The sequence below is a fragment of the Pseudomonas sp. PSE1(2024) genome, assembly GCF_050990555.1.
Taxonomy (GTDB): domain Bacteria; phylum Pseudomonadota; class Gammaproteobacteria; order Pseudomonadales; family Pseudomonadaceae; genus Aquipseudomonas; species Aquipseudomonas aphyarum.
The window spans coordinates 4,470,001-5,382,919 of sequence record NZ_CP158967.1 but is presented as its reverse complement, the minus strand read 5'-3'; the positions used below and the strand labels follow the sequence as shown (position 1 = coordinate 5,382,919).

General features: G+C 60.4%; 819 protein-coding genes, 13 tRNA genes, 1 other RNA gene, 11 pseudogenes and 2 riboswitches (1 of these 846 cut by a window edge). Of the genes and pseudogenes, 491 read left to right on the top strand and 353 right to left on the bottom strand.

The window, feature by feature from the left end; translation table 11 throughout:
- The 9 genes from ABTV87_RS24445 to ABTV87_RS24405 form a co-directional block, all read right to left on the bottom strand.
- Positions 1–262 carry the 5' end (the start) of a DUF1365 domain-containing protein gene (locus ABTV87_RS24445; protein WP_221534779.1) on the bottom strand. Its footprint begins 554 nt before the window's first position, so the window shows 262 of its 816 coding nt (coding positions 1–262); the start codon lies at positions 260–262; its stop codon lies off the left edge, out of view.
- Positions 259–1,506: an NAD(P)/FAD-dependent oxidoreductase gene (locus tag ABTV87_RS24440; RefSeq protein ID WP_221534777.1), complete on the bottom strand. Its 1,248-nt coding sequence runs from the start codon at positions 1,504–1,506 to the stop codon at positions 259–261. The genes ABTV87_RS24445 and ABTV87_RS24440 overlap by 4 nt, the downstream gene beginning before the upstream one ends.
- The gene (locus tag ABTV87_RS24435) at positions 1,503–2,285 is read right to left on the bottom strand and encodes an SDR family NAD(P)-dependent oxidoreductase (protein WP_085606979.1); all 783 of its coding nucleotides are present in this window, start codon (positions 2,283–2,285) and stop codon (positions 1,503–1,505) included. Before ABTV87_RS24435 ends, ABTV87_RS24440 begins: the two co-directional genes overlap by 4 nt.
- Positions 2,282–2,704 (bottom strand): nuclear transport factor 2 family protein, encoded by a 423-nt coding sequence (locus ABTV87_RS24430; RefSeq protein WP_102687536.1) that lies wholly within the window; start codon positions 2,702–2,704, stop codon positions 2,282–2,284. The genes ABTV87_RS24435 and ABTV87_RS24430 overlap by 4 nt, the downstream gene beginning before the upstream one ends.
- A complete protein-coding gene (gene phrB, locus ABTV87_RS24425) occupies positions 2,697–4,142 on the bottom strand; it encodes a deoxyribodipyrimidine photo-lyase (RefSeq protein ID WP_433899876.1) in 1,446 nt (481 codons plus the stop codon). The genes ABTV87_RS24430 and phrB overlap by 8 nt, the downstream gene beginning before the upstream one ends.
- Positions 4,143–4,162: 20 nt before the next feature.
- On the bottom strand, positions 4,163–5,104 hold the full coding sequence (locus ABTV87_RS24420) for a MerR family transcriptional regulator (protein WP_127799877.1): 942 nt from the start codon (positions 5,102–5,104) through the stop codon (positions 4,163–4,165).
- Positions 5,104–6,066, bottom strand: a complete 963-nt coding sequence (locus ABTV87_RS24415) for a YbgA family protein (protein ID WP_433898493.1) — start codon at positions 6,064–6,066, stop codon at positions 5,104–5,106. Before ABTV87_RS24415 ends, ABTV87_RS24420 begins: the two co-directional genes overlap by 1 nt.
- Before the next feature lie 112 nt (positions 6,067–6,178).
- Positions 6,179–6,394: a TIGR02450 family Trp-rich protein gene (locus ABTV87_RS24410; RefSeq protein ID WP_433898492.1), complete on the bottom strand. Its 216-nt coding sequence runs from the start codon at positions 6,392–6,394 to the stop codon at positions 6,179–6,181.
- Positions 6,391–7,377, bottom strand: coding sequence for an NAD(P)/FAD-dependent oxidoreductase (locus ABTV87_RS24405; protein WP_007951687.1), 987 nt, complete (start codon positions 7,375–7,377; stop codon positions 6,391–6,393). The genes ABTV87_RS24410 and ABTV87_RS24405 overlap by 4 nt, the downstream gene beginning before the upstream one ends.
- A 197-nt stretch (positions 7,378–7,574) precedes the next feature.
- On the opposite strand from ABTV87_RS24405, the gene ABTV87_RS24400 reads away from it, so the two are divergent.
- Both ABTV87_RS24400 and hemH read left to right on the top strand, forming a co-directional pair.
- On the top strand, positions 7,575–8,477 hold the full coding sequence (locus tag ABTV87_RS24400; protein ID WP_085606967.1) for a TIGR01777 family oxidoreductase: 903 nt from the start codon (positions 7,575–7,577) through the stop codon (positions 8,475–8,477).
- Between the two features lie 13 nt (positions 8,478–8,490).
- The gene (gene hemH / locus ABTV87_RS24395; protein WP_085606965.1) at positions 8,491–9,516 is read left to right on the top strand and encodes a ferrochelatase; all 1,026 of its coding nucleotides are present in this window, start codon (positions 8,491–8,493) and stop codon (positions 9,514–9,516) included.
- 159 nt (positions 9,517–9,675) lie between these two features.
- On the opposite strand, the gene ABTV87_RS24390 is transcribed toward hemH, so the two are convergent.
- Both ABTV87_RS24390 and upp read right to left on the bottom strand, forming a co-directional pair.
- Positions 9,676–10,950 carry a uracil-xanthine permease family protein gene (locus ABTV87_RS24390; RefSeq protein ID WP_007951684.1) on the bottom strand — a complete coding sequence of 425 codons (1,275 nt, stop codon included), beginning with the start codon at positions 10,948–10,950 and terminating at the stop codon, positions 9,676–9,678.
- Between the two features lie 2 nt (positions 10,951–10,952).
- The gene (gene upp / locus ABTV87_RS24385) at positions 10,953–11,591 is read right to left on the bottom strand and encodes a uracil phosphoribosyltransferase (RefSeq protein ID WP_007951682.1); all 639 of its coding nucleotides are present in this window, start codon (positions 11,589–11,591) and stop codon (positions 10,953–10,955) included.
- 165 nt (positions 11,592–11,756) lie between these two features.
- On the opposite strand from upp, the gene ABTV87_RS24380 reads away from it, so the two are divergent.
- The 3 genes from ABTV87_RS24380 to ABTV87_RS24370 all read left to right on the top strand — a co-directional run bounded on the left by ABTV87_RS24380 (position 11,757) and on the right by ABTV87_RS24370 (position 13,232).
- On the top strand, positions 11,757–12,314 hold the full coding sequence (locus ABTV87_RS24380; protein WP_007951681.1) for a hypoxanthine-guanine phosphoribosyltransferase: 558 nt from the start codon (positions 11,757–11,759) through the stop codon (positions 12,312–12,314).
- Between the two features lie 87 nt (positions 12,315–12,401).
- The gene (locus ABTV87_RS24375) at positions 12,402–12,881 is read left to right on the top strand and encodes a hypothetical protein (protein WP_433898491.1); all 480 of its coding nucleotides are present in this window, start codon (positions 12,402–12,404) and stop codon (positions 12,879–12,881) included.
- 63 nt (positions 12,882–12,944) lie between these two features.
- On the top strand, positions 12,945–13,232 hold the full coding sequence (locus ABTV87_RS24370; protein ID WP_007951679.1) for a PA4642 family protein: 288 nt from the start codon (positions 12,945–12,947) through the stop codon (positions 13,230–13,232).
- A 75-nt stretch (positions 13,233–13,307) separates the two neighbouring features.
- Here the strand turns inward: ABTV87_RS24370 and mqo are convergent, their stop codons facing one another.
- Both mqo and ABTV87_RS24360 read right to left on the bottom strand, forming a co-directional pair.
- Positions 13,308–14,816 (bottom strand): malate dehydrogenase (quinone), encoded by a 1,509-nt coding sequence (gene mqo, locus ABTV87_RS24365; RefSeq protein WP_011335902.1) that lies wholly within the window; start codon positions 14,814–14,816, stop codon positions 13,308–13,310.
- A gap of 700 nt (positions 14,817–15,516) precedes the next feature.
- Positions 15,517–15,750: a hypothetical protein gene (locus ABTV87_RS24360; RefSeq protein WP_007951677.1), complete on the bottom strand. Its 234-nt coding sequence runs from the start codon at positions 15,748–15,750 to the stop codon at positions 15,517–15,519.
- 190 nt (positions 15,751–15,940) lie between these two features.
- On the opposite strand from ABTV87_RS24360, the gene ABTV87_RS24355 reads away from it, so the two are divergent.
- Positions 15,941–16,525 (top strand): YajG family lipoprotein, encoded by a 585-nt coding sequence (locus tag ABTV87_RS24355; RefSeq protein ID WP_007951676.1) that lies wholly within the window; start codon positions 15,941–15,943, stop codon positions 16,523–16,525.
- Between the two features lie 56 nt (positions 16,526–16,581).
- On the opposite strand, the gene ABTV87_RS24350 is transcribed toward ABTV87_RS24355, so the two are convergent.
- The gene (locus ABTV87_RS24350) at positions 16,582–16,788 is read right to left on the bottom strand and encodes a hypothetical protein (RefSeq protein WP_039766399.1); all 207 of its coding nucleotides are present in this window, start codon (positions 16,786–16,788) and stop codon (positions 16,582–16,584) included.
- Between the two features lie 194 nt (positions 16,789–16,982).
- On the opposite strand from ABTV87_RS24350, the gene ABTV87_RS24345 reads away from it, so the two are divergent.
- The gene (locus ABTV87_RS24345; RefSeq protein WP_007951673.1) at positions 16,983–17,261 is read left to right on the top strand and encodes a hypothetical protein; all 279 of its coding nucleotides are present in this window, start codon (positions 16,983–16,985) and stop codon (positions 17,259–17,261) included.
- A 49-nt stretch (positions 17,262–17,310) separates the two neighbouring features.
- Here ABTV87_RS24345 and ABTV87_RS24340 read toward each other — a convergent pair whose 3' ends face one another.
- On the bottom strand, positions 17,311–18,474 hold the full coding sequence (locus ABTV87_RS24340) for a 1-acyl-sn-glycerol-3-phosphate acyltransferase (RefSeq protein WP_170929378.1): 1,164 nt from the start codon (positions 18,472–18,474) through the stop codon (positions 17,311–17,313).
- A 142-nt stretch (positions 18,475–18,616) separates the two neighbouring features.
- Here ABTV87_RS24340 and ABTV87_RS24335 point away from each other — a divergent pair, with 142 nt between their 5' ends.
- Genes ABTV87_RS24335 through ABTV87_RS24325 form a run of 3 tightly spaced genes read left to right on the top strand, consistent with a single transcriptional unit; the run spans position 18,617 to position 19,729 of the window.
- A complete protein-coding gene (locus ABTV87_RS24335; protein ID WP_011335896.1) occupies positions 18,617–18,799 on the top strand; it encodes a CPXCG motif-containing cysteine-rich protein in 183 nt (60 codons plus the stop codon).
- 9 nt (positions 18,800–18,808) lie between these two features.
- Positions 18,809–19,069: a putative signal transducing protein gene (locus tag ABTV87_RS24330; protein ID WP_011335895.1), complete on the top strand. Its 261-nt coding sequence runs from the start codon at positions 18,809–18,811 to the stop codon at positions 19,067–19,069.
- Positions 19,070–19,105: 36 nt separating this feature from the next.
- The gene (locus tag ABTV87_RS24325) at positions 19,106–19,729 is read left to right on the top strand and encodes an SOS response-associated peptidase (RefSeq protein WP_433898490.1); all 624 of its coding nucleotides are present in this window, start codon (positions 19,106–19,108) and stop codon (positions 19,727–19,729) included.
- Between the two features lie 4 nt (positions 19,730–19,733).
- Here ABTV87_RS24325 and ABTV87_RS24320 read toward each other — a convergent pair whose 3' ends face one another.
- On the bottom strand, positions 19,734–21,875 hold the full coding sequence (locus tag ABTV87_RS24320) for a methyl-accepting chemotaxis protein (RefSeq protein WP_085606956.1): 2,142 nt from the start codon (positions 21,873–21,875) through the stop codon (positions 19,734–19,736).
- Positions 21,876–22,138: 263 nt separating this feature from the next.
- On the opposite strand from ABTV87_RS24320, the gene ABTV87_RS24315 reads away from it, so the two are divergent.
- Positions 22,139–22,957 (top strand): M48 family metallopeptidase, encoded by an 819-nt coding sequence (locus ABTV87_RS24315; protein ID WP_007956847.1) that lies wholly within the window; start codon positions 22,139–22,141, stop codon positions 22,955–22,957.
- A gap of 44 nt (positions 22,958–23,001) precedes the next feature.
- Here the strand turns inward: ABTV87_RS24315 and ABTV87_RS24310 are convergent, their stop codons facing one another.
- From ABTV87_RS24310 to ABTV87_RS24300, 3 genes are all read right to left on the bottom strand, one after another.
- On the bottom strand, positions 23,002–23,586 hold the full coding sequence (locus ABTV87_RS24310; protein WP_007956837.1) for a TMEM165/GDT1 family protein: 585 nt from the start codon (positions 23,584–23,586) through the stop codon (positions 23,002–23,004).
- Positions 23,587–23,673: 87 nt separating this feature from the next.
- Positions 23,674–23,798, bottom strand: a riboswitch (yybP-ykoY riboswitch).
- Between the two features lie 39 nt (positions 23,799–23,837).
- Complete coding sequence (locus tag ABTV87_RS24305) at positions 23,838–24,836, bottom strand: class I SAM-dependent methyltransferase (protein ID WP_127799861.1); 999 nt, start codon at positions 24,834–24,836, stop codon at positions 23,838–23,840.
- A gap of 33 nt (positions 24,837–24,869) precedes the next feature.
- Positions 24,870–25,835, bottom strand: coding sequence for a 2-hydroxyacid dehydrogenase (locus tag ABTV87_RS24300; protein WP_433898489.1), 966 nt, complete (start codon positions 25,833–25,835; stop codon positions 24,870–24,872).
- 91 nt (positions 25,836–25,926) lie between these two features.
- Here ABTV87_RS24300 and ABTV87_RS24295 point away from each other — a divergent pair, with 91 nt between their 5' ends.
- On the top strand, positions 25,927–26,556 hold the full coding sequence (locus ABTV87_RS24295; protein WP_007956831.1) for a LysE family translocator: 630 nt from the start codon (positions 25,927–25,929) through the stop codon (positions 26,554–26,556).
- Here the strand turns inward: ABTV87_RS24295 and ABTV87_RS24290 are convergent.
- A complete protein-coding gene (locus tag ABTV87_RS24290; protein WP_433898488.1) occupies positions 26,540–27,313 on the bottom strand; it encodes an AraC family transcriptional regulator in 774 nt (257 codons plus the stop codon). The genes ABTV87_RS24295 and ABTV87_RS24290 overlap by 17 nt on opposite strands.
- Positions 27,314–27,397: 84 nt before the next feature.
- Here ABTV87_RS24290 and ABTV87_RS24285 point away from each other — a divergent pair, with 84 nt between their 5' ends.
- The 5 genes from ABTV87_RS24285 to ABTV87_RS24265 all read left to right on the top strand — a co-directional run bounded on the left by ABTV87_RS24285 (position 27,398) and on the right by ABTV87_RS24265 (position 36,954).
- Positions 27,398–28,582 (top strand): MFS transporter, encoded by a 1,185-nt coding sequence (locus tag ABTV87_RS24285; RefSeq protein ID WP_433898487.1) that lies wholly within the window; start codon positions 27,398–27,400, stop codon positions 28,580–28,582.
- A 147-nt stretch (positions 28,583–28,729) separates the two neighbouring features.
- Positions 28,730–30,412: a fatty acid--CoA ligase gene (locus ABTV87_RS24280; protein WP_433898486.1), complete on the top strand. Its 1,683-nt coding sequence runs from the start codon at positions 28,730–28,732 to the stop codon at positions 30,410–30,412.
- Between the two features lie 336 nt (positions 30,413–30,748).
- On the top strand, positions 30,749–32,638 hold the full coding sequence (locus tag ABTV87_RS24275; RefSeq protein WP_221534755.1) for a DUF1302 domain-containing protein: 1,890 nt from the start codon (positions 30,749–30,751) through the stop codon (positions 32,636–32,638).
- A 28-nt stretch (positions 32,639–32,666) separates the two neighbouring features.
- The gene (locus ABTV87_RS24270) at positions 32,667–34,031 is read left to right on the top strand and encodes a DUF1329 domain-containing protein (protein ID WP_433898485.1); all 1,365 of its coding nucleotides are present in this window, start codon (positions 32,667–32,669) and stop codon (positions 34,029–34,031) included.
- Between the two features lie 187 nt (positions 34,032–34,218).
- A complete protein-coding gene (locus ABTV87_RS24265; protein ID WP_433898484.1) occupies positions 34,219–36,954 on the top strand; it encodes a LuxR C-terminal-related transcriptional regulator in 2,736 nt (911 codons plus the stop codon).
- Positions 36,955–37,061: 107 nt separating this feature from the next.
- Here ABTV87_RS24265 and ABTV87_RS24260 read toward each other — a convergent pair whose 3' ends face one another.
- Positions 37,062–41,765, bottom strand: coding sequence for a M10 family metallopeptidase C-terminal domain-containing protein (locus ABTV87_RS24260; RefSeq protein ID WP_256578439.1), 4,704 nt, complete (start codon positions 41,763–41,765; stop codon positions 37,062–37,064).
- 314 nt (positions 41,766–42,079) lie between these two features.
- Here ABTV87_RS24260 and ABTV87_RS24255 point away from each other — a divergent pair, with 314 nt between their 5' ends.
- Positions 42,080–42,721 (top strand): MBL fold metallo-hydrolase, encoded by a 642-nt coding sequence (locus tag ABTV87_RS24255; RefSeq protein WP_221534747.1) that lies wholly within the window; start codon positions 42,080–42,082, stop codon positions 42,719–42,721.
- A 114-nt stretch (positions 42,722–42,835) separates the two neighbouring features.
- Entirely contained in the window at positions 42,836–43,567 is a 732-nt protein-coding gene (locus ABTV87_RS24250) for an OmpA family lipoprotein (protein ID WP_007956806.1), read from the top strand.
- A 67-nt stretch (positions 43,568–43,634) separates the two neighbouring features.
- Here the strand turns inward: ABTV87_RS24250 and ABTV87_RS24245 are convergent, their stop codons facing one another.
- On the bottom strand, positions 43,635–44,069 hold the full coding sequence (locus ABTV87_RS24245) for a YhcB family protein (RefSeq protein WP_007956803.1): 435 nt from the start codon (positions 44,067–44,069) through the stop codon (positions 43,635–43,637).
- Positions 44,070–44,213: 144 nt separating this feature from the next.
- On the opposite strand from ABTV87_RS24245, the gene ABTV87_RS24240 reads away from it, so the two are divergent.
- The 3 genes from ABTV87_RS24240 to zapE all read left to right on the top strand — a co-directional run bounded on the left by ABTV87_RS24240 (position 44,214) and on the right by zapE (position 47,408).
- Positions 44,214–44,843, top strand: a complete 630-nt coding sequence (locus tag ABTV87_RS24240) for an alpha/beta hydrolase (RefSeq protein ID WP_085607037.1) — start codon at positions 44,214–44,216, stop codon at positions 44,841–44,843.
- Positions 44,844–44,867: 24 nt separating this feature from the next.
- Positions 44,868–46,223, top strand: coding sequence for a tryptophan--tRNA ligase (locus ABTV87_RS24235; protein ID WP_102621239.1), 1,356 nt, complete (start codon positions 44,868–44,870; stop codon positions 46,221–46,223).
- A 90-nt stretch (positions 46,224–46,313) separates the two neighbouring features.
- Positions 46,314–47,408, top strand: coding sequence for a cell division protein ZapE (gene zapE / locus ABTV87_RS24230; protein WP_085606932.1), 1,095 nt, complete (start codon positions 46,314–46,316; stop codon positions 47,406–47,408).
- 62 nt (positions 47,409–47,470) lie between these two features.
- On the opposite strand, the gene ABTV87_RS24225 is transcribed toward zapE, so the two are convergent.
- Positions 47,471–48,367 carry a GlxA family transcriptional regulator gene (locus ABTV87_RS24225; RefSeq protein WP_170929381.1) on the bottom strand — a complete coding sequence of 299 codons (897 nt, stop codon included), beginning with the start codon at positions 48,365–48,367 and terminating at the stop codon, positions 47,471–47,473.
- A 246-nt stretch (positions 48,368–48,613) separates the two neighbouring features.
- On the opposite strand from ABTV87_RS24225, the gene ABTV87_RS24220 reads away from it, so the two are divergent.
- Positions 48,614–49,750, top strand: a complete 1,137-nt coding sequence (locus tag ABTV87_RS24220) for an acyl-CoA dehydrogenase family protein (protein ID WP_433898483.1) — start codon at positions 48,614–48,616, stop codon at positions 49,748–49,750.
- A 132-nt stretch (positions 49,751–49,882) separates the two neighbouring features.
- Here the strand turns inward: ABTV87_RS24220 and ABTV87_RS24215 are convergent, their stop codons facing one another.
- Entirely contained in the window at positions 49,883–50,923 is a 1,041-nt protein-coding gene (locus tag ABTV87_RS24215; protein WP_085606928.1) for an NADP(H)-dependent aldo-keto reductase, read from the bottom strand.
- 244 nt (positions 50,924–51,167) lie between these two features.
- Here ABTV87_RS24215 and rplM point away from each other — a divergent pair, with 244 nt between their 5' ends.
- From rplM to ABTV87_RS24180, 7 genes are all read left to right on the top strand, one after another.
- A complete protein-coding gene (gene rplM / locus ABTV87_RS24210; protein WP_003228062.1) occupies positions 51,168–51,596 on the top strand; it encodes a 50S ribosomal protein L13 in 429 nt (142 codons plus the stop codon).
- 14 nt (positions 51,597–51,610) lie between these two features.
- Positions 51,611–52,003, top strand: a complete 393-nt coding sequence (rpsI, locus tag ABTV87_RS24205) for a 30S ribosomal protein S9 (protein WP_007956794.1) — start codon at positions 51,611–51,613, stop codon at positions 52,001–52,003.
- A gap of 268 nt (positions 52,004–52,271) precedes the next feature.
- Positions 52,272–52,865, top strand: a complete 594-nt coding sequence (petA, locus tag ABTV87_RS24200) for a ubiquinol-cytochrome c reductase iron-sulfur subunit (protein WP_007917031.1) — start codon at positions 52,272–52,274, stop codon at positions 52,863–52,865.
- Positions 52,865–54,076 carry a cytochrome b gene (locus ABTV87_RS24195; protein ID WP_007956792.1) on the top strand — a complete coding sequence of 404 codons (1,212 nt, stop codon included), beginning with the start codon at positions 52,865–52,867 and terminating at the stop codon, positions 54,074–54,076. Before petA ends, ABTV87_RS24195 begins: the two co-directional genes overlap by 1 nt.
- Positions 54,076–54,858 carry a cytochrome c1 gene (locus ABTV87_RS24190; RefSeq protein ID WP_007956790.1) on the top strand — a complete coding sequence of 261 codons (783 nt, stop codon included), beginning with the start codon at positions 54,076–54,078 and terminating at the stop codon, positions 54,856–54,858. Before ABTV87_RS24195 ends, ABTV87_RS24190 begins: the two co-directional genes overlap by 1 nt.
- Positions 54,859–55,006: 148 nt before the next feature.
- A complete protein-coding gene (locus tag ABTV87_RS24185) occupies positions 55,007–55,624 on the top strand; it encodes a glutathione S-transferase N-terminal domain-containing protein (protein ID WP_011335872.1) in 618 nt (205 codons plus the stop codon).
- Positions 55,625–55,640: 16 nt separating this feature from the next.
- The gene (locus ABTV87_RS24180) at positions 55,641–56,054 is read left to right on the top strand and encodes a ClpXP protease specificity-enhancing factor (protein ID WP_007956787.1); all 414 of its coding nucleotides are present in this window, start codon (positions 55,641–55,643) and stop codon (positions 56,052–56,054) included.
- 51 nt (positions 56,055–56,105) lie between these two features.
- Here the strand turns inward: ABTV87_RS24180 and ABTV87_RS24175 are convergent, their stop codons facing one another.
- The 4 genes from ABTV87_RS24175 to ABTV87_RS24160 all read right to left on the bottom strand — a co-directional run bounded on the left by ABTV87_RS24175 (position 56,106) and on the right by ABTV87_RS24160 (position 59,550).
- Entirely contained in the window at positions 56,106–56,684 is a 579-nt protein-coding gene (locus ABTV87_RS24175; protein WP_085606924.1) for a BON domain-containing protein, read from the bottom strand.
- Complete coding sequence (locus tag ABTV87_RS24170; protein ID WP_007928463.1) at positions 56,681–57,274, bottom strand: phosphoheptose isomerase; 594 nt, start codon at positions 57,272–57,274, stop codon at positions 56,681–56,683. The genes ABTV87_RS24175 and ABTV87_RS24170 overlap by 4 nt, the downstream gene beginning before the upstream one ends.
- A 102-nt stretch (positions 57,275–57,376) precedes the next feature.
- Complete coding sequence (locus ABTV87_RS24165) at positions 57,377–57,739, bottom strand: YraN family protein (RefSeq protein WP_007956783.1); 363 nt, start codon at positions 57,737–57,739, stop codon at positions 57,377–57,379.
- Positions 57,739–59,550, bottom strand: a complete 1,812-nt coding sequence (locus ABTV87_RS24160) for a penicillin-binding protein activator (RefSeq protein ID WP_433898482.1) — start codon at positions 59,548–59,550, stop codon at positions 57,739–57,741. The genes ABTV87_RS24165 and ABTV87_RS24160 overlap by 1 nt, the downstream gene beginning before the upstream one ends.
- Positions 59,551–59,727: 177 nt before the next feature.
- Between ABTV87_RS24160 and rsmI the strand changes: the two genes are divergently transcribed.
- From rsmI to lpxC, 18 genes are all read left to right on the top strand, one after another.
- Complete coding sequence (rsmI, locus tag ABTV87_RS24155) at positions 59,728–60,633, top strand: 16S rRNA (cytidine(1402)-2'-O)-methyltransferase (protein WP_433898481.1); 906 nt, start codon at positions 59,728–59,730, stop codon at positions 60,631–60,633.
- A 73-nt stretch (positions 60,634–60,706) separates the two neighbouring features.
- Positions 60,707–61,060: RNase P RNA component class A (gene rnpB / locus ABTV87_RS24150), an RNA gene on the top strand.
- Positions 61,061–61,463: 403 nt separating this feature from the next.
- Positions 61,464–61,919 carry a division/cell wall cluster transcriptional repressor MraZ gene (mraZ, locus tag ABTV87_RS24145; RefSeq protein WP_007917012.1) on the top strand — a complete coding sequence of 152 codons (456 nt, stop codon included), beginning with the start codon at positions 61,464–61,466 and terminating at the stop codon, positions 61,917–61,919.
- Entirely contained in the window at positions 61,916–62,863 is a 948-nt protein-coding gene (rsmH, locus tag ABTV87_RS24140) for a 16S rRNA (cytosine(1402)-N(4))-methyltransferase RsmH (RefSeq protein WP_039766256.1), read from the top strand. The genes mraZ and rsmH overlap by 4 nt, the downstream gene beginning before the upstream one ends.
- Complete coding sequence (ftsL, locus tag ABTV87_RS24135; RefSeq protein WP_007956777.1) at positions 62,860–63,153, top strand: cell division protein FtsL; 294 nt, start codon at positions 62,860–62,862, stop codon at positions 63,151–63,153. Before rsmH ends, ftsL begins: the two co-directional genes overlap by 4 nt.
- Positions 63,153–64,892, top strand: a complete 1,740-nt coding sequence (locus ABTV87_RS24130) for a peptidoglycan D,D-transpeptidase FtsI family protein (protein WP_170929382.1) — start codon at positions 63,153–63,155, stop codon at positions 64,890–64,892. The genes ftsL and ABTV87_RS24130 overlap by 1 nt, the downstream gene beginning before the upstream one ends.
- The gene (locus ABTV87_RS24125) at positions 64,892–66,355 is read left to right on the top strand and encodes a UDP-N-acetylmuramoyl-L-alanyl-D-glutamate--2,6-diaminopimelate ligase (protein ID WP_433898480.1); all 1,464 of its coding nucleotides are present in this window, start codon (positions 64,892–64,894) and stop codon (positions 66,353–66,355) included. Before ABTV87_RS24130 ends, ABTV87_RS24125 begins: the two co-directional genes overlap by 1 nt.
- Positions 66,348–67,715 carry a UDP-N-acetylmuramoyl-tripeptide--D-alanyl-D-alanine ligase gene (locus ABTV87_RS24120; RefSeq protein WP_433898479.1) on the top strand — a complete coding sequence of 456 codons (1,368 nt, stop codon included), beginning with the start codon at positions 66,348–66,350 and terminating at the stop codon, positions 67,713–67,715. The genes ABTV87_RS24125 and ABTV87_RS24120 overlap by 8 nt, the downstream gene beginning before the upstream one ends.
- Positions 67,715–68,797: a phospho-N-acetylmuramoyl-pentapeptide-transferase gene (mraY, locus tag ABTV87_RS24115; RefSeq protein ID WP_007956769.1), complete on the top strand. Its 1,083-nt coding sequence runs from the start codon at positions 67,715–67,717 to the stop codon at positions 68,795–68,797. The genes ABTV87_RS24120 and mraY overlap by 1 nt, the downstream gene beginning before the upstream one ends.
- 5 nt (positions 68,798–68,802) lie before the next feature.
- Positions 68,803–70,149 carry a UDP-N-acetylmuramoyl-L-alanine--D-glutamate ligase gene (gene murD / locus ABTV87_RS24110; RefSeq protein WP_127799832.1) on the top strand — a complete coding sequence of 449 codons (1,347 nt, stop codon included), beginning with the start codon at positions 68,803–68,805 and terminating at the stop codon, positions 70,147–70,149.
- On the top strand, positions 70,146–71,363 hold the full coding sequence (gene ftsW, locus ABTV87_RS24105) for a putative lipid II flippase FtsW (RefSeq protein WP_007956765.1): 1,218 nt from the start codon (positions 70,146–70,148) through the stop codon (positions 71,361–71,363). Before murD ends, ftsW begins: the two co-directional genes overlap by 4 nt.
- Entirely contained in the window at positions 71,353–72,423 is a 1,071-nt protein-coding gene (gene murG / locus ABTV87_RS24100; protein ID WP_011335863.1) for an undecaprenyldiphospho-muramoylpentapeptide beta-N-acetylglucosaminyltransferase, read from the top strand. The genes ftsW and murG overlap by 11 nt, the downstream gene beginning before the upstream one ends.
- Entirely contained in the window at positions 72,416–73,876 is a 1,461-nt protein-coding gene (murC, locus tag ABTV87_RS24095) for a UDP-N-acetylmuramate--L-alanine ligase (RefSeq protein WP_433898478.1), read from the top strand. Before murG ends, murC begins: the two co-directional genes overlap by 8 nt.
- The gene (locus ABTV87_RS24090; protein WP_039766243.1) at positions 73,873–74,847 is read left to right on the top strand and encodes a D-alanine--D-alanine ligase; all 975 of its coding nucleotides are present in this window, start codon (positions 73,873–73,875) and stop codon (positions 74,845–74,847) included. The genes murC and ABTV87_RS24090 overlap by 4 nt, the downstream gene beginning before the upstream one ends.
- Before the next feature lie 4 nt (positions 74,848–74,851).
- Positions 74,852–75,718, top strand: a complete 867-nt coding sequence (locus ABTV87_RS24085; RefSeq protein ID WP_007956757.1) for a cell division protein FtsQ/DivIB — start codon at positions 74,852–74,854, stop codon at positions 75,716–75,718.
- A gap of 15 nt (positions 75,719–75,733) precedes the next feature.
- Entirely contained in the window at positions 75,734–76,993 is a 1,260-nt protein-coding gene (gene ftsA / locus ABTV87_RS24080; protein ID WP_007956755.1) for a cell division protein FtsA, read from the top strand.
- A gap of 67 nt (positions 76,994–77,060) precedes the next feature.
- A complete protein-coding gene (gene ftsZ / locus ABTV87_RS24075) occupies positions 77,061–78,257 on the top strand; it encodes a cell division protein FtsZ (RefSeq protein ID WP_085606919.1) in 1,197 nt (398 codons plus the stop codon).
- A gap of 112 nt (positions 78,258–78,369) precedes the next feature.
- Complete coding sequence (gene lpxC / locus ABTV87_RS24070) at positions 78,370–79,281, top strand: UDP-3-O-acyl-N-acetylglucosamine deacetylase (protein WP_007956752.1); 912 nt, start codon at positions 78,370–78,372, stop codon at positions 79,279–79,281.
- A gap of 61 nt (positions 79,282–79,342) precedes the next feature.
- On the opposite strand, the gene ABTV87_RS24065 is transcribed toward lpxC, so the two are convergent.
- From ABTV87_RS24065 to ABTV87_RS24030, 8 genes are all read right to left on the bottom strand, one after another.
- On the bottom strand, positions 79,343–80,848 hold the full coding sequence (locus tag ABTV87_RS24065) for a sensor domain-containing diguanylate cyclase (protein ID WP_221534736.1): 1,506 nt from the start codon (positions 80,846–80,848) through the stop codon (positions 79,343–79,345).
- A 108-nt stretch (positions 80,849–80,956) separates the two neighbouring features.
- Positions 80,957–82,273 (bottom strand): OprD family porin, encoded by a 1,317-nt coding sequence (locus tag ABTV87_RS24060; protein WP_221535360.1) that lies wholly within the window; start codon positions 82,271–82,273, stop codon positions 80,957–80,959.
- A 197-nt stretch (positions 82,274–82,470) separates the two neighbouring features.
- Entirely contained in the window at positions 82,471–82,692 is a 222-nt protein-coding gene (locus tag ABTV87_RS24055) for a hypothetical protein (RefSeq protein WP_433898477.1), read from the bottom strand.
- 185 nt (positions 82,693–82,877) lie between these two features.
- Positions 82,878–83,348, bottom strand: coding sequence for a hypothetical protein (locus ABTV87_RS24050; protein WP_221535359.1), 471 nt, complete (start codon positions 83,346–83,348; stop codon positions 82,878–82,880).
- A gap of 158 nt (positions 83,349–83,506) precedes the next feature.
- Entirely contained in the window at positions 83,507–84,871 is a 1,365-nt protein-coding gene (locus tag ABTV87_RS24045; RefSeq protein WP_007956745.1) for a heavy metal sensor histidine kinase, read from the bottom strand.
- Entirely contained in the window at positions 84,861–85,538 is a 678-nt protein-coding gene (locus tag ABTV87_RS24040; protein ID WP_003228008.1) for a heavy metal response regulator transcription factor, read from the bottom strand. The genes ABTV87_RS24045 and ABTV87_RS24040 overlap by 11 nt, the downstream gene beginning before the upstream one ends.
- An 8-nt stretch (positions 85,539–85,546) precedes the next feature.
- A complete protein-coding gene (locus ABTV87_RS24035; RefSeq protein ID WP_433898476.1) occupies positions 85,547–88,648 on the bottom strand; it encodes a multidrug efflux RND transporter permease subunit in 3,102 nt (1,033 codons plus the stop codon).
- A complete protein-coding gene (locus tag ABTV87_RS24030) occupies positions 88,645–89,805 on the bottom strand; it encodes an efflux RND transporter periplasmic adaptor subunit (protein WP_085606909.1) in 1,161 nt (386 codons plus the stop codon). The genes ABTV87_RS24035 and ABTV87_RS24030 overlap by 4 nt, the downstream gene beginning before the upstream one ends.
- A gap of 781 nt (positions 89,806–90,586) precedes the next feature.
- On the opposite strand from ABTV87_RS24030, the gene ABTV87_RS24025 reads away from it, so the two are divergent.
- The 3 genes and pseudogenes from ABTV87_RS24025 (at position 90,587) to ABTV87_RS24015 (ending at position 92,551) form a co-directional block, all read left to right on the top strand.
- The gene (locus tag ABTV87_RS24025; protein WP_039765632.1) at positions 90,587–90,814 is read left to right on the top strand and encodes a hypothetical protein; all 228 of its coding nucleotides are present in this window, start codon (positions 90,587–90,589) and stop codon (positions 90,812–90,814) included.
- Between the two features lie 147 nt (positions 90,815–90,961).
- Positions 90,962–91,382, top strand: a pseudogene (locus tag ABTV87_RS24020) (PAS domain-containing protein); the annotation flags it as partial.
- 449 nt (positions 91,383–91,831) lie between these two features.
- Positions 91,832–92,551: a methyl-accepting chemotaxis protein gene (locus ABTV87_RS24015; protein WP_433898475.1), complete on the top strand. Its 720-nt coding sequence runs from the start codon at positions 91,832–91,834 to the stop codon at positions 92,549–92,551.
- Here the strand turns inward: ABTV87_RS24015 and ABTV87_RS24010 are convergent.
- The 5 genes from ABTV87_RS24010 to norR all read right to left on the bottom strand — a co-directional run bounded on the left by ABTV87_RS24010 (position 92,548) and on the right by norR (position 96,832).
- Entirely contained in the window at positions 92,548–93,297 is a 750-nt protein-coding gene (locus ABTV87_RS24010) for a YkgJ family cysteine cluster protein (RefSeq protein WP_433898474.1), read from the bottom strand. The genes ABTV87_RS24015 and ABTV87_RS24010 overlap by 4 nt on opposite strands.
- Before the next feature lie 87 nt (positions 93,298–93,384).
- Positions 93,385–93,702 (bottom strand): hypothetical protein, encoded by a 318-nt coding sequence (locus ABTV87_RS24005; RefSeq protein ID WP_039765638.1) that lies wholly within the window; start codon positions 93,700–93,702, stop codon positions 93,385–93,387.
- Positions 93,703–93,764: 62 nt separating this feature from the next.
- On the bottom strand, positions 93,765–94,223 hold the full coding sequence (locus ABTV87_RS24000; protein WP_085606903.1) for a GNAT family N-acetyltransferase: 459 nt from the start codon (positions 94,221–94,223) through the stop codon (positions 93,765–93,767).
- A 27-nt stretch (positions 94,224–94,250) separates the two neighbouring features.
- Entirely contained in the window at positions 94,251–95,153 is a 903-nt protein-coding gene (locus tag ABTV87_RS23995) for a chemotaxis protein CheV (protein ID WP_007956731.1), read from the bottom strand.
- Positions 95,154–95,278: 125 nt separating this feature from the next.
- Positions 95,279–96,832 (bottom strand): nitric oxide reductase transcriptional regulator NorR, encoded by a 1,554-nt coding sequence (norR, locus tag ABTV87_RS23990; protein WP_221535355.1) that lies wholly within the window; start codon positions 96,830–96,832, stop codon positions 95,279–95,281.
- 163 nt (positions 96,833–96,995) lie between these two features.
- On the opposite strand from norR, the gene hmpA reads away from it, so the two are divergent.
- From hmpA to ABTV87_RS23945, 9 genes are all read left to right on the top strand, one after another.
- Complete coding sequence (gene hmpA, locus ABTV87_RS23985; protein ID WP_221535354.1) at positions 96,996–98,177, top strand: NO-inducible flavohemoprotein; 1,182 nt, start codon at positions 96,996–96,998, stop codon at positions 98,175–98,177.
- A 209-nt stretch (positions 98,178–98,386) separates the two neighbouring features.
- Positions 98,387–98,947, top strand: coding sequence for an ester cyclase (locus ABTV87_RS23980; protein WP_011335845.1), 561 nt, complete (start codon positions 98,387–98,389; stop codon positions 98,945–98,947).
- 25 nt (positions 98,948–98,972) lie between these two features.
- Positions 98,973–99,482, top strand: a complete 510-nt coding sequence (locus tag ABTV87_RS23975; RefSeq protein ID WP_007956723.1) for a disulfide bond formation protein B — start codon at positions 98,973–98,975, stop codon at positions 99,480–99,482.
- A gap of 824 nt (positions 99,483–100,306) precedes the next feature.
- On the top strand, positions 100,307–101,248 hold the full coding sequence (gene cyoA, locus ABTV87_RS23970; RefSeq protein WP_085606895.1) for a ubiquinol oxidase subunit II: 942 nt from the start codon (positions 100,307–100,309) through the stop codon (positions 101,246–101,248).
- Between the two features lie 3 nt (positions 101,249–101,251).
- On the top strand, positions 101,252–103,282 hold the full coding sequence (gene cyoB / locus ABTV87_RS23965; RefSeq protein WP_007956721.1) for a cytochrome o ubiquinol oxidase subunit I: 2,031 nt from the start codon (positions 101,252–101,254) through the stop codon (positions 103,280–103,282).
- A gap of 3 nt (positions 103,283–103,285) precedes the next feature.
- On the top strand, positions 103,286–103,912 hold the full coding sequence (locus tag ABTV87_RS23960; protein ID WP_007956720.1) for a cytochrome o ubiquinol oxidase subunit III: 627 nt from the start codon (positions 103,286–103,288) through the stop codon (positions 103,910–103,912).
- Positions 103,912–104,247 (top strand): cytochrome o ubiquinol oxidase subunit IV, encoded by a 336-nt coding sequence (gene cyoD, locus ABTV87_RS23955; RefSeq protein ID WP_007956718.1) that lies wholly within the window; start codon positions 103,912–103,914, stop codon positions 104,245–104,247. The genes ABTV87_RS23960 and cyoD overlap by 1 nt, the downstream gene beginning before the upstream one ends.
- A 10-nt stretch (positions 104,248–104,257) precedes the next feature.
- The gene (gene cyoE, locus ABTV87_RS23950; RefSeq protein WP_007956716.1) at positions 104,258–105,145 is read left to right on the top strand and encodes a heme o synthase; all 888 of its coding nucleotides are present in this window, start codon (positions 104,258–104,260) and stop codon (positions 105,143–105,145) included.
- Positions 105,146–105,375: 230 nt separating this feature from the next.
- A complete protein-coding gene (locus ABTV87_RS23945) occupies positions 105,376–105,867 on the top strand; it encodes a RidA family protein (protein ID WP_007956714.1) in 492 nt (163 codons plus the stop codon).
- Between the two features lie 69 nt (positions 105,868–105,936).
- Here ABTV87_RS23945 and ABTV87_RS23940 read toward each other — a convergent pair whose 3' ends face one another.
- From ABTV87_RS23940 to ABTV87_RS23925, 4 genes are all read right to left on the bottom strand, one after another.
- Positions 105,937–106,641 carry a hypothetical protein gene (locus ABTV87_RS23940; RefSeq protein WP_127799796.1) on the bottom strand — a complete coding sequence of 235 codons (705 nt, stop codon included), beginning with the start codon at positions 106,639–106,641 and terminating at the stop codon, positions 105,937–105,939.
- A gap of 172 nt (positions 106,642–106,813) precedes the next feature.
- Positions 106,814–107,338: a DUF6622 family protein gene (locus tag ABTV87_RS23935; protein ID WP_085606891.1), complete on the bottom strand. Its 525-nt coding sequence runs from the start codon at positions 107,336–107,338 to the stop codon at positions 106,814–106,816.
- Positions 107,339–107,402: 64 nt separating this feature from the next.
- Positions 107,403–107,807 (bottom strand): GNAT family N-acetyltransferase, encoded by a 405-nt coding sequence (locus tag ABTV87_RS23930; RefSeq protein ID WP_375747849.1) that lies wholly within the window; start codon positions 107,805–107,807, stop codon positions 107,403–107,405.
- Positions 107,808–107,852: 45 nt separating this feature from the next.
- Positions 107,853–108,758 carry a LysR family transcriptional regulator gene (locus ABTV87_RS23925; protein ID WP_433898473.1) on the bottom strand — a complete coding sequence of 302 codons (906 nt, stop codon included), beginning with the start codon at positions 108,756–108,758 and terminating at the stop codon, positions 107,853–107,855.
- A 102-nt stretch (positions 108,759–108,860) separates the two neighbouring features.
- On the opposite strand from ABTV87_RS23925, the gene ABTV87_RS23920 reads away from it, so the two are divergent.
- Entirely contained in the window at positions 108,861–110,048 is a 1,188-nt protein-coding gene (locus ABTV87_RS23920; RefSeq protein ID WP_433898472.1) for an aspartate aminotransferase family protein, read from the top strand.
- On the opposite strand, the gene ABTV87_RS23915 is transcribed toward ABTV87_RS23920, so the two are convergent.
- From ABTV87_RS23915 to ABTV87_RS23895, 5 genes are all read right to left on the bottom strand, one after another.
- Positions 110,042–110,296, bottom strand: coding sequence for a Txe/YoeB family addiction module toxin (locus ABTV87_RS23915; RefSeq protein WP_011335833.1), 255 nt, complete (start codon positions 110,294–110,296; stop codon positions 110,042–110,044). The two genes, ABTV87_RS23920 and ABTV87_RS23915, sit on opposite strands and share 7 nt — an antisense overlap.
- A complete protein-coding gene (locus ABTV87_RS23910; protein ID WP_039765667.1) occupies positions 110,293–110,547 on the bottom strand; it encodes a type II toxin-antitoxin system Phd/YefM family antitoxin in 255 nt (84 codons plus the stop codon). Before ABTV87_RS23910 ends, ABTV87_RS23915 begins: the two co-directional genes overlap by 4 nt.
- 199 nt (positions 110,548–110,746) lie before the next feature.
- Complete coding sequence (locus ABTV87_RS23905; RefSeq protein WP_433898471.1) at positions 110,747–112,666, bottom strand: alkaline phosphatase D family protein; 1,920 nt, start codon at positions 112,664–112,666, stop codon at positions 110,747–110,749.
- A gap of 71 nt (positions 112,667–112,737) precedes the next feature.
- The gene (locus ABTV87_RS23900; protein WP_258712282.1) at positions 112,738–113,484 is read right to left on the bottom strand and encodes a hypothetical protein; all 747 of its coding nucleotides are present in this window, start codon (positions 113,482–113,484) and stop codon (positions 112,738–112,740) included.
- A gap of 120 nt (positions 113,485–113,604) precedes the next feature.
- Positions 113,605–113,958, bottom strand: a complete 354-nt coding sequence (locus tag ABTV87_RS23895) for a hypothetical protein (protein ID WP_221535347.1) — start codon at positions 113,956–113,958, stop codon at positions 113,605–113,607.
- Between the two features lie 119 nt (positions 113,959–114,077).
- Here ABTV87_RS23895 and ABTV87_RS23890 point away from each other — a divergent pair, with 119 nt between their 5' ends.
- The gene (locus tag ABTV87_RS23890; RefSeq protein ID WP_433898470.1) at positions 114,078–114,824 is read left to right on the top strand and encodes a hypothetical protein; all 747 of its coding nucleotides are present in this window, start codon (positions 114,078–114,080) and stop codon (positions 114,822–114,824) included.
- Positions 114,825–114,848: 24 nt separating this feature from the next.
- Here the strand turns inward: ABTV87_RS23890 and ABTV87_RS23885 are convergent, their stop codons facing one another.
- The 3 genes from ABTV87_RS23885 to ABTV87_RS23875 form a co-directional block, all read right to left on the bottom strand.
- A complete protein-coding gene (locus ABTV87_RS23885) occupies positions 114,849–115,214 on the bottom strand; it encodes a hypothetical protein (protein ID WP_085606877.1) in 366 nt (121 codons plus the stop codon).
- Positions 115,215–115,323: 109 nt separating this feature from the next.
- Entirely contained in the window at positions 115,324–115,653 is a 330-nt protein-coding gene (locus tag ABTV87_RS23880; RefSeq protein WP_007956700.1) for a hypothetical protein, read from the bottom strand.
- A gap of 93 nt (positions 115,654–115,746) precedes the next feature.
- Positions 115,747–115,831, bottom strand: a tRNA-Leu gene (locus tag ABTV87_RS23875).
- A 108-nt stretch (positions 115,832–115,939) separates the two neighbouring features.
- Between ABTV87_RS23875 and queA the strand changes: the two genes are divergently transcribed.
- From queA to ABTV87_RS23845, 6 genes are all read left to right on the top strand, one after another.
- Positions 115,940–116,989, top strand: a complete 1,050-nt coding sequence (gene queA / locus ABTV87_RS23870) for a tRNA preQ1(34) S-adenosylmethionine ribosyltransferase-isomerase QueA (protein ID WP_007956699.1) — start codon at positions 115,940–115,942, stop codon at positions 116,987–116,989.
- A gap of 14 nt (positions 116,990–117,003) precedes the next feature.
- Positions 117,004–118,119, top strand: coding sequence for a tRNA guanosine(34) transglycosylase Tgt (gene tgt / locus ABTV87_RS23865; RefSeq protein WP_161794909.1), 1,116 nt, complete (start codon positions 117,004–117,006; stop codon positions 118,117–118,119).
- Between the two features lie 43 nt (positions 118,120–118,162).
- Positions 118,163–118,498 carry a preprotein translocase subunit YajC gene (gene yajC / locus ABTV87_RS23860; RefSeq protein ID WP_007956696.1) on the top strand — a complete coding sequence of 112 codons (336 nt, stop codon included), beginning with the start codon at positions 118,163–118,165 and terminating at the stop codon, positions 118,496–118,498.
- Between the two features lie 64 nt (positions 118,499–118,562).
- On the top strand, positions 118,563–120,431 hold the full coding sequence (gene secD, locus ABTV87_RS23855) for a protein translocase subunit SecD (protein ID WP_039765691.1): 1,869 nt from the start codon (positions 118,563–118,565) through the stop codon (positions 120,429–120,431).
- Between the two features lie 9 nt (positions 120,432–120,440).
- Positions 120,441–121,355, top strand: coding sequence for a protein translocase subunit SecF (gene secF / locus ABTV87_RS23850; protein ID WP_007956694.1), 915 nt, complete (start codon positions 120,441–120,443; stop codon positions 121,353–121,355).
- 120 nt (positions 121,356–121,475) lie between these two features.
- Positions 121,476–122,024: a glycine zipper 2TM domain-containing protein gene (locus ABTV87_RS23845; RefSeq protein ID WP_007956693.1), complete on the top strand. Its 549-nt coding sequence runs from the start codon at positions 121,476–121,478 to the stop codon at positions 122,022–122,024.
- Positions 122,025–122,120: 96 nt separating this feature from the next.
- Here the strand turns inward: ABTV87_RS23845 and suhB are convergent, their stop codons facing one another.
- Positions 122,121–122,939 carry a type III secretion system regulator SuhB gene (gene suhB / locus ABTV87_RS23840; protein ID WP_007941397.1) on the bottom strand — a complete coding sequence of 273 codons (819 nt, stop codon included), beginning with the start codon at positions 122,937–122,939 and terminating at the stop codon, positions 122,121–122,123.
- A gap of 145 nt (positions 122,940–123,084) precedes the next feature.
- Between suhB and trmJ the strand changes: the two genes are divergently transcribed.
- The 21 genes from trmJ to ABTV87_RS23735 all read left to right on the top strand — a co-directional run bounded on the left by trmJ (position 123,085) and on the right by ABTV87_RS23735 (position 141,830).
- Entirely contained in the window at positions 123,085–123,855 is a 771-nt protein-coding gene (gene trmJ / locus ABTV87_RS23835; RefSeq protein ID WP_007956692.1) for a tRNA (cytosine(32)/uridine(32)-2'-O)-methyltransferase TrmJ, read from the top strand.
- A 2-nt stretch (positions 123,856–123,857) separates the two neighbouring features.
- The gene (gene cysE / locus ABTV87_RS23830) at positions 123,858–124,634 is read left to right on the top strand and encodes a serine O-acetyltransferase (protein ID WP_007956691.1); all 777 of its coding nucleotides are present in this window, start codon (positions 123,858–123,860) and stop codon (positions 124,632–124,634) included.
- Positions 124,635–124,802: 168 nt separating this feature from the next.
- Positions 124,803–125,294 carry a Fe-S cluster assembly transcriptional regulator IscR gene (gene iscR, locus ABTV87_RS23825; protein ID WP_007956690.1) on the top strand — a complete coding sequence of 164 codons (492 nt, stop codon included), beginning with the start codon at positions 124,803–124,805 and terminating at the stop codon, positions 125,292–125,294.
- Positions 125,295–125,344: 50 nt separating this feature from the next.
- Complete coding sequence (locus ABTV87_RS23820) at positions 125,345–126,559, top strand: IscS subfamily cysteine desulfurase (RefSeq protein ID WP_007956689.1); 1,215 nt, start codon at positions 125,345–125,347, stop codon at positions 126,557–126,559.
- Between the two features lie 101 nt (positions 126,560–126,660).
- A complete protein-coding gene (gene iscU / locus ABTV87_RS23815; RefSeq protein ID WP_003227907.1) occupies positions 126,661–127,047 on the top strand; it encodes a Fe-S cluster assembly scaffold IscU in 387 nt (128 codons plus the stop codon).
- Positions 127,048–127,075: 28 nt separating this feature from the next.
- Positions 127,076–127,399 carry an iron-sulfur cluster assembly protein IscA gene (gene iscA, locus ABTV87_RS23810; RefSeq protein ID WP_003227904.1) on the top strand — a complete coding sequence of 108 codons (324 nt, stop codon included), beginning with the start codon at positions 127,076–127,078 and terminating at the stop codon, positions 127,397–127,399.
- Between the two features lie 8 nt (positions 127,400–127,407).
- Positions 127,408–127,929: a co-chaperone HscB gene (gene hscB, locus ABTV87_RS23805; RefSeq protein WP_007956687.1), complete on the top strand. Its 522-nt coding sequence runs from the start codon at positions 127,408–127,410 to the stop codon at positions 127,927–127,929.
- A 51-nt stretch (positions 127,930–127,980) separates the two neighbouring features.
- Positions 127,981–129,846, top strand: coding sequence for a Fe-S protein assembly chaperone HscA (gene hscA, locus ABTV87_RS23800; protein WP_433898469.1), 1,866 nt, complete (start codon positions 127,981–127,983; stop codon positions 129,844–129,846).
- Positions 129,846–130,187 carry an ISC system 2Fe-2S type ferredoxin gene (gene fdx / locus ABTV87_RS23795; RefSeq protein WP_007956685.1) on the top strand — a complete coding sequence of 114 codons (342 nt, stop codon included), beginning with the start codon at positions 129,846–129,848 and terminating at the stop codon, positions 130,185–130,187. The genes hscA and fdx overlap by 1 nt, the downstream gene beginning before the upstream one ends.
- A gap of 14 nt (positions 130,188–130,201) precedes the next feature.
- The gene (gene iscX / locus ABTV87_RS23790; RefSeq protein ID WP_027619659.1) at positions 130,202–130,402 is read left to right on the top strand and encodes a Fe-S cluster assembly protein IscX; all 201 of its coding nucleotides are present in this window, start codon (positions 130,202–130,204) and stop codon (positions 130,400–130,402) included.
- A gap of 88 nt (positions 130,403–130,490) precedes the next feature.
- The gene (gene ndk, locus ABTV87_RS23785) at positions 130,491–130,916 is read left to right on the top strand and encodes a nucleoside-diphosphate kinase (RefSeq protein WP_007916882.1); all 426 of its coding nucleotides are present in this window, start codon (positions 130,491–130,493) and stop codon (positions 130,914–130,916) included.
- 28 nt (positions 130,917–130,944) lie between these two features.
- Positions 130,945–132,093: a 23S rRNA (adenine(2503)-C(2))-methyltransferase RlmN gene (gene rlmN, locus ABTV87_RS23780; RefSeq protein ID WP_007956683.1), complete on the top strand. Its 1,149-nt coding sequence runs from the start codon at positions 130,945–130,947 to the stop codon at positions 132,091–132,093.
- Positions 132,094–132,105: 12 nt separating this feature from the next.
- Positions 132,106–132,864 carry a type IV pilus biogenesis/stability protein PilW gene (pilW, locus tag ABTV87_RS23775; RefSeq protein WP_007956682.1) on the top strand — a complete coding sequence of 253 codons (759 nt, stop codon included), beginning with the start codon at positions 132,106–132,108 and terminating at the stop codon, positions 132,862–132,864.
- Positions 132,864–133,922, top strand: a complete 1,059-nt coding sequence (locus ABTV87_RS23770; RefSeq protein ID WP_433898468.1) for a RodZ domain-containing protein — start codon at positions 132,864–132,866, stop codon at positions 133,920–133,922. Before pilW ends, ABTV87_RS23770 begins: the two co-directional genes overlap by 1 nt.
- A gap of 3 nt (positions 133,923–133,925) precedes the next feature.
- Complete coding sequence (gene ispG / locus ABTV87_RS23765) at positions 133,926–135,035, top strand: flavodoxin-dependent (E)-4-hydroxy-3-methylbut-2-enyl-diphosphate synthase (protein ID WP_007956680.1); 1,110 nt, start codon at positions 133,926–133,928, stop codon at positions 135,033–135,035.
- Between the two features lie 22 nt (positions 135,036–135,057).
- Positions 135,058–136,347: a histidine--tRNA ligase gene (hisS, locus tag ABTV87_RS23760; RefSeq protein ID WP_085606838.1), complete on the top strand. Its 1,290-nt coding sequence runs from the start codon at positions 135,058–135,060 to the stop codon at positions 136,345–136,347.
- 41 nt (positions 136,348–136,388) lie between these two features.
- Positions 136,389–137,030, top strand: a complete 642-nt coding sequence (locus ABTV87_RS23755) for a tetratricopeptide repeat protein (RefSeq protein ID WP_007956678.1) — start codon at positions 136,389–136,391, stop codon at positions 137,028–137,030.
- The gene (bamB, locus tag ABTV87_RS23750) at positions 137,023–138,174 is read left to right on the top strand and encodes an outer membrane protein assembly factor BamB (protein WP_433898467.1); all 1,152 of its coding nucleotides are present in this window, start codon (positions 137,023–137,025) and stop codon (positions 138,172–138,174) included. Before ABTV87_RS23755 ends, bamB begins: the two co-directional genes overlap by 8 nt.
- Positions 138,175–138,310: 136 nt before the next feature.
- On the top strand, positions 138,311–139,783 hold the full coding sequence (der, locus tag ABTV87_RS23745) for a ribosome biogenesis GTPase Der (RefSeq protein WP_007956675.1): 1,473 nt from the start codon (positions 138,311–138,313) through the stop codon (positions 139,781–139,783).
- 119 nt (positions 139,784–139,902) lie between these two features.
- A complete protein-coding gene (locus ABTV87_RS23740) occupies positions 139,903–141,051 on the top strand; it encodes a pyridoxal phosphate-dependent aminotransferase (RefSeq protein ID WP_433898466.1) in 1,149 nt (382 codons plus the stop codon).
- Positions 141,039–141,830 (top strand): amidohydrolase, encoded by a 792-nt coding sequence (locus tag ABTV87_RS23735; protein ID WP_007956673.1) that lies wholly within the window; start codon positions 141,039–141,041, stop codon positions 141,828–141,830. Before ABTV87_RS23740 ends, ABTV87_RS23735 begins: the two co-directional genes overlap by 13 nt.
- Before the next feature lie 181 nt (positions 141,831–142,011).
- Here the strand turns inward: ABTV87_RS23735 and leuA are convergent, their stop codons facing one another.
- The 4 genes from leuA to ABTV87_RS23715 form a co-directional block, all read right to left on the bottom strand.
- Positions 142,012–143,691 (bottom strand): 2-isopropylmalate synthase, encoded by a 1,680-nt coding sequence (gene leuA / locus ABTV87_RS23730; RefSeq protein ID WP_179693826.1) that lies wholly within the window; start codon positions 143,689–143,691, stop codon positions 142,012–142,014.
- A 367-nt stretch (positions 143,692–144,058) separates the two neighbouring features.
- Positions 144,059–144,880 (bottom strand): peptidoglycan DD-metalloendopeptidase family protein, encoded by an 822-nt coding sequence (locus ABTV87_RS23725; RefSeq protein ID WP_039765736.1) that lies wholly within the window; start codon positions 144,878–144,880, stop codon positions 144,059–144,061.
- Between the two features lie 3 nt (positions 144,881–144,883).
- Positions 144,884–146,263, bottom strand: coding sequence for an exodeoxyribonuclease VII large subunit (gene xseA, locus ABTV87_RS23720; RefSeq protein WP_007956669.1), 1,380 nt, complete (start codon positions 146,261–146,263; stop codon positions 144,884–144,886).
- Positions 146,264–146,273: 10 nt separating this feature from the next.
- Positions 146,274–147,161, bottom strand: coding sequence for a LysR family transcriptional regulator (locus tag ABTV87_RS23715; RefSeq protein ID WP_433898465.1), 888 nt, complete (start codon positions 147,159–147,161; stop codon positions 146,274–146,276).
- A 100-nt stretch (positions 147,162–147,261) separates the two neighbouring features.
- On the opposite strand from ABTV87_RS23715, the gene ABTV87_RS23710 reads away from it, so the two are divergent.
- From ABTV87_RS23710 to guaA, 4 genes are all read left to right on the top strand, one after another.
- On the top strand, positions 147,262–148,029 hold the full coding sequence (locus ABTV87_RS23710) for a sulfite exporter TauE/SafE family protein (RefSeq protein WP_433898464.1): 768 nt from the start codon (positions 147,262–147,264) through the stop codon (positions 148,027–148,029).
- A gap of 135 nt (positions 148,030–148,164) precedes the next feature.
- Entirely contained in the window at positions 148,165–148,713 is a 549-nt protein-coding gene (locus ABTV87_RS23705; protein WP_011335799.1) for a hypothetical protein, read from the top strand.
- 115 nt (positions 148,714–148,828) lie between these two features.
- Positions 148,829–150,298, top strand: coding sequence for an IMP dehydrogenase (gene guaB, locus ABTV87_RS23700; RefSeq protein WP_011335798.1), 1,470 nt, complete (start codon positions 148,829–148,831; stop codon positions 150,296–150,298).
- Between the two features lie 100 nt (positions 150,299–150,398).
- Entirely contained in the window at positions 150,399–151,976 is a 1,578-nt protein-coding gene (gene guaA, locus ABTV87_RS23695; RefSeq protein WP_108590389.1) for a glutamine-hydrolyzing GMP synthase, read from the top strand.
- 130 nt (positions 151,977–152,106) lie between these two features.
- Here the strand turns inward: guaA and ABTV87_RS23690 are convergent, their stop codons facing one another.
- Positions 152,107–154,179: a TerD family protein gene (locus ABTV87_RS23690; protein WP_433898463.1), complete on the bottom strand. Its 2,073-nt coding sequence runs from the start codon at positions 154,177–154,179 to the stop codon at positions 152,107–152,109.
- A 525-nt stretch (positions 154,180–154,704) separates the two neighbouring features.
- Here ABTV87_RS23690 and ABTV87_RS23685 point away from each other — a divergent pair.
- From ABTV87_RS23685 to tadA, 3 genes are all read left to right on the top strand, one after another.
- Complete coding sequence (locus tag ABTV87_RS23685; RefSeq protein ID WP_433898462.1) at positions 154,705–157,428, top strand: AAA domain-containing protein; 2,724 nt, start codon at positions 154,705–154,707, stop codon at positions 157,426–157,428.
- 148 nt (positions 157,429–157,576) lie between these two features.
- Positions 157,577–158,953 carry a multicopper oxidase family protein gene (locus ABTV87_RS23680; protein WP_433898461.1) on the top strand — a complete coding sequence of 459 codons (1,377 nt, stop codon included), beginning with the start codon at positions 157,577–157,579 and terminating at the stop codon, positions 158,951–158,953.
- Positions 158,953–159,450 (top strand): tRNA adenosine(34) deaminase TadA, encoded by a 498-nt coding sequence (tadA, locus tag ABTV87_RS23675; RefSeq protein WP_039765748.1) that lies wholly within the window; start codon positions 158,953–158,955, stop codon positions 159,448–159,450. The genes ABTV87_RS23680 and tadA overlap by 1 nt, the downstream gene beginning before the upstream one ends.
- 123 nt (positions 159,451–159,573) lie before the next feature.
- On the opposite strand, the gene cmoB is transcribed toward tadA, so the two are convergent.
- From cmoB to ABTV87_RS23630, 9 genes are all read right to left on the bottom strand, one after another.
- On the bottom strand, positions 159,574–160,530 hold the full coding sequence (cmoB, locus tag ABTV87_RS23670; RefSeq protein ID WP_221535808.1) for a tRNA 5-methoxyuridine(34)/uridine 5-oxyacetic acid(34) synthase CmoB: 957 nt from the start codon (positions 160,528–160,530) through the stop codon (positions 159,574–159,576).
- Positions 160,527–161,234: a carboxy-S-adenosyl-L-methionine synthase CmoA gene (cmoA, locus tag ABTV87_RS23665; RefSeq protein ID WP_219737186.1), complete on the bottom strand. Its 708-nt coding sequence runs from the start codon at positions 161,232–161,234 to the stop codon at positions 160,527–160,529. Before cmoA ends, cmoB begins: the two co-directional genes overlap by 4 nt.
- A 195-nt stretch (positions 161,235–161,429) precedes the next feature.
- Positions 161,430–161,843, bottom strand: coding sequence for a hypothetical protein (locus tag ABTV87_RS23660; protein WP_221535809.1), 414 nt, complete (start codon positions 161,841–161,843; stop codon positions 161,430–161,432).
- A gap of 127 nt (positions 161,844–161,970) precedes the next feature.
- Positions 161,971–162,624: a lysoplasmalogenase gene (locus ABTV87_RS23655; RefSeq protein ID WP_433898460.1), complete on the bottom strand. Its 654-nt coding sequence runs from the start codon at positions 162,622–162,624 to the stop codon at positions 161,971–161,973.
- A 2-nt stretch (positions 162,625–162,626) separates the two neighbouring features.
- Complete coding sequence (locus ABTV87_RS23650; RefSeq protein WP_102688178.1) at positions 162,627–163,019, bottom strand: protease inhibitor I42 family protein; 393 nt, start codon at positions 163,017–163,019, stop codon at positions 162,627–162,629.
- A gap of 203 nt (positions 163,020–163,222) precedes the next feature.
- Entirely contained in the window at positions 163,223–165,646 is a 2,424-nt protein-coding gene (gene lon, locus ABTV87_RS23645) for an endopeptidase La (protein WP_433898459.1), read from the bottom strand.
- Between the two features lie 639 nt (positions 165,647–166,285).
- Positions 166,286–166,660 (bottom strand): DUF6124 family protein, encoded by a 375-nt coding sequence (locus ABTV87_RS23640; protein ID WP_127799740.1) that lies wholly within the window; start codon positions 166,658–166,660, stop codon positions 166,286–166,288.
- Positions 166,661–167,063: 403 nt separating this feature from the next.
- Complete coding sequence (locus ABTV87_RS23635) at positions 167,064–169,475, bottom strand: glucose/quinate/shikimate family membrane-bound PQQ-dependent dehydrogenase (RefSeq protein ID WP_433898458.1); 2,412 nt, start codon at positions 169,473–169,475, stop codon at positions 167,064–167,066.
- 136 nt (positions 169,476–169,611) lie between these two features.
- The gene (locus ABTV87_RS23630) at positions 169,612–170,973 is read right to left on the bottom strand and encodes a carbohydrate porin (RefSeq protein ID WP_433898457.1); all 1,362 of its coding nucleotides are present in this window, start codon (positions 170,971–170,973) and stop codon (positions 169,612–169,614) included.
- Between the two features lie 300 nt (positions 170,974–171,273).
- On the opposite strand from ABTV87_RS23630, the gene ABTV87_RS23625 reads away from it, so the two are divergent.
- Both ABTV87_RS23625 and ABTV87_RS23620 read left to right on the top strand, forming a co-directional pair.
- Positions 171,274–171,504, top strand: coding sequence for a VF530 family DNA-binding protein (locus tag ABTV87_RS23625; protein ID WP_007956650.1), 231 nt, complete (start codon positions 171,274–171,276; stop codon positions 171,502–171,504).
- 1 nt (position 171,505) lies between these two features.
- Positions 171,506–172,144: a Pr6Pr family membrane protein gene (locus ABTV87_RS23620; protein WP_433898456.1), complete on the top strand. Its 639-nt coding sequence runs from the start codon at positions 171,506–171,508 to the stop codon at positions 172,142–172,144.
- A gap of 15 nt (positions 172,145–172,159) precedes the next feature.
- Here the strand turns inward: ABTV87_RS23620 and ABTV87_RS23615 are convergent, their stop codons facing one another.
- Positions 172,160–172,945 (bottom strand): siderophore-interacting protein, encoded by a 786-nt coding sequence (locus ABTV87_RS23615; protein ID WP_007956648.1) that lies wholly within the window; start codon positions 172,943–172,945, stop codon positions 172,160–172,162.
- On the bottom strand, positions 172,942–173,517 hold the full coding sequence (locus ABTV87_RS23610; RefSeq protein ID WP_433898455.1) for a PadR family transcriptional regulator: 576 nt from the start codon (positions 173,515–173,517) through the stop codon (positions 172,942–172,944). Before ABTV87_RS23610 ends, ABTV87_RS23615 begins: the two co-directional genes overlap by 4 nt.
- Before the next feature lie 492 nt (positions 173,518–174,009).
- On the opposite strand from ABTV87_RS23610, the gene ABTV87_RS23605 reads away from it, so the two are divergent.
- The 7 genes from ABTV87_RS23605 (at position 174,010) to ABTV87_RS23575 (ending at position 181,515) form a co-directional block, all read left to right on the top strand.
- Positions 174,010–174,504 (top strand): CS1 type fimbrial major subunit, encoded by a 495-nt coding sequence (locus ABTV87_RS23605; RefSeq protein WP_127799732.1) that lies wholly within the window; start codon positions 174,010–174,012, stop codon positions 174,502–174,504.
- A gap of 109 nt (positions 174,505–174,613) precedes the next feature.
- Positions 174,614–177,136 (top strand): CS1-pili formation C-terminal domain-containing protein, encoded by a 2,523-nt coding sequence (locus ABTV87_RS23600; RefSeq protein WP_433898454.1) that lies wholly within the window; start codon positions 174,614–174,616, stop codon positions 177,134–177,136.
- A 2-nt stretch (positions 177,137–177,138) separates the two neighbouring features.
- Positions 177,139–178,356, top strand: coding sequence for a hypothetical protein (locus ABTV87_RS23595; protein ID WP_433898453.1), 1,218 nt, complete (start codon positions 177,139–177,141; stop codon positions 178,354–178,356).
- A 44-nt stretch (positions 178,357–178,400) separates the two neighbouring features.
- The gene (locus ABTV87_RS23590; protein WP_085606802.1) at positions 178,401–179,144 is read left to right on the top strand and encodes a pilus assembly protein; all 744 of its coding nucleotides are present in this window, start codon (positions 178,401–178,403) and stop codon (positions 179,142–179,144) included.
- Positions 179,145–179,176: 32 nt separating this feature from the next.
- On the top strand, positions 179,177–179,677 hold the full coding sequence (locus ABTV87_RS23585; RefSeq protein ID WP_085606800.1) for a CS1 type fimbrial major subunit: 501 nt from the start codon (positions 179,177–179,179) through the stop codon (positions 179,675–179,677).
- Positions 179,678–179,709: 32 nt separating this feature from the next.
- The gene (locus tag ABTV87_RS23580) at positions 179,710–180,213 is read left to right on the top strand and encodes a CS1 type fimbrial major subunit (RefSeq protein WP_085606798.1); all 504 of its coding nucleotides are present in this window, start codon (positions 179,710–179,712) and stop codon (positions 180,211–180,213) included.
- Between the two features lie 51 nt (positions 180,214–180,264).
- Positions 180,265–181,515 carry a hypothetical protein gene (locus tag ABTV87_RS23575; RefSeq protein WP_433898452.1) on the top strand — a complete coding sequence of 417 codons (1,251 nt, stop codon included), beginning with the start codon at positions 180,265–180,267 and terminating at the stop codon, positions 181,513–181,515.
- A gap of 59 nt (positions 181,516–181,574) precedes the next feature.
- Here ABTV87_RS23575 and ABTV87_RS23570 read toward each other — a convergent pair whose 3' ends face one another.
- Positions 181,575–186,551: an NEL-type E3 ubiquitin ligase domain-containing protein gene (locus tag ABTV87_RS23570; RefSeq protein ID WP_433898451.1), complete on the bottom strand. Its 4,977-nt coding sequence runs from the start codon at positions 186,549–186,551 to the stop codon at positions 181,575–181,577.
- A 226-nt stretch (positions 186,552–186,777) separates the two neighbouring features.
- On the bottom strand, positions 186,778–189,903 hold the full coding sequence (locus tag ABTV87_RS23565) for a transglycosylase domain-containing protein (RefSeq protein WP_273901859.1): 3,126 nt from the start codon (positions 189,901–189,903) through the stop codon (positions 186,778–186,780).
- Between the two features lie 498 nt (positions 189,904–190,401).
- Here ABTV87_RS23565 and ABTV87_RS23560 point away from each other — a divergent pair, with 498 nt between their 5' ends.
- A complete protein-coding gene (locus ABTV87_RS23560) occupies positions 190,402–191,823 on the top strand; it encodes an amino acid permease (RefSeq protein ID WP_085606790.1) in 1,422 nt (473 codons plus the stop codon).
- Positions 191,824–191,993: 170 nt separating this feature from the next.
- Positions 191,994–193,499 (top strand): glucosyltransferase domain-containing protein, encoded by a 1,506-nt coding sequence (locus ABTV87_RS23555; protein ID WP_433898450.1) that lies wholly within the window; start codon positions 191,994–191,996, stop codon positions 193,497–193,499.
- 11 nt (positions 193,500–193,510) lie between these two features.
- On the opposite strand, the gene ABTV87_RS23550 is transcribed toward ABTV87_RS23555, so the two are convergent.
- Together ABTV87_RS23550 and ABTV87_RS23545 are read right to left on the bottom strand one after the other, a co-directional pair.
- Positions 193,511–195,130, bottom strand: coding sequence for an FMN-binding glutamate synthase family protein (locus ABTV87_RS23550; RefSeq protein WP_433898449.1), 1,620 nt, complete (start codon positions 195,128–195,130; stop codon positions 193,511–193,513).
- Between the two features lie 36 nt (positions 195,131–195,166).
- Positions 195,167–195,967, bottom strand: coding sequence for a response regulator transcription factor (locus ABTV87_RS23545; protein WP_433898448.1), 801 nt, complete (start codon positions 195,965–195,967; stop codon positions 195,167–195,169).
- Between the two features lie 125 nt (positions 195,968–196,092).
- Between ABTV87_RS23545 and ABTV87_RS23540 the strand changes: the two genes are divergently transcribed.
- The 5 genes from ABTV87_RS23540 (at position 196,093) to ABTV87_RS23520 (ending at position 200,134) form a co-directional block, all read left to right on the top strand.
- Complete coding sequence (locus ABTV87_RS23540) at positions 196,093–196,908, top strand: carbon-nitrogen hydrolase family protein (protein ID WP_433898447.1); 816 nt, start codon at positions 196,093–196,095, stop codon at positions 196,906–196,908.
- A 204-nt stretch (positions 196,909–197,112) separates the two neighbouring features.
- On the top strand, positions 197,113–198,438 hold the full coding sequence (locus ABTV87_RS23535) for an APC family permease (protein WP_433898446.1): 1,326 nt from the start codon (positions 197,113–197,115) through the stop codon (positions 198,436–198,438).
- Between the two features lie 76 nt (positions 198,439–198,514).
- Entirely contained in the window at positions 198,515–198,940 is a 426-nt protein-coding gene (locus ABTV87_RS23530) for an NUDIX hydrolase (protein WP_375747821.1), read from the top strand.
- A 23-nt stretch (positions 198,941–198,963) separates the two neighbouring features.
- Positions 198,964–199,602 (top strand): LysE family translocator, encoded by a 639-nt coding sequence (locus ABTV87_RS23525; RefSeq protein WP_007953155.1) that lies wholly within the window; start codon positions 198,964–198,966, stop codon positions 199,600–199,602.
- 1 nt (position 199,603) lies between these two features.
- Positions 199,604–200,134 carry a GNAT family N-acetyltransferase gene (locus ABTV87_RS23520; protein ID WP_221533544.1) on the top strand — a complete coding sequence of 177 codons (531 nt, stop codon included), beginning with the start codon at positions 199,604–199,606 and terminating at the stop codon, positions 200,132–200,134.
- Here ABTV87_RS23520 and metR read toward each other — a convergent pair.
- A complete protein-coding gene (gene metR, locus ABTV87_RS23515; protein ID WP_007953158.1) occupies positions 200,118–201,035 on the bottom strand; it encodes a transcriptional regulator MetR in 918 nt (305 codons plus the stop codon). The two genes, ABTV87_RS23520 and metR, sit on opposite strands and share 17 nt — an antisense overlap.
- A gap of 111 nt (positions 201,036–201,146) precedes the next feature.
- Here metR and metE point away from each other — a divergent pair, with 111 nt between their 5' ends.
- On the top strand, positions 201,147–203,459 hold the full coding sequence (gene metE / locus ABTV87_RS23510) for a 5-methyltetrahydropteroyltriglutamate--homocysteine S-methyltransferase (protein ID WP_433898445.1): 2,313 nt from the start codon (positions 201,147–201,149) through the stop codon (positions 203,457–203,459).
- A 64-nt stretch (positions 203,460–203,523) separates the two neighbouring features.
- Here the strand turns inward: metE and ABTV87_RS23505 are convergent, their stop codons facing one another.
- Positions 203,524–204,024, bottom strand: coding sequence for a hypothetical protein (locus tag ABTV87_RS23505; protein WP_085606774.1), 501 nt, complete (start codon positions 204,022–204,024; stop codon positions 203,524–203,526).
- Between the two features lie 246 nt (positions 204,025–204,270).
- Here ABTV87_RS23505 and ABTV87_RS23500 point away from each other — a divergent pair, with 246 nt between their 5' ends.
- Positions 204,271–205,305, top strand: coding sequence for an alpha/beta fold hydrolase (locus ABTV87_RS23500; protein ID WP_085606772.1), 1,035 nt, complete (start codon positions 204,271–204,273; stop codon positions 205,303–205,305).
- Between the two features lies 1 nt (position 205,306).
- Here ABTV87_RS23500 and ABTV87_RS23495 read toward each other — a convergent pair whose 3' ends face one another.
- From ABTV87_RS23495 to ABTV87_RS23445, 11 genes are all read right to left on the bottom strand, one after another.
- Positions 205,307–205,636, bottom strand: coding sequence for a GlpM family protein (locus ABTV87_RS23495; RefSeq protein WP_162831789.1), 330 nt, complete (start codon positions 205,634–205,636; stop codon positions 205,307–205,309).
- A gap of 20 nt (positions 205,637–205,656) precedes the next feature.
- Entirely contained in the window at positions 205,657–206,937 is a 1,281-nt protein-coding gene (locus ABTV87_RS23490) for a sigma-54-dependent transcriptional regulator (RefSeq protein WP_230737752.1), read from the bottom strand.
- 44 nt (positions 206,938–206,981) lie between these two features.
- Positions 206,982–208,895: a sensor histidine kinase gene (locus ABTV87_RS23485; RefSeq protein ID WP_258712261.1), complete on the bottom strand. Its 1,914-nt coding sequence runs from the start codon at positions 208,893–208,895 to the stop codon at positions 206,982–206,984.
- Between the two features lie 64 nt (positions 208,896–208,959).
- Positions 208,960–209,694, bottom strand: coding sequence for an amino acid ABC transporter ATP-binding protein (locus tag ABTV87_RS23480; protein ID WP_007953170.1), 735 nt, complete (start codon positions 209,692–209,694; stop codon positions 208,960–208,962).
- Entirely contained in the window at positions 209,691–210,362 is a 672-nt protein-coding gene (locus ABTV87_RS23475; protein WP_007953172.1) for an amino acid ABC transporter permease, read from the bottom strand. Before ABTV87_RS23475 ends, ABTV87_RS23480 begins: the two co-directional genes overlap by 4 nt.
- Entirely contained in the window at positions 210,362–211,108 is a 747-nt protein-coding gene (locus tag ABTV87_RS23470; RefSeq protein ID WP_007953174.1) for an amino acid ABC transporter permease, read from the bottom strand. The genes ABTV87_RS23475 and ABTV87_RS23470 overlap by 1 nt, the downstream gene beginning before the upstream one ends.
- A 194-nt stretch (positions 211,109–211,302) precedes the next feature.
- A complete protein-coding gene (locus ABTV87_RS23465; RefSeq protein WP_433898444.1) occupies positions 211,303–212,217 on the bottom strand; it encodes a glutamate/aspartate ABC transporter substrate-binding protein in 915 nt (304 codons plus the stop codon).
- A gap of 339 nt (positions 212,218–212,556) precedes the next feature.
- The gene (gene glpD / locus ABTV87_RS23460) at positions 212,557–214,095 is read right to left on the bottom strand and encodes a glycerol-3-phosphate dehydrogenase (protein ID WP_433898443.1); all 1,539 of its coding nucleotides are present in this window, start codon (positions 214,093–214,095) and stop codon (positions 212,557–212,559) included.
- A 198-nt stretch (positions 214,096–214,293) separates the two neighbouring features.
- Entirely contained in the window at positions 214,294–215,049 is a 756-nt protein-coding gene (locus tag ABTV87_RS23455) for a DeoR/GlpR family transcriptional regulator (protein WP_007953179.1), read from the bottom strand.
- 240 nt (positions 215,050–215,289) lie between these two features.
- The gene (gene glpK / locus ABTV87_RS23450; RefSeq protein WP_039765827.1) at positions 215,290–216,792 is read right to left on the bottom strand and encodes a glycerol kinase GlpK; all 1,503 of its coding nucleotides are present in this window, start codon (positions 216,790–216,792) and stop codon (positions 215,290–215,292) included.
- 78 nt (positions 216,793–216,870) lie between these two features.
- Positions 216,871–217,722: an MIP/aquaporin family protein gene (locus ABTV87_RS23445; protein ID WP_433898442.1), complete on the bottom strand. Its 852-nt coding sequence runs from the start codon at positions 217,720–217,722 to the stop codon at positions 216,871–216,873.
- A gap of 360 nt (positions 217,723–218,082) precedes the next feature.
- On the opposite strand from ABTV87_RS23445, the gene ybaK reads away from it, so the two are divergent.
- A complete protein-coding gene (gene ybaK / locus ABTV87_RS23440) occupies positions 218,083–218,553 on the top strand; it encodes a Cys-tRNA(Pro) deacylase (RefSeq protein ID WP_007953184.1) in 471 nt (156 codons plus the stop codon).
- Between the two features lie 89 nt (positions 218,554–218,642).
- Positions 218,643–219,425: a PhzF family phenazine biosynthesis protein gene (locus ABTV87_RS23435; protein WP_433898441.1), complete on the top strand. Its 783-nt coding sequence runs from the start codon at positions 218,643–218,645 to the stop codon at positions 219,423–219,425.
- Positions 219,426–219,474: 49 nt separating this feature from the next.
- Here the strand turns inward: ABTV87_RS23435 and ABTV87_RS23430 are convergent, their stop codons facing one another.
- Complete coding sequence (locus ABTV87_RS23430; RefSeq protein ID WP_179693896.1) at positions 219,475–220,584, bottom strand: ABC transporter ATP-binding protein; 1,110 nt, start codon at positions 220,582–220,584, stop codon at positions 219,475–219,477.
- Positions 220,581–221,501, bottom strand: coding sequence for an ornithine carbamoyltransferase (argF, locus tag ABTV87_RS23425; RefSeq protein WP_045121707.1), 921 nt, complete (start codon positions 221,499–221,501; stop codon positions 220,581–220,583). The genes ABTV87_RS23430 and argF overlap by 4 nt, the downstream gene beginning before the upstream one ends.
- 406 nt (positions 221,502–221,907) lie before the next feature.
- Here argF and ABTV87_RS23420 point away from each other — a divergent pair, with 406 nt between their 5' ends.
- The 3 genes from ABTV87_RS23420 (at position 221,908) to grxD (ending at position 224,872) form a co-directional block, all read left to right on the top strand.
- Positions 221,908–222,198: a hypothetical protein gene (locus ABTV87_RS23420; RefSeq protein WP_007953190.1), complete on the top strand. Its 291-nt coding sequence runs from the start codon at positions 221,908–221,910 to the stop codon at positions 222,196–222,198.
- A 129-nt stretch (positions 222,199–222,327) separates the two neighbouring features.
- Positions 222,328–224,433: a molybdopterin oxidoreductase family protein gene (locus ABTV87_RS23415; protein ID WP_085606756.1), complete on the top strand. Its 2,106-nt coding sequence runs from the start codon at positions 222,328–222,330 to the stop codon at positions 224,431–224,433.
- 97 nt (positions 224,434–224,530) lie between these two features.
- Positions 224,531–224,872, top strand: a complete 342-nt coding sequence (gene grxD, locus ABTV87_RS23410; RefSeq protein ID WP_003227729.1) for a Grx4 family monothiol glutaredoxin — start codon at positions 224,531–224,533, stop codon at positions 224,870–224,872.
- A gap of 106 nt (positions 224,873–224,978) precedes the next feature.
- On the opposite strand, the gene bfr is transcribed toward grxD, so the two are convergent.
- The gene (gene bfr / locus ABTV87_RS23405) at positions 224,979–225,455 is read right to left on the bottom strand and encodes a bacterioferritin (protein WP_085606754.1); all 477 of its coding nucleotides are present in this window, start codon (positions 225,453–225,455) and stop codon (positions 224,979–224,981) included.
- A gap of 199 nt (positions 225,456–225,654) precedes the next feature.
- Positions 225,655–225,873, bottom strand: a complete 219-nt coding sequence (locus ABTV87_RS23400; protein ID WP_007953193.1) for a bacterioferritin-associated ferredoxin — start codon at positions 225,871–225,873, stop codon at positions 225,655–225,657.
- Positions 225,874–226,164: 291 nt separating this feature from the next.
- Between ABTV87_RS23400 and ABTV87_RS23395 the strand changes: the two genes are divergently transcribed.
- Entirely contained in the window at positions 226,165–226,767 is a 603-nt protein-coding gene (locus ABTV87_RS23395) for a peroxiredoxin (RefSeq protein ID WP_007953195.1), read from the top strand.
- Positions 226,768–226,841: 74 nt separating this feature from the next.
- Here ABTV87_RS23395 and rnt read toward each other — a convergent pair whose 3' ends face one another.
- The gene (gene rnt / locus ABTV87_RS23390; protein ID WP_007953196.1) at positions 226,842–227,516 is read right to left on the bottom strand and encodes a ribonuclease T; all 675 of its coding nucleotides are present in this window, start codon (positions 227,514–227,516) and stop codon (positions 226,842–226,844) included.
- Positions 227,513–228,559: a dihydroorotase gene (gene pyrC / locus ABTV87_RS23385; RefSeq protein ID WP_039765844.1), complete on the bottom strand. Its 1,047-nt coding sequence runs from the start codon at positions 228,557–228,559 to the stop codon at positions 227,513–227,515. The genes rnt and pyrC overlap by 4 nt, the downstream gene beginning before the upstream one ends.
- A 160-nt stretch (positions 228,560–228,719) precedes the next feature.
- Between pyrC and ABTV87_RS23380 the strand changes: the two genes are divergently transcribed.
- Entirely contained in the window at positions 228,720–229,628 is a 909-nt protein-coding gene (locus tag ABTV87_RS23380) for a flagellar protein MotY (RefSeq protein ID WP_007953200.1), read from the top strand.
- 129 nt (positions 229,629–229,757) lie between these two features.
- On the top strand, positions 229,758–230,975 hold the full coding sequence (locus tag ABTV87_RS23375) for an argininosuccinate synthase (protein ID WP_007953201.1): 1,218 nt from the start codon (positions 229,758–229,760) through the stop codon (positions 230,973–230,975).
- A gap of 161 nt (positions 230,976–231,136) precedes the next feature.
- Here ABTV87_RS23375 and ABTV87_RS23370 read toward each other — a convergent pair whose 3' ends face one another.
- Positions 231,137–231,721, bottom strand: a complete 585-nt coding sequence (locus tag ABTV87_RS23370; RefSeq protein ID WP_085606750.1) for a hypothetical protein — start codon at positions 231,719–231,721, stop codon at positions 231,137–231,139.
- 404 nt (positions 231,722–232,125) lie between these two features.
- On the opposite strand from ABTV87_RS23370, the gene ABTV87_RS23365 reads away from it, so the two are divergent.
- Entirely contained in the window at positions 232,126–232,752 is a 627-nt protein-coding gene (locus ABTV87_RS23365; RefSeq protein WP_007953203.1) for a response regulator transcription factor, read from the top strand.
- Between the two features lie 88 nt (positions 232,753–232,840).
- Here ABTV87_RS23365 and ABTV87_RS23360 read toward each other — a convergent pair whose 3' ends face one another.
- From ABTV87_RS23360 to metG, 8 genes are all read right to left on the bottom strand, one after another.
- Positions 232,841–233,020, bottom strand: a complete 180-nt coding sequence (locus ABTV87_RS23360; RefSeq protein ID WP_007953204.1) for a PA3496 family putative envelope integrity protein — start codon at positions 233,018–233,020, stop codon at positions 232,841–232,843.
- A gap of 107 nt (positions 233,021–233,127) precedes the next feature.
- Positions 233,128–233,766: an endonuclease III gene (gene nth, locus ABTV87_RS23355; RefSeq protein ID WP_007953205.1), complete on the bottom strand. Its 639-nt coding sequence runs from the start codon at positions 233,764–233,766 to the stop codon at positions 233,128–233,130.
- Positions 233,763–234,344 carry an Rnf-Nqr domain containing protein gene (locus ABTV87_RS23350; protein ID WP_433898440.1) on the bottom strand — a complete coding sequence of 194 codons (582 nt, stop codon included), beginning with the start codon at positions 234,342–234,344 and terminating at the stop codon, positions 233,763–233,765. Before ABTV87_RS23350 ends, nth begins: the two co-directional genes overlap by 4 nt.
- Positions 234,341–234,946 carry an RnfABCDGE type electron transport complex subunit G gene (locus ABTV87_RS23345; protein WP_433898439.1) on the bottom strand — a complete coding sequence of 202 codons (606 nt, stop codon included), beginning with the start codon at positions 234,944–234,946 and terminating at the stop codon, positions 234,341–234,343. Before ABTV87_RS23345 ends, ABTV87_RS23350 begins: the two co-directional genes overlap by 4 nt.
- A complete protein-coding gene (locus ABTV87_RS23340) occupies positions 234,943–235,926 on the bottom strand; it encodes an RnfABCDGE type electron transport complex subunit D (protein ID WP_433898438.1) in 984 nt (327 codons plus the stop codon). Before ABTV87_RS23340 ends, ABTV87_RS23345 begins: the two co-directional genes overlap by 4 nt.
- The gene (gene rsxB, locus ABTV87_RS23335) at positions 235,913–237,127 is read right to left on the bottom strand and encodes an electron transport complex subunit RsxB (protein WP_433898437.1); all 1,215 of its coding nucleotides are present in this window, start codon (positions 237,125–237,127) and stop codon (positions 235,913–235,915) included. Before rsxB ends, ABTV87_RS23340 begins: the two co-directional genes overlap by 14 nt.
- Entirely contained in the window at positions 237,124–237,693 is a 570-nt protein-coding gene (locus ABTV87_RS23330) for an electron transport complex protein RnfA (protein ID WP_375747812.1), read from the bottom strand. The genes rsxB and ABTV87_RS23330 overlap by 4 nt, the downstream gene beginning before the upstream one ends.
- 131 nt (positions 237,694–237,824) lie before the next feature.
- Complete coding sequence (metG, locus tag ABTV87_RS23325; protein WP_433898436.1) at positions 237,825–239,876, bottom strand: methionine--tRNA ligase; 2,052 nt, start codon at positions 239,874–239,876, stop codon at positions 237,825–237,827.
- Positions 239,877–240,031: 155 nt separating this feature from the next.
- Here metG and apbC point away from each other — a divergent pair, with 155 nt between their 5' ends.
- A complete protein-coding gene (gene apbC, locus ABTV87_RS23320; RefSeq protein WP_433898435.1) occupies positions 240,032–241,126 on the top strand; it encodes an iron-sulfur cluster carrier protein ApbC in 1,095 nt (364 codons plus the stop codon).
- A gap of 68 nt (positions 241,127–241,194) precedes the next feature.
- Here the strand turns inward: apbC and ABTV87_RS23315 are convergent, their stop codons facing one another.
- Complete coding sequence (locus tag ABTV87_RS23315; RefSeq protein ID WP_011335726.1) at positions 241,195–241,953, bottom strand: SDR family oxidoreductase; 759 nt, start codon at positions 241,951–241,953, stop codon at positions 241,195–241,197.
- A 160-nt stretch (positions 241,954–242,113) separates the two neighbouring features.
- Between ABTV87_RS23315 and ABTV87_RS23310 the strand changes: the two genes are divergently transcribed.
- The 4 genes from ABTV87_RS23310 (at position 242,114) to groL (ending at position 245,637) form a co-directional block, all read left to right on the top strand.
- Entirely contained in the window at positions 242,114–242,845 is a 732-nt protein-coding gene (locus tag ABTV87_RS23310) for a HugZ family protein (protein ID WP_221533552.1), read from the top strand.
- Between the two features lie 65 nt (positions 242,846–242,910).
- Entirely contained in the window at positions 242,911–243,387 is a 477-nt protein-coding gene (locus ABTV87_RS23305) for an FxsA family protein (RefSeq protein ID WP_007953217.1), read from the top strand.
- Between the two features lie 260 nt (positions 243,388–243,647).
- Positions 243,648–243,941, top strand: a complete 294-nt coding sequence (locus tag ABTV87_RS23300) for a co-chaperone GroES (RefSeq protein ID WP_085606734.1) — start codon at positions 243,648–243,650, stop codon at positions 243,939–243,941.
- 49 nt (positions 243,942–243,990) lie between these two features.
- A complete protein-coding gene (gene groL, locus ABTV87_RS23295; protein WP_007953220.1) occupies positions 243,991–245,637 on the top strand; it encodes a chaperonin GroEL in 1,647 nt (548 codons plus the stop codon).
- Positions 245,638–245,713: 76 nt separating this feature from the next.
- Here groL and ABTV87_RS23290 read toward each other — a convergent pair whose 3' ends face one another.
- Complete coding sequence (locus ABTV87_RS23290; protein ID WP_221533553.1) at positions 245,714–246,457, bottom strand: phosphatase PAP2 family protein; 744 nt, start codon at positions 246,455–246,457, stop codon at positions 245,714–245,716.
- A gap of 218 nt (positions 246,458–246,675) precedes the next feature.
- On the opposite strand from ABTV87_RS23290, the gene colR reads away from it, so the two are divergent.
- From colR to ABTV87_RS23265, 5 genes are all read left to right on the top strand, one after another.
- Entirely contained in the window at positions 246,676–247,359 is a 684-nt protein-coding gene (colR, locus tag ABTV87_RS23285; protein WP_007953224.1) for a two-component system response regulator ColR, read from the top strand.
- On the top strand, positions 247,349–248,623 hold the full coding sequence (locus ABTV87_RS23280) for a sensor histidine kinase (RefSeq protein WP_433898434.1): 1,275 nt from the start codon (positions 247,349–247,351) through the stop codon (positions 248,621–248,623). Before colR ends, ABTV87_RS23280 begins: the two co-directional genes overlap by 11 nt.
- A gap of 162 nt (positions 248,624–248,785) precedes the next feature.
- A complete protein-coding gene (locus tag ABTV87_RS23275; RefSeq protein ID WP_007953228.1) occupies positions 248,786–249,454 on the top strand; it encodes a class I SAM-dependent methyltransferase in 669 nt (222 codons plus the stop codon).
- 4 nt (positions 249,455–249,458) lie between these two features.
- Complete coding sequence (locus ABTV87_RS23270; RefSeq protein ID WP_085606726.1) at positions 249,459–250,172, top strand: lipopolysaccharide kinase InaA family protein; 714 nt, start codon at positions 249,459–249,461, stop codon at positions 250,170–250,172.
- A 2-nt stretch (positions 250,173–250,174) separates the two neighbouring features.
- The gene (locus ABTV87_RS23265) at positions 250,175–250,402 is read left to right on the top strand and encodes a hypothetical protein (protein WP_011335717.1); all 228 of its coding nucleotides are present in this window, start codon (positions 250,175–250,177) and stop codon (positions 250,400–250,402) included.
- Positions 250,403–250,486: 84 nt separating this feature from the next.
- Here the strand turns inward: ABTV87_RS23265 and ABTV87_RS23260 are convergent, their stop codons facing one another.
- The 10 genes from ABTV87_RS23260 to ABTV87_RS23215 all read right to left on the bottom strand — a co-directional run bounded on the left by ABTV87_RS23260 (position 250,487) and on the right by ABTV87_RS23215 (position 264,347).
- Entirely contained in the window at positions 250,487–253,516 is a 3,030-nt protein-coding gene (locus tag ABTV87_RS23260; RefSeq protein ID WP_433898433.1) for a multidrug efflux RND transporter permease subunit, read from the bottom strand.
- Between the two features lie 13 nt (positions 253,517–253,529).
- Positions 253,530–254,678 (bottom strand): efflux RND transporter periplasmic adaptor subunit, encoded by a 1,149-nt coding sequence (locus ABTV87_RS23255; RefSeq protein WP_127799667.1) that lies wholly within the window; start codon positions 254,676–254,678, stop codon positions 253,530–253,532.
- A gap of 147 nt (positions 254,679–254,825) precedes the next feature.
- Complete coding sequence (locus ABTV87_RS23250; RefSeq protein ID WP_433898432.1) at positions 254,826–255,926, bottom strand: DUF1513 domain-containing protein; 1,101 nt, start codon at positions 255,924–255,926, stop codon at positions 254,826–254,828.
- 14 nt (positions 255,927–255,940) lie between these two features.
- Positions 255,941–257,005 carry an imelysin family protein gene (locus ABTV87_RS23245; RefSeq protein WP_007953243.1) on the bottom strand — a complete coding sequence of 355 codons (1,065 nt, stop codon included), beginning with the start codon at positions 257,003–257,005 and terminating at the stop codon, positions 255,941–255,943.
- 26 nt (positions 257,006–257,031) lie between these two features.
- A complete protein-coding gene (locus tag ABTV87_RS23240; protein WP_127799663.1) occupies positions 257,032–258,459 on the bottom strand; it encodes a di-heme oxidoredictase family protein in 1,428 nt (475 codons plus the stop codon).
- Positions 258,460–258,614: 155 nt separating this feature from the next.
- Positions 258,615–259,961, bottom strand: coding sequence for an imelysin family protein (locus ABTV87_RS23235; protein ID WP_007953245.1), 1,347 nt, complete (start codon positions 259,959–259,961; stop codon positions 258,615–258,617).
- Between the two features lie 196 nt (positions 259,962–260,157).
- On the bottom strand, positions 260,158–262,209 hold the full coding sequence (locus tag ABTV87_RS23230; protein WP_433898431.1) for a putative bifunctional diguanylate cyclase/phosphodiesterase: 2,052 nt from the start codon (positions 262,207–262,209) through the stop codon (positions 260,158–260,160).
- A 356-nt stretch (positions 262,210–262,565) separates the two neighbouring features.
- Positions 262,566–263,162 carry a superoxide dismutase gene (locus tag ABTV87_RS23225; protein ID WP_003227660.1) on the bottom strand — a complete coding sequence of 199 codons (597 nt, stop codon included), beginning with the start codon at positions 263,160–263,162 and terminating at the stop codon, positions 262,566–262,568.
- Between the two features lie 175 nt (positions 263,163–263,337).
- Positions 263,338–263,940 (bottom strand): LysE/ArgO family amino acid transporter, encoded by a 603-nt coding sequence (locus ABTV87_RS23220; RefSeq protein WP_221533557.1) that lies wholly within the window; start codon positions 263,938–263,940, stop codon positions 263,338–263,340.
- Between the two features lie 5 nt (positions 263,941–263,945).
- Complete coding sequence (locus tag ABTV87_RS23215) at positions 263,946–264,347, bottom strand: ACT domain-containing protein (RefSeq protein ID WP_007953258.1); 402 nt, start codon at positions 264,345–264,347, stop codon at positions 263,946–263,948.
- Positions 264,348–264,443: 96 nt separating this feature from the next.
- Between ABTV87_RS23215 and ABTV87_RS23210 the strand changes: the two genes are divergently transcribed.
- From ABTV87_RS23210 to ABTV87_RS23195, 4 genes are all read left to right on the top strand, one after another.
- A complete protein-coding gene (locus ABTV87_RS23210; RefSeq protein WP_221533558.1) occupies positions 264,444–265,337 on the top strand; it encodes a LysR family transcriptional regulator ArgP in 894 nt (297 codons plus the stop codon).
- Positions 265,338–265,391: 54 nt separating this feature from the next.
- Positions 265,392–266,384, top strand: a complete 993-nt coding sequence (locus ABTV87_RS23205) for an NAD-dependent epimerase/dehydratase family protein (protein ID WP_085684455.1) — start codon at positions 265,392–265,394, stop codon at positions 266,382–266,384.
- Positions 266,385–266,500: 116 nt separating this feature from the next.
- Complete coding sequence (locus tag ABTV87_RS23200; protein ID WP_433898430.1) at positions 266,501–267,376, top strand: ATPase; 876 nt, start codon at positions 266,501–266,503, stop codon at positions 267,374–267,376.
- A gap of 124 nt (positions 267,377–267,500) precedes the next feature.
- Positions 267,501–268,349: a cache domain-containing protein gene (locus tag ABTV87_RS23195; protein ID WP_085606706.1), complete on the top strand. Its 849-nt coding sequence runs from the start codon at positions 267,501–267,503 to the stop codon at positions 268,347–268,349.
- Between the two features lie 44 nt (positions 268,350–268,393).
- Here ABTV87_RS23195 and ABTV87_RS23190 read toward each other — a convergent pair whose 3' ends face one another.
- Together ABTV87_RS23190 and pobA are read right to left on the bottom strand one after the other, a co-directional pair.
- A complete protein-coding gene (locus ABTV87_RS23190; protein WP_273899232.1) occupies positions 268,394–269,911 on the bottom strand; it encodes an MDR family MFS transporter in 1,518 nt (505 codons plus the stop codon).
- A gap of 79 nt (positions 269,912–269,990) precedes the next feature.
- A complete protein-coding gene (pobA, locus tag ABTV87_RS23185) occupies positions 269,991–271,184 on the bottom strand; it encodes a 4-hydroxybenzoate 3-monooxygenase (protein WP_262195385.1) in 1,194 nt (397 codons plus the stop codon).
- Between the two features lie 178 nt (positions 271,185–271,362).
- On the opposite strand from pobA, the gene ABTV87_RS23180 reads away from it, so the two are divergent.
- Positions 271,363–272,259, top strand: a complete 897-nt coding sequence (locus tag ABTV87_RS23180) for a helix-turn-helix domain-containing protein (RefSeq protein WP_433898429.1) — start codon at positions 271,363–271,365, stop codon at positions 272,257–272,259.
- Between the two features lie 100 nt (positions 272,260–272,359).
- On the opposite strand, the gene ABTV87_RS23175 is transcribed toward ABTV87_RS23180, so the two are convergent.
- Positions 272,360–272,536: a hypothetical protein gene (locus ABTV87_RS23175; protein WP_007953274.1), complete on the bottom strand. Its 177-nt coding sequence runs from the start codon at positions 272,534–272,536 to the stop codon at positions 272,360–272,362.
- 86 nt (positions 272,537–272,622) lie between these two features.
- Positions 272,623–273,528 carry a LysR family transcriptional regulator gene (locus tag ABTV87_RS23170; protein WP_433898428.1) on the bottom strand — a complete coding sequence of 302 codons (906 nt, stop codon included), beginning with the start codon at positions 273,526–273,528 and terminating at the stop codon, positions 272,623–272,625.
- A 115-nt stretch (positions 273,529–273,643) separates the two neighbouring features.
- On the opposite strand from ABTV87_RS23170, the gene ABTV87_RS23165 reads away from it, so the two are divergent.
- Entirely contained in the window at positions 273,644–274,522 is an 879-nt protein-coding gene (locus tag ABTV87_RS23165; RefSeq protein WP_433898427.1) for an MBL fold metallo-hydrolase, read from the top strand.
- Between the two features lie 46 nt (positions 274,523–274,568).
- Complete coding sequence (locus ABTV87_RS23160) at positions 274,569–275,183, top strand: NAD(P)-dependent oxidoreductase (protein WP_433898426.1); 615 nt, start codon at positions 274,569–274,571, stop codon at positions 275,181–275,183.
- Between the two features lie 150 nt (positions 275,184–275,333).
- Here the strand turns inward: ABTV87_RS23160 and ABTV87_RS23155 are convergent, their stop codons facing one another.
- The gene (locus ABTV87_RS23155) at positions 275,334–276,212 is read right to left on the bottom strand and encodes a LysR substrate-binding domain-containing protein (protein ID WP_074688417.1); all 879 of its coding nucleotides are present in this window, start codon (positions 276,210–276,212) and stop codon (positions 275,334–275,336) included.
- 138 nt (positions 276,213–276,350) lie between these two features.
- Here ABTV87_RS23155 and ABTV87_RS23150 point away from each other — a divergent pair, with 138 nt between their 5' ends.
- The 6 genes from ABTV87_RS23150 (at position 276,351) to ABTV87_RS23125 (ending at position 283,770) form a co-directional block, all read left to right on the top strand.
- The gene (locus tag ABTV87_RS23150) at positions 276,351–277,988 is read left to right on the top strand and encodes a 5-guanidino-2-oxopentanoate decarboxylase (protein WP_433898425.1); all 1,638 of its coding nucleotides are present in this window, start codon (positions 276,351–276,353) and stop codon (positions 277,986–277,988) included.
- The gene (locus ABTV87_RS23145) at positions 277,985–279,436 is read left to right on the top strand and encodes an aldehyde dehydrogenase family protein (RefSeq protein WP_433898424.1); all 1,452 of its coding nucleotides are present in this window, start codon (positions 277,985–277,987) and stop codon (positions 279,434–279,436) included. Before ABTV87_RS23150 ends, ABTV87_RS23145 begins: the two co-directional genes overlap by 4 nt.
- Positions 279,437–279,653: 217 nt before the next feature.
- Positions 279,654–280,757: an extracellular solute-binding protein gene (locus ABTV87_RS23140; RefSeq protein ID WP_064599076.1), complete on the top strand. Its 1,104-nt coding sequence runs from the start codon at positions 279,654–279,656 to the stop codon at positions 280,755–280,757.
- Between the two features lie 187 nt (positions 280,758–280,944).
- On the top strand, positions 280,945–281,853 hold the full coding sequence (locus ABTV87_RS23135; RefSeq protein WP_085606686.1) for an ABC transporter permease: 909 nt from the start codon (positions 280,945–280,947) through the stop codon (positions 281,851–281,853).
- A complete protein-coding gene (locus ABTV87_RS23130) occupies positions 281,850–282,698 on the top strand; it encodes an ABC transporter permease (protein ID WP_433898423.1) in 849 nt (282 codons plus the stop codon). The genes ABTV87_RS23135 and ABTV87_RS23130 overlap by 4 nt, the downstream gene beginning before the upstream one ends.
- Before the next feature lie 16 nt (positions 282,699–282,714).
- Positions 282,715–283,770 carry an ABC transporter ATP-binding protein gene (locus ABTV87_RS23125; protein ID WP_221533566.1) on the top strand — a complete coding sequence of 352 codons (1,056 nt, stop codon included), beginning with the start codon at positions 282,715–282,717 and terminating at the stop codon, positions 283,768–283,770.
- Here ABTV87_RS23125 and ABTV87_RS23120 read toward each other — a convergent pair whose 3' ends face one another.
- On the bottom strand, positions 283,771–284,700 hold the full coding sequence (locus ABTV87_RS23120; RefSeq protein ID WP_085606682.1) for an AraC family transcriptional regulator: 930 nt from the start codon (positions 284,698–284,700) through the stop codon (positions 283,771–283,773). It lies immediately after the preceding gene.
- A 335-nt stretch (positions 284,701–285,035) separates the two neighbouring features.
- On the opposite strand from ABTV87_RS23120, the gene ABTV87_RS23115 reads away from it, so the two are divergent.
- Together ABTV87_RS23115 and ABTV87_RS23110 are read left to right on the top strand one after the other, a co-directional pair.
- Positions 285,036–285,389, top strand: a complete 354-nt coding sequence (locus ABTV87_RS23115; RefSeq protein WP_007960171.1) for a putative quinol monooxygenase — start codon at positions 285,036–285,038, stop codon at positions 285,387–285,389.
- A gap of 43 nt (positions 285,390–285,432) precedes the next feature.
- Positions 285,433–285,675: a hypothetical protein gene (locus tag ABTV87_RS23110; protein WP_007960172.1), complete on the top strand. Its 243-nt coding sequence runs from the start codon at positions 285,433–285,435 to the stop codon at positions 285,673–285,675.
- Between the two features lie 4 nt (positions 285,676–285,679).
- Here ABTV87_RS23110 and ABTV87_RS23105 read toward each other — a convergent pair whose 3' ends face one another.
- Together ABTV87_RS23105 and ABTV87_RS23100 are read right to left on the bottom strand one after the other, a co-directional pair.
- Positions 285,680–286,309 (bottom strand): flavin reductase family protein, encoded by a 630-nt coding sequence (locus tag ABTV87_RS23105; protein WP_221533567.1) that lies wholly within the window; start codon positions 286,307–286,309, stop codon positions 285,680–285,682.
- A 159-nt stretch (positions 286,310–286,468) separates the two neighbouring features.
- Positions 286,469–286,786: a hypothetical protein gene (locus tag ABTV87_RS23100; protein ID WP_221533568.1), complete on the bottom strand. Its 318-nt coding sequence runs from the start codon at positions 286,784–286,786 to the stop codon at positions 286,469–286,471.
- Positions 286,787–287,134: 348 nt separating this feature from the next.
- Between ABTV87_RS23100 and ABTV87_RS23095 the strand changes: the two genes are divergently transcribed.
- Entirely contained in the window at positions 287,135–287,893 is a 759-nt protein-coding gene (locus tag ABTV87_RS23095; protein ID WP_127799631.1) for a COG4705 family protein, read from the top strand.
- Positions 287,894–288,022: 129 nt separating this feature from the next.
- Here the strand turns inward: ABTV87_RS23095 and ABTV87_RS23090 are convergent, their stop codons facing one another.
- The 5 genes from ABTV87_RS23090 to ABTV87_RS23070 all read right to left on the bottom strand — a co-directional run bounded on the left by ABTV87_RS23090 (position 288,023) and on the right by ABTV87_RS23070 (position 299,089).
- On the bottom strand, positions 288,023–289,342 hold the full coding sequence (locus ABTV87_RS23090; protein WP_007960177.1) for an MFS transporter: 1,320 nt from the start codon (positions 289,340–289,342) through the stop codon (positions 288,023–288,025).
- Between the two features lie 302 nt (positions 289,343–289,644).
- Positions 289,645–290,973, bottom strand: a complete 1,329-nt coding sequence (locus ABTV87_RS23085; protein ID WP_221533569.1) for a sigma-54-dependent transcriptional regulator — start codon at positions 290,971–290,973, stop codon at positions 289,645–289,647.
- Positions 290,973–292,733, bottom strand: a complete 1,761-nt coding sequence (locus ABTV87_RS23080) for a sensor histidine kinase (protein ID WP_085606673.1) — start codon at positions 292,731–292,733, stop codon at positions 290,973–290,975. The genes ABTV87_RS23085 and ABTV87_RS23080 overlap by 1 nt, the downstream gene beginning before the upstream one ends.
- A gap of 211 nt (positions 292,734–292,944) precedes the next feature.
- A complete protein-coding gene (locus ABTV87_RS23075) occupies positions 292,945–297,402 on the bottom strand; it encodes a SpvB/TcaC N-terminal domain-containing protein (RefSeq protein WP_433898422.1) in 4,458 nt (1,485 codons plus the stop codon).
- Positions 297,403–297,565: 163 nt separating this feature from the next.
- Positions 297,566–299,089: a fumarate hydratase gene (locus tag ABTV87_RS23070; RefSeq protein WP_007960181.1), complete on the bottom strand. Its 1,524-nt coding sequence runs from the start codon at positions 299,087–299,089 to the stop codon at positions 297,566–297,568.
- 311 nt (positions 299,090–299,400) lie between these two features.
- Between ABTV87_RS23070 and ABTV87_RS23065 the strand changes: the two genes are divergently transcribed.
- From ABTV87_RS23065 to ABTV87_RS23055, 3 genes are read left to right on the top strand one after another with little or no spacing between them, the layout of a single operon-like run.
- Complete coding sequence (locus tag ABTV87_RS23065) at positions 299,401–300,507, top strand: GGDEF domain-containing protein (RefSeq protein WP_085606669.1); 1,107 nt, start codon at positions 299,401–299,403, stop codon at positions 300,505–300,507.
- On the top strand, positions 300,500–301,435 hold the full coding sequence (locus tag ABTV87_RS23060; RefSeq protein ID WP_085606667.1) for an iron-sulfur-binding ferredoxin reductase: 936 nt from the start codon (positions 300,500–300,502) through the stop codon (positions 301,433–301,435). Before ABTV87_RS23065 ends, ABTV87_RS23060 begins: the two co-directional genes overlap by 8 nt.
- Positions 301,436–301,464: 29 nt before the next feature.
- Positions 301,465–302,214, top strand: a complete 750-nt coding sequence (locus ABTV87_RS23055) for an enoyl-CoA hydratase-related protein (protein WP_007960185.1) — start codon at positions 301,465–301,467, stop codon at positions 302,212–302,214.
- Between the two features lie 273 nt (positions 302,215–302,487).
- Here the strand turns inward: ABTV87_RS23055 and pyk are convergent, their stop codons facing one another.
- Positions 302,488–303,939, bottom strand: coding sequence for a pyruvate kinase (gene pyk / locus ABTV87_RS23050; RefSeq protein WP_007951250.1), 1,452 nt, complete (start codon positions 303,937–303,939; stop codon positions 302,488–302,490).
- A gap of 172 nt (positions 303,940–304,111) precedes the next feature.
- On the opposite strand from pyk, the gene ABTV87_RS23045 reads away from it, so the two are divergent.
- Both ABTV87_RS23045 and ABTV87_RS23040 read left to right on the top strand, forming a co-directional pair.
- Complete coding sequence (locus ABTV87_RS23045) at positions 304,112–304,498, top strand: tetratricopeptide repeat protein (protein ID WP_433898421.1); 387 nt, start codon at positions 304,112–304,114, stop codon at positions 304,496–304,498.
- Positions 304,499–304,716: 218 nt separating this feature from the next.
- On the top strand, positions 304,717–305,076 hold the full coding sequence (locus tag ABTV87_RS23040; RefSeq protein WP_127799615.1) for a PilZ domain-containing protein: 360 nt from the start codon (positions 304,717–304,719) through the stop codon (positions 305,074–305,076).
- A 114-nt stretch (positions 305,077–305,190) separates the two neighbouring features.
- Here the strand turns inward: ABTV87_RS23040 and ABTV87_RS23035 are convergent, their stop codons facing one another.
- Positions 305,191–305,592: a DUF6124 family protein gene (locus ABTV87_RS23035; protein WP_433898420.1), complete on the bottom strand. Its 402-nt coding sequence runs from the start codon at positions 305,590–305,592 to the stop codon at positions 305,191–305,193.
- Positions 305,593–306,062: 470 nt separating this feature from the next.
- Here ABTV87_RS23035 and ABTV87_RS23030 point away from each other — a divergent pair, with 470 nt between their 5' ends.
- From ABTV87_RS23030 to ABTV87_RS23005, 6 genes are all read left to right on the top strand, one after another.
- Positions 306,063–306,518, top strand: coding sequence for a hypothetical protein (locus ABTV87_RS23030; protein WP_433898419.1), 456 nt, complete (start codon positions 306,063–306,065; stop codon positions 306,516–306,518).
- Complete coding sequence (locus tag ABTV87_RS23025) at positions 306,515–310,114, top strand: hypothetical protein (RefSeq protein WP_433898418.1); 3,600 nt, start codon at positions 306,515–306,517, stop codon at positions 310,112–310,114. The genes ABTV87_RS23030 and ABTV87_RS23025 overlap by 4 nt, the downstream gene beginning before the upstream one ends.
- A gap of 211 nt (positions 310,115–310,325) precedes the next feature.
- Complete coding sequence (locus tag ABTV87_RS23020; protein WP_433898417.1) at positions 310,326–314,999, top strand: Ig-like domain-containing protein; 4,674 nt, start codon at positions 310,326–310,328, stop codon at positions 314,997–314,999.
- 62 nt (positions 315,000–315,061) lie between these two features.
- The gene (locus ABTV87_RS23015; RefSeq protein WP_433898416.1) at positions 315,062–319,549 is read left to right on the top strand and encodes a neuraminidase-like domain-containing protein; all 4,488 of its coding nucleotides are present in this window, start codon (positions 315,062–315,064) and stop codon (positions 319,547–319,549) included.
- Positions 319,546–322,332, top strand: a complete 2,787-nt coding sequence (locus tag ABTV87_RS23010) for a hypothetical protein (protein ID WP_433898415.1) — start codon at positions 319,546–319,548, stop codon at positions 322,330–322,332. The genes ABTV87_RS23015 and ABTV87_RS23010 overlap by 4 nt, the downstream gene beginning before the upstream one ends.
- Before the next feature lie 3 nt (positions 322,333–322,335).
- Positions 322,336–323,046, top strand: a complete 711-nt coding sequence (locus ABTV87_RS23005) for a hypothetical protein (RefSeq protein ID WP_221533576.1) — start codon at positions 322,336–322,338, stop codon at positions 323,044–323,046.
- On the opposite strand, the gene ABTV87_RS23000 is transcribed toward ABTV87_RS23005, so the two are convergent.
- From ABTV87_RS23000 to ABTV87_RS22975, 6 genes are read right to left on the bottom strand one after another with little or no spacing between them, the layout of a single operon-like run.
- Positions 323,043–324,374, bottom strand: a complete 1,332-nt coding sequence (locus tag ABTV87_RS23000) for a DUF58 domain-containing protein (RefSeq protein WP_221533577.1) — start codon at positions 324,372–324,374, stop codon at positions 323,043–323,045. The genes ABTV87_RS23005 and ABTV87_RS23000 overlap by 4 nt on opposite strands.
- Positions 324,371–325,372: an AAA family ATPase gene (locus ABTV87_RS22995; RefSeq protein WP_007951240.1), complete on the bottom strand. Its 1,002-nt coding sequence runs from the start codon at positions 325,370–325,372 to the stop codon at positions 324,371–324,373. The genes ABTV87_RS23000 and ABTV87_RS22995 overlap by 4 nt, the downstream gene beginning before the upstream one ends.
- Positions 325,369–326,535, bottom strand: a complete 1,167-nt coding sequence (locus ABTV87_RS22990) for a DUF4350 domain-containing protein (RefSeq protein ID WP_433898414.1) — start codon at positions 326,533–326,535, stop codon at positions 325,369–325,371. The genes ABTV87_RS22995 and ABTV87_RS22990 overlap by 4 nt, the downstream gene beginning before the upstream one ends.
- The gene (locus ABTV87_RS22985; RefSeq protein WP_433898413.1) at positions 326,532–328,076 is read right to left on the bottom strand and encodes a DUF4129 domain-containing protein; all 1,545 of its coding nucleotides are present in this window, start codon (positions 328,074–328,076) and stop codon (positions 326,532–326,534) included. Before ABTV87_RS22985 ends, ABTV87_RS22990 begins: the two co-directional genes overlap by 4 nt.
- Entirely contained in the window at positions 328,063–329,040 is a 978-nt protein-coding gene (locus ABTV87_RS22980; RefSeq protein WP_085607023.1) for a stage II sporulation protein M, read from the bottom strand. The genes ABTV87_RS22985 and ABTV87_RS22980 overlap by 14 nt, the downstream gene beginning before the upstream one ends.
- Positions 329,037–329,762, bottom strand: a complete 726-nt coding sequence (locus ABTV87_RS22975; protein ID WP_433898412.1) for an RDD family protein — start codon at positions 329,760–329,762, stop codon at positions 329,037–329,039. The genes ABTV87_RS22980 and ABTV87_RS22975 overlap by 4 nt, the downstream gene beginning before the upstream one ends.
- 180 nt (positions 329,763–329,942) lie before the next feature.
- Here ABTV87_RS22975 and sbcB point away from each other — a divergent pair, with 180 nt between their 5' ends.
- A complete protein-coding gene (sbcB, locus tag ABTV87_RS22970; protein ID WP_074688370.1) occupies positions 329,943–331,373 on the top strand; it encodes an exodeoxyribonuclease I in 1,431 nt (476 codons plus the stop codon).
- 101 nt (positions 331,374–331,474) lie between these two features.
- On the opposite strand, the gene mvaT is transcribed toward sbcB, so the two are convergent.
- Entirely contained in the window at positions 331,475–331,852 is a 378-nt protein-coding gene (gene mvaT, locus ABTV87_RS22965; RefSeq protein ID WP_007951234.1) for a histone-like nucleoid-structuring protein MvaT, read from the bottom strand.
- Between the two features lie 339 nt (positions 331,853–332,191).
- Between mvaT and purU the strand changes: the two genes are divergently transcribed.
- Together purU and ABTV87_RS22955 are read left to right on the top strand one after the other, a co-directional pair.
- Complete coding sequence (gene purU / locus ABTV87_RS22960) at positions 332,192–333,040, top strand: formyltetrahydrofolate deformylase (RefSeq protein ID WP_007951233.1); 849 nt, start codon at positions 332,192–332,194, stop codon at positions 333,038–333,040.
- A gap of 133 nt (positions 333,041–333,173) precedes the next feature.
- Complete coding sequence (locus ABTV87_RS22955; protein ID WP_007951232.1) at positions 333,174–333,350, top strand: hypothetical protein; 177 nt, start codon at positions 333,174–333,176, stop codon at positions 333,348–333,350.
- Here ABTV87_RS22955 and ABTV87_RS22950 read toward each other — a convergent pair.
- The 5 genes and pseudogenes from ABTV87_RS22950 to ABTV87_RS22930 form a co-directional block, all read right to left on the bottom strand.
- The gene (locus tag ABTV87_RS22950; protein WP_433898411.1) at positions 333,334–334,332 is read right to left on the bottom strand and encodes a lysylphosphatidylglycerol synthase transmembrane domain-containing protein; all 999 of its coding nucleotides are present in this window, start codon (positions 334,330–334,332) and stop codon (positions 333,334–333,336) included. The genes ABTV87_RS22955 and ABTV87_RS22950 overlap by 17 nt on opposite strands.
- Complete coding sequence (locus ABTV87_RS22945) at positions 334,329–335,105, bottom strand: DUF2334 domain-containing protein (RefSeq protein ID WP_433898410.1); 777 nt, start codon at positions 335,103–335,105, stop codon at positions 334,329–334,331. The genes ABTV87_RS22950 and ABTV87_RS22945 overlap by 4 nt, the downstream gene beginning before the upstream one ends.
- Positions 335,098–336,210: a glycosyltransferase family 4 protein gene (locus tag ABTV87_RS22940; protein ID WP_433898409.1), complete on the bottom strand. Its 1,113-nt coding sequence runs from the start codon at positions 336,208–336,210 to the stop codon at positions 335,098–335,100. Before ABTV87_RS22940 ends, ABTV87_RS22945 begins: the two co-directional genes overlap by 8 nt.
- Positions 336,211–336,368: 158 nt before the next feature.
- Positions 336,369–337,133 (bottom strand): methyl-accepting chemotaxis protein, encoded by a 765-nt coding sequence (locus ABTV87_RS22935; RefSeq protein ID WP_371807424.1) that lies wholly within the window; start codon positions 337,131–337,133, stop codon positions 336,369–336,371.
- Between the two features lie 141 nt (positions 337,134–337,274).
- Positions 337,275–338,114, bottom strand: a pseudogene (locus tag ABTV87_RS22930) (HAMP domain-containing protein); the annotation flags it as partial.
- 332 nt (positions 338,115–338,446) lie between these two features.
- On the opposite strand from ABTV87_RS22930, the gene ABTV87_RS22925 reads away from it, so the two are divergent.
- Positions 338,447–339,934 carry a helicase HerA-like domain-containing protein gene (locus tag ABTV87_RS22925; RefSeq protein WP_433898408.1) on the top strand — a complete coding sequence of 496 codons (1,488 nt, stop codon included), beginning with the start codon at positions 338,447–338,449 and terminating at the stop codon, positions 339,932–339,934.
- A gap of 10 nt (positions 339,935–339,944) precedes the next feature.
- Here the strand turns inward: ABTV87_RS22925 and ABTV87_RS22920 are convergent, their stop codons facing one another.
- Entirely contained in the window at positions 339,945–340,400 is a 456-nt protein-coding gene (locus ABTV87_RS22920; RefSeq protein WP_007951226.1) for a DUF721 domain-containing protein, read from the bottom strand.
- 307 nt (positions 340,401–340,707) lie between these two features.
- Between ABTV87_RS22920 and secA the strand changes: the two genes are divergently transcribed.
- From secA to ABTV87_RS22900, 4 genes are all read left to right on the top strand, one after another.
- Positions 340,708–343,446 (top strand): preprotein translocase subunit SecA, encoded by a 2,739-nt coding sequence (gene secA, locus ABTV87_RS22915; RefSeq protein ID WP_127799575.1) that lies wholly within the window; start codon positions 340,708–340,710, stop codon positions 343,444–343,446.
- A 122-nt stretch (positions 343,447–343,568) separates the two neighbouring features.
- Positions 343,569–344,786, top strand: coding sequence for a bifunctional glutamate N-acetyltransferase/amino-acid acetyltransferase ArgJ (gene argJ, locus ABTV87_RS22910; RefSeq protein ID WP_262194997.1), 1,218 nt, complete (start codon positions 343,569–343,571; stop codon positions 344,784–344,786).
- Positions 344,787–344,848: 62 nt separating this feature from the next.
- A complete protein-coding gene (locus tag ABTV87_RS22905; protein ID WP_433898407.1) occupies positions 344,849–345,481 on the top strand; it encodes a glutathione S-transferase family protein in 633 nt (210 codons plus the stop codon).
- The gene (locus tag ABTV87_RS22900) at positions 345,478–346,422 is read left to right on the top strand and encodes a Nudix family hydrolase (protein ID WP_433898406.1); all 945 of its coding nucleotides are present in this window, start codon (positions 345,478–345,480) and stop codon (positions 346,420–346,422) included. The genes ABTV87_RS22905 and ABTV87_RS22900 overlap by 4 nt, the downstream gene beginning before the upstream one ends.
- A 137-nt stretch (positions 346,423–346,559) precedes the next feature.
- Here ABTV87_RS22900 and ABTV87_RS22895 read toward each other — a convergent pair whose 3' ends face one another.
- The 3 genes from ABTV87_RS22895 to ABTV87_RS22885 are packed head-to-tail and all read right to left on the bottom strand — an operon-like array spanning position 346,560 to position 350,147.
- Positions 346,560–347,144, bottom strand: a complete 585-nt coding sequence (locus tag ABTV87_RS22895) for a cob(I)yrinic acid a,c-diamide adenosyltransferase (protein WP_433898405.1) — start codon at positions 347,142–347,144, stop codon at positions 346,560–346,562.
- A gap of 3 nt (positions 347,145–347,147) precedes the next feature.
- Positions 347,148–349,184 carry a sensor histidine kinase gene (locus ABTV87_RS22890; RefSeq protein WP_085745209.1) on the bottom strand — a complete coding sequence of 679 codons (2,037 nt, stop codon included), beginning with the start codon at positions 349,182–349,184 and terminating at the stop codon, positions 347,148–347,150.
- 45 nt (positions 349,185–349,229) lie between these two features.
- Positions 349,230–350,147 (bottom strand): putative 2-dehydropantoate 2-reductase, encoded by a 918-nt coding sequence (locus ABTV87_RS22885; RefSeq protein ID WP_433898404.1) that lies wholly within the window; start codon positions 350,145–350,147, stop codon positions 349,230–349,232.
- A 140-nt stretch (positions 350,148–350,287) separates the two neighbouring features.
- On the opposite strand from ABTV87_RS22885, the gene ABTV87_RS22880 reads away from it, so the two are divergent.
- Both ABTV87_RS22880 and ABTV87_RS22875 read left to right on the top strand, forming a co-directional pair.
- Positions 350,288–350,773 (top strand): YajQ family cyclic di-GMP-binding protein, encoded by a 486-nt coding sequence (locus ABTV87_RS22880; RefSeq protein ID WP_007951218.1) that lies wholly within the window; start codon positions 350,288–350,290, stop codon positions 350,771–350,773.
- A gap of 138 nt (positions 350,774–350,911) precedes the next feature.
- Positions 350,912–351,751 (top strand): mechanosensitive ion channel family protein, encoded by an 840-nt coding sequence (locus ABTV87_RS22875; RefSeq protein ID WP_064599011.1) that lies wholly within the window; start codon positions 350,912–350,914, stop codon positions 351,749–351,751.
- Positions 351,752–351,875: 124 nt separating this feature from the next.
- Here the strand turns inward: ABTV87_RS22875 and ABTV87_RS22870 are convergent, their stop codons facing one another.
- Positions 351,876–353,222, bottom strand: coding sequence for an OprD family porin (locus tag ABTV87_RS22870; protein ID WP_085606620.1), 1,347 nt, complete (start codon positions 353,220–353,222; stop codon positions 351,876–351,878).
- Between the two features lie 75 nt (positions 353,223–353,297).
- Here ABTV87_RS22870 and ABTV87_RS22865 point away from each other — a divergent pair, with 75 nt between their 5' ends.
- From ABTV87_RS22865 to ABTV87_RS22855, 3 genes are all read left to right on the top strand, one after another.
- Positions 353,298–353,651, top strand: a complete 354-nt coding sequence (locus ABTV87_RS22865) for a hypothetical protein (protein WP_139834488.1) — start codon at positions 353,298–353,300, stop codon at positions 353,649–353,651.
- A gap of 470 nt (positions 353,652–354,121) precedes the next feature.
- Positions 354,122–354,547 (top strand): HIT family protein, encoded by a 426-nt coding sequence (locus ABTV87_RS22860; protein WP_433898403.1) that lies wholly within the window; start codon positions 354,122–354,124, stop codon positions 354,545–354,547.
- A gap of 2 nt (positions 354,548–354,549) precedes the next feature.
- The gene (locus ABTV87_RS22855) at positions 354,550–354,756 is read left to right on the top strand and encodes a SlyX family protein (RefSeq protein WP_007951214.1); all 207 of its coding nucleotides are present in this window, start codon (positions 354,550–354,552) and stop codon (positions 354,754–354,756) included.
- A 94-nt stretch (positions 354,757–354,850) separates the two neighbouring features.
- Here the strand turns inward: ABTV87_RS22855 and ABTV87_RS22850 are convergent, their stop codons facing one another.
- Positions 354,851–355,453, bottom strand: a complete 603-nt coding sequence (locus tag ABTV87_RS22850) for a cold-shock protein (RefSeq protein ID WP_007951213.1) — start codon at positions 355,451–355,453, stop codon at positions 354,851–354,853.
- 309 nt (positions 355,454–355,762) lie between these two features.
- Between ABTV87_RS22850 and ABTV87_RS22845 the strand changes: the two genes are divergently transcribed.
- From ABTV87_RS22845 to nadA, 19 genes are all read left to right on the top strand, one after another.
- A complete protein-coding gene (locus ABTV87_RS22845) occupies positions 355,763–356,233 on the top strand; it encodes a Dps family protein (RefSeq protein WP_007951212.1) in 471 nt (156 codons plus the stop codon).
- A gap of 243 nt (positions 356,234–356,476) precedes the next feature.
- The gene (locus ABTV87_RS22840) at positions 356,477–356,824 is read left to right on the top strand and encodes a ribbon-helix-helix domain-containing protein (RefSeq protein ID WP_007951211.1); all 348 of its coding nucleotides are present in this window, start codon (positions 356,477–356,479) and stop codon (positions 356,822–356,824) included.
- Positions 356,825–356,937: 113 nt separating this feature from the next.
- Positions 356,938–357,159 (top strand): FmdB family zinc ribbon protein, encoded by a 222-nt coding sequence (locus ABTV87_RS22835; RefSeq protein ID WP_007951210.1) that lies wholly within the window; start codon positions 356,938–356,940, stop codon positions 357,157–357,159.
- Positions 357,160–357,267: 108 nt separating this feature from the next.
- On the top strand, positions 357,268–359,043 hold the full coding sequence (aspS, locus tag ABTV87_RS22830) for an aspartate--tRNA ligase (RefSeq protein ID WP_007951209.1): 1,776 nt from the start codon (positions 357,268–357,270) through the stop codon (positions 359,041–359,043).
- A 124-nt stretch (positions 359,044–359,167) separates the two neighbouring features.
- The gene (locus ABTV87_RS22825; protein WP_003227527.1) at positions 359,168–359,914 is read left to right on the top strand and encodes a YebC/PmpR family DNA-binding transcriptional regulator; all 747 of its coding nucleotides are present in this window, start codon (positions 359,168–359,170) and stop codon (positions 359,912–359,914) included.
- 101 nt (positions 359,915–360,015) lie between these two features.
- A complete protein-coding gene (gene ruvC / locus ABTV87_RS22820; protein WP_007951206.1) occupies positions 360,016–360,543 on the top strand; it encodes a crossover junction endodeoxyribonuclease RuvC in 528 nt (175 codons plus the stop codon).
- 114 nt (positions 360,544–360,657) lie between these two features.
- Complete coding sequence (gene ruvA / locus ABTV87_RS22815) at positions 360,658–361,266, top strand: Holliday junction branch migration protein RuvA (protein ID WP_007951205.1); 609 nt, start codon at positions 360,658–360,660, stop codon at positions 361,264–361,266.
- Positions 361,267–362,328 carry a Holliday junction branch migration DNA helicase RuvB gene (gene ruvB, locus ABTV87_RS22810; RefSeq protein ID WP_085606616.1) on the top strand — a complete coding sequence of 354 codons (1,062 nt, stop codon included), beginning with the start codon at positions 361,267–361,269 and terminating at the stop codon, positions 362,326–362,328.
- A gap of 127 nt (positions 362,329–362,455) precedes the next feature.
- Positions 362,456–362,923 (top strand): tol-pal system-associated acyl-CoA thioesterase, encoded by a 468-nt coding sequence (gene ybgC, locus ABTV87_RS22805; protein ID WP_007951203.1) that lies wholly within the window; start codon positions 362,456–362,458, stop codon positions 362,921–362,923.
- A complete protein-coding gene (gene tolQ, locus ABTV87_RS22800) occupies positions 362,913–363,608 on the top strand; it encodes a protein TolQ (RefSeq protein WP_007912733.1) in 696 nt (231 codons plus the stop codon). Before ybgC ends, tolQ begins: the two co-directional genes overlap by 11 nt.
- Positions 363,609–363,631: 23 nt before the next feature.
- The gene (gene tolR, locus ABTV87_RS22795) at positions 363,632–364,084 is read left to right on the top strand and encodes a protein TolR (RefSeq protein WP_162130475.1); all 453 of its coding nucleotides are present in this window, start codon (positions 363,632–363,634) and stop codon (positions 364,082–364,084) included.
- Positions 364,084–365,163 (top strand): cell envelope integrity protein TolA, encoded by a 1,080-nt coding sequence (gene tolA, locus ABTV87_RS22790; protein WP_085606614.1) that lies wholly within the window; start codon positions 364,084–364,086, stop codon positions 365,161–365,163. Before tolR ends, tolA begins: the two co-directional genes overlap by 1 nt.
- Before the next feature lie 17 nt (positions 365,164–365,180).
- Positions 365,181–366,461 carry a Tol-Pal system beta propeller repeat protein TolB gene (gene tolB, locus ABTV87_RS22785; RefSeq protein WP_162831782.1) on the top strand — a complete coding sequence of 427 codons (1,281 nt, stop codon included), beginning with the start codon at positions 365,181–365,183 and terminating at the stop codon, positions 366,459–366,461.
- A 52-nt stretch (positions 366,462–366,513) separates the two neighbouring features.
- On the top strand, positions 366,514–367,011 hold the full coding sequence (gene pal, locus ABTV87_RS22780; RefSeq protein ID WP_003178634.1) for a peptidoglycan-associated lipoprotein Pal: 498 nt from the start codon (positions 366,514–366,516) through the stop codon (positions 367,009–367,011).
- Between the two features lie 6 nt (positions 367,012–367,017).
- Complete coding sequence (gene ybgF / locus ABTV87_RS22775; RefSeq protein ID WP_007951199.1) at positions 367,018–367,857, top strand: tol-pal system protein YbgF; 840 nt, start codon at positions 367,018–367,020, stop codon at positions 367,855–367,857.
- 164 nt (positions 367,858–368,021) lie between these two features.
- Positions 368,022–368,669 carry a 7-carboxy-7-deazaguanine synthase QueE gene (gene queE / locus ABTV87_RS22770; RefSeq protein WP_433898402.1) on the top strand — a complete coding sequence of 216 codons (648 nt, stop codon included), beginning with the start codon at positions 368,022–368,024 and terminating at the stop codon, positions 368,667–368,669.
- 1 nt (position 368,670) lies between these two features.
- Positions 368,671–369,363: a 7-cyano-7-deazaguanine synthase QueC gene (queC, locus tag ABTV87_RS22765; RefSeq protein WP_007951197.1), complete on the top strand. Its 693-nt coding sequence runs from the start codon at positions 368,671–368,673 to the stop codon at positions 369,361–369,363.
- A gap of 63 nt (positions 369,364–369,426) precedes the next feature.
- Positions 369,427–369,502, top strand: a tRNA-Lys gene (locus ABTV87_RS22760).
- A 271-nt stretch (positions 369,503–369,773) separates the two neighbouring features.
- Positions 369,774–370,832, top strand: a complete 1,059-nt coding sequence (gene nadA, locus ABTV87_RS22755) for a quinolinate synthase NadA (RefSeq protein ID WP_433898401.1) — start codon at positions 369,774–369,776, stop codon at positions 370,830–370,832.
- Positions 370,833–370,890: 58 nt separating this feature from the next.
- Here the strand turns inward: nadA and ABTV87_RS22750 are convergent, their stop codons facing one another.
- From ABTV87_RS22750 to arcD (ABTV87_RS22695), 12 genes are all read right to left on the bottom strand, one after another.
- On the bottom strand, positions 370,891–371,379 hold the full coding sequence (locus ABTV87_RS22750; RefSeq protein WP_085606612.1) for an RDD family protein: 489 nt from the start codon (positions 371,377–371,379) through the stop codon (positions 370,891–370,893).
- 96 nt (positions 371,380–371,475) lie between these two features.
- Positions 371,476–371,688, bottom strand: a complete 213-nt coding sequence (locus ABTV87_RS22745) for a cold-shock protein (protein WP_007951194.1) — start codon at positions 371,686–371,688, stop codon at positions 371,476–371,478.
- A gap of 404 nt (positions 371,689–372,092) precedes the next feature.
- Complete coding sequence (gene gcvT / locus ABTV87_RS22740) at positions 372,093–373,214, bottom strand: glycine cleavage system aminomethyltransferase GcvT (protein WP_221533956.1); 1,122 nt, start codon at positions 373,212–373,214, stop codon at positions 372,093–372,095.
- A gap of 93 nt (positions 373,215–373,307) precedes the next feature.
- The gene (locus ABTV87_RS22735) at positions 373,308–374,684 is read right to left on the bottom strand and encodes an L-serine ammonia-lyase (RefSeq protein WP_433898400.1); all 1,377 of its coding nucleotides are present in this window, start codon (positions 374,682–374,684) and stop codon (positions 373,308–373,310) included.
- A gap of 191 nt (positions 374,685–374,875) precedes the next feature.
- Positions 374,876–377,728 (bottom strand): aminomethyl-transferring glycine dehydrogenase, encoded by a 2,853-nt coding sequence (gcvP, locus tag ABTV87_RS22730; RefSeq protein ID WP_433898399.1) that lies wholly within the window; start codon positions 377,726–377,728, stop codon positions 374,876–374,878.
- Between the two features lie 10 nt (positions 377,729–377,738).
- The gene (gcvH, locus tag ABTV87_RS22725) at positions 377,739–378,122 is read right to left on the bottom strand and encodes a glycine cleavage system protein GcvH (protein ID WP_007951190.1); all 384 of its coding nucleotides are present in this window, start codon (positions 378,120–378,122) and stop codon (positions 377,739–377,741) included.
- Positions 378,123–378,548: 426 nt separating this feature from the next.
- Complete coding sequence (locus ABTV87_RS22720) at positions 378,549–380,057, bottom strand: sigma-54-dependent transcriptional regulator (protein ID WP_039766033.1); 1,509 nt, start codon at positions 380,055–380,057, stop codon at positions 378,549–378,551.
- A gap of 198 nt (positions 380,058–380,255) precedes the next feature.
- The gene (locus ABTV87_RS22715) at positions 380,256–380,618 is read right to left on the bottom strand and encodes a DUF5064 family protein (protein WP_085606600.1); all 363 of its coding nucleotides are present in this window, start codon (positions 380,616–380,618) and stop codon (positions 380,256–380,258) included.
- 62 nt (positions 380,619–380,680) lie between these two features.
- On the bottom strand, positions 380,681–381,610 hold the full coding sequence (gene arcC / locus ABTV87_RS22710) for a carbamate kinase (RefSeq protein ID WP_007951187.1): 930 nt from the start codon (positions 381,608–381,610) through the stop codon (positions 380,681–380,683).
- A gap of 142 nt (positions 381,611–381,752) precedes the next feature.
- Positions 381,753–382,763 (bottom strand): ornithine carbamoyltransferase, encoded by a 1,011-nt coding sequence (locus ABTV87_RS22705; protein ID WP_433898398.1) that lies wholly within the window; start codon positions 382,761–382,763, stop codon positions 381,753–381,755.
- A gap of 69 nt (positions 382,764–382,832) precedes the next feature.
- Positions 382,833–384,089, bottom strand: coding sequence for an arginine deiminase (gene arcA, locus ABTV87_RS22700; protein ID WP_433898397.1), 1,257 nt, complete (start codon positions 384,087–384,089; stop codon positions 382,833–382,835).
- Between the two features lie 34 nt (positions 384,090–384,123).
- Positions 384,124–385,551, bottom strand: a complete 1,428-nt coding sequence (gene arcD / locus ABTV87_RS22695) for an arginine-ornithine antiporter (RefSeq protein ID WP_085606595.1) — start codon at positions 385,549–385,551, stop codon at positions 384,124–384,126.
- Between the two features lie 450 nt (positions 385,552–386,001).
- On the opposite strand from arcD (ABTV87_RS22695), the gene arcD (ABTV87_RS22690) reads away from it, so the two are divergent.
- Together arcD (ABTV87_RS22690) and ABTV87_RS22685 are read left to right on the top strand one after the other, a co-directional pair.
- A complete protein-coding gene (gene arcD / locus ABTV87_RS22690) occupies positions 386,002–387,429 on the top strand; it encodes an arginine-ornithine antiporter (protein ID WP_007951183.1) in 1,428 nt (475 codons plus the stop codon).
- Complete coding sequence (locus ABTV87_RS22685) at positions 387,426–388,277, top strand: DNA-3-methyladenine glycosylase family protein (RefSeq protein WP_433898396.1); 852 nt, start codon at positions 387,426–387,428, stop codon at positions 388,275–388,277. Before arcD (ABTV87_RS22690) ends, ABTV87_RS22685 begins: the two co-directional genes overlap by 4 nt.
- A 13-nt stretch (positions 388,278–388,290) precedes the next feature.
- On the opposite strand, the gene ABTV87_RS22680 is transcribed toward ABTV87_RS22685, so the two are convergent.
- The 9 genes and pseudogenes from ABTV87_RS22680 to gap form a co-directional block, all read right to left on the bottom strand.
- Positions 388,291–389,640 (bottom strand): CoA transferase, encoded by a 1,350-nt coding sequence (locus ABTV87_RS22680; RefSeq protein ID WP_433898395.1) that lies wholly within the window; start codon positions 389,638–389,640, stop codon positions 388,291–388,293.
- Between the two features lie 180 nt (positions 389,641–389,820).
- Positions 389,821–390,348 (bottom strand): annotated as a pseudogene (locus tag ABTV87_RS22675) (methyl-accepting chemotaxis protein); the annotation flags it as partial.
- 378 nt (positions 390,349–390,726) lie between these two features.
- Positions 390,727–391,686, bottom strand: a pseudogene (locus tag ABTV87_RS22670) (PDC sensor domain-containing protein); the annotation flags it as partial.
- 454 nt (positions 391,687–392,140) lie between these two features.
- Positions 392,141–392,536 carry a YbaN family protein gene (locus tag ABTV87_RS22665; RefSeq protein WP_433898394.1) on the bottom strand — a complete coding sequence of 132 codons (396 nt, stop codon included), beginning with the start codon at positions 392,534–392,536 and terminating at the stop codon, positions 392,141–392,143.
- Positions 392,537–392,701: 165 nt separating this feature from the next.
- Positions 392,702–393,298, bottom strand: coding sequence for a biliverdin-producing heme oxygenase (locus tag ABTV87_RS22660; RefSeq protein WP_085709644.1), 597 nt, complete (start codon positions 393,296–393,298; stop codon positions 392,702–392,704).
- Between the two features lie 111 nt (positions 393,299–393,409).
- On the bottom strand, positions 393,410–395,995 hold the full coding sequence (locus ABTV87_RS22655) for a TonB-dependent receptor (protein ID WP_433898393.1): 2,586 nt from the start codon (positions 395,993–395,995) through the stop codon (positions 393,410–393,412).
- 122 nt (positions 395,996–396,117) lie between these two features.
- Positions 396,118–397,083 (bottom strand): FecR family protein, encoded by a 966-nt coding sequence (locus tag ABTV87_RS22650; RefSeq protein ID WP_433898392.1) that lies wholly within the window; start codon positions 397,081–397,083, stop codon positions 396,118–396,120.
- Between the two features lie 124 nt (positions 397,084–397,207).
- Positions 397,208–397,726, bottom strand: coding sequence for an RNA polymerase sigma factor (locus tag ABTV87_RS22645; RefSeq protein WP_192562156.1), 519 nt, complete (start codon positions 397,724–397,726; stop codon positions 397,208–397,210).
- 119 nt (positions 397,727–397,845) lie between these two features.
- Positions 397,846–398,847 (bottom strand): type I glyceraldehyde-3-phosphate dehydrogenase, encoded by a 1,002-nt coding sequence (gap, locus tag ABTV87_RS22640; protein ID WP_085689348.1) that lies wholly within the window; start codon positions 398,845–398,847, stop codon positions 397,846–397,848.
- Positions 398,848–399,067: 220 nt separating this feature from the next.
- Between gap and edd the strand changes: the two genes are divergently transcribed.
- The 11 genes from edd (at position 399,068) to ABTV87_RS22585 (ending at position 412,429) form a co-directional block, all read left to right on the top strand.
- Positions 399,068–400,894 carry a phosphogluconate dehydratase gene (gene edd, locus ABTV87_RS22635; protein ID WP_085606582.1) on the top strand — a complete coding sequence of 609 codons (1,827 nt, stop codon included), beginning with the start codon at positions 399,068–399,070 and terminating at the stop codon, positions 400,892–400,894.
- Positions 400,891–401,844 carry a glucokinase gene (locus tag ABTV87_RS22630; protein ID WP_433898391.1) on the top strand — a complete coding sequence of 318 codons (954 nt, stop codon included), beginning with the start codon at positions 400,891–400,893 and terminating at the stop codon, positions 401,842–401,844. Before edd ends, ABTV87_RS22630 begins: the two co-directional genes overlap by 4 nt.
- 157 nt (positions 401,845–402,001) lie before the next feature.
- Positions 402,002–402,733, top strand: a complete 732-nt coding sequence (locus ABTV87_RS22625; protein WP_007951171.1) for a response regulator — start codon at positions 402,002–402,004, stop codon at positions 402,731–402,733.
- A 31-nt stretch (positions 402,734–402,764) separates the two neighbouring features.
- Complete coding sequence (locus ABTV87_RS22620) at positions 402,765–404,192, top strand: ATP-binding protein (RefSeq protein WP_202949240.1); 1,428 nt, start codon at positions 402,765–402,767, stop codon at positions 404,190–404,192.
- A 104-nt stretch (positions 404,193–404,296) separates the two neighbouring features.
- The gene (locus ABTV87_RS22615; RefSeq protein WP_433898390.1) at positions 404,297–405,556 is read left to right on the top strand and encodes an AGE family epimerase/isomerase; all 1,260 of its coding nucleotides are present in this window, start codon (positions 404,297–404,299) and stop codon (positions 405,554–405,556) included.
- Between the two features lie 118 nt (positions 405,557–405,674).
- On the top strand, positions 405,675–406,976 hold the full coding sequence (locus ABTV87_RS22610; protein ID WP_007951167.1) for an ABC transporter substrate-binding protein: 1,302 nt from the start codon (positions 405,675–405,677) through the stop codon (positions 406,974–406,976).
- Positions 406,977–407,069: 93 nt separating this feature from the next.
- Positions 407,070–407,978 carry a carbohydrate ABC transporter permease gene (locus ABTV87_RS22605; RefSeq protein WP_007951166.1) on the top strand — a complete coding sequence of 303 codons (909 nt, stop codon included), beginning with the start codon at positions 407,070–407,072 and terminating at the stop codon, positions 407,976–407,978.
- On the top strand, positions 407,971–408,816 hold the full coding sequence (locus ABTV87_RS22600) for a carbohydrate ABC transporter permease (protein ID WP_221533969.1): 846 nt from the start codon (positions 407,971–407,973) through the stop codon (positions 408,814–408,816). The genes ABTV87_RS22605 and ABTV87_RS22600 overlap by 8 nt, the downstream gene beginning before the upstream one ends.
- 2 nt (positions 408,817–408,818) lie before the next feature.
- Positions 408,819–409,979 carry an ABC transporter ATP-binding protein gene (locus ABTV87_RS22595; RefSeq protein ID WP_085606573.1) on the top strand — a complete coding sequence of 387 codons (1,161 nt, stop codon included), beginning with the start codon at positions 408,819–408,821 and terminating at the stop codon, positions 409,977–409,979.
- 132 nt (positions 409,980–410,111) lie between these two features.
- Positions 410,112–411,458, top strand: a complete 1,347-nt coding sequence (locus tag ABTV87_RS22590; protein ID WP_085606570.1) for a carbohydrate porin — start codon at positions 410,112–410,114, stop codon at positions 411,456–411,458.
- A gap of 116 nt (positions 411,459–411,574) precedes the next feature.
- The gene (locus ABTV87_RS22585; protein WP_433898389.1) at positions 411,575–412,429 is read left to right on the top strand and encodes a D-hexose-6-phosphate mutarotase; all 855 of its coding nucleotides are present in this window, start codon (positions 411,575–411,577) and stop codon (positions 412,427–412,429) included.
- Positions 412,430–412,566: 137 nt separating this feature from the next.
- On the opposite strand, the gene ABTV87_RS22580 is transcribed toward ABTV87_RS22585, so the two are convergent.
- A complete protein-coding gene (locus ABTV87_RS22580) occupies positions 412,567–413,427 on the bottom strand; it encodes a MurR/RpiR family transcriptional regulator (protein ID WP_169842436.1) in 861 nt (286 codons plus the stop codon).
- Positions 413,428–413,653: 226 nt separating this feature from the next.
- Here ABTV87_RS22580 and zwf point away from each other — a divergent pair, with 226 nt between their 5' ends.
- The 4 genes from zwf (at position 413,654) to ABTV87_RS22560 (ending at position 417,404) form a co-directional block, all read left to right on the top strand.
- Positions 413,654–415,120, top strand: a complete 1,467-nt coding sequence (gene zwf / locus ABTV87_RS22575; protein WP_011335604.1) for a glucose-6-phosphate dehydrogenase — start codon at positions 413,654–413,656, stop codon at positions 415,118–415,120.
- Positions 415,107–415,820 (top strand): 6-phosphogluconolactonase, encoded by a 714-nt coding sequence (gene pgl, locus ABTV87_RS22570; RefSeq protein WP_433898388.1) that lies wholly within the window; start codon positions 415,107–415,109, stop codon positions 415,818–415,820. The genes zwf and pgl overlap by 14 nt, the downstream gene beginning before the upstream one ends.
- Positions 415,821–415,837: 17 nt before the next feature.
- Positions 415,838–416,503 (top strand): bifunctional 4-hydroxy-2-oxoglutarate aldolase/2-dehydro-3-deoxy-phosphogluconate aldolase, encoded by a 666-nt coding sequence (locus ABTV87_RS22565; RefSeq protein ID WP_011335602.1) that lies wholly within the window; start codon positions 415,838–415,840, stop codon positions 416,501–416,503.
- A gap of 184 nt (positions 416,504–416,687) precedes the next feature.
- Positions 416,688–417,404 carry an intradiol ring-cleavage dioxygenase gene (locus ABTV87_RS22560; protein ID WP_085606566.1) on the top strand — a complete coding sequence of 239 codons (717 nt, stop codon included), beginning with the start codon at positions 416,688–416,690 and terminating at the stop codon, positions 417,402–417,404.
- Here ABTV87_RS22560 and ABTV87_RS22555 read toward each other — a convergent pair.
- The gene (locus ABTV87_RS22555; protein WP_433898387.1) at positions 417,401–418,582 is read right to left on the bottom strand and encodes an aminotransferase class V-fold PLP-dependent enzyme; all 1,182 of its coding nucleotides are present in this window, start codon (positions 418,580–418,582) and stop codon (positions 417,401–417,403) included. The genes ABTV87_RS22560 and ABTV87_RS22555 overlap by 4 nt on opposite strands.
- Positions 418,583–418,612: 30 nt before the next feature.
- Positions 418,613–418,849, bottom strand: a complete 237-nt coding sequence (locus ABTV87_RS22550; RefSeq protein ID WP_003213031.1) for a DUF3820 family protein — start codon at positions 418,847–418,849, stop codon at positions 418,613–418,615.
- 205 nt (positions 418,850–419,054) lie between these two features.
- Between ABTV87_RS22550 and ABTV87_RS22545 the strand changes: the two genes are divergently transcribed.
- Positions 419,055–419,522, top strand: a complete 468-nt coding sequence (locus tag ABTV87_RS22545; RefSeq protein WP_007951153.1) for a PA2169 family four-helix-bundle protein — start codon at positions 419,055–419,057, stop codon at positions 419,520–419,522.
- Positions 419,523–419,591: 69 nt separating this feature from the next.
- On the opposite strand, the gene ABTV87_RS22540 is transcribed toward ABTV87_RS22545, so the two are convergent.
- Positions 419,592–420,062, bottom strand: a complete 471-nt coding sequence (locus ABTV87_RS22540) for a MaoC family dehydratase (RefSeq protein ID WP_003227420.1) — start codon at positions 420,060–420,062, stop codon at positions 419,592–419,594.
- 42 nt (positions 420,063–420,104) lie between these two features.
- Positions 420,105–421,049 (bottom strand): alpha/beta hydrolase, encoded by a 945-nt coding sequence (locus ABTV87_RS22535; RefSeq protein WP_433898386.1) that lies wholly within the window; start codon positions 421,047–421,049, stop codon positions 420,105–420,107.
- A 248-nt stretch (positions 421,050–421,297) separates the two neighbouring features.
- On the opposite strand from ABTV87_RS22535, the gene fadD2 reads away from it, so the two are divergent.
- Both fadD2 and fadD1 read left to right on the top strand, forming a co-directional pair.
- A complete protein-coding gene (gene fadD2 / locus ABTV87_RS22530) occupies positions 421,298–422,986 on the top strand; it encodes a long-chain-fatty-acid--CoA ligase FadD2 (RefSeq protein WP_007951151.1) in 1,689 nt (562 codons plus the stop codon).
- A 354-nt stretch (positions 422,987–423,340) separates the two neighbouring features.
- On the top strand, positions 423,341–425,038 hold the full coding sequence (gene fadD1, locus ABTV87_RS22525; RefSeq protein ID WP_433898385.1) for a long-chain-fatty-acid--CoA ligase FadD1: 1,698 nt from the start codon (positions 423,341–423,343) through the stop codon (positions 425,036–425,038).
- Positions 425,039–425,206: 168 nt separating this feature from the next.
- Here fadD1 and ABTV87_RS22520 read toward each other — a convergent pair whose 3' ends face one another.
- Positions 425,207–425,584, bottom strand: a complete 378-nt coding sequence (locus ABTV87_RS22520; RefSeq protein ID WP_007951149.1) for a hypothetical protein — start codon at positions 425,582–425,584, stop codon at positions 425,207–425,209.
- A gap of 197 nt (positions 425,585–425,781) precedes the next feature.
- Between ABTV87_RS22520 and ABTV87_RS22515 the strand changes: the two genes are divergently transcribed.
- From ABTV87_RS22515 to def, 3 genes are all read left to right on the top strand, one after another.
- Positions 425,782–425,973, top strand: a complete 192-nt coding sequence (locus tag ABTV87_RS22515; RefSeq protein ID WP_102687273.1) for a CsbD family protein — start codon at positions 425,782–425,784, stop codon at positions 425,971–425,973.
- A gap of 177 nt (positions 425,974–426,150) precedes the next feature.
- Complete coding sequence (locus tag ABTV87_RS22510) at positions 426,151–427,101, top strand: YihY/virulence factor BrkB family protein (RefSeq protein ID WP_085606556.1); 951 nt, start codon at positions 426,151–426,153, stop codon at positions 427,099–427,101.
- A 2-nt stretch (positions 427,102–427,103) separates the two neighbouring features.
- The gene (gene def, locus ABTV87_RS22505) at positions 427,104–427,643 is read left to right on the top strand and encodes a peptide deformylase (protein ID WP_433898384.1); all 540 of its coding nucleotides are present in this window, start codon (positions 427,104–427,106) and stop codon (positions 427,641–427,643) included.
- 14 nt (positions 427,644–427,657) lie between these two features.
- Here the strand turns inward: def and ABTV87_RS22500 are convergent, their stop codons facing one another.
- Both ABTV87_RS22500 and ABTV87_RS22495 read right to left on the bottom strand, forming a co-directional pair.
- The gene (locus ABTV87_RS22500) at positions 427,658–428,620 is read right to left on the bottom strand and encodes an IS110 family transposase (protein ID WP_433897948.1); all 963 of its coding nucleotides are present in this window, start codon (positions 428,618–428,620) and stop codon (positions 427,658–427,660) included.
- Between the two features lie 289 nt (positions 428,621–428,909).
- Positions 428,910–429,326 carry a GNAT family N-acetyltransferase gene (locus ABTV87_RS22495; RefSeq protein ID WP_433898383.1) on the bottom strand — a complete coding sequence of 139 codons (417 nt, stop codon included), beginning with the start codon at positions 429,324–429,326 and terminating at the stop codon, positions 428,910–428,912.
- Between the two features lie 337 nt (positions 429,327–429,663).
- Here ABTV87_RS22495 and ABTV87_RS22490 point away from each other — a divergent pair, with 337 nt between their 5' ends.
- The 6 genes and pseudogenes from ABTV87_RS22490 to ABTV87_RS22465 all read left to right on the top strand — a co-directional run bounded on the left by ABTV87_RS22490 (position 429,664) and on the right by ABTV87_RS22465 (position 434,932).
- Positions 429,664–430,605 (top strand): fatty acid desaturase, encoded by a 942-nt coding sequence (locus ABTV87_RS22490; RefSeq protein ID WP_433898382.1) that lies wholly within the window; start codon positions 429,664–429,666, stop codon positions 430,603–430,605.
- A 7-nt stretch (positions 430,606–430,612) separates the two neighbouring features.
- Positions 430,613–431,404 carry a phosphate/phosphite/phosphonate ABC transporter substrate-binding protein gene (locus ABTV87_RS22485; protein ID WP_433898381.1) on the top strand — a complete coding sequence of 264 codons (792 nt, stop codon included), beginning with the start codon at positions 430,613–430,615 and terminating at the stop codon, positions 431,402–431,404.
- Positions 431,405–431,531: 127 nt separating this feature from the next.
- On the top strand, positions 431,532–432,077 hold the full coding sequence (locus tag ABTV87_RS22480; protein ID WP_433898380.1) for a sigma-70 family RNA polymerase sigma factor: 546 nt from the start codon (positions 431,532–431,534) through the stop codon (positions 432,075–432,077).
- Entirely contained in the window at positions 432,074–433,087 is a 1,014-nt protein-coding gene (locus tag ABTV87_RS22475) for an ABC transporter substrate-binding protein (protein WP_134022933.1), read from the top strand. Before ABTV87_RS22480 ends, ABTV87_RS22475 begins: the two co-directional genes overlap by 4 nt.
- Before the next feature lie 525 nt (positions 433,088–433,612).
- Positions 433,613–434,335, top strand: a pseudogene (locus tag ABTV87_RS22470) (PAS domain-containing protein); the annotation flags it as partial.
- A 57-nt stretch (positions 434,336–434,392) separates the two neighbouring features.
- The gene (locus ABTV87_RS22465) at positions 434,393–434,932 is read left to right on the top strand and encodes a methyl-accepting chemotaxis protein (protein ID WP_371320920.1); all 540 of its coding nucleotides are present in this window, start codon (positions 434,393–434,395) and stop codon (positions 434,930–434,932) included.
- Positions 434,933–435,004: 72 nt separating this feature from the next.
- On the opposite strand, the gene ABTV87_RS22460 is transcribed toward ABTV87_RS22465, so the two are convergent.
- The 3 genes from ABTV87_RS22460 to ABTV87_RS22450 all read right to left on the bottom strand — a co-directional run bounded on the left by ABTV87_RS22460 (position 435,005) and on the right by ABTV87_RS22450 (position 437,710).
- Positions 435,005–435,571, bottom strand: coding sequence for a hypothetical protein (locus tag ABTV87_RS22460; protein WP_433898379.1), 567 nt, complete (start codon positions 435,569–435,571; stop codon positions 435,005–435,007).
- Positions 435,572–435,722: 151 nt separating this feature from the next.
- Complete coding sequence (locus ABTV87_RS22455; RefSeq protein ID WP_433898378.1) at positions 435,723–437,144, bottom strand: MFS transporter; 1,422 nt, start codon at positions 437,142–437,144, stop codon at positions 435,723–435,725.
- A 125-nt stretch (positions 437,145–437,269) separates the two neighbouring features.
- Positions 437,270–437,710, bottom strand: coding sequence for a PACE efflux transporter (locus ABTV87_RS22450; protein WP_064598890.1), 441 nt, complete (start codon positions 437,708–437,710; stop codon positions 437,270–437,272).
- 121 nt (positions 437,711–437,831) lie between these two features.
- Here ABTV87_RS22450 and ABTV87_RS22445 point away from each other — a divergent pair, with 121 nt between their 5' ends.
- On the top strand, positions 437,832–438,704 hold the full coding sequence (locus tag ABTV87_RS22445; RefSeq protein ID WP_127799504.1) for a LysR family transcriptional regulator: 873 nt from the start codon (positions 437,832–437,834) through the stop codon (positions 438,702–438,704).
- 142 nt (positions 438,705–438,846) lie between these two features.
- On the opposite strand, the gene ABTV87_RS22440 is transcribed toward ABTV87_RS22445, so the two are convergent.
- Positions 438,847–439,878, bottom strand: coding sequence for a LacI family DNA-binding transcriptional regulator (locus ABTV87_RS22440; protein ID WP_039766142.1), 1,032 nt, complete (start codon positions 439,876–439,878; stop codon positions 438,847–438,849).
- 216 nt (positions 439,879–440,094) lie between these two features.
- Between ABTV87_RS22440 and ABTV87_RS22435 the strand changes: the two genes are divergently transcribed.
- Together ABTV87_RS22435 and ABTV87_RS22430 are read left to right on the top strand one after the other, a co-directional pair.
- Positions 440,095–440,628 (top strand): gluconokinase, encoded by a 534-nt coding sequence (locus ABTV87_RS22435; RefSeq protein WP_007951121.1) that lies wholly within the window; start codon positions 440,095–440,097, stop codon positions 440,626–440,628.
- 82 nt (positions 440,629–440,710) lie between these two features.
- The gene (locus ABTV87_RS22430; protein WP_007951120.1) at positions 440,711–442,063 is read left to right on the top strand and encodes a GntP family permease; all 1,353 of its coding nucleotides are present in this window, start codon (positions 440,711–440,713) and stop codon (positions 442,061–442,063) included.
- A 163-nt stretch (positions 442,064–442,226) separates the two neighbouring features.
- On the opposite strand, the gene alaC is transcribed toward ABTV87_RS22430, so the two are convergent.
- Positions 442,227–443,438 carry an alanine transaminase gene (gene alaC / locus ABTV87_RS22425; RefSeq protein ID WP_085606535.1) on the bottom strand — a complete coding sequence of 404 codons (1,212 nt, stop codon included), beginning with the start codon at positions 443,436–443,438 and terminating at the stop codon, positions 442,227–442,229.
- A 139-nt stretch (positions 443,439–443,577) separates the two neighbouring features.
- Here alaC and ABTV87_RS22420 point away from each other — a divergent pair, with 139 nt between their 5' ends.
- From ABTV87_RS22420 to ABTV87_RS22410, 3 genes are all read left to right on the top strand, one after another.
- On the top strand, positions 443,578–444,240 hold the full coding sequence (locus tag ABTV87_RS22420) for a LysE family translocator (protein ID WP_039766147.1): 663 nt from the start codon (positions 443,578–443,580) through the stop codon (positions 444,238–444,240).
- Between the two features lie 68 nt (positions 444,241–444,308).
- Complete coding sequence (locus tag ABTV87_RS22415) at positions 444,309–444,803, top strand: GyrI-like domain-containing protein (RefSeq protein ID WP_433898377.1); 495 nt, start codon at positions 444,309–444,311, stop codon at positions 444,801–444,803.
- A 317-nt stretch (positions 444,804–445,120) separates the two neighbouring features.
- The gene (locus ABTV87_RS22410) at positions 445,121–445,609 is read left to right on the top strand and encodes a GNAT family N-acetyltransferase (protein ID WP_085606531.1); all 489 of its coding nucleotides are present in this window, start codon (positions 445,121–445,123) and stop codon (positions 445,607–445,609) included.
- Positions 445,610–445,777: 168 nt separating this feature from the next.
- Here ABTV87_RS22410 and ABTV87_RS22405 read toward each other — a convergent pair whose 3' ends face one another.
- Positions 445,778–446,383 (bottom strand): pyridoxamine 5'-phosphate oxidase family protein, encoded by a 606-nt coding sequence (locus tag ABTV87_RS22405; protein ID WP_085606529.1) that lies wholly within the window; start codon positions 446,381–446,383, stop codon positions 445,778–445,780.
- A gap of 17 nt (positions 446,384–446,400) precedes the next feature.
- The gene (locus ABTV87_RS22400; protein ID WP_085606527.1) at positions 446,401–446,886 is read right to left on the bottom strand and encodes a GNAT family N-acetyltransferase; all 486 of its coding nucleotides are present in this window, start codon (positions 446,884–446,886) and stop codon (positions 446,401–446,403) included.
- Between the two features lie 142 nt (positions 446,887–447,028).
- Between ABTV87_RS22400 and ABTV87_RS22395 the strand changes: the two genes are divergently transcribed.
- The 3 genes from ABTV87_RS22395 to ABTV87_RS22385 are packed head-to-tail and all read left to right on the top strand — an operon-like array spanning position 447,029 to position 449,061.
- Complete coding sequence (locus tag ABTV87_RS22395) at positions 447,029–447,454, top strand: YybH family protein (RefSeq protein WP_085606525.1); 426 nt, start codon at positions 447,029–447,031, stop codon at positions 447,452–447,454.
- Positions 447,455–447,494: 40 nt separating this feature from the next.
- Positions 447,495–447,839, top strand: a complete 345-nt coding sequence (locus ABTV87_RS22390) for a YciI family protein (RefSeq protein ID WP_433898376.1) — start codon at positions 447,495–447,497, stop codon at positions 447,837–447,839.
- Positions 447,832–449,061: an RNA polymerase sigma factor gene (locus ABTV87_RS22385; RefSeq protein WP_433898375.1), complete on the top strand. Its 1,230-nt coding sequence runs from the start codon at positions 447,832–447,834 to the stop codon at positions 449,059–449,061. The genes ABTV87_RS22390 and ABTV87_RS22385 overlap by 8 nt, the downstream gene beginning before the upstream one ends.
- 122 nt (positions 449,062–449,183) lie before the next feature.
- Here the strand turns inward: ABTV87_RS22385 and ABTV87_RS22380 are convergent, their stop codons facing one another.
- Positions 449,184–449,909, bottom strand: a complete 726-nt coding sequence (locus tag ABTV87_RS22380) for an SDR family oxidoreductase (RefSeq protein ID WP_433898374.1) — start codon at positions 449,907–449,909, stop codon at positions 449,184–449,186.
- A gap of 111 nt (positions 449,910–450,020) precedes the next feature.
- On the opposite strand from ABTV87_RS22380, the gene ABTV87_RS22375 reads away from it, so the two are divergent.
- Positions 450,021–450,857: a LysR family transcriptional regulator gene (locus ABTV87_RS22375; RefSeq protein WP_433898373.1), complete on the top strand. Its 837-nt coding sequence runs from the start codon at positions 450,021–450,023 to the stop codon at positions 450,855–450,857.
- Between the two features lies 1 nt (position 450,858).
- Here the strand turns inward: ABTV87_RS22375 and ABTV87_RS22370 are convergent, their stop codons facing one another.
- The gene (locus tag ABTV87_RS22370) at positions 450,859–451,713 is read right to left on the bottom strand and encodes a LysR family transcriptional regulator (RefSeq protein ID WP_433898372.1); all 855 of its coding nucleotides are present in this window, start codon (positions 451,711–451,713) and stop codon (positions 450,859–450,861) included.
- Between the two features lie 88 nt (positions 451,714–451,801).
- On the opposite strand from ABTV87_RS22370, the gene ABTV87_RS22365 reads away from it, so the two are divergent.
- Positions 451,802–452,239, top strand: a complete 438-nt coding sequence (locus tag ABTV87_RS22365) for a multidrug/biocide efflux PACE transporter (RefSeq protein WP_433898371.1) — start codon at positions 451,802–451,804, stop codon at positions 452,237–452,239.
- Positions 452,240–452,297: 58 nt separating this feature from the next.
- On the opposite strand, the gene ABTV87_RS22360 is transcribed toward ABTV87_RS22365, so the two are convergent.
- Positions 452,298–453,053, bottom strand: a complete 756-nt coding sequence (locus tag ABTV87_RS22360; RefSeq protein ID WP_127799488.1) for an SDR family NAD(P)-dependent oxidoreductase — start codon at positions 453,051–453,053, stop codon at positions 452,298–452,300.
- 120 nt (positions 453,054–453,173) lie between these two features.
- Here ABTV87_RS22360 and ABTV87_RS22355 point away from each other — a divergent pair, with 120 nt between their 5' ends.
- Positions 453,174–454,070: a LysR family transcriptional regulator gene (locus ABTV87_RS22355; protein WP_007951094.1), complete on the top strand. Its 897-nt coding sequence runs from the start codon at positions 453,174–453,176 to the stop codon at positions 454,068–454,070.
- A 53-nt stretch (positions 454,071–454,123) separates the two neighbouring features.
- Here the strand turns inward: ABTV87_RS22355 and ABTV87_RS22350 are convergent, their stop codons facing one another.
- Positions 454,124–455,737, bottom strand: coding sequence for an inorganic phosphate transporter (locus ABTV87_RS22350; protein ID WP_007951093.1), 1,614 nt, complete (start codon positions 455,735–455,737; stop codon positions 454,124–454,126).
- Between the two features lie 256 nt (positions 455,738–455,993).
- Positions 455,994–457,016, bottom strand: coding sequence for a transporter (locus tag ABTV87_RS22345; RefSeq protein WP_085606510.1), 1,023 nt, complete (start codon positions 457,014–457,016; stop codon positions 455,994–455,996).
- Between the two features lie 222 nt (positions 457,017–457,238).
- Here ABTV87_RS22345 and ABTV87_RS22340 point away from each other — a divergent pair, with 222 nt between their 5' ends.
- Complete coding sequence (locus ABTV87_RS22340) at positions 457,239–457,682, top strand: hypothetical protein (RefSeq protein WP_433898370.1); 444 nt, start codon at positions 457,239–457,241, stop codon at positions 457,680–457,682.
- Between the two features lie 60 nt (positions 457,683–457,742).
- On the opposite strand, the gene ABTV87_RS22335 is transcribed toward ABTV87_RS22340, so the two are convergent.
- The gene (locus tag ABTV87_RS22335) at positions 457,743–458,048 is read right to left on the bottom strand and encodes a PepSY domain-containing protein (protein WP_011335562.1); all 306 of its coding nucleotides are present in this window, start codon (positions 458,046–458,048) and stop codon (positions 457,743–457,745) included.
- A 152-nt stretch (positions 458,049–458,200) separates the two neighbouring features.
- On the opposite strand from ABTV87_RS22335, the gene ABTV87_RS22330 reads away from it, so the two are divergent.
- On the top strand, positions 458,201–459,079 hold the full coding sequence (locus ABTV87_RS22330) for a sterol desaturase family protein (protein ID WP_433898369.1): 879 nt from the start codon (positions 458,201–458,203) through the stop codon (positions 459,077–459,079).
- Between the two features lies 1 nt (position 459,080).
- Here ABTV87_RS22330 and ABTV87_RS22325 read toward each other — a convergent pair whose 3' ends face one another.
- Positions 459,081–459,764, bottom strand: coding sequence for a helix-turn-helix transcriptional regulator (locus ABTV87_RS22325; RefSeq protein ID WP_085606505.1), 684 nt, complete (start codon positions 459,762–459,764; stop codon positions 459,081–459,083).
- Complete coding sequence (locus tag ABTV87_RS22320; protein ID WP_433898368.1) at positions 459,764–460,891, bottom strand: glycerophosphodiester phosphodiesterase; 1,128 nt, start codon at positions 460,889–460,891, stop codon at positions 459,764–459,766. The genes ABTV87_RS22325 and ABTV87_RS22320 overlap by 1 nt, the downstream gene beginning before the upstream one ends.
- Positions 460,892–461,106: 215 nt before the next feature.
- On the opposite strand from ABTV87_RS22320, the gene ABTV87_RS22315 reads away from it, so the two are divergent.
- Complete coding sequence (locus ABTV87_RS22315; RefSeq protein ID WP_039773311.1) at positions 461,107–461,433, top strand: DUF2025 family protein; 327 nt, start codon at positions 461,107–461,109, stop codon at positions 461,431–461,433.
- 133 nt (positions 461,434–461,566) lie between these two features.
- Here the strand turns inward: ABTV87_RS22315 and ABTV87_RS22310 are convergent, their stop codons facing one another.
- Positions 461,567–461,881 carry an antibiotic biosynthesis monooxygenase family protein gene (locus ABTV87_RS22310; protein WP_085606499.1) on the bottom strand — a complete coding sequence of 105 codons (315 nt, stop codon included), beginning with the start codon at positions 461,879–461,881 and terminating at the stop codon, positions 461,567–461,569.
- On the bottom strand, positions 461,878–462,585 hold the full coding sequence (locus ABTV87_RS22305; protein WP_258712211.1) for a CTP synthase C-terminal region-related (seleno)protein: 708 nt from the start codon (positions 462,583–462,585) through the stop codon (positions 461,878–461,880). The genes ABTV87_RS22310 and ABTV87_RS22305 overlap by 4 nt, the downstream gene beginning before the upstream one ends.
- Before the next feature lie 15 nt (positions 462,586–462,600).
- Between ABTV87_RS22305 and ABTV87_RS22300 the strand changes: the two genes are divergently transcribed.
- Positions 462,601–463,542, top strand: coding sequence for a LysR family transcriptional regulator (locus tag ABTV87_RS22300; RefSeq protein WP_433899875.1), 942 nt, complete (start codon positions 462,601–462,603; stop codon positions 463,540–463,542).
- A gap of 6 nt (positions 463,543–463,548) precedes the next feature.
- Here ABTV87_RS22300 and ABTV87_RS22295 read toward each other — a convergent pair.
- The 4 genes and pseudogenes from ABTV87_RS22295 to ABTV87_RS22280 all read right to left on the bottom strand — a co-directional run.
- Positions 463,549–463,986, bottom strand: a pseudogene (locus ABTV87_RS22295) (methyl-accepting chemotaxis protein); the annotation flags it as partial.
- Between the two features lie 156 nt (positions 463,987–464,142).
- Positions 464,143–464,778, bottom strand: a pseudogene (locus tag ABTV87_RS22290) (PAS domain-containing protein); the annotation flags it as partial.
- A 265-nt stretch (positions 464,779–465,043) separates the two neighbouring features.
- Positions 465,044–466,096, bottom strand: a complete 1,053-nt coding sequence (locus ABTV87_RS22285) for a diguanylate cyclase (protein ID WP_433899874.1) — start codon at positions 466,094–466,096, stop codon at positions 465,044–465,046.
- Positions 466,097–466,242: 146 nt separating this feature from the next.
- Positions 466,243–466,851 carry a TetR/AcrR family transcriptional regulator gene (locus tag ABTV87_RS22280; protein WP_258712210.1) on the bottom strand — a complete coding sequence of 203 codons (609 nt, stop codon included), beginning with the start codon at positions 466,849–466,851 and terminating at the stop codon, positions 466,243–466,245.
- A 214-nt stretch (positions 466,852–467,065) separates the two neighbouring features.
- On the opposite strand from ABTV87_RS22280, the gene ABTV87_RS22275 reads away from it, so the two are divergent.
- Together ABTV87_RS22275 and ABTV87_RS22270 are read left to right on the top strand one after the other, a co-directional pair.
- On the top strand, positions 467,066–468,139 hold the full coding sequence (locus ABTV87_RS22275; protein ID WP_258712209.1) for an MBL fold metallo-hydrolase: 1,074 nt from the start codon (positions 467,066–467,068) through the stop codon (positions 468,137–468,139).
- Between the two features lie 112 nt (positions 468,140–468,251).
- Positions 468,252–469,769 (top strand): amidase family protein, encoded by a 1,518-nt coding sequence (locus ABTV87_RS22270; RefSeq protein WP_433898367.1) that lies wholly within the window; start codon positions 468,252–468,254, stop codon positions 469,767–469,769.
- A 49-nt stretch (positions 469,770–469,818) separates the two neighbouring features.
- Here ABTV87_RS22270 and ABTV87_RS22265 read toward each other — a convergent pair whose 3' ends face one another.
- The 3 genes from ABTV87_RS22265 to ABTV87_RS22255 all read right to left on the bottom strand — a co-directional run bounded on the left by ABTV87_RS22265 (position 469,819) and on the right by ABTV87_RS22255 (position 471,361).
- Positions 469,819–470,139, bottom strand: a complete 321-nt coding sequence (locus ABTV87_RS22265) for a helix-turn-helix domain-containing protein (RefSeq protein ID WP_085606488.1) — start codon at positions 470,137–470,139, stop codon at positions 469,819–469,821.
- A gap of 43 nt (positions 470,140–470,182) precedes the next feature.
- Positions 470,183–470,500 (bottom strand): hypothetical protein, encoded by a 318-nt coding sequence (locus ABTV87_RS22260; protein ID WP_085606486.1) that lies wholly within the window; start codon positions 470,498–470,500, stop codon positions 470,183–470,185.
- A gap of 93 nt (positions 470,501–470,593) precedes the next feature.
- Complete coding sequence (locus ABTV87_RS22255; protein ID WP_258712206.1) at positions 470,594–471,361, bottom strand: AraC family transcriptional regulator; 768 nt, start codon at positions 471,359–471,361, stop codon at positions 470,594–470,596.
- Positions 471,362–471,473: 112 nt separating this feature from the next.
- Between ABTV87_RS22255 and ABTV87_RS22250 the strand changes: the two genes are divergently transcribed.
- The 3 genes from ABTV87_RS22250 to ABTV87_RS22240 all read left to right on the top strand — a co-directional run bounded on the left by ABTV87_RS22250 (position 471,474) and on the right by ABTV87_RS22240 (position 474,341).
- On the top strand, positions 471,474–472,289 hold the full coding sequence (locus tag ABTV87_RS22250; protein ID WP_258712205.1) for a sulfite exporter TauE/SafE family protein: 816 nt from the start codon (positions 471,474–471,476) through the stop codon (positions 472,287–472,289).
- Between the two features lie 55 nt (positions 472,290–472,344).
- A complete protein-coding gene (locus tag ABTV87_RS22245; RefSeq protein WP_433898366.1) occupies positions 472,345–473,064 on the top strand; it encodes a DUF6933 domain-containing protein in 720 nt (239 codons plus the stop codon).
- An 86-nt stretch (positions 473,065–473,150) separates the two neighbouring features.
- Entirely contained in the window at positions 473,151–474,341 is a 1,191-nt protein-coding gene (locus ABTV87_RS22240; RefSeq protein ID WP_433898365.1) for a hypothetical protein, read from the top strand.
- 3 nt (positions 474,342–474,344) lie between these two features.
- Here ABTV87_RS22240 and ABTV87_RS22235 read toward each other — a convergent pair whose 3' ends face one another.
- The 3 genes and pseudogenes from ABTV87_RS22235 to ABTV87_RS22225 all read right to left on the bottom strand — a co-directional run bounded on the left by ABTV87_RS22235 (position 474,345) and on the right by ABTV87_RS22225 (position 476,742).
- Positions 474,345–475,331: a hypothetical protein gene (locus ABTV87_RS22235; RefSeq protein WP_433898364.1), complete on the bottom strand. Its 987-nt coding sequence runs from the start codon at positions 475,329–475,331 to the stop codon at positions 474,345–474,347.
- Positions 475,332–475,504: 173 nt separating this feature from the next.
- A pseudogene (locus ABTV87_RS22230) lies at positions 475,505–475,936 on the bottom strand (BRO-N domain-containing protein); the annotation flags it as partial.
- Positions 475,937–476,322: 386 nt separating this feature from the next.
- Positions 476,323–476,742, bottom strand: coding sequence for a very short patch repair endonuclease (locus ABTV87_RS22225; RefSeq protein ID WP_433898363.1), 420 nt, complete (start codon positions 476,740–476,742; stop codon positions 476,323–476,325).
- A gap of 581 nt (positions 476,743–477,323) precedes the next feature.
- Between ABTV87_RS22225 and ABTV87_RS22220 the strand changes: the two genes are divergently transcribed.
- The 5 genes from ABTV87_RS22220 (at position 477,324) to ABTV87_RS22200 (ending at position 486,892) form a co-directional block, all read left to right on the top strand.
- Positions 477,324–479,621, top strand: a complete 2,298-nt coding sequence (locus tag ABTV87_RS22220) for a sigma-70 family RNA polymerase sigma factor (RefSeq protein ID WP_433898362.1) — start codon at positions 477,324–477,326, stop codon at positions 479,619–479,621.
- A gap of 141 nt (positions 479,622–479,762) precedes the next feature.
- On the top strand, positions 479,763–481,256 hold the full coding sequence (locus ABTV87_RS22215) for an ATP-binding protein (protein ID WP_433898361.1): 1,494 nt from the start codon (positions 479,763–479,765) through the stop codon (positions 481,254–481,256).
- Positions 481,256–484,129 carry a Z1 domain-containing protein gene (locus ABTV87_RS22210; protein ID WP_433898360.1) on the top strand — a complete coding sequence of 958 codons (2,874 nt, stop codon included), beginning with the start codon at positions 481,256–481,258 and terminating at the stop codon, positions 484,127–484,129. The genes ABTV87_RS22215 and ABTV87_RS22210 overlap by 1 nt, the downstream gene beginning before the upstream one ends.
- The gene (locus tag ABTV87_RS22205) at positions 484,113–485,123 is read left to right on the top strand and encodes a PD-(D/E)XK motif protein (RefSeq protein ID WP_433898359.1); all 1,011 of its coding nucleotides are present in this window, start codon (positions 484,113–484,115) and stop codon (positions 485,121–485,123) included. The genes ABTV87_RS22210 and ABTV87_RS22205 overlap by 17 nt, the downstream gene beginning before the upstream one ends.
- Positions 485,120–486,892 carry an AIPR family protein gene (locus tag ABTV87_RS22200; RefSeq protein WP_179694043.1) on the top strand — a complete coding sequence of 591 codons (1,773 nt, stop codon included), beginning with the start codon at positions 485,120–485,122 and terminating at the stop codon, positions 486,890–486,892. The genes ABTV87_RS22205 and ABTV87_RS22200 overlap by 4 nt, the downstream gene beginning before the upstream one ends.
- Positions 486,893–487,010: 118 nt before the next feature.
- On the opposite strand, the gene ABTV87_RS22195 is transcribed toward ABTV87_RS22200, so the two are convergent.
- The 3 genes from ABTV87_RS22195 to ABTV87_RS22185 form a co-directional block, all read right to left on the bottom strand.
- On the bottom strand, positions 487,011–488,639 hold the full coding sequence (locus ABTV87_RS22195; protein WP_256662046.1) for a DNA cytosine methyltransferase: 1,629 nt from the start codon (positions 488,637–488,639) through the stop codon (positions 487,011–487,013).
- Between the two features lie 365 nt (positions 488,640–489,004).
- Positions 489,005–490,255 (bottom strand): ribonucleotide-diphosphate reductase subunit beta, encoded by a 1,251-nt coding sequence (locus ABTV87_RS22190; RefSeq protein ID WP_007951068.1) that lies wholly within the window; start codon positions 490,253–490,255, stop codon positions 489,005–489,007.
- A gap of 554 nt (positions 490,256–490,809) precedes the next feature.
- On the bottom strand, positions 490,810–491,070 hold the full coding sequence (locus ABTV87_RS22185; protein ID WP_007951066.1) for a DUF2790 domain-containing protein: 261 nt from the start codon (positions 491,068–491,070) through the stop codon (positions 490,810–490,812).
- Between the two features lie 451 nt (positions 491,071–491,521).
- Here ABTV87_RS22185 and acs point away from each other — a divergent pair, with 451 nt between their 5' ends.
- The 7 genes from acs (at position 491,522) to argR (ending at position 499,571) form a co-directional block, all read left to right on the top strand.
- Positions 491,522–493,477, top strand: a complete 1,956-nt coding sequence (gene acs / locus ABTV87_RS22180) for an acetate--CoA ligase (RefSeq protein ID WP_007951065.1) — start codon at positions 491,522–491,524, stop codon at positions 493,475–493,477.
- A 717-nt stretch (positions 493,478–494,194) separates the two neighbouring features.
- The gene (locus ABTV87_RS22175; protein WP_011335541.1) at positions 494,195–494,968 is read left to right on the top strand and encodes an ABC transporter substrate-binding protein; all 774 of its coding nucleotides are present in this window, start codon (positions 494,195–494,197) and stop codon (positions 494,966–494,968) included.
- A 91-nt stretch (positions 494,969–495,059) separates the two neighbouring features.
- Positions 495,060–495,749 carry an ABC transporter permease gene (locus tag ABTV87_RS22170; RefSeq protein WP_007951063.1) on the top strand — a complete coding sequence of 230 codons (690 nt, stop codon included), beginning with the start codon at positions 495,060–495,062 and terminating at the stop codon, positions 495,747–495,749.
- Positions 495,746–496,444, top strand: a complete 699-nt coding sequence (locus ABTV87_RS22165) for an ABC transporter permease (protein WP_007951062.1) — start codon at positions 495,746–495,748, stop codon at positions 496,442–496,444. Before ABTV87_RS22170 ends, ABTV87_RS22165 begins: the two co-directional genes overlap by 4 nt.
- A 1-nt stretch (position 496,445) precedes the next feature.
- Entirely contained in the window at positions 496,446–497,558 is a 1,113-nt protein-coding gene (locus tag ABTV87_RS22160; protein ID WP_289203634.1) for a succinylglutamate desuccinylase/aspartoacylase family protein, read from the top strand.
- 23 nt (positions 497,559–497,581) lie between these two features.
- Entirely contained in the window at positions 497,582–498,346 is a 765-nt protein-coding gene (locus ABTV87_RS22155) for an ABC transporter ATP-binding protein (RefSeq protein ID WP_003227281.1), read from the top strand.
- A gap of 244 nt (positions 498,347–498,590) precedes the next feature.
- Positions 498,591–499,571, top strand: a complete 981-nt coding sequence (gene argR / locus ABTV87_RS22150; RefSeq protein WP_258712200.1) for a transcriptional regulator ArgR — start codon at positions 498,591–498,593, stop codon at positions 499,569–499,571.
- Positions 499,572–499,619: 48 nt separating this feature from the next.
- On the opposite strand, the gene ABTV87_RS22145 is transcribed toward argR, so the two are convergent.
- On the bottom strand, positions 499,620–507,359 hold the full coding sequence (locus tag ABTV87_RS22145; RefSeq protein WP_433898358.1) for a dermonecrotic toxin domain-containing protein: 7,740 nt from the start codon (positions 507,357–507,359) through the stop codon (positions 499,620–499,622).
- 306 nt (positions 507,360–507,665) lie between these two features.
- On the opposite strand from ABTV87_RS22145, the gene ABTV87_RS22140 reads away from it, so the two are divergent.
- The 7 genes from ABTV87_RS22140 (at position 507,666) to astE (ending at position 515,534) form a co-directional block, all read left to right on the top strand.
- Positions 507,666–508,886, top strand: a complete 1,221-nt coding sequence (locus ABTV87_RS22140) for an aspartate aminotransferase family protein (protein WP_007951058.1) — start codon at positions 507,666–507,668, stop codon at positions 508,884–508,886.
- A gap of 223 nt (positions 508,887–509,109) precedes the next feature.
- Positions 509,110–510,129, top strand: a complete 1,020-nt coding sequence (gene aruF / locus ABTV87_RS22135) for an arginine/ornithine succinyltransferase subunit alpha (protein ID WP_007951057.1) — start codon at positions 509,110–509,112, stop codon at positions 510,127–510,129.
- Between the two features lie 51 nt (positions 510,130–510,180).
- Positions 510,181–511,206 carry an arginine N-succinyltransferase gene (gene astA, locus ABTV87_RS22130; protein ID WP_007951056.1) on the top strand — a complete coding sequence of 342 codons (1,026 nt, stop codon included), beginning with the start codon at positions 510,181–510,183 and terminating at the stop codon, positions 511,204–511,206.
- Positions 511,203–512,672 (top strand): succinylglutamate-semialdehyde dehydrogenase, encoded by a 1,470-nt coding sequence (gene astD, locus ABTV87_RS22125; RefSeq protein ID WP_164872184.1) that lies wholly within the window; start codon positions 511,203–511,205, stop codon positions 512,670–512,672. The genes astA and astD overlap by 4 nt, the downstream gene beginning before the upstream one ends.
- Before the next feature lie 139 nt (positions 512,673–512,811).
- Positions 512,812–514,158, top strand: a complete 1,347-nt coding sequence (gene astB / locus ABTV87_RS22120) for an N-succinylarginine dihydrolase (RefSeq protein WP_085607454.1) — start codon at positions 512,812–512,814, stop codon at positions 514,156–514,158.
- 62 nt (positions 514,159–514,220) lie between these two features.
- On the top strand, positions 514,221–514,511 hold the full coding sequence (locus tag ABTV87_RS22115; RefSeq protein WP_064598799.1) for a hypothetical protein: 291 nt from the start codon (positions 514,221–514,223) through the stop codon (positions 514,509–514,511).
- Positions 514,512–514,523: 12 nt separating this feature from the next.
- Positions 514,524–515,534, top strand: a complete 1,011-nt coding sequence (astE, locus tag ABTV87_RS22110; protein ID WP_007951052.1) for a succinylglutamate desuccinylase — start codon at positions 514,524–514,526, stop codon at positions 515,532–515,534.
- Positions 515,535–515,662: 128 nt separating this feature from the next.
- Here the strand turns inward: astE and ABTV87_RS22105 are convergent, their stop codons facing one another.
- Positions 515,663–516,172 (bottom strand): 6,7-dimethyl-8-ribityllumazine synthase, encoded by a 510-nt coding sequence (locus tag ABTV87_RS22105; RefSeq protein WP_433898357.1) that lies wholly within the window; start codon positions 516,170–516,172, stop codon positions 515,663–515,665.
- A gap of 102 nt (positions 516,173–516,274) precedes the next feature.
- Positions 516,275–516,446, bottom strand: a riboswitch (FMN riboswitch).
- Between the two features lie 198 nt (positions 516,447–516,644).
- Here ABTV87_RS22105 and ltaE point away from each other — a divergent pair.
- The 8 genes from ltaE to ABTV87_RS22065 all read left to right on the top strand — a co-directional run bounded on the left by ltaE (position 516,645) and on the right by ABTV87_RS22065 (position 522,757).
- Positions 516,645–517,649 carry a low-specificity L-threonine aldolase gene (ltaE, locus tag ABTV87_RS22100; RefSeq protein ID WP_433898356.1) on the top strand — a complete coding sequence of 335 codons (1,005 nt, stop codon included), beginning with the start codon at positions 516,645–516,647 and terminating at the stop codon, positions 517,647–517,649.
- A 146-nt stretch (positions 517,650–517,795) separates the two neighbouring features.
- On the top strand, positions 517,796–520,414 hold the full coding sequence (alaS, locus tag ABTV87_RS22095; RefSeq protein ID WP_433898355.1) for an alanine--tRNA ligase: 2,619 nt from the start codon (positions 517,796–517,798) through the stop codon (positions 520,412–520,414).
- A gap of 90 nt (positions 520,415–520,504) precedes the next feature.
- Positions 520,505–521,746, top strand: a complete 1,242-nt coding sequence (locus ABTV87_RS22090; protein ID WP_007951048.1) for an aspartate kinase — start codon at positions 520,505–520,507, stop codon at positions 521,744–521,746.
- Positions 521,747–521,933: 187 nt separating this feature from the next.
- Positions 521,934–522,122: a carbon storage regulator CsrA gene (gene csrA, locus ABTV87_RS22085; RefSeq protein WP_002554426.1), complete on the top strand. Its 189-nt coding sequence runs from the start codon at positions 521,934–521,936 to the stop codon at positions 522,120–522,122.
- 62 nt (positions 522,123–522,184) lie between these two features.
- Positions 522,185–522,275 (top strand) — tRNA-Ser (locus ABTV87_RS22080).
- Positions 522,276–522,382: 107 nt separating this feature from the next.
- A tRNA-Arg gene (locus tag ABTV87_RS22075) sits at positions 522,383–522,459 on the top strand.
- A gap of 72 nt (positions 522,460–522,531) precedes the next feature.
- Positions 522,532–522,608 (top strand) — tRNA-Arg (locus ABTV87_RS22070).
- A 72-nt stretch (positions 522,609–522,680) separates the two neighbouring features.
- A tRNA-Arg gene (locus ABTV87_RS22065) sits at positions 522,681–522,757 on the top strand.
- Positions 522,758–522,776: 19 nt separating this feature from the next.
- Here the strand turns inward: ABTV87_RS22065 and ABTV87_RS22060 are convergent.
- Positions 522,777–523,295, bottom strand: a complete 519-nt coding sequence (locus ABTV87_RS22060) for a cell envelope protein SmpA (protein WP_433898354.1) — start codon at positions 523,293–523,295, stop codon at positions 522,777–522,779.
- 320 nt (positions 523,296–523,615) lie between these two features.
- Here ABTV87_RS22060 and mgtE point away from each other — a divergent pair, with 320 nt between their 5' ends.
- Positions 523,616–525,058 carry a magnesium transporter gene (gene mgtE / locus ABTV87_RS22055; RefSeq protein WP_007960287.1) on the top strand — a complete coding sequence of 481 codons (1,443 nt, stop codon included), beginning with the start codon at positions 523,616–523,618 and terminating at the stop codon, positions 525,056–525,058.
- 114 nt (positions 525,059–525,172) lie between these two features.
- Here the strand turns inward: mgtE and ABTV87_RS22050 are convergent, their stop codons facing one another.
- Positions 525,173–525,499, bottom strand: coding sequence for an Arc family DNA-binding protein (locus tag ABTV87_RS22050; RefSeq protein ID WP_003178899.1), 327 nt, complete (start codon positions 525,497–525,499; stop codon positions 525,173–525,175).
- Between the two features lie 389 nt (positions 525,500–525,888).
- Here ABTV87_RS22050 and phnN point away from each other — a divergent pair, with 389 nt between their 5' ends.
- Positions 525,889–526,458, top strand: coding sequence for a phosphonate metabolism protein/1,5-bisphosphokinase (PRPP-forming) PhnN (gene phnN / locus ABTV87_RS22045; protein WP_433898353.1), 570 nt, complete (start codon positions 525,889–525,891; stop codon positions 526,456–526,458).
- Here the strand turns inward: phnN and ABTV87_RS22040 are convergent.
- Together ABTV87_RS22040 and ABTV87_RS22035 are read right to left on the bottom strand one after the other, a co-directional pair.
- Positions 526,433–526,612 carry a PA3371 family protein gene (locus tag ABTV87_RS22040; protein ID WP_007960291.1) on the bottom strand — a complete coding sequence of 60 codons (180 nt, stop codon included), beginning with the start codon at positions 526,610–526,612 and terminating at the stop codon, positions 526,433–526,435. The two genes, phnN and ABTV87_RS22040, sit on opposite strands and share 26 nt — an antisense overlap.
- A 20-nt stretch (positions 526,613–526,632) precedes the next feature.
- Entirely contained in the window at positions 526,633–526,860 is a 228-nt protein-coding gene (locus ABTV87_RS22035; protein WP_085701582.1) for a hypothetical protein, read from the bottom strand.
- A gap of 283 nt (positions 526,861–527,143) precedes the next feature.
- Between ABTV87_RS22035 and ABTV87_RS22030 the strand changes: the two genes are divergently transcribed.
- Positions 527,144–527,220: transfer RNA gene (locus ABTV87_RS22030), tRNA-Arg, on the top strand.
- Positions 527,221–527,276: 56 nt separating this feature from the next.
- Here the strand turns inward: ABTV87_RS22030 and ABTV87_RS22025 are convergent.
- Both ABTV87_RS22025 and ABTV87_RS22020 read right to left on the bottom strand, forming a co-directional pair.
- Positions 527,277–527,870 (bottom strand): annotated as a pseudogene (locus ABTV87_RS22025) (methyl-accepting chemotaxis protein); the annotation flags it as partial.
- A gap of 312 nt (positions 527,871–528,182) precedes the next feature.
- Positions 528,183–528,917, bottom strand: a pseudogene (locus ABTV87_RS22020) (MCP four helix bundle domain-containing protein); the annotation flags it as partial.
- 365 nt (positions 528,918–529,282) lie between these two features.
- Here ABTV87_RS22020 and ABTV87_RS22015 point away from each other — a divergent pair.
- Genes ABTV87_RS22015 through ABTV87_RS22005 form a run of 3 tightly spaced genes read left to right on the top strand, consistent with a single transcriptional unit; the run spans position 529,283 to position 532,872 of the window.
- Positions 529,283–530,683, top strand: coding sequence for a c-type cytochrome (locus tag ABTV87_RS22015; RefSeq protein WP_085607440.1), 1,401 nt, complete (start codon positions 529,283–529,285; stop codon positions 530,681–530,683).
- A 3-nt stretch (positions 530,684–530,686) separates the two neighbouring features.
- Positions 530,687–531,241 carry a sugar dehydrogenase complex small subunit gene (locus tag ABTV87_RS22010; protein WP_433898352.1) on the top strand — a complete coding sequence of 185 codons (555 nt, stop codon included), beginning with the start codon at positions 530,687–530,689 and terminating at the stop codon, positions 531,239–531,241.
- The gene (locus tag ABTV87_RS22005) at positions 531,238–532,872 is read left to right on the top strand and encodes a GMC family oxidoreductase (protein ID WP_039772094.1); all 1,635 of its coding nucleotides are present in this window, start codon (positions 531,238–531,240) and stop codon (positions 532,870–532,872) included. The genes ABTV87_RS22010 and ABTV87_RS22005 overlap by 4 nt, the downstream gene beginning before the upstream one ends.
- A 75-nt stretch (positions 532,873–532,947) precedes the next feature.
- Here the strand turns inward: ABTV87_RS22005 and ABTV87_RS22000 are convergent, their stop codons facing one another.
- On the bottom strand, positions 532,948–534,318 hold the full coding sequence (locus ABTV87_RS22000) for a lysozyme inhibitor LprI family protein (protein ID WP_433898351.1): 1,371 nt from the start codon (positions 534,316–534,318) through the stop codon (positions 532,948–532,950).
- 215 nt (positions 534,319–534,533) lie between these two features.
- Between ABTV87_RS22000 and ABTV87_RS21995 the strand changes: the two genes are divergently transcribed.
- The 4 genes from ABTV87_RS21995 to ABTV87_RS21980 all read left to right on the top strand — a co-directional run bounded on the left by ABTV87_RS21995 (position 534,534) and on the right by ABTV87_RS21980 (position 539,727).
- Entirely contained in the window at positions 534,534–536,138 is a 1,605-nt protein-coding gene (locus ABTV87_RS21995) for a tetratricopeptide repeat-containing response regulator (protein WP_085607434.1), read from the top strand.
- Complete coding sequence (locus ABTV87_RS21990; RefSeq protein ID WP_007960318.1) at positions 536,135–536,827, top strand: sensor histidine kinase; 693 nt, start codon at positions 536,135–536,137, stop codon at positions 536,825–536,827. The genes ABTV87_RS21995 and ABTV87_RS21990 overlap by 4 nt, the downstream gene beginning before the upstream one ends.
- Positions 536,828–537,046: 219 nt before the next feature.
- The gene (locus ABTV87_RS21985; protein WP_162831797.1) at positions 537,047–538,288 is read left to right on the top strand and encodes a glutamine synthetase family protein; all 1,242 of its coding nucleotides are present in this window, start codon (positions 537,047–537,049) and stop codon (positions 538,286–538,288) included.
- A gap of 68 nt (positions 538,289–538,356) precedes the next feature.
- Positions 538,357–539,727, top strand: a complete 1,371-nt coding sequence (locus tag ABTV87_RS21980) for an MFS transporter (protein WP_085607430.1) — start codon at positions 538,357–538,359, stop codon at positions 539,725–539,727.
- Positions 539,728–539,785: 58 nt separating this feature from the next.
- On the opposite strand, the gene ABTV87_RS21975 is transcribed toward ABTV87_RS21980, so the two are convergent.
- The 4 genes from ABTV87_RS21975 to flgA form a co-directional block, all read right to left on the bottom strand.
- Positions 539,786–540,520, bottom strand: coding sequence for a flagellar brake protein (locus ABTV87_RS21975; protein ID WP_085607428.1), 735 nt, complete (start codon positions 540,518–540,520; stop codon positions 539,786–539,788).
- A 95-nt stretch (positions 540,521–540,615) separates the two neighbouring features.
- Positions 540,616–541,083: a flagella synthesis protein FlgN gene (locus ABTV87_RS21970; protein WP_007960323.1), complete on the bottom strand. Its 468-nt coding sequence runs from the start codon at positions 541,081–541,083 to the stop codon at positions 540,616–540,618.
- Between the two features lie 48 nt (positions 541,084–541,131).
- The gene (gene flgM / locus ABTV87_RS21965) at positions 541,132–541,458 is read right to left on the bottom strand and encodes a flagellar biosynthesis anti-sigma factor FlgM (protein ID WP_007960324.1); all 327 of its coding nucleotides are present in this window, start codon (positions 541,456–541,458) and stop codon (positions 541,132–541,134) included.
- Between the two features lie 229 nt (positions 541,459–541,687).
- The gene (gene flgA / locus ABTV87_RS21960; RefSeq protein ID WP_081493604.1) at positions 541,688–542,449 is read right to left on the bottom strand and encodes a flagellar basal body P-ring formation chaperone FlgA; all 762 of its coding nucleotides are present in this window, start codon (positions 542,447–542,449) and stop codon (positions 541,688–541,690) included.
- Between the two features lie 82 nt (positions 542,450–542,531).
- On the opposite strand from flgA, the gene ABTV87_RS21955 reads away from it, so the two are divergent.
- The 6 genes from ABTV87_RS21955 (at position 542,532) to flgE (ending at position 547,523) form a co-directional block, all read left to right on the top strand.
- On the top strand, positions 542,532–543,464 hold the full coding sequence (locus ABTV87_RS21955) for a chemotaxis protein CheV (RefSeq protein WP_085607426.1): 933 nt from the start codon (positions 542,532–542,534) through the stop codon (positions 543,462–543,464).
- A gap of 47 nt (positions 543,465–543,511) precedes the next feature.
- The gene (gene cheR / locus ABTV87_RS21950; protein WP_085607424.1) at positions 543,512–544,339 is read left to right on the top strand and encodes a protein-glutamate O-methyltransferase CheR; all 828 of its coding nucleotides are present in this window, start codon (positions 543,512–543,514) and stop codon (positions 544,337–544,339) included.
- A gap of 241 nt (positions 544,340–544,580) precedes the next feature.
- On the top strand, positions 544,581–544,988 hold the full coding sequence (gene flgB, locus ABTV87_RS21945; protein ID WP_007960328.1) for a flagellar basal body rod protein FlgB: 408 nt from the start codon (positions 544,581–544,583) through the stop codon (positions 544,986–544,988).
- A gap of 3 nt (positions 544,989–544,991) precedes the next feature.
- Positions 544,992–545,435: a flagellar basal body rod protein FlgC gene (gene flgC / locus ABTV87_RS21940; RefSeq protein ID WP_007960329.1), complete on the top strand. Its 444-nt coding sequence runs from the start codon at positions 544,992–544,994 to the stop codon at positions 545,433–545,435.
- A 15-nt stretch (positions 545,436–545,450) separates the two neighbouring features.
- Positions 545,451–546,179, top strand: a complete 729-nt coding sequence (gene flgD / locus ABTV87_RS21935; RefSeq protein ID WP_007960332.1) for a flagellar hook assembly protein FlgD — start codon at positions 545,451–545,453, stop codon at positions 546,177–546,179.
- 30 nt (positions 546,180–546,209) lie between these two features.
- Positions 546,210–547,523 carry a flagellar hook protein FlgE gene (gene flgE, locus ABTV87_RS21930; RefSeq protein WP_262161770.1) on the top strand — a complete coding sequence of 438 codons (1,314 nt, stop codon included), beginning with the start codon at positions 546,210–546,212 and terminating at the stop codon, positions 547,521–547,523.
- A 647-nt stretch (positions 547,524–548,170) separates the two neighbouring features.
- Here flgE and ABTV87_RS21925 read toward each other — a convergent pair.
- Positions 548,171–551,065: a ribonucleoside-diphosphate reductase subunit alpha gene (locus ABTV87_RS21925; protein ID WP_433898350.1), complete on the bottom strand. Its 2,895-nt coding sequence runs from the start codon at positions 551,063–551,065 to the stop codon at positions 548,171–548,173.
- Between the two features lie 735 nt (positions 551,066–551,800).
- Here ABTV87_RS21925 and ABTV87_RS21920 point away from each other — a divergent pair.
- Positions 551,801–552,523, top strand: a complete 723-nt coding sequence (locus ABTV87_RS21920; RefSeq protein WP_085745108.1) for a response regulator — start codon at positions 551,801–551,803, stop codon at positions 552,521–552,523.
- Complete coding sequence (locus ABTV87_RS21915; protein ID WP_433898349.1) at positions 552,520–554,130, top strand: ATP-binding protein; 1,611 nt, start codon at positions 552,520–552,522, stop codon at positions 554,128–554,130. Before ABTV87_RS21920 ends, ABTV87_RS21915 begins: the two co-directional genes overlap by 4 nt.
- Positions 554,131–554,245: 115 nt before the next feature.
- On the opposite strand, the gene ABTV87_RS21910 is transcribed toward ABTV87_RS21915, so the two are convergent.
- Both ABTV87_RS21910 and ABTV87_RS21905 read right to left on the bottom strand, forming a co-directional pair.
- A complete protein-coding gene (locus ABTV87_RS21910) occupies positions 554,246–554,971 on the bottom strand; it encodes a 4'-phosphopantetheinyl transferase family protein (protein ID WP_433898348.1) in 726 nt (241 codons plus the stop codon).
- Between the two features lie 167 nt (positions 554,972–555,138).
- Positions 555,139–555,930, bottom strand: coding sequence for a dienelactone hydrolase family protein (locus ABTV87_RS21905; RefSeq protein WP_433898347.1), 792 nt, complete (start codon positions 555,928–555,930; stop codon positions 555,139–555,141).
- 140 nt (positions 555,931–556,070) lie between these two features.
- Here ABTV87_RS21905 and ABTV87_RS21900 point away from each other — a divergent pair, with 140 nt between their 5' ends.
- The 3 genes from ABTV87_RS21900 to ABTV87_RS21890 all read left to right on the top strand — a co-directional run bounded on the left by ABTV87_RS21900 (position 556,071) and on the right by ABTV87_RS21890 (position 558,848).
- Entirely contained in the window at positions 556,071–556,676 is a 606-nt protein-coding gene (locus ABTV87_RS21900; protein ID WP_007957751.1) for a hypothetical protein, read from the top strand.
- A gap of 151 nt (positions 556,677–556,827) precedes the next feature.
- Positions 556,828–557,505 (top strand): response regulator transcription factor, encoded by a 678-nt coding sequence (locus tag ABTV87_RS21895; RefSeq protein ID WP_011335499.1) that lies wholly within the window; start codon positions 556,828–556,830, stop codon positions 557,503–557,505.
- The gene (locus ABTV87_RS21890; RefSeq protein WP_085607411.1) at positions 557,502–558,848 is read left to right on the top strand and encodes an ATP-binding protein; all 1,347 of its coding nucleotides are present in this window, start codon (positions 557,502–557,504) and stop codon (positions 558,846–558,848) included. Before ABTV87_RS21895 ends, ABTV87_RS21890 begins: the two co-directional genes overlap by 4 nt.
- A 4-nt stretch (positions 558,849–558,852) precedes the next feature.
- Here ABTV87_RS21890 and ABTV87_RS21885 read toward each other — a convergent pair whose 3' ends face one another.
- The gene (locus ABTV87_RS21885; protein WP_221533759.1) at positions 558,853–559,851 is read right to left on the bottom strand and encodes an AraC family transcriptional regulator; all 999 of its coding nucleotides are present in this window, start codon (positions 559,849–559,851) and stop codon (positions 558,853–558,855) included.
- A gap of 353 nt (positions 559,852–560,204) precedes the next feature.
- Here ABTV87_RS21885 and ABTV87_RS21880 point away from each other — a divergent pair, with 353 nt between their 5' ends.
- Both ABTV87_RS21880 and ABTV87_RS21875 read left to right on the top strand, forming a co-directional pair.
- On the top strand, positions 560,205–561,539 hold the full coding sequence (locus ABTV87_RS21880; protein WP_085607405.1) for a dicarboxylate/amino acid:cation symporter: 1,335 nt from the start codon (positions 560,205–560,207) through the stop codon (positions 561,537–561,539).
- Between the two features lie 145 nt (positions 561,540–561,684).
- Entirely contained in the window at positions 561,685–562,866 is a 1,182-nt protein-coding gene (locus tag ABTV87_RS21875) for a CaiB/BaiF CoA transferase family protein (protein WP_221533760.1), read from the top strand.
- Positions 562,867–562,976: 110 nt separating this feature from the next.
- Here the strand turns inward: ABTV87_RS21875 and ABTV87_RS21870 are convergent, their stop codons facing one another.
- Together ABTV87_RS21870 and ABTV87_RS21865 are read right to left on the bottom strand one after the other, a co-directional pair.
- Positions 562,977–563,471: a SprT family zinc-dependent metalloprotease gene (locus tag ABTV87_RS21870; RefSeq protein WP_007957760.1), complete on the bottom strand. Its 495-nt coding sequence runs from the start codon at positions 563,469–563,471 to the stop codon at positions 562,977–562,979.
- A 159-nt stretch (positions 563,472–563,630) separates the two neighbouring features.
- On the bottom strand, positions 563,631–564,233 hold the full coding sequence (locus ABTV87_RS21865) for a Yip1 family protein (RefSeq protein WP_007957761.1): 603 nt from the start codon (positions 564,231–564,233) through the stop codon (positions 563,631–563,633).
- A 289-nt stretch (positions 564,234–564,522) separates the two neighbouring features.
- Here ABTV87_RS21865 and ttcA point away from each other — a divergent pair, with 289 nt between their 5' ends.
- Both ttcA and ABTV87_RS21855 read left to right on the top strand, forming a co-directional pair.
- Complete coding sequence (ttcA, locus tag ABTV87_RS21860; RefSeq protein ID WP_064598661.1) at positions 564,523–565,347, top strand: tRNA 2-thiocytidine(32) synthetase TtcA; 825 nt, start codon at positions 564,523–564,525, stop codon at positions 565,345–565,347.
- 132 nt (positions 565,348–565,479) lie between these two features.
- Positions 565,480–566,154: a DNA-3-methyladenine glycosylase I gene (locus tag ABTV87_RS21855; protein WP_007957763.1), complete on the top strand. Its 675-nt coding sequence runs from the start codon at positions 565,480–565,482 to the stop codon at positions 566,152–566,154.
- A gap of 129 nt (positions 566,155–566,283) precedes the next feature.
- Here the strand turns inward: ABTV87_RS21855 and ABTV87_RS21850 are convergent, their stop codons facing one another.
- From ABTV87_RS21850 to arsC, 3 genes are read right to left on the bottom strand one after another with little or no spacing between them, the layout of a single operon-like run.
- A complete protein-coding gene (locus ABTV87_RS21850) occupies positions 566,284–566,709 on the bottom strand; it encodes a DUF2069 domain-containing protein (RefSeq protein ID WP_085607397.1) in 426 nt (141 codons plus the stop codon).
- A gap of 1 nt (position 566,710) precedes the next feature.
- A complete protein-coding gene (gene wrbA / locus ABTV87_RS21845) occupies positions 566,711–567,307 on the bottom strand; it encodes an NAD(P)H:quinone oxidoreductase (RefSeq protein WP_085607395.1) in 597 nt (198 codons plus the stop codon).
- Positions 567,304–567,657: an arsenate reductase (glutaredoxin) gene (gene arsC / locus ABTV87_RS21840; RefSeq protein WP_011335489.1), complete on the bottom strand. Its 354-nt coding sequence runs from the start codon at positions 567,655–567,657 to the stop codon at positions 567,304–567,306. Before arsC ends, wrbA begins: the two co-directional genes overlap by 4 nt.
- Positions 567,658–567,771: 114 nt before the next feature.
- On the opposite strand from arsC, the gene ABTV87_RS21835 reads away from it, so the two are divergent.
- Entirely contained in the window at positions 567,772–568,239 is a 468-nt protein-coding gene (locus ABTV87_RS21835; RefSeq protein WP_433898346.1) for a TlpA disulfide reductase family protein, read from the top strand.
- Positions 568,240–568,371: 132 nt separating this feature from the next.
- Here the strand turns inward: ABTV87_RS21835 and ABTV87_RS21830 are convergent, their stop codons facing one another.
- Positions 568,372–568,776: an META domain-containing protein gene (locus tag ABTV87_RS21830; protein WP_007957769.1), complete on the bottom strand. Its 405-nt coding sequence runs from the start codon at positions 568,774–568,776 to the stop codon at positions 568,372–568,374.
- Positions 568,776–569,210, bottom strand: coding sequence for a hypothetical protein (locus ABTV87_RS21825; RefSeq protein ID WP_007957770.1), 435 nt, complete (start codon positions 569,208–569,210; stop codon positions 568,776–568,778). The genes ABTV87_RS21830 and ABTV87_RS21825 overlap by 1 nt, the downstream gene beginning before the upstream one ends.
- A 133-nt stretch (positions 569,211–569,343) precedes the next feature.
- Here ABTV87_RS21825 and ABTV87_RS21820 point away from each other — a divergent pair, with 133 nt between their 5' ends.
- Positions 569,344–569,784: a hypothetical protein gene (locus tag ABTV87_RS21820; RefSeq protein WP_085607393.1), complete on the top strand. Its 441-nt coding sequence runs from the start codon at positions 569,344–569,346 to the stop codon at positions 569,782–569,784.
- 10 nt (positions 569,785–569,794) lie between these two features.
- Here the strand turns inward: ABTV87_RS21820 and ABTV87_RS21815 are convergent, their stop codons facing one another.
- Positions 569,795–570,784 (bottom strand): 2-hydroxyacid dehydrogenase, encoded by a 990-nt coding sequence (locus tag ABTV87_RS21815; RefSeq protein ID WP_085607391.1) that lies wholly within the window; start codon positions 570,782–570,784, stop codon positions 569,795–569,797.
- 83 nt (positions 570,785–570,867) lie between these two features.
- Positions 570,868–573,621: a response regulator gene (locus ABTV87_RS21810; RefSeq protein WP_007957774.1), complete on the bottom strand. Its 2,754-nt coding sequence runs from the start codon at positions 573,619–573,621 to the stop codon at positions 570,868–570,870.
- A 216-nt stretch (positions 573,622–573,837) separates the two neighbouring features.
- Here ABTV87_RS21810 and ABTV87_RS21805 point away from each other — a divergent pair, with 216 nt between their 5' ends.
- From ABTV87_RS21805 to ABTV87_RS21775, 7 genes are all read left to right on the top strand, one after another.
- Positions 573,838–574,560: a response regulator transcription factor gene (locus tag ABTV87_RS21805; RefSeq protein WP_433898345.1), complete on the top strand. Its 723-nt coding sequence runs from the start codon at positions 573,838–573,840 to the stop codon at positions 574,558–574,560.
- The gene (locus tag ABTV87_RS21800; RefSeq protein WP_221533763.1) at positions 574,547–575,971 is read left to right on the top strand and encodes a sensor histidine kinase; all 1,425 of its coding nucleotides are present in this window, start codon (positions 574,547–574,549) and stop codon (positions 575,969–575,971) included. The genes ABTV87_RS21805 and ABTV87_RS21800 overlap by 14 nt, the downstream gene beginning before the upstream one ends.
- 172 nt (positions 575,972–576,143) lie before the next feature.
- Positions 576,144–577,046, top strand: coding sequence for a cysteine synthase CysM (gene cysM / locus ABTV87_RS21795; RefSeq protein ID WP_045121847.1), 903 nt, complete (start codon positions 576,144–576,146; stop codon positions 577,044–577,046).
- On the top strand, positions 577,046–578,431 hold the full coding sequence (gene rlmD, locus ABTV87_RS21790; RefSeq protein ID WP_221533764.1) for a 23S rRNA (uracil(1939)-C(5))-methyltransferase RlmD: 1,386 nt from the start codon (positions 577,046–577,048) through the stop codon (positions 578,429–578,431). The genes cysM and rlmD overlap by 1 nt, the downstream gene beginning before the upstream one ends.
- An 88-nt stretch (positions 578,432–578,519) precedes the next feature.
- The gene (gene relA, locus ABTV87_RS21785; protein WP_007957789.1) at positions 578,520–580,763 is read left to right on the top strand and encodes a GTP diphosphokinase; all 2,244 of its coding nucleotides are present in this window, start codon (positions 578,520–578,522) and stop codon (positions 580,761–580,763) included.
- A 5-nt stretch (positions 580,764–580,768) separates the two neighbouring features.
- Positions 580,769–581,602, top strand: coding sequence for a nucleoside triphosphate pyrophosphohydrolase (mazG, locus tag ABTV87_RS21780; RefSeq protein ID WP_045121848.1), 834 nt, complete (start codon positions 580,769–580,771; stop codon positions 581,600–581,602).
- Positions 581,603–581,628: 26 nt separating this feature from the next.
- Complete coding sequence (locus ABTV87_RS21775) at positions 581,629–582,171, top strand: DUF2058 domain-containing protein (RefSeq protein WP_007957793.1); 543 nt, start codon at positions 581,629–581,631, stop codon at positions 582,169–582,171.
- A gap of 97 nt (positions 582,172–582,268) precedes the next feature.
- Here the strand turns inward: ABTV87_RS21775 and ABTV87_RS21770 are convergent, their stop codons facing one another.
- From ABTV87_RS21770 to ABTV87_RS21745, 6 genes are all read right to left on the bottom strand, one after another.
- Positions 582,269–582,457, bottom strand: a complete 189-nt coding sequence (locus tag ABTV87_RS21770) for a hypothetical protein (RefSeq protein ID WP_007957795.1) — start codon at positions 582,455–582,457, stop codon at positions 582,269–582,271.
- A 278-nt stretch (positions 582,458–582,735) separates the two neighbouring features.
- Positions 582,736–583,956 carry a beta-ketoacyl-ACP synthase I gene (fabB, locus tag ABTV87_RS21765; protein ID WP_007957797.1) on the bottom strand — a complete coding sequence of 407 codons (1,221 nt, stop codon included), beginning with the start codon at positions 583,954–583,956 and terminating at the stop codon, positions 582,736–582,738.
- A gap of 11 nt (positions 583,957–583,967) precedes the next feature.
- The gene (gene fabA, locus ABTV87_RS21760) at positions 583,968–584,483 is read right to left on the bottom strand and encodes a 3-hydroxyacyl-[acyl-carrier-protein] dehydratase FabA (RefSeq protein ID WP_003227150.1); all 516 of its coding nucleotides are present in this window, start codon (positions 584,481–584,483) and stop codon (positions 583,968–583,970) included.
- Between the two features lie 247 nt (positions 584,484–584,730).
- Positions 584,731–586,632, bottom strand: coding sequence for an ATP-binding protein (locus ABTV87_RS21755; protein ID WP_221533765.1), 1,902 nt, complete (start codon positions 586,630–586,632; stop codon positions 584,731–584,733).
- The gene (locus ABTV87_RS21750; protein ID WP_433898344.1) at positions 586,629–587,561 is read right to left on the bottom strand and encodes an ABC transporter substrate-binding protein; all 933 of its coding nucleotides are present in this window, start codon (positions 587,559–587,561) and stop codon (positions 586,629–586,631) included. Before ABTV87_RS21750 ends, ABTV87_RS21755 begins: the two co-directional genes overlap by 4 nt.
- On the bottom strand, positions 587,562–589,685 hold the full coding sequence (locus ABTV87_RS21745) for a TonB-dependent receptor plug domain-containing protein (RefSeq protein WP_221533767.1): 2,124 nt from the start codon (positions 589,683–589,685) through the stop codon (positions 587,562–587,564).
- 196 nt (positions 589,686–589,881) lie between these two features.
- Between ABTV87_RS21745 and ABTV87_RS21740 the strand changes: the two genes are divergently transcribed.
- From ABTV87_RS21740 to ABTV87_RS21700, 9 genes are all read left to right on the top strand, one after another.
- Positions 589,882–590,907 (top strand): NAD(P)H-dependent glycerol-3-phosphate dehydrogenase, encoded by a 1,026-nt coding sequence (locus ABTV87_RS21740; RefSeq protein WP_007957803.1) that lies wholly within the window; start codon positions 589,882–589,884, stop codon positions 590,905–590,907.
- A gap of 18 nt (positions 590,908–590,925) precedes the next feature.
- Entirely contained in the window at positions 590,926–591,273 is a 348-nt protein-coding gene (locus ABTV87_RS21735; RefSeq protein WP_007957804.1) for a DUF4389 domain-containing protein, read from the top strand.
- Positions 591,270–591,722, top strand: coding sequence for a phosphohistidine phosphatase SixA (gene sixA, locus ABTV87_RS21730; protein ID WP_007957806.1), 453 nt, complete (start codon positions 591,270–591,272; stop codon positions 591,720–591,722). The genes ABTV87_RS21735 and sixA overlap by 4 nt, the downstream gene beginning before the upstream one ends.
- An 81-nt stretch (positions 591,723–591,803) precedes the next feature.
- A complete protein-coding gene (locus ABTV87_RS21725; protein ID WP_433898343.1) occupies positions 591,804–593,459 on the top strand; it encodes an AMP-binding protein in 1,656 nt (551 codons plus the stop codon).
- 31 nt (positions 593,460–593,490) lie between these two features.
- Positions 593,491–593,934, top strand: a complete 444-nt coding sequence (locus ABTV87_RS21720; RefSeq protein ID WP_258712181.1) for a hotdog fold thioesterase — start codon at positions 593,491–593,493, stop codon at positions 593,932–593,934.
- Positions 593,935–594,052: 118 nt separating this feature from the next.
- Positions 594,053–594,859 carry an alpha/beta fold hydrolase gene (locus ABTV87_RS21715; RefSeq protein ID WP_433898342.1) on the top strand — a complete coding sequence of 269 codons (807 nt, stop codon included), beginning with the start codon at positions 594,053–594,055 and terminating at the stop codon, positions 594,857–594,859.
- On the top strand, positions 594,856–595,710 hold the full coding sequence (locus ABTV87_RS21710; RefSeq protein ID WP_007957814.1) for an alpha/beta hydrolase: 855 nt from the start codon (positions 594,856–594,858) through the stop codon (positions 595,708–595,710). The genes ABTV87_RS21715 and ABTV87_RS21710 overlap by 4 nt, the downstream gene beginning before the upstream one ends.
- Positions 595,711–595,837: 127 nt before the next feature.
- A complete protein-coding gene (locus ABTV87_RS21705) occupies positions 595,838–596,644 on the top strand; it encodes a DUF4892 domain-containing protein (RefSeq protein ID WP_007957816.1) in 807 nt (268 codons plus the stop codon).
- Between the two features lie 70 nt (positions 596,645–596,714).
- Positions 596,715–597,755, top strand: a complete 1,041-nt coding sequence (locus ABTV87_RS21700; protein WP_433898341.1) for an AI-2E family transporter — start codon at positions 596,715–596,717, stop codon at positions 597,753–597,755.
- A gap of 719 nt (positions 597,756–598,474) precedes the next feature.
- On the opposite strand, the gene xopAW is transcribed toward ABTV87_RS21700, so the two are convergent.
- The 3 genes from xopAW to ABTV87_RS21685 all read right to left on the bottom strand — a co-directional run bounded on the left by xopAW (position 598,475) and on the right by ABTV87_RS21685 (position 601,241).
- Positions 598,475–599,332 (bottom strand): XopAW family type III secretion system calcium-binding effector, encoded by an 858-nt coding sequence (gene xopAW / locus ABTV87_RS21695; RefSeq protein ID WP_433898340.1) that lies wholly within the window; start codon positions 599,330–599,332, stop codon positions 598,475–598,477.
- Positions 599,333–599,442: 110 nt separating this feature from the next.
- Positions 599,443–600,492 (bottom strand): sensor histidine kinase, encoded by a 1,050-nt coding sequence (locus tag ABTV87_RS21690; RefSeq protein WP_433898339.1) that lies wholly within the window; start codon positions 600,490–600,492, stop codon positions 599,443–599,445.
- Positions 600,492–601,241 carry a response regulator gene (locus ABTV87_RS21685; RefSeq protein WP_085607468.1) on the bottom strand — a complete coding sequence of 250 codons (750 nt, stop codon included), beginning with the start codon at positions 601,239–601,241 and terminating at the stop codon, positions 600,492–600,494. The genes ABTV87_RS21690 and ABTV87_RS21685 overlap by 1 nt, the downstream gene beginning before the upstream one ends.
- Before the next feature lie 295 nt (positions 601,242–601,536).
- Between ABTV87_RS21685 and pyrF the strand changes: the two genes are divergently transcribed.
- On the top strand, positions 601,537–602,235 hold the full coding sequence (gene pyrF, locus ABTV87_RS21680; protein ID WP_007960372.1) for an orotidine-5'-phosphate decarboxylase: 699 nt from the start codon (positions 601,537–601,539) through the stop codon (positions 602,233–602,235).
- Positions 602,236–602,287: 52 nt separating this feature from the next.
- Here the strand turns inward: pyrF and ABTV87_RS21675 are convergent, their stop codons facing one another.
- The gene (locus ABTV87_RS21675; protein WP_433898338.1) at positions 602,288–603,292 is read right to left on the bottom strand and encodes an NADP-dependent oxidoreductase; all 1,005 of its coding nucleotides are present in this window, start codon (positions 603,290–603,292) and stop codon (positions 602,288–602,290) included.
- Positions 603,293–603,520: 228 nt separating this feature from the next.
- Here ABTV87_RS21675 and ABTV87_RS21670 point away from each other — a divergent pair, with 228 nt between their 5' ends.
- The 4 genes and pseudogenes from ABTV87_RS21670 to ABTV87_RS21655 all read left to right on the top strand — a co-directional run bounded on the left by ABTV87_RS21670 (position 603,521) and on the right by ABTV87_RS21655 (position 607,951).
- Entirely contained in the window at positions 603,521–604,282 is a 762-nt protein-coding gene (locus tag ABTV87_RS21670) for an SDR family oxidoreductase (protein WP_007917441.1), read from the top strand.
- A gap of 195 nt (positions 604,283–604,477) precedes the next feature.
- Positions 604,478–605,878, top strand: coding sequence for a PLP-dependent aminotransferase family protein (locus tag ABTV87_RS21665; protein ID WP_433898337.1), 1,401 nt, complete (start codon positions 604,478–604,480; stop codon positions 605,876–605,878).
- Positions 605,879–605,986: 108 nt separating this feature from the next.
- Positions 605,987–607,042, top strand: a pseudogene (locus ABTV87_RS21660) (methyl-accepting chemotaxis protein); the annotation flags it as partial.
- 27 nt (positions 607,043–607,069) lie between these two features.
- Positions 607,070–607,951, top strand: coding sequence for a methyl-accepting chemotaxis protein (locus ABTV87_RS21655; RefSeq protein ID WP_371857318.1), 882 nt, complete (start codon positions 607,070–607,072; stop codon positions 607,949–607,951).
- A gap of 540 nt (positions 607,952–608,491) precedes the next feature.
- Here the strand turns inward: ABTV87_RS21655 and ABTV87_RS21650 are convergent.
- On the bottom strand, positions 608,492–609,250 hold the full coding sequence (locus ABTV87_RS21650; RefSeq protein ID WP_011335462.1) for a hypothetical protein: 759 nt from the start codon (positions 609,248–609,250) through the stop codon (positions 608,492–608,494).
- Between the two features lie 388 nt (positions 609,251–609,638).
- On the opposite strand from ABTV87_RS21650, the gene ABTV87_RS21645 reads away from it, so the two are divergent.
- The 6 genes from ABTV87_RS21645 (at position 609,639) to ABTV87_RS21620 (ending at position 610,263) form a co-directional block, all read left to right on the top strand.
- Positions 609,639–609,714 (top strand) — tRNA-Glu (locus ABTV87_RS21645).
- Between the two features lie 2 nt (positions 609,715–609,716).
- A tRNA-Gly gene (locus tag ABTV87_RS21640) sits at positions 609,717–609,792 on the top strand.
- Between the two features lie 104 nt (positions 609,793–609,896).
- Positions 609,897–609,972, top strand: a tRNA-Glu gene (locus ABTV87_RS21635).
- Positions 609,973–609,975: 3 nt separating this feature from the next.
- A tRNA-Gly gene (locus ABTV87_RS21630) sits at positions 609,976–610,051 on the top strand.
- Positions 610,052–610,109: 58 nt separating this feature from the next.
- Positions 610,110–610,185 (top strand) — tRNA-Glu (locus tag ABTV87_RS21625).
- Between the two features lie 2 nt (positions 610,186–610,187).
- A tRNA-Gly gene (locus ABTV87_RS21620) sits at positions 610,188–610,263 on the top strand.
- Positions 610,264–610,389: 126 nt separating this feature from the next.
- On the opposite strand, the gene ABTV87_RS21615 is transcribed toward ABTV87_RS21620, so the two are convergent.
- The 5 genes from ABTV87_RS21615 to ABTV87_RS21595 form a co-directional block, all read right to left on the bottom strand.
- Positions 610,390–612,129, bottom strand: a complete 1,740-nt coding sequence (locus ABTV87_RS21615) for a dipeptidase (RefSeq protein ID WP_433898336.1) — start codon at positions 612,127–612,129, stop codon at positions 610,390–610,392.
- A gap of 202 nt (positions 612,130–612,331) precedes the next feature.
- Positions 612,332–613,597, bottom strand: coding sequence for an alpha-hydroxyketone-type quorum-sensing autoinducer synthase (cqsA, locus tag ABTV87_RS21610; RefSeq protein ID WP_433898335.1), 1,266 nt, complete (start codon positions 613,595–613,597; stop codon positions 612,332–612,334).
- A gap of 173 nt (positions 613,598–613,770) precedes the next feature.
- Positions 613,771–614,409, bottom strand: a complete 639-nt coding sequence (locus ABTV87_RS21605) for a LysE family translocator (protein ID WP_064383517.1) — start codon at positions 614,407–614,409, stop codon at positions 613,771–613,773.
- A 1-nt stretch (position 614,410) separates the two neighbouring features.
- Positions 614,411–615,181: a 2OG-Fe(II) oxygenase gene (locus tag ABTV87_RS21600; protein WP_007952184.1), complete on the bottom strand. Its 771-nt coding sequence runs from the start codon at positions 615,179–615,181 to the stop codon at positions 614,411–614,413.
- A 90-nt stretch (positions 615,182–615,271) separates the two neighbouring features.
- Positions 615,272–615,898 (bottom strand): hypothetical protein, encoded by a 627-nt coding sequence (locus tag ABTV87_RS21595; protein ID WP_085607355.1) that lies wholly within the window; start codon positions 615,896–615,898, stop codon positions 615,272–615,274.
- A gap of 90 nt (positions 615,899–615,988) precedes the next feature.
- Here ABTV87_RS21595 and ABTV87_RS21590 point away from each other — a divergent pair, with 90 nt between their 5' ends.
- Positions 615,989–616,984 (top strand): LysR family transcriptional regulator, encoded by a 996-nt coding sequence (locus tag ABTV87_RS21590; protein ID WP_064598590.1) that lies wholly within the window; start codon positions 615,989–615,991, stop codon positions 616,982–616,984.
- 56 nt (positions 616,985–617,040) lie between these two features.
- Here ABTV87_RS21590 and ABTV87_RS21585 read toward each other — a convergent pair whose 3' ends face one another.
- Positions 617,041–617,448 carry a PA2817 family protein gene (locus ABTV87_RS21585; protein WP_007950758.1) on the bottom strand — a complete coding sequence of 136 codons (408 nt, stop codon included), beginning with the start codon at positions 617,446–617,448 and terminating at the stop codon, positions 617,041–617,043.
- 74 nt (positions 617,449–617,522) lie between these two features.
- Complete coding sequence (locus tag ABTV87_RS21580) at positions 617,523–619,970, bottom strand: acyl-CoA dehydrogenase (protein WP_433898334.1); 2,448 nt, start codon at positions 619,968–619,970, stop codon at positions 617,523–617,525.
- Positions 619,971–620,218: 248 nt separating this feature from the next.
- On the opposite strand from ABTV87_RS21580, the gene ABTV87_RS21575 reads away from it, so the two are divergent.
- The 4 genes from ABTV87_RS21575 (at position 620,219) to ABTV87_RS21560 (ending at position 623,387) form a co-directional block, all read left to right on the top strand.
- The gene (locus tag ABTV87_RS21575) at positions 620,219–620,878 is read left to right on the top strand and encodes a transglutaminase-like domain-containing protein (RefSeq protein WP_433898333.1); all 660 of its coding nucleotides are present in this window, start codon (positions 620,219–620,221) and stop codon (positions 620,876–620,878) included.
- A 43-nt stretch (positions 620,879–620,921) separates the two neighbouring features.
- Positions 620,922–621,545, top strand: a complete 624-nt coding sequence (locus ABTV87_RS21570) for a glutathione S-transferase family protein (protein ID WP_433898332.1) — start codon at positions 620,922–620,924, stop codon at positions 621,543–621,545.
- A 133-nt stretch (positions 621,546–621,678) separates the two neighbouring features.
- Complete coding sequence (locus ABTV87_RS21565) at positions 621,679–622,611, top strand: ABC transporter ATP-binding protein (protein ID WP_007950762.1); 933 nt, start codon at positions 621,679–621,681, stop codon at positions 622,609–622,611.
- Positions 622,608–623,387: an ABC transporter permease gene (locus ABTV87_RS21560; protein ID WP_007950763.1), complete on the top strand. Its 780-nt coding sequence runs from the start codon at positions 622,608–622,610 to the stop codon at positions 623,385–623,387. The genes ABTV87_RS21565 and ABTV87_RS21560 overlap by 4 nt, the downstream gene beginning before the upstream one ends.
- 54 nt (positions 623,388–623,441) lie before the next feature.
- On the opposite strand, the gene ABTV87_RS21555 is transcribed toward ABTV87_RS21560, so the two are convergent.
- Positions 623,442–623,960: a DUF2062 domain-containing protein gene (locus ABTV87_RS21555; RefSeq protein ID WP_007950764.1), complete on the bottom strand. Its 519-nt coding sequence runs from the start codon at positions 623,958–623,960 to the stop codon at positions 623,442–623,444.
- Positions 623,961–624,096: 136 nt separating this feature from the next.
- Here ABTV87_RS21555 and ABTV87_RS21550 point away from each other — a divergent pair, with 136 nt between their 5' ends.
- From ABTV87_RS21550 to ABTV87_RS21495, 12 genes are all read left to right on the top strand, one after another.
- A complete protein-coding gene (locus ABTV87_RS21550; protein WP_433898331.1) occupies positions 624,097–626,340 on the top strand; it encodes a DNA internalization-related competence protein ComEC/Rec2 in 2,244 nt (747 codons plus the stop codon).
- A gap of 78 nt (positions 626,341–626,418) precedes the next feature.
- Positions 626,419–627,054 carry a MotA/TolQ/ExbB proton channel family protein gene (locus tag ABTV87_RS21545; RefSeq protein ID WP_007950766.1) on the top strand — a complete coding sequence of 212 codons (636 nt, stop codon included), beginning with the start codon at positions 626,419–626,421 and terminating at the stop codon, positions 627,052–627,054.
- A complete protein-coding gene (locus ABTV87_RS21540) occupies positions 627,051–627,479 on the top strand; it encodes an ExbD/TolR family protein (RefSeq protein ID WP_007950767.1) in 429 nt (142 codons plus the stop codon). Before ABTV87_RS21545 ends, ABTV87_RS21540 begins: the two co-directional genes overlap by 4 nt.
- A complete protein-coding gene (gene lpxK, locus ABTV87_RS21535; RefSeq protein WP_085607345.1) occupies positions 627,479–628,489 on the top strand; it encodes a tetraacyldisaccharide 4'-kinase in 1,011 nt (336 codons plus the stop codon). The genes ABTV87_RS21540 and lpxK overlap by 1 nt, the downstream gene beginning before the upstream one ends.
- Before the next feature lie 24 nt (positions 628,490–628,513).
- Entirely contained in the window at positions 628,514–628,699 is a 186-nt protein-coding gene (locus tag ABTV87_RS21530) for a Trm112 family protein (RefSeq protein ID WP_003174668.1), read from the top strand.
- Positions 628,696–629,460: a 3-deoxy-manno-octulosonate cytidylyltransferase gene (gene kdsB / locus ABTV87_RS21525; RefSeq protein ID WP_433898330.1), complete on the top strand. Its 765-nt coding sequence runs from the start codon at positions 628,696–628,698 to the stop codon at positions 629,458–629,460. The genes ABTV87_RS21530 and kdsB overlap by 4 nt, the downstream gene beginning before the upstream one ends.
- Positions 629,460–629,924, top strand: a complete 465-nt coding sequence (locus tag ABTV87_RS21520) for a low molecular weight protein-tyrosine-phosphatase (RefSeq protein WP_433898329.1) — start codon at positions 629,460–629,462, stop codon at positions 629,922–629,924. The genes kdsB and ABTV87_RS21520 overlap by 1 nt, the downstream gene beginning before the upstream one ends.
- Positions 629,921–630,940, top strand: coding sequence for a UDP-N-acetylmuramate dehydrogenase (murB, locus tag ABTV87_RS21515; protein ID WP_433898328.1), 1,020 nt, complete (start codon positions 629,921–629,923; stop codon positions 630,938–630,940). Before ABTV87_RS21520 ends, murB begins: the two co-directional genes overlap by 4 nt.
- Positions 630,941–631,186: 246 nt before the next feature.
- On the top strand, positions 631,187–631,657 hold the full coding sequence (locus ABTV87_RS21510; RefSeq protein WP_007950774.1) for a (2Fe-2S)-binding protein: 471 nt from the start codon (positions 631,187–631,189) through the stop codon (positions 631,655–631,657).
- Positions 631,654–633,975: a molybdopterin cofactor-binding domain-containing protein gene (locus ABTV87_RS21505; RefSeq protein WP_433898327.1), complete on the top strand. Its 2,322-nt coding sequence runs from the start codon at positions 631,654–631,656 to the stop codon at positions 633,973–633,975. The genes ABTV87_RS21510 and ABTV87_RS21505 overlap by 4 nt, the downstream gene beginning before the upstream one ends.
- Positions 633,975–634,955: an XdhC family protein gene (locus ABTV87_RS21500; protein WP_085607339.1), complete on the top strand. Its 981-nt coding sequence runs from the start codon at positions 633,975–633,977 to the stop codon at positions 634,953–634,955. The genes ABTV87_RS21505 and ABTV87_RS21500 overlap by 1 nt, the downstream gene beginning before the upstream one ends.
- Positions 634,952–635,548, top strand: a complete 597-nt coding sequence (locus tag ABTV87_RS21495; RefSeq protein ID WP_085607337.1) for a nucleotidyltransferase family protein — start codon at positions 634,952–634,954, stop codon at positions 635,546–635,548. The genes ABTV87_RS21500 and ABTV87_RS21495 overlap by 4 nt, the downstream gene beginning before the upstream one ends.
- Before the next feature lie 67 nt (positions 635,549–635,615).
- Here the strand turns inward: ABTV87_RS21495 and rne are convergent, their stop codons facing one another.
- Positions 635,616–638,837, bottom strand: a complete 3,222-nt coding sequence (gene rne / locus ABTV87_RS21490) for a ribonuclease E (RefSeq protein ID WP_433898326.1) — start codon at positions 638,835–638,837, stop codon at positions 635,616–635,618.
- Between the two features lie 699 nt (positions 638,838–639,536).
- Here rne and rluC point away from each other — a divergent pair.
- The 3 genes from rluC to ABTV87_RS21475 are packed head-to-tail and all read left to right on the top strand — an operon-like array spanning position 639,537 to position 642,162.
- Entirely contained in the window at positions 639,537–640,499 is a 963-nt protein-coding gene (gene rluC, locus ABTV87_RS21485) for a 23S rRNA pseudouridine(955/2504/2580) synthase RluC (protein ID WP_007950779.1), read from the top strand.
- Positions 640,486–641,148, top strand: a complete 663-nt coding sequence (locus ABTV87_RS21480; RefSeq protein WP_085607333.1) for an HAD-IA family hydrolase — start codon at positions 640,486–640,488, stop codon at positions 641,146–641,148. Before rluC ends, ABTV87_RS21480 begins: the two co-directional genes overlap by 14 nt.
- Positions 641,149–641,172: 24 nt before the next feature.
- A complete protein-coding gene (locus ABTV87_RS21475; RefSeq protein ID WP_433898325.1) occupies positions 641,173–642,162 on the top strand; it encodes a S49 family peptidase in 990 nt (329 codons plus the stop codon).
- A gap of 46 nt (positions 642,163–642,208) precedes the next feature.
- Here the strand turns inward: ABTV87_RS21475 and ABTV87_RS21470 are convergent, their stop codons facing one another.
- A complete protein-coding gene (locus tag ABTV87_RS21470; protein WP_433898324.1) occupies positions 642,209–642,787 on the bottom strand; it encodes a Maf family protein in 579 nt (192 codons plus the stop codon).
- Between the two features lie 106 nt (positions 642,788–642,893).
- On the opposite strand from ABTV87_RS21470, the gene ABTV87_RS21465 reads away from it, so the two are divergent.
- From ABTV87_RS21465 to ABTV87_RS21335, 27 genes are all read left to right on the top strand, one after another.
- Positions 642,894–643,421, top strand: coding sequence for a YceD family protein (locus ABTV87_RS21465; protein WP_003204262.1), 528 nt, complete (start codon positions 642,894–642,896; stop codon positions 643,419–643,421).
- A 13-nt stretch (positions 643,422–643,434) separates the two neighbouring features.
- On the top strand, positions 643,435–643,617 hold the full coding sequence (gene rpmF, locus ABTV87_RS21460; protein ID WP_003179396.1) for a 50S ribosomal protein L32: 183 nt from the start codon (positions 643,435–643,437) through the stop codon (positions 643,615–643,617).
- Between the two features lie 4 nt (positions 643,618–643,621).
- Positions 643,622–644,632, top strand: coding sequence for a phosphate acyltransferase PlsX (gene plsX / locus ABTV87_RS21455; protein WP_433898323.1), 1,011 nt, complete (start codon positions 643,622–643,624; stop codon positions 644,630–644,632).
- Between the two features lie 125 nt (positions 644,633–644,757).
- Complete coding sequence (gene fabD, locus ABTV87_RS21450) at positions 644,758–645,696, top strand: ACP S-malonyltransferase (protein ID WP_007950787.1); 939 nt, start codon at positions 644,758–644,760, stop codon at positions 645,694–645,696.
- Between the two features lie 16 nt (positions 645,697–645,712).
- Positions 645,713–646,456, top strand: a complete 744-nt coding sequence (gene fabG, locus ABTV87_RS21445) for a 3-oxoacyl-ACP reductase FabG (protein WP_007950790.1) — start codon at positions 645,713–645,715, stop codon at positions 646,454–646,456.
- Between the two features lie 196 nt (positions 646,457–646,652).
- Positions 646,653–646,889 carry an acyl carrier protein gene (acpP, locus tag ABTV87_RS21440; RefSeq protein ID WP_003175607.1) on the top strand — a complete coding sequence of 79 codons (237 nt, stop codon included), beginning with the start codon at positions 646,653–646,655 and terminating at the stop codon, positions 646,887–646,889.
- A gap of 108 nt (positions 646,890–646,997) precedes the next feature.
- The gene (gene fabF, locus ABTV87_RS21435) at positions 646,998–648,242 is read left to right on the top strand and encodes a beta-ketoacyl-ACP synthase II (protein ID WP_007908259.1); all 1,245 of its coding nucleotides are present in this window, start codon (positions 646,998–647,000) and stop codon (positions 648,240–648,242) included.
- Positions 648,242–649,057 (top strand): aminodeoxychorismate lyase, encoded by an 816-nt coding sequence (gene pabC, locus ABTV87_RS21430; RefSeq protein WP_433898322.1) that lies wholly within the window; start codon positions 648,242–648,244, stop codon positions 649,055–649,057. Before fabF (ABTV87_RS21435) ends, pabC begins: the two co-directional genes overlap by 1 nt.
- Before the next feature lie 3 nt (positions 649,058–649,060).
- Positions 649,061–650,242: an endolytic transglycosylase MltG gene (mltG, locus tag ABTV87_RS21425; RefSeq protein ID WP_433898321.1), complete on the top strand. Its 1,182-nt coding sequence runs from the start codon at positions 649,061–649,063 to the stop codon at positions 650,240–650,242.
- A 19-nt stretch (positions 650,243–650,261) separates the two neighbouring features.
- On the top strand, positions 650,262–650,894 hold the full coding sequence (tmk, locus tag ABTV87_RS21420) for a dTMP kinase (RefSeq protein ID WP_007950797.1): 633 nt from the start codon (positions 650,262–650,264) through the stop codon (positions 650,892–650,894).
- A complete protein-coding gene (locus ABTV87_RS21415) occupies positions 650,887–651,870 on the top strand; it encodes a DNA polymerase III subunit delta' (RefSeq protein WP_433898320.1) in 984 nt (327 codons plus the stop codon). The genes tmk and ABTV87_RS21415 overlap by 8 nt, the downstream gene beginning before the upstream one ends.
- Before the next feature lie 42 nt (positions 651,871–651,912).
- On the top strand, positions 651,913–652,269 hold the full coding sequence (locus ABTV87_RS21410; RefSeq protein WP_007950801.1) for a PilZ domain-containing protein: 357 nt from the start codon (positions 651,913–651,915) through the stop codon (positions 652,267–652,269).
- A gap of 15 nt (positions 652,270–652,284) precedes the next feature.
- Positions 652,285–653,070: a TatD family hydrolase gene (locus ABTV87_RS21405; protein WP_236193989.1), complete on the top strand. Its 786-nt coding sequence runs from the start codon at positions 652,285–652,287 to the stop codon at positions 653,068–653,070.
- Between the two features lie 341 nt (positions 653,071–653,411).
- Positions 653,412–654,050: a TetR/AcrR family transcriptional regulator gene (locus tag ABTV87_RS21400; protein WP_007950805.1), complete on the top strand. Its 639-nt coding sequence runs from the start codon at positions 653,412–653,414 to the stop codon at positions 654,048–654,050.
- 138 nt (positions 654,051–654,188) lie between these two features.
- Positions 654,189–655,157, top strand: coding sequence for a GTP 3',8-cyclase MoaA (locus tag ABTV87_RS21395; RefSeq protein WP_085607317.1), 969 nt, complete (start codon positions 654,189–654,191; stop codon positions 655,155–655,157).
- A 122-nt stretch (positions 655,158–655,279) separates the two neighbouring features.
- On the top strand, positions 655,280–655,885 hold the full coding sequence (locus ABTV87_RS21390) for a DUF4823 domain-containing protein (protein WP_433898319.1): 606 nt from the start codon (positions 655,280–655,282) through the stop codon (positions 655,883–655,885).
- Between the two features lie 15 nt (positions 655,886–655,900).
- Positions 655,901–656,461 carry a DUF1285 domain-containing protein gene (locus ABTV87_RS21385; protein WP_221533156.1) on the top strand — a complete coding sequence of 187 codons (561 nt, stop codon included), beginning with the start codon at positions 655,901–655,903 and terminating at the stop codon, positions 656,459–656,461.
- A 102-nt stretch (positions 656,462–656,563) separates the two neighbouring features.
- Positions 656,564–657,280 (top strand): FadR/GntR family transcriptional regulator, encoded by a 717-nt coding sequence (locus tag ABTV87_RS21380; RefSeq protein WP_007950814.1) that lies wholly within the window; start codon positions 656,564–656,566, stop codon positions 657,278–657,280.
- Between the two features lie 25 nt (positions 657,281–657,305).
- Positions 657,306–658,181, top strand: coding sequence for an SMP-30/gluconolactonase/LRE family protein (locus tag ABTV87_RS21375; RefSeq protein WP_433898318.1), 876 nt, complete (start codon positions 657,306–657,308; stop codon positions 658,179–658,181).
- Positions 658,182–658,451: 270 nt separating this feature from the next.
- Positions 658,452–659,270, top strand: coding sequence for an SDR family oxidoreductase (locus tag ABTV87_RS21370; protein ID WP_011335425.1), 819 nt, complete (start codon positions 658,452–658,454; stop codon positions 659,268–659,270).
- 143 nt (positions 659,271–659,413) lie between these two features.
- A complete protein-coding gene (locus ABTV87_RS21365) occupies positions 659,414–660,418 on the top strand; it encodes a substrate-binding domain-containing protein (RefSeq protein WP_007950821.1) in 1,005 nt (334 codons plus the stop codon).
- A gap of 56 nt (positions 660,419–660,474) precedes the next feature.
- A complete protein-coding gene (gene araG / locus ABTV87_RS21360) occupies positions 660,475–662,019 on the top strand; it encodes an L-arabinose ABC transporter ATP-binding protein AraG (protein ID WP_221533153.1) in 1,545 nt (514 codons plus the stop codon).
- 12 nt (positions 662,020–662,031) lie between these two features.
- Entirely contained in the window at positions 662,032–663,000 is a 969-nt protein-coding gene (araH, locus tag ABTV87_RS21355; RefSeq protein WP_011335422.1) for an L-arabinose ABC transporter permease AraH, read from the top strand.
- Between the two features lie 185 nt (positions 663,001–663,185).
- Positions 663,186–663,899: a GntR family transcriptional regulator gene (locus ABTV87_RS21350; protein WP_433898317.1), complete on the top strand. Its 714-nt coding sequence runs from the start codon at positions 663,186–663,188 to the stop codon at positions 663,897–663,899.
- Complete coding sequence (locus ABTV87_RS21345) at positions 663,896–664,894, top strand: ADP-ribosylglycohydrolase family protein (protein WP_085745048.1); 999 nt, start codon at positions 663,896–663,898, stop codon at positions 664,892–664,894. Before ABTV87_RS21350 ends, ABTV87_RS21345 begins: the two co-directional genes overlap by 4 nt.
- Before the next feature lie 215 nt (positions 664,895–665,109).
- Positions 665,110–666,576, top strand: a complete 1,467-nt coding sequence (locus ABTV87_RS21340; RefSeq protein ID WP_433898316.1) for a purine-cytosine permease family protein — start codon at positions 665,110–665,112, stop codon at positions 666,574–666,576.
- Complete coding sequence (locus ABTV87_RS21335; protein WP_433898315.1) at positions 666,569–667,498, top strand: PfkB family carbohydrate kinase; 930 nt, start codon at positions 666,569–666,571, stop codon at positions 667,496–667,498. Before ABTV87_RS21340 ends, ABTV87_RS21335 begins: the two co-directional genes overlap by 8 nt.
- 130 nt (positions 667,499–667,628) lie before the next feature.
- Here ABTV87_RS21335 and ABTV87_RS21330 read toward each other — a convergent pair whose 3' ends face one another.
- The 4 genes from ABTV87_RS21330 to ABTV87_RS21315 all read right to left on the bottom strand — a co-directional run bounded on the left by ABTV87_RS21330 (position 667,629) and on the right by ABTV87_RS21315 (position 669,500).
- Positions 667,629–668,009: a Rho termination factor N-terminal domain-containing protein gene (locus ABTV87_RS21330; protein WP_433898314.1), complete on the bottom strand. Its 381-nt coding sequence runs from the start codon at positions 668,007–668,009 to the stop codon at positions 667,629–667,631.
- 88 nt (positions 668,010–668,097) lie between these two features.
- On the bottom strand, positions 668,098–668,352 hold the full coding sequence (locus ABTV87_RS21325; RefSeq protein ID WP_011335416.1) for a hypothetical protein: 255 nt from the start codon (positions 668,350–668,352) through the stop codon (positions 668,098–668,100).
- Positions 668,353–668,404: 52 nt separating this feature from the next.
- Positions 668,405–668,749, bottom strand: coding sequence for a hypothetical protein (locus ABTV87_RS21320; RefSeq protein WP_039770633.1), 345 nt, complete (start codon positions 668,747–668,749; stop codon positions 668,405–668,407).
- An 82-nt stretch (positions 668,750–668,831) separates the two neighbouring features.
- A complete protein-coding gene (locus tag ABTV87_RS21315) occupies positions 668,832–669,500 on the bottom strand; it encodes an HD domain-containing protein (protein ID WP_433898313.1) in 669 nt (222 codons plus the stop codon).
- 111 nt (positions 669,501–669,611) lie between these two features.
- Here ABTV87_RS21315 and ABTV87_RS21310 point away from each other — a divergent pair, with 111 nt between their 5' ends.
- The 6 genes from ABTV87_RS21310 (at position 669,612) to ABTV87_RS21285 (ending at position 675,388) form a co-directional block, all read left to right on the top strand.
- Complete coding sequence (locus ABTV87_RS21310; protein WP_007950842.1) at positions 669,612–670,094, top strand: GNAT family N-acetyltransferase; 483 nt, start codon at positions 669,612–669,614, stop codon at positions 670,092–670,094.
- Positions 670,095–670,287: 193 nt separating this feature from the next.
- Positions 670,288–671,277, top strand: coding sequence for a 2-dehydro-3-deoxygalactonokinase (locus ABTV87_RS21305; protein WP_085607288.1), 990 nt, complete (start codon positions 670,288–670,290; stop codon positions 671,275–671,277).
- Between the two features lie 19 nt (positions 671,278–671,296).
- Positions 671,297–671,917, top strand: coding sequence for a 2-dehydro-3-deoxy-6-phosphogalactonate aldolase (locus tag ABTV87_RS21300; RefSeq protein WP_433898312.1), 621 nt, complete (start codon positions 671,297–671,299; stop codon positions 671,915–671,917).
- A 48-nt stretch (positions 671,918–671,965) separates the two neighbouring features.
- Positions 671,966–673,114 (top strand): galactonate dehydratase, encoded by a 1,149-nt coding sequence (dgoD, locus tag ABTV87_RS21295; RefSeq protein ID WP_007950849.1) that lies wholly within the window; start codon positions 671,966–671,968, stop codon positions 673,112–673,114.
- Positions 673,115–673,213: 99 nt separating this feature from the next.
- The gene (locus tag ABTV87_RS21290; RefSeq protein WP_085607282.1) at positions 673,214–674,524 is read left to right on the top strand and encodes an MFS transporter; all 1,311 of its coding nucleotides are present in this window, start codon (positions 673,214–673,216) and stop codon (positions 674,522–674,524) included.
- Between the two features lie 60 nt (positions 674,525–674,584).
- The gene (locus ABTV87_RS21285; protein ID WP_007950852.1) at positions 674,585–675,388 is read left to right on the top strand and encodes an IclR family transcriptional regulator; all 804 of its coding nucleotides are present in this window, start codon (positions 674,585–674,587) and stop codon (positions 675,386–675,388) included.
- 4 nt (positions 675,389–675,392) lie between these two features.
- Here the strand turns inward: ABTV87_RS21285 and ABTV87_RS21280 are convergent, their stop codons facing one another.
- Positions 675,393–676,445: an NAD(P)-dependent alcohol dehydrogenase gene (locus ABTV87_RS21280; protein WP_011335405.1), complete on the bottom strand. Its 1,053-nt coding sequence runs from the start codon at positions 676,443–676,445 to the stop codon at positions 675,393–675,395.
- A 191-nt stretch (positions 676,446–676,636) separates the two neighbouring features.
- Between ABTV87_RS21280 and ABTV87_RS21275 the strand changes: the two genes are divergently transcribed.
- Positions 676,637–677,527, top strand: coding sequence for an AraC family transcriptional regulator (locus ABTV87_RS21275; protein ID WP_007950856.1), 891 nt, complete (start codon positions 676,637–676,639; stop codon positions 677,525–677,527).
- A gap of 66 nt (positions 677,528–677,593) precedes the next feature.
- On the opposite strand, the gene ABTV87_RS21270 is transcribed toward ABTV87_RS21275, so the two are convergent.
- Positions 677,594–679,258: an electron transfer flavoprotein-ubiquinone oxidoreductase gene (locus ABTV87_RS21270; protein WP_007950858.1), complete on the bottom strand. Its 1,665-nt coding sequence runs from the start codon at positions 679,256–679,258 to the stop codon at positions 677,594–677,596.
- A gap of 525 nt (positions 679,259–679,783) precedes the next feature.
- On the opposite strand from ABTV87_RS21270, the gene ABTV87_RS21265 reads away from it, so the two are divergent.
- The 10 genes from ABTV87_RS21265 (at position 679,784) to ABTV87_RS21220 (ending at position 689,227) form a co-directional block, all read left to right on the top strand.
- Positions 679,784–680,533 carry an electron transfer flavoprotein subunit beta/FixA family protein gene (locus ABTV87_RS21265; RefSeq protein ID WP_433898311.1) on the top strand — a complete coding sequence of 250 codons (750 nt, stop codon included), beginning with the start codon at positions 679,784–679,786 and terminating at the stop codon, positions 680,531–680,533.
- 2 nt (positions 680,534–680,535) lie between these two features.
- On the top strand, positions 680,536–681,465 hold the full coding sequence (locus ABTV87_RS21260; RefSeq protein ID WP_007950863.1) for an electron transfer flavoprotein subunit alpha/FixB family protein: 930 nt from the start codon (positions 680,536–680,538) through the stop codon (positions 681,463–681,465).
- Between the two features lie 80 nt (positions 681,466–681,545).
- Positions 681,546–682,382, top strand: a complete 837-nt coding sequence (locus ABTV87_RS21255; protein WP_433898310.1) for a substrate-binding periplasmic protein — start codon at positions 681,546–681,548, stop codon at positions 682,380–682,382.
- Positions 682,383–682,391: 9 nt separating this feature from the next.
- Entirely contained in the window at positions 682,392–682,748 is a 357-nt protein-coding gene (locus tag ABTV87_RS21250) for a DUF4398 domain-containing protein (RefSeq protein WP_170929392.1), read from the top strand.
- Entirely contained in the window at positions 682,745–683,557 is an 813-nt protein-coding gene (locus tag ABTV87_RS21245) for an OmpA family protein (protein ID WP_433898309.1), read from the top strand. The genes ABTV87_RS21250 and ABTV87_RS21245 overlap by 4 nt, the downstream gene beginning before the upstream one ends.
- 201 nt (positions 683,558–683,758) lie before the next feature.
- Positions 683,759–685,198 carry a PLP-dependent aminotransferase family protein gene (locus ABTV87_RS21240; RefSeq protein WP_007950868.1) on the top strand — a complete coding sequence of 480 codons (1,440 nt, stop codon included), beginning with the start codon at positions 683,759–683,761 and terminating at the stop codon, positions 685,196–685,198.
- 74 nt (positions 685,199–685,272) lie between these two features.
- Entirely contained in the window at positions 685,273–685,752 is a 480-nt protein-coding gene (locus ABTV87_RS21235) for a translation initiation factor 2 (protein ID WP_433898308.1), read from the top strand.
- Positions 685,753–685,918: 166 nt separating this feature from the next.
- Positions 685,919–686,173: a YkgJ family cysteine cluster protein gene (locus ABTV87_RS21230; protein WP_007950870.1), complete on the top strand. Its 255-nt coding sequence runs from the start codon at positions 685,919–685,921 to the stop codon at positions 686,171–686,173.
- Between the two features lie 41 nt (positions 686,174–686,214).
- Positions 686,215–686,820, top strand: a complete 606-nt coding sequence (locus ABTV87_RS21225; protein WP_007950871.1) for an START domain-containing protein — start codon at positions 686,215–686,217, stop codon at positions 686,818–686,820.
- A 313-nt stretch (positions 686,821–687,133) separates the two neighbouring features.
- Positions 687,134–689,227 (top strand): LTA synthase family protein, encoded by a 2,094-nt coding sequence (locus ABTV87_RS21220; RefSeq protein WP_127799270.1) that lies wholly within the window; start codon positions 687,134–687,136, stop codon positions 689,225–689,227.
- Between the two features lie 60 nt (positions 689,228–689,287).
- Here ABTV87_RS21220 and ABTV87_RS21215 read toward each other — a convergent pair whose 3' ends face one another.
- Positions 689,288–689,446, bottom strand: a complete 159-nt coding sequence (locus tag ABTV87_RS21215; RefSeq protein ID WP_169432680.1) for a DUF3309 family protein — start codon at positions 689,444–689,446, stop codon at positions 689,288–689,290.
- Between the two features lie 256 nt (positions 689,447–689,702).
- Between ABTV87_RS21215 and ABTV87_RS21210 the strand changes: the two genes are divergently transcribed.
- The 3 genes from ABTV87_RS21210 (at position 689,703) to csrA (ABTV87_RS21200) (ending at position 691,241) form a co-directional block, all read left to right on the top strand.
- Positions 689,703–690,518 carry an SDR family oxidoreductase gene (locus tag ABTV87_RS21210; RefSeq protein WP_433898307.1) on the top strand — a complete coding sequence of 272 codons (816 nt, stop codon included), beginning with the start codon at positions 689,703–689,705 and terminating at the stop codon, positions 690,516–690,518.
- A 64-nt stretch (positions 690,519–690,582) separates the two neighbouring features.
- Positions 690,583–690,915: a YnfA family protein gene (locus ABTV87_RS21205; RefSeq protein WP_258712172.1), complete on the top strand. Its 333-nt coding sequence runs from the start codon at positions 690,583–690,585 to the stop codon at positions 690,913–690,915.
- A gap of 140 nt (positions 690,916–691,055) precedes the next feature.
- Positions 691,056–691,241 (top strand): carbon storage regulator CsrA, encoded by a 186-nt coding sequence (gene csrA / locus ABTV87_RS21200; RefSeq protein ID WP_007950875.1) that lies wholly within the window; start codon positions 691,056–691,058, stop codon positions 691,239–691,241.
- A gap of 6 nt (positions 691,242–691,247) precedes the next feature.
- On the opposite strand, the gene ABTV87_RS21195 is transcribed toward csrA (ABTV87_RS21200), so the two are convergent.
- The 4 genes from ABTV87_RS21195 to ABTV87_RS21180 form a co-directional block, all read right to left on the bottom strand.
- Positions 691,248–691,475, bottom strand: coding sequence for a YheU family protein (locus ABTV87_RS21195; protein WP_003192759.1), 228 nt, complete (start codon positions 691,473–691,475; stop codon positions 691,248–691,250).
- Between the two features lie 59 nt (positions 691,476–691,534).
- A complete protein-coding gene (locus ABTV87_RS21190) occupies positions 691,535–692,725 on the bottom strand; it encodes an osmoprotectant NAGGN system M42 family peptidase (RefSeq protein ID WP_007950879.1) in 1,191 nt (396 codons plus the stop codon).
- Between the two features lie 61 nt (positions 692,726–692,786).
- Positions 692,787–694,532, bottom strand: a complete 1,746-nt coding sequence (ngg, locus tag ABTV87_RS21185; protein WP_085607270.1) for an N-acetylglutaminylglutamine synthetase — start codon at positions 694,530–694,532, stop codon at positions 692,787–692,789.
- A gap of 3 nt (positions 694,533–694,535) precedes the next feature.
- A complete protein-coding gene (locus tag ABTV87_RS21180) occupies positions 694,536–696,308 on the bottom strand; it encodes an N-acetylglutaminylglutamine amidotransferase (protein ID WP_236189721.1) in 1,773 nt (590 codons plus the stop codon).
- Positions 696,309–696,605: 297 nt separating this feature from the next.
- Between ABTV87_RS21180 and ABTV87_RS21175 the strand changes: the two genes are divergently transcribed.
- Both ABTV87_RS21175 and ABTV87_RS21170 read left to right on the top strand, forming a co-directional pair.
- Positions 696,606–699,233 (top strand): dermonecrotic toxin domain-containing protein, encoded by a 2,628-nt coding sequence (locus ABTV87_RS21175; protein WP_433898306.1) that lies wholly within the window; start codon positions 696,606–696,608, stop codon positions 699,231–699,233.
- A 291-nt stretch (positions 699,234–699,524) separates the two neighbouring features.
- Complete coding sequence (locus ABTV87_RS21170) at positions 699,525–701,438, top strand: NEL-type E3 ubiquitin ligase domain-containing protein (RefSeq protein WP_433898305.1); 1,914 nt, start codon at positions 699,525–699,527, stop codon at positions 701,436–701,438.
- A 24-nt stretch (positions 701,439–701,462) separates the two neighbouring features.
- Here the strand turns inward: ABTV87_RS21170 and mnmC are convergent, their stop codons facing one another.
- On the bottom strand, positions 701,463–703,442 hold the full coding sequence (gene mnmC / locus ABTV87_RS21165; protein ID WP_433898304.1) for a bifunctional tRNA (5-methylaminomethyl-2-thiouridine)(34)-methyltransferase MnmD/FAD-dependent 5-carboxymethylaminomethyl-2-thiouridine(34) oxidoreductase MnmC: 1,980 nt from the start codon (positions 703,440–703,442) through the stop codon (positions 701,463–701,465).
- A gap of 172 nt (positions 703,443–703,614) precedes the next feature.
- Here mnmC and pap point away from each other — a divergent pair, with 172 nt between their 5' ends.
- Entirely contained in the window at positions 703,615–705,129 is a 1,515-nt protein-coding gene (gene pap / locus ABTV87_RS21160) for a polyphosphate:AMP phosphotransferase (protein WP_433898303.1), read from the top strand.
- Between the two features lie 102 nt (positions 705,130–705,231).
- Positions 705,232–706,416 carry a thiolase family protein gene (locus tag ABTV87_RS21155; protein ID WP_258712169.1) on the top strand — a complete coding sequence of 395 codons (1,185 nt, stop codon included), beginning with the start codon at positions 705,232–705,234 and terminating at the stop codon, positions 706,414–706,416.
- A gap of 129 nt (positions 706,417–706,545) precedes the next feature.
- Here the strand turns inward: ABTV87_RS21155 and ABTV87_RS21150 are convergent, their stop codons facing one another.
- Positions 706,546–706,740 carry a DUF6316 family protein gene (locus ABTV87_RS21150; RefSeq protein WP_085607257.1) on the bottom strand — a complete coding sequence of 65 codons (195 nt, stop codon included), beginning with the start codon at positions 706,738–706,740 and terminating at the stop codon, positions 706,546–706,548.
- 215 nt (positions 706,741–706,955) lie between these two features.
- Between ABTV87_RS21150 and ABTV87_RS21145 the strand changes: the two genes are divergently transcribed.
- Positions 706,956–707,915, top strand: a complete 960-nt coding sequence (locus tag ABTV87_RS21145) for a DMT family transporter (RefSeq protein WP_433898302.1) — start codon at positions 706,956–706,958, stop codon at positions 707,913–707,915.
- A gap of 122 nt (positions 707,916–708,037) precedes the next feature.
- Here ABTV87_RS21145 and ABTV87_RS21140 read toward each other — a convergent pair whose 3' ends face one another.
- On the bottom strand, positions 708,038–709,432 hold the full coding sequence (locus tag ABTV87_RS21140; protein ID WP_085607253.1) for a class II fumarate hydratase: 1,395 nt from the start codon (positions 709,430–709,432) through the stop codon (positions 708,038–708,040).
- A gap of 193 nt (positions 709,433–709,625) precedes the next feature.
- Here ABTV87_RS21140 and ABTV87_RS21135 point away from each other — a divergent pair, with 193 nt between their 5' ends.
- From ABTV87_RS21135 to ABTV87_RS21115, 5 genes are all read left to right on the top strand, one after another.
- Complete coding sequence (locus tag ABTV87_RS21135) at positions 709,626–710,144, top strand: DUF2059 domain-containing protein (RefSeq protein WP_085607251.1); 519 nt, start codon at positions 709,626–709,628, stop codon at positions 710,142–710,144.
- Between the two features lie 12 nt (positions 710,145–710,156).
- Positions 710,157–710,456: a BolA family protein gene (locus ABTV87_RS21130; RefSeq protein WP_007950896.1), complete on the top strand. Its 300-nt coding sequence runs from the start codon at positions 710,157–710,159 to the stop codon at positions 710,454–710,456.
- A gap of 117 nt (positions 710,457–710,573) precedes the next feature.
- Positions 710,574–711,515: a rhodanese-related sulfurtransferase gene (locus tag ABTV87_RS21125; protein ID WP_007950897.1), complete on the top strand. Its 942-nt coding sequence runs from the start codon at positions 710,574–710,576 to the stop codon at positions 711,513–711,515.
- A 35-nt stretch (positions 711,516–711,550) separates the two neighbouring features.
- Entirely contained in the window at positions 711,551–712,153 is a 603-nt protein-coding gene (locus tag ABTV87_RS21120; protein ID WP_433899873.1) for a DsbA family protein, read from the top strand.
- On the top strand, positions 712,146–713,963 hold the full coding sequence (locus ABTV87_RS21115; protein WP_108562942.1) for an ABC transporter ATP-binding protein: 1,818 nt from the start codon (positions 712,146–712,148) through the stop codon (positions 713,961–713,963). Before ABTV87_RS21120 ends, ABTV87_RS21115 begins: the two co-directional genes overlap by 8 nt.
- A 1-nt stretch (position 713,964) precedes the next feature.
- Here ABTV87_RS21115 and ABTV87_RS21110 read toward each other — a convergent pair whose 3' ends face one another.
- On the bottom strand, positions 713,965–718,119 hold the full coding sequence (locus ABTV87_RS21110; protein WP_433898301.1) for a hypothetical protein: 4,155 nt from the start codon (positions 718,117–718,119) through the stop codon (positions 713,965–713,967).
- A 220-nt stretch (positions 718,120–718,339) separates the two neighbouring features.
- On the opposite strand from ABTV87_RS21110, the gene ABTV87_RS21105 reads away from it, so the two are divergent.
- Together ABTV87_RS21105 and ABTV87_RS21100 are read left to right on the top strand one after the other, a co-directional pair.
- Positions 718,340–720,802 carry an EAL domain-containing protein gene (locus ABTV87_RS21105; protein WP_433898300.1) on the top strand — a complete coding sequence of 821 codons (2,463 nt, stop codon included), beginning with the start codon at positions 718,340–718,342 and terminating at the stop codon, positions 720,800–720,802.
- A gap of 46 nt (positions 720,803–720,848) precedes the next feature.
- A complete protein-coding gene (locus ABTV87_RS21100) occupies positions 720,849–721,643 on the top strand; it encodes a TenA family transcriptional regulator (protein ID WP_433898299.1) in 795 nt (264 codons plus the stop codon).
- 61 nt (positions 721,644–721,704) lie between these two features.
- On the opposite strand, the gene ABTV87_RS21095 is transcribed toward ABTV87_RS21100, so the two are convergent.
- From ABTV87_RS21095 to ABTV87_RS21075, 5 genes are all read right to left on the bottom strand, one after another.
- Positions 721,705–722,631: a GGDEF domain-containing protein gene (locus ABTV87_RS21095; RefSeq protein WP_433898298.1), complete on the bottom strand. Its 927-nt coding sequence runs from the start codon at positions 722,629–722,631 to the stop codon at positions 721,705–721,707.
- A gap of 363 nt (positions 722,632–722,994) precedes the next feature.
- Positions 722,995–723,735, bottom strand: a complete 741-nt coding sequence (locus ABTV87_RS21090) for a YciK family oxidoreductase (RefSeq protein ID WP_258712163.1) — start codon at positions 723,733–723,735, stop codon at positions 722,995–722,997.
- A gap of 80 nt (positions 723,736–723,815) precedes the next feature.
- Entirely contained in the window at positions 723,816–724,487 is a 672-nt protein-coding gene (gene mupP, locus ABTV87_RS21085; protein ID WP_085607243.1) for an N-acetylmuramic acid 6-phosphate phosphatase MupP, read from the bottom strand.
- 4 nt (positions 724,488–724,491) lie between these two features.
- On the bottom strand, positions 724,492–725,190 hold the full coding sequence (gene ubiG, locus ABTV87_RS21080; RefSeq protein ID WP_007950906.1) for a bifunctional 2-polyprenyl-6-hydroxyphenol methylase/3-demethylubiquinol 3-O-methyltransferase UbiG: 699 nt from the start codon (positions 725,188–725,190) through the stop codon (positions 724,492–724,494).
- 57 nt (positions 725,191–725,247) lie between these two features.
- Entirely contained in the window at positions 725,248–726,582 is a 1,335-nt protein-coding gene (locus ABTV87_RS21075) for a TRZ/ATZ family hydrolase (protein WP_007950908.1), read from the bottom strand.
- A 108-nt stretch (positions 726,583–726,690) separates the two neighbouring features.
- On the opposite strand from ABTV87_RS21075, the gene mtnA reads away from it, so the two are divergent.
- From mtnA to ABTV87_RS20970, 21 genes are all read left to right on the top strand, one after another.
- A complete protein-coding gene (gene mtnA, locus ABTV87_RS21070; protein WP_433898297.1) occupies positions 726,691–727,767 on the top strand; it encodes an S-methyl-5-thioribose-1-phosphate isomerase in 1,077 nt (358 codons plus the stop codon).
- 424 nt (positions 727,768–728,191) lie between these two features.
- Positions 728,192–730,855 carry a DNA gyrase subunit A gene (gene gyrA, locus ABTV87_RS21065; RefSeq protein ID WP_127799246.1) on the top strand — a complete coding sequence of 888 codons (2,664 nt, stop codon included), beginning with the start codon at positions 728,192–728,194 and terminating at the stop codon, positions 730,853–730,855.
- A gap of 64 nt (positions 730,856–730,919) precedes the next feature.
- Positions 730,920–732,005: a 3-phosphoserine/phosphohydroxythreonine transaminase gene (serC, locus tag ABTV87_RS21060; protein WP_433898296.1), complete on the top strand. Its 1,086-nt coding sequence runs from the start codon at positions 730,920–730,922 to the stop codon at positions 732,003–732,005.
- Complete coding sequence (gene pheA, locus ABTV87_RS21055; protein WP_007950913.1) at positions 732,005–733,099, top strand: prephenate dehydratase; 1,095 nt, start codon at positions 732,005–732,007, stop codon at positions 733,097–733,099. The genes serC and pheA overlap by 1 nt, the downstream gene beginning before the upstream one ends.
- A 12-nt stretch (positions 733,100–733,111) precedes the next feature.
- A complete protein-coding gene (gene hisC / locus ABTV87_RS21050) occupies positions 733,112–734,224 on the top strand; it encodes a histidinol-phosphate transaminase (protein ID WP_433898295.1) in 1,113 nt (370 codons plus the stop codon).
- Between the two features lie 28 nt (positions 734,225–734,252).
- Entirely contained in the window at positions 734,253–736,460 is a 2,208-nt protein-coding gene (locus ABTV87_RS21045; RefSeq protein ID WP_256578491.1) for a bifunctional prephenate dehydrogenase/3-phosphoshikimate 1-carboxyvinyltransferase, read from the top strand.
- Entirely contained in the window at positions 736,457–737,146 is a 690-nt protein-coding gene (cmk, locus tag ABTV87_RS21040; RefSeq protein ID WP_007950916.1) for a (d)CMP kinase, read from the top strand. The genes ABTV87_RS21045 and cmk overlap by 4 nt, the downstream gene beginning before the upstream one ends.
- Before the next feature lie 120 nt (positions 737,147–737,266).
- Entirely contained in the window at positions 737,267–738,952 is a 1,686-nt protein-coding gene (gene rpsA, locus ABTV87_RS21035) for a 30S ribosomal protein S1 (protein ID WP_007950918.1), read from the top strand.
- 205 nt (positions 738,953–739,157) lie between these two features.
- Positions 739,158–739,436 (top strand): hypothetical protein, encoded by a 279-nt coding sequence (locus ABTV87_RS21030; RefSeq protein ID WP_007950919.1) that lies wholly within the window; start codon positions 739,158–739,160, stop codon positions 739,434–739,436.
- Positions 739,437–739,587: 151 nt separating this feature from the next.
- Positions 739,588–739,884 (top strand): integration host factor subunit beta, encoded by a 297-nt coding sequence (gene ihfB / locus ABTV87_RS21025; protein ID WP_007950920.1) that lies wholly within the window; start codon positions 739,588–739,590, stop codon positions 739,882–739,884.
- 27 nt (positions 739,885–739,911) lie between these two features.
- A complete protein-coding gene (locus ABTV87_RS21020; protein WP_085607232.1) occupies positions 739,912–740,151 on the top strand; it encodes a LapA family protein in 240 nt (79 codons plus the stop codon).
- Between the two features lie 225 nt (positions 740,152–740,376).
- Entirely contained in the window at positions 740,377–741,453 is a 1,077-nt protein-coding gene (rfbB, locus tag ABTV87_RS21015; RefSeq protein WP_170929391.1) for a dTDP-glucose 4,6-dehydratase, read from the top strand.
- Positions 741,450–742,343 carry a dTDP-4-dehydrorhamnose reductase gene (gene rfbD / locus ABTV87_RS21010; RefSeq protein ID WP_085607228.1) on the top strand — a complete coding sequence of 298 codons (894 nt, stop codon included), beginning with the start codon at positions 741,450–741,452 and terminating at the stop codon, positions 742,341–742,343. The genes rfbB and rfbD overlap by 4 nt, the downstream gene beginning before the upstream one ends.
- Positions 742,340–743,230 carry a glucose-1-phosphate thymidylyltransferase RfbA gene (rfbA, locus tag ABTV87_RS21005; protein WP_085607226.1) on the top strand — a complete coding sequence of 297 codons (891 nt, stop codon included), beginning with the start codon at positions 742,340–742,342 and terminating at the stop codon, positions 743,228–743,230. The genes rfbD and rfbA overlap by 4 nt, the downstream gene beginning before the upstream one ends.
- Before the next feature lie 53 nt (positions 743,231–743,283).
- A complete protein-coding gene (locus ABTV87_RS21000) occupies positions 743,284–744,207 on the top strand; it encodes a glycosyltransferase (RefSeq protein WP_085607224.1) in 924 nt (307 codons plus the stop codon).
- Positions 744,204–745,157 carry a UDP-glucose 4-epimerase family protein gene (locus tag ABTV87_RS20995; protein ID WP_085607222.1) on the top strand — a complete coding sequence of 318 codons (954 nt, stop codon included), beginning with the start codon at positions 744,204–744,206 and terminating at the stop codon, positions 745,155–745,157. Before ABTV87_RS21000 ends, ABTV87_RS20995 begins: the two co-directional genes overlap by 4 nt.
- Before the next feature lie 401 nt (positions 745,158–745,558).
- Entirely contained in the window at positions 745,559–746,566 is a 1,008-nt protein-coding gene (locus ABTV87_RS20990; RefSeq protein ID WP_433898294.1) for a glycosyltransferase family 2 protein, read from the top strand.
- Between the two features lie 117 nt (positions 746,567–746,683).
- Positions 746,684–747,502 (top strand): ABC transporter permease, encoded by an 819-nt coding sequence (locus ABTV87_RS20985; protein WP_085607218.1) that lies wholly within the window; start codon positions 746,684–746,686, stop codon positions 747,500–747,502.
- Positions 747,492–748,799: an ABC transporter ATP-binding protein gene (locus ABTV87_RS20980; RefSeq protein WP_085607216.1), complete on the top strand. Its 1,308-nt coding sequence runs from the start codon at positions 747,492–747,494 to the stop codon at positions 748,797–748,799. Before ABTV87_RS20985 ends, ABTV87_RS20980 begins: the two co-directional genes overlap by 11 nt.
- Complete coding sequence (locus ABTV87_RS20975) at positions 748,796–752,983, top strand: methyltransferase (protein WP_433898293.1); 4,188 nt, start codon at positions 748,796–748,798, stop codon at positions 752,981–752,983. The genes ABTV87_RS20980 and ABTV87_RS20975 overlap by 4 nt, the downstream gene beginning before the upstream one ends.
- Positions 752,984–753,090: 107 nt before the next feature.
- Positions 753,091–754,116, top strand: coding sequence for an MraY family glycosyltransferase (locus ABTV87_RS20970; protein WP_085607212.1), 1,026 nt, complete (start codon positions 753,091–753,093; stop codon positions 754,114–754,116).
- An 82-nt stretch (positions 754,117–754,198) separates the two neighbouring features.
- Here ABTV87_RS20970 and ABTV87_RS20965 read toward each other — a convergent pair whose 3' ends face one another.
- The 6 genes from ABTV87_RS20965 to ABTV87_RS20940 form a co-directional block, all read right to left on the bottom strand.
- Positions 754,199–754,594: a GtrA family protein gene (locus tag ABTV87_RS20965; protein ID WP_256578480.1), complete on the bottom strand. Its 396-nt coding sequence runs from the start codon at positions 754,592–754,594 to the stop codon at positions 754,199–754,201.
- Positions 754,595–754,599: 5 nt separating this feature from the next.
- Positions 754,600–755,547 carry a WxcM-like domain-containing protein gene (locus ABTV87_RS20960; RefSeq protein WP_085607208.1) on the bottom strand — a complete coding sequence of 316 codons (948 nt, stop codon included), beginning with the start codon at positions 755,545–755,547 and terminating at the stop codon, positions 754,600–754,602.
- Positions 755,544–756,479: a glycosyltransferase family 2 protein gene (locus tag ABTV87_RS20955; RefSeq protein WP_085607206.1), complete on the bottom strand. Its 936-nt coding sequence runs from the start codon at positions 756,477–756,479 to the stop codon at positions 755,544–755,546. Before ABTV87_RS20955 ends, ABTV87_RS20960 begins: the two co-directional genes overlap by 4 nt.
- 1 nt (position 756,480) lies before the next feature.
- On the bottom strand, positions 756,481–757,590 hold the full coding sequence (locus ABTV87_RS20950) for a DegT/DnrJ/EryC1/StrS family aminotransferase (protein WP_221533134.1): 1,110 nt from the start codon (positions 757,588–757,590) through the stop codon (positions 756,481–756,483).
- A 75-nt stretch (positions 757,591–757,665) separates the two neighbouring features.
- Positions 757,666–759,714 (bottom strand): hypothetical protein, encoded by a 2,049-nt coding sequence (locus tag ABTV87_RS20945; RefSeq protein ID WP_433898292.1) that lies wholly within the window; start codon positions 759,712–759,714, stop codon positions 757,666–757,668.
- Positions 759,711–761,876 carry a glucosyltransferase domain-containing protein gene (locus ABTV87_RS20940; protein WP_085607200.1) on the bottom strand — a complete coding sequence of 722 codons (2,166 nt, stop codon included), beginning with the start codon at positions 761,874–761,876 and terminating at the stop codon, positions 759,711–759,713. Before ABTV87_RS20940 ends, ABTV87_RS20945 begins: the two co-directional genes overlap by 4 nt.
- A gap of 414 nt (positions 761,877–762,290) precedes the next feature.
- Between ABTV87_RS20940 and ABTV87_RS20935 the strand changes: the two genes are divergently transcribed.
- The 4 genes from ABTV87_RS20935 (at position 762,291) to fabF (ABTV87_RS20920) (ending at position 767,050) form a co-directional block, all read left to right on the top strand.
- On the top strand, positions 762,291–764,285 hold the full coding sequence (locus ABTV87_RS20935) for a polysaccharide biosynthesis protein (RefSeq protein WP_085607198.1): 1,995 nt from the start codon (positions 762,291–762,293) through the stop codon (positions 764,283–764,285).
- A gap of 110 nt (positions 764,286–764,395) precedes the next feature.
- Positions 764,396–764,731 (top strand): ComEA family DNA-binding protein, encoded by a 336-nt coding sequence (locus ABTV87_RS20930; protein WP_085607196.1) that lies wholly within the window; start codon positions 764,396–764,398, stop codon positions 764,729–764,731.
- 217 nt (positions 764,732–764,948) lie between these two features.
- Complete coding sequence (locus tag ABTV87_RS20925) at positions 764,949–765,743, top strand: SDR family NAD(P)-dependent oxidoreductase (protein WP_085607194.1); 795 nt, start codon at positions 764,949–764,951, stop codon at positions 765,741–765,743.
- 32 nt (positions 765,744–765,775) lie between these two features.
- The gene (fabF, locus tag ABTV87_RS20920) at positions 765,776–767,050 is read left to right on the top strand and encodes a beta-ketoacyl-ACP synthase II (protein ID WP_433898291.1); all 1,275 of its coding nucleotides are present in this window, start codon (positions 765,776–765,778) and stop codon (positions 767,048–767,050) included.
- Here the strand turns inward: fabF (ABTV87_RS20920) and ABTV87_RS20915 are convergent.
- On the bottom strand, positions 767,047–767,604 hold the full coding sequence (locus ABTV87_RS20915; protein ID WP_433898290.1) for a TetR/AcrR family transcriptional regulator: 558 nt from the start codon (positions 767,602–767,604) through the stop codon (positions 767,047–767,049). The two genes, fabF (ABTV87_RS20920) and ABTV87_RS20915, sit on opposite strands and share 4 nt — an antisense overlap.
- A gap of 175 nt (positions 767,605–767,779) precedes the next feature.
- Here ABTV87_RS20915 and ABTV87_RS20910 point away from each other — a divergent pair, with 175 nt between their 5' ends.
- Positions 767,780–768,631: an urea carboxylase-associated family protein gene (locus tag ABTV87_RS20910; protein WP_011335332.1), complete on the top strand. Its 852-nt coding sequence runs from the start codon at positions 767,780–767,782 to the stop codon at positions 768,629–768,631.
- A 45-nt stretch (positions 768,632–768,676) separates the two neighbouring features.
- Here ABTV87_RS20910 and ABTV87_RS20905 read toward each other — a convergent pair whose 3' ends face one another.
- Positions 768,677–768,844: a DUF2897 family protein gene (locus tag ABTV87_RS20905; protein WP_007950938.1), complete on the bottom strand. Its 168-nt coding sequence runs from the start codon at positions 768,842–768,844 to the stop codon at positions 768,677–768,679.
- Between the two features lie 119 nt (positions 768,845–768,963).
- Positions 768,964–770,328 carry an ethanolamine permease gene (eat, locus tag ABTV87_RS20900; RefSeq protein ID WP_221533130.1) on the bottom strand — a complete coding sequence of 455 codons (1,365 nt, stop codon included), beginning with the start codon at positions 770,326–770,328 and terminating at the stop codon, positions 768,964–768,966.
- Between the two features lie 417 nt (positions 770,329–770,745).
- Between eat and kdpF the strand changes: the two genes are divergently transcribed.
- The 6 genes from kdpF (at position 770,746) to ABTV87_RS20870 (ending at position 778,701) form a co-directional block, all read left to right on the top strand.
- The gene (kdpF, locus tag ABTV87_RS20895; protein ID WP_007950940.1) at positions 770,746–770,835 is read left to right on the top strand and encodes a K(+)-transporting ATPase subunit F; all 90 of its coding nucleotides are present in this window, start codon (positions 770,746–770,748) and stop codon (positions 770,833–770,835) included.
- Between the two features lie 8 nt (positions 770,836–770,843).
- A complete protein-coding gene (gene kdpA, locus ABTV87_RS20890) occupies positions 770,844–772,538 on the top strand; it encodes a potassium-transporting ATPase subunit KdpA (RefSeq protein ID WP_433898289.1) in 1,695 nt (564 codons plus the stop codon).
- A gap of 10 nt (positions 772,539–772,548) precedes the next feature.
- Positions 772,549–774,606, top strand: a complete 2,058-nt coding sequence (gene kdpB / locus ABTV87_RS20885; RefSeq protein ID WP_127799204.1) for a potassium-transporting ATPase subunit KdpB — start codon at positions 772,549–772,551, stop codon at positions 774,604–774,606.
- A gap of 57 nt (positions 774,607–774,663) precedes the next feature.
- The gene (kdpC, locus tag ABTV87_RS20880; RefSeq protein ID WP_433898288.1) at positions 774,664–775,209 is read left to right on the top strand and encodes a potassium-transporting ATPase subunit KdpC; all 546 of its coding nucleotides are present in this window, start codon (positions 774,664–774,666) and stop codon (positions 775,207–775,209) included.
- Positions 775,210–775,302: 93 nt separating this feature from the next.
- Positions 775,303–777,954 carry a sensor histidine kinase gene (locus tag ABTV87_RS20875; RefSeq protein ID WP_085607184.1) on the top strand — a complete coding sequence of 884 codons (2,652 nt, stop codon included), beginning with the start codon at positions 775,303–775,305 and terminating at the stop codon, positions 777,952–777,954.
- A gap of 48 nt (positions 777,955–778,002) precedes the next feature.
- Positions 778,003–778,701, top strand: a complete 699-nt coding sequence (locus ABTV87_RS20870; protein WP_039770498.1) for a response regulator — start codon at positions 778,003–778,005, stop codon at positions 778,699–778,701.
- Here the strand turns inward: ABTV87_RS20870 and ABTV87_RS20865 are convergent.
- Positions 778,698–779,735, bottom strand: a complete 1,038-nt coding sequence (locus ABTV87_RS20865; RefSeq protein WP_085607182.1) for a patatin-like phospholipase family protein — start codon at positions 779,733–779,735, stop codon at positions 778,698–778,700. The genes ABTV87_RS20870 and ABTV87_RS20865 overlap by 4 nt on opposite strands.
- 217 nt (positions 779,736–779,952) lie before the next feature.
- On the opposite strand from ABTV87_RS20865, the gene ABTV87_RS20860 reads away from it, so the two are divergent.
- The 3 genes from ABTV87_RS20860 to ABTV87_RS20850 all read left to right on the top strand — a co-directional run bounded on the left by ABTV87_RS20860 (position 779,953) and on the right by ABTV87_RS20850 (position 782,081).
- Positions 779,953–780,231 carry a hypothetical protein gene (locus ABTV87_RS20860; RefSeq protein WP_007950948.1) on the top strand — a complete coding sequence of 93 codons (279 nt, stop codon included), beginning with the start codon at positions 779,953–779,955 and terminating at the stop codon, positions 780,229–780,231.
- Positions 780,232–780,308: 77 nt separating this feature from the next.
- The gene (locus ABTV87_RS20855; RefSeq protein ID WP_433898287.1) at positions 780,309–781,076 is read left to right on the top strand and encodes a CHAD domain-containing protein; all 768 of its coding nucleotides are present in this window, start codon (positions 780,309–780,311) and stop codon (positions 781,074–781,076) included.
- 210 nt (positions 781,077–781,286) lie between these two features.
- Positions 781,287–782,081, top strand: coding sequence for an acyl-CoA thioesterase (locus tag ABTV87_RS20850; RefSeq protein WP_221535292.1), 795 nt, complete (start codon positions 781,287–781,289; stop codon positions 782,079–782,081).
- A gap of 1 nt (position 782,082) precedes the next feature.
- Here ABTV87_RS20850 and ABTV87_RS20845 read toward each other — a convergent pair whose 3' ends face one another.
- The 3 genes from ABTV87_RS20845 to ABTV87_RS20835 all read right to left on the bottom strand — a co-directional run bounded on the left by ABTV87_RS20845 (position 782,083) and on the right by ABTV87_RS20835 (position 784,965).
- The gene (locus ABTV87_RS20845) at positions 782,083–782,448 is read right to left on the bottom strand and encodes an Mpo1-like protein (RefSeq protein WP_007950951.1); all 366 of its coding nucleotides are present in this window, start codon (positions 782,446–782,448) and stop codon (positions 782,083–782,085) included.
- Between the two features lie 120 nt (positions 782,449–782,568).
- Positions 782,569–784,050: a methyl-accepting chemotaxis protein gene (locus tag ABTV87_RS20840; protein ID WP_433898286.1), complete on the bottom strand. Its 1,482-nt coding sequence runs from the start codon at positions 784,048–784,050 to the stop codon at positions 782,569–782,571.
- A gap of 108 nt (positions 784,051–784,158) precedes the next feature.
- Positions 784,159–784,965 carry a TatD family hydrolase gene (locus tag ABTV87_RS20835; protein WP_433898285.1) on the bottom strand — a complete coding sequence of 269 codons (807 nt, stop codon included), beginning with the start codon at positions 784,963–784,965 and terminating at the stop codon, positions 784,159–784,161.
- A 236-nt stretch (positions 784,966–785,201) separates the two neighbouring features.
- Here ABTV87_RS20835 and ABTV87_RS20830 point away from each other — a divergent pair, with 236 nt between their 5' ends.
- The 3 genes from ABTV87_RS20830 (at position 785,202) to ABTV87_RS20820 (ending at position 787,724) form a co-directional block, all read left to right on the top strand.
- A complete protein-coding gene (locus tag ABTV87_RS20830; RefSeq protein ID WP_085607172.1) occupies positions 785,202–786,623 on the top strand; it encodes a transglycosylase SLT domain-containing protein in 1,422 nt (473 codons plus the stop codon).
- Between the two features lie 107 nt (positions 786,624–786,730).
- The gene (locus tag ABTV87_RS20825) at positions 786,731–787,165 is read left to right on the top strand and encodes a DoxX family protein (RefSeq protein ID WP_007950955.1); all 435 of its coding nucleotides are present in this window, start codon (positions 786,731–786,733) and stop codon (positions 787,163–787,165) included.
- Between the two features lie 250 nt (positions 787,166–787,415).
- A complete protein-coding gene (locus ABTV87_RS20820; RefSeq protein WP_085607170.1) occupies positions 787,416–787,724 on the top strand; it encodes a hypothetical protein in 309 nt (102 codons plus the stop codon).
- Positions 787,725–787,727: 3 nt separating this feature from the next.
- On the opposite strand, the gene greB is transcribed toward ABTV87_RS20820, so the two are convergent.
- The 3 genes from greB to ABTV87_RS20805 are packed head-to-tail and all read right to left on the bottom strand — an operon-like array spanning position 787,728 to position 791,447.
- Positions 787,728–788,225 carry a transcription elongation factor GreB gene (gene greB / locus ABTV87_RS20815; protein WP_039770483.1) on the bottom strand — a complete coding sequence of 166 codons (498 nt, stop codon included), beginning with the start codon at positions 788,223–788,225 and terminating at the stop codon, positions 787,728–787,730.
- 34 nt (positions 788,226–788,259) lie between these two features.
- Positions 788,260–790,764: an ABC transporter permease gene (locus ABTV87_RS20810; protein WP_433898284.1), complete on the bottom strand. Its 2,505-nt coding sequence runs from the start codon at positions 790,762–790,764 to the stop codon at positions 788,260–788,262.
- Positions 790,764–791,447, bottom strand: a complete 684-nt coding sequence (locus ABTV87_RS20805; protein ID WP_007955651.1) for an ABC transporter ATP-binding protein — start codon at positions 791,445–791,447, stop codon at positions 790,764–790,766. The genes ABTV87_RS20810 and ABTV87_RS20805 overlap by 1 nt, the downstream gene beginning before the upstream one ends.
- A gap of 10 nt (positions 791,448–791,457) precedes the next feature.
- On the opposite strand from ABTV87_RS20805, the gene ABTV87_RS20800 reads away from it, so the two are divergent.
- From ABTV87_RS20800 to ABTV87_RS20790, 3 genes are all read left to right on the top strand, one after another.
- On the top strand, positions 791,458–792,063 hold the full coding sequence (locus ABTV87_RS20800) for an arylesterase (RefSeq protein WP_007955652.1): 606 nt from the start codon (positions 791,458–791,460) through the stop codon (positions 792,061–792,063).
- A gap of 57 nt (positions 792,064–792,120) precedes the next feature.
- The gene (locus ABTV87_RS20795; protein WP_007955656.1) at positions 792,121–792,414 is read left to right on the top strand and encodes a hypothetical protein; all 294 of its coding nucleotides are present in this window, start codon (positions 792,121–792,123) and stop codon (positions 792,412–792,414) included.
- Between the two features lie 151 nt (positions 792,415–792,565).
- Positions 792,566–793,537, top strand: a complete 972-nt coding sequence (locus ABTV87_RS20790) for a L,D-transpeptidase family protein (RefSeq protein WP_007955657.1) — start codon at positions 792,566–792,568, stop codon at positions 793,535–793,537.
- A gap of 123 nt (positions 793,538–793,660) precedes the next feature.
- Here the strand turns inward: ABTV87_RS20790 and oprI are convergent, their stop codons facing one another.
- A complete protein-coding gene (oprI, locus tag ABTV87_RS20785; protein ID WP_003183784.1) occupies positions 793,661–793,912 on the bottom strand; it encodes an outer membrane lipoprotei OprI in 252 nt (83 codons plus the stop codon).
- 637 nt (positions 793,913–794,549) lie between these two features.
- Between oprI and ABTV87_RS20780 the strand changes: the two genes are divergently transcribed.
- Positions 794,550–794,831 carry a GNAT family N-acetyltransferase gene (locus ABTV87_RS20780; RefSeq protein WP_007955658.1) on the top strand — a complete coding sequence of 94 codons (282 nt, stop codon included), beginning with the start codon at positions 794,550–794,552 and terminating at the stop codon, positions 794,829–794,831.
- 70 nt (positions 794,832–794,901) lie between these two features.
- Here ABTV87_RS20780 and ABTV87_RS20775 read toward each other — a convergent pair whose 3' ends face one another.
- Together ABTV87_RS20775 and ABTV87_RS20770 are read right to left on the bottom strand one after the other, a co-directional pair.
- Entirely contained in the window at positions 794,902–795,978 is a 1,077-nt protein-coding gene (locus ABTV87_RS20775) for a 3-deoxy-7-phosphoheptulonate synthase (protein ID WP_011335309.1), read from the bottom strand.
- A 145-nt stretch (positions 795,979–796,123) separates the two neighbouring features.
- The gene (locus ABTV87_RS20770) at positions 796,124–796,552 is read right to left on the bottom strand and encodes a PilZ domain-containing protein (protein ID WP_085607164.1); all 429 of its coding nucleotides are present in this window, start codon (positions 796,550–796,552) and stop codon (positions 796,124–796,126) included.
- Here ABTV87_RS20770 and ABTV87_RS20765 point away from each other — a divergent pair.
- The 5 genes from ABTV87_RS20765 to cysB all read left to right on the top strand — a co-directional run bounded on the left by ABTV87_RS20765 (position 796,551) and on the right by cysB (position 800,509).
- The gene (locus tag ABTV87_RS20765) at positions 796,551–796,937 is read left to right on the top strand and encodes a thioredoxin family protein (protein ID WP_085744977.1); all 387 of its coding nucleotides are present in this window, start codon (positions 796,551–796,553) and stop codon (positions 796,935–796,937) included. The genes ABTV87_RS20770 and ABTV87_RS20765 overlap by 2 nt on opposite strands.
- Positions 796,934–797,890, top strand: a complete 957-nt coding sequence (locus ABTV87_RS20760) for a putative 2-dehydropantoate 2-reductase (RefSeq protein WP_433898283.1) — start codon at positions 796,934–796,936, stop codon at positions 797,888–797,890. The genes ABTV87_RS20765 and ABTV87_RS20760 overlap by 4 nt, the downstream gene beginning before the upstream one ends.
- Positions 797,891–797,913: 23 nt before the next feature.
- On the top strand, positions 797,914–798,819 hold the full coding sequence (locus tag ABTV87_RS20755; RefSeq protein WP_007955682.1) for a 5'-nucleotidase: 906 nt from the start codon (positions 797,914–797,916) through the stop codon (positions 798,817–798,819).
- Positions 798,820–798,917: 98 nt separating this feature from the next.
- Positions 798,918–799,421, top strand: coding sequence for a universal stress protein (locus ABTV87_RS20750; RefSeq protein WP_007955683.1), 504 nt, complete (start codon positions 798,918–798,920; stop codon positions 799,419–799,421).
- Positions 799,422–799,534: 113 nt separating this feature from the next.
- Positions 799,535–800,509 carry an HTH-type transcriptional regulator CysB gene (cysB, locus tag ABTV87_RS20745; RefSeq protein ID WP_007955684.1) on the top strand — a complete coding sequence of 325 codons (975 nt, stop codon included), beginning with the start codon at positions 799,535–799,537 and terminating at the stop codon, positions 800,507–800,509.
- Positions 800,510–800,517: 8 nt separating this feature from the next.
- Here the strand turns inward: cysB and ABTV87_RS20740 are convergent, their stop codons facing one another.
- Positions 800,518–801,000: a GreA/GreB family elongation factor gene (locus ABTV87_RS20740; RefSeq protein ID WP_074687988.1), complete on the bottom strand. Its 483-nt coding sequence runs from the start codon at positions 800,998–801,000 to the stop codon at positions 800,518–800,520.
- A 2-nt stretch (positions 801,001–801,002) separates the two neighbouring features.
- A complete protein-coding gene (locus tag ABTV87_RS20735; protein ID WP_007955686.1) occupies positions 801,003–801,410 on the bottom strand; it encodes a hypothetical protein in 408 nt (135 codons plus the stop codon).
- Between the two features lie 124 nt (positions 801,411–801,534).
- On the opposite strand from ABTV87_RS20735, the gene earP reads away from it, so the two are divergent.
- Both earP and ABTV87_RS20725 read left to right on the top strand, forming a co-directional pair.
- On the top strand, positions 801,535–802,677 hold the full coding sequence (gene earP / locus ABTV87_RS20730) for an elongation factor P maturation arginine rhamnosyltransferase EarP (protein WP_433898282.1): 1,143 nt from the start codon (positions 801,535–801,537) through the stop codon (positions 802,675–802,677).
- A 48-nt stretch (positions 802,678–802,725) separates the two neighbouring features.
- Positions 802,726–803,295, top strand: coding sequence for an elongation factor P (locus ABTV87_RS20725; RefSeq protein WP_007955690.1), 570 nt, complete (start codon positions 802,726–802,728; stop codon positions 803,293–803,295).
- A 65-nt stretch (positions 803,296–803,360) separates the two neighbouring features.
- On the opposite strand, the gene ABTV87_RS20720 is transcribed toward ABTV87_RS20725, so the two are convergent.
- From ABTV87_RS20720 to ABTV87_RS20705, 4 genes are all read right to left on the bottom strand, one after another.
- Positions 803,361–804,374, bottom strand: a complete 1,014-nt coding sequence (locus tag ABTV87_RS20720) for an alpha/beta hydrolase (protein WP_433898281.1) — start codon at positions 804,372–804,374, stop codon at positions 803,361–803,363.
- Positions 804,375–804,407: 33 nt separating this feature from the next.
- Positions 804,408–804,827 (bottom strand): organic hydroperoxide resistance protein, encoded by a 420-nt coding sequence (locus tag ABTV87_RS20715; RefSeq protein ID WP_034155242.1) that lies wholly within the window; start codon positions 804,825–804,827, stop codon positions 804,408–804,410.
- 272 nt (positions 804,828–805,099) lie between these two features.
- Positions 805,100–805,564 (bottom strand): MarR family winged helix-turn-helix transcriptional regulator, encoded by a 465-nt coding sequence (locus tag ABTV87_RS20710; protein WP_085607154.1) that lies wholly within the window; start codon positions 805,562–805,564, stop codon positions 805,100–805,102.
- Between the two features lie 83 nt (positions 805,565–805,647).
- Positions 805,648–806,604 carry a LysR family transcriptional regulator gene (locus ABTV87_RS20705; RefSeq protein WP_433898280.1) on the bottom strand — a complete coding sequence of 319 codons (957 nt, stop codon included), beginning with the start codon at positions 806,602–806,604 and terminating at the stop codon, positions 805,648–805,650.
- 112 nt (positions 806,605–806,716) lie between these two features.
- On the opposite strand from ABTV87_RS20705, the gene ABTV87_RS20700 reads away from it, so the two are divergent.
- On the top strand, positions 806,717–807,466 hold the full coding sequence (locus ABTV87_RS20700; RefSeq protein WP_085744971.1) for a sulfite exporter TauE/SafE family protein: 750 nt from the start codon (positions 806,717–806,719) through the stop codon (positions 807,464–807,466).
- Here the strand turns inward: ABTV87_RS20700 and ABTV87_RS20695 are convergent.
- Positions 807,456–808,310, bottom strand: a complete 855-nt coding sequence (locus ABTV87_RS20695; RefSeq protein WP_007955701.1) for a LysR substrate-binding domain-containing protein — start codon at positions 808,308–808,310, stop codon at positions 807,456–807,458. The genes ABTV87_RS20700 and ABTV87_RS20695 overlap by 11 nt on opposite strands.
- A 97-nt stretch (positions 808,311–808,407) precedes the next feature.
- On the opposite strand from ABTV87_RS20695, the gene ABTV87_RS20690 reads away from it, so the two are divergent.
- Entirely contained in the window at positions 808,408–808,623 is a 216-nt protein-coding gene (locus tag ABTV87_RS20690; protein ID WP_085607148.1) for a DUF1127 domain-containing protein, read from the top strand.
- A 64-nt stretch (positions 808,624–808,687) separates the two neighbouring features.
- Complete coding sequence (locus ABTV87_RS20685; protein WP_433898279.1) at positions 808,688–809,914, top strand: winged helix-turn-helix domain-containing protein; 1,227 nt, start codon at positions 808,688–808,690, stop codon at positions 809,912–809,914.
- A 97-nt stretch (positions 809,915–810,011) separates the two neighbouring features.
- On the opposite strand, the gene ABTV87_RS20680 is transcribed toward ABTV87_RS20685, so the two are convergent.
- Positions 810,012–811,358 carry a class II 3-deoxy-7-phosphoheptulonate synthase gene (locus ABTV87_RS20680; protein WP_064383296.1) on the bottom strand — a complete coding sequence of 449 codons (1,347 nt, stop codon included), beginning with the start codon at positions 811,356–811,358 and terminating at the stop codon, positions 810,012–810,014.
- A 150-nt stretch (positions 811,359–811,508) separates the two neighbouring features.
- On the opposite strand from ABTV87_RS20680, the gene ABTV87_RS20675 reads away from it, so the two are divergent.
- Entirely contained in the window at positions 811,509–812,264 is a 756-nt protein-coding gene (locus ABTV87_RS20675) for a spermidine synthase (RefSeq protein WP_375747643.1), read from the top strand.
- A 3-nt stretch (positions 812,265–812,267) separates the two neighbouring features.
- Here the strand turns inward: ABTV87_RS20675 and ABTV87_RS20670 are convergent, their stop codons facing one another.
- Positions 812,268–813,059, bottom strand: coding sequence for a crotonase/enoyl-CoA hydratase family protein (locus ABTV87_RS20670; protein ID WP_433898278.1), 792 nt, complete (start codon positions 813,057–813,059; stop codon positions 812,268–812,270).
- Positions 813,060–813,481: 422 nt separating this feature from the next.
- Here ABTV87_RS20670 and ABTV87_RS20665 point away from each other — a divergent pair, with 422 nt between their 5' ends.
- The gene (locus ABTV87_RS20665) at positions 813,482–815,155 is read left to right on the top strand and encodes a DEAD/DEAH box helicase (protein ID WP_007955707.1); all 1,674 of its coding nucleotides are present in this window, start codon (positions 813,482–813,484) and stop codon (positions 815,153–815,155) included.
- Between the two features lie 77 nt (positions 815,156–815,232).
- Here the strand turns inward: ABTV87_RS20665 and ABTV87_RS20660 are convergent, their stop codons facing one another.
- Positions 815,233–816,000 (bottom strand): DODA-type extradiol aromatic ring-opening family dioxygenase, encoded by a 768-nt coding sequence (locus tag ABTV87_RS20660; RefSeq protein WP_085607142.1) that lies wholly within the window; start codon positions 815,998–816,000, stop codon positions 815,233–815,235.
- 102 nt (positions 816,001–816,102) lie between these two features.
- On the opposite strand from ABTV87_RS20660, the gene ABTV87_RS20655 reads away from it, so the two are divergent.
- Entirely contained in the window at positions 816,103–816,756 is a 654-nt protein-coding gene (locus ABTV87_RS20655; RefSeq protein WP_433898277.1) for a thiopurine S-methyltransferase, read from the top strand.
- Between the two features lie 60 nt (positions 816,757–816,816).
- Here ABTV87_RS20655 and htpX read toward each other — a convergent pair whose 3' ends face one another.
- Together htpX and ABTV87_RS20645 are read right to left on the bottom strand one after the other, a co-directional pair.
- Complete coding sequence (htpX, locus tag ABTV87_RS20650) at positions 816,817–817,704, bottom strand: protease HtpX (protein WP_007955710.1); 888 nt, start codon at positions 817,702–817,704, stop codon at positions 816,817–816,819.
- A 303-nt stretch (positions 817,705–818,007) separates the two neighbouring features.
- Positions 818,008–819,219: a pyridoxal phosphate-dependent aminotransferase gene (locus tag ABTV87_RS20645; RefSeq protein ID WP_007955711.1), complete on the bottom strand. Its 1,212-nt coding sequence runs from the start codon at positions 819,217–819,219 to the stop codon at positions 818,008–818,010.
- Between the two features lie 225 nt (positions 819,220–819,444).
- Between ABTV87_RS20645 and msrB the strand changes: the two genes are divergently transcribed.
- The 3 genes from msrB (at position 819,445) to ABTV87_RS20630 (ending at position 820,886) form a co-directional block, all read left to right on the top strand.
- A complete protein-coding gene (gene msrB / locus ABTV87_RS20640; RefSeq protein WP_064383288.1) occupies positions 819,445–819,840 on the top strand; it encodes a peptide-methionine (R)-S-oxide reductase MsrB in 396 nt (131 codons plus the stop codon).
- Between the two features lie 102 nt (positions 819,841–819,942).
- The gene (locus ABTV87_RS20635) at positions 819,943–820,428 is read left to right on the top strand and encodes a glutathione peroxidase (RefSeq protein ID WP_085607138.1); all 486 of its coding nucleotides are present in this window, start codon (positions 819,943–819,945) and stop codon (positions 820,426–820,428) included.
- Positions 820,425–820,886, top strand: coding sequence for a MarR family winged helix-turn-helix transcriptional regulator (locus tag ABTV87_RS20630; RefSeq protein ID WP_085607136.1), 462 nt, complete (start codon positions 820,425–820,427; stop codon positions 820,884–820,886). The genes ABTV87_RS20635 and ABTV87_RS20630 overlap by 4 nt, the downstream gene beginning before the upstream one ends.
- Here the strand turns inward: ABTV87_RS20630 and ABTV87_RS20625 are convergent.
- The gene (locus ABTV87_RS20625; protein WP_371915869.1) at positions 820,870–823,233 is read right to left on the bottom strand and encodes a hybrid sensor histidine kinase/response regulator; all 2,364 of its coding nucleotides are present in this window, start codon (positions 823,231–823,233) and stop codon (positions 820,870–820,872) included. The two genes, ABTV87_RS20630 and ABTV87_RS20625, sit on opposite strands and share 17 nt — an antisense overlap.
- 124 nt (positions 823,234–823,357) lie before the next feature.
- Here ABTV87_RS20625 and ABTV87_RS20620 point away from each other — a divergent pair, with 124 nt between their 5' ends.
- Positions 823,358–824,248 carry an ATP-binding protein gene (locus ABTV87_RS20620; RefSeq protein ID WP_007955716.1) on the top strand — a complete coding sequence of 297 codons (891 nt, stop codon included), beginning with the start codon at positions 823,358–823,360 and terminating at the stop codon, positions 824,246–824,248.
- Positions 824,245–824,727 (top strand): GAF domain-containing protein, encoded by a 483-nt coding sequence (locus ABTV87_RS20615; protein ID WP_011335287.1) that lies wholly within the window; start codon positions 824,245–824,247, stop codon positions 824,725–824,727. Before ABTV87_RS20620 ends, ABTV87_RS20615 begins: the two co-directional genes overlap by 4 nt.
- On the opposite strand, the gene ABTV87_RS20610 is transcribed toward ABTV87_RS20615, so the two are convergent.
- The 8 genes from ABTV87_RS20610 to ABTV87_RS20575 all read right to left on the bottom strand — a co-directional run bounded on the left by ABTV87_RS20610 (position 824,728) and on the right by ABTV87_RS20575 (position 836,068).
- A complete protein-coding gene (locus ABTV87_RS20610; protein ID WP_433898276.1) occupies positions 824,728–827,670 on the bottom strand; it encodes an HD domain-containing phosphohydrolase in 2,943 nt (980 codons plus the stop codon).
- Between the two features lie 48 nt (positions 827,671–827,718).
- Positions 827,719–831,363 (bottom strand): transporter substrate-binding domain-containing protein, encoded by a 3,645-nt coding sequence (locus ABTV87_RS20605; protein ID WP_433898275.1) that lies wholly within the window; start codon positions 831,361–831,363, stop codon positions 827,719–827,721.
- 8 nt (positions 831,364–831,371) lie between these two features.
- A complete protein-coding gene (locus tag ABTV87_RS20600; RefSeq protein ID WP_007955724.1) occupies positions 831,372–831,998 on the bottom strand; it encodes a response regulator transcription factor in 627 nt (208 codons plus the stop codon).
- 347 nt (positions 831,999–832,345) lie between these two features.
- A complete protein-coding gene (locus ABTV87_RS20595; RefSeq protein WP_433898274.1) occupies positions 832,346–833,674 on the bottom strand; it encodes a deoxyguanosinetriphosphate triphosphohydrolase in 1,329 nt (442 codons plus the stop codon).
- A gap of 68 nt (positions 833,675–833,742) precedes the next feature.
- A complete protein-coding gene (locus tag ABTV87_RS20590; RefSeq protein WP_207983551.1) occupies positions 833,743–834,906 on the bottom strand; it encodes an EAL domain-containing protein in 1,164 nt (387 codons plus the stop codon).
- A 123-nt stretch (positions 834,907–835,029) separates the two neighbouring features.
- Positions 835,030–835,368, bottom strand: a complete 339-nt coding sequence (locus tag ABTV87_RS20585; RefSeq protein WP_064598290.1) for a hypothetical protein — start codon at positions 835,366–835,368, stop codon at positions 835,030–835,032.
- Positions 835,365–835,751 carry a phage holin family protein gene (locus ABTV87_RS20580; RefSeq protein ID WP_127799159.1) on the bottom strand — a complete coding sequence of 129 codons (387 nt, stop codon included), beginning with the start codon at positions 835,749–835,751 and terminating at the stop codon, positions 835,365–835,367. The genes ABTV87_RS20585 and ABTV87_RS20580 overlap by 4 nt, the downstream gene beginning before the upstream one ends.
- Positions 835,752–835,753: 2 nt before the next feature.
- The gene (locus ABTV87_RS20575; RefSeq protein ID WP_221535309.1) at positions 835,754–836,068 is read right to left on the bottom strand and encodes a DUF883 family protein; all 315 of its coding nucleotides are present in this window, start codon (positions 836,066–836,068) and stop codon (positions 835,754–835,756) included.
- A gap of 319 nt (positions 836,069–836,387) precedes the next feature.
- Here ABTV87_RS20575 and ABTV87_RS20570 point away from each other — a divergent pair, with 319 nt between their 5' ends.
- The gene (locus tag ABTV87_RS20570; RefSeq protein ID WP_085607466.1) at positions 836,388–837,596 is read left to right on the top strand and encodes an ammonium transporter; all 1,209 of its coding nucleotides are present in this window, start codon (positions 836,388–836,390) and stop codon (positions 837,594–837,596) included.
- On the opposite strand, the gene ABTV87_RS20565 is transcribed toward ABTV87_RS20570, so the two are convergent.
- Positions 837,593–839,305 (bottom strand): cation:proton antiporter, encoded by a 1,713-nt coding sequence (locus ABTV87_RS20565; RefSeq protein ID WP_221535311.1) that lies wholly within the window; start codon positions 839,303–839,305, stop codon positions 837,593–837,595. The genes ABTV87_RS20570 and ABTV87_RS20565 overlap by 4 nt on opposite strands.
- Before the next feature lie 190 nt (positions 839,306–839,495).
- Between ABTV87_RS20565 and ABTV87_RS20560 the strand changes: the two genes are divergently transcribed.
- The 3 genes from ABTV87_RS20560 (at position 839,496) to ABTV87_RS20550 (ending at position 841,178) form a co-directional block, all read left to right on the top strand.
- Positions 839,496–839,732, top strand: coding sequence for a glutaredoxin family protein (locus tag ABTV87_RS20560; protein WP_007955734.1), 237 nt, complete (start codon positions 839,496–839,498; stop codon positions 839,730–839,732).
- A gap of 165 nt (positions 839,733–839,897) precedes the next feature.
- A complete protein-coding gene (locus tag ABTV87_RS20555; RefSeq protein ID WP_007955735.1) occupies positions 839,898–840,215 on the top strand; it encodes a hypothetical protein in 318 nt (105 codons plus the stop codon).
- A gap of 69 nt (positions 840,216–840,284) precedes the next feature.
- Positions 840,285–841,178, top strand: coding sequence for a pseudouridine synthase (locus ABTV87_RS20550; RefSeq protein WP_085607121.1), 894 nt, complete (start codon positions 840,285–840,287; stop codon positions 841,176–841,178).
- Positions 841,179–841,261: 83 nt separating this feature from the next.
- On the opposite strand, the gene ABTV87_RS20545 is transcribed toward ABTV87_RS20550, so the two are convergent.
- Together ABTV87_RS20545 and mobA are read right to left on the bottom strand one after the other, a co-directional pair.
- Positions 841,262–841,483: a YgdI/YgdR family lipoprotein gene (locus ABTV87_RS20545; protein WP_007955739.1), complete on the bottom strand. Its 222-nt coding sequence runs from the start codon at positions 841,481–841,483 to the stop codon at positions 841,262–841,264.
- A gap of 78 nt (positions 841,484–841,561) precedes the next feature.
- A complete protein-coding gene (gene mobA / locus ABTV87_RS20540; RefSeq protein ID WP_085607119.1) occupies positions 841,562–842,164 on the bottom strand; it encodes a molybdenum cofactor guanylyltransferase MobA in 603 nt (200 codons plus the stop codon).
- An 81-nt stretch (positions 842,165–842,245) separates the two neighbouring features.
- Here mobA and moaB point away from each other — a divergent pair, with 81 nt between their 5' ends.
- Positions 842,246–842,785: a molybdenum cofactor biosynthesis protein B gene (gene moaB / locus ABTV87_RS20535; protein ID WP_007955742.1), complete on the top strand. Its 540-nt coding sequence runs from the start codon at positions 842,246–842,248 to the stop codon at positions 842,783–842,785.
- Positions 842,769–843,995 (top strand): molybdopterin molybdotransferase MoeA, encoded by a 1,227-nt coding sequence (locus tag ABTV87_RS20530; RefSeq protein WP_085607117.1) that lies wholly within the window; start codon positions 842,769–842,771, stop codon positions 843,993–843,995. The genes moaB and ABTV87_RS20530 overlap by 17 nt, the downstream gene beginning before the upstream one ends.
- A 57-nt stretch (positions 843,996–844,052) precedes the next feature.
- Here ABTV87_RS20530 and ABTV87_RS20525 read toward each other — a convergent pair whose 3' ends face one another.
- A complete protein-coding gene (locus tag ABTV87_RS20525; RefSeq protein ID WP_170929389.1) occupies positions 844,053–844,361 on the bottom strand; it encodes a hypothetical protein in 309 nt (102 codons plus the stop codon).
- Between the two features lie 314 nt (positions 844,362–844,675).
- Here ABTV87_RS20525 and yegS point away from each other — a divergent pair, with 314 nt between their 5' ends.
- Positions 844,676–845,593 carry a lipid kinase YegS gene (gene yegS / locus ABTV87_RS20520; RefSeq protein WP_433898273.1) on the top strand — a complete coding sequence of 306 codons (918 nt, stop codon included), beginning with the start codon at positions 844,676–844,678 and terminating at the stop codon, positions 845,591–845,593.
- On the opposite strand, the gene ABTV87_RS20515 is transcribed toward yegS, so the two are convergent.
- The 3 genes from ABTV87_RS20515 to ABTV87_RS20505 form a co-directional block, all read right to left on the bottom strand.
- Positions 845,577–846,236: a response regulator gene (locus ABTV87_RS20515; protein ID WP_007955750.1), complete on the bottom strand. Its 660-nt coding sequence runs from the start codon at positions 846,234–846,236 to the stop codon at positions 845,577–845,579. The genes yegS and ABTV87_RS20515 overlap by 17 nt on opposite strands.
- A complete protein-coding gene (locus ABTV87_RS20510) occupies positions 846,233–847,126 on the bottom strand; it encodes a sensor histidine kinase (protein ID WP_085607113.1) in 894 nt (297 codons plus the stop codon). Before ABTV87_RS20510 ends, ABTV87_RS20515 begins: the two co-directional genes overlap by 4 nt.
- A 483-nt stretch (positions 847,127–847,609) precedes the next feature.
- Complete coding sequence (locus tag ABTV87_RS20505; protein WP_221535313.1) at positions 847,610–848,080, bottom strand: hypothetical protein; 471 nt, start codon at positions 848,078–848,080, stop codon at positions 847,610–847,612.
- A 452-nt stretch (positions 848,081–848,532) separates the two neighbouring features.
- On the opposite strand from ABTV87_RS20505, the gene ABTV87_RS20500 reads away from it, so the two are divergent.
- Entirely contained in the window at positions 848,533–849,468 is a 936-nt protein-coding gene (locus tag ABTV87_RS20500) for a chemotaxis protein CheV (RefSeq protein ID WP_003226705.1), read from the top strand.
- A 90-nt stretch (positions 849,469–849,558) separates the two neighbouring features.
- Positions 849,559–850,365 carry an MOSC domain-containing protein gene (locus ABTV87_RS20495; RefSeq protein WP_433898272.1) on the top strand — a complete coding sequence of 269 codons (807 nt, stop codon included), beginning with the start codon at positions 849,559–849,561 and terminating at the stop codon, positions 850,363–850,365.
- 71 nt (positions 850,366–850,436) lie between these two features.
- Here the strand turns inward: ABTV87_RS20495 and ABTV87_RS20490 are convergent, their stop codons facing one another.
- From ABTV87_RS20490 to ABTV87_RS20455, 8 genes are all read right to left on the bottom strand, one after another.
- The gene (locus ABTV87_RS20490; RefSeq protein ID WP_007940055.1) at positions 850,437–850,721 is read right to left on the bottom strand and encodes a pyrimidine/purine nucleoside phosphorylase; all 285 of its coding nucleotides are present in this window, start codon (positions 850,719–850,721) and stop codon (positions 850,437–850,439) included.
- An 82-nt stretch (positions 850,722–850,803) separates the two neighbouring features.
- Positions 850,804–851,346 carry an exonuclease domain-containing protein gene (locus ABTV87_RS20485; protein WP_011335265.1) on the bottom strand — a complete coding sequence of 181 codons (543 nt, stop codon included), beginning with the start codon at positions 851,344–851,346 and terminating at the stop codon, positions 850,804–850,806.
- Positions 851,347–851,415: 69 nt separating this feature from the next.
- Positions 851,416–853,377 carry an acetyl/propionyl/methylcrotonyl-CoA carboxylase subunit alpha gene (locus ABTV87_RS20480; protein WP_433898271.1) on the bottom strand — a complete coding sequence of 654 codons (1,962 nt, stop codon included), beginning with the start codon at positions 853,375–853,377 and terminating at the stop codon, positions 851,416–851,418.
- A 67-nt stretch (positions 853,378–853,444) separates the two neighbouring features.
- Positions 853,445–854,242: an enoyl-CoA hydratase/isomerase family protein gene (locus ABTV87_RS20475; RefSeq protein ID WP_262160047.1), complete on the bottom strand. Its 798-nt coding sequence runs from the start codon at positions 854,240–854,242 to the stop codon at positions 853,445–853,447.
- Entirely contained in the window at positions 854,239–855,396 is a 1,158-nt protein-coding gene (gene atuD / locus ABTV87_RS20470) for a citronellyl-CoA dehydrogenase (RefSeq protein WP_433898270.1), read from the bottom strand. The genes ABTV87_RS20475 and atuD overlap by 4 nt, the downstream gene beginning before the upstream one ends.
- Before the next feature lie 29 nt (positions 855,397–855,425).
- Complete coding sequence (gene atuC / locus ABTV87_RS20465) at positions 855,426–857,042, bottom strand: geranyl-CoA carboxylase subunit beta (protein ID WP_433898269.1); 1,617 nt, start codon at positions 857,040–857,042, stop codon at positions 855,426–855,428.
- A 3-nt stretch (positions 857,043–857,045) separates the two neighbouring features.
- Positions 857,046–857,915, bottom strand: coding sequence for an SDR family oxidoreductase (locus ABTV87_RS20460; RefSeq protein ID WP_236178099.1), 870 nt, complete (start codon positions 857,913–857,915; stop codon positions 857,046–857,048).
- Positions 857,916–857,927: 12 nt separating this feature from the next.
- A complete protein-coding gene (locus tag ABTV87_RS20455) occupies positions 857,928–859,718 on the bottom strand; it encodes an acyclic terpene utilization AtuA family protein (protein WP_433898268.1) in 1,791 nt (596 codons plus the stop codon).
- Positions 859,719–859,912: 194 nt separating this feature from the next.
- Here ABTV87_RS20455 and ABTV87_RS20450 point away from each other — a divergent pair, with 194 nt between their 5' ends.
- The 3 genes from ABTV87_RS20450 (at position 859,913) to ABTV87_RS20440 (ending at position 862,526) form a co-directional block, all read left to right on the top strand.
- Positions 859,913–860,536 (top strand): TetR/AcrR family transcriptional regulator, encoded by a 624-nt coding sequence (locus tag ABTV87_RS20450; protein WP_007955773.1) that lies wholly within the window; start codon positions 859,913–859,915, stop codon positions 860,534–860,536.
- Between the two features lie 91 nt (positions 860,537–860,627).
- Entirely contained in the window at positions 860,628–861,425 is a 798-nt protein-coding gene (locus ABTV87_RS20445; RefSeq protein WP_127799129.1) for a substrate-binding periplasmic protein, read from the top strand.
- 87 nt (positions 861,426–861,512) lie between these two features.
- Positions 861,513–862,526 (top strand): GNAT family N-acetyltransferase, encoded by a 1,014-nt coding sequence (locus tag ABTV87_RS20440; protein ID WP_433898267.1) that lies wholly within the window; start codon positions 861,513–861,515, stop codon positions 862,524–862,526.
- Positions 862,527–862,598: 72 nt separating this feature from the next.
- On the opposite strand, the gene ABTV87_RS20435 is transcribed toward ABTV87_RS20440, so the two are convergent.
- Entirely contained in the window at positions 862,599–863,153 is a 555-nt protein-coding gene (locus tag ABTV87_RS20435) for an RNA polymerase factor sigma-70 (RefSeq protein ID WP_007955779.1), read from the bottom strand.
- Between the two features lie 380 nt (positions 863,154–863,533).
- On the opposite strand from ABTV87_RS20435, the gene ABTV87_RS20430 reads away from it, so the two are divergent.
- Together ABTV87_RS20430 and ABTV87_RS20425 are read left to right on the top strand one after the other, a co-directional pair.
- The gene (locus ABTV87_RS20430; protein ID WP_433898266.1) at positions 863,534–876,535 is read left to right on the top strand and encodes a non-ribosomal peptide synthetase; all 13,002 of its coding nucleotides are present in this window, start codon (positions 863,534–863,536) and stop codon (positions 876,533–876,535) included.
- A gap of 190 nt (positions 876,536–876,725) precedes the next feature.
- Entirely contained in the window at positions 876,726–877,538 is an 813-nt protein-coding gene (locus tag ABTV87_RS20425; protein ID WP_085607093.1) for an alpha/beta fold hydrolase, read from the top strand.
- 31 nt (positions 877,539–877,569) lie between these two features.
- Here the strand turns inward: ABTV87_RS20425 and dsbG are convergent, their stop codons facing one another.
- From dsbG to ABTV87_RS20405, 4 genes are all read right to left on the bottom strand, one after another.
- Entirely contained in the window at positions 877,570–878,340 is a 771-nt protein-coding gene (gene dsbG / locus ABTV87_RS20420; protein WP_007955786.1) for a thiol:disulfide interchange protein DsbG, read from the bottom strand.
- On the bottom strand, positions 878,316–879,188 hold the full coding sequence (locus ABTV87_RS20415) for a TlpA disulfide reductase family protein (protein WP_085607091.1): 873 nt from the start codon (positions 879,186–879,188) through the stop codon (positions 878,316–878,318). The genes dsbG and ABTV87_RS20415 overlap by 25 nt, the downstream gene beginning before the upstream one ends.
- Positions 879,188–880,918, bottom strand: coding sequence for a protein-disulfide reductase DsbD (gene dsbD, locus ABTV87_RS20410; RefSeq protein ID WP_085607089.1), 1,731 nt, complete (start codon positions 880,916–880,918; stop codon positions 879,188–879,190). The genes ABTV87_RS20415 and dsbD overlap by 1 nt, the downstream gene beginning before the upstream one ends.
- A 124-nt stretch (positions 880,919–881,042) precedes the next feature.
- On the bottom strand, positions 881,043–881,714 hold the full coding sequence (locus ABTV87_RS20405; protein WP_433898265.1) for a hypothetical protein: 672 nt from the start codon (positions 881,712–881,714) through the stop codon (positions 881,043–881,045).
- A 298-nt stretch (positions 881,715–882,012) separates the two neighbouring features.
- On the opposite strand from ABTV87_RS20405, the gene ABTV87_RS20400 reads away from it, so the two are divergent.
- The 5 genes from ABTV87_RS20400 (at position 882,013) to ABTV87_RS20380 (ending at position 886,471) form a co-directional block, all read left to right on the top strand.
- On the top strand, positions 882,013–882,693 hold the full coding sequence (locus ABTV87_RS20400; RefSeq protein WP_085607085.1) for a response regulator: 681 nt from the start codon (positions 882,013–882,015) through the stop codon (positions 882,691–882,693).
- Complete coding sequence (locus tag ABTV87_RS20395) at positions 882,693–884,015, top strand: ATP-binding protein (RefSeq protein WP_085607083.1); 1,323 nt, start codon at positions 882,693–882,695, stop codon at positions 884,013–884,015. The genes ABTV87_RS20400 and ABTV87_RS20395 overlap by 1 nt, the downstream gene beginning before the upstream one ends.
- Positions 884,016–884,122: 107 nt before the next feature.
- Positions 884,123–884,608, top strand: a complete 486-nt coding sequence (locus ABTV87_RS20390; protein WP_433898264.1) for a GNAT family N-acetyltransferase — start codon at positions 884,123–884,125, stop codon at positions 884,606–884,608.
- Positions 884,609–884,750: 142 nt separating this feature from the next.
- The gene (locus ABTV87_RS20385) at positions 884,751–886,163 is read left to right on the top strand and encodes an aspartate aminotransferase family protein (protein ID WP_207983524.1); all 1,413 of its coding nucleotides are present in this window, start codon (positions 884,751–884,753) and stop codon (positions 886,161–886,163) included.
- Between the two features lie 83 nt (positions 886,164–886,246).
- Positions 886,247–886,471, top strand: a complete 225-nt coding sequence (locus tag ABTV87_RS20380) for an MbtH family protein (RefSeq protein WP_007917715.1) — start codon at positions 886,247–886,249, stop codon at positions 886,469–886,471.
- Positions 886,472–886,662: 191 nt separating this feature from the next.
- Here the strand turns inward: ABTV87_RS20380 and ABTV87_RS20375 are convergent, their stop codons facing one another.
- The 10 genes from ABTV87_RS20375 to ABTV87_RS20330 form a co-directional block, all read right to left on the bottom strand.
- A complete protein-coding gene (locus ABTV87_RS20375) occupies positions 886,663–887,562 on the bottom strand; it encodes a metal ABC transporter substrate-binding protein (RefSeq protein WP_433898263.1) in 900 nt (299 codons plus the stop codon).
- A complete protein-coding gene (locus ABTV87_RS20370; protein WP_003226663.1) occupies positions 887,563–888,462 on the bottom strand; it encodes a metal ABC transporter permease in 900 nt (299 codons plus the stop codon). It lies immediately after the preceding gene.
- Entirely contained in the window at positions 888,462–889,205 is a 744-nt protein-coding gene (locus tag ABTV87_RS20365; RefSeq protein ID WP_085607076.1) for a metal ABC transporter ATP-binding protein, read from the bottom strand. The genes ABTV87_RS20370 and ABTV87_RS20365 overlap by 1 nt, the downstream gene beginning before the upstream one ends.
- Positions 889,202–890,131 carry a metal ABC transporter substrate-binding protein gene (locus ABTV87_RS20360; RefSeq protein ID WP_064598220.1) on the bottom strand — a complete coding sequence of 310 codons (930 nt, stop codon included), beginning with the start codon at positions 890,129–890,131 and terminating at the stop codon, positions 889,202–889,204. Before ABTV87_RS20360 ends, ABTV87_RS20365 begins: the two co-directional genes overlap by 4 nt.
- Positions 890,132–890,166: 35 nt before the next feature.
- Complete coding sequence (locus ABTV87_RS20355) at positions 890,167–890,742, bottom strand: DUF6162 family protein (RefSeq protein WP_085607074.1); 576 nt, start codon at positions 890,740–890,742, stop codon at positions 890,167–890,169.
- A complete protein-coding gene (locus ABTV87_RS20350; RefSeq protein WP_007955813.1) occupies positions 890,739–891,080 on the bottom strand; it encodes a hypothetical protein in 342 nt (113 codons plus the stop codon). The genes ABTV87_RS20355 and ABTV87_RS20350 overlap by 4 nt, the downstream gene beginning before the upstream one ends.
- The gene (locus tag ABTV87_RS20345) at positions 891,077–891,619 is read right to left on the bottom strand and encodes a thiamine pyrophosphate-binding protein (protein ID WP_085607072.1); all 543 of its coding nucleotides are present in this window, start codon (positions 891,617–891,619) and stop codon (positions 891,077–891,079) included. The genes ABTV87_RS20350 and ABTV87_RS20345 overlap by 4 nt, the downstream gene beginning before the upstream one ends.
- Positions 891,616–892,815, bottom strand: a complete 1,200-nt coding sequence (locus ABTV87_RS20340) for a PepSY-associated TM helix domain-containing protein (protein WP_085607070.1) — start codon at positions 892,813–892,815, stop codon at positions 891,616–891,618. Before ABTV87_RS20340 ends, ABTV87_RS20345 begins: the two co-directional genes overlap by 4 nt.
- A 254-nt stretch (positions 892,816–893,069) precedes the next feature.
- On the bottom strand, positions 893,070–893,945 hold the full coding sequence (locus ABTV87_RS20335; RefSeq protein ID WP_433898262.1) for an alpha/beta fold hydrolase: 876 nt from the start codon (positions 893,943–893,945) through the stop codon (positions 893,070–893,072).
- A gap of 141 nt (positions 893,946–894,086) precedes the next feature.
- Complete coding sequence (locus ABTV87_RS20330) at positions 894,087–894,545, bottom strand: VOC family protein (protein ID WP_085607067.1); 459 nt, start codon at positions 894,543–894,545, stop codon at positions 894,087–894,089.
- Between the two features lie 284 nt (positions 894,546–894,829).
- On the opposite strand from ABTV87_RS20330, the gene ABTV87_RS20325 reads away from it, so the two are divergent.
- From ABTV87_RS20325 to ABTV87_RS20315, 3 genes are all read left to right on the top strand, one after another.
- Positions 894,830–896,044, top strand: a complete 1,215-nt coding sequence (locus ABTV87_RS20325; protein ID WP_433898261.1) for an SfnB family sulfur acquisition oxidoreductase — start codon at positions 894,830–894,832, stop codon at positions 896,042–896,044.
- 2 nt (positions 896,045–896,046) lie between these two features.
- Positions 896,047–896,712, top strand: coding sequence for a methionine ABC transporter permease (locus ABTV87_RS20320; RefSeq protein WP_007955819.1), 666 nt, complete (start codon positions 896,047–896,049; stop codon positions 896,710–896,712).
- A gap of 73 nt (positions 896,713–896,785) precedes the next feature.
- Positions 896,786–897,556, top strand: coding sequence for a MetQ/NlpA family ABC transporter substrate-binding protein (locus ABTV87_RS20315; RefSeq protein ID WP_433898260.1), 771 nt, complete (start codon positions 896,786–896,788; stop codon positions 897,554–897,556).
- A gap of 36 nt (positions 897,557–897,592) precedes the next feature.
- On the opposite strand, the gene soxR is transcribed toward ABTV87_RS20315, so the two are convergent.
- A complete protein-coding gene (gene soxR / locus ABTV87_RS20310; protein WP_007955822.1) occupies positions 897,593–898,051 on the bottom strand; it encodes a redox-sensitive transcriptional activator SoxR in 459 nt (152 codons plus the stop codon).
- A gap of 90 nt (positions 898,052–898,141) precedes the next feature.
- Here soxR and ABTV87_RS20305 point away from each other — a divergent pair, with 90 nt between their 5' ends.
- Positions 898,142–898,507, top strand: coding sequence for an antibiotic biosynthesis monooxygenase (locus tag ABTV87_RS20305; protein WP_433898259.1), 366 nt, complete (start codon positions 898,142–898,144; stop codon positions 898,505–898,507).
- Here the strand turns inward: ABTV87_RS20305 and ABTV87_RS20300 are convergent.
- Genes ABTV87_RS20300 through msuE form a run of 4 tightly spaced genes read right to left on the bottom strand, consistent with a single transcriptional unit; the run spans position 898,504 to position 902,548 of the window.
- Positions 898,504–899,607: a sigma-54 interaction domain-containing protein gene (locus ABTV87_RS20300; RefSeq protein ID WP_127799091.1), complete on the bottom strand. Its 1,104-nt coding sequence runs from the start codon at positions 899,605–899,607 to the stop codon at positions 898,504–898,506. The two genes, ABTV87_RS20305 and ABTV87_RS20300, sit on opposite strands and share 4 nt — an antisense overlap.
- A gap of 23 nt (positions 899,608–899,630) precedes the next feature.
- Complete coding sequence (locus ABTV87_RS20295) at positions 899,631–900,818, bottom strand: acyl-CoA dehydrogenase family protein (protein ID WP_007955826.1); 1,188 nt, start codon at positions 900,816–900,818, stop codon at positions 899,631–899,633.
- Between the two features lie 10 nt (positions 900,819–900,828).
- Positions 900,829–901,974: an FMNH2-dependent alkanesulfonate monooxygenase gene (gene ssuD / locus ABTV87_RS20290; protein WP_007955828.1), complete on the bottom strand. Its 1,146-nt coding sequence runs from the start codon at positions 901,972–901,974 to the stop codon at positions 900,829–900,831.
- Positions 901,975–901,984: 10 nt separating this feature from the next.
- Entirely contained in the window at positions 901,985–902,548 is a 564-nt protein-coding gene (gene msuE, locus ABTV87_RS20285; RefSeq protein WP_007955830.1) for an FMN reductase, read from the bottom strand.
- Positions 902,549–902,937: 389 nt separating this feature from the next.
- Here msuE and ABTV87_RS20280 point away from each other — a divergent pair, with 389 nt between their 5' ends.
- From ABTV87_RS20280 to ABTV87_RS20265, 4 genes are all read left to right on the top strand, one after another.
- The gene (locus ABTV87_RS20280; protein ID WP_433898258.1) at positions 902,938–903,207 is read left to right on the top strand and encodes a hypothetical protein; all 270 of its coding nucleotides are present in this window, start codon (positions 902,938–902,940) and stop codon (positions 903,205–903,207) included.
- Between the two features lie 101 nt (positions 903,208–903,308).
- Positions 903,309–903,923 carry a LysE family translocator gene (locus ABTV87_RS20275; RefSeq protein ID WP_221535635.1) on the top strand — a complete coding sequence of 205 codons (615 nt, stop codon included), beginning with the start codon at positions 903,309–903,311 and terminating at the stop codon, positions 903,921–903,923.
- Positions 903,924–904,129: 206 nt separating this feature from the next.
- A complete protein-coding gene (locus tag ABTV87_RS20270) occupies positions 904,130–905,296 on the top strand; it encodes an aminotransferase class V-fold PLP-dependent enzyme (RefSeq protein WP_433898257.1) in 1,167 nt (388 codons plus the stop codon).
- 57 nt (positions 905,297–905,353) lie between these two features.
- The gene (locus ABTV87_RS20265) at positions 905,354–907,162 is read left to right on the top strand and encodes an aminopeptidase P family protein (RefSeq protein WP_085607053.1); all 1,809 of its coding nucleotides are present in this window, start codon (positions 905,354–905,356) and stop codon (positions 907,160–907,162) included.
- Here the strand turns inward: ABTV87_RS20265 and ABTV87_RS20260 are convergent.
- Positions 907,155–908,063 carry a LysR family transcriptional regulator gene (locus ABTV87_RS20260; protein ID WP_085607051.1) on the bottom strand — a complete coding sequence of 303 codons (909 nt, stop codon included), beginning with the start codon at positions 908,061–908,063 and terminating at the stop codon, positions 907,155–907,157. The two genes, ABTV87_RS20265 and ABTV87_RS20260, sit on opposite strands and share 8 nt — an antisense overlap.
- A 112-nt stretch (positions 908,064–908,175) precedes the next feature.
- Here ABTV87_RS20260 and ABTV87_RS20255 point away from each other — a divergent pair, with 112 nt between their 5' ends.
- Entirely contained in the window at positions 908,176–909,174 is a 999-nt protein-coding gene (locus ABTV87_RS20255) for a zinc-dependent alcohol dehydrogenase family protein (protein WP_433898256.1), read from the top strand.
- Here ABTV87_RS20255 and ABTV87_RS20250 read toward each other — a convergent pair.
- Positions 909,171–909,761 (bottom strand): 2-hydroxychromene-2-carboxylate isomerase, encoded by a 591-nt coding sequence (locus ABTV87_RS20250; protein WP_433898255.1) that lies wholly within the window; start codon positions 909,759–909,761, stop codon positions 909,171–909,173. The genes ABTV87_RS20255 and ABTV87_RS20250 overlap by 4 nt on opposite strands.
- A gap of 33 nt (positions 909,762–909,794) precedes the next feature.
- Entirely contained in the window at positions 909,795–910,523 is a 729-nt protein-coding gene (locus ABTV87_RS20245; RefSeq protein ID WP_108562869.1) for an SDR family oxidoreductase, read from the bottom strand.
- A 91-nt stretch (positions 910,524–910,614) separates the two neighbouring features.
- On the opposite strand from ABTV87_RS20245, the gene ABTV87_RS20240 reads away from it, so the two are divergent.
- Positions 910,615–911,184, top strand: a complete 570-nt coding sequence (locus ABTV87_RS20240; protein WP_007955849.1) for a TetR/AcrR family transcriptional regulator — start codon at positions 910,615–910,617, stop codon at positions 911,182–911,184.
- Positions 911,185–911,194: 10 nt separating this feature from the next.
- On the opposite strand, the gene ABTV87_RS20235 is transcribed toward ABTV87_RS20240, so the two are convergent.
- The gene (locus tag ABTV87_RS20235; protein ID WP_085607043.1) at positions 911,195–911,476 is read right to left on the bottom strand and encodes a hypothetical protein; all 282 of its coding nucleotides are present in this window, start codon (positions 911,474–911,476) and stop codon (positions 911,195–911,197) included.
- A 168-nt stretch (positions 911,477–911,644) separates the two neighbouring features.
- A complete protein-coding gene (gene rhtA / locus ABTV87_RS20230) occupies positions 911,645–912,532 on the bottom strand; it encodes a threonine/homoserine exporter RhtA (RefSeq protein ID WP_007955853.1) in 888 nt (295 codons plus the stop codon).
- Positions 912,533–912,919: the final 387 nt, after the last annotated feature.

Below are 912,919 nucleotides of genomic sequence, written 5' to 3'. Positions count from 1 at the left end.
GCGCATGGCCCAGAGCTTCGCCAACCAACTGGCGCACCGCATCGCTCAGGCGCACGCCGCTGCCGGTGAAGGTTTTCAGGTAGTCGGTTTCGCGAAATGAAAACGGCGCAAAGCGGCCGGCGCCTGCCAGTCGGGACAGGCCCAGCACCGCCTCCTGTTCAGCCAGATCGAGGTACAGCATGCCGATCCGGTAACGGAACTCATGACGGCGCGGGGCGAATCGCCGATGGGCGATCCAGCCACTGTAGAGTGCGCTGTTCACAGGCTTTCTCCGAAGGACGCGGCCACGCGCAAAGCGCTGACCACCCCGTCCTCATGGAAACCGTTGGCCCAATAGGCGCCGCAATAATGCGTGTGCTGCTCGCCGTCGATTTCGGCCCAGCGCTGTTGCGCCGCCACCGCCGCGAGGCTGAATTGCGGGTGAGCGTAGGTGAAGCGCGCGAGCACTTTGGACGGGCTGATGCCGGCGCTCTGGTTGAGGCTGACGCAGAACGTGGTATCGCTCTGGATCCCTTGCAGGATGTTCATGTCGTAGGTCACGGCGGCCTGGGTATGACCGGCGCCGCCGAGGCGATAATTCCAGCTGGCCCAGGCCCGTTTGCGTGTGGGCAGCAGGCGGGTGTCGGTGTGCAGCACCACTTCGTTGTCGGCGTAGGGCAGAGCGCCGAGGATTTCCCGTTCTTTATCGTCAGGATTTCCCAGCAGTCGCAACGCCTGATCGCTATGGCAGGCCAGCACCACTTTATCGAAACGTTCGATGCCGGCCGGGCTGTGGATAACCACGCCGTGTGCGTCGCGATCGATCCGCCCCACCGGGCAGTTCAGGCGGATGCGCTCCTTGAACGACGTCGTCAGCGGCGCGATGTAGGCGCTGGAGCCACCCTTGATGACCTGCCACTGCGGGCGATTGCTGATCGACAGCAACCCGTGGTTCTCGAAAAAGCGCACGAAGAACTGCAATGGAAAATTGAGCATCTCGGCCATCGGCATCGACCAGATCGCCGCGCCCATCGGCACGATGTAATGCAGGATGAAACGCTCGCCGTAACCGCCGGCCTTGAGGTAATCGTCGAGGGTGGTGTCGGTGGCGATCCGCTGTTCGGCAAGGTCGCGCCGGGCTTCTTTGTTGAACCGCAGGATGTCGCGCAACATGCCCCAGAATCCGGGGGACAACAGGTTGCTGCGCTGGGCGAACAGGCTGTTCAGATTATTGCCGTTGTATTCCAGACCGGTGTCCGGATCGTTGACCGAAAAACTCATCTCGGTGGGTTTGAAGGCCACGCCCAATTGGCCGAGCAAACGAATGAAGTTCGGATACGTCCAGTCGTTGAACACGATGAAACCGGTGTCCACTGCGTAGTCGCGCCCTTCCACGGTGACCGGTACCGTGTGCGTATGACCGCCGACCCGGGCGTCGGCTTCGAACACGGTGATGTCATGTCGGCGAGCGAGCAGATACGCGCAGGTCAAACCGGCGATGCCGCTGCCGACGATGGCGATTTTCATGTTGCATCCCTTAGCGGCGGATTGCTGCGCACCATGCGTTTGCCAATCGCCAGTTGTACGCGCGCGGGCATTTTCGACAAGGGCCACAGGACCGCCATGAACAGCGCCGGAAAGGCGATTTCCAGTGGCCGGTCTTTCAGCTTGGCGAAGATATGCCGCGCGGCTTTATCCACAGGCCAGCTTAGCGGCATCGGAAAATCATTTTTGGCGGTCAGGGGCGTGTCGACGAAACCGGGACTGATCACCGTGACTTCAATGCCTTCGTCTGCCAGGTCGATGCGCAGGGATTCGAACAGATAACGCAGCCCGGCCTTCGACGCACCATAAGCTTCGGCGCGAGGCAACGGCACATAGGTCACCGAGCTGGCCATGCCCACCAGATGCGGTGCCGTGCCTTTGCGCAACAAGGGCAGGGCGGCTTCGATGCAATAGCTGCTGGCGAGCAGGTTGGTGCGTACTACGTGTTCGATGATCGACGCGTCGAATTGACGGGCGTCGACGTATTCGCAGGTGCCCGCGTTGAGGATTACCGTATCGAGCGATCCCCAGTCCGCTGCGATCTGTTCGCCGATTTCGCGCACGGTCTGACTGTTGGTCAGATCGCCGGGCACCACCAGTACCTGTCCCGGATAACGTTGCGACAGCACTTTGAGCGGCGCGACCTGGCGGGAACTGACCGCCAGATGTGCACCGGTCTTGAGGATTTCTTCTGCCAATGCTGCACCGATGCCACTACTGGCACCGGTCAGCCAATAACGCCGTGGAGCTGTACGACTCATCCCAATCTCCTTTTCAGCCAGGCAATCACTCGGCCCAATACGGGTAAATGTTCATAAAGCAGCGCTCCGGCATCGAAGTAATCCCGGTGGCGGTAAACCTTGTCGCTCCAGAGCAGGTGCGAGCAGCCGGCGACGCGGATCAGTTGCCCACCGCTCAGACGCGGGTGGCGGTAGCTCATGACCCAACGCAGATAGCCTTCGCCGTCGCTGATCTGGTCGAAGCCGTGGAAATCGAAGCGCAGTTCGTTGACGTTGGCGTACAACTCACTGAAGTAAGCGCGCAGGTTCGTCAGCCCCTGCACTTCGTGTAGCGGGTCGGTGAAATGAATGTCCTCGCTGTACAGCTCATCCAGGGTGCGCAAGTTGTCCTTGTTCAACTGTGCGAACCGCTGGGCGAAACTGCGCAGAAATTCACTCATCGTTCACTCCTTGAGACGCGCGTGACGGCAGGTTCTTGAACGCTGTCAGCGCCCGTTCCCGTGATGCGCTCAGATTGACGATCGGCGCCGGATAGTCCGCCACGCCGAACAAACCGCCGGCACTGGCCGGGTTGTGGACTTCTTTCTTGTTCAGGCCGGCCAGTTCCGGCAACCAGTGCTTGATGAACAGGCCTTCGCTGTCGAATTTTTCCGACTGGCTGACCGGGTTGAAAATACGGAAGTACGGCGCCGAATCGGTGCCGGTCGAGGAACTCCACTGCCAGCCGCCGTTGTTGGCAGCCAGGTCGCCGTCGATCAGGTGGCGCATGAAGAAACGCTCGCCTTCGCGCCAGTCGATCAACAGGTTTTTGGTCAGAAACATTGCCACCACCATCCGCAGGCGGTTGTGCATCCAGCCGGTTTCCAGCAATTGGCGCATGGCCGCGTCGATGATCGGCAAGCCGGTGCGGGCTTCCTGCCAGGCGGCCAGATCCTCGGGGGCATCACGCCAGGCCAGGGCTTCGGTTTCCGGGCGGAATGCGCGATGCCGCGAAACCCGTGGGTAACCGACGAGGATGTGTTTGTAGAACTCGCGCCAGAGCAGTTCGTTGATCCAGGTGACAGCGCCGACCTTGCCGCTTTCGAATTCGCCCTGATTGCTTTGCAGGGCGGCGTGCAGGCATTGGCGCGGCGAGATCACGCCGGCGGCCAGATAGGCCGAGAGCTGGCTGGTGCCGGGTTTGGCCGGGAAGTCGCGTTCGCTCTTGTAGTAGTCGATCTGCGCATCGGCGAACGTGTCGAGACGGCGCCGGGCCTCGGCTTCACCGGCGGGCCACAGGGCGCGCAGGGATTCGCCCGGTGTCGGGAACCCTTCGATGGCTTCTGGAACGGGATCGCTGGCGATGTTCAGCGCCGATTGTTTGCCCGGTGCCTGTTTCAGCGACGGCATCGAGCGGTGCAGGCGTTCGTAGCAGACCTTGCGGAACTGGCTGAACACCTGAAAGTAAGTGCCGGTTTTGGTCAGTACGCTGCCGGGTTTGAACAGCAATTGGTCCAGGTAGCTGTGGAAGGTTATGCCTGCCGCTTGCAACGCCTCGGCAACGGCCTCGTCGCGACGGCATTCGTTGATGCCGTATTCCTCGTTGACGTGCACGGCCTCGATCTTCAGTTGTCGGCACAGTTCGAGCAGCACGGCGGGTGCCTGATTCCAGTGAGGCGCGGTGCGGATCAGGAGCGGGATGTTCAGGGCACCCAGGCTTTTGCTCAACTCGCGCAAATTGCGCAGCCAGAAATCGATCTTGCACGGCGCGTCGTCATGTTCCTGCCATTGCAGCGGGCTCAACAGGTACACAGCCACGGTCGGGCCACGCTCGGCGGCGGCCGCGAGGGCGGTGTTGTCATGTTGGCGCAGGTCGCTGCGCAGCCAGATCAATTGCATGTCGGTCTCTGTCTGAATCATTAAATCAATCCACGCTGAATGAGCACCCGATGCGCCGAAAGAGGGTCTTCGGCCAGGAGCAGATCAGCGAAATCGGAAGTCTTTGCGGACAACTCGGCGTGGTGAATGCACACCGTGGGTCCGGCAATCAGTTTTGGGCAGCTGACGCCATTCAACAGTTTCGGTAGCTGCGCAAGGCTCAGGGCTTTGCTGGAATACAGCAGTACGCCACGGGCTTGCAGGGTATCGGTTGCCAGTGCCAGCTCTCCGGCCGGCAGCGGCCAGTCGAACACCTGCACCGGGCAGTCGGCGCTGCTGATCAGCCAGGCGCAGAGCCACAGGTGCGGCTCCAGCGGTAAATCCGACTGATTGACCAGCAGCAGCGGCGCGGTGCGCAACTGACGGTTGTTATGGTAGATGCGTGCGCCAAATTTGCTGCGCAACCAGGCAAAAAAGAACACGCGCTCCATCTGCGCGCCGAACTGGCCCTGCCAGCGCTGTTCGAGATCGCTCAGCAGCGGCAGCAGCAATTGCTCGCAGAGTGTGCGTGGCGGATACAGCGCCATCGCCTGGTTGATGCTGTCGTCGAGGCTGCGCTCGTTCAGGTGAGTAACCGCCAGCAGGGCGGCCTGGCGCAACGGATGCCATTCGTCCTCCACCGGTTCGTTTAAAGCTTGCGCCGTGTCGAGCAGCGGTTTGACCTGGCTGACCGCAACGCCCCGATTGAGCCAGGTGAGGATGTTCTGGATGCGCTGCACATGTTCGGCGCTGTAAAGACGATGGCCCTTGGGCGTGCGCTGCGGAACGATCAGCCCGTAGCGTCTTTCCCAGGCGCGCAGGGTTACGGCATTCACGCCGGTCTGGCGCGCAACTTCGCGAATCGGCAGCCAGCCTTCGTCGAGGGCTTTCTTGAAGTCGGCGCCGAGGTCTTCACGGGCGCTGGTGTCGGGTGAGTCGTTCATCAAATGGCGTTTCGCAGGCTGAGGTTTTCCGGATGCGGTTGCAGGTACACCTGCTGCGCAATGTAGGGATCCGGGTGGAGGCGAAAGTGATGCTTGAGCAGCGTCAGCGGCACTACCAGCGGCACGATGCCGTGCCGGTACTGGCCAATGATGTGTTGCACTTCCTGTTTGTCTTCGGGGGTGATGACCTGTTTCAGGTAGCCACTGATGTGCTGCAGGACATTGCTGTGGGTGCGGCGGGTGGCGCATTTTTTCAGCGCCGCCATCAGTTCACTGAAATAGCGCGGGCCGAGCTCGTCCGGCGCTGTCTGGCCCATGTTGCCCAGCAGACTGCCCAGTGCCTTGTATTGCACCGGGTTGTGGGCCATCAGCAGGTATTTGTAGCGCGAGTGAAATTCGGTCAGTGCACGGCGGCTCAAGCCCTGCTCGAGCACCTGCTGCCATTCGCGGTAGGCGAGCACGCGGGTGATGAAGTTTTCCCGCAGCACCGGATCGTTCAGGCGCCCGGCTTCCTCCACCGGCAGATTCGGATGCTGCGCACAGAACGCCTCGGCGTAAATGCCACGCCCGCCACCATTCACCGGTGCACCGTTGGCGTGGTAGACCTTGACGCGCTCCAGACCGCAGGAGGGCGATTGCTGCATGAAGATGTAGCCGCAGATGTCACTGAGTTCCCCCGCCATTTTCTCGCCGTAAGCGGCCAGTGGCTGGGTGACGTTAATCGACGGATTGACGGTGCCGACCGCTTCAGGCTTGGCCGGGTCGCCCACAAGTCGAATCGGCTCGCGGGGAATTCCCAGACCGATCGCTACTTCAGGACAGACGGGAACGAATTCAAAATGCTCGGCCAGGGTGCGGCTGCACAGCCGCGATTCCTTGTGTCCGCCGTTGTAGCGGACCTCGGCGCCCATCAGGCAGGCGCTGATGGCGATTTTCGGTAGGGACGTCGATGAGTCGGACATGCAGCAACCTCGAATCTAAACCTGTACAGACAAACTGATCTGTACAACATGCCTTCAGCATAGATTCATGGGTGTACAAGTCAAATTGTTTGTATAAGTTTTTTTGAGGTTTTCAGCGCCAGCCCATTTTCCAGCGTGAGTCATCCTGCAGGACCTGCCAGTCGCATTGCTCGGTACGCCGGGTCAGCACCGCCTGCAATTCGATCGCCAGCACCGTACCTTCTTCGTCGCGGAACAGTTCGGTCACCAGAAAATGCTTTTCACGGTTTTTCGGGTGGGCTGCTGTCCATTTCGACAGCAGCAATTTGCGCGGATTGATGCGGTTCACTGCAGGTGTTCGTGCAAGCGTCTTGCAGCCTCCTGACCACTGAGCCATGCCCCTTCGACCCGACCCGACAGGCACCAGTCACCACAGGCGTACAGACCCAGGTCGGCGTCGGCCAGAGTGCCCCATTCATGGCTGCTGGCCGGCCGGGCATAGAGCCAGCGGTGGGCGAGGCTGAAGGTCGGGGCCGGCATGGCGCTGTGCAGCAACTCGGCGAAGGCGCCGTGCAATTGTTCGATCACCGCTTCCTTGGGCAAGTCGATGTGCTGCCGGCTCCAGGCACTGGTGGCGTGCAGGACCCAGGTGTCGCACGTGGTGTCGCGTCCCGGTTTGCTGCGGTTGCGGGCCAGCCAGTCGAGGGCGCTGTCCTGGACGAAGCAGCCTTCGATCGGCGTATCCAGCGGCGTGTCGAAGGCGAGGGCGACGGCCCAGGTCGGGTCCATTTTCACCCCGGCGGCGGCACCGGCGAGTTTCGGCGCGGCGGCCAGCAGGGCGGTGGCCTGAGGCGCCGGCGTGGCGATCACGACGTGGCTGAACGGCCCGTGGGTGAAGCCTTCGGCGTCCTGCAGGTGCCAGTGTTCTTCGCCGCGATAGACCTCGGTGATCCGGCAGGCGAAGTGCACTTCCAGACCGTCGAGCAGGCCTCGGGTGATGGCGCTCATGCGCGGCGTGCCAACCCAGCGGGTCTGTTCGTCCGGCGACAGGTTCAGTTGCCCGCCATGAAAGGTGTAGAGCTGCGGTGCCCATTCGGCGACCCAGCCCTTGCTTTGCCAGCGCTGGACTTCGGTCACGAAGCGTCGGTCACGGGCGGTGAAATATTGCGCGCCCATGTCCAGCGAGCCGGCGTCGCTGCGCTTGCTCGACATGCGCCCGCCGCTGCCGCGGCTTTTATCGAACAACTGAACGGTATGCCCGGCATCCGTCAGGGCCTGGGCGGCGGAGAGTCCGGCGATGCCGGTGCCAATGATTGCGATAGGTACAGTCATAGGGGCCTCGTTTACCTTTCTGTACAGACTACGCCGTGGATGAAACCTGTACAATTTTGTTTTTTGGTATAACTTCCAGCGTTCTCGTTCTGACAGCTTGGCCTATGGTTAAACAATAGAGCCTGCCCGATAGAAAAGATCCCTGTTTATAAAAATAGACTAGTGATCGGGGTAAAACGCCACGCGAGGTAGAAGTCATGCACATATTGCTGACCGGCGGTACTGGATTGATCGGACGTCAGCTTTGCCGGCACTGGTCCGGGCAGGGTCATCGCCTGACGGTCTGGAGTCGTCGTCCGGAAAAAGTCGCGAACATCTGTGGCGCTCAGGTGCATGGAATCGCGCGTCTGGAGGACCTTGGCGACGAGCCGGTCGACGTGATCGTCAACCTCGCCGGCGCGCCGATTGCCGACCGGCCGTGGACCCATCGGCGCAAGGCGCTGTTGTGGAGCAGCCGGATCACGCTGACCGAATCGTTGCTGGCGTGGCTGGAACATCGCGGGCAGAAACCGTCGCTGCTGATCTCGGGTTCGGCCGTGGGTTGGTACGGTGACGGCGGCGAGCGTGAGCTGACCGAAGACTCGCCGCCGGTGATCGACGATTTCGCCAGCCAGTTGTGCATCGCCTGGGAGGAAACCGCGCAACGCGCCGAAGCGATGGATATTCGCGTGGTGCTGGTGCGCACCGGACTGGTGCTGTCGGCCGAGGGCGGCTTTTTGTCGCGCCTGCTGCTGCCGTTCAAGCTCGGGCTGGGCGGGCCTTTGGGCAATGGTCGGCAGTGGATGCCGTGGATTCATATCGATGACCAAATCGCCCTGATTGATTTTCTTCTGCACCGCAATCAGGCGAGCGGTCCTTATAATGCGTGCGCGCCGAAACCTGTGCGCAATCGCGAATTCGCCAAGACGCTGGGCAGCGTGCTGCACCGCCCGGCGTTCATGCCGATGCCGGCCCTCGCCTTGAAGGTCGGGCTCGGCGAGATGTCATTGCTGTTGCTGGGTGGCCAACGGGCCACGCCGAAACGCTTGCTGGAAGCGGGATTCACTTTCCGGTTCACGGATTTACGCGCGGCCCTGGACGATCTTTCCAGCCGCCTCTGAAATAGGACGTTGCATGACCGATCACGCCTTGCTTCTGGTCAACCTGGGTTCGCCGGCCTCCACTTCGGTGGCCGACGTGCGCAGCTACCTCAACCAATTTCTGATGGACCCGTACGTGATCGACCTGCCGTGGCCGGTGCGGCGTCTGCTGGTGTCGCTGATCCTGATCAAGCGCCCGGAGCAGTCGGCCCATGCCTACGCCTCGATCTGGTGGGACGAAGGTTCGCCACTGGTGGTGCTCAGTCGTCGCCTGCAACAGCAGATGAAGGCGCAGTGGACTCACGGCCCGGTTGAGCTGGCCATGCGTTACGGCGAGCCGTCGATCGAGACAAGCCTGTTGAAGCTGGTCGCGGCGGGGCATAAACGCATCACCCTCGCGCCGCTTTATCCACAGTTCGCCGACAGCACCACCACCACGGTGATTGAAGAAGCCAAGCGGGTGGTGCGCGAGAAGAAGCTCGATGTGCAGCTGTCGGTGTTGCAGCCGTTCTACGATCAGCCGGAATACCTCGACGCGCTGGTGGCGAGTGCCCGACCGCACTTGCAGCAGGATTACGATCACCTGTTGCTGAGCTTCCACGGTTTGCCGGAACGGCATCTGACCAAGCTCGACCCGACCGGCAATCATTGCTTCAAAAATGAAGATTGCTGCAAGAACGCCTCGGCGGCCGTACTGGCCACCTGTTATCGCGCCCAATGCCTGCGCACAGCGGCGCTGTTCGCTGAGCGCATGGGGCTACCGGACGGCAAGTGGTCGGTGTCGTTTCAGTCGCGACTGGGCCGGGCGAAGTGGATCGAACCCTACACCGAAGCGCGGCTGGATGAACTGGCCAAAAGCGGCGTGAAGAAGATTCTGGTGATGTGCCCTGCGTTTGTTGCCGATTGCATCGAGACCCTGGAAGAGATCGGCGATCGCGGCAAGGAACAGTTCTGCGAATCGGGGGGAGAGGAGCTGGTGCTGGTGCCGTGCCTGAACGATGACCCGCAATGGGCGAAGGCGTTGGCAACGCTGTGTGAACGGGCGCCACTGGCCCTTTGATGATCGTCGATGATTGATCGTTCCCACGCTCCGCGTGGGAATGCAGCCCGTGACGCTCCGCGTCACTGGACGCGGAGCGTCCCCAGAGGCATTCCCACGCAGAGCGTGGGAACGATAAGTGTGGGGTGATCCGCGTGGGAACGATCTTGAAGCCAAGGCTTAGATCAGCGGCTCATCCGCCTTCTTGTGTTTCCAGCTGTCATTGCCCGGCAGGATCAGGTTCAGCGCAATCGCCACCACCGCGCACAGCGCGATGCCTTTGAGGCCGAAGTCGTCGGGACCGGTGCCGGTGCCGACCAGCACACCGCCGATACCGAACACCAGGGTCACCGAAACGATCACCAGATTGCGTGCCTCGCCCAGGTCGATCTTGTGACGGATCAGGGTGTTCATCCCCACCGCCGCGATCGAACCGAACAGCAGGCACAGAATCCCGCCCATCACCGGCACCGGAATGCTTTGCAGCAAGGCGCCGAACTTGCCGATGAACGCCAGGGTGATGGCGAAGATCGCCGCCCAGGTCATGATTTTCGGGTTGTAGTTCTTGGTCAGCATCACTGCGCCAGTCACTTCGGCGTAGGTGGTGTTGGGCGGGCCGCCGAACAGGCCGGCTGCGGTGGTGGCGATGCCGTCACCGAGCAGGGTGCGATGCAGGCCAGGCTTTTTCAGGTAGTCGCGACCGGTCACGCTGCCGACCGCAATCACGCCGCCGATGTGTTCGATCGCCGGGGCCAGCGCCACCGGGACGATGAACAAAATCGCCTGCCAGTTGAACTCCGGCGCGGTGAAGTGAGGAAGTGCAAACCATGGGGCTGCCGCAATCTTCGCGGTGTCGACGACACCGAAATAGAAGGACATGGCGAAACCCACCAGCACGCCGGAAATGATCGGCACCAGACGGAAAATGCCTTTGCCGAACACCGCCACGATCAACGTGGTCAACAGCGCCGGCATCGAGATCATCATCGCGGTCTGGTAATGGATCAGCTCGGAACCGTCACCGGCCTTGCCCATCGCCATGTTCGCGGCAATCGGCGCCATGGCCAGGCCGATGGAGATGATCACCGGACCAATCACCACTGGCGGCAGCAGACGGTCAATGAAGCCGGTGCCTTTGATCTTCACGGCCAGGCCAAGGAAGGTGTAGACGAAACCGGCCGCCATCACGCCGCCCATGGTCGCCGCCAGACCGAACTGGCCCTTGGCGAGAATGATCGGGGTGATGAAGGCGAAGCTCGACGCCAGGAACACCGGCACCTGACGCCCGGTGACGATCTGGAACAGAATCGTCCCAAGACCTGCGGTAAACAGTGCCACGTTCGGGTCCAGGCCCGTGATCAGTGGCATCAGCACCAGGGCGCCGAAAGCCACGAACAGCATCTGTGCGCCGGACAGCACCGTGCGCCAGAGCGGATCGTTGAACTCTTGCTGCATGCTTACGCGTCCTTCTGCTTGGTGCCGAAGATCTTGTCACCGGCATCGCCAAGCCCAGGAATGATGTAACCGTGCTCATTGAGTTTCTGATCGATGGACGCGGTGTAGATGATCACGTCCGGGTGAGCTTTCTCGACAGCGGCGATGCCTTCCGGCGCGGCTACCAGCACCATCGCGCGGATGTCCTTGCAACCGGCCTTCTTCAGCAGGTCGATGGTCGCAACCATGGAGCTGCCGGTGGCGAGCATCGGGTCGATGATCATCGCCAGGCGCTCGTCGATTTCCGGAACCAGTTTTTCCAGATAGGTGTGGGCCTGCAGGGTTTCTTCGTTACGGGCAACGCCGACGGCGCTGACCTTGGCGCCCGGGATCAGGCTCAGCACGCCTTCGAGCATGCCGATGCCGGCGCGCAGGATCGGCACGACGGTAATCTTCTTGCCGGCGATTTTCTCGACCGACACAGTGCCGCACCAACCTTCGATATCGTAGGTTTCCAGCGGCAGGTCTTTGGTAGCTTCATAGGTCAACAGGGCACCGACTTCCTGAGCGAGCTCGCGGAAATTCTTGGTGCTGATGTCTGCACGGCGCATAAGGCCAAGTTTGTGACGGATCAGCGGATGGCGGATCTCTTGGATGGACATGGGGAAAGGCTCCGGCGGCGGGCAAAAAAACCGGCCTAGATTAATCTATCCGAGGGTGATGTCCTATAGGACATACAGTACGTTAGTCCACAAATGCTTGATTCGGCCGTGCGGGATGCGTACCTTTGCCCGCTTTTCCGAAACAGACCCCCCTTGGAGAGCGCCATGTCCGCTGATCTCGAGCATATCCGTCAAATCATGCGAGAGGCTGACTGCCTGTACACCGAAGCTGAAGTCGAGGCTGCCATTGCCCGCGTCGGTGCACAAATCAACGAACAACTGGCCGACAGCAACCCGGTGGTGTTCTGCGTGATGAATGGTGGCCTGATCTTCTCCGGCAAACTGCTGACTCATCTGCAGTTCCCGCTGGAAGCGTCCTACCTGCACGCCACCCGCTATCGCAACGAAACCAGCGGCGGCGACCTGTTCTGGAAAGCCAAGCCGGAAGTCTCGTTCATCGACCGCGACGTGCTGATCATCGACGACATCCTCGACGAAGGTCACACCCTGGGCGCGATCATCGACTTCTGCCGTCACGCCGGCGCGCGCAAAGTGCACACCGCCGTGCTGATCGACAAGGATCACGACCGCAAGGCCCGTCCTGACCTGAAAGCCGACTTCGTCGGTCTGCCGTGCATTGACCGTTACATCTTCGGTTACGGCATGGACTACAAAGGCTACTGGCGCAACGCCAACGGGATCTTCGCCGTCAAAGGCATGTAAGAACCCCTGAAAGATCGCAGCCCCAGGCTGCGATCTTTTGCTTTTAAAGACTGCTAAAGTGCTCGGCCCCGCCCCCCGGAGCCTGTCATGAGCCTCTTGATCCGCAGCTGCGCCGCCCTGTTGCTGACCCTCAGCCTGCCCCTGGCCGCCGCCCCGATGCACAGCCAATTCCTGCCGCCGGACGACCTGACCCTGCGCGATGCCGAACCCGAGCAGCAGCAACTGTTGCAGGTCACCGATTATTCAGTGGTGGTGGGGGCCCAGCGCCAGTCCAATCAGCAGCCGATCCCGGTCACCTCGCCATTGATGATCCGCCTCAAGGGCAAATCCCTGAACAAGGGCGCAACGATCAATCAGGTGCTGGTCAACTTCGATGGCGAAAGCAAAAGCCTGAAAAAACCGGTGTATGACGACAAGAGCAAGACCCTGACGCTGTTCTACCCGCTGGCCCAGTACCGGGTGGTGATCGATCTGTTGCGCAACGACACGGTGTACGTGCAGTTCCTGACCTACGCCAACGGCCACATCTGGGCCGATTTGCACACCGGCAGCACGCGCTCGCGTTGAGCCTTGTGCCTGCGCAGGGGTAAACTGCCCGCCCCGTGAAATGTCTGCGAGCTGGAGTCGGCAATGCGTAAAGATAAGAAGCAAGTGATTGGTGACGAGATCGGCGATGAGCAGATCAAGCTGTTCCTCGATTTTGAGCCGGTCGACGCCACCTCGCCGTCGCTGCACAAACTGGTCAAGGCTTACCGTGGCCTGCGCATCGACGATTTCGAGCGTTTCCTGACGTTCTTCGTTGCAGCCGGCTATGACGTGGACGGCAAGGACGAGCACGGCAAGACCTTCGTCGACCAGATCCGCGATCAGCGCAACGCCCCGGAATACATCGAGCTGATCGAGAAAGCACGCGGTTGATAGTCCGCGGTTTTCCCCAGGCATAAAAAAACGCCCCGCACTCATCGAGTGCGGGGCGTTTTTCATGGAGCCGAATCAGGCGTAGCTTTCGGTCTCGTTGCTGGCTTCAACCAGTTCCAGCGCGACGTTGTTCTGCGTGTTGATCTTGCGATACAGCGCAGCGTCGGTTTCCAGGACTTTTTCACGGGCCGGGAAGATTTCTGCCAGTTTGGCAGCCCATTCACCCTTGGCCTTGGCCGGGAAGCACTTCTCGATCAGTTCCAGCATGATCGAGACGGTCACCGAAGCGCCTGGCGAAGCGCCGAGCAGGGCGGCGAGGGAGCCGTCCTTCGCAGCGACCAGTTCGGTACCGAACTGCAGGATGCCGCCTTTTTTCGGGTCTTTCTTGATGATCTGTACCCGTTGGCCGGCCACTTCCAGGCGCCAGTCTTCGGCTTTCGCCTCGGGGTAGAAACGGCGCAGGGATTCCAGGCGCTGTTCCATCGACTGCATCACTTCGCTGACCAGGTACTTGGTCAGGTCCATGTTGTTTTTCGCCACGGCCAGCATCGGGCCGATGTTGCCGGCGCGAACCGACATCGGCAGGTCCATGAAGGAGCCGTGCTTGAGGAACTTGGTGGTGAAACCGGCGTATGGCCCGAACAGCAGGGATTTCTTGCCGTCGACCACGCGGGTGTCCAGGTGCGGCACGGACATCGGAGGCGAACCCACGGCGGCCTGGCTGTAAACCTTGGCCTGGTGATGCTTGACCACTTCCGGGTTGTCGCAACGCAGCCACTGGCCGCTGATCGGGAAGCCGCCAAAGCCTTTGCTCTCTTCGATGCCCGAGGCTTGCAGCAGCGGCAGGGCCGCGCCACCGGCGCCGAGGAACACGAATTTGGCGTCGACTTCACGGCTGCTGCCGCTGTTGACGTCCTTGATGCTGACGGTCCAGCCGTTGCCATTTCGCTTGAGGCCGGTCACGCGCTTGCAGTACTTGACCTGGGCATCGGGTGCGCTGGTCAGGTGCTTGAGCAGCTGATTGGTCAGGGCGCCGAAGTTGACGTCGGTGCCGTTGATCACGCGGGTTGCGGCGAGCACCTGGTCTTTCGGACGACCCGGCATCATCAGCGGCATCCACTCGGTCATCTTCGCCTTGTCTTCGGTGTATTCCATGTCGGCGAAGGCGTGGTGCTTGCGCAGCGTATTGAAACGTTCCTTGAGGAACGAAACGCCTTTTTCGCCTTCGACGTAGCTCAGGTGCGGCACCGGGCTGATGAAGGATTTGCACGAGCCGAACGTGCCCTTCTTGGTCAGGTACGACCAGAACTGCTTCGACACCTCGAACTGGGTGTTGATGTGCACGGCTTTCTTGATGTCGACGGTGCCGTCGGCAGCCTGCGGCGTGTAGTTCAGCTCGCATAGGCCGGCGTGGCCGGTACCGGCGTTGTTCCATGGGTTGGAACTCTCGGCGGCACCGGAATCCATCAGCTCGACGACTTCCAGCTTGATCGCCGGGTCGAGCTCTTTGAGCAGTACTGCGAGGGTGGCACTCATGATGCCGGCCCCAACCAGAACTACGTCGACTGCTTCGTTATGCGCCATTTAACGCGTCTCCAAAATCTGCAGCACCAAATTGTCGGCATGGCTGCCAGGCGTCCAGGGCAGGTCAGTTGAGCCCCGGGTATCCTTGGTCAGGTGTGCCATGTCCGAATCTTCGCAATTTTTCGCAACTTCGACGGATGCGTGCGGCCTGGCTTCAAGAGTCCCATGAACTCATTTCGGCACGGGGCTGGCAATTCGACTTATGGTCGAGACATCCGTTTGTGCAACCAAATCCGTAGCGGACAGGCTTCAGGCTCCGGTATTCGAGGCGTTCCCGTTCCTGTGTCGTTGGGCTGTTTCAGACGCTAATGGTGCATGTTCAGACGCAAAACTATTCATTTGCTCGCCACACTCTTGTGAAGTTGTGAAAACCCGTTTTTTTCACGCTCTTTTGAAGACGTGAACCTCAAAAAGGGCTGTCCGGGGCTGGCACCGTGCCCGGAGGGGCAAACAACTCAGTGGCCGAGCGTCATGACAGCTCTGCAGATTCGCGAAAAGCGGGATTTGCCAGGGAAACAGCAAGCACGCCAGCTTCACTCGATCTGTGTGGGCGGCTCTCTGTGGGCGATTTGGATGCCAATGCAAGCGCATTGACGCTGTTGCGGGGCCCGATCAGGAGACGTCCTTATAATCGGGGGGAGATTGTATCGAAGAAATGCGGGGAGTTGGTCGAGTTTAATGACTTTTATTAGGCATCCGGTCAGATGCTCAACATTGCCTGAGCACGTGCGCGTGGGCGCTGCTGTTCGACCCGGGCGCTGACTGGCAGAGGCTGGTGCAACCAGTTGAGGCGGATTTCCTCGATTTCGACCCAACCGTCACCCATCGGTTGCAGGCTGCATTGCTTGAAGGCCTGGCAATGGCCGTTGCGGTCGAGCAGGGCGAAGCTGCGGTGCAGCGGGCGTGGGGCGAACAACGAGATCAGATAGCGCATGGCAGTGTTCCTTTTGGGGATCTGTGAGGAAGATTGTCAAAAGGCCGTGACGCGAACGTGTATGGGGGGTGAAGAATGTGTGACAGGAACCGCTGGCAGCGGGGTTTGTCTGACATTTCAGTGCTGGTGACCCACAGTGGCCCACCGCTATACTGCCGGCCTGTCTGTGCCTGATTCTGGAGAGAAGAGCATGTTGCAACGCCTGTTGTTCGGTTTGATCACTGTGACCAGTTTGACCCTGGTTGGCTGCGCCCACAGCCCGCAACAACTGAGCCCGGAACCGAAGCTGACCACTCAGCTGGCACCGGTCGGCCATGGCCAGCCTGTCGTGGTCCGCGTGGTCGACGGTCGTCCGTCGCCAACCCTCGGCACCCGCGGCGGCCTGTACCCGGAAACCAGCGCCATCACCGTGCAGCGCGAGCAGATCCTGCCGAAGTTGCAGGCCCAGGCCGAAGCGGCCGTGCGTCTGCTCGGGTTCACCCCGACCAACAACGCCCCCAATGCACCGCAGTTGACCGTGACGTTGGCCGAACTGAAATACCAGTCGCCCAAAGAAGGCATGTACGTGACCGAAGCCACCATCGGCGCGACCTTCCGCTCCGACGTGCAGAACGCTAACCGTCGCTACAGCGGCCGTTACGGTGCCTCGCTGGACCAGCGTTTCGGCATGGCGCCGAACCAGGAAACCAACACCAAACTGGTCAGCGACGTGCTGAGCGATGCGCTGACCCGTCTGTTCAAGGATCCGACCGTGGGTCAGGTCCTCGCCGAGTAAGTATTCGGTTGATGTGAAAAAGCCCGGGGCCAGTGATGGCTCCGGGCTTTTTTCGTTCAGGCGGCCTGGGAATAGAAGTCGAGGACGCTGACGCCGGTCAGCAGATCGGTCTCGGGCAAGTCCGCATGCTGATGCCCGCCGAGGGCGCAATACACCAGCCAGTGGCGGTCCTGAACATTGAAGGCCAGGCTGCCGACGAGGGTCTGCTGTTCGTCGGACGGGGAGATGAGGTACAGGCGATCCTGGTTTTCAGCGTGAAGCATGTCGCGTTCCGTGTCGGTTTCGAGGCGCGCAGGGTGACTGAAACAAATGACGATGCCGTGACACAGGACAGCCATCGGTCGATTGAAGGGTTATTTGTCGCAAAGGCTAGGGCAGTGGGGGAGGGTTTCGGTAGAATCCGCGCCGCGGTCGTCGGTCTGGCGTTCGCCATGCCCGGTTTAGATTGAGGTCTGTGATGTCGCTGCACTTGATGACGCTGTTTACCGCCCATCCCGCCAAACTGATCAACCTGCTGGCCCTGCTGTTGGCCTTCCCCGGCAGTTGGCTGCTGCACGCGACCCGTCGCCGTGAACAACGGGCGATGGCCAGTATCGCGGCCCAGCGTCAGAGTCAGCCGAATCAGGAGCCGGTGCTCGATTGGGCGACCCTGCGCATGAACCGCTTCTTCTACCGCTTCGGCTTTGCCTGCCTGGGCCTGGCGCTGCTGGTGTCCTGGATCAGTACCCGCTTCTGAACGAAAAACGGCGCCCGAAGGCGCCGTTTTTGTAACCAGCCGGCACCGCTTACAGCGGCAGTCCAGCCTTGACCCGGTACTGATTGCGCACCGGCGTCGCATATTGCAGCACCAGATACGGACGATGCTCCTCGGGGCAGGCGTCCAGACGGTTCTGCCACTCTTCCTGGGCCTTGGCCAGTTCCTCGGCACCAAACACTTCGGCAGCCTTCGGCACGTTCAATTGCGGATCGGCATCGGCCCACTGCGCGTACGCCAGGTAATGCACCGGGAACAACCGGTAGCCACCGAGAATCTGCTTGTCCATCTCGACCGCCAATTGCTTGGTGTCTTCGAACAGCTCAGTGATCGGCGCAGCGAAGTTCACGTGCACCCGGCCCTTGTAGCCGGTGATGCCCTTGGCGATGCTCACGTCATCCTCGCCCGGCGCCTTGCTGTAGGTGCCGGTGGTGGCGCGGATGTACAGCTCGCGGGCCTTGGCCTGGTCGCATGGGTCGTATTCGTAGCTGATCGACACCGGGGTCAGGTTCAGCGACTGAATGACTTCGCCGAACGGCTCGTCCTTGCGGCTCATGTGGAACATCTTGAGGATCGCCGACTCGGTACGGTCGTCGCCGTCCTTCGCGCGGCCTTCGGCCTGGGCGATCCAGATCGAGGCGCAGTCGTTGCGGATCGAGTGGTTGATGTACGCCGACAGCAGTTGATAGGCGGCCATTTTCTCGCGACGCCCGGTGATCGAACGGTGAACGATGAAGCTCTTGTTCAAACGCATCAGGTCGCTGACAAACGGCTTTTGCAGCAGGTTGTCGCCAATCGCGATGCGCGGCGTCGGCAGGCCGGCGTGGTACACGGCGTAGTTGACGAAGGCCGGGTCCATCACGATGTCGCGGTGGTTGGCGATGAACAGATAAGCGCTGCCGGACTTGAATTGCTCGACACCGGTGTAGGTCACGCCGTCGGTGGCGCGCTCGATGGTGTGGTCGACGTAGAACTCGACCTTGTCCTGCAAAGTGGCCACGGAGGTCACGTCGGCGAACTCACGACGCAGCCGATGGGCTATAAGTGGTTTGAGCATCCAGCCGAAGGCACCGGCAAAACGCGGGAAGCGGAAGTGGGTGAGGATATCTAGAAACGCCTTGTCGCCGAGCAGTCGCGCCAGTACCGCAGGTACTTCGCTGTCGTCGTAAGGTCGGATGGCATCGAATTCGCCCATCATGCTCTCTTGTTGGAAACGGCTAGGGTAAGTAAAGGTTTTGATCGAAAACCAACGGGGCACGGTCTGAAAAAGTAGCCAGACAAAAATAGCCCTGCAAATAGACCGGCGATTATACGCACAAGTCACCCGGGAGACCGCGATGCTGGAAAGCGCAGTATATGAATGTCCGTATTGTGGTGAAGAGGTCGAGACGACCGTGGATCTCTCCGCTGGCGACCAGACCTATATCGAAGACTGTCAGGTGTGTTGTCGGCCGATCACCTTTGTGTTGCAGGTCCATGGAGAGGACTGGTTTCTGGAAGTCTTCAGCGAAAACGAGTGAGGCGCGCCCATGCAGCGAATCTACGAGCCGGAAAACCTGATGGAAGGCGAAATGCTCAAGGGCATGCTCGCCAGCGAAGGCATCGAGGCGCATCTGGTCGGGCGCGATCTGCTGGGCGGCACGGGGGAGTTGCCGATCTTCGGTCTGCTGGGCCTGTCGGTCGATAACGACCAGGCCGAATACGCCCGCGAGCTGATCAGTGCGTACAATGCCGCGCTGCCGCTGCCCGGCGATGAACCGGACAGCTATCCCGGGACGCTGGTCTGTTAGGCTGGCGTTCGTTTTATTTGTGAGTCGTGCTGCCCCATGTGTGGACGTTATGCCCTGTTTCGCTGGAACCGCGATTTCGCGAACCTGCCCGGTTTTCCTGCCGATCAGCAGGCGCAGTGGAACATTTCCCCCAACGATTCGGTATTGATGCTGCGCGCCGAACCCGACGGCCAGCGCACGCTGGTCCGTGCCCGTTGGGGGCTGACACCGCCATGGCTGACCGACATGTCGCGCACGCCGGCCCACGCCCGGGCCGAAACCGTCGCCGAACAGCCGATGTTTCGCGAAGCCCTGCGCCTGCGCCGTTGCCTGCTGCCGGCCAACGGTTTCTACGAATGGCGCGGCAACGTGCGCAAGCGGCCGTACTGGCTGACACCGGGGGAAGGTGCTTCGTTGTTTTTTGCGGCGATCTGGGAAGCGTATCCGGTGCAGGAACAGGTGTGGCTGAGCACGGCGGTGATCACTCAGTCGGCGGCCAGTCAGCGCCGGCCTTTGATTCTCGATGAGGCGGGGCAGGCGGCGTGGCTTGATCCTGAAACGCCGATGCATGTTCTGCAAGGCCTGCTCGCCAGCGAACCCGCCGCCTTGCGCGAACGGGTCCTGGCGAACCTGGTCAATGATCCGAAGCTCAACGGGCCGGAGTGCCTGACTCCGGCCTGATCGGTCAGACCTTGAACTGATTGATCAACCGCCGCTGTTGCTCCGCCAGTTTGGTCAGATCCGCACTCGCTGAACTCGACTCATCCGCACCACCGGCCACTTCATTCGCCACCTGACCAATGTTGATCACGTTGCGGTTGATGTCGTCGGCCACCGCGCTCTGTTCTTCGGCGGCGCTGGCGATCTGGGTGTTCATGTCGTTGATCACCGATACCGCCTGAGTAATGGTCTCCAGCGCCTCCGCTGCCTTGGCCGCGTGCTGCACGCTTTCGTCGGTACGATTCTGGCTGTCCTCCATGACCCGCACCACGTCGCGGGTGCCCTGTTGCAGTTGCTGGATCATGCTCTGGATTTCTTCGGTGGCCTTCTGGGTTTTCTGCGCCAGGTTACGCACCTCGTCGGCCACCACCGCAAAACCGCGTCCTTGTTCACCAGCGCGGGCAGCTTCAATCGCCGCGTTGAGGGCCAGCAGGTTGGTCTGCTCGGCGATCCCGCGAATGGCGATGAGGATCGCGTTGATGTTTTCGCTGTCCTTGGCCAGGGTCTGAACAACGTCCACGGCCTTGCCGATTTCCACGGCCAGCACGCCGATCGAATTGGACGTATCGCGCACGATTTGCATGCCCTGACTAGCCGCCTGATCGGCGTGGCTGGCCGCTTGTGCTGCCTGGGTCGCGTTACGCGCCACGTCTTGCGCGGTGGCGGTCATTTCCTGCACGGCGGTTGCCACCTGATCAATCTCGGCCATCTGCTTCTGAATGCCGATATTGGTACGGATCGCGATGTCCGCCGTGTGCTCCGAGGAGTCGCTGACGCTCTGTACCGACGACACCACCTGCGTGATCATCCCCTGCAATTTGGCGAGGAAGGTATTGAAACCTTTGGCGATTGAACCGAGTTCGTCTTTGCGATCACTGGTCAAACGACGGGTCAGGTCACCTTCGCCCTGGGCGATGTCATCGAGCATGGTCACCATCTGTTTGAGCGGGCGGGCGATGCCGTGGCCCACCAGCCAGATCACCAGCAGGCCGAGGCCGGCAATGATCAGACCGACCATGGCCATGCCGAAGGTGTCGGATTTGCGCTGGGCGTCGAGGTCGCCTTGGAGCTTTTGCAGATCCGCCATCACCGCGTCGAGCGGCAGTTGCAGCATCAGCGTCCAGCGCGCGTCGGTCTGGCCGATGCCGAACGGCAGGTACAACTCGATCCGGCCTTGCTCTTTATTGACGGTGTAAGTCACTTCGCCGCGCTTGAGATTGGCCATGTTGGCAATCTGTTGCGCGTCGAGAATGTCGCTGACTTTCTCGCCGAATTTGCTCGGATCCTTGGTGTAGGCGACGATCCGGCCGTTGCCGCCGATCAGGGCCATTTGCCCGGCGCCGCTGTACAGTTTCTGGTTGGCGCCCAGGAGCATTTCCTGGATGAAGTTCACCGACAGGTCGGCGCCGACGATGCCCTGGAAGGCGCCGTTGAGCATGATCGGTTCGATAAAGGAGGCGAGCATGACGATCTTGTCGCCGACCTTGTACGGGGCGGGATCGATCACGCAGGATTTTTTGGTTTCTTTCGAGCACAGGTAGTACTCGCTGGCGCGCACGCCGGTGGACAGGACTTTCTGGTCGTCGACGTCTACCAGTTTGTCCAGACCGAGGGTGCCGTCGTCGTTGCGGAACCACCACGGCAGGAAACGCCCGTTGGCGGCGTCGATGCCGACCACACTGGTGCCGACGTAGGCCGAATCGTTGTGGTCCAGCGCGTTCTTTTCCCAACCGATGTAGGTGCCGAGAATCTTCGGGTTCTTCTCGACGTTTTCCTTGATCAGGCTGATCAGTTGCTCACGGCTGACGGTCAGTCGCGGCTGGCCATCGGCCCCCGGCGTGCCGAGCAGGGCGTTGACGCGTACCAGTCCGCCGGCAATCAACAGTGGCGCTTCCAGTTCACGCTGGATCTGGCTGACCTGGGTCTGCGCCAGCGATGTCAGGCGCTGTTCGATGACTTGCTCGAACTGGGCCTGGGTCCGTTGCTGGACCATCTCCTGGGTGCGGGCACCGGAGAACAGCGCGTACAGCACCAGCGCGGCGACTACGCTGAGTACGATGGCGCCGGCCAGGGCGGCCACGGAAAACTGGATCGACTTGAACTTCATGGGAGCTCCGCACGCGAGAGGACGTCTGCGCTGCTGTATCGGCAGCCACTATTGCGCCATGAGGTGCGGAGCAAGTAATTGCAGTCGGATGTCGCAAATGGATCAGTGCGCGACGCAGTTGCAGCGGGCCTGGTGGCGGATGTGAATTTTTTCCTACAGGTCTGGCGGGAGTTTTCTGAAAGTAGATGCAACACGTCCGTTGTATCTGGCGTCGATACAATTACCCGCCTAGGATACGCGGCAGGTTTTCAGGGAGCTTTTGAATGAACAAGACATTGGTTGTAAGTGCACTGAGCGCGGCGCTGTTGCTGGCCGGTTGTCAGTCGGTCAACACCACCAGCGGCGGTGCCGTGGGCGTGGAGCGCAAGCAGTACATGTTCAGCATGCTGTCCTCGCAAGAGGTCGACCAGATGTATGCCCAGTCCTATCAGAAGACCGTGGGCGAAGCGTCCAGCAAAGGCGTGCTGGACAAGACCAGCAACGATGCCAAACGGATTCAGGCCATCGCCAACCGGCTGATCGCCCAGGCACCGAATTTCCGTCCGGATTCGGCGCAGTGGAAGTGGGAAGTGAACTTGATCAAGAGCGACGAGCTCAACGCCAACTGCGGTCCTGGCGGCAAGATCATTTTCTACACCGGGCTGATCGACAGCCTGAAACTCACCGACGATGAAATCGCCGCGGTCATGGGCCATGAAATCGCCCACGCCTTGCGCGAGCACGGACGTGAAGCCATGTCCAAGGCCTATGGCATCGAAATGGCCAAGCAGGGCGCCGGTGCGTTGCTCGGCCTGGGGCAGGACAGCCTGGCGCTGGCCGACACCGTGGCCAACTACGGCATGACGCTGCCCAACAGCCGCGCCAACGAGAACGAGGCCGACCTGATCGGTCTGGAACTCGCCGCGCGTGCCGGGTACAACCCGAACGCCGCCATCACTCTGTGGGAGAAGATGAGCAAGGCCTCTGAAGGCGCGCCGCCGGAGTTCATGAGCACTCACCCGTCTTCCAGCAGCCGCACGGCTGCCTTGCAGGCGGCGATTCCGAAGGTCATGCCGCTTTACGAGAAAGCGCCCAAGTCCTGAAGCCATGATCGCTCCCGCACTCGGTGCGGGAGCGATCTGCCGGATCAAACCCAGCCGCTGCTCTGCATCGCCTTGTACACCGCGACGATCGCCAGGATCAGGAACGCCGAGGCGGCCAGTCGACGGATCAGGGTCAGCGGCAGTTTTTCCGCTGCAAAATTACCCGCCAGTACCACCGGCACGTTGGCGATCAGCATGCCCGCCGTCGTACCGATGATCACCAGCCACAGCTCCGGGTATTGCGCCGCCAGCATCACGGTGGCGATCTGGGTCTTGTCACCGATTTCCGCGAGGAAGAACGCAATCAGGGTGGTCAGGAACGGCCCGAACTTGCGGGCGGTGCTGGCTTCATCGTCGTCCATCTTGTCCGGCACCAGCGTCCACAGGGCGGTGGCGGCGAAGCTCGCGGCGAGAATCCAGTGCAGGACCGAATCGGAGAAGAAGCTGCCGAACCAGGCGCCGACCGCACCGGCTGCCGCGTGGTTGGCCAGGGTCGCAGCCACGATACCGGCGATGATCGGCCAGGGTTTGCGGAAGCGAGCGGCGAGAATCAGCGCGAGCAGTTGCGTCTTGTCGCCGATTTCGGCCAAGGCAACGATTGCGGTGGGAACGAGTAACGAGTCCAGCATCAGGATTTCCTAAGGGGCGGGTCGACACGGCTATGACACGTACAGCCTTCCCGCCCCGGGTAAGGTGTGCGTGTCATAGGTCTTGTCAAACCCTGCGATCCGTCTGGTGCGGACGCTTGGGTCGCATACGCCATGATCTGAGGATCAAGTATGTTGACGTATGCCGGACGAGCTTGGCGCTCGTGGGAGACTACTCCCCTAGGACGGAGCGGATTCTGCCTAGGCAGAATCCATTCGGCAAGTGCTAATTTTCAGCCGCGCTTGGCCCGGTAAATCCGGAAACCATTGCCTTCGGCCTTGATCGCGCAGACCCCGAGATGCTCTTCGATCAGCGGCTGATACTTGAGGAAGCTGTTGGCAACCAGGCGAAGTTCGCCGCCGTTTTTCAGATGTTTGGCTGCTTTTCGCAGCAAGTTCTCGGTGGCGAAATAATCGGTGTGCACGCCGACATGGAACGGCGGGTTGCTCAGAATCGCATTCAAACCCATCGGCGCCGCATCGATTCCGTCGCCGGTCAATACTTCGGCTTCCAGACCGTTGGCCGCCAGGGTCAAACGGCTGCTGGCGGCAGCGAAGGCATCAACGTCGAGCAACGTGACCTGATTGTGCGGGTAACGACGCTTGACCGCCGCGCCGAGCACGCCGGCGCCGCAACCGAAGTCCAGCAAATGGCCGCTCGGCAGTTTGTCCAGGTGTTCCAGCAGCAGGGCGCTGCCGCGATCCAGTCGGCCATGGCTGAACACGCCCGGCAGGCTGATGACTTTCAACGGGCCTTCGGCCAGCGGCAGTTCGTAGGTCTGAGCCAGGCTTTCCAGCGGTTTGGCTTCGGGAGCGTTGGCCACGGTCACTTGCCACAGCTGGCAATGGCGCGCGCTGTCGAGCTTGCGCGGCTTGCCGAACGGGTTGAGTTGTTTGGACGCGCCTTCGATACCGCTGCGTTTTTCCCCGACCAGATACACCTCACGCCCGGCCAGGCGCGAAGCCACGGCATTGAGGATGTAATCGGTCAGGTCCTTGGCCTTGGGCAGGAACACCACGGCGTTGGTGAATTCGCGTTCCGGGACGTTCACGCCAAAATGGCTGCGGCCTTCGAAGCGGGCTTCGAGTGCGGCCTGATCGCCGGCGTGCCAGCACCAGCCAAACGCATCGGGCAGGCGCCCCAGCAGATCATCGGCAGGCAAACCGGCCAGCAACACCGAACCCTGGAATAACTCGGCCTGACGAAGCAGTACTTCACTGCGCGGATCCATAACTGCTCCTGTGAAAAAAAGTGCCGCAGTTTATCAACTGACGACCCGCAGCGCCTTACCGCTGTAGAACGCCTGGGTGTTTTCCACCAGTTGGCCGACGATTCGCTGCCGCGCCTCGCGACTGCCCCAGGCGTTGTGCGGGGTGACGATCAGGCGCGGGATATCGGCAGCCAGCAGCGGATTGCCTTGGGTCGGCGGCTCGACGCTCAGCACATCGGTGGCCGCGCCGCCCAGATGACCGCTGCGCAAGGCGTTGGCCAAGGCCTGTTCGTCAATCAGTCCGCCACGGGCGGTGTTGACCACGAACGCGCCGGGTTTCATCGAGGCGAGTTCGCGGGCGCCGATGAAGTGCCGGGTGTGTTCGTTGAGTGGGCAGTGCAGGGTGAGGGCGTCGATCTGTGGCAGCAATTCTTCCAGCGGCAGACGATCCGGACGGGCCGGGCGCCCCGGAATCTGCCCCAGCAGCACGCGCATGCCAAATGCTTCGGCCAGACGAGCGACCGCGCCGCCGAGTTCGCCGTGTCCGAGCAAGCCAAGGGTTTTGCCTTCCAGCTCAACGATCGGGTAGTCCAGCAGGCAGAACTGTTTCGCCTGCTGCCAGCGGCCTTCACCAACGGCTTTTTGATAATCGGCCAGGCGCGTAGCGAGATTGAGCAGCAACATGATCGTGTGCTGCGCTACCGACGGCGTGCCGTAACCCTGACAGTTGCACACGGTGATGCCGTGGGCGCGGGCGGCGGCCAGATCGACGTTGTTGGTGCCGGTGGCGGTGATCAGGATCAGTTTCAACTGAGGGTTGGCGGCCATGGCGGCGGCGTCGATCAGGATCTTGTTGCTGATCGCCACGGTTGCCCCTTGCAGGCGTTCGCTCACTTGCGCAGGCAGCGTCTGGGCGAACAGTTGCAGATCGCTGAAGCAGTCACGCAAAGGGCTCAGGTCGAGATCGCCAAGATCCAGCGACGGGTGATCGAGGAATACGGCGCGGTGGGCGTTCGTCATCAACTGTACCTGTTGTGCTTTGAAGGGAAGGCGTAATCTGCCGAGCCTACCAGATGAAACAACTCGTTACGCTTGGCCGAAAGGAGCCCCCATGTACTGGACCGAATTCTTGACCGTTGCCCTGATCCACCTGTTGGCCGTCGCCAGCCCCGGTCCTGATTTCGCCGTGGTGGTACGCGAAAGCGTGACCCATGGTCGACGCGCCGGGACCTGGACGGCGTTGGGCGTGGGCACGGCGATTTTCCTGCACGTCGGTTATTCGCTGCTGGGGATCGGCCTGATCGTTTCCCAATCGATTGTGCTGTTCAACGCCCTGAAATGGGCGGCCGCCGCATACCTGCTGTACATCGGCTTCAAGGCCCTGCGTGCGCAACCGGCGAAAACCGTGACCGATGATCTGCACAAAGAAGCCGGCGAACGCACCGCCCGTGGCGCCTTCACCTCGGGTTTCGTGACCAACGGCCTGAATCCGAAAGCCACGCTGTTCTTCCTGTCGCTGTTCACCGTGGTGATCAACCCGCACACCCCACTGACTGTGCAGGCCGGTTACGGGATTTATCTGGCCGTTGCGACCGCCACCTGGTTCTGCCTGGTGGCCATGCTGTTCAGCCAGCAGCGCGTGCGCGCCGGTTTCGCCCGCATGGGCCACTGGTTCGACCGCACCATGGGCGCGGTGCTGATCGCCATCGGCGTGAAACTCGCGTTTACCGAGATGCATTGATCGAGCTGAGCTGATTCAGGGCGTTGAGGTATTCCCGGGGATTGTCCCCGAGCAAGCGGCGAAACATCGCGCTGAACGCCCGCGCGCTGCCGTAACCCAGATCCCGCGCCACGCTCTGCACGCTGTCCCCGGCGAGCAGGCGGGGCAGGGCTTCCATCAGGCGCAGTTGCTGGCGCCAGGCATTGAAATTCATCTTCAGTTGTTGCTGGAACAGCCGCGCCAACGTGCGTGAGCTGGCGCCGACCTGCTGCGCCCAGTCTTCCAGGGTGTTGGGATGATCCGGCGTGCGTAACAGTGCCAGGCAAATGCCTTGCAGGCGCCGGTCAGTGGGCATCGGGATGTGCAGTGGCAGGTTTTCGAGGCTGGCGAGTTCTTCCAGCATCAGTTGCTGGATCAGCGGATTGTCGGCATGCGGCGGGCCCTGCACCGCACGCAGGATCAGCTCGCGCAGCAATGGCGTGACCGCCAGCACACAACAGTTGTGCAGGCTGGCCGGCGCCAGTTCGGGGGCGATGAACAATGAACGCATCTGCACATCGCCGGACATGAAAATCTCGTGGGCGACTTCGGGCGGAATCCACACCGCGCGACTCGGCGGAAGCACCCAGGCACCTTGCGCCGTGACCACGCGCATCACCCCGCTCACTGCATAAAGCAATTGCGCCTCGCGGTGCAGGTGGAGCGGCTGGTGCGAGCCGTCCAGATAGTCCCGGGGATAGGCACTGACCGGTCCGTGTTCGAAATGGCTGATCAACATGTCGGATTCGATGACTTGGTTGGCAGGAATGCGCTTTCCGGCCAACTTAGCATGAGCGCTCACTACAACGTAAAGCGTGCCGTCATGAACCAGTCCAGAAACGTCATCCGCTACATCAACGCCGCCCATGTGATCGATCACATGTTCATGCTGATTTTCCCCGCCGCCGTGCTCGGCATGACCCAGGCCTTCGCCCTCGACTATGCCGCGCTGATCGGCCTGTCGCTGGGTGGCTTCATCGCGTTCGGCGCGTGTTCGCTACCGGCCGGCTGGCTGGGGGATCACTGGAGCCGGCGGCAGATGATGCTGGTGTTTTTCTTCGGTATCGGTGCTTCGGCGATCTTCACCGGTCTCAGTAACAGCCCGACGATGCTGGTCATCGGCCTGACCCTGATCGGCATTTTTGCCGCGATCTATCACCCGGTCGGCACGGCGATGCTGGTGGCCTATGCGCAGAATCGCGGGCGCGAGATCGGTATCAACGGCATGTGGGGCAACCTCGGGGTGGCGTTCTCCGCGCTGATCACCGGGCTGCTGGTGGCGCAGTTCGGCTGGCGTTCGGCATTCCTGATCCCGGGTGCGGTGGCGATCGTGCTGGGGATCGGTTTTGCCTTGCAGGTGCGCGAAGAGCCGATTCCCAAGCGCTCGCACATCGCGCTCAAGGGCGCCGGCGGCCAGCGCATTTCGATGTTCATGGTGTTTGGCGTGCTGGCCCTGGCCACGGCCACCGGCGGGGTGGTGTTCAACGCCACCACCATGACTTATCCGAAACTGTTTCAGGATCGCTTGCATGACCTGTTCGCCTCGCCGCAAACCCTCGGTGTGGTGGTCAGCCTGGCCTATGCCTTTGGTGCGATTGCCCAGTTGAGCATCGGCCGGGTGTTGCATCGCGTCAGCCTGAAGTGGCCGTTTATCGCGCTGACGTTGTGCCAGGCGCCGTTGCTGTTCGCCCTGGCTTATGTCGATGGCTGGGCGGTGATCGCCGTCGGGGCGGCGTTCATGTTCGTGGTGTTTGGCCAGGTGACGGTGAACGATTCGATGGTCGCCAACTTCGTTGCGCCGCAATGGCAGTCGCGGGTGTTTGCCTTGCGTTACTGTTTATCGTTCGGTGCCAGTGCGACGGCGATTCCGCTGATTTCTTATGTCGAACCGCGCCATGGTTTTGTGGGGCTTTACCTGATTCTGGCGGGTTTTGGCGCTTTGACTTTCCTCGCTGCGGTGGTTTTCCCACGCACACCTTCCGAAGCGGCTGTAGGGCAAACGGCCTGATCGGTGACGAATACCGGCAAATGCTGGCGCAAAGCTAGCATTTGTACGGCTCTGCAAATCATTCCTTTGGCTGATTTGGCTGACGTATAAGGGTTCTAGAGTACGAAACTCCAAAGCCAACACCGTGCAGTCAGAAAAGGGATTCTTATGTTGCAGACTCGCGTTATTCCGCCCGCTGAAGGGGCGTACCAGTATCCACTGCTGATCAAACGGCTGCTGATGTCGGGCGCCCGTTACGAGAAAACCCGCGAGATCATCTACCGTGACCAGCTGCGCTACAGCTACCCGACGCTGATCGAACGTGTCGCGCGACTGGCCAACGTGCTGACGGCGGCCGGGGTCAAGGCCGGTGACACCGTGGCGGTGATGGACTGGGACAGCCATCGCTACCTGGAGTGCATGTTTGCGATTCCGATGATCGGCGCGGTGATTCACACCATCAACGTGCGCCTGTCGCCGGAACAGATTCTCTACACCATGAATCACGCCGAGGACCGCTTCGTGCTGGTCAACAGCGAGTTCGTCGGGCTGTACCAGGCCATCGCGCCGCACCTGACCACGGTGGAGAAAACCCTGCTGCTGACCGATCTGCCGGAAAAAACCGCCGACCTGCCGAACCTGGTGGGTGAGTACGAGCAACTGCTGGCGGCCGCGAGTCCGCAGTACGACTTCCAGGATTTCGACGAAAACTCGGTTGCCACCACGTTCTACACCACGGGCACCACCGGCAACCCGAAAGGCGTGTATTTCACCCATCGGCAACTGGTGCTGCACACCATGGGCGTGTCGACCATCATGGGCGCCATCGACAGCGTGCGGCTGCTGGGCACCAACGACGTGTACATGCCGATCACCCCGATGTTCCACGTGCATGCGTGGGGTCTGCCGTACGTGGCGACCATGCTTGGGCTCAAGCAGGTTTATCCGGGGCGTTACGACCCGGAGTTCCTGGTCGAGCTGTGGCGCAAGGAGAAGGTCACGTTCTCCCATTGCGTGCCGACCATCCTGCAGATGGTGCTCAACGCCAAGGGCGCGCAAGGCACCGATTTCGGCGGCTGGAAAATCGTCATCGGCGGCAGTGCGCTCAATCGCACGCTGTATGAAACGGCCAAGAGCAAGGGCATTCAACTGACGGCCGCGTATGGCATGTCGGAAACCGGGCCACTGGTTTCGTGCGCGCATCTGAACGACGAATTGATGGCGGGCACCGAAGACGAGCGCACCACCTACCGGATCAAGGCCGGCGTGCCGGGGCCACTGGTCGAAGCGGCCATCGTCGATACCGAGGGCAATTTCCTCCCGGCCGACGGTGAAACCCAGGGCGAACTGGTGCTGCGCGCTCCATGGCTGACCGAGGGTTACTTCAACGAGCCGCAGAAGGGCGCCGAGTTGTGGGCCGGCGGCTGGCTGCACACCGGCGACGTCGCCACGCTGGACAGCATGGGCGTGATCGACATCCGCGACCGGATCAAGGATGTGATCAAGACCGGCGGCGAATGGATCTCCTCGCTGGACCTCGAAGACCTGATCAGCCGTCACGTCGCGGTACGTGAAGTAGCAGTGGTGGGCATCGCCGATCCGCAGTGGGGCGAGCGTCCGTTTGCCTTGCTGGTAGTGCGTGAAGGGCACGTTATCGGGGCGCGCGAGCTCAAGGAACACCTCAAGCCATTCGTTGAATTGGGGCACTTGAGCAAGTGGGCGATCCCGAGCCAGATCGCGCTTGTTACTGAAATTCCCAAGACCAGTGTCGGCAAGCTCGACAAGAAGCGCATCCGCCTCGACATCACCGAATGGCAGGCCAACAACAGCACCTTCCTCTCGACGCTCTGAGCGTCCTCTGGCGCGCCGAAAACGGCGCGCCAGACCCACCAAGCAAGCGCTTGGCTTGTGAAATCCGAATTTTCAGCCATCCTTGCCGTGCCGACATGCGTCGGACTGGCGAAAGGACTGTTCCAGAGTGGTTGGCAGCTGCAAATCACACTTTAGAGGGATCAAGCAGTACCACCTGCTGGCTATAGTCCGCTCAAGGATTTTTAAGAACGGGGCACACGCACAAACGGGGCGATGCAACATTGAAGCGATTTCGGGAAGCCTCTGGCGCCCGGTTCTTCAGGCGTTTTTAAAAGTACTCACTGCCATAACAATAATGCACATGGAGTAGCGTCGATGACCTCAGTAAACCAGTTCTGGCGCCGGGCAAAGCTGCCTCTGGCCGTCAGTCTTGCTTCTTCGCTCGCCGGGCCCGCATTCGGCGTCAGTTTCAACGTCGGTGAAATCGAAGGCCAGTTCGACTCCTCCCTGTCGATCGGTGCCAGTTGGTCCACCCAGAGCCCGAACAAGAACCTCATCGGCGTCAACAACGGCGGTCACGGTCTGTCCCAGACTTCCGACGACGGCCATGCCAACTTCAAGAGCGGCGAAACCTTCTCGAAGATCTTCAAGGGCATCCATGACCTTGAACTGAAATACGGCGACACCGGCGTGTTCGTCCGTGGCAAGTACTGGTACGACTTCGAACTGAAAGACGAGAGCCGCGAGTTCAAGGACATCAGCGACAGCAACCGCAAGGAAGGCGCCAAGTCCGCCGGCGGTCAGATCCTCGACGCCTTCGTCTACCACAACTACGCGATTGCCGATCAGCCTGGCTCCGTGCGTCTGGGCAAGCAGGTGGTGAGCTGGGGTGAAAGTACCTTCATCGGCGGCGGCATCAACTCGATCAACCCGATCGACGTATCCGCGTTCCGTCGTCCGGGCGCCGAGATCAAGGAAGGCCTGATCCCGGTCAACATGTTCTACGTGTCCCAGAGCCTGACCGACAACCTGTCGGCCGAAGCCTTCTACCAGCTCGAGTGGGACCAGACCGTCGTCGACAACTGCGGCACCTTCTTCTCCCAGCCGGACATCATTGCCGACGGCTGTGACAGCAACCTGCGGGTGCTGAACAAGCGTTCGACCATTCCTGCCATCGCTTTGGGGCCATTGGCGGCCAACGGCGTCAACGTCAATGAGGAGGGCGTTCTGGTCCAGCGTGGCGGTGATCGCGATGCACGCGACAGCGGCCAGTGGGGCGCTTCCCTCAAGTACATGTTCGAACCGCTCGACACTGAGTTCGGCGCTTACTTCATGAATTATCACAGCCGCGCGCCGATCTTCAGCGCCACCGGTGCGCCGCAATCGGTCTACAACACAGCGCGCGCGCTGCCAGGGCCGTTTGCCGCGCTCGCACCGCTGCTGGTGGCGGGCAACTCGAAGTACTTTGTCGAATACCCTGAAGACATCCGTCTCTATGGCCTGAGCTTTTCCACCACCCTGCCTACCGGTACGGCGTGGAGTGGCGAACTCAGCTACCGGCCGAACGCGCCGGTGCAGTTGAACTCCACTGACATCCTGTTCGCCGGTGTGCGTCCACTGGGCGGTGCGCTGACTAATGCTTCGCTGCTGACAGGTGTTCCGGGCCAGGACCTGCATGGCTATCGTCGCAAGGAAATCACCCAGTTCCAGACCACGCTTACGCACTTCTTCGATCAGGTCATGGGCGCCAGCCGTCTTACCCTGGTGGGTGAAGTGGGCGTGACTCATGTCGGCGGTCTGGAAAGCACCTCCGACGTCCGTTACGGCCGTGACCCGGTCTACGGGCCTGGCGAGTTACCGGCCACTGGCACGACCAATACCTGTGCCAACATTCTCAACGCCAGCACCATCAACGGTGCAGGCCCTGGTTCGCCACAGAACAACCGTAGCCGCAACTGCACCAATGGTGGCTTCACCACATCGACTTCGTGGGGTTATCGCGGTCGCGCCATCTGGGAATACAACGACGTGTTCGCCGGCGTGAACCTCAAGCCGAACGTGGCGTGGTCCCACGACGTCAGCGGCTACTCGCCAGGCCCTGGCGGCAACTTCGAAGAAGGTCGCAAGGCGGTGAGCCTGGGCGTCGATGCCGAGTACCAGAACACCTACACCGCGAGCCTGGCCTACACCAACTTCTTCGACGGCAAGTACACCACCGTGGATGACCGCGACTTCGTGGCGCTCAGCTTCGGCGTGAACTTCTAAGCACTGCATTTTCAGGACGAACGAATTTATGAAAATAACAAAAAGTCTGTTCCACGCCGGTGTTCTGGGCCTGTCGCTGCTGGCGACCGGTGTCATGGCGGCGGTGCCCGCCGCCGAAGCGGACAAGCTGGGCAAGAGCCTGACCCCGATGGGCGCCGAAATGGCCGGTAACGCCGACGGCTCGATCCCGGCCTGGAAACCGATGCCGAAAAATGCCGGCAGCGTCGACGCCCGTGGTTTCCTGTCTAATCCGTACGCCAGCGAACAACCACTGTTTACCATCACTGCAAAGGATGTAGACAAGTACAAGGACAAGCTCGCGCCGGGTCAGTACGCGATGTTCAAGCGTTATCCGGAAACCTTCAAGATGCCGGTTTATCCGTCGCATCGCGGCGCGACTGTGCCGGATGAAGTGTTTGCTTCCATCAAGAAAAACGCCACCACCACCACCTTGGTATCCGGCGGCAACGGTCTGGAAAACTTCGAGACCGCAGTGCCGTTCCCGATTCCGAAAACCGGCGTCGAAGTGATCTGGAACCACATCACCCGCTATCGCGGCGGCAGCGTGACCCGTCTGGTAACCCAGGCCACGCCGCAACCGAACGGCTCCTACAGTCTGGTGTATTTCCAGGACCAGTTCGTGTTCCGCGACAAGATGAAGGATTACGATCCGGCGAACCCGGGCAACATCCTGTTCTACTTCAAGCAGAAAGTGACCGCGCCGGCGCGACTGGCCGGTGGTGTGCTGCTGGTGCACGAAACCCTCGACCAGGTGAAGGAACCGCGTTCGGCGTGGGTCTACAACGCTGGTCAGCGTCGTGTACGTCGCGCTCCGCAAGTATCCTATGATGGCCCGGGTACTGCGGCGGACGGCCTGCGTACCTCCGACAACCTGGACATGTTCAACGGTGCACCGGACCGTTACGACTGGAAGCTTGAAGGCAAGAAAGAGATGTACATCGCCTCCGACAGCTACAAGCTCGACGATCCGAAGCTGAAGTATGCCGACATCATCAAGGCCGGTCATATCAACCAGGATCTGGCCCGTTACGAGTTGCGCCGCGTCTGGCACGTCGTGGCGACGTTGAAAGAAGGTCAGCGTCACATCTACGCCAAGCGTGATTTCTACATCGACGAAGACACTTGGCAGGCCGCAGTCATTGACCATTACGACGGCCGTGGCCAACTGTGGCGAGTGGCCGAGGCGCATGCGGAGAACTACTACGACAAGCAAGTGCCGTGGTACGCCCTGGAAACCCTCTACGACCTGCAGTCCGGTCGTTATCTGGCACTGGGCATGAAGAACGAAGAAAAGCAGGCGTATGACTTCGGCTTCACCGCCACCACCAGCGACTTCACTCCAGCCGCCCTGCGTCAGGATGGTGTTCGCTAAGCTCCTGTAAACCGAGGCCGCATCCTCGTGAAAACGCCCCGACAGGTTCGGGGCGTTTTTTTGCCTTTCGCTTTTTCCGTAGCCTTTTTGTAGCCATTTGTAGCAACGACCTTCATAACCGCTCCGTTTAAGGCTAGTCTGCGGGCATCTGCTACGCCGCCAACAGCCATACGAACAAGAGCCGGCCATGACTGATCTGTCCCCACTTCCGGGCCCTGCAAGCGTTGCCGTCGCGGCACTGGACGGACGTTTTTTTCGTCCGCCGCTACCCGACGGCTACGTGCTGCGACCCCGTTTGTGCGAGCGCCTGAGCGCCGGGCTCGGAGGGCGCCTGTTGCTGGTCAGCGCCCCGGCCGGGTTCGGCAAGAGTTCGCTGGCGGTGGAGTTCTGCCAGAGTCTGCCGGCACACTGGCAAAGTCTGTGGCTGGGGCTGAGCCCGCGGGACAACGATCCGGGGCGGTTTCTCGAACGTCTACTCGAAGGTTTGCAGGATTACTTCCCGCAATTGGGCAGCCGGGCATTGGGGCTGCTGAAAATGCGTCAGCGTCACCAGCCGTTTGCCTTCGAAGAATGGCTCGATGGCCTGCTGGATGAGTTGGCGCTGCATCTGCAACCGACGGCCCCGCTGCTGTTGGTACTGGATGATTACCACCTCGCTCAAGGGCCGGTGCTCGACCGTTGCCTGCAATTTTTCCTCAATCACTTACCGGATGGCCTGGTGGTCATGGTCACCAGTCGGCAGCGCCCGGACTGGCACCTGGCCCGTCTGCGCCTTTCGCGCCAGTTGCTGGAACTGCACGAACAGGATCTGCGTCTGACCCATGACGAAGCTCTGGCACTGCTTGATCGTCACAGCAGTTCCCTGCGCGGTGAAGCGCTGGAAAACCTGATCCAGCGCAGCGAAGGCTGGGTGGCCGGGCTGCGTTTCTGGCTGCTGGCGATTGCTGAAGCCGGCACCGAATCGGCCCTGCCGCAAGCGTTGAACGGCGGGGAAGGGCTGATCCGCGAATATCTGCTGGAAGAAGTCATCGATTGCCTGCCCGCCGAGGTTCAGGCGTTTCTTTATGACACCGCACCGCAGGAGCGCTTTTGCAGCGAACTGTGCGACGCGGTGCGCGAAGCCCATGACAGCGCGGAAATCCTGCGTTTCCTGCTGGCGCATCAGGTGTTCCTGGTGCCGCTGGACGAGCACGGGCACTGGTATCGTTATCACCACCTGTTTTCCGACCTGTTGCGCGCCCGGCCTATCACCCGGGCACTGGTGCCGGCCGCGACGCTGCATCTGCGCGCCTGCCGCTGGTTCAATGCGCAGGGGTTGCTGGATGAAGCGGTGGAACAGGCTTTGCGGGCTGGGCATCTGGACGTGGCGGCAAACCTGGTACAGAACCTGTCCGAGGAACAACTGCTGGCCGAGCAGAATGTCGGCATGCTGCTGCGCTGGAAAATGGACTTGCCCGACAGCCTGCTGATCAGCACTCCGCGCCTGATCGTGTTGTACAGCTGGGCGCTGGGCCTGGCCTGTCAGCTCGATGCGGCAGAGGAACTCGCCAGTCATCTGAGTCGGTTTCTGCCGGCACCATCGGCCACCGCACAGAAATCCATGCTGGCCCAATGGCTGGCGCTCAAGGGCATCATCGCCCGTGGGCGAGGCCATCGCGAGCAGACCATCGAGTATTGCAGCGAGGCACTGGAAAGCCTGCCGGCCAAGCGCTACGGCCAGCGCCTGATGTGCCTGTCGACCTTGTCCAACCTGGCGATCGCCGACGGTGATCTGTGGCGCGCACGAGGTCTGAACCGCGAGTCGCTTGAGCTGGCGCAGCGGGTCGGCAATCCCTTGTTCGAGGCACTGGCGCATTACGATCGTGCGCGGGTCCTGCAGGCGCGCGGCGAAATCCTGCGTGCGCTCGATGAAGTGCGCCAGGGGCTGGAGCGCTTGCGCGGATTGTCCGCACAGCGTTTGTACGCCGTGCGTGCGCGCCTGACGCTGTATGAGGGGTTTCTGCTGGCCATGCGATTGCAGCCGCAGGCGGCAAGGGCGCGATTGCAGGCAGGCCTGACGGAAGCGCGGGCCTGCCGTGACATCAGTGTGTTGATCGGCCACTGTGTGATTGCACGACTCGACGGCAGCAGCGACGATTTCGCCAAGGCCTTCGCCGAACTGGCCGAAGCCGAACGCCTGATGCACATCTGGGACGTCCCGCCGATCTACTACCTGGCGATGATCACCCTGGTCAAATGTGAGCTGTGGCTGGCTCAGGGGCGTATCGATCTGGCCGAAGCCTGGCTGGCACGACTGGGCCAGACCTACACCGGTGAACGCGCGGCGGCTCCGCCGGAGTTTCATCCGCAGCTGCCGTTGCATGTCGAATTGCAGCAGGCGCTGCTGGATGTCATTCAGGGGCAGCCAATGCTCGCCGAAGGGCGCTTGAACGTGTTGCTGGAAAACGGCCAGCAGACCGGGCGCCAGTTATTGAGTGTGATGGCGTTGACGCAGAAAGTGGCGCTGCTGTTGGTAAACGGTCGCGAACCCGAGGCCCGCAAATCCCTGGCCCAGGCATTGGAAGCTGCCAATGGCGGGGTGTTGCAGCCATTCGACATTCTGGTCAAAGACCACGCCGATTGGTTGCGCGGGCAATTGTCGCTGAATGCGCCGGGCCTTGTCGGTCAGCAACTGCTGGAGCATTTCCCGCGGCCAGTTTTGCGCACGGCGCAGGATTCTCCGGTCACTGAACAGTTGAGCAGCCGCGAACTGGCGGTTCTGCGTCTGATCGCCCAAGGCTGCTCGAATCAGGAAATCAGCGAGCAACTGTTCATCTCTCTGCATACCGTGAAAACCCATGCCAGTCATATCAACAGCAAGCTCGGGGTGGAACGGCGGACTCAAGCCGTCGCCCGGGCCAAGGAGTTGGGTTTGATAGGCTAGTTTTTTGTATTTCCCTTCGATGTACATCAGAAAACACAACGCCCCGAACAAGTCGGGGCGTTGTGTTTTTTACGTTCGGCTTATGTTACTGGCGGGCACAGAATGCATCAGGCCACCAGGTCATTCGCGCTGAAACTGTTTACCCCTACCAGCTGGATTTCAAAATCCGCACCGGCGTTGCCGCTGACATTACCTGACAGGACATGATCGACGAAGCGAACTTGACCTGCACCGGTGAAGTTGTCCGCGCCAATGAAAGTGAAGCCATTGAAGCCGGCACTCAGCAAATTGGCATCGAAGTGAGTCAGGTCAATCTTGTCACCCTGCAAACGATTGAAGTCGGTAATGACGTCACGATTTGCGCCCAAGCCCATTTCATTCACGGCATTGAATACAAATGTATCCGCTCCGCCCCCACCGGTCAGGGTGTCGGCACCGGCGCCACCGTCAAGAATGTTGGCCTGGTCGTTACCGATTAATGTGTTGTTCAAGCTGTTACCGAGCAGGGTGAATGTCCCAGCCCCCGAGAGGGTGACATTTTCGACGTTCTGCAGATTGCTTATGCCGAGATCGACGACATTTGTCTGCGCGGTCGAAGGATATAGCAGGATCAGGGTGTCATTTCCTTCAGCTGCATTTTCCTGAATCAACGTCAGTTCGGCTGCTTGATCGAGGGCGTAAGAGTCGTCGCCCTTGCCACCAATCATTGTATCGATACCCGCGCCGCCATTGAGCTCGTTGTTACCGTCGTTGCCAGTCAGAACGTTGTTCAAGGCGTTACCGACTGCATAGGTATTCGCGGTGCCGGTCAGCGTCAGGTTTTCCAGGTTGGCACCCAGTTTCCAGCTGATCGATGATTTGACCGTGTCAATTTCGTTCGCCAGGGTACTGGTTTCACTGATGACGTCATTGACGTTGTCGACGATGTAGGTGTCATTGCCGGTACCGCCAGCCATGAAGTCGGCACCCAGGCCGCCGTCGAGGATGTTGTTTCCGCTGTTGCCGGTGATGCGGTTGTTCAATGCGTTGCCGGTGCCGTTGAGGTTGTCGCTGCCCAGCAGGTTGAGCCACTCGACATTGGCGCCCAGGGTGTAATCGATCACCGAGTTGACGGCATCGATCTGGGTTGGCGAGGCATCGCGCTCGATGACGACATCGCCGACATTGTCGACGAAGTAGCTGTCGTTGCCCGCGCCGCCGTCCATGGTGTCGGCGCCTGCCATTCCGTTCAGGGTGTTGTCCTGGGCGTTACCGATGAGCACGTTGTCCAGACTGTTGCCGGTCAGACTGGCTGCGTTGCCGATCAACTGGCCTTCTTCGATGTTGGCGCTCAAGGTGTAGTTAACGAAGCTGAGCACCGTATCGTAACCTTCGTTCGCCGCTTCGATGACGATATCGCCCGCATTGTCGACGGCGTAGGTGTCGTTACCCTTGCCACCACTCATCGTGTCGACGCCGGCACCCCCGTTGATTTCATTGTTGCCGTCGTTGCCGATCAGAACGTTGTTCAAGGCATTGCCGATTGCATAGGTGTCGCTGGTGCCGGTCAGTGTCAGGTTTTCCAGGTTGGCGCCCAGTCGCCAGTTGATCGAGGACAGAACGGTATCGATCTCGTTCGCCAGGGTACTGGTTTCACTGATGACGTCATTGACGTTGTCGACGATGTAGGTGTCATTGCCGGTACCGCCAGCCATGAAGTCGGCACCCAGGCCGCCGTCGAGGATGTTGTTTCCGCTGTTGCCGGTGATGCGGTTGTTCAATGCGTTGCCGGTGCCGTTGAGGTTGTCGCTGCCCAGCAGGTTGAGCCACTCGACATTGGCGCCCAGGGTGTAATCGATCACCGAGTTGACGGCGTCGATCTGGGTTGGCGAGGCATCGCGCTCGATGACGACATCGCCGACATTGTCGACGAAGTAGCTGTCGTTGCCCGCGCCGCCGTCCATGGTGTCGGCGCCTGCCATTCCGTTCAGGGTGTTGTCCTGGGCGTTACCGATGAGCACGTTGTCCAGACTGTTGCCGGTCAGACTGGCTGCGTTGCCGATCAACTGGCCTTCTTCGATATTGGCGCTCAAGGTGTAGTTGACGCTGGCCTGTACTGTGTCACGGCCCTCGTTCGCGGCTTCAACGATGATGTCGCCGGTATTGTCGACGATGTAGGTGTCGTCACCCAGGCCGCCGACCATGCGGTCGCCTCCTGCACCACCGTTGATCACATCATTGCCAGCGCCGCCGAACAGGTTGTTGGCCAGGGCATTGCCGATCAACACGTTGTCCAGTTCATTGCCGGCCAGGCTGATGGCGTTGCCGATCAACTGGCCTTCTTCGATGTTGGCACTCAAGGTGTAGTTAACGAAGCTGAGCACCGTATCGTAACCTTCGTTCGCCGCTTCGATGACGATATCGCCCGCGTTGTCGACGGCGTACGTGTCGTTACCCTTGCCGCCACTCATCGTGTCGACGCCGGCACCCCCGTTGATTTCATTGTTGCCGTCGTTGCCGATCAGAACGTTGTTCAATTCGTTACCGACTGCATAGGTATTTGCGGTGCCGGTCAGCGTCAGGTTTTCCAGGTTGGCACCCAGTTTCCAGCTGATCGATGATTTGACCGTGTCAATTTCGTTCGCCAGGATACTGGTTTCACTGATGACGTCATTGACGTTGTCGACGATGTAGGTGTCATTGCCGGTACCGCCAGCCATGAAGTCGGCACCCAGGCCGCCGTCGAGGATGTTGTTTCCGCTGTTGCCGGTGATGCGGTTGTTCAATGCGTTGCCGGTGCCGTTGAGGTTGTCGCTGCCCAGCAGGTTGAGCCACTCGACATTGGCGCCCAGGGTGTAATCGATCACCGAGTTGACGGCGTCGATCTGGGTTGGCGAGGCATCGCGCTCGATGACGACATCGCCGACATTGTCGACGAAGTAGCTGTCGTTCCCCGCGCCGCCGTCCATGGTGTCGGCGCCTGCCATTCCGTTCAGGGTGTTGTCCTGGGCGTTGCCGATGAGCATGTTGTCCAGATCGTTGCCGGTCAGGCTGGCGGCGTTGCCGATCAACTGGCCTTCTTCGATATTGGCGCTCAAGGTGTAGTTGACGCTGGCCTGTACTGTGTCACGGCCCTCGTTCGCGGCTTCAACGATGATGTCGCCGGTATTGTCGACGATGTAGGTGTCGTCACCCAGGCCGCCGACCATGCGATCGCCTCCTGCGCCACCGTTGATCACATCATTGCCAGCGCCGCCGAACAGGTTGTTGGCCAGGGCATTGCCGATCAACACGTTGTCCAGTTCATTGCCGGTCAGGCTGATGGCGTTGCCGATCAACTGGCCTTCTTCGATGTTGGCGCCGAGGGTGTAGTCGATATAACTCACTACCGTGTCGTAACCCTCGTTTGCAGCCTCAATGATAATATCGCCGACGCTGTCGACGGCGTAGGTGTCGTTCCCTTTGCCGCCGCTCATAGTGTCGCTGCCGGCGCCACCATTAAGAGTGTTGTTTCCGTCGTTACCGATGAGTACGTTGTTCAGCGCATTACCGATGGCATAAGTGTCTCGGGTACCGGTCAGAGTGAGGTTTTCGAGATTGGCACCCAGTGCGTAGTTGACCGACGAGTTAACCGTGTCGATCTCGCCGATCAGGGTGCTGGTTTCACTGACGATGTCGTTTACGTTGTCGACAATGTAGGTGTCATTGCCTGTGCCGCCAGCCATGAAGTCGGCACCGATGCCGCCATCAAGGATGTTGTTGCCGGCATTACCGTTGATACGGTTGTTGAGCGAGTTACCGGTACCGTTCAAGTTATCGGTGCCAAGCAAGGTCAGGTTCTCGACGTTGGCGCCCAGGGTGTAATCGATTGTGCTCATGACGCTATCGATTTCCGTAGGCGATGTGCCGCGTTCGATGACCACGTCGCCAACGTTGTCGACAAAGTACGTATCGTTACCGGCGCCACCATCCATGGTATCTGCACCTTCCAGACCCACCAGCGAATTATCCAGAGCGTTACCGATCAAGGTGTCATTGAAATTCGAGCCGAAGGCGTTTTCGATATTGGTGCCGTAAGCGATGGCCAGGCCTGAATTGAACAAGCTGCCATCTGGAGCCAGGAATGCTTTGCCGATAGTGCTGAACTGGCCTGGATTGAGGTTGATGCTGACGCCTGAAAGCTGATTACTGGCATCGATCGTGTCGGAGCCGCCACCATCCCAGATAGTTTCGAATACGGACTTTGTCGGCGCCCAGGAGTAGACGTTATTGCCTGCCTGCCACTGAGTATTGGCGCCATACAGACTCTGGATGGCGAGAATATCCAGCAGCATCGGAGTCGTGGGTTGATAGGAGTAAGAGTCGTTGTAACTCATGACGGTGAAGCGTACGTCGTCCAGTGACGGATCCAGCAGCAGCTTGTTGTCCGGCGTGGTGTCGAATGGGTGCTTGAGGCCCAGCGCGTGGCCGATTTCATGCACGAACGTCAGGTAGTCGAACGAGCCTTTTACCGGGTTTGGATCGTCGGTGGATGGGCCGATCCAGACATCGCCACCAGCAGGTGTTTCGTCGGGGAAGTACGCCCATGCGGCGTATTTGCTATCCATGCCCATGTAACCACCGAAGCGCAGATCTCCGACATTGGCAGCCGATTCAGGCACCAGGGAGAATTGCACGTTGGCGACAGCGCTCCAGCCACTCAACGCGCTGATGACAGCCGATTGTTGTGTGTTGGACAGCGTGAAACCGTTCAAATACTCATTCGACGGACTGTAGTCACGGGCGAAAAACGAACCGGTGTCGATGAAACTGTAGGTGAGTTTGACCGGCATTCCTCTCTCGTCCCAGCGGCCGGTCCAATGATCATCCGCCAGCAAGGCGTCGACAGACTTGTTACCGGTCATACTTGTAAAAGTGGTAAACGAATAGCGGAGAGGGCTTGGCATGGGACGTTCCTGGTTGATATCTGCGGTCCTTCCTGAACGCGACCGCTACAAAAATATGATTTTGCATGAGAAATTGTACATTTGACATCATTGAGCCACTATTTTCTGATTAGTGGCGTCAATTCTCTGACCTGGCGATCTGTGTCGGCGAGTGAAGTAGAATCCTTAGGCAAAACCCCAGCCGTTCGTCCAGGAAACTCATGACCTTGCCAAGCCCGTTCATTCGAGAAACCTTCCCCGTCGGCCCCTTGCAGTGCAATTGCACGATCATCGGCGATTCGATCACCAAAAAAGCCATCGTCGTCGACCCGGGCGGCAATCCTGATCTCATCATGGCCAGGCTCGACGCCCTGGGCCTGAAGGTTGTCAGCATCATCCACACCCACGCGCACCTCGATCACTTCCTCGCCTCTGGTCAGATGAAAGAGAAGACCGGCGCCACCCTGCACTTGCATAAAGAAGATCAGTTCCTGTGGGACAACCTCGAGATGCAATGCCAGATGTTCGGCGTGCCATATACGCCGGTGCCGTCACCGGATCGCTGGTTGAGCGACGATGAAGAGCTGGCCTGCGGCTGCGGCGTGGCCTTGCACACACCGGGGCATACGCCAGGTTCCATGAGCTTCTGGTTTTCCGAGGCTAAGCTGTTGATTGCCGGCGACACGCTGTTTCGTCGCGGAGTAGGGCGCACGGATTTGTGGGGCGGCGATCAGGCGACCATCGTGCGATCGATCAAGCAGCGGCTGTACACCCTGGATGAAGACGCGACTGTTGTGGCCGGGCATGGTCCGGATACGCGTCTGGGGGATGAAATGCGCGAGAACCCGTTTGTGCGTGCCTAAACATTTTGTCACGGGTGCCCAGCGGAATTTTTGTGCATTGTCATGATCCAACGCCCGCACGGGCCAGTTGCCAATGGCCGCTGCACCACAGAATGCAAAATGTAGGAGCACTCCATGTTCACCACGCGTCGTTTGATTATTGTCGCTACTGCCGTGGCCGTCTTGTCCGGCTGCGCCTCGCCCAACCCGTATGACAATCAGGGTCAGGCCGACGGTGGCTCCCAGGGCATGAGCAAAACCGCCAAGTACGGTGGGCTCGGTGCGCTGGCCGGCGCGCTGGCCGGTGCCGCCATCGACCACAACAACCGCGGCAAGGGTGCGCTGATCGGCGCGGCTGTCGTCGGTGCCTCGGCCGCCGGTTACGGCTACTACGCCGACCAGCAGGAGAAAAAACTGCGCGCCAGCATGGCCAACACCGGGGTTGAAGTGCAGCGTCAGGGCGACCAGATCAAGCTGATCATGCCGGGCAACATCACCTTCGCCACCGATTCGGCGAACATCGCTTCCAGCTTCTATCAGCCGCTGAACAACCTGGCCAACTCGCTCAAAGAGTTCAACCAGAACCAGATCGAAATCGTCGGTTACACCGACAGCACCGGCAGCCGTCAGCACAACATGGACCTGTCCCAGCGTCGTGCGCAGAGCGTGGCGACCTACCTGACTTCGCAAGGCGTCAGCGGTGCCAACCTGAGTGCTCGCGGTGCCGGTCCGGATAATCCGATTGCCAGCAATGGCGACGTCAATGGCCGCGCGCAGAACCGCCGCGTCGAGGTTAACCTCAAGGCCATCCCTGGCCAGCAGTACGGTGGCCAGCAACAGCCGGGTACGGTTCAGCAGTACCCGTAACCGTCAGCTACAAAAAAGCCCCCGGACAAGTGATTGTCCGGGGGCTTTTTGTTGGCGCGAAGGCTGATTACTTCTTCAGGCCGTAATGCTCGTCGAGCATGCCCGGCGAGTTCGGGGTCTTCGGCGCGTAGTCACGCGGCGGTTCCTGATCCCGTGGTGGCGTCAGGCGTTCCCGTGGGGCCTGTGCCGCGTCGGCGTGCAGCGAGGCGAGCAAGCGTTGACGGGTCTGCTCGTCCAGGGCCAGGCGGTTGGCGCCCTCGGCGAGGTGATCCTGCACTTCCTGATAGCTCTGGGTCAGTTTCTTGACCAGATTGGCTGTGCTGTTGAAGTGGGTCACCACTTCGTTCTGATAACTGTCGAAACGTTCCTGAATATCATCCAGTTGACGCTGCGTGCGGCTGGGCGCGGCGTTCGGCGCAACGCGTGCGATCAGGAAACCAATGGCGACACCCACAACCAGGGCAAGAGTCGGTAACAACCAAACTAAGAGCGAGTGTTCCACGAGTCCTTCCTCTATAAACGGCTTTGCTTTACGTTAACGGCTCGAACCTGCGCTGTATACCGCGATTCACTCGCAATAGACTGGCACAGACAATTTGCTAGACGAGTCGACCCGATTCGAGGTCACGGAGTTCCTTCCTTGCTGATGCGTGAAACCCCTGTAGTGATTGATGGCCCGGTGGGGCAACTTGAGTCTTTGTATCTGGACAATGAGCAGCCGCGCGGCATCGCGCTGATCTGCCACCCGAACCCGGTGCAGGGCGGCACCATGCTCAACAAGGTCGTCTCGACCCTGCAGCGCACTGCGCGCGATGCCGGTCTGATCACCTTGCGCTTCAACTATCGCGGCGTCGGTGCCAGCGAAGGCAGCCACGACATGGGCACCGGTGAAGTCGACGACGCCCAGGCCGCTGCCGCCTGGCTGCTGGAAAAGCACCCGGATCTGCCGCTGACCCTGTTCGGTTTCTCCTTCGGTGGATTTGTTGCAGCAAGTCTCGGCGGCCGCCTCGAAGCCCAAGGCATCACGCTCAAGCACCTGTTCATGGTTGCGCCGGCGGTGATGCGCTTGGGCGATCAGGATCAACTGCCGCAGCAGGGCGAGTTGACCGTGATCCAGCCGGAAACCGACGAAGTGATCGACCCGCAGCTGGTCTACGACTGGTCTGACAAACTCCAGCGCCCCCATGAGCTGCTGAAAGTGGCAGAATGCGGACACTTTTTTCATGGCAAGCTGACCGATCTCAAGGATCTGATCCTGCCGCGTCTCTCGAATTGATTGCAGTCTGACAAGCGATTACCCATGACGAACCGTACCCGCATCCTCACCGGCATTACCACCACCGGCACCCCGCACCTGGGCAACTACGCCGGCGCCATCCGCCCGGCGATTCTCGCCAGCCGCGACAGCAATGCCGACTCGTTCTACTTCCTGGCCGACTATCACGCCCTGATCAAGTGCGATGACCCGCTGCGCATCCAGCGCTCGCGTCTGGAAATCGCCGCGACCTGGCTGGCCGGTGGTCTGGATGTGGATCGTGTGACCTTCTACCGTCAGTCCGACATCCCGGAAATCCCCGAGCTGACCTGGCTGCTGACCTGCGTCGCGGCCAAGGGCCTGCTCAATCGCGCCCACGCCTACAAGGCTTCGGTGGACAAGAACGTCGAGACCGGCGAAGACCCGGATGCCGGCATCACCATGGGCTTGTACAGCTATCCGGTGCTGATGGCGGCGGACATTCTGATGTTCAACGCGCACAAGGTGCCGGTCGGTCGCGACCAGATCCAGCACGTGGAAATGGCCCGCGATATCGGCCAGCGTTTCAACCATCTGTTCGGCCAGGGCAAGGAGTTCTTCACCATGCCCGAGGCGCTGATCGAGGAAAGCGTTGCCACCTTGCCGGGCCTGGACGGGCGCAAGATGTCCAAGAGCTACGACAACACCATTCCGCTGTTCTCCAGCGCCAAGGAAATGAAGGACGCGATCTCGCGCATCGTTACCGACTCCCGCGCGCCGGGCGAAGCGAAAGATCCGGACAACTCGCACCTGTTCACTCTGTTCCAGGCCTTCTCCACGCCGACGCAGGCCGACGAATTCCGCAGCGAACTGCTGGGCGGTCTGGGTTGGGGCGAGGCGAAGAACCGTCTGTTCCAGTTGCTCGACAACGAGCTGGGCGAATCCCGCGAGCGTTATCACCAGTTGATCGAACGCCCGGCAGATCTGGAAGACATCCTGCAACACGGCGCCAAGAAGGCCCGTGCGGTGGCGACGCCGTTCCTCAACGAGCTGCGCGAAGCGGTTGGCCTGCGTTCCTTCGTCAATCAGGTTCAGGTGGCCGCGACCACCAAGAAGAAAGCCGCGAAAGCTGCACGTTTCGTCAGCTTCCGCGAAGACGACGGCAGCTTCCGTTTCCGTCTGCTGGCGGCCGACGGCGAGCAATTGCTGCTGTCGCGTAACTTCGCCGACGGTAAAACCGCCGGTCAGGTGACCAAGCAGCTGCAATCGGGTCAGGCGCTGGATGTACGCAGCGAAGACCTGAGCTTCAGCGTCTGGCTGGAAGGCGAGTGCGTCGGCGACAGCCCGGCGTTCGCCGACGTGGCTGCGCGGGATGCGGCTGTCGAGGCGTTGCGGATCGCTCTGACGCCGGTTCAGGAATAATCAACGGGCCGGCCCGACCAAGGGCCGATTGCCATTCCCACGGGCCATCGCTACAGTGACGGCCCGTTTTTGTTGCCTTGCTAACGAATTATGACGCCCCTAGAACGATATCAAGCTGATCTGAAACGCCCGGACTTCTTCCATGATGCGGCGCAGGAAACTGCCGTGCGTCATTTGCAACGCCTGTACGACGATCTGATCGCGGCCGAGCAGAACAAGCCGGGTTTGCTGGGCAAGCTGTTTGGCAAGAAGGATCAGACGCCGGTCAAGGGCCTGTATTTCTGGGGCGGCGTGGGTCGCGGCAAGACTTACCTGGTGGACACCTTCTTCGAAGCGCTGCCATTCAAGGAAAAGACCCGCACCCACTTCCACCGCTTCATGAAGCGCGTGCACGAAGAGATGAAAACCCTCGGCGGCGAGAAAAATCCGCTGACCATCATCGCCAAGCGTTTCGCGACCGAATCACGGGTCATCTGCTTCGATGAATTCTTCGTCTCCGACATCACCGACGCCATGATCCTCGGTACGCTGATGGAAGAGCTGTTCAAGAACGGCGTGACCCTGGTCGCCACGTCGAACATCGTGCCGGACGGCCTGTACAAGGACGGCCTGCAACGCGCGCGCTTCCTGCCGGCCATCGCACTGATCAAGCAGAACACCGAGATCGTCAACGTCGACAGCGGCGTCGACTACCGTCTGCGTCACCTCGAACAAGCGGAGCTGTTCCACTTCCCGCTCGACGAAGCCGCTCACGAAAGCCTGCGCAAGAGCTTCCGCGCACTGACGCCTGAGTGCACGGCGGCGGTGGAAAACGATGTGCTGATCATCGAAAACCGCGAAATCCGTGCCCTGCGTACTTGCGATGACGTGGCCTGGTTCGACTTCCGCGAACTTTGCGACGGCCCGCGCAGCCAGAACGACTACATCGAACTGGGCAAGATCTTCCACGCCGTGCTGCTCAGTGGCGTGGAGCAGATGAGCGTCACCACCGACGACATCGCCCGACGCTTCATCAACATGGTCGACGAGTTCTACGACCGTAACGTCAAACTGATCATTTCTGCCGAAGTCGAGTTGAAAGACCTGTACACCGGCGGACGCCTGACGTTCGAGTTCCAGCGTACCCTCAGCCGTCTGCTGGAGATGCAATCCCACGAGTTCCTGTCCCGGGCACACAAGCCTTAAGCGGATTCGGCAAACAAAAAGGGCCTGCAGATGCAGGCCCTTTTTTGTGTCTGGTCGAATCGTCAGGCAGCTTGCTGGAACTGCTGCCGGTACTGGTTCGGCGACAGTTCGGTGTGCTGGCGGAACAGCCGTGCGAAGAAGCTCGCATCGTCGTAGCCGACTTCGTAGCTGATGGTCTTGATGCTCTTGCGACTACCGGAGAGCAAGCCCTTGGCGGTCTCGATGCGCAGCCGTTGCAGATAGTGCAGCGGCTTGTCACCGGTGGCGGTCTGGAAGCGGCGCATGAAGTTGCGGATGCTCATGCCGTGTTCGCGGGCCACGTCTTCGAAGCGGAACTTGTCGGCGAAATGCTCTTCGAGCCAGTGCTGGATCTGCAGGATGATCACATCCTGATGCAGTTTCTGGCCGCCGAAACCGATGCGGCCCGGTGCGTAGCTGCGCTGCACTTCATAGAGAATGTCGCGAGCTACCGCCTGGGCCACATTGGCGCCGCAGAAGCGCTCGATCAGATAAATGTAGAGATCGCAGGCTGAGGTGGTGCCGCCGGCGCAATACAGGTTGTCGGCGTCGGTCAGGTGCTTGTCCTGATTGAGGTAGACCTGCGGGAAGCGCTCGGCGAAAGCGTTGAAGAAGCGCCAGTAGGTGGTCGCTTCCTTGCCGTTGAGCAAACCGGCCTCGGCCAGCCAGAACACCCCGGTAGCCTCGCCGCAGAGCACGGCGCCCCGGGCATGCTGTTCGCGCAGCCACGGCAGGATCTGTGGATAACGTTGGCACAGCGTATCGAAATCGTCCCAGAACGCCGGGAGGATAATGACATCGGCATTTTCCAGGCCGCCGTCCACCGGCATGACCACGTCACTGAAGCTGTTCACCGGTTTGCCGTCAGGGCTGACCAGGCGTGTTTCGAATGCCGGAGTCAGGCCGTGGCCCAGTTGTTTGCCGTAACGCAGGCTGGCCAGATGGAAGAAATCCTTGGCTTGCATGAGGGTGGAAGCGAAAACCCGGTCGATCGCCAGGATGCTGACGCGCCGCAAGGGCGTGGAGACTTGCTTGGACATAATTCAACTTTTGTTTTTATAAGGGAAAGTGGTCACCAGACGGCTGGATCGTCTTATTTTTTGTCGGATGTGTCCAGTGTCCTGTATCGGAAGCGAGGCTTAGTCTCTGAAGGTCTGATCCCTCCAACAATAAAGAAAAGGTGCCGCATGATTCCCAGAACCTTGTTCAGCTCCGAGCACGAATTGTTCCGCGACAGCGTACGAACATTCCTCGAAAAAGAGGCCGTGCCGTTCCATGGGCAATGGGAAAAACAAGGCTACATCGACCGCAAACTGTGGAACAAGGCAGGGGAGGCGGGGATGCTTTGTTCGCATCTGCCGGAGGAGTACGGCGGGTTGGGGGCGGACTTTCTTTACAGCGCGGTGGTCATCGAGGAAGTAGGGCGGCTGGGTCTGACCGGTATCGGTTTTTCACTGCATTCGGACATCGTCGCGCCGTACATCCTGCATTACGGCAGCGAGGCGCTGAAGCAGAAATACCTGCCGAAGCTGGTGTCTGGCGAGATGGTCACCGCGATTGCCATGACCGAGCCGGGCGCCGGTTCCGACCTGCAAGGGGTCAAGACCACGGCGGTGCTGGATGGCGACGAGTATGTGATCAACGGCTCGAAAACGTTTATCACCAATGGCTTCCTGGCGGATCTGGTGATCGTCGTCGCCAAGACCGATCCCAAGGCCGGCGCCAAGGGCACCAGCCTGTTTCTGGTGGAGGCGAACACGCCGGGCTTCGACAAGGGCAAGCGCCTGGAGAAGGTCGGAATGAAGGCTCAGGACACGTCGGAATTGTTCTTCCTGGACGTGCGCGTGCCGAAGGAAAACCTGTTGGGTCAGGCCGGGGCGGGATTTGCCTATCTGATGCAGGAGCTGCCGCAGGAACGTTTGACTGTGGCGATTGGTGGTCTGGCATCAGCCGAGGCGGCGCTTCAGTGGACGCTGGATTACACCCGTGACCGCAAGGCGTTCGGCAAGTCGATTGCCGACTTCCAGAATACCCGCTTCAAACTGGCGGAAATGGCCACCGAGATTCAGATCGGCCGGGTGTTCGTCGACCGCTGCCTGGAGCTGCACCTGCAAGGCAAACTGGACGTGCCGACGGCGGCGATGGCCAAGTACTGGGGCACCGACCTGCAATGCAAGGTGCTCGACGAGTGCGTGCAGCTGCATGGCGGCTACGGTTTCATGTGGGAATACCCGGTGGCCCGGGCCTGGGCGGATGCGCGGGTGCAGCGGATCTATGCCGGCACCAATGAAATCATGAAGGAGATCATTGCGCGGTCGCTTTGATCCGAGCGTGTGATCGTTCCCACGCTCTGCGTGGGAATGCCGCCATGGACGCTCTGCGTCCGCTTTGGGAGTGACGCGGAGCGTCGCGGTATGCGTTCCCACGCAGAGCGTGGGAACGATTATCGTCCTGGATTACGGCGCAGGGTTCGGATGATCCTTGTGAATCGCTTCGATCCCTTCCAGCACTTCCCTCGACAGTTTCAGCTCGTAGCTGGCGATGTTGCTGTCCAGTTGCTCCAGCGTCGTTGCCCCGATGATGTTGCTGGTGACGAACGGTTGCTGGTTCACAAAGGCCAGAGCCATTTGCGCCGGATCCAGACCGTGTTCACGAGCCAGCGCCACGTAACGGCTGCACGCCGCTTCCGATTGCGGGTTGAAATAGCGGCTGAAGCGGCTGTAGAGGCTCAGGCGGCCTTTTGGCGGGCGCGCCCCACCCTCGTACTTGCCCGACAGGAAACCGAACGCGAGCGGCGAATAGGCGAGCAGACCGCATTGTTCACGGATGGCGATTTCCGCCAGGCCGATCTCGAAGCTGCGGTTGAGCAGGTTGTACGGGTTCTGGATTGACACGGCGCGCGGCCAGCCACGGGCTTCGGCCAGGGCGAGAAAGCGCATGGTGCCCCACGGTGTCTCGTTGGACAGGCCGATGTGACGGATCTTGCCGGCCTTCACTTGCTCATCGAGCGCTTCAAGGGTGTCTTCGAGCGGCGTCAGGTTGGCTTCGGTCTGGTGCTTGTAGCCCAGCTGTCCGAAAAAGTTGGTGCTGCGCTCCGGCCAGTGCAATTGATACAGATCGATGTAGTCGGTCTGGAGGCGCTTGAGGCTGGCGTCCACGGCTTCGGTGATGTGCTGGCGGTTGTGGCGCAGGTTCTTGTCGCGGATGTAGTCGATGGTGTTGCCGGGGCCGGCGATCTTGCTGGCGAGGATCCAGTCGGCGCGGTCGCCACGGCTCTTGAAGTAATTGCCGATGTAGCGCTCGGTGGTGGCGTAGGTTTCGGCTTTCGGCGGCACCGGGTACATCTCGGCGGTGTCGAGGAAATTGATCCCGGCCTCTTTTGCCCGCTCGATCTGGGCGAAGGCTTCAGCTTCAGTGTTTTGCTCGCCCCAGGTCATGGTGCCGAGGCAGATTGCACTCACGTTCAGGTCGGTACGGCCTAGCTGGCGATAGTCCATCGGGTGCTCCTTGGGCAAAACAAGCATAAAAGCAGGTTGAAATTTTTTTCGCAATCTGCATAATTGCCGACCTCTTTCTGCAGTGGAAGTGATGCGCCGCCGCCGAAGAATCTTGCCGTTGAACGGACGCGCCGACCCGAGCCCCCGAAAGCGTCTGTATCCGGCTGCCTTTGACTTGTCAAAGTACGCACTATTCAGTAAGATCCGCCGTCTTATTTACAGGCGGCCCCTGAGGCTATAAAGAATGAAAACTTTTACTGCTAAACCGGAAACAGTAAAGCGCGACTGGTTTGTCGTCGACGCTGCTGGTCAGACCCTGGGTCGTCTGGCCACCGAAATCGCGAGCCGTCTGCGTGGCAAGCACAAGCCTGAGTACACTCCTCACGTTGACACCGGCGACTACATCGTCGTAATCAACGCTGAGCAGATCCGTGTTACCGGTGCTAAAACCACTGACAAAATGTACTACTCCCACTCCGGTTTCCCGGGCGGCATCAAGTCGATCAACTTTGAAAAGCTGATCGCCAAGGCCCCTGAGCGCGTGATCGAGACCGCGGTTAAAGGCATGCTGCCTAAAAACCCACTGGGTCGCGACATGTACCGTAAGCTGAAAGTCTATGCGGGCGCTGCACACCCTCATACTGCTCAGCAGCCCCAAGAACTGAAGATTTAACGGAATAGTTCATTATGTCGGCGACTCAAAATTACGGCACTGGCCGTCGCAAGACCGCAACCGCACGCGTTTTCCTGCGTCCGGGTACTGGTAACATCTCCATCAACAACCGCTCCCTGGACACGTTCTTCGGTCGCGAAACTGCCCGCATGGTAGTTCGTCAGCCGCTGGAACTGACTGAGACTGTCGAGAAGTTCGACATCTACGTCACCGTCATCGGTGGTGGTGTAAGTGGTCAAGCTGGCGCAATCCGCCACGGCATCACTCGCGCTCTGATGGACTACGACGAAACCCTGCGTAGCGCTCTGCGCAAAGCTGGCTTCGTTACTCGCGACGCCCGTGAAGTTGAACGTAAGAAAGTTGGTCTGCGTAAAGCGCGTAAGCGTCCGCAGTACTCGAAGCGTTAATTTCGCTTCCACGTTCAAAAAGAACGCCCGATTCCTCACGGAACCGGGCGTTTTTTTATGCGTGCGATTTCTTGAATAATTGCGCTGTGACAACTTGCCACATTCGTAGACCCCCTATACTACAAGGCTTGAGGGCCAGCCCTCCGGGTAATTACCTTGTCAGAATTGGGGGTTTTCATTACCATTCGGCAAAATTTTTATAAGTACATAGTTTCAATTTAGTAGACGCCTGATTTAACAGGCCACAAAGCTGATGGGAGAGGACTGAATGAGCAATGACGGCGTGAATGCAGGCCGGCGTCGCTTCTTGGTAGCAGCCACATCCGTGGTGGGTGCTGCAGGAGCGGTGGGGGCTGCGGTCCCGTTCGTGGGGTCATGGTTTCCCAGTGCCAAGGCGAAGGCTGCCGGAGCACCGGTGAAAGTGAATGTCAGCAAAATCGAGCCAGGGCAGCAGATGATTGCTGAATGGCGCGGCCAGCCGGTGTTCATTGTCCGCCGTACCGAGGAAATCCTGGGGAATCTCAAGAAGATCGAGGGCCAGCTCTCCGATCCGACCTCCAAAAACTCCACGCAACCCACTTATGTCGACCCTGAAGTGCGTTCGATCAAGCCGGAAATCCTCCTGTTGATCGGGATCTGCACTCACCTGGGTTGCTCACCGACTTTCCGTCCCGAAGTGGCACCCGCGGATCTGGGCAAAGACTGGGTAGGCGGCTATTTCTGCCCTTGCCACGGTTCCCACTACGATCTGGCTGGCCGCGTCTACAAGTCGCAACCTGCGCCTTTGAACCTGCCAGTACCCCCGCATTCCTATGAGACCGATGACCTGATTGTCATTGGCGTCGATACGGAGAAAGCGTGATGAGCAAGTTCATGGATTGGGTTGATGCACGCTTCCCCGCCACCAAGATGTGGGAAGACCATCTCAGCAAGTATTACGCTCCAAAAAACTTCAACTTCTTCTACTTCTTCGGATCGCTGGCGCTGCTCGTTCTGGTCAACCAGATCGTCACCGGTGTCTGGCTGACCATGAGCTACACCCCGTCGGCGGAAGAAGCGTTCGCTTCCGTCGAATACATCATGCGCGACGTCGAGTACGGTTCGATCCTGCGCCTGCTGCACTCCACCGGCGCTTCGGCGTTCTTCATCGTGGTCTATCTGCACATGTTCCGTGGCCTGCTCTACGGTTCGTACCAGAAACCGCGCGAGCTGGTGTGGGTCTTCGGCATGCTGATCTACCTGGCGCTGATGGCCGAAGCCTTCATGGGTTACCTGCTGCCGTGGGGCCAGATGTCCTACTGGGGTGCCCAGGTGATCATCTCGCTGTTCGGTGCGATCCCGGTCATCGGCAACGACCTGACCCAGTGGATCCGTGGTGACTACCTGATTTCCGGGATCACCCTGAACCGCTTCTTCGCCCTGCACGTGGTTGCGCTGCCGATCGTGATTCTCGGTCTGGTGGTGCTGCACATCCTGGCGCTGCACGAAGTCGGTTCGAACAACCCGGACGGCGTGGACATCAAGAAGCACAAAGACGAAAACGGTATCCCGCTGGACGGCATCGCCTTCCACCCGTACTACACCGTGAAAGATATCGTCGGCGTCGTGGTGTTCCTGTTCATCTTCTGCTTCATCGTGTTCTTCTTCCCGGAAATGGGTGGTTACTTCCTCGAAAAACCTAACTTCGAGCAAGCCAACCCGTTCAAGACGCCTGAGCACATTGCGCCGGTCTGGTACTTCACACCGTTCTACGCAATCTTGCGTGCGGTCCCTGACAAGCTCATGGGCGTTATCGCCATGGGTGCAGCGATTGCGGTGCTGTTCGTCCTGCCGTGGCTCGACCGCAGCCCGGTCAAGTCGATGCGCTACAAAGGCTGGATGAGCAAGATCTGGCTGGTGGTGTTCTGCATTTCGTTCGTGATCCTCGGCATTCTGGGCGTTCTGGCCCCGACGCCAGGCCGTACGCTGCTGTCGCAGGTCTGCACCTTCCTGTACTTCGCCTACTTCATTCTGATGCCGTTCTACACCAGGCTCGAGAAGACCAAACCGGTTCCGGAAAGGGTGACTGGCTGATGAAAAAGTTATTTTTTGCTCTGATTTTTGCTGCTCTGCCAGTGCTGTCTTTCGCGGCCGAACACGGTGGTCCGGAACTGGAAAAGGTCGACATCGACGTTTCCGACAAGGCTGCCCTGCAGGATGGTGCGCGTACTTTCGCCAACTATTGCATGGGTTGCCACAGTGCCAAGTTCCAGCGTTACGAGCGTGTGGCCGATGATCTCGGCGTTCCGCACGAACTGATGCTGGAGAAATTGGTGTTCACCGGCGCCAAGATCGGCGATCACATGAACATCGGCATGCAGCCGGCCGACGCCAAGACCTGGTTCGGCGCCGCGCCGCCGGACCTGACGCTGGTGGCTCGTGTTCGCGGCACTGACTGGCTCTACGGTTACCTCAAGTCGTTCTACGAAGATCCTGCACGTCCATGGGGCGTGAACAACAAGGTCTTCCCGAACGTCGGCATGCCTAACGTGCTGGTCGGCCTGCAAGGTCGTCAGGTCGTGGGTTGCAAACAGGTACAGATCGTCGAAGACGGCAAGAAGCAATATGACCCGCTGACCGGTACGCCTCTGACTCATGAAGCGTGCGATCAGTTGACCATCGTGCCGAAAACCGGAACCCTCAACGAAGAGCAGTTCGATGAGAAGGTCAAGAATCTGGTAACCTTCCTGGCTTACTCGGCTAACCCGGTTAAGCTGCAACATCAGCGCATCGGTACTTACGTCTTGCTGTACCTGGCGTTCTTCTTTGTGTTCGCCTACCTGCTCAAGCGTGAATACTGGAAAGACGTGCACTGATAACGCTTCAAGCAATTGCTGTTAATCGCGCGCGCCCAAGGGCGCCTCTGAAAACGCAACGCCTGGTTCGCCAGCCGTTGCGGGAGGCGCCCTCTGGGCGCGCGCGTTTTTCCGGCTCCGACTATTTCAACAAGCGAGGAGGATCGCCATGGGCGTGACCAATCGGTTGGCCTGTTACTCCGACCCCGCCGACCACTATTCCCACCGAGTGCGCATCGTGCTTGCAGAGAAGGGTGTCAGCGCCGAAATCATTTTTGTGGAGGCTGGTCGTCAGCCGCCTAAACTGATTGAAGTGAACCCTTACGGCAGTCTGCCCACGCTGGTCGATCGTGACCTGGCGTTGTGGGAGTCGACCGTGGTGATGGAATACCTGGATGAGCGTTACCCGCATCCGCCATTGATGCCCGTGTACCCGGTGGCGCGTGCCAACAGTCGTCTGCTGATTCACCGCATTCAGCGCGACTGGTGTGGTCTGGTGGATCTGATTCTGGATTCGCGCACCAAGGAAGCGGCCCGTGCCGTGGCGCGCAAGGAATTGCGCGAAAGCCTGACGGGCGTGTCGCCGCTGTTTGCCGACAAGCCGTTTTTCCTCAGTGAGGAACAAAGTCTGGTGGATTGCTGCCTATTGCCAATACTCTGGCGTTTGCCGATTCTGGGTATAGAACTGCCGCGGCCCGCCAAGCCGCTGCTTGATTATATGGAGCGTCAGTTTGCGCGTGAGGCTTTCCAGGCGAGTCTGTCTGGTGTCGAACGCGACATGCGCTAAGGCTTAAGGAGCCGCTATGAACTCCAGTCGACCTTATCTGGTCCGCGCGCTCTACGAGTGGATTGTGGATAACGATTGCACCCCGCACATGCTGGTCAATTCCGAGTACCCGGCGGTGCAGGTGCCACAGGGATTTGCCAGTGACGGGCAGATTGTCCTGAACATTTCGCCAAGTGCCGTGCGGCACTTGCATATGGACAACGACGTTGTGACCTTCGAAGGTCGCTTCGGTGGCGTCCCGCACAGTCTGTACGTGCCGATTGCTGCAATCCTGGGGATCTACGCCCGGGAAAACGGTCAGGGCATGGTGTTCGATCTGGAGTCGCCGATGGATGACGAAGACGAGATCGAGCAGGATGACGATGTTCCGCCACCGGACAGCGAGCCGCCGCGCCCAAGCGGCCGGCCAAGCCTGAAAGTGGTGAAGTAATAAAAAAGGCGATCCGGTTGGATCGCCTTTTTTGTGCCTGCGTTTTGCGGGTCAGTCGATGTATTCGAACAGCTTCACAATCTTCTGTACGCCGGAAACGCCCTGAACCAGGTTGGTCGCCTGGGCGGCCTCCTGTTTGGTCAGCAGACCCAGCAGATAGACGATACCGTTCTCGGTCACGACCTTGATGCGCGAGCCCGGAATGCTGGCGTCGGCGAGCATCTGGGTCTTGATCTTGGTGGTCAGCCAGGAGTCGTTCTGACGGGCAATGAAGCCTGAAGGTGCGATCACTTGCAGTTCGTTGTGAACCTTTTTCACGCGCTGGACGTTGGCGGCGGCCTGTTCGGCCTTCTCCTTGAGGTCTGCGCGCGGGGTCTGGCCGGCCAGCAACACGACACCGTTGAAGCTGGTGACGACGATGTGCGAGTCGTTGTCCAGGGCCGGGTCGGCCTTGGCCACGTTGACGCCGACTTTGGTTTCGATCAGCGAGTCATCGATCTTGCTGCCGAAAGTGCGGGTGCCACGGTCGTCTTCGATCGGCGCTTCACGGCTGGCATTCACCACCGAGGTGCAGCCGCTGATGCCGAGGCACAGGGTCAAGGCCAGAAGGCCAAGGCGATTAGGGGTCATTCTTCACTCCCGAACAGTTGGCTGTCGATCAGATCGCAAAGGCAATGGATCGCCAGCAAGTGGACTTCCTGAATACGTGCGGTGACGTTGGCCGGAACGCGAATCTCGACGTCTTCGGGCAGCAGCAGCGAAGCCATGCCGCCGCCGTCGCGTCCGGTCAATGCTACGACAATCATTTCGCGATCATGTGCGGCCTGGATCGCCTGAATAATGTTCGCCGAGTTGCCGCTGGTCGAAATCGCCAGCAATACGTCACCCGGCTGGCCGAGTGCGCGGATCTGCTTGGAGAACACTTCGTTGTAGCTGTAGTCGTTGGCGATCGAGGTGATGGTCGAGCTGTCGGTGGTCAGCGCGATGGCCGGCAGGCTAGGGCGCTCACGCTCGAAACGGTTGAGCAGTTCCGAGGAGAAGTGCTGGGCGTCGCCGGCCGAGCCGCCGTTACCGCACGAGAGCATTTTGCCCTCGTTGAGCAGGGCGTTGACCATCACCTGGCTGGCTTGCTCGATGTGCGGTGCAAGTACGTCCATCGCCTGTTGCTTGGTGTCGATGCTGGCCTGGAAAAGCTGGCGAATTCGGGATTGCATGTCCATCTGTGTGACCTTAATTAGCGCGGCTGTCCGGCACGTGAATGTGCAGCCCGCAAAGCAAAGAGCAAAAGTGTTGAGTGAAAGTGTCCGGGTCGGAGCAGGCGGTCAACTGTCGAACGCATTCTGCAACCAGTTCAGCTGACCCTGGTGGCTGTCGATGGCCACCACGTCGAAGCGGCAGGGGGAATTGGCCCAACGCGACTCGCGCTGAAGAAAATACTGTGCGGCGAAAATCAGTTTCTGCCGTTTGCGCCCATCGATGCTGTCGAGTGCGCCACCCCATTGAGTGTTCTTTCGGTAACGGACTTCGACGAATACTACTGTATCGCCATCAAGCATGACCAGATCAAGCTCACCGCGTTTACATAACCAGTTCTGCGCCAGCAGGCGCAGACCCTGGTGTTGCAGATGCTCGAGCGCCTGGCGCTCGGCATCCTTGCCGCTTTGCAGGTGTGACCTGTCGGGCATCAGCGTGGAGTGTCCGGCAGGCGCTGGATCTGACCGCTGACGAACTGCGCCCATGGCAATTGACGGATGACGCGCTGGGACTGGGTCATGCCCAGGCTGCCCGACTGACCTTCGATGCGGCTGTCCGGCAGTGCCTTGAGCTGATCCAGGCGTGGCGCCAGGCGGTAGGCATCGACGCCCATCGCGTACAGGCGGCCGAGGCTACCGGCGGCTTGTGGCCATTGCGCGGTGACCTGTTGACGCAGCGGATCGCTGGTTTCCAGCAGCCACGGGGTTTCGCAGAAGCGCACACCATTCATGTCGTTGTACTGGTTCACGTCGCCGCTGGCGCTGAACACGTGGGAGGTTGCATAGACCGGCACGTCACCAGCGTACTGGAAGTTCAGGGTCGGCTTGATCTGCTGCGCCTGCTGCGGGGTGGCGGCGAGGAAGATGAACTCGATGTCCTGGCGACGCGACGGCTGGGCGGCAACGTTGGTGCCGGCAGCATTCTGCAGGCTCTTGGCGCGGGCTTCGCTCTGACGCAGCTGGAACATGTCGGCGATCTGCTGGGCCAGTTGCACCGGCTGGTCGACACGTTCGGTGGCAACGATGCTGCCACCGTTGGCTTGCCAGTCCTGGCTGAAGGCGCGCAGCACACGGTCGCCCCATTCGCCTTTCGGCACCATGATGGCGGCGCGATGCAGGCCGTCGGCACGGGCGCGGCGGGAGACTTCGCGGGCTTCGTCTTCAGCGGCCAGACCGAACTGGAACAGCTGCGCCGGGCCTTGATCGCCTTCGCTGTAGTTCAGGGCGAGGGTGGTGATCGGCAGTTGCGGGCGAGTGCTCAATTGTTTGACCAGTGGCTTCTCCAGCGGGCCGACGACCAGTTGCACACCATCGGCCTGGGCCTTGCGGTAGAACTCGTCGAGGTTGGTCAGTTTCGAGCTGTCGTAGAACTCGATGGCCGGTGGTTTCTGGCCAGCTTGCTGAGCCTGATAGTGCGCGGCCATGAAGCCGTCACGCAGGGCCTTGCCGACCGAGGCCAGTTGGCCGTCCTGTGGCAGCAGCAGGGCGATCTTGCTCAGAGGCTGGCTGGCCAGCTCCTTGAGTTTGGTCAGGGGCAGCGGCAGGTTGATCGCGGCTGGGTGTTTCGGATGCTGGTTGCGCCAGTTGTCGATGGCGGCTTGCTGCTGCTCCAGGGTGCCGGCGGTTTTCACGGCCAGAGCCAGGCTCATCCAGCCGCCGAGGTCGTCGGTGGTGTTCGCTTGCAGTTGATCGGCCGGCAGCGACGCAATCAGGGTCCAGATCGCTTCGTGGTTCTTGCTGGCGGCTTCGCCTTCCAGCATCGGCGCGATGAAGATGCGCTCGCGTGCGGCAGCCAGGGTCTGGCCGTCGGCTTCAAGGGCGCGGGCGTGAACGGTGCCGGCGCGAACTTGCAGCGGTACGGACATTTCACTCAGGCGTTGCAGGCTTGGGTGGCTCAGGGCAGTCAGCGCGGCTTTCGGCTGATTGCGGGTCATGGCCAGTTCGGCAGACAGGGTGCTGGCGAATGCCTGCTGGCCGGGCTGGAGTTGTTCCATCGGCACTTGCTGCAGGATTTGCGCGGACTGTCCGGCATTGCCCTGGCGGTACGCCATGTCTGCCGCACTCAGGCGCAGCAGCGCAGCCTTGTCCGGCGATTTGGCCTGGGCAGCCTGTTCGAGCAGTTGCTCAATGGTGGCATCCGGGGTCCGTGGAAGTTCGCCAAGGCTGGAGGAAGGGGAGCTGGCGCAAGCCGCCAGCAAGGCAGCGAGGCAGAGGGCAGTGAACAGCCGCAGGCAAGCGATCATGTAAGTGTTCCTGATACTCGATCAAATTAGCGTCGAATTGTACCCAAGCACTGGCCGGGGCGCGATGTTACTGGCGTGAAACCGTCAATTTAGCTGATACAAAGAGTGCGCAGCCTCACAATGGTGCGACAAACCGTGTCCGACCCGGACGCATCGTCCGGCGCACGACGCGCTACAATGGCGGCTTTTACCGATCATGAGGTGTGCGCTTTGACTGCTCCAGGTCCTTTGAATTCCGCTGCGGGCTCGCTTTATGTGGTGGCGACGCCCATCGGCAACCTGGATGACATCAGCGCCCGGGCGTTGAGGATCCTGCGCGAGGTGGCGCTGATCGCCGCCGAGGACACGCGCCATTCCCAGCGCCTGATGCAGCACTTCGGCATCTCCACGCCGCTGGCAGCCTGTCATGAACACAACGAGCGCGATGAAGGCAGTCGCTTCATTACCCGTCTGCTGGCGGGCGACAACGTCGCACTGATTTCCGATGCCGGTACGCCGCTGATTTCCGATCCGGGTTATCACCTGGTGCGTCAGGCCCGTGCCGCCGGGATCAATGTGGTGCCGGTGCCGGGTGCGTGCGCGTTGATCGCAGCGTTATCGGCTGCCGGTCTGCCGTCCGACCGCTTTATCTTCGAAGGCTTTTTGCCGGCCAAGGCCGTGGGGCGCAAGGCGCGTCTGGAAGCTATCAAGGAAGAACCGCGCACGCTGATTTTTTACGAGGCGCCGCACCGTATTCTGGAATGCCTGCAGGATATGGAGGCGGTGTTCGGTGCTGATCGTCCTGCATTGCTCGCTCGTGAAATCACCAAGACCTTCGAAACGCTCAAGGGATTGCCGCTGAGCGAGTTGCGGGCATTCGTCGAGGCGGACAGTAATCAGCAGCGTGGCGAATGCGTCGTGGTGGTGGCAGGCTGGACCGCGCCGGAATCCGAAGACGCCGTCAGCAGCGAGGCGATGCGCATCCTCAATCTGTTGCTCGAAGAGATGCCGCTCAAGCGCGCGGCGGCTCTGGCAGCGCAAATCACCGGTGAGCGCAAAAACGTGCTGTATCAGGTAGCACTGGATCAGCAAAAAGACGCGTAACCCGTCGCGCAGACCGGTTTGCGGGCTATTAGCGCTTGTTCTTCGGCCGCTCTGCCGTTAACCTGCGCGGCGGAGAGTCGATCGGACAGTCGCTGCCCTCTATGAAAATTAGGGGGGGGAGGAAAGTCCGGGCTCCATAGGGCGAAGTGCCAGGTAATGCCTGGGAGGCGTGAGCCTACGGAAAGTGCCACAGAAAATAACCGCCTAAGCGCTTCGGCGCCGGTAAGGGTGAAAAGGTGCGGTAAGAGCGCACCGCACGTCTGGCAACAGTTCGTGGCTAGGTAAACCCCACTTGGAGCAAGACCAAATAGGGTCCCAAGGCGTGGCCCGCGCTGGGACCGGGTAGGTTGCTAAAGATGTCCAGTGATGGCCATCGTAGACGAATGACTGTTCAAGACAGAACCCGGCTTACAGATCGACTCTCCACCTTTTTCTTTTCCCTGCTTGAATTAAAGGCGACAGGGCTGTTTATTATCAGCAGGCCTGCGCTGGAAATTCGGTAGCGGCAGACGCAGTAATAGCCATTTCCCACCTTGCTTCAATCAACAGCAGAAGCGCTTTTGTAATACCGAAAAAATCTTACTCTTAACAAATTACTTTAACTTTCGAGCGCAGCTTTCAGTGCTGCTTCAAGTTATTGGATAAAAGCATCCGCCAGATTCTCGTTGCTCCTCCTTTTATGCTCCTAAATCTCCGTTCTGTAAGGGTTTTCCTTTAATCCGCGCCTTGACGGTGTGGTGGGCGCATTCCTATAGTGTGCGCAAGTGGCGGAAAGTGGCATGAAGTGGGTTTTTTGAGCTCAAAACGATAAAAATTGGAGAAACGCAGACGTGTTTCGCGGAGCTAACGCTATCAGTCTCGACGCAAAGGGCCGTCTCGCCATGCCGAGCCGGTACCGTGACGAGCTCGATTCGCGCAGTTCCGGCCAATTGATCGTGACCATTGATGCCGTTGATCCATGTTTGTGTGTCTACCCGCTCGATGAGTGGGAAATTATTGAAACCAAGTTGCGCGCGCTTCCTTCGCTTCGCGAAGAGAACCGTCGTCTGCAGCGTTTATTGATTGGTAATGCCGTTGACCTCGAGCTCGACGGCAGTGGTCGTTTTCTGGTGCCGCCGCGCCTGCGCGAATACGCGAAGCTCGACAAGCGCGCGATGCTGGTAGGCCAACTGAACAAGTTCCAACTGTGGGACGAAGATGCCTGGAACGCGGTTTCTGCCGCTGACCTGGCTGCCATACAACAACCGGGCGCCATGCCTGACGAACTGCGTGATCTGATCCTGTGACTATTGATAGCGGCTTTAACCACATCACCGTACTGCTTGACGAAGCCGTCGAGGCTCTCGCCGTACGTCCTGATGGCTGCTATCTGGACGGCACGTTCGGGCGCGGCGGGCACAGCCGGTTGATCCTGAGCAAGCTCGGGCCGGATGGTCGGCTCATCGGATTCGACAAGGATCCTCAAGCGATTGCCACCGGGCAAACGCTAGCGGCCGAAGACGGCCGCTTTGTCGTTGTGCAGCGCAGCTTTGCCGAGCTTGGCTCGGTCGTTGCCGAACAGGGTCTGGCCGGCAAGGTCAGCGGCATTCTGCTGGATCTGGGCGTCTCTTCGCCGCAGCTCGATGATGCCGAGCGCGGCTTCAGTTTCCTCAACGACGGCCCGCTGGACATGCGTATGGATCCGTCCCGTGGCATCAGCGCCGCCGAGTTCGTCAACACCGCGCCGGTGGAAGAAATCGCCCGTGTCTTCAAGGAATACGGCGAAGAACGCTTCTCCGGTCGCATGGCCCGTGCCGTGGCCGAGCGTCGTGACATCACGCCGTTCGAGCGCACCGCCGATCTGGCCGAAGTCCTGAAAGTCGCCAACCCGGCGTGGGAAAAGGGCAAGAACCCGGCAACCCGCGCTTTTCAGGGCCTGCGCATTCACGTCAATAACGAACTGGGCGATCTGGAAGCGGGCCTTGAAGCCGCGCTCGAATGCCTGGAAGTGGGCGGCCGTCTGGTCGTGATCAGCTTCCACTCGCTGGAAGACCGTATCGTCAAACTGTTCATGCGCAAGCTGGTGAAAGGCGAAGCCGACAACCTGCCGCGCAACCTGCCGGTTCGCCACGTTGCGTTCGAACCGAAAATCAAAGTCCATGGCAAAGCGCAGACGGCCTCCGACGCCGAACTCAAAGCCAACCCACGTTCCCGTAGCGCCGTCATGCGCGTCGCGGAGAAGCTGCGGTGAGCAAGCTTTTCGCCAAGCCACTGCCCGGCGGCAGCTTTTTCATGCTGCTGCTGTTCATTGGCGTGCTTGTGTCGGCCATCGGCGTGTCTTACAGCGCCCACTGGAACCGGCAGTTGCTCAACACCCTTTACAACGAACTGAGCGTGCGCGACAAGGCGCAGGCCGAGTGGGGGCGCCTGATTCTGGAGCAAAGCACCTGGACCGCCCACAGCCGGATCGAAGTGCTGGCCACCGAACAACTGAAGATGCACATCCCCGGCGCGGCTGACGTGAAGATGGTGGCGCCATGATGAAACTCGAGGGGGCTCTCTTCCCGTGGCGTTTCCGTCTGATGGTGGCACTGCTCGGCGTGATGGTCGCAGCCATCTGCTGGCGCATCATTGACCTGCAAGTGGTTGACCGTGACTTCCTCAAAGGTCAGGGCGACGCGCGCAGTCTTCGGCACATTCCGATTCCGGCTCACCGTGGTCTGATCACCGACCGTAACGGCGAGCCGCTGGCCGTGAGTACCCCGGTGACCACGCTCTGGGCGAACGCCAAGGAAATGCAGACCGCCAAAGAGAAGTGGCCGGCACTGGCTGCCGCGCTGGGGCAGGATCCGAAAGCCCTGGCCGAACGTCTCGAAGCCCAGGCCAACAAAGAATTCATTTATCTGGTGCGCGGGTTGACCCCCGAGCAGGGCCAGGCCGTGCTCGACCTGAAAGTGCCAGGTGTCTACGGCATCGAAGAATTCCGCCGGTTCTATCCGGCCGGTGAAGTGACGGCGCACATGGTCGGCTTCACCGACATCGATGACCACGGTCGTGAAGGCGTCGAACTGGCCTACGATGAATGGCTGGCCGGCGTGCCCGGCAAGCGGCAAGTCATCAAGGATCGGCGCGGACGGCTGATCAAGGATGTCCAGGTCACCAAAAACGCCAAGGCCGGCAAGCCCTTGGCGTTGTCGATTGACCTGCGCCTGCAATACCTGGCCAACCGTGAACTGCGCAACGCGATCATCGAGAACGGCGCCAAGGCCGGCAGTCTGGTGATCATGGACGTGAAGACCGGCGAGATTCTCGCGATGGTCAACCAGCCGACCTACAACCCGAACAACCGTCGCAACCTGCAGCCGGCGATGATGCGTAACCGCGCGATGATCGACGTGTTCGAACCCGGTTCGACCATGAAGGCGATCTCGATGAGCGCCGCGATCGAAACCGGCCGCTGGAAACCGAGTGACACCGTCGAGGTGTATCCGGGCTCCCTGCAGATCGGCAAATACACGATCAAGGACGTATCGAAGACCGAAGGTCCGGTACTCGACCTGACCGGCATTCTGATCAATTCCAGTAACGTCGGCATGAGTAAGGTCGCGTTCGACATTGGCGGCGAAACCATTTTCCGCCTCGCACAGAAAGTCGGCCTCGGCCAGGACACCGGCCTCGGCTTCCCGGGCGAACGTGTCGGCAACCTGCCGAACTACCGCGAGTGGCGCAAGGCCGAGACCGCAACGCTGTCGTACGGCTACGGTATTTCGGTGACTGCGATCCAGCTGGTGCATGCGTTCTCGGCGCTGGCCAACAACGGTCGTCTCGCACCGTTGACTCTGATCAAAACCGACAAGGCGCCGCAGACCACCCAGGTGCTGCCGGAAGCCGTCGCCAAAACCATGCAAGGCATGCTGCAACAAGTGATCGAAGCCCCGCGCGGCGTGTTCCGTGCGCAGGTGCCGGCGTATCACGTGGGCGGCAAGTCCGGTACCGCGCGTAAAACATCGGTCGGCACCAAGGGCTACGCCGAAAACTCTTATCGCTCGCTGTTCGCCGGCTTCGGCCCGATGAGCGATCCACGTTATGCAATCGTCGTGGTGATCGATGAACCGACCAAGGCCGGTTACTTCGGTGGTCTGGTCTCGGCGCCGGTGTTCAGTCGCGTGATGTCGGGCACTCTGCGCCTGATGAACGTCACCCCGGACAACCTGCCGACCACACAACAGGCCAACGCCACCCCGGCCGTTCCGCTGAAAGCCAATGGAGGGCGCGGCTGATGTCTCTGAGTCTGAACAAGATTTTCCCTCACGCCGGCCACGATCTGTTGATCCGTGAACTGGCGCTCGACAGTCGCAACGTACGCGCGGGTGACCTGTTCCTCGCGGTGCCGGGCGGCAAGTTCGACGGTCGTGCGCACATTGCCGACGCCTTGCAGCGCGGTGCTGCCGCCGTGGCCTATGAAGTGGAAGGCGCCACCGTGCTGCCGATCACCGAAGTGCCGCTGATTCCGGTCAAGGGCCTGGCAGCGCAGCTGTCGGACATCGCCGGGCGTTTTTACGGTGAGCCAAGTCATCACCTGAACCTGATCGGCGTGACCGGCACCAACGGCAAGACCAGCGTGACCCAACTGGTGGCGCAGGCGCTGGACCTGCTCGGCCAGCATTGCGGCATCGTCGGCACTTTGGGTTCCGGTTTCCACGGCTCGCTGCAAAGCGGCCTGCACACCACACCGAATCCGATTGCCATGCAAGCGACCCTGGGCGACCTGAAAAAGGCCGGCGCCAAAGCCGTGGCCATGGAAGTTTCGTCTCACGGTCTGGATCAAGGCCGAGTTACCGCGCTGGCGTTCGACGTCGCAGTGATGACCAACCTGTCCCGTGATCACCTGGATTACCACGGCACCATGGAGGCCTACGCCGAGGCGAAGGCCAAGCTCTTCGCCTGGAATGACTTGAAGTGCCGCGTGGTCAACCTCGACGACGATTTCGGCCGGCAACTGGCCGCTGAAAAACGCGAGTCGCGACTGATTACTTACAGCCTGCTCGACAGCAGCGCCTATCTGTATGTACGTGAAGCGCAGTTCGATGACCTTGGCGTGCGAGCCACGCTGGTCACGCCGCAGGGCGAGCACCATCTGCGCAGCACGCTGCTCGGTCGTTTCAATCTGAGCAACGTGCTGGCCGCTGTCGGTGCGCTGCTCGGTCTCGACTACGCGCTCGACGAAATCCTTAAGGTATTGCCGAAACTCGAAGGCCCGGCCGGACGCATGCAGCGTCTCGGCGGCGGCACTCAGCCGCTGGTGGTGGTCGATTACGCGCATACCCCGGACGCCCTGGAAAAAGTACTGACCGCGTTGCGTCCGCACGTCAAAGGTCAACTGCTGTGCCTGTTCGGCTGCGGCGGTGATCGCGATCGCGGCAAGCGTCCGCTGATGGCCGAAGTGGTCGAGCGTCTGGCCGACCGCGTGCTGGTGACCGATGACAATCCGCGCACCGAAGACCCGGCGGCAATTTTCGATGACATCCGCGCCGGCTTCACGGCTGTGGATAACGTGACGTTCGTGGCCGGTCGCGGCCAGGCCATCGCACAACTGATTGCCGGTGCTTCGGCGGATGACGTGATCGTTCTGGCCGGCAAAGGTCATGAGGACTATCAGGAAATCAACGGCGAGCGCCATGCATTTTCCGATCTGGTCGAGGCCGATCACGCCCTGACCGCGTGGGAGGTGGCCCATGCTTAAGGCCCTGAAACTCAGCGAACTGACCAACGCGCTCGACGCCCGTCTGATCAGCGCCGACGCCAGTTTTGACGGCGTGAGCATCGACAGCCGCGCGATCAAGGCTGGCCAACTGTTTATCGCCCTGACCGGCCCGCGTTTCGACGGTCATGACTATCTGAACGAAGTCGCCGCCAAAGGCGCCGTTGCGGCATTGGTCGAGCGCGAAGTCGCCGACAGCACGCTGCCGCAATTGCTGGTCAAGGACACCCGCCAGGCCCTCGGCCAGTTGGGTGCGTTGAACCGTGCCGCATTCACCAAACCGGTCGCGGCCGTTACCGGTTCCAGCGGCAAGACCACGGTCAAGGAAATGCTCGCGAGCATCCTGCGCACGCGCGGTTCGGTGCACGCGACCCGTGGCAACCTGAACAACGACCTCGGCGTACCGCTGACCCTGCTCGAACTCGCCCCGGAACACAGCGCGGCAGTGATCGAACTGGGCGCCTCGCGTCTGGGTGAAATCGCTTACACCGTAGGGCTGACCAAGCCGCACGTGGCGATCCTCAACAACGCCGGGACCGCCCATGTCGGCGAGTTCGGCGGGCCGGAGAAAATCGTCGAAGCCAAGGGCGAAATCATCGAAGGGCTGGCGGCCGACGGCGTCGCCGTGCTGAACCTCGATGACAAGGCGTTTGGCATCTGGAAAACCCGCGCCGGCGCGCGCAAGGTGCTGACGTTTGCCCTGAGCAACACTCAGGCGGATTTTTACGCCAGCGACCTGGCCACCGATGCCCGTGGCTGCCCGGCGTTCAACCTGCACAGTCCTGAAGGTGTGGAACGGGTTCAACTGAACCTGCTCGGCACCCATAACGTTGCCAACGCCATGGCTGCCGCCGCTGCCGCTCACGCTTTGGGCGTGTCGCTGTTCGGCATTGCCACCGGGCTTGGCGCGGTACAACCGGTCAAGGGTCGCACCGTCGCGCAACTGGCGAAAAACGGCATGCGCGTGATCGATGACACTTACAACGCGAACCCCACCTCGATGTGCGCGGCCGTTGATATACTCGCCGGCTTTTCCGGTCGCACCGTCCTGGTGCTCGGGGATATCGGCGAGTTGGGCGACTGGGCGGAGCAGGGGCACCGCGACGTGGGCGAATACGCCCGGGGCAAGGTTTCCGCGCTTTACGCCGTCGGGCCGAACATGGTCCACGCCGTGAACGCATTCGGTGAAGAGGCGCATCACTTCGGCACACAAGCCGAACTGATCCAGGCCCTCGGCGCCGAGCAGGACACAAACACCACCATTTTGATCAAGGGTTCGCGCAGCGCAGCGATGGAAAACATCGTTGCGGCCCTGTGCGGGTCCAGTCTGGAGAAACATTAATGCTGCTGCTGCTAGCGGAGTATCTGCAACAGTTCTACAAAGGCTTCGCGGTCTTCCAGTACCTGACCCTGCGCGGGATTCTCGGTGTGCTGACCGCGCTGGTCTTGTCGCTGTGCTACGGCCCGTGGATGATCCGCACCCTGCAGAACCGTCAGATCGGCCAGTCGGTTCGTAACGATGGCCCGCAATCGCACCTGTCCAAATCCGGTACGCCGACCATGGGCGGCGCGCTGATTCTGTCTTCGATCGGCGTCAGCACCCTGCTGTGGGCTGACCTGAGCAACCGCTACGTGTGGGTCGTGTTGCTGGTGACCCTGCTGTTCGGCGCCATCGGCTGGGTCGACGACTACCGCAAGGTGATCGAGAAGAACTCCCGTGGCCTGCCGAGCCGCTGGAAATATTTCTGGCAGTCGGTGTTCGGCCTCGGTGCGGCGATCTTCCTTTATATGACTGCCAGCACTCCGGTGGAAACCACCCTGATCCTGCCGATGCTCAAGGACTACAGCATTCCGCTGGGCGCAGGCTTCATCGTGCTGACGTACTTTGTGATCGTCGGTTCGAGCAACGCGGTCAATCTCACCGACGGCCTCGACGGTCTGGCGATCATGCCGACAGTGATGGTTGGTGGTGGCCTGGGCATTTTCTGCTACCTGTCGGGTAACGTGAAATTCGCTGAGTACCTGTTGATCCCGTACGTACCGGGTGCAGGCGAGCTGATCGTGTTCTGCGGCGCGCTGATCGGTGCCGGCCTGGGCTTCCTGTGGTTCAACACCTACCCGGCGCAAGTCTTCATGGGCGACGTCGGCGCACTGGCGCTGGGCGCGGCCCTGGGCACCATCGCAGTGATCGTCCGTCAGGAAATCGTCCTGTTCATCATGGGCGGCGTGTTCGTGATGGAAACCCTGTCAGTCGTCATTCAGGTTGCGTCCTTTAAGCTGACCGGTCGCCGTGTGTTCCGCATGGCGCCGATTCACCACCACTTTGAACTCAAGGGCTGGCCCGAGCCGCGCGTGATCGTCCGTTTCTGGATCATCACCGTGATTCTCGTGCTGATTGGCCTTGCCACCCTGAAGCTGAGGTAGAACGAGTGTCTCTGATCGCTTCTGACCACTTCCGCATCGTTGTCGGCCTCGGCAAGAGCGGCATGTCCCTGGTTCGCTTCCTGGCGAACCGGGGCGTGGCGTTTGCTGTGGCCGACACGCGGGAAAATCCACCGGAACTGGCCACGCTCCAGCGTGACTATCCGCACGTGGAAGTGCGTTGTGGCGAGCTGGACGTCGAATTCCTGTGCCGTGCCGACGAGCTCTACGTGAGCCCCGGCCTGGCGCTGGCGACCCCGGCCCTGCAAGCCGCCGCGGCCCGTGGCGTGAAGCTGTCCGGCGACATCGAGCTGTTCGCGCGTAACGCGAAGGCGCCGATCGTGGCCATCAGCGGTTCCAACGCAAAAAGCACCGTCACCACCCTGGTCGGCGAGATGGCGGCTGCGGCCGGCAAACGCGTGGCCGTGGGCGGCAACCTTGGTACGCCGGCGCTGGATCTGCTCAGCGACGACGTCGAGCTGTACGTGATGGAGCTGTCGAGCTTCCAGCTGGAAACCACTGACCAGCTCAACGCCGAAGTGGCGACCGTGCTCAACATTAGCGAAGACCACATGGACCGCTACAGCGGTCTGCCGGCCTATCACCTGGCCAAGCACCGGATCTTCCGTGGTGCCAAGCAGTTCGTGGTCAACCGTCAGGACGCCTTGACCCGGCCGCTGATGGGCGAGGGCCAGCCGTGCTGGACCTTCGGCCTGACCAAACCCGATTTCAAGGCCTTCGGTCTGCGCGAAGAGAATGGCGAGAAATACCTGGCCTTCGAATTCCAGAACCTGATGCCGGTGCGCGAACTGAAGATTCGCGGCGCCCACAACCAGTCCAACGCCCTGGCGGCGCTGGCGCTCGGCCACGCGGTCGGGCTGCCGTTCGACGCCATGCTGGCAGCGCTGCGCACCTTCGCCGGTCTCGAACACCGTTGCCAGTGGGTGCGTGATCTGGACGGCGTCGGTTACTACAACGATTCCAAGGCCACCAACGTTGGCGCCGCACTGGCGGCCATTGAAGGCCTGGGCGCGGACATCGACGGTAAGGTCGTGCTGATCGCCGGTGGCGACGGCAAGGGTGCCGAATTCAAGGACCTGCGCGATCCGGTGGCCGCCCATTGCCGCGCCGTGATCCTGATGGGCCGCGACTCCGACAAGATCGGCGAAGCGATCGGCGATGCCGTTCCGCTGATTCGTGCGACCACTCTGGTCGACGCGGTCGCCCAATGCCGTGCCGCCGCCCAACCGGGCGACGTGGTGCTGCTGTCGCCGGCCTGCGCCAGTTTCGACATGTTCAAGAACTACGAAGACCGTGGTCACCAGTTCGTCCGCGCCGTGGAGGATCTGGCATGAGCTTGAGAAACATCATCAAGCCATACCCGTCGCCGCTGATCACCGGACGCGGGATCGACCTCGACTTCCCGATGCTCGCCGGTTGCCTGGCGTTGCTCGGCCTGGGCCTGATCATGATTGCTTCGGCCTCGACAGAAGTCGGCGCGGCGCAGTCGGGCAGTGCTCTTTATTACATGACCCGTCACCTGATCTACGTGGTGCTGGGCCTGGGCGCGTGCGTCGTCACCATGATGATCCCGATCGCCACCTGGCAGCGACTGGGCTGGCTGATGCTGATCGGTGCGTTCGGTCTGCTGGTGATGGTGATCATCCCGGGGATCGGCCGTGAGGTGAACGGCTCGATGCGCTGGATCGGTTTCAGCTTCTTCAACGTTCAGCCGTCCGAGATCGCCAAGGTGTTCGTGGTGATCTACCTGGCCGGTTACCTGGTGCGTCGTCAGAAAGAAGTGCGCGAGAGCTGGATGGGTTTCTTCAAGCCTTTCATCGTGCTGCTGCCGATGGCGGGCCTGTTGCTGATGGAGCCGGACTTCGGTGCCACCGTCGTGATGATGGGCGCTGCGGCGGCGATGCTGTTCCTCGGTGGGGTCGGGCTGTTCCGGTTCTCGCTGATGGTGGTGCTGGCCGTCGGTGCGGTGGTGTTGCTGATTCAGATGCAGCCGTACCGGATGGCGCGTCTGACCAACTTCGCCGACCCGTGGGCCGACCAGTTCGGCGCCGGTTATCAGTTGTCGCAAGCCTTGATCGCATTCGGTCGCGGTGAATGGCTGGGCGTTGGCCTGGGCAACAGCGTGCAGAAGCAGTTCTACCTGCCGGAAGCGCACACCGACTTCGTGTTCTCGGTCCTGGCCGAAGAGCTCGGTGCCGTGGGTTCGCTGTGCACCGTGGCACTGTTCGTGTTCGTGTGTATTCGCGGCATGTACATCGGTCTGTGGGCCGAGAAAGCCAAACAGTTTTTTGCCGCTTATGTTGCCTACGGTCTGTCGTTCCTGTGGATCGGCCAGTTCCTGATCAACATCGGCGTGAACGTCGGCCTGCTGCCGACCAAGGGCCTGACCTTGCCGTTCCTCAGTTATGGCGGCAGTTCCCTGGTGATCTGCTGCGCCTGCCTTGGCTTGTTGCTGAGGATCGAGTGGGAGAGCCGGACCCACCTGGGCAGTGAAGAGATGGAATTCCATGAGAGCGACTTCGCCGAGGAGCCGAACCATGGGCGCTAACGTATTGATCATGGCCGGCGGCACCGGTGGCCACGTGTTCCCGGCGCTGGCCTGTGCCCGCGAATTCCAGGCGCGCGGCTACACCGTGCACTGGCTCGGCACGCCGCGCGGGATCGAAAACGATCTGGTGCCGGCGGCGGGTCTTGAATTGCACCGCATCAACGCCACCGGCCTGCGCGGCAAGGGCAAGCTGTCGTTGCTCAAGGCGCCGTTCATGCTGCTGAAATCGGTGTGGCAGGCGCGGGCGATCATTCGCCGCTTGCGTCCGGTGTGCGTGGTCGGATTCGGCGGCTATGTGACCGGCCCCGGTGGTCTTGCTGCCAAACTGGCCGGCGTGCCGGTGATCGTTCATGAGCAGAACGCCGTGGCCGGCACCGCCAATCGGTTGCTGGTGCCGTTCGCCGCCCGGGTGTGTGAAGCCTTCCCCGACACCTTTACCCTGTCGGACAGCCGCCGTACCACCGGTAACCCGGTGCGCAGCGAGCTGTTCCTCGAAACACCGCGCCCGGCCCTGGCCGGACGCAAGGCGCGTTTGCTGATCCTGGGCGGAAGCCTGGGCGCAGAGCCGTTGAACAAGTTGCTGCCTGAAGCCCTGGCACAAGTCGCTGCCGACTTGCGTCCGGAAGTGTTCCATCAGGCTGGCAGAAACCACGATGAAGTGACTGCAGAGCGCTACCGCGCCGCCGGCGTGGATGCGCAGGTGCAGCCGTTCATCAAAGACATGGCCCAGGCCTATGGCTGGGCTGACCTGGTGGTGTGCCGCGCTGGCGCATTGACCATCAGCGAACTGGCCGCCGCCGGTCTGCCCTCGATGCTGGTGCCCTTGCCCCACGCGATCGACGATCACCAGACCCGCAACGCCGATTATTTGGCCCGCGAAGGCGCTGCCTTCCTGATGCCGCAAAGAACGACTGGCGCCGCGGACCTTGCCGCGCGCCTGACAGAGGTCTTGATGCAACCGCAACGACTCGAACAAATGGCCCAAGCGGCCCGCCGTCTGGCGAAACCCGAAGCCACCCGTAGCGTGGTCGATACCTGTCTGGAGGTGGCCCATGGTTGAGAATCAGAAAGCCATGCCGCAACCGGAAATGCGCCGCATCCGTCGCATCCACTTCGTCGGGATCGGCGGCGTGGGCATGTGCGGTATTGCCGAAGTGCTGCTGAACCTGGGCTATGAAGTGTCCGGTTCGGACCTGAAAGCTTCGCCGGTGACCGAGCGCCTGGAATCCTTCGGTGCGCAGATCTTCATCGGCCACCGTGCCGAGAACGCCGCGGCCGCCGATGTGCTGGTGGTGTCGAGCGCCGTCAATACTTCCAACCCGGAAGTGGCGACTGCCCTTGAGCGTCGTATTCCGGTGGTGCCGCGTGCCGAAATGCTTGCCGAACTGATGCGCTACCGTCACGGCATCGCCGTCGCCGGTACCCACGGCAAAACCACCACTACCAGCCTGATCGCTTCGGTGTTCGCGGCCGGTGGCCTGGATCCGACCTTCGTCATCGGTGGCCGTCTGAACGCCGCGGGCACCAATGCCCAGCTCGGCACCAGCCGTTACCTGATCGCCGAAGCCGATGAAAGCGACGCAAGCTTCCTGCACCTGCAACCGCTGGTGGCCGTGGTTACCAACATCGACGCCGACCACATGGCGACCTACGACGGCGACTTCAACAAACTGAAGAAAACCTTCGTCGAGTTTCTGCACAACCTGCCGTTCTACGGTCTGGCGGTGGTGTGCCTGGACGACCCGGTGGTGCGTGAAATCCTGCCGCAGGTCAAACGCCCGGTCGTCACCTATGGCTTCAGCGAAGAAGCCGACGTGCGCGCGATCAATGTGCGCCAGCAGGGCATGCAGACCTTCTTCACCGTGCTGCGTCCCGAGCGTGAGCCGCTGGATGTGTCCGTGAACATGCCGGGCAACCACAACGTGCTCAACGCGCTGGCCACCATCTGCATCGCCACCGACGAAGGCGTCAGCGATGAAGCCATCGTCCAGGGCCTGTCCGGGTTCCAGGGTGTCGGCCGACGCTTCCAGGTCTACGGCGAACTGCCGGTAGACGGCGGCAGCGTGATGCTGGTCGACGACTACGGTCACCACCCGACTGAAGTCGCAGCCGTGATCAAAGCCGTGCGCGGTGGCTGGCCTGAGCGCCGTCTGGTGATGGTCTACCAGCCGCACCGTTACAGCCGCACCCGTGATCTGTACGACGATTTCGTCAATGTACTGGCCGACGCCAACGTGCTGCTGCTGATGGAAGTCTATCCGGCCGGCGAAGAGCCGATTCCGGGCGCCGACAGCCGCAAGCTATGCAACAGCATCCGCCAGCGCGGTCAGCTCGACCCGATCTACATCGAGCGCGGCGTCGATCTGGCGCCACTGGTCAAGCCGCTGCTGCGTGCCGGCGACATTCTGCTGTGCCAGGGCGCCGGTGACATCGGCGGCCTCGCACTGAAACTGTTGAAAAGCGAGTTGTTCGCCGGTGCCGTGGCGGCACCGGTCGAGGGGAAGTTGAAATGACTGCTGCCTACGCCAACCTGTTCTCCACCATCGCCCCGAAGGACTTCGGCCGTGTGGCCGTGCTGTTCGGTGGTCTGAGTGCCGAGCGTGAAGTCTCGCTGAAGTCCGGCAATGCCGTGCTCAGTGCGCTGCAAAGCGCGGGAGTGGACGCGTTCGGGATCGACGTCGGCGCCGATATCCTGCAGCGCCTGCTGAGCGAAAAGATCGACCGTGCGTTCATCATCCTCCACGGTCGTGGCGGTGAAGACGGCAGCATGCAGGGCCTGCTCGAAGTGGCCGGCATTCCGTACACCGGCAGCGGCATCCTGGCTTCGGCACTGGCGATGGACAAACTGCGCACCAAGCAGGTCTGGCACACGCTAGGGATTCCGACGCCGCGTCACGCTGTGCTGCGCAGCGAGGCCGATTGTATTTCGGCAGCGACGGAACTGGGCTTCCCTTTGATCGTCAAACCGGCGCATGAAGGTTCAAGTATCGGGATGGCCAAAGTGACTTCCGCGTCCGAGTTGATCGACGCATGGAAAGCGGCCAGTACCTACGATTCGCAAGTGTTGGTCGAGCAATGGATCCACGGTCCGGAGTTCACCATCGCCACCCTGCGTGACCAGGTGTTGCCTCCTATCGCCCTGGGTACGCCACACACGTTCTACGACTACGACGCCAAGTACATCGCCAACGATACCCAGTATCGGATTCCGTGCGGGCTCGATGCCGCCAAGGAAAAAGAACTCATGGACCTCACGGCGCAAGCCTGCGAGGCGCTGGGTATTGCCGGTTGGGGCAGGGCGGACGTGATGCAGGACGCCGACGGCAAGTTCTGGTTCCTGGAAGTCAACACCGCTCCCGGCATGACCGATCACAGCCTGGTACCGATGGCGGCGAAAGCGGCCGGTCTGGATTTCCAGCAACTGGTCCTGGCCATTCTGGCCGCCAGTGTCGATGCCGATGGCAAGAAAGAGGCGCGAGGTTAAGACCATGCAAGGCGCACAGCTCAGACATCAGCCACCCGCACCCGGCCGCAAGCCGGTGCCGCGGGGTGCCAGCCGAATGGTGGCCAAAGAGCCGATGTCCGCGCGCCTGCCAAAAGCCAACTTCGGCTTTTTGAAAGGTCTGTTCTGGCCGGTGCTGCTGGTGGCCCTGGGGTTCGGCACTTACGAAGGCGCACAGCGTTTGCTGCCGTACGCCGACCGGCCGATCACCAAAATCGCGGTGCAGGGCGACCTGAGTTACATCAGCCAGCAGGCGGTGCAGCAGCGGATCGCCCCGTACGTGGCGTCGAGCTTCTTCACCATCGACCTGGCGAGCATGCGCACCGAGCTTGAGCAGATGCCGTGGATCGCCCACGCCGAAGTGCGCCGGGTGTGGCCGGACCAGGTGGTGATCCGCCTCGAAGAGCAACTGCCGGTGGCCCGCTGGGGTGACGAGTCGTTGCTCAACAACCAGGGCCAGGCGTTCACGCCCAAGGAACTGGCGAATTACGAACACCTGCCACAGCTGTTCGGTCCGCAGCGGGCCCAGCAGCAAGTGATGCAGCAATACCAGGTGCTGAGCCAGATGCTCCGGCCATTGGGCTTCTCGATTGCGCGGCTCGAGCTGCGTGAACGTGGCAGCTGGTTCCTGACCACCGGTGCCGGCAGTTCCGGCCCCGGGATCGAGCTGCTGCTGGGACGCGGCAACCTGGTGGAAAAGATGCGCCGCTTCATTGCCATCTATGACAAGACGCTCAAAGAACAGATTACGAACATTGCGCGCATCGATCTGCGCTATGCCAACGGCCTCGCTGTTGGCTGGCGGGAACCAGTAGCGCCGACGACAGCCCAACCCGCTGTCGCAAAGAATTAAGAAGAGGCAGGACCCATGGCAAACGTGCAAAGCGGCAAAATGATCGTCGGTCTCGATATCGGCACCTCCAAGGTGGTGGCGCTGGTCGGCGAGGTTGCGGACGACGGCTCGCTGGAAATCGTCGGGATCGGCACTCATCCGTCCCGCGGCCTGAAAAAAGGCGTGGTGGTCAACATCGAGTCCACCGTGCAATCGATCCAGCGCGCGATCGAAGAAGCCCAACTGATGGCGGGCTGCCGCATTCACTCGGCATTCGTCGGCGTGGCGGGCAATCACATTCGCAGCCTGAACTCCCACGGCATCGTCGCGATCCGTGATCGCGAAGTCAGCTCGGCGGACCTGGAGCGCGTACTCGACGCCGCCCAGGCCGTGGCGATCCCGGCCGACCAGCGTGTGCTGCACACCCTGCCGCAGGATTACGTGATCGATAACCAGGAAGGCGTGCGCGAGCCGCTGGGCATGTCCGGCGTGCGTCTGGAAGCCAAGGTTCACGTGGTCACCTGCGCCGTCAACGCCGCACAGAACATTGAAAAATGCGTGCGCCGCTGCGGTCTGGAAATCGACGACATCATTCTCGAGCAACTGGCCTCGGCCTACTCGGTACTGACCGACGACGAAAAAGAGCTGGGTGTGTGCCTGGTCGACATCGGCGGCGGCACCACCGACATCGCGATCTTCACCGAAGGCGCGATCCGCCACACGGCCGTGATCCCGATTGCCGGTGACCAGGTGACCAACGACATCGCCATGGCGTTGCGCACCCCGACCCAGTACGCCGAAGAGATCAAGATCCGCTACGCCTGCGCCCTGGCCAAACTGGCCGGTGCCGGCGAGACCATCAAGGTGCCGAGCGTCGGCGACCGTCCGCCGCGCGAACTGTCCCGTCAGGCCCTGGCCGAAGTGGTCGAGCCGCGTTACGACGAACTGTTCACCCTGATCCAGGCCGAGCTGCGTCGCAGCGGCTACGAAGACCTGATCCCGGCCGGCATCGTGCTGACCGGTGGTACTTCGAAGATGGAAGGCGCCACTGAACTTGCCGAAGAGATCTTCCACATGCCGGTCCGCCTGGGCGTGCCGCATGGCGTGAAAGGTCTGGATGACGTGGTACGCAACCCGATTTATTCCACTGGCGTTGGCTTGTTGATGTACGGCCTGCAGAAGCAGTCCGACGGGATCTCGTTCTCGGGCATCGGCAGCCGCGACAGCTACAGCAACGATGAGCCGCAGGCGCCGTTGCTGGACCGTTTGAAGAAGTGGGTTCAAGGCAACTTCTAACGCTTTACCGCAGCACCGCAACAAACAGCAGTAGGCGAAAAAACTAGAGAATGTAAGGAGAGGGAAAATGTTCGAACTCGTAGACAACATCCCCGCAAGCCCGGTAATCAAAGTTATCGGTGTTGGCGGTGGCGGCGGCAACGCTGTCAACCACATGGTCAAGAGCAACATCGAAGGCGTGGAATTCATCTGCGCCAACACCGATGCTCAAGCGCTGAAAAACATCGGCGCGCGCACCATTCTGCAACTGGGCACCGGCGTGACCAAAGGCCTGGGCGCCGGCGCCAACCCTGAAGTAGGTCGTCAGGCCGCTCTCGAAGACCGTGAGCGCATTGCCGAAGTCCTGCAGGGCACCAACATGGTGTTCATCACCACCGGCATGGGTGGTGGTACCGGTACCGGTGCTGCGCCGATCATCGCCGAAGTGGCCAAGGAAATGGGCATCCTGACCGTTGCGGTCGTGACCCGTCCGTTCCCGTTCGAAGGCCGCAAGCGTATGCAGATCGCCGACGAAGGCATCCGCATGCTCTCGGAAAGCGTCGACTCGCTGATCACCATTCCGAACGAAAAACTGCTGACCATCCTCGGCAAGGACGCAAGCCTGCTGTCGGCTTTCGCCAAGGCTGACGACGTACTGGCCGGTGCCGTTCGCGGTATCTCCGACATCATCAAGCGTCCGGGCATGATCAACGTCGACTTCGCCGACGTACGCACCGTGATGAGCGAAATGGGCATGGCGATGATGGGCACTGGCTGCGCCAGCGGTCCGAACCGTGCACGTGAAGCGACCGAAGCGGCCATCCGCAACCCGCTGCTGGAAGACGTGAACCTGCAAGGCGCACGCGGCATCCTGGTGAACATCACTGCCGGTCCTGACCTGTCCCTGGGTGAGTACTCCGACGTGGGTTCGATCATCGAAGCCTTCGCTTCCGAGCACGCGATGGTCAAGGTCGGTACCGTTATCGATCCGGACATGCGCGACGAACTGCACGTGACCGTGGTTGCCACAGGTCTGGGCGCCAAAATCGAGAAGCCTGTGAAGGTCATCGACAACACCGTTCACACTTCGATGGCGGCTGCTCAAGTGCAGCAACCGGCACCCGCTCGTCAGGAACAGCCAGCGGTGAACTACCGTGACCTGGACCGTCCGACCGTCATGCGCAACCAGGCTCAGGCCGGTGCTGCGACTGCCGCGAAGATGAATCCGCAAGATGACCTGGACTACCTGGACATCCCGGCTTTCCTGCGTCGTCAGGCCGATTGATGAAATGTATCAGGGGTATTCAGGTGATTGGTGTTCAGCAAAGGCTCGGTCTGCTATCATCGCCAGCCTTTGTTGATACCAGTTCGCAATTTGCGCTGAAGCGGCCCATGCCATGATTAAACAACGCACACTGAAAAATATTATCCGTGCCACCGGTGTAGGTCTGCACTCCGGGGAGAAGGTTTACCTGACCCTCAAGCCTGCACCTGTCGACACCGGGATCGTCTTTCGTCGTGCCGATCTCGATCCGGTTGTCGAGATACCGGCTCGTGCGGCCAACGTCGGCGAGACAACCATGTCGACGACGCTGGTCAACGGTGACGTGAAGGTAGACACGGTGGAGCACTTGCTCTCGGCCATGGCTGGCCTGGGCATCGATAACGCCTACGTCGAGCTCTCCGCGTCTGAAGTCCCGATCATGGATGGCAGCGCAGGACCTTTCGTATTCCTGATTCAATCGGCTGGCCTGGAAGAACAGGACGCCGCCAAGAAATTCATCCGCATCCTGCGTGAAGTGACAGTGGAAGACGGCGACAAGCGCGCCACTTTCGTCCCTTTCGAAGGGTTCAAGGTGAGCTTCGAGATCGATTTCGATCACCCGGTTTTCCGGGACCGCACCCAAAGTGCAAGCGTGGATTTTTCCAGCACTTCGTTCGTAAAAGAAGTCAGCCGCGCCCGTACTTTCGGTTTCATGAGTGACATCGAGTACCTGCGCAAGCACAACCTCGCACTCGGCGGCAGCGTGGAAAACGCGATCGTGGTCGATGCCGATGGCGTACTGAACGAAGACGGCCTTCGCTATGAAGACGAATTCGTGAAGCACAAGATCCTCGATGCGATTGGCGACCTGTACCTGCTGGGCAACAGCCTGATTGGTGAGTTCAAGGGCTTCAAGTCCGGCCACGCACTGAACAACCAGCTGCTGCGCAAGTTGATTGAGCAGAAAGATGCCTGGGAAGTCGTGACGTTCGAAGACGCCAGCACTGCACCAATCTCTTACATGCGCCCGGTTGCGGCGGTGTAAGTAAAAAACCTCTCTAGTTTTTTGAAGGCCACCTTTGGGTGGCCTTTTTTTATGCCTGTTTTCAGGCCACCACGACCCGGTTTCGCCCACCTTCCTTGGCCTGATACAACGCCTTGTCCGCCGCGAACAACAGCTGCTCCAGGCTGATCTCGCTCGTCGCCGTCCAGGTGCTGATGCCGATGCTTACGGTCATCGGTGACCGGTCTTCATTGACGCTTGGCAGTTGTTCCACCGCTGCGCGAATGTGCTCGGCGATCTGCTGCGCCCCGACGCTGTCGGTTTCCGCGAGAATCACCGAAAACTCCTCACCGCCATACCGCGCCACCAGGTCCGCCGGGCGCCGCACATTGGAGGTGATTACCCTCGCGAGTTCACGCAACGCCTGATCCCCGGCCTGGTGTCCGTGCCGGTCGTTGAAGGCCTTGAAGTGGTCGGCATCGATCATCAGCAATGACAGCGGCTTGGCCGAGCGCTGGGCGCGGAACCACTCGTGGCGCAGCGACTGATCGAGCATCCGCCGGTTGGCGACCCCGGTCAGGGCATCGGTCGCCGCCAGTTGCGCCAGTTCGCGTTCGGCCCGCTGGCGCAGGCGCAGCTCCCGGGCCAACAGCCAGGTCAGCCATAGCAGGCCGGCACACAGCACGCCGGTGGCACCGCTGATCAGGATCGCCGTGCGTCGCCATGCGCCGAACACTTCCTCGCTGGACAGGGCAACGATCACCGTCAGCGGCAGATTGCCGACCCGCGAATAGGTATACAGCCGTTGCTGATAATCCATGCTCGAAATGCTGTTGAAACTGCCATTGCCGTTGCTGTCGCGCAGGATCCGCACCACATTGGGCCGGGCAGCAAAGCTCTTGCCGATCGAATCGCTTTGCAGATAAGGCTTCTGTGCCAGCAGGATGCCGTCGTTGTTGATGATGTTGAGGGTGCTGTCGATGCCGATGTCGAGGCTGTTGAACAGTTGATCGAAGTAATCCAGTTTCATCGACGCCACGGCCACGCCCAGAAACTCGCCGGTGTCCGAAGAGATGCGCCGACTGAAACTGATTCGCCACTGGTTCGCGTCATCGCAATCGCAGCGGGGTTTGAACGGACGGCTGATGAACATGCCGGTGTCGCGCTTGAAGGCGTGGGCGAGAAAGTAGTCGCGGTCGGCGAAATTGCCCGGCAGCGGATCGACCCGCGAGGAGTCGGCAATCACGTCGCCATACTTGTCGAGCAACAGGATGTCGCCCTTGAAGCGCGCCGTGGTGGAGCGGTCGAACAGCGCCAGATGACGGATCTGTGGCGACACGTCTTTCAGGTCGTCACGCTGGGCGGCGGCGATCAGCCCTTGCAGCGTCAGGTCGTACAGCTCGACGGTGCGCAGCACGTCGGCGTCGATCAACTGGGCGATGGTGGTGGCGCCCCGGGTGGCCGATTCCTGCGCGTTGGCGTGTTCGCGGATCAGCAGGAACGTGACGATGCACACAATCGCGATCACGCTCAGCAGGCTGCCGAGGATCAGCAGCAGCTCGGAGCGTCCGGTCGTGCCGGAAACGGTAGGGGTGCGGCTCGCGATCATGGTTCGGTTTCGGTAAGGGATTCTTGTAAGCGTAGTTGTACCCGCTTCGCTGCCACAGGCAAGAAAAAGGCCAGCGCATCAGGCTGGCCTTTTACTGTAGCGCCGATCTTAGAAGACGTTGATCGGGTAGTCGATGATCACACGGTATTCATCTGTGTCCGTATCCAGCGCGCCGTAACCGTTGCCGCCACGGTTGGTCGCCCATTGCAGACGCACCGCCAGGTCTTTGGCCTGGCCGCCCTGCACCACGTACTTGAGGTCGATGTCGCGCTCCCAGTGCTTGGCGTTGCGGCCTTCGGCGCTGTACCACGAGGCGTAACCCTTGCTGTCCGGATCGGCCTTGGTCAGGTCCAGTGTGCCGCGCGAGTAGGACAGCGACGAAGTCAGGCCCGGCAGGCCGATGCCGGCGAAGTCGTAGGCGTACTTGAGTTTCCACGAGCGCTCGTTCGGGCCGTTGAAGTCCGAGTACTGCTGGGAGTTGTCGAGGTAAACGCTGTCACCCTGGCTGATGTAATCGAACGGCGTGTTGCCGTTGACCCGCTGATACGCGGCGGTGACGCTGTGGCTGCCGATGCCGACGGTGAGATGCAGGCTGTAGGTGTTGTTGTCGATATTGCCCAGCAGCGCGTCGCCGGTGTCCTGCGTGTGATAGAAGTGCAGACCCGGGTTGAGGGTCACCCGATCGTTCAACGCCCAGGTGTAGTCGAGGTCGTAGTAGTACTGGTTCCAGATGTCCTTCAACTCGGAGGCATACAGGCTGCTGGTCAGGCCTTCGACGCCGCTCCAGGCCACGCCGGCCCAGTTCAGATGCTGGCTCTTGTCGCCGTCGGCGAGGGTGCCGTAAGAGGTGCCGATGCGTTTGTGACCGCTCTGGTTGTAGGGTTTGGTGAAGCTGGCCTGGCCGCCTTCAATCATCCAGCCGTCGAAGCTGTGATTGGTCAGGCTGAGGCCGCGAAAGGTCTGCGGCAGCATGCGCGTCTCGCCACCGGCGATCACCGGGTTGGCGAGGAACAGGTCACCGGCCTTCAGCTCGGTATCGAACGCTCGCATCTTCAAGGTGCCGCCCGCCGTGGAGAACGAGCCCGGCGCTTTGCCGCTGCCGTCACTGACCGGCAGGATGCTGGAGTTGTCGGTGCCGCCACCGCCGTCGAGTTTCAGACCGAGCATGGCGTGGGCATCGATGCCGAAGCCGACCGTGCCTTCGGTGTAGCCCGACTCGAATTTGCCGAGGAAACCCTGGCCCCACTCGATGTTGTCATCCGTCTGCTGCAGACGGTTACGGTTCATGTAGTAGTTGCGGGCGTTGAGGTTGAGACTCGCGCCTTCGACGAAACCTTGTTGCTCGGCTTCGGCAGCGTGGGCGGCGGGGGCAATCGTTGCGGCAATTGCAATGAACAGCGGGGTGAAGCGAACTGGGTAACGCACGTGCGGTAAAGCTCCTTGGGGTCAACTGACACTTCAATGTCTTGAGGTGCGGGATGTTTCTAATTGTTAAAGACGAACCGGACAGCTTACAGACCACAACGAAAAAAGGCCGCTGAAAATCAGCGGCCTGCAAGGACGACGGTTGAACGGGAAGAGCCAAACAACCGCGTCGAGGGAAACGTTGCGCGGTGCGCGACTCAGCTGTCTTTCTCTGAAGCCTGAGTCAGGGAAGTTGCGGCCTGAGGGGCTTGCGTGGCGTCTTGAGCCTTGGCCATCACTTCTGCCTGATGCTGTTCGAATGCGTGAGCGCGAGCGGCGTTTTGCGCTACGAACGTCTGGGATTCTTCAGCCATCGCCATCGGCGACAGGATCAATGAGGACAAAACGAAAGCGCTGGCAATACCCATACTGTTGGACATCTTGAAAACCTTCTTGCTTGGCAAGTGCTGTTTGGTGCGGGCAAAGATAAGGATCCTGGCCATGGGGAAACAGAGCCAATTCATGAAAGGACTTTTGTTTGATTGGTAACAGTCAGGACGAAAAACAAGGAATAGCTGCAGAGAACGCCACGAACTCAACGACTAGTCGTGGCGCCTATCGAAGCTCAATAAATTGACTTCTCTGTCTCATCTCGGATGTCGAATTCTGCAGTGAACTTGCGTGAGGCTCCATCCATTGGGATATGGGCCTCTAACGATCCTTGAGCATGGCCTAGGTTCGCATCGAACAGTTTCAAGGTGAGCGATCCGCTGTCAGCGGGAATAGATGTTCGTTGACTGTCCAGTTGAGTGAAGCGTCCGACCCGGATGATGTCCGGCCACGTTTCAGTGAGTGAATGAGTACCTGTCGTTAACGTCGGGGGGAAATCAATTTGCATACCGATAAAATAAGCACGACCGTCACTTGGGTCAGGATTTTTGAGCTCTAACTTGGCATCAAGGGTAATACCTTTGTTACCTGTAGGGGACTGTCGATAGGTGACGTCGGCCGTATCAATTTTTCCATCGTAGTCTTCCGTTGTTCTTAGAAAGCCTATCGAGCTCACGTTTGAGTTGTCTGTAGCATTGCTGCTCATCCTGACCTCCAGGTCATTCAATGAAACGCGGCAAATACCGGCGTGGTATTCGTCTGTTCATTTGATGAGGTGAGCGGAGCACCGTCTACTGTCAGAAATTACAGGTGGGACCACTTTTGGGCTTTAAACTGACCGGTGGTAACGCCGGGTCAGTGGCATCAGACCGGCAAATGGATCCCGAAAGTGTTCATCCCGCGATCACTGCGCACAAACACATCCCCCCCATGCATCAGCGCAATCGCCTTGACGATCGCCAGCCCCAATCCGTGATTGTTGCCGCTGTTGCTGCGTGAAGCATCCACCCGGTAGAAGCGCTCGAACAAGCGCGGCAAATGCTCACTGGCAATCGGCGAACCGGGGTTGGCCACGCCGATGCTGACCTGATGGTCCTCGACCGCGATCTGCACTTCGATCACCTGTCCCGGCGCCGTGTGCTGCACCGCGTTGCTCAGCAGATTGATCAAAGCCCGGCGCAGATGGGCGATTTCGATCTGCACCTGCGCATCGCCGCTTACCCGCACCTGGACCTGCGCGTCTTCGAGGATGAAGTCGAGGTATTCGAGGGTGGTCGCCACCTCATCGGCCAGCGAGGTCGAGGTCAGTTTGGTGGCCTTGCTGCCCTGATCGGCGCTGGCCAGGAACAGCATGTCGTTGATGATCGAACGCAGGCGTTCCAGTTCTTCGAGGTTGGATTGCAGCACTTCGAAATAATGCTCGGCAGAGCGTCCGCGAGTGAGGGCGACCTGGGTCTGGCCGATCAGGTTGGTCAACGGCGAGCGCAGCTCATGGGCGACGTCGGCGTTGAAGGATTCCAGCCGTGAGTACGCTTGTTCAACCCGCTCCAGCGTCGAGTTGAACGAGTCGACGAACTGCTCCAGTTCCGGCGGCAACGGCGACAGACGCAGTCGCCCGGCACGCAACGGCGGCGCCAGACGCTGGGCTTCGTGGGACAGTTTGATCAACGGCTTGAGGCCAATCCGCGCCACCCAGTAACCCAAGGCCGATGCCAGCAGCACGCCGATCACCGCCAGACTCACCAGCGCGATCAGCAACTGATGCTGGGTCTGGTGAAAGGTCTCGGTGTCGATGCCGATCATGAAGCGCAGCGGGGGGCGTTGATCCTTGGCCGGCAGTTCGGTCAGCAACACTTTCAGCGGGTAGGGATGGTCGGGCAGTTGCAGATCGCGCATGCCCAGCGGGCCTTGGGCAAACGCGCGGATCAAGGCATCCGGCTCGCCAAATTCGTACCCCGGATTGCCGCTGACCACCCAGAAACGGATGCGTTTGTCTTCTTCGCCGAGCAGCTTGAGCTTGGCGTTGATCTTCACCCAATGCTCGGGGGTGCCATAGCGGTTGAGCGCGGATTCCAGCACGCTGTAACGCGCATCGAGCTCTGCTTCCGGCAGCAGGCCCAGGCCTTTGTCCACTTGTTGATACAGCGCGCCGCCGATCAACAGGAACACCAGCAGCGCCACCAGCGTGAACATCCCGCTCAAGCGCAGGGCGATGGAGTTACTGGACACCACGGCTCTCCAGCACATAACCCATGCCTCGGATGGTGTGCAGCAGTTTCTCGTCGAACGGCCCGTCGAGCTTGGCTCGCAGGCGCTTGATCGCGACTTCGACCACGTTGGCGTCGCTGTCGAAATTGATGTCCCAGACCATCTCGGCAATCGCGGTTTTCGAGAGGATTTCGCCCTGACGCCGGGCCAGCACGCTGAGCAGCGAAAACTCCTTCGCGGTCAGATCCAGCCGGGTGCCGGCGCGGGTGGCCTTGCGGCTGATCAGATCGATCCACAGGTCGGCGATGCTCACTTGTACCGGTTCATGGCCGCCACTGCGCCGGGTCAGCGCTTGCAGGCGCGCCACCAGTTCGAGGAAGGAGAACGGTTTGCCGAGGTAATCGTCGGCGCCGTCGCGCAGGCCCCGGATCCGGTCTTCAACCCGCTCGCGGGCGGTGAGCATGATCACCGGCGTCTGCTTGCGCGCACGCAACGCGCGCAGCACACCGAAGCCATCAAGACCCGGCAGCATCACGTCGAGGACGATCACCGCGTAGTCGCTTTCCAGCGCCAGGTGCAGGCCCTCGACGCCGTCGCGGGCCAGATCCACGGTGTAACCCTGTTCCGTCAGGCCGCGGTGCAGGTAGTCCGCGGTTTTCTCTTCGTCTTCGATAATCAGAACGCGCATGACCCGCCTCAGTCTGTCGTTGCCAGCGCCGCGATGGGCGCAGGTTTGGGCTTGTGGAACAGCCGCTCAAGCCACAAGTATATGACCGGCGTGGTGAACAGCGTCAGCATCTGGCTGACCAGCAGCCCACCCACGACCGCCATCCCCAATGGCTGGCGCAGTTCGGCACCGGTGCCGTAGCCGAGCATCAGCGGCAGGGCGCCGAGCAGGGCTGCGAGGGTGGTCATGATGATCGGCCGGAACCGCGTGATACACGCTTCGAAAATCGCATCCTGCGGCGATAGCCCACGATGACGCTGCGCTTCCAGGGCGAAGTCGATCATCAGGATGCCGTTTTTCTTGACGATACCGATCAGCAGCACCAGCCCGATCAGCGCCATGATCGAAAAGTCCTGGCCGCAGATCCACAGCATGATCACCGCGCCGAGACCCGCCGCCGGCAAGGTCGAGATGATGGTCAGCGGATGGACGAAGCTCTCGTAGAGCACGCCGAGAATGATGTACACCGCCACCAGCGCCGCGAGAATCAGCCACGGCTGACTTTTCAGCGAGCTCTGGAACGCCTGGGCCGCGCCCTGGAAGTTCCCGCTGATGGCGGTCGGCATGCCGATTTCGGCCTTGGCCTGATTGAGCAGAATCACCGCGTCGCCCAGTGCTACGCCGGGCGCCAGGTTGAACGACAGGTTGGCGGCCGGGAACATGCCGTCGTGGGCAATGGACAGCGGGCCGATGGTCGGCGCATCGAATCGGGCCAGCGCCGACAGCGGCACCATCTCTCCGCTCAGCGGCGAGCGCAGGTAGAAATAGTTGAGGCTTTCGGCCTTGCCGCGCTGTTTGGTGTCCAGCTCCAGAATTACGTTGTACTGGTTGACCTGGGTCTGGAATTCGTTGATCTGCCGCTGGCCGAAGGCGTCGTACAGCGCCTCGTCGACATCACTCGCTGTCAGGCCGAAACGCGCGGCGGCGCTGCGGTCGATGCTGATGTGAGTGATGCTGCCGCCCAGTTGCAGGTCGTTGGAAATGTCACGGAATGCCGGAATGCTGCGCAGTTTCTCGGTGAGTTTCTGGGTCCAGGTGGCGAGGGTCGGCCCGTCGTTGCTCTTGAGCACGTATTGGTACTGCGCACGGCTCGGGCCGGAGCTGAGGTTGATGTCCTGGCCGGCGCGCAGGTAAAGCACGATGCCGGGGACTTTCATCAGTTGCGGACGAATGCGGTCGATGAACTGGCTGGCCGAAACATCGCGGTCACCGCGTTTTTTCAGGGCGATCCAGAAGCGGCCGTTGGCGATGGTCTGGTTGCTGCCGGATACGCCGACCGAATGGGAAAACGCCTGGACGGCCGGGTCGGCGGCGACGATTTCGGCCATTGCCAGGTGTTTTTTCACCATGTCGCTGTAGGAGATATCGGCGGCGGCTTCGGTGGTGCCGAGGACGAAACCGGTGTCCTGTACCGGGAAGAAACCCTTGGGGATAAACACGTAGCCGCCAATCGCCAGCGCGACGGAAATACCGAACACGCCGATCATCAGTTTCTGGTGGGCGAGAGCGCGGCGCAGGCCTTTTTCGTACCAGCCGAGCAGCCGTTCGCTGAAGCCCGGTTTGTCATGGGCGTGATGCACCGGTTTGCGCATGAACAGCGCTGCCAGCGTCGGCGCCAGTGTCAGGGATACCACCACGGAAATCATGATGGTCGAGGTGGCCGTCAGGGCGAATTCCTTGAACAAACGCCCGACTACGCCGCCCATGAACAGCAGCGGAATGAACGCCGCCACCAGCGAGAAACTGATCGAGACCACGGTGAAACCGATCTCGCCGGCGCCCTTGATCGCGGCGTCGCGCATGCTGTCGCCGGCCTCCAGATGGCGGTGAATGTTTTCCACCACCACGATCGCATCGTCGACCACGAAACCTACCGCCACGACGATGGCCACCAGCGTCAGGTTGTTCAGACTGAAGCCGAGTAAATACATCAGCGCGAAACTGGCAGTCAGCGACACGCCGAGCACCGCCGAGACAATCATCGTCGCCGACAGCTGGCGCAGGAACAGCGCCATCACCGCCACCACCAGCAGGATCGCGATCAGCAGGGTGATTTCCACTTCATGCAGCGAGGCGCGGATGGTCTGGGTGCGGTCGATCAGGGTTTTGACCTGCACCGACGCCGGCAGCATGGCTTCGAGGCCAGGCAGGGCGGCCTGAATCCGGTCCACGGTTTCGACGATGTTGGCGCCGGGCTGGCGGGAGATCACCAGGTTCACGCCCGGCCGATCACCGGCCCACGCCTGCACGTAGGCATCTTCCGAACCGTTGACGACTTTCGCCACATCCTTGAGGTGAACCGGGGCGCCGTCCTTGTAGGAAACGATGAGCTGGCTGTATTCCTCGGGATGAAACAACTGGTCGTTGGTCGACAGCGTGGAAATGCTCGAGTCGCCATACAGCGCACCTTTGGCGAGGTTGAGGCTGGTCTGCTGGATCGCCACACGAATATCGGCGAGGGTCAGACCGATGGCCGCCAGTTTGTCCGCCGAAGCTTGAACGCGGATTGCCGGACGTTGCTGACCGGTGATGTTGATCTGGCCCACGCCGTCGATCTGACTGATCTGACGGGCAAGGAGGGTTTCCACCAGATCGCTGAGTTCGGTGCCGGGCATCTGCGTTGAGCTGACGCTGAGGATCAGCACCGGGCTGTCGGCCGGGTTGACCTTCTTCCAGGTCGGCAGGGTCGGCATGTCTTTCGGCAGTTTGCCGGCGGCGGTGTTGATCGCGGCCTGCACTTCCTGGGCGGCGGTGTCGATGCTCTTGTCGAGGGTGAATTGCAGGGTCAGCAGGCTGGAGCCCAGCGCACTGCTGGAGGTCATCTGGGTCATGCCGGGGATGGCGCTGAATTGCACCTCCAGCGGCGTGGCCACGGACGAAGCCATGGTGTCCGGGCTGGCACCGGGCAACTGCGCGGAGACCTGGATCGTAGGAAATTCCGCTTCCGGCAGCGGGGCAATCGGCAGGCGCGGGAAGGCAATCACCCCGACCAGTACCAGCGCGATGGTCAGCAGAATCGTCGCCACCGGGTGATCGATGCACCAGGTCGAAACGCCTTTGTGCTGCTTCATGGCTTGGGCTCCGCTTGCACCACCTGCGGCGGCTCGCTCATGACTTGCACGGTCGAACCGGGCTTGAGCCGTGACTGGCCATCACTGACCAGTACGTCGCCGGGCTTCACGCCCTTGATGATGTCCTGGCCGCTGCCCTGATAAACCATCTGCACCTGCACGGCTTCAACCTTGTCGCCGTTGACCCGGTACACGAAGTGTTGATCCAGACCTCGCTGTACGACGGTAGGCGGGACCACCAGCGCATCTTTATCCAGTGCCGTCTGAATTTTTACCGTCACCAGCAGGCCCGGCCAGAGCTTCTGATTCGGGTTGTCGAACTCGGCCTTGGCGCGGATGGTGCCGGTGTTGGCGTTGATCTGGTTGTCGATCAGGGTCAGGTGACCTTCGCCGAGCAGGTTGCCGGTTTCGCCGTCGGTGTCGGCGCCGATGTAGGCCTTGACCTGTGCGCGCTGCGGATCGCTGATCAGGCCTTGCAGGGTCGGCAGCATTTGCTGGGGCAGGGAAAACTCGACGGCGATCGGGTCGATCTGGGTCACGGTGAACAGGCCCTGGGTGTCGGTCATGCGCAGGAAGTTGCCTTCGTCGACCGTGCGAATCCCGACGCGACCGGTGACCGGGGAGCGAATCTGGGTGTAGGAAAGTTGTACCTGTGCTGCGTCAATCGAGGCCTGATTGCCTTGGGCGGTGGCCTTGAGTTGGTTGACCAGTGCCTGTTGCTGGTCGTAGGTCTGCTTGGAGACGCCGTCGTCGACGCTGAGCAGTTTGTAGCGCTTGAGGTTGACCAGCGCCACTTGCAGTTGTGCCTGGCTTTCGCCCAGTTGCGCCCGGGCCTGGTCGAGGCTGGCGCGGATCGAGCGGTCGTCGATGGTGGCGAGCAGGTCGCCTTGTTTCACCAGTTGGCCCTCCTTGACCAGGAGCTTGGTGAGGATGCCATCGATTTGTGGGCGCACCACTACGCTGTGCAGTGAGAGGACCGAGCCGATGCCGCTGGTGTAGCGGGGGACGTCTTTTTCGCTGACGGCGACGACCCGCACCGGGATGGCGGTGGGGGCTGCGAGTTTGGCCGGGGCGGGTTTCAGGGTGAACCACAGGGCCCCGGCTGCGACGGCGATCAGCAGGATAGCGAGCAGGGCTTTTTTCTTCTGGGTTTGCATGCTTGTGGGGCGCCAGGGGGACGGGGTTTGGGCAGGTTTTGTCTTTATAAACTTGTTTGGGGGTCAGGAGGGTGACGGCTAGCTGTCGCGGCTGTCAGTTTTCTTGGGTGTATATCCGTTGCTGCGGTAACGGCCGCTTATGGTTCCGCCCTTACGGCGGGTCACTTTGGCAAACGCCCCAAAGTAACCAAAGGTCTGGGCCCCTGCGTTCGGCGCCTCGCTGTGGCTCGGCGTTCCTTCGTTGCGGGATTCATCCGGGGGCATCGCCTACGGTTTGCTTCGCTGCACCTCCTCTCGATGCATGCGGCTGCGCCGCACGGTCGCTGCGCTCCCACCCCCGGATAAATCCCTCCACTCAGCCTTCCGATGGGGCCGGCACGTCAAGAGCGGTACTCGAGCTAACGCTCATTGTGTTGAGTGGTGGGAAGCGAGAAGCGAGAAGCGGAAAGCGGAAAGCGGAAAGCGGAAAGCGGAAAGCGGAAAGCGGAAAGCGGAAAGCGGAAAGCGACTGCTTACTGCTTGATCGTTCCCACGCTCCGCGTGGGAATGCAGCCCGGGACGCTCCGCGTTCCATTTTCGGATGTTTGGATATGTGTTGGGTGTACCGTTTGTTGCGGTAGTGCTTTTGGGTTGATCGGGAGAGGTGGTCCGTTAGTCGACCTGTCCCCAAAAGGCCCTGGCCGTATCCTTTTGGGGGCTCTTTAAACTCCGCGCACGCAGGTATACTGCGCGCTTTCGCGGCTCGTCCACCGGGCCGGACTTTTTGCTTTGCGGAGCTTTCATGACTTCCCCAATCGACAACGCTGTGAGCGATGTCCCGGCAGAGCTGGCCGAGGCCGGCGAATCCAAGCCGACCATTCCTGCGTTCAAGTTTCCGTTCAAGCCAGGTGAGCTGGCGGCTGCCAAAGCGGCGAAGCAGCCGCAGTTCAAGGGCAAGGACGGTGATCGTCACGCCAAGATTCCGGGTGTGGCGCCGTCGGGCACTCGCCGTTCGATGGGCAAGCGCTGATTCATTCCCGCCTCGGCCGTCGCTGTGATTTTCGGTCACAGTGATGGCTAATTGCTCAGTTCCTGAGCCAGATCAACGTTTAACCAGTTAGTGCGCTTAGAGTCAGCAGCCCTGCCGACTCTTTCCAATAAAACGAGCGCGCTTTCCATGAAGATCAATCTCCCGGTGACCGGGCGCAATGTCGATGTTGCGCCGGATGCGAACATTCTCTCGACCACCGATCTGACCAGCGCGATCACCTACGCCAACGACGATTTCATCAAGATCAGCGGTTACAGCCGCGACGAGCTGCTGGGTGCGCCGCACAATTTGCTGCGCCATCCGGACATGCCCGCGCAGGCGTTTGCCCATATGTGGCAGACGCTCAAGCGCGGGCGGTCGTGGATGGGGCTGGTGAAGAATCGTTGCAAGAACGGTGATCACTACTGGGTCAGTGCCTATGTCACGCCGGTCACGCAGAACGGTGCGGCGGTGGAATATCAGTCGGTGCGCACGCGGCCGGATGCGCGGCAGATTGCGGCGGCGGAGCGGGCGTATGCGCAGTTGCGCGAGGGGCGGGTGGCGCGGTGGCAGCGGCTGCCGAGCCTGGGTTTGCGGGCGCGGATCATGGCGTTGACCAGTTCGGTGCTGGCGGTGGTGCTTGGGATTGAAGCCTGGCTGCGGCCGGAGTCCATGGGCATCGAAGCCGCTGCACTGGTGGCCGGCAGTGGCGCGTGTGCGCTGGGCGTGGGTTGGTTATTGCGTCCGCTGGAGCGTCTGACCGAGCGTGCGCGGCTGATTGCCGACAACCCGTTGAGTCAGGGCATTTATACCGGGCGACGGGATCAGTTCGGGCAGATCGAGTTTGCCTTGCAGATGCTCGAAGCGCAGGTCGGTGCGGTGGTGGGGCGGATCGGTGATGCCTCGCAGCGATTGGCCGGACATGCGGCGCAGCTTGTGGATCATTTGCACAGCAGTCACACCAGTACGTTGGCGCAGTAGGCGGAAACCGATCAGGTGGCGGCGGCGATTCATCAGATGGCGGCCAGTGTGGCCGAGGTCGCCAGCCATGCGCAGCAGGCGTCGGTGGCGGCGGATATGGCGGGGACGGAAACCCGTGAGGGGCATCTGCTGGTGGGCGAGAGTCGCAGTGCGGTGTTGCGGCTGGCCGAAGAGTTGGGGCGGGCGACCGAGGTGATTCATCAGCTCGAAGGCCACAGCAGCGAGATTTCCGGGGTGCTGGAGGTGATTCGCAGCATCGCCGAACAGACCAATCTGCTGGCGCTCAACGCGGCGATCGAAGCGGCGCGGGCCGGGGATGCCGGGCGCGGGTTTGCGGTGGTCGCCGATGAGGTGCGTGGCCTGGCCCAGCGCACTCAGCAGTCGACCAACGAGATTCAACGGATGATCAGCACCCTTCAAAACGGCGCGCGGGATGCGGTGCTGGTGATGCAGCAGAGCAGCGAGCATGTGGATAACAGCGTCGAGCAGGCGCAGCGCGCGGCCCGGGCCTTGGACGGGATCAGCGGGCGGGTCGAGCAGATCACCGAGATGAGCCTGCAAATCGCTGCAGCCGTCGAAGAGCAGAGCGCGGTGAGCGAGGACATCAACCGCAACATCGTCAGCATTCGCACGGCGTGTGAGTTGACGGTGGATGAGGGGCGCCAGAGCCAGCTCAACTCACAGGATGTGGCGGGGCTGGCGGGGGATTTGCGTTCGCTGGCGCGGGAGTTCTGGGGGCGGCGGCAGGGCGCTTAGGCCGCCCGCAGTGAGATGAATGCGTAGGTCTGCGGCGGCTCGGACACCACTTGTGCCCCGGCCGCCCGCACTTGTCCGGCGATGTCGTCGCCGGAGACATGGAACAGCCATTCGCTGGAAACTTCGCTCAATGGCTGCGCCGTGACCTGATCGATCACCGAGGCAAACGCGCCCATGTCCGGCAGGTACGCGGTGAATCCGTCGCCCTTGAGCGCGGTGGTGCGGATGCCGAGCAAGCCGCAGATCGCATCCTTGATCCGGATGTCATCGCGATCCGCTTGACGCGAGCGCTGGATCAGCGTCACCAGTTCCTGATCCACCAGTTCACCGCCGACGATCAGGTCCGGCCCTTGCTCCCACGACTCCGGCGGGCAGTCCTTGGCGGCGGGGTTGAGCGGGATGTGCGGATTGATTTCGGCGGGATAGATGCGGCACACCAGCGGCCGGCGTTCGTAGATGCGGCACAGCTTGTCTTCGTCAAGATTCCGGCAGGGGCCGACGTTGTAGGCAGCGAAAGTGATTGCCACATGGGCGTCGGACATTCCGCTGCGCACCACCGCCGAACGCCGCTGCGCATGTTCGCGCTGCTGTTCCGGCAGACCCAGGCCGTTGGCGAGAAACGCCTCCACCAGCACGATCACCTGACCGCCGTCAGCCGCCCACATGCGGGCTTCGGCCAGGGTCAGGGGCACATGGTGATCGGTGCAGCATTTGCCGCAACCTACGCAGGAAAAGGTGGTATTCATTGAGCGGGCAATCTTCAATCAGGGTATGAATCGGCGACATAAAGCCGCCGTACAGGCCCGGAGTGAAGCAAGTTGTGCGCCATTCGCTCAGGGTTTGGCGGTCGGGCGGATCGAGTCCCATTCGGTGACGAACGCGGTTTTCGACTTTTTGTTGTACAGGCACAGCTCGGTGCCTTGCTGGCCCTTCATGTGTTTTTGCGGGTATTGGCCTTGCAGCAACAGCGCGGTGTAGCCGACGCGGTCATCGAATTGCGCGGCGTTGCCGACCGGTTTGGCGTTTTTCAGGCCGCTGGCCTTGGTGCAGCTGGCGAGCACGGCTTTGTCGTAGGCCGCCCAGGCATCGGGGCTGGAGGCGTGGGCCAACGGGGCAATGAGGCAAAGCACGGAGAGGGCGAGGCGTTTCATGGTTCGGGCATCCTTGGAGGTTTGATCGCCAAGTTTGGAGTATGCCGCAGGATTTTAGTTTGTCAGTCCGGCACCAGTTCCCGGCGAACCACATACATTCCAGACATTTCGTACAAGCGCTGCGCTCGCTGATTGCTCTCCAGCACCTTCAGGTCGACAAATCCTTCGCGTCGATCCTGAAACGCCTTGAATGCATGAAGCAGCAAAGCCCGACCCAATCCACGTCCTTGGGCGCGAGGATGCACCACCAGGTTCTTGATGTAGGAACTGGTCCAGCATTGCGCCACGCCGATGACGCCGTCGGCATCGCTGGCGATGAAACACAGTGCCGGATCGTATTCCGGATCGTTTTCGAACTGCTGTTGCCAGACGTCCAGCGCCGGCACCCGACCACCGCCTTCGCGGTAACCGATTTGCATCAGTTCATGCACGTCGGACGCGCGTTCGGCGCTGTAGGTGGTGAGTTCGATGCCGTTCGGCCATTCGATGGCCGGCACGTCCTGGCTCAGGTCGCGCCGCATCAGGAAGCAGAACGTCTCGCTCAAGATTCAGTGGCCCTGAGCCGCGACGAATTTGGCCGCTTCGATCAGGCAGTGGGTCAGCTCTGGCGAGGAGAATTTGGTCAGCACACCGTTGGCGCCGGCGAGCCGGGCCTTTTCGCTGTTCATCGCGCTGTCCAGCGAGGTGTGCAGCAGCACGTAGAGGTGGGCGAAGTCCGGCGTCTCGCGCAGGGTGCGGGTGAAGGCGTAGCCGTCCATCTCGGACATTTCGATGTCGGAGACGATCAGGTTGATCTGCTGCGCCGTGCCTTGCAGGTCCAGCAGGCAGTCAATGGCTTCCTTGGCGCTGCGGGCGGTGTGGCATTGCAGGCCGAGGTTGCGCAGGGTGTGCACCGATTGCTGCAGCGCCACCTGACTGTCGTCGACCACCAGAATCCGTGCGTTGCCCAGCACTTCGGCGTCTTCCATGCTCAGCTCGGTCGGGGCCATTTCGATCTGCGCCGGGGCGATGCCGTGGATGACTTTTTCGATGTCCAGCACCTGCACCAGCGTGCCGTCCACCGAGGTCACGCCGGTGATGTAGGCGCGCGAACCGCCGGAACCGAACGGCGGCGGTTTGATGTCGGTGGTCAGGCAATGCACGATCTTGCTCACCGCCTGCACGTGCAGGCCCTGTTTCGAACGGCTGACGTCGGTGACGATCAGGCAGCCGCCGTTCGGATCTTCCAGCGGACGCTCGCCGATGGCGCGGCTCAAGTCGATCACCGACAGCGAAGCACCGCGCAAAGTGGCGATGCCTTTGACGTGCGGGTGCGACTCCGGCAGTTTGGTCAGCGGCGGGCAGGGGATGATTTCACTGACCTTCAGCAGGTTGATCGCCATCAGCTTGCCGCTGCGCAAGGTAAACAGCAGAAGCGAAAGTGAATCTGCGCGGGCTTTGTTGGAAGACATAAAAACCTTCTGTGGAAAAAAGGTGAGCGGCGATCGCACGGATCGCCAGCAGGTATCGATGCCGGGTTATCGACTTGTAACCGGCAGGCTTTAGGGATTCTGGCGCCAATCCGACGGCGGGACTTCTATTTCATCCCCAACCGCTTCGCCATCCGCCCTAGATTCGCCCGATCCAGCCCCAGTTCACGCGCGGCACTGGCCCAGTTGTCCTGATTGCGTTCAAGCGCTGCACTGATCAACTGCCGCTGATACTGCTCGGTGGCTGCACGCAGATCGCCGCTGATCAATGGCACGGCGGCAGTCGCTTCGGACGGCATCGGCGAGTTATCCACAACCTCGCGCGGCAGGTCGAGATCCATGGCGCTCAGACTGAGAATCTTCGGCCGCACCTTGCAGTTGCCCAGCGCCTTTAGCGCGCTGCGTCCGATCAAATGCTCCAGTTCCCGCACGTTGCCCGGCCAGGTGTAGGCCAGCAGCGCCTCCTGGGCGTCGCTGTTCAGGCGCAGGCTGTTGAGGCCCATGCGCGAGCGGTTCTGTTCCAGGAAGTAACCGCTGAGCAACAACACATCGCGCCCCCGGTCACGCAGCGCCGGCACCCGCAACGGGTACACGCTGAGGCGATGGTAAAAGTCGGCGCGGTAGCGGCCGCTGCGCACTTCTTCGGCCAGGTCGCGGTTGGTCGCGGCGATCAGGCGCACGTCGACCTGATGTTCCTTGTCCGAACCCAGACGCTGCAACTGGCCGCTCTGCAAAACCCGCAACAGCTTGGCCTGGACGGTCAGCGACAACTCGCCGACTTCATCGAGAAACAGCGTGCCGCCGTTGGCCAGTTCGAACTTGCCGCGTCGGTCGCTGGTGGCGCCGGTGAAGGCGCCGCGCACGTGGCCGAACAGTTCGCTTTCCACCAGGGTGTCCGGCAGGGCCGCGCAGTTGAGGCTGATGATCGGTTTGTCGGCGCGCTTGGAGGCAGCGTGAATGGCCTGGGCCACCAGTTCCTTGCCGACCCCGGTTTCCCCGGTGATCAGCACGGTCAGGTCGCTGCCGCCCACCAGATTGATTTCTTCCACCAGCCGTTTGTGGGCCTTGCTCTGGCCGATCATTTCACGGTTCTGCTGACCGCTGGCCTGGCGATAGACCTCGGCGCGCTGATGTTCGTCCTCGGCACGAATCGCCAGACGTTCGATGCGTTCGGCGGCGTTGACCGTGGCCGAAGCGAGGCTGGCGAAGGCTTGCAAGGCGTCGAGTTCGATCGGCTCGAAACGCTCCGGATCGAGTGCGTCGAGGGTAATCAGACCCCAAAGCTTTTCATCGACGAACAACGGACAGCCGAGGCAGTCGTGAACTTCAAGATGATCGTCGAGGCCGTCTACCAGTCCGTCATACGGATCGGGCAAATCGCTATCTGCAGCAAAACGGGTCGGCCCTTCGCCTGCCAGCAGCACTTCGAAGCGCGGGTGTTCGCTGACCTTGAAGCGGCGACCGAGGGTGTCGGTACTCAAGCCGTCGACAGCCAGCGGCACCAGCCACTCACCGTCGAGGCGCAGCAGTGCGGCGGCATCGCAGGGCAGCAGGGCGCGCATGGCTTCGAGCAGGCGTCGGTAGCGTTCGCCTTCGGGCAGTTCGCGGGACAGGTCAGAGACCAGTGGGAGCAGGGCGGTGAGCAATGATTTGGCGGACATGGGCTTGTAGTCAAAGAGACGCGTTGTAGTCGAAGCGACTATAGAGGTGCTTGTGTCGATCTGACTACATAATTTTCAAGCTATTGATTTATATAGAAAAAATAGTTGGCACGAATACTGGAATGGATAAGGCACTTTTAGAGAAAGCTCAGGAGTCACCCTTATGCTTAGCGTCCAGGATCGTGCCATCGTCAAATCCACTGTGCCTCTGCTGGAAAGCGGCGGTGAAGCGCTGATCACCCATTTCTACCGCATGATGCTTTCCGAGTACCCGGAAGTCCGCCCGCTGTTCAACCAGGCCCACCAGGCCAGCGGTGACCAGCCCCGCGCCCTGGCAAACGGCGTATTGATGTACGCCCGTCACATCGATCAACTCGACCAGTTGGGCGATCTGGTGGCGAAGATCATCAACAAGCACGTGGCGTTGCAGATCCTGCCGGAACACTACCCGATCGTCGGCACCTGCCTGCTGCGTGCCATTTCCGAAGTGCTCGGCGAAGAAATCGCCACGCCAGAAGTGATGAGCGCCTGGGGCGCAGCCTACGGTCAACTGGCCGATATCCTGATCGGCGCCGAAACCGCCATCTATGACCAGAAAGAGCAAGCCGTCGGTGGCTGGCGCGGGGCGCGGGAATTCATCGTCGCGGCCAAGGTCGAGGAGAGCGCGGAAATCATTTCGTTCTACTTCGAGCCAGCAGACAAGGGCCCGATCCTCGCAGCCGAACCAGGCCAGTACATCGGCATGAAGTTGATCCTCGACGGCGAAGAAATCCGCCGCAACTACTCGCTGTCGGCTCTGGCCAACAAAGGCCAGTACCGCATCAGCGTCAAGCGCGAACCGGGCGGCCGAGCCTCCAATTACCTGCACGATCAACTGCACGTCGGCGCCAGCATTCAGCTGTTCCCGCCATCGGGCGAATTCACCCTGACTGCCAGCGACAAACCGTTGGTGCTGATCAGCGGCGGCGTCGGCATCACTCCGACGCTGGCGATGCTGGAAGCGGCGCTGGAAACCGAGCGTCCGGTGTACTTCATCCACAGTGCGCGCAACGGCAGCGTGCATGCGTTCCGTGACTGGATCGATGGTCTGGCCGCGCGTCATCCGCAACTCAAACGCTTCTATTGCTACGCCGAAGATGACGGCGTGAGCCCGGCGGCGGACAAGGTCGGGTTGTTGAGCGAGGAACAACTGGGCGAGTGGCTGCCGGCGGAGCGTGATGTGGACGCCTACTTCCTTGGGCCGAAAGGTTTCATGGGAGCGATCAAGCGTCACCTGAAGGCACTGGGTGTGCCGGAGAAGCAGAGCCGGTATGAGTTCTTCGGGCCGGCTGCTGCTCTGGAATAATCCGGAACCGAGTCGCCTTCAATCGCGAGCAAGCTCGCTCCCACATTGGCATGCAATCCGTTGTGGGAGCGAGCTTGCTCGCGAAGGCCATTACTCGGCCCTGATTCTTAAATTCTGTTTAAAGGTTAATCGTTTCTTAACCGGTTTATCGTTTATTCCCCGATGCTGATGATAGGCGCTCGTTCGTTTACATGATCAGGATCGCCCCCATGTCGCACTTCGCCTCTTCCCGTCGTTTCAGCCTGGCCACTTTGGGCCTGTCGGTTGCCTTGTTGTCCAGTCCGTTCGCGTTCGCCGAATCCGCCTTGATCGAACCCCAGACCCTGATCGTCGATCAGAGCCTGCCCAAGGCCCAGCGTGATGCGATGGAACTGGCGGCGCGGCGTTACGGCAGTTTCTGGAACACGGGCGAAGAGGCGTTGGCCACCGCCGCCCTGTCGCCGCAGTTCGTCGACAAGACCCCGCCGGAAGGCCGGGTGCAGGGGCCGACCGGGCCGCTGCTGGCGTCGAAGTTCTTTCGTACGGCGGTGCCGGACTTGAGTTGCGAGATCGAACAAATGATCGTCGCCGGGGATCGCGTGGTGGTGCATCTGCACTTTCGCGGGCATTTCACCGGCACGTTCAAGGCTCTCAAAGGGCAGGGCCAGCGTGTAGACTTCCGGGCAACCGATATCTATCAGATCGACAACGGTCGCATCGCGGCCAATTGGCATATCGAAGACAACATCAGCCTGATGGCGCAACTGCAAGCGCAGCCGCCGGCCAGCTGAACCATGGACATGAAAGGGAAACGCGATGAGCGAGGAAACGATTCGATTGGGACGTGAGCGGCGCTATCTGGTGTTGCTGGGCATCATCTGCCTGGCGCTGATCGGCGGTGCGCTGTACATGCAGATCGTGCTGGGCGAGGCGCCGTGCCCGCTGTGCATCCTGCAGCGTTATGCGTTGCTGCTGATCGCGCTGTTCGCGTTCATCGGCGCGGCCATGCGCACCCGACGCAGCATCACGGTGTTCGAAGTGCTGGTGGTGATTTGTGCCATCGCCGGGGCGGGCGTTGCCGGGCATCACGTGTACACCCAGTTCTATCCGGCGGTGAGCTGCGGCATCGATGTGTTGCAGCCGATCGTCGATGACCTGCCGCTGGCGAAGATCTTCCCGCTGGGCTTCCAGGTCGACGGTTTCTGCTCGACGCCGTACCCGCCGATCCTCGGCCTGTCGCTGGCGCAATGGGCGCTGGTGGCTTTCGTGCTGGTGGTGATCCTGGTGCCGCTGCTGACCTCGCGTAACCGAAAAGCGTTGCGCTGAATCAACTTTTCGGCGCCTGCGCCGATAAAACAAACGCCTCGATTTGCGGTGACGCAACTCGAGGCGTTTTGCATTTCAGGGTCTGTGTGAAAACACCGTGACGAACGGCAAGGAAGGGTGCGACAGGTGTGCGACATGTTGTCACACAGGCCGTGTCGCAGCTCGTTTCACAGGCCCGGATTGGAGTGCTGTTACAAAAAAGGATTGGTCTGTTTCAGCGTTTGTCGGTTTTTGCACGCGTGTGCCGGATCAGGCAGTTTTAACAGACTCCGGCAGATGGCCAAAAGCCTTGGCATATCGGGCTTTGCGCGGATCGCGCCGTGGGAAAAAGCCCTCGGAGCTGTCTGAACTGAGGCCGATAGACCTACATTTTTTGGTGTTTTTGTTGAGAATCGATTTCGATAACATGCGGAACTTTTGCAAAAACGGTGATGGATTGTTGCTCAGAGCGATAAAAATTATTTCGGGATAAGACATGGTGTATAGGGCGCTACCTATCTACAATCGCCCGCACTGAATTCCCGGCACTGTTCAGCCTTTATTAAGGAGGCGAGCAGGAAGTCGGGTGTCGAGCAGCCGAGAGGCTTGCGAGACACCCAGGTGTCGGTGCCTTCCAACTTTCCGCACCAAATGGAATTGGTCTGTAACAAGGCCTTTGACCACGAATTCGAATAAGAACTGACCGCTGTCCCAGGTTTTGTCGAGCGTCTGACGCGCGACGGGCGGCCCTTATTCAATCCAAAGAAAATGCCAACCCTTGGCAGGGTGAAGTGTTGGCGATCAAAACCCAACTGCATTGCGCAAGCTGCTTTAGAGGTCGTGAGATGAGTAAAAACAGGTACCCCAGATTACTAGGCCTAGTGCCGCTGCTCGGCACGTTGTTGCTGGGAGGCTGCAACATGACCTTGCTCAATCCAACGGGCCAGGTCGGCCTGGAACAGCGCAACCTGATCATCACCGCCACGCTGCTGATGCTGTTGGTCGTTGTGCCGGTCATCGTCATGACCTTCCTGTTCGCCTGGAAGTACCGCGCCTCCAACAAGAACGCCGTCTACACCCCGAAATGGTCGCACTCGACCAAGATCGAAGTGGCAGTCTGGACCATTCCGGTCCTGATCATCATTGCCCTGGGTTACATCACCTACAAGTCGACCCACTCGCTGGATCCGTATCGTCCGATCGAATCCGACGTCAAGCCTGTGACCATCGAAGTGGTCGCGCTGGACTGGAAGTGGCTGTTCATCTACCCGGAACAAGGCATCGCCACGGTCAACAAGATCGTGTTCCCGGCGCACACGCCAGTTAACTTCCGGATCACTTCGGACGCGGTGATGAACTCGTTCTTCATCCCGGGCCTGGGCGGCCAGATCTACGCGATGGCGGGCATGACCACCAAGCTGCACCTGATCGCTGACCGCAACGCTGAAATGGACGGTATCTCCGCCAACTACAGCGGCGCTGGTTTCACCGGTATGAAATTCAAAGCGATCGCAACTTCTCAGGAAGATTTCGACGCCTGGGTAAGTGAAGTCAAAAAGGCACCTAAACAGCTTGAACCAGCTGAATACGCAGCCCTTGCCAAGCCAAGCCAGAACAATCCAGTCGAGCTCTACTCCTCGGTCACGCCGAACCTGTTCCAGACCATCGTCGACAAGTACGAAGGCATGAAACCGGGCAAGCCGCTGAAGCACGAGAAGAAAGAGAAAGAAGTGGCGGCAACGGATATGGACTCGAATTCGCATTCAGCTGCCGGGGCAGAGGAGTAAACGATGTTTGGTAAATTAAGTTGGGAAGCGATCCCTTTCCACGAGCCGATCGTGATGGTCACCATCTCGATGATCGCGCTCGGTGGTCTGGCGTTGTTCGCTGCAATCACCTACTTCAAGAAGTGGACTTACCTGTGGACCGAGTGGCTGACGTCGGTCGACCACAAGAAAATCGGCGTGATGTACATCATCGTCGCCATGGTCATGCTGCTGCGCGGTTTTGCCGACGCCATCATGATGCGTACCCAGCTGGCCATGGCCACCGAGGGTTCGCCTGGCTACCTGCCACCTGAACACTATGACCAGATCTTCACCGCTCACGGTGTGATCATGATCATCTTCATGGCGATGCCATTCTTCACCGGCCTGATGAACCTTGCAGTGCCGCTGCAGATCGGCGCGCGTGACGTTGCGTTCCCGTTCCTGAACTCCCTGAGCTTCTGGCTGCTGGTGTCCGGCGTCGTGCTGATCAACCTGTCCCTGGGCGTCGGCGAATTCGCCAAGACCGGCTGGGTTGCCTATCCACCGCTGTCGGGTCTGCAATACAGCCCTGGCGTGGGGATGGACTACTACATCTGGGCGCTACAGCTATCGGGTCTGGGTACAACGTTAACCGGGGTTAACTTCCTCGCGACCGTGCTGAAAATGCGTACCCCTGGCATGAAACTGATGGACATGCCGATCTTCACCTGGACCTGCACCTGGGCAAACGTTCTGATCGTGGCTTCGTTCCCGATCCTGACCGCTACCCTGGCACTGCTGACCCTTGACCGTTACATGGATTTCCACATTTTCACCAATGAACTTGGTGGCAATCCAATGATGTACGTCAACCTGTTCTGGGCATGGGGCCACCCTGAGGTTTACATCCTGATCCTGCCGGCGTTCGGCATTTTCTCGGAAGTCATCTCGGCCTTCACCGGAAAGAAACTGTTCGGCCACCACTCGATGATCTACGCCTCCGGCGCGATCTCGGTACTGGGCTTCATGGTTTGGCTGCACCACTTCTTCACCATGGGTTCGGGTGCCAGCGTCAACGCCTTCTTCGGTCTGGCGACGATGCTGATTTCCATCCCGACGGGTGTGAAACTGTTCAACTGGCTGTTCACCATCTACCAGGGCCGTCTGCGCTTCACCAGCCAGGTTCTGTGGACCCTGGGCTTCATGGTGACCTTCGCCATCGGCGGCATGACCGGCGTACTGCTGGCCATCCCGGGTGCTGACTTCGTTCTGCACAACAGCCTGTTCGTGATCGCTCACTTCCACAACGTGATCATCGGCGGCGCGGTATTCGGCTACATCGCAGGCTTCGGCTTCTACTTCCCGAAAGCGTTCGGCTTCAAGCTGCACGAAGGCTGGGGTAAAGCAGCGTTCTGGTTCTGGATCTCGGGCTTCTTCGTCGCGTTCATGCCGCTCTACGCTCTGGGCTTCATGGGCATGACCCGTCGTCTGAACGCTACCACCAACCCTGAGTGGGTACCGTACCTGTACGTTGCCATGTTTGGTGCGGTGATGATCGCTGTGGGTATCGCCTGCCAGCTGATCCAGCTGTACGTGTCGGTGCGTGACCGCAACAAGCCGGAAAACATGTGCGAACACGGTGACCCGTGGAATGCCCATACCCTGGAATGGTCGACCTCGTCGCCACCTCCGTTCTACAACTTCGCTGTACTGCCAAAAGCAGACTGCATCGATCCGTTCACCGAGGCCAAGGAAAACGGTACTGCGTACAAGGCACCAGCCAAGTACGAACCGATCCACATGCCGAACAACACCGCCACTGGCGTGGTGATGGGCGCACTGCTGACCGTGTTCGGTTTCGCGATGATCTGGCACATCTGGTGGTTGGCGATCGCCAGCCTGGCCGGCACTGTCATCTACTTCGTGATCCACGCAGCACGTGACGATCAGGGCTACATGGTGCCGGTTGAAACAATCGAGCGCATCGAAGCCGAGCAGCACAAGCGTCTGGTAGCGGCCGGGAAGATCCCTGCTTCCGCAACCCGTGTTGAAACCAAGTTGGAACAGGCTTAAACAATGTCGAACTTAGTGACCAATGCTGGACACGCCCATGGTCATGACCATGGGCACGATGACCATCACCACGACTCGGGCGAGATGACCGTATACGGTTTCTGGCTCTACCTGATGACCGACTGCATTCTGTTTGCGTCGATCTTCGCGGTGTACGCGGTACTGGTAAACAACGTCGCCGGTGGCCCGTCGGGCCACGACATCTTCGAACTGCCATACGTGCTGGGCGAAACCGCTCTGCTGTTGTTCAGTTCGATCACCTACGGCTTCGCCATGCTGGCGTTGTACAAAGGTAAAAAGCAGCAGGTTTTGGGCTGGTTGTTCATGACCTTCCTGCTCGGCGCAGGCTTCATCGCCATGGAGATCAACGAGTTCCACCTGCTGATCTCCGAGGGCTTCGGTCCTAGCCGTTCGGGCTTCCTGTCGGCGTTCTTCACGCTGGTCGGTACCCACGGTCTGCACGTGTCCGCCGGTCTGATCTGGATGGGCATCATGATGTACCAGGTCAACAAGCACGGCCTGACGGCGACCAACAAGACCCGTCTGAGCTGCCTGAGCCTGTTCTGGCACTTCCTGGACGTGGTGTGGATCTGCGTATTCACCGTTGTTTACCTGATGGGGACCCTGTAATGGCTAATGCACACTCCCATGACAGCCATGATGCTGGCCACGGCAGCGTAAAGTCGTACGCCATTGGCTTCATCCTGTCGGTAATCCTGACCGTCATCCCGTTCGGCCTGGTGATGTTCCCGACCCTGCCGAAGTCGACGACGCTGGCGATCGTCCTGCTGTTCGCCGTGATCCAGGTGATCGTTCACCTGTATTACTTCCTGCACCTGGACCGTTCCATCGCTCAACGTAACAACGTGATTGCGTTCGTCTTTACGGCCATCGTGATCGTGCTGCTGGTCGGTCTGTCGCTGTGGATCATGTTCAGCATCCACACCTACATGATGGCGAAGTGAGGTAAACCCGATGTCGCTCAAGCACTTTATCCAAATCACCAAACCGGGGATCATTTTCGGTAACGTGCTTTCTGTGGCAGGCGGGTTCTTCCTGGCCTCGAAAGGGCATGTCGATCTGGCCGTGTTTCTGGCAGCCATGATCGGCACTTCCCTGGTTGTGGCCTCCGGTTGCGTGTTCAACAACTGCATCGACCGCGACATCGACCTGAAGATGGAACGCACCAAGAACCGGGTGCTGGTCCAGGGCTTGATCTCCCTGAAACTGGCCCTGGTCTATGCGACCGTCCTGGGTGTCGCCGGCGTTGCGTTGCTGTACAAGGTGGCCAACCCGTTGGCTGCCCTGTTCGCCGTGATCGGCTTCATCATCTACGTCGGCTTCTACAGCCTGTACCTCAAGCGCAAGTCGGTTCACGGCACGCTGGTGGGCAGTCTGTCGGGCGCCATGCCGCCGGTGATCGGTTACGTGGCCGTGACCAACAGCTTCGACATGGCCGCGCTGACCCTGCTGGTGATGTTCAGCCTGTGGCAGATGCCGCATTCCTACGCCATCGCGATCTTCCGCTTCAACGATTACCTGGCCGCATCGATTCCGGTGTTGCCAGTGAAGCGCGGAATCCAGGTGGCCAAGAAGCACATCCTGATCTACATCCTGGCCTTCCTCGTGGCGACCTTGATGCTGACCTTCAGCGGTTACGCCGGCATGAGCTACCTCGCCGTCGCCGCGGCCATGGGCATGTACTGGCTGTACATGGCCTGGACCGGCTACAAGGCGGTGGATGACACGGTCTGGGCACGCAAGCTGTTCGTGTTCTCGATCTTCACCATCACCGCGCTGAGCGTCATGATGTCCCTGGACTTCAAGGTGCCGACCGAGCTGCTGCTGACGTACGCGCCGTAAGGTTCGAACGTTGTACGAGAAACCCCGTTCATCGAGAGATGAGCGGGGTTTTTTGTTGCTCGGATGATGGATAAACGACGTCCTTTGTCGCGAACAGACTCTCTCCCAAAAGGGTGGGGTAATCAGCCATTCCCTCGAAACGACTAGCTAGAAATCGACAGGTTGCGGTCGATAGGCAAAAGCCCTAGATTCGGATCCAACTACATGCATCGATCAAGAGGCTGGGCGAAATGACTGAGAGGATGACCTGCGACGAGCGCTTCATTGCCCTGGCAAAAGAGCTGAACTACGACATCAACGGTGAGAACACGGTGGGTGGCAATTACGCGCCGTTGATCCGTCATCACGACGAGATTTACATCAGCGGCATGGTGCCGCGCACCGAGGGCAAGATTCAGTATCCGGGGCGGGTGGGGCAGGAGCTGACGCTCAAGGATGCGCAGGCCGCGGCGAGTATCAGCGCGATGCGTTGTCTGGCCTTTATCGTCGATGCAGTCGGTTCACTGGACAAGGTCAGGTCGTTGTTGCGGGTCACGGTGTACGTGAAGTCCACGCCGGATTTCGTTGACCTCAGCGAAGTCGCCAACGGTGCATCGGATGTATTCAGTTATGTGTTGGGCGATGTCGGGCGGCACACCCGCACCACCGTCGGCGTCTATCAGTTGCCGAAAAACGCAGCCATCGAAGTCGACATGATTGCCGCCGTGCACCCATCGGCATAACCGCCAATCTGCGGACAACAAAAAGCCCCGCCTGAATTTCAGAGCGGGGCTTTTTCGTCAGCGCCGGTATTACTGGGCGGCGATGCTGTAGCCATCAAACGCGGTCTGCTGTTGCAGCGCGGTGATGATGTTTTTGCGGTTGATCGCGTGCTCGGTGCCGGCGTTGTCGACGAAGGTTTCGCCTTCGATTTCCGCCTCTTCGCCTTCACCGACGAAGGTGAAGCCGAGGAACTCCAGTGCCTCGCGATCCACGCTCAGGCGCGAACGCGGTGTGCGCATTGGCAGGGTCACGCTGATGCCGTCCTTGCTGATGCTGAACACTTCGACGTCTTTCTTGGCGCGTGCGGCCTTGCTCTTGCCGCCGCTCGGGCTGCTGATCGCTTGGTGAGTCTGGTTCAGAACCTTGAGGGCCAGGCCGTAGACGATTTCCTGGAACGCCGGATCGTCCTTGAAGCTCGACAGGATGCGGCTGATCGGAAACTTGCTGCTGAGGTCTTCGAGGGCGGCGATGTCGGCGGCTTCGGCGTCCTTCAGGCGCTTGAGTTCGCCCATCAGCTCGTAAGCCTGGTCGTCATCGAAGCGGTCGTGGGCCTGACGGATCGCGGCGCGCAGTTCGCGGATCTGATCGCTCTCGCGGCTCGACTGGAACGCGTCCAGCACCATCTCGCTGATGATCTTCGCCTGTGGGATGTGTTGTGAAAGATTGATGGAGTTTTCGTATTCCGCTTTGGACGACAGAGTGACTACGGATTCAGCGGTGTTGAAATCGGACATTGAAATTTCACTACTTTTTTAACTTGAGGTGAGACGAGAAAGCGCTGGGGCTTTTTCAGGCCGACTAATTTAGGGGAGCGCGACGGCGTTGTCACGGAGCAAGGGGCCGGCGGTGCCGATTATTTATCCGGATGATTTGTGAGGGGCAACCAGACACCGCGCGTGCCTTGGCTCATTCATTGGCGACAGCGTTCTCCGGTAGCCGCCGGGACGTCAGGCCACGCAGCGTCCAGTAGAGCTTCAGCGAACGAGTGCTGATCAGGCCGCACATGAACCCCGAAATGCCGGCCTTGAGCAGCAGCATGTCCGGCGACGCGGAAAGCTCCGGATTCACGTCATTCTGGTAACCGAAGTAGTAGTTCGAGGAAAAGAACATCAGGTACATGATCAGGATTTTTACCGTGCCCGGCATGATTAGCCCTGTCGCGGAGTCGTCGAGCATCACGCCCCGCCGGGAGAACACCAGCCAGGCCGAGAGACCGCCCAGCAACAGCGCGGCGAACCATGTGCTCAAAAACAGCGCCGGGTTGATCGTCAAATTCAGGGAATACAGCGACCACGCCAAAAACGCCGGGGGCGTTATCAGCATCGAGGCACGGCTTTCGCGGCGGGGAGAGAACGCCTTGATGCCGAAATAAACCAGCAGCAGAAAAATCAGGTAAACCCGTATCGGAGTGTTTTGCAGAATCGTGAGCATTGCGCAGCATCCATGCTGGAAAAGGAGGAGGGTGGAGCATAGCCGGGGTCACAGTAACCGTCGGCTATTTCAGCCGCAAACGCTCCATCGCGATCACCGACGTTTCAAACCCCAGGCTGGCAAAAAACGCTTCCGCACCTTCGCGCCCGGCACGCAGAACCCAGGTAATGTCGCTGTTATCGCCCATCACATGTTCGACCAGCGCCCGCCCGATGCCCGCGCGCCGGTGTTGCCCGTCGACCACGACCATCGACAGGTAGCCGTTGGACAAGCCATCGGTGATGCCACGGGCGAAACCGATAATCTGCTGGCCGCTCAATGCAACGGCCGTGCGCTGAGAGTTCTGAACAAGCTGTGCGAAATGTTCGGCGGTGCCGGTGCGATGGCCCCAGCCGTGCCGTTCTAGAAACTGCCTTGCTGCCTCCACTTCCGTGGGCAGGAGGTCGCGTATTGAAATGCCTTTGTTCATTCGTTGATTCCGTCCCTGGTGTATTTCCAACAGTAGTCGCGTTGCCTACGGTCTGCCCCACATCTGCATGGCGAACTCGACGAAGCGACGCAGTTTAGGCAACCGATAGCGATCCGGCGCGTAAAGCAGATGCATCGGGCGGTTCGGCGGCTGATAGTCCGGCATCACCACGACCAGTCTGCCGTCGCGCAGGTCCTGTTCCACCAGCGCGTCCGGCAGCATCACGATGCCCATGCCGGTGCGCGCGGCCTGATGCAGGCCGGCAGAGCTGTTGATCAGCATCGGGCCTTTGACGTCGACCATGATGTCACCGTCCGGACCGCTGAGGCGCCACTGCTTTTCCACCGATTGCCAGTCGTCACCGGCGGGATAGGCAAAGGACAGGCAGTCGTGCTGGCGCAGTTCCTCAGGCGTGAGCGGCATGCCGCGTCGGGCCACGTATTCCGGGGAGGCGCAGACCGTCAGGGTGTAGTCGATCAGCGGGCGGGCGATCAGGTTGGACTGGTCGAAGTGGCCCAGTCGGAAGGCCACGTCGAGACCGCTTTCCAGCAGATCCGGACGGCGGTTGGTCAGGATCACGTCGAGTTTGACCAGCGGACATTGCAGGGAAAACTCACTGAGCGCCGGGGCCAGACGTTCAACGCCAAAGGTCAGCGGCGCAGTAACCCGCAGAATACCGCGCGGTTCATCGAGCGTCTGCTCGGCGAGGCGTTCGGAGTCGGCGACCAGACCGAGCACTTCCAGACAGCGCTGGTAGTAAACGCTGCCGAACTCGGTCAGTCGCTGGCGGCGGGTGGTGCGTTGCAGCAATTGCACGCCGAGCCGTTGCTCCAGCGCCCGCAGGTGATTGCCCACCATGGTCGTGGACATTTCGCACTGCAGCGCGGCCGCCGTCATGCTGCCGGACTCCACAACCTTGACGTACACGCTCATCGACTGGAACAAATCCATTATCAAGCCTGGCTTTTAAATGATTGAAGTTTTGCCGAGTTTATCCAGTTCAGGTGGATAACCATACTGCCAGCACCTCTCACCTCGCTGGAGTTTGCCGATATGACAGCCGCCCTGATGAACACCTATCAATCGCTGGACTTGAGCTTCATCAAAGGCCTGGGCACCCGACTCTGGGATCAGGCGGGCCGTGAATATCTGGACGCGGTGGCGGGCGTGGCGGTGACCAATGTCGGCCACTCGCACCCGCGCATCGTGTCAGCGATCAGCGAGCAGGCGGGATTGTTGCTGCACACCTCCAACCTCTACAGCATCGACTGGCAACAATCGCTGGCGCAGAAGCTGACACGGCTGGCGGGGATGGAGCGGGCGTTCTTCAACAACTCCGGTGCCGAGGCCAACGAAACCGCGCTGAAATTGGCGCGTCTGTACGGCTGGCGCAAAGGCATCGAACAGCCGCTCGTGGTGGTGATGGCCAACGCGTTTCATGGCCGGACCCTCGGCACCTTGTCCGCCAGCGATGGCCCGGCGGTGCGGCTGGGTTTCAATGACTTGCCCGGGGATTTCGACAAAGTGCCGTTCGGCGATCTTCAAGCGCTGGAGCAGGTGCAGCGCAAACATGGTCAGCGGATCGTGGCGATTCTGGTGGAGCCGATCCAGGGTGAAAGCGGCGTGCAACTGGCGCCGCCTGGCTACCTCAAGGCCCTGCGTGAATTGTGCAACCGTCACGCCTGGCTGCTGATGCTCGACGAAATCCAGACCGGCATCGGCCGTACCGGCCGCTGGTTTGCGTTTCAGCACGAAGGCATCGTTCCCGACGTCATGACCCTCGCCAAAGGCCTGGGCAACGGCGTGCCGATCGGCGCCTGTCTGGCACGGGGTCGGGCGGCCGATCTGTTCACCCCCGGCAGCCATGGCAGCACCTTCGGCGGCAATCCACTGGCGTGCCGGGTGGGTTGCACCGTGCTCGAGATCATCGAGGAACAAGGTCTGCTGGAAAATGCCAGGGTTCAAGGCGAGCGCCTGCTGACTCGCTTGCGTGCAGAGCTGGCGGACGATCCGAATGTGCTGGCGATTCGCGGGCAAGGGCTGATGATCGGCATCGAACTCAAACAGCCGATCCGCGACCTGACACTGATTGCCGCGCGGGATCATGGACTGCTGATCAACGTCACTCGCGGCAAGACGATCCGGCTGCTGCCGCCGCTGACGATTGATGAGCGGGAGGTGGGGATGATTGTCAGAGGGGTTGGCCGTTCCCTGAGCCATGTCTCATCCCTCGGTCAGTAGTGAAATCTGCAAGTTATGACGCAGATTTCGCCGTCTACGATTGCATAGACCAGGCGATGCTCGGCAGTTATCCGCCGTGACCAGAAGCCGCTCATGTTGTGCTTGAGCGGCTCCGGTTTACCCAGGCCTTCAAAGGGTTGGCGCTGGATCGCTTTAATCAAAAGATTGATTCGTTTGAGACCGGCCTTATCGTTTTGCTGAAACCATAAGTAGTCTTCCCAGCCCGTTGGCGTGAACTGGATTTTCATTCTTCAATCAGTTGCCTGACTTTGGCTTTTCCAGCGCGCATTTCGCCAATCGATTTGATCAAGCGCTCGGCATTTGCCGGAGAACGCAGCAGATAGGCCGTTTCTTCCAGCGCGTTGTATTCGGCCAGAGACATCATCACTACAGGCTCGCCTTTTTGGCGGGTTACCAGAAGTGGGGCGCAGTCTTCATTCACGCGATCCATGGTTTCAGCCAAGTGCGCACGAGCTGTGGTGTAGTTGATAGTGTCCATGTTGTAGTCCTCGCTTGATGCAAAGAACGTACAGAAATGAGTACAGGATGACAAGGCGATACCTATCAGTGGTTGTGCCACAGACGGGCTGCCTGCGGTGTGCTGAGTATCACCGAAGTCTCATCGAGACGTTTCTGGGTCTTCTGTAAGCTGATTCCGACGAGCCTGCCATCCCTCTCACTCTCTACGTGAGATTTTTCTAATCAGGGTAGTCCGACAAATCCGGCGCCAGCATCCGGGTCTTCGGTGCGCCGTTCGCGTTGTGCTGGATGATGTCGTTCGGCTGCCCCTGTTGGTTGAAAAACACCTGACCAATCCCCGCCGAATTCCACAGCCGCTCACCCGCTTCGGCGTGTTCCGGCACGTATGGGACGATGCGCATGCGGCGGCGTTTGGTCAGCCAGTTGAGGGGGGAGCGTGGTGAGTAGAGCCAGCGGTTGAGGCGGTCGAACCATTCCAGCAGGGTAGGCGGGAACTCGTTCTTGATACCGCTGCTGGTGATTTGCCAGATGCGCGGGCCGGCCTTGCGGTGTCGGATCAGGACTTCGTAGACGAAGGAATAATGCACGTCGCCTGACAGCACCACGTAACTGCCCGGTGTACGCGAGTGTCGGAAAATGTTCAGGATCACCTGGGCCGCGCCGCGATGGGCCATCCAGTTTTCCGCGTCCACCAGCAGTGGATAACCGCACCAGCTGAATACTCGCTGCACGGTTTCGATCAGCTTTACACCGAAGATCGGTGCCGGCGAAACGATGATCGCCGAAGGATGGTCGAGCAGTTCCTGCTGCAGTTCGCTCAAGGCTTCCCAGTCCAGCAAACCCGACGGTTGCTTGAGCGCCATTTCGCTGCGCCAGCGTCGGGTGCGAGTGTCGAGCACCACTAGCGCCGGGCTGGTCGGCAATACGAAATGCCACTGCTGAAAGCGCAGCAATTCCTCAATCAATCCGTCCTGCACGGGAGCGTCGAGATAGCGGTCGTCTCCGCTGGCGCTCAGGCCTCGGGTTTTCTCCAGTACAGCGCTGAATGCATCCGGATTGTTGCCCCAGCCCTGACACAACATGTAGGCGATCAGCGCGTTGCCGATGATGCGTTTGGAGAACGGGTGGCCGTAGGCCGTTTCCTCCCATTGCGCGGACAGGTTCCAGTCATCGGTGATGTCGTGGTCATCGAAGATCATCAGGCTCGGCAGATGCGCCAGTGCCCGGGCCACCTGGCCGAGGCCGGCCTTGAAACCGTCGATGCGGGTCTGTTCGAGGGCATAGCGCTTGAGGCGTTCCGGCGTCAGTGCCGGCGGCTGCGAGTTGACCAGCGCCCAGGGCGTTGGCGACCAAACGAGCAAATACATCGCCATGACTTCGGCAAACGTCACGAGGTGATTGTCGGCGCTGCTGCTGGTGAAAATCGGCTTGCGTGCACCGCCGAAGAAACGCTCGCGCAATGTCTCGTTGCTCTCGAGTGCCGGCAGCAAATCCGCACGATGGTAGTAGCTGGCCGGATGTTCATAGAGCTTCGCGCTGTCGCTGACCACCGCGCCTTCGAGGTGCTCACCGAACAGACCGAGGCGCTCGATCAGGGCATGAATTGCCCGCAACATCGGGCCGGCAACGTCGTCGGCGTAAACCTGATCGCCGCTCATCATCAACAGGGCGGGACGTTGCTGCGGATCGGTTTCGGCGGCCAGCAACCGGTCAACGCAGAGCAGGCCGTCGGCGGCCGGGTGATGGGGCTTGCGGCAGGAACCGTGCAGCAACTGGTCGATGCGAGAACGCAGGACGAAGTTCGGGCTGGTGGCGTTGTCGTAGAGCAGGTGCGGCGCCCAGTCGGCGATGGGCTGCTGGCCATCGATCAACAGGTCGTAGTCGATGCGGGTGTCACAGGGCAGGGCGGTTTGCAGCGGAACGTCGATCAGGTGAACAAACGCCCGGGTGCCCACCGGAATGACCGTGCATTTCCCGGCACCCAGTGGAATGTCTCCTACGCCTTGCAGGCGCAAGGTCAACGACAGTTCGCGGCTGCCGACCAGCCAAAACACTAAGCGCGTTGGTTCCAGTCGGCGCAGCAGTGGCCCGGCCAGAACAGCAGGCAACGGGCTCAGGTCATCAGGTGTCGGAGGCATCGGGGGAAAAGCTCAAGGCGCACAGGCCGGCGATGATAGCGCAGCCGGCGCCTCGAACCCTTAAACCAGGCTTAAGAGCCCGTTTTTTCCAGCTTCAGCGCCAGCAGGCGCCATTCGGCAGGTGTCGCGTCGACTCTTGGCTGTTCCTGTACGGAGCAGTCGAAGCGGTACGTCACATCGTCGCCATTCATGTTCCGCGCGGTGACGGTGTTGCTGAAGGTGTAGACCTGATCCTTGAAGCGTTGCGGCGTCAGGCTTTTGCTGTCGGCAAACCGGGCAGATGCGGGGAAGCGCAAGGTGCTGGTCACGAACGGGCTGCACATGACATACGCGAGCATCGACTTGTCGCCTTGCGCGTCGGCGCGCAGTTTTTTGCTCAGCGCCGTCAGGGCCTTGCGCCCCTCATCGTCACTCTGGTCGATCACGGTTTGCACCGACATCGTCTTCGGCGCGCGACTGGCGTAGTTCGGCAGCAACGCGGAATCCGCTGGAGAGGGCTTGTTGTCCGGCTCGATAGCGGCAAACACCGGCGCATCTTTCAGCGCAGCAGGACTTGCAACTGCCTCGGCTTCCGGCAGCAACGAGGTCGGTTCGGCTTGCTGCTGTGCCACGACGTTTTCAGTCTGCGCGGCTTCGTAGCGATGCGCCGACGGGAACAATGAAAAAGTGATCGCCAGCACCACCATCGAAACAATGAAACCGCCCGCGACACCGACCAGGTTGGCGTAAAACAGATTCCAGCTGCCGCGGTTTTTCACCACCCAGCGCCACATGAAACCCCAAGCCGCGACAAATGCCAGAAAACGCAAAAACTCCATTCGATCCTTTCCTTAAACCTGCAAAACCTGAATTCAGCGCTCGCAGTGCTGAGATGGGCGGCAAGATAGCAAAATAGACATCCGCTGCTACAGCAACCATCGCATTCAACGCCGGCAAAATTATTTGAGTGCAAAAAACATGAATGTTGTCAGGCCGGCCACGGTGCCGCAAAGGCCTGCCAGTAGCTGACGCGCAACAGGATGTTCGACCCGCGATCGATGGGATACCAGCATCCATACACCCACCAGCGCCGCAGCGGTTGTCAGCATCTGCAGCACTGTGCCCATTAGCCCGGGTATGGGCGGCCGGTCCGCCCCGAACAGGCGAATGTAAAACTCCGAGACCACCACGCCTACCATCATGCCGCTGGCGGCACCGAGCACATTGGCGAGGATCAGATTCCAGGCACCACGTTGCCTGACGACCCATACCCACATGGCCGCCCAGGCAAAAAACATAACGGCTATTTCCATCGCATTCTTCCTTCGGAATCGGTGTTGATCAGGCCCTTGGCAGCTTGCTCGACAGTGGACGGCAAGATAGCAAAATAGTAGCGTCGCGCCACTGACTTCATCTCCGTAATGGACTACTCATGCCTGCTCTCAAAACCTGCCGTCTGTTTTGTGCGTTCGTCCTTGCTACCACGCTGACCCCGGCATTCGCCGCCTGGAAAGAGCACCCGGAAAACAGCTGGAAGTATTACCTCGCCAATTGTCAGCGAATGCAGGAAAAAATGGCCGACGTCCAAAGCGGTCGCGTGCCCGGCGCCTTTGAGGTGACGGGCGATCTGGAGAACAGCCAGGGGAGCATGAATGAGCACCGCCCAAACCTGCCTCCCCAGTACCTCGCCTCCGGGGAATTCGCTCAATGCGAAAACGTGGCGGCCGAGGCCGATGCGATGATTGCCCGTGGCAAAGCCGAGTTCGCCGACAGAATGAACCAGGCTGCCGAGCAAGGCCGGATCGCCCACCAGAACTCCCCCGAATACCAACGTGCCCGTTCACTCGGCTACAGCGATGTCGGCGAAATCTCCTTCCTCAAACTCCACGAAGACATGGACGGCGAAGCACGCCTGAAAACCATGTTGATTACCGTCGATGAAGTCTGCGGCCAATACTTTCGTGCCACGCAATATGTGAAGCCGTATGTGATCTACACCGTTCGGCCGTCGGATGGCGGGTGTGGTGAGGAAAAGCGCGTGGCGATTGTCGGTGGCAGGTCGGTTGAGAAGGGTGATTACATCGATGAGCGGGGCGAGTTTCAGTATGTGGGCTGGAAGAAACTGGTGGGGGCGGATGGGTTTCCTACTGAGATTCGGGTGTTGAAGGCTCGGCGCTGACCGCAAAACAGTCACGCCGTCCAGTCACGTCTGGGGGAAATAATTCACCGCCAGAAACAGCAGGGTCGCCATGCCCGCGGCCAGGCCACACACCGCGCCGAGCAACTGGCGTGCAATCGGGTGTTCGGGTTGACGGCGATTGGCAATCCACAGCCATACCCCCGCCAGAACGCCCGCGCTGGTGATGAACACCACCAGACTGCGATGCAGGTTGGGTGTCGCCATCGACGTACCAATGACTGCGTCGTAAATCAGCGTGAACACAATGCCGGTAACCACGCCACTTCCGGCGCCGGCAAGGTTGGCCAGCAACAGGTTCCACTCACCCCGTTGCTTCACCACCCACAGCCAGGTTCCAGCCATCACCAGCAAACACAACACAGCATCCATTTTGGTCTATTCCCGAGTGCGCAATAACAGAGGCGAAGACAGGCCTCTAGCGAGTGGACGGCAAGATATCAAAATAGAAGCTTCGCGCCACTTTCTTCATCTGCGTAGCTTAAAGAATGTCCTTCAAATAACCCTTGAGCGCGAGGAGCGGCTGATCCAACTGCTCCAGCGACTGCGCCTGACTGAAGTCGGTCGACAACTTGTGCAGCTCCCGCCCCAACGGTTTCTCGACGCCACCCAACGCATCCATCGCCAGCGCCAGGCACTCGTTCATCTTGAACTGGATCGTCTCGACATCACCCCGGCGCACCAGCAATTCGAACACGTCTTTCTGATAGTCGCCCATGACCATGTCATCCCGCAGAATCGGGCTCAAGCCTTCTTCCTCGTACGCGAGTTTCAGGGAGAACAGGGCGACGGTTTCCAGTGACGTTTCCATGCGGTGGACCTGTGTGAGATCTCGCCGGAGGGCCGGCGGCACTTTCCGACAGACGAAAAAAAAGGCCTTGCTAAGCAAGACCTTTCTTGATTTTGGTGCCCCGAGGGAGACTCGAACTCCCACTCCTTTCGAAAACGGATTTTGAATCCGCCGCGTCTACCAATTCCGCCATCAGGGCTCAATGGCGGCGAAGTATAGAGAGGTGCCTACCGTTGGTCAATCACGTTTCATGGTCAATTTTCGATATTTCCGCTAGACTTTCCGGCCCTGCTAGACGAACCCCATCATGCGCGTTGCTGACTTTACCTTCGAGCTTCCTGATTCGCTGATTGCCCGCCATCCTTTGGCCGAGCGTCGCGGTAGTCGCCTGTTGACCCTGGATGGGGTCAGCGGCGCCCTGGCACACCGTCAATTCACTGATCTGCTGGAGCATTTGCGCCCGGGCGATCTGATGGTGTTCAACAATACCCGGGTGATTCCGGCGCGCCTGTTCGGGCAGAAGGAGTCCGGCGGCAAGCTGGAAATCCTCATCGAACGCGTGCTCGATACCCATCGCGTGCTGGCCCATGTGCGTTCCAGCAAGTCGCCGAAGCCGGGTTCGAAGATCCTGATCGACGGCGGCGGCGAAGCCGAGATGCTGGCGCGTCACGATGCGCTGTTCGAGCTGGGGTTTGCCGAAGAAGTGCTGCCGCTGCTCGATCGCGTCGGGCACATGCCGTTGCCTCCTTATATAGACCGCCCGGACGAAGGTTCGGATCGCGAGCGCTATCAGACCGTGTATGCCGAGAAACTCGGCGCGGTGGCAGCGCCGACTGCCGGGCTGCATTTCGATCAGACGCTGATGGAAGCGATCGCCGCCAAGGGTGTCGAGACGGCATTCGTCACGCTGCACGTCGGCGCTGGCACCTTCCAGCCGGTGCGCGTGGAGAAGATCGAAGATCACCACATGCACAGCGAATGGCTGGAAGTCGGTCAGGACGTGGTCGATGCAGTCGCCGCTTGCCGTGAGCGCGGCGGTCGAGTCATCGCTGTCGGCACCACCAGCGTGCGTTCGCTGGAAAGCGCCGCCCGCGATGGCGTGCTCAAGCCGTTCAGCGGCGACACCGACATCTTTATCTTCCCTGGCCGGCCGTTCCATGTGGTCGATGCCCTGGTCACCAATTTCCATTTGCCCGAATCCACGCTGTTGATGCTGGTCTCGGCATTCGCCGGTTATCCGGAAACCATGGCTGCCTACAAAGCCGCGGTCGATAACGGATACCGCTTTTTCAGCTACGGTGATGCGATGTTCATCACCCGTAATCCCGCTCCCCGCGGCCCAGAGGAATCCGTATGAGTCGCACCTGTCGTATGTCTTTCGAGTTGCTTGCCACCGATGGCAAGGCTCGTCGTGGTCGTCTGACCTTCCCTCGTGGCACCGTCGAGACCCCGGCCTTCATGCCGGTGGGCACTTACGGCACGGTCAAGGGCATGTTGCCGCGTGACATCGTCGCCACCGGCGCGGAGATCATTCTGGGCAACACCTTCCACCTGTGGCTGCGCCCGGGTACTGAAGTGATCAAGGAGCACGGCGACCTGCACGATTTCATGCAGTGGAAAGGCCCGATCCTGACCGACTCCGGCGGTTTCCAGGTGTTTAGCCTCGGCGCCATGCGCAAGATCAAGGAGGAGGGCGTGACCTTCGCCTCTCCGGTCGACGGCTCGAAAGTGTTCATGGGCCCGGAAGAGTCGATGCAGGTCCAGCGCGATCTGGGCTCGGACATCGTGATGATCTTCGACGAATGCACCCCGTACCCGGCTGACGAAGACGTCGCCCGTGTGTCCATGGAGCTGTCGCTGCGCTGGGCCCAGCGTTCGAAGAATGCCCATGGCGACAACACGGCGGCGCTGTTCGGCATCGTCCAGGGCGGCATGCACCAGGACCTGCGCATGCGCTCGCTGGAAGGCCTGGACAAGATCGGCTTCGACGGCCTGGCCATCGGCGGTCTGTCGGTGGGCGAGCCCAAGCACGAAATGATCAAGGTGCTGGACTACCTGCCCGGCATGATGCCGGCTGACAAACCTCGTTACCTTATGGGCGTTGGCAAACCGGAAGATCTGGTTGAGGGTGTGCGCCGCGGTGTGGACATGTTCGATTGCGTGATGCCAACCCGTAATGCCCGCAACGGGCATCTGTTCATTGATACAGGCGTGCTGAAGATCCGTAACGCGTTCCATCGCCATGATGATTCGCCGCTGGATCCGACCTGCGATTGCTATACCTGCCAGAACTTCTCCCGCGCTTATCTGCATCATCTGGACAAGTGCGGCGAAATGCTCGGCAGCATGCTCAATACCATCCACAATTTGCGCCATTATCAGGTGCTGATGGCTGGTTTGCGCGAGGCTATTCAACAGGGTACATTGGCCGCCTTTGTCGATGCCTTCTACGCCAAACGCGGGCTTCCCGTTCCGCCTTTGGACTGAGTTTTCTGACCCCAAGATTCAACATTTGCAACTGGAGTGCTAAATGAGCTTTTTTATCTCTAATGCCATGGCTGACGCGGCTGCACCGGCTGCAGCGCCTATGGGCGGCGGCTTTGAGTGGATTTTCCTGGTCGGCTTCCTGGTCATCTTCTACCTGATGATCTGGCGTCCACAGGCCAAGCGCGCCAAAGAGCAGAAGAACCTGCTGAGCAGCCTGCAGAAGGGCGACGAAGTGGTCACCACCGGCGGCATCGCCGGCAAGATCACCAAAGTGGCCGATGACTTCGTGGTTCTGGAAGTTTCCGACACCGTGGAAATGAAGTTCCAGAAGGGCGCCATCGCCGCCACGCTGCCAAAAGGCACGCTGAAAGCGATCTAAGGTTCCAACTTCTACTCAATCGACGGGGCGCGCAAGGCGCCCCGCGTTCATAACGGGCGGCGTGATGCTGAACAAATATCCTCTGTGGAAATACATTCTGATCCTGGCGGTGCTGGCGATCGGTCTGATTTATTCCGCTCCGAATCTATACCCCGATGACCCGGCCATTCAGATCAGCGGCGCCAGCACGGCCCTGCAGGTCAATCAGGCCGATCTGGATCGCGTGAGCACCGCGCTCAAGGAATCCGGGATCAACGTCAAGGCTTCGAGCCTGGCTGCGAACGGCAAGGGCGGTCTGATCCGTCTGACCAAGGCTGAAGACCAGCTGCCGGCCAAGGACGTTGTCCGCAAGGCATTGGGTGATGACTACGTCGTCGCGCTGAACCTGGCACAAACCACCCCGCAATGGCTGCGCAGTGTGGCCGCGCACCCGATGAAGCTGGGTCTGGACTTGTCCGGTGGTGTGCACTTCCTGCTGGAAGTGGACATGGACAAAGCCCTCGACGCCCGCCTGAAAGTCTACGAAGGCGACGTCAAGAGCCTGTTGCGCAAAGAGAAACTGCGTTATCGCAGCCTGCCGCAACTCAATGGCGCCATTCAGCTGGGCTTCAGCGATGCTGATTCCCGCGAACAGGCCCGCGCGCTGATCCGCAAGAATTTCAACGATTTCGACATTGTTCCGGCCGACCTCAACGGTCAACCGGTGCTGCGTCTGGCGATGACCCCGGCCAAGCTGGCGGAAATCCGTGAATACTCCATCAAGCAGAACTTGACCACGGTACGTAACCGCGTCAACGAGCTGGGTGTTGCCGAACCGATCGTCCAGCGTCAGGGCGCCAACCGTATCGTGGTTGAGCTGCCGGGCGTGCAGGACACTGCCGAAGCCAAGCGCATCCTCGGCAAGACGGCCAACCTGGAGTTCCGTCTGGCTGCAGAGCCGGGTGCTTCGAAAGCCACTTCCGAAACTTTCGAATTCCGCGAAGGCAATCGTCCTCCTGCCCAGATCGAGCGTGGCCTGATCATCACCGGTGACCAGGTGACTGACGCCAAGGCCGGTTTCGGCGAGCACGGCACGCCTGAAGTGAACATCCGTCTGGATGGCCACGGTGGCGAGCTGATGAGCCGCGCGACCCGCAGCAACGTCGGTCGCAGCATGGCGGTGATCTTCATCGAGCAGCGCCCGGTCACCACTTACACCAAGCAAGTGGTCGACGGCGTCGAGAAAGACGTCGCGGTGCAGACCTTCAAGGAAGAGAAGAAGATCATCAGCCTGGCGACCATTCAGTCGCCGCTGGGTGCGCAGTTCCGTATCACCGGCCTGAACGGCCAGGGCGAGTCGTCCGAACTGGCGCTGCTGCTGCGTGCCGGTGGTCTGGCTGCGCCGATGTACTTCGCTGAAGAGCGCACCATCGGCCCGAGCCTGGGTGCGGACAACATCACCAAGGGTATCGATGCATCGCTGTGGGGCATGCTGTTCGTCTCGCTGTTCATCATCGCCATCTACCGTTTCTTCGGTCTGATTGCCACCGTTGCACTGGCGGTGAACATGGTGCTGCTGCTGGCGCTGATGTCGCTGCTGGGCGCCACGCTGACCCTGCCGGGTATCGCCGGTATCGTGTTGACCATGGGTATGGCGGTCGACGCCAACGTACTGATCTTCTCGCGGATTCGTGAAGAGATCGCCGCCGGCATGACCGTGCAGCGTGCAATCAACGAAGGCTTCGGTCGGGCATTCACTGCGATTCTCGACGCCAACCTGACCACCTTGCTGGTCGGCGGCATCCTCTTCGCCATGGGCACCGGCCCGGTGAAGGGCTTCGCAGTAACCATGTCCCTCGGGGTTCTGACTTCGATGTTCACGGCCATCATGGTCACCCGCGCGATGGTCAACCTGATCTTCGGCGGTCGTGACTTCAAGAAGTTGTGGATTTAAGGGGCTGCCATGTTACGTACAATCAACTTCATGGGCGTCCGCAACTTTGCGTTCGGCGTCACCGTATTTCTGACCTTGCTGGCAATCTTCAGTGTGTTCCACAAGGGCATGAACTGGGGTCTGGACTTCACCGGCGGTACGCTCATCGAGCTGACCTACGAGCGTCCGGCCGATGTCACCAAAGTGCGCGAGCAGCTGGTTTCTTCCGGTTATCACGAAGCCGTGGTGCAGAACTTCGGCGCGACCACCGATCTGCTGGTGCGCATGCCGGGTGAAGACCCGCAGCTGGGCCATCAGGTGGCGGAGGCGCTGCAGAAGGTCGGCGGTGACAACCCGGCGACCGTCAAGCGCGTCGAGTTCGTCGGCCCGCAGGTCGGTGAAGAGCTGCGCGACCAGGGCGGCATGGGCATGCTGCTGGCGCTCGGCGGCATCCTGATCTACCTGGCTTTCCGCTTTCAGTGGAAGTTTGCGGTCGGCGCCATCGTGTCGCTGATCCACGACGTGATCGTGACCGTGGGTATCCTGTCGTTCTTCCAGATCACCTTCGACCTGACGGTGCTGGCGGCGGTACTGGCGATCATCGGTTACTCGCTCAACGACACCATCGTCGTGTTCGACCGGGTGCGTGAGAACTTCCGTGTTCTGCGTAAGGCCACGCTGATCGAGAACATCAACATCTCGACCACGCAGACCTTGCTGCGGACCATCGCGACCTCGGTTTCGACCTTGCTGGCGATCGCGGCACTGCTGTTCTTCGGCGGTGACAACCTGTACGGCTTCTCCCTGGCGCTGCTGGTGGGTGTTCTGGCGGGTACCTACTCGTCGATCTACATCGCCAACGTGGTGCTGATCTGGCTGAACCTGTCGACCGAAGACCTGATTCCCCCGGTCAACACCGAGAAGGAAGTCGACGACCGTCCATAACGGCCATCGTTTTCCCGGTTGTCAGTCAAAAAAGACGCGAGTTGAACTCGCGTCTTTTTTTTTGCTCCAAGGCTGGGTGAAGCGCGGGCGCGTCCCGCATGTGATGGTCAGGAGGTTCATGTGAACAAGTCGTTGCTGGTTGGTGCGGTATTGGGTGCTGTCGGTGTGACTGCCGGGGGTGCTGTTGCCACCTACAGCCTGGTTAAAAGCGGCCCTGAGTATGCGCAAGTGCTGGCCGTAGAACCGGTCAAAACACAGATCAAGACTCCACGTGAAGTGTGCAAGGATGTGACGGTGACCCGGCAGGCGCCGGTGAAAGATCAACACCAGATCGCCGGCACCGTGGTCGGTGCGCTGGCAGGTGGTCTGCTGGGTAACCAGATCGGCGGCGGCACCGGCAAGAAGATTGCCACGGTGGCCGGTGCGGTCGGTGGTGGTTACGCCGGTAACAAGGTTCAGGAGGGTATGCAGGAGCGTGATACCTACACCACGACCCAGACTCGCTGTAACACGGTGAATGACATCAGCGACAAGGTCGTGGGCTATGACGTCCGGTATTCGCTGGACGGCAAGGAAGGCAAGGTGCGGATGGATCGTGATCCGGGCAACCAGATCCCGGTCGACAAGGAAGGCAAGCTGATCCTGTCGCAGAACGAGCCGGGCCAGTGATTGGTTGACTGTTTATAAAAAAAGCACCCTTCGGGGTGCTTTTTCATGCCCATAAAAAAACACCCCGAAGGGTGTTTTTTTGGTTTCGCGAAACGCTTAGCGCTTCAGCGAGGCCGGCAGGTGCGGCTGGATCGCCGTCAGAACTGCCTTGAAGCATTTGGTGTTGCCGGCAACGACGTGGCCTTTTTCAAGGAAGTCGTGACCGCCGGTGAAGTCGCTCACCAGGCCGCCTGCTTCTTGAATCAGCAGGGCGCCAGCGGCCATGTCCCACTCGGACAGGCCTGATTCCCAGAACGCGTCGAAACGACCAGCAGCAACGTAAGCCAGGTCCAGGCTCGCCGAACCGGCGCGGCGGATGCCGGCAGTCTGGCCAACCAGGGCGCGGAACATGCCCAGGTAGTTGTCGAGGTTGTCCATCTGGTCGTCACGGAACGGGAAACCTGTGCCGAGCAGAGCGCCGTCCAGGCTGGTACGACCGCTGACACGCAGGCGACGACCGTTCAGTTGAGCGCCGCGACCACGGCTGGCGGTGAATTCTTCCTGGCGAACCGGATCCAGAACAACGGCGTGTTCCAGGCGACCACGGTATTTGCAGGCAATGCTGACAGCGAAGTGAGGAATGCCGCGCAGGAAGTTGGTGGTGCCGTCCAGCGGATCGATGATCCACAGGTATTCTTCGCCTTCGATGCCGGTGCCGGCGTGCAGGCCGGTCTCTTCACCCATGATCGAGTGATTCGGGTAAGCCTTGCGCAGGGCGTCGATGATTTTCTGTTCGGCGGCGCGATCGACCTCGGATACGTAATCCTTGGCGTCTTTTTCGTCGACCTTGATGGTATCCAGGCGCTCGATGGAGCGGAAGATCAGTTCACTGGCGCTGCGGGCGGCGCGCAGCGCGATATTCAGCATGGGCTGCATGGATGTGTCACCTAAGGTTGTTAAAGAAAGCCGCGCATTCTATCAGAACTTTTCTTCAGGTGAAGGTCGCTGTTCGCTTTCATAGCTTAACGGTAGGCTGTTCTGTAAGATTTGCACCCCTTTGCCGAGTCCGAGAGCGCCCGCCGTGCTGCAAAATATTCGTGTCGTCCTGGTCAACACCAGCCATCCGGGAAACATCGGCGGGACCGCGCGCGCCATGAAAAACATGGGCCTGTCGCGGTTGGTGCTGGTTGATCCGCGAGTCTTTCCGCATCACGAAGCCGATGCCCGTGCTTCCGGTGCCGGTGACATCCTTGAAAACGCGCAAGTCGTCGCCACCTTGGAAGACGCCTTGGTCGGTTGCAATCTGGTGCTCGGTACCAGTGCCCGTGACCGGCGTATTCCCTGGCCATTGCTGGATCCGCGCGAGTGCGGGACCAAAGTGGTCGAGGAGGCCGGGCAGGGCGCGGAAATTGCGCTGGTGTTCGGTCGTGAAGATTCCGGCCTGACCAACGACGAGCTGCAGCGATGTCACTATCACGTGCACATCCCCTCCGATCCTGAATTCAGCTCGCTGAACCTCGGGGCGGCGGTGCAGGTGTTGAGTTATGAAGTGCGCATGGCGTGGCTGGCTGCGCAGGGTCAGCCGACCAAGATCGAGAAGGAAGAAGTGGCCTCCGTGAAAAGCGCAGAGCTTGCGACCATGGATGAGCTGGAGCGGTTCTATGAGCACCTGGAGCAGACTCTGGTGGCCATCGAATTCCTCGATCCGGAAAAGCCGCGGCACTTGATGGCGCGCCTGCGCCGGTTGTACGGACGCAGCTCGGTCAGCCGGGCGGAAATGAATATTTTGCGTGGCATCCTCACGGAAACCCAGAAAGCGGCCCGTGGCGAGCTCCTTAAGCGGAAGGATTAATGATGTTCGAGCGTTTGCGTGAAGATATCCAGAGCGTATTCCACCGAGACCCGGCGGCGCGTAACGCTTTTGAAGTCCTGACCTGCTACCCCGGCATGCATGCAATCTGGATTCATCGACTGGCCGGCATGCTTTGGCGCAACGATCTGAAATGGCTGGCGCGGCTGGTGTCGAACTTCGGTCGCTGGCTCACCGGGATCGAGATCCATCCGGGTGCCAAGGTCGGTCGACGCTTCTTCATCGACCATGGCATGGGCATCGTGATCGGCGAAACCGCTGAAATCGGCGATGACGTGACGATCTATCAGGGCGTGACCCTGGGTGGTACCAGCTGGAACAAGGGCAAGCGTCACCCGACCCTCGGCGATGGCGTTGTGGTGGGGGCGGGTGCGAAGGTGCTCGGTCCGTTCACTGTGGGTGCCGGCGCCAAGGTTGGTTCCAATGCCGTGGTCACCAAGGAAGTGCCTCCGGGCGCTACCGTGGTGGGAATTCCGGGCCGGATCATCGTCAAGTCCGATGATGAGGCGGACGCCAAGCGCAAGGCGATGGCCGAGAAGATCGGCTTCGATGCCTACGGTGTCAGTGAAGATATGCCTGATCCGGTGGCGCGCGCCATCGGCCAGTTGCTCGATCACCTGCAAGCGGTGGACGGGCGTCTGGAAGGAATGTGCGGCGCGCTGAAGGATCTGGGCAGCAATTACTGTGCGAAAGATCTGCCCGAGCTGCGTGAAGAAGACTTCGCCTGCGTCAAGGGCAAGGACGAATCCAAGCTCCACTGACGCACTTGCAGGGCTGCTGCCGACCGGTGTGCCATTAGGCCGCAGACCCTGCTATCATTCGCGCGCTCTTTTGCGGGTAAACCCGACTAAAGCACTAGGTCTTATAGTTGACTTAAATGCTCGGGAATTGCATACTCCCGCCCATTCCGAACTCCGTGGTAATTGTCCATGCGACTGACTACAAAAGGCCGATACGCCGTGACCGCCATGCTTGACCTGGCGTTGCACGCGCAACACGGGCCGGTGTCCCTGGCCGATATCTCCGAGCGCCAAGGCATCTCCCTGTCCTATCTCGAACAGCTTTTCGCCAAGCTGCGCCGCAGTAACCTGGTTTCCAGTGTTCGCGGTCCGGGCGGTGGCTACCAGTTGTCCCGCGACATGCAGGGCATCCAGGTGGCTCAGGTGATCGATGCGGTGAACGAATCGGTCGATGCAACAAAATGCCAGGGCCAGGGCGACTGCCACTCCGGTGACACCTGCCTGACCCATCACCTGTGGTGCGACCTGAGCCTGCAGATTCACGAATTTCTCAGCGGTATCAGCTTGGCCGACCTCGTAACTCGCCGTGAGGTGCAGGAAGTGGCCCAGCGTCAGGATCAGCGTCGTTGCAATGGCAAGGCGCCGCGCCTGGACAAGATTGAAGCGTCCGCCGTCGAATGACAGCCAGAGAGCTAGCGGCACGCCAGCCAGCCTGATTTAGGAGATAGTCCATGAAATTGCCGATTTACCTTGATTACTCTGCGACCACCCCGGTCGATCCGCGCGTTGCGCAAAAAATGAGTGAATGCCTGTTGGTCGACGGAAACTTCGGTAACCCGGCGTCCCGTTCCCACGTGTTCGGCTGGAAAGCCGAAGAGTCCGTCGAAAATGCCCGTCGTCAGGTGGCCGATCTGGTCAACGCCGACCCGCGTGAAATCGTCTGGACCTCCGGTGCCACCGAGTCCGACAACCTGGCAATCAAGGGTGCGGCACATTTCTACGCCTCCAAGGGCAAGCACCTGATCACCTCCAAGATCGAACACAAGGCTGTCCTCGACACCATGCGCCAGCTGGAGCGTGAAGGTTTCGAAGTCACCTACCTCGATCCGACCGAAGATGGCCTGATCACCCCGGCCATGATCGAAGCCGCGCTGCGCGAAGACACCATCCTGGTGTCGGTAATGCACGTGAACAACGAAATCGGTACCGTCAACGACATCGCCGCCATCGGCGAGCTGCTTCGTTCGAAGGGCATTCTGTTCCACGTCGACGCCGCTCAGTCCACCGGCAAGGTCGAAATCGACCTGCAGAAACTGAAAGTCGACATGATGTCGTTCTCCGCCCACAAGACCTACGGCCCTAAAGGTATCGGCGCGCTGTACGTCAGCCGCAAGCCGCGTGTGCGCATCGAAGCGACCATGCACGGCGGCGGTCACGAGCGCGGCATGCGTTCCGGCACCCTGGCGACTCACCAGATCGTCGGCATGGGCGAAGCGTTCCGTGTGGCCAAGGAAGACATGGCTGCCGAAAACGTCCGCATCAAGGCGTTGAGCGACCGTTTCTACAAGCAGGTCGAGCACCTGGAAGAGCTGTACGTCAACGGCAGCCTGACCGCCCGCGTTCCGCACAACCTGAACCTGAGCTTCAACTACGTTGAAGGCGAGTCGCTGATCATGGCGCTCAAGGATCTGGCGGTTTCGTCCGGTTCGGCCTGCACCTCGGCGTCGCTTGAGCCTTCGTACGTACTGCGCGCCCTGGGCCGCAACGACGAACTGGCACACAGCTCGATCCGTTTCACCTTCGGCCGTTTCACCACCGAAGAAGAAATCGACTACGCCGCGCAGAAAGTCTGCGAGGCCGTTACCAAGCTGCGCGCTCTGTCGCCGCTGTGGGACATGTACAAAGACGGCGTCGATATCTCGAAGATCGAGTGGGCGGCACACTAAATATAGAAGCCGCCGGATACAGATCCTGTAGCGACGCGGCGGTTTACGCAGCGCAGTTGCAGGGTCTCAAGAGCGGCCCTGATGAGTGAGGATTGAGAATCATGGCTTACAGCGAAAAGGTCATCGACCACTACGAAAACCCGCGCAACGTCGGCAAGATGAACGCGGAAGATCCTGATGTCGGCACCGGCATGGTCGGCGCTCCGGCGTGCGGCGACGTGATGCGTCTGCAAATCAAGGTCAACGATCAGGGCGTTATCGAAGACGCCAAGTTCAAGACCTACGGCTGCGGTTCGGCTATCGCCTCCAGCTCCCTCGCTACCGAGTGGATGAAGGGCAAGACCCTGGACGAAGCTGAAACCATCAAGAACACTCAGCTGGCCGAAGAACTGGCCCTGCCGCCAGTGAAAATCCACTGCTCGGTTCTCGCTGAAGACGCCATCAAGGCCGCCGTTCGCGATTACAAGCAGAAGAAAGGCTTGATCTAAGCATTGGGCGACGAGTAAGGAGTCAACGATGGCTATCAGCATGACAGAAGCGGCTGCTCGACACGTGCGACGCTCCCTCGACGGGCGCGGCAAGGGTGAAGGGATTCGTCTGGGTGTTCGCACCACGGGCTGTTCCGGCCTTGCCTACGTGCTGGAGTTTGTCGACGAGGTGGTTGCAGAAGATCAGGTGTTCGAGAGTCACGGCGAGAAAGTGATCATCGACCCGAAGAGCCTGGCCTACCTCGACGGCACCGAGCTCGATTTCGTCAAGGAAGGGTTGAACGAAGGCTTCAAGTTCAACAACCCCAACGTACGCGGTGAATGTGGCTGCGGCGAAAGCTTCAACATCTGAGGCTTGTCGTGGGTATTCCTTGTCATTTCGCTTTATTCGAGCTGCAACCGGGCTTTCGTCTGGATCTCGAGCAGTTGGCCACGCGCTATCGCGAGCTGGCGCGCGGCGTTCATCCTGACCGCTTTGCCGATGCTTCCGAGCGCGAGCAGCGGTCGGCGCTCGAACAGTCTGCGCGGCTCAACGATGCCTACCAGACGCTCAAGAGTCCGGCCCAGCGTGCACGTTACCTGCTGACCATCAGCGGGCATGAAGTGCCGATGGAAGTCACCGTCCACGATCCCGAGTTTCTTTTGCAGCAGATGCAATGGCGCGAAGAGCTCGAAGATCTGCAGGACAGTGCCGATCTGGACGGTGTCGCGGCCTTCAAGCGTCGCCTGAAAACCGCCCAGGAAGAGCTCAACGAAAGCTTCGCAGCCTGTTGGGATGATGCAGCGCAGCGCGAACAGGCCGAACGCCTGATGCGGCGCATGCAGTTCCTCGACAAGCTCACCTACGAAGTGCGCCAGTTAGAAGAGCGCCTCGACGATTAACCCAGTGCCGCTCCGGTCGCACGCCTGATATACAGATAAGTCCTGATCACGATGGCCCTACTGCAGATCGCCGAACCCGGCCAAAGTCCTCAACCGCACCAGCGTCGTCTGGCTGTGGGGATCGACTTGGGCACTACCAATTCGCTGGTCGCTGCGTTGCGCAGTGGTCTTTCCGAGCCGCTGGCCGACGCCGAAGGGCGGGTCATCCTGCCTTCCGCCGTGCGTTATCACGCCGATCGCGTCGAAGTCGGCGAGTCAGCCAAACTGGCTGCGTCCTCCGATCCCTTGAACACCGTGCTGTCGGTCAAGCGCCTGATGGGTCGTGGTCTGTCCGACGTCAAGCAATTGGGCGATCAGTTGCCGTACCGCTTTGTCGGCGGCGAATCGCACATGCCGTTCATCGACACCGTGCAGGGCCCGAAAAGCCCGGTCGAAGTCTCCGCCGATATCCTGAAAGTATTGCGTCAGCGCGCTGAAGCCACTCTTGGCGGTGAGCTGGTGGGCGCGGTGATCACCGTTCCGGCGTATTTCGACGATGCTCAGCGCCAAGCCACCAAGGACGCGGCGAAACTCGCCGGTCTGAACGTGTTGCGTCTGCTCAACGAGCCGACCGCCGCAGCGGTGGCATACGGTCTGGATCAACATGCCGAAGGCCTGGTCGCGATTTACGACCTGGGTGGCGGCACCTTCGATATTTCGATTCTGCGCCTCATTGGCGGTGTCTTCGAAGTGCTGGCCACTGGCGGCGACAGCGCGCTGGGCGGCGATGACTTCGATCACGCGATTGCCGGCTGGATTATCGAGAGCGCCGGTTTGTCCGCCGACCTCGATCCGGGCGCACAGCGCAGCCTGCTGCAAACCGCCTGCGCAGCCAAAGAAGCCCTTACAGATGCAGACAGTGTTGAAGTTGCCTACGGCGACTGGAAAGCACAGCTGACCCGCGAAGCCTTCGATGCGCTGATCGAGCCAATGGTCGCCCGCAGCCTGAAAGCCTGCCGCCGCGCCGTCCGCGATTCCGGCGTCGAGCTGGAAGGCGTGCACGCCGTGGTCATGGTTGGTGGTTCGACCCGCGTTCCACGTGTTCGCGAAGCCGTCGCCGAAGCCTTCGGCCGTCAGCCGCTGACCGAAATCGACCCGGATCAAGTCGTGGCCATTGGTGCCGCGATCCAGGCCGATACGCTGGCCGGCAACAAGCGCGATGGCGGCGAACTGCTGCTGCTCGACGTGATCCCGCTGTCCCTGGGGCTGGAAACCATGGGCGGCCTGATGGAGAAGGTGATTCCGCGCAACACCACCATCCCCGTCGCTCGCGCTCAAGACTTCACCACTTATAAAGACGGCCAGTCGGCCATGGCGATCCACGTGTTGCAGGGCGAGCGTGAGCTGATCAGCGATTGCCGCTCTCTGGCTCGCTTCGAATTGCGCGGCATCCCGGCAATGGTGGCCGGTGCGGCGAAAATTCGCGTGACCTTCCAGGTCGATGCCGACGGTCTGCTCAGCGTCTCTGCCCGTGAGCTGGGTTCGGGCGTTGAAGCCAGCATCCAGGTCAAGCCGTCCTATGGCCTGACCGATGGCGAAATCGCCAAGATGCTGAAAGATTCGTTCCAGCACGCCAATGACGACAAGGTCGCCCGTGTTCTTCGCGAGCAGCAAGTCGATGCGCAGCGCCTGATCGAAGCGGTGCAGGGCGCTCTCGAGGCGGATGGCGAGCGTTTGCTCGACGCCGAAGAGCGCATGGTCATCGATCTGCAGGTGCAGGAACTGACCGAACTGATGAAAGGCACCGATGGTTACGCCATCGAGCAGCAGACCAAGCGTCTGTCGCAAGTGACCGATGCTTTTGCAGCCCGTCGTATGGATCAGACGGTGAAAGCCGCTCTGTCGGGGCGCAATCTGAATGAAATCGAGGATATCTGATGCCGCAGGTCATTTTTCTGCCCCACGAGAAGTTCTGCCCTGAAGGCATGGTCGTTGACGCTGCGCCTGGCACGTCGATCCTCGAACTGGCTCACGAACACCACATCGAGATGGAAAGCGCCTGCGGCGGCGTCTGCGCCTGCACCACTTGTCACTGCATCATTCGCGAGGGTTTTGACTCGCTGGAAGAAGCCGACGAGTTGGAGGAAGATTTCCTTGATCGTGCCTGGGGTCTGGAAGCCCAGTCGCGCCTGGCTTGTCAGGCGATCGTCGGTGAAGAAGACATCACCGTCGAAATTCCGAAATATTCGCTTAACCATGCGGCCGAAGCGCCGCACTGACTGGTAAGACTGTCATGAGCTACGGTTGGAATGATGTTCAACGTATTGCAGAAGAGCTGGCCGAAGCCAAGCCGGATGTCGATCCGCTTTCTGTCAATTTCGTCGACTTGCAGCGATGGATCATGGAACTTCCCGACTTTGATAACACCTCTGGCCGTGTTGGCGAGAAGGTGTTGGAAGCGGTTCAGGCCCTCTGGATCGAAGAAGTAGACTGATCGTCCTCGCAGGTTAGGCAATACCCAAGAACCCGCGTATAATTCGCGGGTTTAATTTTTCGCAAATTACCGTTTCTGGAGTTACACCATGGCTGTTCAACGTACTTTCTCCATCATCAAGCCTGACGCCGTTGCTAAAAACGTGATCGGCGAGATCACCACTCGTTTCGAAAAAGCCGGCCTGCGCGTTGTAGCTTCGAAACTGAAGCAACTGTCCAAAGCCGAAGCCGAAGGCTTCTACGCTGAGCACAGCGCTCGTGGCTTCTTCGGCGACCTGGTTGCCTTCATGATCTCCGGTCCTGTTGTTGTTCAGGTTCTGGAAGGCGAAAACGCTATTGCTCTGAACCGTGAGCTGATGGGCGCTACCAACCCTAAAGAAGCTGCTGCCGGCACCATCCGTGCTGACTTCGCTGATTCCATCGACGCCAACGCTGTACACGGTTCGGACTCCGAAGCCGCTGCTGCTCGTGAAATCTCGTACTTCTTCGCAGCTACTGAAGTAACCACTCGCTAAGCATTGGCTTAAGAGTGAAGGTGAATCCATGACTACATCGACTGTTAAAACCAACCTGCTGGGTCTGACCCAGCCGGAAATGGAAAAATTCTTCGACTCAATCGGGGAGAAGCGTTTCCGTGCCGGTCAGGTAATGAAATGGATTCACCACTTTGGCGTCGATGATTTCGACGCCATGACGAACGTCAGCAAGGCCTTGCGCGAAAAGCTCAAGGCTGTTGCTGAGGTCCGTGGTCCCGAAGTGGTCAGCGAGGACATTTCCAGCGACGGCACCCGCAAATGGGTGGTGCGCGTGGCGTCCGGCAGCTGCGTCGAGACCGTTTACATTCCCCAGGGCAAACGCGGCACTCTGTGCGTTTCGTCCCAGGCAGGCTGTGCCCTGGACTGCAGTTTCTGCTCCACCGGCAAGCAAGGCTTCAATAGCAACCTCACCGCCGCCGAAGTCATCGGCCAAGTGTGGATTGCCAACAAATCCTTCGGCAGTGTTCCGGCTACCATCGACCGCGCCATCACCAACGTGGTGATGATGGGCATGGGCGAACCGCTGCTGAACTTCGACAACGTCGTTGCCGCCATGCATCTGATGATGGATGACCTGGGCTACGGGATCTCCAAGCGCCGCGTGACCCTGTCCACGTCGGGTGTGGTGCCGATGATCGATGAGCTGGCCAAGCACATCGACGTATCCCTGGCGTTGTCCCTGCACGCACCGAATGACGCATTGCGTAACCAATTGGTGCCGATCAACAAGAAATATCCGCTTAAGATGCTGCTCGAGTCGTGCCAGCGCTACATGTCCGAACTGGGCGAGAAGCGCGTGCTGACCATCGAGTACACCTTGCTCAAGGACGTCAACGACAAGCTTGAGCACGCTGTGGAAATGATCGAGTTGCTGAAGAACATTCCGTGCAAGATCAACCTGATTCCGTTCAACCCGTTCCCGCATTCCGGGTACGAGCGGCCGAGCAACAACGCCATCCGCCGGTTCCAGGATCAGCTTCACCAGGCCGGTTTCAACGTCACCGTGCGCACCACCCGTGGTGAAGACATCGACGCGGCTTGTGGTCAATTGGTAGGGCAGGTGCTGGATCGCACCCGTCGCAGCGAACGTTACATCGCCGTGCGTGAGTTGAGCGCCGACAGCGATCTGGCACAGAACGCCGCGAACACTAACTAAGAGAGGATCTCTATGTCCCTGCGCTTTGCGCTGCTGTTGCTGTTGGCCAGCCTGTGTGCTGGTTGTGTCCTGTCGGGCGATTACAACCCGATGAAGACCAGCAAGGGCCGTGACGAAGCGCGGGCTGCCTACGTGCAGCTGGGGCTGGGATACTTGCAGCAGGGCATGACCGAGCGGGCCAAGGTTCCACTGAAGAAGGCGCTGGAACTGGACGGTTCGGATCCCGACGCCAATGCCGCGCTGGGGCTGGTATTCCAGGCCGAAATGGAACCTGCGCTTGCTGACGAACACTTCCGCAAAGCCTTGTCCTCCCGTCCCGCCGATGCGCGCATCCTCAACAACTACGGCAGTTTTCTCTACGAAGAACAGCGTTACAAGGAAGCCTACGAGCGTTTTGAACAGGCGGCCGCCGATACCCTGTATCCTGAGCGTTCGCGGGTGTTCGAGAACCTCGGCATGACGGCGGCGAAGCTCGGGCAGCGTGATCTGGCGCAGCAGCAGCTGGAAAAGGCGCTGCGTTTGAACCGTCAGCAGCCACGGGCATTGCTGGAAATGGCTGAGTTGTCATTCGAAGACAGGCATTATGTGCCCGCGCGTGACTATTACGACCGTTTCAGCCAGCTCTCCGAGCAAAATGCACGTAGTCTGTTGCTCGCCGTTCGGTTGGCAAAAGTATTTGAAGATCGCGACAAGGCCGCCAGTGCGGGCCTGCAATTAAAACGACTCTATCCCGGTACGCCGGAATATCAGCAATACCTGTCGGAGCAATGATGAAAGCGGCGCATCCCGAAGTTGTAGCAGCGAATCGCGTTAACCCCGGTGAGACCCTGCGCCAGGCCCGCGAAAGCAATGGCTGGTCGCTGGCCGAAGTGGCCCTCAAGCTCAACCTCACCGTGACTTCCCTGAGCAATCTTGAAGCCGGCGCATTCGACAAGTTGCCCGGGCATACCTTCGCTCGCGGCTACATTCGCGCCTATGCCAAATTGCTCGGCATGGACCAGACTGTTCTGGTCCAGCAATTCGACCAGTCCACCGGCACCGATTCCCAGGGCAGCAACGTCCACGCACTGGGCCGTATCGAAGAGCCGGTACGGGTTTCCCACACCATTTTGCGTATCGTCAGCCTGTTGCTGCTGATTGCGGTCATCGGCGGCGGTTTCGTCTGGTGGCAGGATCAGACCTCGCTGCGTACCAAGGACCTGATCGGCCTGGCGCCGGAGCATGTCGAAGTCGAAGGCGCCGACGGCACCACCCAGATTCATCCGCTGGACGAGCCGGAAGACCAGGCCGTCGCGGAAGGCGAAGCCGAGGGCTCGACCGCTCTGGCGCTGCCTCAATCGGAAACCACGGCTGAATCGACCGGCGCCGAGACCGAGGCCGCCGCTCCTGCGACCGCACCGGTTGCTCCGGCACCTGCTGCGCCAGCCGCTACTCCGGTTGCACCGGCTCATACGCCAGCGCCTGTGGTGGCTGCTCCTGCGAATCCGGCGCCTGCCGCTCCGGCCACACCTGCACCGACCGTCACTGCCCCGGCAGCCCCGGTCGTCGCTGCACCCGCGCCGACAGCGCCAGTTGCTCCGGCCGCAGGTCAAGGCCAGGTTCAGGTGCAGTTCATCGCCGATTGCTGGACTCAAGTGACCGATGGCAGCGGCAAAGTGCTGTACAGCGGCCTCAAGCGTAAGGGCGACAGCCTGTCTGTCGTCGGCAAGCCTCCGTTTGCCGTGCGTCTGGGCGTTGCCCGTGGCGCGCAGGTCAGCTACAACGGCCAGCCGGTCGATGTCGCTCCGTTCACCAGTGGCGAGACCGCTCGCCTGAAGTTGGGTCAATAAGTCATGCACGGCGAATCTCCAATCAAACGTCGCGAATCGCGCAAGATCTGGGTCGGTAACGTGCCCGTGGGCGGCGATGCCCCTATCGCTGTGCAGAGCATGACCAACAGCGACACCAATGACGTCGCTGCCACCGTCGCACAGATCAACCGTCTGGAAGCCGCCGGCGTCGACATCGTCCGCGTGTCGGTACCGGACATGGACGCCGCCGAGGCGTTCGGCAAGATTAAGCAACTGGTCAAGGTGCCGTTGGTTGCCGACATCCATTTCGACTACAAGATCGCTTTGCGCGTGGCCGAACTGGGTGTGGACTGCCTGCGCATCAACCCGGGCAACATCGGTCGCGAAGACCGCGTGCGTGCGGTGGTCGATGCCGCCCGTGACCGCGGGATCCCGATCCGCATCGGCGTCAACGCCGGTTCCCTGGAAAAAGACTTGCAAAAGAAATACGGCGAGCCGACCCCGGCCGCGCTGGTCGAGTCCGCCCTGCGTCACGTCGAACACCTCGAACGCCTGAATTTCCAGGACTTCAAGGTCAGCGTGAAGGCTTCCGACGTGTTCATGGCCGTTGAAGCCTACCGTCTGCTGGCCAAGGAAATCGTCCAGCCGCTGCACCTGGGCATCACCGAAGCCGGCGGATTGCGCTCCGGTACAGTGAAATCCGCCGTGGGCCTAGGTATGCTGCTCGCCGAGGGGATTGGCGATACTATCCGCATCTCGCTGGCGGCCGACCCGGTCGAGGAAGTGAAGGTCGGTTACGACATTCTCAAGTCTTTGCATCTGCGTTCCCGTGGCATCAACTTCATCGCCTGCCCGAGCTGCTCGCGGCAGAACTTCGATGTGGTCAAGACCATGAACGAGCTGGAAGGGCGCCTTGAAGACCTGCTGGTGCCGCTGGATGTTGCGGTGATCGGTTGCGTGGTCAACGGCCCCGGCGAAGCCAAGGAAGCCCATATCGGCTTGACCGGCGGCACGCCAAACCTGATTTACATCGACGGCAAGCCGTCGCAGAAACTGACGAATGACAATCTGGTGGACGAGCTGGAAAAGCTGATCCGCGAGAAAGCGGCCGAGAAGGTCGAAGCTGACGCAGCGGTTATCGCGCGCGGCTGATCGAACGAATTAAGGAATTTCTGTGAGCAAGTCTCTGCAAGCCATTCGTGGCATGAACGACATCCTGCCGGAACAGACGCCGGTTTGGCGTTATTTCGAAGGCACCGTTTCGCGTCTGCTGGATAACTACGGTTACAAGCAGATCCGCATGCCGATCGTCGAGTTTACCGAGCTGTTCAAGCGCTCGATCGGTGAAGTGACCGACATCGTCGAAAAAGAGATGTACACCTTCGAAGACCGCAACGGCGACTCCCTGACCCTGCGTCCGGAAGGCACGGCCGCGTGCGTGCGTGCAGTGCTCGAGCACGGCATCACCGGCGGTGGCCAGGTGCAGAAACTCTGGTACATCGGCCCGATGTTCCGTCACGAGCGTCCGCAGAAAGGCCGTTATCGCCAGTTCCACCAGATCGGTCTGGAGGTGTTCAACCTCGACGGTCCGGACATCGACGCCGAACTGATCGTGCTGACCTGGCGCCTGTGGGGCGAGCTGGGCATCCGCGATGCGGTCAAGCTTGAGCTCAACAGCCTCGGCACCAGCGAGTCCCGCGGCCGTTATCGTGAAGCGCTGGTCGAGTACCTCTCGGCGCACCACGACAAACTGGACGAAGACAGCCAGCGTCGCCTGAAAACCAACCCGCTGCGCGTGCTCGACACCAAAAATGCCGACACCCAGGCCGTGCTGGTCGATGCGCCGAAAATGGCCGACTACCTGGATGACGAATCCCGTGCCCACTTCGAAGGCCTGAAGGCCCGTCTGGATGCCGTCGGCATTCCTTACGTGCTGAACCCGAAGCTGGTGCGTGGTCTGGATTACTACAGCAAAACCGTATTCGAATGGGTCACCGACAAGCTCGGCGCCCAGGGCACTGTCTGCGCGGGTGGGCGCTATGACGGTCTGGTCGAGCAGATGGGCGGCAAGCCGACCCCGGGCGTCGGTTTCGCCATGGGCATCGAGCGTCTGGTGCTGCTGCTGGAAACCCTGGAGCAGATCCCGGAAGAAATCTCCCGTCAGGTCGACGTCTATCTCTGCGCCTTCGGCGAAGAAGCAGAGCTGGCCGGTCTGGCCCTGGCCGAGCGTGTACGCGACCAACTGCCCAACCTGCGCCTGCAAGTCAATGCCGGCGCCGGCAGCTTCAAGAGCCAGTTCAAGAAAGCCGACAAGAGCGGTGCGCTGTACGCACTGATCCTCGGTGACGACGAAATGGCCCAGCAAGTGGTAGGTTTCAAACCCCTGCGTGGCCAGGGCGAACAACAAAGCATTGCCTGGGATGCGCTCGCTGCACACCTGGCCACCTGCGTTGTGCAGGGTTGAAGCTGTCTAAACAGCCGATTTAGCGATTAAGGAGTATTGGGGTGTCGAGTACCGAAGACGAACAGTTGGCGGATTTGAAGGACTGGTGGACACGCAACGGCAAACCTCTGGTCACCGGCGGCCTGTTGGCGCTGGTCATCGTGTTCGGCTGGCAGGCTTTTCACAAGTATCAGAGCAACCAGTCGCAAGGCGCCTCGGTGCTCTATCAGCAATTGCTGGAAACCACGCTGACCCCGGACGGCAAGCCTGACGCCGCGCGCGTTGCGGATCTGGCCGGCAAGCTCAACAGCGAATTCGGCGGTTCTGCCTACGCGCAGTACGGCAGTCTGTTCGTGGCCAAGGTAGCGGTCGACAGCGGCAAGCTGGACGACGCGGCGACCGAACTCAAGGCCATCGTTGCCAAACCGGCCAACCCGGCGCTGGGCGAAATCGCCCGTCAGCGTCTGGCGCAGGTACTGGGTGCACAGAACAAGGCCGATGAAGCCCTGAAACTGCTCGAAGGCGATGCCGACAAGTCGTTCCTGGCCACTCGCGAAGAACTCAAGGGCGACCTGCTGGTACAGCTGGGCCGTACCGACGAAGCGAACGCGGCGTATCAAAAAGCCAAGGCGGCACTGTCGGATGAAGCGGCGGTCGGTGGCCTTCAAATCAAGCTGGACGACCTGGCCAAAGGGGATGCGTGACGTGATCCGTTGGAAGCATGCAGCATTGCTGGCTCTGGCCATTCTGGCCGCGGGTTGCAGCAGCAACAGCAAAAAAGAACTGCCACCGGCCGAGCTGACCGACTTCAAAGAAGAAGTGGTCCTGCAAAAGCAGTGGAGCCGTTCGATCGGTGACGGTCAGGGCGAAACGTACAACATGCTGGTGCCGGCGATCGACGGTGACACCATCTACGCAGCCGACGTGACCGGTATCGTGATGGGCCTGGATCGCGGCAATGGCGACGTGAAATGGAAGAAAGACCTTGAACTGCCTGTGTCCGGCGCCGTTGGCGTGGGTTACGGTCTGGTCATGGTCGGTACCCTGCGCGGTGAAGTCGTTGCCCTCGACGCCATCAACGGTGAAGAGAAGTGGCGCTCGCGCGTCAACAGCGAAGTCCTCGCGCCACCGGCCAACAACGGTGACGTGGTGGTGGTACAGACCCAGGACGATCGTCTGATCGGTCTGGACGCGTCCACCGGCAACCAGCGTTGGGTGTATGACAGCACTCCGGCCGTACTGACCCTGCGCGGCACCAGCGCACCGATCGTCACCAACCGCCTCGCGGTGGCTGGCCTGTCGACCGGTAAAGTGGTCGCTCTCGACATTTCCAACGGCGTGCCGGTCTGGGAACAGCGGATCGCGATTCCACAAGGTCGTTCGGAACTGGAGCGCGTGGTCGACATCGACGGCGGTCTGCTGCTGTCCGGCGGTACCTTGTACGTCGCCAGCTATCAGGGTCGCGTTGCGGCACTGGATCTGGAAAGCGGCCGTCAACTCTGGCAGCGCGACGCGTCGAGCTACGCCGGTGTTGCCCAGGGTTTCGGCAACGTCTACGTAAGCCTGTCGTCGGGCACCGTTGAAGGCGTCGACGAGCGTTCCACCACAGCACTGTGGAGCAACGACTCGCTGGCCCGTCGTCAACTGTCGGCGCCGGAAGTGTTCTCCAGCTACGTTGCAGTTGGTGACCTGGAAGGTTACCTGCACCTGCTGAGTCAGGTGGACGGTCGTTTCGTCGGCCGCGAGCGCATCGACAGCGACGGCCTGCGTGCCCGTCCGCTGGTGGTGGGCGACACGATTTATGTGTATGGCAACAGCGGCAAACTGGAAGCCCTGACCATCAAGTAACAACTATGCTTGGGGTTAACTCCCCAGGCGGCCTTGCTTCTGCAGGGTTTGCAGCACCCACGGGTGTTGCCCCGAGCACCAGCCGCTGCCTCGCAGCGGCTTTTGTATTTTCTGAAATAACGAAGTGGAGAGCCGCATGGTTCCCGTAATCGCCCTGGTGGGCCGACCGAACGTCGGCAAGTCCACCTTGTTCAACCGCCTGACCAGGACTCGCGACGCCATCGTCGGCGACTTGTCCGGTCTGACCCGTGATCGCCAGTACGGTGAGGCCAAGTGGCAAGGGCGTTCCTACATTCTGATCGACACCGGCGGTATCTCCGGTGACGAGCATGGTATGGACGAAAAAATGGCCGAGCAGTCGCTGCTGGCCATCGAAGAAGCGGATGTCGTTCTGTTCCTGGTAGATGCCAAGGCCGGTTTCACCGCCGCCGACCAGATGATCGCCGAACACTTGCGCAAGCGTAACAAGCGTTCCCACGTAGTGGCCAACAAGGTCGACAACATCGACCCGGAAATGGCCCGCGCCGAATTCGCCCCGCTGGGCATGGGCCACGCGATTCCGATCGCCGGCGCCCACGGTCGCGGCATCACGCAATTGCTGGAAGCCGCCCTGAGCGACTTCCCGCGCGATGATGACGAGCCGGCCGAAGGTGAAGAGGAAGAAGTGGTCGCCGAAGGCGAGGAAGCCAAGCGCATTCCTGGCCCGAGCGAAAAAGACGGGATCAAGATCGCCATCATCGGCCGTCCGAACGTCGGCAAGTCTACCCTGGTCAACCGCATGCTCGGTGAAGACCGGGTGATCGTCTATGACCAGCCCGGCACTACTCGCGACAGCATTTACATCCCGTTCGAGCGTAACGACGAGAAGTACACGCTGATCGACACCGCCGGTGTGCGCAAGCGCGGCAAGATCCACGAAGAAGTCGAAAAATTCTCCGTGGTCAAAACCCTGCAGGCGATCAAAGACGCCAACGTGGTGATCTTCGTGATGGACGCCCGCGAAGGCGTGGTCGATCACGACCTCAACCTGCTGGGCTTCGCCCTCGAGGCGGGTCGTGCACTGGTGATCGCGATCAACAAGTGGGACGGCATGACGCCGAGCGAGCGCGACTTCGTGAAGGTCGAGTTGCAGCGTCGGTTGTTCTTCGTTGACTTCGCCGATATCCACTTCATCTCGGCTCTGCACGGTACTGGCGTGGGCAACCTTTACGCCTCGGTGCAGAACTCGTTCAAGTCGGCGGTCACCCGCTGGCCGACCAGCCGCCTGACGCAGATTCTCGAAGACGCGGTCAGCGAGCACCAGCCGCCGATGGTCAACAGCCGCCGGATCAAGCTGCGTTACGCTCACCTGGGTGGTGCGAACCCGCCGATCATCGTGATCCACGGCAACCAGATCGAGAAAGTGCCGAAGTCGTACGTGCGCTATCTGGAAAACACTTACCGTCGTGTGCTCAAACTGGTCGGTACGCCGATCCGTATCGAGTTCAAGGGCGGCGAGAACCCGTACGAAGGCAACAAGAACACGCTGACCGACCGCCAGGTCAACAAGAAGCGTCGTTTGATGTCGCACAACAAGAAGGCCAGCAAGAAGCGCCGCGACAAGAAATAAGGTCGTTGCGAACAGAGAGAAGGGGCGCCGTTTGGCGCCCTTTTTTTATGGGCGCCGGATGGGCTATCCTCGGGCTCTCCCGCGCCGTCGTCAGAGCCGGGGCAGAGCAGGGAACCCCGATGATCACCAGTAAGCTGCCGAATGTCGGCATCACTATTTTCACGCAGATGTCTCAGCTCGCGGCGCAGACCGGAGCGATCAACCTTTCCCAGGGTTTTCCCGATTTCGACGGCCCGCAGGCACTGCGCGACGCGGTCGGTCGACACATAGCCAGCGGCCATAACCAGTATTCGCCCATGACCGGCCTGCCGGCGCTGCGCCAGCAGATCGCGGCAAAAATCGCCCGCAGTTATGGCGCCAACGTCGATGCCGACACTGAAGTGACCGTGACCCCGGGCGCGACCCAGGCGATCTTCTGCGCCATCCAGGCGGTTATCCACAACGGCGACGAAGTCATCGTGTTCGACCCGGCCTACGACAGCTACGAGCCAGCAGTGGAGCTGGCCGGCGGGCGCTGCGTGCATGTGCAGTTGGGCCTGAAAGATTTCTCCTTCGACTTCGACAAACTCAGCGCAGCCCTGAGCCCGCGCACGCGGATGATCATCCTCAACACCCCGCACAACCCGAGTGGTGCATTGATCAGTCGCGCCGAGCTGGATCAACTGGCGGCGTTGATCCGTGATCGCGACATCTACGTGATCAGCGACGAAGTCTACGAACACCTGGTGTTCGACGGCGTCCCGCATGTCAGCGTGCTGGCCCATGAAGAGTTGTATCAGCGCGCCTTCGTGGTCAGCTCGTTCGGCAAGACCTATCACGTCACCGGCTGGAAAACCGGCTACGTCGTGGCGCCGCCGGCCCTGACGGCAGAGCTGCGCAAGGTGCATCAATACGTCAGTTTCTGTGGTGTGACGCCGTTGCAGTTCGCTTTGGCCGATTACATGGCCGAGCATCCGGAACACGTCGAAGAACTGCCGGGCTTCTATCAGGCCAAGCGCGATCTGTTCTGTGATCTGCTGGCGCCGTCGCGATTCAGCTTCACCCGTGTCACCGGCACCTATTTCCAGCTGGTCGATTACTCGCAAATTCGCCCTGACTTGAACGATGTCGAGATGGCGATGTGGATGACCCGTGAGCATGGCGTGGCGAGTATTCCGGTGTCGGTGTTCTACCAGAATCCACCCGAAGGCCAGCGCCTGGTGCGCCTGTGCTTTGCCAAACGTGAGGAGACGCTGCGGGAAGCGGCGGCCAAACTATGCGTGATCTGAGTGCGTTGCCCGATCTCAATCTTGCGCTGATCCAGACCAGCCTGGCCTGGCATGATCGTCAGGCCAATCTCGAGCATTTCGACGCTTTGCTGGAGCAGGCGCGCGGTGCGGATCTGATCATCCTGCCGGAAATGTTCACCACCGGATTCTCCATGGAGTCCGAAACCCTGGCCGAAGCCGAAAACGGCCCGACCAGCAAATGGCTGCGAGCCCAGGCGGCGAAGCTGAATGCTGTCGTCACGGGCAGCGTGATCATCCAGGCCGCCGACGGCAGTCATCGCAACCGGCTACTGTGGGCGCGCCCGGACGGCGAAGTGCTGCATTACGACAAGCGCCACCTGTTCCGCATGGCCGGCGAGCACAACCACTACACCCCCGGCGAGCGCCAGGTGCAGTTCGAGCTCAAGGGCTGGCGTGTTCGCCCGCTGATCTGCTACGACTTGCGCTTCCCGGTGTGGAGCCGCGACGCTCAGGACACCGATCTGCTGCTGTACACGGCCAACTGGCCGGGCGCGCGGCGTCAGCACTGGAACCGCTTGCTGCCGGCCCGGGCGATCGAAAACCTGTGCTATGTGGCGGCGGTCAACCGCGTTGGCACTGATGGCAAGGGTTTCGCGTATACCGGCGACAGTCAGGTGCTGGATTTCCAGGGCGAGAGTTTGCTGGCGGCGGGGGAGGCTGACGGGGTGTTCAAGGTGGTTCTGGAAGCGGCTTCGCTGGCCGCTTACCGCGAGCGGTTCCCGGCGAATCTTGACGCGGACACCTTCGAGTTCACTTAATAGCCCAAGTCACCTAGATCGTTCCCACGTTCCGCGTGGGAATGCAGTTCGTGACGCTCTGCGTCACTGGGACGCTCTGCGTCCCTTGAGGCATTCCCACGCAGAGCGTGGGAACGATCAGATAAAAAATAAAAAGGCCCCGGAGTTCGCACTCCGGGGCCTTTTGCATTGCAGCGGTCAGTTACGCCGCTTTCGCTTCCGGCTGGCTCAGCGAGCGGTTCAGCGCGCTGAACAGGGCCTTGAAGCTGGCAGTGGTGATGTTTTCATCGATGCCCACGCCGTGCACCGCACGTTCGCCGTTCACACGCAGTTCGATGTAGGCCGCCGCTTTGGCGTTGGTGCCCGCGCCGATGGCGTGTTCGTTGTAGTCCATGATCTCCACCGGAATCGGCAGACCGGCCACCAGCGCTTCCAGCGCGCCGTTGCCCTTGCCGCGCCAGTGCAGGTTGGTTTCGCCCTGACCCTTGCTCGCCACTTCCACTTCAACGGCGCTGTTGCCGTTTTCTTCCTGCAGGCGATGGCTGACCAGCGCGTACGGGGTGTTGGCTTGCAGGTACTCGCTGTGCAGCAGCGCGTGGATTTGCTGCGCAGTCATCTCCAGGCCCAGGCGATCGGTTTCACGTTGCACGACCTGGCTGAATTCGATCTGCATGCGACGTGGCAGACTGATGCCGTATTCCTGCTCCAGCAAGTAGGCGATGCCGCCTTTGCCCGACTGGCTGTTGACGCGGATCACCGCCTCGTAGCTGCGGCCGATGTCGGCCGGATCGATCGGCAGGTACGGCACTTCCCACAGAGTGTCCGGTTTCTGCTGCGAGAAGCCCTTGCGGATTGCGTCCTGGTGGGAGCCGGAGAACGCGGTGTGCACCAGGTCGCCGACGTACGGGTGACGCGGGTGAACCTGGATCTGGTTGCACTCTTCGACGACTTTGCGCACGCCGTCGATGTCGGAGAAGTCCAGTTGTGGGTCGAGGCCTTGGGTGTACATGTTCAGTGCCACGGTCACGAGGTCGACGTTGCCGGTACGCTCGCCGTTGCCGAACAGGCAGCCTTCGACGCGGTCGGCGCCGGCCATCAGGCCCAACTCGGTGGCGGCCACGCCGGTGCCACGGTCGTTGTGGGTGTGCAGGCTGATGATCACGCTGTCACGACGATTGATGTTGCGGTGGAACCACTCGATCTGGTCGGCGTAGACGTTCGGCGTCGCGCATTCAACGGTGGCCGGGAGGTTGAGGATGATCTTGTGCTCAGGCGTCGGGTTCCAGACCTCGATCACCGCGTCACAGACTTCCTTGGCGAATTCCAGCTCGGTGGCGCTGAAGGTTTCCGGCGAGTACTCGAAGGTCCACTCGGTGTCCGGCTGCATGGCTGCGTATTTGACGAACAGCTTGGCGGCGTTCACGGCGATAGCCTTGATACCGTCCTTGTCCTGATTGAAGACAATGCGGCGGAAAGAAGGGGAGGTGGCGTTGTACAGGTGAACGATGGCCTTCTTCGCCCCGCGCAGGGATTCAAAGGTGCGCTCGATCAGGTCTTCACGGCCCTGGGTCAGCACCTGAATGGTGGTGTCGTCCGGGATGTGGCCGTCTTCGATCAGGGTACGTACGAAGTCGAAATCGGTTTGCGAAGCGGCCGGGAACGACGCCTCGATTTCCTTCACGCCGACCTGCACCAGAGTTTTCCAGAAGCGCAGCTTTTTCACCGCGTCCATTGGCTCGATCAACGACTGGTTGCCGTCACGCAGGTCGGAGCTGCACCAGATCGGCGCGGCATCGATGGTTTTCGACGGCCAGGTGCGGTCCGGCAGGTTGATCACAGGAAACGCGCGGTATTTCGAAGACGGGTCTTTGAGCATGCTCATCGGGAAATTCCTTATTGTCTGGGCCGAAAAGAGGCGGCCTGCCGGTGGAACGAACGTTCTTGGAAAAGCGTGGGACGAGGCGCAGCGATTCAGCCCGGCAGTCGTGCGCTGACGAGGCACAGGCTGCGGTGCTGGCGAAGCTGAATGAGGGTGTGAGAGGTTTTCATGCCTTCAACCCTAACCGCGGGGGGAGAGGATGGCAAGCAGTCGAAAAAAATTGAGAGGAATACCCGGAAAGCGGTTTTTTCCGAGATTTTATTCTCTGAATCAAAGTGAATGTTTGCAGAGATTGCGCAGTCCGTTCGTCGTGCGCAATCCCTGTGGGAGCGAGCCTGCTCGCGATGAGGCCAGTCGCCTCACCCGCAAATCAAGGCTGGAAAGCCCCAATGAAAATCGCCGGATCGACCCGCGCATCGTTCAGGCTGACGTTCCAGTGCATGTGCGGCCCGGTCGCCCGACCTGTAGCGCCCACCTTGCCCACCACCGCACCGCGGGCCAGTTGCTGGCCGTTCTGCACATCGATCTTCGACATGTGGCAGAACATGCTGATGAAGCCCTGGCCGTGGTCGACGAACACCGTGTTGCCATTGAAGAAGTAGTTGCCGATCAGGATTACCTTGCCCGCCGCCGGGGTCTTGATCGGCGTGCCGGCCGGCACTGCGAAGTCGAGGCCAGCGTGCGGATTGCGCTCTTCACCGTTGAAGAAACGGCGCACGCCGAACTTGCTCGACAGCGGTCCGTTGACCGGTTTGTCCAGCAGCAGATTGCTCGGCGTATTCGGACTGAAACTGCGGTAGGCCTTGATCTGTTCGGCCAGTTCACCCTCGATGCGCTTGAGGTTGGCCGGGTTCGGATTGACCTGCTGGGTGTTCTTCAGGGTGATGTGCTGTTCCGGGTATTTCTTGTTGCCGACATTGAAGTTGAGGTTACGGCCGCCACTGCTGATCTGCTGAACGCCGGGTTTGACGGTCAACGGAACACCGACAATCGCCAGCCAGTTGTTCTGTTCCTTGACCACCAGCACCGGTTTGCCCTGATACGTGGCTTTCGGCGCTTGCGCAGCGGTCCCCAGATCGACGACAGCCACGCCGCCCGGCACCGGTTTGTTCAGCAGGCGGGTGATGTAACTGTCGGCGTGGGCGTTGAAGGTCAGGCACAGCAACAGCAGCGGAGCGAGAAAACGCGGCATGGATCAGTCCAGTAAAGAAAGGGTGACAGGCGTGAGGTGATTGTCCTCGACGCGCACTTGCAGTTCGCCTTCGCCCAGTCTGGCCTTGAGGCGCTGGCCGGTGTGAGTCTGCGCGGCGTTGCGAATCGCGTTGCCGCGCTCATCCAGCAGAATGCTGTAGCCACGGCCGAGAGTCGCCAGCGGGCTGACCACGTGCAGGGTCTGCATCTGGCTTTGCAACTGTAAACGGCGTCGTTTCAGGCCTTCGTTCATGGCGCGTGGCAAGCGTTCAGCGAGGCTGTCGAGGCGCTGGCGCAACAAGGCGAGTTGGCGTCCCGGATGTTGCCCGGCGAGGCGGGTTTCCAGACGAATCAGGCGTTCGCGGCGGGTATTGAGCTGGCGCTCGAAGGCGCGGCGCATGCGCATGTCCAGGTCATCCAGGCGTTGTGCCTGCTGGCGCAGACGCTCGCCGGGATGGCGCAACCGGCGGGTCATGCCTTCAAGGCGCAATCGATCGCGCATCAGGCGATCACGCATGCGCATCACCAACCGGCGATGCAGGCTTTCGACCTGCCGGATCAGGTGGCTGGAATCCGGGGCAAGCAGTTCAGCGGCAGCGGACGGCGTCGGAGCGCGCACGTCAGCCACGAAGTCACTGATCGACACATCGGTTTCATGGCCGACCGCGCTGACGATCGGCGTGACGCAGGCATCCACCGCCCGGGCCACCGCCTCTTCGTTGAAGCACCAGAGGTCTTCCAGCGAGCCGCCGCCGCGAGCCAGGATCAGCGCGTCGAAACCACGGGCATCCGCCAGTTTCAGGGCGCGGACGATCTGCGCGGTGGCTTCGCGGCCCTGAACGGCGGTGGGAATCAGCGTCAGCTGAACCTGCGGCGCGCGGCGGCGGAACACGCTGATGATGTCGCGGATCACCGCGCCGGTCGGCGAACTGATGATGCCGATGCGCTGCGGATGTGCCGGCAGCGGCACCTTGCGCTCGGCACTGAACAAGCCTTCGGCGCTGAGCTTTTCCTTCAAGGCATCGAAGGCCAGACGCAGGGCGCCATCACCGGCCGGCTCCACGGTGTCGAGGATCAACTGATAGTCGCCACGCCCTTCGAACAGCGAGACCTTGCCGCGCACCTTGACCGCCAGACCGTCCTTCAGCGCCTGACGCACCCGCGCGGCGTTCTGGCGGAACAGCGCGCAACGCACCTGCGCGCCGCTGTCCTTGAGCGTGAAATACACGTGGCCGGACGCCGGGCGGGCGAGGTTGGAGATTTCGCCTTCGACCCAGATGTTGCTGAACACGTCTTCGAGCAACACCCGCGCGCGGCCGTTGAGCTGGCTGACGGTCAGTACTTCGCGGTCGAGGCCGAGTCTTGCAAAGGGATCTTTAATCATGGGGCGCAGTTTAAAGGCATTCGCCGGTGAATGTCTGGAGGAAGTGTTGCACCAGAGGTGTGGGATTTTGCCGAGAAGCAAGGGCGACGGTGCTCTGGCAATCGCCGGTCAGCGGCAGAAATCTCACACCGGCCGGCGCAATGTCCTGCATCGATTCCGGCAGCAGAGCGATGCCGAATCCGGCCTGGATCAACTGCAATTGTGTGGTCTTGCGCGACATCACTCGCGCAGCCTGGGGGAAGAAACCGTGCCGCATGCACAGGTCCGCGCACAAGTAACTCAGCCCGCCGCGCTGCGGATGCGGGATGGAGATGAAGGCTTCGTCTTTCAGTTGTGCCAGATCGACTGCCTCCATCAAAGCCAGTCGATGACCCGCCGGCACGGCAAGCAGCAAGCGTTCGGTATAAAGCGGCACAACCTGAACACCCTCGCGCTGGCGCAGCACCGGCAGGCGCAGAAGACCGATATCGAGCCGGCCCTCGGCCAGTTCTTCAAGTTGTGCTTCCGAGGAGAGCGTGCCGATGTCCAGCGAAACGCCGGGTTGTTGATCCAGATATGCGCTCATGTCGCGCAACAGTTGGCCGCTGATCGGCACGGTACTCGAGTGACACACGCGCAAAGTACCGCGCTGCCCTTGGCCAATTTCCGTGGCCAAGGTGCTGGCCTTGTTCAGTTCATTGAGCAGGTTTCTCGCCCGGGGCAGGAACGCTTCGCCAGCGGCGGTGAGCCGGGGCTGGCGTGCGGTGCGTTCGAACAGCGGCGTTTGCAGGCGGGTTTCCATGTCCTTGATCTGCCGGCTCAGCGCCGATTGAGCGATGAACAGCCGTTCGGCTGCGGCACTGAAGCTGCCGCTCTCGGCGATTTCCACGAAGTAGCGCAATTGACGGGTTGAAAGCACGAGGCATGCCTTTTCGAGATGACTTGGCGGTTTCGAAGATATTAGTCGCAACCCTCGGCGCTGGCTAAAGTCATCGCAGGCTTATAAAGGAAGCGAGCGAATGAGTGTGGCGGGGTTGTTGAGCGAATGGTCGTGGGGCGCGCAGGGCTGGTTGGTGATCGGGCTGGCCATCGCGCTGGCGTACATCGTGTTCGGGATTGCCGGTTTCGGTACGGCGCTGGTGGCGGGGCCGATTCTGATTCTGTTCATGCCACTGTCGAAGATCGTGCCGTTGCTGGTGCTGCTGGATTTCGTCGCGGCGTTCGGCAACCTGCTGCCGTCGCGGCGCGACGTGGCGAAACCGGAGTTGCTGCGGCTGTTGCCGTGCATGGCGGTGGGTTGCACGCTGGGGGTGATTTTCCTGCTTAATCTCAAGTCCGATCTTTTGCTGCTGTTGATGGGGTTGTTCATCAGTGCCTATGCGATCTACAGCTTGTGGATCAAGACGCGGCCGGCGCAGTTGTCCGCTGGGTGGGCGTTGCCGATGGGCACGGTTGGCGGTTTGTTCGGCGCGTTGTTCGGCAGTGGCGGCTTTCTTTATGCGATCTACCTCAACAGTCGACTGCCAAAAGACGCGGCGCGGGCCACGCAAAGTGCGCTGATCAGCTGCAGCACGGTGGTGCGTTTGAGCCTGTTCGCCATCGCCGGGGTGTATGCCGAGCTACCCTTGTTGATGCTTGCACTGTGCCTGTTGCCGGCGATGGCGCTGGGCTTGTGGGTCGGACGGCGCTTGACCATGCGCCTGTCCCGCGAGGCCTTCGTGCGGCTGGTGACCTGGCTGGTGCTGGCGAGCGGGATTGCGCTGATCGGCCGCTATTTAAGCACTTGACCGGATTTTGTCAGGGATTAAGCTGCCGGCCTTTAGGGCCTCTTCGCGAGCAAGCTCGCTCCCACAGGGTTATGCATCCAGGGTGGGAGCGAGCTTGCTCGCGAAAGCGTCAGAAGCCACACCGCAGGACTTTCCATGAATTCCCAAAGCATCATCGTCCCGAAAATCTCCAACCTGCCGGTGCACGAGCCCCGGGCCCGGGCGATCCTGCGCTGGCTGGTGCGCAAGAACATCGTCAAGGAGGAGCTGAGCACCTGCGGACGTACCGGCAATCGCATGGCCTACGCCATCGCCGATGGTGCCCGCGCGGTGGTGCTGCATCCCGAGGCGCTGCCGTTCGGTGAGCCGATCAATGGGCTGGAAGTCATCACCAAACGCTGCATCTACACCCCGGCCAAAGGTTTTCTCGAAGAAGCCGGGTGCGCCGAATGCCGCCAGGAAATCGGCGAAGCGCTGTTCGAAAGCCTGGAAGACTGGATGCCGGGCCGCACCGACAACTTCACTTGCCCGGAATGTGGACATGAAGACGACATCAACGGGTTCCTGTATTTGCAGGAATGCGGGTTTTCCAACCTCGGTTTCATCTTCAACAACTGGCTGGAGGCGGGGTTCAAGCAGAGTTTCATCGACGAATTCGCCGACTGGCTGGATCAGCCGGTGAGCTGGGTCAAGGTCGAGTTGTAAGGGGCGTTTCTCCCGTACATCAGCAACATTGATATAAGACAAGTTTTACATTGAGCCCGGTAGGGTGTCTGAGTATAATGGCGCGCTTCCATTTTCCCGCTCGGGAGCCCCCGCGATGCTGCGTATCAGCCAAGAAGCTCTGACCTTCGACGACATTCTCCTAGTGCCCGGTTATTCCGAGGTGCTTCCTAACGAAGTCAGTCTGAAGACCCGCCTTACCCGTGGCATCGAGCTGAACATTCCTCTGGTTTCTGCCGCCATGGACACCGTCACCGAAGCCCGTCTGGCAATCGCCATGGCTCAGGAAGGTGGCATCGGCATTATCCACAAGAACATGACCATCGAGCAGCAAGCTGCCGAAGTTCGCAAGGTCAAGAAGTTCGAAGCCGGTGTGGTCAAGGACCCAATCACCATCGAGGCTGACGCCACGGTTCGTGATCTGTTCGAACTGACCCGCATGCACAACATTTCCGGCGTTCCGGTCTTGCACGATGGCGACCTGGTCGGCATCGTCACTTCCCGTGACGTGCGTTTCGAAACCCGTCTGGACGCCACCGTTCGTGAAGTGATGACGCCGAAAGAGCGTCTGGTCACTGTTCGCGAAGGCGCCGACAAGAACGAAGTCCGCGAGCTGCTGCACAAGCACCGCCTGGAAAAAGTCCTGATCGTTGACGACAAGTTTGCCCTCAAAGGCATGATGACCGTCAAAGACATCGAGAAAGCCAAGGCCTACCCGCTGGCCAGCAAGGACGATCAAGGTCGTCTGCGCGTCGGCGCTGCGGTCGGTACCGGTAAAGACACCGGTGACCGTGTTGCAGCCCTGGTCAATGCCGGCGTGGACGTGGTGGTGGTCGACACCGCTCATGGTCACTCCAAAGGCGTGATCGACCGCGTTCGCTGGGTCAAAGAGAATTTCCCTGAAGTGCAGGTGATCGGCGGCAACATCGCCACCGGCGCAGCCGCCAAGGCTCTGGCCGAAGCTGGCGCCGACGCGGTCAAGGTCGGTATCGGCCCTGGCTCGATCTGCACCACCCGTATCGTCGCCGGTGTCGGCGTTCCGCAAATCAGTGCCATCGCCAACGTTGCCGCTGCCCTCGAAGGCACCGGCGTTCCGTTGATCGCCGACGGCGGCATCCGTTTCTCCGGTGACCTGTCCAAGGCCATCGTTGCCGGTGCTTCCTGCGTGATGATGGGCTCGATGTTCGCCGGTACCGAAGAAGCGCCGGGCGAGATCGAACTGTTCCAGGGCCGTTCCTACAAGGCTTATCGCGGCATGGGTTCGCTGGGCGCCATGTCCCAGGCTCAAGGTTCCTCCGACCGTTACTTCCAGGACTCCTCGGCAGGCGCCGAGAAACTCGTTCCGGAAGGCATCGAAGGCCGTGTTCCTTACAAGGGCACCCTGAGCGCGATCATTCACCAGTTGATGGGCGGTCTGCGTTCCTCGATGGGTTACACCGGCAGCGCCAACATCGAAGAAATGCGCACCAAGCCTGAGTTCGTGCGGATCACCGGTGCCGGCATGGCCGAATCCCACGTTCACGACGTGCAGATCACCAAGGAAGCGCCAAACTACCGCGTAGGTTGAGGCTTCAAGCAAAACGTTAAATGACCGGGGCTGTTTTATTCAGCCCCGAGTCGTTTCTGAATCAAAGACTGTTTCTGAATTACTTAGACGAGACTGAATCATGGCCCTCGACATTCACGCTCACCGCATCCTGATCCTCGACTTCGGTTCGCAATACACCCAACTGATCGCCCGCCGCGTGCGCGAGATCGGTGTGTACTGCGAACTGCACCCGTTCGACATGGACGAAGATGCGATCCGCGAATTTGCGCCAAAAGGCGTGATCCTCGCCGGCGGTCCCGAGTCCGTGCACGAAGCCAACAGCCCGCGCTGCCCGCAAGCGGTGTTCGACCTGGGCGTACCGGTCTTCGGTATCTGCTACGGCATGCAGACCATGGCCGAGCAACTGGGCGGCAAGGTTGAAGGCTCCGAACTGCGTGAGTTCGGTTATGCCCGCGTTGACGTGGTCGGCAAGAGCCGTCTGCTCGACGGCATCGAAGACCACATCGACGCCGACGGCCTGTTCGGCCTCGACGTGTGGATGAGCCACGGTGACAAGGTCACCAAAATGCCGGAAGACTTCCACATCCTGGCCAGCACCCCGAGCTGCCCGATCGCCGGCATGTTCAACGACGAGCGCGCTTACTACGGCGTGCAGTTCCACCCGGAAGTGACCCACACCAAGCAGGGCGGTCGCATCCTGTCGCGTTTCGTTCTCGACATCTGCGGCTGTGAAGCCCTGTGGACTCCGTCGAAGATCGCCGAAGACGCCATCGCCAACATCCGCGCACAGGTCGGTACCGACAACGTGCTGCTGGGTCTGTCCGGCGGTGTGGATTCCTCGGTGGTTGCGGCACTGCTGCACAAGGCCATCGGCGATCAACTGACCTGCGTCTTCGTTGACAATGGCCTGCTGCGTCTGCACGAAGGCGAGCAGGTTATGGCCATGTTCGCCGAGAACATGGGCGTCAAGGTAATCCGCGCCAACGCGGAAGACCAGTTCCTGAACAACCTGGCCGGCGAAGCCGATCCAGAGAAGAAGCGCAAGATCATCGGCCGTACCTTCATCGACGTGTTCGATGCCGAATCCTGCAAGCTGGACAACATCAAGTACCTGGCTCAGGGCACCATCTATCCGGACGTGATCGAGTCGGCTGGCGCGAAAAGCGGCAAGGCCCACGTGATCAAGTCGCACCACAACGTGGGCGGCCTGCCGGAAGAGATGAACCTGAAACTGGTCGAGCCACTGCGCGAACTGTTCAAGGACGAAGTTCGTCGTCTGGGCCTGGAACTGGGCCTGCCGTACGACATGGTCTACCGTCACCCGTTCCCGGGCCCGGGCCTGGGCGTGCGGATCCTCGGCGAAGTGAAGAAGGAATACGCCGACCTGCTGCGTCGCGCCGACCACATCTTCATCGAAGAACTGCGCAAGGCCGACTGGTACCACAAGGTCAGCCAGGCGTTCGTAGTGTTCCAGCCAGTGAAATCGGTTGGCGTGGTCGGCGATGGCCGTCGTTACGCCTGGGTCGTGGCCCTGCGTGCCGTGGAAACCATCGACTTCATGACCGCACGTTGGGCACACCTGCCTTACGAACTGCTGGAAACTGTCAGCGGCCGCATCATCAATGAAATCGAAGGTATCTCGCGCGTTACTTACGACGTGTCGAGCAAGCCGCCGGCGACCATTGAGTGGGAGTGATCCCGCGTCGCGCCCTCTAGAATTCGCGGTTGGATTCGCAGAGGCGCAAAAGGGGTTATAAAAAATGCCAGTCAGTTAATCTGACTGGCATTTTTGTTTTTGGCGGAAAGTGCGGAGGAGGGCGCAGGTATTAGAGGAACTGTGACCGAATCAAATCCGTATCGAACGGCGTTATCCCCTGATCAGGTGCAAACACCGCTTGTGCCTGCTGCGGCGAAGCCACTCGTTCGCCTCGTGCTCGTACATGCAAATCGAACAATGTCTCCAGATCAGGCCGTGGTGTATGTACCAAAGCCCGCAGCATCAACGATACCCCGCTGAGATTGTTCCCGACATTGTTCCACCGAGGAGATGAGGTCAGTCCCAGGTCGGCCCAGATCACGCGCCGCTCCTGCAAGTCCATCACAAATGGCAGACAGATCTGTGTGTCGGAGGCGATATCGATACGATCGAACACGGTTCGCGGCTCGAATACTTCACCCGATGCAGTATCGGCGCGTGCCATCCAGCCAGCGAAGCATTCTGGAAGATCGCAGTACGGCTGCTGGGTGAATGAGTTGATAGACGTGACGACGTAGCGAATGCCCTTCTCGACGAGGACTTCAAGGTCGAGGTCGATGAACTCCGAAGCCCCTTCGGGTGCGTCGACGATGTCGCCGCTGTGGCAGCCGCCGTAATCTCTCAGGTTGTAGTACGCAACCGTTTCTCTGAACACGAAGTTGGCATCGAAAAATGCGGCGGACAAGTCGATGTCCGTGCGTGAACGACCGTTCTTCCACCAAAGAAAAAGGCGAATGAAACGTGTGTCAGGCATCGGCAATCGGCTGCCCCGCACCAGTGTACGCAGCGATTTCGAAGAAGCGCGTTGTGCCAGCGGTACCCTGTACTCGCGTAATTCTGGATCAATGTAACAGCGACCCAATGGCGCTAGTGCCGCAAAACGCGATACCAGAGCGTCCTCGCAGATTCGGGCTGCACGGGCCAACACCTCGGGTGCGAGAGGCTCTCGGTCATCCTTGATGCCATAGACTTTGGCGAATGAACCTTTCGGTGTGAACGCCCTAAGAGGCAGGGGGCGCGGCGCACGTGACTGGGCCAGCAACTGCAGCAGGACAGGCGAGGACACTTGTGGTGCAACAGCCTCGAACGCATCGAGAACCGGCTCTGGTTCCGTCGCGCGCCGCAATGTTGCGTCCAACCGTCTTGCAAACTCACCGGGACGGCTCTGTAGTACGGGCACAAGCTTGGCAATATCGCGCTGGGCGAACAATGTTTCGACACGTGATCCAAACGAGGCAGGCGCTTCGTTGCGACGCGCCGCCGTGATGGCGGCCAGCGCTCTTGGGTATTTATCGGCGTAATCGCCCGGATGAAGTACTTCAGCCAGGCGTTTCCATTGCTCGGCTCGCCGCATCACGTCTTCTGTAGCGTTGGGTATTCGATCGAGCAGACTCAACAGCAGACGGCGCATCGAGCGCTTCATCGCTTTGAAACGTGTTGTAGCGGTTGCCAGTGACACGTCTCCTCCATTCAACGCGATCGCCAGTCGTAGCACGTCAGTCGCCGTTTCGACGTTTTGCTCCAGAAATGCATCCACCCGTGCATCGCCAGCTACATGCAGGATCAGTGCGCCGCCAACCTGTGCCCGGATCTCCCGGAACGGGACGACCTCAGGCAGCAGACGGAACACTTCACTTTTGTACTCGCGGATAAACCAGACGACGTCGGCCGCTTCCTCTTCGGAGAGCGAGGTGCGTGATGAAACCAGCGGCTCGAGCAGTGACTCGAACTCAGGGATGCTTCCCGGTTCGATAACCCAGGGAATGAAGTTGCCTTCAAGCATTGGAGGTCGAGAGTCTTCAGTCGCGGGTAAACGTCGAAGCGTGTGGTAATGCATGACGGCGTTGAGGTACAGCTCGGCCTCCGAGGCCGTCAGAACCTGCTCAGGAAAGTCAGGGTAAAACGGCCGGTGGTGCACATGAGCGCCACTCCTGCGCCGAAGCACTCTGACAATGTCACGCAACCAGGACTTGAGTTCTGTCGCCGACAACAGGCCGATTTGTTCAATCAGAGGCTCTGACAGTACGCAGCGGAACGCCGCGATTTCCCGGACAGCCGACGCGACCTGAGCGCGCGTGGCACCACCAGTGCCCATCGGGACGTGAACTTTGCTGCGGCGGCGCAGGAACAGCTCCTGATTCATGCTTGATTTTCTCCCTGGGTCGCCGTCGTGAGCGAGCTGCAGCATCGTGTCTACAGCCGATATGAAAACGCCTGCTGGGAGCAGGCGCGGTGTGGGGAGCGGAACCCCTAGTTCATAGGGTTTAGAAGGAAGGTGTTCCATAGCCACGCCGGCATTCTACGGAAAGTTCTCCCCGGTTGTCAGGTTGCTTGGCATTCCAACGGTAACAAGCTGCGTCACCGAAAAAACAAGGTGTTTATGAGTGATAGGTCGCTCGTCCTTTCAGGGGCCGCAAAGTCTTTCAGGTATTCGCAGTGTTCCATCTGGCGACTACCAAGTGGAAATATGCTGAATTACAAGGGCGCCGAAAGGCGCTCTTGTAATTCAGCAGGACACGCTTATTTCTGTTTGGTGCGTGCGCTGGCGGGAAGCTGGTATACGGATGAAGGGTGGTGGCAAAATAGTGTCAATTGCTCCGGATCGGTGGATTCGGGTTTCAACGACAAGGATGTGGGCAGGCTGTGAGCGCTGCTGCGTAAGGGATATATGGTTTCCATCTACGTGAACGGAATAGACAAGACCCGTCAGATCAGCGACTGGACGATAAAAGGTGATGGGCGCGGTGGCGTCTCGCTGACTTGTCACTATCCATCTGGCAAGAGTTGGCCCAGTCCGCTTGCCGAGTGCGAGGTTGTTCCGACTCGAGAAGTGAAACACCTGCTACTGAGGAAAAAATCCAGCTCAGTGATAAGTGCTGTCGAGAGTGCAGTGATTTACGGCGAGAAATATGCCGTCGTTCAGTATTCCGCAGGTGGCAAAAAGTACGCTTACAAGCTCGCCGATATCGAATTCACCACACCGACGAAGATGAAAGACGATTCGGTTTTCCAGTATTTCCGCTCTGTAGCTGATGCGAGAGTCATTCAGGCCGAATCGGAAAAGGATAAGGTGATCGCCGAGAATGTGCAGCGCCAGTTCGATTCAATTTCTGCATGCGCGAGCACCGCATTGCACGCTTATTGCACCGGTCGTAATGGAAGTCAGGAGCCTGTAGCAGACCTTGTTTTTCCATTTGGTCTCAATGAGAGTCAGCTTGAAGCAGTGGAGCAGGCTTTCACTTCTCAGATCAGTTTGATCGAAGGGCCCCCCGGCACCGGCAAGACACAAACCATTCTGAACATTGTCGCCAACATTCTGTTGCGTGGAAAAACCGTGGCGGTGGTATCGAACAACAATGCGGCAGTGTCCAACGTATGTGAAAAGCTAGGTAAGTCAGGCCTCGGTTATCTGGTTGCCGAGTTGGGCAGCAATGAAAACCGTGAAGCGTTTTTTGCCAATCCTCGTCCCCGACCCACAATTGCTCCTGAAGCGGCGCCTGAGATGGCGAACATTCAGAGTGTCTTTCAGAAACTCAAAGGCTACCTGGCTGACCGCAACACGATGGCCAGGCTGCAGACTGAAGTCAGTGAGCTGGAGATCGAGCGCAGTTATTTGCGGCAGTGGCAGCAAGAAAGTGGCGTGCTGGATCCCATTCCCCTGGGCAAATATAACCTGACCCCGCAAAAGTCCACCGATCTGATGGCATTCCTGACGCACCTCGCTGGCAACCGCGTGCGAATCAAGGACAGGATAGAAATGCTGTTCAACTTCAAGATCCTGCGCATGAAACCATTCGATGACTGGGCCAAGCGCAAATCGGTCTTCTACGGTCTGCAGCTTCACTACTACGACAAAGCGCTTCAGGAAAGAAAAGCGACGCTGGCAGGGCTTCAGGAAAAGTTGCGGCTGGGTAATTATCAGGTGTTGCTTGAAGAACTTACGAGTACCTCGATGAAGTACTTGAAGCAGCATCTCCACCGACATGTACCGCAAACTGAGCCCTTCGATGCCAAGAGTTATCGGAAAGCCAGATTCGATGAATTCATAAAGCGCTATCCGATCATTTCAAGCGGTACGCATTCCATCGTCAATTCCTTGAAAACCGGCACAGTGCTCGACTACGTCATCATTGACGAGGCTTCGCAGCAAGACATCGTTCCTGGAGTATTGGCTCTGGGCTGTGCGAAGAATCTGATCGTTGTCGGTGACAGAAAGCAGTTGGCACACATTCCGGCGACGCTGGACATGGCAGCACCAGCGGCTCACTACGATTGCGAGAAGTACAGTTTGCTGGATTCGTGTGTCAGCGTGTTCGAAGGTGCGATCCCGATGACCCTATTGAAGGAGCACTATCGCTGTCACCCGCAGATCATCAAGTTCTGCAATCAGCAGTTCTACGACGATCAACTGGTTCCGATGACTGAAGATCGCGGGGAAAAGCCGTTGTCATTGCTGGTGACCGCAAAGGGTAATCACACGCGGCACAAAACCAATCTCCGGGAACTGGATTCACTGTTGGCAGTGCTTGATGGTGAGGGCGAAAGTACTTGGGAGGACGAAGACGGCAGAGGATTCATCGCCCCGTTCAGGAACCAGGCCAGGTTGTCTGGCACTCTTTTGCCAGAGGATTTCGTCAAAGACACCGTTCACAAATTCCAGGGGCGGGAGTGCGACGAGATCGTCTTTTCCACTGTGCTGGACAAAAAGAGCACGACACCGAAACTTCTAGCGTTCGTGGACGACCCCCGGATGATCAATGTGGCGGTATCGCGGGCCAAAAAGCGCTTCACCCTGGTCACCGGCGAAGACGTTTTCACGGCCAACAATGGGCACATCGCAGCGTTGGTGCGTTATATGGAGTACTACGCTGATGAAGCGCAACTTCATCGCGCACCCGTGATATCGGCTTTCGATCTGCTCTACACGGAATACGACAAGTCGCTGGAGCGGCTCAATAGCAAGTTGCGAAGGAGCGATTCCGACTACAAGTCCGAGCAGATCATGGCGCAGATACTGCGAGAGACCCTTGATCAGGAGCTCTACCGGGGGATTGCGGCCCACGGCCAGATCGAATTGAACCAGTTGGTCTCGACGGCCAACGAGTGGCTGACCCCGAGAGAAAGGGAGTTCATGGACAACCGCGCCAGTTGTGATTTCGTGATCTATTTCAAAGTCGGTAAAAGACCACTCGGAGTGATAGAGGTCGACGGAGGAAGTCACGCGACACCGATGCAAATCGAACGGGATGCCTTGAAAGACAGCATCCTGCAAAAGGCGGGTATTTCGCTATTACGTCTACGCACCGTCGAGAGTCGCATCGAGGACCGGGTAGCCGAGTTTATGGCGCAGTGGGCAAATACAACCACTGGAGGAAATACCGCGCCCGCTTGAGGCTCAAGAGCACAGTGAGGTTCTTTTTGTCGTCAATACCGGATTGGATGCGACAACACTTCACTTAATCTTTCTCAATTGCAGGTGTATCGTATTCGCCCTTTACGGGCCTGCGGGCCCGCCGCAGATACGTGAGGTAGTTGAGTTCATGTCCTTTACCCGTCGCCAAATCCTCGGTGGCCTGGCCGGTCTTGTTGTCGTTGGCGTGGGAGCGGGGGGCGCGTCGCGTTACTGGCTGGGCAAGATGGCCGATGCCGATGCGGGACATGACTATGAGCTGATCGCCGCACCACTGGACGTCGAGCTGGTGCCGGGGCACAAGACCGAAGCCTGGGCGTTTGGCCCGTCGGCACCGGGTACCGAGTTGCGCGTGCGTCAGGGCGAATGGTTGCGGGTGCGGTTCATCAACCATCTGCCGGTGGCGACGACCATTCACTGGCACGGTATTCGCCTGCCGCTGGAGATGGATGGCGTGCCGTACGTTTCGCAATTGCCGGTACTGCCGGGCGAATACTTCGATTACAAATTCCGTGTGCCGGACGCCGGCAGCTACTGGTATCACCCGCACGTCAGCAGCAGCGAAGAACTCGGTCGCGGGCTGGTCGGGCCGTTGATTGTCGAGGAGCGCGAGCCGACCGGGTTCAAGTACGAAAAGACCCTGAGCCTGAAGAACTGGCACATCGATGACGAGGGCAACTTCGTCGAGTTCAGCATTCCGCGCGAAGCGGCCCGTGGCGGTACGGCGGGGCGGCTGTCGACCATCAACGGCGTGCCTACGCCGGTGATCGAGTTGCCGGCGGGGCAGATCACCCGCGTACGCCTGCTCAACCTCGACAACACCCTGACCTATCGCATCAACATTCCCGGCGTCGAAGCGCAGATCTATGCGCTGGACGGCAACCCGGTCGAGCCGCGCCCGTTGGGCAAGGAATACTGGTTGGGCCCGGGCATGCGCATCTGCCTGGCGATCAAGGCACCGCCCGCCGGAGATGAGCTGTCGCTGCGCAACGGCCCGGTTCGCCTCGGCACCCTGCGCTCAGTGGCCAACAATGACGCGCCGACCGACTGGCCGAAAGCACTGCCGGCCAACCCGGTGGCCGAGCCGGACCTGGCCAATGCCGAGAAACTCAACTTCAATTTCGAATGGGTCGGTTCGGTGTCGGTGAATGTCGACAACGGCAAGCCGCCGAGCCTGTGGCAGATCAACGGCAAGGCTTGGGACATTACCGACAAGACCTGCGCCGATCGGCCGATCGCCAGCCTGAAACTGGGCCAGAGCTATATTTTCGAACTGAAGAACATGACCCAGTATCAGCACCCGATCCACCTGCACGGCATGAGCTTCAAGGTGATTGCGTCGAACCGGCACAAGATCGTGCCGTACTTCACCGACACTTATCTGCTGGGCAAGAACGAGCGTGCGCAAGTGGCGCTGGTGGCGGATAACCCGGGGGTATGGATGTTCCACTGCCACGTGATCGACCACATGGAAACCGGCCTGATGGCCGCCATCGAGGTGAAGTGATGCGCCAGATTCGCCCCGCGGCGATCATCGACCGCAGCCGTGATCGCGATTTCATGCGCGAGGCGCTGGAACTCGCGGCACAAGGCGCAGCCCTCGGCGAAGTGCCGGTGGGCGCGGTGCTGGTGCAGGATGGCGAGATTATCGGTCGTGGCTTCAACTGCCCGATCAGCACCAGTGATCCCAGTGCTCATGCGGAAATGGTCGCGATCCGCGCCGCCGCTCAGGCTGTGAGCAACTATCGACTGCCGGGCAGCACGCTCTACGTGACGCTGGAACCGTGCAGCATGTGCGCCGGGCTGATCGTGCATTCGCGGATTGCGCGTGTGGTGTACGGCGCGCTGGAGCCCAAGGCCGGGATTGTGCAGAGTCAGGGGCAGTTCTTCACTCAGGGCTTTCTCAACCATCGAGTGTTGTATGAAGGTGGGGTGTTGGCGGAGGAGTGCGGGGCGGTGTTGACCGAGTTCTTCAGAGCGCGGCGCGCAAAACCGGCAGACTGAACACAAAACCAATGTGGGAGCGGGCTTGCTCGCGATTCGGTCCGACAGTTACAGAAATGTTGACTGTCAAACCGCTATCGCGAGCAAGCTCGCTCCCACAGTGTTATTAGGTGTTTGGAAGATTTACTTCTTCGCGACAATCACCGCCCGCATCGGCGCCGGTAGCCCTTCAACGGTTTTGCTGTGATCTTCCGGATCAAGGAAATCACTCAAAGACTGATACTTCATCCATTCAGTCCCGCGCTGTTCTTCAACAGTGGTGGTGCTCACATCCACGCACTTCACATCCGTGAACCCCGCACGACGCAGCCACAATTCCAGCGCCGGCACCGACGGCAAGAACCACACATTACGCATCTGCGCATAACGGTCTTCCGGCACCAGCACCTGATGTTTGTCGCCTTCGACCACCAGCGTCTCCAGCACCAGCTCGCCACCCTTCACCAGGCAATCTTTCAGCGCCAGCAAATGCTCGATCGGCGAGCGACGGTGGTAGAACACGCCCATGGAAAATACCGTGTCGAAGCCTTCCAGATTCGGCGGCAGGTCTTCGAACGGGAACGGCAGGTGCCAGGCATTCGGCTCTGACAGATAACGCTGCACCGCCTGGAACTGGCAGAAGAACAGCCAGTTCGGATCGACGCCGATCACACTGTCGGCACCGGCGCCGAGCATGCGCCACATGTAGTAGCCGTTGCCGCAACCGACATCGAGGATGCGTTTGCCCTTCAGATCCAGATGCGGAGCGACCCGCGACCACTTCCAGTCCGAGCGCCATTCGGTGTCGACGTGCACGCCGAACAGATCGAACGGCCCTTTGCGCCACGGCGACAGGCCCATCAGGGCAGTACGCATTTGTGCGCGGGTTTCGTCGTCGCAATCGGTGTCGAGTTTCAGGCCGTCGAGCAGGTCGACTTCAGTCGGCTGGATCTTCGGCAGGGCGTCCAGCGCACTTTGCCAGCGCTCCAGATCGCCGTGACCTTTCTCCATTTTTTTGTCGAGCTGCACTTGCAGGGTGTTGGCCCATTCGGCCAGCGGCGTGCCGGCCAGGCGGCGGGCGAGGGGGGACAGATCAATCATGGCAAGGCAATCAACGAGGCAAAGTTAAGACACTGGAACCACGGCACGACTTTCGAGAACCCGGCGGCCAGCAGGCGCTCGCGGTGTTCTTCGAGGCTGTCGGGCTTCATGACGTTTTCGATGGCGCTGCGCTTCTGGGCGATTTCCAGTTCGCTGTAGCCGTTGGCGCGTTTGAACGCGACGTGCAGATCGGTCAGCAGCGCGTGTTCCTCGGCATCGTTGAAGCGCAGCTTCTCCGACAGGATCAGCGCGCCGCCCGGCAGCAACGATTGGCGAATGCGCGACAGCAACGCCGTGCGCTGCTCCGGTGCGATGAATTGCAGGGTGAAGTTCAGCGCCACCACCGAGGCCGGTTTGAAATCGAGGGCGAGGATGTCGCCTTCGATCACCTCGACCGGCAGCAACTCCTGGAACATCGAATCCTGACCGTTAAGGTACTCGCGGCAGCGCTCGACCATGGCGGCAGAGTTATCCACCGCGATCACCCGGCAACCGTCGGTGCGCACGTGACGGCGCAGGGCCTGGGTCACAGCACCGAGGGAGGCGCCGAGGTCGTAGAGCACGCTGTTCGGCTGGGCGAATTGCGCCGCGAGCACGCCGAGGTTCTCGACGATGGTCGGGTAACCCGGCACTGAACGCTTGATCATGTCCGGGAACACCCGCACCACGTCTTCGTTGAAGGCGAAGTCAGGCACCTGGGCCATCGGCTGGGCGAAAATGCGATCGGGTTCTTTGCTCACGGCGGTTCCGGCGGTGTCGATGAAAAGGCCGGCATTTTAGCCAAACTGGCGCGCAGATGCGCGGGTTGTCTGATAAACCGTGCTGGTCGGAGTCAGGCTAAAGTTCAAAAATCGATCAACTTAGCCTGAAACCTTCTCGGGTCCAGATTGCGGCAAGACTTACGAGATAATGTAATTGGCTGCGAAATTTCCGTTCACATCGATTCCTGGTTCAACTACCCCTCCATAGTCCTGCACGGTCTGGATGGCGTATACGCCGGAGATGCTCTTGGAGGAGTGATCTACCGTGAGTTTCAGGGTCAAAGATGTCGCGGTATATCGAGTGTTCACCCAGCCCGTTCTGACATCAACGTTGACGCCCGGATCATTGAGTTTGTATTCGCCACTTTGGATGTCGGGAGCAAAGTTGAATTCGAGATTCTCAATCTGCTGCTCAAACTCCTCCTGCGCTCCCGTAATCCTTAAAAAATTGCTGAGAAAGCAATTCACGATTGGGAAGTAGAAGGCCTCGCCGCTATCAATCTGGCATTTGAAGGTGTTGTTCGTATCGGCGTTTTCTATCTGATTATTCATGGTCGATCCCTCGGGCGATTGACAGGCGGTTTGCTGTCTCTCACTGCACTTTAAGCTGAGGGGGACGCGGATTTAACTGTCGGAAATGACAGTTTTTAATGCGATTTTCTAATGAGCTCGACGCTTTTTATCGCAAATCGGCTTTAGCTTCATTCGGATGCTTGAACGCCGAGGCGACGATGCCCCACTGCCCCAGCCAATAACTGAGGATGATGATGTAGGGCGCCGCATTGAACGGTGAGACAAACCGGTTGATGCCGATCACGCTGTCGGAGAACACGAACGCCACCGCGCCGCCCGCCGCCAGCAGCGCCGAACGTTGCGGTACGCCGCTGCCGAGTCGGGCCAGTGCGCGCCAGAGCATGGCGCTGATGGCGGTGCCGTAGACGATCACCGGGACGGTCAACGGGCCGAGTCCGCTGCTGATCAATATGCCCAACAGCACGGCGCCCACGCTGAGGGCCAGGATCAGCGGCAGCAGGGCCAAGCGCCGGCAGTCGCTGAGGTAAGCCTTGAGATACGCCAGATGCGCGACCAGAAACGCGCCTAGACCGAAGACGAACAAATCCCCCGGCCACGCCAGCAGCACATCGCCGATCAACGAGAAAATCAGACCGAGGCTGATCCAGCGGCGATAGTCGCTGGGCGGCGCATCGTGCAACCAGCCGAGCAACGCCAGCACCGGCAGCGGTTTGACCAACAGGCAAAGCAGGGCCGCGTGAGTGCTGACGCCATAGAGAAAGGTCACGGCGCCCATCAGCGCGAGGATCAGCCAGCCCACGATCAGTTCACCGAAATGGCGCAGTCAAAGGTTTCCACCGGCAACACTTCCGGCGCCCACGGTTGCTGCGAAGTCAGGCGCAGACGACCGGTGCCGGTGGCGAAAGCCTGGAAGCGCCAGGTCGAGAGACCGGCCGCGCCGACCACGCCGGCATCTTCCGGATTGCTGTAGACCTCGGGGCTGAGGGCACGCAATACGCCGCCGGCGGAATCCTGGATGGCCCAGCGGTAGCCGGTGGTGGGGTTGCTCGGGAGCATGACGATCAGGTTTTGCCCGTTGGTCAGCCGCACCGGGCATTCGCTCTGTTTTTCCACGGTCACGTTGGTTTTCGGTTGCGTGGCGCAGGCGGCCAGCAGGGCGAGGGACAGGGGTACAAACAGGCGAAGGGGGGACATGGATTCAGTGGCTCCGGCGTTGGCGACGAACGGCGAGCATAACTGAAGATGAGACAAAGTGTGACAGGGCCTCTGATCGTGATCGTTCCCATGCTCCGCGTGGGAACGCCGCCCGGGACGCTCTGCGTCCCTTCGCAAGCGTGACGCGGAGCGTCACAGGATGCATTCCCACGCAGAGCGTGGGAACGATCAGCAGGGGAGCGTTAGAAAAGCACCTTCGCCACATCCGCAAACTTCTTGGCGAAATGCAACGTGATGCCTTCCTTCAAGTAATCCGGCAGCTCTTCGAAGTTGCCGCGATTCGCCTCCGGCAGAATCAACTCGAAAATCTTCTGCCGCCGCGCCGCGATCACCTTCTCGCGCACTCCGCCAATCGGCAGCACATGGCCGGTCAGCGTCAGTTCACCGGTCATCGCCACGCCTTTTTTCGGCGCCTGATTACGGGCGAGCGAGAGCAGGGCGCTGGCCATGGTCACGCCGGCGCTCGGGCCGTCCTTCGGCGTTGCGCCTTCCGGCACGTGCAGGTGGACGAAAGCTTCGTCGAAGAACTTCGGATCGCCACCGAAGGATTTGAGGTGCGAGCTGACGTAGCTGTAGGCGATCTCCGCCGACTCCTTCATCACATCGCCCAGTTGCCCGGTGAGTTTGAAACCACGATTGAACGTGTGAATCCGCGTGGCTTCGATCGGGAGAGTCGCGCCACCCATGCTGGTCCACGCCAGACCAGTAATCACACCGGTTCCAGACAACACTTGCTCGTTGCGGAACACCGGATGGCCGAGGGACGCTTCGAGGTCTTTCGGGCCGATCTTGATCACCGCTTTCGGATCGTCGATCAGCTTCATCACCGCTTTGCGCACTAGTTTGCCCATCTGTTTTTCCAGCTGGCGCACGCCGGCTTCACGGGCGTAACCGTCGATCAAGGCTTTGAGCGCGGTGTCGCTGATGCTCAGGCTGCCCTTGGACACACCGGCCTTTTCCAGCAGTTTCGGCCACAGGTGACGCTTGGCGATGGCGACTTTTTCTTCGGTGATGTAGCCCGACAGGCGAATCACTTCCATCCGGTCCAGCAACGGGCCGGGGATCGAATCCAGGGTGTTGGCGGTGCAGACGAACAGGACTTTCGACAGGTCCATCCGCAGGTCCAGATAGTGGTCGAGGAATTCGACGTTCTGTTCTGGATCCAGCGTTTCCAGCAGCGCCGAGGCCGGGTCGCCTTGGTAGCTCTGACCCATCTTGTCGATTTCGTCGAGCATGATCACCGGGTTCATCACTTCGACGTCTTTCAACGCCTGCACGAGTTTGCCCGGCTGCGCGCCGATGTAGGTGCGGCGATGGCCCTTGATCTCGGCTTCGTCGCGCATGCCGCCGAGGCTGAAGCGGTAGAACGGCCGGCCGAGGGATTCGGCGATGGATTTGCCGACGCTGGTTTTACCCACGCCCGGCGGACCGACCAGCAGCACGATGGAACCGCTGATCTCGCCTTTGTAGGCACCGACCGCGAGGAATTCGAGGATCCGGTCCTTGATGTCGTCGAGGCCGGCGTGGTGTTTATCGAGCACTTTGCGCGCGTGCTTGAGGTCGAGCTTGTCCTCGCCGTACACGCCCCACGGCACCGAGGTCGCCCAGTCGAGGTAGTTGCGGGTGACCGCGTACTCCGGGGATCCGGTTTCGAGGATCGACAGCTTGTTCATTTCTTCTTCGAGGCGCTTCTGTACCTGCGTCGGCAGGACTTTGCCTTCCAGACGCTGCTCGAACTGTTCGAGGTCGGCGCTGCGGTCGTCCTTGGTCAGGCCGAGTTCCTGCTGGATGACCTTGAGTTGTTCTTTGAGGAAAAATTCGCGTTGGTGCTCGCCGATCTTGCGGTTCACTTCGGCGGAGATTTCTTTTTGCAGGCGCGCGACTTCGACTTCCTTGCGCAGCATCGGCAGGACTTTTTCCATGCGCTTGAGCATCGGCACGCAGTCGAGTACTTCTTGCAGCTCGGGGCCGGTGGCGGAGGTCAGGGCGGCGGCGAAGTCGGTCAGCGGCGACGGATCGTTGGGGCTGAAGCGGTTGAGGTAGTTCTTCAGTTCTTCGCTGTACAGCGGGTTGAGCGGCAGCAGTTCCTTGATCGCGTTGATCAGCGCCATGCCGTAGGCCTTGACCTCGTCGGTCGGCTCGGTGGGCTGGTGCGGGTATTCGACTTCAACGAGATAGGGCGGGCGATGGTGTTTGAGCCAGGTCTTGATGCGGACGCGGCTGAGGCCCTGGGCGACGAATTGCAGTTTGCCGTTTTCGCGGCTGGCGTGGTGCACCTTGACCAGGGTGCCGTATTGCGGCAACGCCTTGGTGTCGAAGTGGCGCGGGTCTTCCTGGGGTGTGTCCATGAAGAACAGGGCAAGGGAGTGGTGTTCGGATTTGCTGACCAGTTCGAGGGTTTCGGCCCAGGGTTCTTCGTTGACGATGACCGGCAGGACCTGGGCCGGGAAGAACGGGCGGTTGTGGATCGGGATGATGTAGACCTTGTCCGGCAGGTTCTGGCCGGGCAGGGCGAGGCCTTTGCCGGGGACGTGGTGTTCGATGTGTTCGGCGTCGGTTTCGGTGATGTCGTCGGGGTTCTCGGGGAATTCTTGCTGGTCGCTCATGGGGCACCTGCGCAATTGGGTATGGGTGTTAGATGGGGCAGGGTTTGGGTGGTTTCAATGGGTCGGGATGTTTCTGCTTGTGTGTTCAGGGTTTTGACAGGGTTTTGGGGTTGGGCTTGGGCTTGGCGGCCTTTGGGCCGGCCATGCTCTGGATGTTTGGGGTGAATATCCGTTTCTGCGGGGGTTGCCGCTGGCGGTTTCGCCCTTACGGCGAGGCACTTTTTTCAAACGCCAAAAAAGTACCCAAAAAGGCTCGTCCCGGCGTTCGGCCCTCGCAGGCTCGGGTTCCTTCGCTCCGGCGTCCCTCCGGGGGCATCGACTTCGTCGATGAGTTCGGCTTCGCCAAACGGCGCTGCGCGCCAATCCCCGGATGAACACCTCCACTCAGCCTTCCGAAGGGACGGGTGGATCAAGATCAAGAGCTTTGTCGAGCTAACGCTCATCCTGTTTTTTGGGGGAGCCATGCGCGGGTTGGTCGACCGGGGAATGGAACCTGGCAGGGCATAGGCCCTCCCGCGCATGGCTGTAACTTGATCGTTCCCACGCTCTGCGTGGGAATGCAGCCCGGGACGCTCTGCGTCCCAATCGAGCTGCCAGCGAATACGGTCTGTGGCTGGCAGTCGATTCCGTCAGGGCCGCTTAGCTGGGTGTTGGGTAACGTTGTACTTCGACGTTATCCAGTACTCGATTCACCGCCAGTTCCGCCAGCATGATCACCTGCTGAATCCCCAGGATCCGATGCCGCTGCGGCGTATCGACAAAAGCCGCTACATCACTGGCCATGACACTGGCGGTAGCCAGGGACTCACACGCATGAGCCAGCAGGGTTTCATCGTCCATGTCCGGGGAGATCTGAAACATCTGGCTCGGTCGGCGGCCAGGGCATTTTTTTGGAATGGGATTGAAGTGGTGGTCGAGGGCGCGTTCGGCGGCGTCGTGGAGTTTCTTTGAATCAGGGGATTCGTATGGCGAGGTGTCGTTTGATTCGGGTGGATTCGGTGTTGGTTTTTTCATGGTGAATACTCAGTTGGTGAAATTGGAGCTGCCTTCGATTGCCGCGACGCAATCTGAGGTGGCAGCTGTACGCGGGTTCGCGGACCGATAACTGAGGAATCGGCATACCTCCAAGGAAGGTATCCCGCGCACAGCCGCCATGAAACAAACAACAGGCACCGAGGTGCCGTGAGGTTGGCGATTATGCATCAGTTATCGGGCCGCGACGCCCGTTCGCTGAATTTGCAGCGACCCCCAAAGCCTATCCACCCCATTTCCGAGCCACAACCGACGCGACATGTCAGAAACATCCCCCGCAAACACCCCGTCTGTAGGACATAAACACCCCGTTTAAAAACCGCAGCCCACAAAAAAGGCGACACCCCTCACAGGGCGTCGCCTTTCTCTTTGCCGCCGTTACAGCTTATTCCGGCAGTTTGTAAGCAATCACATAGTCACCCATCTTGGTGCCCAGCGAACCGTGACCACCCACCACGAGCAGGACGTATTGCTTGCCGTCCTTGCCGGTGTAGGTCATCGGGGTCGCTTGGCCGCCGGCAGGCAGGCGCGATTTCCACAGTTCTTTACCAGTGTTCACGTCGTAGGCGCGCAGGTACTGGTCGAGGGTGCCGCTGAGGAAACCGACGCCGCCGGCAGTGACGATCGAGCCGCCCATGCTTGGCACGCCCAGGGTGAAGCCGATCGGGATTGGCGAGCTGTCGCGGCTGGTGCCGTTTTTGCGTTTCCAGACGACTTTGCCGGTGGTCAGGTCGATACCGGCGACGTAGCCCCAGGCCGGGGCCTGGCACGGTACGCCCAGTGGCGACATGAACGGGTGCATGATCACCGCGTATGGCGCGCCGGTGTTCGGTTGCACGCCAGCGGTTTCGCTCTCGCGTTTGCTGCCGGCGGCGACTTTTTCGCGTGGCACCATTTTCGAGACGAAGGCCATGTAGTTCGGGCTGGTGAACAGCATCTGGCGAACCGGGTCGACAGAAACGCCGCCCCAGTTGAACACGCCGACGTTACCCGGGTAGATCAGGCTGCCCTGTTCCGACGGAGGCGTGTATTGGCCTTCGTAGCGCAGTTCCTTGAACTGGATGCGGCACAGCATCTGGTCGAACGGGCTGGCGCCCCACATGGCTTTTTCGGTCAGTTCCGGGGCCAGCAGGTTCAGGTCCGAACGGGCCTGGGTCGGGGCGGTGTGGTCGCCTTTCACGGCGCCTTGCGGAACCGGGATTTCCTTGATCGGAATGATCGGCGTGCCGTCACGACGGTCGAGGACGTACAGGCTGCCTTGCTTGGTCGGAGCGATCAGCGCAGGTTTGATGCCGTCGGCGGTTTTCATGTCCAGCAGGGTTGGCTGGCTGCCGACGTCCATGTCCCACAGGTCGTGGTGGGTGAACTGGTAGTTCCAGCGCACCTTGCCGGTGGCCAGGTCCAGCGCGACCAGGCCGGCGCTGAATTTCTCGGCACCGGGGGTGCGATCGCCGCCCCACTGGTCAGGCGTCTGGTTACCCAATGGCAGATAGACCATGCCGAGTTTTTCATCGACGCTGGCCAGCGACCACATGTTGGCCGAGTTGCGGCTGTAGGTCTGGCCCGGGGCCAAGGGTTCGGTGGCGTCCGGGTTGTTGCTGTCCCAGTTCCATACCAGATGACCGTCGCGCACGTCGTAGGCGCGGATCACGCCGGACGGCTCGTTGGTCGATTCGTTGTCGGTGACGTGACCGCCCATGATCACCAGATCACGAGTGATCGCGGCAGGCGAAGTCGAGTAGTAGCCACCGGCGGTGAACGGGCCGATGCCTTGGGTCAGGTCAACCACACCGTTGGTGCCGAAGCCTTCGCAGATCTTGCCGGTGTCGGCGTTCAGTGCGATCAGGCGGGCATCGGCGGTCGGCAGGTACAGGCGACGCGGGCAGGCCTGGGCGACGGCTTTGCCGGCCTCGGAGATGACGGCGGACGCCGCATTTTCAGACTTGGCGTAAGCGGCTTCGTCGTAGTACGACACGCCACGGCAGGTCATGTGGGCGAAACCCTTGAAGCCTTCCGGGCTTTTGATCTGCGGGTCGAAGCGCCACAGTTCCTTGCCGGTGTCCGGGTCCAGCGCCAGCACTTTGCTGTGCGCGGTGCAGGCGTAGAGCATGCCGTTGGCTTTCAGCGGGGTGTTTTCGTTGGTCAGTTCGACCGGGTCATCAGCGGTCGGCAGGTCGCCGGTCTGAATGCGCCAGGCTTCTTGCAGCTTGCCGACGTTGGCCGGGGTGATCTGCTTCAGTGGCGAGTAGCGGTCACCGAACTCGGTGCGGCCGTAGGCCTGCCAGTCGCCGTCCGGCATTTGCGGGGCGGTGCTGGTGGTGTCGGCAGTGTCGCGACCCAGTTCGCCGAAGGTTTCGCCCGGGTGGGTGAACAGGCTGGCCAGGGCGGTGACGCCGGCCAGAATCACGGCTACGGTCAGGCCGCCGGTGCCCATCGGCGCCGGGCCAGCGAGCAGCAGCGGACGACGGAACCACGGCAGCAGCATCACGAAACCGAGGACAAACCACAGCGCCAGACGTGGCACCAGTTGCCACCAGTCCAGGCCGACTTCCCACAGCGCCCAGACGGTGCTGGCGAACAGCACGATGGCGTACAGGCCCAATGCTGCGCGACGGCCCATCAGCATCAGAATGCCGGTCAGCGTGATGCCGATACCGGCCAGCAGGTAATACAGCGAGCCGCCGAGCGTACTCAGCTTGATTCCCCCGGCCAGCATGGCCAGGCCCATCAGCAGAAGCAGAATGCCGAGCAGGTTCGGCAGAAGACGGCTTCGACTCGAAGCACCTTCAGTGCTCATAGTGTGGTTCTCCGTGACGTTTCAAGTAGTCCCGCGCTGTAGTCACTGTAGATGACGATCGGGCGCGGGCATGGTTCAGATAAAAACTTGTCTAGCTATCGAATTTCATCTGCAGGCCTGAGCGGCCTGCATTGGGTTAGAACGACGACTGGATCTTGATCCCGCCGATCAGCGCGTCGTCGACTTTGTCCACACCGCCGGGATGGCGGATGTATTGCAGGTTCGGGCGCACGGTCAGCCAGTTGGTGACGTGCACGCCGTAATAAAGCTCGGCGCTGTATTCGGTGTCCTGCGGCGGCAGGAACGACGGGTCGTCGTAGTCGTAGACGGCGCGGGCCTGGTTGGTCGCTTCGGCATTTTTGCGGTAGGCCGGGTTGACGTGGACGCGGGCCAGGGCGAAACCGATGTCGTCCTTGGCGCGGGCGTCGAACAGGCCTTTGTAGACCACGCCGGCCTGGACGTAGTTGTCGATGGCGTTGGTCTTCTTGTCGTGCATCGTGCCGTTGGCGAACACGCTCAGACCACGGGAGTTGTCGCTGGCGACGCTGGTGACCTGCTGCTGCACGCCGAGCCACACGCCGTGTTTGCTCGAAGCGCTGCGATAGGCTTCGCCGCTCAGGGCGGCAGGCTGGCCATTGCTGTCTTTATAGGCGTCGGTGGCCTTGGCGTTGCTGTAGTAGTAACCGGCGCGGTATTCGCCCGGCAGGCCGTTGAGCTTCGGCTTCCACACCAGTTCGATCGGCAGGATCGCGCCCTGGGTGCCGCTGCCGCTGAGCTTGAAGCCGTTGCCGCGATCGAGGTTCGACGGGTTCTGCTCATAGGCGCCGACTTGCGCGTACAGCTCCGGCGTCAGGTGATATTTGACGCGCAGCGCCCACTGGCTGACCGGCCAGTTGTACCAGATGCCGCCGACCCAGTTGCCGACCTGCGAGCCGCAGAACGCCAGGTTCTGGAAGTCGCACGGGAAGGTGTTGAAGTCTTCGCCTTCGCCGAAGCGGCCGACCTTGATGTCGAGCTTCTGGTCGAGGAATTTCTGCTGGTACCACATCTGCGTCAGGCGGGTGGTCTGGCCACGGCCCCAGACTTCCTGGGCCGAGGTGAAGCCACCGACGCGCGGGTCGTTGATGCGGTCGTTGCTGATGTTGTTGCCACTGCGCTTGGTTACGGTCAGCTGGAATTCAGCGTCGTTCCAGCCCAGCAGTTTTTGCAGGTCCAGATGAGTGCCGAGACCCCATTGGTCGCTGTAGCGCGCGGTGCGGTCGTGGTCGTAGCCGCCGTGCAGGTTGCTGCCCATTTCGCCGGTGTAGTCGAGCTTGAAGTCGATACCTTTTGCCGCGAGTTCGCTGCGGGTGCCGTTCCAGTCACCGAGCATCCACGGTGATTCACTGTCGAAGGCCGGAGCGGCCTGGGTGCAGGTGGCGAGGCCAAGGGCGGTGCAGCCGCCGATCAGGCGCAGGGTTGAGATAGCGCTGTCTCGGGAGAACGGAAAATCGGGCATGAATAGGGTCTTTCTTGATCTTTTTGGGGGATAAGCTGGCCGCTACGATTTGACGCAGGCAGTGAAGCGATTCAGCAGAAGGGCGGCAGGATAATGTCCTGTTACAAAAACACAAAGTGCTTTTGCAGACATGAACCCTTTCGGATTCGGTAACAGTGCGGCAATACAGCGCATTGCGGGCGTTGGCGCAGGCTGCGATCTTCTCCGGTTGGCCTACATTTAACCCAAGGCCTTCCACCCGCCCATGCCCTCGGCTAAGGTGCGCGGCTTCTGCATTTTCACTTCGCCCAAAGGCCCGGCATGAACGACCACAACCCCGATCCGCTGCACGGCGTGACCCTCGAACAGATCCTCAATGCACTGGTGACCCACTACGAATGGTCGGGCCTGGCCGAGCGCATCGACATTCGTTGCTTCAAGAGCGATCCGACCATCAAGTCGAGCCTGACCTTTTTGCGCAAGACGCCATGGGCGCGGGAGAAGGTCGAACGTCTGTACGTGAAACTGATGCGCACCAAGCGACCACTCTGAGATGAACGCCGTACTGCGGCGACGCCTGATCACTTCGGCTGCGGTGCTGGGCTGGGCCGGGCTGGGAATTCAGCTGTACCTGATTTTCTTCGCGCGCCTGAGCGTCGGCGCCAGTCTGCTGGGCGGGGTGGTGAGCTTCTTCAGTTACTTCACGGTGCTTACCAATACATTGGTTGCGGTGGTGCTGACCTGCGCGGTGACCGATCGCGAATCCGCTGCACGGCGCTGGTTTTTGCAGCCGTGGGTCAGTAGCGGGATTGCGGTGAGCATTGCGGTGGTGGGCCTGGCCTACAGCATTCTGCTGAGACATCTGTGGCATCCGCAGGGCTGGCAATTTATCGCTGACGAATTGCTCCACGACGTGATGCCGCTGCTGTTTCTGGCGTATTGGTGGTTGTGTGTGCCGAAGGGCACTTTGCGTCTGAAGCACCTGCCGCTGTGGCTGATCTATCCGCTGGTGTACTTCGCCTATGCGCTGTTGCGCGGGCATTTGCTGGGGGCTTACGCGTATCCGTTCATTGACGTGGCACTGCTGGGTTATCCACAGGTGTTCGTCAATGCCGGGGGGATTCTGCTGGGGTTTGTGCTGATTGCGTTGTTGCTGATCGGGATTGATCGCTGGCAAGGGCGGCGCGAATAGCGCCGCCGCTTGTTGTCACTCTTCTTCTGAGCCCTCAGCGCGCCAGTAACCGACGGCTTTGACGAACTGCTCATCCAGCCCGTGCTCATCGAGCAGCACCCGGCGGATCTGCCGCGAGACTTTGGTTTCCGTCGCCACCCACGCATACAGATTGCCCTTGGGCACCTGCAGTTGTTTGACGGTGGTCAGCAGATTGTCCTTGCCGCCTTCGCGCAATACCCAGATCACATTGACCTGTGCGGCACTCTCCAGTGTCTGCTGTTCCTTGCCGTTTTCCACTTCGATCACCACCAGCGCCTTGCGATTGGCTGCCAGGCCTTCGAGGCGGCGGGCGATGGCGGGCAGGGCGGTTTCGTCGCCGATCAGCAGGTAGCTGTCGAAGATGTCCGGCACGATCATCGAGCCACGCGGGCCGCCGATGTGCAGGAACTGCCCGGGCTTGGCCTGTTCGGCCCAGGTCGAGGCAGGGCCGTCGCCGTGCAGGACGAAGTCGATGTCCAGTTCAAGCTTGTCGAGGTCATAACGACGCGGGGTGTAGTCGCGCATCTCGGGCATTGGTACATCGCTCTTGCCGCCGCCGAGCACCAGGGTTTCCAGTGCGGCGGCCTGTTCGGCGTTCTGCGGGAACAGCAGTTTGACGTGGTCGTCGGTACCGAGGCTGATGAAGCCGGCCAGTTCCGGTCCGCCGAGGGTGATGCGGCGCATGCGCGGGGTCAGGTCGACCACCCGCAACACTTCCAGGCGGCGACGTTTGATTTCGTGCATCACACGATGGATGCCTTGGGTCTGTACTTCAGTCATTCGGCTTTCTCCGGGGCAGATTGAACGGCGGGGCCGTCGACGATGGCTTTGGCGGTGTCATTGAGCAGGTCGCGCACCCGCAGGATTTCTTCCGGGCTCCAGCGCCCGTGGTGCATCTGCAGGGCATGACGCAGGTTGTGCACCGCTTCATGGATTTCCGGCGGCCGGTCGTGGCCGCGCAGTGAGCGCTTGCTGACGTCGATGCGCATGCGCACGCCGTCCAGCGCCACCGCCTGTTCGCTGAGGGATTGGCGACCTGCATCGGTCACCGCGTAGCGCTTTTTGCCGCCCTCGGCGTCGCCGGTGATCATTTCGCTCTCTTCGAGGAATGTCAGGGTCGGGTAGATCACGCCGGGACTGGGGCTGTAGGCGCCATCGAACATGGTTTCGATCTGGCGGATCAGGTCGTAGCCGTGGCATGGCTGTTCGGCGATCAGCGCCAGCAGCAGCAATTTCAGATCGCCGGGGGCGAATACCCGCGGGCCGCGACCGCCGCGCTCGCGGCCGTGGCGCTTTTCGAAGCCGTCACGGCTGTCGCCGTGGTCGCGGTGGGGGGGATGATGGTCTCTCATTTCAGTCTTCTCTCGTCGTGTTTAGATACAACTTAAGATATATCTTTACGACTGGGCAAGGGCTTTTTGCCGCAGAGCTGACGAGTGGTCGACGGCGAGAAAGGCGCTCCGACGGAGGACCGCCATGGCTTGTTGATCGAGACAGGAATAACCGGAAAGTTAAAGCTATCACTCTATTAATGCTTGAGCTTATATTCTAAAAAGATTAGAAAGTGCTGACCGGTATTGTCGAAGCTGCTGTAACTTTTTTCATGAATAACTGTAGGTAGGGAATGTCTTACAGCTACTTTTATATATTTTGATTTTTTGATGTTTTTTCTTTCGTGTCGCGAGGTTGTTGAACTACAAGCTCGTGGGAAGTTGCCTGCTTACATTCTTGAGACAAGCGTCGATCATGCCCCGGCGTTGAACTTCCATGTTTCGGTACTTATCGACCGGTGTGACATGAACTTTAATGTTCCGATTCCTTAAAAAGAAAACAGGTACTGACCGATGTTCAAGAAAATCGCAATCACCGCTTCTCTCGCTGCCCTGGCCCTGAGCTCGTCCGTGACCTTCGCTGCCGGTGAAGCCCGTCACTCCATCAGCCTGATCGCCCACGTACCGACCAACGGTTTCTACGTGGTGCCGACCGACTCCGACCTGGTCAACAAAGACCAGGACATGAGCTTCCAGCCAAGCACCGGCAAGATGCGTGAAGTCAATGGCTTCTTCGATGTGCGCAATAACAACGGTTCTGTGCATGCCAGCCTGGAAAGCGTGCCGAAACTGATCTCCGGCGCCCAGGCGATCGATCTGCAAGTGCTGTTCAACAACAAGGAACTGACCCTGACCCCGCAAATGGTCGTGGGTGAGTCGGAGTCTGACGTCAACTATCGCGCGCCGCTGAAAATCAGTGCCAAAGGCAGCACTTTCCAGCCGGGTGATTACACCGGTGTTGTCGCCATGACTTTCGATGCCGTGCCGCCGATCGGTGGTGGCAAGTAATCGGTTGATCTGCACTCAACGCAGCTTGCCAGAGTCGCGTTCCCCGGCGGGATAAGCAGCAGTGTCTGTTCCGCCGGACTTCAACTTTTGTAAATCAGAGTACGAGTTCATGTTCCCGATGACACCCGTCGCGGCTGCGCTTGCGCTGTTGTTTTGTGCCAACGCAGCGGCCGCTTCCGAACCCGCCGGCACGACTCCGCGCAGTCTGCTGGCGCAGGCCAAAGGTTTGCCGGCAGATTTCGAAGAGCACTTTTTCGATGTGCCGCTGGCGGTGCGGGTCGAACTCGACCAGCAACCGCTGGGGGAAGCCATGGTGGTGTTGTCCCGCGATGATCGCGTCACGTTGCTGGAATTCACTGACACCAGTGAAAACCGCTACACACCCGCCGAACGCGAGAAGTGGGCGGCCTATCTCAAACCTGGCGTGCCGCTGGGCGCGTGCACCGGCTCCTGCCCCGATCAGGTGCTGGCGGTGCATTACAACCTGGAAAATTCGTTGCTCTCGGTTCTCACCGAGAACGCCGAGCGCGACCTGGAAACCAAGCGTTTCTATGACCAACCCGAAGACGGCAGCAGCGGCCTGATGGTGCGCAACCAGCTCAACCTCAATGGTGGCCAGGATCAGGATCTGGGCGGACGTTTTGGCCTCGAAGCCAGCGGCAGCCTGGGTAACTGGAGCCAGACCTTCAACATGCAAATGGCTCGCCTCGGCGGCCCGGACGACAAGCTCTATCACGCCGTCCACGAGCTCTACACCCAGCGCGAACTGCAAGGCAATTTCTTTCGCCTGGGCTATTTCACGCCCAATTCCGAAGGGCTGACCCGTCAGCCGCGCACGTTCGGCACCAGCCCTGACACGGCGGTCGGCGTGATGTACGGCAGCTCCGACAGCCTGGCGATCAACAACGCAGCGCCCAGCGTCTACCCGATCTACGTCACCGCCAATCGCCAAGGCTCGGTGGAGATCTGGCGCGACGGTCTGCTGATCAACACTCAATCGATACCCGCCGGTTTGCAGACCCTCGACACCCGACCACTGCCCGGTGGCATTTACGAGGTGGAAGTGCGGCTGATCGAAGACGGCCAGATGACGTCCAGCACCCAGGAGCTGGTGTACAAGCCCAGCAACTGGCGCAACCTCGACGAGCGCTGGCGCTACAACCTGTTTGCCGGTGAAGAACAGAAACTGCTGAGCAACTGGGATCAACAGTCCAGCGGCAGTCCTACGGCGGGTGCCTCGCTCAACTACCTGCTGCACCCGCGAGTCATCCTCGGCCTGTCGGCGCGGCAGATTCGCGAAAAGCTGCAATACGGCACGTCCATCGACTGGACCCTGGCCAATCACATCAGCCTGTATGCCAACGTCTACAAGACCGAGGATCACGGCACCGGCCTCGACTTGCAGAGCCTGTACAACTACGGTTCCGGCAGTCTGGTGATCAGCCACAACCGCAGCTGGCTCGACACCACCGACCAGTACGAAACCCTGCCGGACGGCACCCGGGTTCGTCAGCGCAATGTGTTCATCGGTGAAACCAGCAACTCATCGCTGGCGCTCAATCACCGGCTCAACAGCCGTAATTCGTTGAACGCACGGGTCTCCCACAGCGAAGGCAATGTCGAAGGCGTCGGCGTGGATCTGGGCTGGACCCGGCGCAGCGAACTGTTCGGCAGTGACGCCAACTGGCGATTGTCACTGTTCGATCGACCGGGCAGCTACAGCAGTGGCGATGCGCGTAATCGCGGGGTCGACTTGAGCCTGAACATGGCTCTGGGCGCGCCCGGCGAGCAGATCACCGGCAGCATCGGTTCGCGCACCGACCGCGACGGCGGGCGCGACAACAACGCTTCGATCGGCTGGCGCAAGGACCTCAAAGGGCACCTCCTGCAGAACGTCTCAGTGACGGCGTTGACCGACACCTATGGCATCGGCGCTTCCGGCCTGGCCAACTTTCGCACCGACACGATCAATGGCGACGGCTTCATCCAGCGCTCGTCCTACAACGGCAATTTCACCGGCGGTCTCAACCTCGACAGCACACTGGTGGTCGGCGGCCAGCAGATGCTCATGACCAGCGAATACGAAATGCGCGGGGCCGGGATGATTGTCGACGTCGAGTCGGACATCGAGGGCATTGCCTTACGCGCCGACGACTTCAGCGGCGGCAGCGCAGCGCTGAAACCAGGGCGCAACTTCATCCCTATCACGGCGTACCAGAACAGCTCGGTGAGCTTCGACTTCGAAGGCAACAGCGTGCCTGCGGCGACCATCGAACCGGCGCGCACCCGTTATCACCTGAACAAGGGTGGGGTCGACTACCGCAAGATCCGTGTGATGAAAACCCTGACCGTGCTCGGTCGACTGGTCAACGAACAGGGCCATCCACTCAAGGGGCATCACGTGATCAACCACGCCAGTCGCGGGGTGACCGAGGTCGACGGGTTCTTCTCAATGGAAATGAACGCCGGCTCGCCGACCCTCGAGGTGCGCCAGGATAACCGCCTGCTGTGCCAGTTCCGCCTGGAGGCGGATCAGCACCGCAGCGAAAACAATGTGTTGATGATCGGGGATCTGCGTTGCACACCGGACACCCTGGCCGATGCGACCTTTACCGATCAGAAGGCGGGTTGAGCGTGAAAAAGCTAACCGTATTCATGGCCTTGATCGCGGCACTGAGCCTGCCTTCGGTCGAGGCGGCGAATCAGGAAATCAGGGCATTGTTCCAACCCGACTCCTCGCAGCCGAACAAGAATGTGTTCGTCAACAAGACGCCAAACAGTGGTTATTGCGCGGATTTCCCGAGTGAGTGCGCCAGCAACGGCATGTTCAGCATCCGGGTGCCGATTCGCTTCAGTACGTTTACCCCGCTGTTTTCGGCCAATGGTGTCTGGGTGAAAGTGCCCGCCGCCTGGCAAGTCCTGAACGTAACCAATCGGCAGACCCAGCAGACGCGTGCGGTGGAGGTCCGAATCAGCGGAATCGGCTCGCGCTTTCGCTTGAGCAAGCCCGTCACCGAGTTGACAGGCGAGTCTGATGTGGGGGAGGCGCATCGCAAACTCTGGGAGGGCAGTTCCTGGGTCTACGCCGCGCCCCCCTGCCTCTATAGCGGATGGGGTCTTCCTTCACCGACGACTTATCAGTTTTTCTGGAAGACGCCCGTGCAAGGCAGCTGTATCAAGACTGCCGCGATGGATGTCGGGCATATGGATTTCGAGTATCTCGATATCGCCTACGAGTTGCGCACTCCCGATCCGTTGACCATGCCGACCGGTACGTACACCGGCGCATTGACCTATAGCGTCGGAGCGGGTGGCGCGGACTTCAACATGGGGCCCTTTTTTCGTGCGGATGATTCCAGCCTGACCCTGGACTTCGTGCTCGACGTTCATCACGCCCTGAAAGTCGATCTGCCACCCGGCGGCGACAAGGTGACGATGGAACCGGTTGGCGGATGGCAACGCTGGATCGACACGGGGCGCATGCCGACCGAGATCTATCGCGACCAGCAGTTTTACCTGTCGGCCTCGTCACCCTTCAAGGTGATGATGATCTGCAACTCGCTGGGCGGCACTGAGTGCGGCATCGGCAACAACGAAGTGGGCTTTTCCAAGTTCGAGGTCAAGCTGACCCTGCCCCGAGGTATCACAGGCCCCGGCAACAGCGATGGCTGGTCCGGCACGTTGTCGCACAACACCTGGCTGGGGCCGTTCGAGCCTACTCGTTACGTTGATCGAAAACCCGGCACCTTGCGTTTCCAGATCCCTCGGCGGTGGATCGAATCGCTGCTCAAACCCGGCATGAACGGAACGCTGTGGGGCAACGTCACCATCATTTTCGACTCGGAAGTATGAACCTCCGGGGCTGGCCAATTTTCATTTTCACGAGGTTGAATTCCATGACTCGAATGTTTTTGCTGATGCTGTCCGGCCTGTGTTGCCTGACTGCCCATGCCGGGCCGCAGATCAATGTCGGCACCGTGTACGACTATCTCGACGGCGACAAAAGTACGTACCTGAAGCGTGTTTTCAACAGCGGTGACAGCACCGCTTTCGTCAAGATCAATGTGCTGGAAATCGTCTATGACGCCGACGGCAAACCGCAGGAGATTCCCGTGGTCAATGCGGCCGACGGCGCTTCGCGCAACGGCATCATGGCCAGCCCCGCGCGCCTGATCGTGCCGGCGCAGGGCATGCAGGGCACGCGCTTGCTGTACATGGGCGAGCGGGATCGCGAACGCTACTTCCGCGTGCGTTTCGTGCCGGTCGTGCCGGAAAAGGAAGACGAATTCGTGGTCTCCCAAGAGGAGCGCGAAGACTACAAAAAGTCGTTGTCGGCCGGGGTCAACGTGATGACCGGATTTGGCATCGTGTTTTTCGTGCGCCCCAAAGATGCGCGTTTCGACACGGTGATCAGCGACACGCCCGAACGCTACGAGATCCGCAACAACGGCAACACGGTGATGGTGGTCGACGAATTCAAAAGCTGTTCGGTGAGCAATGAAGCCGATTGCGGCGCGACCACCAAACACCACGTGATGGCTGGCAAAAGCTTCGCCTTTGAAAAAGAAGCCGGCCGCGAATACCGCTTCAAACTGGTGGAAGGCGACAACAGGAAAGACCTCAGGGTCGCGCGCCGCTAAGGCCTCTATCCACGACGCGCCAGGTATCGATCATGAACAAGCAATGCGCCGCTGCGGCACTGATGGCTTTCACCGCCCTGATGAGTATCCCCGCTTGGGCGGTTCGCGAAGAGCTCAACTTCGAAGTGTTCCTGACCATTCCCAGTCGGGCGTTCTACGTCATCCCCGCAGAGTCGGACTGGATTCACCGCCCGCAGCGCCTGCTCTGGGATTACAACACCTCGACCCTGCGCGGCTTGCGTAAATCGTTTGACGTGCGCCATGACAGCAGTGCAATCGAAGCGCGGCTGGAAAGCACCGGACGCCTCTCCAATGGCAGGCTGGGCGAAGAGATCCTGCTGCATGTGAAATTCAACGGCGTGGTGCTGAGCGCAGACGTTCGTCCGCGCGAAGTCCTGTCGCAGGCCGAAGCGGCCGTCGGGAAGCGTGTGCTGCTGGAAATCGATCCGATCAAGCCGCTCGGCGGTTTCAAGCCAGGGGATTACGACGGCACGGTCATGCTGTTGTTCAACGCAAAGGCACCGGGAAGTTGATTGTCACCATCACCCACGCAGAGATCCCAGCCATGATCAAGCGAGTCGCCATCGTACTCTGTCTGAGCGTCCCGACATCGATCCATCCGGCGGTGTTTGCCGCCCAGGAAAAGCACACCTTCGAAGTCTCGGTGGACATTCCGACACTGGGCTTTTACGTGCTCCCCAGCGAAGCCGACTGGATCCATCGTGAGCAGACCCTGCCGTGGGATATCCACACCTCGACGTTGCTCGGGCTGCGCAAGAGCTTTGATGTGAAAACCGACGGCAGTGCCATTGAAGCGCGTCTCGAGAATTTCCCTTACCTGACCGCCGGCGGCGATTCGCGTGACAACATCGTGTTGCGCGTCAGCTTCAACGGCAAGGAACTGGCCCAGGATCCGACGCCCCGGCAAGTGGTGTCCGCAGAGGAGGCGACGGCGGGCCGTCGTGTGCAACTGGAGATCGTGCCTCGCGAGCAGGCCGGTGGCTACAAGCCGGGCGAGTACAACGGCACGGTCAATATCGTGTTCAACGTGGCGGCGCCGGCAGGATGAACAGCGCATGCCGAACAAGGACAAACGACCTGACAGGCAAGGAAATAGCCAATGGTTTCAGCTGTGCGCAAGTGCTTGAAGAACAGCGTGTTTTGCTTCTGCGGTGGCCTGCTTTCAACGTCGGCGGCTGCCATCACTCAGGAACTTCGCGCGACCTACGTCCCCGATCCCGCCAACCCGCAGAACAATGGGTTCATCAACCAGACGCCGCAGAGCGGTTACTGCGGCCAGTACCCGAATGATTGTCGACGCTACAACCTTATGGGGGTTTCGTTGCCAATGCGTTTCTCGTCGGTACAGGCAATACGGCCAGAAAGCGCTGAGCACGACGGTGCGACATTCAAGATGCCGGCGCAATGGCGCAGCCTGACGGTGCGCAATATCGTTACCGGTGAGACGCAAACCGTGGAAATGCGTATCGGTGGCTTCGGTACACGTTATGTGCTCAGTGATACGGCAAGTAATCTGACTGGCGTTTCCGGAGAATACGAAGCGCATAACGCGCTTTGGGCAAGGTCGGGATGGCACGTACCGCCCAGGCCGTGCGAACCCGGTGCAATGTCCTCTTATGGTCCGAACTTCTTTCGTTTTTTCTGGTTTACCCCCGCCGAAAATCTGTGCAGCAAACAGTCTGCATTCGTCATTCCGTGGATGTCCTACGACTATCTGGACGTGGCCTATGAGCTGCGTACACCCAACCCGCTGGGCATGTCGGCGGGAATCTATGCGGGTGAACTGACCTATGGCGTGGGTTCCGGTCAGGACATCGACACGGGCAACAACCTGTTGCCTGACACCTCCAGCCTGACGTTCAGGGTTCTTCTCGACGTGCAGCATGTGCTCAAGGTCGACATCCCGCCCGGCGGCAACAAGGTTGCGCTGGTGCCGCAAGGCGGCTGGCAGGCCTGGTTGCAGCAGGGCAGCAAACCGACCCGGCTGTTTCGCGATCAGACTTTCAATATTTCCGCGTCCTCGCGTTTCAAGATGCACTTCGAATGCGAGCACGCCGCCGTCGGGGCCTGCGCATTGCGCGATACGCTCAGCGGCGCCACCGACGCGCAGGTTTTTCTGAGTGTGAGCCTGCCCGACAGCATTTCCGATATCGCAGGCCAACCGGTGAAGCGCCGCCCCTTGAGCAACAATCCTGATGGCGTGGCGTTTCAACCTTCCAGTTTCATGCAGCGAGCACCCGCGACGCTGCACTTCGAGATTCCGGGCGTGTATGTCGAACAGATGCTCCAGCCGGGAAAAGGCAAACGCTATGTCGGCAACGTCACGGTGATCTGGGATTCGGAGGTTTAGCGCTTGGGCCCTGAAGACTTTTGCAAGGCTTCAGGGCGTGATCGTTATGCAGGCGATATTCAGATTCCGGCCCTGCTCATGGCCTCCCGGGTGAGCTGGCGGCGCAGTTCCTTCTCCTGATAACCGATGTCACGAAGCAGGCGGTCATAGGTTTCGGTGCTCATTTCCATTCCGGTGAAAACCTCCTGTTCGGCAATCGGCAAGCGCTTTGCCAGGTCGCTGAGGGTGCGCCTGCGCAATGCGCGCTCGGCAGGTAACGAGTCGGTTGATTGAGCCCAGTCCCGTTGCGCGGATTTCAGCGCTTCCAGCACGTCGAGCTTTTCCATGTGCAGCTGTTTGTTGGTTTCCATTTCTCCTGGCCAGTTCTTGCGCAAATAGCTTTCCCAGAACGGTAGCTCGATCATCTGATTGACCAGGCCATCGCCTTCTTCTGCCTTGAGCAAAGACTCGATAGCCTTGGCAATGGTCTGATCATCGACCCCGGCGACCAGGCGATACCTCATGCCTTCGGATTGCCAGGGCAGCTCCAGTCTGGCCGCCATGCCTGTTTCGTAGGCCAGATGCACTTCGACTTCATCGGGATTGCCCGTGCGGTTCCTGATATCGGCCCGGGCGATTTCAGTGACCTGACCGAGACGCGCCGATCCTTTGGCCAGTGTCACCAGCTTGCGCTCAAGCTCGGCCTGGTTGGTCGAGTACGAGTAGGCCTCCGAAGCCAGCACCTTGACCCCCATGTTGTTGAACAGTTGCGCGCCGGCATCCTCGCAACCTTCAGGATCGGTCGACATCAAAAACAGCTCCTCGCGCAGCGGCGTGTCGATGTCCATGGCGCCAATCATCCGCCAGACGCGGTCGGTCAGTTGATCATTGGCTTTGCCGCCAGCGATGTAATCGGCCGAATGGGTCAAGTCTTCGATCACCGAGAAGAAACCGTCGGCGTTTGGCTCCCCCGCAAGGTCGTGCCAGGCCTCGGGGCGATAGGTGCCGAGCCCGGCCGTTTCGTTGCGCAGCGAGGTGTCGACGAATGCGGGCCAGCGCTCGAGCAGATCTTCCGCCGCCCTGTTATACGTCAGGCGTGGATGGATCCCCACCGAAGTCCGGTAATGTTCGTACTTGACCCGAACCGGGTCCGAGAGCCTGTTGGCGTAGACCCGGGTACGGGCGATCAGCCGCGCGTTATCGGAGCCCGGCGGCACATCCGGGATGCGCTTGAGCGCATTCGCGCCCAGATCAAGAAAGAAGCCGCGTGGCCGGGATTTTTCGAACAATCCCGGTGGCCAGCTCTCGAGGCCGGTGCCGATCAGGCTCAACACCTTGAGCCGTGGCATGCGTTCGACATTCGGCGCAAGGCTCAACGGGTTGTGATCGAGCCTGAGAGTTTCCATGCGCGTCATGTTGCGCAGTTGCTCGACAGTGGTCGGCGTCAGGCGGATCTGGTTGTCGTTCAGGCGCAGGGTTTCCAGCAAATGCATCTTGCCGACAGGCTCCGGCAGAACTGTCAGCCCGCAGTTGCGGGCGCTGAAATGGCGCAGGTGGGGAAGGTCTTTCAACAGGCCGTTCGGCGATTGAGAAAATACCGATCCGTCCAGGTTCAGGGTTGTGACCTGATCGATCCAGGGCTTCAGCTCTTCCGGCAACTGCCGCCACCAACGCTCGATGTCCTTGGGCAACCACTCGCTGGACAGGTCCAGCCGGTAGCCTTCCTGCACGCTGAGACTGCGCTCGCCGAACACCTCCGACTTGCGTTCGAAACAGTCCAGCAAGCGTTCGGCGAGAAACTGCCCGCCCTTTTGCTGGTAGTCCCAATAGGTACGTGGCACGTTGCTGTCCGGGTTTTCAGGATCCCAATCAGTCAGGTAGCGCTGACGCCAGGTTTCCAGGGTCTGCTTGAGCTGTTGAATCTCCTGCTCAAGCATCTTGATCTGTGAGTGAGGGGCACCGTTCGCTTGCAGGGATCGACTGAAAGCCAACGCCTCGGCCTGGTCGAAATGCGGGTAGAGGTTCTGGACTTTCTCTTCCACGCTCAACGCTTTTTTCGATTGCCCCGGCCCGCGCAGCAGCAGTTCGGTTTGCAACGGAACCTGCGCGCGAATCGGTGGACGCGCAAGCAGCGTCCTGCGCTCGGCGGGGCGCTCGGTCATGACCAGCACCCATTGTCTGAACAATTGTCCCTGGCCGGCGCGGTAACCCAGCGCGGTACGCATATCGGCGGGCATGGCCAGCAGGATAGCTTCATACAAGTCTGCGGCAGGATGCAGACTGTCGTTGCGCTCATCGCGCACTTCATAGCGGCCACGCTGATCCCGGACCAGCACGCGCACGATACTGGCCTGCTCGTCGCCCACACTGCAGCGAAGCGCGCCGTCATAAAAGTGCTCGCGTACTTCAATGCGCAGATCGGCGAAGGTATCGGTGCGTTGTCTCAGGACGTTGAGAATCAAGCGCTCGGTATCGGGCAGTCGCAATGCCGGTTCATACAAACCTTCAATGGCACGCGCCGCACTGATTTCAAAGGCGCTTTCCCGGGCCTGATCTTTCAGGCGCAGGGGGATGCGCTGTTCTTCGCGGATGATGGTCTGTTCGGCCGGCGTCACTTTCTTCAGCAGCGCCTCGGCGACCCGTGAAGGCAATGGTGGAAATTGCTGTTGCAGCAGTTGCACCTGGGCATCGCCACTATGATCTGCGGCCCGATACTGGTAATCGAAAATGTCGGGCGTACGGGTTTCCACGATATCCCCCAGCAGGTTGCGCAGCACCTGTGCCCGCTGGCTTTTGGGGTATTGATGGCCGAGCAGGGACTGCATGTCTGCATCGTCGAGAAAGTCCACCAGCCGTTCCGGCAGCTCGCCTGCCAGCAGGTCAGGCATGCCGATGCTCATCGTCTGTTCGGCTGTCGCTTGTGGATTGCCGTACAGGTGAAAGTTGTCGCTCGAATCAGCGGTTTCAAATACTTTCAGCGCCTTGTCGGCAGGCCAGCCGGGCATGTCCGGTACGATTCGGCTGAACCAGTAGGCAGTCGGGGCCAGCGGTTGTCCGGAACGAATCAACTGGCCGACGTTGCGGGTTTCGTCCCAGATCCGGAAACGCGTCAGGGTATCGGACAGGAGCGCCGGGGGTGGCGTGTTTTCCACGTACATCCGGCGCAGTGATTCTGGCGCGGTGCCGCTGATGCTGCGCAGGTGTTCCAGTTCGCTATCGTTGTAGCCGTCAACGCCGGGGCCCAACCGGCGCATCAGGATCGAGCCCTGCCAGTCCTGCGGTGTTTCCCCCTCGTGCACCCACGCACCCTGTCCGTTGTGGCGCAATTGTGGCGAGTAAGCTTGTGGGCGGGTCGGATGCTGGACACGATGGCGACCGTTGCTGCGGTCATATTTCACCGCGTAGTACCGACCGTCGAGGGGCAGCAGCACTTTGTCCGCGTGGCGATACAGCCCGGATGCGGACGGTTTCGATGCGGGCGGTGGGGCAATGTCTGTTTGTGCGTAGGGCGTGAGGTCGGTGTGCCACAAGCGGATTTTTCCGTCGTGTCCCGTCACCGGTTTCATGCTTTCGACCCGTGGCGACAGTTTGAGGATTTTTTGCGCGGCCAGGCCACCGACGACAAATGCCGCCAGTTGCACCACATCGTTGACGACACCGACGACATGCTGCGCAGCCTCGGTCCAGTGTTTATAACCAAGCTCCACTGCGCCTTCGACGACTTCATTGGTCAGCTGAAAAGCCGTGTAGACCAGCATCACAACACCGACATACGGCACGAACGGCATCACGACGAACAACGCGGCGTTGAAAATGTCGCCGGCAATCTTCAGAACGTTTTCCCACCACGCCCAGCGCGCATTGTCGTCGGCGTCGGCGGTCGGCACCGCAATCTGGCGGGCGTCATTGAGGATCTTGTTGAGTCGTTGCTGAAAAAGGTACGTCCACAGCGGCGAGCTGATCGGCGGTGCGCTGAATTGCAGTTGCGGTTTCTCCACCGGTGTTTCCCGCCAGGAGGGACGCGAATCTCCCCGTTCCCGCGGATACCATTTCACGTAGCTCAGGCGTTGTTCGAGCCCGGCGAAAAAATGCCCGCGCTGTTCATGATCGACAAACTGACTGAAGAATTGCCGGTAGCTGAGTCCGGAGGAAGGTGATGTCTGGTTGGTCCGCAGCTGGCGGGTCAGCTCTTGCATGAAGTCCAGGGTCGAGGCGTATTCCTTGAGCGGGTGCTCCGGGTCATGGGGGACATAGGCAATCATTTTTTGCGAGTGTTGCGGCTGTTCCGGATCCGGCCGAATGATCAGGATGCCGGTGAACGTCAGGTCCATCATGCCCAGGTCGCAGACCCGCATCGCCTGGCCGTCCAGCAGCAGATTCTGACGGCCAAGCAGCACTTCGCGGATCAGCCCATGGGCACTGTGACCAATGTCTTTTTTGAGCCGGGCCATTTGCGCGGCAGCCTTGAGCGTCGCTTGCAGGCTTTGCTCGACCCGGGTGCGCAGGTACGTTTCGGCCACCGGTTCCTTGTCCAGCAGAATGCTCTCGAGATGGCGCTTGTAGAGCGCGCCAATGTCCAGCTCCCGGCACAACGCTTGAAACTGGCTCACGCTTATTTTCTGGTTGATCGGCGAGGGGTCGAACAAGTCGCGTGCGACATCGGTTTTGATAATGAAGGTCGAATAGTGTTGATAGCGCTCGTCGCGTGCGAAGTTATGCAATGCCGCATCAAGCATCGAAACGGTTCTGGCCTTGGAGCCTTTGCTGAAGTTGTGGACATACCAGGGCGTTTGAGCCGAGGCATACAGTCTCAGGTAGGTGTTCTTGACGTCGATATCGATCTGGAACTGTTCGAGCAGCTTTGCCTTGAGCAAGGGTTCGGCGAATGCGTACACATCCTGAAGTCGTCCGAGCAGGCGATCGATACGGTTCTGTGCGCCCCACGCCTTTCGGTTATCGGCGGACATTCGTTCCAGCTCGTTGGCCGAAGTCTCGATCATCCATGATTCAAGCTGCAGAGGCGTGTTGCTCAGCGCCTGGGCCCGATGTAACTGCATATCGCTGAACACCGGATCAATGCGCGATTTAATTAAGTCGTAATGTTGCCCTTTATATATGGATGTTGCAGTCATGGTGCAGGCCTTGAATAAGTAAAGAATTCTCAGCCTAACGTTCAATGAGCGGATTAATTAGTTTAAAAGCCTGCTGCCGAAGTGTCGGGTTAATACCTGATTTATTGAATATTGGAATGCATAAAACACATAACTACTACCTCGGATCAATTCAGTCCGCTGCGGATGCCACCGTCGCCACTTGCGGCGCCAGACACTGCGAATCACTGCCCGGTTGCAGGTACGGCATCAGAATCGGCGCCATGCCTTTGAGCACCTGTACCGGCAGGGCGGAAGTGAACTTGAAGTTCTCCGCCGAGCGCCCCGGCACGAACGCGGTGAGCGTGCCGAAATGGTGGTCGCCGATGTAGAACACGAAGGTTGCCGTGCGGTTGATCGACTTCGAGCTGAGAATCCGCCCGCCGGAGCCGATCGCCTCGATCCGGTTGTCACCGGTGCCGGTCTTGCCGCCCATGGTCAGCGGTGTTCCATCGTTCAGTTTGAAACTGCCGGAAACACGTTTGGCGGTTCCCGAGTCCACCACTTGCGACAGCGCTTCGCGCATCGCCGTGGCCACTTCTGACGGCATCACCCGTTTGCCGACGTGAGGGTCATTGACCAGCTTCGTTTCGTAAGGCGTGCCGGCGGCAAAGTGCAGGCTGTCGATGCGCAGGGTCGGCATGCGCACACCGTCGTTGAGGATGGTGCCGATCAGTTCGGCCAGGGCGGCGGGGCGGTCGCCGGAACTGCCAATGGCGGTGGCCAGCGACGGCACCAGGTGATCGAACGGATAGCCGACTTTCTGCCAGCGCTGATGGATCTCGAGGAACGCCTCGATCTCCAGCATCGTGCGGATCCGGCTGTCGCGGGCGCCCTTGTGCTTGCTCTTGAACAGCCAGCTGTAGACTTCCTGACGCTCGAACTGGCTGGCCTTGACGATGTCCTTGAAGGTCGCGTCGGGGTGGTTGAGCAGGTAGCCGATCATCCACAGGTCCAGCGGGTGAACCTTGGCGATGAAGCCCTGATCCGGCAGGTCGTAGGTGCCGGGGCCGTAGGCCAGATAGAGCCGTTCCAGGCGTTCGTCGGTGAGTTTCTCGGTGATTTTTACGCCCTTGAGGTGCGAGCGCACAAAGGTGTTGAAGTCTTCCTGGCTGGCGTTGGGCAGCAGGTAACGGTGCACGGCGGCCATGCGGATCGGGGTCGGGCGCATGCTGTCGAGGAAGGTATCGAGCCGGGCCTGGGTGTCCTTGTTCCGGTACTTCTTCCAGAACTTGAGCAGGAACGAGGTGCCTTCGCGGTCGGCGAACGAGGCGAGGTATTCCTGACGGCGCGGGTCGCGGTCGTCCTTGAGCAGCTCGGCGCTGTTGTTCGGGCCTGAGTAGGTGGTGTAGCGCACCAGATCGCGCATCAGGCGAATGAACGGCAGGTTGATCGACTCGCGCAGGGCATCGCGCAGGGTCGGCAGGCGGCCGTTGTCTTCCTTGCGAAAGTTATGGAACACATGCAGGCCGCCACCGGTGAAAAACGCCTCGCCGGGGCTGGCCGAGTATTTGCGGTCGAGGGCGGCGGAGAGCATTTTCGACAGGTCGTGATCCTTGTTCTGGATCAGGTAATCGATCACCCACTGGCTCAGGCGATCCTGATCCGGCACGTCGACTTTCTTCAGTTCCGGCACGGTCATGGCGCCGTACTTGTCATGCAGCTCCGCGATGATTTGCAGGTAGGTGGTCAGCACCCGCATCTTCGCCGTGGAGCCCAGTTCCAGCTTGCTGCCTTCGTTGATGTCGAACGGCTGATCGGTGCTGTCGGTCTGCACCCGCACGCGCGAACCGTCCGGGGTCAGCTCGAACAAGGTGAAGCTGTAGCGCACCTGAGTGGTGCTGGTGGGCGTCAGCAGGCGTTCGCCCATCAGGCCGACTTCGGTCGCGTAGGCCGGGTCGGCCAGTTTTTTCAGGTAGGCGGTGGCCTGGGTTTGCAGCTCGCCCTGCAAGGTGCTGGTGGCGGACAGGTCGAGGCGGTCGAGGTCGTACAGCGGACGGTTGAGCATCGATGCCAACCGGCTGCGGGCGACACTGATGCCCTTGTTGGTTTCGATCGGCTGAATGGTCGGTTGGGTCTGCCAGTCGCGATAGCTGATGGTGCTGGCCAGCGCGGCATCGGCCAGGGCGGCGTCGATCACACCGTTCTGTTTCAGCAGGCGCAGGTGGCTGTTGGTCAGTTCGACCAGTTCTTCGCGGCCCTTGGTCAGGTAATGCGAAGGACGGCGCTGGGCGATCATCAGCGAAAGCATTTCGCGCAGGGCCAGGCCTTTGTCCGCCATGGTCTTCGGATCGGTGGCGGTACTCGCGAGCTTGCGGTTGGCCTCGTTGAAATCGGCGCCATACCAGACCCGCAGCCCCTCGGCCATGCCGTGCACTTCGCCATGCCCCGGCACCGCCGACAGCGGCACGCTGTTGAGGTAGTCACGAATGATGTTCTGCCGCGCCGGCAAGGTGTCCGGGCCGCCCTGATAGGCGCGCACGCTGGCGGAAATCATCTGGCGGATTTTCTCCGCGCCGGACACCGTCAGCCCGTCGGGCGAGTGGCGGTATTTCTCAAGCTGGGTGGCCAAAGTACTGCCACCGGCCGACTGCCCCGGCAAGTGCAGCAGCTTGGCGACCTGCGACCACGCGGCCATGCCGAAGCGGGGCCAGTCCACCGCAGGGTTGGCCATGGGTTGCTTTGGGTCGAGCAGAAAACGGTTTTCGATGAACAGCAGGCTGTTGACCACCACCGGCGGGATCGAATCGAAACTCGCGTACAGCTGCTGCGGATAGTTGTACTGATACAGCGGCGCGGCACGGCAATCGGTGATCGACAGCCCGGCCTGGATCTTTTCCGAGTAGGGCACGAACAGGCCCTTGTCGGTGTAGTTGAGCAGCGCCGGGGAGAAGCGCGTCTGCTCGGTGATCACGTAGTTGCGCTTGATCAGCCGCGGCAGGAACTCGTCCAGCGAGCTGTAACCCAGACGCAGATCGAATGGCCCGTTGCCCGGATAGCGGATCGCTTCGCTGGGCCCCGGTTGCAACTCGTATGTGAGCTTGGCGGCGTACTGGCTGACCTCGCGGGACTGAAAACGCGAGGTGCGCATTTCCTTCATCGCAGCCAGGCCCACGACAATCGCAATGATCACCAACAGGAGCCAGAAAGCCTTCCACCCATGCCGGTTACGACGGGGTTTTTCAGGTACAGGCGCTTCATCCACACGTTCAGTCGGAACCACTTTTTCACTCGAATCGGTTTGCCACAAAGCGCCCATAGTCGATTGATCCATTCACGCAGATTGATCGGACTTGACTGAAGCTTAGTCGGTGGTTGGCGCGGGTGAAAAAATTGTGAAGGCGGGACCCTGAACAAATCTGCAAATCTGGCTGCTGCCTTCCGGCAAGTGATCGAAAGCCTGAAAAGGCCGGAACAGAGAGGTCTTCAGGCCGCTGCGACTTTGGTCGCGGCATGACGTTGCACCATTGCTGTGCAATACTCGGCGCCCATTTGTGCGGTGAATAATCCTCGAAATGCAGGATGGTTTGTCTCGTAAACCTTGTATTTGGCGAGGTTTACGTCTGAATCAGATGCCTTATAGAGTGAAAAAACCTGTCGCAAGCTTTTTATACTGCACGCCCCGCTGATCCCGCAGGTTGCTTCTGCGGGACGGTCCTGCCCACGAAGCACGGCCGGTTTAACCCAGGCGCAGGCTTATCGGCCGACGCTTGAACACTCGGTGGTCACATCCAATAACAAGACGAGGAAGTCCCCCATGCCAGTCGGCAATCACCCGCCCCATGGCGAAACCGCTCAAGGCGGTCCGCTCAAACGCGAACTCGGTGAACGGCATATTCGCCTGATGGCGCTCGGCGCCTGCATCGGTGTCGGTCTGTTTCTCGGTTCGGCCAAGGCCATCGAAATGGCCGGCCCGGCGATCATGCTGTCTTACATCATCGGCGGTCTGGCGATCCTGGTGATCATGCGCGCCCTCGGCGAAATGGCCGTACACAACCCGGTCGCCGGCTCCTTCAGCCGTTACGCACAGGATTACCTCGGCCCGCTGGCGGGCTTTCTGACCGGCTGGAACTACTGGTTCCTGTGGCTGGTGACCTGCGTCGCCGAAATCACGGCGGTGGCGGTGTACATGGGCATCTGGTTCCCCGATGTCCCGCGCTGGATCTGGGCGCTGGCGGCGCTGGTCAGCATGGGCTCGATCAACCTGATCGCAGTGAAGGCGTTCGGTGAATTCGAGTTCTGGTTCGCCCTGATCAAGATCGTCACCATCATCGCCATGGTGCTCGGCGGCATCGGCATCATCGCCTTCGGTTTCGGCAACGACGGTGTGGCACTGGGGATTTCCAACCTGTGGGCCCACGGCGGCTTCATGCCCAACGGTGTGACGGGCGTGCTCATGTCCCTGCAAATGGTGATGTTCGCCTACCTCGGCGTGGAAATGATCGGCCTGACCGCCGGTGAAGCGAAGAACCCGCAGAAGACCATCCCGAATGCGATCGGCTCGGTGTTCTGGCGGATCCTGCTGTTTTACGTCGGCGCGCTGTTCGTGATCCTGTCGATCTACCCGTGGAATGAAATCGGCACCCAGGGCAGCCCGTTCGTGATGACCTTCGAACGTCTGGGCATCAAGACCGCCGCCGGCATCATCAACTTCGTGGTGATCACCGCGGCGCTGTCGTCGTGCAACGGCGGCATCTTCAGCACCGGGCGCATGCTCTACAGCCTGGCGCAGAACGGCCAGGCGCCGGCCGGTTTCGCTCGTACATCGAGCAACGGCGTACCGCGTCGCGCGTTGCTGCTGTCGATCTTCGCGCTGCTGCTGGGCGTGCTGCTCAACTATCTGGTGCCGGAAAAAGTCTTCGTCTGGGTGACCTCGATTGCCACCTTCGGCGCGATCTGGACCTGGGTGATGATCCTGCTGGCCCAGCTCAAATTCCGTAAAGGCCTGAGCGCCAGCGAACGGGCCGGCCTGAAATACAAGATGTGGCTGTTCCCGATCAGCTCGTATCTGGCGCTGGCGTTCCTGGTGCTGGTGGTCGGCCTGATGGCGTACTTCCCGGACACTCGCGTGGCCCTTTATGTAGGCCCGGCGTTCCTGGTGCTGCTGACCGTGTTGTTCTACGTGTTCAAGCTGCAACCAAGCGATGCGTCCCAGGGCGCGGTGCGTTCGGCTTCGTAATTCGTTGTCGCTGAAACCTGAAGCCCCGGTCGAAAGTCCGGGGCTTTTTCGTGGGTGCGAGGTTGATGCCGCTGGTCTGAAAGCGCCGCAAAAATCGACTTCTGATTCAGAGTCATGTTCGAAGGTTTATCTACGTTGTTTCCAGCGCAGCCGTGAACAGAGGCGCAGGTATGAGGACCAGCGATTTTCTCGTACGAGAACTCGGCCGTCGTCAGGTCGTGCTGTTCTTCCTGCTCGCCACGCTGCTGTACATCCTGCCGCTGATCCTCGCTGACTTCCCCTACATCGATGACAACTGGCGCACGCTGGCCGCCGGCAACGCTTGGGCCGGGCAGGGGCGGTTGTTCATGGACTGGTTGTATCAGGCGCTGACCTTCACCGACGCGGCGCCGAATATTTTTCCATTGCCGCTGTTGCTCGCCACGATAGCCATGTCGTTCGCGTTGACCCGGCTGACCTTCCACTATTTTCCCGAACCGACGCTGGCCTGTTGTCTGGTGGTGTTGCCGCTCTGGTACAACCCGTTTCTGCTGCAGAACCTGTCCTATCAATACGACGGGGCCGGCATGGCGCTGAGTCTGGTCGCGGTGATTTACGCGATCACGTTTTGCAGCGCTTCACGCATTCAGCGATGGCTGGTGCCGTCGATGTTGCTGGCGCTGGCGATCGGGCTGTATCAGATCAGTCTCAATGTGTTTCTCGGGCTGTGTTGCCTTGAATTGCTCAGGAATGTTCATCGGCGAGTACCGTGGGAAGAACTCTGGCACCTGTCAGGCTGGCGGCTGGCGCAACTGCTGCTGGCGGTGCTGATTTACAGCGTCACGGCCTATCCGTTCACGGACCACGGGCGCACGCAATTGCTGAAGGCGAGCGCTGATCCGTTGCTGCAGATCGGCATCAATATCGGTCGGGTGATGGAGAAGATTGCGCTGCTGTTTCACGGCGGCTACACGATGGTTTTTATTGTTTTGGTGCTGTGCGCCGTGTTCGGCGCCGTGCAATTGGGGCGGCAGATTCGCGAGCGCAAAATGTCCCGCGCCAAGGGCTTGCTCCTGAGCTTCACCAGCCTGCTGGCATTGCCGCTGATTGTGCTGCTGGTGCCGGGCATGACGCTGCTGTTTCGCGATTTCAACGAAGGCGCACGCACCCTGATGGGGTTCGGCGTGCTGCTGATGTTGCTGTTCTATCTGGCCTGGTTGGGGTTGATGCCGCTGCATCAACGGCTGCCTTTGGTGTTGGCGATTCCGCTTCTGGCCACGCTGTCGTTGTCCTTCGCTTATGGCCGGGTGCTGACGATGGAAAAAACCTTCGCCAGCAATGCGCTCTACAGCCTGAGCCACGACATTTCATCTCATCGCGAACTGCGCGAAGCCAAACGGATTTATATCTCGGTGACGTACTCCGACCGCTGGCTGGCGGGGGCGGTGGGTACGTTCAAGCAATTGCCGGTGCTGCACTATCTACTCAACATCGACTACTTCATGCTCGCCGAAAATCTGCCCTCTGCCGGCATCACCAACGTGGTCGCCGAGCGCGAACGGCGCAACGCGACCCATGTCGGTCTGATGGGCTACCCACCCTTGGTGGACAGCCTCTATTACCGCCTCTACCTAATTGGCGACTACGGCTTCATCGTGATGAAGGAGCCGCCCCACGGTCGCTTGCTGCAATGGTGACCGTTCAGAGTCTAGGCCGCCGCGATTTCCTGCGGCTCGAAACTGTCCGCCCTCGCCATCTGCCACATCCGCGAATAGAACTCGCCGTTCACTTCCCCGGTGAGCAATTCCCCTGGCTTCAGGAACACGTGCAACTGCGAGAACAGTTTGATCTCGGTCGCCGACATGCGCCGCACCAGATGCTTGGCCGACAGTTGCGACGGATGATCGAGGCCGGCGGCGGCGAGCATTTCCGCCAGGGCCTTGAGCGTATTGCGGTGGAAGTTGTAGACCCGCTGGGCCTTGTCCGGCACCACCAGCGCGCGCTGGCGCAGGGTGTCCTGGGTGGCGACGCCGGTCGGGCATTTGTTGGTGTGGCAGCTTTGCGACTGGATGCAGCCGATGGCGAACATGAAGCCGCGCGCCGAGTTGGCCCAGTCGGCGCCGATGGCCAGCACGCTGGCGATGTCGAAAGCGCTGACGATCTTGCCGCTGGCGCCGAGCTTGATCTTGTCCCGCAGATTCAGGCCGACCAGGGTGTTGTGCACGAACAGCAGACCTTCGCGCATCGGCACGCCGATGTGGTCGGTGAACTCCACCGGTGCGGCGCCGGTCCCGCCTTCCTTGCCGTCAACCACGATGAAGTCCGGCAGGATGCCGGTTTCCAGCATGGCCTTGGCGATGCCCATGAACTCCCACGGATGGCCGAGGCAGAACTTGAAGCCCACCGGTTTGCCGCTGGACAGTTCACGCAGTTGCTGGATGAAATGCATCATCTCGATCGGCGTGGAGAACGCGCTGTGGCGCGACGGCGAGATGCAGTCTTCGCCCATCAGAATTCCACGCGTATCGGCGATTTCCTGGGTGACCTTGTGCTTGGGCAGAATCCCGCCGTGGCCGGGTTTGGCGCCCTGGCTCATCTTGATTTCGATCATCCGCACTTGCGGGGTCTGCGCCTGGGCGGCGAAGCGTTCCGGGTCGAAACGGCCGTCGCTGGTGCGGCAGCCGAAATAGCCGCTGCCCAGTTCCCAGGTCAGGTCGCCGCCGTGTTCGCGGTGATAGGGGCTGATGCTGCCTTCGCCGGTGTCGTGGGCGAAGTTGCCGAGTTTGGCGCCCTGGTTGAGTGCGCGGATCGCGTTGGCGCTGAGCGAGCCAAAACTCATGGCCGAGATGTTGAACACCGACGCCGAATACGGCTGGGTGCACTGCGGGCCACCGACGGTGACACGAAAACTGTTCGGGTCGCTTAGCGGCGCCGGGCGCATCGAGTGGCCGATGAATTCGAAGCCGGATTGATAGACGTCGATCAGGGTGCCGAACGGCTTGTCGGCGGTTTCGTTCTTGGCCCGCGAGTACACCAGCGAACGCTGAGCGCGGGAGAAGGGCAGGGCGTCGCTGTCGGATTCCAGCAGGTACTGGCGGATTTCCGGGCGGATGCCCTCCACCAGATAACGGATGTTGCCCAGGATCGGATAATTGCGACGCACCGCGTGCGGGCTCTGCATCAGGTCGAACAGGCCGATCAGGCTCAATACGCCGGTAACGGCGGTGATCGGCCACAGCCAGTCGTGTTCGAGAAAGGGCAGGCTGGCGAGGGTGAAAATCACGCAGACGGCAAAGAAGGCGTAGCGGCTCAGGAGTGACAGGCTCATACGGTTTCCTTGGTTCGGACGGTTTTTTTGCGGCAGTCAGGCGTTCTGCGCCTGCAGAAAGATCGAAAACAGCTCCGACTGGGATTTGATCCCCAGCTTGCTGTACATGTGTTTCTTATGGACTTTCACGGTTTCAACAGAGATTTCCAGCTTACGGGCGATTTCTTTACTGGAGCAACCGCTGAGCATCAGGCGCCCGACGTCCAGTTCCCGGGCGGTCAGTTGCGCGCCCTTGAGTTGCTGCACCGATGCTTCGAGCTGCACCCGCCAGTCCGGTTGCACAGGCGCCGGAGCCAATGCCACGGTTTCGTTGATCTCGTAGGGAAGGCGCTGGCGCAACAGGCCGAGCACCCACGGCTGGATCAGCGACAGCAGGGCAATCTGCTCGCCGGTGAAGCGCTGCTGGCTGCCCAGCGACAGGCACAGCGTGCGGTCGCCCTCGAGCTGGCAATTGAACTGGATTTCGTCGGCCACCACATTCAGACGAAAGTATCGCTGGTAATACTCGGTCAGTTCGAAGTGCTCCGGCGCGACCTCCGACAGGCGATACAACCCGGTGCGCGACTGCTCGCGGCAGGCGATATAGAACGGGTCGAGCAGGTACAGACCGCGCAGATAATCCTGAAACAGCTGATCGGGACTGCCGTCGGCGCCGGGGCATTCGGCGAACACCTGCGGGTGGCGGTCGGCGCTGAACAGCAACGCCACCCAGCTATCGAACGGCACGTACTGGTCGAGCAGGCGCACCAGTTGCGCCCAGAAATTCGGCTTGTCGAGGGCGTCGATCAACTGGCCGACGGCGCGGTGCCAGGTGATGTCGTCAAACGAAAGAGTCATGCCTCTACCCCTATCGGGTTACCCCGGCCGCGTAATTCCCTGGCCGGTCGAATGCGAAGCATACTGGCCCACAGACAGCCGCCGGGCAATCTTTCGGCGCCCGGTGCTCATAACAAGGAATACCCATGAAAGTCGAACTCGCCCAACTGGCGGGCCGTGACAAAGACACGGCGTACAACCTCGAACGCGCCCTCGCGGCGATTGCGGCCTGCGCCGCCGACACGCAATTGATCGTGTTCCCCGAGACCCACCTGATGGGCTTCCCGACCGCCGACACCGTGGCGCAGATCGCCGAGCCGCTGGACGGCCCGACCGTCAGCGCGGTGCAGGCCGCCGCCCGTGAACGCAACCTCGCCGTGGTGATCGGCATGGCCGAGAACGACAACGGCCGCTTCTACAACACCACGCTGCTGATTACCCCCGAAGGCATCGCCCTGAAGTATCGCAAGACCCACCTCTGGGCTTCGGATCGCGGTGTGTTCGAGGCGGGCGACCGTTACGCCACCTGCCTGTGGAACGGTGTGCGGGTCGGTCTGCTGATCTGCTACGACATCGAGTTCCCGGAATCGGCCCGGGCCCTGGCGCAACTGGGTGCGGAGTTGTTGATCGTGACCAACGGCAACATGGACCCGTACGGGCCGACTCATCGCACCGCGATCATGGCCCGGGGCCAGGAAAACCAGGCGTTTGCGCTGATGGTCAACCGTGTCGAAGCGGGGGATGACGGGTTGATGTTTGCCGGTGGCAGCGCGCTGGTGGATCCGCTGGGCACGGTGCTGTTCGAGGCCGGGCGAGAGGAAGGGCGGTTCAGTGTCGAGCTGGATTTCGCTCAGCTGGAGCTGGCGCGCAAGGATTATCGGTATCTGGATGATCAGCGGTTGAGGTTGCCGGGGGAGGTGGTTGAACACGCCTCGGGAGTACGTGAGCTGCTGATCCCTTGACCCGTTGTACCCGATCGTTCCCACGCTCTGCGTGGGAATGCAGCCCGGGACGCTCTGCGTCCCAAGAGCGGACGCAGAGCGTCCATTGAGGCATTCCCACGCGGACGGTTCGACGCCTCGACGTGGGAACGATCAGCAACACCCGAAACATTCGCCGAACTCGGCCTCTGCCATAAATCCAATAAAATCCGGAGTAAGTCGTCCATGGCTCGTTTGCAACGCACCCTTTCGCTAGGGTCGGTGGTGCTGTTCGGCATCGCCTACATGACGCCGATCATTGTTCTCGGCACGTTCGGCATCCTCGCCCAGTCCACCGCCGGCATGGTGCCCGCCGCGTATCTGGCGGCATTGGTGGCGATGTTTTTCACCGCCATGAGCTACGGGCGCATGGCCGCCGCGTTCCCGGTAGCCGGCTCGGCCTACAGCTACGTGCGCAAGGCCATCAGCCCGAAACTCGGCTTCATCGCTGGTTGGGCGGTGCTGCTCGATTATCTGTTTCTGCCGATGGCGATCTGGCTGATCGGCGCCGCCTATCTGGCTTCGGCCTTCCCGTCGATCCCGCAGTGGATCTGGGTGCTGGCGTTCATCGGCATCACCAGCGCGATCAACATCATCGGTCTGAAACTGGCCAACGGCATCAACGCCTTGCTGATGCTGGTGCAGTTTCTGGTGCTGGTCGCCTTCGTCGCACTGTGCGTGCACTACGTCGGTGGTGATGCCAGCACGCCGTTGTGGTCGATCAAACCGTTCTTCAACGGCGACATGCAGATGCCGCTGATCATGAGCGGCGCCGCGATTGCCTGCTACTCGTTCCTCGGTTTCGATGCGGTCAGCACCCTCACCGAAGAAACCCGGGATCCACGTCGCACCATCCCTCGGGCAAGCATGCTGATCACCCTGATCGGCGGGCTGATTTTTGTCGGTGTGTCGTACTTCGTGCAGATCGCTCATCCGTCGTTCCAGTTCGACAGCGTCGACTCGGCGGCCTACGAAATTGCGCGCAACATCGGCGGCGACCTGTTCGTGTCGATCTTCCTGATCGGCCTGATCGTCGGTCAGTTCGCCTCGGGCCTGTCGGCGCAGGCCAGCGGTTCGCGGCTGTTGTTTGCGATGGGCCGTGACGGAGTGCTGCCCAAGTCGTTTTTCGGCACCTTGCACGAGCGCTTCGGTACGCCGGTCAACAGCATCCTGCTGTGTGCAGTGGTGGCTTTGCTGGCGCTGAAACTCGACGTGACCACCTCGACCTCGTTCATCAACTTCGGCGCATTCCTGGCGTTCAGCCTGGTCAACCTGTCGGTGATTTTTCACTACTGGATCGGCGGCGAGAAAAAGGGCCTGCGCGAGTTGATCCTGTTCCTGATCTTTCCGTTCATCGGCCTGGCAGCGGACTTGTGGCTGATGGTCAGCCTCGATCACCTGGCGGTGTATCTGGGCCTGAGCTGGCTGGCGATTGGCGTGGTGTACCTGGCGGTGCTCACGGGTGGTTTCCGCCGGCAGCCGCCGGAGATGGATTTCCAGGAAGCGACCTGAGGTTCCGGCAGAGTCTTTGCTCACAAATGGCAGGCGTGTGATGCTTGCCGTTTTTTGAGTCAAAGGCTTTCCGTTCATGTCGACCGCAAATAACTCCACGATCCGCATCGCCGCCGCGCTGCTGCTCAACCCCGACGGCCAGACCCTGCTGGTGCGCAAGCGCGGCACCACGGCGTTCATGCAACCGGGCGGCAAGATCGAACCTCATGAACTGCCGGTGCATGCATTGGCCCGTGAGCTGGAAGAAGAGCTGGGGCTGGTGATCGATCCGGCGCAGGCGAGCTTTCTCGGCCAGTTCTCGGCACCCGCCGCCAACGAGCCGGGATTCGTCGTGCAGGCCGAGATCTTTCAGCTGACCATCGACGCCAAAGTGTCTCCGGCCGCCGAGATCGAAGAGGTGATCTGGATCGACCCGGCTACTGACGGCGATGTGGTTCTCGCCCCATTGACACGTGACCTGATCCTGCCGTTTTATCGAGCCTCGCTGACCGCGATCGCCTGATCATTCGTACAAAGGACTTCGTCATGATCCCGCTTCCAGACCTGCTGATTTTTGCCGCCGCTGCACTGCTGATGGTACTGACGCCGGGGCCGAACATGATCTACCTGATCTCGCGGTCGATCTGCCAGGGACGCCGCGCCGGGGTGACCTCGCTGCTCGGCGTGGTGGCGGGGTTCTTCGTGCACCTGTTCGCGGCGGCCGCCGGTTTGACCGCGGTGTTTCTCGCGGTGCCGATGGCCTATGAAGTGTTGAAGTGGGCCGGTGCGCTGTACCTGCTCTGGCTGGCCTGGCAGGCGGTGAAACCCGGCGCCCGTTCGCCGTTCGAGGCGCAACAATTGCCGGCGGATTCTTCGCGCAAACTGGTCACCATGGGTTTTCTCACCAGCGCGCTGAACCCGAAAATCGCGGTGTTTTACCTCTCGGTATTTCCGCAATTCATTTCGCCAGAGCACGGCTCGGTGTTCACCCAGAGCATCATCCTGGGCCTGACCCAGATCAGCGTCAGCTTCTGCGTCAACCTGTTGATCGCGCTGTTCGCAGCGGGCATCGCGTCGTGGTTCGTCAACAACCCGACCTGGCTGGCGGCGCAGCGTTATTTCATGGGGTTTGTGCTGGGCGGCCTGGCCGTGCGGCTGATGCTTGAACAGCGCAAGGCCGCCTGACATGTGGATCGAACGGCTGGACGCCAGCCATGCGCTGGCCTATCGCGAACTGATGCTGGAAGCCTATGACCGGCATCCGCAGGCGTTCACTTCCAGTGTGCGCGAGCGCGCGGTGATGCCGCTGAGCTGGTGGGAGTCACGCCTGACCAGCAAGCTCGACGCGGTGTTCGGCGCGTTCGAAGACGGCCGGCTGGCGGGCATCGTCGGCCTGGCGTTCGAGCCTCGGGAAAAGGCCCAGCACAAGGCAACGGTATTCGGCATGTATGTGTCGGCGGAGTTTCGCCAGCGCGGGCTGGGGCTGAAATTGATGGAGGCGGTGCTGGGTGAAGCGCAGCAGCATCCGGCGCTGAAAGTCATTCAATTGACCGTCACCGCCGGCAATGACGCGGCGTTTCATCTGTACCAGCGCTGCGGCTTCATTCAGTTCGGCCTGGAGCCGATGGCGGTGCGGGTCGGCGAGGACTATTTCGACAAGATCCATATGTGGTGCCCGCCTTTCGTGCCAACCGCCAGCCTCAACGAACCGCGCTGACCCCATCCAGCGTCGAGAACGAAGTGTCCTTGGCCGTCAGCAGGAAGTCGCGCATGTACGGCGCGTCCAGCATGTCGGCGCGGATTGCCGCGTACAGCGTCGCAAACAGACCTTTCTCACCCAGCCGCTTGCCCTTCACGTAACCGCGCGAGCTGTATTCATGCAGCGCCCAGTGCGGCATGCCGCACACGCCACGGCCGCTGGCCACCAGTTGCATCATCATCACCGTCAGCTCTGAGGTGCGTACCTGCGCCGGTTCGATGTCGGCCGGTTCGAGGAAGCGGGTGAAGATGTCCAGCCGATCGCGTTCGACCGGGTAGGTGATCAGGGTTTCGGTCAGCAGGTCTTCGGGAACGATGTACGGTTTGCTTGCCAGCGCGTGCTGATTGGCGACCGCGAGCATGGCTTCGTAGGTGAACAGCGGCACGTAGGTGATGCCGGCGATTTCCAGCGGGTCGGACGTCACCACCAGATCCAGATCACCCCGGGCCAGCGCCGGCAGCGGGGCAAACGAGAAACCCGAAGCGAGGTCGAGTTCGACTTCCGGCCACGCATCGCGGAATTGGTCGATGGTCGGCATCAGCCACTGGAAGCAGCTGTGGCATTCGATGGCCATGTGCAGACGCCCGGCGGTGCCACCGGCCAGACGCCCGATATCACGCTCGGCGGCGCGCAGCAGCGGCAGGGTCGCGTCGGCCAGTTGCAGCAGGCGCAGGCCGGCGCTGGTGAAGCGCACCGGTTTGGTCTTGCGCACGAACAACGGCATGCCCATGCGCTCTTCCAGTTCCTTGAACTGGTGGGACAGCGCCGACTGGGTCAGGTGCAAGCGGTCGGCTGCATCGACCAGGCTGTCGGCTTCGCGCAGGGCATGCAGGGTTTTCAGGTGACGGATTTCAAGCACCACAGGCTCCATGAGGAAAATTTGTGATCAACACGAAAAGGTTGAGTTTGTCTCATGTTGCCCTGGCTGTCGACAATGGCGCCATCTTTTACGCAATGGAGAACACTCGACATGGCCGTGGCACACACCCTGGGTTTCCCGCGCATCGGCGCCGACCGCGAACTGAAAAAAGCCCTCGAAGCCTGTTGGAAAGGCGATCTCGATCAGGCCGCCCTGAATCAGGTTGGCCGTGAGCTGCGCGCCAAGCACTGGCAACTGCAGAAGGACGCCGGCATCGACCTGCTGCCGGTCGGCGACTTCGCCTGGTACGACCAGGTGCTGACCCACTCGCTGACCTTCGGTGTGATCCCCGAGCGCTTCGACGGTGTGCGTGACGAGCGCGGCCTGCCGACCCTCGACACGCTGTTTGCCATGGCCCGTGGCGCCACGTCGTCCTGCTGCGGCGGCGAGCACGGCAAGACTCAGTACGCACAAGAGCTGACCAAGTGGTTCGACACCAACTACCACTACCTGGTCCCGGAATTCAGCGCAGACCAGCAATTCAAGCTGAGCTGGGAACAGCTGTTCGATGAAGTCGAAGAAGCCAAGGCCCTCGGTCACAACGTCAAACCGGTGATCATCGGCCCGCTGACTTACCTGTGGCTGGGCAAGGCGAAGGGCAACGACTTCGACAAGCTTGATCTGCTTGAGCGCCTGCTGCCGGTGTACAACGAAATCCTTGGTCGCCTCGCCGAACAAGGCGTGGAGTGGGTGCAGATCGACGAGCCGATCCTCACCCTCGACCTGCCGCAAGCCTGGAAAAGCGCCTTCGAACGCGCCTATCACATCCTTCAGTATTCGCCGCTGAAGAAACTGGTGGCGACCTATTTCAGCGGTCTGCAAGACAACCTCGGCCTGGCCGTCGGCTTGCCGGTGCAAGGTCTGCACATCGATGCGGTGCGTGCGCCCGATCAGCTCGGTCAGGTGCTGGATCGCCTGCCGACCTACAAGATTCTTTCGGTCGGTCTGGTCAACGGTCGTAACGTCTGGCGCTGCGAACTGGAGCAGGCGCTGGCACAACTGCAACCGGCGCAGGAGCGTTTTGGCGATAACCTGTGGGTCAGCAGTTCCTGCTCGTTGCTGCACAGTCCGGTGGATGTCGAGCGTGAAGACAAGCTCGATCCGGAACTGAAAAGCTGGCTGGCATTCGCTGTGCAGAAGTGCAGCGAAATCTCGGTTTTGCGTGATGCGCTGAACGACCCGCAAGCGCCGAAAGTGCAAAGCGCGCTGGCCGAAAGCCGTGCCATTCAAGAAAGCCGCGACCGCTCGCCGCGTATTCACAAGGCCGCCGTGCAGGCGCGGATCGATGCGATCAACGCCAGTGACAGTCAGCGTCATTCGCCGTTTGCCAAACGAATCGCCGCACAGCAAGCGCGTTTGAAATTGCCGACGTTCCCGACCACCACCATCGGTTCGTTTCCGCAGACCGGCTCGATCCGTCTGGCCCGTCAGGCGTTCAAGCAGGGCAAGCTGTCGGCCAACGATTACCACGACGCCATGCGCAGCGAAATCCGCCACGCGGTACAGGTGCAGGAACGTCTGGGACTGGACGTGCTGGTGCACGGTGAAGCCGAGCGCAACGACATGGTCGAGTACTTCGCCGAGCAGCTCGACGGCTACCTGTTTACCCGCTTCGGCTGGGTCCAGAGCTACGGTTCCCGCTGCGTGAAACCGGCGGTGATTTATGGCGATCTGTCCCGTCCTAACGCCATGACCGTGGACTGGATCACCTACGCCCAGAGCCTGACCGACAAGGTCATGAAAGGCATGCTGACAGGCCCGGTGACCATGCTGATGTGGTCGTTCCCCCGTGAAGACGTGTCGCGCAAAGTCCAGGCGCAACAACTGGCGCTGGCCCTGCGTGACGAAGTGGTGGATCTGGAAAACGCCGGAATCAAAATCGTGCAGATCGACGAAGCCGCGTTCCGCGAAGGCCTGCCATTGCGCCGTGAACAATGGCAGGAATACCTCGACTGGGCGGTGGAAGCGTTCCGCCTGACAGCCTCGGGCGTGAAGGATGAAACCCAGATTCACACCCACATGTGCTACAGCGAATTCAATGACGTGATCAAGGCGATCGCCGACATGGACGCCGACGTCATCACCATCGAAACCTCGCGCTCGGACATGGAATTGCTCGAAGCCTTCGAAGCGTTCGACTACCCGAACGACATCGGTCCGGGCGTCTACGACATCCACTCGCCGCGCGTGCCGGACACCGCTGAGATGGTCAAGTTGATGAGCAAAGCCGTGAAGCGCATCCCGGCGCAGCGCCTGTGGGTCAACCCCGATTGCGGCCTGAAGACCCGCGCGTGGCCGGAGACCGAGGCGGCGCTGGTGAACATGGTCGCGGCGGCGCGGCAGTTGCGCAGTCAGTTGGCGTAATACGTCGAAAACCGGCATACACCGAAAAAGCCGCTGAGGCTCTGCATTCAGCGGTTTTTTTCGTTCAACTCCAGCGTTGGGGGAGAGTCTGCCCCGGTGCGTAATTCACATTGTCGATGTAAAGCGAACCCTTGTTCTTGTAAGGATCGGAGGGGCCCGAGAATCGAACTTCGACCCTTGCAGTGCTGGCCGGCATGTTGCCGCTGTAGTTAAAGACTTTCTCCGTGGGTTGCAGTGGCGCCAGACCAAAATCCGTCTGGACTATTTCGCCGCCATTGTCGAAGCCCGAGATGATGAAAACAAAAAACGCGTGCGTAACGTAATCAAATGGAGGCAGGAAGTACTGAGCGGTGGGAGCGGACGCAGTGAAACTCAGGACAAATGACCCGGAGGGAGCATTGAACTGGGTATAGAGCAAGATGCCGTTATCCACTCCAGGCTGCAGTTGCGCCTGGAAACTGAAGTTGTGATTGACTACGTTGGCTTTGCCCTGAAGAGTCTGTGCGATCCATGGCGCAAATTTACCTGATTCGAAATCGCCGTTTGGCACGAGGTTAGTGCTCATATTGCCTCCCTGATGCATTGATGGCCGCCTGTCGGCCGTCAATGCATGCTGTGCTGAAGGCAGCTTTTTAACGACTGTCAGATCTGACAGTCCCGACAAATGGCAGGTGGCGCAAGCAACTGCTGTACTTTCGCCGATTCGACCGCTCGGCACTCTTCATCAAACTGTCATCGAACTGTGGCAGCGCGCTTGAACAAACTTCATCAGACTCGCGCTCTACTGGGGTTCTGCGTTTCGGTGTTTTTCATGTTCAAGGGATTTTTTGCAATCGCGGCGCTGTTGGCCGCGGTTTTTTTCGTTCCGGCGTCTTATGCGGCGTCGCGTTGCGACGTCAATGTACCGACCGAGCGGGTCGATCTGGAGCAGGTGAGCCTGGCGTACCAGAGCATCGGCCGTGCGTCGGATCCGGCGCTGTTGCTGGTGATGGGCCTGGGCGGGCAGTTGATCCACTGGCCGGACGAAGTGGTGGTTGCGCTGTGTCAGCAGGGTTTTCGGGTGATCCGTTATGACAACCGCGATGTCGGTCTGTCGACCTGGCGCCAGACGCCGGTGGAAGCCAACCTGACCTTTGAGGTGCTGCGCTACAAACTCGGCCTGCCGGTGGCGGCGCCTTACAGCCTGACCGACATGGCCGACGATGCGCTGGGCCTGATGGACGCGTTGCACGTCGAGCAATTCCACGTGCTCGGCGCGAGCATGGGCGGGATGATCGCCCAGCACATGGCGGCGATGGCGCCGCAACGGGTCGAGAGCCTGACGCTGATCATGACCAGCTCCGGCGCCGAAGGCCTGCCGGCGCCGAGTGCGGCGTTGGTGCAATTGTTGTCACGGCGTGGCGCTCCCAATCGCCAGATCGCGCTGGAGCAACAGGCTGATCTGCTTGCAGCGTTGGGCAGCCCTTCAGTCAGCGATGATCGGCAGGCATTGCTGCATCAAGCGGCGCTGTCCTATGACCGGGCGTTCAATCCCGAAGGCGTGAAGCGCCAGATCATGGCGATCCTCGCCGAACCGAGCCGGGTGGCGTTGCTCAATCAACTGCGCGTCCCGACGCTGGTGGTGCATGGCACGGCCGATCCGTTATTGCCGGTGATGCACGGCGTGCACCTGGCGGCGCACATTCGCGGCAGTCAGCTGCGGCTGATTCCGGGGCTGGCGCACCGCTTTCAGGAGGCATTCAAGGAGCCGTTGCTGGCGGCGGTGTTGCCGTACCTGCGCGAGCATCGCGAAGACACGTCGCACTGGGCGCAGATCGAACCGGTGGCGGAACACAACCTGCTCTGACTCAGGCGTGAAGCCGCACCCACACCGACACCAGCACCGTCGCGGCCATCAGCCACGCAACTGCCGCGACCGCCAGCGAAGCTTCGAGGCGCATGCGGTCGACCATCACGTACAGCGTCGCCAGATAAACGAAGTACGGAATGATTGACCACATGCCGAAAACGATGGTGGTCTTCAGGTCGTCGATCGAACGGCCCTTGCCGACGATGTAATGGGCAATCAGGGCGAAGGTCGGGAACAGCGGCACCAGACCTGCGATGTAGTAGTTTTTGGTCTTGGCCAGCATGGCGAGGATCACCACCACTGCCGCACCGAGCATTGCCTTGAAAATCAGATCCACGTCGTTCTCGCTTAATGGCTCAGGCCGTATTTTTTCACTTTGTCGAACAGCGTGGTCTTGGCCATGCCCAGTTCCAGGCTGGCCTGAGTCAGGTTGCCGCCGCTGCGTTGCAGGGCGTCGCTGAGCAGGTTGCGTTCGAACGCTTCCACCGCTTCGGCGAAGGCCAGGCCCTGGCCTGCACTACCCGCGCCGGTTTTCTTGAACGCCGGCAGACCGAGGGCAAAACGTTCGGCGACGTTGCGCAGTTCGCGCACGTTGCCCGGCCAGTCGTGGCTCATCAGGCTCGACAGGGTCTGGTTGTCCAGCTCCGGCAGCGCGCGGTCGAAACGCAGGGCCGATTGCTGGGTGAAGTGTTCGAACAGTTGCAGGATGTCTTCGCGGCGCTCGCGCAGGGGCGGCAGTTCCAGCGTCACCACGTTGAGGCGGTAGTACAAGTCGCTGCGGAATTCCCCGGCCTTGCTCGATTCGTCGAGGTCGGATTTGGTGGCCGCGATCACCCGGCAATCCACCGCCACGCTCTGGTTCGAGCCGAGGCGTTCGAGGGTGCGTTCCTGCAATACCCGCAGCAGCTTGATCTGCAGTGGCAACGGCATGCTTTCCACTTCGTCGAGGAACAGCGTGCCGCCGTCGGCGTGTTCGATCTTGCCGATCCGCCGCTTGCCGGCGCCGGTGAAGGCGTTGGCTTCGTGGCCGAAGATTTCGCTTTCAAACAGGTTTTCCGGCAGCCCGCCGCAGTTCAGCGCGACAAATTGTTTGGTGTGGCGGCGGCTGAAATCATGCAGACAACGGGCGACCAGTTCTTTGCCGGTGCCGGTTTCGCCTTCGATCAGCACGTTGGCTGAGGTGTCGGCGACGTTGGCGATCAGCTCGCGCAGGTTCTGCATGGCCGGCGAACGGCCGATGATCCGCCCTTCAAGGGAATCGCGTTCGGCCAGTTGCCGGCGCAGGGACGAGACTTCGCGATTCAGGCTGCGTTGCTCCAGCGCGCGGCGGGCCACATCGACCAGGCGTTCGGGGGAGAACGGTTTTTCCATGAAGTCGTAGGCGCCTTTCTGCATCGCGCCGACGGCCATGGAGATGTCGCCGTGTCCGGTGATCAGCACCACCGGCAGGCTGCGGTCGCGTTGCTTGAGCCGGGTCAGCAGTTCCAGGCCGTCGATGCCGGGCAGGCGAATGTCGCTGATGACGATTCCGGCGAAGTTGTCGCCGACCTGTTCCAGCGCCTCTTCGGCACTGCCCACGCCGATGCACGGGATGTCTTCGAGGGTCAGCGCCTGCTGGCAGCCGAGCAGCACATGGGGATCGTCTTCGACGATCAGCACACTAAGGTCGTTGTTCATATTGGCTCGGCAGGAATAGGGCTTACCAACGGTAAACTGAGGACGAAGGTGGTACCACCGCTGGCCGGGTGCTCGACACCCAAATGGCCGCCGGTGGCGGCGGCGAGGCTGGCCGACAGGGTCAGGCCGAGGCCCAGGCCCTGTTCGCCGGGCTTGGTGGTGAAGAACGGTTCGAACAGGTGCTTGCGCGCTTCGGCGTCGATGCCGTGACCGTTGTCGCGCACCCGCAGGCGATATTTGCCGTTGAATTCTTCGCCTTCCAGCCACAGCTCCGGCAGCGGTTGCGCCTGCATGGCGTCGAGGGCGTTGCCGATCAGGTTGACCAGAATCTGTTCCAGGCGCGTCTGGTCGATCTGCACCTGCACGTCGTCGAACTGGCGATGCAGTTGCAGGGAGGCACTTTCGACGCGGGCGCCGAGCACTTGCAGCGCGGCATCCACCGCTTTGCCAAGGCTGGCGCGACCCTTGTCGTCACCGCGCCGGGCGAAGGAGCGCAGGCTGGCGGTGATCCGGCCCATGCGGTCGATCAGGTCGTTGATGGTCTTGAGGTTGGTGCTGGCGACATCGAGCTGGCCGCGTTCAAGGAAGCGGATGGTGTTGCCCGACAGTGTGCGCATCGCCGCCAGCGGCTGGTTCAATTCGTGGGCGATGCTGGTGGACATCTGGCCGATGGCCGCGAGTTTGCCGGCCTGCACCAGTTCGTCCTGGGCGCGGCGCAAGGTCTCTTCGGCCTGACGCCGTTCGCGGATCTGGCTCTTGAGCCGGTCGTTGCTGGCGCGCAGGTCGGCGGTGCGTTCGGTAATCCGACGCTCCAGCTGGTTGTTGGCTTCCTGCAGGGCTTCACGGGCGGCGAGGCGGGTGGCGATGACCTTGCGCCGTTCGTTCCAGGCGATCAGCAGGAATGCCACGAGCGCAAAGGCGACTGCCACCAGAATTCCCTGATTGATCGCCTCGCGCCGCAGATCCTGCAACGGCGTGAGCAGAGTGAAATTCCACGGGGTATCGCTCAGCGGTCGGGTTTGCGCCAGATAGCTGATGTTTTCCTCATCGCCATCCTGTTGGCTCGGCACTTCGCTGTTGGCCGGGAAAGTGAGTTTTTCCACGCCTTCGGACAGGGTTTCGCGGGCCAGCGGTTGCAGCTCGTTCAACGGGAACCAGTAGTACTGCAGGCTGCGGGCGAGTTTTTCCTTGGTCTCGTCGCTCAGCGGTATCACCGATTTCAGGCGCCGGGCCGGATCGCTGGAGAGAATGATGATGCCGTTTTCATCGCTGACGAAGGCTTCGAGGCGCGCCCGTTGCCAGCGTTCTTCCAAGGCTTCCAGGCGCACCTTGACCACCGCGACGCCGATGATCTTGCCGTGTTCTTCGAGGCCGTGGGCCAGGTAATAACCGGGTTCGCCGTTGGTGCTGCCGATCCCGTAGAAACGTCCGGGCTGGCCGCGAATGGCATTCTGGAAGTAGGCGCGGAACGACAGGTCTTCACCGAGGTAGCTGTCGACGTCGCGCCAGTTGCTGGTGGCCATGACGCGGCCGGTGGTGTCCATGACGTAGATGGCCCGACTGCGACTGCGTCGGTTCAGGCCTTCAAGGTAATCGTTGACCGTTTGCCGGTGTTCCGGAGTAGGGTCGTCCAGCAACTGCGAAACGCTCGATTCGAGTTCCAGCAGGCTGGGCAGGTAGGTGTATTTGCTGATCTCGCTTTCGACCGCGCGGGCGTGCAGTTCCAGCTGGCGCTGGCCGTTTTCGCCGAGGCTGCGGATGCCGAAATGTTCGCTGGTCCAGAAGCCGATGTAACCCAGTCCGATCATCAGGGCGATGACCAGCGGCGGCAGGAACAGGTGGCGGATCAGACGGGGTTTCACGGCAAGTGATGGCGGCGTGGCGCGATAGAGAGTGGGGTCGCATTTCATCACAGATGCCTTGGGTCAACCACCTGCATTCCCCGACAGAGGATGTCGGGGAATGCAGCCGTTTTTAGTGCTGCAGGATTTTCTCGAGGAAATGCTGCGCGCGTTCGGAGCGTTGGCTGATGTCGCCAAAGAACTCTTCTTTCTTGCAGTCTTCGATGATCTTGCCGGCGTCCATGAAGATCACACGGTCGGCCACTTTACGGGCGAAGCCCATTTCGTGGGTCACGCACATCATGGTCATGCCTTCGTGGGCCAGTTGCACCATCACGTCGAGCACTTCGTTGACCATTTCCGGGTCCAGCGCCGAGGTCGGTTCGTCGAACAGCATGACGATCGGGTCCATCGCCAGCGCACGGGCGATCGCCACACGCTGTTGCTGACCACCGGACAGTTGGCCGGGGTGCTTGTGGGCGTGAGCCGACAGGCCGACGCGCTCGAGCAGTTGCAGGCCCTTCTTGGTCGCCTCTTCCTTGCTGCGGCCCAGCACCTTGATCTGCGCGATGGTCAGGTTTTCGGTGATGGTCAGGTGCGGGAACAGTTCGAAATGCTGGAACACCATGCCGACGCGCGAGCGCAGTTTCGGCAGGTTGGTCTTCGGATCGGCAATCGACGTGCCGTCGACCACGATGTCGCCTTTCTGGAACGGCTCCAGCGCGTTGACGCACTTGATCAGGGTCGACTTGCCCGAACCGGACGGACCGCAGACCACGATCACTTCACCCTTTTTGACCTCGGTGCTGCAATCGGTCAGCACCTGGAAGTCCCCATACCACTTGTTGATGTTCTTGATAGAGATCATACGGCGAACCTTTTTTGCAGACGCTTGACCAGCACCGAGGCGGCAAAGCTGATGGTGAAGTACACGAGACCTGCGAAGATCAGGAACTCATTCGAGCGGCCAATGATGTCGCCACTGGCGCGCGAGGCGTTGAGGAAGTCCACCAGACCCACGGTGTAGACCAGCGAGGTGTCCTGGAACAGGATGATGCTCTGCTGCAGCAGCAGCGGGGTCATCTTGCGGAACGCCTGGGGCAGGATGATCAGGCGCATCATCTGGCCGTAGGTCATGCCCAGTGCCTGCGCCGCGCCCATCTGGCCTTTGGGGATCGACTGCACGCCGGCCCGGACGATTTCGCAGAAGTACGCCGCTTCGAACATCATGAACGCCACGATGCACGAGGTGAACGCGCCGATCGGGGTGTCTTCGCCGGTGATCCAGCGCAGCACGAACGGCACTGCCAGGTAGAACCAGGTGATCACCAGCAGCAGCGGGATCGAACGGAAATAGTTGACGTACGCGCCGGCGATGCTCGACAGCAGTTTGCTGTGGGACAGGCGCATCAGCGCGAGGATGGTGCCGAGGATGATCCCGCCGACCACGCCCAGCGCCATCAGCTTGAGGGTCATCAGCATGCCGTTCCACAGGCCGGGAATGGCCGGAACGATGCCACTGAAATCGAATTCCATTATTTACCCCCCACGGAGATCAGGCCGGGCACGGCGACTTTCTTCTCGACCATGCGCATCAGCAGCATCAGGCTCATGTTGAGGGTGAAATAGATCAGGGTCGCCAGGGTGAAGGCTTCAAACAGGTTGGCCGAGAATTCGGCGGTCTGTTTGGTTTGCGCCAGCAGTTCCATCAGACCGATCAGGGACGCCACGGAGGAGTTCTTGAACACGTTCAGGAATTCCGAGGTGAGCGGCGGAATGATGATCCGGTAGGCCTGGGGCAGCAGCACGTTCCAGTAGATCTGCGGCAGCTTGAAACCCATGGCGCGAGCGGCGGATTCCTGGCCGCGTGGCAGCGCCTGGATACCGGTGCGAACCTGTTCGCAGACACGGGCGGCGGTGAACAGGCCCAGGCACACGACGACGCTCAGGTAAGCCGAGGTGGTCGGGTTCAGGTCCTGCTTGTACCACTCCTGCAGATCCGGCGGCAGCAGATCGGGCACCAGGAAGTACCAGATGAACAGCTGAACCAGCAGCGGCACGTTACGGAACAGCTCGACGTAGCAGGTCGCGATGCCCGACACGATGCGGTTTGGCACGGTGCGCATGATGCCCAGCAGCGAGCCGAGCAGCAGGGCGATGATCCAGGCCACGATGGCGATGGCAATGGTCCAGCCCAGACCGGAAATGAACCAGTCGAGATAGGTCTCGCTGCCCACGCCGGTGGACTTGAAGAACACGCCCCAGTCCCAGTTGTAATTCATTAGGGTCTCCCCTCGATTCGATCGATGTACAAGTGCCCGCCTGGGGAAGCTCCGTTCCCGCCCTGATTGTGAAAATCAGGCACACGCGATCGGCTCGACAGCCACCGGTTCGAGTGTTTCCAGAAAATGCCAGCAGGGAGTGACCATCCCCTGAAAAGGCAGGCGCCTCCTCAGGGGATAAGGTTAGTCAGAAATCAGGATTTCTTGTCGTCAGCCGCTTTGTCGGTCGGATTGGCGATCAGGGCCTTGAGCTCGTCGCTCATCGGGAAGTTCAGGTTCAGGCCTTTTGGCGGAATCGGCTGCATGAACCATTTTTCGTAGATCTTGTTGATCTCACCCGAGGCGTAGGTCGCCTTGATGGCGTCGTCGACAGCCTTTTTGAACGGCTCGTCGCCTTTGCGCATCATGCAGCCATAGATTTCGTACGACTGCGGAGTGCCGGTCACGGCCCAGTCAGAGGCTTTCTTGGCTTTGGCGGCTTCGCCGGCCAGCAGGGCGTCGTCCATCATGAACGCAACGGCACGACCCGATTCCAGCATCTGGAAGGATTCACCGTGGTCCTTGGCGGAGATCACGTTCATGCCCATCTGCTTGTCGGCGTTCATCGCCTTGAGGATGCGCTCGGAAGTGGTGCCGGCGGTGGTCACGACGTTCTTGCCTTTCAGATCGTCGAAATCCTTGTACTTGGAGTCAGCCTTGGACAGCAGACGGGTACCGATTTCGAAGATGCCGACGGAGAAGTCGACCTGTTGCTGACGCTCGACGTTGTTGGTGGTGGAGCCGCACTCGACGTCCACGGTGCCGTTCTGCACCAGCGGGATACGGGTTTGCGAAGTCACGAGGTTGTATTTGACCTGCAGGTTTGGCAGGTCCAGGTCTTTCTTGATCGCTTCGACGATGGCCAGCTGGATATCGTGGGAGTAGCCGACCGGCTTGCCGGAAGCGTCAGCGATGTAGGAGAAAGGAATGGAAGCGTCACGGTGGCCCAGGGTGATGACGCCGGACTCTTCGATCTTCTTAAGGGTGCCGGTGAGTTCGGCAGCGAAAACTGGTGTGCTGATCAGAGCGGCAGCAATGGCTGCGCCCAGGATATGGGGAACGATGCGCATCAAATTTTCCTCGACATTGTTTTTTTTATGGAGCCGGTTGAGCGGGCCCTTTGTACTTCGAATGCCTGACGGCTCCTGTTGTGTTGGCGCAACAGGCATTCGTCGAAGGAGTGTAGAGCATGAGTCGTGCCAGACCAGTCAGTACAGGTTAATTCATTGATTTATAACGTTATTAAAGTTTTGTGATGGTGTTTTTCCGTGAATCTGATCCGGTTAACCGAATTGACCGTCAGGTCGCGTTCGGAAAACCGAACGTCCTCATTGCGCCTTGTTTCAGCCTGAATGCAAAAAGCCCCTGAATCTTGCGATTCAGGGGCTTTTTGTTCAGCGACGAACGAATCAGGCCGCTTCGATCTTGCTGCGGTTCAGCTCGACCTTGTTCAGGTACGCCGCCAGTCGCTCTTGCTCGGCCGGCGTGGTGAACAGGCCCAGTTTGCTGCGACGCCACAGGATGTCATGCGCGGTGGTGGCCCATTCTTCGGTGCACAGGTAATCGACTTCACGGGTGTAGAGCCCGCCACCGATGTGTTCGCCCATGTCGGCCAGAGTGTCGACGCCTTCGAGCATGCGCCAGGTGCGGCTGCCGTAGGTGGTGGCCCAGCGGCGGGCGATTTCGGTCGGTACCCAGTCGAACTTGTCGCGGATCAGCGCGCTCAAGGCTTGCGGCGTGGTCATGTCCTCGCCGCCGGGCAGGGTGGCGGTGGCCGTCCAGCTCGGGCGCATCTGGGTGAAGTGCGGCATCAGCTGCGCCATCGCCGACTCGGCGAGCTTGCGGTAGGTGGTCAGCTTGCCGCCGAACACCGACAGCAGCGGCGCTTCTTCGGTGCTGCCGGACAGCGCCAGGGTGTAGTCGCGGGTCACGGCCGAAGGGTTGTCGGATTCGTCGTTGCACAGCGGACGCACGCCCGAGTAGGTGTGCAGGATGTCATCACGGCTGATCTGCTTCTTGAAGTGGGCGTTGACCACTTTCAGCAGGTAATCGGTTTCGCCGTCGGTGATCGCCACTTTGGCCGGATCGCCGGTGTACTCGCGGTCGGTGGTGCCGATCAGGGTCAGGTTGTTCAGGTACGGAATGGTGAAAACGATGCGCTGATCTTCGTTTTGCAGGATGTGCGCGTGATCGCCTTCGTACAGCTTCGGCACGATGATGTGGCTGCCCTGGATCAGACGGATGCCGTACGGCGATTCCATCTTCAGGTCGTCACGAATGAACTTGGCAACCCACGGGCCAGCGGCGTTCACCAGCGCTTTGGCGGTGATCGAAAACAGGCTGCCGTCGGCGCGTTCCAGGTTCAGGTGCCACAAGCCCTTGGCGCGGCGGGCGCTGACACAACGGGTCTGGGTGTGGATGTGCGCGCCTTTTTCACGGGCGGCCATGGCGTTCAGAACCACGAGGCGGGCGTCGTCGACCCAGCAATCGGAGTATTCGAAGCCTTTGCTGATTTCGCTTTTCAGTGCGCTGTCGGCGCCGAACTTCAGGCTTTTCGAGCCTGCGAGTTTTTCGCGCTTGCCGAGGTGGTCATAAAGGAACAGGCCTGCACGGATCATCCACGCCGGACGCAGGTGCGGACGGTGCGGCAGCACGAAGCGCATTGGTTTGACGATGTGCGGGGCCTTGGCCAGCAGCACTTCGCGTTCGGCCAGGGCTTCGCGCACCAGACGGAATTCGTAATGTTCGAGGTAGCGCAGGCCACCGTGGATCAGCTTGCTGCTGGCCGACGAGGTGTGGCTGGCCAGGTCGTCCTTTTCGCAAAGGAACACCGAAAGACCGCGACCGGCGGCATCCGCTGCGATCCCCACGCCATTGATCCCGCCGCCGATGACGGCGATGTCGTAGATCTCGGAGGTAGGGGGCGTACGCAAGGTAGATGTGGACATCGGCTGGCCTCGGGCTCTTTTGATTTTCTGTCTTGGAAATCGAACATGAATGTTCATTTGCGAAAATGGTAGCCCATAAAGACGCGCACAGCCAGTCGACTTCGATTGAAAAAACTCATCGAAGGACCGAGAAAGGAAAATATTCGAACATCAGATGCGCATAAGGCGCCGGTGCGGGCGCCTTATGCGGGAGGAGGGTTAAACGACTTCCAGACGAATCTTGTGCTGACTCAGCAGTTGCGCCAGGGCCGGCACCGGTTGCTGATCGGTCACCAGGCAATCGATCAGGCTGATCGGGCCGAGGCGGATCATCGCGTTACGGCCGAACTTGCTGGAGTCCGCCGCCAGGATCACCTGCCGGGCATTGGCGATGATCGCCTGGGACACCCGGACTTCCTGGTAATCGAAGTCGAGCAGGCTGCCGTCTTCATCGATGCCGCTGATGCCCACCAGTGCAAAGTCGACCTTGAACTGGTTGATGAAGTCCACGCTCGCCTGACCCACCACGCCGCCGTCGCGACGCACATTGCCGCCGGTCAGCAGCACATCGAAATCATCTTTGGCACTGAGCATCGAAGCGACGTGCAGGTTGTTGGTGATGATCTTCAGGTGGCTGTGATTGAGCAGGGCGCGGGCAATCGATTCGGTCGTTGTGCCGATGTTGATGAACAGCGAGGCGTGATCGGGAATCTGTGCGGCGATGGCTTCACCGATGCGTTGCTTTTCATCGCGCATCTGATCGGCGCGCATCGCGTAGGCGGTGTTTTCGACGCTGGAATCATAGGCGGCGCCGCCGTGGTAGCGACGCAGCAGATTGGCTTCCGCCAGTTGATTGATATCGCGGCGGATGGTTTGCGGGGTAACAACGAACAGCGTGGCCATTTCCTCGATGCTCACATAGCCGCGTTCGCGGACCAGCTCGAGGATTTGCTGCTGACGGGGAGGCAGATTCATGGGGCTTCCTTTGGGCTGCCGTGCAAAATTTGCCCATGATGACGCAGGAATCCGCTCCCTACCAGTTTCCAAACAACGTGAAAGCTACTGCGCTCGGCAATCCTGCGTTAAAAACAGGCTCGGACTGCTCATTTACAAACCCGTAAACTCCGCGTCCTCGCCTGTTTTTGCCTTGTCTTGCCTTCGCTCGCTACGCTTTCACGCTGTTTGGACCAACAGGTTACGAGTACTCAGCTTGGCTTATTCAGCGTCTTCACGTTCCCAGTCGCGGGTGCGGCTGACGGCTTTTTTCCAGCCTTTATAGAGCTTCTCTTTTGCTGCTTCGTCGAGGCTCGGTTCGAACTCGCGCTCGATCACGGCCTTGCCGCGCAGTTCTTCCAGGCTGCCCCAGAAACCGCACGCCAGGCCGGCCAGATACGCTGCACCGAGCGCCGTGGTTTCGCGCATTTTCGGACGCTCGACCTGGGTGCCGAGGATGTCGGCCTGGAACTGCATGAGGAAGTTGTTCGCCACCGCACCGCCATCTACGCGCAGGGCCTTGAGGCGTTCGCCGGAGTCCTGTTGCATGGCATCGAGGACGTCGCGGGTCTGGTAGGCGATCGATTCCAGCGCCGCGCGGATGATGTGATCCACACGCACGCCACGGGTCAGGCCGAACAGGGCGCCACGGGCATACGGGTCCCAATAAGGCGCACCGAGGCCGGTGAAGGCTGGCACCAGATAGACGCCGTTGCTGTCCTTCACTTTATTGGCGAAGTATTCGGTGTCATGGGCATCGTTGACGATCTTCAGTTCATCGCGCAGCCACTGCACGGTCGAACCGCCGTTGAACACTGCGCCTTCCAGGGCGTAAGCCACTTCGCCGCGTGGGCCGCAAGCGATGGTGGTGAGCATGCCGTGTTGGGATTTCACCGCTTTGTCGCCGGTGTTCATCAGCAGGAAACAGCCGGTGCCGTAAGTGTTTTTCGCCTGGCCCGGCTCGACGCACATCTGGCCGAACAGTGCAGCTTGCTGGTCACCGGCGATACCGCCGATGGCGATGCCGCTTTTGGTGCGGCCGTAGATTTCCGAAGAGGCTTTGACTTCCGGCAGCATCTCGCGCGGGATGTCGAGGATCTCCAGCATCTTCGCGTCCCACTCAAGCGTGTGGATGTTGAAGAGCATGGTGCGCGAGGCGTTGGTGTAGTCGGTGACGTGCACCTTGCCACCGGTGAATTTCCAGATCAGCCAGCTGTCGACAGTGCCGAACAGCAGTTCGCCGTTGCGCGCGCGTTCACGGCTGCCTTCGACGTTGTCGAGGATCCACTTCAGTTTGGTGCCGGAGAAGTACGGGTCGGTGACCAGACCTGTGGTGTCGCGGATGTAGTCTTCATGACCGTCGCGCTTGAGCTGCTGGCAGATCTCGGTGCTGCGGCGGCATTGCCAGACGATCGCGTTGTACACCGGGCGGCCGGTGGTCTTGTCCCAGACCACGGTGGTTTCACGCTGGTTGGTGATGCCGATGGCGGCGACCTGATCGTGATGCAGACCGGCCTGGGCCAGCGCTTCGACCATCACCGCGCTCTGGGTGGCGAAGATTTCCATCGGGTCGTGTTCGACCCAACCGGCTTGCGGGTAATGCTGGGCGAATTCACGTTGTGCGGTGCAGACCACGTTCGCGTCGCGGTCGAAAATGATCGCGCGGGAGCTGGTCGTACCCTGATCGAGGGCAATGATGTAGTTCTTATTCTGAATGTCGGTCATGTCGATTGCCTTGGACGAAATAAGGGAGAGTGGGCCGTGGCGCGGGCTCTATAAGGGCAGGAGCCCGCGCCGACTGTTTCAAGAAGTTCTTGGTTTGCCGTCAATGGTCGGTTCTGCATCCTTTGTAGCAGGTGTGGCGCCGGTCAGGTGACGGGCAATCAGCCCGCGATACCCGGCAGCGCCGAGGCAGGCACCGACAATCGGTGCAAAAATCGGAATCAGGAAGTACGGGATTTCACGTGCGCCGGTGAAGGAAATTTCACCCCAGCCCGCGAAGAATGTCATCAGTTTCGGACCGAAGTCCCGGGCCGGGTTCATCGCGAAACCGGTCAGCGGGCCCATCGAACTGCCGATAACGGCAATCAGCAGACCGATCAGCAGCGGCGCCAGCGGGCCTTTCGGCAGGCCGTTGTTGTCGTCGGTCAGGGACATGATCACGCCCATCAGGATCGCGGTGATGATCACCTCGACCAGGAACGCCTGGGCAGTCGACAGCGCAGGGTTCGGGAAGGTGGAGAACACCGATGCCAGTTCGAGGCTGGCTTCAGTGCCACGAACCATATGGTGAGTTTGTTCGAAATCGAAGAACAGGTTGCTGTACAGCGTGTAAACTAACAGTGCGCCGCAGAAGGCGCCGGCGACCTGGGCCAGAATGTAGAACGGCAGTTTGCGCTTTTCGAAGTCGGCGAAAATGCTCAGGGCAATACTGACGGCAGGGTTGAGGTGCGCGCCGGAAACGCCGGCGGTGAGGTAGATCGCCATGCTCACGCCGACGCCCCAGATGATGCTGATTTCCCACAGACCGAAGCTGGCGCCCGCGACCTTGAGCGCGGCGACACAACCCGTACCGAAAAAGATCAGGAGTGCAGTACCCAGAAACTCGGCCAGGCACTGGCTCGAGAGCGAAGGTTGCTGTAACGCAGTTGTCATTGAAAACCTCGGTTTTTGTTGTTGTCTGGCGCGTTGCCGACAGGGCAAGGCGCGATTTTCGCCGAGGCAGGATCCCCATCCTGTTCCCGGTTTACTGCTGGGTGCTGCGATGACGATAATTCTTACATTATTCAGATTCGAAAAAATATAGACAAGAAACAAACCTGTCAAAGGTCGAAAGTGAACCGTCAGTCACAAATAAACTATCAGTCACGTGAATGATCCTGCGGGTCACCCGTTGTGCAGGAACGTCATCGGCCTGCAAACCCCGGGAAACGTGGCGCGTGGTAGAGCCTTTTACACTGCGATGACCTAAAATCCGCCGCAGGTTTTTTTGCCACTGCCGAACCCGGAGCTGCCATGACCCCTGCGTTGGACTTGTTGAAAAAAGTTCGTGCCGAACATCGCGTGCACAGTTACGAACACGACCCGAAGGCGGCGTCGTATGGCCTGGAGGCCGCGGAAAAACTGGGGCTCGATCCGGCGCAGGTGTTCAAGACGCTGCTGGCGGCCAGTGAGAAGGGTGAGTTGCTGGTGGCGGTGGTGCCGGTCGTCGGAAGTCTCGACCTCAAGGGGCTTGCCCACGCCGCCGGCGTGAAAAAAGTCGAAATGGCCGACCCGGCCGCCGCGCAACGGTCCACCGGTTACCTGCTGGGAGGCATCAGCCCGCTGGGGCAGAAAAAACGCCTGCGTACCTTCATCGACAACTCGGCCCAGCCTTTTGCGACCATTTATGTCAGCGCCGGTCGGCGCGGGCTGGAAGTGGAGCTGGCACCGGCGGTTTTGGCAGAGCACACCCAGGCGAAATTTGCCGACATTGGTCGCCCTTGACGTCTGTATGAAGAAAATTGGCCGGTACTGTCACTGGCGCTGATCCGGCCGGCGCTGCATGCTCGTTCGACTGACACAGGGAGAAGGTTATGCAGCTCGAGTTTCATCAGGTCGACGCGTTCAGTGATCGGCCGTTCAGTGGCAATCCGGCAATGGTCTATCGGCTCGACGCGTGGCTCGCGGATGAGCTGATGCAAAAGATCGCCGCCGAGCACAATCTGGCGGAAACCGCGTTTCTGGTGCGCGAAGGGCTGGCGTGGCACATCCGCTGGTTCACGCCGACCACCGAGGTGCCGCTGTGCGGTCACGCGACCCTGGCCAGCGCCTATGTGCTGTTCGAGATCTATAAGGAAAGTGCCGAGCGTCTGGACTTCACCTGCAAGTCCGGGCCGTTGAGCGTCAGTCGCGAAGGCGACAGGTTGTGGCTGGATTTCCCCGCCATCGAAGCGGTGGAGAAAGGCGTCACCGTGGAGATCGAGCGGGCACTGAATGTTCAGGCGGTGGACGTCCTGAGTTCCAACGAGCTGTTTGTAGTGCTGGAGTCCGAGCAGGCGGTGCTTGATTGCCAGCCGGACATGGTCGCCCTCGCCAAGCTGCCTTGGCTGGGTGCGATCGTCACCGCCCGGGGCAATCAGCATGATTTTGTCTCGCGCTATTTCGCCCCGGCCATCGGCATCAATGAAGACCCGGTGACCGGCTCGACCCATTGCAGCCTGATTCCGTACTGGTCGAAACGTCTGGGCAAATCCAGCCTCACTGCATGCCAGCGTTCGGCGCGGGGTGGTGAACTGTTCTGTCGGCTGGAAGGCGAGCGGGTGAAGATCGGCGGGAATGCGACGCTGGTGGCCAGCGGCACATTGATGCTGGGTTGAAGCCAAAAAATAAGGGAGCCATCAGGCTCCCTCATTGTTTGTGTGCAGATCAGTGCGCGGTGCTGTAACGGCGAACGCCGTTTTCCACCGCCGGAATCTGCGCTGCAGTGCTGCCGGAGGCCTGGAACAGCACCAGATGTTCCGCCGCCACACGAATCCCGACATCCGCACCCACTTGATGGTCGGCATGGCTCGGGAAGATCGATTCCAGCTGTGCGCCGGTCGGCAGTTGCAGGCGATACAGGGTCGAGGCGCCGAGGAAAGTCTTGCCGACGATCCGTGCTTTCAATCCACTGTCCGGCGCGTAAACGATGTCGTCCGGACGCAGCAGCACATCCACCGCGCCACCGATCGGCCAGGTGTAGGCGCGATTGCCGCGCAGTTCACCGAGTTCGGTCTGCACCGATTCCGGGCTGCCGAGCTGACCGCGAATGAAGTAACCCTGACCGATGAAGCTGGCCACAAACGGCGTCGCCGGCTCGTGATAGAGGTTGTACGGCGTATCCCACTGCTCCAGCCGGCCTTCCTTGAACACGCCGACGTGATCGCTCACGGCGAAGGCTTCTTCCTGGTCGTGAGTCACCAGAATCGCACTGGTGCCACGGGCCTTGAGGATGTCGCGCACTTCGTGGCTGAGCTTGCGACGCAACTCGCCATCGAGGTTGGAGAACGGCTCGTCGAGCAGCAGCAGTTGCGGCTCCGGCGCCAGGGCGCGGGCGAGGGCGACACGTTGTTGCTGGCCACCGGACAACTCGTGTGGGAAGCGCTTGCCGAGGTTCTTCAGGTTGACCAGCTCCAGCAGCTCTTCGGTGACGCGCTCCTTGTTCGGGTGCTTGCGGATGCCGAAGGCGATGTTGTCCGCGACACTCAGGTGCGGGAACAGCGCGTAGTCCTGGAACACCATGCCGATCCGGCGTTTTTCCGGGGCGAGGGTGAAGCCGGCGCTGGAGATCACTTCACCGCCGAGAGAAATTTCCCCTTCGTGCACCGGTTCGAAACCGGCAATCGCACGCAGGGTGGTGGTCTTGCCGCAGCCCGAGGAGCCGAGCAGGCAACCGATGTCGCCGGCGTTGAGGTGCAGGTTGAGGTTCTGCACCACACGTTGATCTTGATAGCCGCAAGCGAGGTTGCGCAGGTTCAGCAGTAATTCATGGCTCATGCGTGGTGATATGCCGGTTCAACGAGGAACTCGAGCAGGGCCTTCTGTGCGTGGAGACGGTTTTCTGCCTGATCCCAGGCGACGGAGCGCGGGTCATCAAGCAGGTCGAGGCTGATTTCTTCGCCGCGGTGGGCGGGCAGACAGTGCAGGAATAACACGTCCTCGGCCGCGAGGTCGAGCAGGGCACGGGTGACCTGGTACGGCGCGAACAGCTTGAGGCGCTTGGCGGTCTCCTCTTCCTGGCCCATGGAGGTCCAGACATCGGTGCTGACCAGGTGCGCGCCACGCACGGCGTCTTTCGGGTCACGGACGATGGTCACGCGGTCACCGGCCTTGGCCACGAACTCAGGGTTTGGTTCGTAGCCTTCGGGGCAGGCCACGCGCAACTGGAAGTCGAACTGGATCGCCGCTTCTATATAGCTGTTGCACATGTTGTTGCCGTCGCCGATCCAGGCCACGGTCTTGCCCTGGATCGAGCCGCGGTGTTCGAGGAAGGTCTGCATGTCGGCCAGCAACTGACACGGGTGCAGGTCATCGGACAGGCCGTTGATCACCGGCACGCGGGAGTTGGCGGCGAATTCGGTCAGGGTGCTGTGGGCAAAGGTACGGATCATCACTGCGTCGAGCATGCTCGACATGACGATGGCGCAGTCGCCGATCGGCTCGCCGCGGCCCAGTTGGGTGTCGCGCGGCGACAGGAAGATTGCCTGGCCGCCGAGCTGGATCATGCCGGCCTCGAAGGAGATCCGGGTACGGGTCGAGGATTTCTCGAAGATCATCCCCAGGACGCGGTTTTTCAGAGGCTCGAACAGTACGCCGCGGTTACGCAGGTCCTTGAGCTCAACGCCTCGACGGATCACGCTGACCAGCTCTTCGGGCGTGCAATCCATCAGGGAGAGAAAGTGCCTTGCGCTCATCATTGACTACCTTTTTGCTACAAACCGCAGATGCTCAAAGCCTTGTTTATCGGAACAACGGGCGAGACCTGCGGCGTAAGCCGCACGGGGGCGACGAAATAGGGGAAGGCGCGATATTGACACTAAATGTCGCGTTTTTCCAATAGGCTACGGTTTTTGCAGAAATGCGCCGGGGTGATAACAGTGCGAACACTGTGATTTCCGGTCAGTTTTCGAGGGGGCAACGAGGCATTTGTACACTGGCCCCACCGGCCTTGGCAATCAGGCGCGGCGGGGATGGCACGGCTCTGGTCGGTTTGCGACCGTTGAGCCACCGGTTCGCTTGGTCGGATGCGCAGGTTGAAACATTTGCTAAAGCAAAGTGCTGGGTTATAAATAAATCACGAGCGACGCAGGAAGCCTCCGCATGGAATCGAAAGAAAAACTGTTAATGGAACTGCTGGGCCACACGGCACGCTCATTGACCCACCTCACCGCCTCGATGACCTCGATGTCCTTCGAACTGCTGCGCAGCGATGACGACGTGGTCAAGGCCGCCAGCCGGCAGATGATCGACCGCATGGCGACCATCAGCGCCGGACTCGACGAGCATTGGCGACTGATCGGCGAACTCACCGGCGTCCACGTCGCCCACGAGCAGATCGAGACCATCCAGGAAATCCAGCTGGCCGCACCGCCTCAGCTTCCGGCGAACTGACGCGTCTATCGGCGGGCCTGATGGCCGCCGATTCACAAGACGAACGTCGCTGGCGCTGCACCGGGTCGCGGGCCATAGTTTTGTTCCCGCAGGCGTGATTGCCTGCCCAGAACAAGACAGAGACTGGCCATGACCAAGACTCTCCATCACCGTGCCTGCCACCTGTGTGAAGCCATCTGCGGCTTGACCATCGAAACCACCGAAACCGACGGCCAGGTGCAGATCACCTCGATCAAGGGCGACGCCCTGGACACGTTCAGTCGTGGCCACATCTGCCCCAAGGCCGTGGCGCTGCAAGACATCCAGAATGATCCGGATCGCCTGCGCCAGCCGATGCGCCGGGTCGGCAGCGAATGGCTGCCCATCGAGTGGGAAGAAGCGTTCGAACTGGTCGCCGAAAAACTCTCGGCGATTCAGGAGCGTCATGGGCAGAACGCGGTCGCCGTGTATCAGGGCAACCCCAGCGTGCATAACTACGGGCTGATGACCCACAGCAATTACTTCCTTGGCCTGTTGAAAACCCGCAACCGCTATTCGGCGACGTCGGTCGATCAACTGCCCCATCACCTGACCAGCTACCTGATGTACGGCCACGGCCTGCTGCTGCCGATTCCGGACATCGATCACACCGACTTCATGTTGATCCTGGGCGGTAATCCGCTGGCGTCCAACGGCAGCATCATGACTGTGCCGGATGTGGAGAAGCGTCTGAAGGCGATCCAGGCCCGGGGCGGCAAAGTGGTGGTGGTCGATCCGCGGCGCAGCGAGACGGCGGCGATGGCCGACCAGCATTTGTTCGTGCGCCCCGGCGGCGATGCGGCGTTGTTGTTTGGTGTGCTCAACACGCTGTTCAGCGAAGGGCTGACGTCTGACAGTCATTTGCCGGTGGACGGTCTGGACGACGTGCGCGCGGCGGTGGCGGGGTTCACCGCCGAGGCCATGAGCCCGTTGTGCGCGGTTCCTGCCGCACAGATCCGCCAACTGGCCCGGGACTTCGCCGCCGCGCCAAGCGCCGTTTGCTACGGCCGGATGGGCGTTTCCACTCAGGCCTTCGGCACGCTGTGCCATTGGGTTGTGCAGTTGATCAATCTGGTGACCGGCAACCTGGACCGCGTCGGCGGTGCATTGTGCACCGAGCCGGCGGTGGATCTTGTGGCCTCGACTTCGGGCGGGCACTTCAATAAATGGCAGAGCCGCGTGTCCGGGCGTCCGGAATACGGCGGCGAATTACCGGTCTCGGCGCTGGCTGAAGAAATGCTCACCGAAGGCGAGGGGCAGATTCGCGCGCTGATTACCGTGGCCGGCAATCCGGTCCTGTCCACGCCCAATGGCCGGCAACTGGAGCAGGCGCTGGACGGGCTGGAGTTCATGGTCAGCGTCGATCTGTACATCAACGAAACCACACGCTATGCCGACCTGATCCTGCCGTCGACCTCGGCGCTGGAGAACGATCACTACGACACCACCTTCAATCTGTTCGCGGTGCGCAACGTCACCCGGTTCAACCGGGCGATCCTCGCCAAACCCGAAGGGGCGCTGCACGACTGGGAAATCTTCGTCGGCCTGGCCAAGGCCTTTGCCGCGAAGACCGGCAAGGAGCTGAAACCGACGATGCCGCCGGCGAAGATGATCGACATGGGGTTGCGCATGGGCTTGTATGGCGATGCATCCGAGCAAAAATTGTCGCTTGCGACGCTGTTCGATCATCCGCACGGTGTTGATCTGGGAGCGCTCAAACCCAACCTGACATCTCGATTGAAGAGCGCCAATCAACGAGTTCAGGCAGCGCCGCCGGAAATCCTGGCCGACCTTGCGCGCTTCGCCGCGTTGCAGGCGCCCGCCGCCGATGAGCTGTTGATGATCGGCCGCCGTCATGTGCGCAGCAACAATTCGTGGATGCACAATTACCATCGACTGGTGAAGGGCAAGCCGCGTCATCAGCTGTTGATGAACCCGGACGATCTCGCCAGTCGCGGGCTCAGTGATGGTCAGCTTGTGCGAGTGAGTTCGCGGGTGGGGCAGATCGAGGTCGAAGTGCTGGGCAGCGCGGACATGATGAAGGGCGTGGTCAGCCTGCCGCATGGATGGGGCCATGCCCGACCGGGCGTGCAGATGGCGATTGCCAGCGGTCAGCCGGGTTCCAGCGCCAATGACCTGACCGATGAATGCCAGCTCGACGAGTTGTCAGGCAACGCGGCGCTCAATGGCGTGCCGGTGACGGTGGCGGCGGCGTGAGCAAGTCTGTCGGGGAGACCGAGCAGGGCGCTCGGGATTCCGTTACAATGCGCCACCGTGCCGACCCATGAGTCGGAAAGTTCAGCCGAGGTGCTCCATGGATATCATCGAAACGATTAAAGAGCAGATTGCCAACAACACCATTCTGCTTTACATGAAAGGCTCGCCGAATGCCCCGCAGTGTGGCTTCTCCGCGAAAGCTGCGCAGGCCGTGATGGGCTGTGGCGAGAAGTTCGCCTACGTCGACATCCTGCAGAACCCGGAAATCCGCGCCAACCTGCCGAAGTACGCCAACTGGCCGACTTTCCCGCAACTGTGGGTCGGCGGTGAACTGGTCGGCGGCAGCGACATCATGGCTGAAATGTTCGCCAACGGTGAGCTGCAGACTCTGGTCAAGGAAGCATCCGCCAAGGCTGCTGCGGCCAAGTCCGAAGCCTGATTGGCTTCTGCACGGATTTCGGCGAGTCTGAAGTCCGGGCAATAAAAAGCCCCGCCTCTCGAAAGAGGGCGGGGCTTTTTAGTGTCTCGAGTTTAGCGCTGGCTAATTACTCGTCTTCGCCCATCTGCGATTGCAGATAGTTCTCAAGACCGACTTTATCGATCAGGCCCAGTTGGGTTTCCAGCCAGTCGATATGTTCTTCCTCGGATTCAAGGATGTCTTCGAGAAGTTCGCGGCTGCCGAAGTCACCGACGGATTCGCAGTGGGCGATGGCGGCCTTCAGATCGGCGTGGCCGGTCTTCTCGATACGCAGGTCGCACTCCAGCATTTCCTTGGTGTGCTCGCCGATGTGCAGCTTGCCCAGATCCTGCACGTTCGGCAGGCCTTCGAGGAACAGGATGCGCTTGATCAGCTTGTCCGCGTGCTTCATCTCGTCGATGGATTCTTTGTACTCGTGCTTGCCGAGCTTGTTCAGGCCCCAATCTTCATACATGCGCGCATGCAGGAAGTACTGATTGATCGCGACCAGCTCATTGGCAAGGATCTTGTTGAGATGCTGGATGACTGTTACGTCGCCTTTCATGATGGGAGTCCTGCCCTAAGTAGCGGTATATAAGGCAGAGTTTGAGCTTGGTATTTATAAGTGTCAAACCTAAGTTATTGAATAATAAATGAAAATTAATCGGAATAAGAATGTTTGTGTTCCGCGTCTAGACGCTAAGCAGTTGATTTTCAGGCATAAAAAAACCGGACATAAGTCCGGTTCTTCGAATTCGGGATAATTACGCGGCGGTAAATTCTGCCGGGTAGGGGATCGCAGCCTGGGCGGTTTGCAGCTTGGTCAGGGTTTCGCGAACCACTTCCTTCGCCAGGCACGCACATTTGCCGCATTGGCTGGCTACGCCGGTGGCCTGACGAACTTCTTTATAGCTGCAGCAACCTTCATAGATCGCTTCGCGGATCTGTCCGTCGGTGACGCCAGTGCAGAGGCAAACATACATAAGTGAGAACCGTCGCTGGTTGTGACTCAATTGCGATGGATCTTAATGTTAACGAGAATGATTGTCAAAGTGCTTTCCCAGTGGTTTTCATCGCCAACGCCTGTGACTGACGAACGGTGGTGCATGGCCGGATGCCAGCCGGGATTTCGCGAAAAACCTTTAAGGACAGTCGAAAAACGCAGTGTATGATGGTCGGCCCTTGCGAAGAGGGTTCGTGTCACAGGGCTGTCGCCTGAGGGTGGCAGGCTGGCCCGAACCCTGAACTTCAAGTTTCTACACCAGGAGATATCAATGAGCGTACTCGTAGGCAAACAAGCCCCTGACTTCACCGTCCCGGCCGTACTCGGCAATGGCGAGATCGTTGACAGCTTCACCCTGTCCTCGGCCATCAAAGGCAAATACGGCCTGGTGTTCTTCTACCCGCTGGACTTCACCTTCGTCTGCCCGTCCGAGCTGATCGCTCTGGACAACCGCATGGCCGACTTCAAGGCACGCAACGTAGAAGTGATCGCCGTGTCGATCGACTCGCACTTCACCCACAACGCCTGGCGCAACACCCCGGTCAACAATGGCGGCATCGGTCAGGTGAAATACACCATGGCTGCCGACATGAAGCACGACATCGCCAAGGCCTACGACGTTGAGTCCGAAGGCGGCGTGGCTTTCCGTGGCGCGTTCCTGATCGACGACAAAGGCGTTGTCCGCTCGCAGATCGTCAACGACCTGCCGCTGGGCCGTAACATGGAAGAGCTGATCCGTCTGGTCGACGCTCTGCAATTCCACGAAGAGCACGGCGAAGTCTGCCCTGCCAACTGGAAAAAAGGCGACAAAGGCATGAACGCTTCGCCAGAAGGCGTTGCGGCTTACCTGACCGAGAACGCTGCTGCCCTGTAAGGCGCAACGTCGAGGTACAAAAAAACCGGCCCACGTGGCCGGTTTTTTCATGCTTGGAAGAAACCCGACGAGGATCAGTCGTCGAAGTCTTCCCAGCCGCCCATCTGTTTCCAGCGGTTGACGATGCCGCAGAACAGCTCGGCCGTCTTCTCGGTGTCGTAACGCGCCGAATGCGCTTCACGGCCGTCGAAATCAATGTCGGCTGCCTGACAGGCCTTGGCCAATACGGTCTGGCCGTACGCCAGACCGGCGAGGGTCGCGGTGTCGAAGCTGGAGAACGGGTGGAACGGATTGCGCTTCATGTCCAGCCGCGCGACGGCAGCATTGAGGAAGCCCAGGTCGAAGCTGCTGTTGTGGCCGACCAGGATCGCCCGCTTGCAGCCGTTGGCCTTCAAGGCCTTGCGCACGCCACGGAAGATGTCGGTCAGGGCCGTCTCTTCGCTGACGGCCATGCGCAACGGGTGATCGAGCTTGATCCCGGTGAACTCCAGTGCCGCCGCTTCAACGTTGGCGCCTTCGAACGGCTCGACGCGGAAGAAGTAAGTGTGATCCGGGTAGACAAAACCCTTTTCATCCATGGCGATGGTGGTCGCGGCAATCTCCAGCAGAGCGTCGGTGGCCGAGTTGAAGCCACCGGTTTCTACGTCGACGACAACCGGCAGGTAGCCGCGAAAGCGTGCTGCCATTGGATGGCGCGAACCGCCGCCACCTTGACCGTCCAGTTCGTCGTCGAAATGGTCTTCACTCACGCGTGTTCCTCCAGCAGGCGCCAGCGCAGTTTTTCACCGGCGCGCAGCGGGATAACGGTCAGCTCGCCGAAAGGCAGGCTGGTCGGGGCGGTCCATTCGTCACGAACCAGGGTGATGCGATCGGTGTTCGCCGGCAGGCCGTAGAAACGCGGGCCATTGAGGCTGGCGAAGGCTTCGAGCTTGTCCAGCGCATTGCGCTGTTCAAAGGCTTCGGCATACAACTCGATGGCGGCGTACGCGGTGTAGCAGCCGGCACAGCCGCAGGCGGCTTCCTTGGCGTGCTGGGCGTGCGGCGCCGAGTCGGTACCGAGGAAGAACTTCGCGCTGCCACTGGTGGCGGCGTCGAGCAGGGCTTCCTGGTGCGTGTTGCGCTTGAGGATCGGCAGGCAGTAGAAGTGCGGCCGGATCCCGCCCACCAGCATGTGGTTGCGGTTGTAGAGCAGGTGATGCGCGGTGATGGTCGCGCCGACGTTGGCCGAAGCCTCGTTGACGAACTGCACGGCATCGCCGGTGGTGATGTGTTCGAACACCACTTTCAGCGTCGGGAAACGCTCGACCACGCGGCGCATGTGCTCGTCGATGAAGATTTTTTCGCGGTCGAACACGTCGACATCGCCACGGGTGACTTCACCGTGGATCAACAGCGGCATGCCGACTTCGGCCATGGCTTCCAGCGCCGGGAAAATCTTGTCGATGCTGGTGACCCCGGAATCGGAGTTGGTGGTGGCGCCGGCCGGGTACAGCTTGGCGGCGTGCACGAAACCGCTGGCCTTGGCCTCACGGATTTCTTCGGGCTGGGTGCGGTCGGTGAGGTACAGCACCATCAGCGGCTCGAAACGACTGCCGGCCGGGCGGGCAGCGAGAATCCGCTGGCGATAGCCGTCGGCTTCAGCGGCGTTGCGCACCGGAGGTACCAGGTTGGGCATGATGATGGCGCGACCAAAGGTGCGCGCGACATCCGCAACGGTATTGGTCAACACGGCACCATCGCGAAGATGAATGTGCCAGTCGTCGGGACGCAGCAGGGTCAGGCGGTCGGACATGAGGGGATTCCAGGCGGGTCAAACTGAGGCGAATGCTACCGGAAAAGACTCTTGCAGGCACTCGCTATCAAGTTTTGCGATGAGCGTCCGATATCCCATAGGTATGCCGTAAAGATGTATGTCTCGGTCTTTTTTGTTGTAGAAGCCAATGGAGCCTCCCGTGCGCCAGCGATATTTAGCCTTGCTCAGTGTGTTTGCCAGCCTTCCCGCGATGGCACTGACCTACCAGACCCGTCTGGAGAACATTGAGTGGACGGTCGAGGGCGACAAGTTCGAGTGCCGTCTGACGCAGCCGATCACCGACTTCGGCTCGGGGCAATTCGTGCGCAAGGCCGGCGAGCAGGCGACCTTTCGCCTGAACGCCTACAACGCCATGCTCGGTGGCGGTTCGGCAACCTTGCTGGCAGCGGCTGCACCGTGGCAGCCAGGACGTGGCGACATCAATCTGGGCACGGTTCGACTGGGCAGCGGCAACGTGCTGTTCAACAGTTCTCAGTCCCAGGCCGGGCAACTGATCAGCGGGCTGATGGACGGTCGCAGCCCGGTGGTACGCCGGGCATCGGGCGATGGTCGGGTGTCGGAAGTGCGCCTGTTGCCGGTCAAGTTCAGCAAGGCGTTCAACGACTATCAGACCTGCGTGGCGAAACTGCTCCCGCAGAATTTCGATCAGGTCAAACAATCGCAGATCGGCTTCCCCGGCGAGGGCATCGAACTGGACGCCGCCGCCAAGGCCAAGCTGCAAGTGATGCTCGAGTACATGAAGGCCGATCCGACGGTCAATCACATCGAGCTCGACGGCCACTCCGACAACAGCGGCAATCGCCTGACCAATCGCGAACTGTCGCGTCGCCGCGCACTGGCCGTGGTCGACTTCTTCAAGGCCAACGGCATCCAGGAATCGCAGATCACCGTGCGCTTCCATGGCGAACGTTATCCGTTGGTGCCGAACACCAATGCCGCCAATCGGGCCAAGAACCGTCGGGTCAACGTGCACCTGGCGCGGGTGGCACCGACGACTGCTCCGGCACCTCAGGCCAGCACGCCTGCCAACACTGCGGCGACTTCCTGACCTGCCGGTCATCGTCGCCCTCTCGACAGATTCTGTCGCTTTGTCGTCTTAAGCTGTCGCGCCTCTGTAAATTATCGCGTTTGAGCGGTAGACTCCTCGGCTTTCCGTAGAACCCCGTGGAGTGATGGCATGGCGGACGTAAACAAGGTCGTTCTGGCGTATTCCGGCGGCCTGGACACTTCGGTGATCCTCAAGTGGCTGCAGGATACTTATAACTGTGAAGTCGTGACCTTCACCGCTGACCTGGGTCAGGGCGAAGAAGTCGAGCCGGCTCGCGCCAAGGCGCAGGCCATGGGCGTCAAAGAAATCTACATCGACGACCTGCGCGAAGAATTCGTGCGTGACTTCGTGTTCCCGATGTTCCGCGCCAACACCGTTTACGAAGGCGAGTACCTGCTGGGTACTTCCATCGCGCGTCCGCTGATCGCCAAGCGTCTGATCGAAATCGCCAACGAAACCGGCGCCGACGCCATTTCCCACGGCGCGACCGGCAAGGGCAACGACCAGGTCCGTTTCGAACTGGGTGCCTACGCGCTCAAGCCAGGCGTGAAAGTGATCGCCCCTTGGCGCGAGTGGGACCTGCTGTCCCGCGAGAAACTGATGGACTACGCCGAGAAGCACGCGATCCCGATCGAGCGTCACGGCAAGAAGAAATCCCCGTACTCGATGGACGCCAACCTGCTGCACATCTCCTATGAAGGCGGCGTGCTGGAAGACACCTGGACCGAGCACGAAGAAGACATGTGGCGCTGGACCGTCTCCCCGGAGAAGGCTCCCGACACCCCGCAGTACCTGGAACTGACCTACCGCAACGGCGACATCGTCGCGCTGGACGGCGTTGAAATGACCCCAGCCACCGTGCTGGCGACGCTGAACAAGATCGGTGGCGAGCACGGCATCGGCCGTCTGGACATCGTCGAGAACCGTTACGTCGGCATGAAATCCCGTGGCTGCTACGAAACCCCGGGCGGCACCATCATGCTGCGCGCTCACCGCGCCATCGAATCGATTACCCTGGACCGCGAAGTCGCTCACCTCAAAGACGAGCTGATGCCGAAGTACGCCAGCCTGATCTACACCGGTTACTGGTGGAGCCCTGAGCGTCTGATGCTGCAACAGATGATCGACGCCTCCCAGGTCAACGTGAACGGCGTCGTGCGCCTGAAGCTGTACAAGGGCAACGTGATCGTGACCGGCCGCAAGTCCGACGATTCGCTGTTCGACGCCAACATCGCGACCTTCGAAGAAGACGGCGGCGCCTACAACCAGGCCGACGCGGCAGGCTTCATCAAGCTCAACGCGCTGCGCATGCGCATTGCTGCCAACAAGGGCCGCAAGCTGTTCTGAGTCCTTCGGGCCTGATGTGAAAAAACGGCCTTGTCGTAGTGACAAGGCCGTTTTTTTTGATTTTCCCTCCTTTGGATTGATCGTTATCGGTCAACGCTCCTGTCTCCTTCAACTGCGCATCGTGCATTGCATGGGGCTCTTGTTCCGCATTTTATTCTCTTTCAAATCTTTCCCAATACGCATGTGTTCAACGAATGAGTGTCGTAAATAATACAGAACGTTGCTCTTTGGCCATGTTTGTCTTGTTTGCTCAAGGTGTCGATGTGTTCTTTGAGTAAAATATCTGACACTGAATCGGTTAAGAACAGGAATAATCTCGGCGAATGCTTGTTTGGATGTAGGACTTTTTCCAATAGCTCCTCTATTTCCGGTTCGGTATGTGTCTTTCGAATGTCGATGATATACATCCGGTTTACCGGTTTTGGCAATTTTATAGTGTTCGGTTCGATATTCGATGACGCAGGGATTACCTCGGTGGCAGGTATGTTTTCCTCTTCGAAAGCCTTGAGAAAGTTTTTGTCATTGTCGAAGTCGGAAGGCGCATAGAGAGAGCGGTAATTGAAGTTTAGTGTGATGAAGAACAAAAACAAGAGATAGAACGGAAAGCTGATCAGAAACCAGATATAGATCTCCCGCTCATCATTGTCGAGGAAGGGCAGGGAGACCGCAGCGGAAGTCTCCGATATAAAGGCGAAGATGGCAATAACGGTGATGGGGTTGGGGATCTTCCTGTTGATTTTTAGCATGGTCTTTACTCATGAATGGTCTTTCTCGTCGTCTGGGTTGGATTGATTGGTCGTGTTTAAGTTGTCGGGTAAACAGGGCTGTCGGTGTCTGGTGTTTATATTAAATTTCGGAAGTGCGATATATGTAAGTTGTTTCAGTTGTTTTTAATGTCTGGTCGTTGATCTTTGTTTCGGAGTTTTTTCAGTCTGTCGTGAAGGCTCTGAAGGAGGGCGTGGCAGACGCCGAACTTCCTGATGTGAATTCATGATTTTCTGTAAGTGAGTCTTTTCTGTAGGAATAATCTTTATTGCCTGTAGGAGGCGTCTCTCGGTGCTGGTCTAGAGGAACTTATCCATGCCATGGGTGAAATGACTACGTTATTGTGCCGGTTCTAAAAATTCGAACAGCGAAACTGGACTTGCCCATGAATAAAGTGCTGATCGTGGATGATCACCCCGTCATTCGTCTTGCGGTACGTATGCTGATGGAACGTCATGGCTACGAAGTCATTGCAGAAACCGATAATGGCGTGGATGCGTTACAACTGGCTCGTGACCAGATGCCGGATATCGTCATTCTGGATATCGGCATACCGAAACTGGATGGACTGGAAGTCATTGCGCGTCTTACGACAAGTGCGATGCCGTTGAAAGTGCTCGTGCTGACATCCCAGTCACCGGGACATTTTTCCATGCGCTGCATGCAATCGGGGGCGGCGGGATATGTTTGCAAGCAACAGGATCTGACGGAGTTGCTGAGTGCAATCAAGGCGGTACTGTCCGGATACAGCTACTTCCCGAACCAGGCGTTGCACACTGTGCGGACCAGTCTTGGTAACGCCAGCGAAGCAGACATGGTTGATCGTCTGTCCGGGCGTGAAATGATGGTGTTGCAGCAATTGGCGCGCGGCAAGACCAACAAGGAAATTGCCGACGGGATGTTTCTCAGCAACAAGACCGTGAGCACTTACAAGACCCGGTTGTTATTGAAGCTCAACGCGCGCTCGCTGGTGGATCTGATCGAACTGGCGCAGCGAAACGGCCTGGTTTGAGGTTTGTAGTGGCTGACGGATCATGGGCGGATCGAAATCAGCGTGTGACAGAAAGAGAAAAGCCTCCGTTTCGGGAGGCTTTCAAATGTCAGAGATCAAAATCGTAATCGGCCAATTGCTTCTGCAGTCGGCGCTCCTCAAGCAGGTTGTCGATGGTTCGGCGCTTGCTCAAGTTGGTCTTGGCGACTTCAACCACAGGTTCGGCATCATCGGCCTCCGTGGCGATAAAGTCGTCATCCGCTTCCAATTGCTCTTTGCTGGTGCTCATAAGGTCAACTCCAGGCTAAGACTGCCTTTGGCGCTCCTTATATCGATATTCCAGCAGATGGTAAAAAAGATTTTTTCAATCGATAAATCAATAAAACCAATAGCCGCTCAATCGTCAGAAGTTTTGTGCTTGTAGTCGCACAGATCTTCGATCCGACAGCTGCCACAACGGGGTTTGCGTGCCAGGCACACGTAGCGTCCGTGAAGAATGAGCCAGTGGTGCGAATCGAGCAGGTATTCTTTTGGCACAAACTTCATCAGCTTCTTTTCCACCTCGACCACATTTTTACCCGGTGCAATGCCGGTGCGGTTGCTGACCCGGAAGATGTGGGTGTCCACGGCCATGGTCAATTGGCGGAACGCGGTGTTGAGAACGACGTTGGCGGTCTTGCGGCCAACGCCGGGCAAGGCTTCCAGTTCTTCGCGCGTCTGCGGGACTTCGCCGTTGTGCAACTCGACCAGCAGGCGGCAGGTCTCGATCACGTTTTTGGCCTTGCTGTTATAGAGGCCGATGGTCTTGATGTACTCGGACAACCCTTCGACGCCCAAGGCGTGAATGGCCGCCGGCGTGTTCGCCACCGGGAACAGCTTCGCCGTCGCCTTGTTAACCCCGACGTCCGTGGATTGCGCGGACAGAATCACCGCAATCAACAGTTCGAAAGGCGAGGAGTAGGCCAGTTCGGTCTTGGGCTCGGGGTTGTCCTCGTGAAGCCTGCGGAAGATCTCCAGACGTTTTGCGGCATTCATGGGTGATGCGTTTCCTCGGGTGGGGCGGCAGGGCGAGTCCAGGCCTGACGGGCGGCCAGTAGCAGTCCAAGCAATAGGAAGGCGCCGGGAGCCAGCGTCGCGAAATGCAGGCCTTCGCTGAACAGAATCAAACCTTGCCAGTGTGCCGACAGATGATGGCCGATGCTGCCCTGACCGATCAGCTCACGCAACACTGCGAGCACAATCATCAGCACGGCAAACAGGGCGCACAGTTTCAGCCGTTTACGAACAGGCTGGCGAAAAAAACCATTGCGCTCCAGCACCACGCACTGCAAGCCAATCAACCCGGCATAAAGGCTGATCAGTTGATGCCACTGCAGCGCACTGCGTTGCAGAACAATATCGGCGCAGCCCGCCAGGGTCGCGGCCAGTACCAGGCTGATCGGCAACAGGCTTTCGCTGCTCAGGCGCGAGCGTAGCGGTGTCATGCACAAACCGTAAACGCCCACGACAACCGCAAACATCAACAGAGTCGCCAGCGCGCCCGCCACGGAGTCGGTGGCACCAATCAACAGCACCAGCATCATCGAGTTCGATAGTGTTGCTGACGTATTCATGGCGCGCTCCCGAGCAGGGTCGTCCGGTGTTCATCGAAGTAACGCAGAGCATCGTGGATGGCGTTGATGGCCGCGCGAGACGTAATGGTTGCGCCAGCGATCTGGTCGAATTGCCCCTGATCCTTCTTCAGGGCCCATCCCGCGTCCGTCGGTTGGTTGCTCGATTTTCCGCTAAAGGTCTGAAGCCAGCTATTTGGCCAGTCGCCGATATGTCCACCCAGCGAAGGTGTTTCGTTTTGCTCGAGGGTTTTGACACCGAGCAATCGGCCGTTGGCGTCGATGGCAATCAGCAACTCGATATTCCCGGCATAACCTTGGGTCTGGCTGCGCAACAGCACCGCTACAGGTTGGCCGCTTTTGCTCGCCCGATAACCGCCCAGCAACAGACTGTGGCTCAGGTTGATGTCGGTCAGCGTCAGAGGTTGTTCAAGCGGCAGATTGTCGTAAGCGTCGAGCGGCAGTACGTCCAGCAGCTTGCGACTTTCAAGCAGGCGCTTTTCGGCGGCGATCTGAGGTGCGTTGCTTCGTTGCACCAGCCACGTCACGCCGATGCCCAACGCAGTAATCAACACCAGTGTGATCAGACTGCTCGTGCGGTTCATGGCGTCACCTGCGCCTGACGGGCCATCGCGAAGCGCTCCAGCGCCGGCACGCACAGGTTCATCAACAGCACCGCAAACGCCACGCCGTCCGGGTAGCCACCCCAGGTGCGAATCACGTAAGTCAGCAAGCCCACGCCGCCGCCGAACAGCAGGCGGGCGAGCGGGCTTTTTGCCCCCGACACCGGTTCAGTGACGATGAAAAACGCCCCTAGCATCGTCGCGCCGCTCAGCAGGTGAAACAGTGGCGAGCCGTGGGAATCCGATCCCGAACCGTTCCAGCAAAGCAGGCTGATCACGAACAGGCTGGCGAGCATGCCGACCGGCGCGTGCCAGCCAAATACCCGACGCTGCAACAGGAACAGCCCGCCGGCGAGAAACGCCAGGTTCACCCATTCAACGCCGTGCCCGCCAAAACGACCGAATGCCGGATTGCCGGCAAACAGTTCGTCCATGGTCAGGCTTTTATTGATGCGCAGACTGTCCAGCGCGGTGGCCTGAACCCAGGCATCCGGCTGCGCGCCCAGATTGAACACCTGGCCAAAAGCTGCCGTCAGATCCAGGCCATGGGCCGGCCAATGAGTCATCGGTTGCGGGAACATCACCATGGCCAGCGCGAAGCCGAGCATGGCCGGATTGAACGGGTTTCGGCCCACACCACCGTACAGATGTTTGCCCAGCAGCAGGCCCGAGGCGATCGCGGTGACCGTCAGCCACCACGGGCAATAGGGCGGCAGCGCGATCGCCAGCAGCGTGGCGCTGACCACCGCGCTGCCATCGGTCAAGGTGGCCCGCAGCGGTTGCCGGCGCAGATGAGTCACGGCGGCTTCAACGCCCAAGGCCGTGACGACGGACAGGACCAGGTTGATCAACACGCCCCAACCATAAAACCAGAACAACGCCAGTAATCCCGGCAATGTCGCCAGCAAAACCAGCTTCATTGCCTGTTGCAGGCGCTCGTCTCTGGTTTCAATGGATGACATGGGCTTGTACCTGCCGCTCTGCTTCTTGCAGGCGGGCGCGGGCCTTTTCGAGGATGTCGGCGGGCGTGCCGTCGCGCCGTTGCAGCTTGTTCAGGTCGGCGCGAGCGTAGGCCAGTTCGGTTTTCAGCTGACGCAGCTGGTCGTCGATCGGACGTTTCTCGACACGCACAAGCTCCGGCGCCGGTTGATCGCTCGCGGCTTCGGCGCTGTGCAGCGCCTGTTCGGCGTCACGCAGCGCTTGCTCCAGCGCGGCGATCTCGGCTGGCGGGGCCTCTGCGGTTTGCGCCTTTTTCAGCTCGGCGCGGCGCATCGCCAACTGGATTTTCGCCCGTTTCAGATCGGCGTCTTTTGCCGGTGCGGCTACGACCGGCGCAGGTGCCGCGCTGCTTTCCAGCTTCGCCAGTGCCTGTTCGGCCGCTTCGAACTGTTGTTGCAGGACGATCAACTGCGATTGCTGATCGAAGGTCGGCGGATGACCGAACGCCTTGAGCGACTTGTTCAATTGCGCCCGGCTCATGGCCACGTCGATCTTGGCTTTTTTCAGCGCGGCATCGGCGGTGGCGGCTTTTTGTGCGCGCACCCGTTCGAGCGCCGCCTGCACCGGATCCAGCGTGGTGGTGGCGACTTCGAGCTGTGCTGCACGCTGCGCCCGGGCTTCGCGTTCGGCCTGCTTCTGCTGTTCTTCGCGTTGCAGGCGAGCATTGCGCCGTTCGAAGCGCTGACGGGCGTGATCGCGTTTGGCCGCGCGGGCCTGCTGTTCTTCAAGGCTGGTGGCCAGGCCACCCACTACCGGCAGCGTGCCCAAAGGCAGCGGATGCATCTCGATGCAGTCGACCGGGCAGGGCGCCACGCACAGATCGCAACCGGTGCATTCGTCGATGATGACCGTATGCATCAGTTTTGCCGCGCCGACGATGGCGTCGATCGGGCAGGCCTGAATGCATTTGGTGCAGCCGATGCATTCGGCTTCGCGGATGAATGCCACTTGCGGCGGCGCGGAGCCACGACTGATGTCCAGCTCCAGCACCGGGATTTTCAACAGTTCGGCCAGTGCCGCGATGGTTTCGTCACCGCCCGGCGGGCACTTGTTGATCAGCTCGCCGTCGGCGATGCCTTCAGCGTAGGGTTTGCATCCGGGATGGCCGCACTTGCCGCATTGGGTCTGCGGCAGCAGGGCATCGATGCGTTGAATCAGACTCATGTTTTGATCAGTCCACTGAATCCGAGAAAAGCCACGGCCATCAGTCCGGCGCCGATCAACAGGATCGGCAGGCCACGAAAGGGCAGGGGAATATCGTTGTCGGCCGTGCGCTCACGCAAATCGCTGAACAGGCTCAACACCAGCCAGAAACCCAGACCGGCGCCAAGGCTCAGCGCAATCGCATGAAACAGGCCTTTGTCCGCTTGCGCGTTGATCAGCGTCAGCCCCAGCACACCGGCATTGCCCAGCAACAGCGGCCACAAACCGTCGAACGGCAGTGCGGGTAGCCAGCGCGCCAGCAACTTCAGCAACGGCGTGATCAGCAGGACGCTCAACGGCAGAAACACAAACAGGCGCAGGAATTCCAGTTGCAACGGCACCAGCAGCCAATGCCAGATCGCGTAACCCGCCACACCGACAATCAGCATCAGACACAACGTTGCCAGCCCCAGCGCATGCACCTGACGGCGTTCGCCCGCCAGCAGCGGATCGACGCCCAGCGGCCAGTGCAACACGAAGTTGTTGATCAGCGCAGCACTGAAGAGCGTAAGCACGAGTTCGGTCATGGTTCTGCCGGCAGGAACGGGCGTGTGTCACTTAAGGTTAGGCATTATCCGGCAGCCGTGGAGGGCGGGCCAGATATGAAAAATCCCACAGGCGCACGGAGCACGCCTGTGGGATCTGTCAGGGCAGAACCTTACTTGATGCGCTGACCCGGCTTGGCGCCGCTGTCCGGGCTCAGCAGGTAGATTTCTTCACCGCCAGGGCCGGCCGCCATCACCATGCCTTCGGAGATGCCGAACTTCATTTTCCGTGGCTTGAGGTTGGCGATCATCATGGTCAGGCGACCGTCGAGCTTGGACGGATCCGGATAAGCGCTCTTGATCCCCGAGAACACGTTGCGTTGCTCGTCACCGATATCCAAGGTCAGACGCAGCAGCTTGTCCGCGCCTTCAACGTGTTCGGCCTTGACGATCAGCGCGACGCGCAGGTCGACGGCGGCGAAGGTGTCGAAGTCGATTTCCGGCGACAGCGGATCCTTGGCCAGTTCGCCATTGCCGGCAGGCGCGGCGGCGCCGGTGTCGGTCTGGCTGGCGGTCAGGTCTTCTTTCGAGGCTTCGGTCATGGCTTGCACTTTTACCGGGTCGATGCGGGTCATCAACGGCTTGAATTCGTTCAGCTGGTGGTTGGCCAGCAGGGTGGTGTGGTCGTTCCAGGTCAGCGGGGCGACGTTGAGGAACGCCTCGGCATCGGCGGCCAGCAGCGGCAGCACCGGCTTGAGGAAGATCACCAGCTGGCGGAACAGGTTGATCGCCGTGGCGCAGACAGCCTGGACTTCATCCTGCTTGCCTTCCTGCTTGTTCAGCGACCATGGCGCCTTGTCGGCGATCCAGGCGTTGGCGCGGTCGGCCAAAGCCATGGTTTCGCGCATGGCACGGGCAAAGTCGCGGGCTTCATAGGCGTCGGCGATGCTCGGCGCAGCGGCCAGGAACGCTTCAGTCAGTTCCGGCGCGGCGTTGGTGTCCACCAGCAGACCGGCGTTGCCCTTCTGGATGAAACCGGCGCAACGGCTGGCGATGTTGACCACTTTGCCGACCAGGTCGGAGTTGACCTTCTGCACGAAGTCTTCGAGGTTCAGGTCGAGGTCGTCCACGCCACGGCCCAGTTTGGCCGCGTAGTAGTAGCGCAGGTATTCCGGCGACAGGTGATCCAGGTAGGTACGGGCCTTGATGAAGGTGCCGCGGGACTTGGACATCTTCTGACCGTTGACGGTCAGGTAGCCGTGCACGTTGATCCCGGTCGGCTTGCGGAAACCCGCGCCTTCGAGCATCGCCGGCCAGAACAGGGCGTGGAAGTTGACGATGTCCTTACCGATAAAGTGGTACAGCTCGGCGGTGGAGTCCTTGCCCCAGAACGCGTCGAAGTCCAGCTCCGGCGTGCGGTTGCAGAGGTTCTTGAAGCTGGCCATGTAGCCGATCGGCGCGTCCAGCCACACGTAGAAATATTTGCCTGGCTCGCCCGGGATCTCGAAGCCGAAGTACGGCGCATCGCGGGAGATGTCCCACTGTTGCAGGCCGGCGTCCAGCCATTCGGCGATCTTGTTGGCCACGGCATCCTGCAGGGTGCCGCTGCGGGTCCAGGCCTGCAGCATTTCCTGGAAGTCCGGCAGCTTGAAGAAGAAATGCTGGGAATCCTTGAGCACCGGGGTGGCGCCGGAGATTGCCGACTTCGGATCCTTCAGGTCGGTCGGTGCGTAGGTCGCACCGCATTTTTCGCAGTTGTCGCCGTACTGGTCTTCAGTGCCGCACTTCGGGCAGGTGCCCTTGATGAAGCGGTCGGCCAGGAACATTTTCTTTTCCGGGTCGAAATACTGGGTGATCGAACGTTGGGCGATGTGCCCGGCGTCACGCAGCTTCAGGTAGATCTGGCTCGACAGTTCACGGTTTTCTTCGGCGTGAGTGGAGTGGAAGTTGTCGAAGTCCACCAGGAACTCGGCAAAGTCGGCGCTGTGTTCAGCCTGGACGTTGGCGATCAGTTGTTCCGGGGTGATGCCTTCCTTTTCCGCGCGCAGCATGATCGCCGAACCATGGGCGTCGTCGGCGCAGACGTAAATGCACTGATTGCCACGATGCTTCTGGAAGCGCACCCACATATCGGTCTGGATGTATTCCAGCATATGGCCAAGGTGGATCGAACCGTTGGCGTAGGGCAGGGCGCTGGTGACGAGAATCTTGCGTGGTTCGGACATGTGGGGCTTCGCTACTTGATGAAACGGAGGTCGGCCACTATAAAGCGCCGGGAAAGATATTTCACCTCTGCAAATCGTTGCCGGACATGCCGTCCGGAGGACAGAAGGGGTAGGATACCCGCCATCTTTTCCCAGTCTTGTTATCGGAGTTGCCCATGAGTGCCGTCACTCGCGCAGCGGTGGAAGCCGTCCTCAGCCAATACACCGACCCTTACCTGAACCAGGATCCGGTCAGCGCCGGTTGCGTGCGCAACATCGAAATCACCGGCGATCACGTCAGCGTGCAGCTGGAAATCGGCTATGCCGCCGGTCTGTTCAAGAGCGGCTGGGCGCAATTGCTGCAACTGGCCATCGAAAACCTCGACGGCGTGGTGACTGCCAAGGTCGAGGTCAATAGCGTGATCGCCGCGCACAAGGCCCAGGCGCAGATTCCGGGGCTGGCCAACGTCAAGAACGTGGTCGCGGTGGCCTCAGGCAAGGGCGGTGTGGGCAAATCCACCACCGCCGCCAACCTGGCGCTGGCATTGGCTCGCGAAGGCGCGAAGGTCGGGATTCTCGATGCCGATATCTATGGCCCGAGCCAAGGCATCATGTTTGGCATTCCCGAGGGCACCCGTCCGCAGGTCAAAGATCAGAAATGGTTCGTGCCGCTGCAGGCCCACGGCGTGGAAGTAATGTCGATGGCGTTCCTGACCGACGACAACACGCCGATGGTCTGGCGCGGGCCGATGGTGTCCGGCGCGCTGCTGCAACTGGTGACGCAAACCGCTTGGGGCGACCTGGATTATCTGGTGATCGACATGCCGCCAGGCACCGGCGACATCCAGCTGACCCTGGCGCAGAAAGTCCCGGTGGCCGGTGCTGTGATTGTCACGACACCGCAGGATCTGGCGCTGCTCGACGCGCGCAAAGGCGTGGAGATGTTCCGCAAGGTCAACATTCCGGTGCTGGGCGTGGTGGAAAACATGGCCGTGCACATCTGCTCGAACTGCGGACACGCCGAGCATCTGTTCGGTGAGGGCGGTGGCGAGAAGCTGGCGACCCAGTTCGGCGTCGAGTTGCTGGCCTCGTTGCCGCTGTCGATGCTGATCCGCGAGCAGGCCGACGGCGGCAAGCCGACGGTGATTTCCGAGCCGGACAGCCAGATCGCCATGGTCTATCAGGAACTGGCCCGTCACGTCGGCGCGCGGATCGTGTTGCAGGAAGCGGCCTCGCCGGCGATGCCGAATATCACCATCAGCGACGATTGATGCCTGTGGTTTAAACAAAAACGCCCCGGTGCCTGTGCACCGGGGCGTTTTTCATTGCGCGACAGAGGTCAGATGCGCAACCCGCCATCCATCTCCAGAATCCGGCCGGTGTAGTAGTCGTTCTCGAAGATGTAGGCCGCCGAATGGGCGATCTCTTCCGGCTTGCCCATGCGCTTGAGCGGAATGCCCGAGGTCATTTTTTCCAGCGCTTCGGGCTTCATGCCCAGGGTCATCTCGGTTTCGATGAAGCCCGGTGCGATGCCCGCCACGCGAATGCCGTAGCGCGCCAGTTCCTTGGCCCAGGTCACGGTCGCCGCAGCGACGCCGGCTTTGGCGGCGGAGTAGTTGGTCTGGCCGACGTTGCCCGCGCGGGAGATCGACGAGATGTTGATGATCGCGCCGCTGTTCTTCAGCTCGACCATTTTTGCCGCCACTTCACGGGTGCAGAGGAATACGCCGGTCAGGTTGACGTCGATCACCGCCTGCCATTGGGCCAGGCTCATTTTGGTCATCTCGCCGTCCTTGACCTTGAGCAGCAGGCCGTCGCGCAGGATCCCGGCGTTGTTGATCAGGCCGTGGATCGCGCCGAAATCTTCGGCGACCTGGGCAACCATGTGCGTCACCTGCTCTTCATTGGCGACGTTGCACAGATAGCTGCGTGCCTCGACACCCTTGGCCTTGCAGGCAGCGACGGCGTCATCGAGTTTTTCCTGGTTCAGATCGACCAGCGCCAGCTTCGCGCCCTTGCCTGCGAAATACTCGGCCATCGAGCGGCCCAAGCCTTGGCAACCGCCAGTGATAATGATTACTTTGTCGTTGAGTTGCATTCGCATGCCCCCGAGAGCAGGTCAGAGTGGTCCTTATAGGTAGCCTCTCGATCTGCACCGGCCAGGGGCCTGTTGCACATGAGAACTGCCCGATGGCGTGTGGGACAAATCCCATGCGCCCGTCCGTTTTTTCGACGGATTCTATTTAAGGAGTCATAAATTGAGCGTTGAAGCGGCTAAGAATGCCCGAGAATTGCTTCTCAAGGAATACCGTGGCGTGCTGTCGACCCACTCCAAATCGATGCCCGGTTTTCCGTTCGGCTCCGTGGTTCCCTACTGCCTGGACGAGCAGGGCCGGCCGCTGATCCTGATCAGCCGCATCGCCCAGCACACTCATAACCTGCAGAAAGATCCGAAATGCTCGCTGCTGGTGGGTGAGCGCGAGGCCGACGATGTGCAAGCCGTTGGTCGTCTGACCTATCTGGCCGAGGCGGAAAAACTCGAAGACGCTGCCGCCATCGAAGCCGCCGCCGAGCGCTACTACCGCTATTTCCCCGATTCGCAGAATTACCACAAGGCTCACGATTTCGATTTCTGGGTGCTCAAACCCGTGCGCCATCGTTACATCGGCGGTTTTGGCGCGATCCACTGGGTCGATCACCTGACCCTGGCCAACCCGTTCGCCGGCAAGGCCGAAATCAGCATGGTCGAGCACATGAACAGCGACCACGCCAAGGCCATCGCGCATTACGTCGACCTCGCCGGTCTGCCGAAAACCGTGCCGGCGCAACTGGCCGGGATCGACACCGAAGGCATGCACTTGCGCATCGGCCAGGCACTGTACTGGCTGCCGTTTCAAGCGCCTTGTCATACGCCGATACAAGTGCGCGAGGCCTTGGTTTCTCTGGCTCACGCCGAGGTCTGGCCAAAAAATGCGGTGGCCGACGCTTGAATTCACGAAAGGGCGACGTCATCTAAGGCTTACTGCAAGGCATTTCTTGCGTTGAGGAAACTTTGATGCGCCCTTTTTTGTTGCTCTTTCTGCTGTTCCCGGTGTTGGAGCTGTTCGTATTCGTCAAAGTGGCAGGCTCGATCGGATTTTTCCCGGCCCTGCTGCTGATCATTCTCGGCTCGATGTTCGGCGTGTTCGTGCTGCGCGTCGCCGGGCTGGCCACCGCACTGCGTGCCCGTGAAAGCCTGAACCGCGGCGAACTGCCTGCGCAAACCATGCTCGAAGGCCTGATGCTGGCCCTGGCCGGTGGCCTGTTGATCCTGCCGGGCTTCATCAGCGATGTGGTCGGTCTGGTGCTGCTGTTGCCGTTCAGTCGTCGACTGGTCGCCAACAAGATGCGTCAGCGCGCCGAAGAACAGGCCATGCGCCAGCGAGCGTTCGCCGATGACCTGCAACCTCGCGGCGGTCCTGCACCGCGCCAGCCGCTGGGTCGCGAAGGTGATGTGATCGAAGGCGAATTCGAACACCGCGATACCAAGTAACTTCTGCATCGACACGGCACCTTCGGGTGCCGTGTTCGTTTGTGGGGCGAATTCATGCAATGTGCGTGAAAATTTTTTAGCCCCCGCCCTTGTAATAAGCTTATGCGCCCTTATGTATCGGTCACCGAAAGGTTTCCGACATTTTGAGTCGGACAGACTTCCGCGGTTCGCTCGACGAGCCGCAACCGGCGCAGGCCGGATTCGTTAAACCCGCCGGGACTACACCGGCCGATGAAAACCACAATTAGGAGAGATCGACAATGAAGCTTCGTCCTCTGCATGACCGCGTCGTTATCCGTCGCAGCGAAGAAGAAAAGAAAACCGCTGGCGGTATCGTCCTGCCAGGTTCGGCTGCTGAAAAAGCCAACCACGGTGTGATTCTCGCTGTAGGCCCGGGCAAAGTTCTGGAAAACGGCGAAGTGCGCGCACTGTCCGTGAAGGAAGGCGACAAGGTTGTGTTCGGTCCTTACTCCGGCAGCAACACTGTGAAAGTCGACGGCGAAGACCTGCTGGTAATGAGCGAGAACGAAATCCTCGCTGTTATCGAAGGCTGATTACCCGCTCATTTTCCCGCTACTACAAAGTATTTAAGGAATATCGATCATGGCTGCTAAAGAAGTTAAATTCGGCGATTCCGCCCGCAAGAAAATGCTGGTTGGCGTAAACGTCCTGGCTGACGCGGTAAAAGCGACCCTGGGCCCGAAAGGCCGTAACGTGATCCTCGAGAAGAGCTTCGGCGCTCCGACCATCACCAAGGACGGCGTTTCCGTCGCCAAAGAAATCGAACTCGAAGACCGTTTCGAAAACATGGGCGCGCAGCTGGTCAAAGACGTTGCCTCCCGTGCCAACGATGACGCTGGTGACGGTACTACCACCGCTACCGTTCTGGCTCAGTCGATCGTCAACGAAGGCCTGAAAGCCGTCGCTGCCGGCATGAACCCGATGGACCTGAAGCGCGGTATCGACAAAGCGACCATCGCGATCGTCAAAGAACTGAAAGCCCTGTCCAAGCCATGCGCTGACACCAAGGCTATCGCTCAGGTGGGCACCATCTCCGCCAACTCCGACAACTCCATCGGCGACATCATTGCCGAAGCCATGGAAAAAGTCGGTAAAGAAGGCGTGATCACCGTTGAAGAAGGCTCGGGCCTGGAAAACGAACTGTCGGTTGTAGAAGGCATGCAGTTCGACCGTGGCTACCTGTCCCCGTACTTCGTCAACAAGCCGGACACCATGGTTGCCGAGCTGGAAGGCGCGCTGATCCTGCTGGTCGACAAAAAGATCTCGAACATCCGCGAAATGCTGCCAGTACTGGAAGCCGTTGCCAAAGCCGGCCGTCCACTGCTGATCGTTGCCGAAGACGTTGAAGGCGAAGCCCTGGCGACTCTGGTCGTGAACAACATGCGTGGCATCGTTAAAGTCGCAGCCGTCAAGGCTCCAGGCTTCGGCGACCGTCGCAAGGCCATGCTGCAGGACATCGCCGTTCTGACCGGCGGTACCGTTATCTCCGAAGAGATCGGCCTGAGCCTGGAAAGCACCACCCTGGAACATCTGGGTAGCGCCAAGCGCGTGACCCTGTCCAAGGAAAACACCATCATCGTTGACGGTGCTGGCGTTCAAGGCGACATCGAAGCCCGTATCGCTCAGATCCGTGCCCAGGTTGCCGAGACTTCCTCGGACTACGACCGTGAAAAACTGCAAGAGCGTCTGGCCAAGCTGTCCGGCGGCGTTGCAGTGATCAAGGTTGGCGCCGGTTCCGAAGTTGAAATGAAAGAGAAGAAAGCCCGCGTTGAAGACGCCCTGCACGCAACCCGCGCAGCCGTTGAAGAAGGCGTGGTACCTGGCGGTGGCGTTGCGCTGATCCGCGCTCTGGAAGCCCTGACCGAACTGAAAGGCGACAACGCTGACCAGAACGTCGGTATCGCTGTACTGCGTCGCGCTGTTGAAGCGCCGCTGCGCCAGATCGTTGCCAACTCCGGCGACGAGCCAAGCGTGGTTGTCGACAAGGTCAAGAACGGCGAAGGCAGCTTCGGCTACAACGCTGCTACCGGCGAATACGGCGACATGATCGAAATGGGCATCCTGGACCCAACCAAGGTCACCCGTTCGGCTCTGCAAGCTGCAGCCTCCATCGGCGGTCTGATCCTGACCACCGAAGCTGCTGTTGCTGACGCACCGAAGAAAGAAGGTGCAGCTGGCGGCGGTATGCCAGACATGGGCGGCATGGGTGGCATGGGCGGCATGATGTAAGCCAGCCTTACCCCTGTAACGAAAAACCCCGTCTGCGAGAGCAGACGGGGTTTTTTATTGCCCGCGTTTCAGAGTTTCAGACGTTGACCGGATGGGCCTGCGTGTTTGTTTCAGCCTTGACTGCCGGGCGATACAGAATCCAGTAATACGAGCCCAGACAGATCAGCCAGCAGAAGATCGCCGTCCACACGTTGTGGGAGAAGAAGTGCGCGCCCTGCATCATCCGGCTGATCGAGAATACCGAACCCAGCGCGAAGGCGAAGATGAACGCCTGACGGGCCAGCCGTGGGCGACGGTCACGCAGCACGAAGAACAGCGCAAACAAGGTAAAACCGGTGGCCGCATGACCACCCGGCCAGCAACGACCGGGCTTGTCGGTCGGCGGGCGATGATCCAGCAGTTTGCTGTAGGTTTCGTGGCCGCCGAACTGTTCGAGACTCCATGGGCATTGCACCGCTGTCACCGCTTTCACCGGCGTGACAAACGAGGTGGCCAGACCCAGCGACAACACCAGACAACCCAGCTCACGCTTGAACGGTTTGAGCCGATCAATGAAAAACGCACCGATGAACCCGAGGATGGCAAACACCGAAAAGGCGATCACCACTTGTTTGGCGCGGTCGTGGAGGATGTCTTCGAGAAAGTAACTGTGCCGGCCGATGAAGTCGCCCGCGACCGGATCGTAAAACAGCTGCGCCAGATCCATGTCCAGGTCGGTCAGCTCCAGCAACACCAGAATGACCGCCGCGACGGCGGGAATGCCCAGGCAAAGCCATACATTCAAAGGCCTTGAAGCGGGGCGGGCAGAGATCGAAACCATGGCAATTCCTTCATCGATAAGGTCTTCAAAGAAGCACAACCGCGTGAGTCTGCGCCTGGTTCTGTCGGCGATTTGTCGGCCGCTCGTGAAAAACTCGTCAAGTCCGGCGATCCGTGCAATTAAGTCAAATCAACCTACCCGGCGCCTAGCCGTGAGCCACACTTGGCCGTAAGCTGCGCGGGCCAAGACGGCCGTTACTGTGTACGTAGGAGGTGCCCATGCGAATTCTGTTGGTCGAAGACAACCGCGATATCCTGGCCAATCTGGCCGATTACCTGGGGCTCAAAGGCTATACCGTCGATTGCGCCCAGGACGGTCTGTCGGGCCTGCATCTGGCCGCCACCGAGCATTACGACCTGATCGTGCTCGACATCATGCTGCCGGGCATCGACGGCTACACTCTGTGCAAGCGCCTGCGCGAAGACGCCCGTCGCGACACGCCGGTGATCATGCTCACCGCCCGCGACCAGCTCGACGACCGCCTGCAGGGCTTCAAGTCCGGGGCCGACGATTATCTGGTCAAACCGTTCGCACTGTCGGAACTGGCAGCCCGGGTTGAAGCCGTGATGCGCCGCACCCAGGGCGGCGGTCGCCGTGCCCTGCAGGTCGGCGATCTGAGCTACGACCTCGATACCCTCGAAGTGACCCGCGAAGGCAAATTGCTCAAGCTCAACCCGGTCGGCCTCAAACTGCTGGCGGTGCTGATGCAAAAAAGCCCGCATGTCCTGCGTCGGGAAATTCTCGAAGAAGCGCTGTGGGGCGATGACTGCCCGGACAGCGACAGCCTGCGCAGCCATGTCCACCAATTGCGTCAGGTGATCGACAAACCATTCGCAAAGCCATTGCTGCACACCGTGCACGGCGTGGGTTACCGCCTGGCCGAGGGCCGCGATGGAGTTTAAGCAAAGCCTTGCCCAGCGGATCATCATCGCCTTTGCGCTGATGAGTGCGCTGGTGGCCGGGGCGTTTGCGATGGGCATCGTCGCGACCGTGCACCTGGTCGAGGAAAAACTGATTTCCGCCGGGCTGGGCGGGGATCTGCAACGCCTGCTGCTGATGGACAACGTCTCGGACTGGAGCCACCGGCCGGAGCCGGATCAGCTGTTCTACTTCAGTGGCGGGCCGGGCGACTTCGAGCTGCCCAAGGACCTGCGGCACCTGGATTCGGGTTTCCATGAAGTCTTTCGCGAGCAGCTGTCGTACCACGCGATGGTCGAGGTGGTCGACGGTCGTCGTTATGTGCTGCTGCAGGATCAAAGCGATTTCGAAGAGCGCGAGCGCGTGCTGTTCGCCGTGGTGCTGGTGGGCTTTGTGCTCAGTCTGGCGCTGGCGGTGTTCCTCGGCTGGGTTCTGGCGCGCAAGGTGATGGCTCCGGTGGTGCGGCTGGCGCGCCAGGTACGCCATCGCGACCAGTTGCTCGGGCTGGCGCCTCCGCTGGCGCCGGACTACGCGGCAGACGAGGTGGGCGAACTGGCGGTGGCGTTCGACGCTACGCTTGGGCGCCTGCGTCAGGCGCTGACGCGGGAGCGGCTGTTCACCAGCGACGTCAGCCACGAATTGCGCACGCCGCTGATGGTATTGGCCAGCTCTTGTGAACTGTTGCTGGAAAATCCGGGTATCGATCAGCGCGGCAAGGCCCAGGTTCAGCGCATTGCGCGAGCCAGTGAGGAAATGCGCGAGCTGGTGCAGACCTTCCTGATGCTCGCCCGTGCTCAGCGCGAAGACGCTGGCGCCGCCCCTCGGCACACCCTCGCGCAGGTGGCCGACAACCTGCTCTGCCTGTGGCGCGAGCCCATCGAATCCAAGGGCTTGCAGCTGACTTTCGAATCTGGCAACCCGCCCGACACTCGTTATAACGCGACGCTGCTCAATGCCGTGATGGGCAATCTGCTGCGTAACGCCTTGCACTACACGGAGCAGGGGTTTATTCGCCTGACGCTCAATGAGAACGGTTTTGTGGTTGAGGATTCGGGCGTGGGCATTCCTGAGGAAAAACGCGAAGCCATGTTCCAGCCGTTTGTGCGCGGCAACGAAAAGCGTGGCGAGGGACTTGGATTGGGCTTGTCGCTGGTTCAGCGCATTTGTGAGAACGAAGGCTGGAGCGTCACGCTGAGCACGATGGAGCCCAATGGTTGCCGTTTCGAGGTCGATCTGGGCAAGCGCTGAAGATCAGCCGGTTGTTGAGGGTACTCCCGCCAACCTGTCTAATTCCTGTATAACCTTGAAATAGTTTGCCGATTTACATGACGTTTTTTTCACAAAGGGATGACCTGACGCTGACACACCGCTGCTTAAGGTGGTGTCATCAGTAATTCAGGAGTCCTGGTGATGGCCGGCCCGATCAAACTCGATTTTTCCGAAAAGTACGACGACAACCATGCGCAGAAATACCTGCGTAAACACCAGGACGGTCTGGGGCGTCGTTTGTCCAACTGGCGGGATCAGCAGTTGGCCCGCAAGGCGTTGACCCTCGTTGGTGAGCCGGGACTGGTGCTCGACCTGCCATGCGGCGCAGGACGTTTCTGGCCATTGCTGGCGGAAAAGCCCAATCGGGTGATCATCGGAGCGGACAACTCCGAGTCGATGATCAAGACCGCCATGCAGGCGCAACCGGCAGATGTGGTGAAACGGGTACAACCCTTGCACACGTCTGCGTTCGACATTGCCTTGCCTGATAACGCCGTCGACAGCATTTTCTGCATGCGACTGCTGCATCACATCGGCGAAGCCGAGCACCGCCGGGCGATTCTGCGTGAGTTCGAGCGTGTCACCCGGGACAGCGTGATCATTTCGCTGTGGGTGGACGGCAATTTCAAGGCCTGGAAACGCAAACGCGCCGAGCAAAAGCGTGGCCAGGAGGGTTACCAGAACCGGTTTGTGTTACCGGCCGCAACAGTTGAAAAGGAATTCGAAGAGGCAGGATTCCGGATCCAGGAACAACTGGACTTTATTCCGCTCTATGCCATGTGGCGAGTTTACGTATTACGCAAGAGGTAAGAGGATGGCAGTGCAATTTGCAGCAGAAGCGGAAGTCGCTCCCGAGGATCGCTTCGACTACTACTGGAACCAGCGTGGCGAATGGGTCGAGGAACCCAATGTGCGCCGTGGTGGCGAAAGTGGTGTGCAACGAGTCAAGGGGCGCGATGGCCAGCTGCTGTATGCCAAACGCCAGACCGGACATATCTATCGCAGCTGGCGGCATCCGTTCGGACGTCCGACCGTATTGCGCGAGCTGGATGCATTGACCGGGGTTTCACGTCTGGGTGTACGGGTGCCCGAAATTGTGTTCTGCGGTGCCCAGCCAGATCCAGAATTCAAGTGGCGTGCACTGCTGGTGACCAAATCGCTCGATGGCTTTCAGGAGCTTGAGCATTGGGAAGCCGGCGGCGGCCGCGAGCAGTATGGCGAAGCTGTCTATGAGCGCGTGCTCAAGGACCTCGCCGAAAACCTGGCGCGCATGCACAAGGGCCGTTGGCAGCACAGCTGCATCTACATCAAGCACGTGTTTGTGCGGGTGACGGGCGAAGGTGAATCGGCCAAGGTCGAAGTCGCCCTGATCGATCTGGAAAAATGCCGTCAGCGTCTGACCGCTCATCGCGCGGCCGCCCATGACATGAAGCAATTGCGCCGCCACTCGTCGTTCAGCGCGACAGACTGGAAAAAACTCGTCTACTTTTATGAGACGGCGTTTGGCAGCGCTATCAAAGGTTTATAGCGATGAAACTAGAAATTGCTCGAGGTTTGTTTCTGGTAGGAGCCTTGGCAGTTGCATCATTGGCGGTGGCGGCCTGGGAACAGCCACGCATGCAGGTGATCGGCGCCTCGGCGAGCGACCCGCATTGCCCGATGCCACGGGTGGCGAAAGCCGCCGTGGCCACACAACCCGATCATGATCTTTTACTGTTCATGTTCGGACTTTCTCAAGGGATGAGGCCGCAGAGTTGAATCGATTGAAATCTCTTTCTACAAGAGCCAAAGGCCTCGCTGATGCGAGGCCTTTTTTATTGCGTCATGGCTTTTTTTACTGCGTCATGCCTTGGGATCGGGTTTCGCCAGCACGGTGTAAACGCACGGCAGGACAAACAGCGTAAACAATGTCCCGATCGACATCCCCGTGGCAATCACCGTCCCGATGTCGAAACGGCTGACCGCCCCGGCGCCGGTAGCCACGATCAGCGGCACCATGCCGAAGACCATCGCCGCGGTGGTCATCAACACCGGGCGCAGGCGAATCGCTGCCGCTTCCTCCACCGCCTCACGGGGTGTCAGGCCCTTCTCCTTGCGTAACTGGTTGGCGAACTCGACGATCAGAATCCCGTGCTTGCTGATCAGCCCGATCAATGTCACCAGCCCGACCTGGGTGTAGATGTTCATGCTCGACCAGCCGAGGAACAGCGGAATCAGCGCTCCGCAGATCGACAACGGCACGGTCACCAGAATCACCAGTGGATCGCGGAAGCTCTCGAACTGCGCCGCCAGCACCAGGAAAATGATCGCCAGCGCTAACGCAAAGGTCACCCACAGCGCGCTGCCTTCCTGGACGAACTGCCGGGAGGCGCCGCCGTAATCGAAGGCAAACCCGGCCGGGGCCTCCTCCCGAGCGATCTGCAACACACTGTCGATAGCTTCGCCCATGCTCACCAGCGGGAACCCGGACAGCTTGGCCGCGTTGAGTTGCTGGAACTGGTTGAGCTGTCGCGGTCGTGCGCGGTCGGTCACGGTGATCAGGGTCGACAGCGGCAGCAGTTCGCCCTGGGTGTTTTTCACGTAGTAATTGTTCAGCCAGTCCGGGTTGTCGCGGTAGGCCCGTTCGACCTGTGCGATGACCTTGTAACTGCGGCCTTCGATGGTGAACCGGTTGATCTCGGCTTCGCCGAGCAAGGTCGCAAGCGTACCACCCAGATCCTGCATCGACACGCCCATCTGCGCAGCCTTGGCGCGGTCGATGTCGACCACCACTTCGGGTTTGTCGAAAGCCAGGTCGAGGTCGACGAAGGCGAACTTGCCCGACTCCATGGCGCGCTTCTTGATCCGGTCGGCCACCTGCAGCAACAACTCGTAGTCATTGGCGGTGTTGATCACGAACTCGAACGGCAGGCCTTCACCGGTGCCAGGCAGGGACGGCAGGTTGAAGCCGAAGATCTGCAGGCCCGGAATGCCCTCGAGTCTGCCCTGTACCTCGGGGAGGATTTCCATTTGCGTGCGGCTGCGCTCGTTCCACGGCTTGAGCAGGAAACCGCCGATGCCGCTCTGAACCCCGTTATAGCCGTTGATCTGGAACGAGGAGTAGTACTCCGGGAACTCCTTGAAGATCTTGATGAACTCGTCGGTGTAGGTGTTCAGGTAATCGAGGTTGGTCGGCTGCGGGGCGTTGGCCATCATGAAAATGATGCCCTGGTCTTCGTCCGGCGCCAGTTCCGACTTGGTGAACTTGAGCAGCACCGGAATCAGGCACAGCACGATCACCGCAAACACCAGCACCACCGGCCGGGTATTGAGCGTGCCGTGCAGCATGCTCTGATAGCGGCGCTTGAGGCTGTCGAAAATCCGGTCGAGACGGTGGGCCAGGCCCGTGGGGTTTTCGTCATGGCGCAGCAGCAAGGCGCACATCATCGGCGACAGGGTCAGGGCGACGACGCCGGAGATCACCACCGCCCCGGCCAGGGTCAACGCAAACTCCTTGAACAGTGCCCCCGTCAGCCCGGTGAGAAATCCGATCGGTGCGTACACTGCCGCCAGGGTGATGGTCATCGACACCACCGGCATGGCGATTTCCCGGGCGCCTTCGAGCGCGGCGTCCATTGGTGTCTTGCCTTCCTCGATGTGCCGGTGGATGTTTTCCACCACCACAATTGCGTCGTCGACCACCAGCCCGATGGCCAGCACCATCGCCAGCAGGGTCAGCAAGTTGATCGAGTAGCCCATCATCTGCATGAAGAACATCACGCCGATCATCGACAGCGGAATCGTCACCACCGGAATGACCACTGAACGCAGCGCACCAAGGAACAGGAACACCACCACGATCACGATCAGCACCGCTTCGAACAGGGTTTTCACCACTTCGTCGATGGAGGCCTGGATGAACAGCGTGGCGTCGTAGGCGATCTCGCTCTTGAGGTTGGGCGGCAGCTGGGCTTCCAGCTCCGGCATGATCTTGCGCACTTCCTTGATCACTTCCAGCGGGTTGGCGCCGGGCGTGGCCTTGATCCCGATGTACACCGAGGGCGTGCCGCCGAACGAACTGATCGAGTTGTAGTTTTCCGCACCCATCTCGACCCGTGCCACATCGCTGAGCAACACCCGGCTGTCACCGCTGACCTTGAGCGGGATCTTGCCGAAGGCTTCGGCGGACTTCAGTTCGGTGTTGGCGTTGATGCTGGTGACCACGTACTCGCCTTTCACTTCGCCGGCGGCGGAGAGGAAGTTGTACTGGCGCACCGCGTTGGTCACGTCGCTGGCGCTGAGGCCGAAGCCGGCGAGTTTCACCGGGTCGATCCACAGGCGCATGGCGAACACCTGGTTGCCGAGAATCTCCGCCTCGGCCATGCCCGGCAGGGTCGCCAGTTTCGGCTGGATCACCCGCGACAGGTAGTCGGTGATCTGCGGGTTGTTCAGCTCCTTGCTGAAGAAGCTGATGTACATCAGCGCCGAGGCGTCGGCGGCTTCCTTGCTCAGCACCGGATCTTCGGCGTCCTGAGGCAGCTTGTTCTTCACCTCGTTGGCCTTGGCCAGCAGTTCGGTGAACAAACGGTCGCTGTTGGAGCCGATGCGCGCGTAGATCGAAATCACCGAGAAGTTCTGGCGACTGACCGAGGTCATGTAGTCGATGCCCTCGGCGCTGGCCAGGCTCTGTTGCATCGGCTGGGTGATGTAGCCCTGAATGGTTTCGGCGTTGGCCCCGGGGTACGCGGTGGTCACCGTGATCAGGGCGTTTTCCATTTGCGGATACTGGCGCAGCGGCAGCTTGCTCCAGGCCTGGAAACCCAGCAGCACAATCAGCAGGCTGACCACGGTGGCGAGCACCGGGCGGCGGATGAACGGATCGGTAAAAGCCATGGGGTTTCCTTGATCAGTCGGCGCGGGGCGGACTGTTCTGCTCGCCGAGGGTCTTGTCGTCGCTGATGGCAATGTGGGCGCCGTTGTCCAGTTTGATCTGGCCGGCCGTCACCACCTGTTCGCCGCTCTGCACGCCCTTGTTGATCATCACCTGGCCATCGCGGCGTTCGCCGGTCTCGACGAACCGACGCTCGGCGATCAGCACAGGCTGGCCCTTGTCGTCCTTTTCGACGGAGCCGTCTTCGGCTTTCTTCTGGGTGACCACGTACGTCGAGTTGCCGTAGAGGGTGTAGGTGATCGCGCTTTCCGGAACCACGATGTGTTTCTGCGGATCCGGCAGCAGCACCTCGATGCTGGTGAACATGCCCGGCAGCAACTTGCCGTCGGGGTTGGCCAGGGTGGCGCGCACCAGAATGTTACGGGTGGTGCTTTCGACGATCGGGTTGATCGCGGTAATGGCGCCGGTGAAGCTCTGGCCGGGGTACGCCGCGACCGTGATCTGTACCGGCTGACCGATGGCCAGTTTCGGCACCGACTGTTCGGGCACGTAGAAGTCGGCGTAGAGGCTGCTCAGATCCTGCAGGGTGGCGATCTTGGTGCCGCTGGCGAGGTAGTCGCCGATGTCCACGAGGCGGATGCCGATGGTGCCGCTGAAGGGCGCGACGATGCGTTTTTTCGCCAGCGCCGCATTGAGTTGATTGACCGTGGCCTTGTTCTTTTGCAGCTGCGCCGAGAGCCGGTCGAACTCGCCTTTGGAGATGGCGCTGCTGCCGACGAGCTGGCTGCCGCGACCGTAATCCAGCTGTGCGAGGCCGAGATCGGCCTTGGCGGTTTCGAGAAAGGCGGCTTCGACGGCGCTGTCCAGTTGCAGCAAGGGCTGGCCGGCCTTGACCTTCTGCCCCGATTCGAATTTCAGCTCGGTGACGGTGCCGGCGTTCTCCAGACTCAGGTCGACGCCTTGCAGCGCTTTCAGCGTGCCGACGGTGGGCAGACGCATCTGCCACGGGCGCTCGACGGCCGTGGCCACGGCGACGCTGATCGGCGGCTTCGGCTTGGAAAAGCCCTGGATCATCGTATAGATCGAGAAGGCCTTGTAACCGGCGAGAAGCAGAACGATCAGCAGTACAACACCCAACATGATCAGCATGCGGCGACGCAGCATATTTCCAGTTCCTTGGAGAAAATCAGGCGAGACAGGCGGGCACATTACCCCGAGTCCGGCAGGGATTCCAACTGCCAGTTTTTACCGGGTGTAAGGGAAGAAGGTGGAGGAAAGCGGGGCCGCCGACCGAACGGTCGGCGGCGAATTTCAGGCCATCAGATGAAGATGGTTGTCCCAGAGCCCTGCGGGCAAATCCAGCGGTTTGGCCAGAAGATCGTCCTGACGGCAATCGTAGTAGCGGCAGCGTCCCTGACCGGAGGTCACGACGAACCCGTCTTTCACCGCACCGACGCCGGCGCAGTCAGGCAATGGGGCATCGAGGCGAACTTCGCCGCTGTCCAGATCCCAGATGAAGAAGCGGTTGCCGCGCGGTGCGGTCAGTGCCACCAGACGCAGGTCGCTGTGCACGGCGACGCTGGCGGTGTAATGACCCATCGACTGCAACTGATGGTCCGGCACCGGGAACGCCACGAATGGCTGGCCGGGACGTTTGATCGCCAGCAGCTCCGAGCGCTCATGGGAAGGCCCCATGAATTGCTGGCCGGCGACGATGGTGCCGTCGCTGGCGATCCCCAGGTGGCGCACGCTGTTCATCTGCTGGGCGAGGGTTTCCTTGCTCAGCAGGGTGCCGTCGCGCTGCATCAGCACCAGGCTCGGCTCCATGGCGTCGAGGTTCATGTCGACCCGGCTTTCGGCCTCGGTGCGGATGCCGCCATTGGCCACCACCAGGGTTTCACCGTCGGGCATCCACGACACCTGATGCGGGCCGAGACCGTGGGTGGAAATCTCGCCGCTGTGCACCAGCCGTTCGCCTTCGAATTTGTACACCCCGAGCAGGCCACGGCCCGGATCGGTGGTGTCGTTTTCGGTGGCGTACAGATAGTCGCCGCTGTGGTGGATCACCGCATGTCCGTAGAAATGCCGGTTCGGCTGCGCCGTCACGGTTTGCAGCAATCCACCGTTGCGCAGGTCGATCAGGTAGCTCTCGGTGCCCGGCCGGCGGGCGACGAACAGCGCGATCGAAAGCGTTGGGTGATTGATGATGTCGTGGCAGCGCTGGCCGACTTCGGTGGCAAACACCTGGGTGCCGTCCAGCCGATAACCGACGGCGTAATGCTTGCCGTCGGTGTCGTCCCGCGCCGACAGCAGCAGCGGGTTTTGGTCCTTGCGTTTGAACAGCGTCCAGCCGCCCAGTGTCACTGCTCCCAGCAGCAAACTACCTAAAGTCAGAGCCTGGCGTCGCAGCATGGCACGTGCCCTCATCAGTCACCGTCGTTGGCGTTGAAGCCCAGTTGGATGCCCAGCGCCTTGGCCAGCTCGCCTTCGTGCAGGCGGTGGACGACGTTGAGGCTGTCGTAGATGTCGTTGAGCTGCTGGCGACCGGCGTCATCGTTGAGCATTTCAGTCAGCGAGCGCTGAGTGCTGCCGAACAGTTTGAGCGACGCTGCGTAGGCTGCATCGATCTTGTCCGCCAGCGGCTTTTGCTCAGCCGGCAGCAGGCCGCGCAGGCCTTTGTTGTCGACGCCTTCCCAGACGGTTTTGGCCGCCGCGAGGCTGGCTTCCAGCGACTCCATGGACGACTGGCTGCGCCATGCGTCAGCCTGGAACGGCTGAGGCACGCCCTTGCTCTGACGGCCCATCGGTGTGCCGAGTTTTTTCTTCAGGGTGTCGAGGGCGGTGACCTGTACCCGCAGCAGATCGGCGATCGCTTCGTGGGAGTCGGCGTAGCGCTGGTTCGGGAACTTGCTCATCTGCGCGAGCATGCCGTCGGTGTTGTTCCAGCTGCTGAGAATCTCTTCGGCCAGTTGTTTCTGACGCTCGCCGATGGCCACCAGCAGTGGGCAGTATTTGGCTTTCTGCGCGTCGTTGGCGACGTCAGGCTTGGCGTCGAACAGGATGTACTCGTAAGCGGACAGGCCTTGCACCACGACGCTGGACTTGGCCAGTGCGGCGGCATCGATCTGCGGCTGCGCGGTGACCAGTTGCTCGACCTGACGGCCGACCAGGTTTTTCTTGTCCGGCCAGAACTGCACCTGCCACGAACGGTTGCCCTCGGCCAGCGGGCCGATCAGCAGCGGTTGCAATTCGGCCCAGGCTTTCTGCGCGTGCAGGAAGTCGGCACGGGCGGTGTCCAGCGACTCTTTGCCCTGGCAGTAGGCGAGGGCGCTCACGGCCAGTTGCTTGTCGGCTTCGACCCAGCGGGTGTAGGTCGGCAGGATCACCGATTTGGCGATGGCCGCCGAGGTGACGGCTTGCGGATCCTGCGGCGAGCACGCGCCGAGGGCCAGTGCGGCAAGGCTGGTGAACAACAGCTTGGGACGGAACATGTCGGGCTCCCGATTCTTTTAAGTGTTTAAAGTGAGTTCAAGAACGCCAGCAGCGCGGCACGCTGCTCGGCGTTGAAAGACAAAACCTGTTGCTGCGCCGCCTTCGCTTCGCCGCCGTGCCAGAGCACGGCTTCGAGCAGGTTGCGGGCGCGGCCGTCATGCAGAAACTGGGTGTGGCCGCTGACGGCCTGTGTCAGGCCGATGCCCCACAGCGGCGGGGTGCGCCAGTCGCGGCCGGAGGCCTGGAATTCCGTGCGGTTGTCCGCCAGACCTTCGCCCATGTCATGCAGCAGCAGATCGCTGTACGGGCGAATCACTTGATTGGCCAGTTCAGGTTCGGCCGCGTTGGCGGCGGTGGTGTATTTCGGTGTGTGGCAGGACTGGCAGCCAGCCTGGAAAAACAGATTCTTGCCGGCCAGCACCTGCGCATCGTTGACCCCACGGCGGGCGGGAACGGCGAGGTTGCGGCTGTAGAACAGCACCAGGCGCAGGATGTTGTCGCTGACTTCAGGTTCGCCGTCCGGGCCGTTGCCGTTCGGCGCCTGTTTGCAGGCGGTTTGCGCGTCGGTGCAGTCATCAAACGGTCTCAGGCTGGTGGTGAGGCCCATATCACCAGAAAACGCGTGAACATTTTGTTGATTGAGGTTCGGTTGGCCGGCTTTCCAGCCAAATCGGCCCATGACGGTCTTTTGCTGCTCATCGTCCCAGACCCGGTTTGGCCGGCCGTTGATGCCGTTGTTCTCTTTGGCCTGCGCGGCGGCGTTGGCGAGGATCGCTTCTTCCGGGATCGCTTCGAGCAGGCCCAGGCCGATCATCGGCGGCGCAACGCGAGCCGAGAAACGTGTGTCCGGGTGCATCGGGCCGTAGCCGAGCTGGGTGATCTGCAAGACCGGTTTGCGCAGCTCGACCTCGGTGCCGTCCTTGAAGCGGACCGGTACTGGCGTGTAATCGACCCGCACCTTGCCTTCCGGCGCGACGCCGGGGACGGCCATGTCCTGGAACTGGCCACCGTAGACCGGCTCGGGCACCACGCCCACTTGCTCAATGACCTTGGCATAGGCCGGCGCATCGGGAATCGACAGGCGCACCAGCATCGACACCGCGTTGGCCGCGTCCGGAGTCGGTGGATGGCCGCGGCCGTCCTTGATGTGGCAGTTCTGGCAGGCGTTGGTGTTGAACAGCGGACCGAGGCCATCGCGTGCGGTGGTGGTCGACGGCGCGATCACCCACGGGCTGCGAAAGAAACTGTTGCCGACGCTGAAGTCCACTCGCCGCGACGGTGGCAGATTGGCGGACGGCAGGGAAAACGCGTTCTGATCGCTCTTGCGCACGGTCGCGGTGCCACCGGAACGAGCCTCACCCGGCTCGGCCTTGGTGAAGCGCGGGGCGTCATCGCAGGCACTCAGGCCCAGGGCCAGAAACAGTGCGGACAAGCGAAGAGGCAGCGAGGGCATCAGACTTCCTGCAAGAGGGGCGAATTTAAAGGCGCAAAGTCTAACAGGGCGAGGGGGTTTGAATAAGAGGAATTATCGTTTGCTTGATGCACGTCAGGTCAGCCAGAACGAAAAAGGCGACCCGAAGGTCGCCTTTTTTAACGCGGACGCTGTGATCAGAACTCGTGATCGGCGTTGTCCGGGTTCAGGTCGCTGATGCCCAGTTTGCCGGCAGCGGCTTCGATCGAACCGGTCTGCTTGACCAGCGAAGCGATGGCGTCACGGACAATCTGGTTGCCGGCGGTGTTGCCGGCCGCGATCAACTGGTCGTAGTGCTCACCCTTGTTGGCGTGATCGACCATGACCTGGATCTTGGCTTCGGTGGCGGCCAGATCGGCTTTCAGCGCGGTGTCGGCAGCCGGATCAACCTTGGCCACCAGCGACGACAGGCTGGCGCCGGTCATTTTGGTGCCGTCGACGCGGGTGTACTCGCCCAGGTAAACGTTACGAATGCCCTTGGCATCGTAGAAGTGCGAGTTGTGGGTGTTGTCGCTGAAGCAATCCTGTTCGTCTTCCGGGGAGTTCGCTTCCAGGGACACCTTCATGCGCTCGCCGGCCAGCTCGCCCAGGGACAGGCTGCCCATGCCGAACAGCATTTTGCGCAGGCCGCTTTCAGCCGGTTCGGCTTCCAGGGTGGCACGGTAGTTGTCGGCCACGTTCGGCTTCCAGTTGCCGACCATTTCTTCCAGGTCGCTGACCAGCAGCTGGGTCACGGCTTTCAGGTAGGCACGACGACGATCGTTGTGACCGCCGGTGGCGCCGGCGCCTTCCAGGTAGTCCGAGGCCGGACGGTTGCCGGCGCCAGGGCCGGTGCCGTTCAGGTCCTGGCCCCAGAGCAGGAATTCGATGGCGTGGTAGCCGGTGGCAACGTTGGCTTCGGAGCCGCCCAGCTCGTTCAGGCTGGCGAGTTTTTCCGGGGTGATGTCCTTGACGTCGACCTTGTCTTCGCCGACCTGTACTTCGGTGTTGGCGATGATGTTGGCGGTGGCGCCGGGGTTGCCCAGTGCGTGTTCGTAGGACTTGTCGACGTAGTCGATCAGGCCTTCGTCCAGAGGCCAGGCGTTCACCTGACCTTCCCAGTCGTCGATGATGGTGTTGCCGAAGCGGAACACTTCGCTCTGCAGGTAAGGAACGCGAGCGGCAACCCAGGCAGCCTTGGCGGCTTTCAGGGTGTCGGCGTTCGGCTTGGCGAGGAACGCGTCGATGGCGGTTTGCAGGGTTTTCGCGGTGGATTCGGCATCGCTGTAAACGGCGAAGACCATGTCGGCGTAGTGCGAGACAACGGCTTTGCCGGCGGCCTCGTCGACTTTACCGGCGGCAGCAGGCGCAGCCGGTGCAGCGGTGCTCGCAGCCGGAGTCGGCGCAGGAGCGGCGGCCTTTTCTTTGTCTTTACCTTCGCCGCAACCGGCGAGGGAAATAGCGATGGCCAGCAGACTGGCGGTAGCCAGAGGCATACGAATCATGGCGAACATCCTGCTTCGGTAATTGAGTGGACAGGCGCGGGGGGGCGCAAAAGCTGCGACATAATGCAAATCTTTCGCATTATGTGTAAAGGGTTGTAGCTGGAAATATTTCCTATTTGCGTGGGGGTTGCGCTGGATCAACAGCGTAGACCACGCCCGGCGGATCAAGGGTTTTGCCGGGCTTCGCAGGGAGACTTCAGAGGATGGCCGCGTTGCTGCGCTGGGCCTGCTTGAGATAAACGCTCAGCTCGCGCGCCGGCAGCGGTTTGCTGTAGTGGTAACCCTGACCTTCGTGGCAGCCTTCGGAGATGATGTAGGTTTCCTGTTCGGCGGTTTCCACGCCCTCGGCGATCACCTGCATGCCCAGGCTCTTGCCCAGTTGAATGATGGCGCGAACGATGGTCGCGTCATCGTCGTCATCCAGCAGGTCCTGGACGAAGCTCTTGTCGATCTTGATCTTGTCCAGCGGCAGACTCTTGAGATAGCTCAGTGAGGAGTAGCCGGTGCCGAAGTCGTCAATGGCGATCAAGGCGCCGGAGCGGCGCAGGCTCAGCAGGTGCTGGGCGGCGGTGCTGATGTCTTCCATCAGGCCGGTTTCGGTGACTTCCAGCTCCAGGCTCCGCGGTGGCAGGCGGTACATCTGCAACAGATTGTTGACCACCCGTGGCAGCTCGGCGTGGTGCAGTTGCACGGTGGACAGGTTGACCGCCATGCGCAGGTCGACGAAGCCCTGATCGTGCCAGTCGCGCAGTTGCTTGCAGGCCTGATCCAGCACCCATTCGCCGATGGCGATGATGGTGCCGTTCTGCTCGGCCAGCGGGATGAACAGGTCCGGCGGCACCAGACCGTGTTCCGGATGTTGCCAGCGGATCAATGCTTCGACCCCGACTACACGGTGATCGCGGTAGCTGATCTGCGGCTGATAGACGAGGTAGAACTGATTGCGCAGCAAGGCATCGCGCAGGTCTTTTTCCAGTTCGCGACGGCGGCGCATCTCGCTGTCGACGCTGGCGATGTAGAACTGATAGCGGTTGCGCGAGCGGGTCTTGGCCAGGGTCATGGTCTGCTCGGCTTTCTGCAACAGCTTCTCGGTGCTGTCGCCGTCCTCCGGGAACAGGGTGATGCCGATGGTCGCGCGCAGGCGGATTTCCTGATGATCGAGGGCGAACGGCGCTTCCAGGTCATCGAGAATGCTTTGCGCCAGTTCCGCCGCTTCGTAAGGCTGTTCGATATCGGCCTGCACCAGCGCGAACTGGTCGCCGCCGAGACGGGCGAGGGCGCCGAGGCGACCGCTGTGGGCGCGTAGCCGGTCAGCCAGGGCCAGCAACAACTGGTCGCCGGTCTGGTAGCTGAATTGTTCGTTGATGCCTTTGAAGTCATCCAGTCCGACACACAACACCGCAACCCGACGCTGCAGCTTGCCGGCATCCACCAGGATCTTGTCCAGTTGCTGCTGCAATTGCTGGCGGTTCGGCAGGCCGGTGAGGAAGTCGTACTGGGCCATGCGCAACAGACTGTTTTCCGCCTCGTGGCGCAGGTGGGTGTTGCGTTCGATGGATTCGAGCAACTGGTTGGCGGTGTTGATCCAGATACCCAGTTCGTTTTTCTCGTGGCCCTTGAGCTGCGGAATCTTGTGTTCGCTGGGGCGGTCCGGGTTGATCTCGGTGAGGTGTTCGATGATCCGCGACAGCGGTTTGGTCAACAGCCAGTGATAGACCAGGTACAGCACCAGACCCATGGCCAAGGCACGCAACACACCGGAAATGAAGATGATCACCGAGCTGACGATGAACCCCTGCCCGTAGGTGGCGGTGTCGAGGGTGATGCTCAGGTCGCCGTAATATTCGCTGTAGGGGCCGCGTCCCACCAGTTGGGTGGTGAAGGTGCGTTCCTGGCCAAGAATCAGGTCGGTCAGCCAGCGGCTGTTGGAATGCTGCAGCTCACGCGACTTTTGCGCGAGCATCGCTTCGTTGGGATGGCCGATGGAGGCCTGGCGCACGGCGTCGTCCTGGAACAGGCCTTCGATCACCTGCATGCCCATCTCCCGGTCCAGGCTGTAGACCGCCTGGGTAGAGGGATCGCGGAACATGTCGAGGATGCGTTCGGCATCGCCGGCGACGGCCTGGCGTGTTTTATAGGCATCGAAAACGATCTGCGCGCAGCTCAAGACCACGCCGACGATCAATGCCGACAGGAGCACGACCCGGAGCAACTTCACCGACAAGCTGTTCTTGAGTTCCAGCTTCAAAGGGTTATTCCTTGTTCCGTGCGGGTAGCGTCAAGTTGCCATGAGTATTGGCAATCCCGTGTTGGCAGTCAAAGGGACAATCGAGCCGCGGAAAATTTGTCCGTGGCCTTGGCCGAAATGCTGCTGTCTGGAGTATTTGCCCTATTTGTACTGTGTCGGTAGTTTCGGTCTCCAACTTGAGGGGCGTCGGACAATTTTTCCTCTTTTGATGGTAGTTCGCCGTGGCTTGGGAGCAAGGCGAGAAGGGCTGCTTTACGTGTGGGAAAAGGCCCTGTTTGTGATGCGACTCACCCATGATGATTTCTGCGGGCAGAAAAAAACCCGGCAATGGCCGGGTTTTTTGTCTGGCGTGCAGCTTAAGCGGTGAAGGTCTTGCCTTCGAACTGCTCGGCCACGAACTTCCAGTTGACCAGGTTCCAGAACGCCTCGACGTATTTTGGACGCAGGTTACGGTAGTCGATGTAGTAAGCGTGTTCCCACACGTCGCAGGTCAGCAGCGGGGTGTCGCCGCTGGTCAGCGGGTTGCCGGCGCCGATGGTGCTGGCCAGAGCCAGGGAACCGTCAGCCTTTTTCACCAGCCAGCCCCAGCCGGAGCCGAAGGTGCCGATCGAGGTTTTGCTGAACTCTTCCTTGAACTTGTCGAACGAACCGAAAGCCGCGTTGATGGCTTCAGCCAGTGCGCCGGTTGGTTGACCGCCGGCGTTTGGCGCCAGGCAGTTCCAGTAGAAGGTGTGGTTCCAGACCTGAGCGGCGTTGTTGAAGATGCCGCCCGAGGAAGTCTTGACGATTTCTTCCAGGGTCTTGCCTTCGAACTCGGTGCCTGGCACCAGGTTGTTCAGGTTCACGACGTAGGTGTTGTGGTGCTTGTCGTGGTGGAATTCCAGGGTTTCCTTGGAAATGTGCGGCTGCAGGGCATCGTGTGCGTAAGGCAGCGGCGGCAATTCGAAAGCCATGATGATTCTCCTAATCAGGTCTGTTGCGGTGAGCGCAAGGCCGATCACGGGCGGCCAGAAATGCACCGGCGAGTTTTTACTCTTTGCGGCGCAGGGTTCGGATCATAGCACCGGGGGTGCGGCTTAACCACGCAACAACTGTGTGGGATAGAGGTTCCAGAGCTGTTTGGAATAATCACGAAGCCAGAATGAGCTGACCCGCCACCGTGAACATCATCACCGCGACCAACAGATCGAGAATCCGCCACGTACTCGGCCGCGCCAGCCACGGTGCGAGCCATGCCGCGCCGAACGCCAGGGTGAAGAACCACAGCAGCGAAGCACTCGCCGCGCCAATCACATAAGCGCCGGGCACCGACTGTTGCGCGCCGAGAGAACCGATCAGCAAAACGGTGTCGAGATAGACGTGCGGGTTGAGCAGCGTCACCGCCAGTGCGCTGAGCATCACCGCCCGCAGCGAACGTACGGTCTGGTTTTCACCCTGCTGCAAACTCTGTTTCGAGAAGGCCCGGCGCAACGCCTGGCTGCCGTACCAGATCAGAAACACCGCGCCGCCCCAGCGGGCAACCGCCAGCAACGTCGGGTTCTGCGCCAGCACCGTGGCCAGACCGAACACTCCTGCCGCCACCAGCAACGCATCACAGGCAACGCACAGCGCCGCGACTGGCAGGTGATGTTCACGCCGCAGGCTCTGCGCCAGGACAAAGGCATTCTGGGTGCCGATCGCCATGATCAGCCCGAACGCCACCAGCAAACCGTTGGTATAGCTTTGCCACATGACGGTTACTCCGCGTTGGCTGCGAGATCGCGCAGCACTTGCATGGCGCGTTCGGCGTCGGCCTGACCGACGAACAAATGGTCGTGGTAATAACCGGCAATCACGTTGCAGCTGATCCCGGCCTTGCCCAGTGCGGTGGCGAATGCGGCGGTCAGGCCGACGGCTTCCAGCGCCGAATGAACGTTCAAGGTGATCCAGGCCGCGACGTAGTCGAAGCTGAAACCGGCGCGCTCGGCGTGGGACCGTTCGAGAATCACCGTCAGGCCTTCCTGTTCACGGAAACTGCCTACAACTTCCAGGCCGCTCGGCAACTGGCCGTCGCGCAAGGTGCAGAAGACGTATTCGCCGGCATTGAGCTGCGGGCTCATGCTGCGCAACAGGGTGGTCAACGAGGTTTCGCCAGCCATGGGGATGGTCCTTGATAAAGAGTGCTTGCTGGCTATTCTCCCGGTCGACGCTGTATAAGAATAACAAATAGTGCTGATCGCTCATTAGGAAAACTGATGTTCGACTACAAATTGCTTTCCGCTCTGGCCGCTGTGGTCGAGCAGGCCGGATTCGAACGGGCGGCGCAGGTGCTTGGCCTTTCGCAATCGGCGATTTCCCAGCGGATCAAACTGCTGGAAGCGCGGGTCGGCCAGCCGGTTTTGGTGCGTGGCACGCCGCCGTCGCCGACCGAGATTGGCCGACGTCTTCTCAACCATGTGCAGCAAGTGCGCCTGCTCGAGCGGGATTTGCAGACGCTGGTGCCGGCGCTGGACGAAGAAGGCCTGCCGGAGCGCCTGCGCATCGCCCTGAATGCCGACAGCCTCGCCACCTGGTGGGCCGAGGCGGTGGGCGAATTCTGCGCCGAACAACATCTATTGCTCGATCTGATCGTCGAAGACCAGACCGTCGGCCTCAAACGCATGCGCGCCGGTGAAGTGGCCGGTTGCCTGTGCGCCAGTGAGCGACCGGTGGCAGGCGCGCGCAGCGTGTTGCTCGGGGCGATGCGCTATCGAGCGCTGGCCAGTCCGGCGTTCATCGAGCGGCATTTTCCCGATGGCGTGCGGGCCGAACAATTGCCGCGCACCCCGGCGCTGGTATTTGGCCCGGACGACTTTCTGCAGCATCGATACCTCGCGTCCCTCGGCGTCGATGGCGGTTTCGAACATCACCTGTGCCCGTCGTCCGAAGGTTTTATCCGCCTGACCGAAGTCGGGCTCGGCTGGGGACTGGTGCCGGAATTGCAGGTGCGCGAGCAGCTGGAGCGCGGCTTGCTGCGCGAACTGTTGCCAGATAAACCGATCGACGTGCCCTTGTACTGGCATCATTGGCGCAATGGCGGTCAGTTGCTCGGGCTGTTGACCGAGCAATTGGTGCGCTCGTCGGCGCAATGGCTGGTGCCGTTGGACTGACGGCCAGCGTCAAGACTCACGAATCAGGCAAAACGAAAGACAGCGGAGCTCTACATGAAAATTCTGGTCACCGGCGCAAGCGGCTTCATTGGCGGACGCTTTGCGCGTTTCGCCCTGGAGCAGGGCCTGGACGTGCGGGTCAACGGTCGCCGGGCCGAGGGTGTCGAGCATCTGGTGCGTCGCGGCGCCGAGTTCGTTCAAGGCGATTTGAGCGATCCGGATCTGGTGCGTGCGCTGTGCAGCGATGTCGAAGCCGTGGTGCATTGCGCCGGTGCGGTCGGCTTGTGGGGCCGGTATCAGGACTTCCATCAGGGCAACGTCCAGGTCACCGAAAACGTGGTCGAGGCCTGCCTGAAACAACGGGTTCGGCGGCTGGTGCATCTGTCGTCGCCCTCGATCTACTTTGACGGTCGCGACCACCTCGGCCTGACCGAAGAACAAGTGCCCAAGCGCTTCAAGCATCACTACGCCGCGACCAAATACCTGGCCGAGCAAAAGGTCTTCGGCGCCCAGGAATTCGGTCTCGAAACCCTCGCCCTGCGCCCGCGTTTCGTCACCGGCGCCGGCGACATGAGCATCTTCCCGCGCTTGCTGAACATGCAGCGCAAGGGCCGTCTGGCGATCATCGGCAACGGTCTGAACAAGGTCGATTTCACCAGCGTGCACAACCTCAACGAAGCGTTGCTCAGCAGTCTGCTGGCCGACGCCTCCGCACTGGGCAAGGCCTACAACATCAGCAACGGCGCCCCGGTGCCGCTGTGGGATGTGGTCAATTACGTGATGCGCAAGATGGAAGTCCCACAGGTCACCAAGTACCGTTCCTATGGTCTGGCCTACAGCGTGGCGGCGCTTAACGAAGGTGTGTGCAAGCTCTGGCCCGGGCGTCCCGAGCCGACCCTGTCGCGCCTGGGCATGCAGGTGATGAACAAAAATTTCACCCTCGACATCAGTCGCGCCCGGCATTATCTGGACTACGATCCGAAAGTCAGTCTGTGGACGGCCCTCGATGAGTTCTGTGGCTGGTGGAAGGCCCAGGACATTCGTTGATACGAATCTGCCGGCCGGCACTGAACCGCGCCACGGCTTGAGGGTCAACCCCAGCGGCCGCGGGGTTTATACTTCGCCCCAATCTGCCATCACCGCGTTTCACAAAGGTTGCCTCAATGTCCATGCGTAACGATGCCCACGACGATTTCGACGATGTACCGAGCCTGCGCGCCGATACTCTCTATGACGACGATTTTCCGGCCACCGCCCGCACCACCTTGCATTCGCGCACGCCGCCGGTGGTCAAGGTCAAAGCCGCCAGCACCGGGCCGTTGTGGGCACTGGTCGGCGCATTGTTCTTCGCCTTCATCGGTCTGGCCTGGTGGAGCTTCCAGCAGATTTCGCTGATGGAGCAGCAACTGGTGGCGACCCAGGAAAGTTTCGCGCGCATCAGTGAGGAAGCAGCGGGGCGCTTGCAGGACATTTCCGGCAAGGTCGTGGCCAGCCAGACCAACGTCACCACCGACAGCGAAGCCCTGAAGCTGCAGATCAAACAGCTGCAAAGCGCGCTTCAGGATCAGAGCAAACAGCAGCAGGGCGTGGCCGGGCAGGCGACGGATCTGGACAAGCGCCTGGCGCAGATGACCGCCCAGACCACCGAACAACAGAACGCCAACACCCAGTTGCAAGCCCAGGTCAAAGCCCTGAGCGCCGAACTGGCCACGCTGAAAAGCACCCCGGCCGACACCAGCAAGCTTGACGCCCAGCTCAAGAGCTTCGATGCACAGGTGAAGGGTTTCGATGCGCAGTTCAAGAGCCTCGGTGCCGACATCACGGCCCTGAAGAAACAAAGTGGGTCGAACCCTGCAATCGATCGTCTGGAGCAGGAAATCGTCATCCTCAAAAGCGAGCAGGACAACCGTCCGGCCGCTGCGCAGGGCGGCACCAACACTGCCGAGTTCGATGCCTTCCGTGGGCAGATGACCCGCAACATCAACACCCTGCAAGCGCAGATCCAGAACCTGCAGCAGCAACTCAACGCCCGTCCGTAAGCCTCTTGTATGGCGAGGGAATGAACGCCCTCGCCACAGCAACATTCAGAAGCTTTCTGAATATCCATACATGCCTTCAGGCCGTCTACGCTCTTGAAACACCAACAAGAACGAGGGATGCGTCATGGGGTTTGTGCACAAGCTGGCCTGGCTCGGCGCGGTGCTGCTGTTGAGTTTCGGTCAGGCCAACGCGGCCACCACGGAAAAAGACGACAGCAAGGCCGCCATCGCCTTGCTGGAAAAGGCTCTGGCCTATTACCACGACAACGGCGACAAGGCGTTCGCGGCGTTCAGCCGACAGGGCGAATTCGTCGACAAGGACCGTTACGTGTTCGTGGTCGACACCAAGGGCGTGATGCTCGCCAGCGGTGGGCCGTCGTCGGCATTGATCGGTCGCGACGTCAGCGAAGTCCTCGGGCCGGACTTGCAGAAGTCCTTCAAGGACGCCTTGAAAGTGCCGGAAGGCAACGGCATCCAGCAGGCCGAATACCGCTGGCAGAACTGGTCCGACGGCAAGGTCGAGCGCAAGCACGTTTACTATCAACGCATCGGTCAGCGGATTCTGGCGGTGGGTTATTACCTGCCGCGTGCGTCGGCAGAACAGGCGAAAGCGTTGCTCGACAAAGCGGCCACCGATTTGACCAAGGACGAGAAGGGCACGCTGTCCGCAATCAACTCGCTCAAGGGTGGTTACCTGCAGGACGACCTGTATGTGTTCGTGGTCAATCTCGACAACCGGCGCTACGTCGCCCACGGCACCAACCTGCGGTTGATCAACACCGATTTCGCCAAGGTCGATGACCCGGAAGGCAAACCGGTGGGCGAACCGATTCTGGCGCTGATCGGCAAACAGGATGAGGGCGAGTACGAGTACCGCTGGAAAAACCCGGTGACCGGCAAGGTCGAGGACAAGCATGCCTACCTGAAGAAGGTCGGGAACATGCTGGTGGCGGTCGGTTATTACAGTGCTTGAATGCTGAAAGCTCCCACGCCGCGTGTGGGAGCCATCCGCATCAATCAGCGAGCGCCGTGCTCACGGCCCCGCAACAACCGGTTCGGCATCGCAATCGCCGCCGCCAGCCCGAGCAGCGACACCGCCGCGCTGACCATCAGCAAATGCCGGAACGTCACCAGCAACTCGGCACGCAAGGCATTCTGCGCGTCGCCGGGCGCCGCGTTCAGGCCATCGAGCAGCACGTTGCCGGAATGCCCTTCGCTCATCAGCGAGCTGCCGGCCAGGTGGGCGAAACTGGAGTCCTGCAACAGCGCCAGCAACAGCGCCGACATCAACGCCACCCCCACCGCGCCGCCCAGGGAGCGGAACAGGTTGGTGGTGCTGGTGGCGACGCCGATGTCCTTTTGCTCCACCGAATTCTGCGTACCGACCAGCGAGGTCGGGAACTGCATGCCACCGGCGATCCCGCTGAGCAACATGAACAGGCTGCTGAGCAACGTCGCATCCGGCGGGCTGAAGGCCATGCCGAGGATCGAGATCGGCATCAGCAGCGCGCCGGTCAGAATCTGCGGTTTGTAGCGCCCGGTAATCGAGGTGCGACGTCCGGCGAAATACGCGCCGATCGGCAAACCCATCGCCAGCGGCAGCAGGTGCAATGCAGCGCTGTCGGCCCCGGCGCCGGTCACGCTCTGAAAGCGCAGCGGCATCAGCACAATCAGGGAAATCGCCTGGAAGCTGCAAAAGAAAATCGTGCACCAGCACAGCAGGGCGCTGCGGTTGGTGAACAGGTGCATCGGCAGCAACGGCTCCCGGGCGCGCCGCTCATGCCAGACGAACACCGCCAAAACCGCCACCGCGCAAGCGAACAGACCGAGCACTTCGCTGCTTCGCCACGCATGCCCCTGGCCGACCTGAGTGATCGCCAGCAACAGCGCGGTCAGGCCGATGATCATCAGCAGCGTGCCGAGGTAGTCGATGATTGGTTTGCGCTGGGGAATCGGCAGGCCGATCAGGTTGCGTCGCGCCACCCAGTAAGCGCCGAGGCCCAACGGGAGGTTGATCAGAAACACCCAGCGCCACGACAGGTACTCGGTCATGTAACCGCCGAGCACCGGGCCGGCGACGCTGGCCACCGCGTACATGCTGCTGAAATAACCCTGATAACGCCCGCGTTCGCGAGGCGGCACGATATCGCCGATGATCGCTTGGCTCACCGAAATCATCCCGCCGGCACCGATGCCTTGGAAGATCCGCGCCAGCACCAGTTGCTCCATGCTCTGGGCCATGCCGCAGAACAGCGAGGCGAGCGTGAACAGGCCCATGCCGAACAGCATCAGTTTGCGCCGCCCGTACAGATCGCCGAGCTTGCCGTAGATCGGCACCGCCACGGTCATCGCCACCATGTAGCCGGAAATCACCCAGGCCAGCAGGCTGACGTCCTTGAACTGGGCGGAGATGGCCGGCATGGAAACGGCGACGATGGTCTGGTCCAGCGCACCGAGAAAGATCGCCATCATCAGCGCGACCAGCACGCTGCGAATGGCCGGTTTGGGCGTTTCGGGATGGTTGAGATTGGTCACGGGCAAAACCTGCGGGCAGTGAGTGTCCCGCAGATCGCCAGGCGAGCGGGGATGCTCGCCAGTGTAAGTCGGTAGCAGGCTATTCGATAGCCTCATAAGGAAGCCCGACGTAATTTTCTGCAATGGTTTTTTGCCCCGCCTCTGAGCTGACAAAGTAGTCCAGTTCCGAAGCGCAGATCCGCTGGCTGAAATCATCATGCTCGTCGAAGCGGTGCAGCATCGAGGTCATCCACCAGGAAAACCGCTCGGCTTTCCACACCCGGCGCAGGCAGATCTCCGAGTATTTCTCCAGCAAGTCAGTGCGACCTTCGCGGTAAACCTTCAGCAGAATCCTGAACAGCGTGCTGACATCGCTGGCTGCCAGATTCAGACCCTTGGCGCCGGTCGGCGGAACGATGTGCGCCGCATCCCCGACCAGAAACATCCGCCCGTACTGCATTGGCTCGACCACAAAACTGCGCAGCGGCGCGATGCTCTTTTCAATCGACGGACCGGTCACCAGTTTCTGTGCCAGATCCTCCGGCAGACGATTGCGCAGTTCATCCCAGAAACGCTGATCCGACCAGTCATCGACGTTTTCTTCGGCCGGCACTTGCAGGTAATAACGGGTGCGAGTCGCCGACCGCATGCTGCACAGGGCGAAGCCGCGTTCGTGGCGGGCGTAGACCAGCTCATCATGAATCGGTGGCGTGTCGGCGAGAATCCCCAGCCAGCCGAACGGATAAACCCGTTCGAAGACTTTCAGGCAATCCTCGGGAATCGACTGCCGGGCCACGCCGTGGAAACCGTCGCAACCGGCGATGTAGTCGCAATCGACGCGCCAGGTTTCGCCGTCTTTTTCGAAGGTGACATAGGCTTCGTCGCTTTTCATGCCACAGGGAACGACATGGCTGGCTTCATAGATTGTCTGTCCGCCGGTCTCCCGACGAGCGGCCATCAGGTCGCGAGTGACCTCGGTCTGGCCGTAGACCATCACGGTTTTTCCGCCGGTCAGGGCTTGCAGGTCGATGTGGATCCGGCGCCCGTCGAGGGCCAGTTCGAAACCACCGTGCACCAGACCTTCGGCATCCATCCGCTGACCTACGCCAGCCTCGCGCAACAGCTCTACCATGCCTTGTTCAAGCACGCCGGCGCGGATTCGGCCGAGCACGTAGTCAGGTGTCTGGCGCTCCAGAATCAGGGTGTCGATGCCGGCGTTGTGCAACAGTTGGCCGAGCAACAATCCGGACGGACCGGCGCCGATGATGACGACTTGGGTTTTCAGCGTTTTCATTGTTTTTATGACTCGCAAGCTTCACGCGACAAACGCCGGTGAATGATTTTCAGGATTCGAGTGCTTGCATTTTTCCCTTGCGGGTCTGTCAATTGAAGGTGAAAACTGAGCCGATACCTGTACATTCTGCCAATCGGTGCGATTATCGCCCGCAAACCTCGAGGCCTGGATTGAAGTGATGAACAAGCCTGACCTGCCTTCGATTCCGGTGTTCAAGCTCTACGGTGAAAGCCTGGACTGGCCGACCCCTGACTTGCTGCACTGTGAAACCATTTCCAAACGCAGCCGCGAACACCAATGGGAAATCAAACCCCATCGCCACGCCGATTTGTGCCAGTTGCTCTTCGTATTCAAAGGTCAGGCAGAGCTTGAAATCGAAGGCCAACGCACGCAACTGAATGAAGCCGCGATCCAGATCCTGCCGCCGTTATCGGTGCATGGATTCCGTTTTTCCGAGGACGTCGAAGGATTCGTCGTCACCCTCGCCACACCTTTGATCAACCATTTGCAGGCGCAACTGGGCAGCGCGGTGCAGGCCCTGGCCCAGGCCGAAAGCTACCCGGCGGGCAAGGACGCGGAGTACCTCAACAGTCTGTTTGCCGCGTTGCAGGCCGAGTACAACGGCCATCAACCGGCGCGGGAAATGCTCATGCATTCGCTGGTCAGCGTGATCATGGTCTGGGTCAGCCGTCAGGCGATCCACCGCCACAACGCCACGCAACGCCCGCAACGTCAGCGCGAATACCTCAACGGGTTCATTCAACTGGTGGAAGAAACCTACCGCCAGCACGTCAAGGTCGAAGATCTGGCCCATCGGCTGGGGATTTCCGTCTCGCACCTCAACGGCACCTGCCGTGAACTGGCGGGGCAGCCGGCGTTGCAGATCATGCACGAGCGTCAGTTGCTGGAAGCCAAGCGTCTGCTGACTTATACGAGCATGACGATTTACGAGATGTCCGAGGTGTTGGGGTTTTCCGATCCGACCAACTTCACGCGCCTGTTCCGGCGCCGGGTGGGGATCTCGCCAAAGGCGTTCCGCGACCGACTCAAATCCGAACAACAAGAGAGTGAATAGGTGGGAGCGAGCTTGCTCGCGAAGACGGTGTATCAGCCGGCAGTTTTGCCACCTGACACGCCGCCTTCGTGAGCAAGCTCACTCCCACAGACGTCCTGCGTCAGCGCAGGGCGTTGAGGGTGGCGTTGTGAGGGATGCAGCGCTCGAAGTTGCAGCTCGCGTACTCACGGGGCAGTTGCCGCAACTGCTCCACGCGCCATGCCGCGGTGCCGTACAGCGCCAGCGTGGCCGCGCAGGTGATGAAAATCGCGAGGTATCTTCTTGTTCTGGTGTTCATGGCGTTGACCTCTGAACGAATACCCTTGGGTACTACTTTCAGCATAGGTCAGCGCCGTGGAGTTGCCAGCGGCTCTGCGAACGGAATTACAGCCCGACATCCCATTGCGGGTTTTCGGGAAAGCGCTGCACCAGAAAATCCAGCATGCAGCGCAACGCCGCCGGCATGTGCTTGCGCGAGGCGTACACGGCGTAGATGTTCATCTGTCGCGGCTCGGCGTGGGGCAGCAGGCGAACCAGTTCGCCGCTGTGCACATGCACCCCGGCCTGATAGGTCGGCAGCATCGCCACGCCGGCGCCGGCCAGGGTCGCGCGCAGCAGGGTGCTGGCCTCGTTGGCGCTGATGTTGCCCTGCACCGGCACCGAGACCGGTTCGCCATCTTCCTCGAAATGCCACAGGCTCTTGCCGAAATAGGAATGGGTCAGGCAGTTGTGCCGGCTCAGATCTTCAACCCGCTGCAGCTGCGGATGTTCCTGCAGATAGGCGGGCGCGGCGCAGACCACCGAACGGCAGACCGTCAGGCGCCGGGCGATCAGGTTGGGGTCGAGGTCGTTGCTGGTGCGGATCGCCAGGTCGATGCGCTCGTCCACCAGGTTCACGGTGCGATCGAGCATTTGCAGATCGATGTTCACCCCCGGATACGCTTTGACGAACGCCGCCACGGCATCGGCCAGTTGCGCCTGACCGAAAGAGGTACTGACGCTGATCCGCAGCAAACCCCGTGGCGCATCGGCAGGTTCGCTGACGGCGGCCTGCATGTCGCCGGACAGCTCCAGCATCTGCCGGCAGCGCGGCAGGATTTCGTTGCCGGCGGCGGTCAGGCTCAACTTGCGCGTGGTGCGGTGCATCAGGCGCGCGCCGACCCAGTCTTCCAGTTCCGCCAGATAGCGCGACACTACCGGGCGCGACAGGTCCAGGTGATCGGCCGCCGCCGACTGGCTGCCCAGATCCACTACCGTGACAAACACCCGCATTGCTTGGAGACGATCCATGATTTGCCCGCTTTCAGAAACAAACTATGTTCAAGCATCGCATTTTTTGTAACGAGTCTGGCAACTAAGCTCTGTCCCCATCGCCAAGCACGGCATTCGAACAGCGGAGCAACCCATGATCGGCTTAACCATCCTCAAGCGCGTTTTACTGGCCACCGCCACCCTCGGTTTTGCTGCCCATGCAGCGGCCGCGAATCTGACCCTCGACGTTTACAACCCGGGCACCAACGCGATCTTCCCGGTGACTTCGGTGCTGGTCAGCGGTGAGAAAGACGCGATTCTGGTGGACGCGCAATTCGGCAAATCCCAGGCCGAGCAAGTGGTGGAGAAGATCCGCGCCAGCGGCAAGCAACTGACCACCATCTACATCAGCCACGGTGACCCGGATTACTACTTCGGTCTCGACACCCTGACCAAAGCCTTCCCGGACGCTAAGGTGCTGGCTTCGCAACCGACCGTTGATCACATCAAAAAAACCGTCGACGGCAAGCTTGCGTTCTGGGGCCCGAAAATGGGTGCCGACGTGCCGGCCAAAACCATCGTGCCGGGCGTGCTCAAGGGCGACAGCCTGATGCTCGAAGGTCAGAAACTGCAGGTGGTTGGTCTGGAAGGCAAGCAGCCGGATCGCAGCTTCGTGTGGATCCCGTCGCTGAAAGCTGTGGTCGGCGGTGTGGTCGTCGCCGAGAACATCCACGTGTGGATGGCCGACACCCAGACCGCGCAATCCCACGCCGACTGGCTGGAAACCCTGCACTCGATCGAAACCCTGAAACCGAAAACCGTGGTGCCGGGTCACTACCTGGGTGACAGCGCCCGTTCGCTGGCGGCCGTGAAATTCACCGCTGATTACATCAAGGCGTTCGATGCAGAAACCGCGAAAGCCAAGGACTCTGCCGCGCTGATCGCCGCGATGAAAAAACGCTACCCGACACTGGGCGAAGAAAGCTCGCTGGAGCTGAGCGCCAAAGTCGCCAAGGGCGAAATGCAGTGGTAACCCGATTCTGAAAAACGCAGCACTCTCAAGCCAACTGGAGAATGTCATGAACAAGATCGCAATCATTGGTGCCACCGGCCGTGCCGGCAGCCAACTGCTGGAAGAAGCCCTGCGTCGCGGCCACAGCGTCACCGCCATCGCTCGGGATACCTCGAAGATCGGCGCCCACGCCGGTGTGGTCAGCAAGAATGTCGACGTGCTGGACGCCGCCGCGTTGCAGGACGCCGTCGCCGGTCACGATGTGGTGATCAGCGCCGCGCATTTCGCCACGGTACCGGCCAGCGCGCTGATCGGCCCGGTGAAACAGGCCGGGGTGAAACGTCTGCTGGTGGTCGGTGGTGCCGGTTCGCTGTTGCTGCCGGACGGCACTCGCGTGATCGACAGCGCCGGTTTCCCGGCCGAGTACAAGGCTGAGGCCAGTGCTGGTGCGGCGTTCCTTGATGCGCTGCGTCAGGAGAAGGAACTGGACTGGACGTTCCTGTCGCCTTCGGCGCTGTTTGTCGAAGGCGAGCGCACCGGCAAGTTCCGTATCGGCAAGGATGACTTGCTGGTGAGTGCTGATGGTCAGAGCTCGATTACCTTTGCCGATTACGCGATTGCGCTGATCGACGAAGTGGAAACGCCGAAGCATTCGCGTCAGCGGTTTACGGTCGGTTACTGACCGTATTGATCGTTCCCACGTCGAGGCGTCGAACCGTCCGCGTGGGAACGCCTCATTGGACGCTCCGCGTCCGCTTCGGCATGGGACGCGGAGCGTCCCGAGCTGCATTCCCACGCGGAGCGTGGGAACGATCATCAGGTGAGGCCGGGCTCAACGCGTATGAGCCTGCTCCACTAACCACCCCATCAATTCCTGCAACTTCGCCGACGGCTCCGACGCCGGTGCGACGATGTAATAGCCCAGTCCCGTCTTCACCTTCAGATCGAACGGCATCACCAGTCGTCCGGCGTTCAAGTCGTCGCCGATCAGTGACCAGTCGCCGATCGCCACCCCCGTCCCGTGGGACGCCATCGACATCGCCTGATCCAGCGTCTCGAAATGCTGACCGCTGGCGATATTGCTCAAGTGCAGTTCGGCGGCTTCAAGCCACAGTGTCCAGTCGTCATCGGTGTGAGTCGGGTGCAGCAGCAGATGCTGTTGCAAGTCTGCCGGTGTGTGCAGGGCCGGCCCACCGTTGAGCAGTGTCGGCGAGCAGACCGGCGTCAGTTGCTCATCGAACAGATGCAGGGTCGCGGGTGAGTCGTGGGGCGCGGTGCCGTAGATCACCGCCGCGTCGAACTGTTCACGATGAAAATCCACCCCGTGTTGCAGCGACGCCGTGAGTTTCACCGGCACGTCCGGGCGCTCGCGCTGCCATTGCAGCAGGCGTGGCAACAACCAGCGCATCACGCAGCTCGGCGCCTTGAGTTGCAGGGTCTCGCGCTTGGCGCCGATCTGCTCCACCGAGTCGCCGATCAGGCTGAACACCTGCTGCACCCGTGGCAGCCATTCGCGACCTTCGGCCGTCAGCTCCAGGCCCCGGGCCAGGCGAATGAACAGCTCATAACCCAGATGTTCCTCCAGCCCGGCGATCTGCCGGCTCACCGCACCCTGAGTGATGTGCAACTGCTCGGCGGCCCGGGTGAAGTTGCAGCACTGCGCGGTAATCAGAAACGTATGCAGGGCGGGCAGGGGAGGCAGTCGTTTCATGTGGATCCAAGGTATGACGTGAGGACATGGCTAGTATGAGCTTTTATCGATTGTTGCGGCTACGGGTCGCCCGTTTCAATGAGGCCAATCACCGGTTCCTTTAAGCCCGGTGCCTCAACGAACAAGAAGGGCAAAGACATGGCGACGTGTGGCGAAGTACTGGTCAAGTTACTCGAAGATTATGGGGTCGAGCAGGTGTTCGGCATTCCCGGGGTGCATACCGTGGAGCTGTATCGCGGGCTGGCCCGTTCGAGCATCAACCACGTCACCCCGCGCCATGAACAGGGCGCCGGCTTCATGGCCGACGGCTACGCCCGCACCAGCGGCAAACCGGGTGTGTGCTTCATCATTACCGGTCCGGGCATGACCAACATCACCACCGCCATGGGCCAGGCGTACGCCGATTCGATCCCGATGCTGGTGATCTCCAGCGTGCAGTCGCGCAGTCAACTGGGCGGCGGTCGCGGCAAGCTGCATGAACTGCCGAACCAGAGCGCACTGGTCGGCGGCGTGGCGGCGTTCTCCCACACGCTGATGTCGGCGTCCGAATTACCGGGCGTATTGGCCCGTGCTTTCGCGCTGTTCCAGGCCGGACGTCCGCGTCCGGTGCACATCGAAATTCCGCTGGACGTACTGGTCGAAGAGGCCGACGAACTGCTGACCAGCGTGCCGGTCAACATCGACCGTGCCGGTGCTGCGCCGGCCGCCGTGAGCCGCATGACTGAACTGCTGGCCGGCGCCCAGCGTCCGCTGATCCTCGCCGGTGGCGGCGCCATCGATGCGGCTGCCGAGCTCACCGAACTGGCCGAACTGCTCGACGCACCGGTGGCCCTGACCATCAACGCCAAAGGCATGCTGCCGTCGAGCCATCCGCTGTTGATCGGTTCGACTCAGAGCCTGGTGGCGACCCGCGCTTTGGTGGCCGATGCCGACGTGATCCTGGCGATCGGCACCGAATTGGCGGAAACCGACTACGACGTGACCTTCGCCGGCGGTTTCGAAATCCCCGGCAAGCTGCTGCGCGTGGACATCGATCCAGACCAGACCGTGCGTAACTACCCGCCTCACGTGGCGCTGGTGGCCGACTCGCGCAACGCCGCACAAGCGCTGCTCAGCGCGCTGTCGCACAAACCGCTGGCCGAGCGCCGCAACGATTGGGGTCAGGTACGCGCCGCGCGTCTGCGTGAAGACTTGGCCGCGACCTGGGACGCCCCGACGCTGGCCCAGACCCGTTTCCTCGAAACCGTGCTGCACGAACTGCCGAACGCGGTGTTCGTCGGTGACTCCACGCAACCGGTATACACCGGCAACCTGACGTTCAACCCGGAGCATCCGCGCCGCTGGTTCAACTCGTCCACCGGTTACGGCACCCTCGGTTACGCCTTGCCGGCGGCGATTGGCGCGTGGCTCGGCGGCAATCTCGAACACGGCGCGCGTCCGCCGGTGGTGTGCCTGATCGGTGACGGCGGCCTGCAATTCACCCTGCCGGAACTGGCCAGCGCCGTCGAAGCGCGCACCCCGGTGATCATCCTGCTGTGGAATAACCAGGGTTACGAAGAGATCAAGAAATACATGGTCAACCGCGCCATCGAGCCGTTGGGCGTGGACATCTATACCCCGGATTTCATCGGTGTGGCCAAGGCGTTGGGCTGTGCGGCGGAAGCGATCAGCTCCGCCGAACACCTGCGCAGTGCACTGCGCGCCGCCACCGATCGTCAGGGCCCGACCCTGATCGAAATCGACCAGACCCAATGGATGAAGGCGGTGGCCCAATGATCAATTTCCCGACCACACTCGACGGCCTGTACATCAACGGCCAATGGTCCGCCGGCCGCGAACACCTGCGCGTGATCAACCCGGCCACCGAAGCGCTGCTGACCACGGTCAATGGCGGTGACGAAAGCGCCGTCAATCAAGCGGTAACGGCGGCGACCGAAGCCTTCAAAGGCTGGTCGAAAACCACCGGCGCCGAGCGCGCCACGATCCTGCGCAACATCGCCAATGGCGTGCGCAACGGCCGCGAACATCTGATGAAGTTGCAGTCGAGCAACAACGGAAAACCGCAGTTCGAAGCGGGCATCGATGTCGACGACGTGATCGCCACGTTCGAGTATTACGCCGAACTCGCCGAAGGCCTCGATGCGAAACAGGACAGCAATGTGCCGCTGCCCAGCGATGACTTCAGCGCACGTCTGCGCCGCGAGCCGTGCGGTGTGGTCGGGCTGATCGTGCCTTGGAATTTCCCGATGGTCACCACCGCGTGGAAACTCGCCCCGGCGCTGGCCGCCGGTTGCTGCGTGGTGCTCAAGCCTTCGGAAGTCACCCCGCTGCCGGAGCTGGAACTGGCGACCATCATCGCCGAATCCGGTCTGCCAAAAGGCGTGTTCAACCTGGTGTGCGGCACCGGTCTGGCGGTCGGCGCGCCGCTGTCGGCGGATCCGCGCATCGCCAAGGTTTCCTTCACCGGCAGCAACGCTGTCGGTGTGCAAGTGATGCAGCGCGCCGCTGAAACCGTGAAGGGCGTGAGCCTGGAACTGGGCGGCAAGTCCTCGCTGCTGATTCTGGAAGACGCCGACCTGGATCTGGCGGTGGAGCTGGCCTGCGGTGGCGGTTTCTTCAACGCCGGGCAGATGTGCTCGGCCACCAGCCGGGTGCTGGTTGCCGATGAAATCGCCGATGAATTCCTGATTCGCTTGAAGGCCCGCGCGGAAAAAATCCGTGTGGCCGATCCGTTCGATCCTGAAGTCGAGATGGGCGCGCTGGTCAATCAGGCGCAGTACCAGCGAGTGCTCGGTCACATCGACCGTGGCCTCAGTGCCGGGGCAAAGCTGATTTGTGGCGGCAATCGTCCCGCCGATCTGCCGCGCGGATATTTCTTGCAGCCGACGATCTTCACCGAAGTGCCCCTCGACAGTGCGCTGTGGTGTGAAGAGATCTTCGGCCCGGTGATCTGCGTGCGCAGTTTTGCTTCGGAGGCCGAGGCGATTGCCTTGGCCAACGACAGTCAGTTCGGGCTGGTCGCCAGTGTCGTCACGCGCAATGCCGAGACGGCGGATCGGGTCGCCAACGCCTTGCAGGCGGGCCTGGTGTGGCTCAACGCGCCGCAGGTGATCTTCCCGCAGACCGCGTGGGGTGGCTACAAACAGAGCAGCATCGGCCGCGAGTTGGGGCCGTGGGGCCTGGCGGCATTTCAGGAAATCAAGCACGTGATCCGCGCGCTCTGAATGCCCGAAAAAGGTCAGCGCATGCCTCGCAACGAGGCATGCGCCGGCGTCATGGCTCCAATGAGTTTTTATCGATAGTCAGGTGTTTTGCACGACCTCAGGATGAACCCGCAGACCACGCTCAAGCCCTTTGAAACCGGGCGCTTGAGCGGTTCCGGTCAGGCAGATGCAAGGGTTGCGATCAGTCTCATACTTACAAGAATAATGGGAGTCCTACATGGGCGAGCACGATCTGAACAGGCGTCAATTCATCAAAACCGTCGGCGTGGCCTCGGTGGCTGCGGCGGCCATGAGCATGCCCTTCATCCGGGCCAGTGCCAGCGACACCCGCTTTGCCGGCAAGACCCTGCGCCTGCTGACCTGGTCCGATGACACGGGCCTCGCCGCACTGCGCAATATCGCGGCAACCTTCGAAGCCAAGACCGGCGCCAAAGTGATTGCCGACCGCACCGGCAGCACTTCGGAAATGGTCGCCAAACTCAAGGCCGGCGGTGACCGTCCGCAGTACGACATCATCACCCTGGCTGGCGTCGGCGCTGAAGGTCTGGCCGCTGCCGGACTGCTGGAAAAACCCGATCTCAACCGCATTCCCAATCTGGTCGACGTCCCGGAAAAATACCGCACCGGGGCCAACGGTCACGGCATCGGCTACCTGCTGTGGTGCAACAGTCTGGTCTACAGCACTCGCACCCAGACCACCGCGCCGGACAGTTACGCGGCACTGTGGGACGCCGATCTGGCACCGAACATTTTCCTGCCGCCGCCGAACTGGACCGAGGCCATGGACCTGATCATCATCGCCGCCAAACTGGCCGGTGGTGACGAGCACAACATCGAGCCGGGCTTCAAGAAACTCGCCGAGCTGAAAGACCGCGTGGTGACTCTGGGCGAAAACCCCAACCAGATCGCCGAGCTGTTCCGCACCGGTTCCCTGGACATGGGCGGCCTGTATGCCCCGGCGTTTTTCCCCAAGCAGATTCGCGACCCGAACTATGGCCTGGGCGCCACGTTCGGCATGAAGGAAGGTTTCTACACCGACCTGATGCTCTCGGTAATGCCGAAGAATCGTCCGGGCGACACCGACCTGGCTTACGCCTTCATCGACCACTCCCTCGACCCGCTGGTGCAGGGCAAGATGGCCGAAGACATCTTCAACGGCCCGGTCAACGCCAAGGCGATCATCTCCGCCGAAGCGCGCAAGAGCCCGTTCATCCTCACGCCGGAGCAGATCGCGGAGAAGGCGATCATGCACGACAACGCCTTCCTGGCGACCGTGCATGACCAGTGGATTCGTCGCTACACGGAAATCTTTTCTTCCTGATCCGAAACACCACAAATCCAATGTGGGAGCGGCGGTTCGACGCTTCGACTTGCTCGCGAATGCGTCGGCACATCCAACATCAATGTGACTGATACACCGCTTTCGCGGGCAAGCCCGCTCCCACAGGGTTCGCGGTGGTTTGGAGATCTGTGTTTGTCTGCTGCTTTCCATTGACGAGATCATTGCTATGGAACATCAATCCCTGACCCAACCGGTCGGCGCGGGTGACGCGCGCCCGGCGCGCGGTGTTTCGCCGACGGCGCGGGCGTGGTTTTTTCTCACGCCGTCGATGCTGTTTCTCGGCGTGCTGATTGCCGCCAGCCTGCTGGTGCTGCGCATGAGCGTCGGCACCAAGGGTGCGGAGTGGTCCGGTTTCAGCCTGGCCAGTTACGCGCAGTTGCTCGAACCCTACTACCTCAAATCGTTGTTGCTGACCTTGCGTCTGGCGCTGATCAGTGCGGTGATCGCGGTGGTCTTGGCGATCCCGGTGGCGTACACCATGTCGCGTCTGACATCACCATTCGTGCGGCGGATTTTCCTTGCGGCGGTGCTGTTGCCGTTGCTGGTCAACCTGCTGCTGCAAAGCTACGGCTGGCTGGTGATCCTCGGCCCCGGCGGCATGCTCAACCAGACCCTGATGGGCCTCGGTCTGATCAAGCGGCCGATCATGTTGCTGTACAACCAGAACGGCGTGTTGATGGGGCTGGTGCAGACCGCGTTTCCGCTGGCTGTGCTGCCGATTGCCAGCGCCATGCGCGGTGTCGCCCGCAGCTACGAAGAAGCTGCCGCCACCCTCGGCGCCAGTCGTTTTCAAGTGTTCCGCCAAGTGGTGTTGCCGATGAGTCTGCCGGGGATCATCACCGGCGCGACCCTGGTGTTTGCCTACAACGCCAGCAGCTTCGTGGTGCCGTTGCTGCTCGGCGGTCGGCGCGTGCCGATGCTCGCGGTGATGGTGCATGACCAGATCGCCCCGCTGATGAACTGGCCCGCCGCGTCCGCCGCTGGCGTGGTGCTGATTGTCACCACGCTCGCCATCATGACCTTGTCCGAATACATCACCGGCCGCCGTCGCCGTCTGCTGGAGGCTTCGCAATGAGTGCCCTGATCAAGAAGCGTCAGTCGCTGTTGCCGGGCGATACCGGCAAGTTCGCCGGCATCCTGTCCGGGATCATTTTGTTCCTGGCCGTGTTGCCGATCCTGACGATGATCGTGATGTCGTTCAGCGGCGCGTCGAACCTCGACTTCCCGCCGAGCAGCTACAGCCTGCAGTGGTACCAAGCGGCGTGGCACACCTTCGTTTCGCCCGATGCCAGCGATGTGCTGAGCCTCGGCCAGGCCATGGGCACCAGTTTGCTGGTGGCGTGCCTGACGATGATTTTCGCCACGCTGATCGCGGTGCCGGCAGCTTATGCGCTGACCCGTTGCGAGTTCCGTGGCAAGGGTGTGGCGCTGCAACTGATGTCGCTGCCGCTGGTGTTTCCGATGGTGGTGCTGGGGCTGGCCTTGCTGCTGGTGTTCGACAGCCTGCCGTTCCACATGACTACGTCGCGTCTGGTGATTGCCCACGTGATTCTGGCGCTGCCGTTCGTGGTGAAGAACTGCACGGCGGCCATGCTTTCCATCGGCAGTGAAGTCGAAGAAGCCGCGCAGATGCTTGGCGCTTCGCCGTTGCGTGCCATCGTCGATGTGGTGGTGCCGTTGATGAAGTCGGGGATTCTGGCGGGGATGCTGCTGGCGTTCATCGTCTCGTTCAACGAATTCACCGTGACCTATTTCCTCTACACCATCGACGTCATGACCGTGCCGATCTGGATGTACAGCCGCACCGTGTCATCGCTCGACCCTACCGTGTTCTCGTTTGCCGTGCTGATCGTGCTGATCGACTTCGTCCTGATCTGGGCGCTGGAGAAGCTGGTGGGCGAGGGCGGCGTTTCCTTCTGATTTTGAGGTGATTTTTATGTCTGGTCTGATTCTGGAAAACGTCGAGAAACACTACGGCTCGGCCTGCGCGGTGAAAGATGTCAACCTGCATTTGCCCGAGGGCAAACTGGTGTGCTTCCTCGGCCCGTCGGGCTGCGGCAAGACCACCTTGCTGCGAATGATCGCCGGGCTGGAAACCCTCACCGGCGGCGAGATCCGCTTGGGCGGCGAGGACATCGGCCACACCCCGGCGCACCTGCGCAACTTCGGCATGGTGTTTCAGTCGCTGGCGCTGTTCCCGCACATGACGGTGGGCGAGAACATCGCCTATCCGCTGAAACTGCGCGGTGTGAGCAAGGCCGATCAACAGGCGCGGGTGGTGGAGTTGCTGGAGCTGATCCAACTGCAACCGATGATTGATCGCCCAGTGGCCAAACTCTCCGGCGGCCAGCGTCAGCGAGTGGCGATTGCCCGGGCGATTGCTTCGCACCCGAAAATCCTGTTGCTCGACGAACCGCTGTCGGCGCTGGATGCCAAATTGCGTGAATCGATGCAGGTGGAAATCCGCCAGCTGCAACAACGCCTGAACATCACCACGATCATGGTGACCCACGATCAACGCGAGGCCATGACCATGGCCGACATCGTGGTGGTCCTCGGTGAGCATCGGGTGCAGCAGGTGGGGACGCCGATTGAAATCTATCGGCATCCGGCCAACGAGTTTGTCGCGGACTTTATCGGCTCCGGCAATATCTTCCCGGCCACCGCGCTGGGCGATGGCAAGGTCGTACTGCCGGGTGGCGATGCACTGCAAGTGCCGATCTGCAGCAGCATCGTGGTCGGGCAGAAAGTGAAGATGTTGATCCGTCCTGAAGACCTGCAACTGTCGGCGCCCCAAGCCACTGCGGGCAATCGCTTGCTGGGCAAGGTGACGTTTGTGCGGGATATCGGCGCGACCATCGAGACCACGGTGGAATGTTCCGGGGTGACCTTCACGGCGCTGAGCACGCCGTGTCAGGGCTTCGGTCTGGGGATCGGGCATCCGGTTTCGGTGACGTTGCCGAGTGAGGCGTGTCGGGTGCTCGGCGCCTGATCAGACACTCAATCGCAGGCGCGCCAGATCCCTCAACGGCGGCGCGCCAAACAACCGGCTGTACTCACGGCTGAACTGCGACGGACTTTCATACCCCACCCGATACCCCGCCGCCGAAGCTTCCAGCCCCTCAGCCAGCATCAAACGCCGCGCCTCCTGCAGGCGCAGTTGCTTCTGATACTGCAACGGACTCATCGCCGTCATCGCCTTGAAACGGTGATGCAAGGTCGAGACGCTGAGGTTCACTTCCTTCGCCAGATCATCGATGCGCAGCGGCTGTTCGAAGTTGCCGTTGAGCCATTTGATCGCCTGGCTGATGCGGTGGCTCTGGCTGTTGGCGATGGCAATCTCGTACAGCCGATGGCCCTGCGGACTGCGCAGCAGGCGATAGAGAATTTCCCGGCGGATCAGCGGCGCGAGCATGGCGATGTCTTTCGGCGCGTCGAGCAGGCGGGCCAGACGCAGCACCGCATCAAGCATCGCGCTGTCGATTTTCTCCACATACAGACCACGCCCGGTCGGACGGGTGGGCACGCCCATCGGGCCGGCATCGGCGATCAGCGCGGTGATTTCCGCCGGATCGATATCAAGGCGCACGGCGAGGATCGGCTCTTCAGGCGAGACATTCACCACCCGACCGCTCAACGGCATCGAGACCGATACCACCAGGTAATTCAGCGGGTCGTAATTGAAGAACTCATCCGCCAGCCGCACCTCTTTGCGACCCTGGGCCATGATGCACAGCGCCGGTTGTGCAAGCACCGGGGCGAAGTCATGGGACTGGGTGTGGCGCGACATGACCAGCGAGCCGACGGCAGTGGCATAACTGCCATCTTCGGACGTGTTGCGGCGAATGATGGCCGCCAGTTCCGCGCGCTGCTTTTCCATGTCGGCATCGGGCGGCGCCTGAAAACGATCGAATGACGTCATGCACAGCCTCCTCGGCAAGGGATGGAATGGGAGCAGAGCATAAGTTTGTGCAAGCGCAAGCGGTAGACACATCCTGCGAAATGCTTGCCTGATCCTGCATGGCGTTGCGTGCCTGCCCAGACATGAAAGGGCGAGCCCTGTAAAACTTGCTCGAAACCGGTGTGACAGGACGGTGACAGCAATTCACGACTTGTTACAGGTCTGCACGACAGTCTCGCAGGATTGTGCAACGCGACGGCAGGAATCGACTAACGGCGAGCAGCGCCCGGCCCTTAACCTTGGATCCTGTCGCAGCCCGTTCCCGGCTGCCACGCGACTCCCTGGGAGGGTTGAACATGTCCAAGCAGATTCCCGTCAGTCATATGGCCTTCGTTCGAGCGCGCGCCGGGCGTTCGGCGGAACTCGGCATGCGCCTGAGCGCCCTGATCGAACCGTCCCGTGCCGCCCCCGGTTGCCTGAGCTTCGCCTTGCAGCATTCGCAGTGTGATCCGGAGTTGTGGCTGGTCTCCGGTTTCTGGAACAACCAGCAATCGATGACCGCGTATTTCAGCAGCCCGTCGATGGAAATCTTTGCCGAGCTGGTGCAGGAGCTGGTGGTCAACAGCCTGGATTTCCACACCTTCAAGGAAGTCTCGGCCGCCCAGGCCGTAGGGCAATGCACTGCGCCGATACACAAACTCGCCGGTTGAATGTTTAATGTCGGGCTTATCCGACTGAGCCAGGACCTGCGATATGGCACGTAAAGAGTTCGAACACTTCGAAGCGGTTTCCGCTGTAGTCCCCGTCGAGTTGGGCGGCAACAAGGGTTATCACGCGGCAATCGCCGTCAAGGCCCTGGTCGACGGCGGCGCACCGCGCTTTCACAAGCTGCTGAACGATCAGGTTTTCCCCGGCGCCATCGCGGCCGATGAAGCCGCGATCAACGAACTGGACAAGCTCAAGGGCGTCACCGACGACGCCGAGCTGATCTGGTAAGCGCTTACTTCGTCGCCCCCGGGCGCCACATCTTGAACAACGCCTCCGGCCCCAGCTGGAAATAGTCCGCCGGCCCGCCGCCCCGCAGAATCGGTTCGGCGGCGGCGGTGTCGTAGATCCCGTCCTTCAAAAGCCATTTGGCGATGTGCACGGCGACCACTTCGCCGAGCACCAGCCAGCTCGGCACGGTCTCGCCATCGGCGCGCTGCAACTGAATGATCTGGGTGACCTTGCACTCGAAGGACACCGGGCTTTCGGCCACGCGCGGCACGGCAATCACCTTCGACGCCACAGTCGTCAGCCCCGCCAGTTCGAATTCGTTGACCTCTGGCCCGACCATCGCGCAGCTCTGGTTCATCTGCTCGGCCAGCGGGCGGGTGGCGAGGTTCCAGACGAATTCTCCGGTCTGCTCGATGTTGTTCAGGCTGTCTTTGCGACCAACGCTGGAGAACCCGATGATCGGCGGAATGTAGTTGAACGCGTTGAAAAAGCTGTAGGGCGCCAGGTTCAGCCGGCCTTCGGCATCCTGCGAAGAAATCCAGCCGATGGGACGCGGGCCGACGATGGCGTTGAACGGATCGTGGGGCAGACCGTGGCCGTTGGCCGGTTCGTAGAAATGGATGTCATCGGGCATGGAGGGTGTTCCTGAAGGCTTTCGGAAAGGGCTCATATTGCTGGGGCATTCCCATTATTTCCAGCCAAATGCGGAACCCTGTGGGAGGTCGTGAGATTTTTGTTTTCAGAAATGAACAAGCCCGGCAATGGCCGGGCTTTGGTGTCTGCATTCTGGCGATCAGCTGATGGCTGCAGCAGTACCGGTTTTATCGAAACCGTCAGCTGCGATGGCAGCGGCGGTGCCGGTCTTGTCGAAACCGTCAGCTGCGATAGCCGCAGCAGTGCCGGTTTTATCGAAACCATCCGCAGCAACGGCTCTGCCGACGTTGGTCTTGTCGAAGCCGTCGGCAGCGTAGGCGCCGGTGTGGCTGGTTTCGATGGCAGCGCTGGCGCCGGAAATGAAGTCGGCGGATTTGGTTTTGTCCGAACCGTCGGCGGCGAAAGTGTTGGCGGCCAGTACGGACAGGGTCAGGGCGAGGATCAGTTTGGTTTTCATGGTCGTTCTCCAGATTCGAAATTCGTTGGCGATGTGTTTCGCATGGGGTTCATGCTACGCCAATTAAATTGATTAAAAATCGCAAAATAATGCTAAAAACAATCGATTAAATTGATATTAAGGGCGACGCATTCAATTCGCTTTCGTCGTCGGAGCGAGCGTCGCGCAGTTAATCGATCAGGTAGGTGCAGGATGCGGCAGGGGCATTAACCGGTGATTAATCGCCGTTTTTTGCGTGTGTGACAGATTTTTCATGGATTCCCGACCGGTTTTTCACCCGCGCAACGCCAGTCTGCCCACGGCCATAAAGCCAAAAACCGGCCGTCACACACTGGAGCGTTGCCCGCGATGAACAAACTGCCTCAAATCACCCTGGCCTTCTGGGTCATGAAAATCTGCGCGACGACCCTGGGGGAAACCGCGGGGGATTTGTTGTCGATGACCCTTAACGTCGGCTACGCCATCAGCTCGCTGATCCTGATCAGCGTGTTCGTCCTGACGCTGATCGCGCAGTTGATGTCCAAGACTTACAAGCCGTTGCTGTACTGGATCGTGATCCTGTCGACCAGCACCGCTGGCACCACCATGTCCGACTTCATGGACCGCACGCTGGAACTGGGTTACGCCACCGGTTCCATGATCCTGATCGCGATCCTGCTGGCGATCTTCGCGGCTTGGCGCCTGAGCGGCGATTCGCTCAACGTGACCAAGGTGCAGAGCTTTCGCGGCGAGATGTTCTACTGGATGGCGATTCTGTTCTCCAACACCCTGGGCACCGCGCTCGGCGATTACCTGGCGGACGACTCCGGCCTGGGCTTTGCCGGTGGCGCGCTGTTGATCGGCTCGGCGATTGGCGTGGTCGTGCTGCTCAAGTACTTCACGAAGATTTCGTCGGTGGCGCTGTTCTGGGTGGCGTTCGTGCTGACCCGACCGTTTGGTGCGACCTTGGGCGACTTGATGACCAAGTCCCATGAGAAGGGCGGACTGGACTTTGGCACCATCGGTTCGTCGGCGGTGCTGGCGGGGATTCTGCTGGTGATGATCGTCGGGGCGTCGTATGCGCAGAAGCGTTATGGCAGCAAACAGGGCGTTGCCGAATTGTCCTGATACCGAGGTGACTTCAATCGCGAGCAAGCTCGCTCCCACAGGGTCAGTTTTACGCCGATCCAATGTGGGAGCGAGCTTGCTCGCGATGGGGCCAGAACAGCCACCATTGCAGTGGCTGAATAAACCCGATCAGTCAGTGACGATGCGCGAGTGTTTCTGGGTGTCTTTCATGGTGATGTACACCAACAGAGACACCGCGATGCACGCGGTCACGTACCAGTAGTAACCGGTTTCCATGCCGATGCTCTTGAACCACAGCGCGATGTATTCGGCGGTGCCGCCGAAGATCGACACGGTCAGTGCGTATGGCAGGCCGACGCCCAGGGCGCGGATTTCGGTCGGGAACAGTTCGGCTTTCACCACGGCGTTGATCGAGGTGTAGCCGCTGACGATGATCAGCGCCGCCATGATCAGGAAGAACGCGCCCCACCAGGTCTGGATGGTGTGCAGGGTCATCAGGATCGGCACGGTGAAGATCGTACCGAGCACGCCGAAGGCGATCAGGATCGGGCGACGACCGATTTTATCGGACAGGCCGCCGATGATCGGTTGCAGGCACATGAACAGGAACAGCGTGGCGGCGGAAATGGTGGTGGAGTCGGAGATGCTCATGCCGACGGTGTTCACCAGGTATTTCTGCATGTAGGTGGTGTAGGTGTAGAACGCGAGCGTACCGCCCATGGTCAGGCCGACCACGGTCAGCAGTTCCTTCGGATGACGAAGCAAGGTGCGCATGGCGCTTTCCTTGGACTTCTCTTTCTTGGTGAACGACTCGGTTTCTTCCATGCCACGACGCAGGTACAGCGCCACGATTGCGCACAGCGCGCCGATGGCGAACGGAATACGCCAGCCCCACGCGTACAGCTCTTCGGTGGTCAGGAACTGTTGCAGCACGATCAGTACGCCCAGCGCGATGAGCTGGCCGGAAATCAAAGTCACGTACTGGAAGCTGGAGAAGAAGCCGCGACGCTCCTTGGTCGCCATCTCCGACAGGTAGGTCGCCGAAGTGCCGTATTCGCCACCGACCGACAGGCCTTGCAGCAGGCGGGCGAACACCAGCAGGATCGGCGCGCCGACACCGATGGTTTCATAACCCGGGCTCAGGGCGATGATCAGCGAGCCGAAGCACATCAGGTAAACCGAGGCCATCAGGGCTTTTTTGCGTCCGACCTTGTCGGCGTACAGGCCCATCAGCCAGCCACCGATCGGGCGCATCAGGAAGCCCACGGCGAAGATCGCGGCGGTGTTGAGCAGTTGGGCGGTGGTGTCGCCTTTGGGAAAGAAGGCTTTGGCGAAGTACAGCGAGAAGGCGGCATAGACGTACCAGTCGTACCACTCGACCATGTTGCCGACGGAACCGCTGAAGATCGACTTGATGCGACTGGCGGTGGTTCGTTCTTTGGCCGGCACGGCAGCCGACCCAAGAGGCAGGGCGTTGGAGTTATCCATTGAAGGATCCTTCGTTTAATTGTTTTTGTGGAGCGCGTTGAAACGCAGCCTGCGAGGGCCATAGCAGGAGCTGTGCCAACTGGGGGAGGGCCGGTTTAGAGGGGCTGGGGAGATGGGTTGAGCGGGATTTTGCCGATAGGAAGTTGGCGATGAGCGGATTTCCGCCTATCTGATCGTTGATCTGATCGTTCCCACGCTCTGCGTGGGAATGCAGCCCGGGACGCTCTGCGTCCCAAAGCGGACGCAGAGCGTCCACTGAGGCATTCCCACGCGGAGCGTGGGAACGATCAATCATCAAACGATCAATCGGGTACGAACATCTCTCGGGTCAATCCATGCCGCTGCATCTTTTCATTAAACGTGCGACGCGGCAGTTGCAGCTCCTCAAGCACGGCTTTCACATCCCCCTTGTGCCGGGTCAAAGCAGCCCGCAAACACTGCGCTTCAAACGCTTCCTGCTGCGCCGCCAGCGACTGCCCCGGGTCGATGCCCTGCACCGGTTCATCCAGCCCCAGCACCTGCCGCTCGGCAACGTTCGCCAACTCCCGCACATTGCCCGGCCAGTCATGACTCAGCAGATGGCTCAATTGCGCGCCACTGAGCGGCGGGAACGTCCGGCCCAAACGCTGGGCGGCGCTCTGGGCGAAGGATTCGAACAACAGCGGAATGTCTTCGCGACGATCACGCAGCGGCGGCAGGCGCAATTCGGCGACGTTCAGGCGATACGCCAGGTCTTCACGAAAACGCCCGGCCCGCGCTTCATCCAGCAAGTCGGGTTTGGTCGCCGCGACAATCCGCAAGTCCACCCGAATGCTCTGGTTCGAGCCCAGCCGCTCAAGCTTCTGCTCCTGCAACACCCGCAGCAGTTTCACCTGCTGGGCCAGCGGCATGCTCTCGATTTCATCGAGAAACAGTGTGCCGCCATCGGCGTATTCCAGCTTGCCGATGCGCTTGCCCGAAGCGCCGGTGAACGCGCCGCTCTCATGCCCGAACAACTCGGCTTCGAACAACTGCTCGGGGATCGCCGCGCAGTTCAGCGCGACAAAGGGCTTGTCGGCGCGCGGGCCGAAATCGTGCAGGCAACGGGCGACCAGTTCCTTGCCGCTGCCGGTCTCGCCTCGGATCAGCACGTTGACCGGCAATGTTGCGAGGTCCAGCACCTGCCGGCGCAAGGTCTGCAAACCACGGGACACACCGAGCAGCGTCGCATCCAGTCTGGCGCGGTTGTCGGCCTGCTCGTGCAGGGCGCGGTTTTCCAGCACCAGCCGACGCTTGTCCAGCGCCCGGCGCAGGCTGCCGAGCAGGGTCTCGGGGCTGAAGGGTTTTTCCAGAAAATCGTAGGCGCCGTCGCGCATCGCTTCGACGGCCATCGGCACATCGCCGTGGCCAGTGAGCAGAATCACCGGCAGGTCGGCATCCCGGCGCTGCACTTCGGCCAGCAGTTCAAGACCGCTGAGCCCGGGCATGCGCACATCGCTGACAATCACCCCGGCAAAATGCGCGGGCAACGCCGCCAGGCATTCCTCCGCGCGGCTGAACAGCTGCACTTCGAACCCGGACAGGCTCAGCCATTGCTCGACGGCACTGCGAATGCTGCTTTCGTCATCGACCACCATCACCGCGTTGAGCATCAGATGTGCGCCTCCAGATCGATCGGCAAGGTCAGGCTGAACACCGCGCCGTTGTCACCATTCTCGGCGCACAGGCGCCCGCCGGATTCATGGACGATGGCGAACGATACTGCCAGCCCCAGACCCAGCCCGTCACCCACCGGTTTGGTGGTGAAGAACGGATCGAACACCTGACCCAGATGTTCCTCGGCGATGCCGCCGCCGTTGTCGATGACACTCAGGCGCCACAGTTGCTCGTCGGCTTCCAGGCGGATTTCCAGACGTTTGCACGGTTTGCCCTGCATCGCATCGAGGGCATTGCGTAACAGATTGATCAGCACTTGTTCGAGGCGGATCGCATCGCCGCGCACCCACGCCGGACGGGTCAGGTGCAGCACCAGACTGACCTGTTCATCGCGCAGACGCGCATCAAGCAATTGCAGGGCCTGATCGACCACCGTCGCCAGATCCAGCCGCTCGCGCAAGCCGCTGGGGCTCTTGCGGGCGAAGGTTTTCAGGTGGCCGGTGAGGGCGGCCATGCGCGTGAGCATGTCATCCACCGGTTTGAGCGCCTTATAGGCGTCATCGACCCGGCCATGATCGAGCAGCAGACGCAGGGTCGCCAGTTGCATGCGCTGGGCGGTCAACGGCTGATTGATTTCGTGGGCCAGCGCGGCGGACATCTGCCCCAGTGCCGCCAGTTTTGCCGACTGCACCAGACCGTCCTGGGCGGTGCGCAAATCACGGGTGCGCTCTTCGACCAGTTGCTCAAGCTCTTCGCGGCTGCGCTGGCGCATCTTTGCCAGGCGCCAGCGCTGATTGAGGAACAGCAGCAGGAACACCAGCGCCAGCCATACCCCGGCAGCAGCGAGGCCGGCATTGCGCTGATCCTCGAAGGACACCTGCGGATGTCGCAGCAGATGCAGCGTCCAGCCTTCGGCGCTCAGCGGCAGCGATTCCCACAGGTAATCCGCCGTGCCTTGCGGGCCTTCGACGCGGCGCAGATCACTGTTGTCGTCGAAGCTGCGCAGCGCCAGATGCGTCAGCGGCACCAGCGACTGTTTGTCGTATTGGCGGGTGGCCTTGATCTCGCGGTAATCGGCCGGGCTCAGCGGGTGCAGCAGGCGATAGCGCCAGCCGGGCTGGTTGGCGATGAAGATGATCCCGCGCGCATCGCTGACCAGCAGGGTGTCATTGCCTTGGCTCCATTCGCGTTCGAGCTCGGGGAATTCGAGCTTGACCACCATCGCCCCGAGAAACTCGCCGTTGTCGCCGAGCACCGCGCTGGACAGGAAGTAACCGGGAATCCCGCTGGTCACGCCGACCGCGTAGAAACGCCCGGTGCCTTGAGTGCGGGTCTGACTGAAATAGGGGCGAAAGCCATAGTTGTGGCCGACGTAACTGCTGGGCAGACGCCAGTTGCTGGCTGCCACCGCGAGGCCGGTGTGGTCGAGCAGTTCCAGCGTCGATGATTGCGCCGCGCCGTTGATCTTTTCCAGTTTCAGGTTGAGCGCCGCTTGCTGTTCGGCGTCGACCGGGCCGGCCAGCGCCGCACGCAATTGCGGGTCCAGCGCCAGCACGGCGGGCAGGGCGCGATAGCGGTCGATCAGGGTATGCAGCGAGTTGGCGTACAGCGCCAGCTGTTGATTGGCCCGGGCTGCGTCTTCTTCCAGCGCCTGGCGCTCGGCGTGGCGGATCGCAAGCGTTGCAGCAAGGGCGGCACCGGCGATGATCAGCAGGGTATACAACGACAGACGCAGGGTACGGGAAGTCGGCAGCATGCTGGGGCAAACGGATGGCAGGACGGGCGGGCACCATAGCATGTCGCCGGGTGCTGGCAGTGCTATCACACTATAAAATCCGTGTGTTCACGCGGCTGCCTTCTGGCTGGCCCGGTGGTCTCGAAGCGTGTTTGCCAGACCGCGCAGCATGTCAGTGATTCGCCCCCGATGATTGACGACATCTTCGGTGTGAGATGGTGCACGCTGGCGTTCATGACTTGACCCGTTTTGCAGGTTTTGCAGGTGTCGGTTTTTTCGCGGGCCTGGCGGGTGATGGCTCTTGTGTGTCGTTGTAGTCGTAGCTGAGCGTGAACCATGGATGCAAGTGCTCCAAGGCCGTATGGCCCAGCGCATTGATCGTTTTGATCAGTCGGCCCTGGGCGTCGTAGAACATTTGATCGTGATGGCCGTGTTCACGCATGGCGCGGTCATTGATGCAGCGATGGGTATTGAGAAAATACGAGCGATAGACCCGGATAGTCTCGCCCTTATGGTTGTATTCGACACGTCCCATGACCCGCCAGCGACGCGCGGCGGGCATTTCGATCGGCTTGCAGTCGGCGCCGGTCTCGAGGCCGTCCTCGGGCGTCGCGACAAGGGCATCGCCCGGCGGCACGAGCTGTTTGCTTTGCAGCTCGCGGCCAAAACCGTCGACGTAACGGACGGTTATCTGAATCTGTTGCTGCGGGTCGGTGTGGTAGCGGTCGGCAATCAGGTCGACGCTGTTTACCGGCTGCCTGAGGGCGGTCTGGATGATCTTGAGCAGGGTTTGTTCGCTGGCAGTGCGTTTCTTTTGCTGGTTCAGCCAGCGCAGGGCCGATGCGCGTATGTGGCCGTCGGGCAGGATCAGGCCGTTGGCGATCCATTGCTTTCTTTTGAGCCGCGCCGTTTTGACCGGTAGCAATGGCATCCAGCTGAACAGATTGGTGCGCACCACGCCGGCAGCGGATGCCAGCACGGTTTTCGGGTTGGCGAGGGCAAACTCGACGCTCAGATCAGACTGAGGTGGATAAACGGACAGATCTTCGAAACCGGCACGCACGCCTTCCTCGTTACCATGAAAGCTGAAGGCAATCGGTCGACCGCCCGCTTCGTACCGCACTTCGTGAATGTTGTCGTTGTGATCCGTGACACGCTGCACCTGCAAGGTGTGCATGTCGTAGGTCATTGCCGTGACGCAGCCGTCCGGCAGGGTGATGGCAGTGGTCAGCAGATGGTTTGCGTCCCTGGTGATGTGGGTTGTGCCATGGCTGGCGGTCTGCTGAACATCGGTGACGTGGTAGAAACCGCTGGGGTCGGAGTAGGTGAAGAAGCCGCTCTGTGCCGACCAGAGGTTTTTCAGAAGATCTTCATCCGTGTCTGGCGGCAAAAACAGGTTCATGGGCTTGTAGCCGATTTTTGTCAGCTCGTCCCGAATGACAATCGGGACGTCGACGTAAGCCGCCAATGCCTTTTTGTCGAACACAGCCCGCTCGGTCGGTCCCTGGCGCGGTGGGTACTCGATCTTGCCGTCCATCTCCAGATAATTCTGCTGCGAGAGCGAAATCAGTTCGCGTTCCGATGTCCACTCTGCGCAGCCCTCATACTTTTCGAAGTTTTCGAAATTGATGTCCGCCGATTGCAGCCCGTCCGGCAGCGCTCCCTTGGGCAGCATCAGCGCATTGCTGCGCTGGCGCCAGGGCAAACCGAGCAGCCAGTGGTCTTCAGTGATCAGATGAATCGGCTCGGCAAGGGTTTCCGTCAGATAGAAGTACCGCTGTTGCTCATCGTGACTGTCCAGCCAGGCGAGCTGTTGATCCTTTTGAGCGAAAGGCGGTTCTTCGGTTTTAGTGCGGCGGCGTGCGCAGGCGACCGCGAAGCGGTGAGTCGGATGACCGAACATGTCCCATGCCAGACCGACCGCGTGCTGACAGCGGGGGTCATCCATGAAACGTTCGTATTGCTGGCTGCGGTTTTCCAGTTCCAGCACCAGCAGGCTGGACGGGGTTTCGTCGACGACCCGAACCAGATAACGGAATTCTCTCAGGTAAATCAGGTGAGCGGGAGCGGGGTCGTCCGCCTGACAGGCTTCAATGCGAAGCAGACGACCGGCCAGGGCGTAGGCGACTTCGGGATCGTCGCTCTTGCGCCGTTTGCGAATTCGTTCTCTACCGCGTCTGGCGTCGAGCGTTGAAGTGACGGTGGGCCCAAAGGGCGTGATTTCATCGTCGAGTTCGCTGATACCTTTCAAAACCGGATCGACACTTTCGCCGGTATGAATCCATTGAGTGGTGCGCATGGGGGCTGTATGGCCACTTTCGGCCTTGCCCGGTTCCAGTTCGCTGTCGATCTGACAGACCCGGCCGAAGCCGCGGAATTCGCGTTCGCGACCGTCGTAATAACCCTCGAAATACTCATGGAACTGCATCAGGTAATTGCCGGTGATTTCATCTTCCTGACGCAGCCAATGGAGCACCATCTGCGGAAACGGCAAATGGCACACCGGCTTCCTGCGTGCCACCAATTCCTGGCGTTTTTCATCCAGCCAGAATTGCGCACTGCTGCGATATTGCAACGACGCGTTGTAACCCATGTTGTTGTTGCATCCAGTGAGCAGGTATGGCCGCGCGTCGACCAGGTTATACACATAGTGTCGAGGTGACATGTGCGGAACGGTCAGCAGCAGGCTGGCGCAGCCAATGCCCCTGAGATCAGCAAAGGTCACCTGGCAGAGGTTGTCGTAGCGCACGCCTCTGGGCCATGGAATTCGGACGGGTTCCGATGCCAGGGAGTTGCCACCGTGGTTCAACCAGATCTCGAAGAAGTCCGAATACAGGTAAATGAGAGCCGGAGCACCGGAACCGTCTACGTCGGCGATGCGCACTCGGTCGGGATCGAACTCGCCATATTTGAACGGCAAGTCGCTCATCTTGAAACCCTCGCCAAACCGGCCATGCCCGAGGCTGATCCAGCAGCGGATTTCATCATGGCGGATCCGGCACAGTTCCATACCGCTGGCGCCCATATCGCTGAAAGACACCAATTCGTTACCGGCTCCACTGAACAGCGGCAATCGGTCCGGGGTATGGGGTACATCCTTGCCGGGAGCAAAGCCTGTTTCCCTCAAATTCGCGTACACCCGTACGCTTTTCGGTCCGATCAGCGCCAGGGAGTTGAGACCGTCACCGCTCAAGTCACCCAATTGGGCCAAATAATGGAAGAACTCCACGGGAAACTGCTTGAACGATTTGAACAGCGACCAGGTGCCATCCGGATTGAGCGTGTAATACCCGCTGCCGTCGGGCTGTGCGACGATCCAGTCCAGGCGTCCGTCGCCGGTGAGGTCCATGAGGATTTGCACCACCGGTTTGTTGCTGTCGGCATTGGGGATCAGCGGCAGCAAGGTCCACGGGCCGTAGATGATTTCGTCAGTGCCGGGTGTGCCGCGCAGAGGCTCACGGTAATACCAGGCGTTGTCGTGCTGGCAGAGAAAACCAGGCAGGCCTTCTCCGTAAAGGTCGACGCAATGATAGGGCTTGCCGTCGTTGAGGCCCGGCATATGGTCGAGTGCCAGAAACGCCTGGGGAAAGGGGTTGAGCTTGAGCGGCTCATAGCAGTACTCAAGCGGCGGTAATTGTTTGACGTGCCCCTCTGCGTCGTAACTCATGTAATGCGCGGCTTTGAGGTGGTTGTATTGACGCGGCGTGGGTTCGTGCTCCAGCAACAGACGTTCGACCAGTACCGGGTCGGGGCCGATGTGGTTGAACAACAGAAACTGCTGGCACAGGCGCCGGGTGCCAATCTCGAAACCGAAGCGATGATTGCGAAACGGATCGCTGCGCAGCAGCCATTTGTTCTCGTTCGGGGCTGAATAGGGGGGAACAGCCTCGCGCCGGGTGACGCGCTCCCCGTAGTCGACTATCAGACGGAACAGCCAGTCCAGCATTTCTGGCTGCGAATGATCAAGGCAATACAGATCAGTGCTGGCGGTCTTGTTGCAATAACAGACCTGCCGCAGATAGCGCTGGGCCTGATAGGCAAAGCGATCGTCGGCGACCTTGTCATCGGCCTTGTACTCGTAAAAAATGTTTTCCCCCACCGCGCTCCTGGTTTCCACCAGCAGCCACGCGGCGATATGGCTCGGCTCTGCCGGGTCGTAGATGCACGATCCCTGGTTATTGCCATAGCAATGTTGCGAGCCGTCGGCGCGGGAAACGATCCAGAAGGGGTTAGTACTGTCATCCGGTGTCCAGAGTTCGTAGCGGTCAAACGTAATTTCCAGGCGAGGGATGTAACGCACCACCGAAAACTTTCGGGCGCTCTTGCCTTTACCCCGAGTGCGTCGGGTTACCTTGATCTTGCCGCGGGTCGTCAGCTCGGGTCGCAGGTCGGTGCCGTCAGCCTGCATGACGTCGTCGGGTGCGTATTTCGGAACGCCCTTGCTGGTCTTGCGGAAGATGACCGGCAGCGGTAAATCCCAGCCGAGGCCGCACTTGCCGTTGCCCGCGTTGCCGTCATAGACCAGTTGCAGGTCAGGATTGAGCGAGCGCGCAGGGATGATCGGCAACGTCAGCGTGTAAGATCGCTGCCCGGTCGCACCGATTTCCCCCCAACTGCGTCCATTGGTGGCAATGGAGGCGGTCTTGGCAATAGAGGGCGGGGTGACGAGCGCATCTGCATCTGGAACCATGGCAACGCAACCAGTGAATGCCGAGATTGCACGCTAACAGAGCATTATTTTTTCGACACCTGTCAGATCTGACAGGTGCCCGCGCCTGCAATTTATGGCAGGCGAAAAAAAGGCCGGGCGGTCATTGCTGACCGCCCGGCCTTTTTACTAACAGACGAAGCGCTTACTGCACTTCAACCGCCAGGCTTTCGCTGATCTTCTGTTGCCAGATCGCAGGACCAGTGATGTGTACCGATTCACCTTTGCTGTCCACCGCTACGGTGACCGGCATGTCCTTGACCTCGAACTCGTAGATCGCTTCCATGCCCAGCTCGGCAAACGCCAGAACCTTGGACTTCTTGATCGCTTGCGCCACCAGGTAGGCGGCCCCGCCGACGGCCATCAGGTACACAGCCTTGTTGTCCTTGATCGCGTCGATGGCGGTCGGGCCGCGCTCGGACTTGCCGATCATGCCCAACAGGCCAGTCTGCTCAAGGATCTGACGGGTGAACTTGTCCATCCGCGTGGCGGTGGTCGGGCCAGCCGGGCCAACCACTTCGTCACCGACCGGATCAACCGGGCCGACGTAGTAGATGAAGCGACCTTTCAGATCCACCGGCAGGGTTTCGCCCTTGTTCAGCATCTCGACCATGCGCTTGTGCGCAGCGTCGCGACCGGTGAGCATCTTGCCGTTGAGCAGGACGGTTTCGCCCGGCTTCCAGCTCTGCACGTCTTCCGGGGTCAGGGTGTCGAGGTTGACGCGACGGGCCGACGGGCCGGCTTCCCAGACGATTTCCGGGTAAGCGTCCAGCGGTGGCGCCTCCAGCGAAGCCGGGCCGGAACCGTCGAGCACGAAGTGCGCGTGACGGGTGGCGGCGCAGTTCGGGATCATGCACACCGGCAAGGAGGCGGCGTGAGTCGGGTAGTCCATGATCTTCACGTCGAGCACGGTGGTCAGGCCACCGAGGCCTTGGGCGCCGATGCCCAGCTGGTTGACCTTCTCGAACAGCTCCAGACGCATTTCTTCGATGCGGTTCTGCGGGCCACGGGCCTTGAGCTCGTGAATGTCGATGGACTCCATCAACACTTCTTTTGCCATCACAGCGGCTTTCTCGGCGGTACCGCCGATGCCGATGCCCAGCATGCCCGGTGGGCACCAGCCGGCGCCCATGGTCGGAACGGTCTTCAGCACCCAGTCGACGATCGAGTCGGACGGGTTGAGCATGGCCATTTTCGACTTGTTCTCGGAGCCGCCGCCCTTGGCCGCCACGTCCACTTCCACGGTGTTACCCGGGACGATGGAGTAGTGGATGACCGCCGGGGTGTTGTCCTTGGTGTTCTTACGCGCACCGGCCGGGTCGGCCAGGATGGAAGCACGCAGGACGTTTTCCGGCAGGTTGTAGGCGCGGCGCACGCCTTCGTTGATCATGTCGTCCAGGCTCATGGTCGCGCCATCCCAACGCACGTCCATGCCCACACGCACGAACACGGTCACGATGCCGGTGTCCTGGCAGATCGGCCGGTGGCCGGTGGCGCACATGCGCGAGTTGATCAGGATCTGCGCCATCGAGTCACGGGCCGCTGGCGATTCTTCGCGCAGGTAGGCTTCGTGCATCGCCTGGATGAAGTCCACGGGGTGGTAGTAGGAAATGAACTGCAGGGCGTCGGCAACGCTCTGAATCAGGTCGTCTTGCTTGATCACGGTCATGAGTCGCGCTCCTCTAAAAGACGGGAACATTCAATAAGGTGCCTGCGGCTTGGGTGCATCGGTCGGTCGCAGACACCTTTCAAGGCACGCCGGGGCTGCTGACGCGACGCTAAAAAGGCGCGGCAGTATACCGCGCCTCGGTGGCGGGCACATCTGCCGGGAGTCATTCGTTGGTCGCATGGCTGCAGGTTTTTGACGCCAAATACCCGGCCCGAAAATCAATGGTCATTTATCGCCTGCGCCACTAAAGTGGCAGCCGGTCTGTAGAGTAGGACACTCGGTCAGCCTCTTATCGCACGGTGAGTCAACGATTGACCCATAACGCCATTCAACGTCTTTTGCTCAAACGCTTCGCCCTCGCTGCAGCCACCTATGGATTGGCTTTGCTGCTGCTGTGGCTGGCGTATTTCACCGGTCACTACAACGACTCGCTGGCGGGCGTTGCCATCGGCAGCGCGCTGGTGGTGATCAGTCAGGCGGCCCTGTTCGCTGTGTTCTTTTCCGGCTGCAACCTGCGCTTCTCCGACCCGAGCCTGACCGAAGTTCAAGTGCTGCTGGGCCTCGGCTGGCAGACGTGGCTGATCGCGCATCTGGAAGAGGCGCGGGGCGAGTTTCTGGTTTTCTATGTGCTGGTGCTGCTGTTCGGCCTGTTCCATCTGTCACAGCGGGCGTTTGTGCGCTGCGCCATGCTGGTGTTCTTCAGCTTCTGCGCTATCACACTGTGGGACGGTTACCACTTGCGGCTGCACGATCCGGCGCTGTCCGCGTTGCAGGCCTGCATCCTGCTGATCGTGCTGGCGTGGCTGGTGATTTACGCCCGCTTCGTCCAGACCTCGCGCCAGCGTATGCGTCAGCGCCGGTTTGCCTTGCAGGCGCATCAGGACACCCTGCGCGGGATGATGCGCCAGCTCGAAGACCTGGTGGCCACCGATGAACTGACTGGGCTGTTCAATCGCCGGCATTTCCTGCGCCTGGCCACCCGCGAGCTGAATGCGATGGAGGCCGACGTGGTGCATGGTCTGGCGCTGATCGATCTCGATCACTTCAAGCGCATCAACGATATTCACGGCCACGCCGCCGGCGATCAGGTGCTGCAAGCCTTTGCCGGGGTGGCCGGGGCCTGTCTGCGCGACGGCGACGTGTTGGCGCGTTATGGTGGTGAAGAATTCGTGGTGCTGCTGCCCGATTGCAACGCCGAGCGCCTGACCGCTTGCTGCGAACGGCTGCGCATCGCCTTCACCGACGTTGAACTGGTGGGCCTGAATGTGAAAAACCTGAGCCTGTCCGCCGGCATGACCCTGCTGGAACTGGGCGATGATCTGGACGATGCCTTGCAGCGCGCCGATCAGGCGCTGTACCGGGCCAAGCGCGACGGGCGCAACCGTTGCGCAGCCGCGTGGGAGAACGTCGATGCCTGAACTGCGGGTCGGTGAACGACAGTGGTCGGTGGCAGCGGGCAGCAACCTGCTCGATGCCCTCACTCAGAACGGTGTGGCGGTACCTTATAGCTGCCGCGCCGGCAGTTGCCATGCGTGTCTGGTGCAATGCGTGCAGGGTTTGCCCGCCGACAGTCGCCCCGATGCCCTGAGCGCCGAGCAGCGTGATCAGGGTTGGCGGCTGGCCTGTCAGTGCCAGGTGATCGAGGACTTGCAGGTGCACACCTTCGATCCCGTCACCGACGGTCGCCCGGCCACGGTCGAAGCGCTGGACTGGCTCGGCGACAGCGTGTTGCGACTGCGCCTGACACCTCAGCGGCCGTTGCGCTACAGCGCCGGTCAGCATCTGGTGCTGTGGGCCGGCCACATTGCGCGGCCGTATTCGCTGGCGAGCCTGCCGGAAGAAGACCGCTTTCTTGAATTCCACCTCGATTGCCGCCAGCCCGGCGAATTCAGCGATGCTGCACGACGCTTGCAGATTGGCGACCCGATCCGCCTCGGCGAACTGCGCGGCGGCGCGCTGCATTACGACCCGGACTGGCACGACCGGCCGCTGTGGCTGCTGGCCGCCGGCACCGGGCTCGGCCCGTTGTTCGGTGTGTTGCGCGAAGCCTTGCGTCACGATCATCGGGGCGCCATTCGCGTCATTCATCTGGCCCATGATGCCGACGGGCATTACCTGGCCAAACCCCTTGAAGCATTGGCCGCGCAGCGGGAAAACCTCAGCGTTGAAGGGTGGACGGCGGCCGAGTTGCCGGGCGCTTTGGCGCAACTGCGCCTTGTCTCCCGACAAACCCTGGCTTTAGTCTGCGGTTCGACTGCCAGCGTCGACGCGTTTGCCAAGCGTCTGTTCCTGGCCGGACTGCCGCGCAATCAACTGCTGGCCGATGTCTTCCTGAGCCGTGGTTGAGCGCTGAATTCTCAGACGCGAGACCTGCCATGCCCGAAGCCATCCTGCTGCACCGCGAACGCGGTTTGCTGACCCTGCGCCTCAATCGCCCGGACAAGAAAAACGCCCTGACCCGCGCCATGTACAGCCAATTGGCCGAGGCGCTCAAGCAGGCGAATCACGACCCCGAAATCAACGCCGTGCTGATCACCGGCAGCGCCGAGTGTTTCACCGCCGGCAACGACATCGCCGACTTCATCCAGCAACCGCCGAGCGACCTCGACAGCCCGGTGTTTCACTTCATGCTCGAACTGCTCGAATGCCGCAAACCGGTGATCGCCGCGGTGGCCGGAGCGGCGGTGGGGATCGGCACGACGCTGTTGCTGCATTGTGATCTGGTGTACGTGGCGCGGGATGCGCGGTTGCGCATGCCGTTCGTCAATCTCGGGTTGTGCCCGGAGTTCGGCTCCAGCCTGATCCTGCCGCGTCTGCTCGGGCAGGCCAAAGCGTCGGAATTGTTGCTGCTGGGTGAAGGTTTCACCGGCGAGCAAGCGGCGCAATGGGGGATCGCGACCGAGGCGCTGAGCAGTGGCGAAGCGGCATTGGCCAAGGCGCGAGAGATGGCGCTGCGGTTTGATGAACTGCCGGCCGAGGCGGTGCGCATCAGCAAGCAATTGATGCGGGCGCCGGATCGCGAGTTGATTCGCAAGGTGATCGAAGAGGAGGGCGCGCTGTTCACCCAGCGGCTGAGGTCGCCGGAGGCGTTGGCGGCGTTGACGGGGTTCATCAAACGCCATTGAGATATCCGCCGACCGCCGACCGCCGACCGCCGACCGCCGACCGCCGACCGCCGACCGCCGACCGCCGCCGCACTCCGTGCACCGATCGTTCCCACGCTCTGCGTGGGAATGCCTCAATGGACGCTCTGCGTCCGCTTCGGCATGGGACGCGGAGCGTCCCGGGCTGCATTCCCACGCGGAGCGTGGGAACGATCAAACTAGTAACGATCAGTCTGAAATGAAAAAGCCCCGCCATTCACACGGCGGGGCTTTTCGTTTTCAGCAACCGGTCACTCAGACCTGCGGGTCGCCCACGTGCAGGATCTTCATGCCGTTGGTGCCGCCGGTGGTGTGGTAGCTGTCGCCCTTGGTCAGGATGACCCAGTCGCCTTTCTCCACCACGCCGCGCTTGACCAGCTCGTCGATGGCTTTCTGGCTGACTTCGTTCGGGGCCAGCGAAGCCGGGTCGAACGGTACGGTGTACACGCCACGGAACATCGCAGCGCGAGCCTGGGCTTCGCGGTGCGGGGTGAAGCAGTAGATCGGCACCGACGAACGGATACGCGACATGATCAGCGGGGTGTAGCCGCTTTCGGTCAGCGCGATGATCGCTTTCACGCCCGGGAAGTGGTTGGCGGTGTACATGGTCGCCAGTGCGATGCTCTCGTCGCAGCGCTCGAATTCCTTGCCGATGCGGTGGCTGGAAGTCTTGCTGGTCGGGTGCTTTTCAGCGCCGACGCAGATGCGCGCCATCGCCTGCACGGCTTCCAGCGGATAAGCGCCGGCAGCGGATTCGGCAGACAGCATCACGGCGTCGGTGTAGTCGAGCACGGCGTTGGCCACGTCGGACACTTCGGCGCGGGTCGGCATCGGGTTCTGGATCATCGACTCCATCATCTGGGTCGCCACGATCACAGCCTTGTTGTGGCGGCGTGCGTGCAGAATGATTTTCTTCTGGATGCCCACCAGTTCAGCGTCGCCGATTTCCACGCCCAGGTCACCACGGGCCACCATCACAGCGTCGGAAGCCTTGATCAGACCGTCGAGGGTTTCGTCGTCGGCCACGGCTTCGGCGCGTTCGATCTTCGCCACCAGCCAGGCGGTGCCGCCGGCTTCGTCGCGCAGTTGACGGGCGTAGTTCATGTCGGCGGCGTCACGCGGGAAGGACACGGCGAGGTAGTCGACTTCCATTTCAGCGGCGAGCTTGATGTCGGCCTTGTCTTTTTCAGTCAGGGCCGGAGCGGTCAGGCCGCCACCGCGACGGTTGATGCCTTTGTGGTCGGACAGCGGGCCGCCGATGGTCACGACGCAGTTCAGTTCGGTCGCGGTGGCGGTTTCAACGCGCATGACCACGCGGCCGTCGTCGAGCAGCAGCTCGTCGCCCACGCCGCAGTCCTTGACCAGGTCCGGGTAGTCGATACCGACAACCTGCTGGTTGCCTTCGGTCAGCGGATGGCTGGTGGAGAAGGTGAACTGGTCACCGATCTTCAGCTCGATACGCTTGTTGGCGAATTTGGCGATACGGATTTTCGGGCCTTGCAGGTCACCCAGCAGGGCGACAAAGCGGCCGTGCTTGGCAGCGAGGTCACGCACCAGCTTCGCGCGAGCCTTGTGCTCGTCGGGGGTGCCGTGGGAGAAGTTCAGACGGGCGACGTCCAGGCCAGCCAGAATCAGCTGTTCGAGAACTTCCGGCGAGTTACTGGCCGGGCCAAGGGTAGCGACGATTTTGGTACGACGGACGGACATGCAAAGACTCCTCAGGTTCAAGCGCTCGCAGAGGCTACTACGCTCTTTGGGTGTAGTCATTGTTCGTTTGCACTACTTATTGTTTTCTTTATTGAACGCGACAATCGGAACAAAGGGCTCTGAAGATTTCTCGCCAGAGGTCGATAATGATCACAAGACAGGAGAATACCCCATGCGATTCGTGCCCATTGCCGCCCTTGCCCTCAGCGTCCTCGCCGCTTCGGGCTGCACCCGTTGGTCGATGAACCATCATTTGAACAACGCCTACAATGCCTACGACCGGGGCAACTGCGAGCAGGTGATGCTCGAACTGTCCAAGGTCGAACGCGCCAGCCGTGCACGCCCTTATGTGTGGCCGGAAGTGTCGATGATGCGCGGTCAGTGCCTCGAACGGCAGAAAATGTTCGTCGATGCGGCGCAGACCTATCAGTTCATCATCGCCTCGTACCCCAACAGCGAATACGCCTACCGCGCCCGCGCGCGTCTGGAAACCCTGCAGAGCCTGGGTCACTACCCGACTCGCAGCGCTGCCGCCGTGGTACGTCCAACCCGCTTCTGATGGTAGTTGTCATACAAAAGCTGGCTGCTTGTATAGGGTGAGCTATAGTCGAATGACACCGGTGCAGATCGAATTCAGTACCGGCGCAACACCTGCGACTGGCATGAGCAGTGCGTGGCAAGCGCCACACCGGGAGCGGGGAGAGCGAACCTGACGCACAGGTCCGTTCCGAAGCGAGAGTGCGGCTCTGTGATGGAGCCTTGCATGGCGAATTGCGTATGTTTACCGACCGTCGAATCGAACGGCATCAGCTGCCGTATTTTCTGCGAGTATTCAACAGCGTCACCGACAAACCCATCGGCTTTCTGGGCAACGTGTCCGAAGACGGTTTGATGCTCATCAGCCAGTTGCCGATGATGATCGGTGCCGAATTCAACCTGCGCCTGAAAATCCCCTTGGGCGAGGGCTGTCAGCAGGTCATCGACCTCACCGCGTGCTGCCTGTGGTGTCACGAAGACGCGACCCCCAAACACTACGACGCCGGCTTCAGCCTGTACCGCACGCCGCCCGAGTATGGGCAACTGGTCGAGGCGTTGAAGCAGTACTTCAGTTTTCAGCCGTTGCCGGCCTCGGCCTGATTCATATCCGCCAGAAACATCGCGGGCAAGTCCGCTACCACAAGGACACCACTGATCCCTGTGGGAGCGGGCTTGCCCGCGAAGGCGTCAGCACTGACACCCTCTATTCAACGGCTAGGCAATAGCGATCGCCCGCTCGTTATCCAGCGTCTTCTCCACCAGCAACAACCCCAACTCACTCAACTGATAGATCGCCATCGCCAGATGCCGCGGCTTGTCGTCCAGGCTGTCGGCCAGGTCGAGCAGCAGGATGCTGACCGAAGAAAAGGTCTCGTAGGTCTGGATGGCGATCGCCTCGGGGTTGATTTCAGGATCGACCTTGAACATCTGCATGCCGCGATCCACGGAGTTGCGCGGTTTGTCCTTTGGGGGATTGAGATAGAAATCCAGGGCTCGGTGAGCGGCGTCGTGGAGTTTCTTTGAATCGACGGAGGCGTAGGGGGAGACCGGATCGGGTTGATCGGTCGGGTCTGTTGGATCGGTGTCCGAAGGAGGATTTGGAACTGGCTTTTTCATGTATTTCGTACTCGTCGATAAGACCACCATCGGCTCGCGACTAAACGAGAAAAGGGTGGCGGCTGTAAGCAGGTTAGTCGACCGGGAGTACGTACCGGTGCGCCCGAGGGCGCCCTGCGAACAGCCACCATCGAGTGCGGGGATAGGGAATACCCGACTTGATGACGCTTATGCGCAACGTACTAAGACCCCGGGCGACTAAACCCGGCCGCTGATTGGCAGCGACGGGGATCAAGTTACGGGGCAACGCCAAGGCGCACAAGCCGGCGGATTCTGAGTGATTTGTAGGCAATGGCACAAGGCGTCGTAGCCCGTTGTTACGACTTGCAGGACGCTGGCGGACAGGGCTGTGGGAAAGGTTACCGTTTGTCGAGACTGTCAGATCTGTCAGGTGCTGGACCGCATGGCATTGGCATTCAATGAATCTACAAACCTCTGCCGGCAGCCCCTCAATGAGGACGGAGTCAATCATGGATACAAACGATGGAACGGAATTGGACCCGAGTGGCGAATCATCGGAGACCCCAGGAACTGCCGGCGGCATTGAATCAATTACTGATGAAGTTGAATTTCATACCGAAAGTTCTGCCTCAGAGCCAGTCAACAACGATTTATTCGCAGAAGCAGTTATATCAGCGAGTAATGGTAACTATTGGGCAAAGTTAAAAGTCAGTTATTCATGGAATGGCCCCGGCACTACTTTTACTTGTAGCACGGTGTGGTATCAGGCCTTGAATAATAACCAGACGGGGGGGGACGTACGTATTCTTGTAGAAGCGGGCACGGCAAACAAATGGGAGCAGGAGCTTATTGGCAACGCTAACCAGAAGGCAATGAAAATGCTCTGGTTCGCTCACAAACAATCACCGCTACCAGTAATATGGCGAGAATCACTTTTGGGTATAAATACGACAGAGCTGGTGTGAGCGACGTGGATATGCATAACCAAATCGATGTGTACTACCTCCCTCCAACTCCAACCATCGACCCAATCAAAAACATTACCACTCCTGTTATGAACGTCACCGGAGGCGGCGGTGTTTCCGGAGCCACGGTACAACTCTATTCGGTAGCAAGTTACGTAGGAACCGGACTAGTGGGAACCGGCGGGCGCTGGGAAGTGACACCGGAATCCGGCTTCCAAGGCAACGTTGTGACCTTTGCGGCGCAGCAGCAGTATGCCAATAGACTCTCTCTAAAAACCGGGGATGTCACGTATCGTCGAGCTATAACATCGTCCCCCACCTCAAATGAAATTGTTATCAATGGGCATGTTTTCCGTGGTAAAGGCGATCCTTCAACCCTAATGACTCCAGTCAACAGCTCGAATCATTATGAGGCATGGGCCGTTCCAATCACTGTAAATAGTTCGGGGGACTGGGAAACGAAAATGACAAAAGTGCTGCCTTCTGGCACGCACACGTTGGAAACTCAACATATATATCCCAACCAGGCTCACGGTTATACCCAGCCTGTGACCTTCAGGATGTTGGGTCATACGGGCATTACCACCCCCGGCAACAATACCGAACAAGAACAAACCTTCACCGTCTTCGGCAACAACAGATTAGCCAACGCCGAAGTGCGGGTTTTTATCGATACAACGCAAACGTTGGTCGGGACCGCCCCTGTCGGCGCATCGGCCACATGGAGCGCTGTAGCAACGCTCCAGCCCGGGTTGCGAAGGGTGGCAACGGAGCAATTCCTCAGCGGCAAGCAATCCGGTCGTGGCGGTTCCGTTCTTTACAAGATCCGGCCTGCCAAGCCTGTGCTTCAGTCCAGACCCAAAGGCGAAGGCATCGAATTTCATGGCACGGGTTACGCGACAGGCAGGATGCATATTCATGTGTCGGGTGACGAAGTCAATTCCATCGATGTGGACATTCCTAGTACAGGTATCTATATGAAGGATCTTCCGGCCACGGTATTGCCGGGGAATTACAGGTATGGCGGTCGGCAAAGCGTGTCCGATGGAGGAACAGGGCGTATCTACAGCTCAGGTTGGATCGCTGATATACCGGTTGCCGTTCCCACTCCTCGACCCACGTCTGTGAGTGTCACGCGCAACGGCAATAAACTTACAATTACGGGCAGGGGCAATACGTGGGGTACGAGTAAGGGATTGGCCATCATCCACAAGGACGGTCAGGATTTTCGCCCCAAGTTTCCCAACGGTGAGGCGCAATCTGATCTTACTTGGCGCACAACTTCTGTCGATCTTGACCCGGGCACTTATGGAACCCTCACCGTCAAACAATGGGTAAACGGTGTCTGGTCTGCGGAGGTCGCTGTTCCAGAGGTGACCATTCCGTCATCCTCTCCCACCTATACAGCGCCTGATCCAGGTGCGCAGACTAACCAGACACCAACGATTACCGGTCTTGCCTGGACGAATTCGGATGTTTTGCTGACAATTCCGCCTCGTCCGCCGGTGCCACTCAAAGCGACCGGGACGGCCGGCACGATCGGTTCGTTCAGTTATACCGTCACCGATCCCCTGCCGCCAAAGACCTACATCATAAGTGCAACCTCGGCGATGGGGGGGCAGACATCTGCGGCCAGTAACCTTACCTTCACGGTTCAACCGCCGGTCCCTGAACCGACAACGACTGGCGAGGTATCAATCGAGGCGGTCATCGAGGGCAAGGGTTGGCCAGGCTGCTGGGTCGAGATTCTTTCGGCTACCCACGTGACATTGGGCAGTGGCCCGGTGAACGAGGATAAAACCTGGAAGATAGGTATTGGCAAACACGCTCCGGGACCACTTACCTTCTATTGCCGCCAAAAAGAGACACAGGCCAGCAGTAACGTGTCCGGCCCGACTGAGAACAAAACCGTCATGGTCGCTGTGCCAAGGGCCGGATTTACCGTACCAGGGCCGAACGGCCAGCCCGCGCGAAAGTCCACTTTTTCCGGTAGCACCTCTGCAACGTACGGTTCCGTCGAGCTGTCGATCAAAGGATCATCACCATTCATTACCGGCGTTCCGGTGGTTGACGGGAAATGGACTACTCCGGTCGAGTTGGCGGCGGGTTCCAAAACGCTGGAGGTCAGGGTTCTTCAGGATGGCTATCGCAGCGATCCGACTGAGATATCTGTCACGGTGGTGCCGAATGCGCCGCTGTTGGATACGCCGTTGAATACCCAGAATGTCGGGAAAAAGCTCAGGACTTCCGGAGTTGGATTTGCCGGAGATCTCGTGATTGTCCAGCGGGTGGGTCGTCCCCACAATTTCGAGCCCGTTCTTGTCAGTGCGGACAACACCTGGTCGGCACTGCTCGAACATTCCATGCTTGCCACGGACAAAATCGCCGCCGTTGCCCGAGTCGGTACGGAACCGAACTCCCAACAATCCGTCCCGATTACCCTGACGCTGCTCAGTGCCCCCATCGACCTTACTGAACCGCGGGCAGGTGACTGGGTAGGTCCACAGGCAGTTTACGCTGGCAGGGCTGCTCCTCATGCGTTTATCGCCGTGGCGGCCTGGTACGACACAGAGGTCCGTCTGACACCGTCGACCCAGGCTGATGAGGATGGGTACTGGCGGGTGTTGGGCAACAGGGATCTTCCTGATGGACTGACACGCGTGCAGGTAAGCCAGACGCTGAATCGCGTGAATTCTGAATGGCGCATGAGTGATGCATTTACAGTGCAGCGCATCACAGAGATTGACTGGCCCGTTGTGGCGTTTCCAACGCCAGATCAAACAGTACGGCGTATGCCGAGGTTTTCCGGATGGGGGTTGCCGGGCGCGATGGTCACGGTCCGCCAGGCAAGTGGTCCGGTATTGGCGACCGCACGGGTGGCGCGCGATGGAACATGGGAGGCGCAGGTCACAAGTTCATTGCCGGTGGGGCCACTGACGTATTCTGCCAAACAGGAACGTGATGGTCTCGATTCAGACTACAAGTTGCCACACCGTCATTGCGATGTGACTCAGGCTCTAGCAGGCTTTGAGAAAGCGGTTATACAACTGCCGTTGAACGATCGAACTCAAATGCTTGAAACCCGGCCACAGTTTGAAGGACTAGGTAAAGCAGGAGCTTTATTGACAGTGTATCGGCATGCGACCACCGAAGTGCTGGCTCAGACAATCGTCAATGCAGAGGACAAATGGGCTGTTCGCTGTGCCGTAGATCTGGAAGTGAAGACAGAACCCCACCAGATCGCTGCACGCCAACAGATGGATGGAGTGGAGTCAGCCTGGTCAGGCATTATCATCGAATTCAAAGTCGGCACTGCCCTGTCTCCTCCTGTTGTAGTCGATCTTACTGATGGGAGTTACGTTTCTCGCAATGCAGTGATCAAACTGACTGCCATGCCAGGTACTCTGGTGTCGCTCTTTCCGGGTGATGGCACCAACAAGCTGGGTACCGGTCAGGTCGATGAGACAGGGCAATGCGTGATTGTTTTGTATGGTTTGCCGCTTGGTGAGTTGACGCTCAGGGGCAAGGCCGAGAAAGGGCCTGTTCTATCCGGGTGGATGAACGAGGTCAAACTTATTGTGGCGGATTTCGGCTGAGCTAAAGAGACACGCCCGCGTCAGGCCCTCGTTCAGAGGGCCTTTTCACGCCCCTCACTTCACAGAAAACTTCTGAATTCCGATCGACGGTCGAGCAACCTGTCAGATCTGACAGTACCAGCCGTTTTCCATTCAGTGCTTAATCAACTTGAACGCAACAAGCGCCGCCGTCAGGTCCCGGCGTTTGTTTCCCCTCAAGAGGAAGCGCTGGATGAAAGCATCAGACAAAAGCCCTGTTCATCAACTGCTCAGGGCTGTGCTGGGGCAGAGTAAAAAGCGGATCTACGTGCCCAAGGCGCTGGAAAGACACCTCATGAAGTCCGCCAGCGTGTTCGATCTGACAAAACTCAGCGTGGGTGAATTGCGCACACTTGGCTTGAAACCTGAGGAGGCCGAAGCCCTGTTGAGCCGCGGCAGGGCGCTGGCACTTAATATCGCCAGGCTGTACCGCCAGCAACACCTGCGCGGAGTGCCGAGACCCAGCGATAAAGGAATGGCCGGGCCGCTGCCGACCTATCAGCAGATTTTTTCTCCCGATGTTGATGGCGCTGCTGCTCTGGGTAGCCCGGAACACAGCGCGTCCACGACAGCCTATTTAGTGGCCTTGCGCCAGTGGATACGTGAGCTGATCGAGCCGAAAGCGGGGCCGGGTGCCATTCCGCTGACATTGCGTCGCAGCGATGTGGACGACCTGCTGATTGATGAGGCGGCTATCAATCAGGTGAAGTCCCGGGTCGAGATCAATAGCACGATACTTGAAGCATTGATTCTGTCGAAAGAAGGCGAGAGCTTTTCAACGGCCAAGGACTACCTTCGCTCCATTCGGTTCCCCCAGGAAATGCCCTACGAGCATGACCGGCTCAGTATCCGACACGTTGTGCGGCAGGTCGTTGAAAATGGCTCGCTGGGGGAAGTCATTCGCAGGCTCGATCCCAAGTATCCCTATTTCAAGAATGCCGGTGGGCGCGGGCCACGTGACGACGCAGCCCTCCAGCAGAGTATTGGCAGCGGTCCGGCGCTCTCAGCGTTGTTGCTCGAATCCCCTTACTTTGGGCGGGGGACCGAGCCGGCCGGCAAATCGCTGCAAAGGGTAGACCCAAGTACGGGCCGAATCGATGCGGATCCACAAAAGTCTGCCGGGGACTTCTATCTGGAAAACTTTGGCAGTCTTGTGATTGCCAATGCATCTCTGCGCAGACTCTGGATTTTCAGGCTTGCAATGGGCTTTACCCAGGATCAGGTCGACTGTTTTCTGGCGATGGGGCGATATACACCCAAACTTTCACCCAACGCTCCGGCGCTGGGTGACCCCGATGAACCTTTGACAGGAGAGGTAGCGGGCGCACGGTTCATTCATGGCGGGACAGAACCGGCGATCGGAATCGAATATGGCGACATCGAACCCAGGCATCTGTTGACGAATATTGGGGAAGACTCCGCCCTGGAGCACCGTACAGACCGTATGCAACGCAAAAGCCGCCTGGATCGGCTATTGGGTTTGCCGAGCTACCTGGTGGACCGAATACTCATCGCGGTGATGAACGCAGAGCGCCGGGGAGGGGCGGACGCGGCCTTGTGGATTCGCTCCAGTACGCTGAGCGCTGTGGGGCTTTTCGTCGAGCTGAGTGCTAAATACGACTGCACCGCGGAAGACTTCGCGGGGATCCTGGATGTGTTGTCGCCCCATGGTCAGAATGGAGTTCCGGCGTTTTTTGATCAGGGCTACAACCATTCAGAACCGTTTGATGACCCCTTGAAGATCACTGATCGTGAGTTCGCGATCATCCCCATCACGTCGGCCGACCAGCAAACAGTTCAGCAGATTTGCAAAGGGTTGGGCATCAACCCCGAGACCTATCGCTATCTGGCAACTGTGATCGCCGAAGCGTTTGGGCTCAGGACGCACCTCAAGTGCAATCTTGAGACGCTATCGAGTTTCTGGCGGCTGGTGCGGTTGGCCCGCATGTTCGGCTTGACGCCTATCGAACTCACCGCACTGCTTCAAACCCTTGGCCTGGCGCCGCAATTGGCTGGCAGGCCGCTGGTCTCTGCTTATGGGACGACAGATGCCGCAGATGCATTGAGCACCATTCATGCAGTGATGACCTGTGTGGAGTGGACCAACGATTTCAATGTGCCGGTGCCTTGGTTAGTGCAATACGTCAATCCGGTCTACGTTCCAACCGTCTGGACCGAAAGTCAGGAGCAATTCCTGTTGCAGCTGAGCAGTCAGGTGCAGCCGATATTAGTGAAGTCAGCCACGCTGCTGGAAGCTGGCGCACCTGCGCGTACGAGCAATGATCAACCGATCGACTGGCTGCAATTGCTCGGTTCGCTGGTGGACGATAAAGGCGCGGTTGTCGGGCGGTATGACGAGACTGAAGAGCAGTTTCTGGCACGTGCCAATGAGGCGTTCATAGCGATTGCAAAACATGTCTACCCCTCTGAGTCCCCCCCTCCGGACGTCGTACGGGACAGGGCGGCTTTGCATGCGCTTCTGCTCATGGTCGTGCTGCGCTGCCGGGACGAGCAACGGGTGCTGGTCGAGGTGAGCCTGTCGGTTTTCCTGAAGCTTGGCGAATTGCTCACGGCTCAGGTGTTGATGTGGGCCCAAGGGCATTCGTACGAGTTTTTGAAGGAGGCGCTGGTCACGCCGGTGCAGCGTCAGCGGCGCAAAATGAAGGCTCTGGAGGAGCCTGATCTGTTTCTGAAAACGTTCGCGGAAGTGGAGCGCCGTGCACGAATTGCCGACAAGCTCAAATTGAGCCCGTCACTGCTTGCGAGGCTCCTCACTGGCGAAAATTTTCTGCAGTTCAGCCTTGAGGATCGCTTCGACATATCGATCAATACTATTTACTGCCTGGCACTTTTCGGTCGACTGGTGGAGCGCGCTCGGCAACCGGAAGAAAAAATATACGACTACCTGGGCCAGGCAAATGATTTACCCAATGACTTGAGTCCTGATGCGCAGCGTCTGTTTCGCGATGCCGCGGCCGACAAACTGGCCCGTTTCTTCGGCTGTGGCATCGGTCAAGTGCTCAAAGTTGTCGAGCATATCAATGCCGTGGCCGAAGCGAGTGAAGAACCGGCGCTACCCTTGCTACGTACGCTCGAAGAGCTTGGCGTTTTGATGCGCACGCTGGAGCTGGCGTCAAAAGGTATGGACGCCGAGACGGCGGTCACTCTTGGCAAACTGAATCTGCTCGATGGCAATTCGCAATATCAGCAGGGTGCTCAAAAGGCACTGGAAAGCCTGAGCCGATTCAATGATTCGAAAACCTCGCCGGACTCGGCTGAGGTCGGCCAGAGTTACAACACCCATTGCGTGGTGGATAACACGAGCCTGATTGTGGGACTGGATCTGGAGGTCGCGGAGTTTCTGATCACGCTGCTTGATTTTTTCGGCATTCCTCTAGCAGGAGTGACGCTTTATATCGAAACCGATCTTGGGGTTGTACTCACGCCTACGGTCACAACAGACCGTCAGGGGCGTGCATGGGCGCGATTGCAGGCCGGGGCAAGGGTGGGAACGGCGCATTTACGCTACAGCCTGCCGTTTCATGAGCCACAGTTTGGCCCATCGGTACGGATCGGTCCTGATCTGGAGAGCGCACAGGCCAGACCCTTGCAGAGTTCCGAGATCCCCCGGGATCCCGTGCTGGCGGGCAATTTGTGGGAACAAGAGGTGTTTACCACTGTAATGGACAGGTACGGCAATCCTGTCGCCCATTATCCGGTGCTGTGGAGAACGACTGTCGGGCAGATTCGGCCGCGTCAGACCGTCACCGATAAGGATGGCGTGAGTAAGGTCTGGATTTCCAGCCTGTCTCCCGGCGATGCCAGGATTACTGTGGGTAATGTGGATGAATCCCACAGCTTTACCTTCACAGGTCTGCTCAAGTTCGCGGACAAACCGCGGATTTCCGGTAACCCGTTTGTCAGCGATGTGGCCATGGCAGGTCAACCGCTGGAGGTGCGTTGCAAGGTGGTGGGGCTGGATGACGAACCCGTGGCGCATCAGCGGGTAGAGTGGTGGACGAGCAGTGATGCCAGTAAAACCGGGGTGGACAGCGATATTAACGGCGTCTGCCTGTTTTCTCTGGCCAGCCTCGAAGCCGGTCCTTTGACGATTTTTGCGCAATTGGGTAGTGATGCCGCCGTTGAACTCACGGTCTGGGTCGCCAGTGGTGCCGTGATCCGGGACTTTTTGCAAAACATACCCTTTCCAGTGGTGGGCGCAACGGCAACGCCGGTGTGGATTGTTGTGAAAGAGAGCGACGACCCGAGCGCTCCAGCGCTTGAACATTATCCCGTGAGGTGGACCGTCGATTCGGATCCACCTGTGGACGTCATCCTCAAGACAGATGAGCCAGGTCGCTCGGAATATCTGTTCTCGGCGAAGCAGGCAGGCGAGTTCAAGGTGACCGCGATGCTGGAACAGCATCCGCTCGAGCCAGCCAGAGTCTTCAATTTGACGGCCATTAAAGCCTTCGGCTGGACAGTCACGCTGATCATCATCGCAGACGATGGTTCGGAGACCTCGATCTCGATCATCCCGGGGCGCGACACCCTTGAACTGTACAGGGATGGGCATTACCGCCTTGAAATCGCAGCGACAGACCCCTCTCAGATCGTCGGCACCCAGGGCGCCCTTGGATGGAGCTCCACGTACTCCACGCAGGCGCTGGCCATGGTTTTCGACCCGCCGATGGCCAGGCGTTTTGATTTCACTGAATCCGCTCACAGTGTGGACATCCACATCGGCAACGTACGCAACGGCGACTTTCAGATCGGTGTGTACGCCGACCTCCTGGAGCAGGTCCTGGTGCTTGAAGGGACGTTGCGTAAACGGTCAGTGGTGCGGGGCTCTCCATCGAAATCATGAATTGACCGATTGCCCATGGCCACTCGTTGTCAAGTCAACACCTTGCAACAGGGAGAACAAGAATGTCTACGCCCCAACTGGACGAGCTCAATGAAGGTTTCGTGAAGGCAATGGCCGCTGCGGTGCTGGGCAAAAGGCTGTGGACCGGTGAGAGCCGGATTCGCACTCTCGAAGAGCTAAGTGGGTATCTGTTGGCCGATCTTCAGGACAAGGCGCAATTGGAAGCCACGAAGGTTTCCTCCACTGTGCGGACTTTGCAGCAATTTGTTCATTCGGTATTCGGGGGAACCGAACCGGGTTTCACAAACGTTTATTTCGAGCCGGATGACCGGCTGTATTGGGATCAGTACTTGAGCCGTTACAGCAGGTGGTCGGCCAACCAGGAACTCATGACTCATGCGTCAAACTACATCGATCCGACATTACGTCTGAGCAAAACCGCGCTGTTCCGCACGTTCGAAGGCAATCTGCAACAGAGGCGGCTGAGCAACGCATCGGTCAAAACCGCTCTGATGGGTTACACCAGGGGCCTCCAGGAGATAAGTGACCTGGACGTGCTCGCCGGCTACATCGATGGGAAAAATACCCGCCAGGCAGATTACTACCTGATCGGACAGGAGCAGACGCCGCCGTTCGCTTACCACCTGCGCAGTGTCAAGGTTCACGTTGACGTGAACAGCATAACGATCGGCCCTCATAACTGGAGTGAGTGGCGCAAATGCGACATTGTCACCTCGGGCAAGGTGGTGGATATACGATGCGTGATCTGGCTCGGGCGGCCGGTTCTGGTCTGGTGCGAGTGGGTCGAGCGTCAGGTCGATACCAATGGTGTGGTGCAGTCACCCTGGAAATTGCAGATTCAACTGGCCTTCAGTTCTCTTAACGATCAATGGTCAGCCCCTTTGACCTTGTGGCGTCAAGAGTGCGAACACGATGTCTCCAACGGACGGCTGATCGCTTTTTCTCAAGGCGATGGCGATCCTCGTGATGATTTGTTGAGCGTGTGTTACACCAACCGCCAAGACCTGGGCGGGAAGGCACCGCTGCATGAAATAGAAATCCATGAAACCCGCGATGCGCGAATGAACAAGGTGCCGGGGGATATCGACACCCAGCTGCAAATGGTCTTCGGACGTTTCAACAATCCAGCCAGTCTGCAACAGAAGGTGGTGCCAGCGGATTATTCGCCAATCACCGTCCGCACCCAAGACATAGTGGCAGGGCCTGTCAGTGAGAGCCTGTATCTGGACGCCGTCTACACACGCGAGCAATGGACGGACGGAAAATTTTACGAAGTGCTCAGAGTACGCGGACGCTGCGATGCGGTGCAGGAACGTGGACGCGAACTGCAGCAGTTGTCGATCGGCTGGAGGGCAATCCATGGCACAACGTATACCGACGTCGAGATTGTCGGTGTCGGCGGGCAGCAGGTCAGCATCACCCTGACGACAGGACGCCAACCGACGGATATCCATCTCGTACAACTGCCTGAAGGTGCGGGTAAGCAAGATGTCCATTCCTTTGCCATCAATGACTTCGAGGAAGCAACGGTAGGAGACGGAATCTGGGTGGCCAAAGCCGAGGTCGACCTCTCAACTGCAGCACTGTCTTATCTGCTCGAAGCCACCCCGGAACAAATTCGGGGCGGTGCCGGATTTACCGTCGATGTCCTGGGTGTAACGGTATCGAACGACAAAAACCTGCTGGTGCCCAGGATTCTCTACGTGCCTGCGCAATTCGAGTTCGGCATGGATGCACGACTCGCGGACGACCCTCCGAACTGGCATTCGATCGCCGATTTGCGCGGCGACTATTCAACGCCCTGGCTGGTTTTTAAACGAGATACGAGTTCGAACAGCGTCAATTATTTTCCCATTGATGCGGAGATCCCTTTTACGTTCGGCGCAGTTCAGGGAAAAAAGCGGTTCTTTTTGAAATTGAACAAGCGTCCCTCCCAGTACCAGACCCCCTTCATCGACAAGGTCAGTAGTAAAGGTTCGCAGTTCCTGAGTTTCAACAATGCCGAACAGAAGCTCAAATATGCTCGACTCAACTCAGAGTTCGGCGCAGTACTGACCAGTCTGGCGGCAGTGTCGGTCGAGGCTCTGCTCCACTGGACAACACAGCATATCCAAGAAAATAAACTCCCCGATGATACGCTCGAACCGAACGGCCCCTTTGACGGCTGCAATGGTCGGTACTTCTGGGAGCTGTTCTATCATTGCGTACATTTGGTCGCCAGGCGCTTTTCGGAAGCCGGTTCTTATGGCGAAGCGCGACAATGGTTCGAGTTTATATTCGACCCGTTGTCACCCGAAATTCCGCCAGACCCCAGGAACCGCGATGTGATTCCCCGGGACGCGTACTGGCTCTGCCGCCCGCTGAAAATCGACGCTGTCAATTGTTCGTATGAGAACCCGGCTCCGACGGATCCGGATGCAATCGGTTATTGCGCACCGATTCACCACATGATTGCCATCTTCCTTCATTACGTGGAAAACCTGATCGCCGAAGGTGATGATTTATACCGTCAGCTGGATTACGACAGCATGGTCCGCGCCAGCCTTCTGTACAGCAAGGCGCAGATGCTGATCGGTGAAGAACCGGTCCCCCAGACGGCCAGTATCTGGACCCCGGTGACACTGAGCCAATTGGTGACGAAGATCCAGGGCCGCGAGTCCCTCAAGACATTTGAGGCCCGACTTGAGGTCGGACTGGGGGATGTGCCTCTTTCAATGCAGGGGCAACCGCGCCTGGGACTATTGGGTACCAGTGTATTCAAGGACGGCATCAACGATCGGCCCAACCGATTGTGGACACTGCTGAACTCTCGGCTGAAGAACTTGCGAGAGAATCGTTCGATCGACGGTCAGCCCTTGTCGATTCGATTGTTCGCACTACCAATGGATGCGCGGGAGCTACTGATTGCACAAGGCAACGGTACGCTGGGCTCGTCTCGCGATCCCGGCGGGCAACTGAAGGTGGTGCCTTACAAATGGCAGACCGCTTTCAACCTGGCGATGCAGCTTGCGGATTTTATGATCCAGCAAGAGGAACTGCTCAGGTCGTGGATGGAGTTGCGGGACCGGGGCGAGCAGGAGGAGCTGCAATACCGTCATGTCATCGAGTTGGCCGACTACAACCGCTCGATCCAGGTAGCGACAATTGCCCAGCAAGAGTTAATCGCGGAATCGCTGCGTCAAAGCGAAAGTCTGGTCCAGGCCCAGGTGCAGCGCTTTGAGGCATTGATCAAAAAGGGGGTGTCCGAGGCCGAGAACAGGGTTCTGGAAAAGAACCGAGACGCGCGTGATGTCTCAGTGAGTGCCGGCGTACTTCAGACCATCGGGGCCGGGCTGGATTTAATACCCAACATTTATGGGATGGCAGCCGGTGGCATGCGTCCTGCGGCCGTGCCCTACGCGGGTGCCGAGTTGCTTCAATTGATCGCACAGTTCTGGAGAAGCGAAGCCGAGGAGTCCAGCATCAATGCGGGTCATCAACGGCGTGAGGAGGAGTGGATCTTTATGCTCGAGCAGGCCAAAGCCGAGGCGCGGGTGCTGCGCGAGCAGTATCAGGCTCAGGAACAGGCGATCATTGCCGCCCGGGCAACTCTGCAACTTACAGAAGTGGTCAACACACAATCCATGGAGATGTTCGCGTTCTACAAGCGGCGTAGCACAAACCAGGAATTAAGTAACTGGGTCGTAGGGCAATTGAAGTCATTGCTGTTTCAACTATACGACTTGGTGGTCAGTCACTGCGTCATCGCTCAGCGCTGTCTGCAGTATGAAATGGGCGACTTCACGATGCAGTTTATCCGCCATGATGTCTGGTATGACGCCCGACACGGATTCAACGCGGGTGCTTCTTTGAAGATGAATCTGTTGCAGATGGCGGCAGCGCGGCTCAAGCGTGACGAGCGTCGGTTGCAACTGGAAAAGACGATCTCTCTGAAGGAACTTGTCATTGAAGAAGAATGGAATGACTTCAAGACTTCAGGGGAATTGCGTTTCAAGCTTAACGAGGAGCTCTTCGCTCAAGATTATCCCTCGCACTACTGCCGTCAGATCCTGGAGTTGAGATGCACTTGCCCCGGCTTGCTCGGGCCGTACCAGAATATTCGCGCCACGCTGGTGCAATTAGGCAGTTCTATTGTCGTAGAGCCGAATATTGCCGCTGTCAAAAGCTTGTTTGAAGGTGTTGCCTCTACGGATTCCGGGTCACTGGTGGAGAACCTGCGCCCGCATCAGCAGATAGTGTTGTCCAGAGGCCTGGACGAGAACGGTATTGCCGAACGGGGAGGCGATGATCGTTACCTGCCGTATGAGGGCACGGGTTGCCATTCAAGCTGGCAGCTGACGTTTCCCAGAGCTGCTCAGCCTGGTCAGGCCAGCCTTTTGCGCTCTTTGACTGACATCATCGTGACGATCACTTATCAGGCCCGGGATGGCGGCCCGGATTTTGCCCGCGAAGTTGAGGTTTTGCTCTCCGGCTCTCCAGCGACCGGTAGATCAAGCGCATCGGGTCGCGCCAGGAGGATGCCTTCATGAGTGATAAAGATAGCCGCGCCGATGAAAGCTTTTTATACAACGGGTTCTTCCCTGAGGATCTGGAGGGATGGGAGGTAAATGACGGGCGCCGGGTCACCCACCAGACAGCGAGGTGGGAGGAGAAGTCGATTGGCTTCATGGGGGCTGTTGATACGGGAGCTGGCTGGCAGACGGTAAGCCTGGCTGAGTATCCGCGCCCCCGCTCCGGCAAGGCAGATTACACGTTGGATTTCATGTACCAGGCGTTCTCGGTAGAAAGCCCAGGGACACTGAGGATCAACCCGGGTCGTGGAGGTGAATACGATGTGGACCTTGTTCCGTCACTCCAGAAAGAGCACGCACAGGGCTCGAGCCCGGATCTGTTGGATCTGGAGCTGACTCCACTCAAAGTAACGCTCCTGCTGGACGAGGAGGAAACGACTGTCAAGATTTCTGTCATCAGCCCGCCAAATCCCTTGCCAGTCGACCCGGGCATTGTGTGTTTTACATCCGCTAAGTTGTTGCTGTGTCTGGAACCCTTGCAGTTGGACTCCGTGACGGTTGACGGGGAAGTTCAGACACAGCGTCAAGTGCGTCTGTGCATTGGTGCGACTCATAGACTTGCCTTCCAGGTTCATCTCGAAAATGCCTGGCATAAAACGCGGGCAGAATTATGGAATCTGGACGATGCCGAGAACGTTCTCAGCGCGAGTCCTGACTGGAAGCAATCCTATCCGCTTGATAAGGATTGGCAAATCACCTGTCGATCAATCATGGAGGACGTCCAGATTTCGAACCTCCTTGCCATCCAGACCGTCTACACCGCAGACCAGTATCTTCTACCTGTGATCTCCGGTCATTTTCATCTGGATGTCATTGCAGAGAAGCCGCCTGAGCACTACCCGGTTATTGCCCTCGGTCAAGGTGTGGAGTTGAGGGTGAAAGTGGTCTCTCACTTCACCCGTATGGCCTTGGCCAAGCGTAAGGTCATTTTTACGCTTGAAAGTACGGGAGAGGTATTGTCAACGCAGGATTCGGATGAAAAGGGCGAAGCGGTCTTGATCTACAAGCCGACCCTGAAAGGCGCTTTTGTAATCAAGGCAGAGGTCGAAAGCTACTACAAACCGGAAGACGCTCATTTCCGGCTCGTTTCCTTTGCCTTTCAGGAGGATCCCTGGACGAGCACCACACTACGACTGGATGAACTCGATGCGTGGGTCTGGGGAAGCCGAACGGCTTTTATCAATCGCGGCGCCAGCCACGAGATAGAAATGATGTTCACGGATGCCAATGTCCTGAACGGCTCCGAATTGGGGCTGTATTGGACAGGGGATGTCACGCCGGGGGAAATGGGCCTGATCCTCAATCCTTATTTCGAGATCGGGCAGCCTGTCGCCGATTCTAAAGGAGCCTGGAGCGCTGACTGTGCAAACCTCACAAGCAGCAAGATCGGGTGGAATCTAAGATGTTCGAGATTACTGGAGCCCTCTCCCCTTCAAACCGTGGACCTGGCTCACAATTGGTTATCCATCCACAACCCGTATCAGTCATCTAAGTTCCCGGCCGTGGGCGGTCCCGACCTGATACTGTCCGTCGATATTGAATCGAAGGTGCCCGGTGTAGGGGGCGTTACGGGAGTAAAAACTTACTGGCGTATCGATGATGGAACGGAACAGGAGGTACTGACAGACGTTGGCGGTCAGGCTCAATTTGCATTGAAGCCTGAAGCAGAGGGCGAGCTTGTAGTCACGGTGAGAGTTGACAGTGGCTACGATTCAATCGATCCCACCGAGCAGTTCTCAATTTATATATATGGTGAAGATCGTTGGGCGCAGTTGGCCTCCGTGACGCTGGATGGCCGACTGGAGGGAAGCACCGGGCACATCTGTTTTCGTGATACGCCACCTGTGGAGCTCAAGATCATGTCGGTTGAAGACCGTCTGATTGACGAGTTTGTCACTGTGGAACTGATCAGTGAGTCCGATCCAGAGTTGCAGTTTGATGTCCATCCTGATCCGGCTACTCCCCGTAAGGTGACCACTGAGGGCCTTGGTTACCAGGTCAGCTCCACCTATCCGAGCAGTTCACGCTTCCAGTTGATCGTTCGCCATGCAGCATTGGGCTCGTATGTGCAGCAGGGAATATTGCTGCCACCCATTCTCCAGGACCTCGGAACATTCACTGTGGACGGCCATGAGTTGGCCGCGGGCGAAACGTTGTACGCCTGTATTGGCGCCAGTCACGAATGCGTTTTCACGCCTGCCGGTGACAGCCTTGTAACCGGGCTGATGATGGGAGCGAAGTTGATGGAGGGCGACAAACTCAACATGCAATTGACGCCCGAAACTGATCAGAAAATCGAGAGCGCCGGCGTGCTGTGGAATGTCGATGCCACACTCAGCACTGAGGGCGATGGCCAAGGCATTGTGCTCAGCCTGCCTGAGGCCGATTTCGATTATCCCAAACAGCCTGTCTCGGTGGGCCACCACCGAATAGTGGCTACCACGCGTGGGCCGGCATTTGATCCGCAGGTGGGGGAGACAGTCTCTCTGGAGATCCAGGCCAAGTCGTTTTACACCCGTGACGCAGTGTCAGGGCTTGCGGTGATGTTTGAAGACTCAACGGGTTCGAGGCCTTTCACTACTGACGGATCGGGTTGGGCCCGCTGTCTCTTCAGGGCCACAGAACCGGGGAAGTTTCAAGTCACAGCCACGCCCCCCAGTCCTTATGATCAAACGCCCACGTCCTATCTCTTTGAAGTAACGGTTCTGCCGCTATCGACGATCCCACCCGAAGAGGAATGAATCATGTCTCGACAAACCCAAGCAGCATCCAACGCGGTTGAGATTGCCGAAGTGCGTGAGGCCATGTTTGATCCTGTGACCGGAGAAACGGTTTCGCTGGCCGTGAGGGTGATTGACTCCGGTACTCGCGTGGCCGCATCCGATCAAGAGGTGATCTTCAACATCTCGACGCAGCCGGAGGAGTTCCGGGTGAAGACGGACCAGAGCGGGTGGGCGCTTTTACGCTGTACGGCGACACAGGTTGGGGATATCGCGGTGACCGCTACGCTGGAAACCGATCCGACGAAAGCAGCCTCCCACACCTTTCGCTTCAAGACGCTGGCTGCCGGTGTCTGGAGTGATGCCATCTTCCATTTGAATGCAGAGCCTGTCGGCACTTCATGGGGGGAAGAAACCAGGTTTCCCCGTAATGCGGGAACTCATAGCATCACGCTGAGGGTTACCAATCCAGACAGTGCGTTGCTTGGCCGCGCCTTTACTCTGGGCCTGACCGGGTTCTCATCGGCCACTCAACTGGGAATTACAGGTGTGCAGCCGGCACTGGGTGTTTGGAGAACCTTGACGATGACCGGGCTGGTTTGGCAGTTCACTACCAATGCGGGAGGAGGGGCTTACAACCTGGTACTCGGGGCAGAACGCATACTCAAACTGTCACCGGAAAATCCAGTCTCTCTGGGGGCAACTGTGCCTGATGACGTCGCCGACGTAACCTAAAAAGTACCGGTCTTCTTCCAGCTCAAATACCGTGTTACCAGCCCGGTACCCAATTCCTCCGGACGGGCCTCTACCACCGCGATACCCTGTGCACTCAACCGCTCATGGTGTTGCGCGCTGGTGTTGAGATAATCCACGGTCGCGCAGTAAGTCAGCGTTTCATCCAGTGTTTGCACCGGATGATGGCGCAGGTCGTCCAGCACGGTTTCCCGCAAGCTTGCGACCAAAACCCGATGTTGCTGACTCAAGCGCTGCACGGCACTCAGCAGTTCTTCATCGTCCTCATCCCGCACATTAGTCACCAACACCACCAGCGCCCGCCGCTTTTGCCTTGTCAGCAACTGATTCACCGCCGCCGGATAATCCGCCGAACGTCGTGTGCTATCCAGATCATAAACACCGTTGAGCAACACCTTGAGTTGCCCCGCCCCTTTGACCGGTGCAATAAACCGCGGCTGATCGCTGGCGAAGGTCATCAACCCCACCGCATCTCCCTGCCGCAACGCCACATAACTCAACAGCAGACACGCATTCAACGCATGATCGAAATGTGACAGCTCGCCGTCCTGACTGCGCATCTGCCGGCCGCAATCAAGCATGAAGATGATTTGTTGATCCCGTTCGTCTTCGTACTCCCGGGCAATCGGTGTGCGATGGCGAGCGGTGGCTTTCCAGTCGATCTGGCGCAGGCTGTCGCCTTCGCGAAATTCGCGCAGTTGATGGAATTCCATCCCTTGGCCACGGCGTTGGCGCTGGCGTACGCCGAGCTGGCTGAGCCAGTTGTCGACCGCCAGCAACTGGCCGCCGTAGAGGCGGGCGAAGTCGGGGTAGACGCGGGTGTGGTCGGTGATGTTCAGCAGGCGTTTGCCGGACCACAGGCCGAAGGGGCTCGGCAGGTTGAGTTCGCAGGTTTCGAAGGTGAAGTGGCCACGCTTGAGCGGGCGCAGGCGATAGCCGATCAGGCTGCGCTGGCCGGGTTGCAGCTCGGTGGAAAGCGGCAGGTTTTCGTGGCTGAGGCCGTCGGGTACGTGGTCGAAAATTTGAATGGCCAGTGGTGGATCGAAGTCGTGTTCGATTTCCAGCCGGATTTCGCTCCAGCGACCGAGGGCCAGGCTGCCGGGCATCTGTCGTTGCACGCGGGGCGAGGGCAGGCGCTTGAGGCGCAGCGCGTCCAGCAGGCTCAGCGCAAACAGCGCCAGCAACAATCCCCAGTTGATCGACAGCAGGCTCGATGGCACCTCGACGTCCAGCGCCTGCAACGCGCCCAGCACAATGCCGATGGCCAGCAGGATCGCCAGCCAGATCAACAGCAGGCGCGAGGGGTTCACAGGCGCGGCGCCGGTACTTGGTCGAGCAGTTGCTGAAGGACTTGATCGACTTGCAGCCCTTCGATGTCCAGCTCCGGTGCAAGGCGTACGCGATGGCGCAACACCGCCAGTGCGCAGCCCTTGATGTCGTCCGGGATCACGAATTCACCGCCGCGCAACAGGGCCCGGGCGCGGGCGCAACGCACCAGTGCAATGGAGGCGCGTGGCCCGGCGCCGAGGGTCAGCCCCGGCCAGGTGCGGGTGCTGCGGGCGAGGCGCACGGCGTAATCGAGCACCTGATCATCCAGCGGCAGATCGCTGGCGATGCGCTGCAGGGCTTGCACGTCCTTGGCCTGCAGCACGGTGCGCAGCGGTTGCACGTCGAGCATGTCGGCACGGGTCGAGCGGCTGACCTGACGCACCATGTCCAGCTCCTGATCGGCGTCGGGGTAATCCATGCGCACCTTGAGCATGAAGCGGTCGAGTTCGGCCTCCGGCAGCGGATAAGTGCCTTCCTGTTCGATCGGGTTTTGCGTGGCGAGCACCATGAACGGCTGGGCAATCGGCAGGGCCCGGCCTTCGAGGGTGACCTGACGTTCCTGCATCGCTTCGAGCAGGGCGGCTTGCGTCTTGGCCGGGGCGCGGTTGATCTCGTCGGCCAGAAGCAGGTTGGTGAACAAGGGGCCTTTGCGCAGTTTGAATTGCTCGGTCTGCAGGTCGTAGACCGCGTGGCCGGTGACGTCGCTGGGCATCAGGTCCGGGGTGAACTGAATACGCGCGAACTCGCCGCCGAAGCATTTCGCCAGGGCGCGTACCAGCAGGGTCTTGCCAAGGCCCGGAACGCCTTCGAGCAGCACGTGACCGCCGGCGATCAGCGCGGTCAGCACGTCGTCGATCACCGCGTTCTGGCCGATCAGCGCCTTCTGCAATTCACCGCGCACCGCTTGCGCCAACTGGCTCGCGCGCTGGCGTTGTTGGGCCGCGTGGCTGGGCGAGCCGGGTTCGATGTGTTCGGTCATAGCGTGTTCCTCAAGGCTTGCAGGTGGGCGACCTGACGGCAGAATTCGGCGCTGGACAGACGCCGCTTCGGTGCCGGGCTCAGGGCCTGGCTGATGGCACGGGTCGGTTGGCGGGTCAGGCGTGACAGCACCAGCCATTGTTCGGCGACGTTCAGTTGGTCGAAACCGGGATGACGGTGACGGGCGCGGCGCAGGACGTCCTGCTGCAACGCTTGCAGCAAGGTCTGTTGACCGTTGTGACGCAGGATGAAATCGGCACTGGCGCGCAGGTGTTCCATCAACTGCCGACGACCACTCGGAGCCGGCGCCTGCACCGGCCCGTGACGTACGCCGACATGCCACAGCCACAGGCCGATCAGCGCGAGCAGGGCGACGATGGCTTGCGGGAAATAGCGCCAGAGCAGGGTCAGCAGACCGTCGTGTTCGGTGTTGTACAGCAGCGTCACGGTGGTGTCGGCGCTGAGGTACCAGAGCAGCCAGGCATTGTCGTGCTGCGCAATCGCCGGGGTTTTCCACAGATCGGCATCGGTGACCACGGTGATCGTGCCGAGGCCGAAAGCCAGTTGCATCATGTGCGTGGCTTTTGCGCTGTTGGCCCAGGCTTGGGCGAGGTTTTTCGGGTCGTCGAGGTGGAACGCGGTGTCGAATCCGGCATAGGCGGGCGCGTCTTCGTCTTCCAGATAGAGCTTGGTCAGATTGGGCCAGGGATCTTCGGCGGCATCCGGTGGCGCGCCCTTGAGATCCTTGGTGAAGGATTGGTGCAGTTGCACGCGGTCGAGCAGCAGGTCGTTGCTCTGGCCGGTCTTTTCATCCCAGATCGATTCGGCGACGAACACCAGCCTTCCACCGGCCCGGGCCCAGTTCAGCACCTGATCGACCTGACGCGGGGTCATTTTCGAGCGGTCGTTAAACATCAGCAGCGTGTGCTGGCGCGGATCGATATCGGGCAACACGGCGAGGCTTTCCGCATGACTGACGTCGATCCCGCGTTCACGCAGAAACATCTCCGCTGCCAGATAAGGATTGGCTTGCGCGGCGGGGGACGGGCCGTGATCGACCTCGGCCTGGTAAGGCGTGGCCTTGAGGTACAGATAAATGCCCAGCGCACCGAGCAGGGCGACGATCAGCGCGCCGCCCAAAAGCCAGAGCGTGCGCCGGCTCAACGGGCGACTCCTTGGCCAAACAGGGTGCGCCAGCCGTCACACAATTCCTGTTGCAGATGCGCCGCCGGTACTCGGTGCCCATAGGCCATGTTCTGCCAGTGACCGGTGAGCTGACGGCTATAAGTGAGCAGATCCGGACGCTGCAACTGTTCGATCCGGGCCAGCACTTCGTTTTCGGTGTCGGCGGGTTTCAGGGTCAGGTTGAAGTCGTGCAATAGATGACTGAGCAGTGCCCGGTACAGCAGACCCAATGCCGCGCGCGGCTCGGTTTGCCAGAGCTGTTCCGCATGGCTGGCTATGTCATCGGGCAGGCTTTCCTTTTGCAGATCCAGACCGAAGGCTTGTTGCGGCAAGGGCCTTTTGTTCGTTTCGGGCAAGCGCGGACGGCGGCCGACGAACGTTTGCAGAAAATCCCGATAACGCCAGACCAGCCAGCCGAGCCCGGCGATCACCGCGCCCCACAGCACGACTTCAATCGCCTTGGCCAGACCGTCGAGGTGTCGGCCGTCCAGCCAGTCGAGCAGGGTTTTCAACCATCGCGGTACCTCGCCTTCCTTGGGTTTTTCGGCAGCAGCAGGATCTTCGCCGAAGCGATAACGGGTGACGGTTTCCTTGTTCTTGAACGGCGGTTGTTCGAGCAAGGCCTTGATGCTGTTGCGGGACGCCTCGCTGGTCAGCGGCTGGTTCAAGAGACGCGGTGCATCCGGAGCAGTGGCGGGGTCGGCAGCCCAGACTGATGGCACGCCCGGCAACAGCAGACACACCACCAGCAGCAAGCCGATTGCGCTGCTGTTCAAACGCTGACGCAAGCGGCGGAACACCAGTTCGATGTCCCAGGCTTCGAGGACGGTGCGGCGGTTCAGGTACAGACTGAACCCGCAGGCGACATACACCGGTTCCCAGATCACCAGGATCAGCGCATAGAACGCATTGGTCAGATGCTCCAGCCAGCGCCATTCGTAGTCGGCCGCGAAGATCAGGCTTTGCCAGTCCCAATCGGTTTCGACCTGTTGCGGCAGAAGCAGGTAGAACAACACCATCAGGCCGATCCACAGCGCCGTTTCGAGATGCACGCCGATGATCGTCAGCCACTGCGCGGCGCCGGCATTGCGTTGCAACAACACCTGCAAACGCTGCTGGCGGGCGGTGCCGTCGAGGCCTTCGAGTTGCAACACGGGCAGCAGGAAGCTGCGACTGAGGCTGAGGCGGCGCCAGGTCAGGCTGGCGATGAGTTGCGGCTTGAGCAGGCGCGGCCATTGGCGCAAGGCCTGTTTCAAGGTGGGTGTTTCGCCGAACAGCGCCTTGGACAGGATGTACAGCGGCAGGCGTTCGTAGGCCGGTTTCAGCCACCAGAAGATGAACACGGCGAGCGACGGTGAATCCCACAATAACAGGCTGAGCACCGCGAACAGCGGCAGGGTGACGATGGCCCAACTGGTCATCAGCAGGCGCCGATGTTGCTGGCTCATGAGCACGCCCAGATCCATGGCTTCCCAGGTGGTGCGCGGACGGATCGCCACGGTTGCGTCACTCAGGCGCATGGCGGGTCCTTCCGGCGAACAGCAGATAGAGCGCCACGCAGAGCCAGAGCCCGGCGCCGACCAGGTATTTGGTCTGCGGCGTAACCCCGGTGCGCGACGACCAGTAGGCTTCGATAAACGCGGCGATCAACAGAAACAGCATCACGCCGCAGATCAACAGGATGCTCTGGCGCGCCGCGATCTGCAGGGCCTCGATTCGTGTCAGGCGTCCCGGCGCGATCAATGCCCAACCCAGTTTCAGTCCTGCCGCGCCGGCCAGGGCGATGGCGCTGAGTTCGAACGCACCGTGCCCGATCACGAACGACCAGAAGGTCTGGCCAAAGCCGATTTCACTGAGGTGTCCGGCCACCGCGCCGATGATCAGCCCGTTGTAGAACAGGAAAAACGCACTGCCCACCCCCAGCAGCAAACCGCTGGCGAAGGTCTGAAAGGCGATGCCGATGTTGTGCATGATGTAGTAGCCGAACATCACCCAGTCTTCGCTCGCCGCGCGCTCGGCCGAACGCCCGAGATGGCCGGCGGCGGGGTCGTACATGCTTTGCATCTCGCGCACCTGATCGGCGGGTATCAGGTTGTAGACCAGCTCCGGAAACAGGAAAACCAGCAAACCGAAACCGGCCAGGCTGCCGAAGAACAACAGGGCGGCGGCCAGCACGAAGCGCCATTCGGCGCGCACCAGCCGTGGAAACCCGGCGAGGATGAAACCCAGCACGTTAGCGCCGAGCTGGCTGCGATGACGGTAAAGCTGTTGATGGCCGCGCAGCACTTGCTGTTGCAAGGAGTCGACCAGAAAACTGCTGTAGCCACGTTCCTGCGCCAGCGCCAGATGCTGGCAGAGTCGACGATAGGCCTTGGGAAATTCCGCTACCTGCGAAGTGTCCTTGCCGCGTTCAAGTCGTTCGAGAGCGAGGGTGAAACGCTCCCATTCGGCCTTGTGGCGGGTTTCGAAAAGGCTTTGCTTCATGTCGGACCCAACAGGCCGCGAGCGATGCCGTTGAGTTCACCGACGGCTTTCGGCGCGCTGATGTGCAGCGGCTGGGCCAGCAATGCAGCGAGTTCGTTGACCCGCGCTGTCGACAGTTCGCCCTGGCGCTCGGCGAAGGCGAGCAGGGCGCGTTGTTCAGTCAGGGTCAGCGGGATCGGTGAGCGGCGGGGTTCGGCATCGGGCAATTGCGGGCGCTTGAGCGGGCGTTCGCTGTAGATCACCAGCGTGCCGGCAGCGATGTCGCCGAGGCGTTTGAAGGTCGGGTGTTGCAGGCAACTGATTGCACCGAGGAAATAGCCGAATGGCATCAGGTCGACAAAACGCAGCAGGTTGCGCAGCAGCGACGCCGACCAGCCGACCGGTGTGCCATCGTCGTGCACTACCCGCAGGCCCATCCATTGCTTGCCCGGCGAGCGGCCCTGACGCAGCACTTCGAACAACACCATGTACCACCAGCTCACCACGAACAGCAGCAGTGAGCCCAGGCCGATACCGAGCTTGCCGAGCAACGCCAGCACCATGAGCAGCACGCCCAAAATCAGCCCGCGCAACCCCAGATCGATGGTGAACGCCACGGCACGCACCATCAGGCCGGCGGGACGCAGCGGCAGGTCGATGCCTTCCGGCGTTTCGACCTGGTGCCGCGTGTCCAGTGGCGGGGCCAGCGGTGCTTTCCTTGGCGGTGCTGTGGTCTCGAGCATGGGCTACCTGATGTTGCCGGATCGGGATGCAAGTGCGTCCGATGCTAGCAGTCTCTCGGGGGGAAACGACATAACTATGTCATACACATCCTTCAACCAAAGGTGACTGAATGATGCGGCGCTGGCCGCGACCGCAGTCGAACGCCTAGACTTTGCCGATCTTCAGTTCAGGAACCGCCCGTGACTTCCATTTTCTGGTACGACTACGAAACCACCGGCATCAATCCCCGATGCGACCGCCCGTTGCAGGTGGCCGGGATCCGCACCGACCACGAACTCAACGAAATCGACGCGCCGGTCAATCTCTACTGCCAGCCCAGCGAAGACATCCTGCCGCACCCGGCGGCGTGTGCGATCACCGGCATCACCCCGAGCCGCCTCGCCGAACAGGGCTTGAGCGAAGCTGATTTCATGACCCGTGTTCACGCCCAGCTCGCGGCACCCGGCACTTGCGGTGCGGGGTACAACACCTTGCGCTTCGACGACGAGATGACCCGCTACAGCCTGTATCGCAACTTTTTCGATCCCTATGCCCGTGAATGGCAGGGCGGCAACAGTCGCTGGGACCTGATTGATGTAGTGCGCGCCGCCTACGCGTTGCGCCCGGATGGCCTGGTCTGGCCAACCGATGACGAAGGCAAGGTGACACTCAAGCTCGAACGCCTGACCGCCGCCAACAACATCGATCACGGCAATGCGCACGAAGCCCTGTCGGACGTGCGCGCCACCATTGCCCTGGCCCGGTTGATCCGCGAGAAGCAGCCGAAGCTGTATGACTGGCTGTTCCAGCTGCGCAGCAAACAGAAGGTCATGGACCAGATTCGTCTGTTGCAGCCGATGGTGCACATTTCCGGCCGTTTCTCCGCTGCGCGCAGTTATGTCGGCGTGGTGCTGCCGCTGGCCTGGCATCCGCGCAACAAGAACGCGTTGATCGTGTGTGATCTGCACCTGGACCCGCAGGGTCTGCTCGACCTGGATGCCGAAACATTGCGTCAGCGCCTGTATACCCGGCGTGATGACCTGGCCGAAGGCGAGTTGCCGGTGCCGCTCAAGCTTATTCACATCAACAAGTGCCCGGTGGTGGCGCCGTTGGCGGTGCTGAGAGCTGAAGATCAGCAGCGTCTGGGTCTGGACATGGCGTTGTATCAGGCGCGTGCATTGCGACTAAGTGACGCACAACAAGTTTGGAAAGATAAAGTCTCGGCGATTTATGCCAGCGAAGATTTCGCCTCGAGTGAAGATCCCGAACAACAGTTGTACGACGGATTTATCGGTGATCGCGATCGTCGTTTATGTGAGCAAGTGAGGGCGACCGATCCTGCTCAATTGGCGCGAGAGCAATGGCCGTTCGATGATGAACGTTTGCCTGAATTGTTGTTTCGATATCGAGCACGTAACTTTCCCGATACGTTGAATTTCGAAGAGCAAGAACGCTGGAAAATCTTTTGCCGGCAACGCTTGTCCGCGCCGGAGTGGGGCGCCCCTAATACCTTGCAATCTTTTGCCGAGGCCATGGAGCAATGGCTGCTTAGTGCTGCGCCGATGCAGGCCGAGGTGTTGGTTGAATGGCAGAACTATGTCCAGGCATTACGCAAACGTTTGGATCTTTGAAATCGAACATGTCCGGCGCTTGAATGCCGGGCATAAAAAAACGCCAGCATTCGCTGGCGTTTTTTTGTGTCACAGAAGCGCTCTGCGACAAGGGTTGCGGCTTAGCCCAGCAGGGTAGCCCAGCCTTCAACCACGTCACCGCCCCACTTGGCTTTCCACTCTTTCAGAGTTTTGTGGTTGCCACCTTTGGTTTCGATGACTTCGCCGTTGTGCGGGTTTTTGTATTGTTTAACTTTGCGAGCACGCTTGGTGCCGGTAGTTTTGGCTGCGCCGCCACGTGGTGCTTTGGTTTTGGACTCTGGATCCAGCAGCGCGATGATGTCGCGCAGGGATTTGGAATATTCGCCCATCAGTGTGCGCAGTTTGCCTTCGAATTCCAGCTCGGCTTGCAGTTTGTCGTCTTGCGACAGGTTCTTCAAACGGGCTTGCAGCTCTTTGATAGCTTCTTCGGTGGCACGATATTCGTTGATCAAGGACATGATTACTACCTTATGTGGGAGTGCGCGATGGCAGGGGACAGTGCGGCAATAATAGTCAGGCTGTTTCATCAAGTAAACATTTAACCGGGGTTTTTATTTGAATTAGTTACGTTGAAAAGCCATGAATTGAATGTTCAGTTAAATAATGTGATGGAGTCTTCACAGATATTCACACAAGCCTGTTCATGCATGGCTATTACTGCGCCATCATTCTGGCGTTTGCCAGCGTCAAAAAAGCTGCGACGGGCTGCCGTGAGGCTTTGAGGGTCATCAATACTGCAGTTTTCCCGCGCAGTCGCTAGAATGGCCGCCTTTGCGAAGTTCTGGAGTTTCCCCCTCATGCGCACTTTTCGGCTGGTGATTTCTTGCCCGGACCGCGTTGGCATCGTTGCCAAAGTCAGTAACTTTCTGGCGGCCCACAATGGCTGGATCACCGAAGCGAGCCACCACTCGGATAACCAGGTCGGCTGGTTCTTCATGCGTCACGAAATCCGTGCCGATTCCCTGCCTTTCGGTATCGAGGTGTTGCGCGAGAAGTTTGCACCGATCGCCGAAGAGTTCTCGATGGACTGGCGCATCACCGACACCGAGCAGAAAAAACGCGTGGTGCTGATGGCCAGCCGCGAATCCCACTGCCTGGCTGACCTGCTGCACCGCTGGCACAGTGATGAACTCGATTGCGAGATTTCCTGCGTGATCTCCAACCACGACGACCTGCGCAGCATGGTCGAGTGGCACGGCATTCCTTATTACCACGTGCCGGTCAATCCGCAGGACAAGCAACCGGCCTTCGATGAAGTGTCGCGTCTGGTCAAGCACCACGACGCCGAAGTGGTGGTGCTGGCGCGCTACATGCAGATCCTGCCGCCGGACATGTGCCGCGAATATGCGCACAAAGTCATCAACATTCACCACAGCTTCCTGCCGTCGTTCGTCGGTGCCAAGCCGTACCACCAGGCTTCGATGCGCGGCGTGAAGCTGATCGGTGCGACCTGCCACTACGTGACCGAAGAGCTGGATGCCGGCCCGATCATCGAGCAGGACGTAGTACGCGTCAGCCACAGCGACAGCATCGAAGACATGGTGCGTTTCGGCCGTGACGTCGAGAAGATGGTGCTGGCCCGTGGTCTGCGTTATCACCTGGAAGACCGCGTGCTGGTGCACGGTAACAAGACCGTGGTGTTCTGATTCACGATCGTTCCCACGCTCTGCGTGGGAACGCCTCTTCAGACGCTCCGCGTCTGCTTTGGGACGCAGAGCGTCCCGGGCTGCGTTCCCACGCAGAGCGTGGGAACGATCCACGGACCTTGAGGACATATCGATGAGCGATCCACTGGACAAAGCCACTTCCAAGGCACCCGCCACCCTCGGCGAGGGCTGCTTGAGCCGCTATGACCCGGATGACCTGAGCCCGGAGGACGGCACGGAGTTTCCCGGCGCTGCCGAACTGTGGGAACAACTCAAGGACGAAGAGGATGACCTCAAGAAGCCTGTCTGACGCTCAGCAGCTTTTTCAGCAACGGCCGGCCCAGCATCAATAGAAACACCGGGCCGCCCACCAGCAGATAGAAGTAATACGTCACCACCCGCCAGATCAGTATCGCCGCCGCCGCGGTCGATTTGCCGACCATCGGCGCCAGCAGCGCCGCCGAGGTCAATTCCGCTGCACCGGCACCGCCCGGCAACAGGCTGAATTGCCCCGCACCCAGCGAAAGCATCTGGATCAGAAACGTCCAGGCCCACTGCACATCCGCCCCCAGCCCGCGCAACGCCAGATACAGCACACTGTATCGCAGCGACCAGTGCACGCAGGTCAGAACGAACACCTTGATCAATGTCTGCCACGGCAATTTCAATGCATCGGTGAAAGCGGCCAGAAAGTGCAGCAACTGCCGCGCCCAGCGCCGTCGAGTGCGGGGTTCGACGTTCATCCCGGCCAGCAGGCGCCCGCTCAGGCGAATCAAGCGACGGTGATAACGCGCGACCAGCACGCAACTGAACAGGCCACCGGTCAACGACAGGGCACTGACGATCAGCAACCATTCCATACGGTCGCTGAGATGCTGGAACAACGCGTAGATCAGAATTCCGATCAGGGCGCAGAGAAAAAACAGCAGATCGCTCAACTGATCCATCGCAAACACGGCGCTGCCCCGGGCCGGGCGCACGCCGCTGCGGGCCAGCAGCGCCATGATCGTCAACGGCCCACCGCTGCCGCCGGGCGTGGCGCACCAGGCAAATTCGGCGGCCATCACCACCCCGAGGCTTTTGACGGGCGTGACCCGGTCACGCTGATCGCCGAGCAACAGCCGCAGGCGCAGGGTGTTGATGCCCCAGCACAGCAGAACCATGGCGAACATGATCAACAGCCAGCGCAGCGGAAAGGCTTGCAGGCGCTCCAAGGTTTCACCGCCCCCGAGCAGGACGGGAACCGCCACGGCCACCAGCAGGCCGATCAGCAACAGAATGCCGCGACTCAAGCGGCACGCTCCGCTTGAGTGCGCTGGCGTGTCAGCCAGTCGATTTTGGTCATGGGCACGCGTCCGTCCGCCAGCAGTCGTTCAAGAGTGCGCCACCAGTAATCCCGGGAAAACCGGTGGCGCATGTCCACCGGGTGCAAGCCTAGACGAATCACCGGCGCCTGACGCCAGCGCTGTTCACGCTGTTCGCTGATGACCTTCGACATGCCGCGACGCCAGGCACTGCGTGCGCTCCAGACCAGTCCCGGAGCCTCGACCGCAGTGAAATCCGGCAAATGATAAAGATGCTGCGGATCGCTGGTGTAGCGCAGCGGCAATTCGCGCAGTGCCTGGCGCGTGCCGGCGCTCATCAACCAGGCCGGGGCGACAAAACCGTGCAGCGGCCAGTCGTGGCGCCGAAACAGATCGATGCCCGGGCGCAGGCGGGCGAGGGCGGCTTCCCGGGGCAGCTGATAGAACTCGCCTTCATGGGTGTAGACCCGGCGCATGAACCAGTCGCGCGCCGTGCGCGGGCCGGGTTCGGTGTCTTCATGAAAATGACCGTGCAGGGCCAGTTCATCGCCGCGAGCGACGCGCTCGTCGAGCATTCGACAAAACGCCGGATGGGTTTCAAGTGCATCGTGTCGATGGAAATCCGGGACCACCAGCCACGTCATCGGGACGTTGCCCAACCGGTCAACGGCTTCGACGAAGGCTCGATAATCGGCCCACGTGGAGGGCGCCACGTCATGCAGCACCAGCATCAGCGCCGGGCGCTCGTGAGATTCAGCCATTGGCCACCCGTGGAACCGAATCGCCGAGTACGGCGTGATAATGCCCCAGCAGGCTATCGACCACCGTGTCCCAGGCGTAATGCCGTTCGACATGTTGGCGTGCCTGTTGACCGAGTACGCCAGTCCCGCGACTGAACAGTTCGCGCACGGCATTGGCCATGGCTTGCGCATTGTTCGGCGCGCAGAGCAGGCCGCAGGATTCGCTGACGATTTCCTCGAACGCCCCGGCCGCCACCGCCACCACCGGAATGCCACAGGCCATGGCCTCCAGAATCACCAGGCCGAAGGTTTCCTGATCGCCGGCGTGGATCAGCGCGTCGGCACTGGCCATCAGTCGCGCGACCTGCGCGGCCGGGCAGAAACGGTCGATCACGCTGACGTTGTCCGGGACGGACGCCGGCATCGACGAGCCGACCAGCAACAGGTGATAGCGCGGGCCCAGGCGTTTCATGCAATCGAGCAGCACTGGCAGGTTTTTCTCCTTGGAACCGCGACCGGCGAAGATCAGCAGGCGCGTGTCCTCGGCGATCCCCAGTTCGCTGCGCAACCCGGTATCGCGGGCATCCGGATGGAAAGTGTGCAGGTCAACGCCCAGCGGTTGCACGAAGACGTTGCGCACGCCCAGCCCGCTGAGCTTGTCGGCCATGACTTGGCTGGGCGCCAGCACCCGGTCGAAATTGCCGTACAACTTGCGCACATACGCATCGACATTCGGCGTGACCCAGTGGCCCATGCGGTTGCCCACTAGTAGCGGCAGGTCGGAGTGATAGAAACCGATCACCGGCACATCCAGCTGCCGACGCGCATCGAGCGCGGCCCAGGCGGTGAGGTACGGGTCGCCGACTTCGATCAGATCGGGTTGCAGCTCCTGCAGGACGTTTCGCCAAGGGGCCAGGCGCAGGGGAAAACGATAGCCCTTGCCGAAGGGCAGGGCGGGGGCGGGAACCGTATAGACGCCATCACGTTCGCCGAAATCCGCGCCGGGAATCAGCAGGCTGTGGCGGATGCCGGGTTTGACCCCCAGCCGACGGTGCTTGGCATCCAGATAGGTGCGCACGCCGCCGCTGGCCGGGGCGTAGAACATGGTGATGTCGGCGATATGCACGGTGAACGTTCCTCCGCGTTGATCTCCCTTGGTTGACCTTTATCAAGAATAGATGTTCGGTCGGGGTTTCGCGGTGGGGTGCAAGGCCGGTTTCGGAGGGATTGTCGGTCGTCTTCGTCGGATAGTTGTGAACGACGAAGACGACCGGCAGAGCGGCTTTAAATGCGGAAGCTGCCAACCAGTTGCTTCAAGCGCGAAGCCTGCTGCTCCAGATCCGAGCAGGCACGCAACGTCGCCTGCAAGTTCTCGACACCTTCCTGGTTCAGCGTGTTGATCTCGGTGATATCCACGTTGATCGACTCGACCACAGCCGTCTGTTCCTCGGTCGCGGTGGCCACCGACTGGTTCATCCCGTCGATTTCACCAATGCGCTGGGTCACGCTGTTCAGGCGCTCGCCGGCGAGGTTGGCGATGTCCACGCTGTCCTGGCTGTGGCGCTGGCTGTCGCTCATGGTGCTGACGGATTCGCGGGCGCCGACTTGCAGCTCCTCGATCATGGTCTGCACCTGTTGTGCCGATTCCTGGGTGCGGTGGGCGAGGTTGCGCACTTCGTCCGCCACCACCGCAAAACCGCGCCCGGCTTCACCGGCACGTGCTGCCTCGATGGCCGCGTTGAGCGCCAGCAGGTTGGTCTGCTGGGAAATGCTGGTGATCACTTCCAGGATCTGGCCGATGTTCACGGTCTTGCTGTTCAGCGATTCGATATTGCTGCTCGATGCGCTGAGCATGCTCGACAGCTGGTTCATCGCCTTGATGCTGCGATCCACCACTTGCTGACCGTCTTCGGCCAGGCCACGGGCATCGCTGGCCTGGGTCGAGGCCTGGGCGGCGTTGCGGGCGATTTCCTGGGCGGCGGCGCCGAGCTGGTTGATCGCGGCGGCCACGCTGTTGGTGCGCGAGGCTTGCTGGTCGGAGTTGTACATCGACGAGTTCGAGGCCGCGACCACCCGCAGGGCGACTTCGTTGACCTGGCCGGTGGCCGACGACACTTCGCGGATCGAGCCGTGGATACGTTCGACAAAACGGTTGAACGCGGTGCCGAGTACGCCGAATTCGTCCTGGTTCTGGATGGTCAGGCGCTTGGTCAGGTCGCCTTCGCCGTCGGCGATGTCTTCCATGGCGCGGGTCATCACGTGCAGCGGCTGGATCAGGATACGGATCAGCATGCCGAGCAGGGCAATGATGATCGCCACGGCAATCACGGTCGCGATCACGGCCGAAGCGCGGAATTCGCTGAGCATCGAGAAGGCTTTGTCTTTGTCCACCGACAGACCGATGTACCAGTTCACCGACGGCAGGCCCTTGATCGGGGTGAAGTTGACGATGCGGGTCTTGCCGTCGACGGTGACTTCACTGAAGTCGCTGCTGATGCGCGGGGTGTCCTGCGGATAGGCTTCCTTCAGTGACTTCATCACCAGGGCCTTGTCCGGGTGCACCAGGATCTTGCCGTCGGCGCTGACCAGGAACGCGTAGCCCATGCCGGAGAAGTCCCGGGCGCTGAGGGTGTTGATCAGGGTTTGCAGGCTCAGGTCGCCGCCCACCACACCCACGCTCTGGCCGGCCTTTTTCGCGGCGGTGGCGATGGAAATGATGGTCTGGCCGGTGGCCGCGTCGATGTACGGTTCGGTCAGGGTCGAGGTGCTGCTGCTTTCGGCACCTTTATACCAAGGGCGAACGCGCGGATCGAAACCGTCCGGCATCTTCGCATCAGGGCGGATGGTGAAGTGCCCGGTGGCATCGCCGAGGTAGGACGCCATGAAGGTCGACGTCAGGGCTTTCTGTTCCAGCAGACTGGCAACGGCGGCAGGATCGGGGTTGATCGCGATGTTCTGGGCAGCGTTCTCGATCAGCAGGATGCGCCCGCTGAGCCAGGTCTGGATGTTGTCGGCTGTGACCTCGCCCATCTCGTTGAGGTAATTGTCCAGGTCCTCGCGGATCGCATTGCGCTGCAACCAGTCGTTGTACAGCGTGAACGAGGCGAAGGCGGCAATGACGATGAGGGCGGCGGCAAGCAGGATTTTATGGCTGAAACGCAGATTTTTGTTCATGGCTTGGGGTTCCGCTAAGGTCTTATTATTCAGGGCGTGCTTCTATAGATACTCGCCAGGTGGGCTTGATGGGTACAAGCAGGTATTTCCGCTTCTCCTTAGGGAAATCTCCGATGCGGATGTCAGTCGCATCTGTCACCTTTAGCTATCGGCCATGCTCGATCAAAGATTAACCATTGGGTGACCAAATGCCTGAATCTTCGCAACTCACAATCGGCGCCGACCTCGCCGGGCAACCGATCGCCCAGGCCATGCGCCTGGCCAACCGTCACGGACTGGTCGCCGGCGCAACCGGTACCGGCAAGACCGTTACTTTGCAGCGTCTGGCCGAGGCGTTCAGCGACGCCGGGGTCGCGGTGTTCGCCGCCGACGTCAAGGGCGACCTGTGCGGCCTCGGTGCTGCCGGCAACCCTCAGGGCAAGATCGCCGAGCGCATCGCCGGCATGCCGTGGCTCAAGCACACGCCTCAGGCGTATCCCGTGACCTTGTGGGACATTCACGGTCAGTCCGGTCATCCGTTGCGCACTACGTTGAGTGAAATGGGCCCGCTGCTGATCGGCGCCTTGCTGGAACTGACCGACAGCCAGCAATCGGCGTTGTACGCTGCGTTCAAGGTGGCGGATCGCGAAGGCCTGTTGCTGCTGGATCTCAAAGACCTGAAAGCGCTGCTCAATCACCTCAAGGACAATCCGCAGCTGCTGGGCGAAGACGCCGCGCTGTTCGCCACCGGTTCCAGCCAGGCACTGTTGCGGCGTCTGGCGACGCTGGAGCAGCAGGGCGCCGAAGCGTTGTTCGGTGAACCGGCGCTGCAACTGGAAGACATTCTGCAGCCGACCGCTGACGGTCGCGGGCGCATCCATTTGCTCGATGCCAGTCGTCTGGTGCATGAGGCGCCGAAGGTCTACGCGACTTTCCTGCTGTGGCTGCTGGCCGAGCTGTTCGAGCAACTGCCGGAGCGCGGCGATGCCGACAAACCGTTGTTGGCGCTGTTTTTCGATGAGGCACATTTGTTGTTCGGCGATACGCCCAAGGCTCTGCAAGAGCGCTTGGAGCAAGTGGTGCGGCTGATCCGTTCCAAAGGCGTGGGCGTGTATTTCGTCACCCAGTCGCCGGGCGATCTGCCGGACGATGTGCTGGCGCAACTGGGACTGCGGATACAACACGGCCTGCGCGCGTTTACCGCCAAGGAACAGAAGTCCCTGCGGGCGGTGGCGGACGGCTTTCGGCCGAATCCGGCATTTGACACGTTGTCGGTGCTCACCGAGCTCGGGATTGGCGAAGCCCTGGTTGGCACCTTGCAGGAGAAGGGCACGCCGGAAATGGTTCAGCGAGTGCTGGTGGCGCCGCCGCAATCGCGGATCGGGCCGTTGACCGAGACCGAGCGCACGATGCTGATTGCCGGTTCGCCGTTCAAGGGCCGTTATGACAAGCCGATCGACCGCGAGTCGGCCTATGAAATCCTGATGGGTCGCAAGGGGCTGGCGCCGGAGGCGGAAGCGGCGCCGGGCAAACCGGCCGCTGAAGAGCCGAGTCTGGCGGACAAGGCCGGAGAATTCCTCGGCACGGCGGCGGGGCAGGCGCTCAAGTCGGCGATGCGTCAGGCGGCGAATTCGCTGGGTAAACAGTTGGTGCGCGGTCTGATGGGGTCATTGCTCGGCGGCAGCAAACGCCGCTGATCAACAAGGCTCAGGTTTTGGGTTTGGCGTGGGCGGCCAGTCGCTCCAGTGCCGCTCGCAGATTCGGATCGCTGATCCCGTCGGCGGTGGCCTGGATGGTCGCCGCCGCATCCGTCGACAGGTCGATCGTCGGCCCGCTCGCCTCGCGCTGGATGGTCGGTGGCCGCACGGCGAACTTGATCCGCGTCAGATTGGCGAACTCGTCGAACATCTGCAGTTGCCGTTGCAGACGTTTCTGCTGATAGCGCAGGCGCGTGGCCCAATGGCCGTCGGTGACAATCAGCAACAGTTCGCCTTCGCGCCACTTGGCCACGTGGCAATGTTCACGGGCGGCGGGTTGCAGTTGGCTTTCGAGCAGACGTTGCAGATGGGCCAGGCGTTGCGCATGACCGAGGATGGCTTTCAACGGCCTGGCTTCGCGTAGCAGAACGGCGGGCGCTCTGGCTGTGAGAGGGCGAAATGCCATGATCTAGGACCTGAAGTGACAGAGGCGCCATGGTAGCAGATGGCACCCATTTCACTCGCCCATTGCTTTTGTCCCTGCTTTGCCCATTAAATCAACGACTAACTTCTTTGCTGTACGGCTTGAAGTTGAGCAAAACGCCCCTATTTTAAGTGAGCCCCGTCAAAGCGCAGTGCCAGCATCGTGGAATATCCCCACTTTCCTCACCACCGTTTCCGGGTAGAATGCTCGTTCGCATGCGGCCATGAGGGCTGCACGGGCGACTCACGGGGCCGCCCTCCATCCCTTTAGTGTGGAAGATCCTGCCGATATGTTTGCGCCTTTGTTAAAGAAACTTTTTGGAAGCAAGAACGAGCGTGAAGTCAAACGCATGCTCAAGACGGTGCAGCTCGTCAATGCCTTCGAAGAGAAGATGGTCGCCCTCTCGGACGATCAACTGCGCGCCAAGACCGCAGAGTTCAAGGACCGCATTGCCAAGGGGGAGACCCTCGACAAGCTGTTGCCCGAAGCCTTTGCGGTCGCCCGCGAAGCCGGCAAGCGCGTCATGGGCATGCGCCACTTCGACGTCCAGCTGATCGGCGGCATGACCCTGCATGAAGGCCGGATCGCCGAAATGCGTACCGGTGAAGGCAAGACGCTGGTGGGTACCCTGGGTGTTTACCTCAACGCGCTGTCCGGCAAGGGCGTGCACGTTGTGACCGTGAACGACTACCTGGCCCGCCGTGACGCCAACTGGATGCGCCCGCTGTATGAATTCCTCGGCCTGACCGTCGGCATCGTGACGCCGTTCCAGCCGCCGGAAGAGAAGCGCGCCGCCTACGCCGCCGACATCACCTACGGCACCAACAACGAATTCGGGTTCGACTACCTGCGCGACAACATGGCGTTCAGCATGGAAGAGAAATTCCAGCGCGAACTCAACTTTGCCGTGATCGACGAAGTCGACTCCATCCTCATCGACGAAGCGCGTACTCCGCTGATCATTTCCGGTCAGGCCGAGGACAGCTCCAAGCTGTACATCGAGATCAACAAGCTGATCCCGAAACTCAAGCTGCACGTCGAAGAAGTCGAAGGCGAAGTCACCCAGGAAGGCCATTACACCGTTGACGAGAAGACCCGTCAGGTCGAACTCAACGAAGCCGGTCACCAGTTCATCGAAGACCAGCTGACCAGCATCGGTCTGCTGGCCGAGGGCGAGAGCCTGTACTCGGCGCACAACCTGAGCCTGCTGACTCACGTCTACGCCGGTCTGCGTGCGCACAAACTGTTCCACCGCAACGTCGAATACATCGTGCAGGACGGTCAGGTCGTACTGGTCGACGAACACACCGGTCGTACCATGCCGGGCCGTCGTCTGTCCGAAGGCCTGCACCAGGCCATCGAAGCCAAGGAAAACCTGAACATCCAGGCCGAGAGCCAGACCCTGGCATCGACCACGTTCCAGAACTACTTCCGTCTGTACGAAAAACTGTCCGGCATGACCGGTACGGCCGACACCGAAGCGTTCGAATTCCATCAGATCTATGGCCTGCCGGTCATCGTGATCCCGACCAACAAGCCGTTGGCCCGTAAGGATTACAACGACCTGGTGTTCCTGACCGCCGAAGAGAAATACGCGGCGATCGTCAACGACATCAAGGAAAGCATGGCTGCCGGCCGTCCGGTGCTGGTGGGTACTGCGACCATCGAAACCTCCGAGCACATGTCCGCATTGCTTGAGAAGGAAGGCATCGAACACAAGGTCCTGAACGCCAAGTTCCACGAAAAAGAAGCTGAAATCATCGCGCAGGCCGGTCGTCCGGGCGCACTGACCATTGCTACCAACATGGCCGGTCGTGGTACCGACATCCTGTTGGGCGGCAACTGGGAAGTTGAAGTGGCTTCGCTGGAAAACCCGACCCCTGAGCAGATCGCCCAGATCAAGGCCGACTGGCAGAAGCGTCACCAGCAAGTGCTGGAGTCCGGCGGTCTGCAGGTGATCGCCTCCGAGCGTCACGAATCCCGCCGTATCGACAACCAGCTGCGTGGCCGTGCCGGCCGTCAGGGTGACGCCGGTTCCAGCCGCTTCTACCTGTCGCTGGAAGACAGCCTGATGCGCATTTTCGCCTCTGACCGGGTGAAGAACTTCATGAAAGCCCTGGGCATGCAGTCCGGTGAAGCGATCGAGCACCGCATGGTGACCAACGCCATCGAGAAGGCACAGCGCAAGGTTGAAGGCCGCAACTTCGACATCCGCAAGCAACTGCTCGAGTTCGACGACGTCAACAACGAACAGCGTAAAGTGATCTATCACATGCGTAACACGTTGCTGGCTGCGGACAACATCGGCGAGACCATCGCTGATTTCCGTCAGGACGTCCTGAACGCCACCGTCAGCGCGCACATTCCGCCGCAATCGCTGCCAGAGCAGTGGGACGTAGCCGGTCTGGAAGCGTCGATCGCCAGCGACTTCGGCGTGAAACTGCCGATCCAGCAATGGCTCGACGAAGACGATCACCTGTACGAAGAAACCCTGCGCGAGAAGCTGATGAACGAGCTGATCGCCGCGTACAACGAAAAAGAAGACCAGGCTGGCGCCGAAGCCCTGCGTTCGTTCGAGAAGCAGATCGTGCTGCGCGTGCTGGACGATCTGTGGAAAGACCACCTGTCGACCATGGATCACCTGCGTCACGGCATCCACCTGCGTGGTTATGCGCAGAAGAACCCGAAGCAGGAATACAAGCGCGAATCCTTCACGCTGTTCTCCGAGCTTCTGGATTCGATCAAGCGCGACTCGATCCGTGTGTTGTCGCACGTTCAGGTTCGCCGCGAAGATCCGGCCGAAGAAGAACAACGCCTGCGTCAGGAAGCCGAAGCACTGGCCGCCCGCATGCAGTTCGAACACGCCGAGGCTCCTGGCCTGGAAGCGCAACCGGAACTGGTCGGTGAAGAGGTCGATGTGGCCCTCGCCACCGCCCCGGTTCGCAACGAGCAGAAGCTGGGCCGCAACGAACTGTGCTACTGCGGTTCGGGCAAGAAATTCAAGCATTGCCACGGGCAGATCCAGTAAAACCCGTTTCAATCGCTGAAATACCCGCGCCGCGACCGGCACCAGCCGTCGCGGCGTTTTGCCATTTACACCACCGTCACTACGCTTGGCGGTGCTGACATCATTGAGTAAGGAGCGCATTCATGGCTGTTGGTCTTGGTCCTTTGCCAACGTTGCACCCGGTTGCCGGTTTTGAACTCGGTATCGCTTCGGCCGGCATCAAGCGCCCGGGGCGCAAGGATGTCGTCGTGATGCGTTGCGCCGAAGGTTCCACCGTGGCGGGCGTGTTCACGTTGAACGCTTTCTGTGCAGCGCCGGTGATCCTGGCCAAGAAGCGCGTGCAGAACCCGGTGCGCTACCTGTTGACCAACACCGGTAACGCCAACGCCGGCACCGGCGAACCGGGCCTGGCTGCCGCCGAGCGCACCACCGCCAAACTGGCCGAGCTGACCGGCGTGGATGCCAGCCAGATCCTGCCGTACTCCACCGGCGTGATCGGCGAGCCGCTGCCGGTCGAGAAGATCGAAGGCGCTCTGCAGGCCGCGCTGGACGATCTGTCGGAAAACAACTGGGAAGCTGCCGCCACCGGCATCATGACCACCGACACGCTGCCAAAAGGCGCGAGCCGCCAGTTCCAGCATGACGGCGTGACCATCACCGTCACCGGCATCAGCAAGGGCGCGGGCATGATCCGGCCGAACATGGCGACCATGCTCGGTTACATCGCCACCGACGCCAAAGTCTCCCGCGACGTATTGCAGAACCTGATGCTGGACGGCGCCAACAAGTCGTTCAACCGCATCACCATCGACGGCGACACCTCGACCAACGACTGCTGCATGCTGATCGCCACCGGCAAGGCTGCGCTGCCGGAAATCACCCGTGCCGAAGGCGAGCTGTTCGCCAAGCTGAAACAGGCCGTGTTCGAAGTGTGCATGGACGTGGCCCAGGCCATCGTGCGTGACGGCGAAGGCGCGACCAAGTTCGTGACCGTTGAAGTCAACGGCGGCGGCAATCACCAGGAATGCCTGGACGTCGGCTACACCGTGGCCCACTCGCCGCTGATCAAGACGGCACTGTTCGCCTCCGACCCGAACTGGGGCCGCATCCTCGCCGCTGTCGGCCGTGCCGGCGTACCGGATCTGGACGTGAGCAAGATCGACGTGTTCCTTGGCGAGGTGTGCATCGCCAGCCGTGGCGCCCGCGCCGCGACCTACACCGAAGCCCAGGGCTCGGCGGTGATGCAGCAGGAAGAAATCACCATCCGTATCGAACTGGGTCGCGGCGATTGCAGCGAAACCATCTGGACCACCGACCTGTCCCACGAGTACGTGAAGATCAACGCCGAATACCGCACCTGATCCCTGCCGAAGAGGGAGGTCTGCGGACCTCCTTTTCTTCTGTCCCATGAAAGGACCCGAACATGAGCCTTCACCTGATCATCGGCGACAAACTGCTTTCCTCCTGGTCCCTGCGCGCGGCGCTGGCGCTTGAACTGACCGGCGCGCCCTACACCGAAGAACTGGTCAAACTCGGCAAGCCCGACACCCGCGAGCGGCTGCTGGCGCACTCGCCGACCGCCAAGGTACCGCTGCTGAAAACCGCCCGTGGCACCGTCGCCGATTCTCTGGCGATTGCCGAATACCTGGCCGAACAGTTTCCTTCCGAACAACTCTGGCCGACCGATATCGCCGCCCGTGCCCAGGCCCGATCCGCCTGCGCGCAGATGCACAGCGGCTTCTTCGCCATGCGTAATCACATGCCGTTCAACCTGAGCCACGATGCGCCGCTCAACCCGGTGCCGCCGGAAGTGAAGGTCGATGTCGAGCGCATGCTCGCGCTTTGGGCCGAATGCCGTGCTGTCTCGACCGAACCGGGGCCTTACCTGTTTGGTCGGGTATCGCTGGCCGATGCATTCTTCGCACCGATTGCCGTGCGCCTGCGCACCTATCAGGTGAAGCTGCCGGCCGACGATGAAGCCTATGTTGAAACCGTCTACCAATGGCCGGCCTTCAAGGCCTGGCAAAAGGCAGGACTGGAGGAATTGCAGTCGTGAAACGTGTACACGTCGCCGCCGCCGTCATTCGTGACGGCAGCGGCAAGATTCTGATCGCCCGCCGTGCCGATACCCAGCATCAGGGCGGCCTCTGGGAGTTTCCCGGTGGCAAGGTCGAAGCCGATGAGTCGGTGCAAACCGCGCTGTCTCGGGAGCTGCACGAAGAATTGGGCATTGTCGTCGGCGCCGCTCGGCCGCTGATCAAGGTTCGCCACGATTACCCGGACAAGCAGGTGTTGCTGGATGTCTGGGAAGTATCGAGCTTCACCGGCGAACCCCACGGTGCCGAGGGTCAGCCATTGGCGTGGGTTTCGGCCAAGGAGCTGACGGATTACGAATTCCCGGCGGCCAACCAGCCGATCGTCGCGGCGGCGCGACTGCCCGCTGAATACCTGATCACCCCGGAAGACCTGGAAACCCCGGCCTTGCTGCGCGGCATCCAGAAGGCAATCGCCGGTGGCATCAAGCTGATCCAGCTGCGTGCGCCCAATGGTTATGACCCGAAATACCGCGATCTGGCGGTAGATGCGGTCGGCCTCTGCGCCGGCAAGGCACAGTTGATGATCAAGGGTCCGTTCGAGTGGCTGGGCGATTTCCCGGCCGCTGGTTGGCACATCACCTCGGCGCAGCTGCGCAAGTACGCGGCAGCCGGGCGTCCGCTGCCGGCGGACCGCTGGTTGGCGGCGTCCTGCCATAACGCTGAAGAACTGGCGCTGGCCGAGCAGATGGGCGTGGATTTCGTCACCCTGTCGCCGGTGCAGCCGACCCTGACTCACCCGGATGCACAGCCGTTGGGCTGGGAGCAGGCTTCGACGCTGATCGAAGGCTTCAGCAAACCGGTGTTTCTGTTGGGCGGAGTCGGCCCGGCGGAGCGCGAAAAAGCGTGGGATGCCGGGGCTCAGGGTGTGGCGGGGATTCGGGCGTTCTGGCCTGAGGTCTGATTTTGTATTGAGGCTGACGTCCCCTTCGCGAGCAAGCCCGCTCCCTCAGTTGAGTGCATTCCAACAGGAAGAACTCGATCAACTGTGGGAGCGGGCTTGCTCCGGGCGGCGTTCCGACGAAGGCGTCCTGACAGTCGCTACTGATCTGAAGGTTTCGCCGCCGGTTGCCACAGAATCTCGGCAATACCCTGACGCCGGGCGATCAGCCTGGCCGCCACAAAAAACAGATCCGACAAGCGATTGATATACGCCAGGCCAACCCCGGCCAACGGTTCGATCGCATTCAAATGCTGGCAACGACGTTCGGCACTGCGCGCCAGGCTGCGGCAGACATGCGCTTGGGCAATCAGCATCGAACCGCCCGGCAGAATGAAATTCTCCAGCGGCCCCAATTCCTCGTTCCACACATCAATGGCCGCTTCCAGCCGTTCGATTTCTGCTGTGTTGAGTGCCTGATATTCCGGCATCGCCAGCTCACCGCCAAGGTCGAACAACCGATGTTGGCAAGGCGCTAACACGTCGATCAATTCATTGAGCCCGGGGCAGGTTTCGCGTTCGGCGATCAATCCGGCCAGCAGTACGCCGACCTGACTGTTCAGCGTATCGACCTCGCCAATGGCCTCGATGCGCGGGTGATCCTTGGGCACCCGGCGGCCGTCGCCGAGTCCGGTTTCGCCTTTGTCGCCGGTGCGGGTGTAGATCTTCGACAAGCGAAAGCCCATGGTTTACCTCGGTAGTTGATTGGTTTCGGCGGCGATGGGTGCCGGTTGCGCCAGTGGCAGGCGCAGGGTGAAGCAGGTGCCTTGCCCCGGCGCCGACTGCACTTCCATCTGCCCTTTGTGGTTGTTGGTGATGATGAAGTACGACACCGACAGCCCGAGGCCCGTACCCTGGCCGATCTCCTTGGTGGTGAAGAACGGCTCGAAGGTGCGCTTGCGCACGTTCTCGCTCATGCCGATGCCGTTGTCCTCGACCTGAATCTCGGCCCAGGGCGGATTGAGCCGGGTGCGCAGAGTGATCCGTCCCGGCTCGCTGTCATCTTCGCGCTGGTGGATCGCCTGCGCGGCGTTTTTCAACAGGTTGAGCAGCACCTGTTCGAGTTCGTTGGCAGTGCCGGGTACCGGGCCCAGCGCCGGGTCGAACTGGCGAATGATCGCCTGACCCTTGAAGTCGAAGCCGATGGCCAGGTCGAAGTCGTTGCCGGCGATTTCCACGGCTTGATCGATCAGGGCCGGCAGGTCGCACGGCGCCATCTGGCGGTTGCTGCGGCGGCTGAAGCTGAGCATGTGGGTGACGATTTTTGCTGCCCGGGCGCCGGCCTGCTGGATGCCGTCGAGCAGTTGCGGGACTTCCCGGCCTTGAAGGTAACGGTTCACGGTATCGAGTTCGATGCCCAGTTGCTCGGCCTGCTCGAGGTTCTTCGGCAGGTCTGGCGACAGACGTCGGCGAATGTTCTGCACGTTGTGCAGGATCGCCCCCAGCGGGTTGTTGATCTCGTGGGCCATGCCGGCGGCGAGGCCACCGACCGACAGCATTTTCTCCGACTGCACCATCATTTCTTCCAGCGACAGGCGCTGGGTGATGTCGTCGATCCGGATCACCACGCCGCGCCCGGCGCCGCCCATCAACGGATAGAAGGTCAGGGCGTAGTGCTTGGGCTCGTCGTCCTTGAACCACGTCACCCGCTCGATTTTCGCCACTGTGTGTTGCTCGACGGTCTGCTTTAGTTGCGGCAGGAACGGCTTGAGCGGCTCGAAGGCGAGGAAGATCGGCTGGTTCAGCGCTTCGTCCAGCCGTGTACCGGAAAGCGCGCTGGCCTCCTGGTTCCACTGCGTGACATAGAGCTGTTCATCGAGGGCGATCAGCGCCGAGGGCATGGAGTCGATGATGCTGTTGAGGTAGTTCTGGAACCCGGTGAGTTTCTTCTCGATCTTGCTGCGCACCTGGACTTCCAGTTCCAGCTTGCGATTGGTGTGGCGGGTTTCTTCGGCCAGACCCTGGGCCTGATCGTAAGCCGCCTGGGAATCATCGCGGGCGCGCTTGAGCTGCTGCTCCCGGGCCTCGATGCGCGAAAGCATGGTGTTGAACGCCTCGGCCAGACTGCCGATTTCGTCATGGTTACCCCGGGAGGCGCGCAGGGCGTAGTTCTCCTCGCGGGTCACCTGGCGGGACAGTTCTTCCAGTTGATGGATCGGGCGGGTAATCAGGCGCTTGATCTGCCGGGCGATGACCAGCCACAGCAGCACGCTGAAAATCAGAATCCCTAGGCTGGCCGTGAGTGTGCCGGTGTAGAACGCGACTGGCAGCTCGCTGCTGGCCACCAACAGCAGGTGGCCCGGCGCAGTACCGGGGCGGGGCAGGGTGATGAGTTGATTGCTGCGAAACTCGGTCAGTTGCCAGGCTTCGATGTGCCGGTAGCGTTCCGGCAGTTTGAGTTTGTCGCCGTGCTGCAACTGCGCCAGACGTTCGCCTTTGCCGTCATATAAAGCGGCGGCACGCAGCGGGGAATAGCTGTCGAGTTCCTTGAGCAGGCGTTCGGCGCTTTGCGGCGACTGCAAGGCTTCGGCCACCAGACTCGGGTTCGACACCAGCCGGCCGATGGTCTGCAACGCCTGAGGCGCCATGCTTTCCTGGGAAATGTAATAGGCGGCGCTGATAAAGGTCAGGTTGGCGACCAGCAACACAGTGGTCAACAGCACCAGCAGAGCGGCCAGCAGTTTCTGGCCGACCGGCAGGTTTTCGAGACGCTGGCGCAATGGCATCAGGTTTATCGCAGCAAAGGAACAAGTGGCCAGCGTAGCCGCTGCTCAGTCGACGGGCAATCCGAGACTGTGCAGATGAGCGGTCAGCCGCTGCTGCAATTGCTTGAGATGCGGCAGGTTCAACTGATGACGCTCTGCGACCTTGCAGGCATGGCCGAGCAGATAGCTGATCTCGGTGCGGCGTTTATTGGCCACGTCCTGATACATGGACGAGAAGTTCGCCGCCGTGGCCTGGATCACCCGTTCGACTTCCTGTTGCAGGTTGTCCGCCGCGGCCGGTTGCCCGCAGTTTTCGAGCAGTTCGGTCAGTTCGCCGCACAGTGTGGCGACTTCGCAGTGATGTTGCTGCAAGCCGCCGTTGCGGCAGTCGTGCAGCACCGTCAGCGGATTGATCGCACAGTTGAGCGCCAGCTTGCGCCACAGGCGGGTGAGGATGTCGGCGCTCCATTCATGGGGGATTTTCGCTGCCTCAAGATCGTCCAGCCAGAATGGAGCCACGGGATGACCGGCGTCGCCGAGCCAGGTGTAACCATGGCCGGCGAATACCACGCGCCAGTCGCCGTCGCGAAACGCGCCTTCGGTGCTGGAGGCGCTGATGCAGCGGGCTTGCGGGACCCGCGCTGCGACCGCTTCCTGGCTGCCGAGGCCGTTCTGCAAAAGAATCAGTTCGGCGTCCGGTGCCAGACGATGGGCAAGCCCGGCCACGGCCGCTTCGGCGTCGTAGGCCTTGCAGGCCACCAGCAGGCGGCGGATGGGGCCGGGACTGTCCGGGGTTTCACCGGGGATCTCGTAACGGCTGGCAACGCCTTGTTCGACGAGGGTCAGGCCGCCCGCCGTTGCATAGTCGTGCAGGCGGTCGATGTCGCGCAGGATCAGCCGGACCGGCAATCCGGCCCGGGCCAGACGCGTGGCCCAGAGCGTGCCGAGACTTCCGGCGCCGAGGACGTGCCAGGGGGTGGACATCAGTTTTTCACTCGGTAAGGTACAGGCATGCAAGGCTCGCCGTGTCGGTAGGAAAAGACCCGTTATAATGAGCCCGATTTTAACCGCAAGCCAAGCGCGCCGCGTCCCGTACGAGCGCGCCTTTTTATTGGAGAGATTACATGCCGTCGTTCGACGTGGTATCCGAACTGGACAAACACGAACTCACCAACGCGGTCGAGAACGCCGTGAAGGAACTCGATCGTCGTTATGACCTGAAAGGCAAGGGCAGCTTTGAATTCAAGGAAAAGGACCTGACCGTCCACCTGACCGCTGAAGCCGATTTCCAGCTGGAAGCGATGATCGAGATCCTCAAGCTGGCCCTGGTCAAGCGCAAGATCGACGTGCAGTGCCTTGAAGTCAAAGACTCCTTCGCTTCGGGCAAACTGATGAAACAGGACGCCGTCCTCAAGGAAGGCATCGACAAGGAGCTGGCGAAGAAAATCGTCGGCCACATCAAGGAAGCCAAACTCAAGGTGCAGGCCGCCATCCAGGGCGAGCAGGTACGTGTGACCGGCAAGAAACGTGACGACCTGCAGGAAGCCATCGCGGCCCTGCGTGCCAAGGAATTCGGCATGCCACTGCAGTTCAACAACTTCCGCGACTAAGCTTTTCGGTCGGGAACCTCTCGGCGTTTAAAGCGTCCGAGGCCCAAGCAACGGCAGAAACGATTGAGCCCTTTAAGGCCCGGTCTTTCTGCCGCTGGTTTTTTACAGCCCGGGAAGCCGGCAATCAGGAGATAAAAGATGGATTTGAATGCTGAGGTGGACAACCTGGTCAAGGCATCCCAGGCGTGGATTCCGATGATCATGGAATACGGCAGCCGTGTGTTGCTGGCGGTGATTACCCTGGCCATCGGCTGGTGGCTGATCAACAAGGTCACGCAAAAGCTCGGCGGCCTGCTGGCCCTGCGCAATGCTGACCTGGCCCTGCAAGGTTTCATCAGCAGCCTGGCCAACATCATTCTCAAGGTGCTGCTGATTGTCAGCGTGGCGTCGATGATCGGCGTCGAAACCACCTCGTTCGTCGCAGCGATCGGTGCGGCCGGTCTGGCCATCGGTCTGGCGTTGCAGGGCAGCCTGGCGAACTTCGCCGGCGGCGTGCTGATTCTGCTGTTCCGTCCGTTCCGTATCGGTGACTGGATCGAAGCCCAGGGTGTGGCGGGTACTGTCGACAGCATCCAGATCTTCCACACCGTGCTGCGCACCGGTGACAACAAGACCATCATCGTCCCGAACGGCAACCTGTCGAACGGCATCATCACCAACACCAACCGTCAGCCAACCCGCAAGGTTGTGTTCGACGTAGGTGTGGATTACGAAGCCGATCTGCAAAAGGCCCGTCAGGTGCTGCTGGATCTGGCCAAGGATGAGCGCGTGTTGCAGGATCCGGCACCTCAGGCCGTTATTTCGACGCTGGGTGACAGTTCGATCACTGTTTCTCTGCGCGTGTGGGTTAAAACTGCGGATTACTGGGATGTCATGTTCATGTTTAACGAACAATCCCGTGATCGTTTAAAGACTGCTGGCATTGATATTCCTTTTCCGCAACGAGTGATTCGTGTGGTTCAGGAATCGGCAGTGTAATGATAGGTTGCTAATTAATTGCCTGACTTATCGGTCAGGCATTTATTACAAGTGACAGGCAATAAAAAAGGCCCATCCGAAGATGGGCCTTTTTTGTTTTGTTACCGCAACTAACTCGGTGCGATTACAAAAGCGACAGCGGGTAGTCGACGATCAGACGGAACTCTTTGGTATCGCCTTCACCTTCGTCGGCGTTAGCGAAGTGCCAGGCTTGGCGAATACGGAAGGACAGGTCTTTGGCCGGGCCAGACTGAACTACGTATTTGGCTTCGAAGTTGGTTTCGTTGTGTTTGCCATCTTCACCATACAGACCAGCGTAGGCGCTGCCTGCTGGAGTGTGGGTGCCGTCGATGTCCCAGCCTTTAACGTAGCGGGTCATGAAGCTCAGACCTGGAACGCCGTACTCGGCCATTTTGATGTCGTAACGGATCTGGGCAGACTTCTCGCCCGGGGCGTTGAAGTCAGAGTACTGGATGGAGTTGGCGAGGAAGATCGAGTCGCCGCCACGGTTGTTCTTGCCCACGCCGATGTAGTCGAACGGAGTGTCGCCGTTGACCTTCTGGAACGCCAGGGTGATGGTGTGCGCTTTCAGGAACGAGAGAGCGGTGGCCAGGGAGAACGCGGTGTTGCTGATGTCACCGGCTTTCGCGCTACCGGTGTCGGTGGTGCGATAGATGTTGAAGTCGGTGTTCAGCGAGGTGTCACCACCGAACGGAGTGGTGAGGTTCACGTTGGCGTAGTACTGGTTCCAGATGTCTTCCAGTTTGGCGCCGTAGAGCGATGCGCTCAGGTTTTCGGTGATGCCGTACTTGCCACCGAAGTAGTCGATGGTGTTGGCTTCAACGCCGGCGTAGGTCGCGTACAGACCGCCTTCACGGGAGTTGCGGTCCTGGCTGGTTGCCGAGTAGAAGTGACCGGCTTCGAGGTCAAGGTCTTTGATCTCGCTGCTCTGCAGTTGGAAACCGCTGGCAGTTTGCGGAAGGATACGGGAGCCGCCGACAGCGAATACCGGAGCGGTGCTAGGCTGCATGTCACCGATTTTCAGCTCGGTTTTCGAAACGCGGAACTTGATGGCAGCGCCGGCTTTGCCTTGGCTGTCGTCAGGGTCGCGGGAACCGTTTGCATTGAATTCGTTGCTGCGGCTCATGTTGCCGGAGCCGCTGGTGCCGGCGCCGCCGTCCAGTTTGATGGCCAGGTAGCCGAATGCATCAACGCCGACGCCAACAGTACCTTGGGTGTAACCGGAGCTGAAGTTGCCCCAGATACCCTGGGTCCAGTCTTTTACGTCACGGGCACCGTCTTTGTTGTCACGGTTGAAGTAATAGTTGCGAATCAGCAAATCAGCTTTCGCGTCTTCAACAAAGCCTTTGGCTTCAGCCTGGTCACTTACGAACGGTGCGGCCGTAGCCATCTGAGTACTGGCAGCTGCTGCAACTGCCAGTGCGATCATGCTCCACTTCATCACGCGCATCGTGATTTGCTCCTTTGGTTTTAGAAGAGTACTGCCGTCCCACCTGTTTTATTATCTGGGCGGCTCTTTCTTTTTGTGTCGGCGCAAACTTATATCACGCCGACAATGTTGGCGATACTTGCGCATCCAACCTTTCAGCTTCTTTACGAGCGTGTCGCAATCGGCTTGGTAGATGTCGCAAATTTACAGTCCAAATGCAATGGGACTGACAACTTCAGCGCTGTTTTACAGGGCTTGAGCATCGGTAAAAAAGAGTCCCTTGGCAAAACGCTTGAATCTCCATCGGGCAACCCTGCCACTATTTTTATGGGGCTCAAGGCATCCACTTCTTGTGGTGCGCTTATAGTCCATATGGGTATGAATGCAACAAGCGTGCACAAACCGCTGAATTGTTCCGGTTTTTTTCAAGGTGCTCGTCTGACGCTGTAAAAACCTCATAAAACCGGGGGCTTCGAGGGCCTTTCAAACAGGCTTGACGCCGTCCTTCGCATGGTGTTGCTCCCTGAAAGTCGCAGCGCGACAACCAAAAACGTTACCGGTTCACCCCGTCGGTGAGTATTCGGCGGATGCCCGACGCACTAAGCGTAGACGCACTGTGCGGTTTTGGTGCAAAAAAATTCAAAGGCTGTACTGAATTCATACAGTTGGGTCGCTGGATGAACGTAAACGCTGAGGTATGAGCGGGTCATTTTGCTCGGTTTATTCGCATTCCCGGTTCCGTCCTGGTGCACGCGAGGCATAAATGTCACATCCCGGAGCGTTGAGGCATTCTTGCTGCAACGCTGTTCGCCGTGAAGCTCACTCCAATCGCAGGTATGCTGCCGTCCAGTCGCTTGGCGCAGCGCATTCACAGCGGGGCGCTAAGCTGAAAACAGGTCATTTCGCCGGGAGTGCGCGCAGTGTTTGCTTTAGATCCACGACTTCAACAGGACACGCTGACCATCGGCGATTTCCCGCTTTGCCGATTGCTGTTGTCCAACGACGCCAACTACCCGTGGTTCATCCTGGTGCCACGCCGCGACGATATCAGCGAGTTGTTTCAGTTGGATGTCGCCGACCAGCAGGCCTTGTGGGAGGAAACCACGGCCCTGGCCGAGGTGCTCAAGGACTCCTTCGACGCCGACAAGATGAATGTGGCGACCCTGGGTAATGTGGTCAGCCAGATGCATATGCATGTGATCGTGCGTAAAAGGAACGACGCCGCCTGGCCGGCACCGGTCTGGGGCAAGCATCCCGCCAAGCCTTACAGTGCCGAGCAAGTGGCCGCGATTCGCGAGCGCCTGCGTCTGGTGCTGGACGAAGAATTCACCTTTCTGGAGGGCTGATCATGAGCCTCGAGCAACGCGTTACCGAGCTGGAAAGTCGTCTGGCATTTCAGGATGACACCATCCAGGCATTGAACGATGTGCTGGTAGAGCAGCAGCGAGTGGTCGAGCGTCTGCAATTGCAGATGGCAGCCGTACTCAAGCGCCAGGAAGAGATGGTGGGGCAGTTCGGTTCTTTCGAAGAAGACGCACCGCCGCCACACTATTGAGAAGTGCGCGGGCACGCTCCCGTGAAAAACGCATTCATTAAAAAACCGCGAACAGCCTGGCTGTTCGCGGTTTTTTTATTGCGGGATACGTGGATCAGCGACGCGGCAGGGCGGCGATCACGTCTTCGGCCTGCAGGCCCTTGTCACGGTTCATCACCGAGAACTCCACACGCTGGCCTTCGACCAGAACGCGGTGGCCTTCGCCACGGATGGCGCGAAAGTGCACGAAAATATCATCGCCGGAATCCCGGGAGATAAAGCCGAAGCCCTTGGAGGTGTTGAACCACTTGACGGTGCCGGTATCGCGGTTGCTCATGTCGTAGCTTTGCGCGGCGGCGGCCGGTGAGGATTTGTAGAAGCTGACGGCCAGGTGCAGAACCACGGCGACCAGTGCGATCACCAGGCTGAACAGCACGGCTGGCTGGCCGGCGATGACAGGCATCGGCGCGATCAGGGTCAGGGTTTGCAGGACAACGGTCAGGACCAGCAAAGCGCTGACCAGGTTTTGCAGATGCTGGCGCGGACCTTTGTTCCAGTAAGGGATAACTGGCGCAAGGATCAGGTTCAGCAGGCCGAAAAAGGCCAGGTAAAGTGCATCGGGTTGTTGCAGGTAAGGTACCGCTTCGGACTTCAGGCTGGGTATGAAGGACAGCAGCAAGGCTGCTGCGCCCATTAGCAGGTGGACGATTTTCAACATTTTTATTGACTCACGTTATGACGGCTCACAAGGAAGAGCTGAAGGCGCACGGTTCGCTTCGGAACAATAAAGAGGCGTTGGACACGTGCCCGGCATCAGCCTATGCGCAGGCCCGGAAAACGGGGCGTAGCGACACACTGCCTATTTAACAGCAAAGCCTGCGGCTACTCAAATCACGCCGGCCAGCGGCAGCGTGTGGGGCGATTTGTCGCTTCTATCGGGTCGATACGGGGGCTGCGATGCGAGGGAGGCCTTGCTACAGTGAACCGACACCTGCTGGATGAATTCAATCGCCGTTAGGGGGTAAGCATGGCAATCGATATCGGTATCAGTGAAGAAGACCGCAAATCCATCGTCGAAGGGCTCTCGCGCCTGCTGTCGGACACCTACGTGCTGTATCTGAAGACTCACAACTTCCACTGGAACGTCACCGGGCCGATGTTCCGGACCCTGCATCTGATGTTCGAGGAGCAATACAACGAACTGGCCCTGGCGGTGGACTCGATTGCCGAACGGATCCGGGCGCTGGGCTTTCCGGCGCCGGGCGCGTACGCGACCTATGCGCGCCTGTCTTCTATTAAGGAAGAGGAGGGCGTGCCGAGTGCCGAGGACATGATCAAACAATTGGTCGAGGGGCAGGAAGCGGTCACGCGCACGGCGCGGGGGATTTTCCCTCTGCTGGACAAGGTCAGTGACGAACCGACAGCCGACCTTCTGACCCAGCGCATGCAGGTTCACGAGAAAACCGCGTGGATGCTTCGCGCACTGCTCGAGGCCTGATGACGGAAAGCGCACGGATCCTTCGTTCGTGCGCTTTTCTCTTTTTTGCCCGGAAAAATCATTCGCGACGGTAGGAAACAAGGAAGACGACCCGCCGCTCCATGATCCTCCGTATCGCGTTGGCTTATCCTACGTGGATGGTCAAAAAGTCATCTGGATCTGCCTTTGCACCTGCGCTTTTAATGAGGTCACAGGAACTCGCCTTGATCACAGGCGCAGAAATGGCAAAGGAGTGTCAGCGATATGGAAGGTGGAGACAGGCGAGGCGACATTGCTGTCGGTTTGCAGCAGGACAGATTCGGGGAGCCGTTTCTCGGCGGGTTCGACATGGCGTTGACTCGGCCGCTGTCCCGATCGGTACGCTTGAACGGGTTCGCGACCTGCATGCGGCTGGAGCAGGTTTACTGGAACATCCTGGGCCGGATGGCCGAGGACAATTGCTGTTCGGTCGGCACGTTGTTGTCCCGTGTCGATCGTGAAGTTCACCTGCGCCATGGCGGGGTGAAAAACTTCAGCGGTCTGGTGCGGGTGGTGTGTGTGGTGCATGGCCTGCGGGATTCTCCGGGGATGCACGACGCGGGTTGTCACTGACAAGACGGCCTGTGCAGTCTTCCGGCTGCACAGGCCGCATTTAATGGATATAATCCCGCTCTTTCGCCGCACAGCCCTGCGTGTGCTGGCAATCTGATTGCCGAGACAACCCCATGCCGATGTACGATTACCAATGTGCTTCCTGTGGTCATCAGCTGGAAGCCATTCAAAAGATCAGCGACGCACCACTGGTCGATTGCCCTGCCTGCCAGGCGCCGGAACTCAAGAAGCAGCTGTCGATGCCGGGCTTTCGCCTCAGCGGCAGCGGCTGGTACGAAACCGATTTCAAGACCGGCGCGAAGAAGAATCTGGCCGGTGGCGACAAATCTGACTAGGGTTCAAACCCAGGTCGAACGACACGCGCGAGTTTCCACACGTTGCACATTGCTTGAGTGCAGCGGGATCTCCACCGAATTTCGAATTACGAGAAGCGAACCACTACCATGATGCGCAGCCATTATTGCGGCCAACTGAACGAAAGCCTGGAAGGCCAGGAAATTACCCTTTGCGGATGGGTTCACCGTCGTCGCGACCACGGCGGGGTGATTTTCCTCGATATCCGTGATCGTGACGGTCTGGCCCAGGTAGTGTTCGATCCGGATCGCGCCGAGAGCTTTGCCGCCGCCGATCGCGTGCGCAGCGAATACGTCGTGAAGATCACCGGCAAGGTTCGCCTGCGTCCGGCCGGTGCCACCAACGCCAACATGGCGTCGGGCATGATCGAAGTGCTGGGCTACGAGCTCGAAGTGCTGAACGAGTCGGAAACCCCGCCGTTCCCGCTGAACGAGTTCTCCGACGTCGGCGAAGAAACCCGTCTGCGCTATCGCTTCCTGGACCTGCGTCGTCCGGAAATGGCCGAGAAGCTGCGTCTGCGTTCGCGCATGACCACCAGCATCCGTCGCTACCTGGACGAGAACGGCTTCCTCGACGTCGAAACGCCGATCCTGACCCGTGCCACTCCGGAAGGCGCGCGCGACTACCTCGTACCGAGCCGTACCCACGCCGGTTCGTTCTTCGCGCTGCCGCAATCGCCACAGCTGTTCAAGCAACTGCTGATGGTTGCCGGCTTCGACCGCTACTACCAGATCGCCAAGTGCTTCCGCGACGAAGACCTGCGTGCCGACCGTCAGCCTGAGTTCACTCAGATCGACATCGAGACCAGCTTCCTCGACGAAAAAGACATCATGGGCCTGACCGAAGGCATGATCCGCAACCTGTTCAAGGAAGTGCTGGATCTGGAATTCGGCGAATTCCCGCACATGACCTTCGAAGAAGCCATGCGCCGTTACGGTTCCGACAAACCGGACCTGCGTAACCCGCTGGAACTGGTCGACGTGGCCGATCAGCTGAAAGAAGTTGATTTCAAGGTCTTCAGCGGCCCTGCCAACGATCCGAAATGCCGTATCGCCGCACTGCGCGTTCCAGGCGGGGCGAGCATGCCGCGCAAGCAGATCGACGACTACACCAAGTTCGTCGGCATCTACGGTGCCAAGGGCCTGGCGTACATCAAGGTCAACGAGCGTGCTGCCGGTGTTGACGGTCTGCAATCGCCGATCGTGAAAAACATCCCGGAAGCCAACCTGAACGTGATCCTCGATCGCGTCGGCGCAGTCGACGGCGACATTGTGTTCTTCGGCGCTGACAAGGCCAAGATCGTCAGCGAAGCCCTGGGCGCGCTGCGTATCAAGCTCGGTCACGACCTGAAGCTGCTGACCTGCGAATGGGCTCCGATGTGGGTCGTCGACTTCCCGATGTTCGAAGAGAACGACGACGGCAGCTTCTCCGCATTGCACCACCCGTTCACCGCACCGAAGTGCTCGCCGGAAGAGCTGGAAGCCAACCCGGCTGGCGCTCTGTCCCGTGCCTACGACATGGTGCTGAACGGCACCGAGCTGGGTGGCGGTTCGATCCGTATCCACCGCAAAGAGATGCAACAGGCGGTATTCCGTCTGCTGGGCATCAACGAAGCGGAACAGGAAGAGAAGTTCGGCTTCCTGCTCGACGCCCTGAAATACGGCGCGCCGCCGCACGGTGGTCTGGCCTTCGGTCTGGACCGTCTGGTGATGCTGATGACCGGCGCCCAGTCGATCCGTGAAGTGATCGCCTTCCCGAAAACCCAGAGTGCTGCCGACGTGATGACGCAGGCGCCGGGTGTGGTGGATGCGAAGGCATTGCGCGAATTGCACATTCGTTTGCGCGAAACGCCGAAGGCCGAGTAAGACGGGCCTGAAGGCGCATCTTCGGATGCGCCTTTTTTCTTTCTGCAGTGATTGAAAACAAGATTTTTTTGCTGGCCGATGCACCTGCATGGCGGGCATTGTTCAAGAGAATTCGGAGCGAGTTATGGCAGGTCATTCCAAGTGGGCGAACATCAAGCACCGCAAAGAACGTCAGGATGCCAAGAGAGGCAAGATCTTCACCAAGTGGATCCGCGAACTGACCGTTGCGGCCCGTCAGGGCGGCGGTGATCCGGGCTCCAACCCGCGTCTGCGTCTGGCGCTGGACAAGGCGCTGGGCGCCAACATGAGCCGCGACATCATCGACCGTGCCGTGGCTCGTGGCGCCGGTGCGACCGAAGCCGACAACGTTGAAGAACTGACCTACGAAGGTTACGGCCCGGGCGGCGTGGCGGTGATGGTCGAGTGCATGACCGACAACCGCAACCGCACCGCAGCGGCTGTTCGCCACGCGTTCAGCAAGTGTGGCGGCAACCTCGGTACCGACGGTTCGGTAGCCTATCTGTTCGAACGCAAGGGGCAGATCAGCTTTGCACCAGGCGTTGACGAAGACGCACTGACGGAAGCGGCGCTGGAAGCCGATGCCGACGACGTGGTCAGCCACGAAGACGGTTCGATCGACGTGTTCACCTCGTTCACCAGTTTCTACGCGGTACGCAATGCCCTGGAAGCCGCTGGTTTCAAGGGTGATGACGCGGAAATCGTCATGCAGCCGACCACCAGCGCCGAACTGGATCTGGAGGGCGCGGAGAAGGTGCTCAAGCTGATCGACATGCTGGAAGACCTGGACGACGTGCAGAACGTCTACTCCAACGCGGACATTCCGGAAGACGTGGCCGCTCAGCTCGGTTGAGAGCGACTACGATTCAATGTGGGAGATTCCGTGTTTGAGGCTTACCCTCAAGCACGGGATCTCCCACATTTGTTTTTGTGTTTTTTCGAACCAGCAGGCTTATGACTTTAATTCTTGGTATCGACCCCGGTTCGCGCATTACCGGTTACGGCATTGTTCGCGATACCGGACGCGGCGGTTGCATCTATGTCGCCTCGGGTTGTATCCGCACCGGTGCCGGTGAGCTGCATGAGCGGTTGCAGATCGTCTATCGCGGCGTGCGGGAAATCATCCAGACCTACGGCCCGGTCACCATGGGCATCGAAAAGGTGTTCATGGCAAAAAACGCCGACTCGGCGCTCAAGCTCGGGCAGGCCCGTGGGGCCGCTATCGTTGCCGGCGCCGAAGAAAGCTTGGAGATCGCCGAGTACACGGCCACCCAGGTCAAGCAGGCTGTGGTGGGAACTGGCGCTGCCAATAAAGAGCAGGTGCAGATGATGGTCATGCACATGCTCAAGCTGACCAGCAAACCGCAAATCGACGCTTCGGATGCCCTGGCGATTGCCATTTGTCACGCCCACACCCGCTCCAGTCTGTTACCGCATGGCTTGGGAACGGCACGCAGTCGTGGCGGGCGCCTGCGTCTCTGATAGCATCAGCAGTCAATTTCACGGAATGTGGATTGCGCGCCTGGGTCGTCGGCGGTAAATCCATGTTCTGTCGGTCGCCAGCCCACGGCTGGCCAACGCTCAAGGATCTGAAACGTGATTGGACGCTTGCGCGGCACTCTGGCTGAAAAACAGCCGCCGCACCTGATTCTGGATGTAAACGGCCTCGGGTATGAGCTGGAAGTGCCCATGACCACCCTTTATCGTCTGCCGTCGGTCGGTGAACCGCTGACCCTGCACACCCATTTGGTCGTACGTGAAGACGCGCAGTTACTCTATGGTTTTGCCGGCAAGCGTGAGCGAGACTTTTTTCGCGAGTTGATCCGTCTCAATGGTGTGGGGCCGAAACTGGCCCTGGCCTTGATGTCGAGTCTGGAAGTCGACGAACTGATCCGCTGCGTGCAGTCCCAGGACACCTCGGCGCTGACCAAGGTGCCGGGCGTGGGCAAGAAAACCGCCGAGCGTCTGCTGGTCGAGCTCAAGGATCGCTTCAAGGCCTGGGAAACCTCGCCGGCCATGTTCGCACTGGTGCCGAACCAGCCGGACGGCCCGGCGCCGGTCAACACCGCCGAGAACGATGCGGTCAGTGCGCTGATTTCCCTGGGCTACAAGCCACAGGAAGCGAGCAAGGCGATTTCCGCGATCAAAGAGAAAGGCCTGAGCAGCGAAGACATGATTCGACGCGCCCTGAAGGGAATGATTTAAGTGATTGAAGCTGATCGTCTGATCGCCGCCACGCACAGCCCGCGTGAGCGCGAAGAAGTCCAGGATCGGGCGATACGTCCCGTCAGCCTGGCCGAATACATCGGCCAGCCGACCGTTCGCGAGCAGATGGAACTGTTTATCCAGGCCGCCCGTGGCCGTAGCGAATCCCTCGACCACACCCTGATCTTCGGTCCGCCGGGGCTGGGTAAAACCACGCTGGCGAACATCATCGCCCAGGAAATGGGCGTGTCGATCAAGAGCACTTCCGGCCCGGTGCTGGAGCGTCCGGGGGATCTGGCGGCACTGTTGACCAATCTTGAGCCGCACGACGTGCTTTTCATCGATGAAATTCATCGCCTGTCGCCGATCGTCGAAGAAGTGCTGTACCCGGCGATGGAAGACTTCCAGCTCGACATCATGATCGGTGAGGGGCCGGCGGCGCGTTCGATCAAGCTCGATCTGCCGCCGTTCACTCTGGTCGGTGCGACCACGCGGGCGGGCATGTTGACCAACCCGTTGCGCGACCGTTTCGGTATCGTCCAGCGTCTCGAGTTCTACAGCACCGCCGACCTGGCGACGATTGTCAGCCGTTCGGCGAGCATCCTCGGTCTGCCGCTGGATCCGGAAGGGGCGTTCGAGATTGCACGTCGTGCACGTGGCACACCGCGGATCGCCAACCGCTTGTTGCGTCGGGTGCGGGATTTCGCCGAAGTCCGGGCCAAGGGCCACATTACCAAGTCTGTCGCGGATCTGGCGCTGAACCTGCTGGATGTCGATGAACATGGCTTCGATCATCAGGACCGGCGTCTGCTGTTGACCATGATCGAGAAATTCGACGGCGGTCCGGTGGGCATCGACAGCCTGGCGGCGGCGATCAGCGAAGAGCGCCACACCATTGAAGACGTGCTGGAGCCATACCTGATTCAGCAGGGTTACATCATGAGGACGCCGCGGGGCAGGGTGGTTACCCGTCACGCGTACCTGCATTTTGGTTTAAACATTCCGACACGAATGGGCGAGATGCCCGTGGTAGACGAGTTTCTCGATGCCGTGGACGATTAATACACATTTATTGTCGATTTATTCAGCGTTTGTACTGTCTCAGGACGGTACTTTTGCGGTAAAGCCTTCGAACAATGAAAAACAGTTGCCTGGCCGGATTGGCAACCCGAGGAGTAAGCACTAGAGTATGCGCGCGCAAAACGGGCTTGAGCCATTCGCACATCGTTGTCGCGTTTATTACGAGGACACCGATGCGGGCGGCATCGTGTATTACGTTAATTACCTCAAGTTTATGGAACGGGCTCGAACCGAGCGGCTCCGGGAGCTGGGCTTTGCCCAGTCGGCGCTGGCCGGGGAGGACCTGTTGTTCGTCGTGCATTCCAGCGAAGCGCGTTATCACGCGCCGGCGCGACTGGACGACGAGCTTCTGGTAAGCGCTGATGTAATCGAATTGAACCGTGCCAGCCTGCGCTTTCGACAGCAGGTCAGGCGGGCAACGGATAATGTGCTGCTCTGCGAAGGGCAGTTTCTGGTGGCCTGTGTGCGCACTAACAGTTTGAAACCCCGGGCCCTTCCCGAAGACCTGCGTGCGGCCTTTGCCGACGCGGTCGGCACGGGTACACACTCAAAGCAGGAGATAAAGCGTGGAAGCTAACGTCGTCGACCATTCCTCCATGTGGAGCCTGGTCAGCAATGCCAGCATCGTGGTGCAGTTGGTAATGTTGACCCTGGTGGCCGCATCGGTGACCTCATGGATCATGATCTTTCAGCGCAGCAACCTGCTGCGCGCCGGTCGACGTGCCCTGGAGAGCTTCGAGGAGCGCTTCTGGTCGGGTATCGACCTGTCCAAACTCTATCGTCAGGCCGGCAGCAACCCGGATCCGGATTCGGGCGTCGAGCAGATCTTCCGTGCCGGCTTCAAGGAGTTCTCCCGTCTGCGTCAGCAGCCAGGCGTCGATCCTGAAGCGGTGATGGAAGGTGTGGCCCGTGCCATGCGTGTCGCCATCTCCCGCGAAGAAGAAAAGCTCGAGCAGAGCCTGCCGTTCCTCGCCACCGTAGGTTCCGTCAGCCCGTACATCGGTCTGTTCGGTACCGTCTGGGGGATCATGAACTCGTTCCGCGGTCTGGCCAGCGCCCAGCAGGCCACTCTGGCTACCGTGGCTCCCGGCATCGCCGAAGCCCTGATCGCCACCGCGATCGGTCTGTTTGCCGCGATCCCGGCCGTTATCGCTTACAACCGTTTCTCTGCCCGCAGCGAAACCTTGCTGAGCCGCTACTACACCTTCGCCGATGAATTCCAGGCGATCCTGCACCGCAAAGTGCACACCAGCGAAGAATAAGCAGGTATTTCCCGATGGCTTTAATCACTCGAGCCCGACACAAGCGCAAGCCGGTCGCCGAGATGAACGTAGTGCCTTACATCGACGTGATGCTGGTGCTGCTGGTCATCTTCATGGTGACTGCGCCGATGCTCAATCAGGGCGTGAAAGTGGATCTGCCCAAGGTTTCCAGCGAAGCCTTGCCGCAGGACAACAACACCCAGGTGCTGACCATTTCGATCAAGTCGGACAAGACCTACTACTGGAACCTTGGCAGCGAAGTCGACACCGAGAAGCAGCAGGACCGGGCCATGACCCTGCCACAGATGACCGACGCGGTGACCAAAATCATTCGCGCCGGCACTGAAGGCGGCAAGCGTACCCAGGTCTTCATCCGTGGCGACAAGTCCGTCGATTATGGCTCCGTCATGGGCGCCATGGGCGGGTTGCAGAAAGCCGGGGTCGGTAACGTTGGCTTGATCACCGAGGCGCCCTGATGCAGCAACAGCGAGAGCCGTCCGCCTCGGAAAGCTACTTCTGGCCTAGTGTCTGGGCGATTGGCTTGCACGTGCTGGTGTTCGGCATGCTGTTCGTCAGTTTCGCCCTGACCCCGGAGCTGCCGCCGGCCAAGCCGATTGTCCAGGCGACCCTGTACCAGCTGAAATCGAAAAGTCAGGCAACCACCCAGACCAATCAGAAGATTGCGGGTGAGGCGAAGAAATCCGCCGCGCGCCAGACCGAAGTCGAGCAGATGGAGCAGAAAAAGGTCGAGCAGGAAGCGGTGAAGGCTGCGGAACAAAAGAAAGAAGAAGCGGCTCAAAAGGCCGAGGAAGCCAAGAAGGCCGATGAGGCGAAGAAAGCGGACGAGGCGAAGAAGGCTGATGAAGCCAAGAAAGCCGAAGACGCGAAGAAAACCGCCGAAGCCAAGAAGGCAGAAGAGAAACAATTGGCTGATATAGCCAAGAAGAAAGCCGAAGAAGAAGCCAAGAAGGCTGCTGAAGAAGAGGCCAAGAAAGCGGCCGCTGAAGAAGCCAAGAAGAAGATCGTCGAAGACGCGAAGAAGAAAGCCGCCGAAGACGCCAAGAAGAAAGCTGAAGCTGAAGAGGCGAAGAAGAAAGTCGCCGAAGACGCGAAGAAGAAAGCTGCTGCCGATGCTGCGAAGAAGAAAGCGCAGGAAGCGGCACGTAAATCCGCCGAAGACAAAAAGGCTCAGGCCCTGGCAGATTTGCTTTCCGACACGCCGCAGCGCCAGCAGGCCTTGGCTGATGAGCAGGGCGATGAAGTCGCGGGCAGTTTCGATGACCTGATTCGTGCGCGGGCAGCGGAAGGCTGGGCACGTCCACCTTCGGCACGCAAAGGCATGACGGTTGTGCTGCAGATCGGCATGTTGCCGGACGGTACGGTGACTTCGGTCAGCGTGGCCAAGTCCAGTGGCGACGGTCCGTTCGATGCGTCGGCAGTGGCAGCGGTCAAGAATATTGGACGTTTGACGGAAATGCAGGGAATGAAGCCGAGCGATTTCGCTCCGTATCGTTCATTCAAGATGACATTCACACCTGAGGATCTAGCCTTGTGAGAAACCTTCTTCGAGGAATGCTGGTCGTGATCTGCTGCATGGCAGGGATCGCGATGGCGGATGAAAAGAACATTCTGGTCACCAGCGGCAGCGATCGGGCAACTCCGATCGCCGTCGTACCGTTCGGTTTCCAGGGCGGTGCCGTCCTGCCGGATGACATGGCTGAAATCATTGGTAACGATTTGCGCAACTCGGGCTATTACTCGCCGATTCCAAAGCAAAACATGATCAGCCAGCCAAGCCAGCCGAGCGAAATCATCTTCCGTGACTGGAAGGCGGTGGGCGCGCAATACATGATGGTCGGCAGCATCGCGCCGGCCGGTGGCCGTCTGCAGGTGCAGTGGGCTCTGTTCAACGTCGCCACCGAGCAGAAAGTGGCTGACGGCAGTGTGTCCGGTACCACCGAACAGCTGCGTGACATGGCGCACTTCATCTCCGATCAGTCGTTCGAAAAACTGACCGGTATTAAAGGTGCATTCTCGACTCGCCTGCTGTACGTCACAGCCGAGCGTTTCTCCGAGAAGAACACCCGTTACACCCTGCAGCGCTCGGACTATGACGGCGCCCGCGCCGTGACCCTGCTGCAATCGCGCGAGCCGATCCTGTCGCCGCGTTTTGCACCGGACGGCAAGCGTATCGCCTACGTGTCGTTCGAACAGAAGCGTCCGCGCATCTTCATGCAGAACATCGACACCGGTCGCCGCGAGCAGATCACCAACTTCGAAGGCCTGAACGGCGCGCCAGCCTGGTCGCCGGACGGCAATCGCCTGGCGTTCGTGCTGTCGAAAGACGGTAACCCGGACATCTACGTGATGAACCTCGGTTCGCGTCAGATCACCCGCGTGACCGCAGGTCCTGGCATCAACACTGAACCGTACTGGGGCAAGGATGGTTCGACCATCTACTTCACCTCCGACCGTGGCGGCAAGCCGCAGATCTACAAGACCAGCGCTGGTGGCGGCGGTGCCGAGCGTGTGACTTTCGTGGGCAACTACAACGCCAACCCGAAGCTTTCGGCGGATGAAAAGACCCTGGTGATGATCCATCGTCAGGACGGTTTCACCAATTTCAAAGTGGCGGCCCAGGATTTGCAGCGCGGAAGTGTAAAAATCCTCACTGATAGCACTCTGGACGAGTCGCCTACTGTTGCGCCCAACGGCACCATGGTAATCTACGCCACCCGCCAGCAGGGCCGGGGAGTCTTGATGCTCGTGTCCATTAATGGACGCGTGAGGCTCCCGCTTCCTACCGCTCAAGGCGAAGTCAGAGAACCGTCCTGGTCCCCTTACCTGAACTGACGCGGCGCTTTACGTTTTACTTAACACACTGGGGTTCATTAGGAGTTTCACGATGGAAATGCTGAAGTTTGGTAAATTTGCTGCGCTGGCTCTGGCCATGGCTGTAGCTGTAGGTTGCTCGTCCAAAGGCGGCGACAACGCCGGTGAAGGCGCTGTTGATCCAAACGCTGGTTACGGCGCAAACACTGGTGCAGTTGACGGTTCCCTGAGCGAAGAAGCTGCTCTGCGCGCAATCACCACCTTCTACTTCGAATACGACAGCTCGGACCTGAAGCCAGAAGCCATGCGCGCTCTGGACGTTCACGCCAAAGACCTGAAAGCAAACGGCGCTCGCGTTGTTCTGGAAGGCAACACCGACGAACGTGGTACTCGTGAGTACAACATGGCACTGGGCGAGCGTCGTGCGAAAGCCGTTCAGCGCTACCTGGTACTGCAAGGTGTTTCCCCAGCTCAGCTGGAACTGGTTTCCTACGGCGAAGAGCGTCCAGTTGCTACCGGCAACGACGAGCAGTCCTGGGCTCAAAACCGTCGCGTCGAACTGCGTAAGTAATTCGATATGCGAACGTGCCGTCGTGCTGTAACTGTTCTGGCTCTCAGCCTCGCGCCGCTTGCGGCGTGGGCTGCGGTTCCTGTGGTCGATGACAACTCCGGTTATAACAATAGCGGGAGCAGTTATCCGCCTGCAGGTTACGGTACGAACGGCGCCTATGCCGGGGGAGCGGCTTCGGCCCCTGCCTCGGCAAACGGCATGCTGTTCAACCAACTGCAACAAATGCAGGATCAGATATCGCGCCAGCAAGGCGTGATCGAAGAACTGCAGAACCAAGTTTCGCGCATGAAGCAAGAGTCCCTGGAGCGATACCAGGATCTTGATCGGCGCATAGGATCCGGCGTTGCACCTGCCGCGACTCCCGAGAATTCTTCTGCCGGTGGCGATGCAAGTGCTGCTGCCGGTGCCGCCGCTGGAGCCGGGGCTGCTGCTGCCGCCCAGGCACCTGCTGCGGGTGGCGAACCGGCTGATCCGGCCAAGGAAAAGCTGTATTACGACGCAGCTTTCGACCTGATCAAGGCCAAGGATTTCGACAAGGCCAGCCAGGCATTTGCCGCTTTCCTGCGTAAATACCCGAACAGCCAATATGCGGGCAACGCCCAGTACTGGCTGGGTGAAGTGAACCTGGCAAAAGGCGATCTGCAAGGTGCAGGTCAGGCTTTCGCCAAGGTTTCGCAGCTGTATCCCAAGCACGCCAAAGTGCCGGATTCGCTGTACAAGCTGGCTGACGTAGAGCGCCGCCTCGGTCATACCGACAAGGTCAAAGGCATTCTGCAGCAGGTGGTGGCCCAGTATCCGGGCACGTCCGCCGCGCAGTTGGCCCAGCGCGATCTGCAACGCATGTAACAGCTTTGACCCGTTTGGAAGAAACCCGCGCTTGTCGCGGGTTTTTTCGTTAGAATTCACGCCCTTTTATGAAACACGCTTCTGGTGATCTACGCGTTGGCGGGGTTGCCTGAAGTGCCTGACGGAGGCGGACAGCCTGTTTAGCTGTTACGCCCGTGGCGACTATGCAAGACACATTGAGAATCACCGAAGTTTTCTACTCGTTGCAGGGGGAAACGCGGACTGCCGGGCTGCCCACTGTTTTTGTGCGCCTGACCGGTTGCCCATTGCGTTGCCAATACTGCGACAGCGCCTACGCGTTCAGCGGTGGCACGATCCGTACCCTCGACGACATCCTCGAGCAAGTGGCCGGCTTTCGCCCGCGCTACGTCTGCGTCACTGGCGGTGAGCCGCTGGCACAGCCCAATGCCATCCCTTTGCTCAAACAGTTGTGCGATGCCGGCTACGAAGTCTCGCTGGAAACCAGCGGCGCCCTCGACATCTCGGCGGTCGATCCGCGGGTAAGTCGGGTTGTCGACCTGAAAACGCCAGACTCCAAAGAAGCCCATCGCAACCGTTACGAGAACATCGAACTGCTGACGCCCAACGATCAGGTGAAGTTTGTCATCTGCTCGCGGGAGGACTATGACTGGGCGCTATCGAAGCTGATCCAGTACGGTCTCGAGCGACGTGCAGGTGAAGTGCTGTTTTCCCCAAGTCACCACGACCTGAATGCTCGGGATCTGGCGGACTGGGTGGTGGCGGATAACCTGCCAGTGCGCCTGCAACTGCAGCTGCATAAATATCTATGGAATGATGAGCCGGGGCGCTGAGATGACTGAACAACTGAACACTAGCCAGAAACGTGCGGTAATCCTGCTGTCGGGTGGCCTGGACTCGGCAACTGTCGTAGCCATGGCCCGCGCTGAAGGCTACGCCTGCTACACCATGAGTTTCGATTACGGTCAGCGTTCCCACGCCGAACTGCATGCCGCTGCTCGCGTTGCCCGCGACCTGGGCGTGGTCGAACACAAGGTGATCGGCCTGAACCTGAACGGCATGGGCGGTTCGGCCCTGACCGACACCAGCATCGACATCCCGGAAGAGTTGGGCGAAGGTATTCCGGTCACTTACGTGCCGGCGCGCAACACGGTTTTCCTGTCGCTGGCCCTGGGTTGGGCTGAAGTGCTCGGCGCCCGTGACATCTTTATCGGCGTCAACGCAGTGGATTACTCCGGTTACCCGGATTGCCGTCCCGAGTTCATCGAGTCGTTCGAGCGCATGGCCAATCTGGCGACCAAGGCTGGTGTGGAAGGCAATGGTTTCCGCATCCAGGCACCGCTGCAGAACCTGAGCAAGGCGCAGATCGTCCAGGCGGGCGTGAAGCTCGGCGTTGATTACGGGCTGACCGTTTCCTGCTATCAGGCGGACGATGATGGCCGTGCTTGCGGCAAATGCGACAGCTGCCGACTGCGTGCAGAAGGCTTCGCGGCGGCCGGAATCAGCGACCCGACACCTTATTTTTGATTTTTTTCAAATTAGGTGTTGAATAGTCCTTAAAAATCAGTATTATACGCGCCACCACACAGCGGGTCGTTAGCTCAGTTGGTAGAGCAGTTGGCTTTTAACCAATTGGTCGTAGGTTCGAATCCCACACGACCCACCATATTTGGCGGTTTAGAAAATCCGGAAGGCCCACGAAAGTGAGGATTTCCGGGTTTTTTTTTGCCTGCGATTCGGGCATCCCTCCCTTCGTTTCTGCCTGCCGTGACGCAGGTCAGAATCATCTTTTGTATCAACGGGATATTCTGTAGCCTTGCGCAGCTTCAATGCTGTCCGTGCCTGATAATACTCACTCTCCCGGCGGTACCCTCAAGCGGTCCGGAGCCGGGTGTATACTCGACTTTCGCGCGAATGCGCCTGCAGGTCTTGCGAACATGACGCAGATTTCCGAACGCCTTCTGGTACAAGCCCACCTCGACGCCAAGCAGCCCAAGCCGCTGACAGCCGAGGAAGAGGCTTATTACCGTTCCGCCATCGCCGCCGAGCTCAAGGCTCAGGACGCGGTGCTGGTTGCCCACTTTTATTGCGATCCGATCATCCAGGCCCTCGCCGAAGAAACCGGCGGTTGCGTGTCCGATTCCCTGGAAATGGCCCGCTTCGGCAACGCCCATCCGGCCAAGACCGTGGTGGTCGCCGGCGTGAAATTCATGGGCGAGACCGCGAAGATTCTCAACCCTGAAAAACGCGTGCTGATGCCGACCCTGGAAGCGACCTGCTCGCTGGATCTGGGTTGCCCGGTGGACGAGTTCTCGGCGTTCTGCGATCAGCATCCGGAACGCACCGTGGTGGTGTATGCCAACACCTCGGCGGCGGTCAAAGCCCGGGCCGACTGGGTAGTGACCTCCAGCTGCGCACTGGAAATCGTCGAGAGCCTGATGGACAACGGCGAATCCATTATCTGGGGCCCGGACAAGCACCTGGGCACCTACATCCAGCGTCAGACCGGCGCTGACATGTTGCTCTGGGACGGTGCCTGCATCGTTCACGAAGAGTTCAAGTCCAAGCAGCTGGAAGACATGAAAGCGCTGTACCCGGACGCTGCCATTCTGGTGCATCCGGAGTCGCCGACCTCGGTGATCGAACTGGCGGACGCCGTCGGTTCCACCAGTCAGCTGATTGCCGCCGCGCAATCGCTGCCGAACAAGACCCTGATCGTCGCCACCGATCGCGGCATCTTCTACAAGATGCAGCAGCTGTGCCCGGACAAGGTCTTCATCGAGGCGCCAACCGCCGGTAACGGCGCGGCGTGCCGCAGCTGTGCACATTGCCCGTGGATGGCCATGAACACCCTTGAACGCACGCTCAAGTGCCTGAAGGAGGGCTCGAACGAGATCTTCGTCGACCCGGCTCTCATTCCTCAGGCGATCCGCCCGCTCAAGCGCATGCTCGATTTCACTCAGGCCGCGCGGATGAAGCTGGCCGGTAACGCCTGACCTTGAGCCGCAAACAAAAACGCCCCGATTGGATCGGGGCGTTTTTGCATCTGGAGGATTATTTGGTTTTCTTCGGGATTCGCACGAGCTGTGTGTCGGAGTAGATGTCATGCCAGGCGCGTTTCTGTTTGTCGAACAGCGACCAGAAGAATCCCAGGCCCAGGCACAGCCACGACGCAATCGACACCATGAACCGGAGCAACGCCTGCCACAGACTGATCGCAGTGCCATCGGCGTTCTGCACACGAATGCCCCAGACCTGCATGCCCAGGGTCTGCCCGGCGTGGGTCCAGAACTTGGCGAAGAAGCCGAACAGCACCAGCAGCAGCACAGTGGAGTACAGCGGATCGCCATCCAGTTGCCCGGCGTCGGTCAGAACCCGCAGACGCTCCTCACCGATGATCGCGGCCTGAATCATCTTGTAGACGCCACCGGTCACGATCAGCAGGGCAGTGCACAGCAGAAAGTCATAGAACATCGCTGCCAGACGACGGCCCAGGCCGACGGCGGGGAAATCGCCCTGGGGAGTGAGCAGGTGTTTCGACATGGCAGCCTCTGGACGGAAAGTGAAGCGCCATTTTACGGATTTGCGCCCACAAAAAAGCCCCTGATATCAATATCAGGGGCTTTTTCGTAACAGAAATCAGGCTTCTGCGATGACTTCGTCAGCTTGCATGCCTTTCTGGCCTTGCACTGCAACGAAGGTCACTTTCTGGCCTTCTTTCAGGCTCTTGAAGCCGTTGCCCTGAATGGCGCGGAAATGCACGAACAGATCCGGACCGCTTTCTGGAGTGATAAAACCAAAACCTTTCTCGTCGTTAAACCACTTGACGGTACCGCTCTGACGTGTGGACATTTCTTATTTCCTTTGACGCATAAATTGATGACAGTCTCTTCCTCATGAAAGAGTACTGGGGCTGGTTGCAGGAGAGTAAGAAGACGTCGAACGGGATGTAGCTAACTTGTAGGCTACTGCCCAGGTCACGATTCCAAGCTGACCCATGCAAACACAGTGGACAAACTCTACGCCAACTACGGGAGGAAAAACAAGCCCTGTGAGGGCCCCGGTTTTCCTGCGCTTGCTGGCACTTAGTCGGTCCACTAGTCCGGCTTATTCGATTGGCTTGTTCAATTGTTTTCGAACGTTATAAGCCAAGTTCATATTCGAATCGAATTTAAACAGAGTGCACTGTTTTATGGCGATTGCGTTACACATTAGTGCACGCATAACGCAATCGCGTTACTTATAGAAACAGTCAATCAACCGCGATAGTAGCGTTGTGGAACAAATGGCATTTTGCTTACAAGCAATGGCACCTTTTTCCCACGAACAATCGCCCAAACTGGCGTGTCGAGCGCGACGTAGGCGCTGTCCAGGTAACCCATGGCCAGCGGGCCGCCCAAGGTCGGGCCGAAACCGCCGCTGCACACGCTGCCGATGATCTCGCCCGCTTCGTTGACGATCTCTGCACCTTCACGGACCGGCGTACGCTCTTGTGGCAGCAGGCCGACGCGTTTGCGCTGAACGCCGTTCTGCTGTTGAGCGAAGACCTGTTCTGCACCCGGGAAACCACCGGCGCGCGCACCGTCGGCACGCCGAGGTTTGGAGATTGCCCACAGCAGGCTGGCTTCGATCGGGGTGGTCTCGGTGTTCATGTCGTGGCCGTACAGGCACAGGCCCGCTTCCAGACGCAGCGAGTCACGGGCGCCGAGGCCGATGGCGGCGACTTCCGGTTCAGCCAGCAGGGCGCGGGCGAGTTTTTCTGCGTCGGCTGCCGGAACCGAGATTTCGAAACCGTCTTCACCGGTGTAGCCCGAACGGCTGACAAAGCAGTCAACGCCCAGCAGCTTCACGCGGGTGAATTGCATGAAAGTCATTTTCGCCACTTCCGGCGCCAGGCGTGCCAGCACGGTCACGGCGGCCGGGCCTTGCAGGGCGAGCAGGGCGCGTTCTTCGAACAACGGCTCGATCTTGCACTGGTCGCCGATGTGTTTTTGCAGATGGGCCAGGTCCTGGTCCTTGCACGCGGCGTTGACCACCAGGAACAACTCGTCGTTGCCCAGGTTGGCGACCATAAGGTCATCGAGGATGCCGCCGGTTTCGTTGGTGAACATCGCGTAGCGCTGCATGCCCACCGGCAGGTCGATGATGTCTACCGGCACCAGGGTTTCCAGGGCTTTGGCGGCATTGGCGCCGGTCAGGCGAATCTGGCCCATGTGCGAGACATCGAACAGCCCGGCCTGCTCACGGGTGTGCTGGTGTTCTTTCATCACGCCCAGCGGGTATTGCACCGGCATGTCGTAGCCGGCGAACGGCACCATGCGGGCGCCGAGTTCGATGTGCAGAGCGTGCAGCGGGGTTTTCGACAGTTGTTCGGACATGCGTGACTCCTTGATTCACACCAACCCTCTCCCGGAGGGAGAGGGGGCCAGTTTTGTGTTCTCTCCCAAAGGGAGAGCGAGTTAATGGCGCGATCAGCACTCGATAATGTTGACCGCCAGACCGCCACGGGCGGTCTCCTTGTATTTGCTTTTCATGTCGGCGCCGGTCTGGCGCATGGTGCGGATGACCTTGTCGAGGGAGACGAAATGCTGCCCGTCTCCGCGCATGGCCATGCGCACGGCGTTGATCGCCTTGACCGAGCCCATGGCGTTGCGCTCGATGCACGGCACCTGAACCAGCCCGCCGATAGGGTCGCAGGTCAGGCCGAGGTTGTGTTCCATGCCGATTTCAGCGGCGTTTTCCACTTGTTGCACGCTGCCGCCGAGCACTTCGCACAACGCGCCGGCGGCCATCGAACAGGCCACGCCGACCTCGCCCTGACAGCCGACTTCGGCGCCGGAGATCGAGGCGTTTTCCTTGTACAGAATGCCGATGGCCGCGGCGGTGAGCAGGAAACGCACCACGCCGTCATCGTTCGCGCCGGGAATGAAGCGCATGTAGTAATGCAGCACCGCAGGAATGATCCCCGCCGCGCCATTGGTCGGTGCCGTGACCACGCGCCCGCCGTTGGCGTTTTCTTCGTTGACGGCCAGGGCGTAGAGGTTGACCCAGTCCAGCACCGACAGCGGATCGCGCAGCGACGATTCCGGGTTCTTGCACAGTTGCCGGTGCAACGCCGCCGCCCGCCGCTTGACCTTGAGGCCACCCGGCAGAATGCCTTCGTTGCGACAGCCGGCAGCCACGCAGTCCTGCATCACTTGCCAGATTTTCAGCAGACCGGCGCGGGTTTCCGCTTCCGGGCGCCAGGCGCTTTCATTGGTCAGCATCACCTGGCTGATCGACAGACCATAGGTGGCGCAGTGACCGAGCAAGTCCCTGGCACTTTTGAACGGGAAGGTCAGCGGGGTGGCGTCTTCGACGATGCGGTCGGCGCCGGCCGCGTCTTCGTCGACCACAAAACCGCCGCCGACCGAGTAGTACTCGCGGCTGCGGATCTGCAATCCCGCCGCATCGAAGGCACGGAAGATCATGCCGTTGGGGTGATAGGCCAACGGCTTGCGGATCATTGCCAGGTGTTCTTTCTCGTTGAACGCAATGCTGTGCTCACCGAGCAGGTTCAAACGCCCGTTGCCACGAATCTCCGAGAGGCGGGCGGCGACGGTTTCGGTATCCACGGTGTCCGGGTGTTCACCTTCCAGACCCAGCAGCACGGCCTTGTCGCTGCCGTGGCCCTTGCCGGTGGCGCCGAGGGATCCATACAACTCGACCCTGACGCTGGTGGTGGCCGACAACAGGTTTTCCCGACGCAGGCCTTCGACGAAGCGCGCAGCTGCGCGCATCGGGCCGACGGTGTGGGAGCTGGAGGGGCCGATGCCAATCTTGAACAGGTCGAACACGCTTAACGACATGGTTGTTCTCCGGTTTCTTGTTATAGGAATTGGCGGGATTTCAGGCTTGATGCATTTCCTTGTGGGAGTGAGCTTGCTCGCGAAAACGGAGTGCCAGTCGGCTGATCTGCCGCTTTCGCGAGCAAGCTCGCTCCCACAGGGTTTTGTGGTGTTCTTGAAGTTGGGGGCGTGGTGGCCGCCCCCTCATTCGTTTAAGCGTAGCTTTCGATCGACGGGCAGGCGCAGACCAGGTTGCGGTCGCCGAACACGTTGTCGACGCGACCGACCGGCGGCCAGTACTTGCCTTCGATCAACGACGCCACCGGGTACACCGCCTGCTCGCGGCTGTACGGGTGAGTCCACTCGCCGACCAGCTCTGCCGCAGTGTGCGGAGCGTTCTTCAGCGGGTTGTCGTCCTTGTCCAGGGTGCCGTTTTCCACCGCGCGGATTTCTTCGCGGATGCGGATCATGGCGTCGCAGAAGCGGTCCAGTTCTTCCTTGGATTCGCTTTCGGTCGGCTCGATCATCAGCGTGCCGGCCACCGGGAACGACATGGTCGGGGCGTGGAAACCGAAGTCGATCAGGCGCTTGGCCACGTCATCGACGCTGATGCCGCTGCTGTCTTTCAGCGGACGCAGATCGAGGATGCACTCGTGCGCCACCAGACCGTTGCTGCCGGTGTACAGCACTGGGTAGTGCTCTTCCAGGCGACGGGAAATGTAGTTGGCATTGAGGATCGCCAGCTGCGAAGCGCGCTTCAGGCCTGCGCCACCCATCATGCGAATGTACATCCAGGTGATCGGCAGAATGCTCGCGCTGCCGAACGGTGCTGCGCAGACCGCGCCTTCCTTGCGTTCCATGTGGCCGTGGCCCGGCAGGAACGGAGTCAGGTGCGATTTCACGCCGATCGGGCCGACGCCCGGGCCGCCACCGCCGTGCGGAATGCAGAAGGTCTTGTGCAGGTTCAGGTGCGAGACGTCGCCGCCGAACTTGCCCGGTGCGCAGAGGCCGACCATCGCGTTCATGTTGGCGCCGTCGATGTACACCTGGCCGCCGTTGTCATGAATGATGCCGCAGATTTCGCGAATGCCTTCTTCGAACACGCCGTGGGTCGACGGGTAAGTGATCATCAGCGCCGCGAGATGTTCGCGGTGCTCGATGGCCTTGGCGCGCAGGTCTTCGATGTCCACGTTGCCACGGGCGTCGCACGCGGTCACGACCACGCGCATGCCGGCCATGTTGGCGGTCGCCGGGTTGGTGCCGTGGGCGGACGACGGGATCAGGCAGATGTCGCGACGGTCTTCGCCACGGCTCTGGTGATAGGCGCGAATCGCCAGCAGACCTGCGTACTCACCCTGGGAACCGGCGTTCGGTTGCAGCGAGATCGAGTCGTAACCGGTGGCGGCGCAGAGCATCGCTTCCAGTTCGTCGGTCAGTTGCTGGTAACCGGCGCTTTGCTCGGCCGGGGCGAAGGGGTGCAGGGCGCCGAATTCGGCCCAGGTCACCGGGATCATTTCGCTGGCGGCGTTGAGCTTCATGGTGCACGAGCCCAGCGGGATCATGGTGCGATCCAGTGCCAGGTCCTTGTCCGCCAGTTTGCGCAGGTAGCGCATCAGCTCGGTTTCCGAGTGATAACGGTTGAAGACCGGATGGCTGAGGATCGGCGACTGGCGAACCAGCGCGGCTGGAATGGTGCTTTGCGCGGCAGCGGCCAGAGCAGCGAAATCCGGCAGGGTCTTGCCGTCGGCGAACAGGCTCCACAGGGTTTCGATGTCGGCCTGGGTGGTGGTTTCGTCGACCGACAGGCCCAGACGCTGGGCGTCTATCACACGCAGGTTGATCTGTTGGGCGCGGGCCTTGTCGTGCAGCGCGGCAGTTTGCGCGCCGGTGGCCAGGGTCAGGGTGTCGAAGAAGCTGGCTTGCTCGACGGTCACGCCCAGTGCGCTCAGACCCTTGGCCAGGATCGCGGTCAGGTGATGCACGCGGTTGGCGATCTGGGTCAGGCCTTTCGGGCCGTGGTACACGGCGTACATGCTGGCGATGTTGGCCAGCAGCACTTGCGCGGTGCAGATGTTCGACGTGGCTTTCTCGCGGCGGATGTGTTGCTCGCGGGTCTGCATCGCCAGACGCAGGGCCGGCTTGCCGAAACGGTCAACCGAAACACCGACCAGACGGCCCGGCATGTCGCGCTTGAACGCATCTTTGGTGGAGAAGTAAGCCGCGTGCGGGCCACCGAAGCCCAGCGGCACGCCGAAACGTTGGGCGCTGCCGATGGCTACGTCGGCGCCGAATTCGCCCGGCGGGGTCAGCAGAGTCAGGGCCAGCAGGTCGGCGGCCACGGCCACCAGTGCGTTGGCCGCGTGGAAGCGTTCGGTCAGTTCGCGGTAGTCGAACACATCACCGTTGCTGGCCGGGTATTGCAGCAGCGCGCCGAAGAACGGCGTCACGTCGGTCAGCTCGCGCTCATCGCCCACGACCACGTCGATGCCCAGCGGCTCGGCACGGGTGCGCAGTACGTCGAGGGTTTGCGGGTGGCTGTGGATCGAAGCGAAGAACTGGTGGCTGCCCTTGTTCTTGCTCAGGCGTTTGCAGAAGGTCATGGCTTCGGCAGCGGCGGTGGCTTCGTCGAGCAGGGAGGCGTTGGCGATCGGCAGACCGGTGAGGTCGCTGATCAGGGTCTGGAAGTTCAGCAGCGCTTCGAGACGGCCCTGGGAGATTTCTGGCTGGTACGGGGTGTAGGCGGTGTACCAGGCCGGGTTTTCCAGCAGGTTGCGCAGGATCGGCGATGGCGTGTGGCAGTTGTAGTAGCCCTGGCCGATGTAGGTCTTGAACAGCTGGTTCTTGCCGGCGATGCCTTTGATCATCGCCAGGGCATCGGCTTCGCTCAGGCCATCGTCGAGGCCGAGTACGCTGGTGCCCTTGATGCTTTCCGGAATGACGCTGGCGCTCAGGGCTTCGAGCGAATCGAAACCGAGGCTGTTGAGCATGGCTTGCTCGTCACCGGCGCGCGGGCCGATGTGACGGGCGATGAATTCGTTGGCGGTGCCGAGATTTACTTGGGTCATTTCAGATTCCTCACGCTTCGGCTTGGGCTTTGATCAGGCGGTCGTAGGCGTCCTGATCCAGCAGCTTGGCGACGGCGGAAGCGTCGGCCGGCTTGAAGCGGAAGAACCAGCCTTCGCCCAGCGGGTCTTCGTTCACCAGCTCAGGGCTGTCTTCCAGGGCCGGGTTGGTGGCCAGGACTTCACCATCCAGCGGCATGTAAACGCCGCTGGCGGCTTTTACCGATTCCACGGTGGCGGCTTCAGCGCCTTTCTCGTAAGCCTGCAATTCAGGCAGTTGCACGAACACCACGTCGCCCAGGGCGTTCTGCGCAAAAGCGGTGATGCCAACGGTGACAGAACCATCGGCTTCGGCGCGCAGCCATTCGTGATCTTCAGTAAAACGCAACTCGCTCATGGAATCTCCTAGGGGCCAGACTCGTCTGGTGGACGCGGTGGAATACTCGGGCGGCAATGCCCTGATTTTATGAGCGGTTACTTAGCAAGAACGCGGCCAACGTAAAAATATCGTTATAAATCAATGGCTTGATTGGTTTGTGGGCGAGCGCGATCACGTTGGCTGTAGCGAAATCGCTACAGCGCGGGGCGAAGAAAAAAGCTGAACCGGATCAAAGCCTTGCACAGCGGTGATCGGAGGGGGGTGTAGCGATATCGTTCCGCTGTAGCGCTTTCAGTACAGATGGAGGTCGCTTTTGAACCCCCTGTGGGAGCGGGCTTGCTCGCGAAGGCGTTAGATCAGTCGACATCAATGTTGAATGACACACCGCATTCGTCGGATCGCCGCCCGGAGCAAGCCCGCTCCCACATTTTTGACCGCGCTCGACTACGGTTTGTTGGGGATGCCGTACTTGCGCAGCCGATGGGCAATTGCCGTGTGCGAGGTTTGCAGGCGGCTGGCCAGTTGGCGGGTCGAGGGGTAGCTGACGTAGAGTTTTTCCAGCAGCGATTTCTCGAACGCTTCCACGGCTTCTTCGAGGCTGTCGACGTCAGTGTCGGTCTGGCGCGCCACCGAGGTGCCGGCGATGTCGAGGTCGCCGATGTCCACCAGGCTGCTTTCGCAGATCGCGGCGGCGCGGAAGATCACGTTCTGCAATTGCCGCACGTTGCCCGGCCAGCGGTTGCCGAGCAGCGCCGGGTAAGTGCCCGGGGCGAGGCGGCAGACCGGGCGCTGGATCTGCGCGCAGGCCTGCTGCATGAAATAGCGCGCCAGCAACAGAATGTCCTGACCGCGTTCGCGCAACGGCGGCACTTCAACGTTGAGTACGTTGAGGCGATAGAACAGGTCTTCGCGGAACAGGCCTTCGCTGACCATTTTTTCCAGGTCGCGGTGGGTCGCGCTGAGGATCCGCACGTTGACCTTCACTTCACGATCACCGCCCACTCGGCGGAAGCTGCCGTCATTGAGAAAACGCAGCAGCTTGGCCTGCAAGTACGGCGACATCTCGCCGATCTCGTCGAGGAACACCGTGCCCTGGTTGGCCAGTTCCATCAGCCCCGGTTTGCCGCCGCGTTGTGCGCCGGTGAAGGCGCCGGGGGCGTAGCCGAACAGTTCGCTCTCGGCGAGGTTCTCCGGCAGGGCCGCGCAGTTCAGTGCGAGGAATGGCGCACTGTGCCGGGCGCTGATGGCGTGGCAGGCGCGGGCCACCAGTTCCTTGCCGGTGCCGGTTTCGCCCTGGATCAGTAGCGGCGCATCGAGGGCCGCCACCCGCTGCGCGCGGGCCTTGAGTGTGCGGATTGGCGGCGATTCACCGAGCAGCGCATCGAAACCTTCGGCGTGATCGTGATGCAGCGCCGAGAGTTGTTCGCCGATGCGGTTCGGTTGATACAGGGTGAGCAGGGCGCCAGCGTCGGTGATCGGTGTGGCGTCGAGCAACAGGGTCTGGCCGTTGACGGTGATTTCTCGCAGCGGCAGGCGGAAGCCTTGTTCGAGCAGGGTTTCGAGCAGGCCCGGATCGTTGAACAGTTCCGAAACGCTTTCACCCGCCGGCTCGCGACCGTACAAGGCAATCAGCGCCGGGTTGGCCAGCAGCACCTTGCCGGCGCTGTCCAGCGCCAGCACCGGGTCGGTCATCGCCGCGAGCAACGCGTCGAGCTGCAAGTGCCGACGTTGGCCGGGCAGGATGTCGACCACGGTTACTGCTTCTACACCACGCACGCGAAACAGCGCATCTTTCAGTTCTTCGAGCACTTGCGGGCTCAAGGTCGGGGCGTCGATGTAGACGTTGGGCGGGATCATCTCCACCGCATCCAGATTGAGATTGCGCCCGCCGAGGATAGCCAGGACTTCCTGGGTGATGCCGACGCGGTCGATGAAGCTGACGTGGATACGCATGGGGCGGTTCTGGGTTCTGGAGTGCGGAGGGGGGCAAGTATGCCTTGGGGCGGGGAAATGGTGAAATCTGCGTCCTGCGCTGATCGTTCCCACGCTCCTGCGTGGGAATGCATCCCGTGACGCTCTGCGTCACAGTGGACGCGGAGCGTCCATGGCGGCGTTCCCACGCAGAGCGTGGGAACGATAATTAGAAAAGGGTTACTCGAAATGCTCGGGATTGACCGGATCCCCGGATTTCATATTCAACTTCATGCGGATGTCTTCAAACATCAAATCGTAATGCTTGTGCACCGAGCCAATCTGGCTGTGGCTCTTGGGAATGCCGTATTTTTCGGCGATCTGCGTCACGTTGCGAGCGAAGTTGTAGGCCTCTTCCTTCGGCAGGAAGAAGGGCTCGTTGACCTCTTTGCCCTGAATGCTTCCAACCAGCCGGAACTGTATCCCTTTGCCTTTTTGCGGATCCTGCGACACTTCGTATTCGAGGCGGATGTTGTAGTTGACGTCATCTTGGGTCAACGCATGCCGCTCGATATGCAAATGACCGGGTTCGAACTGGGCCATGGTTTTCTCCTTTCAAGGCATGGGAGAAGGGCAGACTCGAGGTCTGCCCCCGGAGTTTCTTTTTATCGGTAGGTGATGCCCGGCGCTGCCGTGCTGACCCGCGTACCCGCGGTGCCCTGGACGATGGCTTCGATGTCCGAGAGCGAGCCGATCACCGCGACCTTGCCAGTATGGCGCGCAAATTCACAGGCTGCCTGCACCTTCGGCCCCATGGAGCCGGCGGCGAAGCCAAGGCGTTCGAGTTCGTCCGGGTGGGCCTGGGCGATGGCTTTCTCGGTGGGTTTCTTGAAGTCGATGTACGCCGCGTTGACGTCGGTGGCGATCACCAGCAAGTCCGCTTCCAGCTGTTCGGCCAGCAGTGCCGAGCACAGGTCCTTGTCGATCACCGCTTCGATGCCTTGCAGCTTGCCGTGCGCGCCATACATGGTCGGAATGCCGCCACCGCCGGCGCAGATCACGATGCTGCCCTTGTCCAGCAGCCACTTGATCGGGCGGATTTCGAAGATGCGTTTCGGCCGTGGACTGGCGACCACGCGGCGGAACTTGTCGCCGTCCGGGGCGATGGCCCAGCCTTTTTCGGCGGCGAGTTTTTCTGCTTCGGCTTTCTCGTAGACCGGGCCGATCGGTTTGGTCGGGTTCTTAAAGGCCGGGTCGTTGGCGTCGACTTCGACCTGGGTGAGCAGGGTGGCGAACGGGACTTCGAAGTCCAGCAGGTTGCCCAGTTCCTGTTCGATGATGTAGCCGATCATGCCTTCGGTTTCGGCACCGAGCACGTCCAGCGGGTAAGGAGTGACGGAAGTGTAGGCCGCTGCCTGCAACGACAGCAGGCCGACTTGCGGGCCATTGCCGTGGGCGATGACCAGTTGGTTGCCGGGATGGATCTTGGCGATTTGCTCGGTGGCGATGCGGATGTTGGCGCGCTGGTTGTCAGCGGTCATCGGCTCACCACGGCGGAGCAGGGCGTTACCGCCCAGAGCTACGACGATACGCATGGTGCATGTCCTTTTTTCGTGTTGATCGTTCCCACGCTCCGCGTGGGAATGCATCCCGTGACGCTCTGCGTCACAGCGGACGCGGAGCGTCCGTGGCGGCATTCCCACGCAGAGCGTGGGAACGATCAGTGCCAAAGTCGGGTTACAGATCAGCCAGGGTCGACACCAGAATCGCCTTGATGGTGTGCATGCGGTTTTCCGCTTGCTCGAAGGCGATGCAGGCAGGCGACTCGAACACGTCGTCGGTCACTTCGATGCCGTTTTTCAGGTGCGGATACTTTTCGGCGATCTGTTTGCCGACCTTGGTATCGCTGTTGTGAAACGCCGGCAGGCAGTGCATGAACTTGGTGCGCGGGTTGCCGGTGGCTTTCATCAGCTCGGCGTTGACCTGATACGGCAGCAGTTGCTGGATACGCTCGGCCCAGGCTTCCACCGGCTCGCCCATCGATACCCAGACGTCGGTGTGGATGAAGTCCACGCCTTTGACCGCAGCTTTCGGGTCTTCGGTCAGGGTGATGCGCGCGCCGCTTTCCTCTGCGTATTTTTTGCAGCGATCGACCAGATCATCGTGGGGCCACAGGGCTTTCGGCGCGCAGATGCGCACGTCCATACCGAGTTTGGCGCCGACCAGCAGCAGCGAGTTGCCCATGTTGTTGCGCGCGTCGCCCAGGTAGGCGTAGCTGATCTCGTGGATCGGCTTGTCGGCGTGCTCACGCATGGTCAGCACGTCGGCGATCATTTGCGTTGGGTGATATTCATCGGTCAGGCCGTTGAACACCGGTACGCCGGCGAACTTGGCCAGCTCTTCGACGATTTCCTGCTTGAAGCCACGGTACTCGATGGCGTCGTACATGCGACCCAGCACGCGGGCTGTGTCCTTCATGCTTTCCTTGTGGCCGATCTGCGAAGAGTTCGGATCGATGTAGGTGACGTTGGCGCCCTGGTCATAAGCGGCGACTTCGAATGCGCAGCGGGTACGGGTCGAGGTTTTTTCGAAGATCAGGGCAATGTTGTTGCCCTTCAGGTGTTGTTGCTCGGTACCGGTGTACTTGGCGCGCTTGAGGTCGCGGGACAGGTCGAGCAGGTAACGCAGCTCACGTGGGGTGTGGTGTTCCAGGCTGAGCAGGTTACGGTTGTGAATGTTGAACGCCATGATGATTCTCCTTGGATTCGGTAATCGGCCCAGCCGCGACAGGGTCAGCGCGGCCGGGGAGATGGTCGTTTAGTAGTCGATTGGGTCGCGCACGATCGGGCAGGTCATGCAGTGGCCGCCACCACGGCCACGGCCCAGTTCGCCGGCGCTGATGGTGATGACCTCCACCCCCGCCTTGCGCAGCAGGGTGTTGGTGTAGGTGTTGCGGTCGTAGCCGATGACCACGCCCGGCTCCACGGCCACCACGTTGTTGCCGTCATCCCATTGCTCGCGTTCGGCGGCGAAGCTGTTGCCGCCGGTTTCGACGACGCGCAGTTTCGGCAGGTTGAGGGCTTTGGCCACGACGTCGAGGAAGGTGCCTTCTTCACGACGGATGTCGATGCCGCCCTGTTTGCTTTCGTCAGGGCGCAGGGTGAAGGCGACGATCTGGCTGACCACTTCCGGGAAGATCGTGACGAGGTCGCGGTCGCAGAAGCTGAATACGGTGTCCAGGTGCATCGCCGCGCGGGACTTCGGCAGGCCGGCGACGATGACTTTTTCCACGGCCTTGTTCTTGAACAGGTTCAGCGCCAGTTGGCCGATGGCCTGGCGGGATGAACGCTCGCCCATACCGATCAACACCACACCGTTGCCGATCGGCATCACGTCGCCGCCTTCGAGGGTCGAGCTGCCGTGATCCTTGTCCGGATCGCCGTACCAGATCTCGAAATCGGCGTTGGTGAATTGCGGATGGAATTTGTAGATGGCGGTGGTCAGCAGGGTTTCCTGACGGCGCGCCGGCCAGTACATCGGGTTCAGCGTCACGCCACCGTAGATCCAGCAGGTGGTGTCGCGGGTGAACTGGGTGTTCGGCAGCGGCGGCAGAATGAAGCTGGAGTGGCCGAGGAAGTCGCGGAACATCTGGATGGTCTTGCCACCGAAGCTGTCCGGCAGGTCATCGGCGGACACGCCGCCGATCAGGAACTCGGCGATGTGTCGCGGCTCCAGGCTTTTCAGCCAGGATTTGACTTCGTTGATCAGGCCCAGGCCCACCGAATCCGCGGTGACCTTGCGCTCAAGGATCCAGTCCAGCGCTTCGGGGTTGGCAACGATGTCGGTCAGCAGGTTGTGCATTTCCAGCACGTCGATCCCGCGCTCACGCATCTTGGTCACGAAGTCGAAGTGGTCGCGCTTGGCTTGAGCGACCCACAGCACGTCATCGAACAGCAGTTCATCGCAGTTGTTCGGGGTCAGCCGCTGATGGGCCAGACCTGGGGAGCAAACCATGACTTTGCGCAGTTTGCCGGCTTCGGAATGGACGCCGTACTTAACTTTTTCCGTGGTCATTTCAGTGATCCTCCAGAGAGAAAACGTTGGGCAATTACAGAGTCAGGAAGCCGTCATACAGTCCGTAGGCTGCCACCAGGGCGCCCACGACCACTGCGGCGAAAATCAGCTTCTCGACGTTGGTGAAAACCGGTTGTTTGAGTTCGAGCTTGGCCTTGGCGAACAGGATCGCGCCGGGCGCATAGAGCAGGGCCGAGAGCAGCAGGTACTTCACGCCGCCGGCGTAGAGCAGCCAGACCGCGTAGATCAGGGCGATGGCGCCGATGATCAGGTCCTTGCGCCGTTCGGCCGCGAAGCCTTCGTAGCTTTCGCCGCGCACCGCCAGGAGCAGGGCGTAGGCCGCCGACCACAGGTACGGCACCAGAATCATCGAAGTGGCGAGGTAGATCAGCGACAGGTAAGTGCTGGCCGAGAACAGGGTGATGATCAGGAACAGCTGCACCATCGCGTTGGTCAGCCACAGGGCGTTGACCGGCACGTGGTTGGCGTTCTCCTTGCGCAGGAACTCCGGCATGGTGTGGTCCTTGGCGGCGGCGAACATGATCTCCGCACACAGCAGCACCCACGACAGCAACGCCCCCAGCAGCGAGATGATCAGGCCGACGCTGATCAGCACCGCGCCCCAGTGACCGACCACGTGCTCCAGCACGGCGGCCATCGACGGGTTCTGCAGTTTGGCCAGTTCCGGTTGGGTCATGATGCCCAGCGACAGCACGTTCACCAGCACCAGGAACAGCAGCACGGTGATGAAACCGATCACGGTGGCTTTACCCACGTCCGAACGCTTTTCCGCCCGGGCCGAGAAGATGCTCGCGCCTTCGATGCCGATGAACACCCACACGGTGACCAGCATCATGTTGCGCACCTGGTTCATCACACTGCCCAGGTCCGGGTTTTTCACGCCCCAGATGTCGGCGGTGAAGATGTCCAGTTTGAAGGCGAAGACCGCGATCAGCACGAACAGCAGCAATGGCACGACCTTGGCGACGGTGGTCACGAGGTTGATGAACGCCGCTTCCTTGATCCCGCGCAGCACCAGAAAGTGCACGCCCCACAGCAGGACAGAGGCGCCGATCACGGCTGCAACGGTGTTGCCTTCACCGAAAACCGGGAAGAAGTAACCGAGGGTACTGAACAGCAGAACGAAGTAACCGACGTTGCCCAGCCAGGCACTGATCCAGTAACCCCAGGCCGAGGAGAAACCCATGTAATCGCCGAAACCGGCCTTGGCGTAGGCGTAGACACCGCCGTCCAGGTCAGGCTTGCGATTGGCGAGGGTCTGGAAGACGAAAGCGAGGGTGAGCATGCCGACAGCGGTGATGGCCCAGCCAATCAGTACCGCGCCGACATCGGCACTGGCGGCCATGTTTTGTGGCAAAGAGAATATCCCGCCACCGATCATTGAACCGACTACCAATGCAACCAGTGCACCTAGTCGTAGTTTTCCGGGAGCTTCAGACATTGCATGACTCCATTGCAGGAGAGAAGAGTTCACAGCGTAGTTCTGTTGGCTTTTCAAACAGCTGACTTAGATCAGTGCATAGTCACATTCCATTGTTAATGAATGACTTATGAAACGTCTGGAGGCATAAAGCTATTGTCTGGAAGGCCCGTCCTAGAGGCCTTTTGTCCGAAGTGGTTAAGAATGGATCCTATTACTTTCGAATTATCACGCTAGTTCCTTTTCAGGTTTTGGCAAATTTTTCACCGCTGTTTTCAGTACAGAATTGATTTATTAGGATTCGCGCACAAAACTGTCTGAGCGTGCTAGGGCGTTAGCGCCAATGGCTATATATAAAGGGCGCAAGTTGGCGTTATTCAATAAACGTCATTACGCTTTATCCATTTAGTTAAAAGCCGGTTGCATAACGGTTTCGCGGCATTCGCCGCTCTGGAACTTGGAGACGCTGGAATGTCGCAACCGACGCAAAAGCTGCGCCTTGGCGCACTGATCGCCCTGGTGGTGGGGTCGATGATTGGCGGGGGGATATTTTCCCTGCCGCAGAACATGGCGGCCCGCGCCGATGCCGGCGCCATCCTGATCGGCTGGGGCATCACGGCGATCGGCATGCTCACCCTGGCCTTCGTGTTCCAGACCTTGGCCAACCGCAAACCGGAACTGGACTCCGGCGTGTATGCCTACGCCAAGGCCGGGTTCGGCGACTACATGGGGTTCTCTTCGGCGTGGGGTTACTGGATCAGTGCCTGGCTGGGCAACGTCGGGTATTTCGTGTTGCTGTTCAGCACCCTTGGCTACTTCTTTCCGGTGTTCGGTCAAGGCAATACGCCGATTGCCATCGGCTGCGCTTCGGTGTTGCTGTGGGCCGTGCACTTTCTGGTGATGCGCGGGATCAAGGAAGCCGCGCTGATCAATCAGTTGACCACCGTGGCCAAGATTATTCCGCTGATCATGTTCGTGGTCATTGCCGCCGTGGCCTTCAAGGCGGACGTGTTTACCCGCGATATCTGGGGCCGCAGCAACCCGAATTTCGGCGGCGTGATGGATCAGGTGCGCAACATGATGCTGGTCACCGTGTTCGTGTTCATCGGTATCGAAGGCGCCAGCGTTTACTCGGCGCGGGCGGAGAAGCGCTCGGATGTGGGCCGCGCCACGGTGATCGGTTTTATCGGTGTGCTGGCGCTGTTGGTGCTGGTCAACGTGTTGTCGCTGGGGATCATGAGCCAGCCGGAACTGGCGACCTTGCAGAACCCGTCGCTGGCCGCCGTGCTGGAGCACATTGTCGGGCCATGGGGCGCGCTGCTGATCAGCGTGGGCCTGGCCATTTCGTTGCTCGGTGCGTTGCTGTCGTGGGCGCTGTTGTGCGCGGAGATCCTGTTCGCCACCGCCAAGGACAATACGATGCCGGCATTCCTGAAAAAGGAAAACGCCAACCACGTGCCGGTCAACGCGTTGTGGCTGACCAACGTGATGATCCAGATTTTCCTGCTGATCACGCTGTTTTCCGCCGGCACTTACACCAGCCTGATTTACCTCGCCTCGTCGATGATTCTGGTGCCGTATCTGTGGTCGGCAGCCTATGCCGTGTTACTCAGCGGACGGGGTGAAACCTATGAACATGCCTCCGCCGAACGCACCAAGGATCTGCTGATCGGCGGCATCGCGCTGTGTTACGCGGTGTGGCTGTTGTATGCCGGCGGGGTGAAATACCTGCTGCTCTCGGCGCTGCTGTATGCGCCGGGCGTGATCCTGTTCGCCAAGGCCAAGCATGAGCAGGGCGAGCCGCTGTTCACCACGCTCGAGAAGGGGATTTTCACCTGCGTCATCGCCGGGGCCGGGCTCGCGGCCTACGGGTTGTACAGCGGCGTGTTGTCTCTGTGAGGTTACGGCTCGACTATCGCGGATCCTGTGACTGGCCGGCGTTGCTCGGGTTTCTCGCGGCCCGGGCGGTGACGGGGATGGAGACGGTGGTCGATGGCGTGTATTCGCGCAGCATCGGGTTGAACGGGCTTCACGGCACGGTTTCGGTCTGGCCCGGTGAAGGTGATGCGCTGGAGGTGGAACTGGATTTCCCGGATCCGTCGGCGGTTCCCGAGATTGTTGCGCGCTTGCGACGGATGTTTGATCTGGATGCGGATCTGCCGACCATGCAGCGGCATCTGGCAGCAGATCCGCTGCTTGCGCGGCTGATCGCCGAGCGCCCGGGGTTGCGGGTGCCGGGAGCGTGGGATGGTTTGGAGTTGGCGTTTCGGGCGGTGCTGGGACAGCAGATCACTGTGGTCGGAGCGATTCGGCTGGCGGGGAAACTGGTGGCGCAGTATGGCGAGCCTTTGCGTTCTTCAGTGCCGGGGCTGACTCATGTCTTTCCTCAGGCGTCGGTTTTGGCGGTCGCTGATCTGGCGGCGCTGGGGATGCCGAAAAGTCGCGGGCGCACCTTGTCCGGGGTGGCGCAGGCGTCGCTGGACGATCCGCTGCTGTTTGCCTCCGGGACGGCGCGCTTGCTGGCGCTGCACGGGATTGGTGACTGGACGGCGCAGTACATCGCTCTGCGGCAGTTGCGGGATATGGACGGGTTTCCGACTGGCGATGTGGGATTGCTGCGGGCGTTGGAGGTGCTGGAAGGGGAGCGGATGACGGCGCGGGAATTGTCTGTTCGGGCAGAGGCCTGGCGGCCGTTTCGGGGGTATGCGGCGCAGGTGTTGTGGGCGTCTTTGAGTCGTGCGGATTGATATCCGCACGCCTTCAAAACCATTGTGCTGGATGTGAGCCCAACTCGGTCGCCGGCAATGCCCACTGCAACGGCGTTCCTGCGATGCGAAGCGGCGCTTGTAGCCGATGCGCCGGCCCCCAAGGTGTCTGCTCCACCAGCGAGCTTTGATCCTGTGGATTTTCCGGACGCAACGTTTCATCCGTCCCAGCCCCACGCTCAACCAACAACTTCGCCGTCCGCGCCAGCGACAACCGTGCCGATCCACTTCGACCACTGCGCAACCGTTCAGCCAGCAACCGGATCACACTCGCCGCCATCAGATACCCCGTCGCGTGATCCAGCGCCTGCACCGGCAGTGGTGTCGGTTTGTCCGCCTGCTTCCAGCGCTGTCCGGCCTTGGCGATTCCGCTGCTCATCTGCACCAGACTGTCGAAGCCCCGACGGTTCTGCCACGGGCCGCTCCAGCCGTAGGCGTTGAGGCAGACGTCGATCAGCCCCGGCGCCAGTTGTCGGCGGCGTTCGACGCCGAAGCCGAGATGTTCAAGGGCGTCGGCGCGATAGCCGTGCAGCAGAATGTCGGCATCCTTGAGCAGGCTTTCGAACACTGCGCGATCTGCCGGCGCATGCAGATCCAGTCGCGCACAACGTTTGCCGAGGGTCACCTCCGGCACCACGCCGGGTTCGCTCCAGGTCGGCGGGTCGATGCGCAGCACGTTGGCGCCCAACCCTGCAAGAAAACGGCTGGCGGTCGGGCCGGCCAGTACGCGGGTCAGGTCGAGCACCTTGAGTCCGGCCAATGGCCGCGCCAACGAGCCTTGCCATGATTGATGACTTTCTTCTTTCCCGTCACTGAAATGCACCAAGGGTTCGGCATTCACCGCCAGCCCTTGCGGATGTTTCTGCCACTGTTCCCAACTGCGCATTTCAGCCGCACAACCCTTGGCCTCGACCACCGCTTGCTCCAGATCGGCACTGGCCCATTGCGCGACTTTCGCCGCCATCGCCGCGCGGTCGGCACAGGCGCCGAGCACGCGTTCAGCGGCGGCGCGGTGATGCGGGGCGTTGGTGTGCAGGCGGATCCAGCCGTCTTTGGTCGCGTAGTCACCGGCCACCGGATCCCACAGTGGCGGCACTTCCCAGCCGATCGGTCGCAACGACGTGGCGAACCAGAACGAGGCGAGTCGGCGGTCGACTTCTACAGTGGGCAAGTGGCCGGTTTGCTGCTGAAGGAGTTCGGCGACGGCTTGCCCGGCAGCGGCAATGCTCGCGCAGGCAAGGTCGGTGACGGCAAACGCCGAAGGCAGGGCGCCCTCGGCAGTGAACGGAATCGGCATGGTGGACAAGCCGAGCGCGGCTTGAATGGACGTGAGCAGATCAGTCATCGAAGGCCCTCCGGAAGAGGGCCTGATCATAGAACAGATGACGAGATCGTTCCCATGCCCTGCGCGAGAATGCCTCAAGGGCTGTTCCGTGTTCCCCTGTTCAGGAGCTGGACGCGGAGCGTCCCGGGCTGCATTCCCACGCTGAGCGTGGGAACGATCAGCGGTCGGGGGGAGGGGAGGTCAGACGCGGAACTGATCCATCAATTTCATCTGCTGGCTGGCGAGGGCGTTGAGCTGGCTGCTGATCGCCGCCGATTCGGTGGCCTGTTCGGTCAGGGTTTCGGTGACGGTACGGATCGCCGAGACGTTGCGGTTGACCTCTTCGGCAACGGCGCTTTGCTGTTCGGCGGCGCTGGCGATCTGCAGGTTCATGTCGCTGATCACGGTGACCGCGTCGCTGATCTTGCCGAGGGCGTCCACGGCCTGGCGGATCTGCCCGGCGTTGTTGTGGGCCTGGGTCTGGCTCGAGTGCATGGTCGCGACCACGCCACGGGTGCCGGTCTGGATGCGCTCGATGACCACGCGGATTTCTTCCACCGAATCCTGGGTGCGCTTGGCGAGGTTACGGACTTCGTCGGCCACCACCGCAAAACCACGACCGCTTTCACCGGCACGGGCCGCTTCGATCGCGGCGTTCAGCGCCAGCAGATTGGTCTGTTCGGCGATGCTGCGGATCACTTCCAGCACCGAGCCGATCTGCTCGCTGTTGACCGCCAGCTCTTCGACTTCGGTCACCGCTTTGCTGACTTCGTCCGCCAGCTGATTGATGTCACGGGTGCTGCGTTCGATGATCGACATCCCGTCCTTGGCCGACTGGTCGGCGCCTTTCGCCGCGTTGGCCGCATTCGAGGCGCTGTTGGCGACGTCGTGAGCGGTGGCGCTCATTTCGTTGGAGGCGGTCGCCACCTGATCGATCTCGCGGAACTGCACCTGCATGCCTTCGCTGGTCTGGCGGGCGATTTCCGACGACTGATCGGCAGTGCCACGGGCTTCGGTGATGCTCTGTTTGATCTGGGCGATGGTCGGTTGCAGCTTGTCGAGGAAGCGGTTGAACCAGTTCACCAGTTCGCCCAGTTCATCCTTCTTGGTGTAGTTCAGGCGCTGGGTCAGGTCGCCTTCGCCGCTGGCGATGTTCTTCAGCATCTCAGCGACGCTGTTGATCGGACGGGTCACGCCAGACGCGGTGAGCCAGATCAGCAGCAGGCCGATCAGACCGGCGATCACTGCAACTGCGAGTGCGGTAATGGTGCCGGTTTCCTGCGCATCGTCGAGTACGGCTTGCAGCTTGACCGAGTCGGCCAGCAGCACTTGTTTCGGCAGGTCGATGACAACGCCCCAGGCCCGGGAATTGCCGATCGGATCGACCGGGTACACGGCGCGGATCAGGTCGCCCTGTTCGAGAATCTTCGGCGTGCCGGCGCTCAGCAGTTGCAGGATGTCCTTGCCTTCGGCGCCGAGGGTTTCGGCGATGCCTTTGCCGACCTTGGTCGCGTCGGTGCTATAGGCGCCAAGTACGCCGCTGCCGGAGACGATCAGCATGTGCCCGGCACCGTTGAACAGTTCGCGCTGGGAACCCACGGCCGCCGCTTGCAGCGCATCGAGGGCGATGTCGATGCCGACCACGCCGATGGCCTTGCCGTCCACCAGTAGCGGCACGGAAATGGTGGTCATGAGCATTTCCTTGCCGCCCACGGTGTCGGCGTAAGGGTCGAGCAGGCAGGTGCGCTTGTTGTCGCGAGGGCACGTGTACCAGCTGTTATAGGGCGTGCCGCTGAGGCTGAGGGTGGTCTTGGTCATGTCTTCTTCGACCATGATCGTGTTCAGCGCAGAACCGGCGGCGCGGCTCCAGTAGGTGGCGAAGCGCCCGGCTTCGTTGGACTGGCGGGCGGCGTCGTTGACGAACTCGCTGTCCTTGCCGTCCAGCCCGTTGGGTTCGAAGGCCAGCCAGATGCCGAGCACTTTACTGTTGCGCTCGAACGCGGTCTTCAGGCTCAGGTTCAACTCTTCACGCAGGGCGCCGGCGTCCAGCGAACGCTTGGCGGCCATGGCGCGCATGTCCTTGATCTGGTCGGCCAGTGCGGTGATCACCAACAGGCTTTCGCCGAAGGTTTTCTGCACTTGCACCGCCTGCTCGGCCGCCTTGGCCTGCAGCAGATCCTGCACGCTGGCGGTGAGCATCTTGCTGCTCGACTGGCTGACCAGTTCGTCGTTCTGGTTGGTCTGGTAGATGTTGATGCCGACGATCAGCGCGACTACGCCGAGCAGGCACAGGCCGGACAGCAGGACGATTTTCAGGCGGATGGACAGAGAGTCGAACATGGGACGTTCTCGCGAATGAATGAACTGTTGGCTACGGGGCAGGGGAGGTGCCCGGTTCGCCAAATCCATTCAGCGCCATTCAATGCACATCGGCGCGGGGCGAGGGCGCATGAGCGGCATGCCGACGAACGGTCATGGCTAAACGTTTGCGCGGGTAAAAGCCCTGAAAACAAGGGAAAAATCAGGAAATCTTCGGCAACGCTTCCGGTCGTGACCAGATCCACAGGTTGCCCATCGCCATCCCTGCAATCGCCAGATAAATCGGCCAGCCGTGATCGAGCATCACCAGCATCAGCGTGGCACACAGCAGCATGCTGACGGTGGCGCTGACCTTGGCCTTGCGGGCGATGATCTTGCCGTTGCGCCAGTTGCTCAGGATCGGCCCGAACAGCCGATGGTTTTCCAGCCAGGCACTCAGGCGCGGCGAACTGCGGGTCGCAGCCCAGGCGGCGAGCAGGATGAACTCGGTGGTCGGCAGGCCGGGCACGACGATGGCGATCAGGCCGATGCCGAGACTGACATAGGCGAGCAGACCGAACAGCAGGCGGGCGAGTCGGGAGGAGGCGGGTTGGGGCATGGGCTCGGGGGAATGCGTGAGGCGAAATGGCAATCTTACAGACTTGTGCAGCTCCCTGTGGGAGCGAGCTTGCTCGCGAAAGCGGTACGTCAGTCAACGATGATGTTGAATCTGGCGGCCTCTTCGCGAGCAAGCTCGCTCCCACAATGGGCAGTCGGTGTCGCTTCAGGCCGGTTCGGCTTCTGTGGCGTAAGCCTGTTCCAGCAGCACGGTGAAGCGATTGAACGCGTCAATCGCGCCTTGCTCCACTTCGGCTTCCTCTTCAGCGCTGAATTGCAGCGAATCGAGGGTGCGCACAAAGCTCTTCCAGCCTTCGGCGCGACCACCTTCAGGCTCGCCCAGATGACGGGCGCCGAAGGTTTCGCTCAGCTCCAGCGCAACCGCACGTTTGATCAGGAACGCGGCGCCGAGCTTGGAACCCTCGGACACGAAGATCCAGCCCAGGGCGCGGGCCTTGCTCGGGTTTTTCACCGCGCCGGCGACTGGCGCAGGCACTTCGGTGTCGAGGTCGGCGAGGTCGGCTTTTGCCGCTTCGGCGCGGCAGCGGGCCGGCAGGTCAGGGACGATGGCGGTCAGTTCGGCATCGTTGTACAGCGACACCAGCTCCGACTGGAACAGGTACTGCGCGACCACGAAACGGGCGAAATTGGCGCGGGTCTCGAACGGCGCATGGGCCTTGACCAGTGCATCGAGCTTGCTGTGCGGCTCGTGGGTGATCTGGTTCAGGCGTTGCGAACGCAGGGCTTTTTCCGGGGTGCTCATGAGATGTCCTTGAAAAGAAGAGGCGCTTGATAACAAGACGTACGGGCAAGCGCCGGACAGTAAAAAAACCTCACGGCGCGGCAATGCATGCGCGCCGTGAGGTCATCCGGATCAGATATCCCAGACCAGATTGATCGCGAAGTTGCGACCCGGCTGGGTCAGGCGATCGAGGTTGGCCGGTTGTGTCACCGACGCTTCGCCGACGCTGTCGTAACCGCGCACGTCATCCCACAGCCAGTATTTCTTGTCGGTCAGGTTGTAGATGCCGCCGCTGACGGTGACGTCGTCGGTGACCTTGTAATAACCGGCCAGATCGAGAATGCCGAAGCCCGGCGACTTGAACTGGCTGCTGACGCCGTCCGGCGACTTGAAGTTGCTGTCGTCGACGCGATCCTTCTTCTTGACCACGGTCCAGCTCAGCAGGCCGCCGTAGTTGTCCTGGTCATAACCGAGGCCGAACACGCCGGTCAGCGGGTTGACGCTGTTCAACGGCTCGCCGTTGTCGTTGTTGCGTCCGTAGGCGTAGGAGATCGAACCCTGGGTGTACAGGCCTTGCGGCGCACCGAAGGAATCCAGGTTCAGGCGACCTTTGACTTCGGCACCCTTGATGGTGGCGTGCTTGATGTTGCTGGACTGGAACGTCAGCTCGCTGTAGCCCGGGGTGACGGCGTCTTCGTTGATGAAATCTCGGTACTTGTTATAGAAGACCGCCACGTCGAACGAGCCTTGCTCGAAGTTGCCGCGCAGACCGGTTTCATAGCTTTTGCTCTTTTCCGGTTCCAGGTCCGGGTTCGGCGCCACGTTGTAGCCGGTGGTGCTGTTCTCGAAGCGGCCGTACAGCGCTTTCGCGGTCGGGGTGCGGAAGCCTTCGGCGTACTGACCGTACCAGGTGTAGTTTTCGGTCAGGGCGTAGGTCAGGCCGAATTTCGGCGAGACTTTATGCCAGGTCTTGTTCTCGTCGCTGACCGTGCCGTTGCCGTCAGCGGCCACGGTGTTGAGGAATTCCTGGGTGATGTGCGGCTTGAGCTGGGTGTAGTCGTAGCGCAGGCCCGGCAGGAAGGTCCAGTTGTTCCAGCTGATCTGATCCTGAGCGAACAGGCTGTAGGTATTGATGGTCGGGTCCGGGAAGTCGCTGGATTTTTTCAGCACGTCGGCCGCGCTGGTGGCGCCGATGGCGGTGCAGCCGCGACCGACCGCCAGGCATGTGCCGTCGCCGCTGCGCGAGCCGGTGACTTTCTGCTGCTTGATGGTGGTGCCGTAAGTCAGTACGTGATCGGTCGCGCCGATGCTGAAGGCCTTGTCCAGTTGCGCGTCGAAGACCCACTGTTTCTCTTCGTAGATCGTGTCGCGGGTGCGCAGCACTTTACGGGTGATCGGGTAGTAGAACTCGTCGGTGCTCTGGTCGGTCTTGGCAGTCTGGTGGTTGAGGCTCCACTTCACGTTGTCCGCCAGCAGGCTGTTCAACTCGAAGCTGTGCTCCAGGCCGAAACGCTCGCGGGTGATGGTGTCGTTGCCGGTACGCCACTGGTACATGCCGCCGGGCAGCACGCTGTTCGGGATCGTCGGGGCGCCGTTGAAGTACGGGCCGCCGTAGGCGCTTTTCTGATCGGTGTCGCGATCATCCTTGTACTTTTCGTAGGTCAGGCCCAGGCGCGAACCTTCGTTGTAGTTCCAGCCGATCTTGGCCAGCACGTTGGTGGCTTTCACGTCTTCCGGGTTGGCGGCGGTGCGCTCAAGGCCGGTGCCGTTGTTGCTGCCGTAGGAATCGGTTTCGTGGCCGTCGCGCTGGCTGTAGTGCAGCAAACCGTCGAACTGGTCGGCGCGACCGGCGACGGTGGCGGACTTCAGCCAGCTCTCGTCGGCGGAGCTGTAGCCGGTTTTCAGGCGGGCACCGACGTCTTTGCCGGGCTTGATGATGTCGTCCGGGTCGAGGGTGTAGTAGCTGACGGCGCCGCCGATGGCGTTGCTGCCGTACAGCACCGAGGCCGGGCCGCGAAGAATTTCGACGCGTTTGACGATTTCCGGGTCAACGTAATTGCGCTGAGTCTTGGCGTACGGACCATTGAAGAAACCGTCCGGCACTTCGACGCCGTCGACCTGAGTCAGAATCCGGTCGCCGTCGATGCCGCGAATGTTGTAGCCGCTGATCCCGCCACGCTGGCCGGCGCCGCCCACGGATACGCCCGGCTCGTAGCGCACCAGATCCTTGATGGTGTTGACGTTGTTGCGGTCCAGATCCTGACGGGTCTGCACGGTGACGGTGGCCGGCACGCTGTTGATCGACTGTTCCTGACGGGTGGCGCTGATGGTCACCTGATCCAGGTTAAGCGCGCCGCTGCTGGCGCGTTTTTCCAGCACGACGTTGTTGTTGCTCAGTTTGCGGAAGCTCAGGTTGGTCCCCACCAACAGGCGCTCCAGGGCTTTTTCCGGTGGCAGCGAACCTCGCACGCCCGGCGACGACACGTCTTGACCCAGTTCCGCCGGCAAACCGACCTGCCAGCCGGTGACAGCGGTGAACGCGTTGAGCGCCGACACCAGCGGCTGCTGGGCGATGGCGAACGAGTAGTCGCCCATGTTGCGCGTCGGCTGTTCGGTGGCGGCCATCAGCGGCGCGGTGCCGGCCATCAGGATGGCAGCGGTCAGCAGCGACAGTACGCGGGAAGGGGAAGAAGTCTGGCGGGTAAGGCGTGAGGACATCGATAGCGCTCCGTGTCGCACGAATCTTTATAGGTGCTGATTGATCTCGCGAGATGCGAATCAATTGCATTGGCTATAACGAGACGAACGAGCTTTGGCTATCGAGTAAAAATAATTCTCATTTAGTTCAGAATCACCAGCGCCGGGAATTCCTGAAGCTTGGCCGAGGTGATGTGAGCGAGCGAACGCACCACGTCCAGCGGCTGGTCGAGACGGTAATTGCCAGTGACGGCGACGTCGGCCAACTGTTCGTTGGTGTTGATGATGAAGCCCGGATAGTAACGGCGCAGTTCGGCCAGCACCTGATTCAGCGGGCAGTTCTCGAAGATCAGCCGACCCTGCACCCACGCCAGATCGGTGGCGGCGTCGACCTTGGCCGGACGATCAAAACCGTTGGGGCCGATGCGAATGCTCTCACCGGCAGACAGCCGCACCCGCGCATCGTCACGGGTCGCACGCAGATCGACATCGCCACGCTGCACCCGCACCTGCGCCACGCCGTCCAGATAACGCACGGCGAATGCGGTGTCGCGCACGCTGGCTTTCACCGGGCCGGCATCGATTTCCAGCGGCTGGCTGCGGCTGGCCGGGATCTCGAAAAACGCTTCGCCCTGATACAGCCGCGCGACTCGCTGCTGATCGTTGATGGTGCTGGAGAACGCGGAATTGGTGTTGAGCAGGACTTTCGAGCCGTCCTCAAGCTGCAGACGCTGACGCTCGCCGACCACGGTCAGGTGATCGGCCTGCAAACGCATCGGCAGGTTGCTGAAACTGAACAGCCCGAGCAGCAGAACGGCGGCGGTGGCCAGCGGTTTCCAGTGCGGGCGCAGACGAGTGAGGACGGTGACTTTCTTCGGTTGTGCGGCGAGGGTCTGCGCGCACTGGGCGATCTGCGGGCCGTCCCAGATTGCCTGGGCCTTGGCGAACGCCTCGGCATTCAACGGATCGGCCGCCAGCCAGGCATGGAATTGCCGGGTCTGCTCCTCGTCCGGACTGCCGAGCACGATGAGCCAGTCCAGAGCCTGGTCCATTGCGCTTGCGGCGTCCTGCGCCGATGAAGGCGAAGGGGAGCGGTGGATGTCCGTCACGGTGTTTCCTCGGCAGTGTCTGTGCACGGCTGTTTTTTTAGTGAAGCGTAAAAGTCGGGCAAGGGTAACAAAGCCCGCTGATCAGTGCAGTCGATCCTGAGTTTTACAGAAAAGCCCTAAGGCATCAGTCGCTGTTCAAGCGCTCGGCGACACCAATGCAGATGGTCATGATCAGTTTGAGTTCTTTCTGCACCGTGCTGAGGGACACGCTCAGTTCTTCGGCGATTTCCTGATAGCTGTGCCCATGCAGGCGGCTGAGGATGAAGATTTGCTGTTGGCGGGGGCTGAGTTCACCGAGGCTCACGTTCAGGCGCTCCAGCAATTGTTCGGCGTGGGCGGCATCTTCGGCGCTGCTGGCAGGGGCGGCGACGCTGTGCACCACGTCCTGCGGCACGTCGTCGACCATGGTGCGCGAATGAATCTTGCGCGCACGCAAATGATCCAGCGCCAGGTTGCGCGCGGTCTGGAAGACAAAGGGTTCAAGGTGATCGATGGCCCGTTCGCTCAGCGCCCGGGTGACGCGCAGGTAGGTTTCCTGCAACAGGTCTTCGGCGGTGCTGTGGTTGTTGACCATCCGTTCCAGGGTCCGCAGCAGCGAAGTGCGCTGGGCGAGGAAGACGTGGTTGAAGTGTGATTGACTCACGGGAAGACCTGATCCATTTCGAGCGAATGATAATGCTTATCATCCGCCCGAGTGGTCAAGTGTTGATTTGTCAAAGGTTGGTAAAGCTTTTGCCCGCTCACAAAATGGCGGCAGCGGTTTTATTCCGCGTTGCACAGCGCCAGGCAGTTATCGAGCATACGGTTGGAGAAGCCCCACTCGTTGTCGTACCAGGCCAGCACTTTCAGCAGTTTGCCGCTGGCTTTGGTGTGGTTGGCGTCGAAGATCGACGACAGCGGGTTGTGGTTGAAGTCGCTCGATACCAGCGGCAGGGTGTTGTAGCCGAGGATCTTCGAATGCTGGCTCGCGGCTTTCATCAGTGCATTGACTTCATCGGCCGAGGCTTCGCGCTTCAGTTGCACGGTCAGGTCAACCAGCGACACATTGATCACCGGTACGCGCACGGCCATGCCGGTCAGCTTGCCCGCCAGTTCCGGCAACACCAGGCCCACGGCTTCGGCGGCGCCGGTCTTGCTCGGGATCATGTTCTGGGTGGCGGAGCGGGCGCGGTACGGGTCGGTGTGGTAGACGTCGGTCAGGTTCTGGTCGTTGGTGTAGGCGTGGATCGTGGTCATCAGACCGCTTTCGATGCCCAGTTCGCGGTGCAGCACTTGCGCGACTGGCGCGAGGCAGTTGGTGGTGCACGACGCGTTGGAAATGATCTGGTGCGACTGACGCAGAATGTCGTGGTTCACACCGTAAACGACGGTGGCATCGGCGCCTTTGGCCGGGGCCGAGATAATCACTTTGCGTGCGCCGGCGGTAATATGCGCGGCGGCTTTGGCCCGGTCGGTGAACAGACCGGTGCATTCGAACACCACATCAATCTTTTCCGCGGCCCATGGCAGGTCGGCCGGGTTGCGGATGGCGCTGACCGAAATGCGGTCGCCGTTGACGGTCAGGCTCTCGTTGTCATGAGCCACTTCGGCGTCGAATGTGCCATGAACGGTGTCGTACTTGAGCAGATGCGCATTGATCGCGCTGTCGCCCAGATCGTTGATGGCGACGATCTGCAAATCCTGACGATAGCCTTGGGTATACAGTGCGCGCAGGACATTACGGCCGATGCGGCCAAAACCATTGATTGCGATTCGAAGAGTCATTGAACAGCGCCGCCGTCGTTTTGTTGTTGGAATTACAAGATTATTCGCATAAAAATAGAAAACAAGCCTTTTTAGTGGCAATATTTTGTTTTATCTACAACGAGTGACCTGAATCAACTGGTCCGAATGATCAAGAAAACCGTTCGTCATCCCACGCGAACGGGCTTTTGATCAGCATAGACAATCAGGTCGCCACATCCGTTAGCCTGGAGTTCTACACATGCATCCCCGCGTTCTTGAGGTCACCGAACGGCTTATCGCCCGCAGCCGCGCCACGCGTCAGGCTTACCTTGCGCTGATTCGCGGCGCTGCAACTGACGGGCCGATGCGCGGCAAACTGCAATGCGCCAACTTCGCCCACGGCGTGGCCGGGTGTGGCAGCGAAGACAAGCACAGCCTGCGGATGATGAACTCGGCGAACATCGCAATTGTTTCGTCATATAACGACATGCTTTCGGCGCACCAGCCGTATGAAGTCTTCCCGGAACAGATCAAGAACGCCCTGCGCGAAATCGGCTCGGTCGGCCAGTTCGCTGGCGGCACGCCTGCGATGTGCGACGGCGTGACCCAGGGCGAGCCGGGCATGGAGCTGAGCCTGCCGAGCCGCGAAGTGATCGCGATGTCTACGGCGGTGGCGCTGTCCCACAACATGTTCGACGGCGCGCTGATGCTCGGCATCTGCGACAAGATCGTGCCGGGCCTGATGATGGGCTCCCTGCGTTTCGGTCACCTGCCGACGATTTTCGTCCCGGGCGGGCCGATGGTCTCGGGGATTTCCAACAAGGAAAAAGCCGACGTGCGGCAGAAGTACGCCGAAGGCAAGGCGACCCGCGAAGAGCTGCTGGAATCGGAAATGAAGTCCTACCACAGCCCCGGCACCTGCACGTTCTACGGCACCGCCAACACCAACCAGTTGCTGATGGAAGTGATGGGCCTGCACTTGCCGGGCGCCTCTTTCGTCAACCCGAACACGCCGCTGCGTGACGCCCTGACCCGCGAAGCCGCGCACCAGGTCACGCGCCTGACCAAACAGAACGGCAACTTCATGCCGATCGGCGAAATCGTCGACGAGAAGGCGCTGGTCAACTCGATCGTCGCGCTGCACGCCACCGGCGGCTCGACCAACCACACTCTGCACATGCCGGCCATCGCCATGGCGGCGGGCATTCAACTGACCTGGCAGGACATGGCCGACCTCTCCGAAGTCGTGCCGACCCTGAGCCACGTCTATCCGAACGGCAAGGCTGACATCAACCACTTCCAGGCGGCGGGCGGCATGTCGTTCCTGATCCGCGAACTGCTGGAAGCCGGCCTGCTGCACGAAGACGTCAACACCGTGCTCGGCCACGGCCTGAGCCAGTACACCAAGGAGCCGTTCCTCGATAATGGCAAGCTGGTGTGGCGCGAAGGCCCGACCGACAGCCTCGACGAAAACATCCTGCGCCCGGTGGCCCGTGCGTTCTCGGCAGAGGGCGGCTTGCGCGTGATGGAAGGCAACCTCGGTCGCGGCGTGATGAAGGTGTCCGCCGTCGCGCTGGAAAACCAGATCGTCGAAGCACCGGCCATGGTGTTCCAGGATCAGCAGGATCTGGCCGACGCTTTCAAGGCCGGTCTGCTGGAGAAGGATTTTGTCGCGGTGATGCGCTTCCAGGGCCCGCGTTCCAACGGTATGCCGGAACTGCACAAGATGACGCCGTTCCTTGGCGTGCTGCAGGATCGCGGCTTCAAGGTGGCGCTGGTGACGGACGGGCGGATGTCCGGCGCATCGGGGAAAATCCCGGCGGCGATTCATGTCAGCCCCGAGGCTTATGTCGGCGGCGCTTTGGCGCGCGTGCAAGAGGGCGATATCATCCGCGTCGATGGCGTCAAAGGCACTTTGGAACTCAAGGTGGACGCCGCCGAATTCGCAGCGCGCGAACCTGCCAAAGGCCTATTGGGCAACAACATCGGCAGCGGTCGCGAACTGTTTGGCTTCATGCGTTTGGCCTTCAGCTCGGCGGAGCAGGGCGCCAGCGCCTTCACTTCTGCCCTGGAGACGCTTAATTGAAACTGGCTTTGGTCGGTGACATCGGAGGCACCAACGCGCGGTTTGCGTTGTGGAAAGATCAGCAGCTCGAATCGGTTCAGGTGCTGGCCACGGTCGACCATGCCAGCCCGGAAGAGGCGATCAGCCTCTACCTGAGCGGGCTCGGTCTGGCGCCGGGTGCCATCGGTTCGGTGTGCCTGTCGGTGGCGGGGCCGGTGAGCGGTGATGAATTCAAGTTCACCAACAACCACTGGCGCCTGAGCCGCAAGGCGTTCTGCCAGACCTTGCAGGTCGAGCAGTTGTTGCTGGTCAACGACTTCTCGGCGATGGCGCTGGGCATGACCCGTTTGCAGCCCGGCGAATTCCGCGTGGTCTGCGAAGGCACGCCGGAGCCATTGCGCCCGGCAGTGGTGATCGGCCCGGGCACTGGTCTGGGCGTCGGTACCTTGCTTGATCTGGGTGAAGGGCGGTTTGCCGCGTTGCCGGGCGAGGGCGGCCACGTCGATCTGCCGCTGAGCAGTCCGCGTGAAACCCAGCTCTGGCAACACATCCACAACGAAATCGGCCATGTCAGCGCGGAAACCGCGTTGAGCGGCGGCGGCTTGCCGCGGGTCTACCGGGCGATCTGCGCGGTGGATGGTCATGAACCGAAACTCGATACGCCGGAAGCAATCACGGCGGCGGGACTTGCAGGCGACCCGATCGCCCTGGAAGTGCTGGAGCAGTTCTGCTGCTGGCTCGGTCGCGTGGCCGGCAACAATGTGCTGACCACTGGCGGCCGTGGCGGGGTGTACATCGTGGGCGGCGTGATTCCGCGTTTCGCCGATTTCTTCCTCGAAAGCGGTTTCGCCCGCAGCTTCGCCGACAAGGGCTGCATGAGCGATTACTTCAAGGGGATTCCTGTGTGGCTGGTGACGGCGCCGTATTCCGGTCTCGTCGGTGCAGGAGTCGCGCTCGAACAGGAAGGCTGAAGATCGTTCCCACGCTCTGCGTGGGAATGCAGCCCGTGACGCTCCGCGTCACTGGACGCGGAGCGTCCCTTGATACATTCCCACGCAGAGCGTGGGAACGATCGGTCTACACATCAGGCATAATCCGCCCAATTCCAACAACAAGGATGCCTTCGAAGTGAGCTCAGTCAACAAGTCGATTTTGTTGGTCGATGACGACCAGGAGATACGCGAGTTGCTGGAAACCTACCTGACCCGCGCGGGTTTTCAGGTACGGGCCACGGCGGATGGCGCCGGTTTTCGTCAGGCGCTTAACGAGGCGCCGAGCGATCTGGTGATCCTCGATGTGATGCTGCCCGATGAAGACGGCTTCAGCCTGTGCCGCTGGGTGCGTCAGCATCCGCGTCAGGCCCAGGTGCCGATCATCATGCTCACCGCCAGTTCCGACGAAGCCGACCGGGTCATCGGCCTGGAGCTCGGCGCCGACGATTACCTCGGCAAACCTTTCAGCCCCCGCGAACTGCAAGCCCGGATCAAGGCTTTGCTGCGTCGCGCCCAATTCGGTCAGGAGCGCGGCGGCAGTGAAGTGCTGGCGTTCGATGAGTGGCGGCTGGACATGGTCAGCCATCGGCTGTTTCACACTGACGGCGAGGAAGTGATTCTGTCCGGCGCCGACTTCGCTCTGCTGAAACTGTTCCTCGATCACCCCCAGCAAATCCTCGACCGCGACACCATCGGCAACGCCACCCGTGGCCGCGACCTGATGCCCCTCGACCGCATCGTCGACATGGCCGTCAGCCGTTTGCGCCAGCGTCTGCGCGACACCGAAAAGCCGCCACGGCTGATCCGCACCGTGCGTGGCAGCGGCTACCAGCTGGCAGCCAATGTGGTTGCCGGCAATGGTCACTGAGTTCCTGCGCACCACCGCGCGCAAAGTGCCGATGCCGCGTTCGCTGCTCGGGCGGATGCTGCTGCTGACGCTGCTCGCGGTGTTGTTCGCCCAGACCCTGTCCAGCGTGATCTGGGTTTCCCAATTGCGCGCGACCCAGCTCGAAGGCCTGGTCACCAGCGCCCGCAGTCTCGCCCATTCGATGACCGCCAGTGTCAGTTACTTCCGCTCGTTGCCGGTGGCCTATCGGCCGCTGGTGCTCGATCAATTGCGCAGCATGGGCGGCACGCGTTTTGTGGTGACGCTCAATGACAAACCGTTGGGCATGGAAGTGCTGCCGGTGACGCCGCGCAAGGCCGCGGTGTTGAAAGCGGTGGATGAAGTGCTGCGCCAGTCGCTGGGCCAGGACACCGACATCCTGGTGACCTTCGTCAGCCCCGATGACTTACGGATCTTCAACGCCGGGTTGAAACTCGATGAGTTGCCTCGCTCCTGGGCGCATTACGCGCTGACCCTGGAACCGGTGAATCCGCCGGTGCTGGTCACGCAGATTCAGTTGGCGCCCGGTGAATGGCTGTACATCGCCTCGCTGCTGCCCGAGCCCTACACCAGTCTTGAAGAACAGGGCCTGCCGACTCAGCAGGTGTGGTTCATCGTCTTCACCAGCGGTTTTCTGCTGTTGTTCATCGGCCTGCTGGTGCACTGGCAGAGCCGGCCGCTCAAGCGTCTGGCGCGGGCCGCGCGGGACTTGTCGCTGGGTGCCGACGTCGAGCCGGTAGCCGAGGGCGGTGGCAGTGAAGTGGTGGAAGTGGGCCGCGCTTTCAACACCATGCGCGAGCGGATCAGCCGTTACCTGACCGAGCGCAGTCAGTTGTTCAGCGCGATTTCCCATGACCTGCGTACACCGATCACCCGTCTGCGATTGCGGGTCGAACTGCTGGAAGACGAAACGCTGCAAACCAAGTTCGGCCGCGATCTGGACGAGCTGGAGCTGCTGGTCAAAGGCGCGCTGCAATGCGTGAAGGACACCGACATCCACGAAAACATCGAACCGGTGGACCTGAACCATGTGCTCGACTGTCTGGTGGAACCGTATCTGGCGCCCAACGGCAACGGTCGCGTGACCCAGCAGGGGCGGGCGCTGGCGGCGTATCCGGGCAAGCCGTTGGCGCTCAAGCGCTGCATCGGCAATTTGATCGACAACGCGTTGAAGTACGGCCAGAACGCGCATTTGCACATCGATGACGATGACAGCGCGTTTGTGCTGCATGTCGACGATGAAGGTCCGGGCGTGCCGGAGCAGCGGTTGGAGCAGGTGTTCGAGCCGCACTTCCGGTTGGCGGGGCAGCAGCAGGGCTATGGGCTGGGGTTGGGGATTGCTCGCAACATTGCTCATAGCCATGGCGGTGAGGTGACTTTGCAGAATCTGCGTGAGGGTGGATTGCGCGTGACCCTGCAATTGCCGCGCTCGGTGGATTGATCTGAATGTCACCGGTCGGTGACAAAACCCGCCCCCTTCGTTACAAGCCCCTCCCGGCCCGTTGTTTAGACTGCCCGCAGTCATAACAACAAAAAAGGCCACCCATGGATCATTTCAATCCGGGCTTCAGCAGTTGGCTGAACGCCCCTGCCCACCAGCAATGGCTCGCCGACGAAGGCCTGCGCCTGCTGGCATTTGCCAAGGCTTCACGGTTGCCCGAAGGCTTCGGCAATCTTGATGAACGCGGCCAGCTTCAGGCCGACGCGCAAGCCGAAACCATGAACACCGCGCGCATGACCCACAGTTTCGCCATGGCCCACATTCAGGGCCTGCCGGGATTCGCCGAGCTGGTAGATCACGGCATTGCGGCGCTGCGCGGCCCGTTGCGCGATGCGCTGCACGGCGGCTGGTTCGCTGTCGCTGAACACCGTGACGGCAACACCGGCAAGAACGCTTATCTGCATGCTTTCGTCGCCCTGGCAGCGAGTTCTGCGGTGGTCGCGCAACGCCCCGGTGCGCAGGCATTGCTGGATGACGCCATCGACATCATCGACACGTATTTCTGGAGCGAAGAAGAGGGCGCCATGCGCGAATTCTTCAATCGCGACTGGCGCGAAGAAGAAGCCTATCGCGGCGCCAACAGCAACATGCACGCCACCGAAGCCTTCCTCGCTTTGGCCGATGTCACCGAAGACCCACGCTGGCTGGTGCGTGCGCAACGCATCGTCGAGCGGGTGATTCACGGTCACGCCGCCGCCAACGATTACCTGGTGATCGAGCATTTCGACCGCGACTGGCAGCCGCTGCGCGAATACAACCATGACAATCCCGCCGACGGTTTCCGTCCCTACGGCACCACGCCGGGCCATGGGTTCGAGTGGGCGCGGCTGTTGCTGCACCTCGAGGCCGCGCGGGTTCAGGCCGGCATGCTCACGCCCGGCTGGCTGGCCACCGACGCGCAAAAGCTGTTCGAACAAAACTGCCGCCATGGCTGGGACGTCGATGGCGCGCCGGGCATCGTCTACACCCTCGACTGGAACAATAAAGCGGTGGTGCGTCATCGCCTGCACTGGACTCACGCCGAGGCCAGCGCTGCCGCCAGTGCCTTGCTCAAACGCACCGGCGATGCGCAGTACGAAAGCTGGTATCGCCTGTTCTGGGAATTTTGCGAAACGTATTTCATGGATCGCTGCGACGGCAGCTGGCACCACGAACTCGACCCGCAGAACCGCCCGAGTGCCGATATCTGGGCGGGCAAACCGGATCTGTACCACGCCTGGCAGGCCGTTCTGATTCCGCGTCTGCCGCTGGCGCCGAGCATGGCCAGTGCTCTGGCACACCTGTCCCGAAGCGTTCCTGTGTAACCATGTGGTGACATTCGCGCGTCCCTTCGTTACCTGCGAGGGGAAACGCTCTGTTTAAACTCGTGTGCAGCGCAAGCACCAGACTTGCATGCATAACAACAAGAAAGGTACATCTCAGATGAATGCGATTTCTCGCCTCGCTACTGTCATTTCTGTCGCCTCCCTGTTCCCGCTCGCTGTGCTGCCCCTGAGTGTTTCCGCTGCCGAATCCAAAGGTTCGGTGGAAGTCGTGCATTGGTGGACGTCCGGTGGCGAAAAAGCTGCCGTCGATGTGCTCAAGGCACAAGTCGAGAAAGACGGTTTCACCTGGAAAGACGGCGCTGTCGCCGGCGGTGGCGGTGCGACTGCCATGACCGTGCTGAAAAGCCGCGCGGTAGCCGGCAACCCGCCGGGCGTTGCCCAGATCAAAGGTCCGGACATCCAGGAATGGGCGTCGACCGGTCTGCTCGATACTGACGTGCTGAAGGACGTTTCCAAGTCCGAGAAGTGGGACAGCCTGCTCGACAAGAAAGTCTCCGACACCGTGAAGTTCGAAGGTGATTACGTGGCCGTACCGGTGAACATTCACCGCGTGAACTGGCTGTGGATCAACCCGGAAGTCTTCAAGAAAGCCGGTATCGAAAAAGCCCCGACCACCCTCGAAGAATTCTACGCCGCCGGCGACAAGCTGAAAGCTGCGGGCTTCATCCCGCTGGCCCACGGCGGTCAGCCATGGCAGGACAGCACCGTGTTCGAAGCGGTCGTGCTGTCGGTGATGGGCGTTGATGGTTACAAGAAAGCCCTGGTCGACCTGGACAACGCTGCCCTGACCGGCCCGGAAATGGTCAAGGCCCTGACCGAGCTGAAGAAAGTCGCGACCTACATGGACCAGGACGGCAAAGGCCAGGACTGGAACCTGGAAGCGGCCAAGGTCATCAACGGCAAGGCCGGCATGCAGATCATGGGTGACTGGGCCAAGTCCGAATGGACCGCCGCCAAGAAAGTCGCCGGCAAGGACTACGAGTGCGTAGCGTTCCCGGGCACCGACAAGGCGTTCACCTACAACATCGACTCGCTGGCCGTGTTCAAGCAGAAGGACGCGGGCACCGCGGCCGGTCAGCAGGACATCGCCAAAGTCGTGCTGGGTGAAAACTTCCAGAAAGTCTTCAGCATCAACAAGGGCTCGATCCCGGTGCGTAACGACATGCTCGCCGACATGGGCAAGTACGGTTTCGACTCCTGCGCCCAGACCGCTGCCAAAGACTTCCTGGCAGACGCCAAGAACGGCGGCCTGCAACCGAGCATGGCGCACAACATGGCGACCACACTGGCAGTGCAGGGTGCGTTCTTTGATGTCGTGACCAACTACATCAACGATCCGAAAGCCGACCCGGCCGACGCTGCCAAGAAACTCGGCACTGCCATCAAGGCTGCCAAGTAACGTCAGCGTAGAGCAACTGCAAGCTTCAGGTCGCGCATCGGCCTGAAGCCTGCCGCTTGCAGCGGTCCTTCATCTTCTTTACTGGATCTTCCCATGAGTTCTGTTGCTGTGTTCAGCAAGGCCTCGCCGTTCGACGCATTGCAGCGCTGGCTACCGAAACTGGTGCTGGCGCCGAGCATGTTCATCGTTCTGGTGGGCTTCTATGGCTATATCCTCTGGACGTTTGTCCTGTCGTTCACCACGTCGACCTTCCTGCCGAACTACAAGTGGGCAGGCCTGGCGCAATACGAGCGTCTGTTCGACAACGACCGCTGGTGGGTGGCGAGCAAGAACCTGGCCGTGTTCGGCGGCATGTTCATCGGCATCACCCTGGTAATCGGCGTGACACTGGCGATTTTTCTCGACCAGAAAATCCGTCGCGAAGGCTTTATCCGCACCATTTACCTGTACCCGATGGCGCTCTCGATGATCGTGACCGGTACGGCGTGGAAATGGCTGCTCAACCCGGGCATGGGCCTGGACAAATTGCTGCGGGACTGGGGCTGGGAAGGCTTCCGTCTCGACTGGCTGATCGACCCTGATCGCGTGGTGTATTGCCTGGTGATCGCGGCGGTCTGGCAAGCCTCGGGCTTCATCATGGCGATGTTCCTCGCCGGTTTGCGTGGCGTTGATCAGTCGATCATCCGTGCCGCCCAGATCGACGGCGCGAGCATGCCGCGCATCTACTGGAAAGTGGTGCTGCCAAGCCTGCGTCCGGTGTTCTTCAGTGCGGTGATGATCCTGGCGCACATCGCGATCAAGAGCTTCGACCTGGTGGCGGCCATGACGGCCGGCGGCCCGGGTTACTCCTCCGATTTGCCGGCGATGTTCATGTACTCGTTCACCTTCAGCCGTGGACAGATGGGCATGGGCTCGGCCAGTGCAATCCTGATGCTCGGTGCGATCCTCGCGATCATCGTGCCTTACCTGTACTCCGAGCTGAGGACCAAGCGTCATGACTAGTCTCGCCTCCAAACCGGCCATCAGCCTGAGTCGCATCGCGATCTACGCGGTGCTGATCCTTGCGGTTCTGCTGTACCTGGTACCGCTGGTGGTCATGCTGCTGACCAGCTTCAAGACCCCGGAAGACATCACCACCGGCAACCTGCTGAGCTGGCCGACCGTGGTCAGCGGCATCGGCTGGGTGAAAGCCTGGGCCACCGTTGACGGCTACTTCTGGAATTCGATCAAGATCACCGTTCCGGCCGTGATCATCTCCACCGCCATCGGTGCGTTGAACGGTTATGTGCTGTCGTTCTGGCGCTTCCGCGGTTCGCAGTTGTTCTTCGGTCTGCTGTTGTTCGGCTGCTTCCTGCCGTTCCAGACCGTGTTGCTGCCGGCGTCGTTCACCCTCGGCAAGATGGGGCTGGCGAGCACCACCACCGGCCTGGTGTTCATCCATGTGGTCTACGGCTTGGCGTTCACCACGCTGTTCTTCCGTAACTACTACGTGAGCATTCCGGATGCGCTGATCAAGGCGGCACGTCTCGATGGCGCGGGGTTCTTCACGATCTTCCGCCAGATCATCCTGCCGATGTCCACCCCGATCATCATGGTCTGCCTGATCTGGCAGTTCACCCAGATCTGGAACGACTTCCTGTTCGGCGTGGTGTTCTCCAGCGGTGATTCGCAACCGATCACGGTGGCGCTGAACAACCTGGTCAACACGAGCACCGGGGCCAAGGAATACAACGTGGATATGGCGGCGGCGATGATCGCCGGGCTGCCGACCCTGCTGGTCTATGTGGTCGCAGGCAAGTATTTCGTGCGCGGGCTGACGGCCGGCGCAGTCAAGGGGTAATCATGGCTACGCTCGAACTTCGCAATGTAAACAAGACCTACGGTACCGGCCTGCCGGACACCCTGAAGAACATCGAACTGTCGATCAAGGACGGTGAGTTCCTGATCCTCGTCGGGCCCTCGGGCTGCGGCAAGTCGACCCTGATGAACTGCATCGCCGGTCTGGAAACCATCACTGGCGGCGCGATCATGATCGGTGACCAGGACGTCAGCGGCATGAGCCCGAAAGATCGCGACATCGCCATGGTGTTCCAGTCCTACGCGCTGTACCCGACCATGAGCGTGCGCGAGAACATCGAGTTCGGTCTGAAAATCCGCAAGATGAGCCAGTCGGCGATCGACGAAGAAGTCGCCCGCGTGGCCAAGCTGCTGCAGATCGAGCACCTGCTCAATCGCAAGCCGGGCCAGCTCTCTGGCGGCCAGCAACAGCGCGTGGCGATGGGCCGTGCCCTGGCGCGTCGGCCGAAGATTTATCTGTTCGACGAACCGCTGTCCAACCTCGACGCCAAACTGCGTGTCGAGATGCGCACCGAAATGAAACTGATGCACCAGCGCCTGAAAACCACCACGGTCTACGTGACCCACGACCAGATCGAAGCGATGACCTTGGGCGACAAAGTGGCGGTGATGAAGGACGGGATCATCCAGCAGTTCGGTACGCCGAAAGAGATCTACAACGACCCGGCCAACCTGTTCGTCGCGAGCTTCATCGGTTCGCCGCCGATGAACTTCATCCCGCTGCGCCTGCAACGCAAGGACGGTCGTCTGGTGGCGCTGCTCGACAGCGGCCAGGCCCGTTGCGAATTGCCGATGGCGATGCAGGACGCCGGTCTCGAAGACCGCGAAGTGATCCTCGGCCTGCGCCCGGAGCAGATCGCGCTGGCCTACGGCGAGGGCAACGGCCTGCCGAGCATCAAGGCGGAAGTGCAGGTCACCGAGCCGACCGGTCCGGACACCCTGGTGTTCGTCAACCTCAACGACACCAAGGTCTGCTGCCGTCTGGCGCCGGACGTGGCGCCGCAGGTGGGCGAAACCCTGACCCTGCAATTCGATCCGTCGAAAGTGCTGCTGTTCGACGCCAAGTCCGGTGAGCGCCTGGGGGTTGCAGGCCTGCCGAAAACCGAGTCGCACAGCGCCAACGTGGCCCAGTTCAAGGGGCGCTGATCAACAAATGCGGGAGCGGGCTCGCCCGTTTTCGCAGGGAGCACGCGGTGCGTGGCCTGTCGCGCGCCGCATCAGATGTAAACCGCGTTAGATAAGAAGAACAGTTAATAACAATAAAACGAGGATGTAGGGATGAAGAAGAACAACAACGCTCAGCGTATCGGTCAGTTGTCAGCGATTGCGGCAATGATGCTGGCCGGTAGCGTCCACGCGGCTGACGCGTTCAGCTCCGATTCGGAGTGGATGACCGGGGACTGGGGTGGCGAACGTACCAAGCTGATCGAGCAGGGTATCGACATCAAGATGGACTACGTCGGTGAAGTGGGCGGCAACCTTCACGGCGGTTTCAACGACGACAAGACTGCGCGTTACGCCGACCAGTTCGGTCTGGGCGTGGCGCTGGATCTGCAAAAACTGTGGGGCTGGGACAACACCCAGGCCAAGATCCAGTTCACCAACCGTAACGGCTACAACATTTCCAACGACCGCGTTGGCGATCCGCGTGCCGGCACCCTGAGTTCCTCGCAGGAAGTCTACGGTCGTGGCCACATGGTGCGTCTGACCCAGTTGTGGATCAAACACCAGTTCTTCGACAACAAACTCGACATCAAGGCCGGTTACTTCGGTGAAGGCGAAGACTTCAACACCTTCCCGTGCGAGTTCCAGAACCTGGCGTTCTGCGGTTCGCAAGTGGGTAACTGGGCGACCAACATCTGGTACAACTGGCCGGTCAGCCAGGCGGCCATTCGCGTCAAGTACAACATCAACGACGAGCTCTACGCGCAGATCGGTGCGTACAACCAGAACCCGTCGCAGCTGGAACACGGCAACGGCTTCAAGCTGAGCGGCAGTGGCACCAAAGGCACCGTGTTGCCAGTGGAGCTGGTCTGGTTGCCTAACCCGAACGGCTTGCCGGGCGAATACCGTGTCGGTTACTACAAGAGCACGGCCGATGCCGACGACGTTCGCGAAGACGTCAACGGTTTCGACGCGGCAACCACCGGTGACGCCTACCGCACCCACAGCAGCAAGCACGGTTACTGGTTCGTTGCACAGCAACAACTCACCAGCCACAACGGTGACAAGAGCCGTGGTCTGAACATTGCCGCCAACGCCACGTTCCACGACAAGGACACCAACTTCATCGACAACTACCAGTCCGTGATGTTTGTGTACAAAGGCCCGTTCGACGCACGTCCGAAAGATGACGTCGGTATCGGTGCGGCACGTATTCACGTCAACAATGACGTGAAGAAAAACGCCGAGCTGCTCAACGTCGCCAACGGTGTTTCGGACTATGACAATCCGGTGTTCTCGCCGATTCGTGAAACCGAATACAACTACGAGATCAACTACGGCTTCCACGTGACCAACTGGCTGACCGTACGCCCGAACCTGCAATACATCACTCATCCGGGCGGTGTGGATGAAGTGGATAACGCTTTGGTCGCTGGCCTGAAAATTCAGTCTACGTTCTAACGCGTCTGCGATAAGCTCCTCTCTATGTGCGCATATTTGCGGACAGCCCAGGCTGTCCGCTTTTTTTTGGAAAGGGGTGTCGCAGCCCATGAAAGTTGAATCTGGAACCGTGGCCCATGCATGAGCATCCGCTGCAACGCTTCTTCAAATCCCTGCGCGAACGACCGGTGTTCGCCTGGGAGCGCTATCAGATGCGCGATGTGCTGGTGATCGATCATCCGCTGTGCCAGGCGGTGTTCAGTCGTCAGGGGGCGCAATTGCTGCACTTTCAGCCGCGGGGGCAGAAACCGTGGTTGTGGTGCGCGGCGAAATGGCCGCATGTCGGCGCGATTCGCGGCGGCGTGCCGGTGTGCTGGCCGTGGTATGGCCGTCACCCGAGCGAAAACGCGTGGCCGTCCCATGGCTGGGCGCGCCTGCTGGACTGGAAACTGCTCGACAGCAGCACCGGCGATGACGGCGTGCGCCTGCATTGGCAATTGCAGTTGTGCGACTGGCAGGTGGACCTGCACGCGCATTTGGGAGAACGCATGGAATTGCGCCTGAGCACCGAGCATCAGGACGACATGCCGTGCCAGTTGAGCCAGGCTTTGCACGCTTACTGGCGTATTGGTGACGTGACTGAGATAGCGCTGTCTGGGCTCGAAGGGGCGCAGGGTTACGACCAGTTGAACCGTGAGATTTGCCAGCAGGAAGGCGAATTGCGGGTCGATGGTGGCTGTCAGCGCGTGTTCCAGCACGACGGCGAATTGCAGCTCAAGGATCACGCCTGGCAGCGCGAGTTGTGCATCGATACCGGTGACAGCGCGGACACCGTGGTGTGGCATCCGGGTGCGCGGCCGTTACTGGGCGTGAGCTGGGATGAGATTTCGGAATTTGTCTGTGTTGAAGCGGCGGCGGGCGGGACTGACAGCCTGCATCTGGCGCCGGGGGAGAAGGCGCATTTGAGTTTGCAGGCGTGGGCTGCGGCCTAGATTTGCGGTGAGTTGGCTGACGCCTTCGCGAGCAAGCCCGCTCCCACAGGTGACTGTATTCCATCTGGAGAAATACAGTCGAATGTGGGAGCGGGCTTGCTCGCGAAGAGGCCGGACAATACAGCCCAAAATTCGGATCAGTTGAACTCGTCACCCACCGGATACCGGCTAGCATTCAAGCTCTCTTTGATCTTGCGCAAATGCGGCTGGAAATCCACTCCGCGACGCAATGTCATCCCCGTCGCCAGTACATCCAGCACGGTCAACTGAATGATCCGCGAAGTCATCGGCATATAGATGTCGGTGTCTTCCGGCAGCGGAATATTCAGGCTCAGCGTACTGGCCTTGGCCAGCGGCGAATTCTCTGCCGTCAGGCCCAGCACCGAAGCGCCGTTCTCGCGGGCGATGCGCGCCACTTCCACCAGTTCGCGGGTGCGGCCCGTGTAGGAAATGATCACGAACAGCTCGCCGGTGTGCGCCACCGAAGCAATCATCCGTTGCATCAGCACATCGGCGTGGGCGGTGACCGCGAGGTTGAAACGGAAGAACTTGTGCTGCGCATCCAAAGCCACCGGAGCCGAAGCACCCAAGCCGAAGAAGTGGATTTGCCGGGCCTGGATCAACAGGTCGACGGCGCGGCTGATCAGGTTCGGGTCCAGCGCCTGGCAAGCGCTGTCCAAGGATGCGATCGCACTGCCGAAAATCTTCTGCGTGTAAGCCTCGGGATTGTCGTCAGCTTCCACTGCGCGGCTGACATACGCCGCGCCGCTGGCCAGGCTCTGGGCCAGTTGCAGCTTGAGTTCGGGGTAGCCGCTGACGCCGAATGAACGGCAGAAACGGTTGACCGTCGGTTCACTGACCGACGCCGCCTGGGCGAGGGCGGCGATGCTGAAGCGGGTGGCCTGCTGTGGGTTGAGCAGGATCACTTCGGCGACTTTGCGTTCGGCCTTGTTCAGCTCTTCAAGGCGACTCTGGATCTGTTCCAGTAAATTTCGCACGCGGTCCATAAGAATTCCTAGATTCACCGGCGCCGATAAGCGCGCGGCTATGCAAATTGGGCCTTTGATGTGGCCCGTGACGGTGGCCTATCCTACTGATGGCTCCGATCGACCACCACTCGGAATCTGTATTTTGCGAAAATGTTGTGATTATTACTACATTTTCCCTTGAGTGATGCCTTGAAAAAAGGTATTTGTAGCTTAACTTGATAAAAGAACAAACATCATGCCTTCGATTACGGTTGAACCGTGCACCTTCGCCTTGTTCGGCGCCTTGGGCGATCTGGCCCTGCGCAAGCTGTTTCCTGCCCTTTATCACCTTGATGGCGCCGGCCTGCTGCACGAGGACACGCGCATTATCGCACTGGCCCGTGAGGCGGGCACCGAGCAGCAGCACCTGGCGTTCATCGCCGCCGAGCTGCGTCGTTACGTGGGCAAGGAACTGGACGAGGCCGTGGCCGAGCGCTTTCTGGCGCGTCTGACCTACCTGCACGTCGACTTCCTCAAGGCTGAAGATTATGTGGCGCTGGCCGAACTGGCCGGCAGCACGCAACGCATGATTGCCTACTTCGCCACCCCGGCGGCGGTGTACGGCGCGATCTGCGAGAACCTGGCGAACGTCGGTCTGGCGGAAAACACCCGCGTGGTGCTGGAAAAGCCGATCGGCTCGGATCTCGAATCCTCGCGCAAGGTCAACGACGCCGTGGCGCAGTTCTTCCCGGAGAACCGCACCTACCGCATCGACCACTACCTGGGCAAAGAAACCGTTCAGAACCTGATCGCCCTGCGTTTCGCCAACAGCCTGTTCGAAACCCAGTGGAACCAGAACTACATCTCCCACGTGGAAATCACCGTGGCCGAGAAAGTCGGTATCGAAGGCCGCTGGGGTTACTTCGACAAGGCCGGTCAGCTGCGGGACATGATCCAGAACCACCTGCTGCAACTGCTCTGCCTGATCGCCATGGACCCGCCGGCCGACCTGTCTGCTGACAGCATCCGCGACGAGAAGGTCAAGGTGCTCAAGGCCCTGGCGCCGATCAGCCCGGAAGGCCTGACCACGCAAGTGGTGCGCGGCCAGTACATCGCCGGGCACAGCGAAGGCAAGTCCGTGCCAGGCTACCTCGAAGAGCCGAATTCCAACGCCCAGAGCGACACCGAAACCTTCGTTGCCCTGCGTGCCGACATCCGCAACTGGCGCTGGGCCGGCGTGCCGTTCTACCTGCGTACCGGCAAGCGCATGCCGCAGAAACTGTCGCAGATCGTCATCCACTTCAAGGAACCGTCTCACTACATCTTCGCCCCCGAGCAGCGCCTGCAGATCAGCAACAAACTGATCATCCGCCTGCAACCGGACGAAGGCATTTCCTTGCGCGTGATGACCAAGGAGCAAGGCCTGGACAAGGGCATGCAACTGCGCAGCGGCCCGCTGCAACTGAATTTTTCCGACACCTGGCGCAGCGCTCGGATCCCCGATGCCTACGAGCGGTTGTTGCTGGAAGTGATGAACGGCAATCAGAACCTGTTTGTCCGTAAAGATGAAATCGAAGCCGCGTGGAAATGGTGTGACCAGCTGATCGCCGGGTGGAAAAAATCCGGTGACGCGCCCAAGCCGTATGCGGCCGGGTCGTGGGGACCGATGAGCTCCATTGCATTGATCACGCGGGACGGGAGGTCGTGGTATGGCGATATCTGATGTGAAACTGCCCGAGGGCGTGAATGCCCGCGAATTCAAGACCCCGGTGCTGCTCGCCGAAGGCCTGGCGCTGAATGTCGCCAAGCAATTGAGCGAAGCGCTGGCGGCACGTGGCAATGCGGTGCTGGTGGTGTCCGGCGGTCGTAGCCCGGTGGCGTTTTTCCAGCACCTGGCCAAGCAGGAACTGGACTGGTCGAAGGTCGTCGTGACCCTGGCCGACGAGCGCTGGGTACCGGTCGAACACGCCGACAGCAACGCCGGTCTGCTCAAGCAATATCTGCTCAAGGGCCCGGCGGCCAAGGCGCAGTTCCTCAGCCTTTACAGCGCGGCGGCCAACGTCGAGCAGGCTGCGGAGCAGGCCGATCGTTTGCTCGCCGAGTTGCCGCCCATCGACGTGCTGGTGCTGGGCATGGGCGATGACGGTCACACCGCGTCGCTGTTCCCGGACAGCCCGAACCTGGCCGAAGCCCTGCAAGCCGACGGCACCCGTCGCTGCTGGCCGATGCTGGCGCCCAGCGTGCCGCGTCAGCGCCTGACCATGAGCCGCGCACTGCTGGCCTCGGCCCGGCACAAGATTCTGTCGATTTCCGGTCAGTCGAAACTGACCACCCTGAATGCCGCACTGGCATCCAACGACGTCGCCGCCATGCCGGTTCGCGCGTTTCTGCAACCTACGTTAGAGATTTACTGGTGCCCATGAGCCAAGGAACAGCCGCTATGACAACCCCATCCCCGACCGTTTCCATGGCGGACAAAGTTGCCCTGATCGACAGCCTCTGCGCCAAGGCGCGGATCCTGCCGGTGATCACCATCGCCCGCGAACAGGACGTGCTGCCGTTGGCCGACGCCCTGGCCGCCGGTGGTCTGACCGCGCTGGAAGTGACCCTGCGTTCGCAGTTCGGCCTCAAGGCGATCCAGATCCTGCGCGAACAGCGTCCGGAACTGGTGACCGGTGCCGGCACCGTACTCGACCGCAACATGCTGGCTGCGGCCGAAGCCGCCGGTTCGCAATTCATCGTCACTCCGGGCATCACCCGTGACCTGCTGGAAGCCAGCGTCGAAAGCCCGATCCCGCTGCTGCCGGGCATCAGCAATGCCTCCGGCATCATGGAAGGCTATGGCCTGGGTTATCGCCGCTTCAAGCTGTTCCCGGCTGAAGTCAGCGGTGGCGTGGCGGCAATCAAGGCCCTCGGCGGCCCGTTCGGCGAAGTGAAATTCTGCCCGACTGGCGGCGTCGGCCCTGCCAACATCAAGAGCTACATGGCGCTGAAAAACGTCATGTGCGTGGGCGGTAGCTGGATGCTCGATCCTGAGTGGATCAAGAACGGCGACTGGGCCCGCATTCAGGAATGCACCGCCGAGGCGTTGGCGCTGCTGGACTGATCTTCAACTGACACTTCGTTGTGTGTTCTACGGCTTTACGGTGCGCTTGGTCGGTGCACCGTTTTTTTTTGCCCGCAAAAAACTTCGTTATCTTGAGATACGTTATTTGGAGATACATAGTTACCGCACCTGGCTTTGCGTGTGGCGTTAACCTGCGTTCATCTTATGGAAGAGAGAACGCGTCATGGATAACCAGCCTTCAGCTCCATCGGTTTATCAACTGGCCCCCGAGCAAGTCGCCGGGCCTTATTTTCGCAATCCCAAACTGCTGCGCCGCAATATCAGCGAAGGTGCCGAAGGCCTGCCGCTGCTGCTGCGCCTGACCATCGTCGATGCCATGACCGCCGAGCCGGTCAGCGGTGCGCTGGTGGATATCTGGCACTGCAACGCACGTGGCGCGTATTCCGGCTGGAGCCGGATCAATCCGGACGTGGAAGTCGACGTCGAGGACATCGGCTCGATCCCGCGAACCGACGACGACACCTACCTGCGCGGCGGCCAGTTCAGCGACCACAAGGGCAGGGTGCGCTTCACCACGATCTACCCGGGTTTCTATGCCGGGCGTGCTCTGCATGTTCACGTGGCGGTGCGCATCGTCGCCGGCAACGAGTACCTGGAGGAGCGCAATGTGGCCTGGGTCGGGCAGCTGTATTTTCCGGAGGTTGTTTCTCGCGGCGTGCTCAATGCCAAGGCCTATCGCGGGCGCAGTTCGCTGCCGGTGTGCAACGCCGACGATGCCTACTACGCCAACATGGGCGGCGAAGAGTCGACCCTGACGGTGTGGCCGATCGGCCGCGATTCACACGAGGACGGTTACTTCGGCCACCTCACGATCGGCATCGACACCTTTGCGGTGTCGTCGCAGATCAAGCCCGAGGACTTCGACAAGTACACGGTTTAGCGCAGCTCGTTCAGCGCCAGAATCAGCGACTGAATCTCCGCCGCCGTCGTGGTCAGCGACGGCGTGACACGGATGCACGGCCCACAAGCCGCGCCGTTGCGCACCACGGTGAACAGGTTGTAGTCGTTGAGCAGGCGTTCGACCATCGCCTGCTGGTCAGCATGCCGGGTAAAGCGCATCGAGGTGATGCCGCAATACAGACGCGGATCGTCCGGGGTCATGACTTCGATGCCCGGCAGGTTACGCACGGCGCTGACCCACAGGTTGCGCAGGTAATTCACCCGCGCGCCTTTGGCGGCCGCGCCACCCAGTGAGCGGTGTTCCTCGAACACCAAAGGCAGGGTCATCAGCGCCGGAATGTTCGGCGTGCTGTAGGGCGTGCGTGAGCGGATATCGCCAGCCGAAAAATGCATCTCGCCCATGTCCGGGTCGATGTCGGCGAGGCGCTGCGGAGCAATGTAGAGAAAACCGAGCGTCAACGGCGAGCCGATCCACTTGTGCAGGTTGTACCCGGCGAAGGCGATGCCCAGCGCTTCCAGGTCGAACTCTATCTGGCCAAGGGCATGGGCGCCATCAAGGATGATATCGACGCCGTGCTCGTTGGCCAGCGCGGCGATGGCCTGCACTGGCATCACCAGCCCGGTGCGGTGGGTGACGTGGGTCAGGGCCATCAGCTTGAGCTTCGGATAGCGGATGAAGGTTTCGCGGTACGTGGCCAGCAGGCTGTCGAAGGTGGCGGGGTGGGCGTGCTCGATCTCGATCACCTCGACCCCGCGATGCTTTGCCAGCCAGCGCATGGCGCCCTTGACCGTGTCGTACTCCAGATCGCAGATCAGCACCTGATCGCCAGGCTGCAGGCGGTTGTAGTTGCGGATCAGCGATTGCAGGCCGGCAGTGGCGTTGTGAGTGAAGGCCACGCTTTGCGCGCGGACGCCGATCAGCTCGGCCAGTTGCGCGCGGATGTCGAGGCTGTCGTGCTGTTCGAAACGCTGGCGCACGTAAATCGAGTTGCTGTTGTTGATCAGCTCGATGTTGCGCTGGTGCTCCTCGACCACGGTGCGCGACATGCGCCCGAAGTAACCGTTCTCCAGATTCACGGGGCCGGGGTGGCGGTCGTAACGGTCGGCGAAGGTTTGCCAGAAGGCTTCGTCTCGGGCGCGGCGGGTGTTATCGGGCATGGTCGACTCGACTCGGATCAGGGTGACGCCTCAGTGGCGCGGGGCAGGCTTGCCGTGTTTGGCGCGCAGCGGTTCGAGCAGTTCCGACAGGCCGTTGTGATCGATTTCCTGCATCAGGGCCAACAGTCCGCCCAGTTCGCCATGGGGAAATCCTTCCCGGGCGAACCAGTTCAGGTACGGGCCCGGCAGGTCGGCAATGATCCGGCCCTTGTACTTGCCGAAAGGCATTTCGCGGGTGATCAGCAGTTCGAGCTTTTCAGGGTTCATCGTTGGAATCGTCTGGCTTTGAAAACACTTCGGAAAATACAGGCATTCTGCATGCAGGCCAAATGACAGATCATGCAAATAACAGGCATACAGATTCTCGTTGTATTTGTAAGTTATTGAAAATCAAAGATTAAATTCTTTGCTGGAAGCTGGCACGACCACTGCAACACTCCTTGCATCTTTCACCCACGCAAGGAATTGAAAAATGACTGACATGAATAAAGAAGCCATCTCCGTCCTCAACGACCTGATCGAAACCAGCAAGGACGGTCAGGAAGGGTTCAAGACCTGCGCTGAAGACATCAAGCATCCAGAGCTGAAAACCCTGTTCGTGAAACGCTCCGCCGATTGCGCAACGGCTGCGGCCGAGCTGCAAGCTGCCGTGCGTTCGATGGGTGGCGATCCGGAAACCTCGACCAGTGTCAGCGGTGATCTGCACCGTCGTTGGGTCGACGTCAAAGCGATGTTCACCGGCAAGGACGAAGAAGCGGTGCTCAACGAAGCCGAGCGCGGTGAAGACCACGCCCTGAAGGCTTATCGTGAAGCGATCGAGAAGATCAACAAGCACAATCTGGTCGGCATCCGTGATCTGGTCGAACGCCAGTACCACGGTGTGCAACGCAATCACGATCAGGTGAAGGCGCTGCGTAACCAGGCTCGCGCACGCTCGTAAGCGTTCGAAGCCCACAAAAAACGCCAGCTAGTCTGGCGTTTTTTTGTGTCCGGATTTAACCGAGGACGATCAGCCGATGCTGATGGCCGGCAACGTCGGCAGGGTAACGGTCTGTTGCTTGCGCGGCGCCAGAATCTCGGCCTCGCCGTCCACCACCAGCTCATCGCGCTGGTTGAACACGCGAGTGGCGATGCGTACGCGGAATTTTGGCAGTTTCTCGAGAATTTCCAGGCGTACGGTCAGGGTGTCGCCGATCTTCACCGGCTTCTGGAAGCTCATCTGCTGGCCGATATAAATGGTGCCCGGTCCAGGAAGCTCGCAAGCCACTGCGGCACTGATCAGCGCACCGCTGAACATGCCGTGGGCGATGCGTTCCTTGAACATGCTGGCGGCGGCGAACTCGGCGTCCAGGTGCACCGGGTTGTGGTCACCGGACATCGCGGCGAACAGCTGAATGTCGCGTTCTTCGACGGTCTTGCTGTAGCTCGCGGTCTGGCCCACTTCGAGGGCTTCGTAAGGGATGTTGGTAACCTGGGTCATGGGTCTGAATTCCTGTGACGGATGAAATGAATCCACAAAAAATTATTCGCTGCGGTGCGGCCGGCGATGGCTCAGGGCCTGGTCGATCCAGGCCAGCACATCGGCGGTCACTTCGTCGCGGTTGCTCTCGTTGAACAATTCGTGCCGCGCCTGCGGGTAGATCTTGAGTTGCAGGTTCTGGCTGCCGGCCGCGCGCAAGGCGTTGGCCAGATCAGTCAGACGCTTGCCTTCGCTCACCGGATCACATTCGCCGCCGATCACCAGCAGCGGCAGGCCCGGATCGATCTGGGCGAGATTGGACGCTTTGCTGATTTGCTGCAACCCGCCGAGCAGGTCGATCCACAGTTGATTGGTGCAGCGAAAGCCGCACAGCGGATCGGTGGCGTACTTGTCGACCTCGGCCGGGTCGCGACTCAGCCAGTCAAACGGTGTTCGTGCCGGCTTGAATGCCTTGTTGAACGAGCCGAACGACAGCCACTCGATCAGCGCGCTGCGGCCTTTAGCGCCCTGGCGCAGCTTTTCAAACCGGGCGATCTGCCGGGCCGCTCGGTACAGCGCAACCGGCTGGAAATTCGAGCCGCTGAGAATCGCGCCGTGCAGGCTGGCGCTGTGATGCAGTAAATAAGCCTGGGCAATGTAGCTGCCCATGCTGTGCCCGAGCAGCACGATCGGCACCTCCGGATGACGCTGGCCGAGGAACTGGTTGAGGCTCGCGATATCTCCAACCACCTTGCACCAGCCATCATCATCGGCGAAATGCCCCAGCGTCCCATGATCGGCAGTTTTGCCATGGCCGCGCTGATCGAGCGCGTACACACCGTAGCCTTCGGCGCAGAACGCCTCTGCCAGCCGTGCGTAGCGGGCGCTGTGTTCTGCCATGCCGTGGGCCAGCAGAATCACCGCCTTCAGCGGCGCGTTCGGCAGCCACAGGTTGACGAAGAGACGGCTGCGGTCACTCGCGTCCAGCCAGAGTGTGTCGTGGATCATGGCGATTCCTTTTGCGGCCTGTTTTTGCTGAAGCGTCTTGCAGAGGTTGCATTGTATAGCGCGTCCGATCAGCTCACGCCACGGCAGGAAGATTCACACGATCAATGACGACCTTGCCCATATTTGCCTGATTGACCATAGCTGCTAGTGTCCGTGAAGCCCCGCTTTTTGCTCTCGGCTTTTTCAGGGACAGAAAGAAATGACAGCGAAGCGGCCCCGGATCGGCTCAGGTAAAGAGGACAAGAACAATGCAACCTGATTTCTGGAATGACAAACGCCCGGCGGGCGTACCCCTGGACATCGACGCGGGTGAATTCAAGTCGGTGATCGAGGTGTTCGAGCGTTCCTGCAAGAAATTCGCTGATCGCCCGGCGTTCAGCAACATGGGCGTGACGCTGACCTATGCCGAGCTGGAGCGCCAGAGCGCCGCGTTCGCCGGTTATCTGCAAGCCCACACCGATCTGGTGCCGGGGGATCGCATCGCGGTGCAGATGCCCAACGTCCTGCATTATCCGATTGCCGTGTTCGGTGCGCTGCGTGCCGGGCTGATCGTGGTCAACACCAACCCGCTGTACACCGCGCGGGAGATGCGTCACCAGTTCAAGGACTCCGGCGCCCGGGCGCTGGTGTACCTGAACATGTTCGGCCAGAAGGTCCAGGAAGTGCTGCCGGACACCGACATTCAGTACCTGATCGAAGCGAAGATGGGCGATCTGATGCCCACCGCCAAAGGCTGGCTGGTCAACACCGTGGTCAGCAAAGTGAAGAAAATGGTGCCGGCGTATTCGCTGCCCCAGGCGATTTCCTTCAAGAGCGCACTGCGCATGGGCCGGGGCCTGGGCATCAAGCCGTTGAAGGTCGGTCTGGATGACATCGCCGTGCTGCAATACACCGGCGGCACCACCGGCCTGGCCAAGGGCGCGATGCTCACCCACGGCAATCTGGTGGCGAACATGCAGCAGGTTCGCGCCTGTCTCGGCCAGTTCGGCAGCGACGGCCAGCCGCTGCTGCGCGAAGGGCAGGAGGTGATGATCGCGCCGCTGCCGCTGTACCACATCTATGCCTTCACCGCGAATTGCATGTGCATGATGGTGTCGGGCAACCACAACGTGCTGATCACCAACCCGCGTGACATCGGCGGCTTCATCAAGGAGCTGAAGAACTGGAAGTTTTCGGCGCTGCTGGGGCTCAACACGCTGTTTGTCGCGCTGATGGATCATCCGGACTTCAAGACCCTGGATTTCTCCACGCTCAAACTCACCAACTCCGGCGGCACCGCGCTGGTCAAGGCCACCGCCGAGCGCTGGGAGCAGATCACCGGTTGCCGCATCACCGAAGGCTACGGCCTGACCGAAACCTCGCCGGTGGCCTGCACCAACCCGTACGGCGAGCTGTCGCGGATCGGCACGGTCGGCCTGCCGGTGCCGGGCACCCGGTTGAAAGTCATCAATGACGACGGCGTCGAACAGCCTCTGGGCGAGCGCGGCGAGCTGTGCATCAAGGGCCCGCAGATCATGAAGGGCTACTGGCAGAAACCCGAGGCCACCGCCGAAGTGCTGGATGCCGAGGGCTGGTTCAAGTCCGGCGACATCGCGGTGATCGACCCGGACGGTTTCGTGCGCATCGTCGACCGCAAGAAAGACATGATCATCGTCTCCGGTTTCAACGTGTACCCGAACGAGATCGAAGACGTGGTGATGGCTCACCCGAAAGTCGCCAACTGCGCGGTGATCGGTGTGCCGGACGAGCGTTCCGGGGAAGCGGTGAAGCTGTTTGTGGTGGCGCGGGAAACCGGCGTGAGCCTGGAAGAGCTGAAGGCTTACTGCAAAGAGAATTTCACGGCGTACAAGGTGCCGAAACACATCGTGCTGCGTGAGTCGTTGCCGATGACGCCTGTCGGGAAAATTCTGCGGAGGGAGTTGCGCGATATCGCCTGATCGGTGAATGGCCGCGCTTCGCGCGTTCGCGGGCAAGCCCGCTCCCACAGGGATCTCTGTCGTCCTTGTGGGAGCGGGCTTGCCCGCGATGCTTTCAGGTGTATGTCCCCGAAAACCGGGACTTTCAAGGTGTTATAGGATTTTTGCTCTAAAATGACTGCCAGTAGTTCTTGAGTCATTAAAATGACTGTAGGGGCCGCGTTTGGCTCTAGTCGACCCTTGGCAAAGCTGCTACTCTCGGCGCGCTTTGTGACTTCTCGGCCTTGTAAAAAGCCAGACTCACCAATAAACAAACACCAATAATAATCGCATCAAATGCGGTGCTGAATTCGCGTTGCTGAGGAGTGGGCTTCCATGATCGAAGACTTTTGGAAGGATAAGTACCCCGCTGGAATTGCTGCCGACATCAATCCAGACGAGTACCCGAATATTCAGGCAGTGTTGAAGCAATCCTGCCAACGCTTCGCCGACAAACCGGCGTTCAGCAACCTGGGCAAGACCATCACCTACGGTGAACTGTACGAATTGTCCGGTGCGTTTGCCGCTTATCTGCAACAGCATACCGATTTGCAGCCCGGTGATCGAATCGCCGTGCAACTGCCCAACGTGTTGCAGTACCCGGTCGCCGTCTTCGGTGCCATTCGCGCCGGGCTGATCGTGGTCAACACCAACCCGCTGTACACCGCGCGGGAAATGGAACACCAATTCAACGACTCCGGTGCCAAGGCGCTGGTGTGCCTGGCGAACATGGCGCACCTGGCCGAAGCCGTGGTGCCGAAAACCGGCGTCAAACACGTCATCGTCACCGAAGTCGCCGACCTGCTGCCGCCGATCAAGCGCCTGCTGATCAACAGCGTCATCAAGTACGTGAAAAAAATGGTTCCGGCCTATCACCTGCCAAAAGCCGTCAAGTTCAACGACGTGCTGAGCAAGGGCCAGGGTCAGCCGGTCGCCGAAGCCAACCCGGACAGCGGCGATGTTGCGGTGCTGCAATACACCGGCGGCACCACCGGCGTAGCCAAGGGCGCGATGCTCACCCATCGCAACCTCGTTGCCAACATGCTGCAGTGCAAGGCGCTGATGGGTTCCAACCTCAATGAAGGTTGCGAGATCCTGATCACCCCGCTGCCGCTGTACCACATCTATGCGTTCACCTTTCATTGCATGGCGATGATGCTGATCGGCAACCACAACATCCTGATCAGCAACCCGCGCGACCTGCCGGCGATGGTCAAGGAACTGTCGAAGTGGAAGTTCAGCGGCTTCGTCGGCCTCAACACGCTGTTCGTGGCCCTGTGCAACAACGAAGGTTTCCGCAAGCTGGATTTCTCGGCGCTGAAAGTCACCCTGTCCGGCGGCATGGCCCTGCAACTGGCAGCAGCCGAGCGCTGGAAAGCGGTCACCGGTTGCCCGATCTGCGAAGGTTACGGCATGACCGAAACCAGCCCGGTGGCCACGGTCAACCCGATCCAGAACATCCAGATCGGCACCATCGGCATTCCGGTGCCGTCGACCCTGTGCAAAGTCATCGACGATGCCGGTGTCGAGCAGCCGCTGGGCGAAATCGGCGAACTGTGCGTCAAGGGCCCGCAAGTGATGAAGGGCTACTGGCAGCGTCAGGAAGCCACCGACGAAATGCTCGACAGCGAAGGCTGGCTGAAAACCGGTGACATCGCGCTGATCCAGCCGGACGGCTACATGCGCATCGTCGATCGCAAGAAAGACATGATTCTGGTCTCCGGTTTCAACGTCTACCCGAACGAACTGGAAGACGTGCTGGCGGCCCTGCCGGGCGTGTTGCAGTGCGCGGCCATCGGCATTCCGGACGAGAAATCCGGCGAGGCGATCAAGATCTTCATCGTCGCCAAACCGGGCGTCACCCTGACCAAGGAACAGGTGATGGAGCACATGCGCGCCAACGTCACCGGCTACAAGGTGCCGCGTTCGGTGGAGTTCCGCGATGCGCTGCCGACCACCAACGTCGGCAAGATCCTGCGCCGCGAACTGCGCGACGAAGAGCTGAAGAAGATCAAGGCGAAGACCGCCGCATAAAACAAAAAGCCCCGCAGATGCGGGGCTTTTTGTTGGTTTACCGCTTGATCGTTCCCACGCTCTGCGTGGTAACGCATCCCGGGACGCTCTGCGTCCCTGCCGTGCTGGACGCGGAGCGTCCGGGGCGGCATTCCCACGCAGAACGTGGGAACGATCAGCGTGAGTGTCTTATTGGCGGAACGGCGCGAAGTTCACATTGGTGCCCGCCGGGCGCATGTCCTGCAGGTACGAGTCCTTGTCGGCGCTCAGTTCCAGGCTCAGGGCAGCCTTGCGCTTGCCTTCGTTACGGATCACCAGGCCTTCGAGCTTCTCGCGAAGGAACACGGTCGGCACTTTCAGGTGCAGCAGTTCGTCGGTGGCCGGGGTGTGCATCAACAGGTGAATCCACTCGTACTGACCGATCGCCAGGCGCGACACCGGCAAGTCGAACCACCAGATGTTGCGGTTGCGGTTCAGTTCGGCGAAGTGGCAATTGTTGGTGCCGAGCACGGCACCGCCCAGTTCCTGGTTGCGACGGGCGATGGCCTGCTTTTTATCGAGTTTCATAACATTCCTGCGGGATCGGTTCTGTGGCGCGTGGCGCCCTTATGGTGGGCATTCTCGGGGGTACGGTCGCAAACATAAAGCCCAACCTGCACGTCGCGACGAAATGAAGCCGTGAAAATAAATGAAACTTGGCGCAAACCGGGCCAGTCAATCATTACGTACTGACTTTCCCCGTTAATGTTCCAAGGAGAATCACCATGGGTAGCACGAGCGATAAAGTGAAAGGCATGGCCAACGAAGCCGTCGGCAACATCAAGCAAGGTGTCGGCAAAGCCACCGACAACACCAAACTGCAGGCCGAAGGTAAAGTGCAAGAGAAGAAAGGCGAGGCCCAGCAAGCGGTGGGCAAAGCCAAGGACGCGGTCAAGAAAGGCGTCGACAAGGCTTGATAGAGCCTTGAACGAAACAACGAAGCGGCCATCCAAGGATGGCCGTTTTCGTGTCCCGTTCATATGCGGTCACGGATCACAGTGTTTCAAAGTCGCCAAGTAAGCTACTTTGATGAGAGAAAAACGGCCCCTGAGTCGCCACGACTTCAACCTGTTTTGCGGCGAAAGGAGACGCGAATGATTTTTCCGGACATGAAAGGTCTGCCCCTGCACCGGGTGATGGTGCGCACGGTCACTGAATTCGTCGACGACGAGATGTCGACCTATGCCTCGGCACTGGCCTACCAGATGCTGTTCTCGCTGTTCCCGTTCATTCTGTTCCTGATTGCCCTGATCGGTTTCCTGCACCTGCCGGACTTCTTCTCCTGGCTGCGCCTGCAATCGGAGCTGGTGTTGCCGCCCCAGGCGCTGGAACAGGTCAACCCGGTGATCGATCAACTGCAGCAGTCCAAGGGCGGCCTACTTTCGGTGGGTATCGTCATCGCCCTGTACACCGCGTCCGCCGGCGTGCGCCTGATGATGAGCGCGATGAACGCCGCCTACGACGTGGTCGAGGGCCGGCCCCTGTGGAAGCGCTTTCCGCTGTCGATCATCTACACCGTCGGCATCGCCGGCATGTTGCTGGTGGCCGCGGCGCTGATGGTGCTCGGGCCGCAGGTGATGGGCTGGATCGCCGCGCAGGTCGGGCTGGAAGAAGTCATCGTCACCTTGTGGACGATCGCCCGCTGGCCGGTGATCGTGATCCTGATGATGGTGGCCGTGGCGTTGATCTACTACGTGATGCCCGACGTCAAACAGGAATTTCGCTTCATCACGCCGGGCTCGGTGCTGGCGGTGGTGGTATGGATCATCGCGTCCCTGGGGTTCGCGTTCTACGTCAAGACATTCGCCAACTACAACGCCATGTATGGCAGCATCGGTGCGATCATCGTGCTGTTGTTGTATTTCTACATTTCCGCCGCCGTGTTGTTGCTCGGCGCAGAGATGAATGCGGTGATCGAACACATGTCCAGCGAGGGCAAGGATCCGGGCGAGAAAGTCCCCGGCGAACTCGATGAACATCCCAAACAACACGTTTCCGGCCTTGGGCGCGATCACTCGCTCAAGCCGAACACTGACGAAGCCTGATCATGATCCGTGAAATCCTGAAGATGGGCGACGAACGCCTGCTGCGCATCGCTCCGCCAGTGCCCGCCGAAATGCTCGACAGTCCGGAACTGTGGCAACTGATCGACGACATGTTCCAGACCATGGAAAGCGTCGGCGGGGTCGGCCTGGCCGCGCCGCAGATCGGCGTTGATCTGCAACTGGTGATCTTCGGCTTCGAGCACAGCGAGCGTTACCCGGACGCCGAAGCGGTGCCGCAGACGATCCTGATCAACCCGCTGATCACGCCGCTCAGCCCGCTGATGGAAGAGGGTTTTGAGGGCTGCCTGTCGGTGCCCGGCCTGCGGGGCGCGGTGGATCGCTACCAGCAGATCCGCTACGAAGGCGTCGACCCCAAGGGCGAGCCGATTGTGCGTGTGGCCTCGGGGTTCCATGCGCGGGTGGTGCAGCATGAGTGCGATCACCTGATTGGGCGCCTGTACCCGTCGCGCATTACCGATTTCAGCAAGTTCGGTTTCACCGAGGTGATGTTTCCGGACCTCGATCCCCACGCTGACGACTGAACCTGTGGGAGATTCTATGTTGCAGGGGAACCCTGCAACCTTAAATTGGGTTGGTATTCGCTCTGATTTTTCATGAGGGCGAATGCCACCCGGCAAAGCTTGCGGGCGAGGATGACCAAGGCCTGGGTTCTGGCCAGACCTCTTGCCAGATAGGATTCATAGAACGGTTTCCAAACAGGGGATCGACAAGCTGCCATAGCTGCATTGTGTGCAAGACGCCGTAATTCCCCGTCACCTTTTTTGCTCAAGTGGCGAGGACTGTGTTTCTTGCCTGAGTCCTTTGCCTTCAAATCCATTCCCAGAAAGGCGATGAACGCATCGGCGCTGGGGAACTCACCTCGCATATACGTAGTTGCCAAGCCCGTTGCCGTGAGTTCACCAATCCCTTCAATCGCTTTGCAGCGTCTGATGTTTTCGCTAATGCCGGCCTCTTGGCTGACTTTGCGAAGTAATTCCTGAATGGCCTGATCAAGCTGTTTGAAATGCTCCAACCCATGGGCCAAAAGATCTTCAAGGAGAGGTTCGTTTGACCAGCTCAGCATGATACTGACTCGGGCCTTCATCAGCTGCGCACGCTTGTTAAGCAGACTTTTCAACACCGTGTAGTGCCGTGGTGGTGGGCTCCAGACCCGCAGCCGGTGCTGTTCACTGGTTAGATAACGCGCCAGAAGACGTGCATCACAAGGGTCGGTTTTTGCACGCTGACCGATGCTTTCGCGGTAATGGCTCACCCGGTAAGGGTCCACGACGTAAACCCGATGCCCCATACCATGGGCCAGTTCGGCCGTGTCCAGGTGGTAGAGATTAGTGGCTTCCAGGGCGATCGAGCTTTGTGCGGGCAAGGTCTTCAGCCAACGACCTACAGACGTGCGGTCATTGTTGATGACCTGGGTAATTTCCAGATCTTCGCGATAAACAACGATTTCGGCCTTGGCCACATCGACACCAATCACCGTTGGCGAGGTAAGGATTGTCATGACGAATCCTCGGAGCTAGGGTTTAAGAGCTTGTCGGGGTCTACCGTAGCGCTGGCTTGCCTCTATCGTCGGTTTTACCGATGAATTCCTTATCGGCGCTTTAGGTAGAAAGGGCGGGACGAGAAGTCTCCCACGGTCCGTACTGGCTAGAGTCGGAATCGAGCTTTTAGTCCCGCCCACCCCTTCAAGTCTAAACATACAAGCGAGCTTGCTCGCGATAGCGCAATGTCAGTCAATTTATTCGCAGCTGATGGACCGCATTCGCGAGCAAGCTCGCTCCCACAGGGGATCACCGGCGTTCAAAAAGCTCCATGGCAATCATCGGTTTGCTCCGCGCATAACGGCTCAAGCGCTCGGCCATCGCCTGGGGCAGGGCGGGGTCGAAGGTGAAGCCGCGCCGCTCGTAGAAACCGCGCAGGTCCGGGTGGCAGAACAGCCACACCGGCGCCTCGACGCTCTGCACCGCTTCGGCAATCAACTGCGCAGCGATGCCTTGCTCTCGGCACGCCGGATCAACAAACAGCCCGGTCAGCCAATGCCCGCCGAACACAGGTCGCAGGCACAGCGCCGCCACGATTTCCTCCCGCCGCGCCACCCACAATTGCGCCTCGCGCACCGCTTTCATCGACGATTGATGCTGGCGGTAGAACTTGTTCATCAAGGGCCAGGACAGGTCGTCGAGCTGGCTGAAACGGATGTCGGTCATGAATCGGACTGCCGGTGCAAAAGCCGCGGATTATAAAACAACGTGCCCGCCGGGATAGGTGTATACCTGATCTCACATCCCCTCTGAGTGGAGTACGCATCATGTCCAAAGGTATGGATTCGAAGAAAGCCGCGAAGAAGAAACCGGCCAAGACCGCCATCGAAAAACGCCACGAGAAAAGGGCGAAGAAAGTCGACATCTTTGGCCACTGATCACGCCGTTCGGGAGCCCGGATCCGGGCTCCCGCCTTGTCCTTGAAATCAGCCTGCAAAAATAATCTGCAAGAATCTCCGTTGTCGTTGCACAGAAGGAATGGACTCCTTTTCCGAGCAACGCCATGGCCCATTACTTTGACGATCAGCATCGTCAGCAAATCGAAACCCTGCGCCAGCGCTTCACCGCCCGCACCGAGTGGCCGACCTGGCTGCTGCTGATCGGCGTCTACGGCGGCTGGTTCGCGATTGTGCTGGGCAGCGAACGGCTCGGCGTCTGGTGGAGCACGCTGCTGCTGATTCCGCTGCTGGTACTGTGGCTGTCGGTGCAGCACGAATTACTCCACGGTCATCCGACGCGCTGGACCTTCGTCAACAAAGTCCTCGGCTACGCGCCATTCGCGGTGTGGTATCCGTACACGCTCTATCGCGACAGCCATTTGCAGCACCATCGCGACGAAGACCTGACGATTCCCGGTATCGACCCCGAAAGCCGTTACCTGAGTGCCGAACGCTGGCAGGGCAGTTCGCTGTTCGAACGTAGCCTGCACTGGCTGAACAAGACCGTATTGGGCCGCTTCATTCTTGGCGCGCCGCTGGGGTTGCTGGCGCTGGCCGGTGAAGAGTTGCAACGTCTGAAAAACGGCGAGCGCCAGGCCTGGCTGATGTGGCTGACCCACGGCGCCCTGACCGTGCTGATGCTGTTTTTCATCGCCCGCTACAGCGTGTTGCCGGTGTGGCATTACCTGTTTTTGATCAGCGTGCCGGCGCTGTCGATCGCGATGGTTCGCTCCTACTATGAACACCGGCCGCACACGCAACCGGAGCAGCGCACGGTACTCAACGAAGCCGGATGGCCGTGGCGCTGGCTGTTTCTGAACCTGAATTTCCATCTGGTGCACCACGATTTGCCGAAGCTTTCGTGGTACGACTTGCCCGAGGCCTACCGCATGCGCCGGGAGCAATGGGTGGCGCGCAGCGGCGGATTTCTGGTGCAAGGTTATGGGCAATTGTGGCGCCAGCACGGCATCAAGCCGATCGACAGCCCGCAGCATCCGTTTATTTGAGGCCACCATGACGTCAGGTTACGCAGAGCTGTTGATGTACATCGCCCCCGAGCCGATCCGCGCGGCGAACGAGCAGTGGCTGGCGCGGATCCTCGAACACCTCGGCCGTTCGCGGCTCGATGCCGACGGCCTGTCGCTGCTCGAACTCTGGCGCTCGCCTGAGTTGCTGCTGACCCAGACCTGCGGCTATCCGTTGATGACCGCGCTGCGTGGGCAGGTGAGGATTGTCGGCCGTCCGCGCTACGAATTGCCGGACGCCAGCGCCGGCAATCATTGCAGCCTGATCCTTGCCCGCGCCGATGATCCGCGCCGCAGTCTGGCGGAGTTCTTCGACAGCCGCGGGGTGATCAACAGCGAAGATTCCAACAGCGGCATGAACCTGTTTCGTCAGCGCCTGGCCCCATTGCACCGGGACGGCCAGTTTTTCGCTTCGGTCGGCATCAGTGGCGGTCATCGCGAAAGCCTGCGCTGGTTGCGCGAAGACCGTGCCGATCTGGCGGCCGTCGACAGCGTGACCTTTGCGTACCTGGCGCAGTACGCCGCCGCAGAGGTCAGCGGATTGCGAGTGGTGGCGCGCAGTGCATTCAGCCCGACCTTGCCCTTCATTACTGCTGCCAGCACGACCGACGCGCAGATCGGGCATTTGCGCCGGGCCATGAACCGCAGCCTTCAAGACTTGCCGGATGTGGCCCGCATCCTCGGTGTGCCTGAAGTCCTGCCCGCCAGCGAAAGCGATTACCTCGTCCTGCTGGATTACCAGCGCGAGGCCGAAGAGCTGGGTTATGGCCGCTTGCGCTAGCGGCTTCTTGTAATTCACTAGTGGAATATAAAAATTCTTTTTAAGTATTTTTAACGCATAAGGCACCTTGCTAGGATCGCGCCACCGGACGACCGGACATTCAGCGACCCTTTACCAAGGAGCCCCCATGTCCGGCGCCGACTCATCCCATCGCAATCATGTGAAGACGTTGTTTCGCGACCACTACCAGTGGTTGTGCACACGTCTGCGTCGGCAATCGAATGATGCGGCCACGGCCGAAGACATCGCCGCCGAAACCTTCGCGCAACTGCTCGAAGCCCCGGGCCTGACCGCCATCCGCGAACCTCGCGCCTTGCTCACCACCATCGCTCAACGCCTGCTGTACGAGCGCTGGCGGCGGGGCGATCTGGAGCGTCGGCATCTGCACCAACTGCAACAAAGTGACCTCGATCACGCGCCGTCTCCCGAAGAACTCGCTGACCTGTCGCAGAGCCTCAAGCATTTGGACCGCACGCTTCAGCGCCTGCCGGGCAAGGTGCGCTCGACCTTTCTGCTGGCGCGCCTCGACGGCCTGACCTACCCGCAAATCGCTGCCGAACTGGGCATCTCCCAGCGTTCGGTGAGCATGTACATGACCCGTTCCCAGGCCCTGTGCAACCGCCATAGCGCCAACCAAACCCTGATTTCCTCCCAGAACAAGAGGTCCGCATGAGATCGATCAAAACCCTGCTCGGCAGTTCGCTGCTGGCCCTGACCCTGACTGCCGGCCACGTTGTGGCAGCGGAAAAAACCGCGCCGATCCACTTCGGCGACATCACCTGGGAAAGCGGCAGTTTCATCACCGAAGTGCTGCGTCTGATCGTCGAAAAAGGCTACGGCTACCCGACCGACACGCTGCCGGGCAGCACCGTCAGCCTCGAAGCGGCGCTGGCGAAAAACGATATTCAAGTGATCGGCGAAGAGTGGGCCGGGCGCAGTCCGGCGTGGGTCAAGGCTGCCGCCGAGGGCAAGGTGTTCGGCCTCGGTGACACGGTAAAAGGCGCGACCGAAGGCTGGTGGGTGCCGGAATACGTGATCAAGGGCGACCCCGAGCGCGGGATCAAACCGCTGGCACCTGAACTGAAATCGGTGGCCGACCTGCCGCGCTACAAGGATGTGTTCAAGGATCCGGAAGACCCGAGCCGTGGGCGTTTCCTCAACAGCCCGACCGGCTGGACCTCGGAAATCGTCAACAGCCAGAAGCTCAAGGCCTATGCGCTGAACGACAGCTTCGTCAACTTCCGCACCGGCTCCGGCGCGGCGCTGGATGCCGAGGTGGCGTCGTCGATCAAGCGCGGCAAACCGGTGCTGTTCTACTACTGGTCGCCGACGCCGCTGCTCGGTCGCTTCAAACTGGTGAAACTGGAGGAGCCGCCGTTCGATGCCGAAGCCTGGAAAACCCTGGCCGACGCCAACAATCCCAATCCGAAAGGCACCCGCTCGATGCCGGCTAGCCTGGCGATTGGCGTATCGGCGCCGTTCAAGGCGCAGTACCCGGAGTTGGTGACGTTCTTTGAAAAAGTCGATTTGCCGATCGATCTGCTGAACCAGACCCTGGCCGGGATGAGCGAGAAGCGCCAGCAACCACGCCAGGTCGCCGAAGCGTTTCTGCGCGACCAGCCGCAAGTGTGGAAGCCCTGGGTGCCGGGTGATGTGGCAAATAAGGTGAGCGGGAGTCTGTAGTTCTTTTCTGATATTTCTGTAGCGGCTGTTACTCCGTCTTCGCGAGCTTGCTCGCGAAAGCGGTAGATCAAACAAAACAAATTCGCTGAACCGTTTCTCGTCCGCTTCCTGTCCGAACTCCCGCATTACTGGCCGACTAGTGGCATTGCGCAAGGCCTCGCGCTGTCTATGCTCATTCATAACTAACTATGTCGACCGCCATTCAAAGCGCTCCGACGGCAATCGGTTAGCCGTGAACAAAGCTGCCAGAGTGCGCAATCCAAGGCACCGACACTTGACCGACAAGGAGCTGTTTTTAAATGGAAGTTCTTCTGCATGTTAGGAATGGCCCGCCCGCGGGCTATCAAGAGAAGGATGTCTTGATTAGAGCGTCGCTGCATGGACTCTTTGATTAATCATCGTTTATCACCTGACAACTTCCTCCTGTGGAGGAATGCGTGTGCCTGTTCTGTGGAACGTAGTGGTGGATTCTGAAAGACCTGAACTTTCATCAAATCAAAGAACCGCGCGGAAGGTGATAGAGACATGTTCAACCTACATCACAAGGCTGACCTGCAGGAAATCGAACGCTTCAGTTGTGCCCTGACCGAAGCCAACGCCAAGTTGGCGGCGATCAGCCGTTCGATGGCAATGATCGAATTCACCCCCGAGGGCATCGTTCTGGATGCCAATGACAACTTCTGCAAGACCATGGGCTACAGCGCCGAAGAAGTGCGTGGCAAACATCACCGGATCTTTTGTGAAGAAGCGTTTTACCGCAGCGAGGAATACGCCAAGTTGTGGCGTGACCTGGCCCGGGGCGAACCCATCAGCGGTACTTTCCTGCGCTTGAACAAAAGCGGTCGGGAGATCTGGCTCGAAGCCAGTTACATGCCGGTGTATGGCCCGGACAAACAAGTCAGAAGCGTGATCAAAGTGGCGTCGGACATAACGGCGCGCGTGAACAAGGAAAAGGAAGAAGAAAGCATGCTCGCTGCCATCGGCCGGTCGATGGCAGTGATCGAGTTCACTCCGGAAGGCAATGTGATCACGGCCAACGACAACTTCCTCAAGACCATGCAGTACTCGCTCAACGAAATCGTCGGCCATCACCACAGTCTGTTCTGTCACCGGGTCGAGGCCGAGTCCGCGCAGTACAAGGCGTTCTGGGCATCGCTCAATCGCGGCGAATATCACTCGCACCGGTTCGAGCGCAAGAACAAGTCCGGGCAGACCGTTTACCTCGAAGCCTCGTACAACCCGCTGTTCGACGCCAAGGGCCGGTTGTACAAAGTGGTGAAGTTCGCCAGCGACATCACTCACCAGATGACCACCTTGCAGACCGCTGCCGAATCGGCCCACAGCACTTCGGTACAAAACGACGCCTGCGCGCAAAAAGGCTCACAGGTCGTGCAGCAAACGGTGCAGATCATTCAGGACATTTCCCGCGACCTCAACGAAGCGGCGTTGAGCATCGATGCGGTGAGCAAGCAGTCGGACATCATCGGCACCATCGTTCAGACCATTCGCGGAATTGCCGACCAGACCAACCTGCTGGCGCTGAACGCGGCCATCGAGGCGGCGCGGGCGGGTGAGCACGGGCGTGGTTTTGCGGTGGTGGCGGACGAGGTGCGCAGTCTCGCGGCGCGGACCAGTCAGGCAACCCTGGAGATCGTCGATGTGGTGCGCAAGAACCACGAGTTGTCATTGAGTGCGGTGTCGAGCATGCAGTCGAGCCTGAGCCGCACCGGGCTCGGTGTGGAACTGGCGAACGAGGCGGGCGACGCGATCCGGGAGATTCAGCAGGGCTCGCGGCATGTTGTGGATGCGATCAGTCAGTTCAACGAGACGTTGCAGTTGAACTGACGGTTTCACGGCTGAAAAAAAGGATCCCCGTGGGGATCCTTTTTATTGAGCCGCTTTTCAGAGCGAGGCGAATCAGAGCGAAGCGAGGAACTTGTCTGCCGACTCGTCGCTGATCTTCGCCGAGTTGGCATCTTGTTTGTTCTGCTTCTCGGCTTCGGCCAGCTTCATCTTGTCCTGCAGGCGTTCGGCGATCTCTTTGCCGATGGCCAGTTGTTGAGCCGGCGGCATGGCTTTGATGTCGTCTTCGGTCAGGCCCATTTCCTTGAGGATACTGTCGCGCAGACGCTGTTCCGGCGTTTTGCTCATGTAGTCCTTGAACTCGTCCAGGGCCGACGAGCCTGAGGATTTGGTCGACGAAGTATCGGAGGTTTGCAGGGCGACGCGGGTCTTGGCGAAGGCTTCGTCGACGTTGTCGCTGATGCGCGTGGCTTCGCTGACTTGCTGGGTCGCCAGTTGAGTGGCCGATTCCTGCACTTTGGCGGTGGCTTCGGCGGTTTGCGCCTGGGCCTGGTTTTGCAAGGTCTGCAGCATCGCGCCGTGCAGGCCGCCTTGCAGACCGGCCGCTGCGGTGGCGGTTGCATCGTCATTCAGCGGCTTGGGCAGGTGGATGATTTGCTGTTGTTTTGCACTGACCAACATGATGAATGAACCTGTAGGTAATGACTGTCAGCCCTGGGCAGCAATTACCGTGCCTATCGAATAAGTCCTTTTATTTCAATGGTTTGTTTTTAAGTGAACGGCCAAAGCGGTCATCCCTTGCCGGTGGGCGGCAGGGGATGACCGTTGTCCGTCAGCGATGGGCGATGTTTTCCAGCGCCAGGTTGCGGGTGCGGGGGCCGAAATAACCGATGGTCAGCATCACGATCAGCATGCTGGCGACGATGAACGCCAATACGCCCGGCGTACCGAAGTGCTCGAGGAACAGACCGATCAACAGGCTGCTGAACACTGTCGACAAGCGACTGAACGAGTAACAGAACCCCACCGCCCGGGCGCGGATGTTGGTAGGGAACAGTTCGCTCTGATAGGAGTGATAACTGAAGCTCAGCCAGGCGTTGCAGAAGGTGATCATCACGCCGCAGAAGATCAGGCCGAAGGCGCTGGTCTGCAACGCGAACAACGTGCCGAAAGTCATGGCGCCGAGGGCCGAGCCGACGATCTGCCACTTGTTCTCGAAGCGGTTGGCGAATTTCACGAACAGCAACGGCCCGAGCGGGTAGGCGAGGGTGATGATGAACGCGTACATCAGGCTGTGAGTGACGCTGACGCCCTGACCGGAAAGCAGCGCCGGCAGCCAGTTGCCGAAGCCGAAGAAACCGATGGCCTGGAAGATGTGGAAGACAATCAGCATCAACGCGCGGCGCCGGTACGGTGGCTGCCAGATGTCGGCGAAACGACCCTTGCCTTCGACATCGACGGCTACCGCTTCCGGCGCGTCCAGTGGCTGGCGGTGATCTTTTTCGCAGCGCGCCTCGATGCCGTCGAGAATCCGGTTGGCCTCATCGAACCGGCCATGCTGGGCCAGCCAGCGAGGCGACTCCGGCAGACGTTTGCGCAGCCACCAGATGAACAACGCAAACACCGCGCTGGCCAACACCACCCAACGCCAACCGGACACCCCGAACGGCGTCTGTGGCACCAACCACCAGGACATCAATGCCACCGCCGGCACCGACAGGAACTGCACGAAAAACGCGAAGGCGAACGCCGAACTGCGCATGCGTTTGGGCACCAGTTCCGAGAGGTAGGCGTCGATGGTCACCAGCTCGATGCCGAGGCCGATGCCCACCAGAAAACGCATGCAGATGATCCCCAGCGCCGAACTCTGCACGCCCATCAGCACCGTGGCCACGGTGTACCAGACCAGCGCGAAGGTGAAGATCGCGCGCCGCCCGAACCGATCCGCCATCGGGCTCAGCAGGCTGGCGCCGAGAAACAAACCGAGGAACGTTGCCGAGGCGAACGCGGCCTGATCGGAGAAACCGAAAACGCCCTGATTGCCGGTGGCGAAAATGCCGTCGCGGATCAGGCCGGGGCTGATGTAGGCGGTCTGGAACAGGTCGTACAGTTCGAAGAAACCACCGATCGACAGCAGCGCCACCAGCCGCCAGATCGTGGCGACTGCCGGGAGGCGGTCGATGCGGGCGGAAATCTCGGCGGCGCGTATCGGGTCGATGCCGTCGCGTTGCGCGGCGGGGGCGTGTGCAGTCATGGGCAGATCCATTTTTTATTGATGGAAAAGCTTAGCCTGCTATCGGAAATCAAGGATTGTTTATATCGGCGGTTGGTGAGGGAAAACCGCCGATTTCTTGCAATATCCGCTTACCAATTAACGATTTATGTCGCGGGCTGCGGATCCGGCAATGCCGAGGCCGGAAGACCGAACACCTTATCGAACAGCCAGTTGAACGCGAAGGTGTAGCAAGGGATGAACACGATCAGCGCCAGATCCAGCAAAAAGGCCTGCACCAGACTGATGTTCATCCACCACGCGATCAGCGGAATCAGGAACACGATCAGCGTCAGCTGGAACCCGACGGCGTGGGCGATACGCCGTTTCACCGTGCGGGTTCGCGACACCTGGCGGCTTTCCCAGCGCTCGAACAGCGAGGTGTAAATGAAGTTCCAGGTCACGGCGATGGTGGTGATGATCACCGCCAGCGGGCCGGTGCTGCCGGGCGAAGTGCCGGACAACAGGGCCAGGCCGAGGGCCGAGAAGGTCATGCCGATCACTTCATAGAGCGACACATAGACCAGTTTGCGTTTGACGCCTTGCATGGGGAATTGCCTCTTTCTTGCGACTTTTGGCCAGTGGGGCTGGCGAAGGCGACGAAAGATAGCTTCAATAGAGGTGACAGAAAAAGTCAGTAGCTTTCAGTTTTATTGATAGGTGTGAGAAGTGAATTTCAACAGCGAAAGCATCGAGCTGTTTCTCGCGGTGATCGAACGCGGCTCGTTTTCTGCCGCGGCCAGGGCATTGGGCAAAGTCCCGTCGGCGGTGAGCATGGCCATCGGCAATCTCGAGGCCGATCTCGGTTACTCGCTGTTTGATCGCAGCCATCGCGAACCCCAACCCACGGCGATGGCATTGTCGCTGGTGCCCCATGCGCGGTTGATCGCCGATCAGCTCAAGCAATTGCAGGTGCATGCGGTGCAGTTGTCGCTGGGGCTGGAGAGCAAGTTGTCGATTGGTGTAGCGGCGGATATCGATCGCCGACGGTTGCTGACGGCGATCAAGGACCTCAGCGAGCGCCATCCGCTGCTCGACATCGAAGTGCTGACCGCACCGCAGGACGATGTGCTGGCGATGCTCCACAGCGGCCGGGTGAGCGTGTGTCTGGCGTTCGCCGGGTTGAGCGTGAATGTGCTGGAGCGTTTTCAGTTCGTCGGCAGCGAAAGGATGATCGCCACGCTGGCGGCGGACAGCCCGTTGTTGCAGGGGCAGGATCTGTTTCTCGAGGATCTGGTGCATGTGCGGCAGATCGTGGTCGGCAGTCGCGACTTGCCGATCAGCGAAACCCGGCCGCTGGTGGCCGAGTCCCACTGGCGCACCGATAACCTGGAAACAGCGCTGGAAATGGTCGAGGCGGGATTGGGCTGGGGCAATTTTCCGTTATCGGTGGTGCAGCCGTGGCTCGATAGCGGTCGGCTGAAACGGCTGAATTTTCGCAACATCGAAAACGGCCTGGTGCTGCCGGTGCACGCGGTGTGGCTCAAGAGCCAGCCGCTGCAGAAGGGCGCGCTGGCTCTGGTGGAGTTGCTTGGGAAGTGATCATTAGGCGGTTGATCGTTCCCACGCTCCGCGTGGGAATGCAGCCCGGGACGCTCCGCGTCCCTTCCAGAGCCGAACGCGGAGCGTCCGTTGAGGCATTCCCACGCAGAGCGTGGGAACGATCAAACAGGGGGCTCAGGGGTCAGGTGCTCTCGCGAATCTTCAGTTCGAAGCCCATGTCCTCGACCGGACGCGCCACGCTGTTGCCGGCCATCAGCGTCAGCATCTGCTCCGCCGCACGTTTGCCGATCGCTTCGCGGGGCGTGTTGATGCTGCTCAGGCGCGGCACCATGTGTTCCGACATCGGTAGGTCGTTGAAGCCGAGGATCGCCACTTGCTCGGGGATCCTGATCCCGTTGCGCAGCGCTTCGAGCAAAGCGCCCTGAGCCAGGTCGTCGTTGCCGAAGAAGATCGCATCGACATCCGGATGCGCCGCCAGCAGTTGCAGGAACAACTCGCCGCCCAGGCCCACGGACGATGAGCGCGGGGTCAACACTTCCAGATCCGGGTCGTAACGGCCGGCCTTCTGCAACGCTTTGCGAAAGCCTTCACCGCGCAGCAGGGTGCGCTGATCGAGCTGCGCGCCGATGTACGCCAGACGCTTGCGGCCACGGGACAGCAAGTGCTCGGCAGCCGTTTCGCCGGCGCTGAGCTGCGAGAAACCGACGCAGTTCACCCCGGCGGCGCTGTCCAGCTCCATCATGTACACGCAGGGAATGTTGCTGGCCTCGATCATCCGCCGCGAACTTTCAGTACGGTCGAAACCGGTCAGCAGCAAACCGCGTGGCTGATAGGCCATGTAGTTGCGCAGCAGGTTTTCTTCTTCATCGCGGGAATAGTGGAAGTTGCCGATCAGCACTTCGAAGCCTTTGGGCGTGAGCACCCGATGAATGGCTTCCAGGGTGTCGATGAACAAAAGGTTGGACAGCGAAGGCACCAGAACCACCACCGAATGGCTCTGGGCCGAGGCCAGGGCGCGGGCGGCGGGGTTGACCACATAGTTGAGTTCCAGCGCGGCTTTCTGGACTTTTTCCACCAATTCAGTGGCAACCGTGCTGACCCCACGCAGGGCGCGGGAGGCGGTAATCGGGCTGACGCCGGCCAGGCGGGCGACTTCATTAAGGGTGGGACGGCCGGTGGTGCGGGTGTTTTTATCGTTTTTAGGGGTGGTCATCGGGCGGCTTGCCAAACAAAAATCAAGGCACTAAGGTAGCGCTGTCCTTATGCAGCTGCAAATGCGTAAGCGAGGTCCTGCCTGATCCTCGCTTTTTGGCGTACCGACAAAACCTGCTGCAACCCAAAAAAACGACAAGAAGGCGTCGGCAACTTCTGCCTGTGCACTAGAGTCATAGCTAGCAAAGGTAGCGCTGTCTGCGCGCTGAGGTGTTACATGAATCATCCCATCACCGCCCTGGTCATCATGGGCGTTGCCGGTTGCGGCAAGACGTGCGTCAGCGAGGCCCTGTGCCAATTGAGCGGCGCCACTGCCATTGAAGGCGATACTTTCCATCCGGCCGCGAACATCGAAAAGATGAGCGCGGGGATCCCCCTGAACGACGAAGACCGTGCCGGCTGGCTCGACAGCCTGTGCGATGAACTGCGTCGCGTCGATGCCCTTGGCGAACGCCCGGTGTTGACCTGCTCGGCCCTCAAGCACATTTATCGCGAACGTCTGCGCAGCGCCTTGCCGGGCCTGGGCTTCGTGTTCCTCGAATTGACGCCGGAAGTGGCCGCCGAACGCGTGTCCCACCGTCCGGGCCATTTCATGCCGGCCACCTTGATCGAAAGCCAGTTCGCCACCCTCGAATCGCCCAAGGGCGAGCCGTTGACCCTGGCCCTGAATGCTTCGATCCACAGCGTGGAAGAACTCGCATCGCAAGCCCACGTCTGGTGGCAGGCCCATGGCCTGAAACAGGCGGTATGAGTGTGATTGCGAAGATAGCGCTGTCCTTTCGACTTCTGATTAACCCGCTTTAATAACAACAACAAACCAGGAGACACCCCCAATGTTTGGCATGTCCCATGACGCCTATCTGCTGCTCGATGCAGTGGTCACGGTGATCGGACTCATCGTCCTGATCACCAAATTCAAGATTCATCCCTTCATTGCCCTGACCATCGCCGCCGCGTTCCTCGGCCTGACGTCCGGCATGCCGATCGGCACCATCATCAAGGCGTTCCAGGACGGCTTCGGTGGCGTGCTCGGTTTCGTCGGCATCATCCTCGCGTTGGGTACGATGCTCGGCAAGATGATGGCCGAATCCGGCGGTGCCGATCAGATCGCCCAGACCCTGATCCGCGCGTTCGGCAAGGACAAGGTTCAGTGGGCGATGATGTTCGCCGCGTTCCTGGTGGGCATTCCGCTGTTCTTCGAAATTGGCTTCGTGCTGCTGATTCCGCTGGTGTTCATCGTCGCTCGCCGCACCGGTGTGTCGATCATCAAGATCGGTATCCCGCTGCTCGCCGGCCTGTCCGCCGTGCACGGCCTGGTGCCGCCGCACCCGGGCCCACTGCTGGCCATCGGCGTGTTCGGTGCCGACATCGGCAAGACCATTCTGTACGGTCTGATCGTCGCGCTGCCGACCGCCATCATCGCCGGCCCGATCTTCGGTACGTTCATCGCCAAGCACATTCCCGGTACGCCAAATCAGGAGCTGGTGGATCAACTGGCCCGTGAGTCGGACTCGCAGGAGCTGCCAAGCTTCGGCATCACTCTGGTCACCGTGCTGCTGCCGGTGTTCCTGATGCTGCTGAAAACCTTCGCTGACGTGGCGCTGCCGGACGGTCATTTCTTCCGCACCTGGATGGACATGATCGGTCACCCGATATCGGCGCTGCTGCTGGCATTGCTGCTGTCGCTGTACACCTTCGGCTACAAGCAGGGCATCGGTTCTCAGCAGATGCTCAAATGGCTCGACGCGAGCCTGGCGCCAACTGCCGCGATCATCCTGATCATCGGTGCCGGCGGTGGCTTCAAGCAGATGCTGGTAACCAGCGGCGTGGGCGACGTGATCGGCCACATGGCGGTCAGCGCGCAAATCTCGCCGATCCTGCTGGCGTGGCTGGTGGCGGCGGTGATCCGTATCGCGACCGGTTCGGCCACCGTGGCGACCATCACGGGCGCGGGCATTGTGGTGCCGGTGGTCGGGATGATCCCGGGCGTGAATCGTGAGCTGCTGGTGCTGGCCACCGGTGCCGGTTCCCTGATCCTGTCCCACGTCAACGACGCCGGTTTCTGGCTGGTGAAGCAGTACTTCAACATGACCGTGGCCGAGACCTTCAAGACCTGGACAGCGATGGAAACCATCCTGTCGGTGGTGGGTCTGGGCTTTATTCTGTTGTTGTCGCTGTTCGTTTAACCCGAACGCAAGACACAAAAAAACCGCAGCGATGCGGTTTTTTTGTGCCTAGATCGTTCCCACGCTCCGCGTGGGAATGCAGCCCGGGACGCTCTGCGTCCCAAAGCGGACGCGGAGCGTCCATTGAGGCATTCCCACGCAGAGCGTGGGAACGATCATCACCTCAGGATTTGGTCACGAGGCCATCCGCCCGGAACATCCCGCGAATCCCGCGTACTGCCTGGCGAATCCGGTCCTGGTTCTCGATCAGCGCGAAGCGCACATGATCGTCGCCGTACTCGCCAAAACCGACACCCGGCGAGACGCAGACCTTGGCCTCGGCCAGCAGTTTCTTGGCGAACTCCAGCGAACCGAGGTGCGCGTAGGCTTCGGGAATCTTCGCCCAGACGTACATCGAGGCTTTCGGATTTTCGACCATCCAGCCCAGTTCATGCAGCCCTTTGACCAGTACGTTGCGACGCTGACGATATTGCTCGGCGATGTCGCGCACGCATTGCTGATCGCCTTCCAGCGCAGCAATCGCGGCCACCTGCAGCGGGGTGAACGTGCCGTAGTCGTGATAGCTCTTGATCCGCGCCAGGGCGCTGACCAGTTCCGGGTTGCCGACCATGAAGCCTATGCGCCAGCCCGCCATGTTGTAGCTCTTGGACAGGGTGAAGAACTCCACCGCGATGTCCTTGGCACCCGGCACCTGCATGATCGACGGGGCTTTCCAGCCGTCGTAGACGATGTCGGCGTAGGCCAGATCGTGCACCACCAGCACGTCGTACTGTTTGGCGAGAGCAATCACCCGCTCGAAGAAATCCAGCTCCACGCACTGCGCGGTCGGGTTGGACGGGAAGCCGAGGATCATCATCTTCGGTTTCGGGATCGAGCCGCGAATCGCCCGTTCCAGCTCGGCGAAGAAATCCACGCCCGGCACCAGCGGCACCGACCGCACCTGGGCGCCGGCAATCACGGCACCGTAGATATGAATCGGGTAGCTCGGGTTCGGCACCAGCACTGTGTCGCCCTGATCCAGAGTCGCCAGCATCAGGTGCGCCAGGCCTTCTTTGGAACCGATGGTGACGATGGCTTCGCTTTCCGGGTCGATCTCGACCTCGTAGCGTTCCTTGTACCAGTTGGAAATCGCCCGGCGCAGGCGTGGAATGCCTTTGGACGTGGAGTAACCGTGGGTGTCTTCGCGTTGTGCAACCTGCACCAGTTTTTCAACGATGTGCGGCGGCGTGGCGCCGTCGGGGTTGCCCATGCTCAAGTCGATGATGTCTTCGCCACGACGTCGGGCGGCCATCTTCAGCTCGGCGGTGATGTTGAAAACGTAAGGGGGGAGTCGATCTATGCGCGCAAAGCGGCGCGGCGAACCTTGTTCAGCCATTGTTGCCTCGGATAACGTAAGCGCCCGGAACCGTCCGAGCGACGCTGGTCACTGCGGTGACCTGTGGCGGACGATAAGGTCAGCGATGGCATACTGTCCAGAGCCTTTGTAAACAAATTTTTCCCAAGGAAATCGGTTGATGGAATTTACCAGCGGCTTCTTGCTGAGCCTTTCGCTGTGCCTGGATATCGGCGTGGCCAACATCGCGATGATCACCCTGGCGATGCAGCGCGGCTATTTTCAAGGCTTCGCGCTGGGCCTCGGCACCTGCGTCGGCGACCTGATCTACGCGGTGCTGGCGCTGGCCGGGATGACCGTTCTGCTGCAATACGAAACCGTACGCTGGGTGCTGTGGATCGGCGGTTCCGCGCTGTTGATCTACTTCGCGGCGAAGATGATCTATTCGGCGATCCACCACGAGGCGCAACTGGCGGCGACCGCCGAGGTCGGCCAGAACTCCCATCGCAAGGAATTCTTCCGTGGGATTTTTCTCGCCATGTCGTCGCCTAGCGCCATCCTCTGGTTCGCGGCAGTGGGCGGCACGTTGATCGCCCGCTCCGGTGGTGGCGGTCCTTTGAGCTCGGCACTATTCCTCGGTGGCTTCCTGTGCGCCGGGCTGTTGTGGTCGGCGGGGCTGTGCTTCGCCGCCAGCCATGGCGGCAAGTTGCTCGGCGACAAACTGTTGCGCTATTCCTACATGGCATCTGCAGCGATCTTCTGCTATTTCGCGGTCTACGTGATCGTATCCGGTTACAACGAGTTCGTCGGTTCCGGCGCCGCCGAGGCCCTGCATACGCTGTAAATGTGCGAATCGGGTTTGGCTTCTATACTCCCAGCCGAACCCACTTTTTTCGTTCAAGGAGTCGAGTCATGGATGAGCAAAAACGCGTCGAAGTGGCTGAACCTCGCTTCGAACATGGACACTTCCTGCTGATTGCAGGATTTCGCGATCGTTTCACCCAAGAGACTGTTCAGGACATCCCTGCGCTGTGGGAAAAACTGATCCCGCACATCGGAAATATTCCGGGGCAGAAGGGCGAAGTGACCTACGGCGTCTGCAGCAATTTCGACGGCAACGGCGGTTTCGATTACATGGCCGGGGTCGAAATCAGGAAGCTGGATGACTTCCCGCAGGAAAAGTATCCGTGGATCGAAATCCTCCCGCGCCAGTACGCAGTGTTCGAGCACAAGGGTTCGCTCGACCTGCTGCCGCAGACTATTGAGTACATCTACAAAACCTGGCTGCCGGCCTCCGATTACAAGGGACTCAACGCCCCGGAGCTGGAACGCTACAGCGCCGATTTCAATCCGAAGCTCAACACCGGCAAGCTGGAAATCTGCGTCCCGGTCGAAAAGAAAACCTGATCGGCAACCGGCAGCGCGAACCTGCTTCGCGCTGCCGGTCGAACTTTACTTGCCCTTGATCCGTCGTGCCCGCAACAGGTCGATGCCCAGGGTAATGAAGCCGAAGAAGCTGATGCCCAACACCATCAACAAACCGATCTCAACGCTGCTCATAAACGGTTCCCCCCTCGGGTGATCAGAGACAGGCGTCAGAAATAGACCGTCCCGAATCCGAAGAAAAGCGCTTATACGCAGGCTTTACGCCGCCCGTGCGGATCGATATGAACACCTTATTCCTTTATCCTTGGCGGCCTTGTTTCCACTGATTTCGAGCTGCCATGAACACCTTCATCCGCCACGTTACCGCCGCCGACCTGGATCGCTGCTACGCCATCGAAACCCTCGCCTATGAGGGCGACGAGGCCGCGACCCGCGAAAAGATCGCCACGCGCATTGCCACCTGGCCGGACGGTTTCATCGTCGCCGAGGTGGACGGGCAGGTGGCCGGGTTCATCAACTCCGGTGCGGCGTTTGACGTGCAGATGTCCGACGAGGCGTTCAAGGAACTGATCGGCCACGACCCTGCCGGGCCGAACGTGGTGATCATGTCGGTAGTGGTGCACCCGGATTATCAGGGGCAGGGCCTGGCGAAACGCTTGATGGCCGAATTCATCGAACGCATGCGCGGGATGGACAAGGCGACGATTCATTTGATGTGCAAGGAAAAACATATTCCGCTGTATGCCGGGTTTGGCTTCGCCTACATCAAACCCTCGGAGTCCGACCACGGCGGCATGGCGTGGCACGAGATGATCCTGACGCTGTAACCGCGTTGATCGTTCCCACGCTCCGCGTGGGAATGCAGCCCGGGACGCTCTGCGTTCCTGCCGCACCACTGATGCAACGCCTGGCACCGTCGTGACGCAGAGCGTCAAAGTCTGCATTCCCACGCAGACGGTTCGACGCCTCGACGTGGGAACGATCGGTGGGCGGTGTCAGTAAAGGGTGTCACGCACTCGCGCAGGGGCCTCGCGATCATAGGCCTCGGCATCGAACTGACCTTCGTTCAGACGCTTGTGAAACGCGCCCGCCGTCGGCAGCGCCGAGCGCGGCAAGTGGGTTTCAGGGTTCCACGCATCCGAACGCACAAACGCTTTCGAGCAATGAAAGAACGCCGCCTCCACCGTCACCAGCAGCACCGTGCGCGCCGGTTTGCCGTTGACCGCAAAGCTTTCCAGCAAGTCGGGATCAGCGCTGATGGTTGCCGTGCCGTTGACCCGCAACGTCTCGCCAATCCCCGGAATGATGAACAGCAGCGACACCCGCGGATCGTGCAGCACGTTGCGCAAGGTATCGATGCGGTTGTTGCCCGGCCGATCCGGCAGGGCCAGGGTGCGCTCGTCAATGATCCGCACAAACCCCGGCGCGTCGCCGCGCGGTGAACCGTCGATGCCGTCGGCACCCACCGAGCTGACAATCACCAGCGGCGAGACCCGGACCATCGCCTGATAGTCCTCGTTGAGAAAGCCGATCTGCTTGCGCACCGCCCGTTCGTGGGGAAATCCGTAAATGGCTTCCAGCGCCTCGATTGAATCGATCATCGTTGCTCCCTCGACGATTAGAAGAACAGCCCCATGCGCCGCTCGTAGCCGATGCGGCCCTTGTATGCTTCGCCGCTGTCGACGAAGCCGTACTTGGCGTACAGCGCAATCGCGGCGTCGTTGTCGGCGTCCACCGACAGTTCCAGCCCTTTGATTTCCGGCCAGGCCTGGCGCGCAACGTCCGGCAACGCCAGCAGGCAGGCCCTGCCGTAACCCTTGCCCTGGGCGCGGTGATCGACCTGCAACGCATGCAGGGTGGCGCTGTGTTCATCGGCCCATTCCGGCAACACCGGCGGGCGCTTGAGCAGCAGGAAGGCCACCGGCACGTCTTCGGCCAGCAGCGCAAAACCTTTCACGCCGGGGCCGGGTTTCGACAGCAGCGTGTGCAGGGCGCCGTGGATGTCGCCGGAGAACTTGATCTGCTCGGCGTGGATTTCAATGGCCTCGACCTGTTGGCGTTGGGTGGCGTTCAGGCTTTCGTAAGGCACAAGTCGGGCTGACACGGGAATTTCCTTTTTCCTACAAAGATGAGCTTCGGATTCTAGCGATTTTGTCTTCTCCGGAATTTTTTTGTTTCAACTGTCGATCCGGTAAATCGCCGAACGACTAAGGGTGTCTTTACAACAAAAACCAGGGAGAAACCCCATGAGTACGCAAGCGCAGATTCAAAGCCTGATCGACACCTACCGCGAGGCGGTGATGACCAAGGACGTGGAAAAAGTCATGGCCCTGTATGCCGACGACATCGTTTCCTTCGATGCGATCAAGGCCCTGCAATTCAAGGGCAAACCGGCCTACCGCGCGCACTGGGTGGATTGCATGGAAATGTGCCCTGGCCCGCACATCTTCGAATTCCACGAAATCGCCATCGAGACCGCCGACAACATCGCTTTCGCCCACTGGGTCGCCAACTGCGGCGGTACCAATGAAAAGGGCGAAACCCAGAGTTGCTGGATGCGCGTCACCGCCTGCTACCGGCAGGTCGGCGGGGCGTGGAAGATCGCCCACGAACACTGGTCGGCACCGTTCGACCCGATGAGCGGCGCGACCCTGTTCGATGTGAAACCCTGATCTTCAGCCATAGTTGATCCGTCCGATTCAGGAGAACGCCATGAAGTATTTATGCCTGGTCTACAGCGATGAGCGCCTGCTGCATTCGTCGCCCGACGGCCCGGAAGATGCCGAGTGCTGGGCCTACGCCGAGTCGATCCAGGGCAGCGGCCGGATGGTCGCGGCCGAAGCGCTGGAGTCGGTGCAGACCGCCACCACGGTGCGCATGCGCAACGGCAAGCTGTCGATCACCGACGGCCCGTTCGCCGAGACCAAGGAACAGCTGGCCGGTTTCTACCTGATCGACGCGCGGGACCTCAACGAAGCGATCCAGGTCGCCGGCAACATTCCGGCGGCCCGGGTCGGCAGCGTCGAAGTGCGTCCCGTGCGCCAGTTGAATGTCTGAGGTCAGGACGCGGGTCGAGCAGGTCTATCGCGAAGACTCGCGGCGGATCCTCGCGACCCTGATTCGCCTGCTCGGCGATTTCGACCTCGCCGAAGAAGCCTTGCACGAGGCGTTCTTCGTCGCGGTCGAGCGCTGGCAGCGCGACGGCGTGCCGGACAATCCGCGGACCTGGCTGGTGTCCACCGGGCGCTTCAAGGCGATCGACGTGTTGCGCCGTCGGGCGCGGTTCAAGGCCTCGCAGCCGTTATTGCTGGCGCAACTGGAAGAACTGGAACAGTCCGAATGGGACGCCGAAGACGTGGAAGACGATCGCCTGCGCCTGATCTTCACCTGCTGCCACCCGGCACTGGCGGCGGACGCGCAAGTGCCGCTGACGTTGCGTGAAGTCTGCGATCTCACCACCGAGGAAATCGCCCGGGCATTCCTCTCGGCCCCGGCGGCGATTGCCCAGCGCATCGTGCGCGCCAAGGCGAAGATCCGCGACGCGAAAATCCCTTATCAAGTCCCGAGCCTGAGCGAATTGCCCGAGCGCCTCGACAGCGTGTTGCGGGTGATCTATCTGGTGTTCAACGAAGGCTATTCAGCATCTGGCGGCGCTCAGGTGACCCGCGAAGACTTGACCCGCGAGGCGATTCGTCTCGGGCGATTGTTGCTGGAGTTGTTGCCGGATCCGGAAGTCATGGGCTTGCTGGCGTTGATGTTGTTGCATGAATCGCGGCGCTCGGCGCGGTCGACGTCTGATGGGGAATTGATTCTGCTGGATGATCAGGATCGCGGATTGTGGTATGCCGAGCTGATTGCCGAAGGCTGCGATCTGGTGGAAAAAGCGCTGACCACGGGACGCTTCGGGCCTTACTGCCTGCAAGCGGCGATTGCGGCGGTGCACGCCGAGGCGCCCACGGCAGGGGAGACGGACTGGGCGCAGATCGTCGGGCTGTATGACGTGTTGCTGCGGGCGGTGCCGTCGCCGGTGATCGAGTTGAACCGGGCGGTGGCGGTGGCCAAACGTGATGGGGCGTTGGCGGGGTTGACCCTGGTTGAAGGGATTCTGGGGCGCGGGGATTTGCAGGATTACCACTTGGCGCATTCGGCGCGGGCGGAATTTTGTCGGCAGTTGGGGCGGGTGGAGGATGCTAGGGCGGCTTATTCGCGGGCGCTGGAGTTGACGCGGCAGGAGCCGGAGCGGCGGTTTATTGAAGGGCGGCTTAGGGCATTGGACTGATCCGAAAGGATCGTTGGCAATATTGGCCTCTTCGCGGGCAAGCCCGCTCCCACAATTGGAATGCGATCAAATGTGGGAGCGGGCTTGCCCGCGAAGAGGCCGTTAAGGTCTGTAACAATGGATCAGGCCTGCTGGCGCGTAGCAGCCATCACAATCTCCCGAATACAAACCCCCTGCGGCTGCCCATACGCATAAGCAATCGCCGTCGCCACATCCTCGGCACTCAACACCGTCCCACCCATATCCTGTTTCCAGGCCTGATACCCGGTCTTGATCGCCTCATCCGTGGTGTGGCTCAGCAACTCGGTCTCCACCGCCCCCGGCGCAATCGTGGTCACCCGCACGTTATGCGGCGACAACTCTTCACGCAGATTCTCCGACAACCCATGCACCGCAAACTTGGTCCCGACATACGCCACATGGTTCGGGAAGGTCTTGCGCCCGGCCACCGAGCTGACGTTGATGATCGTGCCGTGCTTGCGCTCGATCATCCCGGCGACCATCGCGTGCACGCCGTTGAGCAGACCCTTCACGTTGACATCGAGCATCTGGTCCCACTGCGCCGGGTCCTGTTTGCTCATCTCGCCCAGCAGCATCACCCCGGCGTTGTTGATCAGCGCATCGGCCGGGCCGAACTGCGCTTCCGCCTCGGCCACAGCGGCCAGCAACGCGGCGCGGTCGGTGATGTCGACGCGGCGGCTGAGAGTGTTCGGCAGGGCCAGTGCTTCAAGGCGTTCGATGCGCCGGGCCAGCAACAGCAGCGGGTGGCCAGCAGCGCTCAAGCGGCGGGCGGTCGCTTCGCCGATGCCCGAGCTGGCGCCGGTGATGATGATCAATGGCTTGCTCATGGTTGAACTCCTGAGATAAGAAAAACAAATAACCAGATTCGTGACGCAGTATATTTAGCCCGCTGGAGGCTGAAAAATGCCTTATTCCTCTGTCTGCTATCGGAATCTCCTATGGATATCCGCCATCTCAAAGCCTTCCTCGCGGTGTTCGAGGAACGCAATATCACCGCCGCCGCGCAACGGCTGTTCATCAGTCAGCCCACATTGTCGGTGACCATCAAACAGCTGGAAGAAGAACTCGGCGCGACGTTGTTCGTGCGTCAGCCCCGTGGTGTGGAAGTCAGCGACGAAGCGCGTCTGTTGTACCCGCAGGCACGGCGGATGGTGGCCGAGTCCGAGGCGCTGAGTCGGATGTTTCGCGGTCGCGAAAACCGTGCGCCGCTGACCCTCGGTATCGAGGGCGATATCGCCGCCAGCCACATCGAAGCCTTTGTGCGCATGGCCCATCAGGCGTTGCCCAATCTGCTGCTGACCCTCGAGGAAGGCTGTCACGGCGATGGGCGATTGGCGGTCGAGGAAATGTGCTGCGAGGACGAACTGTTCCTGCCGCTGTGGGAAGAGTCCTATGTGATGGCGCTGCCCCTCGATCACCCGATGGCCAACGCGCAGGCCGGCTGGGCGCCGATCGAGGACTGGATCACCTGCCCGCAACATCCTTCGCATCAGCGTTTGATGGCGATGTACGGACGCTCGCCGGAAGCGGTGGCGGGACATGCCGGTTCACTGCAACAGGCGTTGCATATGGTGGCGGCGGGTGTCGGTGTGGCGATGTTGCCGCAGTCGTTGGTGAGCGGGCATGAGCGCATCGTCGTGCGCGCGCTGCACCTGCCGGCGCCGACCCGGCGGGTGGGATTGTGTTACGCGGCGCAGGCGCTGGAACTGCCGACGATGCGCGGGTTGCACGAATATTTTCAGGTGAATCGCCCGGCAGCCATCGAGGCGGCATGAGCTATTCCAGCATCTTGCTCAGCAACCAGCTCCCCGCCGGCCCCGGCGGGTACAGCCGCGACCACAGGGCATCGACGAACACCGGTTTCGGCCAGCCGCGCACCTTCAGTTCCACCAGCAAACCGTTGCCGAAACGCTCCACCAGCCAGCGCGGCAATGGGGCCCAGCCGAAACCTTTTTCAGCCATTTCCAGCAACATCAGATAACTCGGCGCCGACCACACCCGGCCTTTGCCGCGACTGTCGTAGGGATTGACGATGGTGGCCAGGCGCAGCTCGCGATGCTGTTCAAGGACCGTTTGATCGATGGAATCCTGCGTCGCCAGCGGATGCCCACGACCCACAAACAAGGCGATTTCCGTGCGCTCGGCAACGGTCGCGGTCGCCAGATCCGGTGGGTAATTGTCCTGCATCTCGGCAAACGCCAGATGCGCCCGACCGCGCTGCACCAGTTCGACCAGGTCATCGCATTCGGCGATCAGGCATTCCAGTTCCAGATCTGGATAACGTTGCTCGAAGCCCACCAGTGCCGCTTCGAAACGGTCGGACTGATAAGTGTCGGAAATCGCCACCGTGAGTTTCGGCTCAACACCTTGGGCCAATTGCCGGGCGGTCATTTCCAGACGGCTGGTGGCCGACAGAATCGCCTCGGCCCGTTGCAGCATCACGTGCCCGGCCGGAGTCAGCGTCGGTTTGCGGCTGCTGCGGTCGAACAGGATCAAATCCAGATCAATCTCCAGACTGGCCACCGCCGCACTCACCGTCGACTGACTGCGCCCGAGTTTGCGCGCTGCCGCTGAAAACGAGCCTTGAGTCGCCGCCTGTACAAACGCGAGCAACACTTCCTGAGACGCCATGAACTATCGCCTTGATCGATGGTTATTGGTTATGAAGTATCGGTGGGGTGCTGGATCATGGCAACCATCTTCACAGAGGACTTCGGCCATGACTGCCAACAAATCCATCACTGAACGTATCTTCCAGGCCATCGGTTTCGAACTGCTGGCGATCCTGATCTGTACCCCGTTGCTGGCGTGGATCATGGGTAAACCGCTGGTCGAAATGGGCGCCGTCACCATCGCCATCGCGATGCTGGCCCTGGGCTGGAACGTGGTGTTCAACGGCTTCTTCGACCGCATGCTCAAGCGCTGGAACATCGCCCACAACGCCTGGGTGCGAGTGGCGCACGCGCTGCTGTTCGAGGGCGGGTTGATCGTGATGGGCGTGCCGCTGATTGCCTGGTGGCTGTCGGTCAGTCTGTGGCAGGCGTTCCTGCTCGACATCGGCGTGCTGCTGTTCTTCCTGCCGTACACTTACGTCTACCACTGGGGTTATGACGTGGTGCGCGAGCGGCTGGTGATGCGCAGCGCCTGCCAGAACTGAAAACAAAAAATCGCCGCCTGTGAGGGCTGCGATTTTTTTGTCTGGACTCTTTCGGACCTTAAAGAAACATCCCGCCCGACGCTTCAATCCGCTGACCGTTGATCCACTGCGCCCCCGGCGACAGCAGCAGCGCCAGCGCACCGCCAATGTCATCCGGCTGCCCGGCACGGCCCAGCGCGGTGTTGCTGGCGACCATCGCATTCAGCGCCGAATTGTCGCGCACCGCGCCGCCGCCGAAGTCGGTTTCGATGGCGCCCGGTGCCAGGATATTCACCGCGATCTGCCGCGCACCCAACTCCTTGGCCTGATAACGGGTCAGCACTTCCATCGCGCCTTTCATCGCAGCGTAGGCGGCATAACCCGGCAGGGTGAAGCGGGCCAGACCGCTGGAGATGTTGATGATCCGCCCGCCATCGTTGATCAGCGGCAGCAATTGCTGAGTCAGGAAGAACGGCCCTTTCAACTGCACGTTCATCAGCAGGTCGAACTGCTCCTGCGTGGTGTCGGCGAAGGAGGCATGCACACCAATGCCGGCGTTGTTGATCAGGAAATCGAAGCGCGGACGCTCCAGCTGTTGCAGCGCTTGCTCGACCCGCACGGCGAAATCGGCAAAGCCTTCGCTGCGGCCGACATCCAGTTGCAGCATCACGGCTTTGGCGCCGAGTGTTTCCAGTTCCTGTAACAGCGCCTGGGCTTCATCGGCGCGGCTGTTGTAGGTGCCGATGATGTCCACGCCTTGCGCGGCGAGGTGCAGGGCGGCGTTCTTGCCGAGGCCACGGCTGGCACCGGTGATCAATGCGATTTTGCGGTTCATGGGTCTTCCTCGATGGCGGTGACGGTTGATGAGGCAAAGTTTATTTATCCGCTGTGAGGTGATAAACAGACTGAAACCGGAATCACTAGTCGGATTGTCCGAACAATCAATAGGTGGCCCATGAACAAACTGGAACTGCTGCGCACCTTCGTCCGGGTCAGCGAATTGTCGAGTTTCACGATGGCGGGGGAGAGTCTTGGGCTGCCGCGCTCGACGGTGTCCGAACAGGTGCAGGCGCTGGAAAGTCTGCTCGGCACGCGTCTGTTGCAACGCACCACGCGCAAGGTCCAGGCGACTCAGGACGGCCTCGCGCTGTACGAGCGGAGCAAGGATCTGCTGTCGCACATGGACGAAATCGAGAACCTGTTTCGTCAGGACGAAGCGTCGCTGACCGGGCGGATCCGGGTCGATATGCCGAACATTCTGTCGCGGCGGCTGATCATGCCGAAGTTGCCGGAATTCATGGCCCGCCATCCGAACCTTGAGCTGGAAATCAGCAGCACCGATCGCCGGGTCGACCTGCTCGCCGAAGGCTTCGATTGCGTGGTGCGCATCGGCGCGCAGCCCGATCAATCGGTGGTGGCGCGGCACCTGGGGGACTTCAGCATGATCAACTGCGCCAGCCCCGCGTATCTCGAGCGCTACGGCGTGCCGCAAACGCTTGAGGATCTGGCGCAGCATCGGCTGGTGCATTACGTCGGTGTGCTGGGTTCGCGTTCGGAAGGGTTTGTCTACGAGCAAGACGGGCAGGTTCACCGCGTGCCGATGGCCGGCAGTGTGACGGTCAACAGCACCGATGCCTACGAGTCGGCGTGCCTAGGTGGATTCGGTCTGATTCAGGTGCCGCGTACCGGCATGAACACCTATCTGGATACCGGCGAGGTGGTGACGGTGCTGCCGCAATACACCGCGCCGGCGATGGGCATTTCACTGTTGTACGCGAGGCAGCGGCATCTGCCGTTGCGGGTGCGGGTGTTCATGGACTGGCTGGGGGATTTGATTCGTTCGACGCTCTGATTTCTGCCGCAAATCCCTGTGGGAGTAAAGGCTCTCACAGGGATTCGGCTGGATCAGAAGATCTGGGTAAACAACCAATACAAACTGCCCGACAGCAGAATCGCCGCCGGCAAGGTCAGCACCCACGCCATCAGCAGATTGCGGATGGTCTTCATCTGCAAACCGCCACCGTTGGCGACCATGGTCCCGGCCACGCCCGAGGACAACACGTGGGTGGTCGACACCGGCAGACCGAACATGTCGGCGGCGCCAATGGTCAGCATCGCTACCGTTTCCGCCGAAGCGCCCTGGGCGTAGGTCAGGTGGGTCTTGCCGATCTTCTCGCCGACCGTGACCACGATTCGCTTCCAGCCGACCATGGTGCCCAGCCCCAACGCAATCGCCACCGCGATCTTCACCCACAGCGGAATGAACCGGGTGGCGTTGTCGATCTGTTGCTTGAACAGTTGCAGCTTGCCGCTGGTGTCGGCGTCGAAGGTGCCGACCTTGTTCTTGTCCATCAGGCGAATGGTTTCGCTGGCCAGGTACATATCGTTGCGCACGTTGCCCATGGCCTCGGCCGGGACTTTCGCCAGCGAGCCGTAGCCTTTGACTTCTTCACCGATGTGCCCGGTCAGGGAGGCGAGGGCCGGGATCAGTTGCGGCGTGGCTTCCTTGCTGCGCACGTAGTCGGAGAGCACAGCGCGTGGATCGGCCGGTGCCGGCAGTGGCGCACTTTTCACCAGCGCTTGCTGGGTCACTTGGGCGACGGCAGCGAATTGCAGCGACTGTTCTTCCGGCATGGTGCGGTTCAGTGCATAAGCCATCGGCAGGGTGCCGACCAGAATGAGCATGATCAGGCCCATGCCTTTCTGGCCGTCGTTGGAACCGTGAGCGAAGGACACGCCGGTGCAGGTCAGGATCAGCAGACCGCGAATCCACCATGGCGGCGGGGTGTTGCCTTCCGGTGCCTTGTACAGCGAACGGTTCTTCACGAACGCACGCAGCGCCAGCAGCAACAGCGCCGCACAACCGAACCCCACCAGCGGCGACAGCAGCAGTGCGTAACCGATCTTGGTTGCCTGGGCCCAGTCCACGCCGCTGGTGCCGTCGCGGCCATGCATCAGCGCATTCGCTACACCGACGCCGATGATCGAACCGATCAGCGTGTGCGATGACGAAGCCGGCAGGCCCAGCCACCAGGTGCCGAGGTTCCACAGGATCGCCGCGATCAGCAGGGCGAAGATCATCGCGAAACCGGCGGACGAACCGACTTGCAGAATCAGCTCCACCGGCAGCAGCGCGATGATGCCGAACGCCACCGCGCCGCTCGACAGCAGCACGCCGAGGAAGTTGAAGAAGCCCGACCAGACCACCGCGAAATGCGGTGGCAGCGAATGGGTGTAAATCACCGTGGCCACGGCGTTGGCGGTGTCGTGGAAACCGTTGACGAACTCGAAGCCCAGCGCAATCAACAGCGCCACTCCGAGCAGCAGAAACGGCGTCCAGGTGGTGACCACCGTGCCGAGTTCGTGCATGTCGTGCATCAGGCTGTAGGCGGTGAACAGCAGCCCCATCGCCAGCACCGCGAAAAACACTACGTAGGTGAACGGGCCGGTTTTCTTGTCGAGGGCCGGCCTGCCACTGGCAGCGGGGGCCGGGCTGGCGGTCAGGGAGGGAGTAGCCATGGGAGGACAATCCTGAGCGGGGGAAGGAATGTCGCCCATGATCGTTGCTAAATATTACAGAGAGGCTGCGACAGATCAGTGTTTGGCAGATTAGCCGCGCCGTTGGTCTTCTGACTGAAGACGGTGATCGTTCCCACGCTCTGCGTGGGAATGCATAAGGTGACGCTCCGCGTCACAGGGACGCGGAGCGTCCCGGGCGGCATTCCCACGCAGAGCGTGGGAACGAGCGTGCGACTGTAGCGGCGCTGAATAAAGGTCAGTAATCCCGCCGCTTGCGAAACGCCCAGCGCCCGGCAATCACGGTGAACGTCGCCACCAGCGCCACCAGAATCCAGAACCCTTCCGGATCGGTGGCCAGCGGCACACCGCCGACGTTCATGCCGAAGAAACCGGCAATGATGTTGATCGGCAGTGCCAGCACCGTGACCACGGTCAGGGTGAACAGCGTGCGGTTGCTCTGTTCGTTGAGGTTGGCGGCGATCTCTTCCTGCAACAGCTTGATCCGCTCACCGAGGGCCGTGAGGTCGTTGATGATCAGCGCGAACTCCTCGGTGGATTTGCGCAACTCCTTCACGTCTTCCTTCTGCAACCACGGCGGCGGCCGGTTGAGCAGGCGCAGCAGCGAACCCGGCTCCAGCGCCAGCAGCCGTTGCAGGCGCACCAGCACTCGTCGGTTGGCGCCGAGTTCGGCGCGGTTGGTCGAAAGTCGCGAGGACAGCAATTCGTCCTCGACCTGATCGACGCTCATGCTGGTCTTGCGCACGATCTGGGTCAGCACTTCGCCCTGATCGCGCAGCAAGTGCACCAGCAGTTCGAGCGGCGAACGAAAGCACTCGCCGGACTTCACCGACGAACGCAACTTGTCCACCGAGTGCAGCGGTTGCAGACGCGCACTGACGATCAGTTTGCTGCGCACACAGACCCACAGCGTCGACACGTCCGACGACACCATGCTGCTGAGGTTGAACACCACATCGTTGACCACCGCCAGCAACGCCGAATCGACATGCTCGATGCGGGTCGAGCGCGAACCTTCGTGCAGCGCTTCGAAAAACTCTTCGGGCAGTTGCAGATGGCTTTTCATCCAGCGCTCGCACGCGGCGTGCGCCAGGTTCAGGTGCAGCCAGAGAAATTCATCGCCCTCGCTGTCGTCTTGCAGGCAGCGCAGGGCGGTCGCCGAATCCACCTCGCGCCCGCGTTCGCCGGGGCGAAACCGAAAGCCGTAAAGCAGGCCGAACAGGTCAGGATCACGATGACTGATATCGAGGCTGTGGTTCATGAAGGCTCGCTGCGAGGAGGCGTCTGTCGCGGGATTTGCAGATTCACCTGAGCCGCAGCATCGCAATGTCACATGACGGTTGTGTGACGGCAGGGTGACGTGAAATCCGACCGGCCAGTGACTGTGTACCGGTTCGGTTACCGAGTCGGTACACAGTCGATCTCAATTCGTGCAGACCGCCGCCGATGCCCGGTTATCTATAACCGTCATTGGAGATTTCCCATGGTCAGCATCACGTCTGTTTCGATCAATCAGACCGTCAGCACGCCCACCAGCAAAACCTCGATTGCCGATACGGGCGACGACACCTCGACCACCGCGGCGGCCAGCACTGGCGTGAAAGCCGACACCAGCAAAGTCGCGGCGGGTGGTGGCGCGGCGCCGGCGGGGGACAGCAGTTCCAGCAGTGATGAATCGGACACCGTGAAAGAACTGCGCAAGCAGATTGCCGAGTTGCAGAAGCAGTTGCAGGAAGAGCAAAAGGCGCTGCAAGCGGCTCAGGCGAAGCAGGAAAGCCAGGATGCCAAGGCGGCGGATGTTGCGGCGGCGCAGTCGCAGATCGCGACGACGTCGGCTTCGTTGCAGACGGCGACGGCGGCGTTGTTGGCGGCTTTGCAGGATTCGGATTCGAGTACGTCGGGCTCGCTGGTCAGTACCTCCGCATAAATTGCAGACACAAAAAAGCCGCACAACCCAAAAGTCGTGCGGCTTTGTTTTATCAGCCAATCAAGTGTCTTGCTTGTCGCTCAGCACCTTGCCGGTGGTCGCATCGAAGTCCACATCAAACTCCTTGCCATCCGCAGTACGCAACTCAACTTCGTACTCATAACCATTGAAGTGGTTATCCAGATCCGTGTCAGTAATGGTCGCACCCGGATGCAGTTTCAGCGCTTGTTCGTTCATCGACTCCAGCGACTTGATCTTGCCTTCCTTGACCAGTTGCGGGATCTGGTCAACGCGAACGTCAGCCTGGGCCAGGCCAGCGGTGAGGGTCAGGGCGGCAGCGGTAAACAGGGCAGTCAGGGTTTTCATCGTTTATTCCTTTGGGTGATTCGTTTAAGTGAGTTCAGGTTAATCGCCGCAACTTAACTCACCCTTAAAAACACCCGGCCGGTTTGCGTCGTTTGTTCAATTGCTGTTCTGCGCAAACTTTCATGCTCAGCCTTCGATTAATGGAGGTGGACATGAAACGCATCTTTTCGTGGCTGTACGCGCCGTTGTTCTGGGTTGGATTTATTGGCGGCGCAATAGGGTTGGCGGGGTATTCACTGCTGTGGTTGTTGCCGCTTTTTGTTTTAGCGCTGGCGGTGTCGTTCGCGGGTGAATGGCTGTTGCCGTATGAAGTGAACTGGAACCGTCCCATCGGTGATCGTCGTCGCGACATGCTGCACGCGCTGGTCAACGAAGCGCTGAATGCCCTCGGCCTGTTGGCATTGCCGGGGCTGGTGGCGCTGCTGGCGATTGACGGTGCGTGGCCGTCGAACTGGCCGTTGTGGCTGCAAGTGGCGCTGGCGATTTTCATTGCCGATGCGGGCGTGAGCCTGATGCATTACGCCAGCCATCGCGTGCCGTGGATGTGGCGGCTGCACGCGATTCATCACAGCGTCGAGCGGCTCTACGGGTTCAACGGTTTGATGAAGCATCCGCTGCATCAACTGCTGGAGGCGACGGCGGGGCTGTTGCCGTTGCTGGTGTTGGGCATTCCGTCTGAGGTGGCGGTGTTGCTGGTGTTCGCCATTGCGATCCAGCTGTTGTTGCAGCATTCGAACGTCGACATGCGCGTCGGCCCGTTGCGCTGGATTTTCGCCTGGGCGCCTCTGCACCGATTTCATCACATGAAGTACGGGCGCGCGGGTGACGTCAATTTCGGGCTGTTCTTCACGTTGTGTGACTGGTTGCTGGGCACTGGGTTTTACACCGAGGATTACCGGATCGGCGAGGGTGATCTGGGTATCGGCAGTCGTCCGGATTTTCCCCGTGACTACGTGGCGCAGTTGCTCGATCCGTTCAAACCGGCAGCGCTGGACAAAGAGCCGAAAGTGCCGGAGGGCTTGAGACGTTGAATCAGTCGAGCAGGCGCAATTCGATGTGCTGCAACGCCTGACGCGCCGTCACGCCGAAGAGTTTTTTCAGGCTGCGGGAGAAGTGCGCCGAATCGGCGAATCCGGCGGCGTGGGCAGCATCGGTCACCGGGCTGCCCGCCAGAATCGCCGCCATCGCCAGCCGCAAACGGCGCCACAGCACCAGCCTTCGCACCGGCAAACCGACCTGACTGACGAACAACCGCTGCAACTGGCTCAGCGACACATGGGCGGAATCGGCCACGGCGCTGGCGGGGACTTTGCTCGACAGTAAGGCGTCGACGGTGGCGAGGGCCCGTTCGATGCGCGGGTCATTCAGTGGGCGACGCGGGCATTGGCCAATGGCGAGATCCAGCGCCGGCAGCGACCACTCGATGTCGAACAGCGCATCGCGCAATGTATCGGCATCAAACCGCAACGGTTCGGCGTAAACGGTGAACACAGGATCCGGCGCCTCGACAATCGCATGCCGAGTCTGCGAGGCGATCAGCAGGCGGGAAGTGGTGACGGGGTTGTCCTCGACCAGCACAGTCACCGGGCGGTCAGGGGCAAGAATCAGTTGGTGGGCGTAGTGGGAGTGGGGCGCAGTGCGCCCCGACATCCCGTGGATCAGGCCATGGTCGTGCCCCAGCCAGAGGCGGCCTGTCCAAGGGGTGTCCGGTTGCATCAGAAGCCGTTGTTCTTCAACACCTGATCCACACTGGCGGCGGCCGGGCGTTTGTAGAATTTCAGCAGCTCGCTGGCGCGGTTGGTGAAGATGCCGTCGACACCAGAGGCCATGACTTTTTCGAAGTCCACCGGCTCATCCACGGTGTAGACGTGCACCAGCAGACCCTTGTCGTGGGTGTACTTGTTCATCCATGGCTGCACCAGATCCGAATAGCTCTGATCGCCGCCGTGGGTCAGCTTCGCCGAAGGGCCGGTGCCGATTGCACCCTGGGCCTTGGCGTAGTCGATCCATTGCTTGAACTCGGCTTCGGATTTCGGGTCCTGCTTGCCGTAAAACGCGTTCTTGTCCTTCTCGCCGGATTCGGCAAAGGTCACTTTGGATTTCGGCTCGATGCTGCCTTCGCCGACCCACAGCAACAGGATCTTCGGCACCTGCGGCATTTCCTTTTGCAGCATTTCCAGGCTGCTCTTCTCGAAGGTTTGCAGGATCACCTTGCCGTTGCTTTCGCCGACACTGGCGACGTTTTTAGCCGGTTTGGCGCCCGCCGGGATCAGCCAGCCGCGGGCCTGGAGTTTTTCCTTCAGGTCATGTTCGATCCCCGGGAACAGCTTCGGCTCCTTGGTTTCGATGTACAGACCCGGCTTGTGCTGCGGGCTAGCCTGGGCGATGTCGATGATTTCATCGAGGGTCAGAATCTTCAGACCGACATAGGACGGGCGCGCGCGATCCGGGTACTTGGCGTTGTACCAGCTGCCGGCGTCGAGGGTTTTCAGTTCGGCCATGGTGAAGGCATTGGCCGGGCTGTCCTTGCGCTCCGGGAACTTGGTGGCGACGTCGGTGGTGCGCTGCAGGTTGTCGTCGTGCAGGGCGAACAGCACGCCGTCCTTGCTGCGCTGCAAGTCCATTTCCAGGTAATCGGCGCCCAGGTCGCGGGCCAGTTTGTAGGAGGCGGCGGTGGATTCCGGGGCATCGAAGGACGCGCCACGGTGGGCGATCACCGCCGGGTGCGGAATGCCCTCGGAGGCAGCGAGCGCAACCGGGTTTGGCTGGCTGGCGGCGTGGGCCTGGCCGAGGCCGAGCATCAGGCTCAGCAGCAGTGCGCTTTTGGTAAACGTGGCGGGCATGTCGAGGTCCTTTCGCAGGTATTTTCGAAGATGTCCCTTTTAGCAACTCAAACGAAAACGTGCTATCGCAAGACCGACATAAACGTACTGAAAGCGAAAATTTCCGCACTTTTGTGCGTTTGTTTGCAGTACGCTTGGCCACGGCAACCGCCCCGGCAGAGGGTGTGCCTCAATGCCCTGCGTGTAGACCTTCGATCACTCTTGTGAGGTTTACCATGCGCATCACATCGCAACTCATCTGCCAGGCCGCCGACGACCTCAAAGGCTTCGTCGGCCTCAACCGCAAGACCGGCCAGTACATCGTGCGCTTCAGTGAGGACTCGTTCGGCATGGACGTGGCCGATGACGGCATCATCCCGTGCAGCGAATTTGTCTGGGCACCGACCACCGAACAGACCATGACTCTCAAGCGTGAGCTGATCCAGTTATTGCTGGATCAGAACATCGATGACCGGATCAACATCACCGAGCCGTTGCGCGTTTACATGAGTAAACGCGAAGTGCCGGAGATTGAGGCGGTGCGTAGTCTGGTGAAGGGTTGAGGTTCTGCTGCGACTGTTCCGGCCTCTTCGCGGGCAAGCCCGCTCCCACAGGTACCGCGTGATCTTGAGAACAGCGCAGTACCCTGTGGGAGCGGGCTTGCCCGCGAAAGGGCCAGTGAGTACACCTCAATACTCACTGGCCGAACCGATACTCCCGCTCCACCCGACACACTCGCGTCTGAAACGCCGAATACCATTCAGCCCGCCCGCGCGCCTGAATCACCCGGTGCTCCGGATGCTCGCGCCAGGCCAGAATCGCCGCCTCACTCTCCCAGTACGAAACCGTAATCCCCACTCCGTCTGCCCCACGGATCGAATCGATACCGAGAAACCCCGGTTGCTCGGCAACCAACTGCATCATGTGCTCGGAAGCCTCGGCATAGCCGTTGTCACCTTCGGTGCGGGTCGAAGTGAAGATCACGGCGAAACACTCAGTGTTCGGTTTCATCGACATTGCTCCGAGCAGGCTTCAACAAACGCCCGCACCAGTGGTGGCAATTGCCCTTTGAGCGCTGCACGTTCCGGCTGGAACAACGTCGCGACAAAGAACACATGATTTTTCAGTTCGATGGCGCGCAGATCGCCTGCCGAATCGTGCCCCACGGCGTGTAGTTCATGGGTCAGCAACTCCCGTTCGAACTGCGGATTTACACCGTAGCGGCAGCGATAGCCTTCACGAATCTCCGACGTTTCGTACGCCTTGGCGATCAACGAACCGGGCACCAGATGAATGCTGTCCACCGCTTCCACCAGCGAGCAGGTCAGCGGTGTGAGCACTGCGCGGCTCGAGTCAGGTGAAGTTTCGCCATGTTCGGCGTCGACCCAGCCCAGCACGTTGCGGGAAAACTCCAGTACGGCATGTTGAAAACCGCCGCAGGTGCCGAGGAAAGGGCGCTGCTGCTCGCGGGCAAAACGGATGGCTCGCAGGGCTCCGTCTTCGCTTTTGTAGGGGCTGGCCGGCACACACCAGAAACCGTCGAATGGTTCCAGCGGCGTCTCGGGCAGGATTCGGTCGGTGGCCAACCATTCGAATTCGACCGGACGGCGAAGGTGTTCCGCCGCCAGTCCTAGGGCTATCGGGATGGCCTGGTGGGCAGTGACTTGCGGATCGAAATCACCGATCAGGGCGATGCGCAGGGCTCTGGATTCCATGAGTACTCGCTGTGCTTGTTGAGGGATGACGCTCACTATAGATTGGCGTTCGCGCACTCTGAATTGGCGTTTGCCCAAGTGATCAATGCAGCCACGCAATACCAACTTGATTTCCCGGATCTGGCCCTGATCCTCGCTTTAGTGCGCGGAGGCTCTCTGGCCCGGGCCGCGCAGCTGTTGAAGGTCGATGTATCGACGGTGTTTCGCGCCGTACGCCGACTGGAGGCTTCACTCGGCCAGCAACTGTTCGAAAAAAGCCGCGCCGGTTATTTGCCCACCAGCCTCGCGCAAACTCTGGCCGAGCAGGCTGAACGTGCTGAACAAGCCCTGGAAGCGGCGCGGATTGGTGTGGAGCAGGGCGGGGAAGTGGTCAGCGGCACGGTGCGCCTGACCTGTACCGACTCGGTGCTGCAAGGTCTGCTGCTGCCGGCGCTGGCGCAGTTCATGCCGAACTATCCGGCGCTGACCATTGAGCTGAGCACTTCCAACGATTTCGCCAACCTCAGCCGCCGCGATGCCGACATCGCCCTGCGCCTGACGCGTACACCGCCGGAGCATCTGGTCGGACGGGAGCTGGCGAAGATTTCCTACCGGGTCTGCGCCAGTCAGCGTTATCTACAAAAGGTTGAAGCGGCCGATCTGGCAGCGCTGACCTGGATCGCCCCGGACGACTTTCTACCCGATCACCCGACCGTCGCCTGGCGCCGCCAGCAATTGCCCGGTGTGACGCCGAGCTATCGCTGCAACAGCATGCTGTCGGTGACGGAACTGGTCCGCGCGGGGCTGGGCGTGGCGGCGTTGCCGGACTTTCTCATCAACGAAGGGCTGCAAGCCCTGAGCGAACCTTTGCACGGCTACGACACCGCGCTGTGGTTGCTGACCCGCCCGGACTGCCGCGCATTGCGCTCGGTGGTCACGCTGTTCGACGAACTGGGGCGGGCGCTGCGTTTGCCGTGATCGCGTTTAACCCGGCGCCCGGTCATTGGCGAACATGCTCACGGCTTCCACGGCTTCGCTGGCGCCGTCACGAATCTGCAGAATCACCGTGCCGGCCTGATTCGCCAGTTCGACACCTTGCGCCGCGCGACCCTGAGTGCCCTCCATGCTCTTGATCGCCTGACGGGTTTCACTCTGGATCAGGCCGATCATGTTGGAAATCTCTGCCGTCGAGCCGGAGGTGCGCGCCGCCAGCTGCCGCACTTCATCGGCCACCACGGCAAAGCCGCGCCCCTGCTCGCCGGCACGGGCGGCTTCGATGGCGGCATTCAGGGCCAGCAGGTTGGTCTGATCGGCAATCGCGCGAATTGTGTTGACGATGGCGGTGATCTGTTCGGAGCGCTCGCCCAGTTGCGCGATCAAGGTCGAGGATTCGGCAATGTCGTCGGCGATGTCGCGCATTTCACTGGCCGCTTGCTGGATCACTTGCGTACCTTGCTCGGCGACTTTTCGGGTGGCGACGGAGATGTGATAAGCGGCGCTGGCGCTGCGTGCATCCTGCTCGTGCTGCTCGACGCGGGCGGTGACGTCCGAGGCGAACTTCACCACTTTGCACAATCGGCCAGCAGCGTCATAGACAGGGTTGTAGTTGGCTTCGAGCCACACGGTCTGACCGCGTTTGTCGACGCGTTCGAACTGGCCCTGAAACAGTTCGCCCTGATTCAACCGGCGCCAGAAATCCTGGTAGGCGCTGCTGTTGACCAGTTGAGCGGTACAGAACAAGCGGTGATGTTTACCTTTCAGTTCGGCAAGGGTGTAGCCCATGCGTGTGAGGAAATTCTGATTGGCAGTGAGAATATTGCCGTCGAGATCGAATTCGATCACCGCCATGGCGCGGTCGATCGCCTGCAATTTCGCATTGGCTTCGCTTTCCTGCTGCACCTTCGAGGTGACATCCATGGCGTACTTGACCACTTTCACCACGCGGCCCGAGTCATCCTTGATCGGGTTATAGCTGGCTTCGAGCCAGATCGGTCGGCCCTGGCTGTCGATACGTTCAAAGGTGCCAGACTGGAACTGGCCACTTTTCAATCGCGACCACAACTCGGTGTACTGATTGCCACGGGCAAACTCTGGCGAGCAGAAGTGGCGATGGGCCTGGCCGATCACCTGTTCGCGGGTGTAACCCATGGTTTTCAGGAAGTTGTCGTTGGCGCGCAGAACCACACCGTCGACGTCGAATTCGATCACTGCCATGGAGCGGTTGATCGCCTCCAGCAGGCCGGCTTGTTGGTTGATGGTGTCTTGGAGATCGACGAGGGCAGTCTTGTGACGGTTGAAAATCATGCTCATGGCACTCTGGAAATAGGGCTGGAGGTGGGTTCCCTGTTTCCGCGTCAGCCAGCCAGATATATCAATGGCTGGAAGCAGTGTGCCAGCATCCCGGCTGGCGAATTCACTTATACAAAACTTTATAAACTTGTACAAGAAATCGATTTTTCTCAATTTTGTACAAGTTTTTTCAAGCGTTGGATCGACTCAACGCTACGCTGATTGTGTTACGTCCCGTGTGCTTGGCCGCGTATAGCGCCTTGTCGGAATCGTCGAACCACTCAAGGGCGTCGGCGTAAGAAGCTTGATAACGGGCGAGGCCGATGCTCAGGCTGACGCGCAGCTCGGGGACGTCGCAATGGCGGTAACGATCCATTCCCTGACGCAGTCGCTCCATCAGCGCTTCGGCTTTGTTCAGCGGCAGGTTGGGCAGGATCACGCAGAATTCGTCGCCGCCATACCGCCCGGCCAGCTCGCTTTCATCGAGCACGAATTTCAGCTCGCGGCTCAATTGCCGCAGCACCGCATCGCCGACGATGTGCCCGTAACTGTCGTTGATCGACTTGAAATGATCGATGTCGATCAGCGCCAGGATGGCTTGGGAAGTGTGCTGGCGGCACTGCTGGAACTTGAGGTGCAGCAGGTCTTTCCAGGCGCCGTGGTTGAGCAGGCCGGTCAGGCTGTCGGTGCGGCTCAGGGCGCTCAAGCTGCGTTTGTGTTCGGCGAGTTTGATCGCCAACCGATAACAGACCATGCCCAGCGCCAGCGGATAAAGGGTCAACATCGGCAGGCAGGCCCAGACCTGAGTCTGCGTGGCCGTCAGGGTGAAATGGACGCCGAACACCGACCAGCCCAGCAGCACGCCGATCACCTGGGCGACGGCGCCGAGCAGGAACAGACGCTGGCCGCCGGCGGCCACGTTGTTCATGGTCATCATCGACAGGATGGTCACGGTGGTCAGCGGATTGAACTGGAAACACGCGGTCCAGAAACCACCGCACACCGAGTCATAGAGCAGGTTGCGGCGTTCGGCGCGGTAGGGGAAAGCCGAGCGGGTCGAGCATTGATAGGCCACGTGCGGCCAGAGAAAACCGTTGAACAGCAACAGCGCCCAGAGCCAGCCCGGCATGTTCAACGGATACAGCGCGGCACCGACACTGAAGAAACCGATGCCCAATCCGATGGCCCGTGGCAAATAAATGCGCCTGGCGAATGACAAGCCTTTGCCGCGTTGGTTTTCCATGATGTTCTGCGCCAGATTCATTCTGAAACACTTTGCAGTGTAATACTTCAGACAGACCGTTCATCGGCCAATGACAGACATTGTCATTTATTCCAGCGGGAAAATTCAGTGTCCTTGTGAGCCATTTACCGTGGCGCAGGCCCAATCTAGAGCTGATAGCAAGCCAGGAACATGTCCAGTGCAGAGTCGACCACGGCATTTTGCGCTGTGCTGTCGAGCGAGGGCTGGCCCATGGATATCTGCGGCCAGAAGGCAAAGGTCTTCAGCAATCCCTGCACCTGATGCGCGGCGAACTCCGGATCGACCGGTTTCAGCCGACCGTCCGCCTGGGCCGCGCGAATCCACACGGTCACGCTTTCCTCGCGTTCGCCCATGCGCGCCACCATGTTCTGTGCGCGCTCCGGCGAGTGGATCGCGGCCGCGATGGCGACGCGGGCTAGGTTCATGAAATTGTCGTCCGCCATCATCTGCAGTTTGGCCAGCAGCATCGTTCGCAATTGATCGCGCAAGGGCTGATCAGGCTGATACGACACGGCTTGCTCGGTGCTGATCCGTGCCCACAACTGGTTGAGAATTTCGGCGAACAGCTCTTCCTTGCTCGGAAAATGGTTGTACACCGTGCGCTTCGATACCCCGGCAGTGGCCGCGATCTTGTCCATGCTGGTGACCTCGAAACCGTTGGTTCGGAATTCGGCGATCGCGGCCTGGATGATGGCTTCGCGTTTACGGTCGGTGAGTCGCTGGGGAGCTGTCATAAATTCGATTCGGCAGGAAAAGGGTGAAATTACACTAGGCAGTTTACTTGTCATCAAGTTTGATGCAACCTAGAAACTACACCGGTCAGTGTAATGTTGCGTTAATCGGTGCAACCTAAAACCAGATGTCCGGCTGATGCGTGCGTGCCTTGGCCATTTATCGTCCCACCGTGGAAAGCCGTGAATTGCGCGGTGTTTCCGGAGTCATTCAGTCATGGCCAAATCCATTGCTTCTGCGGGCAGTCAAACCCCTGAACCTTCGCGTCAGGCCGAAGGCGTATTCCGCAACCACGCGCCGGTGCAGCGCGAAGGTGTGCGCAAGATGCTGCGGATCATGTGGAACATGATCTTTCACAAACCGCGCAACACCCGGCCGGCGGCGGCCATTCCGGTGCAGCCACTGACCCGCGCGGACCTGATCGCGGCGCCCAACCACAGCGTCTATCGCCTCGGCCACTCGACCTTGCTGCTCAAACTGCAAGACAAGTTCTGGATCACCGACCCGGTGTTCGCCGAGCGTGCCTCGCCTGTTCAATGGGCCGGGCCGAAACGCTTTCACCAGCCACCGATCAGCATCGATGAATTGCCGCCGATCGAAGCCGTGATCCTGTCGCATAACCACTACGACCACCTCGACTACGAAGCAGTGTTGAAACTGGCGGACAAGGTCAACGTGTTCCTGACTCCGCTGGGGGTTGGCGACACCCTGGTCAAATGGGGCATTGATGCCAACAAGATCCGCCAGTTCGACTGGTGGCAAGGCACCGAAGTCGCCGGCATCCGCTTCATCGCCACCCCGTCGCAGCACTTCTCCGGACGTGGCCTGTTCGACGGCAACCAGACGTTGTGGGCTTCGTGGGTGATCATCGATGGCGACACGCGAATTTTCTTCAGCGGTGACAGCGGCTACTTCGACGGTTTTAAACGCATTGGTGAACAGTTCGGTCCCTTCGATCTGACCCTGATGGAGACGGGTGCCTACAACGTCGAGTGGCCTTACGTGCACATGCAACCGGAAGAAACCCTGCAGGCCCACATCGACCTCAAGGGCCGCTGGCTGTTCCCGATCCACAACGGCACGTTCGACCTGGCAATGCACGCCTGGCATGAGCCCTTCGACCGCATTCTTGCTTTGGCCTGGGAGCGTAGCGTGTCGATCACCACGCCGAAAATGGGCGAGGCATTCAACCTGATGCAACCGCAACGTGGGGACGCGTGGTGGTTGGAAATGGAACAGGAGATGTCAGAAAAAGGGCGCGTTGCTTGTAGCGGCTACAAGGCTGGGTGAGTTTTCCTACCAGCACTGGTTCTTGTTGCTGACAGCCGTTTCCTGCGGCTTCGGTAGGCTTGGTCGCGAGTGAAATGACTCACTCGTGATTGGCTTAAACAAGGACTAGAAAATGAAAATTCGCTTTAAACGCAGCGCGAACACGCTGGCGCAGGCCATCCTGCTTTCGCTGACCAGCAGCGCCGCTTTCGCGGCGCCCTCCAGTGCAACACTTGAATACGCCAGCGCCAGCGAGCTGAGTGCAATGATGGTCAGCAACGAACTGACCTCGGTCGCACTGGTTCAACATCTGATCACGCGCATTGCGGATCTGGACAAGCAAGGCCCGACACTCAACGCCATCATCGAAATGAACCCTCAGGCTCTCGACATCGCGACCGTGATGGATGAAGAGCGTGCGCAAGGCAAACTCCGTGGTCCGCTGCATGGCATTCCTGTTCTGTTGAAGGACAACTTCGATACTGCCGACAGCATGCAAACCAGTGCCGGCTCGTTGGCCATGGTCGGGCAACCGGCAGCTCAAGATGCATTTACGGTTAAACAACTGCGCGATGCCGGCGCCATTCTGTTGGGCAAGGCCAACATGAGCGAGTGGTCAGGGATGCGTGATATGGCCGTGCCCTTGGGGTGGAGCGGGCGCGGCGGCCAGGGGAAAAATCCTCATGTGCTGAGTGAAAGCACCTGTGGTTCCAGTTCCGGCCCGGCGGCAGCGGTCGCCGCCGGTTTCACTCCGCTGGCGTTGGGGACTGAAACCAATGGTTCGATCAGTTGCCCGGCGTCGGCCACCGGTGTGGTTGGCGTCAAACCGACGCTGGGATTATTCAGTCGTTCCGGCATCGTGCCGATCACCCGCTTGCAAGACACGCCGGGCACACTGACCCGCACCGTGCGGGATGCCGCGCTGCTGTTCAATGTCATGCAAGGCATTGACACCTCGGACAGCGCGACTGCCGATGCCCCAACTGGCGTTGACTACACCGCACTGCTTTCCAGTGAAGCCTTGAAAGGCAAACGGATCGGTTATCCGATTGCGTACACCGGGTCCCACGATACGGTACTGAAGCCGAGTCTGGAGATGCTTGCCGCCATGGCCACCCTGGAAGAGCAGGGCGCTACGCTGGTCCCGCTGACTGTGCGTCTGCCGGACATCGATGACTACGTTAACGGCCTGATGGGTGGCATGAAGCACGAACTGCCCGAATATCTCGCCAGCCGCCAGGGACTGCCGATCAATTCATTACAGACGCTGATCGACTTCAACCAGGCCAACCCCGGTGAGGAGCAACACGGCCAGCAGACGCTGGAGGCCATCAACGCATCGGCGCTTTCCCATCAGGAGGCGACCGCACTGATTACCACCATCAGCCAGAACTTCAAAGACGCTATCGATGAGCAGGTGCGTGAGCACAATCTGGATGCCCTGTTCGCCGAATCGGACGGCTTTTCCCAGTTCTCCGCCGCCACCGCAGGCTACCCGGCAATCACCTTGCCCTCGGGCATAAGCGATGACGACACGCCGACCTCCGTGTTCTTTTACGGCCAGCAGTGGAGCGAGCCACAGTTGTTTGCCATGGCGTACAGCTACGAACAGGCTTCGATGGAACTGCGTCATCCGGGGTTCAAGGATTAAACTCCTTGCTGGCACTGTGTTGTCTTCGAATATTTGAAGCACTGCCGTATCAAGCGAACACCACCTCAATTCGGCCCTCTTTGCGAGAGCGGGGGGCCGGTTTGACCACAATCTGCACATCTCGGCCGAGGTGGGAAAGGCATTCCATCATCTTGGCTTCACTGATTCCGCGGAATTTTCCTCTCAGCATTTCGGACAGCTTGGGTTGTGACAGCCCCAAAATTTCAGAAGCTTGAGATTGAGTGAGATGACGCGCTTTGATGATTTCACCGATCTTTGCGGAAAGCTGTGACTTGATCCTCATCTCATTGGCGTTTGGTATCTCTAGATCCTCGTAGATGTTCCCGCTGCTTTCTTCGATTCCAATCAATTTGGAGTTCCTTCCGCGTGTGGGCCGACCTCAACGGGTCTTTTTAATCAGCCATTGCATAAGTTTCGTGATCAACCGACGTGGGCATCGCACCTCTGACATTCCCCCCACGCCCCGGCGCAAACCCCGGAAAGAACACCAACCCCTGCGCCTCAAACCGATAGGTCAACGCCAGCCGCACCTCATCCGCCACGTCCTGCTGCGCTTCGAATCGCTGAATGTCGCCTACTGAAACCCTGGCCTCTCGCGACAACTGTTCAACGCTCCAGCCCAACATCCCTCGGGCCTGGGCGCAATGGGTCGGGGTGAACTGGAAAAGGGCGATACGTTCGAGGATGAGGTTCATCGCTGAAGAGGCCATGGTGTGCTCCGGGCTCGAGAGTGCTGATGGAAAATGTACTGTGTTTTTGTACAGTTGTTTTCGGCCGGGATCAAACGCATTTTTTGATTTGCCCTAGTTCGCCGCCTCCAACCAGACGGACGGTGCCTGACCGAGGATCCGGCGGAACATCGTCGAGAACGCCGCCGGGCTGTCATAGCCGAAATCCAGGGCAATCCGCGTCACCGCTTCACCCGCCGCCAGACGTGCCAGCGCCAATACCACGCAGGCGCGCTGGCGCCATTGACTGAAACTCAGGCCGGTCTGCTGACGAAACAGTCTGTTGAAGGTGCGTAAGCTTACGTGCAGCTGATCGGCCCAATGCTGGGGTGATTGGTGGGCATTCGGCTGATGCAGAAAGGTCTGACACAGTTCGAGCAGCCTTCCGTCAGACGGCAGCGGGATATGCAACGGCAACGGTGCACTGCGCACCAATTCATGCAGCAACAAATCGACCAGCACGCCGTCACGCCCGGCAAGGTCATAGGTCAGCGGCAACTCCACGGCCTCCATCAGCAAGTGCCGCATCAACGGCGACACACTGATCACCTGGCAACGCTCACCCAGATCCACTGCCCCCGGCTCGATATACAAACTGCGAGTGCTGACCCCGAGCATCAACACCTCATGCGCCACCCCCGGCGGAATCCACACCGCTCGCTGCGGCGGCACCACCCAGTTGCCGTCATGCGTGCTGACCTGCATCACCCCGGTCGCGCCGTACAACAATTGCGCCCGCCGATGCGTATGACGTGGCAACAGATAGCCGTGGGAATAATCCGTACCGATCGCCACCACCGGGCGCGGCGTGTCATCCAGCAGATTGATCGAAACATTGCGCATCGAGCGGCACCCAGCAGTTGGCGTAAACGCAAACATTATTGGCTGACTTGCTGAAGCAGGCCAAGCGCCGCCGCTCTATCGTCGACCGCTCCCAAACAACGGACGACACGCCATGTTCTACCTCCTGCTGACACTCTTCGGCTGCCTGACCGGCGTCACCGCCGTGCTCTTCGGCTTCGGCGGCGGCTTCGTCGTCGTGCCACTGCTGTACCGCATGCTCACCGCGAGCCACGGCGCCGATGACCCGATCAGCCAGTCCGCCATGCACATCGCCGTCGCCACCTCGACCTGCGTGATGATCGTCAACGCCCTGGTCGCCACCGGCAAACATCGCCGCGCCGGCAACCTCATCCGTGATTACCTGTGGCCCTTGGGCGGGTTCATCGGATTGGGCGCGGTCGTCGGTGCAATCGCCGCGGTGTGGGTCAGCGGCGAAGTCATTCGTTATGCCTTCATCGCCTACCTCGGCGTGACGATTGTCGATTGCCTGCTGCGACGCGGATTTCTTACGCAGTCTGAAGGTGTCATCCCACGACAATTGGGAACGCTGGAAACGTCCGGCGGTGGTGTAGGCATTGGCGCCATCGCGACCTTTCTCGGTGTAGGAGGAAGCGTCATGACCGTGCCGTTATTGCGGCGTTGTGGGTTGAGCATGTCGCAGGCGACGTCGATGGCCAACCCGTTGAGCGTGCCAGTGGCGCTGGCGGGAACGCTGACGTACATGCTGTTGGCGGGGTACAGCGAGACAGAACTCGGGCCGTGGTTTGTCGGGTATGTGGATCTGCTGGCGTTTGCGGTGCTGACGCTGGGCTCGATGCTGGGGATTCGACTGGCCACACGGTGGATCGGGCGGATACCGGATCGGGTGCATGCTTGGGTTTATATTGGATTGTTGGTTATTGTGATGGTGGTAATGTCGGTTAAGTAGCCGTCAATCGACAGCCCCATAATCGACCACTTCCAGTATTTATTAGAGATCAAGGATGCTGATCTTCAACTGCACCGAAGCTGCCAGCAAATTCTTCAGCCGCGTTCACCAGGGCAAAAAAATCACCCCGGTGGATTTCGCCCCGCCGTCATCAACCATCGAAGATGATGAGATGGACAGTGGTGTCGAACAGTGGCTGGTGCATGCGATCACCGTGCAACGAAAGCATGTGCTGTTCGCCATGCATATCAAGACTCGCTATTGCATGGTTTTCGCCGACATGAAAAAGGCCGATCTGAATGCATTTGTGGGGCAATTCGCTGATCGTTGGTTCAACGGTGTCATGCTTCATGCAACCCATCACGGGCTCTCCGAGTGGATTGATATTGAACCGTTGATTGAGCGATTCCAGTGGATGTGTCGACCGCAGCAGTTCTATCGCCGCAGCCATCGCAGCGCACAAAAACACATCGATGAAATTGCCTGGGTCTTCCAGGACAAGGCCGCAGGGGCAGGTTGCTTACCGCCTGATGAAGTCGCAGCCATGGTGTTCGACGCGCAGATGAACGACACCCCGAGAAACAGCAAGGGCGCCAAGGGTTACTACTACCCGGATGAGGAAATGACCGTTCATTGGCTTCGTCGTTATTGCGCTCTGGATGAGGACGAAGTTCAAGCGGCAAAGACGCGCCGCATGCAAGTGTATCGGGAGATCGCAGCAGTCGAGCGCGCAGCCTGGCTGGAAGAATACAACCGACGAAACTCGATTACTTAAGCAACCCTCGCCATAATCCGCCCCGCATTCACCAGTGCCGGCACTTACGTCCCGGCGCGACCTCCGACTCACTCAGGGATCGATTCATGCTCAAGGGACTGTTGCGCCTGGCGCCATACGCCGCCGCTTTGTTTTCACTGCTATCCACCGCTCAGGCTGACGACGGCAGACGTGTGTTTACCGGCACGCTGGGCAAGACGCCGATTGTGGTCGAGATCAATACCCAGAATCCGGATGAAGTGACCGGTCGTTACTTCTACGAGAAATACCATCGGGACCTGCCCCTCAGCGGGTCATTGCAGGACAGCACTCTGACGCTGGTCGAAGGCAACAATCGCTACAGCGACGACAAGCCACTGCCAACTTTGAAACTGGAAGAAACTGCCACTGGCTGGCAGGGCGAGTGGCAAAGTCCGAAGGGCAAGAAGCTTTCAGTGCAACTTTCCGAGGCCAGGCTTCCAGCGCCGACAACTTCTACGCTGCCCTTCATCGCCGCGCTGCCAAACGGCGAGCCGTATGAATATTTGCGACTACAGGGGCTCAAGCTCAAACCGCTGAAGAAACAAGACTTCATGGGTTACACCCTGCAATGGTGGACAGAGCCGGAGTCAAAGATTTCGCTGTTCAGCGTAGAGTCCGGTCTGCCAAAAGACGATCTGCAACGGGTTAACCAGCAGTTGCTTGGACGGCTGTGGAATGAGGTCATCCGCTATCACGGTTGCCAACTGCAGGGCGGGGAATACGTCGAGTTCATGCAGGACGCAGAACCCAAAATGATTTCGCCAGCCGTGGTCAGCCTGAACATCTCGACCAGCTATTTCTGCGGTGGCGCGCATCCGGACTTCGGTGATTCACCCCTCAACATTGATGTAAGCACAGGCCATCCGTTATCACTCGAAGATGTGTTGTGGGTAGGTGAGGGCAAGCCACTGCTGCATGCCGAACGAGACAGTCTGGGTGACAAACCCTTGAGCCAAGCCGAAAGTGACGCGCGTTATCAGTATGAAAACAAAGACCTGGTGCCTTGGCTGATCAAGCAATTCACCGCCCTGTACCCCGCAGAAATGAAGAAACCGACGCAAGATGACGATTGCGACTTCACGGAAGAAAGCGTTTGGGGTTCTTCGCCGTGGTACTTCACCGCGAAAGGTTTGTACCTGGGCGCCTACTTCGCCCGCGTACAACGCTCTTGCGATAGGCCAGACTGGTCAGTCCTGCCGTACTCCCTCATCAAACAACACCCCGGCGCCGTCAAACTGCAACTGCCCCAGAACTAACCATCACACCAGACCCGGCGCTTCACGAATGATGAAGTGATCCAGGTTCTCGATATTGGCATTGAAGACCTCGAAAGGCTTTTCGGGGTTCTTCTTGCCCGGCACCTGCTTCAACTCCGGCGTCACACCATAGAAGAAGCAGAACAACTCCTTGTCGCTATCAATGGCGTGCTTGATCTCTTCCAGAAACGCCCTGCGCTTGCGGTAGTTGTCGATCAGCTTTTTGTTGAGATAGACACTGACCGGATAAGGCTTCTTCTTGCTGTCATCCGGCTTCTTGAACCAGACCTTGTCCTCGAAATCGATCCGGAAACTGGCGCTGTGAAAGTCCTCGATCTTCTTGATCCTGCCCCAGTAAATCAGCCCCTTGTTGTCCATCAAGTACTCGATCTTCTTGAAGAACGAACTGTACGGCGCCGTATGCTCGCCAATCTTCAACGGCATACGCTTGAGCAAATCCTTGTCCGCGAAGTTCGACACAAAACACTCCACGGGATGAGCAAAGACACTGGTCTTGTCCGGCGCCGTCTCACGACTCGGCGACTCTTTTGAGGGGGTAGCCGCCCCCCGCACCGGATCATCCCGCAACACATCCGCCGCCCCCGCTGGTGCGGCAGGCTTGCGCACATACTCACGACGCGTCAGCAACAACTCCGACGGGAAATGTTCCTCCCGCCCGTCATCCGTTTCCCCATCCGCCGCCTCAACCCCCGACGCCGACGTCTTCAAACTCACATACGGACAACCCGCCACATGCTGCGTACCGGGCAGATTCTTGAAGTGCGGCGTACGCACGTAATTCACGTTCTTGGCGTTGAACGTACCCAACTCGTTGGAAGCATCGAACGCCGAACGACAGGCGTCGTTGGGGCACTGGAAATGCTCCTTCGCAGAATCGAACGCCACCGTCTCATCGAAATTGAGATCGCGAACGTCATAGATCGACAGTTTGTCGTCGAGGCTGAGGCAGTAGGCGAGGTCGAATTTCATGGTGGGGCTCAGGTCCTTGAGTGGGGGAAGGGGTATTAATAGCGGGTGGTGGGGTGGGTTGCACTGATTGTTTTCAGAATGATGCAGAACCCGTCTGCCGAGGACTGGTTGTCCCCGACACTTCGGGTCATAAAAAACCGCTGCTTGAGTTTTCAAGCAGCGGTTTTTTGATTTCAGTAACTACGCAGCATTCGTGAAGCTTTACGCCACCAGGACTCCTGCCGATTGAACGGATCCTCCGCCAGCAAACACGGCATGTCCCGCAACCGAATCCACGGCTCATCCTGCCAGTGCAACGTGCTCAACGACATCTTGGGCCAGCTCAAAACACTCAGTATCGGACGCTCAACCGAGCGCATCGGACGGGCATCTCGCAGCGCAGGCACAACCTGATGCGTAACCCACTCACGAAGCTGCCGATACTCGGGACAGTAGTGATAGATCAGCAGCGCATATACGCCTGACTCGCTGACCATCAAGTGTTCTCCGGCTTCGCCATAGGTCTCAACGCGCATCATCTGCCGCTGATCGGCATCGAGTTTGCGCAGCTGTCGCTCATCCAGATATTTGCCCATCAGACGCCCCAGTTCATGGACGCAGAACCAAGTGCCTCCTGAGTCGGGAGCACGGGAATCAGACGGCGGGTACAGCGGTTCGCCTTCATCATGAAGGCTGAATAGTCAGGCATTTCCATTTACCTCTGGCTGCTTTCTTAGGGCATTCGTTAAAGGTGTCGGGAGCTAAGAAACCCACCAGAGACGGGCCGGACATATTCCCCTTTCGGGTCTTGTATTCGCCCACTCCCGACATAACGGGACTTTTCGCAGGCGTAGAGAAACCGCAGACGAAAAAAAGCCGCATGACTGTCGGGTGCGGAGGGCCGCTCTGGTTGTGGCGTTTCTTAGGCGCCGGAACAGAAGCCTAGGGCTTCAAAGCGGCGTGGTCAATCCTATAAAAATGATCATCGACTATTTGCTCGATTACCGTAGGTCTAAGCATTCAAATCAAATGCAGAACGGATTTCATTGTGTAGGATTTCTCTGTCTTTGGTGTGGCACTCCCAAACGATCACTACTTTCCAACCAAGCTCCTTCAGCTTCTCCTGCGCCTGCAAGTCCCGCTCAACATTCTTCGCGAGTTTAGGAAGCCAAAAGTCGAGTCTGCTTTTTGGTGTGTACGCATATTTGCAGCCCGGGTGTCGGTGCCAAAAGCAGCCGTGGACGAAGATACATAATCGGTGCTTGGGGAGTACCAGATCAGGCGAACCTGGCAGATCTTTTCGATGCAGGCGATAACGAAATCCCAATTCATGGCACATCGAACGCACAACCATTTCAGGCTTGGTGTTTTTGCCCTTGATCATTGACATGATCTTCGAGCGGTGTTCGGGGGAGACAATGTCTGCGCTCATCCGATGTAGGCATCCGTACTAGTCCAATGATTCGATTTTTTTCGCGGCGCTCGAAACATGACATCAATGGTTCGGGGAGGTAGTCGAGATTGCATCTTCTCGGAAAGTCATGCCTATACCCCCAGTTGAAAAACATATCTTGGCGTATCCAACGTGCCGCCTGTCGGACGAATTTACCTGTAGGGCACCAATATTTTCAGACGATCGGTACTGTATTTACTAACAGATAAGCAACGCGTGGCTCTTCAGAAATGCAAGCGCTGACAACCCGAATCAGCGTAGTGATAGGCATCCTTGGTCTGTCCTTTACGTGCCTATAACAAGTGGATATTGTGGATGGCGTTGCGCCACTGTACTCCTCTTTGAGGAAAACGTAAGTGACTTCGGGAAGGCCTCGCACCACATTCAACCGCGTTCTCATTAGGCCAAATTAGTGTCAGCGCTAAGGGGTATGAGCTTGCAAATGGAAGCATGAACAAGGAGTCGGTTCTGAAAAAAGAAGGATGTAGCAAAGTCATTTCTCAACTGATTGATGTGGGAGTGACTTTTAAGGCGAATCGCTTGGGCATGTGGGTAGCACCGTGGCTAAATTGAACCCCTTGCTCCGTATGGCGACCATTGCCGGTGTGGAGGTTGCAGTCAAACTCCATATCGCGCGTGGCGACGATCTTGACGCTCGCGATGGGGCAGGCGCTACGCCTCTAATGCTTGCCTCTGCTCGAAAGAAAAACGGCATTGTACGGCTTCTGTTGGCTGCTGGAGCAAACCCAGAGTTGCTCGATCCCGAAGGCCGAACTGCTCTCGCCTACGCGGAGAAGAGTAACTGTGCTCAATGTATTGACCTGTTGCGAGAAGCACTTGGTTTTTCCTTCCAAGTAAGCGATGTGGGCACTGAAAATTCGCTTCAGAGTGATGTAAGCGCCGGAGAGTTACTCCCTCACTCGGTCCAGAGCGAATCGCCGCATAACGACGTAGAAGATGAAGCGGTTAAGGTGCCACCTCAGGTTGATGAAGTGCTCGCGTCTGGAAATCACCCATCTTTTGAACTCGTCATCCGCGAGGCGGAAACGATCCGAGCTGACGAGCATGCCGTTCCCTTCGAGACAAAGACGCACGAAGACCTGATCGAACTCGACGACGAGCCTCTCGACTTGGGGTTTGAGGATGACTGGGAAGCGGAGTCTGAAGTGGTTGCCCCGCAGGGCAACATGGCTGTAGCCGAAGAAATCAGCACACTTCAAGGAACGATAGGCAAGTTCAAAGCGATCGACACTGATGTGGAGTGGGACGATGTCGATCTGTTTCTTCCAGAAAGATCGCTTCCTTTAACCAGTGAGGATCGTGCTGATCTACGTGGTTTATTCTTCCGGGGTTTACGAGAAGGGACAGTACCCCAATCAGCTCTTATCGATGTATGCCGTGAGGGTGATCTCTCCCGCAATGAGGAAACTGAGCGTCTTCTGACTTTCGTTTTAGGCGATCTTGGAGTCTTGATCGATGAGTGGGCGGAGATTACCGATCAGTCTGATCTTGGCGAGCCGTCAGTTGATGAAGAATTAAAGCTATCAGAAGCCTTGGAGTTCGCAGAAGACCTCGCATCGGGTCGTAACGAACCGCTGAGATTTTACGCTAAGGGCTTAAAGAAAGACCTGCTTCTGGCTGCTGAGGAAATTGCATTGGGCCGGGAAATGGAGGAGGCAAGGGCTCAGGCCCTGGATGCGCTCTCACGCTGGCCCTCAGGACTTACTTTTGTTTTCGAAGCTGCCGACAAAGTAGCCCGAGGCCAGGCGAGTCATGAGAGCTTCACCTCTCGCGATGATCCAGCTAGTGAAGGTGACGTAAGCGAAAACTCCAGTGAGATGCCCTCCAATGAGGAGGCAGATTACGAAGAGGATAAGATCGGACTCGATTCGATCGCAACAACCTTTGTCTCCTCGGTTTCAGCTGCACGCTCTGCTGGCAACGATTACGTGAAAGTCCGAAGTGGACTTGCCGCTGCAAATCTTTCCCGAATTTTTCTCATTGAGCTTTCGAGGAAGGCGGATTGTGATTTGGCAGGTGCAGGCTTCTCCTCTGCTATTCGACGCCAGGAAGCTGCGCGAGAAAGGATGATCCTTTCTAACCTTCGTTTAGTGCTTTCCATAGCCAACAAATATCGATGGTCCGAGCTCGCTTTTGATGATCTTGTGCAGGAAGGCAACATAGGTCTGATGAGGGCTGTAGAACGGTTTGACTGGCGCAAAGGGTTCAGGTTTTCCACTTACGCGACGTGGTGGATTCGACAGCAAATTACGCGCGCTATCGCTAATCAAGAGAGAGCGGTCCGTGTTCCAGTTCACATGCAAGAACTGGCAAGAAATATCGTACGAGAACGGGATAAGTTCAAATTTAAGTTGGGCCTTCCCGAAAGCGAACGCGAGACATCCCATCGAACAGGGATTGCTCTCGATAAGCTCAAGCTCCTTTTAACCGTGTTCGAAAAGATCAGCAGTTTGGATGAGTGGTTCGAAGAATCCTCTAATTCCTTGCTCGATTCTCTCTTTGAGGAGGAACCATCTGACCCGGCAATCGCTGCAGAGCATGCTTCCTTACGAGCGATTTTGATGGAAATGATTGGAGAGCTTGACGAGCGTTCGGCCAAGGTGATCAACCTCCGTTTTGGCTTTGGCCAAGATGACGCTATGACCCTGGAGGAGGTTGGATCTCTGTTTGACGTCACTCGTGAGCGAATTAGGCAAATTGAATCGAAGGCACTTAAAAAGCTGTGCCATCCGTTAAGAAAGGAAAAGTTAGTCTTGTATGTAGGCGACTACTTCGAGATGAAAAAATCTCTCCCCTCAGATGAGCAATCAGAGAAGGTCACGGATGAGCGTAGCTGATGATGACCCGCCTCCAACCCAACCGGATGGAGTGCGCAAGTTTGCACGTAGGATGGCTGAACTCGGCTTCACGCACCTTTCTGGAATTGCCTAACTCAAATGAACGAACGTACTAGGTATGCCCCACCGCGAGCCGACGCAATGCTTGAAGCCCTACGTGGCCTCGGATATTCGACTGCCTCTGCTTTAGCTGATGTGATTGATAACGGTGTTTCCGCTGGAGCAACGGAAGTTCATGTGGCTTTCGACTGGGATGGTGAAAGAAGTCGAATTTCCATTTTGGATAACGGACGAGGCATGACCGACGCTGAGTTAGAGGTGGCAATGACGCTTGGCGCCAAAAACCCTCTCGATGATCGAGCGGCTAATGATCTTGGGCGTTTCGGGATGGGCCTCAAAACAGCGTCATTTTCTCAGTGCCGGTCTCTCACTGTTGCGTCTAGACCGAAGAGTGGTTCAGTTTCCTGTCTGCGTTGGGATCTCGATGCCATTGCGGCATCAAGGGACGTTGGATGGAGGATATTTGAAGGGGCAGCCCGTGGCTCTGAAGCTTTCGTCGAGCCGCTCAATGCTCTTCATTCCGGGACAATAGTTCTCTGGGAGAAGTTGGACAGAATCGTAACGCTTGGCTATACGCTCAATCACTTTGCCGACTTGGTAGATGATGTTGAGCTACGTTTGGCGATGGTTTTTCATCGTCTGTTAGAAGGAAAAAACCCGGTCATCCGACTTTTCCTCAACGGAAAGATAGTTAGTCCATGGGATCCCTTTATGACAGGGCATCCCTCTAAGCCTTGGCAGTCACCAGTCGCCAAAATTGTCACCGCATCAGGGCTTGTTGAGGCTCAATGCCACGTTCTGCCACATAAAGATCGCCTCTCTGATGATGAGTTCCGTAGGGCGGGTGGGGCAGAAGGATGGACCTCTCAGCAAGGATTTTACGTATATCGAAGCCATCGTTTGCTTTTGGCAGGTGGATGGCTTGGGATTGGACAGGGCCGCGCTTGGAACCGAGAGGAACCTCATCGACTCGCCAGGATCATGTTGGACATTCCTAATACAGCCGATTCCGACTGGAAGATCGACGTCAAAAAATCTACGGCCCGACCTCCTGTATCTGTACGTCCGTGGCTCACGAAATTGGCTGAAGATACGAGGGAAAGAGCCAGAAGAGTCTTCGCTTTTCGAGGCTCGCCAATGCTTGGACTCGGAGGTCTCAAGGTTGAGCACCAAGCGTGGCGTGTAGACAGGCTTAAGGATGGGGTCCGATATCGCATCGACGAGAGGCATCCCGCTGTGGCTGCGGTAATTGAAGCGGTTGGTGGTAATGCTGGTCTTGTTCGGGCCATGTTACGCGTTGTCGAGGAAACGGTGCCTGTACAACGTATATGGCTAGATACAGCTGAAAACAAAGATACCCCAATGACTGGCTTCTCAGGGGAGCCTGAGACGGCCCCCGACGGTGTCAGAACTGTCCTCTTGACGCTATTCAGGGACATGGTCGGGCGGCGTGGAATGAGCGTCGAAATGGCTCTGGCTTCGTTGTCTATGACTGAACCTTTTCAGAACTACCCCAGTCTCGTCGCGTCTCTTCCGAGTCTCGCGACGATACCCGCCGAAGGGAAAGCAAGTTAATGGAAGAGCAGAATAAGGTATTTCAGCGCGTTGTCAGCGTTACTCAGACATTCTTGGTTGAAGCCTTGGAGAAAGGCTCTGTCACGCCCGCCCTTATCGCCGAGAAAGTTGATTTTGTCGCGACTCACATGGCGCCTGGCGAAAACATCGACCGGAAGGAGGCTGTCGCAGAACTCATTCGTCGATTCAGCCTCTGGATCGGCGGTGCGTCCACGTTATCAGATAAGACTGGCCACAAAGATTGGCTTAATGCAGCTCGCAGAAGAGACTGGCGTTATTGGCAGCGATATCGCGACTTTCTTGAAAGTAAGATGTCCGTCAAGGCCGTGGACGCTTTGGATGAGGCGACCAACAAAATTCTTGAACTGCTTGAAGACCCTCTTCGCGAGGAGGGGTGGGATAGGCGCGGACTCGTGGTTGGACATGTCCAATCCGGTAAAACTGGCAATTACACAGGGCTTATATGCAAGGCGGCCGATGCCGGCTACAAGATCATCATTGTGCTTGCTGGTCTCCACAATAATCTGCGTTCCCAGACCCAGATTCGCTTAGAAGAAGGCTTCCTTGGCTACGAGACCTCGGCGAAGAATGATGTCGTCCGTTACATCGGAGTGGGAGAGAACGGGCGTGACGCCGAGATTCGCCCCAACTGTGCAACAAACCGCTCGGACAACGGTGACTTCAATACCAAGGTCGCGAAACACTTAGCCATTTCTCCGGAACAGAGACCATGGCTATTCGTAGTCAAAAAAAATAAGACCGTATTGGATCGCTTACTTAAATGGATTCGCAATCATGTTGCGGACTCTAAGGACGCTGAAGGTCGTCCGCTAGTCTCAGGCTTTCCGTTGCTCCTCATTGACGATGAGGCCGATCATGCCTCGGTCGACACCGGGGACCAAGTGATAGGCAAGGATGGGGCCGTGGACGACGAATACCAACCGAAGGCCATCAATAGCCGTATCCGAAAAATCCTTCACTCTTTCTCCCGAAAAGCCTATGTGGGATACACCGCCACGCCGTTCGCTAATATCTTCATTGACCGGCGCAAGGCAACTAAGGAGGAGGGGCCCGATTTATTCCCTCAGTCTTTCATCATTAATATTTCTGCACCTTCAAACTACGTCGGTCCGGCTCGTGTTTTTGGGCTTCGGGCGACAGAGGGTAGGGCCGGCGGTTTACCGCTTACTCGTGAAGTTGATGACCAGGCGGACGAGACAGGGGAAGGAGGCTGGATGCCGCCTCGGCACGACAAAAATCACGTGCCCTTGTACAAGGGGCTCGACGAGGTGCCACCGTCGCTAAGAGAGGCTGTTTCGTCCTTTGTTCTGGTGTGTGCAGTCCGCCTCCTGCGTGGACAGGGGCGCAGACACTGTTCAATGTTAATTCATGTTACTCGCTACACCGCAGTACAGGAGGAGGTGCGCCGGCAAGTTGAGGAACTAGTGAAAAACTATAGACAGCGTGTTGAGCGCGGCTTTGAAAAAAACAAATTGATGGTGGAATGGAAAAGGCTCTGGGAGTCTGATTTCGTTCCAACGTCGGCTGCTGTAGCGACTGCCATGGAGGAGGCAAGTGGAGAATTCGACCTTCCCCGTTGGGAAGAAGTTGAGGCAGTCCTAGCGGATGTGTTGGGTGATTTGGCAAGCAACGTCAGAGCAATCAACGGTTCGGCAGGGGACGTCCTTGATTACGCTGAGCGTGAGGAAACCGGACTGAAGGTCATCGCGGTTGGAGGTGACAAGCTCGCACGAGGACTTACCCTTGAGGGGCTTTGTGTTAGCTATTTCGTGAGAACCACGAAGATGTACGACACCCTTATGCAGATGGGGCGCTGGTTTGGATATCGTCCAGGATATCTGGATCTCTGTCGCCTCTACACCAGTTCTGATTTAGTCGAGTGGTTTGGGCACATCACAGATGCTGCGGAGGAACTTCGTCAAGAGTTCGACACCATGGCCAAGGTACATGCCACACCCGAAAATTACGGTATGAAGGTTCAGTCACACCCTGTTCTCATGGTTACCTCACCGATCAAGATGCGAAGTGCCAAGAGTCTGCAAGTTTCCTTTTGTGGATCTGTTCTGGAGACAGTGGCTTTCCATCGCGACTCATCTGTCATTAAGAGAAATCTAGCCGTCATGGAGAGGCTACTCGACGCTGCTGGGACTCCTGCAGAGAACGGAGAATTTGTTAGACAGCGGGGTGAGGCTTGTCAGGAGTGGAAGGGATTTCTCTGGGATAACATCCCTGCCGAGCATGTTATCGAGTTCTTCTCCGGGTATTTGACTCATCCTGCTGCGAGAAAGGTTAACAGCGCCGTGCTGGCTGACTTCGTCAAGGTGATGGCAGCAAAAGGTGAGCTCACCTCTTGGACCATCGCTCTGATAGGAGGAGGTGAGGGAGCCAGTAGCATTTTCTGCGGAAAACATGCGCTCGGAAACATGATCACTCGAAACCAAAATCCCGCTTCCAAAGGAGAGCACTACTCAATCGGGCGTCTTTTGTCGCCCAGAGATGAATCGATCGATCTCGACGAGGATGCTTGGATGGCGGCCTTGAGTCTCACCGTCGAAGACAGAATGAAGGACCCTGCGCGAGGAACAGAGGAGACAAGCAAGGACTCGCCCAAAGCCCCAAGCGGGGTCTTCGTACGACAAGTTCGAGGATTGGGCGCGAAAGGAATACCTGGTCATCCCGAGCGAGGTCTTTTGCTTTTGTACCCAATTGACCCGAAAAGCGCTGGACTCCCAGATGATGGTCTTCCCATAACCGCCTTTGGGGTCAGTTTCCCTGCTAGCTATTCGGCAACCACTGTCAAGTACGAAGTAGATCACTTGCTATGGGAGACTGAATATGCCCCGGTCTATTGAGGAGTTCGTAGCAGCTTGGGACGCTCTTTCGGGGGAGTGCGGGCAGGAGGGGGGGTGGCTTGGCATTGTGGTGACTTCCGTTGGCGCATGTGAACTCATGGCGGCTCGGCGTTTCCCAGGAAACGAGGAAGCTCTTCTTGCTCGCTTTCCCACAGCCCGGCTAGGTGCCGCCGAGCGGCTACCTGAGGGCAGGGGTTTTGAAGTTGTAAGGGCGGATCCTCGCCGCGATGGCAAGACTTGGATAGCTCTCTCACGCAAAGAGTCAGGCAGCCCCGAGTTGTTTTCAGAGATGGTCGGTGACGTTGTGGGTGCTATGGACGCCTCTGTTGGAGAGGGCGAGGCAGCGGTTCAGCGGACGATGCTACGCAGGGTTCGCATGTGGCAACAGTTCATGTCCCGTGGGGCTACTCCTCTCAGTCCTGAGGCGGAGCTTGGTCTAGTGGGCGAACTCACCATTATGGCCATTCTTATGGACTCAGGCGTTTCAACTGAGGAAGTACTCAGGGGATGGGTGGGGCCTGACGACGCTTTACAAGACTTCCTGTTGGGTGACGGAGCGCTAGAGGTGAAGGCGACGATGTCCTCATCTGGCTTTCCAGTAAAGATAACGTCCCTTGAGCAGTTGGACGATTCGGTGGCGTCACCACTCTTTCTGGCTGCGGTTCGGTTTGCGTGTGAGGAAGGCGGGCTCACCCTTCCTGAAATGATTGGGGAAGTAGAGAAACGTCTTGGTGAAGAGCCTGGAGCGGTAAATTACCTTAGAGATAAGTTGATTGTTGCCGGATACGCCGAAACCCAATCGAGGCATTACACCCGAAGATTCGAATCAAAAGAAATTCGAATTCTCTCCGTGTCCGAAGGCTTTCCGCGGTTGACTCCGGGAACGGTTCCCGTCGGAGTTACGCGAGCCCTTTACGAAATCAATCTAGACCACGTTGGTGACTACCTAATGGACCTCGACACGGCGCTCAATTTGTTAGGAGTAAATGGATGACCCTTGATGATTTTTTCGCAGAGACAAGGGGCGAGATAGCAGCCCAGATGTCTGATGGCGCTCCTTTTGGCGAACTGGTTTTTTCCGATGTGGTGATGCAACACCTTGCTGACGCGGGTATGACATTCGACCCAGTTGTGTGCCACTTTCAAGGGAAAATCGCCAATGCGAATTTGCGTTTGAGTGGTTATGCCATGTCTGAAGACGCCGATCAGCTTGATCTTTTTGTAAGTCTGTACGAAGGATTTGAAAGTCTAAGTCCTATTCCCGATCAAGATATTAAGACGGCCGCGGCGCAATGTGTTCGATTCTTGGATCTTTGTGCAGAAGGACGTATTGCCGAAAAACTTGATCCGTCGAGTGATGTTCATTCTCTGGCTTTAACAATCCGAGAAATTTATGACGGGCTTGAACAGGTGCGTGTTTATATCCTTACAGATGGTGTAGCTAAGTCGAAAAGCTTTCAATCTCGGAATGTGGGCGGAAAACTAGTAAAGCTTGAAGTCATGGATATTGAGCGACTTTTTCGCCATCGTTCCGAAGGTAAGCCACGCGATGAACTTGTCGTTGACTTCACCGATGTGTCAGGTTCTCCTCTGCCCTGTGTTTTCGTACCAGGCGAAACAGGGGATTATGACTACGCACTAACCGCAATTCCAGGTGAGGCGCTTCGATTCGTTTATGAAAAATTTGGACCTCGCCTGCTTGAGGCCAATGTGCGCTCATTTCTAAGTGTTAAGGCGAAGGGGGTGAATGCTGGGCTTCAGAGTACTTTACGGAATGCGCCAGAAAGATTCATGGCCTATAACAATGGGATAGTGTTAGTTGCTGATGAGATGTTGTTGGATCGCACTGCCGATGGGTCGCCTGGTATAGCTTGGTTGCGAGGCATGCAAATCGTTAATGGCGGGCAAACTACGGCTTCAATTTTTTTCGCCAAGAAAAAGTATGCGGATACTGATTTGAGCAAAGTTCGTGTCCCCGCAAAAATCATTGTTATGAAAGAGCAAGATCCTGCGAAGGAGGAAGCTCTTGTCTCTGATATCTCGCGTTATGCCAATAGTCAAAATGCTGTTCGACAATCTGATCTATCTGCTAATAAGCCTTTTCATGTCGATATCGAGCGATTGTCACTTTCTGTCTATTGCCCTGATGGCATAGGTCGATGGTTCTATGAGAGAGCTGCAGGCAGTTATAACACTCTTCTTGCTCGTGACGGTACGAGTCCAGCCAAGCTTCGAGCTCTGAAAGAGTCTGTGCCTCCCTCTAGAAAGATCACAAAAACTGAATTGGCGAAGTACGCTGTCGCATGGGGTGGAAATGCGGATGTTGTCAGTCTTGGTGCACAAAAGTGCTTTGACCGTTTCATGGCCGGCATGGCTGATATGGAAGCTAAAGGGACCGCTTTCACTCCGGATGTTGTTTATTACAAGGACGTTGTTTCGAAAGCGTTACTGTTCAAAGCAGTACATAAAACAGCGCGACCATTGGTGCCTGCATTTCTCGCGAACGTTGCAGCTTATACAGTTGCAGTAATTTCTCAGACTTATGGCGAAGCCTTTAACCTAGAACGTATCTGGAATAAGCAGGGTATTTCTCCCCAACTTGTTAAGCAGATTGAAATCTGGGCCAGAGAGGTCAATGATCGACTTCATGAGACAGCAAAAGGCAAAATGATCTCTGAATGGGCAAAACGTCCCGAATGCCGAGACGCTATGTTTTCCCAGCCTTTTTCTTCTCCGTCAGCGGATATTCCTGAGGCGCTTTGACATTGCAGGCCTTTTGTAGGACAAGTTCCAGAAGGTGAGTCAGTCGGGTATGCGGTGGAGGGGGCGGGTTAAATACCTGCCCCACGAAACCAAAACATCGAAAAACCGAAAGGTTTGATCAATTGCCTACTGATGTTTGGCGGCTTTTCCCTGCGCGATAGGAGTCAATGATCGCTGAGACAACTGCTGCGATTTTTCTAGCAAGGAGTGGCGGAACCGCGTTTCCTATCTGTGTGTACTGTTCCGTTCTATTTCCTTCAAAGAAGTAATTATCTGGGAATGTTTGCAGTCGAGCTGCCTCTCGAACAGTCAAGCTACGACACTGACTGGCATCAGGATGTATGTAGTAATGGCCATCTTTGGCAATGTGGGCGACGACAGTGGTAGAAGGGCCATTCTCTAATTGAACCCTGAAGCGATCACTGAACGGGACGGATTCAGAGGAAACGTTTTCATGGGCAGGTAGGAACTGCTCAGGAAACTGATGTATTTTTGGGGAGATGCCATTCAACTTCGCAAATGACGCTGCGTAGATATATCTATGCAGGTCAGAGCGCATATGACTCCTGGCCTCATGTTGTAGAACCCCTCCCAATCTAGGGTCGAGAAACCATTCGCGCTGCTTGGCATTCATGTCTGGAGACACTTTCCAAGGTATGAATCGACTGCCGCTAGTTTTCAGCCTTTGTGCCTCATCAGCCGCTTTTTTTACGGCATCTATCAAATCCCCCCGCCCGGCCTCATAGGGGCGTAATAGCATAGAGCTTGCTTCATTCAAAGTTGAGAGCCATGCCTCGATAGAGTCTCCACCCCTTGAAATTTTGCTCCGTATTGGGGGGAGACCCGATAAAGCCTGTTGAACGGTGAAAACCTTTTGGCTGGTTTCCATTACAAGTGTTTGCGGGCGCTCCAACAAGGCAGGGCAGCTTGAGGCAACGTCAGAGCGAACTCCGAGCAAGATAACTCTATGTCGAGCCTGCGGAAGTCCATGACGTTCTGCTTGAATGACAAAATCGTGTGGGTCTAGTTTTTCTACGTCTTTAGGAACCACTAAAGAACGAATGTTGTAAGAAAGGTTTTCAGTAGGAGTCGATAGATCATCAAGGATTTGTTGGAATATGTGCGAGCCACTGTGTTTTGAAGAAAGTATGCCCTTCACGTTTTCCATAACGAAAATAGTCGGTTTGAATTCGCGAATAATCCGCAGATATTCTTTGTAGAGAAAATGCTTCTCGTCGCTCTCAAACTTTTCTTGGCTTTCTCTCGTTCGACGTGCACGACCTGCTACTGAATATGCTTGGCACGGCGGGCCACCTATAAGCACCCATTCATCTACACCCTCCAAGGCCTCTTTGATCCAATTGTCGACCTCTTCGGGAGATTTTTTACCAAGCTCTGCGAGCTTGGCTTCTTGCGCTGCTTCCCTTGCTTCTACCGGTACATCCGGATGATTGAAAAGCTCATCACGAGTAATTTCGCCACGGATGTATTGGTAGTATGCGTCTGGCGCTTCGCCCTTCGGAAAGCTGCGAAACAGTGCGCGGAGCGATAAGGTCCTGTGAGCGATGGGGTCTTTTTCGATCGAAACGCGAAGCTGAAACTTACGTACTCCCTTCTCAGCGCCGCCGATTGAAGAGAATCCCTCACCAAGTCCCCCAGGGCCCGCAAAGAGGTCGATGACCGGTATAGATTCCTTGTATTTCATTGATTTAGTAGATGCGCCTAAGAAGAAAGTAAAAAAGCGCATTGCAGCGCTCAGAAGAGATGCGGCGTTAGATAGACACGCCCTAAGTGCGATAAATGGTAACGGTTCACTTGATGTCGGGCAAGAAATGAACCTTGGCAGAGGCAGTGAGTTTACTAAACGAAGGAGCTCGTTAAAGCTGCCAATCCATTTATTTTTTGCAGAGCCCTCAAATATCAAGCTTTCGCAAAATTAATAGGTTTCCAGAAACCGTCAGTGCGGAAACTGCTGAAAGTGTTGTAGGATTTTTGGTAGTCAAGCTGAGGAAGTGAGTGTTTCTATTCCCAACAAAAAAGCCCCAATTGAATTGGGGCCTTTTTGTTTTTCAGTTTTGGTATCGATCTGTCAAGTCGCGGTTAATTCAGGAATCAATCCCAGCTCAACGCCCCACCAGTCTGATACTCAATAACCCGAGTCTCAAAGAAATTCTTCTCTTTCTTCAAGTCCATAATTTCGCTCATCCAAGGGAACGGGTTAGTCGTCCCTGGGTACTCTTCTTTCAAACCGATCTGCGACAGACGACGGTTAGCGATGAACTTCAGGTAGTCCTCCATCATCGCAGCATTCATACCCAACACACCGCGAGGCATGGTGTCACGCGCGTATTCGATTTCCAGCTGGGTGCCCTGCAGGATCATCTGCGAAGCTTCTTCCTTCATTTCGGCATCCCACAGGTGTGGGTTTTCGATTTTGATCTGGTTGATCACGTCGATGCCGAAGTTCAGGTGCATGGATTCGTCGCGCAGGATGTACTGGAACTGCTCGGCGACGCCGGTCATTTTGTTGCGGCGGCCCATGGAGAGGATCTGGGTGAAGCCGCAGTAGAAGAAGATGCCTTCCAGAACGCAGTAGTAGGCGATCAGGTTGCGCAGCAGTTCTTTGTCGGTCTCGACGGTGCCGGTGTTGAATTCCGGGTCGGAGATGGCGCGGGTGTATTTCAGGCCCCAGGCGGCTTTTTTCGCGACCGACGGGATCTCGTGGTACATGTTGAAGATCTCGCCTTCATCCATGCCCAGCGATTCGATGCAGTACTGGTAGGCGTGGGTGTGGATCGCTTCTTCGAATGCCTGGCGCAGGATGTACTGGCGGCATTCCGGGTTGGTGATCAGGCGGTACACAGCCAGGGCCAGGTTGTTGGCCACCAGGGAGTCGGCGGTGGAGAAGAAGCCGAGGTTGCGCATCACGATGCGGCGCTCGTCGTCGGTCAGGCCTTCCGGGTTTTTCCAGAGGGCGATGTCGGCGGTCATGTTGACTTCTTGCGGCATCCAGTGGTTTGCGCAGCCGTCCAGGTATTTCTGCCAGGCCCAGTCGTACTTGAATGGCACGAGCTGGTTGAGGTCGGCGCGGCAGTTGATCATGCGCTTTTCGTCAACGGCGACACGGGCGGCGGAGCCTTCGAGTTCGGCGAGGCCTTCGGCAACGTCGAGGGAATCCAGTGCAGCCTTGGCGCGGGCCACGGCGGCCGAGTCTTCGGCGGTCACGGCGCGGGCTTCGAGGGCGGCGGCACCGCCGGCGCTGTCGAGGCGGTCCATGTTGGCTTCGCTAGCGTGGCCGGCATTGGCGCCTTTCACTGCTGCTACTTCACTGTCTTCTTTGTCGAATTCGTCCCAGCTCAGCATGACGTGTCGTCTCCTGCGTGAGGGCCTGTGCCCGTGTGAAAACTGATTGGTTGGTTTTTCACACGGCCGTACAGGCCGCGTTGGATGTCGTTTTTTGCAGCGGTGCTACGCAGGCAATAAACAGAAAATTTTTACGGGTTTCCGAGAGCCTCTGACGGGCGCGAGTCAGCGTGGACGCTGCTGCGGGGCTTCAGAATGGCTTTGATCCCTGTAAGGGAATATTGCTGACCCGATTGGGCGGCATTATAGGGAAAAAAACACGGGCGTGGGGGAGGGCGAAACAGCGCAGGGCGGTCGATCGTGCGGGTGATTTCGATTGGAGCGAGGGTTTACAGGGCTTTCGCCGGGATTGGCCCCGGAGAATTTTTTTTCATTAATTTTTCTACGTGTGATTGATTGCTCAAAAAACGAGCAAAAAACCGCGTTTTTCACTATATCTTGTGTTTTGCAACCCTTTTACGTCACTTCAAACACAACTGAGCCCGACCGAAGCCGGGCTGGAATCGACCCTCGATGCTGCGCTGAGCGATCCGATTCGGTGCAGTCTCAAACCATCAATTGGTGCAGCCGTTGCCCATGATGCTGTAACGCAGGATGTGGCGCTGGCCGGTGGAGTCGTCGTACTCCATTTTCATCGGTACTACTTCGCAGACATTTGGAACTTCGCTCATCGATACAACTTTGGCGATGTCCAGGTGAGTGGAGTAAGTGTATTCCTCGATGGCCGGCTGTTGCTGTGCGACATCAGTCGGGACCTCGTCTGCCATGGCGGTTGCGCACAGACTGCTGAGGGCCAGAACCAATAAAGCTTTCATTTGAAATTTACCTTCTTGAGGTCGAGTGGGGTCACGCAACCTTTTTGGGGTTGCGTGTGGAACTTCATCGTTTGGTTTGTCACTTCAGAGCTGGATTAACGGCCTTCGTGGGGGCTGTAACGTTGTTAATCGCTTTGCCTTGTCGGCGAGGTGAATTTTAGGGAGGCGGGGCAGGGGTAAACAGACCCGGTTTTGATAAACACCTTTGGCAGATTTGGTAACAATCCTTGGATGCGGTGTTACCGGCGCTGCGGCTTTCCCGGGAAACCGGGTCGTCTGAGTCGCTGGCAGGCCAGCTCCCACGCGGGTTGCGGGGTTTGCTTCAGGGGTGTCTGTGGCATTTCTGGATGTTTTGTAGGGGCTTGTTACTACCATCGTCGAATGGTTCTATACGGGCGCCCCGGCTACAACAGGGTCATACAAAAACAACTATTACACCGAGGTAGGAAAGATGAGTGCGGCTTCCCTGTATCCCGTTCGTCCCGAGGTTCTGGCCAATACGCTGACCGACGAGGCGACCTACAAAGCCATGTACCAACAGTCGGTCGTCAACCCTGACGGCTTCTGGCGCGAACAAGCCAAGCGCCTCGACTGGATCAAGCCTTTCACCACGGTGAAACAGACTTCGTTCGACGATCACCATGTCGACATCAAGTGGTTTGCCGACGGCACCCTGAACGTTTCCTACAACTGCCTCGACCGCCATCTGGCCGAGCGCGGCGATCAGGTCGCCATCATCTGGGAAGGCGATGATCCTTCCGAAAGCCGCAACATCACCTACCGCGAACTGCACGAGCAAGTGTGCAAACTCGCCAACGCCCTGCGTGGCCAGGACGTACACCGCGGCGACGTGGTGACCATTTATATGCCGATGATCCCCGAAGCCGTGGTCGCCATGCTGGCCTGTACCCGGATCGGCGCGATTCACTCGGTGGTGTTCGGCGGTTTCTCGCCGGAAGCCCTCGCCGGTCGCATCATCGACTGCCGCTCGAAAGTGGTGATCACCGCTGACGAAGGCATCCGTGCAGGCAAGAAGATTTCCCTCAAGGCCAACGTCGACGACGCCCTGACCAACCCTGAGACCAGCAGCATCCAGAAAGTCATCGTGTGCAAGCGCACCGGCGGCGACATCAAGTGGAACCAGCATCGCGACATCTGGTACGAAGACCTGATGAAAGTGGCGGGCACTGTCTGCGCGCCGAAAGAGATGGGCGCCGAAGAAGCGCTGTTCATCCTTTATACCTCCGGCTCCACCGGCAAGCCGAAGGGCGTGCAGCACACCACCGGCGGTTATCTGTTGTACGCGGCCATGACCCACGAGCGCGTGTTCGACTACCGTCCGGGCGAAATCTACTGGTGCACCGCCGATGTCGGCTGGGTCACCGGTCACTCGTACATCGTCTACGGCCCGCTGGCCAACGGCGCGACCACGCTGCTGTTCGAAGGCGTGCCGAACTATCCGGACATCACCCGGGTGGCGAAGATCGTCGACAAGCACAAGGTCAATATCCTCTACACCGCGCCGACCGCGATCCGCGCGATGATGGCCTCCGGCACCGCCGCTGTTGAAGGCGCGGACGGCAGCAGCCTGCGTCTGCTCGGTTCGGTGGGCGAGCCGATCAACCCGGAAGCCTGGGACTGGTACTACAAGAATGTCGGCAAGTCCCGTTGCCCGATCGTCGACACCTGGTGGCAGACCGAAACCGGCGGCAACATGATGAGCCCGCTGCCGGGCGCTCATGCGCTGAAACCGGGTTCTGCAGCACGTCCGTTCTTCGGTGTGGTGCCGGCGCTGGTGGACAACCTCGGCAACATCATCGAGGGCGAGGCCGAAGGCAATCTGGTGATTCTCGATTCGTGGCCAGGTCAGGCACGCACCCTGTACGGCGATCACGACCGTTTCGTCGATACCTACTTCAAGACCTTCCGTGGCATGTACTTCACTGGTGACGGCGCCCGTCGCGATGCCGATGGCTACTACTGGATCACCGGTCGCGTGGACGACGTACTCAACGTCTCCGGCCACCGCATGGGGACTGCCGAGATCGAAAGCGCGATGGTCGCTCACCCGAAAGTCGCCGAAGCGGCGGTGGTCGGTGTGCCGCACGACATCAAGGGGCAGGGCATCTATGTCTACGTCACCCTGAAGAACGGCGAAGAGCCGAGCGAGCAATTGCGTCTGGAACTGAAGAACTGGGTGCGCAAGGAGATCGGGCCGATCGCTTCGCCGGACGTGATCCAGTGGGCGCCGGGGCTGCCGAAGACCCGTTCGGGCAAGATCATGCGCCGCATCCTGCGCAAGATCGCGACCGCCGAGTATGAAGGCCTGGGCGACATCTCCACCCTGGCCGATCCGGGAGTGGTGCAGCATCTGATCGATACGCACAAGACCATGAACGTCGCGTAAGCGGCGGGTCTGAAGGCTGAAAAGCCCCGTCCGGCATCACGCCGGGCGGGGCTTTTTCATTTGTGGCGTGATCGTTCCCACGTCGAGGCGTCGAACCGTCCGCGTGGTAACGCCTCCCTGGACGCTCTTGTGACGCGGAGCGTCCCGGGCTGCATTCCCACGCGGAGCGTGGGAACGATCAGTTAGGAGGGGGGGGGGCAGGGCGTGGGTGATCTGCAACCAATAATTATCGAATTGCTCCGTCAGCCCATTCCCACTGTTACCCGTCCGCCTTCAAGTAACTGAATGTGTAACCGCCCGCTCCGCAACGGGGCGTCCGGAAACGAATTGCCCCGTTTTCGGGCCTCGAAACCCTCGGTGAAAAATAAGACACAACCCCGCGCTTGCCGGATTAGAAGGGTTTGCGAATAATAGGCCCGCAATTTGCAGCATAGATCGGTTCACTGTCTTTCGCTCTTGCATGAAATTGCGGAGCTGTCAATGTGCTCAAGCGGGTTTCTCGGTGCATCTGTAATTAGTTGTCGCATTGAAGAAATATCGGCTTCGGGCCTGTCGTTAGAATGCCGATCACTCGCTCGTCGTGGCTCGTGTTGAAATCGCTGACGGTTTCAATGGGAAATTTCCCACGGATGCAGCACCGCTTTTCTGTTTCACCCATTCGCATATTGGGCTGTCGCTCACTCTGCCGTTTTTGCCCTTTACCGATGGAGTCCCAAGATGAAGAAACTTGTGCTGCTTGGCGCCCTGGCACTGTCCGTGCTGTCCCTGCCGACATTCGCCGATGAAAAGCCTCTGAAAATCGGTATCGAAGCGGCTTACCCTCCATTCGCCTCCAAAGCGCCGGACGGCAGCATCGTCGGTTTCGACTACGACATCGGCAACGCGCTGTGCGAAGAGATGAAGGTCAAGTGCCAGTGGGTCGAGCAAGAGTTCGACGGTCTGATCCCGGCACTGAAAGTGCGCAAGATCGACGCGATCCTGTCGTCCATGTCGATCACTGACGACCGCAAGAAGTCCGTGGACTTCACCAACAAGTACTACAACACCCCGGCCCGCCTCGTGATGAAAGAAGGCACTCAGGTCAGCGAAGGTCTGGCTGAGCTGAAAGGCAAGAACATCGGCGTGCAGCGTGGTTCGATCCACGAGCGCTTCGCCCGCGAAGTCCTGGCCCCGCTGGGTGCCGAGATCAAGCCGTATGGCTCGCAGAACGAAATCTACCTCGACGTGGCCGCCGGCCGCCTCGACGGCACCGTGGCGGACGCTACGCTGTTGAATGACGGCTTCCTGAAAACCGACGCCGGCAAAGGTTTCGCGTTCGTGGGCCCGGCGTTCACCGACGTCAAATACTTCGGCGACGGCGTAGGCATCGCGGTACGCAAGGGCGACGCCCTGAAAGACAAGATCAACACCGCCATCGCGGCCATCCGCGAGAACGGCAAGTACAAGGCAATCCAGGACAAGTACTTCGACTTCGACATTTACGGCAAGTAAAGACGTCGCTCGACCCGTCCGAAATGGCGCAAGCAACAGGATCTCTGCGGTTTGCGCCATTTTTTCATCCCAACTTTCGAGGACCTGAATCATGTTGAAAGGCTACGGGGCTGTCATCCTCGATGGCGCTTGGCTGACGCTTCAGCTCGCCTTGTCGTCCATGGCCCTGGCCATCGTTCTCGGGCTGATCGGCGTCGCGTTGCGCCTGTCGCCGGTGCGCTGGCTGGCGTGGCTGGGCGATCTGTATTCCACGGTGATTCGCGGTATTCCCGACCTTGTGCTGATCCTGCTGATCTTCTACGGCGGTCAGGACTTGCTCAACCGCGTCGCACCAATGCTCGGCTATGACGACTACATCGACCTGAACCCGCTGGCCGCCGGTATCGGCACCCTCGGCTTCATCTTCGGTGCGTACCTGTCGGAAACCTTCCGCGGCGCGTTCATGGCGATCCCCAAAGGTCAGGCCGAAGCCGGCATGGCGTACGGCATGAGCAGCTTCCAGGTGTTCTTCCGCGTGCTGGTGCCGCAGATGATTCGTCTGGCGATTCCGGGTTTCACCAACAACTGGCTGGTGTTGACCAAGGCCACCGCGCTGATTTCCGTGGTCGGTCTGCAAGACATGATGTTCAAGGCCAAGCAGGCGGCCGACGCCACCCGCGAGCCTTTCACCTTCTTCCTCGCAGTGGCGGCGATGTACCTGGTGATCACCAGTGTCTCGTTGCTGGCGCTGCGTCACCTTGAGAAGCGCTACTCGGTAGGCGTAAGGGCGGCTGATCTATGATCTTCGACTACAACGTCATTTGGGAGGCCCTGCCGCTGTACCTCGGCGGTCTGGTCACGACCCTCAAGTTGCTCGCGCTGTCGCTGTTCTTCGGTCTGCTCGCGGCCCTGCCGCTGGGGCTGATGCGTGTGTCCAAGAACGCCGTGGTCAATGGCGCAGCCTGGCTCTACACCTACGTGATTCGCGGCACGCCGATGCTGGTTCAGCTGTTCCTGATCTACTACGGTCTGGCCCAGTTCGAAGCCGTGCGTGAAAGCTTCCTCTGGCCGTGGCTGTCCAGCGCAACGTTCTGTGCGTGCCTGGCGTTCGCGATCAACACCAGCGCCTACACCGCCGAAATCATCGCCGGCAGCCTCAAGGCCACGCCGAACGGCGAGATCGAAGCAGCCAAGGCCATGGGCATGTCGCGCTTCAAGATGTACAAGCGCATCCTGCTGCCATCGGCCCTGCGCCGGGCGCTGCCGCAGTACAGCAACGAAGTGATCATGATGCTGCAGACCACCAGTCTGGCGTCCATCGTGACCCTGATTGACATCACCGGCGCGGCCCGTACCGTCAACGCGCAGTTCTATCTGCCGTTCGAGGCGTACATCACCGCCGGCGTGTTCTACCTATGCCTGACCTTCATTCTGGTGCGCCTGTTCAAGCTGGCCGAGCGTCGCTGGCTGAGCTACCTGGCCCCGAGGAAGCACTGATATGGAACGCATCGACCACGTTCTGCCGTGGAGCCACCTGGGCAGCGAGCGCCGGATTTCGGTATTTCGCTTTGGCAGCGGCGAGCGCAAGGCCTACATTCAGGCCAGCCTCCACGCTGACGAACTGCCCGGCATGCGCACCGCCTGGGAACTGAAAAAACGCCTCGGCGAACTCGAAGCCAAAGGCCTGCTCAACGGCGTCATCGAACTGGTGCCGGTGGCCAACCCGCTGGGTCTTGGCCAGTTGCTGCAAGGCAACCATCAGGGTCGTTTCGAGGCCGGCAGCGGCAAGAATTTCAACCGTGATTTCGTCGAGCTCAGCGCCCCCGTGGCCGCCAGGCTGGAAGGACAACTCGGTGATGATCCGCACGCCAACATCCGCCTGATCCGTCAGGCGATGGCCGATCACCTGGCCGCATTGCCCGAGGCCAGCAGCCAGTTGCAAGGCATGCAGCGCATCCTGCTGCAACACGCCGCCACCGCCGATGTGGTGCTGGACTTGCATTGCGACTGCGAAGCCGCGCTGCACATGTACGCCTTGCCGCAGCACTGGCCGCAGTGGCGTTCGCTCGCCGCGCACCTGGATGTGAAGGTCGGCCTGCTGGCGGAAGATTCCGGCGGCAGCTCGTTCGATGAAGCCTGTTCGTTGCCGTGGCTGCGTCTGTCGCGCCTGTTCCCGGATGCACAGATTCCACTGGCGTGCCTGGCGACCACCGTTGAACTCGGCGGTCAGGCTGACACCACGCCGGCGCAGGCCGAAGCCTGGGCCGAAGGCATTCTGGCGTTCCTCGCCGAGCAAGGCCTGATCCGTGGTGAGTGGCCGAGCGCGGCACACGAGCCGTGCGAAGGCATGCCGTTCGAAGGCACTGAATTGCTCCTGCCGCCGCATCCTGGCGTGGTGAGTTTTCTGCGCAAGCCCGGCGAGTGGGTTGAAGCCGGTGACAAGATTTTCGAAGTGATCGATCCGCTGTCGGATCGGGTCAGCACGGTGTGTGCTGGTACGTCCGGGGTGCTGTTTGCCATTGAGCGGCTGCGTTACGCCCAACCCGGTTTCTGGCTGGCCAAAGTGGCGGGGCGCGATGCGCTGCGCGACGGCCCTTTGCTCAACGACTGACTGTTTTTGTGAGAACCGACCGCATGTACAAACTTGAAGTCCAAGACCTGCATAAACGCTATGGCAGTCACGAAGTGCTCAAGGGCGTTTCCCTGAAAGCGGCCGCCGGCGATGTGATCAGCATCATCGGCTCCAGTGGCTCCGGCAAAAGTACTTTCCTGCGCTGCATCAACCTGCTCGAGCAGCCGCACGCGGGCAAGATCCTGCTCAACAACGAAGAGCTGAAACTGGTGGCGAACAAGGACGGCGCGCTGAAAGCCGCTGATCCGAAACAGCTGCAACGCATGCGTTCGCGCCTGTCGATGGTGTTCCAGCACTTCAACCTGTGGTCGCACATGACCGCGCTGGAAAACATCATGGAAGCGCCGGTTCACGTGCTGGGCGTGTCCAAGGCCGAAGCCCGCGAGAAAGCCGAGCACTACCTGAACAAGGTCGGCGTGGCTCATCGTAAAGATGCGTTCCCGGGGCACATGTCCGGTGGCGAACAGCAGCGTGTGGCGATCGCCCGGGCGCTGGCGATGGAACCGGAAGTGATGTTGTTCGACGAACCGACTTCGGCCCTCGACCCGGAACTGGTCGGCGACGTATTGAAAGTCATGCAGGCCCTCGCTCAGGAAGGCCGGACCATGGTGGTGGTGACCCACGAAATGGGCTTCGCCCGTGAAGTGTCGAACCAGCTGGTGTTCCTGCACAAAGGCGTCGTCGAAGAAAGCGGCAACCCGCGTGAAGTGCTGGTCAATCCGCAGTCGGAACGTTTGCAACAATTCCTCTCGGGCAGCCTCAAGTAATCGCTCCCGTTATGCACCAAATTAGGTCATGCTTCGCGATCTGAAGGCGGACCAGATTCCTCTGTGGGAGCGAGCTTGCTCGCGAATGCGATGGTTCAGAAGCAGTGATGCCAGCTGACACACCGTTTTCGCGAGCAAGCTCGCTCCCACAAGGGATCTGCGCCAGTTTCAAGATTTGTGTTCATTTTCGGGCTAGCATTGGCCCTTGCCTTCATCACCGTTCTTCGCTTCGGATTGCCCGCCCATGACTGCCCATCGAATTGGTTTCCTGATTTGGCCCAGCACTAAAGCTCTGACTTTGGCGCTGGCGGAGGAGGCCTTGCGTGTTGCCCAGCGTGTGCATCCGGACGTGGTTTACGAGCTGTCGTTCCTGCAGGCCGAAGCACCGACCGAAGGTGAATGGCAACTGCCCGGCGAACCCTGGGCCGGCAAACTCGAAAACTTCCAGAAACTGTTCCTGCTCGCTGACGAGCCACCGACCACGTTGGCGCCGGCACTCAGCAGCGCGCTCAAGCAAGTGGTGCGCGCCGGTTGTGTGATCGGCGGTCTGTCGGCCGGTGTGTATCCGCTGGCGCAACTCGGTCTGCTCGACGGTTACCGCGCGGCGGTGCACTGGCGCTGGCAGGACGATTTCGCCGAACGCTTCCCGAAAGTCATCGCCACCAGTCATCTGTTCGATTGGGATCGCGATCGCCTGACCGCATGCGGCGGCATGTCGGTACTCGATTTGCTGCTGGCCGTACTGGCCCGCGATCACGGTGCGGAACTGGCAGGTGCGGTCTCCGAAGAACTGGTGGTCGAGCGCATCCGTGAAGGTGGCGAGCGTCAGCGCATTCCATTGCAGAACCGTCTCGGCTCCAGCCATCCGAAGCTCACCCAGGCGGTGCTGCTGATGGAAGCCAACATCGAAGAGCCGCTGACCACCGACGAAATCGCCCAGCATGTATGCGTGTCCCGTCGCCAGCTGGAGCGGATCTTCAAGCAATACCTCAACCGCGTGCCGAGCCAGTACTACCTGGAACTGCGCCTGAACAAGGCCCGGCAGATGTTGATGCAAACCAGCAAGTCGATCATCCAGATCGGCCTTTCGTGCGGTTTCTCTTCGGGGCCGCACTTCTCCAGCGCCTACCGCAACTTCTTCGGCGCCACGCCGCGGGAAGACCGCAACCAGCGGCGCAGCAGCAGTCCGTTCGAACTGTCGTCGGTGCCGCCCGAGCGCGGTTGATCCCTCGCCAACCACGCCATGGCATTGGCTGCCATGGCGCTGCACCCGTCAGTCTTCGATTTCCAGATCAGGCCTCATTTCCGGTGGGCGCGGCATGCCGTCGATGCCGTTGACGTTCAGGTTGTTGCCCGTTTCCTGATAGTAGGCCCGAACCCTTGCCAGGCTTTGCGGCGACAGCGGGTTGTTGCGCAAGTCGTAGCGGTCGCCGACTGACGCGGGCACATCCATGATTTCTTCCGGCACGTCCGTGATCGCATTGCCGGACAGGTCGATCTCGTTCCAGTGCAGGTTTTCCAGCGTCCCTTTGGGGATTTCGGTGATCCCGGTATCGCTCAGGTCGAGGTCGGTGAGGCTGTGCAGGTTGCTGATGTCGGGCGTCAGGCCCAGCGGGTTGTCGCGCAGGTTGAGCACTTCGAGTTTGTCCATGCTCGCCAGTGCTGCCACCGATTCAGGTGTCAGGCTGATTTCGCAGTCCGGCAGGCTCAGCGCCGTCAGTTGACTCATGGTGAAAATGTCCTTGGGAATATCGCCCAGATTGCATTCGCGAATGGCCAGGCTGTCCAGCCCGGGAAAGGCTTCAAGGAAGCGTCCAAGCCGTGACGAGTGGCCGTCACCCACCAGGAACAGGTCCGGCACATAGGGGAACCGGGCACCGAGTGTCGGCAGTTCGCCGAGGAAACTCACGGTGTGGCTGAACCCGTAGCTGTCGAGACTTGAATCCTCCATCGGGATTTTGTGCCAGCAAGTCAGCAGCGCTTCGGCGAATTGTGAACGCAGCTGTTCCTGACGCAGGCGCGCGGTTTCGGGCAGCGGTTGGCCGTTGAGTGGATTTACAGGGATGTCGCCGCTCCACTGCGCGAGGCTGCGGGTGAGATCGCTCAGCGCCATTTCCCGACGAGCCACTTCGTTGCGACCATCGGCCAATGTCCCGCTCAGGCGATAGATAAAAGTGCTGGCCTGCTCATTGTCCATCGCGGGATATAGCGTCTGTACCCTTGCCCGATCTGCCTCATCGGCAAGCACGCCGAGATCACCGCCGGTGCGCCGGAAGTAGTCCTTGACCCGCTCGCGTATCGCGGGGCTCAGGGGGTTGTTGCCGAAGTCGTAGCCATTGCCGATATCCGCCGGCAAGTTGAAGATTTCCTCGGGAATTTCGCTGATGCGATTGTTGTTGAGGATGACGATTTCCAGTTCCGGATGGTTGATGACGCCGTCGGGAACTTCGCTGATGGCAGTGCCGGCCAGGTCGAGAAAATCCAGTGCCGGCAGGGTGCGGATGTCTGGCGCCAGTCCCAGCGGATTGTTGTATAGGTCGAGCTTCTTCAGGCGTGTGAGGGTAGCGAGAATGGCGCGCCCTTGTGCATCCAGCACCACCGCGCAATTGCTCAGCACCAGATTTTCCAGGGTGGGCATGCGTTTGAGCGAGGCCGGCATTTGCTGCAAACCGAGATCGCGCAGCTCCAGGGTTTTCAGCCCTGTAAACGCGCCGAAGAAATCATCGCCGGCGCGCAGTTGGGCGTTACCCGTAATGGACAAGGTGGTGACGTGGCTGAAGTCAGCGTCCAGTGCGGGCAGCTCACCCATGAAAGGGAGGTTGAGCATCAGCCGGTCTGACCGCAACTCGGGCTGGGCGGTCGAGCGTGCACGCCAGAATGCTTGCAGATCCCGGCGGCATTGATCACGGCCGGAGCGTTCGACGACGTTGTCCTCTTCAGTGAGCGGGGTGCCGGTTGACGGATGTCGCTCGGGAATCTCCCCGACCCAGCGGCTGAGCGTGGTCTCCAGCTGTTGCCATTCCGATTCCCAGTGGCCGATTTGAAGTCGACCGTGATCGAGTGTTCCCGGTAACAGATACAACAGGCGACTCGCTTGCTCGGCATCCAGTTCTGGAAACAGGGCTAGCACGCGCCTGATATCGGCCTGCGGCATCGATACGCCGAAATTCTGTCGGGTGCGCTGGTAACTGGACTTGATCCGTTCGCGAGTGGCGAGGGACAGCGGGTTTTCCCCGAGAATGAATTGATTGGGCGAGAGCGCGGGCAGGTCAAACAGGCTGTCTGGCAGTTCGCTGATCCGGTTGTGATCGAAGTTGGCCATGATCAGAGTCGGATGTTCGACCAGGCCTTCGGGCAGGTGAGTGATACCGGTGTTGATCAAGCGCACGTGAGTCAGTGCCGGCAATGCCTGCAAATCCGGTGCGGCGCCCAACGGGTTGTGGCTCAGGTTGAGCATCTGCAACCGGGTCATGGAGGACAGGCGGGACGGGGTTGGCGGTGTCAGGGTCAACTCGCAGTACTCAAGCACCAGACGCTCCAGCAACGGCATGCGTTCGCAAGCCTCGGGCAGTTGCTCCAGTTTGAACTCGTGAAGTTCCAGATGGCGAAGACCGGTGAAGGACGATAGGAAAGCGTCGACGCCGCTCAGGGTCGAGTTGCCGTCGAGGGTCAGTTCGGCGATGTGGCTGAAGTCTGCCGACAGCGCGGGTAGCTCGCCAATGAAGGGCAGCTCCGCGATCAGGACGTTGCCTCGTTCTGTGGGCTTTTCGGCAAACCGGAAGCGCCATAGTTCTTCGATCCGCTGAGCGAACAATCGCCTGTTTGTTTGCGTCACGAAGATTTGTCGTGGATTGAGCAATTGCCCCGTGGTCGGATGAACACTTGGCCCGGCAACAGCCCATTGCGCGAGGTCGGCATTCAGTTGACGGATTTCGGCCTGCCAGTGCCGCAGTTGGCTGCGGCCGAGTTCGAGCGAGCCCGGCAAACTGTAGAACACGTCGCTGGCGTCCTGTGTGTCGAGGTCGGGAAACAGCTGCTGGGTGGTTTCGATATCCGCCGCGTCGGCGAGTACGGCGAAGTCCTGGCCGGTTTCGCGGTAGTACTGCTTGATCCGCTCGCGAGTGCCGGTGCTCAGCGGATTGTTTGAAAGGTCGTAGCTGTCACCGGCCTGGGCCGATAGCTCAAACAGGGCTTCGGGCAATTCGGTGATCTGGTTCTCGCTGAGGATGGCGGTCTTGATTTTCGGGTGATCGAGGAGGCCGGGCGGGACTTCCAGCAAGCCCGTGCGTGACAGATCAAGGTAGGTCAGGGTGTTCAGGGTTTGCAGGTCGGGCACCAGGTTCAGCGGATTGCCCGGCAGTTCCAGTGATTCGAGTCTGGGCATCGCGGCCAGTGCTGTCAGTGATTCGGCAGTGAAGCTCACGCCGCAATTATCCAGCACCAATACCTCCAGCATCGGCAGGCAATTGAGCGTCCGGGTCAGTTGATCCAGTTCGCCGTTACGCAGAATCAAGCGTTTCAGCCGAGAGAAACTGCGCAGAAACGGCGCGTCACCGCGCAGGCCTTTGTTGCCGTTGAGGGTCAGTGCGGTGATGTGGCTGAAGTCGGCGCTCAGCTCCGGCAGGTCACCGATGAACGTGGCATCGGCCGTGAAGACATCGGCCCTGGCGTGCGGATGGATTTTCGAGCGGTGACGCCACAGGCGCAGCAACTTGCCGGCGAAAGTCTCGCGTGCGTCCTGTTCCGTGAAGCGCTCGTTGGCCTCAAGCATTGCGCCACTTACCGGGTGGCGGTCGGGGGTATCCCGTGCCCAAACGTTCAGGTCCGCGTTCAATGTGGCCAGCTCGGTTTCCCACGCGGTCAGTTGCAAGCGACCCTGGATCAGTGAACCGGGCAAGCGATAAATCAGACTGCTGGCCTGGCCTTCGTCGATATCCGGAAAAAGCGCCCTGGTGCGGGTGATATCGGCTTGTTCGGCGCGCACGCCGAAATTGACGCCGGTGCCGGTGAAATAGGTCTTCACTTGCTCGCGTGTGACAGCGGAGAGTGGATTGCCGGAGAAGTCGTATCCGGCGCCGGCGACGGGCGAGAACTCGAACAGCGCTGGCGGCAGCGTGCTGATCCGGTTGTCGGTCAGCCAGGCGCTTCTGATCTGCGGATGGTCGATCAAACCGGGTGGGGTTTCGGAAATCCCGGTGCGGGACAGGTTGAGGTAGGTCAGCGATGGCATGAAGGTCATGTCAAAGCTCGTCCCCAGCGGATTGTCCTTGAGATCCAGCTCAACCAGCTCGTCGAGTGACGTCAGCAGCGCCTGGTTTTCCGGGGTCAGAACGATTCCACATTGACGCAGGCGCAATTGGCGCAGGGTCGGCATGGTCGAGAGGCCTTGCGGCAGGTTGTGCAGGTCGAAGTGCTGTAGATCCAGACGGGTCAGTCGAGGGAAGCGACCAATAAAGTTCTCGATGTCCGCCGATGTTCCACTGCCGCAGAGCTCCAGGCTGACGACGTGACTGAAGTCTGCCGTCAGCTCCGGCAGATCGCCCAGCAACGGTTCGATAAAACGCATGCGGTAGCCAAAGCGCTGCGGGGTTTCCCGGCGCCAGCAACTGAGCAGGGTTCGGGAGAAAAGCTGTCGATCGCGTGCGGCCGCTGCTCGCCGGGCTAGAGACAGTTCCTGGCCGGTTACAGGATCGACCAGCACGTCTCTCAGTCGCCACTGATCAAGGTCGATCTCCAGACGTGCGTATTCGAGGCGCAGGCGCGACAGCTCGGCAATCGGGTTCTCCAGATGGCTTTGCAGATGCTGCACCATCGCCCGCTGCCCGTCCTCGGTGATGCCGGGAAAAACATCGCGCACCCGCGCTTCCAGAGTGGGCGGAGAATCGTCGTGTGACACATTGCGTGAGTAACCTTCAGCGCCTAGCAGACGCAAGGTGTCGACCTCACTGGCGGGAGCGCTTTCGACTGCCAGAGTGAGGCGCAGATTGGCGCGGGGCAGGGGATTGTCGCGAATCAGTTGCCGGAGTTTTGGTCCTTCGCCGATCTGCAGGTTCAGGGCCTGGCGTTGGGCATCAGGCAAGGCTTGCAGCACGCAGGTGTAGAAATCCGTCGGGCCGTGCAATTCCAGTCCGGTCTGATCAAACGGCTGCCATGTGCCATCGGCCCGGCGTACCAGAATTTTCTCGATGGCCGCACCCACGGGGCCGGTGGTGTCGACTCTTTTCCCTGTAAACGACTGGTCGCGGACTTCCAGACTCACAGCATCTGACCAACCCGACAGTAGCGGCAGGCTGTGCAGTGCCAGGGTTTCGGAATCCGGGTTGCGCACCGAATCGATTTCCAGTCCTTCATAGGCGCGGGTGATGCGCAGTTCGTGCAGGGCGGTTTCGCAAAGCTGCTGCTGACGCTCTGGAATTTGCCCTTCGCCCAGTTGCAGCAGCTCGGTGCCGGTGGCGGTGTGAATGAGTTCTTCGATGATTCGGGCTGGCAGCTCTGGTGCGTATCTGGCTACCTGTTGTTCGAGAGGGACATTGCGCGGCTGGCGTGACGCATAACGTTGTTCGAACAGGGCTGGCCGCTGTTGTTCGGCAATCTGCGCGAGCCGGATCCGGAGTTGGCGAGTGCGCACATCGAGGGCGATTTTTTGCCCGAAGTCTTCATTGAGCAGGGTGTTGATTTCGCCCTCGTCGAGGGTCAGCAACAGGGTCTTGAGCAAGTCGCCGTCTACCAGTCGGTCAGCGTGAATCTCGGTCAGTGTGGGCTGCGCATCGCCGGAGGACTGCCAGACCCTTTTGCCCCCGGCATCGATCAGGCGCAGACGCCGGGAGTCCGGCCACAAGTCCTGTTCGTGGAGCAACTGAAGCTGTATCAGCGGATCGGCCTTTCGATAAGTCGCTGGATCGTCGCTGCTCATCTGCTCGATGAACGTCTGCAAATCCTGGTCGATCCTGAAACGCTCGAGGGTGTCGGCCAGCAGCGGCGGTATGCGCTCCTGATTCACGTGCATTTTGCGCAAACCGTCTTCTGTATAACCGCTGACTTTCAGAATGCGTTCGCGCTGCGTCGGGGTAAACGACTCCACGCTGTGGCCGATTCGCTGCAACGCAGTGGTGCTGTCCCACTGCAGCGGGTTTTCCAGCTCGGTGTGAAACGCCCCCTCGCCGTTATGCCGCACGACGGGTTCATAGGCGTCGGTGCGGGCAGGGTGTTCGATGCGCCACTTACCGGGCACTTCGTGATCGCTGACGACGTAATGTGCCTGATCCAGCGGTAGCAGTTTTTTACCCTCGTGCCGATGCAGACCCTGTGCGTCGGGTGTGGAATCTGCCGCTGGCACGGTGTCGCGGGCATAGTTTTGCAGATCCGGCTTCCAGTACAGGGTTTTGCCGTTGCGCAGTTTCACCGGCCGGAAGCGGTCCATGAACGCCACGACTTCGGCCGGCAACACCTTGGGCAGCTCGGCCATGGCAATGCCGGTGCCACCGCCGAAAGCGCCGAGCTGGATCAGTGATTCGAGCGCAGCAAAGAAATGTTCGCTGGCTTCGGTTGTCTGGCCTTCAGCCCATTCGATGACCGATTCGAAAACCTCGTCGAGCAGTTGGTAAGCGATGTACGCCATCATCATTTCGCCCAGAAACGGTACGAACGGCAGGACGACGAACGCGGCGGTTTCCAGGATCGACGCCGCGACACTGACAAATGAATCCCAGCGTTTCCAGCGTGCGTTGCGATCGACCATGGCGGTGGGAACTGCGATCACTGCGGCATCGTTGAGAATCTTGTTCAACTTGCCTTGGTAAAGGTGTTCCAGAAATTGGCCGACGAAGGGCGTGACTGCCCATTGCAGGTCAGGCTTTTCGACGGGGGTGTCGCGCCAGGGCGGCAATTGGCTGTCGGCCTGTGGTGGGTGCCATTTGGTTTCGCTCAGTCGTTGCCTGAGCTGGCCGAAAAATTGTCCACGCTGCTCGTGAGCGACGAAGCGGCTGAAGAATCGTTGGTACTCCGTATCGCGTAATTGCCGGGTCAGTTCCTTGGCAAGGTCTGCGGTGGAGCGGTATTCCTTTACCGGATGTTCAGGATCATCCGGAAAGTAAGCCACCACCGTGACTGCGGTTTTTGCGCGTTCGAGGTCTGGTGCAAATATCACGACTCCGGTCAGGGCGACCGACATCATCGTCAAGTCGTGGCAGCGCATTGGCTGACCGTTCATCAATACGGTAGACGCACCATCCAGCAATCGTTCAATCGAATGCCGATTCGCATGTCCGATATCGCCCTGCATGCGCGCCATCTTCAGCGCCGCGCGCAATGCGGTTTTTTGCGCTGTATTGACTCTGTGCCGCAGGACCGCAGCCGCTACCGGGCTGGAGATGGCGAGATTTTCTTCGAGATAAACCTTGTAGCGAGCGCCGATATCCAGCTCCCGGCAAAGATGGGAGAAGGCCGGGATACCGGGTTTTGCGTTCAGCGGTACCAGCGTTTCGAATTGCCCTGTCGCCGACGGCCGGGTGATGAACGAGGAGCCGCTGGTGTAGGCATCTGCTTCTGTTTCGCCAGCCTCGAAGTTATGCAGGGCTGCATCCAGCAGTGACACCGTCCACGTCCGGGTGCCGGTGGTGATGCCTGCTGCCTTCACCGGGATGTACAACTGCAGAAAGGTGTCGTTGACGTTCAGATCCAGGTCGAAACGCGATTTCAGCGCCTCGGTCAGAATCGGCTCGGCGAAGCTGCTGGCGTTCTGTACCCGTTCGAGCATCTGATCGACGGCATTCTGCGCGGTCATGTGCCGCGTTATGGCGCTTCTGAGCGCTTGATGTTGATCTGCGGGTGCTGACCTGAACGGGTCGGGGAGGGCGCGATGGCTGTTCTTCAAGGCCGTGCGTCGGGCGGGTGACGCCTTGCCCAGCCATTCAGGGATCGCTTTCACCAGTGGCTCGTAGTGGGAAGCGGGGTTTTGCGCGGTCGCACCGGGCGTGGGCGAACTGGCGGGCGGTTGCCCGGTGGTGGAAGGCATCGTTGGTGTCCTTGAGCGTCGAAAAAGAGCTCAAGCAGAGCAAAATGCATCCCGTGCCAGGTGGTACATATGTATGACAGGTCAGCCCTTCGTAATTGATAGGCTCGCAGGACTGCTGAAATGGCTGGCGGCAGTTTAAACTGCGCCTTTGCGACGCTATATGTCGCATTGCCGTAAACCCGGGAAAATCCGGGGTTTGCGCTATAAGAAGTTGTCGCTTGGCGACAAGGCCGGGCTGAAAACTGTCCTTACAATCCCCCCATCGCTCGCCAGTTTCAGGCGGGTGGCCCTCATCAGGAGACTCCGATGTCCGTTGAGCACGCTGCGGTACAACGCGCCGATTTCGACCAGGTTATGGTTCCCAACTACGCGCCTGCCGCTTTCATTCCTGTGCGTGGCGCCGGTTCCCGCGTCTGGGACCAGTCCGGCCGCGAGCTGATCGACTTCGCCGGCGGCATCGCCGTCAACGTATTGGGCCATGCGCATCCGGCGCTGGTCGGTGCCTTGACCGAGCAAGCGAACAAGCTGTGGCACGTGTCCAACGTGTTCACCAACGAGCCGGCCCTGCGCCTGGCGCACAAGCTGATCGACGCCACCTTTGCCGAGCGCGTGTTCTTCTGCAACTCCGGCGCCGAAGCCAACGAGGCCGCCTTCAAGCTGGCCCGTCGTGTCGCGTTCGACCGTTTCGGCACCGAGAAGTACGAAATCATCGCCGCGCTCAACAGCTTCCACGGCCGCACCCTGTTCACCGTGAACGTTGGTGGCCAGTCGAAGTACTCCGACGGTTTCGGCCCGAAAATCACCGGCATCACCCACGTGCCGTACAACGACCTGGCGGCGCTGAAAGCCGCTGTTTCGGACAAGACCTGCGCGGTTGTTCTGGAACCGATCCAGGGCGAGGGCGGCGTGCTGCCGGCCGAGCTGGCTTACCTGCAAGGTGCCCGTGAACTGTGCGACGCAAACAACGCGCTGCTGGTGTTCGACGAAGTGCAGACCGGCATGGGCCGCACCGGCAACCTGTTCGCCTACCAGCATTTCGGTGTGGTTCCGGACATCCTGACCAGCGCCAAGAGCCTGGGCGGCGGTTTCCCGATCGCCGCGATGCTGACCACCGAAGCGCTGGCCAAACATCTGGTCGTCGGCACGCACGGCACCACTTACGGCGGCAACCCGCTGGCGTGCGCCGTGGCTGAAGCGGTGATCGACGTGATCAACACCCCTGAGGTGCTGAACGGCGTCAACGCCAAGCACGACAAGTTCAAGACCCGCCTGCAACAGATCGGCGAGAAATACGGCCTGTTCACCCAGGTGCGCGGTCTCGGTCTGCTGATCGGTTGCGTGCTGAGCGATGCCTGGAAAGGCAAGGCCAAGGACATCTTCAACGCCGCTGAGCAAGAAGGCCTGATGATTCTGCAAGCTGGCCCGGACGTGATCCGTTTCGCCCCGAGCCTGGTGGTTGAAGACGCGGACATCGACGCCGGTCTGGATCGCTTCGAACGTGCTGCGGCGAAACTGACTCAAGCCTGATAGACCCTTCGGCACCTGACTTGATCAGGCGCCGAACCCAATTTTGATGCCGGGCAAAATCAAATGTGGGAGCGGGCTTGCTCGCGAAGAGGGAGTGGCAGTCGCCATCTACGCTGACTGATACACCGCCTTCGCGAGCAAGCCCGCTCCCACACTGATCTCTGTTTATGCAGTCAGTGCCTGGTTTTTTTTCTGTGAATTTATAAGAGAAAGGAGTGACACCATGCTGGTGATGCGCCCTGCGCAAATGGCTGATCTGGGCGAGGTACAGCGTCTGGCTGCGGACAGCCCGATTGGTGTCACTTCCTTGCCGGATGACGTTGAACGCCTGAGCGACAAGATCGCTGCGAGCGAAGCCTCGTTTGCCGCCGAAGTGAGCTTCAACGGCGAAGAGAGTTACTTCTTCGTCCTCGAAGACACCGCCACCGGCAAACTGGTGGGCTGCTCGGCAATCGTCGCGTCGGCCGGTTATTCCGAGCCGTTCTACAGCTTTCGCAACGAGACCTTCGTGCACGCCTCCCGCGAGCTGAAGATCCACAACAAGATCCACGTGCTCTCGCAATGCCACGACCTGACCGGCAACAGCTTGCTGACCAGTTTCTACGTGCAGCGCGAGCTGGTGGGTTCGCCGTGGTCTGAGCTCAACTCCCGTGGCCGTCTGCTGTTCGTCGCCAGCCACCCGGAGCGATTCGCCGATTCGGTGGTGACCGAGATCGTCGGTTACAGCGACGAGAACGGCGACTCGCCGTTCTGGGACGCCATCGGTCGCAACTTCTTCGACCTGAACTACGCCGAGGCCGAGCGTCTGTGTGGCCTGAAAAGCCGTACGTTCCTCGCCGAGCTGATGCCGCATTACCCGATCTACGTGCCGCTGCTGCCGGACTCCGCTCAGGAAGCGATGGGCCAGGTGCACCCGCGTGCGCAGATCACCTTCGACATCCTGATGCGCGAAGGCTTCGAGACCGATCACTACATCGACATCTTCGACGGTGGCCCGACCCTGCATGCGCGCGTTTCGGGGATCCGTTCGATCGCCCAGAGCCGCGTGGTGCCGGTGAAGATCGGCGAGCCGGTCAAAGGTGCCGGTCGCCAGTATCTGGTGGCCAATGCCCAGTTGCAGGATTACCGCGCGGTATTGCTGGAGCTGGATTACGCGCCGGGCAAACCGGTGACCCTGGATCTGGAAGCGGCCGAAGCCCTGGGCGTCGGTGAAGGTGCCAGCGTGCGCCTGGTGGCGGTTTAACGCCTTAGCGAGTTTCACGGGTGGCCACGGCGGCCCGTTTGAGGAGATAGCATGATTGTTCGTCCCGTACGCAGCAGCGATTTGTCCGCTCTGATCGACCTGGCCCGCAGCACCGGCACCGGCCTGACCACCTTGCCGGCCAACGAAGAGCGCCTGACCCACCGGGTCGGCTGGGCCGAGAAGACCTTTCGCGGTGAAGCCGGCCGTGGCGACGCGGACTACCTGTTCGTGCTCGAAGACGATGACGGTCGCGTGGTGGGGATTTCCGCCATCGCCGGCGCCGTCGGTCTGCGCGAGCCTTGGTATAACTTCCGCGTCGGCCTGACCGTCAGCGCCTCGCAGGAACTGAACATCTATCGCGAGATCCCGACGCTGTTCCTGGCCAACGACCTGACCGGCAACTCCGAACTGTGCTCGCTGTTCCTGCACGCCGATTACCGCACCGGCCTCAACGGTCGCATGCTGTCCAAGGCGCGGATGCTGTTCATCGCCGAATTCCCGCAACTGTTCGGCAACAAGATCATCGCCGAGATGCGCGGCGTGTCGGATGACGCTGGCCGTTCGCCGTTCTGGGAAAGCCTGGGCCGTCACTTCTTCAAGATGGAATTCAGCCAGGCCGATTACCTGACCGGTGTCGGCAACAAGGCGTTCATCGCTGAACTGATGCCGAAATTCCCGCTGTACACCTGCTTCCTGTCGCCGGACGCGCGCAACGTCATCGGTCAGGTGCACCCGGACACCGAGCCGGCGCTGGCGATGCTCAAGAGCGAAGGTTTCAGCTATCAGGGTTACGTCGACATCTTCGACGCCGGCCCGGCCATCGAGTGCGAGACCAGCAAGATCCGTGCGGTGCGTGACAGCGAAGCGCTGGTGCTGGCCATCGGCACGCCGGGCGACGACGCCACGCCGTTCATCATCCATAACCGCAAACGCGAAGACTGCCGCATCACGGCTGCGCCGGCCCGTCTGGCCGCTGGCACCCTGGTGGTCGATCCGCTGACCGCCAAACGTCTTCAACTCAACGCTGGCGATCAGGTTCGCGCCGTGGCGTTGTCTGCTGCTCGGGAGTCGAAATAATGAATTCGCTATACATCGCAGGTGAGTGGCTGGCCGGTCAGGGCGAGGCCTTTCAATCGCTGAACCCGGTGACCCAGCAAGTGCTGTGGTCGGGGGAGGGCGCCACTGCCGCTCAGGTCGAGTCGGCCGTGCAGGCTGCGCGTCAGGCGTTCCCGGGCTGGGCCCGTCGTACCCTGGAAGATCGCATCAGCGTGCTCGAAGCTTTCGCCGCCGCGCTGAAAAACCATGCCGACGAACTGGCCCGCACCATCGGTGAGGAAACCGGCAAACCGCTGTGGGAAGCCGCGACCGAAGTCACCAGCATGGTCAACAAGATCGCGATCTCGGTGCAGAGCTACCGCGAACGCACCGGCGAGAAGAGCGGCCCGCTGGGCGACGCCACCGCCGTGTTGCGCCACAAGCCTCACGGTGTGGTGGCGGTGTTCGGCCCTTACAACTTCCCCGGTCATTTGCCGAACGGCCACATCGTGCCGGCGCTGCTGGCCGGTAACAGCGTGCTGTTCAAACCAAGCGAGCTGACCCCGAAAGTCGCCGAGCTGACGGTCAAGTGCTGGATCGAAGCCGGTCTGCCGGCCGGCGTGCTGAACCTGCTGCAAGGCGCCCGTGAAACCGGTATCGCACTGGCAGCGAACCCAGGCATCGACGGTCTGTTCTTTACCGGTTCGAGCCGTACCGGCAATCACCTGCACCAGCAGTTCGCCGGTCGTCCGGACAAGATTCTTGCGCTGGAAATGGGTGGCAACAATCCGTTGGTGGTCGATCAGGTCGCTGATCTTGATGCGGCGGTGTACACGATCATTCAGTCGGCGTTCATTTCTGCCGGTCAGCGTTGCACTTGCGCCCGTCGTCTGCTGGTGCCGGAAGGCGCGTGGGGCGACAGCCTGCTCAAGCGCCTGGTGGAAGTCAGCTCGACCATCGAAGTCGGCGCGTTCGATCAGCAGCCGGCGCCGTTCATGGGCTCGGTGGTTTCCCTTGGCGCGGCAAAAGCGTTGATGGATGCTCAGGCGCATCTGTTGGCCAACGGCGCAGTGTCGCTGCTGGCAATGACTCAGCCGCAGGCGCAGTCGGCGCTGCTGACCCCGGGCATCGTTGATGTGACGGCGGTTGCCGATCGCTCCGACGAAGAACTGTTCGGTCCGTTGCTGCAAGTGATCCGCTACGCCGATTTCGCGGCGGCGATTGCCGAAGCCAACGACACCGCATTTGGTCTGGCCGCTGGCCTGCTGTCGGATTCCGAAGAGCGCTACCAGCAGTTCTGGCTGGAAAGTCGTGCCGGGATCGTCAACTGGAACAAGCAGCTGACCGGTGCTGCGAGCAGCGCACCGTTCGGCGGTGTCGGCGCTTCGGGCAACCACCGCGCCAGCGCCTACTACGCGGCGGATTACTGCGCGTACCCGGTGGCCTCGCTGGAAACTCCAAGCCTGGTGTTGCCGGCGGCCCTGACGCCTGGCGTGAAGATGGCGTGATGCCCATTCGCGAGCAAGCTCGCTCCCACAAGGGCGATGAGATCCCTGTGGGAGTGAGCTTGCTCGCGAAGGCCGCGACTCGGTCTTATTGAATTGTTACCCGATGCCTATAACAACAGATTCTCGTGGAGCCTCGCTGATGAAATCCTATGAAGTCAATTTTGACGGTCTAGTGGGGCCGACCCATAACTACGGTGGTCTGTCCTACGGCAACGTTGCGTCCCAGAGCAACAGCCAGCAGTCTTCGAACCCGAAGGAAGCGGCGCTGCAAGGCCTGGCGAAAATGAAAGCGCTGATGGAAATGGGCTTTCAGCAGGGCGTTCTCGCACCGCAGGAACGTCCGGACGTGGCTGCTCTGCGCCGTCTGGGTTTCAGCGGCACCGACGCTCAGGTGATCGAGCGCGCCGCCAAAGAAGCGATGCCGCTGCTGGTTGCCAGCTGCTCGGCGTCGAGCATGTGGGTGGCCAACGCTGCCACGGTCAGCCCGAGTGCCGACACCGCTGACGGTCGCGTGCATTTCACCGCCGCCAACCTGAACTGCAAATACCACCGCAGCATCGAGCACCCAACCACCAGTCGCGTGCTGGGCGCGATGTTCGCCAACCAGCAACACTTCGCGCACCACGCCGCATTGCCGGCGGTGGCGCAGTTCGGCGACGAAGGCGCAGCGAACCACACGCGTTTCTGCCGTGAGTACGGCGAGGCCGGCGTCGAGTTCTTCGTGTTCGGTCGCAGTGCGTTCGACACCCGTTACCCGGCACCGCAGAAATACCCGGCGCGCCAGACCCTCGAAGCGTCGCAAGCAGTCGCTCGTTTGCACGGCCTGCGTGACGACGGCGTGGTTTACGCGCAGCAAAACCCGGCGGTGATCGATCAGGGCGTGTTCCATAACGACGTGATCGCGGTGGGCAACGGCGAGGTGCTGTTCTATCACGAGGACGCGTTCCTCGACACCGATCAGATGCTGGCTGAACTGCAAGCCAAACTGGCCAAGGTCGGCGGCAACTTCCAGTCGGTCTGCGTGCCGCGTTCGGCGGTCACCGTGGACGACGCGGTGCGTTCCTACCTGTTCAACAGCCAGCTGTTGTCGCGTCCTGACGGTTCGATGCTGCTGATCGTGCCGGAAGAGTGCCGTGGCAACGAGCGCGTGTGGAATTACCTGCAAGGCCTGACCAGCTCCGGCGGCCTGATCCGCGAAGTGAAAGTCTTTGATCTCAAGCAAAGCATGCAGAACGGCGGTGGCCCGGCGTGCCTGCGTCTGCGTGTCGCGCTCAACGAAACCGAGCTGGCGGCCGTCAACCCAGGGGTTATCATGACCGCCCCGTTGTACGGTTCGTTGACCGCATGGGTTGAAAAGCACTATCGCGACCGCCTGACCGAAAGTGATCTGGCGGATCCGCAATTGCTGCTTGAATGCCGGACGGCACTGGATGAACTGACGCAAATCCTTAAACTGGGCGCGGTTTATCCATTCCAGATCAATTGATGGCCGGCGCGTTGCCTGAACGCGGCGCGCGGCTTGTCTCCCCAACAGAGCGTAAAAAAGACATGAGCGATTCCCTGCGGCTAATCCTTGAAGACACCGACGGCAAGCAACTGGAAACTTCCTGCACCCGCGTCGCGGTCATGTGGCAAGGCAAAGAGCTGTGGATCCAGCAGGACGGCCGCGGCCAACTGTTGATCGGCGTGGACGTCGAAGAGGGCGACGAAGAGTACGCCAACCTGCTGTTGCGCCCATTGGCGACTAATCTGGTAAGTCTGCAACTGGAGATGGAACCGGCTGATCTCGGCGACGATGACGGCCACGTGCACGGCCCGGATTGCAATCACGACCACTAAGGAAACCGCTCTATGCTCGCCCTCGGCAAACTGCTTGAACTGACCCTCGCCGGCCGCGAACCGGCGGAGAAGACTCAACTGACTGTCGAAGGCGTGCGCATGCGCTGGTTGAGCGAGGGTGCGCTGGAAGTCCGGCCACCCGAAGCGCGCGACAATGGCCTGGACCTGCTGCTGTCGGCAGGCATCCACGGCAACGAAACGGCACCGATCGAATTGCTCGACCGGTTGCTGCATGACATCGCTCGCGGCGATCTGAAGCCGCGCGCACGCATTCTGTTCCTGTTCGGCAACCCGGAAGCGATTCGCAAGGGCGAGCGTTTCGTCGAGCAGGACGTCAATCGGCTGTTCAACGGCCGTCACGAACAAAGCAGCGGTTCCGAAGCCCTGCGCGCCTGCGAGCTGGAACGCCTGGCGGCGAGTTTCTTCAGTCTTCCTGATCGTCAGCGCCTGCACTACGACCTGCACACCGCGATTCGTGGTTCGAAGATCGAGCAGTTCGCTTTATATCCGTGGAAGGAAGGTCGCCAGCATTCCCGTCTTGAACTGGCCCGCCTGCGCGCCGCCGGCATGGAAGCGGTGCTGTTGCAGAACAAGCCGTCGATCGTGTTCAGCTCCTACACCTACGACAAGCTGGGGGCCGAGTCCTTCACTCTGGAGCTGGGCAAGGCGCGGCCGTTCGGGCAGAACGCCGGGGTCAATGTGTCGCTGCTGGAAACCCGTCTGAAGCAGATCATCGAAGGCACCGAGCCGGAGATGGCCGAGCAGGGGCTGGACGGTCTTCAACTGTTCAGCGTGGCACGGGAAATCATCAAGCACAGCGATGCGTTCCGCCTGAACCTGCCGGCGGACATCGAAAACTTTTCGGAACTGGATGTGGGTTATGTGCTGGCCGAAGATCTGGCCAATACCCGCTGGATCATCGAAGAGCAGGGCGCGCGGATCATCTTCCCCAACCCCAAGGTCAAGAACGGCCTGCGGGCGGGCATTCTGATCGTGCCGACTACTGACGAAAATCTCGCCTGATTTCTCCGTGAAGATCGTTCCCACGCTCCGCGTGGGAATGCCTCAATGGACGCTCTGCGTCCGCTTTTGGGACGCGGAGCGTCCCGGGCTGCATTCCCACGCAGAGCGTGGGAACGATCATGGAAAGGTCAGACCGCTACGGCGCGCGGCTCGGTGCGGCGCAACGCACGCACTTTCTGCAGCGTATCGGCGCAGGTCTTCGCCGCTTCCTGACCCTTGTGCACGAAATGCTCGAAGAAGAACTTCTGGTGTTCTTCGCCGGCGTGGAAGTGGTGCGGGGTCAGCGATACCGAGAACATCGGCACTTCGGTTTCCAGCTGAACCTGCATCAGGCCGCTGACCACCGACTGGGCGACGAACTCGTGACGGTAGATCCCGCCGTCCACCACCAGGGCGGCGGCAACGATACCGGCATAACGACCGGTCTTGGCCAGCAGCTTGGCGTGCAGAGGCATTTCAAAGGCGCCGCCGACTTCGAAGAAATCGATGTCTGATTCCTGATAACCCTGAGCGATCATTTCGGCGAGGAAACCTTTACGGCTCTGGTCGACGATTTCCTTGTGCCAGCAGGCCTGGATGAACGCGACGCGCTCGCCGTGGGTGTGTTTGCTTTTGCTGTCGATAGCGGTGGGTTGCATGTTCTGACTCCTGTTTGTGTAAAAAACAGGGCGTTATGAATCGAAAGGGATTCAAGGGTACGCACGCTCGCGCGAACACGGCGGACGGCCCTTTGGCGTCAATCCCGTTCTCTCTTCATCCGGACTATGACCGTCGGCCCCGGAATCACACCGGGTCTGCTGACCTTGCCGCCGTTCACGGCTTTTGCCGTGTCCGTCACCAAGCGCTCGCGGGCTATGCGCATTGCGCGCAATTACCGCCGGTGGGGAATTGCACCCCGCCCTGAGAACGTTTCGCCGCCCTTTATCGGGCGGCGCAGCGTTTTTAACACAGATTGCCGGGCTGTGCATTGCGCCTTTGTGATGATTGCCATCGGATTTTTCGAAGCGCAGGAAACGACTTTTCCTTGCGCAAGGGTTGATTAATCCGCGCCATGCCCGCAGTAATTCCTCTTCGTAAAGGGATTTCCCCTACTGACTTGAGGCCAGGTTCATGAGCGTTATCGATCTTCGCAGCGACACCGTCACTCAACCGACTCCCGCCATGCTCGACGCGATGACCCGCGCCGATACCGGCGATGACGTGTATGGCGAAGATCCGACGGTCAATCGTCTGGAAGCCGAACTGGCGAAACGGCTGGGTTTCGCCGCCGCGCTGTTCGTTCCGACCGGCACCATGAGCAACCTGCTGGGCTTGATGGCGCACTGCGAGCGCGGTGACGAATACATCGTTGGCCAACAGGCGCACACCTATAAGTACGAGGGCGGTGGTGCCGCGGTACTCGGTTCGATCCAGCCACAGCCGCTGGAAGTGCAGGCCGATGGCTCGCTGGACCTGGATCAGGTGGCAGCGGCGATCAAGCCTGATGACTTCCACTTCGCCCGCACCCGCCTGCTGGCGCTGGAAAACACCATGCAGGGCAAAGTGCTGCCGCTGGACTATCTGGCCCGGGCCCGCCAGTTCACTCAGGACAATGGTCTTCAGCTGCATCTGGACGGCGCGCGGCTGTACAACGCGGCGGTCAAGCTCGGGGTCGATGCCCGGGAAATCACCCAATACTTCGATTCGGTCTCGGTGTGCCTGTCCAAAGGCCTCGGTGCGCCGGTCGGTTCGGTGCTGTGCGGTTCGTCGGCGTTGATTGCAAAGGCCCGGCGCCTGCGCAAAATGGTCGGTGGCGGCATGCGTCAGGCCGGATTGCTGGCGGCGGCGGGGCTATATGCGTTGGACCACAACGTCGAGCGTCTGGCGGATGACCATGCCAACGCCCAGTTTTTGGCCGAAGGCCTGCGCGAGGCCGGTTTCAGCGTCGAACCGGTGCAGACCAACATGGTTTACGTGCAGATGGGCGACCGTGCCGAGGCGATCAAGGCATTCGCTGCCGAGCGCGGGATCAAATTGAGCGCCGCCTCGCGGTTGCGGATGGTCACGCACATGGACGTCAATCGCTCGCAAATCGAGCAAGTGGTCGCGACATTCGTCGAGTTTTCGCGCAAGTGACAGCGTTAGCCACCCAATTGACCGTTTCTATCGTATAAACACGCTGTACCCCGCGCGCAGGGCCGATATAATGCGGCCCTTTGCCGTCGTTTCGTCTGTTGACGTTTCGTACAGGCCTTTGGCCGCAGCCTCCGTGGAAGAACCTAATGAAAAGCGCAGAAATCCGTGAAGCCTTCCTTCGCTTCTTCGAAGAGCAAGGCCACACCCGTGTAGCCTCCAGCTCTTTGATTCCGGGCAACGACCCAACCCTGCTGTTCACCAACGCGGGGATGAACCAGTTCAAGGACTGCTTCCTGGGCCAGGAAAAGCGCGCGTACACCCGTGCGACCAGCAGCCAGAAATGCGTGCGTGCCGGTGGCAAGAACAGCGACCTGGAAAACGTCGGTTATACCGCCCGTCACCACACCTTCTTCGAAATGCTGGGCAACTTCAGCTTCGGTGACTATTTCAAGCACGACGCGATTACCTTCGCCTGGACGTTCCTGACCGGCGTTCTGAAACTGCCGAAGGAAAAACTCTGGGTCACCGTCTACGCCTCCGACGACGAAGCGTATGACATCTGGACCAAAGAAATCGGTGTGCCGGTCGAGCGCATGATTCGTATCGGCGACAACAAAGGCGCGCCTTACGCCTCCGACAACTTCTGGACCATGGGCGATACCGGCCCGTGCGGCCCATGCACCGAAATCTTCTACGATCACGGCGACCACATCTGGGGCGGCCCTCCGGGTTCGCCGGAAGAAGACGGCGACCGTTACATCGAGATCTGGAACAACGTGTTCATGCAGTTCAACCGCACCGCCGACGGCGTGTTGCATCCGTTGCCAGCGCCGTCGGTCGACACCGGCATGGGCCTGGAGCGGATCAGTGCGGTGATGCAGCACGTCAACTCCAACTACGACATCGACCTGTTCAAGAACCTGCTGAAAGCTTCGGCTGAGGCAATCGGTTGCGAAAATGGCGACCAGTCTTCGCTCAAGGTTGTTTCCGACCACATCCGTTCGTGCGGTTTCCTGATCGCCGACGGCGTGCTGCCGTCCAACGAAGGCCGTGGCTACGTGCTGCGCCGGATCATCCGTCGTGCCTGCCGTCACGGTAACAAGCTGGGCGCCACCGGCAGCTTCTTCTACAAGATCGTTGCGGCACTGGTCGCCGAGATGGGCGAAGCGTTCCCGGAACTGAAGAAGCAGCAATCCAACATCGAGCGCGTGCTCAAGGCCGAAGAGGAACAATTCTCCAAGACCCTGGATCACGGCTTGAAGATCCTCGAGCAGGATCTGCTGGAACTCAAAGGCACCGTGGTGCCGGGCGACGTGGTGTTCAAACTCTACGACACCTACGGTTTCCCGATGGACCTGACTGCGGACATCGCTCGCGAGCGCAGCCTGACCATCGACGAAGTCGGTTTCGAACGCGAGATGGAAGCCCAGCGTGTTCGTGCACGTTCGGCCAGTTCGTTCGGTCTGGACTACAACACGCTGGTCAAGGTGGATGTGGCCACCGAGTTCACCGGTTACACCGACACCAGCGGTTCGGCGAAAATTGTCGCTATCTATAAAGATGGCCAGTCGGTCGACGTCTTGAATGAAGGCGAAGAGGCGGTGATCGTTCTGAATCAGACGCCGTTCTACGCTGAATCCGGCGGCCAGGTGGGCGATTGCGGTTATCTGCAGGCCGGCAACAGCCGTTTCGACGTGCGCGACACCACCAAGACCGGCGGCGCGTTCCTGCACCACGGCGTGCTGGCATCCGGCAGCCTGATCATCGGCGCGCCAGTGGAAACCCACGTGGATGCCGAAGTGCGTCATGCGACTTCGTTGAACCACTCGGCCACCCACCTGCTGCACGCTGCGCTGCGTCAGGTATTGGGCGAGCACGTTCAGCAGAAAGGTTCGTTGGTGGATAGCCAGCGCCTGCGCTTCGACTTCAGCCACTTCGAAGCGATCAAGCCTGAGCAGATCAAGGCGCTGGAAGACATCGTCAACGCCGAGATTCGCAAGAACTCCGCTGTTGAAACCGAAGAAACCGACATCGAAACCGCCAAGCAGAAAGGCGCGATGGCGCTGTTCGGCGAGAAGTACGGCGACAACGTGCGCGTGCTGAGCATGGGCGGTGATTTCTCCGTCGAGCTGTGCGGCGGTATTCACGCCAACCGTACCGGCGACATCGGCCTGCTGAAAATCATCAGCGAAGGCGGTGTGGCATCGGGCGTGCGTCGTATCGAAGCGGTCACCGGCGCTGCGGCGCTGGCTTACTTGAACGCTGCTGAAGAACAACTCAAGGAAGCGGCCAGCCTGGTCAAGGGCAGCCGCGACAACCTGATCGACAAGCTGTCGGCTGTGCTGGAGCGCAACCGTGCGCTTGAAAAGCAGCTCGAGCAGTTGCAGGCCAAGGCCGCTGCTGCCGCAGGCGACGATCTGTCGGCTTCGGCCGTGGACGTCAAGGGCGTGAAAGTGCTGGCCGTGCGTCTGGATGGTCAGGACGGCAAGGCGCTGCTGGCGCTGGTCGATCAGCTGAAAAACAAACTCGGCCGCGCAGTGATCCTGCTCGGCAGTGTCCATGAGGAAAAGGTCGTATTGGTTGCAGGCGTAACCAAGGACCTGACTGGCCAACTCAAAGCCGGTGATTTGATGAAACAGGCTGCTGCGGCAGTGGGCGGGAAGGGCGGTGGTCGTCCGGACATGGCGCAGGGCGGCGGTGTCGACGCCGGCGCGCTGGATGGCGCACTGGCGCTGACCGTTCCATTCGTCGAGCAGGGTTTATAAGACGGCCCGTCGGGCCCGCAGTCTAGTGGCGGGCCCGGCGGCTGTTCGAGTGATTATTGGGCGCCCTTCATGGGCAGAGGCGGCTTTGAAATGGCTTTGATCGTACAGAAATTTGGAGGCACCTCGGTCGGCACTGTCGAGAGAATCGAGCAGGTCGCCGACAAGGTTAAGAAATTCCGCGATGCCGGCGATGACCTGGTGGTTGTGCTGTCTGCAATGAGCGGCGAAACCAACCGTCTGATCGATCTGGCCAAGCAAATCAGTGGCGAAGATCAACCGGTTCCCCGTGAACTGGACGTGATCGTTTCCACCGGTGAGCAGGTGACAATCGCCTTGTTGGCGATGGCGCTGATCAAGCGCGGTGTGCCGGCGGTGTCGTATACCGGCAACCAGGTACGGATCCTGACGGACAGCGCGCACAATAAAGCGCGTATCTTGCAGATTGATGACCAGAAGATCCGCGGTGACTTGAAAGCAGGTCGCGTGGTGGTGGTCGCCGGTTTCCAGGGCGTCGACGAGCACGGCAACATCACGACCTTGGGTCGTGGCGGTTCCGACACCACCGGCGTGGCGCTGGCCGCTGCGCTGAAGGCTGACGAATGCCAGATCTACACCGACGTCGATGGTGTCTACACCACTGACCCGCGTGTGGTATCGGTTGCTCAGCGTCTGGACAAGATCACCTTCGAAGAGATGCTGGAAATGGCCAGCCTCGGTTCCAAGGTGCTGCAGATCCGCGCGGTGGAGTTCGCCGGCAAGTACAACGTTCCGCTGCGCGTACTGCACAGCTTCAAGGAGGGTCCGGGCACCCTCATTACTATTGATGAAGAGGAAACCATGGAACAGCCGATCATTTCCGGCATCGCTTTCAACCGCGATGAAGCCAAGCTGACCATCCGTGGCGTGCCAGACACCCCGGGCGTGGCGTTCAAGATTCTCGGCCCGATCAGTGCCGCGAACATCGAAGTCGACATGATCGTGCAGAACGTCGCGCACGATAACACCACCGACTTCACCTTCACCGTGCACCGCAACGACTACCAGTCCGCGCAAACCGTGCTGGAAAACACCGCTCGCGAGATCGGTGCCCGTGAAGTGGTTGGCGACACCAAGATTGCCAAGGTCTCGATTGTCGGCGTCGGCATGCGTTCCCACGCAGGCGTGGCCAGCCGCATGTTCGAATCCCTGGCAAAAGAAAGCATCAACATCCAGATGATCTCGACCTCGGAAATCAAGGTTTCCGTGGTGATCGAAGAGAAGTACCTGGAACTGGCCGTGCGCGCCCTGCACACGGCTTTCGAACTGGACGCTCCGGCCCGTCAGGGCGAGTAATCCTGGTCAATGAAGGGCGCGGTCTGACCGCGCCCTTTATTTTTTGAATGGCGTGAGCCCTGAACTGTTCTTTTGCTCGCGCTGGTCAATACTCAGGCATGTAGGGCTACGATCGCTCCGGTTGTAGGTCGGGTGCCTTTTTTTTGCAGACTGTTGTCCCTGAAATGATTCGCGTGAGGAGAAAGGTATGCTGATTCTGACTCGTCGGTGCGCAGAAAGCCTGATTATCGGTGATGGCGAAATCACCGTGACCGTGCTCGGCGTTAAAGGAAATCAAGTGCGTATCGGCGTCAACGCCCCGAAAGAGGTGGCCGTGCACCGTGAAGAAATCTATCTGCGTATAAAGAAAGAGAAGGACGAAGAACCAAGCCATTAATTTTTATCGATTTTTATGTTTGCAAACGGGGAAGAAGGTGGTTAATATACGCCCCGTGTTGCGGAGAGCTGGCCGAGTGGCCGAAGGCGCTCCCCTGCTAAGGGAGTACACCTCAAAAGGGTGTCGGGGGTTCGAATCCCCCGTTCTCCGCCATTATTTGCTTAGTACGTTGTAATCTGGCTTTTTCTGTAAGTTGTTGAAATTTATAGAAAAAGTGGTTGGAATAGAGATTAGACGGGCTATAATGCGGCGCAATAAATGCACTCGTAGCTCAGCTGGATAGAGTACTCGGCTACGAACCGAGCGGTCACAGGTTCGAATCCTGTCGAGTGCACCATTTAAGAGTCAATTGCAGCGATGTAAATGACTCGGCATCAACCAGTTGTGATCTGGTCTAAAAACACAAAATGCACTCGTAGCTCAGCTGGATAGAGTACTCGGCTACGAACCGAGCGGTCACAGGTTCGAATCCTGTCGAGTGCACCATTTAAGAGTCAGTTGCAGCAATGCAGATGACTTGGTTAGAGCCAGTTGTGGTCTGGTCTAAAAACACAAATTGCACTCGTAGCTCAGCTGGATAGAGTACTCGGCTACGAACCGAGCGGTCACAGGTTCGAATCCTGTCGAGTGCACCATATACCGAAAAGCCCGCGTTTAACGCGGGCTTTTTGCTGTCCGGGATTTGGCTTTTCCCGTCACGCATCCTTTCTCATCAAAATCGATTTGAGCACTGCGGCCTCGCTTGAGGTCGTAACGATAACTCGTTGCCGAATTGCGGATGCTCACCTTGTCGGGTTTGCCCAAGGCGCTTTCAACCTCCTGTTGGCTCATGCCGGCGATGATTCGTTGATTGATGATTGCCTCGCGTTTCTGTCGCGCGTCGATCAGATCTCCACATTTATCGTGAGTGCGCCCGACGACGGCCATTTCTCGCTTTCTGATATTCATACCGGATATTTCTTCGTGCCGGGCTTCGGGTATCAGGGTGACTGTCGAGCCAGGCGAGTAGGGGCGAACTTCCTGCAATGAAAGGTGCTCATCGTTCGCGCAGCTCAGCGTGGTGAACGTGACGCGACCATCAGAAGCTTCGCAGCGATGAAGTGTCGTTGCGCTCCCGATGGCGGGCAGGCAGAGCAGGGTGGTCAGCATGAATCGGGATGTTTTCGATGGCATTCGGCGTCCTCCGTGACGATTGTCCCCAAGCGTAGTCGGCAGTTTTTTCACCGCCGGTGTGTTTTCTTTTCAGGATGAGTCGTCGCAGTGTGAAGGATCAGGACAGCGCTCAGCTTTGTCTCGCAAGCGCTTGTTTCAGCCACTATTTTTTAACGTTTAAAACCGTCAGGCGGTGTATCATTGCGCCCGTCAGCCCCGCCGGGGCTTATGGAAAACCTCCATGGACTTACCCAGTAGTTATTCAGTAACCCGTTTCACCAATCATGAATTGACTGATTGATCCTTCCGGCGTGCCCCGCTGCTGGGAGTGGAGTTCGCCTATGTCCGAAATCGAAGTAAAGAAAACACAGGAAAGCCTGCAGGATCGCCTGGCTCAGGTCGTCGAACTGCTGCAGCGCCAGCGGGTCGTCGAAGACCTGACTCATCGCCAGGAAGGCCCGCATCATGACCGGGTCGAGAACCTGGTCCACCGGCAAAATCTCGTCGAGCTGCAACGCAAGCTCGATGATCTGCACTCCGCTGACGTCGCCTACATTCTTGAAGCCCTGCCGCTGGACGATCGTCTGACGCTCTGGCAACTGGTCAAGGCCGATCGCGACGGCGACATTCTTCTCGAAGTATCCGATTCCGTCCGTGAAACGCTGATCGCCGACATGGACGATCACGAGCTCCTGGCTGCGGCCAAGGACATGGATGCCGACGAACTTGCTGACCTGGCCTCCGAGCTGCCGCGAGACGTCGTCCATGAGCTGATGGAGACTCTGGACCAGCAACAACGCGAACGTGTGCGTTCGGCCCTCTCCTACGACGAGGAGCAGGTCGGTGCGCTGATGGACTTCGAGATGGTGACCATCCGTGAGGATGTCAGTCTCGAAGTGGTTCTGCGTTACCTGCGTCGCCTCAAAGAACTGCCGGGCCATACCGACAAACTGTTCGTCGTCGACTACGACGGCGTGCTCAAGGGCGTGCTGCCGATCAAGCGTTTGCTGGTGAATGACCCGGAGAAACAGGTTTCCGAAGTCATGGCCAGTGACCCGGTGAGTTTTCACCCGGATGAAGACGCCTACGACGCCGCTCAGGCGTTCGAGCGTTACGACTTGATCTCGGCCCCGGTGGTCGACAAGAACGGCAAGCTGATCGGCCGTCTGACCATCGACGAGATGGTCGACCTGATTCGTGAGGAGAGCGAAAGCGAAGTCCTCAACATGGCGGGTCTGCGTGAAGAGGAAGACATCTTCGCCTCCGTCTGGAAATCCCTGCGCAACCGTTGGGCGTGGCTGGCGATCAACCTGATCACTGCATTCGTCGCATCGCGGGTGATCGGCCTGTTCGAAGGTTCGATCGAGAAGCTGGTGGCTCTGGCGGCGCTGATGCCGATCGTGGCAGGCATTGGCGGCAACTCCGGCAACCAGACGATCACCATGATCGTTCGCGCCATGGCGCTCGACCAGGTCAGCACCGGCAACACCTCGCGTCTGATGCGCAAAGAGCTGGCTGTGGCGTTGATCAATGGCCTGGTCTGGGGTGGAGTGATCGGTGTGGTCGCTTACTTGCTCTACGGCAGCTGGTCGTTGGGTGTAGTGATGACTGCCGCCATGACGTTGAACCTGTTGCTGGCGGCGTTGATGGGGGTATTGATCCCGATGACCCTGGCCAAGATGGGCCGCGATCCGGCGATGGGCGCCAGCGTGATGATCACGGCCATGACCGACAGTGGCGGCTTCTTCATCTTCCTGGGACTGGCGACGATTTTCCTGCTCTGACTGACTGCAATGAAACAGCCCGCCGATTGGCGGGCTTTTTTTCGCCCCTGAAAAACCCGAATTGCAGGCAAAAAAAAGCCAGCATTCATGCTGGCTTGAGATGTTCGGTTTGACTCAGGATGCGTCTGCGGCCATTTCGGCGTCGTGGGCGATCAGAGAAACCAGCGCGTTCTGCTGGCGGTGGGAGAGCTGGCGGAAGCGTTGCAGCAGCTCGCGTTCGTGCAGCGACAGCTCCGGGCTGTCCAGGCGCATGCTCAGCTCTTCGCCCAGTGCACCTTCCTGAATAAGACTCTGCTCAAGGCGCGCAATGATCTCGGAGTTCATGCTGCGATGATGATTGCGAGCCACCTCGGCAATGCGTTCACGCATTCCGTCTGGCAGACGTACGACGAACTTGTCAGCCGTACGGCTGGAATAAATTGCCTGTTTCAATGGGCGCATATATTTAACCGGTTAGTTCAGGGGAGCGGTTCTCGGGATTGGCCGCAGGATGTGTGGTAGGACAAGCATCCGCGCCAAATGGTTCAACCTGAATTGTTAAGAGGCGCGCATCATGCCTCAAAATTGCCAGATCATTGGCGTCAATTCTGTGACAAATATTGATCCGGGTAAAGGCGTAATGCCAGCACCAATTATCAGAAATGCGGACTGGTTTGAAAAGAAAGCATCGGTCCATATCGCTGACCGCGTCCTGAAACACGTCGACTGATGCCCGAAGGCGTCAGAACGTGCATGCTATGCGGGTTGAATCGTTGTTCCTTACCTTGTACAGGATAGTGGCAAATGGCCGATTTACTAGGGGCAAATGCCCGCCGGAGGGCGTTTTCAGGATGGATGGCAGGCTGATTTACCTGATGGGACCTTCCGGCTCAGGCAAGGACAGTCTGATCGAGGCTGCGCGGGAACCCTTGCGGGCGTTGAACTGCGAAATCATCAGACGAGTGATCACCCGTTCGGCCGAATCCGTGGGTGAGGATGCGATCGGCGTGACGCCCCAGGAGTTCGAGCAGCGTCAGCGCGCCGGCGAGTTTGCACTGGCGTGGGAGGCCAATGGTCTCGCCTACGGGATTCCGGTGGAAATGGACCAATGGTTGAAAGCCGGGAAACACGTCCTGGTGAACGGGTCTCGCGCGAACCTCCGGCAGGCGCTGGAAAGCTACCCGACACTGGTGCCGGTGTTGCTGACGGTTCGAGATAACGTCTTGCGTGAGCGCCTGCTCCGGCGTGGCCGGGAGACGCTTGAGCAGATCGATGCGAGGCTGGCCCGCAACACGCTATTCAAGGACAGGCGATCAACCGATAGCCCTGTGCACCTGATCGACAACTCGGGCGACCTGGCCGACGCCGTCAATCATCTGCTGGAGCTGGTCAGGCTTAGCGCAATACCGGATCAAACTTGATCTTGCGACCGGCCACCAGCGCCAATACGAACAGCGCCGAGAAGACGCCGCAACCGATCAGCGGCAGGGATATTTCGGTTTCCTCGAACAGCGAAAAATGCCCGAGGCCACTCAATAAGGCGAGGATCAGAAATCCTGCAGCTGACTTGGACATGCTGTACTCCTGAAGATATTTCAAAACACCAGACGTTCAGTCGAATGCGCCGGCAACGCCTGTTCAGACTCGCTGACCGCTTGCGGGGCGAAGCTCTGATCGCTCAACACCGCCCATTGCGGCGCCTTCTGCACTTGCAGGTAATGCGGCATGCGCCCGGCCACTTTCTCGTTGTCCTCGGGGACGAAGTGAAAGCCCACCAGGACGGCCAGTGCGATTGCGTTTGCGAACACGAGGGCGCTGTTCATGAGACGAGTCTCCGATTGTTCTTGTATAGAACCGGTAAAGCAGCCGTCGTGCCAATAGTCTAACCGCTGTTAAGTCCTTTAAAAACAAGCATTTAACAGGGTTTTTCGGAGAGGGCGCATTGCATTCTGCAATGATGGCTTTTTGCGGTGATGCAAATTGCACGGTAAAACATCCGGCACCTTTGCAAGGCGCCTGCCTACACTTAAAAAGCCCTGCGGACGACATGACAAATCAGGGCCCGGCCGTTAACATGCACGCCGTCTGTCGCACCGACAGTCCTGTGTCCCAGTAGCTCAATTGGATAGAGCATCCCCCTCCTAAGGGGAAGGTTGGCAGTTCGAACCTGCCCTGGGACACCATCTATTGAAAAGCCCCGCGCAGAGTGATCTGCGCGGGGCTTTTTGTTTTCACGAATTTATAAGCGGAAGCGACTGACCATTGTGTTGAACGACGCCGCCAGGTTGGAGAGTTCCTGAGTCGAGGCGCTGGTCTGATGCGCGCCTGCCGCTGTCTGGGTGGAAAGATCCTGAATGTTGACCAGATTTCGGTCGACTTCACGAGCAACGTGTGCCTGTTCTTCCGAGGCTGTCGCGATGACGAGGTTGCGGTCATTGATCTGCGAGATGCCGTCGGCAATCAGCTCCAGGGCCTGGCCGGTCGCTTGCGCCAGTGACTGGGTTTCGCTGACCAGCGCCTGGCTTTTCCCCATGGCGCCGACGGCCTCGTCTGCACTGTTGCGAACGTCGTTGATCATGCCTTCGATTTCCCCCGTCGAAGCCTGGGTTCTCGCCGCCAGGGCTCTTACCTCGTCGGCAACGACGGCAAAACCTCGACCTTGCTCACCCGCGCGTGCAGCCTCGATGGCGGCGTTAAGCGCCAGCAGATTGGTTTGCTCTGCTATCCCCCTGATGACATCCAGAACCTTGCCGATGTCCCGTACTTTCTCTGCCAGATCCTTGACCATGGTCGTGGAGGTAGCGATTTCCGTGGTTGCATGGTTGATCGCGGCAACGGCGTTTCGCGCCTGGTCGCGGCCGTTGCTGGCTTCCCGGCTGGTGGTCTGGGAGGCCTCGGAAGTGGATACCGCGTTGCGCGCAACCTCCTCCACAGCGGAGGTCATCTCCGTGACGGCGGTCGCAGCCTGCTGGATCTCGTCATTCTGACGTATCAAGCCACGGCTTCCATTGTCAGTGACGGCGGTGAGTTCTTCTGCAGCTGAAGCCAGTTGATCTGCCGCGCTGGCGATCTGCTGGATAGTGCTTTTCAGACTGCCCTGCATCTCGGCCAGGGCCGTGAGCAACTGACCGGCCTCGTCGCGGCCGGTGCTGGCGATGTTTTGAGTTAAGTCGCCCCCAGCGATGCTTCGGGCGCTTTCAACGGCTTTGGAGATGGGGCGGCTGATCAGTCGGCTGATGAACAGGCCGAGCAAAATCGCAGCGACGAAGGCCAGCACGATGCCAATGTACAGCGACGTCTTGGCGGAAGACTCCGTCAGAACCGATCGTTTTGCGGCTTCGCTGACTTGCATGTCGTTGGAGTTGGTCATGATGGTCAATTCGTCCATGACGACGCGGTAGTTTTTCTGCAGGTCGCCGAGCAGCAATTCGCGGCCGTTTTCCAGGTCCCCGGCCTTCATCAGGGCCAGATACCTTTGCACGATCGCCTGGTAAACGGGCCAGGCTTTTTCCATTCGGTCACCGGCCGCACGCTCGTCGTCGGCAAGCTCGGTTTTTCGGTATTCGGCAAAGGCTTTTTCGCTCGCCAACTGGTTGGCGCTCATCGAGGCGAGAAATTCGTCCTTGGTGCTCTGGGGCAGGTTGGCGGCTGTGGCGACGTAAAGCCGATACATGTCACGGGTCTGTCCGACAGCCTTGATTTTGGTCTGCGCGATGTTGGCGACGGCGACGAGGTTGTTGCCGAACACCGATCTGAGGCTTGTCGAGAGTTCGGTCACTCCCCGGCTTCCCAGCAGGCCCACCCCCAGGGTGATGAAGGCGCACGCCGCGAAGGCCGTGATCAATTTCGTGGAAAGTCTTGCGTCATTCAACCAACTCATAAGGGGCATCCTGCTGACATGTGGGGGCGGGTCAATATCGAGCGCAGCTCGTAAGCAAATGGCTTGTCGTCGTACATCTTTCGGCTGCAGAGTCCACAACTGTAGGGTTACCAGTTGTTTCTCATCTAAATATATTCTGCATAAAACCCCTTGTAACCATTGGTTTAGAGCATTCAGCACATACCTACAAAAGATGGCACTTGGCCTTTTCTATTTATTGCCAAGTGTTACATTGTGTGGAATATTCCAATAAATACGTACGACATCGTACCTCTTCGCCCTCGGCTTACGAGATGGCGAGGATGGCTTGTTCGTGCTTGCCGGAACCGTGAAAAAAAAGAACGAAGCAGCCTAGGGTAGGACTCATGTCGCGTCGCATTGATAAAGGGAAACGCAGGGGGTACGCCTCTGCCGGATTGGTTACGCTGCTGATCGCCATAGCTGGCACCGCGTACGGCGAGACGCTCGACAGCACCGCGTCGGTGGGCAAGCGTCTGGCGGTAGCCGCTGACTGTGTGGCTTGTCATACGGCGCCAGGCGGCAAGGCTTTTGCGGGTGGCTATCCGCTCGGCTCACCGATGGGCACGATCTACTCGACCAACATCACGCCTTCGAAAACGGCGGGTATCGGCAATTACACGTCTGAGCAATTCGCCCGTGCGGTGCGTGACGGGGTGGCGGCCGATGGCACTCGGCTTTACCCGGCGATGCCCTACACCTCTTATTCGAAGATGACCGACAGCGACATTGCTGCGCTCTACGACTACTTCATGCATGAGGTGACGCCGGTCGATACGCCGAACCAGAAAACCGCTCTGGATTTCCCGTTCAATATTCGTGCATCGATGATTGGCTGGAACGCGCTGTTCCACAGCAAAACACGCTTCACACCGGATCCGGCCAAGTCCGCCGAGGTCAATCGTGGCGACTATCTGGTCAACGGCCTGGCTCACTGCGACACCTGCCACACGCCGCGCAATGTCCTGATGGCGGCCGACAGCGCAAAACCGTTGGCCGGCGGATCGCTGGGCAGTTGGTATGCCCCCAATATCACTTCCGACAAAGTCAGCGGTATCGGGGCCTGGTCAAACGACGAGATCGTGGCGTATCTGCGTACCGGTCACGTCGAGGGCAAGGCCCAGGCGGCAGGTCCAATGGCCGAAGCGGTGGAGAACAGTCTGCAGCATCTGAGCGATGTGGATCTCAAAGCCATCGCGGCCTATCTGCTGCAGACGGCGCCGATCAAGACCGGAGAGAGCAAGGCCCGGCACGAGTACGGTCAGGCTTCGGTCGATGAATTGACGCTGCGCGGAGGCAAACCGGGGGACAACCCGGGCTGGCACATTTTCAGTGGCACTTGCGCCAACTGCCATCAGCCGAACGGTCAGGGCACCCGGGAATATCCATCGCTGTTTCACAACACCGCCACCAGTCGCAGCGACAACCTGATTGCGGCCATCGTGTATGGCGTGCACCGCGAAGTCGACGGTGTGGCCATCGACATGCCGGGTTTCGGCCCTGACGCGCTGTTCACCGACCGCCTGAACGACCAGCAGATTGCCGACGTCAGCAACTACGTGCTGTCGCGCTACGGCAATGCCGACACGATTGTCACCGCCGCCGATGTGGCGCAGGTACGGGAAGGTGGTCCCAAGGCACCGCTGGCAGTGATGGCGAAGTTTACGATCCCGGTCATCATTCTCGTGTGCTTGCTGATCGGCCTGGGCGCATGGGCCTTGATGGCACGTCGGCGCAAGGAGGCCTGAGCAATGGACACTTCAATGACGCACAAACACGAAAAAATTCAAACCGAAAGCTCGACGGGGCTCACTCGCCGCAATCTGTTGCGCGGTTCCGTGGCGCTGGGGCTGGCGGCGATGATCGGCAGTGCGCTGCCCTGGCAATCGGTGCTGGCAGCCCAGGTATCGAGCGACGATTTCATTGCGCTGTCGCAGTTTCTGGTCAGTCGTGCGGTCAATCCGGTTCTGGCCGGTCGTTACTACGCCGCACTGGAAAAGCGCGCGCCGAATTTCTCGACCAATGTAATTGCCCTGAAGCAATTGATCGGCGCACAGGGGTACAGGCATGTCGACGAATACCTGGCGCAGCCGAATCCGGATCCATCGCTGCGAGCCACGGCCACCAGCATCATTTCCGCCTGGTATCTGGGCATTGTCGGTGAGCCGGCGGATGCCGAGCTGATCAGCTATTCCCTCGCCATGATGTATCAGCCCACTCACGGCATTCTCATCATTCCAACCTACGGTGGCGGCCCGGATTCATGGGGTCCCAAACCAGCAGTCAATCAGGACTCGACAGTATGAGCAGCGATCAATTCGATGCCGATGTGGTGATCATCGGCTCCGGTGTCATGGGCGGCCTGATCGCCACGGGCCTGGCCAAAGCGAACAAGTCGGTGATCGTGCTCGAGGCCGGTCCTCGGGTGAATCGCCGTGATGTGGTGGAAACGTTCCGCAATGCTCCGGTGAAACTCTCGCTGGCCAATGCGAAGCTGCAGGGTGCCGGGTCGCCTTATCCGAGCCTGCCCCATGCGCCCTCTACCTATGGCGACTATCTGCAGCAGGTAGGGCCGGTGAAATACAACACCTCTTATCTGCGTGTGGTGGGCGGCACCACCTGGCATTTCGGGTCATCGCTGTGGCGCATGCTGCCCAACGATTTTCGTCTCAAGTCGTTGTATGGCCGTGGTCGTGACTGGCCCATCAGTTATGACGAACTGGAACCGTATTACGCTCGAGCTGAAATCGAACTGGGCGTTTCCGGCGTCGACGGCCAGGACGAAAGCGGGCAGGGCGGAGACGCCTATCCACCGCGCTCGATTCCCTATCCGATGGAAGGCCTGAAACCGAGCTACATGTTCAAGCGCCTTTCCGAATTGCTCAGCAAGGGCGGGTATAACCCGATCCTCGAGCCGAATGGCCGGGCAACCCGCCCCTATGGCAAACGGCCTCCCTGCGCCGGCAACAACAACTGCAACCCGGTGTGCCCGATCGCGGCGAAGTACGACGGTTCTATGCATATCGATGAAGCCGAGCGTCATGGCGCCAAGGTGCTGGACAACTCCGTGGTCTACAAGATCGAGGCGGGCGACGATGGAAAGATCACCGCGATCTGGTACATGCGCCCCGACAAGTCCAAACACAAACTGACCGCACGGGCCTTTGTGCTGGCGGCTTACGGTATCGAGTCGCCGAAGCTGCTCTTGATGTCGACCTCGGAAAAGTATCCGAACGGGATTGCCAACTCGTCGGATCAGGTCGGGCGCAACCTGATGGATCACACCGGCATCAGCATGAACGTCATGACCAAGGAAGACATGTGGCCGGGCGAAGGGCCGACGCAATTGCTGGTTTATCTGAACAGCCGCGATGGCGCGTTTCGCAACGATTATCCGAGCTACAAGATCAAGGTGCGCAACACCGTGCCGACGTCGCAGATCACTTCGAACCTAATTGCCAAAGGCGTGCTGGGCTCGAAGCTCGATGAGCAGATCCGGCTGCAATCGGCGCGCTCCCTGAACTGGGCTGTCGACTTCGAAACCTTGCCACTGCCGGAAAACCGGGTCACCCCGAGCAAGACCAAGTTCGACGCAATCGGTCTGCCGGTTCCCGAGATCTACTACAGCGTTCCCGACTACTGGCACGCCGGCAAAGAGAAGGCTCTGGAGGACTTCAAACAGTTTGCGAAACTGCTCGACGCCGACATCCTCAGCACCGACACGGGCTTCCAGAATCGGCAGCACATCATGGGCACCACCATCATGGGCGATGACCCGAAAGACTCCGTGGTGGACCGCGATTGCCGCAGTCACGACCATTCCAATCTGTTCATCGCGGGCACGAGCGTCATGCCATCGTCCTCCTGCGTGAACCCGACGCTGACAGGTGCGGCGTTGAGTATCCGGATTGCCGATGTGTTGGTGGCGGAGGTCTGAGAAGCGCCCTGAATTGAAAAGCCCCATGCAGAGAAAACTGGTGGGGCTTTTTTGTATTTCGAAGGGCGCGAAGCTTTAGAGACTTTCAGCTCCGCCTTTGGTTTTGCCGACTGATGTGCTGACCTGGGTGATATGTCGGCGCCCGTTCACTGAATAACTGCGCTGCGGATCTTCGGACTCCGGCTTGCGCATCAACAGTAACGCAGGAAGACCGTTTTTTTCGTCGTAGGTACCGAACCAGTTGATCAGTCTTGCGACATAACAATCATCACCAATGATCACGGGGAAGTCGGCGACAGGTTCGACCGCGTAGTAGCTCGCACCATAGCCGTAGTACTCCTCAATGTCCTTGGCGGATTGGGGGATGGGGCAGAGCGGCTTTTTCTGCTGTCCCGTCATCCCCGCATTTGCGTCCAGACCGGTCACAGCTTTGGCGAGCACCTTCTGCAGGGACGGTTCCAGTTCGTAGGCTTTATCGCTGTCCTCGATGTACTGAGTGTGCGGAACGGTCAGTTGGTAGTCGTAGCGCACGCTGATCGTCGGCACCTGCCGGTTGATCTTCAGGGGGTTGAGCAGGTAGACCTGATCTTCGCCGTAGCTGCCGTTCTGGTAGGCGAAATAGATTTTTCCGCGAGCACCGATCAGGTACACGGCCTGATTGGCACCGCGGTCATTGGTATAGAAAAGGACGCTGTCGTTACTGTTCTGAGGGGCAATCTCAGCCTTTCTCCTGATAAACCTGCTGTCGCCCCGACGCCAGGTTTCCGTGTAATGAAACATCCCGGTTCCGCCGGCGTAGGTTTCCACGATGAGGTCGCGCTGGCCGTCACCATCCAGATCCATCAGGGTGTACGAGGTTTGGCCGGACTCTGCGGCTCCCTTGATGTCGGATGCTTGCAGTGCTTTCCACTCGTCTTGCGTGACTTCTTTGGGGATGGTCGTGGGGAAGAGCGGTTGCTCATCTTCATCCAGCTCGGCTGAAAACGAGCTGCCGACGTAGCCAAGGGTCATAGAATTCAGCGCCCGCTCCAGCGCAAACTCCGGATTCTCCTTGCTCATCTCCCGAATCCGCTGCTGCAGATCCTCCATGACCTGTTTATCGATCTCGTCCGGTTTGTAGGCCACTGCGTCGATCCACTGCGCGTGCAACACCTGCAAACGATCCTGATAACGCTGGCTCAGACAACTGACCTCCTCACCACACCGATCACGCTCCTTCAGCCACTGACGCTGAGCCTTTTTCACTTCGGCCTGCGTCGGTGCAGCCTTCATCAGTTTCCGATAAGCCGCCCCCATCTGCGCATCCAGCTCATACAACGGCTTGTCCGCGCATATCGCCTTCTCCACAACACTCGCCGCCTTTGTGCAGTCCATTCCGCTCGCCAGTGCCTGCTGAAAAAGCAGCAGCGCACAGGCCGACACGATGTAGCATCCCTTGATGTACACGATGAATCCTTTGCCGTTGGAAGGTGAGAACCGCCGCGCAGGGTAATCCTTGCGCAACGAATCTTGAACCCTCGCTTCAAGAGAACCGCTGATCCGGCCGATAACCCATTCGGTGACTTCAGAGTCGCGCGAAATCGCTTGATAGCATTTGGCCGGCAGCTATCATCTGCGCGCCTGGAAATGGTCCATCCTCTTCAATTGCCTGGAAATCCTCGATGCTGTCGTATCACCAAAAGAGTTTTCTGATCGTCGATGATTTCTCGGATTTCCGCAGTTCCGTGCGTTCGATGTTGCGCGAGTTGGGCGTCAAGGATGTGGACACCGCCGACACCGGTGAGCAAGCGCTGAAAATGTGTGCGCAGAAGTCCTACGATTTCATCCTCCAGGACTTCCACCTCGGTGACGGCAAGAAGAACGGTCAGCAGGTGCTGGAAGACCTGATGATGGAGAAGCTGATCAGCCACGAAGCGGTGTTCGTGATGGTCACGGCCGAGACCAGTCAGGCGATGGTGCTCAGTGCCCTGGAGCACGAGCCGGACGCGTACCTGACCAAACCGTTCAACCGCTCCGGCCTGGCTCAGCGGCTGGAGCGTCTGGAGCAGCGCAAGACCCTGCTCAAACCGATTCTGCAAGCCCTCGACCGTGGCAAACCGGTCGAGGTGCTCAATGCCTGCATCGCCCTGTGCAAACAGGACATCCGTTATTCGCCGCTGTGCCTGCGCTATCGCGCCGATGCGTTGCGCGACATGAACCAGAACGAAGCGCTCGAGCGCCTTTACGACGGCATCATCGCCGACCGGCCGTTGCCGTGGGCGTTTGCCGGGTTGGGCAAATTGCTGTTCAAGCGTGGGCAGGTCAGTCAGGCCAAGGGCGTTTACGAAAAAGCCCTGAAGGTCTTCCCGATGATGCCGGCGCTGTATGACGGCATGGCTGACGTGCTGGTCGCCGAAGGCGATACCAAAGGCGCGCAGCAAGTGCTGGAGGAAGCGATTCGCCTGTCGCCGCTGGCCGTGCGCCGTCAGGCGTTGCTGGGCAAGCTGGCGATGGCCAACGAAGATTTCGACACCGCTTCCCGGGCTTATCGCCAGGCGGTGAATCAGGGCGCGCAATCGCGCTTCAAGGATCCGGAAAGCAATCTCGGCCTGGCCCACGCGCTGATCAGCAAGGGCAGCGAACGCGGGCTCGACACCCGCACGCGTCTGGAGATCAACACCACACTGAGTGCGGTGGCGAAAGAAAACCCGACCGATCCGGGCCTGCAGATTCGCGCGCGTCTGATGAAGGCCACGAGCCTGTTGCTCAACGATGCCGAGACCGCCGAGAAGCTCACCGAACAAGCGCTGATGCGCCTCGACGGCATGGAACAGTTCATGAGCCCCGAGGCGGCACTGCTGGTCGCCAAGCAATTGCAGATGCTCGGCCAGGCCGAGGCGGGCACTTCGATGCTCAAGAGCTGTGCGGAAATCTACGGCGATGACCCGACGGTGATGAAAGACATCGCCAAGCTCACCGACGACCCGACTATTCTCAGCTCCAGCAACGCGGCCGCCGACCTCAACCGTCAGGGCGTGCGCGTGTACAAGACCGGCAACCTGGTGGAGGCCCGCGAGGTGTTCCGCAAGGCGCTGAAGATGCAACCGAAGAACATCAGTATCGCGCTGAACATGGCCCAGTCGCTGCTGCACGGCACCGACACCAATGTGCCGTCGGCGGAGCTGGAAGAATGTCGGGCCTGCCTTAAACTGGTGGGCATGATGCCCGATACCGACGCGCGTTATCCGCGTTATCAGAAGCTGAAAAGCAAGGCGTTTGGCGAATGAACCAAGACGAGCAGGCACTGGATTTTTCCACGGTGATCGCCTCCACCGTGCACGACATGAAGAACTCCCTGGCGATGCTGATGCAGGCCCACAGCCAATGGCTGGCGCGTCTGCCCGAGGCGCAGCGCCAAGGGGCGGAGCAGGGCGTGATCGACTTCGAGTTCGCTCACCTCAACGGCATGCTGGTGCAGTTGCTCGGGCTGTACAAGCTCGGGGTCAATCAGATGCCTTTGCAGCCGGCCTATCACGAGCTGGACGATTTCATCGAGGCGCAACTGGCGGCGCATCAGGAGGTGTTCGCCAGCCGTGGAATCATCGCCACTTACGAAGTCGATCCGCTCAGTCCCTTGGGCTTTTTCGACCGTGAACTGATCGCCTCGGTGCTGGGCAACTGCATCAACAACGCGATCCGCTACGCCCGTGAATCGCTGCTGATCACCGTCAGCGACGAAGCCGGTCAACTGGTGCTGAGCATCAATGACGACGGCGACGGTTACCCGGCCGAAATGCTCGAGCGTCAGTCCGATTACGTGCAGGGCATCAACCACAGCAGTGGCAGCACTGGGCTGGGTCTGTACTTCGCCGGACGCATCGCCGCGCTGCATCAGCGTAACGGTGTTGGCGGCCGGACCGAGATCCGTAATGGCGGCCCGTTGGGCGGCGGCGTGTTCAGTATTTACCTGCCCTGAATCACGGATTCATCGACCGGAGTTCTTTTTGTTGGCTGCTGCTTGATATTCCGAACAGCCGAAGCCTATTTTGTCCGGGTCGCCGTTCGCGGCTCGCACAATAACAAGGATTGCGTCATGACAACCGATGGCCAGCGTTCACTCGCGCAGCGATTGACGGGCATTGATGAGATTGAATGTGTCACGCCGGATTTGAACGGCGTGCCACGGGGCAAGGTAATGACCGCCGAGGGTTTCCTCGAAGGGCGGCGTTTGCAGTTGGCTCGGGGGGTGCTGCTGCAATGCATCATGGGCGGTTATCCCGCCGCGAAATTCTATGGCAGCGATGACGGCGATCTGGCGCTGGTGGCCGATCCTGCGCAAATCCATCCGTTGCCATGGAGTGAAGAGCCACGGGCCTTTGCAATCTGTGATGCCGACGAGCTGACCGGTGAAAGCTCCAACCTGTCGACCCGTGGCCAGCTCAAGAAAGTCATTGCCCGCTACGCAGCCCTCGGTCTGGCGCCGGTGGTGGCGACCGAACTCGAATTCTTTGTGTTCGCTCCGAACACCGACCCGACCCAGCCGTTCCAGCCGCCCGTCGGTCTCGACGGTCGTCGCGAGGACGGTCACTCGGCGTTCAGCGTCAGCTCCAATAACGGTCTGCGGCCGTTCTTCAGTGAAGTCTATAAATGCATGGCGGCCCTCGGTCTGCCGCGCGATACCTTCATGCACGAAATGGGCGTCAGCCAGTTCGAGATCAACCTGCTGCACGGCGATCCGCTGCTGCTGGCCGACCAGACCTTCCTGTTCAAACACCTGCTCAAGGAAGTCGCACTCAAGCACGGCTTGACCGTGGTGTGCATGGCCAAGCCGCTGGCGCACACGCCGGGCAGTTCGATGCATATTCACCAGAGCATCGTCGAGATCGGCAGCGGCAAGAATGTGTTCAGCGATGCGGACGGTCAGCCGACTGCGATGTTCCGCCACTTCATCGGCGGGCAGCAGGCGGGCATGGCTGACTTCACCGCGCTGTTTGCGCCGAACGTCAATTCCTACCAGCGCCTGTGCCATCCGTTTGCTTCGCCGAACAACGCTTGCTGGTCCCACGACAACCGCGCCGCCGGGCTGCGTATTCCCGCCAGTTCGCCGGTTGCCCGTCGGGTCGAGAACCGCTTGCCGGGTGCCGATGCGAACCCGTATCTGGCGATTGCCGCAAGCCTGGCCGCCGGCTTGTACGGCATCGAGCATGAGCTGGAGCCAAGTGAAGCGATTCAGGGCGAGTTCGACGTGCCGGACCATCTTTCGCTGCCGTGTACCTTGCACGCGGCGCTCGAACGTCTGAAGCGCAGCCAGCTTGCAAAGGAACTGTTCGGTACGGAGTTCATCGAAGGCTACATCGCTTCGAAGACCATGGAGTTGACCAGTTTCTTTGATGAAATCACTCCCTGGGAACGCCGTGTTCTAGCAGCCCAGGCCTGACGAAATGTCGCCGTCGGGCTATCGTTTGATAGCCCGATACTCACCGCAAGGAGCCGCTCGGAACGCCGATGCGCCAAATCTGGAAATCCTTTCGAGCGCTGTATTTCGCCTCGCTGATGATGTTGATCGGTTCGGGCCTTCTTTCTACTTATCTGGCTTTGCGTCTGGCTGCCGACCATGTCGACGGGTTGTGGGTCGGTGCGTTGATGGCGGCCAACTATTTCGGTCTGGTGCTGGGCGGCAAGATCGGTCACCGCCTGATTGCCCGGGTCGGCCATATCCGTGCCTACTCGGCGTGTGCCGGGATCGTCGGCGCGGCGGTGCTCGGTCATGGTCTGGTGGACTGGCTGCCGGCCTGGCTGGTGCTGCGGACCATCGTCGGCCTCGGCATGATGTGCCAATACATGGTCATCGAGAGCTGGCTGAACGAGCAGGCCGACGCCAATCAGCGCGGTCTGGTGTTCAGCGGCTACATGATCGCGTCGTATCTGGGGCTGGTGCTCGGTCAGCTGATTCTGGTCATGCACCCGGGCCTGGGCCTGGAGCTGCTGATGCTGGTCGCGCTGTGCTTTGCCCTGTGTCTGGTGCCGGTGGCGCTGACCCGGCGGATTCACCCGGCACCGCTGCATCCGGCGCCGATGGAGCCGCGCTTCTTTATCAAGCGCGTGCCGCAATCGCTCAGCACGGTGCTCGGGGCAGGGCTGATCATCGGTTCGTTCTACGGTCTGGCGCCGTTGTATGCCTCGCAGCAGGGGCTGTCCACCGAGCAGGTCGGTCTGTTCATGGGTAGCTGCATTTTTGCCGGGCTGGTGGTGCAATGGCCGCTGGGCTGGTTGTCCGACCGCTATGACCGGGCGCTGCTGATCCGCTGTTTTGCTTTCTTCCTGGCGATTGCCGCGTTGCCGCTGGCGATTCTGCCGCAGGTGCCGCTGGAGGTGCTGTTCGTGGTCGGCTTCCTCTGCTCGCTGGTGCAGTTTTGCCTGTACCCGTTGGCGGTGGCGTTCTCCAACGACCACGTCGAAGGCGAGCGCCGGGTGTCGCTGACGGCAATGTTGCTGGTGACTTACGGCGTGGGGGCGAGTATCGGGCCGCTGGCGGCCGGGGTGCTGATGAAACTGTTCGGGCCGCAGAGCCTGTATGCGTTCTTCACCTTTTTCGCGTTGGTGCTGGTGTGGCGGATCCGCCCGAAAGCCGTGACCAATCTGCACCAGGTCGACGATGCACCGCTGCATCACGTGGCGATGCCGGACAGCATGTCCAGTTCGCCGCTGGTAGCAGCGCTTGATCCGCGGGTTGACGAGCAGGTGGTGCAGGAGCAGATGCAGAATACGGTCGCTCCTGAACCGGAGCCAGAACCTGAACCAGAGCCAGAATCTGCCGCGCCCACCGACTCGACAGTCGAAGACGAGGGGCCGGACATCACTCCCGCCAAGCCGTGATCCGGGCATAAAAAACGGGCAGTCACCGCAGTGACTGCCCGTTTTTTATGCCTGCCGATCAGAGATCGTCTTTATCGAACCGACGCGCTTCGCGCTGCAGTTGATAAACGAAACGCTCGACGTTGCGGGCCGCCGGGCCGCTGATGTTGTGAAAGCGCAGGCCGGCGAAGGTGATGTTGAGCTTTTCTTCGAAGTGCAGGTAACGCAGCTCGACCGATACCGGTTGGTTGCCGAACAGCGGCGCGGCGATCAGGCGATCATAGACCTGGCCCAGTTGCAGGCGGTCAGTGATGTCGCCTTCGAAACGCAGCTTGCAACCGGTGGCAGAGATATCCAGCAGTTTGCCGCCGATCGGCGACTTGAGCTTTTCGCCACCCAGTTCGACGCTGACCAGGTCGGTCAGCTTCAGGGCGGCGCGGAAGGCATTGCGGCGCTGGTGATAAACCACTTCGGTAGGCAGGTCGCCGGTGTAGAAGCGGTCGCCGTCGGAATCCTTGATGCTCAGCGTCCCTGTGCATTCCCAGGCAATGCGCACGCCATCATGAAAACCCTCAACCTTGAACGGTTCGCCTGCTTCCAGAAAACGTTCGCCGTCGCGCGGGATCATCTCATCAAGCTTGATCGAACCGTTTTCGCGATCGACTTCAATCAGGTAGCTCTGGAAGCGCTGGCTGCGCTCGTGGAACGTAATGATCAGCGGATCGTGGCTCTCTTGCAGCTGGCGCAGATTGCTGGAGATCTCCAGGGGCGTGGTGAGCACCTTTGGGGGCTGCGGAGCGTCATCGTTGGACACGTTAAATCAATCTCCAGACAAAATTTGACTACGGCTGGCCAGTATTTTGCCAGCATGTTTCGCACGTTGATAGAGCGCAAGCATAGAAGAAAGCATCACGCCTGGCTGAGCGCGCGCGGTTTCTGCAGTTTGGAGAAGGTGCCACTGGCATCGTAGAGCGCGGGAGGCTCGCCGCCGGTGAGGATTTTCAGCTGATTGGCCGTGGCGGCCTGCTGCATGATGATCGACTGGCCGTTCTTGACGTTGGCTGCCTGGCACTGGGCAATCAGGTCGGTCAGGACATCGCTCTGGCTCAGCAACTGGTCGCCGATGCTCGACTGGCTGGCCAGTTGTTCCAGGCCTGCGCGGTCGAGGGACAGATTGAGACTGGCGAGAATTTCGCTGCGCTTGCGGCCATGCTGTTCGAGCAGAATGATCAATGCCTGTTTGCGCGCCAGAATTTCTTCCAGCAGAGGCATGTCGCGACCGTGCAAGGCGAGGGACTCGGTTTGCAGTAACTCCAGCAATTGTTGAGCTGGAGCAAAGTCGTCGGTGATCAGTTGCAATAAATTAGTGTCGTGCATGGCTGGCCTTGGGTTTTAAGCGTCCAAAAGCCTGGCGCTGACCGAGGCCTAGCGCTGGGCTTCGAAATTGAGCAGTTTGCTGGCTACACGGTTGCTGTCGACTTTGTAGCTGCCATCGGCAATCGCTGCTTTCAACTCGGCCACGCGGGCTTTATCGACGGCAGGCTGATCGCGCAGCTTGTCAGTGACCTTCTGCAACTGTTGAGCCTCATTGCTGAGGTGTACCGATTCCCCGCTTTTTGCGGTACTGGCCTGTTCGGCCGGGGTATTCAGCGGCGCGGAAGTGCCGGTTTCGGCGGTTTCCTTGGCGTTGCTGGTACGCGTACTGCCCGTAAGTGACGAGGAGCTGTTCAAACGGCTGAAATCGATGACCATGTTAAAAACCTCTGGGAATTTGGACGCTTGCCATGTTCTCGGCCATCCCCTGGAAAACTTTAGGCTCATTTAGCAATGAGCTTGCATGCGCCGTTGCAGATCCTGCTGCGGCACAGTTTAGGGAACAGCTCTGGTCAGCGCCAGTTTTCTGCTTGCGTACTCAGGGGCTTTTCAAATATCCGTTCATACAGCCGCTCACATCACCGCTACATGGCCGCTACATGGCCGTTCACATGGCAACTTCCACCTGGCCGGGCGCGATAACCTGCGCCTTGATAACCCGTTGGGAATTGAGGTTTTTCACCCGAATCTGTTCTTTCAGGCCACCGTTCGACAGGGCTTCGCCCGGCATGCGGACGGCGAGGGTGCCGCTGCGGGCGGTGATCACCACTTGATCGCCCTTGCGAACCACTTCCGCCTGTTCCAGATGCACCAGGGTGATGACTTGATCGGCTACCGTTGGTCGGGTCAATTTCTGCCCGATGGCTTCATCCACCGACGTCAGAAAACCCTGATTGATCGTGCTGACGTCGCGCTCGCGCAAGGTCACGTCCTGAGGCTCGATGATGCCGGCGCGTTTGAGTGGCCGCGTGGTGGTGACAATCTCGCGAAACAGGCGGACTTGAGCGGGCACGAACACCGTCCAGGGGGAGGCGCCTTCGCAGCGGACCTTGACCGTGACACGGCCCAGAGGGCGTGCCGGACTCTCCAGTGTCGCTGTCAATTCCTTGTCGCACATAGGCATGCGCATGCGGGGATCGAGCTGGTTGACCTCAATTTCATAACGGCCTTCCGTTTGACTGGTAGCCAGATAGTCTTCTACGGTGAATTCAAGAAAGCCCTGAGTGACGCCGATAAGCATGTCAGGCAAGGTAACCGCATCAGCACCGGCAGGGCTGCCAGCGAAAAAAAGGCAAACGGCGGACATCGCGCAAAGCCCTCTGCGGAGGGGAGATGTCAGGCGTCGGAAAAATGTCGTTTGAGCGTTCATACGAGTTAAAAAGCAAGCGCCGTGCCGTTTAGCAATGAATGTGCGTCGCAACAACACTTGGCGTTGGTGTAGGAGTCTGGGCATGGCTGGTGTAATGGATTCGGTGAACCAGCGCACGCAACTGGTGGGGCAGAATCGCCTGGAGCTGTTGTTGTTCCGTCTCGACGGCCAGCAGCTCTACGGGATCAACGTGTTCAAGGTTCGGGAAGTGCTGCAATGCCCGCAACTGACGGTGATGCCCAAGTCCAGTCCTGTCGTGTGCGGGGTGGCGAATATCCGGGGGGCGACCATTCCGATCCTTGATCTGGCGATGGCGACCGGCTCCGGTGCTTTGAAAGACAAGAACAGTCCGTTCGTGATCATCACGGAATACAACACCAAGACCCAGGGTTTCCTGGTGCGCTCGGTGGAACGTATCGTGAACATGAACTGGGAAGAGATCCATCCGCCGCCCAAGGGCACCGGGCGCGATCATTACCTGACCGCTGTGACTCGGGTCGACAATCAGTTAGTCGAAATCATCGACGTCGAGAAGGTGCTGGCGGAAGTTGCGCCGACCCCGGAAGCGATTTCGGTCGGCGTGGTGGATGTCGAGACCCAGAGCAAGGCGTTGTCGCTGCGGGTGCTGACGGTCGATGACTCGTCGGTGGCGCGCAAGCAGGTGACGCGTTGCCTGCAGACGGTCGGTGTCGAAGTGGTGGCGTTGAACGACGGCAAGCAGGCGCTGGATTACCTGCGCAAGCTGGTCGACGAGGGCAAGAAGCCGGAAGAAGAGTTCCTGATGATGATCTCCGACATCGAAATGCCGGAGATGGACGGGTACACCCTGACGGCCGAGATCCGCAGCGACCCTCGGATGCAAAAGCTTCATATCATCCTGCATACTTCGTTGTCGGGTGTGTTCAATCAGGCGATGGTCAAGAAAGTCGGTGCCGATGACTTCCTGGCCAAGTTCCGTCCTGATGACCTGGCATCCCGGGTAGTCGACCGGATCAAAGCAGCAGATATCAGCTAAGGGCCTTCTGCCCCTGGCGTTCAACACGATTTAAGAGGCGGCATCATTTGTCTACGGGTAATTTGGATTTCGAACAGTTCCGGGTCTTCCTGGAAAAAGCCTGTGGCATTTTGCTCGGTGAAAACAAGCAGTACCTGGTGTCGAGCCGTCTCAACAAACTGATGGAGCAGCAAGGCATCAAGTCCCTGGGTGAGCTGGTACAGCGCATCCAGACCCAGCCGCGCAGCGGTTTGCGCGAGCAGGTGGTCGATGCCATGACGACCAACGAAACCCTGTGGTTTCGTGACACCTATCCGTTTGAAGTCTTGAAGAACAAGGTGCTGCCCGAGGCCATCAAGGCCGCTCCCAACCAGCGTCTGCGGATCTGGTCGGCAGCCTGCTCGTCGGGTCAGGAACCCTATTCGCTATCGATGTCGATCGACGAGTTCGAGCGGACCAACATCGGCCAGTTGAAGATGGGCGTGCAGATCGTTGCCACGGATCTGTCCGGCAGCATGCTGACCAACTGCAAGACCGGCGAGTACGACAGCCTGGCGATCGGTCGCGGTCTGTCCGCCGATCGTCTGCAGCGCTACTTCGACCCGAAAGGGCCGGGGCGCTGGGTGATCAAGGCGCCGATCAAGAACCGGGTGGAATTTCGCTCGTTTAACCTGCTCGACAGCTATGCAGCGCTGGGCAAGTTCGACATCGTGTTCTGCCGCAACGTGCTGATCTACTTCTCCGCCGAGGTGAAGAAGGACATCCTGTTGCGCATTCACAGCACGCTGAAGCCGGGCGGTTATCTGTTCCTTGGCGCTTCCGAGGCGCTGAACGGTCTGCCGGATCATTACCAGATGGTTCAGTGCAGTCCGGGGATCATCTACCAGGCGAAGTGATCAAGACCGGCAACACAAGAAACGGGAGTCCTCAGGGGCTCCCGTTTTTTTATGCCTGAAGGTTTTGCCGGTGGCAGGTGGCGGCAGAAAAGCGGCATCCGGCGGAAACCGGTTGCCGCTTTTCTGGCATTGCCGCGTTGCCGGTTCCGCGCAAAGCCCCGTAATCCGGGGCTTTCTCAAACTGGCACGCCGCTTGCTATAACCCTGTTACGAAAAATCCGGTCACCTGAAGGTTCCCGACATGAGCATCAGCTTCGATAAAGCGCTCGGCATTCACGAAAAGGCTCTGGGCTTCCGCGCCCAGCGTGCCGAAGTGCTGGCCAACAACATCGCCAACGCCGACACCCCGAACTACAAGGCGCGGGATCTGGAGTTCTCCAAAGTGCTCGAAGCACAGAGCCAGAAGAACGCCAACGGCACCATCGCCCTGAACATGACCAACAGCCGTCACATCGAAGCTGAAGGCCTGGGCAATGGCGACGAGTCGCTGATGTATCGCACGCCGATGCAGCCGTCGATCGACCAGAACACCGTGGACGCCCAGCTGGAACAGTCGAACTACGCGGAAAACGCGGTCGGCTTCCAGGCCAGCTTCACCCTGCTCAACAGCAAATTCAAAGGGCTGGTCTCAGCCCTGCGCGGAGAGTAATCCATGTCCCTGTCCAGCGTTTTCAACATTGCCGGCAGCGGCATGAGCGCCCAGACCACCCGTCTCAACACCGTGGCGTCGAACATCGCCAACGCCGAGACCGTCTCGTCGAGCATCGACCAGACCTACCGCGCCCGTCACCCGGTATTCGCCACCATGTTCCAGGGCGGCCAGAGCGGCGGCAGCAATTCGCTGTTCCAGAACCAGGACGCAGCCGGCCAGGGCGTGCAGGTCATGGGCGTGGTCGAAGACCAGAGCAACCTCGAAGCGCGCTACGAGCCGAACCATCCGGCAGCCGACGCCAAGGGCTACGTCTACTACCCGAACGTCAACGTGGTTGAAGAAATGGCTGACATGATTTCCGCGAGCCGGTCGTTCCAGACCAACGCCGAAATGATGAACACCGCCAAAACCATGATGCAGAAGGTACTGACCCTCGGTCAGTAATAAGGGGCGACTGCCATGAGTGTTACCGATACCACCAGCAGCCTGACGATGAACGACATACTGGCCAACTCTTCGAAGAAGACCAGTAGCACGACCACCGGCGGCATCGCTTCGGCCACCAACAGCTCGACCGGCGGCCAGGCCCTGGGCAAGGACGCGTTCCTGCAACTGCTGGTAACCCAGCTGAAAAACCAGAACCCGCTCGACCCGCAGGACAACAGCGCATTCGTTGCCCAGTTGGCACAGTTCAGCAGCCTTGAGGGGATCACCACTCTCAACAGCACCGTCAGCTCGCTGGCCGGCAACTACAACTCGTCGCAAGCCCTGCAGGCTTCGTCGCTGGTTGGCCGCAACGTGATCGTGCAGACCAACACGGTTCAGCTGGACGATCCGAGCAAAGGCATGACCGGTTCGGTCACTGTTCCTTCGTCGATTGCCGGCGGCACCGTCTCCATCACCGACAGCAGCGGCACCGTTGTTCGCACCATCGATCTGGGCAGTCGCGCCGCAGGCGACGCGAGCTTCACCTGGGACGGCAAGGACAAGGACGGCAACTTGGTGAAAACCGGTACCTACACCGTTAAGGCCAACGCCTCGATCAACGGCACCGCGACCGACCTGGCGACCTACCTGCCAGCCACGGTCACCAGCGTGACGATCAGCCAGACCGGTGGCGAGCTGATGCTCAACCTGTCCGGCAAGGGCACCGTTGCCCTGTCCAAAGTACAAACCATTGGTATATAGAGCCGACTAACCGGCACAAAGGAGTGGAATATGTCTTTCAATATCGGCCTTAGCGGTCTCTATGCAGCCAACAAGCAACTGGACGTGACCGGCAACAACATCGCCAACGTTGCGACCGCCGGTTTCAAATCGTCCCGTGCAGAATTCGAAGACGTCTACTCGGCCACTCGCCTGGGTAGCGGCAGCAAGGTCATCGGTAACGGTGTGCGCCTGGCCAACGTTTCCCAGCAGTTCACCCAGGGCGACATCAACAACACCGGCAACGTGCTGGACATGGGCATCAACGGTTCGGGCTTCTTCACCCTGAGCAACAACGGCTCGATCTCCTACACCCGTGCCGGTACGTTCAAGGTCGACAAGGACGGCTTCATCACCAACACCGACTACACCTCGCGTCTGCAAGGCTACGGTGTGGATTCCAACGGCAAGGTCATCAACGGCGTGTTGACCGATCTGAAGATCGACACTTCGAACCTGGCGCCGAAGTCCACCTCGCTGGTGACCTCGACCATCAACCTGAACTCGACCGCTCCGGTGATCGACGACACAGCGGCGGCCGGCAAGTTCGACCCTAGCAAAACCGAGACTTACACCAAGTCGTTCAGCACCCCGATCTATGACAGCCAGGGTAACGCCCACGTCATGGACCAGTACATGGTGAAAACCGGTGCCAACACCTGGAAGGTCTACACCCTGGTAGACGGTCGTAACCCGGATGCTACCGGTAGCGATCCGAAAGTCACCGCACCTGTTGCTTCGACCATGACCTTCGACTCCACCGGTCAACTGACTCAGGTCAGCACGCCGCCTGCCGTGATCAGCAGCGACCTGAAACTCACTGGCTGGGTACCGGGTACTGTCACCAACGGCGTGTGGAAGGCCAACGGCGCTTCGGCGAACCCGGCTGGCATCACCATTTCGATGGCCAAGACCACTCAGTTCAACGCTGACACCGCGCGTTCGATCCCGACTCAGGATGGTTACGCTACTGGCCAGATCACCAACCTGACCATCGACGGTACCGGTACGCTGTTTGCCAACTTCAGCAATAACCAGAGCAAGGCCATCGGCCAGGTTGCGCTGGCGAGCTTCACCAACGAGCAGGGTCTTCAGCCGATTGGTGGTACCAGCTGGAAAGAGACTTACGCTTCGGGTATTCCGGGCTACGACGCGCCGGAGACCGGTACGCTGGGTTCGGTTGTTTCGAACTCGCTGGAGGAGTCGAACGTTAACCTGACCAATGAGCTGGTTGATCTGATCAAGGGTCAGAGCAACTATCAGGCGAACGCCAAGACCATTTCGACTCAGAGCACTATTATGCAGACCATTATTCAGATGACTTGATTCTGGGTTTTGGCTGGTTAAGGAGCCCCTCTTTTTGAGGGGCTTTTTTTTGGCTGCGGTTTGGGGTGTTTATCCGTTTCTGCGGGTGTAGCTTCTGGCGGTTTCGCCCTTACGGCGAGTCCCTTTGGCAAACGCCCCAAAGGAACCAAAGGTCTGGGCCCCTGCGTTCGGCACCTCGCTTTGGCTCGGTGTTCCTTCGTTCCGGGATTCATCCGGGGGCATCGCCTACGGTTTGCTTCGCTGCACCTCCTCTCGATGCATGCGGCTTCGCCGCACGGTCGCTGCGCTCCCACCCCCGGATAAATCCCTCCACTCAGCCTTCCGATGGGGCCGGCACGTCAAAAGCGGTACTCGAGCTAACGCTCATCGTGTTGAGTGGTGGGAAGCCAAAGCCAAAGCAGAAGAAGCAGCAGGAGTCGAGTTGCATGCTTTTTAAAACCCGAGTTCAAATCGGTATTTCACGTCGGCGTACCTCCCCAAAACACCTCGGTCAGTTCCCTCTCCCTCTGGGCGGTCCGACGTTTCGGGAGGGTTAGGGTGAGGGCGGCTTTTGCTTTTTGCGCGGGCAAAAGAAAACCCCCGACAAACCAGAAGTCTGTCGGGGGTTTCTCGGGTCAGGCGTTTTGCAACGCCCGATTCAGCTCAGCTTATTGGCAAGCTTCGCAATCCGGCTCGTCGATGGCGCAAGCCTTCGGTACTGGAGCCGGGCCGGCAGGGGCTGCCAGGACCGAATCGTCACCGTGGTTGCCGCCGCTGGAAACAGCGTTCAGCTTGCCGGTGTTGATGGTCGACTTCTCGGTGCTGGTTGCGGCCAGGGCACGGAGGTAGTAGGTGGTTTTCAGACCACGGTACCAGGCCATGCGATAGGTCACGTCCAGCTTCTTGCCCGATGCGCCGGCGATGTACAGGTTCAGCGACTGGGCCTGGTCGATCCACTTCTGACGACGGCTGGCGGCGTCAACGATCCACTTGGTGTCCACTTCGAACGCGGTCGCGTAGAGCTCTTTGAGTTCTTGCGGGATGCGCTCGATCTGCTGAACCGAACCGTCGTAGTACTTCAGGTCGTTGATCATGACCGAGTCCCACAGACCGCGAGCCTTCAGGTCGCGAACCAAGTACGGGTTGATCACGGTGAATTCGCCCGACAGGTTCGATTTCACATACAGGTTCTGGTAGGTCGGTTCGATCGACTGCGATACGCCGGTGATGTTGGCGATGGTAGCGGTCGGTGCGATGGCCATGATGTTCGAGTTACGGATGCCTTTCTGTACACGGGCGCGAACCGGTGCCCAGTCCAGGGACTCGTTCAGGTCGACGTCGATGTACTTCTGGCCACGTGCTTCGATCAGGATCTGTTGCGAATCCAGCGGCAGTACGCCTTTGGACCACAGCGAACCCTGGAACGTCTCGTACGAGCCGCGCTCGTCGGCCAGGTCGCAGGAAGCCTGGATCGCGTAGTAGCTGACCGCTTCCATCGACTTGTCGGCGAACTCGACGGCAGCGTCGGAGCCGTAAGGAATGTGCTGCAGGTACAGCGCGTCCTGGAAGCCCATGATGCCCAGGCCGACCGGACGGTGGCGGAAGTTGGAGTTCTTCGCCTGCGGTACCGAGTAGTAGTTGATGTCGATCACGTTGTCGAGCATGCGCACGGCTACATCGATGGTGCGCTTGAGCTTGGCGGTGTCCAGCTTGCCGTCGACGATGTGGTTCGGCAGGTTGATCGAGCCCAGGTTGCAGACCGCGATCTCGTCCTTGTTGGTGTTCAAGGTGATCTCGGTGCACAGGTTCGAGCTGTGAACAACGCCGACGTGCTGCTGCGGGCTGCGCAGGTTGCACGGATCCTTGAAAGTCAGCCATGGGTGGCCGGTTTCGAACAGCATCGACAGCATCTTGCGCCACAGGTCTTTGGCCTGGATGGTCTTGAACAGTTTGACCTTGCCTGGGTACTCGGTCAGGGCTTCGTAGTACTCGTAGCGCTCTTCGAAGGCCTTGCCGGTCAGGTCGTGCAGGTCCGGTACTTCGGACGGCGAGAACAGGGTCCACTTGCCGTCATCGAAGACGCGCTTCATGAACAGGTCAGGGATCCAGTTGGCAGTGTTCATGTCGTGGGTACGACGACGGTCATCACCGGTGTTCTTGCGGAGTTCGATGAACTCCTCGATGTCCATGTGCCAGGTTTCCAGGTAGGCACACACAGCGCCTTTGCGCTTGCCACCCTGGTTAACGGCCACGGCGGTGTCGTTCACCACTTTCAGGAACGGAACCACGCCTTGCGACTTGCCGTTGGTGCCCTTGATGTAAGAACCCAGTGCACGCACCGGAGTCCAGTCGTTGCCCAGGCCGCCAGCGAATTTCGACAGCATGGCGTTGTCGTGGATCGCGTGGTAGATGCCCGACAGGTCATCCGGCACGGTGGTCAGGTAGCAGCTCGACAGCTGTGGACGCAGGGTACCGGCGTTGAACAGGGTCGGGGTCGAAGCCATGTAGTCGAACGAGGACAGCAGGTTGTAGAACTCGATCGCACGGTCTTCTTTCTGCTTCTCTTCGATCGCCAGGCCCATGGCCACGCGCATGAAGAAGATCTGCGGCAGTTCGAAGCGCACGCCATCCTTGTGGATGAAGTAACGGTCGTACAGGGTCTGCAGGCCCAGGTAGGTGAATTGCTGGTCGCGCTCGTGGTTGATCGCCTTGCCCAGTTTTTCCAGGTCGAAGGAGGCCAGCACAGGGTTCAGCAGTTCGAACTCGATACCTTTGGCGACGTAGGCCGGCAGGGCCTTGGCGTACAGGTCGGCCATTTCGTGGTGAGTGGCGCTCTCGGCCACGCCCAGGAAGCCCAGGCCTTCGGCACGCAGGGTGTCCATCAGCAGGCGGGCGGTCACGAACGAGTAGTTCGGCTCGCGCTCGACCAGGGTACGCGCGGTCATTACCAGCGCGGTGTTGACGTCGTTCAGGGCCACGCCGTCGTACAGGTTCTTCAGGGTTTCGCGCTGGATCAGGTCGCCGTCGACTTCAGCCAGGCCTTCGCAGGCTTCGGTGACGATGGTGTTCAGGCGGCCCATGTCGAGCGGTGCGAGAGTGCCGTCGGCGCGGGTGATGCGGATCGACGGGTGCGCCTGTACCGGTTCTTCGGCGGTGGTGCGAACGGCGCGTTCCTTGGAACGGGCGTCACGGTAGATCACGTAGTCGCGAGCCACTTTCTGCTCGCCGGCACGCATCAGGGCCAGTTCGACCTGGTCCTGGATTTCTTCGATGTGGATGGTGCCGCCCGACGGCATGCGACGCTTGAAGGTCGCGGTGACCTGTTCGGTCAGGCGGGCAACGGTGTCGTGGATTCGCGACGAAGCGGCAGCGGTGCCGCCCTCAACTGCGAGAAACGCTTTGGTGATAGCGACGGTGATCTTGTCATCGGTGTAAGGAACGACAGTGCCATTACGCTTGATCACACGCAGTTGGCCAGGCGCGGTGGCAGCCAGATCCGAATTCGAATCGGCGGCCTGCGGCAAGGTGCCCTGCGGGTTCTCGCGAGTTGTGTCGGTTTGCATGGGTGTCTCCACGTTCTCTATGTTTGTTTGGGCACCATCACGGTGCCCACCGTTCCGTCCTGAAGCACTACAACCGGCAGTTGCCGGGTAACGACTTCGGGACAGTTCAGGAAGGGGGGCTTGTGGGCGCCGCTTCCATGCCGAAGTCTTCGGTTCGCGCGATACGCGTGAAACCGCATTCCTTTCGGGGAGCAGTTTGGGACTGCAACACCCGTACCGTTTACGCCGTGATCGGCTGAAAAACGGTAGCCATCCGCAGGCGCGGTTTGGGTTTCTGAAAATACGTTTGGTTCAACCCGACAATGGCAATAAAAAGCCTTGAATTCACTGTCCGGTTTGTGTTTGGTTTTTTGGCCTCAACCCCTACATGTAGGGTTTTTTCAAGCGCGGGCTACAAGATAATGCGTTTTGGGGGAGGATTGCAACGGACAGCCTGTGGATAACCCTGTGCGTAAATTGTGTGCGAAATGTCGAATTCACGTGTAGGCCGCGAACCTGCTGAGCTAGACCGTTTGTCACTGTTTTCTACCGCAAAAAAATGCTGCGGCGGAATTTTGAGGGCGCGAACCCTATCACAAAAATCCGCCTTGTCCGAACGCATTTACCGACTTGTGTTCTGGCTGTACGCCGTTTATACAATCGGCCCATGCGCACGCATTCTTATCCTCCTAAAAGATGACAAAAAGACGGGAGGATCCTTCCTTTATAAGCAGCATCGGCAAGCAGAGGTCACCCGTGGAGCAAGAAGCCTGGCAGGTATTGATAGTCGAGGACGACCAGCGTCTGGCCGAACTGACCCGTGAATACCTGCAAGCCAACGGATTGCGCGTGGAGATCGAAGGCAACGGGGCGCTGGCGGCGGCGCGGATCATCAAGGAACAGCCGGACCTGGTGATCCTCGACCTGATGCTCCCCGGCGAAGACGGCCTGAGCATCTGCCGCAAGGTCCGTGACCGTTACGACGGGCCGATCCTGATGCTCACCGCGCGCACCGATGACGCCGACCAGATCCTCGGCCTGGATCTCGGCGCCGACGACTATGTCTGCAAACCGGTGCGCCCGCGACTGTTGCTGGCGCGTATCCAGGCGCTGCTGCGACGCAGTGACACACCGGAGGCGCCGGCCGGCAATCCGCGTCGGCTGCAATTCGGCCCGCTGGTGGTGGACAACGCGTTGCGCGAAGCCTGGCTCAGCGACAGTGGCATCGAGCTGACCAGCGCCGAATTCGATCTGCTCTGGCTGTTGGTGTCCAACGCCGGACGGATCCTGTCCCGGGAAGAAATCTTCACCGCACTGCGCGGCATCGGTTACGACGGCCAGGATCGCTCGATCGATGTACGCATCTCGCGCATCCGCCCGAAAATCGGCGATGACCCCGATCACCCGCGCCTGATCAAGACCGTGCGCAGCAAAGGTTATCTGTTCGTGCCGGAAGCCTGCGTAGAACTGCCGCTGTGAATTCGATCTTCCTGCGCATCTATGGCGGCATGTGCGCGGCGCTGATTCTGGTGGCGGTGCTCGGCGTGCTGGCGCTGCACCTGCTCAACCAGGTGCGCAGCGAGCAATACCGCGAGCGTCTGGCCCACGGCACGTTTTCGCTGATGGCCGACAACCTGCAACCGATGAACGAAACCGAGCGTCATCGCGCCTTGCTGGTGTGGGAGCGCCTGCTCGGGATTCCGCTGGCGCTGAAGACCTTTGCCCAGACCGATCTCGACCTGACCCAGCGCACCCGGGTGCAGCGCGGCCAGGCGCTGGTCGAACAGACCGGCCCGCACGCGGCCAAGGTCTATCGGCTGGTCAGCGACAAGGATCAACTGGTGCTGGTAGGCGAGGTGCAGCAGATCAGCGAGCAGCTGGCCCGGGCGACCATTTACCTGTTGGCCGATGAACTGGTGCGGGTGCCCGTGGGCGAGCAGCCCAAACGACTGGCGCAGTTGAAAGAAGACAAAGGCTTCGGCTTCGATTTGCGGCTGGTCACGGTCAGCGATGCCGACATGGACGAAGACCAGAGCCGTCGGGTGTCCGAGGGCGATACGGTGATGGCGCTGGGCAAGGGCGGCGATTCGATCCGGGTGTTCGCCGGCATGGTCGGCACGCCGTGGGTGCTGGAAATCGGGCCGCTGTATCAGATGAACCCGTACCCGCCGGAATGGCTGGTGCTGATCGCCGCCCTCGGCCTGACTCTGATCGGCCTGATTGTCTATCTATTGGTGCGTCAGCTCGAACGGCGTTTGCGCGGGCTCGAAGCCGCCGCCACGCGCATCGCCAAAGGCAGCCTGGAAACCCGGGTGCCGGCCCGTGGTGCCGACTCGGTGGGCAAGCTGGCGGCGGCGTTCAACGGCATGGCCGAGCACTTGCAGCAGTTGCTCGCGATCCAGCGTGAACTGGTGCGCGCGGTGTCCCACGAATTGCGCACGCCGGTGGCGCGCCTGCGTTTCGGTCTGGAGATGATCGGCTCGGCCACCACCCCGCAGGCGCTGGAAAAATACCGCGAGGGCATGGACCACGACATCGAGGACCTCGACAAGCTCGTTGATGAAATGCTCACGTACGCCCGGCTGGAGCAGGGCTCGCCGGCGCTGACCTTCCAGCGCATCGATCTGGATGCACTGGTCAATCAGGTGATCGAAGAGCTGGCGCCTCTGCGCGCCGAAGTCACGGTGCAGCGCGGTCTGTGCCTGTCGGCGGCGGATTGCGATGACGCCTGGGTCGAGGCCGAGCCGCGTTATCTGCATCGGGCCCTGCAGAATCTGGTGAGCAACGCCATGCGCCATGCGCGCTCGAAGGTCACGGTCAGTTATCAGGTCGGGCAGATGCGCTGTCGGGTAGATGTCGAGGACGACGGCCCCGGCGTGCCGGAAACCGCCTGGGAGAAAATCTTCACGCCGTTCCTCCGTCTCGACGACAGTCGCACCCGGGCGTCCGGCGGGCACGGGCTGGGCCTGTCGATCGTGCGGCGGATCATCCACTGGCACGATGGCCGGGCGCTGATCGGCAAGAGCAAGAGTCTGGGCGGAGCGTGCTTCAGCCTGAGCTGGCCGAGGAGTCAGGAGCGGCGCTGATCTCGCATTGCTCAATGCTGACCCATTCGCGAGCAAGCTCGCTCCCACCCGCAAGCGCGCAGACCTGTGGGAGCGAGCTTGCTCGCGATAGGGCCATTCCAAACAGTACAAACCTTCAGGCAGGAATGCTGACCAGACTCAGCAACTGCCCGTCCTGCACGCCGAATTGCGCATCGAGCTCCGTGCCGTTGCGCCATTCGCTGGACAGGTCCGTCAGCAACCGCAGCCGTACCTGACCCTGTTCATTCCACTCCAGCACCTCGGCGTGTTCGAAGTAGAAGCGCTGCTGCACGATCGGGTACAGCGCCTTGAACAGGCTTTCTTTCACCGAAAAGGTCAGGGTCACCCAGAGCGCGATCTGATCCCGGGAACCGGCGGCCATGCGCTGCATTTCCGGCGGGGTCAGGATTTCTCCGGCCAGCCGCTCGGCGCGTTCGGCGTTGAGCAGGTTTTCCAGATCCATGCCCAGCCCGCGCCAGTGCTGTTTGTTGGCGACAATCGCTGCCGCACGGCCGGTGCTGTGGGTGATCGAGCCGCAGATGTGCGCCGGCCAAATGGGCGCGCGATCCTCGCCGATCGCCGGAACAGTGCTCGAGCCTTCCAACTGCTGCAACGCCGCCCGGGCGCAAATTCGCCCGGCGAGGAATTCCGCCTGCCGCTTGGCCACCGAACGCTGAATGCTCGGCGGCGGCTCGATGGCGCTGCGCCGGAAGTCATCGCCGAGCAATTGCGAAGGATCGAAATGGGTGCTCAGAAACACGGTGTCGGGCAACACCGTCGGCAGCGGCCAATGGGCATCGAGCGGGGTACAGCAGGCGGGGAGGAAAGGGCTGGCAGTCATGTCGGCATTTTGCCGGGTTGTCTTCGGGCTGGATAGTGCCGACATGATCGTTCCCACGCTCTGCGTGGGAATGCAGCCCGGGACGCTCCGCGTCCCTTCGCCGTGTGACGCAGAGCGTCACTGTATGCATTCCCACGCGGAGCGTGGGAACGATCAGCAACAGGGGTTCAGCCGAAAATCTTCTTCAAGAACGCCTGCATGTCCCCCCAGGATTTTTCATCGGCAGCCTTGTTGTAGCCGATATCCGGGCCACCGTGATCGCCGTGGCTCAAGCGATCCGCGTCAGGATTGCTGAACCCGTGCTTGGCACCGTCGAGGCTGACGAATTGATAGTCGGCGCCGGCCTTGTCCATTTCCGACTTGAACGCCGTGACGTTGTCCGGGGTGACCATGCTGTCCAGCGCGCCGTGTTCGACGAGGACTTTCGCCTTCACGCTGCCCGGCGTAGCCGGAGTCTTGGTGGCCAGCGCACCGTGAAAACTCACCACGCCGGCCAGCGGCACACCCTGACGTGCCGCATTCAGCACCACGCCACCGCCGAAGCAGTAACCGATGGCGGCGATTTTATCCTTGTCGGTCTGCGGCTGTTTCTTCAACAGATCCAGCCCGGCCTGAAAGCGTTTGCTGGCCGCATCGGCGTTCTGCGTGGCGGCTTGCATGAACGCCATCGCGTCTTTCGGGTGCTCGGTGTTCTTGCCTTCACCGTACATGTCGATGGCGAGCGCGCTGTAACCGAGCCCGGCGAGATCCCGGGCGCGGCGCTTGGCGTAGTCGTTCAGGCCCCACCATTCATGCACCACCACCACGCCGGGGCGCGGGCCCTTGATCGCGTCGTCGTAGGCGTAGTAACCGATCAGCTTCGTGCCGTCGGCACTCTGATAGGGAATTTCCTCGGTCTTGATCGCAGCCTGGCTGAGGCCGCTGAAGACAAGGAGGGCGAGGGTTAGAAGCAGGCGCATGATCGGGTCTCCGGACAATAAGGGGTCAAAACAGCCTAGTTCATTTCATTCAGGCGAGGTTCAGAGAGCGTTCAGGGGCGGTACAGGGGAGGGTCAGTAACCTTGCGCCATACCCGAAGAGCACAACTGAGGAACACTCAATGACTCGTTTGAACAAACTGCTGCTGGCTTTCACCGTCATGAGCGCAAGCATCGCTGCCCATGCCGACACCACCACCAACTTCGCCGGCCTGACCTTCGGCCAGACCAGCGACAAGATCAAGAAATCCAACGCCCTGAACGACAACCTCGGCCACCCGGACGCCACGGCGGCCATCGACGGCAACAACACCTACGGCCTGCGCCTGGGTCAGCAAAACAGCCAGGGTCGCTACTACGCCACCTACGACAACGTGTCCGGCTCGCACAATGGCATTAAACTGCGCCAGGAAAACCTGCTGGGCAGCTACGATCTGTTCTACCCGGTGGGCAGCAGCACCAAGCTGTTCGGTGGCGCCACGGCCGGTCTGACCAAGTTGACCCAGGATTCGCCAAGCTACAGCCGCGACAGTGACATCGGTTACGCCGTCGGCGGCCAGTTCGGTGTGCTGCAGCAAGTCTCGCAGAACACCTCGGTAGAACTCGGTTACCGTTACCTGCGCAGCAACGCCAGCACCGAGATGAAAGAGAGCGGCGGCAGCAAGCAAGGCTCGCTGGATTTGACCAGCAGCGCCCAGACTTACCTGTCGGCCAACTACGCTTTCTAAAGCACGGCTTGCACTAGCCCCTGTGGGAGCGGGCTTGCTCGCGAAAGCGGTCTGTCAGTCGACAACAATGTTGGCTGATACATCGCCTTCGCGAGCAAGCCCGCTCCCACAGGTGGTTGTCTGGAGATTTCGTTTTACCCGGGAGAAGGTTATGAAACTGTTGGTCGTCGAAGATGAAGCGCTGTTGCGCCATCACCTGCAAACCCGCCTGACGGAGAGCGGTCACGTGGTCGAGTCCGTGGCCAATGCCGAAGAGGCGTTGTACCAGACCGGGCAATTCAACTTTGACCTGGCGGTGATCGACCTTGGCCTGCCGGGCATGAGTGGCCTTGATCTGATCCGCCAGCTGCGCTCGGGCGGCAAGACGTTTCCGATCCTGATCCTCACCGCGCGCGGCAACTGGCAGGACAAGGTCGAAGGTCTGGCAGCCGGGGCTGACGATTATCTGGTCAAACCGTTCCAGTTCGAAGAACTCGAAGCGCGGCTCAATGCCTTGCTGCGCCGCTCCAGCGGTTTTACCCAGTCGACCATCGTCGCCGGCCCGCTGTTGCTGGACCTCAATCGCAAGCAGGCGACCCTCGACGAGCAACCGCTGGCGCTGACCGCCTACGAGTACCGGATCCTCGAATACCTCATGCGCCATCACCAGCAGGTGGTGCCCAAGGATCGGTTGATGGAGCAGCTGTACCCGGATGACGACGAGCGCGATCCGAACGTGATCGAAGTGCTGGTCGGCCGTCTGCGCCGCAAGCTCGAAGGCCCGGCCGGGTTCAAGCCGATCGACACCGTGCGCGGCCTCGGCTACCTGTTCAATGAGCGCTGCACTTGATCCGTTCCCTTCGCGTCCGGCTGATGCTCGCCGCCACCACCCTGGCGGTGTTGTTCATGCTCGCGTTGCTCCCGGCGATGCAGGGCGCGTTCAGCCTGGCGTTGCAGGACTCGATCGAGCAGCGGCTGGCGTCCGACGTCACCACGCTGATCTCCGCCGCGCGGGTTGAAAACAACCGCTTGATGATGCCGGCACAGTTGCCCGACGAGCGCTTCAACCTCACGGACAATCGCCTGCTCGGCTACATCTATGACCGCGAAGGGCATCTGGTCTGGCGCTCGAAGGGCACCCAGGAAGAGAAGATCAACTACACGCCGCGCTACGACGGCCTCGGCAACGAGTTCGCGCGGATCCGCGAAGCCAACGGGCAGGAATTCTTCGTCTATGACGTCGAAGTCAAACTGCTCGGCGGCAAAAGCGCAGCCTTCAGTATCGTGGCCCTGCAACCGGTGCGCGAATACGAAACCACCCTCGAAGGCCTGCGGGAAAATCTCTACCTCGGTTTCGGTGCGGCGTTGCTGGTGCTGCTGGCGCTGCTGTGGATCGGCCTGACCTGGGGCCTGAAAGCCTTGCGCCGGCTCAGCCAGGAACTCGACGAAATCGAAGGCGGAACCCTCGAAAGCCTCAGCGAACAGCACCCGCGTGAACTGTTGCGCCTGACCGGTTCCCTCAACCGCCTGCTGCACAGCGAGCGCCAGCAGCGCAGCCGTTACCGCGACTCCCTCGACGATCTGGCCCACAGCCTGAAAACCCCGCTGGCGGTATTGCAAGGCGTCAGCGAAGACATGGCCCAGCGCCCCGAAGACCGCGATCAAGCCTGGGTGCTGCAAACCCAGATCGAACGCATGAGCCAGCAGATCGGCTACCAGTTACAGCGCGCCAGCCTGCGCAAAAGCGGTCTGGTGCGCCATCAGGTACGCCTGCGCCCGGTGCTGCAAAGCCTGTGCGACACGCTGGACAAGGTTTACCGCGACAAACACGTGCGCGTCGCCTTCGATCTGCCGGAGCACTGTTACGTGCCGATCGAGCAGGGCGCCTTGCTGGAAATGATGGGCAACCTGCTGGAAAACGCCTATCGCCTGTGCCTGGGCGAAGTGCGCATCAGCGTGCGCGAAGGCCTGGACGGAATTGAACTGTGCATCGAAGACGACGGCCCCGGCGTACCACCGGATCAGCGCGCACGGATTCTCGAACGCGGCGAACGCCTCGACCGCCAGCACCCGGGGCAGGGCATCGGGCTGGCAGTGGTCAAGGACATCATCGAGAGCTACAGCGCCAAGCTGACTTTGGGGGATTCGCCGATGGGCGGGGCGGCGTTCAGAATTCATTTTCCGGCGGTGTGACGGTCTACTGCTCCTGCGCCCGATAAGCCCCCGGCGTCAGCCCCGTCCATTTCTTGAACGCTCGATGAAACGCCGACGGCTCGGAGAACCCGAGCTGTTCGGCGATCTGTTGCAACGACAGATCGGCCCGCCCCAGGTGATAAATCGCGATGTCCCGCCGCAGCTGATCCTTCAATTCCTGAAAACTGGTGCCTTCCTCGCGCAAATGCCGGCGCAGGGTTTGCGGGCTGATGTGCAGGTGCGCGGCCACCGCTTCCAGGTCCGGCCAGCGTGCGCTGTCATGACTAAGCAAACGACGTAGCCGGCTGCTCAGGCTGTTGCCGTCGTCCGGACGGGACAGCAGGTCGGCGGGGGAACGTTCGAGGAAGTGCTTGAGGGTGCGTTCGTCCTGCAACAGCGGCATGTGCAGATAACGGCTGTGAAATACCAGGCTGCTTTGCTTTGCAGAAAATTCCAGCGGACAGGAAAACAGCAGGTCGTATTCCGCCCCGTGCGCCGGTTTCGGGTAGCTGAAGCTGGCCTGTTCCAAGCGAATCCGCTGGCCGATCAGCCAGCTGCCGAGGCGATGCCAGATCACCAGCAGGCTCTCGCTGAGAAAGTGATCCGGGTCCCACAATTGCGCATCGTCGAGGCTCAGGCGCACCCATTCGTCTTCATGGGTCAGGGTCAGGCGCGGGGCTTCGGGGAATAGGCTATAAAACAATAAGCCGCGTTGCAGAGCCTTCTCCAGGCTGCGGCAATGAATGATGGCATGGCACATCATGGCGAAGCTGCCGGGTTTGCTCGGAGCGTTGCCAAAACCCAGGTATTCGTCGTCCAGGGCCAGCCACAGGTTCTGGATCAGTTGGGTGAATTGCTCCGGGGCGATCCGCGCGCGCGGCTCGTCAAGCAGTTCGGGGCTGATGCCCAGTTGCTGCAGCAGGTCCGAATAGTCGTAACCCGAGCGCCGCGCGCCACCGAGGGCGGCGCGGGCAAAGTGACTGGCGATGGTGCGTTCGCGCATGAGCGGCAGATCCTTCCTCTGGCGACCGATGGTAGCGGCTGCCTTTGATCGGTAACAAGGCGGATTTCCGCCAAATTGTAGGACGAGGTCGGGCGAGTTGGCGGAAATCCGCCACACTTGAGTAACCGAACGGTGACACGGAAAAAGCCGTATCCCCTGATATCAAAAGGCTTGCAGCGATTTGCACCAAAGTGGCACGACGTTTGCGATAAGAGCGACAGAAGCGTGCGCCGAGCCGGTCCGGAAAAGCGCCGTTCGACACAACAAATCCCTCCAGTGCAGGAGGGTTCGCAATTCAAGTGTCGCGTACAACAGATGGATGTTGCCACGCGGGACTCTTGAGGAACTTTGCAATGACGACTCGTCAGCCACTGTACAAATCCCTGTATTTCCAGGTGATCGTCGCAATCGCCATCGGCATCCTGCTCGGTCACTTCTACCCTCAGACCGGTGTGGCGCTCAAGCCACTGGGTGACGGGTTCATCAAACTGATCAAAATGGTCATTGCGCCGATCATCTTCTGTACCGTTGTCAGCGGCATCGCCGGCATGCAGAACATGAAATCCGTGGGCAAGACCGGCGGCTACGCGCTGCTGTACTTCGAAATCGTTTCTACCATTGCCCTGCTGATCGGTCTGGTCGTGGTCAACGTTGTGCAGCCGGGCGCCGGCATGCACATCGACGTCACCACCCTGGACGCCTCGAAAATCGCCACCTATGTGACGGCCAGTAAAGACCAGAGCATCGTTGGCTTCCTCCTCAACGTGATCCCGAACACCATCGTCGGCGCGTTTGCCACCGGTGACATTCTGCAAGTGTTGATGTTCTCGGTGATCTTCGGCTATGCACTGCATCGCCTGGGTTCGTACGGTCGTCCGCTGCTGGACCTGATCGATCGTTTCGCCCATGTCATGTTCAACATCATCAACATGATCATGAAACTGGCGCCGCTGGGTGCGCTGGGTGCCATGGCCTTCACCATCGGTGCCTACGGTGTCGGCTCGCTGGTGCAGTTGGGCCAGTTGATGATCTGCTTCTACATCACCTGCATCCTGTTCGTGCTGGTGGTCCTGGGCGGGATCTGCCGGGCCCACGGTTTCAGCGTACTGAAGCTGGTGCGCTACATCCGTGAAGAACTGTTGATCGTACTGGGTACGTCCTCGTCCGAATCGGCGCTGCCACGCATGCTGATCAAGATGGAGCGTCTGGGCGCGAAGAAATCGGTGGTGGGTCTGGTCATCCCGACCGGCTACTCGTTCAACCTCGACGGTACTTCGATCTACCTGACCATGGCGGCCGTGTTCATCGCTCAGGCGACCGACACCCACATGGACATCACCCATCAGATCACCCTGCTGCTGGTGCTGCTGCTGTCCTCCAAAGGCGCAGCCGGTGTGACCGGTTCGGGCTTCATCGTACTGGCGGCCACCCTGTCGGCCGTAGGTCACCTGCCGGTGGCCGGTCTGGCACTGATCCTGGGTATCGACCGCTTCATGTCCGAAGCCCGTGCCCTGACCAACCTGGTCGGCAACGCCGTTGCCACCATCGTTGTGGCCAAGTGGGTCAAGGAGCTGGACACCGATGTGCTGCAATCCGAGCTGGCCTCGGGCGGTCGCGGTATCTCCGACGAGCGTGAAGAAGATGACCTGGGCGTGGCCGAAGGCCCGACCCCGAGCAATGTGAAGTAAGCATCGCTTGAATGGAAAAACCCGCTTCGGCGGGTTTTTTCTTGCCTGCTGTTTGAGCGCAACGGTCAGCGCAACTGATGGATCCGGTAATTGCCCCATCGCCGCTGGCTGCCTAGGCTGCATGCATCGTTGATGGAGATCGCCCATGTCTGCACCGCTGGCCTCACTGAAGATTCTGGATTTCTCGACCCTGCTGCCGGGGCCGTTCGCCTCGCTGCTGCTGGCGGACATGGGCGCCGAAGTGCTGCGCATCGAATCGCCGACCCGTCTCGACCTGTTGCGGGTGTTGCCGCCGCACGATCACGGCGTCTCGGCCAGTCACGCTTATCTCAATCGCAATAAACGCAGTCTGGCGCTGGACCTCAAGCGGCCCGAGGCGCTGGAGCTGGTCAAGCAATTGCTGGCGGATTACGACATCGTGCTGGAACAGTTTCGCCCCGGTGTGATGGAGCGGCTGGGGTTGGGTTACGAGGCGCTGAAGGCGATCAATCCGAAGCTGATTTATGTGTCGATCACCGGTTACGGTCAGACCGGACCGTACAAGGATCGCGCCGGCCACGACATCAACTATCTGGCGCTGGCCGGGCTCTCCAGCTACACCGGGCGCGCCGACAGCGGGCCGTTGCCGCTGGGCATGCAGGTGGCGGATATCGCGGGTGGCTCGTTGCACGGGGTGATCGGCCTGTTGGCGGCGGTGATTTCCCGCCAGCAGACCGGGCAGGGCACCCATCTGGACGTGAGCATGACCGACTGTGCATTCAGCCTGAATGCCATGGCCGGTGCCGGGTATCTGGCCTGTGGCGAGGAGCCGGGCTGGGAAGAGCAGATGCTCAATGGCGGCAGCTTCTACGATTACTACCGCTCCCGCGACGGGCGCTGGATGTCGGTGGGCAGTCTGGAACCGGCCTTTATGCAGCAACTGTGTGCGGCGCTGGGTCGGCCGGAACTGGCGGCGCAGGGCTTGTCACCCAGACCCGAGCAACAGCGGGCGCTCAAGGACGCCTTGAAGGTCGAGTTCGAGAAGCATGATTTTGGCGAATTGTGCGAGCTGTTCGCCGGGATCGATGCCTGTGTCGAACCGGTGTTGAACCTGGGCGAGGCTGTGCGGCATCCGCAATTGCAGGCGCGGGAACTGGTGACGCAAGTGCCGCGTGGGGATGGCTCGGCGCAGGCGCAGATCGCTTGCCCGCTGAAGTTTTCCGAAGCGTTGCCGGCGCCGCGACATGTTGGCGCGGCGCTGGGGCAGCATACGGATCAGGTGTTGGCGGAGTTGGGGTTGAGCCCTGAGCGAATTGCCGAGCTGCGTGCCGCGAAAGTGGTTTTGTAACTCGTTCCCACGCTCTGCGTGGGAATGCCGCCATGGACGCTCCGCGTCCACTGTGACGCAGAGCGTCACGGGATACATTCCCACGCAGAGCGTGGGAACGAGATGGGGACTTACTCGACCCGCATCTCGCCACTGAACACCAATGTGTTGCGGCATCGGCGGCACAGATAGCGCCGCCCCTGCCTGACCAGGCTATGGCGCTGGGCCGAAAACGGAAAATCGCTATCCGCACACGGGCATTTATAGATGTAGCGGGTCACGCTGCGCCGTTTGACTTCATAGGTATGGCAACGGTCCGGCGGCAATTCGTAAACGCCGCGCATGATCAGTTGCCACTCCTCGCCGTGGGGCTGGATGCGGTCGCCGAAGAGTTGATGGGCGATCAGGTGCGCGACTTCGTGGGCCACGGTCTGCTTGAGGAAATGTTCGGTGTTTTCCCGGTACAGCTGCGGATTGAAGCGCAGCAGGTTCTCGTGCAGATGCGCGACCCCGGCTTTTTGCCCGCGCAGCTTGAGGCTCACCACGGGGCGTTTGAAGGGACGTTTGAAAAAGGATTCAGCGAGTTGGAAACAGTCTTCGACGCGGGTATTGAGTTGCTCGGGCATGCTTGATGGATCTCCAGAGGCGTCGAGTATGCCGCAACGCCGGGACGTTGCGAATCGTCGAGCTGCCGAATGGTCGTCGCTCTTTTTCAACCGGCACGAGAAGGCCGCCTCGCGGCGGCCTGTGTTGGCGGATCTTGTTCTTCTCGGCCTTGCGGCTATCTAATTCGTGTAGACGGGCCCCACGCCCAGACCCCAGACAATCACGGTAAACGCCATGATGGCGACCAGCACCACCAGACCCACCGCCAGTACCGAGCTGGAAAACAGGAAACCCTCGTCGGACGGAATGTTCATGAAGGTCGGCAGCCCCACATACAACAGGTACACCGTGTAGCAGATGGCCGCCGTGCCGACGATCATCCCCAGCCACATGTGCGGATAGAGCGCCGCCAGCCCGCCGACGAACAACGGTGTCGCGGTGTAGGTGGCAAATGCCACGCAACGGGCCAGGCTCGGGTTGGCGTCATAAGTGCGGGCCATCCAGTGCACGAAGGCACCCATGACCGCGACCCCGCCGAGCATTGCCAGATAAGACATGATCGTCATCCACAACGCGCTTTCGACGGTGAGCATCACCGGTGCGCGGTTGCCGATCACCCAGCCGACCTGAGTCGTGCCGATAAATGCCGAAACAGCGGGGATCGCCGCCAGAATCAGCGTGTGCGTCAGGTACATGTGGCTGATGCTTTCTTCCTGGTCGCCACGGATTTCCTTCCATTCCTGATCGGGGTGGGTAAAAAGTCCCACTACGTGATGGATCATGCCAGTCACTCCTCTCGTTATTGCCATCGCCCCCCAGCGGAGCGCCTACGGGCCAATGCGGCCGAGCAAATACAGGTCTTCAGATTGTGTGCGACCTTATGTCGCAGTATAGAAAGGTCTTAACCGCACAGGTGATAGGGGCTTAGAGCAAATCGCGCTGTAAAACCTCGGGGTAATCGCGTCGGGGTCTGTGCAGACGGGCGCTGCAAGCGGCGACAACCTGTGGCCACAAGCCAAGTGTTTTTGCGTAAAATGCCCGCCTTTCGTCACACCTCACGGATTTCGCGTCATGGGCACTCTTACGGTCAACCAGAACAAACTGCAAAAGCGCCTGCGCCGCCTGGCCGGCGAAGCCGTCACCGACTTCAACATGATCGAAGACGGCGACAAGGTCATGGTCTGCCTGTCCGGGGGCAAGGACAGCTACACCATGCTCGACGTGCTGATGCACCTGCAGAAGGTTGCACCGATCAAGTTCGAGATCGTCGCCGTGAACATGGACCAGAAGCAACCGGGCTTCCCCGAGCACGTGCTGCCTGCTTACCTGAAAGAGCTTGGCATCGAGTACCACATCGTCGAGAAGGACACCTACTCGGTGGTGAAGGAGCTGATCCCGGAAGGCAAGACCACCTGCTCGCTGTGCTCGCGCCTGCGTCGCGGCACGCTGTACACCTTCGCCGACGAAATCGGCGCGACCAAAATGGCCCTCGGTCATCACCGCGACGACATCGTCGAGACGTTCTTCCTCAACATGTTCTTCAACGGCAGCCTCAAGGCCATGCCGCCGAAGCTGCGCGCCGACGACGGCCGCAACGTGGTGATCCGTCCACTGGCCTACTGCAACGAGAAAGACATCCAGGCCTACTCGGACTTCAAGCAATTCCCGATCATCCCGTGCAACCTCTGCGGTTCCCAGGAAAACCTGCAGCGTCAGGTGGTCAAGGAAATGCTGGTGGACTGGGAGCGCAAGACCCCGGGCCGTACCGAAAGCATCTTCCGCAGCCTGCAGAACGTGATCCCGTCGCAACTGGCTGACCGTAACCTGTTTGACTTCACCAGCCTGAAGATTGATGAGACCGCCGCTTCGCGATTCGTCAACGTCGTAAACCTGTAAACACAATCCAAGTGGGAGCGGGCTTGCTCGCGAAGGCGGCGTACCAGTCGATGCATGAGTCGACTGACACTCAGTCTTCGCGAGCAAGCCCGCTCCCACATTGGTTTTTCGTTTCATTCAAAAGGAGAGGGCATGCGCGACTACAAGTGGCTGCACGAATACTGTCTGAACCGCTTCGGTTCGGCGGCTGAACTGGAAGCCCATCTGCCCGTTCCCAAGACCCCGGCGCAACTGCGCAAGATCAGCGACGACCGTTACCTCTCGACCATGGCCCTGCGGGTGTTCCGTGCCGGGCTCAAGCACAGCCTGGTGGATGCCAAGTGGCCGGCCTTCGAGGAAGTGTTTTTCAAGTTCGACCCGGAAAAGGTCGTGCTGATGAGCGCCGAACACCTTGAGCGGCTGATGCAGGATGCGCGGATCATCCGTCACCTGGGCAAGCTCAAGAGCGTGCCGCGCAATGCGCAGTTCATTCTGGATGTCGAGAAAGAGAAGGGCAGCTTCGGCGCGTTGATTGCCGACTGGCCGGTGACCGATATCGTCGGCCTGTGGACGTACCTGAAAAAGCACGGCCATCAATTGGGCGGGCTGTCGGCGCCTCGGTTTTTGCGGATGGTTGGCAAGGACACGTTTGTGCCGAGCTACGACGTGGTCGCGGCGCTGAACGCACAAAAGATCGTCGACAAGGTGCCGAGCAGTCTGCGGGATCTGGCGACGGTGCAGAACGCGTTCAACCAGTGGCATGAAGAGAGTGGTGGGCGGCCGATGAGCCAGATTTCGATGATGCTGGCGTATACCGTGAATCATTGAGTCCAGGGTGATCGTTCCCACGCTCTGCGTGGGAATGCCGCCCGGGACGCTCTGCGTCCCTGAGACGCGGAGCGTCTCTTTATGCATTCCCACGCGGAGCGTGGGAACGATCTTGGAGTTGGAGCGCAGTCAGGCGACGGAGATTTTGCCTTCGCCCGCCAGTTTGCGATTCAACTGATACCGCCACCGCACATACAACAGCGCCGAGCAGAACACCGCCAGACTGGCGATCATCTCCAGCACGCCAAACAGCTGCCGGCTCGGGTCATACGCGGCCAGTGCGCCCTTGATGAAATACAGATTCACCACAAAGCACATCCATGAATGCCCGCGTGCGCTGCCCATGATCATGCCCGGTGCGAGCACGATCCACGGGATCAGCTCGATCAGCAGAATCACCCACGGCCGCGCGCCGTGCAGGTCGGCGAACACCAGGTAATACGCGGCGAGCAGTCCGGCCAGGCCGAAAAAGCACAGCAGACTGATCACCCGCATGGCCCGCACCCGTGGCTCGAGCCATTCGACGGCGGGCAGGACTTTCGGCTTTCTGGCCATCTCAGTTCCCCAGTTTCTGGGCCGTCTTGGCCAAGCGTGCGCCGAGGGCGCGGCACAGCGCCACTTCGTGTTGATCGAGACCGCTTTTACCGTCGGCCCCGGCGTGATGGCTGGCACCGTACGGCGTGCCGCCGCCCTGGGTTTCCAGCAGCGCCGATTCGCTGTAAGGCAGGCCGGTGATCAGCATGCCGTGGTGCAGCAGCGGCAGCATCATCGACAGCAGGGTGGTTTCCTGACCGCCGTGCAGGCTGGCGGTGGAGGTGAACACCCCGGCCGGTTTGCCGACCAGCGCGCCGGTCAGCCACAGGTTGCTGGTGCCGTCGAGGAAGTACTTGAGCGGCGCGGCCATGTTGCCGAAACGGGTCGGGCTGCCGAGGGCCAGGCCGGCGCAGTTCTTCAGGTCATCCAGCGTGGCGTACAGCGCTCCTTCATCCGGAATGTCCGGCGCCACGGCTTCGCACTCGGTGGAGATCGCCGGCACGGTGCGCAGTCGCGCTTCGAGGCCGGCCTGCTCGACGCCACGGGCGATCTGCCGGGCCATCTCGTTGGTCGAACCGCTGCGGCTGTAATACAGAACCAGAATGTACGGCGTACTCACGGCAACAGCTCCAGGATCTGCTCCGGTGGACGGCCGATGACGGCTTTGTCGCCGGCTTCGAGAATCGGTCGCTCCATCAGCTTCGGATGCGCCGCGATCGCTTCAATCAATTGTTTCTCGGTGAGACTGGCGTCGGCCAGGTTCAGGGTCTTGTACTCGTCTTCGCCGGTGCGCAGCAGTTGCCGTGCACTGATTCCCAGCTTGCCGAGCAAGGCCTTGATCTGCGCGGCGTCCAGCGGGGTTTCGAGGTAGCGCACCACGTTCGGCGTCAGGCCTCGGGCTTCGAGCAGTTCGAGCGCACCGCGGGATTTCGAGCAGCGCGGGTTGTGATAAAGCGTCAGATCGGTCATGGGCGGGTCGCTTCTTGCGTAGAGTGGCGGCTATTCTAACTGTGCAGCGCGCAATCCAGAACCTTGGGAGGCGATGGGTCGCAGGCGCATTCAATTTTTCACAAGGAACACGACATGACACGCGCACTGGCAGCGGCATTGACGATCATCGGGGCGTTGATGCTGGGGGGCTGCGGTAACGACTACGGCATCGACCAGAACGGGCAGAAAGTGGCGTCCGAGCGCCTCGACAAACAATGGGTCGTGCTCAACTACTGGGCCGAATGGTGCGGCCCGTGCCGCACGGAAATCCCGGAACTCAATCACCTGGCCGACGAGCTCAAGGGCAAGAAGATCGGCGTGTTCGGGGTCAACTTCGACAACGTGCAGGGTGAAGCGCTGAAGAGCGCCAGCGAAAAACTGGGCATCAAGTTCACCGTGCTGGCGCAGGATCCGTCGGAATTGTTCGAACTGCCGCGCAGTGAAGCCTTGCCGGTGACTTACATCATCGACAACAAGGGCAAGGTGCGGGAGCAGTTGATGGGTGAGCAGACGGCGGCGGGGGTGATGGCGAAGCTTGAGGCGTTGCAGGCTACCAACTGATTCGCCCTTTATGATCGTTCCCACGCTCTGCGTGGGAACGCCGCCCCGGACGCTCCGCGTCCGCTGTGACGCAGAGCGTCACGGGATGCATTCCCACGCAGAGCGTGGGAACGATCATTCAGTGCAGCAGGATCAGCCTTCTTCCAGCCACCAGCGCAACGGCTTGCCTTCGGCAGGCCAGAAACGCATCTGCTCGATCGGCGAGATGTCCCAGCGCTCCACATGCTCCAGGGCCTGGAGGAAGCGTTGCTCCTGCTCCATCAGCGCCGGTGCGCAGAGTTTGCGGGTCTTGCCGATCTTGCCGAAGCTCAGCTTGTCGCCTTCCAGGGTGTACGGCGCGAACCAGTGGTTGCAGCCGCCATTACCGTACGCCCGGCCATCATCGCCGAGGGTCACGGTCAGGTGGCTGTAGTCCATCAGCGGACGTTCGCCGATCCATTCCAGAATGTAGCTGCGGTTCTGTTGCAGTTGCACAGGCTCCGCGGCGCAACCCATCAGGCCGGCGCCGACAGCGGCGGTCAGGGCCAGGTGTTTCATCACGCCGGCTCCTGGCATTTCGGGCACAGGTGCTTGTCGCCGACGGCTTTCCAGCCCAGTTCCGCGATGCGTGCCGTGGCGGCCGGTTTTTCCGCAGGCTTGCCCAGTTTGGCGTCCACCGCGAATTCGAAGCTCAGCTCCTTGGCGCAGCTGTCGCAGTTGACCTGCCAGGTGTGGATCGCCAGTTCACCGAACACCGGGCCGGTGGTCATGGCAGTCCATTGACCCGGCGGGTTGATCAGGTGGCGGACAGTGTCGACGGTCAGGCGCATGGACAAGTCCTTGCTGCCTTTGAGGGTCACGACCAGCACGTCGCCGATGCGGATCGAGCCACCGTTGCCGGTGACCTGATAACGGCCCGGTACGAGGGCGCGGCATTCGGTGAGGGTGTGTTGCGGGTTCATCAGGGTGTAGCGGAAATCGTGTTCGACCATGGGTCCTCCAAATATGCGCGACATGCTAGCACGGGCTTGATTGCAGAATGATGCGCGCGTGCGACCTTCGATCCGGTTCAAATCGACACCGCAGTCGTGGCAAACTGCCGCCTTCATTTTCAAGGAACGGAACATGGCGTTGATCGAATGTTATGAATGCAAGCGGAGCATCAGCTCCGAAGCCACGGCGTGCATTCATTGCGGGGCTCCGCTGGCAGATGCACAGGCTCCTCACGCCGAAAAGGGCGCGTCGACGATTTCCTTTGGCAGCCTGCCGCGCAACAAGGCCGTGCCCGAGGCCTTCGTTCCGCCGCCGGCCCCCGAGCGGCCGAAGATCATGCCGGCCGCGGCGGGGCGACGCCGTCGTTCGCAGCCTGTCGAACCGGTGTTGAACCCGGACGGTTCGCGCCCGGTGGAAGGCTGGCTGAAGATCATGGCGTTTCTGATGCCGCTGGTGTTTGTCTGGTTCCTGCTGCGCAGCGGCCACTCCCTCAAGCAACGTTTGCTGGGGTTCGGCTGGCTGGCGCTGTTGATCCTGTGCGTGGCGATTACCCCGACGCCGCCCCCGGTCTGAGTCCGATCCCTCAGCCTTCGACCTGGTTCTGCGGCGTACCTGCCGCCCAGGTCGCGATGTTGTGCAAGGTGGTCGCGGCAATCGCGCCCAGCGCCTCATGGGTCAGGAATGCCTGATGCGCGGTGACGATCACATTCGGGAACGTCAGCAGCCGCGCCAGCACGTCGTCCTGTAGCGGCAGGTCGGAACGGTCCTCGAAAAACAGCTGCGCTTCCTCTTCATACACATCCAGTCCCAGATAACCGAGCTGGCCGTCCTTCAGGGCGTCGATCAGCGCCGGCGTGTCCACCAGACCGCCGCGCCCGGTGTTGATCAGCATCGCCCCCGGTTGCATGTGCGCCAGCGAATCGCGGTTGATCAGGTGTCTGCTCTGTTCGTTGAGCGGACAGTGCAGACTGATGATCCGCGCTTGCGCCAGCAGGTCCGGCAGGCTCAGGTAACGGGCGCCCAAGGCTTCGACGGCAGGGTTCGGATAAGGGTCGTAAGCCAGCAGTTCACAGCCGAAACCGTGCATGATCTTCGCAAAGGTCGCGCCGATCTGTCCGGTGCCGACGATGCCGACGGTTTTGCCCACCAGATCGAAACCGGTAAGCCCGTGCAGGCTGAAATCGCCTTCGCGGGTGCGGTTGTAGGCGCGATGCAAGCGCCGGTTGAGGGCGAGGATCAACGCCACCGCATGCTCGGCTACCGCATGGGGCGAGTAGGCCGGTACGCGCACGACGGCCAACCCCAGACGTTTGGCGACGGCCAGATCCACATGGTTGTAGCCGGCCGAACGCAAGGCGATCAGGCGTGTGCCGCCGGCCGCCAGACGTTCGAGCACCGGGGCGCTCAGGTCATCGTTGATGAACGCGCAGACCACCTCGTGATGTTCGGCCAGCGCTGCGGTATCGAGGCTGAGCCGGGCTGACTGGAAGTGCAGTTCGATCCCGGCCGGGCAGTCGGCGGCGAGGAAACTGTCGCGGTCGTAGGTCTGGCTGCTGAAAACGATCGTGCGCATGAAATCCTCCTGGAGCATCGACGCGGGCGCAAATCACCCGCGACAACTTTAGCTGCGTCGGCGTTGACCGGCATTGCCGTGGATCAGGCGCTGATCTTGGCCTGGGCCGCCAGACGATTGATCGCCCGCTCCAGCTCGTCCAGCGCGGTCGAGGCCTTGGGATCCTGCTGCTTGAGCAGGGTTTCGCTGCGCTGGCAGGCGGCGCGCAATTGCGGCACACCGCAATAGCGAGTTGCACCATGCAGACGATGCACCCGTTCGAGCAGGCTGTTCTGATCCTGATTGTCGCGGGCGGTGCGGATGGCTTCGCGGTCGGCCTCGAGCGAGGCCAGCAGCATCGCCAGCATGTCCGCCGCCAGATCCGCCTTGCCGGCAGCCAGGCGCAGACCTTCCTCGTGATCGAGTATCGGCAGTTCCTGATTGCCCAGCAGACTTTCGCCGCCACGGTCCGGCGCCTGATTGCGCAACGCCAGCCCAGTCCACTTCAGCACCACCTGCGCCAGTTGCCGCTCGCTGATCGGCTTGGTCAGGTAGTCGTCCATGCCGCTTTGCAGCAGCGCGCGTTTTTCATTGGCCATGGCGTGGGCGGTGAGGGCGACGATCGGCAACGGCGTGCAGTGCCGCTCGCTTTCCCACTGGCGAATCGTTTCGGTGCTTTGGCGTCCGTCCATGCCGGGCATCTGCACGTCCATCAGCACCAGATCGAAGGTTTCGTTCTGTACCGCTTTGACCGCCGCGTAACCGCTTTCCACGGCCAGCACCTTGGCGCCCATGTCTTCGAGCAGCGTCTGCACCAGCAACAGGTTGGCCGGATTGTCATCGACGCACAGCACTTTCGGCGCGCGGCTCGACAACGGTTCGCCCGGTTCGCTGCGCGGCTGGCGCGGGTTGACCATGTCCGACAAGGCCCGGCGCAGTTTGCGGGTGCAGGCCGGTTTCGATTGCAGCTGACTGTGAGGGTTGGGCACCGACAGGTGATACAGCGTCAGCTCGGTGGTCGGGCACAACACCAGCACCCGGCAACCGAGGTGTTCAAGGTCCCAGATGTGCTGGTTGAGGCGTTCCGGCGGCATGTCGTTGCTGGTGATACCGAGCACGGCCAGATCGATGGCCTGTTCGGTCTGATGGGCGCCGGTAACGCCATTGGTCAGGCTTTCCAGGGTATTGAACGGCGTGACGTCGAGGCCGCAGTCTTCCAGTTGATGCTGCAGGGCCTGACGCGCCAGTTCGTGGTTTTCCAGCACCGCCACCCGGCGCCCGAGCAACGGCGCGGAAGGCAGGTCTTCGGCGTCGTCGCGGGTCTTGGGCAGGTTCAGGCTGATCCAGAATTCCGAGCCTTCCCCCGGCGTGCTGTCGACGCCGATCTCGCCGCCCATCTGCTCGATCAGACGCTTGGAAATCACCAGCCCCAGACCGGTGCCGCCGGGTTGGCGCGACAGCGAGTTGTCGGCCTGGCTGAACGCCTGGAACAACGCGCGCACGTCCTGGTTCGACAAACCGATGCCGGTGTCCTGAATGCTGATGCGCAACTGCACGCTGTCGTCGTTTTCTTCTTCGAGCATGGCGCGGGCGACGATGGTGCCTTCGCGGGTGAACTTGATCGCGTTGCTCACCAGGTTGGTCAGGATCTGCTTGAGCCGCAGCGGATCGCCGACCAGCGACAACGGCGTGTCGCGGTACACCAGACTCACCAGTTCCAGCTGCTTGGCGTGGGCAGCGGGGGCGAGGATGGTCAGGGTGTCCTGCAACAGGTCGCGCAGGTTGAACGGGATATGGTCGAGCACCAGTTTGCCGGCCTCGATCTTCGAGAAATCGAGGATCTCGTTGATGATTCCCAGCAGGCTGTCGGCGGATTTTTCGATGGTGCCCAGGTAGTCGAGCTGGCGCGGGGTCAGCTCGCTTTTCTGCAACAGATGGGTGAAACCGAGAATGCCGTTGAGCGGCGTGCGGATTTCATGGCTCATGTTGGCGAGGAATTCGGATTTGATCCGGCTCGCTTCCAGCGCTTCCTTGCGGGCCAGGTCCAGCTCGATGTTCTGGATCTCGATGGTTTCCAGGTTCTGGCGCACGTCTTCGGTGGCCTGATCGACGCTGTGCTGCAATTCTTCGCGGGCGTTTTGCAGGGTGCCGGCCATGCGGTTGATGCCGGACGCAAGTTCATCCAGTTCCTGACTGCCCAGCGGTGGCAGACGGGTTTCCAGGTGACCGTCCTTGAGCTGCGCGACGGCCTGTTTGATCTGGCTCAGCGGGCGGTTGATTGTGCGGCCCATGCGCAAGGCCAGCAACGCGGCGCCGGCCAGTCCCGCGCCGATCAGCAGCAGGCTGGCGAACAGGCTTCGATAGCCGCGCAACAACATGCCGTTGTGCGACAGCTCCAGTTCGACCCAGCCGAGCAGGCGGTCGGACTCTTGCGGGATCAGCTCGCCGGCAAGGTTGCGGTGTTTGCCGAAGACCGGCAGCAGATAGCGCGTGGCATCGTTGCCGCTGCGTCGCAGCAAGTGCGCGCTGTCGCCGCTCGGCGCCTGATTGAGCATGGTCGGGCCGGCGTGGGCGAGGGGAGTGCGGTCGGGCGCGAGGAAGGTGACGGCGCGCACGTCCGGTTGTTCGAGGGACTGGGTGGCGATGCGCTCAAGCAGTTCGGCATCGCCGTGGCCCATGGCCGGTGCCACCAGCGGAGCCAGTTGCTCGGCGATCATTTCGCCGCGCTGCATCAGTTGGGTTTGCAGGTCGGACTGCTGCGTCCAGGTGAAATACCCGCCCAGCACCAGTGCCATCAGGCTGGTCGGCAACAGGGTCAGCAACAATACGCGACCTTTGATTCCCAGTTTCTTGAGCACGCCTTTCTCCTGCATCCCGCTGATCGTTGACTCACACGTGCGTCCGGCACGCGGTATCGGCGCAGTGTAGCGATTTGCTTGCGGGCAATCTTGGGAAAAATGATGTCGTCGTCCTTCGCTTGGGGAGCGGTCATCTGTCCGACAGGTCAAGCTTGGGTTGCCGGGCGCCGGGCAATCTTGAATAATCGCCCAACTGAGAATTATTTGCAGATAGTCATGACTCCTGTCTCTATTGGCCAGCCCCGCATTCTTTCCATCGAAGACGATCCCGTCCTCGGTGCCTATGTCCATGAGCAACTGGGCCGCAGCGGCTTCCAGGTCACCTGGTGCCAGAACGGCAGTGAAGGCCTGAGCATCGCCCGGCGCCAGCCGTTCGACGTGGTGTTGATGGACATTCTGTTGCCGGGGCTCGACGGATTGAATCTCCTGACCCAACTGCGTCAGAGCCATTCCACGCCGGTGTTGCTGATGTCAGCCCTCGGTGCCGAAGCCGACCGCATCAGCGGGTTCCGCCTCGGCGCCGACGACTACCTGCCCAAACCCTTCAGCATGGCCGAGCTGCATGTGCGGATCGAAGCGATCCTGCGCCGGGTCGCCCTCGACCGTCGTCCGGCTGCCGTCACCCCGGTAGTGCCGGTCGGCGGGCTGCGTTTCGACGACGAGCAGTGCGACGTGTTCTACCTCGACCAGCCCGCCGGCCTGACTCGCAGCGAATACCGTCTGCTGGAAACCCTCAATCGCAACGACGAGGAAGTGCTGAGCAAGGCCTTCCTTTATCAGCACGTTCTTCAGCGCGGTTATGCGGCCCATGACCGCAGCCTCGACATGCACATCAGCCAGATCCGTCGCAAACTCAAGTCGGTCGGCTACACCGAGCGGGAAGTGCGCACGGTGTGGGGCAAGGGTTACGTCCTGAGTGCCGTCGATGAAAGTGTCTGACCTGCCGGGCCGGCACTCGCTGTTCTGGAAACTCGCTTGTCTGCTGGTGGCGTTCTGTCTGCTGATGATCTGGCTGAGCTGGTCCTGGGGCCGTTACATGGAACAGCGCAACCAGTTCCTCTCCGACGACGCCCGTCGCACCCTGAGCCGTTATGCCGCCGAGGCCGAGCGCGCCTGGCAGCAGGGCGAGCGTGACGGCATCGATAGCTGGTTGCAGAGCATGGAGTTGCGCGAGGCCGGCTGGGTCGGCGTGATCGGCGGCAATCTGCAGTCGCTGGGCAGCCAGCCGTTGAATGCTCAGGAGCTTCAGCACCTGACCTTCCTGCGAGGCCTCGACTGGCCGATTCACAAAAAGGGCCGGCCGTGGTTGCGCGTACCGTTCCCCATTGACCCGACGGCCGGCAGTCTGGTCATCGAGTTGCCTGAGCGATTCCTGCCAGGCAAATACCGGGTGTTCTGGCGGGTCATCACCAACGGTGTGATTCCCGGTCTGTTCACCTTGCTGCTGTGCGTCGGCCTGTATCGCCTGCTGGTGGTGCCGCTGAACAATCTGCGCGAGCAGGCCAATGCCTGGCGCGCCGATCAATTGAATGTGCGGTTGTCGAGCGGCATCACCCAGCGCCCCGATGAACTCGGTGAACTGGCCCGTGCCTTCGACTCGATGTCCGAACGCCTGCAATCCACTGTGGCCCTGCAACAGCAACTGCTGCGCGACCTGTCCCACGAACTGCGCACGCCTCTGAGCCGGTTGCGGGTCGCCAGCGAAAGCGAGCAGCAACTGCAACCGTTGCGCGAGCGCATCGGTCGCGAAGTCGACGTGATGCAGCGATTGGTGGAAGACACCCTGCAACTGGCCTGGCTCGACACCGAACGCGCACCGTTGCCGGACGAAGCGATCCAGGTTCAGGCGCTGTGGGAAATGCTCACCGAAAACGCCTGCTACGAAAGCTGTTGTCCGGTCGGGCAGTTGCAGTGCGGGGTGGAAGCTTCCTGCTGGGTACGCGGCAATCTCAACACCCTGGCCCAGGCCCTGGAAAACATCCTGCGCAACGCCATTCGCCATTCGCCACCCGGCGGCATCGTGCGGCTCGACGGTCGGCGAGATGGCGATTACTGGCACCTGTGGCTGGAGGACGAGGGCGGCGGCGTGGCCGAGGCGGATCTGGAACGGATCTTCTCGCCCTTCATCCGCCTCGACGGCTCGCGGCCGGGGGACGGTGGATTTGGTCTGGGACTGAGCATCGCGAGGAACGCGGTGCAACGCCAGGGCGGAACCCTGTGGGCCGAGAACGGACCGTCGGGATTGCGACTGAATCTGCGGTTGGTGGCGGATGACAGTGCTGCCAGTCCCGACGTCTTCGCTGGCAAGCCAGCTCCCACCGTGGACATGAGCCGCCCGCAGATTGTGTGAGCGGCACAGGAAAGTGTCAGCACTGCTGACACTCTTTTAAAAAAGTCTCACCACTGGTGAGACTTTTACTGCTTATTCCAAGAAACCATAAGCACCACACTTTGCGTGATATGGCCTGCGCAGGTTTGCCGGTATGATAGGCGCCCCCGCAGTCCGGATTGCGAAAAACGCCATGACCTTGCAGTACCCAACCATCGCCGATTGCGTCGGCAACACGCCGCTGGTGCGTTTGCAGCGCCTGCCCGGTGTCACCAGCAACACCCTTTTGCTCAAGCTCGAAGGGAACAACCCGGCGGGTTCGGTCAAGGATCGTCCGGCGCTGTCGATGATCACCCGTGCCGAGTTGCGCGGGCAGATCCACGAAGGCGATACGCTGATCGAAGCGACCTCGGGCAACACCGGGATCGCCCTGGCGATGGCCGCCGCGATCAAGGGTTACAAGATGATCCTGATCATGCCGGACAATTCCAGCGCCGAGCGTAAAGCGGCGATGACCGCGTACGGCGCGGAGCTGATTCTGGTCAGTCAGGAAGAGGGCATGGAAGGCGCTCGTGATCTCGCCCAGCGGATGGAAGCCGAAGGCCGTGGCAAGGTGCTGGATCAGTTCGCCAACGGCGACAATCCTGAAGCGCACTACACCACCACCGGCCCGGAAATCTGGCGTCAGACCCAGGGCTCCATCACCCATTTCGTCAGCTCCATGGGCACCACCGGCACCATCATGGGCGTGTCGCGCTACCTCAAGGAGCAGAACGACAACGTGCAGATCGTCGGCCTGCAACCGATGGAAGGCTCGGCCATTCCCGGCATTCGCCGTTGGCCGCAGGAATACCTGCCGAAGATCTATCAGGCCGAGCGCGTCGACCGCATCGTCGACATGGCGCAAAGCGAAGCCGAAGACGTCACCCGGCGTCTGGCCCGCGAAGAAGGCATCTTTTGTGGCGTGTCCTCGGGCGGTGCAGTGGCAGCGATGCTGCGCCTGTCCAAAGAGGTTGAAAACGCGGTGATCGTCGCGATCATCTGCGACCGTGGCGACCGTTACCTGTCGACCGGCATTTTCGACGCGCCCAACTGATGGCCAAGCACGAGAGAGGCCTGCGCTTCCAGCCCACCGGCGGCAGCAAGGCCCCGCAAATCCCGACCGGCAAAAAGCAGCGCTTGAGCATCGAGCGCCTGGCCAATGACGGTCGTGGCATCGCGTTTTTTGAAGGCAAAACCTGGTTCGTCCTCGGCGCCCTCGCCGGTGAAGAGGTCGAGGCGCGGGTGCTCGGCGCCCACGGCAAAGTGGTCGAGGCGCGCACCGAGCGCGTATTTACCGCCAGTGAATTGCGCCGTCCAGCACCTTGCCAGCACGCCGGCCGCTGCGGCGGTTGCAGCGTTCAGCATCTGCCCCACAACGAACAGCTTGCCCTGAAACAGCGCATGCTCGCCGAGCAGTTGTCGCGAGTCGCCGGTGCCGAACCCGAGGCGTGGGCGGCGCCGTTGACCGGTCCCGAATTCGGCTACCGTCGCCGCGCCCGGATCGCCGTGCGCTGGGACAGCAAAGCCAAAAAGCTTGAGGTCGGTTTCCGTGCCGCCGGCAGCCAGGACATCGTCGCGATCAGCGAATGCCCGGTGCTGGTACAGCCCTTGCAGCCGATCATGACCCGCTTGCCGGAGATGCTTCGTCGCTTGAGCAAACCTCAGGCGCTGGGGCATGTCGAATTGTTCAGTGGCTCGTCACTTGCCGTTCTGCTGCGTCACATGGCGCCGCTGTCCGAAGCTGATCTGACGATCCTCAAGGATTTCTGCGCGTTCCATGAAGCGCAACTCTGGCTGCATGGCGAAGGCGAACCGCAGCCGGTGGATGATGCACAGTCGCTCGGTTACCGCCTGGAACAATGGGATCTGCAACTGGCCTACCGGCCGGGGGATTTCATTCAGGTCAACGCCGGGGTCAACGAGGCCATGGTCGCGCAAGCGCTGGACTGGTTGAAACCGACGAGCGATGAACGCGTGCTCGACCTGTTTTGCGGTCTGGGCAACTTCGCACTGCCGCTGGCGAAAGCTGCGCGTGAAGTGGTGGCGGTCGAAGGTGTGCAGACCATGGTCGATCGCGCGGCGGCGAATGCCGCTAGCAACAATTTGCATAACACAAAGTTTTTTCAGGCCGATTTATCCCAGCCTTTGACCGATGCTCAGTGGATCGGAAACGGCTTTTCTGCGGTACTCTTGGACCCACCGCGCGACGGTGCTTTCGAGGTGGTGCGCAAGCTGGCGACCCTGGGCGCCAAACGGTTGGTGTACGTGTCGTGCAACCCTGCAACTCTGGCGCGCGACACGGTCGAATTGATCAAGCAGGGCTACCGGTTAAAACGTGCCGGGATTCTCGATATGTTTCCTCAGACGGCACATGTCGAGGCCATGGCGTTATTTGAAGCGAGCCAGGATGGCTCGTCTGATCCGACTGGTCGTCCGTAGCGCTCGCATTGGCCCCGCGAGCGCGAACGGGCATTGAAGGTCAGTGATTTGACGCATTGAATCTGCGTCGTAGGGAAGGTAAAGCAAGATGGTACAGGTGAGAGCACACCAGCCGATCAACACTGACGGCAGTATCAATCTCGAGGCTTGGCTCGATCATGCGGTCAGTGTCGATCTGGCACTGGATCGCGAAGCCTTGAAAGAGGCCTGCGAGTACGCTCGCCAGGCCGAGCAACAATCCAATGCGGCGAAGAATCTCTGGTCCGAAGGCAGCGGCAGTTTCAGCACGGGCCTTGAGATCGCCGAGATCCTCGCCGACCTCAAGCTCGATCAGGATTCGCTGGTGGCTGCGGTTCTCTATCGCGGCGTGCGCGAAGGCCAGATCGAACTCGCGGCGGTCAGCCAGCGCTTCGGCCCGGTGGTCGCCAAGCTGATCGACGGCGTGCTGCGCATGGCGGCGATCAGTGCCAGCCTCAGCCCTCGCCAGTCGATGGTCCTCGGCACCCAGGGCCAGGTGGAAAACCTGCGCAAGATGCTGGTGGCGATGGTCGACGACGTGCGTGTCGCGCTGATCAAACTCGCCGAACGCACCTGCGCGATCCGCGCGGTGAAAACCGCCGACGACGAAAAACGTAACCGGGTCGCCCGGGAAGTGTTCGACATCTATGCGCCGCTCGCGCATCGACTCGGCATCGGTCATATCAAATGGGAACTGGAGGACTTGTCCTTCCGTTACCTGGAACCCGATCAGTACAAACAGATCGCCAAGCTGCTGCACGAGCGGCGGCTGGATCGCGAGCGTTTCATCGCCGACGTGATGACCCAGCTCAAGGACGAATTGCAGGCCACCGGCGTCGAAGCCGACATCAGCGGCCGGGCCAAACACATCTATTCGATCTGGCGCAAAATGCAGCGCAAGGGTCTGGAATTCAGCCAGATCTATGACGTGCGTGCGGTGCGCGTGCTGGTGCCGGAAATGCGCGACTGCTACACCGCGCTCGGCATCGTCCACACCCTGTGGCGGCACATCCCGAAAGAGTTCGACGACTACATCGCCAACCCGAAAGAGAACGGCTACCGCTCGCTGCACACGGCGGTGATCGGTCCGGAAGGCAAGGTGCTGGAAGTCCAGATCCGTACCCATTCGATGCACGAAGAGGCCGAGCTCGGCGTCTGCGCGCACTGGCGCTACAAGGGCACCGACGTCAAGTCCGGCTCGAACCACTACGAAGAGAAAATCTCCTGGCTGCGTCAGGTCCTCGAGTGGCACGAAGAGCTGGGCGACATCGGTGGTCTCGCCGAACAGCTGCGAGTCGATATCGAGCCGGACCGGGTCTACATCTTCACCCCGGACGGTCACGCCATCGACTTGCCGAAAGGCGCGACGCCGCTGGACTTCGCCTACCGCGTGCACACCGAAATCGGTCACAACTGCCGTGGCGCGAAGATCAACGGGCGCATCGTCCCGCTCAACTACAGCCTGCAGACCGGCGAGCAGGTCGAGATCATCACCAGCAAGCACGGCACCCCGAGCCGCGACTGGCTGAACCCGAACCTGGGCTACGTCACCACGTCCCGGGCGCGGGCGAAGATCGTGCACTGGTTCAAGTTGCAGGCGCGCGACCAGAACGTCGCGGCGGGCAAGACCCTGCTCGAACGCGAACTCAATCGCCTCGGTCTGCCGGCGGTGGATTTCGACAAGCTGGCCGACAAGGCCAACATGAAAACCGCCGAAGACATGTTCGCCGCCCTCGGGGCTGGCGACCTGCGTCTGGCGCAACTGGTCAACCTGGCGCAACAGCTGGTCGAGCCGGAACGCGGCAACGAACAGCTGGAACTGATTCCGCGCAAGGCCACCGGCTACAAACCGGGCAAGCGCGGCGACATTCAGATCCAGGGTGTCGGCAACCTGATGACCCAGATGGCCGGCTGCTGCCAGCCGTTGCCGGGCGATGCGATCGTCGGCTACATCACCCAGGGCCGTGGCGTGAGCATTCACCGTCAGGACTGCGCCTCGGTGCTGCAACTGGCCGGGCGCGAGCCGGAGCGGATCATCCAGGTCAGCTGGGGCCCGGTGCCGGTGCTCACCTATCCGGTGGACATCGTCATCCGCGCCTACGACCGTTCCGGTCTGCTGCGTGACGTTTCGCAGGTGCTGCTCAACGAGCGGATCAACGTGCTGGCGGTCAACACCCGCTCGAACAAGGAGGACAACACTGCGCTGATGTCCCTGACCATCGAGATTCCGGGTCTGGACGCGCTGGGGCGGTTGCTGGGGCGGATTTCCCAGTTGCCGAACATCATCGAAACGCGGCGTAACCGGACTCCATGAAACCGATCTACAGCCTTGAAGACCTGCTGCACCTGATGAACCGTCTGCGCGACCCGCAGTACGGTTGCCCGTGGGACATCAAGCAGACTTACGCGACCATCGTCCCGCACACCCTTGAAGAGGCCTACGAAGTCGCCGACGCCATCGAGCGCGGCGACTTCGACCACTTGCAGGGCGAGTTGGGCGATCTGCTGTTTCAGGTGGTGTATTACAGCCAGCTGGCGCGGGAGGAGGGGCGGTTCGAATTCGCCGGCGTGGTCGACAGCATCACCCGCAAACTGATTCGTCGTCATCCGCACGTGTTCCCCACCGGCGATCTGTATGCGCCGCTGGACGTGCCGCGTCTGAACGAAGAGCAGGTCAAGCAGCGCTGGGAGGAGATCAAGGCCGAAGAGCGCGCCGAGAAATCCGCCGAGCCGCAGCAACTGTCACTGCTCGACGATGTGCCGGCTGCATTGCCGGCCCTGTCCCGCTCGGCCAAGTTGCAGAAGCGCGCCGGGCAGGTCGGTTTCGACTGGCCGGATGCCTTGCCGGTGCTGGACAAGGTCCGTGAAGAGCTCGATGAAGTGCTCGAAGCCATGTCCGAAAATGACCCGCAAGCGGTGGCCGACGAGATCGGCGATCTGCTGTTTTCCGTGGTCAATCTGGCCCGGCATCTGAAGGTCGATCCGGAAACCGCGTTGCGTGGCGCCAACGGCAAGTTCGAACGACGTTTCCGTTTTATCGAACAGGCATTGCGCGACACCCACCGACCCATAGAAGATTGCACCCTCGAAGAGTTGGACGCCCTGTGGGGCGAAGCCAAACGTCAGGAAAAGAATTTGCCCAGCTGCGGCTGAGCCGTTGCCTAAGTGAGTAAGCATCAATGAGCCTTTCCCTTCGCGACCAGTTGCTCAAAGCAGGGCTGGTCAACCAAAAGCAGGCCAAGCAGGTCAGCAAAGACAAACAGAAACAACAGCGCCTGGCCCACAAGGGTCAGATCGAGCTGGACGACTCCCAGCAGCGTGCTGCCCAGGAAGCCCAGGCCGAGAAGGTCAAGCGCGACCAGGAGCTGAACCGTCAGCAGCAGGAGAAGGCGGAAGCCAAGGCCCGCGCTGCACAGGTCAAGCAGTTGATCGAAGTCTCGCGTCTGCCGAAGCTGACGACCGAGGACTACTACAACTTTGTCGACGACAAGAAGGTCAAGCGCATCTCGGTCAACACGCTGATGCGCAACAAGCTCAGCAGCGGTTCGTTGGCGATCGTGCACCACGCTGGCGGTTACGAAGTGATTCCTCGTGAGGCGGCCCTGAAGATCCAGGAGCGCGATCCACAGCGCATCGTGCAGCTCAACGAGAAGGTCGAAGAGGTCAATGCCGAGGACGATCCGTACGCGGCCTATGTGATCCCTGATGATCTGATGTGGTAATCGGGTCTCGCCGGGCTGCGAAGCGGCCCTGAAGCAGCCAACAACGACAAACCCCGCTCATGGCGGGGTTTGTCGTTTTCAATGCTGTGGTATTGATTCAGGCGGATTTCAGATCCCGCTGGCGTTCTTGCAGTTCCAGTTCGGCCTTGTAGTTGTGGGCGTCGATCTCGTTGTGGAACATGCCGACCAGTAAGTCTTGTTGGTGCACATCCCAGATCCGTACGCCGGCGGCTACGCCTTCATGGGACATGTGTGAATCGTCGCGTTCAGTTACTTTTACAGTCATCTGCTAGCTCCAAATCTCAAGTTATCTGCAGCAAGGCGTGTGCAGGACTCTGTTATAAATTTTGTTAGCCTGCTAAGTAAACGCTCGATTTGTGCAATGTATTCTTGCGAAATCTGCAACAGCGCTGGAGCCCGCTGAATCCGCGACATTCAGTCGCAGGGCGGTAAGTTGCATGACAAACGTTTCATCTTGGCGCCGCTGAAAATGCTTTTCTCCAGGCGAAAAAAAACGCCCCGAACCAGTCGGGGCGTTTTCATGTGCGGCTCAGCGGGAGGGAATTACTTGCCTTCCCAGCGCTTCAGCACGAGGGTGGCGTTGGTGCCACCGAAGCCGAAGCTGTTGCTCATCACGGTGTTGATGGTGGCGTTCTCGCGGGTCTTGGTCAGCACCGGCAGATCGGCCACTTCAGGGTCCAGTTCGTCGATGTTGGCGGAACCGGCGATGAAGTTGCCTTCCATCATCAGCATGCAGTAGATCGCTTCGTGAACGCCGGCGGCGCCCAGGGAGTGACCCGACAGGCTCTTGGTGGAGCTGATGGCCGGGGCCTTGTCGCCGAACACTTCACGCACACCTTTCATTTCCGCGACGTCGCCGACCGGAGTCGAAGTGCCGTGGGTGTTCAGGTAGTCGATCGGGGTGTCGACGGTGGACAGCGCCTGCTGCATGCAGCGGATTGCGCCTTCGCCGCTTGGTGCCACCATGTCGTAGCCGTCGGAAGTCGCGCCGTAGCCAACGATTTCCGCGTAGATCTTCGCGCCACGGGCCAGAGCGTGTTCCAGCTCCTCGACCACCACCATGCCGCCACCGCCGGCGATGACGAAACCGTCACGGTCGGCGTCGTAGGCGCGGGAGGCTTGCTCAGGGGTGTCGTTGCGCTTGCTGGACAGGGCGCCCATCGCGTCGAACAGGAACGACTGGCTCCAGTGCTCCTCTTCACCGCCACCGGCGAAAACGATGTCCTGCTTGCCCATCTGGATCTGTTCCATGGCGGTACCGATGCAGTGAGCACTGGTGGCGCAGGCAGAAGCGATGGAGTAGTTCAGGCCCTTGATCTTGAACGGTGTGGCCAGGCAAGCCGAAACGGTGCTGCTCATGGTCCGCGTTACACGGTATGGGCCGACGCGCTTGACGCCTTTCTCGCGCAGGATGTCCAGCGCTTCCATCTGGTTCAGGGTCGACGCGCCGCCGGAACCTGCGATCAGGCCGGTACGCGGGTTGGATACCTGCTCTTCGGTCAGGCCGGAGTCAGCGATGGCGTCTTTCATGGCCAGGTAGGCGTAAGCCGCTGCGTGGCCGACGAAGCGATAGATCTTGCGATCGATCAGCTCTTCAAGGTTGAGGTCGATGGAGCCGGAAACCTGGCTACGCAGACCCATTTCGGCATATTCCGGGTTGAACCGGATGCCAGGGCGGCTTGCACGCAGGTTAGCGGAGACGGTCTCTTTGTCATTGCCCAGGCACGAAACGATGCCCAGACCAGTGATAACGACGCGGCGCATGCGAATAACCCTTAGAAGTTGTCAGTGGAGGTGAACACGCCGACGCGAAGGCCTTCGGCGGTGTAGATTTCGCGACCGTCGACAGTCACCGAACCGTCCGCAATGGCCAGGTTCAGCTTGCCCTTGAGGACGCGCTTGATATGAATGTTGTAGGTGACTTTCTTGGCGGTCGGCAGGACCTGGCCGAAGAATTTCACTTCGCCCGAACCCAGCGCACGGCCACGGCCCGGCAGGCCTTGCCAGCCCAGGAAGAAGCCGACCAGTTGCCACATGGCGTCCAGACCCAGGCAGCCCGGCATTACCGGATCGCCTTCGAAGTGGCACGCGAAGAACCACAGGTCAGGGTTGATATCCAGCTCGGCGACCAATTCACCTTTGCCGTACTTGCCGCCTTCTTCGCTGATCAGGGTGATGCGATCCACCATCAGCATGTTCGGGGCGGGCAGTTGCGCGTTACCTGGGCCGAACAGCTCACCGCGACTGCAGCGCAGCAGGTCTTCCCGAGTAAAGGCGTTTTGTTTGGTCATGCGAGCTCCTCAATAATCCCATGCGGCAGGTGGGGCAAATCTTCCCGGCCGATCGACGCGTTCATGCCTCGAACCGGCAGCCTACTCATAGACTATTGCGTTGTGGTGAAAGTCACAGCACCAAGGACATGAATGTACACTTGTGCACTGAAATTTTTAATCAAGCCCCTTTTGAGGCCCGTTCGGGTGCCTAAGACTGCCGCACTTTCGCTTTTCACGCCAGTCACAGATGGTCGAAAGGGCCTTGTTACTGCACCCAGCGCTGCAGAATCTGCTGCAGATCATTGCGTTTGAATGGCTTGGCCAGGTAATCGTTCATGCCCGCCGACAGGCAGTTTTCGCGGTCTCCCTGCAACGCATTGGCGGTCAGGGCGATGATCGGCACATGGCCGCAGCCCGGCAGGCGGCGGATCTGGCGGGTCGCTTCGTAGCCGTCGATGAGTGGCAAGCGGCAATCCATCAGGATCGCTTCGAAACGGCTGTCGCCGGCACTGCGCACCGCCTGCACGCCATCGGTGGCGACGCTGACAGTAAAGCCCAGGCTGCGCAACATGGCTTCGATCACCGTCTGGTTGACCGGGTTGTCCTCCACCAGCAGCACGTTGCGCCCTTCGCCATGACCGTCGCCGTTCAGCGTGCGCGGTGCGGCCAGCGCGGGCAGGGCCTGCTTATATAAAGCCAGGGGTATTTCCAGGGTGAAAACCGATCCGCGACCTTCTTCGCTCTGAGCGCGCAAGGTGCCGCCCATCCGCTCGGCGAGGGTGCGGGCAATCGGCAAGCCCAGGCCGGTGCCGCCATAACGACGGGAAATCGAGCTGTCGGCCTGCTGGAACGCGTTGAACATAAGCTCCAGGCTCTCCGGCGAAATGCCGATGCCGCTGTCACGTACCGCGCAGGTGAACCACAGCAACTCGTGATCCAGCGACTGCCACTGCGCCTCGATGCTGACGCGCCCCTGTTCGGTGAACTTCAGCGCATTGCCGACCAGGTTGACCAGAATTTGCCGGATCCGCGTCGGATCGCCCTGTACCTGCAAGTCGCGCATGTCTTCGGGGATTCGCAGTTGTAGGGCCAGCCCGCGTTGCGCCGCGCTGTGCTGGAACGACTGGGCGCAGGCGCCGATCACTTCGGCGAGGTTGAACGGAATGTGCTCCAGCTCCAGTTCCGAACGCTCGATGCGCGAAAAATCCAGAATGTCGTTGATCACCTTGAGCAAATGCTCGGTGGACTCGGAAGCCAGCGCCGCATACTCGACCTGCTCCTCGGTCATGTCGGTGGTTTCCAGCAATTGCAGCATGCCCAGCACGCCGTTCATCGGGGTGCGCAGTTCATGGCTCATCATCGCCAGGAAATCAGATTTGGCGTTGTTGGCCTTCTCCGCCTCTTCGCGGGTCTGGATCAGTTGCGCCATCGCCTGATGCTGTTCGCGGCTGGCCTGTTCCAGCGCCTGGGCCAGGTTGTTGATGTGCTGGGACAGGGCGCCCAGCTCGGTGTCATCGACAATCGGCAGCGGGGTCTTGTAGTCGCCGTCCTGAATCGCCTTGACCGCATTGCCGATGTCGCGGATCGGCTGCGAAAGGCTGCCGGCCAGTCGCCGCGCCAGCACAAACGTGAAGAGCAGGGCGAACAACGCCAGAATCCCGGCCTTGAGCAAAATCTCCTGTTGGCGCTGGCTGAAGGCGTCATTCGACAGCCCGACGATCACCCGCCCCAGATAATCCTCGCTGGCCACGCCGGGGCTGCTTTTACCGTCCTGAAAGAAATCGTTGTGCAGGGCAATGCGTTGCAGTCGCACCGGCGCCTGGAACACCTCGACCTGATGCGGACGGTTGTGCGCATCCGCCGGCTGTTCGACGTAGGCCAGAATCCGGTTGGCGCTGTCCTGCACTTCCAGAAACCGCACGTTCGGCGTGGCCAGCGTGGCCTTGAGGAGGCTTTCCAGCACTTCGTTGTTGCCGGAAATCACCCCGTACTCGGTGGCCGGTGCGAGCTGGTTGGCGATCAACTGGCCGGTGTGGTTCAGCTCCTGACGCAAATCCTGAATGCGCACGAAGGTGAAAAAGCTGATCAGCAGCAAGGTCAGCAACAGCGCAGGGCCCAGGCTGATCAACTGGGTGCGGGTGTTGATGTCCCAACGGCGGAAAATCATGGGCGGCGCTCTCCTTCGGCCAGCTCTGCGGCGACAGACGCTTCATTCATCGGTTCTATCCCTAAGGAACGAGCCACCTGCGCATTACTTGAGACTTTAAAACGCCCGGGGTAGAGCGTGCGTGGCCAGGTGCTCGGTGGCCGGTCCAGCAACTCGTCGAGGACGGCCAGCCAGTCGTTCTGATCGCTGTAGGTACTGGCCAGACTGCCGGCACGGACGAAAGCGACATTCGGCCCGACCAGCGCCAGTTGCCGAGAGTAACTGCTGAGCAACAGGTTCTTCGCGGTTTTCGGGTTGTACAGGTCAGGGTCGTCGAGGCCCAGCAGCACGTCGCTGTTTTTCAGCACGGTCTGCAAGGGGCGGCTGTCGTGGGTGTTGTCCCAGCGTTGCGGGACGATTTGCAGATTCAGCGGCTGGGCGGCCGATTGCAGTTCCTTGAGCAGGAACTCGCTGTGCTGATCGAACAGCACGCCGACTCGCCCGGCCTGGGGCAGGATCCGGCGGATCAGTTGCAACTGACGACTCAGCGGCGGATCGGCCCAGAGCAGACTCAAGTGGGGCGGTTGCGCGTCGCCGAAGCGTTGCCGGGCTTGCAGGCGGCTGATGCGCAGGACCAACGTCGCCGGGCCCTGGCTTTCCTGCATGCGCCAGTCGAGGCTCGGCAGATCCAGCAGAATCAGGCGCAGGCTCGACGGCAACTTGCCCGGCGCCGGCAAACTGGCCAGCGGCTGGAAATGCACGCGGTCGGTCGGGCGCAGTTCGCTCAGGGCCTGAACGAAGGACTGCACGCCGGGACTTTCTTCCGCGCCGGTCAGCAAAATGTCGGCCGCCTGCACCGCCACGCCATGCAGCCACGCTGTCAGGAACAGACACAGCCCGGCCAGCCATTGGCCGAGTGTTGGCATCTTCCGTGACATGGCGTAGCGCATCTAGAACTCCAGCTCGGCGCTGAAATACACCACGCGGCGTTCGTCGTAATTGTTGTCGACGAAGGTGGTCGGCTCATGGTCGAGGCGTTGTTGCAGCACGCCGGCCAGTTGCAGTTGGGCCTTGCCCAGGGCGATGCGTTTGGCGATGCGCGTGTCGACCCGCTCGAAGCGGTAACCGTTGAGCGCGTTGTCACCGTAATAGAAGAGGGCGCTGTTCCAGCCGTGGCCCCAATCGCGCAGCCAGCCCGCCGAACCGCTGTTGCGCGCGGTGAATTGCTGGTCCAGCGGATTGCTCGCCTCGGCGTCGACGAAGGCGTAGGTCAGGCGCAGGCGGTCGGCCGCACTCAGGCGCCAGTCCAGTTGCGTCTCGGTGCCGCGAAAGCGCGAATCGTTGGCGTTGCTGGCGATGTACTGATTGTTGCGCAGCGGCTCGCTGATCATCCCGGTGATTTCGTCGTAGAACAGCTTCACGTCCAGCGCCAGGCCCCATTCCGGAAAATAGCCGTTGTAGCCCAGTTCCCGCGAGCGCATGTGCTCCTGGTCCAGATCGCCGGGGCCCCGGGTCTTGACGAAGTAGCGGGCCGAAGACTGGCCATAGGCGGCGGGCCGCAGGTTGGTCACCTGATAACTCCAGTTGACGTTGTTCTCGAACATATCCGGCGAACGGATGGCTTCCGAATACACCGCGCGCAGGCTGTGGCGCGGATTGAACAGGTAGTTGACCGCAAACCGGGGCGTCAGCGAGCTGCCGATCAATTGCGTGTCTTCGAACATGGCGCCGCCCTGCAACAACCAGTGTTCGCTGGCGCGCCATTCCAGTTGGCCGAATGCGCGCCAGGTGGTGTCGTCGAGCGTGCCGTTGAAATAGGTCTCGGAATCGGCACGGTCGTAACGATAGTTCAGGCCGCTGACCAGACGCAGGCTATCGGACAGGCTGAGGGTGTCCTGCAACTCCAGGTCGTAGCGCGATTCCCGGGCACTCTGGTCGATGTCGCCGCACAGGGTCTGGCGCGCACCGTTGCGCCACTGGTCCAGCACCTGATTGGCCAGGGCCATTTCCTGCGGCGTGCCGGCGGGTGCGCCGGGGCCGGTGAACATTGTCATGTTGCGGGCCAGGCGTTCGGTGTAGTTCGGGTTGAGCTGCCACAGTTCCGTCAATTGCGGGCTGAACGAGACTTCGGCGTCACAGGCGCGCCAGGTCTGCTGGCGGTCCCAGTGTTGCGCCGAGCCTTGCACATAAAGGCTGTGATCGGGATTGAGGTCGAGGTTCCAGCGCACCGAACCGGCGTAGTCCTTGGCAACCACGTCGGAATTGTTCCCGGCAGCGGTAATCCCGGAGAACACCGGTCGGTAGGTGTAAGGTCGCTGATTGGTCCCGTCCTTGGCATTGACCTGCCAGTCCAGGCTCTGGTTGTCGCTCAGGGTCTGGCTGACGGAGAGACTGAAGCGGTTCAAGCGGCGGCTATCGCGGTAGTCGGCGCCGGTGCGGTCGCTGTCAAAGCCGTCGTCTTCCTGGCCGGACAGCGACAGACGCAGGTCGCCGCCATTCCAGCCGGTGCTCTGGCTGGCATAGAAGTCGTTGATGCCGCGTTGGCCGCGCGTCAGCTTCAGCCGTGTGCCGTGGCTGTCCGCCGGGTTGCGGGTGATGATGTTGACCACCGCCATCAGCGCGTTGGCGCCGTAGCTGACGGTGTTCGGGCCGCGAAAGACTTCGATGCGCTCGATGTCTTCCATGGCCACCGGAATGTCGCTCCAGTCCACGGTCGCGAGACCAGCGCGGTACACCGAGCGGCCGTCGATCAACACTTGCATGCGTCGGGCTTCAGTGGCGTTGGTCCCGTGATAATTCACCACCGCCTGATTGCCGCTGATGTTGCCGACCATCATCCCCGGCACCAGCCGCAACAGCTCGCTGATGTCCCGGGCACCGCTGGCGCTGATCAGTTCGCTGTCGAGTACGGTCATGCTGCCCGGGACTTCCGCCGGCGACTGTTTCAGGCGCGTGGCGGTCAGGATCTGCGGCAAGGCCTCACTGTCGACAAACAGGTCGTCCGCCAGCAGCACCGGGCTGAACAGCAGCGCCAGCAGCAGGGACGAACGCGGGGAAGGGGGGCCAGAAAACACGACGCAGCCTTGATAGCAAAGAATTGGCGCGCATGTTAACCGAGGACGACCACTTTTCCAGTCACGTTGCAGGCATTTTCCTCGGTTTTATTGGTCTTCTTCCTACAAGTACGGGTAATTGACGCCGGGGCTGTCCGAGAAGGGGACGCTCCGTATAATGCCGGCATCGCCACTGGTATGGATTAACGGATTACATATGACTGAACAGCGCCCGATTGCGGTCCTGGGAGGCGGAAGTTTCGGTACCGCCGTGGCCAATCTGTTGGCCGAGAACGGCCATCAAGTCCGGCAGTGGATGCGTGACCCCGAGCAGGCAGAGGCCATCCGGGTCAATCGCGAAAACCCGCGTTACCTCAAAGGCATCAAGATTCTGCCGGGCGTGACTGCGGTCACCGACCTGCAGGAAACCCTCGACGCCTGCGATTTGTGTTTCGTCGCGTTGCCGTCCAGCGCGCTGCGCACGGTGTTGGCGGCGCACGCCGAACGCTTGAGCGGCAAGATGCTGGTCAGCCTGACCAAAGGCATCGAAGCCCACACCTTCAAACTGATGAGCCAGATTCTCGAAGAGATCGCCCCGCAAGCGCGCATCGGCGTGCTGTCCGGGCCGAACCTCGCGCGGGAAATCGCCGAGCACGCGCTGACCGCCACCGTGGTCGCCAGCGAAGATGAAGAGCTCTGCAAAGCGGTGCAGGCCGCGTTGCATGGCCGCACTTTCCGCGTCTACGCCAGCGCCGACCGTTTCGGCGTTGAACTGGGCGGCGCGCTGAAAAACGTCTACGCGATCATTGCCGGCATGGCGGTGGCGCTGGAGATGGGCGAGAACACCAAGAGCATGCTGATCACCCGCGCCCTGGCCGAGATGACCCGGTTTGCGGTGAATCAGGGCGCCAACCCCATGACCTTCCTCGGTCTGGCCGGGGTCGGCGATCTGATCGTTACCTGCTCGTCGCCGAAAAGCCGCAACTATCAGGTCGGTTTTGCCCTCGGTCAGGGCTTGAGCCTCGACGAAGCGGTGTCGCGCCTCGGTGAAGTGGCCGAAGGGGTCAACACCCTGAAAGTACTCAAGGCCAAGTCTCAGGACGTCGGCGTGTACATGCCGCTGGTCGCCGGATTGCATGCGATTCTGTTCGAAGGGCGCACGCTTGAGCAGGTGATCGGTCTTCTGATGAGAGGCGAGCCGAAAACCGACGTCGACTTTATTTCCACCAGTGGTTTCAACTGATTCAGCAGGGAGCAGGGCATGAACGATCCGAAAACCGAAGCCAAATATGAATCCATCCTCCTGCGGGTGTTGTGGATGATCGTCTACGTGCTGGTCTGGCAGGTAGCGCAGTTCATCCTCGGCGCGGTGGTGCTGGTGCAGTTGATCTATCGTTTGATCTATGGCGCCCCGAGCGCCAGCCTGATGAATTTCGGCGACAGCCTGAGCCAGTTTCTGGCGCAGATCGGTCGTTTCGGCAGTTTTCACAGCGACCAGAAACCCTGGCCGTTCGCCGACTGGCCGACGCCGCGTACTCCGGAAGGTGAAGCGCCACACGTTGTCGCGCCGGCACCGCATCCGGCCCGGGATGAGGAACCCAAGCTATGAAACTCTGGGTATTGCGTCACGGTGAGGCCGAGCCCTATGGCTCGCGCCCCGACTCCGAGCGTGAACTGACCGCCCACGGTCGCAAGGAAGTGTTGAGCAGCGCAGCCCGTTTGATGGGCCAGCCGCTGACCGCCATTTACGCCAGCCCTTACCTGCGGGCGCAGCAGACCGCGCAACTGGTGCGCGAAGCTCTCGGCTTCGAGCCGGAGATCCGCACGGTCGAGTGGCTGACCCCGGAAGTTGATCCGGACCGCGTGGCCGAGCAACTGGTGTCGGTGAGCAACGTGCTGCTGGTCAGCCACAATCCGCTGGTGGGCAATCTGCTCAGCTACCTGCAACACGGTGCGGGCTACCCACCGGAAAAGGTCAGCACCGCCGGGCTGGCAGAGCTTGAACACAGCGAATTGCTGATCGGTTCGATGACGCTCAACAGCCTTAAACATCCCTGAAATTTTTTGTACGAAATAGTCAACCAAGCACTTGCTTGGTTGACTACGCTTGCTCCAGACCAAAAAACAGGAGCGAGTCGAATGTCTTCCGCCTTCCGTTTGCCGCTGGACGTGTTTTACGAACGCGAGGCCCGGCACCCGCGTCAGCGTTTTCTGGTGCAGCCGATCGGCGGCGGGCAGGTCGAGACACTGACCTGGGCCGACGTCGGCCATCAGGCCCGCTGCGCCGCGCATTGGCTGCGCTCCCGGGAGTTGCCGCAAGGCAGCCACATCGCCCTGATCTCGAAAAACTGCGCGCACTGGATCATCGCCGATCTGGCGATCTGGATGGCCGGGCATGTCTCGGTGCCGCTCTATCCGAACCTCACTGCCGAATCGGTGAATCAGGTGCTGACCCACTCGGAAAGCGTGCTGGCGTTCATCGGCAAGCTCGATGACTGGCCGGGTATGTCGCCAGGTGTGCCGGCGGGCCTGACCACCGTCAGCCTGCCGCTGCACCCACCGGGCACATTCGATTTCAACTGGGATGATTTGCAGCGCAGCTCGCCGATCCAGGACGACCCGCGTCCCGCCGCCGAGCAACTGGCGACCATCATTTACACCTCCGGCACCACCGGCCTGCCCAAGGGCGTGATGCACAGCTTCGCCAATCTCGGGTTCGCGACGACGCGCGGCACGCAGCTGTTCGGTCTCAATGAGAACGACCGGCTGCTGTCGTATCTGCCGCTGTGTCATGTCGCCGAGCGGATGTTCGTCGAACTGGCGTCGATCTATACCGGGCAGACGGTGTTTTTCGCCGAGAGCCTCGACACCTTCCTCGCCGATCTCAAGCGGGCGCGGCCGACGGCGATGTTCGGTGTGCCGCGGATCTGGACCAAGTTCCAGATGGGCGTCTACAGCAAGATCCCGGCGAAACGTCTGGATTTCCTGCTCGGTCTGCCCTTTATCGGCAAACGGATCGGCCACAAGGTATTGGCGGGATTGGGGCTGGATGCCTTGCGCGTCGCGCTTTCCGGTGCGGCGCCGGTGCCACTGACCCTGTTGCGCTGGTATCAGAAACTCGGGCTCGACGTGCTGGAGGTCTACGGCATGACCGAAAGCTGCGGTTATTCGCACATCTGCCTGCCGGGGCAATACAAGGAAGGCTGGATCGGCCGGCCATGCCCCGACGTGGAAGTGCGCATCGATGAGTCCGGCGAAGTGCAGGTGCGCAGCCAGGCGAACATGCTTGGTTACTTCAAGGAGCCGCAGAAAACCGCCGAGACCCTCACCGAAGACGGTTTCCTGCGCACCGGCGACAAGGGCGAGCAAGACGCCGAAGGGCGTTTGCGCCTGACCGGGCGGCTCAAGGAAATCTTCAAGACCAGCAAGGGCAAGTACGTCGCCCCGGCGCCGATCGAAAATCGGCTGGCGGTGCATTCGCGGATCGAGCAGGTCTGCGTGGTCGGCGATGGCCTGAGTGCGCCGCTGGGGTTGTGCGTGCTGTCGGCCGTGGGCCGGGAGGAGGCCCGCGCGCCGCTGCATTCGAGCCTGGAAAAACTGCTGGAGGAGGTCAACGCCGTGCTCGACAAGCACGAGCGTCTGCGCCGGCTGGTGGTGGTCAAGGACAGCTGGGCGGTGGAGAACGGGTTCCTCACGCCGACCCTGAAAATCAAACGCAACATCATCGAAGACACCTACGGAGCACGCTTCGAAGAATGGAGCGAGCGCAGCGAGGCGGTGCTGTGGCAGGATTGAGCGTCGATCAAAACAACAAAGGAAGCCTGCGATGACCTTGTGGCGCACCACTCCGAACATCGAGCAGTTGAACGCAATCCAGAAAAACACCATCGGCGAAGTGCTGGACATCCGCTTCGAGTCATTCGACGAAGAATCGCTGACGGCCAGCATGGTCATCGACCATCGCACCCACCAGCCTTATGGCCTGTTGCACGGCGGCGCCTCGGTGGTGCTGGCGGAAACGGTCGGCTCGATGGCCAGTTACCTGTGCATCGACGCCAGCAAGTTCTATTGCGTCGGCCTGGAAATCAACGCCAACCACTTGCGCGGACTGCGCAGCGGACGGGTGACGGCGGTGGCCAAACCGATCCACATCGGCCGCACCACCCACGTCTGGGACATTCGCCTGACCAGCGATGAAGGCAAGGCCAGTTGTGTCTCGCGCCTGACCATGGCGGTGGTGCCGCTGGGAGAACAATCGCCGGCGCGTTGATGGCCGAAGCGTCATAGCCCTGACCGGACTGTCATCATTCCTGGCAGTTACGGTCATTGCTGTGGGACGCGGTCTTACGGACAATCAACGCCTGTTTTCCGCTCATGGATTTGCCGGTATGTCGCAACCGATCTTCTTCGCCCACGCCAACGGTTTCCCTTCGGGCACCTACGGCAAACTGTTCGCGGCGCTGGCGCCCGAGTACCGGGTCGCGCATCTGGAACAACACGCCCATGACCCGCGTTTCCCGGCGGGTGACAACTGGTACCACCTGGTCGACGAACTCATCCATCATCTTCAACAACAAGATGAACCGGTGTGGGGCGTTGGCCATTCCTTCGGCGGCATGTTGCATCTGCACGCCGCACTGCGTTGCCCTGAACTGTATCGGGGCGTGGTGATGCTCGATTCGCCGGTGCTGACCCGCACGGATCAATGGGTGATCCGCGCCGCCAAGCGCTTTGGTTTCATCGACAAACTGACTCCGGCCGGCCGCACGCTGGGGCGGCGCGAAGAGTTTGCCGATCTGGACAGTGCCCGTGGTTATTTCGCCGGCAAAACCCTGTTCCGCAGCTTTGATCCGGAATGCTTCGATGCCTACTTGCAGCACGGTCTGCACAAGGTCGGCGACAAGTTGCGCCTGCGCTTCGATCCGGCGACCGAGATCAGCATCTATCGCGGCGTGCCGCACACCAGTCCTGCGCATACCCGGCAATTGAAAGTGCGGCTGGCGGTGGTGCGTGGGCACAAAAGCCGTGTGGTGATGAACCACCACACCCGCTTCGTCGGGCGCCTGCCTCAGGGCGAGTCGCTGACCGTGCCTGGCGGGCACATGTTTCCGCTTGAGCGCCCACAAGACACCGCGCAATTACTGAAAAGCCTGTTCGATCGCTGGGAGCGCCGGCAAGACAAGGATTGCGCATGAACCCCGCCGTCGAAGAAGTGCGCCTGAGCCTGCCGCATATCGAACTGGCCGCGCACCTGTTCGGCCCGGAAGACGGGTTGCCGGTGATCGCCCTGCACGGCTGGCTGGACAACGCCAACAGCTTCGCGCGCCTGGCGCCGAAGCTCAAAGGCCTGCGCATCGTCGCGCTGGATATGGCCGGTCACGGGCATTCCGGGCACCGGCCGAACGGCGCCGGTTATGCATTGTGGGATTACGCCCATGACGTGCTGCAGGTCGCCGAACAACTGGGCTGGAAACGTTTCGGCCTGCTCGGGCATTCCATGGGCGCCATTGTTTCGCTGGTGCTGGCCGGGTCGTTGCCCGAACGCATCACCCATCTGGCGTTGATCGACGGGGTAATTCCTCCTACCGACAAAGGCGAAAACGCCGCCGAGCGCATGGGCATGGCCCTGCAGGCGCAGCTCGATCTTCGGGAAAAGCGCAAACCGGTCTACAACACCCTCGACCGGGCCATCGAGGCGCGGATGAAAGGGCTGGTGGCGGTCAGTCGCGAAGCGGCTGAACTGCTGGCCCAGCGTGGGTTGATGCCGGTGCCCGGGGGTTACACCTGGCGCACCGACAATCGTCTGACGTTGCCGTCGCCGCTGCGTCTGACCCAGGAGCAGGCGATGGCGTTCGTGCAGCGCATTGCCTGTCCCGCGCAGTTGGTGGTCGCTGCCGACGGCATGCTGGCCAAACATCCGGAGCTGCTGGAACGTCTACCCTTTGACCGGGAACAGCTGCCGGGCGGGCATCATCTGCACCTGAACGATGAAGCCGGGGCCGACCTTGTCGCAGACTGTTTCAATCGGTTCTTCGCCATTCCTTGACTTGCTCCCGGCAACTGTCGAGGCTGGGCAGGTTGAAATGGGAGACAACCAAGATGGATTTCTACACCGCTGCGACTTCGAACTGCCCTCAAGGCACCCAGGCCATGCCCCTGCGATGAGCCTGTCCATGCGATCTATCAGTCTGCTGGCGCTGTGCTGTTTCAGTCCCTTTCTATTCGCTGCCGACCTGCCGGGCAGTCAGGACCTGCCGATCGTGCCGCGTGTGGCCGATGCGCAGATCGTCGACTATCGCCCCGCCGTGGAGCTGGAGCGGATCTACCCGCTCGGCTCGATCCGCAAGATCAGCGGCCAGTTGCGTTTCGACGGCCAGGTCAGCGCCCGGGGGCAAACCACCTCGGTGACCTACGAATTGCCGCCGGAACATTCCGCCACCGAAGCCTTCACTCTCGCTCGCGAAGCCCTGCAAAAGCAGGATGCGCAGCTGTTGTTCTGGTGCCAGGCCCGGGATTGCGGCGAGAGCAGCCTGTGGGCCAATGAGGTATTCGGCAACGCCAAGCTGTACGGTGCCGACGAGCAGCAGGCCTATCTGCTGCTGAGGCTCGCGGCTCCGCGCGACAACACGCTGGTGGCGCTGTACAGCATCACCCGGGGCAATCGCAAAGCCTATCTGCATGTCGAACAGTTCGAGGCGCTGGCACCGCTCGGTGACCTGCTGCCGACCTCGGCCACGCTGCTGCGGGAACTCAAAAGCACCGGTGAGCTGGACTTTCCAAAGCTGGCCGGCGATCCGGATGACACCTGGCTGCGCTTGTTGTCCCGGGGTCTGAACCTCGACACCACCTTGCGGGTGACGGTGTCCGGGCCGAAAGCCGAGGCCTGGCGGCAAGCGCTGATCGGGCAGGGCGTGCGCGCCGCGCGAATGGAAACCGGCAGTGTTGATGGCGAAGGTCTGCGCATCGATCTGTTGCGATAAGGTGTCTTTGGCGGACACGCTCGACGTGTTCGCCTACTCTTTGCCTGACTGATTTTTTTCGAGATTTCACATGCCCAATAATGATCGTCTGCTGGTGCAGATCCTGTTGCTGGTGCTGTTTGGTGCCAGTTTCTGGGTGATGGCGCCGTTCTGGTCGGCGCTGTTCTGGGGCGCGGTGCTGGCGTTCGCCAGTTGGCCGCTGATGCGCTTGCTGACCCGCTGGCTCAATGGCCGGGAATCCCTGGCGGCCCTGGTTCTGACCATGGGCTGGATGTTGCTGGTAGCGGGGCCGCTGGTGTGGCTCGGCTTTAACCTGGCCGATCACGTGCGTGACGCTACGGCGTTTATCAAGGATGTGCAGGTCGACGGGCTGCCCGAGGCACCGAGCTGGCTGGGCGGCGTGCCGTTGGTGGGCGAACGGCTGGTGGGGATCTGGAACAGCATCGATCAGCAGGGCGCGGCCCTGATGGTGACGGTCAAACCTTATCTGGGGCAGGTCGGCAACTGGTTGCTGGCGCGCAGTGCACAGATCGGCAGCGGGATTCTCGAGCTGACCCTGAGCATCGTCTTCGTGTTCTTTTTCTACCGAGACGGGCCGCGACTGGCGGCGTTCGTGCACAGTCTGCTGGAGCGTTTGATCGGCGATCGGGCCGGGTACTACATCGATCTGGTGGCCGGTACGGTGCAGCGGGTGGTCAACGGGGTGATCGGTACGGCGGCGGCGCAAGCGGTGCTGGCGCTGATCGGGTTCCTGATTGCCGGGGTGCCGGGGGCCCTGGTACTGGGGATCGTGACGTTCCTGCTCAGTCTGATTCCGATGGGGCCGCCGCTGGTGTGGATTCCGGCTACGGCTTGGCTGGCCTGGAAGGGTGAGTACGGGATGGCGGTGTTTCTCGGGTTCTGGGGGACGTTCATCATCAGTGGCGTGGATAACGTGCTCAAGCCGTATCTGATCAGCCGGGGCGGGAATCTGCCGTTGGTGATTGTGTTGCTTGGGGTGTTTGGCGGGTTGATTGCGTTTGGGTTTATCGGGTTGTTTATTGGGCCTACGCTTTTGGCTGTGGCTTATAGTTTGTTGACGGATTGGAGTAAGAGTCAGGCTCGGGTTTGAGGCTTTGGACTTGGCGGCCTTTGGGCCGACCAGGTTTTGGGTTGACTGTGTACATATCCGTTTCTTCGGTAACGGCGGCTTATGGTTTCGCCCTTACGGCGAGTCCCTTTGGCAAACGCCCCAAAGGAACCAAAGGTCTGGGCCCCTGCGTTCGGCGCCTCGCTGTGGCTCGGCGTTCCTTCGCTCCGGGATTCATCCGGGGGCATCGCCTACGGTTTGCTTCGCTGCACCTCCTCTCGATGCATGCGGCTTCGCCGCACGGTCGCTGCGCTCCCACCCCCGGATAAATCCCTCCACTCAGCCTTCCGATGGGGCCGGCACGTCAAGAGCGGTACTCGAGCTAACGCTCATTGTGTTGAGTGGTGGGAAGCCGAAGCGAAAGCGGAGGTTTATGCGGAAGCTGGTGCTGGTGCTGGTGCTGGTGCTGGTGCGGAAGTGGACGCTGACGCTGACGCTGAAGCCGATGCCGATGCCGATGCCGATGCCGATGTTGGTGTTGGTGTTGGCGCTGGCGCGTAGGTATGAGTGGACTTATGTGCTTCAAAACCCGAGTTCACCTCGGTATCTCACGTCGGCGTATCTCTCCCAAACACCTCGATCAGTCCCCTCTCCCTCTGGGAGAGGGCTAGGGTGAGGGCCGCTTTGATGACACACCGCCAAATCAAAGCAAACCACTCACCCCGTCCAACCTCAGTCGTCCCTCAAATCCTCACCCAATCTCAAGTCGCCACATTCAAATACTTGCCCACCGACGCGGTACTTTCGAGCGAGTACTGCTTGCTCAGATTGGCAATCATGCGGTTCAGCGCTTCGGTGGTGGTTTGAGTATTGCTGGCGGTCTGTTCGTCATCCGGGCGTTCGCGACCTGCATGCAGTGCAGCTTTCAGTTCGTCGCTGCTGACGCCTCCGCTGCTGTCGCTGTCCAGCACTTTGAGCAGTGCGGTGGCGGTGTCGGTGTTGTTTGAGGAGGTGCTGTCGCTGGTCTGCAGCGCGCTGTTCAGTTCGGTGGCGGTCACAGTGCCGTCGCCGTCTGCATCGAGTTGGCTGAACAGTTCGTCGCTGGAGGCTTGCGGCGGTGGGGGTGGCGGTGGGGTGAGGCTGGCGGCGAGTTCGTCCTGGCTGACGACGCCGTCTTCGTTTTTGTCCAGGACCGAGAAGATTTTGCTGCTGTCGGCGGTGCTGCCGGCGCTGGTCAGGCCGTTGCTCAGTTCGTCGCTGCTGATGGCGCCGTCGCCGTCGGCGTCGAGGGCGCTGATCAGGGCGTCGGCGAGTTCGGTGTTGGGGGCCTGGTCGCCTGGGGGCGGTGGGGGTGGGGCCATGGCGGTCATTTCTTCGGCGCTGAGGCTGCCGCTGGAATCGCTGTCCAGATCGCCGAATTGTTTGCTCAGGCTGACCAGCAGGCCGTCGTTGGACTTTTGCGACAGGGCGCTGCCCAGTTCGTCCTGATCCACCGCGCCGTCGCCATTGCTGTCGAGTTTGGCGAACAGTTCCTTTTGCAGTTGCTGGCTGCGGGCGTTCTGGGTGGAGGTGCTGCTGGTGCTGGTATAGCTCGTGTAGTTGCTGACGCTACCGATCATCGGGCTCACTCCTTGGACTGGAAAACCGGTGGGTGTACCGGCTTATGCAGCCTCCAGTCGCAAGGTGTCGTGGGTATGTGGGGTTTGTACCGGTCGGTACACAGTCGGGATCAGTGGCGAGGCAGCTGGATCACGGCGGTCAGGCCGCCGCCGGGTGTTTCTGCCAGGGTCAGTTGTCCGCCCTGGCGTTGCGCCGCTTCCCGGGCAATGGTCATGCCCAGGCCGACGCCGCCGGAGTTGCGGTTGCGTGAGCCTTCCAGGCGGAAGAACGGTTCGAACACGGCTTCACGCTTGTCAGCCGCGATGCCCGGGCCGTGGTCGATGACGCGGATCAGCAGTTGTTCGCGTTGGTCTTGCAGTTCGATGTGCGCTTGGCCGGCGTAGCGCAGGGCGTTATCCATCAGGTTGTTGATGCACGAGCGCAGTGCCATCGGTTGCACCTGCAAGGGTGCGCAATGGCCGCTGACTTGCACGTCGGCGCCTTGATCCTGGGCGTTTTCGCACAGTGATTCGACCAGCGCCTGCACGTCCATCAACTGCAAGGCTTCGCTGGTGCGTTGTTCGTGCAGGTAGGTGAGGGTGGCGTCGAGCATGCCGATCATGTCGTCCAGATCCTGGCGCATCTGGCCTTGCAGCTTGTCGTCGTTGATGTTTTCCAGGCGCAGTTTCAGCCGCGACAGCGGGGTGCGCAGGTCGTGGGAGACGGCGCCGAGCATCCGCGCCCGTTGCTGCACCTGTTCGCGGATGCGGTGTTGCATCAGGTTGAACGTGTGTGCGGCCTGCCGGGCTTCCCGGGGGCCGGTTTCGTCCAGCGGCGGGCTGTCGAGGTCTTCGCTCAGGCGCTCGGCTGCATCGCTCAGGCGCTGGATCGGCCGGGTCAGCAGCTTGGCGCCGTACCAGGCGGCGATGATCAGCGAGATGAACTGGAAGGTCAGCGGCACGATCGGTCCGCCGAACCAGGGGCGCGGCGGACGGGGCGGGTAGCGTGGATCCTGCGGCGGCTGTTTGCCGTCGATGGTTTCCGAGAACTCCGGCGGCGGAGGTGGTGGCGGCGGACCGTAGAGGCGGAACCATGCAAAGGCCAGCAAGTGCGCCAGGACGATCGCCACCAACAGCACGCCGAACAGACGGCCGAACAGCGTGTCGAAGCGCGCCCGCATCAGCCGATGTCTCGCGCGTCGAACAGGTAGCCTTCACCGCGCACGGTTTTGATCAACTGCGGGGCTTTCGGGTCGTCGCCGAGTTTTTGTCGCAGGCGCGAGACCAGCAGGTCGATGCTGCGGTCGAAGGCTTCGATCGAGCGGCCACGGGCGGCGTCCAGCAACTGTTCGCGGCTGAGCACCCGGCGCGGACGTTCGATGAATACCCAGAGCAGGCGGAATTCGGCGTTGGACAGCGGCACCACCAGGCCGTCGTCGGCGATCAACTGGCGCAGGACGCTGTTCAGGCGCCAGTTGTCGAAGCGAATGTTCGCACGCTGTTCGGTGCGATCGTCGCGCACCCGGCGCAGAATTGTCTGGATCCGCGCCACCAGCTCCCGAGGTTCGAACGGTTTGGCCATGTAGTCATCGGCGCCCAGTTCCAGGCCGATGATCCGGTCGGTGGGTTCGCAGCGGGCGGTGAGCATCAGGATCGGAATGTCGGACTCTGCGCGCAGCCAGCGGCACAGCGACAGACCGTCCTCGCCGGGCAGCATCAGGTCGAGCACCACCACGTCGAAATGTTCGGCCTGCATCGCCTGGCGCATGGCCGCGCCGTCGGTGACGCCGCTGGCGTGAATGTTGAAGCGGGCCAGGTAGTCGATCATCAGTTCGCGGATCGGCACGTCATCGTCGACGATCAGGGCACGGATGCTCCAGCGCTTGTCGTCTTTCTGCTCGTCGTTCACGGAAGCTTGGGAGTTGTGCATGAGGCTGTTCATCTGCCAGTAGGCCGCCAACCACAAAGATAGGCTGCGAGGTTGTGGTTTCAGCATAGGCGTCCGGCCGTGAGGCGGGAAGGGCTGCTGTAAGGACTTGTTGCGGCTGGCGAGGCTAGCGTGGGCGCATGTTGCCGGCGTGTCGGTTGTGTATCGGGTTCGACACAATACCCTGCAAGGCTATGCTGATCACGGTTGGCGCGACGATTTACCGATCATCGGGTGCCGCGCCGCCGCCGGTTCCGCTACAATGCGCGCCGATTTCGACTTGCCTGAGAGCCCATCCATGTCCGCCTGCCAGACTCCTATCATCGTCGCCCTGGATTTCCCTACCCGTGACGCCGCACTGAAGCTGGCCGACCAGTTGGACCCGAAACTGTGCCGGGTCAAAGTGGGCAAGGAACTGTTCACCAGTTGCGCCGCGGAAATCGTCGGCACCCTGCGTGACAAGGGTTTTGAAGTATTCCTCGACCTGAAATTCCACGACATTCCCAACACCACGGCGATGGCGGTCAAGGCCGCTGCCGAGATGGGCGTGTGGATGGTCAACGTTCACTGCTCCGGCGGCCTGCGCATGATGGCGGCCTGCCGTGAAGAGCTGGACAAGCGCAGCGGCCCGCAGCCGTTGCTGATCGGCGTGACCGTGCTCACCAGCATGGAGCGTGAGGATCTGGCGGGTATCGGTCTGGACATCGAGCCGCAGGAGCAGGTGCTGCGTCTGGCGGCACTGGCCGAGAAGGCCGGGATGGACGGTCTGGTGTGCTCGGCGCTGGAAGCCACCGCGCTGAAAACCGCGCACCCGTCGCTGCAACTGGTGACCCCGGGGATTCGTCCGGCGGGCAGCGCCCAGGACGACCAGCGTCGCATCCTGACCCCGCGTCAGGCGCTGGATGCCGGTTCCGACTATCTGGTGATCGGCCGTCCGATCAGCCAGGCGGCGGATCCGGCCAAGGCACTGGCCTCGGTGGTTGCCGAACTGGCCTGAGCGAACAGCTGAAGCATCAAAGAAGGGAGCCCGATGGCTCCCTTCTTTGTTTTCAGACCTTCAACACCAGTTTGCCGAAGTTCTCGCCGCTGAACAGTTTGCCCAAGGTCTCGGGGAAGGTTTCCAGGCCTTCGACGATGTCTTCCTTGCTCTTGAGCTGACCCTTGGCCATCCAGCCGGCCATTTCCTGGGCGGCGCTGGCGTACTGCGCGGCGTAATCCATCACCACGAAGCCTTCCATCCGCGCGCGGTTGACCAGCAGCGACAGGTAGTTGGCCGGGCCTTTGACCGCTTCCTTGTTGTTGTACTGGCTGATCGCGCCGCAGATCACCACACGCGCCTTGAAGTTCAGGCGGCTCAGCACCGCGTCGAGGATGTCGCCGCCGACGTTGTCGAAATACACATCCACGCCTTTCGGGCACTCGCGCTTGAGGCCGGCGAGCACGTCTTCGCTCTTGTAGTCGATGGCGCCGTCGAAGCCCAGTTCATCGATCAGGAACTTGCACTTGTCGGCGCCGCCGGCGATGCCGATCACCCGGCAACCTTTGATCTTGGCAATCTGCCCGGCAATGCTGCCGACCGCGCCCGCTGCACCGGACAACACCACGGTGTCGCCGGCTTTCGGTGCGCCGACATCGAGCAGGGCGAAGTAGGCGGTCATGCCGGTCATGCCCAGTGCGGACAAATAAACCGGCAGCGGTGCCAGTTTCGGATCGACCTTGTAGAAACCTCTTGACTCGCCGAGGAAATAATCCTGCACGCCAATGGCACCGTTGACGTAGTCGCCGACGGCAAACCCCGGATTGTTTGACGCGACGACTTTGCCTACGCCCAGCGCGCGCATGACTTCGCCCAGACCCACCGGGGGAATGTAGGATTTGCCTTCGTTCATCCAGCCGCGCATGGCCGGGTCGAGGGACAGGTATTCGTTCTTGACCAGAATCTGCCCCGCCGCCGGCTCGCCGACCGGTACTTCCTGATAGGTGAAGGTCTCGCGGGTGGCGGCGCCCACCGGGCGTTTGGCGAGCAGGAACTGGCGATTGGTCTGGTTGGTCATGACAGGCACTCGAATTGAATGAAGCCTTGTTGATAGACCTTCATGCGCGATGCCGCAAGGTTGGCTCACGGGGCGAATGCAGGTTGATCCAGTACGGTGATAGTCCCCGGCGGGGTTTCATCACTGCGATTCATGCAAGCCTAACCGGCCTTTTGATAGTGCTGACGTCACTCAAGCCCCTGTGGCTATGCTGCCTTCATCAATCCCCCCGCATTCGAGGACATAACAATGAGCATGACGTTTTCCGGTCAGGTAGCCGTCGTCACCGGCGCGGCCAACGGCATCGGCCGCGCGACGGCCCAGGCATTCGCCGCCGAAGGTCTGAAAGTGGTGGTGGCCGATCTGGATGCGGCCGGGGGCGAGGGCACCGTGGCGCTGATTCGTACAGCCGGTGGCGAAGCGACCTTCGTGCGCTGCAACGTGACCGTCGAAAGCGAAGTGAAAAATCTGATGGACGAGGTGATCAATACCTACGGCCGTCTCGACTATGCCTTCAACAACGCCGGGATCGAGATCGAGAAGGGCAAACTGGCCGAAGGCTCGATGGACGAGTTCGACGCGATCATGGGTGTCAACGTCAAGGGCGTCTGGCTGTGCATGAAGTATCAGCTGCCGTTGCTGCTGGCTCAGGGCGGCGGGGCGATCGTCAACACTGCGTCGGTGGCTGGATTGGGCGCTGCGCCGAAGATGAGCATCTACGCGGCTTCCAAGCATGCGGTGATCGGCCTGACCAAATCGGCTGCGATCGAATACGCCAAGAAGAAAATCCGCGTCAACGCCGTATGCCCGGCGGTGATCGACACCGACATGTTCCGCCGTGCTTATGAGGCCGACCCGAAGAAAGGCGAATTCGCCAACGCCATGCACCCGGTCGGTCGCATCGGCAAGGTCGAGGAGATTGCCAGCGCCGTGCTGTACCTGTGCAGCGATGGTGCGGCCTTCACCACTGGCCATTCGCTGGCAGTGGATGGCGGCGTGACCGCCTTCTAAGGAAGCGTCGACTGATACAAAAAAGGACCCGCCCACCGGCGGGTTTTTTTTCGCCTCGGGAGCGGTTCCGTGAATCCGCTAAACAATGTGTTTCAAATGGTGAGAACGGAGGCTTTTGGCGGTTTTGTCGCACAGCCTCAAGGGCGTGGCTGTGATTTACTGCCGCCAGCAAAACGGACAGGAGTTTGCGTGCTCATGGAATTGAGAATTGACCGACTGGCAATGGTGCCGGTCGTACAGCAGATTGTTGACGGGTTGACTGAGTGGATCATGCAGGGGCAGGTGCCGCCGACGACGCGTCTGCCCTCCGTGCGAGAGATTGCGCGGTGCAATCTGCTCAGCCAGTCCTGCGTCATGGAGGCTTGCGAGCGCCTGGTGGCGCAAGGGGTACTGGCCTCGCGGCAGGGCTCGGGATTCATGGTGGCGGCTTCGTTGCCCGGGTGCTGCAAGGCGATCGATGGCTCCGGGTGTGAGGGGGAGCGCAGCGGGGGCGATCCCGCCGCCAGATGGCGCAGCGGTTTGACGCTGGGAAGTGGCGTCCTGCCAGAGAGTTGGCGCGAGCCCGATGATCTCGCCTATGCGATTCGCGAGGTGACGCGCGCCGACATGGCCAGCCTGTTCAACTACAGCACGCCTCTGGGATTGCCGGCGTTGCGCGAACAGATCGTCAAGCGCTTGGGATTGCTGAGTATCAAGGCCGTTGAAGAACAGGTAATGACCACCGCCGGCGCCAGCCACGGACTGGACCTGATCGTGCGTACCCTGTTCAAGGCCGGTGATTGCGTGGTGGTCGAAACCCCCGGTTATGCGCCGCTGTTCGATCTCCTGCGTTTGCACGGCGTGCGCATGCTGGAGGTACGCCGCACGCCGGGCGGGCCGGATCTCGAGGCGCTCGAAGCGTTGCTGCAGCAGTTTCGGCCCACAGCGTTGTTCATCAACAGTCACCACCACAATCCCACGGGCAGCTGCCTGCTGCCGGCCGTCGCGCGACGGATCCTGGAGTTGAGCAGGGCCTACGATCTGCGGCTGATCGAAGATGATGTCTACGCTGACCTGCATAACGGCAGCGGCACTCGACTGGCAGCGCTGGATGACGAGGGGCGGGTGATTTATGTCGGCAGTTTTTCCAAGACCCTGAGCAGCTCGCTGCGGGTGGGATTCGTGTTGGCCGACGGCGAACTGATCGAGCGGATGGCGCGGGTCAAGATGATCAGTTGCATGGGCACCTCGAGGTTTTGCGAGGCGGTGCTGGCCGGAATGCTGGCCAGTGGCGCCTATCGCAAACTGGTGCAGCGCCAGCGCCAGCGTCTCAATACTGATCGTGCGGCGGCCTTGCAGGCCCTGGAGGATGCCGACTGGGAAGTGTTCGGCAAGCCCACGGGCGGCCTGTTCATCTGGGCGCGCGCGCCGCTGGCCGATGAGGCGCACTTGCGCAGGCATGCCTCGCGCTGCGGGGTGCAGCTGTCTTGTGCAACGTCGTTCAGCCCCAGTGGCGAAGCCTGCGACTGGCAGCGCATCAACGTGGCTTACGCCTGTGATCCCCGGGCACGACAGTTTTTTCGCAGCACCACCGTGGATCGACCTCAAGCGTTCTGAAAACGACGCGTGCGTAGCTTTTTGCCATTATTCCGACGCCAGAGACTTGTGCTGGTTCAAGGCCGTTGCGAATCTTCGACAACAGACTATGGCAGGGGACTACGCGCAATGATTTCGGCCGTGCAAGGACGTTTTGCCAACCTCGGTATGGCAAAAAAACTGGGTATCGGGTTTGTGCTGGTGTTGCTGCTGACTGCACTGGTGGCAGCCATTGGCGTCTGGTCCCTGCAAACCATCAGTCAGCGTTTCGACGGCCTCAAACAGATGTCGTCGCTCAACAGTGGCCTGCTCAAGGTGCGGCTGCTGGAGCAGGACTACGCCTTGCACGGCAACCCGAAAACCGTTGATGCCTTGCACGAGGGGGTCGACGGTCTGATCGCCATGGCCGACCAACTCAAGATTTTGTCGCCGGGCAATGAGTCGGTCATGAACGACGTCCAACAGTCATTGGGCGCGTACCGCAAGGCATTCGATGAGTTCGTCTCGTTGTCCCAGGCCAAGGACCTGGCGCTGGAAATGGCCAGTTGGTCGGTGTCCAGCGTCGCCAACAATCTCGATGTGTTGCAGGCCGGTCTGGCCGACGACGGCGCGTACACCCTGAAAGACAGCGAGGGCAAGGACGGGGCGCAATTCATCGAGCAGGCCGGACAGGTCAGTCAGGTCTCACGCTTGATGTTGCAGGCGATGAACGAAGCGAGGGTGCGCCTGGATCAAAGCCGCAAGGGTGACGACAGCGCCGGCCAGGGCAATATCGAGCAGGCTGCGCAAGCCCAGGCCCAGGCTGAGCAGCTCAAGTCTACGGTCAAGGACGAGGATTACCTGACGGTGCTCAGTGAGGTCTCCGGGCACATTGCCGGTTTCAGCGACAAGCTTGCCGAGTACACCGGGTTGCTGGCCCAGGAAAAGACTGTCTACCAGCAGTTGCACCAGCGGGCCGACGAAGTCGTGGCGCGGGTCGATCAGGCGTATGTCGCGCAAGACGGCGCCATGCAGGGCGAACTGAAAAAGAATTCGGTGCTGATCATTGGCTCATCGGCGCTGGCGTTGCTGGTGGGGCTGATTGCGGCGTGGGTGATTACCCGGTTGATCGTTGCACCGTTGCGCAGCGTGATTCATGTGGCGCAACAGATTGCGGCCGGTGATCTGAGCGCAACGATCGAGGTCTCCCGGCGTGACGAAATCGGTCAGTTGATGCTGGCCATGCAGCAGATGGGCGCGGGTTTGAGCACGATTGTCAGCGGGTTGCAGGCGGGGATCGAACAGCTGGCGAGTTCGGCGCAATCGCTGTCGGCGGTGACTGAACAGACCAACCTTGAGGTCAGCAGCCAGAAAGAGGAAACCGAACAGGTCGCCACGGCCATGAACCAGATGACCGCCACCGTGCACGATGTGGCGCGCAATGCCGAAGAGGCGGCGCTCGCGGCGCAGACCGCTGATGGCAAGGTCGAAAGCGGCCAGCAGGTGGTGCGTCAGAGCATGGCGCGGATCGAGCAACTGGCGGATTCGGCGACGTCGGCCAGTTCGAGCATCGAAAGCCTCAGTGCGGAAATCCAGAACATCGGCACGGTGCTGGGGGTGATCAAGAGTGTCGCCGAGCAGACCAACCTGCTGGCGCTCAACGCGGCGATCGAAGCGGCGCGGGCGGGCGAGCAGGGCAGGGGCTTTGCGGTGGTCGCCGATGAGGTGCGGGCGCTGGCCCGGCGCACGCAGCAGTCGACCGAGGAGATCGAGCGGCTGGTCAGCGCCTTGCGTTCAGCGGCGCATTCGTCGGTGCAGCAGATTCAGAGCAGTGGTGAGCTGGTGAAGCTGGCGGTGAGTGATGCGTTGCAGACCGAGAGTGCGTTGGGGAGTATTGCGGCGGCGGTTTCGTTGATTCAGCAGATGAATCAGCAGATTGCGGCGGCGGCCGAGGAGCAGAGTTCGGTGGCGGAGGAGATCAATCGCAGTGTGACGAGTATTCGGGCGAGTGCGGATCAGTCTTCGATTGCGATGCGGGGGAATGCGGCTTCGAGTGTTGAGCTGGCGCAGTTGGGGAGTGAGCTCAAGGGGATGGTGGGGCATTTTCGGCTTTGATTTGGACTTGGCGGCCTTTGGGCCGACCAGGTTCCCGTTTTATTGCGTTCATATCCGTTTCTGCGGGTGCTGCCGCTGGCGGTTTCGCCCTTACGGCGAGTCCCTTTTTCAAACGCCAAAAAGGAACCAAAAGGCTGGGCCCCTGCGTTCGGCCTCTCGCTGAGGCTCGAGGTTCCTTCGTTACGGGATTCATCCGGGGGCATCGCCTACGGTTTGCTTCGCTGCACCTCCTCTCGATGCATGCGGCTTCGCCGCACGGTCGCTGCGCTCCCACCCCCGGATAAATCCCTCCACTCAGCCTTCCGATGGGGCCGGCACGTCAAAAGCGGTACTTGAGCTAACGCTCATCGTGTTGAGTGGTGAGAAGCGAGAAGCGAGAAGCGAGAAGCGAGAAGTGAGAAGCGAGAAGCGAGAAGCGCCTGCGGGCTGCTTTTGCTTTTCCGTGGGAGCCAGCTTGCTGGCGATGGCGGTTTTGGATTCATTTCTGATCATCAGCCAATAAAAAAGCCACCTCTCGGTGGCTTCTCTCTCTGCAAGCACTCAGTCGTAAATTACTTTCTTCTTCCAGTCCGCGTCAGCCTCGACATCTTTGAGGCCGGCAGTCAGTTGGTTTTCTTCGCCTTCGACCGGGGCAATCTTGTCCATGACCTGGGCGTTGGCGCGGGCCAGGAGTTTTTCCAGGTATTGGAGTTGTTCGGCGTAGATTTGCGGGTCCTGCTGTTTGCGCAGGTATTGCACGCCGCGTTCGAAGGCGAGGCGGGCCTGGCCTGGTTGGTTTTGCTGGAGGGCGTGTTGGCCTAGGTTGTTGAAGAACTCGATGTGCAGCAGCACGAGGATGTGGCGTACTTCGCGGATCCAGTGTTTGGCTTCGTTCGGTGGCAGGAAGCCGTCCTGGGCGGCGCGGGTGATCTGGCCGTGGAGGGCTTCGAGGAGGAAGCGGACGTCTTTGGCCTTGGCTTCGGTCTGGATCGGGGCCGGTGGGTTGTTGACCGGGATCGATTCGCCCTGGGCGACGAGGGCGCTGAGTTCAGTGATGCGGGCCTTGGTGGTGGCGCTGGTTTTTTCCAGGTTCAGCAGGCGCTGGCAGACGTTCAGCTCAAGGCGGGTCAGCAGCAGTTTGAGGGCCGGGGTCATGAACTGGCCGGGGAAGGTTTCGGTCAGTTCGCCGCAACGGCGCAGGCGGTCGTTGAGTTCGACCTTGGTGCGGGCCTTCTCCAGTTTGGTGTTTTCCACCACATGGTTCATGTAGCCAATGGCGATCAAGATTGCGATCCCGGCTATGACTAGCAGGGTGATCATGAGTGGTGTCACCGGTAAGACCTCTTTATAGGGTTCGCGTGCGAGTGTAGTGGCTTGGCATAGAGGAGCCTAGCGCCGCTCGACGGGTTTGGATCGGCGAAGCTGTATCTGTATCGGCCAGGAACCGGCTTATATAAATGCTGGCCCTTGGGGTGCAGATTGCCATCACCTGTGCCGTGGACTATAACGCCTTGGCGAGTGTCGGAATATAGGCGTCAATCGTCGGGCGACGCAAAAGCCTGAAACGGCTGGTAAAGCAGGTCGAAGTCATTGATTTAAATAAATTTATATCTGGGGGTTGACGACCTTTCAATCCATCCATAGAATGCGCGCCACTTGCAGCGTAAAGCACACAGCGAAACGCGGCAGGGAGTGAATGTTGTAGTGTGTCCCCTTCGTCTAGTGGCCTAGGACACCGCCCTTTCACGGCGGTAACAGGGGTTCGAGTCCCCTAGGGGACGCCAATGCGGGAATAGCTCAGTTGGTAGAGCACGACCTTGCCAAGGTCGGGGTCGCGAGTTCGAGTCTCGTTTCCCGCTCCAATTTTAAACAGCAACGCTTTCGGGCGGTGCTGAGTGAAACCAGAACCCAATCTTCGGAGACGGATCTGGACACCGAAACACACACCATGTGTTCCGGGTAGCGTGTCCCCTTCGTCTAGTGGCCTAGGACACCGCCCTTTCACGGCGGTAACAGGGGTTCGAGTCCCCTAGGGGACGCCATTTGCGGGAATAGCTCAGTTGGTAGAGCACGACCTTGCCAAGGTCGGGGTCGCGAGTTCGAGTCTCGTTTCCCGCTCCAAATTCAAAAAGCGCCGCTTTGCAAAGAGCGGCGTTTTTATTAGTGAAAGTTGTAGCCTGTCCCCTTCGTCTAGTGGCCTAGGACACCGCCCTTTCACGGCGGTAACAGGGGTTCGAGTCCCCTAGGGGACGCCATTGCGGGAATAGCTCAGTTGGTAGAGCACGACCTTGCCAAGGTCGGGGTCGCGAGTTCGAGTCTCGTTTCCCGCTCCATATTCAACAAAAACGCCGCTCAGTGATGAGCGGCGTTTTTGTTTGTGCGTTTTTTGTCGCGCAATAAAAAAGGACCGCGAGGTCCTTTTTTTGTGGGCCCGCCAATGTGGCAGGCCCGATACGCGATCAGAGCTTCGGCAATTGCCCGATGCGTCCCATCATTTCGGTGACGATCTGCAGGTCCAGCAGGAACTGGTCAACGGTCTTGAACTCGCCGTCGGTGTGACCGGTGTACTTGACCTCCGGTCGTGCCAGGCCGAATTGCACGCCGTTCGGCAGTTCATGCACCGAGGTGGCGCCGGCCGAGGTGCCGAATTCGTGTTTCATGCCCAGATTCTCGGTGGCCACGGCCAACAGTGCCTTGACCCACTCGCCTTCAGGGTTGCGGTACATCGGTTCGGCGATCGAATAGTCGAAGTTCACCGCAACATGGTTTTTCTTGCTCCAGGCTGCCAGTTTGTCGGCGATCTCGGTCTTGAGCACTTCCGGCGATTTGCCCTTCGGCACGCGCAGGTTGACTGCGAGTTTGAAGGTTTTTTCGTCCATGCCAACGTAGGTCAGGGAAGTGGTCAGCGGGCCCATAAAGTCATCGGCGAAACCGACGCCCAGCTTGCTGCCCTTGTAATCCAGGCCCCAGTTGTCGGCGGCGTAGTGCGCAGCGTCGGTGATGTGGTTGTGCTTGAAGGCGATTTTGCCGTCCACGCTGTGAATGAAGTCGAGCATGCGGGCGACCGGGTTGACGCCGGATTCAGGCTCGGACGAGTGCGCGGAAACACCGGTGACGGTGAGTTTGACGTCTTTGCCATCGACCTTGGCGTTCACTTCGAAATCGCCGCCATTGCGCTTGGCGTATTCAGCGCCGGCCTTTTGCAGGCTGGCCGCCAGGTCGGCAGGTTTGTCAGTCACCAGGGTGACGACCGAAACTGATGGAATCTGGTTGGTCGCCAGGCCACCGGTCATCGAAGTGATTTCCGCGCCTTTGCCCTCGGCTTTGCGCTTGGCAAATTTGGCCATGACCGTGCCGTAGCCTTTCTCGGCAATCACCACCGGGTAGCCGCCGTCCAGTGCCAGGTTGTATTCCGGCGTCGGGTTGCGTTCGAAGTAGTAAGGAATCGCGTCGCCGGTAGTTTCTTCGGTGGTGTCCACCAGCAGTTTGAAATTGCGCGCCAGTGGCAACTTCTCTTCCTTGATCACCTTCATGGCGTAGAGCGTCACGACGATGCCGTTCTTGTCGTCCTCGGTGCCACGGCCGTACATGCGGTCGCCGATCAGCGTGACCTTGAACGGATCAAGTTTGGTGCCGTCCTTCAGCACCCAGTTCTCCGGCGTTACCGGCACCACGTCGGCGTGAGCATGAATGCCGACGACGTCCTTGCCACTGCCGTCGAGGGAGATTTCGTAAACGCGATTGTCGATGTTGCGGTAGTTCAGGCCGAAAGACTCGGCCAGATCCTTGATCTTGCCCGCGATCTTGATGAACTCGGGGTTGTCGTGCTGATCGACACCGTCCTTGCGGTAGGTCGGGATTTCCACCAGTTCGCGCAGGGTTTCCAGCGCGGCTTTGCCGTACTTCACGCGGGTGTAGAGGCCGAGCAGGCGATGGATCTCGTTCTGTTGTTCGGCGGTCAGCGTCTTGTTGTCGAGGAAGGCGCTGATGGCTGGACGCAGATCGTCGGTCTTGCTCAGGTCGTTCTTGGCCAGATCGCCGAGAAACGCTCTGAAATCACTGACCTTCGCCTCATTGAATGTCTTGAGGATGGTCGCACTCTGCTGCTCGGTAAGGTTGGCGTGGGCTGGCAGTGTGACGGACGAAAGGCTGGCCAGAATCAACGTCGACGCGGCCAGTTGCTTGAGTGAAAAGTCCATTGCTAAGGGCATTCCTTTGCAGGCAGTGAGTAGGAGGTGTCTGATGGAAGCGTCAGACGGTTTCGCAAACTAACACCACCAGCGAGTGATAGGGGAGCCCCCGAAGTGGGACGCGTCGCACAGAAATGCAAAAGCGGCGCAGAATCGAAAAAGGCCGGCTGGAAGTGTCTAGGACGGGACCGACAGTCAATATGGAAAATTTTCAGTCACTTTCCAGATCTGTCATGGGTGATCTACGCCCGGCCGAACTGGCGCATTTCCAGTCCTTCAACCTGACCTCATCCCTGATTTCGGCGCAGGCGCCGACAAGTCGTTCGACATCTTTCCCGGTGAGTTCCGAATTCATTGAGAAACGCATCAGGGAGCGATTGAGCGCAGTGGCCGGCGCGCAGAAAACCGATCCAAAAATACCGCGAGCCTGTAAGGCATCGCGCAACCGAAGCGTGAGCAGTTCTCGTCCAGGCTGTAATGCAATGATCTGTTCCGTGCCGGCGCTGACGTCATAGCCCAATTGCGCAAGGGCTGTCCGGACCAGGCGGGAGACTGCGCGCAGTCGGTCTCGTCGTTCATCGGCGTGTTGCAGAAAGTCCGCTGCGCGTTCAAACCAGCTCAATTCATTATCCCGCAGGCTGGAGCTGAAAATGGCGAGGTAGGACTCCGTGGCGAAGTAATCCTTGAACGAATCCGGGCAAGTGATCAGTCCTGCACGCCCGGCGAACGCCTTGGCCAGGCTGGCGGTCTGGAAGTGTACTTTCCCAGATAAATGCTCCTGAGCAACCAGTCCTGCACCCTCAGGGCCGTGTGTGCCAAGAGAATGGGATTCGTCGACGAGCAGCACGCAGTCACGGCGCTTGGCAAGAGCGGCAAAGTCCTTCAGGGGACAAAGGCTGCCGTTGGTGCTGTAGACCGCATCGACGACAATCACCCCTTGCCCATTCTTTTTGATTTGCCGTGCTGCATGCTCTGCATCGTTATGGATGAAGGGAATCGGACGCGCCCGCGCAGCCTGTGCGCCTTGCCAAAGCGACATATGGGCGTTCATGTCCAGATAGACCGGATGATCCTCGCTGGCGATTGCCTGCAATAACCCGACGTTGGCAGCCCAACCTGACTCGCAGAGAATAGCGTTCCGGGCCCCCATGAATCGGGCCAATCGCTGTTCCAGTCGGGCAGTGGAAGTGTCACCGTGAAGGAAAACGGCCGACATCAGCAATTGATGACGAGCCTGGAGAACGGCTTGTGCCTGGGCCTCTATCAAATGATGTTCGCTAGTCAGACTCAGGTAGTCGTTGCTCGACAGGTGCAGCGCGCCGGGTGAGGGCTGTATACCTCGCAACAAGTGCTGACCCGCCCAGCGCTGTTGAACGCGACCGATGGTGTGGCTTTCGATTCGTTTTTGCACGAAGCCTGGCAGATCCGCATGAACGGATTCGCTTGGAGAATGAACGGATGGCTCATGAATCGGCATGATGGCGTTCCTATCAGCACGGGCTGCGGGAGCCCCCCGTGGATCGAACTACATGCCTTATCCGCTTTTCCGGCAACTGTCAGAGTTGACAGTCCGCGAAGAAAACCGACGAATGACTTCATTAAAAAAGGCTCGCCAGTCCGACTGTGCGAGCCTTTTTTTTGGTGGGTGGTTTACATCGACAACACCAGACGCCCGGCAAACAGGATCAGAATCACCCCCATGCTGCGCTCGAACCAGTGGCCCATGCGCATGAACAGCACGCGCACTTTGCTGCTGGAAAAGAACAGCGCAACGATCACGAACCACAACGCATTCACGCCGCACATCCACAACCCGTACAGGGCCTGGATTTGCAGCGGTGTGCTGGCGCTGATGATCGTGGTGAAGATCGCCAGGAAAAACAGCGTGGCCTTGGGGTTGGTGGCGTTGGTCAGGAAACCGGTGGAAAACGCCTTGAACAGCGATTGCTCAACCAGCGGTTCATCGCTGGTCTTTTCGCCTTCCAGTGCCGTCTTCGGTTTGCTGCGGATCAGGCTGACGCCCAGATAAAGAATGTAAGCACCGCCGACCACTTTGGCGACGGTCAGCAGCCAGGGCGTGGTGTGCATCAAGGCGCCGACGCCCAGCAGGGTGTACAGCACGTGCACGGAAATTCCCGCGCCGATGCCCAGTGCCGTGCAGATGCCGACCAAGCGGCCGAAACGCACACTCTGGCGGATGGTCACGGCGAAGTCCGGGCCGGGAGCGACCACGGCCAGAAAGTGGATGGTGGCCAGCGCCAGAAACTCGCCCAGGTAATTCGATGTCATTTCAGCTCCAGAAAGTCAGGGGTGAAGCATTGCCGCGATAGCCGACAAAAAACGAAAGGCTCAAGCGCGGATCGGCCACGCCCGGCGTTACCGAGTGCATGCGACGCGAATTGAACATGATGAAATCCCCCGGCTCCGGGCGTACTTCGAGTGCGGGCGGGCCGAGCAGTGCCGGGTCGATGCCGTAGCTGTCGCCACGCATTTCGTCGAAGCGGTCCGGCGAGATGTCGTCTTCCCACATCTGCAACGCGCCGCCCTCGGTCGGCATGTTGAGGTAGACGTTGCAGGCGAACTGCGCCTCCAGACTGCGGGCCTGGAAACTCTCCGGGGCGTCCTTGGCGAAGATGTCGTGATGGGCGAGGAAGCACACGCCCGGTTTCACCACTCGGGACAGGCCGACATACATCTTGCGACCGTAGAGGTTTTCCAGATGGGCACCCGCCGGCCAGGATTCGTCGAGCATGCAGCGCAGGGTGTCGACCGGCGACGAGTAGGGCGCGCAGCGGTTGCGCAGTTCGGCGATGTTGCTGGTGGCGCGCTCGAAGTAGTCTTCGATCAGCAGCGGCTGGTTTTCCGCCTCGTAGAACGCCATGCCGATGCGACCGATACTGGGCGCGTTGATGTAGCCCTCGAAGCCGGGAGCGAGGATCTTGTCGCCAATCTGGATCGCCTGCGCCTGGGGCAGAAAGCCCTTGACGCGGATGGCGAGGACTTCTTCGTTGGCCAGTTTTTTTATGCACGTCTCATCGAGACGCTCGACGTCAAGCATCATGGTTTCAGGTCCATCTATCGAATAGTCAACGGAACCGGCGAACGCGGTTCCCCCGGCGTCGGACGCTGCATCTGGCAGCGCCCGAAATCCTCAATCCACGCTGTAGTGGACGGACAACGTGCCTTTCTTCTGCGAAAGGGACGCGATCGTGACTGTGCCCAGATCCTTCAGGCTGCGTACATGGGTGCCACCGCAGCCATAGGCTGGCAGTTCACCGAAACCGATTTCCCGCGCACCTTCGCGCAGGGACGTCAGGCGCGGCAGATCGTGTTCGATCCACTGGCCGATGCCGTATTGAACGATTTGTGCATCGACTTCCTGGGCCGAATCTCCGGGTTTGAATTGCACCCGACCTTCGTCTGGCCAATGGTGGGCCTTGATCGGCATCCAGCCCATGGCCTGGACAAAGTGGCCGATCAAATGCCCGGCAGAGTGCATGCGGGTGTTGAAGCGGCGGCGTTCTTCGTCGACGCGAATCTGGGTCATGCCCAGTGGAACCGGTTGATCGACGAAATGAATGATCCGGTCCGGTTCCTGGACGACTCGCAGCACCTGGCTGTCGCCAATCCATCCGGTATCACAGGGTTGGCCACCGCCCTGAGGGTGAAAAAGCGTGGCGCGCAACACAACGGCGAATTCGTTCTCGTGGGGCGTGCAGTCGAGGACTTCCACATTGGCCTTGAGGTCATCACTATGGAAAAAGAGGCGAAGCGTCATATTCCATGCCCTTATTAAAGTTTCTTTTTTAATTATATGAATCGTGCAATAACGTGATAATCCGTTCAAACATCAAAGGACTGTTGCGCTGTGAGCATAAATCTACCGCTGCCGCTGCTCGGTGAAATGGCGATTTTCGTCAAGGTCGTCGAGACCGGCAGTTTCTCCGAAGCCGCTCGCCAATTGGGCTCATCGCCATCGGCCGTCAGCCGCAGCATTTCCCGGCTGGAGAAGGCGCTGGCCACACGGCTGCTGCAACGCACCACGCGCAAACTGCGCTTGAGCGATGGCGGAGAAGAAGTGTTCAAGCGCTGCCAGGAAATGGTCAGCGCAGCGAAGTCGGTGATGGAGATCAGTGGCCAGTTCACCCACGAAGCCGAAGGTCTGGTGCGGGTCAGCGTGCCGAAAGCGGTGGGGCGTTTCGTGATCCATCCGCACATGCCGGAATTTCTGCGGCGCTATCCAAAGGTCGATGTGGAGTTGTTGCTGGAAGACCGCCAGGTCGATCTGATCGACGATCATGTCGACCTGGCTATCCGCATCACGGATCGTCCACCGGCCGGACTGGTGGGGCGACAGCTGCTGACCATCGACCATTTGCTCTGCGCGACGCCGCAATACCTGGCCGAACACGGGACGCCGACCCATCCTCACGATTTGCTCAACCACAGTTGCATTTATCTGGGCGAAACCCCGAGTGATGCACGCTGGAAATTCAAGAAAGGCACGAAAGCCGTCACCGTCGGCGTGCGCGGGCGGTATGCCGCCAATCACACCGGCGTGCGTCTGGGCGCCGTGTTGCAGCACATCGGCATTGGCAGCCTGCCGTATTTCACCGCGCGTTATGCCCTGGAACAGGGGCTGATTGTGCAGGTGCTGCCGGACTGGACATTCCTGGCGTCTTACCACGGCGGGTTGTGGTTATTGCATTCGCCAACGCGCTATCTGCCACCGAAGTTGCGGGTGTTCATCGACTATCTGGTGGAGTGCCTGGAGAAAGAGCCGACTCTGAGCAAGCCGGGAAAGTCCGGCGGTTCAAAACCGTTGGCCGAGTACGAATTGCCCGAGAGTGAAGGGTTGCTCTGACCCAATAAAAAAGGCCCGCATGGATCACCATGCGGGCCTTTTTTATTGGGTGAAAATCAGTGCTTGCTGTCCTGGGCGGACATCGCCAGCAGCTGTTTTTCCTGGTTCCAGTCGAACGGTTCGTCGTTCTGTTCGGCTTCGTAGCGGCGTTCTTCCAGAGCCTGGTACATGTCGATTTCTTCGTCGGACAGGTAATGCAGGCAGTCGCCAGCGAAGAACCACAGCAGATCCCGCGGGATCAGGTGGGCAATTTGCGGGTAACGGGTAATCACTTGAGTCAGGATGTCCTGGCCCAGGTATTGGCTTTCGATCGGCTCGATCGGCAGGGATGCCAGCAGTTCGTCGAAACGCTCCAGGAACAGGGCATGGCTTTCTTCGGGAACCTGATCGGCCTCACCTACGGCGACCAGGATACTGCGCAGGTGGTCGAGCAAAACCAGATGATCGGCAACGACGTTGGACACGAGATAAGTCCTCAAGAGCAAAACGGGCGCGGGAGTATAAAGCCCCTGCGCCCGTTTTTCACTGATTGAAGGGATCAGCGGATTTTGCCTTCCGCCGGTTTCAGTTGCTCCTTGTCGAAATCATCGACATCGATCACCTTGCGCCGCGCGGCTTCGGCATCACGCAGGGTCTGGGCTTCCACGGCCTGCAACACTCCGGCTTCCAGCGCCGCATCGATGGCATGTTCGCCGGCGACCGGTTTGACCTGACCGCTCTTGAGCGAGGTGTGCAGTTTTTTGTGCAGCGGTTGCGCAGCGTTCAACTGATCGCAGGCATGTTGCAGTGCACCGACCGCATCGTCGGCCGATTGCGGGCGATAGCAGCCGGCAAGCAGTTCTTCCAGTGCCGGATCGCCCTTGGCCCGGCCGATGACCGCAGCCACCTCGGCACCGAGTCTGTCCGACGGGCCTTTGTGGCGGCGACCGAACGGGAACACGATCACTCGCAGCAGGCAGCCGAAGACCCGGTTCGGGAAGTTGGTCAGCAGTTCATCCAGCGCTTTTTCCGACTGGCCGAGGCTTTCTTCCATGGCCCATCGGAACAGCGGTTCCATGTACGCCGGGGAATCGAGGTCGTGATAACGCTTGAGCGCTGCGGATGCCAGATACAAGTTGCTCAGTACGTCACCCAGACGCGCCGACAGACGCTCGCGGCGTTTCAGTTCGCCGCCCAGCAGCATCATGCTCAGGTCGGCGAGCATGGCAAACGCGGCAGCCTGACGGTTGAGCGCACGGAAATAACCCTGGCTGAGCTTGTCTCCCGGCGCATGTTCGAAATGACCGAAACCGAGGTTCAGCACCAGCGTACTGGCGGCGTTGCTCACGGCAAATCCGATGTGCTTGAGCAGCAGGCCGTCGAATTCCTTGAGTGCCTGATCCTTGTCCTCGCGACCGGCGAGGGCCATTTCCTTGAGCACGAACGGATGACAGCGGATTGCGCCCTGACCAAAGATCATCAGGTTGCGCGAAAGAATGTTGGCGCCTTCCACGGTGATGAAGATCGGCGCGCCGTTCCAGCTGCGACCCAGATAGTTGTTCGGGCCCATGATGATCGCCTTGCCGCCATGCACGTCCATGGCGTGGCTGATGCACTCGCGACCGCGTTCGGTGAGGTGGTATTTGAGGATCGCCGACAGCACCGAAGGTTTCTCGCCCAGATCCACCGCGTTGGCGGTCAGCATCCGTGCGGCGTCCATCATCCAGGCGTTGCCGCCGATCCGCGCCATGGCTTCCTGAATGCCTTCGAACGCTGAGAGTGGCACGTTGAACTGCTCACGAATCTGCGCGTACTGCCCGGTCACCAGACTGGTGAACTTGGCCGCGCCGGTGCCCACCGCCGGCAGCGAGATCGAACGCCCGACCGACAGGCAGTTCATCAGCATCATCCAGCCTTTGCCGAGCATGTCCTGGCCGCCGATGAGGAAGTCCAGCGGGATGAACACGTCCTTGCCGGAGTTGGGGCCGTTCATGAACGCCGCGCCCAGCGGCAGGTGGCGGCGACCGATTTCCACGCCGGGAGTGTCGGTCGGAATCAGCGCGAGACTGATGCCGAGGTCTTCCTTGTCGCCGAGCAGATGATCCGGGTCATAGGCCTTGAAGGCGAGGCCGAGCAAAGTCGCGACCGGGCCGAGGGTGATGTAGCGTTTTTCCCAGTTCAGGCGCAGGCCGAGGGTTTCCTGACCTTCCCATTCGCCTTTGCAGATGATACCGGTGTCGGGCATCGCACCCGCGTCTGAACCAGCGAGCGGACCGGTCAGCGCAAAGCACGGAATGTCGTCGCCCCGGGCCAGCCGTGGCAGGTAGTGATTACGTTGTTCGTCGGTGCCGTAATGCAGCAGCAGTTCGGCCGGGCCGAGGGAGTTGGGCACCATCACGGTGGAGGCCAGGTCGCCGCTGCGGGTCGCCAGTTTCATCGCCACCTGGGAGTGGGCGTAGGCGGAGAAACCCTTGCCGCCGAACTCCTTGGGAATGATCAGGGCGAAGAAACCGTGTTCCTTGATGTGAGTCCAGGCTTCGGGCGGCAGATCCATCGACTGGCCGATCTGCCAGTCGGTGACCATCGCGCAGAGCTCTTCGGTCGGGCCGTCGATGAACGCTTGTTCCTCGTCAGTCAGTTGCACTTTTGGATAAGACAGCAGCTTGTCCCAGTCCGGACGGCCGCTGAACAGTTCGCCGTCCCACCACACCGTGCCGGCGTCGATCGCGTCGCGTTCGGTCTGCGACATCGGTGGCAGGGTTTTCTGGAACCAGCTGAACAGCGGCGCGGTGAAGTGTTTGCGGCGCAGGTCAGGCAACAGCAGCGGGGCGGCCACCAGGGCCAGCACGACCCAGAAAATCAGCAGCAACCAGCCCGGTGCGTGGCTGAAAATTCCCATCGCCAACAGGTAAGCGGCAACGATGCCCAGTGCCGGCAGCGGGGCGATGCGCCGGTGGGCCAGATACGCCACGCCGACGATCAGAACCAGTATCCACAACAACAGCATATTTAATCCTCCGTGAACCAGGGCGAACCGACCCACCAGAGCTTAGACGGCATCTGCAAAACGGGGCGGTCAGAGCAAGGTGATTGAAATCGTGGGAAACCCCGGATGTCTTTTGTAGGTTCGGTGGGCAACACGCGTGGGAAATCGTTCGCCGCTTCCGCGTCTTTGCGTGCATGTTTGGCCGAAACGTCGTTATCTCTGTGCTGAACCTCTCGCTAGACTCGGGGCTCAATCAGGAGAATGTCGTCATGCACGAGTATCTGAGCCCCGGCCGCTTCATCGATAGTGACCACCCCTCGGTGGTGGAGTTCGCCGAGCAGCACCGTGGTGCCAGCCGCGATCCGCTCGCGCAGGCGATCAGTCTTTATTACGCCGTGCGCGAGGCGGTGCGTTACAACATGTACACCTTCAGCCGCGACCCGCAGACCTTGCGTGGCAGCTACGCGCTGGCGGCGGGTGAGAGTTATTGCGTACCCAAGGCCACGTTGCTCGCCGGTTGCGCGCGCCATTGCGGGATCCCCGCGCGCATCGGTCTGGCGGATGTGAAAAATCATCTGTCGACGCCGCGTCTGCTTGAATTGCTGAGAAGCGAAGTGTTCGCCATGCATGGTTATACCGAGCTGTTTCTCAATGATAGCTGGGTGAAAGCCACCCCCGCGTTCAACCAGAAGCTCTGCGAACTGTTCAACGTTGCGCCGCTGGAATTCGATGGCGTGAACGACAGCGTTTTCCACCCGTACAACAGCGATGGCGCGCTGCTGATGGAGTACCTGGTCGATCACGGCCAGTTCGCCGATGTACCGGAATCTTTTTTCTTCGAACATCTGCAGAAATGTTATCCGCACCTGTTCAACGATCAGCAGAAGCCACTGTCCGGTGACATGCGCGGTGATGTCGGCAGCCTCTGATCCGGCGTATGCTGCCTGCCCATTTACTGGAAAAGAGGCGGTCATGCTGAAGATCTGGGGTCGCAAGAATTCGTCGAATGTCAGAAAACCGTTGTGGGCTGCCGAAGAGCTCGGGCTGGCCTACGAGGCCATCGATGCCGGTGGCGCGTTTGGTGTGGTCGACACGCCGGAGTACCGGGCCATGAACCCGAACGGGCGGGTACCGGTGATTCAGGACGATGGTTTTGTGCTGTGGGAATCCAATGCCATTGTGCGTTACCTGCTGGCAAAGCATGCAGCCGACACTTCGTGGTACCCGGCGGATCCGCAGACCCGCGCCACCGCTGACAAATGGATGGACTGGACGACTTCCAGTTTTGCAGGACCGTTTCGCACAGTGTTCTGGGGCGTCCTGCGTACCCCGGCAGACAACCAGGACTGGCCGGCAATCCACGCGGCGATCAAAGAATGTGACGGCTTGCTGGCGATGGCCGATCAGGCACTGAAGCACCAGCCGTATCTGTCCGGCAATGAAATCGGCATGGGCGATATCCCGCTCGGCAGTTTCATTTACGCCTGGTTCGAGATGCCGATCGAGCGCGCGCCACAGCCGAATCTTGAAGCCTGGTACGCGCGGTTGAAGCAGCGTCCGGCGTATCAGAAAGCTGTCATGACCGCGTTGACTTAATACCTACTATCGACACACTTGACTGTACTTGTGCGGCGACGGCAAGCACCATTGCGCTCGAGCGCTGCGGTTGTCTTCCTCGCCGCCGGCCTTTTATCAGTCCTTTTTTCTTCACTGGGTGCGTAAATCCGATATGAGTTCCGCTCTGTCCATCCGGCAGCTAACCAAAACCTACGGCAACGGGTTCCAGGCCTTGAGTGGTATCGATCTGGACGTCGCCGAAGGTGACTTCTTCGCCTTGCTCGGCCCCAACGGTGCCGGCAAATCCACGACCATCGGCATTCTCTCGACCCTGGTCAACAAGACCAGCGGCACCGTGAATATCTTTGGCCACGACCTGGACAAGAACCCGGCGGCGCTCAAGCGCTCGATCGGCGTGGTGCCCCAGGAATTCAACTTCAACCAGTTCGAAAAGACCTTCGACATCGTCGTGACCCAGGCCGGTTACTACGGCATTCCGGCGAAGATCGCCAAGGAACGCGCCGAGCAGTACCTGACCCAGCTCGGCCTGTGGGACAAACGCGATGTGCCGTCGCGTTCGCTGTCCGGCGGCATGAAGCGTCGTTTGATGATCGCCCGGGCGCTGGTGCATGAACCGCGTCTGCTGATCCTCGATGAACCGACCGCCGGGGTGGATATCGAACTGCGCCGTTCGATGTGGACGTTCCTCACCGAACTGAACCAGAAAGGCATCACCATCATCCTCACCACCCACTACCTGGAGGAGGCTGAGCAGTTGTGCCGCAACATCGGCATCATCGACCACGGCACCATCGTCGAGAACACCAGCATGCGTCAGCTGCTCGGCCAACTGCATGTGGAGACTTTCCTGCTGGATCTGAAGAACGGTCTGAGTGCCGCGCCGCAACTGGCGGGTTATCCGGCACGTCTGCTGGACGGCCATACCCTGGAAGTCCAGGTCGACAAGTCCATGGGCATCACCGCGTTGTTCGGCCAACTGGCCCTGCAGAACATCGAAGTGCTGAGCCTGCGCAATAAAACCAATCGCCTTGAGGAGCTGTTCGTGTCCCTGGTGGAGAAAAATCTGTCGAAGGTGGCGGTATGAGTTCCGAGCTGCGCCCCAACCTCGTTGCCCTCAACACCATCGTTTACCGCGAAGTCAGACGCTTCACCCGGATCTGGCCGCAGACCCTGCTGCCGCCGGCGATCACCATGGTCCTGTACTTTGTGATCTTCGGTAACCTGATCGGCCGGCAGATCGGTGACATGGGTGGTTTCACCTACATGGAGTACATTGTGCCGGGGCTGATCATGATGTCGGTGATCACCAACTCCTATGGCAACGTGGTGTCGAGTTTCTTCGGCAGCAAGTTCCAGCGCTCCATCGAAGAACTGATGGTGTCGCCAGTGTCGCCGCACACGATCCTGATCGGTTACACGATCGGTGGCGTCCTGCGAGGCCTGATGGTGGGTGTGATCGTGACGATCCTGTCGCTGTTCTTCACCCATTTGCAGGTGCACCATCTCGGTGTGACGGTGCTGGTGGTGGTGCTGACGGCGACGATCTTCTCGCTGCTGGGCTTCATCAACGCCGTGTTCGCACGTAACTTCGATGACATCTCGATCATCCCGACCTTCGTGCTGACCCCGCTGACTTACCTCGGTGGCGTGTTCTATTCGATCACCTTGCTGCCGCCGTTCTGGCAGACCGTGTCGCTGGCCAACCCGGTGCTGCACATGGTCAACGCCTTCCGTTACGGCATCCTCGGTGTGTCGGATATCCGTATCGGCATCGCGATCACCTTCATGCTGGTGGCGACCGTGGTGTTGTATATCGGTTGTTCGCGGTTGCTGGTGAGCGGGCGCGGCATGCGCACCTGATCCCTTCAATGCTGCAATGAAAAACGGCCTCCCACAGTGGAGGCCGTTTTGCATTCACGCCTGACGTCTTTTCTTGCGCCGCGCCCATTGCCGGGCCACCCACCAGCGCCAGTACATCATCACCAGACAGTAGGCGAGGGCGCCCAGTGCCAGCCCGACCACCACCGAACCCAGCAGGAACGGTTGCCACAAGGTCGAGAGCTCTCCGCTGATCCATTCCCAGGTCAATTCGTCGGGCAGCGTGCGGGCGGGCACATCCATCAGCCAGGCCCCGGCCTGATACGTGCAGAAGAACACCGCCGGCATGGTGATCGGGTTGGTCAGCCAGACCAGACTCACGGCAATCGGCATGTTGCCGCGCACCATGATCGCGAGGACGGCGGCCACCAGCATCTGTGCGGGAATCGGCAGGAACGCGGCGAACAGGCCAACGGCCATGGCGCGGGCTACCGAGTGTCGATTGAGGTGCCAGAGGTTCGGGTCATGCAGCAACGTACCGAGAAAGCGTAAGGATTTGTGTTCCCTGATGCTCGTCGGGTCGGGCATGTAACGTTTGAATAAGCGCCGGGGCATAAGGCTTCTCGGTCGGTTAAGGCGGCAAGTATGTCTGGATTCTACGAACCGCCCATTCAGACTTTGTGACAATTGATAACGACGGTCGTGCCCCGCAACCGCTATGCCTGAAGGTGGGACTCTCAAGGACGGGCTTATGCGCACAGGGATGATGGCGCTGGCGGTCGGTCTGCTGGCTCCGGTTTTTTTACCGGCCTTGCCGCCGGTCGGGTTATTGCTGGTGTTGCCGTGGGTGGCGCTGATGCTGCTGCCGTTTCGCAGCTATCCACTGGCGTTTTTACTGCTTGGATTCGCATGGGCGAGCTTCAACGCGCAGATGGCGTTGAATGATCGACTGCCTTCCCGGCTGGATGGCGAAACGCGCTGGGTGGAAGGGCGCGTCGTCGGCTTGCCGCAGAATGCCGAGGGCGTCGTGCGCTTCGAACTGGCCGATGCACGCTCGCGTCACGAGAAACTGCCGTCGCTGATGCGCCTGGCGTGGTACGCCGGGCCTGAGGTCAGCAGTGGCGAACGCTGGCGACTGGCGGTCAAGCTCAAGCGTCCCGGTGGCCTGCTCAATCCGGATGCGTTCGATTACGAAGCCTGGCTGCTGGCGCAGCGCATCGGCGCTACCGGGACGGTGAAGGATGGCGAGCGCCTGGCGCCGGCGCAGTGGGCCTGGCGCGACAGCATTCGCCAGCGCCTGCTTGCAGTGGATGCCCAGGGACGTAACGGAGCCTTGGCCGCGTTGGTACTCGGCGATGGCTCGGGACTCAGTCGCGAAGACTGGCAGACCTTGCAGGACACCGGCACCGTGCACCTGCTGGTGATTTCCGGTCAGCACATCGGGCTGTTGGCGGCGTTGATGTATGCGCTGGTCGCCGGGCTGGCGCGGGTCGGGATCTGGCCGTTGCGTTGGCCCTGGCTGCCCTGGGCGTGCGGTCTGGCATTCACGGCGGCACTGGGTTACGGCCTGCTAGCCGGATTCGACGTGCCGGTGCGGCGGGCCTGCGTGATGGTTGCGCTGGTGTTGTTGTGGCGTTTGCGTTTTCGCCACCTCGGTGCGTGGTGGCCGTTGCTGCTGGCCTTCAACGGCGTGTTGTTGATGGATCCGCTGGCCAGCCTGCGTCCGGGGTTGTGGCTGTCCTTTATCGCGGTCGCCGTGCTGATCTTCACCTTCGGTGGCCGTCTGGGGCCATGGCGCTGGTGGCAGACCTGGACGCGCGCGCAGTGGCTGATTGCGATCGGCTTGTGCCCGGTGCTGGTGGCGCTGAGCCTTCCGATCAGTCTCAGCGGGCCACTGGCCAATCTGCTGGCGGTGCCGTGGGTCAGTTTCGCGGTGCTGCCGCCGGCGTTGCTGGGCACATTGCTGCTGCCGATCCCCTATGTCGGGGAAGGGCTGCTGTGGCTGGCCGGTGGACTGATCGACGGATTGTTCCGTGCATTGGCCCTGATTGCCGGTCGTTGGCCAGCGTGGGTGCCGACGACGATGGAGTGGTGGGTCTGGGCGCTGGGAGGTCTTGGTGCAGTGCTGGTATTGCTGCCTCGAGGCGTTCCCTTGCGTCCTTTGGGCTGGCCATTGCTGCTGGTACTGGCATTTCCGCCCCGAGAGCGTCTGGCCGAAGGCGTGGCCGATGTCTGGCAACTGGATGTCGGTCAGGGGTTGGCGATTCTGATCCGCACCCGGCATCACACCTTGCTGTACGACAGCGGCCCGCGTTTCGGCGACTTCGACCTCGGCGAGCGAGTGGTGCTGCCGGCATTGCGCAAACTGGGGGTCGAACACCTCGACCTGATGCTGCTCAGCCATGCCGATGCCGATCACGCGGGTGGCGCACTCGCCGTGGCGAAAGGATTGCCGGTCAGCCGGGTCATCAGTGGCGATCCGCCGGGCCTGCCCGAAGAACTGAACGCGGAGGCCTGTGAAAGCGGCCGGCAATGGCAGTGGGACGGCGTTGCCTTTCATCTATGGCAATGGGCCGACGCCCACGACAGCAATCAGCGTTCCTGTGTGTTGCAGATCGAAGCCAACGGCGAACGGCTGCTGCTGACCGGCGACATCGACAGCGCCGCCGAACGGGATCTGCTCAACAGCGCGCTGGCAGTTCAAACCCAGTGGCTGCAAGCCCCGCATCACGGCAGCCGCAGTTCCTCATCGATGGCCTTGCTCAAGGCTTTGCAGCCACAGGCCGTGCTGATTTCCCGAGGGCAGGGCAATTCATTCGGCCATCCGCACCCGACGGTCATCGCCCGTTACCGCAAACAGGGCATACACATCCATGACAGCGCCGAACAGGGCGCCATTCATCTGCAACTGGGGCGGTTTCAGCCGGCCCGGTCGATGCGTCAACAACGCCGCTTCTGGCGTGACCCGCCGTTGCCGGGGGCGGAGTACCGTTGAGCACGGTCGTCGGGGCGACGGGTCTTTATCGCGAACCGGTATGGTAAAGTGGCGCACTTTTTCGAGGGGGCTGTCACTGTGTGGGAATTGGTCAAATCCGGCGGCTGGATGATGTTGCCGATCATTCTGAGTTCCATCGCCGCCATGGCGATCGTCGCCGAGCGCCTGTGGACCCTGCGCGCCAGTCGCGTCACCCCTGAGCATCTGCTGGGTCAGGTCTGGGTCTGGATCAAGGACAAGCAGCTCAACAAGGAAAAACTCAAGGAATTGCGCGCCAACTCGCCGCTGGGTGAAATTCTCGCCGCGGGCCTGGCCAACTCCAAGCATGGTCGCGAGATCATGAAAGAGTGCATTGAAGAAGCCGCTGCCCGGGTCATCCACGAGCTGGAACGCTACGTCAACGCGCTGGGCACCATCGCTGCCATGTCGCCGCTGCTCGGTCTGCTGGGTACGGTGCTGGGCATGATCGATATCTTCAGTGCGTTCACCGGTTCCGGCATGACCACCAACGCTTCGGTCCTGGCCGGCGGTATTTCCAAGGCGCTGATCACCACCGCTGCGGGCCTGATGGTCGGTATTCCGGCGGTATTCTTCCACCGTTTCCTGCAACGCCGCATCGATGAACTGGTGGTGGGCATGGAACAGGAAGCGATCAAACTGGTGGAAGTGGTACAGGGCGACCGTGACGTCGATCTGGCCGGGGAAAAAGCGTGAAATTCCGTCGCAAACCCCGGGAAACCATCGACATCAACCTCGCGTCGCTGATCGACGTGGTGTTCATCCTGTTGCTGTTTTTCGTCGTGACCACCACCTTCACCCGCGAAACCCAGCTGCGCGTCGACCTGCCGGAAGCGGTCAGCGGCTCGCCGGCCGAGGACCAGCAGGTCAAGCAACTGGACGTGGCCATCAGCGCCGAAGGCGTGTTCTCGGTGAACAACAAGATTCTGCCGAAAAACGATCTGGCGACCCTGATGGAAGCCATGCAGAAAGAAGCCAACGGCGACACCAACATGCCGTTGTCGATCAGTGCTGACGGCAAGACTCAGCACCAATCCGTGATCACCGCCATGGACGCGGCCGGCAAGCTCGGTTTCAGCCATCTGCGCATGACCACGGTCGAGGCGGCGCCCAAATCCTGATGGCCATGTCCGATCGTCTGCTCGCCGCGTGGTATCAGGGGCACCCGGCCCTGACGCTGTTGCGGCCGCTGGAGTGGCTGTACCGCCGCGTCGTGGCCGGCAAGCGTCAGCGTTTTCTCGACGGCGAGGGTGAGATCTATCAATCCCCGGTGCCGGTGATCGTGGTTGGCAATATCACCGTTGGCGGCACCGGCAAAACGCCGATGATCCTGTGGCTGATCGAGCACTGCCGACGCCACGGGCTGCGGGTCGGTGTGGTCAGCCGTGGTTACGGCGCCAAACCGGCGCAACTGCCATGGCGGGTCGAAGCTGACCAGACTGCCGACATCGCCGGCGACGAACCTTTGCTGATCGTGCAGCGCACCGGCGTACCGCTGATGATCGACCCCGATCGCAGCGCCGCCGTCAGGGCCCTGCTGGACAGCGAGCCGCTGGACCTGATCCTGTCCGATGATGGCATGCAGCATTACCGCCTCGCGCGGGATCTGGAACTGGTGCTGATCGACGCCGCCCGCGGTCTTGGCAACCAGCGTTGCCTGCCCGCCGGCCCCCTGCGCGAACCGGCCGAGCGTCTGCAAAGCGTTGACGGCGTGCTGTTCAACGGCGCCCTCGAGGATCGCGACGGCGGTTTCGCTTTCCACCTCAAGCCGTCGGCGCTGGTCAATCTGCGCAGCGGCGAACGCCGGCCGCTCGATCATTTTCCGCCCCGTCAGGCCGTGCACGCGGTGGCCGGGATCGGCAACCCACAACGTTTCTTCAATACCCTCGAAGCGCTAGACTGGCGGCCTGTGCCCCACGCGTTTGCCGATCACGCCGAATACAGCGTGCAGGCCTTGAGTTTCACGCCGTCATTGCCAGTGGTGATGACTGAAAAGGACGCGGTGAAGTGCCGTGCCTTTGCCGCCGATGACTGGTGGTACCTGGCGGTCGATGCCGTGCCGTCGCCGGCCTTCGTGGCCTGGTTCGACACACAGTTGATGCGCCTGTTGCCGGATCGTCTTTTGCCTTAATCCGTTTTTATCCAGGGAATGTTCATGGACACCAAATTGCTCGACATCCTCGCCTGCCCGATCTGCAAAGGCCCGCTCAAGCTCAGCGCCGATAAGACCGAACTGATCAGCAAGGGCGCCGGCCTGGCGTACCCGATCCGCGACGGCATTCCGGTCATGCTGGAAAGCGAAGCCCGCACCCTGACCACCGACGAGCGTCTGGATAAATGACCACAGCCTTCACCGTTGTCATCCCGTCGCGATATGCCTCGACCCGCTTGCCGGGCAAGCCGTTGCTGGATATCGCCGGCAAGCCGATGATCCAGCACGCCTGGGAACAGGCGAGCAAAAGCAGCGCCAGCCGTGTGGTCGTGGCGACCGACGATGCGCGCATTGTCGAGGCCTGCAAGGCCTTCGGCGCCGAAGTGGTACTGACCCGTGAGGATCACAACTCCGGCACCGATCGTCTGGCCGAAGTGGCTGCGAAGCTGGGTCTGGAGCCGGATGCCATCGTGGTCAACGTGCAGGGTGACGAACCGTTGATCCCGCCGAGCGTGATCGATCAGGTCGCCGCCAACCTCGCGGCCCACACCGAAGCGCGCATGGCGACCCTGGCCGAGCCGATCGAGGACGTCGAAACCCTGTTCAACCCGAACGTGGTCAAGGTTGTCAGCGACCTCAACGGTCTGGCGCTGACCTTCAGTCGCGCGACCCTGCCATGGGCTCGCGATGCGTTCGCCAAGAGCCGCGATGTTTTGCCGGAGGGCGTCCCTTATCGTCGCCACATTGGCATTTATGCCTACCGCGCAGGCTTCCTTCAGGATTTCGTGAGCTGGGGTCCGTGCTGGCTGGAAAACACCGAATCCCTCGAACAGCTGCGTGCCCTGTGGCACGGCGTGCGGATTCACGTGGCTGACGCGTTGATCGCGCCGCCGACCGGGGTCGACACCGCCGAAGACCTCGAGCGCGTCCGTCGCCTGCTGGAGGCCTGATGCGCGTTCTGTTCGTGTGCCTGGGCAACATCTGCCGTTCGCCCACCGCCGAAGGTGTGTTGCGCCACAAGTTGCGTGAAGCGGGGCTGGCGGATCGGGTCGAAGTGGCCTCCGCCGGCACCGGCGACTGGCACGTCGGCAATCCGCCGGACAAGCGCAGCCAGGCTGCGGCCAAACTGCGCGGTTATGATCTGTCGGCGCAACGCGCTCAACAGGTCAGCCGCGCCGATTTCGCCAGCTACGACCTGATCCTCGCCATGGACAACAGCAACCTGCGCAACCTCAAGGCCTTGCAACCGTCCACCGGCAAGGCTGAGCTGGATCTGTTCCTGCGCCGCTATGCAGGCGTGGTCGATGAGGTGCCGGATCCGTATTACGACGGCGATCAGGGTTTCGAGCAGGTGCTGGATCTGATCGAGCGTGCCTGCGATCAGCTGTTGATCGAAGTGAAGGGGCGGTTATGAGTTTGCAGGTGCAACCGCAGGTTTCCCTGAAACCCTTCAATACCTTCGGCGTCGACGTTCGCGCGCAGCTGTTTGCCGAAGCCCACAGTGACGCCGATGTGCGCGAAGCCCTGGCTTACGCGACTTCCCACGATGTGCCGTTGCTGGTGATTGGCGGCGGCAGCAACCTGTTGCTCACGGCGGACATCCCGGCGCTGGTGCTGCGCATGGCCACTCGTGGCATCCGCGTCATCAGCGACGACGGCAACCGCGTGGTGATCGAAGCCGAAGCTGGGGAGCCATGGCACCCGTTCGTGCAGCACACGCTGGCGCAGGGTTTTTCCGGGCTGGAGAATCTCAGTCTGATCCCCGGCACCGTTGGCGCCGCACCGATGCAGAACATCGGTGCCTACGGTGTCGAGATCAAGGATGTGTTCGCTGGCCTGACGGCGCTGGATCGCCAGACCGGCGAGCTGCGCGACTTCAGCCTGGAAGAGTGCAACTTCGCCTACCGCGACAGCGTGTTCAAGCAGCAGCCGGGGCGTTGGCTGATCCTGCGGGTGCGCTTCGCACTGGATCGAGTCGCGCATCTGCACCTGGAATACGGCCCGGTGCGGCAGCGCCTGACCGAGCAGGGCATCGAGCAGCCGACGCCGACGGATGTCAGCCGCGCCATTTGCAGCATCCGCAGCGAGAAACTGCCGGATCCGGCGGTGCTCGGCAATGCCGGCAGCTTCTTCAAGAACCCGCTGGTGCCGGCGGCCGTGGTCGCACAGATCAAGGCGCAGCATCCGGATCTGGTGGCCTACGCGCAACCGGACGGGCAGATGAAACTGGCGGCCGGCTGGTTGATCGAGCGCGCCGGCTGGAAAGGTTTCCGTGAGGCCGATGCCGGCGTGCATCAATTGCAGGCGCTGGTGCTGGTCAACTACGGCGCGGCAACCGGGCTGCAATTGCTCGATCTGGCCCAGCGCATCCAGAAAGACATTTCAGAACGTTTCAATGTCGAGCTGGAAATGGAGCCCAATCGCTATTGAGGCTACGCTTTCAAGGCTGAACCCAAAGCCCTGCACTATTTAAAAAGTGCAGGGCTTTTTTGTTAATCGCGGGTTAACGTAGCCAGCTAACGATACCAGTCATTTGCTCCACCAAAGGCCCGGTGCAGACGTTCCCGTCGGTACAAGAGAGCCTGATTAGCCTGAGCCCATCTGCGCGAACCACCACCGTCCCTGCGGTGGCAGATGGCTCGACCCCATAACCTCCATGAATATGCGGGCGTGCCCATGATTACCCTGAAACTTAATGGTCAAGACCATCCACTCGATGTCACCGAGGACATGCCGCTGTTGTGGGCGATCCGTGACGTCGCCGGTTACAACGGCACCAAGTTCGGCTGCGGTATGGGCCTGTGCGGTGCGTGCACCATTCATATCGACGGCGCGCCGGCGCGCAGTTGCATCACCCCGATCGGTTCGGTGGTCGGGCAGAGCGTGACCACCATCGACAACCTGCATGCCGACCCGGTCGGTCAGATCGTCCAGCAAGCCTGGCTCGACACGGCTGTGGCCCAATGCGGTTACTGCCAGGGCGGGCAGATCATGTCCGCCACCGCGTTGCTCAAGACCAATCCGAACCCGAGCGACGAGCAGATCGAAGAAGCGATGGTCGGCAACATCTGCCGCTGCGGCACCTACAACCGGATCAAGACCGCGATCCGTCAGGCATCCACTCACCTGAAGGAGGCCAAGGCATGAGCCGTCTACCGAACGATTTTGCCCTGAGCAACCTGAGTCGCCGGGGCTTTCTCAAAGGCGTCGGCGCCACGGGTGCGCTGGTGCTGGCGGCGAGCTGGGGCTGGCAGGATGCGCTGGCCGAAGACAAGCCGAAGCAGTTCGGCGCCGACGGCATGCCCAACGGCTGGATCGACGATCCGAAGGTCTACGTCAGCATTGCCGCCGATGGCACGGTGACCGTGGTCTGCAACCGTTCGGAAATGGGTCAGGGCGTGCGCACCAGCTTGACCATGGTGGTCGCCGATGAACTGGAAGCCGACTGGGCGCACGTCAAGGTTCAGCAGGCGCCGGGTGATGAAGTGCGCTTCGGCAACCAGGATACCGACGGCTCGCGTAGCATGCGTCACTGGTACGAACCGATGCGCCGTTGCGGCGCCGCCGCCCGGACCATGCTGGAGCAGGCCGCCGCTGCGCAGTGGAAGGTGCCGGTCGGCGAATGCCGCGCGCAACTGCATAAAGTCATTCACACGCCGTCCGGGCGCGAGCTGGGTTACGGTGAGCTGGCCGCTGCGGCCAGTGCGCTGACAGTGCCGGCCCGTGACAGCCTGCGGCTCAAGCAACCGTCGGAATTCCGCTACATCGGCAAGGAAGGCACCAAGGCCATCGACGGTGCCGACATCGTCAATGGCCGCGCGGTATATGGAGCCGACGTGCATTTCGACGGCATGCTGTTCGCGGTCATTGCGCGTCCGGCGGTGTACGGCGGCAAGGTCAAGTCGGTCGACGACAGCGCCGCGCTGAAAGTGCCGGGCGTCCTCAAAGTCATCCAGATCGAACCCCGGCCATTGCCTTCGGAATTCCAGCCTTTGGGTGGCGTGGCCGTGGTGGCCAGCAACACCTGGGCGGCATTGAAGGGGCGTGAAGCGTTAAAGATCGAGTGGGACGATGGCCCGAACGCCACTTATGACTCGGTCGCCTATCGCAAGGAGATCGAAGCCGCTTCGCTGAAACCGGGCAAAGTGGTACGCAACACCGGCGACATCGACAAAGCCATCGGCAGTGCAGCCAGCACGCTCGAAGCCTCTTATTACTTGCCGCATCTTGCTCAGGCGCCGATGGAGCCGATGGTCGCCATCGCCCGTTACAAGGATGGCACCTGCGAGGCATGGGCACCCAGCCAGGCGCCGCAGGTCACCCGCGAGCGCATCGCCGAACGCCTGAGGCTGCCGTTCGATAACGTCACCTTCAATGTCACGCTGTTGGGCGGTGGTTTCGGCCGTAAGTCGAAACCGGACTTCGTCGTTGAAGCTGCCGTGCTCGCCAAGGAGTTTCCTGGTAAAGCAGTGCGTGTGCAGTGGACCCGGGAAGACGACATCCACAACTCGTATTTCCACACCGTGTCCGCCGAATACCTCAAGGCCGGCGTGGGCAAGGACGGCTTGCCTTCCGCCTGGCTGCACCGCACGGTGGCGCCGAGCATAACCGCGTTGTTTGCGCCGGGCATGAATCACGAAGCTGCGTTCGAGCTGGGCATGGGCTTTACCAACATGGCCTACGCGATTCCCAACGTGCGCCTGGAAAACCCTGAAGCCACGGTGCATACGCGGGTCGGCTGGTATCGCTCGGTGTCGAACATTCCCCATGGTTTCGCGATCCAGAGTTTTGTCGACGAACTGGCGCACAAAGCCAAGGAAGATCCGCTCAAGTACCAAATCAAATTGCTCGGACCGGATCGGCAGATCGACCCGCGTACGCTCAGTGAAGAATGGAACTACGGCGAATCCCCCGAGCGTTATCCGATCGACACCGGGCGCATGCGCACCGTGCTGGAAACGGCAGCCAAGGCGGCAGGTTGGGGGCGTCAATTGCCCAAGGGCCGTGGCCTGGGGCTGGCCGTGCATTACAGCTTCGTCACCTACGTGGCGGCGGTGATCGAAGTCGAGGTCAAGGACGACGGCACGCTGATCGTGCACAAGGCCGATATCGCCGTGGATTGCGGCCCGCAGATCAACCCCGAGCGGATCCGTTCGCAGTTCGAAGGCGCGTGTGTGATGGGCCTGGGCAACGCCGTGTGGGGTGAAATCAGCTTCAAGGACGGCAAGGTGCAGCAAGACAACTTCCATATGTATGAAGTGGCGCGCATGTCGCTGGCGCCGAAGGAAGTCGCGGTGCATCTGGTAACGCCGCCGGGCGAGGTGCCGCTGGGTGGTGTCGGTGAACCGGGCGTGCCGCCGATTGCGCCGGCGCTGTGCAATGCGATCTTCGCCGCCACCGGTCAGCGCATCCGTAACCTGCCGGTGCGCTACCAGTTGCAGGGCTGGCAGAAGGCGCAAGCGTGATGGACAGCGCCGATCTGAATGTCCTGCGCAGTGTGCTCGAATGGCGTCGTGCCGGACAGCGGGTAGTGTTGTTTTCGGTGGTGCAGACCTGGGGCACCGCGCCCCGGGCGCCCGGCGCGATGCTGGCGTTGCGTGAGGACGGCGTGGTGATCGGCTCGGTGTCCGGCGGTTGCGTCGAGGACGATCTGATCGCCCGGCTGCACGATGGGCGGATTCCCGCCAACGGGCCGCCGGTGCAGTTGATCACCTACGGCGTAACGCAGGAAGAGGCCGCGCGCTTCGGCCTGCCATGCGGCGGCACCCTGCGCCTGACCGAGGAGCGGGTCGGCGATCCGGCGTGGGTCGCCGAGTTGCTGGACCGTTGCGAGGCTCACGAAATCGTCGCGCGCGAGCTGAATATCGGCACTGGCGAAGTGGTGTTGCGACCAGCCGGCAAGACCGACACCTTGAGCTTCGACGGCCAGACCCTGCGTGCCATTTACGGCCCGCGCTGGCGCCTGCTGTTGATCGGCGCCGGGCAGTTGTCGCGGTATGTGGCCGAGATGGCGCGGCTGCTGGATTTCGAAGTGCTGATCTGTGATCCGCGTACCGAGTTCGTCTATGGCTGGGAAGAGCAGCATGGGCGGTTTGTGCCCGGCATGCCCGACGAGGCGGTGCTGAATATCCAGACCGATGAGCGCACGGCGATTGTCGCGCTGACTCACGATCCACGGCTGGATGACATGGCGCTGCTCACGGCGCTCGACTCCAAAGCGTTCTATGTCGGTGCGCTTGGCTCGCGGGTCAACAGCATCAAGCGTCGGGAAAATCTCGCTGAGCTAGGCTTGTCGGAAGCGGCCATCGCCCGTTTGCACGGGCCCATCGGTTTGCATATTGGCAGCCATTCCCCGGCGGAAATCGCCTTGTCGCTGTTGGCGGAAATCGTCGCGATCAAGAATGGTGTCGAGCTCAAGCAGAAGAAAACAGTGGAGAGTGTATGAGCCGATCCATCGGAGTGATTGTGCTGGCGGCGGGCGAGGGCAGCCGCTTTCGCGAGGTGGCGGGTGCCGACAAGGACAAGCTGCTGGCCGATTGCACCGGGCGTGATGGCGCGGTGCGTTCGGTGATCGAGCAGGTGTTGGTCAACCTGCCGGCGAGCCTCGACCGGCGAGTGCTGGTGACGACCGAGGCGCGGCCGCAGGCGATGCGCATGGCGCAGGCTTACGGGTGTGACATTGTCTCGATCGAGACCGCGGGAATGGGCGATAGCATCGCGGCGGGTGTGGCGGCTTGCCCGGATGCCGATGGCTGGCTGATTGTGCTGGGCGACATGCCGTTCATTCTGCCGTCGAGCATTGAGCGGATCGTGGCGGCGATTGCCGAGGATGCGGTCAGCGTACCGACGTTGAACGGTGACTATGGGCATCCGGTCGGGTTTGGTCGCTCGTTCGCCGCAGGGCTGATGGCTTTGTCCGGTGACCGGGGCGCCAGACCGCTGTTTGCCCAAGGACGGGTGATTGAAGTCGCGGTGGATGATCCGGGTGTGTTGTGGGATATCGATGTGCCGGATGCGCTGGTTTTCCCGCCATCCTGATAAAATCTTGAGGCATAAAAAAGCCCCGCCTGGATTACCAGGCGGGGCTTTTTATTGGCTTTTGGAATCAGACGAGGGGTTTAGGCTCGTGTTCTTTTTCCTGGGCCTCTTCGTGTTGCTCGACCGCTTCCTGAACGGAGCGTGGTGCTTCGGCAATCACGGCTTCAACGGCAACTTCTTCAGCGACCGGGGCAGGGGCTGCCTCGACCACTTCGGCAACCACTGGCTCGGCAGCGACTGGAGCAGCAGCGGCAGCCAGTTCGGCTTCCTTCTGCAGACGCTCTTCTTCACGCTTGCGACGACGCACTTCACGTGGGTCGTTCGGTGCGCGGCCACTTGGGGTCAGTGCGCTGACCGGAGCAGCTTCAACCACTGGCGCTGGTGCTTCGGCTACTACTGGCGCTTCAACCACAGGGGCTTCAACGACCGGTGCCGGTTCAGCAACAACTACTGGCTCGGCAGCCTTGGCTTCTTCAACGACAGGCGCTTCAACCACTGGCGCTGGTGTTTCAGCGACAGCCGGCTCGGCTACCCAGTTGAATGCGGTCTGTTCTTCGCGAACTTCACGCACGGTTTCGGTCACGGTTTCAGCGACGGTTTCGACAACCGACTCTTCAACTACGGCTGGTGCTTCGAAGGTCACTGCTGGTTCGGCAGCCGCTTCAACCTGAGGTTGAGCTTCGCGAACCGGAGCCACTTCGACTTCCGGAGCGGCAGCTACTTCTACCGGAGTGGTTGCTTCAACAACCGGCGCTTCTACTGGAGCAGTTTCCAGAGTGGCAGCGGTGGCGCGTTCAGCTTGCTCGTGGGCCTGAGCTTCAGCCGGAGCGCTGATCACGGTGCTGGCAACAGCAGCGGTCACAGCCAGGCCAGCGGCCAGATCGGCAGTGCTTGGCGCTTGAGCGTTTTCGCCGGACTCGGATTCTTCCGAACCTTCGATCACGTTGCCGTTGGCATCACGCTGACGCTCGCGACGGTTGCTGCGACGACGCTGACCACGGGAGCGGCGGCGTGGACGATCGCCTTCGGCGTTCTCCGAACCGTCTTCCGGCAGTTGCTCTTCGTTGGTGGTGATTTCTTCTTCAGCGACGGCAGCAGCGGCCTGTTCGGCACGTGGTTGACGCTCTTCACGCGGAGGACGTGGCGCGCGTTCTTCACGCGGCTGACGGGCCGGACGCTCTTCAGCGGTGGCGGCGGCAGCAACGGCCGGAGCAGCATCCAGAGGTTCGCGCAGTTCACGTACGCGTTCTTCACGCTCGCCACGCGGCTTGCGATCTTCACGCGGAGCACGTGGTGCACGTTCTTCACGAGGGGCGCGCGGTGCGCGTTCTTCACGGGCTACCGGTGCTTCGTCACGGGATTCGCGCGGCTCGCGGACTTCACGTGGTTCGCGCGGCTGACGCTCTTCACGCGGCTCACGTGGGGCGCGCTCTTCACGCGGCTTGCGTTCTTCATCGCGGCGACCGTTACGGTTGCGGCTCTGCTGACGACCGTTGCGACGCTCTTCGTTGCGGGCCGGACGCTCGGTGGCTGGTTTTTCAACCACAACCGGAGCAACTGGCTCTTCCTTGGTGGCGAACAGGCTGACCAGCGACTTCACCAGGCCTTTGAACAGGCTTGGCTCTGGCGCGGCAACCGGAGCAGGTGCCGGGGCTGGAGCGGCGACTTCGGTCGGAACCGGAGCGTTGGCGCGGGCCGGAGCCGTCTTGACCGCGGCTTCCTGGCGAACCAGGGTGCGGGTCGCGGCGGCTGGCTGGACGTCTTCGACATCGGCGGCAGCGGCAGCGATTTCGTAGCTGGACTGGTTGGTCGCGGCTTCCGGGCTGTCGTCACGCAGACGCTGAACTTCGAAATGCGGGGTTTCGAGGTGATCGTTCGGCAGGATGACGATGCGGGCGCGGGTGCGCAGTTCGATCTTGGTGATCGAGTTGCGTTTTTCGTTGAGCAGGAACGCGGCCACCGGGATCGGCACTTGAGCGCGAACTTCGGCGGTGCGGTCTTTCAGGGCTTCTTCTTCGATCAGGCGCAGGATCGCCAGGGACAGCGATTCGACGTCACGGATGATGCCGGTGCCGCTGCAGCGCGGGCAGACGATGCCGCTGCTTTCGCCCAGCGAAGGACGCAGACGCTGACGGGACATTTCCAGCAGGCCGAAGCGCGAGATGCGGCCGATCTGCACGCGAGCGCGGTCGGCTTCCAGGCATTCGCGGACTTTCTCTTCCACGGCGCGCTGGTTCTTGGCAGGGGTCATGTCGATGAAGTCGATGACGATCAGGCCGCCGATGTCGCGCAGGCGCAACTGACGGGCGATTTCTTCGGCCGCTTCAAGGTTGGTCTGCAGGGCGGTTTCTTCGATGTCGCTGCCTTTGGTGGCGCGCGCCGAGTTGATGTCGATGGACACCAGGGCTTCGGTCGGATCGATGACGATGGAGCCGCCGGACGGCAGTTCGACGACGCGCTGGAAAGCGGTCTCGATCTGGCTTTCGATCTGGAAACGGTTGAACAGCGGAACGCTGTCTTCGTACAGCTTGATCTTGCTGGCGTACTGCGGCATCACCTGGCGGATGAAGGTCAGGGCTTCGTCCTGGGCTTCAACGCTGTCGATCAGCACTTCGCCGATGTCCTGGCGCAGGTAGTCGCGGATGGCGCGGATGATCACGTTGCTTTCCTGGTAGATCAGGAACGGCGCGGAACGATCCAGCGAGGCTTCTTTGATGGCGGTCCAGAGTTGCAGCAGGTAATCGAGGTCCCACTGCATTTCTTCGCTGCTGCGGCCAAGGCCTGCAGTGCGCACGATCAGACCCATGTCGGCCGGAGCGACCAGACCGTTCAGCGCTTCACGCAGTTCGTTGCGTTCTTCGCCTTCGATGCGACGGGAGATGCCGCCGGCACGCGGGTTGTTCGGCATCAGAACGAGGTAACGACCGGCCAGGCTGATGAAGGTGGTCAGGGCTGCGCCCTTGTTGCCACGTTCTTCTTTTTCGACCTGAACGATGACTTCCTGGCCTTCGCTCAGGACGTCCTTGATGTTGACGCGGCCTTCAGGGGCTTTCTTGAAGTATTCGCGGGAGATTTCTTTGAGGGGCAGGAAGCCGTGGCGCTCGGAGCCGAAATCGACAAAGGCAGCCTCAAGGCTTGGTTCGATGCGAGTGATGCGGCCTTTATAGATGTTGGCCTTTTTCTGCTCGCGTGCACCGGATTCGATGTCCAGGTCGTAGAGGCGCTGGCCATCCACCAGTGCAACACGCAACTCTTCGGGTTGAGTTGCGTTAATCAGCATTCTTTTCATGTAGTACCGTCGGTTTCCGGGCTGCCGGAAACGGCGTTCGGCACACACGACTTCTCACGGTCGGTGTCAGGTGCGTCGGGAGTGGTTGGCCATTCCCGTGTCCAGCGATGTCCGGCCAATTGGGCCGTTATCGCGACGTACGCGTCCTGCTTGCTGTGGCTACTTAAGCACTCAGTCAGGAGGAGGAATCAACCGGTGGCTGTGGACGAGATGAAGCGTCTTGATAAAACCTGTTGCTACACAGTCCAGCGGTTGTGCATCTCCACCCTACACGTATCCCTGATAATTCGGGTGCTGCCGCGCGCAGAATCCGCAGCGGGTTGGCATTTACCGTGAGCTCCGAAAGGGGAGGTCACGCATCATGGCTAATTCAGGCGGTGTTTCCGGAGTCTTCGCTCGGGGTCATCCGCGGCTGACTGCACTTTGTGAACTGGCCGTGAATATGGCTCGCGTGGCGAGTCAAAACTCTGCTTTGCGGCGTGATTCAGGCCTCATGTCACCTGCGCTTGTTACAGCTGCAAACTCCACCGTTACGTAGCAAAAGCCCCGTAGGACGGCCTCGCGTCCTGGTGAATTGCGTTGGTCAGGGCCGGTTTTTGACCGTGGTTCCGCTGTCCAGGCCGCTTTTGGCGGCGTTCGCGACTATAGCAGCAATGATTAAGTGCTTCAATTCCATAAAAAATTGTTATCATCGGCGCCATGACGACTACTGCCCCTTCGACTCCAGGCGTTCAACTGCTTGAGGTCTCGCCGGAATATGCCGGCCAACGAATCGACAATTTCCTCCTCGCCCGGCTCAAAGGCGTGCCCAAGACCTTGATTTACCGCATTTTGCGCAAAGGCGAAGTGCGTGTGAACAAAGGTCGGATCAAGCCCGAATACAAGCTGCAGGCCGGCGACATCGTGCGCGTGCCACCCGTGCGCGTGCCTGAGCGTGACGAACCGGTGCCTTTGGCCCAAGGCCTGTTGCAGCGCCTGGAAGCCTCGATTGTCTACGAAGACAAGGCCCTGATCGTGATCAACAAGCCCGCCGGCATTGCGGTTCACGGTGGCAGCGGCCTGAATTACGGCGTTATCGAAGCCTTTCGTCAGTTGCGTCCCGATGCCAAGGAGCTCGAGCTGGTTCACCGTCTCGATCGTGATACCTCCGGGCTGCTGATGATCGCCAAGAAGCGCAGCATGTTGCGTCACTTGCATGCCGCGTTGCGCGGTGATGGTGTCGACAAACGCTACATGGCACTGGTTCGTGGCAACTGGGCAACCTCGATCAAGCAGGTCCGTGCGGCGCTCGGCAAGAGCAATCTGCGCTCTGGTGAGCGCATGGTCGAAGTCGACGAGGAGGAGGGCAAGGAGTCTGTGACCGTGTTCAAGGTCCTGCGTCGCTTTGGCGATTTTGCCACTCTGATCGAAGCCAAGCCGATCACCGGTCGCACGCACCAGATCCGCGTCCACACGTTGCACGCCGGGCACTGCATTGCCGGTGACACCAAATACGGCGATGACGGTTTCAGCAAGGAAATCCGTGATCTGGGCGGCAAGCGCCTGTTTCTGCACGCCTACATGCTGACCGTGCCGCTGCCCGATGGCGGTGAACTCAAGTTGCAGGCGCCGGTCGATGAAATGTGGGCCAAGACTGTGGAGCGATTGAGTGCGCCCATCTGATTACAAACTGCTGATTTTCGATTGGGACGGCACGCTCGCCGATTCCATTCATCGGATTGTCGAGGCGATGCACTCGGCGTCCGGGCGCTCCGGTTTCGAGTTGCGTGATGACTTTGCCGTCAAAGGCATTATCGGTCTGGGTTTGCCCGAGGCGATCCGTACGCTGTATCCCGAAATCAGCGATGCCGAAATGACCTTGTTTCGCGAGTATTACGCCGATCACTACATCGCTGCAGAAGCCGTGCCTTCGCCGTTGTTCGAAGGCGTAGTCGAGTCGATGGCGTCCTTTCGCGAGCAGGGTTATCACCTGGCAGTTGCGACCGGCAAGAATCGTCGCGGGCTGGATCGGGTGCTCAAGGCCAATGGCTGGGAAGATTATTTCGATATCACCCGCGCTGCCGATGAAACTGCAAGCAAGCCGCACCCTCTGATGCTGGAGCAGATCCTTGCGCATTGCGGTGTGCGTGCCGAGCAGGCGCTGATGGTCGGCGATTCGTCCTTCGATCTGCTGATGGCGCGTAATGCAGGGATGGATTCGGTGGCGGTCAGTTATGGCGCGCAATCGATCGAATCGCTGCAGCAGTTCGAGCCGCGACTGTCGATCGACCATTTTTCCGAATTGCACGCCTGGCTGGGGCAGCAGGCTTAATACGTTTTTGCTGGGGTGGATGGCATGACCGACGAATGGAAAGCACCGGCCAAGGCAACTGCCGACGACGGTGATGCGAAAAGCTGGAAGCTGCTGGAAAAGACCCTGCTGGCCGGCGTGCAGGAGCAGCGTCGATCGCGGCGCTGGGGCATCTTCTTCAAGCTGCTGACCTTTGTTTATCTGTTTGTTGCGCTGATCCTGTTCACGCCGTTGATGGACATGGAGAAGAGCGCTACGCGCAGCTCCAACTACACCGCGTTGATCGACGTCACCGGCATGATCGCCGACAAGGAGCCTGCCAGCGCCGACAACATCGTCGGCAGCCTGCGCGCGGCGTTCGAAGACAAGAAGGTCAAGGGCGTAATCCTGCGCATCAACAGTCCGGGTGGTAGTCCGGTGCAGTCGGGTTATGTGTATGACGAGATCAAACGTCTGCGCGGCCTGCATCCTGACACCAGGCTGTACGCGGTGATTTCCGACTTGGGCGCTTCCGGTGCCTATTACATCGCCAGTGCGGCGGATCAGATCTACGCCGACAAGGCCAGTCTGGTGGGCTCCATTGGTGTGACGGCGGCCGGTTACGGGTTTGTCGGCACCATGGAGAAGCTTGGCGTCGAGCGTCGCACTTACACCTCTGGCGAGCACAAGGCGTTCCTCGATCCGTTCCAGCCGCAAAAGCCGGAAGAGACCGCGTTCTGGCAAAGTGTGCTGGATACCACGCACAAGCAGTTCATCAATAGCGTCAAGCAGGGGCGTGGCGATCGCTTGAAAGACAAAGAGCATCCGGAGCTGTTCTCCGGGCTGGTCTGGTCTGGTGAGCAGGCGCTGCCATTGGGGCTGATCGATGGTCTGGGCAATGCCAGTTCGGTGGCGCGTGATGTGATTGGCGAAAAGGAACTGGTGGACTTCACCGTTCAGGAATCGCCGTTCGACCGCTTCTCGAAGAGGCTCGGTGCCAGCGTTGCCGAGAAACTGGCAATGTGGATGGGTTTCAACGGCCCGTCGTTGCGCTGATCGAATGCTGCAAGAAAAACCGGCCTGAGGGCCGGTTTTTTGTGGGTCAGGGAATCTGTACGCCTTCCGTCAACAGCATGTCGATCAGGCGAATCAGCGGCAGGCCGATCAGGCTGGTGGCGTCCGGGCCTTCGGTGGATTGAAACAGGCTCACGCCCAGTCCTTCGGCCTTGAAGCTGCCGGCGCAGTCGTAGGGCTGCTCGGCGCGCAGGTAGCGCTCGACGCGGGGCTGGTCCAGCACGCGCATGTGCACGGTGAAAGGCACGCAGTCGACCTGGCAGTGGCCGGTCTGGCTGTTGAGCAGGGCCAGGCCGGTGAGGAAGGTCACGCTGGCGCCGCTGGCGGCCATCAGTTGTTCGCGGGCGTTCTCGAAGGTGTGCGGCTTGCCGATGATGCGCTCGCCGAGTACCGCAACCTGGTCGGAGCCGATGATCAGATGAGCGGGGTGGCTGTCGGCCAGGGCTCGGGCTTTCTGTTCGGCGAGGCGTTTGACCAGCTCGATTGCCGACTCGTCCGGGCGATGGCTTTCATCGATATCCGGCGAGCTGCAGACGAACGGCAGGCGCAGGCGGCTGAGCAATTCCCGACGATAGGTCGAGCTTGAAGCGAGTAATAAAGGCAGCATTCGCATCTCCAGAGGCAGGCGACAGATTCTAGCGGAGCCGCGCAAGTGACGGACAGGGCACAATTTCCTTTGACATGGGTGGGTGCATCCCTATAATGCTGCGCCTATGTTGAATGACCCGATTCCACCTCACGTTGACCCGCGCAAATTGGCTGACCGTGGCACCACCCTTCAAGGTGAACTGCTGCTGGCCGATTTGAAGAGACTCTGCGACCCGCTTTCCGACGATGTCGGTACGGTGCAGGCAAAATTCGTTTTTGAACGAGATGAACGTAAATCTGTGGTGATCCACAGCTTTATCGACACCGAAGTCAAAATGGTTTGCCAGCGTTGTCTTGAGCTGGTCACCCTGCCGATCCACAGCGAATGCAGTTACGCTGTTGTGAAGGAGGGTGCGAATACCCAGTCGTTACCGAAAGGTTATGACGTGCTGGAACTGGGCGAAGATCCATTGGATCTGCAGTCACTGATCGAGGAGGAGCTTCTGCTCGCCTTGCCCATTGTGCCTGCTCATCATCCGGAAGAATGCCAGCAGCCGGCGGGAGCAGATGAGCCCGAACCGAGCGAGGACGAGGTAACGCGGTCCAACCCGTTCAGTGTATTGGCGCAGTTAAAGCGTGACCCAAACGTTTAGGAGTTAATCAATTATGGCTGTTCAGCAGAACAAAAAATCCCGCTCTGCCCGTGACATGCGCCGTTCGCACGACGCTCTCGAGGCTAGCACCCTGTCTGTAGAAAAAACCACTGGTGAAGTTCACCTGCGTCACCACGTATCGCCAGAAGGCGTATACCGTGGCCGTAAAGTGATCGACAAGGGCGCTGACGAGTAATCACTTGTCCGCTCAAGTCATCGCGATTGACGCAATGGGCGGGGACTTCGGTCCCCGCAGCATTGTTCAGGCCAGCCTTGCTTGCCTTTCTGCTACACCCTCGCTGCACCTGACCCTCGTCGGTCAACCCTCCCTTCTTGAAGAACTGATCACCGGCCAATCGGCTGCCGATCGCGCGCGCCTGACGATTGCTCCGGCGTCCGAAGTCATCACCATGGACGAAAAGCCTGCCCAGGCCCTGCGTGGCAAATCGGACTCGTCGATGCGTGTCGCCCTCGAATTGCTGCGTGACGGCAAGGTTCAGGCCTGTGTCAGTGCCGGCAATACCGGTGCCTTGATGGCCCTGTCGCGATTTGTGCTCAAGACCCTGCCGGGGATTGATCGTCCGGCCATGGTCGCCGCGATCCCTACCCAGAAGGGCTATTGCCAGTTGCTCGATCTGGGCGCCAACGTTGATTGCAGTGCCGAGCACTTGTTGCAGTTCGCCGTGATGGGGTCGGTGGCTGCGCAAACCCTGGGCATTGCCCGTCCGCGTGTCGCGCTGCTGAATATCGGCACCGAAGACATCAAGGGCAATCAGCAGGTCAAGCTGGCTGCAACGCTGTTGCAGGCTGCCCGGGGCATCAATTACATCGGTTTCATCGAAGGTGACGGCTTGTATCGCGGCGAGGCGGACGTAGTGGTTTGCGACGGTTTCGTCGGCAATATCCTGCTCAAGTCGAGCGAGGGCCTGGCGACCATGATCGCAGCGCGCATCGAGGCCTTGTTCAAGAAAAACCTGGCATCCCGTGCTGTTGGTGCCCTGGCGTTGCCGTTGATGAAGCGCCTGCAGGCTGATCTGGCGCCCGCGCGGCACAACGGTGCAAGCTTCCTGGGTCTGCAGGGAATCGTGGTGAAAAGTCACGGTTCGGCCGGGGTTCAGGGGTTTCAGAGTGCCATTCAGCGAGCGCTGATCGAGATTCAGGAGAATCTTCCCGAACGCCTGCACGGCCGTCTGGAGGATTTGTTGTCTTAGGCGTTTTCGTCGGACAATGCTTAAATGTGACCGCCCGGTTCAAAGGGCCATCCAACTGTCAGTTTCTTGCGTCCCTCTAGCGGGATGCCATTTTTCCGACGACAAGATCATTAGGGGCTTGTTACATGTCTGCTTCCCTCGCATTCGTCTTTCCAGGACAGGGTTCGCAGTCCCTCGGCATGCTGGCCGAGCTGGGCGCGCAACATCCACTGATCCTCGAAACTTTCAAAGAAGCATCCGATGCTCTGGGCTACGACCTGTGGGCGCTGACCCAGCAGGGCCCGGAAGAGCTGCTCAATCAAACCGACAAAACCCAACCGGCCATTCTGACCGCTTCGATCGCCCTGTGGCGTCTGTGGTTGGCGGAAGGCGGTGCGCGTCCGGCCTTCGTTGCCGGTCACAGTCTGGGTGAATACAGCGCGCTGGTCGCTGCCGGCAGCCTGAGCCTGGCCGACGCGGTAAAGCTCGTTGAACGCCGTGGCCAACTGATGCAGGAAGCCGTTCCGGCCGGGCAGGGCGGCATGGCTGCCATCCTCGGTCTGGAAGATGCCGATGTTCTCGCTGCCTGTGCCGAAGCGGCGCAAGGCGAAGTGGTCAGCGCGGTGAACTTCAACTCCCCGGGCCAGGTGGTGATCGCCGGTGCCAAGGCTGCCGTTGAGCGCGCCATCGAAGGCTGCAAGGCTCGTGGCGCCAAGCGTGCCATGCCGCTGCCGGTCAGCGTGCCGTCGCACTGCGAGCTGATGCGCCCGGCCGCCGAGCGCTTCGCCGAATCCATCGCTGCCATCGACTGGCAGGCGCCGCAGATCCCTGTGGTACAGAACGTCAGCGCCCAGGTGCCGGCGGATCTGGAAACCCTCAAGCGTGATCTGCTGGAGCAACTCTACAAGCCGGTACGCTGGGTCGAGTCCGTACAGACTCTGGCCGCCAAAGGCGCGACCAACCTGGTCGAGTGCGGTCCTGGCAAGGTGCTGGCCGGTCTGAACAAACGTTGCGCCGAAGGCGTTTCGACTTCCAACCTCAATACCCCAGACGCTTTCGCTGCTGCTCGCGCAGCGGCTGTCTGAATCAGGAGAAGCTTGCATGAGTCTGCAAGGTAAAGTTGCACTGGTCACCGGCGCAAGCCGTGGCATCGGCCAGGCTATCGCACTGGAACTGGGTCGTCAGGGCGCCATCGTTGTTGGCACCGCGACTTCCGCTTCGGGCGCCGAGCGCATTGCTGCGACCCTGAAGGAAAACGGCATTCAGGGCGCAGGTTTCGAACTGAACGTCACCAGCGACGAATCGGTTACCAAAGTGCTAGCGAGCATCCAGGAGCAGTTCGGTGCGCCGGTGGCGATTCTGGTCAACAATGCCGGCATCACCCGCGATAACCTGATGATGCGCATGAAAGACGACGAGTGGTACGACGTGATCGATACCAACCTGAACAGTCTGTATCGCCTGTCCAAGGGCGTTCTGCGCGGCATGACCAAGGCGCGTTGGGGCCGAATTATCAGTATTGGCTCGGTGGTGGGTGCCATGGGCAACGCTGGCCAAGTAAACTATGCAGCCGCCAAGGCCGGTCTGGAAGGTTTCAGCCGTGCCATGGCGCGTGAAGTCGGTTCGCGTTCGATTACGGTCAACTCGGTAACCCCAGGGTTCATCGACACCGATATGACTCGCGAGCTGCCTGAAGCACAGCGTGAAGCCTTGCAGACGCAGATTCCGCTGGGCCGTCTGGGACAAGCTCAAGAGATCGCGTCCGTGGTCGCTTTTCTTGCATCCGACGGTGCGGCATACGTGACCGGGGCTACAATCCCGGTTAACGGCGGGATGTACATGTAATTCAAATGTGACGGATTGCTTCAAAAAAATGTCATACGAGCTGTCTAAAATCCGTTATAAAGCTGCAATCTATTTATAGGCAGAGGGCCGCAGGGTTTGAGGAGTGAAGCTTTCAGTTGAAAAGCTGAAAAGTCTTTCTATACACTTACCCACTGGCCAGCTGCCTGAATTTGTCCATTAGGAGTGAAAACAAGGTATGAGCACCATCGAAGAGCGCGTCAAGAAAATCGTTGCCGAGCAACTGGGTGTTAAAGAAGAAGAAGTGGTCAACACCGCTTCCTTCGTAGAAGACCTGGGTGCCGACTCCCTTGACACCGTTGAGCTGGTGATGGCTCTGGAAGAGGAATTCGAGACCGAAATCCCTGACGAAGAAGCTGAGAAGATCACTACTGTACAAGCTGCAATCGACTACGTTACTAGCCACCAGGCGTAATAGTTTGTAATCGTTGCTTGCTGTCATGGAAAAACCGCACTGCCATCATGGCGTGCGGTTTTTTCTTTAGGCCTGATGCAAAGTCGTCATTTGAAAAAGGAGAGTGCTGTGTCGCGTAGACGCGTCGTAGTCACCGGTATGGGTATGTTGTCGCCACTGGGCACGGATGTGCCGAGCAGTTGGCAGGGCATTCTGGCTGGCCGCAGTGGCATTGGTCTGATCGAACACACCGACCTTTCTGCCTATTCCACCCGCTTTGGCGGCTCGGTAAAGGGCTTCAATGTCGAGGAATACCTGTCGGTCAAGGAAGCGCGCAAGCTCGACCTGTTCATTCAGTACGGTCTGGCGGCCGGCTTTCAAGCCGTACGCAATGCCGGTCTGGAAGTCACCGATGCCAACCGTGAACGCATTGGCGTGGCCATGGGTTCGGGTATCGGCGGTCTGACCAACATCGAAGAAACCAGCCGCACCCTGCACGAGACTGGCCCGCGCCGGATTTCTCCGTTCTTTGTGCCTGGCTCGATCATCAATATGATTTCCGGTTTCCTGTCCATCCACCTGGGTGCACAGGGGCCTAACTACGCCATCGCCACAGCGTGTACCACCGGTACGCACTGCATCGGCATGGCGGCGCGCAACATCATGTACGACGAAGCCGACGTGATGATTGCCGGCGGTGCCGAGATGGCCGCGTGCGGTCTGGGCATGGGCGGCTTTGGTGCTTCCCGTGCGCTGTCGACCCGCAACGACGAGCCGACCCGCGCCAGCCGTCCGTGGGACAAGGGTCGTGACGGTTTCGTACTGTCCGACGGCGCCGGTGCCCTGGTGCTCGAAGAACTCGAGCACGCCAAGGCCCGTGGCGCGACCATCTACGCCGAACTGATCGGTTTCGGCACCAGTGGCGACGCCTTCCACATGACTTCGCCACCCGCCGACGGCGCTGGTGCCGCGCGCTGCATCACCAATGCGCTGCGCGATGCGAAGATCAACGTCGATCAAGTGCAATACATCAACGCCCACGGCACTTCGACCCCGGCCGGTGACCTCGCTGAAGCCAACGCGATCAAGTCGGTGTTCGGTGATCACGCCTACAAGCTGGCGGTCAGCTCCACCAAGTCCATGACCGGTCACCTGCTGGGTGCGGCGGGCGCGGTCGAGGCGATCTTCAGCGTGCTGGCGATCAACAGCCAGGTGGCGCCGCCAACCATCAACCTCGATGAGCCGGACGAAGGCTGCGACCTCGATTTCGTGCCGCATACCGCGCGCAACATGGACATCGATGTCGTGCTGTCCAACTCGTTCGGGTTTGGCGGCACCAACGGCACGTTGGCGTTCCGTCGGTTCGCCGGCTGATGGACTGCTGGGTCGACGGTCTGCCGGCTGACGCTCTGTCGCTGAAAGATCGCGGCCTGGCTTACGGCGACGGTCTGTTCGAGACCATCGCCGTGCGTGGCGGTCAGCCGTTGCTGCTGGATCGGCATCTGACGCGACTGGCCGATGGCTGTGCGCGTCTGGCCATCGCAGCCGACATCGAGCAGGTTCGCCATGAGCTGCAATCCTATGCCGCCGCAATGGGCGAGGGCGTGCTCAAGCTCATCCTCACCCGTGGCGACGGATTGCGCGGTTATGCGCCGGATCCTTCGGCGCAGGGCCGACGCATTCTGCAAGGCAATCCTCCCGCCGCTTATCCAGCGGCCCACGCCGAGCAGGGCGTTCGCCTGTTTCCGTGCAGCACGCGTTTGTCCAGACAACCGTCGCTCGCCGGGCTCAAACACCTCAATCGACTGGAACAGGTTATTGCCCGCGCCGAATGGCAGGACAGTGAACACGCCGAAGGTTTGATGCTCGATCAGGCCGGTCGGGTGATCGAAGGCGTGTTCAGCAATCTGTTCCTGGTGCGTGACGGTGTGCTGATCACGGCGGACCTGAAACGCTGCGGCGTGGCCGGGGTGATGCGCGCAGAAATATTGTTTCAGGCCGAGTCCCTGGGCATCCCCGTGCAAATCACCGACATCCTCCTCGAACAGCTGCAATGGGCGGATGAAGTCTTTGTCTGCAACAGCGTGTATGGCGTCTGGCCGGTACGCGCCTGTGCTGCTCTGAGCTGGCCGGTTGGCCCGCTCACCCGTAAACTGCAAACCATTGCCCGCGCGCTACTGGATGCCTGATTCGTGAGACGTAAACTTTTGCTGCTGCTGGAAACCGGACTGGTTCTGGCAGGGCTGCTGTTGGGCGCCAGCGCCTGGAAGATTCATTCGGCACTGGAACAGCCCCTGAACATCACGCAGGAAGAACTGCTGGATGTGCCCAAGGGATCCACCCCGACCCGTACTTTTCTTGGACTCGAAGCCGATGGCGTCATCAAGGACGCGTTCTGGCTGCGGGTCTATTGGCGTTTCAACCTCGCCGGCACGCCGATTCACAGCGGTGAATACCGCATGCAGCCGGGCATGACCGTCAACGGCCTGATCGACCTGTGGAAGCGCGGCGATGTGGTTCAGTACAGCCTGACCCTGGTCGAGGGGTGGAATTTCCATCAAGTGCGCGCCGCGCTGGCCAAAGATGAAAAGATCGAGCAAACCCTCAACGGCCTGAGCGACAGCGATGTGATGGCCAAAATCGGTCACAAGGGCCTGTTCCCTGAAGGCCGCTTCTTCCCCGACACCTACCGCTTCGTGCGCGGTGTGACCGATACCGAACTGTTGAAAAAGGCCTTCGACCGTCTCGACGAAGTGCTGGCCAAGGAGTGGGAAAAACGCTCCGCCGACGTGCCTTACACCGAGCCCTATCAGGCGCTGATCATGGCGTCGCTGGTAGAGAAGGAAACCGGCGTGCCTCAGGAGCGTGGCCAGATTGCCGGCGTCTTTGTGCGTCGCATGGCGCTGGGCATGCAGCTGCAGACCGATCCGACGGTGATCTACGGTCTGGGCGACCGCTACAACGGCAAGCTGACCCGCGCCCACCTCAAGGAAGCCACGCCGTACAACACGTACATGATTCCCGGCCTGCCGCCGACGCCGATCGCCATGGTCGGACGTGAAGCCATTCACGCGGCTCTCAACCCGGTGGAAGGCACCAGTCTCTACTTCGTTGCCCGTGGCGATGGCAGCCACGTGTTCTCCGATGATCTGGACGCGCACAACAACGCGGTGCGCGAATACCAGCTCAAGCGGCGCGCGGATTACCGCTCGAGCCCGGCGCCGACGACCGCGCCCGAGGCCGCTCCGGCAGCCGAGGAGGCGATTCCTGCCGCTTCACCCGATACTGCACCGGAATCGTTGCCGCAGCCGCCTGCTCAAGAGCCTGCGCCGACGCCGGAACCGGAAGCCTCCGCTCCCCAAAACACGCAATGACTTTGATTAAGGACTGCCTGTGACTGGCTTGTTTATTACCCTGGAAGGCCCGGAAGGCGCCGGCAAAAGCACCAACCGCGAATACCTCGCCGAGCGCCTGCGCGCCGCCGGTATTGAAGTGGTGCTGACCCGCGAGCCCGGCGGTACGCCGCTGGCCGAGCGCATTCGTGAGGTGTTGCTGGCCCCGGTCGACGAAGTGATGAACCCGGACACCGAGCTGCTGCTGGTGTTCGCCGCCCGTGCCCAGCATCTGGCTGAAGTCATTCGCCCGGCGCTGGCCCGTGGTGCGGTGGTGCTGTGTGACCGTTTCACCGATTCTACTTACGCCTATCAGGGCGGCGGTCGCGGCTTGTCGCTGGAGCGCATCGCGGCGCTGGAGACTTTCGTGCAAGGCGATTTGCGTCCCGACCTGACGCTGATTTTCGATCTGCCGGTGGAAATCGGCCTGGCCCGGGCCAGCGCCCGTGGACGTCTGGATCGTTTCGAGCTGGAAGGCCGTGAGTTCTTCGAGGCCGTACGCAGTGCGTTCCTCAAGCGCGCCGAAGCTGATCCGGCGCGCTATGTGCGGATCGATGCCGGCCAGCCGTTGGCCAAGGTTCAACAATCGCTGGATACCCTGATTCCGAACTTGCTGGAGTTGAGCCGTGGCTGAGGCCTATCCGTGGCAGGACAGCCTCTGGCAGCAACTGGCCGGTCGCACTCAGCACGCCCACGCTTATCTTTTGCATGGCTCGGCTGGTATCGGCAAACGCGCGCTGGCCGAGCGGCTGATGGCCAGCCTGCTGTGCCAGCGTCCGACGCCTGAAGCCTGCGGCGAGTGCAAATCCTGCCTGCTGCTCAAGGCCGGCAGCCACCCGGACAATTACATCCTCGAACCGGAAGAAGCGGACAAGGCGATCAAGGTCGACCAGGTGCGCGATCTGGTCAGTTTCGTGGTGCAGACCGCGCAACTGGGCGGGCGCAAGGTGGTGCTGATCGAGCCGGTGGAGTCGATGAACATCAACGCCGCCAACGCCTTGCTCAAGAGCCTTGAAGAGCCGTCCGGCGATACCGTGCTGTTGCTGGTCAGCCACCAGCCGAGCCGGTTGTTGCCGACCATCAAGAGCCGCTGCGTGCAGCAGGCCTGTCCGCTGCCGAGCGAATCCGTGAGCCTGCAATGGCTGGCTCAGGCACTGCCGGAATGTTCCGAAGACGAACGGGTCGAACTGTTGACTCTGGCCGCCGGCTCACCGTTGGCCGCCGTCACGTTGCAGGGGCAGGGCGTGCGTGAACAGCGCGCGCAGGTTGTCGAAGGCGTGAAGAAGCTGCTCAAACAGCAGCAATCACCGACACAACTGGCCGAGGAATGGAAAAGCATTCCGATGCTGCGGCTGTTCGACTGGTTCTGCGACTGGTCGAGCCTGATCCTGCGCTATCAATTGACCGAGGATGAAGCAGGCCTCGGCCTGACCGACATGCGCAAGGTCGTGCAGTATCTGGCGCAGAAAAGTGCTCAGCCTAAAGTGCTGGATATTCAGGACTGGATCCTCGCCCAGCGTCAGAAAGTCCTGAGCAAGGCCAACCTCAATGCGGCGTTGCTGCTGGAAGCGTTGCTGGTGCAATGGGCGAGCTTGCCTGGCCAAAGATAAGAATGTGTACCTAGACTCTGAACATCAGCAGTGGAGGTCAACATGAATGAACCTGTCAGCCCGGGGCCGCGCAACGGCATCTTGTCCCTGACCATCAAGGACAAGTCGGTCCTTTACGCCGCCTACATGCCGTTCATCAAGAACGGCGGCCTGTTCATCCCGACCAACAAGAGCTACAAGTTAGGCGACGAGGTGTTCATGCTGCTGAACCTGATGGACGAGGCGGAGAAGATTCCGGTGGCCGGCAAAGTGGCCTGGATCACCCCCAAAGGCGCCCAAGGCAACCGCGCAGCCGGCGTCGGCGTGCAATTCAACGATGGCGACAACACCGCGCGCAGTCGCATCGAAACTCATCTGGCCGGAGCCCTGAAGTCCGACCGTCCCACTCATACGATGTAAGTTGCAGTCCTTTTTATGCTTGTAGATTCCCATTGTCACCTTGATCGCCTCGACCTCGCCGCTCACGACGGTTCCCTGGATGCCGCGCTGGATGCGGCCCGTCAGCGCGGAGTCGGACACTTCCTGTGCATCGGCGTCAGCGCCGACAACGCGGCCGACGTCAAAGCCCTGGCCGAGCGTTACGACGACGTCGATTGTTCGGTCGGCGTGCATCCGCTGGATGTGCAGCCGGGCGCGGCGCCGGCGCTGGACTGGCTGTTGCACGAGCTCAATCACCCGAAAGTGGTGGCGATCGGTGAAACCGGTCTGGACTATCACTACGAGCCAGAAGCCGCCGAACTGCAGCAGGAATCGTTCCGTCTGCACCTGCAAGCTGCGCAGCAGACCGGCAAACCGGTGATCATCCACACCCGTGGCGCCCGCGCCGATACGCTTGAGTTGTTGCGCGAAGCCGCGCTGCCCCAGGCCGGTGTGCTGCATTGCTTCACCGAAGACTGGGACATGGCCAAGGCGGCGCTGGACATGGGTTATTACATTTCCCTGTCGGGCATCGTCACCTTCCGCAATGCCGACGCGCTGCGCGATGTGGCGAGCAAGGTTCCGGCCGATCGCCTGCTGGTGGAAACCGATTCGCCGTACCTGGCGCCGATCCCTTATCGCGGCAAACCGAACCTGCCGCAATACGTGCGGGAAGTGGCAGAGTTTCTGGCGATGCTGCGCGGCGAGAACTACGAGCGTTTTGCCGAGCAGACCACCGAGAACTTCAAGCGACTGTTTCCGCTTGCGAATGTAAAAGCCTGAATCGCAGGCAAAAAAAACCCGGGTTCTGGGGGGTGAATCCGGGTTAAGACCATTAGGAGTAAAACAAAGGCACGCGGTCCCTTGGTACCTTTACCGGCGCGACACTTGGGGGAGATGTCGCCCGACAGTTCAAGTATTGATCAGTCTGGCGCCGAGTCCAGTTGGCCGGCCGGGGTTTTTAAACAAATTTGGAATACGTTCGCTTCGGTTATGTTCTCATTCCCCCCGAAACGTTCGTGAAATGAACAAGAAACACAGATATGGTCGGATGATCCGTGCATTTTTGCGCAAGTTAGGCATAATACGCGGCTTCGAATTTTGACCCCTACAGACCTTTTCTTATGCACAAAGAACCTCGTAAGGTCCGTGAGTTTCGTCGCCGCGAGCAAGAAATTCTCGATACCGCGCTCAAGCTGTTCCTCGAACAAGGTGAAGACAGTGTCACCGTCGAGATGATTGCTGATGCCGTGGGTATCGGCAAAGGCACGATCTACAAGCACTTCAAGTCCAAGGCCGAAATCTATCTGCGCCTGATGCTCGATTACGAGCGCGACTTGAACGAGCTGTTGCACTCGGCCGATGTCGACAAGGACAAGGAAGCGCTGTCCCGTGCCTACTTTGAATTCCGCATGCGCGACCCGCAGCGCTATCGCCTGTTCGATCGCCTGGAAGAGAAGGTGGTCAAGGGCAATCAGGTGCCCGAGATGGTCGAGGAGCTGCACAAGATCCGTGCCTCGAACTTCGAACGCCTGACGCTGCTCATCAAGGGCCGCATCAGCGAAGGCAAGCTTGAGGACGTGCCGCCGTACTTCCATTACTGCGCTTCCTGGGCGCTGGTGCACGGCGCGGTGGCGCTGTATCACTCGCCGTTCTGGAGCAATGTGCTGGAAGATCAGGAAGGTTTCTTCCAGTTCCTGATGGATATCGGCGTGCGTATGGGCAACAAGCGCAAGCGTGACCCTGAAACCCCAAGCAGCTGAATCATTCAGTCGCCTTATGCGCCGTGTTTTTCGCTACATGGCGCAGTACCGCAGGAATATACTCAGGCATAGGGCTTGCTAAAACTTGAATTGTGAGTCAAGTTTTAGCCGCTCGATTTTCCATCGCCGGAGTGCTTCATGATCGTTGACCGTCAAGGCAGGCGTTTTCGCAATTTGCGGATCAGTCTGACTTCAGCCTGCAATTACGCCTGTACCTACTGCGTGCCCAACGGCAAGCGGCTGGTGGCTGCGCAGGATGAACTGTCGGCCGAGGCCATGGCACGTGGCGTGGCCTATCTGATCGAAGCCGCCGGCATCGAGCGCCTGCGCATCACCGGCGGCGAGCCGCTGGTCAGCCCCAAGCTCGAATCCTTCATGAGCGCCGTCGGCAGGATGGGCCTGGAAGACATCAGCCTGACCACCAACGGTCAGCTCCTGGCGAAAAAACTCCCGCTGCTGGTCGATGCCGGCCTGCGACGCATCAACGTTTCCCTCGATACCCTGGACGCCGGCGCGTTCCGCAGCATTGCCCGTGGCGGCGATCTGGCCACCGTGCTGGATGGCATGGATCAGGCGGCCGCGGCGGGAATGAAGATCAAGGTCAACATGGTGCCGTTGCGCGGACAGAACCTCGACCAGGTGATGCCGCTGCTCGATTACTGCCTCGAGCGCGGCTTTGAGCTGCGCTTCATTGAGCTGATGCGCATGGGCCACCTGGCCTCTGATTCCAATGCCTTCCTGCAACAGTTCGTCAGCCTGCAACAGCTGCTGAGCCTGATCGGCGAACATTACGAGTACGCGCAAACCGACGCGCCGGTGGACGCCACGGCGGTTCGCTATGCGATTCCCGGTCGGGGCAACTTCGGCGTGATCGCCAACGAAAGCGTGCCGTTCTGCCGAACCTGCTCGCGCCTGCGCCTGTCGTCGACCGGATGGCTGCATGGCTGCCTGTCGTCGAGCAACCGCCACTACGTCGGTGACCTGCTCGACAAGCCGCGTCACGAAGCGCTGCCGGCGTTGCAGCGACTGCTGGTCAAGGCTTTGGGCGACAAGCAGGAAGTCGCATTCTCCGGCGGCGCCACCGTTATGAAGATCATCGGCGGCTAAGTCCGGTTTAGCCACAAAGTCTTATTTCAAAGCGGATACCTGCACATTTCCAAGGACTGGCGCAAAAGCTGCATCCTACGGCCATTCGCCGGTTTTCCGTCACCGGCTTCTGGAGGATTAGGATGCGTAGCCTGGTTTTGCTGCTGGCCGTTTTGGCGCTGGGCGGCTGTATGACTGTCAGTGACATGGCCGAAGGGACTCGCTACCAGATGAGCGACGCTGGGCTGCTGGATCACAGCGACAGCCGTCGCGTAAACAATTTCCGCATTCAGCCGGATTCGTTCATCTACATTGCGCAAGGCTCGTTCGCGCCGCCGGGTGGTTCTTACCCGCGTCCCAACGTCGTCGCCGAAGAGGCCTTCAAAGGCTTCGTCGAATACTTCCCGATGGTCCGCCGCGCCCGCGCGCCGGAAGGCCTCGATCAGGCGATGGGCGAAGCTCGCGACGCCGGTGCCCACTACCTGCTGTACACCCGTTTCGCCAAGGCGGACGACCGCATCGGCAACTCCGATGAATGGCTGGATCAGGAAGCAGTGAATCGCCTCGGTATCGACGGCGGCGTGATTCAGATCATGTTGATCGAGACCAGCACCCAGTATTTGATTGATACTGCACGGATCAAGAGTCGTGGCGGTTTACTGACGTTCCACGACAACAAGCCCGAAGACCTGATCGGCCCACCGCTTGCGCAGTACGCGCGCAGCCTGCTGGGCGTCGGGGACCAGTAATTCAAGGAGTACGCCATGAGTGGCCCGCAAAAAGCCAATGACCTGCTGGGGCAAATCCCCAAAACCAAAGGCTTGCCGCCGGTGCACTTGTGGAACCCGGATTTCTGCGGCGACATCGACATGCGCATCGCCCGCGACGGAACCTGGTATTACCTGGGCACGCCGATCGGGCGCAAGCCGATGGTCAAGCTGTTCTCCACCATCATCCGCCGCGACGGCGATGACTATTTCCTGATTACTCCGGTTGAGAAAGTCGGGATCAAGGTCGACGACGCGCCATTCGTGGCGATTGCCGTCGAGGTGGAAGGCGAGGGTGAGGCGCAAGTGCTGCGCTTCACCACCAACGTCGATGAAACCACCGAGGCCGGCGCGGAACATCCGATCCGGGTCGAGATCGATCCGACCACGCAAGAGCCCGCACCTTACGTGCATGTACGCACCAACCTCGAAGCGCTAATTCACCGCAACGTGTTCTACCAATTGGTCGAACTGGCAGTCAGCCGTGAAATCGATGGCCAGCGCTGGCTCGGCGTCTGGAGCGGCGGCGAGTTCTTCCGCATCGGTCTCGAACCTTAAAAAAACCGCAGTCTGTGAAAGCAGGCTGCGGTTTTTTGTCGTTGACTCTTAATCGTATGATGATTAGCGTGGGCATCCACAGCGAACGGCTTCGGGGTGTCCATGTCGAGCAGTTTTCACGCATCAACGGTTGACTGGCTGGGCGCCTGGATTGCCGCCGGCCAGGTCAAACCCGGGCAGGCGATCAAGGTCGAGGCCGATCTGGGCGAGCAGCTCGGGGTCAGCCGCACCGTGATCCGCGAAGCCATCAAGACCCTCGTCGCCAAAGGCATGCTCGAAGTCGGGCCGAAAGTCGGCACGCGGGTGCTGCCGATCAAGCGCTGGAACCTGTTCGATCCGCAAGTCGTGGGCTGGTTGTCACGCAGCGGCCTGCCGGAAAACTTCGTCGATGACCTGCTCGACCTGCGCCGCACCATTGAACCGATGGCAGTGCGCTGGGCCTGCGAGCGGGCGACCGTCGAACAGGTCCAAGCCGTGCAGCAGGCCTACAACGCGCTCGAGCGGGCGGTCGACAGCGGCATCGATTACAACCGCGCCGACCAGTTCTTCCACGAATGCATTCTCGCCGCCAGCCACAATCAATTCATCGAGCAAATGGTGCCGGCCCTCGGCGCGCTGCTTGCCGTGTCCTTCGAAGTCTCGGCGGCCGATCCTGACGAACTGCGCCGCACTTTGCCCATCCACAAAGACATGGCCGACGCCATCGCCGCCCGGGATGCCGCGCGCGGGGTGTGGGCCTGCATGACCCTGATCGACAATGCCGACCTGGCCATCAAGCGGTTCTACCCGCAGGTGATGGCCGACAAAAAAGCCAGCTGACAAAAACAACAAGACAGGAGGTTGCATGACGTGGACTGCGGTGACAGAACATCGGGCGCAACTGGGCGAAGGCCCGTTCTGGGATGCGCCGACCCAGGCGCTGTACTGGGTGGACATCGCCGGCCAGCAGGCGCTGCGGCTGATCGGGCAGAACGTGCAGATCTGGCAGATGCCGGAGCACGTCTCGGCGTTCATTCCTTGCGCCAGCGGCGACGCGCTGGTGACCCTGAGCAGCGGCGTCTACCGGCTCGATCTCGATTCCCCCGGACTTGAGCCGCGACTGACGCTGTTCTGCGTCGCCGACCCGCAGCCGGGCAATCGCGCCAACGAAGCACGTTGCGATGGCCAGGGCCGCTTGTGGCTCGGCACCATGCAAAACAATATCGGCGAGCAGGGCGAGGATCTGCCGATCACCCGTCGCTCCGGCGGGCTGTTCCGGGTTGATCCGGATAAACGCGTCACGCCATTGCTGCGTGGTCTGGGCATTCCCAACACGCTGCTCTGGAGCGACGACGGCACCACGCTGCTGTTCGGCGACAGCCTCGACGGCACCTTGTATCGCTATTTCATTCACACCGACGGCAACCTCGACACTGCCCAGCCTTGGTACAGCGCCGATCAGAACGGCGGCCCGGACGGTTCGGCGATGGACGCCGAAGGCTACGTGTGGAACGCCCGCTGGGACGGCAGCTGCCTGCTGCGCCTGACGCCGTATGGCCAGATCGACCGCAAGATCGAACTGCCGATCAGCCGCCCGACCAGTTGCGTGTTCGGCGGCGCCGACCTGAAAACCCTGTACATCACCAGCGCCAAAAGTCCGCTGAACCACCCGCTGGACGGCGCCGTGCTGTCTTTGCGAGTGGACGTCGCCGGAAAACTCTGTACGCGATTCGCCGGTTAAATCCCAAAATATGGGATGCAAAATTATATATTGAGATTATTCGGCGGTCGGGTTTATAGTCGGCTCCAGCAGTAACACGCACTCACACTTAAAAAGAACAAAACAGGTGAAGTGATGCAGCGAATTTCCATCGCACTCCACAGCGGAGTCAGCGCTTCGGGCCGTTTAGGTACTGAGGCGTGCGCTCGCCTGTTTTGTTCCACAAGCCTTCCAGACCGGACATCGTCAGATGCCCGGTTTTTTTATGCTTTCGAACAGGAGTCCTGATTCATGGCTGAACCTCTGTCCCTGCCACCGGTGCCCGAGCCACCGAAAGGTGAGCGCCTGAAAAACAAGGTCGTGCTGCTGACCGGCGCCGCACAAGGCATCGGCGAAGCAATCGTCGCGACCTTCGCCTCGCAGCAGGCCAAACTGGTGATCAGCGATATCCAGGCTGAAAAGGTCGAGAAGGTCGCCGCGCACTGGCGCGAGCAGGGCGCCGATGTGCAAGCGATCAAGGCCGATGTATCACGTCAGCAGGATCTGCACGCCATGGCCAAACTGGCCATCGAGCTGCACGGTCGCATCGACGTGCTGGTCAACTGCGCCGGGGTCAACGTGTTCCGTGATCCACTGGAAATGACCGAAGAAGACTGGAAACGCTGCTTCGCCATCGACCTGGACGGCGCTTGGTACGGCTGCAAAGCCGTGTTGCCGCAGATGATCGAGCAAGGCATCGGCAGCATCATCAACATTGCCTCGACCCATTCCACAAACATCATTCCCGGCTGCTTTCCGTACCCGGTGGCCAAGCACGGCTTGCTCGGGCTGACCCGCGCGCTGGGCATCGAGTACGCGCCGAAGGGCATTCGCGTTAACGCCATCGCTCCGGGCTACATCGAAACCCAGCTCAACGTCGATTACTGGAACGGCTTCGCCGACCCACACGCCGAACGCCAGCGCGCCTTCGATCTGCACCCACCAAAACGCATCGGCCAACCGATTGAAGTGGCGATGACCGCCGTGTTCCTGGCCAGTGATGAAGCGCCGTTCATCAACGCCTCGTGCATCACCATCGATGGTGGTCGCTCGGTGATGTACCACGACTGAAAATCCGGATTTCAGGTGGCAAGTTCCGCCTGAAATCCAATCATCATACGATATGACTATTGTCGTCATGATTTGCGGGAAACGCTTCGACCGCTGTAACGCTTTTCAAATAACGCTCAAGAAAAATAACAAGGAGTCTGCTTATGAAACGTCGTTTCGGGATTCGTACCCTGTGCAGTACCGCGCTGGCGGTCACTGCGTTCAGCCTGAGCAGTTCGCTGCTGGCCGCCGATCCGGTGAAGATCGGTTTCCTGGTCAAGCAGGCCGAAGAGCCGTGGTTCCAGACTGAATGGGCCTTCGCCGAGAAAGCTGCCAAGGACAAAGGCTTCGAGCTGATCAAGATCGCCGTACCGGACGGCGAGAAAACCCTCTCGGCCATCGACAGCCTTGCGGCCAACGGCGCCAAGGGCTTCGTCATCTGCCCGCCGGACGTGTCCCTCGGCCCGGCGATCATGGCCAAGGCCAAACTCAATGACCTGAAAGTCATCGCCGTCGACGACCGCTTCGTCGACGCCAACGGCAAGTTCATGGAAGACGTGCCGTACCTCGGCATGGCCGCGTTCGAAGTCGGCCAGAAGCAGGGCGCCGCCATGGCCGCCGAGGCGAAAAAGCGTAACTGGGACTGGAAAGACACCTACGCGGTGGTCAACACCTACAACGAACTCGACACCGGCAAGAAGCGCACCGACGGCTCGATGAAGGCCCTCGAAGACGCCGGCATGCCGAAAGATCACATTTTGACTGCCGCCCTGAAAACCCTCGACGTACCGGGCAGCATGGACGCCACCAACTCGGCGCTGGTCAAGCTGCCGGGCGCGGCGAAGAACCTGATCATCGGCGGCATGAACGACAACACCGTGCTGGGCGGCGTGCGCGCCACCGAAGCTGCCGGGTTCGCCGCGGCCAACGTGATCGGCATCGGCATCAACGGCACCGACGCCATCGGCGAACTGAAAAAGCCCAACAGCGGCTTCTACGGTTCGATGCTGCCGAGCCCGCACATCGAGGGCTACAACACCGCGAGCATGATGTACGAGTGGGTCACCACCGGCAAAGAACCGCCGAAGTACACCGCGATGGACGACGTCACCCTGATCACCCGCGACAACTTCAAGCAGGAGCTGGAGAAGATCGGTCTGTGGAACTGACGGCAGCGGCGGCCCGGGCAGCCGGGCCGCTTGAACGGTGTGATGAGGTGGCTTAAATGCACGCGCAAGTACAGACACAAGAACACAGCGCCAGCGGCAGCCTGCGTTTCAACGGGATCGGCAAGACCTTCCCGGGCGTGAAGGCGCTGGACGGCATCAGTTTCGTCGCCCACCCCGGGCAGGTCCACGCCTTGATGGGCGAGAACGGCGCCGGCAAATCGACGCTGCTGAAAATCCTCGGTGGCGCCTACATTCCGAGCAGCGGCGAGCTGCAGATCGGCGATCGGACGATGGCGTTCAAGTCGACCGCCGACAGCATCGGCAGCGGTGTGGCGGTGATTCACCAGGAGCTGCATCTGGTGCCGGAAATGACCGTGGCCGAGAACCTGTTCCTCGGTCACCTGCCGGCCAGTTTCGGCCTGATCAATCGCGGCGCGCTGCGTCAGCAGGCGTTGGCTTGCCTTAAAGGCCTGGCCGATGAAATCGATCCGCAGACCAAGGTCGGACGCCTGTCCCTCGGCCAGCGGCAACTGGTGGAAATCGCCAAGGCGCTGTCCCGTGGCGCGCATGTGATTGCCTTTGACGAACCGACCAGCAGCCTTTCGGCGCGGGAAATCGACCGGTTGATGGCGATCATCGGCCGACTGCGCGACGAAGGCAAAGTCGTGCTTTACGTCTCCCATCGCATGGAAGAAGTGTTCCGCATCTGCGACGCGGTGACGGTGTTCAAGGACGGTCGCTACGTGCGCACCTTCGACGACATGAGTCAGTTGACCCACGATCAACTGGTGACTTGCATGGTCGGGCGCGACATTCAGGACATCTACGATTATCGCGGTCGTCCACGCGGTGCCGTGGCGCTGAGAGTCGATGGCTTGCTCGGCCCGGGCCTGCGCGAGCCGATCAGTTTCGATGCGCACAAAGGCGAGATTCTGGGCCTGTTCGGACTGGTTGGGGCAGGGCGCACCGAGCTGTTCCGGCTGCTCAGCGGTCTTGAGCGCAACACCGCCGGACGCCTGGAATTGCGCGGCCATGAACTGAAGCTGCGTTCGCCCCGCGATGCAATTGCTGCCGGGATTCTGCTGTGTCCGGAGGATCGCAAGAAGGAAGGCATCATCCCGCTCGCCAGCGTCGCCGAGAACATCAACATCAGTGCGCGTGGCGCGAACTCCGGTCTCGGTTGCCTGCTGCGCGGGATCTGGGAAAAGGGCAACGCCGACAAACAGATCAAGGCCCTGAAAGTGAAAACGCCCCACGCCGGGCAACAAATCAAGTTCCTGTCCGGCGGCAATCAGCAGAAAGCCATTCTCGGCCGCTGGCTGTCGATGCCGATGAAAGTCCTGCTGCTCGACGAACCGACCCGCGGCATCGACATCGGCGCCAAGGCCGAGATCTACCAGATCATCCATAACCTGGCCGCCGACGGTATTTCGGTGATCGTGGTGTCCAGCGATCTGATGGAGGTAATGGGCATTTCCGACCGCATTCTGGTGCTGTGCGAGGGCGCCCTGCGTGGCGAAGTCAGCCGCGACCAGGCCAACGAATCCAACCTGCTGCAACTGGCTTTGCCGCGCCACCGCGCTGACGGCGTGGCGAACTGAGAGGTGACTATGATGACAACCCAAAACGAAACCCTGCCGACCGAGCGCAAACCTCTGGATATGCGGCGCTTCCTCGATGACTGGGTGATGCTGCTGGCGGCGGTGGGCATTTTTGTCGCCTGCACCTTGCTGATCGACAACTTCCTCTCGCCGCTGAACATGCGTGGCCTGGGCCTGGCGATTTCCACCACCGGGATCGCCGCGTGCACCATGTTGTATTGCCTGGCGTCGGGACATTTCGACTTGTCGGTGGGTTCGGTGATTGCCTGCGCCGGGGTGGTTGCGGCGGTGGTCATGCGCGACACCAACAGCGTGTTTCTCGGCGTCAGCGCGGCGCTGGTGATGGGCCTGATCGTCGGCCTGATCAACGGCATCGTGATCGCCAAGTTGCGGGTCAATGCGCTGATCACGACGTTGGCGACCATGCAGATCGTCCGTGGCCTGGCCTACATTTTTGCCAACGGCAAAGCGGTGGGCGTATCGCAGGAATCGTTCTTCGTGTTCGGCAACGGCCAGTTGTTCGGCGTGCCGGTGCCGATTCTGATCACCATCGTCTGCTTCCTGTTTTTCGGTTGGTTGTTGAACTACACGACCTACGGGCGCAACACCATGGCCATCGGTGGCAACCAGGAAGCGGCGTTGCTGGCAGGGGTGAATGTTGACCGCACGAAGATCATCATCTTCGCGGTGCATGGGGTGATCGGTGCGCTGGCGGGGGTGATTCTGGCGTCGCGGATGACTTCGGGTCAGCCGATGATCGGCCAGGGTTTTGAGCTGACGGTGATTTCGGCTTGCGTGCTGGGCGGGGTTTCGTTGAGTGGCGGGATCGGGATGATCCGGCATGTGATTGCCGGGGTGTTGATTCTGGCGATTATCGAGAATGCGATGAACCTCAAAAATATCGACACGTTCTACCAATACGTTATTCGAGGGTCGATTTTGTTGTTGGCTGTGGTTATCGACCGACTCAAGCAACGGTAATTCGCAATACCCTGTGGGAGCGAGCTTGCTCGCGATAGCGGTAGATCCGACACTTTGATGTCGGATGTGCAGGCCTTATCGCGAGCAAGCTCGCTCCCACAGTTCATCCTGTCTACCGAACCTTCCGTCACTTCCAGATAAATACTCCTTGCTCGCCCTGTCTTGTTTCGGTTATCACTTTGTACATGATTAGACAGGTACGATTTGACAAGAAACAACGGGTGGTCGACGAGCTCGTCCGACGCATCGAAAGCGGCCTCATGGAGGACGGCTTTCTGTTGCCCGGCGAGCATCAGTTGGCTCAGGAATTCAACGTCAGCCGTGGCACGTTGCGCGAAGCGCTGGCCGAACTGAAGCGGCGCAATTACATCGCCACGCAAAGCGGGGTCGGCTCCATCGTCACGTTTGACGGGGTGGTGCTCGACCAGCGCAGCGGCTGGGCCCAGGCCCTGGCCGACAGCGGGGCGATGATCAATACCGACGTGCTGCGTCTGGAGGCCGTGACACGTGCGGATCTGCTTGCGCGTTTCGGCTCCGATCAATTCATTCTTCTCGAACGTCGCCGCCGTTCCAACGACGGCACGGCGGTGTCCCTTGAACGTTCTCTGATGCCCGCCACCGGAGGCCTGGAAAGCCTGCCGAGGGTCGGCCTGATCGACAATTCCCTGACCATCACCCTGGCCGCCTACGGCTACGTCGGCGAGCGCGGCGATCAATGGATCGGCGCCGAACCGCTCAACGCCGTGGACGCCGAACTGCTCGGCCGCCCGGAAGGCACGGTGTTCCTCAAGGCATTGCGCACCACCTACGATCGGCAGAACCGTTTCATGGAACAGGTCGAAAGCCTGCTCGACCCGGTGCATTTCCGCCTGCACCTGCAATTTGGAGAATCGAAATGACCGCCCTCGACCGTGCCCTGGGCGCGTTTTACGGCCTGGCCCTCGGCGACGCGCTGGGCATGCCGACCCAATCCCTGAACCGCGAAACCATCAAGCAGCGCTTCGGCCAGATTACCGATCTGCAGGACGCCGGCCCCTTGCAGCCGATTGCCGCGAACATGCCCAAAGGCTCGATCACCGACGACACCGAACAGGCGATTCTGGTCGGCGAGTTGCTGGTTGAAGGCAAGGGCCGGATCGAACCGGCGGTGCTCGCGCAACGGCTGATCGAATGGGAAGCCGAGATGCAGGCCAAGGGCTCGCAGGATTTGCTCGGCCCGTCGACCAAACGTGCGATCGAAATGATCCTCGCCGGCCATTCGCCGGAAGAGGCCGGGCGTTATGGCACCACCAACGGCGCAGCGATGCGCATCACCCCGGTGGGCATCGCGGCGGATGTCGCCGACCCCGAACGCTTTATCGCGGCGGTGGTGCAGGCCTGTCAGGTCACTCACAACACCACGCTGGGGATTTCCAGCGCGGCGGCGGTGGCGGCGGTGGTTTCGGCCGGCATCAACGGTCTGGATCTGGGCGAGGCGCTGAACCTCGGTCAACAGATCGCCCAGCAAGCGGAAGCGCATGGGCACTGGGTGGCCGGCGGGCGCATCGCCTCGCGGATCAGTTGGGCGCGCAGCATCAGTGTCGAAAGCGACCCGGTGTTGCTCGCGGATCTGCTGTACGACGTGATTGGCACTTCGGTGGCGTCGCAGGAATCGGTGGTGGTGTCGTTCGCCCTCGCGCAGCAAGTCGCGGTCGGTGAAATGACGCCGTTCGATGCGCTGTGCATGGCCGCGAGCCTGGGTGGCGACACCGACACCATCGCCGCGATTCTCGGCGCCATGCTCGGGGCCTGCCTGGGTCTGCAGAGCTGGCCGGCGCCGATGATCGAGACGGTGAAGGCCGTCAATGGTCTGGAGCTGGAACCGTTGGTGCAGGGGCTTTTGGCCCTGCGTTGACCGGGCTGACGCCATCGCGAGCAAGCTCGCTCCCACAGGGGCTGTGTGAACACCACAAATTAAAATGTGGGAGCGAGCTTGCTCGCGAAAGGCGCACCACAAATCCTGAATATTCACCCGCAATGGATCGCGCAGACAGGCCCAGGAAGGGCGGGATGTCTTGTCGTTCTGCGTCATTGCCACAACCACAATAAAGGCAAACAGGAGCATTTTTCATGAGTTCATCGAACGCCGGGCAAAGCGCCGGGCAACTGGAAACCCGGGGCATCGAACCGGTGCCGGAAGGCGAGTGCAACGGCCATCCGCTGCAACTGTTCTGGGTCTGGTTCGCTGCCAATATTTCCATCCTCGGCCTGCCGCTGGGCGCCACGCTGGTGGCGTTTCGCGGCCTGGCGATCTGGCAGGCGATCATTGTCGCGATCCTCGGCGCTGCCGGTTCGTTCGCAGTGGTGGGGATCATCTCGATTGCCGGCCGTCGCGGTCGTGCGCCTAGCCTGACCCTGTCGCGGGCGATCTTCGGTGTGCGCGGCAATATCGGCCCGACGCTGGTCTCGCTGATGTCGCGTCTGGGCTGGGAAACCGTCAACACCACCACGGCCGCATTCGTGCTGCTGTCGTTGTGCTCGATCCTGTTCGGCTCGCCGGTGGAAGCCAAAAGCGCGCCGGTGCTGACCCTGATCTTCATCGCGATTTTCGTGCTGCTGACCCTGTCGGTATCCGGCCTCGGCCACGCCACGTTGCTGGTGATCCAGAAGTGGGCGACCTACGTGTTCGGCGCGCTGAACATTCTGGTCGGCGGCTTCCTCTGCGCGACCATCGACTGGAGCGCGGTGTTCAACGCCACACCAGCTCCGATGAGCGCAATGATCATCGGTATCGGCACCATGGCCGCCGGCACCGGGATCGGCTGGGCAAATGCTGGCGCCGACATGTCGCGCTATCAGCATCGCAGCGTCAAAGCCGTGCGCCTGGTCGCTTCGGCGGCGTTCGGCGCAGGGATTCCGCTGGTGCTGTTGATCACCCTCGGCGGCCTGCTGTCGGTGGGCAACAACGACCTGGCGTCGGCGACTGACCCGATCGTGGCGATCCGCGACATGCTGCCGACCTGGATGGCCGTGCCATACCTGATCACTGCATTCGGCGGCCTGCTGTTGTCGAACAACCTGTCGGTGTACTCCGCCGGCCTGACCACGCTGACCCTCGGCCTGAAGGTCAAGCGCGTGTACGCGGTGGTGGTCGACATCGTGGCGATCTTCGCCGGTTCGATCTACTTCATGCTGATCGCCGACAGCTTCTACGGCCCGTTCATCACCTTCATTTCCCTGCTGGCAGTGCCGATCACCGCGTGGGTCGGGATCTTCGTGGTCGACCTGATTCACCGTCACTACTACAGCCCGCAAGACCTGCTCGACGTCAGCCCGAGCAGCGCCTACTGGTACAGCGGCGGCATCGAATGGCGCGCGTTCGGCGGGTGGGCGATTGCCATCGTGCTGGGCTTCAGTTTCACCACCATCGGCACCACGGCTGAAAATGTCTGGTTCAAGGGCTTCCTGTCCGATTCGTGGCTGGGCCACAACGGCCTCGGCTGGATCGTGACGTTCGTGGTCGCCGGCGGCATTTACTTCGTACTCGGCGGGGCGAGAGATCGCCGCGCCGCGCAATCCGAGAATGCTCATGCCTAAGATGTTGCACACCGGCCAGGTCATCATCGACCTGGTCATGGCCGTGGATGCGCTGCCGCAAATCGGCGGCGACGTGTTGGCGCAGTCCGCCAGTTTCGAAGCCGGCGGCGGCTTCAATGTGATGGCTGCCGCTGCGCGTAACGGCTTGCCGGTGGTCTATCTCGGTCGCCACGGTAGCGGCCGATTCGGCGATCTGGCGCGGCAGGCGATGAACGCCGAAGGCATCCGCATCGGCATCGAACAACCTGCAGAACGTGACACCGGCATCTGCGTGGCGCTGACCGATGCGTCGGCCGAGCGCAGTTTCATCTCCTACATCGGCGCGGAAGGTGAGGTGACGGCAGCTGAGCTGAACAGCGTCGCCGCCGAGACGGGGGACTACGTCTACGTCAGCGGTTACAGCCTGCTGCACAGCGGCAAGGCCCAGGCGTTGCTGGACTGGACGCTGGCGCTGCCGAAGACGATCAACGTGGTGTTCGATCCAGGTCCGCTGGTGGAATCGCCGGACTCACCGATGATGCAGGCGTTGCTGCCGCGCATCGATGTGTGGACCAGCAACAGTGTCGAGGCGCTGCGTTTCACGGGTGCGGCTGACATTGAAACCGCGCTGGACCGATTGACCGTGCACCTGCCAAAGGAGGTGCTGATGGTCGTGCGCGACGGTCCGCAGGGTTGCTGGATTCATCAGCGCGGCGAACGCCAGCATGTGCCGGGTTTCAAGGTGCAGGCGGTGGACAGCAACGGCGCGGGCGACGCGCATGCAGGCGTATTCGTCGCCGGGCTGGCACAAGGACTGGCCGCTCACGAAGCCGCCCGGCGCGCCAACGCTGCGGCTGCGTTAGCGGTCACTCGCTGGGGCCCGGCGACCGCTCCTGGCACTGCGGAGGTTGATGTGCTGATCAGCAAAAAATGCACTGACTGAACGATCGCAATTGCTGGCAAGCCAGCTCCCACAGGTTTCAGTAGGGGGCGCAGTTTTTGCGAGCCCTTTGATTTCTGTGGGAGCTGGCTTGCCAGCGATAAGGCCTTCAGGCGTTACATCCAGTCTGGACCTAGCCGGCTCTGCGCAACGCCGCAATCAACTCATCTTTACGCATCGACGAACGCCCGGGGATTTTCCGCTCCCGGGCCTCCTTGCGCAGGCTGTCGACCGTCTGCACTTCGCGTGAAGCTTTGCTATTGCGCGAATGTCCCTCGCGGCTTACTGTCGCGCGCCGCGCCGACTCCTTGCGATCCGCAGCTTTGGCGCTGGCCGGTTTCCGACGCCCGGAACCTCCGGCATTCTCGCCGCCGCCGGACTGTTTGTTCACTGTCGCCCAGGCGCGGGCCTCGGCTTCGTCCTTGGACATCCCTTTGTTTTGATAGCTGTCTTCGATGTGTTCGGCTTTGCGCTTCTGTTCTTCAGTGTATTTGGCTTTGCTTCCACGAGGCATGGCGAGTCTCCTGGTGGTTGGATAAATCCCGGTATGAGCTGGCGCAGGCAATGCATTCGAACACTGCCTGCGCCAGTGACCGCAAGCGTCAGGTATCGAGTTTACGCGCCGCTTCCACACCTGCAGCGCTGAGCTTGATCGGCAGATTCAGCGAATGCTCTCCTGCTTCATTGCAAGTGATGTGTCCGTGGTGAATCAGTCCACGCTCCTGCAAGGCGGCGAGGGCACTGGCCACGACTTTCTCGCCGCGATAATTGTCCAGCACCTCTTTGCCGAGGCCGCTTGGGTGGGCATGCAACAGGCGGGTGAGGACTTCTTTTTCCAGGTTTTTATCGACGTTCATGGTTACCTCTTCAAGGAAGTGGATAAGACACGTTGCGTGGATGAAGCACGGATCACTGTCCTGCGCCTTCAGAGCCCGAACCACCCGTGGTGGTTTTCGAGCCGACGCCGGGGCCGGCGTTGTCGGGGGCGGCCGGAGCGTCGGGGGTGTTCATGCCGCCTTGGCGACCGGGATCGCTGCCCTGGGTGCGAGGATCGGTTCCCGTCGCGGGTGGCTGATTGATCAGCGGTACACCCGAACCGTCGGTATTCATACCGGGGGCACTGTTGATGGCGGGGGCTCTTGGCTGGGTAACCGGATCGGTCGGCCCGGTACCGGCAGCGGTGGTCGAGGCGGCGAATACCGCCGGGCTGAGGAGGGTAGCGAATACGAGTGCAGTCAACCTTGACGAGATCATAGGGTGTCTCCAGTGATTGAAATCCTTACCTCCTTTTGGTCTGCCCTCGTGAAAGATTGGTGCCTGATGATCGACGAACGGTTCAGAAGGGCTGAGCGCTTTCGAGGCCGATCTCTTCCTTGAATTGCTCCATGAAACCTTTCAAGCGTCGATGACGGAGCTGTGCCAGACGTTGACCGGCAACGGTCTGGAAACCGTCGGCGAGGTGCAGCAGTTTGGTCTGGAAATGGTCGAGGCAGAATCGCTTGTCGTCGTAGTCCCTTTCCCGGGCCTCGGGATCTTGCGGGTCGTACAGCGCGCTGCCCATGCGTCCGGCGGTGTAAAAGGTGCGGGCGACGCCGAGCATGCCGAGGGAGTCGAGACGGTCGGCGTCCTGCACCAGTCGCGCTTCGAGGGTGAGCGGGGCGATGTTTGCGGAAAAGCTGTGGGCCTCGATGGCGTGGGTAACGGCGTCGATTTTGGCTTCGGGCCAATGCATGTTCGCCAGCACCTTCGAGGCTTTTTCCGCTGCCAGGCGTGATGCCTGTGAACGCAGCGGCGAGTTCTTTTCCACGGCCACACAATCGTGCAGCAACACTGCAGCGAGCAGCACTTCAAGGTCGCCACCTTCCTCGGCCTGCAAGGTGCGCGCGTTGTGCCAGATCCGTTGCAGATGCGACAGATCATGAGCGCCGTCTTCCGACGGTTCCAGCGCGTGGGGCAGCAGTTCGGCGGCGAGCTCCGTGAGATGTGAAAAAACGAGATTGTTCATGGGAGTCCTTGCGAGTCATCGGCCGCGCTAGCCTAATCCGTGGATTGCCATGTGACGAGCGCCGCGCGCCGCCTTAGTATGGCGTTTTCCTTTTTCCGACAAGGCCCGTCCATGACGATCGAAATCCGCCCGGCGACCCCCAGCGATGCACCGCAAATCCTCGCGTTCATCACCGAATTGGCAGACTTCGAAAAGGCCCGTCACGAAGTCATCGCCAGCGTTGCCGACATCGAGCGCAGCCTGTTCAGCGAAGGCGCCACCGCCCACGGTCTGATCTGCCTGCGCGACGGCGTACCGATCGGTTTTGCGGTGTTCTTCTTCAGCTATTCGACCTGGCTGGGCAGCAACTGCCTGTACCTCGAAGACCTCTACATCACCCCCGAACAACGAGGCGGCGGCGCTGGCAAAACCCTGCTGCGTCACCTCGCGAAAATCGCCTGCGCCAACGACTGTGGCCGCTTCGAATGGAGCGTGCTGGACTGGAACACTCCGGCCATCGAGTTCTACAAATCCCTTGGTGCCCAGCCGCAGGAAGAGTGGGTGCGTTACCGCATGGATGGCAAGGTGTTGCGCGAGTTTGCCGAGGGCAACTGAGCCGCGCCAGGAATATCGCAGCCCGAGACGGCTCCTGCAGGGAAGTTGAATTTCTCTGAAGGCACTGTTTCTGCCTGCGATATTTTTTTGCCATCGTCCCATAATGTGGGAATGATATTTATATATTGAGATTTTGTTGTGCCCGGGTTTATAGTCCAGCTCACTCACTGCCAATAACAAAACAGGTGAAGCGATGCTGGCGCAATTGATCGCGCTCGATTGGGGGACGACCTCACTACGTGCTTACAAACTCGCGGCGGGCGGGCAGGTGCTGGCGCAGCGGTCGCTGTCGTTCGGGATCATGCAGTTGCCGAAGACGCCGAGGGTCATCAACGGTCGTGAATGCTCCGACGGTTTTGAACTGGCGTTCGACGAGGCGTGCGGCGACTGGCTCGACGCGCAGCCCGACTTGCCGGTGATTGCCTGCGGCATGGTCGGCAGCGCCCAGGGCTGGCGCGAAGCGTCCTACCGCGATACGCCGGCCAACGTGGCCGATCTCGGAAAATCCCTGCAAACCGTTCGCAGTCTTCGCGGTGTTGATGTGCACATCGTGCCGGGTGTGATTCAGCGCTCGACGCTGCCGAACGTGATGCGCGGCGAAGAAACCCAGGTACTCGGCGTCCTGCAGAATCTGCCGGTCGAGGCGGGCAATGATCTGCTGATCGGCCTGCCGGGCAGTCATTCGAAATGGGTGGAAGTGGCCGACGGCTGCATCACCCGTTTCGACACCTTCATGACCGGCGAAGTGTTCGCCGTACTCAGCGAACACAGCATTCTCGGCCGTACCCAACAGCACAGCGCGACGTTCGATGCCGAGGCGTTTGATCGCGGCGTGCAGGTGGCGTTGTCGGCAGAAGGCGAAATCGGCGTGCTGTCGACCCTGTTCAGCGCCCGCAGCCTGGGCCTGACCGGTGAACTCGGCGCCACCGCGCAACCGGACTATCTGTCCGGCCTGCTGATCGGCCATGAACTGACGGCGCTGGCCGCCGTGCAACGACGTCGGCGCAACAGCACACATCTTCCTTCGATCATCCTCATCGGCAACGCGCAGTTGTGCGCCCGTTACAGCCGTGCCCTTGACGCCTGCGGTTTCGCCCGGGTGACCCTGGCCGAGCAGGCCACCGAACGTGGTCTGTGGCAACTGGCGCTCGCCGCCGGACTGATCGATTCCTCATCCCGTTAACCCTGACTGGAGGCCTGACATGCTCAAGCAAGCACTGGCGCAAAACGGTCTGATCGCGATCCTGCGCGGCCTGCATCCGCAGGAAGCCGCCGCTGTCGGAGAAGTCCTGTATGCGGCCGGATTTCGCGTCATCGAAGTACCGCTCAATTCCCCTGCGCCGTACGAAAGCATTCGCATCCTGCGTAAGACCCTGCCCGCCGATTGCCTGATCGGTGCCGGCACGGTGCTGACCCCGGAACAAGTGGAATTGGTGAAGGAGGCCGGCGGCCAGGTCATCGTCATGCCCCACAGCGATGCCAAGGTGTTGCGGGCTGCGAAAGCGGCGGGGCTGTACCTGTCGCCGGGCGTTGCCACACCGACCGAAGCCTTTGCGGCACTGGAGGAGGGCGCTGACATTCTCAAGCTGTTCCCGACCGAGCAGATGGGCCCTGCGGTGGTGAAAGCCTGGCTGGCGGTGTTGCCGGTCGGGACGATTCTGGCGCCGGTCGGCGGCATCACGCCGGACAACATGCAGGCGTTCATCGACGCTGGCGTCAAAGGCTTCGGCCTCGGGTCCGGGCTGTTCAAGCCGGGCATGACGACTGAGCAAGTGGCGGCCAATGCCAAGGCCTACGTGGCGGCCTGGAAAGCCCTTCGCTAAGACTTTTCCGGCGCTGCGTGCGCTGCATCTAACAAGAGAGACAAGCAGATGAAAATCACCAAACTCACCACCTTCATCGTCCCGCCGCGCTGGTGCTTCCTGAAAGTTGAAACCGACGAGGGCGTGACCGGTTGGGGCGAGCCCGTGGTCGAGGGCCGGGCCCACACGGTTGCTGCAGCGGTTGAGGAATTGTCCGACTACCTGATCGGCAAAGACCCACGCAATATCGAAGACATCTGGACCGTGCTGTATCGCGGTGGCTTCTACCGGGGCGGCGCGATCCACATGAGCGCACTGGCCGGCATCGATCAGGCGTTGTGGGACATCAAGGGCAAGGCCCTCGGTGTGTCGGTCAGCGACCTGCTCGGCGGTCAGGTGCGGGACAAGATCCGCGTGTATTCGTGGATCGGCGGCGACCGTCCGGCAGACACCGCGCGGGCCGCGAAAGAGGCGGTGGGCCGTGGTTTTACTGCAGTGAAAATGAACGGCACAGAAGAGCTGCAATTTCTCGATACCTTCGAAAAGGTCGATCTGGCCCTGGCCAACGTTGCCGCCGTGCGTGATGCGGTGGGGCCGAACGTCGGCATCGGCGTCGACTTCCATGGCCGGGTGCACAAGCCGATGGCCAAGGTGCTGATGAAGGAACTCGATCCGTACAAACTGATGTTCATCGAAGAGCCGGTGCTCAGCGAAAACTACGAAGCGCTGAAAGAACTGGCACCGCTGACCAGCACGCCGATTGCCCTCGGCGAGCGGCTGTTTTCGCGCTGGGACTTTAAACGGGTGTTGAGCGAAGGTTACGTCGACATCATCCAGCCAGATGCGTCCCACGCCGGCGGCATCACCGAGACCCGCAAGATCGCCAACATGGCCGAAGCCTACGACGTGGCGCTGGCACTGCATTGCCCGCTGGGGCCGATCGCATTGGCTGCGTGTCTGCAACTGGACGCCGCTTGTTACAACGCGTTTATCCAGGAGCAGAGCCTGGGCATCCATTACAACGAGAGCAATGACCTGCTCGATTATGTGAAGGATCCGCGGGTTTTCGACTACGACAAAGGCTTCGTGAAAATCCCGAACGGCCCGGGCCTGGGGATCGAGATCAACGAGGAATACGTGATCGAACGCGCGGCGGTCGGCCACCGCTGGCGCAACCCGATCTGGCGCCATGCCGATGGCAGTTTTGCCGAGTGGTGATTGGCTGATTTCCTTCTAAGAGATCGTTCCCACGCGGAGCGTGGGAACGATCTCGCCAACAAACCCCGACCTCAATAAACATAAGAAGAGGCGCTCCCCATGCAACCGCAAACCCTCACCGGGCAAGCGACGTTAGTCACGCCCAGCCGCAAGCGATTTTTCATCATGGTGTTGCTGTTCATCACCGTGGTCATCAACTACCTCGACCGCAGCAACCTGTCGATTGCCGCCCCGGCACTGACGACGGATCTGGGCATCGACCCGGTGCACGTCGGGCTGATCTTTTCCGCCTTCGGCTGGACCTACGCCGCCATGCAGATCCCCGGCGGCTGGCTGGTGGATCGGGTGCCACCGCGCATCCTGTACAGCGTTGCGCTGCTGTTGTGGTCGCTGGCCACGGTGATGCTCGGTTTCGCCGCCAGTTTCATCGCCCTGTTCGTGCTGCGCATGGCGGTCGGTGCGCTGGAAGCACCGGCGTATCCGATCAACAGCCGCGTGGTGACGACCTGGTTTCCCGAGCGTGAGCGGGCCACGGCCATCGGCTTCTATACCTCCGGGCAGTTTGTCGGGCTGGCGTTTCTGACCCCGGTGCTGGCGTGGCTGCAACATGAGTTTGGCTGGCACATGGTGTTTGTCGCGACCGGCGCGGTGGGCATTGTCTGGGCGGCGATCTGGTACGCGGTGTATCGCGAACCGCGTGATTTCAAAGGCGCCAACCAAGGCGAAATCGATCTGATCCGCGAGGGCGGCGGGCTGGTGGATATCGCCGCCGAAACCGCCAAGGTGAGGGCGAAATTCAGCTGGACCGATCTCGGCATCGTCCTGAGCAAACGCAAGTTGTGGGGGATCTACCTCGGCCAGTTCTGCCTGAATTCGACGCTGTGGTTTTTCCTGACCTGGTTCCCGACCTACCTGGTGAAGTATCGCGGAATGGACTTCATCAAGTCCGGCCTGCTGGCGTCGCTGCCGTTTCTCGCCGCGTTCATCGGCGTGCTGTGCTCCGGGTTCTTCTCCGACTTCCTGATCCGTCGCGGCTGCACCGTCGGGTTTGCACGCAAGCTGCCGATCATTGGCGGGCTGCTGATTTCCACCTCGATCATCGGCGCCAACTTCGTCGAATCGACGCCGTTGGTGATTGCCTTTTTGGCGCTGGCGTTTTTCGGCAATGGGCTGGCGTCGATCACCTGGTCTCTGGTCTCGACACTGGCGCCGGCGCGGTTACTGGGCTTGACCGGCGGGGTGTTCAACTTCATCGGCAACCTGTCGGCGATTGCCACGCCGATTGTCATCGGCTTCCTGGCCAGCGGCGATTCGTTCGCACCGGCGATCACCTACATCGCGGTTCTGGCATTGATTGGTGCTTTGTCCTACGTGCTGCTGGTGGGCAAGGTCGAGCGCATCGAGTTGTAGTCGGCCATGCCGGGCGACCATAATGCCGCCCGTTCCCTCGCTCAACGCTAAAGGCTGGATATGCAGGAAGACGCCCCAAAAACCGCCAAGGACGCCGCGCCGACCGGCACCCAGACCCTGCTTCGCGGGTTGGGTGTGGTGCAGGCCGTCGCCAGTGGCGCCCGCGATCTCAAAGAGATTGCCCGCCTGATCGGTACCACGCGCAGTACCACTCATCGTCTGGCCAGTTGTCTGGTGGACGAGCGCTACCTGCGCGTCGTGCCGCAAGTCGGTTATCTGCTGGGGCCGAAGCTGATCGAACTGGGTTTCCAGGCGCGCGAAGAGTTGCCGCTGGTGACCCTGGCCGGTCCGTATCTGGACGAGTTGTCGGCGCTGACCGGCGACACCGTTCACCTGGGGATTCGCGAAGGCGACGAGGTGCTTTATTTGTTGAAGAATCCGGGACGCAACGGCCCGGAAATGCGCTCGCGGGTCGGCCATCGCATGCCGTTGGCGCGGACCGGGATCGGCAAGGCCTTGATGCTGGATGACGCGCCGCAGGACTGGCAGCGTCTGTACGACATCAGTCTGCCGGCGGGTGGGAAAAGTCAGTTCTGGCCGCAGCATCCCCAGCAGTCGTGGGAGCAGCTGGAGCAGCGGATGACCGAATACGTGGCCGGCGGCTACGCGTTCGATCTGGAAGACAACGAGCCGTCGATCCGTTGCGTGGCGGCGCCGATCCGCGACGCGAGCAAGCGCATCGTCGCGGCGATCAGCATCGCCAGCACCGTGCCGTACATGCCGCTGGAAAAAATGGCCGAGCTGATTCCCCTGATCAAAGGGGTCACAGCCCGGCTCTCGGCGGAGCTAGGCTTGAAGGTCTGAGGAATCAGAGCTTCAGAGTCGCCATGTCGATGACGAAACGATACTTCACGTCGCCGGCGATCATGCGGGCGTAGGCTTCGTTGATCTGGCGGATGTCGAGCATTTCGATGTCGCAGCTGATGTTGTGCTCGGCGCAGAAATCCAGCACTTCCTGGGTTTCAGCGACGCCACCGATCAACGAACCGGCCAATACGCGACGACCCAGCACCAGTTTCGCGGCGTGAACCGGCGGATCGATCGGTTCGATCAGGCCCACCAGAATGTGCACGCCGTCGAAGCGCAGGGTGTCGAGGTACGGGTTGAGATCGTGCTGCACCGGAATGGTGTCCAGCAGGAAGTCGAAACGACCGGCTGCAGCTTTCATCTGCTCTTCGTCGGTGGACACGATCACATGATCGGCGCCCTGACGACGACCTTCCTCGGCCTTGCTCGCCGAGCGGGTGAACAACGTCACTTCAGCGCCCATGGCCTTGGCGAACTTGATGCCCATGTGGCCGAGGCCGCCCATGCCCAGAATCCCGACCTTGTCGCCGGCCTTCACGCCGTAGTGCTTGAGCGGCGAGTAAGTGGTGATGCCAGCGCAGAGAATCGGTGCGGCAGCCGCCAGATCCAGCTTCTCTGGAATGCGCACCACGAAGTGCTCGCTGACCACGATGCTGTCCGAATAACCGCCCATGGTGTTGCTGCCATCGACCCGGTCCGGAGTGGCGTAGGTCATGGTCGGGCCTTCGAGGCAGTATTGCTCGAGGTTCGACTGGCAGGCTTCGCAGGTGCGGCAGGAGTCGACCATGCAGCCGACGCCGACCAGATCGCCGACCTTGTGCTTGGTGACATTCGCACCGACGGCGGTGACTTTTCCGACGATCTCGTGGCCGGGCATCAACGGGTAAACGGCGATGCCCCATTCGTTGCGCGCCTGGTGGATGTCGGAGTGGCAGACGCCGCAGTACAGAATTTCGATGGCGACGTCGTCGGCCCGTGGGCTGCGGCGTTCGAACTTCATCGGGGCGAGGGGCGTGGTGGCCGTTTGAGCGGCATAGCCGATGGCGGTGTACATGTGAAACCTCGCAAAAGCAGTGACAAGTGAGGCGGCGCATTCTGGGCGCCGTCCGGTCGTCCGGCCATGGCGATTCCTCCGGGTGTCATGCCTAATCCTCCGGCATGCGGGGTTGATCGGTCGCATTGGCAAAAGGATCTGCGATGATGCTTTCATCCCTTTTTTCGTGATTTTTTCTGAAGAGCTACCCGATGCAATTGACCCGTCACCTTGATGCCAACGCCACCCTGGTTTCGCTGATCGAACCGCTGGCGCTGCGCGATGGTTACAGCCAGACCGGGCTGCCGGGCGTGCAGGTGTTGCGCGCCAGTTGCGATGTCGCCCGTGGTCCGCACATTTATGAACCGAGCCTGATGATCATCGCCCAAGGCAGCAAACTGGCGTATCTGGGGCCGCGCACCATGGAGTACGGCGCCGGGCATTACCTGATTCAGGCGTTGCCGGTGCCGTTCGAGTGCGAGACCTACGCGTTGCCGGACGCGCCGTTGCTCGGCGTGTCGGTGGCGATCGACCGGGTGCTGCTCGGTGAACTGGTGCTGGCCATGGGGCTGGCGCCGGGGCGGCATATTCCGGCGCAGACACCGGAGTCGATGACTTCGGTGGTGCTCGACGATGACATGCGCGGTTGCGTCGAACGCTTGCTGCGCTGTCTGCACGATCCGCTGGAGTGCCAGATTCTCGGGCCGGCGCGGGTGCGGGAGTTGTTGTTCGTAGCCTTGCGCGGTCCCCAGGCCGATGTGCTGCGGGCATTGGTGGAGCAGCAGGGTCAGTTTGCCCGGGTGGCGGCTTCGATCAGCCATTTGCACTCGCACTACACCGAACCGTTGAACGTCGAGACGCTGGCCAGTTGCGCGAACATGAGCGTTTCGACCTTTCATGAGCATTTCAAACGCAGCACGTTGCTGTCGCCGGTGCAGTATCTGAAGCGTTTACGTTTATTGAAGGCGCAGACGTTGTTGATCGCCGAAGGACTGGGAGTGGCGCAGGTGGCGCATCGGGTGGGGTATCAGAGCACGTCGCAGTTCAGTCGCGAGTACAAACGCTATTTCGAGCGCAGTCCGGGGGATGAGCGAGCGGCTTGATTTTCACCAAATCGCAGGCAACAAAAAGGCCCCCATAAAGGGAGCCTTGATGTTCAGCAGGTCGACTTACATGTTCGGGTAAGTTGGGCCGCCGGCGCCTTCCGGCGTCACCCAGGTGATGTTCTGCGAAGGGTCCTTGATGTCACAGGTCTTGCAGTGCACGCAGTTCTGGGCGTTGATCTGGAAGCGCTTCTCGCCGTCTTCCTTGGTGATCACTTCATACACACCGGCCGGGCAGTAGCGCTGTGCCGGCTCGTCGTACAGCGGCAGGTTCTTGCTCAGCGGGATGGTCGGGTCGGTCAGTTTCAGGTGGCACGGCTGTTCTTCTTCATGGTTGGTACCGGAGATGAACACCGAGCTCAGCTTGTCGAAGCTGATCTTGCCGTCGGGTTTCGGGTAGTCGATCTTCTTGCAGTCGGCCGCGAGCTTGAGGCAGGCGTAGTCAGGCTTGGTGTCGTGCAGGGTGAACGGCAGTTTGCCGCCGAAGATGTTCTGGTCCAGCCAGTTGAAACCGCCGCCGACGATGGCGCCGAACTTGTGGATCGCCGGGCCGAAGTTGCGGCTGGCGAACAGTTCTTCGTAGAGCCAGCTTTTCTTGAAGGCGTCGACGTAAGTGGTCAACTCTTCAGTGCCGTCCTTTTCAGCGAACAGCGCATCAGCCACGGATTCAGCGGCGAGCATGCCGGACTTCATCGCAGTGTGGCTGCCTTTGATCTTGGCGAAGTTCAGGGTGCCGAGGTCGCAACCGATCAGCGCGCCGCCCTTGAACACCATCTTCGGCAGCGAGTTCAGGCCACCTTTGCAGATTGCACGTGCGCCGTAGCTGATGCGCTTGCCGCCTTCTAGGTACTGCTTGAGTACCGGGTGATGCTTGAGGCGCTGGAATTCGTCGAACGGCGACAGGTAGGTGTTGCTGTAGGAAAGATCGACGATCAGGCCGACCACCACCTGGTTGTTTTCCAGGTGATAGAGGAACGAGCCGCCGGTGTTCTCGGTGCCCATGATGTCCATCGGCCAACCGGCGGTGTGCACCACCAGGCCCGGCTGGTGTTTGGCCGGGTCGATTTCCCAGATTTCCTTCAGGCCGATGCCGTAGTGCTGGGCGTCGGCGTCGCTGTCGAGGTTGTAGCGCTTGATCAGTTGCTTGCCGATGTGGCCACGGCAGCCTTCGGCGAACAGCGTGTATTTGCCACGCAGTTCCATGCCAGGGGTGTACAGGCCTTCTTTCGGGTGACCTTCGCGGTCGACGCCGAGGTCGCCGGTGATGATCCCGCGCACCACGCCGTTTTCATCGATCAGCGCTTCCTGAGCGGCGAAGCCCGGGTAGATTTCCACGCCCAGGTTTTCAGCCTGCTGAGCGAGCCAGCGGCACAGGTTGCCGAGGGAGATAATGTAGTTGCCTTCGTTGTGCATGGTCTTGGGCACAAAGAAGTCAGGAATTTTCTGCGCGCTTTCGGCGTTTTTCAGCACGAAAATGTCATCGCGGGTGACTGGCGTGTTCAGCGGAGCGCCGAGTTCTTTCCAGTCCGGGAACAGTTCGTTCAGGGCACGTGGTTCGAATACGGCACCGGACAGGATGTGCGCGCCGACTTCGGAGCCTTTTTCGACCACGCAGACGCTGATTTCCTTACCGGCTTCGGCGGCCTTCTGCTTCAGACGGCAGGCGGCGGACAGGCCAGCGGGGCCGGCACCGACGATGACCACGTCGAATTCCATGTATTCGCGTTCCACAGGCTATCTCCTACTCAAGGCTCAACAGTTTTTTTTCTAATTTGGAGGTTCGGTGTCGTATCCGTTATTGCCTTTACGTTAACGTCAAGGCTAATAATGGGCAAACCACCTTTCTCTCTAGGCGGCGCATTATATCTACACCACTCCTAGCGTCCAATACAAACGTTTGTTTGAATCGGCTCCAGCCCAGAGAAATCAAAGAAGCGCGGCTTATGACAGGGCATTTTGGCGTATTGACCAGAATGGGCGTTCCGGTCAAGATACGGGCGGTTTTGCGCTCGCCGTAGGCTGAATGGTGGTTTCAAGAGCACCTCTAAAGACAGGGCGTAGGCGGTAACCGGTGATGCGCAGCGCAGGTTCGGCGCGCAGTTTACACACCGCGAAGCGGCATGACTCGTCGGTTACGACTGACGAACGGTCATCCCGCTCAGCCGGCGTTTTTAGAGGTGCCCTTGTGCCCGATGAGCATCAACCGCCAGGTTCGCCTAGGCGACTTTCTTTTCACCGGAGAGTAACGAGGAATCCATGAAGGTTCTTGTAGCTGTCAAACGCGTTGTGGATTACAACGTCAAGGTTCGCGTTAAGGCGGACAATTCCGGCGTAGACCTCGCCAACGTCAAGATGTCGATGAACCCGTTCTGCGAAATCGCAGTGGAAGAAGCCGTACGCCTGAAAGAAAAAGGCGTTGCGACTGAAATCGTCGTCGTCTCCATCGGCCCGTCCACCGCTCAGGAACAGCTGCGTACCGCACTGGCTCTGGGTGCCGACCGCGCCATCCTCGTCGAATCCGCTGAAGACCTGACTTCCCTGGCCGTGGCCAAGCTGCTCAAGGCCGTGGTCGACAAGGAACAGCCTCAACTGGTGATCCTGGGCAAACAGGCCATCGACAGCGACAATAACCAGACCGGCCAGATGCTCGCTGCACTGAGCGGCTACGGTCAGGGCACTTTCGCCTCGAAAGTCGAAGTCTCCGGCGACAGCGTTGCCGTGACCCGCGAAATCGACGGCGGCGCGCAGACCGTTTCCCTGAAACTGCCAGCGATCGTCACCACCGACCTGCGTTTGAACGAGCCGCGCTACGCGTCCCTGCCAAACATCATGAAAGCCAAGAAGAAGCCTCTCGAGACGCTGACTCCGGACGCTTTGGGCGTTTCCACCGCCTCCACCAACAAGACCCTGAAAGTCGAAGCGCCGGCTGCACGCAGCTCGGGCATCAAGGTCAAGTCGGTGGCTGAACTGGTCGAGAAACTGAAAAACGAAGCGAAGGTAATCTGATCATGACTATCTTGGTAATCGCCGAACACGACAACAAGGTGCTGGCTCCGGCCACCCTGAACACCGTGGCTGCCGCTGCCAAAATCGGCGGCGACATCCACGTTCTGGTTGCAGGCCAGGGCGCTGGCGCCGTGGCTGAAGCCGCCGCGAAAATCGCTGGCGTGAGCAAAGTCCTGAACGCTGACAATGCTGCCTACGCGCATCAGCTGCCGGAAAACGTTGCTCCTCTGGTAGCAGAGCTGGGCGCTGGCTACAGCCACATCCTGGCTGCCGCCACTTCCAACGGCAAAAACATCCTGCCGCGCGTTGCTGCCCAGCTGGACGTTGACCAGATCTCCGAGATCATCTCGGTAGAAAGCGCTGATACCTTCAAGCGTCCGATCTACGCCGGTAACGCCATCGCTACCGTGCAATCGACCGCTGCGATCAAAGTGATCACCGTGCGTGCCACCGGTTTCGACCCGGTTGCCGCTGAAGGTGGTTCGGCTGCCGTTGAATCCGTTGCCGCTGCTCACAACGCCGGCACTTCCAGCTTCGTCAGCGAAGAACTGGCCAAGTCCGATCGTCCTGAGCTGACCGCTGCCAAGATCGTCGTTTCCGGCGGCCGCGGCATGCAGAACGGCGACAACTTCAAACACCTGTACGCTCTGGCCGACAAGCTGGGTGCTGCTGTGGGTGCATCCCGCGCCGCGGTCGACGCAGGTTTCGTACCGAACGACATGCAGGTCGGTCAGACCGGCAAGATCGTTGCGCCACAGCTGTACATCGCCGTCGGTATTTCCGGCGCGATCCAGCACCTGGCCGGCATGAAAGACTCCAAAGTGATCGTTGCGATCAACAAGGACGAAGAAGCGCCGATCTTCCAGGTGGCCGATTACGGCCTGGTGGCGGATCTGTTCGAAGCCGTACCTGAGCTGGAGAAGCTGGTCTAATTCGGCCGCTTCACTTATAAAGAGCCCGACCTTTTGGTCGGGCTTTTTTTTGTCTCGGATTTGAGTGGGAGCGTTTCGCCATGGATCTGCATCGTCGGTTGGGCTGCTCGTGGTTGCTGGGGCTGGCATTGTTGCCGGGCCTGTCGGTGGCGGCGGGCAAATGCGAGCGGCTGGTCGTCACCGGCAGCCCGGATGCACCGCCGTATCTCTGGCAGGATCCGCAGAACCCCAAACAACTGATCGGTGCCAGCGCCGACCTGTTGCAACAGGTGGCGAAAGAGCTGGGGATCAAAGTCGATCTGCTGTACGCCGGCAAGCGTTCCCAGGCCCTCGACGAAGTGCGCAGCGGGCGCATGGACATGCTGGCTGACGCGCCGCTGACCTTCAACGAGCTGGAAAACCTCGACTATATACACCCGCCGTTGCTGGAAAACGACTATCTAGTTTGGACCCGCAAGGGGTCGACTCTGGTCTACAGCGAAGCGAAGGATCTCCAGGGCCATCAAGGAGGCTTGTCGGAAAAGTCTCGAATGACCCCGGCATTCGGCACTTTCGCCGAGCAGCAATTGACCCTGACCCGTACGGCAAACCTGACTCAGGCGTTTCAGAAACTTCTGCTGGGCGAGGTGGAATATGTACTCGCCGGTCGCTACTCGGGCATGGCGGCCGCGCAGGCACTGGGCATGGCCAAAGATCTGCTGGCCTTTGAACAACCCATCGACCGCCCCGGTCTGTTCCTCGCGGTTTCGCACAACTCGGCCTGCAACGATCCGTGGTTGCGCGGACAGCTGGCCAAAAAGATGACAGAATTGCCCGCGTCCGGCCTGACGGAAGCCGCGCTGCAACGCAACATCGAGCGATGGAAGGCGCAGCAGCAACAGCCGCCGCAACCACCTGTCAGCGCCCCAAAACAGTAGGGATTCTTAGTGAGTAATCGACTTCTTTTCGCGGCCATGGCCGTTCTGGCCCTGGCCGGTTGCGCCAGCGATCCGGCACCCAACGAACAAATGCGCCTGACCGAGCAGGCCCTTGAGCAAGCCAAAGCCGTGGGCGCCACCGCCGAAGACGTGCCGGAAATGAAACTGGCAGAAGACAAGTTCAACCGGGCCAAAGGCAGCATGGCGGGTGAGTCCTACAAGAATGCGCGGATGCGATTCGAACAGGCCGAACTCGACGCACGTCTGGCGGAAGCCAAAGTGTTGACCCAGAAGAGCGAAGAGCAAGTGAACGTGCTCAACACCCGCATCGTCCGACTGCGCAAGCAACTGGGGGATGCCCAATGAGCCTGAAGTCCAAAGCCCTCGGCACTCTGATCCTCGCCGGTTGCGCCAGTCTTTACGGCTGCGCCGGTCAGCACAGCGAATCCGCATTGCAGCAGGCCAGCACCGACTTCCAGAAGGTCAAGGAAGATTCCAACGTGCTGCGTATCGCGCCGAAAGACGTGATCCGCGCCGGTGAGTCCCTGGCCCGTGCCGATCGTCTGTCGACGTACTGGGGCAGTGGCTCGGACGTGGTGCATTACGCCTACCTGAGCCAGCGCTACAGCGAAATCGCCCGTGAGCACACCAATCAGGTGCTCAACGAAGAGCGTGTGTCGAAGCTGGAACTTGAACGCCAGCGCCTGCAACTGGCCCTGCGCGAGTCGAAATTGCTAAGCGTGCAACAGCAGGGCAAATGGCTGGAAGAGCAGATCGTTGCGCTGGCCACCACCCAGACCGATCGTGGTCTGGTGATGACCCTCGGTGACGTGCTGTTCGATACCGGTGAAGCCGAGCTGAAAAACTCGGCCAACCGCGTGGTGCTGAAGATCGTGCAGTTCCTGCAACTCAACCCGAAACGCATCGTGCGCATCGAGGGCTACACCGACAGTACCGGCGGCAAGCAGGAAAACCTCAAGCTGTCCCGTGATCGCGCGCAGTCGGTGGCTGACGTGCTGACGGACCTGGGCATCGACGAAAAACGCATTCAGGTCGAAGGCTACGGCGACGAATATCCGGTGGACGCCAACGCTTCCGAGCGTGGGCGTGCGCAGAACCGTCGAGTGGAAATCGTGTTCTCCGACGAAAAAGGCCAGCTCGGCGCCGCCCGCTGAGGGTGGCGTTACTGGAAAGCCCGGGCTGTCAGGCAGCACCGGGCTTTTTTACGTCTGTCGATTACCTCACAAAGCAGTACAGATTTAACCGACACAGCACTGTATGGTTGACTAATATGGCAACTGTCCCAGTACACTTCCAAACTGTTCCGGTATTGTTTCGCACAAGAATAAAACGCCCGTGAAATCGAGTGCTGCGTCATGACCAATCTCTTGCTCTACCAACGTATTGCTCAACAGCTGGCCGAAGATATCCGCCGTGGCGTCTATCAACCGGGCGAGCGCGTGCCTTCGGTGCGCAAGATGAGTTCGCAGCTCAACGTCAGCCATGCCACCGTGTTGCAGGCTTACGCGAACCTCGAGGATCAGGGCCTGATCCGCGCGCGGCCGCAGTCCGGTTACTATGTCCACCAGACTCCCGCACTGACGGCGCCCACGCCGGACATTGCCCGGGTCGAGCGGCCAGGCCTGGTCACCCGCAGCAGTATCATTCAACAAGTATTGGTCGAGTCCCGTCGTGAAGGCGTGTTCCCGCTGGGGGCGGCGGTGCCGAGTGTCGATTACTTGCCGGTACGCGCCCTGCATCAGCAACTGGCCAAGGTCACCCGCTTTCACAGCCCTCGGGCGTTCAGCTACATGTTCAGCCCGGGTTTCGAGCCGCTGCGCCGGCAGGTGGCGATTCGCATGCGTGATGCAGGTGTGGTGGTTGACCCGTCGGAAGTGGTGATCACCCACGGCTGTGTCGACGCATTGCAGATGTCGTTGCGAGTGCTGACCCGCCCCGGCGACCTGATCGCCGCCGAATCCCCCACCTATTACGGGTTGCTGCAACTGGCCGATCTGCTGGGCCTGAAAGTCATCGAGATCCCCAGCGACCCCGCCACCGGCATGAGCCTCGAAGCGCTGCAACTGGCGGCCAATCAATGGTCGATCAAGGCGCTGGTGCTGACCACTCGCCTGAGCAATCCACTCGGCGGCACCATGCCCGAAGAGCGGCAGAAACAACTGCTGCGCCTGGCCTCGGACTTCGACATCCAGATCGTCGAAGACGACATCTATGGCGAGTTGATGTTCGAGCAGGGCCGCACCAAGTCTCTCAAGGCCTACGACCGGCTCGACCGGGTGATCTACTGCTCGAGTTTTTCCAAGACGTTATCGCCCGGTGTACGCATCGGCTGGATGATCGCCGGCAAGTACCAGCAGGAAATCCAGCGCTTGCAGACTTTCAGCACCCATTCGGCGTGCAGCGTCACGCAAATGGCCATCGCGGCGTACCTGGAAAACGGCGGCTATGACCGGCATTTAAGGTACATCCGCCAGGAATACCGAAAAAATCTCAGCGCGTTTCAACTGGCAGTCCAGCAGTACTTTCCCGAAGGCACGCAGATGACCCGGCCCACCGGCGGATTCATTCTGTGGGTCAGTCTGCCAGGGCGGGTCAATACCCAGGAATTGCACGTGCGGGCGCTGCAACAGGGCATCAGCATTGCGCCGGGCCTGATCTTCAGCAACACGGAACAGTTCAACCACTGCATCCGGTTGAACTGTGGCATCCCGTGGAATCGCGAGGCGGAACGGGCGCTGATGACCCTCGGAATGCTGGCGACACAGCTCTGCCAGGAGATGGCCGGCGGATTTTGAAACAATGGCGGAGCTTGTCATGTGGCGTCCAACAGGCGAGCATATGGCCCTCTGCCGTTAGCTTCGTTGGGTTCATGAAAGCGAAATTTTCTGCCGTCTGGGTTGTGCTCTGCCTGTTGATGATGGGCCATGTGCTTGGCGCCATGGCGGCCGCGGCTCAGGAAAAGACGCCGGCCGCTGCCGCCGCGAAAAAACCGGTCACGGCCAAGAAAACCGTTCCAGCGAAAAAAGCACCGCAGAAAAAGGCTGCTCCCGCCAAGAAGCGCGCTCCGGTCGCTTCCAAGTCGAAGTCGGCGAAAGAAGTGGCCAAGACGCCATTGCCGTCCGCGAAGCTCGATTTGAGTCTTCCCAAAGACATGGTTCAGGAGTTGAAGCCTCCTGGCTCCGTGACGCTGCCCAAGCGCGAACCGATCCTGCCGCAGATGTTCGGCGACAAGAACAGCGGGTTCCAGCTCAACGGCCGTTTGCTCAGCAACGAAATGCAGTTGCAGCTGCGTAACGAAGAGCGCCGGGAAGTCGAAGGCGCGGCGCTGGATTTCGAGTTCAAGCAATAAATCGTCCCCGTCGGTGACCCGCAGACCAGACGCTTTGTCGGAGACTGGTCAGTCACTTTCGTTTCTGCGTAAAAACCCCGGTTCAGGCAATTTAAAACAGCCGTTTAAGCGGTTACCCTGTTCCGCGTCCCTTTAACACATTGCCCGCTGCGAGGAATGCGTCGTCATGAAATGCCGTGAAGGCTGTGGCGCCTGCTGCATTGCCCCTTCCATCAGTTCGCCGATTCCAGGCATGCCCGATGGCAAACCTGCCGGTGAACGCTGCGTTCAGTTGTCGGTCGATAACCTGTGCAACATTTTCGGCCGACCGGAACGTCCGGCGGTCTGCTCAGGATTCAAGGCCGATCCCGAAGTCTGCGGCAGCAGCCAGGAAGACGCGATCAGACTGCTCGGCTGGTGGGAGCAGATGACGGCGGCGTGATGTGTCAAACGAACGGAACTTCAACAATAAGGAATAAGACTATGGGTTCGCTGCATCGTATCGCTGTGTTGTGTGGTTTGACGGCCGTGCTGGCCACCTCGGCCGCCCAGGCTGAAGACTGGAAAGTCGCCAAGAACGAGGACGGCATCAAGGTCTCCCTGAGCGAAGTGCCGGGTTCGGACTACAAGTCTTATCAGGGCGTGACCGTGATGAAGACCACCATCGCCAAACTGCGCGCCTTGCAGGAAGACGTCTCCGGTGCGTGCGCGTGGATTCACGAGTGCAAGACCCAGAAACTGCTCAAGCACGAAGGCGACCAGAGCTGGACCTACACTCAGTTCAACACGCCATGGCCGGTGACTCCGCGCGATTCGATCCTGCATGTCACCACTGTTGAAGGCGCCGATGGCAGCCTGACCCGTAATCTGGAAGGCGTGCCGAAGTACCTGCCTGAAGAAAAGGGCTTTGTGCGGGTTGCTCAAGTCAAAGGCTTCTGGAAGTTCGTACCAAAAGGCGACCAGGTTGAAGTGACCTATCAGGTTCACACCGAGCCGGGCGGCAGCGTGCCGTCGATGATCGCCAACAAGTTTGTGGTCGATGCACCGTTCAACACCCTGAAAGCCTTGAAAGAACGCGCCGAGAAGTAACGGTCGCGTTCATCTGTAAACGCCCCGAAGAACTCGGGGCGTTTTGTTATCCAGGTTTATTGTGTTTCCAGATATGCGTTGGACGAAATTTTCACAAAGTCTCCAAGACAATTCGCCCGCGCTGTCTGCACCTGTCCCGGTGCGCCGTGCCTTGAATGAAAGCGTCCGGCAACGGGCACTAATCAATGGCAATGCCGCCGGTGATCGTGCAACATTTGCGCTCCGCGCAAGCCCCGGGGCCTGGAATGGCCAACAGAGGGCAGGGCGCAGCTGAATTTTTGCAACTTCAACTTCCAATGGGTCCTAAAACGACATGGCAAACCCGGACGCCCTGAGTCAGCAGCGATCTTCCAGTCGCCTGCTGCAACCGACCGTCAAATCGCATCTGGCCTACACGCTCCTGTGCGCGCTGGTCATGATGGTGATGTTTTCCGTGCTGCGCCTCGCGCTGCTGGTCTACAACCGCGAGATGATCCTCGACACCCCGGCCTCGACCTTCCTCGAAGCCTTCGCCAACGGCCTGCGCTTCGATATTCGCCTGGTGGTGTATGTCTGCATTCCGCTGGTGCTGGCGCTGTTCAGTGCCCGGGCCATGGCGGCGCGCGGGTTCTTCCGTCTGTGGCTGACCGTCGCTTCGAGCATCGCGCTGTTCCTCGGCCTGATGGAGATGGACTTCTATCGCGAGTTCCACCAGCGCCTCAACGGCCTGGTGTTCCAGTACGTGAAGGAAGACCCGAAAACCGTGATGAGCATGCTCTGGTACGGTTTCCCGGTGGTGCGCTACCTGCTGGCCTGGGCCGTGGGCACGCTGATCCTGACCCTGGCGTTCAAGGGCGCCGACCGTCTGACCCGTCCGCGTGGCCCGTTCAGCGGTGGCAACGTCGGCACCCGTCAAGTGGCGCCATGGTATGCGCGTCTGGCGGTGTTCGTGGTGTGCCTGCTGATTTGTGTGGTCGCCGCTCGCGGCACCCTGCGTCAAGGCCCGCCGCTGCGCTGGGGTGACGTGTACACCACCGATTCGAACTTCGCCAACCAGCTCGGCCTCAACGGCACGCTGTCGCTGATCGCGGCGGCCAAGGACCGGATGGGCGAGGATCGCGACAACATCTGGAAAGCCACGCTGCCGCAGGATCAGGCGCAGAAAGTGGTTCGCGAAATGCTGATGACGTCGGACGACAAACTGGTGGATGCCGATATCGCCGCCGTGCGTCGTGAATACACGCCGCCTGCCGACAAGACCCTGCCGATCAAGAACGTCGTCGTGATCCTGATGGAAAGCATGGCCGGTCACTCGGTGGGCGCACTGGGCGCGCCGGGCAACATCACGCCGTACCTAGACAAGCTGTCGAAGGAAGGCCTGCTGTTCGACCGTTTCTTCTCCAACGGCACCCATACCCACCAGGGCATGTTCGCCACCATGGCCTGCTTCCCGAACCTGCCGGGTTTCGAATACCTGATGCAGACTCCGGAAGGCAGCCACAAACTGTCCGGCCTGCCGCAGTTGCTCAGCGCTCGCGACTATGACGACGTGTACGTCTACAACGGCGACTTTGCCTGGGACAACCAGTCCGGTTTCTTCAGCAACCAGGGCATGACCAACTTCGTCGGCCGTAACGACTTCGTGAACCCGGTGTTCTCCGATCCGACCTGGGGCGTGTCCGACCAGGACATGTTCGACCGTGGTCTGGTGGAGCTCAAGGCGCGCGAAAACGGCAAGCCGTTCTACGCGCTGCTGCAGACCCTGTCCAACCACACGCCGTATGCCTTGCCGACGCCGTTGCCGGTCGAGCGCGTCACCGACCGTGGCCCGCTCAACGAGCACCTGACCGCCATGCGTTATTCGGACTGGGCGCTGGGCCAGTTCTTCGAGAAGGCCCGCAAGGAGCCGTACTTCAAGGAAACCCTGTTCGTCATCGTCGGCGACCACGGCTTCGGCAACGAGCGTCAGATCACCGAAATGGACCTGGGCCGCTTCAACGTGCCGATGCTGATGATCGCACCGGGCATCCAGGAAAAATTCGGTACCCGTGACCATACCGTGGGTACCCAGATCGACATCGTGCCGACCATCATGGGTCGCCTCGGTGGCGAAGTGCGCCATCAGTGCTGGGGCCGCGATCTGCTGAACCTGCCGCAGGGTGACACCGGTTTCGGTGTGATCAAGCCGTCGGGCAGCGAGCAGACCACCGCCATCGTCACCGCCGACCAGATCCTGGTGCTGCCGAAAGAGAAGGAAATGGCACCGAAGATCTATCAGTACGAACTGGGCGCCAACCCGCACGCCGAAGTGGTACCGGATGCACCGCGCACTGCCGAGCTGAAACTCAAGCTCGAAGCGTTCCTGCAAACGGCCACCAAGAGCCTGATCGACAACACCGCCGGTGTGATTAACGGCAAGCCGGACTGATCATTCGGCGCAATAAAAAAGAGGCCCTTCAAGGGCCTCTTTTTTTTGTCGGTCAAACAGTCATATCCGACCGAGTAACAACAGCACCAACAGTACTACCAGCACCACACCGATAATGCCCGAAGGGCCATAACCCCAACTTCTGGAGTGCGGGAAGACCGGCAGACCACCGATCAGCAACAGGATCAGGATAATGATTAGAATTGTGCCCATGTCTATTTCCTTGTTGATAGTGTCTGTGAAGTCTTGGTGTTCAAGGGCGGCTGGAAGTTGAACTAAATCCAGACGGGTTACAAATTCCGACTGGTGTGCATGAAAGAAAATTCAATGTTTTTTTAAGGTATTTGGCTCGCGTGCTTATTTCGTTTGTTGTCGCGGTTTGCCCTCGCCATTCAGCAATCTGATGGAGCGTGGGTCGCTGCGGATCCTTCGCTACACTCCGCGCATCTTCCCCGGAACAACAAGGCTGTCTGCTATGCAAAATCGCATGATGATCACTGGCGCGGGCTCAGGCCTGGGTCGCGAAATCGCGCTGCGCTGGGCGCGTGAAGGCTGGCAACTGGCCTTGTCCGACGTCAGCGAACCCGGTTTGCAAGAGACCCTGAAACTGGTTCGCGAGGCCGGCGGCGACGGCTTCATCCAGCGCTGCGACGTGCGCGATTACAGCCAGCTCACCGCGTTCGCCCAGGCCTGCGAAGTGAAACTTGGCGGCATCGACATCATCGTCAACAACGCCGGTGTGGCCTCGGGCGGGTTTTTCAGCGAGTTGTCGCTGGAGGACTGGGACTGGCAGATCGCGATCAATCTGATGGGCGTGGTCAAGGGCTGCAAGGCGTTCCTGCCGCTGCTGGAACAGAGCAAGGGCAAGATCATCAACATCGCCTCGATGGCCGCGCTGATGCAGGGCCCGGCGATGAGCAACTACAACGTGGCCAAGGCTGGAGTGGTGGCGCTGTCGGAGAGCCTGTTGATCGAACTGGCCCAACAGGAAGTCGGGGTTCATGTGGTCTGCCCGTCATTCTTCCAGACCAATCTGCTGGATTCTTTCCGTGGCCCGACGCCGGCGATGAAAGCCCAGGTCGGCAAGTTGCTGGAAAGTTCGCCGATCACCGCCAGCGATATTGCCGATTACATCTATAAACAAGTCGCAGCCGGCGAGTTCATGATTCTGCCCCACGAACAAGGGCGCATGGCCTGGGCGCTCAAACAGAGGAACCCGCAGTTGCTGTACAACGAAATGACCGCGATGGCCGAAAAGATGCGCGCCAAGGCCAAACAGAACAACGGCTGAACTTGCCCGGGGTTCGTCGCATCGTTAGGGTGGCCGCAACAGTCACCCTGACGAGATGTCTTGCATGCTCAATTACCTGTGGTTCTTCCTCGCCGCGCTATTCGAAATCGCCGGCTGTTTCGCGTTCTGGATGTGGTTGCGCCAGGGCAAGAGCGCCCTGTGGGTGATCCCGGCGCTGATCAGCCTCACCCTGTTCGCGCTGCTGTTGACGCGTGTCGAAGCGACCTACGCCGGTCGCGCCTACGCCGCTTACGGTGGCATCTACATCATTGCTTCGATTGGCTGGCTGGCGGTGGTCGAGCGCGTCCGCCCGTTGGGTTCGGACTGGATCGGTGTGGCGCTGTGTGTGATCGGGGCCAGTGTGATCCTGTTCGGGCCACGGTTTTCCGCGAGCTGAATCTTGCAGGCCTGAAGGAAACGTCTGAAGGCTTGCGCGACCTGATGCGTAGGGAATGACTGAATTGCCCGGCGTGCATTGTAGGGCGGTCGAAACCCGCGCATCTTCAAGGCTCGCAAACCTTGAAGGACACCCCCCCCATGCTTGTACTCAGCCGTGTTGTCGGTGAACTGATTTCCATCGGCGACAACATCACTCTGCGCGTTCTGGCGGTCAACGGCTCCAGCGTGCGGTTCGGCGTCGAAGCGCCGGAGCAGGTCGGCGTGCATCGCGCCGAGGTCTACGAACGGATTCAGCGCAAACAGGCCAGCGGCAAGGGCCGCTGACCGTTTTCAGTCGAACAGGTGCTTGGGCACGTCGTGCTTGAGCATCAACTGGCATTGCTCGCTTTCCGGATCGAAAACGATGAGCGCCTGGCCTTTGGTCAGCGCCTGGCGAACCCGCAGAACGCGGGTTTCCAGTGGCGTGTCGTCACCGTTGTCGGTACCGTCGCGGGTGACGAAATCCTCGATCAGGCGGGTGAGGGTGTCGACTTCGAGCGCGTCGTAGGGAATCAGCATGGGCACCTCGGCTAAATCAATGTCGGGATGCTACGGCGAATGACCGCCGAGGGCCAGACTCAACTGTCCGAGCGTTGCCCCACCAGGCTGTCCACCGATGGCACACGGGTGTCGCTCTCCATCTGCGTTTCGTGTTCGATCTGATGACTGAAGCGGTCCAGTGATCCAGTGGCCGGTTGCGCATCGCTGGCAAATACCGGCGGACTCAGAATGTACGCCCCCAACAAGCGACTGAGCGCCGCGAGGCTGTCGATGTGCGTGCGTTCGTAGCCGTGGGTTGCGTCGCAGCCGAAGGCGAGCAGGGCGGTGCGAATGTCGTGACCTGCAGTGACCGCCGAATGGGCGTCGCTGAAGTAATAGCGGAACAGGTCGCGGCGCACCGGCAGTTCGTGCTCACCGGCAAGGCGCAACAGGTGGCGCGACAGGTGATAGTCGTAAGGCCCGCCGGAATCCTGCATCGCCACGCTCACCGCGTGTTCGCTGGAGTGCTGGCCCGGCGCGACCGGGGCGATGTCGATACCGACGAATTCGCTGACGTCCCACGGCAGTGCCGCCGCCGCGCCGCTGCCGGTTTCCTCGGTGATGGTGAACAGCGGATGGCAGTCGATCATCAATTCCTGACCGCTGTCGACGATGGCTTTCAGCGCTGCCAGCAGAGCGGCGACGCCGGCCTTGTCGTCCAGATGGCGGGCGCTTATGTGGCCACTTTCGGTGAATTCCGGCAGCGGATCGAACGCCACCACATCACCCACGCTGATGCCCAGCGAATCACAATCGGCGCGGGTCGCGCAGTAGGCGTCCAGACGCAGCTCGACGTGATCCCAACTGATCGGCATCTCGTCCACGGCTGTATTGAAGGCATGCCCGGAAGCCATCAATGGCAACACGCTGCCGCGAATCACACCGTTGTCGGTGAACAGGCTGACGCGGCTACCCTCGGCGAACCGGCTCGACCAGCAGCCCACCGGCGCCAGGGTCAGACGCCCATTGTCTTTCACCGCGCGCACGGCGGCGCCGATGGTGTCCAGGTGTGCCGAGACCGCCCGGTCGGGGCTGTTTTTCTTGCCCTTGAGGGTGGCGCGGATCGTGCCGCGACGGGTCATCTCGAAGGGAATGCCAAGTTCCTCCAGACGCTCGGCGACGTAACGCACGATGGTGTCGGTGAATCCGGTAGGGCTGGGAATGGCGAGCATTTCCAGCAGGACTTTCTGCAGGTAGTTCAGATCCGGTTCGGGAATTTGGGTGGTCATGGAAACTCCTGTTGCGGGGCGTCATTCGCGCGTTGAACGCGCGAATGACGCCGAAGAGAGATCAAACGGCCGGCTGACTGTGCGGAAACAACAGATCGACAAACCGCTCGGCCGTCGGTTGCGGCTCGTGGTTGGCGAGACCCGCCCGCTCGTTGGCTTCGATGAACACGTACGCCGGTTGATCCGCCGCCGGCACCATCAGGTCGAGGCCGACCATCGGGATCTCCAGCGCCCGGGCCGCGCGCACGGCAGCGTCGGCCAGGGTCGGGTGCAGAATCGCCGTGACGTCTTCCAGCGTGCCGCCGGTGTGCAGGTTCGCGGTGCGCCGCACGAACAGATGCTCCCCGGCCGGCAGGATGCTGCTGTAGTCGTAACCGGCCGCGTGCAGGGTGCGTTGGGTTTCGTGGTCCAGCGGGATTTTGCTTTCGCCGCTGGTGGCTGCTTGTCTGCGTCGGCTCTGCGCTTCAATCAACGCGCCGATGGAATGATGACCGTCGCCGACCACTTCCGCCGGGCGGCGGATCGCCGCTGCAACCACCTCGAAACCGATCACCAGAATCCGCAGGTCGAAGCCTTCGTGGAAGCTTTCGAGCAGCACGCGAGTGTCAAACTGTTTGGCGGCTTCGATGGCCTGCTGCACGTCCTCGATGGTTTGCAGATCCACCGCCACGCCTTGACCCTGCTCGCCATCCAGCGGTTTGACCACCACGCGCTGGTACTCGTCGAGAAACGCCAGATTGTCGTCCGCATTCCCCGCCAATTGCTGCGACGGCACATTCAACCCGGCAGCTTTCAGCACGTTATGAGTCAGGCTCTTGTCCTGGCACAGGTTCATGCTGATGGCGCTGGTCAGGTCGCTGAGGGATTCGCGGCAACGCACCCGGCGCCCGCCGTGACTGAGGGTGAACAGCCCGGCGTCGGCGTCATCCACTTGCACGTCGATGCCGCGCCGATGGGCTTCCTCGACGATGATTCGCGCGTAAGGATTGAACTGCGCCTCCGGCCCCGGACCTAGGAACAGCGGCTGATTGATGCCGTTCTTGCGCTTGATGGCGAACGTCGGCAGGTTGCGGAAGCCGAGTTTGGCGTAGAGGTTTTTCGCCAGGCGGTTATCGTGCAACACCGACAGATCGAGGTAGCTCAGACCGCGACTCATGAAGTGCTCGATCAGATGGCGCACCAGCACTTCGCCGACACCGGGGCGCGAACACTGCGGATCGACCGCCAGGCACCACAGACTGCTGCCGTTTTCCGGGTCGTTGTAAGCCTTCTGGTGATTGAGGCCCATGACGCTGCCGATCACCGCGCCACTGTCGTCGTCTTCCGCCAGCCAGTACACCGGGCCGCCCTGATGGTGCGGGGTGAGCAGGGTGGCATCGATCGGCAGCATGCCGCGCGCCTGATACAGCTGATTGATCGCCTGCCAATCCGCGTCACTTTGTGCACGACGGATGCGGAAGCCGCGAAACACCCGGGTGGCCTGACGATAATCACTGAACCACAAGCGCAGAGTGTCGGACGGGTCAAGAAACAGTTGGGTCGGTTCCAGGCCGAGAATCTGCTGCGGCGCGGCGACGTACAAGGCAATGTCGCGCTCGCCCGGCTGTTCGTTGAGCAGTTCCCGCGCAAGGCTGGCCGGATCGGGAAAAGTGTGGCCGATCAGCAACCGGCCCCAGCCGCAATGCACCGCAATCGGCTCGGCGGCCGGCTCGCTGCCGTCCTCGGCCAGACGCGCCTGCAAGCGTTCGTAGGACGGTGTCTGACCGCGCAGTAGCCGTTGGCTGTAAGCCGTGGCGTGAGGTTTCATCGATCAGATTCCTTGTTCGCTGAGCCAAAGGTTCAGGGCCGCTAGTTGCCACAGCTTGGAGCCGCGCAGCGGGGTCAACTGGCCTTGTGGATCGGTCAGCAATTTGTCGAGCATGGCGGGGTTGAACAGGCCGCGATCCTGACTCGGATCGAGCAGCAGTTCGCGCACCCAGTTCAGGGTATCGCCCTGCAAATGCTTGAGGCCCGGCACCGGGAAGTACCCTTTCTTGCGGTCGATCACTTCGCTCGGAATGACCAGTCGCGCGGCTTCTTTCAAGACCTGCTTGCCGCCGTCCGGCAGTTTGAATTTGCCCGGAACACGGGCCGACAATTCCACCAGTCGATAGTCAAGAAACGGCGTACGCGCTTCCAGGCCCCAGGCCATGGTCATGTTGTCGACGCGTTTGACCGGGTCGTCCACCAGCATCACTGTGCTGTCCAGGCGCAGGGCCTTGTCGACCGCCGCATCGGCGCCGGGCTGTGCGAAATGTTCCTTCACGAAGTCACCGGCAGCGTCATTCGCTGTCAGCCATTTCGGCTGCACCGTGGCGGCGTAGTCGTCGTAGCTGCGGTCGAAAAACGCCTCGCGATAGGCCGCATACGGATCGGCCGCGCCGTCGACTTGCGGATACCAGTGATAACCGGCGAACAACTCGTCGGCGCCCTGGCCGCTCTGCACAACCTTGCAATGCTTGGCCACCTCGCGGGACAGCAGATAGAAGGCGATGCAGTCGTGGCTGACCATCGGCTCGCTCATGGCGCGGAACGCGGCGGGCAGTTGCTCGATGATTTCTCTTTCGTCGATACGCAGTTGGTGATGCTGGGTGCCGTAATGCTTGGCGATCAGATCGGAATACTGAAATTCGTCACCGCGCTCGCCGCCGGCATCCTGGAAACCGATGGAAAAGGTCGACAGGTTCTCCACGCCAACTTCTCGCAACAGGCCGACGAGCATGCTTGAATCGACGCCGCCGGAAAGCAGTACACCAACATCCACCGCCGCCCTTTGGCGGATCGCCACGGCTTCGCGGGTGCTGTCGAGCACGCGGTCTCGCCAGTCTTCGAGAGTCAGGTTTTTCTCGTCGTCGTGTGGGCCGTAGGGCAGGGTCCACCAGGTTTTCTGCTCGGTGGTGCCGTCCGCTTCAATGCGCATCCAGCTCGCGGGCGGCAACTTTTCAATGCCCGCCAGCAAGGTGCGCGGCGCAGGCACCACGGCGTGGAAATTCAGGTAATGGTTGAGCGCCACCGGATCGAGGATCGGGTTGATGTCACCGCCCTTGAGCAGCGCGGGCAGGGCCGAGGCAAAGCGCAAACGCTGGCCGGTGCGCGACAGGTACAGCGGCTTCACACCGAGGCGGTCGCGGGCGATGAACAGGCGCTGGGCATCGCGCTCCCAGATGGCGAAGGCAAACATGCCGTTGAGTTTCGGCAGCAGCGCTTCGCCCCAGGCGTGATAACCCTTGAGCAGCACTTCGGTGTCGCCGCCGGAGTAGAACGCATAACCGAGCGCTTCAAGTTCGGCGCGCAGTTCCGGGAAGTTGTAGATCGCGCCGTTGAAGGCCAGGGACAGGCCCAGTTGGCTGTCGATCATCGGCTGCGCCGAGCCGTCCGACAGGTCCATGATTTTCAGGCGTCGATGGCCCAAGGCAATCGGCCCCTGAGCATGAAAGCCCCACGCGTCGGGGCCGCGAGGCGCCAGGTGATGGGTGATTCGCTCGATGGCTGCAAGGTCTGCAGGTTGTTGATCAAAACGTAACTCGCCAGCTAATCCGCACATAAAGTCCTTACCGGTTTTTCCGTTGGGGAGGGTGTCGCTGCACCGCGCCGAAATGGCCGGTACCCAGAAACTGACCCGGTGCGGATGTGGGAGTTTTAGAACGATCAGTTATAAGCGTGTTGGCCTGACCGGTGGCCCATTAACAGCTTGGGTGAAGGGGGAGGTAGTAGATAAGTATTCGAAACATACGGATTGCTGGTTGTTTCCCGGCCCGAACGGGCAGTTATTCGTGTTTTTTATTCGGCGGCGGGATCGATAGGGTGGAAGGGACTCAACAGCAATAAAGGAATATTGCCCATGTCCACTACACCCGCGTCGATCGCACCGATCGCCCTTACGGAAAAACAGAAACTGAGCTTTTTGCTGGAAGCCACCGGCGATCTGGACACCGCCACGGCCTTGCAGAAAAACTTCCCCTCCGTGCTGCTCAATGCCAGTGCCGACACATTGGCGGCACTGGACAAGACCGCCTGTGACCTGCACGCCATCCAAGCCCAGGTCGAGACAGACTTGAGCCGGCTGCAATCGCTGAAAAGCTTTTGCATCGCGCAATTGAAATACGCCCTGACCAAACGCTGGTCAGCTGTGTTCGATGTCGAGAAAGACCACCTCGAGTTACCGGGAAGTTATTGCGGTTGCGAGCCGGTAACGCCACCAGGCGGCGGAGCGAAGGTCACGCCGTCCGCTACCCCGACGCTGCTGGAAGCAGCGATGCAGAACTTCACGCAAGACGAGGCGCAAGCCGATTACTTCCCCGAAGGCAGCTTCGTGCGCATTGCCAGCGCACCTGACGGCGTCCCCGGTCTGACCCCGCCGGCGTTCGCCGCGCTCTGCCGGGAGCTGGATCTGGGGCGGCTGTATCAGGAGCATTTCCAGCAGGTGTTCGGAGTCAGGGAAGTCAATGGCAGTCGGGTCGCCACCGGTACGATGGTTCGCAATATTTCGGTGATGAAAAAGCAGATGCTGCAACTGGATCTGCACCTGGCGCTGATGAAGGAACACGTCTCCCGGGACGGTTTTCAGACGGTTCAGCGCCTGATCGACGCCGGTGGCATAGCTGATGCCAAAAGCCTTCAGTTCAAGGGGCGACCGCTGATCATGCAGGGCATTGAAGCGCTGGAAAGTTGCCTCTGGGGTGTTGTGGTCTTCTCCGAAAAATCGGTCGAGCTGGATCCGGATCAATGGTGTCTGGTGTACATGCCCGGGGAACCTGACCAGCCCCTCTACGAGTACGCGAGTTTCACGGCGTTCATCGCATATCTGGAGTTCAAACTGGCAGTCGGCAGTTACAAAAGCTACTTCACCCACTGCATCGGCGAAGTCGACAAGGTCGAGTTTTTCAAGACGTTTGCCGAGAACGATAGCCTGGGGCACGTCAAACAATTGGAAATGCCCGGCCCGCTGTTCGATTTCATGCTCAAAAGTCATGTCGGCAAACTGCAACTCGACGCCCGTGCGCTTGCCGTGCCGACTGCCGATGTCGATGAGGAAGAGCGCAAGAAGCGTTTGATCCAGTATCTGGAAGTCGGCATGACGGTCGCCAACGTGGCGGGATTCGTCGTTCCGGTACTGGGGCAACTGATGATCGGCGTGGCTATCGGACAAATGCTCGCCGAAGTGTACGAAGGAATCGAGGACTGGAATCGCGGCGACCGCCAGGAAGCTTTTTCACACCTGCTCAGTGTCGCGGAAAACCTTGCCCTGATGGCCGCCGTGGGTGCCGGCGTCAAGGTCTTGAAGTCCCTGGCGATCAAGACCGTTCAAAAACACCCGGATTTCTTTCAGCCCTTTACCGCCATTCTCGACCGCAGTGGTCAGTCCCGATTATGGAAGCCGCAACTGAGCGCCTATGAACAGCCTCTTCCTGTCGAAGAGGGCCTCGAACCTGACGCGACGGGCTTGTATCAGGTCAACGGCAAGACTTTCGCCCGCATTGACGACCGCACCTATGCCGTGGCGCTGGATCCTTCTTCGAAGACCTGGCGGATTCAGCACCCTGTCCGTCCACAGGCGTATGCGCCGACGCTCAGGCCCAGCCGACACGGTGGCTGGCGTCATGCCTCGGAGCCGAGCGAGCAATGGTCCGGCGCCTATACCCTCAAACGCATCGATCCGCAGTTGGCGAGTCTGGACGACAGTCGCCTAGAGATGATCCGGCGGCTGACCGACACCCGCTTCGACGAACTGCATCGCTTGAGCGATGACAGCCTGCCACTGACTCCCCGTTTGCGGGACACTCTCGAACGGTTCGGCCTTGAGCGCCGGGTGCGTGACTTCGTTGCCGCCATGGAGCGTGGCGAAGCGACCGATGCACGGCATGCCCAGGAACAGTTGCAGGCGCTGCCAAGGCTTTCCGGTTGGCCGCAGGATCGCTACATCGAGGTCGTTGATGAAAAAGGGGAGATCACCGAGACCTTTCCTCCCGGCTCGATTGAAGATGACACCCTGAGCGTCATTGTCAGCAACGATCAGTTGGGGAAGGGCGAGTTGCTGCAGACCGTCATCGACGGTCTGTACCCCAAAGAGGTCGAGGCTCTGGTCGGCGCTGACGTTGCGCTGACCGATCGGGGGGTGAAACTGGCGAAAGTCATCGGCGCGGCGGTCAAGGCTGATCGTCGTTCGACGTTCGATCATCTGTACCGGCGCTATGACCAGACGCTGGACAGTGAGGTGCTCAAGACCAGAGCGGCTTATCCCGACGTACCGACGCGTTACGCACAGGAACTGATCCGTCAGGCTTCGAGCGTCGAGCGCACGCTTCTGCGCACCACCGGACGAGTGCCCATGGGCCTGGCGCAGCGCTTGAGCGAGGCCGTGAGCAATGTTCGCCTGGATCGGGCGCTGACCGGGTTCTACCTGGCTGAAGTCGCCAACGCCGACACCGAAAAACTGGCCATCGGCTTGTTGCCGCAACTCGAGGGTTAGGATCCGCAGCTTTACCTGGAACTACGGGCGAAGTCACTCAAGGGAGACCTGCTTGAGACCCTCGGCAAGAAACCGCTCACTGCCGGAAATTCGCTGACGCTGGTCAGGCTCGATGAGGGCTATGAGGCGTTTGACAGCCAGGCTCGATCACTCGGAAAAACCCAGGGGACGGACAGCCTCTATCAGGCGATCCTCAAAGGCCTTTCTCCTGCGCAGGCCAAGGCAATTGGACTGGCAGAGGCCAAGCCCGAAGACAGTTGGCGTTTGCGAAGCCGGTTACTCGACACCGCTTTGGATGAGCGTGAGGGCTGTAACCGCGTCTTGAACGGCGACAGGTTCGAGCCACCGGCCCCTGAACCGGCATGCAGGCTTTCCGATCCACCCGCTGAAGCCACGCATCATCCGCAACGCCTGTTGCGCAAGGTGAAAAAACTCTACCCCTTGTTTTCCGATATTCAGGCCCGGGAGTTTCTTGATCAGTTGGGCGCAGACCATCTGACACGCGCACTCAGGATCAGGCAATTGCAGGATGACCTGGCGCGCCTGCGAGAGGTGCTCGATACCTGGATGGACGATGCCGCGGCCATCAAGGCTCAGGGCGGGATATCGAGTGAAGTGCGCGAATGCCGGCATCTCGTGGCGTACGAGATCGAAGACAGTTTTCGCCGGCTGGTTTTACTGCCCGACGAGTATTACCGTCCGGCCTATGGCCTGAAGCTCGATGGCATGCGGTTCGGAAAGCTGCCGATCCTGCCGCCCGGGCTGAGCTTCGATCACGTGAGGCATCTGTCACTGCAAAACATGCAGCTGGACAATGATGTCGCGTATTTCCTCAAAGCCTTCAAGAACCTCGAGACACTTGAGCTGGGTCGCAACAGGCTCACCCAGTTCCCGGAGGCGGTCTCGCTCATGCCGAATCTCAGGCGTTTGGGCCTGATGCACAACCGTCTTCAGATGACCGAGCATGCCCTGGTGAAATTGTCGCGAATGCGCAATTTGCAAAGCCTGGACCTGAGCGAAAACCCTCTGGGGGCGACGGTGGACGTCAGCGGGATGTTCGAGCTGTCTGACCTGAGCGTGCGCAATACCCGAACCACTGAACTACCCAAGGGGTTGCACCGTTTGCCAAACCTGGATCGGGTAGATCTGCGCGACAATGACATTCGCGATTTACCACAGTGGCTGTTTGAAACACCGCGGCGCTTCAGTGAAACGATCAATCTGCGCAACAACCCGATTTCCGCTCTCAGCAGTACTCATCTGGAGAACTACCGCAAGAAAATCGGGGTCGGCATGGGGTATCTGGAAAACGATATCGCGCGCCTGGATGAACACCAGGCACGTTCGATCTGGCTGACCGAAACCGGAGGAACGGTGGGTTCCAGGCGGCTGCAAACATGGAACGCGATCAACGACGATCCGATGGCTGAAGGCCTGTTTCATTTGCTGGCGGAGCTGGGCAATACCGCTGACTCCGAGTTCGTGCGAGAGGATATGTCCAGGCGGGTCTGGGCGGTGCTTGAGGCGACGCAGGCCAACGCCGAACTGCGCGAGCAGATTTTCAATCTGGCGGCCAACCCGATCAATTGCACGGATAGCGCAGCGCTGAACTTCAGTCATCTGGAGGTCGCCGTGCATGTGCGCAATGTATTGCGCTTTGCCGGTGAGAGGCAGGTCTCCCCGACGGTCCTGATGAAGCTTGCCCGAAGCTTGTTCCGGCTTGAGCAAATCGACCTGATAGCGGCGGAACACGCCCGGGATCAAGGATCCCCCGACCCTCTGGAAGTGACCCTTGCGTATCGCACGGGGCTGGCACGGGCGTTCGACCTGCCTGGGCAGGCGGCGCATATGCGTTACAGCGAACTGGCTGATGTGACGAGTGATGAATTGATAGCGGCGCTCCACCGAATCCAGACGGCTGAACTGTCCTCCAGCTGGGTGAAGTTTCTGGTTCGCCAGCCGTTCTGGAGTGACTACCTGAAAACCCGTTTCGCGCAGCAGTTCGAAGACGCCATTGCCCCTCACCATGAGGAAGTTCAGGCACTGTTCGAAAAAGCTCAGGAACTCACTTCTGCCGACTACCTGAGTGAAATGGGTCTGTGCACCTCGCGTAAGCAACAGACCGAGAACGCCCTGTTGCAACGCTTGACCCAGCGTATCGCGGAGCAGATCGAGCGGGGCACCTGCATCGTGCCCGGTGACTGACAGCGTCTGGACGGAGCGCCCGGTTCACTTGCCGCGAATCAACTGGCGCAAGGCAAAGCGGTTTGGATGACAAGCCTCGGCCACGGCTCTGGGCAGCGGCAGCGGTTCGTTGTCCAGCCACGCGGCCAGCAACTCGCCAGACAATGGCGCCGTGATCAAACCGCGTGAACCGTGGCCACTGTTGACGTACAGGCCGTCCAGCCACGGGCAGGGAATGTCCGGCACTTGCCGGGCATCCTTGCTCAAGGCGCGATAGGCCTCGGTGAAGGCTTCGCGATCGGCGAGCGGGCCGACAATCGGCAGGTAGTCGGGGCTGGTGCAACGGAACGCGGCGCGGCCCTCAAGGCTGTCGGTGTCGAGTTCGCCGATGTGCAGGCGTGCGACCAGATCCGTGGAGATCTCTTCGAGCATCGCCAGGTTGCCCAGGTGTTCGGCGGTGGTCGGTGTCAGGTCGTCGCTGTTGAAATCGAAACTGGCGCCGAGGGTGTGTTCGCCCAGGCGTGCCGGTGCGACGTAACCTTCGGCGCACACGACAGTGGTCAACGCCTGGCTTTGTGTGGTCTGCGTCAGCCGGGTGATCTGCCCGCGAATACGCTTGAGTGGCAGGTCGGCACTCTGGGGGAAACGCTTGATTTCGGCGGCACCGGCCAGCACCACGACGGGTGCTGTTGCGATCAACCTTTCCCCGTCGAAGGCTTGCCACTGACCGTCGACCTTGCGCAGTTCAACGGCTTCTTGATGGGTGAGCAGCGTGACGCCCGGTTGTGCGGATTGCGCCTGACACAGCGCTGGCGGATGCACCCAGCCACCCTCGGGATAATACAAACCACCATGGGCCAGACCGACCCCGGCACGGGCCTGCGCTTCGGGTTGATCAAGCCATTGCAGAAGGTCTTCGGGGAACGCGGCCGCCAGTTGCGCCTGACGCTCGCGTTCCTTTTCATTGAACGCAAGTTGCAGCACGCCGCAGTCGTCCCAGTCGGTGCCGCGTTGCAGGGTTTCCAGCAGGCGTCGGGTGTAGCCGAAACCGCTGACGATCAACTGCGACAGTGCGGTGCCATGGGCGGACAGTTTCAGGTACAGCACGCCTTGGGGATTGCCCGAGGCTTCCTGTGCTACCGCGTCATGCCGTTCCAGCAGACTGACTTGCCAACCCCGCGCCGCGAGGCTGGCTGCCGTGGCGCAACCGGCCAGACCGGCACCGATCACCAGGGCGCGACGCTCACCGCTCAACGGAGCCGGGCGGGCGAACCACGGTTTTTCGGCGGCGGGGGGCGCAACGTCCTCGGGCCAGCCGAGAAATTGGCCGCGCAGGATCTCCCACTTATGGCCGATGCCCGGCGTGCGCTTCATCTTGAAGCCGGCGGCGTTCAGCAGGCGCCGTACCCAACCGGTGCTGGTGAACGTGCTGATGGTCGAACCGGGCGCCGCCAATCTCGCCAGTTCCGCGAACAGTTCGGCAGTCCACATCTCCGGGTTTTTCGCCGGGGCGAAACCGTCGAGAAACCAGGCGTCGATCTGGCCGTCCAATTGCGGCAACTGCTCCAGTGCATCACCGATCAGCAGCGTCAGGGTCACACGACCGTTATCCAGAACAATGCGCTGAAAACCCTGATGAATTGCCACGTAATGCTTGAGCAACTGATCGGAGAACAGCTTCAAGTCGGGCCACAACGCCAGCGCCCGTTGCAGGTCGGCAGGGCTCAACGGAAATTTTTCGACGCTGACAAAATGCAGCCGCGCACCGGCCACCGCATGCTGTTCGAACAACTGCCAGGCGCAGAGAAAATTCAGCCCGGTGCCGAAGCCGGTTTCACCGATCACCAGTCGCCCACCCGCCGGCAGCGCGGCAAAACGCTCGGCAAGACGGTTCTGTTCGAGAAACACGTAGCGGGTTTCATCCAGCCCCGACTGGTCGGAAAAATACACATCGTCGAACACTCGCGAACGCGGGCGTCCCTGGTCATCCCAGTCGAGTTGGGCGTGGGGCATTACAGGTTTCATGGCAGGCTCGGCAACGACAAGGCGGCCATTCTAGCCGATCACGCAGGCGGCGCTTGATCCATGGCAAGCCTTGCTGACGATCACTCAAGGACAATCCGCCGCCGGCGGGAATTTCTGTGCCGCGTCAGAGCCCAATCCGCTAGTCTTGCTGAATCCTGGAAGGAGCCGTCCCATGTTCGAATCCGCTGAAATCGGTCACGCCATCGACAAAGACACCTACGAAGCCGCCGTGCCCGCCCTGCGTGAAGCGTTGCTTGAAGCCCAGTTCGAGTTGCAGCAGCAGAAGCGTTTCCCGGTGATCATTTTGATCAACGGCATCGAAGGCGCCGGCAAGGGCGAGACGGTGAAGTTGCTCAACGAGTGGATGGACCCGCGCCTGATCGAAGTGCGCACCTTCGACCAGCAGACCGATGAAGAGCTGGCACGGCCACCGGCCTGGCGTTACTGGCGGATGCTGCCGGCCAAGGGGCGGATGGGGATTTTCTTCGGCAACTGGTACAGCCAGATGCTGCAGGGCCGGGTTCACGGCTTGTTCAAGGATCCGCGTCTGGATCAGGCGATTGCCGGCGCCGAGCGCATGGAAAAGATGTTCTGCGATGAAGGCGCGCTGATCTTCAAGTTCTGGTTCCACCTGTCCAAGAAACAGATGAAGGCGCGGCTCAAGGCCCTGGCCGATGACCCACTGCACAGCTGGCGCATCAGTCCTCTGGACTGGCAGCAGTCGGAAACGTACGACAAGTTCGTCAAATACGGCGAACGCGTGTTGCGTCGCACCAGCCGCGATTACGCGCCGTGGCATGTCATCGAGGGTGTCGATCCGTACTACCGCAGCCTGACGGTCGGCAAGATTTTGCTCGAAGGCCTGCAAAACGCGCTGAAGCGTCCCGATGTGCACCCGCATGATGTCAGCGCCCAGCCGCTGGGCTCGTCGGTGGATCAGTTGAACCTGCTCGACAGCCTCAACCTGACTCAGCGTCTGGAGAAGAAAGACTACGAAGAGCAATTGATCACCGAGCAGGCGCGGCTGTCCGGCCTGATGCGTGACAAGCGCATGCGCCGTCATGCGCTGGTGGCGGTGTTTGAAGGTAATGATGCCGCGGGCAAGGGCGGTTCTATTCGTCGTGTGGCGGCGGCGCTCGATCCGCGCCAATACAGCATCGTGCCGATTGCCGCGCCGACCGAAGAGGAAAGGGCGCAGCCGTATCTGTGGCGTTTCTGGCGGCACATTCCGGCGCGGGGCAAATTCACCGTGTTTGATCGCTCGTGGTACGGCCGGGTGCTGGTGGAGCGGGTCGAGGGCTTTTGCAGCACCGCCGACTGGATGCGTGCCTACGGCGAAATCAATGACTTCGAGGAGCAACTGGCCGACGCCGGGGTGATCGTGGTCAAGTTCTGGCTGGCGATCGACAAGGACACGCAGATGGAGCGCTTCCAGGAGCGCGAAGAAATTCCGTTCAAGCGCTTCAAGATCACCGAAGACGACTGGCGCAACCGCGACAAGTGGGACGCCTATCGCGCCGCCGTCGGCGACATGGTCGACCGCACCAGCACCGAAATCGCGCCGTGGACCCTGGTCGAGGCCAATGACAAGCGCTGGGCCCGGGTCAAGGTGCTGCGCACAATCAACCGGGCGCTGGAAGAAGCGTTCGAAAAGTCCGACAAGCGAGCCAAGAAGCACAAGGACTGAACCGATGGGCCCGCATACGCGAGGTGAATGATTGTCGCGGTCGGCGATTGGGTGGACTTATGCTCGGTCCACTCTCAACCGACTGCAACAATGAGGTATGCCATGCGTGAAGTGGTGATCGTCGACAGCGTACGGACCGGCCTGGCCAAGTCCTTTCGCGGCAAGTTCAACCAGACCCGTCCCGATGACATGGCGGCCCATTGCGTCAATGCGTTGCTCTCGCGCAACGACATCGACCCGGCCAGCGTCGAGGATTGCATCGTCGGCGCCGGTTCCAACGAAGGCGCCCAGGGCTACAACATCGGTCGCAACGTCGCGGTGCTCTCGCAATTGGGCACCGGCACGGCGGGCATGACCCTCAACCGTTTTTGTTCCTCAGGCTTGCAGGCGATTGCGATTGCCGCCAACCAGATCGCGTCGGGTTGCAGCGACATCATCGTCGCCGGCGGCGTCGAGTCGATCAGCCTGACCCTGAAAAGCGTCAACACCGATCACCTGATCAACCCGTTGCTCAAACAGCAGACCCCCGGCATCTACTACACCATGGGCCAGACCGCCGAAGTGGTGGCGCGCCGTTATGGCGTCAGCCGCGAGGCGCAGGATCGCTACTCGCTGCAAAGCCAGATTCGCACTGCACAGGCGCAGGCCGCCGGCCTGTTCAACGATGAAATCGTGCCGATGGCGGTGAAGTACCGCGTTGAAGACAAAAACAGTGGTGAAGTGCAGGTCCTCGACGGCATCGTCGATCACGACGACTGCAACCGCCCGGACACCACCTATGAAAGCCTTGCCGGGTTGAAACCGGTGTTCGCCGAGGACGGTTCGGTGACTGCCGGCAACTCGTCGCAGTTGTCTGATGGCGCCTCGATGACGCTGGTGATGAGCCTTGAAAAAGCCCTGCAACTGGGGCTCAAGCCGAAGGCGTTTTTCCGTGGGTTCACCGTGGCCGGTTGCGAGCCGGACGAAATGGGTATCGGCCCGGTGTTCTCGGTGCCGAAGCTGCTCAAGGCCAAAGGCTTGCAGGTGGCGGATATCGATCTGTGGGAATTGAACGAAGCGTTCGCCTCGCAGTGCCTGTACGCCCGTGATCGTCTGGAAATCGACAACGAGAAGTACAACGTCAACGGCGGCTCGATTTCCATCGGTCACCCGTTCGGCATGACCGGGTCACGGCAGGTCGGGCATCTGGTGCGCGAGTTGCAGCGGCGCAATCTGCGCTACGGGATCGTGACCATGTGCGTGGGCGGCGGGATGGGCGCGACCGGGTTGTTTGAGGCTGTGCGTTAAGTCCGGGAATTTGTTTTGCTCTCTCGATAGCTTTCGCGAGCAAGCTCGCTCCCACAGTTGACCCTATTCTTATTGAAGGAATGTGATCGAATGTGGGAGCCAGCTTGCTCGCGAATGGGGCGACCGGATCTACCTGCCAGCATCCCGCAACTGCATCCGCGCGATGTAGGCGCGGATTTCCTGCTCGGCTTTCTCGGGGCTGTCGAACGGCCCTTCGAGGGTATTTTCCCGGGTGCTGAAATACAGGTCGCCGTTGACCCGGCACACGCGGTCGCTGCGAAAGCGCGTGGCGGGGGCGGTGTCCTGGGCGCGCATGCCTAACATGACGGGGTCTCCTTGGTGATTGATGTCCCGGGCTGGATCCAAGAAGCTTATGCCTGAACCACTTACCTTGCCCGGCCGGCCGATCAACGGCCCATCGTCAATTTTCCGCTGCGACCTGCACAGTTTCATTTGCGGCTGGAGCGCAACTGTCCCTGTGTCGGGCAGGGTCTGTGCGCCTAGAATGAGCGCTCCTGTCTCTGGCGCTTGGGGTTCTCATGCACGTTTCATCGGGTCGTTGGGTGTACGGCATGTTCCTGGCGTTGTTGACGGCGTTTTTGTGGGGAATCCTGCCGATCAAGCTCAAGCAGGTGCTGGTGGTGATGGACCCGGTCACGGTGACCTGGTTTCGCCTGCTGGTCTCCGGCGGCTGTCTGTTCATTTATCTGGCGGCGACCAAAAGGTTGCCGAGTCGCAAGGTGCTCGGGCCTAAGGGCGGCTGGCTGGTGCTGATGGCGGTGCTCGGGCTGGTAGGCAATTACGTGCTTTATCTGATGGGCCTGAACCTGCTCAGCCCCGGCACCGCGCAACTGGTGGTGCAGATGGGGCCGATCATGTTGCTGATCGCCAGTCTGTTCGTGTTCAAGGAGCGCTTCAGTATCGGTCAGGGCATTGGGCTGGCGGTGCTGTTGATCGGGTTTGCGCTGTTCTTCAATCAGCGTCTGGCTGAATTGCTCACCTCTTTGTCTGACTACACCGCCGGCGTGTTGCTGGTGCTGCTGGCCTCGACCGTCTGGACTTTTTACGCGCTGGGGCAGAAGCAACTGCTGACAGTGTGGAATTCGCTGCAGGTGATGATGGTGATTTACCTGTTCTGCGCCCTGTTGCTGACGCCTTGGGTGCATCCGCTCGAAGCGCTGTCGCTGAATCCGTTGCAGGGCTGGCTGCTGCTGGCGTGCTGCATGAACACCCTGATCGCCTACGGCGCGTTTGCCGAAGCACTGGCGCACTGGGAAGCTTCACGGGTCAGTGCGACGCTGGCGATCACGCCGTTGGTGACGTTCGGTGCAGTGGCCGTGGCGGCGGGGGTGTGGCCGGAATATGTGCATGCCGAACAGATCAATCTGCTGGGGTATGGCGGGGCAGTGTTGGTGGTGCTGGGTTCGGCGCTGGTGGCGCTCGGGCCTTCGCTGATTGCCGGGCTCAAGGCCCGGCGGATGCGCATGGCAGCAGGTTAATCGAGTCATCGTTCTTCGCGAACAAGCCCGCTCCCACTTTTAACCGCATTCCTGACATGGGATTGCGGTCAACTGTGGGAGCGGGCTTGCTCGCGAAGACTGACTTACAGACGCTGCAGATCTCAGCCCTTGGCGCCGGCCTCGATCATGTTTTCCGGCCGCACCCAGGCATCGAACTCTTCATCGGTCAGATAACCCAGCTCCAGCGCCGCTTCGCGCAGGGTCTTGCCTTCGCTGTAGGCTTTTTTGGCGATTTCCGCCGACTTGTCGTAGCCGATGTGCGGGTTCAGCGCCGTTACCAGCATCAGCCCGCGTTCCAGATGTTTCGCCATGACTTCGGCATCCGGCTCAAGCCCGGCGATGCAGTGCTGCTGGAAGTTGCTGCAGCCATCGGCCAGCAGACGGATCGATTGCAGCAGGTTGTGGATGATCACCGGTTTGAACACGTTCAGTTGCAGGTGACCCTGGCTGGCGGCGAAACCGATCGCCACATCATTGCCCAGCACCTGGCAGGCGAGCATCGACAACGCCTCGCACTGGGTCGGGTTGACCTTGCCGGGCATTATCGAACTGCCCGGTTCGTTGGCCGGCAGGCGCACTTCGGCAAACCCAGCGCGGGGGCCGGAGCCCAGCAGACGCAGGTCGTTGGCGATTTTCATCAGTGCCACGGCGAGGGTTTTCAGGGCACCGGAGAGGGTGGTCAGCGGCTCATGGCCGGCGAGGGCGGCGAACTTGTTCGGCGCGGTGACGAACGGCAGACCGGACAACGCCGCCAGTTCAGCGGCAATCGCTTCGCCGAACCCGTGGGGCGAGTTGAGTCCGGTGCCGACCGCGGTGCCGCCCTGGGCCAGTTCGCAGACTGCCGGCAACGCCGCGCGAATCGCCCGTTCGGCGTAATCCAGCTGCGCTATGAAACCGGAGAGTTCCTGGCCGAAAGTGATCGGCGTGGCGTCCATCATGTGGGTGCGACCGGTCTTCACCAGCTTCATGTGCCGCGCCGACAGCTCGGCCAGGCCACCCGAAAGCTCGGCGATCGCCGGCAGCAGTTGGCCCTGCACCGCTTGCGCGGTGGCGATGCTCATGGCGGTGGGGAAGCAGTCGTTGGAGCTCTGCGAGCGGTTGACGTGATCGTTGGGGTGCACTGGCGTCTTGCCGCCACGCGGGTTGCCGGCCAGTTCGTTGGCGCGGCCGGCAATCACTTCGTTGGCATTCATGTTGCTTTGGGTGCCGCTGCCGGTCTGCCAGACCACTAGCGGGAATTGGTCGTCATGCTGGCCGTCGAGCACTTCGTCGGCGGCCTGTTCGATCAGGCGGGCGATGTCGGCAGGCAGGTCGCCGTTGCGGTCGTTGACCCGGGCCGCGGCTTTCTTGATCAGGGCCAGGGCGTGCAGGACCGGCAAGGGCATGCGTTCCTGACCGATCGCGAAGTTGATCAGCGAGCGTTGCGTCTGAGCGCCCCAGTAAGCGTCGTCCGGGACCTCGATCTGGCCCAGGCTGTCGGTTTCGATACGGCTCATCGTGCACACTCCTGTTGGTCTGTTTGCGCAGTTTAGGCCGGTGTCGGCCCGGGTGGTTCCCTCCGGCCGATTGTTGACCGGCAAATCCCCGCCAATCAAGCGCGGCAAGGCCCGGGGGTTGAGCCGCAGCGTTATTCAGGCGCAGAATGGTCGCCCTTGGGGTTTTACCTCGCCTAGCTGAAAAGGAAACTCGATGACTCGTCTTCGTGCCATCTGCACCGCGGTTGCCCTGGTTTGCGCCAGCGGCCAGGTGCTTGCCGATACCGCCAGCCACAACGCCAGTGCCGAAGCTTTCCTGACCCTGGCACACGCTGACAAGCTGGGCACTCCGGTGTACATGCAGGTTCAGCAGATGTTCGCCCAGCGTTTTGAACAGACCAAGGCGCCGGAATCCAAGAAAGCCGTACTGGATACCTACCAGGCCAAGGCCAACGCCGCTCTGGACCAGGCCATTGGCTGGAACAAGCTGAAACCGGACATGGTCAAGCTCTACACCACCAATTTCAGCGAATCCGAGCTCAAGGACCTGGTCGCGTTCTACCAGTCGCCACTGGGCAAGAAAGTCCTGGAAAAAATGCCGCAGCTGACTCAGCAATCGGCGCAGATGACCCAGGCCAAGCTGGAAAGCGCCGTACCGGTGGTCAACAAGCTGCTGGACGACATGACCAACGAGCTGGCACCGAAAGGCGCGGCTCCGGCCAAGAAGAAGTAAGCGGAGTTCGTGATGACCATGCAACAACGCATCGAATCGACGCTGGCGCTGCTTCAGCCTGAGCATCTGCAAGTGCTGGACGAAAGTCACATGCACAGTCGCGGGTTGCAGACCCACTTCAAGGCAGTGGTGGTCAGTGCGCAGTTCGAAGGCCTGAACCGGGTCAAGCGCCACCAGAAAGTCTACGGCACGCTCGGCGAGCTGATGGGCGAGTTCCATGCGTTGGCGCTGCACACCTACACCCCGCAGGAATGGGCAGAGACAGGCGTCGCTCCGGCGTCGCCGACCTGTGCCGGCGGCAGCAAGCATTGAGCCTTGCAGCAATGAACTGAGGTTTTTTGCTAGAATCCGCAACGCGCCGCTCACCCGGCGCGTTTTTTTTCGCATCCGGTTCACCCTTTACGAGGGTAGCCACCTGGAGAAATACCCATGACACAACCGATTGTCGTGGCGGCACTGTACAAGTTCGTCACCCTCGAAGATTACGTCAACCTGCGCGAGCCGCTGCTGCAAGCGATGGTCGACAACGGCATCAAAGGCACCCTGCTGATCGCCGAAGAAGGCATCAACGGCACGGTTTCCGGCAGCCGTGAAGGCATCGACGGCCTGCTGGCCTGGCTGCGCAACGATCCGCGCATGGTCGACATCGATCACAAGGAATCATACTGCGACGAGCAGCCGTTCTATCGCACCAAGGTCAAGCTCAAGAAAGAGATCGTGACCCTGGGCGTCGAAGGCGTCGACCCGAACAAGAAGGTCGGCACCTACGTCGAACCGCAGGACTGGAACGCGCTGATCAGCGACCCGGAAGTGCTGCTGATCGACACCCGCAACGATTACGAAGTCTCGATCGGCACCTTCGAAGGCGCCATCGATCCGAAAACCACCAGTTTTCGCGAATTCCCCGACTACATCAAAGAACACTTCGATCCGGCCGTGCACAAGAAGGTCGCGATGTTCTGCACCGGCGGCATTCGCTGCGAAAAAGCCTCGAGCTACATGCTCGGCGAAGGTTTCGAAGAGGTTTATCACCTCAAGGGCGGCATCCTGAAGTACCTCGAAGAGGTGCCGCAGGAAGAGACCAAATGGCAGGGCGACTGCTTCGTGTTCGACAACCGCGTGACCGTGCGTCATGACCTGAGCGAAGGCGACTACGATCAGTGCCATGCCTGCCGCACCCCGGTCAGCGTTGAAGATCGCGCCTCCGAGCATTACGTGGCCGGCATCAGCTGCCCGCACTGCTGGGACACCCTGAGCGAGAAGACTCGCCGCAGTGCAATCGACCGCCAGAAGCAGATCGAACTGGCCAAAGCGCGCAACATGCCGCACCCGATCGGCTACAACTATAAGCAAGCATCCACCGAGGCTTAATCATGTCTGCACGCCTGCTCTATGTGATGGATCCGATGTGTTCGTGGTGCTGGGGATTTGCCCCGGTGGCCAAGGCATTGGTGGAGCAGGCGCAGGCAGCCGGGGTGGAACTGCACCTGGTGGTCGGCGGGTTGCGCACCGGCAGTGGTGCGGCGCTGGAGCCGACTACCCGGCGCTACATTCTCGAACACTGGCAGGCGGTCGCCGAGGCCACCGGCCAGCCGTTCAAGCTGGAAGGCGCGTTGCCGGACGGCTTTGTCTACGACACCGAACCTGCCTGCCGGGCCATCGTCACCGCACGCAGCCTGGCACCGGATTGCGCGTGGAAACTGGTCGGGTTGATCCAGCACGCGTTTTACGCCGAAGGTCGCGATGTCACCCAGGCCAGCGTTCTGGTGGAGCTGGCCGAGAAGGCCGGCGTCCCGCGCATCGAATTTGCTGCCCTGTTTGATCATGCCGATCAGCACAAGGCGACCCAGGCCGATTTTACTTGGGTGCAGGATCTGGGCATCGCCGGATTCCCGACCCTGCTCGCCGAACGCAACGGCCAACTGGCGTTGCTGACCAACGGCTACCAGCCGCTCAGTGAACTGTCGCCGTTGCTCGGTCGATGGCTGGAGCGCGCGGCCTGTGTCTGACCCGGCCGATGACACGCCAGCCGTCAAGCGTGTCGACCGGCTGAGCTGGGCTGAAGTCCGGCGACTGGCACTTCATCACAAAAAATCCCTGTGGATCGCCAACGGCGTGGCCGTACTGGCGACGCTGTGCAGCGTGCCGATTCCGTTGCTGCTGCCGTTGCTGGTGGACGAGGTCCTGCTCGGCCACGGTGATGCCGCGCTGAAAGTCATGAACCATGTGCTGCCCTCAATGTGGCAGCAGGCGGCGGGCTACATCGGCCTGATGCTGGTGGTGACGCTGACTCTGCGTTGCAGTGCCCTGTGTTTTGGCGTGTTGCAGGCGCGGTTGTTTGCGCGGCTGGCCAAGGACATCGTTTATCGCATTCGCGTGCGTTTGATTGAACGACTCAAACGGATCTCCCTCGGCGAATACGAAAGCCTGGGCAGTGGCACGGTCACCACGCACCTGGTCACCGACCTCGACACCCTCGACAAGTTTGTCGGCGAAACCCTCAGCCGTTTTCTGGTGGCGATGCTGACGCTGGTCGGCACCGCCAGCATCCTGATGTGGATGCACTGGAAACTGGCGCTGCTGATCCTGCTGTTCAACCCGTTGGTGATCTACGCCACGGTGCAGTTGGGCAAGCGGGTCAAGCACCTGAAGAAACTGGAGAACGACAGCACCTCGCGCTTCACCCAGGCGCTGAGCGAAACCCTCGATGCAATCCAGGAAGTGCGAGCCGGCAACCGGCAGGGCTTTTTCCTCGGACGGTTGGGTCTGCGTGCGCAGGAAGTGCGCAACTACGCGGTTAACTCGCAGTGGAAGACCGACGCCTCGAACCGCGCCAGTGGTCTGCTGTTCCAGTTCGGCATCGACATCTTCCGCGCGGCGGCCATGTTGACGGTGTTGTTCTCTGACCTGTCGATTGGCCAGATGCTCGCGGTGTTCAGCTATCTGTGGTTCATGATCGGCCCGGTCGAACAGCTGCTGAACCTGCAATACGCTTATTACGCGGCGGGCGGTGCGCTGTCGCGGATCAACGAACTGCTGGCTCGCGCCGACGAGCCGCAATACCCCGGCGGCGTCGACCCGTTCAAGGGCCGCGATACCGTCGGCATTCAGGTGCAGGGTCTGAGCTTCGGTTACGGCGACGAACTGGTGCTGGATCAGTTGAACCTGTCCATCGCTCCCGGTGAGAAAGTGGCGATTGTCGGTGCTAGCGGCGGCGGCAAAAGTACCCTCGTGCAATTGCTGCTGGGCCTGTACACACCGCTGGCCGGGACGATCCGTTTCGGCGGATCGTCCCAGCAGGAAATCGGCCTGGAAACGGTTCGGGAAAATGTCGCGGTGGTGCTGCAACATCCGGCGCTGTTCAACGACACCGTACGCGCCAACCTGACCATGGGCCGTACCCGCAGCGATGAAGCCTGCTGGCAGGCACTGGAAATCGCCCAGCTCGAACCCACCATCCGCGCCTTGCCGGACGGCCTGGACAGCATCGTCGGCCGCTCCGGCGTGCGGCTGTCTGGCGGTCAGCGTCAACGTTTGGCCATCGCGAGGATGATCCTCGCCGAGCCGAAAGTGGTGATTCTCGATGAGGCGACGTCAGCCCTCGACGCCGCCACCGAATACAACCTGCACCAGGCCATGGCGCGCTTTCTCCATGGCCGCACCACGTTGATCATCGCCCACCGCCTGTCAGCGGTGAAGCAGGCAGATCGGGTGCTGGTGTTCGACGGCGGGCAAGTGGCCGAGGATGGCGACCACCAGCAACTGATTGCCGATGGCGGGTTGTACGCCAAGCTTTATGGGCATTTGCAGAGGTTGTAGATCATTTCCATAGCACCTCCAGTGCGTTGGCCGTGCCGTCGTAGCCAAACTCTTTGACGATCACTGAACAACTGGTGCATGGAGGCATGGTTGTAGCCACGTCGACCGAAGCGATCATGTGGTTTTCGGGGTATTTCTTGCGAAGCACACTGATCAGTTTGGCCTCGCTGTCCAGAGAGGTCGGCCGACGGGTCAGCGCAGGCGTGTAGGTGTCGATGTCCTTTATCGTATGGGGAATCGCCACCAATTGCCCTTTGCTCGAGACTTCCAGTGAGGTTCTGTTGAAGGTCTGGTCGAAGTCGATATTGAAGTAGGTGGTGTCGCCGATGATCACTTTGTCTGACATGGGCAGCGCCTTGAAAAGCGGCAGTTCGCCAGTCAGTCCTTGCGAGCCGGAAACGCTTATATAGACCTCACGGTTTCCGGTAGCGGTCACGATGTCTGCATAGGCGATGTTTCTCGAATTCTGTGCTCGATAGCTGCGAGGGAGCAGCGCTTGAAGCTTGTCCATCGCCTTATTGATTTTCAGATCTGCGTGCTGCCGGACATTGATTGTTTTCTCGCAAAACAGCGTATCGAAGATATCGGCGGTTCGTTGGCGAAAGCTGTCTGAAGCATCCCTGCTACGTGACCAGGATGCAGCACCATTCGGCAGCCGGCTGACGATCATGCGCGTGGAATGATCGAACAACACCGCTTCACCGGGGCTGGTATCGACTTTAAGCAGTTTGAGCGTGTCGGGCGGGTTCGCATGGCCACCAATGCGAATGGCAATTTTCTCCATGGTTTCGAGGGCGCGTTCCACGGCTGGAATACCGTAGATTCTCGCCATGTTGTTGGCGTTGAGAGACCCGGTGTACACCGTCATCAGCTCACCCTTCAGATTGGCAGGCAGGGTATTGGCCTTGCGCAGCGTCAACGGAGTGGTGAGGCTCTGACCTTTGGGCAGTTCGGCGACGTAGAAGGATCCGGCGTCCAGTCGGGTGAACACATAGTGCCTTGAGTCGTCGATAGCGGGGACGATGATGGCGCCGGCCTCGAAGGTGTCGAACTGATTCCGGGTGCCGAAGGGGATATCCACTTTGATCCTCCCGTAAATCCCTTTTTGAAACGCTATCGCCGCCAAGTGTCTGCTTTTCTTTTTCAGGGACTTGAGCAGCATCGCTCGACCCGCTGTGGCCGGGGTGTAAATGCTGTCCCCGAACCAGGGTGCCCAGCCTTTATCCGTGTCGTAAGTGCCGTTGGCTGGCGTGGGGGCCGGATTGCGGGTGACATAGCTCGTTTTACAGGCGTCCGACCCCGGCATGCGCCGCACTCTGCAGGGCAGGGCTTTGAGTAGCGACTGATCATCGATCAGGTCGGCGCGGCGCAGCTGGTTGCCGTCCGGTCGATAAGGGATGTCATCAATCAGCAGCGTGGTTCGACCATCGACCTCAAGCACTTCACGAACATGGGCGTTTTCTGGAACTTGCGCAACGACGTGGGTTTCGCTCGGGGGCAATGTCTTGAAGCCGGATCGACCTTGTGCGAGATTTTTGCCGTTGTTGCGCAGGCGCGGGCCGTAGGGCAGGGAGGTCATCGGGTCGACCAGATGAAAGCGTTCCAGTCCCGAAGAGTCTGTATGGCGCAGGAGTACATCATCAATACCGTTGACCGTCGCGAGCTGATCACCGTTCGTCAGCGGCTTCCAGTCCCCGGGATCGATGGCTTGTGGCAGATTCTGGACCAGGCGGAAGCCATCGGCCTTTCCCGTCAGTTTTCTGATGCCGACAACGCTCATTCCGCCGATGAAGAGCAGCCCTTTTCCGGCACCGCTTCCCAGTCCCTTGAGCAGCGAGGGAATACCGTCCAGTGGGTTGAGGTTCGCCAGTGAGCGGGTGAGGAGTTGGCGGGCCAATGTCGAAAACGGCGGCAGCGTTGCATTGACGACCATGCGAGTGGTGCCGGCAGCGGCGCGGAGTAGGCGCACCGAACCCGAGATGAATTTGCCGATCGGGCACAGGAACGAAGCCAGGTCGAACAGCAGTCCGATCCCGCCCAGGGCTTTGCTTTTGACATCGTCGGAGAGCAGGTCCTCGATGCTGCCCCAGAAAGGAACGAACCCTTTGACGATCGTCACGAATACTTCCAGCCGTTTCTCGATCTTCGCCCTGTGCCTGTCGAAGATTGTCATGCCTCGGGCTTGCTGGCGCAGGTGTTCTTCATCGACGTAGAGGTAGTTTGTCGCGATGTAGTTGGCCAGTGCGTCCAGTCGTGATGTCAGCGTCGCAGCATCGGTCCCGGTATCCATGGAGGCTGCGGCTATAGTGCCCACGGTGTCGAGGTAGCCGATGTAGGCCCCCCGGGCGGCAGGTGTCCTGCCGTGGAGATGGGCCGACCAGTCGAGCAGCAACGAAGTACTGATGTCACGCTCGGGTGAATAGGTTTGCCCGGGGATGGTGGCGTGCAAGGCAAACTCGGTCCGAACGCCATTGACGGTTGAAAACCTCAAAGTGGGTCGAAGGCGAATGACACCGGCACTCGGGATCAGCTCGTAGTAGGCAATATTTCCCTGGTGGGTCACTTTTATAACGAAGCCCTTCCTGGCCCGGGTCAGATCCGGCGGTTCGTTGGGTACTGATTTTCGACGCATCCCCAACAACTCGATTTCACCCATTGCCAATGCCTGGCGTTCGCTCGCTGGCAGTGAAGTCAGCAAGCTGGCGATCAAGGTCTGATAGGGCGGCCTGATCGTCGCCAGATATTGGTTGAAGGCGCTTTCAAACTGCGCATTGATATCCGGCAAGGATTTGCCGGCCCAGCTGTAGTCATCTGCATTTACCCGTTCATAACCACCCCGCGAGTTTTCACGCTCGGCATAGAGGACGCGCTGGTCATCCAGCCGGAGTGCTGTGGTGGATCGCGTTGTGCCGTCGGGCATGGAGACAATCCATCGCTTTTCGCCATCGAGCTGGCCGTCTGCATAGACATCCAGAAAGTCGTGGCCCTGCTGATTCTTCTGGTCCAGTGGTGCTCTTGAATGACTATGGCTCGGATCGGCAGACATCAACTTGCGTCCGTCCTTGTTGAATGTAAAACCACTGAACCGGTCAGCCAGCACGTCCCTGGCCATCTGTATCCGGTCAGGCGGGGTTGAATCCAGCGTCATCACGGCCTTGTTCAGGTTTTCGCTTTGTTCTTCCAGCGCAGTCAGCGCTCGCTTGATGTCTTCCTGATCGTGACCGGATGCCGCTCGCGCCGGGATGACGCCAGTGCACACCGCCCATTCAAGGGCGGGGCCTATTCGCAGTCGTGCAATTGTTTCCAGCTCTGCGGGGGAGGCGCCAGCACTGCGTTCAAGAGGCAAACTGACCAGTTGCTGGAAAGACAAGGGTTGAGACTGATCCAGGCCAAGCACCTCGGCCAGCAGCACGCCGTGCATGAAGTTCACCCACACGATCGACGTCTTGTAACGAAGCTCGGGCGGGATATCGCGCACGGCAAAGTCTTTCGACAGGCGATGTTGAAACACCTGGGCCAGCAGGATCGCCTCTTTGGTAGTGGCAACCCGTCGGGTACGCAGCAAATGCTGTTCGAAATCGCGGCGCAGGGTCTGGTAGCTTTTGCCCCAGTGAGCAGGGTCTTGCCAGTGGAATCCGGCGAGCTCCTGCGACTCGTCGGGAGACGGCGCATGCAAATGCAGGCAGATGGCTTTGCATGACAACTGATAGCGCACGGACGACGGCGTCTGTTCGCCGGGGGATGCACCGAACCATTTGAGCCTTTTCAGCAGCCGTTCTGTCAGGTCCAGTGATTCGGGGGAATTCAGTACTCGCTGGAGGAAAACCGAAGGGGTCGCGCGCAGTTCGTCCGTGTCGGCGAGCCGCAGGATATCGCCACTCAAATGACGGATCAGCGAAGGTTTGCCGATCAAAAAGGTTTTGACCGTGTCGAGCATTCGTTCATTGATGCGTTGTGCCATGTACTGTTCGAGGGTCATGGCGGGTGTAATAGCCGGTGTTGCGACTCGGGCTGCCTTGAACCTTTTGCGGTCCCGGCCGGTCGGTTGGGGAATCAGGGATTCGATATCCGGGCCGGTAGCCAGTCCAAGCGCCTCGATGGCGCTGGTTTCTGCGGTTGTCGATAGATCGGTTGAAGCTGAAGACGTCGAGGGCATGTCACACTCCTTGTGAAGGCATTCCCGTTACAGAGGGGGGGAGACCTGAAGTGCCCAGTAAATCGATGCCGCCAGCGACCGTGGCTGTACATATGTCTATCCGGCGTTTGTCCTGAACTGAGGCGGATCCGCCGCTTGCCGGAAACCCGAACGCCTCCTAGTCTTTGGGGGTTGGTCTGATAGAGACGGACAATCAGGCAGTGACCACGCAAGGAACTCCATGAAGCAAAAGCGGACTCTCGGAACGCCTCGGTTGCTGGGCATCGTCTGGCCATTTATCGCCGTCGTGTTGTTTCAAGCCTTGTTGGGGGGCGTGAGTCTTTACGTCCTGTCGGCCGTTCGCGGCTATGTCGCTGGTGAAAGCCTTTGGTCCAAGGGCCAGAAAGACGCGATCTATTACCTCAATCTCTACGCGGACAGTCGCGACGAGGCGATTTACCTTAAATACCAGAGCGCCATTGCCGTGCCTCAGGGCGGCCATCAATTGCGCCTGGCGCTGGACAAGCAACCGCCCGACCTGCAGGCGGCGCGGGAGGGCATTCTCAAGGGCGGCAACCACCCGGATGATGTTTCCAGCCTGATCTGGCTGTATCTGAACTTTCGTCACTTCAGCTATCTGGAAACCGCCATCGACCGCTGGACGCTGGGCGACGCCTATCTGGTGGAACTCGACGGCGTGGCGCAGGAGATGCATCAACGTATCACTGCCAATGCCGCCACCGAGGCTGATATCCACCGCTGGAAAGACCGGATCTTTGCAATCAATGACGGCGTGACCCCGGCCGCCAAGGCGTTCAGCGATGCATTGGGTGAAGGCTCGCGGATGATTCTGCGGCTGCTGCTGTTCACCAACCTCGCCACCGCGCTGGGCCTGATCGTGCTGGCGCTGCTGCGTACCCGCAAGTTGCTCAAGCAACGGCATGCCTTCGCCGAAGCGCTGCAACTGGAAAAGGATCGGGCCCACGTCACCCTGCACTCGATTGGCGATGGGGTGATCACCACCGATGTCAGCGGGGCGATCGACTACATGAACCCGGCGGCCGAGGCGTTGACTCACTGGAAGGCCGAGCAGGCTGCCGGTCTGCCGCTGGCGGCGTTGTTCAACTTGCTGGATGACAATGCCCAGACCGAAGGGCTGACCCTGATCGAACACATTCTCAGTGGCCAGCTCACCGGCGGCAGCGAACACTCGAAGCTGATTCAGCGGCTGGACGGCAGCACCGTGTCGGTGACCCTGGTCGGCGCGCCGATCCGCAATGCCGGCAAGGTCAGCGGTACGGTGCTGGTGCTGCATGACATGACTCAGGAGCGGCAATACATCGCCAATCTGTCGTGGCAGGCCACCCACGATGCGCTGACCGGCCTGGCCAACCGTCGCGAGTTCGAATACCGTCTCGAACAGGCTCTGCATAACCTGACGCGGCAGGCCGGGCGACATGCGCTGATGTTCCTCGATCTCGATCAGTTCAAGCTGGTCAACGACACCTGCGGGCACGCGGCAGGCGATGAGTTGCTGCGCCATATCTGCGCGTTGCTGCAATCGGGCTTGCGTGAGGGCGACACCCTGGCGCGGCTGGGCGGCGATGAATTCGGGATCCTGCTGGAGAACTGCGCACCGGAGGCGGCCGAGAAGATCGCCGAGAGCTTGCGCCAGACCGTACAGAACCTGCATTTCGTCTGGAAGGGACGGCCGTTCCTGACCACCGTCAGCATTGGTCTGGTGCACGTCGCACAGAACCCGACCACCCTCGAGGCCTCGTTGCGGGCCGCCGACATGGCCTGCTACATGGCCAAGGAAAAGGGCCGCAACCGGGTGCAGGTCTACCACGCCGACGACTCGGAACTGTCCCTGCGTTTCGGCGAGATGGCCTGGGTGCAGCGCCTGCACATGGCCCTGGAGGAAAACCGCTTCTGTCTCTACGCCCAGGAAATCGCCCCACTGGGTTCGGTTGCCGGTGGCACCCGCGGGCACATCGAAATTCTGCTGCGCCTGCATGACGAAGCGGGCCGGATGATTCTTCCGGACAGTTTCATACCGGCGGCAGAACGTTACGGTTTGATGACGTCGCTGGATCGCTGGGTTGTGCAGAATGTATTTAAGGTAATTGCCCAATGTATTAACGAAGAGTGCGAAGGCCCTCTGGCAATGTGTGCGATTAATCTTTCAGGCATTACTATCGGAGATGACGCGTTTTTGCACTTTCTACGCGAGCAGTTTGATAACTACGGCGTACCGCCTGAAATGATTTGTTTTGAAATTACAGAAACCAGTGCCATTGCAAATCTCGGGAGTGCAATCAGATTTATTAATGAACTCAAAGGCTTGGGTTGTTATTTCTCACTCGATGACTTTTGTGCCGGAATGTCTTCATTCGCTTATCTGAAACATTTGCCTGTAGACTTCCTGAAGATCGACGGGAGTTTCGTAAAGGATATGCTGGACGACCCGATTAACCGTGCAATGGTCGAAGTGATCAATCACATCGGGCATGTCATGGGTAAGCAGACAATTGCCGAGTTTGTCGAAACAGCGCAGATCGAGCAGGCATTGCTTGAAATCGGCGTGGATTACGCTCAGGGTTATGTTGTGGAGCGTCCGCAGTTGTTTACCTGTGACAGTTTGCAAAGTCGGCCCGCCAGACCGCAGCCGTTGTTATTCAAGGCGCCTGGCACGTTCCGTTGAAGTCTCTTGCCGATCCGTACAATCACAAATCAAAAGGAGCCGAACAGTGATCGACACATTCAACCGAACCGGACCACTCATGGAAGCTGCAAGTTATCCCGCCTGGGCGCAACAGTTGATCCAGGATTGCAGCGAGAGCAAACGCCGGGTTGTCGAACATGAACTTTATCTGCGCATGCGTGATAACAAGCTCAGCGCCAAAACCATGCGCCAGTACCTGATCGGGGGCTGGCCCGTCGTTGAGCAATTCGCGTTGTACATGGCGCAGAATCTCACCAAGACCAAATTCGCCCGTCATCCGGGTGAAGACATGGCGCGGCGCTGGTTGATGCGCAATATCCGCGTCGAACTCAACCACGCCGATTACTGGCTGCACTGGAGCCGGGCCCATGGGGTGAGCCTGGAAGACCTGCAAGCGCAGCAAGTGCCACCGGAGTTGCACGCCCTGAGCCACTGGTGCTGGCACACCAGTTCGGCGGATTCACTGATCGTGGCCATCGCGGCCACCAACTACGCCATCGAAGGCGCGACCGGGGAGTGGTCGGCGCTGGTGTGTTCGACGGGTGTCTACGCTGCGGCCTTCCCTGAGGAAGATCGAAAGCGGGCCATGAAGTGGCTTAAGATGCACGCCCAGTACGATGATGCCCATCCGTGGGAAGCGCTGGAGATCATCTGCACCCTGGCCGGGTTGAATCCGAGCAAAGCCCTGCAGGCTGATCTGCGACAGGCCATCTGCAAGAGCTACGACTACATGTACCTGTTTCTCGAGCGCTGCATGCAGCTCGAACTGTCGGAGCGGGTGTTAGTCGGGCGTGAACGTCGGGCGCTGGTCGAGAGCTGATTTCGGCAACATCCATAAAAAACGGGAGCCTTGGCTCCCGTTTTTTGTTGGCGGCGAATAGTCAGCCCGCCATGGTCAGGCGATTTCGCCCTTCGCGCTTGGCGACATACAGCGCGCTGTCGGCGCGGCGCAGCAGGCTGTCGGCGGATTCGCCCGGCAACAGGGTCGAGCAGCCGAGGCTCACGGTCAGTTCGATCAATTGATTATTGGCGTAGTAATCCTGGGCCTGCGCTGCCTGACGCAGGCGCTCGCCGACCATGGCGGCCGCATCGCGACCGGTGTTGGACAGCAGGATCAGAAACTCTTCCCCGCCATAACGGAACACCATGTCGACATTGCGCAACTGGCCCTTGATCGATGCCGCCACGGCTTTGAGCACGTCGTCGCCGGCGCTGTGGCCATGGAGGTCGTTGACCTGTTTGAAATGGTCGATGTCCAGCATCAGCAACGACAGCGGTTGCAGGTGCCGGCGGGACATCTCGATCTCCCGCAGCAGCGTCTGCTCCATGGCAATGCGGTTGCCGGCACCGGTCAGCGGATCACGCAGCGCGCTTTGCGTGGCTGCGCGGTACAGCAGCGCATTGCGCATCGGATACAACAGGGCCGACAACAGTGATTCGAGATTGCCCAGTTCCTGTTCGCTGAAGCGCTGGTTACGGCGGAACACCAGTTCACCCATGTGCTCGCCTTCGTGGTTCAGGCTATAGCTGGCCGAGTGATGGCCGCGGGCGCCGAATTCCAGGCGCAGGTCGCTGCCGTTGTGCACGTAGGTCAAGGCGTCCAGCGGCACCAGGCGCTGAACTTCGCGGAAAAACAGACCGAGGATGCGTTGAGGCTCAAGGCTGGTTTGCAGTTGCAGGCTCATTTGCTGGCGCAATTGCGCCAGGCTGACAGGTCGCGCCAGGAGAGGTGGCTGCTGACCAAAGCCCAGGCGTTGCAATTTGGCACTGTCGAAGTCAATTGCAGTGGTCTGGGAGGGTGATTTCATATGGCGTGAGCCCCTAAGCAGTAAGTCTGTCTTACAGGCTGGGTGAGAGCGGCTATGGGCTGCGCGTCATACTGATCCATCAGTCCCGTAGGACATTTGGCGTAAGTTTAGTCTGCCCGATGACGATTAGTCAGCTATCGAATCAGGCCTTGCCCGACTGCCTTCACACGGCGTGCTTTGAGGAAATGTAGAGCGAAAGTCGTGCCATACGGTTCATATTTTATTAAAACCGTTTTGAATCAATGGCTTAAGATTTTAGCGGAAAGAGGGGGCGGTGGTTATTTGACTGAATTTGCCGCGCTCAAAGCGGCAATTGCATGCCGCGACGGTATTCCGCCACGGCAACAAATGCGACGTATGGCATTACTGGGCGTTGAAGGCCTGGCCGTTGATACCGGTGCTGTCGGGGCCCATCAGGTACAGATAGACCGGCATGATTTCTTCCGGAGTCGGGTTGTTCAGCGGGTTTTCACCCGGGTAAGCCTGAGCGCGCATGCTGGTGCGGGTGGCGCCGGGGTTGATGCTGTTGGAGCGCACCGAAGCGACGTTTTCGACTTCGTCGGCGAGGGTTTGCATCAGGCCTTCGGTGGCGAACTTGGACACGCCATAGGCGCCCCAGTAAGCACGGCCCTTGCGCCCGACGCTGCTGGAGGTGAACACCACCGAGGCATCCTGCGACAGTTTGAGCAGCGGCAGCAGGGTGCTGGTCAGCATGAACATCGCGTTGACGTTGACCTGCATGACGCGCATGAAGTTTTCACCGGACAACTGCTCGATCGGCGTGCGCGGGCCGATGATCGAGGCGTTGTGCAGCAGGCCGTCGAGGTGGCCGAACTCGGTCTCGATCATCGCCGCCAGCTCATCGTATTGATGGGGCAGGGCGGTTTCGAGGTTGAACGGGATCACGGCCGGCTGCGGATGCCCGGCCGCTTCGATCTCGTCGTAGATCTGGGTCAGGTTGGCTTCGGTCTTGCCCAGCAGCAGCACAGTCGCGCCGTGGGCGGCGTAGGTCTTGGCGGCAGCCGCGCCGATGCCGCGACCGGCACCGGTGACCAGAATGACCCGATCCTTGAGCAATTCGGGGCGAGCGGAGTAATCAAACATAAGAAACCTCTAATCCATTAACTTCTGATCGTTCCCACGTCTTGCGCGGGAATGCAGCGATGGTCGCTTTGCAGCACCACTCAGCAACTGCACAGCGCGTTGTCGAGCACCTTGCGCAACTCCAGCGGATGATCCACCACCACGTCCGCGCCCCAATGACGAGGGTTGTCGTCGGGGTGAATGTAGCCATAGGTCACGGCAGCGGTTTTGGTGCCGGCGTCACGGCCGGATTCGATATCGCGCAGATCATCGCCGATAAACAGAACGGTCGACGGATCGAGATCAAGCATCTTGCAGGCAAGGGTCAGCATCTCGGGATCCGGCTTGCTGTTTTTCACGTGATCCGGGCAGATCAGCAGCGCCGAGCGCTCGGCCAACCCCAGTTGCTGCATGATCGGCTCGGCGAAGCGCAGCGGCTTGTTGGTGACCACGCCCCAGACCAGATGGGCTTTCTCGATGTCGGCCAGCAATTCGCCCATGCCGTCGAACAGCTTGCTGTGCACGGCGCAACCGACGAGATAGCGCTCAAGGAACTCCAGACGCAATTCCTCGAAGCCCGGCGACTCCGGATCCATCGAGAACGTCACCGCGACCATGGCCTTGGCGCCGCCGGAGATTTCGTCGCGGATGTGCTTGTCGTTGATTGGAGGCAAGCCACGATCCGCGCGCATCGCCTGGCAAATGGCGATGAAGTCCGGCGCGGTGTCGAGCAGAGTGCCGTCCATGTCGAAGAGGACTGCTCTGATGGCCATCGGCTTACTCCTCGCGCAGGGTCTGGATCATGTAGTTGACGTCTACGTCCGCCGCCAGTTTGTAGTGCTTGGTCAGCGGGTTGTAGGTCAGGCCGATGATGTCCTTGACGGTCAGGCCGGCCATGCGGCTCCAGGCGCCCAGCTCGGACGGGCGGATGAATTTCTTGAAGTCGTGAGTGCCGCGCGGCAGCAGCTTCATGATGTATTCGGCGCCGACGATGGCGAACAGGTACGCCTTCGGGTTGCGGTTGATGGTGGAGAAGAATACCTGGCCGCCGGGCTTGACCATGCGGAAGCAGGCGCGGATCACCGAGGACGGGTCCGGTACGTGCTCGAGCATTTCCAGGCAGGTGACGACGTCGAACTGCTCGGGCATTTCTTCGGCCAGGGCTTCGGCGGTGATCTGGCGGTACTCGACGTTCACGCCGGACTCCAGTTGGTGCAGTTGCGCGACCGCCAACGGTGCTTCGCCCATGTCGATGCCGGTCACGGTCGCGCCGCGCTGGGCCATGGCTTCGCTGAGGATGCCGCCGCCGCAACCGACGTCGAGGACCTTCTTGCCGGCCAGATTGACGCGCTCGTCAATCCAGTTGACCCGCAGCGGGTTGATGTCGTGCAGCGGTTTGAACTCGCTTTCGCGGTCCCACCAGCGATGGGCCAGGGCTTCGAATTTGGCGATTTCGGCGTGGTCGACGTTGCTCATGATTCAATCCTCTAAAACTTGAAAAAGGCTGTAGCCCCGGAGTTTGCCCCGGGGTGTTTACGATTCGGTGTGGCCGCTGATGCGTCGGCCCCAGGCCCGGGCGGTTTCGCCGAGCTGTTGTTCGTCCAGTCGGGTCAGACGGCGGTCGTCGAGCAACTGCTTGCCGGCGACCCACAGGTGTTTCACGCAGTCCCGGCCGGTGGCGTATATAAGCTGCGAGACCGGGTCATAGACCGGTTGTTGCGCGAGGCCGGACAGGTCGAAGGCGACGATGTCTGCGGCCTTGCCGAGCTCCAGCGAGCCGGTCTCGGCTTCGATCCCCAGGGCTCGCGCGCCGTTCAGCGTGGCCATGCGCAGCGCCCGGTGGGCGTCCAGCGCGGTGGCCGAGCCGGCGACGGCCTTGGCCAGCAGCGCAGCGGTGCGGGTTTCGCCCAGCAGGTCCAGGTCATTGTTGCTCGCGGCGCCATCAGTGCCGACCGCCACGTTGACGCCGGCCTGCCACAGGCGCTCCACCGGGCAGAAGCCGCTGGCCAGTTTCAGGTTCGACTCCGGGCAGTGGATCACGCTGGTGTTGCTTTCTACCAGCAACGCCAGGTCGTCATCGCTGATCTGGGTCATGTGCACGGCCTGGAAGCGCGGGCCCAGCAGACCGAGGCGACCGAGGCGGGCCAGCGGGCGTTCGCCGCGCTGTTCGACCGCTTGCTGCACTTCGAACGCGGTTTCGTGGACGTGCATGTGGATCGACGCATCCAGCTCTTCGGCGATCACGCGGATTTTTTCCAGGTTCTCGTCGCCCACGGTGTAGGGTGCATGGGGGCCGAAAGTGATCTTGATGCGCTCGTGATGCTTCAGGTCGCCGAACAGTTCGACGCCCTGACGAATGGCTTCATCGGCGCTGGCGGCACCCGGAATCGGGAAGTCGAGGATCGGAATCGCGATCTGTGCACGGATTCCGCTGTTGTGTACGCGCTCGCTGGCAACCTTCGGGAAAAAGTACATGTCCGAGAAACAGGTGATGCCACCTTTTATCTGCTCGGCGATGGCCAGATCGGTGCCGTCACGCACAAAATCTTCATCGACCCATTTGCCCTCGGCCGGCCAGATGTGGTTTTCCAGCCAGGTCATCAGTGGCAGATCGTCGGCCAGGCCGCGGAACAGCGTCATCGCGGCGTGGCCGTGGGCGTTGATCAGGCCGGGGCTGAGCAGCACGTCCGGCAATTCGCGGACTTCGGCGGCGTTACACTTCAGCGCTTCGGCACGCGGGCCGATAAACACGATGCGACCGTCGCGGATGCCCAGGCCATGCTCCTTGAGCACAACGCCTGCGGGTTCGACGGGTACCAGCCAGGTCGGCAGCAATAATAAGTCGAGCGCAATGGCAGGTTTCGGCATCGAGGGTCGGTTCCAGTGCTTTTGTAAAGGATGGCGAAGTATACCCGAGCGTCTTCGCGGGGGGATCGCTATAATCGGCGGCTTTTGTTCATGAGTGCGGGGTGAGGGATGCGCGATCGACTGTTGGCTGCGGAGAAAGTAAAGGCCATCGATTGGCGTGATGGCGCGCTCCACCTGCTGGATCAGCGCGTTTTGCCGTTCGAGGAAAACTGGATCGCCTACACCAGCGCCGCCGGCGTGGCCGAGGCAATTCGTTCGATGGTGGTGCGCGGTGCGCCGGCCATCGGTATCAGTGCGGCCTACGGCATCGTGCTGGCGGCCCGTGCCCGGATTGTCGAAGGTGGCGACTGGTATGCGGCGCTGGAAGAGGATTTCATGTTGCTGGCCGATTCCCGGCCGACCGCGGTGAACCTGTTCTGGGCGTTGAACCGCATGCACGACCGGCTGGACCGTTTGAAGGAAAACGCCGATCCGCTGGCGGCGCTGGAAGCTGAAGCCATCGCGATTCATGAAAGCGATCGCGAAGCCAACCTGACCATGGCCCAGCTCGGCGTCGACCTGATCCGCAAGCATCAGGGCAATGCCCAGGCGATTCTCACTCACTGCAACACCGGCGCCCTGGCCACCGGCGGTTTCGGTACGGCGCTCGGAGTCATTCGCGCGGCGTTCATCGAAGGCATGGTCGAACGTGTTTACGCCGATGAGACCCGGCCGTGGCTGCAAGGCTCGCGCCTGACCGCGTGGGAACTGGCCAACGAAGGCATTCCGGTGACCCTGAACGCTGACTCCGCCGCTGCGCACATCATGAAAACCAAAGGTGTGACCTGGGTGATCGTCGGCGCCGACCGGATCACCGCCAATGGCGACGTGGCGAACAAGATCGGCACCTATCAACTGGCGGTCAACGCCATGCACCACGGCGTGCGTTTCATGGTGGTGGCACCGAGTTCGACCATCGACATGAATTTGGCCAGCGGTGATGACATTCCGATCGAAGAGCGCGACGGCGCCGAGTTGCTGGAGGTTGGCGGCAAGCGCGTCGGGGCTGACGTTGAAGCGTTCAACCCGGTGTTTGACGTAACCCCGGCAGATCTGATCGATGCGATCGTCACCGAAAAAGGCATCGTCGAGCGCCCGGACACCGCGAAGATGGCGCAGTTGATGTGCCGCAAGCGCTTGCATTGATTGGCTTGATGTCCGCGTTGTCCTCTTCGCGAGCAGGCTCGCTCCCACAGGTTTTGTGATCGCCACAGAACCTTGTGGGAGCGAGCCTGCTCGCGATGGGGCCTTGAAAGTCAATAAACATCCGCAATTTCGTCCCGAAATTTGCATTCAGGGAAGCTCTGAGCCTCTCTCGTCCCCGTTAAGCCTGTCATCGGTCATCTAACTATGCTCCATGCGCATCTGGGGGATAGGTGCGTGGCGGCTCTTGTGATAACATCCGGCGTTTTCCGAGGCAGTCCCACGGGGTTGTCTTCACTGCGCAAATCCAGGGTCAACTTGTCGATTTGTCGTAAGTCGGCGCATGGCACTCGGCCTGCATCGACGAGCTTCGTGCGTCCCCTATGGATATGGCGAAGTTTCACCAGAAAAAGGAATCAGGCTTCTCATGGGCGAACTGGCCAAAGAAATCCTCCCGGTCAATATCGAAGACGAGCTGAAACAGTCCTATCTCGACTACGCGATGAGCGTGATCGTCGGCCGTGCACTGCCGGATGCGCGCGATGGCTTGAAGCCCGTGCACCGTCGCGTGCTGTTCGCGATGAGCGAGCTGGGCAACGACTTCAACAAGCCGTACAAGAAATCTGCCCGTGTCGTCGGTGACGTGATCGGTAAGTATCACCCGCACGGTGATACCGCGGTGTACGACACCATCGTCCGCATGGCGCAGCCTTTCTCCCTGCGTTACCTGCTGGTCGACGGCCAGGGCAACTTCGGTTCGGTGGACGGCGACAACGCCGCGGCCATGCGATACACCGAAGTGCGCATGACCAAGCTGGCGCACGAGCTGCTGGCCGACCTGCACAAGGAAACCGTGGACTGGGTGCCGAACTACGACGGCACCGAACTGATCCCGGCGGTCATGCCGACCCGCGTTCCGAACCTGCTGGTCAACGGTTCCAGCGGTATCGCCGTGGGCATGGCGACCAACATTCCGCCGCACAACCTCGGTGAAGTCATCGACGGTTGCCTGGCCCTCATCGACAACCCCGAGCTGACCGTCGATGAGCTGATGCAATACATTCCCGGTCCGGACTTCCCGACCGCCGCGATCATCAACGGTCGCGCCGGCATCATCGAAGCCTACCGCACCGGCCGTGGCCGCATTTACATGCGCGCCCGCTCGATCATCGAAGACATCGACAAGGTCGGTGGTCGTCAGCAGATCGTCATCACCGAACTCCCTTACCAGCTGAACAAGGCGCGTCTGATCGAGAAGATCGCCGAGCTGGTAAAAGAGAAGAAACTCGAAGGCATCACCGAACTGCGCGACGAGTCCGACAAGGACGGTATGCGCGTCGTGATCGAGCTGCGTCGCGGCGAAGTGCCTGAGGTTATCCTCAACAACCTCTACGCCCAGACCCAGTTGCAATCGGTATTCGGCATCAACATCGTTGCGCTGATCGACGGCCGTCCGCGGATCCTGAACCTCAAGGACCTGCTGGAAGCCTTCGTCCGTCACCGTCGCGAAGTGGTTACCCGCCGTACCGTGTTCGAACTGCGCAAGGCGCGCGAGCGTGGTCACATCCTCGAAGGTCAGGCCGTTGCACTGTCGAACATCGACCCGGTCATTGCCCTGATCAAGGCTTCGCCGACGCCGTCGGAAGCCAAGGAAGCGCTGGTCAGCACGCCGTGGGAATCCTCGGCTGTGGTGGCGATGGTGGAGCGTGCCGGTGCCGATTCGTGCCGTCCGGAAAACCTCGATCCGCAATACGGTCTGCGCGACGGCAAGTACTTCCTGTCGCCAGAGCAGGCGCAAGCCATTCTGGAACTGCGTCTGCACCGTCTGACCGGTCTGGAACACGAAAAGCTGCTGGCCGAGTATCAAGAGATCCTCAACCAGATCGGCGAGCTGATCCGCATCCTCAACAGCGCCGTGCGCCTGATGGAAGTGATCCGCGAAGAGCTGGAAGTGATCCGCGCCGAATACGGCGACGTGCGCCGCACCGAAATCCTCGATGCCCGTCTCGACCTGACCCTGGGTGACATGATCCCGGAAGAAGAGCGCGTCGTGACCATCTCCCACGGTGGCTATGCCAAGACCCAGCCGCTGGCTGCATACCAGGCTCAGCGTCGTGGCGGTAAAGGCAAATCGGCTACCGGCGTGAAGGATGAGGACTACATCGCTCACCTGCTGGTCGCCAACAGCCACACCACGCTGCTGCTGTTCTCCAGCAAGGGCAAGGTGTACTGGCTGAAGACCTACGAAATTCCGGAAGCGTCCCGTGCCGCCCGTGGTCGTCCGCTGGTCAACCTGCTGCCGCTGGATGACGGTGAATACATCACCACCATGCTGCCGGTCGAGGAATACACCGAAGGTCACTACATCTTCATGGCCACCGCCAACGGCACCGTGAAGAAGACCCCGCTGGAATCCTTCAGCCGTCAGCGCAGCGTCGGTCTGATCGCGCTGGAGCTGGACGAAGGCGACGTGCTGATCTCCGCGGCCATCACCGATGGCGAGCGTGAAGTGATGCTGTTCTCCGACGGCGGCAAGGTCACCCGCTTCAAGGAATCCGACGTTCGTGCCATGGGCCGTACCGCCCGTGGTGTGCGCGGCATGCGTCTGCCGGAAGGGCAGAAGCTGATTTCGATGCTGATCCCGGAAGAGGGCAGCCAGATTCTTACTGCTTCCGAGCGTGGTTATGGCAAACGTACCGCGATCACCGAGTTCCCTGAGTACAAGCGTGGCGGCCAGGGCGTGATCGCCATGGTCAGCAACGAGCGTAACGGCCGTCTGGTCGGTGCGGTTCAGGTGCTCGACGGCGAGGAGATCATGCTGATTTCCGACCAGGGCACGCTGGTGCGTACCCGTGTCGACGAAGTTTCCAGTCTGGGTCGTAACACCCAGGGCGTGACCCTGATCAAGCTTGCCAAGGATGAAACCCTGGTCGGTCTGGAGCGGGTTCAGGAGCCGTCGGAAGTCGAGGGTGAAGAGTTCGAAGGTGAAGAAGGTGTCGAGCTGGAAGAAGGCGTGATCGGCGCCGAACCGGACGATGCGGTCGACAACCTGCAGGCGGACGCCGCAGACGAAGAAGAGTCGCAAGACTAACCAAATCGTAGCAGGGCAGAGTGTTTGCTCTGTCCGCTACCGTGATTGCATAGCGAGAGTGGATGTGAGCAAACGAGCCTATAACTTCTGCGCAGGTCCCGCTGCGCTGCCTGAAGCTGTCCTGTTGCGTGCCCAGTCCGAGATGCTCGACTGGCACGGCAAGGGTCTGTCGGTCATGGAAATGAGCCATCGCAGCGATGACTACGTGGCCATTGCCGAGAAGGCTGAGCAAGACCTGCGCGACCTGCTGTCCATCCCCTCCAATTACAAAGTACTGTTCCTGCAGGGCGGTGCGAGCCAACAGTTCGCCGAGATTCCGCTGAACCTGCTGCCCGAGAACGGTACTGCCGACTATGTCGAAACCGGCATCTGGTCGAAGAAAGCCATCGAGGAAGGGCGTCGCTTCGGCAACATCAACGTTGCTGCCAGCGCCAAGCCTTATGACTACCTGGCCATCCCCGGCCAGAACGAATGGAAGCTGACCCCGGGTGCGGCCTATCTGCACTACGCGTCCAACGAAACCATCGGCGGCCTGCAGTTCGACTGGGTTCCCGAAGCCGGTGACGTTCCACTGGTGGTCGACATGTCCTCCGATATCCTCTCGCGTCCGATCGATGTGTCGCAGTACGGCCTGATCTACGCCGGCGCGCAGAAGAATATCGGCCCGAGCGGTCTGGTGGTAGTGATCGTTCGTGAAGACCTGTTGGGCCGCGCCCGCAGTTCGTGCCCGACCATGCTCGACTACAAGATCTCGGCCGATAACGGTTCGATGTACAACACTCCGGCCACCTATTCCTGGTACCTCTCGGGCTTGGTCTTCGAGTGGCTGAAGGAGCAGGGCGGTGTCGCCGCGATGGAGCAGCGCAACAAGGCGAAAAAAGATCGCCTGTACGGCTTCATCGACAACAGCGATTTCTACACTAACCCGATCAGCGTCAACGCCCGATCGTGGATGAACGTGCCGTTCCGTCTGGCTGACGAGCGTCTGGACAAGGCTTTCCTGGCCGGCGCCGACGCTCGCGGTCTGCTCAACCTCAAGGGCCATCGTTCGGTTGGGGGCATGCGTGCCTCTATCTACAACGCCCTGGGTCTGGACGCCGTCGAGGCGCTGGTCGGCTACATGGCTGAATTCGAGAAGGAGCATTCCTGATGTCCGAGCAGGAGCTCAAGGCGCTGCGGGTTCGCATCGATAACCTGGATGAGAAGATCCTCCAGCTGATCAGTGATCGCGCGCGCTGCGCCGAAGAAGTTGCCCGGGTCAAGATGGCCAGTCTGGCCGAAGGCGAGCAGCCGGTGTTCTACCGTCCGGAGCGTGAGGCGCAGGTCCTCAAGCGCGTGATGGAGCGCAACAAGGGGCCGCTGGGCAACGAAGAGATGGCGCGCTTGTTCCGCGAAATCATGTCTTCGTGCCTGGCCCTCGAGAACCCGCTGAAAGTGGCTTATCTCGGTCCGGAAGGCACTTTCACCCAAGCGGCGGCCATGAAGCACTTCGGTCACGCGGTGATCAGCAAGCCGATGGCGGCGATCGACGAAGTGTTCCGTGAAGTGGCAGCCGGTGCGGTGAATTTTGGCGTGGTGCCGGTGGAGAATTCCACCGAAGGCGCGGTTAATCACACCCTCGACAGCTTCCTCGAGCACGACATGGTGATCTGCGGCGAAGTCGAGCTGCGCATTCACCACCATCTGCTGGTCGGTGAGAACACCAAGACCGACAGCATCAGCCGCATCTATTCCCACGCCCAGTCGCTGGCCCAGTGCCGCAAATGGCTGGACGCCCATTACCCGAATGTCGAGCGCGTGGCGGTGTCCAGCAACGCCGAAGCGGCCAAGCGGGTCAAGGGTGAGTGGAATTCGGCAGCGATCGCCGGTGACATGGCGGCCGGGCTGTATGGCCTGACGCGTCTGGCCGAGAAGATCGAGGATCGTCCGGACAACTCCACGCGCTTCCTGATGATCGGTAATCAGGAAGTGCCGCCGACCGGCGACGACAAGACCTCGATCATCGTATCCATGAGCAACAAGCCCGGCGCGCTTCATGAGCTGCTGGTGCCGTTCCATGACAACGGGATCGACCTGACCCGGATCGAAACCCGTCCGTCGCGCAGCGGCAAATGGACCTACGTGTTCTTCATCGACTTCGTTGGTCATCACCGTGATCCGCTGATCAAGGGTGTGCTGGAAAAGATCAGTCAGGAAGCAGTAGCACTCAAGGTGCTGGGTTCCTACCCGAAAGCAGTTCTTTAAGGGGTGGTAGCAATGAGTGGCAACTTCCTCGCTCTGGCACAGCCGGGCGTGCAACAACTTTCGCCATACGTGCCGGGCAAGCCCGTGGACGAACTGGCGCGCGAGCTGAACCTGGATCCGGCAAGCATCGTCAAGCTGGCGAGCAACGAAAACCCGTTGGGCGCGAGCCCGAAAGCGCTGGCCGCAATCCGCGAAGCGCTGGAAGAGCTGACCCGTTATCCGGACGGCAACGGTTTTGCCCTGAAATCCCTGCTGGCCGAGCAGTGCCGTGTCGAGCTGAACCAGGTGACCCTGGGCAACGGCTCCAACGACATTCTCGAACTGGTGGCGCGCGCCTATCTGGCGCCGGGCCTGAATGCGGTGTTCAGCGAGCACGCGTTCGCGGTGTACCCGATCGCGACCCAGGCGGTCGGCGCTCAGGCCAAGGTCGTTCCGGCCAAGGATTGGGGTCATGACCTGCCGGCGATGCTGGCGGCCATCGACGCCAACACCCGTGTCGTGTTCATCGCCAACCCGAACAACCCGACCGGCACCTGGTTCGGCGCCGAAGCGCTGGACGAGTTCCTGCAGGACGTGCCGGAGCATGTGCTGGTTGTTCTGGACGAGGCTTACATCGAATACGCCGAAGGCAGCGATCTGCCGGACGGTCTGGATTTCCTCGCGGCTTATCCGAACCTGCTGGTCTCGCGCACGTTCTCCAAGGCCTACGGTCTGGCGGCGCTGCGCGTTGGTTACGGCTTGTCCACCCCGGTGGTGGCGGACGTGCTGAACCGTGTACGCCAGCCGTTCAACGTCAACAGCCTGGCCTTGGCCGCGGCATGTGCGGCGCTGAAGGACGAGGAATATCTGGCGCAGAGCCGTCAGCTCAATGAATCCGGCATGCAACAGCTGGAAGCGGGTTTCCGCGAGCTGGGCCTGAGCTGGATTCCGTCCAAGGGCAACTTTATCTGTGTCGATCTCGGTCAGGTGGCGGCTCCGGTGTTCCAGGGTCTGCTGCGCGAAGGCGTGATCGTGCGTCCGGTGGCCAACTACGGCATGCCGAACCATCTGCGGGTGACCATCGGTCTGCCGGCGGAAAACAGCCGCTTCCTCGAAGCGCTGCGCAAGGTTCTGGCTCGTGGGTGATGTCACTGCGCTGCAATCTGCTGCACCTATGATCGGGCGCCTGGTGGTGGTCGGTCTGGGGTTGATCGGTGGTTCGTTTGCCAAAGGCTTGCGTGAAAGCGGCGTGTGTCGCGAAGTGGTCGGGGTCGATCTCGACCCGCAATCGCGCAAGCTGGCGGTCGAGTTGGGCGTGGTGGATCGCTGCGAAGACGACCTGGTGGCGGCTTGCCAGGGCGCGGACGTGGTCCAGTTGGCGGTGCCGATCCTGGCCATGGAAAAAGTGCTGGCCCGTCTGGCCAGCATGGATCTGGGGCAGGCGATCCTCACGGATGTCGGCAGCGCCAAGGGCAATGTGGTGCGTGCGGCGACCGAAGCGTTCGGTGGCATGCCGGCGCGTTTCGTGCCGGGCCATCCGATTGCCGGCTCCGAGCAGAGCGGGGTGGAAGCCTCCAACTCAGAGCTGTTCCGCCGTCATAAAGTGATTCTGACCCCGCTGGAGCAGACCGATCCGGCTGCCCTGGCGGTGGTTGATCGTTTATGGCGCGAGCTGGGCGCCGATGTAGAGCACATGCAGGTCGAGCGTCACGATGAAGTGCTGGCCGCGACCAGTCATCTGCCGCACCTGCTGGCCTTCGGTCTGGTCGATTCGCTGGCCAAGCGCAATGAAAACCTTGAGATCTTCCGTTACGCTGCGGGCGGTTTCCGTGATTTCACAAGAATCGCCGGAAGCGACCCGGTCATGTGGCATGACATCTTTCTCGCCAATCGCGAGGCTGTCCTGCGCACACTCGATACATTTCGCAGCGACCTCGACGCCTTGCGCGACGCGGTCGATGCAGGGGATGGGCACCAATTGTTGGGCGTCTTCACGCGCGCCCGGGTTGCCCGCGAGCATTTCAGTAAAATCCTGGCCCGCAGGGCCTATGTGGACGCTATGAATTCCAACGATCTGATTTTCCTGGCTCAACCTGGTGGCCGCCTGTCCGGTCGGATTCGCGTACCGGGTGACAAATCGATTTCCCACCGTTCGATCATGCTCGGTTCCCTGGCTGAAGGCGTCACCGAAGTCGAAGGCTTCCTCGAGGGCGAAGACGCCCTGGCGACCTTGCAGGCGTTCCGCGACATGGGCGTGGTCATCGAAGGCCCGCATCACGGCCGCGTGACCATCCACGGTGTCGGCCTGCACGGTCTGAAGCCTGCGCCGGGCCCGATCTATCTGGGCAACTCCGGCACTTCGATGCGCCTGCTGTCCGGCCTGCTGGCCGCGCAGGACTTCGACAGTACCCTGACCGGCGATGCGTCGCTGTCCAAGCGTCCGATGAATCGCGTCGCCAACCCGCTGCGGGAAATGGGCGCCGTGATCGAAACCGCTGCCGAAGGTCGTCCACCGATGACCATCCGTGGCGGTCACAAGCTCAAAGGCCTGACCTACACCATGCCGATGGCCAGTGCCCAGGTTAAGTCCTGCCTGCTGCTGGCGGGTCTGTACGCCGAAGGCAAGACCACCGTCACCGAGCCGGCCCCGACTCGTGACCACACCGAGCGCATGCTGCGCGGCTTCGGCTACCCGGTGAGCGTCAATGGTGCCACGGCATCGGTTGAGTCCGGCGGCAAGCTGGCTGCGACCCACATCGAAGTGCCGGGCGACATCTCGTCTTCGGCATTCTTCCTGGTGGCCGCGTCGATCGCCGAAGGTTCGGAGCTGGTGCTCGAACACGTCGGCATCAACCCGACCCGTACCGGCGTGATCGACATTCTGCGCCTGATGGGCGCAGACATCACTCTGGAAAACCAGCGTGAAGTGGGCGGCGAACCGGTTGCCGACCTGCGCGTGCGAGCGGCTAAACTCAAGGGTATCGAGATTCCGGAAGCGCTGGTTCCATTGGCCATCGATGAATTCCCGGTGCTGTTCGTGGCCGCGGCCTGTGCCGAAGGGCGCACCGTGCTGACCGGCGCCGAAGAATTGCGGGTCAAGGAGTCGGACCGTATCCAGGTCATGGCGGACGGTCTGCTGGCGCTGGGCGTCAAATGTGAACCGACTCCGGACGGCATCATCATCGACGGCGGCCAGATCGGCGGCGGCGAAGTGCATGGTCATGGCGATCACCGCATCGCGATGGCTTTCAGCGTGGCCTCGCTGCGCGCCACGGCACCGATCCGCATCCATGACTGCGCCAATGTCGCGACATCGTTCCCGAACTTCCTGGCGCTGTGCGCACAGGTCGGCATTCGTGTGGCGCAAGAGGCTCAGTCGTGAACAACATTGCACCGGTCATCACCATCGATGGGCCAAGCGGCTCGGGCAAAGGCACCGTAGCCGGGATTCTGGCCAAGCGTCTGGGCTGGAACCTGCTGGATTCCGGTGCGCTGTATCGCCTTTTGGCGTTTGCTGCGCACAACCATGGTGTCGACCTGACCAATGAAGAGCTGCTGAAGAAACTGGCCGCTCATCTGGATGTGCAGTTCATCGCGGCGACCGACGGTCAACTGCAACGCATCATTCTGGAAGGTGACGAAGTCAGCGATGTCATCCGTACTGAAAGCGTCGGTTCCGGCGCTTCTCAGGTGGCTGCATTGCCGGCCGTGCGCGAGGCGCTGCTGCAGCGCCAGCGTGCTTTCCAGGAAACCCCGGGCCTGGTGGCCGATGGTCGGGACATGGGCACGGTGGTTTTTCCGAATGCGCCCCTGAAGATTTTCCTCACCGCCAGTGCCGAGGAGCGGGCTCGCCGTCGATATTTGCAGTTGAAGGGCAAAGTCGAGGGTGTTAGTCTGTCGAGTCTGCTAGATGAGATCCGTGCGCGCGACGAGCGTGATACCCAGCGAGCGGTGGCCCCGCTCAAGCCGGCGGCTGACGCCATACAGCTGGATTCCACGGAGTTGTCCATCGATCAGGTGCTGGAACGCATCATGAGCGAGATCGCCATTCGCGATATCGCCGGGTGACCAGGAAGGCCGCAGGGGACCAGTCATAGTCCTGCGGTGGCTTCCTTTAAATGAAACTGACCCGCATCGTCTGGGATGTGGAGACGGGCGTATTTTTCGCCCTAATCAACAGGAATTAAAATGAGCGAAAGCTTTGCGGAACTCTTTGAAGAAAGCCTAAAGACCCTGAACCTTCAGGCAGGCTCCATCATCACCGGTGTTATCGTTGATATCGATTACCAAGCTCGCTGGGTAACCGTTCACGCTGGCCTGAAGTCCGAAGCACTGATCCCTCTGGAGCAGTTCTACAACGACGCTGGCGAACTGAACATCAACGTCGGTGACGAAGTTCACGTTGCTCTGGACTCGGTTGAAGACGGTTTCGGTGAAACCAAGCTGTCCCGTGAAAAAGCCAAGCGCGCTGAATGCTGGATCGTTCTGGAAGCAGCCTTCGCAGCTGAGGAAGTGGTCAAGGGCGTTATCAACGGTAAGGTTAAAGGCGGCTTCACTGTCGACGTTAACGGCATCCGTGCGTTCCTGCCAGGTTCCCTGGTTGACGTCCGTCCAGTGCGCGACACCACGCACCTGGAAGGCAAAGAGCTGGAATTCAAGGTCATCAAGCTGGACCAGAAGCGCAACAACGTTGTCGTTTCCCGTCGCAGCGTCCTGGAAGCCGAGAACTCCGCCGAGCGTGAAGCTCTGCTGGAATCCCTGCAGGAAGGCCAGCAAGTCAAAGGTATCGTCAAAAACCTCACCGATTACGGCGCATTCGTCGATCTGGGTGGCGTGGACGGCCTGCTGCACATCACCGACATGGCGTGGAAGCGTATCAAGCACCCTTCCGAAATCGTCAATGTTGGCGACGAGATCGACGTCAAGGTTCTGAAATACGATCGCGAGCGCAATCGTGTCTCTCTGGGCCTGAAGCAACTGGGCGAAGATCCATGGGTTGCTATCAAAGCCCGTTACCCAGAAAGCACTCGCGTTACCGCCCGTGTAACCAACCTGACCGACTACGGCTGCTTCGCTGAGCTGGAAGAAGGCGTTGAAGGTCTGGTACACGTTTCGGAAATGGACTGGACCAACAAGAACATCCACCCTTCGAAAGTCGTACAAGTCGGCGACGAAGTGGAAGTCATGGTTCTGGACATCGACGAAGAGCGTCGTCGTATCTCCCTGGGCATCAAGCAGTGCAAGTCGAACCCATGGGAAGACTTCTCTGGCCAGTTCAACAAGGGCGACAAGATCTCCGGCACCATCAAGTCGATCACCGATTTCGGTATCTTCATTGGTCTGGACGGCGGCATCGACGGTCTGGTTCACCTGTCCGACATCTCCTGGAACGAAGTGGGCGAAGAAGCCGTACGTCGTTTCAAGAAGGGCGACGAGCTGGACACCGTTATCCTGTCGGTTGACCCGGAGCGTGAGCGTATCTCCCTGGGTATCAAGCAACTGGAAAGCGATCCGTTCTCCGAGTACGTCTCGGTTAACGACAAAGGCGCAATCGTTACTGGCACCGTGAAAGAAGTTGACGCCAAAGGCGCCATCATCGTTCTGGCCGACGATATCGAAGCGACTCTGAAAGCCTCCGAAATCAGCCGTGACCGCGTTGAAGACGCGCGCAACGTTCTGAAAGAAGGCCAGCAAGTAGAAGCCAAGATCATCAGCGTTGATCGTAAGAGCCGCGTAATTCAGCTGTCGATCAAATCGAAAGACGATGCTGAAGAGAAAGAAGCCATCCAGAGCCTGAAAGCAGCTCCGGAAGGCGAAGCAGCTGACACCACTATGGCGGCACTGCTGCGTCAAGCAATGGCCAAACAGAACTGAGTTCTGTCTGATCATTAAAAAAGGGCGACTTCGGTCGCCCTTTTTTGTGCCTGCGATTTGGTGGGGCATCGCTCGCTGTTTGTTCGAGTGAAACCATTCCCTTTGCCGGGCGGTCTGTTTCTTTAATCGGATCAATCGTCTATTCGCGTCTAGGCTTAGTCTGAAGATTGCAGTAGTCGGGCGGGCGCCTGGCATAAGGAAGTGAATGAGCAAGTTTATAGTGTTTATAGGTGTCTTGATGTTGGCAGGCTGCACAACGAGCGCCAAGACCCATGCTGTGCGTGGAGTCAGTGGTATCGAGGTTGACTGCTCCGGCTTGGGTTCGGGCTGGGAGAAGTGTCAGAAGCGTGCCGCCAAGGAATGCAAGGGGGCGGGGTATAAGGTGGTCACGCGATCTGATGACGCCCGGGATGAGGATGAGTTTCCCTTTGGCTTCAATCCGGCAGGCTACGTAACTCGAACCATGTTGGTGATCTGTCGGTGAGTGAGCGTTGGCGGGCTTGTGATCCGATGCCCTGAAAATGGGCGTTTCGGCGAGCGGAAAGATATGTCAAGCCCTGGGCTGTTCAAAATCTTCCGGGCGTGCTAAAACCTTTCAAGCGCTGATCTAGCTGCTTGAAAAAGAAGGGAAAAATATGACGAAGTCGGAGTTGATCGAACGAATTGTCACCCATCAGGGGCTGCTCTCATCCAAGGATGTGGAGCTGGCCATCAAGACCATGCTTGAGCAAATGTCCCAGTGTCTGGCCACGGGGGATCGTATCGAGATCCGTGGTTTTGGCAGCTTTTCCTTGCACTATCGTGCGCCGCGTGTCGGTCGCAATCCAAAGACCGGTCAGTCCGTCAGCCTTGACGGTAAATTCGTTCCGCATTTCAAGCCAGGCAAGGAATTGCGCGATCGCGTGAATGAAGAAGAGGAGGAGGGGGCTTGACGGTCACCGTTACGCAAGGAGTCGCTCATGAGTAATCTCAAGCGCATTTTGTTTTCCGTTTTAATTCTATTGCTTGTGTTGGCGATCCTTGCGTTCGTTCTCGAAAATCAGCAATCGGTCTCCCTACTGTTTCTTGGTTGGGCAGGACCACAACTTCCGGTATCGGTGATTACGGTTGGTGCATTGCTGGTAGGTATGCTGATCGGGCCGTTTTTTGGCTGGTTTCTGGGACGTTCGTCCAGAGCTTCACGCAAGCGTGTAGTGTGATAACGGCAGGCGCAGGGCGTCTGTCGAAATTGCGTCCTTACCTGTCTATATCCATTAGTAAAAGATTCATTAAGCTGTAAAATGCGTCCCTTGTTCGATAGTGGCATATTCCCACATCGATTTAGACTGACTCTGACGGAAGCCACAGGTTTGATGGCTTCTGCATTCATGGATTAGGCAGTGCTCGTTGGTGACACTGTCCGCAGCTCAAGGGTATGGTTTCGCGTGAAAATTCTAGTTACCGGCGGCGCCGGCTTCATCGGCTCAGCAGTCATCCGTCACATAATTTCCAATACCAACGACGCAGTGATCAACGTCGACAAGCTGACGTATGCCGGTAACCTCGAGTCGCTGGCCGAGGTTAGCGGTAATTCACGCTATGCATTCGAGCGCGTCGATATCTGTGATCGTGACCAGATCGACCGTGTTTTGCGTGAGCACCAACCAGATGCCATCATGCATCTGGCCGCAGAGTCTCACGTCGATCGCTCGATTACCGGTCCGTCCGAGTTCATTCAGACGAACATTATCGGCACTTACACTCTGCTGGAAGCTGCTCGCCATTATTGGGCGCAATTGGATGGTGCGCGCAAAGCCAACTTCCGTTTCCATCATATTTCGACCGATGAAGTTTACGGTGACCTTGAAGGCCCTGAAGACCTCTTTACCGAAACCACACCTTATCAGCCAAGCTCGCCTTATTCGGCCAGCAAAGCCAGCTCCGATCACCTCGTTCGCGCCTGGGCTCGCACTTATGGCCTGCCGACATTGGTTACCAATTGCTCGAACAACTACGGCCCGTGCCACTTCCCTGAGAAATTGATTCCATTGATCATTCTCAATGCACTGGAAGGCAAGCCCTTGCCGGTTTACGGCAAAGGCAATCAGGTTCGCGACTGGCTGTATGTCGAAGACCACGCCCGTGCGTTGTACAAAGTTGTGACCGAAGGTGTGGTTGGTGAGACATACAACATCGGCGGTCATAACGAAAAACAGAACATTGAAGTCGTGAACACGCTTTGTGCACTACTCGATGAATTGCGTCCAGACTCCGCTCATCGCCCTCATTCGAGCCTGATCACCTACGTTCAGGATCGTCCCGGTCATGACCAGCGTTATGCAATCGATGCGAGCAAAATCCAGCGAGACCTGGGTTGGACTCCGGAAGAAACATTCGAAACCGGCATCCGCAAGACTGTCGAGTGGTATTTGAGCAATACCCAATGGGTAGAGCATGTGAAGAGTGGCAGCTACCAGCAATGGATCGACCAGAACTACGCAGGTCGCTCGAACAAAGCATGAAAATCCTACTTTTAGGAAAAAACGGCCAAGTGGGCTGGGAGCTGCAGCGCTCCCTTGCTCCAATTGGTGAGTTGATTGCATTGGATCGTCACTCGGTGAGCGGGCTAAGCGGCGACTTGTCCGACCTTGAAGGCTTGCGCGCAACGATTCGTCAGTGCGCACCCGATATCATCGTCAATGCTGCGGCGTACACCGCGGTCGACAAAGCTGAATCTGAAAAAGAGTTGGCTGAGCGCGTAAATGGTTTGGCGAGTCGAGTGATGGCTGAAGAGGCTGCCGCTTCCGGTGCCTGGCTGATTCACTATTCGACAGATTACGTCTTTAGTGGCGAGGGCTCCGTGCCATGGCAGGAGACTGATGCTGTAGCGCCAGTCAATTACTATGGTTTCAGCAAGCTCGCTGGCGAACAGGCGATTATCGCATCTGGCTGCAAATATCTGATTTTTCGCACAAGTTGGGTATATGGCGCTCGCGGCAATAATTTTGCGAAGACTATGCTGCGTCTGGCGAAAGATCGCGGAACGCTCAATATTATCGCTGACCAGATCGGCGCCCCTACTGGCGCGGATTTGATTGCCGATGTGACGGCGTTAGCTATTCAGCAAGTTCTTAAGCGCCCGGAATTAGCAGGTCTCTATCACTTGGCCGCTGCCGGAGAAGTGTCCTGGCATGGTTATGCCAGTCACGTGATTGAGTTTGCCAAGGCGCAAGGTGAAGAGTTGGCGGTAACAGCCATTAACCCAATCGATACAACCGCCTATCCAACGCCGGCGAGCCGACCGCTGAATTCGCGTTTGAATACTCGCAAGCTGCGCGACAATTTTTCTCTACACTTGCCGGATTGGCAAAGTGGTGTAACCCGAATGCTTAGGGAAGTTCTGAACAAATGATCACGACAAATCGTAAAGGCATCATCCTCGCCGGTGGCTCGGGCACGCGCCTGCACCCGTTGACCCTCGGTGTGTCCAAACAAATGCTGCCGATCTACGACAAACCGATGATTTTTTATCCGCTGTCCGTTTTGATGCTGGCGGGTATGCGAGAAATCCTGATCATTTCCACGCCGGAAGATTTGCCGTGCTTCCGTAAACTGCTGGGTGATGGAAGCCTGTACGGGATCAAGCTCACTTATGCCGAGCAGCCAAGCCCGGACGGCCTGGCTCAGGCGTTCATTATTGGTGAAGAGTTCATCGGTCAGGATCCATGCTGTCTGATTCTGGGGGACAACATCTTCTACGGTCAGCATTTCTCGGATAATTTGCGCTCCGCCAGTACCCAACAAAAGGGCGCAACCGTATTTGGCTACCACGTCTCCGATCCTGAACGCTTTGGTGTCGTCGAGTTTGATAAAAGTGGCAAGGCTTTGAGTATCGAAGAGAAGCCGCTGAAGCCAAAATCGAACTATGCGGTCACCGGTCTGTATTTCTACGATAACGATGTGGTCGAGATCGCCAAGAGCATCAAGCCCTCCGAGCGTGGCGAGCTGGAAATCACCGACGTCAACCGTGCGTATCTGGAGCGCCAGACCCTGAGCGTGGAAATGCTCGGTCGCGGTTTTGCCTGGCTGGATACCGGTACTCACGACTCACTGCTTGAAGCCAGTCACTTCGTTCACACGATCGAACAGCGTCAGGGTCTGAAAGTGGCGTGTCTGGAAGAGATCGCCTATCACAATGGCTGGATTTCTGCCGAGCAGCTTAACGCACAAGCGCAAGCACTGAAGAAGACGGGTTACGGTCAATACCTTCAGAAGTTGCTGGACTCGCCGTCTGCCTGATCGAAAGTTCTGACTTTCGCAACGCTATGTTTATCGCTGCAAGCAGGAATGGCATGCCAGTAGAACATCCCAAGGTTGCGATTTTGCTGGCCGCCTACAATGGCATGCAGTGGATCGAGGAGCAGTTGGCCTCGATCCTCGGTCAGGCAGCTGTCGACGTAACCGTTTATATAAGTATTGATCCCTCCAATGACGGTACCGAGGCATGGTGCGCCGATTATGCTGCGCAGCATCCGAACGTAATCGTCTTGCCCGACGCCGGTGCGTTTGGTGGGGCCTCCCGCAACTTCTTCCGTTTGATTCGAGATGTTGATCTTGAAGGCTACGATTTCATCGCTTTTGCTGATCAGGATGACGTCTGGTATCTGGACAAGATCGAGCGCGCTATCCGGTCGATCAAATCTCTTGGCGTGGATGCTTACTCGAGTAACGTAGTTGCGTTCTGGCCTGATGGTCGTAACCAGGTACTGGACAAGGCCCAGCCGCAAACCCGCTGGGACTTTCTCTTTGAGGCTGCCGGACCGGGCTGTACGTATGTCATGAGCAAAAGGATGATGCAGTTGCTGAAGGGCTCATTGTTCAAACATTGGGATGCCTTACAACAGGTCAGTCTGCATGACTGGTATTGCTATGCGTTCGCACGCAGTCGTGGTTTGCGCTGGTTCATTGATCCGCAGCCATCCATGTGTTATCGCCAGCACGAAAGTAATCAGATCGGGGCCAATACCGGTATAAATCCACTGATTGCGCGTTATAAAACTATCCATGACGGTTGGTGGTTTTCTCAGATTCGAATGATTGCGCAGTTGGTGGGTCTCGCCGATGATCCATTCGTCCGGCAATGGCTACCTTTGGGCCGTCGACAATTATTGCGACTGTCGTTAACAGCCGGTGAATGTCGTCGTCGAACCAGGGACAAGCTGTTCTTTTTCTTTATTTGTTGCGCGACTGCCGTGATCGGGAAGAAAACCAAATGAAAGGTGCTCGGGTATTGGTAACCGGGGCGACGGGGTTTGTCGGCGAGGCCGTGGTGTTCCGCCTGCTTCTCGACAAGATCTACACACCAGTTGCGGCTGCGCGTGGCGAAACTCGGTTGAGTGGTTTGTGTGATGTCGTGTCTTTTGATTTGGATGAGCGCGTTTTATTGCCGCCATTGAATAATGTTCAGACGGTGATTCATTGTGCGGCCAGGGTTCATGTAATGAACGAGGGGGAGGCTGATCCGCTTGCCATGTTTCGGCAAATGAATGTGCAGGGCACTGCGCGGCTGGCCCGTCATGCGGCAGCGTCCGGGGTGAAGCGCTTCATCTTTGTCAGTTCGATCAAGGTCAATGGCGAAGAGTCACCCGCCGGGAGGCCCTTTACCGCAGCCGATATTCCCGCGCCTGTTGATCCTTACGGTATTTCCAAGTGCGAGGCAGAGGAAGTCGTGCGTCAAATCGCACTGGAAACCGCAATGGAGTTGGTGATTATTCGACCGCCTCTGGTGTACGGGCCGGGTGTCAAAGCCAACTTTCTAAGTATGATGCGCTGGTTGCAAAAAGGATTGCCACTGCCATTGGGGGCATTGGGCAATCGCCGCAGCCTGGTGGCAATCAGTAATCTGGTGGATCTTTTGGTGACCTGCATCGATCATCCAAAAGCAGCCAATCAAACGTTTCTGGTAAGTGATGGCGAAGATCTTTCGACCACTCAATTGCTTCAAAGGATGGCGAGTGCCCTGACTGTCCGAGCGCGATTGTTGCCCGTGCCTCCGTTTGTTCTGCGCCTTGGGGCGGCTTTATTGGGTAGGAGAGCCTTGGCTCAACGACTCTGCGGCTCGTTACAGGTCGATATGGAAAAGACGCGCACAGTGCTGGAGTGGACGCCGCCCGTCAGCGTGAGCCAGGCACTTCAGGCCACTGCCAACCATTTTCGGGAGCGCTAAACGGGTCGGTATTTTTTGTGGATGTCACTTTTCCGCTAAGGCTTGCTCGATAAAGCATGGCCATTGATCTGACCCTCGAAGAATTGGCAGATTGCCACCCTTTTGCCAATTAGGGCGCCTTGATACCCTACGCAGCCCAAATCAGTACGCCTTGGCAGGATTTTTCCGGCTCAAGGCAACATTCAGATTACTCTTTTCATACCATGACCACCGCCTTGTGCTGTTGAAGGTGGTGATGTCACTGGGCTATCAAATTGGTATGACTTATAATGGCAAATTTTTCGCTGTCGGGAGCGGTCCATGAGAGGGGCATGTGATTTTCATGCTGCCAAGGCTGTACCTCTTGATGTTGAGCGAAACGACATCGTCATTATTTTATCTTCAATGCAATGGAGTGCTCGGTGGTAGCCCCTCTTCCACAATTTGATCAGACAGGCGAGCAGCCTGGCAGCGGTTCTGACGTTGGTATTCACGGTCATGAAACGCAACCGGCCCGCGTGACGATTCTGATGTGTACCTACAACGGTGAGCGCTTTCTCGCACAACAACTGGATTCGATAGCTCGCCAGAGTTATCGCGAATGGACCGTCGTTGTTTCTGATGACGGTTCTACCGACGCGACACTGGATATTCTGCGCCAGTACAGCGCGATCTGGGGAGAAGGCCGACTGACCATTCTGCAAGGGCCCAAGCGAGGGTTTGCGGCTAACTTCATGTCCGTTGCCTGCGATGCGCCCGTGCAATCGCAATTTTATGCATGGGCCGACCAGGACGATATCTGGCAAGCCAATAAACTTGAGTCTGCCGTAAAGGTATTGGAGGCGCTGCCGTCCGGTCTTCCGGCGTTGTATTGCGCCCGGACCGAGTTGATTGGTGACTCGGGAACGGTCATCGGTCGCTCGCCACTATTTTCTCGCCCCGCCAGTTTTGCCAATGCACTGGTACAAAGTCTGGCCGGGGGCAATACCATGGTATTCAATCATTTGGCTCGGGACGTGCTCTGTCATGCCGGCAGCCAAGTGGATATCGTTTCCCATGACTGGTGGGCCTATCTCCTGATTACCGCGGTGGGTGGCAAGGTCGTCTATGACGCCTCGCCTTCCATTCTGTACAGGCAGCATGAAGCGAATCTGATTGGCGCCAACTCTGGAGTGCGCGCACGGATCATGCGCTTGCGGATGATGTCTACGGGTCGCTTTCGTGACTGGAATGACAAAAATATCGCTGCACTTGAAACGGTTCGCTCACGCTTGAGTGCAGACAGCCTGCAGACCTTTGAGCAATTCAAGAAAGCCCGTGATTCAAAAGGATTCGGCCGTTTCGTCTGGCTCTACCGCGCGAAGGTCTATCGGCAGACGTGTTTGGGTAATCTTGGGCTGATGCTGGCCGCGGTGCTCAACAGAATTTGATGCCATCATCGTGCAGGGCGGGACGTGAAAATTGCTCCGTGGCGTCCTCCCGGTATCTCAACAAGAGAGTTTTTGTATGAAGTCTGTCTCCCTCGATTTATCTCAGGTGTGTGCATAATGCTTAATTTTTCCACGTCGCCAAAGGAAATGGTCAGCAGTTTCTGGCGTAATCGGAGCCTGATCGCGGCGCTTGTACAGCGAGAAGTCGTTGGGCGTTACCGTGGATCGTTCATGGGGATTCTCTGGTCGTTTTTTAACCCCGTGTTCATGTTGGTTGTCTACACCTTTGTCTTTAGCGTCGTTTTCAAGGCACGCTGGAGCGGCGGAAGTGACTCGAAAACCGAGTTTGCACTTATTCTGTTTGCGGGACTTATCGTCTTCAACTTTTTTGCGGAGTGTTTCAATCGAAGCCCGACGCTGATTCTCTCGAACGCCAACTATGTGAAGAAAGTTGTGTTTCCATTGGAGATCCTTCCCTGGATCACAGTCGGTTCGGCGCTCTTTCATATGGTGATCAGCCTGACTGTGTGGCTGCTGGCCTATTTGATACTGTTTGGCACGCCGCACCTGACCGTCCTGTTGTTCCCGTTGATTATCCTGCCGTTGATGCTGATGATCATGGGTTTGACGTGGGCCTTGGCGTCGCTCGGCGTCTACTTGAGAGATGTCGCGCAATTCATCGGCATCCTGACCACCGTCCTGATGTTTCTGTCGCCTATTTTTTACCCTGCCAGTGCGCTACCTGAGAAGTATCAACATCTACTGATGCTCAATCCGCTGACGCCTGCAATCGAGTACGCCCGGGACATTCTGTTTTGGGGAAAGCTGCCTGACTTTACCGTATTGGGCATTTATCTCGCCGGCTCGGCGTTGATTGCGTGGCTTGGATTCGCCTGGTTTCAGAAAACACGAAAAGGATTCGCCGATGTCATCTGAGGTCGCTATCAAAGTTCAAAATCTCAGTAAGTGCTATGAGATTTACGACAAACCGCGCGACAGACTGCTTCAGATGCTTAGTCGCGGGAAGAAAAAATATTGCCGTGAGTTCTGGGCGCTACGCGACGTTTCCTTCGAAATTCGCAAAGGCGAAACGGTCGGTATCGTTGGTCGCAACGGCAGTGGCAAGTCCACCTTGCTGCAAATTCTTTGCGGTACGTTGAATCCAACCAGTGGTACGGTTGAAACCCATGGCCGGATCGCTGCATTGCTCGAACTGGGCTCCGGATTCAATCCCGAGTTCACTGGACGCGAGAACGTCTACCTGAACGCCTCGATTCTGGGTTTGAGCAAAGAAGAAATCGACGCAAGATATGACGCGATCATCGAATTCGCGGACATTGGCGATTTCATCAATCAACCGGTCAAGACATATTCGAGCGGTATGTTGGTGCGACTGGCGTTTTCCGTTCAGGCGCAAGTAGAGCCCGATATTCTTATTGTCGATGAAGCGCTGGCAGTGGGGGATGCAAAATTTCAGGCCCGTTGCTTTGATCGGTTGAAAAAGCTCAAGGAAAACGGCACGAGCATTCTGCTGGTAACGCACTCCAGCGAACAAATCGTTACGCACTGTGACCACGCCTTTCTTTTGAACAACGGTGTGCAGCTCGCTGAAGGCGAGCCGCGCATGGTCGTCAACCGTTACCTTGATTTGTTGTTCGGCAAGACTCAGCAATCGGCCTCTGTCGAAAGTGCAGAAGCGTCTGACGAGTTGGCAGCGTATCAAACGCCTGAAGGCGGCCTCGATGTATTTGAAACGCATCCGAACTACAACCCGAACGAATATCGTTGGGGTGACAGATCGGCCACTATCATCGACTTCCACCTGAGCGCAGGAGGGCTTGAGTACCCCATTGCCCTGGACACTGGCGTGCAGATCAAACTATCGGTATTTGTACGTTTTGATACTGATCTGGTGTGTCCGATTCTCGGGATGACGATCAAGACCAAAGAGGGCGTTACCCTCTATGGCGTAAATAGTGAAACGCTGGATTGCCTGGAATTCAGAACGTGCGGGCGCAAGGGCGAGATCGTCGAAGTTGAGGTACTTATATCTTGTGATCTGGCCCCAGGTGACTACTTCATTTCTGTCGGAGTGTCGACCAAAGATGGAGAAGAGGTTACTCCCCGTGACAGGCGTTATGATTCGATCCACTTCCAGGTTCGTCCGACTGACAAATTTTTTGGGCTTGTAAATCTGGACTCCAGCATTCGTGCCAAGAAGGTTTCAAATTGAATATTTTATTGAAACAAGCGGGCTATCAGCTTAATGACGAGCTCGACATCTGGTCGAGGCCGGATTATTCGAGCATCAACTACAGCGATGGTGATAGCACCGAACTGCGCATAAAATTCTTGATCGATCAGGCCAGTGACGTCAGTGTTTTTTCTGATGAGCTGCGAAGATCGTGCACCGATTGGCCATCGCTTTATTACCTCTCAAGTACCCGTTCGAACTTGTTGCGGGTGTTCGATGCCGATCTGCGTGGCGATGTGCTCGAGATCGGTGCCGGTTGTGGTGCAATTACCCGGTATTTAGGTGAGCAGGGCGGCAGAGTGCTGGCGCTGGAAGGTAGCTCGCGTCGCGCCAGCATCGCCCGTGCACGCACCCGAGACTTGCCAAACGTCTCGGTTCTGGCTGAGTCGTTCGAGAATTTCAGCATTGATACCCAATTCGATGTCATCACCCTGATCGGCGTTTTTGAGTATGCCAACCTGTTCGTATCGGGTGATAACCCGGGTGCGAGAATGCTTGAGAAAGTTCGCTCACTGCTTAAACCTGACGGTTTGCTCATCATCGCGATCGAAAATCAGCTCGGCTTGAAATATTTCGCCGGAGCGCCTGAAGATCACGTGACGACGCCGATGTACGGTGTCGAGGGGCGCTATAACAGCGCTACCGTGCAGACCTACGGGAAAAAAGCTCTCGCGTCGTTGTTGGCGACAGCCGGGTTTACCTCGAGTGAGTTCTTTGCGCCATTTCCCGATTACAAGTTGCCCGTTTCGATCATCACCGAACAGGGGTTCAAAGATCCTGATTTCGATGCCAGTGCATTCGCATCGCAAAGTGTACAGAGAGATCCGCAATTGCCGGATCTGTGCACCTTCTCACTGGAATTAGCCTGGTCGCAGATTTTCAGGAACGGCTTGGGCATGGACATGTCCAACTCCTTTCTTGTAGGTGCTTCGCCGGTCTCGCGCAGCGCAGTCGACCCGCAGACCCTGGCGTATCATTACAGTTGCGATCGACGCTCGATGTACTGCAAACGTTCGGAATTTCGTCGCGATTCCGAAGATGCGATCAATGTGCATTACCAAAAACTCGGAAAGACTATCGATGAGGGTGAAGGGCAATCGCTCGTCGCTTTTAATCTTGCTGCGTCCGAGCCTTACATCAATGGTTATGTGCTTGGCACTAAGCTGATCGATATAGTCAATGCCGAGGGCTGGACTTACGCAGGTATCGGCGCCTTCCTCAAAAATTATCTGAGCATGCTAAACGTGCTCTGTGATAACGCCGAGAGCCAGCCGGGTGAGGTGTCGGGAGCGTTGATCGATGCGGTCCCGCAAAATATTGTGATTGATCTGGACGGTCGTCCGCAGTTGATCGACAAAGAGTGGACACTCAACACGAATGTTCGCTACGAGTACCTGCTGTTCAAAGCGCTAACGCAGTTGCTGGGTTCGATTACCCGTATCAGCAAGGGGGCAGAGGCTGGCCCGGTTACACGCAAAGACTTTGTGTTCCGAGCTTGCGAAGCCGCCGGGTACCCACTTTGCGAAGAAGATGTGGAAGAGTTTCTGGCCATCGAGGCGCAGATTCAGAATGCGATTAACGGCCGAAGCCCGAGTGAATTTACGGCGTGGGGCGAAGATCGATTGATTGTCGAAGACAATCTGTTTTCTGCTTTCAGCAGTTCGCAGATTGCATTGGCTCAAACCCGTGAAGCGCTTGCAAGCGCTGTCACTGACGCCAGGCAGAAAATCGAAACGCTGAGTGCAAAACTGGACCAACGTGAAGCTGACTATAATCAAGTCATTAACTCCAACTCTTGGTTCATCACTAAACCTGTACGCTTCCTTGTGCGCTCGTTGCGGCAGGGGAAAGGCGTGTTGCGCAGCAAAGTGGAGACTTCCAAGCAGGCGCTGACGGCCTATCTGCGCGGCCAGGAAGCCAATCTGCCACAGCCGGTTGACGACGTAATTGAAGCGCCTGTCGCGCGCACTCGCTCGGTCAGCGTCATTCTGCCAATCTATAAAGATGTCGAAATGACTCGTCGCTGCATCCTTGCCGCGATGCCAGGGATTATTGCTTTCGACTCCAAACTGGTCGCGATCAATGATGCGAGCCCAGATGCAGGCATGCAGGCCATGTTGATCGAATTGCAAATGCAATGGCCGCAGGTGATGACCGTTCTCGAAAACGAAGTCAATCTTGGCTTTGTCAAAACCGTCAATCGCGGCATGCGCCATGCCAGCCAGGACGATATCGTTTTCCTTAACAGTGATGTCATCGTGCCTGTTGACTGGCTGGAGCGGCTGACCGCTGAGGCTTACATCGCGCCAAACATCGGTACCGTTACACCGTTTTCCAACAACGCGACTATTTGTAGCTTCCCGGCGTTTCTTTACGAAAACCAGCCAGCCTTTGGTTTAAGCGTCGAGCAGATCGATGCTGTGTTTTCCGGCCCGCGTTTGCCGGTCAGCCAGGCACCGACAGGTGTAGGTTTCTGCATGTACATTCGCCGCGATTGTCTGGATGTCGTGGGGCTGCTGAACGAGGAAAAGTTCGGCAAGGGTTATGGTGAAGAGAACGATCTGTGCCAGCGCGGGCTGAAAGCCGGTTGGCTCAACATCGTGACCCCTAACCTGTATGCATTTCATGAGGGCGGGGTCAGTTTCTCCTCTTCCAAGCAGGCGTTGACCGAGCATGCAACCAAGGTCATCACCGAGCTGCATCCGGATTATCACTTGGATATCCAGAGGTTCATCGCAGCTGATCCGCTGAAAGCAGTACGGGTAAAACGTCTTGCGCAATTGATCGCATCGTTGGACCGGCCAAAGGTCTTGCACATTTCGCATGAGGCTGGAGGCGGTGTGCAGCAGCATCTGGACGAGTTGGCAGACGCTCTTGAGTCCGATGTTTGCTGCCTGTTCCTGGCGCCTCGTCGTGGCCAGTCCGCCGTTACTTTGCGGATGGGGAGTTTTCCGGGGGCCGACGAGCTTCTTTTCCAGTTGCCGGAAGAGCACAACCTTTTGGTCGAGTTCTTGAAGGGCTGTGGTGTCGGCTTCGTGCACTTCCATCACACGCTCGGTCTGAATTCGCAACTGGTTCAATTGCCCGCTGAGTTGGGCGCTGAATATGCATTGACGGTTCATGATTATTACTGGCTATGCGGCAACCCTACACTGACCGATGCGCAGGGCGTTTATCCAGGCAGTTATGCCGACGACATCGTCAATCCTGACTTCCCTCTGCCGGATGGTGTATCGCCGGCACAATGGCGTGAGCAATTGCGCGGCTTTATCGACGGGGCGAAAGCGGTAATTTTCCCTTCGGCGTACACCCTCGCCAATTATCGACTCAACTTCGAGTTGCGTAACGCTGTCGTTGCAGGTCACGTAGAGCACAAACGCAATATTGGGCAGGGTGTCGCGGCGGTCGCGCAAAAGATCCGCTACAACGTGGGCGTTATCGGTGCTCTTGGTAAAGAAAAGGGTGCCGATTATCTGGAGCAAGTGGCGGAGGCGGCAGCGACGGTCAATGCACCAATCAACTTCCGGCTGGTCGGTTTCGGCTACAGAGAGTTGGGCGGTGTCCTGACTACAGGTCGTTACGATGCCAGTGAGCTGTCTTCCCTAATGGCCGCAAATGAGTTTGATGTCGTCCTGTTTCCAAGTCAGTGCCCGGAAACCTACAGCTATACCCTCAGCTATGCGCTGGAAGCCGGGTTGCCAATTATTGCGCCAAACATTGGGGCATTCCCGGAACGATTGTCCGGACGTGAAAACACTCTTGTTTATGATTATGGGCTTGAGCCAGCCGAGTTGATGCGGCGAATCAGCGAGTTTGTGAAAAGGCTCGCTGCCGGTGAGCAGTTGACTGCGCCTGTCGTGGACACCCACCTGCAGCAGCCAGCGTTTTATAGCGTTGATTACCCGGCCTTATGCGGCGTCGGCAGTGATAAGCACAGCAAACCAAAAACCGGTTTCGAACTGCCGAAATTCTCGGCCCCGACAACTGTGTATGAGGCGCCGCTGACGACCAAGGAAATCGCGCTATTGGCCATCTGGACGCTTTACCGCCATCCGCGCATGGAGCGCATCAGCCATGCGGTGCCTTACTCACTACGGCAAAAAATCAAACGCGTGCTGAGCAAGCGTCCGCTGCATGAGATCGTGGATGTGAACAAAAACTGATGCAGTGCGCCCGCCTGGCTTATCGAACCTCATGATCGGCCAGGCGGGCGCAATGGTTTTTGTTTGCCAGTGACGAATGCTGGCTTTTATTTGGAGCTACTGCCGCGATGAATTTCAGCTGGTTTGTGCTGATCGCTTTAATTATTTCGTTCCTTCTGACTGCTGTTTTGCGCCGGTATGCCCTTGCCAGAAGTCTGATGGATATTCCCAATGCCCGTAGTTCGCATACGGTCCCCACGCCAAGGGGAGGGGGTGTTGCGATCGTCGTGACGTTCCTTGTCGCCATGTGCTCGCTGTATGCTGCTGACTTGATCGCATTCAGAGATTTCGCTGCAATCGCCGGTGCTGGCAGCCTGGTGGCGATCATCGGATTCATGGATGATCATGGCCATATTGCTGCGCGCTGGCGTTTACTTGGGCACTTTTGCGCGGCGATCTGGGCGTTGGCCTGGTTGGGTGGCCTACCGCCCGTCAGTGTGTTCGGACAGGTCTTCGATCTGGGCTGGGGCGGGTTTGTATTGGCTAGCCTCTACCTCGTCTGGATGCTCAATCTCTACAATTTTATGGACGGTATTGACGGGATTGCCGGGGTCGAGGCGGTAACTGCGTGTGTCGGGGCGTGCGTGCTGTACGCCCTGGACGGGCATGTCGGGCTGATGGGGCCGGCCCTGCTACTGGCTGGTTGTGCGGGAGGATTCCTGTTGTGGAACTTTCCGCCAGCGAAAATTTTCATGGGCGATGCGGGCAGCGGCTTTCTGGGTATCGTCTTGGGCATTTTGTCGATACAGGCCGCCAATGCCTCATTTGAGTACTTCTGGGGTTGGTTGATCCTGCTCGGGGTGTTCATCGTCGACGCAACTTTCACCTTGTTGCGTCGATTGCTGCGCGGCGAGAAAGTGTATGAAGCGCATCGCAGTCATGCTTACCAATTCGCCTCGCGCCGTTATGGCAAGCACCTGCCGGTGACCCTTGTCGTGGGCTTGATCAATGTGTTTTGGCTCCTGCCGATTGCAGTGGCTGTCACGCACTTCAAGCTGAATGGCTTTGTCGGTGCCGTGGTGGCTTACGTGCCACTGTTCATTCTGGCGTTGCGGTTCCGCGCGGGAAAATCCGAAAAGGATGTTGCGGCATGAACATCGAGGCGGGATCAGCCTGATTGCGCTGATAGCGTTCAGCAATTAAAAAAGGCAGACGGATTATTCCGTCTGCCTTTTTTTAGCGAGTAACCGCTCCGGGTTTGACGAATACCAGCTTCGTCAATACGTATGTAAGTGGTAGCGACAGAATGATCGCCGCCAGTGGAGCCAGGTATTCAGGCAGCGACAGCTGTTTGACCCAGAACCAGACGACAAACATCCCCAATACGTATTGCGCGACGTAGACGAGTGGGAACAGCAGGATCGATTTGATCCCCTGGTGTTCTTTGAAGACAAGGAACCGGCTCATCACGAACGCGAAAACAATCCCGCAAACATAGCTGATCGAATAAGCCCATGTGTAGGGAAGTACACTGAGCAATATGAGATACAGCGCATACGTAATTCCGGTGTTCAGCCCGCCTGTCAGGAGGAACCGGAAAAACCTGATTTCCATCAGTTCGGAAATTTTCACGGCTATTAACCAATCTGCGCTTTTTTCTCGATCAGGAATTGATCGTAATCGCGTATGTAGTCGTCAGCAGCGTAATGCTCGGAAGCAAAAACCAGCAGCACCGCGTCCGCCGAGTACTTGTACTGAATACCCCAGGTCATTGCTGGCAGGAACAGGCCCAGTGTGTGGTGGTCCAGAACAAACTCCTGGCGGTGCTTTCCATTGTCGGCAACTACGTGCACGGTGCCTTTGACCGCTACCAGAAACTGGTGGCATTCGCGGTGAGCATGTTCACCACGTGTTTCAGCAGTCGGAACGTTGGTTACCAGGAAGTAACGCTTCACTTCGAACGGAACGTCCTTACCGCATTCGCCAACGCTCAGGCTGCCGCGCATATCGACGGCTTCCATCATGCGGTGCAGCGTAACGCCACAAGGATGGACATCTGATTGGCCGACTTTTACCGGGTTGTCTACGACTGTGCCTTCGGTAGGCTTGGCATCGACGTAGCCGATGATCTTCGCCGGGTTACCGACCACGATAGCATTCGGTGGAACGGATTTGGTGACGACCGCGCCTGCGCCGACCATTGCCGAGGTGCCAATGGTAATTCCGGGCAGAATCGTCGAATTGGCGCCCAGGGATGCACCTTTGCGGATGATGGTGCGAGAAAACGCTTCCGGGTAGATTTTGCTGCGTGGAAACTTGTCATTGGTGAACGTGACGTTCGGTCCTACGAAAACATCGTCTTCTATGGTGATGCCGTCCCAAACCTGAACGCCGCATTTGAGTGTTACCCGGTCACCAATGATGACGTCGTTCTCGACAAACACGTTGTCGCACACGTTGCACTCGGCGCCGATACGGGCGTTCGGTAATACGTGTGCAAACGCCCAGATACGCGAGCCTTTACCGATAGTGGACGATTCACAAATCGCACGGTCGTGAACGAAAAAATCGCGCGAATCAATCATTTATTGGCTCCAAACTCAGAAACTTTCATAGGGATCGCCAAAGGGCGCCCTTTGGTATTTTCATAGGTACGCCAGGCGTACGAACCGATCACGCCGAGCCCCAGCAGATTGAGGCTGCCCAGCAGGGTAATGGTAAACAGTGTCATGGCATAACCAGGGACATCGATCAGGCCGCCTATCTTCGCGAGGATTACACTGACGCCGTATAACGCCGAGAGTGCTGAGCCGGCTGCACCTACACGAATAAGCAGGCGAATGGGCAAGTCCGTGAACGAGAAGACACTGTCCATCAGATAGTTCACTTTCTTTCGCAATGTCCACGCCGACTTGCCGTGTTCCCGGGCAACTCGAGTGTAACTGACTACCTGTCGGCGGAAACCCAGCCAGAAAATCTGCGCGATCAAAGAGCTGTGGCGTTCTTCGAGTTTGAGCAGGTTGTCGCGAAACTCCAGGTTGCAGCCGAACATGTCGACGCCGCCGGCAGGCATTTCCGGGATAACGTAACGTTTGTACAGACCCCAGAAGGTTTTCGACGCCAGTTTAGACAGGAATGGATCGTCACGACCCTCGCGGACACCGACTACTACATCCACCGGCTCGGTATTCAACACCCGGTTCATGGTCAGCACCAGGCTTGGCGGCTCTTGCAGGTCGGCGGCCATTACGGCAAACGTGCGACCCTTGCCATGCTGCAAACCTGTACGTATCGCCATGAAAGAACCGAAGTTCTTCGACAGCAGAATCAGCTGGGAGGCAAAACGTTGCTCGGGCAGGCGATCTCGCAGGATCTCGTAACAGCGATCCGGGCTGCCATCGACCACGAAAACCACCTCAAGCGCGCCTTGAAGCTCGACGTTCAAATCATCGACGGCTTTGAGCAATGACGGCAGCGATTCCTCGTTACGGTAAACCGGAATAACCAGCGAAAGCACCCTAAATCTCCTGCTTGAAGTAGGCGCAAACCACTTCAATGACACGATCGACTTGCTGATCGGTCAGCCCAGGGAAGCAAGGCAACGAGACCAGTCGGGTGCATGCTGACTCGGTCACCGGAAGATTGAATGTTTCGCGCGGTGTATACGCTGTTTGCCAGTGGTCTGGAACTGGATAGTGAATATCGGTACTGACGCCATGCTCTTTTAGGTAGGCAGTGAACGCTTCACGATGTTCGACACGCATTACGAACAGGTGGGCAACAAAGTCGTCGCCCAGACTTGCAGGCAATTTGACTGGCAGTTGGCTGAAGGCTGCACAGTAGCGGCTGGCAATCGAGCGGCGCTGCTCGTTCCATTGGTCGAGAAGAGGCAGTTTGACCCGCAGGATGGCAGCCTGCATCTCATCGAGTCTGCTGTTACGGCCGTGCGGAACGGTAACGTGATATTTGGTCGACCAGCCGTATTGGCGAAGCGTGAGCAGGCGGGCGGCAATCTCGGAGGATGAAGTTACGATCGCGCCACCGTCGCCCAGTGCGCCGAGGTTTTTGGTGGGGTAAAAGCTGAAGCAGGCCAGGTCGCCGAACGATCCACAAAGCCGATTATCAGAGCGCGCACCGTGGGACTGGGCGCAATCTTCGAGCACGACCGCCCCGGCCGAGCGAGAAATGGCTGCCAGAGTTTCGATGTCTGCCAACTGTCCGTAAAGGTGCGTGACAATCACGACCTTCGCCGGTTGGGCCAGCGCCTTCTCCAGTGATTTCGGGCACATGGTCAAAGTGTTCTCATCGACATCGACATATACCGGCTCGGCGCCGACAGCGTGGATGGCGGTGCTGCTATAAAACCCGGCGTTGGCAACGGTGATAACCCGATCACCCGGGCCCACACCCATGCCCAGCAAGGCGATTTCCAGTGCTTCCGAGCCGTTCGCGACCGAGATGCAATGTTCTGCGCCTACATAGTTGGCGAACTCTCGTTCGAAGTTCTTTACTTCTTCACCCAAAATGTACCAGTGCCGATTAACGACGCGCATAAGCGGTTCGGAAAAATCAATACCGGAATTCGCCGCTACTGCAGAAAACAAAGGAATTTGATGATTTGCGTCCATGATCCATCCAGAATTTTTGACTGCGCACATGATAATGGCCGCAATTTTACTACACATTCAGACAGTGATGTCGGCTCAATCTGGCAGGTCTGAGCCGACGTAATCCGCCGATTTAGGGGTGGTTGGCCGTGTCAGCCACCATGCAGCCGTGAAGATCAGGCACGCAATCGCAGTGATCAGGTACGTCGAATGCGACATCCATGGTCCCTGACGCCCAAAGTACAGCTGCCACAATGGATCACTCATGGGTAAGCCCGATGCAAAGGCGCTGGCTATGGACTTGGCCAGCCAGAATAATGGGGTCGCCATCAGCAGGGAAAAATAAAGAATCAGCTTCGTGGTTTTATCCGAAACTCCGGATTGCGCAACGTACGCTACCAGAAATGGAAGAATGGCGATCCATTGGCGACTTTCGGAACCGACGACCAACAGTGGCAAGAATCCCAATATGGCAATTTGAACGGCGCGCACCGGGCGCGCGCTTCGATTGCTGGTCCACACTAGCTGCAAGGCAATAAGCAAGCATGGGCCAAAATAACTAAAGTGCGAGAGGATGGGTTTGAATGGCGTATTCAAACCTTGATAAAACATGTTCTGCACTAAGTCCGGGCCTCGGAATCCCTGGCTCCAGTCCAGTCCGAAGTAGAGAATTGCATGGCCGCACGCCGTCGCAATGGCGGCCAGGAAAAACCACTTGATGGACAATACTGGCAACGCACCATCACGCCCCAGAAGTCGACTCCAAAGCCAGGCAACGCCAATCAGGGCCAGAATCAAGTAAGTGGAGCTAAGCCATCTGAGTCCAGGAATGCCCGAGGCAAGTGTAGAACCGACATGTAATAGTTCGCTGTCTTCGATACGTGTGAACCACAGGCACGCATAACCCACCATGGCGGCAGCCAGACCTAGAAAAACCAGCATCCTGACTTTCATGCCGAAAGTCAGACGGTTGATGAAGGAAACTTGCGTTTCTGGCTGTGAGAAGGTGAGAAGCGTCAGCGGCAGGAGAAACAAGCCTGGCATGATCAATGGTGCTATCAGGCAGGTTGCCAGTAGCCATTTGAAGTGTTTGTGCGAAAAGCACCACAAGCTCCAGCACGACAGTACTATTGCCAAATGGTCGCTTAAAAGGGGGTAGTAAGTCGACATGACCAGGATTGGCCACGTCAAAAGTAAGGCAGTTGTGTACTGCACTGCCCGCCTGGTCGGGATGCCGGACTTCATCAAGTAGTCAGTAAATAGCCCGACGGCTACGCTGATACCGAGCACATTGAAAGACATCTGTACATATAAAAGCTGTTGTCTGGTCAGATCTAGCAGGAACTCTGCTACTACCGTTGGAAAAAAGCCCGTGAGGCGACTGATACGGTAGGGATCCGTGACAGGAATATGCCCGGAATTTTTCCAGTCGAACAGAAGATTCAAATAGGCGTTGCCGTCCCAGCCCGCACCATCGCCCACCGCAATAAGTCCGGTTAATTGATATACGGCTATCAAAAGAAGCGCCGCCAATACCGACATGCGATAGGCGATGCTTTCGTCGAAAATTATTTTCCCGAGGATGAACAGCGTGCAGCTCAGGATCAACCAATAAGCGAAAGTCAGCAGCGCTGCGCTATAAGCTATTTCCTTGAACCTGACCGAGTCGCTGATTTCGAACTTGATTTGCGGGTCGTCATTATCAAACGTCAATGTGACCGAAGACGCTTCGGTCGACAATGACGTTGGTGCATTGCCAGGAGCCAGAACGCTTAGCGGCAGCGCTTGCCGCAGACCCCAAAAGTTTATTTCGCCTTGACTGACACGCATCTCGGACGCAACGTTGTTGGGATCCCAGCGCAGGAAGCGCTGACCTGTCGCGACCGAGAAGCAAACACGCTGAGTACCGGCGTCGATCCTTTGCGAATCCGATTGTGATTCACTGAAAGCGCCAGATTCGCTGGACCAGAACAGTTGCGTCACGCCTTTGGATGACGAATCAATGCTCAAGCAAATGTTGTGTCTGGTGGCGTCGAACGTACCGGTTGCCTTGGCGAGATAAAGGGACGCAAGTGCTGCCAGCAAAGACAGCCCGGCAAGCGCAAGGTAGGCGAAAAAGGGTCGCATGCCTGCCTTGTTAATCATTGCGACTCGACTCGCTTGTACTGTGCGTGCGTCGGGTCGGCAACTTCGCTCAACTTGACAAGATAAACGCCGTTTTCATATCGCACGGAGCCTTCTGCCGGCCATACCGGCATGTTGTCAAAGTGCGGTGTCAACGGAATACGCAGCGCGTTGCCCAAGGCATAAACATTCGAGAAACCGATCAGGCGCATGTACTCCAGCATGCGATAGACGTTGCCTTGGTCCCAATCGAAAAACGAAGAACTCATGGTCGAGGTTTCCGGGCCTGGATAGCGGCTCGCGAATGGCATTCGTCCATAAACATCGACCATGATGCGTTCATTCTTGTCAAATTCGGGGTTGGCCTTGCTGATTCGATCGTAAAGCGCCTCGGCGGTGAATCGGTCGTGGGTCGTGGCCATCATCGTGCTTGCCGAGTATTGACCATTTACCGAAATCATCTGGAATAGCAGTGTGACTGCGAGCACAGCGCCGAAGATCCGCAACAGCCCCTGTTTTTCCAGAACGATGATCGTGGTGAACCACGCAACAAAGGAAATGGCCAGCATGGCGCGCAGAGGCAAATAAATACCTCCGGCGACGAAGTTCAGCAGGAATGGGGAGATCAACAATGCTCCGATGAGGAGAGTCATCCACAAAGCAGCTTTCCAAGTATTCTGTGTGACCAGGAAGAGGGCTGCAAATCCCAATGCGATGGCCGCACTGAAGAATGAAACGCCGTAGCTCAGAGGGGAGCCTGAGTAGAGTTTCCACGCTTCTAACAAAACCAGCTTGGTAATTAGAACAGGGTCCGCGATCAGTTCGTTGATACGCAGAAAGTTATCGATGTAACCACGGTCGGAAGGGTAAGCCAGTTGGGCAAGCTTGTTTATGATGACATAGAAAGCAACGCCGCCAACGAGGGTGCCGAGCAACAAGGCTGCACGCTGGATTGTCGGATAAATTGATAGTACGGCTGTCGGGTTGTCTTTTCGGAAGTTGAAAAGAACGACACCGAGACCGGCAACAATGTAGAACATGACCAGTGATTGGTAGGCGCCGATTGCCACGGACAGCAATACGCTGGAAAGCAACGCCAAGCGGGCAGTTTTGCCTTTCAAGTCGTCGCCGATACGGCATTTTGAAAATACAAAGATGCCGATCGACAGTGCCAGTACGCCTACACCGATCGAAGGAATGTTGGAGTAGAACTCGCCAATGAACCACCAGATCGGGTGCGCAATGAAAATGCAGTAGGCCAGGGCGGCAATCCAGCCGAAGGTGAGGCGGTGTGCCCTGATCAGGAACATGTACGCCAGTGCAACGCAGGCGTAAAAGAAAAGATTAGGAACGAAAGGCATTACTGGCTGAGGGAAGATAAATTTCTCTACCAGATAGGCTGTCCATCGGCCATCGGCGATCCAGATGGATGGGTCGGTACGGAAGGCGCCCCGCTCATCATCAACAGACAAAAAGAAATTGACGACCGGGATAATATTAAGAAAAACCCCGATGCCGAGTAACTTTGTGAATTCGTTAAGGCTGAAGTTTTCTTGTCTGAAGATTGATTTCAATTGTGCGGTATAACCGCGGTCACCCTGCAGGAAGTCTAGGATCCGTGAATGCCATTTGATCCAGGCAAGAATGGCAAATGCGCTGGCCAGTCCGAGCAAGAGCGCGAAAACGTAGCGCACTTTGTCGAGTAACTTGTAGTTAAGGTGAATGTTTATCTGTGGGTCAGTCGCACCCGACGGCGCTGTGAATTTGACAATGTTCGTTTCGCGGGCGGACGCCTCAATCTGTGCCATCGGCGTCAGGTTGTCGAGTTCAATAGAGCGGGTATAAGCCAGCACGCTGATCGTCACAGCCTTGACATAGAAAGAACCGGATTTTTCCAATGGGTCCCAGCGCAGATTCTCATCGTACCTTGGCAACGCAAAGCTAAATGTATGGTTCTCCATATCCAGTTTGCTGATTTTGGAATTTCTTTCCTTATAGTCATCCATGCGTTTGTAAAACAACTGGGACTGCGTCGCAGGGAATTGGCTGGTGCTGATACTGACGACAGGATCCAGCGCAGGGCTTTTCAACAGAATAAAAGCGATGACCAACGTCATGAAAATGCAGGGAAGGACCCATTTGACAATGTTTTTCAAGTTAATGCCGCGCCCTGTTGTTGTCACTTGCTTTCACTTCCTTTTCGTCATTCTGATTGTAATGTCTTCACTTTCGCTGTTGCTGGCCGTACACCAGTGAGCAGTCGCTTCAACAACCAAGCCTGTTCGTGCCCGGGGCATTGGAAAAAACATCCCAGGAGGGGGTTTCTTTTTTGATCCCGAATTCGCGGTGGCGAGGTGCAGGAAATTTGTTGCGCAGTATACTCACTCGACCATGATGTCGCAGCACAGACATCGCATGGTGCAGGTGACGGGTGATAAACAAATGGGGGCGGTGAGATCACCGTAAGACTCAGTGATGGCGGCTCTTGAGGGGGAACGTCCTCATCACATTCTTTTTTCTGTAACGAAGTTCACTACCTCCGTACAATGTACCCGCCGATTAACCAAAGGGAGCAGGCCAGATTGGTACAGGGGAATATGGACAGAATGCGCGAGTTCTTGCTGGGTTTACCGCGCCGCCAGAAGCGATTGATTCAGGTGCTTACAGATGTTTTGCTCGTCTGGGTAGCCTTGTGGTTGGCGTTTATCGTCCGTCTGGGTATCGACGAGATGGTCAATCCGTTGAAAGTGCACTTGTGGTTGTTTGTCTGTGCTCCGCTCGTCGCCATTCCTCTGTTCATCCGGTTCGGCATGTACCGGGCAGTGATGCGTTACTTCGGTAATGACGCGCTGGTGGTGATCATTAAAGCAGTCAGTCTGTCCTCGCTGATCCTGGCTTTGGTGGTCTATTGGTACAGTAATCACGAAGCCATCGTGCCGCGCTCGATCATCTTCAATTACTGGTGGCTCAGCCTGGTGATCATCGGCGGGCTTCGTCTCTGCATGCGCCAGTACTTCATGGGGGACTGGTTCACCGCCGCTCAGCACGTTCCTTTTGCCAATCGCGATGATGGGTTGACCAAAGTCGCTATCTACGGGGCGGGCGTAGCTGGCAATCAGCTTGTCGCTGCATTGCGCATGGGAAGGGCGATGCGTCCCGTAGCCTTTATCGATGATGACTCAGGAATTTCGGACCGCTCAATCTCCGGTCTCCAGGTCTATAAACCCAAACATATTCAACAAATGATTGACGTCACCGGTGCGCAAGAAATTTTGCTGGCACTGCCGTCTTCGACCCGTGCTCGACGCAGGGAAATCCTCAATATGCTGGAGGGTTTTCCTTTGCACGTGCGAAGTGTTCCTAATTTTACCGACCTGGCCAGCGGTCGCGTGAAGGTCGACGACATTCAGGAAGTCGATATCGCGGACTTGCTCGGGCGGGACGCGGTCCCGGCGCAGCATGATTTGCTTGAGCGTTGCATTAAGGGCAAAACGGTGATGGTGACGGGGGCGGGCGGGTCAATAGGCTCCGAGTTATGCCGGCAGATCTTTTCACTGGGGCCAAAATCGCTTTTGCTGTTCGAGCACAGCGAATTTAACCTTTACAGCATTCTTTCCGAATTGGAGCAACGCGCGGATCGCGAGTCGGTATCGACAAAGTTGCTGCCCATTCTCGGTTCGATTCGCCACCCGGAAAAAATACTGGATGTCATGAAGACCTGGAGCGTGGACACGGTCTACCACGCTGCCGCTTACAAGCATGTGCCGATGGTGGAGCACAACATTGCCGAAGGCGTGCTGAACAATGTGATGGGAACACTTAATACGGCTCAAGCCGCATTGCAGGCAGGGGTTTCGAACTTTGTGCTGATTTCGACCGACAAGGCTGTCCGGCCCACCAACGTGATGGGCAGCACCAAGCGTTTGGCCGAATTGATTCTTCAAGCCTTGAGTCGCGAAATCGCCCCCGTCCTGTTTGGCGACAAGGCCAATGTCTCCCGGGTCAACAAAACCCGCTTCACCATGGTCCGTTTCGGCAACGTACTGGGCTCGTCCGGCTCGGTGATCCCGCTGTTTCACAGTCAGATCAAGTCCGGCGGTCCGTTGACGGTTACCCACCCGAAAATCACTCGCTACTTCATGACGATTCCGGAAGCTGCGCAACTGGTGATTCAGGCAGGGTCCATGGGGCAGGGCGGTGATGTGTTCGTTCTCGACATGGGGGAGCCGGTAAGGATCGTCGAACTGGCAGAGAAGATGATCCATCTGTCCGGTTTGAGCATTCGCTCGGAGAGAAATCCGCAAGGGGATATTTCCATCGAATTCACTGGCCTGCGTCCCGGCGAGAAGCTCTACGAGGAATTGTTGATTGGCGACAATGTCGCTGCCACGCCCCATCCAATGATCATGACGGCCAATGAAGATCATCTGGCCTGGGATGTGCTGAAGGGCAGGTTGAGCGAGTTGCTCGGTGCCGTGAACAATGATGATTATTCGCGGGTTCGCCAGATTCTGCGCGAAACGGTCAGCGGTTATACGCCGGACGGGGAAATCGTTGACTGGATCTATCAGCAGCGTCGCCTCGAACCCTGATTGTTTCACATCCTGTAACGGACACGTTTTTGACAGGCTCCCATCATCGCCTAAGTTTGGAGAGCAGCTTCGGAAAAGCTGCTTTCTCAATTGATGATGGAGCGTCACTTATGCGTACCGGATATTTCTACTCCCTGATTTTTGCCTTGCTGACCAGCGCCTCTATTGCCGCCATTGCTGCGCCTCTGGCTACTTCCGAAGCGAACAAGGTGCCCGTGGTGATGGGCGCGTCAGCCACTTCTGAAAATCAGAAGGTCGATCTGAACGGTGCCGACGCGGCCACTCTGCAAAAGGAACTGGCAGGAGTGGGCGAGGCCAAGGCGAAAGCGATTGTTGCTTATCGTGAAACAAACGGGCCTTTTGCGTCCGTGGATGAGCTGCTGGAAGTGAAGGGGATTGGCAAGGCGATCCTGGATCGCAATCGCGACAAGCTGGAAGTGAACTAAGCTGATTGTTCAACGCCAAGGGGCCGGTCATTGACCGGCCCTTTTTGCTTCCCGCTTCCTTCAAGCGTTGCAGAAGGGCTACAGCCTTTCCGTCGGAAAATAGAAAATTACGGCTATCATATTGGTTTCAGATTATGCCTATAATAATTTCAGTCGCCACTGAAGCCCTCTGCTTTTCAGCGGTCGCTCATTTCTCATGCATTCCAGGAGTACCGTCATGAATTCCCCGAAATCCCAAGGCACGGCGCTGGTCACTGGCGCTTCTTCCGGCATCGGTGCGGTGTATGCCGAGCGGTTGGCGGCACGTGGTTTTGATCTGTTGCTGGTAGCTCGCGATCAGGAGCGTCTGGAGTCCGCGGCCAGCAAGCTACGGGACGCACATGGCGTTCAGGTCGAAGTGCTGAAGGCCGATCTGACCCAGAAGGATGAAGTGCTCAAGCTTGAGCAGCGCCTGCGCAGCGACTCCAGTATCAGCCTGCTGGTCAACAATGCGGGCGTAGCGGTAAACGGCTTGCTGGCCAATGCCGATCCCGAGGTGCTGGAGCAACTGATCCAGTTGAACGTCACCACGCTGACCCGGCTGGCAGCCGCAGCAGCCTCTGCGTTCACCCGCGCCGGGCGTGGCACGATCATCAACATTGCGTCGGTGGTCGCCTTGTTCCCCGAACGTTTCAACGCCACTTACAGCGCCAGCAAGGCGTATGTGTTGAGCCTGACGCAATCGCTCAATACCGAATTGGAAGGCACCGGGGTCAAGGTGCAAGCGGTACTACCCGGTGTGACCCGCACCGAAATCTGGGAACGCTCCGGTTTTGATGCCAGCGGCATTCCGGCGGAAATGGTCATGGAGGCGGGCGAGATGGTCGATGCCGCGCTGTCCGGTCTGGATCAGGGCGAGCTCGTCACGATTCCTTCGCTGCCCGATGCGGGCGAGTGGCAAGCGTTCGTCGCCGCCCGTCACGTGATGGCGCCCAACCTGTCCCACAGTTCGGCGGCCAGCCGTTACAAGTAAAAGTCTTTTGAGTCACGAGAGGTCAACCCGATATGGATCAGCGTAGAGTAGTTGTCACGGGTATGGGCCTGGTATCGCCCTTGGGAAGCGGCGTCGAAGTCGTCTGGCAGCGCTTGTTGGCCGGGCGTTCGGGATTGCGAAATCTGCCGGAAGCGGTAATTGCCGATCTGCCGACCCGGGTCGGCGGCGTGGTGCCGACGATGGAGGAGGACGCCGAAGCGGGTTTCGATCCGGATCGCGCCACGCCGCCCAAAGAACAGAAGAAAATGGATCGGTTCATTCTGTTCGCGATGGAGGCAGCCCGTCAGGCGCTTGAACAGGCCGGCTGGCACCCGACCGAGCCCCACGCTCAGGAGCGCACCGCGACCATCATCGGCTCCGGTGTCGGCGGCTTCGGTGCGATTGCCGATGCGGTGCGCACCACCGACAGCCGAGGCCCGCGACGCTTGTCGCCGTTCACCATTCCCTCCTTTCTGGTCAACCTGGCGGCGGGGCATGTCTCGATCCAGCATGGTCTCAAGGGCCCGCTCGGCGCACCGGTCACCGCGTGTGCCGCCGGTGTGCAGGCGATTGGTGACGCGGCTCGATTGATTCGCGCCGGTGAGGCCGACATTGCGGTGTGCGGCGGTGCCGAGGCGTCTATCGATCGAGTCAGTCTCGCCGGTTTTGCGGCGGCGCGGGCCTTGTCCAGCGGCTACAACGACACGCCTGAGCGCGCTTCGCGTCCGTTCGACAGCGGCAGGGACGGTTTCGTGATGGGCGAGGGGGCCGGGCTGCTGGTGATCGAGTCGCTGGAGCACGCACTGGCGCGCGGCGCACAGCCGTTGGTCGAACTGGTCGGTTATGGCACCAGCGCCGACGCCTATCATCTGACCGCCGGGCCGGAAGACGGCAGCGGTGCCCGACGGGCGATGACTCTGGCGCTAGCTCAGGCCGGTATCACGCCGGATCAGGTGCAGCATCTGAATGCGCATGCGACTTCGACGCCGGTGGGCGACCTCGGTGAACTGGCTGCAATCAAGTCGGTGTTTGGCGCACAAAACGCAATCGCCGTGACCTCGACCAAATCTGCGACGGGGCATCTGCTGGGTGCGGCGGGAGGTCTGGAGGCGATCTTCACGCTATTGGCGATCCGCGATCAGATCGTTCCGCCAACCCTCAACCTGGAAAATCCCGATCCGGCCAGCGAAGGCGTGGATATCGTCCACGGCGAGGCGCGGTCGATGCCGATCGAGTATGCGTTGTCCAACGGTTTCGGCTTCGGCGGGGTCAATGCCAGCGTGCTGTTCAAGCGCTGGCAGGCTTAGTCTTCGGAGCGTTTGAGGTGTTCGCGGGTGACGTCGAGGATCTGCTGCGCAAACTCAGGATCCTTGACACTGCGTGACAGCAGGAGCGCCCCGGCCAGTGTTGCCATGATGACGATGCTGCGCTCGGCGGCGTTCTCGCCTTCAAGGGTGCCTTCGATCTGGTCCAGGCGCGCCTTGAGCACTTCATCGCTGGTCGGGCTCGGCTGGCCGCGCAGCCCCAGTTCCGATGAAATGGTCAGCAGCGGGCAGCCTTCATGCGGGGTGGTCTGGTGCCACTCGGACAGATAAGTGTCGATGAAGGCTTCCAGCGGTTTTTCCTGGGCGAAGAGTTCGGCACAGAGCCCCGCGACCTGATCACCTGCTGCCTGCAGGGCTTTCTCTACCAGGTCGTCTTTCGATTTGAAATGCGAATAAAAGCCGCCATGGGTCAGGCCCAGCGCCTTCATCAATGGTTGCAGACCGGTCGCACCAATGCCGTCCTTGCGAAACCGCTCGGACGCTTCCTTGATGATGCGCTGATGGGTCTGGGCTTTATGATCCTGCGAGTAACGCATCTAAACTCTCCGCAACAAGATCGCCATCTTAACCAATGCAAATTGAATGGTGACTGTACTTCTACTTCTAAAAAAACGGCCGGTGACTCCGACATGTTCGTAACAGCCATCAACGGTTGGCACGGATAGTGGTTGCAGCTTGCAAAGTTGCCATCACTTGAGGAGCAGGAGAATCATGTACAAAGACTACCCGGCCGCCTATCAGGTCAGCAAAGGCTCGGCGTTACAGGTCAATACACCATTCTACGAACGGATTCGCGACCGCAAGGACGGGCGCACGCTGATCGAACAATTCGAAGTGCCGATCCGCACCGGGCGTGCCTGGCATGTTCCGGCAGGGCATGTGTTTCGTGTCACCACACCGGTCGGGCCCCAGGTGGGCGATTTCAATGTGTGGAACGCACACGATCCGCGCGAACGGATGTGGGCGGCGCGCACCCGGCAACTGCAGGGCGCTCATGTCAGCACCCATGACCGGTTGTGGTCGAACCTGCCTTTTCTGCGACCGCTGGTGACCATCACCGATGACAGCCTGGCCGACTATGGCATCGACGAGCACGGCGGGCGCCTGCACGATTTGCTCGGCACGCGCTGCGATCCTTATGTGAACAAAATGCTCACCGGCGAGGACTTTCATCATCACTGCCATTCCAACCTGACCCGTGCCGTACTTCCGCACGGCCTGACCGAGTTCGATGTGCATGACGTGCTGAACATCTTCCAGTGCACCGGCCTGAATCACGATGACCTGTATTTCATGAAGGCCTGTCCGGCGCAGAAGGGCGATTACCTGGAGTTCTTCGCCGAAATCGACTTGCTGTGCGCGCTGTCGACCTGCCCGGGTGGTGATCTGTCATTGGCGATGTGGGGGCCGGACGCGCAGGATCCGCTGACCGTGTGCCGCCCGCTCGGGGTGGAAATCTATCGTCTGGACGAGGCGCTGCTCGAAGGCTGGAGCCAGCCGGAACGCGCGGCGTACAAAGGCCTGCATGGCTTGCACATCGCCAAGGCCGACTGGGAAAAGTAATCGCCACAAAAAACAAACCCCGCCGATTCAGGCGGGGTTTTTCGTTCAGCGGTCCTGCGCGTCCTTGATGTCCGCTTCGGCATTGCGTTCAGCGACACGCTTGCGTTGTTCATCGGTCAGTTCGACCTTGTTGGCGGTGTCACGCAACATCATCAGACCGCCGACGATCGAGCCGATTGCAACGACCAGAATCAACCAGGCATACCAGGGCATAACGGCTCTCCTTAAAGGCAGGTCGACGGGCGAGGGTTTCGCCGTGCAACGCTGCATACCACTTTGAGCGAAGTGCATTCGCAGTGGTTCCATTCTAGGCCGGTTATGCCCGTCGCGGTTTACAGGCCGGTGAGCATCGCGTCTGCCGGGGCGTTGGCGCGCAATTGGCCGGTCAACAGGAAGTAGCCGAAACCGACCGCCATGAAGCCGAGAAAGATCAGCCCGATCAGCGCATTGAACCAGGCCATCGCCACCAGGCACACCACGGCCAGCACCAGTGCGATCAATGGAATCAGCGGATAGCACGGCGCGCGGAAGGTGCGCTCCAGATTGGGTTCGGATTTACGCAGTTTGAACAGGCTGAGCATGCTCATGATGTACATCACGATCGCCCCGAAAACGGCCATGGTGATCATCGCGGCAGTGAGGGTCATGCCGCCGAGGTTGATCAGGCCGTCACTGTAGATCGCCGCGATACCGATCACGCCGCCGGCAATAATGGCGCGGTGCGGGGTCTGGAAGCGCGACAGCTTCGCCAGCGAGGCGGGCAGGTAACCGGCGCGGGCGAGGGCGAAGAACTGCCGCGAGTAGCCAAGAATGATCCCGTGGAAACTCGCCACCAGCCCGAACAGACCGATCCAGACCAGCATGTGCAGCCAGCCGGAGTTGTCACCGACCACGGTTTTCATCGCTTGTGGCAGCGGGTCGTTGATGTTCGACAGGGTGCGCCAGTCACCGACGCCACCGGCGAAGAACATCACGCCCATCGCCAGCAACACCAAGGTCAGAATGCCGCTGATGTAAGCCTTGGGAATTGTGCGTTTCGGGTCCTTGGCTTCTTCGGCGGCCATGGCCGCGCCTTCGATGGCGAGGAAAAACCAGATCGCGAACGGAATCGCCGCGAACATCCCGGCAATCGCCGGTGCACCGAAGACGTCCGAGCCGGCCCAGCCATTCAGTGCGAAGTTGCTGAAGCTGAAGGCCGGTGCGACCACCCCCATGAACACCAGCAACTCGGCGACGGCCAGCACGCACACGATCAACTCGAAGGTCGCGGCCAGTTTCACGCCAAGAATGTTCAACCCCATGAAGACGATATACGCACCTACCGCCGCGTGTTTCGGATCGAGGGCCGGAAACTGCACGTTCAGATACGCACCAATCGCCAGGGCAATCGCCGGCGGGGCGAAAACGAATTCGATCAGTGTCGCCAGTCCGGCGATCAATCCACCTTTTTCACCGAAGGCCCGGCGACTGTAGGCGAACGGCCCGCCCGCGTGGGGGATCGCCGTGGTCAGTTCGGTGAAGCTGAAAATGAAGCAGGTGTACATGGTCGCGACCATGAACGAGGTCACCAGAAAGCCCAGTGTTCCCGCGACGCCCCAGCCATAACTCCAGCCGAAATACTCCCCGGAAATCACCAGCCCCACCGCGATGCCCCACAGGTGCAACGTGCCCAGCGTGGGTTTGAGTTGTGTGTTCATGCGTTTGCTCCCTGAACGGTTTGGAAAGCTCGGGGAAGGGCGTGTGCAGTGGGCGTGCCATTTTGTATTGGCGGGTCGTAATGGGCTGAAAGCTGTCGTATCGGGGATGTTCGCTGCTTGATGGCTGCATTGTTGTGCGCCAGTTGGGTGCGATGTTGTCTGGAATGCCGCTATCGCGAGCAAGCTCGCTCCCACAGGTGTCACCGGTGTCCGGACGTGCGCATTTCAAAATGTGGGAGCGAGCTTGCCCGCGAAGAGGCCCGCCCATACAACACAAAACTCACCTGTAACGCCCGCGTAAACCCACTCTTTACGCTTTCTTTATGCCCCGCGCGCACCCTCGCTCTCGTTCCTTTACAGCCTCCTTTCCGACAATGCCTCCACACGCGGCAATACGCCGTAACACGGAGATCTTCCATGAGCGTTCTGGACGGGGTGTCACTGCTGCTGGCAGTGGGGCTGTTCATTTATCTGTTGGTTGCGCTGTTGCGCGCGGATCGGACTTAGGAGCGGCTATGTACAGTTATGACTATTGGCTGATCCTCGCATTCTTCGCGGTGGTCTTGCTGCCGGCGCCGTTCCTCGGGCGCTTCTACTACAAGGTGATGGAAGGTCAGCGCACCTGGCTGACGCCGATTCTCGGCCCGGTCGAGCGCGGCTGTTACCGCATCGCCGGGGTCAATCCGCAGGACGAACAGAGCTGGCAGAAATACACGCTGGCGCTGCTGGCGTTCAACCTCGCCGGTTTCCTGCTGCTGTTCGCGATCCTGCTGTTCCAGGATCACCTGCCGCTGAACCCGCAAAACCTGCCGGGCCAGGAGTGGACCCTCGCGTTCAACACCGCCGTCAGTTTCATGACCAACACCAACTGGCAGGCCTACAGCGGCGAAGCGTCGCTCAGCTACCTGAGCCAGATGGTCGGCCTCACCGTGCAGAACTTCGTCAGCGCCGCCACCGGCCTCGCCGTGCTGGTTGCGCTGTGCCGTGGCATCGGGCGCAAATCCACCAAGACCCTCGGCAACTTCTGGGTCGACATGACCCGCGCCACCCTCTATGGCCTGCTGCCGCTGTGCCTGCTGCTGGCGCTGTACCTGGTGTGGCAGGGCGTGCCGCAAACCTTCGCGCAATACGTGAATGCTGTGACGATGCAGGGCGTTGACCAAGTCATCCCGCTCGGCCCGGCCGCCAGCCAGATTGCGATCAAGCAACTGGGCACCAACGGCGGTGGTTTCTTCGGGGTCAACTCGGCGCATCCGTTCGAGAACCCGACCGCGTGGAGCAACCTGTTCGAAGTCGCGTCGATCATCCTGATCCCGGTCGCGCTGGTGTTCACCTTCGGCCACTACGTGAAGGACCTGCGCCAGAGCCGCGCCATCATCGGCTGCATGCTCGCGCTGTTCATCATCGGCGGCGCCACTTCGCTGTGGGCCGAGTATCAGCCGAACCCGGCGCTGAACAACGTCGCCGTCGAACAGACCGCTCCGCTGGAAGGCAAGGAAGCGCGCTTCGGCACCACCGCCACCGTGCTCTGGTCGGTGACCACCACTGCGGCGTCGAACGGTTCGGTCAACGGCATGCATGACAGCCTCAACCCGCTCAGCGGCATGGTCGCGCTGGTCAACATGATGGTCGGCGAAGTGATCTTCGGCGGCGTCGGCGCGGGGCTCTACGGCATGTTGCTGAACGTGCTGATCGCGGTGTTCCTTGCCGGCCTGATGATCGGCCGCACCCCGGAATACCTCGGCAAGAAACTCCAGGCCCGTGAAGTGCAACTGCTGGTCGTCACCCTGCTGGTGATGCCGGTCGGCGTGCTGGTGCTCGGCGCGATTGCTGCGAGCCTGCCGGGCCCGGTGGCGGCGGTGAGCAACCCCGGCCCGCACGGTTTCAGCCAATTGCTCTACGCCTACACCTCGGCCAGTGCGAATAACGGTTCGGCGTTCGGCGGCTTCGGCGCCAACACCGCGTTCCACAACCTGATGCTCGGCCTGGGCATGTTGATCGGCCGCTTCGGTTACATCCTCCCGGTACTGGCCCTGGCCGGCAGCCTGGCGATGAAGAAAACCGCACCGATCGGCCAGAACAGCTTCCCGACCCACGGCCCGCTGTTCGTGACCCTGTTGACCGTGACCATTTTGCTGGTGGGCGGCCTGACCTTCTTGCCGACCCTTGCATTGGGCCCTATCGCTGAACACCTGAGCATGGGCTTCTAAGGAGCTGATGATGAATATGCCCGCAATCAAACCCGCCGCCGTCAAGGCGCCGGAACAAGCGAAAACCGCGATCAGCGCCCTGTGGCGTCCGGCGCTGGTGCAAGCGTTCGTCAAGCTCGACCCGCGCCAGTTGCAGCGCTCGCCGGTGATGCTGGTGGTCGAACTGACGGCGATCCTGACCACCGTGCTGTGCTTCATTCCCGACAGCAGCGTGCCGACTTTCGTTGCCGCGCAAATCGCCCTGTGGCTGTGGTTCACCGTGCTGTTCGCCAACTTCGCCGAAGCGCTCGCTGAAGGTCGCGGCAAGGCCCGCGCCGACAGCCTCAAGGCTGGCAGCGAAGGCCTCAGCGCCCGCCGCAAACTGGCCAACGGCAGCTTCCAGGTCGTACCGGCCACCAGCTTGCGCAAGGGCGATGTGGTGCGCGTCGAAGCCGGGGAAATGATCCCCGGTGACGGCGAAGTCATCGAAGGCATCGCGGCGGTCAACGAAGCGGCGATCACCGGTGAATCGGCGCCGGTGATCCGCGAGTCCGGTGGCGACCGATCCGCCGTCACCGGCAACACCCGGCTGGTGTCCGACTGGCTGCTGGTGAAGATCACCGCCAACCCCGGTGAGTCGACCCTCGACCGCATGATCGCGCTGGTCGAGGGCGCCAAACGCCAGAAGACCCCGAACGAAGTCGCGCTGGATATCCTGCTGATCGGCCTGACCCTGATCTTCCTGCTGGTGGTCGTGACCCTGCAGCCGTTCGCCCACTTCGCCAACGGCAGCCTGCCGCTGGTGTTTCTGGTGGCGTTATTGGTCACGCTGATTCCGACCACCATCGGCGGTCTGCTGTCGGCGATCGGTATTGCCGGGATGGATCGCCTGGTGCGTCTGAACGTGATCGCCAAGTCCGGTCGTGCAGTGGAAGCGGCGGGTGACGTGCACGTGTTGCTGCTGGACAAGACCGGCACCATCACTTTCGGCAACCGTCGTTGCAGCGCGGTATATGCCGCGCCGGGCGTGAATGCCCGTGAGCTGGCCGAAGGCGCGCTGTTCGCTTCGCTGGCTGATGAAACTGCCGAAGGCAAGTCCATCGTCGAGTACCTGCGTGGCACCAATCCACAGCCGGAACCGGCGCCGGAAACCCTGACTGCCGTACCGTTCAGTGCCGAAACCCGCTTGTCCGGTGTCGACTATCAGGGCCGTGTATTCCGCAAGGGCGCGGTGGATTCGTTGCTGGCCTTCCTCGGTCAACAACGCAAGGATCTGGCCCCGGCGCTGTCCCGGGAAATCGACAAGATCGCCCAGAGCGGTGGCACGCCGTTGCTGGTCTGTGCCGACGGCAAACTGCTCGGTGCGATCCACCTCAAAGACGTGGTCAAGCCGGGCATCCGCGAGCGTTTCGCCGAGCTGCGCAAGTTGGGGATTCGCACGGTGATGGTTACCGGCGACAACCCGCTGACCGCTGCCGCCATCGCTGCTGAAGCAGGCGTCGACGATGTGCTGGCCGAAGCCACACCGGAGAAAAAACTGGCGCGCATCCGTCACGAGCAGAACGACGGTCGGCTGGTCGCGATGTGCGGCGACGGCGCCAACGATGCCCCGGCGCTGGCCCAGGCTGACGTCGGCATGGCGATGAACGATGGCACTCAAGCGGCGCGTGAAGCGGCCAACATGGTCGACCTCGACAGCGACCCGACCAAACTGCTGGACGTGGTGCAGATCGGCAAGGAATTGCTGGTGACTCGCGGCGCGCTGACGACCTTTTCCATCGCCAACGACGTGGCCAAGTACTTCGCGATCCTGCCGGCGTTGTTCGCGGCGATCTACCCGCAACTGGGCGTGCTGAACATCATGCATTTGAGCAGCCCGCAGAGCGCGATCCTGTCGGCCATCGTGTTCAACGCTTTGATTATCGTGGTGCTGATTCCGCTGGCCCTGCGTGGCGTGCGGGTGCAGGCGGCGAGTGCGGCGGCGCTGCTGCGTCGCAATCTGCTGATCTATGGCCTGGGCGGGATTCTGGTGCCGTTCGTGGGGATCAAGGCGATCGACATGCTGTTGACGGCGTTGCATCTGGTTTGAACCTGAACAGCGGTGTGCCGGGCACACCGCTTCAAGCACGAATTCGAGGATTTTGAAATGTCCACAATGTTACGTCCGGCCCTGAGCCTGCTGGTGCTGATGACCCTGGTCACCGGCGTTGCCTATCCGCTGGTAGTTACGGGCGTCGCGCAAGTCGCCTTCCCCGAGCAGGCCAACGGCAGCCTGGTGCGGGATGCCGAAGGCAAGGTGCGCGGCACGTCGCTGATCGCTCAAGATTTTGTCGGCGATGCCTGGTTCCATCCACGTCCATCAGCCGGTGCCTTTGCAACCGTGTCGAGCAGTGCGAGCAACCTGTCGCCAAGCAATCCGGCGCTGGCCACTCGGATAATCGATGACGCCAACAAGTTGCAGGTTCCCGGTCAGGGCCCGGTGCCGTTGGCGCTGCTGACCACCTCCGGCAGCGGTCTCGATCCGCACTTGCCACCGGCCGCGATTGCCTATCAACTGGCGCGTGTCGCGGCAGCGCGCAATCTGCCGGTGGCGACCCTGCAGCAACTGCTCGACACGCACATCGAACAGCCGCTGGTAGGCCCGCCAGTGGTGAATGTGCTGGCGCTGAACATGGCGCTGGAAAAGTTGTAATGGATGGGACGCAGAGCGTCCCGGGCTGCATTCCCACGCAGACGGTTCGACGCCTCGACGTGGGAACGATCACAGGAAGAGAGAGCTTCAAGCATGAGTGACTCCGGCCGCGCCGACGCGCTGTTAGCAGACTTGCCCCGCGATGGACGCGGCCGGCTCAAGGTTTTTCTCGGCGCCGCGCCGGGCGTGGGCAAGACCTACGCGATGTTGCAGGCCGCCCACAGCCAGCTGCGCCAGGGCGTGAAAGTTATCGCCGGGGTCGTTGAAACCCACGGCCGAGCCGAAACCGAAGCGCTGCTCGGCGGTCTGCCGCAACTGCCGCTGGTGCGCTCGGAATATCGCGGCGTGACGCTGGAGGAAATGGACCTCGACGGCCTGCTCGCCGCCAAGCCGAAACTGGTGCTGGTCGACGAGCTGGCTCACAGCAACGCCCCCGGCAGTCGCCACGCCAAACGCTGGCAGGACATTCAGGAACTGCTCGCCGCCGGCATCGACGTGTACACCACGGTCAACGTCCAGCACCTGGAAAGTCTCAACGATCAGGTGCGTGGCATCACCGGTGTGCAGGTGCGCGAAACCCTGCCGGACTGGGTGTTGCAGGAAGCCTACGAACTGCTGCTGATCGACCTGCCGCCCCGCGAACTGCTCGAGCGCCTGCGCGAAGGCAAGGTCTACGTACCGGAGCAGGCGCGCGCCGCGATTGATGCATTTTTCACCCAGACCAACCTCACAGCGCTGCGCGAACTGGCGATGCAGACCGCTGCCGCGCAGGTCGATAACGATCTCGCTCAAGGCTATCGCCAGCTCGGCCAGGCCGCGCCGGCGGTGCGCGGGCGCTTGCTGGTTGGCGTCGATGGCGATGCCCAGGCCGAACGGCTGGTGCGCCACGCCAGTCGGGTCGCCCAGCGTAGGCATTTGCCGTGGAGTCTGGTGCACGTCGACAACGGCAGTGTGCGCGACGAGCAATCGCGGCTGCGCCTGCAAAGCGCCCAGCAACTGGCCGAACGCCTCGGCGGCGAAGTGGTGTTGCTACGGGCCGGCGAAGTGGCGAAAACCCTGATCCAGCATGCAGCTGAACGTCGGGCGAGTCTGGTGCTGGTCGGTCAATCGCGGCCGCGCCTGCGCAGGCGTCTGTTCGGTGGTGGGCTGGCGGCGCGTTTGCTGCGTCAGGCCCATGGTCTGGAAATCAACGTGCTGGACAGTGATCAGGAACAGCATCAAGCGCGCCCGCGTGTAGCGCCGACGCTGGTGTGGTTCGACTATGCGCTGGCGCTGGTGGCCACGCTGTTGGCCAGTGCGCTGGCCTGGGCGGTGTCCAGCGTGCTGCCGTTGCCGAACATCTCGCTGGTGTTTCTTGCGGCGGTGCTGCTGGTGGCAGTGCGTAGCAGTCTCGGCCCGGCGCTGGCCTGTGCGGCGTTGTCGTTTTTGACCTACGACTTTCTGTTCATTCCGCCGAATTTCTCCTTCAGCATCCAGCGCGAAGAAGACGTGCTGACGTTGCTGTTCTTTCTGCTGATGGCGGCGCTCACCGGCAACCTCGCGGCGCGTCAGCGGCGGCAATTGCAGGCGCTGCGCGATACCCAGGAAGAGACTACCGAGCTGCTCGACCTGTCGCGCAAACTCACCGCCGCAACAGATCGCCAGGCCGTGGTCAGCGCCGCAGCCCAACACCTCAATGGCTGGAGCGATCTGCAACTGTGCCTGCTCAATCGCGACGGGCAGGGCGGCTGGAAAGTCGAAACCGGCGGGCCGCTGCAATTCACTGAATCCGAGCGCGCCGCCGCTGACTGGGCCTGGCAGCACGATCAACCGGCGGGCATGGGCACCGGCACGTTGCCGTTCGGGCGCTGGTGGTGGTGGCCGCTGTCGGTGGAGGACGGACCGCTGGCGCTGCTCGGTGTGTGCGCCAAAGAGGGCCAGACCCTGAGCGGCCAACGTCGTCGTTTGCTGACCGCGTTGAGTCAGCCTTTGGCTCAAGCACTGGCCCGAGCACAACTGGCCGATGACCTGGAAGCCGCACGTCTGCACGGCGAAACCGAACAGTTGCGCAGTGCCTTGCTGGCCTCGGTGTCCCACGATCTGCGCACGCCGCTGACCTCGATGCGCGGCAGCATCGACAGCCTGCTGGCCCTCGGCGAAGCGATCCCGCTGGAGGATCGCCGCGAATTGCTCGAAGGCACTCGCGATGAGGCCGAGCGTCTCGATCGCTACATCCAGAACCTGCTGGACATGACCCGTCTCGGCCACGGCGCCCTGAAGCTGGCGCGGGACTGGGTGTCGCCCGCAGACATCGTCGGCAGTGCGCTCAATCGCCTGCGGGCGGTGTTGTCGTCGCTGCAAGTGAGCACCGATGTACCGGCCGAGTTGCCGCTGCTGTACGTGCATGCCGCGCTGATCGAGCAGGCGCTGGTGAACGTGCTGGAAAACGCCGCCCGCTTCTCGCCATCCCACGGCCGTCTGCAATTGCGCGCCGGGGCGGATGACAGCGAGGTGTTTTTCTCGGTCAGCGATGAAGGGCCGGGGATTCCGGTCGATGAGCGGGCGAAGATTTTCGACATGTTCTACACCGCCGCCCGGGGGGATCGGGGCGGGCAGGGCACGGGGCTGGGGCTGGCGATCTGTCAGGGCATGGTCGGCGCCCATGGCGGGCGGATCAGTGTCGGCGACGGCATCGACGGGCGCGGCACCTGCATCACCCTGCACCTGCCGTTGCAGACGCAACCGGGGATGGACGGTGAAGCCTGATCCGCGCTGCGCTACTCTCTTGCCACTCTTTTGTGTTGATGTGAATTCATGAGCCAGACCGCGACCATTTTGGTCATCGATGACGAACCGCAGATCCGCAAGTTCCTGCGCATCAGCCTCGCTTCCCAGGGCTACAAAGTGCTGGAGGCCGGCACCGGTGCCGAGGGCCTGGCCCAGGCGGCGCTGAACAAACCGGATCTGCTGGTGCTCGACCTCGGCCTGCCAGACATGGACGGCCAGCAAGTGCTGCGCGAGTTTCGCGAGTGGGCCACGGCGCCGGTGCTGGTGCTGTCGGTGCGCGCCAGTGAAGGGCAGAAAGTCCAGGCGCTGGATGGCGGCGCCAATGACTACGTGACCAAGCCGTTCGGCATTCAGGAATTTCTCGCCCGGGTGCGGGCGTTGCTGCGTCAGGCGCCGGCCGGAGAAGCGCAGCAGGCCGCGTTGAATTTCGGCCCTCTGACCGTGGACCTGGCGTATCGCCGGGTATTGCTCGACGGCGTCGAAGTCGCCCTGACCCGCAAGGAATACGCCGTGCTGGCGCAACTGGCGCGGCATCCGGGGCGGGTGATCACCCAGCAGCAATTGCTCAAGGACATCTGGGGCCCGACTCACACCGAGGACAGCCACTACCTGCGGATCGTGGTCGGGCACCTGCGACAGAAACTGGCGGACGACCCGACCCGACCACGATTCATCGTGACCGAGGCCGGCGTTGGATATCGCTTGTTGAGCGAGAGCAGCCTTTAGTTCTGCTCGCTCTCGTAGCGGTCGAGGGTATCCCGGGCAATCTCGCGACCCAGCGCGATCAGCTCCGGCGCTTTGTAGAACTCGAAGAACCTGCACACCCGTTTCGGCACGTTGATCAGGATGTCCGGCGGATACCCGGCGATCTTGTACTGCGCCAGCGAGGTCTGCATCACCTCGAAACTCTGGTTGATCAGGTCGAGCAATGACGCCGGCCCGACGTTATCGATGATGAATGATCCGGTGGCGGATTTCGGCGCGCCATCGCGTTCCGGTGCGGCGGCCGGTTGCTGGGTTTCCGGTTCGGCGCCTTCGACCCACGGATTGATGTCCGCCGCTTCGGCGCGCAGCGCTTCCTGTTCCAGCATCAGCAGTTGCTCGGCCTGTTTGCGGCGGAACGGCATCTTCGAGCCCAACGAATTGATCAGGCTGTCGAAGCGCGTGCGGAACGCGGCGGGGCGCTGGATCACCGGCAGTTTGTAATGGCGCTGGTTGGTCGAGTTGAGATTGACCGCGATGATCAGATCGCAATGGCTCGACACCACCGGCACGATCGGCAACGGGTTGAGAATGCCGCCGTCCACCAGCATCCGGTTGCCCTGCATCACCGGGGTGAACAGGCTGGGAATCGCCGCCGAGGCCCGCATCGCCTGATGCAGGCAGCCTTCCTGGAACCAGATTTCCTGTTGATTGGTGAGGTCGGCGGCTACGGCGGTGTAGGGGATGCGCAGGTCTTCGATGTTGATCTCGCCGACGATCTTACGGATCTGGCCGAAGACTTTTTCGCCACGGATCGCGCCGAGACGGAAGCTCACGTCCACCAGGCGCAGTACGTCGAGGTAATCCAGGCTTTCGATCCAGTTGCGGTACTCGTCAAGCTTGCCGGCGGCGTAGATTCCGCCGACCACGGCCCCCATTGAACAGCCGGCAATACAACTGATGTCATAGCCCCGTCGTTCGATCTCTTCAATGACCCCGATATGGGCATAGCCCCGGGCGCCACCGGAGCCCAGCACCAGTGCGACACGCTTTTTCATCCGACTTCCTCCCGGCAAGGTTCCACAATGCACCCATCGAGGGCCGGGCGACAATCGCCGGGGTCGTTCGGGGCGGCGATGGCGTCGTTTTTTCGATACTTCATGACCCGTCGGCGTTATCTTTTGCAGTGCGGTGGAATCACGGGGCGCAAGGCACTTTTTCGCTGCCGCACCGTCTTACCTGCACGACTGTTGACCTATCTTTGAGGTGTGAGTGATGAAAGCCTGGATCTGTGTGCCGTTGATGGCGCTGGCATTGGCCGGTTGCGCCGGCAAGACCGCTTACCGCGACAGCTGCGGCAGCCAGCTCGACGCAGCGTGGCATGAACTGGATCTGGCGAAAGCCGAAGGATTTGCCGGCACCGTCAGTTATTCCAAGGCGCTGTCGCTGTTGACGGCAGCCAAAACCCAGCAGCAGTTCGAAGGGTTCGAGGGCTGCACCAAGAAAGCCGAAAAAGCGCGTTTCTACATTCGCGAATCCCGCGCCGGGCGCTAAGCTGCTGACGTGGCGCAAGGGCAGGTCGCTTGCGCCGGCGCACACTCGCGCAAAGCCATTGAATTCAGGAGCAAGCGATGTCTGCGTTGGTTGATCGGCTGGTGGCCCACGTCCTGAGCCTCGAAGTGCGGCTGCTGGCCTGTCAGGCCCGTTTGACCGGACGCACCGACCCTGAAGCGCTGCACGATCTGCGCACCACCGTGCGGCGCTTGCGCAGTCTGCTGCGACCGTTGCGCGGTTTGCCCGGTGTCGAACAACTGGAAAGCGCGGCAGCCAGCGTCGGGCAACTGACCACGCCGTGGCGCGACCGCGAAGTGCTGGCGGCCTGGCTGATTAAACATGATCAGCCGGAAGCCGCGCAGCGCCGCATGGCGCAGATGGCCGAGGCGTATCCGACGCTGGCGGCCAGTGCCGAGGTGGCTTCGCTGCTGATGATCCTCGATGCCTTTCCGCGTTTTCTGCGCGCGTCCCAGCGCCAGGGATTACTCAAGCGCCTGGACAAACGCATCGAAAAACGTCTGGGCAAACAATGGAAGAACCTCGACGTGGCGCTGCACGACCCGGCCCACGACCGCCATCGCCTGCGCCTGCTGATCAAGCGTGTGCGTTACGGCATTGAGGCTTACCCGGAACTCGATCGACTGCCCGAAGCCGCATTGCCCCGTTTGAAATCCGCACAAGGCGCCCTCGGTGACTGGCACGATTGCTGGCAATGGCTGGCCCGCGCCGAACTGGAGCCGGATCTGCAACCCTGCGTCGCTACCTGGCAGGCGACCATGGCCAAGGCCGAAATCAAGGCCGACCGGGTGCTGGAAAAGCTCAGCACAGCCTGCTTCAAGTCCTGAATTTTCCACAAGACCACATGTGGGAGCGAGCCTGCTCGCGATTACGGCTGCACGGTCACCAATGAAGTGACTGACACACCGCTATCGCGAGCAGGCTCGCTCCCACACTAAACGGCTTATCTGTCAGTCTCTTTGACCGGAATGGACGCTGCGCCGCTCTGCCGCGCTGGTTAAGATCCGGTCATTCCCTTTTTCGTGTCCGAGGTTTCCATGCGCTTTTGCGATCTGATCGATGCTGTCCGTCGTCAACCGGAGGTCACGATTCCGGCGGAGTGGGGGCAGGGCCGGGCCAGTTTTGGCGGGTTGGTGGCCGCGCTGCAATTTGAAGTGATGCGCACCAAGGTTCCGACCGATCGGCCAGTGCGTTCGCTGGCGATCACTTTTGTTGGCCCAGTCGAGCCCGAAGTGCCGGTGAGTTTTGAAGTCGAGGTACTGCGCGAAGGCAAGGCAGTCAGCCAGGTGCTGGGGCGCGCCGTGCAGAACGGTCAGGTGGTGACGATGGTGCAAGGCAGCTTCGGGGCTTCGCGGCCATCGGAAGTGGCGGTTGAAGCCTATCCCGCGCCGGAGATGAAACACTGGGACGACTGCCAGGAACTGCCGTACATCAAAGGCGTAACCCCCGAGTTCATGCGTCATCTGGCGATGCGCTGGAGTGTCGGCGGCATGCCGTTCACCGGCAATCAATCGCGGCTGATGGGCGGCTGGGTGCGCCTGCGTGGGGATGTGAAGGAAGAGCCGGTCAACGAGGCGCACCTGCTGGCGCTGGTTGATGCCTGGCCGCCCGCGCTGTTGCCGTACCTGAAGAAACCGGCTCCGGGCAGCACGCTGACCTGGACCATTGAATTCGTTCAGCCGTTACGGGATTTGAGCACGCTGGATTTTTGCCAATACCTGGCGGACATCGAGTATGCGGCTGACGGTTACGGCCATGTCGCCGCCAAGCTGTGGAGCGCGAAGGGTGAACTGATTGCCATGAGTCGGCAGACGGTGACGATCTTCGCCTGACTCAATGGCGGCGATGGCGTTCACGCCAGGCGCGGAACCAGCCGCCACTGAGGAAGAACCGCGGAAACGTCAGGAACTGCTCGACCAGCAGACGCGAGACGGCGTCCTTGCGATCACTGAACGGCTCGGAGGCTTGCGCCTCCAGGCTGTGACCGTGACGCTGCAGACCCAGCGCCGCGATGATGCCGATCACACCAATCGCCACGCTGGCCAGACTCAGGCTGAACACACCCGAGACGATCAACAGAAACGCGACAATGAACAGCGGCACGGCAATCAGGTGCAGCACCAGATTGGTCGGGTGCTGATGGTTGTTCGGGTACGCGCGCCATTGCCACGCGGGAAGGTTGGGGTGACGTTTGCCCATGTTGCTGCTCCTCGATCCATGTTTGGTACATGGTTGAAGAATAGGCCCGGGCAGCGAGGGCGGCGAATCAAGGTTGGCTATTGAAGTGATAGGGACAATGGCCATTCTTGATGTTGCCCCCTAGAGCTTCAACTGACCGATCGCCTTATTCAGTTCACCGGCCAGCGTCGCCAACTCGTTACTGGTGGTCGCCGAATCCACGGTCTGTTGCACGGTGTTCTCGGTGACATCGCGAATGCTCACCACCGCGCGGTTCATTTCTTCGGCAACCTGACTCTGTTGCTCCGCCGCCACCGCAATCTGCGTGTTGCTCTCGCGCATCTGCGCTACCGCCCCGGTGATTTCCGCCAGTGCTTCGCCGGCCTCTTGCGCCTGCTGCACGCAGTCATCGGCCTTGTACGAACTCTCCTGCATGAAGTCGACCGCATCGCGGGTGCCTGCCTGCAACGCCGAGACCATAGTGGTGATTTCATCGGTGGAGGTCTGCACGCGTTTGGCGAGGTTGCGCACTTCGTCGGCGACCACCGCGAACCCGCGACCCATTTCCCCGGCGCGAGCCGCTTCGATGGCAGCGTTGAGCGCGAGCAGATTGGTCTGTTCGGCGATGCTGTGGATCACGCTGACCACGCCGTTGATCTTCTGGCTGTCCTCGGCCAGCCGCTGGATCATCTCGGCGGTCTGCTGCACGCCGCTGGACAGGCCGGCAATCGAAGTCTGCACCCGGCTTACCACTTGCTGGCCGCTGCCAGCCAGGCCATCGGCGGTCTGCGACAGGTCGCGCGTGGCGCCGGCGTGCTGGGCGATGTGGTAGACGGTTGCGGTCATTTCGTTGATCGCCGTGGCGGCCTGATCGGTTTCGCTCTGCTGGCCGAGCATGCCGTGACGCACCTCGTTCATGCTTGATGCCAGCCGCGCGGCGCCGACGTCGAGTTGCCGCGCGGTGTTGGCCACGGTGGTCACCACTCGCTGGTAACCGGCCTGCATCGCATTGAAGGCGTTGGCCATCTGACCGACTTCATCCTTGCAGGCCAGCGGCACGCGCGCGGCGAGGTCGCCGGTTTTCTCCACGTGCAGCATCACGTCCTTGAGGGTGTTCAGCTGACTGAGCAGAAAGCGGATCAGCAACTGTGAAGCGCCGAGCATCGCCAGCATCAGGATGAACACCGCCACCGCGTAGTTGGCGAAGCGTTCGCCGAACACCTGGCTGAGGCTGGGGGCGTAGGCGATCACGGCGACCTGCTGGCCATCGGCACGGCTGAAGACCTCGGCGCCGAGCAGCGGGTTTTCGCCAAACAATGGCAGGTGACTGATCTCGATCCAGCCGTTGCTTTCGGTGATCTCCAGCAGCGGTTGACCGTTGAGGCGCGGCGCTTCGCCGCGTTTGAAAGTCAGCACTTGATCGGATTTGGGCAGCGCTTGCCCGGCCGGCCAGGCCTTGAGCAATTGCGCCTGGGCCTGGGCCGAAGTTTGCGCGGCGTGGCTGCGGGCCTGTTGTTCGAGCTGCACGGCGTACAGCACCAGCAACAAAGTGGTGACGAAGGCGACCGCATTGACCGCCCAGAATTTGTATTTCAGCGAGATATTGCTAAGCCAGGCACCCATGGAGGTCTTCTCTGATAGCGGAAACAGTTTTGGCAAGGTGCCATTATTGTGCCGCTACGCAGGTGTCCGGATCTTGATGTGCATCAACAAGTGATGCATTCGCCTCGGCTAGGGCAGGGTAGGTAAACCGTAAAACGCACGCGCGCAGGCGGTGGTGTGAGCCGCCAGATCCTCTTCGGTTTCGCCTCGATGCAATGCCACTTCACGCAGCACTTCGGTCAGATACGCCGGCTCGTTGCGCCCGTTCTTCGGCTTCGGTCGCAATGTGCGTGGCAGCAGATATGGCGCATCGCTTTCCAGCATCAGGCGACCGCGCTTGATCTCCTTCACCAGCGGATGCAAATGGGTGCCGCGACGCTCGTCGCAGATCCAGCCGGTGATGCCGATGTGCAGGTCCATATCGAGGTAGCTGAACAGCGCTTTCTGCTCGCCGGTGAAGCAATGCACCACGGCGGCGGGCAATCGGTCGCGGAAGTCACGGAGGATTTCCAGCAGGCGCTGGCTCGCATCACGCTCGTGCAGGAACACCGGCAATTGCAGTTCGGCGGCCAGCGCCAGATGTTCTTCGAGGACATTTTCCTGCTGCGGGCGCGGCGAGAAATCGCGGTTGAAGTCCAGCCCGCATTCGCCCACTGCTACCACGTTCGATTCCTGCAACAGACTGCGCAGACGCCGCGCGCTGTCGGCATTCCAGTCGCTGGCGGAATGCGGGTGAATGCCGGCGGTGGCGAACAGTCGTTGGCCGTCCGGATCCAGTTGCTGGCACAGCTCCAGCGCCTGTTCGCTGCCTTCGACGCTGGTGCCGGTCAGCACCAGTTGGCAGACCCCGGCAGCGTAGGCGCGGTCGAGCACGGCCTGGTGTTTGTCGGCGAAACTGGGGTTGGTCAGGTTGACGCCGATATCGATGAGTTGCATGGTGCTACCTCGGGCCGAAGGCCGGAAAGCATATCAGAGCTGTAGATTTATAAGAAAAGCCAAGAACTACAACGGCTTATGGCTGTCTGTTGAGGCCGCGAGGCAGGCTGGGCTGGCAGAGTTGCCATCACTGTGCCAGTCTCTCGCACTTTATCAGCGCTCCAGGCGCTCTGTTTTCGTCGGTGTTTTGCGACCGCTCAGCGGTGCAAACGCCCCGTATTCTTTCCGGAGAGTGGATGGTTCGTCCCTCGGTTTTGCTCCTGCTGTGTGGTTCGTTGCTGCTGCCGATGACGGCGGTCGCGCGGCTGCCCGGGCCGCTGCAAGCCGTGCCGGCCGCCAAGGTCCGCGACCTGACCGAGATCCGCAGCAGCCGCGTGTTGCGGGTGCTGGTCAACCAAAGCCGCAACAGCTCCGGCGAAGTCCAGGGCCAGGCCATCGGCATCGAATACCACCGCCTGCGCGCCTTCGAGCAATACCTCAATGGCCACGCCCGCGACGGCCAGGAAATCACCCTCAAGATCATCCCCAAAGCCAAGGATCAACTGCTCGGCGCGCTACAGCGTGGCGAAGGCGATCTTGTTGCGCCAGGCGAACTGCTCGAGTTGCAACCGGGCCACGCGGTCGCCAGCAGCGAGCCGATTGCCAGCAACGTGCCGCTGGTGCTGGTCGGCATCAAGGGTGAAAAGCGCTACACCAAGGTCGAGCAACTCGCCGGCAAAACCCTGGCGCTGCCCACTGGCAGTGCGGCGGGGGAGGCGGTCAGTCAGCTCAACCAGAAACTGGCGCTGCATAAACTGGCGCCGATCAAGATCGAATGGGTCGATCCAACGCTGGCGGTCGAGGATGTGCTGGAAATGGTTCAGGGCGGGATCTTCCACCTGACCATTGTCGAGCAACCGATCGCCGAGCGGTGGGGCAAGATCCTGCCCAAGCTGCGTTTCGACCGTCAGGTGATGATCAGCGAACCGGGCGAGGAATACTGGTTCGTGCGCCGTGATGCGTCGATGTTGCGGGCCAGCATCGACCGCTTCCTGACCGGCTACAAAAAACCGTCGAACGAAGATGCAGCGTTCCTGCGGATCTACCGCCGCCTGTATCAAGTGCACTATCCGTTGGCCAAGGCTGACCGTCAGCGCCTGGAGAAACTGCGCCCGACCCTGCAGAAGCACGCCGAAGCGCAAAACATGGACTGGCTCAACCTGGCGGCGCTGGCCTTCAAGGAGTCGGCGCTACAGCCCAACGCGCGCAGCGGCAGCGGCCCGACCGGGCTGATGCAGATCACGCCGTCCGCCGCGCAGCGAGTCGGCGTCAACAATATCCAGAATCTCGATGCAAATGTGCAGGCCGGGGCCAAGTACCTGGCGATGATCCGCCGCAAGTTCTTCAACAGCCCGAAACTCAATGAGCGCGAGCGCATGGCGTTCACCCTGGCCGCCTACAACATCGGTCCGGAGCGGGTGCAAGGCATGCGCGCCGAGGCGCGGCGTCGCGGCCTGAATCCCAACCAGTGGTTCTTCCAAGTCGAGCGTATCGCCATGGAGCAGGTGGGAATGGGGGCCGTCAGCTATGTTAATAGCGTGAACAAGTATTACTTGGCGTTCGACCGGGAGCGGGAGTCGTTGGAGCCCCGGGGGCAGAAAGTGGTCTCACGTAAATGATCTAATAAATTGATTGTTATGGCGGAATTTTTGCGCTTTTAACATGAAATTAACTGATTAATATAGCGGCCAACCAACAAGCACTTCTGACAACAAGGAAACGCAACATGAGCTCTCTGATCAACAAGGTTCTGTTCACCCGCGCCGGCTACGGTCTGACCATTCTGCGCATTGCCGTCGGCGTGATCTTCGCCGCCCACGGCTCGCAGAAACTCTTCGGCCTGTTCGGTGGCTACGGCCTGGCGGGCACCGCGCAATACATGGAAAGCATCGGTCTGACCCCGGGTTACCTGATGGCCACCCTGGCGGGCGGCACCGAGTTCTTCGCCGGTCTGGCGCTGATCATCGGCCTGCTGGTTCGCCCGGCGGCACTGGGCCTGACCTTCCTGTCGCTGGTGGCGATCTTCACCGTGCACATCAGCAACGGTCTGTTCATGGCCAACAACGGTTACGAGTTCGCCCTGGCCCTGCTCGGTGGCAGCCTCGCGGTGCTGATCGAAGGCGCCGGCAAGCTCTCGGTGGATCGCGCCATCGCCGGTTGAACGCTCTGGCTCAAGCAAAAGGCCCGCATTGTGCGGGCCTTTTTTGTTGCGGCTGATTCTTGACACTGGCCGGTCACGTTCTCTAGGATGCCGCTCATGCGCCGATTTAAACAGCTACTTGCGGGGCGCCAGGTGACTATTCTTCAGTTGCCGTCAGAAGCCGGAACAGGGCTTCGAAATACCGCTAAAGCGCTGGTTCGGTGTTGCCTCTCACCTGCCATGCAGACTTTTGAGGCAGAGACACGACACGATGAATGCACTACGCCCTCCAGCACGTCCCGCGCCGATCACGGCACACATCACCCAGCGCAACCCGAAAATCCTGCTTGGCGGCAAACATCAGCCGACGCTGTTGCGTTATCTCGATGGCTGGCCACGTCGCAGCGGCGGTCCTGCCGCCTTCCTGATCCAGTTTGTCGAAGACGGTGAGTCGCTGGCGCGTTTTGCCGATGACAGTTTCGATCTGGCCGTCATTCAGGCCCCGAGCCTTGAAGAGGCGCCGGAAATGATTCGCCAACTGACCCGAGTCGCACGCCAAGGCCTGATCACCCGGCGCTGAGCGTCAGGGATATTCGATCGCCACGATGTAGACGAACTGTTCGCCGGTCGGCGTCTGTACCCGCACTTCAGCATCCAGCGCCTTGCCGATCAGGGCGCGGGCCAGCGGCGAGTCGATGCTGATCAGGCCGAGTTTCAGGTCCAGTTCGTCCGGGCCGACGATCCGATAGCGCGACTGTTTGCCGTCCTCGTCTTCGATGGTCACCCACGCGCCGAAGTAGACCTTGTTCGGATCGCTCGGTTTTTCGCTGACCACTTTCAACGCTTCGAGGCGTTTAGTGAGAAAACGCACGCGACTGTCGATCTCGCGCAGCATTTTCTTGCCGTAGGTGTACTCGGCATTTTCCGAACGATCACCCTGAGCCGCCGCTTCGCTGACCGACTGCGTCACTTGCGGGCGGCGCACGTGCCACAGCTCATGGAATTCGGCGCGCATCCGCGCTTCACCTTCGGGGGTGATCAGCGCGGTGCCGGCAGTGCGGGGAGGGCGATAACGGCTCATGGCAACTTCTTTTGATTAAGACGGCTGGAGTCTATCAACCCTCGCGCAACACTGTCAGCGGGCTGGCGTTCAGCGCACGCCGCGTGCCGAACACGCCGGCGCCACCGATCAGCGCCGCGCCGATCAACGGCAACAGCAGCAACCACGGATGGGGATGCCACGGCAGGTCGAAGGCAAAGCGATACAGCACCAGACTCACCACTTCCGAACCGATCGCCGCGAGCAACCCGCTGACCGCGCCGAGCAAACCGAACTCGATCCGTCGTGCCTTGATCAGTAACTGCCGCTCGGCCCCCAGCGCACGCAACAGCGCACCCTGGCGAATGCGTTCATCCAGCGTTGCCTGCAACCCGGAAAACAGCACCGCCATCCCCGCCGCCAACACAAACAACAGCACATACTCCACCGCCAGGGTGACCTGGGCGAGGATGCTGCGCAGCTGTTCGAGCAAGGCTTCGACCTGCAGGATGGTTACCGCCGGGAATGCTCGCGACAACTCGACAATCTGCTGATCGTGACCGGGGGCCAGATAGAAGCTGGTCAGGTAGGTCGCCGGCAAGTCCTTCAGGGTGCCAGGCTGGAAGATCATGAAGAAGTTCGGCTGGAAGTTGTCCCAGTTGATCTCCCGCAAACTGGTGACCTTCGCTTCGCGATTGACCCCGCCGACGCTGAACACCATGTGATCGCCCAGCTTGAGCTTGAGGCTTTCGGCCACCTTGCCTTCCACCGAGACGCCCGGAACGTCATCCGAAGGTTGGCCGGTCCACCACGATCCGGCGGTGACCTTGTTGCCCGCCGGCAGATCGGCCGCCCAGGTCAGGCTCAGGTCGCGCTGGATGGCGCGGTCGCCGGCCGAATCCTTGCTGACGATCTGCTGCACTGCTTCGCCATTGATACTGATCAGCCGTCCCGGCACCACCGGGTACAACGGCGCGGCCTGGGCCGAGACGTTGATCAGGTGATCGGTGAAGGCTTGTTTGTCGGCCGGCAGGATGTTCAGAGCGAAATAGTTGGGGGCATTTTTCGGCAACTGGTTCTGCCAGGTGTCGAGCAGTTCACCGCGCAGCAATGCAATCAAAGCCATGGACAGCAGGATCAGCCCGAAAGCCAATGATTGGCCGGCGGCCGCCAAAGGGTGGCGCAATAACTGACCCAACCCGAGACGCCACGGCAGGGATGCACGCGCGAGCAGGCGACGCAGGCTTTGCAGCAGCAACAGCAGCAAACCGCCGAGCACCAGCGCGGCGACCACACCGCCGCCGAGCAGGGCGAATGTCAGCAGCAGGTCGAGGCTCAGTCGCCACATGATCAGCCCGAGCGCACCGAGTGCCGCGCCATAGACCATCCAGGTGCTCGATGGAATCGGCAGCATGTCCCGACGCAATACCCGCAACGGCGGCACGCGGCCCAGTGCGGCGAGCGGTGGCAGGGCGAAACCGGCCAGCGCCACCAGCCCGGTGCCGATGCCGGCCAGTGCCGGCAGCAAGCCACCCGGCGGTACGTCGGTCGGCAGCAGATCATGCAGCAGTGCGAACAATCCCAATTGCGCGAGCCAGCCCAGCAGGGCGCCGCTGAGGCTGGCGAGCAGGCCGAGCACCGTCAGTTGCAGACTGAACAGCACCAGGGTTTCCCGCCGCGACAAGCCCAGGCAACGGAGCAGGGCGCTGGCATCGAAACGCCGGCTGGCGAAGCGGTTGGCCGATAGCGCCACCGCGACACCGGCCAGAAGCACGGCCACCAGGCTGGCCATGTTCAGATAGCGTTCGGCCTTGCCCAGTGCGCCGCCAATCTGCCGGTTGCCGTCGCGGGCATCCTGAATCCGCTGGTTGGCGGCGAGTCCCGGTTTGATCAGTTGGCGATAGGTTTCCAGCGCCTGCGGCTCACCGCGCCACAGCTCGCGGTAACTCACGCGGCTGCCGGGTTGCACCACGCCGGTCGCGGCGAGATCGTCAAGGTTGATCAATACTCGTGGAGTCAGGCTGTAAAAGTTGCCGGCGCGATCCGGTTCGTAAGTCAGCACTCGCGTCAGTTTCAACGTCTTCATGCCGACGTCGATGCTGTCGCCGATCTTCAGGTCCAGCGCCGTCAGCAGGCGCGCTTCGACCCAGGCTTCACCGGGCTGCGGCTCGCCACCGGCCTCTTCTGTCGCGTAAGGGGCGGGGGCGCTTTTCAGTTCGCCGCGCAGCGGATAGGCGCGGTCGACGGCTTTGATACTGGAGAGCTGAATGCCGTTGTCCGTGGCGATGACGCTGGAAAACTCCACCACCTGCGCATGATCCAGACGCAGCTCGGTGCCGCTCCTGATCTGTTCCGGTCGGGCCGGCGAACTGCCTTCGAGCGACAGGTCGGCGCCGAGAAACTCGGTGGCGCGCAGCATCATTGCGCCGTTGAGGCGGGCGCCGAAATAGCCGATCGCGGTACTCGCCGCGACCGCCACGACCAAGGCGAAAAACAGCACCCGCAGTTCACCGGCGCGGGCATCGCGCATCAGTTGGCGCAGGGCGAGACTGAACAGACGCAACAGCGGCAGACGTGCCATCAAGGCTCCAGAGGGGCGACCAACAGGCCGGCTTCAAGACGGATCAGGCGCCGGCAACGATGGGCCAGGCGTTCGTCGTGGGTCACCAGCACCAGGGTGGTGCCGCGTTCCTTGTTCAATTCGAACAGCAAGTCGCTGATGCGCTCGCCGGTGTGGCTGTCGAGGTTACCGGTGGGTTCGTCGGCGAACAGCACGTCCGGCTCGGCGGCGAAGGCCCGGGCAATCGCCACGCGCTGTTGCTCACCACCGGAGAGCTGGCGCGGCGAGTGAGTCAGGCGCTGGCCGAGGCCGACCCGTTGCAGCAGTTCGGTGGCGCGGCTTCGAGCGTCTTTGCGGCCGTCGAGCTCCAGCGGCAGCATGACGTTTTCCAGCGCGTTGAGGCTGTCGAGCAACTGGAACGATTGAAAGACGAAGCCCACGTGTTCGGCCCGAATGCGCGCGCGCTGGTCTTCGTCGAGATTGCTCAGGCCTTGCCCGGCGAGCGTCACTTCGCCGCTGCTCGGCAGATCAAGGCCGGCGAGCAGACCCAGCAGGGTGGATTTGCCGGAACCGGACGCGCCGACGATGGCCAGGCTGTCGCCCTTGTTCAGTTCCAGGCTGAGTTCGTGCAGGATGGTCAGTTCACCTTCCGCGCTGGGAACCACTTTGCTAAGGTTCTTCGCGGTGAGAATGCTTGCGCCCATGGAGAATCCGATGCGTGTGTGGTTTTTGAGTGCTGGCCTGGCCTTGATGTGCATGGCCCAGAACGCAGCGGCGGGTACAGTCCTGATCGTTGGCGATAGTATCAGCGCCGGTTTCGGACTGGATACCCGGCTGGGGTGGGTGTCGTTGCTCGAACAGCGGCTCAAGACCGAAGGTTTTGACGATAAAGTGGTCAATGCGTCCATCAGTGGCGACACCAGTGCCGGAGGCCAGGCACGGCTGCCTGCGCTGCTTGCAGAGCACAAACCGGAACTGGTGATCCTCGAATTGGGCGGCAACGATGGCCTGCGCGGAATGCCGCCGACGCAATTGCAACAAAATCTTGCTTCGATGATCGACAGCTCCCGCCAAAGCGGTGCCAAGGTGCTGTTGCTCGGCATGCAATTGCCGCCCAACTACGGCAAGCGTTATACCGATGCCTTTGCCGAGGTCTACGGCAAACTCGCCGAGGAGAAAAAAATCCCGCTGGTGCCGTTTTTCCTCGACGGTGTGGGCGGGCATCCGGACTTGATGCAGGCAGACGGTCTGCACCCGGCGGCCGGGGCTCAGGGCAAGTTGCTGGAAAATGTCTGGCCGACGCTAAAACCGCTGTTATGAGGCTTTTCTAGCGGCAGGCTTTCGGCTAATGTGGCGCCCCCTAATTTGGAGCCCCCGATGCCGCGTTCTGCCTGGTCCCTGTTTGCCTACCAACTGATCGAGCCTGACGAACAGCTGGATCTGTTCGCCTGCCAGGAAGTGCGAGTGCATCTGGTGACCCGTCAACTGGAACTCGGTGGTTCGGCGGACCGCACCCTGTGCGGCAGTCTGCTGCCGGCGCAACCGCGCTGGTCGAGCGTCGATCGCCGGGTGTTCCAGGATCAGCGCCTGTGCTCGCTGTGCCGGGCGATCCTCGAATCGCAGAAGCGCGGCACCTCGCCGATCTGGCCCGAGTTGCGTTTCGAGCTTTAAGCGCAACCATTCTTCCGAACGCAGTCGGAGCTTGCGGCAGCTTCAATCATGAAGAGTGATGCCAGCCCATCGGCGCATCTCCCCGAATTCCCTGGGCGCGGTGTACAATCGCGTTCTTATTACCTTGTCGATCTTGCGAAGGATTCTCCGGATGTTGCCGCGTTTTCCTGCCGTCACCCGCTGCCTGTCTCTTGCCGCCCTGTGTGTGGCCGGTCCCGTTGCCGCACTGGAGTTTCCCCTGCCACCACCCGGTGAGGACATCATCGGCCAGGTGCAGGTGATCAAGGCCAAGTACGAAGATACCTTTGCCGATCTGGGCACCACCTACGATCTGGGCTATTCGGAAATGGTCGCGGCCAACCCGGGCGTCGATGCCTGGCTGCCGGGCGCCGGCACCGAAATCGTTCTGCCGACCCGCTTCATCCTGCCGCCGGGCCCGCGTGAAGGCATCGTGATCAACCTGGCCGAATACCGCCTCTACTATTTCCCGAAAGGCCGGAACGTGGTGTACACCTTTCCGCTGGGTATCGGTCGTGAAGGCTGGGGCTCGCCGATCGCGCACACCACAATCACCGCCAAGACACCGAATCCGACTTGGACGCCGCCAGCCTCGATCAAGGCCGAGCACGCGGCCGACGGTGATCCGCTGCCGAACGTGGTGCCGGCCGGTCCGGACAACCCGCTGGGTCCGTTCAAGTTCACCCTGGGCACGCCGGGCTACCTGATCCACGGCTCGAACAAGAAGTTCGGCATCGGCATGCGCACCAGCCACGGCTGCTTCCGCATGTTCAACAACAACGTGCTGGAAATGGCCGGCATGGTGCCGGTGGGGACTTCGGTACGGATTCTCAACGACGCCTACAAGTTCGGTCGCAGTGGTGGCAAGATCTACCTGGAAGCGCACACGCCGATCGACGACAAGGGCAACCCGTCGGTGGTCGACAAGCACACCGCCGTGATCAACGCGATGCTCAAGCGTGAAGACATCACCAACAACCTGCGCATGGACTGGGATGTGGTGCGTGATGTGGTGGCGGCCGAAGATGGCCTGCCAACCGAAATCGGCACGCCGAACACCTCGGCGCCGATGGTCTCCAGCGCACCGATCGACCTGCAGCAATAAGCTGAAAGACAAAACCCGCCGAGGCTTGCGCAGCGGCGGGTTTTTTATTGCCCGCAGAAAACCGCAGGCACAAAAAAGCCGACCCAAAAAATGGGTCGGCTTGATAACAATCCCGAAGGACTATTACTTGCGGCTAGCTTTTTCCAGCATGCGCAGAGCACGCTCGTTAGCTTCGTCAGCAGTCTGTTGTGCTTTTTGAGCAGCAGCCAGAGCTTCATCAGCTTTACGGTAAGCTTCGTCTGCACGAGCCTGGGAGCGAGCAGCTGCGTCTTCAGTAGCGGTCAGACGTGCTTCGGTTTCTTTCGATGCGCTGCTGCAACCGGTAGCCAGAACTGCGGCCAGAGCCAGAGCAGAGAATTTCAGAACGTTGTTCATCGTGTTCCCCTTCAAGGACTTTCAATTAAGTGGCTGTCTCCTCCGATTGAGGAAATAGCCGGCGTACATACTACCCATTACTTGTAGTAAGTAAACTGACGTGAGGCAAGAAGCAAAAAAAATTGTAGGCGTTGATTCTTTTTCGAGCAACTTTTAACTGCGTTGTATAAAAAATATCCAGCTGTAAGCCGCGAGATGAGCGAGTTAATGAGAAAAAGTTCCCGTTGCCGCGGGTTGTTTTGCAGGTAGTGGCTAAAGTCTGTCTATATGGATTCGTCCACACTTTTGTTGCGAATTTGCGCAGCGCCTCGCATATCTTTGTCCATGTTGAGGTGACTTTAAAACAGGGGGCTCGTCTTAAGTCTCAACATCCGGCGATGTTCAGCCTTTCGGCTCGGGAAGATTGTCTCCCGAACCGGCCCTGAGTCCACCGGAACTGCCCCGTCAATCTGCATGATGACGAGCGTACCTTGAGCATTTTCGCCAATGGTGCCTACTATTTGATACGTGCTCGGGTTGCGCGAGATCGGTGCAGTTCTTCTCGGTGTCCATCAGGCACGGGGTGGCGTAGATGTTCCTTCGCCGGGAAAACATCGGTAAGGTAGGGGTCAGAATTCGAGACCCGCGAGGAGTAGTGATGAGCGAGGCGTTGTCCATCCACCATGACCAGGCTGGTCATCAGTTCGAGACCAATGTGGACGGTCATCGTGCCTACCTGACCTATATGGATCTGGGGAAACAGACCCTGGATATCTACCGCACCTTCGTGCCCAACGCCTTGCGTGGCCGAGGCATCGCGGCAGCCCTGACCGAGCGGGCGTTGCAGTACGCTGATGAAATGGGCTACACGGTCATTCCATCGTGCTCCTACGTGGAGCGTTACATGGAGCGTCATCAGCGGCGCACCGCCAAGATCTGACTGACCTCACACCGCACACACAAAAACGCCGGGCAATGCCCGGCGTTTTTTTATGCCTGCGAAACGGCTGTCAGCCGCGCTGACGTTTCGGCAGGACATCCTTGAGCTTGGCGTGCATGCTGCGCAAGGTGTTTTCGGTAGCGGACCAGTCGATGCAGGCATCGGTGATCGACACGCCGTATTGCAGGTCGGCGAGGTCTTTCGGGATCGCCTGGCAGCCCCAGTTCAGGTGACTTTCGACCATCAGGCCGATGATCGACTGGTTGCCTTCGAGGATCTGGTTGGCGACGTTCTCCATCACCAGCGGTTGCAGGGCCGGATCCTTGTTGGAGTTGGCGTGGCTGCAATCGACCATGATGTTCGGCTTGATCTTGGCCTTGTTCAGCGCCTGCTCGCACAGGGCGACGCTGACCGAATCGTAGTTCGGCTTGCCGTTGCCACCGCGCAGTACCACGTGACCGTAGGCGTTGCCTTTGGTGGTGACGATCGACACGCCACCTTCCTGGTTGATGCCCAGGAAACGGTGCGGGCTGGAAACCGACTGCAAGGCGTTGATCGCCACGGTCAGGCCGCCGTCGGTGCCGTTCTTGAAGCCGACCGCCGAGGACAGGCCGGAAGCCATTTCGCGGTGGGTCTGGGATTCGGTGGTGCGGGCGCCGATCGCCGACCAGCTGATCAGGTCCTGCAAGTACTGCGGGGAGATCGGGTCGAGGGCTTCGGTCGCGGTCGGCAGGCCTTTCTCGGCCAGGTCCAGCAGCAACTGGCGACCGATGTGCAGACCGTCCTGGATCTTGAACGAGTCATCCAGGTACGGGTCGTTGATCAGGCCTTTCCAGCCGACGGTGGTCCGTGGCTTTTCGAAATACACGCGCATGACCAGATACAGGGTGTCCGAGACTTCTGCCGCCAGCACTTTCAGGCGATCGGCATATTCGTGGGCAGCCTTGATGTCGTGGATCGAGCAGGGGCCGATCACCACGAACAGACGATGGTCGGTGCCATCGAGAATGTTGCGGATGACCTCGCGACCCTTGGTGACGGTGCGCAGGGCAGCGTCGCTCAGAGGAATATCACGCTTGAGCTGATCGGGAGTGATCAGGGTCTCGTTGGAAGCGACGTTCAGGTCGTTGATCGGTAAATCAGCCATCGTTTACTCGTCAGGTCACGGGTGCCGGCCGCCAGCGATCCCCGCGCGGCGGAGCACAGCGGATTTAAGCGCGTCGGGGAGCCGAACCTTATCGCGTTAGACGCCTGCTAGACAATGGGCAAGTAACTGTTCAGTCCAGCTCTGGTTACGCAAAAGCCTTGCGAACGCTGTCGTGGGAGAACTCTTCGGCGTGCTGCTCGACCCATTGCAGGGCTCGCGCCTGGATATCCTGCAGGTCATCGTGGGCATCGTTGATTCGGCAATAGCGCTCGATCTGACACACCTGCTCACCCATTCGCGCGCTGAACAGCGTCTGCTCATCCGTGAACGCAATGCCCACCAGATAACCTTTTTTACGACGCAGGCACCAGGCCACATAGCCCGGATAGGTGAAATCGGCATTGATGGTCGGCATGCGCACTTGCAGCGCGGTGCCATGGCGCCAGGCACGGTGGTAATTGCAAGCGATGCCGCCGAGGCTGATAGTGTGCAGCCGTTGACGCGAAATACACTCCGGTGTGAGCAGGGTCAATTCAACGGGCACATCATCCGGATGAGGAATAAACCGTCCCATGAGCACAGACTCCCTGTGTCGGCCATTTGACATTGTTTCCCCCAGTATAGTGGTCGAATCGCAGCTGACCGATTTTGACGCCGACCAACGGCTGCTGGCGATGAACGGCGTTTCACTGGTGATCTTCACCAGCGTCGGCTGCGCCAGTTGCCGCTATGCCCGCGAAGTGTTGCCGGGGCTCGATCTCGCCGTCGATCGCGTGTGCTGGATCGATGCCGGCGACAACGGCGGACTGGTCGAGCGTTATCAGGTCTTTCATTTGCCGGCGCTGTTTGTGGTGCGCGACGGCGAGTTCTTTGGGGCAGTGCACACGCGCCTGAATGTCGATGAGCTGAACGCAGCCGTGGCGCAGGCGCTGGGTCGAATTGCAGAGGAGTTGCCGTGATGGGAGCAGTGAACAAACCGGTGGTGGGGATTATCGGCACCGGCGCCATCGGAGGGTTCTACGGGGTGATGCTGGCCCGGGCCGGGTTCGATGTGCACTTTCTGTTGCGCAGTGAGTTTTCCGCGGTCGCCGAGCGCGGCTTGCAGGTGGACAGTGCCGTGCATGGCACATTGACGCTGAATCCGGTGCAGGCCTATTCGTCAGCTGAAGACATGCCGCCCTGCGACTGGCTGCTGGTCGGCGCCAAGACCACCAGCAATGCCGGGCTGGCGCCTTCGATCATTCAGGCGGCGAAGCCCGACGCGAAAGTTCTGGTGCTGCAAAACGGCCTCGACGTCGAAGACAGCTTGCGGGCGTTGCTGCCCGACTCCCTGCACTTGCTGGGCGGTTTGTGCCTGATCTGCGTCCACCGCGAAGGGCCGGGGCAGATCACCCACCAGGCGTTGGGGGCGGTGAACGTCGGGTATCACAGCGGCCCGGCACCGGATGACGCGGCGCGCATGGCGATCGTCGAGGAGGGCGCCGGCCTGTTCCGCGCCGCCGGTCTCGACTCCCAAGCGATGCCGAACCTGCATCAGGCGCGCTGGCAGAAACTGGTGTGGAACATTCCCTACAACGGCCTTTCGGTGTTGCTCGGTGCCAGCACCACGCCGTTGATGGCCGATACCGACAGCCGCGCATTGATTCAGGCACTGATGGCCGAAGTGGTGCAGGGCGCCAAGGCCTGCGGTCACGACATGCCGCCCGGTTACGCTGAATACCTGTTCATGATGACCGAGAAAATGCCCGACTATTGGCCGAGCATGTACCACGACTTTTTGCACAAGCGACCGCTGGAGCTGGAGGCGATCTACGCTCGTCCTTTGGCGGCGGCAAAAGCGGCAGGCTGCGAGTTGCCGCGAATCGAATCGTTGTATCGCACATTGAGCTTTATCGACCGGCGTAACGTTTAAACCGGTCGCACTGGGGGAAAGGCATGGCCAAGAACATCGATGACAAACTGGTGCTGGCGATTTCGTCCCGTGCCCTGTTCGACCTGAGCGAAAGCCACAAGGTGTATGAGTCGAGTGGCGTCGAAGCCTACCGGCAATATCAGATCGATCACGAAGACGAAATCCTCGCGCCGGGCGATGCCTTTCCGCTGGTGGAAAAACTGCTCAACCTGAACAGTCGCCTCGGCCGCGCCCGGGTCGAGGTGATTCTGGTGTCGCGCAACAGTGCCGACACCGGCCTGCGCGTTTTCAACTCCATTGGTCATTACGGCCTGGCGATCTCCCGCGCGGCGTTCGTCGGCGGTCGCAGTCCTTATCCGTATCTGAAGGCCTTTGGTTGCGATCTGTTTCTCTCCACCCACGCAGAAGACGTGCGCGCTGCACTGGATGCCGGTTTCGCGGCGGCGACCATTCTGTCCGGCGGCGCCAGCCGTGCGGCCAGCGATGAATTGCGCATCGCCTTCGACGGTGATGCGGTGCTGTTCTCCGACGAATCGGAGCGTGTCTATCAATCCGGTGGCCTCGAAGCCTTCCAGGCCAAGGAGCGTGAATCCGCGCGCGAACCGTTGCGTGGCGGGCCGTTCAAAGGCTTTCTCGCGGCGCTCAATCTGTTGCAGCGCGAGTTCTCCGACGAGGAGTGCCCGATCCGCACTGCCCTGGTCACCGCGCGTTCGGCGCCGGCCCACGAGCGGGTGATCCGCACCTTGCGCGAGTGGGACATTCGTCTGGACGAATCGCTGTTTCTCGGTGGCCTGACCAAATCGGCGTTCCTCGAAGCCTTCGCCGCCGACGTGTTTTTCGACGATCAGGCCGGCCACTGCGAACTGGCCCGGGAAGTCGTGGCGACCGGCCACGTGCCCCACGGCATCAGCAACGAACCGGCGGTCTAAAGCCCACGTGGTTCAAGACGTTGCGTCGCACGTCGTACTCGCCAAGGCACTGCTAAGCTGAATCAAATCTCCGCCATGTTGGCACGCGAGGAGGTCATATGATTCGTTCGATGCTGTATGCCACTGACCTCGGTCTGTACGCACCGTTAGTGATGCAGCATGCCTTGGCAATGGCGCGAACGTTCAATGCCGATCTGTACGTGGTGCACGCGGTGGAACCCATGGGGCTGTTTGCCGAATCGGTTTTACAGAGCTATCTCGACGAACAGGCGTTGAACGAATTTCACAGTCAGGGTCTGAAAACCGTCATCGCCAATATCGAGCAGCGGGTGCTCGACAGTTTTCGTGAAGAGCTGGGGGACGAGGGCGAGCAGGACCTGCAGCGGATACGCGCGGTGCGGGTGCTGCAGGGCGATCCGTCACAGGTGATTCTCGATCAGGTACAGAAACTCTCTGTCGATTTGCTGATCGTAGGAAGTCACAGCCACGGGGTCGGGGCGGAAACACCTTTGGGGCGAACGGCAGCCCGGCTGCTGCAATTGTCCAAGGTGCCGGTTTATCTGGTGCCGCTGGTGGAGCGTCGGCGTCGGGAGGATCGCTGAAGCAGGAATAATGGCACTTTGATAAAAAAGTTCTAGATTTATTCTTCAAACCATTAATATAGTTATATACCGTCGCTGATGCCCGTGGCGTCTACCTGCTTTGAGGGATTCATATGAAGCTTCAACAATTGCGCTACATCTGGGAAGTGGCGCACCACGACCTCAACGTTTCCGCTACAGCCCAAAGCCTCTACACCTCGCAACCGGGCATCAGTAAACAGATCCGCCTGCTGGAAGACGAACTGGGCGTCGAAGTGTTCGCCCGCAGCGGCAAGCACCTGACCCGCGTCACTCCGGCCGGCGAGCGCATCATCACCACCGCCGGTGAGATTCTGCGCAAGGTCGAAAGCATCAAGCAGATCGCCCAGGAATTCTCCAACGAGAAGAAAGGCACCCTGTCGATCGCCACCACCCACACCCAGGCACGTTATGCACTGCCGCCGGTGATCAGCAACTTCATCAAGCAATACCCGGACGTGGCGCTGCACATGCACCAGGGTTCGCCGATGCAGATCGCCGAAATGGCTGCTGACGGCACCGTCGATTTCGCCATCGCCACCGAAGCGCTGGAGCTGTTCGGCGATCTGGTGATGATGCCGTGCTACCGCTGGAACCGTTGCGTGGTCGTGCCTCAGGGCCACCCGCTGACCAAGCTGCCGAAGCTGACCCTCGAAGCGCTGGCCGAATACCCGATCGTGACTTACGTGTTCGGTTTCACCGGTCGTTCGAAACTCGACGAAGCCTTCAGCCATCGCGGCCTGACGCCGAAAGTGGTGTTCACCGCGGCCGACGCCGACGTGATCAAAACCTACGTGCGTCTGGGCCTGGGTGTCGGCATCGTGGCGAAAATGGCGGTCGACACCAAACTGGATAACGATCTGGTGGTGCTCGATGCCAGCGAACTGTTCGAGTCCAGCGTGACCAAGATCGGTTTCCGTCGCGGCACCTTCCTGCGCGGCTTCATGTGCGACTTCATCGAGAAGTTCGCGCCGCACCTGACCCGCGAAGTCATGGCCAAGGCCATTCAGTGCCACAACAAGCAGGAACTGGAAGAACTGTTCGAAGGCGTCGAACTGCCGGTTCACTAAGCCCCTGTCTACAGCACCTCGGTGACAGCAAACTGTTGCCGGGTGCCCGCCACCAGAATCTCCACCTCGTCACCCTCGAATTTGCCCAGCAGGCTTTTGCCCAGCGGCGAGCGCGGGGTGATGACGGTAATCGGCTGACCCACCACGTCGACCTTCAGGCCTGCCGCATCCGGCGCCAGAAACAGCCATTGTTCACGACCCTTTTCGTCTTCCAGACCGAGCAGGGCGCCGATTTCAATCCCTCGCTGATCGTCATACGCGCGCAGCGTCAGGTTTTGGCACAGCGCCAGTGACTGACGAATTTCCTCGACCCGTTTCGCCTGGCCCGCCGCCAGATACGACGCCTCAAGACCCAGCGTGTCGTACTTGTTTTCGGCGATGTTCTCTTCGTGGGTCGCGGTTTCGTAAGCGGTTTGCGCCGCGCGTTCGGCGATGTCGAGATCGACGCGCAGCTTGTCGAGAATCAGTTGGTGAACCGTCTGTTTATTCATGATCAATCGCAGAATTGCAGGACGTTGGCGCGGCTCTTTTCGCTCGGGGCCGTCTGATCCTGTTGCAGCCAGAACTGGCATTTGGGGTTCGACAGATTACGTGTGCTGCCACGCGCCTGATCCAGACGTGCCTGTTGCTCGTTCTTGCGCAGGTTTTCTTCGTACTGCTCGAACAACGGGCTCTGCGGCGGAATGTCCGGCACCACTCGGACGGCGGGTGGATTGGCCAGTTGCTGTACGGCCTGGGCAACCGGCGCCAGTTGTTCATTGAAGAAAAAGCGTGAAGCGAGCCAGCACGTCAGCGCAATGGCCAGGAAACCCAGCCACAGACCCAGGGCAATGCTGCCGGTCAATTGCAGCGCGCTAAGCTGAACAGGCAAGGGGCGACGCGGGTTGGGACGATAGGGCATGGCTGCCTCCTGGCGGATGAATGCGGGCGAGTGGCGATTGTCGCACGAAGATTAATTGCCGTCGGCTCTTCTGCATGGAGACATTTATGCGGACAATCGGCGCTTTTGCCAACGGGAGCCTTGAATGCCGCCACTGAACACCCGCTGGGACATTTTTTGTACGGTCGTCGATAACTACGGCGACATCGGCGTGACTTGGCGTCTGGCCCGGCAACTGGTCAGCGAGCAGGCAATGACGGTGCGGCTGTGGGTCGATGACCTGCGCGCCTTCGAACGCATCTGCCCCGAAATCGACATCGGCCTCGATCAGCAATGGCAGCAGGGCGTCGAAGTCCGGCACTGGCCGGCCGAGTGGCAGGAGGCGGAGGCGGCCGACGTGGTGATCGCCGCGTTTGCCTGCCAGTTGCCGAGCGTCTACATGGACGCCATGGCGGCACGGGAAAAGCCGCCGTTGTGGATGAACCTCGACTACCTCAGCGCTGAAGACTGGGTGGTCGGTTGCCACGGTTTGCCTTCGGTGAAGTACAAGTCGGTGCAGAAGTACTTTTTCTTTCCGGGGTTCCAGCCGGGCACCGGCGGCCTGTTGCGTGAAAGCGGTTTGCTGGAGCGGCGTCAGCAGTTTCAGCAGGATCCCGAGGCGCAGCGACAATTCCTGCACGGTCTGGGGATCGTTCCTTCACCCGATGCGCAACTGATCTCGTTGTTTGCCTATGAGAATGCCGGGCTCGGCAGCTGGCTGGATGTGCTGGCCGCTGACTCGACGCCCACTCATCTGCTGGTGCCGGAAGGGCGGATTCTCGGCGATGTCGCCCGTTGGCTAGGGGTCGAGTCGCTGACGGTCGGGGGGACGCATGTTCGTCAGTCGCTGACCGTGCAGGTGCTGCCGTTCGTCCGGCAGGATCAATACGATCAATTGCTCTGGTGCTGCGATTTCAACGCGGTGCGCGGCGAGGATTCGTTTGTCCGGGCGCAATGGGCGGGGCGGCCGATGCTGTGGCACATCTATCAGCAGGACGAAGACATCCATCTCGACAAGCTCGACGCCTTCCTTGCGCTCTACACAAAACGTCTTTCGCCGGCTGCCGTCGAGGCGATGAACGGTCTATGGCGTGCCTGGAGTGCCGGGCAGCCTATCGGCGACCACTGGCTTGAAGCCCGCAAACACTGGCCCGAACTGCAGGAAAATGCCCGCGCGTGGTGTCTGGAACAGGCCTTGCAGGCGGATCTTGCGACGGCGCTGGTACAGTTTTACCGAAATTGGATATGATACGCGGCCTAGATTTTTGTAAATCCCATCCAAATTCGGATATTCGCAATGAAAACTGGTAAAGAACTCAAACCCGGTACCGTGATCCGTATCGACAACGATCCTTGGCTGGTTCAGAAAGCTGAATTCACCAAGTCGGGCCGTAACAGCGCGATCATGAAGACCAAGCTGAAGAACCTGCTGACCGGTTACAAGACCGAAACCGTTTACGGTGCGGACGACAAGCTGGACGACGTGATCCTGGATCGCAAAGAAGCGACCCTGTCCTTCATCAGCGGTGACTCCTACACGTTCATGGACACCACCGACTACACCATGTACGAGCTGAACGCCGAAGACATCGAAAGCGTTCTGCCATTCGTGGAAGAAGGCATGACCGACGTTTGCGAAGCCGTATTCTTCGAAGGCCGTCTGGTTTCCGTAGAGCTGCCGACCACCATCGTGCGTCAGGTTGACTACACCGAAGGTTCCGCTCGCGGTGACACTTCCGGCAAGGTGATGAAGCCTGCCAAACTGAAGAACGGTACCGAGCTGTCGGTTGCTGACTTCATCGAAATCGGCGACATGATCGAGATCGATACCCGCGAAGGCGGTTCCTACAAAGGCCGTGCCAAATAAGCACTGCTTTTTGCGGAAAGAAAAAGCCCGACCATTGAGTCGGGCTTTTTTGTGCCTGATGAAAATTACTTCTTCAGGTGCTGCTTCAGTTCTTCCGAGGCCTGCAGCATCGCCGAGCGCACTGCCGGCACCTGGCTGACCACGTTGAGCAAACCGTAGTCGTGGATCATGCCGTTGTAGCGCACCGAGGTCACCGGCACGCCGGCTTCGTCGAGTTTGCGGGCGTAGGCTTCACCTTCGTCACGCAGCACGTCGGCCCCGGCGGTCTGCACCAGCGCTGGCGGCAGACCTTTCAATTGCGCGGTCGTGGCCCGCAGCGGCGAGGCGTAGATCTCGTTCCGCTGGTTGGCGTCGGTGGTGTAGTTGTCCCAGAACCACTTCATCATATTGCGGGTGAGGAAGTGCCCCTCGGCGTACTGGTTATACGAACCGGTGTCGAAACTGGCATCGGTCACCGGCCACAGCAGCACCTGGAATTTGATCGCCGGGGTGCCTTTGTCTTTGGCCATCAAGGCGACGACCGCCGCCATGTTGCCGCCGACGCTGTTGCCCGCCACCGCCAGACGCTTGCCGTCGACGTTGATCTCTTTGCCGTGTTCGGCCACCCATTTGGTCGCGGCGTAAGCCTGGTTGATCGCTACCGGATAATGCGCTTCCGGCGAAGGGGTGTAGTTGACGAACACCGCCGCCGCCCCCGAGCCAACCACCAGATCCCGCACCAGACGCTCGTGGGTCGGGAAATCCCCCAGCACCCAGCCGCCGCCGTGGAAGAACATGAACACCGGCAGCTCGCCCTTGACCCCGGCCGGCCGGACGATGGTCAGGCTCAACGGTTGGCCATCGACCTGGATAGTCTTCTCGCTGACGTCTGCTTTGGGCAGCGTCAGTTTGACCCCGGACTGTGCGCCCGTCAGCACGGCGCGGGCATCCTTGGGTGTCAGCTGTTCCATCGGTTTGCCGGTGCCGGCATTCAGCACATCGAGGAACGCCTGGGTGTTGTGTTCAACCTCCCCGGCAAATGCGCTGTGGATGGACAGGGCGAGAAGGGTACCGGTCAAGACTTTGCTGAAAGTGTTCATGTTTATTTCCTGTACGGGCCTGAGTGTCAGTGATTACACGGTGACGTGCAGACGCACATCGACGTTGCCGCGAGTGGCGTTGGAGTACGGGCAGACCTGGTGGGCAGCGTCGACCAGGCTTTGTGCGTCAGCCTGTTCCAGGCCCGGCAGGCTGATATGCAGGTCGATGTCCAGACCGAAGCCGCCAGGAATCTGGCCGATGCCGACGTGAGCGGTGATCGAGGCGTCGTCCGGGATTTTGCGTTTGGTCTGGCTGGCGACGAATTTCAGGGCGCCGATGAAGCAGGCCGAGTATCCGGCGGCGAACAGTTGCTCAGGGTTGGTGGCTGCGCCGCCGGCACCGCCGAGTTCTTTCGGAGTGGCGAGTTTGACGTCGAGGATGTTGTCGCTGGAGATCGCACGACCGTCACGGCCGCCAGTGGAGGTTGCGATTGCGGTGTAGAGAGTTTGCATGATGTGAGCCTCATTAAGTGTGTATGTTGCGCTAATTGTTTGCGCGCTAACTAGGTGCGAGGTAAATGTACTTCGCTAATATTTAGCGCGCAAGATAAATTTTTGAAGAAGTCGGTAATCGGCATTTGGATCAGGACGAGCTGTGAACCCAAGTTTTTGATATAGAAGGTTTTTTTAAGGAAAAAACGAGAGGAAATTTTTTTGCGGGGATTAGCAGCGAACGGGCGATACGCCCGCAGGCGCAAGGCTGCGCCCACAGGGAAGGGGGAGTCTTAAGCGAGGCTGTCCTGCAAATGACCGCGCAAGGCCTGCAACTCGGCTTGCAGATTTTGCAGGCGCTCCAGCGTGAAGCCACTGGCACCGAGGATGCATTGCGGAACGGTTCGGGCCTTGTCTTCCAAGGCGCGGCCCTGTTCGGTCAATTCGACGATCACCACCCGCTCATCCTCGCGGCTGCGGGTTCGGCTGAGCAAACCTTCACCTTCCAGCCGCTTGAGCAGCGGGGTCAGCGAGCCCGGATCGGTCAGCAGACGCGTGCTGATTTCTCCGACGGTCAAACCATCCTTCTCCCACAGCACCATCATCGCCAGGTATTGCGGATACGTCAGGCCAAGCGCTTGCAACAGTGGCTTGTAGACCTTGGTCATCATCAGCGAAGTGGAATGCAGGGCGAAGCAGGCCTGATTGTCGAGCAGCAGGTCTTCGCAGTGATCGGTGGTGTCGCGGGTGGTGGTCATGTCGGTGCCTTGAACGGTGATGCAGATGAATCTAGCGCTCGAATCTTTAATGCGCCAGACAATTGTGCCCGGTGGCGAGTCGGTCAGTGCCGGCCCAGTTCCCGTTGCAGGGCCAGATCCCACGGCGGCACGGGGCTGAACCGGGTCTTGAGGTATTCCAGAAGCAGGCGGCTGCGGGAACTGGCCTGTTGCTCCAGTCGCAAAGCATAGATGCCGGTGCTTTCCGGTTTCGGCAGGCCGTTTTCACAGAACAGCGGCAGCAATTCGCCGCGTAACAAGTATTCGCTCGCCAGCCAGGTCGGCAGATGCGCGATCCCGAGTCCTGCGAGCGCACCGCAAACCAGCGCCTCAGCATTGTTCGCGCTCATGCGTACCCGCGCCGGGCGGTGCAATTGCATCTGCCCGTCCTGTTCGAAACGCCAGGCGAAGGGCGGGGCGAGGCCATCCCAATCCAGACCGTCATGTTCACTTAATTGCGCTGGCTCGCTCGGCACACCCCGGCGCTTGAGATAATCGGGGCTGGCGCAGGCGATGCGCACCATGCGCGCCAGCGGTGTGGCCACCAGCCGGGTGTCGGCCATTTGCCCGGCGCGCAACACCAGATCGACCTTGCCCAGGTTCGAACCGTCCATATCGACGAAGCTGTCGATCAGATGCAGTTGCACATCGAGCCCCGGATACAGCACCAGAAAATCGGCAATCACCGGCGCCAGATGCCGGCGCCCGAATGCTGCCGGCGCATCCACCCGAATCAGACCCTCCGGCGCGCTACTCAAGGACACCGCTTCAGCCCGGGCCAACTGCAACTCGGCCACGATCCGTCGCGCCCGTTCGGCAAACGCCAGACCGGCCGGCGTGGCGCGCACCGCGTGAGTGCTGCGTATGAACAACTGGCTGCCGACAGCGCTTTCCAGACTGTCGATGCGTCGGGCAACGGCGGAGGGCGTCAGCGGATGTCGGCGTGAAGCCGCAGAGAAACTGCCGCTCTCCAGCACATCGAGAAACAGCCCGAGTTGGTCGGTCAATTGGTTGGGATTCATGAATCAGCTCAGTGCCTATGCGGATTTGGCACAGCCATTGTGCGTTGCTGTGCGTTTCCGTGCCAGCGCCGACTGCGTAGGATGAGTCGCCTGACGTATGAGGAATTCTGCTGTGATCGAGTTTTTGCTGTACCTGTTGTTTGGCGCCGCCCTTGGCACATTAGGTGGGATATTCGGCATTGGTGGCGGGCTGATCGCCATTCCGCTGCTGGGCGTGTGGTTCGGGCTCGATCAGCAGATAGCCCAAGGCACGGCGCTGGTGATGGTGGTGCCGAACGTGATGCTGGCGCTGTGGCGTTATCACCAGCGCAACCGCATCGAACTCCGGCATGCATTGCCGCTGGCGGTGATGGGATTCTGTTTCGCGTGGATCGGCTCGATCTGGGCCGTGGGCATCGACGCGCAAACCATGCGCATCGGGTTTGTCGCGTTCCTCGTGGCGTTGTCGGCCTACAACCTGGTGCGCATGTTTGGCGCGCGTCCGGCAGCGACTTCCGAGATGCGTTATTCGTGGCCGTGGCTGGGCGTGCTCGGCGCGGCGTCGGGCACCATGGGCGGCTTGTTCGGTGTCGGCGGGGCGGTGGTGGCGACGCCGGTGCTGACCAGTCTGTTCGGCACCACTCAGGTGGTCGCTCAGGGGCTGTCGCTGGCATTGGCGCTGCCGAGTACCGGCGTCACGCTGGTGACGTACGCGGTGCACCACGAAGTGGACTGGATGATCGGCCTGCCGCTGGCCATCGGCGGTCTGGCCAGCATCAGCTGGGGCGTGAAAGTGGCCCACGCGATGCCGGAAAAACTCCTGCGCGGGCTGTTCTGCGGGTTCCTGGTACTGTGCGCGGTGATGCTCGCCTTTAAAGTTTGAAGCCTTCGACGATGTGCTCGGCCAGGCATTCAGTGATCGGCGACGGATTGTTGAGATTGCGGATCAGCATGATGCTGGCCTCGGGCAATAGTGGCAGATCCTCGGCGGCGCCGAGAATCCGCAGGTCCGGGGTGATCAGGCTTTCCAGTTGTGCGGTGATCGCCAGACCCGCGCTCACCACCGCCATCAACGCCGACAGGCTGGTGCTGTTGTAGGCGATCCGGTATTCGCGGCCCATCGCGTCCAGCGCATTGCAGGCCCACAGGCGGCAGAAGCAATCACTGTTGAACATTGCCAGTGGCAGCGGCGTCTGCTCGTGGGCGCTGAAATTCTGCGCCTCGGCCCAGACGAAGCGCTCCTTGCGCAGCAACTGGCCAATCTCGTTGCCCGGCTCGCGGGTGACGATCGACAGATCGAGATCCGTGCGTTGCAGCAACTGCTTGGTCGACTCGCAGTGCACTTCGATCTGGATCAGCGGATAGAACTGGGCGAAGCGCGACAGGATTCCCGGCAGAAACCGCATCACGTAATCGTCCGGCGTACCGATCCGCACCGTGCCGACCATGTGCGGCTCGCGCAGGGTGTTGAACACTTCACTGTGCAATTTCAGGATGCGCCGCGCGTAACCGAGCAGTACCTGGCCTTCGGCGGTCAGGCGCACCTGACGCCCGTCGCGCTCGAACAACTGGCGCTGCAACACGTCCTCTTCCAGACGCTTCATCTGCATGCTCACCGCCGATTGGGTGCGGTTGACCATTTCGCCGGCGCGGGTGAAACCGCCCTGATCGGCAATCGCGACAAAGGTGCGCAGGACATCGGTATCGATACTCGGGTAAGCCGACAATTGATGAATCTCCGTGATGCATGCCATCAGAAACATTCGTTGGATTGATCGTAGCCCCGGCGCGAGACTTGAGCCATCCCTAAAGGAGGGCAACACGATGAAAGGTCAAAAACTGTATGTGAGCGATGAAAGAGTGCCGGTCCATCTGATTTCCGATCTGCTGCACAAGTTTAGCCGCTGGTACGAACTTCACCGCGAACGCGAGTTGCTTGCCAGTCTGAGCGACGAAGCGTTGAAGGACATCGGGGTCAGCCGTGCCGATGTCGAGCACGAAGCGATTCGGCCGTTCTGGGACGATCCGATGCATAAATGATGAGGCCATCGCTACACAAACCCCTTTGTAGTGAGGTAGGTTGCGAGCAGACATGGAGGTACACATGCCCGCGACATTGTCCTTTTCCCTTAAACAGGCTCGACGTCTGGCACTGGCTGCCCAAGGGTTTCACGGGCGCCAGCCGCCGGCTGTCAAGGCGATGCACGTCAACCGGCTGATCGAACGTCTCGGCCTGTTGCAGATCGACTCCGTCAACGCCGTGGTGCGCTCGCACTACCTGCCGCTGTTTTCCCGTCTCGGTTCCTATTCTGCTGACTTGCTCGACCAGGCTGCCTGGAGTTCGGGGCGACGTCGTTCGCTGTTCGAATACTGGGGCCATGAGGCGTCGTTGCTGCCGCTGTCGATGTACCCGCTGATGGGCTGGCGCATGCAGCGGGCCAGGCGCGGTGAGGACATCTATCAGCAACTGGCGCGGTTCGGCCGGGAGCAACAGGACACCATTCGCCGGGTGCTGGCGTCGGTCGAAGAGCAGGGCGCATTGGGCGCTGGCAGCCTGTCGACCCGCGAGGAAAAGGCCGGGCCTTGGTGGGACTGGAGCGCGGAAAAGCACGCACTGGAATGGCTGTTCGCCGCCGGCGAAGTCACCGTCGCCGGACGGCGTGGCTTCGAGCGTTTGTATGACTTGCCGGAACGGGTGATTCCGGCTTCCGTGCTGCAACAGCCATTGCCCGACGAGGCCGAGGCGCAGCGCGGTTTGCTGCTGCATGCAGCGCAGGCGCTGGGTGTCGGCACGGAAAAAGACCTGCGTGATTATTTCCGACTGAATCCTTCCGATGCCCGCCCGCGTCTGGCCGAACTGGTCGAGGACGGACAACTGCTGACCTGCGAAGTCGCCGGTTGGCGCCAGATTGCTTATTGCCTGCCCGAGCCGAAAATCCCGCGCAAGGTCGAGGCCAGTGCATTGCTGTCGCCGTTCGACTCACTGATCTGGGAACGCAGCCGGACCGAGCGACTGTTCGATTTCCGCTATCGGCTGGAGATTTATACGCCGCAGGATAAACGCGTTTACGGCTATTACGTGCTGCCGTTCCTGCACAACGAACGGATTGCCGCGCGGGTTGACCTGCGCGCCGAACGAGCGGCGGGGCGCCTGGCAGTGCATGCGGTGCATGAGGAGGAAACCGGACTGGATGACGCGGGGATGTTGGCGCTGGCGCTGAACCTGCGGCGCATGGCGGACTGGTTGGGGCTTGAGCAGGTGCAGCTTAATTGTCAGCGGGAAAGTGCAGGGAGGTTGCGGATGGCGCTGGCCCAGTTCGGCGTTGACTGAACTGGCCTCATCGCCAGCAGGCTGGCTCCCACATTGAATCTGTGCCGTACACAAAATCAAGTGGGAGCTAGCCTGCTAGCGATAGGGACGATGCGGTTTAACGGCGAACCTGCTTCAGTGTTTCAGCAATCAAGAATGCAAGCTCCAGCGACTGATCGGCATTCATCCGTGGATCGCAGTGGGTGTGATAGCGATCCGACAAGCCATCTTCAGTGATCGGCCGCGCGCCACCGATGCATTCGGTGACGTTCTGCCCGGTCATCTCGATGTGGATCCCGCCGGCGTAGCTGCCCTCCGCTTCGTGAACCTGGAAGAACTGCTTCACCTCGCCAAGAATCTGCGCGAAGTCGCGGGTCTTGTAGCCGCTGCTGGCCTTGATGGTGTTGCCGTGCATCGGGTCGGAGCTCCACAGCACCTGCTTGCCTTCGCGCTGCACCGCACGGATCAGCGCCGGCAGGTGATCACCGACCTTGTTCGCGCCCATCCGCGCGATCAGGTTCAGACGGCCCGGATCGTTGTCCGGGTTGAGCACGTCGATCAGGCGGATCAGGTCGTCGGGGTTCATGCTCGGGCCGACTTTCACCCCGATCGGGTTGTTCACCCCGCGCAGGAACTCAACGTGGGCGCCGTCGAGCTGACGGGTGCGGTCGCCGATCCACAGCATGTGCGCCGAGCAATCGTAGTAATCGTTGGTCAGGCTGTCGCGGCGCACGAAGGCTTCTTCGTAGTTCAGCAGCAGCGCTTCGTGGGCCGTGAAGAAACTGGTCTCGCGCAGTTGCGGCGAGCTGTCCATGCCGCAGGCGCGCATGAAGGCCAGGGTTTCATCGATGCGGTCGGCGAGGTGGCTGTACTTCTCCGCCAGCGCCGAGTTGGCGATGAAATCGAGGTTCCACTTGTGCACCTGATGCAGGTCGGCAAAACCGCCCTGGGCGAAGGCGCGCAGCAGGTTGAGGGTGGCGGTGGACTGGTGATAGGACTGCAGCAGACGCTCCGGATCCGGCACGCGGCTGGCCGAGTCGAAACCAATGCCGTTGACGATGTCGCCCCGGTAGGCCGGCAGGGTCACGCCGTCGATGGTCTCGTCGTTGGCCGAGCGCGGCTTGGCGAACTGGCCGGCCATGCGCCCGACCTTGACCACCGGGCAACCGGCGGCGAAGGTCATGACGATCGCCATTTGCAGCAACACTTTAAAGGTGTCGCGAATCTTTGCGGCAGAGAACTCGGCGAAGCTTTCCGCGCAATCGCCGCCCTGCAGCAGGAACGCCCGGCCCTGGGTGACTTCGGCAAACTGACGACGCAGCTCGCGCGCTTCGCCGGCAAACACCAGCGGCGGATAGCTGGCCAGCGTCTGCTCGACCTGGCGCAGATGCGCAGCGTCGGGGTATTGGGGTTGTTGCTGGATCGGCAGGGCGCGCCAGCTGTCAGGGCTCCAGGGTTGGCTCATCACGGTCTCTAAGGTTCTACGCACGGACGGCCATGTTAGCAGCAATTAGTGCGTGACCTGCTCCCGCCGCTTCGCCGACAATCGCCGCTTTGCCACGGCACCACAGCGGTGCCATCGCGTCACCGCGCCCGGTGACCACCAGGAGACGAAATGACTGAGGAGCGCGTCGAGCTGTTGCTCGCCGAGGTACAGGATGAGTTCGGCGTGATTCGCGTGCTGGAAGTGGCCGACTACCGCTTTCTGGAGTTCGGCGATGCCATCGAGCAAAGCTGCGTGTTTACCGCCGACCCGAGCTGGCTGGAGTACGACTACACCCGGGCGATGCTGATCGGCGCGTTGTGCCATGAGCAACCGGAGAGTGCGCTGTTCCTCGGGCTGGGCGCGGGAACGCTGACCCAGGCCTGCCTCAAGTTCCTGCCGCTGGAAGATGTCGAAGCCATCGAACTGCGCCCCGACGTACCGCGTCTGGCCATCGAATACCTCGGGCTGGATGACGATCCACGGTTGTACATCCGCGTCGGCGATGCCCTCGAATTGCTGCCGACGGCAGAACCTGCGGATCTGATTTTTGTCGACCTGTACACCGATGTCGGCCCCGGCGCCGGGCACCTTGCGTGGAATTTCCTCGGTGACTGTCAGAAACGTCTGAATCCTGGCGGCTGGCTGGTGATCAACCAATGGGCCACCGATGACGGCAAACCCTTGGGCGCGGCGCTGCTGCGCGGGCTCTATCACCGGCATTACTGGGAACTGCCGGTGAAGGAGGGCAACGTGATTCTGATCGTACCGGCGGATCTTGATCAGGTGCTGGACATGCAGGCGCTGACCGCCCGGGCTGAAGCGCTGGCGCCGAAGCTGGGTTACTCGTTGCAGGCGTTGATCAACTGCATCCGTCCGGCGACCTGATCTTCAAAGGCCTTTGAAAACGCCAGGCCTGCGCTCCACCAGCGAGCGCACACCTTCCTTGGCGTCTTCAGTGGCCAGCAACTTCTTCACCAGTGGCGGCAAGCTCTTAGCCGCCGCAGTTTCTCCTTCATAGCGCGCCTGACGCGCCGACATCAGCGTCGCCTGCACGCCAAGCGGCGCCTGCCGGGCGATGCGCTCGGCCAGTTCGATGGCACGCGGCAGCAGATCTTCGCTGGCCATGACTTCCTGCACCAGGCCCAAGCGTAGCGCATCATGGGCATCGAACTCGTCACCGGTCAGCAGCCAGCGCATCGCGTTGCCCCAGCCGGCGATCTGATGAAAGCGCAATGTCGCACCGCCGAACGGAAAGATCCCGCGCTGTACTTCCATCTGCGCGAAACGAGTGTTGCTGGCGCACAGGTTGATGTCGGCAGCGAGCATCAATTCGATACCGATGGTCAGGCAATAACCCTGCGCGGCCACGATCACCGGTTTGCTGACCCGTGGCCCGACGAACACGCCCCATGGATCGCAACCACCGGGCGGTACCTGCCAGCCATGGGCGAGGGCAGAACTGGCATTGACCAGATCGAGCCCGGCGGTGAAATGTTCGCCGTGCCCGAACACCACCGCCACCCGTGCGTCACTGTCGGCCTCGAATTCGCCGTAGGCCAGGGCCAGGTCGTTGAGCAGGTCGAGGTCGAAGGCATTGCGCTTGGCGGCGCGGTCCAGGCCGATCAAATGCACGTGGCCGTGACGCGCACGGCTCACGCGGCCGGGGCAGGGCTGATTCATGGGTGTTTCCTCGCAGGGGAAGAAAGGGTGCAGCGACCAGATGCCGCACGTCGGTGAATCGTTTAAGCGCCATCGCCCGCAGGGCCGGGGTCTTTGAAAAATAGACCTTTGCCCGATTATCCGCAAAACCCCGTTACACGGCGGTGACAACTGTATTTCACCGATAAAAAAAGCTCCCTTTTTGGGCAAATTCCGGTATAGTGCGCGCCGGCCTTTAACCGGGCCGCGTTTAGGTAGCGCAATTCCCCGAAGTCAGCTTCGGCTGCACGTCCGCACTGCGGGCTCTTCCTTGACGATTCTTTTTCATTCATTCGTTTTCGCAAATCCCCGCCGACAAAGCTGCCAGGGCGACTCTTGAGTCTCAACACGGCATGTGCAGCTTTGGAGCATGGGTCTTTGCGGATGCACTTAGAGGCAGACCCATGACCCAGGAAATCGGCGGCTTCGCCGCTCTTGAACTTCATCCCAATATTGTCGCTGCAGTAGTCGCTACCGGCTATGAAGAGCCTTCGGCCATTCAGCAGCAGTCGATCCCGATCATCCTCGCCGGTCACGATATGATTGGTCAGGCGCAAACCGGTACCGGTAAAACCGCTGCCTTTGCCCTGCCTATCCTGCACCGCATTGATCCGTCCAAGCGCGAGCCGCAAGCTCTGATCCTGGCCCCAACTCGTGAGTTGGCGCTGCAAGTTGCAACCGCTTTCGAAACCTACGCCAAGCAAATGCCGGGCGTGACTGTTGTGGCTGTCTACGGCGGCGCGCCGATGGGCCCACAATTGAAAGCAATCCGTAATGGCGCACAGATCGTTGTCGCCACTCCGGGCCGTCTGTGCGACCACCTGCGTCGCGACGAAAAAGTACTGCAGACCGTGAACCACCTGGTTCTCGACGAAGCAGACGAAATGCTCAAACTGGGCTTCATGGACGACCTCGAAGTCATCTTCAAGGCCATGCCGGAAACCCGTCAGACCGTATTGTTCTCGGCGACCCTGCCGCAATCGATCCGTGCCATCGCCGAGCGTCACCTGCGCGATCCAAAGCACGTGAAGATCCAGAGCAAGACCCAGACCGTTACCGCGATCGAACAGGCTCACCTGTTGGTTCACGCTGACCAGAAGACTTCTGCCGTTCTCAGCTTGCTGGAAGTGGAAGATTTCGACGCTCTGATCATGTTCGTGCGCACCAAGCAAGCGACCCTGGATCTGGCCAGCGCCCTCGACGCCAAAGGCTACAAAGCCGCAGCGTTGAACGGCGACATCGCCCAGAACCAGCGTGAGCGCGTCATCGACTCGCTGAAAGATGGCCGTCTGGACATCGTTGTAGCGACCGACGTAGCCGCCCGTGGTCTGGACGTTCCGCGCATCACCCACGTGTTCAACGTGGACATGCCGTACGATCCGGAATCCTACGTGCACCGTATCGGCCGTACCGGCCGTGCCGGTCGCGAAGGCCGCGCGCTGCTGCTGGTGACTCCGCGTGAGCGCCGCATGCTGCAGGTAATCGAGCGTGTGACCGGTCAGAAAGTTGCCGAAGTGCGTCTGCCGGATGCCCAGGCCGTTCTCGATGCCCGCATCAAGAAACTGACCAACAGCCTGTCGCCACTGGTGGCTGACGCCGAATCGACTCACGGTGATCTGCTGGATCGCCTGACCGCCGACATCGGTTGCACCCCGCGTGCCCTGGCTGCCGCACTGCTGCGCAAGGCCACCAATGGTCAGGCGCTGAACCTGGCAGCGATCGAGAAGGAACGTCCACTGGTGCCGAACAGCGCGCCACGTGGCGACCGTCCTGAGCGTTCCGGTGATCGTCCGGACCGTGGTGACCGCGAGCGTCGTGCTCCGATGCCATTGGGCGAAGGCCGTGCCCGTTGCCGTACCGCGCTGGGCGCGCGTGACGGTATCGCGGCGAAAAACCTGCTGGGCGCCATCCTCAACGAAGGTGGTCTGGCACGTGAAGCCATCGGTCGCATCCAGGTGCGTGACAGCTTCAGCCTCGTCGAGCTGCCGGAAGATGGTCTGGACAAACTCCTGACCAAGCTGAAGGACACTCGCGTTGCCGGTAAGCAGCTGAAACTGCGTCGCTACCGCGAAGATTGATCCGCCTCTGGGCTGATTGATCGAACATAAAAAATCCCCGACTGGTTCGGGGATTTTTTTTGCCTGCGATTTAGGCATCAGCCGAAGCGATAGATGTCCATGCCCAGCGCGCCCATAGTGAAACCTTGATGCGCAATGCTGAATTCACCGCCAGCGCCGCGGGCGAAGTACAGCGGCAACAGGTGCTCGTCACTGGGATGGCTGCGTACGGCGTTCGGTGCCTGCTGGCGGTAATCGTGCAGGGCGGCTCCGTCGTTGGCGGCGAGCTTGTCGACTATCCAGTCGCGGAAATCCCGGGCCCACGGCTCGACGCTTTCCGGGCCGGCGTGCCAGTCCAGTTCCCGCAGGTTGTGGGTGATGCTGCCGGAGCCGATCAACAGAATGCCCTGTTCGCGCAGACTGGCCAGCGCTTGACCGACGCGGTTCTGCAACGCCGGGCCGCCACGGCTGGGCAGGGAAACCTGGACCACCGGGATGTCGGCTTGCGGGTACATCAGCGAGAGCGGAACCCACACGCCGTGATCGAACGGTCGTTGTGGATCGAGACGTGCGGGCAGGTCGTTGGCGGTCAGCAGGTCGGCAACCTCGCGGGCCAGTTGCGGATTGCCCGGTGCCGGGTACTGAACTTCAAACAGCGCACGGGGGAAGCCACCGAAGTCATGCCAGGTTTCCGGTTGCGCATGGCTGCTGACCAGCAGCTCATGGCTTTCCCAATGGGCGGAAACGATGACGATGGCTTTCGGGCGTGGCAGTTCGGCCGCCAGCCGCGCCAGGGCCGGGCCGCTGGCGCCGGGCTCCAGCGCCAGCATGGGCGAGCCGTGAGAGATAAACAGGCTGGGAAACATGGAAGAGTTCCTGAGCGTTAAGATGGCTCATCTTCAGTCAGTTCATTGATCTAATTCCAATATAAGTTTTAACGCCTTTTGATCGAATTCTTAGGAGGATGCATGCAGCCGGAGTTTTGGCACAAGAAGTGGGAATCGAACCAGATCGGCTTTCACCAGCCTGAGGTGAACCCGTATTTGCAGCGGCACTGGCCCGATCTGGCCATCCCGGCGCAAGCGCGTGTGCTGGTGCCGTTGTGTGGGAAAAGCCTGGATCTGTTGTGGCTTGCTGGTCGTGGTCATCAGGTGCTTGGTGTCGAGCTGTCGGAGAAGGCTGTGGAAGACTTCTTTCTTGAGCAGCAATTGCAGCCGCAGGTGATCGAGCAGGGCGACTTCAAGGTTTATCGCGCTGGCGCGATCGAGTTGTGGTGCGGGGATTTCTTTTCGCTGACGGCGGCTGATGTGGCCGGTTGCACCGCGCTGTATGACCGGGCGGCAGTGATTGCCTTGCCGCCAGCGATGCGCGAGCGTTATGCGGCGCACTTGCAGGGACTTTTGCCGATATGCCGAGGGCTGTTGGTGACGCTGGATTATGACCAGTCGCAGATGCCCGGGCCGCCATTTTCCGTAGACGATGCCGAAGTGCAGCGTTTGCTGGGCAGTACCTGGCGCGTCGAGATGCTGGAAGAGCAGGATGTACTCGGTGACAGCTGGAAGTTCGTGCAGGCCGGCGTTACGCGGCTGGAGGAACGGGTTTACCGGATTTCCGGACAGTAATCGACAGGCAAAAAAAAGGCCCGCATCACTGCGGGCCTTTTGGTTGGTGCGCCGGTTTGATCAACCGCGACGACGCAGGGCGTCGATACGCTCTTCCAGCGGCGGGTGGCTCATGAACATGCGGGCGAACCCTTGTTTGATGCCACCGTTGATGCCGAAGGCGTTCAGGGTGTCAGGCATGTGCACCGGCAGGCCCTGTTCGGCGCGCAGACGTTGCAATGCGTTGATCATCGCGCCCGTACCGGCCAGGCGTGCACCGGCATCGTCAGCACGGAACTCACGTTTACGCGAGAACCACATCACGATCGCGCTGGCCAGAATACCCAGCACCAGCTCGGCGAAGATGGTCGCGATGTAGTAGGCCATGCCCTGGCCTTCTTCGTTCTTGAAGATCACCTTGTCGACGAAGTTGCCGATGATTCGTGCAAAGAACATCACGAAGGTGTTCACCACGCCCTGGATCAGCGCCAGGGTGACCATGTCGCCGTTGGCCACGTGACCGATCTCGTGGGCCAGCACGGCCCGCACTTCATCTTCCTTGAAACGTTCGAGCAAGCCCTGGCTGACCGCGACCAGTGCGTCGTTCTTGTTCCAGCCGGTAGCGAAGGCGTTGGCTTCGTAGGCCGGGAAAATCCCGACTTCAGGCATCTTGATCCCGGCTTCCCGGGACAGTTGCTCGACGGTTTGCAGCAGCCATTGTTCGTGGCGGGTGCGTGGCTGGGTGATGATCTGGGTGCTGGTGCTCATCTTCGCCATCCACTTGGAGATGAACAGCGAGAACAGGGAGCCGGCGAAACCAAAGACTGCACAGAAGACCAGCAGCTGACTGAGGTTGAGATCAACCCCGTTGGCCGCCATGAACCCGTTGAAGCCGAAAAGGCTCAGGGTGATGCTGGCTATCAGCACGACCGCCAGGTTAGTGGCCAAAAACAGCAGGATGCGCATCATGGTTGTAGAAATCTCCTCAAGCTAAAGATGTAGCGTACTGCGGGGTATATAAGGTGCGGCACCTGGCGATTCAACCGAGTGACTATTTCAAACTGTGTCCTACACCGGATTCGTCGGGCATGGGACATTTCCCACCGCCGGATCCGCTATGGATGACAGGCACGCGGCACCCGGTCTCATTGCGTCAGGCACACATGATTCGTATGAGTCGAAAGTGTAGAAGGTGCTGGAGGAGGGGCGGAGCAGAAGTGTTGCTGAATCAGACAGTGCGCAACGTTCGGGCCGTTGCGCACTGAGCGCCGGTTACTGGCGGTAGGACTTGAGGAAGTTGCCGATGCGACCGATGGCCATGTCCAGGTCATCGACCCGCGGCAGGGTGACCACGCGGAAGTGGTCAGGCCACGGCCAGTTGAACGCCGTGCCTTGCACCACCAGCAGCTTCTCGGAGAGCAGCAGGTCGAGCACGAACTTCTCGTCGTTGTGGATCGGGCAGACTTTCGGGTCGATCTTCGGGAACGCGTACAGCGCGCCCATCGGCTTCACGCAGCTCACGCCGGGAATGTCGTTGAGCAATTCCCAGGTACGGTTGCGTTGTTCCAGTAGGCGACCTTGCGGCAGCACCAGATCATTGATGCTCTGATAGCCACCCAGAGCGGTCTGAATCGCATGCTGGCTCGGCACGTTTGCGCACAGGCGCATGTTGGCCAGCATGTCGATGCCTTCGATGTAGCTGTGGGCGTTGTGTTTCGGCCCGGAAATGGCGATCCAGCCGGAACGGAAACCGGCCACGCGATACGATTTGGACAGACCGTTGAAGGTCAGGCACAGCAGATCCGGGGCCAGCGAAGCGGTGCAGATGTGCACGGCGTCGTCGTAGAGGATCTTGTCGTAGATCTCGTCGGAGAACACCACCAGGTTGTGCTGACGGGCCAGTTCCAGCATGCCGAGCAGCACTTCCTTCGAATACACCGCGCCGGTCGGGTTGTTCGGGTTGATGATCACCATCGCCTTGGTGTTCGGGGTGATCTTGGCCTTGATGTCGGCCAGGTCCGGGAACCAGTCGGCGCCCTCATCGCACAGGTAATGCACCGCGTTACCGCCGGCCAGGCTCACGGCAGCGGTCCACAGCGGGTAGTCCGGCGCCGGCACCAGCACTTCGTCGCCGTTGTTGAGCAGTGCCTGCAGCGACATCACGATCAGCTCGGACACGCCGTTGCCCAGGTAGATGTCTTCGATGCCGACACCTTCGACCTGCTTTTGCTGGTAGTACTGCATCACCGCCTTGCGCGCGCTGAACAGGCCTTTGGAATCGCTGTAGCCCTGGGCGGTCGGCAGGTTGCGGATCACATCCTGGAGAATTTCGTCCGGCGCTTCGAAACCAAAGGGCGCCGGGTTGCCGATGTTCAGCTTGAGGATGCGATGGCCCTCCTCTTCCAGGCGTTTGGCGTGCTTGAGCACCGGGCCGCGAATGTCGTAGCAGACGTTGGCGAGCTTGTTCGATTTGCTGAACTGCATGGCGATGTGATCCCGAAAATGAACGATCCAGGCGGCGGGTGGACAACCGTGCTGGGAATCCTGCGTCTTCACACAGGCAAGTGTCTCGAGCGGCGGTTTCCAACAATCCGTTTGAATGCGCAGGAACCCGCTGCCAGACTGGCGTGTGACGAGGCGCAATCATACGTGCCGCCCGATCCGTGGAAAAGGTACAGATCGGGCTTTTTCAGCCGCTGAGGTGTGATGATGGAAAAGATTGAAAAGACCCTGGAAGAATGGCGGGCGATGCTCGACCCCGAGCAATACAACGTGTGCCGTCTCAGTGCTACCGAGCGACCGTTCTCCGGTAAATACAACGCCACCAAGACTGACGGTGTCTATCACTGCGTCTGCTGCAACGAGCCATTGTTTGATTCCAAGACCAAATTCGATTCCGGTTGCGGCTGGCCAAGCTTCTACGCGCCGATCGGCGAGAGCGCCATGACCGAAATCCGTGACACCAGCCACGGCATGATCCGCACCGAAGTGAAATGCGCCAAGTGCGATGCGCACCTGGGCCACGTATTCCCTGACGGTCCGCCGCCGACCGGCCTGCGTTACTGCATCAACTCGGTGTGCCTGGACCTGGTGCCGCGCGAGTAACCGATACGGGCGATCCATGGGTCGCCTTTCGAATAATTAAATTGCACACAATTCAATTGCTCGCTATTTTTGCCGTCTACCCATTTTTCAAGAGTGCGCACCATGAGCGATAACCTGCTGAACATTCCGTGCACCACCATCAAAGGCGAGCAGAAGACCCTCGCCGATTTCGCCGGCAAGGCAGTGCTGGTGGTCAACACCGCCAGCAAATGCGGTTTCACGCCGCAGTACAAAGGCCTTGAGGAACTGTGGCAGACCTACAAGGATCAGGGCCTGGTGGTGCTGGGCTTCCCGTGCAATCAGTTCGGCAAGCAGGAGCCGGGCAACGAGGGCGCCATCAGCGAGTTCTGCGAGCTGAACTACGGTGTCAGCTTCCCGCTGTTCAAGAAGATCGAAGTCAATGGTAACGGCGCGCATCCACTGTTCGTGCAGTTGAAGAAACGCGCGCCAGGCGTGCTGGGCTCTCAGGGCATCAAGTGGAATTTCACCAAGTTCCTGATCGGCAAGGACGGCCAGTTGGTCAAGCGCTTCGCCCCGGCCACCAAGCCGCAGGATCTGAGCCGCGAGATCGAAGCCCTGCTCAAATGAACAGCCTGTCCGCCGATTCGCTGAAGCTCGACAGTCAGCTGTGCTTCAAGTTGTATGCCGCATCGCGGGCGGTGATCCGTGCCTACAAACCGATGCTCGATCAGCTTGGCCTGACCTACCCGCAATACCTGGCGATGCTGGTGTTGTGGGAATGGCAGCAAACCGCGCCGGAGCAACCGACGGTCAAGGCGCTGGGTGAGCGTCTGGCACTGGATTCCGGCACGCTGACGCCGTTGCTCAAGCGTCTGGAGCAACTGCAACTGGTCCAGCGTCAGCGCTCGGCCCGTGACGAGCGTGAGGTTCATCTGAGCCTAACGCCGCAAGGGCAGACGCTGCGTGAACAGGTCGGGCCGTTGAAGGCGCGGCTGTTGTGCGACAGCGGGGTGGATCTGGACCGGCTCAATGACTTGCGCGACGGTCTCGATCACCTGCTGGGGCAGATCAAAGCACTGTCGTAGTCGGAATCCACTGGTCCAGCAGCGCCGCCAGCTCTTCACGGCGGAACGGCTTGGCCAGGTAGTCGCTCATGCCCGCCGCCCGGCAACGTTCGCGTTCCTCGGACATGGCGTTGGCGGTCAGGGCGACGATCGGCAGATGCGGCCAGCGTCCGCTTTGGCGGATCTGGCGGCTGGCTTCGTAGCCGTCCATCACCGGCATATTGCAGTCCATCAGCACCAGATCGAATTCGTCGTGTTCCAGCTGATCCAGCGCTTCCACGCCATGGGCGGCGACTACAACGTCGCAGCCGAGTTTGCCCAGCATGCCCTTGGCCACCAACTGGTTGACCGGGTTGTCCTCCACCAACAGCACCCGACCGCGCCGCTGCGACGGCACGTTTTCGAGGCGTGCGCGGTCGATGGTGGTGAGGTCCGGCAACAGTGTCCGGCGCAGATTCTGATACAGCGCGTTGCGAGCCAGCGGTCGGGCCTGCTGCTGCAACGGGGCGAGGGCGGTGGCTTCTTCACCCGGCATGAAGCTGCCATAAGCGGTCACCAGCAGAATCGGTGCCGTCATCGCCGGGCGCAGGCCGAAAAGGCATTCCGGGCAGTCGGTGATGATGACGTCGGGGGATAGACCGAGCAGCGGGTCGTCGAGGGTTCGCTGCTCGTAGGTCAGTCCCCAGACCGGCAGCAGACTTTCCAGCAGCTCCGCCAGCCCGCTGACCGCGTTGGTGATCGCCAGCACCTTGCCGTGCAACGGTGGCGGAATCACCGCGCGGGTGTGGCAGGGCAGTGGCAGTTCGGCGCAGAACTGACTGCCGAAACCCACTTCGGAGCTGATGGTCAGGCGCCCCTGCATCGCTTCGCAAAGGTTGTAGGTCAATGCCAGCCCGAGCCCGGTGCCGCCGTATTGGCGGGTGATGCCGGCACCCGCCTGGGTGAACGGCTGGAATATCTTCACCTGCGCTTCCTGGGCGATACCGATGCCGGTGTCGCAGACTTCGATCCGGACGCCGTCCTTCCAGGTGGACAAGCGCACATCGACCCGACCGAAACGGGTGAATTTCAGCGCATTGGACAGAAGGTTGCTGACGATCTGCCTGACCCGGGTCGGATCGCCGAGTACCAGCGCCGGGAAGTACGGATCGATCAGGCAAGTCAGTTCAACGCTCGGCGCTGCGTTCTGCGACAGCAGGTTGGCGGTGTCTTCGATCAGCGAGCCGAGATCGAACGGAATGTGTTCGAGTTCCAGTTGCCCGGCATCGAATTTCGACAGGTCGAGAATATCGTTGAGCAGCTCTACCAGCACTTTGCCCGAGTCGTGGGCGATCGACAGTTGTTGCTGCTGTTCGGCGTTGAGCGGGCCGTCGAGCGACAGGGCGATCATCCCGAGCAGGCCGTTGAGCGGGGTGCGGATCTCGTGGCTCATGTTGGCGAGAAAGGCCGAACGCGCTTCGGCCATGTCCAGTGCCGTGCTGCGGGCCACTTCGAGTTCCTGGTTGGACTGGCTGAGCCGCGCGTTGATCGCCTTGAGCTCGGCGGTACGCGCGGACACGATGTCTTCGAGTTGCGCGAGGTAGTCGGTGAGGCGGTTTTCCGCATTGCGCCGCTGCTGGATTTCCGTGGCGATGTTTTCGAACTGCTGGTTGGCAACTTTGACCAGCACGCCGATCTCGTCGTTGGCGTGCCCCCCCGGACATTCCAGGGTGGTCGGCTCGGCGCTGCGCGGGTCGCGGCCGCTGAGTTCGCGAATCACCCGCACCAGCGGTTTGGTCAGCATCACGTAGAACAGCGCGAGCAGGATCCCGGTGAGAATCAGGCTGCGGGCGAAACCGTTGAGCAGCGTGACTTCCGCGCGGCGCAGGAAGCGGCTGCCGAACGCGTAGGTGTCGACTTCCAGGCGCAGGGTGCCGAGGGATTCGTTGGGCAAGTGATCGAGGTAGAGGCGGTCTTCGAACTGGCGTTTGGCGCCGAACAGGAAGTCGCTGATCATGCGGTAGCCGCTTTGCAGCTCCGGGCGTTTGACGTTGGCCAGCACCGTCTGGTTGTTGTCGGTCAGTTGTGCGGAAATGATCGCCGGAGAGCGCAGCAGGCCCAGGGTCAGTTCCTGCGCCAGTTCGGCATCGATGTTGTAGGCGATGCGCGAGGCCGGGTTATGGCTGATTTCCAGCAAAGACAGGATTTCACGGTTGATGGACGCGTCTTCACTGGCATAATCGATGCCGATTTGCAGCAGGCTGAGCAGCGTGCCCAGAATGAACCCGACCAGCACGGTAAGCCGGGCCTGTTTGTACGACAGCCGGTGGGTGAATTTGATATCCATGGGGTGTTGAACCACTTCCGTTTCCCTTCGCTGCTCAAGCATAGTCGATCATGCACGGATTCCGGGGTTCCCGAAGCGCCTTGTAACAAGGCCCGGGACAGGTTTCGAACGCTGTCTGTCATCGCTGCATCGCCATCATCACTGTGAACGAGCCCGAGGAGAAGACGTGGATTCCCGATTGAATGCTTTTCTTGAACGCGCCGAGTCGGTTCTGGCGCGGATCGAACCACTGCTGCCGGCTCCACGCCCGGTCATCGACTGGGGTACCTGCCTCGCCGCACGCTGGCAGCGTGACGGTCGCAGCGGTTATCTGCTGCCGCTGGAAGTCAGTCTCGACATGCGCCTGTCGGACCTGATCGGCGTCGACCGCCAGCTGGAGCAACTGGGCCGCAACACTCAGCAATTTCTCGACGGCATGCCGGCCAACCACGCGCTGCTGTGGGGTTCGCGCGGTACCGGTAAATCGTCGCTGGTGCGTGCGCTGCTGGCAGAGCATGCCAAGGCCGGTTTGCGCCTGATCGAAATCGAGCGCGATCACCTGGCGGACCTGCCACGGGTGGTGGAGCAGATCGCCAAGCTGCCGCAGCGCTTTGTGCTGTTCTGCGATGACCTGTCGTTCGAGTCCGGCGAAGGCGACTACCGCGTGCTGAAAAGCGTGCTGGACGGCTCGCTCGAACAGGCGCCGGACAACGTGTTGCTGTACGCCACTTCCAACCGTCGCCATCTGGTGCCGGAAAAGGAAAGCGACAACGAAAACTGGAAGCGCGTCGATGGTGAGCTGCATCCGAGCGAGGCGGTTGAAGACAAGATCGCGCTGTCGGATCGCTTCGGCCTGTGGCTGTCGTTCTATCCGTTTACCCAGGAACATTTCCTAAACGTCGTCGAACACTGGATCGGCCAGTTGGCCGCCAAGGCCGGCCTGAGCTGGGAGCGCGACGAACAACTGGACATTCTCGCCGTGCGCTGGGCAACCGGCCGTGGCAACCGCAACGGACGTTGCGCGTACCAATTCGCCCGTTACTGGGTGGGACTGAAATTGTTGGAGCACAAGGCATGATTGATTTGCAACAGAGCGGCCAAGGCCTCGAAGGCTATGGCATGTTGGCCGCGCAACTGGAATCGCTGCTGGCGGACGAGCGCGATTTCATCGCCAACGCCGCGCAGTTTTCGGCGTTCCTGTTCAACCAGCTCGATGACCTGAACTGGGCCGGTTTCTACCTCAATCGCAACGAAGAGCTGGTGCTCGGCCCGTTCCAGGGCCAGATCGCCTGTGTGCGCATTCCGTTCGGTCGCGGTGTGTGCGGCGCGGCGGCTGCCAGCCTGCAGACGCAACGGGTCGAAGACGTTCATGCGTTCCCCGGTCACATCGCCTGCGACAGCGCGTCGAACAGCGAACTGGTCGTGCCGTTGGTCAAGGACGGTCGCCTGATCGGCGTGCTCGACCTCGACAGCCCGAAGCTCGCGCGTTTCGGTGCCGACGATCAGGCCGGGATCGAACAACTGGCGGCGATCTTCCTGCGTCTGACCGACTGCTGATCACGCCGCCAGGCCTGCCTTGAGCAGCACGGCCGCCGGGTCCACGGCATCGATCTGCCGTGGATCGAGAAAGCGCGTGGCGTACTGCAAATACACGCCATCGCGGATGAACAGCCCGAACAGCTCGGCATCGATGTGCGCTTCGCGGCACATGGTGGCCATGATCCCCAGCGCTTCACTGAGGGACTTGGCTTTTTTGTACGGGCGATCGGCAGCGGTCAGGGCTTCGAAAATATCGGCAATCGCCATCATGCGCGCCGGCAGGCTCATGTCTTCGCGCTTCAGGCGCTTGGGATAACCGGTGCCATCCATCTTTTCGTGATGCCCGCCGGCGATTTCCGCGACGCTGTTCAGATGCCCGGGGAAGGGCAGGTGGCTGAGCATCAGGATCGTCTGCACCATGTGGTGGTTGATGATGTAGCGTTCCTCGCGGGTCAGGGTTCCCCGGGGAATGCTCAGGTTGTACAGCTCGCCGCGATTGTATTTGTACGGTGGCACGTCGAGCTTGAAGCCCCACGGATTGTCCTCGGGAATCAACTCGCCTTCGGCGCGTTCCAGCAGATGTTCGGGCTTGTCTGCCAGCAACGGTTCGGTGACCGGCAAGGTCGGTGCCGGGGTGCGTGACTGACGCCGGTTCTCTTCCCATGACAGGCCCAGCCGATCATCCAGCGTGCGCGTCCATGGGCGTTTCGCGATGCCTTGCAGGCGTTGCAGGTCGGCCTCGGCCATCGCTTCACTGCCCAGATTACAGTGGGCGACGAATGCAAAATCATCATCCAGTGCTGTCAGGGTTGCGTCGCGCAGCTCGGCCAGTTGCCGTTCTTCGCCGCCCATGGCCAGGGCTTGCCAGTAGCTGACCCAGGCATCGCGCTTGAGCACTTCGAAGCGGGTGCGGATTTCGTGCAGGCGATCGTTCAGGGTTTCCAGTTTGGTGGCTTTGTCGACCACGTATTCCGGGGTCGTGACCTTGCCGCAATCGTGCAGCCAGGCGGCGATGTGCAGGGCCTCCCATTCGTCTTCGTTCGGCTGGTAATCGCTGAAGGCCGGCGCCTCACTGGCTGCGGCGGCATGGGCGAGCATCAGGGTCAGCTCCGGCACGCGCTGGCAATGCCCGCCGGTATAAGGACTCTTGGCATCGATGGCGCCGGCCAGCAGTTGAATGAACGCATCCAGCAGTTGCTTCTGCCGGGCTTGCAGGCGCTGGCTTTCGATACTCACCGCCGCTGCCCCGGACACCGCTTGCAGGAAGGCAATGCGGTCGGGCCGCAGCTTTTCCAGATCACTCGCCGTGCCGCTGTCATTGATCAGCAGTACCAGCAGGCCGACGGTCTCGTTGTGTCGGTTATGCAAACGGATACCGATCAGGTGCACCCTTGGCGACTCCATGGCCAGCAGCACTTTCTGCAAGTCGGTGGCCTGTTCGAAACCCAGATTGCTCACGACGGTGTTGGCGTTCGCCAGTTCCCGAAACCATTCGGGGCCCTGAGTAGCGTCAAGATTGCGCCCCTGAATATCGAACGCGGCCAGGGCTTGTGACGCGCCATCCACCACCAGTCCGTAGGGCTCCATCCGGTTGCCATCATTTTCGCGAAGATAAATCAGGCCCGCCTGGGCCTGGGCGATCTGCACGGTCTCGAACAGGACTCGTTGCAGCAACGGGGCGAAGCGGGTTTCGGCGGTCAGGCTGTCGGTGATCCGGAAGAAACTGGCCAAGGTGTCCTTCATGCGGGCCATCGACAGACTCAACTGGTCGACCTCCAGCACCGGTGATCGACGGGTCACGGGAAAATTGAAATCGAAACTGCGAATCGCATCGGCCTCCTTGACCAGCGCATGCAGCGGCTTGACCAGAATCCGCGAGATCAGCCACCCGAGCGGCAGGCACAACAGCAGGGTGGCCAAGGTGATCAGCGCGCCTTGCCAGCGCATGCGATAGGCGTCGACCAGCAACTCGTCCTCCGGCACCAGCAACGCCATCTGCAAACCTTTCGGCCCGCCTTCCTGCAACTGGCTGCGGGCGACGATCCATAGTCGGCCATCGGCCTTGAGCCGATTGCTCTGATGGCCGGACAACAAGGCGCCAAGGGCGGGGCTCAAGTCGGCAGCCTTGGCCAGACGCGCCGTACGGTCATCGACGATCAGCCGGCTGCTGTCGGGGTAGGCCACGGCGTTGCCTTCGGCGTCGAACAGGACGATTTCCGTGGCCGGTGTTACCACATGTTTGATCAGGGTTGCGGAGAGTGCGTCGAGAGTCAGGTCGGCGCCGATCACCGCGTCATCACCGCTGCGTCGGGCCAGCGTCGTGCCGACGTTGTGGGTGGAGAAAAAGACGTAGGGTTCGGTGGTGATCTGTTCGGTCTGTTGCCGCGCGTTGATGTACCAGGCGCGGCTGCGAGGATCATAAGGATCGTCGGGGTTGTCCTGCCGGCCGACCGGAGACAGTGCCTGGTCGAAGAACAGCGACTGCGAATGCGCCTGACCGCTGGCGTCGTGTTCGATGCTCCAGACCTGAAACGCCGCGGCGTCCGGTGCCTTGAGCAGGGTTTTCAGCGCCGGCGTGCGCAAAGGACGAACCATGAAAAAATCGCCGTTGCCATAACCCAGGTACAGCGAGGCCAGATCCGGGTTGTCCGTCAGGGACTGGCTGAACGGCTTTAGCAGCGCCAGACGCTGTTCGAGGCCGGAAGAGCGGGCGGCGGGGGTGTCCGCCAGCAGGCTTAGCAGGTGCCGGATCGGTGCATAAGTGGCCTGCAGATCAAGGCGCACATCCTGCTCGATGCGGTTGAACAGTTTTTCGCTGCTCGACAGGATGATCTGTGTGGTCTGTCGATAGTTGAACAGACCCAGCACCACCCCGGTGAGCAACAGCAGAAAGGTGAACATGACGCTGATGTGCACATGCAGCGGAAACCGGCGTTGTTCCGGGCGCAGTGGGCTGGGCATTGCGGACTCTCCGTGTAGGTAAGCACACTGCTCAGCGTCCAAGCATAGTTAAGCCCCGGTCACTTTGCTCTCGCTGATCCGGTTCAGTTGCTGTTCCAGTGCCTGCTCCAGTTCCAGGATGGCGAGACGGCTGGCCTGGCAGCGACGCTCGATCTCATCCCCCGGCTGTGCTTGCAGGCACGCCAGCTCAAGCGCATCGCAGCTGTCGATCAGGCGCGAGGCTTGGGCAATGCGCGCGGCGCCCTTGATCTTGTGGGCGATGACGGCCAGCGCGGGAGGATCCCGGGTGAGGGACAGGGCCTGCAATTCCTGCCGGTCAAGACGACTGCTGTTGAGCAGTTCTGCCAGCAAGCGGTGAGTCTGGGACGGGTTGCCACCGGTCAGCAGCGTGAGCCCTTGCAGATTGAACACCGGCGCACGGAACAGCGGCTGAATACTGTCGACCCATTGGCTCAGGCTGTTCAGGCTCAGGGGTTTGAACAGACACTCGTTCATGCCGGCCTGTTTGCAGCGCAGGATCTCCTCCGGCTGGGCATTGGCGGTGAACCCCAGCACCGTGCAGGCCGGACGACGGGTGATTTTTTCGTGCTGACGAATCGCCCGGGTCAGCTCGTAACCGTTCATGACGGGCATGTTGCAATCGGCGATGACCAGATCGAATTCGCCATTTTTCCATTGTTCCAGCCCGCGCAAACCATCTTCGGCGATACAGAAACGATGGCCGAGGTATTCAAGCTGTTGGCACATCAGCAGCCGGTTGGCCGGGTGGTCATCGACCACCAGAACCGTCAACGGAATGAGGGGGGCCTGAATCTGTGGTTCCTCTTCAGCTCTCGCCACTTGCGCAGGCAGGATCGCCACCGGCAGAGAAACAGTGACCTGAGTGCCGATTCCGGGGAGGCTGCTCAACCGCAGTTTTCCACCCATCATCTCGCACAGGTTGCGGCTGATGACCAGCCCCAGTCCCGCACCACCGACGGTTCGCTGCCCGCCGTTGCCGGCCTGGGCGAAGGGTTCGAACAGGCGCGACTGATCCTGCGTCGTGATCCCGATGCCGCTGTCCTGTACGGTCAATTGCATCACCGAGCGTTCGGGGTCGTCCGTGGGTAGAACGTCCAGCGTGATTCTGATGTGTCCTGCTTCGGTGAACTTGATGGCATTGCTGATCAGGTTCGACAGCACCTGCTTGAAGCGCAGCGGGTCGAGGTGTACATCGACATTCAGTTCAGGGGGAGAGACGGACACGGTCAGTGAGAGCTGTTTTTGCCGGGCGAGACCTTCGAAGATTCTGACCACCGAGCCGACGGTATCGATCAGGTTGATTCGTTCGGGGTTCAGGCTCAGCCGCCCGGATTCGATGCGCGCAATGTCCAGGATGTCGCCGATAAGGCCCAGCAAGTCCTTGGCGGAGTGGTAGGCCGTTTCGATGCCCGAGCGATCCGGATGAGCCTGATCCATGCGCTTGAGCGTCAACTCGAGCATGCCGATCACGGCGTTCATCGGGGTGCGGATCTCGTGGCTCATGGTCGCCAGAAACGTACTCTTGGCCCGGTTGGCATCGTCTGCCCGTTCCTTGGCTGCGCGAAGTTCGTCGAGCAGTTCGCGGCGCTCACTGATGTCGATCCAGCCGCCGATGATTCCCTGGACTTCACCGCTGGAGTCCCGGTACGGCAGGATCCAGTGATAGATCGTCAGGTGCCGGTTGCCGATCTGCAAGGGCCGGTCGAGCACCAGCGGTTTACCCTCGGCCACTACCCGCTGATAGTCGGCCTGATACGTCAGGGCCTCGAAAGCATTGTTCAATGCACCCTGCATCACGCTTTTGCCAATGACCTCTTCGCGCCGGGCATTGAACGCCTGGAGATAGCTGTCATTGCAACTTTGCAGGACGCCCTGGCGGTCACGCACGTAGATGGGGTGGGGTGTGCCGTTGACCAGTGAGCCCATGAATTCCAGCTGGTCATTCAAGGCCCGTTCGGCCGCCTTGCGTTGTCTGATCTGGCGGCGCATGTAGGCATTCCACAACAGCGACAGCAGCAACAGCAGGCAGGCGCCGCCGATCACTTGATAGAAAAAACGCTGGTATTGGCGCCAGGTGCCTTGTGAAACGCTCGAGTATCCCCGCCAGCGCCCGTTGATGATGCCCAGTTCTTCGGGGGTGATGCTCATCAGCGTCTTGTCGATGATCGAGCCCAGCTCCGTGTTGTCCCGGGCGGTTGCCAGCGAGAAAGCCGCCTGACGGGTGCCGATGGTGGTGGTGATCTGCAGTGGCTGTTCGAAGATGCGGGAAGTGATGAAGTAGTTGGCGATGACCAGCGAGTTCACGGCGCCCTCGACCTGACCTTCGTCGAGCAGTGCCACGGCGCTGAAGGTGTCCGGCGTTTCGATCAGCTGAATACGCGGAAATTCGGTGCGCAGGTATTCGATCATCGGATTGCCCTGGGCAATCGCCAGCCGCTTGCGTTTGAGCTGGCCCAGGTGCGTCGGGCTGTCGGCCGCTTTTCGGGTCAACAGCACGTAGGAGTTTTCCAGGTAAGGACGGCTGAAGGTCAGGGTTTCTTCGCGTTGAGTGGTGGGCAGCAGGGCGGCGATCAGGTCGGCCTGGTGATTTTCAATCTGCTTGATCATCTCGGCATCGCTGCGGCTGCGGCGTATCTCGAAACGCAGGCCGGTGCGCAGGCGAATGAGTTCGAGCAGGTCGGCACTGATGCCGCGAAAGTTGCCTTCACTGTCGAAGAACGTCAGCGGAGCGAAGGCCTCGTTGACGACAACACTTACGACCGGATGCTTTTTCAGCCATTGTTCTTCGCGTCGGGTCAGTTGCAGCTTCTGGTCGGTGAGCAGTGTGTCGCTGCCGACGCTCCAGCGTTTGGCGATGTTTTCGCGCTCGCTGCCCGGGACAGCCTTGAGCACGGTGTCGATGATGCCGGTCAGTTGCGCGTTGTTGCGATGCACGGCGAAGCTGAAACCGTGGGCCTCGTGCTTGCCGAAATTGGCCATGCGAATGTTGTTCAGGTAACCCTTGCTGATCATGTAGTGGGTGGAGATGGTGTCGCCGAGAAATACGTCCGCCTGATCGAATGCGACCGCGTTGATTGCGTTCTGGTAGGACGGATAGGACGTGATGAGGGCTTTGGGATACATCGCCTTGACCTCATCCAGCGGCAGGTAGTGATAGAGCATGCTCAGCCGCAGACCGGCCAGGCCTTCGGTCAGCGAGCGGGTTTCGCCTTCGCGGGTCACCAGCACCGGCTGGTCGACTGCATAGGGTCGTGACAACACGATGTCAGGGTTCTCCGCTTCGAAACCGTTGGACGTACCCAGGATGTCGATGCTGCCGTCGATCAATGCCCGGATCGCGGCTTCTCGCGAGGCGAAGCGCCTGACCTTGACCGGCAGTCCGGTCGCCTGGCCAATCAGTCCGGCGTAATCCGCCGTGAACCCCTCGAAGTCGTGACCGCTGGTGGTCATGTCGAAGGGCGGATAGTCGGGAGCTGAGGCTCCCAGAATCAACTCTTTGCGAGTGTGCAGCCACGCCGCTTGTGATGGCTCGAACAAGACCGGTAGCGATCGATCGGTCGAGCGCGCGAGCAGGGCAAAGTCCTGAAAACCAGGCGATGCAACTGTGACAGGCGCGCTGAGACTCAGGCATGCACTCAATGCAATCAGAAAATTCTTTAAGCGACGGGGCATGTTGGCTCTCACACGAGTGCGTTACGTTTGGCCATTTCGATAAGTTCTACAAGGGACTTGGCTTTCAGTTTTTGCATCAGGCGTTTTTTATAAGTGCTGACGGTTTTATTGCTGAGAAACATGCCTTTGGCAATTTCCTTGTTGGTGCGCCCTTGGGCAAACAGTTGCAGGACCATCAGTTCCCGGTCATTGACGGATTTGAAAAGTTCAAGTTCTACATAGCGCACATCATCGTGACGAACAGGATTCAAAGCCTGGCTGGGAAAGTAGTTGTAACCGGACAGCACAGCTTTGATTGCACTGACCAGTTCACTCAGGTCTTCCTGTTTACACACATACCCCGACGCACCTGACTGCATGCAGCGGATGCCGAACAGGGTCGGGCATTGTGCGGTCAGCACCAGCGTCTTGAACGGCGAACTCATGGAGTTGAAGCGGGCCAGGACCTCCAGGCCGTCGAGCTTGGGAATGCTGATGTCGAGGATGATCAGGTCGGGCATGCATTCGCGAACCATTTGCATGGCATCGACACCATTATCGGTTTCTCCGACGACTTTATAACCTTCATGCTCCAACAGCATTCGAACGGCGAGGCGGATGACCGGGTGATCGTCGACAATAAAAACGGAGTTCATAATCAAATCCCATACGAGCGCAAATAAAGGGCGAACCTTAGCTCAGATGAATGAACGCACGCATGAACTGACAGTGCGTCAGCGGCAATCAAGGAGAAGTCCTACAAATAAAGAGGAATCAGACTACGTGTTAACTAGGTTTGACGTAGGTAGAGGCGTGAGATGTTCAAGCGTTGTACTTGATTAATTTGGCAGATGCGCAGGAAAAGTTTGTGCGGTCAAGGCTGAAGCTATTATTCGTTGTTTGTTTCTGTCTTCTTGAAACTATAAAAAAGGAAGACTTTGTCTTTTCGCCGCTACTGCACCAGACCCGACCGATCCATTGCAGATCGGTCGGGCGGCAGGCGTCAATGACTGGAACGTCCGGCCATTTCCAGCGCCATGTCGCTGGCGTAGCTGTCGGTCATGCCGGCGATGAAGTCGATCATGCGCAGGAACGACGCGTGCAAGGGGCCGTGCGGATCCGGCGCATTGTTGCCCAGCAGATCGAGAATCCGGCGGCTCTTGAACGACGGCGTGCGGCCGTTGTGCTGTTCCAGGGCCGCACCGCAGAAGGCGTTGAGCAAAATCTCCAGGGTCGTGTAGGCGCCGATTTCGTGCAGGGTCTTGCGCTTGTCCTGGAAGATTTTCTTGCGGGCGATGTCCTTGGCGTTTAGGACGCAGCGTTTGGCGGGACCGTGCATATGCTCCACCAGATCCCCCGGCAGCGTACCGGCCAGCAGCGCATCCTGTTGTTCGACGAAGGCGCGGGCCGCAGCGTTGGTCAGGTGCTCGATGGCCTTGCCGCGCAGGATTGCCAGTTTGCGCCGGCGCGAATCCTGCGGGCCGAGCTGGCGATAGGTTTCCGGCAGGTCATCGCCGACCAGACCGAGCAGCAGCGACTCGACTTCGGCGTAATCCAGCAGCTCCATTTCCAGGCCATCTTCCAGATCGATCAAGGCGTAGCAGATGTCGTCCGCCGCCTCCATCAGATACACCAGCGGATGGCGCGCCCAGCGTTGCTCTTCCAGCTGCGGCAGACCCAGCTTGTGGGCGATCTGTTCGAGCAACGGCAGTTCGCTCTGGTAACAACCGAACTTGTGCTTTTTGTAACCGAGGGAGTCGGCGTGACGCGCGGTCCACGGGTACTTCAGGTAAGTGCCGAGGGTGGCGTAGGTCAGCCGGGTGCCGCCGTCGAACTGGTGATACTCCAGTTGCGTGAGGACCCGGAAGCCCTGCGCATTGCCTTCGAAGTTCAGGAAGTCACCGCGTTCCGCATCACTCATCGCATCCAGCCAGCCGCGTCCGGCAGCCTGCTGGAACCAGTGACGGATCGCATCTTCGCCGGAGTGGCCGAATGGCGGGTTGCCGATGTCGTGCGCCAGGCAGGCCGACTGCACCACCATGCCCAGATCGCTCGGCTCGCACCATTCGGGCAAGGCGCGGCGCAGGGTTTCGCCCACGCGCATCCCCAGCGAACGGCCGACGCAACTGACTTCCAGCGAGTGGGTCAGGCGCGTGTGAATGTGGTCGTTGCTCGACACCGGATGCACCTGGGTCTTGCGCCCCAGGCGGCGGAAGGCGCCGGAGAAGATGATGCGGTCATGGTCTTTATGGAACGGGCTGCGGCCAAGTTCCTGCGGGCTGTGCAACGGTTTGCCGAGACGTTCGCGGTTGAGCAGGGTATGCCAATCCAAGGCTGATTCTCTCCGTCTGGTGACTGATTCCCTAGCTTCCCGGTTCAGGCTGGCATCTGCAAGCGCAACTACAAGCCCGCCGCATCGATGTCGATCAGCAGCAGGCGCTCGCCGTTATCGAAAAACTGTCCGGCGGTCAGGCAATACTGGTTGCTGGTGGCGTCGCGATAGGTGTTGGAAAGGGTCAGGCGTCGTTCTTCCCAGCCTTCGGCCAGCAGGTGATAGAAGTACGGGCGCCATGACCAGTTGTGGCCCAGGTAGCGGTTGTCGGCCACCCAGCCGCTTTGTCGCCATTCCAGGTTTGGCGTCAGCTGGGTGCCGTGACGGTCGCACTGATAAAAGCGCAGCAGCCAGGGAAAGGCGTCGAGCTGTGGCAGAGCGCTGAGTGGAGCGCGGGCCTGGGCCCAGGTTTGCAGGATGGTCATGAGTTCGCTCAGCTGCTGGCGCATGAACATCAGTTTGCTGCGTTCGGCCAGCTTCTGGCGCACATAGGACTGGCGCAGCTCGGCGAAGCGTTCAACGAAGTCATCCGTACCAAAAAGCGCCTCCTGCGCGCGGGCGAACAGAAAACCCTGCACGTAACGCGATCCGCACTCCAGCGCGAAATTCAGTTGCGCCGCGGTTTCCACGCCTTCGGCAATGATCCAGCAGCCAGTCTTTTCGGCCATTTGCGCGAGGGCCTTGACCACGTCACTGCTCGGTCCGCCAAGTGCGGCGGCCTGGAACAGGCGCATGTCGAGTTTGAGAATGTCCGGTTGCAGCGCCAGCACGCGATCGAGCTGGGAATAACCAGCGCCGAAATCGTCGATGGCGATCCGTGCGCCGGCATCGCGATAGCGCGCTACGACTTCGGTCAGGCGCTGGCTGTTACCGCCAAGCTCGGTGATTTCGAAAACTATCCTTTGCGGGTCGATGCCATGCCGGGCGAGCTGTTTCAGGCTCGGCAGCGCCTGGTCGGCACGCAATCGACTGATCCAGCGCGGTGACATGTTCAGGCTGAGAAACCAGTCCGGCGGTGCCTCGTGCAGTCGACTTAGCGCGTTGTCGCGAATCTGCCGGTCCATTCGGCGCAGCGCGATGGCCGGGGTGCGCGGGTCGGCGAACAGCGGTCCGACCGACGCCAGTTGGCCATCGGCCTGGCGCAGACGACCCAGTGCCTCGACCCCTGCAATGCGTCCGGTGGCGGTATCGATGAAAGGTTGAAAGCAGGCGAGCGGTTGCCCGTCGATCACGGGGCCTCCTTGTCGTTCTTGTTCTGGTCGAATTCTGCCGGCCGGATAGGCAAGCGGGATTGAACCTCCGGATAAGAGATTCAATCCCGCCGGTATTGCAAGAATGCAGCCAGATGCGAGGGATCAGCGCTTGCTCGAACTCTGCATGACCAGTTTGATCAGCGGAGCGAGGCTGGTGCCCAGGCGGATCAGTCGGGTCAAGCCGCCGACACCTCCGCTCTTGGCCCCTTTTCCCGTGATGAAACCCAGCAGCGTCACGGCCGCCACGCCCCACAACGGCGCGTGCTTGATGCCGAACCCGCCCTGCAGGTTTTGCGTCATGCCACGCATGCGCTGCAGAGGTTGCAGGACCTGGCCGGTTTCGTGGCGGATTTCCTGACGATGCATTTCCATGCGCAGACGGATCAGTGCCTTGCGCATTTCACGGCGAGAGCTGTTGTGCGGAAGTTCAGGCAGGCTCATGGCAGCAGGCGCTCCCGGTCATTGGCCAGTTCTTCCAGCGTGCCGTGGAAGGGCGAGGATTCATCGAAGATCGCGGCCTTGAGACGCAGCGCGCAAAAGATTGCCGCCAGGGTGTAAAACACGCACAGCCCAATGATTGCGGCCAGGCGATAGGTGTCCCAGAACACGATCAGTACGAGGGTCGACAGGCCGACCAGCAGCAGCAGCGCAAACACCAGCGCCAGGCCGGCGAACAGCAACAGGCTGACGGTGCGTGATTTCTGTTCCTGCAGTTCGATGCCGAACAGTTCGACGTGGCTGTGCAGCAGACCGAGAACGGCAGCACCCAGACGACGCGTGGAGGAGGCGGTGCCCGAGTCCGGGCCGGATTCACCGATCGACATGATCAGCGCCGCGTGGCCAGCAGGCCGATCAGGAAGCCGACGCCGGCGGCGATGCCCACCGATTGCCACGGATTGGCCGACACATATTCTTCGGTGGCGGTGACCGCAGCCTGACCGCGCTCGCGCAGGGTGTCCTCGGTCAGCTTCAGGGTTTCCCGTGCGCGCAGCAGGCTTTCGTGGATCTGTTCGCGCAGATCGTCAGCCTGATCACCGGCCAGCGTGGCGGTGTGTTCCAGCAAGCGTTCAGTGTCGCTGACCAGAGTCTGGAAGTCGTTCATCAGGATTTCTTGAGCAGTCTTTGCCTTGATGCTGGCCATGGGGGATCTCCGTAAGTGGCGTTCTGAAGCGGTGTTCTGAAGCGTTCGAGTATGAGCCAAGTGTGAAGGTTCAGTGCAAATGGCTGGTACAACTTTTGCTGTGTCGTGGTGCGTCGATCGGTGGCAGTGCGCTGTTGCCGGGCGCGAAACCGGGCAAAGCAACGCCCGGATGATGAGGGTTCATGTCAGCCCATCGACCTTGTGCGCCAAAGCGGTTCACCGGACCACCGGATCAGTGACCGCACAGTCGCAACTTGGTGCATGAAATGTGCGCATGAACCGCTTTGGTGCCTTTTTTCAGCCTTGGGTCTGCCTCCTCATGGAAAATCTGCAAAGCGCTGTGGACACGCTGGTTCACAGTTCCAACACATTGTTTATTCTGATCGGTGCGGTCATGGTGCTGGCCATGCACGCCGGGTTCGCGTTTCTGGAGGTCGGAACGGTTCGCCAGAAAAACCAGGTCAATGCGCTGTCGAAGATTCTCAGCGACTTTGCGGTGTCGACCCTGGCCTATTTCTTTATAGGCTACTGGCTTTCGTACGGGGTGACCTTCCTGCAACCAGCGGCGGTGCTCAGTGCCGATCATGGTTATGGGCTGGTGAAGTTTTTCTTCCTGCTGACCTTTGCGGCGGCGATTCCGGCGATCATCTCTGGCGGCATCGCCGAGCGCGCGCGGTTTGTGCCGCAACTGTGCGCCACGGCGCTGATCGTGGCGTTCATCTACCCGTTTTTCGAAGGCATGATCTGGAACGGCAACTACGGTCTGCAAGCCTGGCTGACCGCGCAGTTCGGTGCCCCTTTCCATGATTTTGCCGGTTCGGTGGTAGTGCATGCCATGGGCGGCTGGCTGGCGCTGGCGGCGGTGTTGCTGCTCGGGCCGCGCAACGGGCGCTATCGCGATGGCAGGCTGGTGGCGTTCGCGCCGTCGAGCATTCCTTTTCTGGCGTTGGGTTCGTGGATCCTGATCGTCGGCTGGTTTGGCTTCAACGTGATGAGCGCGCAGACCCTGCAAGGGGTCAGCGGACTGGTGGCGGTCAACTCGCTGATGGCGATGGTCGGCGGCACGGTGGCGGCGTTGATCGTCGGGCGCAACGACCCGGGCTTTCTGCACAACGGCCCGCTTGCCGGGCTGGTGGCTGTGTGTGCCGGTTCCGACCTGATGCATCCGGTCGGCGCGCTGGTGACCGGCGCGATTGCCGGCGCCCTGTTTGTCTGGTGCTTCACGGCGGCGCAGGTCAAATGGCGCATCGATGACGTGCTGGGTGTGTGGCCGTTGCACGGTCTGTGTGGCGTGTGGGGTGGCATTGCCTGCGGGATCTTCGGATCGACCGCGTTGGGCGGGCTCGGTGGCGTCAGCCTGATCAGCCAGTTGATCGGCAGCGCCCTCGGTGTGACGGTGGCGCTGATCGGCGGTTTCGCCATCTACGGTTCGATCAAGGCGCTGCATGGTCTGCGCCTGAGCCAGGAACAGGAGTACTACGGCGCCGACCTGTCGCTGCACAAGATCGGCGCGGTGAGCCAGGACTAGGTCTCCTCATCGTCGGCTCCGGGGTAAAAGCCGTGAAGCAGGCGATAACGATCGATGCGCACCTGATCGACTTTCTCCTGCACCCGGTGCGCAGGAAACCCCAGCAGGATCAGGGCATGGGAGCCGAGCATCAGGCTCGACTCCAGCAGTTCCGGCACCACTTCGCTGGCGCCGGCTGCTTTCAGCTCGGCCGACTGGCTGTCGTCCCGGGTGCGCACCAGGATCGGCACTGTCGGGTTGAGGCGTCTGGCCTCCTTGAGAACCCGCAAGGCCACGTCGGCTTGATCCACGGCAATCACCAGCAGTCTGGCGCGCAGCAAACCGACAGCGATCAACAGATCGCCGCGGGTTGAATCGCCGTAGTGGACGTCGCGTTCGGCGGTAGCGGCTTCCTGAATCCGTACCGGATCGTTGTCCAGCGCGACGTAGGATTGCCCGGCATTGCGCATGAAGCGCCCGATCGACTGACCGACACGGCCGTAGCCACAGATCACCACATGCCCGTCGAACCCGGCATTGAGGGCGCTGATTTCCTCGATCTGCGCTTCCTGATTGGGCTTGCGGTGCAGGGCGGCGGCGATGCGCGGTGCGGCGCGTAACAGCAGGGGCGTCAGCAGCATCGAGCAGAAGGTGGCGGCGAGCAGCAGGGCACCGAGCTCGGCGGGGAGCAGCCGGCTTTGTTGCATCTGCGCCATCAGGGCGAAGCAGAATTCACCGCCCTGGGCGAGCGCGAGGCCGCTGCGCCAGGCCGTTTCACTGTCGCTGCCGCGCCATTTCACCAATAGCGCCACCACCAGGCCTTTGATCACCAGCAAACCCAGGGTCATGCCGATAATCAGCAGGCTGTGGCTGGCGAACAGTTGCAGGTCGATCAACATTCCGATGCTGACGAAAAACAGTCCCAGCAGAATGTCGCGAAACGGCCGGATATCGGCCTCTATCTGATGCCGGTAATGGCTCTCGCCCAGCAGCATGCCCGCGAGGAACGCGCCGAGGGCCGGAGAAAGACCCAGCAGGTGGGTCAGCCAGGCTGTCAGCAACACGATCACCAGCGCCAGCAGCACGAACAACTCTGCGGAACGGGATGCCGCGACTTCCTGAAACAGGCGGGGCAGCAGCCAGCGGCTGGCCAGCAACAAACCGAAAAACAGCAATACGGTCTTCAACAAGGTCAGGGGCAACGCCCAGTACCAGGCCTGATCACTGCTGCCGGCGAACACCGGTACCAACGTCAGCAGCAACACGGCCACCACGTCCTGGAACAACAGGACGCCCACCGCGTTCTGGCCATGGCTGCTGAAGATTTCGCCGAGACTGCCCAGCTCCTTGGTCACAATCGCCGTGGATGACAGCGACAGGCCGGCGCCCATCAGCAAGGCCGGTGTAGTGGGCATGCCCAACAGCATCAGCACGCCTCCCAGCAGGAATGTGGTGATCAGTACTTGCTGGCTGCCCAGACGGAAAACCACCTGGCGCAGGGCAATCATTTTCGACAGGGAAAACTCCAGCCCCAGGGAAAACAGCAGAAACACCACGCCCAGTTCGGCAAGATCCGGCAGATGTTCGCTTTCATTGATCCAGTCGAATGCCTTCGGCCCGACCATCAAGCCCACGCACAGGTAGCCCAGCACAGGCGGCAGGCGCAGGCGACGGAACAGGGCAATCATCACCAGGGACGACGCCAGAATGATCAGCAGATTGGCAAACACGAGGCACTCCAGAACAGGTCAGGCTCTTCAAGCGTAGAGGTAAAAAACACCGGAGCATCGCGTAAATGGCGATTTTGTGGGCTGATTTACATCAGGGTTTTACGAGGCGCGGGATCGAACCCGGTGGGTGGGTCGACGGGCTTTGCGGGCAGGCCTAGAATGATCACTCGATTTTTGGGGTTGAGCGCACATGCTTCCTGAATGCCAGTTGTTCGGCACCCTGGGGTGCCATTTGTGTGAAGTCGCGGAGGCCGAGCTGATGCCTTTTGTCGAGCATGGTCTGCTGGTGGAACTGGTGGATATTGCTGACGATGAATCGTGGTTCGAGGCCTACAGCCTGCGGATCCCGGTCTTGCGAAGGGTCGATACCGGCGCGGAACTGGGGTGGCCGTTCAGCGCCGATCAGGTGGTGGCATTCCTGCGTTAACGGCCCTTTCTCTTTCGCGTTGGTGGCGCTCGTCACCTTCGCTCAATCACGGCTTGGCACTTTTCGGGTTATTCGGTTACTGTATGCGCATACAGTAATTGGGTTGGCCTGCCATGCCGTTTCCGGGCATTCGTCAGGGCAAGCCGGATGTCAGAGGGAGCCACCGTGGTCAATGTCGAACAGTTGAAAAGCAGCGTGAACGGGATGTCGGTTGACGTGGTGCGCGAGGCCGTCCACGAATTGCGCCTGGACGGTCTGGTCACGGAAGGCAAGACTCCCTTCAACAAGCTGCATTTCAACACCTGCTTTGCCGAGATCGAGGCCTTGTTCCAGCGTGCCGGCTATCACAAGCAACTGGATGTGGTCGGATATCAGGGGCTTTTGTACGCCTTGTACGATCCGGGCCGTTGGGACGCCGTGGATGTGTTGCGCTGGCTCAAGGAATTCACCGAGGCGGCGGCGCTCAAATCGATCCCCGCCTGATTCCGCGCTAGGTCTGCCGCGTCCGGTGTTGGATAATGCCTCTCTGCTTTGAAGGTTAGAGTTTTCCGTATGTCCAGCACGTCAACGTTTTCCGCCGCACAGAATCAGGCCAGCACGCTGTATCTGCCCCCCGGTAGCTGGCGGACAGTGCTCGACTGCCTGTGTGAGCATTTCAGTGCCATCGGGCGCGATCAATGGCTGGATCGAATCGCCCGGGGCCGGGTGCTGGATGGTCAGGGGCAGCCGATTGCGCTGGACTTGCCCTACAAGGAAGGGCTGCGCATTCACTATTTTCGTGAAGTGCCGGATGAAAAGCCGATCCCGGTGGTCGAGTCGATCCTGTATGCGGACGAGCATCTGGTGGTGGCAGACAAGCCGCATTTCCTTCCGGTGACCCCGGCCGGCGAGTACGTCGATCAGACCCTGCTTCGCCGATTGATCCGGCGCCTGGACAATCCCCATCTCGTGCCGCTGCACCGGATTGACCGGCATACGGCCGGGCTGGTGATTTTCTCTGCCAATCCACAGACGCGGTCGGTGTATCAGTCACTGTTCCCGACTCGGCAGATCGAAAAACGCTATGAAGCCATTGCGGCCGCGCTGCCCGAGTTGGACTTCCCGTTGGTGCACAAGAGCCGCATGATCGACGGTGAACCGTTTTTCCGCATGCAGGAAGGGCCGGGTGTGAGTAACACCGAAACGGCGGTGGAGGTTCGTGAAAAGAACGGCGAGCTCTGGCGCTACGGCCTGTATCCGGTAACCGGCAAGAAGCATCAGCTACGGGTGCACATGACGGCGCTGGGGGCGAGCATCTGCAATGATCCGTTTTACCCCGAAGTGCTCAAAGACGTTGAAGATGACTATGCCAATCCGCTCAAACTGCTGGCGCAGGGGTTGCGATTCATCGATCCGGTCACGGGGCAGGTGCGGGAGTTTGAAAGCCGGATCACGCTGGACTGGTGATCCCGGGTATCAACCCTTTTTTGCCAGACACGAAAAAGCCCGCAATATGCGGGCTTTTCTGTATCCGCTGTCGAACTGAAGACTTACAGCTCTTTGACAGTGCGGATCTGATCCTTGTTGATGCGGGTGTGCTTGCCGTCCAGCTGTTCGAACTCGTAGAAGCCCGAATCTTCATCATACTTAGGGGCGTCGACAGCCTGGATTTCGCGACCGTCATTCAAGGTGATCACTGTTGGCGAAGCGCAACCGGCGAGGGTGGCGAGGCCCAGTGCGAGCATGAAAGTGGCGAGGGTCCGTTGAGTCATGAGTGTGTCTCCGAAGGGAAATTCTTTTGGTTACTGAGCTTGAGACGTATACAAGGCGTGCAAGTTCCTTGAATGCTGTCAGTCTGACACAGTGTTGTGCGAACTCAACAGTTCAGGGGTGTTGAGATTGGCCAGGCGTGGATCGTTGTCAGGGCAAACCAGGGCCTGGGCATCAAGATTGCGCATCACTCGGCCGGGGCTGCGTTCTCCAGCGTTCCAGGCGTTTTCGAATGCCGGCAGGAGTGCCACCGGGATCACGCAAAGCAGCGGTTCCCAGTGATCGTCATGTCGCAACATTAAAGGTTTTTCAGAATTCAGGCTGGCCGCCTCACGCATGCTGTGCAGCAATGCAGGATCGATGCGCGGAACATCGCAGGGCAGAACCAGCAGGTGGGTGTGGCGCGCGGCTTTCAAGCCGGCACGAATGCCAGCCAACGGTCCGGGAAAGTCCTCCTCGTCATCGCTCACCAACTGGTCGGCGAACGGCGCGTAGCGTTCACGATTGCGGTTGCAGGAGATGATCAGGTCATCCGTCAACGGCCGAACCTTGCGATGCAGATGTGCGATCAGCGGTTCACCGTGCCATTCCACCAGTCCCTTGTCCTGGCCGCCCATCCGCTGGCCGCGCCCACCGGCCAGCAACAGAATAGAGCAGGGTGGTAATGGCGTGTTCGAAGTCATGGCAGCTCTCCGCAGGGGCGGCGAAAAAAGGGGGCGCTGTGATATAACACCGGGCTGTTTCTCCTACAACTGGACGAGCCTATGAAAGCCAAGGCTGATGTACCTTTCGTGCCGCTCAATATCGCGGTGCTGACGGTCAGCGACACCCGAACCCTGGAAACCGATACCTCCGGCCAGGTCTTCGTCGACCGGCTGACGGCCGCGGGCCACCATCTGGCGCAGCGAGTGCTGCTCAAAGATGACCTTTACAAGATCCGTGCGCAAGTCGCCCACTGGATTGCCGAAGACGTCGTGCAAGTCGTGCTGATTACTGGCGGTACCGGTTTTACCGGCCGCGACAGCACCCCGGAAGCGGTCGCTTGCCTGCTGGACAAGCAGGTCGATGGTTTTGGTGAGCTGTTCCGCCAGATCTCGGTGGCCGACATCGGCACCTCCACCGTGCAATCCCGGGCCTTGGCGGGACTGGCCAATGGCACGCTGGTCTGCTGCCTGCCAGGCTCGACCAACGCAGTGCGCACCGGTTGGGATGGCATCCTCGCCGAGCAACTGGACTCACGCCACCGCCCGTGCAATTTCGTCACTCATTTGAAACAGGCGGCGCCTTGTGAATCCCGTGGGTAAGCCGGGCAAGACCGGTAGCCTGATGCCCGTCGAAGATGCATTGGCGCGATTGCTGGAAATGGCCGGGAGCTCGCGGATTGTCGAGTGCGAGTTTTTGCCCCTGGCGCAGGTTCAGGGGCGGGTGCTGGCGCAGGATCTGATTTCCACGCTGGATCTGCCGCCGTGGCCGAACAGCGCCATGGACGGTTATGCCTTGAATCTGGCCGACTGGACCGGCGAACCGTTGCCGGTCAGTCAGAAAGTCTTCGCCGGGCAGGCACCGGAACCCTTGAAGTCAGGCACCTGCGCGCGGATCTTTACCGGTGCGCCGGTACCTGCCGGTGCTGATTGTGTCGAGATGCAGGAAAACGCCGAGGTTCATGCCGATGAGCGCGTGAGCTTCATCGAGGCGATGGTGGCCGGGCAGAACATTCGCCCGCAAGGCCAGGAAACGACAGTCGGTGAGTTGGTCCTTGCCGCTGGAACCCGGCTCGGTCCGATCGAACAGGGGTTGGCTGCATCGCTGGGTTGCGCAGGGCTCGAGGTGGTTCGCCGGGTTCGTGTGGCGGTGTTGTCCACGGGGGATGAGCTGGTCGAACCGGGGATAGCATTGGGACCGGGACAGATCTACAACAGCAACCGGGTGTTGTTGTGCAGCTGGTTGCAGCGCCTGGGATGTGAAGTGGTGGATGCCGGTATTCTGCCTGATGACCTGCCCACCACCCGTGCGCGACTCGGGGAGCTTCAGGATGTAGACCTGATTCTTTCAACCGGTGGCGTATCGGTCGGGGAAGCGGATTTCCTCGGCATCGCGTTGAGGGAAGAAGGCGAGCTGACACTCTGGAAGCTCGCAATCAAACCCGGCAAGCCGCTGACGGTCGGGCATTTCCGTGGTGTACCGGTGATTGGATTGCCGGGGAATCCTGCCTCGACACTGGTGACCTTTGCCTTGCTGACCCGGCCATATCTGTTGCGTCGCCAGGGCGTGCAGGATGTCGAGCCGCTGAAGTTTTCGGTGCCCGCAGGATTTGTCTGGCCTCAGGCCGGTAACCGCCGTGAGTTTCTGCGCGGACGCCTGGAGCAGGGGCAAGCTATTATCTACCGTAACCAGAGTTCGGGCGTTCTGCGCAGCGCTGCCTGGGCCGAGGGGCTGGTGGAAGTGCAGGAGGGGCGAGTCCTGGTCAAGGGTGATCAGGTGCCATTCATTCCGCTCAGCGAGCTGCTCGGTTGATTGCAGGCATTTGAAAGGCAGGCATAGTCGCAAAACGATGCCTGCCTTTTCAGCGGGTCAACGGCTGAGCAATGAGACGAGCTGATCGAACCGGCTGTTGGCAATCCAGCCCAACAGCCCGAGCACCATCGCTGTCGCCCCTGCCGAGTAGGCAAGGCGATGCTTGATGGCTTTGACGTCCCCTCTGACTTCGTCCATATCGCGTCGAATGTACTTGAGGTGGGTTTCCAGCTCGGTGACACGCGGTTCCATATCGGTTTCTCCAGTGTTTCTAGCGCTGCATTTGAATTCGTCTTTAAGACTGGCGCGACTTTCGGAGAGAGAGGCAACCGGACTCACGGATAATCTTGCTTCATGGCTTTGCATGGAAACGCCCGCCTGCGGCCATTGGGGGCAGTTGGCAAATGCCGGAATGCAAAGTATCGAAAGTCCTGAAACTGTATCCACTCATTACATGCACATCCTTGTGTAATTGAATTGAAGATCGCTAACGCCGACACACGTTGTACCAACGACCGGGCTGGGTCAATTGAGCCGATTCCTTACGTTCTGTACGAAAAATTACCGATATGTAGGACGGACCAGACGGGCAGCAGGAATTAATCAGAAGGCGTGCGACTTTTTTGCCGGTCTTGAGGGTCAAGATGTCCCGTACTGATTCAATTCCGGGAGTAACCGCAATGAGTGAACGCAAGGCATTGTTGATTCTGCATGGCAAGCAGGCACTCAACGAGGCGGTTCGTGCCGCTGTCGAGAACAAGCGTCAGCAGGGCTGGGAACTGGCGGTGCGCCTGACCTGGGAGGCCGGGGATGCCCAGCGACTGGTGGAGGAAGCGCTGGCGGCGGGATACCGTCAGATCATTGCCGGTGGCGGAGATGGCACCCTGCGCGACATCGCCGAAGCACTGGCGGCGCATCCGGGCAAGGCCAGTCTGGTGCTTTTGCCATTGGGAACCGCCAACGACTTTTCCCGCGCGGCGGCTATTCCGCTGGAGCCGGCCGAAGCACTCGAATTGCTTGAGGCACCCGCCCATGACATTGATCTGGGCGAGGTCGGCGGGCAGATTTTCCTGAACATGGCCACCGGCGGATTCGGCAGCCAAGTAACCGCCAACACGTCGGAAGATTTGAAAAAAGTGCTGGGCGGCGCGGCCTATCTATTCACCGGTTTATCGCGGTTCAGCGAGCTGCATGCCGCCTATGGCGAATTGCAGGGGCCGGATTTTCACTGGCAGGGCGAGTTGCTGGCGCTGGGGATCGGCAATGGCCGTCAGGCGGGTGGCGGGCATGTGTTGTGCCCGGAAGCTTTGGTGGACGACGGTCTTCTGGATATCAGCATTCTGCCGGCGCCACAGGAGCTGGTTGGCACGCTGAAAAATCTGCTCAGCGACGGGTTCGGCATCGACAACATGTTCGTGCGCACGCGTTTGCCGTGGGTTGAAATCAAGGTCGCCGAAGGGCTTTGCATCAATCTCGACGGTGAGCCACTGGAGGGCGACAGTCTGCGGTTTGCGGCGCGTCCCGGAGCTTTGCGTGTGCATTTGCCCAAGGACTCGCCGCTGTTGAGTGCATCACCTCGGCTCAGTCGTCCAGACTGATGATCTGTTCCCGCACGGCGAACAGCACCAGGCCCGCCACATCGTAGATCTGCAGGCGTTTCATGATCTGCGACCGGTGGGTTTCGACCGTCTTGATGCTCAAGCCCAGGCCATTGGCGATTTCCCGCGTGGACTTGCCGCGCACGATCAAACGCAGGATTTCCAACTGGCGTGCCGTGAGGTTGTGCGACTCGGCGACTTCCGGCTGCTGCTTGAGGTTACGGGTCAGCGCCTGATTGATCACGGTGTGGGCGATGGCAGGGCTGAGATAGCGTTCGTTGTTGCGCAGCGCTTCCAGTGCATGTTCGAGCTCGGTGGCCGTGGTGTCCTTCAGCAAGTAACCGTGCGCACCGGACTCCAGCGCCTGCATGATGAGCGCGGGGTCGGTGTGCATCGACAGAATCAGCACTTTGGCGTGCGGGCGTACGCGTCTGAGCCGCTGCAGGGCTTCCAGACCGCCGGTTTCTTTCATGGAAATGTCCAGCAATACGATATCGGGAGACAGCAGCTCGACCATCTCGAGCAACTGCGAGCCGTCATTGGCCTCGCCGATAACTGCATAACCGGGAATATCCAGTACCAGGGCGCGCACGCCGGCCCTGATCAGCGAGTGGTCATCCACCAGAAGTAAGTTACAAGTCAACGCATAACCTTATTCGTACTGGCCCGCTCGAGTGCACGGGGCGCCCAGGGGAATAGTGCTTCGATTTGAGTACCTTTGCCCGGCTCGCTGGTCACGCTCAGTGTGCCGCCCAGTTGCTCGATGCGTTCGGCCATCCCGGCCATGCCCCGCTGTCCTTCACGACCCGGATTCGCCGCCGGGGAAAAGCCCAGGCCATCATCGCTGATCAGCAGGGTCAGGCCCTGTGGCAGGCGTTGCACGCGGATCAACAGGTTTTTGGCCTGCGCATGGCGAAGGATGTTGGTCACCGCTTCCTGAGTGATACGAAAGGCGGCGACGGCCATTTCTTCGGGAATTCCATTCAGGCGCTGCTGGCAGTCCAGACTCCAGTGCACTGAAGTGTTGGTCAACACCTTGAGCAGGTGCGCACGCAGGCTTGCTTCCAGGCCAAGGCTGGTCAGTTGCCGCGGGTTGAGAATGGCCGAAACGTCGCGAACCTTGTTGAGGGTTTCTTCGAGGGTCTCGCAAAGTACTGAACAGTGTTCCTGCATGTCCGCGGGCAAGCGACGCTTGAGCCATTCGCTTTGCAGCTTGGCGGCGGTCAGCAGTTGGCCGATATCGTCATGCAGTTCACGGCTCAGGCGATGGCGCTCGTTTTCCTGGACTTCCAGCAAACGGTCGGCCAGTTCCTGTGGCTGGAACTTGATGGATTTGCGCGACAGACGATGTTGTGTCCAGACGCAACCGGCAGCCGCCACGTTGATCAGCAGCAGGCCGAGCGACATCGGCGCAGAGACGCCATAGCTCAACAGACTGCCCAAGGCCGAAGCCGTGCACAGCAGGAGTGTGAACCTGCGGGCATTTTCTCGGGAGGGAGGCCATGTGGTGATTGACTTGAGGCTGGCGTACATAGCGGATGGAGCCAATGGATGTTCGCTGCGGGCAGACCGGTCAGAAGGGCTGGCGGTCTCTGTCTGGAAAACTGTCATTCAGGTTGTTGATTTCAAAACGGTTCAGTGATCGATAATTGAGCGCCAACTTCGGTAGAGGCCGCTCATTGAAGTCACAATGCCATTAACTGAAACAACTAACGGGCGGCATAATACCACTTAACATACCGTTGGTCGCGTTTGCCCTATATGTCCAAAGAGTCAGGAAACAGGCCATGTTGGACGGGGGTTCCATAATGGAAAAGTTGAAGTACCTGACTCGATAATTATCGATGCAACCGCAAGTTTTCTTTTACACAGGAAAACCCTGACATCCGCAGAGGATAGTCTGCATTCATCGCTCGTAATTATTTATTGGAAGGTGTCGCAGGCAGGCATGAACTATTCAATTACGACATTCGAGGGCGAGAACTGACGGGCCCGAACAGCCCACTGTGTGCCCGGTTACGCTTGGCGCTCCGACCAGGAGACGAGGGACATCGGCTTGCCATTGAGCGGCATTTGAAAGTGAGTCTGTCCGACCTGGCAGGCAAAGGCTTCGATCAGCGACACCTGCTCGCTTTCATCGAGGCCCAATTGGCCGGTGCTTGGGTCAACCAGTTCCAGTTGCCAGGCCATCAGGGTGAAGCAGTCTTTCAGTGCTTCCAGGGCCTGCGCATGCAAATCCACGTGATCCTGGACCTGAGTGAGCAGGCCATGCAGGTGCAGGGAGAATTCCGACACTGCCCCCAGCGCCAGGGCATCAGCCTTGTTCGCCAGCTTGAGGAGGGTGCTGAGCATGCAGTCGATGGCGTCCTTGTCATTGCTGATCAGCTGTAAGTGGCTGAGGCATTCTTCAGACTTGGCCAGGAGCGTTTCAGCCTCGACAAGGAATTCGGGGAACCGCTGCGCCCAGTCACTACGGTCGTTCGGCATGCTTATCTCCACCACGTCATGTCTGATGAGGGAATGCCGTGTGTGTCGACGATCATGAACCGTCGCGAGACCGCGCCCCGGCGTGCATTGGCACAGACCTGAGGTTTCAAGAGGATGTGTTTCCACTGAACTGCGATCGCACACAATAGCCTGACTCCGTTCATGCAATGAGAATGGCGTCACATTAATGGCTATTGGATATCGCGAATATCAGGTTGGGCCTGATTGTTACTAGGGGATTCCCTTAGGCACGGGAACCTGTCGCGCAAAACGAGGTCGCGCCGAAGAGAATGTAGCAGATGATTTCACCGGGCCAGTAAAGCATGATGTTAATGTGACATCAATGCCTGCTCATGGCATTTTGTTGGTGATTTGTGACGGGATCAAGATCCGCCAGATTCAGCCGATAACCCCCAATAGTGAATTCATCAGAACAAGCCCAGGAGTCATTGATGGCCGGCATTCTCGACACGGTAGACCAACGCACGCAACTGGTGGGTGAGAATCGCCTGGAAATTCTCATGTTTCGACTGGCCGGGCGCCAATTGTTCGCGATCAACGTGTTCAAGGTGCAGGAAGTCCTGCAGTTGCCGAAACTGACCCTGATGCCCCAGCGTCACCCGTTTGTCTGCGGTGTGGTCAATCTGCGCGGCCAGACGCTGCCGGTGATCGACCTGTCCCAGGCGATCGGCATGCGCCCGCTGGTGCCGGGCCCGAACAGCACGATCATCGTCACCGAGTACAACCGTTCGGTGCAGGCGTTCCTCGTCGGCGGCGTGGACCGCATTGTCAACATGAACTGGGAAGCTATCCTGCCGCCGCCGACCAGCGCCGGTCGCCAGCATTACCTGACGGCCATCAGCAAGGTCGACGATCAGTTGGTGGAAATCATCGACGTCGAGAAAGTCCTCGCCGAAATCGTGCCGTACAACGCCAAGGTTTCGCGCGACAAACTGGACGATCCGGTTCTGGAGCGCGCCCGTGGCCGTGAAGTGTTGCTGGTGGACGACTCCAACGTGGCGCTCTCGCAATTGCGCGACACCCTCGGCCAGTTGGGCGTGAAGATGCATATCGCCAGCGACGGCCTGAAAGCCCTGAACATGCTCAAGGCCTGGGCGGACACCGGGGTGAACATGACTGACAAACTGCTGATGGTGTTCACCGACGCGGAAATGCCGGAAATGGACGGCTATCGCCTGACCACCGAAATCCGCAACGACCCGCGCCTGCGTGGTCTGTATGTGGTGCTGCACACCTCGCTGTCCGGCAGTTTCAACGACTCGATGGTGAAGAAGGTCGGGTGCGACAACTTCCTCTCCAAGTTCCAGCCGGACAAACTGGTCGATGTGGTGCGACAGCGTCTGATGCTCGACGAAGTGCCGGCCTGATCAAGCTGTCGAGGCTGACCCTGCGCCAGCCTTTGATTCGCTGACAAAGCTCGTATAGGGTGGCGTTTTTGACCCACCAGGGAGCTGGCCATGCTGCGTCTGAGCGCGCTTTATCGTTACCCGTTGAAATCCGCCAAGGGCGAGGTCCTGCAAGGGATCGCCCTGGACAAACTGGGGCTTGAGGGCGATCGACGCTGGATGCTGGTGGACGAGGCCAGCGGGCGGTTCCTGACCCAGCGTGCCGAAGCGAAAATGAGTCAGTTGTCGGCACTTTGGAATGCCAGCGGCGGCCTGACGCTCAGCGCGCCGGGGCATTCGGCAATCGATGTCGCCTTGCCCGGCAATGACGACGACCTGCGTGGTGTAACCATCTGGCGCGATACCTTGCGCGTACCGGATGCCGGTGAAGAGGCGGCCCGCTGGGTCAGCGAATTCATTGGCAAGCCGACCCGACTGGTGCAAGTGCCGCTGGATCGTGCCCGGACGACCCAGGCCGGGTACGGCAACGATGACGATCAAGTGGCGTTCGCCGATGGTTTCCCGCTGCTGCTGATTGGTGAGGCCTCGCTGCAACACCTGTCGCAGGAAGTCGGGCGGCCTTTGGAAATGCTGCGGTTCCGGCCGAATCTGGTGATCGAAGGCAGTGATGCTTACGCCGAGGATGGCTGGAAGCGGATTCGTATCGGCGATGTCGAGTTCCGCGTGGTCAAGTCCTGCTCTCGGTGCATTCTAACCACGATTGATCCGCAAACCGGTGAGCGCAGCGCTGACCGTGAACCCCTGGCGACCTTGCAGAAGACTCGCGCCCAGGCCGACGGCGCGATGTTTGGCCAGAACCTGGTCAATGACGGCAACGGCCGGCTCGAAGTTGGCATGCCAGTGGAAATTCTCGAATAACCCGCCCTGAAACGAAAAATGCCCGTGTCCTTGGACACGGGCATTTTTTATGACCGCCGAAAACCGTGGGTTCAGCCGCGGTATTCGCACAGGTAAGCGGTGTCGACGGCCACTTTCAGCTGGAACTTGCTGTTGGCTGGCACGTTGAACTGGCTGCCGGCGGCGAAGGTTTCCCAGTCGCTGCTGTCCGGCAGTTTGACGGTCAGTGCACCGGACACCACGTGCATGATTTCACGCTGGCTGGTGCCGAATTCGTATTCGCCCGGGGCCATGACGCCGATGGTCGCAGGGCCTTCAGCGGTGCCAAAAGCGATCGACTTGACGGTGCCGTCGAAGTACTCGTTGACTTTAAACATGGGCGATTCCTCTCGAAAATGGCTTAAAAAGGGTCAAAAAGGTCGGCCAGTATGCACAAGGCTTCTGGCGCCGTCACCTGCGCTAGAGCGGCAGCACCAATGGCAATAATCGGGCGGTATTGCGCGCATCCTCCAGCGCTCGATGCTGCTGGCCGGTGAACTGCATGCCCGCCAGTTGCAACGCGCCATTGAGGCCCAGCGGCCGTTCGAGGCGTCGGGCCTTGGCAAAGCGCTGTTTGAGGTTCATGTGCGGCACCCGGCTCAGGGCGCTGTCGAGTTGCAGCCGCTGCCATTCCTGAAGCAACTGCTTGCGGTCGTAATCGCCCCAACTGGCCCAGCCTTCAAGGCGTGTCTGGTGCTGGCCGAGCCAGCGTTCGAACGCAGGCCACACTTCACTCAACGGCTGCGCCGCGTCGATGTTGGCCTGGGTGATGTGCGTGAGTTCGCGGCAAAACGGCGTCAACAAGGGGCGCCGCGTCGGTTTGACGAAGCGCTGAAAGTGATCCTGCTCGCGACCGGCGCGATCCACCAGGGTCGCGCCGATCTCGATGATCTCCATCTCCGTAACCGGCCAGCCACCCTCATCGGTGGTGGCTTCCAGATCTATGACCAGCCAATGGGGCATCGCAGGGTTCCTGATTTCCGCGTCCTGATTATTCAGAGCGTAGTCAAACCTTGCGGATGCGCGCGGCGACTACTCGACCTGCAACAGAACCTGACGATTTTTTACCTGATCGCCGACCTTGACCTGCACCCGCTTGAGCACGCCGTCGATGCCGGCCTTGAGCGGGTGCTCCATTTTCATTGCTTCCAGCACCACCAGCAGCTGACCTTTGCTGACCGGGCTGCCTTCGCAGACAAGCACATCGATGATGGCGCCATCCATCGGGGCTTTCAACGTGCCGGAACTGACGCTGGTCTGACTGTCGATCATCGCGTGAGTTCGATCCACCAGGTGCAGGCTGCCGGGGTGGGTGAACAGCCAGAGCTGCTCGTCGCGCAGGCGATAGGCGTGGCGCTGGCGCAGGCCATCGATTTCCAGCGTCACGGCCCCGGCGGTATGCTCGACCAATTTGAGTTGGATGGTGCGTTCGGCGACCTGCACTTCAAACACGTTGTCCGGACTGGCGCGCAGTTGCACGTTCCAGTCGCGGGCGTCGAGGCCGATGCGATAGAGCAACGGCGCACCGACGTTGTTACGCCATCCGGACAGCGGGGCGCGATGTTGCTGCGCGGCGGCTTGGTAAAAAATCACCGCCGCGATGGCCAGCTCTTCGGCACTGGGCGAATAGGCGTGCAGGCAATCGTGATCGGCGAAATGTTGAGGGATGAAGCCAGTGCCGAATTCTCCGCTGATGAACTGCGGATGCTGCAACAGGCTGGCGAGCAACCGCTGATTGCTCTGCACGCCCAGCAACACGCTGTCCTGAACCGCACACAACAGTTTGCGCCGGGCCTCTTCACGGGTTGCGCCGTGGGCGATCAGTTTGCCGAGCATCGGGTCGTAGAACGGTGAGACCGACTGCCCTTCGATCAGGCCGTGATCGATCCGCGCACCGCGATCCAGTGCCGGCACCCAGGCTTCGACACGCCCGGTCTGCGGAAGAAAACCTTGGGCCGGATCTTCGGCGTAGAGGCGCACTTCCATCGCGTGGCCATCGAGTTTGACCTGCGCTTGCGACAGCGGCAGAGGCTGGCCTTCGGCAACCAGAAGTTGCCACGCCACCAGATCCAGCCCGGTAATCAATTCAGTCACCGGGTGCTCGACCTGCAACCGGGTGTTCATCTCCAGAAAATAGAACCGGCCATCGGCGTCGAGGAGAAATTCCACGGTGCCGGCGCCGACGTAGTTCACCGCACGCCCGGCCTTGAGCGCCGCTTCGCCCATCGCCTGACGCAGGTCCTCAGTCATCACCGGGCACGGTGCCTCTTCGATGACTTTCTGGTGACGGCGCTGAATCGAACAATCGCGCTCGCCGAGGTAGATCAGGTTGCCATGCCGGTCGCCGAACAGCTGCACTTCGACATGGCGCGGTTCGATCAACGCCTGTTCGAGGATCAGTTCGTCGCTGCCGAAACCGTTCAAGGCTTCGGAGCGCGCCGTGCGCAACTGCGCTGGCAATTCCTCGACGCTGTGCACCAGACGCATGCCGCGCCCGCCACCGCCGGCGCTGGCCTTGATCATCAACGGATAACCGATGCGCTCGGCTTCACGGGCCAGGGTCGCGTCGTCCTGCTCGGCGCCTTGATAGCCGGCGATGCACGGCACACCGGCGGCGAGCATGGCGATTTTCGACTGACGTTTGCTGCCCATCAGTTCGATGGCTTCGACGCTGGGGCCGATGAAAATCAGGCCGGCCTGTTCGCAAGCTCGGGCGAATTCGGCATTTTCCGAGAGAAAACCGTAGCCGGGATGGATCGCGTCGGCACCGCTGCGCCGGGCGGCGTCGAGGATCGCCGGGATGTTCAGGTAGGACTGCTGCACCGGCGCCGGGCCGATGTTCACCGCTTGATCGGCCATTTGCACGTGCAATGCGTCGGCGTCGGCATCGCTGAAAACCGCGACCGTGCGATAACCGAGGGCCTGGGCGGTGCGCTGGATGCGGCAGGCGATTTCACCGCGGTTGGCGATCAGGATTTTGTGGAGGGCGGGCATGGTGGTTTTCCTGAATGTTGGCGGTGGATTGAAGGGCCTTATCGCGAGCAGGCTCGCTCCCACAGGGTCAGGTGCTCCATCCGGGTTTGCGCTTTTGCACAAACGCCATCGTGCCCTCGATCCCTTCGGCACCGGTCACCGCTGCGCTAAACCACTGCGCGGCTTCGTCCAGCAATTCACTCGACGGCTGGCCGGCGCTGGCCAGCAACAGTTTTTTCGTCACGGCATTCGCCTCGGGAGCGCAACACAAGACGTGGTCGAGCACTTCATCCAGTCGCTCGGCGAGCGCCTGTGGATCCTGCTCGACAAAATGCACAAGCCCCAGGCGTCGGGCCTGATGGCCATCGAAGCGGGCGGCGGTCAGGGCCAGACGTCGGGTCTCGGTGAGGCCGATGCGCTGCACCACAAACGGCGCGATCTGCGCCGGTAACAAGCCGAGGCTGGTTTCCGGCAAACCGAATTGCGCCTGATGATCGGCGATGGCGATATCGCTGACACACGTCAGGCCGAAGCCACCCCCGAGCACAGCGCCCTGCAACACGGTGATCAGCACTTGCGGCGCGTGCTGCGTTTCTTCCAGCAACGACCCGAACGCTCGGTTCAACTCACGATAAGCATCGCTGCCCTGAGCGCGGGCATTGGCCATATCCTTGATGTCGCCGCCGGCACAGAAATGCCCGCCCGCACCGCTCAGCACCAGCGCGCGAACACTACGGTCATCGCGCACGGAGGCGAGCACGGCGCGCAACTCGGCGACCATTTGCAGGCTCATGGCGTTGCGGCTTTCCGGGCGATTGAGGGTGATGTGCAACACGCCGTTGTGCCGTTCCAGCAGCAGCGTCTGGCAATCGGGCAGGGCGCTCATTTCTTTTTCCCCGGCAGGATGCCCATCAGTTTGCAGATGATCCCCAGCATGATTTCGTCGGCGCCGCCGCCAATCGACACCAGCCGCACGTCGCGATAGGCGCGGGCCACCGGGTTGTCCCACATGAAGCCCATGCCGCCCCAGTATTGCAGGCAACTGTCGCTGACTTCACGGCCGAGGCGCCCGGCCTTGAGCTTGGCCATCGAAGCCAGTCGAGTGACGTCCTGGCCTTTCACGTATTGCTCGGTGGCCTGATAGACCAGCGCCCGCAGGCATTCGATTTCGGTCTGCAGTTCGGCGAGGCGGAAGTGGATCACCTGGTTGTCGATCAGCGCATTGCCGAAGGTTTTGCGTTCCTTGCAGTACTCGATGGTGCTGTCGACGCAGTATTCCAGGCCTTTGATCATGTTGGCCGCGCCGAACAGGCGTTCCTCCTGGAACTGCAGCATCTGCATCATGAACCCGGCGCCTTCATGGCCGATGCGGTTGCGTTGGGGAACACGCACGTTGTCGAAAAACACTTGGGCGGTTTCCGAGCTGCGCATGCCGAGCTTGTCCAGATGCGAACTGAGGCTGATGCCCGGCGTGTTCATCGGCACCATGATCAGCGATTTGTTGATGTGTGGTTTGTCGTCCGAAGTGTTGGCCAGCAGGCAGATGAAGTCGGCGCTCGGCGAGTTGGTGATCCACATCTTGCTGCCGTTGATCACATAGCCGTCGCCGTCCTTGCGCGCGGTGGTCTTGAGCCCCGCGACGTCGGAACCGGCGCCGACTTCCGAGACGCCGATGCAACCGACCTGCTCGCCGGTGATGGCCGGGCGCAGGAATTCTTCGCGCAACTCATCGGAACCGAAGCGGGCGAGAGCCGGGGTGCACATGTCGGTCTGCACGCCGATCGACATCGGAATGCCGCCGCAATGAATGGTGCCGAACTCTTCGGCGGCGACGATCGAATAGCTGTAATCCAGGCCCATGCCGCCGAATTTTTCTGGCTTGGAAATCCCCAGCAGGCCGAGGTCGCCGGCCTTGCGGAAAATCTCGTGAATCGGAAAGCGCCCGGCCTTTTCCCATTCATCGACGTGCGGGTTGATCTCGTGCTCGACGAACTGGCGGACGGTGCGGCGCAGGGCTTCGTGTTCCGGGGTGAAGATCATTTTTATTGTTCTCCTTTAGTCCGTGGCGATCAGAACCGGCTGACGCCGAAGCTGTTGGGTTGCAACGTGCGGATGTCGGCTTCGTGGCAAATGTCCAGCAGGTAACCGAGCAGGGTGCGGGTGTCGCGCGGATCGATAAGCCCGTCGTCCCACAGGTTGGCGCTGCCGTAGAGGGCGGTGGACTGGCTGTCGAGTTTCTGCGCGGTGACCTGCTCCAGCATGTCGAGCATTTTCGGGTCAGGCACCAGACCGTCCTTGAGCTGTTTGGCTTCGGTGACGATGCGCAACACCTTGCCGGCCTGGGCGCCACCCATCACGGCGGTGCGGCTGTTGGGCCAGGCGAAGATGAAACGCGGATCGAGCCCACGTCCGCACATCGCATAGTTGCCTGCCCCGTAGGAGCCGCCGACCACGATCGTCAGTTTCGGCACCCGCGCATTGGCCACGGCCTGGATCAGTTTCGAGCCGTGCTTGATCACGCCGTGCTGTTCCGATTCGGTGCCGACCATGAACCCGGTGGTGTTGTGGAAAAACAGCAGCGGCGTCTGGCTCTGGTCGCACAGTTGAATGAACTGCGCCGCCTTGCTCGCACCGTTGGGCGTGATCGGGCCGTTGTTGCCGATGAAACCGCAGGCGCGGCCCTGAATTTTCAGGTGGCCACATACGGTCTGCTGATCGAACTCGCCTTTGAATTCCAGAAAGCGCGATTCGTCGGCGATCCGCGCAATGATTTCGCGCACGTCGTAAGGTTTTTTCGGGTCGTCCGGGATCAGTCCGAGCAGTTCGTCGATGGGATACAGTGGCTCCTTGAATTGCGGTTCGGGCAGCCACGGTATTTGCTCGTTCCAGTTCAGCAGGCTGACGATTTCCCGCGCCTGACGCACGCCGTCGGCATCGTTTTCGGCCAGGTATTCGGCGGTGCCGGCGACTTGCGCGTGCATCTCGGCGCCGCCCAGTTCTTCGTCGGTGGCGACTTCACCGGTCGCCGCTTTAAGCAACGGCGGACCGGCAAGAAACAGCTTGGCCTTGCCGCGCACCACCACCACGTAATCCGACAGCCCCGGCTGATAGGCGCCGCCAGCCGTAGCCGAGCCGTGCACCACGGTGATCTGCGGCAGGCCCATGGCCGACATCCGCGCCTGATTGGCAAAGCTGCGCGCGCCTTCGACGAAGATTTCCGCCGCGTAATTGAGGTTGGCGCCGCCGCTCTCGGCGAGGGTGATAACCGGCAGTTTGTTTTCCTGGGCGATCTGTTGCAGGCGCAGGGATTTTTTCAGACCCGACGGGGAAATCGTCCCGCCCTTGATTGCGCTGTTGTTCGCCACGATCAAGGCACGAACGCCGGACACGTAGCCGATGCCGGCGATCAAGCCGCCACCGGCCGAGCTGCCGTCCTTGTCGTCGTGGAGTTTGTAGCCGGCCAGGCTCGCCAGCTCGAGGAATGGCGCGCCGGGGTCGAGCAGCAGATTCAGGCGCTCACGGGGCAGCAATTGTCCGCGCTTGTCGAATTTCGGTTTGGCTTCGGCAGCCTTGTTCAGCAGGTTTTGTTCGAGTTGCTGGACTTGTTCGATGGCGGCGAGCATCGCTGCGCGATTGCGGGCGAAGGCTTCGCTGTGCGGGTCGAGTTGGGACTGGATCTGCGGCATGGCTTACTCCTTGTCCTTCAAAACGTCCGGCATATAGGCCCGGTGAAAGCCGTTGAAGGATTCGCTGTGGGTCGCCTTGTGCAGCGGCCAGGCGCGACTGCCCAGACTGGCTGCGCCGTCGATGCGCAAGGTGCTGCCGCTGATGAACGCGGCAGCGGGGCTGAGCAGAAACACGATCGCTGCGCTGACCTCCGATTCGGTGCCGATGCGCTTGAGCGGCACGTGTTCGCGCAAGGTCGGGATCACGGCCTTGAACGCGCCTTCGTAAGTGTCCATGCCGCTGGAAGCGATCCAACCCGGGGCTACCGCATTCACCCGAACACCGGCATAACCCCATTCGAACGCCGCCGTCTTGGTGAAGTTGTCCATGCCCGAGCGCGCGGCGCCGGAGTGGCCCATGCCGGGCATACCGCCCCACATGTCGGCGAGCATGTTGACGATGCTGCCGCCGTGTTTGCTCATCGACTGGTTGAACACTTCGCGGGCCATCAGGAAACCGCCGACCAGATTGGTCCGCAGTACGGTTTCGAAACCTTTCTGATTGATCGAGGCCAGGGGCGACGGATACTGGCCGCCGGCATTGTTGACCAGCCCGTGGATCGGCCCGTGTTCGCGGATCAGTTCGCTGACCAGCGCCTTTACGGCTTCTTCGTCACGGATATCGCAGGCCTTCCAGTGCGCCCGACCGCCGTCCTCGGCAATTTCGGCGGCGACGGTTTGCAGCTTTTCCGGCTTGCGCCCGACCAGCACCACGGTGGCCCCGAGCGCCGCCAGTTCATGGGCGGTGCAACGCCCGATGCCACTGCCGCCACCGGTGACGATGACGGTCTGGCCGCTGAACAGATCAGCCCTGAAAATCGATTCGAACGCCATGGTGCCAATCCTCTAGTCGAACTGTTCGGCGATGCTCTGCGGCACCGGGATCTGGATTTCCAGTAGTTGTTGGGCGAAGGCCTTGCCTTGCGGGTCGATGCGCAGACTCGCCACGCCGCCGCCACCGAGGGCGTTTTCCAACAGGAAGTTGAGGCTGTGGGTGCCCGGCAGATACCAGCGCTCGACCCGGCCGTGAATCGGGTCGAGGACATGGTTCATCCAGTCGACGACCACCGCCGAGGTCAGAGCCTCGGCGATCCACGGCAGGTATTCCGGACGACGCGGCATCACGCCAATGTTGCTGTGATTGCCTTTGTCGCCGGAGCGCGCCACGGCCAGTTTCACCAAGGGCACGCTCGCGTCGGCGCGGCCCTGGGGTTTGGGCGTTTCGTGGGGCAGGGGCAGATCCTGACTGTCGAGTGTTGCAGGGGCGGGCAGGGTGAACGGGTGAGATTCGCCGGCGATGTCGATCTGCAATGTGCAGGCGCTTTTGTTGATCAGGAACGAGAACAGCCGGATCAGCGGATACACCGTCGGCCGTCCGCCGACGATGCCGGTCAGCCCTGGCGCCATGCCGGTGGCTGCCTGGGCGATCTCCCGGGAGAACAGGATCAAGGCTTGTTTGTTCGGGTGGCGCACGGCGAGTTTGATCACCACTTCACGGCTGTCCCGACGCTGGCCGTGAGGGCCGTAGGTGGCTTCGCTGCCGAGCAGTTCGACGTGGGTTTCGGTGTAGGGGCCGAGACCTTTCTGGTCGAGCATCTCCGAGGTCTTGTCGAGAATCGCCTGGCTGACGCGCCGGGCTTTTTCCACGGCATCGATGCCGGCGATCAGGCAGCTGGCGGTACAACGGAAGCCGTCCGGATACGTTGCGCTGACCTTGTATTGGTCGCTGGGCGGCAAGCCTTTGGCACCGTGGACCCGGACGGCGTTTTTGCCTTGTTGCTGGAGTTTGACCTGGCTGAAATCGCAGACCACATCGGGCAACAGATAGGTCTGCGGATCACCGATTTCGTAGAGCATCTGCTCGCCGACCGTCAGCGGTGTGACCAACCCGCCGGAGCCTTCCGGTTTGCTGACGATGAACTGGCCGTCGGCGCTGACTTCGACGATCGGGAAACCGATGTGTTCGTAGTCCGGCACGTCGCGCCAGTCGGTGAAGTTGCCGCCGGTGCACTGCGCGCCGCATTCGATGATGTGCCCGGCCAGGGCCGCTTGCGCGAGTTTGTCGTAGTCGTGCCACGACCAGCCGAATTCATGCACCAGCGCGGCACTGACCACTGCGCTGTCGACCACCCGGCCGGTGATGACGATGTCGGCGCCCAGGCGCAGCGCTTCGACAATGCCCGGTGCGCCGAGGTAGGCGTTGGTCGACACGCACATCGGCGGCAGTGGGGCGCCGCTGAACATTTCCGTGATGCCTTGGGAGGCGAGTTTTTTGAAGTGGGGTTGCAGGTCATCGCCCGACAGCACGGCGATTTTCAACGATACGCCGGCCTTGTCGCAGGCCGCTTGCAGCGCGGCGGCGCAGGCCTTGGGATTGACCCCGCCAGCATTGCTGATGACACGGATTTTCTGTTCGGCCAGTTGCGGCAGCAGGGGCGCGAGGACTTCGATGAAGTCTCCCGCGAACCCGGCCTGCGGGTCCTTCATGCGCGCACCGGCCATGATCGACATGGTGATTTCGGCCAGGTAGTCGAAGACCAGATAATCCAGCTGTCCTGCGGCCACAAGCTGCGCGGCGGCGGTCGAGGTGTCTCCCCAGAATGCGCTGGCGCATCCGATGCGAACCGTGGTGGGCATTTTGATCTCCGACTCAGGAACCTGTGACAGAAGTGCATCGAGGCTACCAAGCAAGCGCTTGGTTTGTAAACAGCTGAAATTATCTTCTGCCCAAGCGCTTGCTTGGTACCCGCCGGCGGCTTAAATTGCCCGCGCAACCCCGCCGTTTCTGCGGCGTGCGGCGCATTTGACTGATCGACTGTAGGAGAGAACGGGTGGACGAGCAAAAAGCCCTGAGGGTCATGCGTGAACTGGTCGATGCCGGCCAGCTGACCGATCCGGACAGCGCTCGCGGCAAACTGCTGCAAGTGGCGGCCCACCTGTTCCGCAACAAAGGCTACGAGCGCACCACGGTGCGCGATCTGGCCGGTGCCGTGGGGATTCAGTCGGGCAGCATCTTTCATCACTTCAAGAGCAAGGATGAAATCCTGCGGGCGGTGATGGAAGAAACCATCCGCTACAACACCGCGCTGATGCGTGCGGCCCTTGCCGATGCCGCCGATGTGCGCGAGCGGGTGCTGGCGCTGATCCGCTGCGAATTGCAGTCGATCATGGGCGGCAGCGGCGAGGCGATGGCGGTGCTGGTGTATGAATGGCGCTCGCTGTCCGAAGACGGCCAGGCCAAAGTGCTAGCACTGCGCGACATCTACGAAGACCTCTGGCTGCAAGTGCTGGGCGAGGCCAAAGAGGCGGGGTTCATCCGTGGCGACGTGTTCATTACCCGACGTTTTCTCACGGGCGCGTTGTCCTGGACCACTACCTGGTTCCGTGCCGGCGGTAGCCTGAGCCTGGATCAACTGGCCGAAGAAGCGCTGATTCTGGTGCTCGAAGAGCGCTAGGCGCTTTCTATCGGGTCGGGAAACTGGCTAACTGGGCGAAACCGCCTAGCTTGAATGCAATGATCGGTACTTTTTCGGGGAGTGGGGTGTTTTGAAGTCTTCGCCAATTCGGACGGCCGCCGGGCTGATGCTCGCAGCGCTGGCTGCATTATGGGTATTGCCTGCTCCGGCGGCGCAAGTGGTTCGGGTGGGCGCGGCGCATTTTCCGCCCTATACCATTCGCCCGGAAAACGGCGCTGACACCGGCCTGCTGCCGGAGCTGGTCGCGGCTTTGAACAGCGCCCAGAGCGACTATCGTTTCGAGCTGGTGCCCACCTCGATTCCCCGCCGGTTCGGCGATTTCAAGGATGGCCGCACGGACATGGCGATCTTCGAAAACCCGGAGTGGGGCTGGAAAGACATTCCCCACATCACCGTAGACATGGGCCTGGAGGACGCGGAGATTTTCGTCGCGCAGAACAAGCCCGGTCGCCAGCAGAACTACTTCGCCGATCTCAAGGGCAAACGGCTGGCGCTGTACAGCGGCTATCACTACGAATTCGCCAACTTCAACGCCGATCCCAAGTACCTCGCCGAAACTTACAGCGCCACGCTGACTTATTCCCACGACAGCAATCTGCTGATGGTCTTGCGCGGGCGCGCGGACATTGCGTTGGTGACGCGCTCGTACCTGTTCGATTACCTGCTGCGCAACGAAAAGGTGCGCGACGAGTTGCTGGTGTCCCAGCGCATCGACCAGATCTACCACCACTATGCGATTCTCAGTCCGAAGGCGCCGATCACCGGCGAAGCCTTCGGCAAGCTGCTGCAAGGCCTGCGCGACAACGGGCAGATGCTGAAAATCTTCGATCCGTACAAGATTGCGGTGGTGCCGGTGCCGCATCAATGACCGGCGGTTTTTGCCGAACGGCCTAAATTTCCCGCCCCGGCTCACGTCCCATCGTTGAACTGTCGACGATTATCGTGAGCCCGACCCATGTCCAATCTGAATGACCTGACTGCCCTGGCCCTGCCTTCGGGCAGCCAACTGGTAGCCGATGCCACCGAAAGCCGTCTGAGCCTGAGCCTGGACGGGCAACCGCTGATTCGCCTGCGCCTCGATCGTGAAGGCCAGGGGCCGATCCAGATCGATGAACGCTATGCACTGCCGCCGGGCCAGGCGCTGTGGGCGGCCTGTTATTGGCTGTTTGCCCGGGATCCGGCGCGTCAGCAATTGATCTGGCAACTCGATCAGGCGCCGACCGAAGCCTTGCTCAGCGGTTTGCTGGTGGGCACCGAAGTGGCGGGCGAATATCGCTGTGAGCGCACGCTGTTCTGGCAACTGCCGCAACCGTGGCTTGGCACCTCACTGACCGGCAGTTATCCGCAGCAGATGGTCATCAGCAACGGCAAGCGCCATCCGCTGCGACCGGTGAAACCGCGTGGTGAGGTTTATCGGCGTTTCGATGCGCGCCTCGGTGCCTGGATTTCCCTGCGAACGGTGGAGATCGAGCAGGATCTGGCGCGTTTCAATCGCTGGCAGAACAGCCCGCGCGTCGCCAGTTTCTGGCAGGAAGAGGGCAGCCTCGAACAGCATCGCGAATACCTGAGCAAGCTCGACGCCGATCCGCACACGCTGACCCTGATCGGTTGTTTCGATGATCAGCCGTTTGCCTATTTCGAAGCCTATTGGGCCAAGGAAGATCGCATCGCGCCGTTCTACGATGCCGACAATTACGATCGCGGCATTCACATGCTGGTCGGTGAGGAAGACTATCGCGGCCCGCACAAAGTGGCGAGCTGGCTGTCGGCGCTGGTGCACTACCTGTTCCTGGATGATCCGCGTACTCAGCGAGTGGTCGCCGAACCGCGTGCCGATAACGCGAAGATGATCGGCCACATGCACAACCAGTGCTTCCACTGCGAGAAAGAATTCGACTTCCCGCACAAGCGCGCGGCGCTGATGATCCTCGGGCGCGAGCGCTTCTTCGACCGGTGCACGCTGGTATGACATTTCGCTGAAAACAAAAAAGATCGCAGCCCTTCAACGAAGGCTGCGATCTTTTTTTGCGGCCGTTTTTTATCAGCGACGGTTTGCGGACACCGCATCGGCACGGCTGCCGGATACCTTGCGGCAGTGCACCAGCGCATCGCGAATCATGAAGTTGACCAGGGTCGGCGAAACGCCGAGTTCCTTGGCGATGTCCTTCTGCGGCACGCCGTGCAGACGGTACATCTCGAACGCATAGCGGGTGCGGACCGGCAGCTCGGTCAGCGCGTCGGCGATGTGTTCCAGGGTCGAGAAATTGATGTGCGAGGTTTCCGGCGAAGCGCCCTGAATGACCACGTTCAACCCTTCCTCCTCGGGGCCGGCGTACTTCTGCTCCAGCGCCTGTTTGCGGTAGTGATCGATCGCCAGATTGCGCACGATCTGGAACAGATAACTCAGCTGGGCCTTGATCGACGACGTGATCGGCGGTGCCGATTGCAGTCGGAAGAACGCATCCTGCACCACATCTTCGGCGCGTGACCGGCAGCCGGTAATGCGGGCTGCAATCTTGACCAGAATCAGTCGATTGTCGACGAATGCCTGAAGTAGCGGTGAATCGCACCTGCTTGTGGATACTTGTTCCGTCATGGAAATCACCTTGCTGCCAATAGGTTAGTGGGACGCCTGGGGGACGGGGCCGTCCTACACATCGAGCGACAAATTATGTTGAATGATAATGATTGTCAATTGAGAAAGAGAACTAATGATCCATAACAGTGCGATCTGAGAACTGCGACACGCCGCCGCACTCGCCCAAGCGCCCAGCCCCGTTGGCGATCCAGCCTGCCGACTAATTATTTCAAGACGTCATCCGTTCTCATTGGTGAATGGATCCGGGTACGCAGCCCCGGACCTACCGCATTCCAATGCCTTGCACGGTCGGCGAAGACCGTGTCCCGCATGCCTTGCACGGGCATGCCGCAGCCAACCCGATTCCACCAGCAAGCCGAATTCAGGCAGGAAACCTCATGACCGACGCGTTCGAACTCCCCAGCACCCTGGTCCAAGCCCTCCAGCGCCGCGCGGCCCTGACGCCGGATCGGCTGGCCTTGCGCTTTCTCGCGGAAACCGAGGAGCAGGCTGTGGTGCTCAGTTATCGCGAACTCGATCAGCGCGCGCGCACCATCGCGGCAGCGTTGCAGGCCGAGGCCGGATTCGGTGATCGCGCGGTATTGCTGTTTCCGAGCGGCCCGGATTACGTCGCGGCGTTCTTTGGTTGCCTGTACGCGGGCGTGATCGCGGTGCCGGCTTATCCGCCGGAATCGGCCAAGCGTCACCATCAGGAACGCCTGCTGTCGATCATCGCCGACGCCGAACCGCGCTTGCTGCTGACCAGCGCCGACCTGCGCGACGCCCTGCAGCAAATCGAAGGCGCGCCGCCGCTGTTGTGCGTCGATACCCTCGACGCTGCACTGGCCGAACGCTGGGTCGAACCGACCTTGCCCCAAGATCACATCGCCTTCCTGCAATACACCTCCGGCTCGACCGCGCTGCCCAAGGGCGTGCAAGTCAGCCACGGCAATCTGGTGGCCAACGAACTGTTGATCCGCCATGGCTTCGGCATCGACGTGAACCCGGACGACGTGATTGTCAGCTGGCTGCCGCTGTACCACGACATGGGCCTGATCGGCGGTCTGCTGCAACCGATCTTCAGCGGTGTGCCGTGCATCCTGATGTCGCCGGCGTATTTCCTTGGCCGCCCGTTGCGCTGGCTCGAAGCGATCAGCCAATACGGCGGCACCATCAGCGGTGGCCCTGACTTCGCTTATCGTCTGTGCAGCGAGCGGGTCAGCGAATCGGCGCTGGAACGCCTCGACCTGAGCCGTTGGCGCGTGGCCTATTCCGGCTCCGAGCCGATCCGTCTCGACACCCTCGAACGCTTCGCCGAGAAATTCACCGCGTGCGGTTTCAGCGAAAGCAGTTTCATGGCGTCCTACGGTCTGGCGGAAGCGACCCTGTTCGTCGCCGGCACACCGCGCGGCACCGGGATTCCTGCACTGCGCGTCGACGATCAGGCCCTGGCACAGAACCGCGCCGAAGCGGGCGAGGGCAGCCCGATCATGAGTTGCGGTATCAGCCAGCCCGATCATGCGGTGCTGATCGTCGAGCCGAACACCCTTGAAGAACTGGCCGACAATGCCGTCGGTGAAGTCTGGGCTACCGGCCCGAGCATCGCCCTCGGCTACTGGCGCAACCCCGAGGCCAGCGCCAAGACTTTCGTCCAGCACGCCGGCCAGACCTGGCTGCGCACCGGTGACCTGGGCTTCATTCGCGACGGTGAACTGTTCATCACCGGTCGCCTGAAAGACATGCTGATCGTGCGCGGTCACAATCTCTACCCGCAGGATCTCGAGAAAACGGTCGAGAACGAAGTTGAGGTGGTGCGCAAGGGCCGCGTCGCCGCATTCGCGGTCAATCAGAATGGCGAAGAAGGCATTGGCATCGCGGCGGAAATCAGCCGCAGCGTGCAGAAAATCCTGCCGCCCGAATCGCTGATCAAAGCCATTCGACAGGCCGTGGCCGAGGCGTATCAGGAAGCACCGAGCGTGGTGGTGTTGCTCAACCCGGGTGCGCTGCCGAAGACCTCCAGTGGCAAGTTGCAGCGTTCGGCCTGCCGCAATCGTCTGGCCGACGGCAGCCTCGACAGCTACGCGGTGTTCCCGTCGGCCACCGCTGAAACCGCTCATGAGTCGACCGCGTCCACCTCCGAAATGGAAGCGTTCATCGGCAACATCTGGGCCGAGCACCTCGACGTCAAACAGGTCAACGCCGACGATCATTTCTTCCTGCTCGGCGGCAACTCGATCGCCGCCGCCCAAGTGATCGCCAAGGTCCGCGAAGAACTGAGCCTGGAGCTGAACCTGCGTCTGCTGTTCGAAGCCCCAACCCTGTCCGCATTCGCCGCAGCCGTCGCGCAACAGCAACAGGACGGCGGCAGCGCCCAAGGCGAAATCACCGTTTTGTCGCGCAACGAAGCCTTGCCGCAATCCCTGGCGCAAAACCGTCTGTGGATCACCTGGCAACTCGACCCGCACAGCAGCGCCTACAACATTCCCGGCGCCCTGCGCCTGCGTGGCGAACTGGATGAAGACGCACTGCGCGCCAGTTTCCAGCAACTGATCGAACGCCACGAATCCCTGCGCACGCGCTTCTTCGAGCGCGACGGCGTGGCCCTGCAACAGGTCGAAGCGGCGGGTGAGTTCAACCTGCAACTGATCGACATCAGCGACCTGCCGGCCAGCGAGCGTGAAGCCCGCGCACTACAGATCCGCGAGGACGAAGCCCGCACCCAGTTCGATCTGGAGAAAGGCCCGTTGCTGTGGGTGACGCTGGTTCGCCTCGACGACGAAGATCACCAGTTGCTGGTGACCCTGCACCACATCATCGCCGACGGCTGGTCGCTGAACGTGTTGATCGACGAGTTCTCGCGCCTGTACGCCGCCGCTTCCCAAAGCCAGCGCGCGGAACTGGCGCCGCTGCCAACCCAATATGCTGACTACGGCAGCTGGCAGCGCCAATGGCTGGCGCAAGGCGAGGGCGAGCGGCAACTGGCGTACTGGAAAGCGCAGTTGGGTGACGAGCATCCGACCCTGGAACTGGCGACCGACCATCCGCGTTCTGCCAAGCAAAAGCACAGCGCCGCCCGCCACAGCGTTCGCCTGGGAATCAGCCTCAGCGATGCCATTCGCCAGACGGCACAGGCTTATCAATCCACCCCGTTCATGCTGCTGCTCTCGGCGTTCCAGAGTTTGCTGCATCGCTACAGCGGCCAGCGCGACATTCGCATCGGTGTGCCGAACGCCAACCGTCCGCGCCTGGAAACCCAAGGCCTGATCGGCTTTTTCATCAACACCCAGGTGCTGCGCGCCGACGTCGATTCGCGTCTGCCGTTCACCGAACTGCTGGCGCAAACCCGACAAGCTGCGCTCGGTGCGCAGGCGAATCAGGATCTGCCATTCGAACAACTGCTCGAAGCCTTCCCGCAGGCCCGCGAACAAGGCCTGTTCCAGGTCATGTTCAACCACCAGCAGCGCGACCTGAGTGCGCTCAAACGTCTGCCGGGCCTGCTGGCCGAGGAACTGCCGTGGCACAGCCGCGAGGCCAAGTTCGATCTGCAACTGCACAGCGAAGAAGACCGAAACGGTCGCCTGACGCTGTCGTTCGACTACGCCGATGAACTGTTCGACGCCGCGACCATCGAGCGCCTTGCCGAGCATTTCAGCAACCTGCTGCGAGCGGTTTGCGAACGTCCGGAGCAAACCATCGGCGATCTGCAATTGCTGACCGCCGCCGAAAATACTCAGCAAAGCGAATGGAGCATTGCCCCGTGCACCCCGGCGCAACAATGGCTGCCGGAACTGCTCAACGAACAAGCGCGGCAAACCCCTGATCGCACCGCACTGGTGTGGGACGGCGGCAGCCTCGACTTCGCCGAACTGCACGCCCAGGCCAACCGTCTCGCCCATTACCTGCGCGACAAAGGCGTCGGCCCGGACGTGTGCGTGGCCATCGCCGCCGAGCGTTCGCCGCAACTGCTGATCGGCCTGCTGGCGATCATCAAGGCCGGTGGCGCCTACGTGCCGCTGGACCCGGATTACCCGGCCGAGCGTCTGGCCTACATGCTCAATGACAGCGGCGTCGAACTGCTGCTGACCCAGACCACATTGCTCGACCGCTTGCCGGCCAGCGAAGGCGTCAGCGTGATCGCCATGGACACCCTGCACCTGGAGAACTGGCCGAGCCAGGCACCGGGTCTGCATCTGCACGGCGACAACTTCGCCTACGTGATTTACACCTCCGGCTCCACCGGCCAGCCGAAAGGCGTGGGCAACACTCACGCGGCGCTGGCCGAACGTCTGCAATGGATGCAGAACTCTTATCGCCTGAACGACACCGACGTGCTGATGCAAAAGGCGCCGATCAGTTTCGACGTGTCGGTGTGGGAATGCTTCTGGCCGCTGATCACCGGTGCGCGTCTGCTGATCGCCGGCCCCGGTGAACACCGCGATCCGCATCGCATCGCGCAGCTTGTTCAAGAATATGGCGTGACCACGCTGCACTTCGTGCCGCCGCTGCTTTCGCTGTTTATCGACGAACCGTTGAGCACCGAATGCACCAGCCTGCGTCGCGTGTTCTCCGGTGGTGAGGCGCTGCCGGCGGAACTGCGCAACCGCGTGCTGGCGCAACTGCCGGCGGTGCAGCTGCACAACCGCTATGGCCCTACCGAAACCGCGATCAACGTCACCCACTGGCATTGCAGCGTGGCGGATGGCGAGCGTTCGCCGATTGGCCGTCCGCTGGGCAACGTGGTCTGCCGCGTGCTCGATAGCGATCTCAATCCAGTGCCGGCCGGTGTGCCGGGTGAACTGTGCATCAGCGGCATCGGCCTGGCCCGTGGTTACCTCGGGCGTCCGGCGCTGACTGCCGAACGTTTCGTGGTCGATCCGCTGGGCGAGCAGGGCGCGCGTCTGTACCGCACCGGTGACCGCGCACGCTGGACGAATGATGGCGTGATCGAATACCTCGGCCGTCTCGATCAGCAGGTCAAACTGCGCGGCTTCCGCGTCGAGCCGGAAGAGATCGAAGCCCGTCTGCTGGCTCAGGACGGCGTGGCGCAGGCCGCCGTGCTGGTGCGCGAAACCGACGCCGGCCCGCAACTGATCGGCTACTTCACCGCCACTGATGCCAGTGAAGATCAGGACGGGCAAATCGCGCGCTTGAAGGCCGCACTGGCCGCCGAGCTGCCGGAATACATGGTCCCGGCGCAACTGATGCGCCTGGACGCAATGCCCTTGAGCCCGAGCGGCAAACTCGATCGCCGCGCCTTGCCCGAGCCGCAATGGCAGGTGCGCGAGCACGTCGAGCCGGTCACCGAGCTGGAAAAGCAGGTCGCCGCAATCTGGCGCGAAGTGCTCGGCCTGAAGCAGGTCGGCCTGCGCGACGATTTCTTCGCCCTCGGCGGTCACTCGCTGCTGGCCACCCAAATCATCTCCCGCACCCGTCAGGCCTGTGACGTCGAGCTGCCGCTGCGCGCCTTGTTCGAACACAGCGAACTCGGTGATTTCGCCGAACAGATCCGCCAAATCCAGGCCAGCGGTCGCACCAACAAACAGCCGCCGATCGACAAGGTTGATCGCAGCAAACCGGTGCCGCTGTCCTACTCGCAGCAGCGCATGTGGTTCCTCTGGCAGATGGAACCGGACAGCCCGGCGTACAACGTCGGCGGCATGGCGCGCCTGCGTGGCGTGCTGGATGTCGGTCGTTTCGAGGCAGCATTGCAAGCGTTGATCCTGCGTCACGAAACCCTGCGCACCACGTTCCCGAGTATCGACGGCGTGGCCCGTCAGCAGGTGCATGCCGAGACCGGCGTGCGCATGGACTGGAAGGATTTCTCGAAACTCGCCACCGATGTGCGCGAGCAGAAAGTTCAGCAACTGGCGGACGATGAAGCGCATCTACCGTTCGATCTGGAAACCGGCCCGCTGCTGCGCGCCTGCCTGGTCAAGACTGCCGAGCAAGAGCATTACTTCGTCCTGACCCTGCACCACATCGTCACCGAAGGCTGGGCGATGGACATCTTCGCCCGTGAACTCAGCGCGCTGTATGAAGCGTTCGTCGACGATCGCGAATCGCCGCTGCAACCGTTGCCGGTGCAGTACCTCGACTACAGCGTGTGGCAGCGCAACTGGCTGGAGTCCGGCGAGCGTCAGCGTCAGCTCGACTACTGGACCGCGCAACTGGGCCGCGAACACCCGCTGTTGGAACTGCCGGGCGACCGGCCGCGTCCGCCGGTGCAAAGTCATCAGGGTGAGCTGTTCCGTTTCGACCTCAGCGATGATCTCGCCGCGCGGGTTCGCGCCTTCAATGCGCAGAACGGTCTGACCCTGTTCATGACCATGACCGCTGCCCTTGCGACCCTGCTTTACCGCTACAGCGGCCAGACCGATCTGCGCATCGGCGCGCCAGTGGCCAACCGTATCCGCCCGGAAAGCGAAGGCCTGATCGGTGCGTTCCTCAACACCCAGGTGCTGCGTTGCCAGCTCGACGGCCAGATGTCGGTCGGCGAATTGTTCGAGCACGTGCGCCACACCGTGATCGAAGGCCAGTCCCATCAGGACCTGCCGTTCGACCATCTGGTGGAGGCGTTGCAGCCACCGCGCAGCGCCGCGTACAACCCGCTGTTCCAGGTGATGTGCAACGTGCAGCGCTGGGAATTCCAGCAGAGCCGCATGCTCGCCGGCATGACCGTCGAGTACCTGGCCAACGATGCGCGGGCGACCAAGTTCGACCTCAACCTGGAAGTCACCGATCTCGACCATCGCCTCGGCTGCTGCCTGACTTACAGCACCGACTTGTTCGATGAACCGACCATCGCGCGCATGGCCAAGCACTGGCGCAACCTGCTGGAAGCGCTGATCGCCGACCCGCAACAACGCCTCAGCGAACTGCCGCTGCTCGATGCGCCTGAGCAACAGCAATTGCTCGACAGCCTTGGCGTCGAGCCGGGTGAACGTCGTCTCGACCAGTGCATTCATCACCTGTTCGCCGAGCAGGCGCTGGCGCGCAAAGATGCGCCGGCCCTGACTTTCGCCGGGCAGACCCTGAGCTACGCCGAACTCGACGCCCGCGCCAACCGTCTGGCCTGGGCTCTGCGTGAACGCGGTGTCGGCCCGCAAGTGCGGGTCGGCCTGGCGCTGGAGCGTTCGCTGGAAATGGTCGTCGGCCTGCTGGCGATCCTCAAGGCCGGTGGCGCCTATGTGCCGCTGGATCCGGAATACCCGCTCGACCGTCTGCATTACATGATCGAAGACAGCGGCGTCGGCCTGCTGCTCAGCGACCGCGCGATGTTCAAGGCCCTCGGCGAACTGCCGTCGAACGTGGCGCGCTGGTGCCTGGAAGATGACAGCGCCGCGCTGGACGATTACCCGGCCGCTGAGCTGCCATTCATCAGCCTGCCGCAGCATCAGGCGTACCTGATCTACACCTCGGGTTCCACCGGCAAGCCGAAAGGCGTGGTGGTGTCCCACGGTGAAATCGCCATGCACTGCCAGGCGGTGATCGAGCGTTTCGGCATGCGTCCGGACGACTGCGAATTGCATTTCTATTCAATCAACTTCGACGCCGCCACCGAGCGTCTGCTGGTGCCGCTGCTGAGCGGTGCGCAGGTGGTGCTGCGTGCGCAAGGTCAGTGGGACGCGGAAGAAATCTGCGGCCTGATCCGTGAACATCGGATCAATATTCTCGGTTTCACCCCGAGTTACGGCAGCCAGTTGGCGCAGTTCCTCGCGACGCAGAACGACATCCTGCCGGTGCGCATGATCATCACCGGCGGCGAAGCGCTGACAGGCGAGCACCTGCAACGGATTCGCGCGGCGTTCAAGCCAAGCCTGTTCTTCAACGCCTACGGCCCGACCGAAACCGTGGTCATGCCGCTGGCCAGTCTTGCGCCGGAAGTGCTGGAAGAGGGCGCCGGCAGTGTGCCGATCGGCAGCGTGATCGGTGATCGCGTGGCCTACATTCTCGATGTCGATCTGGCGCTGGTGCCGCAAGGCGCGACCGGTGAATTGTTCGTCGGCGGCGCCGGTCTGGCGGTGGGGTATCACGAGCGTGCAGGCATCACCGCCGAACGTTTCGTCGCCGACCCGTTTGCCGTCGATGGCGGGCGCATGTACCGCACCGGCGACCTGGTGCGCCAGCGTGCCGACGGTCTGGTGGAATACCTGGGACGGATCGACCATCAGGTGAAGATCCGTGGTTTCCGGATCGAACTGGGCGAGATCGAAACCCGTCTGCTCGATCACGATTCGATCCGCGAAGCGGTGGTGCTGGCGCTGGATGCGCCGAGCGGCAAGCAACTGGTCGGCTATCTCGTGACCGAGGTCGCTTCGCGAAGCGAAGCCGAGCAGGCCGAACTGCGCGATGCGCTGAAGGCGCACCTGAAGACGCAACTGCCGGACTACATGGTGCCGACCCATCTGATTCTGCTGGCGAGCATGCCGCTGACCGCCAACGGCAAACTCGACCGCCGCGCCTTGCCGGCACCGGATCCGGAGCTCAATCGTCAGGATTACGTGGCGCCAAGCAACGAGCTGGAGCAGACCCTGGCGCAGATCTGGTGCGAGGTGCTCAACGTCGAGCAGGTCGGTCTCAACGACAACTTCTTCGAACTGGGCGGCGACTCGATCCTGTCGATTCAAGTGGTCAGCCGCGCGCGTCAGCAGGGCATTCACTTCAGCCCGCGTGATCTGTTCCAGCATCAGACTGTGCAGACCTTGGCCGCCGTTGCCAGCCGCAGTGAAACCGTCACCGCCGAGCAAGGTCTGGTGACGGGCGAATCGCGTCTGACACCGATCCAGCATTGGTTCTTCGACACCGAGATTCCCGAGCGTCAGCACTGGAACCAGGCGTTGCTGCTGGAGCCGACGGTGGCGCTGGAACCGCACCGTCTGGAGCAAGCACTGTTGGCGGTGATCGAGCAGCACGATGCCCTGCGTCTGCGCTTCAGCGAGGTCAACGGCGCATGGCAGGCAACCCATCAACCGGTGACCGATGCTGCCGTGCTGTGGCAGGTTCGCGTGCCGTCGATGGACAAATGCGCCGCGCTGTTCGCCGATGCCCAGTGCAGCCTCGACCTTGCCCAAGGCCCGCTGTTGCGTGCAGTTTTGGTCGATGGGCCGGACGCTCGGCAACGGCTGTTCATCGCGATCCATCACCTGGTGGTCGACGGTGTGTCGTGGCGCGTTCTGCTCGACGATCTGCAAACCGTGTATCGCCAGCTCGACGCCGATCGGTCGGTGAAACTGCCGGCCAAAACCAGTGCCTTCAAGGACTGGGCGGCGCGCTTGCAGGCTTACGCCGGCAGCGAATCCCTGCGTGAAGAACTGAGTTGGTGGCAAGCGCAACTGGCCGGCCCGAATGCCGATTTGCCGTGCGAACGTCCTGAGGGCGGTCGCGAGAATCGTCATGCGCAAACCGTCAGCGTGCGACTGGATGCCGAACGCACCAAGCAACTGCTGCAACAGGCACCGAGCGCCTATCGCACGCAGGTCAACGATCTGCTGCTGACTGCGCTGGCCCGCGTGCTGTGCCGCTGGAGTGGTCAGCCCTCGGCGCTGATTCAACTGGAAGGCCACGGCCGCGAAACCCTGTTCGACGAGATCGACCTGACCCGCACCGTCGGCTGGTTCACCAGCGCTTATCCGCTGCGTCTGACCCCGCACAACATCGAAGAGGCCGCCGGGCAGGGCGCTTCGATCAAGGCGATCAAGGAGCAACTGCGCGCCGTTCCGCACAAAGGCCTCGGTTATGGCGTACTGCGCTACCTGGCCGATGACGCCAGCCGTCAGAGCATGGCGGTGTTGCCGAGCGCGCCGATCACCTTCAACTATCTCGGCCAGTTCGACCAGAGCTTCGGCAGCGATGCGCTGTTCCGTCCGCTGGATGAATCGGTCGGCGCGGCCCACGATCCGCAAGCACCGCTGCCGAACGAGTTGAGCGTCGACAGTCAGGTGTACGGCGGGGAACTGCTGCTGCGCTGGACCTTCAGCGCCGAGCGCTACGACGCGCAGACCATCAACGAGCTGGCCGATGCCTACGTCGGCGAGTTGCAGAGCCTGATCGAACATTGCCTGCAGGACGAGGCCGGTGGCCTGACGCCGTCGGACTTCCCGCTGGCGAAACTGACCCAGGCGCAACTTGACGCATTGCCGGTGCCGGCGGCGCACATCGAAGACGTGTACCCGCTGACGCCGATGCAGGAAGGCATGCTGCTGCACACCTTGCTCGAACCGGGCACCGGTCTGTATTACATGCAGGATCGCTATCGCATCAACAGCGAACTCGACCCCGAGCGTTTCGCCCAGGCGTGGCAAGCGGTGGTCGCCCGTCATGAAGCGTTGCGTGCGTCGTTCTGCTGGAACGTCGGCGAAGACATGCTGCAAGTGATTCATACGCCGGGTCGCACGCCGATCGAGTACCTGGACTGGAGCGCCATCGCTGACGCCGAGCAGGAACCGAAACTGCAAGCGCTGCTCAAGGCCGAGCGCGAGGCCGGTTTCGATCTGCTCAATCAGGCACCGTTCCACCTGCGTCTGATCAAGGTCGGCGCGGCGCGCTACTGGTTCATGATGAGCAACCACCACATCCTGATCGATGCCTGGTGCCGTTCGCTGCTGATGAACGATTTCTTCGAGATCTACACCGCCCTCGGCGAAGGTCGCGATGCGCAACTGGCAGTGCCGCCGCGCTACCGCGATTACATCGGCTGGCTGCAACGTCAGAGCCTGGCCGAAGCGCGTCAGTGGTGGCAGCAGAACCTGCAAGGCTTCGAGCGCACCACGCCGATCCCGAGCGACCGCCCGTTCCTGCGTGAACACGCCGGCGAAAGCGGCGGCATGATCGTCGGCGACCGCTACACCCGACTGAATGTCGAGGATGGCGCCCGTCTGCGCGAACTGGCCCAGGCCCATCAACTGACCATCAACACCTTCGCCCAAGCGGCGTGGGCACTGGTGCTGCGCCGCATGAGCGGTGATCGCGACGTGCTGTTCGGCGTGACCGTGGCCGGGCGCCCGGTGGAAATGCCGGAGATGCAGCGCACCGTCGGCCTGTTCATCAACAGCATCGCGCTGCGGGTGCAGATCCCGGCGGACGATCAGCGCGCCAGCGTGCGTCAGTGGCTGAGCGGTCTGCTCGACAGCAACATGCAACTGCGCGAGTACGAATACTTGCCGCTGGTGAACATCCAGGAACAAAGCGAACTGCCGAAAGGCCAGCCGCTGTTCGACAGCCTGTTCGTGTTCGAAAACGCCCCGGTGGAAGTCTCGGTGCTGGACCGTGCGCAGAGCCTCAACGCGACCTCGGATTCGGGCCGTACCCACACCAACTTCCCGCTCACAGCGGTGTGCTACCCGGGCGACGACCTGGGCCTGCACCTGTCTTACGACCAGCGTTACTTCGACGAGTCGACCATCGAGCGCATGCTCGGCGAGTTCAAGCGTCTGTTGCTGGCGTTGGTCGACGGCTTCCATGGCGACATGGCCGACCTGCCGCTGCTTGGCCAAGAGGAACAGGACTTCCTGCTCCACGGCTGCAACCAGAGTGAGCACGACTATCCGCTGGAACAGAGCTACGTCGAGCTGTTCGAAGCGCAGGTCGCACAACATCCGCAACGCATTGCCGCCAGTTGCCTTGATCAGCAGCTGAGCTATGCCGAGCTGAACCAGAACGCCAACCGTCTCGGCCATGCACTGGTCGCGGCCGGGGTGCAGATGGATCAACCGGTGGCGCTGCTGGGCGAACGTAATCTGGATCTGCTGGGCATGATCATCGGCAGCTTCAAGGCCGGTGCCGGTTACTTGCCACTGGATCCGGGCCTGCCGAGCCAGCGTCTGCAACGGATCATCGAGCTCAGTCGCACGCCGGTGCTGGTGTGTACCGAAGCTTGCCGTGAACAGGCGACGACCTTGCTGGATGAGTTCAGCTGCGCCAACCGTCCACGCTTGCTGGTGTGGGAAGAGGTTCAGACCGGCGCGGTGTCGTCGGCGAATCCGAACATCTTCAGCGGCCCGGACAACCTGGCCTACGTGATCTACACCTCGGGCTCCACCGGGTTGCCGAAAGGCGTGATGGTCGAACAGCGCGGCATGCTCAACAACCAGTTGAGCAAGGTGCCGTACCTGAACCTGAGCGACGCCGATGTGATCGCCCAGACCGCTTCGCAAAGCTTCGACATTTCGGTCTGGCAGTTCCTCGCCGCGCCGCTGTTCGGGGCGCGGGTGGACATCGTGCCGAACACCATCGCCCACGATCCGCAAGGCTTGCTGGTGCATGTGCAACAGCAGGGCATCACCGTGCTGGAAAGCGTGCCGTCGCTGATCCAGGGCATGCTCGCTTCGGATCGTTTGAGCCTCGACGGTCTGCGCTGGATGCTGCCGACCGGTGAAGCAATGCCGCCGGAACTGGCGCACCAGTGGCTGCTGCGTTATCCGGAGATCGGTCTGGTCAACGCCTATGGCCCGGCGGAATGCTCGGACGACCTGGCGTTCTTCCGCGTCGACCTGGCCTCGACTCGCGGCAGTTACCTGCCGATCGGTACGCCGACCGACAACAACTTGCTGTACTTGCTCGATGGCGCGCTGGATCTGGTGCCGTTGGGTGCGGTGGGCGAGTTGTGCGTGGCGGGCACCGGGGTCGGTCGCGGGTATGTCAGCGATCCGTTGCGCACCGCGCCGGTGTTCGTGCCGAATCCGTTCGGTGCGCCGGGCGAGCGTCTGTATCGCACCGGTGACCTGGCGCGCCGTCGCAGTGACGGGGTGCTGGAGTACGTCGGCCGGGTCGACCATCAGGTGAAGATCCGCGGTTACCGGATCGAGCTGGGTGAAATCGAGGCGCGTCTGCACGAGCAACCGGAAGTCCGTGACGGGGCGGTCGGCGTGCAGGAAGGCGTCAACGGCAAGCATCTGGTCGGCTACCTGGTGGCCGCAGATTCCGCACTGAATCAGAGCGAACGCCTGGAGCGGATCAAGCAGCGCCTGCGCGCCGAACTGCCGGAATACATGGTGCCGCTGCACTGGTTGTGGCTTGACCGGTTGCCGCTCAACGCCAACGGCAAACTCGACCGCAAGGCCTTGCCGGTGCTGGAGATCGGCCAGTTGCAGAGCCAGGATTACCTGGCGCCGCGCAGCGAGCTGGAGCAGACCCTGGCCGATATCTGGGCCGAGGTACTGAAGGTCGAGAAGGTCGGGGTACGTGACAACTTCTTCGAACTCGGCGGCCATTCGCTGCTTGCCACGCAAATCGCCTCGCGGGTGCAGAAAGCTCTGCAACGGGACGTGCCGCTGCGGGCGATGTTCGAGTGCAGCACGGTGGAGGAACTGGCCGGGTACATCGAAGGGCTGGCGGCCAGCGACATTACCGAGGAAAAGGTTGATCGGTTGAATGACCTGATGGCGGAGCTGGAGGGGCTTTAATCTCTGGTGCCTGTACCGGTCTCTTCGCGAGCAGGCTCGCTCCCACATGGTTTTGTGTCGATCACAGATCCCCTGTGGGAGCGAGCCTGCTCGCGATTAGGTGCGGTACATTTTTAGACATTTACACGGTTGACGATCCCGAACCGGCAGCCCAGTCTGCCGGTTCTCTTTTTTGTCGCGGGGGTGATCGATGGCTTTCTTCGAAGTTGACGGACAGGCGCTTCACTACATTGATCAAGGCACAGGCCCGGCGGTGTTGCTGGCTGGCAGCTACCTGTGGGACCAGGCCATGTGGGCGCCGCAGATCGCAGCGCTATCGGCGCACTATCGGGTGATTGCACTGGATCTGTGGGGGCACGGCGAATCCGGTCGCTTGCCTGAAGGCACCGCTTCGCTGGACGACATCGCCCGTCAGGCACTGGCCTTGCTCGATCATCTGGACATTGACCGGGTGACGCTGGTCGGGTTGTCGGTCGGCGGCATGTGGGGCGTGCGTCTGGCGTTGTCGGCGCCGCAGCGGCTCAACGGTCTGGTGCTGATGGACACTTACGTCGGCGTCGAGCCGGAACCGACCCGCCAGTACTATTTCTCGCTGTTCAAACAGATCGAGGAAAGCGGTGGGATCTCCGAACAACTGCTGGATATCGTGGTGCCGATCTTCTTTCGCCCGGGCATCGATCGAGAGTCGGCGCTGTATCAGGACTTCCGCGCAAAACTGGCCGGGTATTCGGCTGACCGCCTGCGTGACAGCATCGTGCCGATGGGGCGGATCACCTTTGGCCGTGACGATCTGTTGCCGCGCCTGGGCGAGTTGAATGCGGCCACCACGCTGGTGGTCTGCGGCGATCAGGACAAGCCACGCCCGCCGTCGGAAGCACGGGAAATGGCTGAGCTGATTGGCTGTCCGTGTGTGCTGGTGCCGGAGGCGGGGCATATCTCCAATCTGGAGAATCCAACCTTCGTGACCGACACGCTGCTGAAATTTCTGGCTGAACTGAAGTAACGAAAACGCCCACGCATTGCGTGGGCGTTTTTTATTTCGGGCCGAGAATCTTCGCCAGTTTGTCCGGCGTCGGCGCGCCTTGCTGTTGTTGCAGTTCGCCCTTGTCGTCCATGTAGAAGATCGCCGGGGTGGCCTGCAAGTCCAGGTCTTCCATCAACTGCATGTTCGCCGCGAGTTTGGTTTGCACAGCCACCGGAATGTCCTTCAAGGCCTTGAGGGTGCTGGCCTTGCCGGCCTTCTCATGATCCTCCAGGGCTTTGCTCGGGTCCTTGGCGGCGAGCAGGGCGGCGGATTTGGCCGGGCTGTCTTCGCGGATGATGCCGACCATGATATGCCGCAACTGCACCTTGCCGGCCTTGACCCATGGGCGGGCCTGTTCCCAGAACATGTTGCAATACGGGCAGTTCGGATCACTGAACAGGTACACGGTGCGCGGCGCATCCTTGTTGCCGTCCTGAATCCAGTTGCTCGCTTCGAATTTGGCCCAGACTTCCTTGGCCATTGGCGCGTACACCAGTTTTTGCAGCGGCGCGCTGCTCAGGTCGTTGCCGTCGGCGTCGTACAGATTGCCCAGCAGCACGTGCTTGCCGTCCGGCGTCAGGTACAGCGCCATGCCGCGGTTCTGGTATTGCGCGGCGTAACCGCGCAAGCCGTCCGGCGCGTCGAACTGGCCGACGATTTTCGCGCCCTTGGCTTCGATCTTCTTGATCGCTTCAGGCAGTTCTTCAGCAGCCTGGACCGACGGCAAGTGCAGCAGGGCTGCGCTCATGGTCAGCGTCAGCAGGTGGCGGAGGCGGGGCATGGCAGTTTCCTTGAAGAAGTGGTGGCCGGGTTCGGGCTGGAACCCGGGGTGTCGAAGTTTTCCAAGGCGCGGGCCAGGCTGGCGTTCGACAACTCGCCCAGATGGCTGCCCAGCAGGCGACCGTCCGGGCTATAGAACAGCGTAGTCGGCAGGGCCATGGAACCCACGGCCTGGCCGAGGCGTCCGCTGCGGTCGAACAGCACGTTGTTCAGGCTCAAGCCCTGGGTTTCGAGAAACGTGGCGACGCTTTGCATGCTTTCGGCCTGGTTGACGAACAGGAACGTCAGGTCCGGGCGTTGTTGCTGGGCGTTTTCCAGCACCGGCATTTCCCGGCGGCACGGCGGGCACCAGGTGGCCCACAGGTTGATCACCAGCGGCCCGCCCTGATAGTCGGTGAGTTTCACGGTTTCCCCGGCGGCGTTGCGCAGGGTGATGTCCGGCAGGCGTGTGCCTTGCTCGTAGATGTTCAGCGACAGGGTCGCCAGCACCCAGAACGCCACGCCGCTGACCACGCCGAACCCCAGCGGGCGACGCAAGCCCGGCCGGCGCCAGCCGCGATACAGCGCCGCCAGCAACAGCACGATCACCCCCGGCCAGGCGAGAAAACCGCCGTCGCGCAGATCGATGATCTGCCACAGATCATTGCGATAGTGGCCCCAGTACACAGCGACAAACGCAATGCGCGCCGCCAGCATGCCGAGCAGAAACAGGCTGAACAGCGCCGACTCGGGGTTGTCACCGCCGCGCTTGGCCACCCGCCAGCCGACGAAGGTCGCCAGCGCCAGCGCGCTAATCAGCAGCAAGTGGTTGAGTGCGATGGCAAAGGTGCCGAGGGTGAAGGTCAGCATTAACGGGCGTCTCGGGTGGTGGTCCAGCGTTGCAGAAAAGTATCGGCATCGACCTCGCCGGTGATGCGCTGGCTGCGGCGCTCTTCGCCGTCGGCGCCGATCCACACGAAACTCGGTGGCCCCGGCACTTTATAACGGCCGAGCAGTTCGCGGCTGGCGGCATTGTCGGCGGTGACGTCGAGTCGGAGCAAGCGCACATCGCTCAGTGCCTGCATCACCCGCGCCTGGCCGAACACCTGTTTCTCCATGACTTTGCACGACGTGCACCAGTCGGCGTAGTAATCGAGCAGCACCCACTGGCCCTGCGCTTTGGCGGTGTCGAGCTCGCGTTGCAGGGCAGCGGGATCCTTGATCGTCGTGAAGGCTTCGTGGCCGCTGGGCGCCGCAGATCCGATGCGGCCGGCGCTGTACACCTGCAACGGCTGATACGGATCGTCACTGCCGCCTGCCGCACCGACCACCAGCAGACTGCCCCACAAGCCCAGCAACAGCGAACCGGCACCGAACAGGTGAGCCACGCGACCGAAGCCGTCGGACTGTTTCCAGGCACTGTAAGCGGCGATCAATAGCAGTGCGCCGCACAGACCCAGCCACAGCGACGGATCCAGCACCGGTCGCAGCATCAGCAGCGCGGTGGCAAGGAACAGGAAACCGAACACGCCCTTGAGCAGGTTCATCCACGCGCCGGGCTTGGGCAGGAAGCGATTGCCGACGGTTACCAGCAACAGCAGCGGAACGCCGATGCCGATGCCCAAGGCAAACAGGATCAGACCGCCGTGCAGCGCGTTGCCGCTTTGCGCGATGTAGAGCAGGGCACCGGCCAGCGGTGCTGTCATGCACGGGCCGACCAGTAAACCGGACAGCGCGCCCAATACGCCCGCGCCGATCAGACTGCCGCCGCGCTGACTGCGCGAGGCATGTTCCAGTCGATCCCGCAGGGCCACCGGCAATTGCAGCTCGAAGAAGCCGAACATCGGCAGCGCCAGAACCACAAACACCGCCGCGAACGTCCCGAGCAGCCACGGGTTCTGCAACCACGCCTGCAGGTTGGCCCCCAGCAGCGCGGCGATGACGCCCATCGCCGCATACACCAGCGCCATGCAAACCACATAACTGCCGGCCAGCGCGAAACCGCGACGTGGCGTGGCGCCGCTGCCCACCACCATGCCCGCCAGAATCGGCAACATCGGCAGAGAACACGGCGCAAATGCCAGCAGCAGACCGAGGCCGAAGAACACCAGCAGACTCCAGCCCAGCGAGTGCTGTTGCAGACCGCTGGCGAGTGCCTGATCCGGCGCTTCATCCGTCGTTGCTGCGGCTTTGCCGCCGAGGTCGATCACTCTGGTTTGTGGTGGATAGCAAAGACCGGCGTCGGCGCAGCCCTGATAACTGACCTTGATCTGGCCCTGTGCGGCTGCCGGGATTTTCAGCTCGAGGCCCTGGCGATAAACCGGCTGTTCGCCGAAATACTCGTCGCTGTGGGACTCGCCTTCGGGCAGGGCCGGCACGTTTTGCGTCGCCAGCCCGTCGAACTTCAGACGCTTCTGATACAGGTAATAACCGTCGGCAATTTGCCAGAACAGCTGGGTCTCACCGGAATCCAGACGTTCCGAGGTCAGTACGAACGCCTTGTCGACCGGCAAGAACTCCGGTTTTGATGCAAAGGGATCATTACCTGCCTGGGCCAGACTCGAAATCAACAGTGCAAACAATAGAAAAAAATGACGCATGGAGGAGCCTTGTCCCTGTGCAATTGAGGGGCACAGTGGCGTGCGGCGATTAACCGATGATTAACCGGAGTTATCCATGCGTCGAACCTGCGAGACGCTGCAGCATTGCAAACGAATGAGGGAATCAGAGACCGCGGTTTAACCCGGCGAATGTGTCACTGACATTGCGCACACCTCCCTCGACAGCGCCTTTTTGCATATTGAAAACCACAAACTGGTCATTGGTCAGGAAGATGCACCAGAGGTTATCGCTGAACGTCGGATCAATCTGCGCCGCAGTAACAAGGCGATCTTTATAAGGTGCAAGTCCGGGCAGTATTGCATTGGCTTGGTGATTGATTTTTTGCGTCACAGTGTGGAATGTCAGACGAGTTCCGTCATTCAACAGGAAAAGAAACTCGTACTTGTGTCCAATGGCTTCCAGCCAGGTGCCGGCAACGATTCTGTCGAAGTAAGGCAGGATCGGCGTCCAGAGAGAGTTGGATAGATCGTAAAAGGCATCAGCCTTGTCATTGTCCTGGTCATAGGCGCACACCCACGGGCGATCACCGTTGTAGAAGAACAACCAGGCAATGTCCTTGTCGCCTGCCCTTGTTTGCGTAAATCCGAAGCGCAGGTGCTTGGCATAGGCATCGAAACCTGGCCAGTTTCCCTTGATCGGTTTTGGATATTCGTTGGGTACTTTTTCATCGCCATTGTTGTAACGGGAGAATTGATCAGTATCTTTGAAGAAGAAGTAAATCCGGTCAGGGCCGGAGCGCCAGTCGATGGCGACGAAGTTGTTAAGTTTGGACATTTGATGTTTGCTTCTGAAGAATGATAGTTGTTTGATTTGATGTTTGTATGTTTTGCAGTTGGAGGTTATATCGGCAAACAGTGGTTTTGCACTGATTTAGTGATTGCTGTTTGTGACATTGGGGGGGGCAAGTTGTTGCCTGTTAACTTGTTAGTTGTCGTTGCAGTAATTGGCGTTGAGAAAGACCTCGCCCGTGGTCGTATACGTCGGGATCGTGCTTTTCCTTGGCGCGGGCAGTGTCCATAATTGCCGCTTAATCCTCTCCTGCTTGAATCGCGTTTTTTCTCATGGAGCTCCCATGCACGTACTGGTTTGCGAAGACGATGAGTTGATCGCCAGCGGGATCGTCGCCGGGCTGACGGCGCAAGGCCTGACGGTCGAGCACGTCAACACCGCCTCCAAGGCGCGGGCGATCCTCAAGGTTGCCGAATTCGACGTGATGGTGCTCGATCTTGGCCTGCCGGACGAAGATGGCCTCAAACTGCTGCAGCAACTGCGCCAGCAGGGCCTGGAGATTCCGGTACTGATCCTTACCGCGCGGGACTCGGTCACCGACCGTGTCGACGGTTTGCAGTCCGGTGCCGACGACTACCTGCTCAAGCCGTTCGACCTGCGTGAATTGTTCGCCCGTCTGCAAACCTTGTTGCGCCGGGTAGCCGGGCGCAGCGTCAACCTGATCGAACACGGCGCGCTGACCTACGACCCGAGCAGTCGGGAAACCACGCTGGCGGGCCGTTCGGTCGACCTGTCCCGTCGCGAACAATCCCTACTGCAGGCCTTGCTGCACAACCGTGGCCGGGTGCTGTCCACCGAGCAGTTGAAGGACAGCGTCTACGGTTTCAACGATGAACTGGAGAGCAACGCACTCAACGTGCACATCCATCACCTGCGCAGCAAACTGGGTAAAGGCATCGTCGAAACCGTGCGCGGTCTGGGCTATCGCCTCGGCCCGGCCGATGGTGGAGAACCTGACAAGTGATGAGTCTGCGCCTGCGCCTGAGCCTGACCCTCGGCGCCGCGTTCGCGCTGATCTGGGCACTGGCGGCTGCCTGGATGCTCAGCGACTTGCGCAACCAGATGATGTTTTCCCTCGACCAGCGGCTGGTGGCGTCGGCGCGAATGGTCGCCGGGCTGCTGGAACAACTGCCGGCCATCCCGAGCAAAGGCGAAGGCACTCACTTCAGCGCCGAGCAACTGAACATTCCCGGCGGCATGGCCTGTCAGGTCAGTTCGCTGCGCGGGGAAATCCTCGCCCGCAGCCACAACAATCCGGAACAGGCGCTGGAAGCCCAGAAGATGGGCTTCCACGATCAGATGATCGATGGCGCGCCATGGCGCAGCTTCACCCTGGCCCGAGGCGATGTGCGAATCACCACCGCCGACCGGGTAATCGAGCGCGAAGCCCTGAACATGTCGATCCTGCTGGCGGCCTCGGTGCCGGTGGGCGTGGCGCTGCTCGGCTGCCTGTGCCTGTTGTGGCTGGGGATCGGGCAGGGCCTGGCGCCGCTCAATCGCTTGCGTGAAGCCTTGATGCGTCGCAACGCGGATTCGCTCGAGCCGTTGCAGTTGCAGTCTTTCCCCAGCGAGCTGAAACCGCTGCTCGAAACCCAGAATCAACTGTTCCAGCGCATCGGCAAGACCATCGAACGCGAACGTCGCCTGACCGGCGATGCCGCCCATGAATTGCGCAGCCCGCTGACGGCGATCAAGACCCACCTGCAAGTGGCGCGCATGACCGAAGGCAACGCCCGCGATCAGTCCCTGGCCCGGGCCGAGGAGGGCGCCGACCGTCTGCACCGGACCCTCGAACAATTGCTGTTGCTGGCCCGGGTCGAGGGCAGTCTGTCGTTCGACGACGGTGTGCAATGCAGTGCCGAACAGGTGGCGAAACTGGCGATTCAGGATTCGGCCAGCGACCAGCGCCAGCGGATCAGGCTGCACCTGCCTGAACACGTATCCGGTGCGCCCCTGCAAATGCCGGCAGTGCTGTCGATCGCAGCCTTGCGCAACCTGCTGGATAACGCCCTGCGTCATACCCCGACCGACGGCGCGGTGGAGCTGAGCCTGGAAACCACCGCCAATCGCGTGCGTTTCGTGGTGCGTGATCACGGGCCGGGCATTGCCCCGGACGATCTGCAACATCTGACCCAGCGCTTCTGGCGCAACGGCCAGAGCACCGGCTGCGGATTGGGGCTGGCGATTGTCCAGGCCATCGTTCAACGCTGCGCCTGCACCCTGCATTTCGACAGCCGCCCGGATGGTCTGCGGGTAGAGCTGACCATGCCGCTGCAACCGGTCTGACATTTCGCCAGGCACATCAAATGTAACCTCTCTCCATTAGTCATCCGCCGGCCGCCACGTTATTGTCGCCCCAGCCTTTGACTCAATGGATTGAGGGAAACAGTGCCATGGAAGCACCCATCCACATTTGTCCCGCCACAGTCGCCGACGCCGGCATCATCAGCCGGATTCTCGAGCGTTCGATCCGCGTCGGTTGCGCGCTCGACCATCGCAACGATCCACAACTGGTCGACCGCTGGGTTCGCCGACAATCGGCGGAACACATCAGCGGCTGGCTCGCCGATCCGCATCTCTATCTGAATATCGCGCTTCTTCACGATAAACCGGTCGGCGTCGGCATGGCCGCAGCCAATGGGGAGATTACGTTTTGTCATGTGCAGCCGGAGTGGTTTCGCCGAGGCGCGGGCCGCGCGCTGATGGGCGATCTCGAGGGTTGGCTGCGGGTTCGTGGCCGGCCTTGCGTCACGCTCGCCAGCACGCGAACCGGCGAGGCGTTCTACCGGCGCCTGGGGTATCGCGAAGCGGCGTCTACCTTCTCGCATCACGGTGTTTTGAGCCTGCCGATGCACAAGCCACTGCCATTGTCGGCCTGACATTCGATCAAGGGTGTAAATCCTCGACACGCTGGTGCGTTTCCAGAACAGGAAAACCAGCATGTGCGCCCCGCGACCGGAACGCGCACCTGCCCGGTGTGCAGTTTTGGTCACTATCCATAGCGTATTGAGGGGTCGAGAGATGTCAGTCGCCACCAGCCTTATCGAAGAGTCGTCGGCCCGGATCGCCTCCGCGCCGGCTGAAACGCTGTATCAGTTCAATGAATCGCCGTTGCTGGCCCGTCAGAGCCAGCAGGAATCCAATGCCCGCAGCTACCCGCGCCGGATTCCGCTGGCGTTGAAGCGCGCCAAAGGTCTGTACGTCGAAGACGTCGAAGGTCGTACCTTCATCGATTGCCTGGCCGGTGCTGGCACTCTGGCGCTGGGGCATAACCATCCGGTGGTGATCGAAGCGATCCAGCAGGTGCTGGCCGATGAACTGCCACTGCACACCCTGGACCTGACCACGCCGGTGAAAGACCAGTTCGTGCAGGACCTGTTTGGCCTGTTGCCGCCTGCATTGGCCAAGGAAGCGAAAATACAGTTCTGCGGCCCGACCGGCACCGACGCCGTGGAAGCTGCGCTGAAACTGGTGCGCACCGCCACCGGGCGCAGCACCGTGCTGTCGTTTACCGGCGGTTACCACGGCATGAGCCAGGGGGCCTTGAGCCTGATGGGCAGCCTGGGGCCGAAAAAGCCGCTGGGTGCGCTGCTCAGCAACGGCGTGCAATTCATGCCGTTCCCGTACGACTACCGCTGCCCGTTCGGCCTCGGTGGCGCGGCGGGGGTGAAGGCTAATCTGAGCTACCTGGAAAACCTGCTCAATGATCCCGAGGCCGGCGTGCAATTGCCGGCAGCGGTGATCGTCGAAGCGGTGCAGGGTGAGGGCGGTGTGATCCCGGCGGACATCGAGTGGCTGCGTGGTCTGCGTCGCATCACTGAAAAGGCTGGCGTGGCACTGATCATCGACGAAATCCAGAGCGGCTTCGCCCGTACCGGCAAGATGTTTGCCTTCGAACACGCCGGCATCACTCCGGACGTGGTGGTGCTGTCCAAAGCCATCGGCGGCAGCCTGCCGCTGGCGGTGGTGGTCTATCGCGACTGGCTCGACACCTGGCAGCCGGGGGCCCACGCCGGTACGTTCCGTGGCAACCAGATGGCGATGGCCGCCGGCTCTGCCGTGATGCGTTACCTGGTCGAGCACAAGGTCTGCGAACACGCCGCCGCCATGGGCGAGCGCCTGAGCGAGCACTTGCACATTCTGCAGCGTGACTTCCCGCAACTGGGCGACATTCGCGGTCGTGGCCTGATGCTCGGTGTCGAACTGGTCGATCCGAACGGCACGCCGGACGCCTTGGGCCATCCGCCGGCCTTCGCGCGCCTGGCGCCGCTGGTTCAGCGCGAATGCCTCAAGCGCGGGCTGATTCTGGAGCTGGGCGGTCGGCATGGTGCGGTGGTGCGATTCCTGCCGCCGCTAGTGATCACCGCCGCAGAAGTCGACCGTGTCGCCGAGATCTTCGGTCGTGCGTTGAGCGCCGCGACTGCCGGCCTGTAAATTTTTCGCCGCGTCGAACGTTCTTTCTACATACCCGGCTGCACCCGTCGTGCAGCCCACCCTTACAGCGATGGAGACACAGCATGACGTCAGTATTCGACCGCGAGGACATCCTCTTTCAAGTCGTGGTCAACCACGAAGAGCAGTACTCGATCTGGCCGGATTACAAGGCCGTGCCGGAAGGCTGGCGCACCGTCGGCAAGAGTGGCCTGAAAAAGGAATGCCTGGCCTACATCGAAGAAGTCTGGACCGATATGCGCCCGCTGAGCCTGCGCCAGAAAATGGAAGCGCAAGCGGCTGCACAGTAAGTCTTCAGGCAAAAAGAAACCCGCTGGACTGGAAACAGTCAGCGGGTTTTTCATGTCCGAAAGATCGGCCTTGATGATCGTTCCCACGCTCTGCGTGGGAATGCCTCATTGGACGCTCCGCGTCCGCTTCGGAAGGGACGCGGAGCGTCCCGGCTGCATTCCCACGCAGAGCGTGGAACGATCACTTCTCCTCAGGCGCCGGCCAGGCCCTTGAGCAGCACATCCACATTGCCTTCCAGCTCTGCCACTGGATCCGCCGCATCGGTGCTGAGCACCAGCAGATGACTGCCCGATTCGGCAATTGCCGCTTTCACCGCGTCCGACGGCTGCCGATGGTGCAGCACCACCGCCACGTCATTGTCTTTCAGGGTGGCGGTCAGTTTTTTCAGATCTTCCGGCGTCCACTCGGCATCCGGTCGCGCGTCCTGTCCGATCAATTCCAGATTCAGGCTGCCGATCAGGTAACCGAAGTGATCGCTCAGGCTCATCACGCTCAGGTTGTCGGCACTGGCCAGACGCGCCTCGCTGTCGGCACTGAGTTTCAGCAGGCGCTGCTTCAGTGCCGCCAGATTGGCCTCGATTTTCGGTTTGTCCTTCGGCGCCAGGCGCACCAGGTCCGCCGCCATCACGTCGGCCATGCGCCCCATGTTGTTGCTCGCCAACCACGGCTGGCTGTTCAAACCGTCGACCTTGAGCCCCGGTTGCACGGCAATGCCGGGCAGGGCGCCGTCCACCGGGCGGGCAGCGTCGACTTCGACGATGCGGATGTTGCTGCGGCGGGCGATCGGGTACAGCGGATCATCGGCCCACAGCGAGCGCACACCGATCACCGCATCGGCGCCGGTGGCCAGTTTGTCCAGCGCCGGGGCGCCGCGACCGGTGAAGTAGGCGGTCTGACGGCTGCCCGGCAGATTCGCCGGCGCCGCGCGCTCGAGGCTGATGTCGGTGCCCTTGAGCAGGACTTCGCCCAGACCATAAGTGATGGGCAACGAGGCCAGCACCCGCAGCGGTTTCTCGGCAGCCAGCAAAGGGCTCGAAACTGCACCGCTGAGTGCGATGGCCAGGGTCAGTTGTCGCAATGAAAAAGCCATTTATCCAAGGTTCCCTTTCAGACTGGGGACGACGCCCCGGGCAATCGCGGCGAGGGCGAAGGCGATACCGGCGACCAGGATGATCGCGGCGCCGGACGGAATTGGCAGGTCGAACACGATCGGCGCGAGAATCCCGCACAGCGTACTGACCGTGGCAATCAGCACTGAACACCAGAAAAAGCCTTTGAGCGACTGGCTGAGCAGACGCGCTGCCGCCGCCGGAATCACCAGCAGTGCACCGACCAGAATCGCGCCGATGACTTTTACTGCCGCGACGGTGATCAGCGTCACCAGAATCACGAACAGGTAATCCAGGGTTTTCACCGCGACGCCGCGCACCGCTGCCAGTTGCGGATTGAAGCTGGCTAGCATGATCCGGTTGTACAGCGGCAGGGCCAGCGCCATGACCAGCGAGCCGACAATCGCCAGCACCAGCAGATCGTTACCGTTGACCGTCAGCACTGAGCCGAACAACACGTTTTCCAGAATGTGCACGTTGATCTTGCCCGCCAGAATCAGCAGCAGGCTGGCGCCCAAAGCGAGAGACACCGACAGGAACACGCCAATCAATGTGTCGGGTGCCAGGCCGGTGCGGTTGCGCAGGTAGTTGAGCAAAATGCCGAACAACAGGCAGTAGCCGAACAGGCTGCCGTACGGGCCGGTGTAGGGTTCGCCGAGCAGAATGCCGATGGCCACGCCGGTCAACGCCGCGTGACCCACCGCCTCTGAGAAAAACGCGAAGCGCTTGACCACCACCAGCGTGCCGAGGCCACCGAGCACCGGGCCGATCAACAGACCGGCCAGCAGCGCATTGACCACAAACCCGTAGGCCAGGGCTTCCGGCAAGTAACCGGAGGAGGCCCAGCCTTGCACCATCAAACGAAAGGCTTCGTAACTCATCAGGCAGCGCTCCGTGGATGGGTCGAGAACAGGGTCAGCAGGCGTTCCGGGGTCAGGGCCTGTTGCGGCGAGGCGTCGAACAGCACGCGGCGGTTGAGGCCGGTGACGCGATTGGCCAGTCGCCCGACCGCTTCCAGATCGTGCTCGATCCACAGCACCGTGATGCCCGCCGCACGCCAGTCGCCGAGCAGGCGTTCGAACACCTGGATCCCGGCTTCGTCGAGGGCCGACATCGGTTCATCCAGCACCAGCAATTGCGGCGCTGGAATCAGTCCCTGAGCAAGCAGTACCCGCTGGCGTTCGCCACCGGACAGCGCACCCATCCGGCGCTTGCGCTTGTCCTGCATGCCGACTCGCTCCAGCGCATCACCGATGGCGCCGGCGTAGCGTTTGCTCAAGCCGAGAAAGGCCGGGCGACGCTGACACATGGCGGCCATGAAATCATCGACGGTCATCGGCAGACCCCGATCGAACTCCAGCGCCTGCGGCACGTAGCCGATGGTGCCGGGTTCGCCGGGCCATTGCAGGCTGAGCCGGCCCTGATGGGGCATCTGCCCGAGCAGGGTTTTGATCAGCGAGCTCTTGCCGCCGCCGTTGGGGCCGACCAGCGCGTGCACGCTGCCGGGCTGCACCTGGAAGGTGACTTTGTCGAGGATCGTCGTGCGGCCGAGGGTCAGGCTGACGTCCGCGAAATCCAGGGTCGGGCCGTTATGGGTGATTGAGAGGTTTTCCTGAGCCGTCATGCGCCGGACTCCTGAATCGCCCGAACCACGGTGTTGAGGTTGCCGGTCATTTCCTTTTCGTACTTGTCGGCGGTGTATTCGCCGTAGGAAATGTGCGACAGCGGGTACAGCTTCACACCGGACTCACGCTGGATGGTTTCGACGTAGGTGGACGGGAAATCCATCTCGGAGAAGATCACTTTCACGTCCAGCTCGCGCAGTTGGTCGATGGTTTTCTTCAACTGGCTCGGACTCGGCTCGATGCCGTGGGCCGGCTCGACCACGGCGGTGACTTCCAGACCGAATTCGCGCAGCAGGTAGTCATAGGCGGCGTGCACCGTGGCCACTCGCAGTTCGGCGTTCGGCGCCTGGGTCAGTTTGGCCAGGGCGTCGGCGCGCATCTGCCGCAGGCGTTTGCCATAGGCGCGGGCGTTCTGGGTGTAGGTCTTGGCGTTGTCCGGGTCGAGCTTGCCCAATTCCCGGGCGATGTTGTTGACCTGGGCAATCGAGGCGCTGATCGACAGGAACGTGTGTGGGTTCACCACTTTGCCGGCACCGCGCGCGGCAACCCCGGTGGCGGCCAGCAACGGCACGTTTTCGTTGGCTTCGATGGTCTTGATGTTCGGCGTTTCGCTGGCGGCGATCATGCGGTCGGCGAAGTCGTCATGACCGACGCCGTTGAGCACGATCACGTCCAGCCCGCTGATGCGCTTGATGTCTTCGGCGCGCGGCTCGTAGGCGTGCGGGTTGAAGCCGGCGGGAATCAGCGGCACGACCTCGGCCTTGTCACCGACGATGTTCGCCACATAACTGTAATACGGATGCAGGGTAATGCCGATGCGCAGGCGTTTGGCCTGATCGGCGCTGGCCAGCGGGCTCAGCAGGCAGGCGCACAGGCCGATCAGCAGCAGGCGCAGGAAAGGACGGCGTTGAGATGAACTAGGCATGGGCAAGCGGTCTTCTCTCGAATGAAGGCGAGGGTTCAATGACGATGTTCGCGGGTCACCCCGGCATCGAATTGCGCGACGATCTGTTTCCAGCCGGCGGCGGACAGCGCTGCGTCGGACAGGTCTGCCGGCGCTTGCAGGTCGGTGGCGCGGTTGAGCCAGATGTCCGGCGCGGCGTCATCGGCTGCGTTCAGGCGCATCAGAAACGAACCGGCCACGGCCGGTGCCTGGCTGTGGCCGAAGTAGGCGCGGTCGGCCAGCAACTGCCAGGCATGACCACCACGACTCACGGAACTGGCGTCCTGGGCGAACGGCGCGAAACCTTCATCCGCCAGGTTCTGCGGGGTTGGCAGCTTTTGCTGTTCTTCGCGCAGCAGGTGGATTTCGTCGAGGGTTACTCGCAGGTCGGCGTAGATGCCTTGCTCGCTGGCGCCGAGGTCGCGACGGGCATCGAGCTGATGGCTGGAAACCGGTTCGGGTTCGTGGGACACCCCGCGCCACGCCACCACGGAACCGGCGACCGCGAGGATCAACAGGCACATCAACAGCACATTGAGGGTTTCGTGCCCGGCACCGGCCGGGCGTACAACCTGGGTAGTCGGCGTGGTCATGGGGCTTCGATATCCGCTTGGTCGATTTCGACCACGTGACCGGGACCTGCGTCGAACAGCACGTAGAACTCGGCGCCGGGTTTCTTGAACGTCAGGGTCGAATCGGCGCCGAGCTTGCCCGGCACCAGGATGGTTTCGTCGTAGCCGATCACATCGAGGGTCACCCCCGGTGCGCCGCTGCCGTCGGAGAAGCCGCCGGTGCATTTGATCTGCTCGGCGTCGATGGCCTTGCACTCGCACATCGGGTTGTGGGCCAGGGCGCTGGCGCTGAAACCGGCACACAGCACCAGCATCAGGCTGCTCAGGCGCAGGCGGGAAAAGCGTCGGGCGAGAGTCATGGTTTGGCTCCTTGTTTGTTCAGCCAGGCGATGGTGGCGGGGGAGGCCTGGCTCAGGGGGATCGAGGCCTGATGCATGCTGCCGTCCCAGCCTTCCATGGTGATCCACAGTTCGGCGTCGGTTCGGGTCTTTTCCGGAATCGGCAACTGGGTGCCCATGCGATACGGCGTGCCGAAGAAGATCACCCCGGCGGCGCGCAGGCTGCGCGGTTTGCCGATGCGCAGGTAGGTGGCCTTGACCTGATCGATGCAGGCATCACACAACGCGACATTGAAGCTTTTCATGTGGCCGGCAGGCCCGGCGGGGCGGGGCGCCTCGTCACGGAATTCGGCCATGCGCAGGCTCCAGGGGCCGACCTGGACTTCTCCGACTTCGCGTTCGCCCAGGCCAGTGTCGCCGCGAAACAGAGACTGGTCCGCAAAGTACCGGGGCATGAAGCCCAGCGGGATCAACAGCAGCAACACGTTGATGTGGAAGCGCCACTTGTGCCAGAACAGGCTCAGGCGTGAAGGACGGTTTGCAACGTTGGACTGGCTCACGGGTTGACCTCCGACGGTTCACGGTTCAGAGCCGGTTGCGCCTTGACGCGTTGCTTCTTGTGCTCGCGCTTGAGGGCGTTGGCGGTGGCCAATGCGGTGCGTTTGGTCCAGATCAGCAGTCCGCTGAGCACCATCATGCTCAGCAACAGCCCGAAGAAGAACCAGATCAACTTGATCCACAACCCGCCGAAGTCACCGGTGTGCAACGGCCGCATGGATTCGGTGACGAACTCCAGCGAAGTCCGGTCGGACAGCAGGCGCGAGGCAGCGATTTCGCCGTTGTACGGATTGATCGTCGCGCGCTGATACATCAACGGATACCAGCCGCGCCCCCCGATATCGAGGTGGCTGTAGGCGTTGCCCGGCAGGCTGACATAGCTGGTTTCCAGCCCGGGGATTTTCTGCTGGGCGATCTCGATCGCGCGATCGAGGCTGATCTGCGGGGCCGGCGAACCGTCCGCCGAGAGGGGCACGCTCTCACGGGACATGGCCGGAATCACCGGTTCGCTCGAGATGGAAATGTGGTTGTCGGCCAGCAGCGCCTGAATCAGGAACCAGGTGCCGGTAATCGAAATCACCGCAATGAACCAGATCGACCAGATGCCGCTGAGGCGGTGGAAATCGCCCCAGAAAATCCGCGCGCCGTGGCGAAATCGCAAGGTCGGGCTGAAAAAGCCTTTCCAGAAGCGCTTGTACACCACCAGCCCGGTCACCAGCGAGGCGAGCATGGGCAGGCCGAGGATCGACACCAGGTACCAGCCCCAGCTGTAGCCATTGGTGAAGGGCACCAGCCACCAGCCATGCAGGGCGCGGGTGAAACCTTTGAAATTGAACGCTGGGGCCTCGCCCTGAATGACGCCCGTGTACGGGTTGACGTAGACCGTCAGCGAGCGCCCGTCGGGGTAGCTGACGCGGACATCGAGGGCAAAGTGCGATTCATCGGGGCGGTCGATTTCTTGCACGACCGTTTGCGGCTCGGCTTTCTTGATGGCTGCGATGATCTGGTCGTAGCTGAGCAGCGGCGCATCGTCCGACGGCGCGCTGGCGCGCATCTGCGGGTTGGCCAGCCAGACGATTTCCTGGCTGACCACCGCCAGGGTGCCGGTGACGCAGACGATCAGCACGAAAAACCAGATCGGCAACGCCAGCCAGCTGTGTACCAGGAACCACAGTTTCGAGCGGGATTTCTTCGACATGATGACAAGTCTTGATTCAGAGTGAGGGGGCGGTACTACGGGCTTCGCAGCACGGGGTTCCCCTGAAAGGCCGGTCGTGGCTTTTGCCTACGCGACCAGCCCGCATCTCTATAAGACGGATGACCGAAGCAAATCCCGATAAACGATATGAAAGTAAATGTTTCGCGATTGCATGTTGCTGTCGCGTGGGCAGATTTCTGCGGGGGAGGCGAAGCAGTCCGACGGCACATGCCGTCGGATTGAAGGAGGGGGAATCAGCGGAGAAAGTCGAGCGCTTCGGTGAGCAACAGTTCAGGGACTTCTTCGGCGAGGTAATGCCCGGCCGGCAAAGCCTTGCCCCGTACGTCGGTGGCAACCTGTTGCCATTCCTTGAGCGGATCGAAGCAGCGACCGACCGTGCCCTCGGCGCCCCACAGCACCAGCAAAGGCAGGTTCAGGTGGCGACCGGCCGCGAGATCGGCGCGATCATGTTCCAGGTCGATGCCGGCACTGGCGCGGTAGTCCTCGCAGATCCCCCGAGCACTGCCGGGACGTTCCAGGCAACGCCGGTATTCGCTGAAGGCCTCGTCGGTGAAGGGCGCGAGCCCGGCGCTGCGGCTGCCCATGACACTGCGCAGGTAACCTTCGGGATCGGCTTCGATCAGGGTTTCCGGCAACGGCGCCGGGCGGATCAGGAAGAACCAGTGCCAGTAGGCGCGGGCAAAGGCTTCGTTGGTCTGGTTGTACATCGCCAGCGTCGGCGCGATGTCGAGCAGAACCATGCGCTGTACGACGGCGGGATGATCGAGCGCCAGGCGATGGGCGACCCGCGCGCCACGGTCATGGGCAAGGATCGAGAACTGCTCGAAACCCAACGCTTTCATCAATTCCACGCCGTCGCGGGCCATTTCGCGTTTGGAATAGTTGGTGTGCCGCTCATCGGCCGGCGGTCGGCTGCTGTCGCCATAACCGCGCAGGTCGGCGGCGATCACCGTGAAGTGCTCCGCCAGTTGTTCGGCGATCTTGTGCCAGATGACGTGGGTCTGCGGGTGCCCGTGCAACAGCAGCAGGCCCGGGCCGCTGCCTTTGAGGCGGTAGCTGATGTCCACACCGTTGACGTGGCGCTGGTCTTTGACGAATCCGGCAAACATCGGGTGATCCTTTATTCAGGCGAGTGGCCTGCATCCTGAAATCGCCGGGCGTTCATGACAAGACGTGAAGCGTGGTTCGACGGTTCATGAATCGTGTTCGCCCATCCCCGCGCGCTGCACGGGAATGGACACTCGGCGTTGCTAACCCTGCTGGAACATCTCCTTCGCCCGCTGCTCGATCTGCTCTTGCGTCAGATCCTCCTTGCGCGTGGCCAGGAACCACAGATGCCCGTACGGATCTTTCAACGTCCCGCTGCGGTCGCCGTAGAACTGATCCTTGACCTCTGATACCGAGGTAGCGCCTGCATCCAGTGCGCGCTGAAAAGATTTGTCGACATCGGTCACGTACAGATGCAAACCGACCGAAACGGCTTTGTCCGGATTGCTCAACGGCCCTTGATCGCACGGCGAGCCGAGCATGATCGCGCTGTCACCGATGCGCAGTTCGGCGTGGCCGATGCCGCCGTCGGGCATGCTCAGGCGCATGACTTCGGTGGCACCGAACGCCTTCTTATAGAAGTCGATGGCTTCGGCAGCTTTGTGAATGCCGAGGTACGGGGTAATGCTGTGATACCCCTCGGGAATGGGTTTGACGCTCATGGCGGTACTCCCTGTTATTTGTTGCCTGGTTTTTATTAGAGGTTGAAGGTGTGCCTTCGCCGGGGTTGCCGGTCGCTCAACTATAGATCCGTACCATCGCCCTGAACGACTACCCGACGAGCAGCCACCGCACTGTTCAGCCATCGACAGTGAAGCAACAGAATGCGCGGGTTTTTCATCGTCAGATACCCTGAAAATCCGCTGTAACCCCCGAAAGACAAGGCCTGTCGGTCAGGCACAGAAGCTGCAATGACCCGGTACAACACCGATACCGAGAGTCATCCATGTCTGAATCTGCCGTTTATCCGATCAACCCGCCAGCCGCCCACCGGATCGCCGACGACGCCGAAGCCTTGCGCGTGGCCGCACAGGTCGCCGCCGTCTTGCAGGAACATGCCGCCGAGCGTGACCGTAACCGCGAAGTGCCCGCCGAGATCATCGATCTGTATTCCAACAGTGGCCTGTGGGGCATCACAGTGCCGAAGGAATACGGCGGCGCGCAGGTGTCCTGTGCGGTGCTGGCGCAGGTGATCGCGATCATTTCCGCCGCCGATCCGTCCCTCGGGCAGATCCCGCAAAACCATTACTGCCTGCTCGAAGACATCCGCCTGCAAGGCACCCCGGCGCAGCAGGCGCATTTCTTTGAGCTGGCGCTGCAAGGTCATCGTTTCGCCAACGCGCTGTCGGAAACCGGCGGCAAGAATGTGCAGGACATTCAGGCGACCCTCCGCCGTTATGGCGACGGTTTCGTGATCAACGGTCGCAAGGGCTACTGCACCGGTTCGCTCTACTCCCACTGGCTGGCGGTGCTGGCGCTGGATGAAGACCAGAAGGGCCAGCTGGCCTTTGTCGAGCGCGGCACGAAAGGGCTGGTGATCGTTGATGATTGGGACAGCATCGGCCAGCGCACTACCTCCAGCGGCACGGTGCTGGCGGAAAATCTGCAAGTGGCGCCATTCAATCTGTTTCCGACGTACCGTTCCTACGAGAACCCGACCCTGGCCGGGCCGTTCGCCCAGTTGACCACCGCCGCCATCGACGCCGGCATCGCCCGGGCAGCCTTGCGCGATACCGTGGAATTTGTCCGCCAGTTCGCCCGACCGTGGATCGATGCGGGTGTGGAAAAGGCCAGTGAAGATCCGCTGACGATCATTCAGATCGGCGCGCTGGAAATCCGCCTGGAAGCCGCCGAAGCCTTGCTCGAACGCGCGGGTTGGGCGCTCGACGCTGCACGTCCGGCACCGGATGAAGACAACGTCGCGCTGGCGTCCCTGGCCGTGGCCAAGGCCAAAGTGCTGACCACCGAAATCGCCATCGAGGCCAGCAACAAGCTGTTCGAACTCGGCGGTACCCGCTCGACCCTGAAGAAGCACAACTTCGACCGCCACTGGCGCAACGCTCGGGTCCATACCCTGCATGACCCAGTGCGCTGGAAATACCACGTGGTCGGCAACTGGCTGCTCAACGGGGTCAAACCACCGCGCCACGACTGGTCCTGATCATGGCCGAATGGTTCAAGCACATTTACTGGGCCGACATCGCTCAGGCCTGTCTCGACACCCTGAGCATGCTCGGCGCGGCGCTGCTGTTCACGGTGTTGCTGGGCTTGCCGCTGGGGTTGCTGCTGTTCCTCACTGGCAAGCGCCAGTTGCATGAAACGGTCGGCCTGTACCGGGTGCTGTCGGTGATCGTGAACATGCTGCGTTCGCTGCCGTTCATCATTTTGCTGATCGTGCTGATTCCACTGACCACGTTGCTGGTGGGCACCTCGCTGGGCGTGCCCGGGACCATTCCGCCGCTGGTGGTCGGCTGCACACCGTTCTTTGCGCGGCTGGTGGAAACCGCGTTGCGCGAAGTCGATCGCGGCGTGGTCGAGGCGACCCAGGCGATGGGCGCCAACACCTGGCAAATCATCCGCCACACCCTGCTGCCGGAAGCCCGCGGCGGGTTGCTGGCAGCGGTGACGGTCACCGCCATCGTGCTGGTGGATTACACGGCGATGGCCGGCGTGATCGGTGGCGGCGGGCTCGGTGATCTGGCGATCCGCTACGGCTATCAGCGCTTTCAGACCGACGTGATGGTGGTCACCGTGGTGTTGCTGCTGATTCTGGTGCAGGCCCTGCAAATGACCGGTGACCGTCTGGTGGCGCACTACAGCCGACGCTGAAAAAACAAGTTCAACCCATAAAGGCCCCACGTTCACCCCACGACGGCCACTCAAATCTGCCTTGGAGCACAGCATGAAAAAGACCCTGGCCGTACTGGCTGCCGTTCTGTCGTTCGGCGCCCATGCCAACGAAAAACTGATCGTCGGTGCCACCCCGGTGCCGCACGCGGAAATCCTCGAGTTCGTCAAACCGACCCTGGCCAGGGAAGGTGTGGATCTGGACATCAAGGTCTTTACCGACTTCATCCAGCCCAACCAGCAACTGGCGCTGAAAAACCTCGACGCCAACTATTACCAGTACCGGCCGTTTCTCGATGATTTCAACAAGATTCGCCATACCGATCTGGTGCCGGTGGTCGGCGTGCACATCGAACCGTTCGGTGCTTACTCGACCAAGATCAAGAACATCTCGGAGCTGAAGGACGGCGCCAGCGTGTCGATCCCCAACGACCCGGTGAACACCGGTCGCGCCTTGGTGCTGTTGCACGAGGCGGGGCTGATCAAGCTCAAGGATCCGAGCAACACCCTGGCCACCCAGCGCGACATCGTCGAAAACCCCAAGCACCTGAAAATCCGTGAACTGGAGGGCGCGTTGCTGGCTCGTTCGGTGAGTCAGGTGGACCTGGCGTTCGTGTTCGCCAACTACGCGCTGGAAGCCGGGATCGACACCAACAGCGCGCTGATCGTCGAGAAGGGCAAGAGCCTGTACATCGAGTTTCTGGTCGCGCGTCCCGACAACATCAACGACCCGGGCTTGCAGAAGCTGGCCAAGGCGTTGAATTCCGATGAAGTGCGTCAGTTCATTCTGACCCGCTACAAAGGGCAGATTGCGCCGGGCTTCTGATGGATTGATCCGAGGGTTCCCGTGATATGAGAGCCCTCACTTGGGAACGTCGAGAAAGTGCGCTCCCGGCCCTTGCTCGCCCAGCACATCGCCCTGATTGCGCAGCGGGCAGGCTTCCATCGACAGGCATCCGCAACCGATACAGCCGGTCAGCCGGTCCCGCAGCAGCATCAACTGATTGATCCGCTCGTCCAGCTCACGCCGCCACTGCTCCGACAATACTTTCCAGTCCGCTGCCGTTGGCGCGCGGTTGTCCGGTAGCTGTTTCAACGCCTCGCCGATTTCCGCCAGTGGAATGCCCAGGCGTTGCGCCACCTTGATCAACGCCACCCGCCGCAGCACTTCCCGTGGATAGCGTCGCTGGTTGCCGGCATTGCGCTGGCTCTTGATCAAACCCTTGGATTCATAAAAGTGCAGGGCGGTGACCGCCACGCCGCTGCGGGCCGCGACTTCGCCGACGGTCAGTTGCTTGTGCACATTTTCCGCAGTGATCATTTGCAAACTGCCCCTTGACCTCTAGTTAACTCGAGGTTTTACCCTGCACGCCTTCGAATCGCAAGATTCGTCTGACAGAGTGGGGATGTCATGCAAGCACCAGCGAAAAACCGCAGCTTTACCCAATTGATCGAATTTGAAATCGAACCCGGCCAGCAACCGGCGCTGGTCTCGGCGCTGGCGGTGCAGACCGAGCGTCTGGCCCAGCGTTACGCCGGTTTCGTCAGCGCCAGCGTCCAGGCCAGCGACGATGGCCGGCGAGTGTTGAGTTTTCTGCAATGGCAGTCCCGCGAGGCGGGGGAGGCGGCGTTCCAGAGTTTCGAAACCGGCGAGCAGGATTTCTGGCAACTGATCCGCACCTATCAGGCGCGCACCGTGACCTTCGGTTTATTCCAGGTGCTGAGCAGCATCGCCCGCAGTCATGACGACGGCTTGCACTGCCAACTGGTGGGCTAGATCGATAGCTGGATCAAGCGCTCGCCTTGCAGGTTTTCCGTGGGCCGCCGCTTGTTCACCGCCAGTTCGCCGATCTTGATCAGTCGCGTGCGGGTGACGTTTCGGCTCAGGCCGAGCAAGGACGCGGTGTGCACCTGGTTGTAATGGCAGAAGCGATAAGCCGCGCGCAGCAACGCGTCTTCGACTTTTTCATGCAGGGCGCCGGCCTGTTGCTCGAAGAGTTTCTGGAAGGCGCGTTCCAGCAGCGCTTCCGGTGAGTCGTCGGCGGTCGCGTGCTGATCGTCGGGACGGTCGATGCGCAGGTTCGACAGGCGCAGATCGTCGCGTTCGATCACGCCGTTACGGCAGATCAACAGCGTGTGATGAATGACGTTTTCCAGTTCGCGGATGTTGCCCGGCCAACTGTAGCCGCGCAGCTTGTGTTCGGCGCCGGGGCTGATGGTAATGCGTCCGTAGCCCAGGCGCTGACTGTAGGCCTCGATGAAATGCCGGGTCAGCGGCAGGATGTCGCCGGGCCGCTCGCGCAACGGGCTCAGTTCCAGATTGACCACGTTCAGCCGGTAATACAGATCCTCGCGGAAATGCCCGGCGTTGATGGCTTTCTCCAGTTGCACGTTGGTCGCAGCAAGCACCCGCACATCGATGGGAATGCTCTTGCGCGAACCCAGGCGCACCACTTCACGCTCCTGCAACACCCGCAGCAATTTGACCTGAATGGCCATCGGCAGATCGCCGATTTCATCGAGGAACAAAGTGCCGCCATCCGCCTCTTCGAACCACCCGGCCTTGGCGCTGAGGGCGCCGGTGAAGGCGCCTTTTTCGTGGCCGAACAGTTCGGCTTCCACCAGCGATTCGGAAAACGCCCCGCAGTTCACCGCAATGAACGGCCGGTTGCGCCGGTTGCTCAGGTTGTGGATGTGCCGCGCTACCAACTCTTTGCCGGTGCCGGTTTCGCCGATGATCAGCACGCTGGCTTCGCTCGGCGCGACCTGTTGCAGATGCGCGAGCAGGGCCTGGGATTTCGGGTCTTCGAACACCTGGGCAGTGGCGCGAATCGAAGTGGCCAGGGCGGGTGAGGGCGGCAGGGTCAGCAGTTGCATGGGTCTCGCTCCACGAAAGGAAATCAGGAATAGAACGTCGGCACCGGCAGGGACTGGTTCAGCGCCCAGTCGCCCAGCTCGTGGAGTTTGTAATCCAGCGGGTCGTGCAGGGTTTGCGTGCGCAGGTTGCGCCAGTGTCGATCGAGGCGCAGCGATGCATGGGTCGAACGGGCGCCGGTGACTTCGAACAGTCGGCTACAAATCTCCAGGCCCTGGCGACTGGCTGCGACCTTGGCCGTGGCAATCGCCGTGGCCAGATGGCCGCGTTCTTCTGCGCTCAGGTTCGGACCTTTGGCCCAGGCCTCGTCGAGCAACGCAGCGGCGCGCTCCACCAGCAATCGGATGCCTTCGAGGGCGACCCAAAACTCGCCGTAATGGGCCAGCACATACGGATCTTCACGCACCTCGCGCACCGAGGATTTGTGCCAGACACGGGTTTCGCTCAGGGTGTATTGCCGCGCTTCTTCAAAGGCCCCTTCGGCGATGCCGAGGAACATGTGGGTGAACGTCAGTTGCGCGATCAACGGGCGCAAGCAGGCGAACGGTGTGCTCAGCGGCCCCGGATCCAGCAGCAGTTCCGATTCCTCGACCCGCACCCGTTCGAACGTGGCGCTGCCGCTGTCGGTCTGGCGCTGGCCGATGTTGTTCCAGTCGTTGTGCAGGGTGATGCCGCTGCGGCCGCTGGGGATCGCCGCGATCAGCAGTTTGCCGCCGTTGCTTTCGTCCACCGCCGAGGCGATCAGCATCTGCGAATCGCTGGCGCCGGAGCAGAAGCTTTTCTTGCCGGAAAACTCGCGCCAGCCGCCCAGGTCCTTGACCACGGTGCGGGTGTCCAGCGGATTGAGCGCGTTGCCCCAGAACCAGTTCTGCCGCGCGGTCTGTTCGAACCACGGCTGCCATTGTTCCGGGCGGGAAAACAACCGGACGGTGGCGAGCATCAAATGATGAAAACCGAAGACGTGGGCGATCGAGCTGTCGACCTTGGCGAATTCGCGCACGACTTCCAGGGTTTCGCTCCAGCGCGCGCCGAGGCCGCCGTAACGGGTGGGAATGCTCAGGGCCAGCAGACCGCTGTCGCGCAGGGCGTCGCGTTCGGCTTTTGGTGTGCCGCCACGCTCGTCGCGCTCGACGGCGGTCAGGGCAAATTCGGCGGCCAGTTGGCGGGCGGTCTGCAACGGGGAGAGCAGGGTGCTTTGCGGTTTGGCAGTCACTCGGTCTTCCTCAGGCGTTGGCTTTGGCGGGCAGAACATCGTTGGCGATCATTTCGCCGAACGGCCCGGTGAGGTTGGTGACACCGCGTCCAGCCAGGCTCGCGTACGGCTCGGGCAGCAGCGGGAACACCAGCTCGGCAAAGCGGTAGGCCTCTTCCAGATGCGGGTAGCCGGAGAAGATGAAGCTCTCGATGCCCAGATCCGCGTACTCCTTGATTCGCGCTGCCACCTGCTGCGGATCGCCGACCAATGCAGTGCCGGCACCGCCGCGCACCAGACCGACGCCGGCCCACAGGTTGGGGGCGATTTCCAGGTTGTCGCGGCGCCCGTCGTGCAGGGCGGCCATGCGTCGCTGGCCTTCGGAATCGAAGCGCGAAAAGGATTTCTGCGCGGCCTCGATGGTTTCGTCGCTGATGTGTTCGATCAGTTTGTCGGCGGCTTTCCAGGCTTCTTCGGCGGTCTCGCGCACGATCACGTGCAGGCGAATGCCGAACTTCACCTTGCGTCCGTGACGGGCGGCGCGTTCGCGCACATCGGCGAGTTTTTCGGCGACGGCGGCCGGTGGTTCACCCCAGGTCAGGTACACGTCGACCTGCTCGGCGGCCAGATCGTGGGCTGCGTCGGAGGAACCGCCGAAGTACAGCGGCGGATAGGGTTTCTGCACCGGTGGATACAGCGCCTTGGCGTTCTGTACTTTCAGATGTTTGCCTTCGAAATCCACCGCTTCGCCTTGCAACACGCGACGCCAGATCTTGAGGAATTCGTCGGTGACTTCGTAGCGTTCGCTGTGGCTGAGGAAGCTGCCGTCTCCACGGTTTTCGTCGGGATCACCGCCGGTCACGACGTTGATCAGCAAGCGGCCGTTGGACAGTCGATCGAGGGTCGCGGCCATGCGCGCCGAGACGGTCGGCGAGATGATCCCCGGACGGATCGCCACCAGATAACGCAGGCGTTCGGTCAGCGGCACCAGCGCCGAGGCGATCACCCACGAATCCTCGCAGGAACGGCCGGTGGGAATCAGCACGCCGTGGTAACCGAGGCTGTCGGCGGCTTGCGCCACCTGTTTCAGGTAATTGAGGGTGACCGGGCGCGCGCCTTGGGTGGTGCCCAGATAGTGACCGTCGCCGTGGGTCGGCAGGAACCAGAAAACATCCATGAACAGCTCCTTAAGCGATCTTCAGCAACGGTTTGATGTGAGTGCCAAACAGCGGCGCGGCGCGTTCGGCGGCCAGGCGGATGCGCGCCTTGAGCGGTTCGCTGGTGATCTGGTAGTCGGCGAAATCGGCTTCGGTGGCGTACACGCCGATCGGCAGGGTCACGGCCTGGAAGAAACTGAACAGTGGGCGCAACTGGTGATCGAGGACCAACGCGTGGCGTTCGCTGCCACCAGTGGCGGCGAGCAGCACAGGCGTGTCGATCAGCGCATTCAGGTCGATCAGGTCGAACAAATGCTTGAGCAGTCCCGGATAGGAGCCGCGATAGACCGGCGCGGCGACGATCAGCAGATCAGCCTGTTCGATGGCCTGCAGTTCGGCTTCGATCTCGGCCGGCAGTTCCTGACGGGACAGTGCGGCGCCCAGCGGGCGGGCGATGTCACCCAGTTCGATCAGGTGACTCTCGACCGGCAGGTGCCCGGACAATTCGGCCAGCAAGGCCTGGGTCAGCACCAGGGTGCGAGACGGACGCCAGGTTCCGCCGGACAGGGCGACGACTTTCAGTGGACGCGACATGGTCAGTTCCTTTTTCAACAGTTGCTCGGCGAGCAGTGAGTAGTCACTGGAGCAGAGCAAGCGCTGTACCAATTCCTGTAAGGCCCGTATTCCGGGGCTTTGAGCGTTGTCGGCGGCTGTGCTAGTGTGACTTTCAAGCCGGTTTGTTGAACCGCTGTTGCCTGGGAAACAGTTGCTGGAGCAACAGTGCCGAACGCGATGAAGGATTTATAAAGGCTGACTGTTATTCCGTAAAATACTGTTAATTGATATTGATAGGTCTTTTTAGAATATGCAGAGCGAATCCTGCCCGAATTCTGATAGCCACTATTGAGAGCGTTGATTTCTGCCAGAGCGTGCCCGGGCGTAGCCTTTCTCCATCGACCCACACTGCTCGCCAGGACGCTCCCATGAATCGTTTACTGACTGTTTCGCTGATGTTCGCTGTCTCCGTTCTCGCCGGTTGCGCGAGCCACGTCTCCCCGGAACTGCGCCCTTACACGGCGGAAGAAACCCGCGAACTGGCGCTGGAAAACTTGAACCGCAGCGGTTTGTCGTTCGAGGAATATCATGCGAAAAAAGCCGAATTGCTCGGCCAGCCACAGAAGACTTTCGGTTTCGACAGCAAGGGTGAAATGAGTGCTGAGCGGGCCGTACAGCTGCACGGTCGTCCTAGCTGATCCGTAACTGTACTGCTCGAAGTTTTACCCAACTGTCCGTGGGTTTGCGCGGCGCCGTGGGATAGGGTCAACACCTGAATGACCCTGACGGACTGCCTGCCATGACCCTCTCGCTCGACCTGCTGCTGGGCTTTGCCCTGTTTGCCCTTGTCACCTCGATCACACCGGGGCCGAACAACACCATGTTGCTGGCGTCGGGCGTGAACTTCGGTTTTAACCGCACCATCCCCCATATGCTCGGCATTACCTGCGGTTTCTTCGTGCTGGTGGTGGCGGTGGGTTTTGGCCTTGGCGCGGTGTTCCAGACTTATCCGCTGCTTTATACGGTCCTGCGTTACGTCGGTGCGGCGTACTTGCTCTATCTGGCTTGGAAGATCGCTCACTCCGGCCCGGTCGGTGATAGCGAGCAGGGCGAGGCGAAACCGATCAGCTATCTCGGCGCGGCGGCTTTCCAGTGGGTCAATCCAAAGGCGTGGATCATGGCCATCGGTGCCATCAGCACGTACACGCCGATGCAGGGTTATTTCACCAACGTGATCGTGATTGCAGCGGTGTTTGCCATCATCAACCTGCCGAGCGTCGGCGTCTGGGCGGCTTGCGGGACCTTGCTGCGCAACGTGCTCAAGGATCGCCGCTGGTTGCGGTTGTTCAACTGGGGCATGGCGGCGCTGCTGGTGATCTCGCTGTATCCGTTACTCCTTGAAAGCTTTAGCTGACGCAGTGCTACAACCGCCGGCCCGATGCCTGTTAAAGTCGCGTTCAGGAGCGTTCCTACGCACTTTTAAATGAAGTTGTTCTTCTTTAACGGCATCCGATCAGGTATTGATGACGCTCTCGAACCCGGACGCAGCTCACAAGGCTGCGTCGTGCCGTTTGTAGACACGAGCTTCCTGATCCCGGAACACGCTCTGCGAGTCTTTTTATGAACACACGTCCGCTGTATTTCGATTACGCCGCCACCACCCCGGTGGACGAGCGGGTCATCCAGGTGATGATCGAGTGTCTGGGTTTCAACGGTAACTTCGGCAACCCGGCCTCCAGCTCCCACGCTTTCGGCCAGCAGGCCCGGCAAACGGTCGAGAACGCTCGCCGACAAGTCGCCGAACTGGTCGGCGCCCAGGCGCAGCAGATCGTCTGGACCTCCGGCGCTACAGAATCCAACAACCTCGCCCTTAAAGGTGTGGCTCAGGCCCGTGGTGTGTCCGGCGGGCACATCATCACCAGTCAGATCGAACACAAGGCCATCCTCGACACCGCCCGGCAATTGCAGGACGCGGGTGTCGCCGTGACTTATCTGGTGCCGGATGCCGAAGGCCTGATCACCCCGCAAGCGGTCAGCGAAGCGATGCGCGATGACACCTTTCTGGTGTCGCTGATGCTGGTCAACAACGAACTCGGCACCGTCAACGACATCCCGGCCATCGGCGAAGTGGTGCGTGGGCGTGGGGCGTTGTTCCATGTCGATGCTGCCCAGGGCGCCGGCAAGGTCGCGATCGATCTGGCGCAGTGGCCGGTGGACCTGATGTCGTTCTCGGCGCACAAGCTTTACGGCCCTAAAGGCATCGGCGCGCTGTACGTCGGCCCGCATGCGCAGCAGCGTTTGCAGGCGCAGATTCACGGTGGTGGCCACGAGGGCGGGTTGCGTTCCGGAACGCTGGCGACTCACCAGATCGCTGCCATGGGCTCGGCATTTGCCTTGGCCGCCGAAGCTTTCGATGACGAGAAGAAAACCATCGTCGCGCTGCGCGAGCGACTGCTCGAACAACTCTTGAGCCTGCCCGGTGTACGCCTCAATGGCAGCTCCACCCAACGTATCCCGCACACCTTGAGCCTGACCTTCAGCGAAGGCGAGTTCAACCCGGCGGCGCTGAGTCATTCGATCGCGTTTTCCGCGACCTCGGCCTGCAATTCTGCGAGCAACACACCGTCCCACGTTTTGCTGGCGTTGGGGCACGACGCGCACCTGGCCGGCCGTACCATTCGTCTGAGCCTCGGTCGTTTCACCACCGCCGAGGACATCGACAAGGCTGTAGAACTGATCAAGACCGCCTGCGCCAGTGCTCCGGCATTCTGGGCGACAGGGCTTTAACGAGCCGGCTTCGAACGGCACCGAACAATAACGATGAAGTGATTGGCAGGAGACATGATGAGTACCCAGACTTTGACCGAAGGAACGGTTCCCCAGCGCCTCGCGCACACCCGTGAACTGATGCGTCGCGAAGGTATCCACGCGTTGCTGGTGCCGTCCGCCGACCCGCACCTGTCGGAATACCTGCCGGGTTACTGGCAGGGCCGGCAATGGCTGTCGGGTTTTCATGGCTCGGTCGGCACGTTGATTGTCACCACCGATTTCGCCGGGGTCTGGGCCGACAGCCGTTACTGGGAACAGGCGACCAAGGAACTCAAGGGCAGCGGCATCGAACTGGTGAAACTGCAACCGGGTCAGCCGAGCCCGCTGGACTGGCTGGCCGAGCAGACGCCGGAAGGTGGCGTGGTCGCGGTCGATGGTGCAGTGATGGCCGTCGCGTCGGCGCGTACGCTGGGCAGCAAGCTAGAAGCGCGGGGCGCCAGTCTGCGTACCGACATCGACTTGTTGAAAGAAGTCTGGAGCGATCGCCCGGCGTTGCCGAATGCGCCGATCTATCAGCACCTGCCACCGCAGGCGACTGTCAGCCGTGGCGAGAAACTCGGCAAACTGCGCGAAACCTTGCAGGAACGCGGCGCCGATTGGCACTTCATCGCCACCCTCGACGACATCGCCTGGCTGTTCAACCTGCGCGGCGGCGATGTGTCGTTCAACCCGGTATTCGTTTCCTTCGCCCTGATCAGCCAGCAACAAGCCACGCTGTTTGTCGCACTGAGCAAGGTCGATGCTGAGCTGCGTGCCGTCCTGGAAAAAGACGGCGTGACCCTGCGTGACTACAGCGAAGTCGCTGACGCCTTGCGTGCTATTCCGGGTGACGCGAACCTGCTGGTGGATCCGGCGCGGGTCACCAGTGGTCTGTTGGATAACCTCGACACTGGCGTGAAACTGGTCGAAGGCCTGAACCCGACCACACTGGCCAAGTCGCAGAAGAGCCTGGCGGACGCCGCACACATTCGTCAGGCGATGGAGCAGGACGGCGCGGCGCTGTGCGAGTTTTTCACCTGGCTGGAATCGGCTTGGGGTCGTGAGCGCATTACCGAACTGACCATTGATGAGAAACTCACGGCGGCCCGTGAGCGTCGTCCGGATTATGTGTCGCTGAGTTTCAACACCATTGCCGCGTACAACGCCAACGGCGCGATGCCGCATTACCACGCCACACCGGAAGAACATGCGGTGATCGAGGGTGATGGCTTGTTGCTGATCGATTCCGGTGGTCAATACCTGGGCGGCACTACCGACATCACGCGCATGGTGGCTGTTGGTACGCCGACGGATGAGCAGAAGCACGATTGCACTCGTGTGCTGAAAGGCGTGATTGCCTTGTCCCGTGCGCGATTCCCGAAAGGCATTCTGTCGCCGTTGCTGGATGCGATTGCCCGCGCGCCGATCTGGGCCGAGAACGTGGACTATGGTCACGGCACCGGTCACGGCGTGGGTTACTTCCTCAACGTTCACGAAGGTCCGCAGGTGATCGCCTATCAGGCGGCGCCGGCACCACAAACCGCCATGCAACCGGGGATGATCACTTCCATCGAACCGGGCACTTATCGTCCGGGCCGCTGGGGTGTGCGGATCGAGAACCTGGCGATGAACGTTGAAGCGGGAAGCAGCGAATTCGGTGAGTTCCTCAAGTTCGAAACCCTGACCCTGTGCCCGATCGACACCCGCTGCCTGGAACCGTCGTTGCTGACGCAGGAAGAGAAACAGTGGTTCAACGCCTATCACGCCGAAGTGCGCGAGCGCCTGAGTCCGCTGCTTGAAGGCGCGGCACTGGAATGGCTGAACACGCGTACTGCCGCTATCTGATCGGTTGAAGCTCGGGCGCTGCAGCCAGCGCCTGGGTCATGAAATCGACAAACGCGTTGACCCTGGCGGACTGGCGACGGTTCGCCGGGGACACAGCGTGAATCGGCAATGATCGGGTCTTGTAGTCCTGCAGCAGGGCGATCACTCGGCCCGCCTTCAAATCCTCGCTGAACAACCAGACCGGTGACAGCGAAATCCCCAATCCTCCCAAGACCATTTCGCGGATCGCTTCAGAGTTGTTGCTCTGGGCGTTGCCCTGGATGCGTACGTCGTGGTGCTGGCCATCCTTCTCGTAGGTCCACAGGTTCTGAGTGCTGAGCAGGTTGAATTGCAGGCAGTTGTGCTGCGCAAGATCCTGAGGTGATTGTGGGTGACCGTGCCGTTGCAGGTAATCGGGCGTCGCCACCGTGAGCCGGTGGGTGGTGCCAATGCGCCGGGCGATCATGCCGCTGTCGTTCAACTCGCCGATGCGCAGGCTGACGTCCAGGCCTTCGCTGACCAGATCCAGATTCTGATCGCTCAGTTGCAGGTCGACCTGCACCTGCGGATAGCGCTGCAGAAATTCCGCCAGTCGCGAAGCGATCTGCAAGCGGCCGAAGCTGACGGAGGAGCCGATTCGCAGAGGACCGGCCACGGTTTCCCTGCCGGACTGGAAGCTGTGCTCGGCGGCATCCACGGCAGCGAGGATATTTCGACATTCGTTGTAGTACCGCTGACCTTCATCGGTCAGTGACAGCTTGCGTGTACTGCGGGCAATCAGCTTGCCGCCCAATTGACTCTCAAGAGCGCGCAGGACTTTGCTGATGGTCGGCTGGGTGGTGTGCAGTTCCCGGGCAACGGCGGAGAAACTGCCGCGTTCGACCACCCGGACGAAGATGGTCATTGCGTTGAGCTTGTCCATGAAGCGCCTCATTCATGCCGATTTGGCATGATCACTATAGTCATTTGGCGTCTTATCGGCATGGAGCTGCTGCGGGAACATGGCTTCACTTTCTCCCGCAGGAATGACCGAAATGACTGACTCACTGAACATGAAAGCCCTGATAGTGGACACCCCGAACGGGCCGTTACGCTTGGTTTCCCTGGAGCGCCCCGTGGCAGAGGCCGGGCAGGTATTGGTGCGGATCAAGGCCAGCGGTGTGAATCCGCTGGATCTGAAAATCCGAGCAGGGCAGGCCGCTCATGCCCGGCAACCGCTGCCGGCGGTGTTGGGGCTGGATCTGGCAGGTGTGGTCGAAGCGGTGGGTGAGGGCGTGCAGGATTGGGCGCCGGGCGATGAGGTGTATGCGTTGGCCACGGGCATCGGCGGCGCGCAAGGTTCGCTGGCCGAGTTTGCAGTGGTGGACGCGCGACTGCTGGCGCGTAAGCCTTTGAACCTGAGCCCGCGCGAGGCCGCGAGCCTGCCATTGATATTGATCACGGCGTGGGAAGGCCTGGTGGATCGGGCTCGGGTGAGTGCGGGGCAGAAGGTGTTGATTCACGGTGGTGCGGGTGGTGTCGGGCATGTCGCCGTTCAACTGGCCCGAGCATTCGGTGCTGAAGTATATGCAACGGGGTCTGCGGGACAACGCTCGATCATCGAGGGTTACGGCGCGACGTTCATCGATTATCGAGAGAGCTCGGTGGAGGACTATGTCGCCGAGTTCACGGCGGGGGAGGGGTTCGACATTGTCTATGACACGGTCGGGGGAGAGACGCTGGACGCCTCGTTCAAAGCCGCACGGACCTACAGCGGGCATGTACTCAGTTGCCTCGGTTGGGGGCAGCACAGTCTTGCGCCGTTGTCGTTTCGTGGGGCGACGTATTCGGGCGTGTTCACCTTGTTGCCGCTATTGACCGGCAGGGGCTGTGAGCATCATGGCGAGATTTTGCGACAGGCTGCCGCGCTGATTGAGTCCGGTCAGCTGCGACCTCTGCTTGATCCGCGTCGGTTCACGCTGGAAACCGCCGGGGAAGCCCATGAGCTGCTGGCGACGAAAGCAGCTCAGGGGCGTTTGGTTGTGGAGATTTAGCGAAGGGCTTCCACCACGAAGTCGAGCCGGTCCTGACCGAAGAACAACTGGTTGTCGATGAACATGCTCGGCGCACCGAAGACGCCACGCTTCACGGCGGTTTCGGTGTTGTCCTTTAGTGCGGCCTTGACTGCTTCATCGTTGGTCAATGCCAGTACTTCTTCAGGATTGAAGCCATGTTCAGTCAGCACGGCGGCAACCGCTGCCGGCTCATCGAGGGGGCGGCCTTCAACCCACAGCGCTTTGAACAGGCAATCGATGAATGCCAGGAAGCGATCAGGATGACGCAGTTGAATGCCGGTGACCGCGCGCATCAACATCAGGGTATTGATCGGGAAATGCGGGTTGAATTTAAGGGGCATGCCGTAGCGTTTGGCGTAGCGGTCCAGGTCCTGAAACATGTAACGACCCTTGGCCGGGATCATTGCCGGCGACGCGTTACCGGTGGCTTTGAAGACGCCGCCCAGCAACATCGGAATGTAGATCAACTGGCTACCGTTTTCGGCGCAGATTTTCGGCAGTTGGGTGTACGCCAGATAAGTGGCGGGGCTGCCGAGATCGAAATAGAACTCCACGGTTTTGCTCATGTTCGCTGCACTCTGTTTTTGTTATTGGGGGGATTACCAGCGCTCGTTCCACGGACGCAGATCCAGTTCGAACGTCCAGGCATCCCGTGGCTGGCTATGCAGATACCAGTAGTTCTCGGCGATGTGTTCTGGATTGAGAATGCCGTCCTGGTCCTTGGTGGCGTATTTGTCAGGGAAGTTGTCGCGGATGAAATCGGTATCGATGGCGCCGTCGACCACGACGTGGGCGACATGGATGTTCATCGGGCCAAGCTCTCTGGCCATGCTCTGTGCCAGAGCCCGGATACCGTGCTTGGCTCCGGCGAATGCGGCGAAGCCTGAGGCGCCGCGTAATCCGGCAGTTGCGCCGGTGAACAGGATCGTGCCGCGGCTGCGGGTCACCATCCGTTTGGCGACTTCCCGGGCATTGAGGAAACCGGAGAAACAGGCCATTTCCCAGATCTTGAAATACTTGCGGGCGGTTTCTTCGAGAATGCTGCAGGGCACGTTGGCGCCGATGTTGAAAACGAATGCTTCAATCGGACCGAGGCGGGTTTCGATGTCTTCGATCAGTGCAATTACATCTTCTTCCTTGCGCGCATCGCAGGCAAAACCGTGGGCTTCACCGCCGTCCGCCTGAATCGCTTCCACCAACGGCTGCAATTTGTCGGCGCTGCGCCGCGTGACGCACGCGACGAAACCTTCCTTGGCGAACCGCTTGGCGATAGCGCCGCCCGTGGCATCACCTGCACCGACAACCAATACGACCTTCTTGTTATTCATGGGTGGATCCCTTTAGTAAACGATCGTTAAGTGAACGAACGTTATGCTAGGATTTGCTCAGCGTCAAGGCACTCAATGTGAGGACAAATACATGCGGTACTCCGCCGGTCACAAGCTGGAAACCAAAGAAAAGCTCCTGCAAAGCAGCTCGCTGTCTGCGAAAAAGACCGGGTTTTCATCAATGGGCGTCGATGGCCTGATGAAAGCAATCGGCTTGAGCGGGGCGGCGTTCTACAGCCATTTCTCGTCCAAGGACGCCTTGTTTGCGGCTATCGTCGAGCGAGAGTTATGCCAGAGTCTGGAGCGCTTGGGCGGGCAGGGTACGCAGGATCGCGAACGGCTGGAGCGGTGCCTGAAACTGTATCTGAACATGGCCCATGTCGAGCAACCTGAACTGGGCTGCGCATTACCTGCGCTGGGCGCCGAGATAGCGCGGTCGGATATTGTTGTGAGGGAGCAGGCTGAGCTGTGGATTTGCAAGCTTCAGGAAAGTTGGGCGCAGATTCTGGAAAGCGACAGCCTGGCTTGGGCGATTCTGTCGCAATGTGTCGGAGCGCTGGTCGTGGCACGTATGCTGGCGTCACCGAAGATTCAGCAGCGGGTGCTGAACTCCTGTCATGAAGAGATCGGACACCAGCTCGCCGCTTCGCGAGTGCAGTAGCGGCGATGGTTTATTTGCAGATGACGATCATGCTGCGGCTGGTATAGCCGGCGGGGTTGAGACCGAAGGGGTAATCACCCGGTTCTTCCACGGCATCGCCTGACTTTGCGATGACCTTGTAGCCCTTCGGTGCGCAAGAGTTTGCAGCGCTGGCGTAGCACTTGTCCCAAGAGGAGGACAACCCCGAACAGTTGATGTGCAGCCCTTTCTTGCCATGCTTGACCTGGGTCTTCGACGTCGCCGCGCAGCCCGCAACGGCGAGTATGGCGATCAGTATCAAAATTCGTTTCATTACCGTCCTTATGGCGGCCTCGAGTCTGGCGCTCGGGTCTGCCTGTATGCGCTCTCGCTTGACGCGTTCCGATGTCCGTATCCGAAAAAATCCATGTCTGGCATTGGGTTGCGAGGCTAAACATGGCCTAAATGAGCGCCAAATGCCAGACCTTCGTTCAATCCCCTTTCAATCCGCCGCGATGGCGGGTTTGGCAGTGCTGCCCATGGTCATGGTTGCACCGACGGAGGCCAGAATAATGCACAGGATCGCCATCCATTGTGACAAAGAAAGGTATTCCTGAAGGAATAGCAGGCCCGACAGTGCGCCGAAGGCCGGTTCGATGCTCATCAGGGTGCCGAAGGTGCGGGCGGGCATGCGGGTGAGGGCGACCATTTCCAGTGTGTAGGGGAGGGCGGTAGACAGGATTGCGACGCCGATAGCGATCGGGATCAGTGCCGGAGTCAGCAATGCGCTGCCTGCGTGGACGATACCGATGGGGGCGACGAACAGGGCTGCGATCATCACGCCAAGCGCCGCGGTGGTCACGCCGTTATCGGCGCCGGCCTTCTGGCCGAACAGAATGTATAGCGCCCAGCAAACGCCGGCTCCCAGTGCATAACCTGCACCCACCAGATCGATACCCGCTGTCGTAGCGCCGGTTGGTATCAACAGCAACAAGCCGATGGCAGCCAAGGCAATCCATAGAAAGTCGATTGCGCGGCGTGAGGCATAGATGGCGACGGCCAGCGGCCCGGTGAACTCCAGGGCGACGGCGATGCCGAGGGGGACAGTGCGCAACGACATATAGAAGAGGAAGTTCATCCCTCCTAGCGCCATCCCGTAGACAATCACTGTACGCAGCGATTTGGCTGTCAGCTTCGCTCTCCAGGGTTTTAGCAATAACAGCATGATCACGCTGGCGAAGATCAGGCGCAGGGTGGTAGTGCCTTGAGCGCCAACGATGGGGAACATGCTTTTAGCCAGCGAGGCGCCGGACTGGATTGATGCCATGGCTATTAATAGAAGGCCAACCGGGAACAGGGTTGAGGCAAGGCTGCGAGGCTGGTCGTTCATTGCGTGGCATCATCCGGGGAAGGAACTGAGGTGTGTTGGGCAATATAGTGCGCACTCGCTGCGTTCGCGTCTATATAGAAGCGGCCTTTTTCCCTCTCTTGATAGAAACGCAAATTAAGGGTTGACGGCAGATTCTGAGTCTCTATAATTCGCCCCACTTCCGGCGCAATCGAAACGGAAAACTCCTTGAGATTCAATGAGTTAAGTAGGTTTCGAGAGCGGGTCGCTTCAGTTCATCGAAGCCTGGAAGGAGTTGGAAATGCCGGTTTGTTCGGTGCTTTCAACGGTTCGATCTTCTCAGTCGAAAGCGGAGAAAAGAGGTGTTGACAGCAGCGTGTAACGCTGTAGAATTCGCCTCCCGCTAACGAGAGATCGGAAGCGCAAGTG

What these genes read in the sequence shown, in the direction of transcription:
- rpsI (WP_007956794.1), top strand. Translation starts at nt 51,611, where the DNA reads ATGTCGGCGACTCAAAATTACGGCACTGGCCGTCGCAAGACCGCAACC.
- ABTV87_RS23015 (WP_433898416.1), top strand. Translation starts at nt 315,062, where the DNA reads ATGTCTACGCCCCAACTGGACGAGCTCAATGAAGGTTTCGTGAAGGCA.
- ABTV87_RS20860 (WP_007950948.1), top strand. Translation starts at nt 779,953, where the DNA reads ATGAAAGCCTGGATCTGTGTGCCGTTGATGGCGCTGGCATTGGCCGGT.
- ABTV87_RS21405 (WP_236193989.1), top strand. Translation starts at nt 652,285, where the DNA reads ATGCTTGTAGATTCCCATTGTCACCTTGATCGCCTCGACCTCGCCGCT.
- rhtA (WP_007955853.1), bottom strand. Translation starts at nt 912,532, where the DNA reads ATGAACGACCAGCCTCGCAGCCTTGCCTCAACCCTGTTCCCGGTTGGC.
- ABTV87_RS21615 (WP_433898336.1), bottom strand. Translation starts at nt 612,129, where the DNA reads ATGGACTTTTCACTCAAGCAACTGGCCGCGTCGACGTTGATTCTGGCC.
- metE (WP_433898445.1), top strand. Translation starts at nt 201,147, where the DNA reads ATGGCCGTGGCACACACCCTGGGTTTCCCGCGCATCGGCGCCGACCGC.
- ABTV87_RS21350 (WP_433898317.1), top strand. Translation starts at nt 663,186, where the DNA reads ATGATTAGACAGGTACGATTTGACAAGAAACAACGGGTGGTCGACGAG.
- fdx (WP_007956685.1), top strand. Translation starts at nt 129,846, where the DNA reads ATGCCGCAGGTCATTTTTCTGCCCCACGAGAAGTTCTGCCCTGAAGGC.
- ABTV87_RS20250 (WP_433898255.1), bottom strand. Translation starts at nt 909,761, where the DNA reads ATGAGCAAAACCGTGGAGTTCTATTTCGATCTCGGCAGCCCCGCCACT.
- ABTV87_RS23445 (WP_433898442.1), bottom strand. Translation starts at nt 217,722, where the DNA reads ATGACAACTGCGTTACAGCAACCTTCGCTCTCGAGCCAGTGCCTGGCC.
- ABTV87_RS22845 (WP_007951212.1), top strand. Translation starts at nt 355,763, where the DNA reads ATGGCAATCGATATCGGTATCAGTGAAGAAGACCGCAAATCCATCGTC.
- ABTV87_RS21520 (WP_433898329.1), top strand. Translation starts at nt 629,460, where the DNA reads ATGCGCGTTCTGTTCGTGTGCCTGGGCAACATCTGCCGTTCGCCCACC.
- ABTV87_RS22420 (WP_039766147.1), top strand. Translation starts at nt 443,578, where the DNA reads ATGGAATTTACCAGCGGCTTCTTGCTGAGCCTTTCGCTGTGCCTGGAT.
- phnN (WP_433898353.1), top strand. Translation starts at nt 525,889, where the DNA reads ATGGATGGCAGGCTGATTTACCTGATGGGACCTTCCGGCTCAGGCAAG.
- ABTV87_RS21815 (WP_085607391.1), bottom strand. Translation starts at nt 570,784, where the DNA reads ATGCGCACGATCGTTTTCAGCAGCCAGACCTACGACCGCGACAGTTTC.
- ABTV87_RS23770 (WP_433898468.1), top strand. Translation starts at nt 132,864, where the DNA reads ATGAAAGCGGCGCATCCCGAAGTTGTAGCAGCGAATCGCGTTAACCCC.
- ABTV87_RS21850 (WP_085607397.1), bottom strand. Translation starts at nt 566,709, where the DNA reads ATGGCCAGAAAGCCGAAAGTCCTGCCCGCCGTCGAATGGCTCGAGCCA.
- ABTV87_RS23575 (WP_433898452.1), top strand. Translation starts at nt 180,265, where the DNA reads ATGGTTTCAGCTGTGCGCAAGTGCTTGAAGAACAGCGTGTTTTGCTTC.
- ABTV87_RS24190 (WP_007956790.1), top strand. Translation starts at nt 54,076, where the DNA reads ATGAAAAAGTTATTTTTTGCTCTGATTTTTGCTGCTCTGCCAGTGCTG.
- ABTV87_RS22955 (WP_007951232.1), top strand. Translation starts at nt 333,174, where the DNA reads ATGAGCGATCCACTGGACAAAGCCACTTCCAAGGCACCCGCCACCCTC.
- mupP (WP_085607243.1), bottom strand. Translation starts at nt 724,487, where the DNA reads ATGGCCATCAGAGCAGTCCTCTTCGACATGGACGGCACTCTGCTCGAC.
- ABTV87_RS23195 (WP_085606706.1), top strand. Translation starts at nt 267,501, where the DNA reads ATGGGGTTTGTGCACAAGCTGGCCTGGCTCGGCGCGGTGCTGCTGTTG.
- ABTV87_RS20765 (WP_085744977.1), top strand. Translation starts at nt 796,551, where the DNA reads ATGAGCACAGACTCCCTGTGTCGGCCATTTGACATTGTTTCCCCCAGT.
- ABTV87_RS24055 (WP_433898477.1), bottom strand. Translation starts at nt 82,692, where the DNA reads ATGTCCAACAGTATGGGTATTGCCAGCGCTTTCGTTTTGTCCTCATTG.
- ABTV87_RS20405 (WP_433898265.1), bottom strand. Translation starts at nt 881,714, where the DNA reads ATGTCCAAACTTAACAACTTCGTCGCCATCGACTGGCGCTCCGGCCCT.
- ABTV87_RS20950 (WP_221533134.1), bottom strand. Translation starts at nt 757,590, where the DNA reads ATGGACGCAAATCATCAAATTCCTTTGTTTTCTGCAGTAGCGGCGAAT.
- rpsA (WP_007950918.1), top strand. Translation starts at nt 737,267, where the DNA reads ATGAGCGAAAGCTTTGCGGAACTCTTTGAAGAAAGCCTAAAGACCCTG.
- ABTV87_RS21770 (WP_007957795.1), bottom strand. Translation starts at nt 582,457, where the DNA reads ATGACTGTAAAAGTAACTGAACGCGACGATTCACACATGTCCCATGAA.
- ABTV87_RS20400 (WP_085607085.1), top strand. Translation starts at nt 882,013, where the DNA reads ATGCACGTACTGGTTTGCGAAGACGATGAGTTGATCGCCAGCGGGATC.
- queE (WP_433898402.1), top strand. Translation starts at nt 368,022, where the DNA reads ATGCAAGACACATTGAGAATCACCGAAGTTTTCTACTCGTTGCAGGGG.
- ABTV87_RS23960 (WP_007956720.1), top strand. Translation starts at nt 103,286, where the DNA reads ATGTCGAACTTAGTGACCAATGCTGGACACGCCCATGGTCATGACCAT.
- flgC (WP_007960329.1), top strand. Translation starts at nt 544,992, where the DNA reads ATGTCCCTGTCCAGCGTTTTCAACATTGCCGGCAGCGGCATGAGCGCC.
- csrA (WP_002554426.1), top strand. Translation starts at nt 521,934, where the DNA reads ATGCTGATTCTGACTCGTCGGTGCGCAGAAAGCCTGATTATCGGTGAT.
- ABTV87_RS20340 (WP_085607070.1), bottom strand. Translation starts at nt 892,815, where the DNA reads ATGTCGAAGAAATCCCGCTCGAAACTGTGGTTCCTGGTACACAGCTGG.
- ABTV87_RS23735 (WP_007956673.1), top strand. Translation starts at nt 141,039, where the DNA reads ATGCGTGATCTGAGTGCGTTGCCCGATCTCAATCTTGCGCTGATCCAG.
- yegS (WP_433898273.1), top strand. Translation starts at nt 844,676, where the DNA reads ATGAGTGAACGCAAGGCATTGTTGATTCTGCATGGCAAGCAGGCACTC.
- ABTV87_RS20905 (WP_007950938.1), bottom strand. Translation starts at nt 768,844, where the DNA reads ATGCCCTGGTATGCCTGGTTGATTCTGGTCGTTGCAATCGGCTCGATC.
- ABTV87_RS20750 (WP_007955683.1), top strand. Translation starts at nt 798,918, where the DNA reads ATGATTCGTTCGATGCTGTATGCCACTGACCTCGGTCTGTACGCACCG.
- ABTV87_RS20770 (WP_085607164.1), bottom strand. Translation starts at nt 796,552, where the DNA reads ATGGGACGGTTTATTCCTCATCCGGATGATGTGCCCGTTGAATTGACC.
- upp (WP_007951682.1), bottom strand. Translation starts at nt 11,591, where the DNA reads ATGTCCATCCAAGAGATCCGCCATCCGCTGATCCGTCACAAACTTGGC.
- acs (WP_007951065.1), top strand. Translation starts at nt 491,522, where the DNA reads ATGAGTGCGGCTTCCCTGTATCCCGTTCGTCCCGAGGTTCTGGCCAAT.
- ABTV87_RS23305 (WP_007953217.1), top strand. Translation starts at nt 242,911, where the DNA reads ATGCGCCCTTTTTTGTTGCTCTTTCTGCTGTTCCCGGTGTTGGAGCTG.
- ABTV87_RS21800 (WP_221533763.1), top strand. Translation starts at nt 574,547, where the DNA reads ATGAAAGTGTCTGACCTGCCGGGCCGGCACTCGCTGTTCTGGAAACTC.
- ABTV87_RS20725 (WP_007955690.1), top strand. Translation starts at nt 802,726, where the DNA reads ATGAAAACTGGTAAAGAACTCAAACCCGGTACCGTGATCCGTATCGAC.
- ABTV87_RS22610 (WP_007951167.1), top strand. Translation starts at nt 405,675, where the DNA reads ATGAATGCGATTTCTCGCCTCGCTACTGTCATTTCTGTCGCCTCCCTG.
- ABTV87_RS21805 (WP_433898345.1), top strand. Translation starts at nt 573,838, where the DNA reads ATGACTCCTGTCTCTATTGGCCAGCCCCGCATTCTTTCCATCGAAGAC.
- ABTV87_RS22440 (WP_039766142.1), bottom strand. Translation starts at nt 439,878, where the DNA reads ATGACCACCCCTAAAAACGATAAAAACACCCGCACCACCGGCCGTCCC.
- ABTV87_RS20280 (WP_433898258.1), top strand. Translation starts at nt 902,938, where the DNA reads ATGAATCGTTTACTGACTGTTTCGCTGATGTTCGCTGTCTCCGTTCTC.
- murG (WP_011335863.1), top strand. Translation starts at nt 71,353, where the DNA reads ATGGGCGCTAACGTATTGATCATGGCCGGCGGCACCGGTGGCCACGTG.
- ABTV87_RS22225 (WP_433898363.1), bottom strand. Translation starts at nt 476,742, where the DNA reads ATGAGCGCAGACATTGTCTCCCCCGAACACCGCTCGAAGATCATGTCA.
- gcvT (WP_221533956.1), bottom strand. Translation starts at nt 373,214, where the DNA reads ATGTCCGAACAACTGTCGAAAACCCCGCTGCACGCTCTGCACATCGAA.
- ABTV87_RS21000 (WP_085607224.1), top strand. Translation starts at nt 743,284, where the DNA reads ATGCCAGTAGAACATCCCAAGGTTGCGATTTTGCTGGCCGCCTACAAT.
- ABTV87_RS22405 (WP_085606529.1), bottom strand. Translation starts at nt 446,383, where the DNA reads ATGATCGATTCAATCGAGGCGCTGGAAGCCATTTACGGATTTCCCCAC.
- ABTV87_RS21175 (WP_433898306.1), top strand. Translation starts at nt 696,606, where the DNA reads ATGTCCACTACACCCGCGTCGATCGCACCGATCGCCCTTACGGAAAAA.
- ABTV87_RS21375 (WP_433898318.1), top strand. Translation starts at nt 657,306, where the DNA reads ATGACGTGGACTGCGGTGACAGAACATCGGGCGCAACTGGGCGAAGGC.
- ABTV87_RS21195 (WP_003192759.1), bottom strand. Translation starts at nt 691,475, where the DNA reads ATGCTGATTCCCTACGACGCGCTCGAAGTCGACACCCTCACCCGCCTG.
- nth (WP_007953205.1), bottom strand. Translation starts at nt 233,766, where the DNA reads ATGAATGCCGCAAAACGTCTGGAGATCTTCCGCAGGCTTCACGAGGAC.
- ABTV87_RS24390 (WP_007951684.1), bottom strand. Translation starts at nt 10,950, where the DNA reads ATGCAGCAAGAGTTCAACGATCCGCTCTGGCGCACGGTGCTGTCCGGC.
- flgM (WP_007960324.1), bottom strand. Translation starts at nt 541,458, where the DNA reads ATGGTCATCGATTTCAGCCGTTTGAACAGCTCCTCGTCACTTACGGGC.
- ABTV87_RS21820 (WP_085607393.1), top strand. Translation starts at nt 569,344, where the DNA reads ATGGCGTTGATCGAATGTTATGAATGCAAGCGGAGCATCAGCTCCGAA.
- ABTV87_RS20720 (WP_433898281.1), bottom strand. Translation starts at nt 804,374, where the DNA reads ATGAACACTTTCAGCAAAGTCTTGACCGGTACCCTTCTCGCCCTGTCC.
- ABTV87_RS23630 (WP_433898457.1), bottom strand. Translation starts at nt 170,973, where the DNA reads ATGCCCGATTTTCCGTTCTCCCGAGACAGCGCTATCTCAACCCTGCGC.
- rsmI (WP_433898481.1), top strand. Translation starts at nt 59,728, where the DNA reads ATGGCGGCTTTTACCGATCATGAGGTGTGCGCTTTGACTGCTCCAGGT.
- ABTV87_RS23250 (WP_433898432.1), bottom strand. Translation starts at nt 255,926, where the DNA reads ATGCTGCGACGCCAGGCTCTGACTTTAGGTAGTTTGCTGCTGGGAGCA.
- ABTV87_RS22565 (WP_011335602.1), top strand. Translation starts at nt 415,838, where the DNA reads ATGACAACCCCATCCCCGACCGTTTCCATGGCGGACAAAGTTGCCCTG.
- ABTV87_RS23725 (WP_039765736.1), bottom strand. Translation starts at nt 144,880, where the DNA reads ATGCCGCGTTTTCTCGCTCCGCTGCTGTTGCTGTGCCTGACCTTCAAC.
- ABTV87_RS22590 (WP_085606570.1), top strand. Translation starts at nt 410,112, where the DNA reads ATGAAGAAGAACAACAACGCTCAGCGTATCGGTCAGTTGTCAGCGATT.
- ABTV87_RS24010 (WP_433898474.1), bottom strand. Translation starts at nt 93,297, where the DNA reads ATGAATACCACCTTTTCCTGCGTAGGTTGCGGCAAATGCTGCACCGAT.
- ABTV87_RS22480 (WP_433898380.1), top strand. Translation starts at nt 431,532, where the DNA reads ATGTCCGGCGCCGACTCATCCCATCGCAATCATGTGAAGACGTTGTTT.
- ssuD (WP_007955828.1), bottom strand. Translation starts at nt 901,974, where the DNA reads ATGGATGTTTTCTGGTTCCTGCCGACCCACGGCGACGGTCACTATCTG.
- ABTV87_RS21230 (WP_007950870.1), top strand. Translation starts at nt 685,919, where the DNA reads ATGAAATGCCGTGAAGGCTGTGGCGCCTGCTGCATTGCCCCTTCCATC.
- ABTV87_RS22450 (WP_064598890.1), bottom strand. Translation starts at nt 437,710, where the DNA reads ATGCAAGGCGTCAAACGCAAACTGGTCTATGTGTCGCTCTATGAAGTG.
- ABTV87_RS23740 (WP_433898466.1), top strand. Translation starts at nt 139,903, where the DNA reads ATGATCACCAGTAAGCTGCCGAATGTCGGCATCACTATTTTCACGCAG.
- ABTV87_RS20490 (WP_007940055.1), bottom strand. Translation starts at nt 850,721, where the DNA reads ATGTTTAAAGTCAACGAGTACTTCGACGGCACCGTCAAGTCGATCGCT.
- ABTV87_RS24380 (WP_007951681.1), top strand. Translation starts at nt 11,757, where the DNA reads ATGTCCGCTGATCTCGAGCATATCCGTCAAATCATGCGAGAGGCTGAC.
- ABTV87_RS24185 (WP_011335872.1), top strand. Translation starts at nt 55,007, where the DNA reads ATGGGCGTGACCAATCGGTTGGCCTGTTACTCCGACCCCGCCGACCAC.
- ABTV87_RS20625 (WP_371915869.1), bottom strand. Translation starts at nt 823,233, where the DNA reads ATGCTTGAGCAGCGAAGGGAAACGGAAGTGGTTCAACACCCCATGGAT.
- arcA (WP_433898397.1), bottom strand. Translation starts at nt 384,089, where the DNA reads ATGACCACGGAAAAAGTTAAGTACGGCGTCCATTCCGAAGCCGGCAAA.
- ABTV87_RS22015 (WP_085607440.1), top strand. Translation starts at nt 529,283, where the DNA reads ATGTCGCGTCGCATTGATAAAGGGAAACGCAGGGGGTACGCCTCTGCC.
- pilW (WP_007956682.1), top strand. Translation starts at nt 132,106, where the DNA reads ATGTCCCTGCGCTTTGCGCTGCTGTTGCTGTTGGCCAGCCTGTGTGCT.
- ABTV87_RS20910 (WP_011335332.1), top strand. Translation starts at nt 767,780, where the DNA reads ATGTACAAAGACTACCCGGCCGCCTATCAGGTCAGCAAAGGCTCGGCG.
- ABTV87_RS20415 (WP_085607091.1), bottom strand. Translation starts at nt 879,188, where the DNA reads ATGCTGACCTTCACCCTCGGCACCTTTGCCATCGCACTCAACCACTTG.
- ABTV87_RS23240 (WP_127799663.1), bottom strand. Translation starts at nt 258,459, where the DNA reads ATGCCCTCGCTGCCTCTTCGCTTGTCCGCACTGTTTCTGGCCCTGGGC.
- ABTV87_RS24280 (WP_433898486.1), top strand. Translation starts at nt 28,730, where the DNA reads ATGTTGCAGACTCGCGTTATTCCGCCCGCTGAAGGGGCGTACCAGTAT.
- bfr (WP_085606754.1), bottom strand. Translation starts at nt 225,455, where the DNA reads ATGAAAGGCGACGTAACAGTCATCCAGCATCTCAACAAGATCCTTGCC.
- xseA (WP_007956669.1), bottom strand. Translation starts at nt 146,263, where the DNA reads ATGATTAAAGATCCCTTTGCAAGACTCGGCCTCGACCGCGAAGTACTG.
- ABTV87_RS20245 (WP_108562869.1), bottom strand. Translation starts at nt 910,523, where the DNA reads ATGAATAACAAGAAGGTCGTATTGGTTGTCGGTGCAGGTGATGCCACG.
- ABTV87_RS21220 (WP_127799270.1), top strand. Translation starts at nt 687,134, where the DNA reads ATGGCAAACCCGGACGCCCTGAGTCAGCAGCGATCTTCCAGTCGCCTG.
- ABTV87_RS21335 (WP_433898315.1), top strand. Translation starts at nt 666,569, where the DNA reads ATGCCTAAGATGTTGCACACCGGCCAGGTCATCATCGACCTGGTCATG.
- ABTV87_RS23120 (WP_085606682.1), bottom strand. Translation starts at nt 284,700, where the DNA reads ATGACGTCATTCGATCGTTTTCAGGCGCCGCCCGATGCCGACATGGAA.
- ABTV87_RS23095 (WP_127799631.1), top strand. Translation starts at nt 287,135, where the DNA reads ATGAACAAACTGCCTCAAATCACCCTGGCCTTCTGGGTCATGAAAATC.
- ABTV87_RS23345 (WP_433898439.1), bottom strand. Translation starts at nt 234,946, where the DNA reads ATGAACCGCACGAGCAGTCTGATCACACTGGTGTTGATTACTGCGTTG.
- fabF (WP_433898291.1), top strand. Translation starts at nt 765,776, where the DNA reads ATGGATCAGCGTAGAGTAGTTGTCACGGGTATGGGCCTGGTATCGCCC.
- ABTV87_RS24235 (WP_102621239.1), top strand. Translation starts at nt 44,868, where the DNA reads ATGACGAACCGTACCCGCATCCTCACCGGCATTACCACCACCGGCACC.
- ABTV87_RS23685 (WP_433898462.1), top strand. Translation starts at nt 154,705, where the DNA reads ATGGTTTCCATCTACGTGAACGGAATAGACAAGACCCGTCAGATCAGC.
- tolB (WP_162831782.1), top strand. Translation starts at nt 365,181, where the DNA reads ATGCTGGTCGTGATCTGCTGCATGGCAGGGATCGCGATGGCGGATGAA.
- ABTV87_RS21900 (WP_007957751.1), top strand. Translation starts at nt 556,071, where the DNA reads ATGACTCGTTTGAACAAACTGCTGCTGGCTTTCACCGTCATGAGCGCA.
- ABTV87_RS20925 (WP_085607194.1), top strand. Translation starts at nt 764,949, where the DNA reads ATGAATTCCCCGAAATCCCAAGGCACGGCGCTGGTCACTGGCGCTTCT.
- ABTV87_RS23155 (WP_074688417.1), bottom strand. Translation starts at nt 276,212, where the DNA reads ATGAAACGACTGCCTCCCCTGCCCGCCCTGCATACGTTTCTGATTACC.
- ABTV87_RS23080 (WP_085606673.1), bottom strand. Translation starts at nt 292,733, where the DNA reads ATGCTGCCGACTTCCCGTACCCTGCGTCTGTCGTTGTATACCCTGCTG.
- eat (WP_221533130.1), bottom strand. Translation starts at nt 770,328, where the DNA reads ATGAACACACAACTCAAACCCACGCTGGGCACGTTGCACCTGTGGGGC.
- ABTV87_RS22380 (WP_433898374.1), bottom strand. Translation starts at nt 449,909, where the DNA reads ATGAGCAAGCCATTGATCATCATCACCGGCGCCAGCTCGGGCATCGGC.
- ABTV87_RS20855 (WP_433898287.1), top strand. Translation starts at nt 780,309, where the DNA reads ATGTCTGCGTTGGTTGATCGGCTGGTGGCCCACGTCCTGAGCCTCGAA.
- ABTV87_RS22410 (WP_085606531.1), top strand. Translation starts at nt 445,121, where the DNA reads ATGAACACCTTCATCCGCCACGTTACCGCCGCCGACCTGGATCGCTGC.
- ABTV87_RS23920 (WP_433898472.1), top strand. Translation starts at nt 108,861, where the DNA reads ATGACAGCCGCCCTGATGAACACCTATCAATCGCTGGACTTGAGCTTC.
- ABTV87_RS21235 (WP_433898308.1), top strand. Translation starts at nt 685,273, where the DNA reads ATGAAAGCGAAATTTTCTGCCGTCTGGGTTGTGCTCTGCCTGTTGATG.
- ABTV87_RS23470 (WP_007953174.1), bottom strand. Translation starts at nt 211,108, where the DNA reads ATGAATTACAACTGGGACTGGGGCGTGTTCTTCAAGTCCACCGGCGTG.
- ABTV87_RS22975 (WP_433898412.1), bottom strand. Translation starts at nt 329,762, where the DNA reads ATGCTCGAGACCACAGCACCGCCAAGGAAAGCACCGCTGGCCCCGCCA.
- hscA (WP_433898469.1), top strand. Translation starts at nt 127,981, where the DNA reads ATGGCCCTACTGCAGATCGCCGAACCCGGCCAAAGTCCTCAACCGCAC.
- ABTV87_RS21095 (WP_433898298.1), bottom strand. Translation starts at nt 722,631, where the DNA reads ATGAAATCACCCTCCCAGACCACTGCAATTGACTTCGACAGTGCCAAA.
- ABTV87_RS23820 (WP_007956689.1), top strand. Translation starts at nt 125,345, where the DNA reads ATGAAATTGCCGATTTACCTTGATTACTCTGCGACCACCCCGGTCGAT.
- ABTV87_RS21225 (WP_007950871.1), top strand. Translation starts at nt 686,215, where the DNA reads ATGGGTTCGCTGCATCGTATCGCTGTGTTGTGTGGTTTGACGGCCGTG.
- secA (WP_127799575.1), top strand. Translation starts at nt 340,708, where the DNA reads ATGTTTGCGCCTTTGTTAAAGAAACTTTTTGGAAGCAAGAACGAGCGT.
- ABTV87_RS22660 (WP_085709644.1), bottom strand. Translation starts at nt 393,298, where the DNA reads ATGAGCACCCCGGAAAAAGCCCTGCGTTCGCAACGCCTGAACCAGATC.
- ABTV87_RS20240 (WP_007955849.1), top strand. Translation starts at nt 910,615, where the DNA reads ATGCGGTACTCCGCCGGTCACAAGCTGGAAACCAAAGAAAAGCTCCTG.
- ABTV87_RS22270 (WP_433898367.1), top strand. Translation starts at nt 468,252, where the DNA reads ATGAAAATTCGCTTTAAACGCAGCGCGAACACGCTGGCGCAGGCCATC.
- ABTV87_RS24250 (WP_007956806.1), top strand. Translation starts at nt 42,836, where the DNA reads ATGTTCACCACGCGTCGTTTGATTATTGTCGCTACTGCCGTGGCCGTC.
- ABTV87_RS23270 (WP_085606726.1), top strand. Translation starts at nt 249,459, where the DNA reads ATGGCAGTGCAATTTGCAGCAGAAGCGGAAGTCGCTCCCGAGGATCGC.
- pyk (WP_007951250.1), bottom strand. Translation starts at nt 303,939, where the DNA reads ATGTCCGTCCGTCGTACCAAAATCGTCGCTACCCTTGGCCCGGCCAGT.
- suhB (WP_007941397.1), bottom strand. Translation starts at nt 122,939, where the DNA reads ATGCAGCCCATGCTGAATATCGCGCTGCGCGCCGCCCGCAGCGCCAGT.
- ubiG (WP_007950906.1), bottom strand. Translation starts at nt 725,190, where the DNA reads ATGAGCAACGTCGACCACGCCGAAATCGCCAAATTCGAAGCCCTGGCC.
- ABTV87_RS21865 (WP_007957761.1), bottom strand. Translation starts at nt 564,233, where the DNA reads ATGATCCATCACGTAGTGGGACTTTTTACCCACCCCGATCAGGAATGG.
- ABTV87_RS20385 (WP_207983524.1), top strand. Translation starts at nt 884,751, where the DNA reads ATGTCAGTCGCCACCAGCCTTATCGAAGAGTCGTCGGCCCGGATCGCC.
- ABTV87_RS21210 (WP_433898307.1), top strand. Translation starts at nt 689,703, where the DNA reads ATGCAAAATCGCATGATGATCACTGGCGCGGGCTCAGGCCTGGGTCGC.
- ABTV87_RS22855 (WP_007951214.1), top strand. Translation starts at nt 354,550, where the DNA reads ATGAGCCTCGAGCAACGCGTTACCGAGCTGGAAAGTCGTCTGGCATTT.
- ABTV87_RS22735 (WP_433898400.1), bottom strand. Translation starts at nt 374,684, where the DNA reads ATGTCGTTAAGCGTGTTCGACCTGTTCAAGATTGGCATCGGCCCCTCC.
- hisC (WP_433898295.1), top strand. Translation starts at nt 733,112, where the DNA reads ATGAGTGGCAACTTCCTCGCTCTGGCACAGCCGGGCGTGCAACAACTT.
- ABTV87_RS20300 (WP_127799091.1), bottom strand. Translation starts at nt 899,607, where the DNA reads ATGCAACTGCTGACCCTGCCGCCCTCACCCGCCCTGGCCACTTCGATT.
- ABTV87_RS20945 (WP_433898292.1), bottom strand. Translation starts at nt 759,714, where the DNA reads ATGATTAACAAGGCAGGCATGCGACCCTTTTTCGCCTACCTTGCGCTT.
- ABTV87_RS22905 (WP_433898407.1), top strand. Translation starts at nt 344,849, where the DNA reads ATGAGCCTTCACCTGATCATCGGCGACAAACTGCTTTCCTCCTGGTCC.
- ABTV87_RS23590 (WP_085606802.1), top strand. Translation starts at nt 178,401, where the DNA reads ATGACTCGAATGTTTTTGCTGATGCTGTCCGGCCTGTGTTGCCTGACT.
- ABTV87_RS20425 (WP_085607093.1), top strand. Translation starts at nt 876,726, where the DNA reads ATGGCTTTCTTCGAAGTTGACGGACAGGCGCTTCACTACATTGATCAA.
- arcD (WP_007951183.1), top strand. Translation starts at nt 386,002, where the DNA reads ATGTCGCAACCGACGCAAAAGCTGCGCCTTGGCGCACTGATCGCCCTG.
- ABTV87_RS23235 (WP_007953245.1), bottom strand. Translation starts at nt 259,961, where the DNA reads ATGATTCGTATGCCTCTGGCTACCGCCAGTCTGCTGGCCATCGCTATT.
- ABTV87_RS20755 (WP_007955682.1), top strand. Translation starts at nt 797,914, where the DNA reads ATGGCCAAGAACATCGATGACAAACTGGTGCTGGCGATTTCGTCCCGT.
- ABTV87_RS21465 (WP_003204262.1), top strand. Translation starts at nt 642,894, where the DNA reads ATGTTGAATGACCCGATTCCACCTCACGTTGACCCGCGCAAATTGGCT.
- ABTV87_RS22140 (WP_007951058.1), top strand. Translation starts at nt 507,666, where the DNA reads ATGTCCGTTGAGCACGCTGCGGTACAACGCGCCGATTTCGACCAGGTT.
- ABTV87_RS20430 (WP_433898266.1), top strand. Translation starts at nt 863,534, where the DNA reads ATGACCGACGCGTTCGAACTCCCCAGCACCCTGGTCCAAGCCCTCCAG.
- ABTV87_RS21830 (WP_007957769.1), bottom strand. Translation starts at nt 568,776, where the DNA reads ATGAAACACCTGGCCCTGACCGCCGCTGTCGGCGCCGGCCTGATGGGT.
- ABTV87_RS21685 (WP_085607468.1), bottom strand. Translation starts at nt 601,241, where the DNA reads ATGCACAACTCCCAAGCTTCCGTGAACGACGAGCAGAAAGACGACAAG.
- ABTV87_RS21090 (WP_258712163.1), bottom strand. Translation starts at nt 723,735, where the DNA reads ATGTTTGATTACTCCGCTCGCCCCGAATTGCTCAAGGATCGGGTCATT.
- msuE (WP_007955830.1), bottom strand. Translation starts at nt 902,548, where the DNA reads ATGTCGCGTCCACTGAAAGTCGTCGCCCTGTCCGGCGGAACCTGGCGT.
- flgD (WP_007960332.1), top strand. Translation starts at nt 545,451, where the DNA reads ATGAGTGTTACCGATACCACCAGCAGCCTGACGATGAACGACATACTG.
- ABTV87_RS20805 (WP_007955651.1), bottom strand. Translation starts at nt 791,447, where the DNA reads ATGGGCGCAAGCATTCTCACCGCGAAGAACCTTAGCAAAGTGGTTCCC.
- ABTV87_RS22995 (WP_007951240.1), bottom strand. Translation starts at nt 325,372, where the DNA reads ATGACCGAACACATCGAACCCGGCTCGCCCAGCCACGCGGCCCAACAA.
- fabG (WP_007950790.1), top strand. Translation starts at nt 645,713, where the DNA reads ATGAGTCTGCAAGGTAAAGTTGCACTGGTCACCGGCGCAAGCCGTGGC.
- ABTV87_RS21905 (WP_433898347.1), bottom strand. Translation starts at nt 555,930, where the DNA reads ATGCGCCTGCTTCTAACCCTCGCCCTCCTTGTCTTCAGCGGCCTCAGC.
- ABTV87_RS23915 (WP_011335833.1), bottom strand. Translation starts at nt 110,296, where the DNA reads ATGAAAATCCAGTTCACGCCAACGGGCTGGGAAGACTACTTATGGTTT.
- ABTV87_RS22200 (WP_179694043.1), top strand. Translation starts at nt 485,120, where the DNA reads ATGACCCTTGATGATTTTTTCGCAGAGACAAGGGGCGAGATAGCAGCC.
- norR (WP_221535355.1), bottom strand. Translation starts at nt 96,832, where the DNA reads ATGTCCGCCAAATCATTGCTCACCGCCCTGCTCCCACTGGTCTCTGAC.
- ABTV87_RS20705 (WP_433898280.1), bottom strand. Translation starts at nt 806,604, where the DNA reads ATGAATCCCAACCAATTGACCGACCAACTCGGGCTGTTTCTCGATGTG.
- rfbA (WP_085607226.1), top strand. Translation starts at nt 742,340, where the DNA reads ATGATCACGACAAATCGTAAAGGCATCATCCTCGCCGGTGGCTCGGGC.
- ABTV87_RS21125 (WP_007950897.1), top strand. Translation starts at nt 710,574, where the DNA reads ATGACACAACCGATTGTCGTGGCGGCACTGTACAAGTTCGTCACCCTC.
- ABTV87_RS20830 (WP_085607172.1), top strand. Translation starts at nt 785,202, where the DNA reads ATGGTTCGTCCCTCGGTTTTGCTCCTGCTGTGTGGTTCGTTGCTGCTG.
- ngg (WP_085607270.1), bottom strand. Translation starts at nt 694,532, where the DNA reads ATGAAACCTCACGCCACGGCTTACAGCCAACGGCTACTGCGCGGTCAG.
- mqo (WP_011335902.1), bottom strand. Translation starts at nt 14,816, where the DNA reads ATGGCGCATAACGAAGCAGTCGACGTAGTTCTGGTTGGGGCCGGCATC.
- ABTV87_RS20690 (WP_085607148.1), top strand. Translation starts at nt 808,408, where the DNA reads ATGAAAGGTCAAAAACTGTATGTGAGCGATGAAAGAGTGCCGGTCCAT.
- ABTV87_RS22060 (WP_433898354.1), bottom strand. Translation starts at nt 523,295, where the DNA reads ATGCCATCGAAAACATCCCGATTCATGCTGACCACCCTGCTCTGCCTG.
- ABTV87_RS23570 (WP_433898451.1), bottom strand. Translation starts at nt 186,551, where the DNA reads ATGCAGTTACATCGGGCCCAGGCGCTGAGCAACACGCCTCTGCAGCTT.
- ABTV87_RS24265 (WP_433898484.1), top strand. Translation starts at nt 34,219, where the DNA reads ATGACTGATCTGTCCCCACTTCCGGGCCCTGCAAGCGTTGCCGTCGCG.
- ABTV87_RS23980 (WP_011335845.1), top strand. Translation starts at nt 98,387, where the DNA reads ATGTCGCACTTCGCCTCTTCCCGTCGTTTCAGCCTGGCCACTTTGGGC.
- ABTV87_RS24000 (WP_085606903.1), bottom strand. Translation starts at nt 94,223, where the DNA reads ATGCGGCGCGACCTGAGCCAGGACGTGCCGGCCATCGAATGGCCGAAC.
- aruF (WP_007951057.1), top strand. Translation starts at nt 509,110, where the DNA reads ATGCTGGTGATGCGCCCTGCGCAAATGGCTGATCTGGGCGAGGTACAG.
- ABTV87_RS20915 (WP_433898290.1), bottom strand. Translation starts at nt 767,604, where the DNA reads ATGCGTTACTCGCAGGATCATAAAGCCCAGACCCATCAGCGCATCATC.
- ABTV87_RS24320 (WP_085606956.1), bottom strand. Translation starts at nt 21,875, where the DNA reads ATGAAGTTCAAGTCGATCCAGTTTTCCGTGGCCGCCCTGGCCGGCGCC.
- ABTV87_RS21240 (WP_007950868.1), top strand. Translation starts at nt 683,759, where the DNA reads ATGACCAATCTCTTGCTCTACCAACGTATTGCTCAACAGCTGGCCGAA.
- ABTV87_RS24215 (WP_085606928.1), bottom strand. Translation starts at nt 50,923, where the DNA reads ATGGACTATCGCCAGCTAGGCCGTACCGACCTGAACGTGAGTGCAATC.
- ABTV87_RS23245 (WP_007953243.1), bottom strand. Translation starts at nt 257,005, where the DNA reads ATGTTCCGTCCCAAGCTGTTGTTCACCAGCCTTGCCGCACTGGCCCTC.
- cysB (WP_007955684.1), top strand. Translation starts at nt 799,535, where the DNA reads ATGAAGCTTCAACAATTGCGCTACATCTGGGAAGTGGCGCACCACGAC.
- hmpA (WP_221535354.1), top strand. Translation starts at nt 96,996, where the DNA reads ATGCTTAGCGTCCAGGATCGTGCCATCGTCAAATCCACTGTGCCTCTG.
- ABTV87_RS21390 (WP_433898319.1), top strand. Translation starts at nt 655,280, where the DNA reads ATGCGTAGCCTGGTTTTGCTGCTGGCCGTTTTGGCGCTGGGCGGCTGT.
- ABTV87_RS23205 (WP_085684455.1), top strand. Translation starts at nt 265,392, where the DNA reads ATGAAAATTCTGGTCACCGGCGCAAGCGGCTTCATTGGCGGACGCTTT.
- mtnA (WP_433898297.1), top strand. Translation starts at nt 726,691, where the DNA reads ATGCGCGATCGACTGTTGGCTGCGGAGAAAGTAAAGGCCATCGATTGG.
- ABTV87_RS23360 (WP_007953204.1), bottom strand. Translation starts at nt 233,020, where the DNA reads ATGAGCACCAGCAAAGAGCAATTGGAAGCGGATGACGACTTTATCGCC.
- ABTV87_RS20395 (WP_085607083.1), top strand. Translation starts at nt 882,693, where the DNA reads ATGAGTCTGCGCCTGCGCCTGAGCCTGACCCTCGGCGCCGCGTTCGCG.
- ABTV87_RS21500 (WP_085607339.1), top strand. Translation starts at nt 633,975, where the DNA reads ATGGACAGCGCCGATCTGAATGTCCTGCGCAGTGTGCTCGAATGGCGT.
- ABTV87_RS24415 (WP_433898493.1), bottom strand. Translation starts at nt 6,066, where the DNA reads ATGTCCGACTCATCGACGTCCCTACCGAAAATCGCCATCAGCGCCTGC.
- cqsA (WP_433898335.1), bottom strand. Translation starts at nt 613,597, where the DNA reads ATGCCGATTCATGAGCCATCCGTTCATTCTCCAAGCGAATCCGTTCAT.
- acpP (WP_003175607.1), top strand. Translation starts at nt 646,653, where the DNA reads ATGAGCACCATCGAAGAGCGCGTCAAGAAAATCGTTGCCGAGCAACTG.
- ABTV87_RS21155 (WP_258712169.1), top strand. Translation starts at nt 705,232, where the DNA reads ATGCGTGAAGTGGTGATCGTCGACAGCGTACGGACCGGCCTGGCCAAG.
- xopAW (WP_433898340.1), bottom strand. Translation starts at nt 599,332, where the DNA reads ATGATCGGTAGCGTCAGCAACTACACGAGCTATACCAGCACCAGCAGC.
- ABTV87_RS23045 (WP_433898421.1), top strand. Translation starts at nt 304,112, where the DNA reads ATGCGATTCGTGCCCATTGCCGCCCTTGCCCTCAGCGTCCTCGCCGCT.
- ABTV87_RS22035 (WP_085701582.1), bottom strand. Translation starts at nt 526,860, where the DNA reads ATGAACAGCGCCCTCGTGTTCGCAAACGCAATCGCACTGGCCGTCCTG.
- ABTV87_RS21150 (WP_085607257.1), bottom strand. Translation starts at nt 706,740, where the DNA reads ATGTTAGGCATGCGCGCCCAGGACACCGCCCCCGCCACGCGCTTTCGC.
- mobA (WP_085607119.1), bottom strand. Translation starts at nt 842,164, where the DNA reads ATGACTTCGAACACGCCATTACCACCCTGCTCTATTCTGTTGCTGGCC.
- ABTV87_RS20330 (WP_085607067.1), bottom strand. Translation starts at nt 894,545, where the DNA reads ATGAGCGTCAAACCCATTCCCGAGGGGTATCACAGCATTACCCCGTAC.
- ABTV87_RS22890 (WP_085745209.1), bottom strand. Translation starts at nt 349,184, where the DNA reads ATGCCATTGCGCCAGCGTCTCGAAAACCTGCCGGTCGGCCAGAAACTG.
- ABTV87_RS20355 (WP_085607074.1), bottom strand. Translation starts at nt 890,742, where the DNA reads ATGACCACGCCGACTACCCAGGTTGTACGCCCGGCCGGTGCCGGGCAC.
- edd (WP_085606582.1), top strand. Translation starts at nt 399,068, where the DNA reads ATGCATCCCCGCGTTCTTGAGGTCACCGAACGGCTTATCGCCCGCAGC.
- ABTV87_RS22925 (WP_433898408.1), top strand. Translation starts at nt 338,447, where the DNA reads ATGCCTGAATCTTCGCAACTCACAATCGGCGCCGACCTCGCCGGGCAA.
- ABTV87_RS22175 (WP_011335541.1), top strand. Translation starts at nt 494,195, where the DNA reads ATGAAGAAACTTGTGCTGCTTGGCGCCCTGGCACTGTCCGTGCTGTCC.
- ABTV87_RS21255 (WP_433898310.1), top strand. Translation starts at nt 681,546, where the DNA reads ATGGATCTGCATCGTCGGTTGGGCTGCTCGTGGTTGCTGGGGCTGGCA.
- ABTV87_RS21330 (WP_433898314.1), bottom strand. Translation starts at nt 668,009, where the DNA reads ATGCCTCGTGGAAGCAAAGCCAAATACACTGAAGAACAGAAGCGCAAA.
- ABTV87_RS20380 (WP_007917715.1), top strand. Translation starts at nt 886,247, where the DNA reads ATGACGTCAGTATTCGACCGCGAGGACATCCTCTTTCAAGTCGTGGTC.
- ABTV87_RS24090 (WP_039766243.1), top strand. Translation starts at nt 73,873, where the DNA reads ATGACTGCTGCCTACGCCAACCTGTTCTCCACCATCGCCCCGAAGGAC.
- ABTV87_RS24370 (WP_007951679.1), top strand. Translation starts at nt 12,945, where the DNA reads ATGCGTAAAGATAAGAAGCAAGTGATTGGTGACGAGATCGGCGATGAG.
- ABTV87_RS21320 (WP_039770633.1), bottom strand. Translation starts at nt 668,749, where the DNA reads ATGATCTCGTCAAGGTTGACTGCACTCGTATTCGCTACCCTCCTCAGC.
- ABTV87_RS22040 (WP_007960291.1), bottom strand. Translation starts at nt 526,612, where the DNA reads ATGTCCAAGTCAGCTGCAGGATTTCTGATCCTCGCCTTATTGAGTGGC.
- ABTV87_RS20570 (WP_085607466.1), top strand. Translation starts at nt 836,388, where the DNA reads ATGGAAAATCTGCAAAGCGCTGTGGACACGCTGGTTCACAGTTCCAAC.
- ABTV87_RS21275 (WP_007950856.1), top strand. Translation starts at nt 676,637, where the DNA reads ATGCAATTGACCCGTCACCTTGATGCCAACGCCACCCTGGTTTCGCTG.
- ABTV87_RS23035 (WP_433898420.1), bottom strand. Translation starts at nt 305,592, where the DNA reads ATGAAAAAGCCAGTTCCAAATCCTCCTTCGGACACCGATCCAACAGAC.
- ABTV87_RS20995 (WP_085607222.1), top strand. Translation starts at nt 744,204, where the DNA reads ATGAAAGGTGCTCGGGTATTGGTAACCGGGGCGACGGGGTTTGTCGGC.
- ABTV87_RS23375 (WP_007953201.1), top strand. Translation starts at nt 229,758, where the DNA reads ATGGCGGACGTAAACAAGGTCGTTCTGGCGTATTCCGGCGGCCTGGAC.
- ABTV87_RS23480 (WP_007953170.1), bottom strand. Translation starts at nt 209,694, where the DNA reads ATGATCTCTATCAAGAACATCAACAAGTGGTATGGGGACTTCCAGGTG.
- ABTV87_RS24290 (WP_433898488.1), bottom strand. Translation starts at nt 27,313, where the DNA reads ATGTTGATCAGCCATTTCGAACACGGACCGGTCAGTGCCTATCCCCGG.
- ABTV87_RS20600 (WP_007955724.1), bottom strand. Translation starts at nt 831,998, where the DNA reads ATGAACTCCGTTTTTATTGTCGACGATCACCCGGTCATCCGCCTCGCC.
- earP (WP_433898282.1), top strand. Translation starts at nt 801,535, where the DNA reads ATGCCGCCACTGAACACCCGCTGGGACATTTTTTGTACGGTCGTCGAT.
- ABTV87_RS20780 (WP_007955658.1), top strand. Translation starts at nt 794,550, where the DNA reads ATGAGCGAGGCGTTGTCCATCCACCATGACCAGGCTGGTCATCAGTTC.
- ABTV87_RS21560 (WP_007950763.1), top strand. Translation starts at nt 622,608, where the DNA reads ATGAGTTCCGAGCTGCGCCCCAACCTCGTTGCCCTCAACACCATCGTT.
- fabB (WP_007957797.1), bottom strand. Translation starts at nt 583,956, where the DNA reads ATGCGCCGCGTCGTTATCACTGGTCTGGGCATCGTTTCGTGCCTGGGC.
- ABTV87_RS21510 (WP_007950774.1), top strand. Translation starts at nt 631,187, where the DNA reads ATGATTACCCTGAAACTTAATGGTCAAGACCATCCACTCGATGTCACC.
- fabA (WP_003227150.1), bottom strand. Translation starts at nt 584,483, where the DNA reads ATGACCAAACAAAACGCCTTTACTCGGGAAGACCTGCTGCGCTGCAGT.
- ABTV87_RS23265 (WP_011335717.1), top strand. Translation starts at nt 250,175, where the DNA reads ATGAAACTAGAAATTGCTCGAGGTTTGTTTCTGGTAGGAGCCTTGGCA.
- ABTV87_RS22255 (WP_258712206.1), bottom strand. Translation starts at nt 471,361, where the DNA reads ATGCGCAATGTTTCGATCAATCTGCTGGATGACACGCCGCGCCCGGTG.
- ABTV87_RS20645 (WP_007955711.1), bottom strand. Translation starts at nt 819,219, where the DNA reads ATGCAGTTCAGCAAATCGAACAAGCTCGCCAACGTCTGCTACGACATT.
- ABTV87_RS23475 (WP_007953172.1), bottom strand. Translation starts at nt 210,362, where the DNA reads ATGGAATTCGATTTCAGTGGCATCGTTCCGGCCATTCCCGGCCTGTGG.
- ABTV87_RS24030 (WP_085606909.1), bottom strand. Translation starts at nt 89,805, where the DNA reads ATGCAAACCCAGAAGAAAAAAGCCCTGCTCGCTATCCTGCTGATCGCC.
- ABTV87_RS24170 (WP_007928463.1), bottom strand. Translation starts at nt 57,274, where the DNA reads ATGGACATGCAATCCCGAATTCGCCAGCTTTTCCAGGCCAGCATCGAC.
- ABTV87_RS21750 (WP_433898344.1), bottom strand. Translation starts at nt 587,561, where the DNA reads ATGCGCTACGCCATGTCACGGAAGATGCCAACACTCGGCCAATGGCTG.
- ABTV87_RS21260 (WP_007950863.1), top strand. Translation starts at nt 680,536, where the DNA reads ATGACTATCTTGGTAATCGCCGAACACGACAACAAGGTGCTGGCTCCG.
- sixA (WP_007957806.1), top strand. Translation starts at nt 591,270, where the DNA reads ATGAAACTCTGGGTATTGCGTCACGGTGAGGCCGAGCCCTATGGCTCG.
- ABTV87_RS23945 (WP_007956714.1), top strand. Translation starts at nt 105,376, where the DNA reads ATGACTGAGAGGATGACCTGCGACGAGCGCTTCATTGCCCTGGCAAAA.
- ABTV87_RS24305 (WP_127799861.1), bottom strand. Translation starts at nt 24,836, where the DNA reads ATGGATCCGCGCAGTGAAGTACTGCTTCGTCAGGCCGAGTTATTCCAG.
- nadA (WP_433898401.1), top strand. Translation starts at nt 369,774, where the DNA reads ATGACGCAGATTTCCGAACGCCTTCTGGTACAAGCCCACCTCGACGCC.
- ABTV87_RS21575 (WP_433898333.1), top strand. Translation starts at nt 620,219, where the DNA reads ATGCACGAGTATCTGAGCCCCGGCCGCTTCATCGATAGTGACCACCCC.
- soxR (WP_007955822.1), bottom strand. Translation starts at nt 898,051, where the DNA reads ATGATCACTGCGGAAAATGTGCACAAGCAACTGACCGTCGGCGAAGTC.
- ABTV87_RS22310 (WP_085606499.1), bottom strand. Translation starts at nt 461,881, where the DNA reads ATGAAACCGAACACTGAGTGTTTCGCCGTGATCTTCACTTCGACCCGC.
- ispG (WP_007956680.1), top strand. Translation starts at nt 133,926, where the DNA reads ATGCACGGCGAATCTCCAATCAAACGTCGCGAATCGCGCAAGATCTGG.
- ABTV87_RS23465 (WP_433898444.1), bottom strand. Translation starts at nt 212,217, where the DNA reads ATGCGCATCGTTCCCCATATCCTGGGCGCAGCCATTGCTGCCGCTCTG.
- ABTV87_RS21305 (WP_085607288.1), top strand. Translation starts at nt 670,288, where the DNA reads ATGCTGGCGCAATTGATCGCGCTCGATTGGGGGACGACCTCACTACGT.
- ABTV87_RS24025 (WP_039765632.1), top strand. Translation starts at nt 90,587, where the DNA reads ATGACTTCCCCAATCGACAACGCTGTGAGCGATGTCCCGGCAGAGCTG.
- ABTV87_RS23930 (WP_375747849.1), bottom strand. Translation starts at nt 107,807, where the DNA reads ATGAACAAAGGCATTTCAATACGCGACCTCCTGCCCACGGAAGTGGAG.
- ABTV87_RS21605 (WP_064383517.1), bottom strand. Translation starts at nt 614,409, where the DNA reads ATGACATCGAATTACCTGGGCGAGTTTCTGGCGCTGGCCACCATCCAC.
- gcvH (WP_007951190.1), bottom strand. Translation starts at nt 378,122, where the DNA reads ATGAGCGAGTTGCGTTTTACTGAAGATCACGAATGGCTGCGCGCCGAA.
- ABTV87_RS21310 (WP_007950842.1), top strand. Translation starts at nt 669,612, where the DNA reads ATGACGATCGAAATCCGCCCGGCGACCCCCAGCGATGCACCGCAAATC.
- ABTV87_RS22350 (WP_007951093.1), bottom strand. Translation starts at nt 455,737, where the DNA reads ATGGCTACTCCCTCCCTGACCGCCAGCCCGGCCCCCGCTGCCAGTGGC.
- ABTV87_RS21925 (WP_433898350.1), bottom strand. Translation starts at nt 551,065, where the DNA reads ATGCAAACCGACACAACTCGCGAGAACCCGCAGGGCACCTTGCCGCAG.
- ABTV87_RS24340 (WP_170929378.1), bottom strand. Translation starts at nt 18,474, where the DNA reads ATGGGCGAATTCGATGCCATCCGACCTTACGACGACAGCGAAGTACCT.
- ABTV87_RS21315 (WP_433898313.1), bottom strand. Translation starts at nt 669,500, where the DNA reads ATGAACAATCTCGTTTTTTCACATCTCACGGAGCTCGCCGCCGAACTG.
- ABTV87_RS23550 (WP_433898449.1), bottom strand. Translation starts at nt 195,130, where the DNA reads ATGAGCCTGTCACTCCTGAGCCGCTACGCCTTCTTTGCCGTCTGCGTG.
- ABTV87_RS20320 (WP_007955819.1), top strand. Translation starts at nt 896,047, where the DNA reads ATGGCCGAATGGTTCAAGCACATTTACTGGGCCGACATCGCTCAGGCC.
- ABTV87_RS22280 (WP_258712210.1), bottom strand. Translation starts at nt 466,851, where the DNA reads ATGACAGCTCCCCAGCGACTCACCGACCGTAAACGCGAAGCCATCATC.
- ABTV87_RS23340 (WP_433898438.1), bottom strand. Translation starts at nt 235,926, where the DNA reads ATGTCATCCATTGAAACCAGAGACGAGCGCCTGCAACAGGCAATGAAG.
- ABTV87_RS20635 (WP_085607138.1), top strand. Translation starts at nt 819,943, where the DNA reads ATGAGCGATAACCTGCTGAACATTCCGTGCACCACCATCAAAGGCGAG.
- ABTV87_RS24220 (WP_433898483.1), top strand. Translation starts at nt 48,614, where the DNA reads ATGATTCCCAGAACCTTGTTCAGCTCCGAGCACGAATTGTTCCGCGAC.
- ABTV87_RS22720 (WP_039766033.1), bottom strand. Translation starts at nt 380,057, where the DNA reads ATGCGTATCCACGTCAGCTTCATCGACCGCGTCGGCATCACCCAGGAA.
- ABTV87_RS23435 (WP_433898441.1), top strand. Translation starts at nt 218,643, where the DNA reads ATGCAGCTCGAGTTTCATCAGGTCGACGCGTTCAGTGATCGGCCGTTC.
- rsxB (WP_433898437.1), bottom strand. Translation starts at nt 237,127, where the DNA reads ATGAGTCTGATTCAACGCATCGATGCCCTGCTGCCGCAGACCCAATGC.
- ABTV87_RS22335 (WP_011335562.1), bottom strand. Translation starts at nt 458,048, where the DNA reads ATGAAAACCCTGACTGCCCTGTTTACCGCTGCCGCCCTGACCCTCACC.
- ABTV87_RS22550 (WP_003213031.1), bottom strand. Translation starts at nt 418,849, where the DNA reads ATGAACCCTGAAAAGCTCGAACTGCTGATCACCCGCGAAATGCCTTTC.
- ABTV87_RS20580 (WP_127799159.1), bottom strand. Translation starts at nt 835,751, where the DNA reads ATGTCGATCGGTGAATCCGGCCCGGACTCGGGCACCGCCTCCTCCACG.
- ABTV87_RS24085 (WP_007956757.1), top strand. Translation starts at nt 74,852, where the DNA reads ATGCAAGGCGCACAGCTCAGACATCAGCCACCCGCACCCGGCCGCAAG.
- der (WP_007956675.1), top strand. Translation starts at nt 138,311, where the DNA reads ATGGTTCCCGTAATCGCCCTGGTGGGCCGACCGAACGTCGGCAAGTCC.
- dgoD (WP_007950849.1), top strand. Translation starts at nt 671,966, where the DNA reads ATGAAAATCACCAAACTCACCACCTTCATCGTCCCGCCGCGCTGGTGC.
- ABTV87_RS23620 (WP_433898456.1), top strand. Translation starts at nt 171,506, where the DNA reads ATGAACGCCGTACTGCGGCGACGCCTGATCACTTCGGCTGCGGTGCTG.
- ABTV87_RS21580 (WP_433898334.1), bottom strand. Translation starts at nt 619,970, where the DNA reads ATGCTGTTGTTGTGGATACTGGTTCTGATCGTCGGCGTGGCGTATCTG.
- yajC (WP_007956696.1), top strand. Translation starts at nt 118,163, where the DNA reads ATGAGCTTTTTTATCTCTAATGCCATGGCTGACGCGGCTGCACCGGCT.
- rluC (WP_007950779.1), top strand. Translation starts at nt 639,537, where the DNA reads ATGACGACTACTGCCCCTTCGACTCCAGGCGTTCAACTGCTTGAGGTC.
- ABTV87_RS21955 (WP_085607426.1), top strand. Translation starts at nt 542,532, where the DNA reads ATGGCTGGTGTAATGGATTCGGTGAACCAGCGCACGCAACTGGTGGGG.
- ybgC (WP_007951203.1), top strand. Translation starts at nt 362,456, where the DNA reads ATGCGCGCGCAAAACGGGCTTGAGCCATTCGCACATCGTTGTCGCGTT.
- ABTV87_RS23940 (WP_127799796.1), bottom strand. Translation starts at nt 106,641, where the DNA reads ATGTCCGATTTCAACACCGCTGAATCCGTAGTCACTCTGTCGTCCAAA.
- rpmF (WP_003179396.1), top strand. Translation starts at nt 643,435, where the DNA reads ATGGCTGTTCAGCAGAACAAAAAATCCCGCTCTGCCCGTGACATGCGC.
- ybgF (WP_007951199.1), top strand. Translation starts at nt 367,018, where the DNA reads ATGCGAACGTGCCGTCGTGCTGTAACTGTTCTGGCTCTCAGCCTCGCG.
- ABTV87_RS24275 (WP_221534755.1), top strand. Translation starts at nt 30,749, where the DNA reads ATGACCTCAGTAAACCAGTTCTGGCGCCGGGCAAAGCTGCCTCTGGCC.
- ABTV87_RS22195 (WP_256662046.1), bottom strand. Translation starts at nt 488,639, where the DNA reads ATGCGCTTTTTTACTTTCTTCTTAGGCGCATCTACTAAATCAATGAAA.
- ABTV87_RS21145 (WP_433898302.1), top strand. Translation starts at nt 706,956, where the DNA reads ATGCACGTTTCATCGGGTCGTTGGGTGTACGGCATGTTCCTGGCGTTG.
- pheA (WP_007950913.1), top strand. Translation starts at nt 732,005, where the DNA reads ATGTCCGAGCAGGAGCTCAAGGCGCTGCGGGTTCGCATCGATAACCTG.
- ABTV87_RS23280 (WP_433898434.1), top strand. Translation starts at nt 247,349, where the DNA reads ATGGAGTTTAAGCAAAGCCTTGCCCAGCGGATCATCATCGCCTTTGCG.
- ABTV87_RS22285 (WP_433899874.1), bottom strand. Translation starts at nt 466,096, where the DNA reads ATGGAAAACCAACGCGGCAAAGGCTTGTCATTCGCCAGGCGCATTTAT.
- ABTV87_RS24435 (WP_085606979.1), bottom strand. Translation starts at nt 2,285, where the DNA reads ATGAGTCGTACAGCTCCACGGCGTTATTGGCTGACCGGTGCCAGTAGT.
- ABTV87_RS23135 (WP_085606686.1), top strand. Translation starts at nt 280,945, where the DNA reads ATGGAACATCAATCCCTGACCCAACCGGTCGGCGCGGGTGACGCGCGC.
- ABTV87_RS24315 (WP_007956847.1), top strand. Translation starts at nt 22,139, where the DNA reads ATGAACAAGACATTGGTTGTAAGTGCACTGAGCGCGGCGCTGTTGCTG.
- ABTV87_RS22585 (WP_433898389.1), top strand. Translation starts at nt 411,575, where the DNA reads ATGCATGAGCATCCGCTGCAACGCTTCTTCAAATCCCTGCGCGAACGA.
- ABTV87_RS20790 (WP_007955657.1), top strand. Translation starts at nt 792,566, where the DNA reads ATGTTGCCGCGTTTTCCTGCCGTCACCCGCTGCCTGTCTCTTGCCGCC.
- ABTV87_RS22090 (WP_007951048.1), top strand. Translation starts at nt 520,505, where the DNA reads ATGGCTTTGATCGTACAGAAATTTGGAGGCACCTCGGTCGGCACTGTC.
- ABTV87_RS24065 (WP_221534736.1), bottom strand. Translation starts at nt 80,848, where the DNA reads ATGATCGCGAGCCGCACCCCTACCGTTTCCGGCACGACCGGACGCTCC.
- ABTV87_RS22275 (WP_258712209.1), top strand. Translation starts at nt 467,066, where the DNA reads ATGGCCAAATCCATTGCTTCTGCGGGCAGTCAAACCCCTGAACCTTCG.
- ABTV87_RS23680 (WP_433898461.1), top strand. Translation starts at nt 157,577, where the DNA reads ATGTCCTTTACCCGTCGCCAAATCCTCGGTGGCCTGGCCGGTCTTGTT.
- ABTV87_RS20510 (WP_085607113.1), bottom strand. Translation starts at nt 847,126, where the DNA reads ATGTACGCCAGCCTCAAGTCAATCACCACATGGCCTCCCTCCCGAGAA.
- ABTV87_RS23615 (WP_007956648.1), bottom strand. Translation starts at nt 172,945, where the DNA reads ATGACTGAAGTACAGACCCAAGGCATCCATCGTGTGATGCACGAAATC.
- ABTV87_RS22985 (WP_433898413.1), bottom strand. Translation starts at nt 328,076, where the DNA reads ATGCGCCTGAGTGACGCAACCGTGGCGATCCGTCCGCGCACCACCTGG.
- ABTV87_RS24295 (WP_007956831.1), top strand. Translation starts at nt 25,927, where the DNA reads ATGTACTGGACCGAATTCTTGACCGTTGCCCTGATCCACCTGTTGGCC.
- ABTV87_RS21505 (WP_433898327.1), top strand. Translation starts at nt 631,654, where the DNA reads ATGAGCCGTCTACCGAACGATTTTGCCCTGAGCAACCTGAGTCGCCGG.
- ABTV87_RS22655 (WP_433898393.1), bottom strand. Translation starts at nt 395,995, where the DNA reads ATGTCCTCACGCCTTACCCGCCAGACTTCTTCCCCTTCCCGCGTACTG.
- ABTV87_RS20825 (WP_007950955.1), top strand. Translation starts at nt 786,731, where the DNA reads ATGAGCTCTCTGATCAACAAGGTTCTGTTCACCCGCGCCGGCTACGGT.
- oprI (WP_003183784.1), bottom strand. Translation starts at nt 793,912, where the DNA reads ATGAACAACGTTCTGAAATTCTCTGCTCTGGCTCTGGCCGCAGTTCTG.
- ABTV87_RS22325 (WP_085606505.1), bottom strand. Translation starts at nt 459,764, where the DNA reads ATGCAACCGGACACCCCTTGGACAGGCCGCCTCTGGCTGGGGCACGAC.
- ABTV87_RS20475 (WP_262160047.1), bottom strand. Translation starts at nt 854,242, where the DNA reads ATGAGCGCCCTGCCCGATTGCCAGACGCTGCTGCTGGAACGGCACAAC.
- relA (WP_007957789.1), top strand. Translation starts at nt 578,520, where the DNA reads ATGGTACAGGTGAGAGCACACCAGCCGATCAACACTGACGGCAGTATC.
- dsbG (WP_007955786.1), bottom strand. Translation starts at nt 878,340, where the DNA reads ATGCCCCGCCTCCGCCACCTGCTGACGCTGACCATGAGCGCAGCCCTG.
- ABTV87_RS21910 (WP_433898348.1), bottom strand. Translation starts at nt 554,971, where the DNA reads ATGACTGCCAGCCCTTTCCTCCCCGCCTGCTGTACCCCGCTCGATGCC.
- queC (WP_007951197.1), top strand. Translation starts at nt 368,671, where the DNA reads ATGACTGAACAACTGAACACTAGCCAGAAACGTGCGGTAATCCTGCTG.
- ABTV87_RS21715 (WP_433898342.1), top strand. Translation starts at nt 594,053, where the DNA reads ATGTCGCAACCGATCTTCTTCGCCCACGCCAACGGTTTCCCTTCGGGC.
- ABTV87_RS22870 (WP_085606620.1), bottom strand. Translation starts at nt 353,222, where the DNA reads ATGCGCGTGATGAAGTGGAGCATGATCGCACTGGCAGTTGCAGCAGCT.
- ABTV87_RS22835 (WP_007951210.1), top strand. Translation starts at nt 356,938, where the DNA reads ATGCCGATGTACGATTACCAATGTGCTTCCTGTGGTCATCAGCTGGAA.
- ABTV87_RS21495 (WP_085607337.1), top strand. Translation starts at nt 634,952, where the DNA reads ATGAGCCGATCCATCGGAGTGATTGTGCTGGCGGCGGGCGAGGGCAGC.
- ABTV87_RS21045 (WP_256578491.1), top strand. Translation starts at nt 734,253, where the DNA reads ATGATCGGGCGCCTGGTGGTGGTCGGTCTGGGGTTGATCGGTGGTTCG.
- ABTV87_RS23925 (WP_433898473.1), bottom strand. Translation starts at nt 108,758, where the DNA reads ATGGATTTGTTCCAGTCGATGAGCGTGTACGTCAAGGTTGTGGAGTCC.
- ABTV87_RS21280 (WP_011335405.1), bottom strand. Translation starts at nt 676,445, where the DNA reads ATGTACACCGCCATCGGCTATGCCGCTCAAACGGCCACCACGCCCCTC.
- ABTV87_RS20740 (WP_074687988.1), bottom strand. Translation starts at nt 801,000, where the DNA reads ATGAATAAACAGACGGTTCACCAACTGATTCTCGACAAGCTGCGCGTC.
- alaC (WP_085606535.1), bottom strand. Translation starts at nt 443,438, where the DNA reads ATGGCTGAACAAGGTTCGCCGCGCCGCTTTGCGCGCATAGATCGACTC.
- ABTV87_RS21595 (WP_085607355.1), bottom strand. Translation starts at nt 615,898, where the DNA reads ATGACGCTTCGCCTCTTTTTCCATAGTGATGACCTCAAGGCCAATGTG.
- lpxK (WP_085607345.1), top strand. Translation starts at nt 627,479, where the DNA reads ATGGCCATGTCCGATCGTCTGCTCGCCGCGTGGTATCAGGGGCACCCG.
- cyoA (WP_085606895.1), top strand. Translation starts at nt 100,307, where the DNA reads ATGAGTAAAAACAGGTACCCCAGATTACTAGGCCTAGTGCCGCTGCTC.
- ABTV87_RS24360 (WP_007951677.1), bottom strand. Translation starts at nt 15,750, where the DNA reads ATGCGCTATCTGATCTCGTTGTTCGCCCCACGCCCGCTGCACCGCAGC.
- ABTV87_RS23085 (WP_221533569.1), bottom strand. Translation starts at nt 290,973, where the DNA reads ATGCTCAACGCGGTGATGGTGGTCGATGACGAAAGCAGCATTCGCAGT.
- ihfB (WP_007950920.1), top strand. Translation starts at nt 739,588, where the DNA reads ATGACGAAGTCGGAGTTGATCGAACGAATTGTCACCCATCAGGGGCTG.
- ABTV87_RS22165 (WP_007951062.1), top strand. Translation starts at nt 495,746, where the DNA reads ATGATCTTCGACTACAACGTCATTTGGGAGGCCCTGCCGCTGTACCTC.
- ABTV87_RS23060 (WP_085606667.1), top strand. Translation starts at nt 300,500, where the DNA reads ATGCCTGAACTGCGGGTCGGTGAACGACAGTGGTCGGTGGCAGCGGGC.
- rfbD (WP_085607228.1), top strand. Translation starts at nt 741,450, where the DNA reads ATGAAAATCCTACTTTTAGGAAAAAACGGCCAAGTGGGCTGGGAGCTG.
- atuC (WP_433898269.1), bottom strand. Translation starts at nt 857,042, where the DNA reads ATGCCGCAGATCCAGTCCCAACTCGACCCGCACAGCGAAGCCTTCGCC.
- arcD (WP_085606595.1), bottom strand. Translation starts at nt 385,551, where the DNA reads ATGTCTGAAGCTCCCGGAAAACTACGACTAGGTGCACTGGTTGCATTG.
- zapE (WP_085606932.1), top strand. Translation starts at nt 46,314, where the DNA reads ATGACGCCCCTAGAACGATATCAAGCTGATCTGAAACGCCCGGACTTC.
- ABTV87_RS23580 (WP_085606798.1), top strand. Translation starts at nt 179,710, where the DNA reads ATGATCAAGCGAGTCGCCATCGTACTCTGTCTGAGCGTCCCGACATCG.
- ABTV87_RS20235 (WP_085607043.1), bottom strand. Translation starts at nt 911,476, where the DNA reads ATGAAACGAATTTTGATACTGATCGCCATACTCGCCGTTGCGGGCTGC.
- ABTV87_RS20375 (WP_433898263.1), bottom strand. Translation starts at nt 887,562, where the DNA reads ATGGCTTTTTCATTGCGACAACTGACCCTGGCCATCGCACTCAGCGGT.
- ABTV87_RS23530 (WP_375747821.1), top strand. Translation starts at nt 198,515, where the DNA reads ATGTCGACCGCAAATAACTCCACGATCCGCATCGCCGCCGCGCTGCTG.
- ABTV87_RS23180 (WP_433898429.1), top strand. Translation starts at nt 271,363, where the DNA reads ATGAACAAGCCTGACCTGCCTTCGATTCCGGTGTTCAAGCTCTACGGT.
- ABTV87_RS20545 (WP_007955739.1), bottom strand. Translation starts at nt 841,483, where the DNA reads ATGACTCAACGGACCCTCGCCACTTTCATGCTCGCACTGGGCCTCGCC.
- ABTV87_RS23140 (WP_064599076.1), top strand. Translation starts at nt 279,654, where the DNA reads ATGGGCGAGCACGATCTGAACAGGCGTCAATTCATCAAAACCGTCGGC.
- ABTV87_RS23040 (WP_127799615.1), top strand. Translation starts at nt 304,717, where the DNA reads ATGTTTACCGACCGTCGAATCGAACGGCATCAGCTGCCGTATTTTCTG.
- ABTV87_RS22435 (WP_007951121.1), top strand. Translation starts at nt 440,095, where the DNA reads ATGAATCATCCCATCACCGCCCTGGTCATCATGGGCGTTGCCGGTTGC.
- ABTV87_RS22850 (WP_007951213.1), bottom strand. Translation starts at nt 355,453, where the DNA reads ATGTTGAAAATCGTCCACCTGCTAATGGGCGCAGCAGCCTTGCTGCTG.
- ABTV87_RS23560 (WP_085606790.1), top strand. Translation starts at nt 190,402, where the DNA reads ATGCCAGTCGGCAATCACCCGCCCCATGGCGAAACCGCTCAAGGCGGT.
- ABTV87_RS23690 (WP_433898463.1), bottom strand. Translation starts at nt 154,179, where the DNA reads ATGAATCAGGAGCTGTTCCTGCGCCGCCGCAGCAAAGTTCACGTCCCG.
- ABTV87_RS20875 (WP_085607184.1), top strand. Translation starts at nt 775,303, where the DNA reads ATGAGTGACTCCGGCCGCGCCGACGCGCTGTTAGCAGACTTGCCCCGC.
- ABTV87_RS23650 (WP_102688178.1), bottom strand. Translation starts at nt 163,019, where the DNA reads ATGTCCCCCCTTCGCCTGTTTGTACCCCTGTCCCTCGCCCTGCTGGCC.
- ABTV87_RS22500 (WP_433897948.1), bottom strand. Translation starts at nt 428,620, where the DNA reads ATGACAATCCTTACCTCGCCAACGGTGATTGGTGTCGATGTGGCCAAG.
- ABTV87_RS24405 (WP_007951687.1), bottom strand. Translation starts at nt 7,377, where the DNA reads ATGACTGTACCTATCGCAATCATTGGCACCGGCATCGCCGGACTCTCC.
- ABTV87_RS20275 (WP_221535635.1), top strand. Translation starts at nt 903,309, where the DNA reads ATGACCCTCTCGCTCGACCTGCTGCTGGGCTTTGCCCTGTTTGCCCTT.
- htpX (WP_007955710.1), bottom strand. Translation starts at nt 817,704, where the DNA reads ATGATGCGCATCCTGCTGTTTTTGGCCACTAACCTGGCGGTCGTGCTG.
- ABTV87_RS20775 (WP_011335309.1), bottom strand. Translation starts at nt 795,978, where the DNA reads ATGGCTGATTTACCGATCAACGACCTGAACGTCGCTTCCAACGAGACC.
- flgB (WP_007960328.1), top strand. Translation starts at nt 544,581, where the DNA reads ATGAGCATCAGCTTCGATAAAGCGCTCGGCATTCACGAAAAGGCTCTG.
- ABTV87_RS20270 (WP_433898257.1), top strand. Translation starts at nt 904,130, where the DNA reads ATGAACACACGTCCGCTGTATTTCGATTACGCCGCCACCACCCCGGTG.
- ABTV87_RS22145 (WP_433898358.1), bottom strand. Translation starts at nt 507,359, where the DNA reads ATGCCTTCCACCACCGGGCAACCGCCCGCCAGTTCGCCCACGCCCGGT.
- ABTV87_RS20630 (WP_085607136.1), top strand. Translation starts at nt 820,425, where the DNA reads ATGAACAGCCTGTCCGCCGATTCGCTGAAGCTCGACAGTCAGCTGTGC.
- ABTV87_RS24400 (WP_085606967.1), top strand. Translation starts at nt 7,575, where the DNA reads ATGCACATATTGCTGACCGGCGGTACTGGATTGATCGGACGTCAGCTT.
- tadA (WP_039765748.1), top strand. Translation starts at nt 158,953, where the DNA reads ATGCGCCAGATTCGCCCCGCGGCGATCATCGACCGCAGCCGTGATCGC.
- ABTV87_RS20960 (WP_085607208.1), bottom strand. Translation starts at nt 755,547, where the DNA reads ATGATTGATTCGCGCGATTTTTTCGTTCACGACCGTGCGATTTGTGAA.
- ABTV87_RS23150 (WP_433898425.1), top strand. Translation starts at nt 276,351, where the DNA reads ATGGCGACGTGTGGCGAAGTACTGGTCAAGTTACTCGAAGATTATGGG.
- ABTV87_RS22050 (WP_003178899.1), bottom strand. Translation starts at nt 525,499, where the DNA reads ATGCGCCCATTGAAACAGGCAATTTATTCCAGCCGTACGGCTGACAAG.
- ABTV87_RS23535 (WP_433898446.1), top strand. Translation starts at nt 197,113, where the DNA reads ATGGCTCGTTTGCAACGCACCCTTTCGCTAGGGTCGGTGGTGCTGTTC.
- ABTV87_RS22370 (WP_433898372.1), bottom strand. Translation starts at nt 451,713, where the DNA reads ATGGCGTCTCAGGAAGTGTTGCTCGCGTTTGTACAGGCGGCGACTCAA.
- ABTV87_RS22185 (WP_007951066.1), bottom strand. Translation starts at nt 491,070, where the DNA reads ATGAAAGCTTTATTGGTTCTGGCCCTCAGCAGTCTGTGCGCAACCGCC.
- ABTV87_RS20265 (WP_085607053.1), top strand. Translation starts at nt 905,354, where the DNA reads ATGAGTACCCAGACTTTGACCGAAGGAACGGTTCCCCAGCGCCTCGCG.
- ABTV87_RS21395 (WP_085607317.1), top strand. Translation starts at nt 654,189, where the DNA reads ATGATCGTTGACCGTCAAGGCAGGCGTTTTCGCAATTTGCGGATCAGT.
- ABTV87_RS24420 (WP_127799877.1), bottom strand. Translation starts at nt 5,104, where the DNA reads ATGAACGACTCACCCGACACCAGCGCCCGTGAAGACCTCGGCGCCGAC.
- ABTV87_RS21075 (WP_007950908.1), bottom strand. Translation starts at nt 726,582, where the DNA reads ATGCCGAAACCTGCCATTGCGCTCGACTTATTATTGCTGCCGACCTGG.
- ABTV87_RS21475 (WP_433898325.1), top strand. Translation starts at nt 641,173, where the DNA reads ATGACCGACGAATGGAAAGCACCGGCCAAGGCAACTGCCGACGACGGT.
- ABTV87_RS21030 (WP_007950919.1), top strand. Translation starts at nt 739,158, where the DNA reads ATGAGCAAGTTTATAGTGTTTATAGGTGTCTTGATGTTGGCAGGCTGC.
- ABTV87_RS24005 (WP_039765638.1), bottom strand. Translation starts at nt 93,702, where the DNA reads ATGAAACGCCTCGCCCTCTCCGTGCTTTGCCTCATTGCCCCGTTGGCC.
- ABTV87_RS23420 (WP_007953190.1), top strand. Translation starts at nt 221,908, where the DNA reads ATGGAATCGAAAGAAAAACTGTTAATGGAACTGCTGGGCCACACGGCA.
- purU (WP_007951233.1), top strand. Translation starts at nt 332,192, where the DNA reads ATGCGCACTTTTCGGCTGGTGATTTCTTGCCCGGACCGCGTTGGCATC.
- ABTV87_RS20440 (WP_433898267.1), top strand. Translation starts at nt 861,513, where the DNA reads ATGTCCAATCTGAATGACCTGACTGCCCTGGCCCTGCCTTCGGGCAGC.
- ltaE (WP_433898356.1), top strand. Translation starts at nt 516,645, where the DNA reads ATGAGCGTTATCGATCTTCGCAGCGACACCGTCACTCAACCGACTCCC.
- ABTV87_RS20305 (WP_433898259.1), top strand. Translation starts at nt 898,142, where the DNA reads ATGCAAGCACCAGCGAAAAACCGCAGCTTTACCCAATTGATCGAATTT.
- ABTV87_RS22535 (WP_433898386.1), bottom strand. Translation starts at nt 421,049, where the DNA reads ATGATCCACGACACACTCTGGCTGGACGCGAGTGACCGCAGCCGTCTC.
- pap (WP_433898303.1), top strand. Translation starts at nt 703,615, where the DNA reads ATGTTCGAATCCGCTGAAATCGGTCACGCCATCGACAAAGACACCTAC.
- ABTV87_RS24285 (WP_433898487.1), top strand. Translation starts at nt 27,398, where the DNA reads ATGAACCAGTCCAGAAACGTCATCCGCTACATCAACGCCGCCCATGTG.
- ABTV87_RS23545 (WP_433898448.1), bottom strand. Translation starts at nt 195,967, where the DNA reads ATGACTCTTTCGTTTGACGACATCACCTGGCACCGCGCCGTCGGCCAG.
- ABTV87_RS23030 (WP_433898419.1), top strand. Translation starts at nt 306,063, where the DNA reads ATGGATACAAACGATGGAACGGAATTGGACCCGAGTGGCGAATCATCG.
- ABTV87_RS22750 (WP_085606612.1), bottom strand. Translation starts at nt 371,379, where the DNA reads ATGTCGAAACACCTGCTCACTCCCCAGGGCGATTTCCCCGCCGTCGGC.
- ABTV87_RS20480 (WP_433898271.1), bottom strand. Translation starts at nt 853,377, where the DNA reads ATGCCCGCCCTCCACAAAATCCTGATCGCCAACCGCGGTGAAATCGCC.
- hemH (WP_085606965.1), top strand. Translation starts at nt 8,491, where the DNA reads ATGACCGATCACGCCTTGCTTCTGGTCAACCTGGGTTCGCCGGCCTCC.
- ABTV87_RS22390 (WP_433898376.1), top strand. Translation starts at nt 447,495, where the DNA reads ATGAAGTATTTATGCCTGGTCTACAGCGATGAGCGCCTGCTGCATTCG.
- ABTV87_RS24330 (WP_011335895.1), top strand. Translation starts at nt 18,809, where the DNA reads ATGCAGCGAATCTACGAGCCGGAAAACCTGATGGAAGGCGAAATGCTC.
- ABTV87_RS20610 (WP_433898276.1), bottom strand. Translation starts at nt 827,670, where the DNA reads ATGCCCAGCCCACTGCGCCCGGAACAACGCCGGTTTCCGCTGCATGTG.
- ABTV87_RS22345 (WP_085606510.1), bottom strand. Translation starts at nt 457,016, where the DNA reads ATGAACCACAGCCTCGATATCAGTCATCGTGATCCTGACCTGTTCGGC.
- ndk (WP_007916882.1), top strand. Translation starts at nt 130,491, where the DNA reads ATGGCTGTTCAACGTACTTTCTCCATCATCAAGCCTGACGCCGTTGCT.
- ABTV87_RS22510 (WP_085606556.1), top strand. Translation starts at nt 426,151, where the DNA reads ATGATTTTTCCGGACATGAAAGGTCTGCCCCTGCACCGGGTGATGGTG.
- ABTV87_RS22745 (WP_007951194.1), bottom strand. Translation starts at nt 371,688, where the DNA reads ATGTCCACACGTCAGAGCGGTACCGTCAAGTGGTTTAACGACGAGAAA.
- greB (WP_039770483.1), bottom strand. Translation starts at nt 788,225, where the DNA reads ATGAGCCGTTATCGCCCTCCCCGCACTGCCGGCACCGCGCTGATCACC.
- kdpC (WP_433898288.1), top strand. Translation starts at nt 774,664, where the DNA reads ATGTCCACAATGTTACGTCCGGCCCTGAGCCTGCTGGTGCTGATGACC.
- ABTV87_RS23885 (WP_085606877.1), bottom strand. Translation starts at nt 115,214, where the DNA reads ATGGATGCTGTGTTGTGTTTGCTGGTGATGGCTGGAACCTGGCTGTGG.
- ABTV87_RS22665 (WP_433898394.1), bottom strand. Translation starts at nt 392,536, where the DNA reads ATGCCCCAACCCGCCTCCTCCCGACTCGCCCGCCTGCTGTTCGGTCTG.
- ABTV87_RS22605 (WP_007951166.1), top strand. Translation starts at nt 407,070, where the DNA reads ATGAGTTCTGTTGCTGTGTTCAGCAAGGCCTCGCCGTTCGACGCATTG.
- ABTV87_RS22880 (WP_007951218.1), top strand. Translation starts at nt 350,288, where the DNA reads ATGCCGTCGTTCGACGTGGTATCCGAACTGGACAAACACGAACTCACC.
- ABTV87_RS21700 (WP_433898341.1), top strand. Translation starts at nt 596,715, where the DNA reads ATGCCCAATAATGATCGTCTGCTGGTGCAGATCCTGTTGCTGGTGCTG.
- ABTV87_RS22360 (WP_127799488.1), bottom strand. Translation starts at nt 453,053, where the DNA reads ATGAACCGCAAAATCGCATTGATCACCGGTGCCAGCCGTGGCCTCGGC.
- ABTV87_RS22260 (WP_085606486.1), bottom strand. Translation starts at nt 470,500, where the DNA reads ATGGCCTCTTCAGCGATGAACCTCATCCTCGAACGTATCGCCCTTTTC.
- ABTV87_RS22115 (WP_064598799.1), top strand. Translation starts at nt 514,221, where the DNA reads ATGAGCGATTCCCTGCGGCTAATCCTTGAAGACACCGACGGCAAGCAA.
- mgtE (WP_007960287.1), top strand. Translation starts at nt 523,616, where the DNA reads ATGTCCGAAATCGAAGTAAAGAAAACACAGGAAAGCCTGCAGGATCGC.
- ABTV87_RS22460 (WP_433898379.1), bottom strand. Translation starts at nt 435,571, where the DNA reads ATGTTGGTCAGTGCAAAACAACAGCAAATCATCCACCTGCCCAAGCCG.
- metG (WP_433898436.1), bottom strand. Translation starts at nt 239,876, where the DNA reads ATGTCCGAACCACGCAAGATTCTCGTCACCAGCGCCCTGCCCTACGCC.
- alaS (WP_433898355.1), top strand. Translation starts at nt 517,796, where the DNA reads ATGAAAAGCGCAGAAATCCGTGAAGCCTTCCTTCGCTTCTTCGAAGAG.
- mvaT (WP_007951234.1), bottom strand. Translation starts at nt 331,852, where the DNA reads ATGTCCTTGATCAACGAATATCGTGCCACCGAAGAAGCTATCAAAGAG.
- ABTV87_RS22620 (WP_202949240.1), top strand. Translation starts at nt 402,765, where the DNA reads ATGCCGCGTTCGCTGCTCGGGCGGATGCTGCTGCTGACGCTGCTCGCG.
- ABTV87_RS23910 (WP_039765667.1), bottom strand. Translation starts at nt 110,547, where the DNA reads ATGGACACTATCAACTACACCACAGCTCGTGCGCACTTGGCTGAAACC.
- mraY (WP_007956769.1), top strand. Translation starts at nt 67,715, where the DNA reads ATGCTGCTGCTGCTAGCGGAGTATCTGCAACAGTTCTACAAAGGCTTC.
- ABTV87_RS23880 (WP_007956700.1), bottom strand. Translation starts at nt 115,653, where the DNA reads ATGGAAACGTCACTGGAAACCGTCGCCCTGTTCTCCCTGAAACTCGCG.
- ABTV87_RS23585 (WP_085606800.1), top strand. Translation starts at nt 179,177, where the DNA reads ATGAACAAGCAATGCGCCGCTGCGGCACTGATGGCTTTCACCGCCCTG.
- lon (WP_433898459.1), bottom strand. Translation starts at nt 165,646, where the DNA reads ATGAGCGACCAGCAAGAATTCCCCGAGAACCCCGACGACATCACCGAA.
- ABTV87_RS21690 (WP_433898339.1), bottom strand. Translation starts at nt 600,492, where the DNA reads ATGCGGGCGCGCTTCGACACGCTGTTCGGCCGTCTGTTCGGCGTGCTG.
- ABTV87_RS23200 (WP_433898430.1), top strand. Translation starts at nt 266,501, where the DNA reads ATGTCCATGCGTAACGATGCCCACGACGATTTCGACGATGTACCGAGC.
- ABTV87_RS21970 (WP_007960323.1), bottom strand. Translation starts at nt 541,083, where the DNA reads ATGCACGACACTAATTTATTGCAACTGATCACCGACGACTTTGCTCCA.
- ABTV87_RS21470 (WP_433898324.1), bottom strand. Translation starts at nt 642,787, where the DNA reads ATGCTGCCTTTATTACTCGCTTCAAGCTCGACCTATCGTCGGGAATTG.
- ABTV87_RS23090 (WP_007960177.1), bottom strand. Translation starts at nt 289,342, where the DNA reads ATGGATAACTCCAACGCCCTGCCTCTTGGGTCGGCTGCCGTGCCGGCC.
- ABTV87_RS23890 (WP_433898470.1), top strand. Translation starts at nt 114,078, where the DNA reads ATGCCTGCTCTCAAAACCTGCCGTCTGTTTTGTGCGTTCGTCCTTGCT.
- ABTV87_RS23020 (WP_433898417.1), top strand. Translation starts at nt 310,326, where the DNA reads ATGAAAGCATCAGACAAAAGCCCTGTTCATCAACTGCTCAGGGCTGTG.
- ftsW (WP_007956765.1), top strand. Translation starts at nt 70,146, where the DNA reads ATGAGCTTGAGAAACATCATCAAGCCATACCCGTCGCCGCTGATCACC.
- ABTV87_RS21110 (WP_433898301.1), bottom strand. Translation starts at nt 718,119, where the DNA reads ATGCCCTCGACGTCTTCAGCTTCAACCGATCTATCGACAACCGCAGAA.
- ABTV87_RS20930 (WP_085607196.1), top strand. Translation starts at nt 764,396, where the DNA reads ATGCGTACCGGATATTTCTACTCCCTGATTTTTGCCTTGCTGACCAGC.
- ABTV87_RS21570 (WP_433898332.1), top strand. Translation starts at nt 620,922, where the DNA reads ATGCTGAAGATCTGGGGTCGCAAGAATTCGTCGAATGTCAGAAAACCG.
- ABTV87_RS21345 (WP_085745048.1), top strand. Translation starts at nt 663,896, where the DNA reads ATGACCGCCCTCGACCGTGCCCTGGGCGCGTTTTACGGCCTGGCCCTC.
- glpD (WP_433898443.1), bottom strand. Translation starts at nt 214,095, where the DNA reads ATGTCCACATCTACCTTGCGTACGCCCCCTACCTCCGAGATCTACGAC.
- ABTV87_RS20970 (WP_085607212.1), top strand. Translation starts at nt 753,091, where the DNA reads ATGAATTTCAGCTGGTTTGTGCTGATCGCTTTAATTATTTCGTTCCTT.
- ABTV87_RS20675 (WP_375747643.1), top strand. Translation starts at nt 811,509, where the DNA reads ATGACTGAGGAGCGCGTCGAGCTGTTGCTCGCCGAGGTACAGGATGAG.
- ABTV87_RS21245 (WP_433898309.1), top strand. Translation starts at nt 682,745, where the DNA reads ATGAGCCTGAAGTCCAAAGCCCTCGGCACTCTGATCCTCGCCGGTTGC.
- tgt (WP_161794909.1), top strand. Translation starts at nt 117,004, where the DNA reads ATGTCTTTCGAGTTGCTTGCCACCGATGGCAAGGCTCGTCGTGGTCGT.
- ABTV87_RS24050 (WP_221535359.1), bottom strand. Translation starts at nt 83,348, where the DNA reads ATGAGCAGCAATGCTACAGACAACTCAAACGTGAGCTCGATAGGCTTT.
- ABTV87_RS23555 (WP_433898450.1), top strand. Translation starts at nt 191,994, where the DNA reads ATGAGGACCAGCGATTTTCTCGTACGAGAACTCGGCCGTCGTCAGGTC.
- ABTV87_RS22555 (WP_433898387.1), bottom strand. Translation starts at nt 418,582, where the DNA reads ATGCCCGATAACACCCGCCGCGCCCGAGACGAAGCCTTCTGGCAAACC.
- ABTV87_RS20810 (WP_433898284.1), bottom strand. Translation starts at nt 790,764, where the DNA reads ATGGCACGTCTGCCGCTGTTGCGTCTGTTCAGTCTCGCCCTGCGCCAA.
- ABTV87_RS20710 (WP_085607154.1), bottom strand. Translation starts at nt 805,564, where the DNA reads ATGACCACCACCCGCGACACCACCGATCACTGCGAAGACCTGCTGCTC.
- ABTV87_RS21135 (WP_085607251.1), top strand. Translation starts at nt 709,626, where the DNA reads ATGACTCGTCTTCGTGCCATCTGCACCGCGGTTGCCCTGGTTTGCGCC.
- csrA (WP_007950875.1), top strand. Translation starts at nt 691,056, where the DNA reads ATGCTTGTACTCAGCCGTGTTGTCGGTGAACTGATTTCCATCGGCGAC.
- ABTV87_RS23165 (WP_433898427.1), top strand. Translation starts at nt 273,644, where the DNA reads ATGATCGGCTTAACCATCCTCAAGCGCGTTTTACTGGCCACCGCCACC.
- kdpA (WP_433898289.1), top strand. Translation starts at nt 770,844, where the DNA reads ATGTACAGTTATGACTATTGGCTGATCCTCGCATTCTTCGCGGTGGTC.
- ABTV87_RS23520 (WP_221533544.1), top strand. Translation starts at nt 199,604, where the DNA reads ATGTGGATCGAACGGCTGGACGCCAGCCATGCGCTGGCCTATCGCGAA.
- ABTV87_RS23710 (WP_433898464.1), top strand. Translation starts at nt 147,262, where the DNA reads ATGAGTGTGGCGGGGTTGTTGAGCGAATGGTCGTGGGGCGCGCAGGGC.
- queA (WP_007956699.1), top strand. Translation starts at nt 115,940, where the DNA reads ATGCGCGTTGCTGACTTTACCTTCGAGCTTCCTGATTCGCTGATTGCC.
- pobA (WP_262195385.1), bottom strand. Translation starts at nt 271,184, where the DNA reads ATGAAAACGCTGAAAACCCAAGTCGTCATCATCGGCGCCGGTCCGTCC.
- rplM (WP_003228062.1), top strand. Translation starts at nt 51,168, where the DNA reads ATGAAAACTTTTACTGCTAAACCGGAAACAGTAAAGCGCGACTGGTTT.
- ABTV87_RS22305 (WP_258712211.1), bottom strand. Translation starts at nt 462,585, where the DNA reads ATGGAATCCAGAGCCCTGCGCATCGCCCTGATCGGTGATTTCGATCCG.
- cyoE (WP_007956716.1), top strand. Translation starts at nt 104,258, where the DNA reads ATGTCGCTCAAGCACTTTATCCAAATCACCAAACCGGGGATCATTTTC.
- ABTV87_RS21655 (WP_371857318.1), top strand. Translation starts at nt 607,070, where the DNA reads ATGCTGGCCATGCAGCAGATGGGCGCGGGTTTGAGCACGATTGTCAGC.
- ABTV87_RS22250 (WP_258712205.1), top strand. Translation starts at nt 471,474, where the DNA reads ATGTTCTACCTCCTGCTGACACTCTTCGGCTGCCTGACCGGCGTCACC.
- ftsA (WP_007956755.1), top strand. Translation starts at nt 75,734, where the DNA reads ATGGCAAACGTGCAAAGCGGCAAAATGATCGTCGGTCTCGATATCGGC.
- ABTV87_RS20525 (WP_170929389.1), bottom strand. Translation starts at nt 844,361, where the DNA reads ATGCAAAGCCATGAAGCAAGATTATCCGTGAGTCCGGTTGCCTCTCTC.
- ABTV87_RS21365 (WP_007950821.1), top strand. Translation starts at nt 659,414, where the DNA reads ATGAAACGTCGTTTCGGGATTCGTACCCTGTGCAGTACCGCGCTGGCG.
- apbC (WP_433898435.1), top strand. Translation starts at nt 240,032, where the DNA reads ATGAGTGCCGTCACTCGCGCAGCGGTGGAAGCCGTCCTCAGCCAATAC.
- ABTV87_RS23160 (WP_433898426.1), top strand. Translation starts at nt 274,569, where the DNA reads ATGAACAAGATCGCAATCATTGGTGCCACCGGCCGTGCCGGCAGCCAA.
- ABTV87_RS20500 (WP_003226705.1), top strand. Translation starts at nt 848,533, where the DNA reads ATGGCCGGCATTCTCGACACGGTAGACCAACGCACGCAACTGGTGGGT.
- cyoB (WP_007956721.1), top strand. Translation starts at nt 101,252, where the DNA reads ATGTTTGGTAAATTAAGTTGGGAAGCGATCCCTTTCCACGAGCCGATC.
- ABTV87_RS22365 (WP_433898371.1), top strand. Translation starts at nt 451,802, where the DNA reads ATGACTGCCAACAAATCCATCACTGAACGTATCTTCCAGGCCATCGGT.
- ABTV87_RS23350 (WP_433898440.1), bottom strand. Translation starts at nt 234,344, where the DNA reads ATGAATACGTCAGCAACACTATCGAACTCGATGATGCTGGTGCTGTTG.
- ABTV87_RS22705 (WP_433898398.1), bottom strand. Translation starts at nt 382,763, where the DNA reads ATGGCGTTCAACATTCACAACCGTAACCTGCTCAGCCTGGAACACCAC.
- ABTV87_RS20255 (WP_433898256.1), top strand. Translation starts at nt 908,176, where the DNA reads ATGACTGACTCACTGAACATGAAAGCCCTGATAGTGGACACCCCGAAC.
- ABTV87_RS22680 (WP_433898395.1), bottom strand. Translation starts at nt 389,640, where the DNA reads ATGACTGATCTGCTCACGTCCATTCAAGCCGCGCTCGGCTTGTCCACC.
- ABTV87_RS21300 (WP_433898312.1), top strand. Translation starts at nt 671,297, where the DNA reads ATGCTCAAGCAAGCACTGGCGCAAAACGGTCTGATCGCGATCCTGCGC.
- gcvP (WP_433898399.1), bottom strand. Translation starts at nt 377,728, where the DNA reads ATGACCCAAGTAAATCTCGGCACCGCCAACGAATTCATCGCCCGTCAC.
- bamB (WP_433898467.1), top strand. Translation starts at nt 137,023, where the DNA reads ATGCGTGACGTGATCCGTTGGAAGCATGCAGCATTGCTGGCTCTGGCC.
- zwf (WP_011335604.1), top strand. Translation starts at nt 413,654, where the DNA reads ATGCCTTCGATTACGGTTGAACCGTGCACCTTCGCCTTGTTCGGCGCC.
- secF (WP_007956694.1), top strand. Translation starts at nt 120,441, where the DNA reads ATGTTACGTACAATCAACTTCATGGGCGTCCGCAACTTTGCGTTCGGC.
- ABTV87_RS21285 (WP_007950852.1), top strand. Translation starts at nt 674,585, where the DNA reads ATGCAGGAAGACGCCCCAAAAACCGCCAAGGACGCCGCGCCGACCGGC.
- ABTV87_RS21665 (WP_433898337.1), top strand. Translation starts at nt 604,478, where the DNA reads ATGGAATTGAGAATTGACCGACTGGCAATGGTGCCGGTCGTACAGCAG.
- ABTV87_RS22920 (WP_007951226.1), bottom strand. Translation starts at nt 340,400, where the DNA reads ATGGCATTTCGCCCTCTCACAGCCAGAGCGCCCGCCGTTCTGCTACGC.
- ABTV87_RS22495 (WP_433898383.1), bottom strand. Translation starts at nt 429,326, where the DNA reads ATGACCGACATCCGTTTCAGCCAGCTCGACGACCTGTCCTGGCCCTTG.
- ABTV87_RS22010 (WP_433898352.1), top strand. Translation starts at nt 530,687, where the DNA reads ATGGACACTTCAATGACGCACAAACACGAAAAAATTCAAACCGAAAGC.
- ABTV87_RS21985 (WP_162831797.1), top strand. Translation starts at nt 537,047, where the DNA reads ATGACCGCCGAGGGTTTCCTCGAAGGGCGGCGTTTGCAGTTGGCTCGG.
- ABTV87_RS23365 (WP_007953203.1), top strand. Translation starts at nt 232,126, where the DNA reads ATGAATAAAGTGCTGATCGTGGATGATCACCCCGTCATTCGTCTTGCG.
- ABTV87_RS23225 (WP_003227660.1), bottom strand. Translation starts at nt 263,162, where the DNA reads ATGGCTTTCGAATTGCCGCCGCTGCCTTACGCACACGATGCCCTGCAG.
- ABTV87_RS23100 (WP_221533568.1), bottom strand. Translation starts at nt 286,786, where the DNA reads ATGAAAACCAAACTGATCCTCGCCCTGACCCTGTCCGTACTGGCCGCC.
- ABTV87_RS21895 (WP_011335499.1), top strand. Translation starts at nt 556,828, where the DNA reads ATGAAACTGTTGGTCGTCGAAGATGAAGCGCTGTTGCGCCATCACCTG.
- ABTV87_RS24240 (WP_085607037.1), top strand. Translation starts at nt 44,214, where the DNA reads ATGCGTGAAACCCCTGTAGTGATTGATGGCCCGGTGGGGCAACTTGAG.
- ABTV87_RS21980 (WP_085607430.1), top strand. Translation starts at nt 538,357, where the DNA reads ATGCGCCAAATCTGGAAATCCTTTCGAGCGCTGTATTTCGCCTCGCTG.
- ABTV87_RS22355 (WP_007951094.1), top strand. Translation starts at nt 453,174, where the DNA reads ATGAACAAACTGGAACTGCTGCGCACCTTCGTCCGGGTCAGCGAATTG.
- ABTV87_RS22205 (WP_433898359.1), top strand. Translation starts at nt 484,113, where the DNA reads ATGCCCCGGTCTATTGAGGAGTTCGTAGCAGCTTGGGACGCTCTTTCG.
- ABTV87_RS22520 (WP_007951149.1), bottom strand. Translation starts at nt 425,584, where the DNA reads ATGAAACTCGATAAAAAGCAGGCCATCGCCCGTCGCAACCAGGAACTG.
- ABTV87_RS24325 (WP_433898490.1), top strand. Translation starts at nt 19,106, where the DNA reads ATGTGTGGACGTTATGCCCTGTTTCGCTGGAACCGCGATTTCGCGAAC.
- ABTV87_RS20390 (WP_433898264.1), top strand. Translation starts at nt 884,123, where the DNA reads ATGGAAGCACCCATCCACATTTGTCCCGCCACAGTCGCCGACGCCGGC.
- ABTV87_RS21190 (WP_007950879.1), bottom strand. Translation starts at nt 692,725, where the DNA reads ATGACCACCCAAATTCCCGAACCGGATCTGAACTACCTGCAGAAAGTC.
- ABTV87_RS20935 (WP_085607198.1), top strand. Translation starts at nt 762,291, where the DNA reads ATGGACAGAATGCGCGAGTTCTTGCTGGGTTTACCGCGCCGCCAGAAG.
- ABTV87_RS23170 (WP_433898428.1), bottom strand. Translation starts at nt 273,528, where the DNA reads ATGGATCGTCTCCAAGCAATGCGGGTGTTTGTCACGGTAGTGGATCTG.
- ABTV87_RS20325 (WP_433898261.1), top strand. Translation starts at nt 894,830, where the DNA reads ATGTCTGAATCTGCCGTTTATCCGATCAACCCGCCAGCCGCCCACCGG.
- ABTV87_RS21710 (WP_007957814.1), top strand. Translation starts at nt 594,856, where the DNA reads ATGAACCCCGCCGTCGAAGAAGTGCGCCTGAGCCTGCCGCATATCGAA.
- ABTV87_RS20665 (WP_007955707.1), top strand. Translation starts at nt 813,482, where the DNA reads ATGACCCAGGAAATCGGCGGCTTCGCCGCTCTTGAACTTCATCCCAAT.
- ABTV87_RS21105 (WP_433898300.1), top strand. Translation starts at nt 718,340, where the DNA reads ATGAAGCAAAAGCGGACTCTCGGAACGCCTCGGTTGCTGGGCATCGTC.
- ABTV87_RS23605 (WP_127799732.1), top strand. Translation starts at nt 174,010, where the DNA reads ATGTTCAAGAAAATCGCAATCACCGCTTCTCTCGCTGCCCTGGCCCTG.
- guaA (WP_108590389.1), top strand. Translation starts at nt 150,399, where the DNA reads ATGGCCCTCGACATTCACGCTCACCGCATCCTGATCCTCGACTTCGGT.
- argF (WP_045121707.1), bottom strand. Translation starts at nt 221,501, where the DNA reads ATGAGCGCAAGGCACTTTCTCTCCCTGATGGATTGCACGCCCGAAGAG.
- araH (WP_011335422.1), top strand. Translation starts at nt 662,032, where the DNA reads ATGACAACCCAAAACGAAACCCTGCCGACCGAGCGCAAACCTCTGGAT.
- ABTV87_RS20615 (WP_011335287.1), top strand. Translation starts at nt 824,245, where the DNA reads ATGATTGATTTGCAACAGAGCGGCCAAGGCCTCGAAGGCTATGGCATG.
- ABTV87_RS23075 (WP_433898422.1), bottom strand. Translation starts at nt 297,402, where the DNA reads ATGGTTCCAGATGCAGATGCGCTCGTCACCCCGCCCTCTATTGCCAAG.
- gap (WP_085689348.1), bottom strand. Translation starts at nt 398,847, where the DNA reads ATGACTCTTCGAATCGCAATCAATGGTTTTGGCCGCATCGGCCGTAAT.
- ABTV87_RS24335 (WP_011335896.1), top strand. Translation starts at nt 18,617, where the DNA reads ATGCTGGAAAGCGCAGTATATGAATGTCCGTATTGTGGTGAAGAGGTC.
- ABTV87_RS23300 (WP_085606734.1), top strand. Translation starts at nt 243,648, where the DNA reads ATGAAGCTTCGTCCTCTGCATGACCGCGTCGTTATCCGTCGCAGCGAA.
- cysM (WP_045121847.1), top strand. Translation starts at nt 576,144, where the DNA reads ATGACCTTGCAGTACCCAACCATCGCCGATTGCGTCGGCAACACGCCG.
- ABTV87_RS22935 (WP_371807424.1), bottom strand. Translation starts at nt 337,133, where the DNA reads ATGTACAACTCCGACCAGCAAGCCTCGCGCACCAACAGCGTGGCCGCC.
- ABTV87_RS22235 (WP_433898364.1), bottom strand. Translation starts at nt 475,331, where the DNA reads ATGAAATTCGACCTCGCCTACTGCCTCAGCCTCGACGACAAACTGTCG.
- ABTV87_RS21265 (WP_433898311.1), top strand. Translation starts at nt 679,784, where the DNA reads ATGAAGGTTCTTGTAGCTGTCAAACGCGTTGTGGATTACAACGTCAAG.
- ABTV87_RS20350 (WP_007955813.1), bottom strand. Translation starts at nt 891,080, where the DNA reads ATGACTCTCGCCCGACGCTTTTCCCGCCTGCGCCTGAGCAGCCTGATG.
- ABTV87_RS22005 (WP_039772094.1), top strand. Translation starts at nt 531,238, where the DNA reads ATGAGCAGCGATCAATTCGATGCCGATGTGGTGATCATCGGCTCCGGT.
- ABTV87_RS21885 (WP_221533759.1), bottom strand. Translation starts at nt 559,851, where the DNA reads ATGCGCGAACGCACCATCGCCAGTCACTTTGCCCGCGCCGCCCTCGGT.
- ABTV87_RS22385 (WP_433898375.1), top strand. Translation starts at nt 447,832, where the DNA reads ATGTCTGAGGTCAGGACGCGGGTCGAGCAGGTCTATCGCGAAGACTCG.
- murC (WP_433898478.1), top strand. Translation starts at nt 72,416, where the DNA reads ATGGTTGAGAATCAGAAAGCCATGCCGCAACCGGAAATGCGCCGCATC.
- ABTV87_RS20585 (WP_064598290.1), bottom strand. Translation starts at nt 835,368, where the DNA reads ATGAGCCTGCCTGAACTTCCGCACAACAGCTCTCGCCGTGAAATGCGC.
- ABTV87_RS24260 (WP_256578439.1), bottom strand. Translation starts at nt 41,765, where the DNA reads ATGCCGGTCAAACTCACCTACAGTTTCATCGACACCGGTTCGTTTTTC.
- ABTV87_RS23255 (WP_127799667.1), bottom strand. Translation starts at nt 254,678, where the DNA reads ATGCTGCGTCGCCGCATGCTGATCATGTTGGGTGTTGTACTGCTGATC.
- ABTV87_RS21875 (WP_221533760.1), top strand. Translation starts at nt 561,685, where the DNA reads ATGTCTGCACCGCTGGCCTCACTGAAGATTCTGGATTTCTCGACCCTG.
- ABTV87_RS24120 (WP_433898479.1), top strand. Translation starts at nt 66,348, where the DNA reads ATGCTTAAGGCCCTGAAACTCAGCGAACTGACCAACGCGCTCGACGCC.
- colR (WP_007953224.1), top strand. Translation starts at nt 246,676, where the DNA reads ATGCGAATTCTGTTGGTCGAAGACAACCGCGATATCCTGGCCAATCTG.
- ABTV87_RS20735 (WP_007955686.1), bottom strand. Translation starts at nt 801,410, where the DNA reads ATGCCCTATCGTCCCAACCCGCGTCGCCCCTTGCCTGTTCAGCTTAGC.
- ABTV87_RS23210 (WP_221533558.1), top strand. Translation starts at nt 264,444, where the DNA reads ATGTTCGACTACAAATTGCTTTCCGCTCTGGCCGCTGTGGTCGAGCAG.
- arcC (WP_007951187.1), bottom strand. Translation starts at nt 381,610, where the DNA reads ATGCGTATCGTCGTAGCTCTGGGCGGTAACGCCCTGCTCCGCCGTGGT.
- ABTV87_RS22490 (WP_433898382.1), top strand. Translation starts at nt 429,664, where the DNA reads ATGGCCCATTACTTTGACGATCAGCATCGTCAGCAAATCGAAACCCTG.
- ABTV87_RS21835 (WP_433898346.1), top strand. Translation starts at nt 567,772, where the DNA reads ATGACACGCGCACTGGCAGCGGCATTGACGATCATCGGGGCGTTGATG.
- ABTV87_RS21370 (WP_011335425.1), top strand. Translation starts at nt 658,452, where the DNA reads ATGGCTGAACCTCTGTCCCTGCCACCGGTGCCCGAGCCACCGAAAGGT.
- ABTV87_RS22515 (WP_102687273.1), top strand. Translation starts at nt 425,782, where the DNA reads ATGGGTAGCACGAGCGATAAAGTGAAAGGCATGGCCAACGAAGCCGTC.
- ABTV87_RS21530 (WP_003174668.1), top strand. Translation starts at nt 628,514, where the DNA reads ATGGACACCAAATTGCTCGACATCCTCGCCTGCCCGATCTGCAAAGGC.
- ABTV87_RS22945 (WP_433898410.1), bottom strand. Translation starts at nt 335,105, where the DNA reads ATGGCTGAATCTCACGAGCGCCCGGCGCTGATGCTGGTGCTGCATGAC.
- ABTV87_RS22465 (WP_371320920.1), top strand. Translation starts at nt 434,393, where the DNA reads ATGACCACCTTGCAGACCGCTGCCGAATCGGCCCACAGCACTTCGGTA.
- ABTV87_RS20460 (WP_236178099.1), bottom strand. Translation starts at nt 857,915, where the DNA reads ATGGCGTTCGAATCGATTTTCAGGGCTGATCTGTTCAGCGGCCAGACC.
- ABTV87_RS20660 (WP_085607142.1), bottom strand. Translation starts at nt 816,000, where the DNA reads ATGTTTCCCAGCCTGTTTATCTCTCACGGCTCGCCCATGCTGGCGCTG.
- ABTV87_RS20605 (WP_433898275.1), bottom strand. Translation starts at nt 831,363, where the DNA reads ATGCCCCGTCGCTTAAAGAATTTTCTGATTGCATTGAGTGCATGCCTG.
- ABTV87_RS20800 (WP_007955652.1), top strand. Translation starts at nt 791,458, where the DNA reads ATGCGTGTGTGGTTTTTGAGTGCTGGCCTGGCCTTGATGTGCATGGCC.
- ABTV87_RS22105 (WP_433898357.1), bottom strand. Translation starts at nt 516,172, where the DNA reads ATGCAACCCACCGCTATCGACAGCAAAAGCAAACACACCCACGGCGAG.
- murB (WP_433898328.1), top strand. Translation starts at nt 629,921, where the DNA reads ATGAGTTTGCAGGTGCAACCGCAGGTTTCCCTGAAACCCTTCAATACC.
- ABTV87_RS22825 (WP_003227527.1), top strand. Translation starts at nt 359,168, where the DNA reads ATGGCAGGTCATTCCAAGTGGGCGAACATCAAGCACCGCAAAGAACGT.
- ABTV87_RS22160 (WP_289203634.1), top strand. Translation starts at nt 496,446, where the DNA reads ATGGAACGCATCGACCACGTTCTGCCGTGGAGCCACCTGGGCAGCGAG.
- ABTV87_RS23400 (WP_007953193.1), bottom strand. Translation starts at nt 225,873, where the DNA reads ATGTATGTTTGCCTCTGCACTGGCGTCACCGACGGACAGATCCGCGAA.
- ABTV87_RS24350 (WP_039766399.1), bottom strand. Translation starts at nt 16,788, where the DNA reads ATGCTTCACGCTGAAAACCAGGATCGCCTGTACCTCATCTCCCCGTCC.
- ABTV87_RS23565 (WP_273901859.1), bottom strand. Translation starts at nt 189,903, where the DNA reads ATGGGCGCTTTGTGGCAAACCGATTCGAGTGAAAAAGTGGTTCCGACT.
- ABTV87_RS21720 (WP_258712181.1), top strand. Translation starts at nt 593,491, where the DNA reads ATGACCTTGTGGCGCACCACTCCGAACATCGAGCAGTTGAACGCAATC.
- ABTV87_RS21020 (WP_085607232.1), top strand. Translation starts at nt 739,912, where the DNA reads ATGAGTAATCTCAAGCGCATTTTGTTTTCCGTTTTAATTCTATTGCTT.
- ABTV87_RS20485 (WP_011335265.1), bottom strand. Translation starts at nt 851,346, where the DNA reads ATGCCCCATTGGCTGGTCATAGATCTGGAAGCCACCACCGATGAGGGT.
- ABTV87_RS20865 (WP_085607182.1), bottom strand. Translation starts at nt 779,735, where the DNA reads ATGAAAAAGCGTGTCGCACTGGTGCTGGGCTCCGGTGGCGCCCGGGGC.
- ABTV87_RS23005 (WP_221533576.1), top strand. Translation starts at nt 322,336, where the DNA reads ATGTCTCGACAAACCCAAGCAGCATCCAACGCGGTTGAGATTGCCGAA.
- ABTV87_RS22595 (WP_085606573.1), top strand. Translation starts at nt 408,819, where the DNA reads ATGGCTACGCTCGAACTTCGCAATGTAAACAAGACCTACGGTACCGGC.
- ABTV87_RS22980 (WP_085607023.1), bottom strand. Translation starts at nt 329,040, where the DNA reads ATGAAGCAAAGCCTTTTCGAAACCCGCCACAAGGCCGAATGGGAGCGT.
- ABTV87_RS23415 (WP_085606756.1), top strand. Translation starts at nt 222,328, where the DNA reads ATGACCAAGACTCTCCATCACCGTGCCTGCCACCTGTGTGAAGCCATC.
- ABTV87_RS22430 (WP_007951120.1), top strand. Translation starts at nt 440,711, where the DNA reads ATGTTTGGCATGTCCCATGACGCCTATCTGCTGCTCGATGCAGTGGTC.
- ABTV87_RS22210 (WP_433898360.1), top strand. Translation starts at nt 481,256, where the DNA reads ATGGAAGAGCAGAATAAGGTATTTCAGCGCGTTGTCAGCGTTACTCAG.
- ABTV87_RS21880 (WP_085607405.1), top strand. Translation starts at nt 560,205, where the DNA reads ATGACGACTCGTCAGCCACTGTACAAATCCCTGTATTTCCAGGTGATC.
- def (WP_433898384.1), top strand. Translation starts at nt 427,104, where the DNA reads ATGATCCGTGAAATCCTGAAGATGGGCGACGAACGCCTGCTGCGCATC.
- ABTV87_RS20360 (WP_064598220.1), bottom strand. Translation starts at nt 890,131, where the DNA reads ATGCCTAGTTCATCTCAACGCCGTCCTTTCCTGCGCCTGCTGCTGATC.
- ABTV87_RS23105 (WP_221533567.1), bottom strand. Translation starts at nt 286,309, where the DNA reads ATGCCCGATGACATCCATTTCTACGAACCGGCCAACGGCCACGGTCTG.
- ABTV87_RS20870 (WP_039770498.1), top strand. Translation starts at nt 778,003, where the DNA reads ATGAGCCAGACCGCGACCATTTTGGTCATCGATGACGAACCGCAGATC.
- ABTV87_RS21205 (WP_258712172.1), top strand. Translation starts at nt 690,583, where the DNA reads ATGCTCAATTACCTGTGGTTCTTCCTCGCCGCGCTATTCGAAATCGCC.
- ABTV87_RS23315 (WP_011335726.1), bottom strand. Translation starts at nt 241,953, where the DNA reads ATGCAACTCAACGACAAAGTAATCATTATCACTGGCGGTTGCCAAGGC.
- astE (WP_007951052.1), top strand. Translation starts at nt 514,524, where the DNA reads ATGCTCGCCCTCGGCAAACTGCTTGAACTGACCCTCGCCGGCCGCGAA.
- ABTV87_RS21385 (WP_221533156.1), top strand. Translation starts at nt 655,901, where the DNA reads ATGAGTGGCCCGCAAAAAGCCAATGACCTGCTGGGGCAAATCCCCAAA.
- ABTV87_RS23540 (WP_433898447.1), top strand. Translation starts at nt 196,093, where the DNA reads ATGAAAGTCGAACTCGCCCAACTGGCGGGCCGTGACAAAGACACGGCG.
- ABTV87_RS24035 (WP_433898476.1), bottom strand. Translation starts at nt 88,648, where the DNA reads ATGAAGCAGCACAAAGGCGTTTCGACCTGGTGCATCGATCACCCGGTG.
- flgE (WP_262161770.1), top strand. Translation starts at nt 546,210, where the DNA reads ATGTCTTTCAATATCGGCCTTAGCGGTCTCTATGCAGCCAACAAGCAA.
- ABTV87_RS24345 (WP_007951673.1), top strand. Translation starts at nt 16,983, where the DNA reads ATGTCGCTGCACTTGATGACGCTGTTTACCGCCCATCCCGCCAAACTG.
- ABTV87_RS23635 (WP_433898458.1), bottom strand. Translation starts at nt 169,475, where the DNA reads ATGAGCACTGAAGGTGCTTCGAGTCGAAGCCGTCTTCTGCCGAACCTG.
- kdpB (WP_127799204.1), top strand. Translation starts at nt 772,549, where the DNA reads ATGAATATGCCCGCAATCAAACCCGCCGCCGTCAAGGCGCCGGAACAA.
- araG (WP_221533153.1), top strand. Translation starts at nt 660,475, where the DNA reads ATGCACGCGCAAGTACAGACACAAGAACACAGCGCCAGCGGCAGCCTG.
- ABTV87_RS20505 (WP_221535313.1), bottom strand. Translation starts at nt 848,080, where the DNA reads ATGCCGAACGACCGTAGTGACTGGGCGCAGCGGTTCCCCGAATTCCTT.
- secD (WP_039765691.1), top strand. Translation starts at nt 118,563, where the DNA reads ATGCTGAACAAATATCCTCTGTGGAAATACATTCTGATCCTGGCGGTG.
- ABTV87_RS22560 (WP_085606566.1), top strand. Translation starts at nt 416,688, where the DNA reads ATGGATAACCAGCCTTCAGCTCCATCGGTTTATCAACTGGCCCCCGAG.
- moaB (WP_007955742.1), top strand. Translation starts at nt 842,246, where the DNA reads ATGAAAGCCAAGGCTGATGTACCTTTCGTGCCGCTCAATATCGCGGTG.
- ABTV87_RS22320 (WP_433898368.1), bottom strand. Translation starts at nt 460,891, where the DNA reads ATGCCCGCCACGTTTACCAAAAGCGCACTGCTGCTGAGCCTGATGCTC.
- ABTV87_RS23110 (WP_007960172.1), top strand. Translation starts at nt 285,433, where the DNA reads ATGGCACGTAAAGAGTTCGAACACTTCGAAGCGGTTTCCGCTGTAGTC.
- ABTV87_RS23260 (WP_433898433.1), bottom strand. Translation starts at nt 253,516, where the DNA reads ATGGCTTTTACCGATCCGTTCATCCGCCGCCCGGTGCTCGCCACCGTG.
- atuD (WP_433898270.1), bottom strand. Translation starts at nt 855,396, where the DNA reads ATGATCTTCACCCCGGAACACGAAGCCCTGCGCCGCACCGTCCGCCAG.
- ABTV87_RS21705 (WP_007957816.1), top strand. Translation starts at nt 595,838, where the DNA reads ATGCGATCTATCAGTCTGCTGGCGCTGTGCTGTTTCAGTCCCTTTCTA.
- rlmN (WP_007956683.1), top strand. Translation starts at nt 130,945, where the DNA reads ATGACTACATCGACTGTTAAAACCAACCTGCTGGGTCTGACCCAGCCG.
- ABTV87_RS21825 (WP_007957770.1), bottom strand. Translation starts at nt 569,210, where the DNA reads ATGGTCGAACACGATTTCCGCTACACCCTGATGAACCCGCAACACACC.
- ABTV87_RS21290 (WP_085607282.1), top strand. Translation starts at nt 673,214, where the DNA reads ATGCAACCGCAAACCCTCACCGGGCAAGCGACGTTAGTCACGCCCAGC.
- ABTV87_RS23500 (WP_085606772.1), top strand. Translation starts at nt 204,271, where the DNA reads ATGTTCAAGGGATTTTTTGCAATCGCGGCGCTGTTGGCCGCGGTTTTT.
- kdsB (WP_433898330.1), top strand. Translation starts at nt 628,696, where the DNA reads ATGACCACAGCCTTCACCGTTGTCATCCCGTCGCGATATGCCTCGACC.
- ABTV87_RS23975 (WP_007956723.1), top strand. Translation starts at nt 98,973, where the DNA reads ATGAGCGAGGAAACGATTCGATTGGGACGTGAGCGGCGCTATCTGGTG.
- astA (WP_007951056.1), top strand. Translation starts at nt 510,181, where the DNA reads ATGATTGTTCGTCCCGTACGCAGCAGCGATTTGTCCGCTCTGATCGAC.
- ABTV87_RS24195 (WP_007956792.1), top strand. Translation starts at nt 52,865, where the DNA reads ATGAGCAAGTTCATGGATTGGGTTGATGCACGCTTCCCCGCCACCAAG.
- ABTV87_RS23010 (WP_433898415.1), top strand. Translation starts at nt 319,546, where the DNA reads ATGAGTGATAAAGATAGCCGCGCCGATGAAAGCTTTTTATACAACGGG.
- ABTV87_RS23055 (WP_007960185.1), top strand. Translation starts at nt 301,465, where the DNA reads ATGCCCGAAGCCATCCTGCTGCACCGCGAACGCGGTTTGCTGACCCTG.
- ABTV87_RS23610 (WP_433898455.1), bottom strand. Translation starts at nt 173,517, where the DNA reads ATGAGAGACCATCATCCCCCCCACCGCGACCACGGCGACAGCCGTGAC.
- ABTV87_RS22415 (WP_433898377.1), top strand. Translation starts at nt 444,309, where the DNA reads ATGGATGAGCAAAAACGCGTCGAAGTGGCTGAACCTCGCTTCGAACAT.
- guaB (WP_011335798.1), top strand. Translation starts at nt 148,829, where the DNA reads ATGCTGCGTATCAGCCAAGAAGCTCTGACCTTCGACGACATTCTCCTA.
- ABTV87_RS23290 (WP_221533553.1), bottom strand. Translation starts at nt 246,457, where the DNA reads ATGGTTTCGATCTCTGCCCGCCCCGCTTCAAGGCCTTTGAATGTATGG.
- ABTV87_RS21340 (WP_433898316.1), top strand. Translation starts at nt 665,110, where the DNA reads ATGAGTTCATCGAACGCCGGGCAAAGCGCCGGGCAACTGGAAACCCGG.
- ABTV87_RS24270 (WP_433898485.1), top strand. Translation starts at nt 32,667, where the DNA reads ATGAAAATAACAAAAAGTCTGTTCCACGCCGGTGTTCTGGGCCTGTCG.
- ABTV87_RS23175 (WP_007953274.1), bottom strand. Translation starts at nt 272,536, where the DNA reads ATGAACACCAGAACAAGAAGATACCTCGCGATTTTCATCACCTGCGCG.
- ABTV87_RS23900 (WP_258712282.1), bottom strand. Translation starts at nt 113,484, where the DNA reads ATGGAGTTTTTGCGTTTTCTGGCATTTGTCGCGGCTTGGGGTTTCATG.
- ABTV87_RS21325 (WP_011335416.1), bottom strand. Translation starts at nt 668,352, where the DNA reads ATGAACGTCGATAAAAACCTGGAAAAAGAAGTCCTCACCCGCCTGTTG.
- gyrA (WP_127799246.1), top strand. Translation starts at nt 728,192, where the DNA reads ATGGGCGAACTGGCCAAAGAAATCCTCCCGGTCAATATCGAAGACGAG.
- kdpF (WP_007950940.1), top strand. Translation starts at nt 770,746, where the DNA reads ATGAGCGTTCTGGACGGGGTGTCACTGCTGCTGGCAGTGGGGCTGTTC.
- ABTV87_RS23485 (WP_258712261.1), bottom strand. Translation starts at nt 208,895, where the DNA reads ATGAAATGCGACCCCACTCTCTATCGCGCCACGCCGCCATCACTTGCC.
- ABTV87_RS23370 (WP_085606750.1), bottom strand. Translation starts at nt 231,721, where the DNA reads ATGCTAAAAATCAACAGGAAGATCCCCAACCCCATCACCGTTATTGCC.
- ABTV87_RS21870 (WP_007957760.1), bottom strand. Translation starts at nt 563,471, where the DNA reads ATGCCCGAGCAACTCAATACCCGCGTCGAAGACTGTTTCCAACTCGCT.
- ABTV87_RS21410 (WP_007950801.1), top strand. Translation starts at nt 651,913, where the DNA reads ATGAATGAACCTGTCAGCCCGGGGCCGCGCAACGGCATCTTGTCCCTG.
- ABTV87_RS20985 (WP_085607218.1), top strand. Translation starts at nt 746,684, where the DNA reads ATGCTTAATTTTTCCACGTCGCCAAAGGAAATGGTCAGCAGTTTCTGG.
- ABTV87_RS20670 (WP_433898278.1), bottom strand. Translation starts at nt 813,059, where the DNA reads ATGAATCAGCCCTGCCCCGGCCGCGTGAGCCGTGCGCGTCACGGCCAC.
- ABTV87_RS22215 (WP_433898361.1), top strand. Translation starts at nt 479,763, where the DNA reads ATGCTTGAAGCCCTACGTGGCCTCGGATATTCGACTGCCTCTGCTTTA.
- ABTV87_RS22395 (WP_085606525.1), top strand. Translation starts at nt 447,029, where the DNA reads ATGAGTACGCAAGCGCAGATTCAAAGCCTGATCGACACCTACCGCGAG.
- ABTV87_RS24160 (WP_433898482.1), bottom strand. Translation starts at nt 59,550, where the DNA reads ATGATCGCTTGCCTGCGGCTGTTCACTGCCCTCTGCCTCGCTGCCTTG.
- ABTV87_RS24130 (WP_170929382.1), top strand. Translation starts at nt 63,153, where the DNA reads ATGAAACTCGAGGGGGCTCTCTTCCCGTGGCGTTTCCGTCTGATGGTG.
- iscR (WP_007956690.1), top strand. Translation starts at nt 124,803, where the DNA reads ATGCGACTGACTACAAAAGGCCGATACGCCGTGACCGCCATGCTTGAC.
- ABTV87_RS24125 (WP_433898480.1), top strand. Translation starts at nt 64,892, where the DNA reads ATGTCTCTGAGTCTGAACAAGATTTTCCCTCACGCCGGCCACGATCTG.
- flgA (WP_081493604.1), bottom strand. Translation starts at nt 542,449, where the DNA reads ATGAACGCTCAAACGACATTTTTCCGACGCCTGACATCTCCCCTCCGC.
- ttcA (WP_064598661.1), top strand. Translation starts at nt 564,523, where the DNA reads ATGGGCACTCTTACGGTCAACCAGAACAAACTGCAAAAGCGCCTGCGC.
- ABTV87_RS24255 (WP_221534747.1), top strand. Translation starts at nt 42,080, where the DNA reads ATGACCTTGCCAAGCCCGTTCATTCGAGAAACCTTCCCCGTCGGCCCC.
- argR (WP_258712200.1), top strand. Translation starts at nt 498,591, where the DNA reads ATGACTGCCCATCGAATTGGTTTCCTGATTTGGCCCAGCACTAAAGCT.
- petA (WP_007917031.1), top strand. Translation starts at nt 52,272, where the DNA reads ATGAGCAATGACGGCGTGAATGCAGGCCGGCGTCGCTTCTTGGTAGCA.
- ABTV87_RS22895 (WP_433898405.1), bottom strand. Translation starts at nt 347,144, where the DNA reads ATGGGCTTTCGCTTGTCGAAGATCTACACCCGCACCGGCGACAAAGGC.
- ABTV87_RS23330 (WP_375747812.1), bottom strand. Translation starts at nt 237,693, where the DNA reads ATGACCGAACTCGTGCTTACGCTCTTCAGTGCTGCGCTGATCAACAAC.
- ABTV87_RS23905 (WP_433898471.1), bottom strand. Translation starts at nt 112,666, where the DNA reads ATGCCTCCGACACCTGATGACCTGAGCCCGTTGCCTGCTGTTCTGGCC.
- ABTV87_RS22245 (WP_433898366.1), top strand. Translation starts at nt 472,345, where the DNA reads ATGCTGATCTTCAACTGCACCGAAGCTGCCAGCAAATTCTTCAGCCGC.
- ABTV87_RS21990 (WP_007960318.1), top strand. Translation starts at nt 536,135, where the DNA reads ATGAACCAAGACGAGCAGGCACTGGATTTTTCCACGGTGATCGCCTCC.
- ABTV87_RS23660 (WP_221535809.1), bottom strand. Translation starts at nt 161,843, where the DNA reads ATGAATAATCAGATAGAAAACGCCGATACGAACAACACCTTCAAATGC.
- ABTV87_RS22375 (WP_433898373.1), top strand. Translation starts at nt 450,021, where the DNA reads ATGGATATCCGCCATCTCAAAGCCTTCCTCGCGGTGTTCGAGGAACGC.
- tolA (WP_085606614.1), top strand. Translation starts at nt 364,084, where the DNA reads ATGCAGCAACAGCGAGAGCCGTCCGCCTCGGAAAGCTACTTCTGGCCT.
- ABTV87_RS22840 (WP_007951211.1), top strand. Translation starts at nt 356,477, where the DNA reads ATGGAAGGTGGAGACAGGCGAGGCGACATTGCTGTCGGTTTGCAGCAG.
- ABTV87_RS24300 (WP_433898489.1), bottom strand. Translation starts at nt 25,835, where the DNA reads ATGACGAACGCCCACCGCGCCGTATTCCTCGATCACCCGTCGCTGGAT.
- ABTV87_RS23705 (WP_011335799.1), top strand. Translation starts at nt 148,165, where the DNA reads ATGAATTCCCAAAGCATCATCGTCCCGAAAATCTCCAACCTGCCGGTG.
- fadD2 (WP_007951151.1), top strand. Translation starts at nt 421,298, where the DNA reads ATGCAACCTGATTTCTGGAATGACAAACGCCCGGCGGGCGTACCCCTG.
- dsbD (WP_085607089.1), bottom strand. Translation starts at nt 880,918, where the DNA reads ATGCGTCATTTTTTTCTATTGTTTGCACTGTTGATTTCGAGTCTGGCC.
- ABTV87_RS20575 (WP_221535309.1), bottom strand. Translation starts at nt 836,068, where the DNA reads ATGGCCAGCATCAAGGCAAAGACTGCTCAAGAAATCCTGATGAACGAC.
- ABTV87_RS20655 (WP_433898277.1), top strand. Translation starts at nt 816,103, where the DNA reads ATGCAGCCGGAGTTTTGGCACAAGAAGTGGGAATCGAACCAGATCGGC.
- ABTV87_RS20370 (WP_003226663.1), bottom strand. Translation starts at nt 888,462, where the DNA reads ATGAGTTACGAAGCCTTTCGTTTGATGGTGCAAGGCTGGGCCTCCTCC.
- ABTV87_RS20715 (WP_034155242.1), bottom strand. Translation starts at nt 804,827, where the DNA reads ATGCAAACTCTCTACACCGCAATCGCAACCTCCACTGGCGGCCGTGAC.
- ABTV87_RS22715 (WP_085606600.1), bottom strand. Translation starts at nt 380,618, where the DNA reads ATGGCCCAGTTCGAACCCGGTCATTTGCATATCGAGCGGCATGCGTTG.
- ABTV87_RS22240 (WP_433898365.1), top strand. Translation starts at nt 473,151, where the DNA reads ATGCTCAAGGGACTGTTGCGCCTGGCGCCATACGCCGCCGCTTTGTTT.
- ABTV87_RS20835 (WP_433898285.1), bottom strand. Translation starts at nt 784,965, where the DNA reads ATGCAACTCATCGATATCGGCGTCAACCTGACCAACCCCAGTTTCGCC.
- ABTV87_RS23455 (WP_007953179.1), bottom strand. Translation starts at nt 215,049, where the DNA reads ATGAATCTGCCTCCCCGTCAGCAGCAAATCCTCGAGCTGGTCCGCGAA.
- ABTV87_RS21755 (WP_221533765.1), bottom strand. Translation starts at nt 586,632, where the DNA reads ATGATTTTCCGCCGTTGGGACATCAACACCCGCACCCAGTTGATCAGC.
- ABTV87_RS20550 (WP_085607121.1), top strand. Translation starts at nt 840,285, where the DNA reads ATGTCCAGCACGTCAACGTTTTCCGCCGCACAGAATCAGGCCAGCACG.
- ABTV87_RS20820 (WP_085607170.1), top strand. Translation starts at nt 787,416, where the DNA reads ATGAATGCACTACGCCCTCCAGCACGTCCCGCGCCGATCACGGCACAC.
- ABTV87_RS20495 (WP_433898272.1), top strand. Translation starts at nt 849,559, where the DNA reads ATGCTGCGTCTGAGCGCGCTTTATCGTTACCCGTTGAAATCCGCCAAG.
- ABTV87_RS24180 (WP_007956787.1), top strand. Translation starts at nt 55,641, where the DNA reads ATGAACTCCAGTCGACCTTATCTGGTCCGCGCGCTCTACGAGTGGATT.
- iscU (WP_003227907.1), top strand. Translation starts at nt 126,661, where the DNA reads ATGGCTTACAGCGAAAAGGTCATCGACCACTACGAAAACCCGCGCAAC.
- ABTV87_RS20840 (WP_433898286.1), bottom strand. Translation starts at nt 784,050, where the DNA reads ATGGGTGCCTGGCTTAGCAATATCTCGCTGAAATACAAATTCTGGGCG.
- ABTV87_RS20260 (WP_085607051.1), bottom strand. Translation starts at nt 908,063, where the DNA reads ATGGACAAGCTCAACGCAATGACCATCTTCGTCCGGGTGGTCGAACGC.
- ABTV87_RS21675 (WP_433898338.1), bottom strand. Translation starts at nt 603,292, where the DNA reads ATGACCAACCAGACCAATCGCCAGTTCCTGCTCGCCAAACGCCCGGTG.
- ABTV87_RS21130 (WP_007950896.1), top strand. Translation starts at nt 710,157, where the DNA reads ATGACCATGCAACAACGCATCGAATCGACGCTGGCGCTGCTTCAGCCT.
- ABTV87_RS23525 (WP_007953155.1), top strand. Translation starts at nt 198,964, where the DNA reads ATGATCCCGCTTCCAGACCTGCTGATTTTTGCCGCCGCTGCACTGCTG.
- ABTV87_RS23625 (WP_007956650.1), top strand. Translation starts at nt 171,274, where the DNA reads ATGAACGACCACAACCCCGATCCGCTGCACGGCGTGACCCTCGAACAG.
- ABTV87_RS23215 (WP_007953258.1), bottom strand. Translation starts at nt 264,347, where the DNA reads ATGGCTGGCGAAACCTCGTTGACCACCCTGTTGCGCAGCATGAGCCCG.
- ruvC (WP_007951206.1), top strand. Translation starts at nt 360,016, where the DNA reads ATGACTTTAATTCTTGGTATCGACCCCGGTTCGCGCATTACCGGTTAC.
- ABTV87_RS21550 (WP_433898331.1), top strand. Translation starts at nt 624,097, where the DNA reads ATGCGCACAGGGATGATGGCGCTGGCGGTCGGTCTGCTGGCTCCGGTT.
- glpK (WP_039765827.1), bottom strand. Translation starts at nt 216,792, where the DNA reads ATGACCGACATTCAGAATAAGAACTACATCATTGCCCTCGATCAGGGT.
- ABTV87_RS21650 (WP_011335462.1), bottom strand. Translation starts at nt 609,250, where the DNA reads ATGATCACCCTGCTAGTCATAGCCGGGATCGCAATCTTGATCGCCATT.
- ABTV87_RS23640 (WP_127799740.1), bottom strand. Translation starts at nt 166,660, where the DNA reads ATGAAAAAACCAACACCGAATCCACCCGAATCAAACGACACCTCGCCA.
- ABTV87_RS24375 (WP_433898491.1), top strand. Translation starts at nt 12,402, where the DNA reads ATGAGCCTCTTGATCCGCAGCTGCGCCGCCCTGTTGCTGACCCTCAGC.
- cmoB (WP_221535808.1), bottom strand. Translation starts at nt 160,530, where the DNA reads ATGATTGATCTGTCCCCCCTCGCCCGCCGCCTGGCCGGCACGCCGCTG.
- ABTV87_RS21140 (WP_085607253.1), bottom strand. Translation starts at nt 709,432, where the DNA reads ATGAGCCGTATCGAAACCGACAGCCTGGGCCAGATCGAGGTCCCGGAC.
- ABTV87_RS20560 (WP_007955734.1), top strand. Translation starts at nt 839,496, where the DNA reads ATGCTTCCTGAATGCCAGTTGTTCGGCACCCTGGGGTGCCATTTGTGT.
- pyrF (WP_007960372.1), top strand. Translation starts at nt 601,537, where the DNA reads ATGTCCGCCTGCCAGACTCCTATCATCGTCGCCCTGGATTTCCCTACC.
- ABTV87_RS22315 (WP_039773311.1), top strand. Translation starts at nt 461,107, where the DNA reads ATGCGCATCACATCGCAACTCATCTGCCAGGCCGCCGACGACCTCAAA.
- ABTV87_RS21855 (WP_007957763.1), top strand. Translation starts at nt 565,480, where the DNA reads ATGCGCGACTACAAGTGGCTGCACGAATACTGTCTGAACCGCTTCGGT.
- cyoD (WP_007956718.1), top strand. Translation starts at nt 103,912, where the DNA reads ATGGCTAATGCACACTCCCATGACAGCCATGATGCTGGCCACGGCAGC.
- ABTV87_RS22885 (WP_433898404.1), bottom strand. Translation starts at nt 350,147, where the DNA reads ATGTCCACCCCCTGGCACGTCCTCGGCGCCGGAAGTCTCGGCACGCTC.
- ABTV87_RS24040 (WP_003228008.1), bottom strand. Translation starts at nt 85,538, where the DNA reads ATGCGCGTTCTGATTATCGAAGACGAAGAGAAAACCGCGGACTACCTG.
- ABTV87_RS23935 (WP_085606891.1), bottom strand. Translation starts at nt 107,338, where the DNA reads ATGCTCACGATTCTGCAAAACACTCCGATACGGGTTTACCTGATTTTT.
- ABTV87_RS20680 (WP_064383296.1), bottom strand. Translation starts at nt 811,358, where the DNA reads ATGAGCCAACCCTGGAGCCCTGACAGCTGGCGCGCCCTGCCGATCCAG.
- iscX (WP_027619659.1), top strand. Translation starts at nt 130,202, where the DNA reads ATGAGCTACGGTTGGAATGATGTTCAACGTATTGCAGAAGAGCTGGCC.
- ABTV87_RS23115 (WP_007960171.1), top strand. Translation starts at nt 285,036, where the DNA reads ATGTCCAAGCAGATTCCCGTCAGTCATATGGCCTTCGTTCGAGCGCGC.
- ABTV87_RS22190 (WP_007951068.1), bottom strand. Translation starts at nt 490,255, where the DNA reads ATGCTGAGCTGGGACGAATTCGACAAAGAAGACAGTGAAGTAGCAGCA.
- ABTV87_RS22170 (WP_007951063.1), top strand. Translation starts at nt 495,060, where the DNA reads ATGTTGAAAGGCTACGGGGCTGTCATCCTCGATGGCGCTTGGCTGACG.
- msrB (WP_064383288.1), top strand. Translation starts at nt 819,445, where the DNA reads ATGGAAAAGATTGAAAAGACCCTGGAAGAATGGCGGGCGATGCTCGAC.
- pal (WP_003178634.1), top strand. Translation starts at nt 366,514, where the DNA reads ATGGAAATGCTGAAGTTTGGTAAATTTGCTGCGCTGGCTCTGGCCATG.
- ABTV87_RS23505 (WP_085606774.1), bottom strand. Translation starts at nt 204,024, where the DNA reads ATGAGCACTAACCTCGTGCCAAACGGCGATTTCGAATCAGGTAAATTT.
- ABTV87_RS21180 (WP_236189721.1), bottom strand. Translation starts at nt 696,308, where the DNA reads ATGTGCGGATTAGCTGGCGAGTTACGTTTTGATCAACAACCTGCAGAC.
- ABTV87_RS20335 (WP_433898262.1), bottom strand. Translation starts at nt 893,945, where the DNA reads ATGTTTGCCGGATTCGTCAAAGACCAGCGCCACGTCAACGGTGTGGAC.
- ABTV87_RS22545 (WP_007951153.1), top strand. Translation starts at nt 419,055, where the DNA reads ATGACTGACATGAATAAAGAAGCCATCTCCGTCCTCAACGACCTGATC.
- ybaK (WP_007953184.1), top strand. Translation starts at nt 218,083, where the DNA reads ATGACCCCTGCGTTGGACTTGTTGAAAAAAGTTCGTGCCGAACATCGC.
- ftsZ (WP_085606919.1), top strand. Translation starts at nt 77,061, where the DNA reads ATGTTCGAACTCGTAGACAACATCCCCGCAAGCCCGGTAATCAAAGTT.
- ABTV87_RS24440 (WP_221534777.1), bottom strand. Translation starts at nt 1,506, where the DNA reads ATGAAAATCGCCATCGTCGGCAGCGGCATCGCCGGTTTGACCTGCGCG.
- ABTV87_RS22340 (WP_433898370.1), top strand. Translation starts at nt 457,239, where the DNA reads ATGGTCAGCATCACGTCTGTTTCGATCAATCAGACCGTCAGCACGCCC.
- phrB (WP_433899876.1), bottom strand. Translation starts at nt 4,142, where the DNA reads ATGCAATTGATCTGGCTGCGCAGCGACCTGCGCCAACATGACAACACC.
- ABTV87_RS20980 (WP_085607216.1), top strand. Translation starts at nt 747,492, where the DNA reads ATGTCATCTGAGGTCGCTATCAAAGTTCAAAATCTCAGTAAGTGCTAT.
- fadD1 (WP_433898385.1), top strand. Translation starts at nt 423,341, where the DNA reads ATGATCGAAGACTTTTGGAAGGATAAGTACCCCGCTGGAATTGCTGCC.
- ABTV87_RS22540 (WP_003227420.1), bottom strand. Translation starts at nt 420,062, where the DNA reads ATGACCCAGGTTACCAACATCCCTTACGAAGCCCTCGAAGTGGGCCAG.
- pyrC (WP_039765844.1), bottom strand. Translation starts at nt 228,559, where the DNA reads ATGTCCGACCGCCTGACCCTGCTGCGTCCCGACGACTGGCACATTCAT.
- ABTV87_RS22615 (WP_433898390.1), top strand. Translation starts at nt 404,297, where the DNA reads ATGGATCATTTCAATCCGGGCTTCAGCAGTTGGCTGAACGCCCCTGCC.
- iscA (WP_003227904.1), top strand. Translation starts at nt 127,076, where the DNA reads ATGGCTATCAGCATGACAGAAGCGGCTGCTCGACACGTGCGACGCTCC.
- ABTV87_RS24165 (WP_007956783.1), bottom strand. Translation starts at nt 57,739, where the DNA reads ATGCCCGACAGGTCACACCTGCAAAGCGGCAAGGATGCCGAGCGCCAG.
- ABTV87_RS21775 (WP_007957793.1), top strand. Translation starts at nt 581,629, where the DNA reads ATGAGCCTTTCCCTTCGCGACCAGTTGCTCAAAGCAGGGCTGGTCAAC.
- ABTV87_RS24355 (WP_007951676.1), top strand. Translation starts at nt 15,941, where the DNA reads ATGTTGCAACGCCTGTTGTTCGGTTTGATCACTGTGACCAGTTTGACC.
- fabD (WP_007950787.1), top strand. Translation starts at nt 644,758, where the DNA reads ATGTCTGCTTCCCTCGCATTCGTCTTTCCAGGACAGGGTTCGCAGTCC.
- ABTV87_RS20315 (WP_433898260.1), top strand. Translation starts at nt 896,786, where the DNA reads ATGAAAAAGACCCTGGCCGTACTGGCTGCCGTTCTGTCGTTCGGCGCC.
- lpxC (WP_007956752.1), top strand. Translation starts at nt 78,370, where the DNA reads ATGATTAAACAACGCACACTGAAAAATATTATCCGTGCCACCGGTGTA.
- ABTV87_RS24015 (WP_433898475.1), top strand. Translation starts at nt 91,832, where the DNA reads ATGGCGGCCAGTGTGGCCGAGGTCGCCAGCCATGCGCAGCAGGCGTCG.
- ABTV87_RS20685 (WP_433898279.1), top strand. Translation starts at nt 808,688, where the DNA reads ATGCCCGCGACATTGTCCTTTTCCCTTAAACAGGCTCGACGTCTGGCA.
- ABTV87_RS22455 (WP_433898378.1), bottom strand. Translation starts at nt 437,144, where the DNA reads ATGACTGCACACGCCCCCGCCGCGCAACGCGACGGCATCGACCCGATA.
- ABTV87_RS23145 (WP_433898424.1), top strand. Translation starts at nt 277,985, where the DNA reads ATGATCAATTTCCCGACCACACTCGACGGCCTGTACATCAACGGCCAA.
- argJ (WP_262194997.1), top strand. Translation starts at nt 343,569, where the DNA reads ATGGCTGTTGGTCTTGGTCCTTTGCCAACGTTGCACCCGGTTGCCGGT.
- ABTV87_RS22485 (WP_433898381.1), top strand. Translation starts at nt 430,613, where the DNA reads ATGACGTCAGGTTACGCAGAGCTGTTGATGTACATCGCCCCCGAGCCG.
- ABTV87_RS23395 (WP_007953195.1), top strand. Translation starts at nt 226,165, where the DNA reads ATGAGCGTACTCGTAGGCAAACAAGCCCCTGACTTCACCGTCCCGGCC.
- arsC (WP_011335489.1), bottom strand. Translation starts at nt 567,657, where the DNA reads ATGACCGATCTGACGCTTTATCACAACCCGCGCTGCTCGAAATCCCGC.
- ABTV87_RS23220 (WP_221533557.1), bottom strand. Translation starts at nt 263,940, where the DNA reads ATGTGGCAAAGCTATACCAACGGTTTGCTGGTGGCGTTCGGGCTGATC.
- ABTV87_RS24310 (WP_007956837.1), bottom strand. Translation starts at nt 23,586, where the DNA reads ATGCTGGACTCGTTACTCGTTCCCACCGCAATCGTTGCCTTGGCCGAA.
- ABTV87_RS22875 (WP_064599011.1), top strand. Translation starts at nt 350,912, where the DNA reads ATGGATTTGAATGCTGAGGTGGACAACCTGGTCAAGGCATCCCAGGCG.
- cysE (WP_007956691.1), top strand. Translation starts at nt 123,858, where the DNA reads ATGTTCGAGCGTTTGCGTGAAGATATCCAGAGCGTATTCCACCGAGAC.
- ABTV87_RS22475 (WP_134022933.1), top strand. Translation starts at nt 432,074, where the DNA reads ATGAGATCGATCAAAACCCTGCTCGGCAGTTCGCTGCTGGCCCTGACC.
- ABTV87_RS21555 (WP_007950764.1), bottom strand. Translation starts at nt 623,960, where the DNA reads ATGCCCCGGCGCTTATTCAAACGTTACATGCCCGACCCGACGAGCATC.
- mnmC (WP_433898304.1), bottom strand. Translation starts at nt 703,442, where the DNA reads ATGAAACCTGTAATGCCCCACGCCCAACTCGACTGGGATGACCAGGGA.
- rlmD (WP_221533764.1), top strand. Translation starts at nt 577,046, where the DNA reads ATGGCCAAGCACGAGAGAGGCCTGCGCTTCCAGCCCACCGGCGGCAGC.
- ABTV87_RS24430 (WP_102687536.1), bottom strand. Translation starts at nt 2,704, where the DNA reads ATGAGTGAATTTCTGCGCAGTTTCGCCCAGCGGTTCGCACAGTTGAAC.
- ABTV87_RS21995 (WP_085607434.1), top strand. Translation starts at nt 534,534, where the DNA reads ATGCTGTCGTATCACCAAAAGAGTTTTCTGATCGTCGATGATTTCTCG.
- ABTV87_RS20435 (WP_007955779.1), bottom strand. Translation starts at nt 863,153, where the DNA reads ATGACGGAACAAGTATCCACAAGCAGGTGCGATTCACCGCTACTTCAG.
- ABTV87_RS22600 (WP_221533969.1), top strand. Translation starts at nt 407,971, where the DNA reads ATGACTAGTCTCGCCTCCAAACCGGCCATCAGCCTGAGTCGCATCGCG.
- ABTV87_RS23430 (WP_179693896.1), bottom strand. Translation starts at nt 220,584, where the DNA reads ATGAGCCATGAATTACTGCTGAACCTGCGCAACCTCGCTTGCGGCTAT.
- ABTV87_RS21565 (WP_007950762.1), top strand. Translation starts at nt 621,679, where the DNA reads ATGAGTTCCGCTCTGTCCATCCGGCAGCTAACCAAAACCTACGGCAAC.
- ABTV87_RS21600 (WP_007952184.1), bottom strand. Translation starts at nt 615,181, where the DNA reads ATGATGCTTGACGTCGAGCGTCTCGATGAGACGTGCATAAAAAAACTG.
- ABTV87_RS23070 (WP_007960181.1), bottom strand. Translation starts at nt 299,089, where the DNA reads ATGACCGTGATCAAGCAAGACGACCTGATTCAGAGCGTTGCCGACGCC.
- ABTV87_RS24175 (WP_085606924.1), bottom strand. Translation starts at nt 56,684, where the DNA reads ATGACCCCTAATCGCCTTGGCCTTCTGGCCTTGACCCTGTGCCTCGGC.
- ABTV87_RS20845 (WP_007950951.1), bottom strand. Translation starts at nt 782,448, where the DNA reads ATGGGCAAACGTCACCCCAACCTTCCCGCGTGGCAATGGCGCGCGTAC.
- ABTV87_RS21740 (WP_007957803.1), top strand. Translation starts at nt 589,882, where the DNA reads ATGACTGAACAGCGCCCGATTGCGGTCCTGGGAGGCGGAAGTTTCGGT.
- ABTV87_RS20365 (WP_085607076.1), bottom strand. Translation starts at nt 889,205, where the DNA reads ATGACGGCTCAGGAAAACCTCTCAATCACCCATAACGGCCCGACCCTG.
- astB (WP_085607454.1), top strand. Translation starts at nt 512,812, where the DNA reads ATGAAATCCTATGAAGTCAATTTTGACGGTCTAGTGGGGCCGACCCAT.
- ABTV87_RS23600 (WP_433898454.1), top strand. Translation starts at nt 174,614, where the DNA reads ATGTTCCCGATGACACCCGTCGCGGCTGCGCTTGCGCTGTTGTTTTGT.
- ABTV87_RS21380 (WP_007950814.1), top strand. Translation starts at nt 656,564, where the DNA reads ATGTCGAGCAGTTTTCACGCATCAACGGTTGACTGGCTGGGCGCCTGG.
- pabC (WP_433898322.1), top strand. Translation starts at nt 648,242, where the DNA reads ATGGACTGCTGGGTCGACGGTCTGCCGGCTGACGCTCTGTCGCTGAAA.
- ABTV87_RS22330 (WP_433898369.1), top strand. Translation starts at nt 458,201, where the DNA reads ATGAAACGCATCTTTTCGTGGCTGTACGCGCCGTTGTTCTGGGTTGGA.
- ABTV87_RS20850 (WP_221535292.1), top strand. Translation starts at nt 781,287, where the DNA reads ATGCGCTTTTGCGATCTGATCGATGCTGTCCGTCGTCAACCGGAGGTC.
- aspS (WP_007951209.1), top strand. Translation starts at nt 357,268, where the DNA reads ATGATGCGCAGCCATTATTGCGGCCAACTGAACGAAAGCCTGGAAGGC.
- grxD (WP_003227729.1), top strand. Translation starts at nt 224,531, where the DNA reads ATGGATATCATCGAAACGATTAAAGAGCAGATTGCCAACAACACCATT.
- ABTV87_RS21670 (WP_007917441.1), top strand. Translation starts at nt 603,521, where the DNA reads ATGAGCATGACGTTTTCCGGTCAGGTAGCCGTCGTCACCGGCGCGGCC.
- pgl (WP_433898388.1), top strand. Translation starts at nt 415,107, where the DNA reads ATGGCGATATCTGATGTGAAACTGCCCGAGGGCGTGAATGCCCGCGAA.
- cmoA (WP_219737186.1), bottom strand. Translation starts at nt 161,234, where the DNA reads ATGGCCCAGGTGCCTGACTTCGCCTTCAACGAAGACGTGGTGCGGGTG.
- ABTV87_RS20455 (WP_433898268.1), bottom strand. Translation starts at nt 859,718, where the DNA reads ATGCCCACCACGGTTCGCATCGGATGCGCCAGCGCATTCTGGGGAGAC.
- leuA (WP_179693826.1), bottom strand. Translation starts at nt 143,691, where the DNA reads ATGAGCATGCTCAAAGACCCGTCTTCGAAATACCGCGCGTTTCCTGTG.
- ABTV87_RS23275 (WP_007953228.1), top strand. Translation starts at nt 248,786, where the DNA reads ATGGCCGGCCCGATCAAACTCGATTTTTCCGAAAAGTACGACGACAAC.
- ABTV87_RS23125 (WP_221533566.1), top strand. Translation starts at nt 282,715, where the DNA reads ATGTCTGGTCTGATTCTGGAAAACGTCGAGAAACACTACGGCTCGGCC.
- ABTV87_RS23995 (WP_007956731.1), bottom strand. Translation starts at nt 95,153, where the DNA reads ATGTCTTCCAACAAAGCCCGCGCAGATTCACTTTCGCTTCTGCTGTTT.
- groL (WP_007953220.1), top strand. Translation starts at nt 243,991, where the DNA reads ATGGCTGCTAAAGAAGTTAAATTCGGCGATTCCGCCCGCAAGAAAATG.
- ABTV87_RS23130 (WP_433898423.1), top strand. Translation starts at nt 281,850, where the DNA reads ATGAGTGCCCTGATCAAGAAGCGTCAGTCGCTGTTGCCGGGCGATACC.
- rne (WP_433898326.1), bottom strand. Translation starts at nt 638,837, where the DNA reads ATGAAAAGAATGCTGATTAACGCAACTCAACCCGAAGAGTTGCGTGTT.
- ABTV87_RS20795 (WP_007955656.1), top strand. Translation starts at nt 792,121, where the DNA reads ATGCCGCGTTCTGCCTGGTCCCTGTTTGCCTACCAACTGATCGAGCCT.
- ABTV87_RS23895 (WP_221535347.1), bottom strand. Translation starts at nt 113,958, where the DNA reads ATGGAAATAGCCGTTATGTTTTTTGCCTGGGCGGCCATGTGGGTATGG.
- ABTV87_RS21120 (WP_433899873.1), top strand. Translation starts at nt 711,551, where the DNA reads ATGTGTTCGTGGTGCTGGGGATTTGCCCCGGTGGCCAAGGCATTGGTG.
- ABTV87_RS21735 (WP_007957804.1), top strand. Translation starts at nt 590,926, where the DNA reads ATGAACGATCCGAAAACCGAAGCCAAATATGAATCCATCCTCCTGCGG.
- ABTV87_RS22155 (WP_003227281.1), top strand. Translation starts at nt 497,582, where the DNA reads ATGTACAAACTTGAAGTCCAAGACCTGCATAAACGCTATGGCAGTCAC.
- ABTV87_RS21400 (WP_007950805.1), top strand. Translation starts at nt 653,412, where the DNA reads ATGCACAAAGAACCTCGTAAGGTCCGTGAGTTTCGTCGCCGCGAGCAA.
- ABTV87_RS21725 (WP_433898343.1), top strand. Translation starts at nt 591,804, where the DNA reads ATGTCTTCCGCCTTCCGTTTGCCGCTGGACGTGTTTTACGAACGCGAG.